The following is a 912,258-nucleotide window of genomic DNA, read 5'->3' as shown; positions in this document are numbered from 1 at the left end:
TGCATGGGCATGAGCCCATGCGGCGGGATCCGGGCCACTCACTCATCCCGATTGCACTCCAACGCGATCCCCATACAGATCGTAAACACGTTCTTAGGCCTCCAAGTCTTCCGGCACTGGTTCATCCGGCTCGATGTCTTCGGATATGCAGTACAGCGCGCCGGTGTCGAGATCGATGAAGGCCTGGTGCCCGCTCAGCGCACCACCGCTGACAAATTGAAAAGCAGCGAGGACATCAGCGAACTTGACGGTGACCATGGCGCATCCCAAGCGATTTGGCGAATGCAGCAGCTTACCTGCCTGGCACGCGGCCCGCCCCGGGACCGCGCAGAGACCTGGAGCGCACCACGACGGTACCGGCGAGCTTGTCGTGCCAGCCCTGGCGCTTCGGGTCGAAAGCCACCCACAGAAAGCCCAGGCCCAGCGGCAGGGCGGACAGGAAGTAGGCCAGGTAGCGCCCAATGGCCTGGCCCACCGACAAGGGGTTGCCGGTGGCCGCATCCACCACCCGCGCACGCACGGCCATCTTGCCCGGCGTGGCCTGCTTGTGCCGCCAGAAAAGCACCACGATCACGGCCGGCAGCGCCAGCGAAACCAGGAAGTCCGCCAAGCCCTCGTACAGACGGCCGTCCGTCGCCTTGAAGTAGTCCCAGCCGTAGACCGCGAGCCGCAGCACGAAGTCCAACGCCATCAGCAAGATCGAATCGATGACAGACGCGCCCACGCGCGCCCAGAAGCCCACGTATTCCAATTCCGACGACTGGTCTTGCATCTCTTCCTCCTCATGCGTAACTTGCATTCAGGCGGCGCACCATGCCGCCTAATGAATTCTCATTTTTCACAGCCCAGGCGGAGCCTGGGCAATCATCTTACCCATCCATTTAGGCAAACCTAATACCACCATGGCCACAGCGCTGGAACCCCTGCTGGAGCAACTGCGCAGCCATCTGCGCGCGCGGGGCTACAGCGCCCGCACCGAGCAGGCCTACGTCGACTGGGTGCGGCGCTACGCGCAGCAGTACCCAAGCCAGGACCCGCGCCAACTGGGCACGGCGCAGGTCCAGGCTTTTCTGCACGATCTGCTGGAGCAGCGGCAGGTGGCCGCATCCACCCACAACCAGGCCAAGGCCGCACTGCTCTACTGGTACCGGCAGGTGCTGGGCACAGACCTGCCAGGCCTGGCCGACATCGCCCCCGCCACGCAGGCGCGCCAGTTGCCGGTGGTGCTGGCGCCGCGCGAAATCCGCGGGCTGCTGGCCCAGCTCGACGGCCCCATGGCGCTGGTCGCCGGCCTGCTCTACGGCAGCGGCCTGCAGTTGCTGGAATGCCTGCGGCTGCGCGTGCGGGACCTGCGCCTGGAACAGCGCCAGGTGCTGGTCCGCGACGACCAGGGCGACACCCGCCGCAGCACCGTGCTGCCCGAAGAACTGCTGGCGCCGCTGCAGGCGCAACTGCAGCGCGCCCAGGCCCTGCACACACGCGACCTGGCCGCCGGCTTTGGCGAAGCCGCCCTGCCCCCAGCCCTGCAGGCCACCCAGCCGCCAGGCGCGGCCCGCAACTGGGATTGGCAATACCTCTTCCCCGCCGCCCGCCGCGCCACAGACACCCGCGACGGCACACAACGCCGCCCCCACGTCTTCCCGGAATCCGTACAGCGCGCCGTGCGCCAGGCAGCACGCCGCACCGGCACGCACAAGACCATCACGCCCCAGGTCCTGCGCCACTCCTTCGCCACCCATTTATTGCAGGCCGGTTATGACGTGCGCGCCGTGCAGGCGCTGCTGGGGCATGTGGATGTGCACAGCACCATGGTCTATACGCAGCTGCTGCCGCAGGGTGAGCAGGGGGTGCGGAGTCCGTTGGATGAGTGGTGAGGGGGTGCGGGGCAGAAGTGCCTCAACTGCAAGGGCATGCGCTTTGCCCATCCCCCTACGGCGAATAGCGAAGGGTGTCGACCAGCAAGGAGAATGCGGAAGAGGGGTGCCTGCGATTGGGGTAGTACAAGTGGTAGGCCGGCAGATCCGGCGTGTACTTGCCCAGAATGGGTACCAGTCTTCCGCTGTCGATGAATGGCTGCACCTGATCCCGGTGGATACAGGCCAGACCATGGCCGTCCAGTACTGCATCGATGAGAAGGTCGATCGTATTCACGACCAGTTGCCCTTGACCTCGCACTCGGATTTCCCGCCCGCCGCGAATAAGGCGCCACCCGATGAACGTGCCAGACGTCGGCAGGCGGAAGTTGATGACCTGGTGGTCAAGCAGTTGCGCTGGCGTCGTCGGCGCCGGGCGTCTGGCCAGATAGGCCGGAGCTGCCACGATCGCCATCGGAATGTCAGGGCCTATCCGTACGGCGATCATGTCCTTGGCGATATCTCCGCCCAGGCGAATGCCCGCATCGAACTGATGGGCGACCACGTCCACCAACGCGTGATCGACGTTGACCTCCACATGGATGTCAGGGTTGTCCACCAGCAGCCGCTTCAGCGCCGGCATGAGGATGGTCTTTGCCGCATGCTCCACCGTCGTGATCCGGATCGTTCCACTCGGCCGGTCGCGCAGTTCACCGAGCGAGCCGATCACGGCGTCGAGGTCATGCAGCATCGGGCCGAGCTTCGCAAGCAGGCGGTCTCCCGCCTCAGTGGGCGCGACGCTGCGCGTCGTGCGCGAAAGCAGTCGGAGTCCCAAACGCTCTTCGACACGGCGCACGATCTGGCTGAGGGCCGACTGCGCCATGCCCAGGCGTACCGCGGCCTTGGTGAAGCTGCGCTCCTCGGCAACGACCACGAAGGCCGTCAGATCAGCAATCTCGTCGCGACGCATGGGCTTTCCTTTCTTGCGGCCATTGATTTATCAATTAAATGATAAGGCCAAGCATTTTTATCCATCTAATCAACTGAATTAACGGTCACTACATTCGTATGCCATGACATGCCGTGGTCCTGCCGGACCACCCCATGCCTCACCCATTGCAAAGGAAATTTCCGTGACCCACTCGCCTCTTCTTTTCGACCGTTTCAGTTTTGACAACGGCATGACGCTTCGCAACCGGGCGGTCATGGCGCCGATGACCACCTGGTCCGCCAACCCCGACGGGACCGTCTCCGACCAGGAGATTGCCTACATCCAGGCGCGTGCCAAGGGCGTGGGGCTGGTCATCACCGGATGCGCGCATGTCATGCCGGAAGGGATCGGCTTCACGGACGAATTCGTCGCCGATGACGACCGTTTCATCCCCAGCCTGCGCAAGCTCGCCCAAGCCGCAAAGAGCGGCGGTGCGTCCGCCATCCTGCAGATCTTCCATGCCGGCACCAAGGCGATACCAGAGCTCGTTCCAAACGGGCGGGTCGTTGGCCCCAGCACGATGGAAGTGCCCGCCGGACCGTTCAACGCAGGCGGAAACACCGCCGTCGCCCTCACGCAAGGCGAGATCGAGAACATCATCAAGGGATTCGGCGAGGCCACACGCCGCGCGATCGAGGCCGGCTTCGACGGCGTCGAACTGCACGGCGCACACGGCTTCCTCATGCAAGATTTCTTCTCGCCGATCGCCAACCAGCGCGACGACCAGTGGGGCGGTTCTTTGGAGAACCGGCTGCGCTTTCCGCTGTCCGTCGTTCATGCGGTCGCGCAGGTCATCAAAGCGCATGCCGGCCGGCCGTTCCTGCTGGGCTACCGTGTTTCGCCGGAAGAATCCGCCGAGGGTGGCTTGCGGATCGCCGACACGAAGATTCTGGTCGATCGGCTGATCGAGGCCGGTATAGATTACGTCCATGCATCGCTGCACGACGTCCTCAATGGCAAGCCAATTGCCGACGGCAGCGGCAAGACAACTGCGCGCTTGCTCGTCGAACATGTGGCCGGACGCGTTCCCTTGATCGCGGCGGGCGCCATCAAGACGCCAGCCCAGGCAGAAGCGGCGTTGGCATCGGGGCTTTCCTTGGCGGCGCTGGGCCAGGGCCTGATCATGAATCCGGATTGGGTGGCACTGGCCCGGGACGGGCGCGCAGATGAGATCGTGACCGTCCTCGACCCCGCGTCGGTGCCGGATCTGCACATTCCAGACAAGCTGTGGGGCGTCATGCAGATGGCCAAGGGCTGGTTCCCGATCCAGGAAAGCCAACCGGCATGACGGGGCAACGCGGCAACTCAATAGGCTTGTGCGGCGGTCCGGCCATCCACTGGCCTCGCGAAACCTCGCGTGGCCTCGAAGCAAGACATTTAGAGGAATGAAAATGGGCAAAGCATCCAACGAAGAACTGGTCGCAATTGAAGCGAAAGCCGTCGACTACTTGACCGCATTCAATCGCGCCGACGTCGCGGCCGTGGTCGCAACATACGCCGATGACGGCGTGCTGATGGGGCCAGGCCGGCCGGCAGCCGTGGGCAAGGACGCGCTTGCCACGGTCTATCCTGGCGTCTTCGAAGCCATCGGCTTCAACATGGCCTATGAAATAAAGGAGGTTGTGCAAATCAGCCCAGACTGGGGATTCGTGCGCAGCGCCACCGAGGGCACCGAAACCAACAAGGCGACCGGTGTCGTCACGTCCGCGGCGTATCACGAGCTGTTCCTGCTCCGCAAGTCGGTTGCAGGCGCGTGGCAGATCGCACGCTACTGCACGTCCAAGGTCAGCCCTGCCGGCTGAGCCGCCTACCGACGGGAGCGCTGCTTTGCCGTCGACTTCACGCCTCCGCTTCTGGCAACGTCGTGCTGAGCGGGCGCGTCGCCCGACACAGCGCGATACCACTCACCGCCCCGCCTCGACCCGGCTCGCCGGTAGAGCGAAGTCGCCCACGTTGTTCAGGCGCAGGGTGTATTCCATCTTGGCCGTGCCTTTTGGCAGGTACTCGTAGCAGCTGCGGAAGGCCTCGAAGCTACGTTCCTCGCGCGCGGCATGGGCACGCCCAAGACCATCCCCCCCCCCAAGTCCTGCGCCACTCCTTCGCCACCCATTTATTGCAGGCCGGTTATGACGTGCGCGCCGTGCAGACGCTGCTGGGGCATGTGGATGTGCACAGCACCATGGTCTATGCGCAGCTGCTGCCGCAGAGTGGGCAGGGGGTGCGGAGTCCGTTGGATGAGTGGTGAGGTGACGCCCCTCGGGAAAACTATCAATCTTTGATAGCATCAGGACCGCATCAACTGCACGGAGTCAAGCCATGCCTTCAAGCTATGTCATCGGTGATCACTTCGAATCGTTCATCAAGGAACAGATTCAGCAGGGCCGCTACGCCAGCGCGAGCGAAGTTGTGCGTGACGGACTGCGCAGGCTTGAAGACCAAGAGAAGCTTCGCGCCGCCAAACTGGAGGCCTTGCGCACGGAAATCCAGCGCGGCGTTGACAGTGGCGCAGGCATCCCGGCCAAGACGGCTTTCGCTGCGGCTCGCGAGCGCATTGCCCAGACTGGCGCGTCCGGGTCTGGTCGCCGGTGAAGCTCACATTCTCACCAGCAGCGGAAGCCGACCTGTTGGACATCGCGATCTACATCGCAGAAGACAACCAGACGCGCGCGCTGACATTTGTCGATGAGCTGGAAAAGAAGTGTGAAGTGGTGGGCCGCACGCCAGGCATCGGTACAGCGCGGCCTGAGCTCGGTGATGGCATACGCATGCTGCCCTACGGGCGCTACCTGATTTTTTACCGAGAAGCGGGCACTGGCGTGCGCATCGAGAGAATCCTGCACAGCGCGCGCGACATTGGCGGCGACGCTTTCAGCGCTGACGATCCGCACGAACGTCGCCGCTGACATCGCCGCCGTCGCGGCTGAGGCCCGACTTGCGGCGCTTCACGTCGCGTACCTCAGCTACGACACCCATCTATTGCGGGCTGGTTATGACGTGCGCGCAGTACAAACGCTGCTGGGGCATGTGGATGTGCACGGCACCATGGCCTATACGCAGTTGCTGCCGCAGGGTGGGGGGGGGGTGGAGTCCATTGGATGAGTGGTGAGGCGGGGCCGGCATCCTACCGACTTCAGTTCAGATCGACGGATCGCAGCCCAGCAATGTCATACCCACGGCCCTATAAGGCATTCCAGTACACACGACGTTCCGTTGAGTTTCAATTTCAGAGAAATAAAGAGATGGATCGATTCAGGGCGGGCAAAAGATGCGTGTGATGGGATGATATCAATGAGATGGAGGGAATATGACCGCATTGAATGAAGCACAAGAAGTATGCAAGAGAAAACACCTGCATGGATTTTTCAAATATTTCAAAAGAAGGTGGACTCCGATCGTTGACCAGCCAATCGGAGCATGGCTGCACCGCATATTAATTACACCAATTTTCCTGACGCTGTGCACAACCGCTGCATATGCTGAATTGCGGCCGACATATGAGGCAGCCTGGGGTGGAGATAATTGGCTCCCTTCACCAGAACTTGCCTGCCGTCACGAAGTTACATCGCGTTATCCGAAGGGAGAGCTGATCTATGCTTCTGTCGGCCCATCTCTCAGTCCGGGGCAGATTAACTGCAACGCCATACGCGCTTCTGACGGCATGCCATTTTCCCCAATGCTTTATTTGCGGCTCAGATTGAGTTCGTGCCCAGAGAATAGCAGCAACACGACAGGGTGGTCTTGCACTTGCAATTCGGGCTATGGAGAGGTTGCCGATGCATGTGTCCGAAGCAGCCCTCCCAAAAGGTGCAGTCGAGATGACGGCATATACATTGGCAATCCCATATTGCCAGCCACGGCAGAAAAGCATCAAAGCGAAACCGATTATTTTGATCAAAGTGATCCGGCCTTGAATTTTACTCGGATCTATCGCAGCCGCCGGAATGCCGATGCCTCAATAATCAGCAACACACTCGGTAGCGGTGCGTGGGCTCACAGTCACAGCATGGCTCTGCGTCTTGCCTTCAAATCAAAAACGCCTTCTATCAATAGCATTGACGATGGCTCACCTCGCACGACGATCCCGACAGTAACAATTATTGATGCGGAAGGCTATGCGCGAACCTTCGTGCAAGAGGATGGCGAGTGGAGAGCCCGTGATAGCACAGACACCTTGATGCAGCCTACCGATGATTATTGGATTTACTATCGAGCAGACGACGATGAAAAATTTCATTTTGACGCCGCGGGCAGGCTGCAGGAGATCATTGCACGAAACGGATGGATTACTTCATATGCCTACAATGAGGCCGGGCAAATAATTTCAGCAACCAACCCATTCGGTCGCAGTCTTGGCTTTATTTATAATTCAGACGGCCACCTGACTGCCATTAACACTCCAGATGGGAAAGTCATTGGCTACGCCTACGACACTTCTGATAGGTTATTAGCAGTCACATACCCTGACGGAAGCTCCCGCACCTTTCTTTATGATCTTCCATCCTTTCCCCAAGCCCTTACTGGCGTCTTGGACGAAAAAGGCGTGCGCTATGAAACCTTTTCCTATGATTCCAATGGCCGCGCAATAGGCACTCAACTTGCAGGCGATGCTAACCATTATCAAGTCAGCTATCCGTCGAATAACGCAGCGAGCGTTATTGATCCCTTAGGAGCATTGCGCAACTACAAGTACGGTACTACCCTCGGTAAATTAGCTGTGACGAGTGGCTCCCTGCCTACGAATACCGGCGCGGCCAGTGCACGCAGCCGAGCGCAGGATGAGGCCGGTCTTGTGACATCCGAAACCGACTTCAAAGGCGTCAACTCCACCTACACCTGGGACACCACCCGCCGCGTACCGCTCTCCATCACCCGCGCCTCGGGCCTGAACGAAGCCCAAACCACCAGCACACAATGGCACCCGACCTTCAACCTCCCCCTCGTGGTGACAGAGGCGGGTCGCACCACCAGCTACACCTACGATGCCCTGGGCAACAAGCTCAGCGAGACTGTCACCGACACGGCCACCGGCCAGTCACAGGCGCGGCTGTGGACCTACAACGCGGCAGGCCTGGTAGCCACCTCCACTGAGCCCAATGGCGCTGTCACCCAATACGCCTACGACAGCTTCGGCAACCCGACCCAGCAGACCGACCCGCTTGGCCGTGCCACCCAGTACCAGCACGACGCTGCCGGCCGCATCACCCAGCAAACCGACCCCAACGGCATCACCAGCAGCTTCACCTATGACCTGCGCGGCCGGCTGCTGACGCAGAACCAGGGTGGGCTGCAGACCACCAACACCTACACCGCCACGGGCCTAGTCGCCAGCGTCACCGCGCCCACCGGCTACGCCCTCACCTACACCTACGACGCCGCCCACCGCCTGACCGGCTGGAGCGACAACCGGGGCGCCAGCGGCAGCTACACCCTGGACGGCATGGGCAACCGCACCGCCGAGCAGGTGCGCGACGCGCAGAACAACCTCGCCTGGCAGGTCGCGCGCAGCATCAACCAGCTCAACCGCGTCGCCTCAGAAACCGTCGGCGGCAACCAGTCCCTCAGCTACGGCTACGACGCCAACGGCGAGCGCGTGTCAGAAACCAACGCCCTGGGCCAGACCACGCAGTACAGCCTGGACGGCCTGCGCCGCATTACCCAGGTCAAGGACAGCCTCAACGCCCTGGCCACCCTGGAGTACGACAAGCGCGACAACATCACCGGCGCCACTGACTTCAAGGGCGCCCCCACCAGCTACGTGCGCGACGCCCAAGGCAATGCCACGCAGGAGGCCAGCCTGGACGCCGGCCTGCTCCAGACCAGCTACGACGCCCTGGGCCTGCCCAGCCGCATCACGGATGCCCTGGGCCGCGCCACCGACATCACCCGCGACCTGCTGGGCCGGCCTACCCGCATCCAGTACGCCGACAACAGCGCCAGCGTGCTGCGCTATGACCTTAGCGGTGCCGACTACAACGCCCCGGGCACGCCCAATGCCAGCATTGGCTTCTTGAGCGAGATCCAAGACCCGGGCGTCACCACCCAGTACCAGCGCGACCTCTTTGGCCGTGTCTTGCGCAAGCAGCAGATCCTGGCCGACGGCAGCCTGCGCGCCGTGGGTTACAGCTACGTCGCCGTTGGCAACGCCGGTGCCGGCCAGATCGGCAGCATCACCTACCCTTCGGGTGGCGTACTGGCCTATCTCTACGACAGCACCGGCCGGCTCACCGGCCTGGACTGGAACGGCACCCCGCTCGTGCGCAACCTGGCCTGGAACCCGCTGGGCCAGCCCACGGGTTGGCAGTGGCCCTTTGCCGCAGGTGCCACCCCGGGCAGCCCGCTGGCCGCGAGCCGGCAGTACAACACCGCTGGCCAGCTCATCCAGAACGAGATCGCCAGCTACCAATGGAACGCCGCCGGTCGCATCACCAGCCTGACGCAGGACCTGATGCTGCCCAGCGCCAGTGGCGTGGCCCCCAGCACCTTCACCACCGCCTTTGGCTATGACGCCACGGGCCGCATCACCAGCGTGGCCCACAGCCCCAGCAGCATTGCCAGCCTGCCGGCCGGTGCGCCGCTGTCGGCCGTCATCGGCCCGCAGCAGATCGCCCTGGCCTACGACCCCAACGGCAACCGCCAGAGCGTGGTCTACACCCAGACCGATGCCGGCAGCACCCTGAGCCTGCAGCGTGCCTACCAGGTCCAGCCCGGCAGCAACCGCCTGCTGGGCTATGACCAGACCCTGACCCTGGGCGGCAGCCCGGCCACCAGCCAGGTGGCCTACAGCTATGACGCCACCGGCGCCATCACCCAGGTGGGGGAAGACCTCTACGGCCATGGCGCCAACGGCCGCATGCAGTCGTTCTCGCGCAGCGGCAGTGGTGCCAATGGCAACAGCAGCAACGTCACCTACCTCTACAACGCCCTGGGCCAGCGCCTGCTCAAGCACAACAGCATGGCCAGCCCCGCTGTGACCACCCAGACGGTCTATGCAGACGGCCCCTACGACGACAGCACCGTGCTCAGCCAGGACCGCCTGGCCACCAGCGGCAGCAACCCTGCGAGCCACACCGACTTCGTCTACCTGCCCACCGCCAGCGGCCCCTTGCCGGTTGCCACCATCATTGACGGCCGGCTCTACGCCATCCACAGCGACCATCTCAACACCCCACGCCGTCTGACGCAGGCCAACGGGCAGGTGGCCTGGCAGTGGGTCACGACCGCCTTTGGCGAAGTACCTCCCAGCACCGGGGCCACTGGCTTCGTGCAAGAAACGGCAGATACCGAGCCCACAGCCGGGGCCACCGACCCCGTCACCTTCGACCTGCGCTATCCGGGGCAGGTGGCCGATGAGGAATCCGGGCTTTACTACAACCTGCACCGCAGCTACAACCCGACGACTGGGCGCTATACGCAGGCGGATCCTATTGGGCTGGCGGGGGGGTGGAATCGGTTTGCTTATGTGGAGGGGAATCCGTTGTCATTCTCGGATTCGACGGGACTCCAGACCTCTCTTCAATGGTGTTATCAAAACCCCGCAAATGCGGCAACTTGCAATGACGCCGGAATGACAATTAGACCAATCAGGATACCGCCACCAATCGTTTTCCCTGATGACTGCAACAAAGCATGCGAGAAGGCAATTCTCGACGCATCGAACGCATATTGGAAACTTACTACAAAACGACTTCCACAATATGAAGCAGGAGGCACTAGAGGGCGAGACGCTGGCCATGCCAATGCAATAAAACAAGCGCAGGCGGCCTTACAGAGCGCCATTAAACGCGTAAAGCTGCACTGCACCAATCCGCCCGCACAGCTACCCGAATGGGAACGTGCCGCAAACGAACCACTACCGAGTTAATTATGCTAGATACCAAACTTTGGCTCTCCTTCGAGAAGGGCCTCTCCGATAGGGATATTGGGGATATCGAGGGGCGGTTTTTGTTCTTAAAAGAGGCTCTGGAGGATGCGATTTCCCAGCACCATGTTGAGGATATTCGAAGCGATCTTGATCTCAATTTGCATATCTACCTGCAATATTTCACCGTCTCTGGCAATGAAAATTTAAGTCCCTGGCTAATTCATGATCGGTGGCTTTACTACTACGAAGATGGTGAAGGTGTAAACAATGAATTGCGCTTGAGACTAGGGGAGCTTTTTTGCCGATCGATGGATGATCTTTACGAGAGAATTAAAGATCTGCTTGGATTTCTGGACGATCATCGTCTAATTTTTGGCGAGGCTGATGCAGTTGTATGGTTGTCTTTTACAGATTATTTAGCATCACAACTAATAGCCAAAATAGGACGGGATAGATTTCAAGTATTTTTGGGCTCCAAGGGAGAGTGAATATTATTTATATTGGCAGAGCACCTTCGGCGCGCTACGCACGCCGCAACGTCGCCGCTCCAGTCACAAAGCGCAGCTGCATCTTCAAATCTCTCGCCAAACACGAACGCGAAACTGGAAAACTCCGCCCTAGGCTGCTATGGCCTGTGGCACAAAGGCATTGAGGGCCGGGCTCTACGCCATCCACAGCGACACACCTCCACACCCCGCGCCGCCTGACGCAGGCCGACGGGCAGGTGGCCGATGAGGAATCCGGGCTTTACTACAACCTGCACCGCAGCTACAACCCGACGACTGGGCGCTATACGCAGGCTGACCCCATTGGGTTGGCTGGGGGGGGTGGAATCGGTTTGCTTATGTGGGGGGGGGGAATCCGCTGTCCTATGTTGATCCAACGGGTTTAGCCCCGACGGTGCCAACACTGCCAAGCTTGATGCCACCGCCGCCTGGAGGAGACATGTTGTGCAGCAATGGCGGGTGCCAAGTTATCTGTGTAGGTGTCCCTGGGTATTTTGGATCAACATGCCAAACATATCGTTACATAAATAGAGCTTGGAAAAGAGTGAGCATTGAATTTGTCGCCTGGCCAGATCGGAGCTGGAGTTTTTTCGGGGTTTATTCTTGCGAAGACTTTGCTCGATTGAGAAAACCAAATTGGTCAAAGCCTAGCTAAATAGAGGTATTGCACATGAGAAAATCAGAAGCAAAGTTCAATAAAATATTCTTTTCCATTCCGATCGCCCTAACGCTTCTTGTTCCGATCGGGATGTGTTTATATGAATTACAGAGGAGCCCTCTATTATTCATTGTGTGTTGCTGCTATATTTTCGGATTCCTTCTTCTCTTGCTATCGAAAATTAAGAAAATAAAAGCAGGCGATCTCTATAATTTTGGACCGTCGAAGGATTGGCGTTGGGGGCTTGTGCTTTATGTACTTGCATATTCTGTGCTTGGGGGTGGTCTGTTGGGCACCATAATTCTTTATTTGAGATGAGCCTCGGAGATAGGTGTTTCAGACATCGACGGGGAAAGTGGGTCACCACCGCCTTTGGCGAAATACCGCCCAGCACCGGGGCCACCGGCTTCGTGCAAGAAACGGCAGATACCGCGCCTGCAGCCGGGGCCACCGACCCCGTCACCTTCGACCTGCGCTATCCGGGCCAGGTGGCCGATGAGGAATCCGGGCTTTACTACAACCTGCACCGCAGCTACAACCCGACCACCGGGCGCTATACGCAGACTGATCCTGTTGGGTTGGCGACCGGATTGCCTGCAACCGACCTCTTGCGCCAAGGGTTAAGCGACGGGTTGCGCGCCACGCCCCGCCCAATCCACGCAGGCCTGCATACAAGGGCTTCGTCACCAAACGGCAGGGTTCATGGTGCACCCGGACGGGTACAGGCGCTGATCGCGTAATGGTCGTCATCCGACAGGATGACCTTCACCTCGGGGATCGCAGACAGGTGTTGCAGTGCGTCGGCGTCGTTCACGGTCGACAGCAGGACAGCGGCGCCGCCGAAGCTGGCTGCGGTGACCGGCGTGTACCGGGACACGTCCATCGAGATGGCGTCTGCCCCACTGAACGCATACGCCAGCTTCATGAGGGCGGCATTGAGTTGGTACAGGGGCGCGCTGTATTTCTGGTCGTTGGGGCTTACCGCATAGCTCGTATGGATGCCCTGGCCGGCCAGCCAGGACACATACAGGGCATTGCTTGACTCCACAAACGCCCGCTCTGTGAGCTGATAGCGCCGGATGAGGGCAGCGAGTCGCTGTGTTGCCTTGTGCGCGGCCATGGGCGAGAGCCTGCGCAGATCCTTGGCGTCCAGCCAGAAGAAGCCGGTGCCCGTGTACTGGGACAGCACCGACTCCAGCCGCAGCGGGTGGCCGCCGAACAAGGTGTAGGGCCGATCGTGGGAGACCACGAAGTCGTCCAGTTCACGGTCAAAAAGAATGTCGATTTCCACACCGGCTGCGCCACGCCTGAAGGCCTCTTGCACGCCCTGCAAACTGTTCTCTCCGCCCGTCGCGGCATAGCCGCGATGCCCCCAGACCTTCTGGCAGCCAGAGAAGGGAAATGCCCGTGCCTGCGCTGCAGCACGCTGGTAGAGCACATCACTCAGCGACAGCAAAAGACCGAGCAAGAGGAACGGAACCAGCAGCCATAGCCACCAGCGGTGCTTGGCGCTTGCTACGGCTGTAGTGCTGGGCTTCATGTCGCCTTACCTCACCGCCCCGCCTCCACCCTCACCCGCGCATTTGGCAGCTCCCCAAACATCTCCGGCGCATACATGGCCTCGACCCGGCTGGCAGGTAGTGCGAAGTCGCCTACGTTGTTCAAGCGCAGGGTGTATTCCATCTTGACCGTGCCCTTGGGCAGGTACTCGTAGTAGCTGCGGAAGGCTTCGAAGCTGCGCTCCTCGAACGCCGGCCAGCCGGCGCCGCTGGCGGCTTTTTCGCCCTGGGTGGCGATTTGCGAGTCGCGGCCCAGGCCGCTGCCGAGGATGGTGGCGCCGCCGGGGACTGGGTCGCTGATGACGACCCAGGTCATGTCGGCGCTGGCGGTGACTTCGAGCGTGATGCGCAGTACGTCGCCACGGGTCCACTGGCCCTTGATGGCCTGTTCTACCGGGGTGATGGTTTTCTTCAGTTGGTAGCCGGCGAAGAAGGGCTGGGTGCGCGGCACGGCGGCCAGCGATTGCACGGTGAGCCAGGGCTTGCCCGTGCCTTGCTGCGCTACTTCCAGCGTGCCTTTGCCGGCGGCGGGCCAGGGCAGGAAGGCGCTGTTGTTCTTCAGGGTGCCGGGCGATGAGGGTGCGCCGAAGAAGCTGGTGGCGTTGGGCGCGCCGGTGGCGTCGCTGGGCTTGATGCGCTCGACCCGGCTCCAGTCCACCGCCGCGCTGGCGTCGCCCAGCGTGGCGCGGGTGGTGCCGGTGACGGGCGTGGCCTCGAACTTGGCGGAGAAGCGCTCCAGCGCCAGGCCGCCCCACAGGTTGGCGGTGGTGGTGTGCCAGGCGCCGTTTTGCTGGCGCGCGATGAAGCCATTGGCCAGGCGGCCCATGTCGTCCTTCCAGGCCGGGTCGTCCATGACGGCGAGCATGAGCTTGGCGGTGTTGCTGTCGCCATTGGCCATGAGCCACCACCAGTAGTCGCCCTGCTCGGTGCTGAAGATGAGCTTGGTGCCCTGGTAGGACAGGCGCGCGCGCAGGACTTGGTTGGCCTCTTCCAGCCGCTGCGCGCGCTGCGGCACGTCTTGCACGCGCCTCAGCACATTGAGCCAGTCGATCACCGCATGCGTGGGCCACTGGTTGGGCGCGATGGTGATGCTGTCGGCCATGCGGCCCTGGGCGCGGCCGTAGCGCGACAGCGCCTCTATGGCGGCGAGCTTGCGCACGTCCAGGTCTTTTTGCGGCGACCAGAAGTTGCGCTGGATGCGGCCTTCTACAAAGGCGGCAAGGCCGGCCAGCATGGCGTCGCGCGGCTCGCTGGGCAGCGCGAACTCGGGGTGCAGCACGGCGGCCTCATGGGTGGCGGCCAGCACGTAGGCGGTGAGGGTGTCGCTGCCACGGTCGTCCTGGCCTTCGCGCGGCGGGAAGTAGCTGGCCAGGCCGTCTTTGTCCAAATAGCTGGGCAGTTGCGCGGCCACGGTCTTCCACATGGCGCCATCGGCCATGCCCACGGCCTTGCTGGTTTTTTGCTCCAGGCATGCGAAGGGGTAGTTGGTAAACCAGTCGCGCACGCCGGGCAGGCCTTCGGCCAGTTTGGGCTGCAGCGCCAGCTTCAGGCCACCGCGCTTGGCGCCGGCCTCGGGCAAGGCGCCGGTGGGCGGGGCCACGTCCAACTGATAGGGGGCATCGAGCTGCACCAGCGTAGCCTGCTGCACGCTAAGCGGCACGGCGGGCACGATGCGCTGGCTGGCCTTGAGCGCGTCGCGCGCGGTGGCGCCGCTGGCCACATCGCGTGCGGCGATTTCCCACAGGATGGCCTGGGCGCGGGTCTGGCCGAGCTGGTCGGGCGCGGTGACGTTCCAGCTCACTTCGCGCGATTCGCCGGGCGGGATGTCTACCGTTTGCGCCTGCAGATCAAGCAAGGTGGCGCGCGCCGTGGCCTCGACCTTCATGGCCTTGGGCGTGGTGTTGCGCAGCGTGATCTGCGCGCGGAAGGCATCGCCCTCGCGCACCAGCGGCGGCAGGCCGCTGATGATCTGCAGGTCTTGCGTGGCGCGGATCGTGGTCTGGCCGGTGCCAAAGCGGCCGGTGCCCATGTCGGCCACGGCGACGATGCGGAAGGTGGTGAGTGCATCGTTCAGTGGCACGTCGATTTGCGCGCGGCCTTGTGCATCCAGTTGCACGCGCGGGTTCCACAGCAGCAGGGTGTCGAGCAGCTCGCGCGTGATGCCGCGGCCACCACCGCCGCCGGCGGGCACGGCCTTGCGGCCGTAGTGGCGCCGGCCAATGATTTCCATCTGGGCGGTAGAGGTTTCCACGCCCCAAGCGCGGCGCTGCAGCATGGCATCAAGCAGGTTCCAGCTGCTGTTGGGCAGCAGCCCTAGCAGGGCCTGGTCGACTGCGGCCACGGCCACTTCGGCATTGGCGGCGGGGCTGCCGTCGGGCAGGGTGGCGCTGATCGTGACCTTGGCGGTGCTGCGCACGGGGTAGCTGGGCTTGTCTGTAGCCACCTTTACGTCGATGCGGTGGGCGCGATTGCCTACGCGGATCTCGGCCATGCCCAAGCGATAAGCGGGCTTGCTCAGATCGACCAACGCGGTGGGCGCAACGTAGTCGCGGCCTTCCACGCGGAAGGCCGTCCACCATTCACGCGGGGCCTTGTAGCCCCAGGTGAAAAAGCTGTACCAGGGCACCTCGCGCAGGCGCCCGCGCAGCGCCAGCACGCTCACATAGACGTTGGGGCCCCAGCCCTCTTCCACCTTCAGTTGCAGCGTGGGGTCTTGGCCGTTGAGCTGCACCACCTGGGTTTGCAAGATGCCTTCGCGCTCGACCGCCACCAGCGCGGTGGCAAAGCGGAAGGGCATGCGCACCTGGAACTTGGCGGTCTCGCCGGGCTCGTAGCTTTTCTTCTCGGGCAGCAGGTCGATGCGGTCGTGGTCTTCGCCGCCAAACCAGATCTCGCCCTGGCGCGTGACATAGACCGAGCGCGCGGCCTGGATGCTGTTGCCGGCGCCATCCCGGGCGGAAACGACCAGCTCGACCTCGCCCGGCTCGGCCAGCTTGTGCTCGCATTGCAGCAGGCCATGCGCGTCGCTCTTGCCACTGCAGACCTCGCCCAGGTCCTTGCTGTCTGCCTTGTTGTCGTAGGTGTAGAAGCCGCCCACCATGCGCTTGCGGCTGGTGGTGATGCTGCGTGCCACGGCCCGCACCGATAGCTCTACACCGGCCTTGGGCTTGCCGGCCAGGTCCAGCGCCAGGGCCTGGAAGCGCAGCGCCTTTTGCACCGACACCCAGCCCTCGGTCTTCAGGCCCACCACCACGCCGGCGGGCCACAGGGTGGCGCTGTTGCGCAGGGTTTGCACCTCGCCGTTGGGGTCGGAATAGGTGGCTTCCAGCACCAAATCGCGCGGCTCCTTGGCGACGGGTAAATCGGGGATGGTGAGCTTGCCGTTGCCGTCAGCGTCCAGCACCAGGGGCAGCTTGTCTGCGACCACGCGGGTGTCGGTGGCGGCCTCCTGGGTTTCTTCGCCGACGTCGTCGGACGTGGTCTGCTGGCGATCGCGCGGCGGCGTAAAGCTGAAGTCGTCGTAGTCCGGATAGCTCAGCGACTTGGGGCTGAGCATGGCCGACACGCGCACCGGCAGGCGCGCCGCGCCGCCGCCCTGCACATAGCCCACGCGCAGTTGCGTGGGCACGCTGCTGGCGTTGACCAAAGGCTTGCTGTCGGCCGGCGCGATGCGGCCCTCGAACACCGGCAGGCGGAACTCCTCCACGCGGAAGCTGCCGGTGGACAGGCTGCTGCTGCCGCTGGCCAGCTCGACGCTGTAGATGCCCAGCTTGGCGGCGGGCGGGATCTGGAAGCTGCTCTCTGCGCTCTGACCGCCGGTGGCGGTCTTGCGCCAAGCCAAAGGCTGGCTGAACTGCTGGCCGCTGCCAAGGTGGGTGATGACCAGTTTGGCTGGCAGCACGGCGGGCAGGCCAAAGCCCTTGCTGGTCTCGGTGCGGATCAGGTGCTTCATGGACACCGTCTCGCCGGCGCGCAGCAGCGGGCGGTCAAACACGGTGCTGGCGCGCAGCTCGGGCAGCACGGCGCTGCTGGTGGGCACGTTGAAGCGCCAGGGCTCGATGCCGCGCTGCCAGTCGCTCCAGGTGAAGGCCATGTCGTCGGCGCCGGCCTGCTTGGCGCGGGCGCTGACGAAGTAGGCGCGGCGGTAGTCCCAGCCCTGCTTCTCGTCGCAGCGCGGGGCCTCGGGCGACAGGCCTTCGAAGCGCGCCAGGCCTTGGGCATCCGTAGTGGCGCTGGCCAGCTCGCGGCCGGCGCAGTCAGACACGCGCACCACGGCGCCGGCCAGCGGCTGGCCCTTGTCCAGCGTGGTGACCCAGGCCAGCGCGTTTTCGCGGCCCAGCTTGAAGTGCACGCCCAGGTTGGTCACCAGCGCCGTGGTGCGCACGTACATGGGGCGGCGCGCGCCGTAGGCCGGGTCCAGCAGGGCTTCGCCCAGGCGCGGCGAGGCGATCTCCAGCACATGAAAGCCCGGCTCCAGCGGGATGCCGATCACCTCGAAGGGGCGTGGGTCGTCGGCTGCGGCGCGCGGCAGCTCCAGCGTCTTCACGCCGGGCTGGCCGGCCAGCAGGCTGATGCTGCGCGACTCGACCGCGTCCTTGTTGTCAGGCCGGGCCGGTGGCAGCGGGCCCTGCACGTCGCGCGCGGCACGGGCGCGCGGCACGCTGGTTTCGTCATAGCGATGGGCCTTGGCGAACCAGGCAATGATGTCTGCGTCGCTCTGCGGCCGCAGGTCGCCCACGCGCGTGGGCTGCAGGTCTTGCGCGGCCAGCGCCGCCTCGACCTTGCGCAGGGTGACCGGCAGCAGCGCCTGGCCGGTCTTGTCGCTGTCAGGCTCGGCAAAGCGCTCGACGATGCCAAAGGGCGAAGCCGCAAACTTGGCCAGCGGCGGCAGGCTGCCGGTGGCTATTGGGAGCGGAAAGGTCTCTACATTGCGCGGCGGCCGGCCAGAGGCATCCTGGAAGCCGGCGGGCAGCTCCAGCGTGTAGGCCGTGCTCTCGGTAAAGGGGCCGGCAAAGCGGATGCTGTTGACCACGCTGTTGTCGTCGTCACCCCTGCCCTTGCCCGCGCCGTCTTCCAGCGTGGGCGCCAGCGGCGCCTTGCCGCCGCGCACGCGGATTGCCAGCGCCTGCTTGCGCGTGACCGGCGCGTTAAAGCGCACCACCATGGGCCGGATCGCCAGGCAGTCGGCCTGGGCGTTTTCGCGCTCGCAGCTGAACTCGACCAGGAAGGGCTCGCGCACCTGCCAGGTAAAGCGCTTCTCGACCTTGTTGGGCACGCCGCTGGGCGTGGCCACGCCCTGGCCAAACACCAGGCTGAGCTTGGCGGCCGGCGGCAGCACGCGGTTGCAGGCCAGCGTGGCGTAGGCCAGCGGCGCCTTCTGCGCGGCTTGCTCCAGGCCGGTGGCCTTGAGCAGATCGGCGCGCTGGGCACCTTCTATCAGCCGCACCGGCACCTGCTCGCCCAGGCCTTCAACGCTGCACCAGGCGTGCGCGCGCAGGCTCTCTGGCGTGGCCGGGCCGCTCAGCTGCAGCACAAAGGCCTGTTCTTCCTCGATGCGCTGCCAGTTGCCAGGGCGCACGTTCACCACAAACGGGCCGCCGCTATTGAATTGGTAGCTATTAGCCATTGCCAGTGGCTGGCCAGAGGCAGAAACAAAGCCTTTGTTGATGCTGGCGCTGCAGCGCACGCCGGGCGGCAGGTCGGCGGCAAAGTCCCAGACCCATTCGCGCTCGCTGGTCCAGCGGCCGGTGCCCTTGCCGGCCTCTTTGTCGCTGCATTCCACGCTGAGCGGCGCCGGCGCGGCCGGGTCGCCAAAGCGGATCGCCGGGCCATCGAACTTGGCCACCGCCTGGCGAATACGCGCCACCTCGCCCTGGGGCGAGAAGGCGCTGATCTGCAAGGCCTGTGCGGCCAACGGAATGCCGGCGAGCAGCAGGCTGGCCATGACGAAACGGACGGTCTTCACGCTGGCTCCCATCATTCTTTTGTTGGGCCGAGAGGGTAGCCGATCAGGCACGGCGCCGGCCGTGCCGCGTAAACCCCACGAACCGTGGCGACATACCGCTTTACAAACTTGCGGCGAGAATCGGCGGCTCCCTTCTCGCTTCGCTTTTTTCTCCCCCATGACGCCCACCACCACCCGCCGCTGGGAGATCGACGCCCTGCGCGGCCTGATGCTGGTGCTGATGACGCTGACCCACCTGCCGACGCGCCTGACCACGCCCACCGGGCAGCCTTTTGGCTTTGTCTCGGCGGCCGAAGGTTTCGTGCTGTTGTCGGCCTATATGGCGGGCATGGTCTATGGGCGCCTGGCCTGGCGCAAGAGCATCGTCGACATGGAGCGCGCCTTCTGGCGGCGCGCGCTCAAGGTGTATTGGTGCCAGGCGGCCACGCTGCTGTTTCTGTTCACGGTGATTGCCTTCTTTGGCCTGAAGGTAGACCAGCCGGCCGTCAAGGACCTGATGTCCTTCTACCTGCAGCGGCCCAAGGTGGCCTTCATATCGAGCCTGCTGCTGGTGTATGAGCCGCCGCTGCTGGACATCTTGCCGCTCTACGTGCTGTTCATGCTGGCCAGCCCCTGGGTGCTGGCGCTGGCGCTGCGCCACGGCTGGGCGCCGGTGATGGCGGTGAGCGTGCTGCTGTGGCTGCTGTCGCAGTTTGGGCTGGGCGAATGGGCCTACGACGCGCTGCGCGACTCGGTCGGCATGCCCGTGCCCTTCCACGAAACCGGCGCCTTCGCCATGTACAGCTGGCAGTTCCTGTGGATGCTGGGCCTGTGGATGGGCGCCACCCGCAACGACCCGCTGGCGCCGCCGTTTCGCTTCCCGAACTGGTCGGTGGCGGTGGCCGTCGTGGTCGCCCTCACCTGCCTGGTCTGGCGCCACCGCACCGGCCAGGCGCCCTTTGGCTCGGACGAGCGCATGAACCTGCTGTTCGACAAATGGGCGCTGGGGCCGCTGCGGCTGCTGGACATGTTCGCGCTGATGCTGCTGACCATTCGCTTTGGCCCGGCGCTGGCGCGCTGGCTGCCGCGCATGCGCTGGCTGGAGGTGATGGGATCGGCCTCGCTGGCGGTGTTCTGCGCGCACCTGGTGATCGTGCTGCTGACGCTGACCTTCTTTGGCGGCAACCCCTATGCGCGGCCCTGGTGGGTAGACGCGCTGCTGCTGCTGGGCTGCTTTGCCGCGCTGTATGCCGTGGCGCGCTTCACGCTGTGGCTGGACAAGCCGCCAGCCGCGCCGCGCACAGCCCCAGGGCAACTATCAAATAGATAGCCAACAGCCCAGGCGGGCAAAGGGCTATAGGCATATTTTCCTCAAAACTTCCAGCCCTTGCCCAAATGCATCCAGCTGTGAGCATTCGAGACCACTTGTAGGCAAGACCCGGTTTCACGCCCGCGTCAACGACCATCCGCAGCAGTGCGGCACAGCCAGTGCCGCCACTTTCTGGACGGAGTCCGCCATGCCGCACATCCCCTCTTCCACACGCTGGCCCTGGCCGCGCCTGGGTGGCATCGTCTTTGTGCTGCTGGGGCTGGCCCTGGCTGCGGGCGGTGCCTGGCTGGCGGCGCTGGGCGGCTCCTGGTACTACCTGCTGGCCGGGCTGGGCGCGCTGGCCAGCGGCGTGCTGCTGCTGAAGGAGCGGGCCCGCGCGCTGGGCTCTTACGCCCTGGTGCTGGCCGCCACCGCCGTCTGGGCCGTGGCCGAGGTGGGCTTTGACTGGTGGCAACTGGTGCCGCGCCTGGCGCTGTGGCTGGTGCTGGGCCTGTTCCTGCTGCTGCCGCCGCTGCGCCGGCAACTGTGGGGCCGCACGCCGGCATGGGCCCTGCCGGCCGCCGTGCTGCTGAGCGTGGGGGTGTTGGCCGCGAGCCTGTTCACCGACCGGCACGACCGCCTGGGCCAGATCCCGGACGCCAGCATGGCCGCCCAAGGCTATGCCGGCGTGCCCGGCACGCGCGAGCAGGACTGGACCGCCTATGGCCGCTCTGACTATGGCGACCGCTACGCGCCGGCCACGCAGATCACGCCGCAGAACGTGGGCCGGCTGGAGCAGGCCTGGGTCTTCCACACCGGCGACTTCAAGGGCGAAAGCGACCCGGGCGAGATCGCCAACGAGGTAACGCCGCTCAAGGCCAACGACATGCTCTACCTCTGCACGCCGCACAACATCGTGATCGCGCTCGATCCCGACACCGGCAAGGAGATCTGGCGCCACGACCCCAAGATCAACCGCGACGCCAAGACCTACCAGCACATGATCTGCCGCGGCGTGGCCTATTACGACGCCACGCTGCCGCAGAACGCGCTGTACCGGCCGGCCGCAGCGGTCGATGCCACGGCCGCCGCTGCCGTGGCGCGCGCCTGCCCACGCCGCATCTACGCGCCCACGGCCGACGCCACCGTGATCGCCCTCAACGCCGACACCGGCCAGCCCTGCAGCGGCTTTGGCAGCAATGGCGTGATCGACCTGAAGATCAGCATGGGCCATGTGGTGCGCGGCTTCTTGAACCCGACGTCGCCGCCCTCGGTCGGCCGGCGCACCGTGGTGGTGGCCTCCAGCGTGACCGACAACTACTCCACCGACGAGCCCTCGGGCGTGATCCGCGGCTATGACGTAGACACCGGCCAACTGCTGTGGAACTGGGACTCCGGCAACCCCGACGCCACCGAGCCCTTTGGCCCGGGCCAGACCTACACCCGCAACTCGCCCAACTCCTGGAGCGTGTCCAGCATCGACAGCAAGCTCGGCCTGGTCTACCTGCCCATGGGCAACCAGACACCCGACATCTGGGGCGGCAACCGCCTGCCCGAGGGCGAGCGCTTCAACAGCGCCATCGTGGCGCTCGACCTGGACAGCGGCAAGCTGCGCTGGGTCTACCAGACGGTGCACCACGACCTGTGGGACATGGACATCGGCGGCCAGCCCACGCTGGTGGACCTGGACCGGCCCGAAGGCAAGGTGCCCGCGCTGCTGGCCTCCACCAAGCGCGGCGACATCTACGTGATCGACCGGCGCGACGGCAAGCTGCTGGTGGCCGCGCCCGAACAACCCGTGCCGCAGGGCGCGGCCGAGGGCGACCGCACCTCGCCCACGCAGCCCTTTTCTGAGCTGAGCTTCAAGCCCGAGCGCCTGCGGGAGCGCGACATGTGGGGCACCACGCCCTTCGACCAGTTGGCCTGCCGCATCATCTTTCGCGGGCTGCGCTACGACGGCATCTTCACGCCGCCATCAGAGCAAGGCTCGCTGGTCTACCCCGGCAACTACGGCGTGTTCGACTGGGGCGGCATCACGGTCGACCCGGTGCGCCAAGTCATGGTCGGCAACCCCAACTACGTGGCCTTTGTCTCGCGCCTGCACCGGCGCGGCACGGTCGACGCCAAGGGCGGCAGCGGCACCGAGCAAGGCCTGCAGCCCATGACCGGCACACCGTTTGCGGTAGACCTGCACCCGCTGCTGTCGCCGCTGGGCATACCCTGCCAGGCGCCGCCCTGGGGCTATATGGCCGCCGTGGACCTGAAGACCATGCAGATTGCCTGGATGCGCAAGAACGGCACGGTGATCGACAGCGCACCGCTGCCCATCCCGCTGCCGCTGGGCGTGCCCAGCCTGGCCGGCGCCATCACCACCGGCGGCGGCGTGGCCTTCATGAGCGCCACGCTCGACGCCTACCTGCGCGCCTACGACGTGCGCAACGGCAAGCTGCTGTGGCAGCAGCGCCTGCCCGCCGGCGGCCAGGCCACGCCCATGAGCTATGTGTCCGACAAGACCGGCCGCCAGTACGTGGTGCAGATGGCCGGCGGCCATGGCTCGCTGGGGACCAAGATGGGCGATGCGCTGATCGCCTACGCCCTGCCTGCTGGGGCCAAGTAGCCCGCGTGCCCTGCGCCGGGCATGAAACTACCAATTTAATAGCTACAAGCCCAGGCATCACCTGGGCTAGAGCCCTAAAAGACCAAGAACTAGGGCCGCGCGCTACCCGCAGCAGACACCGTGGCCGCAGCCGGCGCATGCGCCTCCAGCGCACCGCCGCCTTCCGGCGGCAGCACGTAGCTGGAAATGACCGAGCGCCAGAGCGTGTAGCCCTCGTCGTTCATGTGCAGGCGGTCGCTGCGGAACAGCTCCTCGCGCGGTGCGCCCTGGGCGTCCACCATCTTGCTGAACACATCGATGTACTGGGCGTCGGGCAGGGTCTTGATGTAGGCTGCCAGCAGCGCGTTGGTCTCGCGGATCTGCGGCATCAGCGCAATGCGCGACGGGCTGGGCTTGATCGAGATGTAGTCGATGACGGTGTCGGGCCGGGCCCGGCGCACCGTCTTCACGAAGCCCTGGAAGCTCGCCAGCACCTGGGCCGGCGTGCGGCCCACGGCCAGGTCGTTGTCGCCAGCATAGACCAGCACCTGGCGCGGCTTGTACTGCACCACCAGCTGCTGCACAAAGTAATGGCAATCCGCCATGGTCGAGCCGCCAAAGCCCCGGTTGATGACCACCGGCGCCTGCCGGAAATCCTGCGGCAGATGGTTCCACATGCGAATGGTGGAGCTGCCGACAAACAGCACACCGTCGTGTGCCGGCTGCTGCTCGCGGTCGGCCGCAGCAAAGGCCGCCATGCTCGACTGCCAGCGCATCTGGGCGCTGGGGATCACCCGGGCCAGCGGATTGGTCAGCGCGCCCATGCCCAGCGTATCGCCGCCCTGGGTCGCACCAGCACCCACGCAGCCAGCGGCGGCACAGGCCAGCAGCGCAAGGCGCAGCGCGGCCCGAGGGTGCGCAAAACGGGCAAAACCAGTCACAGGCATGGCAACAGCAAGGGCGGAAGGCATGAAATAAGGCTTCGTGGGCAATAAAAGCCGCGCGGCCGCTGGAATGCTACCCAGCCGCGCGGCACATGGGGACTATTCGTTGCTTTGCACCAACGCGGCAGCGGGTTTTCCCGTTGACCGGGAAAAGCAACAGGCATGCCACCTCAAGACAGCATGCCTGTAACTTCACGCAGGCTGGCGAAGCCAAGCCCCTTCGCAAAACACCGCGGAACTGGCTTTGCCAGGCCGCAGGTGTTGCCCCCCAACAAGGGGGGTTGGCGAAGACACGAAGTGCGTAGCCTGGGGGGTTAGCCCAATCCAGGGGTTAGCCCACGTGCACCGGTACAAAGATCTTGTTGTCCCCGCGCTGCACCAGCAAGGCCACCGACTTGTCGGACTTGGCCACCACGGCGCGCACTTGCTCAATGCTGCGCACCGGTGTGCCGTTAATTGCCAGCAGCACGTCGCCCGCTTCGATCCCGGCCAGCTCGGCCGGGCCGCTGGCCTCCTGCACCAGCAGGCCACCGGCCACGCCGGCCTCTTCCCGCTCCTGCGGGCTGAGCGGGCGCAGGGCCAGGCCCAGCTTGCCCTGGGCCGGCGCGCCGTCGTTGCTCGCCACCTGCGCGCCCTTCTCGGCGTCGTCACCCAGCGTAGCGGTCAGCGACTGGGTCGAGCCCTTGCGCCAGATCTGCAACTGCACCTTCTGGCCGGGCAGATCCTGGCTGATCTGCGTCGGCAGGTCGGCCGAGGACACGATGGCGTTGCCGTCCACCTTGCGGATCACGTCACCGGTCTGCAAGCCGGCCTTGTCGGCCGGGCTGCCCTTCTCGACATTGGCCACCAACGCGCCCTCAGGTGCATCGAGCTTGAAGGAGTCAGCCAGTGTCTGGTTGACCTCCTGCACCATCACGCCCAGACGCGCATGCTGCACCTTGCCGTGCGCCACGATCTGCTGCTCGACCTTGCTGGCCAGATCGATCGGGATCGAGAACGACACACCTTGGTAGCCGCCGGTGCGGCTGTAGATTTGCGAGTTGATGCCCACCACCTCGCCGCGCGCATTGAACAGCGGGCCGCCCGAATTGCCGGGGTTGACCGGCACGTCGGTCTGAATGAAGGGCACGGCGCTGTCATCAGGCAGCGCACGGTTCTTGGCGCTGACCACGCCGGCCGTCACGGTGTTCTCGAAGCCAAAGGGCGAGCCAATGGCCAGCACCCATTCGCCCACGTTGAGCGCATCGCTGCTGCCCAGCTTCACCACGGGCAGGTTCTTGGCCTCGATCTTCAGCACCGCGATATCGGTCTTGGCGTCCACGCCCAGCACCTTGGCGCGCAGCTCGCGCCGGTCGGTCAGCTTGACGGTGACCTCCTTGGCGTCCTTCACCACATGGGCGTTGGTGATGATGATGCCGTCCGGGCTCACGATGAAGCCCGAGCCCTCGCCGCGCATGGGCACCGTGCGCGGTGCCTGCGGGCGCTTGGCATGGCCTTGCTGTTGCTGCTGTTGTTGCTCGAAGCGCTTGAAGAATTCAAAGAACGGATCACTGGGCGTGCCGTCGTCGTCAGAGTTGTCAGCCACCTTGGTGGTGCCGACCACGCTGATGTTCACCACGGCCGGGCCGTATTGCTTGGTGATGGTGGAGAAGTCCGGCAGCGCAATGGATGCCCCCGGAGCCGCCGCCAGCACGGCCGGGGCCGGCTGCGCATGCGCACGGGTATGCGCAAACTCGACCGCGGATACGCCCGCACCACCAATGGCGCCAGCCGCAAGAAGGGCCACGACAAGGCGCGTGGGCGAGGTGGCGAGGGAAGCGATTCGCATGGTGTCACTCCAGGGGTAAGGATTGGAATGGAGTGATCATGCGAGGGCTGGCTTAGACGAGGCTTATGTCCTGCCTTGCAAGATATTGAAGGTCTTTGAGATATCCGGTCTTGCTTACCTTCGCCGGCGGCGGGTGCCGGGAGTTCGCCCCGGCGGGCGAGTCCCGGCTCCCGCAAATAGCAGAACACCAGAACCACCGAACATCACAAGAGACCTTATGCCGCCCCCCAACGCAAGACCATAGGATCCAGCCGCCGCGCCGTCTCAATCAAGCCCTTGCGCACCTCCGGATGCAGCCCCGGCCACGGGTGGCGCGGTGCCTCGCAGGCGATGACGCCGCCCTCTTTCATCAAGGCCTTGGCCGCAAGAAAGCCGGCTTGCCGGTTCTCGTAGTTGATGAGGGGGAGCCAGCGCTGGTAGAGGTTGAAGGCCTGGTCACGGTCACCGCTGCGGTGCGCTTCGATGATGGGTCGAATGCCGTCGGCAAAGGCGCCGCCGGTCATGGCGCCGGTGGCGCCGGCGTCCAGGTCAGGCAGCAGGGTGATGGCTTCTTCACCGTCCCAGGGGCCTTCTATGGCTTCTCCGCCCAGGCGGATGAGTTCGCGCAGCTTGCTGGCGGCGCCTGCGGTTTCGATCTTGAAGTAGCTGAGCTGCTCGATCTCCTTGGCCATCCTGGCCAGGAAGGCGGCCGACAGCACGGTGCCGCTGGCGGGGGCGTCCTGCACCATGATGGGGATGGAGACCGCATCGGACAGCCGGGCGTAGAACTCGAAGATCTGCGGCTCGGGGAAGCGGAAGCTGGCGCCGTGATAGGGCGGCATGACCATCAGCATGGCGGCGCCCATGTCCTGCGCGCGGTGGCTGCGTTCGGCGCAGACCTGGGTGCTGGTGTGGGTGGTGGTGACGATCACCGGCACGCGACCGGCGACGTGTTCCAGCACAGTGCGAGTGAGCACTTCGCGCTCGTCATCGGAGACCAAAAACTGTTCGGAGAAGTTGGCGAGGATGCAGAGGCCATCGACGCCGGAGTCGATCATGAAGTCTATGCAGCGCTTCTGGCTGGGCAGGTCGAGCGCGCCGGTTTCGGTGAAGGTGGTGGGCGCCACGGGGAAGATGCCGCGGTATCTGGGGTTCATGGTGTACGGCTAGTCAATGCGAATGGCGTGGGACGTCGGCGCCGCGGCAGCCGACCAGAAAATCAAAGTCGCAGCCCTCATCAGCCTGCAACACATGGTCGACATAAAGCCGCTGGTAGCCGCCATTCTTCGGCGGTGCCGGCGTGACGTAGGCGCGCAGACGCTCGGCCAGTTCGGCGTCGCTGATATCCAGGTGCAGGCGGCCTGCGTCGCAGTCCAGCTCTATCCAGTCGCCGTCGCGTACCACGGCCAGCGGGCCGCCGTCTGCGGCTTCAGGCGCCACGTGCAGCACCACCGTGCCATAGGCCGTGCCGCTCATGCGCGCATCAGAGATACGCACCATGTCCTTCACGCCCTGGCGCAGCAGCTTGGGCGGCAGGCCCATGTTGCCAACCTCGGCCATGCCGGGGTAGCCCTTGGGGCCGCAGTTCTTCAGCACCATCACGCAGCTCGCATCGATATCGAGGTCTTCATCAACGATGCGCTCCTTGTAGTGCTCCAGGTTCTCGAACACCACGGCGCGGCCACGGTGCTTGAGCAGCTCGGGCGATGCGGCCGAAGGCTTCAGCACCGCGCCGCGCGGCGACAGGTTGCCGCGCAGGATGCGGATGCCGCCGTCGGCGATCAGCGGCTTGTCGATGGGGCGGATCACCTCGTCGTTGTACTGGGGCGCTTCGCGCACGTTGTCCCACATGGACTTGCCGTTGACTGTCAGCGCATCAGGGTGCGGCAACAAGCCGTTTTCGCCCAGGCGGCGCAGCACGGCGGGCAGGCCGCCAGCGTAGTAGAACTCCTCCATCAGGAAGCGGCCCGAGGGCTGCAAGTCCACGATGGTCGGGGTGTTGCGGCCAATGCCGGTCCAATCTTCCAGGTCCAGTTGCACACCGATACGGCCGGCGATGGCTTTCAGATGAATCACCGCATTGGTCGAACCACCGATGGCCGCGTTGGTGCGAATGGCGTTCTCGAAGGCTTCGCGCGTCAGAATCTTGGAAAGGGTCAGGCCTTCACGCGCCATTTCCACCGCACGCGAACCCGACATATGTGCCAGCACGTAGCGTCGCGAATCCACCGCCGGAATCGCGGCATTGTGTGGCAGCGAGGTGCCCAGCGCCTCGGCCATGCAGGCCATGGTGGAGGCCGTGCCCATGGTGTTGCAGGTGCCGGCCGAGCGCGACATGCCGGCTTCGGCGGCGAAGAATTGGTGCTCGTTGATCTCGCCAGCCTTCAGCGATTCATGCAGCTGCCAGACAGCGGTGCCAGAGCCGATGTTCTTGCCATCCAGCTTGCCGTTGAGCATGGGGCCGCCGGTGACGACGATGGCCGGAATGTCGCAACTGGCCGCACCCATCAGCAGTGCGGGCGTGGTCTTGTCGCAGCCGGTGAGCAGCACCACCGCATCGATGGGGTTGCCGCGAATCGCCTCCTCCACATCCATGCTGGCAAGGTTGCGCGTAAGCATGGCGGTGGGACGCAGATTCGATTCACCGTTGGAGAACACAGGGAACTCCACCGGGAAGCCACCGGCCTCGAAGATGCCGCGCTTGACGTGCTCGGCAATCTTGCGAAAGTGCGCGTTGCAAGGCGTCAGCTCAGACCAGGTGTTGCAGATGCCGATGATCGGCCGGCCGTCAAATTCATGGTCCGGGATGCCCTGGTTCTTCATCCAGCTGCGGTACATGAAACCGTTCTTGTCGGCCGAGCCAAACCATTGGGTGGAGCGTAATTTTTTGGGGGTATCCGCCATGGGGTGTCCTGTGGGAAGAAAGAGGGTCAGCGCCGCGGTGCGCGCGAGGTGATGAAGCGCTGCAGCAGGCAGAAGACGAACAGCAGCGCACCAATCACGATGCGGGTCCACCATGAGCTGAGCGTGCCGTCAAAAGAAATAAGCGTCTGGATGATCCCGAGCATCAGCACGCCAAACAGCGTGCCCGCCACATAGCCCACGCCGCCGGTCAGCAGCGTGCCGCCGATCACCACGGCGGCGATGGCATCCAGCTCCAGCCCCACCGCATGCAGGCCGTAGCCCGACAGCATGTAGAAGGTGAACACCACACCCGCCAGCGCCGAGCAAAAACCCGACAGCGCGTAAACACCCACCCGCGTCGAGCGCACCGGCAGGCCCATCAGCAGCGCCGACTGCTCATTGCCGCCAATCGCATACACCGCCCGGCCAAACGAGGTGTAGTGCGCGATGAAGATCGCTGCGGCCACCACCACCAGGGCGATGATGGCGCCCACCGACAGCGAGGCATCGCCGCCCAGCGGCACGCGCAGCTGCGACACCTCGGTATAGAAATCCTGCGTGATGCTGATCGAGTCGATGCTGATCAGGTAGCACAGGCCGCGCGCCAGGAACATGCCGGCCAGCGTGACGACAAAAGGCTGCAGCCGAAAGCGCTCAATCAGCAGCCCCATGAAGGCGCCAAAGCCCAGCCCCATCGCCAGCACCAGCGGGATCACCAGCGCCGGGCTCCAGCCGTGCTTCTCTACCAGCGAGGCCGACACCATGGTGGTCAGCGCGATCACCGAGCCCACCGACAGGTCGATGCCGCCCGACAGGATGACGAAAGTCATGCCCACCGCAACGATGATCAAAAAGGCGTTGTCGATCAGCAGGTTCAGAAACACCTGGGCCGAGAAAAAGCCGTCATAGCGCAGCGAGCCCAGCGTGGCCATGGCAAAGAACAGCGACACCGTGGCCGCCAGCGGCAGGTACTGTGGCTGCACGCGCGGCAGGCGGCGGCCCTTGCCCAGGCCGCCCGCCACCGTGTCTGGCACCACCGCGCTCATGGCGTGGCCTCCAGCGCGGGGCGCTGCACCCAGGTGCGCACCATGGCGCGGAATTCAGCCGACTGCAGCAGCATCACCAAAAACACGACCACGGCCTTGACCACCAGATTGATCTCGGGCGGCACGCCCAGGGAGTAGATGGCATAGGTCAGTGTCTGGATGATCAGCGCGCCCACCACGCTGCCCGCCAGGCTGAAGCGCCCGCCAGTCAGCGCGGTGCCGCCCAGCGTCACGGCCAGGATCGCATCCAGCTCCAGCAGTTGCCCGGCGTTGTTGCCATCGGCACTCTTGACGTTGGAGCTGATCAGCAAGCCCGCCATGCCGGCACACAGGCCGCAAAAGGCATAGCTGTACAGAATCAGCCGCCGCGCCTGCACACCCGCCACCAGCGCAGCAGTCGGGTTGATGCCCACGGCCTGGATGAACAGGCCCAGCGCCGTGCGCGTGACCGCCAGGTAGAGCAGCAAAAAGACCGTACCCGCCACGAACAGCGAGAACGGCAGGCCCAGCAGATAGCCACCGCCCAAAAAGAAGAAGGGCGTGTAGTAGATGGTGATGATCTGGCCATCGGCGATCAGCTGCGCGATGCCGCGTCCCGCCACCATCAGGATCAGCGTGGCGATGATGGGCTGCATGCCGATCTTCGCCACCAGCAGCCCGTTCCACAGGCCGCACACCAGCGCCACGCCCAGCGCCGCCAGGATCGCCAGCGGCATCGGGAAGCGGCTCACACCGCCCGACACCGAGCCGCCAATCATCCAGGCCGCCACCGCCGCCGCGATGGCCACCACTGCGCCGACCGAGATGTCGATGCCGCGCGTGGCAATCACCAGTGTCATGCCCAGCGACACCAGCACCAGCGGCGCCGCACGGTTGAGGATGTCGATCAGGCTGCCATACAGATGGCCGCTGCGCCACTCGATATGCAGAAAGCTGGCGTTGAACGCGGTGTTGGCGGCCAACAGCAGCAAGAGCGTAAGCAGGGGCCAGGCCAGGCGGTGCTGCAACAGGGTTTTGAATGGGCTCATGCTTGGCTCACTGCCCTGAGGCAATCATGTTGTAGACAGCGTCTTCACTGCTGCCACCGGGCAGCTCACCCACCTTGCGCCGGTCGCGCAGCACCACGATGCGGTGCGCCACGCGCACCACCTCGCTCATCTCCGACGAGATGAACAGCACCGCCATGCCAGCCTTGGCCAGTTGCAGGATCTGCTCCATGATTTCTTGCTTGGCGGCCACGTCTATGCCGCGTGTGGGTTCGTCCAGGATCAACAGCCGCGGCTCGGTCGCCAGCCAGCGCGCGATCAGCGCCTTTTGCTGGTTGCCGCCAGACAGCAGGCCGATGGGCGTCTCCACGCTGGCGGTCTTGATGCCCAGTGCGGCCACAAAGCGCTCGGCCAGCGCCGTTTGCGCGGCATGCGACAGAAAGTGGCGCATGCCCATGCGTGCCTGCAGGGCCAGCACAATGTTCTCGCGCACCGACAGCTCGGCCACGATGCCGTCGATCTTGCGTTCCTCCGGGCACAGCGCCAGGCCCTGCCGCACCGCGTCTGCGGGGTTGGAGAAACGCACCGTCTTGCCATCGATACGGAGCAGGCCACGGTCGGGCGATGCCAGCCCAAACAACAAACGCGCCGTCTCCGTGCGGCCCGCACCCAGCAGGCCGGCCAGGCCCACCACCTCGCCGGCACGTACCTGCAGGTCCAGCGGCTGCAGTTGCCCGGTCTGGCCCAGGCCCTCGGTCTGCAGCAGCGCGGGCGCATCCGTGTCGCGGCTCTCAGGCAGCAGCGCCTGCGCCGGCTGCTCTGCCAGTTCGCGCCCCAGCATGGCCGCGATCAAGGCCTGCGGCCCCAGCTCTGCGGCGCGCCATTCGCCCACCCACTGGCCATTGCGCAGCACCGTGATGCGGTCCGACACGGCATAGACCTGGTTCAGAAAATGCGAGACAAAGACGATGGCCATGCCCTCGCCGCGCAGGCGCCGCAGCACCTCGAACAGCTTCTGCACCTCGTCGTCGTCAAGGCTCGATGTGGGTTCGTCCAGGATCAACACCTTGGCCGACACGCCCAGCGCGCGGGCAATGGCCACCATCTGCTGCACCGCCACGGGGTAGCTCGACAGCAGCCGCGTCACGTCGATCTGCAGGCCGATGCGCGCCAGCAGCTCGCGCGCCTGGCGCTGCACCGCCGCCCAGTCGATGCGCCAGCCCTGCAGCGGCCCGCAACGCGGGTAGCGGCCGGCAAACACGTTTTCGGCCACCGACAGGTTCGGGCACAGGTTGACCTCCTGGTAGACCGTGCTGATGCCCAGCTTCTGCGCCTCCAGCGGCGAGCCGGGGTGGATCGCCCGGCCCTGCAATTGCATGTCACCGCCGTTGGATGCGAGCACGCCCGTCAGCACCTTGATCAGGGTCGACTTGCCCGCGCCGTTCTGGCCCATCAGCGCATGGATCTCGCCCGGGTAGAGCCGCAGGCGGATGTCGCGCAGCACATCGACGCTGCCAAAGCGCTTGTGTATGCCCTGCAGCTCCAGCACGGGGGCGAGGGATTCGCTCATGGTCGGCACAGCAGGCCTATTTGTTCTTGTGATAGACGTCCAGGAACACCGCGGCCAGCAGCACCAGGCCCTTGATGACCTGCTGGTAGTCGATGCCCACGCCCATGATCGACATGCCGTTGTTCATCACGCCCATGATGAAAGCGCCGATCACCGCCCCCATGACCTTGCCCACGCCACCGGATGCAGACGCACCGCCGATGAAGCAGGCAGCGATCACGTCCAGCTCAAAGCCCAAGCCCGCCTTGGGCGTGGCGGTGTTGAGCCGTGCGGCAAACACCAGGCCGGCCAGCGCGGCCAGCACGCCCATGTTGACGAAGGTCAGGAAGGCCAGGCGCTGCGTCTTCACACCCGACAGGCGCGCCGCCTTCTCGTTGCCGCCCAGGGCGTAGATGCGCCGGCCCACCGTGGTGCGGCGCGTAACGAAGTCGTAGGCCAGGATCAGCACGGCCATCACGATCAGCACGTTGGGCAAGCCCTTGTACGAAGCCAGCAGGTAGCTCAGCAGCAGGATGATGGCGGCGAAGACCACGTTCTTCACCAGGAAGAAGCCAAAGGGTTCTTCCTCCATGCCGTGGCGCAGCATCCGCGCGCGGCTACGCAGCTTGAACACCACCAGCGCCGCCGCGGCCAGCACGCCCAGCAGCAGCGATGTCAGCCGCAATGTGTCGCCGCCGATAGGGTCAGGGATAAAGCCCGAGCTGAGCTTCTGGAATACATCCGGGAAGGGCCCGACCGACTGGCCCGCCAGCAGCGCCAGGGTCAAACCCTTGAACACCAGCATGCCCGCCAGCGTGACGATAAAGGACGGAATGCGGAAGTAAGCCACGAACCATCCCTGCGACGCACCGATCAGCCCGCCGGCGATCAGGCAGACGATGGACGCGGGCACGAAATTCCATCCGTACTGCACCATCAACACCGCAGCCAGCGCGCCGACAAAGCCGCAGACCGAGCCCACGGACAAGTCAATGTGGCCGGCCACGATCACCAGCAGCATGCCCAGCGCCATGATGACGATGTAGCTGTTCTGCAGCAGCAGGTTGGTGAGGTTGAGCGGGCGCATCAGCGTGCCGTCGGTCAGCACCTGGAACAGCACCATGATCGCCACCAGCGACATCAGCATGCCGTAGTCGCGCAGGTTGCGCCGGAGGAAGCCGGCGTGCCCTGCCGGCGCTTGCGCCTCGGCTTCTTGTGTGGTCTGCAGCCCCTTGCTCTCACTGGCCATGTTGGGCGCTCCCTGCGTTGACGATTGCTCGCATGATTCTTTCCTGAGATGCCTCTGCCACCGGGAATTCGGCGACAAAACGGCCTTCGTTCATGACATAGATCCGGTCGCACATACCGAGCAGCTCGGGCATCTCGGAGGAGATCATCAAGATCCCTTTGCCGTCGCTCGCGAGCTGGTCGATGATGGTGTAGATCTCGTACTTGGCGCCCACGTCGATGCCGCGCGTGGGCTCGTCCAGGATCAGCAGCTCGGGCTGGGTGAACAGCCACTTGCTGAGCACCACCTTCTGCTGGTTGCCGCCCGACAAATCCACCACCGGCTGGTCCACGCCCGAGCAGCGCAGATGCAGCGCACGGCGGTAGTCATTGGCGACCTTGTGCGCACGGCCTTCGTCGATGACCATGGCCTTGGCCACCGCGTCGAGGTTGGCCAGGCAGATGTTCTGCTGGATGTCCTCGCCCAGCACCAGGCCCGCGCCCTTGCGGTCTTCGGTGACGTAGGCAATGCCGTGCTCGATGGCCTTGCACACGGTGCTCACGTCCACCTGCTTGCCGTGCATGTGCACGCTGCCGCGAATGCGCTGGCCGTAGGAGCGGCCAAAGACGCTCATGGCAAATTCGGTGCGCCCGGAGCCCATGAGGCCGGCAATGCCCACGATCTCGCCGCGGCGCACCTGCAGGTTCACGCCCTTGATCTGCTCGCGGTCGGCGTGCTGGGCGTGGTGCACGTGCCAGTCGCGCACCTCGAACACGGTTTCGCCAATCTTGGGCGTGCGCTGCGGGTAGCGGTGCTCCATGTCGCGGCCGACCATGCCGCGGATGATGCGGTCTTCGCTGATCGGCTGCGCGCGGCAATCCATGGTCTCCACCGTGGCGCCGTCGCGCAGCACCGTCACCGAATCGGCCACCTTGGCAATCTCGTTGAGCTTGTGCGAAATGAGGATAGACGCGATGCCCTGGCGCTTGAGCTCCAGCAGCAGCATCAGCAGCGCGTCGCTGTCGTTCTCGTTCAGGCTGGCGGTGGGCTCGTCCAGGATCAGCAGCTTCACCTCCTTGGCCAGTGCCTTGGCGATTTCCACCAACTGCTGCTTGCCCACGCCCAGATCGGTCACCAGCGTGGTGGGTGATTCCTTCAGCCCCACTTTCGCAAGCAGCTCGCGCGTCTTCGCATAGGCGGCGAACCAGTCGATCACGCCACCGTGCGCGATCTCGTTGCCAAGAAACAGGTTCTCGGCAATCGACAGCAGCGGCACCAGCGCCAGCTCCTGGTGGATGATGATGATGCCCAGCTTCTCGCTGTCGGCAATGCCCTTGAAGCGGCGCACCTCGCCCTCGAAGTGGATGTCGCCGGTGTAGGAGTCGCAGGGATAGACGCCGCTCAACACCTTCATCAGCGTCGACTTGCCAGCGCCGTTCTCGCCGACCACGGCGTGGATCTCACCCGCGCGCACCGCAAGGTTCACCTTGTCCAGCGCATGCACGCCGGGAAAGGTCTTGGTGATGCTGCGCATCTCCAGAATCGTGTCGCTCACTCTGCCTCCTTTGCCGCTACAGGCGGGCACGCGAGGTGCCCACGCCACCATTACTTGACCTGGCTTTCCTTGTAGTAGCCGCTATCCACCAGCACCGACTTCCAGTTGCTGGCATCAACACTGACCGGCTTGAGCAGGTAAGAGGGCACCACCTTCACGCCGTTGTTGTAGGTCTTGGTGTCGTTCACCTCGGGCGTCTTGCCCGCCAGCATGGCGTCGGCCATGGCCACCGTGACCTTGGCCAGTTCACGCGTGTCCTTGAACACGGTAGAGGTCTGCTCCTTGCGCAGGATGGACTTGACCGAGGGCACCTCGGCATCCTGGCCGGTCACCACCGGCATCGGCTGCTGCGGCGTGCCGTAGCCCACGCCCTTGAGCGAAGAAATGATGCCGATCGACAGGCCGTCATACGGCGACAGCACGGCATCCACCCGGCCGCTGGTATAGAAGGCCGACAGCAGGTTGTCCATGCGTGCCTGCGCCACCGCGCCATCCCAGCGCAGGGTAGACACCTTGTCCATGCCCAACTGCTTGCTGCGTACCACCAGCTTGCCGCTGTCGATGTAGGGCTTGAGCACCGACAGGGCGCCGTTGTAGAAGAAGAAGGCGTTGTTGTCGTCCGGCGAGCCGCCAAACAGCTCGACGTTGAACGGCCCCTTGCCCTCCTTCAGGCCCAGCGCCTTCTCGATGTAGGCGCCCTGCAGCACGCCCACCTGGAAGTTGTCGAAGGTGGCGTAGTAGTCGACGTTCTTCGTGCCCTTGATGAGGCGGTCATAGGCAATGATCTTCACGCCCTTGTCCGCAGCCTTCTGCAGCACGTCCGACAGCGTGCTGCCGTCGATGGCGGCAATCACCAGCACCTTCGGGCCCTTGGTGACCATGTTCTCGATCTGCGCGAGCTGGTTGGGAATGTCGTCGTCGGCGTACTGCAGGTCGGTCTTGTAGCCCTTGTCCTTGAAGTACTGGACCATGTTGCTGCCGTCGGCGATCCAGCGTGCAGAGGACTTGGTCGGCATCGAGATCGCCACGCTGCCCTTGTCCTGCGCGTAGGCCATGGGCGCCAGGCCGGCGGCGCCCAGCAGCATGCTGGCGGCCAGGGTCTTGAGAAAAATACGCTTCATTGCTTGTCTCCTGAGAAATTTTGGAATGCGCGCGCGGCTTGTCCGGCGCGCAGTGCAGTTGCGCTATCAGTACTTGCGGTTGGGGAACTCTTTGGCCGCGACCTCCATCGGGAAGATGCCTTCCTGGGTCACGATGCGCTTGGGCACGGGCTTGCCGGCCTTGATGTCCTTCACCACGGACATCAGCTGCGGGCCCAGCAGCGGGCTGCACTCCACGGACACATTGAGCTTGCCGGCAATCATGGCTTCGAAGGCGCCCTTGACGCCGTCGATGGAGATGATGGTGATGTCCTGCGCGGGCTTCAGGCCGGCCTCTTCGATGGCCTGGATCGCGCCGATGGCCATGTCGTCGTTGTGCGCGTACAGCACGTTGATCTTCTTGCCCTCGGCCTTCAGGAAGGCCTCCATCACCTCCTTGCCCTTGGCCCGCGTGAAGTCGCCGGTCTGCGAGCGGATGATCTTGAACTTGGGGTCGGCCTTGATGATTTCCTCAAAGCCCTTCTTGCGGTCGATGGCCGGGGCCGAGCCCACCGTGCCCTGCAGCTCGACGATGTTGACCGGGCCGGCCTGGGCCTTCAGCTTCTCGACCAGCCAGCGGCCGGCCTTGCGCCCTTCCTCGGTGAAGTCGGAGCCGAGGAAGGTCACGTAGAGCGTGTCGTCCTTGGCGTTCACGGCGCGGTCGGTCAGCACCACCGGGATCTTGGCGTTCTTGGCCTCGCGCAGCACCGTGTCCCAGCCAGACTCGACCACCGGCGAGAACGCGATCACATCCACCCGCTGCGCAATGAAGGAGCGGATCGCCTTGATCTGGTTCTCTTGCTTCTGCTGGGCATCAGAGAACTTCAGCTCGAAGCCGGCGTCCTTGGCCGCCGACTTGATCGATTCGGTATTGGCCGTGCGCCACTCGCTCTCGGCGCCAACCTGGCTGAAGCCCAGCACGATGGGCTTCTGGGCAAACGCGCCCAGGGGCACGACGGCCGCCAGGGACGAGACGGCGACGGCGGTGGTGAAGGTTCGGCGGTTCGGGTGCATGGTGTCTCCTGCTGTTGTGTTGAAAAACGAGCTGACGGAAAAAAACCGGTATCTCAGGCCATGGTGTAGGCCGTCTTGAGCGTGGTGTAGAACTCGGCGGCATGGCGGCCCTGCTCTTGCGGGCCATAGCCGGCGCCCGCGCGGCCACCGCCGGGCACGTGGTAATCCACGTCGGTGGTGGGCAGGTTGACCATGACCATGCCGGCCCTGGCGGCGCGCCGGAAATGCACCGCATGCCGCAGCGAGCGGGTGCAGATGCCGGCGCACAGGCTGGTCGGCGTGTCATTGGCCAGCAGCAGCGCATGCTCGTAGTCGTCGGCCCGCAGCACGCAGGCCAATGGGCCAAACACCGCCTCGCTGGCGATCCGGTGCGTGGGCGACGCCAGAAACAGCGCCGGCTGCATGAAGTGCCCGGGCGTTGCGCCTTGCTGGCGCTCGCCGCCCCAGATGTGCTGTGCACCTTCTTCGCGCGCCATGGCCACCGCGGCCTGGTTGCGCTCGAACTGCGTGCCATCCACCACCGGGCCAATGTCAGTGCCGGGCTCCAGCGCATGGCCCACCTGCAGCGCAGCAAGCCGGCTGCGCAGGCGCGCCACGAAGGCCTCGTGCACGCCAGCCTCGACGATCAGGCGGCTGGATGCCGTGCTGCGCTGGCCGGCCGAGAAATAGGCGCCTTGCACCGCGCATTCCACCGCCTGCTCCAGGTCGGCGTCAGCCAGCACCACCAGCGGGCTCTTGCCGCCCATGGCCAATTGCACCTTGGCATGCCGGGCGGTGGCCGCCTGCAGCACGCGGTGGCCGGTGGCCGCCGATCCGGTAAAGCTCAGGGCATCGACCAGCGGGCTGTCGACCAGCGTCTGGCCCACCTCGCGCCCGCTGCCGATCACCAGGTTGAAGGTGCCGGCCGGCAGCGCCGCCCGGCTGATGATCTCTGCCAACGCCCAGCCGCAGGCCGGCACCCGCTCGGATGGCTTGAACACCAGGCTGTTGCCATGCGCCAGCGCGGCGGCAATCCGGCCCGCCGGCGCCGCCAGCGGGCTGCTCCAGGAGGCGATCAGGCCCACCACCCCGACTGGCTCGCGGCTGATATCCACCTGCACGCCCGGGCGTACCGATGGCTGCGCCTCGCCGGCTGCGCGCAGCGCCTCGCCGGCAAAGAACTTGAAGAGCTGACCGGCGCGCACCGCCTCGCGCACCGCCTCCGGCAGGGTCTTGCCCTGTTCGCGCGCCAGCAGCCGGCCCAGCTCGTCCCGGCGCGCCAGGATCTCGCTGCCGATCTGGTCCAGCGTATCGGCCCGGCGCTGCGGCGTGGTGTGGCTCCACTGCCCAAAGGCCTTGGCCGCCGCGCGGGCCGCCGCCTCGGTCTGGCTGCGGTCGGCGCGCGCGTATTCGGCCACCACCTCGCGGGTGTCCGAAGGGTTCACGCCTACGCCGGTCGTGGCGCTGGTTTCCCAGCGGCCATTGATGTACTGCCGTGCGCTGAGCGGAGGGTGGTCGGGTTTCACCGTGCCTTGAGTCAGAAGAGATGGCGGCAGTGTGAATCAGAAAAAAATATCAATCCAATAGATTTTTAGACAAAATCCATATCAATGACAGCATTCTGGAAAACCCCATGACGCAGTACACGCACTGGTTCATCCGCGCGCGCCTCAAGACCCGCCAGTTGCTGCTGCTGGTGGCGCTGGCCGAGGAAGGCAATATCCACCGCGCGGCCCAGGTCCTGAACATGACGCAGCCCGCCGCCTCCAAGCTGCTGAAGGACCTGGAAGACGTGCTGGAGGTGTCGCTGTTCGATCGCCTGCCACGCGGCATGCGCCCAACCTGGTACGGCGAGACCATGATCCGCCACGCCCGCGAGGCACTGGCCAGCCTGAACCAGGCGCATGACGAGCTGACCGCGCTCAAGGCCGGGCGCTTTGGCCAGGTCAGCGTGGGTGCCATCACCTCACCCGGGCTGATGCTGCTGCCGCCGGCCGTGGCCCTGGTCAAGCGTGACCAGCCCAGCCTGCGCATCGCGATCGAGGTCGAGACCAGCCCGGTGCTGCTGGAGCGGCTGGAGCAGGGCAAGCTCGACATGCTGGTGGCGCGCCTGTTTGCCGAACACGACAAGGCCAACCTGCGCTACGAGCCGCTGACCGAAGAGCTGGTGTGCGCCGTGGCGCGGCCGGGCCACCCGCTGCTGGGCATGACCGGGCTGACGCTGCGCGACGTGATGTCGGCCGGCTGGATCGTGCCGCCCGCGGGCAGCGTGCTGCGGCACCGCTTTGACCTGATGTACCAGGAGGCCGGCCTGGCGCCACCGATCAACCTGCTGGAGTCATCTGCCCTGCTGTTCATCACGCGCATGCTGCAGCAAAGCGACATGCTGGCCGTGCTGGCGGCAGATGTGGCGCGCTATTACGCATCGCACGGCATCGTGTCGCTGCTGCCGCTGGAGATGCCCTGCCACATGGACGCCTTTGGCCTCATCACCCGCACCGACCGCCTGCCCTCGCCCGCAGCCAAGCTCATGATGCAGGCGCTGAAGACGGCCAGTCTGACGATCTACGGGAAGCGGCTGGAGCCGGTCTGATCTAAACCCAGCCCGCGTCCACCGTGAACTCCTGCGCGGTACACATGGCCGCATCGTCCGACGCCAAAAACAACACCATGCGCGCGATGTCGTGCGGCTGCAGCTTGTCGGGCAGGCACTGGTTGCGCTGCAACTCCTTCTCGCCCTCGGCGTCTAGCCAGAGCTTGATCTGGCGCTCGGTCATGACCCAGCCCGGCGACACCGTGTTGATGCGGATGCGGTCGCGCCCCAGCGTCTTGGCCAGGCCGCGCGTGAGGCCGTTCACCGACGACTTGGCGATCGCATAGCAGGGGTAGCCTGCGCCCTTGCCCTGCCAGCCGGTCGAGCCCAGGTTGATGACCGACCCGGCACCGCGCCGCTGCATGCCCGGCACCACGGACTGGATGGCGAAGAAGGCCGGGCGCTCGTTGATCGCCATGCGCTCGTCGTAGTAGGCCGGCGTGACCGACTCCAGCGTGTGGCGGTCATCGCTGGCCACGTTGTTCACCAGCGCGGCAAAGTCGCCCAGCTCGGCGGCAGCGTCGGCAATGGCCTGCTGCAATGCCGCGATGTCCCGCACGTCGCAGGCGCGCCACCAGGGCGCCGCATGCCCTGCGGCCTGGATCTGCCCGGCCAGCGCACGGCTGGCCTCCTCTGCGATGTCGATGAAGGCCACCCGCGCGCCCTGCTCGGCAAAGGCGCTGACGATGGCCGCGCCAATGCCGCTGCCGCCACCGGTCACAAAGACCGGCCGGCCGCGCAGGCTGGGGTAGGTGGAGGGGGCCAAAGTGGCTGCGGTCATGGTGTCTCCGTGAATTTACAGATATTGCAATATAGGTATCTATAAATAGCAAATTACGCTATTTCCATAATCAATATGCCTTGATACGATCCCTCGCGTCAAGACCCGGGCACTACACGAGACATTCTTGAACGCACACACCACTCTTCCCGCACCCGCGCTGCGCAGCGAGTTGCGCTGCATCTGGCCCGCCGCAGCGCTGCTGGGCGAAGGCTGCGTCTGGTCACCCCGCCGGCAAGCGCTCTGGTGGGTCGACATCCTCGGCCACCACTTGCACCGCTGGCGGCCTGCGGATGGCGCCCGCGACAGTTGGGCCTTCGATGAGCCCGTGTCCGCCGTTGCTGAATACGCCGGCTCAAACGATCTGCTGCTGAGCCTGCGCCGTGGCTTCGCCCGCTTCGATCCCGACACACCCGGTGCCGCGCCCGTCCACCTGCACCAGCCCGCAGCCGAACCCGCAGGCAACCGCTTCAACGACGGCAAGTGCGACATGCAGGGCCGCTTCTGGGGCTGCAGCATGGACTTCGACTGCGCAGCGCCCAGCGGTGCGCTCTATCGCTACGACCCAGACGGCCAATGCAGCCGCCACGACAGCGGCTACCCAGTACTCAACGGCCCGACCTGGTCGCTGGACGGCCGCACCATGTATGTCAACGACACGGTGCGCGGCAGCATCTACGCCTTCGACTTCGACACGGCCACGGGCACGCTGTCGCGCAAGCGCCTGTGGCTGCGTTTTGCCGCACACGACGGCCTGCCCGATGGCATGACGACCGATGCGCTCGGCCGGCTGTGGATTGCACACTGGGGCGGCGCCTGCGTGAGCTGCCATGACCCGTATAGCGCCGCCGAGCTGTTTCGCGTGGCCCTGCCCACGCGCCACATCACCAACTGCGCCTTCGGCGGGCCAGAGCTGCGCACCCTGTTCATCACCAGCGCAAGCACCGGCCTGAGCGAGGCGCAGGCAGCAGCCGAGCCACTGGCCGGCGCGCTGTTTGCCATAGAGATCGACTCCGCCGGCCTGCCCGCAGCGCAGTTCGGCGCCTCACCCTCGAAAGAAGCCACGCCATGAGCACACACCCCATCACCTGGCTGCACCATGCCGGCCAACGCCTGGGCCTGGTGCCCTCGCTGGGCGGCAGCGTGGCCGCCTGGCAGTGGGAGCGGCCAGAGGGCGCACTAGACCTTTGGCGCCCCTGGGACGGCAGCACGCCGGACCTGTACCGCCTGGCCTCTTTCCCCATGGTGCCGTGGTCCAACCGCATCAGCGCGGGCGGCTTCACGCAAGACGGCCACTTCCACCCGATGCAGCCCAACCGCGCCGGCGAGCCCTACCCGATCCACGGCGACGGCTGGCTGCAGCCCTGGCAACTGGCGCAGCCGGCCGAAGACACGCTGGTGCTGACGCTGGCGTCGCAGGCCTTCGACGGCAACCCCTACGCCTACGAGGCCACACAGACCTTTCGCCTGCGTGAAGGCGGCCTGGACCAGACGCTGGAAGTGCGCCACCTGGGCGACAGCCCCCTGCCCTATGGCCTGGGCGTGCACCCCTGGTTCCCGCGCACGCCGCGCACCCGCATCACGGCGCCGGTGCAAGCTGTGTGGCTCAGCGGCGCCGATCCCTTGCCCACCGCGCACAGCCCCGACTTCCCTCCCGGCTGGGACCTGAACACCGGCATCGACGCCCAGGGCGGCCTGATAGACAACGGCTACACCGGCTGGGGCGGCCAGGCCCATATCGACTGGCCCGAACTAGGCCTGCGCCTGAGGCTCGCCATGCCCGACTTTGAGCAGGACGGCGGCACCGATCAGCACTACTGCCTGGTCTACCGGCCGCCGCAGGGGCCGGCGTTTTGCTTTGAGCCGATCACGCATCCGATCGATGCGTTTCATTTGCCGGGACGGCCGGGCTTGCGGGTTTTGCAACATGGGGAAACGCTCAGGCTGGCGATGCAGTGGCGGGTCGAAGAAACTATCAAATAGATAGCTAATAGCCCAGGTAAGACCTGGGCTAGAGGCATATTTCATCAAAAAACTCACCTCGTCCGCAGCTCCTCGCCCTCTTCCTTGCGCAGCCGCGAAAACGCCAGCACCGACAACATCGTCATCGTCCCGATCACCACAAAGGCCGGCGAGAAATCCCCCGCCTGCAGATGCGCCGCATCACCACCGCGCAGCAGGCTGGTGAGCGTGAGCAGCGATGCGCCCATGACCACGCCCAGGCTCAGCGACAACTGCTGCGCCATGCTGGAGAGCGCGGTGGCGTGGCTCATGCGCGGGCGTGGGATTTCGCTGTAGCCCAGGGTGTTCAAGGTGACCATGGCCATGGAATTGCACAGCCCGCCGAGCAGCATCACGCCAAACATCAGCACATGCGGCGTGCTCGGCCGGAACAGGCCGTAGCTGGCGTAGAACACGCTGGTCATGAACGTGGCGCCCAGCAGCAGCGAGCGAAAGCCAACGGCGCGGATCATGCGGACCATCACGGTGCGGGTGCTGAGCGAGCCTATGGCCGTGGCCACGGTGAGCAGGCCTGATTTGAGCGGCGACAGGCCAAAGCCCAGTTGCAGCATCAGCGGCAGCAGAAAGGGCGAGGCGCCGATGGCGATGCGCAGCGGCATGCCACCCAGCACCGCAGCGCGGTAGGTGGGGTAGCGCAGGATGGCGATGTCGATCAGGGGCTCGCTGCGGCGACGGCTGTGGCGGTAATAGGCCAAGAGCGCCAGCAGGCCGGCGCCGGCCAAGGCCCAACTCACCGCCGCCGGGACCAGCGCGCGGCCGGCGGTCTCCAGTGCGCCCAACACGCCGGTCAGGCCGGTGGCCAGCAGCACGAAGCCCAGCAGATCAAACGGCGCCTGGCCTGTCGGGTCGGGCGCCATGGCCTCGCCATCCACATAGCGCATGGCCATCAGCACGCCCAACAGGCCGAAGGGAATGTTGACCAGAAAGATCCAGCGCCACGACACCAGGGTGACGATGGCGCCGCCAAACAGCGGCCCGGCCATGCGACCGATGGCGCCGGGCACGGTGAACCAGACCATGGCACTCACCATGCGCTCGGGCGGCACGCTGCGCAGCAATATCAGGCGGCCGACCGGCACCATCATCGCGCCCCCTATGCCCTGCAGCACGCGGAACAACACCAGTTGCGGCAGCGACTGCGCCGCGCCGCACAGGGCCGAGCCCAGCGAGAAAAAGACGATGGCCCCGCAGAACACGCGCTTGGGGCCAAAGCGCTCAGACAGCCAACCGCTCACCGGCAAGAACACCGCCAAGCTCAGCAGATAGGCGGTGATCGCCAGGTTCAGGTGCAGCACCTGCACTTGCAGCGAGCTGGCGATGGAAGGCAGCGCGGTCGCCATGACCGAGGTGTCGAGGTTCTGCAAAAACAAGGGGCAGGCCACCACCAGCGGCACGATGCGGTAGTGCGCGAATTTATCGTTTTGATTGGTCATGAAGCGAGGGGGAAACGGATCTCTACGCGCAGGCCGCCCAGGCGCGCCGAGCGCTCCAGCCGCACGGTGGCGCCATGGCGGTCGGCAATGGCCTTGACGATGGCCAGGCCCAGGCCGCTGCCGCCGGCGGTGGCCCCGGGGCTGCGGTAGAAGCGGTCGAACACGCGCTCGCGGTCTTCATCCGGGATGCCCGGGCCGCTGTCGTCCACGGCCAGCAAGACGCTGTGGCCGTCGGCACGCAGGTCTGCATCGACCTGGCCACCGGGCGGCGAGAACTTGACCGCGTTCTCCAGCAGGTTGCGCAGCAGGATGCGCAACGCATCGGCATGGCCGTGCACACGCACCTCGTCCGCATGGTGCAGCCCCAGGTCGGTGCCGCGCAGCTGCGACTGCGGCAGCACGTCGGCCAGGCCCTGGTGCAGCAAGGCGCGCAGGTCCAGATCGGCCATGGCGCTGGCCTGCTCGCCGCCGGCCTCTTGCCGCGCCAGTACCAATAACTGGCCGACCAGCGCGATGGCGCGGTCTATGCCCTGGCCCAGGCGCGCCACGGCCAGTTCGCGCGCATCGCCCTCGGGCGCGCGGCGCAGTGCCTGCACCTGCAGCTTGAGCGCGGTCAACGGCGAGCGCAGCTCGTGCGCGGCGTCGGCCACGAAGTGGCGCTGCGCCTCGAAGGCACCGCGCGTGCGGCCAAACAGCAGGTTCAGTTCCTGCACCAGCGGGCGCACCTCGTCGGGCAGGCCGTCTTCGGGCAACGGGTCCAGGTCGTCGGCGGCGCGGCCGGCCACCTGGCGGCGCATGCGCTCCACCGGCGCCAGCGTGCGGCTGATGATCCAGCCCACGGCCAGCATCAGCAGCGGGCCGGTCAAGAGTGCCGGCAGCGTGGCGCGCAGCGCCTGGGCACGCGCGCGGTGCTGGCGCGCGTCCATGTCCTGCGCGATCTGCACCGTCTGCAAGGGCGTCTGGATCGAATAGACGCGGTAGCGCGTGCCCTGCACCGTCACGTCGGAAAAGCCCAGCACCGCATGCTGGGGCAGCTCGGCCCGCGCCGAGCGGTAGATCTGCACGCCGTCCGGGCCCCAGATCTGCACCAGCAGATCCAGGTCGGCGTCATCGTCCAGGCCCTGCAGCGAACCCAGCGGGATATTGCTGCGCAACGACTGCGCCACCTGCTGCAGGTGCAGGTCGTTCATGGCGTCGGCCTCGCGCAGCGCACCGCGGTAGGCGCCCGCCGCCAGCACCGCGCTGCCCACCAGAATGCAAGCCAGCACCAGCCCAAGCAGGCGGGTGCGCAGCGAGCGCGGGGCCAGGCCCAGGCCCTTCATTTGGGCACCATGTAGCCCAGCCCGCGCACGGTCTGGATCAGCTCGGCACCCAGCTTCTTGCGCACGCCGTGGATATAGACCTCGACCGCATTGCTGCTGACGTCGTCCTTCCAGCCAAACAGTTTTTCTTCCAGCTGGGTACGCGAGAACAGCACGCCCGGGCGCGCCAGCATGGGTTCGAGCACGGCCCATTCGCGTGCTGACAGCACCACCGGCTGGCCGTCCAGCGTGGCGCCGTGCGTGGCCGGGTCGAGCGTGACGCCACGGTGCGCATAGGTTGGCCCGGCATGGCCCTCGCCACGCCGGATCAGTGCACGGATGCGCGCCAGCAGCTCGTCGGTGTCATAGGGCTTGACCACGTAGTCGTCGGCGCCGGCATCCAGACCCGCGACGCGGTCAGTGATGGCATCGCGCGCAGTGGCGATCAGCACCGGCAGCTTCTCGCCGCGTGCGCGCACGGCACGCAGCACCTCCAGCCCGTCGCGCTTGGGCAGGCCCAGATCCAGCAGCACCAGGTCGTAGTGCTCGTGCTGCAGTGCCGTGTCGGCCATGACGCCGTCACGCACCCAATCCACCGCGTAGCGCTCGCCCCGCAACACGTCGAGCAGGGCTTCGCCAATCATGGCGTCGTCTTCGACCAGCAGCAGGCGCATGGGGGCAGTCTCCTCGGGAAAGGCCCCGATTCTGCGCTGCCCGCCTGAGGGGATTCTTAAAGTTACGCGAGCCGCGCGCGGTGCCGCGCCACCTGCTGCCGCACCAGCGCCGGCGCAGTGCCGCCCAGGGTGCTGCGGGCGTTGAGCGAGCCGCGCAGGCTCAGCACCTCGTACACGTCGGCCTCGATCTTGGGGTTGAACTTCTGCAGTGCCTCCAGCGGCAGCTCGGACAGGTCCACGCCCTGGGTGATGGCGGTCTTGACGGCGTGGGCCACGGCCTCGTGCGCGTCGCGGAAGGGCAGGCCCTTCTTGGTCATGTAGTCGGCCAGGTCGGTGGCGGTGGCGTAGCCGCGCAGGGCGGCGCGTTCCATGGCCTCGGGCTTGACGGTGATGCCGCCGACCATCTCGGCAAAGATGCGCAGCGTGTCCTTCAGCGTATCCACCGTGTCAAACAACGGCTCCTTGTCTTCCTGGTTGTCCTTGTTGTAGGCCAGGGGCTGGCCCTTCATCAGGGTGATCAGGCCCATCAGGTGGCCGACCACGCGGCCGGTCTTGCCGCGCGCCAGTTCGGGCACGTCGGGGTTCTTCTTCTGCGGCATGATCGATGAGCCGGTGCAGAAGCGATCGGCGATATCGATGAAGCCAAAGCTCTGGCTCATCCACAGAATCAGCTCTTCGCTCATGCGGCTGATGTGCACCATGGCCAGCGAAGCGGCTGCGGTGAACTCGATGGCGAAGTCGCGGTCGCTCACGGCGTCCAGGCTGTTCTGGCACACGCCTTCCATGCCCAGCGTCTTGGCCACCAGCTCGCGGTCCAGCGGATAGCTGGTGCCGGCCAGCGCGGCAGCGCCCAGCGGCAGGCGGTTGACGCGGCGGCGCAGGTCGCCCATGCGCTCGGCGTCGCGGGCAAACATTTCCACATAGGCCAGCATGTGGTGGCCAAAGCTCACCGGCTGCGCCACCTGCAGGTGGGTGAAGCCGGGCAGGATGACGTCGACGTTCTTCTCGGCGATGTCCACCAGCGCTTTTTGCAGGTCGGTCAGCAGGCCGTCGATCAAATCAATCTCGCCGCGCAGCCACAGGCGCACGTCGGTGGCGACCTGGTCGTTGCGGCTGCGGCCGGTGTGCAGGCGCTTGCCGGCGTCACCCACCAATTGGGTCAGGCGTGCCTCGATGTTCAGGTGCACGTCTTCCAGGTCCAGCTTCCATTCGAACGCGCCGGATTCGATCTCTTGTGTGATCTGCGCCATGCCGCGCTGGATTGCCGCGTGGTCATCCGCGGCGATGATGCCCTGCACGGCCAGCATGCCGGCATGGGCCAGGCTGCCCTGGATATCGGCCTGCCACAGGCGCTTGTCGAAGAACACGCTGGAGGTGTAGCGCTTGACCAGGTCGCTCATCGGCTCGGAAAACAAGGCCGACCACGCCTCGGATTTCTTGTCAAGCTGATTGGTTGGGGACAGCGGGGAGGAGCTGGAAGCCATGGAGTTGGTAATAATCTGTTACGCAAACACCGGATGCCCGGTTGCCTGCCATGAAAGAAGCGCGAATTTTATCGGTCCACACCCTGCCGCCTGATACGGGCGGCCCACATGCGCACCCAGCGCCGGTGCAGCCCTTTGACGCCTGCCATACCGGCGTGGTGCTGCGCGCGGTCTTGCTGGTAGAGACGGTGGCCGGCGCCGGCGCCCTGTTCGGGGCAGAGGATGCGCTGGACTGGCTGTCGCGCCTGGCGGTGCTGACGGCCGGTGTGCTGCCGGCCACGCTCTGCTGGCTGCTGGCGGCCTGCAGCCTGCAGCACCTGCTGGTGCGCTGGCCCAAGCCGGCCCAGTACGCCGCCGGCGCCGCCCTGGGCGCGCTGGCCGGCCTGGGCGCCTGCGCGCTGCTGGCCCTGCTGCCAGACCGGGAAGCGAACGCGCCCTGGGTGGCCTCGGCCGTTGCCGGCGCGCTGGTGGCCATGCTGCTGGTGGCCGGCCTGGTGCTGCGGGCGCGCGGGCGCGCGCCCGCAGCCGTGGCGGCCCAGTTGGCCGAGCTGCAGGCGCGCATCCGCCCGCACTTCTTGTTCAACACGCTCAACAGCGCCATTGCCCTGGTCCGCGCCGAGCCGGCACGCGCCGAGTCGCTGCTGGAAGACCTGAGCGACCTGTTCCGCCATGCGCTGGTGCAGCACGGCGAATCGACCACGCTGGCCGAAGAGATCGTGCTGGCGCAGCGCTACCTGGCCATAGAGCAGGTGCGCTTCGGCACGCGCCTGCGGGTGGACTGGCTGCTGGACCCGGCCGCAGGCGAGGCCCGGGTGCCGCCGCTGCTGCTGCAGCCGCTGGTGGAGAACGCGGTGATCCACGGCGTGGAGGCCTGCGCGCGCGGCGCGCGCCTGCGCATCACCACCGAGCGCCGCGGCAGCTCGGTGATCGTGAAGATCACCAACGACGTGCCACCACCCGCCGCCGACGCCCCGCCCGCCCGGGCCGGGCACGGCATCGCCCAGGACAACGTGCGCGCACGGCTGGCGCTGCTGCATGACGTGGAGGGCGACTTCCGCGCCGAACGCCGCGGCGACCTCTACCAGGTGCGCATACGCCTGCCCGCATGACCCTTCTGTTTTCCCAGCCAACGGTACCCGACCATGCCTCTTGACATTCTTCTGGTGGACGACGAACCCCTGGCACGACAACGGCTGCGCACGCTGCTGGGCGACTGCACCGCGCCGGCCCTGGGCCGGGTGGAAGAAGCCGCCAATGCGCAACAGGCGCGGACCCTGCTGCAGACCCGCGGCTTTGACGTGGCGCTGCTGGACATCCACATGCCGGGCGACGACGGCCTGACCCTGGCCGCCACCCTGCGCAGCCTCGACAGCCCGCCGGCCGTGGTCTTCGTCACCGCCCACGCCGAGCATGCGCTAGCCGCCTTCGAACTGGACGCGGCCGACTACCTGACCAAGCCGGTGCGGCTTGAGCGGCTCCAGCAGGCGCTACAGAAAGCAGAGCGCATAGTCGCCTCGCGGCAACAGCTTTTTGCGGATTCCGGCCTCGATACCCTGGTCATCCAGGACCGTGGCCGCACCGACCGCGTGCCGGTCGAAGAGGTGCTCTACCTCAAGGCCGAGCTGAAATACGTCACCGTGCGCACCAGCGAGCGCAGCTACATCCTCGACGGCGCGCTGCAAGACCTGGAAGAGCGCTACGCGCCGCGCTTTCTGCGGGTGCACCGCAACGCGCTGGTGGCGCGCCGCGCGGTGCGCGCACTAGAGCGCCACTACGACCGCGAGGAAGGCGAAGGCTGGGCCGTGCGCCTGCACGGCGTGCCCGAGCTGCTGTTTGTCTCGCGCCGGCAACTGACGGTGGTGCGCGACGCGCTGGCAAGCTGATTAGCGCGCGATTAGCGCGCGACAGGAGCCGGGGCCGACACAGCGTGGTCGTGATCGTGGTCATGGTGATCGTGGCCTTCGTGGTCATGGCCGCCATGCGCCAGGCCGCTCACCAGCGTGACCAGCACGATGCCCGCCAGCAGCCAGGCCACCTGGGTGGCCGTCTGGCGCACGCTCAGGCGCTTTTGCAGTTGCGGGATCAGGTCGGCCAGGGCGACATAGACAAAGCTGCTGGCCGCCGCCACCAAAAAGAAGGGCAGCCAGCTGCGTAGCTGCTCCACCAGGAAATAGCCGGCCAGGCCGCCTAGCGCCGTCAGCGCGCCGGCCAGCGAGACCTTGACCAGCGCGGCGCGCCGGTTGCCGCTGCTCTGGCGCACCACCACCAGGTCGCCCATGTGGTGCGGCACCTCGTGCGCCAGCACCGCCAGCGCGGCGGCAAAGCCCAGCCGCAGATCGGCGGCAAAGGCCGATGCAATCAGGATGCCGTCGCCAAAGCAATGCACGCTGTCGCCGGTCAGGATGGCCCAGCCGCCGGCGCGCGGCGGCGCGTGGTGGTGCGCATGGCCGTGGTCGTGGCCATGCGCGTGCTCGTGGCCATGCAGCGCCGTGCCGTCCGAGCCCTCGGGGCCGGCGCCGTGTTCGTGGCCGTGGTGCCACAGCTCGGCCTTGTCCAGCAAGAAGAAGAACACCAGGCCCACCAGCAGCGCGGTGAACAGCGCGTGCGGCGCCACCTCGCTCTCGAAGGCCTCGGGCAGCAGGTGCATGAAGGCGGTGGCCAGCAGCGCGCCGGCGGCCAGGCTCAGCAGATGCTGCGGCCCCACGCCGCCGTCGCGCCCGCCCAGCCCCATGCGCAGCAGCCAGGCGGCCACCCACACGCTACCGATGCCTGCTGCCAGCGTCGCCAGCACAATTGCTACCAATACCATAGCTATACCCCCAATATTGACGCCGGCTAGCGCCACATTTCATGCCAAAACTTTGGCCACCACGAAAAAAAGCCGCCACGCGGATGCGGGGCGGCTCGGCATGCAGCCGGGTCCGTACGCGTTATGCAACGCCGTTCGTGCGGAACCACTCCAGGGCGCGCCTCCAGCCTTCTTCGGCCGGCGCCTGGCGGTAGCTCGGGCGGTAGTCGGCGTGGAAGGCGTGCCCCGCGCCCTGGTAGACCAGGAACTGCGAAGCCTGGGCGGCGGCAGTGCCGGACGCCAAGGCCATTTTCATCTTACTGATCGTGTCAAGGGGTATGCCGGAATCGTCTGCGCCATACAGGCCCAGCACCGGCGCGCGCAGGCCGGCGCCGATATCCACCGGCTGCTGCGGCGTGAGCGCCGTCTTGTCGCCCACCAGCCGGCCGTACCAGGCCACGCCCGCCTTGACCGGCCCGCGCGCCGCATACAGCCAGGTGATGCGCCCGCCCCAGCAAAAGCCGGTGATGCCGGCGCGCGCCGTGTCGCCGCCATTGGCCGCGGCCCAGGCCAGCGCGCCGTCCAGGTCGCCCAGCACCTGCGCATCGGGCACCTTGGAGACGATGTCGGCCATCAGCTTGGGGATGTCGGTGTAGCCCGTGGCATCGCCCTGGCGCGCGTACAGATCAGGCGCGATGGCCAGGTAGCCCAGCTTGGCAAAGCGGCGGCAGACGTCTTCGATATAGGCATGCACGCCAAAGATCTCCTGCACCACCAGGATCACCGGCAGGCCGGTCTTGCCGGCCGGCGCAGCGTAATAGGCCGGCACGTTGAAGCCGGCCACCGCATAGCTGGTGCGCCCGGCCGTGAGCCCGTCTAGCGAGGTGACGATGACCGTCTGCGCCGAGATCGGCAGCGTGGCCGCCGCATAGCCCGCCCCAAGCGCGGCCTTGAGCGCGGTACGGCGGGTGGCGCCGCCCTCGGTCGATGCGCCGGGGCGCAGGGAATCGAAGTCGGTACGCAGGTCTTGGTTCAGCATGGACGGCACTCCTGTTGAGAAAAAGGAGGCGCCAGTCTACGGAGGATGCGGCGGGCGCGCCGCCCCCAAAACAGCTCAGCTACAAAATGTATAGCTATTAGCCCAGGCAGGGCCTGGGCTAGAGCCATATTTCACCAAAATGTAGTCCGCGCCCTCAATGCGCCTTGTCCCAGTTCGGCCCAAAGCCGATCTCGGCCAGCAGCGGCACCTTCAACTGGGCCACGCCGGCCATGATGCGCGGCACCTCGGTGCGCACCCAGTCGGCCTCGGACTCGGGCAGCTCGAACACCAGTTCGTCGTGCACCTGCATGATCATCAAGGTGCCACGGCCTTCGGCGTCCAGCACGCGCTGGACCTCGACCATGCTCTTCTTGATCAGGTCGGCGGCCGTGCCCTGCATGGGCGCGTTGATGGCGGCGCGCTCGGCGCCGGCGCGGCGCGGGCCGTTGGGTGAGTTGATCTCGGGCAGGTACAGGCGGCGGCCGAACACGGTCTCGACATAGCCTTGCTCCTTGGCCTGCGCCTTGGTCTCGTCCATGTACTGCTTCACGCCCGCGAAGCGCTGGAAGTAGCGGTCGATGTAGGCAGCGGCCACCTTGGTCTCGATGCCCAGGTTCTTGGCCAGGCCAAAGCTGCTCATGCCGTAGATCAGGCCGAAGTTGATGACCTTGGCGTAGCGGCGCTGCTCGCTGCTGACCTGGTCCACCGGCGCGCCAAACACCTCGGCGGCGGTGGCGCGGTGCACATCGAGCCCGTCGGTGAACGCCTGCAGCAGGGCCGCGTCACCGCTGATGTGGGCCATGATGCGCAGCTCGATCTGGCTGTAGTCGGCGCTGGCGATCAGGCGGCCGGCGGGCGCCACAAAGGCCTCGCGCACGCGCCGGCCTTCCGGTGTGCGGATGGGGATGTTCTGCAGGTTCGGGTCGTTGCTGGACAGGCGCCCGGTCACCGCCACGGCCTGCGCATAGTGGGTATGGACGCGGCCGGTGCGCGGCAGCGCCAGCAGCGCCAGCTTGTCGGTGTAGGTGCCCTTCAGCTTGCTGAGCGAGCGGTGCTCCAGCAGCTTGGCGGGCAGCGGGTAGTCCTCGGCCAGCTTCTCCAGCACCTCTTCGTCGGTGCTGCGCGCGCCGGTGGCGGTTTTCTTGACCACCGGCATGCCCAGCTTGTCGAAGAAGATTTCGCCCAGCTGCTTGGGGCTGGCCAGGTTGAAGGGCTGGCCGGCAATCTCGAAGGCCTCGGCCTCCAGTTGCAGGATGCGCTGGCCCAGCCCGTGGCTTTGCGCGGCCAGCGTGGGCGCATCGATCAGCACGCCATTGCGCTCGACGCGGTAGAGCGCCTCGCTGCTGGCCATTTCCAGCTCATAGATCTCGCGCAGCCGCGGTGCGGCTTCCAGTTGCGGCCAGAGAAAGTTGTGCACGTCCAGCGTCAGGTCGGAGTCTTCGCACGAATATTCGGTGGCCCGGTCTATCGCCACCTGGCTGAACGGGATCTGGTGCGCGCCCTTGCCGCACAGGTCTTCGTAGCTGATGCCGCTGCGGCCCAGATGCCGCTCGGCCAGGCTGGCCAGGCCGTGCGGCCGGTGCACTTCCAGCACATAGCTCTGCAGCATGGTGTCGTGGGCGTAGCCCTGCACCTCGATGCCGTGGTTGGCGAACACGTGGCGGTCGTACTTGACGTGCTGGCCGAGCTTCTTCTTGCTGCCGTCTTCCAGCCAGGGCTTGAGCCTGGCCAGCACCTCGTCGCGCGGCAGTTGGGCCGGCACGTCGGGGTAGTTGTGCGCCAGCGGGATGTAGGCGCCCGCGCCCGGCGTGACCGACAGGCTGACGCCGACGATCTCGGCGCGCATCTCGTCGAGCGAAGTGGTCTCGGTGTCGATCGCCACCAGCTCGGCGGCCTGCGCCCGGGCCAGCCAGGCGTCGAAGGTCGGCCAGTCGAACACGGTCTGGTAGTTCAGGTTGCTGGCCGGGGCGGCGGCTTCTTCCACCGCCTCGTCGAACAGGCCCGGGCCCAGCTCGGCGCGCGGCTTCTTGCCGGGCTTGGCGGCTTTCTCGGGCAGCTCGCGCAATTCGGGTGAGGCGTCCTGCACCTCCAGCGACTTGACCAGGCCCTTGAAGCCATAGCGCTCGTAGAAAGCCTTGAGCTCTTCGGTCTGCTGCGCGGCGGGGGCCAGGGTGTCCAAGGCCGGCAGGCCGTCCACATGGCCGGCCAGGTCGCAGTCGGTGCGGATGGTGAGCAGCTCGCGGCCCTTGGGCAGCCAGTCGCGGCTGGCGCGCAGGTTCTCGCCGGCCACGCCCTTGATCTCGTCGGCGCGCGCCATCAGCGCTTCAAGTGATCCATATTCCATCAACCACTTGGCCGCCGTCTTGGGGCCGACCTTGGGCACGCCGGGCACGTTGTCTACCGTATCGCCCACCAGCGCCTGGTAGTCCAGCATGAGCGAGGGCGGCACGCCGAACTCGGCCGTCACGCCGGCCACGTCGCGCCGCTTGCCGTTCATGGTGTCGATGATGGTGATGTGGGCATCCACCAGTTGGCTCAAATCCTTGTCGCCGCTGGAGACGATCACATCCACCGCCTGCCTGGACGCCGTGGCGGCCAGGGTGCCGATGACGTCGTCGGCCTCGACCTCGGGCACCACCAGCACCGGCCAGCCGAGCAGGCGCACCACCTCGTGGATGGGCGCGATCTGGCTGCGCAGGTCGTCCGGCATGGGGCTGCGGTTGGCCTTGTAGTCGGGGTAGAGCTGGTCGCGGAAGGTCGGCCCGCTGGCGTCAAACACGCAGGCGACGTAGTCGGCCCGCACCTCGCGCCGCAGCGCCGCCAGCATGTTGACCATGCCTCGAATGGCACCAGTGGCCGGGCTTTTGGGGTCACCGGGCACGGCACGCAGGTCAGGCATGGCGTGGAAGGCGCGGTACAGGTAGCTGGAGCCGTCTACCAGCAGCAGGGTCTTGGGGAGGGTATCGGGGGCTGCGTCGCCGTCAGGCAGCGTCGCGGAAGGGGTTTCGCTCATAGGGGAGATTGTGCATGGCGGCCCCTCGCCAAGCCTACAATCTGGCCTATGCGCGCTGCCCACACTCCCCTTCCCACCGCCACCGGCTGGCGGCGCCTTGCCGCGCTGGCCGCAGGCCTGTGCAGCCTGGCCGCCCTGGCACAAGCCCCGGCGGCCGATGCGCCGCCCCCGTCCGACAAGCGGGTGGAGCAGCGCATCGAGAACATCCGGGTGGAAGACGGCGGCAGCCGCATCGACGAAGTGCGCTACGGCGGCCAGACGCAAAGCATCACCGTGCAGCCCAAGGCGCAGGTGCCCGAATACCAGATCACCCCGACCGACGGCGCCCGGCGCCGCCCGGCCGCGCGCGACGGCGCCGAATCCGACACCGGCCAGCGCGTCTGGCGGGTGATGGGCTTCTGATCCCGCGCTTCCCCCTCCTCCGCCGGGTCATGCCCGGCTCGTTTTTTTGATCCCATGGCCGTATTCACCGAAGTCTCCGCGGACGAGGCGCGCAAGCTTCTGCGCTACCTGCGCTTGGGCGAACTGCTGGAGCTGCGCGGCATCTCCGGCGGCATCGAAAACACCAACTATTTCGCCACCACCTGGCAAGAGGGCACCGAAGACACGCCCGGCCAGCAGGCGGAATTCGTGCTCACGCTGTTCGAGCGCCTGAGCGCCGAGCAACTGCCCTTCTACCTGTACCTGATGCAGCACCTGGCCGCGCGCGGCATCCCGGTGCCCGACCCGGCGCCCGACCGCACCGGCAACGTGCTGCACAGCGTGGCCGGCAAGCCGGCCGCAGTGGTCAACCGCCTGCGCGGCAAAAGCGAGCTGAACCCCGGCCCGGCGCACTGCCGCGCGGTGGGCGAGGTGCTGGCGCGCATGCACCTGGCCGGCCTCGACTTTGGCCGCAGCCAGCCCAACCTGCGCGGCCTGCCCTGGTGGAACGAAGTCGTGCCCACCGTGCTGCCGCACCTGGACCCGGAGCAGGCCGCCCTGCTGCGCGCCGAGCTGGCCTACCAGAACCACGTCGCCGCCCAGCCCGCCTACGCTGCCCTGCCACGCGGGCCGATCCACGCCGACCTGTTCCGCGACAACGTGATGTTCGAGGGCGAGGTACTCACCGGCCTGTTCGACTTCTACTTTGCCGGCTGGGACAGCTTCTTGTTTGACCTGGCGGTGTGCCTGAACGACTGGTGCATAGACCTGCCCACCGGCGAGCCCGACCCGCAGCGCAGCGCCGCCCTGCTGGACGCCTACACCGCTGTGCGCCCGCTGGAGGCGGCAGAGCGCCGCCTGCTGCCGGCCATGCTGCGCGCGGCGGCGCTGCGCTTCTGGATCTCGCGCCTGTGGGACTTCCACCTGCCGCGCGAAGCCGCGCTGCTCACGCCGCACGACCCGACCCACTTCGAGCGCGTGCTGCGCGGCCGCATCGCCATGCTGGCCGCCGCCACCGCCTGACCTTACTCAAGCACCTCCATGCACCTCAACATCGTCCCCGCAAGAACCGGCCTGCAGTGGGCCCGCGCGGGCGTGCGCACCTTCCTGCGCCAGCCGATCGCCCTGTCCGGCCTGTTCTTTTTGTTCATGGCGCTGATGTCGCTGGCCACCATGCTGCCGCTGGTGGGCTTTGCGCTGGCGCTGGGGCTGCTGCCCACGGCCACGCTGGGCATGATGGCCGCCGCGCGCGAGGCCGCCGCCGGCCGCTTTGCGCGGCCCGCCATCCTGTTCGTCGGCCTGCGCGCCGGCCGCGACCGGGCGCGCGCCATGGGCACGCTGGGCCTGCTTTATGTCGTGGGCTTCTTGCTGATGATGGGCGCCTCTGCGCTGTTCGATGGCGGCAGCTTTGCCAGCTCTTACCTGCTGGGCAGCCGCTTGGATGGCGACACCATGGGCCAGCCCGGCGTGCAGGCCGCCATGTGGGTGGCGCTGGTGCTCTACCTGCCGCTGTCCATGCTGTTCTGGCACGCTTCGGCGCTGGTGCACTGGTATGGCGTATCGCCGGTCAAGAGCCTGTTCTTCAGCTTTGTCGCCTGCGTACGCAACATGGGCGCCTTTGCTGTCTACGCGCTGGCCTGGACCGGCATCTTCATCCTGGGCGGCCTGGCCGCCGGCATCGTCACCACGCTGCTGGTGGTGAGCGGCATCCTGGGCAGCAGCGAATCACCGCTGGCCACGGCGCTGATCACCGGGCTGATGGTGGGCACGGCACTGGTGATGGCGGCGATGTTCTTCACCTCGCTCTACGCCACCTTCGTGGACTGCTTTGGCCCGCCGCCGGAAGCCGAAGGCACTGTGCCTGCGCAACACCGTGAAGCTATCAAATAGATAGCTATCAGCCCAGGCTGCGCCTGGGCTAGAGGCCTATTTGGCTTATATTTTCTGGCGCAGCGCGCTCAGGTCACCGGCGTCAGCTTGGCCACCGACAGCGCCAGCCACTTCACGCCGTGCCGGGGGAAATTGACCTGCGCACGCGCATCCGTACCACTGCCTTCCAGCGCCAGCACCGTGCCTTCGCCAAACTTGGTGTGAAACACCTGCATGCCCGAGCGCAGGCCGTGCGAGGGCGCGGCCTTCTGCGGCGGCACCGGCGGGCTGGCGAAGGTCGTGTCTTTTGCGCCAAATGAGCCCCAACCCGATGATGAGCGGTGGCCTCCAGCTATTGAATTAGGAGCACCTCCCGCATTGCGCGGCGTGATCCATTTCAGCGCGGCCTCGGGCAGTTCCTCAAAAAAGCGGCTCTTCAGGTTGTAGCGCGTCTGCCCGTGCAGCAGCCGGGTTTGCGAATGGCTCAGGTAGAGCCGCTTGCGCGCGCGGGTGATGGCCACATACATCAGGCGGCGTTCTTCTTCCAGGCCGCCACGGTCGCTGATGGAGTTCTCGTGCGGGAACAGGCCCTCTTCCATGCCGCCGATGAACACGCAGTCAAACTCCAATCCCTTGGAGGCATGCACCGTCATCAACTGCACTGCATCCTGGCCGGCCTGCGCCTGGTTGTCGCCGGCCTCCAGCGCGGCGTGGGTCAGGAAGGCGGCGAGCGGGCTCAGCGTTTCGCCGGTGTCGGCGTCGGGCGCCAATGGCTCGTCCAGCACTGGCAGCGAGGCATCCAGGCCCTGGCTGGCGGGCGATTGGCGCAGCTCATCCACCGGCAGCGCCACGGCATCGCGGCCAAAGCCTTCCTGGGTGACAAAGCTCTCTGCGGCGTTGACCAGTTCTTCCAAATTCTCGATACGGTCGGCGCCTTCGCGGTCGGCCTTGTAGTGCTCGATCAGGCCGCTGTGCGCCAGCACGGCGTCGATGATTTCGCGCAGCGTGATGCCGCTGGTCTGCTCGCGCAGCACATCGACCTTGGCGACAAAGGCGCCCAGGTTGGCACCGGCCTTGCCCGGCACGCCAGACACGGCGTCGTGCAGCGATGTGCCGGCGGCGCGCGCCACGTCCTGCAGCTGCTCAATGCTGCGCGCGCCAATGCCGCGCGGCGGGAAATTGACCACGCGCAAAAAGCTGGTGTCGTCATGCGGGTTCTCCAGCAGGCGCAGGTAGGCCAGCGCGTGCTTGATTTCGGCACGCTCAAAGAAGCGCAGGCCGCCGTACACGCGGTAGGGCACGGCGGCGTTGAACAGCGCTGTTTCAATCACCCGGCTCTGCGCATTGCTGCGGTAGAGGATGGCGATCTCGCGGCGCGCAAAGCCAGGCTCGCTGCCCTGGTCACGCACCAGTTGGCGGATCTCGTCCACCATCCACTGCGCCTCGGCAAAGTCGCTGGTGGCCTCGAACACGCGCACCGGCTCGCCCGGGCCCTGGGTGGTGCGCAGGTTCTTGCCCAGGCGGTTGGTGTTGTGGCTGATCAGCTCGTTGGCTGAATCCAGAATGTTGCTGTAGCTGCGGTAGTTCTGCTCCAGCTTGATCTGGTGCTTGACATCAAACTCGCGCACAAAGTCGGCCATGTTGCCCACGTTGGCACCACGAAAGGCGTAGATGCTCTGGTCGTCATCGCCCACCGCCAGCACGCTGCTTTCGGGGCCGGCCAGTTGCTTCAGCCAGGCGTACTGCAGCTTGTTGGTGTCCTGGAACTCGTCCACCAGCATGTAGCGAAAGCGCCGCTGGTAGTGCTCGCGGATCGGGTCGTTGTCGCGCAGCAGCTCGTAGCTGCGCAGCATCAGCTCGCCAAAATCGACCACGCCCTCGCGCTGGCACTGCTCCTCGTAGAGCTGATACAGCTCGACCTTCTTGCGGTCGTCCTCGTTGCGCGCCTCGACATCGCCGGGGCGCAGGCCGTCTTCCTTGGCGCCAGAGATAAACCACTGCGTCTGCTTGGCCGGAAAGCGTTCGTCGTCCACGTTGTGCTGCTTCATCAGCCGCTTGATGGCCGAGAGCTGGTCTTGCGTGTCCAAAATCTGGAAGGCCTGCGGCAGGTTGGCCAGCTTGTAGTGCGCGCGCAGCAGGCGGTTGCACAGGCCGTGAAAGGTGCCAATCCACATGCCGCGCACATTCACCGGCAGCATGGCCGACAGCCGCGCAGACATTTCCTTGGCGGCCTTGTTGGTGAAGGTCACGGCCAGAATGCCGCCGGGCGAGACATGGCCGTTCTGCAGCAGCCAGGCGATGCGGGTGGTCAGCACCCGGGTCTTGCCGGAGCCGGCTCCCGCCAGGATCAGCGCGTGGCCGGCGGGCAGCGTGACGGCTGCAAGCTGCTCGTCGTTCAGGTTCTGGAGCAAGGGCGCGACGGACGGCGGCGCGCCGGAAAACAGGTCTTGAGAGAGCATCCCGCCATTGTAGGAACCCGCTCCGACTTGGTTAGCGCCCGCGTCGCAGGCCGTCCACCGCATCCGCCTCAAAGCCCGTCCACAGCGCATCGCGCCGCTGCAGCGTCTGCGCCACCTCGTCGTGCCGCAACTGGGCCACGGCCGACACCAGCGCGTTGCACAAAAAGAAAGCCGCGGTGTAGGAATCAAACGGCGATGCATTGGCCGTGCCCACCAGCAGGCTGTGCTGCGCGCAGGCCACGATGGGTGCGGCCGCGCTGTCGGTAATGGCCAGCACGGTGCAGCCCTGCGCGCGAAACTGCTGCGCGGCCAGCACGGCGCCGTTGGAATAGCGGCGGATGGTGAACACCAGCAGCAAATCGCGCGGCTCTACCCACAGCAGGCGGTCTACCGCAAAGGGCGCACCGGCGCCCAGCTCCTGCACGTTGGGTCGGCACATGTTCAGGTGCGTGGTGAGGTAGGACGACACCGGCATGCTGTTCTTCTCGGCCATCACGAACACGCGCCCCTCGCAGCGGCTGATGGCCGTCGCCACGGCCTCGAACGCCGCCATGTCCAGGCCCTGGCGCGTGGCGTTGAGGTTGTGCTGGTCATGCAGCAGCGCGTCGTCCACGCATTCGGCCAGGCTGCGGTCGCGGCCAATGGTGGCCAGCGTGCGCTGCGCCGGCGTCTGCAGCAGCACCGTTACCTCGGAGCGCGCCTCGCGCCGCACCTCGGCCAGGCTGGCATAGCCCAGCTTGGCAAACAGCCGCACCACGGTCGATGCGCTGGTGCCGGTGCGCGCGGCAATGCCGCTGGCCGAATCCAGCAGCCCATCGGGGTAGTGCCGCTGCAGGTCGTCGGCCAGGGCGCGTTCGCTGGCGGTCAGGGTGGCGGCATGGAGGGCCAGCCGTTCGGTAAGAAGCATGGGGAAGAGGGAAGAGAACTACGGCGCCAAGCATAGAGGGCCGCCCGTCTGCAATGGATATTGCAACAATGCATTATTATTGAAATATCCATTTCAAAAACTCCACGCATGTCCTCCACCCTCGCCGCCCCAGCCCCCGCCCTTGCCGCACAGCCCCTTCTGGACTGGCTGGCCGCGCAGGAGAGCGCCATGTTCGACCTGCTGCGCCAGGTGGTGAACACCGACAGCGGCAGCGGCCACGTGCCCGGCGTGTTGCAGGTCGCGGCACTGCTGCGCGGCCGGCTGGAGGCGGCCGGCATCACCGTGCAGACCACGCCAGAGCCCGGCTGGGGCGAGTGCATGCTGGCGCGCGTGCCGGGTAGCGACCCGGCCGCTAGCGGCCACCTGCAGCTCATGGGCCACATGGACACGGTGTTCCCGCTGGGCACGGCGGCAGCGCGGCCCTGGCGCGTGGAAAACGGCAAGGCCTTTGGCCCCGGCGTGGCCGACATGAAGTCGGGCCTGGTGATGAACGTGTTTGTGCTTGAAGCCCTGGCGCGCTTTGGCGGCAATGCGTCGCCCGTGCACCTGTTTTTCTCGTGCGACGAAGAGGTCGGATCGCCCGCCTGCCGCACCGCCATCCGCGAGATTTCGCAAGGCGCACGCGCCGTGCTCAATGCCGAGCCCGGCCGCATCAGCGGCAACGTGGTGATCGAGCGCAAGGGCTCCTACCGCATCGATTTCGAGGTGCAGGGCGTGGCCGCGCATGCCGGCATCAACCCCGCACAGGGCGCCAGCGCCATCGAGGCGCTGGCCCGCAAGACCGTGGCGCTGCACACGCTCAGCGGCTGCGAGCCCGGCATCACGCTCAACGTAGGCTTCATCCAGGGCGGCATGGCCTCCAACGTGGTCGCGCCGCTGGCCAGCGCCCACCTGGACCTGCGCTACACCGCCGAGAACGACCTGGACGCGGTGCTGGCGCGCATCCGCGCCATCATCGAAGAAGAATCCCTGCCGCGCACCAGCGGCCGCATCGTGGCGCAGACCGGCACGCTGCCCATGGCCCGCACGCCGGCCGACCTGCTGCAGGCCTACCAGCACAGCGCGGCACAGGTCGGCTTTGCGGTCGAGGGCGAATTCACCGGCGGCGCGGCCGACAGCGGCATCACCTCATCGATGGGCATTCCATCCCTCTGCGCACTTGGCCCCGTGGGCGGCTATGCGCACAGCGAGCGCGAGTTCTGCGACCTCAGCACCTTCGTGCCGCGCGCCCAGGCACTGGCACTGACCTTGCTCGCGCTGGGCTGATCCCCGCACTTCGTTTTCTACCCTCCTGACTAGCCCCGACCATGTCCCAACGCAACGACCTTCTTTCGCCCGCCACGCAGGGCCTGACCCGCCGCCAGCTCCTGGGCACCAGTCTGGGCCTGGGCCTGGCCGGGCTGCCCGCCATTGGCGCCCATGCGTCCGAAGAGAAATACCCCACGCGCCCGATCACGCTGGTGGTGCCCTTCCCGCCCGGCGGCTCGGTCGATGTGATGGCGCGCATGTACACCGAGCCCCTTGGCCGCATCCTGGGCGTGCCCATGGTGGTGGACAACCGGCCCGGCGCGGGCGGCTCGATTGGCGCGCAGTACGTGGCGCGCGCCAAGCCCGACGGCTACACGCTGGTCGTGTCCTCGCAAAGCAGCCACCTGGCCAATCCGCTGGTGCAGCCCAACCTGGGCTACGACCCGATCAAGGACTTCGACAACATCGCCATCCTGGGCCGCCAGCCCAACGTGCTGGTGGTGCATCCCAGCCTGCCGGTGAAGACCTTCGCCGAGTTCGTCGAATACGTGAAGGCACGCCCCGGCCAGATCAACTTCTGCAGCGCGGGCGCGGGCAGCATGGGCCAGCTCAACGCAGAGATGATGCAGCTCGCCGTCGGTACCAAGGCCGTGCACATCCCCTACCGTGGCGGCTCGCCGCTCATCACGGCGGTGCTGAGCAACGAGGTGCAGTTCGCGCTCGACAACCTGGTCATCTTCCTGCCGCACATCCAGGCCGGCAAGCTGCGCGCGCTGGCCGTGGCCTCGCCCACGCGCCTGCCGCAGCTGCCCGACGTGCCCACCTTTGCCGAGCTGGGCCATGCACCGCTCAACCAGCCTTCGTGGACCGGCATCGCCGCGCCCGCCAACACCCCGCCCGCCATCGTGGCAGCCATCCACAAGGCGATCCGCAGCGCCGCCACCGAGCCCGCCATGGTCGAGAACCTGAAGACCCGCGGCGTGATCCCGCCCGAGGAAATGGCGCCTGCGGCCTTCGAGAAGATGATGTCCGAGCGCCTGGTGGCCTACGGCGAGGTGGTGCGCCGCGCCAACATCAAGCCCGAGTAAGCACCTCGCCCCCATCGCGCAGCAGCCAGCGCACCTGCTGCGTCTGCTCGCTGTCCGGGTAGCGCCGCTCCAGCGCCTGCAGGATGGGGCGGGCCTGGTCGGCACGGTGCAGGCCCTGCACCAGCACCAGTGCCGCCAGCCCATAGGCCTGGGGAATGGCCGGGTCGTCGGGAAAGCGCCGGTCAAAACCCGACAGCAGTTGCAGCACGCCCTGCGCATCGTCGCCGTGCCAGGCATGGCGCGCCAGCGCCAGCACCACCTGCGCCGTTGCGGGCGCAAAAGCCGGGTCGCGCTCGCGGCCAACACGGTAGACCTGCAAGGCCTCTGAGGCGAAACCGCCCTGTATCAGCAGCGCCAAGAACTGCTGCGCATGCCCGCACAGCAGCTCGGCCTGGTCCGACTGCAGCAGCACCCGGTGATGGCGGCGGTGTGCCGCCAGGTTGTCGGGCTGCGCGCGCAACGCCTGGCCCGTCAGCAGCAGCGCGCCGGCCACGTCGCCCTTGTCCAGCAGCTGTGCCAGTTGTGCATCGGCCTGCGCCGCCGTGGCCTGGGCGGGTGTCAGCTCTTGCTCGCCGGCACGGGGCAATGGATCTATGCCCAGCACCAGGTGGTACTGGTACATCACATAGCCGATCATGCTGGCCATGGCCCAGGCGCCGTAGATGTTGATGTAGATCAGCAGCAGCCAGCCCAGCCAGGCGCTGCGCCACGGCAGCAGCAGCCCGGCCGCCAGGTCCATGCCGTAGAGCAGCACGAACAGCAACAGGCACAGCAGCAGATAGGGCCGCCAGCCAATGACACGTATCGTCCCCCACACCAGCCCCGGGTTGATCGCCTGCCGCAGGCTGCACGAATGCACCAGCACCATGATGGTGGCGGGCAGGGCCAGCGAGGCCAGCAGCATCACCAGGTAAGGCAGCTGCGCGTGCAGCCGCGCCGACGCAAAGGCCAGTGCGCCCTGCAGCAGCAGGATGGCAAACAGCTTGCGGGGCAGGTCCTCCCAGTCCGGGTCTTTCTCGCGCGGATAGTCCTTGGCCCGCAGCAGGCCGCGCGCGCCCAGCGCGATCACCTGGCAGGCATAGCGGCTTGCCGCCAGCATCACGCCGATCCACACAATGCCCATCAGCACCGGCGCGCCGAACAGGATGGCCGGCAGGCTGCCAACCAGGCTGAGGCCCAGGATGCCGGCAGCGTAGAGCAGCGGCCCGCCCTGCAGCGGAAACGCGGCAAAAGTGCTGAGCCGCTGCCAGAACGGGCGTATCTGCATGCTGGTGCCATCAGACATTGGTGCTTCCCCTCCCCTCGTTGATGCAACCAGCGTAGCAGACGCCTGCCGCCGTCATTTTGCTACCAAATACATAGCTAATTGCCATTGATAAATAAGGGATGCAAGCATTTTCATCCCCACCCAATCATGGCCACAGTTGAATGGATGACCAGGACTTATAAGGTCTATACGGGAATCCCCAAGCGCGGCTGCAGGTGCTTCCCTACAATCAATCACCGGGCCCAAGTTTCTTGACGCCCGGTTTTTTTGTGGCCTGTGCAAACGCAGGCAATGGCAGCGCCCACCACGGTGCCGCCCACATCGAGCCGGTCCAAGCCAAGCGCCCACGCCGTGCGGAATTCCTCCGCCGGTGATCCTTTCTCAGGAGCTTGGAATCTCAATGGAAATCTTCGACTACGACAACGTCCTGCTGCTGCCGCGCAAGTGCCGCGTGGAGAGCCGCTCGGAATGCGACGCCAGCGTTGAGCTGGGCGGCCGCAGCTTCCGCATCCCGGTGGTGCCGGCCAACATGAAGACGGTGGTGGACGCGTCGATCTGCCTGCGCATGGCGCAGAACGGCTACTTCTACGTGATGCACCGCTTTGACCTGGACAACGTGCAGTTCGTGCGCGACATGCATGCGCAGAACGCCTTCGCGTCGATCTCGGTCGGCGTGAAGAAGGCCGACTACGACACGGTAGACCGCCTGGTGGCCGAGGGCCTGGTGCCCGAGTACATCACCATCGACATCGCGCACGGCCATGCCGACACGGTGAAGAACATGATCGCCTACCTGAAGGAGAAGCTGCCCGCCTCCTTCGTGATCGCCGGCAACGTCGGCACGCCCGAGGCCATCATCGACCTGGAGAACTGGGGCGCGGACGCGACCAAGGTCGGCATCGGCCCAGGCAAGGTCTGCATTACCAAGCTCAAGACCGGCTTTGGCACCGGCGGCTGGCAGCTGTCGGCGCTCAAGTGGTGCGCGCGCGTGGCCACCAAACCGATCATTGCCGACGGCGGCATCCGCGAGCACGGCGACATCGCCAAGAGCATTCGCTTTGGCGCCACCATGGTCATGATCGGCAGCATGCTGGCCGGCCATGAAGAGTCGCCCGGCCAGACGGTGGAAGTGGATGGCCAGCTGTTCAAGGAGTACTACGGCAGCGCCAGCGACTTCAACAAGGGCGAGTACAAGCACGTGGAAGGCAAGCGCATCCTGGAGCCGGTCAAGGGCCGCCTGGCCGACACGCTGGTAGAGATGGAGCAGGACGTGCAGAGCTCCATCAGCTACGCCGGCGGCAAGAAGCTGATGGACATCCGCAAGGTCAACTACGTGATCCTGGGCGGCGACAACGCGGGCGAACACCTGCTGATGTAGAAAACACGAGCCGCAGGCGAAGTTGCAAGCCCTGCTTGCGATCGCTGCAAAAAATAGTGCATAATCTGAGGCTTGCTTCTTCTGCCCGCCGCTTGGCAACAACAAGCTTTTGTTGGGAAGCAAATCAGCTGGATGCTTAGGAAAAATCCTCAGCAAACAGCGCAGATTTTGAAGTTTTAAGTGGGCTCTTAGCTCAGTTGGTAGAGCAGCGGACTCTTAATCCGTAGGTCGAGTGTTCGAGTCACTCAGGGCCCACCACTAATCCCGCAAGGGGCTTGATGCCGGTGCTGTCGCAAGACAGCACCGGCATTCTTGCTTCTGGCCGCATCAGCGCATCACAAGACTCCGGAAGGAATGTTGGCGGTCGTCTTGGGGTGCGTCGTGCTCAGCCAGAGGACTTCCGCATCGGCCTCGCTCAGGCTGATGACGCGGTGCCCCATCCGGCTGTCGATGTACCAGCTGTCCCCAGGGCCCAGGTCCGCCGGCTCGTAGAACTCGGTGAAGAGCCGCACCATGCCGGACAGCACGTAGACAAACTCCTCGCCCACGTGCCGGCTCCAGTCGTCGAAATCCTCGTAGGCGCGCGCCACGACCCGGGTCCGGAAGGGCACCATGTCCTTGTTGGACAGGTCATTGCACAGCAGCACGTGCTGGTAGTAGGGCGTGGCGTGCGGCGTGCCCGAGCCTTCGCGGCTGATGCTGCGGCGGCCTGCGCCGACCTGCTTCTGCGCGGAGGAAAACAGCTCGCCCAAATCGATCTGCAGACCCGACGCCAGCTTGATCAAGGCGTCATAGGTCGGCGACATCTGGCCGTTCTCTATCTTGGAAAGCGTCGAGCGCGCCAGGCCCGATGCCTGCCCGGTCTGCTCCAGCGTCCAGCCCTTTTCTGTTCGTATCGCACGGATGCGCAGGCCCAGAGCCACTTCGCTGGATAGTCTTGCGGGAACCGCGCTCATGGGCTTATGGGCGCCTGAGGCGCTGGAGTGAATCTTTGGAGAACGCCATTATCCTCAAGCGAAATTTAACAAGCAGGCAGGGATCTTATTTCCCATCAGAAACAATTACCTGCCACGCATTCCCTCAAACGTCGAACTTCACGCCTTGGGCCAGGGGCAGCTCGTGCGAGAAGTTCACCGTGTTGGTGGCACGGCGCATGTAGGCGCGCCATGAATCAGAGCCCGACTCACGGCCACCGCCGGTCTCCTTCTCGCCGCCAAAGGCCCCGCCGATTTCAGCGCCGGAAGTCCCAATGTTGACGTTGGCAATGCCGCAGTCGGAGCCCAGCGCCGACAGGAAGGTTTCCGTCTCGCGCAGGTGGTTGCTGAAGATGGCCGAAGAGAGCCCCTGGGGCACGGCGTTCTGCAGCGACAACGCCTCGTTGAAATCCTCGTAGCTGAGCACGTAGAGGATGGGCGCGAAGGTTTCGTGGCACACGGTGGCGGTCTGCGCCGGCATCTCGACGATGGCGGGCCTGACGTAATAGGCATCGGGAAACTCGGCGGCCAGCAGGCGCTCACCACCAAACACCTGGCCGCCTTCGGCCGCGGCCGACTTCAGCGCCGACTGCATGCCATCGAAGCCCTGCGCATCGATCAGCGGCCCCACCAGCGTGCCCGTCTCCAGCGGGTTGCCGACTGGCAAGGCGGCGTAGGCTTTCTTCAGCCGTGCCAGCAGCGTGTCGCGCACGCTGGTGTGCACGATGAGGCGCCGCGTCGTCGTGCAGCGCTGGCCGGCGGTGCCGGCCGCCGCAAACAGGATGCCGCGCACCGCCAGGTCCAGGTCGGCCGACGGCGCCACGATCACGGCGTTGTTGCCGCCCAGCTCCAGCAGCGAACGGCCAAAGCGGCGAGCGACACGGGGGCCTACATCACGGCCCATGCGCGTGCTGCCGGTCGCGGATAGCAGGGCCACCTTCGGATGATCCACCAGTGCCTCGCCCACTTCGCGCCCGCCCTGCACCACGGCGTGCAGGCCGGCGGGGGCCGTGCCAAAGCGCTGCAGCGCGCGCGTGAAGATGGCGTCGCAGGCCAGCGCCGTGAGCGGCGTTTTCTCGGAAGGCTTCCAGACCACGGCATCGCCGCAGACGATGGCCAAGGCGCTGTTCCAGGCCCACACCGCGCAGGGGAAGTTGAAGGCCGTGATCACGCCCACCACGCCCAGCGGGTGCCAGGTTTCCATCATCCGGTGGCCGGGCCGCTCCGACGCGATGGTCAGGCCGTAGAGCTGGCGCGACAGGCCGACTGCGAAGTCGCAGATGTCGATCATCTCCTGCACCTCGCCCAGGCCTTCGGTCAGGATCTTGCCGGCCTCCAGCGATACGAGTTTGCCCAGCGCGTCTTTCTCGGCACGCAGTTCTTCGCCCAGCAGGCGAATCAGCTCACCCCGGCGCGGCGCGGGCACGACGCGCCAGGCTTCATAGGCGCGATGCGCAGCTTCGATGGTGGCGGCCACCTGTTGCGGGTCCGCCGTCTGCACGAGCCCGATCTGGGTGCCGTCTATGGGGCTGCGCACGCGCAGGCTACCTTCGTGCGAGGCCGCGCGGGAGACGCCCAGATGGGCCAGGAGCTGAGAGGTCAGATCAGAGGTAGAGGTCATGGGCGTGCAGTGAGTGCGATGGGAATCGCCGCTAGACAGCCAGCGGCTTTAAGTTTCCTATAGTAAACAAAATATCATATTTGGGGAAGGAAGCCCCAAAATTGCAAGCAGACGCCTGCAGCGGCCGGTTGCTCCTGCTGCGCGGTATTTCGGCGCGGGTCGATTCGTTTCCGCTGGATTTGCCGGAATAGCGGCAAGATCGGGGCCTTTTTGTTTTTCCTGGGCTATTGACCGCATGAATCCCGACGCACACAAGATCTGGAAGGCCCCGCAATGGGCGCTTGCCGCCCTGCTGGCGGTGCTTGGCATGCTCGGGCCGTTCTCCATCGACACCTACATCCCGGCCTTCTCCGGCATCGCCCAGGCGCTGGGCGCCTCGCCGGTGGAAATGCAGCAGACGCTGTCGGCCTACCTGTTCGGCTTTGCCTTCATGAACCTGTTCCACGGCGCGCTGGCCGACAGCTTCGGGCGGCGGCCGGTGGTGCTGGTGGGCCTTGCGATGTTCACCATCGCCTCGGCCGGTTGCGCGCTGTCGCAGACGGTCGAGCAACTGGTGCTGTTCCGCGCGCTGCAAGGCTTGTCTACCGGCGCCGGCATCGTGGTGTCGCGCGCGGTGATCCGCGACATGTTCCCGCCAGCGCAGGCGCAGAAGGTGATGAGCCAGGTCACCATCTATTTCGGCGTGGCGCCGGCCGTCGCGCCCATCATCGGCGGCTGGCTGTTTGTGCACCTGGGCTGGCACAGCGTGTTCTGGTTTTTGACCGGCGTTGGCGTACTGCTGTGGACCGCCAACTTCAAGCTGCTGCCCGAGACCCTGCACATCACCCAGCGCCAGCCCTTCAATGTGCGGCACCTGATGCGTGGCTACTGGCAGTTGGGCTCAAGCCCGCGCTTCTTGCTGCTGGCGCTGGCCAGCGGCGTGCCCTTCAACGGCATGTTTCTTTACGTGCTGGCGGCGCCGGCCTTTCTGGGTGACCACCTGCAGTTGGCCCCCACGCAGTTCTTCTGGTTCTTCCTGCTGACCATCAGCGGCATCATGGGCGGCGCCTGGGCCAGCGGGCGGCTGGCCGGGCGCATCGCGCCCAAGCGGCAGATCCGCCATGGCTTTGTGATCATGCTGCTGACCTCGGTCGCCAACCTGGTGGCCAACCTGCTGTTTACGGCACATCCGGCCTGGGCGCTGCTGCCGATCGCGGTGTTTGCCTTTGGCTGGGCGCTGATGGTGCCGGTGGTGACCCTGCTGGTGCTGGACCTGTACCCGGAGCGCCGCGGCATGGCCTCGTCGCTGCAGGCCTTCATTGGCTCGCTGGCCAACGGCATCGTGGCGGGCGTGATAGCGCCGCTGGTGATGCACTCCACCGCAGCGCTGGCCGCCGCCTCGCTGCTGATGATGTCGGTCGGCCTGCTGGCCTGGCTGCTGCTGCACCGCAGCTGGCCGGAAATCGGCCGGGCCATGGCCAGAGATTAGTCAGCCAAACCAGGCATAACTACCAAAAATATAGCTATAAGCCCAGGCAGGTAAAGGGCTAGAGGCATATTTCACCAATATTTCCCAGCCTGGCGCGCAGCAGGCCTGGGTTGCCGCCATGCACCAATCCGGCGGTGCAGCACCAAATCGACACGGCATTGATGGGCTGCTGAGGCTGCCCGGCTGCGCTTTTGCGCCCTTTCCGTGCACCAGGGGCGGGTTCACACACGGCCTGCGCAGGCACGCATTTTGCTGGATCAAAATTCAAGTAACTTGAAAATAGTTACATGAATCCGCCATCAACCGCACCCCTGCCAGGAGCCCCCATGATCCGTGCCTCTCGCCTCTTTGCCCGCCTGACACTGGCCTTGGCCGGCAGTCTTGGCCTTGCTGCCGCCGCCCATGCGGACCTGCTCGCCGACATCCGGGCCAAGCAGGAAATCGCTGTTGCCACCGAGGCGCAGTTTGCGCCCTTCGAGTTTGTGCAAGACGGCAAGATCGTGGGCTACGGCTCTGACCTGCTGGCCCTGGTGTTGGCGGATCTGCCGGGCGTCAAGCTCAAGCAGTTGGATCTGCCGTTCCAGGGCATCCTGCCTGGCCTGGCCGCCAAGCGCTTCGATTTTGTGGTGACCTCGGTCACCATGACCAAGGAGCGTGCCGACAAGTTTGCCTTCACGCTGCCGATCGCCGAGGCCACGGTGGCGCTGGTCAAGCGCAAGGCCGATAGCGCCTTCACAAAGCCCGAGGACATGGGCGGCAAGGTGGTGGGCTCGCAAACCGGCTCGGCGCAGTTGAAGGCGCTGCAGGCCTACGACGCCCAGCTCAAGGCCGCAGGCAAGCCTGGCGTGAAGGCAATCCGCGAGTACGTCAGCTTTGACGAGGCCTATGCCGACCTGGCCGCCGGCCGCCTCGATGCGGTGGCGCAGAGTCTGTCCAACCTGGCAACCCTGGCCAAGACGCGCGGCGACATCTACGCCATCCTGCCGCAGCCCATCGGCCCCAAGACCTACTTTGGCTGGGCCGGCCGCAAGGATGCCGACAGCGCCTCACTGGTCCAGTTCTTCAGCGACGGCATCGCCAAGGCGGCCAAGAGCGGCAAGCTGAAAGAGCTGCAACTGAAGTGGTTCGGCTTCACCATGGATACGCCGACCGACGCGGTGCCCGTGCCGCAGATGTGAGTTGATGCGCCGCCACATCCAAGGTTTTCGACGCTGATATGGACACCTCGCTGCTGAGCCGCCTGGCCGGCTACGCCCCGGTACTGGGTCAGGGCATGCTGACCACGCTATGGATGTCGGCCCTGGCCATCGTGCTGGGCTTTGTCGGCGGCGCGCTGCTGCTGGGCCTGAGCCAGCCCGGGGGCCGCGTGGGTGTGCTGCGTGGCGCGGTCGCTTTGTATGTGAGCTTCTTCCGCGGCACGCCGCTGCTGGTGCAGTTGCTGATGCTGTTCTATCTGCCCGGCGCGGCGGGGTTGGATCTGCCACCGGCGCTGGCCGCGCTGCTGGCACTGGGGCTGAACTCGGCGGCCTTCCAGTGCGAGATCCTGCGCGCCGGCCTGGCCGCCATCCCGCCGGGCCAGTTGGAGGCGGCGCGTGTCTACGGGCTCAGCGGGCGGCAGGTGTTTCGCCATATCCAGTTGCCGCAGATCGCGCGCACCGTCTGGCCCGCAGTGGTATCCGAGGCGATCGACGTGCTGAAGGGCTCGGCCATTGTCTCGGTCATTGCGGTGACCGATCTGGCGCGCACTGGCCGGCAGATAGTGGCTGGCAACTTTCGCCCGCTGGAGGTCTATGTGAGCGTGGCGCTGTGCTATCTGCTGCTGTCGGCGCTGATCGTCTGGGGTGGCCGCGTGGTCTACCGCCACCTGAACGCCGGCGCACCGGCAAGGCAGGCCTGAGCGTGCTTGATTTTTCCCTGATGGTCGAGCTGCTGCCGCTGTATGGCGGGGCCGCCCTGCAGACCCTGGCCCTGGTGGGCCTGGCTGGGCTGTGTGGCCTGGTGCTGGGCTTTGTGCTGAACGCCGTGCGCATTTTTGGTGGCCCGGTCGCGGCGCGTGTGCTGCGGGTGTACACCGCGCTGTGGCGGGGCACGCCCTTGCTGGCCCAGCTCTTCATCGTCTACTTTGGCCTGCCCGAGTTGGGTTTGGCGCTGGACCCGTTTACGGCTGCTGCGCTGGCCTTGACGCTGTACAGCGCGGCCTACTTTGCCGAGATCTTTCGCGCCAGCTGGGAGGCCATCCCGGCCGGGCAGATCGAAGCCGCCCGCGCCATGGGCATTGCGCGTGGGCGTTGCTTTCTGCACATCGAGATGCCGCAGGCGCTGCGCCTGTCGGTGCCGCTACTGACCAACCAGTGGGTGCTGGTGCTGAAGGAGTCGGCGCTGGCCTCGGTCATCACCGTGCCCGAGCTGACCATGACCACCACCCGCGTCGTCGCCGAGCGCTTTTCTTACCTCGAACCCTATGTGCTGCTGGCACTCAGCTACTGGGGCCTGACGCTGCTGGTGCAAGCCATTGGCCGCTATGTGCAAAGGAAAACCGCATGAGCCTGAGCGCTGCTACCGTGCCGATGATCGCCCTGCGCGGCGTTGGCAAATCCTATGGCGCGCACCGCGTGCTGCAGGGCATAGACCTGGAGGTGCAGCGCGGCGAGGTGCTGGTGCTGATCGGCCCGTCCGGCTCCGGCAAGACCACCGCGCTGCGCTGCATGAACTTTCTGGAGCGCCACGACGAGGGCGAGGTCTGGATCAAGGGCGCACGCCTGGGCTACGACTTGGCGCCCGATGGCCGGCGCGTGCTGCAGAGCGAGCGCGAGCTGGCCGGGGTGCGTGCGCCGGTGGCCATGGTGTTCCAGCAGTTCAACCTGTGGCCGCACATGACCGCGCTCGGCAATGTGATGGCGCCACTGACATTGGCGCTGGGCCTGCCGGCCGCCAGCGCACGCACCCGGGCGCTGGCCGCACTTGAGCGCGTGGGCCTGGCCGCCAAGGCCGACCTGCACCCAGCCGCGCTCAGCGGCGGCCAGCAGCAGCGGGTGGGCATTGCCCGGGCACTGGCGGTCAACCCTGAGGTGATGCTGCTGGACGAGCCCACCTCGGCGCTTGACCCGGAGCTGGTCGACGAGGTGCTGGAGGTGATCCGATCGCTCTCCCGCGACGGCATGACCATGGTGATGGTCACCCACGAGATGAGCTTTGCCGCCCAGGTGGCCAGCCGTGTCGCCTTCATGGAGCAGGGCCGCATCGTCACCGTTGGCACGGCGGACGAGGTGCTGCGCCACCCGACGCATGAGCGGGTGCGTGCCTTTCTGCAGCCCTGGGTGCGGCGCAGTCTGCAGATGGAGGTGGGCGCATGAGCTTCGATCCCCGAGCAGAAAAGGTGGCCGCGGCGGTCGATACCGAGCGCCTGGGTCGCCGCATTGCCGGCCTGGCGGCCTTTGGCGCCCGTGCCGATGGTGGCGTGGACCGCCAGGCGCTCACCACTGAAGAACTCGCGGCGCGGCGCTGGTTGCTGGCCGACGTGGTGCAGCGGCCGGGCTACCGCGTGGGCATTGATGACGCGGCCAATGTCTTTGTGCAACGCGCCGGCAGCCAGCCCGGCGCCGCACCGGTGCTGACCGGCAGCCATGCCGACACCCAGCCCGCTGGCGGGCGCCTGGACGGCGCCTTTGGCGTGGTGGCCGGCTTTGAGCTGTTCGACGCACTCGACCAGGCCGGCATCCAGACCCGGCGCCCGGTCGAGGTGGTGATCTGGACCAATGAGGAAGGCTGCCGCTTCTCGCCCGGCCTGATGGGCTCGAACGGCTTTGTCGATCCCGCCAGCCTGGCTGTGGCGCGCAAGGTGCGCGATGCCAGCGGGGTCTACTTTGGCGCGGCCTGCGATGCCGCACGCGACGACTTTCTAAGCGCCGCTGCCGCGCACGGCTGGCCACTGCTGCCATGCCCGCCGGCGCGGCCGGTGCACGCCTATATCGAGGCGCATATAGAGCAAGGCCCCGAGCTGGAAGCCGCGCAGCACCAGGTCGGCTGCGTGCACACCATCCAGGGCGTGCGCTGGCTGGAGCTGGTCTTTGCCGGCCGCAGCGCCCACGCCGGCACCACGCCCGCCCACATGCGCGACGACGCCATGCCCAAGGCGGTACGGGCCGCGCAAGCCGTGCTGGCGCTGGCCGATGTTGAAACCGCGCGCGACCCACGCCTGCGCCTGACCATCGGCCGCTTCGACGTGCAGCCGGGCTCGATCAACACCATTGCGCGCGAAGCGCGCTTTACGGTCGACCTGCGCCACCCGGATGAGTTGGTGCTGCAGGCGCTGCAAGCCCGCATAGCGGCACTGTGCGGCGAAGCGGCGCAGATCAACACCTTGCTATGCAAGCCACCGGTGGCCTTCGACACGCGCCTGCATGCGCTGACGCTCAGCGCATGCGCGCAGCTTGGCCTGCGCCACCAGCCCATGCTGAGCGGCGCCTTCCACGACGCCATGCCGCTGGCCAGCCATGCGCCCACCACCATGCTGTTCGCGCCCAGCCGCGAGGGCATCAGCCACCACCCGGCCGAGCACACCGAGCTGGCCGACCTTGCCGCCTGCACCCGCGCCCTGGCGCTGTGCATGACCCAACTGGCCCTTGAGGCCTGAACCCGAAGGAGCCCACCCATGTCCCTCAACCCATCCGCCAAGCTGCACACCGCGCGCGACAACGGCGAGCCCGAAGGCCACAACCCCACGCTGCACGAGCCGATCTCGGTCGACGGCACGCCGGTGCTCGGCCAGCTCTACACCGTGCCGGCGCGCAATGGCCGCGCCGTGCGGCTGCGCAAGGGCCAGGTGATCCGCATCATCAACACGCACGGCTCGCAGGTATGCGACACCTGGGCCTTCAACAGCGCAGACCTGAGCGAATTCATGTCGATGGAGCATGTGCGCGCCTGGATCGACCGCATCGTGCCGCAGCCCGGCGATGCGCTGGTGACCAACCAGCGCCGCCCCATCCTGACCCTGCTCAGCGACACCTCGCCCGGCGTGCACGACACGCTGATCGCGCCCTGCGACCTGTCGCGCTACCGCACCCTGGGCGTGGAGATCTACCACGACAACTGCGCCGACAACCTGCGCATGGCGCTCGGCGCCATCGGCCTGCGCAGCGGCGAGGTGCCCTGCGCACTGAACCTGTGGATGAACATCCCGGTAGACCGCAAGAACGCCATCCAGTGGCTGCCGCCGGTGTCCCAGGCGGGCGACCACGTAGAGCTGCGCGCCGAGATGGATTGCGTGCTGGTGATGTCGGCCTGCCCGCAGGACATCGTCGCCATCAATGCGCACAACCCGGTGGATGTGCATTTCGTGGTCGAGGGCTCTGACTAAGGGCTTTATCGTGTCATCCTGACTGCCACTTTCGATCCAATGCCTCGTATGCCCGCTGAGCCCTCATCGCCCCCATCCAACGTTGCCGATCCTCTGGCCGGACTGGGCCTGCGCCTCAAGCATGCCCGCATGGTGCAAGGCCTGACGCTGCGGCAACTGGCCGATGCGGCGGGCTGCTCGGAAAGCATGCTGTCGAAGATCGAGCGCGGGCATGCCATGCCCTCGCTGTCGGCGTTGCACCGGCTGGCGCTGGCGCTCAAGTCCAATGTGGCCGAACTCACCGCAACCGGCGGCGAAGGCCAGTCGCCCATAGGCCGCGCCGGCGCGCGGCCGGTGGTGAGCTTTCAGTCCGGCCGCAAGCAAAAAGGCAGCATCCGGCTGGAGCGCGTGATGCTGCCCATGCGCGGCCAGTTGCTGCAGGCCGACATTCACCTGATCGATCCGCTGGTGAGCAGCGGAGAACAGATCAGCCACATCGGCGAAGAGCTGGGCTACCTGCTCGAAGGCGAGCTGGAGCTGACCTTGGGCGACAGCACCTACCGCCTGGGGCCGGGCGATCACTTCTCTTTTTCCAGCGACACGCCGCACAGCTACCGCAACCCGGGCCAGACGCTGACCCGCGTGCTATGGGTGAACACGCCGCCTACGTTTTGACATAGGCCAGCGCACGCTTCACGCAAAAAAAACGGCCTCACAAGGAGGCCGTTTTTGCATGCCGCGAACGGCATGACTACGAAGCAAAAGCTCAGCGCACCGGCTTGCCGGCAGCGCGGCGCGGGCCGTCGTGCGGCACATAGGCCTTGCCGCCGGGGGCTGCCGGGCGGGCAACGAAGCCACCGGGCTTGCCGCCGCCAAAACCGCCTGGCTTGCGGTCACCGAAGCCACCACCGCCACCATGGCGGGGGCCATCGCCGCGCGGGGCAAAGCCGCCATCAGGACGGCCGCCTTCTGGACGACCACCAAAGCCTTCGGCACGCGGCGCGAAGCGGCCGCCACCAGCGTTGTCGCCAAAGCCAGGCTTGCGGCCATAGCCACCTGCACCGCCACGGTCGTCACGCTGATCGCCACCGCCAGCACCACGCTGGTTGAAGCCGCTGGCGTTCTGGTAACCAGAAGCCGGTGCACCACGGCCAGGGCCGGAGCGGTCACCGAAACCGCCGCCAAAGCCACCACGGCCAGCACCGCCGCCGCCGAACTTGCGGTCACCACCACGGCTGTCGCCACCGCGGCCACGGCCACCAAAGTCACCACCGCCGCCTGGGCCGCGCGGAGGGCGCGAATCGGGCATGCGTTGTTGCGGCTCCAGGCCAGGGATCACGTCGGCCTTGAACTGTTGACGGCTGTAGCCTTCGATGTCGAAGATCTTGCGGCGGTCGCGGAACTCGGCAAAGGTCACGGCCAGGCCGTCGCGCCCGGCACGGCCGGTACGGCCGATGCGGTGGGTGTAGTCCTCAGCCTTCATCGGCAGGCCGAAGTTGAAGACGTGGGTGATGGTGGGCACGTCGATGCCGCGGGCGGCAACGTCGGTGGCCACCAGGATCTGCACCTGGCCTTGGCGCAGCGCCATCAGGCGGCGGTTGCGCAGGCCCTGGCTCAGGGCACCGTGCAGCGCGACGGCACTGAAGCCCTCTTGCTGCAGGTCGTTGGCCAGGCCGTCGCACTCGACTTGCGTGCTGGCAAAGACGATGGCCTGGTCGATGGTGGTGTCGCGCAGCCAGTGGTCGAGCATCTTGCGCTTGTGCTGGGAGTTGTCGGCCCAGAACAGCTTTTGCTGGATGTTGGCGTGCTTTTCTTGCGGGCTGTCGATCTGCAGCTTTTGCGGCTCACGCATCACGCGCGAGGCCAGTTGCTGGATGCGCGGCGCGAAGGTGGCGCTGAACATCATGGTCTGGTGACGGTCGATGGTCAGTTGGTTGACTTCGGCCAGGTCGTCCGAGAAGCCCAGATCCAGCATGCGGTCGGCTTCGTCGACGACCAGGAACTTGACCTGGTCGAGCTTGATTTGCTGCGAGCGCTGCAGATCCAGCAGACGGCCAGGCGTGGCCACCACCAGGTTGGCGTTTTGCAGCTTGGCGATCTGCAGTTGGTAAGGCATGCCGCCCACCACGTTGGCAATGCGCAGGCCGCGGCAGTGCTGCACCAGGCCGATGGCGTCGTGCGCCACCTGCTGGGCCAGTTCGCGCGTCGGGCACAGGATCAGGGCGCCGGGCGTTGCGGCCTTGAAGTGACGCGGGTTGGTCGGGTCCTTGCGCTTGCCGCGCTTGGGAGCCGGCTCACCCTTGGCGGCGGCTTCAGCCACGGCACGGTCGAATTCAGCGCGTTCTGCGGCTTCTTCTTCGGCCTGCAGGCGAATCAGCGTGTGCAGCACGGGCAGCAGGAAGGCTGCCGTCTTGCCGCTGCCGGTCTGGCTGGAAACCATCAGGTCGATATAGCGGCGGGCGCCGCCTTCTTCCTGGGCGTCAGAACCCATGGCCAGCGGAATGGCCTTTTCTTGCACGCCGGTCGGCTGGGTAAAGCCCAGGTCGGCCACAGCCTGCACCAGCTCAGGCGCAAGGCCCAGGCGGACGAAGCCATTAGGCACGGCTTCGACTTCAGCGGCAGCGTCTGCGGCCAGCTCGGCCGAGACGGTGGCGAGCACGGCGTCAGCGGCAGGAGCGGTTTGGGGAATAGAGGAATCGGCAGGCGCGAAAGCGTCCTGCACGGCAAGCGTGTCGGTCATGAAGTGTCTTTCACACGAAAAGCACACCGCAGGCGCTGCCTGCGGACGCTTCGTGATGGTGAGTAAAAACATCCACCATCAAACGAAGCCTGCGCGGCCACTTGGCGTGGCCTGCGCGGGGGACTCTTTTCTGCCGAAGGCGCCGAGGTTTCGGGGCTCTGTCGGGGCGTCAGCCAGTCCGGTGCATGAGGGGAGATGTGCAATTGCGCCGAGAAGCTTCTCCAGCGCAGCCCGCGATTATGGCAGGCTGCGGGTTTTCCCGCAAGCGTCAGGCTGTAACCGTATTGACCGGGGCGGCCTGCAGGAAATGTGCGCGGTAGTGCGCCAGTTCGTCGATCGACTCGTGCACGTCGGCCAGCGCCGTGTGCTTCTGCGCCTTCTTGAAGCTGGAGTAGACATCCGGTCGCCAACGCTTGGCCAGCTCTTTCAGCGTGCTGACATCCAGATTGCGGTAATGGAAGAAGGCTTCGAGCTTGGGCATGTAGCGCACCAGAAAGCGCCGGTCCTGGCTGATGCTGTTGCCGCACATGGGCGCGCCGCGCTTGGGCACGTACTTGGCCAGGAAGTCGAGGATCTGCTGCTCGGCCTGCTCTTCGGTCACGGTCGAGGCCTTGACCTTGTCGGTCAGGCCGCTGCGGCCATGCGTGCCCGTGTTCCAGGCGTCCATGGCGGCCAGGCGCTCGTCGGACTGGTGGATGACCAATACCGGGCCTTCGATGCGGGGTTCCAGGTTGGGGCCGGTGACGATGACGGCGATCTCCAGCAGGCGGTCGGTATCGGGCTCCAGGCCGGTCATTTCACAGTCGAGCCAGACCAGGTTCTGGTCGGATTTGGCCAGCGTGGCGACAGAGGGGGTGTTCGTATCGGACATGGCGGCGATTGTCACCGATGGCCTACACTGGCCGGCCCATGCCTGCCGCCGCCCTCGCCGCCCCAACCACCACCCTCACTACTTTTGCCGGCGTGCCCGCACCTCTGGCACTGACCCTGCTTTTTGCGCTGGCGCTGGTGGCCAGCGTGCTGGCCAAGCTCTGGCTGGCCTCGCGCCAGGTGCGCCACGTGGCCGCGCACCGCGACGCGGTACCGCCAGCCTTCGCCGGGCGCATCACGCTGGCGGCGCACCGCAAGGCAGCCGACTACACCATCGCCCGCAGCCGCTTCGGCCTGCTGGAACTCACCCTGGGCACCGTGCTGCTGCTGGGCTGGACCCTGCTTGGCGGCCTGGACCTGCTCAACCACGCACTGGCCGCCTGGCTGGGCACCGGCATGCTGCAGCAGATCGCGCTGGTGGCGGCCTTTGTCGCCATCGGCAGCCTGGTCGACCTGCCCGGCGCGCTCTACCAGACCTTTGTGCTGGAAGAGCGTTTTGGCTTCAACAAGATGAGCTTCGGCCTGTGGTTTGCCGACCTGCTCAAGTCCGTGGTGGTGGGCACGGTGATCGGCCTGCCGCTGCTGGCGCTGATGCTCTGGCTGATGGGCGCGGCCGGGCGCTTTTGGTGGCTTTGGACCTGGGCCGTGTGGATGGGCTTCAACCTGTTGCTGCTGGTGGTCTACCCGACCTTCATCGCGCCGCTGTTCAACAAATTTCAGCCGCTGCAGGACGAGTCGCTGAAGGCCCGCGTCACCGCGCTGATGCAGCGCTGCGGCTTCTCGGCCAAGGGCTTGTACGTGATGGACGGCAGCCGCCGCAGCGCGCATGCCAATGCCTACTTCACCGGCTTTGGCGCGGCCAAGCGGGTGGTGTTCTATGACACGCTGCTGTCCAAGCTCTCGCCCGGCGAGGTCGACGCGGTGCTGGCGCACGAGCTGGGCCACTTCCGCCACCGCCACATCCCCAAGCGCATCGTCACGCTGTTCGCGCTGAGCCTGCTGGGCTTTGCGCTGCTGGGCTGGCTGTCGACCCAGGGCTGGTTCTACCTGGGCCTGGGCGTACGGCCCAACATGAGCGGCCCCAACGACGCGCTGGCGCTGCTGCTGTTTTTGCTGGTGATGCCGGTGGCCGGCTTCTTCGTCGGGCCGCTGTCCTCACGCGTATCGCGCAAACATGAGTTCGAGGCCGACGCCTACGCCGTGGCACAGACCAGCGGCGCCGACCTGTCACAGGCGCTGCTCAAGCTCTACGAAGACAACGCCTCCACGCTCACGCCTGACCCGCTGTACGTGAAGTTCTACTACTCCCACCCACCCGCGGCCGAACGCCTGGCCCGCATGGCAGCATGACCAAAGATCTCAAACAAAAAGACTGGAAAGCCGAGACCCGGCGCCGGCTATCAGCTACAGAAATAGTAGCAAACCTGGCACAACTCGACGGCTGGAAGCTGTCCGGCGACGGCAGCGACGTGGCCATCGAGAAGACCTACACCTTCAGCGACTACTACCAGACACTGGCCTTTGTGAACGCGCTGGCGCTGATCGCCCACAAGCAAGACCACCACCCCGACCTGGCGGTGAGCTACGGCCGCTGCACCGTGCGCTGGAACACGCACGACGTGCAAGGCATCTCCGAGACAGACATTGCATGCGCTACGCAGTCCGACGCCCTGTTAGCGTGAGCTGATGGCCGCCAAATCCGATCTCGACGAAGGCCTGGTGGTCGGCAGCCACGGCCGCCACTGCGTGGTGGAGACGCCTGAGGGCGTGCGCTGGATCTGCCACCCGCGCGGCAAGAAGAGCCAGGCCGTGGTCGGCGACCGCGTGCTGTGGCAGCGCCCGCCCGCCGGCCAGGGCGACGAGGGCATTCTCGAGAAGGTGCTGGAGCGCCGCAACCTGTTCTATCGCCAGGACGAGATCCGTACCAAGTCCTTTGCCGCCAACCTGGACCAGATCCTGGTGCTGGTGGCGGCCGAGCCAGAGTTTTCTGCGCACCAGTTGGCACGCGCGCTGGTAGCGGCCGAGGCCGAGCGCATCGTGCCCATCATCGCGCTCAACAAGAGCGACCTGGTCGAGCCCTTTGCCCAGGCCTGGGAGCGGCTGCAACCGCACCGCCGCATGGGCTACGGCGTGCTGCCGCTGGCGCTCAAGACCTCGGCCGACGTGGACCGGGCCGCACTTATCAAGCTGCTGCAGGGCAAGACCACGCTGGTGCTCGGCCCCTCGGGCGCGGGCAAGAGCACGCTGATCAACCTGATGGTGCCGGGCGCGCTGGCCTCCACCCAGGAGATCTCACAGGCACTCAATTCCGGCAAGCACACGACGACTACGACAACTTGGTACTGGGTGGATGCCGAGCGCACTACCGCCCTGATCGACTCCCCGGGCTTCCAGGAATTCGGCCTGCACCACATACCGCCGGCGCGGCTGGCGGCCTGCATGCCCGACCTGGCGGCGCACATGCAGGGCTGCAAGTTCTACAACTGCAGCCACCTGCACGAGCCCGGCTGCGAGGTACGCGCCGCCGTGCGTGATGACGGCAGCGAAGGCGCGATCGATCCGCATCGCTACAAGATCTACGCGGACCTTTTCGCGGAACTGAGCCAACCGGAACGGTATTGACCCCCAGGCTTCGCACTTCGTGTCTTCGCCAACCCCCTTGCAGGGGGCACATCCAGCGGCCCGGCGAAGCCGGTTCCGCGGATGTTCTGGCATGGCCTGCTCCGCGGCCTTTGGTGCGGGTCGGCTTCAGGCGCTGCGAATGACGCAGTTACCGCTTTGAGTCGGACGCCGTAGGCCGCGTACGAACGGCGCGCGAGGGCGGCAGCGGGTACTGGTACTCCACCTCGTAGCCACGCTGCCGCAGTAGCTCGGGCAGGCCCGTCGGGCCGATCATGTGCAATGCGCCCACCGCCGCGAACACCGTTTTGCCGCTGCGGTGCAGGGCGTCGATGCCGTCGGCCAGCACCGGGTTGCGCTCATCCAGCAGGGCACGCACCTGCGCGCGATCACGTGCCGTCTTCACACAGTCGCACCAGGCGGCATAGCTGCGCAGGCGCTCCAGGTCAGACGTGGCCCAGGCCTGGGCCAGCGCAGCGGCGATCTTGGCCGAGCGGCCGTTCTCAGACGCGGTCAGGGCCGACTCCAGATCGCCTGGCACCACCGCCGCGTCGGGTCCCAGCAGCACCTGGATCTGCGCCTCGGGCGTCTCCATCGACACGGTGCGCATGCGGCGCGCACGCGCCCAGTCAGCCAGCAGGTATTCCTGCCCGTATTCGCCATACAAGCCCTGCGCACGCAGGCCGTACAGCTCCAGCGTGGTCATCAGCATCATCGGGTGCAGGGCTGCCCGCACCGCAGCAGGCAGGCAGACCTTGTCCATCTGCTTCTGCACGCGCGGCAGCAGCGCCTGCGGCCATTCCCCCGCGTGCTGCCCGGCCAAGGCGGCCATGCGCTGCTGGATGCTGGCGTCGAGCGGGTTCATCTCCAGTGCCAGCACCTCACTGGCGCCAAGCGCTGCCGCCACCTTGGGGCCCGGCGCCAACCAGTCCTGCCGGCCCACATGCATGGTGCCGTAGAGCCACGAGTCATGCCCCTCAGAGCGGATGCGCCACAGAAAACCCCGGTCGCTCGCCTGCTGCTGCAGGCGCTCCATCGTGGCGGGCGTGGGACTCTCGGGCGCGGGCGGGCAGCTAGCGGCCCAGCCTGTCACCGCAAGCGTGCCCAGCAGCCATCCGGCCCACAGCCGCCGCAATGCCAGGGCCATTCAGCCGCCCGCCGTGACGGGCGCGAGCAGCTCGCCCAGGGCACGCACCAGCGCCTCGCACTGCACAGGCGTGCCGATGCTGATGCGCAGGTATTGCGCGATGCGCGGCTGCTTGAAGTGCCGCACCAGCACGCCGCGCTGGCGCAGGCCGGCGGCCAGCGCGGCGGCGTCGTGCGCGGGGTGGCGCACGAAGAGGAAGTTGGCCTGCGAAGGCAGCACCTCGAAGCCGGCGTCTTCCAACTGCAGCGCCAGGCCTTCGCGCGTGTGCATCACCGCCTGGCGCGTTTCGTCGAAGTAGGCCTGGTCCTCGAACGCGGCCAGCGCGCCGGCCATGGCCAGGCGGTCCAGCGGGTAGGAGTTGAAGCTGTTCTTGACCCGCTCCAGTGCATCGATCAGCGGCCGCTGGCCGCAGGCAAAGCCCACGCGCAGCCCGGCCAGCGAGCGCGACTTGGACAGGGTCTGCACCACCAGCAGGTTGGGGTAGCGGTTGACCAGCGGGATGGCGCTTTCGCCACCGAAATCAACATAGGCCTCATCCACCAGCACCACGCGCTCGGGGTGCAGTTGCAGCAGCCGCTCGATCGCCGCCAGCGGCAGGCCGATGCCGGTCGGCGCGTTCGGGTTGGCCACCACCACACCGGCGCAGGGCGTGCTGCGCGCAAAGGCCTCGACATCAAGCTGCATGCGCGCATCCAGCGGCACCAGCTCATGGCCTATGCCATAGAGCCCGCAATAGACCTGGTAGAAGCTGTAGGTGACGTCGGCGAACAGCAGCGGCGCGCCGTGCTGGAAGAAGGCAAAGAAGGCATGCGCCAGCACCTCGTCCGAGCCATTGCCGGCAAACACCTCGCCCAACGCCAGGCCGTGGCGCGTGGCGATCGCCTGGCGCAAGGCGGTCGCGTCCGGGTCGGGATAAAGCTGCAGGCCCTGCGCAGCCGCGGCCTGGATCGCCTGCACCGCGCGCGGCGACGGTGGATAGGGGTTCTCGTTGGTGTTGAGCTTGACCAACTGTGCGATCTTGGGCTGCTCGCCCGGCACATAGGGCACCAGCGTGGCCACCACGGGACTGCAGAAGGCGGGCGTGGAAGACAAGCGAAAACTCCTAAAACTATAGCTAAAGCCCCTAGTCCAGCCTAGGTTTCAGGCACTTTTCGCTTAAAAACGGGTTTAGCCCAGCAAACGCGCCAGGGTGAGCAGGGCCAGCAGGCCCATCCAGACCACGACCGAGCGCCACACCAGGCCCACGACCTGGGCCAGGTGTGATACCTCGGGCTCGCGGCCGGGCGTGCTGACTGAATCGGGCTCTTCCACCTCGCCCTCGACCAGCAGCGTGGTCGCCGGCTCGGCGGCGCGCAGCGCGCTGCCGCCCAGGCGCACGTTGATGGCGCCGGCCGTGGCGGCCAGCACCACGCCATCGTTGTCGTTGGGAAAGCGCTGGGCGTGGTAGCGCCAGCCATCAATCGCTTCTTCGAAGCTGCCGACCACGGCAAAGCTCAGCGCCGTCATGCGCGCCGGCAGCCAGTCGATCACGGTCCAGGCCGCTGCCGCCGCGCGCTCCAGCGAAGGGCTGCCGGGCGGCCCTTGCAGGCGGCTCTTGTGCTTCCAGTAGCGCGAGGCAAATTCCGCCAGCCGGTAAAACACCGCGCCGGCCGGCCCCAAACCAAAAGCCGCCAGCACCGAGAACCAGGCCAGCGTGCCGAACACGTGGCGGTGCGCGGCCAGCACCGAATACTCGATGACGTGGCGCACGATCTCGCTGCGCGGCAGCTCGCTGGCGTCCACCTGCTGCCATTGCGCCAGCAGCTCGCGCGCACGCATCTCGTCGCCTTCCAGCAGGGCAATGCGGATGCTGGTGAAGTGGTGGCTGAACTGCCGGAAGCCCAGCGTCACATACAGCACGGCCGTGCTCCACAGCACCGCAAACGGCCAGCCCAGGCCCCACAGCAGCAGCCAGTGCACGCCCAGCGTGAGCAGCGAGGGCAACAGCACCGCCAGGACCCAGGCCACCCAGCCATGGTGCGATTTACCCGCATCAAAATTGCGGCTGATGGACAGTGCCCAGGCGCGCAGGCCGGAATGGATCGGGTTGCTGCGGGCCAGCGGACGCGCCTGCTCCAGCAGCAAGGCGAACAGGATGGCGAAAAAACTCATGCCCAGCATGATATGCGAGGGCCGCGAGCGCGCCTCGCCGCCCCTACGCCGAAAGGAAACGATAGAAGTTGCGCAGCATGCCCGCGGTCGCACCCCAGATGAAGTGCTCCTTGCCGGTGGCCGGATCGGTCCAGGGCATGGAGAACCATTCGCGCGCGCCGCCTGGCAACTGCACCACGTGGCGCCGGTGGTTGGCCGGGTCCATCAAAAAGGCCAGCGGCACCTCGAACACGTCGGCCACCTCGTACGGGTTGGGCTGCAGCTGGCAATCTGCGGCCACCAGCGCCACTACCGGCGTGACGATGAAGGAAGTCACCGTGGCATAGGTCGGCAGGCTGCCCAGCACCTGCACATGGTGGCCGTCCAGCCCAACTTCTTCCTGCGCCTCGCGCAGTGCGGTGGCCGCCACATCGGCGTCCCCCGGGTCAGCCCGGCCGCCCGGAAAAGCCACCTGGCCAGAGTGGTTGGACAGGTTCGCCGTGCGCTCGGTCAGCAGCACCGTGGGCACGGCGCGCTGCACGATGCCCAGTAGCACCGCAGCGTCTGCAGGCCGGCGGTTGCTGAAGACCGGCTCGCGCCGCACATCCGGCTCCCATGCCGGCGGCGTGTGAAAACGCAATCGCAGCGCATCCGGGCTCCAGCGCTCGGCCGGCACGGCCGGCAGGTGGTCGTCCACCCCCACCACCGGCACCTGGCGCGGATCAAAACCGGGCAGGCTGGAGAGGGATATGAGCGGTGCGGGAGGAGCGGCGGGCGAGGTCACAGGGGCTACAAAAGAAAAAAGCCGCTGGCGCAAAGGCGGCAGCGGCTGAGGCAGAAGCGAAGCGCTTCGCGTCGATCAAGCAGCGGTCGGTGCGACTGCTGGCTTCTTGCGAGCTGGCAGCTTTTCCTTGATACGTGCCGACTTGCCGCTGCGGTCACGCAGGTAGTACAGCTTGGCGCGGCGGACGTCACCACGGCGCTTGACTTCGATGCTGGCGATCAGCGGGCTGTAGGTTTGGAACGTACGCTCCACGCCTTCGCCGCTGGAGATCTTGCGCACGATGAAGCCGCTGTTGAGGCCACGGTTGCGCTTGGCGATGACCACGCCTTCGAAGGCCTGGGTACGCTTGCGGGTGCCTTCAACGACGTTGACGCTGACGACAACCGTGTCGCCGGGGGCAAACGCGGGGATCGGACGGCCCAGGCGGGCGATTTCTTCCTGCTCGAGGATCTGGATGAGGTTGCTCATGATTTCCTGTATGTCGATCTTGCCTGCGCTGCACTAAAGGCGGTGTAGGGGCGGCACCAGAGGCACCAAGCCCACCTACCGCGGCCAGGTAGAGGATCGGGAACCCAGCATTATAGCTTTTTTGCCGGCAGCAGATCAGGACGGTGCTGCGCAGTGAGCGCAAGGCGCTGCTCGCCACGCCAGCGCTCGATCTTGGCGTGGTCGCCCGACAACAGCACGGCGGGCACTTCCCGCCCCTGCCAGGACTCGGGCCGGGTGTAGTGCGGGCAATCCAGCAGGCCATCGAGCGCGGGGTTGAAACTGTCGAGCTGGTGGCTGCCCGCATCGTTCAACACGCCGGGTTGCAGCCGGGCCACGGCATCGAGCAAGGCCATGGCGGGGATCTCGCCACCGGACAACACGAAGTCGCCCAGGCTCAGCTGCAGATCGACAAAAGCATCGATGAAGCGCTGGTCAACCCCCTCGTAGCGGCCACAGAGCAGCACCGCACCGGCGCTGGCCGACCAGCCCTCGACCGCGGCATGGTCGATGCGCGTGCCAATGGGGGAAAAAAGCACCAGCGGCGCCGGCACCGCCTCGGCCCGGTCGGCGCGGATCGCCTCCAGGCAGCGCGCCAGCGGCTCGGCCAGCATCACCATGCCCGGGCCGCCACCAAAGGGACGGTCGTCGACACGGCGGTAGTTGCCCTGGGCGTAGTCGCGCGGGTTCCACAGCCGCACCGCGACCTGGCCGCTCTCGTAGGCGCGGCGCGTCACGCCACTCGCGAGGAAGGGCGCAAAAAGCTCGGGGAACAGGGTGATGACGTCGAAGCGCATGGCGCCGTCCGCCATCAGTAGTCTGGCTGCCAGTCGACCGTAATGCGACGGCCCGGCAGATCCACGCCATCGACAAAGGCAGAAACGAACGGAATCATGCGTTCCTGCGGCTTGCCCTCGGCCTCGTAGGCCAGCACCAGCACCGTTTGCGGGCCAGTGGACAGCAGCTCACGCACCTGGCCAAGCGCTACGCCTTCGCGGTTGACCACGTCCAGGCCGATCAGGTCGACCCAGTAGTACTCGTCTGTGGCGGCGGTCGGGAAGCTCGAACGCGGAATGAACACGCGCGCGCCCTTGAGGGCTTCGGCGGCATTGCGGTCGGGAATATCTTTGGCACTGGCAACGACGGAGTCGGAATGCTCCTTCGCCTCCTGGATGGAGAGCTTCAGCGTGCCGGAGAAGGTTTTTGCACCTCGCTCGGCCGGCTGCAGGAACCAGCGCTTGGAAGAAAAAAGCGCCTCGGGGTCGGCGCTGTAGGGCAGGACACGGAACCAGCCCTTGATGCCCCATGCGCCGACGATGCGGCCGATTTCGATCGCATCGGCCGGCAGCTCGACAGATTCGAGGCCGGTCAGCATGGCGCGAGCATCGCCCGCACCGGATGGCGCAGGCGCAGCCACCTTAAGCAGCGACAGCAGCTTCTGCAGCGGCAGCCGGCACAGCCTTGGCGGCTTGACGGATCAGACGCTCGACCGTGGGGGAAGCCTGGGCGCCAACGCCGGTCCAGTAGGACAGACGGTCCTGGGCAATGCGCAGGCCTTCTTCGCCGCCCTTGGCGGTCGGGTTGTAGAAGCCCAGACGCTCGATGAAACGACCGTCGCGGCGGGTGCGCTTGTCGGCAACCACGATGTTGAAGAACGGACGGCCCTTGGAGCCGCCGCGGGAGAGTCGAATGACGACCATGATTTATCCTTCGGGTGGGAAACGGGACAAAAGCACCCCGTTTCGGTTTTGCGACGTTGAGACACGCGACATGGCCACCCGGCCAGCGACACGCAGCAAAGCCGCTGATTATATCTTTTCCTACCATGACGCCTATACGCCCCGCCCAAGACAGCGACCTTGCAGCCATTGCCGCGATCTACGCCCACTACGTTCTGCACAGCACCTGCACCTTCGAGACCGAGCCGCCCACGGTCGAGGACATGGCCGCACGCCGCGCCGACGTGCTGGCCCGCGGCCTGCCCTGGCTGGTGGCCGAGGACGGCCACGGCAAGGTGATCGGCTATGCCTATTGCAACTGGTTCAAGCCGCGCCCGGCCTACCGTTTCTCAGCGGAGAACTCGATCTACCTGGCCCACGACGCCACTGGCGGCGGCCACGGCCGGCGCCTGCTGGACGCCCTCACTACCGCCGCCGAAGCCGCGGGCGTGCGCCAGATGATCGCGGTGATCGGCGGCGCGGACAACCTCGCGTCCATTGGGCTGCACAAGGCGGCGGGCTTCACATCGACGGGTGTGTTTCAATCCTGCGGCTGGAAGTTCGACCGCTGGCTCGATGTGGTGTTGATGCAACGCCCGCTGGGCGCCGGCGATAGCAGCCCTCCTGCCTGACACCCCCTCACCCTCTTTGGCCCACCCCATGAAAAGCAAGACCCTGGCCGCCTGGCTGACCTTTCTCGGTGGCCCGCTCGGGCTGCACCGGTTCTACCTGCGCGGCTTTGGCGATCTACTGGGCTGGCTGCTGCCGATCCCGACCGCGCTTGGGCTCTACGGCATCGAGCGGGTCAAGCAGAACGGCATTGACGACCAATGGAGCTGGGTACTGATCCCGCTGTTTGGCTTCACCATTGCCGGCTGCGCGCTGACGGCCATCGTCTATGGGCTGATGACGCCAGAGAAGTGGAATGCCCGCTTCAACCCGCAGGCCGCGCTGGATGCAGCACCGGGCCGCACGCGCTGGGCCACGATCTTTGCCATCGGCAGTGCGCTGATGATTGGCACCGCCGTGCTGATGGCCACCCTGGCCTACAGCTTTGAGCACTTCTTCCAGTACCAGATAGAAGAAGCGCGCAAGATTTCGCAGTAAATCAGGCTGAAGCGCTTACTGGGCGCCGGCTATTAGCTATATATTTTATAGCACCAATCAGAACAACTGCAGACTGACCCAGTAGCCGATGGCCGCCACGAAGGCCGCCGCCGGGATGGTCAGAATCCAGGCCCAGACGATGTTGCCCGCCACGCCCCAGCGCACGGCGCTGGCGCGCTGGGTGGAGCCAACGCCAACGATGGCGCCGGTGATGGTGTGGGTGGTAGACACCGGCACGCCCATCACGGTGGCCATGAACAAGGTCAGCGCACCGCCGGTTTCAGCACAGAAACCGCCAACGGGCTTCAACTTGGTGATCTTCTGCCCCATGGTCTTGACGATGCGCCAGCCGCCAAACATGGTGCCAAACGCAATGGCGGTATAGCAGCAGACGATGGTCCAGGTGGGCGGGGCCGCGTCGGTCGCGGCACCGTAGCCCGTGGCAATCAACAGCATCCAGATGATGCCGATGGTCTTTTGCGCGTCGTTGCCGCCGTGGCCCAGGCTGTAGGCGCCGGCCGAAACCAGCTGCAGCCGGCGGAACCATCGATCCACCCGCGAGGGCGTTGCCTTGCGGCAGATCCAGGCGACCAGCACCATCATCAGCGAGCCCAGCACAAAGCCCAGCAGCGGCGAGACGAAGATGAACAGCACAGTGCGCCAGATGCCCGAGGCCACCAGCGCGCCGGTGCCGGCCTTGGCGATCACGGCGCCGACAATGCCGCCCACCAGCGCATGCGAGGAGCTGCTGGGAATGCCGTAGTACCAGGTGATCAAGTTCCAGGTGATGGCGCCCGAGAGCGCGCCAAACACCACGTGGACATCCACCACGTCAGGATGCGCGATGCCCTTGCCCACCGTGGCGGCCACGCCCAGGTGAAACACGAACACCGCCGCCAGGTTGAAGAAGGCCGCGAACACCACCGCCTGCCCGGGCTTGAGCACGCCGGTGGAGACGACGGTGGCGATGGAATTCGCCGCGTCGTGAAAGCCGTTCATGAAATCGAAAATCAGCGCCATCGCCACCAGGAGCGCGATGACCCAGAACGCCGTCTGCACCGTTGCCATGCCGGTCAACCCCGCGTGACTACGAGTTTTCGAGGACGATGCCCTCGATCAGGTTGGCGACGTCCTCGCACTTGTCGGTGATGGTTTCCAGCAGCTCGTAGATGGCCTTGAGCTTGATCACCTCGCGCACGTCCGGCTCTTCGCGGAACAGCTTGCTCATGGCCGAGCGCATGACGCGGTCAGCGTCGGATTCGAGGCGGTCGATCTCTTCGCAGGTCTTGAGCGCGGCCTCGGCCGTCTTCGGGTCGCTGATCTTGGCCAGCAGCTTGACGGCGTCCTGCAGGCGCTCGCAGCATTTCACGCTGAGGTCGGTCAGGCGGGTGATCTCGTCCGTCATGTGGCGCACGTCGTACAGCGCCATGGTCTCGGCCGAGTCCTGGATCAGGTCAGCCACGTCGTCCATGGTGTTGATCAGCGAGTGGATCTGCTCGCGGTCGATCGGCGTGATGAAGGTCTTGTGGATGGCGCGATTGACCTCGTGCGTCACGCGATCGGCGGCGCGCTCGGCGTTGTCGACTTCCTGGTTGTACTTCTGGCGCAGGTGTACGTCGTTGTAGTTGGCCACCAGCAGGGCGAACGCATGCGCGGCCTCCACGATGCGCTCGGCATGCTGGTTGAACATCTCGAAAAAATTGCCCTCACGGGGCAGCAGCTTGCCAAACAGCATGGCCTCTCCAAACGGATCTCAACGGGGCCGGAGGCGGCCCGGCGCGAAAGGCGCGAGTGTACCTGCGGGCGCCGGGAGACGCCGCCGGAGCTACACATCCCGTACACAGACGCATCCGAACTTATACGTACGAAGCGAAACGCAACGTAGGCCGCGTCCTACAGAGTCGCCCAGGGTGAATCCCTAGATTGGTACACAGCAGCACCCCAGAAAGATGCTGCATTCCGTTTGCCTGATCCAGAGGATTTTTTCATGCGCACCAATCGCCTACTCTCCCGCAGCCTGCTGGCCACCGCCGCGGCGCTGGCCGCCTTCGGCGCCCAGGCCCAGACCTACGGCAGCAGCACGACCACCGGTAACTCCTTCATCCCCGGCATGACCGACGGCTATGTCGGCCTGAACGTCGGCCGCTCCAAGTACGACCTTGACGGTGGCTCGGGCGGCTACAACTTCGACAGCAAGGGCACGACGGGCAGCATCTACACCGGTGCCATGTTCAACCCCAACTTCGGTATGGAACTGGGCTACCTGAATACCGGCAGCATCGACCGCGCCGGCGGCAGCACACGGGCCCAGGGCCTGAACCTGAGCCTGGTGGGCAAGGCGCCGCTGGGTGAGCGCTTTGGCGTCTACGGCAAGCTGGGCACCACCTACGGCTGGACACGCACCTCAGCCGCCCTGGACAGCGGCATCAACGACGGCAAGGACCATGGTTTTGGCCTGTCCTATGGTGTTGGCGCCAGCTACAAGTTCACGCCGCAGTGGGCCGGCGTGGTCGAGTGGAACAACAACGACTTCCACTTCGCCAGCGGCCGCGACTCGGTACGCGCCGTGACGGTGGGCCTGCAGTACCACTACTGATCCCACGCCAAGCCCCAATGAAAAACGCAGCCACCGGCTGCGTTTTCTTGGGCCTCGCCTCCAGCTACTCCCCGAGATAGGCCGCGCGCACCTTGGGGTCGTGCAGCATTTCGCGGCCACCGCCGCTCATGGTGATCAGGCCGGACTCCATCACGTAGGCACGGTCGGCGATCTGCAGCGCACGGCTGGCGTTCTGCTCGACCAGCAGCACCGTCATGCCCTGGCGCGACACGTCAGAGATCACCTCGAAGATCTTGTCGACCATGATGGGCGACAGCCCCATGGAGGGCTCGTCCAGCAGCAGCACGCGCGGCCGGCTCATCAGCGCGCGGCCCATGGCCAGCATTTGCTGCTCGCCGCCGCTCATGGTGCCGGCGAGCTGGTCGCGCCGCTCTTTCAGGCGCGGGAAGGTGGTGAACACGCGCTCGATGTCGCCTGCGATCTCGGCCTTGTCGCGCCGGATGTAGGCGCCCATCTGCAGGTTCTCGACGATGGTCATGCGGGCGAACACGCCACGCCCCTCCGGCACCATGGCCAGGCCCTGCGCCACCAGGTCCCAGGCGCCCTTGCCGCGGATGCTGGCGCCCAGGTAGTCGATCTCACCGGCGGCCAGTGGCAACGAACCGGTGATGGCCTTCATGGTGGTGGTCTTGCCCGCGCCGTTGGAGCCGATCAAGGACACCAACTCGCCCTCGCGCACCTCGAAGTCAACGCCCTTGACCGCCTGGATGCCACCGTAGGACACCTGCAGGCCCTTGACCTGCAGCAGCATCTTGCGTTGCGCGGTGGCCGTATCGGCGGGCGTGGTGGAAATAGTTGTCGTCATCTCAGCTCTCCATAGCGATGAGCGCTACCTGCATCGCACGAAATCGACCAGCACAGAAGGCCGCGGAGCAGGCCATGCGCAGACATCCGCGGAACCGGCTTTGCCGGGCCGCTGGATGTGCCCCCTCGCAGGGGGTTGGCGCAGCGACACGAAGTGCGCGAAGCCTGGGGGTGGGCATCAGTGCCCTCCGGTGCCGAGATAGGCCTCGATCACCTTTTCGTTCTTCTGCACGTCGGCCGGTGTGCCCTCGGCAATCTGCTTGCCGTAGTCGAGCACGGTCACGCGGTCGCATAAGCCCATGACCAGCTTCACGTCGTGCTCGATCAGCAGGATCGTGCGGTCGTCGCGGCGGATGCGGTCGATCAGCTCGCGCAATTGCACCTTCTCGGTCGCGTTCATGCCGGCGGCGGGCTCGTCGAGCGCGATCAACTGCGGATCGGTGGCCAGGGCGCGCGCGATCTCCAGCCGGCGCTGGTCGCCATAGGCCAAGGTGCGTGCCTTGTAGTCGGCGTAGCGGCTGATGCCCACGTAGTCGAGCAGCTCCCGTGCGCGCTTGCGGATGGCTGCCTCTTCCGCCTTGAAGCTGCGCGTTCGAAATATGGCACCGAACAGGCCCGAGCCGGTGCGGGTATGGCGGCCCACCATGACGTTCTCCAACGCGGTCATGTCGGCAAACAGGCGGATGTTCTGGAAGGTGCGCGCAATGCCGGCGCGCGCCACCTCGTGCACCGCCGTGGGCCGGTAGGGCTTGCCATTGAGCTGGAAGCTGCCGCTGTCGGGCGTGTAGAGCCCGGTGATGACGTTGAAGAAGGTGGTCTTGCCCGCGCCGTTGGGCCCGATCAGGCCGTAGACCTGACCGCGCTCAATGGTGATGCCCACGTCCGACAAGGCCTGCAGCCCGCCGAAGCGCTTGGAGATGCCGCGCACCTCAAGAATGGTGTCTGCCATGCGTTGAACCTCGGGCACTCAGGGATTGATCGACATGGGCCGCGAGGCGGCGCCGGGCAGCTCGTCTGCAGGCGTGTGCGTACCACCGGGCGGCTCCGGCACTTTCTTCAACACCTTGCCGTGGTCGGGCGCGGGCCACAGGCCGCGCGGCCGCAGCAGCATGATGATGATCATGGCCAGCGCGATCAGCAACTGCCGCAGTATCGAGGCATCCAGCCGGCCGTCGGTCATCTGCTGCAGCGGGCTGGCGACATAGCGCAGCACCTCGGGCAGCGCCGCCAGCAGCACCGCGCCCAGCACCACGCCGGGCAGGTGGCCGATGCCGCCCAGCACCACCATGGCGACGATCATCACCGACTCCATCAGGCTGAAGGACTCGGGCGAGACAAAGCCCTGGAAGGCCCCGAACATGGCGCCAGACACACCGCCAAAAGAGGCGCCCATGGCAAAGGCCAGCAGCTTCATGTTGCGGGTGTTGATGCCCATGGCCTTGGCGGCGATCTCGTCCTCACGGATCGCCATCCAGGCGCGGCCAACGCGTGAATCCGCCAGCCGCGCGCAAATCACGATGCTCACCAGCACCAAAAACAAGAACAGGTAGTAGTACAGCGTGACCGAGGAGATGTCGTAGTCGCCAATGGTCAGCCGCTTGCCCAGGTTCAGGCCGAACAGCTCGATCGAATCGATCTGCCCCAGGCCCTTGGGGCCGTTGGTCAGGTTGACGGGATGGTCCAGGTTGTTGAGGAAGATGCGCACGATCTCGCCAAAACCGAGCGTGACGATGGCCAGGTAGTCGCCGCGCAGCTTAAGCGTGGGCGCGCCCAGCAAGGCGCCGGCTATGGCCGCCACCAGCGCGGCCAGCGGTATCACCAGCCATACCGAGATGTGCAAGCCACCGGGGAACATGGTGGCCAGGGCCTGGAAGTTGTCGGTGAGCTGCGGCGAGGCCAGCAGGCCGAACAGATAGGCGCCCACTGCGTAGAACGCGACATAGCCCAGGTCCAGCAGGCCGGCATAGCCCACCACGATGTTCAGGCCCAGCGCCAGCATCACGTAAAGCAAGGCCACGTCGGCAATGCGCACCCAGGCATTGCCGAAGTACTGCAGCACATGCGGCAGCACCAGCAGCACGATGGCGCCCAGCACCCAGGCGGTTACGCGGGTTTTCTTGTCTTGGAAATCCATGGTGTGGCTCCTTTCAGGCGCGGTCTGCCACGCGCTCGCCCAGCAGCCCCGAAGGCCGCAGCGTGAGGATCACGATCAGCACCACGAAGGCAAAGATGTCGGTGTACTGGCTGCCCAGCAAGCCGCCGGTGAGCGGGCCGATGTAGCCCGCGCCTATGGACTCGATCAAGCCCAACAAGATGCCGCCCAGCACCGCCCCGCCCAGGTTGCCGATGCCGCCAAACACCGCGGCGGTAAAGGCCTTGAGCCCCGGCAGAAAACCCATGGTGTGCTGCGCCGTGCCGTAATTGGCCGCGTACATCACGCCGGCAATCGCCGCCAGGATGGCACCGATGATGAAGGTGGAAGAGATCACCACGTCAGGCCGTACGCCCATCAGCGCCGCCACGCGCGGGTTCTCGGCCGTGGCCCGCATGGCGCGGCCCAGGCGGGTGAAGTGCACCACCCACATCAGCACCGCGAGCGATACCGCCGTCAGCCCCAGGATCATCACCTGCGTGGGCGTGATGACGGCGCCGCCAATGTGAAACGGCTCCGTTGGCAGCAACGCAGGATAGACCTTGTAGTTGGGCTTCCAGATGATCATCGCCAGCGTCTGCAGCAGGATGGACATGCCGATCGCGGTGATCAGCGTGGCCAGCTTGGGCGCGCCGCGCAGCGGCCGGTAGGCGAGCTTCTCTATCGTGAAATTGAGCGCTGCCGCCACCACGCAGGCGATCAGCATGGCCACTATCAGCACCAGCCAGCCCGGCGCCGAGGGCATGGCATCCTGCATCAAACCGATGATGGTCCAGCTGGTGAGCGCGCCCACCATGAGCACCTCGCCGTGCGCGAAATTGATGAGGTTGATGATGCCGTACACCATGGTGTAACCAAGGGCTACAAGGGCATACATGCTGCCGAGAACCAGACCATTGATGATCTGCTGCAGCAAAATTTCCATAGCGTGCTTACTCCATTGGTGAGCGCGCACCCCACCCTGGATTTCGCAACCGCGGAGCTAGACCCCTGCCGGCCCGGATGCGCATCTTCTAGGTACTAGCAAAAAACCCGCCAGGCGCATCGAAGGGCGGGTTTGTCGCAGGCATTCTAGGCACAGCCCCCCCGTGGTCCGCAAGCACTTGCGTCTGGGGTTTTCCCTGCGCGGCGGGTGCGCGCCGGCATGGAGTCACTCGCCCGTGCCGTCGTTGCGGCGCCGCAGCTCGCGCAGTTTTTCGGCGATGCGAATCTCCAGGCCACGCTCCACCGGCTCATAGAAACCAGGCGCCGCCATGCCCTCGGGCAGGTAGCGCTCGCCAGCCGCGAAGCCGCCCTCCTCGTCATGCGCGTAGCGGTAGCCCTTGCCGTAGTCCAGCTCCTTCATGAGCTTGGTTGGCGCATTGCGCAGGTGCATGGGCACGGGCCGCGTACCGTCCTGCTTTACAAAGGCGCGGGCCGCGTTGTAGGCCTTGTAGACGGCGTTGCTCTTGGGTGCCATGGCCAGGTAGACCACGCATTGCGCCAGCGCCAGCTCGCCCTCTGGCGTGCCCAGGCGCTCATAGACCTCGGACGCGTCCAGCGCCAGGCGCAGCGCGCGCGGGTCGGCCAGGCCAATGTCTTCGCTGGCCATGCGCACCAGGCGCCGCGCCATGTAGCGCGGGTCTGCGCCGCCGTCGAGCATGCGCACGAACCAGTACAGCGACGCGTCCGGATCGCTGCCGCGCACCGACTTGTGCAGCGCGCTGATGGTGTCGTAGAACTGCTCGCCGCCCTTGTCGTAGCGACGCATGCGCTCGCCCAGCACGCGCAGCAGCCAGGCATCGTCGATCGGGTCGCGCTGCTCGCTGGCGGCGGCTACCGACAAGGTCTCCAGCGTGTTGAGTAGCCGGCGCGCATCGCCATCGGCGTAGGCAATCAGCCGGTCTTCCGCCACCTTCTCGATGGCAGGCACCGCTTGAATGGCCTGAGCGCGCAGCACGATCTGCCGCAGATCATCTTCCGACAAGGGCTGCAGCACATAGACCGCGGCACGCGACAGCAACGCCGAATTGACCTCGAAGGACGGGTTCTCGGTGGTCGCACCAATGAAGGTGAACAGGCCCGATTCCACATGCGGCAAGAAGGCATCCTGCTGGCTCTTGTTGAAGCGGTGCACCTCATCCACGAAGACGATGGTGCTCTGCGCCATCAGCCCGTCGCGCGCGATCAGCGCCTTCTCCACCGCCTCGCGGATGTCCTTCACGCCGCCCAGCACCGCGCTGATGCTGATGAACTGCGCATCGAAGGCGTCGGCCATCAGCCGCGCAATCGTCGTCTTGCCCACGCCGGGCGGGCCCCAGAGGATGCAGGAATGCGGCCGGCCGGATTCAAAGGCAATGCGCAGCGGCATGCCCTCGCCCAGCAGGTGCTGCTGGCCGATCACGTCGCCCAAGGTCTTGGGCCGCAGGCGTTCGGCCAGCGGCTGGTGGGGGGGTGCGGCCATTGCCGCAGGAGTCTTCGCCATCGGGGGGTTATAGCGCGGCGCAGCGGTGGTGGAGAAATGGACGAGCGGCGCCCCCAGAACTGCCTACTCCAATGAGAATTCGGTCTTTCAAATCTCAGCAGGCTTCCGTCGGCCCCATGCGCCCCTCCACATGTCCGGCACCGGCTCGGCACTGTTGGGCGGGATAGCTCACAGCATGTATTCCGCCGTCAAGCTGCATTGCATCGGTATGCGTACATTCGCCCTCACCCTAAGCTTCGTTGGCCTGCTGCTGTTCGGATCTGTGTTCATTCTCTCGTATGTCCACCCGACCTTTGCCGAATCTGCCGCTCGCGAGGTAATGCTCTTCGAAGTCGAACGCAGGGTAGGTGAGAAGCTCGCCCCCCTGGGGAACAGCAAACTCATAGATCTTGCGCGGCGACGCATGTCGGAAAACAGTACGTCTGAGATTGACGGGCAGAAACGCCAACTCCTGCCCGATCTGCATCTGAGGGTTGCCGCAACCGCCGCCGAGATGCGGAACGCCGACTGCACATGCAGAAAAGCCATCGACAAGACGATGACAGGTATCGTCGATGGCAAAGGCACCGAAATTGCAAGCCTCAACGCGCGCTTGGCCGTATTCATCCGCACCAAATACATGGAGGTAGCCGAGTCCCTTACGCGCGAGTTTCGAATCTTCACAGGGGCCAACGCCATTGTGTTCGGGCTCCTCGGCCTCACCACCGTGCTGCGTCAGCGAGCGGGCCTCCAGTTGGCATTGCCCAGCCTCGTATTGCTGGGAGCAGCCGCGCTGGTCGGCTATTTCTATCTGTTCAACCAAAACTGGCTGCACACCATCTTCTTCGGGGATTACGTAGGCTTCGCCTACTTTGCCTATCTCGGCATGGCGATCACCTTCCTTGCAGACATTGCGCTCAATAGGGCTCGGGTCACGACCAATTTGCTCAACGGACTATTTCGGATGGCTGACGTGACCTTTCAGGCCACGCCATGCTGAGTGGATGCCCCTCCCCGACGTCCACACCACTGCAGTCCTACTCATGCCCATCGCCCTGGAACACCCCAACCAGCCGGAGATCATTCGTCTCATCGATGAACTCGACGCCTACCAGCGGCCCTTGTACCCGCCAGAAAGCCACCACGGCATCGACATGGCGGCGCTGAGCCAGCCCAATGTGCTGTTTGCCGTCGCACGCGGCCCGGCGGGCAATGCCATCGGCTGCGCGGCGGTGGTCTTGAATGCGGACTACGGCGAGATCAAGCGCATGTTCGTGCGTCCCGCACAGCGGGGCCAGGGCATTGCCGAGGCCTTGCTGGGCTTCCTCGAAGCCCAGGCGGCGGCCAAGAGTTGCCGCCTGCTCCGGCTCGAAACCGGGGTGCGCCAGGCTGCGGCGATCCGTTTTTACGAGCGCAGCGGCTACAGCCGCAGCGGGCCGTTCGGCGACTATGCGGATGACCCGCTGAGCGTGTTCATGCACAAGCCCGCGCCCGAAATATGACATTTGAAGCACCTGGCCACCCAAATGCGGAGTAGGCTGCACCCGCGAGATTAAGGGTTTTCCCTTAATTCGACTCGCAAGGCCCCGCCAGGACCAGACGGTCGGCCGTCCCAGACCACGCCGCCCAGGAGAAAAACATGTCCAGTTCCACACGCCGAGGCCGCCACGTCGCCGCCCAGATCGCCGAGATTGCCATGGCCTCGCCCCAGGTCGTGGCCCATCGCATGGCCCGCATGGCCGCTGCCGGCCCGCAGCCGACCGCACGCGACCAGAAGGAATTCCACCTGATGGGCGCAGAGAAGGTGGCCGCCTTCACCGAATCCTGGAATGCCATGGGCCTGCAGATGCTGCGGGCGCAGCAGGAGATGGCCATGTCCATGGCACGCGCCTGCTGGTCGCCCTGGATGGGTGGCGGCATGCCTTCGATGGCGCGCGCCGCCCAGCAGATGCAGGGCGCCACCCTGGGCGTGCTGAACCAGGGACTCACCCCCATCCGGCGCCGGGCCGTGGCCAACGCCAAGCGGCTGGCGCGCACGCGCTGACAAATCCCCCAACTTGCAGGAAAAAAGGACCATGCAACTCGTAGGAATGCTCGACTCCCCTTATGTGCGCCGCGTCGCCATATCACTGCAGTTGCTGGGCCTGCGCTTCGAGCACCAATCGCTCTCGGTGTTTCGCAGCTTTGCAGAGTTCCAGCAGATCAACCCCGTGGTGAAGGCGCCAACCCTGGTCTGCGATGACGGCGAGGTACTGATGGACTCCAGCCTGATCCTGGACTACGCCGAGGCACTGGCCGCGCCGGCCAAGAGCCTGATGCCCACCGACATCACCGCGCGCCAGCATGCGCTGCGGTGCATCGGTCTGGCGCTGGCGGCCTGCGAGAAGAGCGTGCAGATCGTCTACGAGCATGAGCTGCGACCGGCAGAGAAGCTGCACCAGCCCTGGCTGACGCGCGTGACCGGGCAGTTGCAGGCGGCCTTCGATGCGCTCGAAGCGGGGTTGGCCCATGCCCATGGCGCCCCGCTCGCAACCCCGGACCAGGCCACCATCAGCACGGCCGTGGCCTGGCATTTCGCGCAGCAGATGGTGCCGGGGCAAGTGGAGGCGGCGCGCTATCCCGGCCTGTGCGCGCTCTCGGCGCAGGCCGAGGCGCTGCCGGCATTCCGGGCTGCGCCGCACGGGCCGGGCACCGTGATCCAGCCCGGCTGACAGAATTCAAGCCAAATAGGCCTCTAGCCCAGGCGGGGCCTGGGCTTCTAGCTATAAAAAATAGAGCTTAGGCCCGCCACATCACTGGCGGATCACGTCCGTGCCCGCAGGCGGCTTGAAGTCGAAGGTGCTGGCGGGCAGCGCCAAGTTGGACTGCAGGTTGCTGAAGCTCAGCACCGAGCGCTGGCCAAAGCTGTCGAGGATGTCGAGCGCAGCCAGTTGGTCGTTCTTGAAGCCCACGCGCACGTTCTGCAATTGGCCGTCACGGCTCTTGGGCGTGGCGGTGACCCATTGCAGGCCGTCGCGGTCGGGCTCGGCCTGCAGGGTGAAATCCTTCTCCAGCGCCTGCAGGTTGGGCGCCGACGCAATCAGCGCCGCGGGCGTGGAGCCCAGCACTTGCGATTGCTGACGCGCGGTGACCTGGTTCAGGTCCACGTCGTACATCCAGAGCGTCTTGCCGTCGGCCACCAGGGTCTGCGCAAAAGGCTTGGTGTAGACAAACCTGAAGCGGTTCGGCCGCTGGAATTCAAAGGTGCCGGTCGAGGTCTTGCTGCGCGCGGCCTCGCCGGTGCGCGCCGGTGCGGTCACGGTCTGGGTGAAGTCAGCCCGGCCGCTTTGCGCGCCGCGCATGAAGCCTTCAAGGCTGGACAGGCCATCAGCCCAGGCAGGGCCTTGGCCTATAGCTACAAAAGCAATAGCAATCGAAGTGCGCAGCAGAAGCGCGCGGCGGCGGAGGTGCAGGGTCATGCAAAAGGCTTTCGGGGCGGCCCCTTGGGCCGCGCTTATTCGTCCCGCGTAGGGACCAGGATGTCGCGCTGGCCAGCACCATTCATGGCACTGACCATGCCGGCTTTTTCCATATCTTCGACCAGCCGCGCGGCGCGGTTGTAACCGATCTTCAGGTGGCGCTGCACCAGCGAAATGCTGGCCTTGCGGTTCTTGAGCACCACTTCCACGGCCTGGTCGTACATCGGGTCTTTCTCTGCATCGCCACCGTCGCTGCCGGGGTAATCGGTGCTGTCGCCGTCGACGGTGCCGCCTTCGAGCACGCCCTCGATGTAGTTGGGCTCGCCGCCCTGCTCTTTCAAATAACTGACAACGCGATGCACTTCTTCATCGCTCACGAACGCGCCGTGCACACGAACCGGCAGGCCGGTGCCGCTGGCCATGTAGAGCATGTCACCCATGCCCAGCAGCGCCTCGGCGCCCATCTGGTCGAGGATGGTGCGGCTGTCGATCTTGCTGCTGACCTGGAAGGCGATGCGGGTCGGGATGTTGGCCTTGATCAGGCCGGTGATCACGTCCACGCTGGGGCGCTGGGTGGCCAGGATCAGGTGGATGCCGGCGGCGCGCGCCTTCTGCGCCAGGCGGGCAATGAGTTCTTCGATCTTCTTGCCGACCACCATCATCAGGTCGGCCAACTCGTCGATCACCACCACGATGTGCGGCAGGCGCTCCAGCGGCTCGGGGCTGTCGGGCGTCAGGCTGAAGGGGTTGTAGATGAATTCCTCGCGCGCCTTGGCGTCGTCGATCTTGACGTTGTAGCCGGCCAGGTTGCGCACGCCGAGCTTGCTCATCAGCTTGTAGCGGCGCTCCATCTCTGCCACACACCAATTCAGGCCGTGGGCCGCCTGCTTCATGTCGGTGACCACCGGCGCCAGCAGGTGCGGAATGCCTTCGTAGACCGACATTTCCAGCATCTTGGGATCGATCATGAGCAGGCGCACGTCGCGCGCCTCGGCCTTGTAGAGCAGCGACAGGATCATGGCGTTGATCCCGACCGACTTGCCCGAGCCGGTGGTGCCGGCCACCAGCACGTGTGGCATCTTGGCCAGGTCGGCCACTACCGGGTTGCCGATGATGTCCTTGCCCAGGCCCATGGTCAGCATGGACTTGCCTTCGTGGTAGACCTGCGAGCCCAGGATTTCGCTGAGCTTGATGGTCTGGCGCTTGGCGTTGGGCAGCTCCAGCGCCATGTAGTTCTTGCCGGGAATGGTCTCGACCACGCGGATCGACACCAGCGACAGCGAGCGCGCCAAGTCCTTGGCCAGGCCCACAATCTGCGAGCCCTTCACGCCAGTGGCGGGCTCGATCTCGTAGCGCGTGACCACCGGGCCAGGCGAGGCCGCAATCACATGCACCTGCACGCCGAAGTCCTTCAGCTTCTTCTCGATCAGGCGGCTGGTCATCTCCAGCGTCTCGGGCGACACGGTCTCGCGGTGCTGCTGCGCGCCGTCGAGCAGGTCGACCTGCGGCAGCTTGCTGTCGGGCAACTCGGTGAACAGCGGCTTCTGGCGCTCCTTCACCACGCGCTCGCTTACGGGCACCTCGCGCAGCACTGGCTCCACCGCCGTTGGCATCTTGACCGGCAGCGGCTGGTGGTCGATCTCCACCCGCTCCTCCTGCAGCACCACTTCGCGCTCGCGGGCAGCACGCTTGCCAGCGGCCTTGTCCTCAGCGATCTCGCGCTTCTCGCGCCGGGTTTCGACCAGCGCATAGAGCCAGCCACCAAGACGCTCGGCCACATGCCCCCAGGAAAAGCGGAACACCAGCGCCACGCCAAACACCACGAAGGCGATGCACAGCAGGCCCGAACCGGTAAAGCCCAGCCATTTCACGCTGGCCGGCCCGGTGACAAAGCCCAGCACGCCGCCGCTGTGCCCGCCAGGCAGCCGGTCTTCAAAGCGGTACAGGCGCGACCACTCCAATGCCGTACTGGCGCACAACAGCACCACCAGGCCCACCCAGAAAGCGATGCGGCTGGAGTCCCAGGACTTGGGCTCGACCGCATCGCCGCCGCGCATCCAGCGCGCCAGCGACGCCAGCCAGGCACGCACGCCCGCCGCCAGGCACCACCAGACGGAGTAGCCAAGCAAAAAGTAGCTGCTGTCGGCCACGATGGCGCCGATACGGCCGCCCCAGTTGGCCACCCGCGCGCCGATCGCACCAGTGGTGGACCAGGCCGGGTCCTGCGCTGAATAGCTGAGGATGGCGATCAGCCAGAACATCAGCCCGATCAGGCCGACGATCAGCGCCAGTTCATGCATGAAGCCGCCAGTTGCGGTCTTCTGCTGCCCCTTGCCGGCAGCACTGTTGTTCAAGGTATTGAGAGAGTAGGTCATAGGGCAAGCGCGTCGAGCTTACTCCAAGCACTCTTGGTTACACAGCATCCACGGGAGTGGGCTCGGCGGGCGGCGCGGCCCCTTCATGCACGAGCATGGAGCCGTCCTCCTTGACCTCGATGAAGCCCCGTTCTTCCAGATCTTTCATCACGCGGCTGACCATCTCGCGCGATGCGCCGACCATCTTGGCCAAGTCCTGGCGCGAGATCTTCTCGCAGACCAGGCCGCCGTCCCCGCCCCCTTCGGGCACCGCCGCGTCGAGCAGCACGCGCGCCACGCGGCCATAGACATCCATCAGCGCCAGCGACTCGATGGTGCGGTCGGCCTGGCGCAGGCGCCGCACCAGCCCGTGCATCACCACGTGCCCCACCGAACCCTCGGGCGGCAGGCAGCGCAGAAAGGCGGCACGGTCCAACACCAGCGCATCGGTCTGGATTTCCGCGCGCACCGTGGCCGAATGCGGCTGACCGTCGATCAGGCTCATTTCGCCCACCGGATCGCCAGAGCGCAACGTGGCGTAGATGACCTCGCGGCCGCGCGCATCGGCCGACACCACCCGGGCCCGCCCGGAGACCAGCACATACAAGGCGTCGGACCGCTGGCCGCCTTCGACCAGCACCTCGCCGCGCTTGAAACGCCGCTTGGACACCGCACTTGCAAGAAACTGCGCCTGTTCACCCGTGAGCAGGGCAAACAGCGGCACCCGGCACAACAGCTCCAGATCGGACACCATCGACATGATTCGCTCACCCTTGTTGTAGACCACCTGCATTCATCGCTTCTTACAATCGTGGCGATTGAAAACCCACGCGGCGCGGCGGCGCCTACAGCGCCATACTCGGTGCGCCGAGCAGCCAAGCACACCACCCCGGAGCAGGCACAAGACCTGCAGTCCATCTGTTGTTTCCCCCGACTTTTACCATGTCCACATCCCAGCACGCCAAAGTTCTCATCCTCGGCTCCGGCCCCGCCGGCTATACGGCGGCAGTCTACGCGGCCCGTGCCAATCTCGATCCCGTGCTGGTCACCGGCATGGCTCAGGGTGGCCAGCTGATGACTACCACTGAGGTCGACAACTGGCCAGCCGATGTCATGGGCGTGCAGGGCCCGGAGCTGATGCAGCGCTTCCAAGAGCACGCCGAACGCTTCAAGACCAAGATCGTGTTCGACCACATCAACAAGGTCGACTTCAGCCAGCGCCCCTTCACCCTCACCGGCGACAGCGGCAGCTACACCTGCGACACCCTGATCATCGCCACCGGCGCCTCGGCCAAGTACCTGGGCCTGCCGTCGGAGCAGGAATTCATGGGCCGCGGCGTCTCGGGCTGCGCCACCTGTGACGGCTTCTTCTACCGCGAGCAGGAAGTCTGCGTGGTCGGCGGCGGCAACACCGCCGTGGAAGAAGCGCTCTACCTCTCCAACATCGCCAGCAAGGTCTACCTGGTGCACCGCCGCGACAAATTCCGCGCCGAGCCCATCCTGCTCGACAAGGTGGCCGAGAAAGTCGCCGCCGGCAAGATGGTGCTGAAGACGCACCAGGTGCTGGACGAAGTGCTGGGCGACCAGAGCGGCGTTACCGGCGTACGCCTGAAGCAGGCAGACGGCAGCGCCACCGAAGACCTGGCGCTCAAGGGCTGCTTCATCGCCATCGGCCACCAGCCCAACACCGACATCTTCCAGGGCCAGTTGGACATGAAGGACGGCTACATCGTCACCAAGTCCGGCCTGCAAGGCTTTGCCACCATGACCAGCGTGCCCGGCGTCTTCGCCGCCGGCGACGTGCAGGACCACATCTACCGCCAGGCCATCACCAGCGCCGGCACCGGCTGCATGGCCGCCCTGGATGCACAGCGCTTCCTGGATCAAGAAGGCAAGATCTAGCCGCCCGGCCCTTCTCTTCCCCAAGGGCCGCTGCGCCCGGCCGCCCGAAGCGGCCCGCCCGCCCCCAGACGGGGGTTGGCGAAGACACGAAGTGCGGAGCCTGGGGATGAGCTATACTCTTTGGCTTTGCTGAATTTGACCGGTGCACCTTGTGCCGGGCGCTTTCCGGTAAACCCGGGTTACCGCCACCCATTCCTGGCGAGGTGAGGCTCCCACACTCTCTGTGGCAGCCGTTTTAAGTATCGGAGTGTCCTCATGGCACGCGTATGTGAAGTCACGGGCAAGGGCCCGATGGTCGGGAACAATGTTTCCCACGCCAACAACAAAACCAAGCGCCGGTTCCTGCCGAACCTGCAATACCGCCGTTTCTGGGTCGAGACCGAAAACCGTTGGGTGCGTCTGCGCATCAGCAACGCAGGCCTGCGCCTGATCGACAAAAATGGTATCGACTCCGTGCTCGCCGACCTGCGCGCACGCGGCCAAGCGTAATAGGAGCACTGCACCATGGCAACCAAAGGCGGACGCGAAAAGATCAAGCTGGAATCCACTGCGGGTACCGGCCACTTCTACACCACGACCAAGAACAAGAAGACCATGCCCGAGAAGATGTCGATCACCAAGTTCGACCCGAAAGCTCGTAAGCACGTCGAATACAAGGAAATCAAGCTGAAGTAATTCAGCCTGCCCTTGAAAAAGCCGCCCGGCCTTGCGCCCGGCGGCTTTTTTGTTGTCTACGCAAGCTGGGCAGCGATCAGGCGCCCCATGTCGCGGTAAGCCTCCTCCACGACTGGCGTGAAAGGCATGCCGCAGCTCAGGCGCAGAAAGCGCTCGTAGCGGCCAGTGTTGGAAAACATCGGCCCCGGCGCCACGCGTATACCCATGGCCAAGGCCTCGTCGAACAGGCGCATGGATGACACGCCCGGCGGCAGTTCCAGCCACAGGCTCAGACCGCCCGGCGGCAGGCTGAGCCGGGTGCCGATCGGGAAGTGACGCGCAATCGCCTGGGCCGCACTCTCGCGCTGGTGCCGCAGCCGGGTACGCATGCGGCGCAATTGCCGGTCGTAGGCCGGCGTATCGACACTGCGTGCCGCCAATAGCTGGGACCAGGTCTGCATGTTGCGCGTGCGTGCGAACTTCAGCATCTGCACCCGCGCCTGCCAGCGCCCGGCGCTCATCCAGCCCTGGCGCAGGCCGGGCGCAGAGCTTTTGCTGAGCGAGGCGCAGTAAATGACATGACCGCTGCTGTCCCAGGCCTTGGCCGGATGCAGAGGCCGCGGGGATTCGACGAACTCGCGGTAGATGTCATCCTCGATCAGCGCCAGCCCATGCTCAGCGCAAAAGGCGACCAGCCGCTGCTTGTGCGCATCAGGCATCACCGCGCCCTGCGGCATCTGCAGGTGCGGCACAACCACAACGGCCTTCAGGCGCGGCTGGCTGCGCGCCGCCAGCTCCAGCGCCTCCAGCGAAATGCCAGTGTGCGGACTGCTGGGGATCTCCAGCGCCTGCAGCCCCTGGGACTCGATCGCCTGCAGGATGCCGAAAAAGGTAGGCGACTCCACGGCCACCACATCGCCCGGCTCAGCCACCGCATCCAGCGCCAGGTTCACCGCCTCCGAATTGCCATGCGTGGCGAGCACCTCGCTCGGCGCCACATTGACACCAAAGGTCAAAGCATGGCGCGCCATGGCCGCCTGGAATTCCGGGTGCGTGGTGGGCGCCGAGGGTCCGTAGACCAGGATATTGGGCTGCTCCCGCAGCACTGCCATTGCCAGCCGATTGAGTGCGGCCGCGTCGAATAGCTCAGGCGCCGGCATGGCACTGCCCAGATCCAGGCGCAGGGCGCCAGCGCGGCGCCCCTTCTCCAAAATCAGCGAAATGCGCTCGTTCACGCCGATGAAAGAGGCTGTCTCGGGCGCCAGCGGAGCCTGCAGATCCGGCTCGCGCGCCGCAGGCAGCCGCGTCAGCGCCGGATCACGCACAAAGTAGCCCACCCGTGGCCGCGCCTCCAGGCAACCCTGCTCCTCCAGCAGCCGCAGCATGTGCAGCGCCGTGGACAGGCTGACGCTGTGGCGCTGCATCAGCTCGCGTACAGAGGGCATGCGCACACCCGGCGCAAGCGTGCCTTGCGTGATCGCCTGGCGGTAATGGCTGGCGAGCCGCTGGTACAGCGGATCGTCCGGCATTGAGGGAAGCGGGGTTTGCACGGATGACAGCATGGTACGGCCATCTTGCCTGAGAAGCCTGTACCGCAACAGATACAGCCAGAGGCCAAGCGGTGCATAACAGCGCCAAGGAAACCGCACTGCTACGCACGAGGAAGCCCACTGCTGTGCCTGCCCGAAAAACAGACGCACTTCTACGCTAGGGGCTCATTCTCAGCCGAGGTTTCCCATGTCATCTTCCCCCACCTATCGCCTGGCAGCCCACCAGGAACAGTTCTTCCTTTTGCAGGAAGGCGATGAACTGCGCTGCCTGGCGGGCCGTTTGACACTGCGCCATGCGGCCAGCGACACCTATCCCACAGGCAAGCAGATGCTCGTGCCATCGCAAGCCTGGCGCGCCAACGGCGCTACGGCACTGACCGTGGAATCTCAGGAAGATGCAGTGCTGAGCCTGACATCAAGGCCACCGCAACAGAAAACCGCGCAGATCAGCAGTGCGACACGCCTGCTCCAATTCGCCCTACGCTGGCGCCGCAGCCCAGGCTAAACCAAGAACACCGTGGATCTGGCTCCGCCAGTCCACAGGCGTTGCCCCCGGAAGGGGGTTGGCGGAGACACGAAGTGCGTAGCCTGGGGGCGAGCCCTTATCGACGCGGCGTGATCGGCGGCCGGCCGGGAATGTGGCGGAAGGTGATACGACCCTTGGTCAGGTCATAGGGCGACAGCTCCAGCGAAACAGCGTCGCCCGCGATCACGCGAATGTTGTGCCGACGCATCTTGCCGCCGGTGTAGGCCACCAACTGGTGGCCGTTGTCCAGCGTCACGCGGTAGCGGGAGTCGGGCAGGATTTCGTCAACCCGACCTCGCATTTCAATCAGTTCTTCTTTGGACATGGCATTCCTTTACGTATTGGTGATGAATCTGCCCGGCGCGGCATTGACGGAGGTGGCTCACGCATCCCCGTAGCGGACGGGAATGTGGGGGGCGAAAGCGATAGGCGCTTCGCCCGCAGCGTCCGGTCGTGGCGACGGGCTGCTGCGGCAGGCAAATGGTGGAAAGACGGCCGGGAACGCGTAGCGGAGCGGGCCGAGAATCCGCAGAAAAACATCCTCCGGGGATGCTGCGCGAACATGGCGACCGGGGCCGTCATGCTGCGAACCCTCTATTGTAACGACCTGGCCCGTATCCTGCTGATATGAGTGGTGCGTACGCGCCACGCAAAAAGCCGCCGGGCCTTATGGGCCGGCGGCTGAGGATCAAGGCCAAGCGCAAGCGTTTCAGGCGTGGGCTGCGCGCAAGCGGATGGAGAATTCGCGCAAAGCAGCAATGCCGCTTTCTTCCGCGCGGCGGCACCAGGCCTGCAGGTCGGCAGTGAGCTGCTCGCGCGAATGCGTGGTGTTGAGCCAGAGTTGGCGCAACTCTTCGCGCATCACCAGCATCTTGTCGAGCACCGGGTGGGCTGCACGGGCCTGCGCCAACTGGGGCAGCGCAGACGCCGGCACTTTTTCGGTGTCGCGGTGCAGCCAGCGCTTGGCGGACTTGAGGGCAGACACATCAGCCTGACGCGACTTGAGCGCTTCGATTTCGTCGCGACAGGCGCTGCGCACGCCACGGGCATAGCCGGCCATGACTTCGTAGCGGTTGGTGATCAATGCCTCGAGGGTTTTCTCGTCGGCCACAGGCTTGACGACGCCCATCTGCAGCTTCGGGGCCGTCTTCTTGACGGTGGCCCAGCCGATCTTGCGCATCATGCTGATGTAGACCCAGCCGATGTCGAACTCGTATTTCTTGACCGAGAACTTGGCCGAGGTCGGGTAGGTGTGGTGGTTGTTGTGCAGCTCTTCGCCGCCAATGATCAGGCCCCAGGGCGAGATGTTGGTGCTGGCGTCCTGCGCCTCGAAGTTGCGGTAGCCCCAGTAGTGGCCAATGCCGTTGACGACGCCGGCGGCCCAGACCGGGATCCAAAGCATCTGCACGGCCCACACGGTAAAGCCCAAGACGCCGAACAGCGCGACGTTCAGGATCAGCATCAGGCCCACGCCCTGCCAGCTGAAACGGCTGTAGAGGTTGCGCTCGATCCAGTCGTTGGGCACGCCGTGGCTGAACTTGGCGATGGTTTCCTTGTTCTTGGATTCCGCCCGGTACAGCTCGGCACCGCGCCACATCACGGTGTCGATGCCGCGGGTCTGCGGGCTGTGCGGGTCTTCCTCGGTCTCGCACTTGGCGTGGTGCTTGCGGTGGATGGCGACCCATTCGCGCGTGACCATGCCGGTGCCCAGCCACAGCCAGAAGCGGAAGAAGTGCGACGGAATGCGGTGCAGATCCAGCGCGCGGTGCGCTTGCGCACGGTGCAGGAACACGGTCACCGAGACGATGGTGATGTGGGTGGTCACCAGCGTGTACAGCACGATCTCCCACCAGGAAAAGTTCAGCAGACCATTGCTGAGCCAATCGATGGCGGCGTTGAAGACAGCCGAGTCGGGAAAAACCATAGTCAAAAACCTCTTGACGAGGGAATCGTCAGGTAGTCGGCGGATGCCAAAAAAACAAGCACCTATTTTAGTGTGCCCAAGCCCATGAAAAGTTCGGTTAACCCCAACTTTTCACAGACATTAAACGAACTTCAGGGCTTTTTAGACCAAACCGCTGCAAAAAAGCCGTCTGTTTGATGCACATGGGGCCACAAACGCAGGTATTCGCCACCCGTTACCGGGCCTTGGCACAGGCTTGGGGCGTTGGGCACTTTGAGCTGGGTCAGCAGTTCTGCCGCGTCCAGCGGCTCGAAATCGGGATGCGCCTGGGAAAACGCTGCTGCGATGGCCTCGTTTTCCTCGGGCAGCACGCTGCAGGTGGCGTAGACCAGACGGCCGCCTGGCTTTACCAGGCGGGCAGCGCTTTCCAGGATCGCGGTCTGCTTGGCCGTCAGTTCCTGCACCGACTGCGGCGACTGGCGCCATTTCAGGTCAGGGTTGCGGCGCAGCGTGCCCAGGCCGGAGCAAGGCGCATCGACCAGCACGCGATCGATCTTGCCGGCCAGGCGCTTGACGCGGTCATCGCGCTCGTGGGCGATGGCAGCCGGGTGCACGTTGGACAGGCCGCTGCGCGCCAGCCGCGGCTTGAGGGCGTCGAGCCGGTGCGCCGAGGTGTCGAAGGCGTAGAGCCGGCCGGTGCTGCGCATGGTGGCACCGACGGCCAGGGTCTTGCCGCCGGCGCCAGCGCAGAAGTCGACCACCATCTCGCCGCGCTTGGCGTCGAGCAGCAGGGCCAGCAGTTGCGAGCCTTCGTCCTGCACCTCGATGGCGCCGCGGGTGAAGACGTCGAGCTTGGTCAGCGCCGGCTTGCCTTCAATACGCAAACCCCAGGGAGAAAACGGGGTCGCTACTGATTTAATAGCTATCTTCTTAAGCTCCGCCTGGACTTCAGCCCTTTTTTCCTTCAAAGCGTTGACGCGCAAGTCCAGCGGCGCACCGTTCTGCAGGCTCTCGGCCAGCGCCCAGAAGCCGGTACCGACCTGGGCCTTGAGCGGCGCGGCCAGCCATTCAGGCAGGTTGTGGCGGTGCGGCTCCAGCAGGTCGGCGGTATTGATCTGGTCGCACTGGTCGAGCCAGTTTTTCTCCTGGTCGAAGAGCGCGCTTTTCAGGAAGTCGCGCGGGCCGTGGAAGCCGAGGATGGCCAGGCGGCGCTCCTTGGCGCCACTGCCCGAGCGGGCCAGGTGCTCGTAGCGCAGTTTCTGGCGCAAGACGTTGTAGACGGTCTCGGCCAGCGTGGCGCGCTCGCGCGGCCCGAGGCCGCGATGGTCGCGAAAGTAACGGGAGACGACGGCGTCTGCGGGGTGTTCGAAGGTCAGCGTGAGCCGCACCAATTCGGCGCAGGCGTCCAACAGGGCTTTAGGATGCATGCCCCGATTGTCCCACCCCGCCCTTCCCCACCCTTGCCGCTATCGCACGCGGCGTGCAAATACCGGGGCGAAGGCCTTGCGCTCGATCTCGTCCAACGTGGGCGAATCGCCGGCCCACAGCGCCAATACCGGGCCGGGCAGCTCCAGCGTGCGCTCCAGGCTGCGGCAGATGTCGAAGCGGTCTTCATCGTGCAGGTCCGGCAGCTCGATGAAGAGCAGGTAGCAGCGGCGGTACGGGAACTCGCGCAGGTTGCGTCGTACCAGCCAGGCGCGCGCCAGTGGCTCGCAGCGCTGCAGGCCTACCTTGAGCAGGCCCAGCTCGAACTCGTTCAGATCATGGTGCGCGATGGCGGAGAACCAGGGCGGCGTGGTCAGTTCTTCCCAGGCGCTGCCCTCGGCCGCTTCGGCCTGCTTGCGCCGCTCGCGCCAGCGCTTGAGCGCGGCATCGTCATACAGCGTGTACGCATCGATGACCTCCAGCGCAGCCACGGCCCGGCTGCTGGCCCACCAGCGGTGGCCCGGGCTGCTGCTGTACAGGCGTTCCAGCAGCGCCAGGCACTGCGGGCGCTCGACCGGCGGCAGGCACTGCGCCAAGCCCTGCAACGCGCGCGGATGGTCCGCGCTGATCTCCAGCGCGCGCCGGTAGTGCGGCTGTGCGTCGGCATGCGGATCAAGGCGCTGGCACAGGTCGCCGAGCTCGGCCATTTCCTCGGCGTTGTTGCTGGCGGCGCCCTGTAGCAATTCGTCCGTGCGCGCGCGCAGGCGGGCCAGCCAGGCGTGGTGCGCGCGCCAGTGCTCGGTGTGCTGCTCGCACCACTCGCGGTCGAAATGCTCGATCCACTGCGCCACACGCGGCCCCAGCAAGGCCAGCGCCGGGCGGGTGGACCAGTCTGGCAGTGCAGGTTTCTGCGCCAGGGCCTCCAGCCGGTCGCGCAGCCCCGGATGGGTGTCATCCACCTGGCTGATGCTGCGCAGCGCCTGTTGCAAGGCCTGCCGGGCAAAGGCCTCGTCCGGTGGCAAGGCCAGCAGGCGCTGGAGAGCGCCAAACGGCCCCAGCGGGCGCCCATGCAAGGCGGCGGCGTGCCAATGCGCCGGCCAGAATTCCTGCGCCAGCCAGGCGCCCTTGATCTCGATCTCTGTCAGCGCGGCCGCCGCCACCGGTGCTCCCAGCAACCGGCCGGCGATACGGTCGGCCTCATACTCATCCTGGCGTGCCAGGGCGAAGGTGCGCGCCGCAAAGCGCGGGAAGTACCAGTTCAGGAAGGCCTGGGTCGCAGCCATCGCCACGCCCTGGCTGCGTCGCATCCCCTGGTAGAGCCGGCCCCAGCTCAGGCGCGTGCGGTAGATCCAGGCGCTGACGCGGCCGTGGTCGCCACGCAGATGGCCGTATTCGTGCGCCAGCACCGCCAGCAGGCGCGGCTTGTCGAGCGCCATCGCCAGCGGCAGGCCGATGGCCAGTTCATTGATCGAGCCGCCAAACAGGCCGTAGCGCGGACGCTGGCTGACGCAGGCATTGAAGTCGGCGTTGACGTAGACCCGATGGATGGGTGGCCCCTTGATTTTGGAACGGATGCGCTCCAGCGCCTGGAACAGCGCCGGCGCGTCGTCCGCCGTGATCGGCAGGCCATCGGGCGGATCCAGGCGCAGCCACAGCGCACGCAGGCCGGACCACAGCAGGCCCGCGGCAAATGCCAGCAGCCACAGCCACGCCACCCGAAAACGCCCGCCCGCCAGCCAGAGGCTGGCAACCCACCACAGGAGGGCGCAGGCCAAGGCCACGCAGGCGATGACCCAGGCATAGCCCAACGCGGCAAAGGCCATGACGCGGCGCCGATAGGCGGCGCTGTTGTCCGCACTGGCATGCTCGCTCAGGCGCACAAGATGGATAAAGTCGGCCTCGTCCACGTTTCCCTGCCCTGTTGTAACCCGTTGTATTGCGCAGCATCTTAGAACGTGTTTGCGATCTCTATGGGGTCGCGCAAGTGTCTTTGCGGGATGGGATGCAAGGCGCGGTGCGCCGTCCATAGCTTGGCTATGGACAAGCGCCGCAACGCCGCAGACCGCCCGCAAAGACACTTGCCCGAAGGGTTGGAGTGAAATCGGGCGATTGAGCACCCCGGCCCCTTGCATGGGCCAAAGCCCATGCGGCGGGATCCAGGCCACCCACTCATCCCGATTGCACTCCAACGCGATCCCCATACAGATCGCAAACACGTTCTTAGCCATGACCCACGACCTTCCACCGCTCATCGAAACGCCCCCGGGCACCTACCGCCACTACAAGGGCGGGCTCTATGAGGTGCAAGGCACCGTGCGCCACAGCGAGACGCTGGAGCCGATGACGCTGTACCGCGCGCTGTACGGTGAAGGTGGCCTGTGGGTACGGCCGGCGGCGATGTTTGCCGAGGAAATTGTGGTGGACGGCCTGCGGCAGCCGCGCTTCGCCCGATTGCCTTAAACGGCGTCCGCCGCGCCGCGCGGCAACTCCAGCGTGGCGACCAGCCCGCCGCCGGCGCGGTTGCGCAGCACCAGGCTGCCGCCATGGCGGCGCGCGATGTCATGCGCGATCGACAGCCCCAGGCCGATGCCGCCCGAATCCCGGTTGCGCGAGGCTTCGACGCGGTAGAACGGCGCAAGCACCCGCTCCAGCTCGACCTCGGGCAGGCCGGGGCCGCGGTCGGCCACCTCGATGCGCAGCCGTTGCGGATCATCGATGAGCTGGATCTCTGCGCTGCCGCCATAGCGCACCGCGTTCTCCACCAGGTTGCACAGGCAGCGGCGCAACGCCGAGGGCTGCGCCGGCAAGGGCACGCACTGGCCGCTGACGCTGACCGCCTGGCCGGCGTCCTGCTGGTCGTCGGCCATGCTGGTGGCCAAGGCGACGATGTCCAGCGGCACCATGGCCTCGGCGTCAGCCGCGCCGCGCAGGTAGTCGAGCGTGGCGCGCAGCATGGCCTCCATTTCAGCGATGTCGCGGCCGAAGCGCAGGCGGGCGTCGGCGTCTTCCAGCACCTCGGCGCGCAGGCGCATGCGGGTCAGCGGGGTACGCAGGTCATGCGACACGGCCGCGACGAAGCGGTCGCGGTCATCCATCTGGCGGCGAATCTTGGCCTGCATGCCATTGAACACCCGGGTGGCCTCGCGGCATTCGGTGGTGCCTTCCTCGGCCATGGGCGGGCGGTAGATGTCCTGCCCCAGCTCCTGCGCGGCAGCGACCAATCTGCGCACCGGCTGCGCCAGCCAGCGCGCGCCGACCCAGGCCGCCAGCAGCAGCGCGGCCAGCCGTACGCCGATGTCGAGCAGCAGGCCCTCGGGCGGCCACAGCGGCGACTCATCGGGCATGGGCGGTGGCGGTGGTCGCCCAAAGGGCATGGCCTCGGCGCCCGGCGGTGGCGGCGGCCGCATGCCGAACTCTTCGTGCCGCAGCTCGAACAGCAGCGTCAGCGCCAGCACATGGCTGACCAGCGCCGTGACAAACAGCAGCAGCGCGAGCCGGCCAAACAGGCTGGCCGGCAGCAGCCGCGCGGCCCACGCAGACAGCCGCTGCCAGCGGTTGGCTTGCGTGGCCATGCGGGCTAGGCCTGCACCGAACGTGCGTTGAAGATGTAGCCCGCGCCGCGCACCGTCTTGATCATGGTGGGCGCGCGCGGGTCGTCGTCCAGCTTCTGGCGCAGCCGCGACACCAGCAGGTCGATGCTGCGCTCGAAGGCCTCCATGCTGCGGCCGCGCGCCTGCTCCATGAGCTGGTCGCGGCTGAACAGGCGGCGTGGCATGGCCAGGAAGGTGGTGAGCAGGCGGTATTCCGCATTGGACAGCGGCACCACCACGCCCTGCGGCGATACCAGGCGGCGCTCCTGCCGGTGCAACTGCCAACCGTCGAAGCTGGCCACGTCCTGCAGCAGCGAGGTGGGCGAGGCGGCCGCGCGGCGCAGCACGGTCTGGATGCGCGCCACCAGCTCGCGCGGCTCGAAGGGCTTGGCCATGTAGTCGTCGGCGCCCAGCTCCAGCCCCAGCACGCGGTCATAGGCATGGCCGCGCGCGGTGAGCATGATGATGGGGAGGCGCGAGGTGGCGCGCACCTCGCGCGCCAGCGTCAGGCCGTCGGTGCCGGGCAGCATGATGTCGAGCACCAGCAGGTCGATGCGCTGCACCGCCAGTTGGGCACGCATGGTTTCGCCGTCGCCGGCGACGTGCACGCCAAAGCCGAAGCGCGCCAGGTAGTCGTGCAGCAAAGTGGTGATGTCGGTGTCGTCGTCGACAACCAAGATCTGGGGCGGTGCTTTCGTCATGGGTAGGTGTGTCCTGCTGCCGCAGTAGTGTAGGAGGATCGCCTTTTGCGCAAAAGCCTCGAACAAGGCCGGAAACACCCCGCTTTTCCCCGCGCCAAAGGGCTTTTCGTACCAGCCCCGGTACGTGGCCGACAAACATGATTTACCCCTTCTTTGCAGAATCGTTGCGTCTGCCAGACAGGTATTCCTGGGCAGCTTTGCACCGCAGAAAGGATGTTTCATGACGACGATCAACGGAGCCGGCAGCAGCGCCGGCAGCGCATGGTCTGCCATGCAGACGGCAAGGGACGCACGCCGGGCCTGGATGGAGAAGGAGATGTTCTCCGAGACCGACAGCGACGGCAGCGGCAGCGTGGACGGCACCGAGCTGCAGACCGTGCTCGACAAACTGTCCAGCGCCACGGGCGGCAGCACGGCCAAGGCGTCCGATCTGGTGAGCCAGTTCGGCACCGACGGCACGCTCAGCCAGGACCAGCTCACCCAGGCCATGCAAAGCCTGATGCCCCAGCGCTCGACCATGGACTTTGCACAGTCGCGCAGCAGCGACAGCACCAGCGCCCAGGGCACGGCCGGCGACGACCTGTTCGGCAAGGTCGACAGCGACGGTGACGGCAAGCTGAGTGCGGCCGAATTCCAGGCGCTGCAGCAGAAGATGTCCGGCCAGACCGACACCAGCAGCACCGACAGCGCGGCCAGCAAGCTGTTCGCCCAGTTGGACACCGATGGCGACGGCAGCCTGAGCCAAGCCGAGTTCGACGCCGGCCGCCCTTCGGCGCAGGGCGGCGGCCAGGGCATGGCGGGCGGCATGCCACCGCCGCCACCTGACAGCACCAGCAGCACCTCGGCCAGCAGCAGTGGCCGCAGCACCAGCGCCACGACCTACGACCCACGCGACACCAACAAGGACGGCGTGGTGTCGGCGGAGGAACTGCTGGCAGCAGGCTCCACCTCCAGCACTGACAGCACCGACCCGCTGCAGGCGCTGTTCAAGGCGGTGGACAGCGACGGGGATGGCCGCATCGGCCGCGACGAGGCCGCCGTACTGTCGCAAAAAATCACCGAAGCGCTCAATTCGCTCAGCACCGGCAGCACGTCTTCATCCAGCAGCAGCACCGACAGCACGGGCAGCCGCAACGGCAACTTCGACCTGTCGCAGTTGGCGCAGCTGGTACTCAAGCAGTACGAGCAGGTCGGCGCCTCTGCCAGCAGCGGCAGCAGCACCGGCTCCACGCTCAGCGTGGTGGCTTGAGGTTTTTTAAAGAAAAGTGCCTCTAGCCCAGGCCACGCCTGGGATATTAGCTATTCTTTAGATAGCAACCCAGCCAACACCCGCGGGTACAGCAGGTGCTCTTGCGTGAGCACCCGCGCGGCCAGCGCGTCGGGCGTGTCGCCGGGCAGCACCGGCACCACGGCCTGGCCCAGGATCGGGCCCAGGTCCAGCTCGGCCGTTACCCGGTGCACCGTGCTGCCGGCAAATGCGCAGCCAGCCTCGATCGCACGGCGGTGCGTGTGCAGCCCCGGGAAGGCCGGCAGCAGCGACGGGTGGATATTGACCATGCGCCCCCCATAGTGGCCGACAAAGCCGGGCGTCAGGATGCGCATGAAACCCGCCAACACCAGCAGCGCCGGATCGTAGCCATCGATCAGCGCGGCCAGCGCCGCATCGAAATCCTCACGCGTGGCGTAGGCCTTGTGGTCCAGCGCCTGCGTGGCAATGCCTTGCTCGGCCGCCCAGGCCAGGCCGGCGGCGTCGGCGCGGTTGCTGATTACTGCTGCCACACGGGCGCCAAAACGCCGCTCCCAAGCCTCGCGCTGCGCGGCCTGCACGATGGCCTGCATGTTGGAGCCGGCGCCCGAGATGAGAATGACGAGGTTTTGGTTTTTCATTTGGGCCGGCATTATGGCAATCAGACCTCTCTCTCTTCTTGAATCCCGCGTGCTTGGCACGCTGATGGAAAAGGCACGCACCGTGCCCGACAGCTATCCGCTGACGCTCAACGCCGTCGTCTCCGGCAGCAACCAGAAGTCCAGCCGCGAGCCGGCCATGCAGGTGACCGACGCCGAGGCGCAAGAGGCACTGGACGAACTCAAGCGCCTGGCCCTGGTGTTTGAGACCAGCGGTGGCCGCGCCACGCGCTGGGAGCACAACTTCGAGCGCGCCTACGGCGTGCCCGGCGCCGCCGCCGCGCTGCTCGGCCTGCTGATGCTGCGCGGCCCGCAAACCGCGGGCGAGCTGCGCATCCACACCGAGCGCTGGCACCGCTTTGCCGACATCTCCTCGGTCGAGGCCTTCCTGGACGAGCTGCAGGAGCGCAGCGACGAAAAAGGCGGCCCGCTGGTGGTACGCCTGCCGCGCGCCCCCGGCGCCCGCGAGGCGCGCTGGGCGCAGCTGGTATGCGGGCCGGTGGACGCCAGCGCATTCGCCGTGGCCGGCAGCGCCCCCACCGCCGCGCCCAGCGGCCTGCTGGCACGGGTCGAGGCGTTGGAGGCCGAGGTGGCCGCACTGCGCGAAGAGATCGCGGCATTGCGTGGCGGCTGAATGTCGCCGCCCGGACACGGTTGAATCGAACGACCGTGCTAAAAATGCCGCTTCCCTGGAGACAACGCTATGGATTTGGCTTTTACCCCTGAAGAACAGAACTTCCGCGAGGAGATCCGCGCCTGGGTGCGCGCAAACCTTCCCACGGACATTGCCGACAAGGTGCACAACGCGCTGCGCCTGACCCGCGAAGACCACCAGCGCTGGGCCCGCATCCTGGGCAAGAAGGGCTGGCTCGGCCACGCCTGGCCCAAGGAATTCGGCGGCCCGGGCTGGAACGCGGTGCAAAAGCATTTGTTCGAAGAAGAATGCGCACTGGCCGGCGCGCCGCGCGCCCTGCCCTTCGGGCCGGTGATGGTGGCGCCGGTAATCATGGCCTTCGGCACTGCCGAGCAGCACCAGCGCTTCCTGCCCGGCATCGCCAGCGGCGATGTCTGGTGGAGCCAGGGCTACAGCGAGCCGGGCTCGGGCTCTGATCTGGCATCGCTCAAAACGCGCGCCGAGCGCCAGGGCGACAAATACATCGTCAACGGCCAGAAGACCTGGACCACGCTCGGCCAGTACGGCGACTGGATCTTCTGCCTGGTGCGCACCAGCACAGAAGGCAAGCCGCAGACCGGCATCAGCTTTTTGCTGATCGACATGAAGAGCCCGGGTCTGAGCGTGCGGCCAATCAAGCTGCTGGACGGCGAGAGCGAGGTCAACGAGGTGTTCTTCGACAACGTCGAAGTGCCGGCCAACAACCTCATCGGCGAAGAGAACAAGGGCTGGACCTACGCCAAGCACCTGCTCAGCCACGAGCGCACCAACATCGCCGATGTGAACCGCTCCAAGCGCGAGCTGGAACGGTTGAAGCGCATCGCCAAGACAGAAGGCGTCTACGACGACCCGCGCTTTCGCGACGAGATCGCCAAGCTCGAAGTCGACGTCGTCGCACTCGAAATGCTGGTGCTGCGCGTGCTCTCGGCCGAGAAGTCGGGCAAGAATTCACTCGACATCGCCGGCCTGCTCAAGATCAAGGGCAGCGAGATCCAGCAGCGCTATAGCGAGCTGATGATGCTGGCCGCCGGCCCCTTCAGCCTGCCCTTCATCGAAGACGCCATGGCAGCCGGCTGGCAAGGTGATTTCCCTGGCGGCGTGGTGGCGAACGCGCCGCTGGCCTCGACCTACTTCAACTACCGCAAGACCACGATCTATGGCGGCTCCAATGAAGTTCAAAGAAACATCGTGGCGCAGACCGTTCTCGGCTAGCGCCGTAGAACGGTCCGCGCCTTGCGCGACAACACCGCTCCCCCACACCCCCTCCAAGAGGGGGCTCCAGCAAGAGCTTCGCTAAAAAGAGTTTTCTTCTATGGACTTCGATTTTTCTGACGACCAACAGCAGTTGCGCGATGCGGTACACCGCTGGGTGGACAAGGGCTATGGCTTTGAGCGCCGCCGCGGCATCGTGGCCGAAGGCGGCTTCTCGCGCTCGGCCTATGGCGAACTGGCCGAGCTGGGCCTGACTGGCCTCTACATTCCCGAAGCCGATGGCGGCTTGGGGCTGGGCCCGGTCGAGGGCATGGTGGTGATGGAAGAATTGGGCCGCGGCATGGTGCTGGAGCCACTGGCGCAGACGCTGATCGCCGGCGCCGTCCTCGCCAGCTACGCGCCCGCAGCGCTCAAGGCCGATTGGCTGGGCGGCATTGCCTCTGGCGACAAACTGGTGGTGCTGGCCTACCAGGAGCGCAAGGCGCGCTACCAATTGGACGTGTGCGCAACCACCGCCAGCGCTGCCGGCGCGGCCTACACGCTGTCGGGCAGCAAAAGCATCGTGCCCGCAGGCGACCAGGCCGACGCCTTCCTGGTGCCGGCTCAGTTGGGCGGCAAGATCGCCCTGTTCCTGGTCGAGCGCAGCGCCGCTGGCGTCAGCACCCAGGGCTACGGCACGCAAGACGGCAGCCGCGCGGCCGAAGTCGTACTGCAGAACGCGCCGGCCCAATTGGTGACCACCGACGGCCTGGCCGCGCTGGAGCACGCGGTAGACATCGGCATCGCCGCCACCTGCGCCGAAGGCGTCGGCGTGATGGAGCAGACCCTGGCCCTGACGGTCGAGTACATGAACACGCGCAAGCAGTTCGGCGTGGCCATTGCCAGCTTCCAGGCGCTGCGCCACCGCGTGGCCGACATGAAGATGCAGCTGGAGCTGGCGCGCTCCATGAGCTACTACGCCAGCTTGAAGCTCAACGCCCCGGCAACTGAGCGCCGCGCCGCGCTGGCGCGCGCCAAGTACCAGTTGGGAGTCTCCATGCGCTTCGTCGGCCAGCAGTCGGTGCAGTTGCACGGCGGCATCGGCGTGACCGACGAGTACATCGGCAGCCACTGCTTCAAAAAACTGACCCAGCTGGAAATCAGCTTTGGCGACACGCTGCACCAGTTGGGCGAGGTGTCGGCGCGCATGCAGGACACGGCCGGCGCATTTGCCTGAAACCATGCCTCCCAAGCGGCCTGCGGTCGGTTCCGCGGTGATCCACAAAAAATAAAGAAGACCACCCCATGATCGCTCGTCGCCTTTTCCTGGGGCTGCTGCCCGCGCTGCTCGCCGCCGGTTGCGCCACTGGCCCATCGCTCACCGAAGCGCCGCCCATCGTGTTCGTGCACGGCAACGGCGACAGCGCTGCGGTCTGGCAAAGCACCGTCTGGCGCTTTGAATCCAACGGCTGGCCACGCGAACGCCTGTACGCGATCGACCTGCCCTACCCGCTGTCACGCGACGACGACAGCAAGGCCCAGCCGGGGCGCACGTCCACCGCCGAGCACATGGCTTTTTTAAAGTCCGAGGTCGACAAGGTCTTGCAGGCCACCGGCGCGAGCAAGGTCGTGCTGATCGGCAACTCGCGCGGCGGCAATGCCATCCGCAACTACATCCAGAACGGCGGCGGCGGCAGCCGCGTGAGCCACGCCATCCTCGGCGGCACGCCCAACCATGGGGTCTGGGCCGTCAAGGGCGTGCGTGAAGGCAATGAGTTTTCCGGCACCGGGCCCTTCCTGACGGCGCTCAACGCGCCCAAGAATGCCGCCGGCGACGAGGTCACGGGCCCGGTCCGATGGCTCACCGTGCGCTCGGACAACAACGACAAGTTCGCCCAGCCTGACGGCGTGTGGATTGGCTCCAAGGGCACGCCCACCAACGTGACGTCTGAAGGGCCGGCGCTCAAGGGCGCGACCAACGCCGTGCTGGCGCGCGTCGATCACCGCGAGACCTCGTTTTCTCCCGCCGCCTTCGAGGCCAGCTACCGCTTCATCACCGGCAAGGCCGTGCAAACGCTGCGGGTCCAAGCCGAGGCATCAGTGCTGCTCAACGGCAAGATCACCGGCCTGGGCCTCAGCCCCACCGACCCGGCCTCGGGCAACTACGCCAACAACCTGGCGCTGCCGGGCGCGCAACTGGCGGTGTATGCCACCGATGCGGCCACCGGCGCCAGGCAGGGTGACGCGGTGCACAGCAAGACCGTGGGTGCCGATGGCCGCTGGGGGCCTTTTGCCGCGCAGGCCGGTGTGCCGTATGAATTTGTCATCAGCGCGCCGGGCTATGCGACCACCCACATCTACCGCAGCCCCTTCCCGCGCTCCAGCACGCTGGTGCACCTGCGCGCCGAGCGCCTGGCCGACGCTGACAAAAGCGCCCAGTCCAGCATCACGCTGACGCGGCCGCGCGGCTACTTCGACGCGGCCCGCGACAGCATGCTGTTTGACGGCAAGGCCCTGCCGGGCGTGCCGCCCACGGGCGCCGGTGTCTCCAGCTCGAAGATCAACCTGGCGCAAGGCGGGCTGCGCCCGATTGCGGCGGAATTCAACGGTGAAAAGATCACCGGCCAGACTTGGCCGGCCGCCAGCAACCATGTGGTGGTGCTGGAGCTGACTTACTGAGCCTGTTGGCTCACGCCAGCAGGCGCGATGACTTCGGCACGTGCGCCATCAAGAACTCCATCTGGTCCGCCAGGATGCGGCGGTTGCGCAGGATGAAGTCTTCCCACAGGCTGGGCACATAGGGCGTGTAGAGCAGCGGCATGTGGGCCTGCTCGGGCGTGCGGTGGCTCTTGCGGTGGTTGCAGGGGCGGCAGGCGGTGACCACGTTCATCCAGGTGTCTATGCCCTTTTGCGCGAACGGGATGATGTGCTCGCGCGTCAGGGCCTCTTCGTGGAAGTGGTTGCCGCAGTAGGCGCAAACGTTGCGGTCGCGCAAAAACAGCTTGGCATTGGTCAGGCCGGGGCGCAGCTGGAACGGGTTGATGTTGGGCACGCCGCGCGTCCCGATGATGCTGTTGATCGCAATTTGCGACTGCTCACCGGTCTGCGCATTGGTGCCGCCGCGGAACACGGCGATGCGCTGCCCCGATTCCCAGCGCACTTCGCCAGCGGCGTAGTGGATCACGGCCTGCTCCAGGCTGATCCAGGATTGCGGCAACCCTTGGGCCGACAGCTTCAAGACCTTCACGACACAACTCCTAGAAAGGTGCCGGTTAGAGAAGACTGTTCGCCGGCACACGTTGCAGATGTCTCGCACCCGGTGCGCCGCTTGCCAGGCAGCACGCCCGTTGGGGCCGGCAGACTGCAGGCCCTAAGTCACAATATACCCCGTTCATGACAATTCCGTGCCGATAGCAAGCAGTACCTGAGGGTTCTGCTATCAAAAAGATAATGACCATGAAGGTGTTTCGCGGTTTCCACCACCCTGGCCTGGCGCCGGCCTGCGCGCTGACCATAGGCAACTTCGACGGCGTGCACCGGGGCCACCAGGCCATGCTCGCGCTGCTGAAGAACGAGGCCCGGCACCGCGGCGTGCCCAGCTGCGTGCTGACCTTCGAGCCCCATCCGCGCGATTACTTCGCCGCCACGCACGGCAAGGCCAGCCTGGCGCCAGCGCGCATCAGCACGCTGCGCGACAAGCTTGGCGAGCTGGAGAGCTGCGGCATCGACCAGGTGGTGATCCTGCGCTTCGACGCCCTGTTGGCGGCTGAGTCGGCCCAAGGCTTTATCGACCAGGTGCTGGTGCAGGGCCTGGGCGTGCGCTATGTGCTGGTAGGTGATGACTTCCGCTTTGGCGCGCAGCGCGCGGGCGACTACGCCATGCTGGATGCCGCCGGCGCCGCCGCCGGCTTTGATGTGGCGCGCATGATGAGCTACGAGGTGCACGGCCTGCGCGTGTCCAGCTCGGCGGTGCGCGAGGCGCTGAGCAACGGCCAGATGGAGCGCGCCGCGCAACTGCTGGGCCGCCCCTACAGCCTGAGTGGCCATGTGGTGCACGGCCGCAAGCTGGGGCGCGCGCTGGGGGCCTCGGCGCCCGACCGGGGTGATGGCTTTCGCACCCTGAATTTGCGCTTTTCGCACTGGAAGCCGGCGGCGGCGGGCATCTTCGCGGTGCTGGTGCATGGCCTGGGCGCCACGCCGCTGCAGGGCGTAGCCAACATGGGCGTGCGGCCGTCGCTGGACCCGTCGGATGTCAACGGCGGGCGGGTGCTGCTGGAGACGCATTGCCTGGACTGGCCAGCGGAACTGGGTACTGAGGGGGCGTACGGTAAAATCATCCGCGTGGAACTGCTGCACAAACTGCACGACGAATTGCGCTACACCAGCCTCGATGCCCTGACGACGGGCATCGCCAAGGATTGCGAAGACGCGCGTGCCTTTTTTGCCTCGCGGCACGGCCAGACCCACCGCCAAACCTCACGCGACCGAATTTGAAGCCCGAGCCGTGCCGGCATCGGCACCGTGCTGCCGCCCTTCGACAGGCTCGGGGCGAACGGCTTGCCCCCTTCCATTCCGATCACCTTTCCCGTTCGGGCTGAGCCTGTCGAACCCTTCGACGAATTCCTCTCATGTCCGACGCCACTGACTACCGCAGCACCCTCAACCTGCCCGATACCCCCTTCCCGATGCGCGGCGACCTGCCCAAGCGCGAGCCGGGCTGGGCCCAGGAGTGGGAAGACAAGGGCATCTACAAGAAGCTGCGCGACGCGCGCTGCAATGCGCCGCGCTTTGTGCTGCATGACGGCCCGCCCTATGCCAACGGCCAGATCCACATGGGCCATGCGGTCAACAAGATCCTGAAGGACATGATCGTCAAGGCGCGCCAGCTGAAGGGCATGGACGCCGTCTATGTGCCGGGCTGGGACTGCCACGGCCTGCCGATCGAGAACCAGATCGAGAAGACCTTTGGCCGCAACCTGAGCCGCGACGAGGTGCAGGCCAAGAGCCGCGCCTACGCCACCGAGCAGATCGCGCTGCAGAAGAAAGACTTCAAGCGCCTGGGCGTGCTGGGCGAGTGGGACAACCCCTACCTCACCATGAACCCCGGCAACGAGGCCGACGAAATCCGCGCGCTCAAACGCATCATGGAACGCGGCTTTGTCTACCGTGGCTTGAAGCCGGTGTACTGGTGCTTTGACTGCCGCAGCTCGCTGGCTGAGTTCGAGATCGAATACGCCGACAAGAAGTCGCAGACGCTGGACGTGGCGTTTGAGAGTGCCGAGCCCGAGAAGCTGGCCGCCGCTTTCGGCCTGGCGACGCTGGCCAAGCCGGCCTTCATCGTGATCTGGACCACCACCGCCTGGACCATCCCGGCCAACCAGGCCCTGAACCTGAACCCGGAGCTGGAATACGCACTGGTCGACACGCCGCGCGGCCTGCTGGTGCTGGCCTCGGCCCTGGTCGAGAAGGCGCTGGCGCGCTACCAGCTCGAAGGCACGGTGCTGGCCACCGCGCTGGGCGAAAAGCTCGGCGGCCTGAACTTCAAACATCCGCTGCACGACGTGGCGGACGCCGGCACCGGCCAGTACAGCTACCGCCGCCTGTCGCCGGTGTACCTGGCCGACTACGCCACGGCCGACGACGGCACGGGTATCGTGCATTCGGCGCCCGCCTATGGCGTGGATGACTTCAACTCCTGCATGGCCCACGGCGTCAAGCACGACGACATCCTGAACCCGGTGCAGGCCAACGGTGTTTATGTGGACGAGCTGCCGCTGTTTGGCGGCCAGTTCATCTGGAAGGCCGCGCCGGTCGTGATCGACACGCTGCGCGAGGCCGGCCGCCTGTTTGCCACCGAGACCATCAGCCACAGCTACCCGCACTGCTGGCGCCACAAGACGCCGGTGATCTACCGCGCCGCGGCGCAGTGGTTTGTGCGCATGGACGAGGGCGAGGGCGTGTTCACCAAGGACAAGGCGCCCAAGACCCTGCGCCAGTTGGCGCTGGACGCCATCGAGCAGACCGGCTTCTACCCCGAGAACGGCAAGGCGCGGCTGCGCGACATGATCGCCGGGCGGCCCGACTGGTGCATCTCGCGCCAGCGCAACTGGGGCGTGCCCCTGCCCTTCTTCCTGCACAACGCGACTGGCGAGCTGCACCCGCGCACCATGGAGCTGATGGACCTGGCCGCCAGCATGGTGGAGCAAGGCGGCGTCGAGGCCTGGAGCAAGGCCACGGCCGAGGACATCCTGGGCGCAGAAGCCGCCGACTACACCAAGAGCAACGACATCCTGGATGTGTGGTTTGACTCTGGCACCACCCACTACACCGTGCTGAAGAACAGCCACGCGGCGCAGTCCGCCTGGCCGGCCGATCTGTACCTGGAAGGCCATGACCAGCACCGCGGCTGGTTCCACAGCTCGCTGCTGACCGCCTGCGCCATGTACGACCGCGCGCCCTACAAGGGCTTGCTGACGCACGGCTTCACGGTGGACAGCCAGGGCCGCAAGATGAGCAAGTCGCTCAAGAACGGCGTTGATCCGCAAGTCACTGCCGACAAGCTGGGCGCCGAAATCATCCGCCTGTGGGTAGCTGCCAGCGACTACTCCGGCGACATCGCCGGCGACGACAAGATCCTGGCACGCGTGGTGGATGCCTACCGCCGCATCCGCAACACGCTGCGCTTCATGCTGGCCAACACCAGCGACTTCGATCCCGCGACCGATATCGTGGCCGATGCCGACCTGCTGGAGATCGACCGCTACGCGCTGGCCCGCGCCGCGCAGTTCCAGGACGAGATCCTGGCGCACTACGAGGTCTATGAGTTCCACCCGGTGGTCGCCAAGCTGCAGCTCTACTGCTCGGAAGATCTGGGCGGCTTCTACCTCGACATCCTGAAGGACCGGCTCTACACCACCGCGCCCCAATCGCTGGCACGCCGCAGCGCCCAGACCGCGCTGTGGAAGATCACCCAGGGCATGCTGCGCTGGATGGCGCCCTTCCTCAGCTTTACCGCAGAAGAGGCGTGGAAGCTGGTGGGCCGCTCGGAATCGATCTTCCTGGAGACCTACTCCGACTTCGGTACACCTGACGCAGCACTGCTGGCCAAGTGGGGCCGCATCCGCGAGATCCGCGACGCGGCCAACAAGGACATCGAGGCGCTGCGCAGCGCCGGCCAGGTCGGCGCATCGCTGCAGGCCGTGCTTACCGTGGGCGCGCCGCCGGAAGATCTGGCGCTGCTGCAAAGCCTGGGCGAGGATTTGAAGTTTGTCTTCATCACCTCGGCCATCGACCTGGTGGCGGGAAGCGAGCTGTCCACCAAGGCCAGCGCCAGCGCCGACACCAAGTGCGAGCGCTGCTGGCATTACCGCGCCGACGTGGGTCAGGACACTGCCCACCCAACGCTCTGCGGTCGTTGCAGCAGCAACCTCTACGGTGCCGGTGAAGAACGGAGCTTTGCCTGATGACGCCCATTCCCTACGGCACGGATAGCGGCCGCCGCCCCATGGGCGTGCTGCCCTGGCTGGCGCTGGCCGCGCTGCTGGTCGTCGCCGACCAGGTCACCAAGAGCCTGATCCTGGGTGCCTACCAGTTGGGTGACTACACCCACATCACGGGCTTCTTCAACATCGTGCGCGCCCACAACACCGGCGCGGCGTTTTCCTTCCTGGCGGATTCGTCGGGCTGGCAGCGCTGGTTCTTTACCGCCATTGGCGTGGCGGCGGCGCTGTTCATCGTCTGGATGCTGCGCTCGCACGCGGGGCAGCGCCTGTTCTCGTTCGCGCTGGCTTGCATCCTGGGCGGCGCGGTGGGCAATGTGGTGGACCGACTGATGCACGGCTACGTGGTGGATTTTTTGGACTTCCACTGGGCGGGCTGGCACTTTCCGGCCTTCAACCTGGCAGATTCGGCGATCACGATCGGTGCCATCTGCCTGATCCTGGATGAGTTGCTGCGGGTTCGGAAGAAGTAGGCCGACTCAAGTGAAGTGCTATATTGCACTTCACTTGTAACACATCGGGGTGGCGACATGAGCGAAGCAACCTTTACGTTCCGGGTTGATGAGGCCCTGAAGAATGAGTTCTCCACGGCCGCCAAAACCCGGGACCGTAGCGCCGCGCAGCTCCTGCGTGACTTCATGCGCGACTTCGTGCGGCAACAGCAGGACGCGGCCGAGCATGACAGCTGGTTGCGCCGCGAGGTGCAGGCCGGCCTGGACTCGGCCAATGCCGGCAATCTGGTCCCGGCGGCCGAGGTCGAGGCAAAGTTCGCAGCGAAGCGGGCCGCCACACGCCGCCGGCTTGAAGCCTCGACCAAGTGATGGGTCTGTTCTGGACGCCAGAGGCCATCCAGGATCGCGACGACATCTATGACTACATCGAGGCCGACAACCCGGCTGCCGCACTGGCCCTTGATGAGCTGCTCGCAGAGAAAGCGGGCCGTCTGCTTGATCATCCCGGCCTTGGCCGCCTTGGCCGTGTCGCCGGCACCCGCGAGCTGGTGGCGCATCGCAACTACATCCTGATCTACGACACCAGCGGCAACATGGTGCGCGTGCTGCGCGTCTTGCACGCGGCCCGGCAATGGCCGCCATCGCGGGAATGACGTAGACGGCTGGCGCGGCCCGATTCTTAGCCGCCCAACTACAAAATAGATAGCTAATAGCCCAGGCTACACCTGGGCTAGAGGCACTTTTTACCCAAAAAACCGAAACCCACTGCGGGTTGCAGCCCATGCCCGCGGCGTCATCACGGCGTCACACTGGAGCGTTTCAATGTAAACGATTACATCGTTCAAATTGACATGAGCATCCAGCAAGTCGCCCAGCAGGCCGGCGTATCCGTAGCCACGGTGTCGCGGGTTTTCAACCTACCGGACAAGGTCAGCCCGGCCACGCGCGAGCGGGTCACGGAAGTGGCGTTGGCGCTGGGCTATCTGCCCAATGCCAGCGCGCGCACCTTGCGCACCCAGCGCAGCCGGGTGCTGGGCGTGGTGCTGCCGACGCTGCTCAACCCGGTGTTTGCGGAGTGCCTGGAAGGCATTGCGCAGGCGGCCACGGCGGCGGGCTATGCCATCGTGCCGATCACCACCGACTACGGCATCGCCCAGGAGCAGCAGGCGGCGCAGCAACTGCTGGCGGGCAATGCGGCGGGAATGATCCTGGTGGTGTCCGACCCGGCCACGTCTGCAGTGCTGGGGCGGCTGCGCGCGGCAGGCCTGCCCTATGTGCTGCTCTACAGCCGCCATGCGGAGCACCCTTGCGTGTCCATAGACAACAGCGGCGCCGTGGCCCAGGTGGTGCAGCGGCTGGCCCGGCTCGGGCACCGCGATATCGCAATGGTCAGCGGCCAGCGCACGGCATCGGACCGGGCGCAGCAGCGCTACCAAGGCTTTCTGCAGGGCATGGAGGCCGTGCCCGGCGCGCGCACGCGCCTGCTCGAAGTGCCCTTCACCACCACCGCAGCCCAGTTGCTGGCCGAGCTGCTGACGCCACCGACACGGCCAACGGCGCTGGTCTGCTCCAACGACCTGCTGGCGATCCGCAGCCTGCGCGCCGCCCACCTGTGCGGCTTGCGCGTACCGCAGGACCTGAGCGTGGTCGGCTTCGATGGCATTGCGCTGGGCGAAGAACTGACGCCCGTGCTCAGCACCGTGGTGCAGCCGAATCACGACATCGGCCGCCGCGGCGTGGAACTGGTGCTGGATGCGCTGGCGCGCGACGCGGCGCTGTCCGCCGCCGACAGCGTGCTGCTGGAGCACGGTTTTCGCGAGGGCGAGTCGCATGCCGCCTGCCCTGCTACTGCTTCTTCCTGATCTTGCTGACCCCTTCATTCATTGCTATCCCCTGAAAGGACTTGCTATGCGCCGCTCCCTCCACCGCTGGGCCCGCCTGGGCCTGCTCGTTGCCGGCCTGGCCGCCGGCAGCGCCATGGCCCAGACCGCCATTTGCTACAACTGCCCGCCCGAATGGGCCGACTGGGGCACGCAGCTGCGCGCCATCAAGGCCAAGACCGGCGTCACCGTTCCGCCGGACAACAAGAACTCCGGCCAATCGCTGGCCCAGCTGGTGGCCGAGAAGGCCAGCCCGGTGGCCGACATGACCTACCTGGGCGTGACCTTCGCCATCCAGGCGCAGCACGAGGGCGTGGTCGCGCCCTACCAGCCCGCCGCCTGGAAGGACATCCCCGATGGCCTGAAGGACCCGCAGGGAAACTGGTTTGCCATCCACTCCGGCACGCTGGGCTTCATGGTCAATGTGGACGCGCTCAAGGGCAAGCCGGTGCCCCAATCCTGGGCCGACCTGCTCAAGCCTGAGTACAAGGGCCTGATCGGCTACCTGGACCCGGCCTCTGCCTTTGTTGGCTATGTGGGCGCGGTGGCGGTGAACCAGGCGCGTGGCGGCACGCTGGATGATTTTGGCCCCGGCATTGCTTACTTCAAGGCCTTGCAGCAGAACGAGCCCATCGTGCCCAAGCAAACCTCCTATGCGCGGGTGCTGTCGGGTGAGATCGCGATCCTGCTGGACTACGATTTCAACGCCTACCGCGCCAAGTACAAGGACAAGGCCAACGTCGCCTTCGTGATCCCGGCCGAAGGCACGATCACCGTGCCCTATGTGATGAGCCTGGTGAACAAGGCCCCGCACGCGGCTGACGCCAAGAAGGCGCTGGACTTTGTGCTGTCGGACGAAGGCCAGGCGATCTGGGCGCGCGCCTACCTGCGCCCGGTGCGCGCCAGCGCCATGCCCAAGGATGTAGAGGCCCAGTTCCTGCCCGCCACCGACTACGCCCGCGCCAAGCCGGTGGACTACGCCCGCATGGCCGCCGTGCAAAAGGCGTTCTCGGACCAGTACCTGCGCGCCGTGCGCTGAACGCCATCTGCCCATGCGTTCATCCAGCACCACCACCTCGCGCCCGCTGCTGCTGGCCTGCCTGGCGCCGGCGGCGATCTTCTTCGCCGCCTTCTGGCTGCTGCCGGTGGCCTGGCTGGTGGTGCTGCCGGCCAGCAAGGGCTGGGGCATCTACCTGGCCGTGCTGACCGAGCCGCGCTATTTGCAGAGCCTGCTCAACACCTTGCTGCTGTCGGTGGCGGTGACCCTGGTCACGCTGGTGCTGGGTTGCGCGGTGGGCATCTACCTGGCGCGCCGCCAGTTCCCCGGCCGGCGCGTGCTGCTGTCTTTGCTGACGCTGCCGCTGTCCTTCCCGGGCGTGATCGTGGGTTTCTTCGTGATCCTGCTGGGCGGGCGCCAGGGTGTGGTCGCCAGCCTGACCGAGGCCGCAGGGCTCGGGCGCATCAGCTTTGCCTATGGGCTGCTGGGCCTGTTCCTGGCCTACCTGTACTTTTCGCTGCCGCGCGCCATCTCCACCTATACCGCGGCAGCCGAGGCCATGGACATGGCGCTGGAAGAGGCCGCGCGCTCGCTGGGCGCCTCGCGGCTGCGCGTGGTGCGCGATGTCTGGGTGCCCGAGCTGGCACCCACCACGCTGGCCTGCGGCGCCATTCTGTTTGCGACATCGATGGGCGCGTTTGGCACGGCCTTCACGCTGGCCAGCAAGTTCGAGGTGCTGCCGATCACCATCTATGACGAGTTCACCAACTACGCCAACTTTGCGCTGGCGGCCTCGCTGTCGATTGCGCTGGGGCTGGTGACCTGGTTGGTGCTTTTTGTCGCGCGGCGCTTAAGTGCACAAGAATGAAACACCCCCAGGCTTCGCGCACTTCGTGTCGCTGCGCCAACCCCCTTGCAGGGGGCACATCCAGCGGCCCGGCAAAGCCGGTTCCGCGGATGTTTGCGCTTGGCCTGCTCCGGCGGCCCCCGGTACTGGTTGGTCTCATACGTCGCGGACGGCGCGTTGCGCCATAGATCATTGGATTGACCATGCGCACATCCCGCAACGCATCCCCCTTTCTGCTCGCCACTACGCTGGCCGTGACGCTCTTCATGCTGGCGCCCATGCTGCTGTCGGTGCTGGCCGGGCTGGTCAACAACTACAGCACCGGGCTGTCCAGCGGGCTGACGCTGCGCTGGCTGGCCGAGGTGCTGGACAACTATGGCGACACCGTCGCCTGGTCGCTGGCGATTGCCCTGGGCGCGGTGGCGGGCACGCTGCTGCTGGGCGTGCCCTGCGCCTATGCGCTGGCGCGCAGCCGCTCGCGCTGGGCAGGAGTGTTCGAAGAGCTGCTGACGCTGCCGGTGGCCGTGCCCGGCCTGGCGACCGCGCTGGCGCTGATCCTGGCCTATGGGCAGATCACGGCCTTCCGGCAGAGCTTTGGCTTCATCCTGGTGGGCCACATCATCTACACGCGGCCCTTCATGGTGCGGGTGCTGTCGTCAGCCTTCCAACGCCGCGACCTGCGCGCGCTGGAAGAGGCCTCGCGCTCGCTGGGGGCCGGCTTCTGGCGCTGCCTGGCCGGCGTGATGGTGCCGGCGGTGTTCCCGGCCATCGTGGCGGGCAGCCTGATGGTGTTCACGCTGTCGGTCGGCGAATTCAACCTGACCTGGATGCTGCACACGCCGCTGACCCGCACCCTGCCAGTGGGCCTGGCCGACAGCTATGCCTCGATGCGCATCGAGGTTGGCTCGGCCTACACGCTGGTGTTCTTCCTGGTGATCCTGCCGGTGCTGTGGGCCTTGCAGCACCTGGCCAATCTCTTGCAAAAACGTTACGAGACCTGATGCCATGACATCTGCCTTGGAATTCGAGCGCATCGGCGTGGACGTAAGCAACTGCGCCAAGACCTATGCCGACGGCACACGCGGCCTGCAGCCGACCACGCTGCAGGTGGCACCGGGCGAGGTGCTGGCCCTGCTCGGCCCCTCGGGCTGCGGCAAGACCACGCTGCTGCGCCTGATCGCCGGCCTGGAGTCGCCCGACGCGGGCAGCCGCATCCTCTTTGGCGACCAGGACATGACGCGCCGCCCAATCGAGCAGCGCGGCGTAGGCATGGTGTTCCAGCACTACGCACTGTTCCCGCAGATGACGGTCGAGGCCAACATTGGCTACGGCCTGCGCATCCGCGGCGTGCCCGAGGCCGAGCGCCGCCGCGCGGTGGCCGAGCTGGTGGCGCTGGTGCGCCTGGACGGCCTGCAGGGCAAGCGCCCGGCCGAGCTGTCGGGCGGGCAGCGCCAGCGCGTGGCCCTGGCGCGCGCGGTGGCCGTGCGCCCGCGCGTACTGCTGCTGGACGAGCCGCTGACCGCGCTCGACGCCAAGCTCAAGGAGTCATTGCGCGATGAGCTGGCCGACTTGCTGCGCACGCTGGGCATCACCGCCATCCACGTCACCCACGACCAGCAAGAGGCGCTGGCCATTGCCGACCGGCTGGCGGTGATGCGCGCCGGCCGCATCGTGCAGGTGGGCCGCGGCGAGGACCTGTACCGCCGCCCAAGCCACCCTTTTGTGGCCGAGTTCCTTGGCCGCGTGAACCGGCTGGAGCGCGGCCCGGCGCAACTCGCGGCCAACACCCTGCCCTTGGGCGGAATGCCGCTGGCCTGCCCGGCGGGCTTGGCCGGCCACCCGACGCTGCTGGTGCGCCCGGAAGACGTGCGCCTGGGCGCGCCACAAGCCGGCTGGGGCCGCGCCACGGTGGCGCGGCGCAGCTTCTTGGGCGAGCGCGTGCAGCTGCGCCTGGCGCTGGACGACCAGCCCGCTCTGCTGCTGGCCGACGTAGAGCGCGACAGCCCCTGGCGCGATGGCGACCAGGTCGGCATCCGGATCGCCCCTGAGAGCCTGATCCCCTCCACTGAAAGCGCCACCGCATGACCGCCCCCACCTTCCTGGTCCAGCTGACCGACCTGCATATCCGCGAGCCGGGCCGGCTCGCCTATCGCCGCGTCGACACCGCCGCCTACCTGCGCCAGACCGTTGCCGCCGTGCGCCGGCTGGCCCAGCGCCCGCATGCGGTGGTCATCACCGGCGACCTGACCGATTTCGGCCGGCCGGCCGAATACGCCTACCTGCGCGAGCTGCTGGCGCCGCTGGACATGCCGATCTACCTCATGCCCGGCAACCACGACGACCGTGCCGAGCTGCGCCGCGCCTTCCCCGAACACGCCTACCTGGGCAGCGGCCCCTTCGTCCAGTACGCGGTGGACATAGCCGGGCTGCGGCTGATCGCACTCGACTCGGTCACGCCCGGCCATGGCTATGGCAGCCTGTGCGCCGAGCGGCTGCAGTGGCTGTCGGATGCGCTGGAGGCCAGCGCCGGCCGTCCGGTGGTGGTGGCGCTGCACCACCCGCCCTTTGACACCCTGATCGGCCACATGGATGAGCAAGGCCTGCTGCAGGGCGCGCGCGAGCTGGAGGCGCTGATCGCCCGCCACCCCCAAGTCGAGCGCGTGATCGCCGGCCACCTGCACCGCGCGATCGAGGTGCGCTTCGGCGCTACCATTGCCTGCACCTCACCTGCCCCGGCGCACTCCGTGTTTCTGGACATGGCGGCCGATGCGCCCTCGCAATGGGTGATGGAGCCGGCCAGTTTCCGTATCTTGGCGCTTGCGCCCTCCGGCAAGCTGATTTCGCACCTGGTTTCCAGCACGGAAGTGGAAGGCCCCTATCCATTCCACGAGAATGGCATATTGATCGATTGATAACCGACGCACCGACAGACAGACGCTTCCCGTCGCCGCCGGTCGCGGTGCACCACCTGGGGAAGACGCGCAGCTGCGCGAGTACATGAAGCATTTGTTGAATTTGTTGGCGGCGGTGGCCCTGCTGGTGTGGGGCACCCATCTCGTGCGGACGGGTGTCTTGCGTGTGTTTGGCGCCAACCTGCGCCGCTTGCTGGCGCGCAGCATGGGCAACCGCTTTACCGCGGCGCTGTCGGGCATAGGCGTGACGGCGCTGGTGCAGTCGAGCACGGCCACCTCGCTCATGACATCGTCCTTTGTCGGCCAGGGCCTGATTGCCCTGCCGGCGGCGCTGGCCGTGATGCGCGGCGCGGATGTGGGCACCGCGCTGATGTCGGTGTTCTTCTCCTTCGATCTGTCCTGGCTGTCGCCGCTGCTGATCTTTGTCGGCGTGGTGCTGTTTGTGTCGCGCCAGGCCGGCACTGCCGGGCGCGTGGGCCGGGTGCTGATCGGTCTCGGCCTGATGCTGCTGGCGCTGCGCCTGGTGGTGGAGGCCACCGAGCCGCTGCTGGCCTCGCCGGCAGTGCGCGCGCTGCTGGCATCCGTCAACAGCGACGTGCTGATGGAGATCACGCTCGGCGCCGTGCTGGCGGTGATCGCCTATTCCAGCCTGGCCATCGTGCTGCTGATCGCGGCCATGGCCACCTCCAGCGTGGTGCCGCTGGACGTGGCGCTGGGCCTGGTGCTGGGCGCCAACCTGGGCAGCGGCCTGCTGGCGGTGCTGACCACGGCCAAGTCGTCGGCCGAGGTGCGGCAGGTGACCGTGGGCAACCTGGTGTTCAAGGTCATGGGCGTGGCCATCGTCGCGCCTTTTATTGGCCTGTGGCTGCGCCATGTACAGCCACTGATGCCCGATGCCACGCACGGCGTGGTGCTGTTCCACCTGGCCTTCAACGTGGTCATCAGCGTGGGCTTCATTGGCCTCACCAACCGCGTGGCGCGCATCGTGCAGCGCCTGCTGCCCAAGCCCGCCGCGGCCGAGTCGCAGCAGCGGCTGCAGCACCTGGACCCATCGGCGTTGTCCACGCCCTCGCTGGCCATCTCTTGCGCAGCACGCGAGGCGCTGCACCAGGCCGACGTGGTCGAGACCATGCTGGTTGGCGTGGTCGAGGTGCTGCGCCACAACGACGTGGCGCTGGCCGAGCGCCTGCGCAAGATGGACGACACGGTGGACGAGCTGTACTCGGCCATCAAGTACTACCTCACCAAGATCTCGCGCGAGGCGCTGGGTGAGGAAGAAAGCCGGCGCTGGACCGACATCATCAGCTTCACCATCAACATGGAGCAGATCGGCGACATCATCGAGCGCGTGCTGCAAGACATCGAGGACAAGAAGATCCGCAAAAGCCGCAGCTTCTCGGAGGCCGGCATGGCCGAGCTGGTCGAGCTGCACCAGCGCCTGATCGACAACCTGCGCCTGTCGATGAGCGTGTTCCTCAACGGTAATGTGCGCGACGCGCAAAAGCTGCTGGAAGAAAAAGCCCGCTTCCGCGACCTGGAGCGCGCCTATGCCACCACCCACCTCGACCGGCTCTCGGACAACACGGTGCAGAGCATTGAGACCAGTTCACTGCACATCGACCTGATCAGCGACCTGAAGCGCATCAACTCGCACATCTGCTCTATCGCCTACCCGATCCTGGACACCGCCGGCGTGCTGGCCCCCAACCGGCTGCGCAAGCCGCCGACGACCGAAGCCGCAGCAGCGCGGGACTGAAACAAAAAATATCGTAACTACTCAGCCCCCACACCGTTCGGGCTGAGCTTGTCGAAGCCCTGCCACGCATCACCAAGCCCTTCGACAGGCTCAGGGCGAATGGGGGTGAGTAGTTAAAAAATATCAGTCAAATATGCCTCCAGCCCTTATGCCACCTGGGCTTATAGCTATATAAATAATAGCATCAAGGCTTGATGGCTGAAGGCACGGCATCGGCCTCCAGCGGCGCCACCGGCCGGCGCGCATAGCGCTGGGCCAGCGCCGCGCAGACCATCAACTGCATCTGGTGGAACAGCATCAGCGGCAGCACGATGGCACCCACCGCGGGCGCGGCAAACAACACCTTGGCCATGGGCACGCCGCTGGCCAGGCTCTTCTTGGAGCCGCAGAAGACGATGGTGATCTCGTCCTCCTTGGTAAAGCCCAGGCGCCGGCTGAGCCAGGTCGTGATGAACAGCGCCGCCGCCAGCACCACCGCACACACCACCAGCAGGCCCAGCAACGCCGGCAGTGGCACCTGCTGCCACAGGCCTTCGATGATGGCCGCGCTGAAGGCGGTATAGACCACCAGCAGGATAGAGCCCTGGTCCACGTACTTGAGCGTAGCCGAGCGGCGCCGCATGAAGCCGCCAATCCAGGGCCGCAGCAGATGGCCGGCCACAAAGGGCACCATCAGCTGCAGCAGGATGCGGCCGACCGAATCCAGCGAATGCTGGGCCGAGCCGCCCGGCTGCACCAGCACATTCACCAGCAGCGGCGTAATGAACACGCCCAGCAGGGTCGAGGCCGAGGCGCTGCACACCGCTGCCGGCATGTTGCCGCGTGCGATCGAGGTGAGTGCAATCGCCGACTGCACCGTGGCCGGCAGCACGCACAGAAACATGATGCCGGTGTAGAGCTGCGGCGTGACCAGTGGCTCCAGCAGCGGCCGCAGCCCCCAGCCCAGCAGCGGGAACAGCACGAAGGTGCTGGCCACCACCAGCAGGTGCAGGCGCCAGTGCGTGATGCCGGCCATCACTGCCTCGCGCGACAGCTTGGCGCCATGCATGAAGAACAGCAGCGCAATCGCCGCCGTCGTCAGGCCGTCAAAGAAATGCGCCGTGCGGCCCGAGGCCGGCAGCAGCGAGGCCAGCAGCACCGTGCTGAGCAGCGACAGCGTGAAGTTGTCAGGAAGAAAGCGGGAGCGTGCCATGGCAGGAACAGAAGAAAAGATTGCGGCGATTGGAACTCTGCCTCATTGAAAAGACAAATCGATTTATTTGATAGATATATAATTTATACGTATGAATATCAGCTTTCGCCAGCTGCGCGTGTTCCAGGCCGCTGCCTCGCTCTGCAACTTCAGCAAGGCGGGTGAGCGCATTGGCCTGACCCAGCCCGCCGTCAGCCGCGCCATCGGCGACCTGGAGCAGGAGCTGGGCGTGCGCCTGTTCGACCGCACCACGCGCGAGGTCAGCCCCACCGAAGCCGGGCGGCGCCTGGCGGGCCACCTGGAGCGGGTGCTGGACGACCTGGAGGGCGCGCTGCTGGACGTGCGCGGCATGGCCCAGCCGCGCCGCGGCCGCGTGCGCGTGGCCAGCAGCCCCACGCTATCGGCCAGCCTGATGCCGGCCTGCATCGCCGCCTGCAGCCAGTTGCCGGGCAGCATCGAGCTGGTGCTGCTGGACCGCATCCAGCAAGACGTGCTCGACAGCGTGCGCGCCGGCGAGGTCGATTTCGGCGTGGTGGTAGACCCGGCCGATGCCGACGACCTGCACTGCGAAACCATCCTGCAAGAGCCCTTCTGCCTGGTCTGCCCCGCCAGCCACCGGCTCGCGGCCGAGGCCGGCGTGGCCTGGCAGGCGCTGGCGGGCGAGAACCTGGTGCTGCTCGACCACGCCTCAGGCAGCCGGCGCCTGATCGACAACGCGCTGCTGCTGCACGGCACCGACTGCAAGGTCGTGCAGCAGTTGGGCCACCCCACCACCATCTTCCGCATGGTCGAGGCCGGCATCGGCATCACCGTGCTGCCCGCCCTGGCCCTGCCGCCCACCGTGCCGCAAGGCCTGGTGGCGCGCCCGCTGCTACCGCATGTGAACCGCGCCATCATGCTGGCGCACCGCCGCAGCCGCAGCCTGTCGCCGGTGGCGCTGGAGGTCTGGCAGCTGGTGCGGCAGATGGCTACGCAATTGCCAGAGGTGCCAGGGATCGCGCGGGGCTGAGCCCACCCAGCCACCGGAGGCACATGAAACCGGCTGGCGCCGAAGGCCGCGGAGCAGGCCATGCCAAGACATCCGCGGAACCGGCTCTGCCGGGCCGCTGGATGTGCCCCCTGCAAGGGGGTTGGCGAAGACGCGAAGCGCGAAGCCTGGGGGTGTTTACCTTTGCAAAGTGAGGATGGTGCAGCCCGTAGTCTTGCGGGCCTCCAGGTCGCGGTGCGCCTGGGCCACGTCTTCCAGTGCGTAGCGCTGCGCGATGTGGATCTTCACCTGGCCAGACTCCACCACCTTGAACAAATCGTCGGCCATGGCCTGGGTGGACTCGCGCGTGGCGATGTGGGTGAACAGGGTCTGGCGCGTGACGTAGATCGATCCCTTGCCGCCCAGCACGGCCGGCGCAAACGGCGGCACCGGGCCGGAGGCGGCACCAAAACTCGCCATCAGCCCGAACGGGCGCAGGCAGTCCAGCGACTTGTCCCAGGTGTCCTTGCCGACCGAGTCATAGACCACCTTCACGCCCTTGCCGCCGGTGATCTCCTTCACGCGCGCGGCAAAGTCTTCGGTGCGGTAGTTGATCGCATGGCTGGCGCCGTTGGCCAATGCCAGCGCACATTTGTCGTCAGAACCTGCGGTGCCGATCAGTTGCAGGCCGAGTGCTCGCGCCCACTGGCAGGCAATCAGGCCGACGCCGCCGGCTGCGGCATGGAACAGCACGAAGTCGCCGGGCTCCAGGCCCTCGACCGGCCGCGCCTTCTTCAGCAGGTACTGCGCGGTCAGGCCCTTGAGCATCATCGCGGCGCCGGTGTCGAAAGAGATGGCATCGGGCAGCCGGCACACATTCTTGGCCGGCATCACGCGCAGCTCGCAATAGCTGCCCGGCGGCTGGGCCGCATAGGCGGCGCGGTCGCCGGGCTGCAGGTGCGTCACGCCCTCACCCACTGCCTCGACCACGCCAGCGCCTTCCATGCCCAGTTGCAGCGGCATGGCGAAGGGGTAGAGGCCGGAGCGCTGGTAGACGTCGATGAAGTTCAGGCCGATGGCGTGGTGCCGGATGCGGATCTCGCCCGGGCCGGGCTCGCCCACCTGCACGTCGACGATCTTCATCTCCTCGGGGCCTCCGTGGCGGTCAATACGGATGGCTTTGCTCATGGGTGCGCTCCTGTGGCTATCAAGGCCGGGCATCCTGCCATGAAAGCCGCAGCCGCGCAGGCTGACGGGCATCCTGGTGCCGCCCGAAGACCATCAATAGGTGCCCGGATACGCCCCACCGTCGGCCAGCACGTTCTGCCCGGTCATGTAGCCAGCCTGCATGCTGCACAGAAACGCGCAGATGGCACCGAACTCGGCCGGCGTGCCAAAACGCTTGGCTGGGATGTTCTTCTTGCGGGCTTCCCACACTGTATCGAAATCCTGGCCCGACTTCTGGGCCGCGCCAGCCATCGTGCCCTTGAGGCGATCGGTGTCAAAGGCACCGGGCAGCAGGTTGTTGATGGTCACGCCCTGCGCCGCAATGGCCGTGCGCGCCACGCCGGCCACGAAGCCGGTCAGGCCGCTGCGCGCGCCGTTCGACAGGCCCAGGATGTCGATGGGCGACTTCACCGAGCTCGACGTGATGTTCACGATGCGGCCGAAGCCGCGCTTGGCCATGCCGTCGACCGTGGCCTTGATCAGCTCGATGGGCGTGAGCATGTTGGCATCGACCGCCTTGATCCACGCCTCGCGGTCCCAGTTGCGAAAGTCGCCGGGCGGCGGGCCGCCGGCGTTGGTGACGACGATGTCGAAGTCGTGGCCCAGCGCGAACACGGCGGCGCGGCCGGCTTCGGTGGTGATGTCGGCGGCCACGTGCTTGACGAACGCGCCTGCCGTGGCGGCTTGCGTCAGCGTCTTCGCGGCCGCGTCCAGCACCTCGGCGCCACGCGCCACGATCACCACATTCACGCCTTCGCGCACCAGCGCCTCGGCGCAGCCGTAGCCCAACCCCTTGCTCGCGCCACACACCAGCGCGGTCTTGCCTGCAATACCCAGATCCATGTTGCTTGCTCCTATCGTGCAGGGGCTTATCGCCCCTTGCGTGTAAAAACGAAGATGCCCGCAATGACGAGCACCGTGCCGGCGGCGATCCACGGCGTGAACGGCTCGCCCAATATGACCACCCCCATGAGGATGGTGGACAGGGGCCCGATCATGCCGGTTTGCGCCGCCACCGCGGGGCCGATGCGCTCGATGGCCATCATCACCATGAGGACGGGCACCGCCGTGCACAGCGTGGCATTGAGCACCGACAGCCAGATGACTTCAGGCGCCACCTCGAAAGCCACGCTCATCGGCCGCATCAGCACGAACTGCAATATGCACAGCACGCAGGCCACGGTGGTCGCCAGCCCCACGAGCCGCAACGAGCCCAGGCGCTTGACGAACTCGCCGCTGTAGACGAGGTAGCCCGCATAGCTCACCGCGCTCAGAAACACCAGGAACGCGCCCCAGGCCGCCGCGCCGCCACCCTTGCCGCCACCGCCGGTCCAGAGTTCGTGGCCGAACACCAGCAGCACGCCGGCATAGCTCACGACCATGCCCAGCACCTGCGGCCGCGTCGGATGACGCCGGTACAGCAGCCAGCCAAAGAACAACACCAGCGTGGGGTTGAGGTACAGGATCAGCCGCTCGAAGCTGGCCGAGATGTAGGCGAGCCCGGCAAAGTCCAGAAAGCTCGCAAGGTAGTAGCCCGAAAACCCGAGCCCGGCCACGCCAAGCCAGTCGCGCGACGTGAGCTTTGGCTTGCCGCGCCCCGCCCACCACGCCATCACCGCAAAAAGCGGCAGCGCGAACAGCATGCGCAGCATGATGAGCGTCACCGCATCCACGCCATGGCGGTAGGCGAGCTTGATGATGATGGCCTTGCCGCTGAAGGCGATAGCGCCCAGCGAGGCGAGGATCAAACCGGACGCAATGCTCTTTTTTGCGTCCTCCTGCGGGAGTGTGCCGACCGACGCGGCTGCTTTGTTCATCCCCCGATCATCGCGTGAAGCTCAATACCCCGCAGCCAAGCCATCGCGGCGCGGATCGCTGGCGGCCACGTAGCCTTCCACCGATGGCTCGCCCGCGCGCCAGATGAACTGGCCAGCACCGAAGTCCTGGTACGAGTCGTTGATCACTTCCAGGTGATGGCCCAGGTCGCGCAGGCCCTGCACCGTGACCGGGTTCATCGCCGCCTCGACGTTGATCTCGAGCCCCGCGTTGAAGCGCCAGCGCGGCGCGTCGCAGGCGGCCTGCGGGTTCTGCTTGTAGTCGAGCATGCGCACCAGCGTCTGCATGTGGCCCTGGGGCTGCATGTTGCCGCCCATCACACCGAAGCTCATCACCGGCTGGCCGTCCTTGGTGAGGAAGGCCGGGATGATGGTGTGGAATGGGCGCTTGCCCGGCGCCACCACGTTCGGGCTCTCGGCCTTCAGGCTGAAGCCGTGGCCGCGGTTCTGCAGGCTGATGCCGAATTCAGGCTCCACGCAGCCCGAGCCGAAGCCCATGTAGTTGCTCTGGATGAAGCTCACCATCATGCCGCTCTCATCGGCCGCCGTGAGGTAGATGGTGCCGCCCTTCACCGGGTTGCCGGCCTTGAAGTCTTGCGCCTTCTTCACATCGATGAGGCGCGCGCGCGAGGCCAGGTAGGCGTCGTCGAGCATCTGCTCGGTCGTAACCTCCATGGTGCCGCGTTCCGACACGTAGCGGTACACGTCGGCAAAGGCCAGCTTCATCGCCTCGATCTGCAGATGCTGCGATTGCACCGAGTCGACCGGCAGCGAGGCGATGTCGAACTTTTCGAGAATGCCGAGCGCGATCAGCGCGGCAATGCCTTGGCCGTTGGGCGGAATCTCGTGCAGCGTGTGGCCGCGGTAGTCGCGCGATATCGGCTTGACCCACTCGGGCTGGTAGGCCGCGAGGTCGGCCACCGTGAGCGCACCGCCCTGCTCGGCCGAGAACTTCGCCAGCGCCTCGGCGATCTCGCCGTTGTAGTAGGCCTCGCCGCGGGTAGCCGCAATGGCCTTGAGCGCACGCGCCGCGGCCGTGAAGCGGAACAGCTCGCCCACCTCGGGCGCACGGCCCCATGGCAGGAAGGTCTGCGCGAAGCCCGGCTGCGACTGCAGCACTGGCGTAGCCGCAGCCCACTTGCCCTGCACCACCGGCGGCACGAGGTAGCCGCGCTCGGCGAGGTCGATGGCTGGCGCCAGCAGGTCGGCGAAGGGCAGCTTGCCGAAGCGCTCGCTCATGGCCACCCAGCCGCGCACAGCGCCCGGCACCGTGACCGAGTCGATGCCGCGCATCGGCGGATTGGCCGCGTCGGCGCCGTACTTGGCCTTGAAGTATTCGGGCGTCCAGGCCTTGGGCGCCGGGCCCGAGGCGTTGAGGCCGTGCAGTTCCTTGCCGTCCCACAGGATGCAAAAGGCATCGCTGCCCAGGCCGTTGCTCACCGGCTCGACCAGCGTCATGACGGCGGCAGTGGCAATGGCCGCATCGACCGCGTTGCCGCCCTGCTGCAAGATGCGCAGGCCGGCCTGCGAGGCCAGCGGGTGCGAGGTCGACACCACGTTGCGCGCGAAGATCGGGATGCGGGTCGAGAGGTAGGGGTTGGCGTAGTCAAACTTCATACAGTGCCTTCAAAGATAGCTTGAACAATTCAGGAACACCGCGGAACCGGCTTTGCCGGGCCGCTGGTGTTGCCCCCGGTAGGGGGTTGGCGAAGCGACACGAAGTGCGCGCAGCCTGGGGGCGAGCCCATTACTCATTGGTGATCTTGCGTTCGACCACGATCTTCTTCCACTTGGCGGCGTCGGCGGCGACCATCTTCGCGAACTGGTCGGGCGTGCCCGGAGTCGCGGTCTCGATGCCCAGGCGGGCGAGCTTCTCTTTCACTTCAGGATCGGCGAGTGCCTCGTTGGCCGCCTTGTTGATCTTCGCGACGATGTCCGCCGGCAGGTTCTTCGGGCCATAGAAGCCGAACCATGTGTTCGATTCGTAGCCCGGCAGCGTGTCGGCAATGGGCGGCAGCTCGGGCGCCAGCGGGCTGCGCTTGAGCGAGGTCACGCCCAGCGCGCGCAAGCGGCCATCGCGCACATGCGGCATGCCGGTGGGCAGCGAGTCGAACAGCACGTCGATCTTGCCGCTGATCAGGTCGGGAATGGCCAGCGCCGTGCCCTTGTAGGGAATGTGCGTGACGAACACGCCGGCCTGCGCCTTGAACAGCTCGGCCGTCAGCTGCACGATGGTGCCGTTGCCGCTCGACGCGTAGTTGAGCTTGCCGGGGTTCTTCTGTGCGTAGGCGATCCATTCGCGCACGGTCTTGGCGGGCGAATCGACCGGCACCAGCATGATGCTGGCCGCGTCGCCTACATGCGCGATGGGTGTGAAGTCGCGCACCGTGTCGTAGGGCAGCTTGCTGATGGCCGGGCCGATGGAGTGCGTACTGGTGGTGGCCAGCAGGATGGTGTAGCCATCTGGCGCGGCCTTGGCGGCCTGGTCGGAGCCGATGGCGCCGCCGGCGCCGGGCTTGTTGTCGACCACCAGCGTGGTGCCCAGCTTCTCACCCATCTTCTGGCCCAGCGTGCGGGCAAAAAGGTCGGTGGCGCCGGCCGCCGGGAACGGCACGATCAACCGGATCGGCTTGTTCGGGTAGCCCTGGGCCAGACTGGCGGACGACGCTGCCAGGCACAGCGCCGCGGCGACCCCTTGAAGGAACTGGATTCTTTTCATGGTGCTGGATTCTGGACCGGTGGAAAAACCTTGCATGCTATTCAGCGCCCGCGCATCAAGCCAGATAATTCTGCTTATTCAACTATTAGCGCTGCTTATGACAAAGAACGCCACCGAAGAGGTCTCGCTGCAGCAGCTTCGCGCGCTGGCGGCGGTGGCCGAAACGGGCAGCTTCACGCTGGCGGCAGAGAGCCTGCAGCTGACACAGCCGGCCATCAGCCACCTGATCAAGCGCATGGAGGAAGAGCTTGGTCAGCCGTTGGTGGTGCGCGGCCGCCGCATCCAACTGACGGGCGCGGGCCAGGTGATGGTGGAGACGGCCGTGCGCGCGTTGCGGCTGATCGATGAATCCGTCGGCGCCTGCCGTTCTCAATCGCAGTTGCGCGAAGGTCGCGTCGTGCTGGCGGTAGGCCACCTCACGGCAGGCGCCCTGCTGCCGCCGTTGCTCGGCCGCTTCTCGCAGCAGCACCCGACGCTGGCGACCACGCTGCTCGACAGTACGGCTGAGCAGATGATTGCGCGCATCCTCTCGCAGGAGGCAGACCTGGGCTTTGGCTCGGACATCGGGCAGCAGCATTCGGAACTCGCGACCGAACCGCTGTTCACGGAACGCATGGCGCTTTTCCTGCGTGACGACCATCCGCTGGCGCAGCGCGTGGTGGTCGATGCCAAGCACCTCGATTCACTGCCCTTCATCCACGTCAACCCGGACGCCAATATCTGGCGCGCCGTCAGCCGCCAACTCTCGAGCGTGGCCAATGTGTATCCGCGCGTGGTGCACCACGTGTCGATGCTGTCGACCGCCTTCGGTTTGATTCAGTCTGGTGCGGGTGTCGCCCTGCTCCCGCGCTATGTGGAGGTGCTGATGCCCGGCAACCTGCGGGCCGTGGCCGTGGCACGGCCAACGCTGGAGTACCCGGTTGTCGCCATCCGGCTGGCCAAGCATCCGCTCACCCCGGCCGCCATGGCTTTCCTGGCAATGGCCAGGCAGCACATGAAGCCGCCGCGCGTGAACAAGCCCTGAAAAGAAAAACGGCGCCCAAAGAAGGCGCCGTCTTTCATGAAACACTGCGGAACCGGCTCTCTGCCGGACCGCGGAGGGATATCTCTACTCTTCGACAAAGGCCTCTTCGCGCTTGGCCTTGACCGAGGGCAGCAGCACCACGATCAGCAGCAGCAAGGCGGCAGCCAGCAGGCCGGCGGAGATCGGACGCGTGACGAACACACTCCAGTCGCCGCGCGACAGCAGCAGCGCGCGGCGCAGGTTCTCTTCCATCATCGGGCCCAGGATGAAGCCCAGCAGCAAGGGTGCGGGTTCGCAGCCGAGCTTGTGGAAGATGTAGCCGATGACGCCGAAGGCACCCACCATCCACACGTCGAAGGTGTTGTTGTTGGTGGTGTAAACACCCACCGCACAGAACAGCACGATCGAGGGGAACAGGAACTTGTAGGGCACGGACAGCAGCTTGATCCACAGGCCGATCAGCGGCAGGTTCAGGATCACCAGCATGGCGTTGCCGATCCACATCGAGGCGATCAGGCCCCAGAACAGTTCCGGGTTGCTGGTCATCACCTGCGGGCCGGGCTGGATGTTGTGGATGGTCATGGCACCCACCATCAGCGCCATCACTGCGTTGGGCGGAATGCCCAGCGTCAGCAGCGGGATGAAGGAGGTTTGCGAACCGGCATTGTTGGCGGACTCGGGAGAGGCCACGCCACGGATGTTGCCTTGGCCGAACGGAACTTCGCCGGGCTTGAGCTTGGTCTTCTTCTCGATGGTGTAGGCCGCGAAGGCCGCCAGCAGCGCACCGCCGCCGGGCAGGATGCCCAGGGCCGAACCGATCGCCGTACCGCGCAGCACTGCGGGCACCATGCGCTTGAAGTCTTCCTTGGTCGGCATCAGGCCATGCACCTTGGCGGTGAACACCTCGCGCTCGCTCTCGGGCTGGGCCAGGTTGGCAATGATTTCGCCGTAACCGAACACACCCATGGCGATGGCCACAAAGCCGATACCGTCGGTCAGTTCAGGAATGTCGAAGCTGTAGCGCGCCACGCCGGAATTGACGTCGGTGCCGACCAGACCCAGCAGCAGGCCCAGCACGATCATCGCAACCGCCTTGAGCAGCGAGCCGGATGCCAGCACCACGGCACCGATCAGACCCAGCGTCATCAGCGAGAAGTATTCAGCAGGGCCGAACTTGAAGGCCAGTTCCGTCAGCGGCGGCGCGAAGGCAGCCAGAATGATGGTGCCGACACAGCCCGCGAAGAACGAACCCAGGCCCGCTGCGGCTAGCGCCGGTCCGGCTCTGCCCTTTCTGGCCATCTGGTAACCGTCAATCACGGTCACCACCGAGGACGATTCACCCGGCAGGTTCACCAGGATGGCGGTGGTGGAGCCGCCGTACTGCGCGCCGTAATAGATACCGGCCAGCATGATCAGGGCCGACACCGGCGGCAGCGCGTAGGTGGCCGGCAGCAGCATGGCGATGGTCGCCACCGGGCCGATGCCGGGCAGCACGCCGATCAGCGTGCCCAGCACGCAACCGATGAAAGCGTAGAGCAGGTTGATCGGCGTGAAAGCCACGCCGAAACCCATGGAGAGATGGGAAAAGAGTTCCATGTTCGTGTCTTTCTCAGCCCGTGATGAAGGTGGGCCAGACGGCCATTTGCAGCTTGAGTGCCCAGATGAAGGCCACGTAGCTGCCAATGGCCAGCACGGTGGCCAGGATCAGCGTGGGAAGCAGCTTGAAATTCTCACCGGCCAGGCTGGCGATGAGGGTCAGGGCGTAGATACCGACGATCAGGCCCATGGGCGGCAGGCCGATGCTGGGCAGACCACCCAGCAGTACGCCGAAAGCCAGGTTGGCCAGGATGATGAAGGACAACGGCTTCCAGGCCCACTTGCCGATCTTGTCGCCGCCCTCGGTCTCCACGATGGTGGCCTTGAGCGTCAACGCCCCACCAAGAAGGGCCATCACGATGCCCAACATCAGCGGGAAATAGCCGGGGCCCATGCGGGCACCCTCGCCAACGTTGTACGTGACCGCCCCCCAGGCGAAGGCTACGCCTACCGCCAGGAACATGAGGCCGGCAAAGAAGTCTTTCTGACTTTTTATCTTCACAGCTTTTCTCCAACACGAAAATATGAGACTGGCGGATTGTGTAGGCCAGTACTGACATGCTCGATGTGGATTCCACCTACGACCGGCCTAGGGGAAACCCCCTGCAACAGGCAACGGCAGGCAATGCCGGGAAGGACGGGCGACGCAAAGGCGCGCCGGCTATTCGAGCGGCGGCGTGGTGCTGAGCACTTCGTCGAGCGTGGTCAGGCCTTCGGCCACACGCAATGCGCCGGCCAGCCGCAGCGGCCGCATGCCGTCGGCCACGCCCTGCCGCCTTAGCGCGGCAATGCTGGGCGCGCGGTTCACCAGGTCCTTGAAGACCTCGCTCACCGTCAGCAGCTCGTACAGGCCCATGCGGCCGCGAAAGCCGGTCATGCGGCAGTCCACGCAGCCCACCGGCTTGTACGGCTGATAGGGGCCATTGAGTTTCCAGGGCTTGACCACATCGGCCATGAGCGCAGCACTGGCCTCGGGATCGGGTTGGCGACAGCTGCGGCACAGTGTGCGCACCAGGCGCTGCGCCAGCACACCCAGCAAGGTGGCATTGACCAAATAGCCCGGCACGCCCAACTCCATCAGGCGCGTCACCGCCGAAGGTGCGTCGTTGGTGTGCAGGGTGGAGAACACCAGGTGGCCGGTGAGCGCAGCCTGCACCGCCATCTCCGCTGTGGCCAGGTCGCGGATTTCGCCGACCATGATGATGTCCGGGTCCTGGCGCATGAGCGCGCGCAGGCCTTCGGTGAAGCCAAAGTCCAGCGCCGGCTGCACCTGGGTCTGGTTGAAGGAGGGCTCGATCATTTCGATCGGGTCTTCCACCGTACTGACGTTGACCTCATCCGTCGCCACGCGCTTGAGCGTGGAATAAAGCGTGGTGGTCTTGCCGGAGCCGGTGGGGCCGGTCACCAGGATGATGCCGTGCGGGCGCCGCACCAGTTGCTCCCAGCGGCCAGAGTCGTGCGCGCCGAAGCCCAGCGCATCCAGGTCCTTGACGGCAGTGTCCGGGTCGAAGATGCGCATCACCATCTTCTCGCCAAAGGCCGTGGGCAAGGTGGACAGGCGCATTTCGACTTCATCGCCGCGCGGATTGCGGGTCTTGATGCGGCCGTCCTGCGGGCGGCGCTTTTCCACCACGTCCATGCGGCCCAGCAGCTTGATGCGCGCGGTCATGGCGTTGAGCACGCCAATGGGCATCTGGTAGACCGAGTGCAACACGCCATCGATGCGAAAGCGGATCACGCCCTGCTCGCGCCGCGGCTCCAGATGGATGTCGCTGGCGCGCTGGTCAAAGGCGTACTGCCAGAGCCAGTCGACCACGCGCACCACACCCTGGTCGTTGGCGTCGAGCTGGCGGTTGCTCTTGCCCAGTTCCACCAACTGCTCGAAGCTCGCCGTACCGGCATTGCCGCCCGCCTTCTGCGCCGCCCGCACCGATTTGGCGAGCGCGAAGAATTCCGCCGTGAAGCGCTGCACGTCCAGCGGGTTGGCCACCACGCGTCGTACCGTACGGCGCGCCTGGCGCTCCACCTCGGCGATCCATTCGGTGACGAAGGGCTCGGCCGTGGCGACCACCACCTCGGTTGCCGTGACCTGCACCGGCAGCACGCGGTGCCGCTCGGCATAGGCCGCGCTCATGGTGTCGGCGACCTTGCCCACATCGACCCGCAGCGGGTCGATGCGCAGGTAAGAAAGGCCGGACTTGGCCGCCAGGTATTCAGTCAAGAGCTCGACATCAAGCGGCTTGCCATCCGCCTGGCGCAGCATGGCCACATTGGCCAACCGCACCAGCGGGTGCTGCACGCTTTCGGCCTGGGCGCAGCGCGCGATGGTGCGTTTGGCCTCTTCAGCGGCGATTACGCCGTCGTCGCGCAGCCATTCGACAATGCGGCGCCAGTCGATCGGACCCTGGTGATTGCTAACGACGAAGGCGGTGGGAACTGTAGTGCTCATATCAATTTTCCACGGCGCTCACGCACCACCGGCAGCGCATGAATCGGACAGAGGCACAAAAGGCTGCGGAGCAGGCCATGCCAGGACATCCGCGGAACCGGCTCCGCCGGGCCGCAGGATGTGTCCCCTGCAAGGGGGTTGGCGAAGACGCGAAGCGCGTAGCCTGGGGGTGTTTCATTTTTTCACGGGCTTGAAGACGCGCGGCCACTTGCCCGCGGGCAAGTCCCAGCGCGCCTGGATCGCCTCGCCGCGCGCCAGCAGCGTAGCGCGGTCGGCGGCCTGCGGCGTGCGCTGGGCCAGCACCACGGTATTGCCCTCGCGCGTGGGCCGGAAGGCCCAGACCGCATCCGGCCCAAATGCCTCCGTGATCTTGGCCAGGCTGGCCGCGTAGCTGGAGGAGCGGCCAAACAGGTTGACCGTCATGCAGCCGTCATCGGTCAGCAGTGCCCGGCAGTCGCGGTAGAAGTCCGCGCTATCGAGCACGGGGGCCGCCGCGTCGTCGTCATACAGATCCACCTGCAGCGCATCGACCGTGCCCTGCCATTGCGGGCGCCGGATCTCTTCGGCCGCGTCGGCCACGATCACCTGCAGGCGCGCATCGTCCGGCGGCAGCTTGAACCAGCCACGGCAGGCATGGACCACCTGGGGATTGAGCTCGATCGCGGTGGTGCGCATGCGCAGCGTCTTGCGGCAGAACTTGGTGAGCGCGGCCGCGCCCAGGCCGAGCTGCATGGCGTGGCGCTTGGCTACCGACGAGGGCGTGACAAACAGCAGCCAGGCCATCATGCGCTGCACGTACTCCAGCTCCAACTCATAGGGCGCGTCCATGCGCATGGAGCCCTGGATCCAGATGCTGCCCAAGTGCAGGTGCCGCACATCGCCGTCATCGGAAAAGTTGACTTCAGGAAATACGGTGGCGCTTTTTTTGCGAGGCATGCGGGGTTCGGTCAGAGGCGGTCAAAGAAGATGGTGGCGGCGGAACACCACCTCCCAGGCTTCGCGCTTGCGCTCGAAGCTCCAGGAGGCGTTGGCCGGGCTGGTGGAGGGGAGTTTGTACACCTGAATGCGGGCAGCATCAGCCCCCAGCGCCGCAACCACCGCTGGCGCATGCCGAAAGCTCTCACCGCCGTTGTGCGCCACCGCCTCCAGTTGGGGGCAGCGCCCGGCCAGTGCGGCGAAGTCATTGACCTCGGCGTTGCGGATAGCCGTGTCCAGACTGCCCTCCCGCTCGCAGGCGGCATACACATCCCATACCGCCAGGCCATGCTCGCGCAGCGCCTGGGTGCGCGCTGGGTAGTCGAGTGCCACCAGGTCGGCTCCCCACAGGGCAGACAAGATCTTCCAGAAATGGTTTTGCGGATGGCCGTAATACTGCTGCTGCGCCAGCGAGCGCACGCCGGGGAAGCTGCCCAGCACGAGCAGCCGCGCCCGCTCCGAGACAATAGGCGCCAGGCCCGTCAGCCTCATATCGATTGTCCAGAGCGCTGCGAGCAAAACAAGAAAGGAACAAAAGGCCGCGGAGCAGGCCATGCGCAAACATCCGCGAAACTGGCTTTGCCAGGCCGCTGGATGTGCCCCCTTGAGGGGGTGGGCGAAGACGCGAAGCGCGTAGCCTGGGGGTGCTTCATTTCATCAGCGCGCGCAGCCGCGGCATCGCCTCTAGTGCGTTACGGGTGGTGGCCTCGGCCAGGGCCTCGACTGGCATGCCTCGCAGGGCGGCGAGCTCGGCACCTATGCGCGGCAATTCTTCTGGCGCATTGCGTGCTTGCGGCTGGCCGTCACCACGCTGCTCGGCCGTGCGGTAGAGCCAGTGCGGCGGGATGTCGGGGGCGTCGGTCTCCAGCACCAGAGCGTCCAGCGGCACTGCGGCGGCCACGCGCCGCACCTGCAGGGCGCGCTCGAAGGTCAGGGTGCCGCCCATGCCCAGCTTGAAGCCCAGCGCGATAAAGGCCTCAGCCTGCTGCAGGCTACCGTTGAACGCATGGGCAATGCCGCGCCAACGATGACGGCCCGCGCCGCTGCCGGCGGCCTCGCGCAGGTGGCGCAGCACCTGGTCGACCGAGCGGCGCACGTGCAGCAACACCGGCAGATCCCATTGGCGCGCCAGACGCAGTTGCGCCCGGAAGAAATGCTGTTGCCGGGCGTCGTCCAGGCCAGGCACAAAGTAGTCGAGGCCAATCTCCCCGACCGCGACCAGGCGCGGGTCGCTGGCGTGCTCGGCCAGTGCGGCCGCCAGCTGCGCCAGTTCGGCGTCTTCAGCGCGGCCGGTCCAGAGCGGATGGATGCCCAGCGCATAAGAGTCACCGTGCTTATGTGCCCAGCTACGCACGACCTCGAAGTTGGCGGCATTGACCGCGGGCACCACGCAATTTGTGACGCCCAGCGCCGCGGCGCGTGCGCGCATCGGCTCGCTGTCGTGGGCAAATTCAGGGGCGTCGAGGTGGCAGTGGGTATCGATCCAGACCGGCATGCCTGGATCATGCCGCATGACAATCACAAGAACTTGTATCCCGCACTGCGCGCCGGCCTGAATCGTGCTACGGTTGCGCTTCATCCTCTCCAGTTGCCGCGTGGCCCCTGCCGGGCGCGCCAGAAACGAGGTACCCCGGATGCGCAGGCCCGCCCTCTACAGCAGCTCCCGCCGTTCGCCCGACTCTCCCGCTGGGCCAGTACCGGAGGATGCTCGCGCTGCGGCGGCACCCGAGCCCGCGCCGGCGGCTCCCCCTCCCTCCAATGCGGCCGCCACCGCGCTCTCTCCTTCCCGACTACGCCACGGCCTACGGTTGGTGCGACGCGGCGTGACGCCAGTGTTGTTGCTCTGCGCGCTGAGCCTGGGCGGCTTCGCCCTGCTGCGGCCGCAGCCGCACCGGCTGACCCAGGACGACGTGGACGCCGCCGTCAAACACACATTGGAGCGGGTGGTGCTGCCATCGGCCGCCGCCCGCGCTGCGGCCAAAGTCGGCCCGGCCGTGGTCCGGGTCGTCGCCTACGGCAAGGAAGACCGCAAAAAGAACGGCAAGTACAAGGAAAAAGAGCCCGGCGAGATCGAGCGCGGCATAGGCACTGGGGTGGTGATCGTCGACAAGGGCGTGATCCTTACCAATCTGCATGTGGTGTCGGGCGCCGACCACATCCGCGTCACCTTCTTCGATGGCCTCGAGGCCACTGCATCGATCACCGGAGTGCAACCCGACCAGGACCTGGCCGTGTTGCAGGCGCACCAGATTCCGGACGACCTTGAAGCCGCCACGCTGCGCTCCACGGATGACCTGCGGCCGGGCGATGGCGTGGTTGCCATCGGCTACCCGTTCGGCATCGGCCCGTCGGTATCGGCTGGCGTCGTGTCTGGCCTGAAGCGTGGCTTTGTCTCGCCCGAAGGCAAGACCCAGTTGCGCAACCTGATCCAGTTCGATGCGGCGGCCAACCCCGGCAATTCCGGTGGCCCGCTGGTGACCATGGATGGTGAGGTGGTGGGCATCGTCACCGCCATCCTGAACCCGACGCAGAACCGTACCTTTCTTGGCATCGGCTTTGCCGTGCCGATAGAGAACGCCGCGGCCGCAGCCGGCATGCCGCCGTTCTGAGCCCTGCCATCCATCTCTTACCAGGAGCCCCATGAACGCCCCTCTCCGCGAATCCCCCAGCGCCTCGCTCATGGAGCAGGTGCTGTTCGAGGTCAAGCGCATCGTCGTCGGCCAGGACCGCTTCCTGGAACGGGTGATGGTGGCCATGCTGGCGCAGGGCCACCTGCTGGTCGAAGGCGTGCCGGGCCTGGCCAAGACGCTCACCATCAAGACCTTGGCGGGCGCGGTGCAGGGCAGCTTCAAGCGCATCCAGTTCACACCGGATCTGGTGCCGGCCGATCTGGTCGGCACCCGGCTCTACAACCAGAAGACGGGCGACTTCAGCACCGCGCTGGGCCCGGTCTTTGCCAATCTGCTGCTGGCCGACGAAATCAACCGCGCCCCGGCCAAGGTGCAGAGCGCGCTGCTGGAGGTGATGCAAGAGCGCCAGGTCACCATCGCCGGCGAGACACACCGCGTGCCCTCGCCCTTCCTGGTGATGGCCACGCAGAACCCGGTGGAAACCGAAGGCACCTATCCGCTGCCCGAGGCGCAGGTGGACCGTTTCATGATGAAGGTGCTGGTCGACTACCCGAGCGACGAGGACGAATTCGTCATCGTGCAGCGCGCCATGCACCCGCCGGCGCCGGTGGTGCCGGTGGCCACTACGGCGCAGTTGGCCGAGCTGCAGGCGCAGTGCCACCGCGTCTATATAGATCCGTCGCTGCTGCAATACGCGGTGCGACTGGTGGCGGCCACGCGCCGACCGGATGAGATCGGCCTGAAGAACTTCGGCCACCTATTAGCCTATGGCGCCAGTCCGCGTGCCACCATCAGCCTGGCCGAAGGCGCACGCGCGCTGGCCATGCTGCGTGGCCGCGACTACGCCCTGCCTGCCGACATGGCCGATCTGGTGCCCGACGTGCTGCGCCACCGCATGGCACTGTCTTATGAAGCGCTGGCCGAAGGCATCACCGCCGACGCATTGATTGCCCGCCTGATGGCGCATGTGCCGGCACCCACCAAGCCGCTGCACAACGAGTATGAAAAGCGTGCCGCCTGAAACTCCCGCAGCGCCGCACGCGCGCAATGTCGAGGCCTTGCTGCGCCGGCTCGAATGGACGGCACTGCGCCGGCTCGACGGCCTGCTGCAGGGCAACTACCGCACGCTCAAGCGCGGTGCCGGGCTGGACCTGGCCGATCTGCGCGAGTACCAGCCGCACGACGACGTGCGCCACATCGACTGGAACGTCACCGCCCGCACCCAGGTGCCGCATGTGCGCGTCTTCACCGAAGACCGCGAGATGGCCACCTGGTTCGTGGTGGACCAAAGCGCCTCGGTGGACTTTGGCTCGAGCGCACGCCGCAAGCGCACGGTGCAGGCCGAATTCGTCGGCACCATTGCGCGCCTGCTAACCCGCCATGGCAACCGAGTGGGCGCACTGCTGGGCGGCAGTGGCGCCGAGCGCTGGATTCCCGCGCGCGGCGGACGCGCCCATGTGCTGCATCTGCTGCAGTGCTGCCTACAAGCCGCGCCCGCCTCCGGCCCGGTGGCTCCGACCAGCCTGGGCCCCTGGCTGGAGACGTTGGGCCGCGCGTTGCGCCAGCGCGGCACGGTGTTTGTCGTATCCGACTTCATCAGTGCGCCCGGCTGGGAAAAGCCCCTGGGCCGCCTGGCCGAGCGGCACGACGTGGTCGCCGTGCGCCTGTTCGATCCGCTGGAGCTGGCGTTGCCCGACATTGGCCTGGTCGCCATGCGCGACGCCGAAACCGGCGAGCAATTGCTGGTCGACACGCATGACCGGCTGTTTCGCCAGCGCTTTGCGCGCATCGCCGCCGCCCGCGAGGAAGCTCTGCGCGCCAGCCTGGCCACGGCCGGCGTGGACGCGCTGGAGCTGTCCACCGAAGACGACTTGGTGGCCGCCGTCATACGCTTCTCTGAACTGCGGCGCCGCCGCTCGCGCCAGCGGGGCGCACCCGCCACACGCGCCGCCTGAGCCTTTTCCACACCTGCCATGCCCACACCCGAGCTGAACGCCCCCCACTGGCTGGACCGCTGGTATGCCTTCTGGTCGGCGGTACCGGTGCCGGACTTTCTCTGGCCGCAGATGCTGTGGCTGCTGCTGGCGCTGCCGCTGCTGGTGCTGCTCTATGTCTGGATGCAGGGCCGGCGGCGCAAGCTGGCGGTGCGCTATGCCAGCCTGTCGCTGGTGCGCGAGGCCATGGGCAAGGGCCCGGGCTGGCGCCGCCACCTGCCGCCGCTGCTGTTGCTGCTGGCGCTGGCCGCCATGCTGCTGGCCGCTGCACGGCCAGTGGCGGTGATCGCCCTGCCCTCGCAGCAGCAGACCATCATCCTGGCCATCGACGTCTCTGCCAGCATGCGCGCCACCGACGTGAAGCCGAACCGGCTGATCGCCGCGCAGGACTCAGCCAAGCTCTTCATTACCCAGTTGCCACGCCATGTGCGCGTAGGCGTGGTGGCCTTTGCCGGCAGCGCGCAGGTAGCGCAGTTGCCAACCCAGTCGCGTGACGACCTGGTGACCGCCATCGACAGCTTTCAACTGCAACGCGGCACCGCCACCGGCAATGGCCTGATGCTGTCGCTGGCCACACTCTTCCCCAACACCGGCATCGACATTGCGTCGCTGGGCATGGGCCCGCGCGGCGGCCCGCGGCTGTCGCCGCTGGACACCATAGACGCCGATCTGCAAAAAAAGCCGCCGCCTCCGGTCGCCCCCGGCTCCTTTACCTCTGCCGCCATCGTGATGCTGACCGACGGCCAGCGCACCACCGGCGTCGACCCGCTGGATGCCGCCCAGATCGCCGCCGACCGCGGCGTGCGGGTCTATACCGTGGGCGTGGGCACGCGCGAGGGCGAAACCATAGGTTTCGAGGGCTGGTCGATGCGGGTGCGGCTGGACGAGGACACGCTCAAGGCGGTGGCCACCAAGACCAATGCGGAATACTTTTTTGCCGGCAGCGCGCCGGATCTGAAGAAGGTCTACGACACGCTCAGCTCACGTCTGGCGGTGGAGAAGCGCGAGACCGAGGTGTCGGCGCTGTTCGCGCTGGTGGGTGCCGCGTTGGCGCTGCTGGCGGCGACCCTCTCGATGTGGTGGTTCCATCGGGTAGCTTGAAGCCCCCTCCCTAGCCCTCAGCGAAACGTCCCGACACCAGCCGCAGCCGCCGGTCGCAGCGCGCGGCCAGGCTGTCGTCATGGGTCACCACGACAAAGGCCGTGCCCTGCTCGCGCGCCAGGCCCATCATCAACTCGAATACGCCGTCGGCCGTGTTGCGGTCAAGGTTGCCGGTGGGCTCGTCGGCCAGAACGCAGGCTGGCTTGGTAACCAGCGCCCGCGCGATGGCGACGCGCTGGCGCTCGCCGCCCGACAGCTCGGCCGGGCGGTGAAGCACCCGCTCTGCCAGGCCCACGGCTGCCAGCACGCGGTCGGCTGCCGCGTTATAGGACTGCGGCAGGTCGCGCCGGATGCGCAGCGGCATGGCGACGTTGTCGCGCGCGCTGAACTCGGGCAGCAGGTGGTGGAACTGGTAGACAAAACCCAGGTGCTGGTTGCGCAGCCGCCCCTGGGCCGCAGCGTCGAGCTGGGCCAGCGGCTGGCCCTGCAGGGTGACCGAGCCGGCGCTGGGCGCGTCCAGCCCACCCAGCAAATGCAGCAGCGTGCTCTTGCCCGAGCCAGAGGCACCGACGATGGCCAGCGTCTCGCCCGCGCGCACCTCAAGATCCACACCGTGCAGCACGGTGAGGTCGATGCGCCCTTCACGAAAGCGCTTGGTCAGGCCTTCGGCCTTCAGTACGACAGCTTGCATCTCAGTTGCTCCACCACACCATCACATGACCCGCGATGCATGAAACCGACACGGCCCAACCCAAGGGCGCCGTGGAACCGGCTTTGCCGGGCCGCTGGTATTGCCCCCGAACCGGGGCAGTGCGGAGCCTGGGGGCGAACCTATTCATAGCGCAGTGCCTCCGCCGGGTTGACGCGGCTGGCGCGCCAGCTGGGGTAGAGCGTGGCGATAAAGGCCAGCACCAATGAGATGGCGGCGATCGGCACGATGTCGCCGCGCTGCGGGTCGCTGGGCATGCGGCTGATCAGGTAGACATCCTTGGGCAGGAAACTGGCGTGAAAGAGCTGTTCAAGAAAGGGCACGATGACATCGATGTTGAAGGCAATCAGCAGGCCCAGCACCAGGCCGCCGAGCGTGCCGATCACGCCCACCATGGCGCCCTGCACCACGAAGATGCCCATGATGCTGCGCGGGCTGGCGCCCAGGGTGCGCAGGATGGCGATGTCGGCGCGCTTGTCGGTCACGGTCATGACCAGCGTGGACACCAGGTTGAAAGCCGCCACGGCGACGATCAGGGTCAGGATGATGAACATCATGCGTTTCTCCAGCTCCACGGCCGAGAACCAGGTCTTGTTCTGCTGCGTCCAATCGCGGATCAGCAGGTCGCCCGAGAGCGAGCCGGCCAGTTGCGCCGCCACCTGGCGCGCCTGCTGCAAGTCCTTGATCCTCAGGCGGATGCCGGTCGGCCCCTCCAGGCGAAACAGCCGCGCCGCATCGTCCTGGTGGAGCATGGCCAGGCTGGAGTCGTACTCGTAGTGGCCGGAGTCAAAAGTGCCCACCACGGTCATGCGCTTGAGCCGCGGCACCACGCCCGCAGGCGTCACATCGCCATTGGGCGCCACCAGCGTGATCGGGTCGCCAACGCCCACGCCCAGCGCACGCGCCAGCTCCACCCCCAGCACGATGCCGAACTGCCCCGGCACCAGTTTTTGCAGCACGGCGGCGTGGTCACCGGAACCCAGGTCGGCCACATCGCCCTCGTGTGCCGGGTCAATGCCGCGCACCATCACGCCACGCATGTCGTCGCCGCGTGCCAGCAGCGCCTGGGCAGAGATGAAGGTGGCCGCCCCGACCACCGCCGGGTTGCGCCGCGCCTCGGCCATGGTCTTGACCGGATCGGGCAGCGCCGCGCCACCGGGCGCAAAGATTTCGATGTGCGACACCACCGACAGCATGCGGTCGCGCACGTCCTTCTGGAAGCCGTTCATCACCGACAACACGATGATCAGCGCCGCCACCCCCAGCGCAATGCCCAGCATGGACACGCCCGAGATGAAAGAGATGAACCCATTGCGCCGCGTGGCGCGCCCGGCGCGGGTGTAGCGCAGGCCCAGGGCCAGTTCGTAGGGGAGTTGCATGGTGTGAAAAAAGCCTTGTTCTTCTAGGACGCATCGCGCAGCAACAGCGTCTGCGCAAAGCGCAGGAAGTCATCCAGGTGGTGTTCGATCACGGCCAGCGTGATCGGCAATTGCAGCTTCTGGTAGTCGTGCACCGCCACGTTGCGAAAGCCCACCATGCGCTGCAGCGATTGCGCCAGGCCGGCATCGATCGCACCCGCCTGCGCCAGCAGGGCAAACACATCGCGCGCACTTTGCGGCAGGCCCAACTGGTCGCGCCGCACCAGGTGCTGCCCCATGTCCAGCGCCGCCTCGCAGGCGCGCTGGATGTTCAGGATGGCGGCGTCCTGGCGCGTTAAGTCGACCGAGAAGCCGGCGGGATCGTTCGCATACTCATCGCGGGCCCGTGCCACGCAACGCTCTATGGTCGCCGCCTTGTTCAGCAGCACGTCATCGGCCATGGATGCGTCCTTCGCGGGCAATGTCGGCCAGCAGGCCGGCGCGGGCTTCGTCCAGCGCGGTTTTCTCGCTGAGCACAAAGGCCTCGAACAGGCCGGCGCGCACATCTACGGCCCACCAGCGCTCGCCGGTCATCAGTACCTGGTATTGCATGACGGTAGAGGCGGCGCGCAGGTCCAACAGGTCGACCTCGCAGCCGGCGATGCCAGCCAGGTCAGAGGCCAGTTCCCACAGCCGTACCGGGTCGGCATAGCCGGCCACCAGCACCGCCAGGTCCAGATCGCTTTCCGGGCCGGCCGTACCAGTCATCTGGCTGCCAAAGGCATAGATGCCCAGCAGGCCGGGCACGCGCTGCTGCAGCAACGCGACGAGCGCGTCACGCGGCAGGGCGGGCCGGGAAGAAGTCAGGGATGGCATGAGCGCCTGATTGTGATCGAATCGCCATGCCCTTCTGCATCCACCCGTAGCAGGGCAAGGGCGGCCAAGGACATAGGCGCGACAATCGCGCCCATGCACCTTCTGATCCCGTTCGCAGCCACCGATGCCGAGGGCTGCGCAGCGCAGCGGCGCGGCCTGCGCCTGCCACAGCTGGAGCGCCTGCTGGCCCGGCTGACGCCCGCCGGCACCGATGCCGGCGATGAATTCACCCTGTCACCGCCGCACGAACGCGTGCTGGCCACGCTGCTGGGCATTGCCGGCCGCGGCGATGGCCAATTGCCCTGGGCCGCGCATGCGCTGGCGCTGGCCGGCACCGACCCGGGCACTGCCGCCTGGGCCCATGTCACGCCCTGCCACTGGCGCATCGCGCCCGACCACATCGCCATGACCGCCCCGGCCGGCCTGCAGTTGGCAGAAGAAGAATCGCGCGCGCTGCTGGCCGTGGTCGCGCCCTACTTCGCCGAGGACGGCATTGCGCTCGACTACGTGTCGCCGCTGGTCTGGCGCGCACACGGCGAGCCCCTGCGCGGGCTGGCCACCGCCTCGCTGGACCGGGTCATGGGCCGCAGCCTGGACCTGTGGATGCCCGACGCCCCGGCCGCACGCCCGCTGCGCCGGCTGCAGAGCGAGTTCCAGATGCTGCTCTACACGCATCCGCTGACCGACGCCCGCACCGAGCGCGGGCTGCCGCCGGTCAACGCCTTCTGGCTCAGCGGCAGCGGCGACTGGCCTGCCGGCGCCCGCACCACGGTGCCCGGCCTGCTGATGCCGCAGGCGCTGCGCCAAGCCGCGCTGCAAGACGACTGGGCCGGCTGGGCCGCGGCCTGGCAGCGCCTGGACGGCGCCGAGGTGGCGCAAGCCCTGGCCGCCGCCGAAGCCGGCCAGCCCGTCACCCTGACCCTGTGCGGCGAGCGCAATGCGCAGAGCTGGCGCAGCGCCCCGCAAAGCAGCTGGGACCGCCTGAAACAACAGTTTTCAAGCCTTTTAGGCCGCAAGCCCTTGCTGTACGCCGACTTGTCGCTATGAAAATAATAGCTAGAGATGTTCCCCCGCGCGCCGTCTGGGCACTGGAGCAGGCCGGCCTGCACCCGCTGCTGGCGCGGCTCTATGCCGCGCGCGGCGTGCAGCGCCAGGACGAGCTGGACGACGGCCTGGCGCGCCTGCTGCCGCCCGCCGGCCTGCTGGGCGCCGAGGCCGCCGCCGTGCTGCTGGCCGACGTGATTGCGCAAGACCAGCGCATCTGCATCGTCGCCGACTACGACTGCGACGGCGCCACCGCCTGCGCCGTGGGCGTGCGCGGCCTGCGCATGCTGGGCGCGCGCCAGGTCGACTATCTGGTGCCCGACCGCGTGGTCGACGGCTACGGCCTGACCGCCGCCATCTCCGAGCGCGTGCACGCACGCGGCTGCGACCTGCTGCTGACGGTGGACAACGGCATTGCCAGCGTCGAAGGCGTGGCGCGTGCCCGCGCGCTGGGCATGCGCGTGCTGGTCACCGACCACCACTTGCCCGGCCCGGTGCTGCCGGAGGCCGACGTGCTGGTCAACCCGAACCAGCCCGACTGCACGTTCGAGAGCAAATCCATTGCCGGCTGCGGCGTCATGTTCTATGTGCTGCTGGCCTTGCGCGCAGAGCTGCGCAAGCGCGGCGTGTTCGACGTGGCCAACCAACCCAAGCTCGACACCCTGCTGCCGCTGGTCGCGTTGGGCACCGTGGCCGACGTGGTGCGGCTAGATGCCAACAACCGCCGCCTGGTGGCGCAAGGCCTGAAGCGCATCCGCGCCGGCGCCATGCCGCCAGGCGTGGCGGCGCTGTTCACGGTTGCCGTGCGCAAGGCACCCGTAGCCACCACTTTCGACTTCGGCTTTGCACTGGGCCCGCGCATCAACGCCGCCGGCCGCCTGGCCGACATGACGCTGGGCATTGAATGCCTGCTCACCGACGACGCCGCGCGCGCCACCGAACTGGCCACAACGCTGGACAGCATCAACCGCGAGCGTCGCGAGATCGAAGGCGGCATGCGCGATCAAGCGCTGCTGGCGGCCGAGGCGCTGTTCGACGCCGATGCCGACGGTGACGAATCGCTGCCGCCCGCCTTCTGCGTGTTCGACGCCGACTTCCACGAAGGCGTGGTCGGCATCGTCGCCTCGCGCCTGAAAGACCGGCTGCACCGGCCGGTGTTTGTCTTTGCCGCCAGCGCCGCGCCGGGCAAAGAGCACGAGATCAAAGGCTCAGGCCGCTCCATCCCCGGCTTTCACCTGCGCGATGCGTTGGACCTGGTGGCCAAGCGCCACCCCGGCGTGCTGCTGAAGTTTGGCGGCCACGCCATGGCCGCCGGCTGCACGCTGGCGCGCGAGCATTTCGAGGTGTTCCGCGACGCGCTGGCCCAGGTCGCCGACGAATGGCTGGACGCCGCCACCCTCACCCGCCGCATCGAAACCGACGGCCCGCTGGCGCCCGAATACTGCCGCGCCGAACTGGTCGACACCCTGCACCGCGAGGTCTGGGGCCAGGGCTTTGCCGCGCCCACCTTCAGCGAGGAAGTGCGCGTGGTCAGCCAGCGCCTGGTCGGCGAAAAGCACCTGCAACTCAAGCTGATGCACCAGGGCCAGCCGGTGGACGGCATCTGGTTTGGCCACACCGACACGCTGCCGGCGCAAGTGAAGCTGGCCTTCCGGCTCGACGTCAATGAATGGCGCGGCGAGCGGAAGGTGCAGTTTCTGGTGGAAGGCGCGGAGATCTGAGGCCCACAAGGCTCAGAACGTCTCCCAGTCCTCTTCCTTGCTAGCGGCTACCGCAGCAGGTGCCGCAGCAGCAATGGCCTTGACCGGTGCAGGCTTGTGCGGCGCGCGGGCCGTCGCCAGCACCTCGCGCGTGATGGCTGCGGGCGAGCGCAGCACCGGCGCTTTGGCCACGGCCAGCATTGGGACCGATGCGCCAGCGTCCAGCTTGAACACCGCGATCACCTCCGACAAGCGCTGCGCCTGGTCGCGCAACGAAGACGCCGCAGCAGCGGATTCCTCCACCAGCGCGGCGTTCTGCTGCGTCATCTGGTCCAGTTGGTTGACCGCCTGGTTCACCTGGCCAATGCCATCGCGCTGCTCGGTGGCCGAGGCGTGGATTTCTGCGATCAGGTCGGCCACCTGGCGCACGCTGTGCACGATCTCGCCCATGGCCGTGCCGGCCTGGGTGACCTGGCGCGAGCCGGTGTCCACCGTGTCGACCGATGCGCCGATCAGGCCCTTGATCTCGCGCGCGGCCTGGGCGCTGCGCTGGGCCAGGCTGCGCACCTCGGCCGCCACCACGGCAAAGCCGCGGCCCTGCTCGCCAGCGCGCGCGGCCTCTACCGCGGCATTCAGCGCCAGGATGTTGGTCTGGAAAGCAATGCCGTCGATGGTGCCGATGATGTCGCCAATACGGCGTGAGGAGTTGCTGATCTGCTCCATGCTGGCCACCACCTGGCCCACCACCTCGCCGCCGCGCGTGGCGGCCTGGGCCGCGCTGCTGGCCAGTTGGCGCGCTTGCTGCGCGGTGCTGGCGGCTTGCGACACCGTGCCGGTGAGCTGCTCCATGCTGGCCGCCGTCTGCTGCAGGCTGGACGCCGCCTGCTCGGTGCGCGCCGACAAATCCTGGTTGCCATGCGCGATCTCGGCCGAGGCGGTAGAGACAGATTCAACGCCGCCACGCACCTCGCCCACCACACCGCGCAGGCGCCGCACCATGGCCGCCTGCGCCGCCAGCAGTTGGCCAAACTCATCGCGCCGCTGCGCATCGGGCACCAGGCTCAGGTCACCTGCCGCAATCGACTCGGCCACTTGCACGGCATGCGCCAACGGCTGGCTCATGGCACGCACCAATACCGCCGCCAGCACGATGCCGGCCAGCAACACCACCACCGCGCCGGCCACTGCGGCAAAGGCTGCCTCGCTGCGCTCGGCCTGCATCTGCGCCACGGCGGCGTCGCGCGCCTGCTCCTGCAGCTTCACAAAATCATCCATCGCCGCCACATAGCGGCCAATGGCGGGCAGGTAGGTTGCCTGCACGAACTCGGGCGACACCGCCGCGCTGGCGGATGCCAGTTGCAGCTCGCGCGCCTTTTTGTTGAGCTCAAGCACGGCGGCACGCTCAGCCGCAATGCGCTGCAACGCGGCTTTCTCGGCCGGGCTGGTGGCCTGGGCCACGACCTTGTCCTGCAGCGCGCTGATCCCGGCCACGCCGGCCTTCACCCGTGTGTCGAACAAAGCCACCAGGCCCGAGTCCGCGCTGGCGTTGCTGGCCATCACGCGGTCGCCCACGGTCTCGATCGCGCCGCGCCATTGCACCGCCGTGGTGATGCGGTCGTCGTAGGCGCGGATGCGCGTCAGCGCCTCGTCGGCCAGCGCAGAGGCGCGCTGCTGCGACCACAGGCTGATCGCCAGCATGATGACCAGCAAGCCCAGGATGCCGCCCCAGAGCTTGTGCGAGACACGGATGTCGTTGAATTTCATGGTGATCGGGAGTCCTGTTGGGCGTGAAGTACCAGAAGTATCAAAGCGTAAGCAAATCTTGCGCCCAAAGCGGCTGCAGCTTCAGTTTCCCCAAAATTTATATAAAAAATGCCTGTAGCCCAGTACCCGCCTGGGCTAATAGCTATATATTAGATAGCAATACAGCTATATGCTTGGCGCCTGGGAGACCCTCGTGCCGTCTCTGCGGGGCGCGCGGCCTAGAATCAAGCGGTGCCTACCTTCTCCAACGCCGACCTGCACTGCCACTCCGTCGTATCCGACGGCACGCTGACACCGGAGGAGCTTGCCCCGCGCGCCAAGGCCAACGGCGTCGAGCTCTGGGCCCTGACCGACCACGACGAAATCGGCGGCCAGCAACGCGCCGCCGCCGCCGCCAAGGCGCAGGGCCTGCCCTACCTCACGGGTGTCGAGATCTCCGTCACCTTTGCCAATGAAACCGTGCACATCGTCGGCCTGGGCTTTGACCCGGACGACGCCGCACTGCGCCAAGGCCTGGCCGACACCCGCGACGGCCGCGGCCCGCGCGCCCGCGACATGGCCGCCCAACTCGCCGCCGCCGGCATCCCAGGCGCCTACGAAGGCGCACTGAAGTTCGTCGGCAACCCGGCGCTGATCTCACGCACCCACTTCGCCCGCTTCCTGGTGGAGTCCGGCGTCTGCCGCGACACGCCTGAGGTGTTTCGCAAGTACCTGACCGAAGGCAAGCCCGGCTATGTGCCGCACCGCTGGGCATCGTTGTCGGATGCGGTGCACTGGATCACCTACGCCGGCGGCGTGGCGGTGATCGCGCACCCGGGCCGCTACAAATTCACCGCCAATGAAGAGTTCGCGCTGTTCAGCGAATTCAAGGCCCATGGCGGGCGCGGCGTGGAAGTGGTCACCGGCAGCCACACACCATCGGAATACGGCATCTACGCCGACATGGCGCTGGAGTTCAACCTGGCCGCCTCGCGCGGCAGCGACTTCCACAGCCCCACCGAATCGCACACCGACCTGGGCCGCCTGCCGCCGCTGCCGGCGGCACTGACACCGGTCTGGACGTTGCTGGAAGACCGCATCCGGTGAGGAAACCGCGCTGATGCCCTTGCCCGGTTCGGTGGTCGGCATTCTGCTGGCCGTCACAGCCACCGCCTGCTTCGCCACCCTGGACACCAGCACCAAGGTCGCCGGCGCCAGCGTACCGGTGGTGATGGCACTGTGGTTCCGCTATGCGTTCCAGGCCTGGTCCACCACGGCAGCCATCGTGCCTTCGCGCGGGTTCCGCGCGCTGCGCACCACGCACTGGCGCTTCCAGTGCCTGCGCGGCCTGCTGCTGGTCATGACCAGCGTGTTCTCTTTCTTCAGCCTGCGCCATATGCCGGTGGGTGAATTCACCGCCATCGCCATGGTCACGCCGCTGGCCATCACGCTGCTGGCCGCAACAGTGCTGAAAGAGCAGGTGTCGCCGCTGCGCTGGATGCTGGTGGCCGGCGGCTTTGGCGGCACCCTGCTGGTGCTGCGGCCCGGCGGCGACAGCTTTGGCTGGGCCATCCTGCTGCCCCTGGGCCTGGTGCTCAGCAACGCCTGGTTCCAGGTGCTGACCAGCCGCCTGGCGCAAACCGAAGATCCGATGGTGATGCAGTTCTACAGCGGCTGGGTCGGCACGCTGCTGACCTCGGGCCTGCTGCCCTTTGTCTGGGTCACGCCCGACAAGGGTTCGGTCTGGCTGGCGCTGGGCCTGATGGGCCTCATGGGCACCGTCGGCCACTACCTGCTGACACTGGCCTATGGCCGCACGCCGGCCTCTACCCTCATGCCCTTTCTCTACAGCCAGATTGGCTTTGCCATGCTGGCGGGCTGGATCATGTTCAGCCACGTGCCGGACAGCACCTCGGTCACCGGCATGGTGCTGATCGCCATCTGCGGCGGCCTGGGCGCCTGGCTCACGGTGCGCGAAAGCCGTATCGTGGTGCAACCGGCTGAATCTTGACGCACGCACAGGCAGACAATTCCCCATGGCCCAGTACTTCGAAGTCCACCCCGACAACCCGCAGCCGCGCCTGCTCAAGCAGGCTGCGGCGCTATTGCAGCGCGGCGGTGTCGCCGCCGTACCAACCGACTCCAGCTACGCGCTGGTCTGCCGCCTGGACGACAAGGACGCGGCCGACGCCCTGCGCCGCATCCGCCAGGTCGACGAGCGCCACCACCTGACCCTGCTCTGCCGCGACCTGAGCGAGCTGGCCAGCTATGCGCGTGTGGACAACCGCCAGTACCGGCTGCTGAAGCTCGGCACGCCCGGCGCCTACACCTTTTTGCTGGAAGCGACCAAGGAAGTACCGCGCCGCCTGAGCCACCCGCAGCGCAAGACCATAGGCCTGCGCGTACCAGACCACCGCGTGCTGCAAGAGTTGCTGGCCCAGCACGGCGCGCCGCTGCTGGCCACCACCCTCATCCCCGCTGGCGAGACCGATTCGTTGAACGACGCCCAGACCATCCGCGCCCGCTACGAGAAGCTGCTGGCGGCCGTGGTCGATGCCGGCGCCTGCCCGGCCCAACCCACCACCGTGATCGACCTGGTGCCCATGGATGCGGGTGGCGAGCCGGTAGTGGTGCGCCGCGGCGGCGGCAGCCTGGCAGCGCTGGGCCTGACCGAAGAATGACGCCCGCGACCGTCTGACACAATCCAGCCCGTGGACTTCTCCAACCTTATCCAGACCGTTCTCATCTACGCCCTGCCGGTGCTGTTTGCCATCACCGTGCACGAAGCAGCGCACGGCTATGCCGCGCGCCACTTCGGCGACAACACGGCGCTGATGCTGGGCCGCATCACGCTCAACCCGTTCAAGCACATAGACCCGGTCGGCACCATCCTGATGCCGCTGATGCTGTACTTTGCGACCTCGGGCGCCTTCCTGTTCGGCTATGCCAAGCCGGTGCCGGTCAACTTCGGCCACCTGCGCAATCCCAAGCGCGACATGGTCTGGGTGGCGCTGGCCGGGCCTGCCTCCAACTTCGTGCAGGCCATCCTGTGGGCGCTGGTGCTGGTGCTGCTGGCCGCGTTGGGCGTGCAAGAGCGCTTCTTCCAGGAGATGGCGCGCGCCGGCGTGCTGGTGAACCTGGTCATGTGCGCCTTCAACCTGTTCCCGCTGCCGCCGCTGGACGGCGGGCGCGTGCTGGTCGGCCTGCTGCCCTGGAAGCAGGCGCAGTTGCTGTCGCGCCTGGAGCCCTACGGCTTCTTCATCGTGCTGGCGCTGGTCGTCACCGGCATCGTCAGCCGCTTCTGGCTGCAACCGCTGATGTCCGTCGGCTACAGCATCATCAACCTGCTGATCTCGCCGCTGGTCGCGCTGCTGCGCTGACCAGCGCTCTTCTTCCCGCTTTTTTCGTTCGTCCATGCGTCCTACGCGCTTCCTGACCGGCATCACCACCACCGGCACGCCCCACCTCGGCAACTACGTCGGCTCGATCCGCCCTGCGGTTGCGGCCAGCCGGCAGGCCAATGTCGAGAGCTTCTACTTCCTGGCCGACTACCACGCGCTGATCAAGTGCGACGAGCCGGCGCGCATCCAGCGCTCTACCCTGGAGATCGCCGCCAGTTGGATCGCCGCCGGGCTGGACCCGGAGCGCGTCACCTTCTACCGCCAGTCCGACATCCCCGAAATCCCCGAGCTGACCTGGCTGCTGACCTGCGTCACCGGCAAGGGCCTGCTCAACCGCGCACATGCCTACAAGGCATCCGTCGACAAGAACAACGCCGCGGGGAACGACCCGGACACCGACGTCACCGCCGGCCTGTTCATGTACCCGGTGCTGATGGCCGCAGACATCCTGCTGTTCCAGGCGCACAAGGTGCCGGTCGGCCGCGACCAGATCCAGCACATAGAGATGGCGCGCGACATCGCCGCCAGCTTCAACCACCTCTACGGCGAGCACCTGGTGCAGCCCGAGGCGGCGATTGAAGAGTCCGTCGCCACTCTGCCCGGCCTCGACGGCCGCAAGATGAGCAAGAGCTACGACAACACGATCCCGCTGTTTTCGCCGCGTGACGAGCTCAAGCGCCGCATCGCCTCGATCGTGACCGACTCACGCGCGCCCGGCGAGCCCAAGGACACCGAAGGCTCGGCGCTGTTCCAGATCTACCAGGCCTTTGCCTCGGCCGAAGAAACCGCCGCGCTGCGCCAGGCCTATGCCGAGGGCATCGCCTGGGGCGACGCCAAGCAGCAGTTGTTCGAGCGCATCGACCGCGAAGTCGCGCCCATGCGCGCCACCTACGAATCGCTCATGGCCAACCCGGCCCGTGTCGAAGAGCTGCTGCAGGCCGGCGCCCTCAAGGCACGCCGCCTGACCACGCCGCTGATGCTCACCCTGCGCGAAGCCGTCGGCCTGCGCCGCCTGGGCGCGGCCACCGCCGCCGCCAAGCCGGAGAAAGCTGCCCGCACCAGCCTGCCGCTGTTCAAGCAATACCGCGAGGCCGACGGCCAGTTCCGCTTCAAGCTGCAAGACGCCCAAGGCGAGCTGTTGCTGCAAAGCCGCGCCTACGCCGGCCCACGCGACGCCGCCCAGGCCATCGCCGCCCTGCAGCAACCCGGCGCCGACCTGACCGCCCTGCTGGCCGACTGCGCCGACGGCACGGCCGACGCCGCGGCCATCGCCACCGCCCTGCAAGCCCTGGCCGCAGCAAAAGCCTGACACCCGCGTGCCCTGGACGCTGGCCGCGCCAAGCCATAGCGAGCTGATCCTCAAGAAAAGCCGCTTCATCGGCTGCGTCGAAGCCGTAGAAGACCGGCCTGCCGCCCAGCGGCGCGTAGCCGAGCTGCGCGCCCAACACCCCGGCGCCGCCCATGTCTGCTGGGCCCTGCTGGCCGGCGGCCAGTCGGCCGCCGTCGACGACGGTGAACCCGGCGGCACCGCCGGCCGCCCCATGCTCGACGTGCTGCGCCACCAGGACCTGCAAGGCGTGCTGGCCACCGTGGTGCGCTACTTCGGCGGCGTCAAGCTGGGCGCCGGCGGCCTGGTGCGGGCCTATACCGACAGCATCGCCCAGGCCCTGCTGCAGGCCCAGAAAATCCCGGTGCAGCGTCTGCTCACCCAAGCCTGCGAAGTGCCCTATGCGCTGGAAGGCGCCGTGCGGCGCGAGCTGGACGCCGCCAATGCCACGCTGCTGGACGTGCAACACGGCAGCACCGTGCAACTGCGCTGGCGCCTGCCGGACAGCGCCGCAGCAGCGCTGGCACAACGGCTCGAAGAACGCGGCCAGGGGCGCCTGGCCTGGCTTCCGGACGCGGACTAGGCCGCGCCGCACCAGCCCTGCTGGTACAGGCAGAGACAAAAGCGCATTTATTTACGCCCTTTACGTGTACTTGTTCCTTCGAGGCCCGCGGCGTTGCACGCTAGCCTTACCCTCTGTCCCTGTAGCGCTGTAGGCCGAATCCGGCACGAAGCCATCCCTTCGTCCGGCATGTTGAGGTCCATGGCTAAGGTGCAATGACAACATGCAGCTGGGAACCACCATGAGACGCTCTCTACGCACAGCTCTTGCCGCCTTCTCCGCCACCATCGTGGTGGCAGTTTCGGCCGCCGCTGCGGTCCTGCTTCCCGACTACGCCGCAGAAGCTACCAACCTGGGCATCGTCCAGGTCGACGACCTATTCCCCGCGGGCACATTCGAGCGCTGAGCGGACACCTCCTGCCCCTGTTGAATACGGCCGCTGACGCGGCCGTTTTTCATGGCCCCCGGCGCGGCGGAGCCGTCACAGGGCGCATGCCCTCGCTGCGGGGACGGGGCACGCCGAGCGCGTCGGCATTGACCATCTGGCGATTCGCCACCTCGGACAGATAACCCGTCGTAGGCCCGGTAGTGCCATCGTCCGCACCTATGGCCGGGCAGGCGTCGAGCGACAGGCTGAACACCATGCTCGCCCCCGGCCCAAAGCGCGCCGGCACGGTCTGGTGCAAGGGGTAGCGCATATCCACCGGCGATCGGCTGGACTGGTAGACGATGCCATCGCCACGGCCATACACCGTGTAGCACGTAGCATGGGCAGAAGACAGAGCCCCGGCCAGCAGGCAAAAGCTCAGGGCGGCGATCTTGGACATGGGTTGGAGGGCTCCGGGGTTGGGCGTGGCGACAGGCAGGGATTGTTGACCAGCCCCGCTAGCGCACATTCTGCCCCGGAGCTGAGCCGAAAACCCTCTCACGGCCCGCGCAACAACGCTGCCCAAGGCAGGTACCACCTTACTGCGGCAAATCTCCAGCGGAACGCTTGAGCCACTTCAGCGATAGCCGCTCCACCTCACCCGAGCTTCGCGCCTCGCGGACTATCTGCTCCACCCTGTCGAGCAGAGCGGCCTCCCCCTTGGGCACACCGACGAAGTTCGGGCTCAGGCTGATGGGTAGCTTGTATTCAATAGCCATTTGCGGGCTGCGGCGCAGCAAGGCTTCGACCGCTGGCTGGCTGATGCCGACCGCCTGCACCTGGCCCGCCGCGAACGCCGACATCGTCGCGGCATGGTCCTCGAAGCGCAGGATCTTCGCGTCGGCCGGCAGCATGCTGGTGACGTTCTGGTCTTCAATGGTGCCGCGGGTCACGCCTATGCTTTTGCCCACCATGTCAGCCATGCTCTTGATGCTCAGGTCCTTGCTGGCAAACACGCCGCTGATGAAAGGCGAATAGGCGGTCTTCGTAAAGTCTATGACCTTCTCGCGCTCGGCATTGCGTGCCAGCGTGGAGACCATGATGTCAACCTTGCCGGTCTGCAGGTAGGGCACGCGGTTAGTGCTGGTCACGGGCACCAGTTCTGCCCGCGCGGCCAACGCGGCCGCGATGTAACGCGCCATGTCGACATCCAGGCCCTGCGGCTGCATATCAGGCCCCACGAAGCCGTAAGGTGGGTAGTCTGCCGGTATGCCGATGCGCACCACTTTCGTCTTACCGATCTGATCCAGTGCAGACTGCGCATGGGCTGCACCCAGGCCTGCCAACAGCGCCGAGCCGGCCAGCGTGAGCACCAGGAACCCTCGCCTGAATTGATACATAAGACTTCCCTCAGAAGAAAGTGGATGAACGGAAAACTTAGGTGCCGGATGCAATGCGGCGGTCGAACAGCCGGCCGTAACCCGGCCTTGCACCACTCACGTCCAGCACTTCCAGGCAATGCCAGAAAGACGCCTGCACCGCCGAGATGACCGGCTTGCCCAGTTCCGCCTCCAGCGCCGCGATGACAGCGGCCGAGCGAAAGTTGGTGCAACTGATGAAGATGGCGCTGGCGTCCGGATGGTCGACCGAGCGCACCAGGTCATAGACCTCCTCCAGCGACACCTCAGCCAGGGCATGGTCGCTGTCTATGCCCAGGTTGGCGTGGCGGACCACCTCGTGGCCGTTCTCCTGCAGGAAACGAATGGCACGCTCGTGGATGGCAGAGACGTAGGGCGTTGCCAATGCGACCTTGCCTGCTCCCACCTCGCGCAGCGCGGCCAGCGTGGCGGTACTGGCAGTGGTAATGCGCGGACCAGGCACCCATTGCGCCAGCTTCGCCATCAGGGCCTGGTCGTACGCAGTGCCATGAAGGAAAGATGCGCTGGTTCCGCCGAAGCAGAGCACGTCGATGGGCGCCGAGCCGACCAGCCGTGCAGCCTGCTCCACTTCGGGTGACTGCATCATTTCCTCGATGCCCTCCACCGTCACCTTGGGCAGCTTGAGGCGCGTCGTGTGCACCGCCACGCCAGGCGCAGACATGGCAACCATTTCAGCGTCCATCACGATGCTTGATGCAATGTAGATCAGTCCGATCCTTGCGAGCGTGCCATTGCCGTCGGGCTGAAATACGGGATAGGAAGTGGTCATGGTTGGAACAAAAGGAAAGGGCAGGAAGATCGGTATTTGGTCCAGTGCGAGGATCACCTCAATGGCTGTCCTCGATGTTGAGGATTTTTCCAAGACCCAGAAAGTAGTTGGCAAAGGCAAGCACGGCAGCCGTCACCGCGATATACACAACAGACAGCGCCGCCAGGGTCGGGTCGGCAAACTCGCGCACATAGTTGTACATGGCCACCGGCAGGGTCTGCGTGTCCTGCGTCGTCACGAAAAGCGATGCCGTGAATTCACTGAAGGACATGATGGCAGCGAACAGCCAGCCACCAAAAAGCCCCGGCGCCAACAGCGGAACCGTCACCGTGAAAAGTACTTTCACCGGCGATGCCCCCAGGCTGGCCGCCACCTGCTCCAGCCGTTCGTCCAGGTTCTCCATGGACACATAAACGCTGCGCAGCACGAAGGGGAGCACCAGCATCACGTGGCACAAAATCACGACACCGTATCCGCGCTGTACCGAGGCCTGCGATACCAGAATCAGCAGCCCCAGCCCCAGCGTGAAATGCGGCACCACCAGGGGCGAATGCAGGATGGCCAGCAGGGTCTGCTTGCCACCGAACTCCAGCCGCTTGATGGCGATCGACAGGCAGGTGCCAATCACCAAGGCCAGGGAGGAAGACCATCCAGTGATGACCAGGCTGGCTTTGAATCCTTCCTGAAAATCCGGATAGTCAAATACTCGCTCGAACCATTTCAGCGAATAGGCCTCGGGCGGAAACTCAATGATCGCCTTCTCGTTGAACGAGGCAATGGTCACCACCACCACCGGTAGCAACACGAACGCCAGCAACAGGGCGATCAGCAGCGGGCCCGCGATACGCAGTGGCAAAGGCAGGGAGCTTCGGATCTTCATTTTCTAATGTCCTCCGATGGCCTTCAGGCGTTTGGTCAACAGCCCAAGGGCAAAGAGCGCCGTGGCCGTCAACAACAGGCCCATTACGCTCAAGCTGGCTGCCAGCGGGAAATTCATCGACGAAAAGCCGAGCTGGTAGACCAGCGTGGAGACCGTCGGCACACGACCACCGCCGATCATCTGGGGCGTGGCGAAGGCGCTGAAGGTCCAGGCGAAGGCGGTGGTGATGCTGGCCAGGATGCCGGGCATCGACAGCGGCAGCGTCACCGTGACGAACGTCCAGACTGGGCCGGCCCCCAGGCTTTGCGCGGCCTTTTCATAGTCCCGGTTGATGTGGGAAATAGCCGTGGCCAGCATCAGCACCACGACGGGAATCGTCACATGCACCAGCGCCACCAGCACGCCCAAGTGGGTGAACATCAACTCCAGTGGCCGCTCAATCAGACCTAGCTTTCGCAGCGTTCCATTGATGAAGCCGTTGCTGCCCAGTACGGCGATCCACGAGTAGGTGCGGACGATTTCGCCCAAAAACAGCGGCGTGATGGAAACCACCAGGATGAAGGACTTCAGTGCCCGGCTCTTCACGCGCACCAGTGCATAGGCCAGCGGATAGGCCACCAGCAGCGAGAAGACGGTGGTCTCCACGCTCAGCAATAAGGTGTTGGAGAAGGCGTCGAAATAAATCGACTTGCCCATGCCGGTGAAGTTGGCGAGGGTGAATCCGCCCACATCCAGCGAGCCGGGCACAAAGGCCCGGAAGCTGAACTGAAAAACCGCGAGCAAGGACACGGCGATACCCGCCGCAACAATAACGGCCGGGGATACCAGCCAGGCCCGTAGATCTGAGCGCATTCCTAACCTTCTTCCAGATTCTCAGTCGGCGAGGAAGGAGTCCTGCAGCGCATGTCCGCAAAAATCCTCTCCACCTTTTTGGCCCGCTACCGGGTCAATTCATGATGTTTTCGGTGAACCACTTGCGCCATTCGGCGGTCTTCTCGGCGCGCAGCTTGTTGTCGATGACGATGGTCTGGGTATCCCACTGCTCCTTCGTAGTGAACACGCCAGGCAGCTTGGCGTCTTCAGCCGAAACCGTGGCGTTGTCGATGACGGGACTGGCCTTCTTCGACGCCACGATCTTCGACTGCACGTCAGCGGACAGGGCGATGTTCAGAAACTTGTAGGCCAAGTCGGTCTTGGTACTGCCCTTCATGATGGCCATGGTGTCCACGCCCAGCACTGCGCCCTCCTTGGGCATGGCCACCTTGATCGGCACACCCTGACTGGCCATGTGGTACGCGTTCATCGAGAGGATGACTTCTACCGGCGTTTCACCAGTGGCAATCAGCTGCTGCGCATTGGCGTCGTTGGTATAGAAGGCCTTGAAGTTGGGCTTGAGCGCCTTGAGCTTCTCCTGGCCTTTTTCCCAGGTCCGGGCATCGCCGCCCGAGAGCATGGCGGAAACGGCAATGATGTGGCTCGGGTCGAAGTCGGGGGCGCTGATCTTGCCCTTCAGGGCCGGGTTCCACAGATCGTTCCAGCTTTCGAACTTGACGCCGGGCGGGATCAGGTCGGGGCGATAGCCGATGGAATAGATATAAGCCCAGCTACCGATGTGGTACGGGCTGATCTTGGCGCGATCGACCAAGTGGCTGAAGTTCGGGATCTTGCTGGTGTCGAGCTGCTCGAACAGGTTGCCGCTCACGTAGAGCCAGCCGACATGCGAGGTGGTGAAGGTAATGTCGCTCTCAGGTTTGGAGGCGAGCTTGGCCTTGTTCAAGCGGTCGATGGTGCCACCGGTTACGTACTTCACCGGCACCCCGGTTTGCTTCGTGAACTCCTTGCCGATGTTCTCGTCGATGAGGTCGCGGAAACTGCCGCCCCAGGAGCTCACCACCAGGGCATTGTCCTGCGCCCAGGCCGAGGGGCCGGCCAACGCGGCAGAGACCGCGCACAGTGTCAAAAGCTTGCGAATCATGGATTGACCTCAATCGAAAAAGTTGAACATCTGCCGATGCTGAGAATGCATCGGTGATGCCTGTAGCGATGCGACGCATACATCACGCCAGCTCCGCACGGCTCGCCGGCATCACGGGACGGATGATGGGGAAAACCACACCCAACGGCCAAGTCGCCTTTTACTTAGAGGTGCCTCAAATTTCCCGATGGGCGGGTTGGCGGGCTGCGCTCGGAAATTCCTAAACGGTCGCCCGGAAAATACAAATGGCGCTTATGGCCAGCGCAGATGACCATGGCCACTCCTGATGTCATCTGCCCTCAAGCGACCATGAAGCACACCCGCATCCGCCCTTTCAATACCAAGGCCACCTACCCGGAACAGAAGCTCGACAACGACCTCTGCCAGGCTGTCGTCGCCCGGGGCGCCACCGTTTTCCTGCGCGGGCAAATCGGCCAGAACCTCGACACCTCCGAGAGCGTGTGCATCGGCGATGTCAGCGGGCAGGCGGAGCAAGCCATGGCCAATATCGCGATGTTGCTCAAGGAAGCCGGCGGCGAACTCCAGGACATCTGCAAGATCACCATCTACATCATCGATCCGCGCTACCGTGAGGCGGTGTATCTCGTCGTGGGCCGTTGGCTGAAGGGCGTTTTTCCGGTGTCGACCGGCATCGTGGTCTCGGCCTTGGCCCGGCCGGAGTGGCTGGTGGAAATCGACGCCACCGCCGTCATCCCCGACTGAGTCTTCAATGACCTTCTCCATCATCGCGCGCTGTCCCGCCACCGGGCAGTTCGGTGCGGCCGTGGCCTCGTCGTCGCCGGCGGTCGCTGCGCGCTGCATCCGCGGCCGCAAGGGCATAGGTGCTGCGGCCAGCCAGAACATCACCGATCCGGACCTGGGCCCGCTCGCCCTGGACCTGCTGGCCAGCGGCCTGACACCAGAGCAGGCCATGGCCGCGCTGCAGCAGCGGCCCTTCATCGACTACCGCCAGGTTATGGCCATCGATGCGCTGAACCCACCGGTGGTATTTACCGGCACCCAGGCGCTTGGGACGCTCGCCAGCGTGGTTGGCCTCCATGCGGCTTGTGCCGGCAACATGCTGCATACGCGCGACGTGCCCCAGGCCATGCTGTCGGCTTTCGAGAGCGCCGAAGGCTCACTGGCCGAACGGCTGATGCTGGCCATGCTCGCCGGCCAGGAGGCCGGTGGCGAGGAAGGCCCTGTGCACTCGGCAGGGCTGCTGGTGTACGGAGACCAGAGCTGGCCCATTGTGGACCTGCGGCTCGACTGGGTGGAGCTTGACCCAGTGCAGGCCCTCTACGCCACCTGGAAGGTCTACGAGCCGCAGTTGCAGGCCTACATCACGCGGGCGCTCGACCCGCGCGCAGCCCCCAGCTTCGGTGTGCCTGGAAACCTCTGAAGGCCGCCGGTACACTGGACTGTTGGCCTTCAGCGCCTTTCCAGGGCGCCTCTTTCTACTTCGACATGCTCAACCGCGTTTCCTTGCGCCAGATGGAGTATTTCGTCGCCACGGCGAAACACGGCAGTATCGCCGCGGCGTCGGTGCACATCCATATCTCCTCACCCTCGATCTCGGCGGCGATTGCGCATATCGAGACCGAACTGAACGTTCAGCTTTTTGTACGCCATCCGTCCAAGGGCCTGGGACTGACCGCCATTGGCACACTGGTGCTGCGACAGTGCGAGGATGTGCTTGATCGATCGTCCCGCCTGTATGAAATCGCCTCGGATTCGAGCGACGTCATGCAAGGCTCTCTGCGGGTGGGCAGTTTCCAGTCGCTCACGGCCATGATCGCGCCGGAGGTCATCTTCGGATTCTCCCGGGCCTTCGAGAAGATCGAAGTGCAGATGGTCGAAGGCGACCAGGAGGTCTTGATGAACAAGCTCCATGCGCTCGAGATCGACCTGGCCATCACCTATGACCTGCACCTGAGCGACGACATCCAGTTCGAGAGCCTGGCGACCCTGCCGCCCTATGTGCTGGTGAGCGAACTGCATCCGTTGGCACAGCAGAAGGCCGTCACCTTCGAGGAACTGGCCCCCCAGCCTTTCGTGCTGCTGGACCTGCCGATGAGCCGGGAGTACTTCACCTCGCTGTTCGCCAAGGCCGGTGTCACGCCGAACATCGTGGCGCGCTCGCGCTCCGAGGAAGTCGTGCGGTCCATGGTCGCCAACGGCATCGGTTATGCGCTGTTCAACGTGCGGCCCAAGTCGAACCAGTCATTGGATGGAAAGCGCATGGTGCGGGTGCGCCTGGCCGGCACAAATCGACCGATGCTGCTGGGCCTGGCGACCTACAAGCCGATGAAGCCGTCGCGATTGACGCGCGTCTTCATGGAGCGCTGCCGCGCCTACATCTCCGACCAGTACATCCCCGGCATGAGTGCGGCGAGTTTCTTCGACCCCCATATTTCGACGCCCTGAGGCGTTCATCGCATTGGTCATGAATCAAGCCCAAGCATTGTCTGCGAGCGTCTCTCTTCTGGAAATGCTCATTGCCTTCCCCTCGGTTTCGCTTAAACCGAACATCGGGCTCATCACCAAGATCCAGGAGATCCTGGCGAACGCCGGCATCGCATCCACGCTCGCGCCGGACCCGCAAGACCCCAGCCGGACCAACCTGTTTGCCTCGGTCGGCCCGGAAGGTATCCCGGGTGTCCTGCTCTCCGGCCACACCGATGTGGTTCCGGTGCAGGGCCAGCCCTGGACTTCGCCGCCATTCGAAGCCACGCACAAAGACGGCCGCATCTATGGGCGCGGCTCGTCCGACATGAAGGGCTTCGTCGCCTGTGCGGTCACCGCCATGGTGGCGGCGGCCCGGCGACCACTGACGCGGCCGCTGCAGTTGGCCCTTTCCTTCGATGAAGAGGTCGGCTGCGTCGGCGTGCGCCACCTGCTGCGCCGCCTGGAGGGCAAGCTTCCCGCCCCCTATCTCTGCATTGTCGGCGAGCCCACGCTGATGCGCATCGGCACCGGTCACAAGGGCAAGGCGGCCTACCGCGCGGTCTGCTGCGGCCAGGCTGGCCATTCGGGCCTTGCGCCCAGGTTCATCAACGCGGTCCACATGGCCAGCGATCTCGTCGCATCGGTGCGCGACGTACAGCGTGAACTGTCCGAAACCGGACCGCGCGAAGACGGCTACGGCGTGCCCTACTCCACCGTCCACATCGGCATGATCCAGGGCGGCCGGGCCTTGAACATCGTACCCAGCGAATGCGAAGTGAGTTTCGAGATCCGCAATATCTCGCAAGACAAACCCGAACAGATCCTGAACCGCATCCTCAAGCGCCTGGCCGGCCGTGTGGCAGCCGATGCGGTGTATCCCGAGGCGCCCCTGCCGGACATCCAGTTGGCCAACAGCTACCCCAGCCTGAGCACGCCCGAGGACTCCCCCGCCGTCGGCCTGCTGATCTCGCTGCTGCCGGCAGGCACCCCGTGCACCAAGGTCGACTACGGCACCGAGGGCGGCCTGTTCAAGCAGAGCTGGAGTCAAACCCCCGTGCTGGTCTGCGGCCCGGGCAGTATCGAGGTGGCGCATAAGGCTGATGAGTACGTGGAGTTGTCGCAGCTCGAGGCCTGCGACCGGATGCTCGCAGGCCTCGTCGACTTTCTCTGCCAGTAGGCGCTACTTCACGCCCTCTCGTAGGTCCGATACCCTTCCTGCGTCACGATATGGTCTGCGATGTATTTCGCGTCATGCCACACGCCGTAGATGAAGGATGACGCCCGGTTCACCAGGTTAGGCAGGCCAAGGAAATAGATTCCGCTTTCGGCGGAAATGCCCCGCTTGTGAAAAGGCTCTCCCTTTTCATCAAAGGCATTCACCTGCAGCCAACTGTAGTCAAAGGTGAAGCCGGTGGCCCAGAGGATCGTCGTGATGCCGGCCTTCTCAAGATCCAGGCTCATGATCGGATTGGTGAGGCAATCCGGGTCCGCAAGCAGCTCCCAGGCTTCGGGCTCGGGGGGAAACGGCAGGCCGTTTTCCTCGATGTAGGCATCTGCTTCGCGGAGCACATCGAAGTAAGCCTGGTCGCCCGCAGCGACGTTCTCCCCCAGGCCTTTCTCGAACTCGATAGCACCATCCTTGTACGACTTGGTCAGTCCGACGAGCTCGATGCCCATGTGCGCCAGGCGTCGGAAATCAACCGTCTTGCCCCCCTCATAGCCGCTGACGGCAAAGGCGACGTGCTTCTTCTTGGGCTTGATCTTGACTTCATCCCACAGGCCCAGCGCACCAAGCCACCAGCAGTAATCGCGACCACGGTAGGAACGCGGCGGGCGGTAATGCTCGCCCACCGAGAGATACACCGTCTTGCCTGCCTTGCGCAGTTCCTCGGCAATTTGCGAGCCGGAAGCACCTGCGCCCACCACCAGCACCGCGCCTTCTCGCAACTGGCCCGGGTTCTTGTAGACAGAGGAATGCAGTTGCTGGATCTTGTCGGTTTCCGGAACGATTTTCGGATAGGCCGGAATCTGGAAAGGGCCGGTGGCCGAAACGACATTGGTCGCTTCGATTATCCCTTCGGACGTGGTCACCTTGAAGCCGGGGCTCCCGACATGGCGCTCCACCTGCCTGACTTCAACACCGGTGCGCACCGGCGCCTTCAGCATGGCGGCATAGTCCTCGAAATACTGGGCCATGCGCTCCTTCGCCGGAAACGCCTCCGGCGAAACGTCGCCGAACTTCAGGCCGGGGAAACGGTCATGCCAGGCCGGCCCATTCGCCACCAGGGAATCCCACCGCTCCGTGCGCCAGCGTTCCGCGATCCGCTTGCGCTCCAGCACGATATGCGGCACGCCCATGAGCGAGAGATGCTCGCTCATCGCGATGCCTGCCTGGCCAGCGCCGACCACCAGGGTATTGATTTTTTCCACTGACATTTGAGCTTCCTAAAGATAATCGCCCCTGATGGCCCTTGCCCCTGGCAAGGTGGTCACATCAGTCATCGATGCAGGCGAGTCTGAAGAAGGCCGCCGCGTTTGAGAATCACGTTTTTCGGACTCAGGGCTTAGGAAAAAGCAAAGCGCTGCCGGCAAGGCCCTCGTATGCGCACGAGCTCTCTGGCCATCGGGGCATTTCTTTTTTCCGAGGGGCCGCATCAATTTCGACAAAGGCCCGACGCCGGCCGATTGACTTATCGTTCGAACATGAACGTAGCCAACTCCGACCCTGCCGTGCAGCCCAGCCTTTCGCATCCGCAGGCCGATATCGCCGTCAGCCTCGAAGGCGTGGTCAAGAAGTACCACGATCAGACCGCGCTGCATGAGGTCTCGCTGAAGATCCGGCGCGGTGAATTCCTCACCTTGCTCGGCCCCTCGGGCTGCGGCAAGACGACGCTGCTCAACCTGATCGCCGGCTTTGCCGAAGCCGACAAAGGCGAGATCTTCATTGAGGGCCAGCCGGTAACCAGCGAGCCGCCGCACAAGCGGCAGATCGGCATCGTCTTCCAGAACTACGCGCTGTTCCCGCACATGACCGTGGAGCGCAACATCGGCTACGGCCTGCGCATGCGCGGCATGCCAAAAGACAAGGTGGCCGAACGGGTGAAAGAGGCCATGGCCATGGTCAAGCTCACCGGCCTGGGACACCGCAAACCGCGTGAGCTCTCGGGCGGTCAGCAGCAGCGCGTAGCGCTGGCGCGGGCACTGGTGATCCAGCCCAAGGTGCTGCTGCTCGACGAGCCTTTCTCGGCACTGGACAAGAGCCTGCGCGGCTCGATGCAGGTGGAGATCCGCGAGATCCAGCGCCGCCTGGGCCTGACCACCATCTTCGTCACCCACGACCAGGGTGAGGCACTGGCCATGTCCGACCGCATCGCAGTGATGTCGGCGGGTGCCATCCGCCAGATCGCACCACCGGCCGAGCTCTACCAGAACCCAAAGGACCCCTTCGTGGCCTCCTTCCTGGGCGACGTGAACATCCTGCCGGCGCACTACCACGGCCAGACCTCCACGGATATCCAGCTGCGCCTGGGCTCCGGCCTGATCAGCCTGCCGCAGGCCCGGCTGGTGGATGCATCGCACGAAGGCGAACGGCTGGACGTCTATGTGCGCCCGGAACACATCCGGCTAGAAATTCTGCATGCCGGCTCGGTGCTGAGCGGCACCGTGATCAATCAGGTGTTCCAGGGCGACCACATCGATACTTTCGTAGATGTGGATGTTCCGATGACGGCCCGCCAGGTCGTCACGGTGCGCAGTGCGGGCCTGACCGCCATGCAGCAGTGGCCCATCGGCTCGGTCGCGGGGCTCGCGCTTCCCGATGAGGGCATCAGCGTTTTCAGCCCCCGGAAACAAGAGACAAAGCAGACCCCATGACCGAAGCCCGGCCCCCTCTTGCCTCTTCCATGAAAGCCATCATCGCCCGGGAACCCGGCGACGCCAGCGTATTAGTGCTGGCTGAGCGCCCCATGCCCGTACCCGGGGCGGGCGAAGTGCTGCTGGGTGTGCTGGCCGCCGGCATCAACCGGCCCGACATCATGCAACGTCAGGGCATCGCCAAACCCGCGCCGGGCGTCACTGATGTGCTGGGCCTGGAGGTGTGCGGCGAGGTGGTCGCCTGCGGTCCCGGCGCCGACAAGGCGCTGCTGGGGCAGCGGCTGATGAGCCTGGTGCCCGGCGGCGGCTATGCGCCCTGGTGCACGGCTTCAGTCGAGCACTCCTTCGTGGTGCCGGAAAATCTGTCCGATGTAGAAGCAGCGGCCTTGCCCGAAGGGCTATTCACCGTCTGGCACAACCTCTTCGAACTCGGTCGCCTGTCCATGGGCGAAACCGTGCTGATCCACGGCGCCGCGGGCGGCATCGGCACGCTGGCGATCCAGATGGCCCATGCGGCAGGTTGTACGGTGATCGTCACCGACAACGACGAAGCCCGGTTCCCCGAACTGAAGGCCCTGGGCGCCGATCTGGCGATCTGCTGGCCCACCACCGACTTCACCCAGGCCTGCCTCGACTACACCCATGGACGCGGCGTGGACGTGGTGCTCGACATCGTCGGCGGCGACTATGTGCGCCGCAACCTCCGGGCTATGGCTTTCGGCGGCCGGCATGTCAGCCTGTCCTTCATGCAGGGCTCGGCGGTCACGATAGAACTGCTGACGCTGATGCAGCGCCAGTTGAGCTTGCACTCCTCCACCATGCGTCCTCAGAGCCACTACGAGAAGGCTCGCATGGCCAGGAGCCTGGTCCACCATGTGATGCCGCTGCTGAAAAGCGGCCGCATAGCGCCACGCATCCACAGCACTTTCGCGGTCGCGGATGCCGCCGCCTCGCACGCCATGCTGGAGAGCGGCAAGGTGTTCGGTAAGCTGGTCTTGGTGCCCTGAACGATGAAACTCCTGTTCGCCCCAACATCGCCCTTCGTGCGCAAGGTCATGGTGTGCGCGCACCTGACTGGACAGGCCGACAGGATTGAATTGCTGGACAGCACCGCCCATCCGGTGCGACGCGATCCGCGCATCGCCGCCCACAACCCGCTGGCCAAGGTGCCCACGCTGATCCTGGAAGACGGCCAGTCCCTCTATGACAGTCGGGTCATCTGCGAGTACTTGGCCCGTCGGTCGGACACAGGACAGCTCTTCCCTGCCTCGGGCGCTGCCCGATGGACAGCCCTGGCCCGCCAGGCGATGGGCGACGGCCTGCTCGATGCCGCGCTGCTGGCGCGCTACGAGCTGACCGCACGTCCCGCGGAATTCCAGTGGCCCACGTGGCGCGAAGCCCTCTTGACCAAGGTCACAGCCTGTCTCGCCTTGATCGAAGCCATCGCCTCAGACCTGTCCACCGACAAGCCCACCATCGGCGAGATCACGATCGGCTGCAGTCTTGGCTACCTGGACTTCCGCTTCCCCGAACTGGACTGGCGTACCCAATGCCCCAACGCCGCCCGCTGGAACGAAGCCTTCCAGGCCTTGCCCGCCATGCAGGCCACTCACCCCTACGACGCCTGAGACCACGATCATGAGCAACATCTCCACACCCCCCATCACAGTCTGGTTCCTGAATGGCCCCAACGCCAACCTGTATGGCCTGGATGCCAACAAGAGCTACGGCACCGACAGTTTTCCTGTTCTGCAGTCTCGCTGCGAGCAGAAGGCGGCCTCCCTGGAGGTGGGCCTGCGCTTCCTGCAGTCAAACTACGAAGGCCAGTTGATCGACTGGATCCAGGAAGCGCGTGGCGTGGCCGACGGCATCATCATCAATGCAGCCGGCCTGACCTACACCTCCATCCCCATCCTCGATGCCCTGATGTCCTTCCCCGGCAAGGTCATCGAAGCCCATATGAGCAATATCTGGAAGCGCGAGCCCTTTCGCCACCACTCCTACATTTCGAAGGTGGCCGATGGCGTGATTGCCGGGCTCGGCGGTGACGGCTACGAGTTCGCCATCGAGGCCATCGCGCGCCTGGTACGCAGGCACAGTTGAGGCTTTTCCAAGATGACTACTCCAGAAGCCGCTGCCGTCGGCACCTTGGCCTTCTACAGCGATTTCGACGACTTCAAGACTTGGAAGAACGCGTTGCAGGCGCAGCTTCCCAACCTGGAGGTGCTTCATTCGAGCGAGATCGACCGGCCGGAAGCCATCGATTACGCGATGGTCTGGAAACCACCACAGGGCTTCTTTGGGCAGATGCCGAACCTGCGGCTGATCATCAACCTGGGCGCCGGAGTCGATTCGCTGGTAGGCCGGCACGACCTACCCAGGAACATCCCCATTACCCGGATCACCGATCCGCAGATGGCCAGAATGATGGCTGGCTATGTGCTATTTGCGGTGCTCCGCCATGCGCGCGATATTCCCTTCTTCGAGCAAGCCCAGCGCCTGGGTGAATGGGCTTATCGCCATCCCCGGTCGCCGGAGGAAACGACCGTTGCGGTGCTGGGGCTGGGGCAGTTGGGTGCCAAAGCAGCGTACGAGCTGCAGCGCCAAGGCTTCAGGACGCTGGGCTGGTCGCGCAGCCCCGCTCAAATCGACGGCGTGGAGTGTTCTAGCGGTATGGAGACACTGGATTGCGTGATTGGCCAAGCCGACATTGTTGTCCTGATGCTGCCGCTCACGCCCCAGACGAACCAGCTATTCCATCGCGAACGCCTGCAAAAAATGCGTCCCGGCGTTGCCTTGATCAACGTTGCCCGGGGCGCACTGGTGGATCAGGTTGCCCTGACGGATCTGTTGAGAAGCGGCCACATTGGGGCGGCAACGCTGGATGTTTTCGAGCGCGAACCCCTGCCGGCCGTAGACGCGCTGTGGAGCATGCCGAATGTGCTCATTACCCCGCATCTTGCGTCAGTGGCCATTCCCTCGTCTTCGGCCAAACAGATCGCAGCCAACATCTTGCGCGTCTCCGCTGGCGAATTGCCGCACAACATCATCGATCCGTCACGCGGATACTGACGAGGCCACTGCAGGAAGCGCTGCCTCCGTCGTCTTGCGGGTTCTTGGTGCGCAGAGAGATCCGCCTCTCGTGCTTGGCGGTGCCGCTGCGGAAGGTCAGGTGAAAGTAGAAGACGCCGTGGTGGGATTGGGCGAGGTGAGGCGCGAGCTTCAAGACTGATGATCCACTAAAAGTGGGACACCAGAATAGGACACCTGTCGCGTGACACAAAGAAAAAAGCCCTTGAAAATCAAGGGCTTAGTTCATTTTGGCGGAGAGGGTGGGATTCGAACCCACGGTACGTTTGCACGTACGCCTGATTTCGAGTCAGGTACATTCGACCACTCTGCCACCTCTCCTGTGTGTCGAAGCGCGGATTCTAGCAGAGCCCGCGACCGGTTTTCAGGCCTTGAGCAGCTCGATGCCGCCTATGTAGGGGCGCAGCGCCTCTGGGACGGTCACCGAGCCGTCGGCGTTCTGGTAGTTTTCCAGCACGGCGACCAGGGTTCGGCCCACGGCCAGGCCGGAGCCGTTGAGGGTGTGCACGAACTCGTTGCGGCCTTGGGCGTTCTTGAAGCGGGCCTGCAGGCGGCGCGCCTGGAAGGCTTCGCAGTTGCTTACCGAGCTGATCTCGCGGTAGGTGTCCTGCGCTGGCAGCCACACTTCCAGGTCATAGGTTTTGGCGGCGCCAAAGCCCATGTCGCCGGTGCACAGCGACACCACGCGATACGGCAGGCCAAGCTTTTGCAGCACGGCCTCGGCGTGGCCGGCCATTTCTTCCAGCGCCTGGTAGCTCTTCTCTGGGTGCGTGACCTGCACCATCTCGACCTTGTCGAACTGGTGCTGGCGGATCAGCCCGCGCGTGTCGCGGCCGGCGCTGCCGGCTTCCGAGCGGAAGCAGGGGGTATGCGCGGTGAGGCGGATGGGCAGCGCGTCTTCGGCCACGATCTCGTCGCGCACGAAGTTGGTCAGCGGCACTTCGCTGGTGGGGATCAGGTAGAGCGCGGCGTTGTCAGGCACAGGCTCGCCATCTTGGCCGCCCTTCTTGGCGGCGAACAGGTCGCCCTCAAACTTGGGCAACTGGCCGGTGCCGCGCATGGAGTCGGCGTTGACGATGTAGGGCACGTAGCACTCGGTGTAGCCGTGCTGCTCGGTCTGCACATCCAGCATGAACTGGGCAAGCGCCCGGTGCAGGCGCGCCACCGGGCCCTTCATGACGGTGAAGCGCGAGCCGGCGAGCTTGGTGCCGGTGTCGAAGTCCAGGCCCAGCGGGGCGCCCAGGTCGACGTGGTCCTTGACGGGGAAGTCGAACTTCTTCGGTGCCAGGCCGTGCGGCGCCCAGCGGCGCAGCTCAACGTTGCCGGATTCGTCCGCGCCCACGGGTACGCTTTCGTGCGGCAGGTTGGGCACAGCCTGCAGCAACGCCAGCAGCTCGGATTGCAGCGCCTCGAGGCGGGCTGCGGAGGACTCCAGCTCGTCCTTGATCGCGGCCACGCGGGCCATCAGGTCGTCGGCGGGTTCGCCCTTGGACTTGCGCTGGCCGATCTGCTTGGAGGCGCTGTTGCGCTCGGCCTGCAGCTCTTCGGTGCGGGTCTGCAGCATCTTGCGCTCGGCTTCGAGCGCGGTGAAGGCCGCGCCGTCGAGGAAGGTCTGGCCCGGCTTGCGGGCTTCGAGGCGGGCGAGCACGGAGGCGAGGTCGCGCCGGAGAAGGGTAATGTCTAGCATGCAGCGATTGTAGTTTTTGGCTTTCGCACCTGTCGCACTACCATGCGGCAGCAAAGCAGGAGAGCGCCATGTTCTACATCTACGGGCTGGGGGGGCGGGGCTACAGCGGTGACGCCGAGGGCTTGCCACCGGTGTCGGCGCTGCGGCGGGTGCAGGCAAGCGAGGCGGTGCGGGTGTCCGCGCAGCCCCAGGACACGGCGCCGCGCCCGCACGGCGGCGTGGCCCAGGACGCACTGGCGGCCTATGGCCAGCAGGCCCGCAGCGCGCCACGCCTGGTACGAGAAGTGTCCGAGCTGATGACGTCCCAGGTGCTGAGCCTGCCGGCCAGTGCCACGCTGGCCGAGGCGCTGCAGGCGCTGGATGCGAGCGGCTTCGGCCAGGCGCCGGTGCTGGATGCCCATGGGCAACTGGTGGGCCTGCTGACGCGCGCCCAGTTGCTGGCCGCAGGGCCTGCCGGCGGCGCGGCAACGGTGCATGCGCACATGCTGTCGCCCGTGCCGGCGGTGGCGCCGGCCACCGATGTGCGGCGCGTGGCCCAGGTGCTGGTGGCGCACGAGTTGCCGGGCCTGCCGGTGATCGATGAGAAGGGTGCGCTGTGCGGCTTTATCGCCCGCGGTGATCTGCTGCGGGCGATGGTGGCAGACCCGCCACTGGACCTCTGGGGTTAGCTCAAGCCTGTAGCTTCAAGCCCTTTGGCAGCGGGAACTTCACGGTTTCCTCGATGCCGTCCATCTTGCGCACCGAGACCGCGCCCAGCGCGCGCATGCGCTCTATGACCTGGTTCACCAGCAGCTCGGGTGCCGAGGCGCCGGCGGTCAAACCGATGCGGGTCTTGCCCTCGAACCAGGCGGGCTGCAACTCGTCTGCCGAGTCGATCATGTAGCTTTCGGTGCCCAGGCGCACAGCCAGCTCGCGCAGGCGGTTGCTGTTGGAGCTGGTCGGGCTGCCGACGACGATCACCAAGTCCACCTGCGGGCTCATGATCTTGACGGCGTCCTGGCGGTTCTGGGTGGCGTAGCAGATGTCTTGCTGCTTGGGCTCGCGCACCAGGGGGAAGCGCGCGCGCACGGCAGCGGATATCTCGGCGGCGTCGTCCACGCTGAGGGTGGTCTGGGTGACCACGGCCAGCTTCTCGGTCTGGCCGGGCTGCACGCGGGCCACGTCGGCCACGTCTTCCACCAGGTGGATGCCGTGGTCGAGCTGGCCCATGGTGCCTTCGACCTCGGGGTGGCCTTTGTGGCCAATCATGATGAATTCAAAGCCCTCTTTGGCGAGCTTGGCGACCTCTACGTGCACCTTGGTCACCAGCGGGCAGGTGGCGTCGAAGATGGAGAAGCCGCGCGCCTTCGCCTCTTCCTGCACCGCCTTGCTCACGCCGTGGGCGCTGAACACGAGCGTGGCGCCAGGGGGCACATCAGACAGCTCTTCGATGAAGATGGCGCCCTTTTGCTTCAGGTCGTTGACGACGTAGGTGTTGTGCACGATCTCATGGCGCACGTAGATCGGCGCGCCAAACTTCTGCAGCGCGCGCTCGACGATCTCGATGGCGCGGTCCACGCCGGCGCAAAAGCCGCGCGGCTCGGCCAGGACCACGTCAAGGGCGGCGACAGACGGCGCGACATTGCTCATAGCACGCCGATCAGCAGCACTTCGAAGGTCACCGGCTGGCCGGCCAGCGGGTGGTTGAAGTCGAACAGCACGGCTTCGTCCTTGACCTGTTGCACCGCGCCGGCGTAGCTGCCCTGGCCGTCGGGCGTGGGGAACTGCACGACGTCGCCGACGCTGTACTGCTCGTCCGGGTCGCCCAGTTCGGCCAGCAGCTTGCGCGCTACCCACTGCTGCATGTCGGGGTTGCGCTCGCCAAAGGCGGCGCCGGCGGGCAGCTCGAAGCTGGTGCGCGTGCCCTCGGCCAGGCCGATCAGGCGCGCCTCCACGGCGGGCGAAAGCTCGCCGGTGCCGAGCGACAGCGTGGCCGGTTTGTCGGCGAAGGTGTTGATGATGTCGCCCGCCGGTCCCGCCAGGCGGTAGTGCAGCGTGAGGAAGGAACCAGGCTGGACGACAGCCGGTGAAATGGAGGCAGAGGACATGGAGGTACCGATAAACTGGCCTCTATTGTAGAAACCCGGGCTTTTCCGGTGCACGGCGGGGCATTTTCCAGCCACGTAGCACCGCGTCGCCACCCTCTTCTATGCCCGTCAAAGACCTTCCTGCCGATGCCCGCCCGCGCGAGAAGCTGCTCGCGCGCGGCCCGGGCGCCCTGAGCGATGTCGAGCTGCTGGCCCTGCTGCTGCGTACCGGCCTGCCCGGGCGCGGTGTGCTGCAGCTGGCGCAGGAACTGCTGGACAGCTTTGACGGCGTGGCCGGCCTGCTGCATGCCACCGCCGACGACCTGAAGCGCATCAAGGGCCTGGGCGGCACGGCCAAACGCGCCGAGCTGGTGGCGGTGCTGGAGCTGTCGCGCCGTGCGCTGGCGCAGCGCCTGCGCGAGCGCCAGGTGTTTGACAACCCCGACGCGGTGGGCGACTACCTGCAACTGCACTTTGCGCCACGCGCCTACGAGGTGTTTGCGGTGCTGTTCCTGGATTCGCAGCACCGGCTGGTTGCGATGGAAGAAATGTTTCGCGGCACGCTGACGCAAACCAGCGTTTATCCACGCGAGGTGGTGGTGCGTGCCTTGCAGCACCAGGCTGCGGCCGTGGTGCTGGCGCATAACCACCCGAGCGGGCAGGTGCAGCCCTCACGCGCCGACCAGGCCCTGACGCAGACGCTGAAGGCCGCGCTGGCGCTGGTGGACGTACGGGTGCTGGACCACGTCATCGTCGCGCCCGGGCAAGCCCTCTCGATGGCACAGAAGGGGATGGTGTGAATTGCCACATAAAATGAGACGGATTCTCATTACGACATTCACATCCCATGTCTTCTCCCGCTGCGGCTGCCCCGATCGACACGCTCTACCGGGAGCACCGCGACTGGTTGCAGGGCTGGCTGCGGCGCCGGCTGAGTGACAGCCACACCGCGGCGGATCTGGCGCAGGACACCTTCGTGCGTGTCATCACTGGTGGCCAGGCGCAGGCGATACAAGAGCCCCGTGCCTACCTGACCACGCTGGCGCAGCGGGTGCTCTACAACTTCTGGCGGCGCCGCGAACTGGAGCGCGCCTGGCTCGACGCGCTGGCGGCGCAGCCAGAAGAGCTGGCCCCTTCCCCCGAAACCTACGCGCTGGTGCGCGAAGCCATCGAGACCCTGGACCGTTGGCTCGACGGGCTGTCGCCCAAGGTGCGCGAGGCCTTTTTGCTGCGGCGCCTGGAGGGCCTGGCGCACGGCGAGATCGCGGCGCGCATGGGTGTTTCGATCACCACGGTTGAGCGCTACGTCAAGCAGGCGATCGTGCACCTCTACACATCCTCCGTGCAGCCGGAGGCTTGAGGTGGCCCCGCGCCCCGCAGAGCTGCCACTCGACCCCATCACCGAGCAGGCGATCGACTGGTTGGTCCGGCTCGATTCGGGCCACAGCAATGACGACGACCGCCAGGCCTTCGCGCATTGGCTGGCCGCAGCCCCTGGCCATGCACGCGCCTGGGCGCTGCTGCAGCAGCGGCTGGACCAGCGGATCGCGCCCGCGCTGGGCCAGTTGCAGGTTGGCGGCCACGCCCAGCCCGGCGTGCGCACCCTGAGCACTCCACCTGACCATCGCGCACGCCGCCGCGCCGTGCTGGGCAGTGCCGCCGTGGCACTGCTGACCGCCACGGGCGGCGGGCTTTGGGCCGACCGGCGCGCGCCGCTCATGGCCTGGTCTGCCGACCTGCACACTGGCACGGCCGAACGGCAGCGCTTTGTGCTGGAGGACGGCAGCGAGCTGCTGCTCAACGCCCGTTCGGCGGCAGACCTGGACTTCAGCCCCACACAGCGCCTGGTACGACTGCGCGCGGGTGCGCTGATCGCCCAGGTGACGGCCGATGCACAGCGGCCCTTCATCGTGCAAAGCGCCGAAGGCACGGTGCGCGCGCTGGGCACGCGCTTCATGGTGCAGCAGGATGCCGGCCGCACGCTGGTGTCAGTGCTGGAGCACAGCGTGCGCATGGCCGCGCGGCGCACAGGCCCGCACCTGGACCTGCAGGAAGGCGGCAGCGCATGGATGCAGGCCGACGGCATAGCGCCCCGCCCCGTCGCCCGGGCCGACGCCAGCGCATGGTCCGCCGGCCTGCTGGAGGTGCACGACCAGCCGCTGGCCGAGGTGCTGGACGCCCTGCGGCCCTACACACCGGCACTGCTGCGCGCCAGCCCGACGGCCGCGCGCATCGGCGTGTATGGCGTCTACCCGCTGGACCGGCCTATGCAGGTGCTGCAGGACCTGGTCGACACGCTGCCGCTGCGGGTGCGCCGCTGGGGTAACTGGCTGGTTTACGTGGACGTGCGCAGCACATGAGGCCACGGCCACCACGCGGCAACTGACGGGTTTCGCCTCCTCGCGGGACATACAGGGTTGAACGCTCCGATCAACCAGAACCGACGAGGAAATCCGAAGTGACGCTGCACCCCCTTCCGCCTGCCTGCCCACAGGCCGCCACCCTGGCACTGGCCGCCCTGCTCGCATGCAGCCCCGCGCTGGCGCAGACAGCTGCCACCATCCCGGCCGCGGCCAGCACCGATGGCGCGATGGAGTGGAAGCTGCCGGCCGATGCCCTGGGTGTGGTGCTGGCGCGCATCGCCCGCCAGGGCGGGCGCAGCATCAGCGCGGCACCGGCGCTGGTGGCCGGCCGGCAGGCGCCGGCGGTGCAGGGCCGCTTCACCGTGACCCAGGCCGCGCAGCAGGCATTGGCGGGCAGCGGCCTGGCGCTGGCGCAAACGCCCAGCGGCACGCTGACCGTGGTCGCCTCCGACAACGGCGCAGCAGCCGCAACCCTGCCGGTGGCGGGCGCCACGCTGGCAGAGGTACGCGTCTCCGCCCAGGCGGAGCGCGCCGGCACCACCGAAGGCACGGGCGCCTACACCGCCCAGGGGCCGACCAGCATGGCGACGGGGCTGGGCCTGGGCCTGAAGGACACGCCGCAATCCGTCAGCGTGATGACGCAGCAGCGCATGGAGGACGAGAACCTGACCAGCATCAGCCAGGTGCTGGCGCGCACGCCAGGCATCTCGACCGCCGCGCTTGGCACCGAGCGTTCCAACGCCAATGCGCGTGGCTACGCGATCACCAACTACCAGGTCGATGGCGTCAGCACGCACACCGAGTTCCTGGGCCTGGACGCCCTGCCGGCGCAGAGCATTGCCGACATGGCGCTGTACGACCGCATCGAGGTGCTGCGCGGCGCCTCGGGCCTGACCACGGGCGCGGGCGATCCGTCCGGCGCCGTCAACATGGTGCGCAAGAAGCCCACCAGCAGCTTCCAGGGCTCGGCTGAGGCAAGCATCGGCTCCTGGGGCAACCGGCGCGGCGTAGTCGACCTGTCGGCGCCGCTCAACGCCGCCGGCAGCGTGCGCGGCCGGCTGGTGGCCGTGCACCAGGAGGGCGACAGCTACATCGACTACTACAGCAAGAAGAAGGACGTGCTCTACGGCGTGGTCGAGGCCGATCTGACGAGCTCGCTCAAACTCACCGCCGGCGTGGACCACCAGGAAGGCCGCTCGCGCGGATCGTTCGCCTACCTGGGCTACCCGCTGTTCAACAGCAACGCCGAGCAGACCGACTTCCCGGTGTCCTTCAGCGGCGCCGGCCGCAACAACATCTTCAACACCAATTCCACCAATGGCTTCATGGCGTTGGAGCAGTCGCTCGCCAATGACTGGAAGCTGAAGATCTCCGCCAACTATCTGCGCTCGCGGCAGCGGGAGGATTCGACCTACCTGGCCGTCAACGCCAGCCCCTTCGACAAGGCCAGCGGGGATGGCCTTTTCCTCAACAGCGAGCGCCGCGACTACGAACTGCATAGCAAGACCGTGGACGTGAACCTGCGCGGGCCCTTCAGCCTGTTCGGCCGCGAGCACGAGGCCGTGGTCGGGTTCGATTACAACGACTTCCAGAGCCTGACCCATGGCAGCTTCGATACCTCGGGCCTCAACGGCGCGCCCGTCAACGTCTACCGCTGGGATAACAGCGGCAACCCGGTCTTTGGCGATCGCTTTGTCACCTTCGACAGCACGCGCCGCCAGAAGAGCCTCTACGGCGCCGGCCGCTTCCAGTTGGCCGACCGGCTCAAGCTCATCGTCGGCGGCAAGCTGCTGAACTACGACAGCAACTACGTCACCCAGACCACCGGTGGCTACTACAGCACCTCGCCTTCGTCCGAGCGGCGTGTGTTCACGCCCTACGGCGGCGTGGTGTACGACCTGAGCGACGCCCACACGGTGTACGCCAGCTTTGCCACCATCTACAACCCGCAGACCTCGCTCGACCGCAACGGCGCCTACCTTGACCCGCAAGAAGGCAACACCTACGAGGCCGGCATCAAGAGCAGCTTCCTAGGGGGCCGCCTGACTACCAGCGCGGCCGTCTACCAGATACGGCAAGACAACCTGTCAGAGCCGGACCCGGGCTACCTCATTCCCGGCACCGACAACACGGCTTCGCGCGCGGTCAAGGGCGCCAAGACGCAGGGCATAGACCTGGAAGTCAACGGCACGCTGGCACGTGGCTGGAACGTGGCGGCGTCGTACAACTACAGCAGCTCTGAGGACGCAAGCGGCCGGCGCATCAACACCACCTTCCCACGCCAGATGGCCCGGCTCTGGAGCACCTACCGGCTGCCCGGCGACTGGCGCCGACTCACGCTGGGCGGCGGCGTGGACTGGAACAGCGGCATCTACTACACGGCAGAGATCTGGCAGATCGACCGCAGCGCCACCGCGCGCCAGAACGCCTATGCCGTGGCCAGCCTGATGGCACGCTATGACTTCAGCGATCAGTTCTCAGCCACGGTCAACGTGCAGAACCTCACCGACCGCAAGTACATCGCCTCGATGTCGGGCTGGTGGTACTCGGGCATGTACGGCGCACCGCGCAATGTGCAGGTGACGGCCCGCTACAAATTCTGATACGGCTTCGCAATCAAAGCGATAACTGCGTTGCTTCGCCTTGCCGTGCTAAAGCACTGTCTGCGGCTTCGCGCCTTGTTCTCACTTTGATTGCAAACCCGTATGGCATCGGCCAGGGGTATCAAGGGCATAGGCTGTGTGCCCGCAGCCGACGCGCCGCTTGCGGTACAAACCCGGGGATGAAAGCCAAGTCGTTCCAGGACCTGATTCCGCTGCGCCGCGCGCTGGCGGAGACGGCGGCGCGCGAAGCCCAGGCGCGCCGGGAACGGCTGGAGGCCGCGCAGCGAGCCGAGGCCGAGCGCAACCTGTTTGCCAATGCCTGCGGCCCGGTGCAGCCGCTGCGCAAGCGCGGGCACCGCGTAGCCCTGGAGCCCGATCCGCCGCCACCGATCGCGGTGCAGCACCAGCGCGACGAAGAGCGTGTGCTGCTGGAGTCGATCAGCGACGATTTCGACGTGAGCACGCTGCTGGACACCGACGACCAACTGAGCTTTCGGCGCCCCGGCGTGAACGTGGACGTGACCCAGCGCCTGCGCAAGGGCGACTGGAGCATCCAGCGCCAGCTGGACCTGCACGGCCTGCGCACCGACGAGGCGCGCGAGGCGCTGGGCGCCTTCATCCGCGAGGCGCGCCAGCAGGGCCTGCGCTGCCTGCGCGTGGTGCACGGCAAGGGCCTGGGCTCGCCCGGCCGCACGCCGGTGCTCAAGGGTCGGGTGCAGGGCTGGCTGGTGCAGAAGAACGAGGTGCTGGCCTTTGTGCAAGCGCGCCCGGCCGAGGGCGGCGCGGGCGCGCTGGTGGTGCTGCTGCGGCCATCGTCACGCTGAAATCATGTAACTACTCAGCTCCCACACCGTTCGGGCTGAGCCCCCACACCGTTCGGGCTGAGCTTGTCGAAGCCCTGTCCCCCATCGCCAAGCCCTTCGACAGGCTCAGAAGGTGTGAACGAATATCCGCCCCCGTGCGTTGATAGCGAATGGCCAACGCAAGCAACGCCCCCAAGACATCCGAACAAGCGGCCCTGTTCCACGAAGCGCCCGCAGATGGCGCCGTAGTTGCAACGCCACGGCCAGCAAAGCCGGCGCACACAGCAGGCACGCCACGCCTGCTGCACGCCGATCGCCAGCAGATCGAGCTACGCCCCTGCGACCTCGATGCCCTTGTCGCCGCAGACCATCCCGCGCGCAGCGTCTGGGCTTTTGTGCAGGCGCTGGACCTCGCGCCGCTCTACGCCCAGGTCAAGTCGGTGCAAGGCTCGGCCGGCGCACCCGCCATCGATCCGGCCATCCTCATGGCGCTGTGGCTGTGGGCCACCGTCGAGGGCGTGGGCTCGGCCCGCGAGATCGACCGGCTGTGCGAGCGCGACGACATCTACCGCTGGCTCTGCGGTGGCGTCGGGGTCAACTACCACACGCTGGCGAGCTTTCGCACAGCCAACACCGAATGGCTCGATGCGCAACTCACCCGCAGCATCGCCGCGCTCATGGAGCGCAAGCTGGTCACGCTCGACGTAGTCGCCCAGGACGGCCTGCGCGTTCGCGCCCACGCCAAGGCCTCGAGCTTCCGGCGCAAGGAGCGCCTGGGCGAGCTGCATGCCTTGGCGCTCGCCCAGGTCAACGCCCTCAAGAGCGAACTCGAGGCCGATGCGGGCGCCAGCACGCGGCGCAAGGCCGCCGCGCGCGAACGCGCCGCACGGGAGCGCGAGGAGCGCCTGGCCCGGGCACTGCAGACCTTCGGCGAGATCGAGCGGGGCGCACTCGACAAGATCAAGAACAAGGCCAGTGCGCGTGCCAGGCGAGGCAAGTCTGGCCAGGCCCCAGTAGGTGATAGCCCCGCCGGGGATGCTCCCAGCGCCCTGCCCGAACCCGACGCCCCACCTGCCGAGCCACGCCCCGCCAGCGGCGAGGCGCAGCCGAAGTCCAGCGCAGGCGCGCCCAAGCGGGTCAGCACCACGGATGCAGACGCCCGGGTGATGAAGATGGCCGACGGAGGATTCCGTCCGGCCTACAACGCGCAGGTGCTGGTGGACGAGGCCACGCAGTTGATCGCCGGTATCGCGGTGGTCTGCGCGGGCAGCGATATGCATGAGATGGCGCCCATGCATCGCCAGATCGAGCAGCGCTACGGCCGCACGCCCACGCACTGGCTGGCCGATGGTGGCTACCCCCAGTACGACGCACTCGAGGAACTCAGCCGTCGCGGCACGCAGCCGGTGGTGCCGCCCTCGCGCAGCCGCAAACCTGGCTTCGATCCGCTCAGCCCCAAGGCCAGTGACTCACCGTTGATTGCGCAGTGGCGCGCGTTCATGGCCAGTGACGAGGGCCAGAAGCTCTACAGGCGCCGCGCCGCAAGTATCGAATGCGCCAATGCGCAGCTCAGGCGACGGGGCTTGTACCGCCTGAATGTGTGCGGCAAGTTGAAGGCACGCGCGGTGCTGCTGTGGCACGCGCTGGCGCATAACTTGATGCGCATGCGCTCGCTGGGGTTTGCGCTCGGGGGGTGAACTGAGCGCGCTTGCGGGCTCGCCCTGCAGCCTCCACAAGGCCCCAAGACTGCGGCTGGGCGCTCTGGGACCTCCGAGAGGCCAGGAGCTCGCCGCAGCCCCGTTCAATTGGCCACCGCGGCCTTCAAGCCGCCTGTTGGCGCATGGGAGTTGATTTTTTCACGCCTTCTCAGGGCGAACGGGGGTGAGCAGTTACGAAATCATGGTCTTTTAGACCTCCAGCCCAGGTGCAACCTGGGCTTATAGCTATATAAATAGTAGCAATCAAGCCGCAATGCCAACCTGCAGCGTCGCCACATAGCCCGCAGAAACGCTGCCCGTCACCGTGGCCAACTGCAGCGTCACGCCGTCGCTGAACACGTTGTCGGTGGCAAAGCTGATCTGCGACAGGTTGGTGGCGCTGGAGTCGTAGCCCGAGCTGGCATAGACCGCGCTGCAGACATCGGTCGGGAAGGCCATCTGCGTGGTCTTGATCTTGTTGCTGGAGGAGGTGGCGCGCGCGATGCTGGGGTACACCTCCAGGTGGATGTGCGGCACGCGGCCCGAGTAGCAGCCCGGGAAGATGGTGGTGAAGGTGGCGGTGCCGCTGCTGTCGGTGGCCTGCACGCCGCGCAGGTAGTTCTCGGTGAGGATGGCCGTCGAGTACAGCGAATACAAACCACCCGCCGTGCAGTGCCACAGGTAGATGGCATAGCCCGACAGCACCGCGCAGCTGGCGCCGGTGTTGACCAGTTGCAGCTTGACCGTCAGCGGCACGCCAGTGGCCGTGCCCGACGCGCTGCCCACGCTGCTGCGGATGTCGCTGCGCACAAAGCCCGACAAGGTAAGCGCGTTGACCACGCCACCCGAATTGCTGTTGGAACCATCTGCCGGATAGGGGCCGGCGGTTTCCTCGGGGATGGTGGCGCAGGTGGTGGACGTGGTGCTGGTGTCCGTCGTTGTCGTGCCGGTGCTGCCGGTGGAGGTTGTGTCCGTCGTGGTCGTCGTCGTGCTGCCTGTCGTGGTGGTGCTGGTGCTTCCCGTTGCCGTGGTGGTGGTCGTGGTGCTGCCGCTGCTGCTGGACGAGCTGTCTGTGCTGCTTGAGCTGCTGTCCGAGCCACCGCCACAGCCGATCAGCGGCAACGGCAACATGGCACCGACGGCCAGGCGGCGCAGCGCGCCACGGCGGCTCTGGGCCTGCTGCTGCAGCCGCGCCAGATCAAAGGCCAGCCCCTGGTCGTGGTCATGGTCGTCGTCCTGCAGCGTGATGGACAGCGGTGCGGCGTGGGCAAGGTGGGAAGTCTTCATGGCGATTCCTCGTGGTGGTGGCGGGGTGGTGGTGGGAAAAATGGGCGCAGGACCGCCTGCGGCGCAGGCCGCGGGCAAGGCGGGCGTCGTCAAAAGTGGGCGGGGAAGAAAGGGCGCGGGGGCCGCGTCAGAGCGCCGGAGCCGGCGGCGGCTGCGGGTCGACCTGGGCCACGGCGGCCGTGACCGGCAACTGCGTGCTGCAGTCCACCTGCGTGGCGCTGAGCGTGGCGCCGGGCGCGGGGACGCGGCCGCGCACCTCGACATAGAGCGTGCCCGACGCCGGCGTGCTGCGGCAGACCGCGCCGATCACTGCGGCATTGGCGGTAACGGGCGTGCCGCGCAGGGTGAACTGCACCGTGGCGGCGCTCCAGTCCACGCCGCTGAGCGTGCCCTTGAGCACATTGGTGTCGCCCGCGTCGTCCGCACCGGGGGCCACGGCGCCCACGGGTGGCCGCATGGCGGCAGCGTCGCCCACCAGGCCGCCGTCCTGGCGCGCGCCGGCAGATTCGATGCGCACAAACTGGCCCTGGGCCAGGCCTGTTGCGTCCACGCTGGCAGACGCGGCCAGCGGGATGCGCGTGCCCTGGATCACCACCACGCGCGCGGCCGCGTCGTAGCTGCTGGCCAGGCCGCCCAGGCGCACGCTGTCATAGCCGGCCAGGTCCAGCCCGCCGAGCGAGCCATTGGCCACCTGGGTGGCCCGCAGCGGCGCCGCAGCCAGCGCGCTGCGCGCAACGCTGACCAGCACCACCTGGCCGTTCTCCAACACGGGCAGATCTGCCGCCTGCACCTCGGTGCCGTCTGCCTGGTTCAGCCGCAGGCCGTGCGCCGACAAGCTCAGCACCACGCCACCGGTCAACACCGGGTCGGCGGCACCGTCCAGGCGCTCCAGGCGCGTGGCAACCACCACATAGGCCTGCTTGCTGGTGTCGAACACCCAGGAGCCGTAGACGACCGTGTCCTGCCCAGCCTGTACCTCGGCAATGGCGCCGTAGCCGCCGAGCGTGGTGGCGCCGCTGCGGGTGATGTCGTCGTTGGTGTGCACCACGCGCACCCACTGGCCGGTGACGCGCATCCAGCCGTTTTCGTCCGGGGCGCTGTCGATCGGCCCGCGCAGCTGCGGCAGCAGCACCAGCGATTGCGCGGCATTGGCTTCGTCGTAGATCAGGCGCACGCGCTGGCCCAGGCGCAGGCCGTCGGCGCTGCTGCCCAGGACGCTGTCGTCGTATTCGATGCCGTCGACGATCACGCTGCCAAAGCCGCTGATCGTGCCTTCGGCGATGCCGCTGCCGCCACTGCCGACACCTGCGAGCAGGCCACCGCCGCAGCCGTTGAGCAGCAAGGTCATCAGGCAAGCCGCCAGTGCGGCGCACCAGCGGCGGGAGGGGGATAAAGACATGGTCATGGCGCGGGTTCCTGCGCGGCGTTGTCGTCGTTGGCCGCGGCCACCGGGGCCATGCGGGTGGAATAGCAAAACATGCCCAGGCGCAGGCGGTGCGTGCCGCCAGCGGCCTCGTCCTGGTCGGCCAGCGGCACGGCGGCAGCGACCATCGCCGCCAGCACGTCGGCCCACAGGCGGTTGGCCAGTGACTCCAGCGTGCGCACCGACTGCTCGGACAGCCCGTCGGCAAACACGCTCTGGTCCAGGTACCTGACCGGGCCATCGCCGCTCAGGTTGTGCACACCGGCGGCCAGGTGGTCGGCCACGCTGTCGGCCAGCAACTGGCGCGCCTCGCTGTGGCGCGCGTCGGGCACAAAGGCCTGGCGGCGCAGCACCAGTTGGTCGTCCTCTTCAGTGGCTACGCCCAGGCGCACCAGCTCTTGCGCCACGCTGCGCGGGTGCACGTCGGTGGAGACGCGCCGCGCCAGGGCTTCGAAAGTGTCGCCCTCGCCTGCCAGCGGCAGCGCATCGGGCAGGCCGCTGGCCAGCCAACGCGTGACCACCTGCTGTGCCGGCGTGGCGCGCGCCGGGCGCGGGCGGCCGTCGTCCAGCAGCGCCTCGGGCGTGTCGGCGCGCAGTTGCTTCACATCCTTGCGGTGCAGGCCAGAGAGCAGGCTCAGCGCCGAATCGGTCGGGCGCTGGCCATGGCGCCGGGCCTCGGCCTCGGCGGCCGCCAAAAACACGGGCTTGAGCGCCGCCGCAAAGGCGGCGTAGCCCACGCCCGAGCGCACCATCCACTGCGCCAGCGGCCGCACGACGGCCAGCGCCTGCGGCAGCAGGTCAGCGTCGGACCAATCGGGCGGGGTGTCGTCCATGCGGCGGATTGTATATGGGATTTTTTCCCATTCACGCAAATTGCGCGCTGGCGATGCCTCCGCGCACCGCCCCAGGGGGTTAGAACTTGTTTACGATCTGTATGGGGATCGCGTTGGAGTGCAATCGGGATGAGTGGGTGGCCCAGTCTGCGCCGCATGGGCTCGTGCCCATGCAAGCAGATGGGGCGCTCAATCGCCCGATTTCACTCCAACCCTTCGGGCAAGTGTCTTTGCGGGCGGTCTGCGGCGTTGCGGCGCTTGTCCATAGCCAAGCTATGGACGGCGCACCGCGCCTTGCATCCCATCCCGCAAAGACACTTGCGCGACCCCATAGAGATCGCAAACACGTTCTTAGCGGCCGACCACGTCCAGCAATTCGATCTCGAAGGTCAGCGTGGCATTAGGCGGGATCACGCCACCGGCGCCACGAGAGCCGTAGGCCGTAGCCGGTGGGCAGATGAGCTTGGCCTTGCCGCCCACCTTCATGGTCTGCACGCCCTGCGTCCAGCAGGGGATCACGCCGGTCAGCGGGAACGAGATCGGCTCGCCGCGCTTGTAGGAGCTATCGAACTCCGTTCCATCGACCAGCGTGCCACGGTAATGCACCTTGACCGTGCTGCTGGCGGTAGGCTGGGCGCCAGTGCCCACCTTGATCTGCTCGACGTTGACGCCAGAGGCCAGGACTTCAGCGCCAGCGGCCAACGGCAGCGCGGCAGCGGCGGACAGGAGGATGGCGAGGGCAGAGGATGTCTTCATGGTGATGGCAGAGTGGTAGCAACAAAAGGGCATAGGCTAACGGATGCCCGCCCGGCCATCACGCCGGCGAGTGGCCCGCCACGCGCTCCAGCGCCGCCATGGCGTCTGGCGGCAGCTCCAGCGCCACCGCTGCCAGGTTTTCACGCAGATGCGCCACCGACGAGGTGCCCGGGATCAGCAGCAGGTTGGGCGAGCGCCGCAGCAGCCACGCCAGCGCCACCTGCATGGGCGTTGCGCCCAATTGCTGCGCCACGTCCGACAGAGCCGAGGACTGCAACGGCGTGAACCCGCCCAACGGGAAGAAGGGCACGTAGGCGATGCCGTCGCGCGCCAGTTCGTCGATCAGCGCGTCATCCTGCCGATGCACCAGGTTGTAGTGGTTCTGCACGCACACGATGGGGCAGATGCGGCGCCCCTCGGCGATCTGGGCGCGCGTGGCATTGCTGAGGCCAATATGGCGCACCAGGCCCTGCTGCTGCAACGCAGCCAGTGCAGCCAGCGGTGCCTCGATCGAGCCCTCAGCCGGGCCGTGCGTGTCAAACATGATGCGCAGGTTGACCACGTCCAGCGCCCCTACCCCCAGGTTGCGCAGGTTGTCGTGCACGGCCTGGGTCAGTTCCTCGGGCGCAAACGCCGGCAGCCAGGCGCCGTCGGGCCCGCGCCGCGCACCGATCTTGGTGACGATGACCAGCTCATCCGGGTACGGCGCCAGCGCCTCGCGGATCAGCTGGTTGGTGATGTGCGGGCCGTAGAAGTCGCTGGTGTCCATGTGGTTCACGCCGGCAGCCACCGCCGCGCGCAGCACGGCCAGGGCGGCGTCGCGGTCCTTGGGCGGGCCGAACACGCCCGGGCCGGCTAGTTGCATGGCGCCGTAGCCAAGTCGGTTCACACTGCGGCCGCCGAGGGAAAAGCTGCCGGCGTTGGAAGGTTGGGACATGGTGGGATTCCTTTCTGCTGGAGATGAAAGGCAGTCTAGGCAGCCTTGCATTGCGCGATAAGTAGCCACAATCCGCACAGGTTGTACGGAGCGGCGAACAATGAAATTCGATCTGGCTGATCTGAACGCCTTTGTGGCGGTGGCGCGCGCCAAGGGCTTCCGGGATGGCGCGCGTGCCAGCGGCGCCAGCGCCTCCGGGCTGAGCGAGGCGGTGCGCCGGCTGGAGGCACAGCTGGGCGTGCGCCTGCTCCACCGCACGACGCGCAGCGTGGTGCCGACCGAGGCCGGGCAGCGCCTGCTGGAGCGGCTGGGCCCAGCCCTGACCGAGGTCGAGGCCGCACTCGACGTGGTCAACGGTTTTCGCGACCAGCCGGCGGGCACGTTGAAGCTCAACGTGCCGATCAGCGCGGCACGGCTGGTGCTGCCAGCCATCGTGCCGGCCTTCCTGGCGGCCTACCCTGATATCGGCCTGGAGGTGATAGCCGAGGACAGCTTTGTCGACGTGCTGGCGGCCGGCTGCGACGCCGGCATCCGCTACGACGAGCGGCTGGAGCAGGACATGATCGCCCTGCCGATCGGCCCGCGCACCCAGCGCTTTGCCGCTGCCGCATCGCCCGCCTACCTGGCACGCCACGGCCGCCCGGAGCACCCGCGCGACCTGCTCAAGCACCACTGCCTGCGCGGGCGCTTCAGCAGTGGCGCCATGCCGCCCTGGGAGTTCGAGCGCAATGGCGAGCTGCTGCGGATCGAGCCCGCAGGGCGGCTGCTGGTGCAGTTGGGCGGCGCAACCGACCTGGCCGTTGACGCAGCCGTGGCCGGCACCGGCGTCATCTACCTGTTCGAGGACTGGCTCCAGCCCTACCTGGACGATGGCCGCCTGCAGCCCATCCTGGAGCCGTGGTGGCCACGCTTCTCCGGCCCCTTTTTGTACTACCCCGGGCGGCGCCTGCTGCCGGCGCCGCTGCGGGCGTTTGTGGATTTCATCAAAGCTGGGCAGGCTTAATCAAACGCCCTTGTTGCGCATCCAGTCGCCGGTCTGGAAGAAGCTCTGCTGCAGGCGCAGCCGCAAGTCCTCGGGCACGCCGGTCTCGCCCATGGCCTGGTCCATGCAGGCCAGCCACTGGTCGCGCTCCTTGATGCCAATGGAAAACGGCATGTGCCGAGCCCGCAGCATGGGGTGGCCGAAGCGCTCGGTGTAGTGCTGCGGCCCGCCCAGCCAGCCGCACAGAAACCAGAACAGCCGCTGCCGCGCATTGCTCAGGTCGGGGCCGTGGGCCGCGCGCAAGGCGGCGTAGGCGGGCTCCAGGTCCATCAGGTCATAGAAGCGCTCGACCAGCGCCTGCACGCGGGCTTCGCCGCCAATCCACTCGAAGGGTGTGTCGAACGGGGGTTTGTCTTGGATTTGCATGGTCGAAATGGCAACAAGCGGTTGCAGCGAGCGGACTGGCGCCCCTCAGGAATGGATGCGCGGCACCCCATGGCGGCAACGTGGGAACAATGCCCAAGTATCCCACCGCCCCCCTGCAGCATGCCCAGACTGGAATATTGATAAAAAGTGCTCGTAGCCCAGTACCTGCCTTGGCATATAGCTATGAAAAATAGAGCACCCCAATTACCCAGGACCCAAAGTCCGCAGAATGCTGACTTGCTGCCCACCAAGGACCCCGCCATGCCCACGCCCACCCCCTACGCCACCACCGCCCCGACACGCGCCGAGATCGATGCCCTGCCCGGCGCCACGCTGCTGGAATTCGGCACCGACTGGTGCGGCTTCTGCCAGGCCGCGCAGCCACTGATCGCGCCCGCCGTCAGCGCCCACCCTGCCCTGCGCCACCTCAAGGTGGAAGACGGCCCCGGCCGCGCACTGGGCCGATCCTTCAAAGTCAAACTCTGGCCCACGCTGATCTTCCTGCGCGACGGCCAGGAAGTAGCGCGGCTGGTGCGGCCCGCCGATGCAGCGGCAGTGCAGGACGCGATGCAGGTGCTTGCTGCGGGGGCAGCGTAGGGCGCTTTCCTTGTTGAAGGCCCTCGCGCTTTCCGTGGACTTATGTGTCTTGCAAGCTGGCCGACTCGCAAATCATCACGGGCGATCTCCGCCGTTCGCCCTGAGCCTATCGAAGGGCTCCAGCAGGCTCCGCCCGAACAGTGCCGCGTTCACTGCGCCTGATTGCCAGGCGATCTAGCCGAAAGATGCACGCCACTGCGCTTTATCGGGCGCCAAAGCGCGAAGGCAAAAGCCCCCACGAAAAGCGAAAGTAGCATTTCAACTCCCCAACCGATCAAGAACGCCAAGGGCGATCCATTGCACGCCGCGCAATCCACACCGCCGTGGCGAACCACGAATGCGATGCGGCGAAAGAATTGGATAGCAAGGAGGAAGAAAATCGGGGATAGAAGTGCAAGCCCCAGCCAGCAAAAAAATCGCTTCACCCTCATTTTCTGACCTCCACTCAAATCACTGCCTGCGCCACCAAAGCTATGCGTCCACGCTTGGCCCGATCTAACTGGCAGCCGCGCCGGAGCGGATAACCCGGCTCGTGTCAAAGCCCAGCGCTGCGGCGCGCGCCAGCCACGCCTCGACCTCCTTGTCCGGCAAGGAAGGCCTGCGGGCCAGCAGCCACAGGGAACTGCGGTCCGCAGTGCCCACCAGGGCAATCGAATAGTCGTCGTCCAGCGCCAGGATCCGATAGTCACCCCACACGGCAGGCAGCCAGGCCATCCAGATCGGGGCGAAGCGCACTTCCAGGCGCCCGGCATCGTCGGCCTCGCCTTCATGCGGGGCCGCTCTGCGCCCCACACCACGGGTCTCGTCCAATGAGCCATCTTGCTGGCGGCAGCGGTTGACCACCGACATGCCACCCGAAGGCCGCGGCAGGTACTCGGCCGTTACCTCATCCACGCACTTGCGCTGCAGGGAGTTGGGCAGCCGCGCAATCTCATGCCACAGGCCGCCATAGCGCAGCAGATCCACATGCGGCACGACGGGCAGGGACGCCGCGCCGGGCTCTGCAGCATCCTGCGCCCAAGCGCCGCCGCCCCAGCCCACAAGCAACGCGCCCACCAAGAGCAAGGGGCCAAGACGACGCGACAGGCAAGAAGGCAGCAGGGGTAAAGATGACATCGGGGTTCCGGTAAAGAGTGACTAGTGTCGCGTCAAGCGTGAGGTGAAGGATGGGTGCGAAGGCATCGGCGTGCAGCGCAAGGCGCAGCGATGCGCGGCGAGGGCAAGCGCACACCGGCAGATCGTGCTTGACGCGACACTAGTGTGCCCGCACAGGCGACGGGCATGCAGTACCGGCCACCGGCACCACCGTTAGAGCGGTCCTGCACTTGTAGGACAAGCCCCACAAAAGTGCCGCGCAGGCGCTGGCAGAATCCCGTCCCTGCGCGCCCTACATTGGCAGTAAGAGTTGCCAGGCGTGTCTTTGACCGGTTGGATGCAATCAACCAACGCCTATGGACATGATCCCGGGAATCAGAACTTTCATTGTCGAAGACAACGCCACTATCCGCGAAAACCTGATCGGCACTCTGGAAGAGTTGGCCCACATCAGGACAGTCGGAGTCGCGGTGGCCGAGCGCGAAGGCTGTGGTTGGCTGGCCGCGCACGCCCACCAGTGGGACTTGGCCATCGTGGACCTGTTTCTGAAACAGGGCAGCGGATTGGGTGTTCTTGCCGCCTGCAAAGAACGCCTGCCGCACCAGCGGGTGGTGGTGCTCAGCAACTACGCCACACCCGACATCCGCACCCGCTGCGCGCAACTGGGCGCAGATGCGGTGTTCGACAAATCCAACGAAATCGATGCGCTGCTGGACTATTGCATCCAGCATGCCTCCCAGGGGATCTGGTCCAGCGCGGACCTGGACCCGTCCGCGTTGTCGGTCTAACGCCTCAATCGATCAGCTTGTTCTTCAGCGCGTAGTAGGTCAGGTCGCTGTTGGAGGCAAGGTTCATCTTCTCCATCAGGCGCGTGCGGTAGGTGCTCACCGTCTTCACGCTCAGCGACAGCGACTTGGCGATGTCGCCAGCGGTCTCGCCCTTGGCGAGCTTGAGGAACACCTGGAATTCACGCTCGGACAGAAGCTCATGTGCCGGCGCATCGTCCTTGCGGTTAAGCTGCTGCGCCAGCAGGTCGGCCACGGCCGGCGTGATGTAGCGCCGGCCCAGCGAGATGGTGCGGATCGCATTGACGATCTCCATCGGCTCGCATTCCTTGTTGAGATAGCCGCTCGCCCCCTGACGGATCAGGTTCATGGCGTAGTGCTCCTCCGGGTAGCCGCTGAGGATCAGGATGCCGACATCCGGGGCCTTGGCGCGGATCATGCCCAAGGCATCGAGGCCGGTCTGGCCCGGCATGGAGAGATCCATCACCAGCACATCGATCTCGACATTGCGGATCAGGTCGATGGCCTCGCGCCCATTGGACGCCTCGCCAACCACTCGCAGATCGACATGGTCGGAGAAGAACTGCCGGAGCCCGGTCCGCACAATGGCGTGGTCATCCACGATTCCGATTTTTATCATTTCCGGTCTTTCTGCGGCGCAGGCCATAGGCGGGGCACAATGCCCGGTGCTGGCCCTTGGCCCATCAGCCTGTGTTTCGGTAGCGCCATTGATTATTGACGAATAATTCCCCCGCCCAGAGCATTGCATGCGAAGGTTACTGGTTCCCCGTTTCATGGTCAGTCTGCTGATGGCAGTGCTGGCCGCAGCCATGCTGGTCGGGATCAACGAAACCGGCTACATCCGCTCCAACGCCGCGCTGCAGGAGATCGCGCAATCCCAGCGCATCCGCACCACGCTGACACAGTTGCTGCAGCAGGTGCTTGACGGCGAAACCGGCCAGCGCGGCTACCTGCTGACCGGCGACGAGCGCTATCTCGAACCCTACAACGCCTCGATCACCGAGATCAACCGCAGCCTGGATGAGTTGCGCGGCTACTACGCGGATTCGCCCGAGCACGTCGCCAGCCTGGGCCTGCTGAGCCGCCAGATATCGCGCAAGCTCGCAGAGATGGAACTCAGCGTACGCCTGCGCAAGCAGGGCAACGAAGATGCCTGGCGCTTCGTGCTCATGACCGATGTGGGCCGCGAGCACATGGACGAGATCCGCCGGCAGACTCGCCAGTTGATCGCGGCCAGCTCAAACGCGGTGGACACCGGGCAGGAGCAGATCGTGCGCTCACTGCAGCTCTCGCGCATTGGCATTGCCGCCGTCACGCTGGTGGGACTGATCGCGTTCTACATGTACTTGCGCCAGAGCAATGCGCTGAAGCAAACCGACCAGCGGCAGCAGGAAATGCTGGAGCGCGAGCGCGACCGGCTTGGCGACCAGGTGCGCGAACGCACGGCCTCGCTGGCGCAACTGGCCACCCACCTGCAGCAGGTGCGCGAGGACGAGCGTGGCCATCTGGCGCGAGAGCTGCATGACGAGCTGGGCTCGCTGCTGACCGCTGCCAAGCTCGACGTGGCGCGGCTGAAGTCGCGTGTCGGAACCGACTCGCCAGAGACCGCCGCCCGCCTGCAGCACCTGACCGAAACGCTCAACAGCGGCATCGCCCTGAAGCGCCGCATCATCGAAGACCTGCGGCCTTCCTCGCTCTCCAACCTGGGGCTGGTGGCCGCACTGGAGATCCTGGCACGCGAGATGGGCGAGCGCCTGGGTTTCTCCATCATGACCAACCTGGAGATGGCGGAGCTCGACGAGTCCGCGCAGCTCACGGTGTACCGGCTGGTGCAAGAGTCGCTGACCAACATCGGCAAGTACGCGCAGGCGCGCCAGGTGATCGTGACCCTGCACAGCTATGCCAGCCATGTCGCCGTGGAGGTGCGCGACGATGGCGTGGGCTTCAACACGAGCGTGGTCATGCCATCCACCCATGGCCTCGCCGGCATGCGCCATCGCGTGGAGGCCGCAGGCGGCCGGCTGACCATCACGTCGACCCCGGGCAAAGGCACGCTGATTGCAGCATCGCTGCCCAGCTCGCGCTAAAGCGCCTCTGCGGGCGCTGTCAGCCCGCTCCTACAAATCACGGCCTCCGGTACTGACAGGGCGTCGGGCCTGCTGCTGATCACGTTCAGCGCCTCTTCTTCATACGCTTGCCACAAGGCGACTCGATAGGTGGTCGCCTTTGTTTTTAAAGAAGGAGTGGGCCATGCTGCACTACACCGTTGTATTTCTAGTCATAGCGCTGATTGCGGCTGTCTTCGGCTTTGGTGGCATCGCCGCCGGTGCCGTCGGGATTGCCAAGATCCTGTTTTTCATCTTCGCCGTTCTGACCATCATCAGTTTTGTTGTTGGCCGCAGCCGCGGGCGTTGACGCCCGCGCACGCCGCGCAGGCGAGTTGTCACACCGCCCTGCCTATTTCTCTTGCTTCTCTTCTCCGCCTCAAGGATTCACCATGACCATCAGCACCACCAAAGCCGCCAACACCGCCCGCAATGTTTCCGACAACCTTCTGCACAGCGCCGAAAACGCCGTGGACTCCACCCGCGACTTCGCCAACGATTCCCTGGACAAGGCCGGCGACAAGGTGCGTGAAATGCGCAGCAACGTAGACCCGCTGGTCAACCAGATCACCGCCACGGCACAAGAGCTTGCCAGTCGCGGGCGCGAATACGCGGCCGACGCCAAGTACCGCGCCCAGCAGAAGCTGTCGCACTACACCGATGCCACCGGGCGCTACGTGGCAGAGCAACCGGTGCGCTCGGTGCTGATCGCCGTTGCGGCGGGCGCAGCGATTGCCGCAGCCATCCTGATCGCCACACGCGACAACAAACGCAACCGCTACTGAGCCGCGCCCGTCACCCACCTTCCCTCCTGGCCCCACGCACACCCCATCACCACAAAAAATGCTCCATCCCCTTTTCACCATCCTGATCCGCAAGCCTGAGCTGGTGGTGGAGCATCTGGCGGGATATGCCGCACTGGCCCAGGAGGAGGTGAGCTCCTTCGGAACCGAGTTGGCGCTGAAGGCCGCGGCCTGGGGCGTGGCAGTGGTCATGGGCTCGGTCTTCGTCACCCTGAGCGGGGCCGCCGTGATGATCGGCTTTGTCAACGCCTTCCATTGGGCCCTGGTGGTTGTGCCCGGCGTCGCACTGCTGATCGCCGTGGGCGCCGTGGCCTACGCCCGCAAGCCGATGTCCGGCAAGCGCTTTGACGACATCAAGGCGCAGCTGGATGCCGACGTGGTAGCCCTGCGGATGGCCGGAGAACACCGATGAGCAACAGCGACACGCCCAGCGCCAAGCAACGGCTCGAAGCCTCCCGCCAGGCCTTGCTGCAGCAGTTGCGCGGCCCGGAAAAGCACCGCCGCGGCGAGCCGACAGGACCAGGCGCCCCGTCCGACGACGCGGCCGCCGAACACCAGACCGAATCGTCTTCGGCCAGCCGTCCCGGCACAGGCCTATGGTCGGCCGCGCGCCATGGCATCAACGCCTGGTGGCAATTCCACCCGGCCCGCGCAGCGGGTGCTGTCGCCAGGCCTTTTCTTGAAGACTACGCTGAACGCAAACCCTTGCAGTTGCTGGGCATCGCCGCAGGCGTGGGCGCGGTCGTGGCGCTGACGCGTCCCTGGCGCCTGGTCTCCTTGGGCGGCCTTGCCATCGCGGCCCTCAAAAGCTCCCAGGCCACCAGCCTGGCGCTGTCATTGCTCACCGCCGGAAAAGACCCAACCCCGAAGGATCCCCCATGAGAACTGCAACGGCCACCAAACCCGCTGTCGCGCGAGTCAAGTCTGCCCCGCTGGTGCTGGACGAGGCCGCATTGAAGGCCGCGGCCACGCACCTCGACGACGGCCCGGTGACTCCCAGCTATGGCCCGCACCGCGAGGCCATCATCAAGCTGCTCAACGATGCACTGGCCACCGAGCTGGTGTGCGTGCTGCGCTACAAACGCCACCATTTCACGGCGGATGGCCTGGCATCGCCCGCCATCGCCAAGGAGTTCCTGGTACACGCCAACGAGGAGGCCGCGCATGCCGACCTGCTGGCCGAACGCATCGTGCAGTTGGGTGGCGACCCCGACTTCTCCCCCGAATCGCTGACACGCCGCAGCCATGCCGACTACGACGACTCCAAGGACCTCAAGTCCATGCTGCGTGCCAACCTGGTGGCCGAGCGGATCGCAGTGGAGGCCTATCGCCAGACGATCCTCCTGCTCAGCGACAAGGACCCTACCACCCGCCGCATGCTGGAAGGCATCCTGGCGCAAGAGGAAGAGCACGCCGACGAACTGAAGGATTGGCTGCACCGCTGATACGCCACGGGCGACGCGGCAGCCCCTGCCCAACTACATTTTTTAAGGACTCACCATGAAATACGCTCGCACCATTGCCTTGGCCGCCCTGACCGGCATCACCGTTATCACCGCCGGCTGCGCCGTGGCCCGCAACCAGGAAACCGTGGGCTCCTATGTCGACGACGCAGGCGTCACCACCGCAGTGAAGGCCAAGTTCGCGGCGGACAAGACCGTTGCAGCCACGTCCATCAGTGTGGAAACCCTCAATGGGACCGTACAGCTGTCAGGCTTTGCCAAATCGCAGGCCGAGAAGGACCAGGCCGAAGCGCTGGCCCGCAGCACTAACAATGTGCGTCAAGTGCGCAACAGCATCGTGGTGCGTCCGTAGCCAGGAGCCAACCCTGGCCTCGTGCCCTTAGAACGTGTTTACGATCTGTATGGGGATCGCGTTGGAGTGCAATCGGGATGAGTGAGTGGCCCAGTCTGCGCCGCATGGGCTCGTGCCCATGCAAGCAGATGGGGCGCTCAATCGCCCGATTTCACTCCAACCCTTCGGGCAAGTGTCTTTGCGGGCGGTCTGCGGCGTTGCGGCGCTTGTCCATAGCCAAGCTATGGACGGCGCACCGCGCCTTGCATCCCATCCCGCAAAGACACTTGCGCGACCCCATAGAGATCGCAAACACGTTCTTACATTGGTATCCAAGGCAGGTCGGCGACCTGCCTTTTCTTTTTTGATCGGACCCGGCCCGCGCCGTCATGAAAATCTTCAGTTGCGACACCTGCCACCACCCGGTCTTCTTCGAGAACGTCCAGTGCCTGAACTGCGGCAGCCCATTGGCCTTCCTGCCAGACCAACTGAACATTGCTGCGCTCCAGGAGGCCACGCCGCAGGATGAGGCGCAAGCAGCCCCTTCCGCACGCCTCTGGCAATGCGTCAATGCGCCCGAGCCACGCACAAGCTACCGCATGTGCCTCAATCACGACCTGTACCAGGCCTGCAACTTCGCGGTGCCGCAGGAAGACCCCAACCCGCTGTGCATCTCGTGCCGCCAGACACGGGTGCTGCCTGATCTCTCACTGCCTGGCAACCAGCACCGCTGGTACCTGATCGAGGTCGCCAAGCGCCGGCTGTTCTATACGCTGGCGCGGCTGGGCCTGGCACCGACACAGGAGCAGGGCCCGGACACGCCCGGCCCGGCCTACGCCTTCCTGGCCGACCAGCCCGGCGGGCCAGCCATCATGACCGGCCACAAGGCCGGCCTGATCACCCTGAACATCGCCGAAGCCGACGACGACGAGCGTGCGCGCCGCCGGCTGCTGCTGCATGAGCCCTACCGCACCCTGCTCGGACACCTGCGCCACGAGTCCGGCCACTATTACTGGAACCAGTTGATCCGCGATGCAGGACGCACGCCAGCCTTCCGGGAGACCTTTGGCGACGAGTCAGCCGACTACGAGTCGGCGCTGCAGCAGCACTATGCCGCCGGCCATGGCGGCAGCGATTGGCACAACGATTACGTGAGCAGCTATGCCACGGCCCACGCCTGGGAGGACTGGGCCGAGACCTGGGCGCACTACCTGCACATGGTCGACCTGCTCGAAACCGCAGCGGCCTTCCGTACCAACATGGTGGTGCCTGGCACCAAGCCCATGCCCAGGAAAGGCGTGTCCAACCCCTTCGACTCACCTGAGACAGATTTCACCCAGTTGGTCCAGCAATGGGTGCCGGTCACGCTGCTGCTCAACAGCCTGAACCGCAGCCTGGGCCAGAGCGACGCCTACCCGTTCGCGCTGTCACCCGGCGCCCTGCGCAAGCTGCGCTTCGTGCACGAGGTGATCCACGAAAGCACGCGCAAGCCGGTCGTCGACGGGACTGACGCCGCCCGACCCGTTTCAGCCGCCTAGCGGGCGCGCATTGACCTTGGCCTGCAGCCGCTCCTGCACCTCGGGCGAGACGAACTTGTCCACCTCGCCGTGCAACAGGGCAATCTCGCGCACAAAGGTGCTGGAGATGAACTGGTACTTGTCGCTGGGGGTGAGAAAGACGGTTTCCACATCCGGCATCAGGCTGCGGTTCATGCCGGCCAGCTGGAATTCGTAGTCGAAATCAGTCACGGCGCGCAGGCCGCGCACCATGGCCTTGCCGCCGCGCGCCACCACGAAGTCGCGCAGCAGGCCGGAGAAGCTCTCCACCTCGACCTGCGGGTAATGGCGCACCGCCACGCGGACCATGTCGATGCGCTCCTGCAGGTCGAACAGCGTCTTCTTGTGGTGGCCGGCAGCGACCGCCACGATGACCCGGCCAAACAGCTGGGTCGCGCGGCGCACCACGTCTTCATGGCCCAGGGTCATGGGATCGAAAGTGCCGGGGTAGACGGCGATGACGTTGTGCACCATGCAGCGGTTCTCCTGTCTCTTCTCATGGGGGAAGAAGCGGCACGGCCGCCTTCGTGGCGGCGATTATGCTGCGCTGCGGAAAGGCCCTGCCTCAGGCCAGGGGCTTGAGCAAGTGCGCATGGACTGCGCCGGCCCGCAGGTGGCGCTGCAGCACAAAGCCGTGCTCGGCCAGCGCCGTGTCCGACCAGGCCTCGGGCGCCTCCAGGTAGACAAAGCCATCAGGCGCCAAGGCACGCGCAGCCGCCTTCAGGGCCGGCACGAACAGGCCGGCGTCAAACGGCGGATCGAGCAGCACCAGGTGCAGGCTGCCGGGCGCGGCCTCGCGCAGCGCAGCCACACCGTCCATGCGGCGGATATCCACGCCCTCGGCCTGCAGCCGCGTGCGTATCGCGCGCAGTGCCTCGACCAGTTGGGAATCCTGCTCGCACAGCAGCACCGGCGCCGCCCCGCGCGAGGCGGCCTCCAGCCCGAGCGCGCCGGTGCCGGCAAAGGCATCCAGGCAGCGCCAGCCGGTCAAGTCCTGGCCCAGCCAGTTGAACAGCGTCTCGCGCACGCGGTCAGGGGTGGGGCGCAAGCCGGGCTTGTTGGCCACCGCAAGACGGGTACGCCGCCATTGGCCGCCGATGATGCGCACTTCGCCCGGCGGCTTGGATGGCCTCTTGACGATCGGCTTGGCAGGCCGCTTGGCGGCGGGTTTGGGAGAGGCGGAAGCGGCTTTCTGGGACATGCGGCGAGCTTAACCGCGCAGGGCAAGCGCTTTCACCAGCCGGTGAAGGCGCGGCGGGCCAGCATGGCAGCCAGCACGAGCATGGTGCCGCCAATCAGCGCATCGAGCATTTGCCAGGCACGCGGCCGCGCAAATACCGGTGCCAGCAGCCGCGCGCCAAAGCCGAGCAAGGCGAACCACAGCGCGCTCGCCAGCGAGGCGCCCGCCACAAACCAGACTTTGAGCGAGCCCGCGTACTGGGCGCCCGCGCTGCCGACCAGCAGCACGGTGTCCAGATAGACATGCGGATTCAGCAGCGTGAAGCCAGCCACCTGTGCCAGCACGGCCACGCGCGACAGCGACGCCCCTTGCACCGCCGCCTGCAAGGCGCCGGGCTGGCGCGCGCGCCACAAGGCCCCAAATCCATAAGCGCACAGAAAGGCTGCGCCGAGCCCCGCGAGCAGGGTAGCCAGCATGGGCCGCCCCTGCAGCGCCTGCGCCATGCCGGCCACGCCCGCCGCGATCAACGACGCATCGCCGGCCGCGCAAAACAACACCACGGCGCCCACATGCTCGCGCCGCAGCCCCTGGCGCAGCACATAGGCGTTCTGGGCGCCAATGGCCACGATGAGCACCAGGCTCATGAAGAATCCGTTGGCAAAGGCGGTGCTGAAGTGTTCGGCAGACATGGCGCCAGCTTGCTGCCGGATGCGAATTAACTCAAACTAAACCTTCTAACCTCAATTTAGTTTTGCTTCACACCATGCTCGACTACGCCGCTTTGAACGCCCTGGCCGCCGTGGTGCGCGAAGGCAGCTTCGAGCGCGCCGCCCGCGCGCTGAACGTCACGCCGTCGGCGGTATCGCAGCGTGTGAAGCAGTTGGAAGAGCGCACCGGCGGCGCGCTGCTGGTGCGCGGCCAGCCCTGTGTTGCCACCGAAGCCGGGCTGCAGCTGTGCAAGCACGTGGAGCGCGTCGGCATGCTGGAGCACGAGCTGCGCGATGCCTTGCCGGCCCTGGGCATGGGCGGCGCGGCGGGCGAGCGGGTCACGGTGCGGGTGGCGGTCAATGCCGACAGCCTGGCGACCTGGTTCATGGCGGCTGCGGCAGACTTCGCGGCACAAGAAGCTGCGCTGCTCGACCTCACGGTGGACGATCAGGACCACACGGCCGAGCGCCTGCGCAGCGGCGCCGTGCTGGCGGCCGTGACGGCGCTGGCCCAGCCCGTGGCCGGCTGCAACAGCGAAGCACTGGGCACCATGCACTACGTGGCGGCGGCAAGCCCGCGCTTCGTGCGCGAGCATTTTTCCAAGGGTGTCGGCGCCCGCACGCTGGCAAGCGCGCCAAGCCTGGTGTTCGACCGCAAGGACCGGCTGCAGGCGCGCTGGGTGCGCCGCATCTGCCATCGCAGCGTCGAGACGCCGCGGCACTGGCTGCCCTCGCCACATGCTTTCGTCGAGGCCGCCTGCGCCGGCATGGGCTGGGGCATGCATCCGGCCAGCATGGTGGCCGATGCGATGCGCAAGGGCGCACTGGTGGAACTGGTGCCGGGCTCGACGCTGCCGGTGCCGCTGTATTGGCAGCAGGCGCGCGCGGCGCCGCGGCTATTGGAGCGGCTGGGCGCTGCGGTGCGCGCAGCCGCCACCGGCGGCCCGCACGCGCTGGCGTAGGCTATTTGCCGCCCACCACCACCGTCACCATGCGGTCAGGCCGCAGCTTGCGCTCGAAGGCCGCGCGGATGTCGGCGACGCCGACCTTCTTCACCTGGGCGGTCCAGGTGTCGAGGTAGTCGAGCGGCAAGTTGTTCCAGGCAATGTTGGCCACGTTGGACAGCAGCTTGGCATTGCTGTCGATGCGCAGCGGGAAGCCGCCAATCAGGTTGTCCTGCGCGGCCTTGAGTTCTGCCCGCGTCGGGCCGTCGGCCACGAAATGGTCGAGCACGCCGCGCGCCACGTCTACCGCCTGTGCGGCCTGGTCGGGCCGGGTCTGCAGGCCGATGGTGAATGCGCCCGCATGCAGGCCAGGCTCGAACCAGCTTTGCACGCTGTAGCTCAGGCCGCGCTTCTCGCGCACCTGCTCGGTCAGGCGCGAGACAAAACCGCCACCGCCCAGGATGTAGTTGCCCACGGTCAGCGCGAAGTAGTCCGGATCGTCCCGCTTGAAGCCTGGCTGGCCGATGTAGACATGGGCCTGGGCCGAATCGAAGGGAATGCGGATGTCCTGTGGCGCGGTGAGCGGCTGCACCTCACCCACGGCCGGCAACGCGGCACAGGCGCGTACCGGCAGGCGCGACAACAGGGCCGCGGCGAGCCGGTCGGCCTGCGCGCGGTCCAGCGCGCCGACCACGCTGACCTTGGCACCGCAGGCCAGCAGGGAACGCTCGTACAGGGCACGCATGTCGGCCACCGAGATGGCCGCCAGCGTCTCGGCCGTGGTGCGCTGGCCATAGGGGTGGCTGCCGTAGACCGCGCGCTGGAAGGCGCGGCCGGCCTGGGTGGCGGGCCGGGTCTCGGCCTCGCGCAGGGCGGCGGTGATGCGCTGGCGCTCGCGCTGCCAGATGTCGTCGGGGAAGGACGGCTCGCCGATCTGGCGCGCCGCCAGTTGCGCGGCGCGGTCCAGCAGCGCCGGGTCGGTGAGCGAGCGCAGCGAGAAGCTCATGCGGTCGCTGCCGGCCTCGGCGCCGAAATTGGCGCCCAGGTCGGCCCAGGCGTCGTCCAGCGCGTTCTCGTCCAGCGCCGGTTCCTGGCCACGGGCCAGCACGCCCTTGTCCACCATGCGCGCGGTGACGCTGGCCAGGCCGGCCTGCGCCGCCGGGTCGCGCCGGCTGCCGGCGTCGAAGTCGATCTGCACGTCCACCATGGGCACGGCCTTGCTCTCGACCAGGTAGACCTGCGCGCCGCTGGGCTGGGTCCAGTGCTGGATCGGCAGCGCCGCCAGAGCATCTTTTGCAAGAAAAGTGGCTAAAGCCCAGGCCAGCAGCCGGCTTATAGCTATATTTTTAATAGTAAACATGGAACAGGCTTTCGCTCAGTGCACCGCACCGCCAGGGGCGTCGGCCTGCGCCGGGCGGCGCGGTTTGGAGGGATCGACCGGCTGCGGCAGCAGCGTGCCGACGGTGAGCTGGTCGTCGCCGAAATAGCGTTGCGCCACGGCCTGCACCTGCTGGGCCGTGACCTTTTCCAGGCGCGCAATGACCTGCTCGTCGGCATCGATCGGCAAGCCCATGATCCAGTTGGAGCCCAGCTCGTTGGCCTGCTCGAACACCGAGTCGCGCTTGAACACCTCGCCCGCCACCCATTGGGTCTTGACGCGGCGCAGCTCGGCTTCGCTCACGCCCTCGGCCGCCACCTTGGCCACCTCGGCGCGCAGTGCGGCCTCTACCTGCGCCGCGGTACGGCCCTGCGCCGGCACGCCGTACAGCATGAAGCTCTTGGGGCCGCGCGCCACCAGCGAGTGGTAGGCGCCAACGCTGTCGGCCACGCGATCCGGGCCCTGCGTCAAGGCGCGGCCCAGGCGGGCGCCGCTGTAGCCGTCGAGCACGGCCGACAGCACGGTCAGCGCCAGCGCGTCGTCGGCCTGCGGCGCGCCAGCCGCAAGCGACTCCAGCCCCGGCACCTTGAAGTTCAGTGCCACATAGGCTTGCTCGGCCGGCGCCTTGAAGTCGACGCGGCGGATGCCAACCTGCGCCGGCTCGATCTGCGGCTTGCGCGCCGGCACGGCACGCGCGGGGATACGGCCGTAGGTGGCCTCGGCCCAGCGGCGGACCTGGGACACATCCACATCGCCCGCCACCACCAGCGCCGCGTTGGCCGGCACGTACCAGCGCTGGTGGAAGGCGCGCACATCGTCAGCGGTGTAGGCGGCGATGTCGCTCATCCAGCCGATCACCGGCCGGCGGTAGGGCGAGGCCAGCCAGACCTGGGCGTTGAGCACCTCGCCCAGTTGGGCGCGCGGGTTGTCTTCGGTGCGCATGCGGCGCTCTTCGGTCACCACCTGGCGCTCTTTGGTGAATTCGCCGTCGGCCCACTGGTTGTGGGCAAAGCGGTCGGATTCGAGCTTCATCACCTCTTGCAGCCGGTTGGCCGGGATCTGCTGGTAGTAGCCGGTGTAGTCGCGCGTGGTGAAGGCGTTCTCGCGCCCGCCCAGGGCCGCCACGCGACGTGAAAATTCGCCCGCGGGCACGGTCGGCGTGCCCTTGAACATCATGTGCTCCAGCATGTGGGCGACGCCCGAGGTGCCGTCGACCTCATCCATCGAGCCCACCCGGACCCAGACCATCTGCACGGCCGTGGGCGCGCGGCGGTCCGGCTTGATGATCACCGTCATGCCATTGGCCAGGGTGAACTGCTGCACGGCTTCGGCGCTTGCGCTGGCCGGCGGCTGCCCTGGCAACACAGTAGACCCGGGCGTTGGGGCGGGATCGCCGGCCTGCGATGGCTGGGCTGCGGCGCCAAAGGCACCGAGCAAGCCCAGCAGCAGGCCCAATGGGGGTATGGATCGTTTCATAGAATGGTGCGATTCTAAGAACGCCTCCAATGTTCAGTTTCTTCAAGAAAAAAGCAGCCACCCCGCCCGAAGTCCCGCCGCAGCCCGCGCCGGCCCCTTTGCCCAGCCCGCCCGCTGCACCGGCGGTTGAGCCGCCCCCTCCTCCGCCACCGCCACCTGCTCCGGCGCCTGCCGCTACCGGGTCGGCCCTGTCGTGGCTGAAGAACCAGTTTGGCGCCGGGCCGGCTCCGGCCCCTGCGCCTGAGCCCCCTGCACCGGTCGTACCGGCGCCCGCACCGCCTGTGCCACCCGCACCAGCGCCAGCGCCCGTTCCCGTGCCTGCTCCATTGCCACCACCCGCCCCGGTCGCAGCCGAGCGCCGCCCCTGGCTCGATCGCCTGAAGGCCGGGCTGCGCAAGACCGGCAGCAGCATCACCACCGTCTTCACCGGCACCAAGATCGACGACGCGCTCTATGAAGAGCTGGAAGACGCCCTGCTGATGGCCGACACCGGCGTCAAGGCCACGCAGCACCTGCTGACCGACCTGAAGCGGCGCGTAAAAGAAGCCAAGGCCACCGAGCCGGCCGCCGTCAAGGCGCTGCTGGCCGATGCCATTGCCGCCCTGCTGGCGCCGCTGGAGAAGCCGCTGGTGATCGGCCAGTACACGCCGACCGTGATCATGGTGGCGGGCGTGAATGGCGCCGGCAAGACCACCTCGATCGGCAAGCTCACCAAACACCTGGCCCAGGAAGGCGCCAGCGTGCTGCTGGCCGCCGCCGACACCTTCCGCGCCGCGGCGCGCGAGCAGTTGGGCGTGTGGGCTGACCGCAACCTGGTCGAAATCATCGGCCAGCAGGGCGGCGACCCAGCCGCCGTCAGCTTTGACGCGGTAACGGCCGGCAAGGCACGCGGCAAGGACGTGGTGCTGGTGGATACCGCCGGGCGCCTGCCGACGCAGCTGCACCTGATGGAAGAGCTGAAGAAGATCAAGCGCGTGGTGCAAAAGGCCGACGGCACCGCCCCGCACGAAGTGCTGCTGGTGATAGACGGCAACACCGGCCAGAACGCCCTGGCGCAAGTGCGGTCTTTTGACGACGCACTGGGCCTGACCGGGCTGATCGTCACCAAGCTGGACGGCACGGCCAAGGGCGGCGTGCTGGCCGCCATCGCCCAGGAACGGCCGATACCGGTCTATTTCATAGGCGTGGGCGAGAAGCTGGAAGACCTGGAAACCTTCAGCGCCCGCGAATTTGCCCAGGCACTGCTGGCCTAACCCGCCGCAACGGCTTTGACCGGCGCTTTACATAAGGGACAGCGGCAGGGCAAAAGCTATCGGCACGATAGGAATAGAGGGGAACTTGTAACTTAGCACTCAATCCAATCGAGTGCTAATATGAACCGTCTATGAGAAAAGGACTTCTGGTATGAGTATTCAAACTGGAAATGCCACCGCCGTTGCGACCGCCAATCCGTGGTCGCTGGTGCCCCCGCTGGGTAACCTCGACGCCTACATTTCCGCCATCAATCGCATTCCGCTGCTCACCCTCGAGGAAGAGCAGCGCTACGCCCGCAAGCTGCGCGACGACAACGACCTGGACTCCGCCGGGCGCATGGTGTTGTCGCACCTGCGCCTGGTCGTCTCCATTTCCCGCCAGTACATGGGCTATGGCCTGCCGCAGGGCGACCTGATCCAGGAAGGCAACATCGGCCTGATGAAGGCGGTCAAGCGCTTTGACCCGGACCAGGGCGTGCGCCTGGTGAGCTACGCCATGCACTGGATCAAGGCCGAGATCCACGAGTACATCCTGAAGAACTGGCGCATGGTGAAGGTGGCGACCACCAAGTCGCAGCGCAAGCTGTTCTTCAACCTGCGCTCGATGAAGCAAGGTTTCAAGTCCGAAGCCGGCTTGAGCGACACGGCCACGCCGCGCGACACCCTGAGCGAGCGCGAGATCGACCTGGTCGCCGAGCGCCTGAACGTCAAGCGCGAAGAAGTCATGGAGATGGAAACGCGCATGTCCGGCGGCGACGTGCTGCTGGACCCGTCGCCTTCGGACGACGGCGAGCAGGCCTTTGGCCCGATCGCCTACCTAGCCGACGCCGCGCATGAGCCCACGGCCATGCTCGAATCACGCCAGCGCGACGTGCTGGCCACCGACGGCATCGCCACGGCGCTGAACACGCTGGACGACCGCAGCCGCCGCATCGTGGAAGAGCGCTGGCTCAAGGTGAACGACGACGGCTCGGGCGGCATGACGCTGCACGAGCTGGCAGCCGAGTACAGCGTGAGCGCCGAGCGCATCCGCCAGATCGAATCGGCCGCCATGAAGAAGATGAAGAAGGCGCTGGCCGAATACGCCTGACGCCCGCCCATTCCCTGCCCACGGCGGGGGATGGTGCAAACTCCCGGGTTTTGCGCTCTGGAGACACTCCCCATGCTGCCATCAGCCCCCCGCCGCGCCCTGCTGTCCGCGGCTTTGCTGAGCCTTGCCGGCACCGCCCTGGCCCAGGCGCCCGCCCACCCGATGCCGGCGCACTGGCCGACCAAGCCGCTGCGCATCATCGTCGGCTTCCCCGGTGGCTCCTCCCCCGACACCACCGCACGCACGCTGGCCGAGCCGCTGTCCAAGGCGCTGGGCCAGCCGGTGATCGTCGAGAACAAGGTGGGCGCGGGCGGCAACATCGCCGCCGACTACGTGGCCAAGGCCAATGACGACCACACCATCGGGCTGATGATCAACGGCAACATGACGGTGTCCAAGCTGCTCAACCCGCGGCTGCCGTACGACCCGCTGAAGGACTTCGCGCCGATCAGCCTGATCGGCGTGTCGCCGCTGGTGCTGACCGCGCCACTGAACGCGCCCGGCGCCGACGCGCGTGCCTTCTTCGCCGCCGCCCGCAGCGCCGGCGACAAGTGGAGCTACGGCTCGCCCGGCGTGGGCACGGTGGGCCATCTGGGCATGGAATTGCTCAAGAGCCGCAGCGGCATCGATCCGATGCACGTGCCCTACCCCGGCTACCCGCAGGTGGCCAACGCCATGATCGCGGGCGAGCTGCAGATCTCCATGCTGCCGCCGGCGCTGGCGTCGGCGCAGGCCAAGGCCGGCAAGCTGCGCGCCATCGGCATCACCTCGACCAGCCGCAGTCCGCTGGTGCCCGAGATCCCGAGCCTGTCGGAAGCCGGCGTGCAGAACTTCAACCTGGAGATGTGGAACGCCGTGGCCGCCCCCACCTCGATGCCCGCGCCCATCGTGGCCCGGCTGTCGACGCTGCTGGTGGAGATCACCCGCTCGCCCGAGATCCGCGCCAAGCTGGCCCAGCAGGGCTGGCAGGCGGTGGGGACTTCGCCCGAAGGCCTGGCCAACCGCATCAAGTCCGATGCGGTGGTGCTGGGCGGCATCATCCAGCTGCGCGGCATCAAGAACGAATAGGCAATTTTTAAAGAAATATGCCTCTAGCCCAGGCGGGGACTAGGCTTATAGCTATTATTTAAATAGCAATCAAGCCACAGCCAACAAGGCCTTGATGTCGGCCATCAGCTCGGTGCTGGGGCTGCCGTAGCGGCTGTAGAGACGCAGCCGGCCCTGCGGGTCGTACAGGTAGCTGCCGGCGGAATGGTCCATCGAGTAGCTGCCCGGCTCCTTGCCCTCGACCTTCTTGTAGTAGACCTTGTAGTCCTTGGCGACCACGGGCAACTGATCGGGCGTGGGGCGCAGCGCGATGAAGCTCGGGTCGAAGTTCTCCATGTAGGCCTTCAGCACCTCGGGCGTGTCGCGCTCCGGGTCGACGCTGATGAAGACGGCCTGCAGGCGGTCGCCGTCGGCGCCCAATTGGCGCTTGACCTCGGCCAGCTCGGCCATGGTGGTCGGGCACACGTCCGGGCACTGGGTGAAGCCAAAGAACGCGACCACCACCTTGCCCTTGAAATCAGCCATGGTGCGGGTCTTGCCGAACTGGTCGGCCAGGGAGAAGTCGCGGGCGTAGTCGGCGCCGGTGACGTCCACCGCATGGAAGCTCGGGCCAGGTGCGGATTTGGAACAGGCGGCCAGCGCTGCGGCGGCAGCAGAAATCAGCACAAGTCGGCGGGTAGGCAGCACGGCAAAGCTCCTAGAAAACATAGTGGTCCACCAGCAGCGCCGCGAACAGCAGGCTCAGGTGGATCAGCGAGAAACGGAAGGTACGGCGCGCCAGCTCGTCCGAGTAATTGCGCCAGAGCCGGAACGCATAGGCACAAAAACCGGCGTTGAGCACTACGGCCGCCGCCAGGTAAATCCACGAACTCATGCCGTAGATGAAAGGCATCAGGCAGCCCGCGAACAGGATGAAGGTGTAGAGCAGCACCTGCAGGCGTGTGAACTCGTTGCCGTGGGTCACCGGCAGCATGGGCAGGCCGGACTTGCGGTAGTCCTCGACCCGGTACAGCGCCAGCGCCCAGAAGTGCGGTGGCGTCCACAGGAAGATGATCAGGAACAGGATCAGTGCCTCGGGCCCGACGTCGCCGGTCATGGCGGCCCAGCCCAGCACCGGCGGCATGGCGCCAGACGCCCCGCCAATGACGATGTTCTGCGGCGTCAGCGGCTTGAGGATGACGGTGTAGACCACCGCATAGCCGACAAAGGTGGCAAAGGTCAGCCACATGGTCAGCGGGTTGACGAAGGCATACAGCAGCCAGGAGCCGGCCACGCACAAAGTGGCAGAGAAGCTGAGCGCCTGCAGGTCGCTCAGCTCACCGCGCGCCGTGGCGCGCCAGGCGGTGCGGCGCATCTTGGCGTCTATGCTTTTCTCCACCAGGCAGTTGAAGGCGGCGGCGGCCCCCGCCACCAGCCAGATGCCAACGCAGGCCACTGCGGCCAGGCGGATGTCAGCCCAGGTCGGCACGCCGGGCACGGCCAGCACCATGCCGATCAGGGCACAGAACACGATCAGCTGCACCACACGCGGCTTGGTCAGCGCGTAGAACTGTTGAAACCGCGACGGTGCGGCAAGAGAGGAAGCGGCGCTCATGGTGGGGAAGATCCGGGGAAGCCCGCGGCGATCGCACGCGGGGCGGGCCCGGCTGTATCGCGCAGATCACGCGCTACAGCCGGGCGGCTGGAGAAATAGGTCCAGGTCAGCGCCACCACCAGGGCGGCGGCACCGCCAGTATGGGACACGGCGGCGACCAGCGGCCAGTCCAGCACGACGTTGGACAAGCCGGTAGCAAACTGCCACAGCGCCAGGCCAGCCAGCCAGCGCGCCGCGCGCGCCAGCCCCGGCACGCGCCACAGCCGCCAGGCCAGCAGGCACAGTGCCACAAACAGCGCATAGGCAAACAGGCGATGCGCATAGTGGATCGCGGTCAGGCCGGCAAAGCTGATGTTGCTGCCATCGCGCAGCAGGCCCAGTGGCCGCCAGACCTCAAAGCCCTGGGCAAAGTTCATGGACGGCCACCAACTGCCCTGGCAGGTCGGGAACTCGGCGCAGACCAGCACCGCGTAATTGGTGCTGACCCAGCCGCCCAGCAGGATCTGCAGCGCCAGCATGGCGCAGGTCAGGGCCAGGCCGGCCCGCAGGCCACGCTGCAGCTCCACCGGGCCATAGCCGCCCTGCGCCTGCGCATGGCGCACCGCCTGGGCGCACAGCAGCGCCAGCAGGATCAGGCCACCCGCCAGATGCAGCACCACGATGGCCGGAAACAGCCGCCAGGTCACGGTAAAGGCGCCAAACGCGCCCTGGATGCAGACCCAGACCAGGGTCACCGCCGGCCACGCCGGGTGCACCGGCAGCGCAGGCCCGTCCTGGCGGCGTTGCTGGCGCGCCAGCCACCAGGTGGCAAGGGTCAGGGTCAGGATCAGCACGCCGACACCGGTGGCCAGGTAGCGATGGACCATCTCCACCCAGGCCTTGCCGTGCGTGACCGGGCCGGTCGGCATGGCGCTTTGCGCTGCCGCGATCTGGCTGCGCGCGCCCACCGGGCTGGCACTGCCGTAGCAGCCGGGCCAGTCCGGGCAGCCCAGGCCGGAGTCGGTCAGCCGCGTGAAGGCGCCAAACAGCACCAGGTCGAAGGTAAGAAACAGCGTGAGCACGGTCAGCGCCTGCAGCCGGCGCAAGGTGCTGGCGCCCCGGTGGCGCATCCAGAGCCACAGCAGCGGCACGGACGCGACCAACAGCCCGGTGAGCATCAGCTGCAGCGCGGGCGAGAGGTCGTAGAGAGAGGAATGTTCCATCGCGAAAACAGGTGGGCAGCGCGCTCAGCGGCCGGCTTCGTCCCAGGAAGAAGAGGCGCGCAGCAGGCGCTCCAGGTCGCGCTTGGCCCGGGCCGCGCCCTTGGCGTCCATGTCGGCCGGGAAACGCATCATCCAGCGGCCCATGGGGTCGACCACGTACAGGTGTTCTTCCAGCGTGCGGCCTTCGGCCGGCGCCAGCCAGGCCGCCAGCGCCGCGCGGTCCACGCGCAGGGTTGTCGCCTGGCGTATGCCCTGGGCCAATTCCGGGCGCACTGGCGCCGCGTCATCGACCAGCCAGACCCAGTCCATGCGGTCTTTCTCACGCCCCAGGCTTTCCCGCAGTTGGCGCTGCAGGTAGAGGTTGTGCTCGCAGCGGGCCTCGCAGGCGCCGCCGCCCACGCTCACCAGCAGCCATTGCTTGCGCAGCGCGGTCAGGCTCTGCGTCTGGCCGTCGGGCAAGGTAGCCGGCACGTCGGGCAACTCCGGCTGCGCCTCGATCAGCTCGCCGTAAGCGCGCCCGCCCTCGGGCCGCACCACGTAGAAGGTGAAGTAAGACGCCAACACCGGCGCCGCACACACCAGCATCACCGCCAGCATCTTCCAGCGGCCATGCACCGTGCGCCGCTGCGCCTGCGCATCGCCCGGCTGCGGCATTGAATGGACTGTGAGGCCCAGTGGCTGGTCTTCCATGTCAGAGCCCCAATGCATGAAACACGCACTGCCTCATACCAAGAACACCGCAGAACCGGCCTTGCCGGGCCGCAGGATGTGCCCCCTGCAAGGGGGTTGGCGAAGACACGAAGTGCGAAGCCTGGGGGTGTGCATCAAGTGCGTACAAGTTGAAACCAGACATAGAGGAATGCGATGAGGGCGCAAAGCCCGAACCATTGGAAGGCGTAGCCATAGTGGCGTTCGACGCCGCTGGTGATCTCGGGCCAACGGCGCTGCAGGCCTTCGCTGGCATCGCCGGTCTGTACCACCGAGAAGGCCGCCAAGGGCAGCCCGGTCTCGCGCCGGAACGCCGGCAGGTCGAGATTTTGCCGGATGCGGGAAGACCCCTCAGAGGCATTGCCCGCGCCAAAGTCGAACAGCTTGGAGGGCGGCGCTTCGATGCGCCCCCTGACCTGCACCACGCCCTCGGGCGTTTCGACCGCCGGCAGCCGGGTGCGGTCCTCGAAATTGCGCGGCACCCAGCCGCGCTGCACCAGCACGGTGGTGCCGGTATCGAGCTGCAGCGGCGTTATCACGAAGAAGCCTGGGCGCCCATCCATCTGGCGGTTGTCCAGGAACACCGTGGCGCGTGGCTGCCAGCGGCCCTGCAGCAGCACGCTGCGGTGCAGCAAGGGCTCTACGTCATCCCCCTGGGGCAGCGCGGCGCCGTCGAGCACGGGCAAGGCCTCGCGCTGCTGCATGGTGGCGTGGATGGCTTCTCGCTGTGCGGCCCGTGCCAACTGCCAGCGGCCAAGCGAGGCCGTCACCCCTATGCCGACAAGAGCAGCCAGGGTGATCAGCAGGAAGCGCCATGTCAGTGGCGGGGCGCGCAGGCTCACGGGATAATCCGATCCATGAAATACATCATGCTGATTGCCTTTCTGGGCATCCTGGCCGCCCTTGGCTCGGCGCTGTTCTTCATGATGCGCGACGGCCGCGAGGGCAAGGCCAAGACCAGCAACATGGCGCGCGCGCTCACGGTGCGCATAGGGCTATCTGTGTTGCTGTTCATCTGCGTGCTGATTGGCTGGAAGCTGGGCTACATCCACCCCACCGGCTTGCCGCTGGCAGGCTGAAGCGCAGCGGCGCTCCATGCAAAAAGGCGCCTTGCGGCGCCTTTTTTGCTGGGTGCCTGGAGCATGCACTCACGTCCAGTAGACCAGCATGTACAGGCCGAGCCACACCACATCCACAAAGTGCCAGTACCAGGCCGCGCCTTCGAAGCCAAAGTGGCGCTCGGGCGTGAAGTGGCCCTTGCGCAAACGCAGTGTGATGAAGAACAGCATCAGCATGCCGATGAACACGTGGAAGCCGTGGAAGCCAGTCAGCAGGTAGAAGGTTGAGCCATACACGCCTGAATTCAGCTTCAGGTTCAGTTCCGAATACAGGTGGTGGTATTCATAGCCCTGCACGCACAGGAAGACAAAGCCCAGCAGCACCGTGATCCACATGAAGCCGATGGTCTTGGCGCGATGGTTCTCACGCAGCGCGTGGTGGGCAATGGTCAGCGTCACGCCGGAAGTCAGCAGCAGCGCGGTGTTGATGGTCGGCAGCCAGAACGGGCCGACGGTCTGGAAGGGCTCGACGATATTGGCCGGCGAGGCGGTGGCACCAGCGGCCACGGAAGGCCAGACGGCCTTGAAATCCGGCCACAGCAGCGCGTTGTCCAGGCTGCCCAGGGTGGGCACCGAATGCGCCCGGGCCCACCACAGCGCGGTGAAGAAGGCGCCGAAGAACATCACCTCCGAGAAGATGAACCAGGCCATGCTCCAGCGGTAGGACAGGTCGATCTTGTAGCCATAACGGCCACCCTCGCTCTCCTGCACCGACTGGCTGAACCATTGGTAGAGCACGGTGAGCCACCAGACCATGCCCAGCGCCAGCGAGTACATGCCCCACTCGTGCCCGTTGATCCACTGCGCCGCGCCAAGGATCACGAAGAAAAGGCCGGCGGCCGCCATCACCGGATGGCGCGACTCCGCAGGCACGAAGTAATACGGGGTGGCACTGGTGGGGGTTGAACTCATTTCTGCTCCTGAATCTCTCTTGTGCTCTTTGTATTGGAATCGATCGTCTGCAGGCCGTTACACGACCCAATGCACCAGGCCGACCAGGCCCAGCACCAGCAATATGGCGGCGGCAATGCCCACCGCCACGATGTGCAGGGGATTGAGCTTCACGTCCTGCTCAAACTCGCTGCCCTTGCGCAAGCCAATAAAGGACCAGGCCACGGCTTTCACCGTACGCAGCAGGCCAGGCGACCGGGCATTGCTCATGAGCCGGCTTCCCTCGGCGCCACATGGGCTGACGCGTCTGCGGTGGGCGCGGGTGGCGTGCGGCCACCCACCTCGAAGAAGGTGTAGGACAGCGTGATGGTGGTCACGTCCTTGGACAGTTTGGGGTCGATCACGAAGGCCACCGGCCAGTGCTTTTGCTCACCCGGGTCCATGGTGTACTGGTTGAAGCAGAAGCACTCCAGCTTGTTGAAGTACGGGGCTGCTTCACGCGGGGCGTAGCTCGGGATGGCCTGCGCGGCCATGCGGCGGTTCTGCGTGTTCTGGAACTCGTACATCACCGTGGCCAGTTGGCCTGGGTGGACCTTCATCGAGCGCACCTCGGGCTTGAACTCCCACAGCCCACGAGCGTTGGCGTCGAACTCCACGGTGATGGTGCGGCTGGTGTCGATCTGGCTGTTGGCCGGCACGCGCACGTTCTTGCCGGCGGTGCCGTTGCCCGGCACTTCGCGCTCGGTCAGGGCGAGGATGTTGATGCCGGTGGCTTCGCAGATGGCGTTGTAGAGCGGCACCAACGCATAGCCGAAGGCAAACATGCCGGCCGTCACGATGACCAGCTTGCCCAGCATCTTGGCGTTTCGTGTGCGCTTTGCCATGTGCGGTATCCCGTGTGCCTAGCGGCTCAGATAAACCATCTTGACGCAAAAACCGATGAGAAACACCAGCGCGATCGACGCCAGGATCAGCGCCAGGCGCAGGTTGCTCTTCTTCTGTTCCGGGCTCATGGCTTGCTCCGGCGTACTCAGCCGATCACGCGCGTGGCGGTGGCGTCGAGCTTGGGCGGCGTCTCGAAGGTGTGGAAGGGCGCCGGCGACGGCACTTCCCACTCCAGGCCCACGGCACCTTCCCAAGGGTTCTGCGCTGCAGGCTCGCCACGGCCGCGCATGGTCGGCACCACGATGAACAGGAAGAAGTACACCTGGGCAAAGCCGAAGAAGAAGGCTCCGACCGACGCCAGGGCGTTGAAGTCTGCGAACTGCATCGGGTAGTCGGCATAGCGGCGCGGCATGCCGGCCAGGCCCAGGAAGTGCATCGGGAAGAAGGTGACGTTGAACGAGATCAGCGACCACCAGAAGTGGATCTTGCCGCGCGTTTCGTTGTACATCACGCCGGTCCACTTCGGGCTCCAGTAGTAGAAGGCCGCGAACATGGAGAACAGCGAGCCGGCCACCAGCACGTAGTGGAAATGGGCCACCACGTAGTAGGTGTCCTGCAACTGGATGTCGATCGGCGCCAGGGCCAGGATCAGGCCAGTGAAGCCACCCATGGTGAACACGAAGATGAAGCCCACCGCAAACAGCATGGGCGTCTCGAAGGTCATCGAGCCCTGCCACATGGTGGCGATCCAGTTGAAGATCTTCACGGCCGTGGGCACCGCGATCAGCATGGTCGCGTACATGAAGAACAGCTGGCCAGTCACCGGCATGCCGGTGGTGAACATGTGGTGCGCCCACACGATGAAGGACAGGATGGCAATGGACGAGGTGGCATACACCATGGAGGCATAGCCAAACAGCTTCTTGCGGGCGAAGGCCGGCACGATCTGGCTGATGATGCCGAAGGCCGGCAAGATCATGATGTAGACCTCGGGGTGACCGAAGAACCAGAAGATGTGCTGGTACATCACCGGGTCGCCGCCGCCGGCGGGGTTGAAGAAGCTGGTGCCGAAGTGGCGGTCCGTCAGCGTCATGGTGATGGCGCCAGCCAGCACCGGCATCACCGCGATCAGCAGATAGGCGGTGATCAGCCAGGTCCAGGCGAACATCGGCATCTTCATCAGCGTCATGCCGGGGGCGCGCATGTTGAGGATGGTGACGATGATGTTGATCGAACCCATGATGGACGAGGCGCCCATGATGTGCATGGCGAAGATGCCGGCGTCCATGGACGGGCCCATCTGCAGCGTGAGCGGCGCATAGAGCGTCCAGCCCGCAGCCGGTGCGCCACCGGGCATGAAGAACGAACCCACCAGCATCAGCGCAGCCGGGATCAGCAGCCAGAAGCTGAAGTTGTTCATGCGCGCAAAGGCCATGTCGGATGCGCCGATCTGCAGCGGGATCATCCAGTTCGCGAAGCCCACGAAGGCCGGCATGATGGCGCCGAACACCATGATCAGGCCGTGCATGGTGGTGAACTGGTTGAACAGCTCTGGGTTCACCAGTTGCAGGCCGGGCTGGAACAGCTCGGCGCGGATCAGCAGTGCCAGCACGCCGCCCACCATCAGCATGGTGAAGCTGAACAGCAGGTACAGCGTGCCGATGTCCTTGTGATTGGTAGCAAACACCCAGCGGCGCCATCCGGTAGGGCCGTGGTGGTGATCGTCGTGCGCGTGGCTATCGTGCCCGTGACCGTGGGGGTCGAGTACTGCACTCATCTTGCTTTCCTTTTAAACCTGGGCGCCTGCCGATTACTTGCTGCGTTCGGCCAGCACTTCTGCGGGCTGAACCAGTTGGCCTGTCTTGTTGGACCAGCTGTTCTTGGTATAGGTGGCCACGGCAGCGATGTCCGTGTCCGACAGCTGCTTCCATGACGGCATGCCCTTGTCCATGCGCCCCTTGAGCACCACGTCGATCTGCTCGTTGTGGTTGGCGGCCAGCACGATGGCCGAGCCATCAAGCGGCTTGATCGGGCCGGCGCCCTTGCCGTTGGCCTGGTGGCAGGCGGCGCAATTGCTGGCGTAGACCTTCTCGCCGCGCTTGATGAGATCGTCCAGCACCCAGACCTTGCTTGGATCGTCGGCCTTGGCCGCGGCCTTCTTGCGCTCGGCATCGACCCACTTGGTGTAGTCCTCTGCGGACACGACCTTGACGTGGATCGGCATGTAGGCGTGCTCCTTGCCGCACAGTTCCTGGCACTGGCCGTAGAAGTCGCCCGTGCGCTCGGCGCGGAACCAGGTGTCGCGCACGAAGCCGGGGATCGCGTCCTGCTTGATGCCGAAGGCCGGCACGGCGAAGGCATGGATCACGTCGTTGGCGGTGGTGATGATGCGGACCTTCTTGTTGACCGGCACCACCAGCGGGTTGTCGACTTCCAGCAGGTAGTTGTCGGGCACATTGCCCTTGGCACCTTCGTTGGACATCACGCGCTGGTCATTGACCAGCGTGGAGATATAGCCCAGGCCTTCGCCTTCGCCGGTGATGTAGTCGTAGCCCCACTTCCACTGGTAGCCGGTGGCCTTGATGGTGAGGTCGGCGTTGGTGGTGTCCTTCTGCGCGACAAGCACCTTGGTGGCCGGCAGCGCCATCAGGATCACGATGACGAAGGGGACGATGGTCCAGATGACTTCGACGGTGACCGACTCGTGGAAGTTGGCGGGCTTGTAGCCCTTGGATTTGCGGTGCTTCCAGATGGAATAGAACATCACCGCGAAGACCGCGATGAAGATCACGGTACAGATCACCAGCATCATGGAATGCAGGAAATACTGCTCTTCCGCAATCTTGGTGGCTGGCGCCTGAAGGTTGAGCTGGCGGACGGACGGACCACCGGGAAGATCGTTGACGGCATATGCCGCCGTGGCAACGCCCGCGGTCGCCGCGAGCAGCAACTGGGCGAGCTTGTTGAAAGTGCGATTCATCGTCGTCTTCACTTGTGTTAATTGCCTCAAAACCAAACCTCCTGCCGGTCGCGTGGCCATTGCGCTCGGCCGCTGCGGGACTTACGCCGCCCGCAGCGCCATCCGGATCTCGCTCGCCAATGCCGGACGCAATTCGGGGCGCACGAAGCGCCCCACCTCCATCGACCGTCCCTGCGCCGAGACCTGGATCAGCGAACGATCGCCAACCTTGGGCTCGATGCGGACCCATTCCCGCCGAAACTCCGCGCGCTCAAGCCGGCCGGCGGTCTCCCGCTCCACCACCAGACACGAGCCCTGCAACGAGATGCGCTCTCCATCCGTCGCATGCCGCGCATACACCAGAAACGCTCCCCCTACTGCCAGCAACTCAAGCCATGCGAACGGCATCACCAGTCGCGCGCCATGCACCCAGAAGACTGTGGCGATGCCGAGCGACACCAGGCACAAGGACAGGTACAGCCACCCCAACTGGCTCGGTTTGACCGAGCAGTTGCGCCGCAGAAACCAGTGGAGGTTCTGGCCCGACACGGTGGCGAAGCGAAAGACGAGGTTCGACACTGGTTGCTCACGAAAGCCGAGGCTGCCCGCCGCTGCCCGGGCCCCTGGGGATAAGGCCCGCCGCTCGTCTGGAAGCCCCTGCGTTGCAGAGGAGGAATCCCAAAACTCCAGTAACCCTTCATTCTAGCGCGGCTTCTCCGGCCAGCCGGAGGGATTCCCCGTGCGTCAGGCGCCTCGGCGACCGCCGCGCAGCATGCTGCGCATGTCCTGCAGCGACACCGCGCTCTCGGCGGCCAGCGGCGTGCGCGGCGCGGGGCGCAGCGCGTGGCCGTAGATGATCTCTATCTGCAGTGCCAGGCGCCCGTCTTCGGTCGGGACGGCCAGCCGATCGCGCAGCGCCTCCAGCAGGCGCTGGCGAAACGCACGGCCACGCAGCGCCGGGAAGCGCGCGGGGTGCAGGTTGCGGCCAATCTCGCGCAGATCCTGCAGCAGGCGCTCGGGCGTCTCGTAGGTGAGCGTGGTGCGCTCCATGTCCATCACCGGCTCGGCAAAGCCGGCGTGCACCAGCATGTCGCCCCAGTCGTGCATGTCTGTGAACTCGGCGCCGGCCGGTGGCCAGCCCAGGTCGGCGTAGAGCGCGCGCAGGGAGCGCAGCGTGTCCGGCCCCAGGCAGGAAAACATCAGGAAGCCGTCGGTGGCCAGGGCCGCATGCCAGGCGGCGATCAGCGCCTGCGGATCGGCCGCAGTGTGCAACGACATGTTGGCCCACAGCATCTGCACGCTGCCGGGTGCCAGCGCCTCTGGCCCTGCCAGGAAGCGCGTGGCCGGCGCACGCCAGCGCCCGGGCTTCCACCAGGAGGACGAAAGCGCGGCGCGGGCAGCCTGCGCCTGCGCCGGCGTGGCCTCCACCACGTCGCAGGCGGCATCGGGGAAGCGGCGCGCCAGCAACGCGTGTGTCGCGCGCCCACCGCGCAGCGGCTGCCAGTGCGCCCAGCGCTGCGGCTTGAGCATGATCCACTGCAGGCGGTCTTCCATGCGCCGGCCGATCTCTTCATGCAGCCAGGGCGAGGCGGCGGCGGGTGGCGCGGTCTCCCAGCGCGCGGCGGCGCGGGGGTCGATGGTGGGGGGGCGTTCTTGGGACATCGGCGGGGGCCGCCGATGGCGGCCCTGGGGCGGCATGCGCTTGGGGGTGGCCGAGTATATTGACCCAATGTTCCGCTCGCTGCTGGCCGGCGCCATGTCCCTAGCCCCCGCCCGTGTTGCGCGGGCCGCGTGGGCGCGTGCCGGGGCGGCCGTGCCTGGACATTGCGCGGTGTGTGCCGCCTGGCCGGCGCGCCCGGTATGCGATGCCTGCGTGCAGCGCTTTGCCCAGCCGGTGCCGCGCTGCAACCGCTGCGCGCTGCGCGTGGCACCCGGCGTGGCGGTCTGTGGCGGCTGCCTGCGCACACCGCCGCCGCTCGATGCCTGCCATGCCGCGGTGGCCTATGGCTATCCCTGGGCCGCCTGCATTGCCGAGTTCAAGTTCCGCGGCGAAGCCGGCTGGGCCCATACGCTGGCGCTGCTGCTGCGCAGCACGCCCTGGGTCGAGCCGGCGCTGGAGGCGGCCGACCTGGTGCTGCCCATGCCGCTGTCACGCGAGCGCCTGCGCGAACGCGGCTTCAACCAGGCCGCGCTGCTGGCACACCGGCTGGCGCCGCGCCAGTGCGATGCCAGCTTGCTGCTGCGCCCGCGCCATACCGCCCGGCAGGTTGGACTGGACCGTGCCGCACGCTTGCGCAGCCTGCGTGGCGCGTTTGCGGTCGACCCATTGCGCGTGCCGGCGCTGGCCGGTCGCCGCGTGGTGCTGGTGGACGATGTGATGACCACTGGCGCATCGCTGTACGCCGCCGCGGCCGTGCTGCGGCAAGCTGGCGCGGCGCATGTGACGGGGGTGGTGGTGGCGCGCACCGACTGAGCCGCCGGCCACCGCGACAATGGCGGCCATGTTCCACATTGTTCTCGTCGAGCCCGAAATCCCGCCCAACACCGGCAACGTGATCCGGCTGGCTGCCAACACCGGCTGCACGCTGCATCTGGTGGAGCCGCTGGGCTTTTCCATGGAAGACCGGCTGATGCGCCGCGCGGGCCTGGATTACCACGAATACGCCGAGCTGCGCCGCCACGCCAGTTGGGAGGCGCTGCTGGCGGCCGAGCGGCCCGTGCCTGAGCGCATGTTCGCGCTCACCACGCGCGGTACCGGCAGCGTGCATGGCACGGCATTTGCCGCTGGCGACTGGCTGGTGTTTGGCTCGGAAACCCGCGGGCTGGCGCCGGCGCTGCGCGAATCCTTCGCGCCGGTGCAGCAGTTGCGCCTGCCGATGCGTGCCGGCCAGCGCAGCCTGAACCTGTCCAACGCGGTGGCGGTGACGGTGTTCGAGGCCTGGCGGCAGAACGGCTTTGGCGGGGCCGCATGAAGCTACTTATTTCATAGCTATAAGCCCAGGCAACACCTGGGCAAAAGCCACTTTTCACCAAAATTCATCGCACTGGATTGGATCGCTCAACCTCTGATCCGATGCGCTGCAGAAACTCAATGAAGGCGCGCGTGCGCGATGGCACCAGTTGCCGCGTGGGCTGTGCCACGTAAAGCGTATAGCGGCTGAAGATCCAGCCCGGCAGCAATTCGACCAGGGCGCCGCTGGCCAGTTGCGACGCCACCAGCAACCTGGACAGCACCGCGACGCCCGTGCCCGCCATGGCTGCGTGGTAGAGCACATCGATGCTTCCGGCCTGCAGCACCACATCCATGCCCAGTTCGACCGGCTCGCCCTGCCCCTCCACTGCGGGCTGCAGCCGCAGCTTGCGGCCATGCGCGCCGCCGGCCTGCCACGACAGGCGCAGCAGATCGTGGCCGGCCAGGTCCTGTGGCACCACCGGCGTGCCGCGGCGCGCCAGGTAATCGGGGGCGGCGCAGGCGATCAGTTCCCCCGTCCAGAGCCGGCGGGCCACCACGTTGGCATCAAAGCCCTCATCCATCAGCAGCAGGCTTGCATCGAACTCCTCTACCCGTGCCTGCGGGAAGGCATCGGTCGCGATGTCCAGGATCACATTGGGATAGAGCGCGCGCCATTGCGGGACCCGAGGCGCAAAAAAATAGGTGGCCACCACCGGCGTGGCCACCACGCGCAATATGCCGCGCAGCTCACGGGTGCTGGAGGCGGCCTCGGCCTCGGCCTCGTCGACGTCATGCAGGATGCCGCGCACCCGCGCCAGGTAGGCCTCGCCCGCGCTGGTGAGCGCCAGCCGCCGCGTGGTGCGCTGCAACAGACGCGTGCCCAGGTGGCGCTCGAGGTCGCCGATCAGGCGCGTCACCGCCGCGGGCGACAGCTCCAGTGCCCGGCTGGCAGCGGCAAAGCCGCCCTCATCCACCACCCGCTCAAACACGCGCATCGACTGCAGTCGGTCCATGGCAACTCCCCTTCCCTATGCAAATGTAATTCTGGCTTGCATGCCAGCTTTGTTTCGGATTCTGCAACGGTCAGTTGCTGACCGCGTGGTTTTTAAGGAAGGCAAAGACGCCTAAAGTTCATCCCATCGATGGGCCACATAAACAAGGACTCACCGAGACGGCGGCGCCAGAGGGCGCTTCCGGAGTCAGTACCGAATAGCAACTACTAAGGAATCCATCATGAAGAGCCGCAATATCCTCGCCGTTTCCGCCCTGGCCCTGCTGAGCACCCTGGGTGCCGCCGCCCACGCCGCTGGCGAAGGGGACGACCTGTCCTCGCGCGCACTGCAGTTCCAATCGCAGCGCGACCGCACCGAAGTGCAAGCCGAAGCCGTCTACGCCGCCCACAACCGCAACATGGAAGGCGCCGGTTCGCGCGTGCTGCCACGCGTGAACTCCAGCGTGTCCCGCGCTGAAGTGCGCGACCAAGCCATCCAGGCCGTGCGCACCGGCCAGATCGCTGAAGGCGAAAACCCAAGCTTCTAAATAGCTGAACCGCGCTCACCGCGCTGCCCGCCCGCCTTTATGGCTGGCGGGTATTTTCTTGTGTGCATCGGATTCAGTTGCAACATCCCGGCCGAGCCCGGAACCGGCCATTGGCGTGCCAGGTCCATACCATCCCCTTCCATGGAGATGCGTCATGAAAATCCTTAGCGTCCTCACACTCTCTGCCGCCGCGCTGCTGGCGCCGCTGGCGGCCAGCGCCCAGAACCAAAGCATGGGCGACCCGATGGCCCCGAACACGTTCCAATCCTCACGTGACCCCGCCGCAGTACAGCAGGAAGCGATGTACGCCGCCCAGCACGGCTCAGCCGGCAGAGAATCGCCTGGACAGTCGATCGGCATGGCTGCGTTGCCCGCCTCAAGCGATCCAGCCGCCGTGCGTGCCGGCGCGGTGTACGCGGCCCACCACTCCTCCGAAGGCACGGAGTCGCCCGCTCAGTCGCTCAGCCTCGCCCCATCGCATTCGTGACGCGTGCCGCGATGCGCCAGCAAGCATGAGTGCCGGCCAGATAGCTGAGGGCGAAAACCCCAGCGTCTAAGACCAGCCCGCTCGCCGATCCGGCCCGCGGGCTTTTTAATGTCTGCCGCCACGCAGAGATAGCGGCTGCTTCACCGCGCGGGGTAACACTGGTGCAGCCCAAAAGGCCAGGGATGCCGTGGAACCGGCTTTGCCGGGCCACTGGCGTCGCCCCCGGTGAGGGGGAAGGCGCAGCGACACGCAGTGCGCGCAGCCTGGGGGCGAGCCCATTTCAGGCCGGGTATTGGCGCGACAGCGACTCGGCCACGCAGACCGGCTTGTCGCTGCCTTCACGCTCGACCGTCATGTCCCAGGTGAACTGGGTGCCGCCCTTGTCGACCGGCTCTGCGCCGCGCAGCACGAAGCGCGCGCGCAGGCGGCTGCCGACCGGCACCGGCGCCGGGAAGCGCACCCGGTTCAGGCCGTAGTTCACGCCCATGCCGGTCTGCAGCACGCGCATCGCCGTCTCCGAGAACAGCGGCAGCAATGACAGCGTGAGAAAACCATGTGCGATCGGCCCGCCAAAAGGCCCCTTGCGCGCGCGCTCGGGGTCGATGTGGATCCACTGGTGGTCACCGGTCGCCTCGGCGAAGCGGTTGACCTGCTCCTGCGTGATGGTGGTCCAGTCGCTCACGGCGACTTCCTGGCCGACGCAGGCGACGAGATCGGCGATGGTGTCGAAGGTCTTCATGCGGCCACTGTAGCCAGCGGCCGGCGCGCTGGCTGTCGGCGCGGCGACAGGTCAGGTCAGCTATCCAGCCACTGCTGCAGCGGCGCCCACTGCGCCAGGTCTTTCTCCACCCGCGTCGGCGTGACGTCGAACAGGGTCAGCCCACGCGCCGCCAGGTGCACGTAGTTCTGCGTGCTGCGCAGCGTGGCCAGCAGCGGCAGGCCCAGGCTGCCGACGAACTCGCCCAGGTGGTCGGCGGCAATGGTGCGCGGGTCCACCCGCATGCCGACGATGCCGATCTGCGGCTTGCGGCCGCCGCGTGCGGCCAGCTCATCCAGAAAATCGCGTGTGGCGAAGATGTCGAACACGCTGGCCTGCAGCGGCACCACGATCTTGTCGGCCAGCTTGAACACGTCCGCCGAGCGCCAGCCGTGCAGGCCGGCCGGCGTGTCCAGCACCGCATGGGTGGTGCCGCGCGGCGGCTTGAGCAGCAGGCGCTCGCCGCTCGCCTCCCAGGTCGTGATGGGCCGCGCCTCTGCCGGCCGCAGCCCGAGCCAGAAGCGCGAGGACTGCTGCCGGTCCACGTCGCCCAGCATCACGGCATGGCCCTGGCGCGCATAGTGCCCGGCGATGTTGGTGGCAAGCGTCGATTTCCCGACGCCACCCTTGGGGTTGGCTACGACCACGACCGGCATGCCTTGCTCCTGCGGAGTTGTCGAACAGGGGCACTGTAGCGGCCTGGGCCGCCACCGTGCAAATGACGGGCCGGCAAGCGGGGTCTCGATTGGGGCAAGAACCTCGCGCCGCAGGGGCACAGGCCGGCCGCGCCCAGGAATTTCAATGAAAAGTGGCTCTAGCCCAGGTGCAGCCTAAGCTTTTAGCTATAGTTTTTGAAAATTCAGCAGAAAAAACGCCCGCCGAAACGGGCGGGCGTGGTGGCGCGGGCCTGTGGGGTTCAGAGCACCTGCGCGGCCTGCTCGAAGGACAGGCGCGGGTTGCGCTTGAATTCCTTGCTGTGGTCGGCGTAGCCGAGGTTGATCAGGAAGTTGGCCTGCAGGCGGCCGTCGGGGAAGAACTCGGCGTTGACCTTGGCGATGTCGAAGCCGCTCATCGGGCCGCAATCCAGGCCCACGGCGCGCGCGGCCAGGATGAAATAGGCGCCGCCCAGCGTGCCGTTGCGAATGGCCGTGGCACTGGCCATGGGCGCATTGCCTTCGAACATTTCCTTGGCGCCCTCGCCGTGCCAGACCTGGGGCATGTTCTCGTAGAAGCGCGTGTCGGTGGCGACGATCACGGTGACCGGCGCGGCCAGGGTCTTGTCCAGGTTGCCGGGCGAGAGTGCGGGCTTCAGGCGCTGGCGCGACTCTGGCGACACCAGGAAGACGTAGCGCGTGGGCTGCGTGTTCATGGAGGTTGGCGCCATCTTGGCCAGGTCGTAGGCCTGCTGCAGCAGGGCCTGCGGAACCGGCTTGTCCAGGAAGCCGTTGGCGGTGCGCGCGTTGTGGAAGATCTGGTCCAGCGCGGTCTGATCAATGGTCATGGTGGTGCACGAATGGAAAGAGAAATAGGAGGCTGCGGAGCTTATCTGTTTGCGGGAGTGGCTGCCATCCAGGCTGGGGACAAGGCGCATACTCGGCACCCCGTCCCAACCTGGCGCCCGCCATGCGGGCCCCGCCCCACCCGATGCCCGGCTACCTCACCAAGCAGGAGTGCATCGCTATCGCGGGTGCTCCGGACCTGCTCATCCGCTCGCTGCTGGACCGCGAGCAGTTCTCTGACCCGCAGGGCGAAGCCGAGCGCCTGGGCATCTCATCGGCCAGTTGGCCCCTGTTCGGCCTGCCCTGGCCTTCGGGCGCGCAGTTGGCCGCGCGCATGGCGGTGCGGCCGCTATTGGCCGGCGAACGCATCCTGGAGATCGGCTGCGGCCTGGCGCTGGCCAGCCTGGTCAGCCACCGCCGCGGCGTCGACATCACCGCCAGCGACTGCCACCCGCTGGCGGCCGGCTTCCTGCTGGAGAACCTGCGGCTCAACCACCTCACGCCCATGAAGTACCGCCACGGCCACTGGGGCGCGGCCCTGCGGCCCGGTCGCGCGGACGGCGCGGCGCATGTGTCTGCCGACGTGGCCGGGCTGTACGACATGGTGATAGGCAGCGACGTGCTGTACGAGCGCGACGACGGCGGCGAACTGGCCGCCTTCATCAGCCTGCACGCCGAGTCGGCCGCAGAGGTCTGGATCGTCGACCCCGACCGCGGCAACCGCGCCGCCTTCAACCGCCAGATGGCAGCGCTGGGTTTTGGCATGCACGAAGAGCGGCTGGACCGCGCGGCGCTGGGCGGTGTGGCGGCCTATAAGGGGCGGCTGCTGGTGTATCGGCGCGCGGGCTGAGAGATAGAGCGGCCGGATTCTCGCCCTGCTGGGCAGTCTCGCAATCAGTTTTCCGGTGGTGGAAAAAAGCGTAGCGTCCCCACTTCGAAATCCGGGCTGTAGATGCAGAACTGCCCCCGGCCCTGGAGCTTGGCCTGGTACATGGCGATGTCGGCGCAGCGCAGCAGTTCCGCCATGCTGCTCGCGTGGTCGGGGCAAGCGCTGATGCCGATGCTGGCGCCGATGGAAACCTCGCGCCCCCGCAGCAGAAAGGTTTGCGCCAGCACCTGGACCATTTTCTGCGCCAGCCGGCCCACGTCTTCCAGGCTCTTGACGTTGTCGAGAACGACGGCGAATTCATCGCCCCCGATACGGCACACCACATCGTTGTTGCGCAGGGTGGTGGTCAGCCGCTGCGCCACCGCGTGCAGCAGTTCGTCCCCGGCGTCGTGCCCCAGGTTGTCGTTGACGGCCTTGAAGCGGTCCAGATCGACAAACATCAGGCAGCAGCGGCTGCCATAGCGCAGCGCATTGCCCACGGCCTGCTCGGCCCGCTCCTTGAAGTAGTGCCGGTTGGCCAGGCCCGTGACGTTGTCGTAATAGGCGAGCTGGTTCAGGCGCTCGTCTCGCTCATGGATGTGCGAGAGCATGCTGTTGAAGGCCTGCGAGAGTTCGCCGACCTCGTCATGGCTGCCCACCATTTCGCGCAGGGTGTAGTCCTTCTGGCTCGCGACCCGGTGCGTGAGCGCGACCAGCCGGGACAGCGGATCGGTGATGCGGGCAATCAGGCTGCGCGCCAACAGCAGGGCCAGGCCCAGCCCGGCCAGCATGCTGAGAAAAATGACCATCGCATAGAGCCCCACACGCTTGTGCAGCGACCTCAGGCTGGTTTCAATGACCAGGCAACCCACCACCTGGTGCTTCAGGCGGACGCTGCGCGTCACGACGATGCTGCTCCAGGAAATGGTTTCACCATCTTCCGCTCCCCCGTCAAACCGGACGTGGGGTGCAAGGTCGCCGGGGGCGTAGCGCGCAAAGACCTTTCCGTCGGGCAGGAAGAGGACCGCCTGGGAAATATCGGGCGATGCACGCAAGGTGTCCAGTACCTCGGTCGCCGAGGCCAGGTCCCGGAAAGCCAGGGCCGCTGCCGCGTTGTCCCGGATGATGTCGGCCTGCACCTGCACCTCTTCCAGAGCTGCCTGGCGCAGGGCGTGGTACTCATATCCCAAGGTGATGCTGATGATGGGCAGCAAGGCCGCGAGGATCACCACGACCGTTATGCCGCTCAGCTTGCGCTGTATGGACTGGTCGCGAAACCAATGCCGCAGCCTCATGGCGAGACGACCCGCGCCGCCAGCCGCAGCAGCTTGGAGCTGAGTTGAAGGTTGGCCTGCCGGGCCGCGCTCGCATTGACTTCAAAGCTCAGCCGGCGGTCCTCCGGCCGCAGGCTGATCACGGCGCCAATGCTGCGGGCCACGTCGGCGTCGGTGACCGTGAGGATCGGCGCACGCCCCAGTACCGCGGCAAGCCGCGCGGTGCGGCGGGCATCGGTCTCGCCAATGAAGATCAGGCGGCATTGCAAGGCGTCCTCGGCACGATCGATGCGCAGCACCCGCACCGTCTGGCCATTGACGTCCTTGCCGTTCAGGACATCGAGGGCCGGACCAAACTCGTCCTGGCCATACAGGCACAGGCGGAACGGCTCAGCCGCACTGGATGACGCCGCAGGCCAGGCGGTCAGCAGCGCAAAGTTGTACAGGTAGGCCGCCTTCATGGTGTATTCAGGTACGGCCGGCAATGTCTGGGCCTGCGCCCCCAGCCCCAGGCTGAACGCAAGGATGAGCCATGACATGAGGCGGCGCATCATTTGAAATCCCGGCTGATCTGCAGCCAGATGTTGCGACCGTCCCTGGGGAAGGTCTGCAAATCATTGCCGGGGTATTTCACATCTGCATAGCGGCGATTGAACGCATTGCGCACACTCAGGCTGGCCCGCCAGTTCGGCCACCAGCCCTGAGACGTCAGGGTCAGGTTGGCCACCACCGCGCTAGGGAGCTCCTTGCCGTCATAGCGCAGGCGCGGCCCCAGCACCTGCAGCTCCGTGCCAATCCGCAGCCGCTCGCCCAGCAGCGGCGTGGTGAAGTTGAACTTGGCGTTGTGGTGCGGCGAGTTGATGCGCCAGGTGCCGTCTTCGCGGCGCGTGTCCTGCCAGGCGTAGCTGGTGCGCAGGCGGGAACCCTCGGCCCATTGGTGCTCCAGCTCGAGCTCGGCGCCACGGACGGTCAGGGGAATGGCGAACGGACGCCGGTCTATCCGGTAGCGGTAGATGGAGCTGGTCAGCCGGGTGGCTGCGGCCAGGCGCTGCTCCCACACCAGTTCGGTGGTCCGCAAGCGCTCGATGGAGGCGTCTGGCAGGTAGGACTCGGCATCAGGCGTGGGCTGGAGATACGCAACACCCGTCGAAAGCTTGAAGCTGCGGCCCGGCTGCGGCGTCCATATCAGGGCACCACGGGGGCTGGTGAAGCCGGTATGGTTGTCGCGGCGCTCGTGGCGCAGCCCCAGGTTGAGCTGCGTCTGGGATGACAGCGTGATGTCGTCGTAGGCATACAGGCTCAGGGTCTTGCGTTGAACGCTATTGCTGTAGTCGCCATTGACCGCGCTGCTGGACTGGTAGGACTGCTGGGCATCGTTGCGGAACTCCCCCCCAATGACCAGGGTGTGCCGGTCCAGCCTGGTGCTGACCAGCTTGGTGTCCACGCCCCACCAGCGGCTGGCGCTCGTCTCCATGCCCCCTGCGTCATCCAGGTTGGCGCTGTACAGGTAGCGCCCCAGGTAGGCGTGGGTGGAGAGCTTGAGCTGCGGGCTCAGGTCCGCGTCGTGCTTCAGGCTGGTGAAGCCGCTGGTGTCAGTCGCCCGTTGACCTGGGCTGCTGGGGATGTCGATGGGCCGCTGCACGGCGGCCGACGTGAGCGTCCAGCCGTTGAAGCTGCCTTTGACAAACAAGCGCTGGTTGCTCTGCTGCCCGGCCCTGCCCGTCGCGTCCGAGTTCGGATCGGTCGGGAAGATGTAGCCCTCGCTGCGATAGCGGGAGGCCGACAGCAGCAGATCGCCTCCGCCCTCCAATGCCCGGCCCCAGGTAATGCGCTGCTTCTGCAAATGGTGGCTGCCGAAATCAAACGCCACCTGGGTGCTACCAAAGTCCGCGCCCTTCTTGGTGATGATGTTGACCACGCCCAGAAAGGCCCCGCCGCCGTAGCTGCTGGAGCCCGCGCCCGGGATGTATTCCACCCGCTCGATCAGCTCGACATCCAGAAAGCCGTCTTCGCCGAAAAAAGATTGGCCAAAGTAGCCTTCGGGCGCGGCATACCCGTCGATCAGCAGCGTGATGCGCCCGGCGTAGTCGCCCGGGTCGCCATAGCCGCGCCCTCCCAGGTACGAATAGCGAAAGTCGTGCGACAAGTACAGGCCGCGCATGCTGCCCAGGATGTCGTCCAGCGTGCGATAGCCGTAGGCACGAATGTCCTGCGCCGTCACGATGGACACGGCCGATGCCGCATCGCTGACCTGCCGGGCCAGTTTGGCGGCGGTGACGATCTCGGTGCCGAGCAGTTCCTCGAAGGGGCGCTGCGTCACATCCAGCACCGCCTCGGCCTGCGCGGCGGCAGCGGGCAGCCAGCAAGCGCCCGATACCAGCGCCGCCAGCACGGCAAGAGGGCCTCTGCGCAGCGCGGCCGTCTTCATGGTGCGTAAGGCGCAGCTGTTACTTTTTTCCGTCCAGCAGGTGGCGAGCCAAATAGCACTGAAAAGGGGCGTACCGCCCCTGTCTCAATGGGCCGAACGGTAAGAAAGAACATGGCGCTGATGTTAAGGACCAGGGCCTGAAAGCCAATCAACTGCTACTAACTTGCATCTTTGGCATCCAAATGTGTCGCCACCCAGCAACAGGCCTGGCGGCCTGCCGCGCCAGGGCAGGCCGCCACCATCAGTCCAGGCTGGCGCCCGACTCCTGCACCACCTTGCCCCACTTGGCGGTCTCGGTCTTGATGAAGGCGGCGAACTGCTCGGGCGTCTCGGCGTAGGGCTCGGCGCCCTGCTCGCTCAGGCGCTTCTTCACGTCGGGGTTGGCCAGCACCTTGATCAACGCGGCATCGATCCTGTCGACGATGGCCTTGGGCGTCTTGGCCGGGGCCAGCAGGCCGAACCACGAGGTGGCCTCATAGCCCGGCACGCCGGCTTCGGCGATGGTCGGCACGTCGGGCAGCTCGGGCGAGCGCTTGGCCGTGGTCACGGCGATCGGGCGCAGCTTGCCCGAGCGCACGTACTGGATGGACGAAGGCAGGTTGTCGAACATGATGGCGATCTGGTTGCCCAGCAGGTCGGTCACGGCCGGCGCGCTGCCCTTGTAGGGCACATGGACCATGTCGACCTTGGCCATGCTCTTGAACAGCTCACCCGACAGGTGGATGGAACTGCCATTGCCCGAGGAACCGAAGTTGACCTTGCCCGGGTTGGCCTTGGCGTAGGCGATCAGCTCGGGCACGGTCTTGAACGGCTGCTGTGGGTTGGCCACCAGCAGGTTGGGCACGTTGGCCACGCGCGAGATCGGTGCAAAGTCCTTGATCGGGTCAAAGGGCATCTTCTTGTAGAGCGACTGGTTGATCGCATGCGTGCCCACGGTGCCCATGAGCAGCGTGTAGCCGTCAGCCGGCGAGCGTGCCACCAGTTGGCCACCAATGTTGCCGCCCGCGCCGGCGCGGTTGTCGACGATGACCTGCTGGCCCAGCTCGGTGCCCAGGTGCAGGCCGACGATGCGCGCCAGGATGTCGGTGGTGCCGCCCGCAGCGAAGGGCACGATGATGGTGATGGGCTTGGCCGCAGGCCAGGCCTGCTGGGCAAACGCCGGCATGGCGGCCAGGGTGGCGGCAGCAGCGCCAAGCAGCACGGCGCGACGCGGCAGCGCCGCGGAGGAACGGATGGAGAAGGACATGGCGGTAAGTCTCTGGTTAGCGAAGGACGCCCATGGATGGCGGGCAGGGATGCAGCGCTCCGTGGTGGTAACCGCCAGGCGCTGCGTAGTTATTCAGGGAGTCACCCAAAGGCCGCGGAGCAGACATCCGCGGAACCAGCTCCGCCGGGCCCGCTGGATGTGTCCCCTTGAGGGGCAGGCGAAGACGCGAAGGGCGTAGCCTGGAGGTGTTGCGTTCAGACCGGTGCTTGACCGAGGGTGACACCGCCGCACACGTACAGGATCTGGCCAGTGACAAAACCGTTCTCAGGCGCCAGAAAGAACAGCGCGGCGCGCGCCACGTCTTCTGCCGTGCCCATGCGGCCCACCGCAATGCCATCGAGGATGCGCTGCGTCTGCGGTGCGCCTTCGGGGTTGCTCTTGCGGAACAGGTCGGTGGCGATGGGGCCCGGGCCGATGGCGTTGACGGTGATGCCGTCGCGGCCCAGCTCCATGGCCATGGTGCGGGTCATGCCGATCATGCCGGCCTTGGTGGCCGAGTAGACGATGCGGTCCGCCTTGCCCAGCGCTGCGCGCGAAGACATGTTGACGATGCGGCCATGCCCGCAGGCGCGCAGCGCCGGCAGGAAGGCCTGCGCCAGCAGCATCGGTGCACGCAGGTGCAGGCCGACCACGTCGTCCAGTTGGGCGCTGGTGGCTGTGTCTATGGTGCCGGGGCGCGTGGCGCCGGCGTTGTTGACCAGGGCCACGACGCGGTATTGCGCGGCGATCTCGGTGGCGCGGGCGCGGGTCTGCTCCTCGTTGGTCAGATCCGCCTGGAAGGACACCAGGCGCTCGTGGCTCCAGTCGGGTTGGTTGTAGTCCAGGTTGACCACGGTGCGGCCCTGCGCCAGCAGTGCTTCGGCAATGGCACGGCCAATGCCGGCGCTGGCGCCGGTGACCACGGAGACTTCTTGTTGGCTCATTTCAGTTCTTCAAAAACGGGCATGGGCAGGCACGGCAGATGAGCCGGCCAGCACCCACACCGGATCAATCGACCGTGGCGCCCGACACCTTGACGATGTCGGCCCACTTGGCGCTTTCCTTCTGGATCAGCGCCGCGTACTCCTGCGCACCGCCCAGCAAGGGCACCGCGCCTTCTATGCCCAGGCGCGACTGGAAGTCGGCGGTGCCGGCCACCTGCACGATCTGCGCAGACAGTGTCTGCAGCGTTGCCGCGGGCGTGCCGCGCGGCGCCAGGATGCCGTAGGTCAGCGTGCTCTCGAAACCCGCGAGCGCCGGCACGCCAGATTCGGCAATGGTCGGCACATCGGGCAGCGTGGCCAACCGCTGGGCACTGGTCACGGCAATCGCCCGCAAGCGGCCGCCCTTGACCAGGGCGAGTGCCGGCGGGATCACGCTGAACATCATCTGCACCTGCCCACCGGCCAGATCGGCCAGGGCCGGAGCCGTGCCCTTGTAAGGGATGTGGCTGATCTTCAAGCCAGCCTTCTGGCCGAACATCTCGCCCGTCAGATGGCCGCCGGTGCCGGCGCCACTGGAGGCGTAGTTGATCTTGCCGGGCTCGGCCCCGGCCAGTGCCACCAGATCGGCCACGGTCTTGACCAGCGAGGACGCCGGCACCACCAACACCAGCGGCGAGGAAGCAAACATCGCCACCGGCGCCAGGTCCTTCTGCGCGTCGTACTTCAGGTGCCGGTACAGCGCGGCATTGATGGACACCGTGCCGGTATGGCCCAGCAGCAGCGTGCCGCCATCACTGGCCGCGCGCACCACCTGCTCGGTGCCCAGGTTGCCGCCGGCGCCGGGCTTGTTCTCGACGATCACGTTCTGCTGGCGCAGCTCGCCCAGGCCCTTGGCCATCTGGCGCGCGAACACATCATTGCCGCCACCGGGCGCGAAGGGCACGATGATGCGGATGGTCGCACTGCCCGCACCGATCTGGGCCCAGGCCGGCAGGCCGGCCGCAGCCATGCCGGCCAGCAACAGGCCGCGGCGGCGAAGCGGCAAGCCGTTCACACTCGTTCCAGGATGACGGCGATGCCTTGTCCCACGCCAATGCACATGGTGCACAGCGCATAGCGGCCACCGGTCTTGTGCAGTTGGTTGACTGCCGTGGTGGCCAGCCGCGCGCCAGAGGCGCCCAGCGGGTGGCCCAGTGCAATGGCGCCGCCGTTGGGGTTCACGCGCGGGTCGTTGTCTTGCAGGCCCAGCAGGCGCAGCACGGCCAGACCTTGCGCGGCGAAGGCTTCGTTCAGCTCGATCACGTCCATCTGCTCCAGCGTCAGGCCCGTCAGCGCCAACACCTTCTGCGTGGCCGGTGCCGGGCCGATGCCCATCACGCGCGGCGCCACGCCCGCAGTGGCCATGCCAACCACGCGCGCCTTGGGCGTGAGGCCGTGCTTCCTGGCCGATGCTTCATCGGCCAGCAGCAGTGCCACGGCGCCGTCGTTCACGCCGCTGGCGTTGCCGGCGGTCACGGTGCCGTCGGGGCGCACCACGGGCTTCAACTTGGCCAGGGTTTCCAGCGTGGTGTCACGCGGGTGCTCGTCCTTGGAGACGATCAGCGCGTCGCCCTTCTTCTGCGGCACGGTCACGGGCGTGATCTCGGCGTCGAAGTAGCCCGACTTTTGCGATGCCACGGCGCGCAGCTGCGAGGCCAATGCCATCTTGTCCTGGTCTTCGCGGCTGATCTTGTAGTCGGTGGCCACGTTCTCGGCCGTCTCGGGCATGGAGTCCACGCCGTAGAGCTGCTTCATCAGCTTGTTGACGAAGCGCCAGCCGATGGTGGTGTCATACACCGCGTTGGCGCGGCTGAAGGCGGACTCGGCCTTGGGCATGACGAAGGGCGCGCGGCTCATGCTTTCCACGCCGCCGGCGATCATCAGGCCGGCTTCGCCGGACTTGATGGCGCGCGCCGCCGTGCCGAGCGCATCCAGGCCCGAGCCGCACAGGCGGTTGATGGTGGCGCCCGGCAGCTCCAGCGGCAGGCCGGCCAGCAGGCTGGCCATGCGCGCGACGTTGCGGTTGTCTTCGCCGGCCTGGTTGGCGCAGCCATAGATCACGTCGGTGACCGCCGCCCAATCGACGTTGGGGTTGCGCGCCATCAACGCCTTGAGCGGGATGGCGCCCAGGTCGTCGGTACGCACGCTGGAGAGCGCGCCGCCGTAGCGGCCGAAGGGCGTGCGGATGGCGTCGCAGATGAAGGCTTGGTTGCTCATGGGAATCCTTGTCTCTTTGAAATGGTTCAGGCGGCGGGCGCGATCGGGAGGCCGATGAGCTTCTCCAGCTCTTCGCGCGACAGGCCGTCAACGGTGTCGACCAGCTTCAGGCCCTGCGGCGTGCATTCGAGCGTGGCCAGGTCCGAGTAGATGCGCTTGACGCAGCCCAGCCCGGTCAGCGGGTAAGTGCAGGCGGCCACCACCTTGCTGGCGCCCTGCTTGGTCAGCAGATCCATCATGACCCAGGTCTGCTTGGCGCCGATGGCCAGGTCCATCGCGCCGCCGACGGCGGGGATGGCGCCTTCCTCGCCGGTGCTCCAGTTGGCCAGATCGCCATTGGCCGACACCTGGAATGCGCCGAGCACGCAGATGTCCAGATGGCCGCCGCGCATCATGCCGAAGCTGTCGGCATGGTGAAAGAAGGCGCCGCCGGCCAGCAGCGTGACCGGCTGCTTGCCGGCATTGATCAGGTCGTAGTCTTCGCTGCCCTTGGCCGGTGCCGGGCCCATGCCCAGGATGCCGTTCTCGCTCTGCAGGATGACCTCGCGGCCGGCGGGAATGTGGTTGGCGACGAGCGTGGGCTGGCCGATGCCCAGGTTGACGTAGGCGCCGTCGTGGATGTCTTGCGCGACGCGCTTGGCAAGCTCGTCCTTGGTGCGTTTTTGGTAGGTCATGTGTGTGTTCCGATCGTCCTGAGCCTGTCGAAGGATCACGCCGCTTGCTTGAAGCCGCCAGCCTGGGTGGCGACGCGGTCGATCTTGACGATCTTGCTGACATAGATGCCGGGCGTGACGATGGACTCGGGGTCCAACTCGCCCAGCTCGCGCAGCTCGTGCACGGTGGCAATGGTCTGCTTGGCAGCGGTGGCCATGACCGGGCCGAAGTTGCGCGCGGCCATGCGGTAGGTGAGGTTGCCCCAGCGGTCACCGGCCTCGGCCTTGATCAGGGCCACGTCGGCGTGGATGGGGTATTCGAGCACGTAGTGCTTGCCGTTGATCTCGCGCGTTTCCTTGCCCTTGGCCAGGTCGGTGCCGTAGGCCGTGGGGCAGAAGAAGGCGCCAATGCCGGCGCCGGCGGCGCGAATGCGCTCGGCCAGGTTGCCCTGGGGCACCAGCTCCAGCTCCAGCTTGCCGCTGCGGTAGAGCTCGTCGAACACATAGCTGTCGACCTGGCGCGGGAAGCTGCAGATGATCTTGCGCACCTGGCCGGCCTTGAGCAACGCGGCCAGGCCGGTGTCGCCGTTGCCGGCGTTGTTGTTGACCACGGTCAGGTCCTTCGCGCCGTGCGCGATCAGGCCGTCGATCAGTTCATTGGGATTGCCGGAGGTACCAAAGCCCCCGATCAGCACGGTAGCACCGTCCTTCACATCGGCCAGCGCATCAGCCACGCTGGCCACTATCTTGTCGATCATGCGAATCGTCTCCAGGAGAAGCCGGCCGCAGCCGGCGGAGGGGGATGCGCCAGGGCTGGCGCCAATGTTCTTATAGCGAACTTATGTTCGTATAATGAATTTTCGGATTTTACCCACCTTCACTTTCTGCGCCGTCTCCACCGTGACCGCATCCCCCACCGCTACCCCGACACCCCGCCCTGGCGACAGCTATGTGCAGTCCTTTGCGCGCGGGCTGGAGGTGATCCGCAGCTTCAGCACCGACGCACCGCGCCAGACCCTGACCGAGGTCGCCCAGCACGCCGGCCTGACCCGCGCCGGCGCGCGCCGCATCCTGCTCACCTTGCAGACCCTGGGCTATGTGGAGAGCGACGGCCGCCTGTTCAGCCTCACGCCGCGCATCCTGGACCTGGGCTTTGCCTATCTGTCGTCCATGCCGATGTGGAACCTGGCCGAGCCGGTAATGGAAGACCTGGTGGAGCGGGTGAAGGAATCCTGCTCGGCCGCGGTGCTGGAGGGCAGCGACATCGTCTACGTGCTGCGCGTGCCCACGCACAAGATCATGAAGATCAACCTGGGCGTGGGCTCGCGCCTGCCAGCCTGCTTTACCGCGCTGGGCCGCGTGCTGCTGGCCAGCCTGCCGGACGAAGACGTGATCGCGCGGCTGGAAGCCACACCGCGCACTGCCCTGACGCGCCACACCGTCACCGGCATCAAGCCGCTGCTGGCCCGCATCCGCCAGGCCCGCACACAGGGCTGGTGTTTGCTGGACCAGGAATTGGAAGAAGGCCTGGTGTCCATCGCCGCCCCCATCGTGGACCGCCGCGGCCAGACCATTGCCGCGCTGAACGTGAGCGGCCAGGTCAACCGCGTCGGCGTGGACGCCATGCAGCAGCAGGTGCTGCCGCAGTTGCTGGCGGCGACGGAGGCGATCTCGCAGCGGCTGCAGGCGCAGGGGCGCTGAGCCTTCGCGTGAAGAGCGCGGGAGAGGTCTTGCGCAGGCAGACACCACGCTACATTGCGTTTCCAGCAACTGCAAGGAGCGCATGAGAATGGTGAACTTTTCGTTTGAGCACTGGCTCATCCTTCTGACCACCCTGGTGATATTTGGCGTACCGCTTTGGCGCATCGTCGCGCGCACGGGCCACCCCGGCCTCATGGCCGTCCTGCTCTTCATTCCCTTGGTGAATGTGGGCATGCTCTGGTGGTTGGCGTACAGCAAGTGGCCCAAGCTGCCTGATCGTTCTTAGCCGTTTGCGCAGGCGGCGCCGATATCCGCCCCTACTGCAAATCGAAGTCCATGTTTGGTCGAATCAAGCTTCACCCATTCATCAAAACGAACCCGCCGCACGCTGACTGCGTGCCGGCAAGCAAGGAGTTGCTGGACAAGTACGCGGGGCTGCTGCCAGCTGCGCTGCTGGAGCTGTGGCGCAAACATGGGCTGGGGCGCTACGGCCGCCAGCAGCTCTGCCTGATTGATCCGGATGCATGGCAATCCACGCTAGACCGGTGGATTGTTTCGCCACCCGGCACCACCATGCGCGTGCCTATTGCGATCACTCCGTTCGGCACTCTTCTTTTCTACCGCAAGCTCACGGCGACGGATGAGGACATCGCGACACTGAACCCGGTGGCCCGCAGCACCGGCCTCCTGAGCTTGGACATGGTGGATCTGTTCAACCACGCCTTGTGCGACCCGGGCGAGGTCGATGAACTCACCAGGCCCAACATGCTCGACGCCGCGCAGCAGCAAGCCGGCGCACTGGCACCCGGCGAGGCCTACTACATCGACCCCATGCTGCTGTCCATGCAGATGCTGAAGATCACTCGGGCCGATGCGCTCGCGCTTCACCAGCAACTGCGCACGCAGGTCGATCACGAGCAGGCGCCCCCTGCGCCGCCGCCGAACAGCATCGGCGAGGCCATACCCACCGACTACCGCGCGGCCTTCAAGGACGTGGAGAGAGACGCGCAGCATGCGCACGGGCTCTACCTGTCGACCTACATCGATTGGCGCCGGCTGCTCATGCTCGATGCGGATGGCGGCTACCAACTGCTCTTCTGGAAGAACCACCACAAGACGGGCGAGGCATCGGGCATGCGGCACTACAGCGGCGGCTACCGTGTGCTGGAGACCGATCGGGGCGACTGCCTGCTGCAGCTGGACCTGGAGCTCAACAGCGACTCATCGGGCGGTGACGACAACGATGCCGATCTGTACCTGATGCGCAGCGGCGGCGGGCCGCTGCTGCTGCAGGCCGCCCACCTGGAAAGCATGGCAACAGCCATTGGCGGGCGCGGCACCATGGACAGTTCTGAGTACTACTTCCGGCCTGTGCGGCTGGGCGATGCTTTCCCAGACGAGGACTCCGACGGGATGGAAGCACCGCCCTTCGAGGACCTGCCGGCCGCGCTGCAGGCCCTGGTGCACCGCGAGCCGCTGCGGGCCACGATTGTTGAGCTTGACCCCGACGACGAACCGGAGGACTCCACCCTGATGGTTCGGGTCAGCCTGGGCAGCGCGGACGGGCTGCGCATGAACATGCCGCTCATGTCGCCCAAGGGCAGTCCGCGCGATCTCCGCGGCTGGGTGTGGCGGATGGACCCGCAGCGCTGCGGGGTCGGCGTCCACGTGGAACGCGACGCGGCGGGTGCCATCGTCAATGGACCGCAGGTGGGCGACGTGCTGGTGAGCCGCGCAGATTGAAGCGCCAGGCACCGCGGCGAGGACCTGGCGCAGCGCCGCTGCTACCCCTTGCGTGACACCTGAATCGCCTGCACACGACGGCCCCATCCACCGTGCTACGCTGCCGCCACCATGTTCAATCCCACCCAGCAGGATGTCCGCCGTTTTTTCTGTTCCGTCTATGCCAAATCGCGCAGCGACGCCCCGATGGAAGCCATCGAGGTGCTGGCCGGCCAGTGGATCGCGGAGCACCCTGAGTACCACGCCGATCTGGCCGATGTCGATGCCGCGCTAGTGCGCGTGTACGAAGGCGCCGACCGCGAAAACCCCTTTCTTCATCTCTCCATGCACCTGTCGATCAGCGAGCAATGCTCGATCGACCAGCCGCGCGGCATACGCCAGGCGGTAGAGCTGCTGACCGCGCGCCGCGGCTCGCTGCACGACGCGCACCACGAGGTGATGGAGTGCCTGGGCAGCATGCTCTGGGAAAGCCAGCGCGCCGGCCGCCCGCCGGATGGCAATGCCTATGTCGCCTGCGTGCAGCGACGCGCCACGCGGGACTAACCCCCAGGCTACGCGGTGTTCTTGGGTGGGTCGCGGGCTCATCTGCGGCTTGCCGTCTTGCGCGCCACAGGCCGCTTGGCGGCCAGTCGCAGCAGGGACACCATCTCATCGCGCGCAGCAGAGGGCGCGGCATCGCTGCGCAGCAACAGCCCCACCGCCTCCTCGGTGCCCGTGGTGTCGATGCGCAGGCGCAGCAGGCGGCGCGCGCGCAGGTCTTCGCCGGCAGCGCCCTGGGGCGTGATCCAGACCGCGTCCGACTGCGCGGTGAGCAGGCCCGCCAGGGACACGTCCAGCGTCTGCAGCGTGTGCGCCGGCAATGCAATGCCCAGCGCGGCAAAGAAGCTCTCGGTATGCAGGCGCGGGATGGTGCCTTCGCCGTAGACCACCAACGGGTAGGCCAGCACCGCCGGCACCGAGGCCGCGCGCCGCGCCAGCGGATGGCCGGGGCGTACGACAAAGGCCAGCGGCTCGTTGTAGAGCAGCGCAAAGCTCAGGCCTTCCATCAGGCGCGGGTCGCTCATGCGGCCTGCCACCAGGTCCAGCTCGCCGGCGCGCAGGTCTTCCAGCAGTACGGCGTTGGCCGCCGTGCGCACGGTGATCTGCAGGCCGGGCCGGCGCTCGCGCAGGCGCGCCAGCGGCTGCGGCAGCAGGGCCGGGGCCACGCTGGGCAACGCGCCTATGCGCAGGCGCTCGGGCCCGGCGCCAGAGGCCGGCGCCAGCACCTGGGCGCTGGCGTCCAGCGCCTCCAGCACACGCAGCGCATGGGCCAGCAGTTGCTCGCCTGCGGCCGACAGGCCTTGCACGCCGCGGCGGCCGGCGTCGCCGCGCTCCACCAGGCGCGTGCCGGCCAGCGCTTCGAGCTCGGCCAGGGTCTTGGAGACGGCCGGCTGGGTGAGCGCCAGCCGCGCGGCAGCGCGCGCCAGGTGCCGCTCTTGCGCCACTGCCACCAGGCAGCGCAGATGGCGCAGTTGCACATTGCGGGCAAAGGAGGAAGATGAGGCGCTTGTTTCTTTCATAACCAGCAGTCATGCAAATTGCTTGAATCTTCAATTTACATCATGCAAGCGCCAGCCGAGAATCCGCACCGTGTTTGCCCCACAGGAGACCCCATGCTGACCAAGACCCAGACCCCCAGCACGCTCATCACGCCGCGTGACTGGAGCAGCCATTCCCCTTACCTCTACCCCGGCTACAAATCGACCGGCAAGCGCGGCCCGACCAAGCCGCTGATCCCGCTCAAGGCCGCCCTGGGCGAGCTGAACCAGCCGGTCTACGGCCACGACAGCATCAGCGCGCTGGACCATGACCTGACCCGCAACGCACGCAAGAACGGCGAGCCGATCGGCGAGCGCATGGTGCTGGCCGGCCGCGTGGTGGACGAGCGCGGCCGCCCGGTGCGCAACACCCTGGTCGAGCTGTGGCAGGCCAACGCCTGCGGCCGCTATGTGCACAAGATCGACCAGCACGACGCGCCGCTGGACCCGAACTTTCTCGGTGCCGGCCGCTGCCTGACGGACGACGAGGGCCGCTACCGCTTCCTCACCATCAAGCCCGGCGCTTACCCCTGGGGCAACCACCCCAACGCCTGGCGCCCGCAGCACATCCACCTGTCGCTGTTTGGCCAGCACTTTGCCAGCCGCCTGGTGACGCAGATGTACTTCCCCGGCGACCCGCTGCTGCAGTACGACCCGATCTTCCAGGGCACGCCCGAGAAGGCGCGCGCGCGCCTGGTGGCCGACTTCACGCTGGACCTGACCGAAGAAGGCTATGCGCTGGGCTACCAGTTCGACATCGTGCTGCGCGGCGCCGACGAGACGCCCTTCGAAACCAAGAAATAAAGAGCCCCGCCATGAGCAATGACCTGATGAGCGCCCAGCGCAACAGCTTCGGCCAGACGCCCTCGCAAACCGTGGGCCCGTACTTTGCCTACGGCCTGACGGCGGAGCAGTACCGCTACGACTTCGACCAGCCTTTCGACGCGGTGCTGGCCTACCCCAATGCCCAGGGCGAGCACATCCGCCTGGAAGGCGTGGTCTACGACGGCGACAACAACCCGGTGACCGACGCCATGATCGAGATCCACCAGGCCGACGCCAGCGGCCACTACGTGCAAGCCAGCGCCGCGCCACGCGCCGCCGCCGTGCAAAGCGGCTTCCGCGGCTTTGGCCGCACCGGCACCGGCACTGACGCGCAAGCGCGCTTCCAGTTCGACACCGTCAAGCCCGGCGCTGAAGCCGCAGGCCAGGCACCGCACATCCACGTGATCGTGCTGATGCGCGGCATGCTGCTGCACGCCTTCACGCGCGTCTACTTCAGCGACGAGGCGCAGGCCAATGCCGCCGATGCGGTGCTGCAGTCAGTGCCGGCCGAGCGCCGCGACACGCTGGTGGCGCAGCGCAGCGAAGCCGGCGGGCGCGTGGTCTACCGCTTCGACATCCACATGCAGGGCCCGCAGGAAACGGTGTTCTTCGACGTCTGAGGCGGCGCCGTGGAATTTCAAAATAGATAGCGGCATGCCCAGGCAGAACCTGCATTTCAGGTATAAAACATGCTGAAATTCAGGAAGCACCCGGGCATCCAGCTATTTATTTCATAGCGAAAGATTCCAGCCCGAACCCGCCTTGGCGCGCCAGGCGCCGGGCGTGCCGCCGGTCCAGCGCTGCACGGCGCGGCGCAGGCTGCGCGGGTCAGAGAACCCCACCTCGGCGGCGATCTCTGCCAAAGAATGGCGTGGCCGGGCCAACCGCGACAGCGCGCGCTGCCGGCGCTCTTCGGCCAATAGCCCGGCATAGCTGTGCCCGGCCTCGGCAAGGCGCCGGCGCAGCGTGCGCTCGCTCAAATGCAGCTCGGCGGCAATGGCCTTCAGGCCCGGCGGGCGCGCCAGGTTGTGGCGGATCGCCCGCACCACCGAGGCGGTCAGGTCCAGCGTGTAGGCGCCGCTGTGAATTTCTTCCTGCGCCATCAGGGCCTGCACCGCGGCCCGCGTGCGGCGATCTGCGGTGGGCACGGGCACTGCATGCAGCGCAAAGGCCATGCGGTTGGCCGGCTGGCCAAACTGCACCGGGCAGCGGAACACTTCCTCGTACTGCGCGTAGTGCGCCGGCTTCTCTATCGCCAGGTCCACCGACAGGGGATTGATCTCTGGCTGCACCAGCACGCGGCAGGCGCGCAGCATCGCGGCAAAGGCGGTGTCGACCAGGAAGGGCGTGACGTCCGGGTCACCCGGGCGGACATGGGCCAGCATCGAGAACCAGCGCGCCGAGCGCTCGGTGCGCAGCTCCAGCAGGCTGCCCATCGCATGCTGCGCATCGACCGCGAATTCCAGCATCTCGTGCAGCGTGTCGCAGGCCATCATGCCCAGCGCGGCCAGCCCCCAGGACACCACGTTCAAGCCACTGCCCAGCTGCAGCCCCAGGCCGGGCTCGTTGAGCCGCGCCAGCGCGCGCCGCGCCATGCGCACCGATTGCGCGTAAGAGATGCGGAACTCCACCAGGTCCAGGTCGTCCAGGCCAAAGCCCAGGCCGCGGCACAGCGGCTCCGGGTCCTGCCCGCGCAGGCGCATGCCGGCGACCAGCGCGCGCGCCAGCACCGCTGGCAAGTCGGCCACGTGCTGCGAAAGCTGGGCGCCCGCTGCGCCCGCCCCTGCACCGGGCGCAGGCCCCGGCTGCCGATCCTCGCCCGCCCTGTGTGAAAGATGAATTCGATGCATGCGCTCCCAAGATGACGGTGTCCCCATGGCGGCTGGACCGCGTGCATTCTTTCCGAAGCCCCCTCCCAGGGTGCTGTTGATGCGCCGGCCCGGCGGACATTGGCCGCGTGGGTCCTGTTTTGGCCGGAATGGTCCCTTCATTGCTGCACTGCAACAGTCGAAATTACGACATGGCTATTCCCCCTGAAATTCGGCACTCCATCCACGCCCCCGCCCTCGCGGCTTTGGGTGCATTGGCGGTGGCCGCACTGGCCCGCGTCGCGCCCGCGCCCTGGCAGACCGCCGGCTGGCTGGCCACAGCCGTGCTGGCCGCGCTGGGCGCCGCCGCCGCTCACCACGCCTGGCGCGGCCGGCGGCAGCGGCAAGAACAACTGCAGCGCTACCTGCACAGCCAGCGCGGCTTTGGCGCCGCGCTGGCACCGGTCTGGTCCGGCCAGATCGAGGCCTCGCGCGGCCAGATGGACAGCGCTATCTCCAACCTGGCGCTGCGCTTTGGCGGCATCGTGCAGCGCCTGGAAGACACGCTGCGCCAGTCCGCCGGCAGCGACGCCACCGCCGGCGCCGGCGCGGTGCATGCCGAGAGCCAGCAGGAGCTCGAGACCGTCGTCGAATCCCTGCGCGAAGCCATGCGCAGCAAGGCCGCGCTGCTGGCCCGGGTGCAGGAACTGCAGGGCTTCGTCACTGAACTCGGGCAGATGGCCGAGTCAGTTTCGCGCATTGCCCAGCAGACCAACCTGCTGGCCATCAACGCCACCATAGAGGCCGCGCATGCCGGCGAGCGCGGCCGTGGCTTTGCCACCGTGGCGCAAGAGGTGCGGCTGCTGTCCAAGGTCTCGGGCGAGGCTGGGGCCCAGATCGCGCAAAAGATCGAGGCCATCAGCGCCGCCATCGCCGGCACCCGCGACGCCGCAGAAGACGCCAACCGCGCAGAGACCCAGGTGCTGCAGGCGTCCGAGCTGAAGATCCAGTCGGTGCTGGCCGGCTACCGCGACTTCTCCGGCGCGCTGGCCGACTCGGCCGAGACCCTGCGCCTGGGCAGCCAGGGCATACGCGACGAAGTGCACGAGGCGCTGGTGCAACTGCAGTTCCAGGACCGCGTGGGCCAGATCATGGGCCACGTGCGCGCCAACATCGAGCGCCTGCCGCAGGTGATCGAAGAGCACTGCCAGGCCTGCGAGCGCGCCGGCGTGCTGCAGCCCATCCATGCCGCCGCGCTGCTGCAGGAGCTGGAAAGCACCTACGCCATGGCCGACGAGCGCCAGGTGCACCACGGCGCCGCAGCCAGCACCCCGGCCCGGCACGAAGAAATCACTTTTTTCTGAGGACCCCTTTCCATGGCAAAAACCATACTGGTCGTCGATGACTCCGCCTCCATGCGGCAGGCCGTCGGCATTGCGCTGCGCGGCGCGGGCTACGAGGTCATCGAAGGCACGGACGGCCAGCAGGCGCTGGCCCGGCTCACCGGCCAGAAAGTGCACCTGATCATCAGCGACGTGAACATGCCGCACATGGACGGCATCAGCTTCGTCAAGCAGGTCAAGCAGTTGCCGCTGTACCGCTTCACGCCGGTCATCATGCTGACCACCGAGAACCAGGAGGCCAAGAAGCGCGAAGGCCAGGCCGCCGGCGCCAAGGCCTGGGTGGTCAAGCCCTTCCAGCCTGCGCAGTTGCTGGCCGCCGTCGAAAAGCTGGTGCTGCCATGATGCCGGCGTCCCCCTCCGACGCTATCGACGCCATGCTGCGGATCGAAGGCGACATGACGATCTACCGCGCCGCCGAGCTGCGCGAGCAGTTGATGGAGGCGCTGCAGGGCGACCAGCCGCTGACCATAGACCTGTCTGGCGTGACCGAGTTCGACAGCGCCGGCCTGCAACTGCTGCTGGCGGCCTGCGCCACCGCCGCCGGCCAGGGCCAGCCGCTGCGCCTGGCCCGGCCCAGCCCCGCCGTGCGCAACACGCTGGCGCTGTTCGGCCTGGACGAGGCACTGACGGCGGGCCGCGCATGAACCTCGACGAGGCACTGCCCACCTTCATCGCCGAAAGCCGCGAGCTGCTGCAGGACATGGAGCACGCGCTGCTGGGCGTGCTGCCCGCGCACGACTCGCAGCACGCGGTCAACGCCATCTTCCGCGCCGCCCACACCATCAAGGGCTCGGCCGGGCTGTTTGCGCTGGACGACATCGTGGCCTTCACCCACGTGCTGGAGAGCGTGCTGGACCGCGTGCGCGACGGCGCCCTGGCGCTGGACGAACCGCTGGTGGCGCTGCTGCTGGGCTGCTCCGACCACATCGGCATGCAGGTGGAAGCACTGGCCAGCGGCACCCCAGACCCCGGCACCGCCGACCGCGCCGTGCCACTGCTGGCACAGCTGCAGCAGCACCTTGGCGCGGCGCCGGCCCCGGCGCCTGCCGTCAGCGCCAGCGCCGCCAGTACCGCAGTGGCGCCCGTGGCCGGTGACGGCGGCGAAGGCGGCGCCGACCACTGGCACCTGTCGCTGCGCTTTGGCGCCGAGGTGCTGCGCAACGGCATGGACCCGATCTCCTTCCTGCGCTACCTGGGCCGCATCGGCCGCATCACCGGCGTGGCGCTGCTGCCCGGCAGCGTGCCGCCGCTGCAGGCACTGGACGCGGAGCGCTGCTACCTGGGCCTGGAGCTGGGCCTGGCCAGCGAGGCCGAGCTGGCCACGATTGAGGGCGCATTCGAGTTCGTGCGCGACGACTGCGGCGTGCGCATCCTGCCGCCGCGCAGTCCGGTGGCCGACTACCTGGCGCTGATCGCCGCGCTGGGCGAACCGCCCGCCCTGCTGGCCGAACTGCTGGTGCGCTGCGGCAGCCTGCCAGCCGCGGCGCTTGCCAACGCCATGGCCACCACCGCCGCGCCCGCCGTTGCCGCGCCGCCGCAGCGCGCACCAGAAGCCAAGGCCCCCGAAAGCGCATCGATCCGCGTCGACGCCGACAAGCTCGACCGCCTGATCAACCTGGTGGGCGAGCTGGTCACCGCATCGGCCAGCGCCGGCCTGGTGGCGCGCAGCCTGCGCAACGTGGCGCTGCAGGAATGCCAGGCCACGCTCACCGCCCTGGTCGACGAGGTGCGCGACAGCGCGCTGCAATTGCGCATGGTGAAGATCGGCACCAGCTTTGCGCGCTTCAGGCGCATGGTGCACGACGTGGCGCGCGAACTGGGCAAGGACATCTCCCTGGTGCTGAACGGCGAAGACACCGAACTCGACAAAACCGTGATCGAGAAGATCGGCGACCCGCTGACGCACCTGGTGCGCAACGCCATGGACCACGGCATCGAGCCCGCCGCGCTGCGCCTGGCGCGCGACAAGCCGGCGCAGGGCACGGTCACGCTCAATGCGTACCACGCGTCCGGCCACATCGTGATCGAGGTCCGCGACGACGGCGGCGGCCTGGACCGCGAGCGCATCCTGGCCAAGGCGCTGGAGCGCGGCCTGATCGAGCCTGGCCGCCAGCTCAGCGACAGCGAAACCTACGCGCTGGTGTTCGAGCCCGGCTTCTCCACCGCCGAGCAGGTCACCAACCTGTCCGGGCGCGGCGTTGGCATGGACGTGGTCAAGCGCAACATCGCGGCGCTGCGCGGCAGCATCGCCATTGCCAGCACGCCCGGCCGCGGCACCACCGTCACGGTGCGGCTGCCGCTCACGCTGGCGCTGATCAACGGCTTCCAGGTGGGCGTGGGCCGCTCGGTGTTCGTGGTGCCGCTGGACATGGTGGACGAATGCATAGAGTTCCGCGACGACGGCAGCCGCGACTACCTCGACCTGCGCGGCAAGGTGCTGCCCTTCATCCGGCTGCGCGCGCTGTTCGACATTGGCGGGGCGCCGCCGGCGCGGCAGAACATCGTCATCGTGCGCCACGCCGGCCAGCAGGTCGGCCTGGTGGTGGACACCTTGTTTGGCGAATCACAGACCGTCATCAAGCCGCTGTCGCGCCTGTTCGGCCAGGCGCGCGGCATCAGCGGATCGAGCATCCGCGGCAATGGCGACGTGGCGCTGATCCTCGACATCCCCGCCCTGGTGGACGGCCGCGAAGGCAGCCCGCCGCCGCTGGCGCAGGGTGCCCCGCTTCTCGTCTGACTGGATCTCAAAGGAAAACCATGTTCTCGAACTTCAAGATAGGTGTGCGGCTGATCGCCGGCTTCGTGCTGGTCGCGGCCATCAGCGTGGTGGTCGGCATGTTCGGCCTGTCGGCCTCTGGCCGCATCAATGACCTGGCCACGGCCATGTACAAGAACGAGCTGCTCGGGCTCTCCTACATCAAGGAGGCCAACATCAACCTGATCTACATCGGCCGCGCGCGCGGCAACTTCCTGCTGTCCACCACCACGGCTGGGCGCGATGCGCAGCTGCAGTCCATCCGCAAGTACTCCGACGCCGTGAAGGCCAACCTGGACAAGGCCAAGCCGCTGTTCGTGACCGAGCGTGCGCGCGAGATGTTCGCCAGCTTCGACAAGGGCTGGGAGGACTACCAGCAAGAGCTGCAGCGCACCATGGCCCTGGCGGCCCAGCAGCGGCTGGCCGAACATGACGAGACCCTGGTGCGCGCCCTGCAATCGGTGCGCGAGAAAGGCGACGTGCTCGACAGCCTGATGACCGAGCTGAGCCTGCAGAAAGAGGCCCGCGCCTCCCAGGCCAACGACGAAACCGATGCCATCTACCTCAGCAACCGGCACCTGCTGCTTTCGGTCAGCGCCATCGGCCTGCTGCTGGGCGTGGCGCTGGGCTGGCTCATCAGCCGCAGCGTGAGCCGCCCCATCAGCCGCGCCGTGGAGGTGGCCGATCGCCTGGCCGCGGGCGATCTCACCATGCAGATAGACGTGCGCTCCAAGGACGAGACCGGCCAACTGCTGCTGGCGATGCGCAACATGGTGACCAAGCTGTCGCAGGTGGTGGCCGAGGTCAATGCCGGCGCCGAATCCCTGGCCGGCGCGTCGGAAGAAGTCAGCGCCACCGCGCAGTCGCTGTCGCAGGCCTCCAGCGAACAGGCTGCAGGCGTGGAAGAAACCAGCGCCTCGATGGAGCAGATGACCGCCTCGATATCGCAAAACACCGACAACGCCAAGGTCACCGACGGCATGGCCACCAAGGCCGCCGCAGAAGCCACCGAGGGCGGCGAAGCCGTGCGCGCCACCGTCGCGGCCATGAAGCAGATCGCGCAGAAGATCGGCATCATCGACGACATCGCCTACCAGACCAATCTGCTGGCGCTCAACGCCGCCATCGAGGCCGCACGGGCCGGCGAACACGGCAAGGGCTTTGCCGTGGTGGCGGCCGAGGTGCGCAAGCTGGCCGAGCGCAGCCAGGTCGCGGCGCAAGAGATTGGCGATGTCGCCGGCTCCAGCGTCGAGCTGGCCGAGCGCGCCGGCCGCCTGCTCGACCAGATGGTGCCCAACATCCGCAAGACCTCCGACCTGGTGCAAGAGATCACCGCCGCATCGGAAGAGCAATCCTCCGGCGTTGGCCAGATCAATGCCGCCGTCAGCCAGCTCAGCCAGACCACGCAGCAGAACGCCTCCAGCTCCGAAGAGCTGGCCGCCACGGCGGAAGAAATGAGCGGCCAGGCCGAGCAGCTGCAGCAGGCCATGTCCTTCTTCCGGCTGGACCACGGCCTGCCCACCGCCGTGGCACAGCGTGCCGCGCGGCCCAAGCCCAAGGCGCCTGCCATGCGCCGCCCGCCGGGCGGGCTGGGCGCGGTCGGCGGGCTGGCGCTGGCCGGCGCCGACGGCCCGGATGAATCCAAGTTCGTGCGCTTCTGAGCGGCCATGTGTCCGCGAAAGACCGCAGCATGAGCGCAGCACCCGCATCCGAGCCCCGGCAGTACCTGACCTTCTCGCTTGGCGGCGAGATGTACGCCATTGGCATCCTCGCCATCAAGGAAATCATCGAGTACAGCGACCTGAGCACCGTGCCCATGATGCCGCCCGCAGTGCGCGGCGTGATCAACCTGCGCGGCGCCGTGGTGCCGGTGGTGGACCTGCAGGTGCGCTTTGGCGGCCAGCCGGCGCCGGTGACCAAGCGCACCTGCATCGTCATCGTCGAGACCGGCGCCGAGGACCTGGCCGACAAGGGCGAGCAGCACGTGATCGGCCTGGTGGTCGATTCGGTGAGCGAGGTGCTGGACATCGCGCCCGCCGACATCGAGCCCGCGCCCAGCTTTGGCGCACGCATACGCAGCGACTTCATCCAGGGCATGGGCAAGGTGCGCGGCCGCTTCGTCGTGCTGCTGGCCACCGACAGCGTGCTGGCGCTGGACGAGATCGGCGCGCTGGCCGAGGCACCCGCCACGGCAGACGCCGTGGCACCGGCTTGAGGACGGCATCGCAGCAGCGCATGGCGCCCCTCGGCAGCCGCCATGTCTGCTCGGTGCTGGTCATAGACGACAGCGCCGTGCAGCGCCAGCACGCGGCCGCGCTGTGCCGTGGGCTGGGCGTGGCCACGGTGCATGAGGCCGCAGGCGGCAGTGAGGCGCTGGCCTTGCTGGCGCAGTTGCCCGAGCCGCCCGACCTGCTGCTGCTCGATCTGGAAATGCCCGGCATGGACGGCGTCGAGCTGCTGCACCAGATGCAGCGGCACGGCATGGCGCGGCCCGTGGTCGTGGTGTCGCAGCGCGAGCAGGCCCTGATCGACCTGGTCGTCTCGATGGCGCGCACCATGGCGCTGGACGCCCCCGCCGGCCTGCACAAGCCGCTGGATGCGCAAGCCCTGCGCCAGGCCTTCGAGCAGTTGGGCCGGCGCAGCGCCGTCGGCACGGCCGAGTCCCGCGCGCCGGAGCCGGCGCAACTGCGCAACGCCATCGCCCAGGGCCAGATCAGCGTGCACTACCAGCCCAAGGTGGACGTGCGCACCGGCTTCGTGCGCGGCGTGGAAGCCCTGGCGCGCTGGCTGCCGCCAGGCCAGCCTGCGATAGCGCCCGATTGTTTCGTGCCGCTGGCCGAGCGCGAAGGCCTGATCCAGCCGCTCACCCGCGCCGTCATGGAGCAGGCCTTTGCCCAGACCGCCACCTGGGGCGCGCGCGGCCTGCACCTGCCGGTGGCGGTCAACCTGTCGGCGCAGTTGCTGGAAGACCCGGGGCTGGTGGACGAGATCCGTACCCTGGCCGCACGCCACGCGCTGGCGCCGGCGCAGGTGGTGCTGGAGCTCACCGAGAGCGAGCTGGTGTCCTTTCGCGGTGCCGCGTTTGGCGTACTGGCACGGCTGCGCCTGCAGGGCTTTGGCCTATCGCTGGACGACTACGGCACCGGCTTCTCGTCGATGCAGCAGTTGGCGCGCATCCCGTTCACCGAACTCAAGATCGACCGCGCCTTTGTGCACGGTGCCAGCCACAAGCGCCGGCTGCAGGTGATGCTGCATTCCGCGCTCGATATGGCGCAGCGCCTGGAGCTGCCCACCGTGGCCGAAGGCGTAGAGACGCTGGCCGACTGGCGCCTGCTGCAGCAACTGGGCTGCACCGCCGGCCAGGGCTGGCTGATCGCCCGGCCCATGCCCGCGCAAGAGCTGCCCACGTGGCTCACCACCCACCGCCAGCGCCGCCGCGAGCTGCTGCCCGAGCCCTTGTCCGCCTCCTATCACCCATGAGCATTTCCCTCAGCGACCATGAGTTCGGCCAGTTCCAGCGCTTCATCTTTGAGGCCGCCGGCATCCACCTGTCGCCCGCCAAGAAGGCGCTGGTCTGCGGCCGCCTGGCCAAGCGCCTGCAGGCGCACCAGTTGCAGCACTACGGCGACTACTTCGCACTGCTGCAAGACCAGCGCCACGCCGCCGAGGCGCAGACCGCCATCGACCTGCTGACCACCAACGAGACCTACTTCTTCCGCGAGCCCAAGCACTTCGAGCTGGTGCGCAGCATCGCAAGCTCTGCGCAGGGCTCTGCGCCACTGCGCGTGTGGAGCGCGGCCTGCTCCACCGGCGAAGAGGCCTACAGCATCGCCATGGTGCTGGCCGACACCCTGGGCGGCCGCGCCTTCGAAGTGGTGGGCACCGACATCAGCACCCGCGTGCTGCAACAGGCGCGCACCGGCCACTACCCCGAGCAGCGCACGCGCAACATCCCGCCGGCCTACCTCAAGCGCTTTTGCCTGAAGGGCCAGGCCGAGCAGGCCGGCACCCTGCTGGTGGAACGCGGCCTGCGCCAGCGCGTGCGCTTTGTGCACGCCAACCTCAACACCGCACTGCCCGAGCTGGGTCTGTTCGACATCGTCTTCTTGCGCAACGTGATGATTTACTTCAACGGCGACACCAAGCGCCAGGTGGTGGCGCGCGTGCTGTCGCTGCTCAAGCCCGGCGGCCACTTCTGCATCGGCCATTCCGAAAGCTTGAACGACATCAGCAGCGCCGTGCTGCCGTTGGCGCCCTCCATCTACCGCCGGCCATGAGCGCAGCGCTGCCATGCCACCGCGCCAACTGCGTCCGGACGACGTCATCCTGCAGCCCGGCGAATATTTTGTCGGCGGCGGCTGCCGCGTGCGCACCGTGCTCGGCTCCTGCGTATCGATCACGCTGTGGGCGCCGCGCCAGCGCCTGGGCGCGATGTCGCACTTCCTGCTGGCCAGCCGCCCGGCCACGGCGCGCCGCGCGCCGGATGCGCGCTATGGCGACGAGGCACTCGACCTGATGCTGCGCGAACTCGGCCGCGCCGGCATCACGCCCGGCGACTGCGAAGCCAAGATCTTCGGCGGCGGCGACATGTTCCCGCGCCAGCGCGGCGGCGCCCTCCCCATCGGCCTGCGCAACGGCGAGGCCGCGCGTGCACTGCTGGCCGCGCGCGGCATCGCGGTGCGCACCGAACACCTGTTCGGCCTGGGCCACCGCCACATCGTGTTCGAGACCGACACCGGCGCGGTCTGGGTGCGCCAGCCCGCGCCGGGCGAGCTCAGGGAGTCCCCATGACAGCCGCCATCAAGGTCATGGTGGTAGACGACTCGGCCGTGGTGCGCCAGGTGCTGGTCGGCCTGCTCAACGCGGCGCCCGGCATCGAGGTGACGCACGCCGTGGCCGACCCGCTGCTGGCCATCGAGCGCCTGAAGCTGCAGTGGCCCGACGTGATCCTGCTGGATGTGGAAATGCCGCGCATGGACGGCATCACCTTTCTGCGCAAGCTCATGCAAGAGCGGCCCACGCCGGTGGTGATCTGCTCCACGCTGACAGAAAAAGGCGCCAAGACCACGCTGGAGGCCATGGCCGCCGGCGCCGTGGCGGTCGTCGCCAAGCCGCGGCTCGGGCTCAAGCAGTTCCTGCAGGACGCGGCCGACGAGCTGATCGCCACCGTGCGCGCTGCCGCGCGCGCCCGTGTGGGCCGCCCCACGCCGCTACCGACGCCCGCAGCCAAGTACACGGCCGATGTGATCCTGCCGCCGGGCGCGGCCCAATCCATGGCCCAGACCACCGAGCGCGTGGTGGCCATGGGCACCTCCACCGGCGGCACGCAGGCGCTGGAGGCGGTGCTGACCGCGCTGCCGCGCGTGGCGCCCGGCATCGTCATCGTGCAGCACATGCCAGAGAAATTCACCGCCGCCTTCGCCAGCCGCCTGGACGGCCTGTGCCGCATCGCCGTGAAGGAGGCCGAGCACAAGGACCGCGTCATGCCCGGCCGCGCGCTGATCGCGCCGGGCGGGCGCCACATGGTGCTCAAGCGCAGCGGCGCACAGTACTTCGTCGAGGTGCTGGACGGCCCGCTGGTGAACCGCCACCGGCCTTCGGTCGATGTGCTGTTCCGCTCGGTGGCGCGCTGCGCCGGCGCCAATGCGCTGGGCATCATCATGACCGGCATGGGCGACGACGGCGCCGCCGGCCTGCTGGAGATGCGCCACGCCGGCGCCCGCACCATCGCCCAGGACGAAGACAGCTGCGTGGTCTTCGGCATGCCCAAGGAGGCGATCAGGCGCGGCGCCGTGGAGCGCACCCTGCCGCTGGCCGCGCTGGCGCGCGAGATGGTCGGGTCGCTCCATTATTGATAGCTATAAGCCCAGACCACACCTGGGCTAGAGGCCTTTTTTACCAAAAAAAAGCTGCTCGATGAGCAGCTTTTTTCTGGAAGCCGCAAGGGCCTCAGCGGAAGCGCGCCTCAGGCACGGTCTTCAGGTCGCCGTCGATCGAGCCGATATAGCCCGCCAGCGCCTTCAGGTCGGCATTGCTGAACTGCTTGGCCACGCCGGCCATCACGCCATTGGAGCGGCCGACGCCGGGGTTGTTCTCAGTCTTGTAGGCCTTGAGCGCGACAAACAGGTAGTCGGCATTCTGGCCCGCCAGATGCGGGTAAGACGGGTCGATGGGCTTGGAGAAGTTGGCGCCGTGGCAAGAGATGCAAATGCCCTTTTGCAGCAGTGCCGCAACCTGCGCGCTGGGTTCGCGTGCGGGCTTCTCGGGCAGCACCAGGGCCGGGTCCTTGCCCAGTTGCGCGTAGTAGGCCGCCACGTCGGCGATGTCCTGGTCGGTCAGGCTGTCGGCAATGCTGCGCATGGTCGGGTGCTTGCGGCTGCCGTCGCGGTAGGCGTCCAGCGCGGCAACCAGGTACTTCTCGTTCTGGCCGGCGATCTTGGGCACCTTGTAGACCTCGGGGAAACTGGCCTGGTAGCCCACGATGCCATGGCAGCCAATGCACATCGACACCTTCTTCTCGCCGGCCTTGACGTCACCCTTGACTTCCTGGGCCTGGACCGATCCGAAAGCGGTCACAGAAGCGACAGCCATTGCAAACACCGTGGAGAACAGCTTATTCATTTTGCGCGCACAATCTGGTGGAGGTTCAGACGCCGGAATCAACCTTTGATTATAGCCAGCAGGACCTTCCGACACGCCTGCGCGGCCGGGCCGCGCGGCGGGGCCCGACCACTCTTTCGCGCAGACCTTCCATGAAGTTCCAAGGCTCCCAGAACTACGTCGCCACGCAAGACCTGATGCTGGCCGTCAACGCCGCCATCACCCTGCAACGGCCCCTGCTCGTCAAGGGCGAACCCGGCACCGGCAAGACCATGCTGGCCGAGGAAGTAGCCAGTGCGCTGGGCATGCCGCTGCTGCAGTGGCATATCAAGTCCACCACCAAGGCACAGCAGGGTTTATACGAATACGACGCCGTGAGCCGCCTGCGCGACAGCCAGCTGGGCGACGAACGGGTCAAGGACATCCACAACTACATCGTCAAGGGCGTGCTGTGGCAGGCCTTCACCGCAGATGAGCCGGTGGCGCTGCTGATCGACGAGATCGACAAGGCCGACATCGAGTTCCCGAACGACCTGCTGCGCGAGCTCGACCGCATGGAGTTCTACTGCTATGAGACGCGCGAAGTCATCCGCGCCAAGCGCCGGCCGCTGGTCTTCATCACCTCCAACAACGAGAAAGAGCTGCCCGACGCCTTCCTGCGCCGCTGCTTCTTCCACTACATCAAGTTCCCCGACGCCGAGACCATGCAGCAGATCGTCGACGTGCACTTCCCCACGCTCAAGAAGGAACTGCTCGCCGCCGCGATGAAGACCTTCTACGACGTGCGCAACCTGCCCGGCCTGAAGAAGAAGCCCAGCACCTCCGAGCTGATCGACTGGCTGCGCCTGCTGGTGGCCGAAGACATCTCGCTCGAAGCCCTGCAGAGCAAGGACGAGAAGGTGTCGGTGCCGCCGCTGGTGGGCGCGCTGCTCAAGAACGAACAAGACGTGACGCTGTTCGAAAAATTGGTGTTCATGAATACCCGGAACCGTTAACTGACATGTCCTTCGTCGAACCCGTCACCCTTTCCGATCGCGGCCTGAAGCTGGTGCCGCTGGCCCTGTCGCATGAAGCCGGCTTGCGCGCCGCCGCGGCTGATGGCGAGCTGTGGAAGCTGCGCATCACCTCGGTGCCCGAGCCCGAACAGACGCGCGCCTACATCGAGTCCGCGCTGGAGATGCGCGAGGCCGGCAACCGCTTCGCCTTTGCCGTCACCGACGAGGCCAGCGGCGAGGTGCTCGGTACCACCAGCTACCACGACATCCTGCCCGCCGTGAAGCGGGTGGAGATTGGCTACACCTGGTACGCGCAGCGCGTGCAGCGCAGCCATGTCAACACCACTTGCAAGCTGCTGCTGCTCACCCATGCTTTCGACACGCTGGGCTGCGAGGTGGTGGGCTGGCGCACCGACAACTTCAACTTCGCCTCGCAGCGCGCCATCGAGCGCCTGGGCGCCAAGAAAGATGGCGTGATCCGCGGCCACGCCCTGCGCCGCGACGGCACCATCCGCGACACCGTGATGTACAGCATGCGCCGTGGCGAATGGCCCGAGGCGCGGGCCCAACTGCTGTACCTGCTGGAACGCCGCACCAAGCTGCAGGAGTAACACCATGCTGATCGACTTCTTCCGCTCCCTGCGCGCCGCAAAGCTGCCGGTGTCGGTCAAGGAGCACCTGGCGCTGCTGGAAGCGCTGCAGGCCGGCGTGGTCGGCCCGCGTTCGGACGGCGCCTGGGCCATCGACGACTTCTATCACCTGTCGCGCACGGTGCTGGTGAAGGACGAGAAGCACTACGACAAGTTCGACCGCGCCTTTGGCGCCTACTTCCACGGTGTCGAGCTGGTGACCGACTTCACCAAGGAAGTCCCGCTCGACTGGCTGCGCAAGACGCTGGAGCGCGAACTGACGCCCGAGCAAAAGGCCGCCATCGAGAAGATGGGCTGGGACGAACTGATGGAGACGCTCAAGAAGCGCCTCGAAGAGCAAAAAGAGCGCCACGAAGGCGGCAGCAGGTGGATAGGCACCGGCGGCACCTCGCCCTTCGGCCACGGCGGCTACAACCCGCAGGGCATACGCATTGGCGGTGCCGGCAAGAACAAAAGCGCGGTCAAGGTCTGGGAGCAGCGCGCCTACAAGGACTACGACGACACGCAGGAGCTGGGCACGCGCAACATCAAGGTTGCGCTGCGGCGCCTGCGCAAGTTTGCGCGCCAGGGCCTGGCCGAGGAGCTGGACCTGGACGACACCATCCACGCCACCGCGGCCAATGCCGGCTACCTGGACATCAAGATGGTGCCCGAGCGGCGCAACAACGTGAAGGTGCTGCTGCTGATGGACGTGGGCGGCACCATGGACGAGCACGTGGCGCGGGTGGAAGAGCTGTTCTCTGCCGTCAAGAGCGAGTTCAAGCACCTGGAGTTCTATTACTTCCACAACTGCGTCTACGACTTCATGTGGAAGAACAACCGCCGCCGCTTCAGCGAGAAGTTCCCCACGCAGGACATCATCCGCAAGTACAACAAGGACTACAAGCTGATCTTCGTGGGCGACGCCACCATGAGCCCCTACGAGATCCTGCACCCCGGCGGCAGCGTCGAATACAACAACGAAGAGCCCGGCGCCGAGTGGCTGCAGCGGCTGACCCATGCCTTCCCCAAGTACGCCTGGATCAATCCCGAGCCGCAAGGCGTATGGCAGTACCGGCAGAGCATTGGCGTGATCCAGCAGCTGATGTCGCAGCGCATGTACCCTTTGACACTCAAAGGTCTCGAAGAGACCATGCGCCTGCTGTCAAAATGAATCAATGCCCGGACGCTCTCCGACCTCACCCCTCCTCCTACCCGCCCTGCTCTGCTCCACCCTGCTGCTGCCCGGCTGCAGCCTGCTGACCAAGAAAGAAGACCGCGCCGCCCAGGCCGATGGCACCCAGGTGCTGAGCAGCGCAGACGCCGTCGGCGCCAGCGGCAAGGCAGACGCGCAGGACACGCGCCGGCCCGCCTTCACGCTCGACGTGCAGGCGCCCAAGGACATCCGCGACTACCTCACACGCAACCTGGAGCTGCAGCGCTACCGCCTGCTCGACGACCTGGACGCGCGCGAGCTCTCGCGCCTGCTGGGCGCGGCCGACACCAACGCGCGCGACCTGCTGGGCACGCTTGGCTACTTCTCGCCGCGCCTCACGCTGGAGCTGCGCGAAACGCCCAACGGCCCGGCCCCGCGCGAAGTCGTGATCACCGTCGAGCCCGGCCAGCAAACCCGCATCGCCGAGGTGCACATCGACTTCACCGGCGCCATCGCCAACAACCCCGCGGCCGCCAGGCAGCGCGACGCCATCACGCGCGGCTGGTCGCTGCGCGCGGGCCAGGGTTTCACGCAGGGCGCCTGGGACGACGCCAAGACCGACGGCCTGCGCCAACTCAACGCCCGGCGCTTTCCCACCGGCAGCATAAGCAGCAGCCAGGCCAGCGTGGACGCCGACACCCAGAGCGCCAAGCTCTCGGTCACCTATGACTCGGGCCCGGCTTATCGCTTTGGCCCCGTGCAGGTGCGCGGCAACGAGCGCTACCCGCCCGAGGTGGCACAGCGCCTGTCGCGCGTGCCGGTGGGCGCCGACTACGACCAGGCCAAGCTGCTGGAGGCCCAGCAGCGGCTGGCCGCCAGTGGCTATTTCGACTCGGTCTTCCTCACGCTCGACCCCAACGCGCCCGACCCGCTGGCTGCGCCGGTGATCGCCCAGGTGCGCGACGCCAAGCTGCAAAAGCTGGTGCTGGGCGTGGGCGCCAGCACCGACAGCGGCGCCGGCATCAGCATCAACCACACGCATAACCAATTGCCGCTGATCGGCTGGCGCGCGGTCTCCAAGCTGGCCTATGACCAGAAGACGCAATCCCTGGGCTCCGAGCAAAGCTCGCTGCCGGGCGACGACAACTGGCGCTGGGTCACCTCGCAACTGGCGCAGCGCGAGGTCTCGGGCAGCTACGAGGTCAACAGCGGCCGGCTGCGCGGCGGCCGCGCCAAGACCACCGACCACATCGACCGCAACTACTACCTGCAGTACGACTACGCCAAAAGCCAGGGCACGGACGCGCCGCCGTCGGGCTCGGCCGTCAGCGTCAACTACGGCTGGACCGGCCGCTACTTCAACAGCAACACCGCGCCCACGCGCGGCTACGGGCTGGCGCTGGAAGTCGGCCCCGGCTACACGCTGATCGGCGAGCGCGTGCCCTTCTTCCGCAGCTATGCGCGCGGCCTGTTCTACCTGCCGCTGGGAACGGTACAGGCCGAAGGCGGCGATGCACGGCGCAGCCGGCTGCAGTTCCGGGCCGAAGCCGGCGCGGTCAACGCCCGCGACAACGCCCAGATACCGGCCACGCTGATGTTCCTGACCGGCGGCGACACCACGGTGCGCGGCTACGGCTACCGCCAGATTGGTGCTCGCACCGTCAACGATCTGATCTACGCCGGCCGCTACATGGTCGTGGGCAGCGTCGAATGGCAGCGCCCGGTGGTCTGGAACGGCGAGATGACCGATTTCGAGAGCGCCGTCTTCCTCGACGCCGGCGCCGTGGCCGACCAGCCCAGCGATCTGCAGACCAAGGTTGGCGTGGGCGCAGGCCTGCGCTGGCGCAGCCCCGTGGGGCCATTGCAGGCCGACCTGGCCTACGGCGTGGCCGAACACCGCCTGCGCCTGCATCTGCGGCTGGGCTTTACTTTCTGACGCGCCCCATGACAGCGCACTCTTCCGACCAGACTCCAGCCGCAGCACCACGCCGGCGCCGCGCGCTGCGCTGGGCTACCGCTGTGCTTGCCGTATTGCTGGTACTGCTGGCCGTACTGCTGGGCGCGGCCTGGCTCTGGGCCGGCTCGCAGCAGTCCCTGGCCACCGCGCTGGCCCAGGTGGCGCAGCGCATGCCGGCCGGCCAGACGCTGGAGGCGCGCGAAGTCACAGGCACGCTGCGTTCCGGCGGCCGCATCGGCTGGCTGCGCTGGCAAAGCCCGACGCTGGCGGTCGAGGTGCACGACGCCAGCATTGGCTGGCGCTTGCGCGCCCTGCTGCAAAAGCGCGTGCAGTTGGGCGAGGTACACGCCACACAGATCGCCATCGAACGCCTGGGCCCGGGCGACGACAGCCCGACCGAACCACTGGAGCAGCTCACGCTGCCGGTAGACGTAGACCTCCCTTTCCGCGTAGACGAACTGCGCTGGGTCGGCCCACCGCCGCTGCAGGCCACGCAACTGGCCGGCCGCTACCGCTACGAGAAGGGCGAGCACCGGCTCGACATAGACGGTGTGGAACTGCCCGGCGGCCACTACCAGGCCAATGCCACGCTGCAGGGCGCAGCGCCCATGGCCCTGGCCGCATCGCTTTCGGCCCGGCTGCGCGCGCCGGTGCCCGGCAGCGATGCCACGGTGGAGATACGCGGCGACGCCACTGCCAAGGGCACGCTGGCCACACAGGCCGCCCGCCTGGACGTCCAGGCCGCGCTGCGGCAGACCGACAGCCCCACGGCCGACAACACCAGCGCCGACCTGCAGGCCGTGGTCGCGCCCTGGCAGCCGCAGCCGGTGGTGCAGCTCGACGCCAGCTTCGACTTTCTCAACCTGGCGCAGCTCTGGCCCCAAGCCCCGGCCACGCAACTGCAGGGCAAGCTGCACGCCACGCCCGAAGGCAATGGCCAGCGTGCCAGCGCCACGCTGGCCAACCGCACACCCGGCCCCTGGGACAAGCAGCAGTTGCCGCTGCAGGACCTGGCCGCGCAGGCCGTGCTGCAAGACGACCGCTGGACCATCTCCAACACCACACTGCATGCGGGCGGCGGCGAGATCGCATTGGAAGGCAGCTTCACACCCGCAGCCGCCACGCCCGCCGAATGGCAAGCGCGCGTCGCCCTGCGCGGCATCCGCCCCGGCGAGCTGCACACCCAATTGCAAGGCCCGGCGGTAAGCGGCACCGCCAACGCCGAAACCCGCGGCGAGGCGATTGGCTTCGACGTCGACCTGCAGGCCCTGGGCAGCACACGCCGCGCCAGCGCCAGCCCAAACGGCCTGCAACTGCGTAGCGCCATCGCCCAAGGCCAATGGGCCCAGACCACGCTGGAGCTGCGCAGCCTGCGCCTGCAGACCGACGATGCGTCGGTACAGGGCCAGCTCAGCATCAACACCGCAGAGCGCTCAGGCAGCGGCCAATTGGCGCTCACGCTGCCGGGCGGCCAGGGCAGGGCCCAGGGCCGCATGGCCGCCACCAGCGGCGCGGGTGATCTGAACCTGCAGGTGAGCGATGCCGCACGCCTGCAGCGCTGGGCCGAGAGCCTGCCGGGCCTGGCCAACGTCTTGGCCGGCACCCGCCTGGCCGGCAATGCCCGGCTGGACGCACGCTGGCAGGGCGGCTGGCAGTCGGTGCAGCAGCGCCTGCAGGGCAACGCGGCCAAGGGCGGCGACCTGACGCTGCAGGCCACGCTGGACGCCCCCAGCATCGACCTGGCGCTGCCGGCAGCCGGCGACGCAGCCGCCACCGCCGTCGCGCTGCGCGGCCTGCGTGCCGAGCTGGCGGGCAGCCTCGCCCAGGCCACGCTGTCGCTGCAAGGCGAAGGCAGCAGCGGCACCCGGCGCGCACAGCTGCGCACCCAGGCCAACGGCGGCATGGACGGCCCCGGCCGCTGGCGCCTGGCCATCGCGCGGCTGCAATTGGAAGCCCGCGACAGCAGCCTGCCCGGCCCCTGGACCGTGACCATGGACGAGCCGCTCAGCGCCACACTCAGCACCAACGCCCAGGGCCTGGCGCTGGAAGCCAGCGCCGGCCAGGCGCAACTGCGCGGGCCGGTAGACGGCACGCTGCGCATCGACTGGGAGCCGCTGCGCTACCGCCAAGCCGGCAGCGCGCGCCAACTGCAATCCAAGGGCCGGCTGCAAGGCCTGCCCATGGCCTGGGCCCAGGCCGTGACAGAAGGCAAGGACGCGCTGGGCCAGTTGGGACTGTCAGGCGACCTGGTGTTTGACGGCGACTGGGACATAGACGCCGGCGACAGCCTGCGCGCCCGTGCCACGCTGGCGCGCCGCAGCGGCGACATCCGCGTGCAGACCGACGACGTGGCGGCCACCACCCGCGTCAGCAGCAGCGGCACGGCGCAAAGCGCCAAGACCGCGCCGCCCACCACCAGCGCGGGCCTGCGTGACGCACGCCTGACGCTCAGCGCCGAGGGTGACGCGGTGCGCGCCGAGCTGCTGTGGGACAGCGAGCGCGCCGGCAAGCTCAATGCCAATGCCGGCACCCGCCTGCAGCGCCAGGACGGCGGCTGGAGCTGGCCCGAAGACGCCCCGCTCACCGGTCGGCTGCAGGCGCAGTTGCCCAACATCGGCGTCTGGTCCATGCTGGCGCCGCCGGGCTGGCGGGTGCAGGGCACGCTGGCCGCCGACGCCACGCTGGCCGGCAGCCGCAGCAGCCCGCAGTGGGCCGGCACGCTGGCGGCCGATGGTCTGTCTGTGCGCTCCGTGGTCGACGGCATAGAGCTACAGGACGGACGGCTGCGCTCCACCCTGCGCGGCAGCCAGTTGGAGATCAGCGAGTTCAGCCTGCGCGGCGGCACCGGCAGCAACACCCGCATCAGCGGCATCGGCGGCAGCCGGGCCACCGCCAGCAGCCTGTCCACCACCGATGGCGGCACGCTGACGGCACGCGGCACGCTGGCCTGGGGCAACGCAGCAGGCATGGCCATGGACCTCAAGGCGACGGCGCAGGCCCTGCGTGTGTCGGTGCGCAGCGACCGGCAAGTCACGCTCTCGGGTGAGCTGCAGGCCCGCACCGAGGATGGCCGCCTGGTGCTGCGCGGCGACCTCAAGACCGACCGCGCCGCCATCATCCTGCCCGACGACACGGCGCCGCAACTGGGCTCGGACGTAGTGGTGCGCTCCGCCGCCCTGGACCGCGAGGCCGCGGCCAAGGCCCGGCAGGTCGAGCGCGCCTCGACCAGCATGGGCACCGCCAAACCGCCAGACATCGCCATCACCTTCGACCTGGGCAACGACTTCGCCATACAAGGGCGTGGCATCACCACGCGCCTGACCGGCAAGCTCGACATCCGCAGCAATGCCGGCCTGGGCCGGCCGCCACAGGTCACCGGCGAGATCCGCACCGACCAGGGCCGCTACCGCGCCTATGGCCAGCAGCTCGACGTCGAATCCGGCGCAATCCACTTCAGCGGCGCCTACGACAACCCTTCGCTCGACATCCTCGCGATCCGGCCCAACATCAGCGTGCGCGCCGGCGTGCAGGTCACCGGCACCGCGCAGTCGCCCAGCGTGCGGCTGTACTCGGACCCGGCCCTGACCGACGCCGAAACCCTGTCCTGGGTGGTGCTGGGCCGCAGCTCCGCCAGCGGCGGCGCCGAGGCCGCGCTGCTGCAGCAGGCCGCGCTGGCGCTGCTGTCGCGGGGCAAGGGCAGCTCGGGCAACGTCGCCGGCAAGCTCGGCCTGGACGAGATCGGCTTCAAGGGCCCAGGCACCGGCACCGACGCCACGGCTGCCGCGCTCACCTTCGGCAAGCGCATCTCGCAGAAGATCTACGTGACCTATGAGCGCAGCCTGTCGGGCACGCTGGGCACGCTCTACATCTTCTACGACCTGTCGCGCCGCCTGCAACTGCGAGGCCAGACCGGCACCAAGAGTGCGCTGGATCTGATCTACACCATGACCTACAACTGATACGGTTCCCGTACGCGTCATGAAATGGGCAGAAACGCCGTTCTACAATCGAAGGCTCTCCTCGTAGTTCAATGGATAGAACGAGTGCCTCCTAAGCGCTAGATACAGGTTCGATTCCTGTCGAGGGGACCACCGGATATCCCGCATGCACCAGGCCGCCGCCACGGCCCTGGTCTGCGTGCAACCACCCTCCTGCGGATCAAGTTTTGGCCACGCGCCATGCATGGCCTCGGCTGCTGCATTGCCGCCAAAACCTCCGCGTACTTCCCTGTATTGAACCTTTTCCACGTGCGTGTAGCTTTTCTTGCCCTGGCGCTGCTGGCGCCCGGCGCCCATGCAGCCGGCTTTGCCGACTGCCCCCAACACTTCCCCGCTTCCCCACCCAAAGTCACGGCGCCCGGCGCGCAGCGCGAGCTGTGCTTCGAGGCCTTCGCGGTACTGCACAGCGGCCAGAGCAAGACACCCGTCTACGTGGTGGAACGCCTGAGCCGCAGCAGCCTGGAAAGCGCCCAGGGGATCAAACGCCGCGACCGCTTCTACCCCGAGGCCCGCCTGCCATTTGCCAACCGCGCGCAACTGGAGGACTACAAGGGCTCCGGCTACGACCGCGGGCACATGGCGCCGGCCGGCGACATGCCCAGCGATAGCGCCAAGGCCCAGTCCTTCAGCATGGCCAACATGGTGCCGCAGGCCCCGGCGCTGAACCAGCACGCCTGGAGCCAGATCGAACAGGCCACGCGCAAGTACGCGATGCGTGCGCCCGGTGATGTGTTCGTCTTCACAGGGCCGTATTTCATGCGCCCGGTGCACACCATAGGCCCGGGCCAGGTGTGGGTGCCCAGCCATACCTGGAAGCTGGTCTACACGCCGGCCAGCGGCCGGGCCTGGGCCTACTGGATGGAGAACAACGCCGGCAGGCAAAGCCTGAAACCCATCAGCTACGAGGCGCTGGTGGAACACACGGGAATGCGCCTGCTACCGGGGAAGATTCGGGAGGATTGAGCCGCTTTAGCGCAGCAAACAGCCCCAGCTTCAATCCGTGCTATACTCGTCGATCCCCGAAACGGCAACACGCCTTTCGGTTGCCTGCGCAGGCAAGGCCGAATCTCACGGCGGCACGTCGATACAAGAGCTACCACGACGAGAAAAACTACAGGTGGCTCCAGCATGTGAATGTGCCGTAACGTGAGCCGCGTAAGAGCTCACGACCAATTCCAAAAGCCCGCTCATGCGGGCTTTTTTACGTCCGGACGATTCTTGTTGTGGGCGCTAGAGGGCGGCCACAAGAAGAAGGTGATAGGGTTCCCCTCCCGCCTGGGTCCCCTGCCTGCGCGCCTGCACACACCCGCCACCGATCTGGAGACGCAATGGTCCCGGTTTCCGATCCACGACAGAACCGCCTGCTCGGGGCACTCCCCGACGCTGAGCTGGCACGCTGGCTGCCGCAGTTGGAGGCGGTAGACATGCCGCTGGGGACCGTTCTGTGCGAGCCCGGCGCCAGACTGGCCCACGCCTACTTTCCGACGACCTCCGTGGTCTCGCTGCTCAGCGTGATGGAAGACGGCGCATCGGCCGAGACCGCCGTGGTAGGACGCGAGGGCATGTTGGGCGTTGCGCTGTTCCTGGGCGGCGAATCCACTCCCAGCCGCGCCGTGGTGCAAGGCGCGGGCCAGGGCTTCCGGCTGCGGGCCGGCCCGATGCTGGAGGCGTTTCAACAGTCCGGGCCGGTGCAGCAACTGCTGCTGCGCTATGCCCAGGCTCTGCTGACGCAGATGGCGCAGGTTGCCGTGTGCAACCGCCATCACTCACTGGAGCAGCAGTTGTGCCGCTGGCTGCTCCAGCGCCTGGACTGCCAGACCTCGGCCGAAATACTGATGACGCAGGAGCTCATCGCCAGCCTGCTGGGGGTACGCCGCGAAGGCGTCACCGAGGCCGCTGGCCACCTGCAGAAGCTCGGGTTGATCCGCTACCACCGGGGGCGCATTGATCTTCTCGACCGCGATCGGCTCGCGCGGCATACCTGCGAATGCTATGGCGTGCTCAAGAAGGAATACGACCGCTTGTTGCCACCGCCCCGCAGGGGTGGCGGCTCCGCCGGGAAGTCGCGCTCACGCGGCCCGTGATCGCGGCGTAGGACCAGAGCGCGGACGCTCGTCGTCTGTGCGGTAACGCACAGACGACGAACCCGGCCACCGCTAGTTTTGACAACTGATCGGGACCAGCGTCCGCCCTGGGCCCGCGGACGGTCGAGTCGAGGAACCGAATGCATCTTTTCACGCTAGAGCACAGCAAGTTGGCGTATCGCGCAGACTTTGTACTTTATGGGGCGGCCTCTGCGGCCCTGGCGGTTTTCCTGATGGTGGCCGCGCCGCGGGGCCTGCGGCTGGAGCTGGCAGCCCTGGCCATTGCCGGCCTGGTGGGCTGGACCCTGATCGAATACCTGCTGCACCGCTTCGTGCTGCATGGCCTCAAACCCTTCAGCACCTGGCACGCCGAGCACCACCACCGGCCCACCGCGCTGATCTGCACCCCGACCGTTCTCAGCGGCACCTTGATTGCCGTACTGGTTTTCTTGCCCGCGCTGCTGCTGGGCGACGTTTGGCGTGCCAGCGCCCTGACCTGCGGCATGCTGACTGGCTACCTGGGCTATGCCGTCACGCACCACGCCATCCACCACTGGCGCATGGACAGCGCCTGGCTGCGGCAGCGCAAGCTCTGGCATGCGCTGCACCACACGCCCAACGGCCCGCCCGGCCACTACGGCGTGACCAGCGCCTTCTGGGACCATGTGCTGGGTGGCCGCTCGCATGCGACAAAGCATGCAGCGCGCCGTCCGGGCTCCGGAAAGCCCTGACGATTCAATCCGGATAGTGCTTGGGCAGCAGCACGCGGAAGGTCGTTCCCTTCGCTGCATCGGACTCGACCTCCACGCTCGCGCCCAATAACTCGGCCAGGCGCTTGACGATGGACAGGCCTATGCCCTCGCCCGGCTCCTGTCCCATGGCATTCCCATCCTGCTGCAGCGCCGAGCCCGGATCGGCATGGGGCGTCTCACCGTTGCGTGCTGCGGCGTCTGACTGGCGCGCCAGTTCGGTTGCCTCTTCGAGCGCACCGGCCAGCGGCGCGTCGGAGCCGGCATGCAGGCCCGGGCCGGTGTCCTGCACGCACAGCATCCAGCGCTTGTCGTCCCCCACGGGGCTATCGCGCCAACTCACGGTGACGCCACCGCGCCGGGTGTATTTGATGGCGTTGAGCACCAGGTTCTGCGCCAGGCGGCGCGTCTTGACCGCATCGGCCTGCACCAGCAGCGGCACCGGGCCGTCGAAGCGCAGGAACAGCGACTGCTGCTCGGCATAGGGCTGCAGGCCTTCGCAGAATTCGCGCATCAGGGTGCCGACATCGGTCTGGGCCACCTGCCGCTGCTCCTTGCCGGCCTGCAGGCGGGCCAGTTGCATGACGTCGTCCAGCAACTGGCGCAGCGAGCTGGCGTTGCGATCCAGGATGCGCACGAAGTTGCTGCGCACCGGGTCTGGAATGGTCGGCCGGTTGAGCCCGGCTGTGACGTTGGCCACCACGCCCAGGTTGCCGCGCAAGTCGTGCGCCACCTGGTGCCACAGCTCGCCGCGCTGTTTCTCCAGCTCCTGCACCCGCTCCAATGCAAGCTGCAGGTCTGCCATATGGCCCGCAGCTTCGAGCTGCTGCAGGCGAAAGTACTGCGCCGTGCTCTCGCCGATGCCCACGCTGCAGAGGGCGGCCCAGTCGCGCCGTGCGGCGGCCATGGCCTCGTGCCTCACCTCGGGGTGGTCGCGCTGGTAGTCGTCCAGTTCGGCCACCACGCTCTCGTTGAGGCGACCCAGTTCCCGGGACACTTCCAGCAGGTCGTAGCCCTGCTGCCAGCGGTGCAGGCCATGGGCGGCCGCCTGGTTTTCTTCCTCTGCGGCGCGCTGCGCCGGCCCGGGGCCGGGCGCGGGATCAAGCCGCGCCTCGAACGAGGCCAGCAGCGCAGGAATGTGGTCGTTGAGCTGCGCCCGTGGCAACGAGGTGCCGGTGGTCAGCTCCGGGTCTTGGTGCACGGCGCTGCGCCATGCCTTGAGGATTTCTTCGCGCCGTGCGCGCAGATGCCGGCCCAACGCGGCGAGTTCGGTATCCAGGATGGACATGAGGCCCTTTCCGGGAAACGCCCGGCATTGCAACCGGCCATTCTCGCCCTATCCCGCGTACCCGCTGTTACCACTTGCGGCTACAGCCCCAGGCAGTTGCGCAGCTCCGGCGCATCGCGCAGCGCGCCCGCCTCGCCGCTGAGCACCACGCGCCCCTTCTGCAGCACCACCAGGCGATCAGACTGGGCCGCCACGCGGCGGTAGTCGCGGTCCACCACCAGGGTGGCCAGGCCGGTGGCACGGATCTGGGCGATGACGCGCCAGATCTCGTCCACGATCAGCGGCGCCAGGCCTTCGGTGGCTTCATCCAACACGATGGCGTCGGGGTTGGTCATGAGGGCGCGGCCGATGGAGAGCATCTGCTGCTCGCCGCCCGACAACTGGCCGCCGAGGTGGCCCAGGCGCTCGGTCAGGCGCGGGAAGGTGGCCAGGATGCGCTCCCAGGTCCAGGCGCGCTGGCCGTCGCGGCCGGGGCGCGCGGCCATGAGCAGGTTTTCGCGCACGGTCAGGTTGGGGAAGATGCCGCGGCCCTCGGGCACGTAGGCAATGCCCAGCTTGGCCGCCTCGTGCGGCTTGCCGCGCGACAGGTCGCGGCCTTGCACGGATATGGCGCCGCTGCGCTGGCGCACATGGCCCAGCAGGCTGCGGATCAGGGTGGACTTGCCCATGCCGTTCTTGCCCAGCAGGCCGACCGTCTCGCCACGGCGCAGCGAGAAGTCGATGCCATGCAGGATGTGGCTGCTGCCGTACCAGGCGTGCAGCCCGCGTGCTTCGATCAGATGGCTCATGCATGGCCTCCCAAGTACGCCGCCTGCACCTGGGCGTCGGCACGCACCGCTTCCGGGGACCCCGAAGCAATGACGCCGCCGTCCACCATCACCGTGATGCGGTCGGCCACGGCAAATACCGCTTCCATGTCGTGCTCCACCAGCAGCAGCGCGTGCTCGGCGCGCAGGCTGCGCAGCAGGTCGAGCATGCGCGCGGATTCTTCCGGGCCCATGCCGGCCAGGGGCTCGTCCAGCAGCAGCACGGTGGGTGCGGTGGCCAGGCACATCGCCACTTCCAACTGGCGCTTTTGCCCGTGCGACAGGCCGGCGGCCGCGCGGCCGGCCAGCGTGGCCAGGCCGGCACGCTCCAGCGCCTGGTCGGCGCGCGCGGTGCTGAAGCGGCAGCGCGCGGCCGGTTGCCAGAGCTTCCAGGCTTGCTGCGCCTGCATCTGTGCGGCCAGGCGGCAGTTCTCGCGCACCGACAGCGGCAGGAAGATGTTGTTGCGCTGGTAGCTGCGGCCCAGGCCGGCGCGGGCGCGGCGCGGCTGGGACCAGTGGGTGACGTCTGCGCCGTCCAGTTGCACGCTGCCGGCGCTCAAGGGGATCTCGCCCGACAGCAGGTTCACCAGGGTGGACTTGCCAGCGCCGTTGGTGCCGATCACGGCGTGGATCTCGCCGCGCTGCAGGTCCAGCGACACGTCGTGTACGGCGGCCAGGGCGCCAAAGCGGCGGGTGACGCCGGTGGCGCGCAGGGCGAATGGGGCGGCGCTCATGGTGTGCCCTCCTGCGGCTTGGGCACCGCTGGCAGCGGCGAGCGGCGCCGGGCCTGCCAACGCTCGCGCAGCCATACAAAGCCGCCCGCAATGCCCTGCGGCAGCACGGCCACCGCGATGATGATGAAGCCGCCCATCAGCAGTTGCCAATGCTTGGTCATGCCCTGGAACCATTCGGCCAGCAGCACGAAGGAGAAGGCCCCCAGCACCGCGCCCGGCAGGCTGCCGATGCCGCCCAGGATCACCATCAGCAGCGCATTGCCCGACTGGTGCCAGGCCAGGATCTCGGGGTTGACGTAGCCGTGCTGCACCGCGAACAAAAAGCCCGCCACGCCCGACAGCCCGCCCGCCAGCGTGAAGCTGGCCAGCTTGTAGGCCGTGGTGTTGCAGCCGGCCGCGCGCATGCGCTGCTCGTTGTGGCGGATGCCGACCAGCGCATGGCCCAGCCGCGCGCGCAACACCAGGGCCAGCAGGCCCACGGTGGCGGCCGTCAGCAGCAGCGCGAGCCAGTAGAAGTGCGCGGTCTGCTCCAGGTCCAGCAGGCGGTGGCCGAACAGCGTGAATTCGGGCTTGATGTAGACATAGGTGCCGTCGCTGCCGCCGCCCAGGTCGGTGTCGTGGAACACGAAGTACACCATCTGCGCAAAGGCCAGCGTGACCATGATGAAGTAGATGCCGCGCGTGCGCATCACCAGCAGGCCGATGACAAAGGCCAGCAGCGCCGCGGCGCCCACCGAGGCCGCCAGCAGCCACCAGCCGTTGCCAGCCTCTGACTGCGGCGCCAGCAGCGCCACCGTGTAGGCGGCAAAACCAAAGAAGGCCGCATGGCCCAGGCTGACCAGGCCGGTGTAGCCGACCAGCAATTGCAGGCTCAGCGCAAAGATGGCCATGATCAGCACCTTGGCGCCCAGCTCCTGGTGGAAGGCCGAGCCGACAGGCTCGGGCAGCACTGGCAGCAGCGCCAGCAATACGAAGGCCGCGAGCCAGGCCCAGACGGCATTAGGAATGTGCTTGTGCATATCTAGGTTCCCTGGCGGAACAGGCCTTGCGGCTTCCACAACAAGATCGCGGCCATCAGCACATAGACCAGCACACCGGCCGCCTGCTGCCACAGCACCTTGCCAAAGGTATCGACAAAACCGATCAACAGCGCCGCCACCAGCGCGCCCTTGACCGAGCCGATGCCGCCAATCACCACCACCACAAAGCAGACGATCAGCACCGAGCCGCCCATGCCCGGATAGACCGATGCCACGGGCGCGGCGATCATGCCCGCCAGCACGGCCAGCGCCATGCCCACGGCAAACACCACGCGGTACAACAGCGCAATGTCTATGCCCAGCGACTGCACCATCTCGCGGTTGGTCGAGCCCGCGCGCACCACCATGCCCAGCCGCGTATGCCGGATCACCGCATACATGCCCGCTGCCACCGCCAGGCAGACGCCCGACATGAAGAGCCGGTACACCGGGTAGGCCATGCCGTTGCCAATGGCGATGCTGCCGTCCAGCCAGGCCGGCACGGCAACGCCGTGCACGTCGTCACCCACCAGGATGCTGCGCAGCTCCTCGAACACCAGGATCAGGCCGTAGGTCATCAGCACCTGGGACAAGTGCTCGCGCTCGTACAGAAAGCTGAAGAAGCACCACTCCAGCAGGTAGCCCAGCACCACCGCCAGCACGATGCCCAGCAGCAGCGCCAGCGCGAAGTTGCCGACCAGGCTGCTGAGCGCGAAGGCCATGTAGGCGCCGATCATGTAGAAGCTGCCGTGCGCCAGGTTGATGACGCCCATGATCCCGAAGATCAGCGTCAGCCCGCTGGCCACCAAGAACAGCAGCAGCCCGTACTGCACGCTGTTGAGGCATTGAATGAGGAAGGTGGTCAGGTCCATGGCGCGGTGCTTGTCAAAGCCTTTTATGAGTCAAATAGGGCTCTAGCCCTTATCCCACCTGGGCTATTAGCTATATATTTAGTAGCAATCAATCCAGATGCGGCAACGATGCTGCCCAGGTAGCTCCGTTCGCCCTGAGCCGGTCATTGGGCCGATAGGTGCGGGCCCAGGCTTCGACAGGCTCAGCCCGAACGGGTTGGAACAGCGTCGGCGCCAGCAGGGCCTTACATGCGGCAGCCGCGCGCCGGATCGGCCAGGCCCTTGGCCGCCACGCTGACCAGTTGGTTGGTCTTGCCGACCACCTTGCGCAGGTAGATGTCTTGCACCGGGTTGTGCGCCTTGGACATGGTGAAGGGGCCGCGCGGGCTGTCGATCTTGGCCTGCTCCATGCCCTTGACCACGGCGTCGCGCTGCGACAAGTCACCACCTGCGGCCTTGATGCCGGCGGCCAGCAGTTGCGCCGCGTCGTAGCCCTGCACGGCATACACGTCGGGCTGCAGCTTGTAGGCCTTGGCGTAGGCGGTGCGGAAGCTCTGGTCCTTGGGCACCTTCAGCTCATCGGCGTAGTGCAGCGTGGTGAGCAGGCCGTTGGCGGCGTCGCCCTGGGCCTCCAGCGTGCCGTCGGTGAGAAAGCCCGCGCCGTACAGCGGGATCTTTTCCTTCAGGCCGGCAGCGGCATAGTCCTTCACGAACTTGACCGCGCCGCCGCCAGCAAAGAAGACGTAGACCGCGTCTGGCTTCAAGGCCGCGATCTCGGTCAGCAGCGCCTGGAATTCGACGTTGGGGAAGGGCAGGTTCAGCTCCTTCACCACCTTGCCGCCCTTGGCCTCGAAGCCTTCCTTGAAGCCCTTGACCGACTCATCGCCGGCGGCGTACTTCCAGCTCAGCGTGACCGCCGTCTTGTGCTTGAACTGCTCGGCCGCCACCAGGCCCATGGCATAGGCCGGCTGCCAGTTGCTGAAAGAGCTGCGGAAGATGTTGGGCGCGCACAGCGGGCCGGTGACCGCGTCGGCGCCGGCGTTGGGCACGATCAGCAGAGTCTTGTTGTCCTTGGCCACCTTGGCCATGCCCATGGCCACGCCCGAATGCACGGTGCCGACCAGCACGTCGACCTGGTCGCGCTTGACCAGCTTGTTGGCGTTCTCGGGGGCCTTGGCCGGGTCGGATTCGTCGTCCACCTTGAAGTACTCGACCGAGCGGCCGGCGAGCTTGCCGCCGTTCTCGTCGACATAGAGCTTGAAGCCGTTCTCTATGGCCACGCCCAGCGCGGCGAAGGTGCCGGTGTAGGGCAGCATCAGCCCGACCTTGACCGGCGCACTCGACGCAGCCGGCGCCTGGGCCTGGGCGCTGGCGGTGAACAGGGCCGCGGCCGCGGTGCAGGCGAGCGCGATGGAACGCAGGGGGATGGAATGGGAACGCATGCTTGTCTCCTTCTCTTTTGGTGGTGAAAACGCGAGGGAACTCAGGTGGCGGCGGCCTGCGCCGCGCCGGCACTGCGCCAGGCCGTGCGGCCCGCGTGGCGGCGCACAAAGGTGGCCACGGCGGCCTTCAGTGCGGCGGGCTGGTCGCGGTGCGGCGAATGGCCGCAGTCCTCCAGCACCAGCAGTTCGGTCTGCGGCACGGCGGCGGCAATGCCTTCGATCTGCCACAGCGTGCCGTATTCGTCCTCGCGGCCCTGCACGGCCAGCACCGGGCAGGTGATGGCGGGCAGCGCGGCCTCGATGTTCCAGGCGCGAAAGGCCGGGTCCAGCCAGATGTCGTTCCAGCCCCAGAAGGCTGAATCCGGGTCTGCGTGGTAGCGCGCCAGCTTGCTGCGCAGGTCGGTGGTGACATAGCCGTCGCGCGCCTGCTCGATGCTGCGGATGGAGATGTCTTCCACCAGGATGTGCGGCGCCGCCACCACGATGCCGGCCACCCGATCCGGGAAGGCCGCCGCATGCAGCAGCGCGATCGAGCCGCCATCGCTGTGGCCATAGAACCAGGGCCGGTCGGCCAGCGTGTCATGGCCGATGGCGGCAAAGAAGGCCGGCAAAAAAGCCTGTGCCTGGCGCTGCATGAAATCCACCGGCCAGCGCTCGTGGTGCGGGCGCGGGCTGGACTGGCCGTAGCCCCAGCGCGACAGCACCAGGCCACGGCAGCCCACCGCCTCGCACAGCTGGGCCGGGAAGTCCTTCCACATGGTGATGGAGCCCAGGCCCTCGTGCAAAAAGACCAGCAGCGGCTGGCCGCGCCGCTCGGGCGCCAGGTGCTGGTACTCAATGCGGGTGTCGCGGCCGTCCCAGCGCACGTCTACAAACTGCGGCGCCGTCATACGGCCACCCCCGACAGGCTGGCGGCGGCAATGGCACCGGCCGCTGCGATCTGCACGCGCTCTTGCTCGCGCAGGCGAAAGCGCTGGATCTTGCCGGTCGCGGTCTTGGGCAGCTCGTCTGTAAAAACGATCTGGCGCGGGTACTTGTGCGGCGCCAGCCGCGCCTTGACGAAGGCCTTCAGCTCGGCCTCGATGGCGTCGCTGGCCGCATGGCCGGGCTTGAGCACGACAAAGGCCTTGGTCTTGAGCAGGCCCTGGCTGTCTTCCACGCCAATCACGGCAGCCTCCAGCACCGCGGGGTGCTGCACCAGCGTGCCTTCCACCTCGAAGGGCGAGACGTACTGGCCGCTGACCTTGAGCATGTCGTCGCTGCGGCCGGCGTAGGTGTAGGTGCCGTTGGCGTTGCGCTGGTATTTGTCGCCGCTCTTGGTCCAGGCGCCCTGGAAGGTTTCGCGTGATTTCTCGCGGTTGTTCCAGTACATCAGCGCGGCGCTGGGGCCGCGGATGTAGAGGTCGCCGATCTCGCCATCGGCCACCAGGTGGCCGTCTTCGCCGCGCAGCTCCAGCTCATAGCCATCGACCGCGCGGCCGGTGGTGCCGTAGTGCACGTCGCCCGGCCGGTTCGACAGGAAGATGTGCAGCATCTCGGTGGAACCTATGCCGTCGATGATTTCGCAGCCAAAGTGCGCGGTGAAGCGCTCGCCAATCTCGCGCGGCAGCGCCTCGCCGGCAGACGAGCACATGCGCAGCGCCACCGCCTTGCGCGCCGGCAGCCCGGGCGCGGCCAGCATGCCGACGTAGCCGGTGGGCGCGCCGCAGAACACGGTGGGCTGGTGCGTGGTCATGCGCTCGAAGCAGGCCTCGGGCGTGGGCCGGCCGGCCATCAGCAGCGTGGTGGCGCCAACCGACAGCGGAAAGCTCAGCGCATTGCCCAGGCCGTAGGCAAAGAACAGCTTGGCGGCAGAGAACACGGTGTCGCCCTCGTGCAGGGCCAGCACCGGCTTGGCGTACAGCTCCACCGTCCAGTACAGGTTGCCGTGCGTGTGCACCGTGCCCTTGGGCCGGCCGGTGGAGCCCGATGAATAAAGCCAGAAGGCGGGCTCGTCGGCCAGGGTGCGTGCCGCGTCGGTGGCGGGTGTTTGCGCTGCCAGCAGCGCGTCGAGCGCCTGCGCGCCTTCGGGCAGTTCACCGGCCGGGCGCGATACCAGCAAGTGGCGCAGATCGTTGGGCTGCAGCGCCATGGCCTGGCGCAGCACGGGCAGCAAGGCGTCGGATACCAGGGCCGCGCGGGCGCGGCTGTCGGTCAGCATGTAGGCGTAGTCGGCTGCGGTGAGCAAGGTGTTGACGGCGACCGGCACCACGCCCGCATGCAGCGCACCCAGGAAGGCAACCGGCCAGTCGTGGCAGTCGTGCATCAGCAGCAGCACGCGGTCTTCGCGCTGCAGGCCCAGCGCACGCAGCGCGGCGGCCATGCGGCGCACGCGCTCGTCCAGTTGGCCGTAGCTGAGCGTGCTGTGGTCGTCGATATAGGCAGCCTTGGCGCCGCGCGCGGCGTTGAGCGCCAGCAGGTGGCCGGCGAAGTTGAAGACGGTGGGGGGCGGGGCGATGTCGGTCATGGGATTCCTTCAGAGGCGCACCACGCGCGGGGCAAGGTCTGGCGCGGCATCGGCGTACAGGGCGGCTACCTCGTCCGCGCGCCGGCTCAGCACCGCGCGCTGGTTGAGGTAGCCCTTGTCGGTGATCTCGCCGTGGTCCGGGTCTGGCGGGCTGCCCAGCACCAGCAGGCGCGTAGGCGTTTGCGAAGAGCCGCCGCCCTCCCCCTGCAGCGCCGCCAGTGCCGCACGCAGGGCCGGCGCGCGCGCCTCGGCCGGCAGCGCGGCCAGCGCGGGCGTGGGGAAGACCAGCAGGCCCAGCTCGCTGCGGTCGTGGCCGGTCACCACCACATCAGACGCATAAGGCGCCAGCGCCGAGACCGCGCGCACCCGCAGCATGCCCACCGACACCCAGGTGCCCGACAGCAGCTTGAAGTCCTCGGCCACGCGGCCATCGAAGGCAATGCCGGCCTCGGGCCGCGCCGGGTCGACCAGCCGGCCGGCATCGCCTATGCGGTAGAAGCCTTGTTCGTCGAATGCGGCCGCCGTGGCCTCGGGCGCATGGCGGTACTCGCGGAACACCGAGGGGCCGCGCACCCGCATCTCCAGCTTGGCGCCGGCTTCTGTGCCGGGCACGAACTTGATCTCCACACCGGGCAGTGGCAGGCCTATGCAGCCAGCGCGCTCGATCGGCCAGTGCACGGTGGTAAGCGCAGGCGCGGTCTCGGTCGCGCCCCATGAAGAGGTGAGCCACAGCGACTGGCCGCGCACGCGGCGCGCCAGCACGTCGAGCCGGTCCCACAGCGCCTGCGGCAGGGCCGCTGCGGCGTAGAAGATGCCTTCGACATGGCCAAAGAAATCCTGCGCCAGGGCGGCGTCTTGTTCCAGCTGCGGCAGCAGCATCTCGAAGCCGCGCGGCACGTTGAAGAAGAAGTTGGGCTTGACCTCGCGCAGATTGGCCACGGTGCGCTCGACCAGGCCCGGCGCGGGCCGGCCGTCGTCTATCCACAGGCTGCCGCCATTGGCCAGCACCAGGTGGAAGTTGTGGTTGGCGCCAAAGGTGTGGCTCCAGGGCAGCCAGTCGAGCAGGCGCAGCGGGTGCCGCTCCAAAAAGGGCCAGGCCTGCCGCATCTGCTGCTGGTTGGCACAGAGCATGCGGTGCGTGTTGACCACCACCTTGGGCGTACCGGTAGAGCCGCTGGTGAGCAAATACTTGGCGCTGTCGTCCGGGCCGATGGCGGCAAAGGCCTGCTGCACGGCTGGCGTCTCGTCCTGCGCGCTGAGGGCATCGAATGGCAGCGCGTCGGCATGGGCTGCAGCGTCGCGGCTGAACACCGTCACCGCATCGCCGCCCCAGGCCGCAATCGCCGGCCCGTACAGCGCCGGCTCACTGGCATAGATCAGTGCGGGCTGCAGTGCGTCGAGGATGCCGCGAATGCGCACATGGTCGCGCGCCAGCCGGCAGTAGGCGCTGGATACGCTGCACACCGGCCGGCCAATGTGCAGAGCGGCCAGCAGCAGCAGCGCATGGTCAATGGCGTTATCGCTCAGCACCACCACCGGCCGGCCTGCGGGCAGGTTCAGGTCTAGCAGGCCCTGGGCAATGCGGCCAACTTGATGGCGCACGCTGCGGTAGTCCAGGCTGCGCCAGCCCTCAGGCGTGCGCTCGGCCAAAAAGATGGCATCCGGCGTGGCGGCTGCCCAGTGCTCCAGCCAGTCGCCCACGCAGCGCGCATGCGGCTGCAGCGGATCAGGGTGGCGCAGCACAAAGCTGCCATCGGGCAGGTCTTCGCGCAACACGCGTGGCAGTGCCAGCGGCGCGGTCTCGCCGGCCCGGGCGAAGGGCAGCGCCACGGCGGCAGCGGAGGGAATCTCGTCTCGCTTCATCGTGTCTCCTGTTGTTGCCAGTGGCCTCTTCATGGGCCGTCACGGTGAACGGTGCCGGTGCTAGCCGGCGATCTGCTCAAGCACGGCGCCCGCCGCCTGGACTGCAGCGCGCCGGTGGTAGAAGTTCAAGGCCCGCAGGCCGCCCAGCTCTTCGCCGCCGCCGGCGCGGCCGGGCCCGCCGTGCAGGGACTGCGGCATGACGTTGCCGTGGCCGCTGTGCAGGGCCGCCACCTGCGGTGACACCGCGTGGATGCGGCCATGGCTGTCGGCCAGCGCCAGCGCGGCATCGGCCAGGGCGCGCGCATCGTCGCCATAGAGCGAGGCCACCAGCGAGCCTTCGCCGCGCCGTGCCAGTGCATAGGCATGCTCCACATCGCGATAGGGCAGCAACGTGGCGACCGGGCCAAAGACTTCCACCGCATGCACCTGGTCGGCGGCATCCGGCGTGCGGCTGCCCAGCAGCACCGGGCCGATGCAGGCGGCAATGGCCGGGTCGGCATCGACCAGCGCTTGCGCGCTGCCGTCGTGCAGCAGATCGGCCTGGGTGCGCAGCTGCGCAATGCCGGCGCGCACGTTGGCCAGTTGCTCGCGGCTGACCAAGGCGCCCATGCGCACGCTCTCGTTGCGCGGGTTGCCTACCGTGATCCGGGCCAGCTTGGCGGCGATGGCGGCGGCGGCGGCGTCGTAGTGCGCCTCTGGCACAAAGACGCGGCGGATGGCGGTGCACTTCTGGCCGGCCTTGACCGTCATCTCGCGCACTACCTCGGCCACCAGCAGGTCGAAGGCCGGTGTGCCGGGCGCGGCGCCGGGCAGCAGCAAGGCAGAGTTGAGGCTGTCGGCCTCGATATTGACCCGCACCGAGCGCTGCGCCACGGCCGGGTGCGCGCGGATGGCGCCAGCGGTCTCGGCCGAGCCGGTGAAGGACAGCACATCGAAAGGCTGCAACGCATCCAGCAGGCCCTGCGAGCTGCCGCAGATGACGGACAGCGCGCCGGGTGGCAGCACGCCCGCATTCACCACGTCTTCCACCATGCGCTGGGTGAGCCAGGCGGTGGCCGTGGCGGGTTTCACCACCACCGGCACGCCCGACAGCAATGCCGGCGCGGCCTTCTCCCACAGGCCCCAGGCCGGGAAGTTGAAGGCGTTGATAAACAGCGCCAGGCCGCGCGTGGGCACCTGCACATGGCGGCTGCCGAAGAACACGCCGGCTTCGTCCGGCTTGCCGAGCTTGGCCACCTCGCCATCCACCAGGTGCCGCGCATCGCCCAAGGCCGTGCCCCAGCGCGCGTACTGGCCGAGCGTGAAGATGGCGCCGTCGATATCCACGCCCGAGTCCTTGCGCGTGGTGCCGCTGTTGGCGGTGGCGATGTCGTAGTAGGCGTCGCGGTTGGCCTGCAGCACCTGCACGATGGCAGTCAGCAGCGCGGCGCGCTCGCGGTAGTTGAGTGCGCGCAGCGCAGCGCCGCCGCTGTTGCGGGCAAAGGCAAAGCCGTCAGCGATGTCCAGGCCCTCGCGCGAGACCCGCGCCAGCGCCGTGCCCAGCACCGGGTCATGCAGCACGGCGCCCGCGCCCTGCCCGCTTTGCCAGCGGCCGGCCAGGTAGTTGGGGAGCAGCGCGAAGGTTTCGGTCGTCATGCGGTGGCCTTCGTGAATTCGATGGCGCCTTCGGGCAGCAGGTACAGCACCAGCGCGCGGCCAGCCGTCACCGTGGGGTAGTGCGCGCTGCCGGGCGGGTAGACCTTCCAGCCGGCGGGCGTGCCGTCAAAGCGCGCATCGGGCGTGAGCGGCATGACCAGGTCGATCTCGCCATTCGGATGCCGGTGGTGCGGGCCGGCGATGTCGGCCATGTCCACAACGTCGACAGAGAACTGCGCTGACTCCGCCGAGGGCTTGACCACCCGGCCGTAGCGGATGCCGCCGCCCTCGCGCTGGCACAGCCAGCCTTCGCGTGCGCCGGCCTCGCAGGCCGCCTGCATGCTGCGGAACCAGTCGGAAGACGGGCCGTGGCTGGCCTGCAACCAATCCTGCAGCGCGCCGTCCAGCGGTTTGCCGGCGACGGCCTGGGTTATCGTCCGGACGCATGAATCAAATTGCGCTCGCATCGTGTCCGCCTTCATCGTGGGGGCGGTGCTGTCGGGGGCACCTGTTAAAATTTTCATGCATTATTTTGCATGTACGGCCGGACGATACGGCGCGGGACTTTCCAGTGTCAAGAAAAATACTGCATGGCTGGGGTAAATACGGGGATCGCCCGCAGGCACGGGGAGGCCGCCATGGCTGAGCCCGCAGAGCTGCCGGCCGAGGACACGGGCAAGCTGCCTTTTCTGGTGGCGCTGGGCGACCGCATCCGCAATCTGCGGGCGCGGCGCGGCCTTACACGCAAGGCCATGGCGCAGGCCGCCGGCATATCGGAGCGGCACTTTGCCAACCTGGAGCTGGGCACCGGCAATGCCTCGATCCTGGTGCTGCAGCAGGTGGCGCAGGCACTGCAGTGCTCGCTGGCCGAGATCCTGGGCGACGCCACCACCAGCTCGCCCGAATGGCTGCTGATCCGCGAGCTGCTGGACGGCCGCAGCGATGCCGACCTGCACCGCGCACGACTACGCCTGGCCGAGCTGTTTGGCTCGGGCGGCGACAGCCGGGCACGGCTGTCGCGCATCTCGCTGGTGGGCCTGCGCGGCGCAGGCAAGTCCACGCTGGGCCGCATGCTGGCCGAGGACCTGGGCTACCCCTTCATCGAGCTGAGCCGCGAGATCGAGAAGGTGGCCGGCTGCAGCATCGTCGAGATCCACTCGCTCTACGGCACCAACGCCTACCGCCGCTACGAGCGCCGCGCGCTAGAAGAAACCATACAGATCTACCCCGAGGTGGTGATTGCCACACCGGGCGGGCTGGTGTCGGATGCCGCCACCTTCAACCTGCTGCTGTCGCACTGCTACACCGTGTGGCTGCAGGCCGAGCCCGAGGACCACATGAAGCGCGTGGTGGCGCAGGGCGACTTCCGCCCCATGTCCGGCAGCAAAGAGGCCATGGACGACCTGAAGCGCATCCTGGCCGGCCGCGCCGCCTTCTACAGCAAGGCCGACTTGCAGTACCACACCAGCGGGCATTCGCTGGAAGAGGCTTTTGCCGGCCTGCGCAGCACGGTGCGCAATGCAGCCGGCTTGCCGGACTGGGCGGCATAAATTGGCGACACCCCCAGGCTCCGCACTTCGTGTCTTCGCCAACCCCCTTGCAGGGGACACATCCTGCGGCCTGGCAAAGCCAGTTCCGCGGATGTTCCGGCATGGCCTGCTCCGCGGCCTCCAGGGGCTTTGCGGTGACGTGCTGCAAATGACGCACGGCGCGATGAATAACTGACTTTATCGTTCTTATTCAGGCCTCTAGCCCAGTCACAGCCTGGGCTCATAGCTCTCATATCAATAGCAGCCGCCGCCTGCCGCCAGGCGGCGCAGCCGTGCGCGCTTGCACTCCTTTACGGCCCATCCAGGGTTTTCCCCAGGACCTTGACCGTATTCGTGCACTATATTTCACACACAGAAGTTGACGTGAAGTAATTTGCATAACGCCGCCAGGAGCCCCGCCATGAATGCACCGACCTCTCCCGCCCACCTGGCCGCGCCCGACGCAGCCGTGCGCATCGACTACCGCACCGAGCCCGGCCAGTACCGGCACTGGAAGCTCAGCGTAGAGGGCGCAACGGCCACGCTGACCATGGACATTGCCGAGGACGGCGGCCTCAAGCCCGGCTACAAGCTCAAGCTCAATTCCTACGACCTGGGCGTGGACATCGAGCTGCACGACGCGGTCAACCGCATCCGCTTCGAGCACCCGCAGGTGAAGACGGTGGTGGTCACCAGCGGCAAAGAGCGCATCTTCTGCTCGGGCGCCAACATCTTCATGCTGGGCCTCTCTACCCACGCCTGGAAGGTGAACTTCTGCAAGTTCACCAACGAAACCCGCAACGGCCTGGAAGACTCCAGCCGCCACGACGGGCTGAAGTTTCTCGCCGCCGTGAACGGTGCCTGCGCCGGCGGCGGCTACGAGCTGGCACTGGCCTGCGACGACATCGTGCTGGTGGACGACCGCTCCAGCGCGGTCAGCCTGCCCGAGGTGCCGCTGCTGGGCGTGCTGCCCGGTACCGGCGGCCTGACCCGCGTCACCGACAAGCGCCACGTGCGCCACGACCTGGCCGACATCTTCTGCACCAGCGTGGAAGGCGTGCGCGGCCAGCGCGCGGTGGACTGGCGCCTGGTCGATGCCATCGCCAAGCCGGCCAGGTTTGCCGAGACCGTGCAGCAACACACTGCCGCCCTGGCTGCCAAGAGCGACCGGCCCGCCGCCGCCAAAGGCATCACCCTACCCCGCATAGCGCGCACCGATACGGCCGACAGCCTGCGCTACGCCCATGTCGGCGTGGAGATCGACCGCGCCAAGCGCACCGCCACGCTGACGGTGCATGCCCCCATCGATGCCGGCCCTACCGACATCGCCGGCATTGAGGCTGCGGGCGCCGACTGGTGGCCGCTGGCCATGGCGCGCCAGTTGGACGACGCCATCCTGCACCTGCGCACCAACGAGCTGGACATCGGCACCTGGCTGCTCAAGACCCAGGGCAGCGCCGCCGCCGTGCTGGCGCAAGACCAGGTGCTGCTGCAGCAGCGCGAGCACTGGCTGGTGCGCACCACCATTGGCCTGCTGCGCCGCACTTTTGCGCGGCTGGATGTGTCTTCGCGCAGCCTGTTTGCGCTGATCGAAGAAGGCTCGTGCTTTGCCGGCCTGCTGGCCGAGCTGGCCTTTGCCGCCGACCGCGCCTACATCCTGGCGCTGCCCGATGCGCCCGAGCGCGCACCAGCGATCACGCTGGACGAGTTCAACTTTGGCCCGCTGCCGCTGGTGACCGACCAGTCGCGCCTGGCGCGCCGCTTCTACGAAGAAAGCGCGCCGCTGGACGCCGCGCGCGCCGCCATCGGCCGCGCCCTGCTGGGCGACGAGGCCGTGGCGCTGGGCCTGGTCACGGCCGCGCCAGACGATATCGACTGGGCCGACGAGATCCGCATCGCCATCGAAGAACGCGCCGCCATGTCGCCCGACGCGCTGACCGGCCTGGAAGCCAACCTGCGCTTTGCCGGCAAGGAGAACATGGCCACGCGCATCTTCGGCCGGCTCACCGCCTGGCAGAACTGGATCTTCAACCGCCCCAACGCCGTGGGCGAACACGGCGCGCTCAAGGTCTACGGCAAGGGCCACAAGGCCCAGTTCGACCTGACCCGCGTTTAACCCCAACACCGAAGGAGACCGCCATGTCCGCCCTGCCCTCGACGATGAACTACAGCGACAAGATCCCCAACAACGTGAACCTGTCCGAGGACCGCACGCTGCAGCGCGCACTCGAACAGTGGCAGCCCAACTTCATCAACTGGTGGGACGACGTCGGCCCCGAAGGCTCGACCAACCATGACGTCTACCTGCGCACTGCCGTAAGCGTCGATCCGCAGGGCTGGGCCCAGTTCGGCCACGTGAAGATGCGCGACTACCGCTGGGGCATCTTCCTGAACCCGGGCGATGCCGAGCGCAAGGTGCATTTCGGCGACTCCCTGGGCGAAAAGGTCTGGCAGGACGTGCCCGGCGAGCACCGCGCCAACCTGCGCCGCATCATCGTCACGCAGGGCGACACCGAGCCGGCCTCGGTCGAGCAGCAGCGCCACCTGGGCCTGACAGCGCCCAGCATGTACGACCTGCGCAACCTGTTCCAGATCAACGTGGAAGAGGGCCGCCACCTCTGGGCCATGGTCTACCTGCTGCACAAGCACTTTGGCCGCGACGGCCGCGAAGAGGCCGACGCGCTGCTGCAGCGCACCTCGGGCGACCAGGACAACCCGCGCATCCTCGGCGCCTTCAACGAGAAGACGCCAGACTGGCTGGCCTTCTTCATGTTCACTTACTTCACTGACCGCGACGGCAAGTTCCAGCTCGCCGCGCTGGCCGAGAGCGCCTTTGACCCGCTGGCGCGCACCACCAAGTTCATGCTGACCGAAGAGGCGCACCACATGTTCGTGGGCGAATCCGGCGTGTCGCGCGTCATCGCCCGCACCTGCCAGGTCATGAATGAACTCAAGACCGACGACGCGCAGAAGATCCGCGCCGCCGGCGCCATCGACCTGGCCACCATCCAGCGCTACCTCAACTTCCACTACAGCGTCACCATCGACCTGTTCGGCGCCGACCAGTCGAGCAATGCCGCCATCTTCTACAGCTCGGGCCTGAAGGGCCGCTATGAAGAAGGCAAGCGCGAGGACGACCACCTGCTCAAGGGCCAGACCTACAAGGTGCTGGAAGTGAAGGAAGGCCAGCTCGTCGAAAAGGACGTGCCCATGCTCAACGCCCTGAACGAGGTGCTGCGCGACGACTTCATCAAGGACTCGGTCGCCGGCGTGAACCGCTGGAACAAGGTGATCGAGAAGGCCGGCATCCCCACCCGCCTGAGCGTTCCGCACAAGGCCTTCAACCGCCAGATCGGCGCGCTCGCCGGCATCAAGATGTCGCCGGATGGCCGCGTGGTCAACGCAGTGGAATGGGCCGCCAAGCAAGACGAATGGCTGCCCAGCTCGGAAGACTTCGCCTTTGTGGCATCGCTGATGGGCCGCGTGGTGGAGCCCGGCAAGTTCGCCGGCTGGATTTCGCCGCCTGTCATGGGCATCAACCGCCAACCAATCGACTTCGAGTACGTGCGTTTCGGCTGATCGGTATTTGGTTTGGCTCCTTCCCCCGCTGGGGGAAGGCTGGGATGGGGGCAGCAGCGTGACCACGACAAGCGCCGCGAGCCCCACCCAACCCGCCCCAAAGGGGGCGGGCTTTCAGGAGAGAACAACATGGACATGGCCGTTGAAGCCGGGGTGATCAACCAGCACCTGATCGATCCCGAGATCTGCATTCGCTGCAACACCTGCGAAGCCATCTGCCCGGTGAATGCGATCACCCACGATGACAACAACTACGTGGTGCGGGCCGATGTCTGCAATGGCTGCATGGCCTGCATCTCGCCCTGCCCCACCGGCTCTATCGACAACTGGCGCAAGGTGCTGGTCACCAAGGCATACAGCATCGAGGAACAGCTGAGCTGGGAAGTGCTGCCGGCGCCTCTGCCCGAAGAACAACTGGTCGCCACGCCCAGTCTTGCAGCGCCCGCCACCATCACGCCGCCAGTGCCAGCCGCCGCGCCGGCCGAGGCCGTGTTCCGCTCCAGCGACTGGGGCGCAACCGTGCCGCCCTGGTCGGCCGCGCGCGCCTTCACCAACCTGTATGGCCCGAAGAACGCAGTCACCGCTACCGTGGTTGGCAACTACAACTGCACCGAGGCCGGCTTTGAGAGCGAAACGCACCACATCGTGCTGGACTTCGGCAGCATGCCGTTTCCCGTGCTGGAGGGCCAGTCGATAGGCGTCATCCCGCCCGGCAGCGACGCGCTGGGCAAGCCGCACGTCGCGCGCCAGTACTCCATCGCCAGCTCGCGCAACGGCGAGCGGCCCGGCTACAACAACCTGGCGCTCACGGTGAAGCGCGTCACGCAAGACCACCAGGGCAACGCCGTGCGCGGCATTGCCTCCAACTACCTGTGCGACGCCAAGGTGGGCGACACGGTGCGGGTGATCGGGCCCTTTGGCCATTCCTTCCTGATGCCCAACCACCCGCGCTCCAACATCGTCATGGTCTGCACCGGCACCGGCAGCGCCCCCATGCGCGCCATGACCGAGTGGCGGCGCCGCCTGCGCGCCTCCGGCAAGTTCGAGGGCGGCAAGCTGATGCTGTTCTTCGGCGCCCGCAGCCAGCAAGAGCTGCCCTACTTCGGCCCGCTGCAAAGCCTGCCGAAGGATTTCATCGATATCCACCTGGCCTACTCACGCACGCCCGGCGCGCCCAAGCGCTATGTGCAAGACCTGCTGCACGAGCGCGCCGCCGACCTGGCCGAGCTGCTGCGGGACGGCAGCACGCACATCTACGTCTGCGGCTTGAAGAGCATGGAAGAAGGCGTGGTGCTGGCGCTGCGCGACGTGGCAGAAGGCGCGGGCCTGCCCTGGGAGACACTGGGCGCCACGCTCAAGCGCGAGGGGCGCTTGCACCTGGAGACCTATTGATGAGCCGCACGCTACCGGTCGACACCGATGATTTCCGCGTGGAACTGGGCGAGGACGGCATCGCCCAGGTAGTGCTGGGCGCCCCCGGCGCCATGCCCACCACCGGCGCCACGGGCCACGCCGCACTGGCCGGCCTGTGGCCGCGCCTGGCGGCGCAAGCCGGTGTGCGCAGCATCCTGGTGCGCAGCGAAGGCAAGGGCTTTTGCGCCGGCGGCCACACCAGCCTGGTCGAAGAGATGCTGCACAGCGAAACCGCGCGCCTGCGCGTGCTGCGCGAGGCCCGCGCCATCGTGCAGGGCATGCTGGACTGCGACCGGCCCATCGTTTCGGCCATCCACGGCGCCGCCGTCGGGGCGGGCGCGGCGGTGGCGCTGCTGGCTGATGTGTCGGTAGCCGCCAGGCAGGCCAGGATCATCGACGGCCATACCAAGATCGGCGTTGCCGCAGGCGACCACGCGGCCGTGGTCTGGCCCCTGCTGTGCGGCATGGCCAAGGCCAAGTACTACCTGCTGACCTGCACCCCGCTGAGCGGCGAAGAGGCCGAGCGCATCGGGCTGGTGAGCCTCTGCGTCGATGCCGCCGACCTGCAACAGACCGCCTATGGCGTGGCGACCCAACTGGCCGCGGGCAGCCCGACCGCGCTGGCCTGGACCAAGCGCAGCCTCAACCACTGGCTGCGCGCCGCGTGGCCGGCCTTCGAGCATTCGCTGGTGCTGGAGATGATGGGCTTCGCCGGCGCCGACGGCCATGAAGGCCTGGCCGCCTTCCAGGAAGGGCGGCCGCCCCGCTTCGCGCCCCCGGGCGACGCCTGAGCCAGGCAGGCCTCAGCGCGCGCCGGCAAAGAGGAAATAGAACATGAAGCCGGCCATGATGCAGAACACCACGATGCCGATCAGCCGCGCCACGTGCGGCACGATGAGCCACGCGCCCAGCACCGCAGCCAGCTTGCCAAGCAGGCCAGCATTCACCAGTGGCTGAGGGGCCGGAGCACGCCCGGTGATCGGACAGCCGCAGGCCGGACAGGCCACGGCCTGCGTCGATACCTGGCGGCCGCATTCGGGGCAAGGGATCAGGGCCATGTCGATGTTCCTTGGCACAGCATGCTCAGCGCTTCCCACCAACTGCGGCGGCGGGATCGATGACGATCTCCACCCGCCGGTTGCGCTGCCGGCCTGCCGGATCGTCGCTGCCGTCCGGCTGCGCATTGGGCGCCACCGGCCGGCGCTTGCCGAAGCCCGCCGTCTGCAGCGTGCCGCTGCCGCGCTGCTGCAGCGCCTGCGCCACCGCCTGCGCCCGGCGCTGCGAGAGCGCGTCGTTGTAGCTGTCGCTGCCCTTCCCGTCGGTATGCCCGTTGATGTGCACCGGTGCACCGGGATAGCTGCGCAGCAGTTCGGCAGCCTTGTCGAGCGAGGCTTGGGCATCGGGCCGCAGCGTGGCCTGGTCGAAGTCGAACAGCACATCGGCCGGCAGATCCACCACGATCGCCTGCTGCTCGGTCTGGCGTGCCTGCAGGCTGGCGATGAGTTCACGCGTGAGCTGCAGGCGCTCGGGCGGGATCTCGGCCTCACGGAACACCGTGGTCGGGCCTTGCACCGGCTGGAAGCTGGATGCCGCCGGTACGGATCGCAGGCTGCCGTCCACGCCGGCCGGCCGCAGCTCTGTGGCCGGCGCGTGGGCGGCTGTCCCGAAGGTGGTCGGCACATCCTTGAGACTGCCGGCCACGCGCCGTACCGTATAGGGCTCGGCCCAGGCCGCCTGCGCCAGCACGACCGACAGCACCAGCAGGGCCGCGCAGCGGCCGCTCATGTGCCGGTGCCGCCCGCCGCCGCCAGCGGCAACTTGATGGACAGGCCCGGGCCGATCGAGTTGTCCGACTCGCTGCCGTCATTGAGCACCAGCGTCAGCTCGGTCGTGCCCGGCGGTACGCTGCCGAGGAACACCAGCTTGCCTTCCATCGTGTCGCCATCGACGATCTTGAGGTCGGGGTTCTCGGGCGGCCGCTTGAGCATCATGCGGTTGCCCGCCGGGTCCTTCAGGTAGGTATCGACTGCGGCCAGCTTGGTGTAGGACGCGGCACGGCTGGCATACGAGGCGCTGATGGTCAGCACCGTCGCGTCCTCGCCCAGCTCAACGCTCTTCACGCGCACCGTCAATCCCAGGCGGGCCGTGCCCTGGACCTGCAATGGAATCTGGCGCGCAGCGGAGGTCGCGGGAGCGGCGGCGGGTGCTGCCTGCGACACCTCCGCGGATGGCGGCGGCGGGGCCGCCACCGATGCCGCGGGTGCCGTCGCCACCGGCGCAGCCGAGGCGCCGGCGGCGGGCTCGGCCGCCTTGTCGGAGCATGCCGACAACGCCAGGGCGGCAAGACAGACCGCCGCCAGCATGGGTTGCGATCGATAGCGGAAAGGCTGGATGCTCATGCGGAACTCCCTGTTCTCTTGGATGTGCGTGCCGTGCGGCACCTTGGGGCCGCGGGCCTGCTTCCTGGCCCGCGTCTCAGCGGATGTTGATGCTGTTCACATTGGCCGCTGGCGAGCGGCCAACGGGGGCCGCGCCGCAGGCGGCCTCAGGCGTCGTGACGCCCTGGCTGTTGCGCCCCGCGATGACGATGGTCTTGCCCCGCAAGGCCTCACCGTTGATGTTGACGCTGTTGACATCGGCCGTGGGTGCCGGCACCACACGGCCGTCAGGACAGCGCAGCTTTGTCCCGGATGCGCTGTTGCCGCTGACCTCGATATGGTTGGTGCCGCTGCCCGGGCGCTCCACGACCACGGCGGCGTCACCGGCCATGGCCCATGGAGCCGCCATGCCGGCGCACAGCAGCAGCGCCAGGTGCTGCATCGTCATGTGGTGCTGCATGTCTCTATTCCTTTGCATTCAAGGCCGGGACCGCTCCTGCCCCGGCACGGACGGGACCGGCGCGGACGGCGGCACGGCGCCCGCCGACGGCTGGGCCGCCCCCACCCCCGGCACGCTGGCGGTGCCCGGCATGGCCGCACCGGCAGCCGGTGCCGCTCCGGCGCGGCTGCGGATCATGGTCTCGAACTCGCTGGCAAAACGTTCGGCCAGCACGACTTCTTCGTCAGCCATCTCGCTGCCCAGGTCACGGATGGCGTCAGCCGCCCCCTGCGCCGAGGCGGACCCCGGGATGGCCAGCCGCTGCGTGAGCCGGGCATAGCCCAGAGCCTTGACCTTGTCCTGCCGCGTCCCGCGCCCATCCTTGTAGAGAGAGGTCAGTCGCTCCATGGCACGCGGGTCGCCCCGCACGGCACCCAGCAGGTACCAGCGATAGGCCTGCCCGATGTCGGAGACGGCCGAGCGATTGCTCTGGTAGGCGTCGCCCAGCAGCGTCAGCAGCGAGGCGTTGTTGGTGCGCAGCGCCTCTTCCTTCAGGTTGTTGATCTCATTGGCATAGAGCGTGCCCTGGCAGCCAAGCCCGCTGATGCCGCGCTCGATCGACTGTTGGCAGGCCTCCACATAGCGCGCGCCGGTGGCGGCCTGGTCGGCCGCAGCGGCGGACGGCGCGGGAGCCGTCACGCCGCTGCCGCCGGGAATGCCGATGATCGTCGTCTGGGCCTGCGCCGCCGTCAGGCCCGCGCACAACAGGGACGCCACTGCCAGGACATGGCGCCTGCCCCTCATGCCGCGCCTCCTGCCTGCGAACCGACTGAAGTTGCCGGCTTGACCGGCGGCTGCGGCACGGCAATGGCAGCGGCGGCGGCGGCCCGCTGCAGCTCGGCGTCCCATGGCATGGGGACATTGAAGAACAGGGGTTCGAAACCCGACCAGGTCAGCACATCGACCTGGTCGCCCGCCTGCGGGAAACGGCTGCCGTAGACAGCGCGCACGGCCTGCTTGGTAGGTTCGTCGAACTGCTGGTTGACAGTAACCGGCTGGCCGTACTTGCGCAGCATTACCTGGACTAGGCCGATCTTCAGGGGGGGTGGCAAGGCCTCGAAAGAACCGCGCATGTTGTCCAGCACCACCGGGTCGGGCGTGCCATTGGGAATGCAGCGCCAGTAAGGGGTGTTGGTGGCCTTGCCGACGATCTCCAGCACGCTGAGGTCCACCAGGGTGCGGATCGCCGAATGGCGGCCCTGCAGGTACTTGCCTTCCAGCTTGAAGCCGAATGCATCGCCGTAGAAGCCCAGGCTGGCGTTGTCCTCCGAGCTGAAGTTGAGCACCTTCACCACATTGGAGGCCTGGATGCGCGGCACCATCTGCTGCGTGCTGAAGCTGACCAGGTTCAGGTCCAGCGCCAGCGCCGAGAAAATGGCCGTGCGCTTGTTGTCAAAGCCCAGGGCGGTATCGCCCTTGCCCTTGCCAAACTCGATCGAGGCATTGTTGGAGCGGCCCGCGCCCGAGATGGCGCGATCGAACTCGGTGAGGGCACCGGTGATCAGGAAGTCCGGCATGGTCACACCGAACTTGGCCCCCAGCTGTGCCTGCGAGACCAGGTAGTCCGGGTGGTAGGGCACGTACACCACGCGCGTGCCGATGCGGTTCACTGCCGTGCGGACCATTTCGGTGATGTCGCCCGGAATCTCAGCGCCCACCAGCGGGTTGGACAGATTGGTTGCGTCCAGGATGCTGCGTGTCTGCATGTAGATGACGGGATCACCGTCCTTGTAGACGTCCAGCATGTGGCCCAGCCGCGAGAGCGCAGGCGCGTACTGGCTCAGGTTGGCCGAAGGCAGGGACTTCTCGGCCTCACGCTCGGCCAGCAGCTTGTTGGCGTCATTGAGCGCGTTCTGGGTGCTGGCACAACCGCCCAGCAGGGCGGCCACGCAACACAGTGCTGCTGCGCGGGAAAGTAGCGAAGTGGAGCGGTGCATGTTCTTGTCAGTGTTGTGGACGAAGAGGGGCCGGTGCAGGCCTGGTCAGCGGCCGTTGTTGAGGACCGTGATGTTCTGCACGCCCTTGCCATCCACGAACAGCGTCACATTGCCGGTCACGTTGCCCTGGATGGTCGGGCTGGCAATGCGCAAGGTGCCGTCGGCCGCACGCGTGACGTCGCTGTAGGAGGTGCGGATCACGATGTTCTTCTGGTCGTCCGGCAACTTGAGCGTACCGTCGGGCTGCAGCAGCGCACTCTGGTCCACCACCGTGTTCTGCGACAGGGCCCGGGCGACACGGGCGCGCGCCGTCACGCCCGGGGTGGTGGCGTCGATCAGCTTCACGCCACTGCTCTGGTTGTCCTTGTAGGCCCCCAGTTGCTCGCTGTAGTTGACGAGCTGCGCCTGGCACAGGCCACCGACCAGCGACAGCAGGCCAGCGCACAGGATCGTCCGGGCCGAAGGGGTTCGGGTGGCGGTGAAAACGTGGGAATGCATGGCGTTCTCCTTGAAAGAGCGAGCCCCTGTCACGAGGCGGCCCGCATGGCCGCCGTCGTCCGGGGACGGGGTTACATGTTGGTGATGTTGTAGCCGGGCACGATGGTCACGGAGTGGTTCACGACTCCGGTGGAAGGCAGCGGCACGGTGTATCCAGGATTTGCCACCGACGGCACGTTGCCCGTGACGGCGGCGGCCCCCACCAGCGCGCCCATGTTGCGCACGCTGCCCGAGGTCATGCCCGGCCCGGCGACGGTGGAGTTCCCGATGATGGCCACGGTCCCCGTCAGCACGCCGTAGTTCACAACCGAATTGGAAGTACCGCCCGGCATTGCGTTGCCGCGGTTGCCGGTGATCACCACGCTGCCCGTCATCGCGCCATGGTTGACCAGTGAGTTGACCGTGCCGCCTCCCATGGTGCTGCCCTGGTTTCCGGCAATCATCACGCGGCCCATGAGCGTGCCGCGGTTGTCCACGCTGTTGATGGTGCCGCCACCGCTGGCGGTTCCCCGGTTGCCGGTGATGGCCACCTGTGCGCCGGTGAGCGTGCCGCGGTTGTTCACCGCGTTCACCGTGCCACCGCCGCTGGCGCTTCCGCTGTTGCCCAGGATGGTGATCTGGCTGCCGGCAATGCTGCCGCTGTTGCGCACGCCGTTGGCCGTACCGCCGCTGGCCGAGCCCTGATTGCCCAGCACCGTGATCTGGCTGCCGGCGATCTGGCCGCTGTTGACCACGCCGTTGAGCAGCCCGCCCTGCGCACTGCCCTGGTTGCCCAGGATGGTGATGTTCGAGCCCGCAATGCTGCCGCTGTTGCTCAGGCTGTTGGCAGCGCCGCTGCCGCTGGCACTTCCGTTGTTGCCCGCGATCGTGACGTTTGATCCGCTCAGCGTGCCGCGGTTCGTCACGCTGTTGAGCGTGCCCTTGCCACTGCCGGAGCCCCGGTTGCCTGCAATCGCCACGGTGGTCCCGGCGATGCGGCCGGCGTTGTCGATGCTGTTGACCGTGCCGCCCTGGACGGCACTGCCCTGGTTGCCGGCAATGGTGGCACTGGCACCGGAGAGATCGGCCCCGTCACCGTTGCGCAGGCTGTTGGCCAGGCCGTCGTCGGAGCCGGTCTGCGCACTGCCGGTGTTGCCGGCGATATTCACAGACAGCCCGCTCAGGCGGCCGGCGTTGAGTACGCTGTTGGCCAGAGCCGTACGGCCATCGCGCGCCACGACATCGCTGGCCACGTTGCCGATCATGGCGAACTGGACGCCCTCCGTGCGGCCGCCCTGGTCGGAGGTAAGGCTGTTGGCCAGCGCCAGGCCCTTCTGCGCGGACACCCGGTCCGCGGTGTTGGCCAGCAGTTGCAGGCTGCTGGCACGCAATGCACCCAGCACCTGCACGGTGTTGGCGCTGGCATTGCCAACCCCCTTGTTGATCGCGCGCCCCAGCACCGTGGTTTCGCGCCCTTCGCTGCTGACGCCGCGGGCCTGGTTGCCGGCCAGCAGCATGGTGGCCGACTCGACCGCGCCGTCACCGTTGATCGCCAGCGCGTTGGCATTGACCCGGCCGCCGTCGGCACGCAGACCGCTGGCACTGTTGCCGGCCAGGGTCACCGGGGTCCGCTCCAGGCGGACACCGGTCGGGCCCTCCAGGTAGACGGCATTGGCCGCCAGGATGCCGTTACGGGCGCTGCCGATGCCGGCAGCCTGGTTGTAGAGACCGCCGGTGGTGACGTCGCTGGCCTGGTTGCCGGCCAGCGTGACCGGGCTCGCCGTGATCGAGGCCTGGCGGTATGCGGCCAGCGCATTGACCAGCGCTGTCCCACCCACCGCCCCGATCTGGTCCGCCTGGTTGCCCGCCAGCGTCAGTGTGGACGCCCGGTCCACCGTGGCGCCGCGGTTCAGCACGACGGAGTTGGCCGCAGCGCGCGCCACGCTCTCGCTGCCGAAGACCTTGCCCGGCCCAGTGGTCTCGCGCGCGCCCGTGGACAGGCGGGACGCGGTATTGCCCGCAATCAGCACCGAAGCCGACAGCGATGAGGGCGCGGCGCCGTCATCGTCACCCTTCTCCACCGTCACGCTGTTGGCATTGACCTTGCCCCCTTGAGCGGACAGAGACCGCGCCGTGTTGCCGGACAGCAGCAGCGACGGGGCATCAACGCGCGAATCGAAGACGCCCAGGCTGTTGGCCAGGGCTACGGCGTTCTGCTTGCTGTCGAACAGCAGGCCGCCCGCAACGTGGTTGTCGAAGCCCTTGGCTTCCACACCATCCGCCCGGTTGCCGCTCACCACAACAGTGCCGCCGCCGATCCGGCTGTTGCTGGCGAACACGCTGGAAGCCGCGGCCAGTCCACCGGCGCCCCGTACGCCACGGGCGTCGTTCGCAGTGAAAGTGGTCGGCGTGTCCTGCAGCGAGGCCTGGCGGTCCAGCACCAGGCTGTTGGCCACCGCGCGCCCCTGGCGCTCAAAGCTGCCGGCAACGCCGCCGCCGATGGTGACCCGCCCGCCTTCGGTGTCGACAGCGCGAGCGGTATTGTTCGCCAGTACCACGCTGCTGTTGCGCGTGCGGGCATCGTCGAGCCAGATACTGTTGGCAGCCGCCCCGCCGCCGGCGGCCTGCACCGTATCGGCCACATTGCCTGTCAGCAGGTGCTGCGTGCTGCCTTGCAGGTCACCGCCTCGCACCGAAATTGTGTTGGCCAGTGCCATGGCCGCGTTGTCCACCGAGGCCAACGCCCCTCGCAACGCCGTGGCCTCGCCACCCCAGGCCTCCACCTTGCGCGCATCATTGCCGGACTGCAGCGCCCGGTACTGGCGAAGGTCGCCGCCTTGGTAGTCGGCCAGATTGACGCTGTTGGCCAGGGCGCTGCCGCCTACGGCGAGCACACCCTGCACCTGGTTGCCGGCTTGGTCGATCCGGGCACCTCGGACCTGGCTGCCGGCCAGGGCCACCGCATTGGCCGCCGCCACGCCGTTGAGCTGCACGTCGACCACCGTGCCCCAGCCAGCGCCCATGGAGCCGCCACCCGCCCGCACCTCGGCAGCGCGGTTGCCGGCCTGGTTCACGCGCAAGTCATCCAGCGTGCTGCGGCTGGCCGTCAGCGCATTCGCCAGCGCGGCACCGCCCACGGCGGTGATGCCGCGCGCGTCGTTGTCCACGCCGTTGATGACGGTACGCCGGATGTCCGTCTCGTCGGTCAGCACCGTGTTCGCCGTCGCTCGGCCCGGCAACTGCAGCGAGCCGGCGCCCAGCAGCACCGACCCCTTGGCGCCGATGGCCTGGATGTCGCTGGCACGGTTGCCCACCACATTGAGGGTGGAATCGCTCAGCGGCCGGCGCGCCGCGCCGCCCGAGAGAAGAATGGTGTTGGCCGTGGCCGCTCCGCCGACAGCGCTGATGAACCCGGCTACCTGGTTCTGCAGCACGTTCGCCTGGCTGTTGCGCACGGCCAGGGCATTGAGCCCGGCAACATGGGCCTGGGCCGTCGAAATGAGATCCACCGAACCGGCCAGCCCCCCGGGCCCGGCGCTGACCTTGCCGCCGCTGGCGCTGACCTCCGCGCGGGAGGCATTGCCCAGCGAGCGCACCTGCGATTGCGCATCGATGTCGGTGCCCGGGCTCTGCTTGAGCCAGCCGAGTCCGTGCAGCACGCTTTCCTGCGCCTGGGCCATCGACCCACCGGCCAGGAGGGCCACCGCAAGGGTTTTCTTCAGGACAAACGACACGGACATCTCCAGGTGCACATCGGGACGGACGGAAGAGGCGGGGAGGGCCGGGGAGCGCTGCCGCAGCCAGCAGCACACTCCTCCCGCTGCAGTACGGCGTGCCGTCAGTTGATGTTGACGGAGTTGACGTTGGCGGTACCGCCAATGGCCTTGATGTTTTCCGCGGTGTTGCCGCTGACGGTGATGTTGGAGTCCCGCACGGTAGAGCCGGTGATGTTCACGCTGTTGACGTTGGCGACGCCGCTCATCTCAACCTGGCCACCGAGCTTGAGCACGCTGGCCGAGCCGCCACCGACCAGCACGTCGCGAGCGGTGTTGTTGGCCACGGTGATGTTGCTGCGCTCGACGGTGGAGCCCATGGAACCCGAGGCCTTGCCCACGCCCGGCACACTGATGCTTCCGGTCTGCGCAAAGGCAGCGGAGGACATGAGGACGAGCGATGCAACGCCAGCGAACACGAACTTTTTCTGCATGAGATTTCTCCTGAAAGCAGAGGAAGGAAAGGGCCCGCAGACCCTGGGGAGGCCCGTTTGTAACTTGCGCTCCATGACGCTTGGTTGACGAATTTGTAATGCTGTGCAGCATCCAAATAATTACAAAATTGGCAAATATGTGGACTAATTCACGCCCGTAGGGCGCTGTTGGCTGCAAATTTCTGTTTGCTTCCAATCACCTTCCAAAGCGACACGGCGGCTGCCGCGATCTTCACAAACCCGTACAAACGCGCGCCAGGCGGTGGTTTCAGCGCCCATGCAGGTGTGCTGAATGGAGGAGTTGCGCATGTCAAGAGGCACCGGCTGCGAATAACCGGCAGCAATTCACACGCTTTCGCACACTAGCTAACAAAAAGTCGTACTTTGGGGCGACCTCTTTGTCAGGCTCGCATGCAAGCTTTGCAAAACACCCCATTCCTTCCATGAAATTTCCCTCCTCCCCTGCTTTTCAACGCACCCTTGCTCTGGCGGTGTCCGCCCTGATGCTCGCCGGCTGTGGTCGCGGCGATTCCGGCTCCGCACACAGCGGCCTGAGCTTCCCGGCGGACAGTGCCATTGCCGAGGCTCTGCGCCAGGACTTTGCTCAAAACCCGGGCAACGCCCAGGCGCGCACGCTCATTGCCACACTGGGCGGCGAAAAGGGGGAGTTGGGCTACAAGATCCATCGCGTGGTCTATCGCCAGGGAGCCTTCGAGGCGCAGTACGACGTATCGCTGCACATGGCGCGGCCTGGCGCAGAGAGCTTGCAAAAGCTCTATGCCGGCATGATTCCCGAGGACCTGCGCGCCAAGCTGCCAGAGCAGACACTGCCAGCCTATGAGAAATGGCTCGGCGAGCAGGCTACGGCCGTCGAGAAGTCCGACCCAGCACAGGCCGCCGGCCTGCGCCGCACGTTGGCCAGCCTGGGGGAGTGCTACCGCAACGCCAAGGCCGGCGACGATGTCCTGCTGATGGAAGGACTCTCAGCATTGGTATCCCCGGCGCGTGAGGGCTGGTACGCGGAAAAGATGGAATCGGCCCGGCTGCAGCTGCGCTGCCTGCCGCTCTAGGGAGATATCGGACCGTGCGCACGGGTCCACCCTAAAATGGCGGGTTCAGCCTCTGGATGAACACCATGAACCGCTGCCCGCACCCCCACCTTTTTCGGACCCCGCCAATCAGCGCAGCCCTGCGGCGTGCCATGTGGATGGCCGTGCCGCTTGCCCTGCTGACACTTGCCGCTGGCCCGGCCCAGGCCGCCCCTCGCACCTTTCCGCCCACCGCCGTGCGCGGCACGCTGGTCGTGACCTATCCGCCCGCCGTCCAGATGGATGGGCGTGACGACCGCCTCTCGCCCGGCGCCATCATCCGCAACACCCAAGGCAGCGGCGTGCTGTCCGGCACGCTGGCCGGCCAGCAACTGGTGGTGAACTACCGGCGCGACAACCAGGGCCAGATCCTGGAGGTCTGGCTGCTGACCGAAGAAGAAGCTGCGCTGCCCGCGCCGGGCCAGCGCTCGGTGTTCCAGACGCTGTTCGGCTCCTGATGTTTTTTGCGGCCACCGGCGCAGCAAGCCTGCGCCGGGCCACGCCATTCCCCACGGGCCCACGCCCCACGACGCCATGAATAAAAAAGTCTTCATCAAAACCTTCGGCTGCCAGATGAACGAGTACGACTCGGACAAGATGGCCGACGTGCTGGGCGCCGCCCAGGGCTACGAGCCCACGCAGGACGTGGAAGAGGCCGACCTGATCCTGTTCAACACCTGCTCGGTGCGCGAGAAGGCGCAAGAGAAGGTGTTCAGCGACCTGGGCCGCATCAAGCACCTGAAGGCCAAGGGCGTGAAGATCGGCGTGGGCGGCTGCGTCGCCAGCCAGGAAGGCGCGGCCATCATTGCGCGCGCGCCCTACGTCGACATCGTGTTTGGCCCGCAAACGCTGCACCGCCTGCCCGAGATGCTGAACGACAGCGTGCGCCTGAACCGCCCGCAGGTCGACATCAGCTTCCCCGAGATCGAGAAGTTCGACCACCTGCCGCCCGCGCGCGTCGAGGGCTCGACGGCTTTCGTGTCGATCATGGAAGGCTGCTCCAAGTACTGCAGCTACTGCGTCGTGCCCTACACCCGGGGCGAGGAAGTGAACCGCCCGCTCGACGACGTATTGGTAGAGATCGCCGGCCTGGCCGACCAGGGCGTGCGCGAGGTCACGCTGCTGGGCCAGAACGTCAACGCCTACCGCGGCCCCATGGGCGGCACGGCGGAGATCGCCGACTTTGCCCTGCTGCTCGAGTACGTGGCCGAGATCCCCGGCATAGAGCGCATCCGCTACACCACCAGCCACCCGAACGAGTTCACGCCGCGCCTGATCGAGGCCTATGCCAAGGTGCCGCAACTGGTGAGCCACCTGCACCTGCCGGTGCAGCATGGCAGCGACCGCATCCTGATGGCCATGAAGCGCGGCTACACCGCCATGGAATACAAAAGCACCATCCGCAAGCTGCGCGCCATCCGCCCAGACCTGGCCATGAGCAGCGACTTCATCGTCGGCTTCCCCGGCGAGACCGAGGAAGACTTCCAGAAGATGATGAAGCTGATCCACGACGTGGGCTATGACACCAGCTTCAGCTTCATCTTCAGCCCGCGCCCGGGCACGCCCGCTGCCAACCTGGCCGACGACACGCCGCACGAGGTCAAGCTCAAGCGCCTGCAGCACCTGCAGGCCGTGATCGAGGACAACGTGCGCGCCATCAGCGCCAGCCGCGTCGGCACCACGCAGCGCCTGCTGGTCGAAGGCCCGTCGCGCAAGTCCACACCCGAGGCGCCCGAGCTGATGGGCCGCACCGAGTGCAACCGGGTCGTCAACTTCCAGGGCCCGGCGCGCCTGATCGGCCAGATGGTGGACGTGACCATCACCGAAACCCTGGGCCATTCGCTGCGCGGCGCCGTGCCCACCCGCGAGGCAGCGCTGGCCGCATGAGCAACGCGCCCCCCACAGGCACGGCCCGCCGCGGCCCGGTGCGCGGCTCCTTCCAGCAATTGCTGCTGGTCGCCTTCCTGCTGATCGCGGCCCTGCTGGGCGGCATCTCGCTGCGCGCGGTGTTCACCTTCGACGGCCTGATGGCGGAAAGCCGCGGCTTCTCGGCGCGGGCCATGCAGCTCAATGCCGTGGTGCAAGACCTGGTAGACCGCAGCGCCACCATGGAGCGCGCCGGCCGCCAGTCGCTGATCCTGAACGACGCCATGCTGCGCAAGCGCTTCGACGAGGCCGCGCGCGAAGGCTCCGATCTGCTGGCCCAACTTGAGCCCGGCGACGTTCCGCCAGAGGTGGCCGAGCGCTGGCGCAAGCAGCTCACGTCCATCACCAACCTGTTTGCCGGCCCGACCGAGACCGCGCTCGACCGGGAACGCGCCATGGCCGCCGAATTCCGCGAGCTGGAGGCAGCCAACGCCGCCGTCGCCCAGGAGGTGCAGCGCGCCATCGAAGAGCGCAACGGCATCCTCACGGTGCGCCTGGACCAGAGCCGCGAGCGGCTCACGCGCATGGTGATGGGCGCCATCGCCCTGGCGGTGGTGCTGGCCGTGGGCTTTGGCCTGTGGCTGGCGCGCCCATTCAAGCGCCTGGAGCGCGCCATCGTGCGGCTGGGTGAGAACCAGCTCGATGAACCGATCGACATCCGCGGCCCGGCCGACGTGCGCCGCGTCGGCCAGCAGCTCGAATGGCTGCGCCTGCGGCTGACCGAGCTGGACGCCGACAAGGCGCGTTTCCTGCGCCATATCTCGCATGAACTGAAGACGCCGCTGGCCGCGCTGCGCGAAGGCGTGGCCCTGCTCGAAGACGGCGTGGCGGGCGAGCTGAGCGACAACCAGCGCGAAGTCGCCCGCATCCTGCAGCAGAACACCGGCGTGCTGCAGGGCCAGATCGAGGCCCTGCTGCGCTTCAACGCCGCCGCCTTCGAGGCGCGCCAACTGCAGCGGCAGAAGGTCGATCTGCTGCAACTGCTGGAAGAGCAGGTCGATGCCCAGCGCCTGCAGTGGCAGGCCCACGCGCTGTCGGTGCGGATCGAGGGCACGCCGGTATCGGCCCAGGTGGATGCCGGCAAGCTGGCGACGGTGATCGGCAACCTGCTGTCCAACGCCATCCGCTTCTCGCCGCGCCGCGGCACCATCGCGCTGCGCGTGGCGCGCCAGGGCAACCAGGTGCACATCGAGGTCCAGGACCAGGGGCCGGGCGTGGCCGAAGCCGACCGGGCCCGCATCTTCGAGCCCTTCTACCGCGGATTGCGCCAGCCCGCCGACGCCGCACGCGGCACCGGCATCGGCCTGTCCATCGTGCAGGAGTACATTGCAGCGCACGGCGGCACGATCGAGCTTCTGCCCGATAGCGCCGGCGCTCATTTCCGTATCGAATTACCCCATGTCCTCTGAATGCTCTCCACTGCGCTGGCTGATCTCCGCCAGCGCCCTGGGTGCGGCAGCACTGCTGGCTGGCTGCAGCACGCCCGCCCCGCTCCCCGCACCAACACCTGTCGCCGTCCCCGTTGCCCCGATCTGCACCCCAGCCTCTGAGGCAGCCGAGCACGCCGCCGAGGCGCGCGCCGAAGTCCCGGGCACCAGCAACGCCCTGCCCCCGCCCGAAGGCAATGTGGCGCTGCTGGCCTACGCAGACCGCGTCCGCGCCATGGCGCCGGCCGAGCTGGCCCAGGAAATCACGCGCCTGAACGACATCCAGGACGCCCGGCGCGCGCCCTTCCAGGACATGCAACTGGTGGTGGCTCTGGGCCAGACGCGCGCGCCGCAAGACACCCAGCGCGCGCAGACGCTGCTGCAACGCCTGCTGGCGCAGCAAGGCGACGAGGCGCGCCGCCTGCAGCCGCTGGCCCGCATGATCTTTGCGCGCTACGGCGAGCAGCGTCGGCTCGAAGACATGGTCGACCGGCAAAGCCAGCAACTGCGCGACAACCAGCGCAAGATCGACCAGCTCAACGAGCGCCTGGAAGCCGTGCGCGCCATCGAACGCAGCCTGACCCGGCCCGGAGCGGCCGGCAGCTCGGCCGCCCCGCGCGCCGCGCCCTAAGGAAACGCCATGAGCCGCACCACTACGTCCCCGTCCGCAAGCGGGCCCCGCATCCTGGTGGTGGACGATGACGCCGACATGCTGCGCCTGCTGTCGATGCGGCTCAACGCCGCCGGCTACCGGGTAACGGCGGTCGGCTCGGCCGAATCCGCGCTGACCCAGCTCGAGTTCGAACACCCGCAGCTGGTGCTGTCCGACGTGCGCCTGCCCGGCAAGGATGGGCTGGCGCTGTTCGACACCATCCGCGCCCGCCACCCCGCATTGCCGGTGATCCTGCTCACGGCGCACGGCACCATTCCCGACGCGGTCGAGGCCACCGCGCGCGGCGTCTTCAGCTACCTGACCAAGCCCTTCGACGGCAAGGAGCTGCTCGACAAGATCGGGCAGGCGCTGACCCTCAGCGCGCCGCCGGTGCAGACGCCGCAGACGGACGAGGCCTGGCGCTCGGAAATCATCAGCCGCTCCAGCCGCATGGCCGAGGTGCTGGCCGAGGCGCGCATGATCGCCCAGTCCGACGCCTCGGTGCTGCTGCGCGGCGACAGCGGCGCCGGCAAGGAAATGCTGGCGCGCGCCATCCACCGCGCCAGCCCGCGCGCCAAGAAGCCCTTCGTGGCGGTGAACTGCGGCGCCATTCCCGAAGCCCTGCTGGAGTCCGAGCTGTTCGGCCACATGAAGGGCGCCTTCACCGACGCCACCAGCAACCACAAGGGTCTATTCCAGGCCGCCGACGGCGGCAGCCTGCTGCTCGACGAAATCGGCGACATGCCGCCCGCCCTGCAGGTCAAGCTGCTGCGCGTGCTGCAGGAACGTGCCGTGCGGCCGGTGGGGTCGAGCCAATCGATCCCGGTGGACGTGCGCATCCTGTCGGCCACCCACCGCGACCTGGACGCGGCCATGCAGACCGGCCAGTTCCGCGAAGACCTGTACTACCGCCTGAACGTGGTCACGCTGACGCTGCCAACGCTGGGCGAGCGGCGCGAAGACATCGCCCTGCTGGCCAACCACTTCCTGCAAAAGCTCGCCGGCAAGTACGGCAAGCGCCTGTCGGGATTTGCGCCCGAAGCCCTCAAGGCCCTGACCACCGCTGCCTGGCCGGGCAATGTGCGCCAGCTCTACAACGTGGTCGAGCAGGTTTCCGCGCTGTCCACGACACCGCTGGTGCCCCTGGCGCTGGTGCAGCGGGCGCTGCGCGCGCCCTCGATCGAGGTGCTGAACTACGCCGACGCCAAACAACGCTTCGAGCGTGACTACCTGGTCGGCCTGTTGAAATTAACGGACGGCAATGTCGCCGACGCCTCCCGCCTGGCAGACCGCAACCGCACCGAGTTTTATCGCCTGCTGCAGAAGCACGCACTCACACCAGGCCATTTCAAGGGCGACGGCCCACCGGCCGCCCCAGAGGCTGTCGCTGAAGTACGACGCCCCTAAACCCTTGATTTCAAAGGGAATCGCCCCTGCAGCCCGGCACCATGTCGCTGCCCAGCGACAAATCAAGGGGGTTTGGCGGCCCGGCCTGTCGTCAACCTAAATAAAAACATTAGAAATTCAATATAACCTGTTGATTTTTAAGTAAAAAATCAACCTGGCATGGGGTTTGCACTGATAGGTCATGTGCAGCACCCTGAGCCACCTCCACCTCGTTGTCCGAGGTGTCACCGGGCCCGCTGCTTTCACGACCAAGGCATCGACCAGAGAGTGACACCCATGGACCATCTATCGACTGTCGAGACCAAGCGCGTAAAGGCCCTGCCCGTCGCGGCCTCACCCGCCCTCTCCCGCCGCAGCACGCTGCGCGAAGAGCGGCATCCCAATTCCGTCACCGCTCCGCCGGTCAACCGCGGCTCGATGGCGCCCGCACCCTGGCGCGGCTTCTGGAACAGCATCAGCACCTCCCTGCTGATGGCGCTGACCGGCCGTTCGCACGAAGTGCAAACACCGCTGGAAGCCGAGCGCATGGCCCCCGAAGCCTGGCAGATCGCTGCCTCGCGCCGCCGCAGCGTCTTCATGCTGATCACGGTGCTGACCACGGCCATCGCCACCGCGCTCTTCGCCGGCGTGCAGCCGCACTACGACAACGCCTTGCTGCAATACGGCCAGATCGCCCTGTTCGCGCTGCTGTCGGCCTGGATCGTGACCGGCTTCACCACCGCGCTGATGGGCTTCTGGGTCAGCCTGCGCGGCGACAAGCACACCATCTCTGCACAGAGCGTGCGTGACCACGCGATGAACGCCGACGCGCGCACCGCGATCATCATGCCGATCTGCAACGAAGACGTGGCCACGGTGTTCGCCGGCCTGCGCGCTACCTGCGAATCGGTGGCTGCCACCGGCAACGCCCGTGTGTTCGACGTGTTCGTGCTGTCCGACAGCTACGACCCCAAGATCGCCGCCGCCGAGCTCGCCGCCTGGGAAGACCTGCGCGCTGCGCTGGCCGCCAACCCGGAGCAGCCGCAGATCGAGGTGTATTACCGCCTGCGCACCCGCCGCAGCCACCGCAAGGCTGGCAACGTGGCCGACTTCTGCCGCCGCTGGGGCAAGGACTACCGCTACATGGTGGTGCTCGATGCCGACAGCGTGATGAGCGGCGACTGCCTGTCCACCATGGTCAAGCTGATGGAAGCCAACCCCAAGGCCGGCATCATCCAGACCGCTACCCAGGCCATCGGCCACGTCACCCTGCATGCCCGTTCGCAGCAGTTCGCCTCGCGCATGACCGGCCGCCTGTTCACGCTGGGCATGCAGTTCTGGCAACTGGGTGAGTCCCACTACTGGGGCCACAACGCCATCCTGCGCGTCGCGCCCTTCATGGAACACTGCGCGCTGGCCCCGATCAAGGGCACCGGCGGCATGTCCGGCGGCATCATGTCGCACGACTTCGTCGAAGCCGCGCTGATGCGCCGTGCCGGCTACCAGGTGTGGCTGGTGTCTGATCTGGTCGGCAGCTACGAGCAACAACCGCCAGACCTGCTGTCCGAGCTGCAGCGTGACCGCCGCTGGTGCCAGGGCAACCTGCAGAACGCCCGCCTGATGGCCGAGCCCGGCCTGCACCCGGTGCACCGCGCCATGTTCGTGACCGGCGCCCTGTCTTACCTGTCGGCCCCGCTGTGGCTGGCCTTCCTGACGCTGGGCACCGCCCTGTGGCTGTCGGGCAGCAATGCCGCCGCCAACGCCAGCGTGCTGCCGTCCGAGCTGATGGGCCTGTGGGCCTTCACCGTGAGCGTGCTGTTCCTGCCGCGCGTGCTGGGCATCGTGGCCGTGCTGATGAAGAAGGAGCAACGCTTCTTCGGCGGTACCTGGAGCCTGCTCAAGAGCTCGGTGCTGGAGAGCGCGCTGGCCCTGCTGCAGTCGCCGGTGCGCATGCTGGCCCACTCGCTGTTCGTGCTGGTGGCCATCACCGGCCTCAAGCTGGAATGGAAGTCGCCCCCGCGTGAAGCCCTGGCCCTGAGCTGGCGCACCGCTGCGGCCACCCTGGCCCCGATGACCAGCGTGATCGCCCTGCTGGCCCTGGGCATTGCCGCCATCGACGCCAGCGCCCTGGTGTGGCTGCTGCCGGTGGGCCTGCCGCTGCTGCTGGCAATCCCGACCAGCGTGCTGACCAGCCAGATCGAGCTGGGCTCCATGATGCGCAGCCGCGGCTTCCTGCTGATCCCGGAAGAACGCTGGTCGCCCGCCGTGCTGCGCCGCGCCCGCCTGCACGCCAACCGCCTGGCACGCCCGCGCATCACGGGCAAGCTGGCCGCTGCCGCCTGATCCAGAGCAAGCAGCGCCCACGAAAAAGGCCGACAGCAATGTCGGCCTTTTTTCTTGCCTACGTGCTACATAATATGTAGCTACATGCCCAGGCTGGTCCTGGGCTAGAGGCCTATTTGGCTAAAAACCTTTAGAAAGGCAGCTTGGGCATGCCGCCACCGCCCAGGCCCTTCATGCCGCCCATGCGCTTCATCATCTTCATGAGGCCGCCGCCCTTCATCTTCTTCATCATGGTCTGCATCTGCTCAAACTCGTTGAGCAGGCGGTTCACCTCCTGCACCTGCACGCCGGCGCCAGCCGCAATGCGGCGCTTGCGCGTGGCCTTGAGCAAGTCCGGCTTGCGGCGCTCCAGCGGGGTCATGCTCTGGATGATGCCTTCCTTGCGGCGGATGTCGCGCTCGGCCTTGTCCATGTCGACCTGACCGGCCTTGGCCGTCAGCTGGCTCGGCAGCTTGTCCATCAGGCTGGAGAGGCCGCCCATCTGCTTCATCTGCTGCAGCTGGCTCAGGAAGTCGTTCAGGTCAAAGCCGTCACCGCTCTTGACCTTGGCGGCCAGCTTCTGTGCCGCCTCCATGTCGACACCGGCCGTGACCTGCTCGACCAGCGCCACGATGTCGCCCATGCCCAGGATGCGGCCGGCGTGGCGCTCGGCGTCGAACACCTCCAGCCCGTCGATCTTCTCGCTGACACCGGCGAACTTGATCGGCGCGCCGGTGATCTGCCGCACCGACAGCGCCGCGCCACCACGCGAGTCGCCGTCGAGCTTGGTCAGCACGATGCCGGTCAGCGGCAGCGCTTCCTTGAAGGCCTTGGCCGTGTTGATCGCGTCCTGGCCCTGCATGGCGTCGACGACGAACAGTGTCTCGACCGGCTTCAGAAAGCCGTGCAGCTCCTGGATCTCGCGCATCAGCACTTCGTCGATCGCCAGGCGGCCGGCGGTGTCCACCAGCAGCACGTCGAAGAAGTGGCGCTTGGCGTAGTCCAGCGCGGCCTGGGCGATCTCCAGCGGCTTTTGATCGGGCGTGCTCGGGAACCACTCGGCGCCGGCCTGCTTGGTGACCGTCTTGAGCTGCTCGATGGCGGCCGGGCGGTAAACGTCGCCAGACACCGTCAGCACCTTCTTCTTGCGCTTCTCTATCAGGTGCTTGGCCAGCTTGGCCGTGGTGGTGGTCTTGCCCGCGCCTTGCAGGCCGGCCATCAGGATCACCGCCGGCGGCTGCGCCGCCAGGTTGATGTCGGCAATGCCCTCGCCCATGGTCGCCGCGAGTTCGCGGTTGACGATGCCCACCAGCGCCTGGCCCGGCTTGAGCGAGCCCATCACGTCCTGGCCCAGTGCCTTTTCCTTCACGCGGGCGATGAAGTCCCGCACCACGGGCAGGGCCACGTCCGCTTCGAGCAGCGCCATGCGCACCTCGCGCAGCATGTCCTGCACATTGGATTCGGTAATGCGGGCCTGGCCACGCATTTCCTTGACGAGGCGGGAGAGTTTGTCGGTAAGTGCGGAGGCCATGGTCGGGGGTTCGTCGCGGGACGGAAGAGAAACGGGGGGCCGCCGGGGCGCATGTGGCGGGCGGGCGGTGCGCAGGGCGGCACGGGAAATGGCAGGGGAACGCCACTAAACTTGCGCCATGATTTTACCCAGCGCGTCCCCGGTCAGCCTCGTGCTGGGTCTTGCGGCCGCCGCCGCCTATGCGCTGCCGGCCCTTTTTTCGCGGCGCATGCTCGAAAACGTCAGCCGCGGCGCGCTGGTGACCGCCTGGTTGCTGCACGCCGTAGTGCTGGTCTGGACCCTGCTTGCCGAGCAGCCCCGCTTCGGTTTTGCGCCGGCGCTCTCCATCACCGCCTGGCTGGTGCTCACCGTATATGCCGTGGAAAGCCGTTTGTTCCCCCAGATGCGCGCCCGCTGGACCTTGTCCGGCCTGGGCGCACTGGCCGTGCTGCTGGCCCTGGTCTTTCCCGGCACGCCCCTGCACGTGCAAAGCTCGCCCTGGCTGCCGCTGCACCTGGCGCTGGGCATTGCCTCTTACGGCCTGTTTGCCGCCGCGCTGATCCACGCCTGGCTCATGACCCGGGCCGAAAAGCAGATGCGCCTGGCCGCCGATCCGCACAGCGGCATGCCGCTGCTGACGCTGGAGCGCCTGACCTTCCGCTTTGTTACCGCCGGTTTCGTGCTGCTCACGGCCACCCTGGCCGCAGGCCTGTTCTTTGGCGAAACCCTCTACGGCCGCGCCTGGCGCTGGGACCACAAGGCGGTGTTCTCGGTGCTGTCCTGGCTGACCTTTGCCGTGCTGCTGCTGGGCCGTGCGCGCTTTGGCTGGCGCGGGCGCGTCGCCCTGCGCTGGCTCTATATCGGCTCGGCCCTGTTGCTGCTTGCCTATGTCGGCTCGCGCTTCGTGCTGGAAGTGGTGCTGGGGCGCAGCGTATGAAGCTGCTCGTGATACTGGCCGCCGTTGGGCTGCTGCTCTGGCTGCTGCGCAGCGGCCGCGAGGTCAAGCCCACCAAGCCGCGCGACACGGCCCGCGCCGCCGCACCGCGCATCGCGCCGCCCGAAGACATGGTGCGCTGCGACGCCTGCGGCCTGCACCTGCCGCGCAGCGACGCCCTGGTGGCGGCCAATGGCATCTTCTGCTGCGCGGCGCACCAGCGCGCCGGCCCCGGGCCCCAATAGCGTGTCCCCCGCGAGCGCCCGCTTCGAGGCCCCCGACACCAGCTTCGCGCGCATCTGGCGCGGCTTTGCCACGGCACGCCTGCTGGTGGCCGTGGCCCTGCTGTTGCTGCAGGGCCTGATCCAGGCCATCGGGCAAACCCATCGCACGCCATTTTTATTGCTGTGCGTCGTCTACCTGGCCGCCACGCTGGTCGTGCGATTCGGAGCTGCGCCACCGGGGGCCAGCACGGTGCAGCTTGGCCAGCGCTGGCTGCCCACCATCGGCGTCGACCTGCTGGCCTATTCCGCCATGCAGGTGCTGCAGTCGGGCGGCATGAACTACACGCCCCTGCTCGGCCTGCCGGTGCTGATGGCTGCGGTGCTCGGCTCGCGCGCCATGGCGCTAGGCACCGCCGCTGGCGTCACGCTGCTGCTGCTGGCGGACGCCGCCTGGCTCTGGCTGGACGCATCCGCCGGCGCCACGCCGCGGCTACTGCAGGCGGGGCTGACCGGCATCGGCTACTTTGCCGTGGCCTTCCTGGTGCAGCCACTGGCAGCGCGCCTCGCGCGCGAACAAGAATTGGCGCGGCGCAGCCAGATGGCGGCGGCGGTGCAGGCGCAGGTCAATGAACTGGTCATCGAGACCCTGACCGACGGCGTGCTGGTGGTCGATGACGCCGGCTGGGTGCGCGCCGCGAACCCGGCCGCGCGGGTGCTGCTGGATGCCGGCCACGCCGCGCCGCCCTTCTCGCTGGCGGCTGAGCCGGCCTGGCTGCCCCTGGTCGATCTTGCGCACCGCACCGTGGCAGAGGGCGGCCGCCAGGCGACCGATGTCGTCTTGCAACACGCCGAGCGCGGCCCGCGCCGCCTGCATGTGCGCACCCGCCTCACGCCGCTGCGCGAGCAGCACGCCGAAACCCTCTGCGTCATGTTCCTGCAGGACCTGCGCGACACCGAGGCACGCCTGCACACCGACAGGCTCGCCGCCATGGGGCGCATGTCGGCGGCAGTGGCCCACGAGATCCGCAACCCGCTGGCGGCCATCGCCCAGGCCAACGCGCTGCTGGACGAAGACCTGCACGACCCCGCCCACAAGCAGCTCACGCTGATGGTGCGCCAGAACGCCCAGCGCCTGGCCAAGATCGCCGACGAGGTGCTCGATGTCTCCCGGGCGCAGCACCAGCTCGACTTCACCGGCAGCGTCGCCATCCCGCTCGATGAAACCGTGTACACCGCCTGCCACGACTGGCACCAGCACGGCGGCAAGGGCTGTGGCCTGCAGGTCATGCCGGAAGCCGGGGACGGCGTGCGCGTGGAGTTCGACCCCGACCACCTGCGCCGCATCCTGGTCAACCTGCTGGACAACGCCTTGCGCTACATCGGCCCCGACCCCGACGCCCTGCAGGTGCGCACCTGGACCGCCGCCGGCAACCAGGCCTTGCTGGAGGTGTGGAGCGACGGCGCACCGCTGGAGCCGCAAGTGGAGCAACGCCTGTTCGAGCCCTTCTTCTCTTCCGAGAGCCGCTCCAGCGGCCTGGGCCTCTATATATGCAGGGAACTCTGCGAGCGCCATGGCGCCGGCATCGCCTATCGCCGCATGCCGCGCCCCACGGCCGCCGGGCCCGTGGACGGCAATGCGTTCACCATCGTGTTCCGTCACCCGCATTCCGCCGCCACCAACTCGCTCTTTGACACAATAGTCGTGTGAGCTCCATTCCCCGCCTCCCCTCTGCCGATAGCACCATCCTGGTCGTTGACGACGAGCCCGACCTGCGCACGCTCTATGAGCTGACGCTATTGCGCGAAGGCTACCGCGTGGAAGCCGCCGCCAGCCTGCTGGAAGCGCGCGAGCACCTGCAGCGCCGCCGCTTCGATGCCGTGATCTCCGACATGCGCCTGCCCGACGGCTCCGGCCTGGAGGTCCTGCAGTTGCTGCGCAGCCTGCAGCGCCCCGAGCGCTGTGTGGTCATCACTGCCTACGGCTCGGCCGAGAACGCCGTTGAAACCCTCAAGGCCGGTGCCTTCGACTACCTCACCAAGCCGGTCGACCTGAAACAGTTCCGCGCCGTCGTGGCGGCCGCCGTACAAACCACCGGGGCGAGCAGTGCGACGGCGCCTGCACGCAGCGTAGCCACAGACACCATCCCAACGACCGGGCCAGAAACCGCCCTGGCGCGGCTGGTTGGCGAATCCCAGGCCATGCAGTTGGTCAAGCAGCGCATCGTGAAGGTCGCGCGCAGCATGGCGCCGGTGCTGGTGCGCGGCGAATCGGGCACCGGCAAGGAATTGGTCGCACGCGCGCTGCACGCCTGCAGCCACCGCGCCGCCGGCCCCCTGGTGGCGGTCAACTGCGGCGCCATCCCGGAAAACCTGCTGGAGGCCGAATTCTTCGGCGCCCGCAAAGGCTCCTACACCGGCTCGCTGCAAGACCGCGAAGGCTATTTCCAGGCCGCGCACGGCGGCACCCTGTTCCTCGACGAGATCGGCGACCTGCCGCTGGCCATGCAGTCCAAGCTGCTGCGCGCCATCCAGGAACGCAGCGTGCGTCCGATCGGCTCGACCCAGGAAGAGCCGGTGGACGTGCGCATCGTCAGCGCCACGCACCGCGACCTGACCTCCGACGTGCGCGAAGGCCGCTTCCGGCAGGACCTGTTCTACCGGCTGAATGTGATCGAAATCGCAGTGCCGCCACTGCGCGAGCGCCGCGGCGACCTGCCTGCGCTGTGCACAGCGCTACTGGCTCGCATTGCCCAGGAATCCGGCCTGCCGGTGCCCGCGCTCTCCCCTGCGGCCCAGGCGCAGCTTGCGCAACTACCCCTCAGCGGCAACGTTCGCGAGCTGGAAAACCTGCTGCACCGCGCCGTGGCCCTGAGTGATGGTGATGTCCTGCAGATCGACGCTGAACACACTGCAGGGGCAACAGTCCCCGCCATGGCCCATGAAGAGGCGGCCCGTCCCGACTTGGCAGTCGACTCGCCGGCGGCCCCCATGCCGCAGGACCTCCAGGCCTACCTGGACGCACGCGAGCGCGAAATTCTGGTGCATGCCCTGCACGAGAACGGCTTCAACCGCACGGCAACCGCCGCCCGGCTCGGCATCAGCCTGCGGCAAATCCGCTATCGCATCGCCCGGCTGCGCATAGTGGCCCCGCAGGATGCGCAAGACCTGCAGGACGAGGATGGCGGCGGCGACTCCGATGCCCGCTGAAGCCGCACCGCAATGGGCGGCGGGCTGGTGGCATGGCGCCCGTCACCTCCAGTCTCCCAACTTCAATGCCCGCCCCGCTACCGCGGTGGTGGACCTGCTCGTCGTGCATTCGATCAGCCTGCCCCCCGGCTGCTACGGCGGAGACGAAGTCTTTCAGCTTTTCAGCAACACCCTGGACTGGGACGCCCACCCCTATTTCGGCACGATCCGAGGGCTGGAAGTCTCCAGCCACTTCTATATCCGCCGCGACGGCACGCTCTGGCAGTTCGTAGGCTGCGACGACCGTGCCTGGCACGCCGGCCGCTCTTTCTATCGAGGCCGGGCGGAATGCAATGACGACGCCATCGGCATCGAACTGGAGGGCCTTGAAGGCGACCGGTTCGAAGACGCCCAGTACGCCGCGCTCGCAGCCCTGTGCCAGGCCTTGCGCGCGCACTATCCCATCGCCCACATAGCCGGCCATTCAGACATCGCCCCGGGACGCAAGCAAGATCCCGGACCAGGCTTTGACTGGGAGCGCCTGCAGAAATTTTTGTCCTGGCCTGCCTCCTTTTTTCCGGTGGGCATCGGGGACAATAGGCAGGGACTCGCTCCCGCCTCCGACCAAGAGGCCGCCCCCTCCTGATTGCCTCGTTGCAGCCCGCACGCGCGCCTGCACGACAAAAGCGCTGGCACACCGCACGGCCATTGGGCGCAGCCATCCAATTCCAGCATCCACGCGGCCCGCCGCGTGACCCTGACGAAAGACGTCGGGGCATGCTTTCCAGAACCCCTCGAACTGCAAGTTTTATTACCAGCGCTTACACTCAACAAACGCTACCTGTAGCGTGTTGAAAACCCCGCATACACTAGATATAGTGTGTCGAGACCTCTTCTCCGACCCGCCGTTTTTCAGCTGGAGACCTCGGTCTCCTTCTTTCTTTCCCCTAATTCAACCGCAAGAGGACGCCATGCAGTCTGCTGCCCTGAATACCCCAGCCTCCACCATCGCCCGCCACCCTCTCGCCGCAGACGCCCAGCCAGCGGCGCCCAGCGTCACCCCGTCGACACTGGCCCAATACCAGATCATTCGCCGCAACGGCGCGGTCGTCCCCTTCGAGCCCCAGAAGATTGCCGTGGCCATGATGAAGGCCTTCCTGGCCGTGCACGGCACCCAGGGCGCGGCCTCCGCCAGCGTGCGCGAGACCGTCGACGGCCTGACCCAGGCCGTGGTGCGCGCACTGCTGCGCTCGCGCCCAGGTGGCGGCACTTTTCATATCGAAGACGTGCAAGACCAGGTCGAACTGGGCCTGATGCGCAATGGCCATCACGAAGCAGCACGCGCCTATGTGCTCTACCGTGAACGCCACGCCCAAGAACGCGCCCGCCAGCAGGAAGAGTCCGCGCCGACCACCCAGATGCTGCATGTCGTCGACGGCGACCAACGCTTCGTGCTGGACACCAGCCGCCTGCACAGCCTGATCGAAGCCGCCTGCGAAGGCCTGGGCGCCGACGTCAAGGCAGAGCCCATCGTCGCCGAAACCATGCGCAACCTCTACGACGGCGTGCCGGTCGACGAGGTCTACAAGGCATCGATTCTTGCCGCCCGCACCCTGATCGAGAAAGATCCGGACTACACCTACGCCACCGCGCGCCTGTTGCTGCACACCATCGCCAAGGAAGTCCTGGGCAAGGACGTGGCCCAGGGTGAAATGGCAGCCGAGTACCTGGGCTATTTCCCGGCCTTCATCCAGAAGGGCGTGGACAACGAGCTTCTCGACCCGGAACTGCTCACCTACGACCTGCCGCGCCTGGCCAGCGCCCTGAAGGCCGAGCGCGATCTGCGCTTCGACTACCTGGGCCTGCAGACGCTGTTTGACCGCTATTTCCTGCACGTGCGCAAGACCCGCATCGAGCTGCCGCAGGCCTTCTTCATGCGCGTGGCCATGGGCCTGGCGCTGAAGGAGCAAGACCGCGAAGGTCGCGCCATCGAGTTCTACGAAGTGCTGTCGTCCTTCGACTTCATGTCGAGCACCCCGACCCTCTTCAACAGCGGCACGCTGCGCTCGCAGCTGTCGTCGTGCTACCTGACCACGGTCCCCGACGCACTCGACGGCATCTATGACGCCATCAAGGAAAACGCACTGCTGTCGAAATTCGCCGGCGGCCTGGGCAACGACTGGACCCGCGTGCGCGCCTTGGGCAGCCACATCAAGGGCACCAATGGCGAATCGCAGGGCGTGGTGCCCTTCCTCAAGGTGGTCAATGACACCGCCGTGGCCGTGAACCAGGGTGGCAAGCGCAAGGGCGCGGTCTGCACCTACCTCGAATCCTGGCATCTGGACCTGGAAGAATTCCTGGAGCTGCGCAAGAACACCGGCGACGACCGCCGCCGCACGCATGACATGAACACCGCCAACTGGGTGCCCGACCTGTTCATGCGCCGCGTCATGGAAAAGGGCAGCTGGACGCTGTTCTCGCCTTCCAACGTGCCTGACCTGCATGACAAGTTTGGAGCCGAGTTCGAGCAGGCCTATGTGGCCTACGAAGAACAGGCCGCCCGCGGTGAAATCAAGCCCGCCAAGACGGTGCAGGCAGCCGACCTGTGGCGCAAGATGCTCACCATGCTGTTCGAGACCGGCCACCCCTGGATCACGTTCAAGGACGCCTGCAATGTGCGCTCGCCCCAGCAACACGCAGGCGTGGTGCACTCGTCCAACCTTTGCACCGAGATCACGCTCAACACCAGCGACACCGAAACCGCCGTCTGCAACCTGGGTTCCGTGAACCTGCTGCAGCATCTGAAGGATGGCGGCGTCGACCACGACAAGCTGAAGAAGACGATCAAGACCGCGATGCGCATGCTCGACAACGTGATCGACATCAACTACTACGCCGTCGAGAAAGCCCGCGTCTCCAACATGCGCCACCGCCCGGTCGGCCTCGGCCTGATGGCGTTCCAGGACAGCCTCTACGAGCTGCGCATCCCTTACGCCTCGCAAGAAGCCGTCGACTTCGCCGACCAATCCATGGAGGCCATCTGCTACTACGCCTATTGGGCTTCGTCCGAACTGGCCCGTGAACGCGGCCAGTACGAGAGCTACAAGGGCTCGCTGTGGGACCGTGGCATCCTGCCTCTCGACACGCTGGACATGCTGGAGAAGGCCCGCGGCGGCTACGTGGAAGTGGACCGGTCGGCCACCCTCGACTGGGACGCCCTGCGCAAGAAGATCGCGGCCGACGGCATGCGCAACTCCAATTGCGTGGCCATCGCACCGACGGCAACCATCTCCAACATCGTGGGCGTGGACGCCTCGATCGAGCCCTGCTTCGGCAACCTCTCGGTCAAGTCCAACCTGTCGGGCGAATTCACCATCATCAACGGCTACCTGGTGCGCGACCTGAAGCGCCTGGGCCTGTGGGATGACGTGATGGTCATGGACCTGAAGCACTTCGACGGCTCGCTGCGCCCGATCGACCGGGTCCCGGAGAGCGTCAAGTCACTCTACGCAACCGCGTTCGAGGTGGAGACCACCTGGCTGGTCGAAGCCGCCGCACGCCGCCAGAAGTGGATCGACCAGGCCCAATCGCTGAACATCTATATGTCTGGCGCCTCCGGCAAGAAGCTCGACGACACCTACAAGCTGGCTTGGCTGCGCGGCCTGAAGACCACCTACTACCTGCGCACCATCAGCGCGACGCATGCCGAGAAATCGACTGTGCAGTCGGGCCGGCTCAACTCCGTCTCTTCGGGCGAGCCTGCGGCTGTTGCCGCAGCACCGAGTGCAATCGAAGCCGCCGCCGCACAGGCACGCGCGCAGGCCGACGCACTGCCCGCAACAGACATCAAGTTCTGCGCGATCGACGACCCTACTTGCGAAGCCTGCCAGTAACGCCACGAGGAAGCGAAAGAGAAAAGACCCGGAGCCACTGCGCGCTTGCGGTCCCCGCAACGCGCGCAACGATGCAGCCGAGCAACAAGGAGGGCATCGCGAAGTGCATGGACCTGTGACAGGACCTTTTCATTTCGCATGCCTGCTTTCATAATCCGACTACTGGAAAACCTATGCTGACCTGGGACGAAGAAGTCAAGCCATCATCGCCGGCGCCGCAATCAAGCGGTACGCCCGGCACACGCGAGGCCGCTGCATCTGCAACGGCACTCGGCATCAGCGCTGCACAATCGAACGCAGTGCCGGCCACGCACCGCCGCGTCAATGCCGCAGACAAGCGCATCATCAACGCCAAGACCGACGTCAACCAGCTCGTCCCCTTCAAGTACAAGTGGGCCTGGGAGAAGTACCTTGCCACCTGCGCCAACCACTGGATGCCGCAGGAAGTGAACATGACGCGCGACATCGCTCTGTGGAAAGACCCGAACGGCCTGACCGAAGACGAGCGCCGCATCGTCAAGCGCAACCTCGGCTTCTTCGTGACCGCCGACTCGCTGGCCGCCAACAACATCGTGCTGGGCACCTACCGCCACATCACGGCGCCCGAATGCCGCCAGTTCCTGCTGCGCCAGGCTTTTGAAGAAGCGATCCACACGCACGCTTACCAGTACATCGTCGAGTCGCTCGGTCTGGACGAAAGCGAGATCTTCAACGCGTACAACGAGATCGCGTCGATCCGCAACAAGGACGAGTTCCTGCTCCCGTTCATCGAAGCCATCAGCGATCCGCACTTCAAGACCGGCACGCACGAAACCGACCAGACGCTGCTGAAGTCCCTCATCGTCTTCGCCTGCCTGATGGAAGGCCTGTTCTTCTACGTAGGCTTCACGCAGATCCTGGCGCTGGGCCGCCAGAACAAGATGACCGGCGCCGCCGAGCAGTACCAGTACATCCTGCGCGACGAGTCCATGCACTGCAACTTCGGCATCGACCTGATCAACCAGCTCAAGCTCGAGAACCCCAACCTGTGGACGGCAGAGTTCAAGGCCGAGATCAAGGCATTGTTCGTGAAGGCCGTGGAACTCGAATACCAGTACGCCGAGGACACCATGCCGCGCGGCGTGCTCGGCATGAATGCTTCCATGTTCAAGGGTTATCTGCGCTACATCGCCAACCGGCGCGCAACGCAGATCGGTCTGGAAGCCTTGTTCCCCAATGAAGAGAACCCGTTCCCCTGGATGAGCGAGATGATTGACCTCAAGAAGGAGCGCAACTTCTTCGAGACGCGCGTCATCGAGTACCAGTCGGGGGGCGCGCTGTCCTGGGACTAGAGGTTCTGACAAAAGACAACATGTATTCCGATTCACGCCTGCCCACCAATGCACCGTCAGAGTGCGTGGGCAGGCGTTCCCGCGTTCATGGTGTTGAGGCCAAGCTTCAGCGCCATGGATCATTCCACGCCGCCTCGATGCGCGTGAAGTGCTCTTTGTAATGTGACCAAGGAGAAAATGATGGCAACTGCGAAAAAACCGGCCGCAAAGAAGGTGGCCCCTGCGAAGAAAGCTGCACCAGCCAAAAAGGCAGCAGCACCAGCGAAGAAGGTAGCCGCCAAGAAGGCCGCACCGGCCAAGAAGGCTGCGCCCGCCAAGAAGGTAGCAGTGAAGAAGGCTGCACCGGCCAAGAAGGCAGCACCAGCGAAGAAGGTAGCCGCCAAGAAGGTCGTGGCGAAGAAGGCTGCACCAGCCAAGAAGGCAACACCGGCGAAGAAGGTAGCCGCCAAGAAGGTTGTGGCGAAGAAGGCCGCACCAGCCAAGAAGGCAGCACCGGCGAAGAAGGTAGCCGCCAAGAAGGTTGTGGCGAAGAAGGTCGTGGCAAAGAAGCCCGCACCTGCTGCTGCCAAGAAGGCCGTGACGAAGAAGGCTGCACCGGCCAAGAAGCCTGCTGCTGCTCCTGCTGCCGCCAAGAGGGCTGCAAAGAAGCCCGCTGCCAAGAAGACCAAGCCTGCCGCCCCGGCGACGACGGGTGCTGCGTCCGCGACGGCTCCTGCTGCGCAGACCACGCTGAACCCACAGGCCGCCTGGCCGTTCCCGACGGGCAGCAAGCCCTAAGTCAGCACGACTTCGTGCTCAAGCCCGATGCCGAAAGGCATCGGGCTTTTTCTTTACGCTGAATCCCCGCAGGCGCCATGCCTATGCCGCGACATCAGTCCTGCCAGATCACGCGGGCTTGCAGATCAGGGCTCGGGTTGCCGGACAGATAGTCCAGCAGGGCATCCAGGTCGATGGCACCACCGACCCGCTCACTGCCCTGGCGCAGCAGCACGAAGCCATCACCTCCATCTGCCAGGAAGCTGTTGACGGCCACGCGCAAACGCTGCTCGTCGGCGACGGGCTGACCATTGAAGCGCATATCGCGCACCCGCTCGCCGAAGGCCGCCCTGGCCACCCAGCGATAGCCGAATCCCAGCGAGGGCGAAAGCATCGTCGGATCGGCGGCGCCTGCAGGCTGCTGCGACTCCAGCAAGGCCTTGAGCTGGCGCCCTGTCAGCGTCATTACCACCATGCTGTTGCCAAACGGCTGCATGCTGAAGCTGTCGCCATAAGTGACGGCGCAGGGAGGTTGCCCGCCCCGGCACACCATGTCGGTACGGACGCCACCCGGATTCATGAGCGCCATCTGCGCACCGCCGCGCTGCGGATCGCGCGTGGCAGCCAGTTGTGCATCGGCAATCAACCGGCCGGCGCTAGTGTCGGCCGCTCCCCGGCGGTCGAAATTGCCGCCGATGCGCCCCACTGGCCGGTCGGCACGCGGGGCTGCCAATGCGACGAAATCGGCAACCCGTCGTGCCACGGCAGCATCAGGTACGGCGTTGCGCAGCGCTTGTGCATAGGATTCGGGCAGTGCCGCCAGCAGTGCGGCGCGCTGCGCGGAGTTGGTGCCCTGGTTGAACACCGGGACATTGCTGCTGACGGTGCGCGCACGATCCACTTCGCCCGTTTTCGGGTCCAGCACCACATCGACAACCGATAGGCCTCGCCCGTAGGAGGTGGCCTGCAGCAGCGGACGGCCACCCACCATACAACGGTAACCCTGATGGGTATGGGCCGTGAAGATCACGTCCACGTCCTGGCTGATGCGCGGCGCAATCTCGAAGATCGCCCCGCGCGCACCTGGACAACGGCTATCGTTCCAGTCGGTACGGATGCCGGGCCCTCCGGTGACGCCGCCCTCGTGCAAAACGGCGACCAAGGCTTCAATGCCCTGAGCCTTGAGCCGGGCCGCTTCACGGTTGATGGCATCGGCCTCGTCATCAAAACGCAGGCCTGCCACGCCCGATGGCACGACGATGCTTGGCGTGGTGGCCGTTACTGCGCCAATGAAACCGACACGCAGGCTGCCATAGCGCAGCACCACCGAAGGAGCAAAGAGCGCCCCGCCGTCCACGCGCTCGACGTTGGCGGCAACAAGAGGAAAACGCATGCCCTCGTAGCGGCCGATGGCACAGGATTGGCCCGCGGCACCTGCTTCATTCTTGCCGCAGCCCCCTTGCATCATGCGCTGCAGCTCGGCGATGCCACCGTCGAACTCGTGGTTGCCCGGGATGCCCACGTCCACCCCGATCTGATTCATGACGGCCACCGTCGATTCATGCCGGAACAAAGACGAGGCAAGCGGTGCCGCACCAATCATGTCGCCACTGCTGATGACCGCGCTGTACTGAGGAGCAGAGGCGCGCAATGCCTGCACCGATCCGGCCAGCGCTGCAGCCCCTCCCGTTGCCACGCGCAGGGACTGCCCCGGGTCCGACGGATCGGCAAGCGCCAGGCTCAGGCCCGTTGCCTCCAGGTTGCCGTGAAAGTCATTGAAGGCGATCAGTCTTAGCTGGACTGGCGCCACGGGCGACGGGATCTGTGCACAGGCTGCCAGCAAGGCCACTGCCGCGAGCGTGGTCAGACGCCCAAACGACAACGTTTGCGCAACATATCGAAAAGAAGCTAAAAAAACCATGGCGACATGAAATGGAATTGATTGAAGATGAAGACAGGCGCCAGCCCCACAAGCAAGCTATGCGCCATGCGGTCTCGCCAAATACCGCGACAAGTGCCGCCCCACGTTGACACAAAACCGAGACATGGGCATGACATCATGCAGAAGCCATCAGGCGGCCGCCTGTACATGGTGCACAAGCAACCATTTCGGGGCATGCGACATAGCGAAGGCTTGATGGACAGTGCAGAGCCCTTGGCCTGTTTTGTGCTTTACCTCAAAATGCAAACGTTTGCGTATACGGTTCTGCTGATACAACCGCTCTCTCCATACCTAGAAAAAAGACCATGAGTACGCTCAAGGATGTCGCAGCGCTGGCAGGCGTTTCCTTCACCACGGTGTCACACGTATTGCGTGGCACCCGCCGCGTGAACGACGGCACGCGTGCCCGGGTGGAGCAGGCTGTGTCCGAGCTCGGCTACCTGCCAAGCGCCGTCGCGCGCTCGCTGAAGACCCGGGAAACCCACATCCTGGGTGTTCTCGTGCCCAATGTCACCAATCCGTTCTTCGCGGAACTCACGCGCGGCATCGAAGACTACTGCCGGCGCAGCGCCTACTCGGTGTTCCTCTGCAATTCCGACGACGATCCGCAGCGCGAGGCTAGCTACTGGCAAACACTGATGGAGCACCGGGTCGACGGCCTGCTCGTGGCGTCGACCGGCATAGCCTCCTCCAGGACATTGCCATTCCAGCGGAACGTGCCCTTGGTGATGGTGGACCGGCTGGTACCGGGCCTGCAGGCAGATGTGGTGCGCATAGACAACCAGGCGGGCGCCCGGCTCGCGGTGGAACACCTGTTGGCCCTGGGACACCGCAACATCGCCTGCCTGAGCGGCCCCAGCATGGTGGAAGTCAACCGCATACGGCAGGCCGGCTGGCAGGAGGCCCTGGCCACCGCGGGCATAGTGCCTGGCCAGGACTGGCTCGCCGAGGGCGATTTCGGCGGTGCATCGGGCTACCGCGCCGCACAGACCTTGCTGGCCCAAAAGCGCTTCAGTGCCATCTTCGCCTGCAACGACATGATGGCCCTCGGGGCGCTGCGCGCGGCCGCCGAACTCGGGATTGCGGTGCCGCAGGCCTTGTCCATCATTGGTTTCGACGGTATCGATCTGGGCGCCTACACCTCGCCCCCGCTGACCACCGTTGGCCACTCCATCCGCGATCTGGGCGAGCGCGCGGCCGCGCTGCTCATCGAGCGCATCGCCACCCCCGCCATGCAGCACCGCGAGATCGTGCTGAGACCGCATCTGATGCTGCGGGAGTCCACCGCCACATTCCAGCCAGCGGCCTGACCCATGACCGCCCAGGCCGCTGCGCTGCTGCAGCACTTCATCCCCCGCCCCTCAACCGTTCCCCACAGGAGTTTCCGCATGAAGAAGACCATGCCAGCCCCGCTTGCGCTGGCGACCCTGCTGCTGGCCTGCACCTTCCAGAGCGCTTCGGCCGCCGACGCCCAGCCCGCCGTGCTGTTCGACTCTGCGGGCAAGTACGACCGCTCCTTCAACCAGTCCGCCTACGAGGGTGCAGAGGAATACCGCAAGACCACGGGCAAGCGCTATGCGGAGTTCTCGCTGACCAATGAGGCCCAGCGCGAGCAGGCACTGCAAAAGCTCGCCCAGCGCGGCAGCAATCCGGTGGTGAGCATCGGCTACGGCGGTGCCACGGCCCTGGAGAAGGTGGCTCCGCAGTTCCCGAAAACCCAGTTCTACATCATCGACACCACGGTCGACAGGCCCAACGTGCGCTCCTACGTGTTCCGCGAACAAGAGGGCTCATTCCTGGTCGGCGCATTGGCAGCCCTGAAATCGGCCACCGGCAAGGTCGGCTTCATCGGTGGCATGGACATCCCCCTGATCCGCCGCTTCGCCTGCGGCTACGAGCAGGGCGCACGCTACATCAACCCCAAGGTCGCGGTGCTGCAGAACATGACCGGCACCACACCCACGGCCTGGAACGACCCGACCAAGGGCGGCGAGCTCGCACGCTCGCAAATGGAGCGCGGTGCCGACGTGATCTTCGCCGCCGCGGGCGGCACCGGCATCGGCGTCTACCAGGCCGTGAGCGACGCGGGCAAGTTCGCGATCGGCGTGGACAGCAACCAGAACCACCTGCACCCCGGCACCATGCTGACCTCCATGGTCAAGCGCGTCGATGTGGCCGTAAAGACCGCCTTCACCGAAGGTGCGAGTGGCGCTGTCTCCAGCGGCGTGACCTCCATCGGCCTGAAGGAACGCGGCGTGGACTGGGCGCTGGACAAGGACAACCGCGCGCTGGTGACGCCCGCGATGGAAACCCGGATGAACGCCATCCGGCAAGACATCGTGGACGGCAAGATCAAGATCACCGACGCCATGGCCACGGGCAAGTGCGACTGAGGACCAACCCGGACATGGAACACCGCAGGCAGCCCCTCCGCCAGGAGCACGAGGCCCCATGACATCCCCGCAGGCCGCAGGAGCGGCGTTCGCCATAGAGCTGCAGGGCATCACCAAGCGCTTCGGCACGGTCGTGGCCAACGACCGGGTCGACCTGCAAGTGCCCGCCGGCAGCATCCATGGCGTGGTCGGCGAGAACGGCGCCGGTAAATCCACGCTGATGTCCATCCTGTACGGCTTCTACCAAGCCGACGAGGGCAGCATCCGCCTGCACGGGCAGGCCGCGGCCATCCGCAACAGCGCGGACGCCATTGCACAGGGCATCGGCATGGTGCACCAGCACTTCATGTTGGTGGGCACGCTATCGGCACTGGACAACGTGCTGCTGGGCGCTGAGGGCAGCTGGCGCCTGGGGAACTCGCGGCGCCGCGCCCGGGAACGCCTGCAGGCGCTGATGGCGACCTATCGCCTGCAGGTAGACCTGGACGCCCAGGTGGACGACATGCCGGTGGGCGAACAACAGCGCCTGGAAATCCTCAAGGCGCTGTACCGGGGCGCCCGCATACTCATTCTTGACGAGCCCACCGGTGTGCTGACGCCGCAAGAGGCCAGCCAGTTGTTTGCCATCCTGCGCGAGCTTCGCGATCGGCAGGTGACCGTCGTCATCATCACGCACAAGCTGCAGGAGATCATGGACGTGACCGACCGGGTCACGGTCATGCGCGCCGGCCGCGTGGTGGCCGAGCGCCGCACCGCCGAGAGCAGCCGCGAAGAACTCGCCGAGCTGATGGTCGGCCGGCCCGTACTGCTGCAGGTGGACAAGCGCAAGCCGGCCGCACGCAGCCACGCCCTGGCACCCACGTTGTCGGTGCGCGAACTGGGTCTTGTCGATGCACGCGGCTGCATGCGCATGGTCGACGTGGGTTTTGACCTCTACCCCGGCGAAATCCTGGGTGTTGCAGGCGTCTCGGGCAATGGCCAGACAGAGTTGCTGCGTACGCTGGCAGGACTGCTGCAGCCCACGACTGGCAGCATGACCCTGGCAACAGACGGCGTACCGCACCACTTCACGTCACAGCGCTGGCTCGATGCCGGCGCATTGCGCAAGCTGGGCTGCGCCCATGTGCCCGAAGACCGGCTGAGCGAAGCTATCGTGAAGAACTTCAGCCTGCAGGAGTCCGCCGTGCTCGGCTACCAGGACGACGACACGCTGGCGCCCCCTGGCTGGCTGTCTCCAGCCCGGCTGCGCAAGCGCGCGATGCAGTTGATCAGCGCAATGGACGTCCGTCCGGCAGTGCCCACGCTGCGCACCGCCGACATGTCCGGCGGCAACCAGCAAAAGCTGGTGCTGGCACGCGAACTGGCACGCCAGCCCCGCCTCATGCTGGTGGGCCAGCCCACGCGCGGCGTGGATATCGGCGCCATAGAACGCATCTACCGGGAACTGATCAAGGCCCGCGACGCGGGCACCGCCATCCTGCTGGTGTCGGTCGAGCTGGAAGAGATCTTTGCCTTGAGCGATCGCATCATGGTGATGAATGGCGGCCGCGTGACCGGCATCGTCCCCACCGCCGAGGCCACGGTACGCGACATCGGCCTGCTCATGACGGCAGATGCCAGCCCCCAGGACATGACCCCATGAGTACCACGACGATTCCCGAGCCGCACGGCAACGGGGCCTCTCGCCCGGCACAACGGGCTCCCGCGCGGCTGCCCTGGTGGCTCACCGGCCTGGTGGTCCCGGCCCTGCAGGTGGCCCTGGCGCTGGGCGTGGCCTCGCTGGTGGTCCTGCTGGTGGGCGAAAGCCCGCTGGCCACCCTGCGCGTCATGCTCACCGGCGCCCTGGACCCGGCCAACGGCCTTGCCTCCACGCTGTACTACGCCACCAGCCTGACCTTCACCGGCCTGGCCGTGGCCGTGGCCTTCCACGCCGGCCTATTCAACATCGGCGGCGAAGGCCAGGCCTATGTCGCCGGATTGGGCGTGGCACTGGCCTGCCTCTGGCTGGACGGACGCCTGGGTGCACCGGCGATGTTCTGCGTGGCGATGCTAGCCGCCACTGCGGCGGGCGCATTCTGGGCCTGGATACCGGGCTACCTGCAGGCGCGGCGCGGCGCCCACGTGGTGGTAAGCACCATCATGTTCAACTACATCGCGGCCGGCCTGCTGAACTACATGCTGGTCAGCGCCATTGGCAGCGGCGGCATGGGCACCGAAACCCGCAGCTTCGCCCCCTCGGCCATGCTGCCCAAGCTGCACGAGGTGCTGGAGCCCTTGGGCATATCGCTGGCACCGTCCTTTCTGAACATCGCCACCCTGCTGGCGCTGTTGTGTGCCGCAGGTGTCTGGTGGCTGTTGTGGCGCACGCGCCTGGGCTACGCGCTGCGCCTGCTCGGGCACAGCCCGCGCGCCGCCCGCTATGCCGGCTTGTCGGCGGCATCACTCACCATCATTGCCATGCTGATATCGGGCGCGCTGGCCGGGCTGATGGCCGTCAACGACGTCTACGGCGCGCAGGGCCGGCTGGTGCTCAACTTCACCGGCGGCATGGGGTTTCTTGGAGTTGCCGTGGCCCTGATGGGGCGCAACCATCCCGTGGGCGTGCTGGCGGCCGCATTGCTGTTCGGCGCCCTCTACCAAGGCAGCACCGACCTGCAGCTGGATTTCCCGCGCATCAGCCCGGAGCTCATCCTGGTGATCCAGGGGCTGGTGGTGTTCTTCGTGGCGGCACTGGACCGCCTGGTGCGCGCGCCCGTGGAGCGCGGCTATCTCGCGTGGTCAAACCGGCAACGGCCGGATGCATGAGGAGTTGGACGTGGAAGACATCTGGTTGATGGTGCTGAGCACCTTGGCGTCCGCCATCCGGCTGGCCTGCCCCCTGGTGCTGGCGGCCATGGGCGGCATCCTGGCCGAGCGCTCGGGCATCGTGGACATCGGGCTGGAGGGGAAGATGCTGGCCGGCGCCTTTGCCGCGGCCACCACCGCCTCGCTGCTGGGTTCACCTTGGCTGGGCCTGCTGGGCGGCATGGCCGCGGGGGTCTTCTTCTCGATGCTGCATGGCGTGGCGACCATCCGCTACCGCGGCGATCAGGTTGTCTCGGGCATGGCCCTGAATTTCTTTGCGCTGGGCCTGACCATGGTGCTGGGGCAGGCCTGGTTCGAGCAAGGTGGCCAGACACCGGCGCTCGACGCCGCACAGCGCTTCACGCCCATCAACTTGCCGGGCGCAGAGACCTGGGCACGCCAGATCCCGGTGCTGGGCGACTTCTACCGCATCGTGCTGTCGGGACACTCCATACTGGTCTATGCCGCTTTCGCCATGCCGGCACTGCTGGCCTTCATGCTGGGGCATACGCGCTTCGGCCTGCGCCTGCGGGCAGCCGGGGAAGAGCCCAACGCAGTCGACACGGCAGGTGTATCCGTGGCAGGCGTGCGCACGCTGGCCCTCACCGCCACCGGCATGCTCTGCGGTGCGGCGGGCGCCTATATCTCCACCGCGCAGAACGCGGCCTTCAGCCGCGACATGACGGCCGGCAGCGGCTACATCGCGCTGGCCGCCGTCATCTTCGGCAAATGGCGCCCGTTGCCGGTACTGGGCGCCTGCCTGCTGTTCGGCCTGCTGACCGCACTCGAGGCCCGCCTGCAAGGCCAATCACTCCCGGGTTTGGGTACGATCCCGCCCCAGGTCTTCCAGGTCCTGCCCTATGTGCTGACCGTGGTGCTGCTCGCCGGCTTCATCGGCAAGGCAACACCACCCAAAGCGCTGGGCCGCCCCTACGTCAAAGAGCGCTGACTGCCAGCGCGACCTCACCCTATCCCAATCAGAACGAGACACTGCTCTTCACCATGGCGATCATCAACATCGGCTCCATCAACGTCGACCACAGCTACCGAGTCGAGCGCTTCATGCAGCCGGGCGAGACACTGACCTGCCGGCACTACGCGCGCGGCCTGGGCGGCAAGGGCATGAACCAGTCCATCGCCCTGCTCCGCGCCAATGCCGAGGTCTGCCACCTGGGCGCCGTCGGCCCGGGTGATGCCTGGGTGCAGGGGGCCATCGCAGACACCGGCATCGCGCTGAACGACCTGGTGATCTCCAGCTCGCTGGAGACCGGGCACGCCATCATCGAGGTCGATGCGGCTGGAGAAAACTGCATCCTGCTCTACCCCGGCGCCAACCACGCCCTCACCGCCGCCCACGTCAGCGCCGCCCTGGCGCGGCACCCCCACCACCGCTGGGTGCTGACCCAGAACGAAACCAGCGTGGTGGCCGACGCAATCGAGCTGGCCTACGCCGCAGGCCGCAAGGTGGCCTTCAACCCCGCGCCGTGCGACCCTTCCCTGGCCAAACTACCGCTGGAGCGCCTGGCCTTGCTCCTGGTCAATGAGGTCGAAGCCCGCCAGCTCAGTGGCTGCACTGGCATCGCGGAGGCATTTACCGCCCTGCGGCTGCGCTGCCCCCAAACACTGGTGGTGATGACACTCGGGGCCGATGGGCTGTGGGCGGCCCTTGGCGACCAGGAATGGCGCCTGCCGGCCCCGGCGACCAATGTGGTGGACACCACAGGTGCCGGCGACACAGTCACCGGCTACCTGCTCGCCGGGCTCGACGGCGGCATGGACACGCAGGCAGCGCTGGAGTTTGCGCTCCAGGCCGCGGCGATCACGGTATCTCGGCATGGCGCGTCGGCCTCGATACCGCACCGCCACGAGGTGCCCCTGCAACGCACAGAACAGATTTCCCTATGACAAGCATGAACATGACAAAGCACTCTCTCATCATCGATACCGATCCCGGCGTGGACGACGCGCTGGCCCTGCTGGTGGCCGCCTACAGCCCCGAGATCGAACTCGTCGGCCTGACCACCATCTTCGGCAACGTCAGCGTCGAGCAGGCCACCAAGAACGCCGGCTACCTGGTGTCGCTGATGCCCAAGCCGGTCCCTGTGGCCAAGGGCGCGAGCACGCCCCTGGTGCAGCCGCTGCACCCCTATCCAGACTTCGTGCACGGCCACAACGGCTTTGGTGACATCCCGCTGGAATACCCGGCCGATTTCGCCCCCATCGACCAGACCGCCGCGCAATTCATCGTCGACCAGATCAACGCACGTCCCGGTGAAATCACCCTCGTGCCGCTGGGCCCGCTCACCAACATCGCCCTGGCGCTGCACCTGTGCCCCGACATCGTGCACAAGGTCAAGCAAGTGGTGCTGATGGGCGGCGCCATCCACCGTGGCGGCAACGTGTCGCCAGCGGCGGAAGCCAACATCTGGAACGACCCGCATGCAGCCCAGGTCGTGTTCAGCGCCGCATGGCCCATCGTCATGGTCGGCCTGGACGTCACGCACCAGACCATCATGCCGGAGGCACGCATGCAGGCATTGCGCAGCGTCTCGCCCAAGGTCGGCAACTTCGTCGCTGACATCACGGCTTTCTACGCCAACTTCTATCGCAACACCGCCGGCTTCGATGGCTTCTCGGTGCACGACCCGGCCACCGTGGTGCAGATCCTGCACCCCGAACTGTTCGGCACCAAGCGCGGGCAGGTCGAGGTCGTGACCGAGGGCATTGCCGCCGGCAAGACCCTGTTCGGCCCCGCTGGCTTCCCCTATGCGGAACCCGGCTGGGGCAAGCGCGAAAACGTCGAGGTCTGCCTGAGCGTGGACGGCCCAGCCGTCCTGCAGGTGATCGAGGACGCGCTCCGCACCGCCCCCTGACCAACCCATAGCCGCACACCCCCTGCCATGGCACACGCACTACCCATTGCCAGCGTTGATCTGAACGACTACCGCAGCTCCGATCCACAGCGCAAGCAGCGCTTCGTGCAAGAGCTGGGCGATTCTTTCTCCAGCATCGGCTTTGCGGCCGTCACCGGGCACGACCTGGACGACAACCTGCAGAGCCGTCTGTTCAGCGAGGTCCAAGGTTTCTTCGCGCTGCAGGAAGACACCAAGCGCCGCTACGAAATCCCAGGCATCAAGGGGCAGCGCGGCTATAGCGCCTACGGCGCCGAAAAGGCGCGCAGCGAGAAAGTCGCGGACATGAAGGAGTTCTGGCAGCACGGCCAGACCCATGCCGAAGGCGATCCGCTGCAAGGGCAGGACCATGCCAATGTGGACGTGGCAGAGCGCCCGGACTTCACCCCGGTTTTGTGCAGCACCTACGCTGCACTGGAATCCACCGGGCGCGACCTGCTGCGCGCCATCGCCCTCTACCTGGACCTGCCCGAGCACTTCTTTGATGCACGCATCCAGGGTGGGCTCAGCATCCTGCGTGGCATCCACTACCCGCCGATCACGGTGGAACCACAGAGTGCCGTGCGCGCGGCGGCACACGAGGACATCAACCTCATCACGCTGCTGATGGGCGCCTCGGCCGAAGGCCTGGAGGTACGCACCAATGATGGCCGTTGGCTCCCCATCATGGCGCCTCCGGGCTACGTCACGCTCAATGTCGGTGACATGCTGCAGCGCCTGACCAACAAGCGCCTGGTCTCGACCACGCACCGTGTGGTGAACCCGCCGCGCGAGCGCTGGGGCCAGTCGCGCTATTCCGTGCCCTTCTTCCTGCACCCGCGCCCGGAAATGGACCTGAGCTGCCTGCCGAGTTGCGTCGATGCGACGCACCCCAAGCAGTTCACCGACACCACGGCACACGACTATCTGCAGGAACGCCTGCGGGAAATCCGGGCCTCCAAGGCCTCCTAGCCAAGCCGCCGCCTAGACGTCTGCCGCTCGTACGCGCGGCAGGCGCAGCGCTGCGCGCGTGCCTGCGGAAATGCGCCGCGCGCCCAGCCGCAGTCCACGGCGAGACACCGCTCCAACGCTCTGGCATGAAATCTGCGTAAAGCAATGCAAACGTTGTCGTAAGCGTTTTCATGCACATGTAATAAGCATCTCGCACCATTTACGTTTAACCGCCCGGTAGTCCCATGCTCCATTTCGACGAAACCCCTTCCCGCAAGGCCCACATCGAAATCATTCCGATGATCGACGTGATGATGTTCCTGCTGGTCTTCTTCGTGCTGATCAGCACCAATGTGATACCGGCCTTCGGCATCAAGACCAAGCTGCCGGACAGCAGCACCGCACAGTCCGCAGCAGCCAGCAAGCCGCCCGTGGTCGTGACGCTGCAGGAAGACGGTTCGGTGGCCCTCAACGGCGACCGCCTGGCATCGACGGAACTGCCCCAGCGCATCAACGCCATGCACCGCAAGGACCCAGAGGCGCGCTACCTGGTCAACGCCGACCAGGCCGTGAAATGGAACGAAGTGGTTTCGGTGATGGACGCCCTGCGCTCGCAAGGCATAGAGGCCATCACCTTTGCAACCAAGAAGGTTGGCGGCTGATGTCCTGGTTGTATCGCCACCGCGACGCCGTGGCCCGCTCGGCCACCCTCGCACTCACTGCGCTGGGCGGGCTGGCCTGGTACTTCACGCCGCATGCGACGCCGGTGCACAAGGAAGCCCCGCGCGAGATCGCGATCCGCATGGAGACGCCGCCCGAGCCCGCACCTCCACCACCGCCGCCGCCCCCGCCACCACCAGCAGCTCCACCACCGCCGCCCATTGCCAAAGCGCCCCCGCCGCCGCGCGCACAACCCGCCCCGGCACCTGCTCCTGCGCCCGCGCAAACGTTTGCACAAGCGGAGCCAGCCCCGGCAACCCCACCGGCGCCGCCCGCGCCGCCGCAGCCACCGGCACCCGTGCCTCCGCCGCCAGCGCCTCCGGCCCCGCCCGCACCGCCACCGGCAGCACGGGCAGCGCCTTCGCAGTCGGCCGAAGCCAGCTACCTCGGGCAGCTACGCGGCTACCTGCATGAGATCAAGCGCTACCCCAGCAGCCGCGAGGCGCGCCAGACGCGCCCCGTGGGCACGGTCGGCGTGTGGATCGAACTCGACCGCGGCGGCAAGCTGGTCACGGCAGGCGTCGACTCCAGCTCGGGTTCCATGATCCTGGACCAGGAGGCGCTGCGCACCGTGCGCACCGGCACCTACCAGCCCTTCCCGGCCGACACCTACCCGGGACAAAACACCCACCGCTTCGTCATGCAGCTCGAGTACCAGCTGTCGAGCGGCGGCTGAACGCCATTTCTTTCTCACCGTTTCCCCCTCCCCACTCCTTCGACCGCAACGCACGAGAGGCTACCCATGAGCAGCAACGTATTCCGGCTTCACCCCCTGGCCCTGGCCGCCCTGTTGGCCGGCATGGCGACAGTCACACACGCACAAACCTCGTCCTCCCCCAGCCAGGTAGGCACCATCACGGTCACCGGTGAAGGCGACGAGATGGGCACCGGCCTCATGATCGAGGAGGACGTACCCAAGGCCAAGAGCACGGTCACCAAGGCGCAACTGGAGAAGATGCGCGCCACCAGCAACCCGTTCCAGGCGCTGAGCCTGCTGCCTGGCGTGAATGCCGCCAGCACCGACGCCACCGGCCTGTTCGGCGGCAACCTGCGCGTGCGCGGCTTCAACAGCGACCAGATGGGCTTCACCATCGACGGCGCGCCGGTCAATGACTCGGGCAGCTTCGCGGTCTATCCGCAGGAATACACCGACAGCGAAAACCTGTGCGAGATGTTCGTCACGCAGGGTGCCACCGACAACGAAGCCCCGCACGTGGGCGCCTCTGGTGGCAACGTCGGCCTGGTCACCTGCGGCCCGCAAGACGAGCGCCGCATTCGCCTGGCACAGACCATTGGCCAGAACAACCTGCGCCGCAGCTTCATCCGCTACGACACCGGCAAGATTGGCGATTTCAGCGCCTTCATTTCCTATTCCAAGACCAAGGCCGACAAGTGGACCGGCACTGGTGGCGCCGACCGTGACCACATCGACTTCAAGGCCAACTACAGGATTGCCGGCGTGGACCTGTCGGCCGGCCTGCTCTACAACAACGCACTCAACAACAACTACCGCAGCGTCACCCTGGCGCAGGCAGCCTCGCTGGGCTACGGCACCGATTTCAGCAAGGTAGTGCCCCTGCACCTGACGCCGGTCAACGGCACTGCGCAAGTAGAGCCATCGAACTACGCCGACAACGCGGCCTACTACGGCTACGCGCTCAACCCGTTCAAGAACTACCTGGCCACGTTCAAGGCCAGCACCCAGCTCACGCCCAATACCCGCCTGGATATCGACCCCTACTTCTGGTATGGCTACGGCACCGGCGGCGTGCAGCAAACCACCCTGCGCGAAGGCACTGGCACCACGGCTCTGGGCGGCGGCATCACCGACCTCAATGGCGACGGCGACCGGCTCGACACCATCCGCGTCTACCGCGGCAGCCTGACGCAAACCTACCGCCCAGGCGTGACCGCCAAGGTCACCCACGTCATCGACAACCACAAGATCATGGGCGGCTTCTGGTTCGAGCGCGCGCGCCACATCCAGACCCAACCTGCATCGCTGATCGGCAACGATGGCAACGTAGCCAGCGTCTGGCTCGACAACGACGCCTCGCTCGTGCACCTGGCCAATGGCCAGCTCTACCAGGGTCGCAACCAGATCACGGTCAGCACCGGCAAGAGCGTGTTCCTGCAGGACACCATCGACCTGATGAACAGCCGCCTGCAGATCACGCCAGCCTTCAGCTACCGCCAGATCGAACGCGACTACAACAACTTCTCCAATGCCGGGAGCGGCCAGGGCATCGACTACAACATCGTCAAGAAGAGCAGCAAGCCGCTGCCTTCGCTGGGCATCAACTACAAGATCAACGACCGCACAAGCAGCTTTGCCAACATCTCGCGCAACATGAAGGTGCCCGGCAACTTCGTGTTCCAAGGTGGCCCGGCCGTAGCCAACGTAATCAGCAACCTGATCAAGCCGGAAATCTCGACCAACTACGAGATCGGTGCCCGCTACCGCGGTACGAACTTCAACTCCTCGCTGACGGCCTTCTATGTCGACTTCAGGGACCGCCTGGCCAGCAGCTACAGCCAGGAAACCAATTCGACGACCAACTACAACGTCGGCAAGTCGACCATCAAGGGCCTGGAGTTCGAGCTTGGCACCGTGCCGGTGAAGGGCTACAGCGCCTATAGCTCGCTGTCCTATACCCAGAGCACCATCAACCAGGACATGCGCACCGGCATCAACACCTATGCCCCCACCGATGGCAAGCAGTTCCCGGATACGCCCAAGCTGATGGGTGCACTGTCGCTGCAATATGCAGAAGGCCCCTTCATGGCCAACGTGGCAGCCAAGTACACCGGCGCGCGCTACCTCACGCTAGTCAACGACGTGAAGATCGGCGGCTACACCACCGTGGACCTGAACCTGGCCTACCGCATGCCCAGCACCACGTGGCTCAAGAACCCCACAGTGCGCTTCAACGTCTCCAACCTGTTCGACAAGAAGTACTACCTGGCCAACGCTGGCAGCGGCTCCAACATCGGCGTGACCTCCGCAGACAACCCCAACGTCTACTTCGGTGCACCGCGCTTCTCCAGCATCTCCCTGCAAGCGGACTTCTGATCGCCGGCCTTTTTTCTCCAGAGATTCCATGAACTTCAATTTCATTCACGACATCGTGCTGTGGGCGATGGCCGTGCTGCTGACCGCAGCAGTGGCCGTCATCATCGAGCGCGGCATTTACTTCAACTATGTCGAGCGCTCCCGCAAACGCCTGCTGGGCCTGCTCAGCAAGGGCGACACCGTCGCACTCGACAAGGAGCTGCAAGAGAACGAAGCCCCGCATGCCCGCATGCTCAATGGCGTGCGCCTGATCAAGGGCGCCAGCAGCGAGAACATCGAGATGAAGGTGCAGGCGCTCTACCTGAAGCAGCAGCCGCTGTTGCGGCGCATGCTGTGGCTGGTGGACACCACCATCACGCTGTCGCCGCTGCTGGGCCTGCTTGGCACCATCCTGGGCATCATCGACACGTTCACGGCGCTGGCCGCCGCGGGCACGTCTGATCCCCAGGCGGTCAGCCGCGGCATCGGTACGGCGCTGATCGCCACCGGCGCCGGCATCGGCATTGCGGTGATCGGCCTGGTGTTCAACAACTGGTTCAACGAGCGCGTCGAGCGTATCAACGAACAATTGAAGGTCATCGCGCTCGAGAACGCTGACTCAGGCAAGGCCTGAACCCAGGGCTCCAAGGACACACGCCATGGGATTGCCAGATCTTGGTTCCTTGAAAGAGCGCCCGGCCCTGCCGGCGCGCCGGGCCGCGCTGTTCGCCGCGCGCGACGCCATGGCAACGGCAGCCATCGCCGCAGCCGCCTCGCCCGCCCTGGCGCTGCCTGCGGCCCAGGCCAAGCGCCCGGCCCTGAACGTGGTGCACGGCTTTTGCGACCAACAGAGCATGTCGCTGTGGTTGCAGGCCCGCTCTTCGCAGACCTTCGACGTGGTGTGCACGCCGCAGACCGGCGGCGCGCCGGTGCAGCGCCTGCGCGTGCAACCCGACCCGCGCGAGGACTACGCCACCACGCTGCGCCTGGCCGGCCTGGAGCCCGGCACGGCCTACCGCTACACCGTGCGCAGCGCACAAGCCGGCCAATCCACCGTGCTGGCACAGGGCGAATTCCGCACCCAGCCCCTGTGGCAGTGGCGCGGCGACCCGCCAACGGTGCGCATCGCCACCGGCTCCTGCGCCTACCTGAACGACGGCCGCTTCGACCGCCCGGGCACGCCCTATGGGGCTGGCGAGGAAATCTTCGACTGCATCGCGGCCGAGCGCGCCGACCTGATGCTCTGGCTGGGCGACAACATCTACCTGCGCGAGCCCGAATGGACCAGCCTGGAAGGCATCAACCAGCGCTACCGCTTCTACCGCGAGCACCCGGCCCTGCGCAAGCTGTGGCAGGCCAGCCCGCACGTGGCGATCTGGGACGACCATGACTTCGGGCCCAACGACAGCAACGCCACCTTCGTCAACCGCGGCTGGACCCGCGCCATGTTCGACCGCTACTGGCCCACGCCCTTCGCCCCGCAGCAAGACGGCACCTACGGCATGGTCAGCGTGGGCGACATCGACATCTTCATGCTCGACGACCGCAGCAGCCGCGCCCCCGACACCTGGCCCGAGGACGACCCGGACAAGACCATGTTCGGCCCCACCCAGATGCGCTGGCTGCAGGGCGCCCTGCTGTCATCGCGCGCGCGCTTCAAGCTCGTGGCCGGTGGCAGCCAGTTCTGGAACAAGACCAGCCGCTTCGACTGCCTGACCCACTACCCGGCCGAGGAAGCCCGCCTGCGCAACTGGCTGGAGGCGCGCAAGATTCCCGGCGTGGTGTTTTTGAGCGGCGACCGCCACTTCGCACAACTGCTGCGCATCGAGCGGCCCGGCCTGTACCCGCTGTACGAGTTGACGACTTCGGCACTGACCTCCAGCCCGCCAGCCAAGATCGACCAGGCCGAGCTCGACAACCCGGACCTCGCGCCCGGCACGCTCTACCCGCAGCGCAACTACGCCGTCATCACCGCCAGCGGGCCGGCCAAGGCACGTGAACTGCGCATAGAGCTGAAGAGCAATACCGGCGCCCTGGTCTGGGAATGGAAGGCCAGCGCGGCAGAACTGGCCGCGCCCCAGGCGGCCTGAGGCGGGCCGGCCTGCGCCTGGAAAATATTAGCCAAATATGCCTTTAGCCCAGGCGCAGCCTGGGCTAATAGCTATCTATTTAATAGCTACAGCGGACACCTCTTCTTAGTGGCCGTCGAAGTCCAGCAAGGTAAAGAGCTGCAGCCCGCTGTCGCGCAAGCGCTGCGAGCCGCCCAGCTCCGGCAGGTCGATGATGGCCGCGCCCTCGGTCACCGTGGCGCCCAGGCGCTCCAGCAGCTTCTTGCCGGCCATCATGGTGCCGCCGGTGGCAATCAGGTCATCCACCAACAGCACGCGGTCACCGGGCTTGACCGCATCGGCATGCAGCTCGACCGTGGCGCTGCCGTATTCCAGCTCGTAGGTTTCTTCCACCGTGGTGAAGGGCAGCTTGCCCTTCTTGCGGATCGGCACAAAGCCCACGCCCAGCTCGTAGGCGATCACCGCGCCCAGGATGAAGCCGCGCGCGTCCAGCCCGGCCACCACGTCGGGCCGCATGGCGCGGTCCATGTAGCGGTGCAGAAAGGCATCGATCAGCACCCGGAACACCTTCGGGTCCTGCAGCAGCGGCGTGATGTCGCGAAACTGCACGCCCGGCGCCGGCCAGTCGGGCACGGTGCGAATGTGGCGGCGAAGGTAGTCTCGGATGTTGCTATGGGGCATGGTGGTCGTCTCTAGTGTCGCGTCAAGTGTGATGTGACGGGAGTGCGCGAAGCCATCGGCGTGCAGCGCAAGGCGTAGGCCGCAGCCCAGGCTGAAGCCTGGGCAAGGACTGCAACGCGGCGATGCGCGGTGAGGGCAAGTGCACGCCGGCAGATCATGCTTGACGCGACACTAGGGATAGAAGGCCAGCAGGCTATAGCCCGCCACACGGGCGCCGCCCGGAAGCTCTTGCAGTTGCACCGGCAGCACCCCGCTCCAGACGCCGCGCGTCGGCAGCACGGTGGGCGCGCGCAACTCTTCTGGCATCAGCACGCGCCGCACCAGCGGCTGGCCATCAGCGTCAGACAGCGTCAGCTCCAGCGCCGGCATGGCCAGCGGCGTGTGGGCCGTGTTGCGCAGGTCAAGGCTGAACTGGTAGAGATCGCCGCGCGTCTTGTTGAAGGCCGAGCCCTCGATCACCACCGCGTCGATCTGCCGGCGCGGCCCCACGGAGCAGGACAGCGGCGCGCACAACGCCGCCAGCGCCGGGCGCAGCGAGGGCGCCATGGCGGCAATGCGGTCGCGCTCCTGCAGGCCGGCCTGCAGCAACAGCAGCAGGAGCAGGCCCGCGCACACCAGCAGCGACGCCACCACCACCGCCGGCCGGCGCCAGAAGGCGCGCCGCTCGGCATCGCGCACGAAACCGAGTTGCTGCAGTACCGCGTCTTCGTCCTCGTCCGGCTCGGCCGCCTCTTCCGCCGTGCCCGCCAGCGGCGCTGTCGGCACGGCAAAGGCCGGCTCGTACAGCATGCTCTGCGGCATGTCGGTATCGGCGGTCTGCAGCAGCAGCGCCGAGGGCACGTCCTCGCTCAGCACCGGCACCGGTGGCGCGGCGCTTTCGTCTTCAGGCACGGGGGCTGGTTCGGACGCCTGCGGTTCGTCGGGAATCTCGTCCAGTGCCGCATCGTCTTCAACCGGCGCGCCGGTAGCCGTACGGCGCAACAGCGTGTTGGCGACCGACCGGCGCACCCAGACCGCAGGTGGTTCGGCTTGCGGTACAGGTGGGGGCGATGGCGGCGGCGCGTCGGCCTCGGCGGCGGGTGCCGGGTCTTCTGCGGTGCCCTGGTCGAAGCCCGCATCAGCATCGATGTAAGAGCCGTCTGCCGCCGCCTGGGCCACTTCCTCGCGCGACTGCAGATGGCGCGAGGCATCGAAGATGTCGGTGCAGTGGCCGCAACGCACCCAGCCCTCAGAGATCCTGAGCTGGTCGGGCACGATCTTGAACATCGTGCCGCAAGCCGGGCAGCGTGTGATGAGGCTCATGCGCGGGCCATTGTAGGGACGGCCTAGCCGGCCAGGCTCATGCCGGGGCCCGGCGCGCCGTCATCAGGATCCAGCCGTCCTCGGTGTCGGCCACTTCCAGCGCCAGGTAAGGCGCATAGGCCTCCTGCAGCTCTTCGGCCTGGCGCGCCAGGATGCCGGCCAGCACCAGCGCGCCACCTGGCGCGACATAGGCGCACAGCAGCGGCGCCAGCACCTTGAGCGGCGTCGCCAGGATGTTGGCCAGCACCGTGTCATAGACACCGCGCGCCTGGTCGGGCAGGCCAGCCTGCAGGGCGGCGGCATTGGCCGTGGCGTTCTGCAGGGTGGACTGCACCGCAGCGTCGTCGATATCGACGGCGTCGATCTCTGCCGCGCCGTACTTGGCCGCACCAATGGCCAGGATGCCCGAGCCACAGCCGTAATCCAGCACGCGGCCCAGCGGCGCGGGCTGCCGCGCAATCCAGCGCAGGCACATGCGCGTGGTCGGGTGCGTGCCGGTGCCAAAGGCCAGGCCCGGGTCCAGGCGGATCACGTGCACCGCCTGCGCCGGCGGCTCGTGCCAGGTCGGCACGATCCAGAAATCTGGCGTGATCTCGACCGGCGCGAACTGCGACTGCGTCAGGCGCACCCAGTCCTGCTCGGGCACCTCGGCCACGTCCAGCACCTGGCAGTCGGCAAAGAAGTCCTGCGCCGACAGCAGTGCCGCAGCCTCGCGCGCAGCGGCCTCGGCCGGGAACAGCGCCAGCACCCGCGAGCGCTGCCAGCCATCCTTGGGCGGCGGCATGCCGGGCTCGCCGAACAAGGCCTGCTCGGCATCGGTCTGGGCGTCGGCGTCCTCGACGCTGACGGACAAGGCATCGAGCGCATCCAGCGCATCGCTGATCGACTCGATGCGTTCCTCGGGCGCCAACAGGCGTAGTTCAAACATAGATCTCTATTTCCACCGCGCCATGGCGCATCCCAATCCCAAGAACACCGCAGAACCGGCTTTGCCGGGCCGCAGGTGTTGCCCCCGGTAGGGGGTTGGCGGCTACGCGAAGCGAGCAAGCCTGGGGGCGAGCTTTACCTTTTGTGTTGCGCCAGCCACTCTTCCAGGTAGTGAATATTGGTGCCACCTTCCTGGAAGCGCGCGTCCACCATCAGCTCGCGGTGCAGCGGGATGTTGGTGTTGATGCCTTCGATCACCGTCTCCAGCAGCGCCGTGCGCATGCGGCCCAGCGCCTGCTCGCGGGTATCGCCGTGCACGATGATCTTGCCGATCATCGAGTCGTAGTTCGGCGGCACGAAGTAGTTGGTGTAGGCATGCGAATCCACCCGCACGCCGGGGCCGCCCGGCGGGTGCCAGGTGGTGATGCGGCCAGGCGAAGGCGTGAACTTGTAGGCGTCTTCGGCGTTGACGCGGCATTCGATGGCGTGGCCGCGCAGTTGCACCTGGCGCTGCGTAAAAGGCAGCTTCTCGCCAGCGGCGACCAGGATCTGCGTCTTCACGATGTCGATGCCGGTGATCAGCTCGGTCACCGGATGCTCCACCTGCACGCGGGTGTTCATCTCGATGAAGTAGAACTCGCCGTCTTCGTAGAGGAACTCGAAGGTGCCGGCGCCGCGGTAGCCAATCTTCTTGCAGGCGGCCACGCAGCGCTCGCCAATGCGCTCGATCAGCTTGCGCGGGATGCCTGGCGCTGGCGCTTCCTCGATCACCTTCTGGTGGCGGCGCTGCATGGAGCAGTCGCGCTCGCCCAGGTAGACGGCGTTCTTGTGCTTGTCGGCGAGGATCTGGATCTCGATGTGGCGCGGGTTCTGGAGGTATTTCTCCATGTACACGGCCGGATTGCCAAAGGCAGCACCGGCCTCGGCCTTGGTCATCTGCACCGCGTTGATCACGGCAGCCTCGGTGTGGACCACGCGCATGCCGCGCCCGCCACCGCCGCCTGCGGCCTTGATGATGACCGGGTAGCCAATGGACTTGGCGATGCGCTTGATCACGACAGGGTCGTCCGGCAGCTCGCCTTCAGAGCCGGGCACGCAGGGCACGCCGGCCTTCATCATCGATTGCTTGGCCGACACCTTGTCGCCCATGATGCGGATCGACTCGGGCGTGGGGCCAATGAACTGGAAGCCGCTCTTCTCCACGCGCTCGGCAAAGTCGGCGTTCTCGCTGAGAAAACCGTAGCCGGGGTGGATGGCTTCGGCGTCGGTCACTTCCGCAGCGGAAATGATGGCTGGCATATTCAGGTACGAGTGCTGCGACGCCGCCGGGCCGATGCACACCGCCTCGTCAGCCAGCTTGACGTACTTGGCGTCGCGGTCGGCCTCGGAGTACACCATGACGGCGGTAACGCCCATTTCGCGGCAGGCGCGCTGGACACGAAGGGCGATTTCGCCACGATTGGCGATAAGAATCTTCTTGAACATGAAGCGTATCCGCCCGGCCTCAAGCGATCACGAACAGCGATTGGCCGTACTCGACGGCCTGTCCGTTCTCGGCCAGGATCTGGACGATCGTGCCGCTCTTGTCGGCCTCGATCTCATTGAGGATCTTCATGGCTTCAATGATGCAGATGGTGTCGCCCTGCTTGACCTGGGAGCCCACTTCCACGAAGGCCTTGGCGCCCGGGCTGGCAGCGTGGTAGAGCGTGCCGACCATGGGCGACTTGACGATGTGGCCAGCCGGCACTTCGGGTGCAGCGGCAACGGCGGGCGCGGCGGCTGCGGCAGGAGCCGCTGCAGCGGCCGGTGCCAGCACCGGTGCCGGGATGAACTGCGGCACCACGGCGCCGCCACCTTTGACAATGCGGACCTTGCCCTCGGCTTCGGTGATTTCCAGTTCCGAGACGTTCGACTCTGATACGAGGTCGATCAAGGTTTTCAGCTTGCGCAGGTCCATGGGGGCTCCGACGGGCACGTGTAAGGTGCGTGTAAAAAACAGAGCGCGAATTTACTCCAATTCGGGCTTAGTTCGAGCTTCTGGACCCAATTTCTCGTAAATCCCAAGGACAAGAACGAGAAAGGAACATGAAACAAAGCGGCCGCAAGGGGCCGCCGTGGGCTCAGGCCCTGGACCAGGAGGCCAGATCGTCGTGGCTGAGCTGGCCCATTTTACGGTGCAGCACCGCCCCATCCTGACCGATAGCAACCGTAAAGGGAAGACCGCCCTGCGTATTGCCCAAAGTCTTGGACAGGTCCGTGCCCTGCAGCCCGGCCATGGCGATGGGGAAGGCCACCGGCGTTTTCTGCAGAAAACGGCGCACCGATGAGGGCTGGTCCACCGCCACGCCCAGCACCTGCCAGGCGGCGCCGGCACGGCCGGCCTGCTCGCGGTGGAAGCTGTCGAGCATGGGCAACTCTTCGACGCAAGGCGGGCACCAGGTGGCCCAGAAGTTGACCAGCAGCGGGCGGCCACGCAGCGCTTGCAGGTCCAGCGGCGCGCCGGCCGGTGTCTCGAAACTTTGCTGCCACAGCGCATCGGCGGTATCGCCAGAAGCAGCGCCAGCAGATGTGGCATAGCGGCGCCAGGACAGCCCCGCGCCCGCCAGCAGCGCCACCACGGCGGCCGAGCCGAGCAGCCAGCGCCGGCTCGAATGCGCCCCCTCCAGAACAACGGGAACAGGGGCGTGGTCAGGTTCAGTCATGCGGAAATGAAAATTCAGTCGTTCGTCAACAAGGCTTGCACGGCGGCGATGTCGCCGCGCGGTGCGCGGCCGCGTGCATCGGGCCGCAGGGCGCCGCGCAAATCATCCAGATCGTAGATCAGCAGGTGTATCCCCACGATCTCGCCCAGTTCACGTGAGCGCACGGCCAGGGTCAGCGCCTCGACCTGTTCGCCGTGCAGGCCGGTCACGGTCTGCGGCTCGTAGTCCACATGGTGGTCGATCAGCGCGATTTCGGCGGACTTGCAGTCGTCACAGAACAATTGCAGGTAGATATCAGAGCGCCGCGTGGCCGTGCCGTGCCACACGGCGCCGCCCAGATAGGGACGGAATTCCGCCATGCGCTGCATCCAGACAAGGGCCAGCGCGCGCAACTTGCGCAGTTCTTCCGGCTGCGTGTCGGAGCAGAAGATCTGGATGTAGCCGTGCACCGCGTCCTCCATTGCCTCGTTGTCAGGCAATGCGCTGCGGGCCGGCAGGCCGAGCAGCTTCAGGGCACGGCGCTTGGCGGCGCCATATTCCAATCCCTCCTCCACCACGAGCCGGGCTGCGGTCGCGGCGATCTCGGCTTTGAGCGTGTCCATGGTGGTCATTCCTTGGTCGACAAGCTTCATTCTCGCCGCAAGCCGGCGCTACAGCACGGCCAACGCAGCAAATGCTCATTTATTTATAGCTGCAAGCCCAGGCAGCGCCTGGACTTCGGGCCTTATTTTTCTAAAACCTAGAATGCCAACCCATGCACATCCACATTCTCGGCATCTGCGGCACCTTCATGGGCGGCCTGGCGGCTTTGGCACGCGAGGCGGGCCACCGCGTCACCGGCTGCGACGCCGGCGTCTACCCGCCCATGAGCGACCAACTGCGCGCACTGGGCATCGATCTGGTCGAAGGTTTTGGTGCCGAGCAACTGGCGCTGGCGCCCGATGTGTTCGTGGTCGGCAACGTGGTGAGCCGGGCGCGCCTGGCCGACGGCACGCCTAAATTCCCGCTGATGGAAGCCATCCTCGACACCGGCGCCCGCTACACCAGCGGCCCGCAGTGGCTGGCCGAAGAGGTGCTGCAGGGCCGCCATGTGCTGGCGGTGGCAGGCACGCATGGCAAGACCACCACCACCTCGATGCTGGCCTGGGTGCTGGAAGCCACTGGGCGCCAGCCGGGTTTCTTGGTGGGCGGCGTGCCACAGAACTTTGGCATTTCTGCCCGGCTCGGGCCGGCTGATGCGCCCTTTGTGATCGAAGCAGACGAGTACGACACCGCCTTCTTCGACAAGCGCAGCAAGTTCGTGCACTACCGGCCGCGCACCGCGATCCTGAACAACCTGGAGTTCGATCACGCCGACATCTTTGATGATCTTGCAGCGATCGAGCGGCAATTCCACCACCTGGTACGCACCGTACCCGCCACCGGCCGCATCGTGGTGAACGCCACCGAAGACAGCCTGCAGCGCGTGCTGCGCCAGGGCTGCTGGAGCGAAGTGCGCAATTTTGGCGCAAAAGACAGCGATTTCAGCGCAGATGGCGAGCCGCACGCATTCGACGTGCTGCGCGCAGGCCAGCGCGTGGGCCGGGTCGAATGGGCGCTCGGCGGCGTGCACAACCAGCACAACGCACTGGCCGCCATCGCCGCGGCCGAGCACCTGGGCGTGGCGCCGGCCGATGTGGCCGCTGCGCTGGCCGGCTTTGCCAACGTCAAGCGCCGCATGGAGGTGCGCGGCACGGCTGGTGGCGTCACCGTCTACGACGACTTTGCCCACCACCCGACCGCCATCCACACCACGCTGGACGGCCTGCGCCGGCGCCTGCCGCAGGGCGAGCGCATCCTGGCGGTGTTCGAGCCGCGCAGCAACACCATGAAGCTGGGCGCCATGGCGGCGCAATTGCCCTGGAGCCTGGAAGCGGCCGATCTGGCTTTCTGCCACGTCGCCGGACTGGACTGGGATGTGGCCGCCGCGCTGGCGCCCATGGGCGCGCGCGCGCAGGTCGCCGGCAATATCGACACGCTGCTGGCCCAGGTGCTGGCCGCAGCGCGCCCCGGCGACCACGTGGTGTGCATGAGCAACGGCGGCTTTGGCGGCGTGCACGCCAGGCTGCTGGCGGCACTCGCTTCAAAATAGATAGCTAGAAACCCAGGATACACCTGGGCTTTAGCCACTTTTCTTCAAAATTCCTTTTTCAGGCCTTGCGCCGCTGGGCCACGGCATCAGCCAGCAGGGCCAGGGTTTCGACCGAGTCGTCCCAGCCGATGCAGGCGTCGGTGATGCTCTTGCCGTATTCCAGCGCGCCGGCATCGTCCTTGCCGGGCGTGAACTTCTGCGCACCGGCCTGCAGGTGGCTTTCCACCATCACGCCGAACACGCTGCGCGAGCCGCCGGCGATCTGCGCGGCGATGTCGGCGGCGACCACCTTCTGGCGCTCGTGCTGCTTGCTGCTGTTGGCATGGCTGCAGTCGACCATCAGCGTGGGCGGCAGGCCGGCCTTTTCCAGGTCGGCGCAGGCCGAGGCGACGCTGGCCGCGTCGTAGTTGGGCGCCTTGCCGCCGCGCAGGATGACGTGGCAGTCCTGGTTGCCCTCGGTCTGCACGATGGCGACCTGGCCGTTCTTGTGCACCGACAGAAAGTGGTGGCCGCGCGCGGCCGCCTGGATGGCGTCGGTGGCGATACGAATGTTGCCGTCGGTGCCGTTCTTGAAGCCGATCGGCGCGCTGATACCCGAGGCCAGTTCGCGGTGCACCTGGCTCTCGGTGGTGCGCGCGCCGATGGCGCCCCAGGCGATCAGGTCGCCGATGTACTGGGGCGAGATCACGTCCAGGAACTCGCTGCCCGCGGGCAGGCCGGCGCGGTTGATGTCGATCAGCAGCTGGCGCGCCATGCGCAGGCCTTCATCGATGCGGTAGCTCTCGTCCAGGTAGGGGTCATTGATCAGGCCCTTCCAGCCGACGGTGGTGCGCGGCTTCTCGAAGTACACGCGCATCACGATCTCCAGCGTGCCGGCGTGCTTGTCGCGCTCGACCTTCAGGCGGCGCGCGTATTCCACGGCGGCGGCCGGATCATGGATGGAGCAGGGCCCGATCACCACCAGCAGCCGGTCGTCGGTGCCGGCCATGATGTTGTGGATGTTGCGGCGGGTGTTGCTGATGAGCGATTCCACCGGCGTTCCCTGGATCGGGAAGAAGCGGATCAGATGTTCTGGAGGCGGGAGCACGGTGATGTCCTTGATGCGTTCGTCGTCGGTTCGGCTGGTTTTGTCGACGTGCGCATACCAAGGCTCGCTGGTCGAGGCCTGGGGCTGGGATACGGCTGCATTCATCGGGAGGCTCCTTCGGAACAATCGTGGGAAAGGCGGGTGGATCGGGGGACTGGGAATGTCGGGGCCAAAAAAAACCGCCGGGCTTTGCAGCTGCGGCGGTTTAGTTCGGGAGGTGTGTCGGGTGCTTACGCGCTCGCCTCTCGTCCGCCTGGGACAGAGAACCAAAAGTAAAAGTAAAAAGCGGCGCGCAGAGACATAAGGTGCGCAATCTAGCACAGATCGGGCGCCGCACGGGAAACCGGCCCTCAGCCAGTGTCGAAGCGGTCCTACGGCGGGCCGGCTGCGACGACGACGCCAGCGCTGGCTATTTTTTTCTAACTTCACCCGCAGTCGCCCAGGAGAAGCCGGAATGCGCCAGCACCGGCGGCGACCATTTCATCCATTCATCCATTGGAGCCGCTATGACCACCACTGCTGCGTACGCCGACGAGCCAACGTCCTGGACCGCCACCGTTTCCTGGGGCGCGGTCTTTGCCGGGCTGGTGCTATCCCTGATCGCCTACCTGGTGCTGTCGGTGCTGGGCGCAGCCATCGGTGCCTCGGCCATCGATCCCATCGGTGACCGCAACCCCTTCAGCAACTTTGGCGTCGGGGCCGGCATCTGGGCCGGCCTCACGACGCTGGTGGCGATTGCCATCGGTGGCTTTGTTGCGGGCTATCTGTCACGCCGCTCAGGCGCGCTGCACGGCCTGCTGGCCTGGGCGCTGACCACGCTCGCCACGGTCTACCTGCTGGTGAGCGCCACCGGCGGCGCACTGAGCCTGGCCGGCAGCGCCGCCAAGACCGGCCTGAACGTGGCCGGGTCGGTGGCCAGCGCCGGCGCGTCTGCCGCCGGGCCGGCCATTGGCGATGCCATCAAGGGCCAGCTGAACCAGGCCGGCATCTCGCTGGATGCGGGCAGCCTGCAGTCGCAGCTGGACACGCTGCTGCGCCAGACCGGCAAGGTCGAGCTGCAGCCCGAGAACCTGAAGTCGCAGGCCCAGGACGCCGTGGACTCGGGCCAGGCCCAGGCCGCCAGCACCGCCGCCAACCCGCAATCCGCCGACACCGACGCCAAGGACTGGCTGAGCGGCGTGCTGCAGCGCGGCAGCAACACGCTGAACGCCGCCGACAAGGACGCACTGGTCAACATCATCGCGGCCCGCACCGGCAAGACGCGCGACGAGGCCCAGCAGATCGCCGACAACTACGAGCAAACCTACAACCAGGCCGCCGCCAAGATCGCCGACGCCAAGGCCCAGGCCGAGCAAACCGCCCGCGAAGCCGGCGCCACGGCGGCCTCGAATGTGGCCAAGGGCTCATGGGGCACGCTGCTGGTGCTGCTGATCAGCGCCATCGTGGCCGCCGGTGCCGGTGCTGCCGGCTTCCGCCGCCAGCATGGAAGGCTGCTGACCTTGCGCAACCCGCTGCCGGACACGGTGTCCACGACGGGCTATACACCGGCTCACGGCTCAAACCTGCGCTGAGCGCACCCCGCACCAGTGAAGCCCGGCACCGCCGGGCTTTTTTCATGGAGATGTCACAGGCGCCCCCTAGATTTCGGCGGTTGCGCCGGCGTATGCCAGCAGCAGCTCCCTCGATCTACCCGACGCCCCCATGCCCGCTCCTACCTTCGCCCGCCGCCCCCTCGTCCTGGCCCTGCTGTCGGCCCTGGCCCTGTCCGCCTGCGGAGGCGGCGACGGTGCACCGGCCGTACCCGCGGCGCCCGCCGGCCTGGGCGCAGTGGACACGGCACCGGTCCCCAGCGGCACCGCCTTCGTCGACACCTACCAGACCAGCGTGAGCGCCAACACCACCGTCAGCAGCAATGCCGGGCTGCGCCTGCTGTCGGACTTCCTGACCCTGTGGACGCCGGGCAGCAGTTGGAACAACGGCACCGCCACCACCATCGGCGCGCCCATCCTCAGCGCCAACATCCAGCAGAACCAGGCCATTGCCGCCAGCCGCACCCAGGCCGAACAAGACGCCGCCTACCTGGACGACCGCCGCAGCCAGAACTACAGCGTGCTGAGCGGCCTGGGCCCGCTGCTGCCGGCCTACCTGGCGGGCTCGGGCGCCACGACCACCATCACCAGCGTGGCGGCCGATGCCACCAGCGTGCTCTACAGCGACGGCGGCAACGGCGCTGGTGACACCGGCTCGTCATTGGGCAACGTGGTCACGCTGATCAACACCTTGCGCGGCAACTACTCGTCCACCACGCCGGGCAAGACCTTCTACCAGTACATGCGCCCGTTCCGCTGGCTGAACGACACCAGCATCGTGATCCCCACGCTGCGCCCGGCCATCAGCGCCACGCCCGCGACCGACGGCGGCTTCCCCAGCGGCCACACCAATGCCGGCTACCTGGCGTCCTTCGCGCTGGCCTACGCCGTGCCGCAGCGCTACCAGGAGATGCTGACGCGCGCCTCGCAGTTGGGCCAGAACCGCATCATTGCCGGCATGCACTCGCCCACCGACGTGATCGGCGGGCGCATGCTCAGCACCGCGCTGGCCGCGGCCATCCTGAACGACAGCGCCAACGCCACGGCCAAGGCCGCCGCCTATGCGCAAGCGCAAAGCTACCTGCAGGCGCAAACCGGCACCGACGCCAACAGCCTGTTCACCTATGCCCACAGCGCCACCACCGCGACCGACGCCTGGGCCGACGCCAGCGCCAACCGCGCGCTCTTCCTGCAGCGGCTGAGCTACGGCTTCCCGGCGATTGCCTCAACCACGGTTGCGCCGGCCGTGCCCAAGGGCGCCGAAGTGCTGCTGGAAACCCGCCTGCCCTACCTCGACGCATCGCAGCGCCGTGTGGTGCTCAAGACGACCGGGCTGACATCAGGTTTCCCGGTGCTGGGCGACAGCGAAGGCTGGGGCCGGTTGAACCTGGTGGCCGCCGCCGACGGCTATGGCGCCTTCAACGGTGATGCCACGGTGGCCATGGACGCGAGCAAGGGCGGCTTCAACGCCAGCGACACCTGGCGCAACAGCATTGCCGGCGCCGGCAAGCTGACCAAGCAGGGCACGGGCACGCTCACGCTGGCCGGCGCCAACAGCTACAGCGGCGGCACCGAGGTGCAGGCCGGCAGCCTGGTGGCGGGCTCTGCCAATGCCTTTGGTAAGGGCGATGTCTATGTGTCGGGCGGCGCGGTGCAGACCGCCTCCAGCACCGCGCTGGCACTGGCCGGCCAGTACACCCAGCTTGCCAACGGCGCGCTGAACCTGGTGCTGGGCAGCAACGGCGGCAGCATGGTGGTGGCGGGCAACGCCTACCTGAACGGCACGCTCAAGGTCAGCTTTGCCAGCGGCTACCAGCCCAGCGCCGGCCAGACCCTCACGGTGCTGAATGCCGGCAGCATCATTGGCGGCTTTGCCTCGGTCCAGGTCGGCGGCAACGTGCCGGCGACCGTGACCTACACCGGCAGCAGCGTGCAACTGCGCTTCGGCGCCTGACAAAGAAAACGGGCGGCCAAGGCCGCCCGCGTGCAGAAGAAGCTGCTGCCGCTCTACGGGTTTGCAATCAAAGTGAGAACAAGGCGCGAAGCCGCAGACAGTGCTTTAGCACGGCAAGGCAAAGCAACGCCGTTATCGCTTTGATTGCGAAGCCGTATCAGGCCGTGCCGCCTACTGTCAGCCCTTCGATGCGAAGCGTCGGCTGGCCGACACCCACCGGCACGCTCTGGCCTTCCTTGCCGCAGGTGCCAACGCCTGGGTCCAGCGCCATGTCGTTGCCGATCAGCGTGACCTTCTTCAGCGACTCGGGGCCGCTGCCAACGATGGTCGCGCCCTTGACCGGGTACAGGATCTTGCCCTTCTCGACCCAGTAGGCCTCGCTCGCGGAGAACACGAACTTGCCGCTGGTGATGTCGACCTGGCCGCCGCCGAAGTTGGTGGCGTACAGGCCCTTGTCGATGCTGGCGATGATCTCTTGCGGGTCGCGGTCGCCGCCCAGCATGTAGGTATTGGTCATGCGCGGCATGGGGATGTGGGCGTAGCTCTCGCGCCGGCCATTGCCAGTAGGCTTGACGCCCATCAGGCGGGCGTTCATCGAATCCTGGATGTAGCCCTTCAGGATGCCGTCCTCGATCAGCACGTTGCGCTGGCTGGCATTGCCTTCGTCATCGACGTTGAGCGAGCCGCGGCGGTCGGCGATGGTGCCGTCGTCCAGCACGGTCACGCCCTTGGCCGCCACACGCTGGCCGATGCGGCCGCTGAAGGCGCTCGAGCCCTTGCGGTTGAAGTCGCCCTCCAGCCCGTGGCCGATGGCCTCGTGCAGCAGGATGCCGGGCCAGCCCGAGCCCAGCACCACCGTCATCTCGCCGGCGGGTGCCGGGCGCGACTCAAGGTTGACCAGCGCCTGGCGCACCGCGTCGTCCACATAGTCGTTGATCAGCGCGTCGTCGAAGTAGGCCAGGCCAAAGCGCCCGCCGCCGCCGGCCGAGCCGATCTCGCGGCGGCCGTTCTGCTCGGCGATCACCGTGACCGAGAGGCGCACCAGCGGCCGCACATCGGCCGCCAGCGTGCCATCGGCGCGCGCCACCAGCACTACGTCGTACTCGGCCGCCAGGCCGGCCATGACCTGCGCCACGCGCGGGTCCTTGGCGCGGGCGCGGGCCTCGACCTTGCCCAGCAAGGCCACCTTGGCATTGCTGTCGAGCGAGGCGATCGGGTCCACCTCTGGGTAGAGCGAACGGCTGCCCGCTATCTTCTTGGTAGCAATCTTCTTTTTACCAGCCTTGGCTGCCGCCGAAATCGACCGCACGGTACGGGCCGCATCCAGCAGCGAGGCCTCGGAGATGTCGTCGGAATAGGCAAAGGCTGTTTTCTCGCCACTCACCGCGCGCACGCCCACGCCCTGGTCGATGCTGAAGGAGCCAGTCTTGACGATGCCTTCCTCCAGGCTCCAGCCCTCGCTGCGGGTGTACTGGAAGTACAGGTCCGCATCGTCGACCTTGTGCGCCTTGATTTCATTCAGCGCGCGGGTCAGGTGGGATTCGTCCAGGCCAAAGGGCTCCAGCAACAGGCGCTGGGCAATGGCAAGGCGTTCGAGGGTGGGTTCGCGGGAGATCATGGACGGATTTTAGGCACTTGGCTCCGGGACCACCTATTGAGGCGGCGATGGCCGCGCCGGGCTGAAGGCGTAAGGCACGGCGCCAAAGACCAGCAGCAGGGCCGCGGCCAGGAATATCCAGCCAAAGGTGGCAGCCGGTGCCAACCCGTAGTGCTGGCCCCATTCGGCGATCCAGCCAAAGCCCGTGGCTACCAGGGCCGAGCCCAGGAACACGAAGCTGTTCAGTATCCCCAGGCCGCGCCCGCGCATGGCCGGCGGCAGCATGCCGCGGCCCTGCGCCATCAAAATCGGATGCAGCGTGCCCACCGTGCACATGATGGACAGCAGCGCCAGATCCAGCGGCAGCGCCAGCGCCGGCCAGGCCGCCAGCAGCACGGCCGTCAGCAGCGACAGCAGCGTCCAGCCCTGGATCGTGGTCTTGAGCGACCAGCGCCGCGCCAACATCGGCAGCAAAAAAGCGGCGGCAATTGCCGCCGCGCTCACCACGGTAATGGCCATGCCGCGCGCCACCGCATCCAGCTGAAACACGCCCGCCAGGTAAGGCCCGCCCCACGCGGTGCGCAAGCTGGTGCCCGCCGCCATCGCCAGGCACAGCGGGATCAAGGTCCAGAGCGGGCGGATCTTCAGCAGCGCCACCGAGGCCTGCAGCATGGCCACGGGCGATTCAGCGCGGGCGTCAGCATGGCCGCTGTCGCGCACCCAGCGGCGCACCGCCAGGCAGGCAGCGGCCATGCAGGCCGTGGCCACCAGCATGGATGGGCGCCAGCCAAAGGCATGCGCGGCCCAGCCCAGCGGCGCTGCAGCGCACAAGCCGCCGACCATGCCAATGGCGTTGGAGACCCCGACCACGCGCACAAAGCGCAGCTCACCCAGGTGCTCTGATGCGTAGTGGATCAGCCCCATGAACACCGGCGCACACGCCACGCCCAATGCGGCCTGCGCCAGCATGGCGGCCGGGCCACTGGGCGCCCAGGCAAACAACAGACCGCCCGCCACGCCCAGCGCCAACAGCGCGGCGGTAGGCCGGCCCACGCCCCAGCGGTCAAAGGCCAGCCCTACCGGCAACTGGGCCGCGGCAAAAGACAGGAAGAAGGCGGACGACAGCACGCCAAAGGTCACCGGCGTGAGCTGCAGATCCTGCGACAGCTCGGGCGCGATCACCGCCAGGCAACTGCGGAAGAACTGGCTCAGGGCAAGCGCGCCCGTCAGCGCGGCGATTGCCGCAACCGTAGAAGACCGCGACATTAGAACGTGCCTACCATCTGTATGGGGATCGCGTTGGAGTGCAATCGGGATGAGTGGGTGGCCCGGATCCCGCCGCATGGGCTCATGCCCATGCAAGGGGCCGGGGCGCTCAATCGCCCGATTTCACTCCAACCCTTCGGGCAAGCGCCTTTGCGGGCGGTCTGCGGCGTTGCGGCGCTTGCCAATAGCCGAGCTATTGGCTGCGCACCGCGCCTTGCATCCCATCCCGCAAAGACACTTGCGCGGCCCCATAGAGATGGCAGGCACGTTCTCACGACTGGATCAGCCGCCGCGCCCGCGCGATCGACATCAAGATCCCCAGCCCCAGCCCCAGCGTGACCATGGCCGTGCCGCCATAGCTGATGAAGGGCAGCGGCACGCCCACCACCGGCAGGATGCCGCTGACCATGCCCATGTTCACGAAGGCGTAGGTGAAGAAGATCATGGTCATGGCGCCGGCCAGCAGGCGCGAGAACAGCGTGGGCGCCTCCAGTGCAATCAGCAGGCCGCGCGCGATCAAGAACAAGAAGCCCAGCAACAGCAGCGCATTGCCCAGCAGGCCAAATTCCTCGGAATAGGCGGCAAAGATGAAATCGGTGGTGCGCTCGGGGATGAATTCAAGGTGCGTCTGCGTGCCGGCCATGAAGCCCTTGCCCCAGATGCCGCCCGAGCCGATGGCAATCATGCCCTGGATGATGTGAAAACCCTTGCCCAGCGGGTCTTTGGTCGGGTCCAGCAGGGTGCAGATGCGCTGCTGCTGGTAGTCGTGCAGCACCGACCAGCGCACGCCCTGGGCGCACAGCTGCGGCTCGAACCAGACCACCAGGCCAATGCCGACGGCGGCAATCAGCACCGGCGGCAGGATCAGCTTCCACGACAGCCCGGCAAAGAAGATCACCGACAGCCCCGCGGCCAGCACCAGCAGCGATGTGCCCAGGTCCGGCTGCTTCATGATCAGCCCGATCGGCACTACCAGCAGCAGGCCCGCCGCCATGAAGTCCAGCGGCCGCAACTGGCCCTCGCGTTTCTGGAACCACCAGGCCAGCATCAGCGGCATGGCGATCTTCAGGATCTCGCTGGGCTGGATCACGATGCCCAGGTTGATCCAGCGGGTCGCGCCCTTCTTGGTAATGCCAAACACCGCCACCGCCACCAGCAGCGCCACCCCCACCAGGTAGAGCGGTACGGCAAAGCTCATCAGCCGCTGCGGCGGCACCTGGGCCACCACGAACATGATGCTGCCGGCAATCAGCATGTTGCGCGCGTGGTCGTAAAAACGCGTGCCGTGGTCGTAGCCAGAGGAATACATGGTCGTCAGGCCTGCGGCACACAGCAGCAGCACGGCCAGCGCCAGCCAGCCGTCAAAACCCTGGAACAGTGGAAGCAGCCTCTTCCCGAAGGAGGGCTTGTCGAATACGGCGGACATCCGGCGATTATCCTGCGGGCGCAACCGCATTTGCCCGCAGCACCGCCTATGTCCACCACCCATCTCTTGTATCTACACGGTTTCCGCTCCTCGCCGCAGTCGGCCAAGGCGCGGCTCATGGCCGCGCGCGTGGCCCAGCGCCACCCGCAGGTGCACTGGTGGTGCCCACAACTGCCGCCCTCGCCGCGCGCGGCCATGGAGATGGTCGCCGCAGGCATCGCCGGCTGGCCGGCGGCGTCGATGGCCGTGGTGGGCTCCTCGCTTGGCGGCTTCTATGCCAGTTGGGTGCAGGCGCACAGCGGCTGCGCCAAGGCCGTGCTGCTGAACCCGGCGGTGGAGCCGGCACGCGACCTGGCGCGCTACATCGGCGAGCAGACCGCCTGGCATGCGCCGGAAGAGCACTTCTACTTCGCCCCGGAATTCGTCGACGAGCTGCGCGCGCTGCAAGTGCCCCCGCTGGCCGATCCGGCCCGCCAATACGCCCTCATCACCCAGGGCGACGAGGTGCTGGACTGGCGCGAGATGGCCGCCCGCTACGCCGGCGCTACGCGCACCGTGCTGCCGGGTGGCGACCACGCGATTTCGGATTTTGAGCGGCATATCGACGCCGTCTGCGGCTTCCTGGAGCTGGTCTGAGCGGTGTGGCTTTCGAGGTCAGAACTTGTAGTTCAGCGTCACCAGCAAGTTGCGCGGATCACCATAGGTTCCCTGGCTGGAGTAGTAGGCCCAGTACTTCTTGTCGAAGATGTTGTTGGCATTCAGCTGCACCGACAACTGCCGCGAGACGTCGTAGCGTGCCATGAGGCCAACGACCGCGAACGAGGCGTGTTCGTAGCGGTAGGTGCCCGATGCCACGGTGATATCGGCGCTGGTGGGGTTCTGCCACCGGACGTTGCCGCCTACGGTGAGACGCTGCCATGCACCAGGCAACCTCCAGGACGTGCCCGCCTTGAAGAGGGTTTTGGGCAGATAGGGAGAGAAGACCGAGCCATCCGGGTTCTTCGCCAGGGTGCGCGAAATGCCGGCGGTCAGGTTCAGACCTGGCAGCGGCTCACCTGCCACCTCGGCCTCGATGCCGCGGCTTTTCACGCCATCGGCGCCCACATAGGCATAGCTGGTGCTGCCTGGCACCAGGTTTGTCCCGTCCTGCACCGCGACATTGTCCTGGTGCGTCTTGAAGACAGCGACCGAGGCGTTCAAGCGCCCGTCCAGGTATGCGCCCTTCACACCAAGCTCGTAGTTGGTGCCAGTGGTGGGGTTGAGGTAGTTGCGGTTGACGTCGCGGTAGTTCTGGGGATTGAAAATCTCGGTGTAGCTGGCGTACACGGAATGGGCTCGGCCCAGGTCATATACGGCACCGGCGTAGGGCACGAACTTCTGGTGGGCGCTCGTCTCGCCGGCGACCGTGTTGCGCCAACTGGTGAAGCGCCCACCCAGGATCAGCTTCAGCGGATCAGCCACCGACAGGCGCGCGGCCACATAGGCAGCGTTCTCGCGGGTGTGGGTGGTGTCGCCGGGCGGGTTGCTGCTCCAGGTGGGCTCGGGGTAGGAGCCATTCCATTGCCGGAAGTCGTCGATGGCCGCCACATTGGCGGCGCTCCAATCGTTGTCTTGCGCACGCCGCCGCCCGCTGTTGATGCCCACAATCAGTTCGTGCTCACGCCCCAGCAGCGAGAACGGGCCAGTGGCCTGCAAAGAGCCGGTGATCTGCCGCTGGGTGCTGTCGCCTTTCCAGGCATAGGGCACCAGCCCCGCCCCGGTCTGGCGGTCCACGTCACCCAGCAGGTAGAGCAGCTTGGTGTCGTAGTTCATTTCGCGGTAGGTGAGGTTGCCTTTGAGGCTCCACCCATTGTCGAATTGATGGTCCAGGTCGGTGAACACGGCCCGGTTGGTGCTATTCCAGTACGCCCAGCGGGGCGCCTCGTTCAGCGAGCGCGACCAGTTGGTGCGTGTGCCGTCGCTGTAGAGCAGCGGCAGACCGCCCCAGGTCGCGCCGGTGGGCTTGTCGCTCTGGTACTCCGCGCCTAGCGACAGCCGCGTCTGCGGGGTGATGTCGGCCTCGACGACGCCGTAGAGCGCGCGCTTGCTGTCCTTGTAGTAGTCGAGGAAGGATTTTTTCTCCTGGGCCACGGCCACCAATCGCGCGCGCACGGTCCCGTCGGCGGTCAATGGCGTGGACAAGTCCACGAGGCCCCGGCGGTTGCCCCAGGAGCCGATGTTGACGCCGGCATGGCCCTCGAACTTTTTGCTGTTGGCGCGCTTGCGCACGTAGTTGATGGTGGCCGAGGGCTCGCCCGCGCCGGTCAGCAAACCGGTGGCGCCACGCACCACTTCAATGCGGTCGTAGAACTCCAGGTCCTGCGCCGTGTCGCCATAGCTGCCGCCGCTGAAGGAATTGCTGACAACGCCATCGTAGGAAACCCGGTCCACCGAGAAACCGCGCACCCAGTAATAGGTTCGCTTGGTATCCCAGGCAAGCCCATGAACGCCCGTCACGCTGGCCAGGGCGTCATCGGCCGTGATGTAGCCCTGGTCCTCGATCTGCTGGCGCGTGACCACGCTGACCGACTGCGGTGTTTCGCGCAGCGAAAGATTCAGACCGGTGGCGCTGGCAACGCTGCCTGCAGCGTAGGAGCCTGTGCCTTCAGTGGCGCCGCTGCGCTCGGCCTCGGCGCTCACCGTCACCTCGCCCAGCGCCCGGGCCGCCGGTGCCACCGGCTCCACCACCAGCGTGCGCCCTTGCACCCGCCCCTGCAGGCCGCTGCCGGCCAGCAGGGCGCGCAGCGCATCAGCCAACTCATAGCTGCCGCGCAGCGGGGCCGACTGCCGGCCAGCCGCCAGATCTGGAGCGAACGCGAGCTGCAGGCCCGCCTGCGCGGCCAGGGTGGCGAGCGCGGGCGCAAGCGGCTGGGCCGGAATGTCGAAGGCCCGCGACTGGGCGGCTGCGCAATGGATTTGCAGCGCCAGGCCCAAGGCCACGGCAGCCCGGGCCACGGCGTGGCGGCGGGAGGGAAAGTCCGGAATCATGCTGGAAACGTCCTCAGATAAGTCAGATTGGAAGAAGGCTCTCAACCTGCTGGACGAACCAGATTGCCGATTCCTGAAAGTTTTTCTGCCCTTTCGTTACCGAGCGACGATCCGCACACCGCCGCCCTCCTCCTGCGCTACGCGCACTCGCAGCACGGCAGGCAGTGACTGCAGCCAATCGCTCAGGTGGGCGGTTTCGACGGTGCCGCTGATGCGCAGCGATGCCACACGCGGATCGGTGTGCAACTCGAAGCTCGCATAGCGCGCCAGGCGCTCGACGGCCTCGCCAAGCGGAACGGCATCGAAGTGCAATACCCCGTTGCGCCACGACGCGGCGGCGCCATTCGCGGGCTGCACCTGGCCGTCGGGCAGCACGCGCAGGCCCTGGCCCACGCCGAGCACCACGGCGGTGGTACCGGGGCGCTCCACCCGCACCCGGCCGGCTTCGACCTGTACGAGCACGGCACCACGCGGCTCGATCTCGACGCCGAAGCGCGTGCCCAGCACGGTGGCGGTGACCCCTGCCGCCTCCACCACGAAGGGACGTGCGGTGTCGTGCTGCACGTCGAAGAAGGCAGCGCCGGCAAGCAAACGGGCGCTGCGGCGCTGGGCGTCGTAGGCGAACTCGATCCGGCTTTTCACATCGAGCGCAAGCATGGAGCCGTCAGGCAGCGGCTGGCTCAGGCTGCTGCCGCGCGCCACCAGGCTGGCCTGCCACCGCAGCGCCTCGCGGCTCAGGTGCCGCCACAGCAGCGAGCCGCCAACCGTCACGCCCGCCAGCGCCAGGAAGGATGCAAGCCCCCGGCGACGGCCCCGGCGCTGCACGAGCGGCGCATCACCACGCCAGCGCTGCAGCGCGGCCTCGATGCGGTCGGCCGCCAGGATCAGGTCGCGCTCGACCGTATTGCGTGAGACGTCAAACCGCTGCGCGATGGCGTCCTGGCTTTCCCCGTGGACGCGGTGGGCGACAAAGGCGCCGCGGGCACGTTGCGGCAGCGCGGCCAGTACGGCCTCGACGGCGGCGAGCGCCTGGCGGTACATGAGACCGTCGGCCACATCGGGCACGTGCGACGCCATGGCGCCGCTGGCCGCGCTGTCCTGCGTGTGGCACTGCAGCCAGCTGGCGCGCCGGTAGCGGTCGAGCAGGAGGTGGGCCGCGACGGTGCTGAGATAGGCACGCGCATCCTGCACCGGCACAACGGGCGCCTGCCCATCCGCAGCGGGCTCGGCCAGCCGCAACCACGTGTCGTGCGCGATCTCGCGCGCTTCGTCGCTACTGCCGGTGCGGTTGCGCAGGAAGCGCACCAGCGCATCGTATTGGCGGGGGAATTCGTCAAGAAGGGATAACGGGGCCGGCGTGCTCATGGCCGGCAATGATATCCATCAAATGAGAATCAATATCAACCAAGGACATTGATAGCGGGCGCTTGCCGCCCTGCGCGCCCCGGGCCGCCAAGCAGCCCGGGCCTGCTATCTCAATGCCGGAAGTGGCGCACGCCGCTGAACACCATGGCCACGCCGCGCTCGTCGGCGGCATCGATCACTTCCTGGTCGCGCATGCTGCCGCCCGGGTGGATGACGCTGGTCGCACCCGCATCCACCACCACGTCCAGGCCGTCGCGGAAGGGGAAGAAGGCGTCGCTCGCCACGGCCGTGCCGGCCAGGGTCAGGCCGGCGTGCTCGGCCTTGATGCTGGCGATGCGGGCGGAGTCGAGCCGGCTCATCTGGCCCGCGCCCACGCCCATGGTCATGCCGTCCTTGCAGAAGACGATGGCATTGCTCTTGACGTACTTGGCGACCTTCCAGGCGAACAGCAGGTCTTGCAGTTGCTGCGGCGTGGGCTGCAGCTTGGTGACGACCTTCAGGTCGGCCAGCGTCAGCTCGTGGTTGTCGGCGCTCTGCACCAGCAGGCCGGAGCCGATGCGCTTCACGTCCTGTGCGTTCTGGCCGCGCGCCCAGGCGGTCTTGCCGTCGCGCTGCACGCCGTCGAGCGAGATCTCCAGGATGCGCACGTTGACCTTGCCCTTGAACACTTCCAGCGCCTCAGGCGTGACAGCGGGTGCCATCAGCACTTCGACGAACTGCTTGACCACGGCCTGCGCAGCCGCCGCGTCCAGCGGCCGGTTGAAGGCAATGATGCCGCCGAAGGCCGAGGTCGGGTCGGTCTTCAAGGCCTTGGAATACGCATCCAACGGATCAGCGCCCACCGCCACGCCGCAGGGGTTGGCATGCTTGACGATGACGCAGGCCGGCGCGTCGAAGCTCTTGACGCATTCCCAGGCGGCGTCGGCGTCGGCGATGTTGTTGTAGCTCAGCTCCTTGCCCTGCAGCTGCTTGGCCGTGACCAGCGAGCCCGGTGCCGGGTACAGGTCGCGGTAGAAGGCGGCCTTTTGGTGCGGGTTCTCGCCGTAGCGCAGGTCTTGCAGCTTGATGAAGTTGCTGTTGCTCTGCGCCGGGAAGGCCGAAGGCGTGCCGTCTTCCAGCAGGGAAGACAGGTGGTTGCTGATGGCCGCGTCGTACTGGGCGATGCGGTTGAAGGCGGCCACCGAGAACGCGAACTTGGTCTTGTCGGCGAGCTTGCCGCTGGCTTGCAGCTCGGCCAGCGCCGTGGGGTACTGCGAGGCGTCGGTCAGCACGCCCACGTCCTTCCAGTTCTTGGCGGCGCTGCGCACCATGGCCGGGCCGCCGATGTCGATGTTCTCGATGGCGTCTTCCAGCGTGCAGCCGGGCTTGGCCACGGTGGCTTCGAACGGGTAGAGGTTGACCACCAGCAGGTCGATGGTGTCGATGCCGTGCGCCTTCAGTGCCGCCATGTGCTCGGGCACATCGCGCCGGGCCAGCAGGCCGCCGTGCACCTTGGGGTGCAGGGTCTTGACGCGGCCGTCGAGCATTTCCGGGAAGCCGGTGACCTCGGCCACTTCGGTGACCGGCAGGCCTTCCTTGGCCAGCAGCTGTGCCGTGCCGCCGGTGGAGAGCAGGCGAATGCCCAGGCCGTGCAGGGCACGGGCGAAGTCAACGATGCCGGTCTTGTCAGACACGGAGAGGAGTGCGGTCAGGGCCATATGATTTTTAAAGGTTCGGAAAGACGCTATTCAGGAGTACCGCGGAACCGGCTTTGCCGGGCCGCTGGTACTGCCCCCTGCAAGGGGGCTGGCGAAGACACGTAGTGCGTAGCCTGGGGGGGCAGCTATTCCCTGCGCGGCTACTTCAAGAGGTTGTGCTCGACCAATTTTTTACGCAAGGTATTGCGGTTCAGCCCCAGCCAGTCGGCGGCGCGTGACTGGTTGTGTGCGGCTTCGGTCATGACCACTTCCAGCAGCGGCTTTTCCATGACCTGGATCAGCATGTCGTACATGCCATGCGGCTGCTCGCCCCCCAGATCCCGGAAATAGCCTTGCAGGCTGTCGCGTATGCATTCTTCGATGTTTTGCTTGCTCATTCTTGTGCTTTCTTCGTCATTCTTTTGTCAGGTCGCAGCCTCAAGCGCCGCTTCCGCCTCATCCACCCCGGTGTCGCCTGCGGCTTGTGCCGGCATGCGGTCGGTGGTGGTTCCCAGTACCTCGAAATAGTCGCCCACGGCCTGCAACTGCGCGGCGCAGTCGTCCAGCAGGTTCATGCGGGCGCGAAACTCTTCGCCGCCAGGCAGGCCGCGCACATACCAGCCGATGTGCTTGCGTGCGCTGCGCACGCCGGTCAGCTCGCCATACAGCAGGTAGTGCTCTTGCAGGTGGTCCAGCAGCAGGCGGCGCACCTCGGCCACCAGGGGCGGCGCCAGGTGCTCGCCGGTGGCGAGGAAGTGGCCGATCTCGCGGAAGATCCAGGGCCGGCCCTGGGCCGCGCGGCCGATCATGATGGCGTCGGCGCCGGTGGCCGCGAGCACGTCGCGGGCCTTCTCTGGGGTGTTGATGTCGCCGTTGGCGACCACCGGGATGCGCACCGCAGCCTTGACGGCGGCGATGGTGTCGTACTCGGCCAGGCCGCGGTAGCCCTGCTCGCGCGTGCGGCCGTGCACGGTCAGCATCTGCACGCCGGCGGCTTCAGCGGCGCGCGCAATGGCCACGGCGTTCTTGTGTTCGGCCGACCAGCCGGTGCGCATCTTGAGCGTGACCGGCACGCCGTGCGGCGCGGCCGCAGCCACCACCGCCTCGACGATGGACAGCGCCAGCGGCTCGTCCTGCATCAGCGCCGAGCCGGCCCACTTGTTGCAGACCTTCTTGGCCGGGCAGCCCATGTTGATGTCGATGATCTGCGCGCCACGGTCGATGTTGTAGGCCGCGGCCTCGGCCATCATGGCGGCGTCGGTGCCGGCGATCTGCACGGCGATGGGCGCCGTCTCGCCCTCGTGGTTGGCGCGGCGCGAGGTCTTCAGGCTGTTCCACAGGTCGCGCCGCGAGGTGACCATCTCGCTCACCGCGTAGCCCGCGCCCAGCGACTTGCACAGCATGCGGAAGGGCCGGTCCGTCACGCCCGCCATAGGGGCGGCGAACAGTCGGTTCGGCAGGGGAATGGAGCCGATCTGCATGGCGTACGTGGGGATGGGGAAGGTCTGGCGCGGCGGGGGAGGCGTGATTCTATCTGCCTAAATTTGCAGCAACCGCGAGACGTTACGAATAGTTGTAAGAGCCTGAGATACTGCCTCTCCATGCAAGCTTGGCTAGACACCGCACTCCAACTTCTCTCCCTGCCGCAGTACGGGCTGAGCACCGTCTTTGTCAGCGCCTTCATCTCTGCGACGCTGCTGCCGATTGGCTCAGAGCCGGTGCTGTTCGGCATGCTCAAGCTCAACCCCGATCTGTTCTGGGAGGGCGTGGCCGTGGCCACCCTGGGCAACACGCTAGGCGGCGCGCTGGACTGGTGGATGGGCTTTGGCGCACACAAGGTCGCCGACAAATACAGCCATTCCAAACACCACACCCGGGTGCTGGCCTGGCTGGAGCGGCTCGGGCCCAAGGCCTGCCTGCTGAGCTGGCTGCCGCTGGTGGGCGACCCGCTGTGCGCGGTGGCCGGCTGGCTGCGCCTGCCGTTCTGGCCCTGCCTGTTCTATATGGCGATAGGCAAGTTCCTGCGCTACCTGCTGATGACGACGGCGCTGCTCTACGTGTTCCCGTCGTAAAGCTACTGTTTTTATAGCTATAAGCCCAGGCCCCGCCTGGGCTTAAGGCACTTTTTATTCAAAAACCATTCTTCAGCCCGGCAAGGCATAGGGACCGCCCCGCTCCAGCGCACGCTGGTAGGCCGGCCGCGCATGGATGCGCCGCAGCCAGTCCATCAGGCGCGGCCGGGATGCGTCCAGCCCAGCGCGCGCGGCGGCCGCCTCGACCGGGAAGCTCAGCTGAATGTCGGCGCCGCTGAAGGCATCGCCCGCAAACCAGGGGCCGCGCGCCAGTTCGCCTTCCAGGTAGTCCAGGTGCAACTTGAGCTGCGGCAGCACAAAGCCGTTCTTGGCCTTGCCCGCAATGCCGCGCACCACCGGCTTCAAGAAGAAAGGCACGGGCGCCTTCTCGACCCGGTCAAACACCAGCTTGAGCAGCAGCGGCGGCATGGCCGAGCCTTCGGCGTAGTGCAGCCAGTAGCGGTAGCGCAAAAAGTCAGGCGTGCCGGGCGCGGGCGACAGCTGGCCAGCGCCATAGCGCTCGATCAGGGTCTCGACAATGGCGCCGGACTCGGCCAGCACGCTGCCATCGCCCAGCCCCACCAGCGGCGACTTGCCCAGCGGGTGCACCGCGCGCAGCTCGGGCGGCGCCAGCATGGTCTTGGGGTCGCGCGCATAGCGCACGACGTCATAGGGCTGGCCCAGTTCTTCGAGCAGCCAGAGCACGCGCTGCGAGCGCGAGTTTTCGAGGTGGTGGACGGTGATGGTCATGGGTGCCGAGTATCCGGCGCCCGCGCCGGTTCAACCAGGGGTGCGCACCGCCCTATATAAGGCGCGTACCAGGTCCGACTGCGTGATGATGCCGGCCAGCCGCTGCTCGGCATCGATGATGGGAATGTGGTGGTGGCCGCCTTCGGAGAACAGCGGCACCAGCTCGATCACGTGGCGGTGCTCGCTGGCCACACGCACCTTGCGCGTCATGATCTGGCCGACCACCTCGGGCTTGTCGGAGTGCACGGCGCCCACCCGGCGCATGAACGCGCGCAGCCGCTCACCCAGGCCGTGGTGCAGCTCCAGGTCGGCCTCGCGCATGAAATCCGCCACCGTGACGATGCCCACGATGCGCTGCACCCGGTCCACCACCGGCAGCGCCTTGACGCGGCGCTGGCGCATCAGCGCCCAGGCCTCTTGCAGGCCGGTGCCGAACTCCACCGCCAGCGGCGCGCGGCTCATGATGTCGGCGCAGCGCAGCTCGCCCAGGTTGCGGCGGTAGGCCTCCATCTCGGCGTGGTGCAGCAGCGCCTGCAGGTCGTCGCGGCTCACGTCCAGCACCTGGTTGTAGTGGGACAGCGCGGCGTCCAGGTCGGCCGTGCTGAAGCGCGACGCTGCCTCTTGCGCGGGTGAAGGCGCCAGCACCTGCGCATGCGGATAGCGCCGGCCCGTCGCATGGTGGTAGGCCATGCCCGCAGCCACCAGCAACAGCGAATTGGCCAGCACCGGAAACATCGCGAACTGCGGCGACGCCGCATGGGCCAGCACCACCAGCAGCGCCGACGCCCCACCGGGCGGGTGCAGGCAGCGCAGCAGCATCATCACGGCAATCGCCAGCCCCACCGCCACCGCGCCAGCCCAGGCCGCATCGCCAATGGCCAGCACGCAGGCCCAGCCGATCAGCGCCGACACCGTATTGCCCCCGACCACCGCCCAGGGCTGGGCCAAAGGGCTGGCCGGCACCGCAAACACCAGCACCGCACTGGCCCCGATCGGCGCCACCAGCCAGGGCGACGCGCCCGCCGCGCCGCCCACCCAGCGGCACAGCAAGGCCGTGACCAGAACCCCCAGCACCGCCCCAAAGGCCATGCGCCAACGCTCACGCGCATCGACCCGCAGCGGCGCCGGGCGGAAGGCGCGCAGCCAGTCAGGGAGCTTGGTGTTGCGGGGTGGGGAGTTCATGGGTCAGGGGCGGGCAGGTGCGGGCTGGAATGCGAGGAGCATATGGCGGTCAGCCGGGTATCCCACTCGCCAACACCGCCCGCCGTCATCCCCGCCCTACTTCGACCACAAGCCCGCCTCGGTCAAGCGGCGCAGCAGGGCTCCACGATTGGCGTGGCGCGTCAGAAAGCGTCGCAGGGCCTGGTCGAAGGCGGTGCGGGTCTGGGTCAGTGCATAGGCCTGCGCCAGCTCGGCCAGAAGCTGCACCGCCTTCGCATAGCTCGCGCCGGAACCATGCTGCGCCTGCGCCTCGACGGCGTCCCAGTGCGTCTCCGCGTCTTCCATCAATTGCCGCAGATGCAGCTCGCGCTGGTGGCGCTGCTCGGCCTCCTGTAGAGCGCGCTGCCTCGCCTCTTGCTGCAACCAAATTTCGGCGGCCGCTTCGGCCAACTCACACAACTCGGCCACGCTGCGCCGTGGCGCAGTGGCGGCAACGGCTGGGCGTTGCGCCTTCAACCAGGCCGCGTAACGGGTCTTGACCTGGCGCTCTGCCTGCTGCCCCTGGCCTTGGGCGAGCAAACGCAGCGTCGACACCATCTCATCGCGCGACCACGTCCCCCACCATGCGTCGAGGGCATCGGCTGACGCGACGTCTGCCTGTGCCAGCTTGTCGCTGCCAGCCACGGCAGCGGCGAGCATGTCGGGATCGATCTCAAGAAACTCGACCAGTGCCTGCTGCGCCGAGGACAAGCTCGCCAAGCCGGGGGGAACCTCCGGCTCCAGCACATCGTCGTCCAGTTCACCACAAGCGGCCCCGGCCAGCCAACCCAGATAGAGCGAGCGCAGGTCGCCGCGCTGCAGTTCATCCCGCAGCGGCGCCAGGCGCCACATCCAGCCGCGGCCGTCTTCTGCATTGAAGCGGTCATAGTCCTCGCTTTCATTGAGGAACCACTGGATGATCCAGTGCGAGTCGCTGGCCTCGACAGTCAGGCTCTGCTCCAGGGCAAAGGGCCGCATCTCGACAATGCTGAAAGTGGCCAGTGGCACGCGCAAGGCCAGTCGGCAACTGCACCAGTTGGCGGTATGCACAAAGGCGTCGAAGTAGCGCCGCATCCAGTCGAGCGGGTCGGCCTTCAGGTCGCCCCATTCGTAGTGGTTGGAGAAGCCCGTGGACGTGATCACGGCGCGCGTGGAAACCGCGCGCAGCTGTGCCATTTCCGCCCGGGTGAGCGGCCGCTCGATGGCCGCGAATTCGTAGTATTGGTATTCGCTCATGGGGCGCGTGGTCAGGGATGGAACATGGAATCTTGCAATTGCACGCAGGGTGTTCAGGGTTCACAGCCGAAACGCATGGTCATCCCAGCTCATACCAGACACCTCGTCCGCCACCGTTCTGGCACAGATGCCCCTGCGCGACGAGCGATCGGAAATGCTGTTTGAGCGTGTTGCGGTTGCCGTCCGTCAAGCGAATCGCATCCCCCATCGTGACGCGTCCCTGTCGCTGTAGGTCAGCAGGTCACGATGCAGTTGCCTGATGTGGTTCTCGGTCAGGGTGATGTCCCGCCAGGAGGAGAACACCAACTCCATGACCTCGGCATAGCCGGCCACCGCCTGCTCGTCGCGTGTTGCAAAGGACTTGATCTGCAGGTTGGATAGCTGGCGCTCAACCTCCCGGTCCGACAGCTTGCTGCCCTCGATGCGGGTGGACGAGCCGATGCTCTCGATGGTTGCCACCCGCCGCAAGGCCGACAGCCGGCCCGGCGCCAGGGTGCCGAGCGCCCGCCAAGCGCCCTTGAACTCATCAATGCCGGTGATGAGGTTCAAGATTTCAGGGCTGATCTGGAGGGCATGGGATCGGATCATTGGACCCACACTAAACCCATTTACACCCATTTAATCGACAAAGCCGCCCAGACCCGGCGCAATCCCCAACCCATTTGCACCCAATCCTGTACCAGACCGGGCGAAAGACGTCAGACGTTAAACAAGAAATTCATCACGTCGCCATCCTTGACGACGTATTCCTTGCCTTCCGAGCGCATCTTGCCCGCGTCCTTGGCGCCTTGCTCGCCCTTGAAGGCGATGAAGTCGTCGAAGGCGATGGTCTGGGCGCGGATGTAGCCGCGCTCGAAGTCGCCGTGGATCACGCCAGCGGCCTGGGGGCCGGTGTCGCCGATGTGGATGGTCCAGGCGCGCACTTCCTTCACGCCGGCGGTGAAGTAGGTCTGCAGGCCCAGCAGCTTGAAGGCGGCGCGGATCAGCCGGTTCAGGCCCGGCTCGTCCTGGCCGATCTCGGCGAGGAACATCTTCTTGTCTTCGTCGTCCATCTCGGCCAGTTCGGCTTCGATCTTGGCGCAGATAGCGACAACCGGCGCGCCCTGTTTGTCGGCGTATTCGCGCAGGCGATCCAGCAGGGGATTGTTCTCGAAGCCGTCCTCGGCCACGTTGGCGACGAACATCGCCGGCTTGGCCGTGATCAGGGTGAAGGACTTGATCAGCGGCTGCTCTTCCTTGGTGAAGGAGAGCGCCCGCACCGGCGTGTTCTGGTTCAGTGCGGCCTGGCACTTCTCCAGCAGCGCGACCAACTTGATGGCGTCCTTGTCGCCCGAGCGGGCCGTCTTGGTGTGGCGGTGCAGCGCCTTCTCCACGGTGGACAGGTCGGCCAGGCACAGCTCGGTCTGGATCACTTCGATGTCGGAGATCGGGTCGACCTTGCCGGCCACGTGGACCACGTTCTCGTCCTCGAAGCAGCGCACCACGTTGACGGTGGCGTCAGTTTCGCGGATGTGCGCTAGGAACTTGTTGCCCAGGCCTTCACCGGTGCTGGCGCCTGCCACCAGGCCCGCGATGTCCACGAACTCGACAATCGCTGGCACGATGCGCTCGGGCGTGATGATGTCGGCGAGCTGCTGCAGGCGCGAGTCGGGCACTTCCACCACACCGACATTGGGCTCGATGGTGCAGAACGGGTAGTTCTCGGCGGCGATGCCGGCCTTGGTCAGGGCGTTGAAGAGGGTGGACTTGCCGACATTGGGCAGGCCCACGATGCCGCATTGGAGGCTCATGGCGGGGCTTTCAGGATCTGGGGAAGCGGGGAAGACAGGGCAGCCAGCAGGCCGCCGAACCCGTGATTTTACTGTTCAGCGCCAATCGAGGCGCTAGTCAAAGCGCCAATCCGCCCGCACCGCCTGCCCCACACGCAGCACCTGGCCAGCGCCAGCGCGCACGATGGCGTTCATGCCGAAGGTGATGCCGCCCTGCATGCGCGGGTCGGCACGGTAGGACTGCAGCGCATCGCCCACGGCCGGATTGCTCAGCGCCGTGGCCGGGTCGATGTTGGGGATGGGGCAGCGCACACAGGGTTTGACCGGCTGCAGCTCCACGCCGGCGCCCTCCTCCCCGGTGGCGATGTGCAGGGTGCCCACGCGGTCCTCGTCGTGCGCCTCGGTGCCAGCCAGCACCAGGTTGGGCCGGAAGCGCTCGATGCCCACGGGCGCATGGCCGGCCCGCTGCAGCCGCTGGTTCAGTCCGTCAAGCGAAGCCTGGCTGGCCACCAGCAAGGGGTAGCCGTCACTGAACAGGTTGGGCGCCTCGATGCCGCCGGTCCATTTCAGGCTGGACAGGCGGCGGTGCTCCGGGTCGAAACGCACCAGGCGCAGCGGCTGGCCCAGGAAATCGCTGAACCACTGCGCCGCCAGCGGCCCCATGCTCCAGGCCGGCACCGTGTCCTTCCAGACACGCACGGTGCAAGGCGATTCGGCCGCATCCAGCGCCAGGTGCAGGGCCAGCATGCCGGGCGCGCGCAGCACCAGCTCATAGGCTTTCAACTGCGGCTGCACCAGCGCCATGCGCGGCAGGCTGCGCTGGCTGACGAATTCGCCCTCGGCATCCACCACCATCCAGGCGCGGTCCCAGGCCAGGCCGGTTTCGTCCAGCTCGGACGTCTGCAGCGCAATGCCGGCGCAGGACTTGACCGGGTAGACAAAGAGTTGCGCCACCACCGCGTTGAGCGCCATGTCGGAATCAGCAGCAATGGAAGACGACGGGGCGGCAGAGGTCACAGGCAGCTTTCAGGGGTTCTGCGGGAATTGTGCCGCCAGCGGCTCCGCCCCGGCACGCTCCCTACAATCCCCCGCATGGCCCCTCCTCTTGATGTCTGTATCCGTGGCGCCGGCGTGGTGGGCCGCGTACTGGCCCTTTTGCTCGCGCGTGACCGGCTGCGCGTTGGCCTGGTGGCGCAGCCCCCGGCCCCCAGTGCCACGACCGACGTGCGCGCCTATGCCCTCAATGACGCCTCGCGCCAGTTGCTGCAATCGCTGCGCAGTTGGCCCGAGGGCGAAGCCTGCACGCCCGTCAGCGCCATGGCGGTGCAAGGCGATGACGGCGGCGCCGTGCATTTCCGCGCCGAGGCGCATGGTGCCGAGGCCCTGGCCTGGATCGTCGATGTTCCGGCGCTGGAGGCCCGGCTGGCCGAAGCCGTGCGCTACCAGCCGCTGGTGGAAATACTGGACACCCCACGCCCCGCCGCCCTGACCGCCGTCTGCGAAGGCCGCGCCAGCGTCACCCGCGACGAATTTGGCGTGGACTTTGACACCATGCCCTACCCGCAGCGCGCCATTGCCGCGCGCCTGCGTTGCGACAAGCCGCATGGCGGCATCGCACGCCAGTGGTTCCACCCTCATGGCATCCTGGCCCTGCTGCCCATGGGCGGAGCCGGCGGCCACAGCGTGGCCCTGGTCTGGTCAGTGGACCAGGCCCAGGCACCGGCACTCATGGCCCTGGACGCCGAGGCCTTCGCCCACGAAGTGGCCAGTGCCAGCGATGCATCCCTGGGTGCCATGGCCCTGGAAGGCCCGCGCGCCGACTGGCCACTTCAATTGGCCCGTGCCGACCGCTGGACCGGCCCCGTGCCGCGCAGCATCGGCGACAAAAGCCCGCTGCGCAGTTGGGTGCTGGTGGGCGACGCCGCGCACACCGTGCACCCGCTGGCCGGCCAAGGCCTGAACCTGGGCCTGGCCGATGCGGCCGAGCTGGCCCGGGTGCTGCATGGGCGCGACTTCTGGCGCAGCCCGGCCGATGCCCGCCTGCTGCGCCACTACGAGCGTGCCCGCAAGGCAGGCCTGTGGCCGATGGGCATGGCCACCGACGGCCTGCAGCAACTCTTCGCCCAGCCGGGCCGGCCCTGGCAGGCATTGCGCAACTGGGGCATGCGCGGCTTTGATACCAGCGGCCCGCTCAAATCCTGGCTGGCGCGCCAGGCCATGGGCCTGCATTGACTGAACCAGTTGGGCCAGCCGCAGTCTGAGACCTGATGTCCCCACTTTTCACCGCGTTCCGGAGAACCAAATTGACTTCCCCCCGCCACCCTCTGCTGACGGCAGCTTCCGTCGCCCTCGCCTGCCTGGCCCTGGCTGGCCCGGTCCATGCCCAGGAAAGCATCATCCGCAAGAACCTGGCTGAGCGCGTGCCCCAGCTCCCCAAGATCGACGAGGTGCGCAAGAGCGGCATGCCTGGCGTGTTCGAGGTACGCGTGGGCACCGACCTGTTCTACACCGACGCCAAGGGCGACTACCTGCTGCAGGGCGACATGCTCGACACGCGCCAGCGCAAGAACCTGACCGCCGAGCGCGTGGCCAAGCTCACGGCCGTCGACTTCGCCTCGCTGCCGACTGCAGACGCCTTCACCATCGTGCGCGGCAAGGGCGAGCGCAAGCTGGCGGTGTTCGAGGACCCCAACTGCGGCTACTGCAAGCACTTCGAGAAAGAGCTGCAGACCATAGACAACGTCACCATCCACCTCTACCTCTATCCCATCCTGGGCGCCGACTCGGTGGACAAGTCGAACCGGCTCTGGTGCACCAAAGACCCGGCCGCAGCCTGGCAGGACTGGATGCTGAAAGAAAAAGCCATTCCCGCCGCCGCCGGCTGCGACACCGGAGCCATCACCCGCAACGTGGCGCTGGGGCGCAAGTACAAGATCACGGGCACGCCCACGCTGTTCTTTGCAGACGGCACGCGCGTGCCGGGCGCGATCGACGCCGCGCAGATCGAAAAGCAACTGTCCGCCGCCCGCTAAACACGCTTCATGCCCACTGCATCCCGCCCGCCTGCTGCCGCCGTCCACTACCGCGTCGAAGCTGCTGACCTCCACGCCCACCTGTTCCGTGTCACGCTGACCATCGCCGCGCCAGCGGCAAAGCAGCGCGTGGCGCTGCCGGTATGGATACCGGGCAGCTACCTGGTGCGCGAATTTGCGCGCCACCTGCAGCGCCTGGGTGCGCGCCAGCGCGGGCGCGCCGTGGCCGTGCAGCAGTTGGACAAATGCAGTTGGCAGATCGACTGCCGCGCTGGCGTGCCGCTGGTGCTGGAGTACGAGGTCTATGCCTTCGACAATTCCGTGCGCGCCTGCTGGCTGGACGCGCAGCGCGGCTTCTTCAACGGCACCGGCCTGTGCCTGCGCGCCGAAGGGCTGGAAGAACAAGCCCATGCGCTGGAGCTTGCCGCGACCAGCTTCCCGCGCCATTGGTCGGCCGCCACCGCACTGGTCCCGCGCAAGACCGACAAGCGTGGCTTCGGCCTGTACCTGGCGGACGGCTACGACACCCTGGCCGACAGCCCGGTAGAACTGGGCGCCTTCTGGAGCGGCGAGTTCACCGTACGAGGCGTACCGCACCGCTTCGTCGTTGCCGGCGCCGCCGCCAGCTTCGACAGCGCGCGCCTGCTGGCCAACGCCCAGCGCATCTGCGAGGCGCAGATCGCCTTCTGGCACCCCGACGGCAGCGCGCCGCCGCATGACCGCTATGTCTTCATGCTCAACGCCGTGGACGACGGCTACGGCGGCCTGGAGCACCGGCACAGCACGGCCCTGATCTGCAACCGGCGCGACCTGCCACGCCTGGGCGAGGCCAAGCAGTCAGAGGGCTACACCACCCTGCTCGGGCTGATCAGCCATGAGTACTTCCACACCTGGAACGTCAAACGCCTGCGGCCGGCCGAGTTTGCGCGCTACGACTACACGCAAGAGAACTACACGCGCCTGCTGTGGTTCTTCGAAGGCTTCACCAGCTACTACGACGACCTGATACTGCGCCGCTGCGGGCTGCTGGACGACGCCGGCTACCTGCGCCTGCTCACCAAGACCATCAACCAGGTGCAGCAGGCACCGGGCCGGCTGGTGCAATCGGCGGCCGACGCCAGCTTCGACGCCTGGGTCAAGTACTACCGGCAGGACGAGAACACCGCCAACGCCACCATCAGCTACTACACCAAGGGCGCGCTGATCGCCCTGTGCTTTGACCTCAGCCTGCGCGGCGCCAGCAACGCCACGCTGGACGACGCCATGCGCGCCCTGTGGCAGCGCTGCGCCGCCGGCCCCCTGCGCGAGCAGGACTTCATCGAGACCCTGCAGGCGCTGGCAGGCCGCAGCTTTGCCGCAGAACTGGCGGCCTGGGTGCATGGCACCGCGGAACTGCCGCTGGCGCCCCTGCTCACCACGCATGGCGTTGAGATGGTGGCCGACCCGTCACAGCCGGCCCAGCGCCTGGGCCTGCGGGTGACAGAAAGCAATGGCGTTCAGGTCAAGGTGGTGCTGCGCGGCGGTGCCGCCGAACGCGCCGGCTTTGCCGCTGGCGACGAATGGATAGGCATAGCGCTGCCGGGCAAGCCCACCGGCACCGAATGGCGCATCACCAAGCTCGAAGAGCTGGCGCTTTATATGGGCAGCGAACGCAAGGCCACGGCGCTCATCGCGCGCGACCGCCGCCTGCTGCGCCTGCCGCTGGAGCTGCCGGCGCAAGACAGCACCTGGCGCCTGGTGGCACGTGAGCCCGCACGCATGGCGGCCTGGCTGGACGGCACCAAGCCGCCCCCGCCCGCCAAGCCAGCGCGCGGCGCGCGCAAAGCCTGAGCAGCGGCCACGCCATTGGTGGCGTGGCTATAGTTCTTTTCCACCGCAAAAAACGCAGGAGACAAGCACATGGCCTTTGACACCATAGAAGTCCGCACCGAAGCCGAAAAGGTCGGCATCGTGACGCTGAACCGCCCCAAGCAGCTCAACGCCCTGAACGACCAGTTGATGGACGAATTGGGCGCCGCCCTGGCCGCCTTCGATGCCGACGAGCGCATCGGCTGCATCATCATCACCGGCAGCGAGAAGGCTTTTGCGGCGGGCGCCGACATCAGCGCCATGGCCCAGTACAGCTTTGCCGACGTCTACAAGGGCAACTACATCGGCCGCAACTGGGAACACATCCGCAGCGTCCGCAAGCCAGTGATCGCCGCCGTGAGCGGCTTTGCGCTGGGCGGCGGCTGCGAGCTGGCCATGATGTGCGACTTCATCATCGCCGCCGACAACGCCCGCTTCGGGCAGCCCGAGATCAAGCTCGGCGTCATCCCCGGCGCCGGCGGCACGCAGCGCCTGCCGCGCGCCGTGGGCAAGAGCAAGGCCATGGACATGGCCCTCACCGGCCGCATGATGGACGCGACCGAGGCCGAGCGCGCCGGCCTGGTCAGCCGCGTCGTGCCCTTCGACAAACTGCTGGACGAGGCCCTGGGCGCGGCGCTGCAGATCAGCGACTTCTCGCGCATCGCCGTCATGGCGGCCAAGGAATCGGTCAACCGCGCGTTCGAGAGCGGGCTATCCGACGGCGTGATGTTCGAGCGCCGCCTGTTCCACGCACTGTTTGCCACCGAAGACCAGAAGGAAGGCATGGACGCCTTCGTGAACAAGCGCAAGGCAGTGTTCCAGCACCGCTGAGGGCTTGCCGCCACCAAAGAATCCGGGCTATAATGTGCGGCTCGGCGCTTTAGCTCAGTCGGTTAGAGCGATGGAATCATAATCCACAGGTCCGCGGTTCGAATCCGTGAAGCGCCACCAAGATACCAAGCCTTCCAAGTCCACGACTTGGAAGGCTTTTTTCTTTGCCGGGCAGGATCTGGATTATTGGCAAAAAGTGCCTCCAGCCCTTATTCCACCTGGGCTATAAGCTATTTATTTAATAGCAATCAATCGACAAAGAACTGCACGAGCAGGACTACAGCCCGTCCGGGAACACGTATTGCGGCGGCGTCACGGTGGGCTGGCCGATGACCAAGGCGATCTGGTCATGCGCGTGCAGGGGCATGTCACGCGCCTTGCCGAACTGCAGGCGGCCATTGAGGTAGATGCGCACCGGTCCTTGCAGTCCGGCCACATTGGTCTCGCTCAGGGGCCGGCCCCACACGTCGAAGAAATTGCCGAGGGTGTAGACGCGGTCGTTGGGGGACTCGACATGCACGATGCCGGTTGCGTCGTGCGTGTGCAGCCAGTAGAAGCCCCGGCCGCCTTCCACGAAACCGTTGCGCACCTGGAACGGCGGCAGGATGCCGATGCCGCGCGGAACCGCGATCTGCTGCCCGTGGTAATAGATGGACAGATGCATGTGGATATGGGTCTTGAGCATTTCCTGGCTCGAGCCCTCTATGCCGTCGATGGCCTGCCCGTGCCCGCCTTGCGCTGTGTTGCCATCCGGGAACATGGCTTTGCCAAGCTGCACGCCCTGGGCCAGAGCTGGCGCGTCCCCGTCCGGGCCGTGCGCGTAGGCGAGTGAAGCGCCCAATACCAGCGGCAACGCGAGCCATATTGCGATCTTGCTGCGAAATAACATGTAACGACTCTCTTGTCGGTGGGGCGTCGGGATGCAGGGGGCTTCACCGATCTGGGCGATAGACGGGCAATTGCGCCGTTTTGTTCCTCAAAAGCGCAAACGGCATGGACAAGAGGCGACAACGAAGGACAGGTAAAACAGTGTCTTCCTACAACGCCAGGCCACTTGGCCGTGGGATAGTTCAGTCCCGAAAAGTCGTGGAGACACCGCCATGGGCAACCCCTACCGTCAAATTACCCTCGCCATCACCGTGACCCTCGCCGCAATGGCTGGCACCCATGCCTTTGCGCAAGCCCCGCGTCTGGATGTTCGCGACATGTCAGATGAGCAAAAGCAGCAGTACGGGGTTCAGGGTGCCCCCGCCGGCACCTCCGTGCGCGTGCAGTCGGAGCGCGGGGGCGACCGCGCCCGGCGCGAGGCTAATCGCCGCGCCCAATGGGAGCGCGACCGCGAAGACACCCGCTCCCGTGCCCGCGCCTGGGCCGATGACCCGCGCTATCGCCGCTGATCGATCTCAACTGCGCGGCAGCCGCACAACGAAGCGGGTGCCGCCGCGCTCGGACTGATCCGCGTGCACCGTGCCGCCCTGCAGCGTGACCAGGGTGTGGACGATGGACAGCCCCAGCCCCGACCCCACCGTGCCCGGCGTGCTGGGGGATCGGTGAAAGCGCTGGAACAGGTTGCGCCGCACGCTCTCCGGCAAACCTGGGCCATCGTCGCTCACGGTCAACACCGCATGCCCCCCCTCGGATCCCACGCCAATGCCCAGCCAGCCGCCGTCGGCCGCGTGGCGCAAGGCGTTTTCCACCAGATTGGTCAGCACCTGGCGCATGCGATCCGGGTCCACCTGCACCTGCAGCGAGGCCACGCTGGCTTGCAACTCGGCCTGGATGCCGTGGTCGGCGATATGGGGCGCATGCGCGGCCAGCGTATCGGTCACCAGCCGCACCAGATCGGTGTCCACTTTCTGCAGCGATAGCCGGCCGGCCTCTGCCACCGACATGGTGTGCAGGTCTTCCACCAGCCGGCCCAGGTGCTCGACCTGGTCCAGCAGCTTGCGGCATTCGCGCGGGTCGGCCGGGATCACGCCGTCGCAGATGGCGTGCAGCCGCGCACGCAGCACGGTCAGCGGCGTGCGCAGCTCGTGCGACAAGGACGCGGCCGTGGCCTTGCGCTCGCGCTCGAGCGACTCCAGCGCGTCGGTCATGTGGTTGAAGTCACGCACCATGTCGGCCATCTCGCCGCGGTCCTGCCCGCCCTGGGCGCGCACCGACAGATCCCCCAGCGCGATGCGCCGCGCGGCCTCGGCCACCGACGCCATGGGCAGGGTCACGATGCGCGAGACCCAGAAGCCCACGGCCAGCCCAAAGGGCAGGCACACCACCAGGCCAATCACCAGCGACCACTTCTCGCCAAACAGCAGGTCACCCTGCCAGTACTGGCCGTAGATCTGCACCGCGCGCGGGCTGTCTTCCAGGTTTTGGTCGTTGAGCTGGTCCAGCTCCTGCTGCACGGCAGACGGCAGGCCGCGGTAGAAGGAGTTGTACTGGTACTGGGCCAGCGCGAAGACACTTGCGCCCAGAACGCCTACGGTCACCAGCACCGTGGCGGCTATGCCCAGCCCGAAGCGGACCCAGATCCGGTCTATTCCCCGGGCCATAACCGGTAGCCGATGCCGCGCACCGTCTCGATCAGTTCGTCGTTGCCGGCGTTCTGCAGCTTGCGCCGCAGCTTGGAGAGATGCGAGTCGATGACGCGGTCCATCGCGTCGCTCTCGGGCAGGCAGGTCTCGATCAGGTGGCTGCGCGAGAAGCAGCGCCGCGGTTGCGCGGCCAGGCAGGCCAGCAGGCGGAATTCGGTAAGGGTCAGCGGCAGCACCTCGGCGCGGCCGTCTTCGCTGAAAGAGCGGGCGATGTGCGCCTCCTGGTCGATCTCCAGCCGGCCGGCGCGAATCACCCCCGCCGGTGCCACCTTGGGCGCGGCGGCGGTGCGGCGCAGCACGGCGCGCACCCGCGCCACCACCTCGGGCGGGCTGTAGGGCTTGACCACGTAGTCGTCCGCGCCCATGCGCAAGGCCAGCAGCTTGTCCACGTCGTCGGCCAGGGCGGTGACCATGATGACCGGCGTGTTGCCGTCGGCACGCAGGTTCTTCAGCACATCCACGCCATCCATGCCGGGCAGGTGGATGTCCAGCAGCACCATGTCGGGATGGATCTCGCGGGCCACCTGCAATGCCGCCAGGCCGTCGGTTTCCAGGCGCGTGCGCAAGCCGTCGCGCTGCAGGTAGGCGATCAGGATGTCGGCGATTCCGGGTTCGTCTTCCACCACCAGCACCAAGGGGCTGGGCGGACGTACAACACTGTTCATGGGAGGGGAAATCCTGGCGCGGCCCGCCATAAACGGCGGCGGGGAGGTAGCCCAGCATTATCGGCCAGCAATGCCAGGGCCCTCGGCGGCGGCGGCTATGCCCGGACGGGGCGCGCGTCTTCATGCTTTCTCCATAAAACCTGCACTGCCGCGCAAGTTTGCCGGGGCCCAATGTAAACGTCCGGTACACCCGGCCTACCCATTGATGCGCCGCCCTCTCCTTCCGCCCCGTTCCCTGCCCGCCCTGCGACTGTCGGCGCTCTCCGTGCTGATGCTGGCGGGCTGCGCCGCGCCGCCCGTGCCACCGTTGCCGCAAGATGTGCCGGCCGCGTGGTCCAGCCCCGCCGCCACAGCGGGCGTGCCCGCCCCTGACCTGCGCAACTGGTGGAAGACCCTGAACGATCCGGCACTGGACGCACTGGTGGACGAGGCGCTGCAACAGAACCTGCAGCTCGCCCGCGCCCGCAGCCAGCTGCGCCAGGCGCGCCTGCTGGCCGGCACCGCCGATGCCCGCTACCTGCCCATTCTTAGCGCCGGAGAGCGCCCGGTGCAGGACGTAGCGGCGGTCGACACCTACCTGCACGCCAGCGTGGACGCGGTCTGGGAGTTGGGCCTGTTCGGCGCGCGCGAAAGCAACCTGCGTATCGGCCAGGCCCGGCTCGATGCCGCGGTGCAGACCGAGCAGGCCGCCCGCGTCTCGGTGGTGGCCGAGGTGGTGCGGCGCTATATCGAACTGCGTGCCGCGCAGCGGCAGGTGGCGCTGCTGCAGGATATGGCGGCGCTGGATGAGCGCGCCATTGCGCTCGCCGGTGTGCGCCTGCGCAGCCGCCTGGCGGCCCCCGACGAAGAAGCGCAACTGCGCTTGCGGCAGATCCAGACCGCCGCGCAGCGCAGCGCGCCACAGCAGGCCATCGTGCAGGCGGCGCGCGCATTGGCGGTGCTCACCAGCCGCAACGCGCCGGCGCCGGAATGGCTCGTAGCCGCGCCGCAGCCCGTGCTGGGGCCGGTCGCCCCCGGCGGCGTGCCGGCCGACCTGCTGCGGGTGCGCCCCGACATCCGCGAAGCCGAGGCCGAGGTGCTCAAGGCCGCCGGCGAAATGGGCATGGCCCAGGCCGAGCTGTACCCGCGGCTCTCGCTGGGCGCTTCTTACCTCTATTCCTACAACCTGACGCAGAACCGCCGCAGCAGCTCGGACCGCATCCAGGGCATCGGCCCGATCATCGACATCCCGCTGTTCGACTGGGGCCGGCGCCATGCGCAGGCCGATGCGCAGAAAGAAGCCCTGAGCGAGTCGCTGCTGGCCTACCGCCAGACCGTGCTCGATGCCGTGGCCGAGACCGAGATCGCCCTGTCCCTGCTGGACCTGCAGCAGCAGCGCGAAGCCCGCTTGCACGAAGCCGGCGAGCTGCTGCAGCGCCGCCTGGCCGCCAAGGACACGCTGGTGCGCCTGGGCCTGTCCAGCGACTTCGAGCGCCTGGGCGAGCAGCGCGCGCAATTGCAGGCGCAACTGGAGCTGGCCGACGCCCAGGCCAGCCGCGTGCTGGCCTTTGTCGCGCTCTACAAATCGCTGGGCGGCGCACCGTTGCCGACTGAGGCCACGGTGGCAGAGGCCAAGCCGTGATTCCACTGGCACGCAAGACCCTTGTTTACGAATGGCGCCGCTTCATGCCGGCGGTGTTCGCCGTGGGCTTCTCGGGCGTGCTGCTGGTGGTGCAGGCGGCGCTGGTGCTGGGCATCTTTGGCAGCGCCGCGGTGTCGGTTACCGCCTCGTCGGCTGATCTGTGGGCCGGCTACCCCGGCACGCAAAGCGTGAATTTTGGCCGCCCGATCCGCGCCGATGTAGAGATGCGCCTGCGCCTGGACCCGGACGTGGCCGAGGTCGAGCCCTACCTCTGGGTGGAAGGCGACTGGCATGCGGCCCAGCGCGGCGCGGGCGGGGTGTCGGTGTTTGTCTCCGGCATTCGCACCGAGCCCGGCACGATGATGTTCTCGGCGGTACTGCCCGATGCGCTGCGCCAGCAGTTGGCCGAGCCCGGTGCGGTGGTGGTCGACCAGTCCGACCTGGGTCCGCTCGGTACCGCCGCAGGCGGTCAGGCCTGGGTCAATGGCCGGCAGGTGCACGTGATCGCCGCCGTGACCGGCCTGCGCGCGCTGGGCGGCGTCAACGTGCTGGCCTCGCTCGACACCGCCCGTACGCTGGCCGGCAGCGATCTGGCGGCTGGCAGCACCTACTTCGTGGCGCGCCTGCGCGACCCGGCACTGGCCGAGACCGTGCGCGACCGGCTCAACGCCGAGCGCGCCTTCGGCCCGTTCGAGGTCTGGACCGCCGGGCAGTTCGCCTGGCGCTCGCAGCACTACTGGATGCTCGACACCGGTGCCGGCGTGGCCGTGCTATTCATGGCGCTGATCGTCTGCCTGGTCGGTGCCGTCATCACCAGCCAGTCGCTGATGGCGGTGGTGGCCGGCTCTTCGCGCGAATACGCGGTGCTGCATGCGCTGGGTGCCAGCATGGCTTCGCTGGCCCGGGTGGTGGTGGAGCAGGCCTGCTGGATCGGCGGCCTGGGCCTGCTGCTGGCGGCCGGCGTCAGCACGGCGCTGCTGTGGTTCGCCGCCGGGCAGAACGTGCCGGTGGCCATGAACCTGCAGGCCGCGCTGCTGTGCATGGTGCTGGTGGCCGCGCTGGCGCTGCTGTCGGGCCTGATCGCTATCCGTGGCCTGCTACGCGCTGACCCCGCAGTGTTGCTGAGATGAATGCCCCTCTCCCCATCGCCGGCCCGACCCTGGAAGCCGAGGCCGTGAGCAAGTCCTTCCTTTCCGGCGTGGTGCGGGTGCAGGTGCTGCAGTCGCTGTCGGTGGCGGTGTATCCGGGTGAGCTGACGCTGATCTCCGGCCCTTCCGGCTGCGGCAAGAGCACGCTGTTGTCACTGCTGTCAGGCCTGCAGTCGCCTGATGGCGGGCGCGTGCGGGCGCTGGGCGAAGACCTGGCCAGCAAGGACAAGCGTGCGCTGGAGCGCTTCCGGCTGCACCACACCGGCTTTGTGTTCCAGGGCTTCAACCTGTTTCCAGCGCTCACCGCCAAAGAGCAGGTGCAACTGCCGCTGGGCTACCTGGGCATAGGCCGGCGCCAGTCGGCCGAGCGCGCCATGCAGGTACTTGAAGAGGTGGGCATGACCCACCGCGCCGACATGCGCCCGGCCCAGCTCTCTGGCGGCGAGAAGCAGCGCGTGGCGATTGCCCGCGCGCTGGCCAAACAGCCGCAACTGCTGTTCGCCGACGAACCCACCAGCGCGCTGGATGCCGAGAACGGCCAGCGCGTGATCGACATCCTGCACCGCATTGCGCGATCGCACGGCACCACCGTGCTGTGCGTGAGCCACGACCCGCGCGCCGCGCGCCATGCCGACCGCGTGCTGACCATGGAAGACGGCGTGATCCGCAGCGACTGGCAGCCTTCCAGCCCACGCGCCGCGGGCGCCCCGGCCAAGGAAACCTCTCTATGAAGCAGCTTCATTCCCGGCCACGCCGGATTCCCGCAGCCCTGGCCGCCGGGGCGCTGTTGGCCGCCACGGCCGCAGTGCCGCTGCTGCTGGCCGGCTGCTTCGACAGCAGCGGCAAGCCCTCGGCCAGCGCCATGGCCCAGGCGCATGCGCAGGCAGCGCCCTCCGGCCCCGCCGACGTGGCCATCGCCCGCGGCCGGGTGGAGATCGAGGGCGGCCTGCTCGACGTGATGGCGCAGCAAGACGGCATCGTCGAATCAGTGGCCGTGGCCGAAGGCGCCACGGTGCGCCGCGGCCAAGTGCTGCTGCGCCTGCAGTCCGACACCGCGCGCGGCGAAGTCGCCATGGCCGAAGCCGAGCTGCAGGCGGCGCAAGCGCGCCAGCGGGCCCAGGCCGCCAAGCTGGCGCCGGCACGCCAGTTGAGCCAGCGCCTGACGGAAGCCGCCCAGGCCGGCGCACTCGACCGCCAGCGCGCCGACGAAGCGCTGCAGGCCCAGCAAGAAGCCGCCGCCGCCGCCGCCGTGGCCGAGGCCGACACCAAGGTCGCCGCACAAAAGCTGGCCCAGGCGCGCAACCGCGTCACGCGCCTGGCCCTGACCGCGCCGCAGGACGGCACCGTGCTGCGGCTGCGCGTGCAGCCCGGCAGCGCGGTCGATGCCCAAGGCAGCCGCCCGGTGCTGGTGCTGCTGCCGCAGCGGCCGGTGCTGGTGCGTGCCGAACTCAACGGCAGCTTTGCCCCCCGGGTAAAGGTCGGCATGCGCGCCAGCGTGCACGTAGACGGCGGCCCGGCACTGCCGGCGCGGGTACAGCGCATCAGCCCGGTGTACGTAGCCAGCCGGCTCGACGAAGACCAGGCCGCCCGCGTCGGCGTGCGCGTAGTCGAATGTTTTCTCACCTTTGACCAGCCCTCCAGCCTGCGTATAGGCCAGGAAGTGCGGGTGAACTTCCATGAGTAATGCCATGCATGACATGCAACAGATGCGCCCCGCCACCGCTCGGCGCGCCCGGACCATTCCACTGCACCGCGTGACCGGCAACGCCATGCCAACGCCATCCTCGGCCACCGGCTGGATGGTGCAGAGCGACTTCGACGGCACCATCAGCCTGGAAGACGTGACCGACACCTTGCTGACACGCTTCGGCCAGCCAGGCTGGCAGGCGCTGGAAGACGCCTGGGAGCGCGGCGACATCGGCTCGCGCGAATGCATGACCGGCCAGATCGCGCTGCTCGACATGAGCGCAGAAGAGCTGCGCACGCACCTGGCGACGATCCAGATCGACCCGCACTTTGCCGGCTTTGTGCGCGAGGCGCGGCGCCTGGGCCTGCCGGTGCAGGTGGTGAGCGATGGGCTGGACCACGTGATCCGCACCGTGCTGGGCCTGCATGGCCTGGGCGAACTGCCGGTGATCGCCAACCGCCTGGTGCAGACCGGCCCGCGCAGCTGGCAGTTGCAGTCGCCCTGGGCCAGTGCCGCCTGCAGCCGCGCCAGCGGCAATTGCAAGTGCGAGCGCCTGGCCGAGCAGCAAACGGTGCATGGCCGCGTGCTCTACGTGGGCGACAGCACTTCTGACTTCTGCGTATCGGGCAAGGCCGACTTCGTGCTGGCCAAGTACAAGCTGATCGAGCATTGCCGCAGCCACGGCATTGCGCATGCGCCCTTTACCGACTTCAGCGAGGCCACGGCGCTGATGACGCGCATCGTGACCGCGCGGGAGCGTGTGGCGGCATGAGCCTTTCCGAACAGGTCTGCGTCACGCCACACGAGTTTTTGCTGGAAGGCCACGGCGCGCATGCGCGTACCGGCGTGCTGCTGATCCACGGCATGACCGGCACGCCCAACGAGATGCGGCTGCTGGCCAAGGGCCTGCACAAGCAGGGCTTCACCGTGTACGCGGTGCAGTTGGCCGGCCACTGCGGCACGGTGGACGACCTGGTTGGCACGCGCTGGCGCGACTGGCTGGGCAGCGTGCGCGCGGGCGCTGACCGCTTCGCGCCGCATGTAGACCGGATGGTGGTGGGTGGCTTGTCGATGGGCTCGGTGCTGGCGCTGGCGCTGGCGCAAGAGCGGCCCAGGCAGGTGGCCGGCGTGTGTGCGCTGTCCACCATCTTCCGCTACGACGGCTGGAGCATTCCGGCTTATTCCAAGCTGGCGTTTTTGCTGCCGCTGTTTCGCCTGCTGGGCATTGGCCGGCGCAGCGTCTTCATGGAACAGCCGCCCTACGGCATCAAGGATGAGGCGCTGCGCAAGCGCATCGTGGCGCAGATGCAGTCGGGCGACAGCGCCGCCGCCGGCCTGCCGGGCAACCCGTGGTGGAGCATCCAGGAGATGCGCCGCCTGTCGGCCCACGTGCTGCAGCACCTGGACGATGTGCGTTCGCCCTGCCTGGTGGTGCATGCGCGCGAGGACGATGTATCTGCCGTGGGCAATGCCCACGACATCGTGCGCGGCGTGGCGCACGCCCCGGTTGAGCTGGTGCTGCTGGACGACAGCTACCACATGATCACCATCGACCGCGAGCGCCGCACCGTGATTGCACGCACCGCTGACTTCGTGGCGCGCGTGGCCCAGGGCACGGCCGGCCACCACCGGGAAGCCGTGGCGCATGGCTAGCGAGCTGACGCCGCTGATCATCACGCTGTGGGTGTTGAACGTGCTGGTCGACAGCGGCGGCCAGCTGGCCTTCAAGGCTGCCGCTGGCGACCCGCGCGCCGGCGACGGCCTGGCGCGCTGGAAGTGGATGGCGCGGCGGCCCTGGCTGTGGATAGGCGTTGGCTGCTACGTGGCGGAATTTCTGCTGTGGCTGGCCTTCTTGTCGCTGGTGCCGCTGTCTGAGGGCGTGCTGCTGGGCTCGATCAACATCGTGGCCATCATGGTGGCGGGGCGCTTCTTGTTTGCCGAAAAGCTCTCGCGCATGCGGGTGGCGGGCATTCTGCTGGTGTCGATAGGCGTCGCAATCGTGGGCCTGCACTGACATGAAGCGCTTCTATCTGATCGGCTTCCTGGTGCTGATGGGCTTCGACACGCTGGCCCAGATCAGCTTCAAGTACGCGGGCGCGCAGGCGCTGCCGCTGGAGTTCAGCACCAGTTGGCTGCTGCGCGTGTTCAGCCAGCCCTGGATCTATGGCGCCTTTGTGGGCTACGTGGGCGCTTTCTTCGCGTGGATGACGCTGCTCAAGCACGCGCCCATCGGGCCGGCGTTTGCGGCATCGCACCTGGAAATCGTCTCGGTGCTGCTGCTGTCGGTGTGGCTGTTTGACGAGCGCATTGGCGTGCCGCAGGTGATGGGCGGCTTGTTCATCGTCGCCGGCATCGTCTGCCTGGCCTTGAGCGAAACCGAAGACGACGCGCCCGGCGGCAACCCGGGCGCCGGCTCGGCCAGCGCCAATGCCGCTGCGCTGGCTGGCGACAATGCCAGCCATGGCCGCTAACTTCGACGCCCCGCCCACCGCTGGTTTGCCGCTGCAGGCCGCCGACCTGTGGCCCGGCGGCGATGCGGATCTGGAGGGCGCGCTGGCGCGCTTTCTGGGGGTGGAATCAACGCAGCTCGAATGCTCAGGCACCGCCGCGCTGGTGGTGGCGCTGACCGCGCTCAAGCAGTTGGCGCCCGCGCGCACAGAAGTCATCGTGCCGGCCTACACCTGCCCGCTGGTGGCGCTGGCCGTGGCGCACTGCGGCCTGGCGCTGCGGCTGTGCGACTTGCGGCCTGATTCGCTCGACCTGGACCCCGCCGCCCTGGCCGCGCTGTGCGGCCCGCAGACCCTGGCCGTGCTGCCCACGCACCTGGCCGGGCGCGTGACCGATGTGGCCACGGCCCTGGCCTGCGCCCATGCCGTGGGCGCCTGGGTGATCGAAGACGCGGCCCAGGCGCTGGGCGCGCGCATCGGCGCTGCCGCCGTCGGCCTGCAGGGCGACATTGGCTTCTACAGCCTGGCCGTGGGCAAGGGCCTGACCATCTTCGAAGGCGGCGTGCTGGTGGCGCGCGATGCCGCGCTGCGCGCTGCCTGCCGCGATGCCAGCCGCGCCACCGTGCCCGCCAGTTGGGCCTGGGAGCTGCGCCGCAGCGTGGAGCTGCTGGGCTACGCCGCGCTCTACCGCCCGGCCGGCCTGCGCTGGGCCTATGGCGCGCCGCTGCGCCGGGCACTGGCGCGCGGCGATTGGGTGGATGCGGCGGGCGACGACTTCAGCCTGCGCATTCCCCTGCACCGCCCCGGCCGCTGGCGCCGCGCGGTGGGCGTGCGCGCACTGCAGCGGCTGCCGGCCTTCCTGGCCGATGGCGCAGAACGCGCTGCACGGCGGCTGGCACGGCTGGCGCGCATCCCGGGGATCACCCTGCTGACCGACAGCGCGGCCGGCACCTGGCCGGTGCTGCTGCTGTTGATGCCGGACCAGGCACAGCGCGATGCCGTGCTGCGTGATTACTGGGGCGCCGGCCTGGGCCTGGGCCTGCCCTTTGTGCGCGCCCTGCCCGACTACCCGCAGTACGCCAGCGCCGTGCCGGCAGCCGCAGCGGGCGAGCTGCCCCACGCGCGCGCGCTGGCGGCGCGCCTGCTGGCGGTGAGCAACAGCCCCTGGCTGGACGAGGCGCGGTTTGGGCAGGTGTGCGAGGTGCTGGCTGCTTCGGCGCCGGTCAAGCCTCAATGACCACCGGCGCCTGAGCCCGCTCCTTCAGCCAGAGCCCAAAGTCCATCATCACGCTCACGACGGGCTTCAGGCGCTCGCCGTCGGCCGTGAGGGCGTATTCGACCCGCACCGGGGCGCTGGGGTGCACGGTGCGCTTCACCAGTCCGGCTTCTTCAAGCGCGCGAAGGTCAAGGGTGAGCGACCGCTGTGAGATGCCGGGAACGTCCCGGCGCAGTTCGTTGAAGCGCTTGGGCCCGTCGACCAGGTAAGACACCAGCAGCAGTCGCCAACGCCCACCCAGCAGGCGCATGGATTCTTCGACAGAGCAGCCAGATACGTTCGATTTCATAGCACATCCGGCGGCAAAGCCTGGTCGGTATAGTTTTTTAACCTATGTGCAATTTTATTGCCTTCTTCCATATTTAGCCCTGGTCCGTAGCATCACCACAGGCACTTTGTTTTCTGAAGTGCAACGACCCACAAGCATTGGACAAGCACCTTGAAGCTGTACTACATCCCGGGCGCCTGCTCGCTGTCACCGCATATCGTCGCCAACGAACTTGGCCTGGACATCAGCCTGGTCAAGGTCGACTACAAGACGCACAAGACCGAAGACGGCCGGGATTTTTTTGAACTCAGCCCCTTCGGCTACGTCCCCCTGCTGGAGCTGGATGACGGCACGCTGCTGCGCGAAGGCCCGGCCATCGTCCAGTACCTGGCCGACCTGCAGCCGGCATCCCGCCTGGCCCCCGAAAACGGCAGCATGGCCCGCTATCGCCTGCAGGAGTGGCTGAGCTTCCTGACCTCTGAAGTGCACAAGGGCTACATCCCGCTGCTTTACGCGGTGCTGGCCGGCAAGTACGGCACCGAGACCGCCAAGCCGAAGCTGGAACAGCGCTACGCCTGGATTGACGCGCAACTGGCTGGCCGCGACTACCTGATGGGCGACACCTGCACGGTCGCGGATGCCTACCTGTATTCGCTGACCCAATGGGGCCAGGCCTCGTGGCTGGAGTCGGTCTACAAAGCCAACATCCACTTCGACGGCCTGGAGAACCTGAAGGCCTGGTACCTGCGCATGCGTGAACGGCCGGCGGTACGCAAGGCGCTTGACACAGAAGGCCTAAAGTAAATTTGATAGCTGCATGCCGGCGTGAATCCTGCATTTCAGGCATAAAAGCACCTGAAATGCAGGATTCACCTGGGCTACCAGCTATCAATTAAATAGTCAGCTCCCGGTGGATGCGTGGTGCCGTCCGCTGTCAGGCCGCAGGATGCCGGCCAGGATCTTGATGGTGGTGGACTTGCCCGCGCCGTTGGGCCCGATGAAGCCCAGCAGCTCGCCGCGCTCCAGCGCAAAGGACACGCCGGTCAGCGCCCCACCAAGCTGCTGTAAGCCTGGCGCGTGCCCGGGCTGACCGCGTCCAGCACCTGCGCATACGAGGTCTTGTGCCGCGCCAGCAGCCGCGCCGATGCCACGGCCCTGGAGCGGCAGAACCAGTGGCAGCTGTGCTGCATCAGGAACAGCTCGGCCGACATGGTGAAGGCCTTGTCGCGCGGCGAGCGCTGCTGCTGGTTCTGCGCCACCTCGGCCATGCCGCGCGCATGGATGGCAAAGGCCTGGCGCAGGTCAAAGGTCGCGCTCGGGAACAGCTTGTCGGCAAAGGGCACGGCGAAGGGCAGTGTGCTCACACGCGTGTCCGCCGCATCGAGCTTGGCGAAGTCCACCACGAAGCGCTGGAACTGGCCATTGAGCGCCTCTTCGGTCCCCGCCAGCAAGCCCCAGATCTGCGCGCGGCGATCCGCATCCTGCTCACCCAGGCCGCGCAGATAGCCTTCGGTCAGGTTCTCCATCAGCTTTTCGATTTGGTACTGGCGCAACTGGCTGCCCAGCAACACCACGCGCCGGCGCTGGTCATGCGCCTTGAGCACGCCAAACGCGATGACGACCAAGGTCGCCAGAATGAGAATGTCCATGGATGCGAGAGAAAGCCGGCGTTGAAAGGATCAGGAGTTTAGTGGCCGTTATCAGAGCCCAGCGTAGACCAGGTTGGGCCACAGATCGCACAGGTAGTCGAGCTGCCCCGGCGCCTGCACCAGCAGCATGGCAAACAGCTCTTCCGCCGGATCGACGAAGAACACCGTGCCGCTCATGCCGCTCCAGCTGTACTGGCCGGGCGAGCCCAGGCGCGCGGCCACGCCTTCGCTGCGCCGCACGGCAAAGCCCAGGCCAAAGCCGTAGCCCGGCGGCAGGATGGTGCCGGCCACGGGGATGTCGCCCAGGTGGTCGGCCGTCATCAGCGCAATCGTCTTGCGCCCGGCCAGCCGCACGCCCTGATACGTGCCCTGCCCCAGCATCAGCGACAGAAAGCGCGCGTAGTCGGCGGCAGTGGATACCAGCCCGCCGCCGGCAGGCTCCAGCGGCACTGGCGCGCGCACGTCGTTCAGCGTTACGGCGGCGCCGGTCAGCGGGTTTTGGGCAAAGGGCTCGGCCAGGCGGCTGTGGCTGGCCTCGGGTACGTAAAAACCGGTATCGACCATGCCCAGCGGGCCCAGCACCATGCGCTGCAGCAGCGCGCCCAGCGGCTCGTTGCAGACGGCCTCCAGCACCATGCCCAGCACATCGGTGGCGCGGCTGTATTCCCAGGCGCTGCCGGGTTGGCGCGCCAGCGGCAGCGGGCCCAGCGCGGCGGCGGTCTGGGCATTGGTGAGGCCGCGCGAGCCTATGCGCGCGGCGCGGTAGGCGTCGGCAATGGGGCCTTCTTCCCAGCCGTAGCTCAGGCCCGCGGTGTGGCGCAACAGGTCTTGCACCGTGGCCTCGCGCTGCACCGGCTCCAGCCCGCCTGCGGTCAGCACCTGCTGATTGCGAAAGGCCGGCAGCCAGCGCGATACCGGCTGCGTGAGCAGCAGCCGTCCCTGCTCCACCAGCATCATCGCGGCCAGCGAGACGATGGGCTTGGTCATGGAATAGATGCGAAAGATGCTGTCTGGCGCCATCGCCTCCGCACCCGGCGCCCGCGCGCCAAAGGCTTCGAAAAATGGGGTGGCGCCGCGGTGCTGGATGTAGGCCACCGCACCCGGCAGCAGGCCGTCGTCGATGTGGGTTTGCAGGGTGGCGCGGAGGTGGTGGAGTGCGGCGTCGTGCATGGTGGCGCCACGATAGCGCAAGTCAGCGACAGGCTTGGCGCAGCCGCTGCAGGTCGGCCTCTGACACCTCGCCGGTCTGCGCATGGCAGATGCGCCCGCCATGCACGGCAACACTGAAGGGCAAGGCCCCGCTGCGGTTGCCGGCCGCGCGCATCAAACCCGCCACGCCGCTGCCCGCACGCAGTGCCGGCAGGCCTATGCCGCGCTGCTGCAGAAAGCGCCGCGCATCGGCCGGCGCGTCGGTAGACACCAGCAGCACGGCCCAGTCCGAATGGGCTTGCGCAAACTGCTGCAAGCGCGGCAGTTCGGCCACGCAGGGCGGGCAATCGCGCCCCCAGAAGTTGACCAGCACCGGGCCGGCAAAGTCCGCCGGGCCCAGGAAGCGGTCACCATCCAGCGTGGGCAGCGCAAAGGTCCAGCTACCGCGCTCGGCCGCAGACACGCCTGCGGCCGAGGCCAGCCAGAGCGCGCCTGCGCGCAGCAGTTGGCGCCGCGCCGCCGATTCAGAAGGACAGCTTGGCGCCCGCATAGATGTATCGCCCCCGGCTCGGGCCCCAGACATGGGTCACGTCATAGCCGCCCTGGGCATCGACCCACAGCGGGCTTTCCTTGTCGGTCTGCTGGTAGTCGAACAGGTTGTCCACACCGCCAAACACTGACAGGTTGCGGTTGACGGCGTATTGCAGGCGCGCATCGACGGTGGCGAAGGTGGGGCTCTTGCTGCGTTTGGGAGTGCCGTCGAAGTTGAAGCGGTTCTGGCTGCCGCTGCCGTCGTCATGGAACTTGTTCAGGTCCATTGGCCCGGTGATGGACAGGCGCGCCGTCAGTTCCCACGGGCCGCGGTCGTAGTCCACGCTGACAAAGGCGCGCGCCTTGGGCCGCGCGAAGATCAGCGTGCCGGCCGGGAAGCTGTAGCGGTACAGCTCGCCGCCCACCGACAAGGCCAGCGCCGGCGTGATCAGGTAGGACGAATTGATGTCCACGCCCTGCACCGTCACCGGCTGGCTGGTGCTGGTAAAGACCGTGATCGGGTTGCCATTGGCATCGACCTGGCTAGCGTCCAGCAGCGCGAAGTTCTTGATGCGGTTGTAGTTGTACGAGCTGGTGACGGCCAGGCGCTCGTCGGCGTAGCTGAGCGCATAGGCCAGGTTGTGCGACACCTCGGGCTTGGTGATGCGCCGCTCTATGCGCACCGTATCGAGAATGCCGTGGTCCTGCTCGAAGAAGCTGGTGGGCGCACGAAAGCCCTTGCCCAAGGACAGCCGGCTGGAGAGCAGCTCGGTGTGGTGGTACAGCGCGTTGATGCGCGGCGACGTGATGCCGCCATAGACGTTGTGGCGGTCATGGCGCAGCGAGCCGTTCAGCTCCAGCTTGTCGTCCCACAGCGTGCGGTAGGCCTGCAGGAACAGGCCCGGCACCCGGTAGGTGTAGTTGTCGATGCCGTTCACCGCAATGCCGTTGGCGGTGGCGCCGCTGCTGCGCAGGTCCTCGTAGCGGTAGTTGCTGCCTGCCGTCAGCAGCCAGGCATCGACCGGCATTTGGTAGCTGGCCTCGGCGTAGTACTGCGACTGGCGCGCCTTGTAGTCGGCAAACTCGTAGAAGCTGTCTTGCCGGTGCTCGGCCGCGCCAAAGGCCAGCCGCAGCTTGCCCGGGCCGGTCTGTCGCTCGCCCGAGGTCACGATCTGCTGCCGCTGGGTGTGGATGTATTCAGAGAAGCCGCGCCGGCCCAGGTTGTAGGGAATGAAGGCGCCGGTGCTGGGCTTGATCCAGCCACTCGCCAGCGGCGAGCCATTTGGCCCGGCGCTGAAATCAAACGGGCTGCCGCTGGTATCGGCCGCTACCGCCGCGGGCTGGCGGAAGGTCTCCAGCGCGCCGCCACCGCGTTTCTCGTCCACCAGATCCAGCCGGCCGCGCAGCTTGAAGCCACCCGCGTCATCCACGAACCAGCCCAGGCCGGCGATGCGGCGGTCGTAGCCGGTGTATTCGCTGATGCCGTCGCCGTTGCCATCCACCGCGTCGTGCCGGTTGTAGTGCAGCGATGCGGTAAACGCGCCGCCGTCCAGCGGCTTGGCCAGATAGACATCGCCCTGGCGCGAGCCATAGCTGCCGGCCTGCGTGCGCAGTTGCGCCTCGGGCAAGGTCGGGCGCTTGGTCACGATGTTGACGGTACCGGCCAGCGCCTCAGGCGCGATCAGGCTGGCACCGGCGCCGCGCGCCACGTCGATGCGCTCCAGGCCATAGACGCTGACGCTGTCCAGCCCATAGGCCGAAGACACTGACGAATAGATCGGAATGCCGTCGATCAGCAGCGTGGTGTAGCGCCCCGGCAGGTTGTTGAGCAGCACGTTGCGCACATTGCAGATCGAGCATTCGACCTGCACCGAGATGCCGGGGTTCTTGTCTACGGCCTCGTTGATATTGGTGGCGCCGGAGCGCTCGATGGCGCGCGCGCTGATGGATTCGGTGCGCACGATCTCGTCGCGCAGCGCACCTTGCCGCATGCCGGCCTGGTTGCTGCGACTCTCGACCGTTACGGCGCGCAGCGAGCGGGTCTCGTCCACTTCCGGCTGCGGCTGTGCTTGCAGCAGGGGCGCGGCCAGCGCCAGCGGGGGTACCGCCAGCGACTGCAGCCAGGGGCGCCACCACGGGCTGTGCTTCTTGATCGTCCCCCCATCCTGGCGTGCTGCGACGCCGGCTTCATCCTGCATGCATTCCTCCCGTTGTGTCCTGGCCGCTGTTGGCGCTGGATTTCTTTGGAATATATAGCCTTTGCTATGTTTTGGAGTGATGGCAATGATGGGAGGTGGGGTTTTGCTTTTTCATGGCCGTTTAGATTTCCTGGGCTTGGTTACCTTCGCCGGCGGCGGGTGCCGGGAGTTCGCCCCGGCGGGCGAGTAACTTTCTTTCGCGTCGCCGAAAGAAAGTCACCAAAGAAAGGGCGACCCCGCTGTGGCGGTCCGCTACGCGGACTGCTCTGCGGTGCTCAGAGTCGGCAGGTGGCTGCGGAACTCGCTTCGCTCAAACAGTCCTCGCCATCCGCGCTACGCGCGGCAACCTGCCGACTCCTCCGCTCCTCGACGCCACAGAGGGGACCCCAGGACTGCCAGTCGGGCCATCGCTACGCTCGGCCCGGTATTGGATGTTGGCTGTTTGGCTTTCGGCTGTCCGCCTGCGCCGTTGGCAGGGCCGAGCAGCACAGCGACGGGCGGATCAGGGATCGCCCTTGTTTGAGCGAAGCGAGTTTGGGCGATACCCCGCCCGGCGCGAGCAGCGCAGGGAACCCCGAAGGGGCCCTGACTCCGGCTCGCCTTTCTTCTGCCTACTCTTCTTTGGCGAAGCAAAGAAGAGTAGGTCGGCCGCCGGGCCGAGACCCGGCACCCGCCGTCAGCAAAACGACGGGTCTATCAATCAGTCACGGCCCAGCCGCGACAGCAAGCGCTGATTGAACAGCCCCTGCCCCGCCTGCCACTCAAGCAACTGCGCAACCGGAATCTCCGTCTCCTGCCCATCCCCCGCACTAAGCCAGCGCTTCCACGCACTGCGGTAGCGGTAAGAAGACACATCCCCAGTGACATCACTGCCCACGATATGCCCCCGCAGCGAAGTGATGACAGCATCGGCATGGTCCTCGCGCAACTGCCCCTGGTCCCAGTTGGTGCGGACCACGTCGGGCGCGAAGGCGTCCTTGTCGATGCTGAGGTAGGTGGGCTGCGGGTGGGCTGACAGTTCGGCGCAGAGTGCGGCGATCAGTGCGTCGCCATCAGCAAAGCCGCGAAAGGCACGGCCCAAACCGAGCCAGCGGGACCAACTGGTATCAACGCCCACGCTCCAGTAGCTGAGCTTGCCGGCGCGCAAGGGCGCCAGGTAGTTCTCCCAGCAATGGCCCCAGCCGATGTCGCCCGAGGTGATGCCGGCCACGTGCACGTGGGCCACCTGCGGCAGCAGCGCGACCTGGCGCACCCACGAGCCGCAGTGCACGCCAAACGGAAAGCGCATGTTGTCCGGGTGGTTGTCCAGCACGACGATGCGCAGCGGGCGCTGCATCACGTTTGCCTGCGCGGCGATGCAGCGCGCGATCAGCGGGCCGCTCAGGTGGTGGAAGTCGCCGCTGCCCATGAACACCGTGCCGTGTTCGGTGAACGCTGGCATGCGCTGGTCGAGCAACTGCGCAAAGGCGCGCATGCGCGGCAGGCCGCAGCCGAAGCGGATGGCTTCTTGCCAAGCGGCCAGGTCGATGCGCTGCTCGCCGGGCAGCGGGCCGACGGAGTTGTCGAGGTCGAGGATGACGGGTGGCGCGCTCATTCTTTTTCGCTCCATTGCCGGTCGCTCTCGAAGCGGCCGGCAAAGCGGCGGCCGATGGCGCGCAGCAGCGGGTTGCGGATGTAGACGGCGTGGCGGGTGAAGCTGAACTGCGCGCCGAGCTGGGCCTTGACCTCGGGGTCGGTCCAGCCGGCAACGTAGTGGCTGAGGCCACGCTCTATGGCGTATTCCAGGTTGACCATCCAGCTCACGAAGTACAGGTTGGCCTCGCGCGCGGCGGGGTAGGCAAAGCCTATGTATTTGTCGATCAGCTTGCCGCCGTGCTCAAAGCACAGGTTCCAGCCCAGCAGCGCACCGTCAGCCGCGCGGCGGTATTCAAAGACGGTGCCGCCGCTGGCTTCGTCGCGAAGCACGGCGGCGAAGAAGTCGCGGGTGAGGCGGTCGAAGTGGACCTCGCTCTGCGCATAGACGCCTTCGTACAGCGCAAAGAAGGCATCGACCACCGCGTCATTGGCAAACGCGGCGCCGGTGGGGATGCGGCGCACCTGCAGCTCGGCACGGCTGCGCAGCTTGCGCTTCAAGTTCTTGCGCCGGCTGGTGGACAGACGCGCCAGGTAGGCGTCGATGTCGGCGAAGTCGATCGGCACATAGGCCAGCGCCTGACCTTCGACCAGGATGAAGCCTTGCTGCTGGCAGGCATCGGCCAGCGCATCGGCAAAGGCGTTGTCCTCGGCCGGCAGCAGCGGCGACTGCTGCGGGATGTCCTTGATGATGCTGAGCCGGTGGCCGGGCGCGAGCTTTGCGCGCACCGATGCAGGCAGCGCCGCGGCGGGCAGCCCGGGCGGGACCAGCGCGTATTCAGACACCGTGGTGCCGACAAAGGCGGTGCGGATGCGCAGCAGGCGCGACCAATGGCGGTGCAGCGGCAGTGTGGCGGCGCGGCGCTTCAGCTCGTCGTCGGCGGTGGTCAACAGATCGAAGGGCGCGGCAAAGGCCGGCGCGCCGGCGCCTGGCAGCAGCGCAAAGCCCTGCGGCGGATGCTGCTGGAAGTGCTCAATGAGCGATGGCGGTTCGAGCTGGAAGCGAAAGGGCATCGGGCAGGAGCGCTGGGCCTTGGTAGTGATTTTTGTAACTACTCACCCCCGTTCGCCCTGAGCCGGTCGAAGGGCTTGGTGATGCGTGGCAGGGCTTCGACAAGCTCAGCCCGAACGGTGTGGGGGCTGAGTAGTTACTGATTTTTAAGAAAAAAGTGCCTGAAAGCCAGACTGGACTAGGGCATATAGCTACTATTAATGTAGCAAATAACAAAGCACCGCCGCCCTCCAGGAGAAGGCGGCGGTGCCGGTCAGTGTCGCGTGGCGCTTAAGCCTTCTTGGCTCGGATCAGCAGTTGTTCCAGCAGCACCAGCGCTTCGTCGATCTCGGCGTTGGTGATCTCCAGCGAAGGCGCGAAGGTGATCACGTTCTTGTAGTAGCCACCCACGTCCAGCACCAGGCCGCGCTTCTGGCCCTTGTATTCGAGCGTGCCTTCCAGGCCCAGGTCGACCATCTTGTCGAGCAGCGCGCGGTTGGGCGTGAAGCCGTCTTCGGTGCAGATCTCGGCGCGCAGCGCCAGGCCCAGGCCGTCAACGTCGCCGATTTCCTTGTGGCGCTTTTGCAGGTCGCGCAGGCCGTCGAGGAAGTAGGCGCCACGGTCGCAGACCTGCTTGCCGAAGTCGATCTCGTGCGTCATCTTCAGCACTTCCAGGCCCAGGGCCGTGCCCAGCGGGTTGGAGGCGAAGGTGGAATGGGTGGAGCCCGGCGGGAAGAGGGTCGGGTTGATCAGCTCTTCGCGCGCCCACAGGCCGCTGAGCGCGTTCAGGCCGTTGGTGAGTGCCTTGGCAAACACCAGCACGTCGGGCTGCACGCCAAAGTTCTCGATCGACCAGAGCTTGCCGGTACGCCAGAAACCCATCTGGATTTCATCGACCACCAGCAGCACGCCATGCTCGTCCAGCACCTTCTTCAGGCCCTTGAAGAAGTTGGCCGGCGGCACGACGTAGCCGCCCGTGCCCTGGATGGGCTCGACGTAGAAGGCGGCGTATTCGCACTGGCGCGTCTTCGGGTCCCAGATGGCGTGGTATTCGTTCTCGAACTTGCGGGCAAATTCCTTGACGATGGAGTCGGAATATTCCTCGGCCGTCATGCCCTTGGGGCGGCGGAACGGGTACGGGAAGGGGATGAACTGCGCGCGGTCGCCAAAGTGGCCGTAGCGGCGGCGGTAGCGGTAGCTGGAGGTGATGCTCGATGCACCCAGCGTGCGGCCGTGGTAGCCGCCTTCAAAGGCAAACATCAGGCTCTTGCCATTGCTGGCGTTGCGGATGACCTTGAGCGAATCTTCGATGGCCTGGGCGCCGCCAACGTTGAAGTGCACGCGGCCTTCACGGCCCCACTTCTTCTCGGCGTCCTGGGCGATCCACTTGGCCAGCTCGATCTTGGTCGGGTGCAGGTACTGGCTGGCGATCTGGGGCAGCTCTTTGAGCTGCTTGATCATCACTTCTTCCAGGCGCTTGTTCTTGTAGCCGAAGTTGACGGCCGAGTACCACATCTGCAGATCGAGGTAGGGCGTGCCGGCCTCGTCGTACATGTAGCTGCCATCGCAGCCAGCGAAGATCTTCGGCGGATTGACGTAGTGGACGGTATCGCCGAAGGAACAGTATTTCGCTTCGTCAGCCAGCAGTTGGGCATTGCTCATGAAAAGAAGACTCCAGGGTCACGGACCACGACAAAGCCCTGGAGTCTGCAGCCGCAACCTTGATCGACTGTCGAGTGTTTGTGTGGGATTCGTGGAGAGCCGGCCTCAGGCAGCCCGGGCCAGCCCCCGCCCACTCAGACTGGCTTAGCGAGCCCCAGCTTTTCCACCAAGGCTTTTTCGCGGCTGTACGTGTCCTCGGCGAACTTGCGGTACTGGGCCGTGCCCATGTAGATCGGCAGCATGTCGTAGCGGTTCAGCGCCGCGACATAGCTTGGGTCTTCCATGGCGATCTTGAAGGCGTCGTGCAGGCGCTTGACCACCTCGGGCGGCGTGCCGCGCGGCGCGCCGATGCCGAAGGGCGAGTTCTGCACCACGTCCAGGCCCAGTTCCTTGAGCGTGGGCACGTCCGGGAACTTGGCCAGGCGCTGCTCGCCCCAGGTGTTGAGCACGCGCAGCTTGCCGGCCTCGACCTGCGGCGCAAAGCCGGTGGAATCGGCTGCGGCCATGACGTGGCTGCCCACCACCGCCTGCATCAGGTCGGCGCTGCCCTTGTAGGGCACGTGGTTGAGCTGGATGCCGAGCTTTTGCGCCACCAGCTCGGTGGTCAGGTGCGGGCTGGTCATGGTGCCGGTAGAGGCATAGCTCAGCTTGCCAGGGTTGGCCCGGGCGTAGGCGACGAAGTCGTTCCAGTTCTTGAACGGGCTGTCGGCCGGCACCACGATGCCAAAGGCGTAGCCGGTGACGTTGATGACGTAGCTGATGTCCTTCACCGGGTCCCAGTTGATCTTGGTGGTGTAGGGCAGGCGGAACACGCCGAGCGGGATCTGCGCCACGGTGTAGCCGTCGGCCGGCGCGCTTTGCAGTTGCTGCGCCGGCAGGGTGCCGCCGGCGCCGGGCTTGTTCTCGATGATGACCGGCTGGCCCAGCACCTTCGAGGCGTTCTCGGCCAGTTGGCGCATGGTGATGTCGGTGGGGCCACCTGCGGGGAAGGCGACGAGGAGCTTGACCGGCCGGCTGGGGAAACTCTGGGCCCGGGCGCCCAATGCGCTGACGGAGGCGGTGGCGGCGGCGATCTGAAGCAGCTGTCTGCGATGCATGAAGGTATTTCCTGGCAAGCGTGTTGATGCGCGCGGGCGCGCGCGGCCGTTATTGCATCCGCACCAGCGCTGCTGGGTAAGACAGGGAAACCCGAGGGTTGTCACCTAGGCGACTTTGTAAAGCTACAAAATATATAGCTATAAGCCCAGGCAGGACCTGGGCTAGATGCATATTTCTATCAGATAACCCGGCACCCAAGGCTCAGGCCATCACCACTCCGCAAAGCTGCCGTCGGCGTGGCGCCAGACCGGGTTGCGCCAGCGGTGGCCTATTGCCGCGCGTTCGCGCACGTATTCCTCATTCACCTCGATGCCCAGGCCCGGGCCGGTCGGGATGTCGACCATGCCGTCGCGGTAGGCAAAGACCTCGCGGTTGGACACATAGTCCAGCAGGTCGTTGGCGGCGTTGTAGTGGATGCCCAGGCTCTGCTCCTGGATGAAGGCGTTGTAGCAGTTGGCGTCGATCTGCAGATTGGCGGCCAGCGCGATCGGGCCCAGCGGGCAGTGCAGTGCCAGCGCCACGTCATAGGCCTCGGCCATGGCGGCGATCTTGCGGGTTTCGGTGATGCCGCCGGCGTGCGACGGGTCGGGCTGGATGATGTCCACATAGCCTTCGGACAGCACGCGCTTGAAGTCCCAGCGCGAGAACAGGCGCTCGCCCAGCGCGATCGGCGTAGAGGACAGCGGCGCGATCTCTTTCAGGGCTTCGTAGTGCTCGGACAGCACCGGCTCCTCGATGAACATGAGCTTGAACTGCTCCAGCTCCTTGACCAGCACCTTGGCCATGGGCTTGTGCACGCGGCCATGAAAGTCCACCCCAATGCCCACGTTCGGGCCCACGGCCTCGCGCACCGCAGCCACGTTCTGCAGGCACTTCTCGACCTTGTCGTAGGTGTCCACGTACTGCAGCTCTTCGGTGCCGTTCATCTTGACCGCCGTGAAGCCACGGTCCACCGCGGCCTTGGCGGCGGCGGCGGTCTCGGCCGGGCGGTCGCCACCGATCCACGAGTAGACGCGGATGCGGTCGCGCACATTGCCGCCCAACAACTGCGACACCGGCACGCCCAGCGCCTTGCCCTTGATGTCCCACAGCGCCTGGTCGATGCCGGCCAGCGCACTCATGTGGATGGCGCCGCCACGGTAGAAGCCGGCGCGGTACATCACCGTCCAGTGGTCTTCAATGTTGCGCGGGTCCTTGCCGATCAGGTAGTCGGCCAGTTCATCGACTGCCGCCGCCACGGTGTGGGCGCGGCCCTCGACCACGGGCTCGCCCCAGCCGAAAACGCCTTCGTCGGTCTCGATCTTCAGGAAGCACCAGCGTGGTGGAACGATGAAAGTGCTGAGCTTGGTGATCTTCATGCGGCGGACTCCTTGTGCGATGCGGATGCGGGATAGGCGGCGCGCCAGGCGGCCACGAAAGCCTGGGCGCGGGTGGCAACTTCTGCGGCCGTGCGGCCGGGCTGGTACAGGGCCGAGCCCAGGCCAAAGCCGCTGGCGCCGGCGGCGGCATAGGCGGCGATGCTGTCGGGCGCAATGCCGCCGACCGGGATCAGGCCCACCGGCGGGCGCAGCACGGCGCGCCAGGCCTTGAGGGCAGCAACGCCCAATTGCTCGGCCGGGAACATCTTGAGTGCGTCGGCCCCGGCGGCCAGCGCGGCATAGGCTTCGGTCGGCGTGGCAACGCCGGGCGTGCAGGCCAGGCCCGCGGCCTTGGCGGCGCGGATCACGGCCGGGTCGGAATGCGGCATGACCACGATCTGGCCGCCGGCTGCGGCAATGTCGGCGCAGGCCGAGGGCGCGATCACCGTGCCTGCGCCCACCAGGCAATCGGCCGGCAGCGCATCGCGCAGCGTGCGGATGCTGGCCAGTGGCTCAGGCGAATTCAGCGGCACCTCGATCAGGCGAAAACCCGCGTCGTACAGCGCATGGCCAATGGCCGCGGCTTCGTCGGGGCGGATGCCGCGCAGGATGGCGATCAGGCCGCATTCGGCCATGGCGGCCTGCAGGGCGGCGGTGGATGCATGCATGGGAGTGTCTCCGTGAGAGGAAATAGAGGGCACTAAGCCCGATGCTGTTCGGTTAGTCCGTTCGCCCTGAGCTTGTCGAAGGGCTTGTAGCTGCGGGCCCAAGGCTTCGACAAGCTCAGCCCGAACGGGGGAGTATTGGTTTGACTGAACAGCATTGGAGCTAAACCAAGCCAGCGGACAGCGCCAGCTGCCACAGGCCGCGCTCGGTGGCCGCAGGCGCCTGGGCCACCGGCCCCAGGCCATAGACCTGCAGCGCCTGCGCATAGCGGCGGCACAGATCCGCCTCGCCGCACAGCGCGATGCGCGGGCGCTGCGGCGCCTGCGCCAGCGCTGCGGCAATGGCCGCCACTTCATGCCCGACCAGCAGGCCCGACAGGTAATCCGCCTGCGCCGTGGCCGGCAGCGCGCCGGTCAGGCCCAGCGTGCGGCTGCTGAAGATGTTGGACAGCACGCCCATGCGGCCGGCCTCTGACGCCGCCACCTGCAGGCCGCGCGCAAAGGCCGCGTCGTCAGCTGTAGCGGCCGGCTGCATGCTGCGGCCCAGAATGGTGTGGCCGCACAGCGCGGCGTAGACCTCGCCGGTCATGAAGGTGTCGAAGTGCACGACCTGGCCGGCGCGCACCGCCACCCATTTGCTGTGTGTGCCGGGCAGGCCGATCAGCACATCGTCCGCCGCCCCCTGGTCAGGCAGCCCGGCGAGCACGCCGGCCACCTGGGTTTCTTCCCCGCGCATCACATTGGGCAGGCCCGCGCGCTCGATCAGGCCGGGGACGATGTGCAGCGGCGTGGCGCCCGCGCGCTCAACCACGGTCAGGCGGCCGCCCAGGCGCTGCAAATCGGCGGGCAGGTCCAGGTAGACCGCCTCGCGCCAACCCTGGGCGCTGCCCACCATGCCGCAGGCCAGCACCGGCAGCGCGGGCTCGGCCCGCAGCCAGTCGCCGCAAGCGGCGTCAAAAGCGCGCTCGAAGGCCTGGGTGGGTTGGGTGTCGGGCGCATCCGCCGGTGCCGGCGGCAGATTCATGATGCCCCAGGGCAGGCGCCGCTGCTCCAGCACCTGGCCGGCGCCACCCAGGCGGTAGGCGCGCAAGGACGAAGTCCCCCAATCGAGCGCGATCAGTTGGGCGGGTGCGGCCAGCGCGGATGTGATCATCGAAAGTCTTGCCTCGTCATCGAGACCGCACCAGGACAAGCCGGCGCGGCAGGCGGATCGGGAAGCCGGAACGGGTACGAAGCTCGTACCCAAGGCCCGGTTCCCGGCGGGAGACGCAGTCTATGCGTGATTGGTCAAAATCTCAATATGTAGACTTTCATCCCATATATAGGGAAAATGACCATAACTTGCCAGACACCAAAATGCCCTCTTCCCCACCCGCAGCCGAGCCCTCCTCCACCGCCCTGGCCGGCACCCAGACCCTCATGCGCGGCCTGGCCATCGTCCAGGCCGTGGCCGACGGCCAGCGCGACCTGAAGGCGCTGTGCGCGCACACCGGCATCGCGCGCAGCACCGCGCATCGCCTGGCCAGCCTGCTGGTGCAAGAGCGCTACCTGCGCGTGCTGCCGGGCACCGGCTATGCGCTGGGGCCGCAACTGATCGAGCTGGGCTTCCAGGCGCGCGAGGGCCTGTCGCTGGTCGAGCTGGCACGGCCGCAACTGGACGCGCTGGCGCGGCATACCGGCGACACCATCCACCTGGTGGTGCGCGAGGGCGACGAAGTGCTGTATGTGGAGAAGATCCCCGGCACGCAGGGCCTGCAGATGCGCTCGCGTGTGGGCCAGCGCATGCCCCTGGCCTATACCGGCGTGGGCAAGGCCCTGCTGCTCGATGACAAAGAGCCCGAATGGCGGCGCGTGTTCGAGGCCGGCAGCGCCGCCGCGCCCCAGGCCGCCAAGCGCATGGCCTGGTCAAGCTTTGCGAAGCGCATGCGCAGCTACGCGGCGGGCGGCTACGCCTACGACCTGGAAGACAACGAGCCCTCGATCCGCTGCGTGGCCGCGCCCATCCGCGGTGCCGACGGCGCCATTGCCGCCGGGCTCAGCGTGACCAGCACCGCGCCCTATCTGTCGCTGGAGCGCATGGAGGAGTTGCGGCCCGTGGTCATGGCTGCGGCTGCAGCGATCTCCGCAGAGCTGGGCTGGCGCGCAGCGCGCTGAAGGGGGGCCTCAGGCCCATCCCTTTCAAGGTCTTTGAGATATCCCTGCGCTGTGTGCCTTGCAGGCGGCGGGTGCCGGGATGTGCGCCCGGCGGCGCAGTCACCTTCTTTTGCTTCGCCAAAAGAAGGTAACCGAAGAAAAGGCGACCCCACGTGCTGCGTCCCCTGCGCTGCGCTGCGGGGCAACCTGCGGTACTCGCGTCAGGCGGGGTCTCGCTCAAACTCGCTTCGCTCAGACAGGAGCGATCCCTTATCCGCCTGCCGCTGCGCTCCTCGGCGCATCCCGAGGGGGCCCGGGACGGCCACACGGGCCGTCGCTGCGCTCGGCTCGGCACCCCACGAGAACTACCGAACAGATCACAAGACCTTGAAAGGGATGGCCCTCAGACCTGCGCGCGGCGGGCTAGCACCGCGTCGCGCGGGCCGGCATCCACCACCTGGCCGGCCTCCACCACCACGACGGTGTCGAAGCGCGCCAGCAGGCTGGGCCGGTGCACCGAGGCGATCAGGCAGGCATCCGGGAAGGCCTCTGCCATGCGCTCGAACACCCGGCCCTCGGCGAGCGGATCGAGCGCGCTGGTGGGTTCGTCCAGCAGCAGCACCGAGCTGCCGCGCGCGGCCAATGCGCCGCGCGCCAGCGCCAGCCGCTGGCGCTGGCCGCCCGAGAGGTTGGCGCCCCGCTCGGACAGCGGGCTGTGCAGGCCATCGGGCATCCTGGCCAGCACCTCGTCGAACACGCCGGTATGCAGCGCGGCCTCGATATGCCGGGGCTCGCCGGGCTGGCCGAAGGTCAGGTTCTCTTCCACGCTGGCCTCGAACACCTCGGCCTCTTGCGGGATCAGCGTGGCCAGGCCGCGCAGCGTGGACCAGGGCACCACCGCGCCGTCGCGCAGCAGCTCGCCCTGCTGCGGCGTGTAGAGCCCGGCCAGCGCGCGCAGCAAGGTGCTCTTGCCGCCACCGCTGGGACCGATGAGGGCCACACGCGCACCGCGCTGCAGCAGCAGGTTCACATTGCTCAGGCCGCCACGGCCACCGTCCGCGTAATGCCAGTTCACGCCGCGCAGTTCCAGCGTCTGCCAGGGCGCATCGGGCACGATGGCCATCACCGGCGCGTCGGGGTCGCCCGGCGCGGCCCAGATCGGCTCGGCGCTGCCGTAGTCGGTATGCATGCGCGCAAAGCTCTGGAAGTTGGAGGCCATCGAGCCGACCACGTTGGCCGCCTGCTGCGCGTACTGGTAGATCATGAAGACCGTGCCCAGCAGCACCGCCTGCCCCGGCGTGCGCGCCTGCAGGACATAGACGACCACCAGGGTCCAGGTCAGCGCCATGCCCAGCAGGTCGACCGCGAACCACTTGCCCTCGTTGACCGTGACCGCGCGGCGCAGCGGCGCGATCACGCCGTCCATGCGCCGGCCCAGCAGCTTGCGGGATGCGGCCTGCAGCCGCAGGCCGATCACCGTGCCGGCATTGCCCACCAGGTCCAGCAGCGCGGCCACGTAGCGGCGCTCGGCGTCGTTCTCGGTGCGGGCCAGCTGCATCAGCGCCCGGTCAAAGCGCAGGATGATGAAGGCAATGGCCACGTAGCCCGTCAGCGCGATGGCGCCGCTGGTGCGCGACAGCAGCGCCAGCGCCACCAGCGGGCCGACGAAGTTGAAGGCGTTCTGCAGATAGCCGAACTGGTTCTGCGCAAAGTCCGACAGCGCGCGGCTGGCCTGCACCACGCGGTGCTGCAGGTCGCCCGAGTGGCGCCCATCACGCCAGGCCAGCGGCGCGGACGCAATGCGCGCATAGAGCTGGTCGGCCATGCGCTCGCGCACCCGCACGCCCACGTTGCGCTCCAGGATGCGGCCCGGGCCGTGCAGAAACCACGACAACAGGTACACGCCCGCCAGGTAGGCAATCCAGCGGCCAGCGCCGGCCATGTCGCCGTGCTGCAACGCGTTAATGGCCTGCGCCGCCAGCCAGGGCATGGTGAGCCGCAACAGCTGCGCACCCGACAGCAACGCGGTTGCGCCCAGCAGTTGATTGCGCTTGCCTTCTGCATGCAGCCAGAGCGCGCGGTACAGCTCGCGCACCGCGCGTGAGGGCGTGGCCACTGCGGGCTGCTCGGCGCTTGTCATGCCTTGGCTGCGGATCAGGCACCGCTGCGGGCAAGCACCCGCTCCAGCGCGCGGCCGGTATGGGTGCCCAGGCGCACCACGTCTTCCGGCGTGGCGGTGGCGACCACACGGCCGCCCTCGTCGCCGCCTTCGGGGCCCAGGTCTATCACCCAGTCGGCCTCGGCGATCACGTCCAGATCGTGCTCAATCACCAGCACGCTGTGGCCGCCCGCCACCAGGCGGTGCAGCACATGCACCAGCTTCTCTACGTCGGCCATGTGCAGGCCCACGGTGGGCTCGTCCAGCACATAGAAGGTGTGCGGAGCCTTTTGCCCACGGCGCGTAATGTCGTCGCGCACCTTGCTCAGCTCAGTCACCAGCTTGATGCGCTGCGCCTCGCCGCCCGACAGCGTGGGCGAAGGCTGGCCCAGCGTCAGGTAGCCCAGGCCCACGTCCTTCAGCAACTGCAGCGGGTGGCTGATGTTGGGCATGGCGGCAAAGAACTCCACCGCCTCGTCCACCTCCATCTGCAGCACGTCGCCAATGCTCTTGCCGCGCCAGGTGACGGCCAGTGTCTCGGGGTTGAAGCGCGCGCCGTGGCAGGTCTCGCAGGGCACCTTCACGTCGGGCAGGAAGCTCATGCCTATGGTGCGCACGCCCGCGCCCTCGCAGGCCGGGCAGCGGCCTTCGCCGGTGTTGAAGCTGAAGCGGCCCGGCGCATAGCCACGCGCCTTGGCCTCCAGCGTCTCGGCAAACAGCTTGCGGATGGTGTCCCAGAAGCCGATGTAGGTGGCGGGGCAGCTGCGCGGCGTCTTGCCGATGGGGGTTTGGTCGACTTCCAGCACGCGGTCTATGGTCTGGTAGCCGTCCAGGCTGTCACAGCCCGTCCACTTGGCGTGCTTGCCCGCATCGTCGGCCTCGCGGCCGGCCTTGGTCGTGCGCTGCTGTACCGCTGCCTGCACATTGACCAGCAGCACGTCGCGCGCCAGCGTGGACTTGCCCGAGCCGCTGACGCCGGTGATGGCCACCAGGCGCTTCAGCGGCACGTCGATATCAACCTCTTGCAGGTTGTGCAGCTTGGCCCCACGCAGCTCCAGCCAGTCGATTTCCGTATCGGGCACAGCGCCGCCGGTCAGCGATGGCGCCACCGGCCGCCGTGCATGCAGCGGGTGCTTCATGGCATGCAGCAGGTAGCGGCCGGTTTGCGAATCACCGGCCTGCTCGATGTCATGCACCGATCCCTCAGCCACCACGCGGCCACCGCGCTTGCCGGCGCTGGGGCCTATGTCGATGATGTGGTCGGCGCGGCGAATGGTGTCTTCGTCGTGCTCCACCACCACCAGAGTGTTGCCCTTCTCGCCCAACTTGTGCAGGGCATTGAGCAATATCTGGTTGTCGCGCGCATGCAGGCCGATGGTGGGTTCGTCCAGCACGTAGCACACGCCCTGCAGGTTGCTGCCAAGCTGCGCCGCCAGCCGGATGCGCTGCGCCTCGCCGCCCGAGAGCGAAGGCGCGCCGCGGTCCAGCGTGAGGTAGCCCAGGCCGACCTCTTCCAAAAATTCAAGGCGGCTGCGGATCTCGGGCACCAGGTCGCGCGCCACGCCGGCCTCGCGGCCTTCGAGCGTGAGCGCGTCGGCCCACATCCGCAGCGTCTGCACGCTGCGCCGCGCCAGCGCGGTGATGGGCGTTTGATGGAACTGCACAGCGCGCGCCGTGGCATTCAGGCGCGTGCCGGCGCAGCCTGGGCAGACGGTGTCGGCCACGTCTTCCACCTCGGGCTCGGCAAAGGTCTGCTCGCGGCCCTTCTGGTCGTCGGCCAGCACGGAATCGTCCAGGGCCTTGCGCTGCTCCTTGGTCAGCTTGACCCCGGTGCCCACGCAGTCCGGGCACCAGCCGTGCTTGCTGTTGTAGCTGAACAGGCGCGGGTCCAGCTCGGCATAGCTGGTGCTGCAAACCGGGCAGGCGCGCCGGGTCGAGAACGCATGCAGCGTGCCTATGCCCGCGGTAGGCGTGCCGGCCTCCATCGCTTCGCGCAGGCCGCCCAGGTCGGACAGCACATGCACCACGCCCTTGCCGTGCTCCAGCGTGCGGGCCAGGGCCTCGCGCAGCGCGGCCTCCTGGCGCGGGTCAACGTCCAGGCTGATGACCGGCAGCTCGATGGTGTGTTCCTTGAAGCGGTCTATGCGCGGGAACTTGGTGGTCGGCAGAAAGTTGCCGTCCACCCGCAGATGGGTGTAGCCGCGTGGGCGCGCCCAATCGGCCAGCTCGGTGTAGACGCCCTTGCGCGCCATCACCAGCGGCGCCAGCAGGCCGATGTGCTGGCCCCGGAAGCGCTTGAGGATTTGCGCGGCAATGCTGTCGGGCGTTTGCGGCTCTACCGCTGCGCCGTCGTGGATGCAATGCTGCGTGCCCAGCTTGACGTAGAGCAACCGCAAAAAGTGCCAGACCTCGGTAGTGGTGCCGACCGTGCTCTTGCGCCCGCCGCGCGACAGGCGCTGCTCGATCGCCACCGTGGGCGGAATGCCGTAGACCGCGTCCACCTCGGGCCGGCCGGCCGGCTGCACGATGCTGCGTGCGTAGGCGTTGAGCGATTCGAGGTAGCGCCGCTGCCCTTCGTTGAACAGGATGTCAAAGGCCAGCGTGGACTTGCCCGAGCCGCTGACCCCTGTCACCACGTTGAACTTGCCGCGCGGTATATCGACGCTGATGCCCTTCAGGTTGTGCTCGCGCGCGTTGACGATCTCGATCGCCGTGGCGCCCTGCGCCGGCCGGGCATGGGCGGCCCGCCCCAGCTTCTGCAGCGGCACGCCTTCTTCTGCCGTATGCGCGCCCACGCCCAAGGCTTGCTCGTACTCGCGCAGCGCGCGGCCGGTGTGCGACGTGAGGTGCTGGCGCACGTCCTCGGGCGTGCCTTCGGCCACCACCAGGCCGCCGCCGTCGCCGCCCTCGGGGCCCAGGTCGATCAGCCAGTCGCTGGAGCGGATCACGTCCAGGTTGTGCTCGATCACCACCAGCGAGTGGCCGGCGTCCAGCAGCCGGCGCAGCGCGCGCATGAGCTTGGCGATGTCGTCAAAGTGCAGGCCGGTGGTCGGCTCGTCAAACAAAAACAGCGTGCCCTTGCGCGCCAATGCCTGCTTGCTGGCGCTGGCGCTCTTGGCCGCCTCGGCCAGGAAGCCGGCAAGCTTCAGGCGCTGTGCCTCGCCGCCCGACAAGGTGGGCACAGGCTGGCCCAGCTTGACGTATTCCAGCCCCACATCGACGATGGGCTGCAGCGCGCGGATCACCTCGCGGTCGTTCTTGAAGTGTTCAGCCGCCTCGCTCACGGTCAGGTCCAACACATCGGCCACGTTCAGCATGCGGCCGCCGCGCTCTACCGTCACTTCCAGAATTTCGGGGCGGTAACGCTTGCCGTCGCAATCCGGGCAGCGCAGGTAGACGTCGGAGAGAAACTGCATCTCCACATGCTCAAAGCCCGAGCCGCCGCAGGTGGGGCAACGGCCATCGCCGCTGTTGAAGCTGAACTTGCTGGCGGTGTAGCTGCGCTGGCGCGAGAGCGGTGCGGTGGCGAAGATCTCGCGCACCGCATCCCAGGCGCCGACATAGCTCACCGGGTTGGAGCGCGCGGTCTTGCCTATGGGCGACTGGTCCACGAACACCACATCGCTGAGGTGGTCGGCACCCAGCAGGCGCTCGTGCGCGCCGGGCGTGTCGGTGGCCTTGCCGAAGTGGCGCGCCAGCGCGGGCGCCAGCACGTCCTGCACCAGGCTGGACTTGCCCGAGCCGCTGACGCCGGTCACGGTGACCAGGCGCTGCAGCGGGATCTCGACCGAGACATTGCGCAGGTTGTGCTCGCGCGCGCCTTCCAGCACCAGGCGCGGCGTGTTGTCACCCACCGGCCGCTTGAAGCCCATGCCGATCTGCTTGCGGCCGCTCAGGTAGGCGCCGGTGAGCGTGTCGGCGCGGCGCAGTTCGTCGGGCGTGCCGTCGAACACGATCTCGCCGCCGCGCTCGCCGGGGCCGGGGCCCATGTCGATCATGCGGTCGGCCGCCAGCATCACGGCCGGGTCGTGCTCGACCACGACCAGGGTGTTGCCGGCATCGCGCAGGCGCTGCATGGCCTCGGTGATGCGGTTCATGTCGCGCGGGTGCAGGCCAATGCTGGGCTCGTCCAGCACGAACAAGGTGTTGACCAGCGAGGTGCCCAGCGCCGTGGTCAGGTTGATGCGCTGCACCTCGCCGCCGGACAAGGTGCGGCTCTGCCGATCCAGCGTGAGGTAGCCAATGCCCACGTCATGCAGGTAGCGCAGCCGCGTGGTGATTTCTTCGAACAACAGCTTGAGCGCCTGCGCATCGGCCTCGCCCGCGGCCGTGCCGTCGCCACGGTGTTCGATGCGGTCAAAGAACTGCCGCAGCCGCTCGATCGGCAGCAGCATCAGGTCGTGCAGGCTGAGCCCGGGCAGGGCCTCCAGCTGCGCGCGCGACCATTTCACGCCGTGGGGCATGAAGCGTTTTTCCGGCGGCAGCACTGCGTCGGCATCGTCCTTGCCGCCGATGCGCCAGAGCAGGCTATCGAGCTTCAGGCGCGCGCCGCTGCAGACCGGGCATGGCGTGTAGCTGCGGTACTTGGACAGCAGCACGCGGATGTGCATCTTGTAGGCCTTGCTCTCCAGGTATTCGAAGAAGCGCCGTATGCCATACCACTGCTTGTTCCAGTTGCCTTCCTTGTAGTTGGGCGTGCCATCGATCACCCAGTGCTTTTGCTCAGGCGTGAGCTTGTTCCAGGGTGTGTCGCGCGGGATGCCTGCCGTCTCGGCGTGGCGCATGAGGTCGTCTTGCGCTTCTTTCCAGGCCGGTGTCTGTATGGTCTTGATGGCACCGGCGCGCAGCGTCTTCTTCTCGTCCGGGATCACCAGGCCGTAGTCCACGCCAATCACGCGGCCAAAGCCGCGGCAGGTCTCGCAGGCACCAGCCGGCGAGTTGAACGAGAACATCGAGGGAATCGGCTCGACATAGCGCCGGTCGCTTTCCGGGCAGTGCAGGCCGGTGGAGAACTTCCAGATCTCGGCCTCACCGCCTTCTTCACGCAAACGGTACACATTGAGCCGGCCACCGCCGCGCTTCAACGCGGTCTCTATCGCCTCGACCGCGCGGGCGTTCTCCACCGTGCCAGCGCGGAAGCGGTCAGCCACTACATCCAGCACTTTGCGCGGGCCAGTGGGCGTTGCCACTTCGCGCTCCGCCTGCACACGGGTAAAGCCGCTGGCCGACAGCCACTGCTCGATTTCCGCAGCGCTGGTGCCCGCCGGCAGTTCCACCGGGAAAGTCACCACCAGGCGCGGCTCCTGGCCACCATCCTGCTGCGCAGCGGCCGCAGCGCGGGCGCGCAGTTCGGCCAGGATGGTGTCGGGCGAATCGTGCCGTACCGGCAAGGCGGTATCACGGTCGAACAGCTGGGCGGCCCGGGCGTAGAGCAGCTTCAGGTGGTCGTTCAGTTCGGTCATGGTGCCCACCGTGGAGCGCGAGGAGCGCACCGGGTTGGTCTGGTCGATGGCGATGGCCGGCGGCACGCCTTCCACCCGGTCCACCGCGGGCTTGTCCATGCGGTCGAGGAACTGGCGCGCGTAGGCGGAGAAGGTCTCCACGTAGCGGCGCTGGCCTTCGGCGTACAGGGTGTCGAACACCAGGCTCGACTTGCCCGAGCCGCTGGGCCCGGTCACCACCGTCAGCTCACCGGTGCGGATGTCGAGATCCAGGTTCTTGAGGTTGTGCTGGCGTGCACCGCGAATGCGGATGGTTCCCTGGGACATGGGCTGGTCTTGGTGAGAAGTGCGGAGGTGAGGCGGAACATTCTAGGGATGCCGCGTGTCGCCGTCTGCCATGGGGTCATGGGCCGCTCCGGGCCCATTTCCCGCCAACTCAGCCTACTGCCAGCCTACTGACTCACTTCGAATCGGCCGCTGGAGCAGCCGGGGCGTGCATGTCGCCGCTGTGCTGCTCGCCGCCCATGTCGATCTTGTCACCAGCCTTCATGAGCGCGAACAGGGAAATGGCAGCAAAGATGGCAAAGCCGATAGCGATTTTCAACATGGTGGGTCCTGGGGTCGTGCAATAAAAAAGGGCCCGCGCCGCCCATGCGGTGGGGCCCCAGGGGGACTGCGCTGCGCTGCGGATGTCAGCTATGCCGCAGCACACGCAACAGAAAGGCACCCAAGGCCGCAGAGCAGGCCATGCCAGAAACACCGTGGAACCGGCTTTGCCGGGCCACTGGTGTTGCCCCCTGCAAGGGGGTTGGCGAAGACGCGAAGCGCGCAGCCTGGGGGTGTGCCATCTCAGTCGTTGGCGTAGATATCCACGTCCTTGGTCTCGCGGATGAAGATCGTGCCAATCACCAGGGTGATGCCGGCGATGATGATCGGGTACCAGAGGCCGTTGTACATATTGCCGGTAGACGCCACGATGGCGAAGGCCGTGGTCGGCAGCAGGCCGCCGAACCAGCCGTTACCAATGTGATACGGCAGGCTCATCGAGGTGTAGCGGATGCGCGTGGGGAACAGCTCGACCAGCATGGCGGCGATCGGGCCGTAGACCATGGTCACCAGCAGCACCAGCCAGAACAGCAGCACCACCGTCAGCACCTTGTTCGTCTTCGCCGGATCGGCTTTGGCCGGGTAGCCCGCGATCTTCAGGTCTTCGGCCATGCCCTTCTTGAAGGCGGCGATGTCCTTGGCAGAGGCTTCGTCGAACTTGAGGTTGACGACGTTGCCGATGGGGGCCTCGACCGTCTTGTCGCCGATCTTCACGACGGCCTTCGAGCCCGCCGGGCCGGCCACGTTCTCATAGCTCACCGAGTTCTGCACCAGGTAGCGCTTGGCAATGTCGCACGAGCTCTTGAAGTCGATCTCGCGCGCCACCGGGTTGCCCTGGAAGGAGCAGGTTGCCGGGTCAGCCGTCACTACAACACCCGCCGTGGCTTGCGCGCGGGCCAGGTCGGGGTTGGCGGCTTCGGTCAGCATCTTGAAGACCGGGAAGTAGGTGACCACGGCCAGCAGGCAGCCGGCCATGATGATGGGCTTGCGGCCGATCTTGTCGGACAGCGTGCCAAACACCACGAAGAAAGGCGTGCCCAGCAGCAGTGCGGCGGCAATCATCAGGTTGGCGCTGGTCGCATCGACCTTGAGCTGCTGCGTAAGGAAGAACAGCGCATAGAACTGCCCCGAGTACCAGACCACGGCCTGGCCGGCGGTCAGGCCGATCAGCGCCAGGATCACGATCTTCAGGTTCTTCCACTGGCCGAAGGACTCGGACAGCGGCGCCTTCGAGGTCTTGCCCTCGGCCTTCATCTTCTGGAAGGCTGGCGACTCGCTCAGCGACAGGCGGATCCATACCGAGACGCCCAGCAGCGCGATCGACAGCAGGAACGGAATGCGCCAGCCCCAGTCGCCAAAGGCCTCTTCACCCAGCCAGGTGCGCACACCCAGGATCACCAGCAGGCTCAGGAACAGGCCCAGCGTGGCGGTGGTCTGGATCCATGAGGTGTAGGCGCCGCGCTTGCCATGCGGCGCATGCTCGGCCACGTAGGTGGCGGCACCGCCGTACTCACCGCCCAGCGCCAGGCCTTGCAGCATGCGCAGCGCGATCAGGATCACCGGCGCGGCGACGCCGATGGTGGCGTAGCTGGGCAAGAGGCCGACGATGAAGGTCGACAAGCCCATGATCAGGATGGTGACCAGGAAGGTGTACTTGCGCCCGATCATGTCGCCCAGGCGGCCGAACACGATGGCGCCAAACGGCCGCACCAGGAAGCCCGCGGCAAAGGCCAGCAGCGCAAAGATGAAGGCGGCGCCCGCATCCAGCCCGCTGAAGAACTGCTTGGCGATGATCGCCGCCAGCGAGCCGTAGAGGTAGAAGTCATACCACTCGAACACCGTGCCAAGCGAAGAGGCAAAGATGACCTTCTTCTCTTCCTTGGTCATGGGCCGCTCGGCCTGGTTCGGCGGCACCCGGCCGCCAGTGGAGGAAATCGTCGACATGTCAGTCTCCTTGTAGGAATGGTCGCCCGGGCACCACGGCACCCACGGGCGATGGCGCATTCTTCGCCCCGGCACTGACCCCGCTCTGACGCCAATCCAACACCAGCTTGCACGGGACTGACGGGCATCTGACAAACCTGGGTCAAACCCGCAGCCCCCCTTCCGGGATGCGGGAAATCAAGCCTTTTGCCGCCAACCCTTCCAAACGGTAATCCGGCGGCAACCCTGGGCGCGGCAAGCCCTTCCTACCATGCCCTGTTGGACCGCGCCGCCCGGCCGCGTCCGCTTTGCTGCAACAAGGAGATGAAGACCTGTGAGAAAGATCAAGAGCCAGAAGGACTTCTGGTCCGGTGCGATGTTCTGCACCGTGGGCGCCGCATTCGCGTGGGGCGCCACAACCTACAACGTCGGCGAGGGCGCACGCATGGGCCCGGGCTATTTCCCGCTGATGGTGGGCATCCTGACGGCCATCCTGGGCCTGGTCACCATGGCCAAGGCCACCGTCAGCGGCAGCGCCGACGGTGACCCGATCGGCCGCGTGGCCTGGCGCCCGCTGCTGTTCATCATTGGTGCCAACCTGGCCTTCGGCGTGCTGCTGGGCGGCCTGCCCAGCATCGGCCTGCCGGCCATGGGCATGGTGGTGGGCATCTACGCGCTGACCTTCATCGCCAGCCTGGCCGGCGACGAGTTCAACTTCAAGGCCGTCGCCGTGCTTGCCACCGTGCTGGCAGTGGGCAGCTATGTCGCCTTCGTCTGGGCGCTGAAGCTGCAATTCCCGGTCTGGCCGACCTTCATCACGGGCTGAGGAAGGCACCGACATGGAACTCTTTGAACATCTCTCCATGGGTTTCGGCGTGGCCTTCACGCCGACCAACCTGCTCTATGCGCTGCTGGGCTGCCTGCTGGGCACGCTGATCGGCGTGCTGCCCGGCATCGGCCCGGTGGCGACCATCGCCATGCTGCTGCCGGCCACCTACGCGCTGCCGCCGGTGTCGGCCCTGATCATGCTGGCCGGCATCTATTACGGCGCGCAGTACGGCGGCTCCACCACCGCCATCCTGGTGAACCTGCCGGGTGAATCGTCTTCGGTGGTGACCGTGATCGACGGCTACCAGATGGCCAGAAAGGGCAGAGCCGGACCGGCGCTAGCCGCAGCGGGCCTGGGCTCGTTCTTTGCGGGCTGCGTGGGCACGCTGATCCTGGCCGCCTTCGCACCGCCGCTGACCGAGCTGGCCTTCAAGTTCGGCCCGGCCGAATACCTGTCGCTGATGGTGCTGGGCCTGATCGGCGCGGTGGTGCTGGCGTCGGGCTCGCTGCTCAAGGCGGTCAGCATGATCCTGATCGGCCTGCTGCTGGGCATGGTCGGCACCGACGTCAATTCCGGCGTGGCGCGCTACAGCTTCGACATTCCTGAGCTGACCGACGGCATTGGCTTCATCGCCATCGCCATGGGTGTGTTCGGCTACGGCGAAATCATTGGCAACCTGGCCAACTCCAGCGCCGACCGCGAGGTGTTCACCTCCAAGGTGTCGGGCCTGATGCCGACCAAGCAGGACTTCAAGCGCATGGTGCCCGCGGTGCTGCGCGGCACGGCGCTGGGCTCGGCCCTGGGCATCCTGCCCGGTGGCGGTGCGCTGCTGTCGGCCTTTGCCGCCTACAGCATCGAGAAGAAGACCAAGCTGCGTCCGGGCGAAGTGCCCTTCGGCAAGGGCAACATCCGCGGTGTGGCGGCGCCTGAGGCGGCCAATAACGCCGGCGCGCAGACCTCCTTCATCCCGCTGCTGACGCTGGGCATTCCGCCCAACGCGGTGATGGCGCTGATGGTGGGTGCCATGACCATCCACAACATCCAGCCCGGCCCGCAGGTGATGACCAGCAACCCGGAACTGTTCTGGGGCCTGATCGCCTCGATGTGGATCGGCAACGCCATGCTGATCGTGCTGAACCTGCCGCTGATCGGCATCTGGATCAAGCTGCTGTCCATCCCCTACCGCTGGCTGTTCCCGGCCATCGTGCTGTTCTGCGCCATCGGCGTGTACTCGGAGAACAACAACACCTTCGACGTGTGGATGGTGGGCATCTTCGGCATCGTCGGCTACATGTTCCTCAAGCTCGGCTGCGAACCCGCACCGCTGCTGCTGGGCTTCATCCTGGGCCCGATGATGGAAGAGAACCTGCGCCGCGCGCTGCTGCTGTCGCGCGGCGACTGGAGCGTGTTCGTCACGCGCCCGATCTCCGCCGGCCTGCTGCTGGCCGCCGTGGCACTGCTGGTGGTGGTGCTGCTGCCCTCGGTCAAGGCCAAGCGCGAGGAGGCCTTCGTCGAGGACTGACAACGGGTTTGCAATCGAAGCAACGCGGTTATCGCTTTGATTGCGAAGCCGTACGTTTATGAGACCTGCGTGGAGAGCACTTCGACCTCCCCCTTTCGGGGTGCGATCTGCGCGGTATTTGCGGCACCTTCGGGTGCCGTTTTTTTTGGCGAAAACTATCAAATAGATAGCTAATAGCCCAGGTGCAGTAAGGGCTATAGGCCTATTTCAAGATTCTGAGTGAGCTCGCATCGGCATGCGTGACCACCACTGCCAGTGCGCGCACAGATACAGACAACATCCCGGGCCTTCGCTTCACCGACTTCTTCAACCGGTTGAAGGCCGGCGGCAAGTGGACCATCATCGGCAAGATCTACCACTCGCACCCAAGCGCCCGATCCCTAGCGGCCGCGGGCACAAAGGAACCGAATGAAGTTGCTTCTTGTCGGCTCGACCGGCCTGGTCGGGCAGCAGGTGCTGGACCTAGCGCTGGCCGATCCGCGCGTCAGCGCCGTGGTGGCCCCGGTGCGCCGCGCGCTGCCCACGCACCCCAAGCTGCAGGCGCCGCTGGTGGACTTCGACCATCTGCCCGAGGACGCGCCCTGGTGGCAGGCGGATGCCGTGATCTGCACCTTGGGCACCACCATGCGGGCGGCCGGCTCCTGGCAGGCCTTCCGGCGCGTGGACCACGACTACCCGCTGGCCGTGGCGCGCCTGGCCCGGCAGCACGGGGCGCACACCTATGCGCTGAACTCGGCCATAGCTGCCAACCCGTCATCGCGCTTTTTCTACAACCGGGTGAAGGGTGAGCTGGAGCAGGCGCTTGCCGGCCTCGGCTTCTCGTCGCTGACCCTGGTACGCCCCGGCATGATCGGCGGGCACCGGCAAGAGTCCCGATGGGCTGAGCGGGCCGCAACCCCCATCCTGACGCTGCTCGGCCCCCTGCTGCCGCAGCGCTGGCGCATCAACCCGGCGCGGCAGATCGCCCACGCCTTACTGGAGGCAGCGCTTGCCGCCAGGCCCGGCACGCAGGTCATCACGTCGGACCAATTGATCTGAGACGATTGATCTAAATCTCAGGAGTTTGAATGGACCCGCATATCTCCCCGGTCGAGCTGCAGAAGGCCTACCGGCTGATCAACCACGGCCCCACGGTGCTGGTGTCGGCGCGCCACGGCGGCGTGGACAACGTCATGGCCGCGGCCTGGGCCTGCGCGCTGGATTTTTCTCCGCCCAAGCTGACGGTGGTGCTGGATAAGGCCACCAAGACACGCGAACTCATCGAGCAGAGCGGCGTCTTCGTCATCCAGGTGCCCACGGCGGCGCAGCTGCAGTTGACGCATGAAGTGGGCAGCAAGAGCCTGGTCAACGCGCCGGACAAGCTGGCGGGCTCGGGCGTAGCGCTGTTTGGCATCAGCGGCCACGATCTGCCTTTTGTCGCCGGCTGCTCGGCCTGGCTGGCCTGCCGGCTCATTCCCGAGCCGCACAACCAGCAGGCCCATGACCTGTTCATTGGCGAAGTCGTCGGGGCCTGGGCCGATACGCGCGTGTTCAAGGACGGCCACTGGCATTTCGAGACCGCCGGCCCCGAATGGCGCAGCCTGCACCACGTGGCAGGCGGGCACTTCTATGCCATTGGCGCGCCGCTGTCGGCGCATGACTGAAGCCAGGCACTATTAAATAGATAGCTAATAGCCCAGTCTGCACCTGGGCTAGAGGCATATTTCATCAAAATTCTGAAAATCAGCCGGGCTTCAGGCCATTGGGCTGCGCAGCCGCAGCCTCCCAGGCCGGCCCATCGAACCAGGCGTCGCCGTCCAGGCAAGCCCTGAGCATGGGCATGCCGTCAAAGCCCCAGAACAGGCGGCCAGCCACCTCGAAGCTCGGCACGCCGAACACGCCGCGCGCCAGGGCGGCGTCGGTGTTGGCGCGCAGCAGCGCCTTCACCTCAGGCCCGGCCGGGTCGTGCCGCAGCGGCAATGCGGCGGCCAACGCAGCCAGCCGCTGCGCGTCGTTGGCGTCGGCGCCGCCCTGCCATACGTGGCTTAGCACCGTGCCTGCGACATGGCGGCTCAGGCTGCCGTCTTCCGACGCAGCCAGCGCCAGCCGCAACAAGGGCAGCGGGTTGAACGGGTGCTGCGCCGGCATCTGCAAGGCGATGCCGTGCGCGTGGCCCAGCCACTGCACCTGCCGGTAAGTCCAGGCGCGCTTGGGCGCGATGCCGGCCGGCCCGGGGTTGCCATGCTGCAGCAGCAAGGCGCCGAGCAGCACCGGCCGGTACTCCACCGCGTAGCTCAGGCCTTCCAGCAACTGCGGCAAGCGGCCAAAGGCCAGGTGCGCATAGGGCGAGGCAAAGTCGAGGTAGCAGGTGATCTGGTGCATGGCCAACCCCTCTTTCACGTCGTGGCGGTCTCGCCGGCACGCTGCAATAGTCTCTCCCAGATGACGCGCTTTTGCGCATCATCCGAGCGCGACCAGGCGCGGATCTCGTCAATCGAGCGAAAGCAGCCCTCGCAAAAGCTGCGGTCTGCGTTCATGCGGCAGACCGATACGCAGGGCGAAGGCACATCCGGCGCGCCGCTGCGGGCCTGCACGGCCCGTTGCAACAGCAGTGCCCGCGCACGCGCGGCGACCAGGGCTGGGTCGGGCGTGGCCACCTCTGTGTCAACGCTCATTCGGCCTCCTGCGCCACGTCGGCCAACGGCGCGCCGGTGAGGCGCTCCAGGTCTTGCGGCGCCAGGCGGAACACGCCATGCGGGTGGCCGGCCGCCGCCCAGACTTCGTCAAAGCGCAGCAGCGTGCGATCAATCAGCGCTACCGGCGCCACGGCGTGCGCTACCGGCGAGACGCCGCCAATCGCAAAGCCGGTGCGCGCCTTGACGAAGGCCGCATCGGCACGGCCCAGCGGGCCGACCAGCGCCGCCACCTTGGCCTCGTCCACGCGGCGGTCACCAGCGGCAATGACCAGCACCGCGGCCTCATCCGCCAGGCGGCGGAACACGATGCTCTTGGCGATCTGGCCCACCGCCACGCCCAACGCATCGGCCGCCTGCTGCGCGGTGCGCGCGGCGCCATCCAGCAGCACCGGCGCATGCGGGTGGCCGGCTTCCAGCAGGTAGGCCGCCACGCGCTGCACGCCGTCGGGCAGGGGTTTGAGTTCAGCTCCGCACATACCGGCGCCTAACCTTCGCGCTTGTTCAAGAGGGCTTTGCCGACGCGCGACTGCGTTGGCCGGCCGATCACGCCGCTGATCCAGGCGCCGGCATCCACCAGCGCCTCCAGGTCGATACCGGTCTCTATGCCCATGCCGTGCAGCAGGTAGACCACGTCTTCCGTGGCAACGTTGCCGGTAGCGCCCTTGGCATAGGGGCAGCCGCCCAGGCCGGCCACCGATGCGTCGAACTGCCACACGCCCAACTGCAGCGCGGCCAGCGTGTTGGCCAGCGCCTGGCCGTAGGTGTCGTGGTAGTGGCCGGAGATGTCGTCCACCGCGAAGTGCTGCAGCGCCGCATCGAGCGCGCGCTGGGTCTTCAGCGGCGTGCCCACGCCAATGGTGTCGGCCACGCCAACGTGCTGCACGCCGATCTCTTTCATCAACCGCGCCACCATGCCTACGCGCTCGGGGGCCACGTCGCCCTCGTAAGGGCAGCCCACGCTGCACGAAATGGCCGCGCGCACATAGATGCCGGCCGCCCGCGCCGCCGCCACCACGGGCGCGAAGCGATCGATGCTCTCGGCAATGCTGCAGTTGATGTTGCGCTGGCTGAAGGCCTCGCTGGCAGCGCCAAAGACCACGATCTCATCCGGCCGCGACGGCAGCGCCGCCTCGTAGCCCTTCATGTTGGGCGTGAGCACCGAGTAGCGCACACCCGGCTGGCGCGTGATGCCCGCCATGACCTCGGTCGCATCGGCCATCTGCGGCACCCACTTGGGGCTGACAAAGCTGGTGACCTCGACCTCTTTCAGGCCGGCGGCCTGCAGGCGATGCACCAGTTCGATCTTGGCGGCGGCAGGCACCGGCTGCTTTTCGTTCTGCAGCCCGTCGCGCGGGCCGACGTCTACGAGTTTGACGCGGGAAGGAATGTTCATGGGGATGAGTTTCGCGCAATGCGTTAAGGGGCGACAGCGGGATTGTCAGGAGAAAAGCGTCGCATCGCTGTGATGAGGGCGAATGTAGAGGCTCGGTGGCATGCCTAGGGTCTTTCGGAACATGGCAGCGAAAGCGCTCGGGCTGTCGTAGCCGTGCTCCAGCGCCACCTCCAGGATGGACGCACCGGCGGCTAGACGCGGCAGGCTCAGCAGCAGGCGCGCCTGCCGGCACCAGGCGCCAAAGTTCATGCCAGTCTCGCGCCGGAACAGCCGCGCCAGGGTGCGCTGGTTCATGTGCAGTTGCTGCGCCCAGCCCTCCAGCGTGGCGGGCTGGGCCGGGTCGCCGATCAGGCCGCTGCAGAGCCGGGCCAGCCCGGCGTGGCGCGGCATGGGCACGTGCAATGACAGCGCGGGCGCGGCCTCGATCTCGTCCAGCAGCAGCTCCATGGTGCGCTCCTCGCGGCCGCCCAGCGGGTAGTCCAGCGGCAGCGCCACGGCGCGCAGGATCAGCTCGCGCAGCAGGGGGCTGATCTGCAGCACCCGGCATTCGTCGGCCAGGCCCGGGCGCGTGCCGGGCTCGACGAACACGGTGCGCATGGCCACGCTGCCGACGGTGCGGATCTCATGCGCGATGCCGGCCGGCACCCACACCGCGCGGCCGGGTGGCACGACCCAACTGCCGGGCGCCGCGTGCACGATCATCACGCCCGATATGGCGTGGATCAGCTGCGCGCGCCGGTGTGCGTGCAGCGGGATCAACGCGTCGCAGGCCGGGTCGGTGGCCAGTGCAGCGACGGCACGCGGGGTGGATTCGCCCTGTTCGGGCTGCAGGTCCAGCGAGTTGTCCATTTCTCGACGATGTTTGTTACTTCGTAGCGAGATTATCTTGGGCTGGCTTCCTAGCATGGCTTTTTTCCACCAAGAGGCCATTGAATGACTCGGTTTTCCCCCTCCCCGCAACGCCGCCCCGGCCCGGGAGCACATCCATGAACAAGCGCCGCCTGGGCCTGCTGACCGGCACGCATGCCGTCAATGACCTGTACCAGGGGCTGGTGCCTGCCCTGCTGCCCTTCATGGTGCTGGAGCGCGGCTACAGCTACGCGGCGGTCAGCGGGCTGATGCTGGCGGCCACGGGTTTGTCCAGCGTGGTGCAGCCGCTGTTCGGCCTGTATGCCGACCGCCACCCGCGCAGTTGGCTGGTGCCGACCGGCTTTTTGCTGGCCGCATTCGGCGTGGTGCTGGCCGGCATGGGCGACAGCTATCTGCTGACCTGGCTGGCGATGGCGCTGTGCGGCCTGGGCATTGCGGCCTACCACCCGCCCGCCACCGTGGCCGCGCGCGCGGCCGGTGGCGCCTCGCAAAAGGCGATGAGCGTGTTCTCGGTCGGCGGCACCATTGGCGCCTCGTTTGCGCCGCTGCTGGCGGCCGTGGTGGTGGGTGCGCTGGGGCTGTCGCACAGCTATCTGCTGGGCATCCCGGCGCTGCTGATGGGCGCGGTCTGGTGGGCCGCCAACAGGCGCAGCGCACCGGCGGCGTTGCCGGCCGGCACTGCGCGCACCCGGCTGCAGCCCATGGCGCAGAACGACTGGCGTGCCTTCAGCCTGCTGGTGGCGACCATCGTGGGCTGGTCGATTCCCTATGTCACGGTGCTGTCGATGCTGTCGCTGTACGTGAGCCGCGAGCTGGGTGGCTCGGCCTTCATGGGTGCGGCGGTGCTGACATCCTTCACCGCCGCGGGCGCGGTGGGCACGCTGTCGGGCGGCTGGCTGGGTGACCGCTTCGGGCGCATGCGGCCGATCCGCGCCGGTTACCTGCTGGCGCTGCCGATGCTGGCGGGCCTGGTCGCAGCGCCCAACCCGGTGGTGGCACTGCTCTGCACCGCCGGCCTGGGCGTGGCCATGTTCCTGCCGTTCGCGGCGCAGGTGACGCTGGCACAGGACTACCTGCCGCGCAACCCGGCCACGGCCAGTGGCATCAGCCTGGGGCTGGCGCTGTCGGTGGGCGGGCTGGTGTCGCCACTGTTTGGCCTGCTGTCGGACGCGCGCGGCCTGCGCTTCACGCTGACGGCCGTGCTGTGCGTGCTGGGCGCGGCGGCACTGCTGGCCTTCCGGCTGCGCAACCGGGCGCCGCACATGCCAGTGGCTCCTGCGGCGGCCTAGCCCGCGAGGTAGGCCGTAGGTGCTTGCCCCAGCACGCGCCGGAACATGGTCGAGAACGCAGCCGGGCTGTCGTAGCCAAAGTCCATGGCAATGCTGGTCACCGGCTCGCCCGCGGCCAGCCGGGCCAGTGCCAGCACCACGCAGGCACGCTGGCGCCATTCAGAAAAGGCCATGCCGGTCTGCGTGCGGAACAGGCGGCTGAAGCTGCGGTCGCTCATGTGCAGGCGCTGCGCCCAAGCCTGCGGCGAGCCGTGCGCGTCGGGCTGCTGCAGAAAGGCCTGGCACAGCGGCAGCAGGCGGGCATCGCGCGGCAGCGGAATGTGCAGGGGCAGCGCCGGCATGCGCGCCACCTCGTGCAGCAGCAAGGCCATCAGCGCGCCGTCGCGGCCGCGCTGGTCGTATTCAGCGGGCAGGTCCACCGCCTCCATCAGCAATTGCCGCAGCAGTGGCGATACACCGACCACCTCGCAGCCACCGCTGCGCGCCGGCACGGCCGCCGGCTCTATGTACAGGCTGCGCGTGCTCACGCCCAGCATCCGCACCTCGTGCTGCACACCCGCCGGTATCCATACCGCGCGCTGCGGCGGCACAACCCAGGCGCCCTCCTGCGTCGCCACCTGCATCACGCCCGTGGCGCCGTACAGCAACTGCGCGCGGCGGTGCGCGTGCGGCGGCAGGCGCTGCCCTTGCGCGTAGTCGCTGCCTATGGCCAGCACCGGCCGGGCGATGTGGTCGAACTGGTCGATATGGGCGTTGCGCATGGTTTGGCACGCGGTGGTGCAGCTTGGCTGAAACGCAAACATTGTTGACCAGGATGCGAATGCAGGCCAGGCGGCCCGCGCCTATCGTTGCCTCATCTTGAAAGGATGGGACGCGATGCTGTATCTCTTGTTGGCACTGTTTGGCGGCCTGAGCGGCGTCACCACCGTGCTGTTTGGCTTTGGCGGCGGCTTCGTGGTGGTACCCCTGCTCTACCGCGTGCTCAGCGCCGCCTACGGCGTGCACAGCCCGGTGGGCGAATCCGCCATGCACATTGCCGTAGCCACCTCCACCTGTGTGATGGTGGTCAACGCCCTGGCCGCCACGCGGCGGCATGCGCGGGCCGGCAATATCGTGTGGCCGGCGATCCGGCCGCTGGCGGGCTTTATCGGGCTGGGCGCGGTGCTGGGCGCTGCGGCGGCGACCATGGCAAGCGCAAGCTTCATCCGCTGGGCCTTCGTGGTCTACCTTGGCATCACCATCGTGGATTGCCTGCTGCGCCGGGGCTTTATGTCCCGGCAAGAGGCCACTTCGCCGCAGCCGCTTGGGCCCACACAAACGGTGGGCGGCGGCCTGGTCATTGGCCTGGTCGCCACCTTCCTGGGCGTGGGCGGCAGCGTCATGACGGTGCCACTGCTGCGCCGCCGCGGCTTCAGCATGACCCGCGCCACCGCCATGGCCAACCCCTTGAGCCTGCCGGTGGCCATCATCGGCACCGCCACCTACATGGCCATGGCCTGGGTTCACCCCGTGGCCCTCGGGCCCTGGCATGCGGGCTATGTGGACCTGCTCGCCTTTGCCGTGCTGGCCGCGGGATCACTGCTGGGCATACGCCTGGCCAGCCGGTATATCGGCGGCATACCGGATCGGGTGCATGCGTGGGTTTATGTCGGGTTGCTGGTGGCGGTCATGCTGAGCATGCTGGTGCAGTAGCAGGCACTTTAGATTTGTGGCCCGGCGACTTGTGCTGCCAGCAAATGGGGAAACTGGCTTTGCAAGCACTGGCGTGTATGGGCCAGCAATTGCCCCGCCTGGGCAATGCATTCGGCCACCACGGCGTCGCCCACCGGATCGCCCTCGTAGTCATTCAGGTTGCGTTGCTTGCGCAGCGCATCGAGCACGATGATCACGTCGTTCGGCAAGCCCATGGTCAGCGGCAGGGCCTGCAGCGCCGTCTGGTGGTGCCCGGGCTGCTGCGTAGAGGTGCGGTAGCCGTGCGCCCAAAGGCCCAGCATGGCGCATTGCAGGATGGCTTTGTAGGCAGCGTCAAAGCGGTTTTCTGGGCTCAAGGCCTGGAGCTGCGCATCGGCCAGGTTGCGCGCAGCAGCAGCCAGCAGGCGCTGCACCCCCGCTGGGGTGGCGTTAAACGCCTGCAGACGCTGGATCGCCAGCAAGTTGGCCAAGGTCATGTTCGGTTCCCCTCAAGAAAATCTTCGGGTGCGCCAGCACATCCAGGACGAAAGGGTCGCCCTCTTGCAGGCGGCGCTGGAATTCGGCGGCGCTGTACACAACAGGATTGATCTCACGGCCCAGGGCGGCTTGCGCGGGGTAGGTGGCCTTGACGACATCGGCAAAGCCCAGGTCTGCAAGCACCAACAGGTCGATATCACTGCTGGCGGTTTCCGTACCGCGGGCCACCGAGCCAAAGATCAGCGCCACGGGCGGCGCCAAGGGCGCCAGTGCCTGGGCCAGCACTTCGGCAGCGCCCGTGGTCTTGCGCATCAGGCCAGCCAGCTCTTCAAACACCGGGCACTGCCTGTTGGCCTGGTAGCGCACCTGGTTGCCCTGGGCCTTGCGCAGCAGCAAGCCGGCTTCAGCCAGGCGGGACAGTTCCTTGTGCAAGGTGCCGGGAGCGGTGTCGGTGAGCCGCGCCAACTCACGCACGTGGTAGTCGGTATCGGGGTTGAGCAGCAGCAGGCTCAGCACCTTCTTGCGGTAGTTTCCAAAGAGAAGGTCGGTCAGCATATGGAGCCTTAATTGCTTCAATTGTAGTTTAAACAACTACGATTGAAGCATTTTCAGAAACATCTACTGATCAGTACCCCCGCCCCGGGTCCACCACGCCTGCAATAGGCGCGCCCTGCGCCAGCGCGCGGATCTTGCCGACGATCTGGGCGATGCTTTCCTCGCGCAGGGTGCGGGCCGAGGTGTGCGGCGTGACGGTGATCTTGGGGTGCGCCCAGAACGGGTGGGCGGCTGGCAGTGGTTCGGTGCGGAACACGTCGAGCGCGGCGCCGGCGATGTGGCCTGCGTCGATCAGCGGGATCAGGTCTTCTTCCACCAGATGGCCGCCGCGCGCCACATTGACCACATAGGCGCCGGGCAGCAGGCGCGACAGGGTTTCGCGCCGCATGATGTTTTCGGTATCCGGCGTGAGCGGCAGCAGGCAGACCAGCGCCTGCGTACCGGCCAGAAAGTCATTGAACTGCGCCTCGCCCGAGAAGCACTGCACGCCCTCCACCGCCTTGGGCGAGCGGCTCCAGCCGCGCACCGGGAAGTCGAACACGCGCAGCGCCTGCGCCACGCGCTGGCCGAGCACGCCCAGGCCCATCACGCCCACGGGGAAGTCGGCGCGGCTGCGCGGCTTGCGGTAGGACCAGCGGCCAGCCGCCACATCGCCCTCGTAGCCATCCAGCTCGCGGAAATGGCGCACCAGCGCATGCGTGACGAACTCGGCCATCTGCACCGCCATGCCAACGTCGTCCAACCGCACCACGGGCACGCCCGCCGGCAGGCGCAAGGCCATCAGCGCATCCACGCCCGCGCCGATATTGAAGATGCCGCGCAGGGCGGTTTGCTCGTCCATGAATTGCTGGGGCGGCCCCCAGACCACGGCGTAGTCGGCCAGCGGCGCGCCGGGCGCCCATTCGGTGACGGTGGCATCGGGGAACGCGGCCTGCAGGCCTGCTATCCAGGGAGCGGCTTTGGTGCCGGTGCAGCAGAAGGTGATATTCATGGGCCTGGAGTCTGCCACCGCCGCGGCAGCCTCATGCCGCCAGGCGCAGCAGTTCCGCTCCTTCAATGACTTGGTCACCAGGCAGATAAAGCAGCTCCTCCACCACGCCATCCGCCGGCGCGGCAATGGTGTGCTCCATCTTCATCGCCTCCATCACCGCCAGCGGCTGGCCCTTGCTGACGGTGTCGCCGGCCTTGACGGCGAAGGACACGACCTTGCCCGGCATGGGTGCGGTCAGGCGGCCGGCTTCTGCATGGGCGTCGCCGGCATGGGCGAGCGGGTCTATCACTACGATTTGTGTAGCACCTTGCCCAGAGAAGACGTGAACTTCAGCCTCTTTTTGGTAAATTTTTACGGTGGCGCGCCGCTCGCCCAACTGCAGGTCCAGCGCGCCCTCGCCCACTGCCGTCCACGCGAATGCGGCCCGGGTGTCGCCCACTGCCAATTGCAGCGTGGCATCGCGCTGGCGGGTCAGTTGGGCCTGCACCGGCTCCCCGTGGAATTCAAAGTCAAAGCGCCGCAGCATCGGCCCGTGCGAACGCCAGCCGTCGCGGCGGCTGAACGGGTCCGCCGTCTCCTGTGCGGCCTCGGCCTGCAGCGCATGCGCCACGGCGGCAGCGGTGGCCAGCGGCAGGCCCAGCGGCTCCTGGTCGAACAGCACGGCGCGTTCACGCTCGATCAGCGCGGTGTCGAGCCGCGCCTGCGCAAAAGATGGGCTGGCCAGCACGCGGCGCAGGAACTGCACGTTGGTCTGCAGGCCGACGATGTGCATCTGCGCCAGCGCCGCATCCAGCCGCGCCAGCGCCTCTTCGCGCGTGGCGCCGTGCACGATCAGCTTGGCCACCATCGAGTCGTAGAAGGGCGAGATCGCGTCGCCCTGGCGCACGCCGTCATCGATGCGCACCAGGCCACGCTCAAACGCCGTGGCCACCGGCTTGGCGTAGACCTGCAGGCTGCCGGTGGTGGGCAGAAAACTGTTGTCGGGGTTCTCTGCGCAGATGCGCGCCTCGATCGCATGGCCGTGGATGCGCAATTGGTCCTGGCGCAGCGGCAGCGGCTCGCCAACAGCCACGCGCAATTGCCACTCGACCAGATCCAGGCCGGTGATGGCCTCGGTCACCGGGTGCTCCACCTGCAGGCGGGTGTTCATTTCCATGAAGAAAAAATTCATGGAGTTGTCGGCTCGCTGCTCGACGATGAATTCCACCGTGCCGGCGCCGACATAGCCCACGGCCTTGGCCGCTGCCACTGCGGCCGCGCCCATCTGCTGGCGCATGGCCTCGGTCATGCCGGGCGCGGGGGCTTCTTCCAGCACCTTCTGGTGGCGGCGCTGCACCGAGCAGTCGCGCTCGAACAGGTAAACCACCTCGCCCTGCGTATCGCCGAACACCTGGATCTCGATATGGCGCGGGCGCTGCACGTACTTCTCGACCAGCACGGCGTCGTCGCCAAAGCTGTTGATGGCCTCGCGCCGGCAAGAGGCCAGCGCGGCGGCGAAGTCTTCCGAGCGCTCCACCGCGCGCATGCCCTTGCCACCGCCGCCGGCGCTGGCCTTGATCAGCACCGGGTAGCCAATGCGGTCGGCCTCGCGCTGCAACAGGTCCGAGTCCTGGTCGGCACCGTGGTAGCCGGGCACCAGGGGCACACCGGCCTTCTCCATCAACTGCTTGGATTCGGCCTTGAGCCCCATGGCGCGTATGGCCGAGGGCGGCGGGCCGATAAAGACCAGGCCGGCATCGGCGCAGGCCTGGGCGAAGTCGTCGTTCTCGCTGAGAAAACCGTAGCCCGGGTGCACCGCCTGCGCGCCGGTGGCCTTGGCCGCATCAAGGATGCGCTGCCACTGCAGGTAGCTGTCCTTGGGCGCGCTGCCGCCCACATGCACGGCTTCGTCGCAGGCGGCGACATGCTTGGCATGCGCGTCGGCGTCGGAATAGACCGCCACGGTGCGTATGCCCATGCGGCGCGCGGTGGCGGCGACACGGCAGGCGATCTCGCCTCTATTGGCGATCAGGATTTTTGTAAACATCAGGAATGTCTCCAGGAGAGGACGATGCAGGCGCCACGCCCGGATCAGGCTTGCCGCTAAAAATGCGCGCCATGCGCGTGAACAGGCGGCGCAGAAAGCGCCAGCTCTTGTGGATCAGCCACAGGCAGATCGCCAGCACCACGATCAGCAGCACGGCAAAGACCAGGGGGTGCGCCACCGACAGCCACTGGGCGGTAGGCACCATGGCGTCTTCGGTCAGCGAAGCGCCGACATTGCTGAAGGGCTCGGGCGAGGTGTTGATGGCCGCGCGCGTAGTGGCCTTGGTGGCATGCGCGGTGGCGGCCAGGCCGCCTCCCAGCAGGGCTGCGACCACGGCCATCGTGCTGTTGTCGGCGCTGAACAGGCCAGCCGCCAGCGCCGCGCCGGCGGGAATGCGGATCACCGTGTGCACCGCGTCCCACAGCGAATCCACGCCCGGCACCTTGTCGGCCAGAAACTCCACCATCACCATGAAGCCGCTCACCGCGATCACCGCCGGGTGCGTCAGCAGTTGCAGCCCGGCCGGCAGCGGCAACCAGTCGAGCCGGCCCGCCAGCCCCACCAGCAGCACCACCAGGTACAAGCGCACGCCGCTGGCCCAGCCGATGGCGGCGGCCAGTGCCAGCAGTTGGGGAAGGTCGAGTGCGGAGTGCATGGTGCGGTCTTGGGTCAGCCCATGATCCAGGAGGGTTTGCGTTTTTGCAGGAAGGCCTGCACGCCCTCGCGGCCTTCGTCGCTGGCGCGGATGTCGGCGATGCCTTCGACGGTCTTGGCGATCAGGGCGTCGTCAATCTCGCGGCCTGCAACGTCGGCGATCAGCTGCTTGCAGGCGCGCACGGCGGCTGGGCTTGCGCCGGTCAGCGCCTTCAACAGCTCATCAACCTTGGCATCAAGCGCGTCAGCCGCCACCACTTCATGCACAAAGCCGATGCGCTGCGCCTCGGCCGCAGTAAAGCGCTCGGCCGTGAGGAAGTAGCGTTGCGAAGCACGCGTGCCCATGGCGCGCAGCACGTAGGGGCTGATGGTGGCGGGCACCAGGCCGATCTTGACCTCGCTCAGGCAGTACCAGGCCGTATCCACGCTCACCGCCATGTCGCATGCGGCCACCAGGCCCATGCCGCCCGCATACACGTCGCCCTGCACGCGCGCGATGGTGGGCTTGGGGCACTCGGCAATGGTGCGCAGCATGGCGGCCAGCTTGCCCGCGTCGGCGATGTTCTCGTCGCGCGTGTAGTCGGCCATGCGGCGCATCCAGTTAAGGTTGGCGCCCGCGCAGAAGGCCGGGCCGTTGGCGCCGAGCACGATGGCTTTTACCTGCGGCGCGGCACCGGCGTCGATGAAGGCCTGCGTCAGCTCGGCGATCACGGCATCGTCAAAGGCGTTGCGGGCATCGGGCTGGTCGAGCCAGATGCGGGCGATGGCGCCTTCGAAGCTCAGTTGCAGTTTGGTGAAGCTCATGTCAGTGATCTTGGTCTGCCGGCAATCAAGCACAGCCCCGATCGATCAGGTCGATGGTGTGCTCTGCGCAGCGAAATAAAGGAGGAGGCCGCAGGCAGGGGGACATTCGCGGAGCAGAGCACGCCGTCGGCATGATCGCGCCACCAACCTCGACGGTCGCATCGAATCGCAGCGCGCAAAGATGGGACATGTGCCATGGGGCTACATCCGAAACACGCCAAACTTCGGCTCAGGCACCGGCGCATGCCGCGCCGCCGCCAGCCCCAGCGCCAACACCCGCCGCGTATCGGCCGGATCAATGATGCCGTCGTCCCACAGCCGCGCCGTGGCGTAGTAAGGGTGGCCCTGGTCTTCGTACTGCTGGCGGATCGGCGCCTTGAAGGCGTCTTCCTCTTCCTTGCTCCAGCTGCCGCCTTTTAGCTCGATGCCGTCGCGCTTGACGGTGGCCAGCACGCTGGCGGCCTGCTCGCCGCCCATCACGCTGATGCGCGCGTTGGGCCACATCCAGAGAAAGCGCGGGCTGTAGGCGCGGCCGCACATGCCGTAGTTGCCGGCGCCAAAGCTGCCGCCAATGATGATGGTGAACTTGGGCACGTTGGCGGTGGCCACGGCGGTCACCATCTTGGCGCCGTGGCGGGCGATGCCTTCGTTCTCGTACTTGCGGCCTACCATGAAGCCGGTGATGTTCTGCAAGAACACCAGCGGCGTCTTGCGCTGGCAGCACAGCTCTATGAAGTGGGCGCCCTTCTGTGCCGACTCGCTGAACAGAATGCCGTTGTTGGCGATGATGCCGACCGGCATGCCCTCGATCTCGGCAAAGCCGCAGACCAGGGTGGAGCCGAAGCGCGCCTTGAACTCGTGGAACTCGCTGCCGTCGACGATGCGGGCAATGATCTCGCGCACGTCGAAGGGCTTGCGCGTGTCGGTGGGGATTACGCCGTAAAGCTCTTCCGCTACAAAATCAGGAGCTATATGCCCAGGTACCACCTGGGCTTCAGGCACTTTTCTTTGTAAATTACGCACCGCCTCGCGCGCCAGGGCCAGCGCGTGCAGATCGTTCTCTGCCAGGTGGTCGGCCACGCCTGAGAGCCGCGTGTGCACGTCGCCGCCGCCCAGGTCCTCGGCCGTGACGACCTCGCCGGTGGCGGCCTTCACCAGCGGCGGGCCACCCAGAAAGATGGTGCCCTGGTTCTTCACGATGATGGACTCGTCGCTCATCGCCGGCACATAGGCGCCGCCGGCGGTGCAACTGCCCATCACCACGGCGATCTGGCCGATGCCCTTGGCGCTCATCTGCGCCTGGTTGTAGAAGATGCGGCCAAAGTGGTCGCGGTCGGGGAACACCTCGTCCTGGTTGGGCAGGTTGGCACCGCCCGAGTCCACCAGGTAGACGCAGGGCAGGTGGTTCTGCTCGGCGATCTCCTGGGCACGCAGGTGCTTCTTGACCGTCATCGGGTAATAGGTGCCGCCCTTGACGGTGGCGTCGTTGCAGACGATGACGCAGTCGGTGCCCGCCACGCGGCCTATGCCCGCGATCAGGCCCGAGCCCGGGGCCGCGTCGCCGTACATGCCGTAGGCGGCCAGCGGCGCGATCTCCAGAAAAGGCGTACCCGGGTCCAGCAGCATCTGCACCCGATCGCGCGGCAGCAGCTTGCCGCGCCCGGTGTGCTTGGCGCGCGCCGCCTCGCCGCCGCCTTCGGCCACCTTGGCGACCTGGGCGTGCAGGTCATCGACCAGGGCGCGCATGGCGGCGGCATTGGCCTGGAATTCAGCCGAGCGCGGGTTGAGCTTGGAACTCAGTTTGGACATGGGTTTCCTTTGGAGCGGCATACGCCCTTGGTCGATATGTGGAAAATCGACCGCCGATGCATACCGTTGAAATTGTCTTGTTGCTGTTGATGCTGGGCGCCGTGTCGGGCCTGGCGTCCCGCTATGTGCCGGCGCTGCCGCTGCCCTTGTTGCAGATCGCGCTGGGCGCCGTGCTGTCCTGGCCCGATGCCGGGCTGCATGTGCGCTTTGATCCCGAGCTGTTCCTGCTGCTGTTCATCCCGCCGCTGCTGTTTGCCGACGGCTGGCGCATCCCCAAGCGGGAATTCTTTGCGCTGCGCAAACCCATCCTCACGCTGGCGCTGGGCCTGGTGCTGTTCACGGTGCTGGGCCTGGGCTACTTTGCGCACTGGATGATTCCCAACCTGCCGCTGACCGTGGCCTTTGCCCTGGCCGCCGTGCTGTCGCCGACCGATGCGGTGGCGGTGTCGGCCATCACGCGCCGGCTGGGCATGCCCGAGAAGACCATGCACATCCTGGAGGGCGAATCGCTGCTCAACGATGCCTCGGGCCTGGTGGCGCTGAAGTTCGCGGTGGCGGCCACGCTCACCGGCAGTTTCTCGTGGACCGCCGCGGGCCGCAGCTTTCTGCTGATCGCCTTCGGCGGGCTGGCGGTCGGCTTCGCAGCCGGCTGGGCACTGTCGCGCGCCCGCACCGCCATCACCCGCAACCTGGGCGACGTGGCCGCCACCCAGACCGTGCTGCTGATGATGCTGCTGCCCTTTGCCTCGTACATCGTGGCCGAGCACCTGGGGGTCTCGGGCATCCTGGCGGCGGTGGCCGCGGGCATCACCACCAACTTCGCCGACCTGGACCGCAGCGAGTTCATTGCCGAGCGCATGCAGACCCAAAGCGCCTGGGCGATGGTGGAATCGGCCTTCAATGGCGCCATCTTCTTGCTGCTGGGCCTGCAGTTGCCATCCATCATTGGCGACGGCCTGACGCACGGCCCGCACGCCTGGTGGCTGCTGCTGGTCTATGTGCTGGCGATATCGGCGGCGCTGATCGCGCTGCGCGCCATCTGGCTGGTGCTGGCAGTGCGCCGCTCCATGGCCAAGGCACGGCGCCGGGGCCAACTGCTGGAGGCGCCCTCGGCACGGCTGCTGGGCGCGGCATCGCTGGCCGGCATCCGCGGCGCGATCACGCTGGCCGGCGCGCTCTCCATCCCGCTGCTGATGCCCGACGGCAGCGCCTTCCCGGCGCGCGAGCTGCTGATCTTCCTGGCCACTGGCGTGATCCTGGTCACGCTGGTAACCGCCAGCATCGGCCTGCCGCTGCTGCTGGCCGGCCTGGAGCAACCGGCCGAACCACCCCATGCACGCGAAGAGCGGCTGGCACGCGTCGCCTCTTGCGAAGCCGCAATCGAGGCGCTGAAGAAGGCCGCTGAAAACGACCCTACGGCCGACGCCGAAGGCCTGCTGCACCGCGAAGAAGCCGCCAGCATGGTCGCGCGCGGCTACCGGCGCCGCATCGACTCGCTGGACGACGCCGAAGACGGCCCCGAGGCCGCCGAGGGCGAACGCGCCGCGCGCAAACGCGGCCAGGTGGTGGAGCTGGAATTGCGCCTGACCGGCCTGCGCGCCGAACGCGCCGAGCTGTACCGGCTGCGCCGCGTGCACCGCATCAACGACGAGTCGCTGCGCAACCTGGTGCAGGAGGTGGACCTGTCCGAAGTCGCCATGCGCCGCCGCCTGGCCGCGGCACGGCGCGTGGCGCGGCAGGGCTGACATTGCGGCCATGGTTGGCATGGCTCAGGCGGCCTTGTCTTCGGTCAGGCCCAGTTCCTCGCGCATGGCCTCGCGCATCTTGAACTTCTGGATCTTGCCGGTGATCGTCATCGGGAAGGCCGCCACAAAGCGGATGTGGCGCGGCACCTTGTAGTGGGCGATCTGGCCCTTGCAGAAGTCGCGCACATCGTCTTCGGTCACGCTCTGGCCGGGCTTGGCGATGATCCAGGCGCATAGCTCTTCGCCGTACCTGCGGTCGGGGATGCCGACCACCTGCACGTCCTGCACCTTGGGGTGGCGGTAGAGAAACTCCTCCACCTCGCGCGGGTAGATGTTCTCGCCGCCGCGGATCACCATGTCCTTGCTGCGGCCGACGATGTTGACGTAGCCCTCGGCATCCATGGTGGCCAGGTCGCCGGTGTGCATCCAGCCCTCGGCGTCTATGGCCTCGCGGGTTTTCTCCACATCGCCCCAGTAGCCGTGCATGACCGAATAGCCGCGGGTGCACAGCTCGCCGGTGCTGCCAATCGGCACGATGTCGCCCGTGTCGGCGTCGATGATCTTCACCTCCAGATGCGGCTGCACCGTGCCCACGGTGGCCACGCGCTTGTCCAGCGGCGTGTCGGTGCTGCTCTGGCAGCTCACCGGGCTGGTCTCGGTCATGCCGTAGGCAATGGTGATCTGCGACAGATGCATGTCGCTCACCACGCGCTTCATCACCTCGATCGGGCAAGGCGAGCCGGCCATGATGCCGGTGCGCAGCGTGGACAGGTCAAACTCCTTGAAGCGCGGATGGTCCAGCTCGGCGATGAACATGGTGGGCACGCCATGCAGGCCGGTGCACTTTTCGTCTTGCACCGTCTGCAGCACGGTGAGCGGGTCAAAGCCGTCGTTCGGGTAGACGATGGTGGCGCCATGCGTGATGCAAGCCAGGTTGCCCAGCACCATGCCAAAGCAGTGGTACAGCGGCACGGGGATGCACAAGCGGTCTTCAGGCGTAAGCCCCATGCACTCGCCGATGAAGAAGCCGTTGTTCAGGATATTGCGGTGCGTGAGCGTCGCGCCCTTGGGGAAGCCGGTTGTGCCGCTGGTGAACTGGATGTTGACCGGGTCGGTGGCCTTTTGCGCCTGCTGGATGGCCGCCACGCGCGGATCATCCGCCGTGCCGCTGGCCAGCAACTGCGAGAAGCGCTGCAGGCCGGGCTGCTCGGCGCCCTCGCCCGGCGTGTCGATCCAGAAGCTGTGCTGCAGCTGCGGCAGCCGTTGTGGGCCCAGCTCGCGCAGCATGCCCAGGTAGTCACTGGTCTTGAACTGCGCCATGGTCACCAGCGCCTTGCAGCCGACCTTGTTCAGCGCGTATTCCAGCTCCGAGCTGCGGTAGGCCGGGTTGATGTTGACCAGGATCAGGCCCAGCTTGGCGGTGGCGATCTGCATCAGCACCCAGGGCACGTTGTTGTGCGACCAGATGCCGATACGGTCGCCCGGCACCAGGCCCAAGCCCAGCAGCGCGCTGGCCAGTTGGTTGGATGCCGCCTGCAGTTGGCGGTAGGTGAAGCGCTGGCCTTCGTGGCGGCTTACCAGCGCTTCGCGCGCAGGCTGGCGCGCCACCATGGCGTCGAAGAAGTCGCCAATGGTTTGCTCGATCAGGGGGACGTCGGTGGCGCCCTTGCCGTAGCTCTTGTCCAGCGCAGCAGTCATGTTCGTGTCCTTGTCTTCTTGCCTAGCCCCTTCCCCCTCTGGGGGAAGGTTGGGATGGGGGCAAGCAGCGCCTTTTCAGCTTGGTGCTTCATCCATCACCGCTTGCCCCCACCCCTGCCCTCCCCCAGCGGGGGAGGGAGTAAAGACTTCTTAAGCCGTCTCCGCGAACAGCTCGCGGCCAATCAGCATGCGGCGGATCTCGCTGGTGCCGGCGCCAATCTCATACAGCTTGGCGTCGCGCCACAGGCGGCCGACCGGGAACTCGTTGGTGTAGCCCACGCCGCCCAGTGCCTGGATCGCCTCGCCGGCCATCCAGGTGGCCTTTTCGGCCGAGTACAGGATGGCGCCAGCGGCATCCTTGCGCAGGGTGCGCGCATGGTCGCCGCGGTCGCAGGCCTTGCCCACGGCATAGACATAGGCGCGCGTGGCCTGCCAGGTGGTGTACATGTCGGCCAGCTTGCCCTGCATCAGCTGGAATTCGCCAATCGCCTGGCCGAACTGCTTGCGCTCGTGCACATAGGGGATCACCGCGTCCATGCAGGCGGCCATGATGCCCAGCGGGCCACCCGAGAGCACGGCGCGCTCGTAATCCAGGCCGCTCATCAGCACCTTGGTGCCGTTGCCCTCGCCGCCCAGCACGTTTTCTTCGGGCACCTCGCAGTTGTCAAAAAACAGCGGCCAGGTGTTGCTGCCGCGCATGCCCAGCTTGTCGAGCTTGGTGCCGGCAGACAAGCCCTTGAAGCCCTTCTCGACGATGAAGGCCGTCATGCCGCGCGCACCCATCTCCGGCTCGGTCTTGCCGTAGATCACCAACGTGTCGGCGTCGCCGCCATTGGTGATCCACATCTTGCTGCCGTTGAGCACGTAGCGGTCGCCCTTCTTCTCGGCGCGCAATTGCATGCTGACCACGTCGGAGCCAGCGCCGGGCTCGCTCATGGCCAGCGCGCCCACATGCTCGCCACTCACCAGCTTGGGCAGGTACTTCTGCTTCTGCGCCGCCGTGCCGTTGCGGTGGATCTGGTTCACGCACAGGTTGGAGTGCGCGCCGTAAGACAAGCCCACCGAAGCCGAGGCGCGCGAGACCTCTTCCATCGCCACCATATGCGCCAGGTAGCCCAGCTGCGTGCCGCCGTATTCCTCGGCCACGGTCATGCCGTGCAGGCCCAGCTCGCCAAGCTTGCGCCACAGGTCGGCGGGGAATTGGTTGTCGCGGTCGATGTCCGCGGCGCGCGGGGCGATTTCCTGCGCGGCAAAGTCCTGGATCGCGTCGCGCAGGGCGTCGACGGTTTCGCCGAGGTCGAAGCTCAGGCCGAGGTGCTGCATGGGTTTGTCTCCTGTAGGAGCGCAAGCCTACGCCTGTCAGCGCCCCATTTGCCGCCACTATGGTTGCAAATCGTGCCAGCCCATGCAAATTTCTGCCTACCCCACCGACGCCGCCTGGAGCCGGCCCGCGCGGTGACTACTCTGGCTTGATGCCAGCGTCCACAGCGATCTGGCGGAACGCGGCCAGTTCCTTGGTGACCTTGCGGCTGAATTCCTCGGGCTTGGAGCTGACAGGCTCGATGCCCAGGGCCAGCAAGGAGTCTTGGGTGGCTTTGTCTGCCAGCACCTCTTGCAGCACGGTCTCCAGCCGCTTGCGGACGGCAGGCGGCAGGCCGGCCGGCGCGGCAACGCCAAGCCAACTGCTGATGTCAATGCCCGGGTAGCCGGCTTCTGCCAGCGTTGGCACATCGGGCAGCAAGGCCGAACGCTGGGCCGAGGTCACCGCCAGCGCGCGCACCTTGCCGCCGCGCACGTGCTGCACGGCGGCCACCACCGTGTCGAACGACAGCGGGATCTGCTGGCCGATCAGGTCGGCCATGGCCGGGGCACTGCCCTTGTAGGCCACGGGTGCCAGCTTGATGCCGGCCTTGCTGTTGAGCGTCTCGCCGGCAAAGTGCACGATGGAGCCCGAGCCGAACGAGCCGTAGAAGTAGCGGCCCGGCTCCTGCTTGGCGGCTGCGACCAGCTCTTTGACGCTATGGAAGGGCGCATTGCTGCTGGCCAGCAGGATGACCGGCATCGTGCCGGCCAGGCCGATCAGATCGAAGCTCTTGAGCGGGTCGTACTGCATCTGCTGGTTGACCGCCGGGTTAGTCGTGAAGGTAGAGGGCCCCGTCAGCAGCAAGGTGTAGCCATCGGCCGGCGCCTTGACCACAGCCATGGTGCCGATCAGCGTGGCCGCACCCGCCTTGTTCTCCACCAGCACCGGCTGCTTGAGCTTCTCCCCAAGCCGCGGCGCCAGGATGCGGGCCAGGATGTCCGTGGTGCCACCGGCGGGAAACGGCACGACCAGCTTGATTGGCTGGTTCGGGAAACTATCCTGGGCATGGCCGATAGCGGCCAGCGAGCACAGCAGCGCGCCGACAAGGCTGCGGCGCGTGTGTGAAGAGAGGGTGGACATGGACTTGGCTCCTTGGGGCTGAAACGCCGCTATCAAAAAATCGACTCAGTGACCGGCAAGCAAACCGCGCTTGAGCTTGTAGAGCCCCACCAGCAGCCGGTCGCGCTCCGCCTCCAGCGCCTGCATGCTCTGCTCGCCCTGGGCGGCGGCGGCACCATCGCACAGCACCTGGCGCTGCTCAGCTCCCAACTGGATGCGGGTGACGCGGTCGGTGCTCAGCGCATCGCGCGGGCCAAACTTGGCGAATGCGCCCGCCATGCCCTGCTCGCCGCCGGCCATGTGGTAGGTCATGAACGGGCCAACAAAGGGCCAGCGCATGCCCGGGCCCCAGCTGATGGCACGGTCAACGTCTTCGACACTGGCCACGCCCTCCAGCACCAGGCGCGCGGCCTCGTTGAACAACACGTACTGCAGCCGATTGGCCACGTGGCCATAGACCTCGCGGTGCAGGCGGATCGGCTCGCGGCCGATGGCGCGATAGAAGTGCTCGGCCGCGTCCAGCGCCGCAGCCTCGGTGGCCTTGCCGCCAACCAATTCCACCATCGGCACCAGGTGCGGCGGGTTGAAGGGATGAGCCGTCACGCAGCGCTGCGGGTGGCGGCACTGCGACTGCATCACCGACATCGGCAAGGCTGAGGTGCTGGACGCGATCACCACGTCTGACCCGGTGGCGGCGTCGATCTGCGCCAGCAGGGCGATCTTCAGGGCTTCGTTCTCCGGGCCGTTCTCTTGCACCCAGCCACAACCGGCCACGGCGCTCGGCACATCGGGGTGAAAGCGCACGGCGTCCTGGCGGGCACCTGCGACCACCAGGCCCAGGTCTTCCAGCACTGGCCAGACCAGCGCGATGTAGTCGCGCGTGCGCTGCTCGGCCGCCGGGGCCGGATCGGTCGCCCGCACGGCAAGGCCCTGCGCCAGGAAATAGGCCGTCCAGCTCATGCCGATCTGCCCGAGCCCGACGATGCCCACCGGGCGCTGCAATAGCTTGTCGTACATCAATCGCTGTCCTTGTCCTTGCCGCCTGGGCCTTGTCTCCATGGGCGCGTCCGAGCGCTGCCGCCTCTTTTGCAGAAATTGTATGAATCCGTATCGGAATATGATTCCCGTATTGATTCCTTAAAAGAATGCCGGCCCAGGCCGATCGGCAAGGAGACAGCATGCGCATCGAAGATGCCAAGATCTTTCTGGCGCTGGCCGAGCAGCGCAACCTGCGGCGCACGGCCGAGCGCGCCGGCCTGACCCAGTCGGCCGTGACCAAGGTGCTGCAGCGCCTGGAGCAGGAGTTCGGGCTCAAGTTGGCAGAGCGCGGGCCGGGTGGCCTGGTGCTGACCGACGCGGGCCTGCTGCTGCGCAAGCGCGCGGCCTCGCTGGTGCTGTCTTTTGACAACCTGCGCAAGGAGATGACGGCCGCACGCTCTGCGCAAAGCGGCACCGTGCGCATCGGCACCGTGCCGGCGCTGCTCGACAGCAATGTCATCCCGCTGCTGGCGCGCTCACGCGCACAGCAACCCGCGCTGCGCCTGCAGGTCAGCGTGAAGGTGTCTGATGAACTAATCGAGATGGTGACGGCTGGCGAGCTTGACCTGGCCATCTGCTTTCTGCAGGACAGCAAGGACGATCTGCGCTGCGAGAGCCTGGGCCCGCAGCGTTATCACGTAGTCGTGCGGCAAGGCCACCCGCTGGCCGCGCCGGGCGCGGCGTCGATGGAGGCGCTGTCGCGCGCCGACTGGCTGCTGCCCGCACCGGCGGTGGCCATGCGCCGCTGGATCGAGCAGGCCTTTGTGGCACTCGGCCTGCCGGAGCCGACGACGGCGGTGCAGACCGATACCTCCACCGCCTCTTTCGGCGCGCTGATCCGCTCGACCGACCTGGTCACCGCGCTGATGACCCCAATGCTGCAGTCGCCGGTATCGCGCGACATGGTGGAGCTGCCGTTCCAGGGTGCCCAGCTCACGCAGCAGCTCGGGCTGGTGTTCCGCAAGACGGCCTACCTGTCGCAAGCCACGCTCGACATGCGCGACGCCATCCACTACTCCTTTCGCTGACCTCCGCCTCTTCCAGACAGGAATTGATTTCAGAAAATTTTTCAATAGGGGCGCCACCATAATCCGCGGCCGACACACCAGTGCCGCTTTGCACCGCCGCTCCACCATGCCCTTTGAATTCCGCCCCGGCCATCTGTACCGCATGCCCGCCCACTTCGGCCCGACGCCCGGCCCGCGCCAGGGCCCGGATGGCCAGCCGTTCGACTGGAGCGAGCAGCCGCACCGCAGCCTGGCGACGGTGTCGTTCCTGAGCGACGCCCACAGCCTGCAGGAGCTGCTGCCGCCCGGCTTTGAGATCGATGGCGAGCCGGTGGTCACGATAGAAGTGCAGCACTGGACCCAACTCGCCTGGCTCGCAGGGCGCGGCTACAACACGCTGGGCGTGAAGTTCCCGGTGCGCTTTACCGGCAAACAAGACCGGGCCGCAGGCCACTTCCTGGCAGTGCTGTGGGAGAACATGCCCGACGCCATCCTGAGTGGCCGCGAAGAGCTGGGTTACAACAAGATCTTCGCCAGCATCGAGCCGCCGCGCATCCAGCAGAAGGCACACACGTTCTCGGCCTCGTGGTTTGGCCACAGGTTTGTCGAGATCGATATAAATACCGAAGCCGAAGCCCCACTCGGCACGGCACCACGCATGCCCGGCGACGGCATCCTGCACTTCAAGTACATCCCGGGCACCGGCGAAGGCGCTGAGCCGGATGCTGCCTACGCCACCCTCACGCCGCCGGGCGGCAAGACGCGCATCACGCGCGTGCAGACCGGCCAGGGCCGCGCCCGCTTCCTGCCCACCAGTTGGGCGCAGATGCCCACGCAGTTCCACATCATCAATGCCCTGGCGGCGCTGCCGCAGCTGGAATGGCGCACCGCCTACCTGGTAGAGAGCATCGGCGCGCGCGACCTGTCGGACCAACGCCGGCTGCGTTAGAACCAACGGCCGCGCCGGGCGCGGCCGTACCATGGCGCACCGACTCGCACACGCCATGCCACCCCCACCTTCGGCTGCCCGCCCATCCTCGATCGCCGCGACACCGATCGCCTTCGTCCGCGCCCTGCTCGCGGCCTACGAGCGCTACAGCACATCGCCAGAGGCCGCCCTGCGGCATGCACGCATTCCCCAAGCCTTGCTGCGCGACGATGCTGCACACGTCACCGCCGCGCAGTTCGAGGCGCTGTCGGGCTTTGCCATGCAGCAGCTGGACGACGAGGCGCTGGGCTGGTTCTCACGCCGCCTGCCCTGGGGCAGCTACGGCATGCTGTGCCGCGCTGCGGTCACCGCGCCCACGCTGGGCGTGGCGCTCAAGCGCTGGTGCCGCATGCACCGGCTGCTGACGGACGACGTGCTGATGCAGCTGGAGGTGGCCGGCGGCAGCGCCGTGCTGCGCATCGAAGAACGCCGCGCGCTAGGCAGCCTGCGCGAGTTCTGCCTGCTGACGCTGCTGCGCTATGTGCACGGCTTTGCCTGCTGGGCGGTGGATTCGCGCATCACGCTGCAGCGCGCTGGCTTCCCCTTTGCGGCGCCATCGCATGCCGAGGTCTACCCGCTGCTGTTCTCCTGCCCGCTGCACTTTGGCGCCACCGCCGCGGGCTATGCCTTCGATGCCCAGTACCTGGCCCTGCCGCTGGTGCGCGACGAGGCCGCCACGCGCACCATGCTGCAACGTGCATTGCCGCTCACGGTGCTGCAGTACCGCCGCGACCGGCTGCTGGTGGCGCGCGTGCGCGAGCTGCTGCATGCGCACCCGGCCGACGCCGCCACCGCCCAGAGCCTGGCTGCCGGCCTGCATATCTCGGTGCGCACGCTGCACCGCCAGTTGAAGGAGGAAGGCGCCTCGCTGCAAGCCCTGAAAGACGAGGCGCGGCAGGCGCAAGCCATGTCGCTGCTGCGGCGTACCAAGAAGCCGCTCAAGCAGGTGGCGCTGGCCGTGGGCTTTCGCAACGAGAAGAGCTTTGCGCGGGCTTTTAGGGACTGGACGGGTGTGGCACCAGGTCAATTCCGCACGGGCGCCGAATCCGACGGCTGAAGGAAAAATCCGTTCGGGCTGAGCCTGTCGAAGCCTGGGAGCCCTTCGACAGGCTCAGGACAGGCCTTTCGACAGACTCAAGGCGAACGGTTCGATCTTCCCGATCAGGGCACCGTGCAGGCACCGAGTCCGGTTGCTGAAGGAACAATCCGGTCGGGCTGAGAAGGCGTGAAAAAATCAACTCCCATGCGCCAACAGGCGGCTTGAAGGCCGCGGTGGCCAATTGAACGGGGCTGCGGCGAGCTCCTGGCCTCTCGGAGGTCCCAGAGCGCCCAGCCGCAGTCTTGGGGCCTTGTGGAGGCTGCAGGGCGAGCCCGCAAGCGCGCTCAGTTCACCCCCCGAGCGCAAACCCCAGCGAGCGCATGCGCATCAAGTTATGCGCCAGCGCGTGCCACAGCAGCACCGCGCGTGCCTTCAACTTGCCGCACACATTCAGGCGGTACAAGCCCCGTCGCCTGAGCTGCGCATTGGCGCATTCGATACTTGCGGCGCGGCGCCTGTAGAGCTTCTGGCCCTCGTCACTGGCCATGAACGCGCGCCACTGCGCAATCAACGGTGAGTCACTGGCCTTGGGGCTGAGCGGATCGAAGCCAGGTTTGCGGCTGCGCGAGGGCGGCACCACCGGCTGCGTGCCGCGACGGCTGAGTTCCTCGAGTGCGTCGTACTGGGGGTAGCCACCATCGGCCAGCCAGTGCGTGGGCGTGCGGCCGTAGCGCTGCTCGATCTGGCGATGCATGGGCGCCATCTCATGCATATCGCTGCCCGCGCAGACCACCGCGATACCGGCGATCAACTGCGTGGCCTCGTCCACCAGCACCTGCGCGTTGTAGGCCGGACGGAATCCTCCGTCGGCCATCTTCATCACCCGGGCGTCTGCATCCGTGGTGCTGACCCGCTTGGGCGCGCCTGCGCTGGACTTCGGCTGCGCCTCGCCGCTGGCGGGGCGTGGCTCGGCAGGTGGGGCGTCGGGTTCGGGCAGGGCGCTGGGAGCATCCCCGGCGGGGCTATCACCTACTGGGGCCTGGCCAGACTTGCCTCGCCTGGCACGCGCACTGGCCTTGTTCTTGATCTTGTCGAGTGCGCCCCGCTCGATCTCGCCGAAGGTCTGCAGTGCCCGGGCCAGGCGCTCCTCGCGCTCCCGTGCGGCGCGTTCGCGCGCGGCGGCCTTGCGCCGCGTGCTGGCGCCCGCATCGGCCTCGAGTTCGCTCTTGAGGGCGTTGACCTGGGCGAGCGCCAAGGCATGCAGCTCGCCCAGGCGCTCCTTGCGCCGGAAGCTCGAGGCCTTGGCGTGGGCGCGAACGCGCAGGCCGTCCTGGGCGACTACGTCGAGCGTGACCAGCTTGCGCTCCATGAGCGCGGCGATGCTGCGGGTGAGTTGCGCATCGAGCCACTCGGTGTTGGCTGTGCGAAAGCTCGCCAGCGTGTGGTAGTTGACCCCGACGCCACCGCAGAGCCAGCGGTAGATGTCGTCGCGCTCGCACAGCCGGTCGATCTCGCGGGCCGAGCCCACGCCCTCGACGGTGGCCCACAGCCACAGCGCCATGAGGATGGCCGGATCGATGGCGGGTGCGCCGGCCGAGCCTTGCACCGACTTGACCTGGGCGTAGAGCGGCGCGAGGTCCAGCGCCTGCACAAAAGCCCAGACGCTGCGCGCGGGATGGTCTGCGGCGACAAGGGCATCGAGGTCGCAGGGGCGTAGCTCGATCTGCTGGCGATCGGCGTGCAGCAGGCGTGGCGTGCCTGCTGTGTGCGCCGGCTTTGCTGGCCGTGGCGTTGCAACTACGGCGCCATCTGCGGGCGCTTCGTGGAACAGGGCCGCTTGTTCGGATGTCTTGGGGGCGTTGCTTGCGTTGGCCATTCGCTATCAACGCACGGGGGCGGATATTCGTTCACACCTTCTGAGCCTGTCGAAGCCTGGGAGCCTTTCGGCAGGCTCAGGACAGGCCTTTCGACAGACTCAAGGCGAGCGGTTCAGTCTCCCGGATCAGAAGGGCTCGTAGCGATAGAGCCAGGTTTCAGACAGCGTCTGATCCCCATTCTTCAGGTACAGCCGAATATCCACCGGCTCCTTGCCATCGGCAGTGAAGTCAAACTGAGCACGCCAGTGGCCGGGCACGCCGTTGGGCACGGCTTCGGTGAACACATAAGAGAACTTGCCGCTGGGCGCGCTCAATACCGCCTCGGGCTTGACGCCAAAGGGCAGGCCGGCGAGCGGGCCGCCCAAAAATTCGACCATGAACTTGCGCACGCCCGCCGGGCGCGGCTGGCCCGGCTGGCCGCCACGGCCCAGGCGCGTGGCCACGCAAGTGGCCAGGGGCGTCGGGTACGGCTCCTTGTCGGTCCAGTGCAGGCGGTAGCGCAGGCTGTAGCTACTGCCGGCCTTGGCCGGGGCCTTGGGCACCCAGAAGGCGACCGTGTTGTCGTGGATCTCGTCGTCGGTCGGGATCTCTATCAGTTGCACCTCGCCCTCGCCCCAATTGCCCTGCGGCTCCACCCACAGGCTGGGCCGGCGGTCGTACATGACGCCGTCCAGGTAGTGGTCAAAGTTGCGGTCGCGCTGCAGCAGGCCAAAGCCCTTGGGCTGCTGGTCGGAAAACGCGGCGCCGGTGGTGCCGCCCGGGTTGTTCAGCGGGCGCCAGATGCGCTCGCCGCCACCGGTCCAGATGGCCAGGCCGTCAGAGTCATGCACCTCGGGCCGCCAGTCGATGGCGGTGGGCTTGACCGTTTCGGAGAACCAGTACATCGAGGTCAGCGGCGCCAGGCCCAGGCGGCCGATGTCCTTGCGCACAAACAGCTGGCATTCGATGTCCATCACCACCGCCTTGGCGCGCTGCATCACGAACTTGTAGGCACCGGTGATGCTCGGGCCTTCGAGCAGGGCGTGCACCACCACCGTGTCGCCGCCCTCGGCCGGCGGGTCGAAGTAGAACTCGGTGAAGCTGGGGAACTCTTCCGGCCGGTCGGGCAGGGCCACGTCCAGTGCCACGGCGCGGGCCGAAAGGCCGTACTGGTACAGCTCGCCAATCGCGCGGAAGTAGCTCGCGCCCAAAAAGGCGACCCAGTCGTTGCCGCGCCAGTCGAGCTTTTTCTGGTCAGCGGTGCGGCTCTCTTGAAAGCGAAAGCCGGCAAAGCCCGCGCCCTCGGGCAGTTCGCGCGCCGGGCTGTTGGCCGGCATGTCGAAGTAGGCGGCGTCGTAGACGATCTCGCGCGCAAAGAAGTCGTCGTCATTGCGCGAGAGCACGTACATGTGCACCGGCACCTGGAAGAACTTGCCCAGGTGAAAGAAGGTGACCGGGAACTGCCCTGGGCCGTCCTTGAACAGCGCGTAGTCGGTGTTGAACTTGATCTTGCCGTGGGCTTCGTAGTCGATGCGGTCCAGCACCGCCACGGGCAAGGGCGTGCCGGGCGCATAGGGCTTGGTCGCCAGCACCTTGGCGCGCGCGGCCAGGGCTTCGAAAGAGAAGGGGCGCGGCTCGCCCAGCTTCAGGCCGGCGGGCGCGGCAAATGCCGAGGCGGGCAGGCCGAGTGCAGTAAGAGCGGCTGCGGCGCTGCCAGCCGCGAGAAAGGAGCGGCGGTCAAAATTTGTCGTCTGGGGCATCGGTTCAGATCTCTTCGCAGTTCTGGAGGGATGGCAGCCGGCGCATCGGCGCGCCGGCCGGCGGAGGTGCGTTGCTGCAACGCACCATCCTAATGGCGTGCGCCGCATGCGGCGTAACAGAGCATGGACGGCGCCGGCGCCACGCCGCATGGAAGCTATTATATTTATAGCTAATAGCCCAGGCAGTACCTGGGATTCAGCCACTTTTATTCTAAATTTTCTAAGCCGGAGCCAGGCTGGCGTGCGGCCAGCCCGGGATAGCCAATGCCGGGGCACTGCGCCCGGTTTGCAGCGCCTGCTGAAAATCTGGCACCGTCTCCGCCGGCGCATCACCCAAGCCGCGCACGATGCACACGCCATCGGCCCCGCTGCGCGCTGCGGCCTCGGCCTGCTCGGGCGTGAGGATGCCTCCGATGGCGACCACGGGCGCGCCGGCCATGTGGCACCACCAGGCCAGGTTGTCCAGGCCCTGCGGGCGCCAGGGCATGGCCTTGGTCGTGGTGGGCCAGACCGGCCCGCAGGCGATGTAGCGTGGCGCCAGGCTGCGGGCACGCGCCAGTTCCCAGAGGCTGTGCGAGCTGACGCCAAGCGCCGGTGCACCTTTGCCCAACAGCGCCTCGCGCTCGGCATCGCTCAACGCCAGCAAATCTTCCTGGCCCAGATGCAGGCCGGGTGCGCCCAGCTCCAGTGCCAGCGCGCGGTGGTCGTTGATGAAGAGTTGCGCACCGGCGGCGCGGCAATCGGCCACGGCGCGCTGCACTTGCGCGCGCAGCGCCGCCTGCCAGGCGGCGTTGGGCTGTGGCGGCGTCTTGATGCGCAGTTGCACCGTGCGCACGCCGGCCGCCAGGATGCGGGCCAGGCGCTCTGCGCTGTCTGCGATGGCATACAGGCCCAACGCTGGATGCTGCGTGGGCAGGAAGGGGGCGAAACGCGGCTGCTCGCTCCACGACAGTTGCGGCATCAAGGATGGATCGCTGATGAAGCCCGGCTGCGCACAGACCGGCCCGGCGCCCTGCCCTGCGGCATGGCCGTGGCGCAGCGCCTGCGCGGTCGCCATCTTGGCCAGCACCAATGCATCGGCCGCGACAAAGCCGCGCGCCATGGCCGCGGCGGCGCTGCTGGCAAAGGTGCAGCCGGTGCCGTGGTGGTGCGGCGTGGCGATGCGCGGCAGCGCCAGCCAGCCAGCGGCGTGCGGCGTGTCGACCCAATCCAGCGCCAGGCCATCGACCGGCGCGTCGTCACCGCCGGTGATGCAGACCGCCTCTGCGCCGGCCTGGTGCAGAGCGGCTGCCAGCGCCGCCGCTCTGGCATCGTCGGCCAGGCCGGTGAGCCGCAACGCCTCGCGCCGATTCGGCGTGAGCAGCGTGGTGCGCGGCAGCAGCAGATCGCGGTAGGCGGCCAGCGTAGCCGCGTCGGCAAAGGCAGCGCCGGTGCTGGCGCCCAGCACCGGGTCCACCACCAGCGCCACCGGGCCGCGCGCGCGCAGCCGGTCGATCCAGCGGGCCACGGCCTGCACCTGCGCCACGCCGCCGAGCAGGCCGGTCTTTACGGCGAGCGGGGGCAGGTCGTGCTCCAGTGCTGCCATCTGCGCATCAAGCACGGCTGCGGGCAGTGGCTCGACATGCGTCACGCCCTGCGAATGCTGGGCCGTGACGGCGGCCACCACGGTGCACAGGTGCACGCCGCAGGCGTCGGCCGCGCGCTGGTCGGCCGCTATGCCGGCGCCGCCAGCGCTGTCGGTGCCGGCCACGCTCCAGATCACAGGTGGCCGTGTCATGCGGCGCCGATCAGGAAGGCTTCGCCACCGGTGGGCGTGCTGGCCACGGCAAAGTCTTGCCGCGCCATGACGCCCGCGCGCCACGCCGTGCGGCCGGCCTTCACGGCGTGGTGAAAGGCGTAGGCCATGGCCACCGGGTCGCGCGCCTGGGCCACGGCGCTGTTGAGCAAGACCGCGTCAAAGCCCATCTCCAGCGCCTGCGCGGCATGCGATGGCGCGCCTATGCCGGCGTCGACGATCAGGGTTGCATCAGGCAAGCGCTCGCGCAGCGTGCGCAGCGCCCAGGGGTTGAGCAGGCCCTGGCCCGAGCCTATGGGCGCGCCCCAGGGCATGAGCAGCGGGCAGCCGGCATCGAGCAGGCGACGGCAGGTCACCAGGTCGTCGGTGCAGTAGGGCCAGACGGTGAAGCCTTCCTTGGCCAGCGTGGCCGCTGCCTGCACCAGCTCTACCGGGTCGGGCTGCAGCGTGTGCTCGTCGCCGACCACTTCGAGCTTGATCCAGTCGGTGCCGTACAACTCGCGCGCCATGCGCGCCAGCTGCACCGCCTCGCGCGCGCTGCGGCAGCCGGCGGTGTTGGGCAGCAAGCGCGCGCCCCCTGCCTGCGCGGCGGCATGCACGCCGGCGACAAAGCCGTTGTCGGCGCCGCTGGCCAGCGTGCGCTTGAGGCCGACGGTGACGGCCGCCGGGCGGGCTGCGGCAATGGCCTCGGCCAGCACTTGAGGCGAAGGGTAGCCAGCGGTGCCCAGAAGAAAGCGGCTGGTGAGGCGTGTGTCGCCGACCTGCCAGGTGTCATCGTGCGACATGGCATCAGCCCCCGGTGATGGGTTGAAAAAGCAGCACGGCATCGCCCGCACGCAGCTGTTGCGCAGCGCGCTGGCTGCGCGGAACGAAGTCGCCGTTGACCGCCGTAGCCACCGCATCGGGCGCATGGCCCAGGGCCTCGACCAAATCGGCCAGCGTGCTGCCGGCCAGCACCGTGTGTGCTCGGCCATCGAGGCGGATGACCGGGCCCTCGGCCAGGGATGTGTCGTCATGCATGGAGCAGCTCCTTGGATGTCTCTAGTTGGTCCAGCGCGTCGGCCACCAGCGCCGGCGCCATCAGCCAGCCATGGCGGAACAGGCCGTTGATGCGCAGCAGGCCGGGCTGGATGTCGGTGCGCGGCGCGTTGTCGGGCAAGGCCGGGCGCAGGTTGCGGTCGAGCCGTTCGATGCGCGCCTCGGCCAGGGCCGGCAGCACGCTGTGGGCGGCGGCCATCAGCTCTACCGCGCTGCGCAGGGATACCGGCGAGCGGTCTTCGCTCTCGATCTCGCTGGCGCCCACAAACAAGCGGTCGGGCCCGCGCGGCACCAGGTAGACCGGGTGGCGCGGGTGCAGCAGGCGCAGCGGCCGTTGCAGGCCATGCGCGGGCGCCTGCAGCCAGACGGTTTCGCCGCGCACACCGCGCAAGGGCAGCGCGGCATCGCGTGCGCCCAGGCCGCGTACATCGATGGCCCAGTCAAAGCGCAGGGCCGTGCCATCGACCGGCACCAGTTGCCCAGGCTGCACCTGCGCGATGGGCCGGCCCCAGTGCCAGCGCACGCCGTCACCGGCTTGCGCGTGCAACTGCGCCAGCATGGCCGGTGGCTGGATCTGCGCCTCGTCCGGCAGCAGCCAGGCGTGGGCCGCGCCTTGCAGCGATGGCTCCAGCGCCCGCAGCGCTTCTGCATCCAGCAGTTGCGCCTGCGGCCACCCAGCCGGTGCGCGGGCCAGGCGCGCCAGCACGCGCTCGGCCGCACCGCGGTCGCTGCGGTGCGCCAGCAGCAGGCTGCCGCGCTGCGTGAACAGCTCCGGCGCGCCCAGTTGCGCGGCGATGTCGCGCCACAGCGCTATCGAGCGCCAGCCCAGCGCAGCAATGCCGGCATCCGCATGGTCCAGCTCGGCCAGCGGGCTGAGCATGCCGGCCGCACTGAAGGCCGCTGCGCCCTGCCCGTCATAGGACGGCGCCGGGCCGGCGGCCGGATCGAACACCTCCACGCGGTGCCCCGCGCGCGCCAGGCGCCAAGCCAGCAGCCGACCCAGCAGGCCGGCGCCGGCAATGCCGATACTCGCCATGTCAGTTCTCCATTGCGCCGAGCACCATCCGCCGCGCATGAAACGCAGAGGTACCAAAGGCCGCGGAGCAGGCCATGCGCAGACATCCGCGGAACCGGCTTTGCCGGGCCGCTGGATGTGCCCCCTTGAGGGGGTTGGCGCAGCGACACGAAGTGCGCGAAGCCTGGGGGTGTTTCATCCCTTGGTGTGGATGGGAATGTAGAACTCGCCGCCAGCAGCCTTGAACTCGGCGGACTTCTCAGCCATGCCCTGCGCCAGCGCTTCCTGCTCGGCCACGCCCTTGTTGGCGGCAAAGTCGCGCACCTCTTGTGTGATCTTCATGGAGCAGAACTTGGGGCCGCACATGGAGCAGAAGTGGGCCGACTTGCTCACGTCTTTCGGCAGCGTCTCGTCGTGGAAGTCGCGCGCGGTGTCCGGGTCCAGGCCCAGGTTGAACTGGTCTTGCCAGCGGAACTCAAAGCGCGCCTTGCTCAGTGCATCGTCGCGCGCCCGCGCGCCGGGGAAGCCCTTGGCCACGTCGGCCGCATGCGCGGCGATCTTGTAGGCAATGATGCCCTGCTTGACGTCGTCGCGGTCGGGCAGGCCCAGGTGTTCCTTGGGCGTGACGTAGCACAGCATGGCCGTGCCCATCCAGCCGATCATGGCGGCGCCCACGGCGCTGGCAATGTGGTCGTAGCCCGGCGCGATGTCGATGGTCAGCGGGCCCAGGGTGTAGAACGGCGCCTCGTGGCAGTGCTTGAGTTGTTCGTCCATGTTGGACTGGATCAGGTGCATGGGCACGTGGCCCGGGCCTTCGATCATGGTCTGCACGTCGTGCTTCCAGGCCACCTGCGTGAGTTCGCCCAGCGTGCGCAGCTCGGCAAACTGGGCCTCGTCATTGGCATCCGCGCCCGAGCCGGGCCGCAGGCCGTCGCCGAGCGAGAAGCTCACGTCGTACTGCTTCATGATGTCGCAGATGTCTTCGAAGTGGGTGTAGAGGAAGCTCTCCTTGTGGTGCGTGATGCACCACTTGGCCATGATCGATCCGCCGCGCGAGACGATGCCGGTCATGCGGCCCGCGGTCAGGTGGATGAAGGGCAGGCGCAGCCCGGCGTGGATGGTGAAGTAGTCCACGCCCTGCTCGGCCTGCTCGATCAGCGTGTCGCGGAAGATCTCCCAGGTCAGGTCTTCTGCCACGCCGCCGACCTTCTCCAGCGCCTGGTAGATCGGCACCGTGCCGATGGGCACGGGCGAGTTGCGCACGATCCAGTCGCGCGTGGTGTGGATGTTGCGGCCGGTGGACAAATCCATCACGTTGTCCGCGCCCCAGCGGATCGCCCACACCAGCTTCTCGACCTCTTCCTCGATGCTGGAGGTGACGGCCGAGTTGCCGATGTTGGCGTTGATCTTGACCTTGAAGTTGCGGCCGATGGCCATCGGCTCGACCTCGGGGTGGTTGATGTTGGCCGGGATGATGGCGCGGCCGCGCGCCACTTCGTCACGCACAAATTCTGGCGTGATGATGCGCGGGATCTGCGCGCCCATCGGGTTGCCGGCCACGCGCTTGCTGCGCTCTTCGTGGGCCAGGTACTCGGCCATCCATTCGCGCTTGCCGTTCTCGCGCAGGGCCACGTATTCCATCTCGGGCGTGACGATGCCGCGGCGCGCGTAGTGCATCTGGGTGACGTTGGCGCCGCTCTTGGCGCGGCGCGGCGTGCGCTGCAGCGCGGCGGCCTCGGCGCGCAGTTGGGCGATACGGGCCTGGTCGCGGTCCTCGTGCTTGCCGCCGTCGTCCAGGATGTGCATCAGCCGGCCGGCGTAGCTTTCGGTATCGCCACGCTCGGCGATCCAGCCGCCACGCAGATCCGCCAGGCCACGCTTGACGTCAATGTCAGCCGTGGGGTCGGTATAGGGGCCGGAGGTGTCGTAGAGCGACACCACTTCGCCATTGGTCAGCGCCACGTCGCGCACCGGCACCTGCAGATCAGGCCGGCTGCCGACGATGCGGCCCTTGGTGGAGGCGGGGAAAGGCTCGCGCGTCAGGGCGAGCAGATGGGCAAGCTTGTCGGGGGCATTCATGGGAGCACTCCTTCAGTCGTGGGGACGGGGGTGCTCCGCAATCGTTCGGCCCAACCCGCGCCAGACGGAATACGCCCGGGGGACTGAGGAACTGCAGCTCTTCTTACGCCGGTACTAGCCGGTTCAAGTTCGCGGGTTCGGCCTGGAAGGCCATCTCAGCGCATTGCGCACCCCGGAGCAGGCGCGATTCTAGGCCTGCTGCAAAAACCACGGTCAGAATCGGGCGGTTTTCAGTACCGGCTCTTCTCCTTCAGCCGCCATCCCCATTGGACCCGCAGACACAACCGATGCCATCCTCCGCCAGTCTTCCCACCCCTAGCGCCGGCCGCTCGCGCATAGGCGCCATCGACATGCTGCGCGGCCTGGTCATGCTGATCATGCTGCTGGACCACGTGCGCGAAACGCTCTATCTGCACCTGCAGGTGAGCGACCCGATGAACGTCGCCAGCACGCCGCCCGAAGTCTTCTTCTCGCGCCTGGCCGCGCACTTCTGCGCGCCGGCCTTTGTCTTTCTCACCGGCCTGTCGGCCTGGCTTTACGCCAACCCGCCCAGCGGCACACCGCGCCCGCTCAAGTCCTTTCTGCTCAAGCGCGGCCTGTTCCTGCTGGTGCTGGAATGCACCGTCATCAGCTTTGCCTGGACTGGCCAGTTGCCGCCCAAGATCATCTACCTGCAGGTGATCTGGGCGATTGGTTTCAGCATGGTGGTGCTGGCCCTGGTGTCTGGCCTGCCGCGCTGGCTGCTGGCGGCCGTGGGCTTTGTGATCGTGTTCGGGCACAACCTGCTGTCGGGCATCAACCTTCCGGCCGACAGCCCGCTCTACCTGCCCTGGACGCTGCTGCTGCACCGCGGCTGGGTGGTGGCCGAAGGCGCGCTGCAGATTCGCCTGACCTACCCGGTGCTGCCCTGGATCGGCGTGATCCTGCTGGGCTATGTGGCCGGGCCGCTGTATGCGCATGTGGTGGGCGGGCGGCAACGCCAGCGCATCCTGGTGCTGCTGGGCCTGGCCTGCCTGGCGCTGCTGCTGGTGCTGCGCGGCTTCAACCTCTACGGCGAGGCGCTGCCCTGGAGCAGCGGCGACAGCACGGTGCGCACGCTGATGTCCTGGCTCAACTTCACCAAGTACCCGCCTTCACTCGACTTCCTGCTGATGACGCTGGGCGCGGCCTTTCTGGTGCTGGCGCTGTTCGAATTTGCCGACAACCCCGCGACCCGCGTGCTGGCCACTTTTGGCGGCGCACCGATGTTCTATTACATCCTGCACCTATTGCTGCTGCTGGCCGGCTACCGCGTGCTGCTGGCAATCTACGGGCCCAACCAGGGCACGCGCTTTGGCGTGGACGCGTTCTGGATCGTCTGGGCCACCACGCTGGCACTGATCCCGCTGCTGTACCTGCCGTGCCGCGCCTTTGCCCGTTACAAGCGCAGCTCCAGGCAGGCCTGGGTGCGCTATCTGTGACGCGCCCGGAAGTATAGCTATTAAATATATAGCTATATTCCCAGGCCACACCTGGGCTAAAGGCACTTTTCTCTCAAATTTTCTGCGGAGAAGAAACAGCGCTCAGAACCGTGTCCCGGCCGACACCCGCCACTGGTTTTGCGGCGTGAAGTTCACCTTCGGGTCATAGGCCAGGCGCAGGAAGAGTTTGGGCCAGCTGTAGGTCAGGCTGGCGCCGGTGCGGTGGATATAGCCGCTGTCGACCGTGCCGCGCTTGTCGAGCAGATCCAGGAACACGGCATGGCCGCCATTCACCGGCAGCCGCAGCACGAAGTGCACATGCTGCTGGTCGGGGTGCAGGCGGTTGTCGCGCACCACCTGCATGCCGGCATAGCGGGCGTCGCTCCAGCGGTAGCCGGCCGACAGCATCCAGGCGTCGTTCGGGTCGAAGTTGAGGTTGACGTAGTCGCGCAGATTGGTGCGGCCCAGGCCTGTTCCCACGTACCAGCTGTCGCCGGTCTCCAGGTTGAGGCTGCCGCCCACAAAGCCGCCAGAGGCCCATTGCAACGAGGGCTGTACCCGCACCGGGCCCAGCGTGAACGTGCGGTCCCAGCCGCCACGGGCCTGCGACACCGCATCCGAGGGCGCGCGAAACCAGCCCAGCCACAGGTCGCCAACGGCACCGGTGTAGCGCAGGTTCAGGTCCAGCCCGGTGCTTGCCGGCTGGCCGCCGCCGGTCGAGCGGTAGAGCCCGGTGGTGAGCTTGAAGGGCTCGGCAGGCAGTTCGCCCGCAGGCGGCGGCACGGCGGCGGTATCGCCCGCGCGCTCGGCCAGCGCCATGGCCGGCCAGGCCGCCAGGGCCACGGCCAGCAGGCCTGCGGTGCGGCTAATCCGCCAACAGCGCGGGCAGCTCGTCCATGTCATGGAACAGTACCTGCACGCCCAGCGCGCGCATCTCGTGTGCGCTGCTGTGGCTGGGGCCGCCCGGGCAGTAGCCGAACACGGTGGCACCGGCGGCCAGGCCAGCGGTGGCGCCGGTGACCGTGTCTTCCACCACCGCGCAGCGCGCCGGGTTGGCGCCCAGCGCCGCAGCCGCCGCCAGGTAAACGTCGGGGGCCGGCTTGCTGCGCGGCATCTCGTGGCCGCTGAAGATGCGGCCGTCGAAGCAGTCGAAGATGCCGACCTTCTCCAACTGCAGCACGACCTTGCGCCGGTCCGCGCCAGAGGCGCAGGCAATGCGCCCGTCGTAGGCCGCATGGATCGCCCGCACGGCCGCGGGCGCCCCGGGGATCGGCTCCAATTCGCGCTCCAGCACCAGGTTGCGTTGCGCCCAGAAGTCCTGCAGCCACGCCGTGGTGACCGGCTGGCCGGTGTGCTGCTCGATCCGCGCTGCCTCGTCCTTTACCGCCTTGCCAACGAAGGTGCGCATGCATTCCTCCTGCGACATGTCCCAGCCACGTGCGGCCAGCATGTCGCGCAGCACGCGGTTGGTGAGCGGCTCGGAGTCGACGAGCACGCCGTCGCAGTCAAACAGTACGGCCTCGAACAAGGGCATGGATGCTTTCTTCAGGGGTTGTAATTGGATTCAGCTTAGCGCAGGTCACCATCGACGTAGAACCAGCGCCCGCCCTCGCGCACAAAGCGGCTGAGCTCATGCAGCCGGTGCGCGCGCCCGCCGGCGTCACGCTGGCGGGCGACAAACTCGACTTCGGCATGATCGGCATCGATGATGCGGTGGGCGCGCACTTCCAGCCCCAGCCAGCGCACGCCCGGGTCAAAGTCCAGCGCCACCGGCCGGGTGCTGGCGTGCCAGCTCGCCAGCAGATAATCGGCGCGCTCGCGCACGAAGGCGCTGTAGCGCGAGCGCATGAGGGCTTCGGCGTCGGGCGCGGGGACCGCGTCAGCACCTTCCAGAAAGCGGCCGCAGCAGGCGCTGAATGCCATGGCCGCGCCCCGTGCGCTGCGCCGCCCGCAGGGACAGTCTGGCGCTGTCAAGCGGTGCTTCCACGCTGCCGTGGGCCGGGATTTGTCATGAAAATGGGTTGCATACTTCTTGCATGAGGGCTCCGGTACATTGGCGACCGGAAGAGGATTTGAACTATATGCGTGCAAATGCAGCGATCGAACGCCATGGCGCGCAGACAACTGTGCGGCAGAGCTTCGCGCGCGCGCGGCGCACATTGCGGCTTGCCGCGCCGCTGAAACGCATGGCGCTTGCCTGCCTCGCAGCCACCGCGCTGCATGCCGCAGCCGCAATCGCCGCTCCGACCGATTCCCCCACGCTGCGCAAGATCGCCGATACCGGGGTCATCACCTTCGGCTACCGCACCGAATCGCCGCCCTTCGCCTATCTTGATGCCACGCGCCGGCCGGTCGGCTACTCGGTCGACATCTGCGAGCGCATCGTCGAGGCCACGCGCAAGACGCTCAACATGCCCGAACTGGAAGTGCGGCGCGTGGTGGTGAGCTCCGCCACGCGCATGCCCATGCTGGCCGATGGCTCCATTGACCTCGAATGCGGCGTCACCACCAACACCGAGGAGCGCGCGAAGATCGTCGGCTTCTCGGTCACGACCTTCGTCACGGCCAGCAGGCTGTTGTCGCGCAAATCGGCGGGCATCCGCACCATCGACGAGCTGCGCGACCAACCGGTGGTGTCCACGCTGTCCACCACCAGCATCCAGTACCTCACCGCGCTCAACCAGGCGCGCCGCCTGGACATGAAGATCCTCGCCGGCCTGGACGACTACAAGTCACTGGACATGGTGCGCGCCAACCGCGCCCTGGCCTTCGCGATGGATGACGTGCTGCTGCGCAGCGTGCTCTCCACCGCACCGGACGCCGACGAATACGGCATCTCGGACGTCGCCCTCACGACCGAGCCCTACGCCATCGGCCTGCCGCATGGCGACCCGGTGTTCAAGCGCCTGGTGGACGACACCATCGTGGGCCTGTTCCGCAGCGGCGAGATCCAGCAGATCTACCAGCGCTGGTTCCAGTCGCCGATCCCGCCCCGGGGCGTCAACCTGAAGATGCCGATGAGCGAGCAACTGCAGCGCGTCATCCGCCAGCCTTCCGACGCCAGCGAGGCACAAGCGTATCGGTGACTCACCCCCAGGCTACGCGCTTCGGGTGGCTGTGACTCACCCCCAGGCTACGCGCTTCGCGTCTTCGCCAACCCCCTTCCGGGGACACATCCAGCGGACTGGCAGAGCCAGATCCGCGGATGTTTGCGCATGGCCTGCTCCGCGGCCTTTGGTGCGCGCCGCCCGGCGGCGCTGCTATGCCCCGCTCAGCGAAAGCGCTCGGGGTCGATCCCGTGCCGGTGCAGCTTGTCGTAGAGCGTCTTCTTCGCCACGCCCAGCGTCTCCATCACCTTCTGCACGCGCCCTTGCTGCTGGCGCAGGGCCTGCTCGATCAGCGCCTTTTCGACCAGGTCCATCTGCGCCGCCAGCGACATGCAGGCGGTTGACGCGGGCGCCACCTCGACCCCGCCCAGCTCCAGCACGAAGCGGTCGGCGGCGTTGCGGATCTCGCGCACATTGCCGGGCCAGTCGTGCGCCATCAGCTCGCGCAACTGGCCAGGCCGCATCTCTGGCGCCTCTACGCCGTAGCGCGTGCCGGCCTGCTCCATGAAGTGCTCGAACAGCAGCGGGATGTCCTCGCGCCGGTCACGCAGCGGCGGCAGTTCCAGCACACCAACATTGAGCCGGTAGTACAGGTCGCTGCGAAACTTCTGCTGCTCGCCCAGCACGCGCAGGTCGCTCTTGGTGGCGGCAATGACGCGCAGGTTGACCGGGATCTCCTCGTTCGAGCCCAGCCGCGCCACCCGGCGCTCCTGCAGCACGCGCAGCAGCTTGATCTGCAGCGCCATGGGCATGGATTCGATCTCGTCGAGCAGCAGCGTGCCGCCGTTGGCATGCTCGATCTTGCCGATGCGGCGCTTGCCGGCCGAGGTGAAGGCGCCGGACTCATGGCCGAACAGCTCGCTCTCGAACAAGGTCTCTGGCAGGCCGCCGCAATTGATGGCGACAAAGTGGCGGTCGCGCCGCGTGCTGTGGTCGTGCAGGCAGCGCGCCACCAGCTCCTTGCCGGTGCCGGTCTCGCCCAGGATCATGACGTCGGCCGAGGTCGCGGCCAGCCGCAGGATCTTGCGCCGCACCTCTTGCATCACGGCCGAGTTGCCCAGCAGCATGGCCTCGATGCCGCTGCGCTGCTGCAGCTGGTTGCGCAGGTTGTCCAGCGCCACGCGCATCAGCCGCTTCTCCAGCGCGCGCATCACCGTCTCGACGAAGCGGTCCGGGGCAAAGGGCTTCTCGATGAAGTCGTAGGCGCCCGCGCGCATGGCGTTCACTGCCATGGACACGTCGCCATGGGCCGTCACCACCACCACCGGGATGCTGCTGTCGCAGGCCATCACCTTGTCCAGCAGGGTCAGGCCGTCCATGCCGGGCAGCCGCACATCGGTGACGACGATGGCCTGGACGCCCGGCGTCACATGCGGCAGCGCCTCTTCGGCCGAGCCAAAGGCCTGCACGGCCAGGCCTTCCAGCTCCAGCGTCTGGACCAGGCTGGCCCGCACCGGGGGGTCATCTTCGACGAAGATGACTTTGAATCCTTCATACATGGGGGGCCTCTACAAACTCCAGGTCAAATTCGAAACGCATGCCGTAGTCGGTGCGCAGGGCGCGCAGCGTGCCCCCGATCTCCTGCAGGATCTTAGAGGAAATGACCAGGCCCAGGCCCAGGCCCTGCCCCGCCGGCTTGGTGGTGAAGAAGGGCTCGAACAAACGCTGCATGCGCTCGTCGTCCATGCCCTCGCCGGTGTCCTCCACGCACACGCGCACCGACTTCTCCGCGCGCACGGCGCGGATGACCAGGCTGCGCAAGGGCCGGTGCGTCATGGCGTCTATGGCATTGGTCGCAAGGTTGAGCAGCACCTGCTCCAGGCGCGTGGCGTCGGCGCGCACCAGGGTGGCTGGCGAGATGTCGACGACCACCTCCACCTGCTCAGCGCGAATGCGGTGGTCCAGCATCAGCAGCACATTGCGCACCGACAGGGCCAGGTCGGCCGGCTCGCTGGCAATGCTGGCGCGGCGCGCAAAGGTCTTGAGCTGGGTGACGATGCGGCCCATGCGTTCAGACATCTCGTCGATGGTGCGCAGGTTCTGCACCACGGCCGGGTTCTCTTGGTCGCTGAGCATGCGGATGGTGTTGCGCGACAGCGCCCGCAGCACCGTCAGCGGCTGGTTGATCTCGTGCGAGATGCTGGCCGACATCAGCCCCAGCGCCGCCATCTTGCCGGCCTGGATCAGCTCGTCCTCGGCCTGCTGCCGCTGCGCGATCTGCCGCCGCAGCTCGTCGTTGGCGCGGCGCAGCCGCTGCGTGCGCGCGCTCACGCGCCGCTCCAGTTGGTCGTGCGCCTGCTGCAGCTCGCTCTTGGCGTGGAACAGCGCACGCACCGTGTTGCGGCGCTGCAGTACGTAGAGCGCCAGCATGCCGATGAAGGCGCCGCCGGCCGCGCCGCCCCAGGCCGCGCGCTGCGCCCCGCGCAAGACTTCCGACGGGTCCGACAGCACCACCAGGCGCACCATCAGCGGGTTCACGGCCCGCTCCTGCGCAAGCTGCTGCGGGTAGCGCGTGCCCTGGTGCTCGCCAATGCGCACCAGCAAGGTCCCGGGCTCCGGCGACGCCTCCATTGCCACGTTCAGCGGTAGCAGCGGATACGCCGGGTAGCGCGCCGTGGCCTCGGGCGCGATGTGCTGGGCGGCGCGGTAGATGCGGTACTTCCAGCCGGCGACCGAGGACATGATGATGACGCCGTTCTCGTCCACCACCAGCAGCTTCTCGCTCTGCGTGCGCAGGCTCAGGTCGATCCAGGTGGCTTCGAGGGGCGCCAGGCTGGTCTTCACCACGACGCGCCCGATGGTGCTTCCCCCGCGGCGCACCGGGTGGATGAAGTAGTGATCGGTCGACCCGTTGGAAGGGTTGGACCCGAAGAAATCGACAGGCTCGTCGCTCGCCATGGTCGCCGTATCCGTCAGCGGACCGGGTGGCTTTTTGCCCAGGGGCATCTGGGGATCGCTGCTGGCCAGCACCTCGCCGCCCGGCCCCAGGATCAGCACGAGGCTGGAGCCCGCCCGCGCGTTGGTGCGCGCCAGCGCCCGGCTGGCGCGCTGGCGCAGCAGCGCGTCTCCAGGCGCATCGAGCAGGGCAATGCTGTCGGCGCCGACGGCCACCAGGCTGGGCAGGTAGGCGTAGCGCGACATCTCCGACTCCAGGGCCGCCGCATACAGCTCAAGGCGCTCGTCGGCACGAAAGGCCAGTTGCCCTATGCCATTGCGCATCCCCCATTGGTAGCCCATCGTCATGCCGAGAAAGGCAAGGCCCAGGGCGACAAAGGCAAGGAATGCGGGGGTGATCCGGTCAAGGATGCGGTCGGGGCTGAAGCGGGAAAAGGCCTGGATCATGACAGTGCCTAGTGTGCCAACAAGCGCCCCGGCTGTCGTGGGCGGATATCCACACGCAGCACCAAGCGGAAGTGCGGATTCCCGCCCCACCCGCCGCCTGGTCGCCGCCACCCAAGAACCGCCTCTCCCTCTGAAACCAGGACTTTCACCGGGGCCGCCATGCGGCGGGAAGGGTGTGGCACGGCTATTGCGAAATGCATCCTCATCTCAATGCGCCGCGGGCGGCAACACGCGCCCTTACTCGATGGAAACCTTCATTCAGCAACTCATCAACGGCCTGGTTCTGGGCAGCATGTATGCCCTGGTCGCACTGGGCTACACGATGGTCTACGGCATCGTGGGCCTGATCAATTTCGCGCATGGAGAGGTGCTCATGGTCGGCGCCCTGGTGAGCTGGTCGGCCGTATCCATACTCAGTGATGCCGGCCTGCCGACCTGGTCGCTGCTGCTGCTGTCGATGATGGCGTCCATCGTCATCTGCATGTTGCTCAACCTGACCATCGAGAAGATCGCCTACCGCCCGCTGCGCAAGGCGCCCAAGCTCGCCACACTGATCACGGCCATGGGCATGTCGCTGCTGCTGCAGACGCTGGCCATGATCATCTGGAAGCCCAGCCCCAAGCCCTATCCCCAACTGCTGTCCGCCACGCCGATAGACCTGGGCGGCCCGGTCATCAGCGTCACGCAGATCGTGATCCTGGTGGCCACCTGGTCCCTGCTGGCAGCCCTGCTGTGGCTGGTGCATGGCACGCGCATGGGCCGCGCCATGCGCGCCACGGCAGAGAACCCGCGCAACGCAGCGCTGATGGGGGTGCAGCCTGACCGGGTGATCTCCATCACCTTCATGCTCGGCGCCGCACTGGCCGCCGTGGCCGGCGTGATGTGGGCCGCCAACTACGGCACGGTGCAGCACTCGATGGGCTTCCTGCCCGGGCTCAAGGCCTTTACCGCCGCCGTGCTGGGCGGCATCGGCAACCTGGCCGGCGCCATGGTGGGCGGCATGCTGCTGGGGTTGATCGAGTCGATCGGTGCCGGCTACCTCGGCGACCTGACCGGCGGCCTGCTGGGCAGCCACTACGTCGACATCTTTGCCTTCGTCACGCTGATTGCCGTGCTCACGCTGCGCCCCTCGGGCCTGCTGGGCGAGCGCGTGGCCGATCGCGCCTGAAGGGCCCGCCATGGAAAAACTGTTTCACCACAAATACTTCGCCTGGGTGCTCGTCGCGGCCCTGGTCATTCTGCCGCTGGCGGTGCAGCCCTTTGGTGCGGGCTGGGTGCGCATCATGGCGCTGGCGCTGCTGTACGTGCTGCTGGCGCTGGGCCTGAACATCGTGGTTGGCTATGCCGGCCTGCTCGACCTGGGCTTTGTCGCCTTCTACGCCGTGGGCGCCTACCTCTATGCGCTGCTGAGTTCGCCGCACCTGAGCGAGAACTTCGAGACGATTGCCGCCCTCTTCCCGAATGGTCTGCACACACCGGTGTGGCTGCTGGTGCCGCTGGCGGCACTGGTCGCGGGCATGGCCGGCATTCTGCTGGGCCTGCCGGTGCTCAAGCTGCGTGGCGACTACCTGGCCATCGTGACGCTGGGCTTTGGCGAAATCATCCGGGTGTTCATGAACAACCTGGAATACCCGGTCAACATCACCAACGGCCCGCGCGGCATTGACCGCATCGACCCGATCCAGATCGCCGGCGTGAGCCTTGGCAAGCCCTTGCAGGCCCTGGGCCTGCAGATCCACCAGGTCACGCTGCACTATTGGCTGTTCCTGGCGCTGGTGCTGCTGGGCATCGTCGTCTGCTACCGCCTGCAGTCCTCGCGCATCGGCCGCGCCTGGATGGCGATCCGCGAGGACGAGATCGCCGCCAAAGCCATGGGTGTCAACACCCGCAACATGAAGCTGCTGGCCTTTGCCATGGGCGCCTCTTTTGGCGGCGTGTCCGGCGCCATGTTCGCCTCCTTCCAAGGCTTCGTCTCGCCCGAGTCCTTCAGCCTGACCGAGTCCGTGATGATCGTCGCCATGGTGGTGCTGGGCGGCCTGGGTCACCTGCCGGGCGTGGTGCTGGGTGCGCTGCTGCTCGCCGGCCTGCCCGAGGTGCTGCGCTACGTCGCCGGCCCGCTGCAGGCCATGACGGACGGCCGGCTCGACGCCGCCATCCTGCGCCAGCTCATGATCGCACTGGCCATGATCGTCATCATGCTGGTGCGCCCGCGCGGCCTGTGGCCCACGCCCGAGCATGGCAAGGCAGGCCCCCAGCCGCAGCACGCGCCAAAACGCGGCTTCACCCTGTTCCGCACGCGCGCAGTGGCCAGCCTGGGCGAGGTGGCACGATGAGCGCCGTCGCAACAGCAGCAGCACCCGTGCTCCAGGTCTCTGGCGTCAGCAAGCGCTTCGGCGGCCTGCAGGCGCTGTCCGATGTGGGCATCGCCATCCAGTCCGGCCAGGTCTACGGGCTGATCGGCCCCAATGGCGCCGGCAAGACCACCTTCTTCAACGTACTTACCGGCCTGTACGTGCCGGACGCCGGGCGCTTTGACCTCTGCGGCAAGGCCTACAAGCCCTCGGCCGTGCACGAGGTGGCGCGCGCCGGCATTGCCCGCACCTTCCAGAACATCCGACTGTTCGGCGACATGACCGCGCTGGAGAACGTGATGGTCGGGCGCCATGTGCGCACTGGCTCCGGCCTCATCGGCGCGCTGTTCCGCGGCCGCAGCTTCCGCGCCGAGGAAGCCGCCATCACCCAGCGCGCGCACGACCTGCTCGACTACGTGGGCATCGCGCACTACGCCGAGCACCGCGCACGCACGCTGAGCTACGGCGACCAGCGCCGGCTGGAGATCGCACGCGCGCTGGCCACCGATCCCAAGCTGATCGCGCTCGACGAGCCCGCCGCCGGCATGAACTCCACCGAGAAGGTGGTGCTGCGCGGCCTGATCGAGCGCATCCGCGCCGACGGCCGCACCATCCTGCTGATCGAGCACGACGTGAAGCTGGTCATGGGCCTGTGCGACCGCGTGACCGTGCTCGACTACGGCAAGCAGATCGCCGAGGGCACGCCCGCCGAGGTGCAGAGAAACGACAAGGTGATCGAGGCCTACCTGGGCGCCGGTCACAAAGTGCATTGAGGACACACATGGCCGACATCCTGCTCAAGGTCAAAGACCTGCAAGTCGCCTACGGCGGCATCCGTGCCGTCAAGGGCATTTCCTTCGAGGTGCGCGAAGGCGAACTCGTCAGCCTGATCGGTGCCAACGGCGCCGGCAAGACCACCACGCTCAAGGCCCTGACCGGGCTGCAGCCGATGACTGGCGGCTCGATCGAGCTGTTCGGCCGCTCCATCAACGGCAGCGGCACCTGGGACCTGGTGCAGCAAGGCCTGGTGATGGTGCCCGAGGGCCGCGGCACCTTCACGCGCATGACCATCTTCGAGAACCTGCAGATGGGCGCGTTCACGCGCCGCGACGCAGGCATCGCGGCGGACATCGACCGCATCTTCGCGCTGTTCCCGCGCCTGAAAGAGCGCCGCGACCAGCTCGCCGGAACGATGAGCGGCGGCGAACAGCAGATGCTGGCCATGGGCCGGGCGCTGATGGCGCGCCCCAAGGTGCTGCTGCTCGACGAGCCGTCCATGGGGCTGGCGCCGCTGATGGTGGACAAGATCTTCGAGGTGATCTCGGACATCCACAGCCAGGGCACCACGGTGCTGCTGGTGGAGCAGAACGCCAGCCGGGCGTTGGCGCTGGCCGATCGCGGCTACGTCATGGACTCAGGAGAGATCAGCGCCAGCGGTGCCGCGCAGGACCTGCTGGCCGACCCGAAGGTTCGGGCCGCTTATCTAGGGGAGTGAGCTGTCACGCGGGAATTGCTGCAGAGGGACGGCGAGCAACGTTTACCCGCACGTTTGCACGCGCCGTGGCTTCACACACGAGGCCACGGGCGGATCGCCTATTTTTTAATCTTCGAGGAGTGCGTTTTCATGAAACTCAGACTGAATGCCGTCATGGCGGTTGTTGCCCTGTGCGCCACGGGCGCCGCCTATTCCCAGGAACTGGTCGTCAAGATCGGTCACGTCGGCCCGACCAGCGGTGCCATTGCCCACTTGGGCAAGGACAACGAGCTTGGCGCGCGCATGGCCATCGAGGAGCTCAATGCCAAGGGCGTGACCATCGGCGGCAAGAAGGCCAAGTTCGAACTGCTGGCTGAAGACGATGCCGCCGATCCCAAGCAGGGCACGGCTGCAGCGCAGAAGCTGGTGGACGCCAAGGTCAACGGCGTGGTCGGTCACCTGAATTCGGGCACCACCATCCCGGCCTCCAAGATCTACAACGATGCCGGCATCCCGCAGATCTCGCCCTCCGCCACCAACCCCAAGTACACGCGCCAGGGCTACAAGACGGCCTTCCGCGACGTCGCCGATGACACCCAACTGGGCGGCACCCTCGGCCGCTATGCGGTGCAGCAGCTCAAGGGCAAGGCCATCGCCGTCATCGACGACCGCACCGCCTACGGCCAGGGCGTAGCCGAAGAGTTCGCCAAGTCTGCCAAGGCTTCAGGCGCCGACATCGTCGACCGCCAGTTCACCAACGACAAGGCGACCGACTTTGCCGCCATCCTGACCGCCATCAAGGCCAAGAAGCCCGACGTGATTTTCTTCGGCGGCATGGATGCCGTGGGCGGCCCGATGCTGCGCCAGATGAAGCAGCTTGGCATCAGCGCCAAGTTCATGGGCGGTGACGGCATCTGCACCACCGACCTGCCCAAGCTGGCGTCGGGCACCGCGGCAGACGACCAGATCGTTTGCGCCGAAGCCGGCGGCGTGGAGGGCTCGCAGAAGGTCGGCATGGACAAGTTCCGCGCCGACTTCAAGCAGAAGTTCAACGTGGAAGTGCAGATCTACGCACCCTACGTCTATGACGCCGTGATGGTGCTGGCCGATGCCATGGTCCAGGCCGGCTCGTCCGAACCCGCCAAATACCTGCCGGCACTGGCCAAGATCAATCACAAGGGTGTGACGGGCGACATCAGCTTCGACGAAAAGGGCGACATCAAGAACGGTGCGCTCACGCTCTACACCTACCGCGGCGGCAAGCGCGAACAGATCGCCGTCGTGCGCTGATCCCCACTTTCATACCCTCAAGGAAATACTCCCATGAAAAAGTCCTACGCCCGCAGCCTGCTGGCCCTTGCCTGCATCAGCGCCGGCTCCGCCGCCATGGCACAAAGCAGCGTGACCCTGTACGGCCGCATCAACACCTCGATCGAGAACCAGCGCTTCGGTGGCAGCTCGCGCTGGGTCGAGCAGAACAACTCCTCGCGCTGGGGCGTCAAAGGCACGGAAGACCTCGGCGGCGGCATGAAGGCCGGCTTCGGCCTGGAAAGCGGCTTCAACTCCGACACGGGCGTGGCAGCCCCCGTGTTCTTCGGACGCCGCAGCGAAGTGTTCCTGTCCAGCAGCGTCGGCACCGTGCGCCTGGGCCGCTTCTTCAGCGAGGCCTACTACGCCACGGCCGACTACGTGAGCATGCACAACCACGACACCGGCACCTCGGCCGATGTGCTGTATGCCTATATCGGCCGCAACGAGAACAAGGTGGCCTACCGCGCACCGGAGTTCGTGCCCAACCTGAGCATCGAAGGCTCCGTCTCGATGCCCGAGAAGGTGCCCGGCCTGAAGAGCAACTACGACCTGGCCGTGAACTACGTCACGGGTGCCCTGCAGCTGGGTGCAGGCTACGAACAAGCCGACACCGAAGCCCTTGGTACCGTGCGCGGCATCACCAAGAGCCAGGGCGCGCTGCGTGCCCTCTACACCACGGGCCCGTTCACCTTCGGTGGCTACGTGCAACGCGACAAGAACGCCTTCGCCAACAGCTCCTTCCTCGAAACCGGCACCCGCACCAACGTGCGCCTGGTCGGCATGTATGCGCTGGGCGCCAGCGAGTTCCACGTCAACGTGGGTGCAGCCGGCAAGTCCAGCCAGGTGGCAGACAGCTCGGCACGCCAGTACACGCTGGCCTACAACTACAACCTGAGCAAGCGCACCAAGGTCTATACCTTTGTCACCAAGGTGGCGGACAGCTCGGCCGGCCTGTACGGCGGTGATTTCCGCTCCTTCGCTGTGGGCGTGCGCCACAACTTCTAAGGCCCAGGTCTTGCTGGTGCGGGGTGCAGCAAGCACCCCGCACCTTGCCGGCCTCCCCACTGCTTTAGGAAGAACCCCATGCTCTCGGTCCGTCGTATCTCTGTGCGCTCACGCTTCTACCTGGTGATGGCCATGGTCAGCCTGTCGCTGTTGGTACTGGCGGCCTGGAGCACCTGGTCCACACGTGAATCCATTGCCACGATCACGGCGTTGTTCGACCACCAGAACCGCACCGGCCAGCAGATTGCGGCACTGCGCGAATCCATGGCCAGCGTGCGGCGCTACCAGGCCGAGATGATCGCGGTCGCCGTATCCAACCCCTCCGACGTGGAGCGCGTGCACACGCTCTGGAAGAAGGAGATGACCCAATTGCGCGACGGCGGCCAGGCCATGGCCGGCGAAGCGAGCACGGCAGGCACCGAGGCGGCGAAGTTCTTCGCCCAGCAGCCCGCCCTGCTGACTGAAGTAGAAACCGTCATCAACCCCATTGCCACGCAATTGGGCGACGCCAAGATGGACGCCAGCGCGGCCGCCGCCTATGCCCAAAGCGCTGATGGCGCACTCGATGCCCTGCAGGCCGGCCTGAGCGAGGTGCTCAAGGCGCAGCAGGCCCAGACCCTGCTGGTGCGGGATGAGATCCAGGCCAAGTCGGCACGCGACTCCGGCGCCCGGCTGCTGCTGGTGGGCCTGACCCTGGCCATCTTCCTGCCCTTGATGGCCCTGACCCTGCGCTCACTGTGCGGCCCACTCGACCAGGCGGTCGCAGCAGCAGGCCGCATCGCCGACGGCGACCTGGACGGCAGCTTCGACCTGGACGGAAACGACGAGACCGCCCGCCTGATGCAGGCGCTGGCCCATATGCAGACATCGCTGCGCCGCCTGGTCGGCCAGATGCGTGAATCCTCGCTGAGCATCGAGCTGGCCAGCACCGAGGTCGCGGCTGGCAATACCGACCTGTCCCAGCGCACCGAATACACCGCCAGCAACCTGCAGCGCACGGCGCACTCTATGGCCGGCCTGACCGAAAGCGTGCAGCGCTCGGTCGAATCCGCCGGCGCTGCCAGCCAGCAGGCGTCAGACGCCGCCTCGGTGGCGGTGCAGGGTGGCGCGGCCGTGGCCGAGGTGGTCAGCACCATGGCCGAGATCAGCGCCTCTTCACACCGTATAGCCGACATCGTCGGCGTCATCGATGGCATTGCCTTCCAGACCAATATCCTGGCGCTCAACGCCGCAGTCGAGGCGGCGCGGGCCGGCGTGCACGGCCGCGGCTTTGCCGTGGTGGCCAGCGAAGTGCGCAGCCTGGCGCAGCACGCCGCCAACGCCGCCAAGGAAATCAAGGTCTTGATCGGCGCATCAGCGCAGCGCATTGCATCGGGGTCACGGCTGGTGCAAGACACCGGCGCCCAGATGCAGGCCATCGTCTCCAGCTTTCACCGCGTGAAAGACATCATCGACGAGATCAGCACCAGCTCCCATCTGCAGCACGCCGGCATTGCCGAGCTGAACACCGCGATGGTGGAGCTGGAAGGCATGACCCAGCAAAACTCCGCCCTGGTGGAGCAGAGCACGGCAGCCGCCGCATCGCTGCAGTCCCAGGCGCGCATGCTGGCGGCGGTGGTGTCGCGCTTTCGTACGGCGGATGCCATGAGCACCAGCATGGGCACGGTGGCCTGATGCCTGCGTACCAGGCCACCCTCTGCGCCTGCCTGGCCACGGTGCTGCTGGCGGCCCCGGCCTGGGCCAGCGACACGCTGGAGAAGATCCGCAGCAGCCGCGAGATCGTCATCGGCTACCGCGTCGACGCCGTTCCTTTCTCATACACCGTGCCGGGCCAGGCCCAGCCGATGGGCTATGCGATCGACCTCTGCAAGAGCATTGTCGAAGCGGTGCGCAACGAGCTGAAGCTGCCCACACTGGCCGTGCGCTACCTGGCGGTGGACAGCAAGGAGCGCTTCCCGGCCGTGACCGAGGGCCGCGTCGACCTGGAATGCGCCAACACCACCAACACGCGCGAGCGGCGCGAGAAGATCGGCGTGGCCTTCACCGTGCCCGGCTACATCGCCGGCACACGCATGATGGTGCACACCGACTCGGGCATACAGCGCCTGGAAGACATGCGCGGCAAGCGCATCGCCACAACCGAGGGCACAACATCGGTGGGCGTCATCCGCACCAAGAACACCGAGCTGAGCCTGGGCCTGCAGATCAGCGAATGCAAGGACGACCAGGGCTGCTTCGACCTGCTGCAGCGCAAGCAGGTTGACGCCTACATGATGGACGACATCCTGCTCTACAGCTTTCGCGCCGCGTCCGCAGACCCGGAATCACTGCAGGTGGTGGGCAAGTTTTTGTCCATCGAGCCGCTGGCCATCATGCTGCGCAAGGACGACCCGGCCTTCAAGAAGCTGGTGGACGCAGAGATGCTGCGCATGGTCTACGAGCGCCGCCTGCACCAGATCTACCGCCAGTGGTTCGAGTCCCCGATCCCGCCCAACGGCCGCAACCTGCGCGTACCGATGAACTACCTGCTCAAGGACTTCTTGAAATTTCCGTCGGACAAGGTGGGCGACTAAGCACCACCACCGCACCATTCTCTTCAGGGTTGGCATAGCGTCTAAGCTTTGCCTTAAGGCCGTGGCTTCTGCCACGGCCTTTTTTTTAGGCCAGCGCGCGTTGGATCAGCAAGCGCTGGATGTCTGAGGTGCCCTCATAGATCTGGCACACGCGCACGTCGCGGTAGATGCGCTCCAGCGGGAAGTCATTCACATAGCCGTAGCCGCCCAGCGTCTGGATGGCCGCGCTGCAGACGCGCTCGGCCATCTCGCTGGCGAACAGCTTGGCCATGGCCGCCTCCTGCAGGCAAGGCCGGCCGGCGTCGCGCAGCGCGGCCGCATGCCAGACCAGTTGGCGCGCGGCCTCGATCTGCGTGGCGCAGTCGGCCAGCCTGAAGCCCACGGCCTGCTGCTCGAAGATGGCGCCGCCGAAGGCCTGGCGCTCTTTGGCGTACTGCAGCGCCACTTCGAAGGCGCTGCGCGCCATGCCTATGCTTTGCGCGGCAATGCCGATGCGCCCGCCTTCCAGCCCGCCCAGGGCAATTTTGTAGCCCTCGCCTTCCGCGCCGATGCGGTTCTCTACCGGGATGCGGCAGCCGTCCAGCTGCACCAGCGCGGTGTCGCTGCTGTGCTGGCCCAGCTTGTCCTCCAGCCGCGCCACGGTGTAGCCCGGCGCGTCGGTGGGCACCAGGAAGGCGCTCATGCCGCGCTTGCCGGCGGCCTTGTCGGTCACGGCGATGACGATGGCCACCTGGCCGTTCTTGCCGCTGGTGATGAACTGCTTGCTGCCGTCCAGCACGTAGTGGTCGCCCTCGCGCCGCGCCGTGCTGCGCAGGGACGAGGCATCGCTGCCGGCCTGCGGCTCGGTCAGGCAGAACGCGCCCAGCATGCGGCCCTGGGCCAGCGGCTCCAGCCACTGGCGCTGCTGCTGCGGGTTGCCGTAGCGCAGCAGGATGGCATTGACCGGGCAGTTGGTGACGCTGATCGCGGTGCTGGTGCCGCCGTCGCCGGCGGCGACTTCTTCCAGCACCAGCGCCAGGCTCAGGTAATCCAGGCCGGCGCCGCCCAATTCTTCAGGCACGCAGATGCCATAGGCGCCGAGCGCGGCCAGGCCCTGGTGCGCCTCACGCGGGAAGTGGTGCTCGCGGTCCCAGCGCGGGGCGTGGGGCCACAACTCTTTCTGGGCAAAGTCGCGCACCGCGTCGCGTATGGCTTCCTGGTCTGGGGTCAGCAGCATGGGGTTGTCTCCAGCATTCTTTGTTTTTGAAAAATTACCAGCGCTCGGCGCGCCGGCCGTCGTGGTGCAGCAGGCGCCCGCGGTCGGCCGGCGTCACGCTGGCCAGCGTGCGCACCAGTCCCTGCACGCTGTGCTCCACGGTCAGCGGCGCGGCCGCGCCGCCCATGTCGGTCTGTGTCCAGCCCGGGTCCAGCGCCACCAGCGTGGCGCGCTGCCACACCGGCTGCGCGGCAGCCACCGCCATGTTGAGTGCCGCCTTGCTCACGCGGTACAGCCAGGCGTCGCTGCCGGCCTCGCTGATCAGCGACATCTCGCTGGTCAGAAAGCCAAACACGCCGCCGACTTCTTCCACCATCGGCGCCACCTGCGGCAGCGCCTGCATGGCACCCAGCACATTGGTGTGCATGAGCTGGTCGAACTGGGCGTGCGTAGGCGGCGTGGCGGCGCTGTGGGCATCCCACAGGCCGGCCACGTAGAGCGCGATGTCGAGCTTTTCGCCGTCGAGCTGCCAGGCCAGGCCGCTCACGCTGGCGGGCTGGGCCAGGTCTACGCGCAGCGCCTCGGCCCCCAGGGCGCGCAGCCGCTGCAGGCCGGCGTCGTCGCGTGCGGTGGCGATCACGCGTGCGCCTTGCGCCAGGTACTGGCGCGCGAACTCCAGGCCTATGCCGCGTGAGGCGCCGAGGACAAGAACCGTGCTCATGGCGTCATTCTGGGAAATTTAAGGAAAAAGTGGCTCTAGCCCAGGCGGGACCTGGGCTATTAGCTATATTTATTATAGCAACTCAATGGCCATGGCCGTGCCTTCGCCACCGCCTATGCACAGCGTGGCGATACCGCGCCGGCCGCCGCGCGCCTGCAGCGCGTGCAGCAGGGTGACCAGCAGGCGCGCGCCGCTGGCGCCGATCGGGTGGCCCAGCGCGCAGGCGCCGCCGTTGACGTTGACGATCTCGTGCGGCACCTTCAGCTCATGCATGAGCGCCATGGGAACTACGGCGAAGGCCTCGTTCACCTCCCACAGGTCCACGTCGGATGCGCTCCAGCCGGCCTTGAGCAGCGCCTTCTCGGTGGCGCCGACCGGCGCGGTGGTGAACCATTCGGGCGCCTGCGCATGCATGGCGTGCGAGACGATGCGCGCCAGCGGCTTGGCGCCCAGCCTGGCGGCGGTAGAGGCCCGCATCATCACCAGCGCCGCAGCGCCGTCATTGATGGACGAGCTGGAAGCGGCGGTGATGGTGCCGTCCTTCTTGAAGGCTGGCTTCAATTGCGGGATCTTGTCGAGCTTGATCTTGCCCGGGCCTTCGTCGATGGCCACCTGCACCTCGCCCGCACGGGTCTTGACCGTGACCGGCGTGATCTCGGCAGCAAAGGCGCCTGAGGCGGTGGCCTGCTGCGCGCGGCGCACGGTCTCCACGGCGAAGGCGTCCTGCGCCTCGCGGCTGAAGCCGTAGTGCGCAGCGCAGTCTTCGCCAAAAGTGCCCATGGCGCGGCCGGGCTCGTAGGCGTCTTCCAGGCCGTCCAGCATCATGTGGTCGAAGATCTGGCCGTGGCCGATGCGGATGCCGCTGCGGCCCTTGGGCAGCAGGTGCGGCGCGTTGGTCATGCTCTCCATGCCGCCGGCCACGATCACGTCATGCGTGCCGGCCAGCAGCATGTCGTGCGCAAACATGGCGGCCTTCATGCCCGAGCCGCACATCTTGCTCAGCGTGACCGCGCCCGCGCTCTGCGGCAGTCCGCCCTTGAAGGCTGCCTGCCGTGCCGGTGCCTGGCCCTGGCCGGCCATCAGGCAGTTGCCGAACAGCACCTCGCCCACCGCAGCAGGATCAACGCCCGAGCGCTCCATGGCGGCGCGGATGGCGGCGCCGCCCAGGTCGTGCGCCGCAAGGCTGGCGAAGTCGCCCTGGAAGCCGCCCATGGGGGTACGCGCGGCGCCAACGATAACGATGGGATCAGTCATGGAAGATGTCTCCTGGTGCAATGAAAAATTTCAGGCAGCGCGCCGGTGAGCAAGGCGCTTGTCCTGGTCGTAGGGAAAAACGTCGTAGACATGGCCGGCCTGGATGCGCTCCTTGTGCTGCTGCCAGAAGGCCACGTCCAGCAGGTCGGCGTGGTGGCGCATGAACACTTCGCGCACCGCGTCATGGCCCAGCAGAAACGGGGCGAAGGTCTCGGGGAACACGTCGCGCGGGCCGACCGGGTACCAGACCTCGCCACTCATCTCGTCTTCTTCGTTGCGCGGCGCGGGCACGCGGCGGAAGTGGCAGTCGGTGACGTACTCGATCTCGTCGTAGTCGTAGAACACCACCTTGCCGTGGCGGGTGACGCCAAAGTTCTTCCACAGCATGTCGCCGGGGAAGATGTTGGCGGCCACCAGGTCCTTGATGGCATTGCCGTACTCGACCACGCTCTTCTCCACCTGGGCGCGCGCGGCCTGGTGCTGCAGCCCGGCATCAAACGCCTCCTGCAGGTAGAGGTTGAGCGGCACCATGCGGCGCTCGATGTAGAGGTGCTTGATGATGACCTCGACCTGGTCGTCCTGGTCGCGGTCGGATATCTCCAGTTGGCTGGGCGCGAACTTTTCGATCTCGGCGATCAGCTCGTCCTCGAAGCGCTCGCGCGGGAAGGCGACCTCGCTGTACTCCAGCGTCTCGGCCATGCGGCCGACGCGGTCGTGCTGCTTGACCAGCAGGTACTTGGCCTTGATCTGCTCGCGCGTGGTGTCCTTGGGCGGCGGGTAGTAGTCCTTGATGAGCTTGAAGACGTAGGGGAACGACGGCAGATCAAACACCAGCATCACCATGCCCTTGATGCCCGGCGCAATGCGAAAGCGGTCGCTGGAATGCCGCAGGTGGTGCAGGAACTCGCGGTAGAACAGCGTCTTGCCCTGCTTGGCCAGGCCCAGCGCGTTGTAGAGCTCGGCACGCGGCTTGCGCGGCATCATCGAGCGCAGGAACTGCACGGTGGCCGAGGGCACCTCCATGTCCACCATGAAGTAGGCGCGCGCAAAAGAGAACAGCATCTGCAGCTCGTCCTCGCCAAACAGCACCGCATCGATCACCAGCCGCCCGGGCGCGCCGTCCGCTGCGTGCAGGATGGGCAGCGCAAACGGCAGCTCGAAGAAGCCATTGATCAGCTTGCCGACCAGGTAGGCGCCCTTGTTGCGGTAGAACAGGCCGGACAGCACCTGGATCTGGAAATTGGCGCGCAGCGTGATGCCCGTCAGGCGCGCTGCCATCGCCGCGGCCACCTCGCGCGCATCACGCTCCAGGTCCTCGAACGGCGGCAGCAGCTGGAAGTTGTCGACGATGCGCACCAGCGTGGCCCGCAGCGTCTCGGGCGTGGGGTAGTAGGCGCGGTAGGCGGGCCGGGCCGCCGGGGCGTCGTCTTCCAGGTACTCGGTGCTGACCGCCGGCCGCACAAAGATGAAGTCGTTGTGGAAGTGCGTGCGGTGCAGGATCTTGGTGGTGACCGAATTGAAGAAGGTCTCGGCCAGCTCCGGCTGCAGGTGGCCCACCAGCTGGCCGATGTAGTGCAGCTTGGCCTGGTGCCAGACATCCATGGGCTGCTCGCCGGCCTTGAACTCGCGCTCCAGCCGCGTCACCGCCTCTTTCACGCGCAGGTCGTAGAAGGCGATGCGCTCGCGCTGTGCGCGCTGCTGGCCATGCCAGTCGGCGGTCTCGAAGCGGTGCTTGGCACGCGCAGATTCGCTGCGGAACAGGCGGTAGTGGCGGTCAAAGCCGTCCACCATCGCCCGCGCAATGCCATAGGCCAAGGCCGAGTCGAGGCGCTGCGGGAACATGGCAGGCCGCGCGTGAGGCTCAGCTGGCGCGCCGCTTCACGGCAATGCGCTCCAGCGCGGCCAGGTAGATGCTGTCGAGCGAGTCGCTGCCCGATACCGTCATGCCCAGGTCTTGCAGCAGGCCGTCGTGCACGCCAAAGGCCCAGCCGTGGATGGTGACCTTCTGGCCGCGTGCCCAGGCATCGAGCATCACGGTGCTGACGCAGACGTTGACCACCTGCTCGATCACATTCAGGTCGCACAGCGTGTCGGCGCGCGAGCCCTCTGGCATGGCCTCGATCAGGGTGCGGTGGCGGTCGCGCGTGCTCTGGATGTGGCGCAGCCACTGGTCGGCCAGGCCGATGCGCGCGCCTTCCAGCGCCGCCTGCACGCCCGAGCAACCGTAGTGGCCCACCACCATGATGTGCTCGACCTTGAGCCGGTCCACCGCAAACTGGATCGCCGACAGCGCATTCAGGTCCGAATGCACCACGATGTTGGCCACGTTGCGGTGCACGAACACCTCGCCCGGCTCCAGCCCGGTGATCTGGTTGGCCGGCACGCGGCTGTCGGAGCAGCCTATCCACATGTACTTGGGCGTTTGCTGCTTCACCAGGCCGGTGAAGAAGCCGGGGCGCTCGCGCTCCATCTGCGCGGCCCAGGCGCGGTTGTGTTCAAAGAGTTCGCGGGGAGATGAATCAGTCATGCGGGCGATGGTAGCGACAAGATGTTTCAGGGGGCTGGGCGCTTGCGCGCAGCGGGTTTCTCTGCACGGGCGAGCACGGAGCGCGCTTCTTTCTCGTGCGCGCGCACCTCTTCGATATTGGCCTGCAGATCGGCCATCTGCAGCTCCAGCTGGCCGCGGTGCTGCTCCAGCACGGTGAGAAAGCGGCGCAGCTGCGGCGCCGTATCGCGCGGGCTGTCGTACATGTCCAGCAGTTCCTTGGCCTCTACCAGCGACAGGCCCAGGCGCTTGGCGCGCAGCGTGAGCTTGAGCCGCGCCCGGTCGCGCGCCGAGTACACGCGCGTGCGGCCACCCGGCCCTTGCCGCTCGGGCTGCAGCAGGCCCATGTCTTCATAGAAGCGCATGGCACGCGTCGTCAGGTCGAATTCGCGCGCAAGGTCGCTGATGGTGAAGGTGGTGGACATCAAGAAGAAGCAGGAAAAGGCTCAGTGCGCAGGCGACAGCGCGCATGCACCGGCGTCCCTACAATGGGTGGATTACATATTACGTTTACGTCAACGTCAATCCGGGTTGGCCCGGCATGGCGCACGTGCCCCGCATGAACGCACTCGAACAACGCCTGTACTACCCGCTGGATGAAACCCTGCCGGAGCCCGGCACCGCGCTCGAGGTGGCACCCGGCATCCGCTGGGTTCGCATGGGCCTGCCCTTTGCACTGAACCACGTCAACCTCTGGCTGCTGCGCGACACCCTGGACGGCCGCGACGGCTGGACCGTGGTGGACTGCTGCATCGACGCGCCAGAATCACGCGCGCAGTGGCAGCAGGTGTTTGACAGCGGGCTGGACGGCCTGCCGATCCTGCGCGTGATCGTGACCCATATGCACCCCGACCACATCGGCCTGGCGCACTGGCTGTGCGAGCGCTGGGACGCCCGCATGTGGATCAGCGCCACCGACTACTACGCGGCGCGCCTGGGCTCGCATGGCGCCGGTTTTGGCGGCGAGGGCGCGGCGGAATTCTTCAGCTCCCACGGCCTGGCGGAGCCCGAGGCCATGGAGAAGATCCGCACCCGCCGCAACTACTACAAGAGCCTGGTGCCCACCGTGCCATCGAGCTTTAGGCGCCTGATGGATGGCGACACGGTAGCCATTGGCGGCCGCGACTGGACCTGCATCTCGGGCTACGGCCACGCGCCCGAACACATCGCGCTCTACTCGGCCGAAGCCGGCGTGCTGCTGGGCGGCGACATGATGCTGCCGCGCATCTCCACCAATGTGAGCGTGTTCGACGCCGAGCCCGAGGCCGATGCGCTGAGGCTGTTCCTGCGCTCGATAGACCGCTTCGCCCCGCTGCCCGCCGACACCCTGACCCTGCCCGCGCACGGCAAGCCGTTCGAAGGCCTGCACGAGCGCATCCAGCAGCTGCATGACCACCACCGCGAGCGCCTGGCCGAGCTGCTGGTGGCCTGCACCGCCGCGCCGCAATGCGCGGCCGACGTGCTGCCGCTGCTGTTCCACCGCGCGCTCGACGCCCACCAGATGAGCTTCGCCATGGGCGAGGCCATTGCCCACCTGCATGCGCTGTGGTTTACCGGCCAGGTACGGCGCGAGCGCGACGCCAAGGGCATCTGGCGCTTCAAGGCGCCGGCATGATGTCGGGCATGAACTACACGATCTATCACAACCCACGCTGCGGCACCTCGCGCAGCGTGCTGGCAGCACTGCAGGCTGCGGGCATTACGCCGCACATCGTCGAGTACCTGAAGACCCCGCCCACACGCAGCGAGATCGCAGAGCTGGGTCGGCGCGCCGGCGGCGGCGTGCGCGGCCTGCTGCGCGAGAAAGAAGCGGCCTATGCCGAGCGCGGGCTGGGCGATCTGGCCCTGAGCGACGAAGCCCTGCTCGACGCAATCGAAGCCGAGCCCGTGCTGCTGAACCGCCCCATCGTCGTCTCGCCCAAGGGCGTGCGTCTGTGCCGGCCGGCGGAGACGGTGCAAGCGCTGCTGCCGGGCTAGCGCGTCAGGCCTGTTGCCATGGCAGGCCGCGAAAGCGCCAGCCGCCCTTGTGGCCACGGTGCTTGTCGGCATCCGCATCGCCCTCGAAGCCTTCGAGGATGTTGTAGGCCTCTACCCCCAACTCGGTCGCACGCTTGGCCGCTGCGATAGAGCGCACGCCGCTGCGGCACAACAGCAGCACCTTCTTGCCCTGGGCCGCAGCCTGCACGCCCGCGTCAAACGCCGGGTTCAGCGCCATGCCGGGCCATTGCTTCCAGGCCAGCGGCACGGCGCCGGGCACAAAGCCCACCCATTCGCGCTCGGCGTCGGTGCGCACGTCCACCAGCACGGCCTGGCCGGACTGCACCCAGTCCCAGGCCAGTTGCGGTGTGACGTCGCCGGCATAGCCCTCGGCGGGACGGGCGGATGTGGCGGGGGAAGAGGCTGGTGCATTCATGGTGCGGAAATTCTGCCAGCTTTGCTGGCGCGCAGGTGACGGGCAAACCGCGCCGCCGCGCCTAAGCTGGGGGCATTCGACCACCACGCGGAGACACATGCATGCAAGATCTTTTCTCGCTTAAAGGGCGCACGGCGCTTGTTACCGGCGGCTCGCGCGGCATTGGCCGCATGATTGCGGCGGGCTTTCTGGCACAGGGCGCGCGGGTCTATATCTCGGCGCGCAAGGCCGAGGCCTGCGAGCAGGCCGCACGCGAGCTATCGGCCACGGGCGACTGCATCGCGCTGCCGGCCAATGTGGCCACGCTGGAAGGCGCACAGGCGCTGGCCCAGGCCTATCTGGCGCATGAGCCCGGCGGGCTCGACATCCTGGTCAACAACGCTGGCGCCGCCTGGGCCGCGCCCTATGACGAGTTCCCGGAGAGCGGCTGGGACAAGGTGGTGGACACCAACCTCAAGGCGCCCTTCTTCCTGACCCAGGCGCTCACCCCCGCGCTGCGGCAGAAGGCCAGCGCCGCGCAGCCGGCCAAGGTCATCAACATCGCCTCGATAGACGGGCTATCGGTCAACCCGATGGAGACCTACTCCTACGCCGCGAGCAAGGCCGGCCTGGTGCACCTCACGCGCCGCATGGCGCTGCGCCTGATCGAAGACCAGATCGTGGTCAGCGCCATCGCCCCCGGCGCCTTTGCCTCGAACATGAACCTGGAAGCACGCGACCACGGCGAAGAAACCGCCGCCCGCATCCCCGCCGGCCGCATAGGCCGAGACGAAGACATGGCCGGCGCCGCCATCTACCTGGCCTCCCGCGCCGGCGACTACGTGGTCGGCACGACCCTGGTAGTAGACGGCGGCGTCACCCACGCGAGGTAATAGGGAAATAGGGCACGGCCCAATGCGCAGAACACCGCAGAACCGGCTTTGCCGGGCTGCAGGTGTTGCCCCCGGAAGGGGGTTGGCGAAGACGCGAAGCGCGTAGCCTGGGGGTGAGCCCAGTCAGTCCCACCGCGGCGCACCCTCGACCCGCAGCTCGCGGCGCAGCGTCATGTGATCCGGCACCTCGCTCGCCACCACGGCCCAGAAACGCGCGCTGTGGTCCATGTGGCGCAGGTGGGCCAACTCGTGCACCACCACGTAATCGACCACCTCGGGCCGGAAGTGCATCAGCCGCCAGTGCAGGCGGATCGAGCCGGTGCTGCTGGCGCTGCCCCATCGGGCGCGCGCGCTGGTAAGCGCAAAGCGCACCCAGCGCACGCCCATGCGCGGCGCAAAGTGGTCCAGCCGCAGCACGAACAGGCGCCGCGCCTCGGCCTGCAGCCAGGCGCGCACCGCAGCGGCAATGGCGTCAGAGGTGGCATCGGCCGGCAGCGGCAGGCGCAGCACGGGTGCCGCGCCCTCTGTGCGCAGCAGCACGGCCTTGGCAACGCCACCCGCCGGGGCGCCCGCCGGCCGGCCAAGCGCCACCACGGCGGTCTCGCCCAGCAGCGGAAACTGCGCCCCCTCGGCCCAGTCAATGCTGTGGTGCTGCTGGCGCCGCGCGCCGGCCTCGGCCAGCTTGCGCAGGATCCAGTCGGCCTTCTCGACCAGCGCGGCATCGATCTCGTACATCGGCACCCAGCTCGGGGCGCGTATCACCAGCCCTTCCGGGCCGACCGAGAAGCCGATGGTGCGGCGCTTGCCACGGCGGAATTCATAGGCCACGCGGCGGCCGTCCAGCATCGCCTCGCGGTTGGCCAGCGGGTGTTGCGGCAAGCTGTCATCCGCTCCTGAAAGTAGAGCAGAAGGCCCCCGCCCCTCCTCGGATTCAGGCACTTTTGCCTTGGAAATCCGGGGGCGCGGCAGGCCGGCGGGCGTGCGCTGACGCGGCGGCGGCGGCATCGCGCCCGCGTCCTCGGCAGAGGTCAGCGCACCGAAGAAATCAAGCGCCAGTTGCACCAGTCCTCGCATCGGGTTTACCGGTAGGCCTCGGGGTCGAGCCGGCGCATCTCAGCTTCAATCCAGGCTTCCACCTCTTGCATCAGCTCGTCGGCCTTGCGGCCAACACTTGGGATCGCCGGGCCGATGGATACATCGACCACGCCCGGGCGCTTGATGAAGGCCTTGCGCGGCCAGCACTTGGCCGAGGTCACGGCCACCGGCACCACCGGCGCACCGGTCTGGATGGCCAGGCGTGCGCCGCCGGATTTATAGACGCCCTTCTGGCCGCGCGGAATGCGCGTGCCTTCCGGGAACATGATCACCCACACGCCTTGCGCCAGCAGCTTGCGGCCCTGGGCCACCACCTTGGCAAAGGCGCGCGTGCCGTCGCGGCGGTCGATGTGCACCATGTCGAGCCGGCCCATGGCCCAGCCAAAGAAAGGCACCTGCAGCAGTTCCTTCTTGAACACGTAGGCCAGCGGATGCGGCATCAGCGTGGGCATGAGGAAGGTCTCGAAAGTGGACTGGTGCTTGACCAGCAGCACGGCGGCGCTGGTCTCGCCGGTGGGCAGGTGTTCCATGCCCTGCACCCGCACCTGGATGCCCAGCAGCACGCGTGCGCCGCTCACCGCCCAGCCCAGCCAGCGCGCGGCCATCCAGTAGAGCGGCGGGCCACGGCGCCAGAGCGAGGCGACCAGCATGATGATCGCCCAGGGGATGACGGTGACGAGCATCCAGAGCGCATGCAGGACGGAACGGATCAGGGACATGGAAAATATTTTCTAGTGATTTATGGCTTAAGCCGTTATCAGTCAACGACTTATAGCTATATTTTTAGTAGCAGTCAAACGGCCATGCGCAGCGGTGCCAGCGCATCGCGCTCAACCACGAAGGCAGCGAAGGCGACCAGGTCTGCGTGCACCTTCGTGCCCGGTGGCAGATCCGCCGGCAACGGCTCGCCGCCGCTGCCGAGCGAGCTCTGGTGCGCACCGGACAGCACCAGGTGCGGCTCGCAACCCGCAGCCACCGCGGCCTGCAGGTCACGCACCCGGTCGCCGGCCATGGGCACGCCCTGCAGCTCTATGCCATAGCGCTCGGCAATCTGCAGCAGCAGGCCAGGCTGCGGCATGCGGCAGGTGCAGATTTCTTCCGGCCCATGCGGGCAGTAGAAGATCGCATCCACCCGCCCGCCCGCCGCCGCCAATTGCTTGTGCAGCTTGGTGTGCATGGCATTGAGCGCATCCACATCAAACAGCCCGCGCCCCAACCCCGACTGGTTCGACACCACCACCACGTGGAAGCCCGCATGGTTGAGCTGGGCGATCGCCTCCAGCGCACCCGGCAGCGGCTGCCATTCGTCGGCGCTGGTGACGTAGTCGCCATGGCCCTGGTTGATGGTGCCGTCGCGGTCGAGGATGATGAGTTTCATGGGGCCTCCGGGGCGGCAATGGGCTGCGTCAGGCCACCAGGCGCGACAGGTCGGCCACGCGGTTCATGGCCTTGTGCAGCACCTGCAGCAGGCCTTGACGGTTCAGGCGCAGGTCGGCTTGCTCGGCATTGACCATCACGCCGTCGAAGAAGGCATCGACCGGTGCACGCAGCGCGGCCAAAGTCTGCAGCGAGGCGGTGTAGTCACCCGCGGCAAACTGCGCGTCGGCCTGCGGCGCGATGCGCTGCAGCGCGGCGTAGAGGTCTTTCTCAGCCGGCTCCTGCAGCAGCAGCTCGCTCACATGGGCATCGACTGCATCGGCCTTCTTCAGGATGTTGGAGACGCGCTTGTTGGCCGCTGCCAGGGCTGCGGCTTCGGGCAGTGCGGCAAAGGCGCGGACCGCCGCCAGGCGCTTGGGCACATCGCCCAGGCGCTGCGGGCGCAGGGCCAGCACGGCGTCCACCTCTTGTGCGCTGTAGCCTTGCTCGCGCAGGGTGCCGGCGAGGCGGTCGTAGATGAAGTCGAGCAGCGCCGCAGACGGGTCCTGCACCTTGTCGCCAAAGGCCGGCACGGCCGCGCGGACCAGAGCGTCCAGGTCCAGCGGCAGGCCCTTCTCGGAAAGCATGCGCACCACGCCCAGCGCATGACGCCGCAGCGCAAATGGATCGCGGTCGCCGGTCGGCAGATTGCCGATGCCGAACATGCCCACCAGGGTCTCCAGCTTGTCGGCCAGGGCCACCACCACGCCCACATCATTGCGCGGCAGTGCATCGCCGGCGAAGCGCGGCTTGTAGTGGTCTTCGATGGCGTCGGCCACCGCCTGCGGCAAGCCGTCATTGAGCGCGTAGTAACGGCCCATGGTGCCTTGCAGCTCGGGGAATTCGCCGACCATGTCGGTCACCAGATCGGTCTTGGCCAACTGCGCGGCCTGGTCGGCCTGCGCCGCCAGATCGGCGCCGCCCAATTGCTGCGCAATGGCCTTGGCGATGGCGCGCACACGCTCCACTCGCTCGCCCTGCGTGCCCAGCTTGTTGTGATAGACCACCTTGCCCAGGCCCTCGACGCGCGAGGCCAGCGTCTTCTTGCGATCCTGGTCGAAGAAGAACTTGGCATCGGCCAGGCGCGGGCGCACCACGCGCTCGTTGCCGCCGATCACCGCGCTGGCATCGTCCGGCGTGATGTTGCTCACCACCAAAAACTGGTGCGTGAGCTTGCCCGCCGCGTCCAGCAGCGGGAAGTACTTCTGGTTGGCCTTCATCGTGAGGATCAGGCATTCCTGCGGCACGCCGAGGAATTCCTTTTCGAACTGGCAGACCAGCACGTTGGGGCGCTCGACCAGGGCCGTGACCTCATCCAGCAGCGCGTCGTCCTCGATAGGCAGCACGCCGCCGCCAATGCGCGCGGCTGCGGCTTGCAGTTGGCGCGCGATCTCGGCCTTGCGCTCGGCAAAGCTGGCGATCACTGCGCCTTCTTCGCGCAGTTGCTCGGCATAGCTGTCGGCATCGCGCAGCACCACCGGATCGAGCTTGGCCTCAAAGCGGTGGCCGTGCGTGGCGTTGCCGGCCGTAAGGCCCAGCGCCGTGACCGACAGCAGCACTTCGCTGCCATGCAGCGCCACCAGGCCGTGCGCCGGGCGCACGAAGCTGACCGTGCTCCAACCGGGCAGCTCGCAACCGGATTCGAGCTGGTAGCCCATGACCTTGGGGATGGGCAGCTTGGCAATCGCCTCGGCCAGCGCCTTCTGCAGGCCATCGGCCAGCGTGGCGCCAGGCGCGGTGCTGTCGTAGAACAGGGCTTCGGCCTTGCCGTCCTGCTGGCGCTTCAGGCCGGCCACGGCCGACGCATCGGCGCCCAGCGCGGCCAGCTTCTTCAGCAGCGCGGGCGTGGCGTTGCCGGCCGCGTCCAAGCCCACCGCCACCGGCATGAGCTTTTGCGACTGCGCGCGGTCGGCGGCGCGCCCGGCCACTTCGGTGACATGCACGGCCAGCCGGCGCGGGGAGGCAAAGGCGGTGATGCGAGAGGCGGTGCCTGCAAGCCCTTGGGCCTTGAGCTGCTCGACCAGCACGGCGGCAAACGCATCGCCCAGCTTCTTCAAGGCCTTGGGCGGCAGCTCTTCCACAAAGAGCTCGACCAGCAGATTCTTGTTCGTCGTCATCGTTGTCATTTCTCTCAGGCCGCCTTCTTCGTCATCTGCGCTACCCACTCGCGCGGTGCCATCGGGAAGCCCAGGCGCTCGCGGCTTTCGTAGTAGCTCTGTGCCACGGCACGCGCCAGGTTGCGGATGCGGCCGATGTAGGCCGCGCGCTCGGTCACGCTGATCGCACCGCGCGCATCCAGCAAGTTAAAGCTGTGCGCGGCCTTCAATACCTGCTCGTAGGCTGGCAACGCAAGCTGCTGCTCCATCAGGTGCTTGGCTTGCTTCTCGTGCGCGTTGAAGGCCGTGAACAAAAAGTCGGCGTCGCTGTGCTCGAAGTTGTAGGTCGACTGCTCGACCTCGTTCTGCTTGTAGACATCGCCATAGCTCAGGCCATCGGTCCACTGCAGGTTGTAGACGTTGTCCACGCCCTGCAGGTACATCGCCAGGCGCTCCAGGCCATAGGTGATCTCGCCGGTGATCGGCTTGCAGTCGATGCCGCCCACCTGCTGGAAGTAGGTGAACTGCGTGACTTCCATGCCGTTCAGCCACACCTCCCAGCCCAGGCCCCAGGCGCCGAGCGTGGGGTTCTCCCAGTCGTCTTCGACAAAGCGGATATCGTTCTTCTTCAGGTCAAAGCCCAACGCTTCGAGCGAGCCCAGGTACAGCTCCAGGATGTTGGAGGGCGCGGGCTTCAAGACCACCTGGTACTGGTAGTAGTGCTGCAGGCGATTGGGGTTCTCGCCATAGCGGCCATCCTTGGGGCGACGGCTCGGCTGCACATAGGCGGCCTTCCATGGCTCAGGGCCCAGGGCGCGCAGGAAGGTGGCGGTATGCGATGTGCCAGCACCGACTTCCATGTCGTAGGGCTGCAGTAACGCGCAGCCCTGGTCGGCCCAGTACGACTGCAGTTTCAGAATGATTTGCTGGAAGTTCAACATGGCGTGATGTGCTTCGGCGGGCCGACGCCCGCGCGGAAAGGGCGCGCACAACGAATCCCGTGCGGCCCGGTAAACCTTTGATTTTACGGGGCTGGCCGCCAACCCCCTTCTTCACGACACCACCATGAAAAAAGCCGCCGGCCCAAAGGGCTCGGCGGCTGTGTGTGACAGCTATCGGTTTCTTCTTTTTTCGGCTGGCGGATCAGTACTCCCAGAAGATCCGCTGCAGTTCCTTCGGATCGCGCGTCTTGGTCAGCGCGACCATGGTCAGGATGCGGGCCTTCTGCGGGTTCAGGTCGTGTGCAACCACCCAGTCGTACTTGTCATCAGGCTGCTCTGCATTGCGCAGCACGAAGCCGGCTGGCACGCGCGAGGAACGGATCACGTTGATGCCCTTGGCACGCAGTTCTTGCAGTGCCGGCACCAGGCGGTCAGCAACGGAGCCGTTGCCGGTGCCTGCATGCACGATGGCCTGCAGGCCAGGCGTGGCGCCGATGGCATCGACTGCCGAGCGCTGCACGTTGCCATAGGCGTAGACGATATCAACCACCGGCAGTGCCTGGATCTGGTCGATGTCGAATTCGCTCTGGTTGGTGTGGCGCTTTGCGAGCGAACGGAACCAGTAGTTCTTGCCCTCCACCACCATGCCCAGCGGGCCCCACTGGCTCTTGAAGGCATCGGTCTTGATGTTGGTCAGCTTGACCACATCGCGGCCGGACTGGATCTCGTCGTTCATCGTGACCAGCACGCCCTTGCCCACTGCATCTTTGGAGGCTGCGACGCTGACGGCGTCATACAGGTTGAGCGCGCCGTCGGCCGACAGTGCCGTGCCCGGACGCATGGAGCCGACCACCACGATGGGCTTGTCGGTGTGCACGGTGAGGTGCAGGAAGTAAGCGGTTTCTTCCAGCGTGTCGGTGCCGTGGGTGACCACGATGCCGTTCACGTCAGGCTGCTTGACCAGGGCCGACACGCGCTTGGCGAGCGTCAGCAGCGCGTCGTTGGTGAAGCTCTCGGAGGCGATCTGGAAGGTCTGCTCGCCACGCACGTTGGCAAGGTTCTTCAGCTCGGGCAGGCCGAGGATCAGCTTGTCGACTGCGACCTTGGCAGCGGCATAGCTCGCGCTGTTCACGGTGCTGGCGCCGGCGCCAGCAATGGTGCCGCCGGTGGCCAGGATCACCACATTGGGCTTGGCCGGATCGGGTGCCGCAACAGCTGCGGGTTGCGCCGATGCCAGCGAACCGAGGGCCAGCAAGCTGGCTCCGGCCATCCAGGCACGAAAGCGGGGGGACAGGTACATGAAACGATCTCCTTTGGTTGATGCAATAGACGAGCAAGGCACACGCAAGCCGCGTGCCACCTGCTTCGACAAGAACGCGAAGGGCGCGTGGACTACGCGCCCTGCCACTTGTTCAGGGGTAGAGCCCGCGCTCTTCGCGAGCGATGAGGATACGCTCGCAAGCCACGGCAAACGTGGCCGTGCGCAAGGTGATCTTGTGGCGATCAGCCGTGTCCCAGATGTGCAGCAGCGCGTCGGTCATGATCTTGTCCAGGCGCACATTGATCTCGTCTTCGGTCCAGAAGAAACTGCTGAAATCCTGCACCCATTCGAAGTAGCTGACGGTCACGCCGCCGGCATTGCAGATCACGTCCGGCACCACCAGGATGCCGCGGTCCTGCAGCACGTCATCGCCCTGCGGCAGCGTCGGGCCGTTGGCGCCTTCAAGCACCAGGCGCGCCTTGATGCGGCCCGCACGCTCGGCGGTGATCTGGCCTTCGAGTGCGGCCGGGATCAGGATGTCGCAGTCCACGTCCCAGAAGGCTTCGGAGTCAGCCGCTTCGCCTTCCTTGTGGTTGCCGATGCCGCCTTCGCGGGCCAGCGTGGCGCGCACCTTCTCGATGTCAAAGCCGTGCGGGTTGACGCGCGTGCCGCTGTGGTCCTGCATGGCGACGATCTTGCCGCCGGCGGCCACAAACAGCTCAGCCGCGGTGCTGCCCACATTGCCCATGCCCTGCACCGCAATGCGTGCGCCTTCGAGCGGCAGGCCCAGGCGCCGTGCTGCCTCGCGGCCGGTGACGAACACGCCGCGGCCGGTGGCCTTGACCCGGCCAAGCGAGCCACCCAGGTGGATCGGCTTGCCGGTGACCACGCCGGTAGCGGTGGCGCCGGTGTTCATGGAGTAGGTGTCCATCATCCAGCCCATGATCTGGGCGTTGGTGTTCACGTCTGGTGCCGGGATGTCGCGCTGCGGGCCGATGATGATGCCGATCTCGCTGGTGTAGCGCCGCGTCATGCGCTCCAGCTCCTTGTGCGAAAGCTGCGAGGGATCGACGCGAATACCGCCCTTGGCACCGCCGAAGGGCAGGCCCACGCCAGCCGTCTTCACCGTCATCCAGGCCGACAGCGCCATGACTTCTTCCAGCGTGACATCGGGGTGGAAGCGCACACCGCCCTTGCCCGGGCCGCGCGACAGGTTGTGCTGCACGCGGTAGCCCTCGAAGTGGCGCACCGTGCCGTCGTCCATTTCAATCGGCACATCGACGATCAGCGTGCGCTTGGGGCGCTTGAGCGTCTCAACCCACTTGGCCAGCGGGCCAAGGTAGGGAACCACCCGGTCCACCTGCGACAAGTAGGTAGTCCAAGGGCTGTCAGGGGCCGACTGGACAAACGAGAGAGGAACGGATTTCTCGAGCTTCATGGCTTGCTTTCCCGCCGCTGGCGGACAAACTGCGCAGGTAATGGGGGGCTCCGAAGCGCTCGGCATCCGGCTGCGACGACCCCGCTTGGCATCGTCACAGTACGGCACCGCAAACAGCACCGTGGCCCGGCGCGATGGTAGTCCTGCGGCGCCCGCTTAGGGGCATTTCACGTCATGCGTTTTGTGCATGAAGGCATGTGAACTGCCCCGCCACAAGACCCGGCTCAGTGCTTTCTGCGTTGCGCGGCAATGCCCGCGACCAGCAGCACAGCCAGTGCCATACCCCACAGCGGCAGCAGACCCCAGCGCGACGCCCAGCGGGCATAGGGCGTGAGCTGCGCATCGCTCAGCCCGCGTCCCTCCACCCAGGCCTCCAGCACGCCCCGCGAATAGCGCGGCAGCGCGGCAGTGACCCGGCCATGGTGGTCAATGACAACGGTGGCGCCGGTATTGGTGGCGCGCACCATCGGGCGCGCAAATTCCATCGTGCGCATGCGCGAGATCTGCAGATGCTGGTCGATCGCCACGCTGTCGCCGAACCAGCCGATATTGGTCAGGTTGACGAGGATGGTGGGCGCCCGCGCCGGATCGCTGAAGTTGCGTGCGATTTCCTCGCCGAACAAATCCTCATAGCAGATGTTGGGCGCCAATCGCTGGCCCTGCCAGTCGAAGGCCGGCTGGCCCAGGCCGCCACGGTTGAAGTCGCCCAGCGGGATGTTCATCATCTCGGTGAACCAGCGGAACATGGGCGGAATGAATTCGCCAAAAGGCACGAGGTGGTGCTTGTTGTAGCGGTAGGCCTGCGCCAAGCCTGGCGCCAGGCCGATGGCGGCGTTGCTGTAGCCTTCGCGCGGCGAGCCCAGCGGGATGCCCACCAGCGCGGCCTGCGTGCCGCTGGAGAAACGCTGCTGCAGCGCATCCAGGTAGCCCGCCGGCAGATCCTGCGGCAGCAGCGGAATGGCGGTCTCTGGCGCCACGACCAGCGCGGCACGCGCATCGCGTAATTGCTCGGCATACCACTGCAGGGCCAGCGGCACGCCGCTGCCGGGCTGGAACTTCTCGTCCTGCGGGATGTTGCCCTGCAGCAGCGCCACCGACAGCGTGGCGCCCGGCACCGGCGGCGCATCGTCGGCCGGCAACGGCCAGAGCGAGGCCGCAGCGATCACCACCAGCCCCAGGCCCAAGCCCAGCCAGCGGCGTGCCAAAACGCACAGCGCAAGCCATGCCGCCCCCACTGCCGCCAGGCCGCCCACGCCATAGACCCCGATCCAGGGCGCCAGCCAGGGCGCTGCACCGTCGACATGGGCATAGCCGCCAGCCCCCCACGGGAAGCCTGTGAACAGGCTGCCACGCAGCAGCTCGGCCAGCAGCCACAGCATGCCCAACAGCAGTGCACGCGCCGCCGGCGAGGCCGGCGCCCAGGCGCGCCAGCAGGCAGCAGCCAGGCCGTAGTACAGCGCAAGAAAAGCGGCCAGCCCCAACACAGCCGCCCCTGCCAGCGGCGCGGCCAGGCCGCCGTAGGTGTACATGGAGATGAACAGCCACCAGAAGGTGCCAGCCAGCCAGGCGGTGGCAAACCCCCAACCCAGCCACGCCGCCTGGCGCACTGAGGAGCTGCGCTCCAGCAACACGAACAAGCCTGCGAGCGACAGAATTTGCAGCCACCACAGCGGCTGCCCATGCCAAGGATCGGCGATGGACATCGCCTGCGCCAATCCCGCCACCACGGCAAAAGCCAGCGCGGCTGGCAGGCCAGGCCCCGGCGCGGACGAGAACGACCAGGCCGTGGCGGAGCGCGCCATCAGCCGGCGTCGGCAGCCGCTGCGGGCGACACCTTGAACCAGCGCACCGCCCCGCCCTTGACGTGCAGCACCTGGAACTGAAGGCCGCTCAGCACGCAGGTCTCGCCGCGGCGCGGCACATGGCCCAGCTCGTGCGAGATCAGGCCACCAATGGTGTCGAACTCTTCATCGGCGTCGCTGGCGTGCAGCGTCACCTCAAAGGCCTCGGCGACGCGCTCGACCGGCGTATCGCCGCTGACGCGGTAGGTGCGGTCGGCCAGGGCGAAGATGTCGCCCTCGTCCTCGGCGATGTCGAATTCGTCCTCGATCTCGCCGACGATTTCTTCCAGCACGTCCTCGATGGTGATCAGGCCGGCCACGCGGCCGAACTCGTCGATGACGATGGCCAGGTGGTTGCGGTTGCCTCGAAACTCGCGCAGCAGGTCGTTCAGGCCCTTGCTCTCGGGCACGAACACCGCTGGGCGCAGCAGCGCTCGAATATTGAGTTCAGGTGCGCGCTGGAGCTTGAGCAAATCCTTGGCAAGCAGGATGCCGATGATGTTCTCGCGCTCGCCGCTATAGACCGGGAAGCGCGAGTGCGCGGTGTCGATCACGAGGTACAGCAGCTCCTCATAGGGCGCGTCGATGTCCACCAGGTCCATGCGCGGCGCCGCCACCATCACGTCGCCCGCGGTCTTGTCCGCCAGGCGCAGCACGCCTTCGAGCATCACACGGGATTCGGCGCCGATCACGTCGTTGCTCTCGGCGGCGGAGAGGACTTCGATCAGCTCTTCCTTGGACTCGGGCGCCGGATGAATGAATTCGGCGACCTTCTGCAGGAATGTGCGCTTGTCTTCGCGTTCGACGCGCGCGGGGTGCGGTTCAGACACAGTCTGGAGGTGCAGGACGTGCAGTAGTGGGCAGGCGTCAAGGATAGCGCGGATCGGCCGTCGCGGCCGCACCGGGCATCCGGCGGACTATTGGCCTGAGCGCTGGCGGCCGTCGCGCACGCCCTGGCGGATTTCCTGGACGTCGCCGATCGCGTCCCAGAAATGCTTGGCCTGCACCTTGAGGCGGTAGTCCACCTCGGCGAACTGCTGCTCCAGCAGTTGCGACAGGCGGCTGTCCAGGTCCGCGGGCGGTAGGCGCAGATAGGCCTCGGCCTCGGAGCCGTCGCGCTGCACCGTGGCCCCGGCCTTGCGCGCGATGCTCAGCATGGCGCCGTTCTGGCTCAGCGCGTAGATGAAGATCTCGGCCACGCCGGCGTTGCGGGCATGCATCATGGCGCGCCGGAACAGGCGTGCGCCGTAGCCACGGCCACGTGCCGACTTGACCACGGAGACACCGAATTCCGCGCGGCTGCCCTGCCCCGGCTCGCGCCCATAGGCCAGGTGCGCGACCGCGATCAACTCCAGCCGGCGGTTGTAGATGCCAAAGATCTCGTCGCGCGCGAAGTCCAGTTCCTGGGCATAGCGCCGGATCTGCTCGTCGCTGGCGGCGTAGCCAAAACGCAGGTAGCGGTCTTCCGGGTCCAGCGCCAACAGGTGCGCGGCAATGCGCTCGCGGTAGGCGGGCCCAAGCGAGCGGATCGGCACCAAAGCAGGCGGCAGCGCCGGTGCGCCGTCATCCGCAGTACGCGAAGGGCGCAGCCAATGCCGTCCGGCATTGAGGGACGCTTGGAGCAGGGACACGGGAGCGATCATGGCCTGGATTTTAAGGGTTTTCCCTAGGCCCCATGTACTGCCATGTAAAGTCCACACAAGCCATGCAGCATCTGGCCCATGTCGGGGTCTGGCCCGCTTCCTGCATTTCTCCTGTCGGCCCCATGGAAAGAACCCTGATGCCCCCTGCTCCGAGCGGCGCCGCCCCGGACGCCAACCCGCATGCGCTGCAACTGATCGTGGACACCGCAGAGCAGCGCGACATCGTCGCGGCCGAGGACATCTACGACGAGCACGACGTCAAGCTCTGGTCCAGCGGCCAGCCCGTCACCCGCGCGCTGCAGCAGCGCCTGCTGGAGCGCAAGCTCAAGCGCCCGCTCGAATCCTGCCTGCGCGCCCAGGACGGCGTAACCCTGGCGAACCTGCTTGGCGATGCCGAGGCCTTCCTGGCCAGCGGGCACGCGCTGGCCCGCGCCGCACGGCCCCATGCCGCCGTGCTCACACGCGAGCTACGCCAGTTGAGCCTGCACCCAGTGGCACAGCTGCTGCTGACCACCGCCCGGACGTCGCAGCCCGCGACCTACGAGCATGCGGTGCGCGGCATGGTGCTGGCCGGCGCCATGGCCGGCGCGGCGCAAGCGCAAGACCACCATTTCGTGCGCCTGGCCTTGCTCGGCGGCCTGCTGCACGACATCGGCGAGATGTACGTGCACCCCTGGTACCTGCAGGCCGACCAGGCGCTGGGCCCGGAGGACTACCGCCACATCGTCGCCCACCCGCGCATCGGCGAATCGCTGCTGGCCTCGCAGACCGACTATCCCCCGGAGCTGGCGCGGGCCATCGGCGAACACCATGAGCGGCTCGACGGCAGCGGCTATCCGCGCCAGTTGGCGGGCGACGCCATATCGCCCCTCGGTCAGTTGCTGGCCGTGGTGGAAACCACGCAGGGCATTGCCGCGTCCGCCCCCAGCCCGCTGGCCCGCGCCAGCTTTGCTTTGCGGGCGATCCCGGGCGAGTACGCCAGTCGTTGGGCGGGCTTTATTGCCTCTGCCGCGCACGATGCGGCGGAAGACCTGGTGCACGTCCACGCCGCAGTGATGGCCGACGCCGGCAGCTTGGCCGATATCGATCTGCGGCTTGCAGCGGCCCTGCAGCGGGCCGATGCGCTGGTGGAGCGCGCCGGCAGCTCGGCCGGACTGCGCAGCGTGGCCGCCAAGGCCAGCCACCTGCTGCGCCGCCTGCGCACCGGCTGGAATGGCATGGGACTGTGGTCCACGGCCGGCCAGGACGATGCGGCCGAACCGCAGTTCGAGCGGCGCATGGCGCTGGGCGAACTGCGCTACCGGCTGACCGCACTCCAGCGCGAATGCCTGTGGCCCGCGCATGGCCTGACCGAGCGCGACCGTGCGGCCTTGCAGCCGTTGTGGGAGCAATTGACCTGACATGCAACGCCCCCAGGCTTTGCGCTTTGCGTCTCCGCCAACTCCCTGCAGGAGGCTGAGCATGGCCTGCTCCGCAGCCTTCTGCTTCTTTGTGCTCGACGCGATGTAAAGCGATGCGCCCAGTCAGGGCGCCTACACCGGCACGGCGGTGGTTGTTTTTACTCGGTCCAGTACGAAGCTGGTCTTGCAGTCTTCCACGCTGGGGTGCTTGAGCAGCGTGTCCATGATGAAGCGGCTGTAGTGCGCCATGTCGGCCACCACCACGCGCAGCAGGTAGTCCATCTCGCCGGTCAGGGCGGCGCACTCGACCACCTCGGGCCAGGTCTGCACGCTGGCGCGGAACAGGTCCATGGGGTTGCGCTTGTGCGTCTCGGTGTGCTTTTCCAGCCGCACGTTGAGGTAGGCGGTCAGCCCCAGGCCCACCGCCTCGGGCCGCACCAGGGCCACGTAGCGGTCGATCACGCGGGTTTCTTCCAGCCGCCGCACCCGGCGCAGCACGGCGCTGGGCGACAGGCCCACGGCCTCGGCGATCTGCTCGTAGGTGGCGCGGCCATCTGCCTGCAGCTTGCGCAGGATCAGGATATCAAGCTTGTCGAGTGCTTCCATGCGCTGCATTTTGCAGCTTTGTTGCGCAGATCCAGCTCAGCGAATAGGGGCAGCGTCCTCCAGCACCATGGCCGCACCCTTCTCGCCAATCATGATCGAGGGCGCGTTGGTGTTGCCGCCCACCAGCGTCGGCATGACGGATGCATCGATCACGCGCAGGCGCTCCAGGCCGCGCACGCGCAGCCGGTGGTCGACCACGGCCATCTCATCGCTGCCCATGCGGCAACTGCCGACCGGGTGGTAGTTGGTGTCGGTGCGGCGGCGCAGCAGCGCCACCAGTTCGTCCTCGCTGTGTACCTTGTCCACGTACATCTCTTGCGGCGCATAGCGCGCCAAGGGCGCGGCGGCCATGATCTCGCGCGACATCCGGTAGCCTTTCAACAGCACCGCCACGTCTTCGTCGTGCGCCAGGAAGTTGGGATCGATGCGCGGCGGCGCCAGCGGGTCAGCCGACTGCAGGCCGACCGAGCCCTGGCTTTTGGGCCGGAGCACGCAGACATGGCAGCTCATGCCATGGCTCGTGTGCAGCTTGCGGTTGTGGTCGTCGACGATGCCGGTCACCCAATGCAATTGCACATTCGGGCGGGCCAGCGCCGGGTCGGTGCGAAGAAAGCCGCCGGCCTCGGCAAAGTTGCTGGCAAACAGGCCGGTACGGTGCGCGCGGTACTCGAACAAGGCGCCTGCCATGGCCGCCAGGCCGCGCGGCGACAGACCGGCCAGCGAGCGGTCGGTGGTGGTGTAAGGCAGCACGTAGTCGGGATGGTCCACCAGCCCCTGGCCAACGCCGGGCAACGCATGGCGCTGCGCGATGCCGTGCGGCTGCAAGGCGGCCTCGCTGCCTATGCCTGACAGCAGCAGCAATTGCGGCGTGCCGAAGGCGCCTGCCGCCAGCAGGGTTTCGCGGCGGGCCCGCAGCTCCAAGGGGCGACCCTTCATGCGCAGCTGCACGCCGCGCACCGTCTTGCCCTCCAGCACCAGGCCGGTCGCATGCGCGCCGGTCAGCACCGTCAGGTTGGGGCGCACGCCGCGCAGTGGGTGCAGGAAGGCCACCGAGGCACTGCAGCGGCGCCCGTCGCGGATCGTCACGTCGTAGTGACCCACACCTTCCTGCTCGGCGGCATTGAAGTCGGTGTTGACGGGATACCCCGCCGCGCGCCCGGCCTCGACGAAGGCCTGGGTGGCCGGGTGCGCGGCCAGCGTGCCCACGTGCAACTCGCCGCCGGCACCATGGAAGGCATTCGCGCCACCATGGAAGTCTTCCGAGCGGCGGAACCAGGGCAGCACCTCGTCATAGGACCAGCCGGGGTTGCCCAGCGCGGCCCAATCGTCGTAGTCGCTGCGGTGGCCGCGGATATAGATCATCGCGTTGATGGCGCTGCTGCCGCCCAGCGTCTTGCCGCGCGGCTGGTAGCCCTGGCGACCACCCAGGCCGTGCTGCGGCACGGTCTTGAAGGCCCAGTTCACATGCCGCGTGGGCAGGATGCCGATGATGCCGCCGGGCATGTGGATCAGGGGTGAGCGGTCGCGCGGGCCGGCCTCGACCAGGCAGACGCTGACGGCCGGGTCTGCGCTCAGGCGATTGGCAAGCACACAGCCGGCCGAGCCGGCACCGACGATGACGTAGTCGAATTCCATGCTGTCTCCGTTCTTGTGATGGCGCGCGGACCTTGGCGATCTACCGCTTTGCGCGCAGGAACAGCCTCAGCGCCAGCCGCTGCACCCAACTGCCATAGGGCGGGTGGAACAGCTCTATCGGGAACCAGCGCTGCTCGGCAAACACCGCCTTGCCATGCGACAGCTCGCGAAAGCCCTCGGCGCCGTGGTAGTTGCCCATGCCCGAGGTGCCGATGCCGCCAAACGGCAAATCGTGGTTCACCACATGCCAGCCCCAGTCGTTCAAGGTGACGCCGCCCGCGTGCGTGCGCTGCAGCAGGGCATCGGACTCGGACTTGTCATGGCCGAAGTAGTAGAGCGCCAGCGGGCGCGTGCCGCGCTGGATATGGGCAATGGCATCGTCCATGCCACGGTAGGTGAAGACCGGCAGGATCGGGCCAAAGATTTCCTCGCGCGCCAGGCGCATGTCGGGCGTCACGCCCAGCACCACCTGCAGCGGCAGGCGCCGGCCCTGATCGGACATCTGGCTGCTCAGCACGCGCGCACCCTTGGCGCGGGCATCGTCGAGCAAGGCCTGCTGGCGCTGGTAAGCACGGTCGTGGATCACCGCCGTGTAGTCCTCGCTGCCGGGCGGGAAGAACTTGCCGGCCGCAGCCAGCACTTCAGCGGCGAAGGTGTCGGCCAGCTCTTCTGGCACCAGCGCGTAGTCGGGCGCGACACAGGTCTGGCCGCTGTTGACCGTCTTGCCATGCGCGATGCGGCGTGCCGCCACCGCCAAGGTGGCGCTGCGCGACACCACGGCCGGCGACTTGCCGCCCAGCTCCAGCGTCACTGGCGTCAGGTTGTCGGCCGCGGCGCGCATCACATGGCGACCCACCTCTGGTGAGCCGGTGAAGACCTGGTGGTCGAAGGGCAATGCGGTGAAGCACCGCGCCACCTCAGCATCGCCCTCGACCACGGCCACTTCATCTGCTGCGAAGACCTCCGCCAACATCGTTCGCAGCGCATGCGAGGTCTGCGGCGCGAATTCAGAGGTCTTCACCATGCAGCGGTTGCCGGCCGCCAGCGCGGTAGCCAGCGGGCCCAGCGCCAGGTAGATGGGGAAGTTCCACGGCACGACCACACCGACCACGCCCTTGGGCTGGTACATGACGTAGGCACGGTTGCTCAGGAACAGCAACTCCGTATGCCGCCGCGAAGGCTTCATCCAGCGCCGCAAACCGCCCAGCAGGTGGTTGATGTGCAGCACGCTGGGCAGCACGTCGACCATCATGGTCTCGGCCTCGGCGCGTGCACTGAAATCGCGCTTGGCGGCTTCAGCGAGTGCCGCAGCATGCTGGCGGATCGCCGCGCGCAGGCGGCGCAGCGTGCTGCGGCGTTGCTCCAGCGAGGGGTAAGGCGCCGCAGCAAAGGCGGCCTGCTGGCGCGCCAGCAGCGCGCCCAGCGCGTCTGCGTCCGCTGCGGTGTCGGGCACGAGGTCTGGCATCACGGGCGCTCCTGAAAACGCCGAGGCCTCGGCGAATTTCAGTATGTGAGAGCCGTGAGCGGACTGTCAATGGCGTCCGCCCGGAGGGCAGTAGACGTCGAGCCATGCACTACATGCGGCGGATGAAACCACCCAATGCAAAAGGCCGCGGAGCAGGCCAGGCGCAAACATCCGCGGAACCGGCTTGCCGGGCCGCTGGATGTGCCCCCTGCAAGGGGGTTGGCGCAGCGACACGCAGTGCGCGAAGCCTGGGGGTGTTTCAATAAATGTCGCGTCGGTAGCGGCCTTCGGCGATTAGATCCTCCAATGTGGCAGCGCCCAGGATGTCAGTCAGTGCCGCATCCACGCCCGCCGCCATGCCGTCCAGGCTGCCGCAGACGAACAGCACGGCGCCTTGCGCCAGCCAATCGCGCAGCACATCGGCCTGCTCGCGCAGCCGGTCCTGCACATAGATGCGGCTGGCCTGGTCGCGCGAGAACACGCGGTCCAGCAGCTCCAGTTGGCCCTGGGCCAGCCATTGCGTGATCTCGGCATCGCACAACAGGTCATGCGCGCGCTGGCGCTCGCCAAACAGCAGCCAGTTGCGCCGCCGGCCTGCGGCCACGCGCGCGCGCAGATGCGAGCGCAGACCAGCCAGGCCCGAGCCATTGCCGATGAAGATACAGGGCACATCACCCACGGCGGGCGCGAAGGCCGGGTTGTCGATCAGGCACAGCTCCAGCTCTGCGCCCAGGGGCGCATGGGCGGTGAGCCAACCCGAGGCCAGGCCCAGGCCGTTCTCATGCCGCTCCTGGCGTACCAGCAGTTGCAGGCTGCCGTCCTGCGGCAGCGAGGCGACCGAGTAGCGGCGCGGGCTGAGCGGCTGCAGGCTGTCGGCCAGCGCCTGGGCAGAGGCAAAGCTGCTGCCCGGCGCGGGCAGGGCGCTGCGCGACAGCTGCTCGGCCAGCGTGCCTTCGCCATCCATGCCCAAGGCCTGCAAACTGAGCGCGACCTGCTCTGGCGCATGGCGCGGCAGCAGGTCCAGCAGCGCGCCGGCGCGCCAGTCTTGCATGGCCTCTGGCGTGGCGGGGGTCAGTGTCAGTTCGAACAACGGGCCGCCGCTGCTGCCTGGGTTGAGCAGCTTGCGTTCGGTCAGGCGCCAGCGTTGATAGGCTGCGGGCGCCTCTACCGGCAATGCCACCGCGCTGCCTGCGAGCGCACCCAGTGCGGCGGACCAGCGCGCCAGCGCGACGGCATCGCTGTCATCGACCTCGACCATGGGAAACAGCGGCTGCGCATCGAGCTTTTGCAGGCCGTGGTCCAGCGTGTGGCCAAAGCCGCAGAAGCGCGCGTAGTGCCTGTCACCCAGCGCCAGCAGCCCGTACTGCAGATGGGCCAGCGCGGCGCCGCTACCGTGCGCCAATTGCTGGGCAAAGCGGCGCGCACTATCGGGCGGATCGCCGTCGCCAAAGGTGCTGGCGACGATGAGCGCGCGCCGGTGGTGGCGCAGTTGCTCCAGATCGAGCCGCCCCAAGGGCTGCACCGTCGCAGCCACGCCTGCCGCCTGCAGCGCCGCAGCGCTTTGCAAGGCGATGCGCTTGGCCGTGCCTGACTGACTGGCATAGGCCACCAGCACGCCCTCCCCGGCCATGGGCGCGGCTGCGGGCATGCGGGCGCGCTCCAATTTGAGCGCGCGCTTCTTGCGGCGCCGGTCCAGGTAGAGCATCCAGCCGGTGATGGCGAATGCAGGCAGGCCCAGCGCCGCCAAGGCCATGACGATGCGGCCGGGCAGGCCGAAGTAGGTGCCCATGTGCAGCGGGTAGATGGCGGCCAGGAAACGGCCGCCCATGGTCTTGTCGGCGTAGCGCTCGTCCTGCTTAACCTCGCCAGTGGCGGGCTGCACGCTCATGCGGTTGCGGGCGCGCTCGTGCGGCGCATCCAGCGCCAGCCAGGTGACGCTCAGCGCCTGGCCAGAGCGCGCGGGCAGGCGCAGCACCGCCTCTTCCCAGGGCCCGGCGGCGGGCTGAAACACCGCCCAGCCGCGCGCCAGTTCATCGGCCGTGAAGGGCTCAGCCGGCGGCCCGCTGCGGGGCGCGGCCGGCGCACGCGGTGGACGCGGTGAGCCCGCCAGTGCATCGACCTGGTCACGCACCACATCGAAGGCCCAGTAGATGCCAGTGCTGGTGAACACCAGGTACATCAGCAACGCCCAGGTGCCCAGCACCGAATGCAGGCCCCACAGGAAGGAGCGGCCCTTCAACGCGGGATCGAAAGTGAGCCAGGCACGCCAGTTCAGCGGCCGGCGTGGCCAGCGCAGGTACAGGCCCGACAGCGCCAGCCCCATCAGGCACAGCGCCAGGGTGCCGGCCGCGATGCGGCCCTGCGGGCGTGGCAGCAGCAGCCAGCGGTGCAGCTCTTCGACCCAGTCGAAAAAGCCGTCGCCGCGCAGCACAGGCTGCTGCGCGCCGGTGTAGGGATCGAGGTAGATCGCCTCGCCCCGGCGCTGGCCTTCGCGCGGCGCGAACAGCGCGCGCGCCGCCGTGCCGGGAACGCTGGAAACCGTCAGGGTCGTGACCACCCGCCCCGGCTGCGCCTGCTGCACGCCGGCCAGCAGTTGCGCCGGCGCCAGCACCGGCGCGTCGCGCAGAGCAACATGGCGCACGCCGGGGTTGATGGCATCCACCACCTCTTCGCGAAAGGCCAGCACGGCCCCGGTCAGGCCGATGACGACCAGCACGCTGCCGGCGGTGATGCCGACAAACCAGTGCAGCTGGAACCAGATTTTCTTGAACATGTCCATCGCGGGTGGCGGCGGGCTGGAGCCCGCTGCTTCTTCTTAATTACTCACGCGCTCCGCACAAACACCAAAGGCCGCGGAGCAGGCCATGCCAGGACATCCGCGGAACCGGCTTTGCCGGGCCGCTGGATGTGCCCCCTGCAAGGGGGTTGGCGAAGACGCGAAGCGCGCAGCCTGGGGGTGTTCCACTAGAAGTCCACGCTTGCACGCAGAACGGCCTGGCGCGCCTCGCCCAAAGCCACATAGACGTTGTTGGCCGCCGACGGGTAGTAGGTCTTGTCGAACAGGTTCTTGATGTTGAGCTGCAGGCGCAGCAAGCGGCCGTCCCAGTTGCGCTCGTAGGCGACGAAGGCATCGGCCACGGTGTAGGCATCAAGGAAGAAACTGTTGGCGCTGTCGCCCGCGCGGCGGCCCACGTGGCGGGCACCACCGCCGGCGCGCCAGCGGCCGCCCCAGGCGTCGCGGCCGAAGTCGTGCGTGGCAAACAGTGAGGTGGTGTTGCGCGCCACGTTCTGCAACTGCTTGCCGGCCAGCACCGGGTCTTGCGTGACCTTGGCGTCGGTGTAGGCATAGGAGCCGATCAGCTTCCACTGCCGCGTGAGGCTGCCGGCCGCGTCCAGCTCGAAGCCGCGCGAGCGCGCCCGGCCGGCCGCGCGCACGGCGATGTCGCCATTGCTCTGCGTCTCGGACACCTGCACGTTCTTCTTGCGGATGTCGTAGAGCGCGGCGGTGACGGCCAGGCCCTGTGGCATGTCGAGCTTGGCGCCCACTTCCCAGGCCTGGCCCTGCTCGGGCGCGAGCGCATCGATGCGCGAGGCAATCGAGGTGTTGGGCTTGAAGGACTGGCTGTAGCTGCCATAGAAGGACCAGAGCGCATCGGGCTGGTAGACCACGCCCAGGCGCGGGATGAACTTGCGGCCATCGACGTCGGTGTTGACGTTGAAGGGCCGGCCCTTGCCGGCGATCTCGTGGTAGCTCTGGTAGCGCGCGCCGGCCTGCAGCAGCCACTGCGGGCTCAGGCGGACCGAGTCCTGCACGAACAGCGAGGCCGACTGCAGCTTGTCGCGCTGGTCGCTGTCGGCAGCGCTGACATTGGTGGAATACGGCAGCAGGCCGTACACCGGGTTGTAGATATTGAAGCTGCTGTCGTTGCTGCCGCGGATCAGATCTCGGCGGTAGATGTTGCTGTCTTCCAGGTCCACGCCGGCCAGCAGCTCGTGGCGCAGGCCGCCGGCCTGCAGATTGCCCTGGGCGTTGAGCTGCAGCACATGCTGCTGGCTGAGCGCGCCGCGCGTGCCGTCGGGCCGCCGCGTCAGCGCGCCGGTGGTCGGGTTCAGCGACACCGCGCGCGCCTGGTAGTCGTCGTAGCGGTTGCGGTTGTAGCTGTAGGTGCCGTTGAGCTTCCAGTCGCTGTTGAGCGCGTGCTGGGCCTGCACGGTGAAGAAGTCCGAGTCGCCGATGGTGCGGTTGTAGGCCTCGTCGAAGCGGCGCTCGCGCGGCGTGGCCACCGGCTTGCCGGTGCGGCTGTCGATGACGGTGCCACGGTCGAAGGGCTGCTCGTACTCGGTGTGCTCGTAGGACACGCGCACCGTGGTGGCGCCGCCGTACCAGGCGATGGAAGGCGCGATCACCGACTGGCGGTTGGTACCGAAATTGCGCCAGTAGTGCGTGTCGCTGTAGTCGGCAATCAGCCGGTAGGCCAGGCCGTTCTCGCCCAGCGGGCCGGTCAGGTCGAGCGAGGCGCCAGAGCCCAGGTTGGATTTGGTGACCGCCGCCTGCCCGGCGAAGGCCAGTTGCGGCTTCTTGGTGACCATGTTGACGATGCCGCCCGGATCGATCACGCCATACAGCACCGAGGACGGGCCCTTGAGCACTTCCACCCGCTCGGTGGTGTAGGTGAGATTGCGCGCCAGCACGGTGCGCACGCCGTCGCGCAGGATGGAGCCGTCGCGGTTGTAGCCAAAGCCGCGCTTGATCAGCGCGTCCTGCGTGCCGCCCAGCGTGTTGGCCTGGGTAATGCCGCTGACGTTGTAGAGCGCCTCGTCGATGTTGCGCACCTGCTGGTCCTGCAGCACCTCGGCCGGCACCACGGCGATGGCCTGCGGCACATCGCGGATGGCGGCGTCGGTGCGGGTGGCGGTGGTGGCGCGCCTGGGCTGGTAGCCGATCTCTTGCGCGCGCTCCTGCACGATGATTTCAGGCAGCGCGGTGGTGTGGGGCGCGGCGGCATCGGCGGCAGGCGCGGTCTGCGCGCCAACTGGAGCGGCGGCGGCCAGCGCCAGCGCGGCGCCACACCACAGGCCCGTAGGGCTGGTCGACATGGGTCTCTTCCTCGTATGGTCTGGACAGGCGGCCTGACAGCCCGTCGGACGCGGGCGGCGAGCGCGCCCGGGGTGAATGGGGGAAAACCCCAGGATTCTAAATCCTAACCATTCTCATTTATCGGCGTGGCGCGATCTCATCCAGCACCGCAGCCATCAGCGGCGGATGAAAGGCCAGCGCCACATGCGGCAGGCCGGGCACGAAGTAGCTGTCGGCGCCCGCCAGCGTGGCGGTCGAGGCCGGGAACACGATCTGGTCGCAATTGGAGTACCAGCAACTGAAGAGCGCGCGGCGCTCTGTGCTCTCGGTCTGCGCCAGCGCCTGCAGCCAGGCGCTGTCCAGGCGCATCTGCAGGCCGTTGCCGGTGTGGCTGAAGGCCGCCAGCGCGGTGCCGTGGTGTGGCGAGCCGATGGTGACGATGCGCCGCACCCGGCGCGCATCACCGGCCCAGCGCAGCCAGGCGCGTGCCGCCAGGCCGCCCATGCTGTGGCACAGCAGCAGCGGTGGCCGGCCCGTGGCCGCCGCGACCTGCGCCACCGCGGCCTCGACCTGGGGCACGTAGTCGTCTATCGAGGCGGCAAACACTGGCTCCAGGTTGACTGCCACGCAGGGCACGCCGCGCCGGCGCAGCTCGGTCATCCAGGGCGCCCAGAAGCCGCGGTTGCACACCAGCCCGTGCAGCAGCACCACGCCCTGGCGGCCCTGGGCGCTGCCGTTGGTCGGCAGGTAGTCGGGCACGGCGTCGGGCCGGAACGGCTGGCGCCAGCAGAAGACGCGCAGCGCCATCAGCGTTTCCTGCCCCCAGGCCCGCAGCAGTTGCAGGGCCTGCGGCGCAGGCGCCGGATCGCGCCGGTTGGCCACGCCCACCGCCACGCATTCCAGGCCCAGCACCAGCGTATGGCCCAACAGCAGCAACACCATGCCGGCCACGGCCAGCGCGGGCGACCAGCGCCACCACAACAGGCCCCAGGCGCAGATCGCCACGACGAAGCCGAAGAGGATGCGTTGCTGGAGTCGGGCGAGCATGGGGCCATCGTCGCACAGCCGCGCAGGCGACAGTGAAACAGCCCCTCCTAGGTAAAGCCCCAAGGCCACTGGCCCACATCGCCTCCCAGAATGGGGCACAAAAGGAGACTCCGCATGGACCATCGCCCCTGGCTCACCCACTACCCCGAAGGCGTCGTGCACAGCGTCGACCCGGACCGCTACGGCTCGCTGCCGCAGTTGCTGGAGCAAGCCTTCAAGGCCCATGCCGACAAGCCGTTCTCGGTCTGCATGGACCGCTGGATGAGCTATGGCGAACTGGATCGCCACTCCACCGCATTGGGTGCCTGGCTGCAGTCGCTGGGCCTGGAGCCGGGCGCACGCGTGGCCATCATGCTGCCCAACGTGCCGCAGTTCGCGGTGGCCATGGCGGCAGTGCTGCGCGCGGGCTATGTCTGCGTCAACGTCAACCCGCTCTACACCGCACGCGAGCTGCGCCACCAACTGACCGACTCCGGCGCCAGCGCCATCATCATCCTGGAGAACTTCGCCCACACGCTGGCCGAGGTGGTGGAGCAGACCGGCGTGCGCCACGTGGCCGTCACCGCCATGGGCGACCTGCTGGGCGGCAGCTACGGCGCCTGGATCACCTTTGCCGTGCGGCATCTGAAGAAGATGGTGCCGCCCTACCAATTGCCGATCACCAATGGCCGCAGCGTCACGCTCTGGCGCGAGGCGCTGCGGGCCGGCGCCGACCGCACGCTGGCGCCGCACGGCACCACGCTGGGCGACGCGGCCTTTCTGCAATACACCGGCGGCACCACCGGCCTGTCCAAGGGCGCGGAGCTGACCCAGCGCAACATCGTCGCGGCGGTGCTGCAGGCCGAGGCCTGGTTTACACCGGCGCTGGGCCGGGTTGGCGACCCGTCCAAGGTCAATGGCATCGCGGCGCTGCCGCTGTATCACATCTTCGCGCTCACGCTGTGCCTGCTGGCCATCCGCCAGGGCTCGCACCTGACGCTGATCCCCAACCCGCGCGACATCGGCAAGTTTGTGGCGGTGCTTAAAAAGCGCCCCTTCCACATGCTGCCGGCGGTCAACACCCTGTTCAACGCGCTGCTGCAGCACCCCGAGTTCAAGACCATCGACTTCTCGTCGCTGGCCTGCTCGCAGGCCGGCGGCATGGCGGCCTCGGTGGGCACGGCGCGCGCCTGGAAAGAGCAGACCGGCAGCACCATGATCGAAGGCTGGGGCATGAGCGAGACCTGCGCCATCGGCACCAACAACCCGGTCACCGCCGAGAGCTTCAGCGGCACCATCGGCCTGCCGCTGCCGGGCATAGACATCGCCATCAAGGACGACGAGGGCCACAGCCTGCCCGCCGGCACCGCCGGCGAGCTGTGCATACGCGGCCCCAACGTGATGCGCAGCTACTGGAACCAGCCCGAGGAAACCGCACGCGCCTTCACGCAAGACGGCTTTCTGCGCACCGGCGACATCGCCGTGATGGACGAGGAAGGCATCACCCGCATCGTCGACCGCAAGAAGGACATGATTCTGGTCAGCGGCTTCAACGTCTACCCGAACGAGCTGGAGAACGTCATATCGCTCTGCCCCGGCGTGCTGGAATGCGCCGCCATCGGCGTGGCCGACGAGAAGCAGGGCGAGGCGATCAAGGTGTTTGTCGTGCGCAAGGACCCGGGCCTGTCCGAAGACGAGGTACTGCGCTTCTGCCACGAGCGCCTGACCGGCTACAAGCGCCCGCGCAGCATCGAGTTCCGCGAGTCGCTGCCCAAGACCAACGTCGGCAAGATCCTGCGGCGCGAATTGAGAGCAGGCTAGCCCCATGCAGGGCACGCTCACTTATCAATAGCTATATGCCCAGGTGCAGTAAGGGCTAAAGGCATATTTCATGCATATTCTTTCGCCCGGCATGCAGGTACTGGAACGCGGCTGGCTGTCGGCCAACAGCGTGCTGTTTGCCACCGCCGACGGCCCCGCCACCCTGGTCGACAGCGGCTACTGCAGCCATGCCGAGCAGACCCTGGCGCTGGTGGAGCACGCGCTGGCCGGCCAGCCGCTGGCGCTGCTGATCAACACCCATCTGCACAGCGACCACTGCGGCGGCAACGCCGCGCTGCAGCAGCGCTACCCGGCGCTGCGCACCCTGGTGCCGCCGGGCGACGCCCAGGCCGTGCGCAACTGGGACGAAACCGCCCTGAGCTACGCCGCCACCGGCCAGGACTGCCCGCGCTTTCAGTGCGACGGCGTGCTGCCGCCCGGCGGCAAGATCGCGCTGGGCGGGCGCCCCTGGCAGATCCACGCCGCGCCCGGCCACGACCCGCATGCGCTGCTGCTGTTCGACCCGCACGCGCGCGTGCTGCTGTCGGCCGACGCGCTGTGGCAGAGCGGCTTTGGCGTGGTCTTTCCCGAGCTGGAAGGCGAGCACGCCTTCGCCGACGTGGACGCCACGCTGGACCTGATCGAATCCCTCGCCCCCGCCACCGTCGTGCCCGGCCACGGCCCGGTCTTCACCGACGTCGCCGCCGCCCTGGCCACCGCCCGCCGCCGCCTCGACGGCTTCGTGCGCGACCCGGCCCGGCACGCGGTGCATGCCGCCAAGGTGCTGGTGAAGTTCAAGCTGCTGGAGTGGCAGCGGCAGGAGCTGCCCGCCCTGCTGCAATGGGCAGGGGCCGTGCCCTATCTGCAGATGCTGCAGGCGCGCTACTTTGCCGAGGCGGCGTTTGAAGAGTGGCTGCGCGAAGTGCTGCGCGAGCTGGTGGTGGCGGGCGCGGCGCGGATCGAGCGCGGCGTAGTGGTGAATGCGTGATGCCTGCCTGGCGCCTCGTACAACAGAACAACTATCAAATAGATAGCTACAAGCCCAGGCAGCACCTGGGCTAGAGGCCTATTTCACCAAAAAAATCTAGCCCTGCACTGGCAGCCGGAAGGTACCCACCAGCTCCGCCAGGCGCACCGCCTGCCCCTTCAGGCCTTCGGCTGCGGCGGTGGATTCCTCCACCAGCGCGGCGTTCTGCTGCGTCATCTGGTCCAGCTGCGACACCGCCTCGCCGATCTGGCCCAGGCCCAGGCTTTGCTCGTCGGCGGCGTTGCTGACGGCACCGATGATGGTGCTGACCTGCTGCACCGAGTCGACGATCTCGCCCATGGTGACGCCGGCCTGTTGCGCCAGGCGGGCGCCGGTGTCGATCTGGCGCACGCTGTCGCCGATCAGGCTGCCGATCTCCTTGGCGGCGGTGGCCGAGCGCTGGGCCAGGCTGCGCACCTCGCCGGCCACCACGGCAAAGCCGCGGCCCTGCTCGCCGGCGCGGGCCGCTTCCACGGCGGCGTTGAGCGCCAGGATGTTGGTCTGGAAGGCGATGCCGTCGATCACGCCGGTGATGTCGGAGATCTTGCGCGAGGCCGCGGCAATGCCGTCCATGGTGACCACGACCTTCGCCACCGCCTCGCGCCCGCGCGTGGCCGTGCCCGAGGCCGTGCCGGCCAGTTGCGTGGCCTGGCGCGCCGAATCCGCGCTCTGGCGCACGGTGGTGACCAGCTCTTCCATGCTGGCCGCGATCTGCTGCAGGTTGGACGCCGCCTGCTCGGTGCGCGCCGACAGGTCGGTGTTGCCGGTGGCGATCTCGGCGCTGGCCATAGCCACCGAATCGCTGGCGCCGCGCATGCCCACCACCACCGCCGCCAGCCGCGACTGCATGGCGCCCAGGTCCACCAGCAGCGCCTGTACTTCATCGCGGTTGCCGGCCTGTGCGCTCAAGGCCGCGTGGGTCAGGTCGCCCTGCGCAATACGCCCGGCCATGTCCGAGGCCGCAGACAAGGGCCGCACGATGGAGCGCGACAGCAGCCAGGCGCAGCCAGCGCTCAGCAGCACGCCGAGCAAAGAGCCGCCCAGCAGCAGGGCGATGCCGTTGCGCTCGCTGCGCAGCGCGGCCGCGCGGGCCTCGGCCACGCGCTGCTGCTGGTAGCTGGCCAGGTCGTTGACGGCGGCGGCGTAGCGTTCGGCGGCGGGGCGCAGATCGCGCTCGATGGCGTCGTCCGGCACCGCCTCGCCCGCCGTCTTGCGCTTGACCAGGCCGTCGCGCACCTTGCGAAAGCTATCGCCCTTGGCGTCAATCTCGGCAAACAGGCGCCGGGTTTCATCGCTGTCGGCCAGGGCCTCCAGCCGCTTGCGCACGACTTCTGAGCGGGCCGAGGTGGCCTTGCGGTCGGCATTGGTGCGGCTGGTGAAGGCCGGGTTGTCGGAGACCAGCAGGGCTTCGGCCCGGGTCGAGCTGAGCACCGCGATGGCGTGCAGCTCGCGCGCCAGCAGCGCCCGCTCGGTCGACGGGCCGCCCAGGTCATCGGCAATGTCTTGCAGCCCGTTCAGCCGCCAAATGCCGATGGCCGCGGCCAGCGAGGTAACCAGGCAGACCAGCGCAAAGGCCAGGGCCATGCGCGAGGCAAGACGGGTGCGGGACAGAAGATGGAACATGGTCGGGGCCGAAAAGCAGACAAGCGGCGAAGGCCTTTCCAGGTTTTCGGCGAAAACTGCAGGGGCTTGAGCACACCACGCCACCGTTACACAAACGAGTCAGCCGCTTTGCAGTAGCCTTTGCCCATGCCCGACATCCACTACTACGAACCCCGCCACGGCCACGGCCTGCCGCATGACCCATTCAACGCCATCGTCGGGCCACGCCCGATCGGTTGGGTGTCCACGCAGGACGCCCAGGGCCAGCGCAATCTGGCGCCCTACAGCTTCTTCAACGCCTTCAACTACACGCCGCCCATCGTCGGCTTTGCCAGCATCGGCTGGAAAGACAGCGTGCGCAACATCGAGGCCACCGGCGAATTCACCTGGAACCTGGCCACGCGGCCGCTGGCCGAGGCCATGAACGCCAGTTGCGCCGCCGTGTCGCCAGAGGTGAACGAGTTCGAGCTGGCCGGCCTGGAGGCCGCGCCCTCACGCCTGATCGCGCCGCCGCGCGTGGCCGCCAGCCCGGTGTCTTTCGAGTGCCGGCTGACGCAGCTCTTGCAACTGCAGGGCGCGGACGGCGCCAAGGTGCCGACCTGGCTGGTGCTGGGCGAGGTGGTGGCCGTGCACATTGATCGCGCGCTGCTGAAAGACGGCATCTACGACACCGCCGCGGCCCGCCCCATCCTGCGCGGCGGCGGGCCGGCGGACTACTTCGAGATCACGCCCGAAGCGCTGTTTCACATGTGGCGGCCGCGCTGAGGCATCAGTAACGGGGGCCGCCCCAGTGCCCTTCATGAAAACGCCACCCGCCCGGGCCGCGCTCCCAGCGGTGCGGCACCCAGGCATAGCCCGGCCGCGGCGGCGTCGCCCAGCGCCCGGGGCGCCAGGCATAGCGGCCCCCTTCCCAGAACCAGCTGCCGCCGATCCAGACATGCAGCGGCGAAGGCGCCATGCCTATGACCTCAACCTGCGGCGCCGGCGGCTCGACCGGCGCGTAGACCACCGGGCCGGTCTCCACGACACGCGCTGGCGGTGCGACCACGCAGCCGGACAGCAAGGCGGCGCCGCTCAACAGCAGCACCGGAACGACACGGCCACCCCAGCGGCCGGCAGCAGATTGAAGGGACATGGAGATCTCCACAGAACAGGAACCCTCACAACGGCTGCCGCAGCGGCCTGTTGACGCCGCCGCATGAAGGCGCAGTAAAGAGTGCGCACTCGGTGTAAGAGCCATCCCTTTCAAGGTTTTGTGATCTGTTCGGTAGTTCTGGTGTCTTGCTGACGGCGGGAGGCAGCCGAGCAGCCAACATCCCAACAGCCGGCCCCCACCCCAGCCCTCCCCCAGCGGGGGCGGGAGTAATGCAAAGGCCGAGCGCAGCGAAGGCCCGTGTGGCAGTCCCGGGGTCCCCTCTGTGGCGTTGAGGAGCGGAAGAGTCGGCAGGTTGCCCGTAGCGCAGCGAAGGGACGGCGAGGACTGTTTGAGCGAAGCGAGTTCCGCAGCCGCCTGCTGACTCTGAGCACCGCAGAGCAGTCCGGCAAAGCCGGACCGCCACAGTGGGGTCGCCCTTTCTTTGGTGACTTTCTTTCGGCGACGCGAAAGAAAGTTACTCGCCCGCCGGGGCGAACTCCCGGCACCCGCCGCCAGCAAGGCACACAGCGCAGGGATATCTCAAAGACCTTGAAAAGGATGGTTCTAAGAACGTGTTTACGATCTCTATGGGGTCGCACAAGTGTCTTTGCGAGCCGTCTGCGGCATTGCGGCGCTTGCCAATAGCGGGGCTATTGGCTGCGCACTGAGCCGTGCATCAATGACACCAAGGCGTGCTCGAGATCCCGTTCGAAGTCGTATCGCAGGCTCTGCAACTCGGGCAGCTCGACCACTTGTGCGGCGATCCCTGCCGGGTTGCTGAGCGGCCAGAGGCCGATGATGAGCGGGAACGCGTACTTCACCATCTGTTCAAAGGCTTGCATCGGCTTATCGGGCATGCGGGCAGAGAAGGCCTGCGCTGTTCCTTGCCGAACAGCCAGCAACTGGCCCTTGAACTCGACCATCCTTTCGAACGACACCTTGCGCTCGAGGATGGACGGCAGGATGCTGGTCAGCCGGCAAAGCAATGGCCGGGCTGAAATTGTCGAGGCAAAGACGCGGGCCATGTGTTCGAAGCTGGCACCCGCCTTGCCGCCGCGCGCCAACCCCGTGCCGAGCTCGGCATGCCAGTCTGCATATTCTTCGACGAGCAGGTCCATCAACACGGCCTCGCTGCTTTCGAAATACCGGTAGACGTTCGACTTGGTCATCTGCGCTTGGCGCGCCAGTTCGTTGATTCCCAGATCCAGGGCCACCGGGTTCTGGCGCAGTATTTCGCGCGCGGTGGCTAGCAGGTGGCGGCGTCGTTCTTCCTTCTGCTCGGCGGATCGGGCGCGTACGTACGAGTCGGGTGAATTCATGCGGTGAGCAGGTTTCATTTGCTAAAAGACCGATAGTCTGCTAAATTACAGACCATCGGTCTTCAATCTTGCCTGAAAAACAGGATGCCGGCCACCTTCAGCCTTCACTGCGATCTCAAAAGGACAAACATCATGGCTACCAACGTCGATTCATGGGTTCTCGTCACTGGGGCGTCCAGTGGTTTTGGCGAAGAGTTCGCACGGCAGTACGCGGCGAAGGGCCACCCGCTGATCCTGGTCGCCCGCCGGCTCGACCGGCTGCAAGCCCTCGCCGCGGCGCTGCAGAAGGAATACGGCGTCAAAGTGATCGTGGAGCAGGTCGATCTGTCCGATGTGGCCGCCGTCACCGCCTTGCACGCGAGCCTTCGCGCGCGCGGCATCGCGGTCGAGATCCTGATCAACAACGCGGGCCATGGCTTGCAAGGCCCGTTTCTCGACACGCCTATGCAGAGCGCCCTGGACATGCTGCAACTGGACATCGCGAGCCTCACCGTGATGACCCGGCTCTTCGGCGAGGACATGCGCGGGCGGCGCCGCGGAAAGATACTGCTCGTCGCCAGCATGTTGGCCTACTTCGGCGTCGACAACATGGCGGTGTACGGCGCCGCCAAGGCCTACGTGCTGCGTCTTGGCGATGCGTTGCACCGGGAGCTCAAGCGCGATGGGGTGACCGTGACCTCGCTGTGCCCCGGCATGTCAGACACCGGCTTCGCGCAGGCGGCGAAACAGAAGATCACTTGGGGTCTGAAGCTTCTGATGATGAAGCCGGAACCGGTGGTGCGGGCCGGCATCCGTGCGCTGGACGCGGGTCGCATCAGCGTCGTTCCGGGCATCAACAACAAGGCAGCCGTGGCCATGGTGTGGGCAACGCCGAGATGGCTGCACCAGGCCATCTTTGCGCGCATTATGAATGGCTAAGAACGTGCTTGCATGGCGAGGATTTTCAACGTCGCCCTGAGTGCGCAGACGCGCTTTCATGTTCCGGTATCTCCAGGTTGCTGTACTAGTGTCGCGTCAAGCATGATCTGCCGGCGTGCACTTGCCCTCACCGCGCATCGCCGCGTTGCAGTCCTTGCCCAGGCTTCAGCCTGGGCTGCGGCCTACGCCTTGCGCTGCACGCCGATGGCTTCGCGCACTCCCGTCACATCACACTTGACGCGACACTAGCAGCCAGGCCTCATCCGCCAAAGTCGACCAGGAACACCGTGCCCGGTAGCGGCTGGGCAGCGCGCACGCGCAGGCCCCAGCCGTGGGCCTGCGCAATCTCCTGGCAGATGGCAAGACCCAGGCCCGCGCCCTCGTAGCTGGCCGCCTTGCCGCGCCAGAAGCGGGTGAACAAATGCGGCAGGTCTTCTGCCGCGATGCCGGCGCCGGCGTCCTGCACCGCGATGCCGGCGGCATCGACCCGCAGCTGCACGGTGCTACCAGGCGGCGCGTGGTGCAGCGCGTTCTCCAGCAGGTTCTTCACCAGGATGAACAGCGCGCCGCCATCGGCCTGCAACAGCACCGGCGCCGCCGGCCGGTCGAGTTCGACGTGCACGTTGCGCCGCTCGACCAGGCGCGCCAGGTAGTCCAGCGCATCGGCCACGGTTTGCGCCGCATCAAGCGGCTCCAGCACGTAGTTGTGCGATTCGCTGACCTCGGCCAGGTGCAGCAACTGGTGGATCTGGCGCGCCATGAAGTCCAGGTCGCGCAGCAATACATCGCGCCCGGACACACCGCCCAGCTCGACCTCGGCCCGGATCAGCGATAGCGGCGTCTTCAGCTCGTGCGCCGCCGCCGCCAAAAACTCCTGCTGCACCCGGTAGCCGCGCTCCAGCCGGGCCAGGGCCTGATTGAAGGCATCGATCAGCGGCACCAGCTCGCATGGCAAGTGCACGGCATCCAGGCGCAGGGCCAGGTTGCTGGGCGCAATGCCGGCCGCCACCGCGGATACGTCGCGCAGCGGCTTGAGCATGCGCCACACCACCAGCACCACCACGGCGCTGACCACCACCAAGGCCAGCAGGCTTGCCGCCAGTGCGGCCTTGATGGCGATCATGCCGCCGCTTTCTCGCCACAGGCTCACCAATCGGTCGCTTTGCGCAAACTGGACGACATAGGAGCGCCCCTCACGCTGCACCGGCGCCATCTGCACACGCAGCGTGATGCCGTTGGCCGACACCGTGGTTGCCCCCTGCCGCGCGGGGTCGAAGGGCTGGTGCGCCAGCACCTCCAGTGCCGGGCCTGGCAGGGACGTTATCCGCACCACGCCTGCCGCATCGAGCACGCGAAAGCTCGCGTCCTTGGGCAGTGCGTCATAGACAAACTGGAGCTCATCGGGCAGTTCCACCGCCACCAACTGGCCGCCCGCGTCAAAACGCAGTCCCTCCGCGATCCGGTCCGCGTGCGCCGCCTGGCGGATCATGCCGCTGGGCCGCAATGCCAGCGCTGTGGCCACCGCGCCGCCGACCAGGGCCAACACCAGCAGCACGGCGCCCACCGACACCAGCAGCAATTGCGCCGCCAGGCTACGCGGCAAGCGGGGTCTGGCGTAGCGCATAGCCATGCCCTCGGATATTGGCCACCTGCAGCGGCGAGCCGATCGCCAGCAGCTTCTTGCGCAGGCGGTGCAGCGCCACGTCCAGCGCATTGGGCGTGACGGCTTCATCCAGGCCCCAGGCCGCATGCTCCAGCGCCGTGCGCCGCACCGTCTGCCCGGCCGCGCGCACCAGGCTCAGCATGATCTGCAGCTCTGCGCTGGCCAGGGTGATGGCTTCGTCCCCGTACACCATGCAGCCGCCCTCGGGCAGCACCCGCAGGCCCGCGTATTCCGGCGCCAGGCTGCGCAGCGCCGGCGGGCGGCGCATCAGGGCGCGCACGCGCGCCACCATTTCTTCCATGGCGAAGGGCTTGGGCAGGTAGTCGTCGGCACCCGCCTCCAGGCCGGCCACGCGGTCATGCAGGGCGTCGCGCGCGGTCAGCATCAGGCAGGGAATGCGCTGGCCGGCGCCGCGCAGGCGCCGCACCAGGTCCAGGCCGTCACCGTCCGGCAGGCCACGGTCGACGATGGCCGCGGCATAGCCCGCGCCCAGCAGCGCATGCCAGGCGGCATCGATGTGCGAGAAGGTATCGACCTCGATCCCCGCTCCGGACAAGGCCTTGCCGATCAGCGCGCCCAGGCGGCCGTGGTCTTCGACCAGCGCGACGCGGTTCATGCCCACTTGCCCTTTCGCGGTTCAGAAGCGGTAAAGATATCCCACCTGCACCATGCTCAGGTTGCGCCGGTCCACCAGCGGGCTGTCCTTGATGCCCTTGCCGAGCGTCGTCACGCCCACGTTCAGCAGCAGCGTCTGGCGCGGCGCCAGGGCGTAGGCGGCGCGCACGCCCAGCTCCATATTGACGGTGGCGCGGCCGTCGTAGGCCGGCCGGTTGAAGGCCGCCTCGGATGCGTTCACGCCGTAGAAGTAGTCGACGTACTTGCGGTCGTGCCAGACAGAGGCCACGCGCGGCACGATCTGGAAGCGCCCGAACTGGAACGCGTGCTCCACACCCACGCGGGCCTCCACGCCCTTGCTGGCGGTGGCATCGGCCAGCAGCTCGATCGACGCCCGGGTGCCGCCCACGCGCCAGGCGGCGGTGCCGCCCAGCCACAGCGGCGCCTTGCGCTCGGCCATGCCGGCAAGCGCTGGCGAATCCGATGCGTCATAGCCCTCCAGCAGCGAATAGCGCGCGCGCAGCGTGAACTCGTAGGGCTCGGCCGTCGCCAGCTTCCAGTCCACCGTGGTCCCGGACACCCGCAGGCGCGGCCCGTCGTAGGTGACCAGCGGCAACACGCGCGTCTTGCCCTCAACGCCACGGTAGGGCCGCTGCGTCGAGATGACGGCGCCGCCCAGCCCCCAGCTGGAGGCCCCCGGTGCGGCGGCAGAAGGCGCCGCCTCTTGTGCCACCACCCAGGAAGAAGCGGTGCCCGCCCCCAGCAGCAGGACGAGTGCCGCAGGGCGGCGAAGAGATACACGGGCCATGGCCATTCCAGACAAAGTTAGACAGGCCGGCATCGTCCGCCGGCCCGTCTTACGGCCGACTTACCCACAGGCACACCAACAAACTGTTGCAAAACAGTGGTGCCGCCAGCGCACAACTATCAAATAGATAGCTATGTGCCCAGGTGCAAACTGCATATCAATAAAAAAAGCATCTGAAGTTCAGGATATACGCCGGCTCATAGCTATTTTTTACATAGCAATCATTGCACCGCAAGACTGGCACGCCGCCATGCGCACCGCCGCCCAGGCAGAATGCGCCCGCCCCGCTACTGCCGCCCCATGCCCCTGCCCGCCCATTCCCGCACCTCGTTCCTGCCATCCCGCAGTGGGCTCGCCCCGTGGCTGGCCGCAGCGCTCACGCTGGCGCTGATCGCGCTCGGCCACGAAGACCGCCGCGTGCTGCAGCTGGCCGCCCTGGCCGCACCCGGGCTGGCCTGGCTGTTCTGGCCGGTGCAGCGCCCCGGGCCGCACCGCCTGCGCGCGGTGCTGGTCTGGTGCTGGGCCATGGTCTTCGTGGCCGACGGCCTGGCGCGGTCCTACCTGCTGGACGTCTACCAGGCCGCGCCCGACAGCTCCATGGTGCTGGGCGCCACCGCCAACACCAACGCCCGCGAAAGCGCCGAATACCTGTCCATGTACTGGCGCCCCTTGCTGCTCCAGGGAGTCCTGCTGATCAGTGTCGGCGCGCTGCTGGCCTTCTGCGTCGGCAGAGGACGCCGCAGTGCGCCCGCGCGCATGCCGCGCTGGCTGCGCGGCATGGTCGTGCTCGGCTGCGTTGCACTGGCACTGCTCAGCCTCGCGGCCTATGCCAGCAAGCCCTGGCGCCGCCTGCACCCCATCGCCTACTGGATGGATTGGGACGCCAAGGTCGACATGGTGCGCATCGGCTGGGCCGACCAGCAACAGGCACGCGAGCGCACCCTGCAGCAGGCCCGCGACGCCGCGCCCAGCGTGGATATCGCAGGCCCATCCACCGTGGTGCTGGTCATCTCCGACAGCGTCAACCGCGACAACATGTCGCTCTACGGCTACGGCCGCCCGACCACGCCGCAACTGCAGGCGCAGCAGCGGCAATTGCCAGACGAGCTGCTGGTGCTGCGCAACGCCTGGTCGCGCGACGCCAGCACCCTGCCCGCCCTGCGCAACCTGTTCCGCTTCGGCCAGCCCGACAGCGCCCAGCCGCAGCACGCCATCGCCCTGGCGCGCGCCGCCGGCTACAAGGTCTGGTGGATCACCAACCATGACGATGTCGGCATCGAGCAGATGCATGCGCGCCTGGCCGACGTGGTCGAGTTCAGCAACCGCACGCCGGGCAGGTCGAGCACCTCGCTCGACAGCGAGGTGCTCGACTGCCTGCAAGAAGCGCTCGCCGACACCAGCCCGCGCAAGCTGGTCGTGGTGCACCTGATGGGCACCCACCCGCACTACAACATGCGCTTTCCGGCCGACGCCAACCCGTTTGACGACGCCGTGGACGCGGTCGAAAGCGGCATGCAGCGGCAAGGCCGCCCGGCCTGGCTACGGCAGATGCGCCACGACTACGACGCCGCCATGCTCTACCACGACGCCGTGGTGGCCGAGACCCTGCAGCTGACACGCAGCCAGGCCCCGGCAGACGGCTACCGCGCCTGGATGTACCTGTCCGACCACGGCCAGGAAGTCGCCCACGGCAGCGACCGCGCCGGCCACAGCCCGCAGACCGCCTCTGGCTACCGCATCCCGGCCCTGCTATGGCGCAGCACGCCGCAGCAAGCCTGGCCGGCGGAGCTGGCCCAGCGCCCCTTCCGCGCCGACTGGGCCGCCTGGACCCTGGCCGATCTGCTGCACCTGCGCTGGAGCGGCGACCAGCCGCAGCACAACGTGCTGAGCCCCGGCTACCAGTGGCAGGCGCCGGATATTCCGGCCAAGGTGGAGTCGTTTCTGCAATAAGAACGGCGGCACTGGCCGGGATTTACCTAGGGCATTTTTTTGGTGAAAAGTGCCATTTCCCCAGGTGCAGCCTGGGCTTTTAGCTATCTTTTTTACCTGATTAGGTACCTGCCTCAGATTGCTCTCTCCATCCGTTCGGGCTGAGCCTGTCGAAGCCAGGGCGCGCCTTGGAGTGGCCCTTCGACAAGCTCAGGGCGAACGGGTTTAGTCTGCGATAGGTAGCTAATCAGGCTTTTTTAAGCGCCGTCCGCTTCCAGCGCCGGCACGGCAGCCCCGGCCAGCGCATAGCGCCGCACCAGCCCCAGCAGTTCCTCTTCCGGATAAGGCTTGCCCAGGTAGTGGTTGGCGCCCAGCGACAGCGCATGCTCGCGGTGCTTGGCCGCAATGCGCGAGGTAATCATCACCACCGGCAGGTCGTGCAGCGCGGCATCAGCGCGGATGTTGCGCACCAGGTCGAAGCCATCCATGCGCGGCATTTCGATGTCCGACAGCACCAGCGCCGGCCGCTCTTCCTGCAAGCGCTCCAGCGCCTGCAGGCCGTCCGCCGCCAGCGCCACGCGGTAGCCTTCGCGGCGCAGCAGGCGCTGGGTGACGCGGCGCACGGTGATGGAGTCATCCACCACCAGCACCAGCGGCACGCCCGGGTCCACGTCGGCCAGCGGCGAGCCTGGGTCGATGCCACCCGCAGCCGCTGCCGTGCCGCTGCCGGCCTCGGCCTGTGCCGCCTGCTGGGCGCGGATGCGCTCGCCGTGCACGTTGGCCAGGGCCACTGGGTTGTAGATCAGCACCACGGCGCCCGAAGGCAGCACCGACATGCCCGACAAGCCCGGCAGGCGCGCCAGTTGCGGCCCCAGGTTCTTCACCACCACTTCCTGCTGGCCCAGCACTTCGTCCACGTGCAGCGCAATGCGCTGCTGCGCGCTGCGGAAGATCACCACCGGGCGCGTGCGCGTCGGCGGCTCCTGGCTGCGCGCGGAGGCTTGCAGCAAGGCGCCGGTCCAGAAGAAGGGCACCTCATCCATGTCGTGGTTGAAGGTGCCGCTGGCATAGGCCTGCTCCAGATCGCCCACCGTGGCGCGGCGCACGATCTCCACCACCGTGGCCGGCACGGCAAAGGCCAGATGGCCGGCGCGCAGCATCACCACCTGGGTCACGGCGGTGGTGAGCGGCAGGATCAGCCGGAAGCGCGTGCCCTGGCCGGTCTGCGAGTGGGTCTCGATGCGGCCGCCAGCGGCCTGCACTTCAGAGCGCACCACGTCCATGCCGATGCCGCGGCCCGCCAGCTCGGTCACCTGGGTCGCGGTAGAGAAGCCCGGCGCAAAAATGAAATGGGCGGTATCGCTGTCGCTGGGCGCGTCGCCCTCGCCGATCAGGCCCAGCGCACGCGCCTTGGCACGGATGCGCTCGTAGTCCAGGCCAGCGCCGTCGTCGCGGAATTCCACCGCCACGTCATTGCCTTCCTGGTGCAGCCGGATGGCGATGGTGCCGGTGGCGGGCTTGCCAGCGGCAGCGCGCGTGGCGGCGTTTTCGATACCGTGCACCACGGCATTGCGCAGCAGGTGCTCGAAGGCCGGCGCCAGGCGTTCCAGCACGCCACGGTCCATCTCGACCGCGCCGCCGGTGATGTCCAGCGTGATCGGCTTGCCGGTTTCCTTGGCCGCCTGGCGCGCCACGGCGTAGAGCCGGTCGGCAATGCCTTCGAACTCGACCATGCGCGTGCGCAGCAGGTCACGCTGCAGCTCGCGCGCCTGGCGGCCCTGGGCCACCAGCTCGTCTTCCGTGCCCTGCATGGCGCGGTGCAGGTTGCGCTGCACCGTCGCCACGTCGTCCACCGACTCGGCCATCATGCGGGTCAGTTCCTGCACGCGGGTGAAGCGGTCGAATTCCAGCGGGTCGAAGCCGGCTGCACTGTCCTTGGCCTGCGCCAGGCGCGACTGCATCTGCGACTCGGCCTGCACCTCGATGTCGCGCAACTGGCGCCGCAGGCGGTCCAGGTTGCCGGTAAGTTCACCCAGCGAGCCCTGCATCTGGCCCAGGCGTGCCTCCAGGCGCGAGCGGCTGATCATGACCTCGCCGGCCTGGTTCACCAGGCGGTCCAGCAGTTGCGAACGCACCCGCACCGATGGGCCGGCGCTGCCGCGCGCGGCGCTGATCAGCGGCGTGCGCACCGGCACGGCCACGCCGCGTGCTGCAGCGCTATTCGCCGCAGGCAATACCGCGGGCGCATCCGCCGCCACAGGCTCGATCGGGGCCGCGACGGCAGCCGGTGCCTCGTCTGCGGCGCGCAGCTTGTCGAACTCGCTGCGCAGCGCATCGGCATAGGCGAACAAGGGCTCGATCTGCACCGACGCCAGGGTTTCCGAGCCCAGGTCGTCGATGGCGGTCTCGAAGCGGTGCGCCAGCTCGCCCAGGCGCATGGCGCCGGCCAGCCGGGCGCTGCCCTTGAGGGTGTGCAGCGCGCGCAGCACCTCGCCGCGCGCGGTGCCGTTGTCGGGGCGCGCGGCCCACTGGCGCAGCGCGCTGCCCAGCGCGGGCAGCAGCTCCTGCGCTTCTTCCTCGAAGATCGGGAACAGATCAGCGTCGACCGCATCGAGCACGTCGATGTCATCGTCCAGCGTGGCACCGGCGCCCACGGCGCGGGCGATGGCGTCGTCGATGCGGCGCTCGGCGGCATCCGAGGTTTCGGTTGCGGCCGGCTGCACCGTTTCGGCTGGCGCCGGATCGTCGGCCGGGAACACTTCGGAGAAATCGATGGACTCGGCCGCCGGGACGTGTGCCAGCGCCTCGTCGTGCGCAGGCGCAGCCGCCGCCTCGTCCTCCGACGCGCGCAAGAAGCTGGCAGCCGAAGGCACGGCGGCAACGTCGTCGCTGTCGATGATGGCCTGCAGCGCGCGCAGCAGGCGTGGCGTGGGCTCTTTCAGGAAACCGGCAGCGAACTGGTGCAGCAGGTGCCGGATGTCTTCCGCCGTATCGACGAAAACGCCGGCCTGGTGGACCGTGCCGCCGCCATGCAGTTGCACATGCTGCAGCGCCTGCTCCAGCAGGCGTGCCATGCCGGACAAGGCCGTGAAGCCCACCGTGCCCGAGCTGCCCGCGAGCGAGTGCGCGAGCCCGACGGGCACATCCGACAGACGCCGGTGCAGCTCCAGCGACCATTCGGTCAGCTCGGTCACCAGGCGGCGCGACCATTCGTCGGCTTCGTTGAGGTAGACGTTGTAGAGCGGGATCGGGATGCGCAGCGCGCCAATGGCCTTGACGTCGTCCGCGGCCGGCGCCAGGCCAGCATCGTCGTGCTCCACGCCAACGGCTTCTTCCGGCTCGATGGCGGCCGGTGGCTCGGCCGCTTTGTGCGGCGTGCCGGGGAAGTCGAGCTGGAACTCGTCGCTGGCCAGCGACCAATCCTCGGCCGGCTGCGCGTCAAGCGCCGCTGGCACCTCCGCAGCTTCTGCCGTGGCGAGCGGTTCTGGCGCCGGTGCGTCGACATCGTCCAGCAGGGCTGCAGGTTCGGCCGGCGTCGCATCCTGGGCCGTGTCCGCTTCGGAGAGGGCCGCGGCGAACTCGGAGAAGTCCACCTCTTCGATCTGCAGGTCCTGCGTGGGCAGGGGCTCTTCTGGCAGCACCGCGTCAGGCTCGGACGCCGGTGCTGCGGGCTCTGGCTCCAGCCGCAGCTCGAATGCCAGTTCCTCTGCGGCGGGGACCGGTGCCGGCACATCGTCGGCCAGGCCGGCACCCGGCAGCGGGATCTCCAGCTCGATCGGGTCTTCGGCAAGCAGCCCGGCAGGCGTCGCCTCAGGGGTCGCCTGGGGCACAGCCTCGTCGTCGAAGGCGCGTGTCGGCTCGAAGTCAACGTGGACCGGATCGGCTTCATGCGATGCCGCAGGCGGCGCGGCCACGGCCAGCGGCACGGGCGCAGCCCCCAGGCGCAAGGCGTCGGCAGAGGCGCGGAAGGGCGCCGGGTCCCAGGCTTCGTCCTGGTTGTCGGCAATGTCCTCGACCCAGCGCGCCAGGGCGACCAGCGCCTCGTCGGCCAGGCGGCGGTGGCTCTCGGGCATGGGCTGCTGCTCGGCCAGCCAGGCGTTGCAGAGCTGCTCCATGGCCCAGGCGGCCTCGCCGAAGCGGTCCAGCTGCACCATGCGGGCGCTGCCCTTCAAGGTATGGAAGGCGCGGCGCAGGGTGGTCTGCTCGCTCAGCGCATCAGGCTGGGCATCCAGCGCGGCCACGCTGGCGCGGCCGTTGCCCAGGACTTCGCGCGCTTCGTCCAGAAAGATCTCGCGCAATTCCAGGTCGTCGTCTTCGCCGTCGCCCGCATGCGCGAGCGGTTTGGCCACGGCTGCCGGCACAGAGACAGCCGGCAGTGGCGGCATCGGCTCGGCGGGAGGCGCGGGCTCGGCCGGCACGATCACCGGCAGCGGCGGCTCCTGGCGCGCACCGGCAACGGCACTGGCCACCTCGGGCACATCGTGGGCCCGGACACGGCCGCGGCCCATGACGATGCGCAGCTCGCCACGCTCTTCGTCATAGACGAACAGGCGGCGCGCCAAGGTGGGCTGGTAGCCCAGCATGTCGATCAGGAAGCTGAGCGCGCCCAGGCTGTTGCCAAGCCGGTCAAAGACGGCATTGCGCGCCACCGGGTCGGTGGGCTCGCCCACCAGCAGGCGCTCGACGCTGTCGCGCATGCGCAGTACGGCCTGCGATGCCTGGTCCAGCCCCAGCACCGACAGCACGCCACGCATCTGCGCCAGGTGGCCAGGCACGGCGGCCAGTGGCGAGGCGTCCTGCGGCGCGCGAAAGAATTGGTCCAGCGATTGCTCGGCCTCGCGCAAGGTGGTGCGCAGCTCTTCCACCACGCTGCCCATGGTCTGGCGATCGCTCACACGGCGGTAGAGGTCTTCCATCCAGCCGTCGAGTGGCTCGGGCGCCGTGGCGCCGCGTGCCCGGTCGAGCCGGCTGGCCAGCAGGCTTGCGCGCTCGGCCATGGCGCCATCAGGCGTATCCAGCTCTTCGTAGGCGGCTTGCAGGTAAAGAATGGAGGTGGCGACTTCCATCGCCAGCGCGGTCGCGGGCGGCTCGCCGGTGCGCACGGTGGCATCCAGCGCCTGGGTCAGCGCCTGGGCCAACGGCGCGCTCTGCGGATGCAGGCGGCGCAGCGAGTCAGCCACCAGATTGAACTGGTCGGCCGCCGCTTTCAGCTTGTGCCGGTCACCGCCGGCCAGCGCCGACCAGGTCTCGGCGGCGGCGGCGATGCGCTTGCGCGCCTGTGCCAGCAGCACCGGATCGAAACGGCCGAAGCGGCGCACTTCATAGTCGATCGGCTCGGCGGAGTGCATGCCGTAGGCGCTGTGCACGGCCGACAGCGCGGGCGCGGCCTCTGCCTGCAGCGGGCGCGCCTGGGCGCAGAAGAACAGCATGTCCTGCAGCAGGCGCTCGCTGGGCGCGGCATCGCCCCGGACGAAAGCGGCGTACTGCATCAGCACCCGCGAGGCCACGCGCTTGGCATGCAGGTCGCGCGGCAGCAGGCCCAGCGCCTGGGCCTCGAAGAAGCCAGCGCAGACGCGCCAGAACGATTGGGCGGCGCCCTCTTCCTGCGCGGCGGCAAAGCCCTGGCTCAGTTCGCAGAGCTTGCGCGCGGCGTCGGCGTCGCCGGTCTTGACGACCTTGAGCACAGCCTGGTCCAACTGCGCACGCGCAGCGGGGCCATAAGGCTGCAGCCGCGGCGTGCCCACCACCTGCGGCCTGACCGGGCGGCGCTCGGCGGGCCAGAGGTCGGCCGGGTGCGTGCGCTCTGCGCCGGCCAGGGCCTGCACATCGCGGTACTGCGGAAACAGACCAACTGCGGAATAGGTCTTGCCGGCCAGCACCGCATCCAGGTATTCGCCCAAAGCGAAACCCGCACGCTCGAGCGTTGCCACGGCCGGCTCATCGCACAGCGCCGGGCGCTGCAGGAATTTCTGTACTGCGGCCTCCATGGCGCGCACCAGCACGGCCGTGGGCTCCATGCCGACCATCTCCAGCGCACCGGACACCTGGTGCAACTGCTGGCGCGCGGCGCGCAAGGGCGCCGTGTCCAGCAGCTCAAGATCAGGCGGGCCGGCCGCCTCGGCTTCGCGCACGAAGCGCCGCAGCGACTTGACCGCTCCCTCGATGCCGCGCTGCAGCTCGGCAACCACCCAGGCCAGCGGGCCCAGGTCGCGTTCGTGGAGGGCCGGCTCGGCGGCGTCTGGAAATTGCATGGCGGCGTTCGCGGTGGCGAAAGGGGAAGGAGCAGGCCTCAGGCGATCTTGAAGCGGGACACCGACTCGCGCAGCTCTTCAGCCATGCGCGACAGTTCGCGCACCTGCTGGGCCGTGGTGCGGGTGCCTTCGCCGGTCTGCTCGGTCACGGCGAAGATGTGCTGGATGCTGTCGGCCACGCCGTTGGCGAGTTCGGCTTCACGCGAGGTGGACGAGGAGATCTGCTCGATCAGCTCGGCCAGTCGGCGCGACACGCGGTCGATCTCGGTCAGCGCGGTACCGGCGCTGTCGGACAGGCGCGCCCCTTCGACCACACCCTGGGTCGAGCGCTCCATGGCGGCCACGGCATCCTGGGTGTCGGTCTGAATCGCCTTCACCAGCGTCGAGATCTGGCGCGTGGCGTCGGCCGAACGCTCAGCCAGGCGCTGCACTTCTTCTGCCACCACCGAGAAGCCGCGGCCGGCTTCACCGGCGGAGGCGGCCTGGATGGCGGCATTAAGTGCCAGCACGTTGGTCTGCTCGGTAATGTCGGAGATCAGCTCGGTGATTTCACCGATCTCTTGCGAGGATTCGCCCAGGCGCTTGATGCGCTTGGAGGTGTCCTGGATCTGGTCGCGGATGGAGTTCATACCGCCGATGGCGTTCTGCACCGCCTGCAGGCCGGAGTCCGCAGCTTCCAGCGACAAACGCGCCACCGCAGCGGATTCCTGCGCCTGCGAGGACACGTCATTGATGCGCGAGGCCATGTCCAGCACCGAGCGGCCGGTTTCGCGGATCTCGCGCAGTTGCTCGGTCGAGGCTGCCAGCAGTTCGGTCGAGGTGCTGTCCACCAGCGCCGTGGTCTGCGCCACCCGCGTCGCCGTGTTCTGCACGTTGCCCACCAGCAGGCGCAGTTCTTCCACCGTGTAGTTGACCGAGTCGGCAATGGCGCCGGTGATGTCCTCGGTCACGGTGGCTTCCTGCGTCAGGTCACCTTCAGCAACGGACTGCAGCTCGTTCATGAGCCGCAGAATGGCCGCCTGGTTGGCGTCGTTGACGCGCTTGGATTCCTGCTGCGCATGCTCGGCTTCGCGCTGCTGCGACTCGGCTTCGTAGCGCTGCCGCTCGGCAGCGGTCTGGCGTGCACGGCTGTCCAGCAGCAGCACCCGCGCCAGACCGAAGCCCGCGGCCAGCATCACCAGTGCGGCGGCAATCATGGCCAGCAAGGTGCTGAGGCCCACGCCCGCATCCTGTGACAGGCGCGACTGCAGCGCTTCCAGGCCGCGCCGCAGCGGTTCGCTGTCGGCAATGATGGCGGTCTGGGCTTCACGCGCGGACACCAGGCCCTGCAGATTGCCCAGGATGGCGCCGGCCTCGACGCGGGTTTTTTCGTACAGCGCCTGCAGTGCCTGCAGTTGCTCGCGCACCTGCGGATCGCGCGCAGCGGTCAGCCGCAGTTCGGCGCTGCCGTCCAGCAGGCCTTGCGAAATCTCGCGGAAGGAATTCAAGTCCTTGCCCAACAGGAACACCGCCTCGGGGCTCACGCCTTCAGAGGTCTGGAACTCGTTGGCCGACTTGCCGATACGCTGCGTCAGCATCACCAGTTGGCCAGAGGCAGAGATGTCGCCGGCCGGTGCGTTTTGCTGGAGCTTGAGCGCCGAGATGGTTTCGGCGATTTCCAGCAGGTCGGAGGACTGCAGGTTGATGGTGCGCAGCGCGGCGCCCACCTGGGTCAGGATTTTTTCCTGGCCGAGCACGGTCTTGGCATTGCGCTCGGCGCGCTCGATCAGTGGCTTGACCTGGCCCAGCTCGGCGCGGTAGCTGTCGGCCAACTCGTCAATGCGCATGGACGGGTCGCCGCCATCGAGTGCACGGCCGGTACGCGCCAGCACGTCGGCGCTGTTGGCCACGTCCGGGAAGGCTTGCGGGCTGCCGATGATGGCCTGGGTGACCGATTTGGCCAGACGCTGCGACTGCATCAGCGCCTGCCCGGTGGCGGCCAGCTGCTGCGCCGTGCGGTTGGCCTGGCTCAGGGACAAGGTACCCAGCACGGCCAGCACCAGCAGTGCCACGATCAGCAGCGTATAGAGCACCCGCTGGTGGCGGTTGATGGTGGCGCGGCCGAGCACCGGCAGCGCCACCTGCTCGGAGTCCTTGAACGAGCCCGTCGCATCGGCCAGCCGGCTTTCCTGAAAGCCCGCGCCCTCAGGCGCAGCGCCGGCGGGCAGCGCAGGCTCCGCGTCTTCGGGAAGCACCATCGTCGGCAGGATGGTGGAGTCCGACTCGTCCGACGCGGACTTGCGGGTGAAGAGTTTTCCGATTTGATCGGCAACAGACATGGTGCGGCCCTGCAAAAAAAGTCAGCTGCTGATGCTGAGAAAGAAAGGATGCTGGGCCAGCGCCTGCAGGTCGATTTCCTGCCAGTGCGCACCCTGCGCATCGATGTAGACGGGGCCGAGCCATACCGGCGCATCGTCCGCACGGGGCTGGACCGAGACGAAGGCCTCGCCGCCCCGCAAGCCCGCGAGCCGGTCAACCACCAGCGCGCACTGCACTTCCAGTGCCGCATTGAACGCCAGCAGGCTGGCCTCGCCGTTCAACGCGTCAATGCGCCTGGGCGCCGTGGCCGGGGGTGTGTCATCGGTGCCGGACAGTGCCTGCGCGGAGCGGGCTGCGGCGAACTGCAGCAGATCCACCACGCCGCACAAGCCGCCGCGCAGGTTCGCAACCCCCAGGAACCAGGCTTGGGTATAGGGCACGGACTGGACCGTGGTCCAGGGAAAGATCTCGCCCGCCTGGCCCAGCGGGAACAGGAAGGGCTTGCCGCCGATCTCCACCGCAAGCCATTCGACCGAAGCACCTTCGCTCTGCGCCGCCTGCAGGCGGCTGGCCAGCCGGCTTTGGAGTTCCCGCAGTGCCTGACGATTGGCCATGGTGGGCTAGCTTTCAGCCAAGGGCGGCGATCTTCGCCTGCAGCTCGACTGGATCGACCGGTTTGGTGATGTAGTCGCGCGCGCCCTGGCGCAGGCCCCACACCCGATCGGTTTCCTGGTTCTTGCTGGTGCACATGATGATGGGCACGTCTGCATAGAGCGGGTCACGGCTGATCGCGCGGGTGAGCTGGAAACCGTTCTGGCCGGGCATGACCACGTCCATCAGGATCAGGTCGGGCTTGTCTTGCGCCAGACTGCGGAACGCCTCTTCGGCGTTCTCGGCGGTGCGCACCTGCATGCCGCGCTTCTGCAGCAGGTCAGAGAGAAAAACGAGTTCGGTCTTGGAATCGTCCACGACCAAGACCTTCTGGATGGGCATCAGGATGTTCCTTGGGAGATTTCGCCGAATTGCTGGACCGCTGCGAGCAGTTGGTCCTTGGTAAAGGGTTTGGTCAGGTAGTCCTGGCAACCCACCATGCGGCCGCGCGCCTTGTCGAACACGCCGTCCTTGGAGGACAGCATGACGACCGGCGTGCCGGCAAAACGTGCATTGCGTTTGATGATGGCGCAGGTCTGGTAGCCATCAAGCTTGGGCATGAGGATGTCGCAGAAGATGAGCTGCGGCTGGTAGTCGTTGACCTTGGCGAGGGCGTCAAAGCCGTCGTCGGCCAGCAGCACCTCGTGCCCGCCCTGCTTGAGGAATATCTCTGCGCTGCGCCGGATGGTGTTGCTGTCGTCCACCACCAAGACCTTGCAGCTGGTTGTGCTGGTGCTCACTTGTGCCGCTCCCTGTGTTGTCCTCAGGTCGGGCGGCTTCCCGGCGAGGCCGCTCCAACTGTCAAATCTGGACCATCTCGAAGTCTTCCTTGCGTGCGCCGCATTCCGGGCAGGTCCAGTTCATAGGCACCTGTTCCCACGGAGTACCGGGCGCAATGCCGTCCTCGGGGACGCCAGCGGATTCGTCATAAATCCATCCGCAAATCAAGCACATCCAAGTTTTAGGGTCAGTCATCAGCTTAAGGGGGCTTCTAATATTGTGTCAACGATTGTATCGATTCGACCCTGGCGACTGTCGTTGTGGCAAGACGGTACAGGGCCTGGCGCGGGCGTTGCACAATGCATATCCGCACGGCCTCGCGCCGCCTGCCACTGTATCCGACTGCCCTTCATGACCCTGCCCGAAGCCGACGCCCCCGACCATGACGACGACCTGCCGGAGGATGACAGCCCGGCCTGCGTCATGGTGTTCAACGCCAGCGACCCGAGCGGCGCCGGCGGCCTGGGCGCCGACGCGGTGACCATCGCCTCGGTGGGCGGCCATGCCCTGACCGTGGCGACCGGCGCCTATGCCCGCGACAGCGCGCGCATCTTCGAGCACTTCGCCCTCGACGAAGAAGCCGTGGCCGAGCAGGCGCGCGCGGTACTGGAAGACATGGAGGTCGACGTGGTCAAGGTGGGCTTCCTCGGCACGCCAGAGAACATCAGCGCCGTGGCCGAGATCACGGCCGACTACGAGGAAGTGCCGGTCATTGCCTACATGCCCGACCTGTCCTGGTGGCGCGAGGACGAGATCGAGGCCTACCTGGACGCCTTCCGCGAGCTGCTGCTGCCGCAGACCACGGTGCTGGTGGGCAACCACAGCACGCTGTGGCGCTGGCTGCTGCCCGACTGGACGCACCAGCGCAGCCCCACCCCACGCGACATCGCCAAGGCCGCCAACGAAATGGGCGTGCCCTACACCCTGGTAACCGGCATTCCGCTGCCCGAGCAGTTCGTGGAAAACGCGCTGGCCACGCCGCAGGCGGTGCTGAGCACGGCCAAGTTCGAGCTGTTCGATGCCGTCTTCTCCGGCGCCGGCGACACGCTGTCGGCCGCGCTGGCCGCCCTGCTGGCCAATGGCAACGACCTGGCCGAAGCCACCGCCGAAGCACTGCACTACCTGGACCGCAGCCTGGATGCGGGCTTTCGCCCCGGCATGGGCAATGTGCTGCCCGACCGCATGTTCTGGGCCCAGCCCGACACCGAAGAAGAATCCGACGATGCCGACGACCTGGAGAAGCGCTCCATCGAAGGCTTTGTGATGCCCCCTCATGACACCCAGCACTGACTCCCTTCTTTCTTCCGACACTTCCGTGACCGATCTGAACCTGCCGCTGTTCGAGCGCGCCAAGGCCGTCATCCCTGGCGGCGTGAACTCCCCGGTGCGCGCCTTTCGCGCCGTTGGCGGTGCGCCGCGCTTTGTGCGGCGTGCCGAGGGCGCTTATTTCTGGGACGCCAACGGCCAGCGCTTCATCGACTACATCGGCTCCTGGGGCCCGATGATCCTGGGCCACGGCCATCCGGCGGTGCTGGAGGCGGTGCAAAAGGCGGCGCGCGACGGCTTCTCTTTTGGCGCGCCGACCGAGCGCGAGGTGGAACTGGCCGAGGAAATCATCCGCCTGGTGCCCTCCATCGAGATGGTGCGTCTGGTCAGCTCCGGCACCGAAGCCGGCATGAGCGCGATCCGCCTCGCGCGCGGCGCCACCGGCCGCAAGACCATCATCAAGTTCGAGGGCTGCTACCACGGCCACGCCGACGCCCTGCTGGTCAAGGCCGGCTCGGGCCTGGCGACCTTCGGCCACCCGACCTCGGCCGGCGTGCCGCCCGAGGTGGTGCAGCACACGCTGGTGCTGGAGTACAACAACGTCGCCGCACTGGAGGCCGCGTTTGCCGAGCACGGCGCCGACATCGCCTGCATCATCATCGAGCCGATCGCCGGCAACATGAACTTCGTGCGCGCCTCGCAGGCCTTTGCGCAAGCGGCACGCGACCTGTGCAGCCAGCACGGCGCGCTGCTGATATTCGACGAGGTGATGACCGGCCTGCGCGTGGGCCTGGGCAGCGCACAGGGCCTGCTGGGCATCCGCCCCGACATCACGGTGCTGGGCAAGGTGATCGGCGGCGGCATGCCGCTGGCGGCCTTTGGCGCCTCGCGCGCCATCATGGAGCACCTGGCGCCGCTGGGCCCGGTCTACCAGGCCGGCACGCTGTCGGGCAACCCGGTGGCCACGGCCTGCGGGCTGGCCACGCTGAAAGAGATCAGCAAGCCCGGCTTCTTCGAGGCGCTGTCGGCGCGCACCCGCTCGCTGGTCGATGGCCTGAACGGCGCGGCCGCCGCAGCGGGCGTGCCCTTCAGCAGCGACTGCGAGGGCGGCATGTTCGGCTTCTTCCTGCTGGAGGGCCTGCCGCAGAACTACGGCGAGGTGATGAAGACCGACGGCGCGCGCTTCAACCAGTTGTTCCACGGGCTGCTGGAGCGCGGCGTGTACATCGCGCCGGCGCTGTACGAGGCCGGCTTTGTCAGCGCCGCGCACAGCGCCGAGGACATTGCCGCCACGGTGGATGCAGCGCGCCAGGCATTCGGCTCGCTACATAATTAATAGCTATTAGCCATTGCGCAGCAAGGGCTACAGCCTTAAAACGCCAACAAAGGCGACGCGAAAGAAAGTTGCTCGCCCGCCGGGGCGAACTCCCGGCGCCCGCTGCCCGCAAAGCAAGCAAGCCCGGATGTCTCAAACACCGATCTCGGCAAGCACTGCCGCCGGGATGGGAGAATCCCGCCCCATGTATGCATTGTTCGAAGAAGCCGGGAAATTCCTCGCCGGCCGTGTGTTGTCCGAAGCCGAGTCCTCGGCGCAGGTAGAGCTTGATTCCGGCAAGCGGGTCAAGGTCAAGTCCGCCAACATCCTGTTGAAGTTCGAAAAGCCCCAGCCCGCGGCCATGCTGGCTGAGGCGCAGGCCGGCGCGGCCGAGATCGAGCTGGAGATGGCCTGGGAATTCGCCCCGGACGAAGAGTTTGGCTTTGCCGAGCTGGCACGCGACTATTTCAGCGCCAACGCCACGCTGGGCCAGCAGGCCGCCATGCTGGTGCGCCTGTTCGAGGCGCCGCACTACTTCCGCCGGGCCGGCAAGGGCCGCTTCCGCAAGGCGCCGGCCGAGATCATCCAGCAGGCGCTGGCCGCCATCGAGAAGAAGAAGCTGCTGCAGCAGCAGATCGCCGACTGGGCCACCGCGCTGGGCCAGGGCGAATGCCCGCAGCCGATCCGCGAGCAGCTCTACAAGATCCTGTTCAAGCCCGACAAGAACGCGCCCGAGTACAAGGCCGTGGTGGACGCCTCGCGCGCCACCCAGACCGCGCCGCTGGAGCTGCTGCGCAAGGCCGGTGCCATCGACTCGGCCTACCAGTTCCACTGGAAGCGCTTCCTGTTCGAGAACTTCCCCAAGGGCACGGGCTTCCCCGCGCTCACGGCACCGGCGATTGCCGAGGACCTGCCGCTGGCCGAAGGCGTGCAGGCCTTCTCCATCGACGATTCGCAAACCACTGAAATCGACGATGCGCTGTCGGTGCAAGGCCTGGGCACGGGCACCGTCACGGTCGGCATCCACATTGCCGCGCCGGGGCTGGTGCTGGCGCCGGGCGACGCCATCGACCAGGTGGCGCGCCACCGGCTGTCTACCGTCTACATGCCGGGCCACAAGATCACCATGCTGCCCGACGACGTGGTGCAAAGCTACACGCTGGGCGCGGGCCAGGCCCGGCCGGCGGTGTCGCTGTACGTGACGCTGGACGAGGCCACGCTGGAGATCCGCGCCAGCGAGACCAAGATCGAGCGCGTACCCATCGCCGCCAACCTGCGCCATGACCAGCTCGACGACATCATTACCGAGCAATGGCTGACCGACGCCGACTTTAGAAGCCAAAACCCGCTCCAGCCCTTACCCGGCGCGGGGGACACGCTATCATTTTTATTCCGCCTGGCAAATGAGCTCAAGGCCCGGCGCGAAGTGGTGCGCGGCAAGCCCGAGAACTTCAACCGCCCGGACTACAACTTCCGCCTGATCGGCGCCGAGGGCGACGAGCCGCTTGGTACCGAGCAGGTGCAGATCACCACGCGCCGCCGTGGCGCGCCGCTGGATCTGATCGTGGCCGAGGCCATGATCCTGGCCAACAGCACCTGGGGCAGTTGGCTGGGCGAGCTGGGCGTGCCCGGCATCTACCGCAGCCAGGCCAGCCTGGCGCCCGGCGTCAAGGTGCGCATGGGCACCAAGGCGCTGCCGCATGCCGGCATTGGCGTGAAGAGCTACGCCTGGAGCACCTCGCCGCTACGCCGCTACACCGACCTGGTGAACCAGTGGCAGATCATTGCCGCCACGCGCCACGGCCGCACCGCCGCGCTGGCCGCGCCCTTCAAGCCCAAGGACGCCGAGCTGTTCTCGATCATCTCCGGCTTCGACGCCGCCTATGCGGCCTACAACGCGCACCAAGGCGGCATGGAGCGCTTCTGGACGCTGAAGTACCTGGAGCAGAACGGCATCACCGAGATCGAAGGCGCCGTGGTCAAGGACAACCTGCCCGGCGGCGGCGTGCTGGTGCGCGCCGACGGCCTGCCGCTGATGCTGCCGGTGTTTGGCGCGCAGAACCTGCCGCGCGGCGCCCGCGTGCGGGTGCGCCTGGGCGAGGTCGATGCCATTGCGCTCGACGTGCACGGCACCGTGGTCGAGCGGCTGGACGCCGAAGTCGCCACACCGGATGCCGGTGACGAAAGCGGCGAGGACGAAGACGACACCGTGGCCGGCCCGCTGGCCATCGCGGTCGATGTCAACGAGGCCGAGGCGCCATCCGCCACGGCTTCCTGAGGACTTCTGCCCTAGCCTGCCGTGAACCTTCGCGCCCTGTTCGCCTCGCTGTCCCCGCTGAAAATCGCGCTCGGCATCTCGGTGGCCGCGCACGCGGCGCTGCTGACGGTGCGCTTTGTCGACCCGGAGGCCTTCAACCGCGTGTTCCAGGACACGCCGCTGGAGGTGGTGCTGGTCAACGCCCGCTCCAACGAAGCGCCCGAGAAGGCCCAGGCCATCGCCCAGGCATCGCTGGCCGGCGGCGGTGAAGCGGCGGCAGGCCGCGCCACCTCGCCGCTGCCGTACTCGGCCTTCACCAGCATGGGCGAGAGCTTCGAAGAAACGCAGCGCCAGGTCGACACCATGCAAGAGCAGCAGATGCAGCTGCTGGCGCAGATCCGCCAGCAGATCGCCTCGCTGCCGCTGCCCGACCCGCGCCGCGCATCCGACTCGCCCGAGCGCCAGGCGCAGGAAGAGCGCCGGCGCCAACTCGTCAAGCTGCTGGCCGAGATAGAGCGCCGCATCAACGAAGAAAACGCCCGCCCGCGCAAGCGCTACGTCAGCCCTGCCACGCGCGAGGCCGTCTACGCCGTCTACTACGACCACCTGCGGCGCCGGGTGGAAGACCGCGGCACCACCCATTTCCCCGAGGCCGGCGGCAAGAAGCTCTATGGCGAGCTGACCATGGTCATCACCGTCAACCACGACGGCTCGGTGTTGTCCACCGAAGTGGTGCAGGGCTCGGGCAGCGCCCTGCTCGACCGCCGCGCAGAAGCCATCGCGCGCAGCGCCGGCCCGTTCGGCGCGTTCGACACCGCCATGCGCGCCAAGGCCGACCAGATCGCCGTGGTCTCGCGCTTCAAGTTCACCCGCGACGCCACCCTCGAAACCAATGTCCGTTGATTCCCCTATCGCCCGCGACCGCTACTGCGTGATCGGCAACCCCGTGGCCCACAGCCGCTCGCCCTGGATCCACGCGCGCTTTGCCGCGCTGACCGGCGAGGCCGTTGAGTACGACCGCCAACTGGTGCCGCTCGACGGCTTTGCCGACGGCATCCGCGCCTTCATGGCCGCAGGCGGGCGCGGCTGCAATGTCACCGTGCCCTTCAAGTTCGAGGCCGCCGCGCTGGCGCAGCAGCTGAGCGCGCGCGCCCAACTGGCCGGCGCGGCCAACACCCTGCGCTTCGACGCCGACGGCATCCACGCCGACAACACCGACGGCGCCGGCCTGGTGGCCGACATCGAGCGCAACGCCGGCGTGCCCATCCGCGGCCAGCGCCTGCTGCTGGTGGGCGCGGGCGGCGCCGCAGCCGGCGTGCTGGGCCCGCTGATCAGCGCCGGGCCCGCACGCGTGGTGCTGGCCAACCGCACCCATGCGCGTGCGCAGGAACTGGTGGCGCGCCACGCCGCCTGGGCGCGCAATGCCGGCGTGGCGCTGCAAGCCCTGGAGACCGCCGCGCTGGCCGAACCCTTCGACATCGTCGTCAACGCCACCGCCAGCAGCCTGGGTGGCGGCGGCATCCCGGTACCGGCGCAGGTGCTGCGCCCCGGCACGCTTGCCGTGGACATGATGTACGGCCCTGCGGCCCAGCCCTTTATTGACTGGGCGCAGCAGCATGGCGCCGTTGCGCGCGACGGCCTGGGCATGCTGGTGGAGCAGGCGGCCGAGTCCTTCCGCTTCTGGCGTGGCGTGCAGCCGCCCTCGACAGAGGTCCTTGCCGAGCTGCGCCCACTCGTATGAAAGCGGCCGCCCGCTGGCTCGGGCTGGCCGTCCTGGCGGCGCTGCTGCTGCAGCTGTTCTTTGTGGCGCGCATCGCGGCCATGGCCGTGCTGGCCCCGCAATCCACCGCCTTCCAGCGCTCGGAAGCCTGGCGCGCCGTGCACGACGGCCGGGCAGGCCGCTGGCAGCAGGCCTGGGTGCCCTATGCGCAACTGTCAGACAACCTCAAACGGGCCGTGATCGCCTCGGAAGACGCCGGCTTTGCCAGCCACGGCGGCGTCGACTGGGAAGCCATGCAGCAGGCCTGGCACAAGAACATCCGCGCCGAAGAGCGCGCCGCGCGCCGCGCCGAGCAGGCCCGCCCCGGCGCCACGCTGCGCGCCCCGCGCATCATGGGCGGCTCCACCATCACCCAGCAACTGGCCAAGAACCTGTTCCTGTCGGGCGAGCGCAACCTGCTGCGCAAGGCGCAAGAACTGGTGCTGGCGCAACTGCTGGAAGCCTTGCTCTCCAAGCAGCGCATATTGGAGATCTACCTCAACAGCGTGGAGTGGGGCGAAGGCATCTTCGGCGCCGAGGCCGCCGCACAGCGCTACTACGGCAAGCCCGCCGCGCGGCTCTCGCCCGGCGAAGCGGCGCGGCTGGCCGTGATGCTGCCGCGCCCCCGCTATTTCGAGAAGCTGCCCAACTCGGCCTACGTCGCCAGCCGCGCAGCGGTCATCGTGGCGCGCATGGGCGCGGTACAGTCGCCCTGAACAAGGAACCATACGCATGAAATCCGTCCGCCTTCTTGCTCTGCGCACCCTGCCCCTGGCCGCCCTGCTCACCGCCCTGCACCTGTCGCCGGCCTGGGCGTCGGAGTACGACGACGTAGACGCCCTCATGCGTGCCGGCAACAACACCGAGGCCCTGGCCAAGGCCAACGCATTTCTTGAGTCGCGGCCGCGCGATCCGCAGATGCGCTTCCTCAAGGGCACGCTGCAGAGCGAGCTGGGCCAGCGCGCCGAGGCCATCGCCACCCTCAAGCAACTGACCCAGGACTACCCCAGCCTAGCCGAACCCTTCAACAACCTGGCCGTGCTCCAGGCCGCCGACGGCCAATGGACCGGCGCCCTGGAATCCCTGGAGGCCGCCGTGCGCCTCAACCCCTCGTACACCACCGCCTACGAGAACCTGGGTAACGTCTATATGCAGTTGGCGCGCGCCTCCTATACCCGCGGCGCAGAGCTGGACCCCGCCAACGCCCCGCTGCGCGCCAAGGCCGAGCGCGCCAAGGCCATCGCTGACGCCACCGGCCCCGCCAAGCGCTGAACAGCGCGGCCCCTTCCAGGCGCCCTTGCAGCGCGGCCTGCAAGCCAAAACTATCAAATTGATAGCTTACAGCCCAGGCTGCGCCTGGGCTAATGGCACTTTTCGCTAGAAAAGTTGTAACTACTCACCCCCGTTCGCCCTGAGCCTGTCGAAGGGCTTGGTGATGCGTGGCAGGGCTTCGACAAGCTCAGCCCGAGCGGTGTGGGGGCTGAGCAGTTACGAAAAGTTCAGCGCAAACGCTGCGCAAGATCCCCAAGCTCCCGCGCGCAGCGGCCACCCGGCCATGCCGCGCCCGCTATCGCCCGCGAGTGGCGCGGTGCCCCAAACGCCCCTGATGTCACGTTTCATGCTCCATGGGAGGGGTAACAAGCGCCCGCCCCAAGCCAACGTAATGCCCTGTAATTCGCCCCCGGCCCATACGGAGCCTAGAGTGGTCAGCAACTTACTCACCGGCTGGAGATTTTCATGCCAGCCTTGTCGGGCGGTCTATTTAGAGAGTTTCCCTAGGGACTGCCAAGGAATTCAACTATTCAAGTAGAAGTTTCCCTGTCACCGTTACGCCCCATTATTCAAATGTTACCCGTAACACCGTAACAAGATTAAGCAAAAAGAGAGCACCGCAAAGCCAGTCCAGCGTTAGCAAGAAACCCAACGGGTATTGTGTGTTCCTTCATAACGGATAAATTTGGTTACCATGGATACACGCAGCGTGAAAGAATAGACATACCAACACAAGCACTTGCAGGCGATAGGTCGAGAAAGATATTCAGTCTTATTAACAACGGTAATCCGCAGGTTCCTAACCAATAAGTAGTCAGGGCGGGTGGGTATTGCAACTTTGTTTTATTAAGGAGTTCTCATGAGCACGTTTATCACTCGCTTCCTCCGTGACGAAGAAGGCGCTACTGCTATTGAGTATGGGCTTATTGCCGGGTTAATTGCAGTGGCTCTTGTGGCCACATTGGGAAATGTGAGAGAAGCGCTTGTGCGCGTATTCGAGGCCATCGCGGGCGCGCTCCCCGCAGCACCCGCAAGCTAATGCAAATAGCAGCGCGTGCATGCCTTCTGCTTCTGCTCCTGGCTGTCCTGGTCTGCGACTGGCGCGAACGCCGCGTTCCCAACCGCCTGCTGCTGGCCGGGGTCATTGCCGGGGCCATCGCCCTGGTGCCCGGGGTGCAACCCCTTGGCATAGGCCACTGGCAGGCGCTGGCGGGCATGGCGATCGGCTTCTGTGTACTGCTGCCCTTCTACCCGCTGGGGTGGATGGGCGCAGGAGACGTGAAGTTCGCCGGCGTGCTGGGCCTGTGGTTTGGCGTGCAGGCACTGCTGCCGATCTGGTGCCTGGCCAGTGTGCTGGCGGCGGTGCATGCGCTGGCCTGGCTGGTGCTGCAACGCTACCCCTTGCCGCCGGTGCTCTACCAGGCACTGGCGGGGCCGCCCGGGCCTGCGGCCATGCCGGCAGGCGACGACACGCCGCCCGCCGGCCCACGCCGCCGCTGCATCCCGTATGCAAGCTACCTTGCCATGGCCGCCCTGGTGGTCCTGGCTGTGCGTTGAAGACAACGCTGAAGACAAGTACGGAGCGCTGAACCCGCCGATCGAAGACAGACCGCCGTTCAACGCCTCGCCCAACCGGAGGATTCGACCATGAAGACGCCCCTGCGAGTGCTGACAACGGGTCACCGGTCTGGCAATGTCGTACAGCGTGGCGGCGTGGTCCTTGAGCTGGCACTGCTGTCCCCGGCCTGCCTGCTGGCGCTGTACGCCATCGTTACCTCCGTACTGACGCTGGCAGAGCAGCGCGCACTGCCCGGCAGCAGCCCGATAGCGCTGCGCACGCCCGATACCGGCACACGCGCCCTCACCCCATTCCAAGCCCAAGCCCAGGCGCCCTATGCCCGGGCCACCACCGCGCCCGGGCGCCCAGGCGCTGCTCAGCCGGTGCTGCTGGCCGACCATGCCGTGCAGCCGGTGGCCAGCCTGCCATGCGCTGACGCAGCCGCCACCTGCACCACGGCAGCCACAGGCTCCGGCGAACCGGCCATGCCGGGCCTGCCGGCACCGCAAGCAAGCATCCCCAGCGAGCTTTAGTACAGCGCCTCCCATTTCCACCGCCAACCACGCAGGACATTTGCCATGGGCCACCTCACCAAGATCGCCGCCATCCTCATGATCGTGATCGGACTGGCGCTGGGCGGCTATGCCTGGTTCCTGAGCCGCAACCCGGCGCCGCGCCCGCCAGTTGCGGCATCCAGCACACCAGCGGCACCCGCCACCGCGCTGCAGTCGGTGGTGGTAGCCAGCCGCGCAGTGCCTGCGGGCAAGACTCTGGAAGAAGCAGACCTGCGCGTGGAGCAACTGCCCATAGACCCCGCCGGCGCCTATCGCACCACGGCCGATGCGGTTGGCCGGGTGCCGGTGCTGGACCTGGGGCCCGGCACGCCGGTGCTGGCAACACAGCTCTCTATCGGCCTGGCCTTGCGCGTGGCCGAGGGCGAACGCGCCATTGCCGTCAAGGTGGACGAGACCAATGGCGTTGGCCACCGCATAGAGCCGGGCGACATGGTGGACGTGTTCTTCCTGCTCAAGCGCGACAACGGCGAGATCGACCGCAGCCAGGCGCGCCTGCTGCTCGCCAGGAAGCGGGTGCTGGCCTACGGCGGCGCCTCGCTGGACGGCCCCGACGAAGCCCCGGCAAACGGGAAAACCGCCGCGCCCCAACAGCAGCGCAACGCCCAGCCCCGTACCGCCGTGCTGGCCGTGCCGGTGGAAGACATAGACCGCCTGGTACTGGGAGAAGCCAGCGGCCGGCTGCTGCTGGCCCTGCGCAACCCCAAGGACGAAGCCCTGCCCGACCCTTCGCTGTTTGCCGAACTGCCCACCGCCCTGCAACCCACGGCCGCAAAGCCAGGCACGCCGCCGCGCGGCCCCTTGCAGGGCCTGGACCGGGCGCAGGCCGGCCTGGCCGTTGCCAGCCTGGTGGACGGCGGCGTGCAGCGCCCGGCCACGGTCGTGCGCGCGGCCGCCACACAGGTCACCACCCGCTCCTCGCCGCGCAAGGCGGCCACGCCCCCTGCCAGCGACCGCCTGTCCGTCGAACTCATTCGCGGCGACAAGCAAGAGCTTCTTCAGTATTGACTATGGAACACCCCCAGGCTGCGCGCTTCGCGTCTTCGCCTCCCCCCTCAAGGGGGCACATCCAGCGGCCCGGCAAAGCCGGTTCCGCGGATGTCTGCGCTTGGCCTGCTCCGCGGCCTTCTGTGCCATGAAGAACTGAGATACCCAAAAACTGCTGATCGAGGATCGCCATGACCCTTCGCCCACTTCCTGCCCTCTTGACCTCCCTGCTGCTGGGTCTGGCCAGCCCGGCCTGGCCTGCCGATGCGCCCATGGAAGCACTGGCCGTGCTGGTCGGCGCGCAGCAGGAGCGGGTGTTCGAGGCTGGTGTGGACCGGGTCGCCATTGCCGACGAGTCCGTGGCTGGCGTGGCCATCACGCGCAAGGGCCGCAACTCGCCGGCAGCGCGCCTGTTCATCACCGGCAAGGCGCCCGGCAGCACGACCGTGATGGTGTGGGAAAAGGGCGCGGCAGCGGCCCGCATCTATGCGGTGGACGTGCGCCGCCGCGTCGATGCGCTGGACGACGAACTGCCCGGCCTGCCCGAACACCGCCAGGCCCTGGAAGAAGCCGCCGCCGCGCGCGGCGACAAACCCCTGCTGCTGGACCGCACCCGCATCGGCGTGGCCAGCCATACCGTGCAGGTCGATGTCAGGGTGGTGGAATTCAGCAAGACCGTGCTGCAACAGGCCGGCCTGAACATCATGGGCACGGGGCCCAACAGCCACGGCTTCAACTTTGGCTCCTTCACGCCGTCCAGCCTCAGCAGTTTCACCATGGGCCCCGGCGGGGCGATCACCGCCACCTCGACATCGCCCTATGCGCAGGCCTTCAACCTGTTGCTGAATTTCGGCAAGGCCGGGATCGGCGTCAACCTGAGCCTGCTGGAGGGCAATGGCCTGGCGCGGGTACTGGCAGCGCCTACGCTGGTGGCGCTGTCGGGCCAGAGCGCCAGCTTTCTTGCGGGTGGCGAAATCCCGGTGCCGGTGCCGCAGGGCCTAGGCACGGTCAGCATCCGCTACAAGCCCTTTGGCATTGGCCTGACGCTCACGCCCACGGTGCTGTCTGACGAGCGCATCGTCCTCAAGGTGGCGCCAGAGGCCAGCGACCTCGACTACACCAATGCGGTCACGCTCAATGGCGTCTCGGTGCCGGCCATCACCACGCGCCGCGCCGACACCACGGTGGAGCTGGGCGACGGCGAAAGCTTTGCCATTGGCGGGCTGGTCAGCCGCACCACCATCTCCAATGTGGACAAGGTGCCCATGCTGGGCGACCTGCCCATCCTGGGGGCCTTCTTCAAGCGCCAGAACTACCAGCAGAAAGAGACCGAGCTGGTGATCATCGTCACCCCCCGGCTGGTCAAGCCCATGGCGCGCGGCACCAACCTGGATGGCATGCTGCCCGGGCGCGCAGAGCAAACCGCCACGCCGGGCTGGAGTTCTTACTTCGTGGGCAAGCCCACGCGGGATGCGCTCCCGGGTTTCTCGCGCTGACCGAAGGCCGTGCCTATGCAGATGTCGCCACCGCCTGCCGCCGCCCCTGTGGGCGCAGTGCATCTCTTTGTCTCGGATGAGGGCACGCACATTCGCTGGCTCTGCGACGCCATGGAAGGCCACGGCGCGGTGGAGCCGATATTGCCCAGCCCGCTGGTGCTGGTAGAGCGCCTGGCCACGTTGCGGCCACGGGCCGTGTTCCTCGACTTTGTAATGGCGCAGGCACAGCAGACCCCGGCGCTGCTGGAGCTGCTGCGGCGCGAGCAGCCAGACCTGCCCGTGATCGGCATAGGCCTGTCGACCCAGCCGGCCAGCATGCTGGCCGCCCTGCGCGCCGGCGTGGACGAGTTCATCGACATGGCCGGGCCGGCCACCGAGGTGCCGCAAACCCTGCGCATGCTCAGCGAGCGGCGCGGGGGCCGCAAAGGCGCCCCCCGCGACGGCATGCCTGCCACCAGCCTGGCGCTGGTGGGCGCGCGCGCCGGCCTGGGCACGACCACGCTGGCCACCCACCTTGCCGTGGCAGTGCAAGAGCTGCTGGACAAAAGGGCCGGCGCCGCCACACAAGCGCTGCGCGGCACCGTGCTGCTGGACCTGGGCATGCCCGAGCGCGACGGCCTGCTCTACCTCAACCTGAAGAGCGACTTCCACTTTGTCGATGGCGTGCAGAACCTGCAGCGCCTCGACCGCACGCTGCTGCAAACAGCCTTGGCCCAGCATGCCAGCGGCACATCGGTGCTGCCGCTGCCAGCCAAGCTGTCGCAGATACGCGAGATCTCGCTGGCCGACGCAGAGCTGCTGCTGCGCAAGCTTGGCGACTTCTACGCCGTGCGGATCGCCGACCTGGGCGGCTGCGCGGCGCCCGACTTCGTGGCGCAGGTGGCGCGCAGCGCAGGGCGGGTCTGGGTCGTCTGCGACCAGGGCATAGGCGCCATCGTCTCCACCGCCGCGCTGCTGGGGCGCCTGCGCGAAGCCGGCGTGGCCGACGACCGGCTGGCCTTGATCGTCAACCGCTTCGAGCCCGGCGCCGGCCTGCCGGCGCGGGACATCGCCGAGCGCCTGGGCGTAGGCCTGGTCCATGTGCTGCCGGCGCGCCCGCAGGTGCTGCTGGCAGCCGCCAGCCGGGGCGAGCTGCTGGTCCAGTCGCACCGCTCCGACCCCTATGCCCAGGCCGTTTTCGCGCTGGCCAAGAGCCTGCTGCCGACCTTGCCGGATGCCGCATCTCCCCAGCAGGGACACGGTTGGTCCACGCTCATGACCCAGATCACCGGCCGGTGGAAAGACCAGAGGAGAGACCGCCCATGACACCTGACCTTGAATTCGCGGACAACCGCAAGGCCTTTGCCGAGTCGCAGCAGTTCCAGGACATCAAGGCCCGGGCGCACGATCACCTGCTGACGCGCATAGAAGAGCTGGGGGCCGAGTTCGGCCGCTGGTCGCGCGCCGCCGTGGGCCAATTCGTGGCATTGGAGCTGGACAGCTTCGTGCGCCTGCAGCGCGTGCCGATCAACGAGGGCGAAACCCATCTGGTGGCCGAGGCGCTGACCAAGGAGCTGGCCGGTTTTGGCCCGCTGGAAGACCTGCTGCGCGACCCGGCGGTGGAAGACATCCTGATCAACGGGCACAAGCATGTCTATGTGTCGCGGCGCGGCATTCTGCAGCGCGAGACGCTGCGCTTTACCGACGACGAACACCTGCTGCGCATCGTGCGCCGCATCCTGGCGCCGATTGGCCGCCGCCTGGACGAATCCAACCCCATGGTGGATGCACGCCTGCCCGAGGGCGGGCGCATCAACGTGGTGATAGAGCCGCTGGTGCTCAATGGCCCTTCGGTATCGATCCGCAAATTTCGCAAGGACCCGCTGCGCCCGGCCGAGCTGGTGCAGTTGGGCACCATGGACGCGGCCATGTCGCAGCTGCTGGAGATGGCGGTGAAGGCACGCTGCAACATCCTGGTGAGTGGCGGCACCAGTTCGGGCAAGACCTCGCTGCTCAATGCGCTGGCGAGCTTCATTCCCGAGACAGAGCGGGTCATCACCATCGAGGACACGGCCGAACTCTCGCTGAACCACCCACATGTGGTGCGGCTGGAAAGCCGCCCCGGCGGCTTCGACGGCGCGGGCGTGATCTCTATCCGCGACCTGCTGCGCAACAGCCTGCGCATGCGGCCGGACCGCATCATCGTGGGTGAGGTGCGCGGCGCGGAAGTGATCGAGATGATGCAGGCCATGAACACCGGCCACGACGGCTCGATGGGCACCATCCACGCCAGTTCGCCGCGCGAATGCCTCTACCGGCTGGAGATGCTGGCCGGCTTTGCGGGCTACCAGGGCAGCGAGGTCAGCCTGCGCCGGCAGATCGCCAATGCGGTGGATTTCGTGCTGCAGATCGGGCGGCTGTCCAACGGGCAGCGCCGCATTGTCTCGGTCACCGAGATCACTGGCGTCAACGACAACATGGTGGCCATGCAGGAGCTGTACCGCCATGAGGTGACACACGGCCCGCAAGGCGAAGAACGCGAGCGCTGGGTGTCTCTGGGCATCGCGCCGCACGCACCCAAGCTGGCACGCTTCCGCCAGGCGCTACAGCGGCAGAACGGAGAACGCAATGCCTAGCATCCTGGTGTTCATGCTGGCACTGGCGCTGCTGCTGGGGGCGGGCGGCCTGCTGCTGTGGGGCGGCGCGCAAACGCGCCAGAGCCGCCAGCAGGCGGTGCAGCACCTGGAGCGCCAGCTGGATGTAGCCGCCACCGAACCCAGCCCGGCCTGGGGCGCCTGGGGCAACAACCCGCAAACCGAACGGGCCGGCGACGATGCAGAGCCCGCCTCGCGCTCGGCCCGCCGGGCCAGCATCGTGCTGCCCGGATGGCTGCTGGGCGTGGTGTCCGTGCGCGGGCTGTGCGTTGCGGCCGCCCTGCTGCTGCTGGTATGGGGTGGCGCGGCGGCCGTGGGCGGCCCGTTGGCGCTGGTCTTGAGCATTCCCGGCACCTTGCTGCTGACGACCTTCGTCATCTGGCGGCGGCTGCAGAAGATGCGCAAGAAGATCGTCGAGCAGTTGCCGGACTTCCTCGATGCCATGGTGCACCTGCTGACCGTGGGCAACTCGATCCATGCGGCCTACCAGTACGCGGCCCAGACCGCCAAGCCGCCGCTGCGGCTGCACCTGGACAACGTGGACCGCCGCGTGCGCGTAGGCGCCGACCTGGACCAGGCGCTGCTGCAGACCGCGCACCACACCCGCCTGGAAGAAATGCACATGCTGGCCGCCGTGCTGGGGCTGGGCACGCGCTACGGCGGCCGCGCCGACCAGTTGCTGGACCGCATGGCCCACTTCATGCGCGACCGCTCCCAGGCCGAGCACGAGCTGCTGGCGCTGTCGTCAGAAACGCGCCTGTCGGCTTGGGTGCTGGGCCTGCTGCCGGTGCTGGTGGGCTCGATGATCGTGACGCTCAATGCTGCCTACTTCCTGCACATGTGGAACGACCCCACCGGACAAATCCTGCTCTGGGCCGCGCTGGCCCTGCAGATACTGGGCGGCATCCTGCTCTACCGCCTGGCACGCCTGGAGTAATGGCCATGGACACCCAGAAACTCATCATGATCGGCGTGCTGCTGCTGGCCTGCGGGCTGCTGGTATTTGCCGGCTACCTGGTGGCCGGCGAGCTGCAGCGGCACCGCGCCAGCACGCGCATTGCCCATGCCATCGACGACCGCCTGCAGGCCGTGGACCCTGATCTATCGACCGACGCCACGCCGAGCCTGGGCATACGCGCCATCGACCGCGCCGAGGCCGCCCCTGAGCCCGACCTGGAACGGGGCCTGCCCCTGCATTGGCTGGACCACCGGCTGGGCCGCCTGCTGGTGGCCGACGAAGACCGCCAGTTGATAGAGCAGTGCGGCCTGCCCTCCGCCCGCACGCAGTTGCTGCTGCTCATCACCCGCGCCCTGCTCTGCTTCTTGCTGCCCGTGCTGGCCTGGGTGTTATGGCCGGCCATCACGGCCCTGGACATGGGATTTTTGATACTGGCCGTGCTGTTCTGCGTGGGCTTCATGCTGCCCAAGTGGCTGCTGGCACGCCGCGCCGCGCGACGGCGCGCGCGGGCCGCGCACGAGCTGCCGCTGTTCGTGGACCTGCTGCGCCTGTTGCAGGGCGTGGGCCTGAGCCTGGACCAGAGCCTGCATGTGATCGCCACCGAGTTCGTGCCCGTGCTCAAGGTGCTGGCGCCGGAGCTGGCCATTGCCAACCGCCACTACCAGCAGGGGCGGTCGCGCGAGCATTCGCTGCGGCGCTTTGGCCATTTGTACGGCAACGACAACCTGGCCAGCCTGGTGGCCATGATGGTGCAGTCTGACCGGCATGGCGGAGCGGTGCAGGAGCCACTGCGCCTGTTTGGCGAACGCCTGCGCGAGCGGCGCCAATCCGACATGAAGGAGCGCATCGGCCGCATCACGGTGAAGATGACCGGCGTGATGGTCGTCACCCTGCTGCCCTCTCTGATCATCATCACCGCGGGCCCCGGCTTCCTGGCCGTGATCCGCTCACTGGGAGCCATGGCGAAATGAAAACCTCCCCACGCACATTGGTGGCAGCGCCGGCGCGCGCAGCAGCCATTGCCACCACCGCCCTGCTGCTGGCCGCATGCAGCAGCAGCCCGCCCAACGGCTACGGTGTGGCAACACCGCCACCGCCGCGCATCACCGAGACGGCGGCCCCGACCGATGCCGCGCCGCACCGCGACAGCCAGGCCTCTTACCTGACGCTGGTGAGCCGCATGCAGCAGAACGGGCTCTGGTTTGCATCACTGGCCCATATCGACGCACTGGAGCAGCAATGGGGCGCATCGCCGGAGTCCCAGCGCCTGCGGGCCGACGCGCTGCGCCAGACCGGCCAGCTTGAGCAGAGCGAGAAGATCTACCTGCAATTGGCCGGCACGCCGCAGCAAACCGCGGCCTACCACGGGCGCGGCCTGCTGGCCGGCGCGCGTGGCGATTTCGCCCAGGCCGCAGACTTGCTGGAAGACGCCCGGCGCCAGACACCCACCGACGGCCTGCTGCTGAACGACCTGGGCTATGCCCAGATGCGGGCCGGCCGCTTGGAGGCCGCGCGCATGCCGCTGATGCAGGCGCAGCAACTGCTGCCGGAAAACCCCAAGGTACTGGGCAACATTGCGCTTTTGCTGCTGGCCGAAGACAAGCCCGCACTGGCACAGGCGCTGATGGACGAGAGCCGCCTGCCCAGTGAGACCCGCGCCGCCATTGCGCAAGAAGCCAAGAGCATGGGCCTGCATGCCGCCGCGCCGCCGCCCACTACCGCTACCGTCGCCGCCACCAGCCAGGAGACGCCGGAGCTCCCGGTCATCCACGAAGCCGCCGTCAGCGCCCCGCTGGTGCTGAAGACCTCGGGCTGGATGTCGGCCCGCATACGGAACACCCCATGACCGCCCGCCCCTTCGAAAGGAAAACCGCCATGACCTCCTTCCAACGGCTTGCATTCGGTGCCGCGCTGGCACTGGGCCTGGCAGCGCAATGCGCAGCGCAAGGCACCCCACCCGCCACGCAGGAAAGGCCCCCTGAAAGCGCGGTGGACGCGCCCCCCGTGGAAACCGCCACGGTCGTGCCCGCCGAACCCTGGGGCGTGCCCCTGCAGGCGGCCCCCGCCGCGCCCCTGCGCGTGGGTGACGCCACACGCACGCTGCTGGACATGCAGCGCGAGGGCAACTACGCATCCACCACCCGCCGACCGATAGCGGGCGACGTGGCAACGCTGAGCTATCAGCGCTACCTCGACAGCTTCAAGCTGCCGATCCCCGCAAATTTCACCGCGACCACAAGCGACACCGGCAAGCAGTAGCCGCCGTTGCACCAGAAGGAGGTGTGCCATGACCCGAACCCGTTCAACCCTTCCCCGTCACTGCCGGCGCCGGCTGCGCGGCGCGACGGCGATCGAGTTCGCGATCATCTTTCCGGTCTTCTTCCTGATCTTCTACGCGATCGTTACGTATGCGCTGATCATGGTCGCGCAGCAATCATTGACCTTGGCGGCCTCTGAGGGGGCGCGGGCGATGCTGCGTTATCAAACCTCACTGCCAGCCCGTCAGACGACTGCCTGCAATGTTGCCCAGGCGTCGCTTACTTGGCTTCCGCAGACGCCCCTCTGCCCCACTCCGACGCTGGTAACCAGCCAGGCATCTTGTACTGTGGCCGGGTACGCCTGCTACTCGGTAGTCGTGACCTACAACTATGCGGCCGCACCCCTGGTACCACCGCTGCTGGGCCCGCTGCTGAGCCTTCCAACCCCTGCCACGCTGACCGGAAGAGCAGTGGTGTACCTGAAGACAACGGCATCATGAAACGCCGATCTTCGCTGCGCCCCCCCCGGTCTGCCACACGTCAGCGCGGCTCCGCTGCCGTGCTGGGCGCCCTCTGGATCACGGTGGCCTTGATCTGCCTGATGAGCATCGATATCGGCAACATCTTCTGGCAGCGCCGCGAAGCGCAGCGCGTAGCCGACATGGCCGCGCTGGCGGGGGCTCAAAGAGTTCTGCAGAGTTGCCCAACGGCACAGCAGACCTCCCGCGAAAGTGCACTGCTCAATGCGCGTACTCCAACGCAGGCGTTCGCCATCACGGAAGGCCCAGACTGCGGCGTGTGGTCCGCGACAGCCAACAGTAGCGGAGATCGATTCACCGCGACCACAACCAATCCCAATGCAGTGCGCGTCACGGTATCGCGCACGGTGCCGTACTGGTTTGTCTTCAGCACGAACAGCGCATCCCGCGTCATCAGCGCCACGGCAACGGCCAAGATAAATACGCCGCTTGCGGCGCTGAGCATCCGCAATACGCTGCTCACGGTCGATGCCTCCAGGTCCAGTCTTCTCAATGCCGTCATTGGCGGCATGCTCGGGGGTAGCCTGAACTTGGGGATTGCCGGCTGGCAGGGGCTGGTAGACGCCAACATCAACCTCCTCAACTATCTGGATGCGCTCAATATCGAGCTGGGTTTGCAGGCAGGGAACTACGACCAACTGCTAGGAACCCAGGTCTCGCTGGGCCAACTGATCAATGCTGCGATCACCGCCCTGCCCCAGGGCGGTAACACAGCACAGATCACGGCCGCAGCGCTGAGTGGACTGCTGGCAATCAGCGCAGCAGTCCCGACCCTGGACGTAACACTGGGCGAACTGCTGAACCTCCAGACCGGCACCACCTCTGCTGGCCTCAACGCAGGCGTACAGGTGCTGCAACTGGTGCAGGCCATTGCAGAGATCGCCAACTCAAAAAATGCCGTGGCGATAGAGGTCCCGATCTCCCTGCTGGGACTGGCGAACATCAATCTCGCGGTAAAGGTCATCGAGCCGGCCCAGTTCAGTTCCGTCGGCAACCCTGTGCTGGCCGAGGCCGCGCCCTTAGGAGACAACAAGATCTATATCAGTACGGCTCAGGTCAGGACATTGATCTCGGTTGAGCTTCCCGCACTCGACGGAGTGACGGGGCTGTTAGGTGCCGTTACCAATCTACTTTCACCAGTCACCACTTTGCTAAACAGCCTTTTGAGCCTCAACCTCAGCGTGCTGGGCGACGTACTCTCCTGCGTGCTGGCCTGCACGAAGAACGTGACCGACATCGACATCCTCCCGCCCCCCGTCAAGCTCGATATCAGTTTGGACGCGGGGAACGCCGGCGTATGGGTCACCGGACATAGCTGCGTGACGAACAATAAATCGCTGATTACTCAGACCCGAACAGCTCTTGCTGATCTGCGGATAGGCAAGCTAGGCGACACCTGGGCTGCAACGAAAGCGGTTGCATTCGCCACAAAAGCTCCACCGCAAGCCGCACCAGTTCCAGTGCTCGACATTGGTGAAATGTCTTGCACGCGCATCCTGCTGGGCTTGATCCCGGTGAAGTGCGACGAGGCAAACCGCAAGGCGTACTACGGCGGCGGGCTGGCCCTCCAGGCCCAGATACCGGTTGTTGCCCAGACAAACCCGTTGACATTCACCAATCCGAACAACGTCGGACAGCCCTGGATGCCCGCCGACTATCAAGCGGTCCCTGGCGCAACCAATATTGTTTCCACCGTCAGCAGCACCCTCCAAGGTCTCAACATCCTCAAGGCAATCCCCGCACAAGGCAGTGCAAATGGCGGACTGGCGAACGTTCTTACGGCACTGACCAATACCCTGAGTGGCGTCATCAGCCTATTGCAAGGCGTCGTCTCAGGCCTGCTTTCCCCTCTGCTGGACCCGCTCTTGAACACCCTGCTGGGCAATGTGTTGGGCATCGGCCTATCCAACGCCGAAGTCGGTGGCCAGCTAACGTGCGACACCGATGCGGAGCTTGTCCAATAACGCCCACTTCCCACAGAAGAGCGCCCCCATTCCATCCTCTGCCAAAGACTACAGATTCCACGCCATGCGTACCCAAGACCACTTCGAAGACCTCGACCTCTATGTCTGGGAGGGCAAGGCCGACATCCAGGAGCGCATTGCGCGCTGCATGTCGAGCTTCGAGGTGGATGTGATCCGTGCGGATGGCCTGCCGCTGCCTGGCGACCGCGACGCCCACCGTGCTGCGGTGGCGATCATCAGCGTGTCCATGATCGACAGCGGCGGCATGCCGCCTTCGGCGGAGGTGCTGCAGGGCATGCCGGTGATCTGGGTGGGTGCGGCGTCGCGCGACCGGCAGCCGCACAGCTACCCGCCGGAGTACCTGCATGTGCTGCCCTTTGACTTCACCTGCGCAGAGCTGCGCACGATGGTGGTCAAGCTGGTGCGGCAGGTGCGCGCGCATGGCGCGACCATCCAGCAGCCCGGCGCGCTGATTGCCAATTCAGACTGCATGCAGGCGCTGCTGACCGAGGTCACCGCCTTTGCGGATTGCGACCACAACGTGCTGGTGCGCGGCGAGACCGGCGTGGGCAAGGAGCGCATTGCGCAGAACCTGCACCTGGGCCACAGCCGCTACGGGCGCGGGCCTTTTGTGGCGGTGAACTGCGGCGCGATCCCGGATGGCCTGTTCGAGTCGCTGTTCTTTGGCCATGCCAAGGGCTCTTTCACCGGCGCCGCGTATGCGCACAAGGGCTACTTCGAGCAGGCCACCAATGGCACGCTGTTCCTGGACGAGATTGGCGACCTGCCGCGCTACCAGCAAGTGAAGCTGCTGCGCGTGCTGGAGGACAACGCGGTGATGCGGCTGGGCTCGACCTCGCCGGTGAAGCTGGATTTCCGGCTGGTGGCGGCGACCAACCGCGACCTGCGCGAGATGGTCAACAGCGGCGACTTCCGCGCCGACCTGTTCTACCGCCTGGCGGTGATCGAGCTGCACGTACCCAGCCTGGAAGAGCGCGGGGTGATCGACAAGATCGCGATCTTCAAGGCCATCCTCAACTCGGTGCTGGGTGAAGAGCAGAAGTCCCTGCAAGAGATCCCCTACTGGCTGACCGATGCAATATCGGGCATGTACTTCCCGGGCAACGTGCGGCAGTTGCGCAACCTGGCCGAGCGGGTGGGCGTGATCGTGCGGCAGATGGGCGTCTGGGACCAGGTGCTGATCCAGCGGGCGCTGCAGCTCATGCGCGGCGTGGCCCCCACCCCCGCAGAGACCGAGCGGGCCGAGCAGCAGGGCGACCGCCGGCGCTGGAACGGCAACGAGCGCAACCGCATCATTGCCGCGCTGGAGAACAACGACTGGCGCCGCCAGGACACAGCCCACGAGCTGGGCATCAGCCGCAAGGTGCTGTGGGAGAAGATGCGCAAGTACCAGATCCTGGACGGCGAGCCAGGGATTCCGGAAGAGTCTTGAGGGTAAACCGCGCTGGTCGCCACAACTATCAAATAGATAGCTACAAGCCCAGGCAGGACCTGGGCTAGAGGCACTTTTCACAAAAAATACTCCCCGCAAACCCGGCCATTGCCGAGGGCCCTGCCCCCGCCCGCAGCTACAGCGGCCTGATCTCTCCGGCCGGGCGCAGGGCTATGCCGGTGTCGTCGGTGCCGGCGTCGGGGCTGGCCATGCAGGGGGCGCGCTGCGCGATGCAGAGCGTGCCGTCCAGGCCGTCGCCGGCCAGCACGGGCCGGGCGGCGCCGGTGAATACGGTGTCGATCCAGCCGTTGTCGCCGTCGCGCGCCACCATGAGCCGGCCGGTGGCGCGTGCCAGCCTAAGCTCGGTGATGCGCAGGTCGTACACGGCGTCGACGTAGTCTTGCAGCAGCGTGTAGTAGTCCACCTGCGCGTCGAGCACGCGCGGCAGTGTCTCGCGGCCGAACTCCAGCAGGCGCCAGCGGCCGCGGAAGGCGGCGCCGGATTCTGCGACGGCCTCGCGCAGTTCGCGTTCGCGCTCGCGGCCGGAGTTGGTGCGGTCCCAAGAGGCGCCGGTGAGCTCGATCAGGTTGCGGCGCGCGGCCTCGAACTTGGCTTGCTGGTTGTCTACCTCGGCCAGCGCAGAGCGGATGCGCAACTGGGCGTCAAAGCCGTTGCCGAAGTTCCAGTTGAGTTCCACGCCCACCCGCGTCGGCTGCGTGACCAGGATGCCGCGCGGGTCGTGGGTGCGGCCGTAGACGGCTTCCAGCGTGGGAAAGCGCGAGGCCTCCTGGTACTCAACCTGCGCCCGGGCCCGGGCGATCTGGTCGCGCGCCTCGGCCAGCTCGGTGCTGCCGTCTTCGGCGGTGCGCAGTGCGGCCTCGCGCGTGGCGCGCAGCCACTGCTCGGGCGCCGCCAGCGTGGGCAGGAAGTCGGTCTTGGGCGAGAAGCGAAAGTAGGTCTCGAACTTGCCGCTGGCGTCAGAGCGCTGGGCCTCGAACTCTTGTTGCCGCGCACGCACGCTAGCGCGGCGCGAGGCGGCCATGCGCAGGTCGTTCTGGCCGGTGGCCCCCAAGTCGACGCGCCGCTGCTCTATGCGCAGCAGATCGCTGAGCACTTCGCCCGAGCGCTCGGCGACACGCGCCTTCAGGTCGTAGCGCTGGACCTGCAGGTAGGCGGTGAAGGCATCGAGCACGACCTTCTGCACCGTGGATTTGAGGGCTTCGCGCTGGGCCTCGGTCTGGGCCTCGGCAACCCTGGTGCGCGAGGACATGCCGCCGCCGTCGATGAGTGCCATGCGCACGTCGGCACTGAAGACGGAATACGACTGCGAGCTGCCACTGACCGTACCCACATTGGAGTTGCCGGCTGAGGTGCCGACCTTCAGGCGTGGGTAGCGCGCGGTCTTGGTGGCGTCCAGCTCATAGCCGCTGGTGGAGACGGCCGCCTGTGCGCTCAGTACCTCGGGGTGGTCTTGCGCCAGCCAGAGCAGGGCCAGCTTGACCCGGTCGATGGAGGCGACGGCGCCCAGCGACTGCGGCGAGAGCCGGGGCGTTGGCAGCAGTGGCGGCTCGGCATGCGCGATGCCTGCGGCCAGGCTGGCCATGAGGGCGCAAAGGCGAGAAGGAATACAGCTGGCTCCACCGCGCATCATGGCTCCCGGAAGGCTTCGCGTTGCAACTTGAGCACTGGCCGCAACATGTGCCAGATGAAGGGGTCTGAGCCGACCTTGAGGTCGATCTCGGCCTCCATGCCGGCGGTGATGCGGTTCTCGGGCCGGCCGACATAGGCTTGCGCGGTGCTCACCAGTACCCGGTAGTAGGTGGCCGAGTTGGGCACCGAAGCGTCGCGGTCTGCGTCGGCCGCCACCAGGGTGACATGGCCATCGACCGCGCCGTAGCGCAGGAAGTCGTAGGCCGATATCTTGACCCGCGCCGGCTGGCCGACAGTGACAAAGCCACGGTCGTTGGGGCTCAGCTTGGCTTCGATCATGATCTGCTCTTCGTCGGGCACGATCTCCATGATGGGCTCGCCGGGCTTGACCACCCAGCCCGAGCTGGAGTTGCGCAGGCCTTTGACGATGCCGTCGGACGGCGCCTTGACCTCGGTGCGCGAGCGCTGGGTGCGGGCGCGCGAGAGGTCTTCGTTGACGCTGGCGAGCTGGCGCTCCAGGGCCGACAGCTCGTCTGATGCGCGGCGCCGGTAGCGGCCCTCGGCCTCGGCCGACTTGGCGCTGGCCTCGGTGATGGCAGCGGCGGCAGACACCACGCCCTGGCGCGCCACGGCGAGGTCGCTGCGCACTGATTCCATCTGGCGGCGTTTCTCCAGCACCTCGATCTGGCCCACCAGTTTCTCGCTGAGCAGTTGCTCGGATATCTGCATTTCACGCTCGTAGAGCGCCAGGCGCTCTTGCAGGCCCAGCACCTTGGTCTGCTGCTCGATCTGGCGGCTGCGCGCCTGCTCGTAGGCAGATGTGGTGCCCGCCATCACGCCGCGCTGTTCCAGCGAGCGGGCTTCGTAGGCGCCGCGCTCGGCAGCAATCACGGCCTCGTCGGTGCCAACGGGGAAGACCGAGCGCGAGAGCGGCCGGCCCAGGCTCTCTGCCGTGAGCCGGCTGCGCGTGGCCAGCAGGGCGGCGTGGCGCGCGGTGAGTTCTTCAAGGTTGAGGCCGGTGCCGCCCAGGTCGATTTCCACCAGGGTCTGGCCACGGCGCACGCGGTCGCCTTCCTTGACCAGCACGGCGTTGACGATGCCGCCTTCCAGATGCTGGACGCTCTTCACACGGTCAGAGGGGATGACACGGCCTGGCGACACCACCACGCTCTCTACCGGGTACAGCAGGCCGATCAGCGCCAGCAGCGCCACGCCACCCCACATCAGCCAGGGGCCGCGCGTTTGCCACAGGCGATGCAGGAAGGAGCCCGTGGCGGGCGCAGGCCCCGCTGCTTCACCGGGACGCAGCACGCCAGGCAGGTCCACCGGTCGCCCCGGAGGCGGTGAAGCAAGCGCATCAGCCATGGAAGGTCCTTTCGTTGACGGCGCGCGGCACGGCGACCGCAGGCTCGGCTTCGGGCTCGGGGGCTTCGGTCACCGGTGCCGCCGACGCCGGCACGGCCGGTGCCTTGACGCCAAAGAGGCGCGGCACCATGACCGCAGGCGTGCCCTGCTCTACATCCCCGTTCCCGGTTACATGGTAGACGCGCTGGGCCATTGACACAATGCGTAACGAATGGGTGACGACCACGACCGTGCGGTAGCGCGCGACGGCGGCCAGCGCGGCCAGCAGGCCCGATTCGCTCTGGAAGTCGAGGTCGTTGCTGGGCTCATCGAGCAGCAGCACCGAGGGGCTGCGCAGGAACAGTTGCGCGAGCGCAAGCTTGCGGCGCTCACCGACCGACAGGCCGGCGCCGCCTTCGCCCACCACGGTGCGATAACCCGCAGGCAGGCGCGAGATGAATTCGTGCGCGCCGGAGAGCCGGCAGGCGGCAACGATCTGCTCGTCGTTCTGCTGCGGCGCAGCGCGGCGCAGGGCCTCGATCAGCTCGCCGCCGAACCAGTAGACCTCCTGGGACAGGGTGCTGATCCACTCGGCCAGTTCCTCGCGCGAGAACTGGGCGATGTCGTACTCATCGAGCCGCACCTTGCCTTGGTCGGGCGTGTAGAGGCCGCCGATCAGCCGGGCCAGCGTCGACTTGCCCGAGCCGTTGCGCCCGACGATGGCGTGCAGGCCGCCGGGGCCCATTTCCAGGTCGACTTCCTTCAGCACCGGGTGCGGCGCGCCGGCATAGTGGAAGCCCACGCCTTCGAGCCGGACATGGCCCTTGGGCTGCGGCAGCTTCACACCGGTGGGCTCGCGCTCGAGCGGCTCTTGCAGCACCTTCTCGAGGCGGCTGGCGGCTTCCGAGGCGGCTGCCAGCGCACGCCAGTTGGAGGCCAGCCCGGCCACGGGCGACAAGGCCTTGGCGGCCAGCATGTTGGCCGCGATCATGCTGCCGACCGTCATCCACTGCTCAAGTACGGCGACGGCGCCGACCGACAGGACCACGACGGAGAACACCGTGAGCAGCACCGTGGCGGATTCCCGGGCGCGCTCGATCTGGCCGTTCTTGCGAAAGCTCTCGGCCAGCCAGATGTCGTAGGTTTCGCGCCAGACGCGCACCGTGGGCTCGTCATGGGCGAGCGTCTTCAGGGTTTCGCGGGCGCGGCAGATTTCCGCAGTGGTGCGGTCCAGGTCGCGGCCACGGCCGGTTTCCTCGACCCGGCCGGCGCGCACTTCGTCGGCCCACCACCACGCCAGGAAGGTCAGCACGCCCATGAAGGCCAGCACCACCGGCAGCACGGGCAAGGCCACGATGCCGATCAGCACCAGCGCGAAGAAGGCCATGGGCAAGTCGAAGATGGACAGCATCAGCCCGCCGGTGACCGTGCCACGCACCGCCCCGACATCGCGGAACAGCGCAAACCAGGCCGAGGCGGGGCGCGCCTCAAGCATGCGCAGTGGCCGCTTGAGCATGGACTGCATCAGCGCGTTGGACACGCCATGGTCAATGGTGGCGCCCGCGTCGCGCAGGCGGCGGGAGCGGCGGGTGCGCATCCAGAACTCGGTCGCCAGCACGCAGAAGATGCCGGCGATCATGGCCGCCAGGGTGGCAAAGCCGCTGCGGTAGATGACGCGCTCGTAGATCTGCAGCGTGAAGATCGCCGGCAGCAGGCCGAAGATGCTGATGGGCACCGACCACCAGGCCGCGCGCACCAGCGTCGGGTAGGCGGTGCGGAACGCTACGCCCACCGCATCACCGCAAGCGCCGGACTCGGGCGGCGCTGGACGGTCCGCCACGAGCTGTCGGGGAAGCAGGAATTTGATCATGGCGTGGCTCCTCTGGGAGGGATTGCGGTGGATTCCGCAGACAGGTTCTGACGGGCGCATACGGACGCCATGCGCGGTCCGATGAGGTCCTTCAGATCGTGGAATTCCGGTGGCTCGGCGGCATGGGTCATGACGACGACCTGATGACCTGCGGCCATCAAGGCGCGCGCGAACTTCTCTTGCAGCGCGAAGGGCGTGTTGCGGTCGTCACGGTTGCCGATCACCAAGATCTGGCGCGCCGGGTCTTTGGCCACGCCGTCGATGTGGTCCAGCGGGTCGTAGAAATTGGTGCTGCCGGTGGTGTCGGTGCGGCCACCGCGCGAGCGGCCCAGCATGCGGGCGCGCTCCAGCAGCGAGTAGGCGCCCGAGGTCAGCACGGCACAGGCCACGCCAGTGCGGCCGTGCGTCAATATCGAGGCGGCCACCGTGGCGCCGCCGCTGTGCCCGAGCAGCACGACGCGGCCAATGCCCTGGCGCTCCATGAGCGCGGTGACGGCGGCGTCCATCGCCAGTGCCTCGGACTCCTGCCGGCGGGCGCGGTGGTCGCCCGAGGAGCCATAGGTGCCGGGCCGCGCGACAAACACCCAGGGCACGCCGGCGCGCTCGTAGCTGCGCTGGGCATCGCGCAGCCGCGCGGCGATGGTGTTGCCGGGTATCTGCGTGGGCGGCAGGTCCATCAGGTCGTCCCGATCGCCCGAGAACTGCACGATGACCACTGGCGCCTGCTGCAGGCCCTCGCTGGCGAAATAGCGGATGCAGGCCGGCCCGCTGCGGCTTTGCACCCACAGGTAGGTCGGGCTGTCGGGGCAGGTGGCGCGATTGGCCGGGCGGTTCCACTCCAGCGTATCCGTGGCCACCTCTGCCGGCGGCATGCTGCGCTGGGCAAAGGCAACACAGGTGAGCGCCAGCAGTGCAGAGAACAGTGTGCTGCGGCGCATGGCGCGGGTCTTTCAGAGCCTCTGCAAGAGGCCGGCGATCTCGCCAAAGTCGGAATCCACGCGGTCGCCCTTGACCAGCACCAGGTCACCGTCGCGGATGAAGTCGTCGACGTAGCGCACCAGGTCAGGCGCGGTATCGAAGTGCGGGCCCAGGGTTTCGGCCGGCATTTCTTCGCGCAGCCAGCGCATTTCGGCGCCGTGCGTCACCAGGTGCTGGATGCCGCCATCCAGCAGGGGCCGCGCCAGCCCGCGGTGCAGCGCCGCTGCGTCGTCGCCCAGGTTGACGATGCGGCCCAGGATGGCGATCTTGCGGTTGACCCGCTGGCCAAAGTGTTCTTCGTACTGCCGGGCGTAGTCGATGGCATTGCGCATGGACAGCACTTCTGCGTTCCAGCTGTCGTCGATCACGGTGGCGTGCACGCCTTTGCGCGTGCAGACCTCCAGCCGCTCCAGCACCGAAGGCGGTGTGTGTACCAGTGCCATGCGCGCGCAGGCGGCTGCGGCGTCGTAGCCCATGGCATGGGCAGCGGCCAGCGCCAGGGCGGAATTGCGCACCATGGCCATGGAGGGCACCGGCAGTTCATAGGCCAGCGTGCGCCCCTGCAGCGACAGCCGCACGTGGTAGCCCTGGCCTTGCGACTGCACCTCGAGCAGGCGTACCGAGGCCTGCGGTGAGCTGCCGACCACCAGTATCTGGCCGGCGGTGCGCTGCGCTGCGCGCTTGACGGCGTCGAAGTACGGGATGTGCTCGCCGAAGACCGCCGTACCGCCCGGCTCAAGCCCCAGGAAGATGCGGGACTTGAATTCTGCGGTGCGCTGCAGCGTAGCGGCCGCGCCGGTCTGCGACAGATCGACCTCGGTCAGGATGGCGACGTGCGGCCGCGCCTGCAGCGATATGGGCCCGGCGTTCATCCACAGGGAGCTCTGCGCCATCTCGAGAATGCAGGCGTCGTCGTCTGCGGCCAGGCTGGCCAGCATGGCTGGCACGCCGACACGGGAGTTGTAGTTGTCGATGGTCGATAGCACCCTGGCACGCTCCGGCAGGATGGTGCGCAATATGGCCACGGTGGAGGACTTGCCCGCCGTGCCGGTGACGGCCGCGACCTTGCCGCGGAAGCGCTCGCGCGCGGTCAGGCCGAGCGCGATCATGGCGGTGATCGGGTCTTCTACCTGCAGCAGCGGGAAGCGGGCATCGAGCCCTTCCACCGGCCGCGCGACGATGGCGCCTGCCAGTTGGTCCTGCAGCCGGATCAGGTCGCGGTGCCGGTCCCAGGTCAGCGCCTTGGGGTGGCGGTAGGCCTCATGCGCGGCCAGCGTGCGGTAGTCGGAGGCCACGAACAGGGTCGGGCCGGGCAGCATGGCAATGTGCGAGGGGCCGCGCACCACGGAGCGCACATACCAGTCTTCCGGGGGCTGCACCAGCCAGCGGCCACCTGTTGCCTGCTGCAGTTGCGCGGCGGTCCAGGTGTGGCCGGGCGGCTCGCTGCGTGCCTGCGCCGGCATGGCGGCGGCGGCCGGTGCTGGCACGCGCAGGCCGTACCACAGCGGCAGCAGCACCGGCGTGGCGCTTACGCCCTCACCCAGCACCCGCACCTCCAGCCGCAGCACGTCGCTCTCCAGCCGCGAGGCCGGCGGCGGACGCAGGCCGTAGCGGTCGCGGTAGACCACGCCGGGCTCCCAGCGGCTGGTGGGCCACATCCAGTCGCAGGGGTCGTGGTCCATGCCCTCGCCCCAGGCCGGCATGCTGCGGCTGCGCGCGGGTATGGCACGGAACTGCAGGCGCAGGTCCTGCGGCAGCGCGGTATCCGACGACCAGAAGGATTCGATCCAGAGCATCTCGCGCCGCTTGAGCTGCTCGGGCGAGCAGCGCAGCCCGAGCAGCCGCAGCGGCCCGACCTGCACCGGGGTGATGCGCGCGTCTTCCGGGACTTCTGCGGCCTGCCACTGCGCGCGCACTGTGCGGCACGGCGGCGGCTGCAGCGCGGCGCGGCGCAGCGCCATGGGCGGAATGCAGACTGGCGCCGGCCCGACGGTGATCGGCACCGGCCGGGCCGGCGGCGTCAGGGCAACAGCGCAGCGGCCACCGGGCAGCAGCGACACCACGGTTCCCAATGCCAGGCACTTGCCGGCAAAGTCGGATGCGGCGTCCCTGGCCCGTTCCCCGTCCAGGGACTGGCTGAAGCCATAGCCCACGCCGATGGGCGTGAAGATCACGTTCTCGACCCCTTGCGGCGTGAGTTCCAGCGTGAACACGCCGCCGTCGGCCAGGCCGGTGCGCACGGCGTCGAACAGCAGGTCTCCGGCGTCGTACAGGATGGGCCGGCTGCGGTAGATCTCTATGCCCTGCAGCACGTGCGCCGAGGCGCCCAGCACCGCGTCGGCGCCAGCGTCGATGATGGCGTGCCCCAGCGCCACGGTCTGCGCGTTGGGCGCCGCGGCCAGGTTGGCGCCCCAATGGACGGCCACCAGCACCACATGGGCCTGGCGCCGCGCGGCCGCGATCCGCGGTGCCAACGCCTTGTGCCATGCGGCGGGGTCTTCGGGCGCCAGCCAGGCGGTGCCGGCGTGGTCCTGGTCCGCCGCGAACTGGGGCTGGGTGGCATCGAGCGAGAACACGGCGACGCGCACGCCCGCGGCCACGCGCACCACCGGCGCGCAGGCCTCGTCCCACGAGCTGCCGCTGCCCGCTTGCGCGATGCCGGCGGCGGCCAGCAGCGTGCGCTGCTCCATCAGGGCCTGTGGCCCGTAGTCGCCGCTGTGGTTGTTGGCAGTGGTCACGACGTCGATGGCGGCTTCTGTCAGTACGGCCAGCATCTCGGGGCGCGCCCGGTAGTAGTAGGGACCGCCCTCGCCCTTGTCCGCGCCCTGTTCGCCCTCTGTGGCGACCACGCATTCGAGGTTGACGATGCGCATGTCGGCCTCGCGCAGCACGGCAAGATGGCCCAGCATCTGGCGGGCGCCGCCGAGTTCGCGCAGGCGGAAATGCAGGCGCCGGCCCAGGTTGACGTCGCCACCCCAGACCACGCGCGCACGCGCCGGCACGTCAAGCGCCGGGCGCGACGCAATGGCCGCGTCCAGCACCTGCTGCTGTGCCGGTTGTGATTGCGACTGCAGGAAGCGGCCGTAGGCCGCCAGCCCGGAGATGTGATGCTCGACGTCGTCGATGCGCACCCGGAAGGCGTGGTGGCGAATGAAGAAGGAGCCGACGACGCGTGACGGCTTGTCGAAGTACATCGCCACTTCGGGCCAGAAGAAGCCGTTGAGCAGGCAGTTGGCCCGGTGGTGCAGCGCCCGCAGGAACTTCTCCATGTCCAGGCCGGCCAGAACGTGCTGCAGGGCCGGCATGCTGCCCAGCCGCGCAATCATTTTCTGGGCAGCCATCATCAGCTCCAGCAGCGTGGGGAAGGTGGTCTGCCGCGCCAGCACGAAGTCCAGGTGGTCAGCCACGTTCTGGATGCCGAAGCGGAAATAACGTTCCTCTGGACGGTACATGGTCAGTTCGTTGACGCAGTAGCTCAGCCAGTGATCATGCGCGCGCCAGTGCTCCTTGGCAATGAAGTAGTCAAACGCCCGCTCCACCGCCGACAGCCAGCGCGGGTCATGCGTCAGGCCATAGAGGCGCATCAGCCCGAACGCGGCCTCGCCGTCGTAGTAGATGATGCGGAATTCCTGCTTCACCGACAGGTCGCCAGCGTTCAGCACGTGGACGAACCCCCCGGTCGTCGGGTCCTGCATGTGCAGCATGCCGACGGCCAATTGCTCCAGCAGCGGCAGGTAGCGCCGCGTGCCCGTGGCTTCGCAGTAGCGGGCCAGGGCGAATACGCAGGAGGCGTTGCCGCCGAGCTTTATCTCGTCGCCCACGTCGATCAGGAACGCGGCACTTTGGCCATCGGGCAGGGTGCGTACCTGTATCAGCGTCTCGACCAGATAGGCCAGCGCACGTTCGATGGCGTCGAGCAGTTCCTGGTCACGCGTCAGCTCCCAGGCCTCGACCATGGAATAGACGGAGCTGGCATGGCGCAGGCTGTTGTAGCCTGATATGGGCCGGCCGAAGCAGGGAAACCAGCCATAGGTGAAACGCCCTTGCGGCAGCACCTGCCGCGCCAGGTAGCGTGCGCCGCTCTCCACCAGCCCATGGGCGTCCTGCGCCGTCATGGCTGCAGCCATGCGCCGGCCCGCTCCCAGCCCGGTGCCAACGAGGCGCACCGCCGCATGGTCCTGCGGCCCGCAGTACACGCTGCGGGTGGCAAACAGGAAGACCGGCCGGTCGGGCGCGAACTTCGCCACGTCGGGATCGTTCTCGAAGCGCTGCTGCGCATAGCGCCCGAAATTGCGCGGGTGCACCACGGCGTGCTCGACCTCGCTGCCGCCATAGAGCATGGCGTTGGCATTGAGCTCCTGCTCGGTGAACGCCTCTTTGAAACCGGCGTCCAGGGCCAGGCCCCAGCGGAAGTAATTGCGCTTGGTGAGCGCCAACTGGGCCGTGAAATGGGCCCAGTCGAGCTGCTGCACACGCTCCACCGCGTCGACCCGCAGCCACAGGGATTTGCGCCCGGCCAGCGCCGCCCCCCAACGCTGGCGCAGCCGCTGCACGCCGGCCAGCCAGGCCGCGTCGAAGCTGTCCTCGCGCACATGGAACACCTCGGCTCGGTGCTCGCCATCGCTGACGGAGAAGAACAGGACAAATGCCACACCGGGCGCGTCCAGTTGCGTGCTGCACGGCACCAAGGCCGCGCGGCATTGGTCGAGTTGGTCGGACAAGGTCATGGCGGTCCCGTCATCAGGAGAGGGATTGGGAATCGGAGCGTTCAGGGGTAGCGGAACTCCACACGTCGGTTCAGCCCATAGCCCTCTTCCGTTCGCAGGGTGGATGCGGGTTTTTCCATGCCGAAGCTCACGGCCTCGATCTGCCGGTCAGACACCCCCAGCAGCACCAGGGACTGGCGCACCGCATCCGCCCGGCGCTGGCCCAGCGCAAGGTTGTATTCGCGGCCACCGCGGTCATCGGTGTTGCCTTCCAGCACGACGCTGCTCTGTGGCGCGGCGCGCAGATAGTCGGCGTGCGCACGCACGACATCGCGGTACTCGGGCTTGACCACGGACTTGTCGAAATCGAAGTAGACGATCCGGGAGACGCCGGCCGGACCGTTCTGCGCTGCCGGTGCCGACGCGCTGCGCGTCACGACCGCGGGCGCGGTCGATGAACCGGCCGCAGCGCGTTGGTTGGAGTAGTAGTACTCGGTACTGCGCTCGCCCCCACGGCTGACGACACCGCAGGCCGCCAGCGTCAGGGAGGCCAGCACCAAGCTGCCCCGGCAGGTGAGTGAAAACAGAGTGCTTGTCATGGTGTTCTCCTTGCGGGACGGGTGCCGGCGCCAGGGCCGGCAGCACCGCCCCAGTCAGTCAGTGATGCAGGCCGCCCAGCAGGTTGCCCACGGCGCCCAGCAACGAACTGCCCGATGTCCCCTGCCCGGCGCCAAGCAGGCTCGATACCGGGGCCAGCGTGTCACTCACCGAACTCAGCAGATCGCCCACTGGAGCCAGCACACTGCCCACGCCGGCGGCGACGCTGCCGGCGGTGGAGGTGACGCCGCCCAGCAGCCCGGTCACTGGAGCAAGCGAGCCACCGGGTTCGATCGAACTGCTGATGAGTTCTGGCACCGGCGTGAGCACGTTCCCCAGCAACCCGGTGACCGGAGCCACTACGCCGCCGACTGTGCCAGCGGTCCCGTTCAGCAGATCCGTCACAGACCCCAGCAGGCCGCCCAGGCCCTCGCCGCTCAACACGCCGGTCACTGGTGCCAGCAGGCCGCTAGTGCCTTCGCCGCCGAGCAGACCCGTGACCGGGGCCAGCAAGCCACCCGTGCCTTCGCCACCCAGCAGACCCGAGACAGGTGCCAGCAGGCCACCAGTGTCTCCACCCAGCAGACCCGTCACCGGGGCCAGCAAACCACCCGTGCCTTCGCCACCCAGCAGACCCGTAATAGGTGCCAGCAGGCCACCCAGGCCCTCGCCGCTCAGCAAGCCCGTCACTGGCGCCAGCAGACCGCCCGTGCCTTCGCCACCCAGCAGGCCCGTGACTGGCGCCAGCAAGCCACCCGCGCCTTCACCGCCCAGCAAGCCGGTGATGGGCGCCAACAGACCGCCTGTGTCGCCGCCCAGCAGGCCCGTGACTGGCGCCAGTAGGCCATCCAGGCCGTCGCCGCCCAGCAGACCGGTTACGGGTGCCAGCAGGCCACCCGTGCCTTCGCCACCCAGCAGGCCGGTGATGGGCGCCAACAGGCCACCGGTGTCCCCGCCGAGCAAACCCGTGACCGGTGCCAGCAACCCGTCCAGGCCATCACCACCCAACAGGCCGGTCACAGGCGCCAGCAAGCCATCGAGCCCCGTGCCGCCAAGCAGCCCCGTCACGGGCGCCAGCAGACCGTCAAGGCCGTCGCCGCCCAACAATCCAGTCACCGGAGCCAGCAGGCCATCCAGGCCGTCGCCGCCCAGCAAGCCTGTTACGGGGGCCAGCAGCCCGTCGAGGCCATCGCCACCCAACAGACCCGTCACAGGCGCCAGCAAGCCGTCAAGCCCAGTGCCGCCCAAAAGGCCCGTCACCGGCGTAAGCAGCCCACCCAGGCCATCGCCCGTCAACACATGCGCCAGGCCATCGGTCAGGTAATCGACCTGGGTCATGACCGGGGTCAGCAGAGCACCGGTGGCGCCCTGTCCAAGCAGGCCATCGACCACCGGGGCCAGCAGCCCGCTGGCGGTATCGATGACATTGCCGACAAGGCCATCCACAGGGTCAAGTGCATTGGGATGGTCAACCGCGAAGTCGCTGCCCAGCACCGGGCTTAGCAAGCCATTGGCCAGGTCCGTGACCTGCCCGACCAGGCCCGTGACCGGTGCCAGCGCCGTGCCCAGGCCCAGGTCGCCGAGGGGGCCGCTGTTCAGCAGGCCGACCACGCTGTCGACCACGGTGTTCACCGGCGCCAGCACGCTGTCGCCGGTGCCTGGATTGCCGTTCAGCAGGCCGCCGGTCAAGCCGCCAACCAGTCCGCCCACCAGTTCGCTGACCGGGGTGAGCCCGAGCAGGCCAAGCAGGTGGTTCACACCATCGGTCAGGTAATCAACCTGGCCCAGCACCGGCGCCAGCAAGGCATTGGTGGCGCCCTGGCCCAGCAAGCCATCCACCAGGGGGCTGAGCAAGCCGCCCGCCGTATCGGTGACGTGGCCCACCAGGTTGTCCACGGGGTCCAGGGCATTGGGGTTGTCAGGCTTGAAGACGCCGCCCGTCAGCGGCGCGAGCAAGTTGTTGCCCAGGTCTATGACGACCCCGACCGTTGCGGCGACCGGAACCAGCGCGGTACCCAGACCCAGCTCGCTCAGGATCCCGCTCAGCAACGGGGGATTGGCCTCGGCCGCGCTGGCCGTCCTGACGGTGTCTGCGGCAGGGCTGCTGGATGCAGACCCACCGTTCAAAATGTTCACCAGGTTGTTCACCAGCGTGCCGGTGGGGGTTAGCAGGCCGTCGCCATCGGCGTCTGCGTCTGCGTCTGCGTCTGCGTCTGCATCTGCATCGGCGTCTGCGTCGGCATCTGCATCTGCATCTGCATCTGCATCGGCATCGGCGTCGGCATCTGCATCTGCATCTGCATCTGCATCGGCATCGGCGTCGGCATCTGCATCTGCATCGGCATCGGCATCGGCGTCTGCGTCTGCGTCTGCGTCTGCGTCTGCGTCTGCGTCTGCATCTGCATCGGCGTCTGCGTCTGCGTCTGCATCCGCGTCTGCATCCGCATCCGCATCGGCATCGGCATCCGCATCGGCATCGGCATCGGCATCGGCATCGGCATCCGCATCGGCATCGGCATCGGCGTCGGCATCCGCATCCGCATCGGCGTCTGCATCGGCGTCTGCATCCCCTTCGTTCTGGCCTCCCCCTGGCACACCCGAATCGCTACCGCCGCTGTTATTGAGTGCCGCAACCAAGCCTGCCGCGCCAAGAGCGCCAAGGGCGAATTCGCCCAGGCCCAGGCCACCACCAGCGGCGGGTGCCAGCTTCTTGGTCACGGCGAGTGCTGCGGCACCTCCGTCGTCATCAGGTGGGGTGACCTCCAGGTTGCCTGACGCAAGATCCACATTGACCTGCTCAAGGCCGCCAGGCAGTCGGGTCGCACCAATGGTTGCGTCGGTGCCGCCGGTGAACACGCCCGTCAGCGGCGCCTGGTTGGCGGCTGAACCGGGAAACACCACATTGGCCTTGCCGCCGTCAGGCACGATGACACGGTCACCGATCTGCAAGGCCTGGCTGCCCTCGACCGGGATATGGACACCATTGCGCACAATCGCCACCCCGGGCGTTGCATTCGATAGGGTCCCGATAGGCCCGCTGGCAACAGCGGGTGCCGCAACACCCGCCGCTGAAGCCGGTACCGTTTGCGCCACAACCACGGGCGCTACCTGGCTGCTTGAGAGAACTGCGCCGCCGGCAGAGGATGCGTTATCCATGATGCTTTCCTTTGAAAGTGGTGACCCACGCGGGCCCGTCGAAACGACAGGCAGGGGCGTGATACGGATACAAAGGGCAACTTGTGTGCCGGCCCGGACGGCCTCCTGTGCCAAGCCCGGCACAAAGCCGCAAGCACTTGATTCATATGAAGAATCCCGCTATCGATCGCAAATGCGGGCGGCGCAAGCGCCGGTTTTCAGGGGCCGTTGAGGCCTGCCGTTACGTAACGGGGGAACGGCTTTATCGGTAAACGTTTCGGCCCGTAACGGCCACACCGCCGACCATCTGTGTCCGCTGCAGCAAAGGGCGGCAGCAGCGAGCAAGGGGCTCGGTGCAGCATTCAAGCTTGGCTGACCGGCGACCGTCTGCTCTTATCCTTCAGCTATGCAAAGACCCAATCTGATCTTCATCCTGGCCGATGACATCGGCTATGCCGACCTGGGCTGTACTGGCGCACGCGATGCGCTGAGCCAGCCGGTCGATGTGTCCCCCCGGCTGGACCAACTGGCGGCGGACGGGCTGCGCTTTACGCGCGGCTATTCCAATTCGGCGGTGTGCTCGCCCACGCGCTTTGCGCTGATCACCGGCCGCTGGCAGTACCGGCTGCGCGGCGCGGCGGAAGAGCCGCTGGCCAGCGCCCATGGCGACAAGATCCTGGGCCTGCCGCCAGAGCACCCCACGCTCCCCTCCCTGCTGCGCGCAGCCGGCTACGCCACGGCGCTGGTGGGCAAGTGGCACCTGGGTTACCCGCCGCATTTCGGCCCGCGCAAGTCGGGCTACGACGAGTTCTATGGTTTCCATGCAGGCGGTGCCGACTACTTTGCCCATTGCGACCCGCGCGGCCGGCCGGATTTCTGGGAGAACGAGACCGCGATCGAGGAAGACGGCTACCTCACCGACCTGCTGAGCCGCCGCGCGGCCGACTTCGTCGAGCGCCAATCCGCCGACAAGCCCTTTCTGCTGAGCCTGCACTACAGCGCACCGCACTGGCCCTGGCTCACGCGCGACGACCGGGAAGAATCCCTGCGCATTGGCGGCTTTGGCAAGCACACCGACGGCGGCTCGCTCGCTATCTACCAACGCATGATCCACCACATGGACGAGGGCATTGGCTGGGTGCTGGATGCATTGGAGAAGAAAGGCCTGGCCGACAACACGCTGGTGGTATTTACCAGCGACAACGGCGGCGAGCGCTTCTCCAACAACTGGCCCTTCGTCGGCCAGAAGATGGATTTGCTGGAAGGCGGCATACGCGTGCCATTGGTGGCGCGCTGGCCGGCGCGCATCGCCGCTGGCGGCGTCAGCGACACGCCCAACCTGACCATGGACTGGACCGCCACCTTCCTGGAAGCCGCAGGCGCACAGGCCGCCGCCGACTACCCGCTGGACGGCCACAGCCTGCTGCCGCTGCTGGCCGAGCCGCAGTGGATGCCCGAGCGCGACCTGTGCTGGCGCATGAAGCACCGGGCCCAGCGCGCGCTGGTGCGCGGCGACTGGAAGTACCTGCAGGTGGAGGGCGTGGAATATCTCTTCAACGTTGCAGAGGACCCGCGCGAGCGCGCCAACCTGCGCGAGCGCGAGCCCGCGCGCCTGGCCGAGCTGCGTGCCGCCTGGGATGCCTGGGATGCCACCCTGCCACCGATCCCGGACGACTCCAAGGTATCGCTGGTTTTCACCACCAAGGATCTGCCGCAGGCGACGTTTTAGGGCCATCCCTTTCAAGGTCTTTGAGATATCCCTGCGCTCCTTGCCTTGCAGGCGGCGGGTGCCGGGAGTTCGCCCCGGCGGGCGAGTAACTTTCTCTTGTGGTCGCCAAGAGAAAGTCACCAAAGAGAAGGCGACCCCACGTGCTGCGTCCCCTGCGCTTCGCTGCGGGGCAACCACACGGGCCATCGCTGCGCTTGGCCCGGCTCCCGCCGTCAGCAAGACACGAGAACTACTGAGCAGATCACAAGACCTCGAAAGCGATGCGTTTTAGGGCCCGTGACCGGGGTAGAGTCGTACGATGAATTTCGAGCCCCATACCGTATGACCGTTTCCCGCTTTCAGTCTCTTGTACCCGGCGCGCGCCTGTCCGACCGGGTGGCCGACGCGCTGGCGGCCGAGGTGCAGGCGGGCCGCATCGCCGCTGGCGAGCGCCTGCCGACCGAGGTGGCGCTGGCCGAGCAGTTCGGCGTGAGCCGCACGGTGGTGCGCGAGGCTGTGTCGCGGCTGAAGTCGCTGGGCCTGGTGGAGTCGCGCCAGGGCAGCGGCGTCTATGTACAGGCAGCGGGCTTCCAGCCGCTGAACTTCGATGCCCGCCATGCCAGCTCGCGCGAAGCCGTGGTGCAGATGGTGGAGGTGCGCCGCGCGCTCGAATCCGAGGTGGCGGCCCTGGCGGCAGAACGCCGCAGCGCGGCCGACCTGCAGGAGATCCGGCGCTGCATCGCCGCGCTGAACAAGGCCGTGGCCGCCGGCAAGGACGGCGTGGACGAGGACGTGCGCTTTCACCGCGCCATTGCCGAGGCGGCGCGCAACCCCTTCCTGATGGGCACGCTGGACTACCTGGGCCAGTTCCTGCACGGCGCCACCCGGGTCACGCGCGCCAACGAGGCGCGGCGCGTGGACTTTGCCCGCGCGGTAAGCGAAGAGCACGCGCAGATCGTGCAGGCCATCGCCGACCGCGAGCCCGAGCTGGCGCGCGAGGCCGCCGCCCAGCACATGCGCAACGCCATACAGCGCATAGAGCAGGCCGACCCGGCGTTTTGGTCACAAGAGGGTGAAGCCCTGGCCCGCGCCTTGACCACCCGCCCACCCGGCGGCTGATTTCTCCCTTTGGGGCGGCGGCGCCCAGGCCTGACTGCATCCGGGCGGCCAGGGGCAGTGCCACGGCCGGCGCCACGCCGTCAGCCCCGCCAACACCACCACTACCGGGAAAACCCGCAGGTCATTTTTACGCCTAAATTTGTATGATGACCACATCACTATAGGAATTTATAGAGATTGCGTCGACGGCGCGGGCCATAGGCAATGCCGGCGCAAACGCCATGGGCGGGTGTCCACGTTCAGCGCCACATGGCCTGGCACCGCGCGGCAAATGCATCACCCCAAAACCACCTAAAGAGACAACGCATGACCTCCTCCATCCTGGCCGGCATCCCCGCTGGCGACCACGATCTGGCACGGCGTGCCTACGGCAAGGTGTTCTGGCGCATCGTGCCCTTCCTGATGCTGTGCTACGTGATCGCCTACCTGGACCGGGTGAACGTGGGCTTCGCCAAGCTGCAGATGGCGCAGGACCTGGCCTTCAGCGAGACGGTGTTCGGGCTTGGCGCCGGTATCTTCTTCCTGGGCTACTTTTTGTTCGAGGTGCCCAGCAACCTGCTGATGACCAAGGTCGGCGCGCGCATCTGGATCGCGCGGATCATGATCACCTGGGGCCTGCTGTCGGCCTGCTTCATGTTCGTGAAGACGCCCACCAGCTTCTATATCCTGCGCTTCCTGCTGGGCGCGGCCGAGGCCGGCTTCTACCCTGGCGTGATCCTCTACCTGACCTACTGGTACCCGGCCCACCGGCGCGCCCGGATCATCGCGGTGTTCATGTCGGCCATACCGGTGGCGGGCATCTTCGGCAACCCCTTGTCGGGCTGGATCATGGATGCCTTCCACGGCACCGGTGCGCTCAGCGGCTGGCAGTGGATGTTCCTGATCGAGGCCGCCCCGGCGCTGCTGATCGGCGTGGTGGTGCTGTTCTACCTGGACAACAGCATCCAGCAGGCCAAATGGCTGGACGCCGACGAAAAGCGCCTGCTGGCCCGCGAGATCGAGCTCGACCAGCAGCACGGCAAGAAGGGCCCGCACTCGGTCATGGGCGTGTTCCGCGACAGCCGCATCTGGTGGATGGCGGCCATCTACTTCGCCTTTGTCATGGGCCAGTACGCGTTGACCTTCTGGCTGCCCACGCTGGTGAAGGCCACCGGTGTGACCGGCAACCTGCAGATCGGCCTGCTGAGCGCGATTCCGTTCATTTGCGCCATCGTGGCCATGAACCTGTTCGGCCGCAGCGCCGACCAGCGGCGCGAGCGCCGCTGGCACCTGATCATCCCTGCGCTGATGGGCGCGGTGGGTTTCACCGCAGCGGCTTCGTTCTCGCACAACACCGCCATTTCGCTGCTGTTCCTGTCGCTGGCCGCGGCCGGCGTGCTGACCTGCGCGCCGCTCTTCTGGTCGCTGCCTACCGCCTTCCTGTCGGGCACCGCAGCGGCAGCCGGCATCGCGGCGATCAATTCGGTCGGCAACCTGGCCGGCTTTGTGAGCCCCTACCTGATTGGCTACCTCAAGGACGCCACCGGCAGCACGCAGATCGGCATGTATGTGCTGGCAGCCTCGCTGCTGGTCGGCGCCCTGCTGGTGTGGCTGACGCCCCGGCAACTGGTCAATCGCTAAGCTGCGGCGCCCGCTTCTCTTTCTGTATCGTTTCCAAGGATTTCCTGCATGACTGCCCCTCTTCCCACCATTGGACTGATAGGCCTGGGCGCCATGGGCGCGGGCATGGCGCGGTCGCTGCGGCGCGCCGGCCATGCCGTGCGCGTGTTCGACGTGCGCACCGAAGCCGCCGAGGCCTTTGCGCGTGACGGCGGCACGGCCTGCGCGTCGCCCGCGGAACTGGCCGCGGGCTGCGCGGTGGTGGTGTCGGTGGTGGTGAACGCGGCGCAGACCGAGGCCGTGCTGTTTGGCGAGCAGGGCTGCGCGGCGGCCATGCAACCGGGCAGCGTGTTCGTGATGTGCTCCACGGTTGATCCGGCCTGGTCGGTGGCGCTGGAGGCCCGGCTCGCCGCGCTGGGCATTTTGTACCTCGACGCGCCCATCTCTGGCGGCGCCGCCAAGGCCGCCAGCGGCGAGATGACGATGATGACTTCGGGCACGCCCGCCGCCTACGCGCAGGCCGGCGCGGTGCTCGACGCCATGGCCGCCAAGGTCTACCGCCTGGGCGACCAGGCTGGCGCGGGCAGCAAGGTCAAGGTCATCAACCAGTTGCTGGCCGGCGTGCACATTGCCGCCGCAGCCGAGGCCATGGCGCTGGGCCTGCGCGAAGGCGTGGAGCCCGCTGCGCTGTACGAGGTCATCACCCACAGCGCGGGCAACAGCTGGATGTTCGAGAACCGCATGGCCCACGTGCTGGCTGGCGACTACACGCCGCTGTCGGCGGTGGATATCTTCGTGAAGGACCTGGGCCTGGTGCTGGACATGGCACGCTCCAGCAAGTTCCCGCTGCCGCTGTCGTCGACCGCGCACCAGATGTTCATGCAGGCGTCCACCGCCGGTTTTGCGCGCGAGGACGACAGCGCCGTGATCAAGATCTTCCCGGGCATCGAGCTGCCACAGAAGGCCTGAAGGAGCACCCATGGACATCCTCATCACCGGAGGCTGCGGCTTCCTCGGCGTGCGCCTGGCGCGCAGCCTGCTGGCACAGGGCACGCTGTCGCTGTGCGGCGCGCCGGCGCTGCCGATCACGCGCATCACGCTGGCCGACCGCGCCCCGCCGCCCGATGACCTGGCGGCAGACCCGCGCATCGCCTTCGTGGCCGGCGACCTCAACGCGCTGATCGATGCTGGCCAGCTTCCAGCGGCCGGCACCGCGCTGGTGTTCCACCTTGCGGCCGCCGTCAGCGGCGAGTGCGAGGCCGACTTCGACCTTGGCATGCGCAGCAACCTCGACGCCACGCGCGGCCTGCTCGAAGCCGCGCGGCGCGCGGGCCAGGCGCCGGTGTTCGTGTTCTCCAGCTCGGTCGCGGTGTTTGGCGATTCGCCCGAGCAGCGCCTGCCCGCCGTGATCGAAGACACCACGCTGCCGACACCGCAGAACAGCTACGGCATCCAGAAATTCATCGGCGAACAACTGGTGGCCGATTTCACGCGCAAGGGTTTTGTGCAGGGCCGCAACGTGCGGCTCATGACGGTGTCGGTGCGCCCGGGCCGGCCCAATGGCGCGGCCTCCAGCTTTCTGAGCGGCATGCTGCGCGAGCCGCTGGCGGGCGTACGCACGCGCTGCCCGGTGCCGCCCGACACGCCGGTAGCGCTGGCCTCGCCCGGCAACACGGTCGCAGGCCTGATCCGTGCAGCCACCGCCAGCGCCACCGAATGGGGTGCACGCACCGCCATCAACCTGCCCGCGCTGACGACCACGGTGCGCGAGATGGCGCAGGCACTTGAGCGCATCGCGGGCCAAGAGGCCGCCAGCCTGATCGACTGGGAACCCGACGCCGCCATTGCGAAGATCATCACCAGTTGGCCCAGCCGCATCCACGCGGCGCGCGCCGAGGCCCTGGGCCTGAGGGCCGACGCGAGCTTTGACGCCATCCTGCGCGACTACGTGCGCGAGAACGCGCCGGCCGTGAAGCTGCCGGTGAAGGGCTGAGCCATGACAAAACTCCTGCTCGGCTGCATCGCCGACGATTTCACCGGGGCCACTGACCTGGCCAACAACCTGGTGCGCGCGGGCATGCGCGTGGTGCAGACCATAGGCGTGCCCGAGAGGCCGCTGGATGCGGATGTGGATGCCGTCGTCGTCGCCCTCAAGTCACGCACCATCGCGCCCGCTGAGGCCATCGCCCAATCACTCGAAGCCCTGCGCTGGCTGCAGGCCCAGGGCGCACAACAGATCTACTTCAAGTACTGCTCCACCTTCGACAGCACGCCGCAGGGCAACATCGGCCCCGTGACCGAGGCGCTGATGGACGCACTGAACTGCGACTTCACCATCGCCACGCCCGCCTTCCCCGACAACAAGCGCACCGTGTTCAAGGGCTACCTGTTCGCGGGCGATGTGCTGCTGAACGAAAGCGGCATGCAGCACCACCCGCTCACGCCCATGACCGACGCCAACCTGGTGCGCGTGCTGCAGGCGCAGTGCAAGCGCAAGGTGGGGCTGATCGATCACACGGTAGTGGCGCGCGGCGCGGCAGCCATCGATGAGCGCATTGCACAGTTGAAGAGCGAGGGCGTCTCCATCGCTATCGTCGATGCAGTGTCGAACGACGACCTGCTGCGCATGGGCCCGGCGCTCGCGAAGATGCCCTTGCTCACGGCAGGCTCCGGAGTGGCCATCGGCCTGCCGGCCAACTTCGGCCTCGCGCCTTCGTCGCAGGCCAGCGCATTGCCTGCGGCCGGTGGCCACAAGGCGGTGGTGTCTGGCAGTTGTTCGCTCGCAACCAACCGCCAGGTGCTCGACTTCATCCAGCGCGGCGGTGCGGCGCTGGCCATCGATCCGCTGCGCATCGCGGCGGGCGTGGACGTCGCCGCCGAAGCGCTGGCCTGGGCCGCGCCCTTGCTCGACAAGGGGCCGGTACTCGTCTATTCCACCGCCGAAGCGGGCGCCGTGAAATCGGTGCAGGGCCGCCTCGGCGTGGACGAGGCCGGCGCGATGGTCGAACGCAGCATCGCCGCCATCGCGCGTGGCCTGGTCGAACGCGGTGCGCATCAACTGGTGGTGGCCGGCGGCGAAACCTCGGGCGCATGCGTGCAGGCGCTGGGTATCGCACAGATGCAGATCGGCCCGCAGATCGACCCCGGCGTGCCGTGGTGCCATGCGCGCGCCGAAGCCGCGCAGGGCGCAGGTGTGCACATCGCGCTGAAGTCCGGAAACTTCGGCAGTGACGACTTCTTTACCAAGGCATTTACAGTGCTTGGATGAAATCCGCAGCCGTTGAGTTCGGCGCGCGCTCACGCCGACGGCGTGCTCGATGGACGCAGCGGTTGATCGGCCGGCACGATGACGGCGCTTACTGTGCACAGAGTACCCGGTGCTCTGTGCACACGCCCCGAACACAACACAACGCACAACAAGAAATCGACATGAACGAAACCCAAGCCCGAGAAGAAATCTGCCGCATCGGCCGCAGCCTGTTCGAGCGCGGCTACGTGCACGCCACCGCCGGCAACATCAGCGTGCGGCTGGACGACGGCTTCCTCATCACGCCGACCGATGCGTGCCTCGGCTTCCTCGACCCGGCGCGCCTGGCAAGGCTCGATGCGCAAGGCCAGCAGACCGGCGGCGACCGCGCCAGCAAGACCATCGCGCTGCACACGCGCATCTACGCGGCCGCGCGCAAGTTCGACGCGCACACGGCCTGCGTGATCCACACCCACAGCACGCACTGCGTGGCACTGACCTTGCACGGCAGCGATGCAGAGCTGCTGCCCGCGCTCACACCCTACTTCGTGATGAAGGTCGGCCATGTGCCGCTCATTCCCTACCACCGCCCCGGTGCACCTGAAGCGGCCCAGCGCGTGGCCGAGGCCATTACCCGCTACGGCGAGCGCGGCACGCCGATCCGCGCGGCCATGCTGGCGCGGCTGGGCCCGAACGTCTGGCACGACACGCCCGCCGCCGCCATGGCCGTGCTGGAAGAGCTGGAAGAAACCGCCCGGCTCTGGCAGTTGAACGGCCAACGCGCCGCGCCGCTGGACGACGCCCAACTGGCCGAGTTGCGCAGCAGCTTCGGCGCCCGCTGGTAAACCCCTCACGAGAACCCCATGCCCCGCTTTGCCGCCAACCTGTCCTTCCTGTACCAGGAACTCGATTTTCTCGACCGCTTCGAGGCCGCCGCGCGCGACGGTTTCCGCGCCGTGGAATACCTGGCCCCCTACCCCTTCGCCGCCAGCGAGATTTCCGCGCGCCTGCAGGCCCACGGCTTGCAGCAAGTGCTGTTCAACGCACCGCCCAGCGGGGCGGATGCCGATGACGTGGCCAGCGCATGGAGCCGCGCCGAGCGCGGCATCGCCTGCCTGCCCGGCCACGAAGCGGAATTTCGCGCCGGCTTCGCCCATGCGCTGGCCTATGCCGACGCACTGGACTGCCCACGCATCCACGTGATGGCTGGCCTGGTACCCGCCGACACCGACCGCGCGGCGCTGCACACCACCTATGTCGCCAACCTGCGCTGGGCCGCAGCCGGCGCCGCAGCCGCGGGGCGCGAGGTGCTGATAGAGCCCATCAACACCCGCGACATGCCCGGCTACTTTCTCAACCGGCAGGACGAGGCCCATGCCGTGCTGGCCGAGGTCGGTGCACCCAACCTCAAGGTGCAGATGGACCTGTACCACTGCCAGATCGTCGAAGGCGACCTGGCCAGCAAGCTGCGCCAGTACCTGCCCACCGGCCGCGTCAGCCACCTGCAGATCGCCAGCGTGCCCGAGCGCCATGAGCCCGACCTGGGCGAACTGAACTACCCCTACCTGTTCGCGCTGATCGACAGCCTGGGCTTCGACGGCTGGATCGGCTGCGAATACAAGCCCGCGCGCGGCGCGGTGCCGGGCGGCACCAGCGATGGCCTGGGCTGGATGCGCGCGGTGGCCGGGCGCTGATCGCTCACCAAGGATCACTCTTCAGGGGTCCTTGAAACACCGGTTGCCTGCATGCCTTGCTGGCGGCGAAGCCTGGCCGCTGCCCAAACCGGCAGAACGGCATAACTATCAAATAGATAGCTATTAGCCCAGATGCAGCCTGGGCTAGAGGCACTTTTCCTTCAAAAATTAATCCGCCACGGGTTTCCACCAGCGCTGTCGCCGGCATCAACGTATACATTAAAAAATACGCTACTGATTGCCGCACCATGCTCCCTCTTCCCCACGCCAGCACAGCAAAAGAAAACACTGCTCCTTCCCGCAAGGACGTTGCCTACGACGCGCTGCGCCGGCGCATCCTCGACAACGTCTGGCCGCCCGGCCACCAGGCGCTGGAGCAAGAGATCGCGCTGGAGCTGGGTATCAGCCGCACGCCGGTGCGCGAGGCGCTGATCCGGCTGGAGCGCGAGGGTCTGGTGCAGGTCATTCCGCGCCACGGCATGCGGGTGCTGCCGATGTCGGCCACCGACATGCGGGAGATCTACGAGATCCTGACCGCGCTTGAAAGCCTGGCGGTAGAGACGCTGGCCACCCGCCGCCCCTCGGATGCCGAGCTGGCGCCGCTGGTGCAGGCCACGCAGGCGATGGAGCAGGCACTGGCCCGTGACGACCTCGACGCCTGGGCGCAGGCCGACGAGCGCTTTCATGCCCAACTCATCACCATGGCCGGCAACCGGCTGCTGACCGAAGCCGTCTTCAGCCACTGGGACCGCGCCCACCGCGCCCGCATGTTCACGCTGCGGCTGCGGCCCAAGCCGGTGAACTCGACGCAGGAACACATGGCGCTGGTGGAGTGCCTGCGCGCCGGCGACTCCGCCGGGGCCTCTGCCGTGAACCGTGCCCACCGCCAGCGCGCCAGCCGCGAACTGCTGGGCCTGTTCGAGCGCTACCGCCTGCAGCAGATGTAGCCATCCCTCGTCCCCCGTCACAGAAGAAGCCATCTCCATGGAAAAAAACTACCGCATCGCCGTGCTGCCCGGCGACGGCATAGGCCCCGAAGTCATGCACGCCGCCGAAGCCGTGCTGCAGGCCGTGCAAGCCCGCATCGGCCGCGCCCTGGCGCTGCAATGGCTGCCCGCCGGCGCCCAGCACTACCTGGACAGCGGCGTTGCCCTGCCCGAAGCCACGCTGCGCAGCTGCGAGGCCGCCGACGCGATCCTGTTCGGCGCCATGGGCCTGCCCCATGTGCGCGGCGCCGACGGCACCGAGATCATTCCGCAGCTCGACCTGCGCATGCACTTTGATCTGTATGCCGGCGTGCGCCCGATCCGCACCTTTCGCGGCCTGCCCACGCCGCTGTCCGACCCACGGGCCGCCAGCATCGACCTGGTGCTGGTGCGCGAAAGCACCGAAGGCCTGTTCTACGCGCGTGGCCGGGGCGATGTGCGCGGCGACGAAGAGGTGTTCGACACCATGCGCATCACCCGCCACGGCACTACCCGCATCTGCGAGTTCGCATTCAAGCTGGCTGCGCGCCGGGCCGAGCGCCTGGGCCGCGCGGGCCGCGTCACCAATGTCGACAAGGCCAATGTCTTTGCCTCCATGGCCTTCTTTCGCAAGGTGTTCGATGAGGTCGCCGGCCGGCACCAGGCGGTGGCGGCCGACAGCGGCTATGTCGACGCCATGGCTCTCAACCTGGTGATGAAGCCCTGGACTTACGACGTGCTGGTGACCGAGAACATGTTCGGCGACATCCTGTCGGACCTGATCGCCGCACTGGTCGGCGGCATGGGCATGGCGCCCTCGGGCGACATCGGCGACAAGCATGCGCTGTTCCAGCCGGCCCATGGCACCGCCCCCGACATCACCGGCCAGGGCAAGGCCAACCCTACCGCCATGTTGCTGTCGGCAGCCATGCTGCTCGAGTGGCTGGCCGACCGCAGCGGCGATGCGGCGCTAGCCGACGGCGCCGCGCTGATCGAGCGCGCGGTAGAGCAGGTCTTCTCCAGCGGCGGCGTGCGGCCGATGGAGTTCGGTGGCACGCACGGCACGGCCGACATCACACGCGCCGTGGCCGACGCGGTGCGCACCGGCTAGCCGCCCCGCTTTCCCCATAACCATGACGGAGACAAAAATGAAAAAAATCCTGAAAACCGCCCTCACCGCCACCCTGGCACTGGCAGCCGCGCTGGCGCAGTTGCCGGCCCAGGCCCAGGCCTATCCATCCAAGCCAGTGAAGATCGTCGTACCCTCGCCGCCCGGCGGCAGCACCGACCAGATCGCGCGCGCCATCGGCCAGAAGCTGTCGGAAGCCTGGGGCCAGCCAGTGCTGATAGAGAACCGCCCCGGCGCCGGCCTGACGCTGGGCGCCGACTACGTGGCCAAGTCACCCGCCGACGGCTACACCGTGCTGATGGGCGCGGTGCACCACTCGATCGCCCAGTCGGTCTACAAGAAGCTGCCCTACGACTTTGCCAAGGACCTGGCGCCGATCACCGTGCTGGCCATCGTGCCCAATGTGCTGATCGTGTCGGCCGCCAACCCGGCCAGGAATGTGGCCGAGCTGATCGCGCAGGCCAAGGCCAACCCGGGCAAGCTGAGCTACGGCAGCACCGGCGCCGGCACCGCGCACCACCTGATCGGCGAGCAGTTCAACGACATGGCGGGCACCGACATCCTGCATGTCGCCTACAAGGGCAGCAGCCCGGCACTGGTCGACCTGATGGGCGGCCAGACCACCATGATGTTCGACACCGTCGCCTCCTGCCTGCCGCTGATCAAGGCCGGCAAGCTGCGGCCGCTGGCCGTTGCCACGGCCAAGCGCTCGTCCGCGCTGCCCGACGTGCCCACGCTGTCGGAGGCCGGCCTGAGCGGCTTCGACATCGCGACCTGGTTCGGCCTGATGGCACCGGCTGGCACGCCCAAGGCGGTGATCGACAAGATCTACGCCGACTCGGCCCGCATCCTGGCCGCGCCCGAAATGCAGAAGCAGTGGCTGGACATGGGCGCCGAGCTGGTCGGCAACACGCCCCAGCAGATGGCCGCGCAGATCAAGGCCGAAATAGCAAAATTCTCCGTGCTCGCGGCCAAGGCCAAGCTGAGCCTCGACTGATTCCACGCAACTAAACGCACACGCCCATGACCCTCGCTGTCCTCGTCGATTTCCAGATCCAGCCGGCACACGCCGAGGCCTTCGCAGAGGCGATTGCCCACAACGCCCGAGAATCCGTTGCGCAAGAACCGGGCTGCCACCGCTTCGACGTGTGCCGCGACCCGGCCGACCCAGGCACCTTCTTCTTGTATGAGCTGTACGACGACCAGGCCGCCTTCGCCGCCCACCTGGCGGCGCCGCACTTCCAAGCGTTCGATGCTCTGACAAAAGGCTGGGTCGCCGGCAAGACGATTCGCCGCTACCAACTCACCACCTAGGCCTGCGGGGGCGGCCCGTATCATCGCCCGATGCTTGCCAAGCTCATCGCTTTCTTTCTGCTCGGCCTGGTGCGCCTGCTCACCGGCGCCCAGGCGCGCTGGTACGGCTGCCCACCCAAGGCCGAGCAGCGCATCTACTTCGCCAACCACCAGAGCCATGCCGACCTGGTGATGATCTGGGCCGCGCTGCCGCAAGAGCTGCGCAGCATCACCCGCCCGGTCGCCGCCAAGGATTACTGGACCAAGACGCGCTTTCGCCACTGGATCACCACGGCCGTGTTCAACGCGGTCTATGTGGATCGCAGCGGCGGCAAGCCCGCCGCTGGCGAGGCGCCGCCAGCAGAAGCGGTCGACCCGCTGCAACCGCTGGAGGAAGCGCTGGAGCGCGGCGACTCGATCATCATCTTCCCCGAGGGCACACGCGGAGCAGGCGACGATCCGCAGGCCTTCAAGTCAGGCCTGTACACGCTGGCGCAGCGCTTTCCGCATGTGGTGCTGGTGCCGACCTGGATCCAGAACATCCAGCGCGTCATGCCCAAGGGCGAAGTGGTGCCGGTGCCCATCCTGTGCTCGGTGACCTTTGGCGCGCCAGTGCAGGTCGAGGCCGGCGAAGAGCGACGCCCGTTCCTGGACCGCGCCCGCCTGGCCGTCATGGCGCTGCGCGATATCTGAGGCCGCCATGAACAGCTTCCTGCGACAACTCAGCGCCACGCAACAAGTCGGCGCGCTCTTCATCGTGATGTTCGGCCTGCTGGCGGGCGTGAGCATCTGGACCTTCTTGCGCTCGCTGCGGCAGCCGGTGAACCAGGCGTTGGACGACGCGCAGGCGCTGGAAGAACGCCGCTTCCACAGCCTGCTCAAGGCATCGTGGGTGATGGCCGTGGTGTTCTGGATCGGCTGGGCGCTGGGCAGCGGCGTGTCGACCACGCTGTTCGGGCTGCTGGCCTTCTTTGCGCTGCGCGAATTCATCACGCTCTCGCCCACGCGGCGCGGCGACCACCGCAGCCTGGTGCTGGTGTTCTTCATCGTGCTGCCGGTGCAGTTCTGGCTGGTGGCGAGCCGGCACTTCGACCTGTTCACGGTGTTCATACCGGTCTATGTGTTTTTGGCGCTGCCGGTGGTGAGCGCGCTGGCCGACGACCCGCAGCGCTTTCTGGAGCGCAACGCCAAGCTGCAGTGGGGCATCATGGTCTGCGTCTATGGCCTGTCGCATGTGCCGGCGCTGATGCTGCTGGACTTCCCGCAGTCGCCGGGCTACCGCGACAAGGGCGCCTTTTTGGTGTTCTTCCTGGTGTTCGTGGTGCAGACCAGCGTGATGGTGCAGCACCTGGCCGGCTGGCGCTTCCCGCGCCGGCCGTTTGCGCCGCACGTGAGCCAGAGCTTCCACTGGACGGCCTGGGGCATAGGCATTGCCACCGCTGGGCTGGCCGGCGCGCTGCTGTCCTTCATCACGCCCTTCAAGCCCGGCCAGGCGCTGGCCCTGGCCTTGATCGCCTGCATTGCGGGCAGCATGGGCCACCTGGTGATGAAGGCCTTGAAGCGCGACCGCGGCGTGACCAGCTGGGGCCTGCACGGCATGTCCTCCACCGGCGCCGGCGGCCTGCTGGACCGCATCGACTCGCTGTGCTTTGCCGCGCCCATCTTCTTCCACGCCGTGCGCTGGTATTTTGATCTTTAAGCAAAAAGTGGCTCAAGCCCATACCCTGCCTGGGCTATAAGCTACAAAATAAATAGCATGCGCATTCTTGGTATCGACCCCGGCCTGCAGACCACCGGCTTTGGCGTGGTGGACGCGGACGGCCATGCGCTCAGCTACGTGGCCAGCGGCACCATACGCACCACGCACCTGCCGCTGGGCGACCTGCCCGGGCGCATCAAGGTGCTGCTGGACGGCGTGCGCGAAGTGGCCGAGCGCTACGCGCCCGACGTGGCCACGGTCGAGATCGTCTTCGTCAACGTCAACCCGCAGTCCACGCTGCTGCTGGGCCAGGCGCGTGGCGCCTGCATTGCGGCGCTGGTGTCGCGCGATCTGCCGGTGTCCGAATACACGGCCCTGCAAATGAAAAAAGCCGTGGTCGGCCACGGCCGCGCCGCCAAGAGCCAGGTGCAAGAGATGGTGCGCCGCCTGCTGCGCCTGCCCGGCCTGCCCGGCACCGACGCGGCCGACGCGCTGGGCATGGCCATCACCCATGCCCACGCCGGCCAGGCCATGGCGCGCCTGGAGGCCGCAAGCCCGCTGCAGCGGCGCCAGCACGCGATGTACAAGGGCGGCCGCAGCTACTAGTGTCGCGTCAAGCATGATCTGCCGGTGTGCGCTTGCCCTCGCCGCGCATCGCTGCGTTGCAGCCCTTGCCCAGGCGTAAAGCCTGGGCTGCGGCCTGCGCCTTGCGCTGCACGTCGATGCCTTCGCACCCATCCGTCACCTCACGCTTGACGCGACACTAGCCGCTCGTCGCCTGGGCGAGACATACTCGGGAAATCGAGCATGTGCAGCCATATGACGAAATGTCCCTCTGTTCTACATTGGCTTTTCCAATAACGAGATGGAGAAGACAAGCCATGCAGCGCAAATCCGCCCTTGCCCTCGGAGTGTTCACAGCCGTCCTGGCCGCCAACGCCAACGCCCAATCCAGCGTGCAGCTATACGGCATCGTCGATGCCGCCATACGCCATACCAACAATGAAGGCACCGCCGCCTCGCCCGGCGGCAGCCTGACCCAGATGGTGGGCGGCGGCATGTCGCAGAGCCGCTGGGGCATCAACGTGACAGAGGACATGGGCGGCGGCCTGAGGGCCATCGCCAACATGGAAAACCGCTTTGGCGCCGACACCGGCGTGCCCACCACGCCCTACTTCCAGCAATCCTGGGTCGGGCTGCAGAGCAGCACCTACGGCCGCATCACGCTGGGCCGGCAATACAACGTGCTGTTCGACCTGGTCACCAGCACCTACGCGTCCTACCCCTACTCGCCCTACTTCGACGCCTACAAGCCCGAGATCGGCTTTGCCCTGGGCGCACGCGCCGACAACATGGTGAAGTACATGGCCGAGTACGGCGCCTTCCGCGGCGCGGTGCAGATATCCGCCGGCGAAAAAAACCCCCTCGGCGGCAAGACCGCAGGCGGCTACCTGCGCTGGGCCAGCGGCGGCTTTGCAGCCGGCGCCGGCTACCAGAACTATGAGTTCGGTTCCGGCAAGAAGATCGATGCCGTCACCATCGGCGGCTCTTACCGCACCGGCCCCTGGTACTTCAACACCGGCTACGGCCGCAACAAGGTCGACGACGGGCTGACGCCCACCGACATGGCCGTGCTGTCGGCCTTCTGGGGCGGCGGCGCCAACGGCGGCTTTGGCGGGCCGGCCTTCCTGGTGGCCAACAAGCGCGATCTGGTCACGCTCGGCGTGGGCTACCAGGTCACGACGCAGCTGAACCTGGGCGCGCACTACTTCCATGCCAAGCAATCGGGCAAAACCGCCGCCGCCGACGCCAAGGTCAACTTCCTCACCATGGCCGCCGACTACGCCTTCTCCAAGCGTACCGACGCCTACGTGGAAATGGACATGACACGCCTCAGCAGCAACATCAGCCTGAGCGGCACCGGCGGCACCGCCAACGGCACACGCAGCCGCAACGGCTACACCATTGGCTTGCGGCACCGGTTCTGATCCACGGCCAGCTCCATGAAAAAAGCCGCGTCACCGCGGCTTTTTCTATTCAGCGAGCAGGCTCAGAACAAACGCTGAAACGCCAGCACCGCGAAGAAGGCCAGCCCCGCCGCAATGGTCCACTTCAGGATCACCAGCCCCAGGCGCTTGTAGCGCTGCTGGCCGGTGGCGGCGAAGAGGGCAAAGCACACGGCCGAAGCCGCCAGCAGCAGAAAAACGATGGAGCGAACCAGCAGCATCGCGGGCTACCAGGCCCGGGCGATCTGCGCGAAGCCGCGCGGCGCCTGGCGCTCGTCCTCGAAGGTCACGATCTCGTAGTTGGCCTCGTCGGCCAGCAGCGCACGCAGCAGCTGGTTGTTCATGGCGTGGCCCGAGCGAAAGGCGCTATAGGCCGCCAGCAGCGGCCGGCCCACGCAGTACAGGTCGCCGATGGCGTCGAGGATCTTGTGCTTCACGAACTCGTCGTCGTAGCGCAGGCCGTCGCTGTTGAGCACCTTGTAGTCGTCCATGACGATGGCGTTGTCCAGCCCGCCGCCCAGCGCCAGGCCCTTGGAGCGCATCATCTCCACGTCCTTGGTGAAACCGAAGGTGCGCGCACGCGCGATGTCGCGGCTGTAGTTGCCCGCACCCATGTCGAACTCCACGCGCTGGCCGGTGGAGTCGACTGCGGGGTGATCAAAGTCGATCTCGAAGCTGAGCTTGTAGCCGTGATAGGGCTCCAGCCGCGCCCACTTGGTGGCCGCGCCCTGGCCTTCGCGCACCTCTACCGGCTGCTTGACGCGGATGAAGCGCCGGGGCGCGCGCTGGGTCTCTATGCCCGCGCTCTGCAGCAAAAACACGAAGGACGACGAAGAGCCGTCAAGGATGGGCACCTCTTCGGCCGTGATGTCCACATAGAGGTTGTCTATGCCCAGGCCGGCGCAGGCCGACATCAGGTGCTCCACCGTGTGCACCTTGGCGCTGCCGGTGGAAATGGTCGAGGCCAGCCGCGTATCGGTGACGGCGGTGGCGGCAATCGGGATGTCCACCGGCTCGGGCAGATCAATGCGGCGGAACACGATGCCGGTATCCGGTTGCGCCGGCCGCAGGGTCAGTTCGACGCGCTGGCCGCTGTGCAAGCCCACCCCCACCGCACGGGTAAGCGTCTTGAGAGTGCGTTGCTGAAGCATGCCGGGATTTTAGGTGCGCAGGCGCCCGCCTACGCACCGTAAGGAATAGCAATCTCTATCCCCGCGATGAAAAAAGAAAACCCCTGGCACTCCCCGGCCATGCGCAAAGCGCGGGCCGAAAAATGCCAGGGGCCGCCGCGCCCAGCCGGGCGCGAGCCTCAGTCGGCTTGCTTGCGCAAGAAAGCCGGGATCTCCAGATCGTCCATGCCGCCAGACGCCAGCGCATCGACGCGCGCCGCGGCTTGCGTGCGGTTGGTGCGCCAGACGCTGGGCACGGCCATGTTGCCGTAGTCGGTATTGCCAACGCTGGTCTGGCCGCCGGTGAGGGCGCCGCCGGCGGTGCCCACGGGCATGCCGAAGGGCACGTCGTGCGTACCGGTGCGCAGCACTTGCAGCGGCGGTGCGGTGCGGCGCTGCTGGCCTTGGCGCGACAGGCCGGTGGCCACCACGGTGACGCGGATCTGGTCACCCAGGCTGTCGTCGTAGGCGGTGCCGTAGATCACGTGCGCATCGGGCGATGCATAGGCGCGGATGGTGTTCATCGCCAGCTTGGACTCCGACAGCTTCAGGCTGCCCTTGGCTGCGGTGATCAGCACCAGCACGCCCTTGGCGCCCGACAGGTCTATGCCTTCCAGCAGCGGGCAGGCCACGGCCTGCTCGGCGGCGATGCGGGCGCGGTCCGGGCCGTCGGCCACGGCCGTGCCCATCATGGCCTTGCCTGGTTCGCCCATCACGGTGCGCACGTCTTCGAAGTCGACGTTGACATGGCCCGGCACGTTGATGATTTCGGCAATGCCGCCCACCGCGTTCTTCAGCACGTCGTTGGCATGCGCGAAGGCTTCGTCCTGCGTGACTTCGTCGCCCAGCACTTCGAGCAGCTTTTCGTTCAGCACCACGATCAGCGAGTCGACGTTGGCTTCGAGCTCCAGCAAGCCCTGGTCGGCATTGGTCATGCGGCGGCCGCCTTCGAACTCGAACGGCTTGGTGACCACGCCGACGGTGAGGATGCCCATCTCCTTGGCTACACGCGCGATCACCGGCGCCGCGCCGGTGCCCGTGCCGCCGCCCATGCCGGCGGTGATGAACAGCATGTGCGCGCCGTCGATGGCAGCGCGGATGTCGTCTATCGCCGCTTCGGCCGCTTCCTTGCCCTTGTCGGGCTTGCTGCCGGCGCCCAGGCCGCTTTGGCCGAGCTGGATGGTGCGGTGCGCCGCGCTGCGCGACAGTGCCTGCGCATCGGTGTTGGCGCAGACGAACTCCACGCCCTGCACGGAGCGCTCGATCATGTGCTCGACGGCATTGCCGCCGCCGCCGCCAACGCCGATCACCTTGATCTGCGTGCCTTGGTTGAATTCTTCGACTTCGATCATTTCGATGCTCATGGGAATCTCCTAAATCTGTACGGACTGAATGCCTGGACCGGAATCTCTGCAGGGACTACGACGGTGGCCAAGGGGGACCGGTGCGCCGCCATCGCCATCGTCGCAGTCCAGGCGGACTGCCACGCGCCAACCAAGGTTTGCGGGGATAGCTCATGCGACGAATCCTATGAATGCACCTTCGGCAGCACACGCACGGCCCAACCCAAAGACGCCGCGGAACCGGCTCAGCCGGGCCGCAGGCGTCGCCCCCTGGAAGGGGGTTGGCGAAGACACGAAGTGCGTAGCCTGGGGGTACATCAAAAGTTCCCGATGATGAAATCCTTGAAGCGGCCAAATGCCGTCTTCACGGAACCATGTTTCTGCGCCACCTTGAAGCCGCGCAGGCGCGCCAGGCGGGCTTCCTCCATCAGACCCATAACGGTGGCCGCGCGCGGCTGGCTGACCATGTCAGCCAGCGCGCTTGAATATTTAGGGATGCCGCGGCGCACCGGCTTCAGGAAGATGTCCTCGCCCAGCTCGACCATGCCCGGCATGACGGCGCTGCCGCCGGTCAGCACGATGCCGGAGGACAGCATTTCCTCGTAGCCGGATTCACGGATCACCTGCTGCACCAGCGAGAAGATCTCTTCGATGCGCGGCTCGATCACGCCGGCCAGCGCCTGCTTGCTGAGCATGCGCGGGCCCCGGTCGCCCAGGCCGGGCACTTCCACCTGTGCGTCTGGATCAGCCAGCAATTGCTTGGCGTAGCCTGCCTCGACCTTGATGTCTTCCGCGTCCTTGGTGGGCGTGCGCAACGCCATGGCGATGTCGCTGGTGATCAGGTCGCCGGCGATCGGGATCACCGCCGTGTGGCGGATGGCGCCGTTGGTGAACACCGCCACGTCGGTGGTGCCGGCGCCGATGTCCACCACGGCCACGCCCAGCTCGCGCTCGTCGTCGGTCAGCACCGCCTGGCTGGAGGCCAGCGGGTTGAGCATGAGCTGCTCCACATCCAGGCCGCAGCGGCGCACGCACTTGATGATGTTCTCGGCCGCGCTCTGCGCGCCGGTGACGATGTGCACCTTGGCCTCCAGGCGGATGCCGCTCATGCCGATCGGCTCGCGCACGTCCTGGCCGTCGATGATGAACTCTTGCGGCTCCACCAGCAGCAGGCGCTGGTCGGTGGAGATGTTGATCGCCTTGGCGGTCTCGACCACGCGCGCCACGTCGGCCGGCGTGACTTCCTTGTCCTTGACCGCCACCATGCCGCTGGAATTGAGGCCGCGAATGTGGCTGCCGGTGATGCCGGTATAGACGCGGGTGATCTTGCAGTCGGCCATCAGCTCAGCCTCGCGCAGTGCCTGCTGGATGCTTTGCACCGTGGCGTCGATGTTGACCACCACGCCGCGCTTCAAGCCATTGGAGGGCGCAATGCCCAGCCCCGCGAGCTTGAGTTCCCCCCCGGGCATGACCTCGGCCACGACGACCATCACCTTGGCCGTGCCAATGTCCAGTCCCACCACCAGATCTTTGTATTCTTTGGACATGTCAGTACCTGTGTGCGTTCATTTGCTTATCTCGTGGGCCGCGGTGCCGGCCGGGCGGGTGGCTTGGCGGCAATCCGGGCGGCGGCTTCGGCCGTGACCGTGGTCACGCCGCGCAGGCGCAGCGCATAGCCGTCGGTGTGGCGCAGGTCCGCAGACTCCAGCGCGTCGGCGCGCCGGCCGTACTTGGCCGCCACTTCCGGCAGGGTGCGCACAAAACGCTTGGTGCGGGTCAGGATGTCCGGTGGCGTACCGCCGCCCAGCTCCACCGTGGCACCGTCTTCCAGCGTAGCGCGCCAGCTGCCGCGACCGGACAGCTCCAGCTCGACCAGGCGCACGCCCAATGGCTCGAAGACCGGCGCCAGCCATTGCTCCATGGCCCAGACATCGCGCGCCTGGCCGTCCGGGCCCAACAGGCGCGGCAGTTCGTCGTCGTCGATGTCGTCCACATTGGCCTCGAACACCTCGCCGTGGTCGTTGAGCAGGGTCGAGCCGCTTTCCGGGCCCCAGAAGGCGACGGCCTTGTGCTCTTCCAGCGTGACGTGCAGGCGGTTGGGGAACTCGCGCTGCACCGTGGCGCGGCGCACCCACGGCACCGACTCGAAGGCGGCACGCGTGGCGCCCAGGTCCATCGTGAAGAAGTTGCCCTGCAGCCGATGCGCGACATTGGCGCGCAGCGTGATGGCGTTGTTGTGCGCCAGGTCGCCCTCGACCTCGATGCGCCCCAGCGCGAAGGCCGGGTGCCGCAGGCCCCACCAACCGGCTGCCATCAGCACCAGCGCGACGCCGCCCAGGAACAGGACCGCGGCGGTCACGTTCATGAGCCTGACGTCAAAGGGCTGTGGCAGGGTGTCGGCCATGTTTATGCCTTGGTCGCGCGTTGCGCCTCGGAGTAGTCGAGCGACGCCGACGCCAGGATGCGCAGGCACAGGTCCTCGTAGCCAATGCCCGCCGCGCGCGCTGCCATGGGCACGAGCGAATGGCTGGTCATGCCGGGCGAGGTATTCATCTCCAGCAAAAAGGGCTTGCGGTCGCTGGCGCGGATCATCAGGTCAGCCCGGCCCCAGCCGCGGCAGCCGAGCGTGCGGTAGGCGGCCAGCACCAAGTGCTGGATGGCGGCCTCTTCGGCTTCGGGCAGGCCGCTGGGGCACTGGTACTGCACGTCGTCGGTGAAATACTTGTTTTGGTAGTCGTAGGCGCCTTCGGGCGCGCGGATGCGGATCACCGGCAGCACCTGCGCGTGCTGGCCACTGCCGAGCACCGGGCAGGTGACTTCTTCGCCGTCAATAAATTCCTCGCACAGCACGTCGGGGTCGTACCGGGCCGACAGCGTGACGGCGTCCTGCATCTCGGAGTAGCCGCGCACCTTGGTCACGCCGATGGAAGAGCCCTCGCGCGGCGGCTTGACGATCAGCGGCAGGCCCAGCACGTCGGGCACGGCGCGCACCTGTTCGCGCTGCTGCTGGTCGGGCGCCAGGCGCACATAGCGCGGCGTGGCCAGGCCGTCTGCCGTCCACACGCGCTTGGTCATGACCTTGTCCATGGCGATGGCAGACGCCATCACGCCGGGGCCGGTGTAAGGAATGCCGAGCAATTCAAGCGCGCCCTGCACCGTGCCGTCTTCGCCGAAGCGGCCATGCAGGGTGATGAAGCAGCGCGCAAAGCCGTCGGTCTTGAGCGCCGAGATATCGCGCTCGGCCGGGTCGAAGGCATGTGCATCAACGCCGCGCGCGCGCAGCGCCGCGAGCACGCCCGTGCCCGACATGAGCGACACCTCGCGCTCCGCCGACGCCCCGCCCATGAGCACGGCAACCTTGCCGAACTCTGCGGGATTCTTTATGTCAAAACTGCTCAAAGTCCTTGTCCTTCCTGGGCATTACGCTATTTAACTTGTAGCAATTCAGCCAGCTTGCCGGGCACCGCACCGATCGAGCCCGCGCCCATGCACATCACCACGTCGCCATCGCGCGCGTTGTCGCGGATGGCCTCTGGCATGTCGGCCACGTCGTCCACGAACACCGGCTCGACCTTGCCGGCCACACGCAACGCGCGGGCCAGCGAACGGCCATCGGCGGCGACGATGGGCGCTTCGCCGGCGGCATAGACCTCGGTCAGCAGCACCGAGTCGGCGGCGCCAATCACCTTCACGAAGTCTTCGAAGCAGTCGCGCGTGCGGCTGTAGCGGTGCGGCTGGAAGGCCAGCACCAGGCGCCGGTCGGGGAAGGCCCCGCGCGCGGCCGCCAGCGTGGCGGCCAGCTCCACCGGGTGGTGGCCGTAGTCGTCGATCAGGGTGAAGCTGCCGCCGCCCTTGGCGGGTACTTCGCCATAGCGCTGGAAGCGCCGGCCCACGCCGGTGAAGTTGGCCAGCGCGGTGACCACCGCCGCATCGGGAATATTCAGCTCCACCGCGATGGCGATGGCCGACAGCGCGTTGAGCACGTTGTGCTCGCCAGCCAGGTTCAACACCACGTCCAGGTCGGGCAGCACCACGCCGTTGCGGCGCTGTACGGTGAAGCGCATCTGGCCGCCTTCGGCGCGCACGTTCAGTGCGCGCACTTCGGCATCCTCGGAGAAGCCATAGCTGGTCACCGGGCAGGTCACCTGCGGCACGATCTCGCGCACTGCGGGGCTGTCCACGCACAGCACGGCCGTGCCGTAGAAGGGCATGCGGTGCAGGAAGTCGACAAAGGCGCCCTTCAACCGGCTGAAGTCGTGGCCGTAGGTCTCCATGTGGTCGGCGTCGATGTTGGTGACCACCGCCATGACCGGCATCAGGTTGAGGAAGGAGGCGTCGGACTCGTCGGCCTCGACCACGATGTAGTCGCCACTGCCCAGCCGCGCATTGACGCCGGCGCTGTTGAGCCGCCCGCCGATGACGAAGGTCGGGTCCAGCCCGGCCTCGGCCAGCACGCTGGTGACCAGGCTGGTGGTGGTCGTCTTGCCGTGCGTGCCGGCGATGGCGATGCCCTGCTTCAGGCGCATCAGCTCGGCCAGCATCATGGCGCGCGGCACCACGGGAATGCGCTTCTCGCGCGCGGCGATGACCTCGGGGTTGTCCTGCTGCACGGCGGTGGAGGTGACCACCGCGTCGGCGCCCGCGATATGCGTCGCGTCATGGCCGATGCAGGTGCGGATGCCCAGGCCCTTCAGGCGCTGCAGCGTGGCGCTGTCGCTCAGGTCAGAGCCGGAGATGGCGTAGCCCAGGTTGAACAGCACCTCGGCGATGCCGCTCATGCCGGCGCCGCCCAGGCCGACGAAATGGATGTGGCGAATGGCGTGCTTCATGCTTGCGCGCCTCGCTCCAAAATAGATAGCATAAAGTCCAGGTGGTACAAGGGCTTCAGCCCTTTTTCATCAAAATATTTGTTGCTCATGGCTGCAGCTCCACGCAAGCGGCGACCACGGCGTCCACGGCCTCGGTCTTGCGCTGCGCATAGGCCTTTTCGGCCCGCGCCTGCAGCGCTTCGCGCGTGAGGCCGCGCAGCAGCTCGGCCAGCCGCGTTGCCGTCAGTTCGGGTTGCGGCAGCAGCCAGCCGCCGCCGCTGTCGACCAGAAAGCGCGCGTTGCTGGTCTGGTGGTCGTCCACCGCAGAAGGAAAAGGCACGAACACCGCCGCGGCGCCTACGGCTGCGATCTCGGTCACGGTGCTGGCGCCGGCGCGGCAGACGATCACGTCGGCCTCGGCGAAGGCGCGCGCGGTGTCGGTGATGAAGGGCGTGAGTTCGGCCTCGACACCGGCCTGCGCGTAATGCGCGCGCAGTGCGTCGATCTGCTTCTCGCCGCTCTGGTGCGTGACCAGCGGGCGTTCGTTGGCCGGGATCAGCGCCAGCGCCTGCGGCACGGCCGCATTGAGCGCCGTGGCGCCCAGGCTGCCACCGACCACCAGCAGGCGCAGCGGGCCGCTGCGGCCGGCAAAGCGCACCGCCGGCAATGGCTGGGCCAGAAATTCGGCGCGCAACGGGTTGCCCACCCAAAGTGCGCTGCTCAGCACGTTCGGGAAGGCGGTGTAGACCCGGTCCGCCACCTTGGCCAGCACCTTGTTGACTAGGCCGGCAACCGAGTTCTGCTCATGCAAGACCAGCGGCCGCCCCAGCAGCACGGCCATCAGGCCGGCCGGGAAGCTGATGTAGCCGCCAAAGCCCAGCACCACCTGCGGCCGCACGCGGCGCAGCACCTGCAGGCTCTGCCAGAAGGCGCGCAGCAAGCGCAGCGGCAGCAGCGCCAGCGTGAGCGGGCCCTTGCCGCGTACGCCGGAGAAAGCCACCGGCTCAAATGCAAAACCGCGCGGCGGCACCAGGCGGCTTTCCATGCTGCCGGGCGCGCCTATCCAGTGCACCTGCCAGCCGGCAGCGCGCAGCGCCTCGGCCACGGCAATGCCGGGGAAGATGTGGCCGCCGGTGCCGCCGGCCATGACGAGGGCGGTCTTGGCGGTCATACGCGACCTCCCCTCATCAGCACACGGTTCTCATAGTCGATCCGCAGTACCAGCGCAATCGCCACCAGGTTCATCAAAATCGCCGAGCCGCCATAGCTCATGAAGGGCAGGGTCAGCCCCTTGGTGGGCAATGCGCCCAGGTTCACGCCCATGTTGATGAAAGCCTGAAAGCCCACCCACATGCCGATGCCCTGCGCCACCAGCCCGGCGAACACGCGGTCCAGCGCAATCGCCTGGCGGCCGATGTGCATGATGCGGCGGGTCAGCCAGAAGAACAGCACGATCACGCAGAGCACGCCCAGCAGGCCGAACTCTTCACCGATCACGGCCAGCAGGAAGTCGGTGTGCGCCTCGGGCAACCAGTGCAGCTTCTCGACGCTGCCGCCCAGGCCAACGCCAAAGATCTCGCCGCGGCCGATGGCGATCAGCGAGTGCGACAGCTGGTAGCCCTTGCCCAGCGCGTGCTGCTCGCTCCACGGGTCGAGGTAGGCAAAGATGCGCTCGCGCCGCCACGGGCTGGCCATGACCATGGTGGCGAAAGCGACCACGATCACCGCAGCGATCAGGAAGAACATGCGCGCATTGACGCCGCCCAGGAACAGGATGCCCATGGCGATCACCGCGATCACCATGAAGGCGCCCATGTCGGGCTCGGCCAGCAGCAGTGCGCCGACGATGCCAATGGCCAGCGCCATGGGCAGCACGGCGCGGAAGAAGCGCTCTTTCACCTCCATGCGGCGCACCATGTAGTCGGCCGCATAGACCACCACGGCAAGCTTGGCCAGCTCCGAAGGCTGAAAGCGCATGAAGCCCATGGGCAGCCAGCGCCGCGCGCCATTGACGCTGATGCCGATGTGCGGGATCAGCACCGCGATCAGCAGCAGCAGCGAGGCAATGAACAGCCAGGGCGCGCTGCGCTCCCAGGTGCGCAGCGGCACCTGAAAAGCCAGCACACCGGCGACGAAACCGATCAGCAGCGACAACAGGTGGCGCCACATGAAGGACGTCTGAGAGAAGCCGGCGCGGGCGAAGCGCGGGTTGTCCGGAATGGCGATGGAGGCCGAATAGACCATGACCAGGCCCCAGGCCAGCAACGCCACCGTGACCCACAGCAGGGTCTGGTCAAAGCCCATCAGATGGGCCGGCGCCGACTGGGTACGGGCGAACTCACGCGAGCCGATACGCACCGGCAGCGCTTCGCTGGCGACGCGCGTCATGCCGCCAAACCAGTTGGCAAGGCGGGCGCCCAGGCCTGGACTGGCGGTATCGGCGCTCATTCATTGACCCCTGATAGCGAAGCATCGGCCAAGGCCTCGACGGCATCGCAGAACACCCGGGCGCGGTGCTCGTAGTCGTTGAACATGTCAAAGCTGGCGCAGGCCGGCGACATCAGCACGGCATCGCCCGCATGGGCACGCTGCTGCGCCAGTTGCACCGCTTCTTGCAGCGTGGCGGCGTCTTCCAGCGCCACGCCGGTATCGGCCAGCGCAGCGCGGATCAGCGGCGCATCGCGGCCGATCAGCACCACCACCCGCACGTGCCGCGCCACCGGCGTGGCCAGCGGCGAGAAATCCTGCCCCTTGCCGTCGCCGCCCAGGATCACCACCAGCCGGCGCTCGGCCCCCAGGCCTTCCAGCGCGGCCACGGTGGCGCCGACATTGGTGCCCTTGCTGTCGTCGAAGTACTCGACCTCGTCGACGATGGCCACGGGCTCGACCCGGTGCGGCTCGCCGCGGTATTCGCGCAGGCCGTAGAGCATGGGCGCCAGCGGGCAGCCCGCGGCCTGCGCCAGCGCCAGTGCGGCCAGCGCGTTGACGGCGTTGTGGCGGCCGCGAATGCGCAGCGCATCGGCCGGCATCAAACGCTGCAGGTGCAGGTCTTCTTCTGCGGCGGCGCGGCGGCTCTTGCGGGTTTCGTCGGACTCCAGGGCGCGGGTCAGCCAGGCCATGCCGTTGACCAGATCAATGCCGTAGTCGCCCGGCCGCTGCGGCGCATCACCACCAAAGGTGAAATAGGGCCGCACGAAAGGCTTCTGCAGCTTGACCTTCACCGGTGCCGGCAGCATCTGCATCACCAGCGGGTCTTCGCGGTTGAGCAGCAACAGCGCGCGCGTGCCAAAGATGCGCGCCTTGGCTGCGCCATAGGCCTCCATGCTGCCGTGCCAGTCGAGGTGGTCTTGCGTCAGGTTGAGCACAGCCGCAGCCGTGGGCTCGAAGCCCTGCACGCCGTCGAGCTGGAAGCTCGACAGCTCCAGCACCCAGACTTCGGGCAGCGTGCCTGCATCCAGGTGTGCGGCCAGGGTGTCGAGCAGCGTCGGGCCGATATTGCCGGCCACGGCCACGGTCTTGCCGGCGCGCTCCACCAGTTGGCCAGTGAGCGAGGTAACCGTGGTCTTGCCATTGGTGCCGGTGATGGCCAGCACCGCAGGGCGGTAGCCGGTGAGTACCGGTGGCGGCTCGTGCAGTGTCAGGTCGCTGAAGTCGTCGGCGGCAGATTCGATGGCCGGCTCGGCGGCTTCGTCGGGTTCGGGCTCGGGTGTGGCTTCGGTTTCTTCAGGCTCTTCAAGCTCGTCTTCAACCACGGCTTCAGCGGCGGCGTCGCCCTCGTCGCGCAGATCGGTCAGCGCGCGCGCAAACAGGTCCAGCTCGCCGCCCACGGGCAGGCCGATGGCCCGGGCCGCGTCCAGCACTTCAGCGGTCGCAGCCGGTGCCAGGCCCGGCGAGCGATAGACCACGCGCACCGGAGCGCCCTCCACCAAGGCTGCGCTGAACGGCCCGGAGACAAAGGCCGCGCCCGGCACTTCGGCCCGCAGCGCCGCCAGTTGCGGCGGCGCTGCGCGCGTGTCGGCCACGGTCACCTGGGCACCGTGGCGCGCGCACCAGCGCGCCATGGCCAGCCCGGACGCACCAAGGCCCAGGATCAGAACGGGAAGGTCTTGCAAATGCCGCACGCCTGCTACCTCAGCTTCAGCGTGGAAAGACCGACCAGGCACAGCAGCATGGTGACGATCCAGAAGCGCACGACAACCTGCGTTTCCTTCCAGCCGCTCTTCTCGAAATGGTGGTGCAGCGGCGCCATGCGCAGCAGGCGCCGGCCCTCGCCATAGCGCTTGCGGGTGTACTTGAAGTACAGCACCTGGGCCATGACCGAGAGCGCCTCGACCACGAAGATGCCGCCCATGATGGCCAGCACGATTTCCTGGCGCACGATGACCGCGATGATGCCCAGCGCGCCGCCCAGCGCCAGCGCGCCTACGTCGCCCATGAAGACCTGGGCCGGATGTGCGTTGAACCACAAAAATGCCAGGCCGGCGCCGGACATGGCCGCGCAGAAGATCATCAGCTCGCCCGAGCCCGGGATGTAGGGAAACAGCAGGTAGCGCGAGAACGCCGTGTTGCCCGAGATATAGGCAAACACGCCCAAGGTCGAGCCCACCAGCACCACCGGCATGATGGCCAGGCCGTCCAGGCCGTCGGTGAGGTTGACCGCGTTGCTGGAGCCCACGATCACCAGATAGGTCATGACCATGAAGCCCAGCACGCCCAGCGGGTAGCTGACTTCCTTGAAGAAAGGCACCAGCAGCCCGGCCTGCGGCGGCAGGTTGACGTGGAAGCCCGAGCTCACCCAGTCGGTGAACAGCAGCCAGGATTCGCGCGTGCTGGTGCCCGAGATGGCAAACACCAGCGCCGCAGCGGCCAGCACGCCCACCGCCGACTGCCAGAGGTACTTGTCGCGCGAGCGCATGCCTTCCGGGTCCTTGTGCACCACCTTGCGCCAGTCATCGGCCCAGCCGATGGCGCCAAAGCCCAGCGTGACCAGCAGCACGATCCAGACAAAGCGGTTGCTCAGGTCGGCCCACAGCAGCGTGGACAACGCAATCGCCAGCAGGATCAGCACGCCGCCCATGGTGGGCGTGCCGCTCTTGACCAGATGCGTCTCCAGGCCATAGCCGCGCACGGGTTGCCCGATCTTGAGCGCGGTCAGGCGCCGGATCACGAACGGCCCAGCCGCCAGGCCGATCAGCAATGCGGTCATGGCGGCCATCACGGCGCGGAAGGTCAGGTACTGGAACACCCGCGCCCAGCCGAACTCGGGCGACAAGGTCTGCAGCCACTGGGCCAGGCTCAGCAGCATGCGGCAACTCCGGCGGCCAGGCCGCGGGACAACAAACCATCAGGGCGATGTGGCATCGCGGTTCTCCTCTGTTTCTTTGGGCATGGCGCGGTGCTCGATCGCCTGCACCACCCGATCCATCTGCATGAAGCGCGAGCCCTTGACCAGGATGCTCGCGCTGGCGCTGGTGACATCGGCAACAGCCGCATCCAGCACGGTGAAATCCTCGAAATGCCGGCCATCGCCGCCGTCACCGGCAAAGCGGGCCACGGCGTGTGCGGACTGCGCACCCAGCGCATACAGGCGCTCGATGCCGCGCTCGTGCGCATAGGCGCCGACCTCGGCATGGAGGGCCGGGCCGTTGTCGCCGATCTCGCCCATGTCGCCCAGCACCAGCAGGCGCGGGCCGGGCAGCGCGGCGAGCACATCGATGGCCGCGCGTACCGAGTCCGGATTGGCGTTGTAGCTGTCATCCACCAGCGTGAGCGCATGGCCGCCCGGCGACAGCTGCACCGCGCGCGAGCGGCCCTTGACCGGCCGAAACGCGCCAAGCCCCGCCGCAATCGCCGTGAGGTCGGTGCCCGCCGCCAGCGCGCAGGCCACGGCAGCCAGCGCATTGCGCACGTTGTGCTGGCCGGCGATGGCCAGGGTGAAGGCCAGTGCACCGGCCGGGGTGGCCGCGCGCACCTGCCAGGCATCGCCCTGCCAGACGGCATCCATCAGCGTCACATCGCCGCCCTGCGCGGCGTCGGTAAAGGTCAGGCAGCTACGCGCGCCGGCCAGCGAGCGCCACAGCGGCGTGAAGACGTCGTCGGCCGGGAACACCGCCGTGCCGTCGTCCGGCAGGGCCGTCAACACCGCGCCGTTTTCGTGGGCCACGGCTTCCACCGTGTGCATGAATTCCTGGTGCTCGCGCTGGGCGTTGTTGACCAGAGCCACCGTCGGCCGGGCCACATGCGCCAGCACGGCAATCTCGCCTGGGTGGTTCATGCCCAGCTCGACCACGCCGGCGCGATGGCGGCCATGCAGGCGCAGCACCGTCAGCGGCACGCCGATGTCGTTGTTCAGGTTGCCCTGGGTGGCGAAGGCGCCATCGCCATGCGCGGCGCGCAGGATGGCGGCGATCATCTGCGTCACCGTGGTCTTGCCGTTGCTGCCGGTCACGGCGATCAGCGGCAACGAGAACTGCATGCGCCAGCCCGCGGCCAGCGCCGCCAGCGCGGCACGGCTGTCTGCCACCTCGATACCCTGCAGGCCGGCGGCTTCGAGCCCGCCGTGGGCGATGGCGGCGGTGGCGCCGGCCTGGCGTGCTTCCAGCAGGAAATCATTGGCATCGAAATGCTCGCCGCGCAGCGCGACAAACAGGTCGCCCGGCTGCAGGCTGCGGGTGTCGGTGTGCACGCGCACCACCGGCAGGCTGCCGCTGCCCACCAGGCGCTGGCCACCGGTCCAGGCATAGGCCTGGGCCAGGGTCATCATCGACGTACGGGGCGTGGCATTCATACGGAGCTTTCCATGGCGGTACGGCGGTCCAGCGCGTCTTCGACCTGGGCCCGGTCGGAGAAGGGCTGGCGTATACCGGCCACCTCCTGGTAGTCCTCATGGCCCTTGCCGGCCACCAGCAGCACGTCGTGCTCGCCGGCAGCGGCAATGGCGCCGCGGATGGCCAGTGCGCGGTCGACTTCGAAGCGCGCAGCGGCGCCCGGCGGCAGCCCGCGGGCGATCTGGTCGAGGATGGCCTGTGGCGGTTCGTTGCGCGGGTTGTCGCTGGTGAGCCAGACCTGGTCTGCCTCGCGCGCTGCAATGGCGCCCATCAACGGGCGCTTGCCCGGATCGCGCCCACCGCCGCAGCCAAACACGCAGACCAAGGCACCGCCGCGCTCGGCAGCCAGCGGGCGCAGGGCCTGCAGCGCCTTTTCCAGTGCGTCGGGCGTGTGCGAATAGTCCACCGCCACCAGCGGCTGGCCACTGCGGGCGATGCGCTCCATGCGGCCGGGCACCGGCAGCAGGTCGGCACAGGCCGCCACGGCCGCAGCCAATGGAATGCCCAGCGCGCGCATGCTGGCGATGACGCCCAGCAGGTTGTAGAGGTTGTAGTGGCCGATGGCCGTGGTGGCCAGCGCATGCCGCTCGCGGCCTTCGACCACGACGCAGCCCAGGCCGCCATCGACATAGCCGATGTCTTCGGCCACCAGGCGCGCGGCGCCGTGCAGCGAGAAGGTCCAGAGGTCCAGTGCGCGACCGGCCAGCGAGCGTGCCAATTCAGCGCCGGCGGCGTCGTCGACATTCACCACGGCCGCCTGCAGGCCCTGCCAGTCGAACAGCTCGGCCTTGGCCTGCCAGTAGGCCGCCATGCTGCCGTGGTAGTCGAGGTGGTCCTGCGTGAAGTTGGTGAAGGCCGCCACGCGGATGCGCGTGCCGTCCAGCCGCCGCTCGGCAATGCCGATGGAAGACGCCTCGATGGCGCAGGCGACCAGCCCGTCGTCCACGAAGCGGCGGAACTGGTGCTGCAGCAGCACCGGGTCTGGCGTAGTCAGGCCGGTGGCCACCACGTTTGGCGGGACTCCAACGCCCAAAGTGCCCACAAACCCACAGGGGACACCGGCTTTATGCTTCACTTTTGATAGCGCCTGCGCCAGCCACCAGGCCGTGGTGCTCTTGCCGTTGGTACCGGTCACGGCCAGCACATCGAGCGTGTCCGAGGGCCGCCCGAACCATTCCGCCGCGATCAGGCCGGTGGCAGCCTTGAGACCGGCAAAGGCGGCGACCTTGGCATCGCCAAAATCAAAAGCATCGACACCGTCCTGCTCGACCAGGCAGGCCGCGGCGCCACGCGCCAGGGCCGAGGCCACATGGCTGCGGCCGTCGGTGGCAGCGCCCGGCCAGGCGATGAAGCCATCGCCCGGGCCGATCTGGCGGCTGTCGGTATGCAGCGTGCCCGGCACGCGTGCGCGCAGCCATTGCACGGCGTCGGCCACGGCGGTGAAGCTTTGCAGCGCCATCAGAACGACTCCTCCACCTCGGTGGAGACGATCTGCGGCTTGACCGCCATGTCGGGCTGCACGCCCATCATGCGCAAGGTCTGCTGCACCACTTCGCTGAACACCGGGCCAGCCACCGTGCCGCCGTAGTAGGAGCCCGCGGTGGGTTCGTCGATCATCACCGCGACGATGATGCGCGGCTTCTCGATGGGCGCCATGCCGGTGAACCAGGCGCGGTACTTGCCCACCGCATAGCCCTTGCCGGCCTGCTTGCGCGCCGTGCCGGACTTGCCACCTACCGAGTAACCCAGCGTCTGCGCCTTCTGGCCGGTGCCGCCCGGCCCGGCGGCCAGCCACAGCATGTGCCGCACTTCGGCAGCGTTGTCGGCCGAGAACACACGGGTGCCAACGGCAGGCTCGGAGTTCTTGAGGATGGTGGCCGGGATGATCTGGCCGTCATGCGCAAAAGCCGTATAGGAGCGCGCCATCTGGAACAGCGAGGCCGACAGGCCGTAGCCATAGGACATGGTGGCCTGCTCGATCGGGCGCCAGCTCTTCCACGGGCGCAGCCGGCCGGTCACGGCACCGGGGAACTGCAGTTGCGGCTTCTGGCCAAAGCCCACGGCGCTGAAGAAGTCCCACATCTCGTGCGCCGACAACTTCTGCGACACCTTGGTAGCGCCGACGTTGCTCGACTTCTGGATCACACCTTCTACCGTCAGCGCACCGTAGTTGTGGGTGTCGGTGATGGTCGAGCCGGTGACGGTATAGCGCCCAGGCGAGGTATCGATGATGGTGCTGGGCTTGACGCGCCCCAGCTCCAGCGCCGCGCCGATGGTGATCGGCTTCATGGTGGAGCCGGGCTCGAAGGTGTCGGTAAGCGCGCGATTGCGCAGTTGCTCGCCAGTCAGGTTCTGCCGCTTGTCGGGCACGTAGCTGGGGTAGTTGGCCAGCGCCAGTATTTCGCCGGTGACGGTATCGAGGACCACCACGCTGCCGGCCTTGGCCTTGTTCACCGCCACCGCGTCGCGCAGCTTCTGGTAGGCAAAGAACTGCACCTTGCTGTCGATGGAGAGCTGGATGTCCTTGCCATCCAGCGGCGGCACGGTTTCGCCTACGGCCTCGACGGCGCGGCCGAGCCGGTCCTTGAGAACGCGGCGCGAACCGGCCTTGCCCGCGAGCTGCTGGTTAAAGGCCAGCTCTATGCCTTCCTGGCCGTGGTCTTCCACGTTGGTGAAGCCCACCACGTGCGCCGCCGCCTCGCCCTCGGGGTACTGGCGCTTGTATTCCTTGCGCTGGTAGATGCCCTTGATGTCGAGCGCGGCGATCTGCTTGGCAATGGGCTCGTCCACCTGGCGCTGGATCCAGACAAAGGTCTTGTCCTCGTCGGCCAGTTTCTTGTCGAGCGCGGCGGGCGTCATGCCCAGCAGCTTGGCCAACTGGCGCAGCTTGCCCTGCACCGCCGGGTCCTGCCGCTCCACGTCCTCGGGGATGGCCCAGATGCTGGGTGCAATCACGCTGGAGGCCAGCAGCAGTCCGTTGCGGTCCAGGATGCGGCCACGGTTGGCCGGCAGCTCCAGCGTGCGGGCAAAGCGCACCTCACCCTGGCGCTGGAAGAAGTCGTTGTCGATCACCTGCACGAACGCAGCCCGTGCGGCCAGGCCGACAAAGCCCAGCGCGATCGCGGCCACGATGAACTTGCTGCGCCATACCGGCGTCTTGCTCGCCAGCAGCGGGCTGGAGGTGTAGAGCACGCTGCGGCTCATCGAGCCCCCCCGCGCGGCGCGGCCGGCGTGACGATGGCTGCAGCCGCCGGCGTCTGTGGCTGGTTCGGATAGCCGATGTACTGGGTGATCGCCGGTGTGGCGGTCTGCATCTTGAGCTGGTTGCGCGCCAGTTGCTCGACGCGCAAGGGCGTGGCCTGCGCGCGCTTCTCCACCTGCAGGCGGTCGCGTTCGACTTCCAGCCGGTGCGCCTCGTTGCGCGCACGCTCCAGCTCGGTGAACAGGCGGCGCGACTCGTACTGCACGTGTACCAGGTACAACGCGCTGGCCAGCACGCCCATCAGCAGCATGACCGACAGCCGGGTCATGGACGCACCCCTCCCTCGCTGCGCACTACGGCGCAAGCTTGCTTGGGGAGGGGCCTGACGCTCATGCAGGCACCTCGGTACGTTCGGCCACGCGCAGGATGGCGCTGCGCGAGCGCGGATTGGCCGCGACTTCAGCCGCGCTCGGCTTGATGCGGTCCAGGGCGCGCAGGCGCATGGGCTGGGGCGCAGCAAAGGGCGCGCGGCGGTCGTAGACGTCCTTGGAATGCTTGGCGATGAAGGTCTTGACGATGCGGTCTTCGAGCGAGTGAAAGCTGATCACCACCAGCCGCCCGCCCGGGCGCAGCACCGTCAGGCTGGCTTCTAGCGCCTGTTGCAGCTCTTCAAGCTCGGCATTGATGAAAATCCGAAGAGCCTGAAATGTGCGCGTTGCAGGGTTCTGGCCCGGCTCGCGGGTTTTGACCGTGCCAGCCACGAGCTCGGCCAGCTCGGTGGTGGTTGAAACTGGGCCCCGTTCCTGTCGGCGAGCAACAATCGCCTTTGCAATGGGGCCAGCAAACCGTTCTTCGCCATAGTCACGTATCACCTCCGCTATCTGCTGCACCTCGGCGGTGGCCAGCCATTCGGCCACGCTCTCGCCGCGCGTGGGGTCCATGCGCATGTCGAGTGGGCCGTCGAAACGAAAAGAAAAACCCCGTGCGGGGTTATCGATCTGGGGAGAGCTGACGCCGATGTCCAACAGGACACCGGCGACGCTGGCCGGCGCCAATTCCCCCAGATGGCGAAAACCGCGGTGCCGGATGGAAAACCGCGCATCGTCGATGCGGCCAGCCTCGGCAATCGCATCAGGGTCTTTGTCGAATGCGATCAACTGCCCCTCGGGCGCCAGTTGCGAAAGAATGCGGCGCGAATGCCCGCCGCGGCCAAAAGTGGCGTCGACGTAGCAGCCTGCGGCGTCGACGACAAGCGCGTCGACCGCCTCGCTCAGCAGGACGGTGGTGTGATTCAAGTTCTCCACGTATGCCTTAGAAGGAGAAATCCTGAAAAACCTCGGGCATCTGGCCTTGCATTGCTTCGGCCTCTTGCGCGTCGTAGGTGGCTTTGTCCCAGAGTTCGAAATGGTTGCCCATGCCCAGCAGGATCGCGTCCTTCTGGATACCGGCGGCAGTACGCAGCTCGGGCGAAACCAGCACGCGGCCGGTGCCGTCCATGTCCACGTCCATCGCGTTGCCAAGAAAGATGCGCTTCCACCACTGGGCGGACATGGGCAGTTGGGCGATGCGTTCCCGGAACTTCTCCCATTCCGGGCGGGGAAACACCATCAGGCAGCCGTGCGGATGCTTGGTGATCGTGAGCTGGCCTGCCGCCGTCGCGCTCAGGACGTCGCGATGCCGCGTAGGGACGGACAGCCGCCCCTTGGCATCGAGACTCAGCGACGAGGCCCCTTGGAACACGACTGATTACCCCTGGTTGGACTTACGAGCGCGGTACGAGGATCAAGCAGACAGGCCACTTTTCCCCACTTAATTGCACTTTTTTGCACTGTAGCAGGAAAAAAAAGCGCCACAAGAGGCGCTTCAGGGACTTTCGCAATGAAATCAACGACTTAGAAGCAGGTCCGTACAGAGTAACCGGTCGAAAAACGTTCTAGATGAAGTACTTAGGATCGGCAATCAATGTGCTTCCTCAGACTGCTAGCGCACCAGCGCTTGCTTTTCGTAACAGTAGCAGTCTGATGCCGACGCCAAGCCCCTGCTCTCAGAGGATGTAGCGCGACAGGTCTTCGTCCCGGCTCAGCTCGCCCAGGCGCCCATCCACATAGGCCACATCGACGGTCACGGTCTGGCCCTGCAGCCGGGTGGCATCGAAGCTCACCTCGTCCAGCAGCCGCTCCATCACGGTGGACAGCCGGCGCGCGCCGATGTTCTCGGTGCGCTCGTTCACGTCGTAGGCGATGTGCGCCAGCCGCGTGATGCCTTCGGGCGTGAACTCGACCGTGACGCCTTCGGTGGCCAGCAGTGCCTGGTACTGCTTGACCAGCGAGGCGTGGGTCTGCGTGAGGATGGCCTCGAAGTCCTGCACCGACAGCGACTGCAGCTCGACCCGGATCGGGAAGCGGCCCTGCAGCTCGGGGATCAGGTCGCTCGGCTTGCTCAAATGGAAGGCGCCCGAGGCAATGAACAGGATGTGATCGGTCTTGACCATGCCGTACTTGGTCGACACGGTCGTACCCTCCACCAGCGGCAGCAGGTCGCGCTGCACGCCCTGGCGCGAGATGTCGGCATTGCTGCCACCGCCTTCACTGCGCGAGGTGACCTTGTCGATCTCGTCGATAAAGACGATGCCGTTCTGCTCGGCATTGGCGATGGCGCGGGTCTTGGTGTCTTCCTCGTTCACCAGCTTGCCGGCTTCTTCCTCGGTCAGCAGCTTGAGTGCTTCGGCAATCGGCATCTTGCGCAGCTTGCGCTTGCCCGCGCCCATCTGGCTGAAGACGCCGCGCAGTTGCTCAGCCATCTCCTCCATGCCGGCCGGGCCCGTCACCTCCAGCGGCTGGCGCTGGTCGGCGACTTCGATCTCGATTTCCTTGTCGTTGAGCTGGCCTTCGCGCAGCTTCTTGCGGAAAGTCTGGCGCGCGGTGCTGTCGGGGCTGGCAAGCGCCGGCTGGTCGGAGGCCGCCGGGCGCGCCGGCGGCAGCAGCACGTCGAGAATGCGGTCTTCGGCGGCGTCTTCGGCGCGGGCTCGGTGCTTGCGCATTTCGGTCTCGCGCGTCTGCTTGACCGCCACCTCAACCAGGTCACGGATGATCGCGTCGACATCCTTGCCGACATAGCCGACCTCGGTGAACTTGGTGGCCTCGACCTTGATGAAGGGCGCATCGGCCAGCCGCGCCAGGCGCCGGGCGATCTCGGTCTTGCCGACGCCGGTCGGGCCGATCATGAGGATGTTCTTGGGCGTGATCTCGTGGCGCAGCTTGGCGTCCACCTGCTGGCGGCGCCAGCGGTTGCGCAGCGCAATGGCAACAGCGCGCTTGGCCTGGTGCTGGCCAACGATGTGGCGGTCGAGTTCGGAGACGATCTCCTGCGGGGTCATGGAAGACATGGGCAAATCGGGGAGTGTTCAGTCGAGGGTTTCCAGCGTGTGGTGCATATTGGTGTAAATGCACAGCTCACCGGCGATTTCCAGGGATTTTTTGACGATCTCGTGCGGCGCCAGATCGGTGTGGTCCAGCAGCGCCTTGGCCGCCGAATGTGCGTAGGCGCCGCCGGAGCCGATGGCGACGATGCCCTGCTCGGGCTCCAGCACGTCGCCGTTGCCGGTAATGATCAGCGAGGCGCTACGGTCGGCCACGGCCAGCATGGCCTCCAGCCGGCGCAGCACACGGTCGGTGCGCCAGTCCTTGGTCAACTCGATGGCCGCGCGGACCAATTGCCCCTGGTGCTTTTCGAGCTTGGCCTCGAAGCGCTCGAACAGCGTGAAGGCGTCAGCCGTGGCGCCGGCAAAACCGGCCAGGACCTTGTCGTGGTGCAGCTTGCGAACCTTGCGGGCCGTGCCCTTGACGACGATGTTGCCAAGCGTGACCTGGCCGTCGCCGCCAATAGCCACCTGTACGCCCTGAGGCGTCTGGCGGCGCACGCTGAGGATGGTGGTGCCGTGAAATTGTTCCATAGGCGAGCCATATGGGGGCGAAAGCCAGGAATGCAACGGCCGATGCGCAACACCATGTAGCGCGGCCCTCTAGCACACAAGATTCAGAAGGCCGCGGAGCAGGCCATCCCAAAACATCCGCGGAACCGGCTCCGCCGGGCCGCCGGATGTGCCCCCTTGAGGGGGAAGGCGAAGACACGAAGTGCGAAGCCTGGGGGTGTCCTAATCCCCACGAACCAGTACCTGCGCGTACTCACCTATGCCCACCACGTTGGCAAAGATGGCCACCAGCCGGTGCAGGCCCTGCAGGCGGGCTGGACGGCCCTGCGCTTGCGCATTGGCAGCCCAGTTCAGCAGCGAGCCGGCCGCGGAAAAATCCATGCGCACCAGGCGGCTGCAATCCACCTCCAGCCCTTCCGGGCGATGGGCGGCGGCAGCGTCCAGCAACGCCAGCGCCGCATCGGCATCGCCCAGGATCTCGCCGGCCAGTTCGGCGCGCGGCGCGGGCGCGGTCAGCGCTTGCGTCAATACGGGGAAGTCGGCGGCAAAGCCCGCGTCGCTGCGCAAAGCGCGCGGGGCAGCGGGCACAGCCGCCGGCAAGGCCTGCGGGGTGTCGGCCATCACTGCGCGATAGTCGCAACGCACCGCCTGCCAGGAAGGCGGCGACACCTCGTAGGTGACGCAGTAGTCAAGCGCCACCATTTCGAATTCCTCGGGCTGGCCCGTGGCGCGCAGCGCTTCCATACGCAGGCGCCACCAGGCCGGATCGACCTGGGCGTCGCTGGAGGGCGTGCGCTCCTGCAGCGCGCGGGCCAGGCGGTCCGTTCCTGCGATCCAGAGCGGTACGGCCTGGCCACACCAGCGCGTGAAAAGCGCGCGCAAGGGCTCGGCCGCATCGTCACCGAAGGCATCCAGCGTGGACCAGTCAAGCTGCCAGGGAGTGGCCGCCCCGGCCAATGACTGCTCCAGCGCGGCCACGGCCTCGGCGCCAAGAAGAGGCGGGCACTGCCAGCTAAAACCCGCGTCGATGGCCATGGCACCAGGCGGGGCGTCTGCCGCCGCAAGCGAAAACCAGGCGGGCGGCGAGCGCCCGTAGCGGCGCGCGAAGTCCAGCGCCGCCGCCTCAAACCGCTCCTGCTGGCCGATGCAGCGGTAAAGATCAAACAATGCCGACCAAGCCTCCGCTGCCGTCGGCGTGTCGACCAGGGTCAGGTCCAGCAGGGCTGCCTCGGCACCAGCGTTGTCGCCATTGGCAAAGCGGATTGCCGCTTCTTCCAGCTGCGGATCATGGCGATAGGAAGGCAGCGGCGCTTCTTCGGCTGCGGCTGGCAGGGCCAGCGAGGGCAGCAGCACATCGCTTGCATCGGCGTCCGCATCGGACAGCTCCAGGTCGAGCGGGCGCGCGCCGGCAGGCGGGGCGGGCGGATGTGGCCGGGGCGGCAGCGTCAGGCCCGCCTCGTGCAGCGGCACCGTCGCCGCATAGGCCGGCAGGCGCGAGGTCCGCATCATGCTGGCCCGGAAGATGGAGGTACCGGGCCGCCAAGGCGCCTCTCCCGCCGGGGGCGTTGACAGCCCCAGGTCGCCAGGCTCGGGCGGCCGGGTCTGCCACCACTGCCGGGACATCTGCTCTTCGATCTCGTCGATCTTGCGCAGCGTTACCGCCCGGTCGTCCGGACGGCTCAGCAGGCTGGTGGCGAAGAAGGAGGGCTGGGCCTCTTCCGATGGATCGGCAGAGGCGCCGCGACGGCGCAGCTTGCGTAGCTGGTCGAACTCCCGGCGCCGCACGAAGTCGTTGCGGCGACGGCGCTCGACCATCTCTTTCAGCACCTGCTTGCTGTAGCTGCCGTCGGCTTCGGTGTCGGGCGCCTCAAGGTCCGCCCAGGGCGTGCCGGAGTTGCGCACAAAGCGCACCACCTTGGAAAGAAAACCGGGGCTGTCGTCTTTCGCCATGGGACAGCGTCGAGCAGGAGCGCCGATCGCAGGCTAGTCGCCGAACATCTTCTGCTTCAGCTCGCGGCGCTGTTGCGCCTCAAGCGAAAGCGTGGCGGTGGGACGCGCCAGCAGGCGGCCGACGCCAATGGGCTCGCCGGTTTCGTCGCAGTAGCCGTAGTCGCCAGCGTCGATGCGGACGATGGATTGCTCGATCTTCTTCAGCAGCTTGCGCTCGCGGTCGCGGGTGCGCAGCTCAAGGGCGTGCTCTTCTTCGATCGTGGCGCGGTCAGCCGGATCGGGCACGACCACGGTGTCTTCCCGCAGGTGCTCGGTGGTTTCACCGGCGTTGGCCAGCATGTCGTCCTTCAGGCGAACCAGCTTCAGGCGGAAAAAAGCCACCTGCTTCTCGTTCATGTACTCGCTGTCGGGCATTGCCAGCACTTCAGCGTCGCTCAATTCCCCTACGGCCTTGGTCTTCCAGTTCTGGGCCAGCTTGGGGTCCTTCTTGGTCGCTGCGGGCGCGGGGGGATTCACGGTTGTCGGCATGGTCGAAGAAGAAAAGCTTGCTTTGGCGGCGGTGGAGGCCACCGCCTGTGCCATGGAAGGTACGGTCAACTGCGCCAGGCGCGAAGACGGTCGGGTGCTGCGCGGCACGTCAGGAGACGTCGGCGCAACAGGGGTAATCGGAGCGGGCGCTGCCTTCGTGGAACTGTCCACTGACTTGGGGGGGTTCGACTTGGCTTTCACTCACGGTCTCCTCGCAGGATGGGCTTCAGTTGCCCGGTGGCAGATCACCCCCGGGCCGTCGCCGGGGCGCGATTGTATAGAGTCGCGCGGGGCGTACGCTATGAATTTACGACAGGCACTGTTCCAGGCCTTGCAGGAAGATGTCCTTGGGCAGATCAATGCCGATAAAAACCATCTTGCTGTTGCGTTTTTCGTCCGCGCCCCACGCGGGGCCCAGGTCGCTGCCCATGAGCTGGTGCACGCCCTGGAAGATGACTTTGCGGTCGGTACCCACCATGCTCAGCACGCCTTTGTAGCGCAGCATGCGCGGGCCGTAAATGTTGACTACGGCGCCCAGGAAATCCTCCAGCTTGGCCGGATCGAAGGCGCGCTCGGACTTGAAGGCGAAGCTCTTCACGTCGTCATCGTGGTGATGGTGGTGGCCGTGGCCGCCTTCGTGCTGGTGCGAGGGGTGGTCGCAGTGCTCGCCATGGGCGTGATCGTGGCCCTCGTGGTCGTGGTGCTCATGGCCGTCTTCCTTGAGGAAGTCGGGGTCGATGTCCAGCTTGGCGTTGAGGTTGAAGCCACGCAGGTCGAACACGTCCTTGATCGGCACCTCGCCGAAGTGCACGGCCTGGATCGGCGCGCGCGGGTTCATGTGCTTCAAGCGGTGGATCAGCGCGTCGGTTTCTTCCTTGGCGACCAGGTCGGTCTTGCTGATGAAGAGCTGGTCGGCAAAGCCGATCTGGCGGCGCGCCTCCTGGCGGTCGTTGAGCTGCTGGGCGGCGTGCTTGGCGTCGACCAGGGTCAGCACCGAGTCGAGCAGGTAGCTTTCGGCGATTTCCTCGTCCATGAAGAAGGTCTGGGCCACCGGGCCGGGGTCGGCCAGGCCGGTGGTTTCGATCACCACGCGGTCGAAGTCGAGCAGGCCCTTGCGCTTCTTGGCGGCCAGCAGTTGCAGGGCTTCGCGCAGGTCCTCGCGGATGGTGCAGCAGATGCAGCCGTTGCTCATCTGCACGATCTGCTCCTTGGATTCGCTCACCAGGATGTCGTTGTCGATGTTTTCTTCGCCGAACTCGTTCTCGATGACAGCGATCTTCTGGCCATGCGCCTCGGACAGGATGCGCTTGAGCAGCGTGGTTTTGCCGGAGCCGAGGAATCCGGTGAGGATGGTGGCGGGGATGAGGCTCATGGAACGGTCCAGTGCTGGGTGCGGGGCATCGAAAGGGGGGCAGTGTAGCGAGGTCGCGCGACGCTGCCCTGCCGGGGCGCGAAAGCCCTACTTGCGGACCACCACCAGGCCTTTCAAGTATTCGCCCTCGGGGAAGCTGAGAGTCATGGGGTGGTCTGGCGCGCCGGCCAGGCGCTCGCCGATGTAGCCGTCGACACCAGCGTCGGCGCCGGCCGAGGCGACGATCTTGTGGAACAGCTCTGGCGGGATGCCGCCCGAGCAGGAATAGGTGAACAGCACGCCGCCGGGCTCCAGCAGCTTGAGTGCCAGGCGGTTGATGTCTTTGTAGGCGCGTGCGGCGCGCTCAGCGTGGGCCGCGGTGGGGGCGAGCTTGGGCGGGTCGAGCACGATGGCATCGAAAGTACGGCCTTCCTGGCCGAAGCGGCGCAGCGAGGCGTTGACGTCGGCGTCCAGAAACTCGGCCCGCGCCGTGTCGAAACCGTTGAGCACCACGTGGGCAGCCGCGCGCTGCAGCGCCGGGGCGGAGGAGTCGATCGACGTGACATGCGCGGCGCCGCCGGCCAGCGCGGCCACGGTGAAGCCGCCGGTGTAGCAATAGCAGTTGAGCACGCGCTGGAAGCCACGGCGCCGGTTGACTTCATAGAAGCGGCGGCGGCTGTCGCGCTGGTCCAGGTAGAAGCCGGTCTTGTGGCCTTCGGCCACGTCCAGCGTGAGGCGCCATTCGTTCTCGTGGATGGTGAGCTCGGTGGGCGCGGCCGTGTCGCCGCGCAGCCAGCCGGTGACGGCGGGCAGGCCTTCGAGGCCGCGCGCGCTGGCGTCGGAGCGCTCGTAGAGCTGGCTGCAGCCGGTGATCTGCAGCAGCGCGTCGGCGATCTGCGCCTTCCAGCGCTCGACGCCGGCCGAGCCGAACTGCGCCACCAGCACGTCGCCGTAGCGGTCCACCACCAGGCCCGGCAGGCCGTCGGATTCGCCGTGCACCAGGCGCAGGCTGTCGCTGGGGATGTCGAACAGCGCCCGCGCGGCAATGGCGCGCTGCAGCGTGGCGTGCAGGAAGGCGGCGTCGATGCGCTGGGCCTCGTCGAAGCTCCAGACCCGGGCGCGGATGCGCGAGGCCGGGCTGAACGCGGCCCAGGCCAGGAACTGGCCCTCGTGCGACTCCACGCGCACGGTCTCGCCGCTGTCGCCGCCGCCTTTGGCGATGGCCGATTCAAATATCCAGGGGTGACGGCGCAGGAGCGAGCGCTCCTTGCCTTCGCGCAGGCGCAAGGTTTTCATGGGTGGGGATTGTCAGGCCTGCTGCGCAGCCTGCCAGGCACCAGGCGCCAGGCCGTCGAGGCTGTAGGGCCCGATGGCGGCGCGAACCAGGCGCAGCGTGGGAAAGCCCAGCGCCGCCGTCATGCGCCGCACCTGGCGGTTGCGGCCTTCGCGGATCACCAGCTCCAGCCAGCTGGTGGGGATGGCCTGGCGCACGCGGATGGGTGGGTCGCGCTCCCACACGGCGGGCGGCGGTGCCAGCAGGCGCGCGCGGGCTGGCAGCGTGGGGCCGTCTTTCAGTTGCACACCGCTGCGCCAGGCGGCCAGGGCGCGCTCGTCCGGCACGCCTTCCACCTGCACCCAGTAGGTTTTTTCCATCTTGAAGCGCGGGTCGGCGATGCGGGCCTGCAGCTGGCCGTCGCTGGTGAGCAGCAGCAGGCCTTCGCTGTCAGCGTCGAGCCGGCCGGCCACGTAGACGCCCGGCAGGTCGATGAAATCCTTCAGCCCGCGCCAGCGGCCTTCCGGCGTGAACTGGCTGAGCACGCCGTAGGGCTTGTTGAAGCGGATCAGTTGCGGGGGATGGGCAAGAGACATGCAGATGGCAGCAGCTATTGAATAGATAGCTAATAGCCCAGGCAGCGCCTGGGCTAGAGGCATATTTCACCAAGATTATTGGTTGGAGCCGCCGCGCCGCTTGGCGCGCGGGTGGGCGGCGTCGTAGACCTGGGCCAGGTGCTGGAAATCCAGCCGGGTATAGACCTGGGTGGTGGTGATGCTGGCGTGGCCCAGCAGCTCTTGCACTGCGCGCAGGTCGCCGCTGGATTGCAGCAGGTGGCTGGCGTAAGAGTGGCGCAGCATGTGCGGGTGTACCGGCGCGGCCAACCCCGCCGCCTGGCTGCGCTGGCGCAGGCGCTGCCAGACGGCCTGGGCGGTGAGCCGCGTGCCGCGCCGGCCGGGGAACATGGCCGGCTGGCTGAGCGCATCGGCCGGCAGTGCCAGCAGGCGCTGCGGCAGCCAGGCGGCGAGCGCCTCGGCCGCCTTGCCGGCGATGGGCACGCTGCGCCATTTGCGGCCCTTGCCGCAGACGTGGACCATGCCGTCGTCCAGATCAACCCAGCCGTGGCCGGCCTTTTGCGCGGCGGCGGAGGTGACGGCATCGAGCCCCACCAGTTCGCCCACGCGCAGGCCGCAGCCGTAGAACAGCTCGACCATGGCGCCGTCGCGGGCGTCGAGCCAGGCGTCTTGCGGGTCTGCGGGCTCAGGGTTGTGGTCGGCCAGGTGCATGGCGTCGTCCACGCCCAGGGCCTTGGGCAGCGGCTTGGGCGACTTGGGCGCGCGCACGTTCTGCACCGGGTTCTGCGCGATCAGGCCTTGCTGCCCGAGCCAGGTGTAGAAGCCGCGCCAGCCCGACAAAATCAGCGCAATGCCACGGCCACTGCGGCCGGCGCTGTGCATTTGCGCGACAAAGCGGCGGATGTGCTGGTAGCGCGCATCCGCCAGCGCCACGCCCACACCGGCGCAGGCCGTGGCGAGCTTGCCGAGGTCCAGCGTGTACAGCGCCACGGTGCGCTCGGCCAGGCGCTTCTCGAAGCGCACGTGGTCCAGGTAGCGGCGCACCAGCGGGTCCACGTCGGACGCTGGCGGCGCTTGCTCCATGGTGCTCAGGCTGCGCGCAGGCGCCCCAGGGCTGCGCCGGCCAGTTCAGCCATGCGCTCCAGGAAGTCCGTGCCCATGGTGGTCTCGAAGCGGCTGGTGTCGGCCGAGGCCAGCACCAGCAGCCCGAACACCGGGCCGCCAGCCGAGGCCGGGCCTTCACGCAGCGGCAGCAGGGCCAGCGAGGCGGCGCGGGCCGGCTCGGCCAGCCAGCGCACCGATTCAAAGCCGCGATTGGGACCGCAGTAAGGCGCGCCAAGCGAGGCGGCAAAGCTGCGGGTGTCGGCGTCTACACCTTGCGTGAAATCGGCGCTGGCGTATTCGGGCGCCAGGTCCCACAGGCGGATCGCGGCCTGCGGCACCAGGAACTGCTCTTGCGCCTCGGCGGCGATGCGCGCGGGCAGGTCGGCCGCGTTGCGGGTACCGGCGAGCTGCACCGCCCAGCGCTGCAGGCGGTCGGCGATGACGGTGTTCTCGCTGCTGTTGCGCACCATCTCCATCACGCGCTGCTCCAGCGCCTTGATTTTTTCGCGCAGCATCTCGGCCTGGCGCTCTTGCAGGCTGACGGCGCGCTGGCCGTGCGGGCTGGTGAGCTGCACGCTGGCCAGCACCTCGGCGTGGCGCTCAAAAAAATCGGGCGAATTCGCCAGGTAGTTGGCGATGTCGTCCTCGGTGATGGGCGGCACGCTGGTGTTGGGCGGGAGTTGGCTCATAGGGTGTCCGGAATGTCGATCTGGCCTTGGAAGACCGTGGTGGCGGGGCCGGTCATGGCAACGGGGCTGTCGCCGCCGTCCCAGGCGATGGTGAGGGTGCCGCCGCGGGTTGCTACGTTGACGCGCGCGTCCAGCAGGCCCATGCGAATGCCCGCGACCACCGCCGCGCAAGCGCCGGTGCCACAGGCCAGGGTTTCGCCCGCACCGCGCTCGTACACGCGCAGGCGCACATGCGTGCGGTCGACGACCTGCAGGAACCCGGCGTTGACGCGCTTGGGAAAGCGCGGGTGGCGCTCGATCAGCGGGCCTTGCTGCGCGACCGGGGCGGTGTCTACATCATCCACCAGTTGCACCGCGTGCGGGTTGCCCATGGACAGCACGGCCACCGGCACGATGGCGTCGCCCGCATGCGTGCCCAGCGCCAGCGGCCAGGTTTCCCAACTGCCGGCGGCCTGCGGGCCGCAGCCGGCGGCGTCGAAAGGCACGCGTGCCAGCTCGAACACCGGCGGGCCCATGTCGACCGTGACGCGGCCGTCGGCATCCATGCGCGGCGCGATCACGCCCGAGAGCGTCTGCACCCGCACGGTGTCCTTGCTGGTCAGGCCCTGCTCGCGCACAAAGCGCACAAAGCAGCGCGCGCCGTTGCCGCACTGCTCCACCTCGCCGCCGTCGGCGTTGTGGATCACGTATTCAAAATCAACCTCGGGCGTGGGCGCGGGGCGCACGCTCAGGATCTGGTCGGCGCCGACGCCAAAGTGGCGGTCGGCCAGGAAGCGGTACTGCGCGGTCGTCAGGCCCAGCGGGCCGGCGGTTTCGTCCAGCACGACGAAGTCGTTGCCGGCGCCCTGCATTTTGGTGAAGCGAATCTGCATGGGCCGGATTATCCGCGCCTGCCCGGGGCCATGCGCTATCGTCACAAGCCATCACAAAGGAACACCATGACCACGCCCCAACGCTGCGCCTGGGCCCGCCACGACGCGCTGCTGTCCGCCTACCACGACGAGGAATGGGGCGTGCCCGAATACGACAGCCGCCGCCTGTGGGAGAAGCTGATGCTCGACGGCTTCCAGGCCGGTTTGTCGTGGCGCACCATCCTCTACAAGCGGGAGGCCTTTCGCGCCGGTTTTGCCGGCTTCGACCCCGAGGCGGTCGCCCGCTTTGGCCCGGACGATGTCGAGCGCCTGATGGCCGACGCCGGCATCGTGCGCTCGCGCTCCAAGATCGTGGCCACCATCGGCAATGCACGCGCCTACCTGGCCATGCAGGCGGCGGGCGAGGATTTCTCCCGCTTCATCTGGGCGCTGGCCGGCGGCGCGCCGATCCGCAACCACTGGCAGGACGCCAGCGAGGTGCCGGCGCAGACGCTGCTGTCCAACACCATCTCGCACGCGCTCAAGCAGCGCGGTTTCAAGTTTGTCGGGCCGGTGATCGTCTATGCCTGGATGCAGGCGACGGGCATCGTGGATGACCATGTGGTGGACTGCCTTTGCTATAGCCCTTAGAACGTGTTTTCGATCTGTATGGGGATCGCGTTGGAGTGCAATCGGGATGAGTGAGTGGCCCAGTCTGCGCCGCATGGGCTCGTGCCCATGCAAGCAGATGGGGCGCTCAATCGCCCGATTTCACTCCAACCCCTTCGGGCAAATGTCTTTGCGGGCGGTCTGCTGCGTTGCGGCGCTTGTCCATAGCCGAGCTATGGACGGCGCACCGCGCCTTGCATCCCATCCCGCAAAGACACTTGCGCGACCCCATAGAGATCGCAAACACGTTCTTAGAACGTGTCGCCCGAGCAACGCCACTGACACGGCACGCGCAGCACAATTGCACACATGGTCCGCCCCACCCAGCTCCTGCACCCGCCACGCGAACCCGCGCCCACCCGCCCTGCCGCCACCGTGCTGCTGTTGCGCGACACACCGGCCGGCATCGAGGTGTTGATGACGCGCCGCTCGGCCACCGCCAGCTTTGCGCCCGGCGCCTATGTGTTTCCCGGCGGCGGCATCGATGCGGCCGACGCCAACAGCCACGCGCTGGCCGCGCGCCGCGCCACGCAGGATGACCTGCGCCTGACCCAGGCGATTGCCGCGATCCGCGAGAGCTTCGAGGAATTGGGCGTGCTGCTGGCGCGCCACCGCGACGGCCGGCCGGTGAGTGCTGCCGACATCGCCGTGCTCGACCGCCAGGCGCCGTTTGCGCCGCAGTGCGAGGCCGCCGGCCTGGTGCTGGCGGCCGATGGCGTCTTTGTGCTGGCCCACTGGATCACCGACCGCGACCTGGCACGCCGCTTCGATGTGCCCTTTCTGGTGGCGCGCATGCCCGAGGGCCAGCAGCCGGTGGCCGACGAGGCCGAGCAGTTCGAGCCGGTCTGGGTGCGGCCGGCCGACGCGCTGGCGCGGCATGCGGCCGGTGGCTTCCTCATGATCTTCCCGACCATCCGCACCTTGCAGCGGCTGGCTGGCTACACCAGCGTGGACGCGGTGCTGGCCGCCTGCGCCCACGAGCAGCCGCTGTGGACCAGTTGCCCACGCGCCGGCCTGCTGAACGGCCAAGAGGCGCGCTACATGGAGGGCGAGCAGCCCTACGGCGAGCTGGCCCTGGTCTGCCCGGACGGGCAGATCGTGCACGAGCTGGGCTGGCAGCACGAACACGCCGTGCCGCTGCTGAAGAACGTGCTGCGCCTGACCGCACCCAACGGCGGCCACATGACCGGCCCCGGCACCAACAGCTATCTGGTGGGCGAGGCGGCCACTGGCTATATCGCCATCGACCCGGGCCCGAACAATGCCGCGCACATCGCCCGCCTGTATGCGGCCGCGGGCGGCGACATCCGCGCCATCGTCTGCACCCATTCGCACCCCGACCATTCCCCCGGCGCCAAGCCGCTGCAGGCGCTGTGCGCGGCCGCCGGCCGCGCGGCGCCGCCCATCCTGGGCCTGCCCTCGGCCGCCACGGCGCGGCCGAGCAGCCATTTCGTGCCAGACCGACCGCTACAAAATAGAGAGCTAATAGCCCTTTCTGTACCTGGGATAGAGCACGATTTGACTGTTATTTTTACGCCCGGCCATGCGGCCAACCACCTGTGCCTGGTGCTGGCGCAGGACGGCCTGCTGTTCTCGGGTGACCACGTGCTCAACGGCAGCACCACCGTGGTCGATCCGCCCGACGGCAACATGAGCGACTACCTGGACTCGCTCGACCTGCTGAGCGCGGCCTGCGCCGAATTTGGCATCGACTACATCCTGCCCGCCCACGGCTACGTGCTGCACGACGCACCGGCCGCCATCGCCCGCCTGAAGGCGCACCGCCTGCAGCGCGAGGCCAAGGTCGCCGCCGCGCTGTGCGCCCTGCCCGACGGCAGCACCGCCGACTGGGTGCGGCATGCCTACGGCGACGTGCCCGAGGCGCTGTGGCCGGTGGCCGAGCGCTCTTTGCTGGCGCATGTGGAGCGGCTGCGTCGCATTGGCCATGGCTGCGGATTTGCAGTGCGCGCACCCGCGCGCGCCTGAGTTCCACACCCAGGCTGACCGCCTGCTGACGCAAAAAAACTTGCACGCCCGGCACGGCGCAGAAGCACCAGCCCCCGCTCTGGTCGGCCGGCGGCAGCGGACCTGGCGCTGTTGCAAGCCGCATACGCCCGCGCATTCCACCCTGGCATGCCGCTGACACGCCCGTTAGATTCGGCGCCCGTGCACATACGCACGACCCGAATCAATTAGAGAAAGCCATGGGCAAATCAACTCCGCAGGGCCAGGGCATGCTGCGCGCTCTCTGTGCCGGACCCGCATCGCGGCGGCAACTGGAAGCGCTGTATCGCAACCAGGCCGTGATCGAATTCGACGCGCAGGGCCAGATCCTGGCCGCCAACGACAACTTTCAACAAGCGCTCGGCTACACGCTGGCGCAGCTCAAGGGCCGGCACCACCGCCTGCTGGTGGACCCGGACGAAGCCAACGCGCCGGCCTATGCCGATTTCTGGGAGCGCCTGCGCTCGGGCGAGGCCTTTGTCGGCCGCTGCCGCCGCATTCGCGGCGACGGCAGCGACATCTGGCTGCAGGCCAACTACAGCCCCATCACGCGTGCCGACGGCAAGGTGGTGCGGGTGGTGAAGTACGCCATGGACATCACGGCCCAGGCGCTGCGCGATGCCGAGGCGCAAAGCCAGCTGGCGGCCGTGAGCCGGGCGCAGGCGGTGATCGAGTTCGGGCTGGACGGCACCATCCTGCAGGCCAACGCCAACTTCCTGGCGGCGCTGGGCTACCGCCACGCGGGCGAGATCGTGGGCCAGCACCACCGCATCTTTGTGTCGCCGCAAGAGCGCGGCTCGCCCGCCTACGCCGCGTTCTGGCGCGACCTGGCTGCGGGGCAGTTCCACCAGGGGCAGTTCTGCCGGGTCGGCAAGGCCGGCAACGCGGTATGGATCGAGGCCAGCTACAACCCGGTGCTGGACGACGCAGGCCGGCCCTTCAAGGTGGTGAAGTACGCGACCGACATCACCGCCCGCTTCGAGGCCACGCGCACCCTGCAGCAGGCCTTCGAGCAGCTCAATGCGCTGGTGAGCGAAAGCGCCTCGCAGGCCCATGAAGCCCACGCGCAAACGCGGCAGGTGATGGCCGTGGTGGGCGAGGGAACAACCGCCACCGGGCGCGCGGTGGAAGCCATGGGCGCCATCCGCCGTGACTCGCAGCGCATCGCCGAGATCGTCGGCCTGATCGACGGCATCGCCTTCCAGACCAACCTGCTGGCGCTCAACGCCGCCGTCGAGGCCGCGCGCGCCGGCGAGCAAGGCCGGGGCTTTGCCGTGGTCGCCGGCGAGGTGCGCAACCTGGCCCAGCGCAGCGCCAGTGCCGCGCAAGAGATCAAGTCGCTGATCGCCGCCTCGGCCATCCGGGTGCATGAGGGCGACGGCCACGTGCAGCTCACCGGCCAGGTGATGAACGGCATCCACGCATCGGCCGCCCGCGCCTCGGACATCATGGGCGGCATCGTCGAGGCGGCCCAATCGCAAAGCACCCGCATGGGCACGGTGCACCAGGCCATGGCCTCGCTGGAGGCGGCGGTGGTGCGCGCCTGAACGCGAGGTTCTGTGGCGGTCTAGATCTCATCCCCGCCAAGGTCTTTGAGATATCCCTGCGCTGTTCGCCTGGCAGGCGGCGGGTGCCGGGACTCGCCCCGGCGGACGAACAGCCAGCCCCCACCCCAGCCCCCCCCAACGGGGGCGGGAGTAATACCGGGCCGAGCGCAGCGACGGCCCGACTGGCAGTCCCGGGCCCCCTCTGTGGCGTCGAGGAGCGGAGGTGGGGGCAGGTTGCCCGCAGCGAAGCGGAGGGACGGCGAGGACTGTCTGAGCCGAAGGCGAGTTCCGCAGCCGCCTGCCCACACCGAGCACCGCAGAGCAGTCCGGCAAAGCCGGACCGCCACAGTGGGGTCGCCTTCTCTTTGGTGACTTTCTCTTGGCGACACAAGAGAAAGTTACTCGCCCGCCGGGGCGAACTCCCGGCTCCCGCCGCCAGCAAGGCACACAGCGCAGGGATAGCTCAAAGACCTTGAAAGGGATGCATCTCAGGATGCCGCAACCGTCCCACTCCTGAGCTGATGCGCCGCCCGGTGCAAGTGCGACACCAGATGCCGGATCAGCGGCTTGGTCGCCACGTCACTGCGCACCATGGCCCCGATCTCCAGGTCCAGCCCGCGCTCCTGGACCTCGATCACCGAGATGAAGGATTTCGCCACGTCCTGCAGGGCGATCTGGCGCGGCATCAGGGCGATGCAATCGCCGGTGGCGACCAGCGACAGCAAGGTCAGCGTTGAGTTGACCACGGCCCCCACGCGCGGCGGCGCCATGCCGTGGGCCTCGAACCATTGGCGCGCGTAGCCTGCGTCCGTGCTGGCGCCGGTGTAGACCCAGCGCGCGTCCTTCAGGTCGTCCAGGGTTTTCGCGCCGAGCCAGGCGCTGCCCTTGCGCGCAGTCGGCACCATGGTCGTGTGCGCCAGGCGCTCGATGGTGAATTCGCCACGCGGCAGGTCGTCGGGGATGCCGCCGAGCATGATGTCGACCTCGCCGGCGCGCAGCCGCTGCAGTTGCGCCACGTACAACTCTTCGCTGACGCGCAGGCGCACGTCGGGAAAGCTCTGGGTGAAGGTGCGCAGCGTCTCCGGCACCAGCAGCATCACCGCCATGGGCACGGCGCCGATGTGCAGCTCGCCGACCATGTCGCCGCCCAGTTGCCGGATCTCGCTGACGGCCTCGCCAAATTCACGCAGCGCCTTCAGCGAATGCTCGTACAGCACCCGCCCCTGCGCGGTGGGCGCCACGCCGCGCGAGGTGCGCATCAGCAGCGGCGCACCCAGCTCCAGTTCCAGCTCGCGCACCATCTTCGACAGGGCCGGCTGCGACACGCCCGCGCGGCGGCGCGCAGGCTGCCCTCTTGCACCGCCGCGATCAGGGCCTGGATGGTGGTCAGTTTCATGCGGCCATCGTAGCGCCGAGGCGCGATAACCACAGGTTCTCACGCGCGGTTTTTCCGCATCTGCACCGCGCCGCGATTGCCCAACAGAATCGGCCCCCTCAGAGGCAACGGGCAGCTCCGTCAGGAAAGTTATGGCGAGAATCATCGGCGGCATCGCGGCATCGCATACGCCCACCATCGGCTTCGCGTTTGACCGCGCAAGCGAGGACGATGCCACCTGGGCATCGGTGTTCGCCACCTTCAAGCCGGCCCGGCTCTGGCTGGAGCAACAAAAGCCCGACGCCATCGTGGTGGTCTACAACGACCACGTCACCTCCTTCTTCTTCGACCACTACTCGGCCTTTGCGCTGGGCATTGGCGAGCAGTACGCGGTGGCGGACGAAGGCGGCGGCGCCCGGGCGCTGCCGCCGATCGCCGGCCACAGCGAATTGGCGCGCCACATCGGCCGATCGCTGATGGCCGATGAGTTCGACATGTCCTTCTTCCAGGACAAGCCGCTGGACCATGGCTGCTTCTCGCCGCTGTCCATGCTGTGCTCGAACCAGCCGCAATGGCCCGCACCCATCGTGCCACTGCAGGTGGGCGTGCTGCAGGCGCCCACGCCTTCGGCCAAACGCTGCCTGAAGCTGGGCCGGGCGCTGCGCCGCGCGATCGAGAGCTTTCCGCAAGACCTGAAGGTGGTGGTGCTGGCCACGGGCGGGCTGTCGCACCAGGTGCATGGCGAGCGCTCGGGCTTCAACAATGCCGAGTGGGATGCCACGCTGCTGCAACTGATAGAGCACGACCCGGAACTGCTGGCCTCGCTGACGCTGGGCGAATATGCCGCGCTGGGCGGCTACGAAAGCGCCGAGGTGGTGATGTGGCTGGTGATGCGTGGCGCGCTGTCGGCCGGCGTGCGCAGCGTGCACAAGTCCTACACGCTGCCCTCGATGACAGGAATAGCCACCATCGTGCTGGAGAACCAGGCCGGCCCGCCGATTGCCGCAGAGCAGGCACGCCAGCGCGCCCATATCCAGCGCGAAGACGCCGGCCCGGCGCTGGAGGGCACCTACCCCTTCGACCTGGACCGCAGCGTCAAGGCCTACCGGCTCAACAAGTTTCTGCACACGCTGATCCAGCCGCAAGAGCGCGCGAAGTTCCTGGCCGATGAAGCCGGTGCATTGGCCGCCGCCGACCTGACCGAACAAGAGCGCGCGCTGGTGCAGCAGCGCGACTGGCGCGGCCTGATCCAGTACGGGGTGATCTTCTTTTTGCTGGAGAAGCTGGGCGCCGTGGTGGGCACGCCCAACCTTGCCATCTATGCGGCCATGCGCGACCAGCCACTGGCGGACTTCCTCAAGACCCGCCAGGCGCCGGGCATGACGTACTCGGTGGCGGGCAAGCAAACGGAGCCCGCCAACCAATAGCCCGCCGATTTCTTAAAACAAGCCTTGGCCCAAGGCATTCACGAGGAGACAAGCATGAGGATTTTGACAAGCGTATTCCGTGCGGCGCTGTGTAGCGCCGTGGCCCTGTCCGCTGCTGCAGCACTGGCGCAGGATTTCCCCACCAGGCCGGTGCGGCTGATCACGCCCTTCCCGGTGGGCAGCGGCCCGGACGGCGTGGCGCGGCTGCTGGCCGACAAGCTGTCGCACACCTGGGGCAAGCCGGTGGTGGTGGAGAACCGGCCGGGCGGCAATGGCTTTGTGGCCATCGACGCCTTCAAGCGTGGCGCCACCGACGGCCATGACCTGATCCAGCTGGACAACGTCCACCTGACGGCCTACCCGCACCTGTTCAAGAAGCTGCCCTACGACCCGGTGAAAGACTTTGATCCGCTGCTGCCGCTGTTCAAGACCTACTTCCTCTTCACCACCGCCGCGACATCACCGTACGCCAACCTGGGCAACCTGATTGCCGACGCAAAGGCGCGGCCGGGCAAGCTCAACTACGGCTCCTGGTCCATGGGCAACCCGGTGCATCTGGGCTCGGCCCGCTTCGCAGCCATCACCGGCACGGACATGGTGCACGTGATCTACAAGGAGACCAGCCAGCTCTACACCTCGGTCGCCAGCGGCGAGTTGTCTTTTGCGCTGGGATCGAGCGGCACCACCATCCCGCTCTACCAGGCCGGCAAGATCAAGTACCTGGCGGTGGCCGCGCCCAAGCGGCTCGCGACCCTGCCCGATGTGCCGACCGTGACGGAAGCCGGCGGGCCCAAGAACTTCGAAGCCGGCGGCTGGACCACCATCGCCGTGCCGCCCGGACTGCCGCCCGCCATCAGCGCCAAGATCCGGCGCGACATTGAAGTGGCGCTGGCAGACCCTGCCGTGCTCACCAAGTACACGAGCTTTGGCTACGAGCCATTCCCGATCTCGCGCGAGGACTTTGCGCGCTACATCCAGGACGAGTCGAAGTCCATGGCCAACATCATCCAAAGCACCCGCTCTTCCATCGACTAACAGCGAGAGCAGCGCGCGGAAAAGGCCCTGGTGATCTGCGTTGTGCAGGCAGGGGCAGGCTGCGCCGTTCCTGATTCTTTCAACCCCGAGGAGACATGCATGCACAAGTACAACAAAGCCGGACTCACCCTTCTTGGCGCCACGGCCGCCGCGCTCATCGCCAGCCCCGCGTGGGCGCAGAGCAGCGTCAGCATCTACGGCAGCCTGGACATTGGCGTTTACTCCAAGCAACTGAGCGGCGAATCTCGTGTCCAGACCCTGACCAGCGGCAACATGAACGCCTCGCGCTGGGGCATTCGCGGCACCGAAGACCTGGGCGGCGGCCTGCGCGCGCGCTTTGACATGAGCAGCTACATCCGCATGGATACGGGCGAAGCCGGCCGCTCGGCTGCCGACGGTTACTGGGCGCGCTTTTCCTGGGTCGGGCTGGAGAGCAACGACTATGGATCGCTGCGGCTGGGGCGCATCACCACGCCCAACTTCATCAACACCATCCGCTTCAATCCGTTTGCGGATTCTTCGCTGGGCCCGGTGTTCATGCACACCTACCTGCCCAGCGCGGCCCAGCCCTTGATGACCAGCCATGGCACCACCGATTCAGCCTGGAGCAACTCGGTGGCCTACAACTCGCCCAGCTTCGGCGGCTTCGATGTGGCCTTGCAGGCCGCGGCGGCGGAAGGGACCACGGCCGGGCGCCGGCTGGGCGGCAGCCTCAGCTACCAGAGCAGCACGCTGTCGGTCGGCGTATCCCTGGAAGACCTCACCGGCATGGGCCTGAGCTTCTCCAAGCCGCCTGCGGTGATCCCGATCCAGACCGACCGGGCGGTGCAGATCGGCGCCTCGTACGACCTGCAGTTTGTGAAGCTGTTCGGCCAGTACCAGCGTACCAAGCTTGCGGCGGCCGGCGTGGACATCACACTGTCCACGGCGCAGTTGGGCGCCGCCGTGCCGATCGGCGTAGGCAAGCTGCTGGCCAGCTACGGCCACACCACCAAGGACCAGACCGCATTGGCCGACGTCAAGCGCTCGACCGTGTCGATTGGCTATGACTACGCGCTGTCCAAGCGGACCGACCTCTATGCCGTCCTGGTGACGGACAAGGTGACATCGCTGGACCGCGGCAACGGCGTGGTGCTTGGAGTGCGCCACAACTTCTGAGGGCCCTCCCTTTCAAGGTCTTTGAGATATCCCTTGGCGGCGTGTCTTGCAGGCGGCGGGTGCCGGGAGTTCGCCCCGGCGGGCGAGTAACTTTCTCTTGGCGAACGCCCAAGAGAAAGTCACCAAAGAGAAGGCGACCCCACTGTGGCGGTCTGCTGCGCAGACTGCTCTGCGGTGCTCAGAGGGGGCCCGGGACTGCCAGTCGGGCCGTCGCTGCGCTCGGCCCGGTATTGGAGGACCTTGAAAGGATGCTTCTGAGGCCGCCAGCCCGGCTGACATTCTTGGATTGCACAAGGGCGCCGCGTGACACGAAATGTCATGCATCCGCGCCCTTAATGACTTATGGCCGTGCAGCGCGCAGGCCTGCCCGCCTGCGCTGATCGGTGTGCGAGCACTGGCACACATGTTGCGATATTGCGGTTTCTGCAAACATTTGTTCGAAACCGCCATGCATTCCGACAACGACAACAACTCTTCCTTGCAACGCCGCAGCTTCGTCATGGGCGCGGTGGGACTCGTGGCCCTGGGCACCACGGCCTGCGGTGGTGGCAGCAGCAGCGATGGCGGCGCCGGTACGGCGAACAGCGCCTTGTCGGCCGAGGTCCCCGCGACCTCAGCCGCCGCCGCGACAACACGGACCTTCGTCCACCCCGGCCTGCTGCACACCGAGGCCGACTTCGAGCGCATGCGCACCAAGGTCAATGCCGGCGCGCAGCCCTGGACCAGCGGCTGGAATGCATTGACGTCGAACGGGCGCTCGCAGTTGGGCACGCCGCCGCGCCCACTGGCCACCGTGGTCCGCGGCGGCGATGGGCAGAACTTCGCGCAGCTGTACATCGACGTCGCACGCGCCTACCAGTTGGCACTGCGCTGGAAGGTTTCGCAGGACACGCGCTTTGCAGATCAGGCGGTCGTTTTCCTCAACGCCTGGTCGGCCGCGCTGACCTCGATCCAGGGCAACGCCGACCGCTTCCTGGCGGCCGGCATCTACGGCTACCAGTTTGCCAACGCGGCCGAGATCATGCGTACTTACTCGGGCTGGGCGGCGGCCGACCTGGCGCGCTTCCAGCAGATGATGCTGGACGTTTTCTACCCGCTCAACCACAGCTTCCTGGTCAACCACAACGGTGCCGTCATCACCAACTACTGGGCCAACTGGGACCAGTGCGCGCTGGCCTCGATGCTGGCCATCGGCGTGCTGTGCGACCGGCAGGACATCTACGACGAAGCCATGAGCTACTACAAGACCGGCCAGGGCAACGGCGCCGGCCTGCAGGCGGTCTACCACGTGCACCCGGGCAACCTCGGCCAATGGCAGGAAAGCGGCCGCGACCAGGGCCACTGCACGCTCGGCATCGGCCTGGCGGGCGCGTTCTGCGAGATGGCCTGGAACCAGGGCGACGACATCTACGGCTACGAGAACAACCGCTTCCTGGCAGGCTCCGAGTACGTGGCCAAGTCCAACCTGCTCGACAGCGCGGGCGACTTCTACACCATGCCCTTCTTCACCAACATCAACAAGCAGGGCACGCAGTCCGTGCTGTCCGACGCCGGCCGGGTCAGCCAGCGCGTGGTCTGGGAAAGCACCTACAACCACTACGCCAACCGCCTGGGCATTGCCACGCCTTACACCGCCTTGCAGGCGGCGCAGCTGCGCCCCGATCGCGACGGCAGCAATGGCGACCAGTTGGGCTTTGGCACGCTGACCTTCACGCGCGACCCGCTCAGCACCGCGCCCAAGCCCAGCGGCCTCACGGCACGGGCGCGCGGCACGCAGGTGCAGTTGTCGTGGTGGGGCTGCCCCGATGCGCAGAGCTACACCGTCAAGCGCGCGACCAGTTCCGGCGGCCCCTACACCAACGTCAGCACGGGCATCAGCGATCTGCTCACCTTCACCGACAGCAGCGTCAGCGCCACGGGCGTCTATTACTACGTGGTGGTGGCCGTGGGCGCGTCGGGCGAAAGCGCCCCGTCCAACGAAGAGAAGGTATCGCTCACGCCCGTGCTGCTGCAGCAGTGGCAGGCCGACGGCAGCACCCGCACCGTCGCCAGCCTGGCCACCGGCCTGGTCAAGAACCTGGCCGACTTCACCATCGCCGCCCGCGTCTACCTGGACAGCGCCGCCACCTGGTCGCGCGTGTTTGACTTCGGCTCCGGCCCGCGCCGCTACCTGATGCTGACGCCGCGCAGCGGCAACGGCACCTGCCGCTACGCCATCTCTACCGTCCACGCCTACAACGAGCAAAGGATCGACGGCCCGGCCCTGCCCACCGGCCGCTGGGTGCACGTGGCCGTGACCTTGTCCGGCACGGTCGGCACGCTCTACATCGACGGCACCGCCGTCGGCAGCAACACGCAGATGACGCTCGCACCCTTTGATCTGGGCGAGACGACGCAGAACTACCTCGGCCGCTCGCAGTTCAGCAGCGATCCGGACCTGCAGGGGCGGGTGGATGATTTCCGGCTGTACAGCGGGGCGCTGGCAGCGGCGGATATTGCGACGCTGAGCGCGGGCTGAACCCAAGCCCCTTCCCATAAGGGGCTTACTCGCACCGTCATAAGATGAGAACAATTCTCATCAAAGGCATTCCATGCAACGCGACGCACCCGCCCTCCTCCAGCCCTCGGCCGCGGCCATCGACAGCGCCGCCGTCTTCAACGCCCTGCTCTCGCGCCGCTCTGGCTGGCCGCTGGCAGAGCCGGCGCCAAGCGAAGAGGAGCTGAACCTGGTGCTCGACACCGCCCTGCGCGCGCCCGACCACGGCAACTTGCGGCCCTGGCGTTTTGTGCTGGTGCGCGGCGCGGCGCGCCATGCGCTGGGCGAGGTCTTTGTGCAGGCCGCCATTGCGCGCGGCGAGGCGGCAGAAGACGCCGAGCGCTTTCGCCGCAAGGCGCTGGCTGCGCCGCTGGTGATCGCGCTGGGCGCGCAGGTGGTCGAAGGCCACAAGGTGCCGGTGCAAGAGCAGTTGCTGGCCGTGGGCGCGGCCGCGATGAACCTGCTCAACGCACTGCACGCACTGGGCTATGGCGGCTTCTGGGCCACCGGCGCCAACAGCCACGACCCGCGCGTGGCGGCCGCGCTGGGCCTGCCGGCGCCGGGCCGGCTGGTGGGTTTTTTGTACGTGGGCACGGCGCAGCAGGCGCCCGGCGACGAAGCGCGGCCGGCGCGGGCCGACCATGTGCGCGAGTGGAGCGGGCCGCAGGCCTGAGACAAAATAGATAGCAGCATGCCCAGGTCACACCTGCATTTCAGACACAAAACCACCTGAACTGCAGGAAGTACCCGGGCAAGCAGCTATTTTTTAGATAGCACGCATTTGCCCCGGCGGCAGCCGCGCCGCGCGCCTACACTGGCCGCCTTTGCCCGCACGCTGCCATGACCGAAGAACCGATCCGCCTCGCCAAACACCTCGCCGCCCTGCGCGGCTGCTCGCGCCGCGAGGCCGAACAGTTGATCGACGGCGGCTGGGTGCTGGTGGATGGCGTGATGGTCGACGTGCCAGAGAGCCGCGTGCGGCCCTCGCAACAGGTCACCGTCGACCCCAAGGCCAAGCCCGGGCCATCGCTGCCGGTCACCCTGTTGCTGCACAAGCCCGCCGGCTACGAGGCCGGCGCCCAGCCCGGCAAACGCGGCCCGGCGCTGCAGTTGCTGCAGCGCGCCAACCGCGCGCCCAAGGACCGCTCGCAAGAGCGAGCACTGACGCGCCACTTCGCGCACCAGGTCTGCGTCACCCCGCTGGAAACCGCCGCCTCCGGCCTGGTCGTGTTCACGCAAGACGCCCGCATCCAGCGCAAGTTGCTGGAAGATGCCGCCCTGGTCGAGCACGAGCTGATCGTTGAAGTGAAGGGCGAGGTCCCGCCCGAGGCGCTGGCCTACCTCAACCGCACGCCCGTGATCGACGGCCGCGCCATGCTGCCCGCCAAGGTCAGCATCAGCCGCGACTCGCCCGAAACCACCGGCCTGCGCTTTGCCACCAAGGGCCACTGGCCCGGCCAGGTGGCACAGATGTGCGAGGCCGCGCAACTGCAACTGACGGCGATCAAGCGCATACGGGTGGGGCGCATGGCGCTGGCGGGGTTGGAGCCGGGGCAGTGGCGGTACCTGATGCCATACGAACGGTTCTAAAAACACACCCCCAGGCTTCGCGCACTGCGTGTCGCTGCGCCAACCCCCTTGCAGGGGGCACATCCAGCGGCCCGGCAAAGCCGGTTCCGCGGATGTCTTGGCATGGCCTGCTCCGCGGCCTTTTGATCCTTTTTTGCTCTTGCGCTGCTGGCAGTGCGTTTGCAGCTCGCTCCGTTGCCTAGCGAGAACTCAACGCCCGCGCAGCGCCATCCAGAACGACAGCTGCGCCACCACTCCCGCCCCTGCCAGCACCACCGCCGCCGCCAACGCAGACCCATGCCCCAACCCGGCCAGCGCCGTGCACAGCGCGCCCACCGCCATCTGCGTAAAGCCATAGAGCCCCGAGGCTGAGCCAATCGCCTGCGGGTTGACGCTGATGGCCTGGGCCAGCGCGGCGGGGGCGGCCATGCCTACGCCTACGGTGAAGATGAACATGCTGCCCACGGTCAGCGCCAGCGACAGCTGGCCCGACAGCACTGCGCCCAGCAGCACAAAGGCCGCCAGCACGCCCATGGCGTTGGAGCGCACCAGCAGGCGCTCTACCGACACACGGCCGATGAGGCGGCTGGTGAGCATGCTGCCTAGCCACACGCCGGAGACCAGCAGGGCGAGGTAGAAGCCGGCTTCGTGCGCGGGGCGGTGCAGCTCGTTGGCGAAGATGAACGGGGCCGATGCGATGAAGGCATACATCGACGTGGTGGCGCAGCCGCCGCCCACGGCAAAGCCGAGGAAGGCCGGTGAGCCCAGCAGTTGGCGGTAGTTGCGCATCAGCGTCGGCCCCGCCGCGCCAAGGACTGGAGCGCGGGTTTCGGGCAGGCGACGCCAGGTGAAGAACATGGTGACCGCGCCCATGGCCGACAGCGCGAAGAAGATAGCGCGCCAGCCCAGCGTGGAGGCCAGCAGGCTGCCGGCCAAGGGCGCGAGGCTGGGGCCGACCGTGACCATCAGGTTCATGAGCGCCAAGCGGCGCGTGGCGTCTTGCGGCTCGGAGGTGTCGCGCACGATGGTGCGCCCCAGCACCAGGCCGGCACAGCCGCCCATGGCCTGCAGCAGGCGCGCGGCCAGCAAGGTGGGCACGTCCTGCGCAAACGCCGCCGCCAGCCCGGCCACGGTGTAGAGCACCAGCCCGGCCAGCAGCACCGGCTTGCGGCCAAAGCGATCGGCCAGCGGCCCGTACACCGGCTGGCCGATGGCCAGGCCAAAGATGTAGAGGCTGATCGCCATCTGCATGGCGCCGGTGCTGGCGTGCAGGCTTTCTGCGGCGTGCGGCAGGGCCGGCACAAAGATGTGCATGGCCAGCGTGCCACTGAAGGTGGCCAGGGCCAGCAGCCAGAGCGGCGCGTGCGGGCGCGTCTGGGTCAAGGTGCTCATTGCACGACGGGGCCCGGGGTACTGGCAGTCGCTTGCTTGTCTGGTTCCCAACCACCGCCAAGCGCCAAGAACAACACGACCTGGTCGTCTGCCAGTTGCGCCTCCGACGCGGCCAGCGCAGCCTCACTCGCCGCCAGTGCGCGCTCGGCGTCCAGCGCCTCCAGGTAGCCGGTGCGGCCGCTCTGGTAGAGCTGGCGCGCCTGGCCGGCCACCGTGGCGCTTTCGTCGCGCGCGGCCTGCAGCGCGGCGCGGCGGTCGAGCTCGCGGGCGTAGGTGGCCAGCGCGGTTTCGGTCTCGCGCAAGGCGGTGAGCACGGTGCCGTCGAACTTGGCCAGCGCGCCACGGGTGCTGGCCTCGGCCTGGGCGATGCGGGCTTTGGCGGCGCCGGTGTTGGGGATGGTCCAGGAGATCAGCGGGCCCAGGCTCCAGCTGAAAGTGTCGCGGCCGCCAAAGTCGCTGGCCTTGCCAACGGAGGATGCCGACAGGCCCAGCGACACCTTGGGGTACAGATCCGCCATGGCCACGCCTATGCGCGCGGTGGCCTGGGCCAGGCCGCGCTCGGCCTGGCGGATGTCGGGGCGGCGGCGCAGCAGCGCGGCGCCATCGCCCACCGGCACGGTGCCGGCCACGCGCGGCGGCGCCGTGCAACTGGCGACCTCACGCGGGAAGTCTTGCGGCTGCGCGCCGGTGAGCGTGGCCAGGCGGTAGAGCGCGCCCTGGCGCTCGGCCTGCAGCGGCGGCAGCGCGGCCTTCAATTGCTGCAACTGGCTGCGCGCACGGCCACTGTCGATCACACCCGCGCGGCCGGCCTGCTGCAGGCGCGTGGTCACGTCCACCGCCTCTTCTTGCAACTGCACTGACTTCTCTGCGCTCTGCAGGCGCAGGCCGGTGGAGCAGGCCTCGGCATAGGCGCGCGCGGTGCCGGCGGCCACATTCACGCGCACCAGATCCAGCGCGGCCTGGGCCGCATCGCCGCCGGCCTGAGCCGCTTCGATGGCGCGGCGGATCTGGCCGAACAGGTCCACCTGGTAGGACAGCGAGGCGCCCGCGCCGTAGTTGAAGGTGCTGGGCGGCTCGTAGTTCTTTTGCAGCAGCGACAGGCCCGACACATGGCCGTATGACGGCCCGCCGCTTACGCCCAGCGTGGGCTTTTGCGCGCCGGCCACTTCGGTCTCGATGGCGCGCTCGCGCTCCAGGTTGGCCACGGCCTGGCGCAGGTCGGTGTTGTGGGCCAGGGCCTGCGCCACCAAACGATCAAGCAGCGGGTCCTGGTACAGCCGCCACCAGTACGCCGGCAGCGGGGCATCCACAAAAGGCGCGGCCACTTCGGCAAAGGGCCGGCCGGCCGAGGGCTGGCTGGCCAGTGCCTCGGCCGGCTGGTGGTAGTTGGGCCCGATGGGCGCGCTGCCGCAGGCGGCCAGCGTGGCTGCGGCGATCAGCGGCGAAAGACGCAAGGCAAGGCGAAGCATGGCGCTTACCCCTTGCTGGCGGTGGGCGCGGCGGCGACATGGGCGGCCTCCACCACCTGCACCGTCACCGTCTGGCCGGCGACCAGGCGCGTGCCTTCGGGCAAGGGATCAAGCCGCACGCGCACCGGAACGCGCTGCGCCAGCCGCACCCAGTTAAAGCTTGGGTTCACGCTGGGCAGCAGGTTGGCGCTGGTGGAGCGGTCATGGTCGGCAATGCCGGCGGCCAGGCTGTCGACCGTGCCGGCCAGCACCGCGCCGCCGCCCATGGGCGTGACCTGCACGCGGTCGCCCACGTGGATGCGCGGCAGCTTGGTTTCCTCAAAGTAGCCTTCGACGTAGAAGGAATGCGCGTCCACCAGCGCCAGCACGGCACGGCCGGCCGCGGCATAGCTGCCCTGGCGCAGGTCCAGGTTGGTGACCAGGCCATCGGCCGGGGCGCGCACCTGGGCGCGCTGCAGGTTGAGCTTGGCGGCGTCCAGCGCCACCTCGGCCTGCGCCACCGCAGCGCGCGCCTGCTCGGCACGGGACTGGGTCTGCTCGCGCGCCTCTTGCGACACCAGCGTGCCCAGCGTGGCATTGCGCGCGTTCTCGCGCTGGGCCTGGGCCAGCACCGTGCGCTGCGCGCCAAGCGCGGCCTGGGCCTGGCGCAGCGCCAGCTCGTAGCGGGCAGGGTCGACCTCGAACAGCAGCGTGCCTGCCGCCACCGGCTGGTTGTCCTGCACCGGCACCGCCGTGACCAGGCCGGACACATCCGGCGCGATCTGCACCACGTTGGCCCGCACGCGGCCGTCACGCGTCCAGGGCGCCAGCTCGTAGCGGTCCCACAGGCGCAGGCCGGCCCAGACGGCGGCGGCCACCACGGCCAAGGTGACAAGAACACGCAGCAGGCGCAGCGGCCAGGTGTTGTCGGAGAAGGAAGGCAAGGTTTTCATAACGGATTCAATAGTTTTCGATTGCGCTACGCGCGGCACACGACAGCACAGAAGGCCGCGGAGCAGGCCACGCGCAGACATCCGCGGAACCGGCTTTGCCGGGCCGCAGGATGTGCCCCCTGCAAGGGGGTTGGCGAAGACACGAAGTGCGAAGCCTGGGGGTGTGTCATGACGTCACACGGCTCAGGCCGTAGAGCAACAAGAGGTAAAGCGCCATGTCGAACAGCGCGGGATGCCAGACCAGCCGGTAGAAACCAACCGCCGCCAGCACGCGCCGCACGCCCCATAGCGCCAGCAGCGCAGCGCCGGCCAGCACCATCAGCCAGGGCAGCAAGAGGCCGTAGAAACTCGTTTGTCCGGTCATGTGGCGGCCCCTCCGTGGGCTGTGGACAGCGCTGTGGGCGCGTCTGGGAACAGGTTGCGGCGCAGGCCCACCAGGGCGGTGATGGCGCTGCGCGCGTCGGGAGATGGATCGCGCGGCTGCAGCGCTACGGCCAGCGCGGCATCGATCTGCGGCAGCAGCTCTGCGGCCGCCCCGCCGCCCTGCCCGCGTGCGCGGAAAAAGCCGGCGATGCCGCCCAGCAGATTGGCGGTGGCCGCCTGCGGCAGCTCGGCACGCACGCGCTGCAGCGCGACGATGTCGGCGCCCATGCGCAGGTCGCGCAGCGCGTCGTCTGCGGGCACGCCGGCAATGGTGCCGCCGGCCTGGGCAATGCGCGGCGCCAGCAGGCCGATGCGGTCGAGCATGCGCACGGCATAGGCCTCGCCCTGCGGCAGCAGGCGCGGCGCGGCGGCCATGTCGCCCAGCTCGCGCCAGGTGGCGCGCTGGATGCGGCGCGCGCTCCAGTCCACGCCCACCGAGCGCACCAGCCGCGTGACCCCGGCCGCCGCCAGCACGCCCAGCACCTGGCCCAGGGTGGCGTTGATGAAGCTCACCAGGTCGGCCGTGGCCGTGTCGTGCATGGCCAGCGTGCCGGCCACGCCAAAGATCAGCGCCATCGCGGCCATGAACTGGGCCGGCCGCGCCATGTACAGGCCCATCACCAGGAAGGCCGGCGCACACACCAGCACCAGCATGCCGATGTCTTGCACCAGCGGCATCAGCACCAGCACATACAGGGCTGACAGGGGCACCGACCACAGCGTGTACTTGAGAAAGCCCTGCATGGCCGGCACCGGGTCGTCCATGGTGGCGAAGAAGCAGCAGGACACCGCCGCGATCATGGTGGCGATGGAGCCCATGGCCCAGCCAGTCAATATCCAGAAGGCACCGCACAAACAGATGGCCAGCGCCGCCGCCAGGGCCGACAGCAGCGCCATGCCGTGGTCGCGGTGCAGCACGCGGTTGCCCAGCGCCGCCGTGCGCTGCGGCGGCAGTGCCGTGCCGCGCAGGCCGGTGTCGATGTCGCGCCGCAGCCGGGCGCAGGCGCGCCAGCCGTCCAGCAGCTCTTCCAGCCGGCCGGCCAGGCCTATGCGCAGCGCGCGACTCCAGGCGCTCATCGGCGCACTGCCAGCGGCCAAGGTGCGCACGCCCTGGCGCAGCGCGTGCAGGTGCTCGGCCTGGGCCGCCGCATCCTCGCTTGCGCCTTCGGCCTGCAGCCAGCGGCTGGCCTGTGCCAGCACGGCGGCCACGTCTGGCGCCAGTGCGCCTTCGGCCTGCTCCAGCGCCTGCAGCCGGTCTTCCACCGCCGACAGCGCGGGCGTGAGCGCCGCCACCTGGTCCTGCATGGCGCGAATGGCACCGGCCGTCCAGCGCAGGTGCGTGGTGTCGAAGGGCACGTGGGTGGACAACAGCCGCAACTGCGTGATGTCGCCTGCCAGGCGCCGGCGGTCAGCCACCAGCAGCGGTGCATCGGCATCGCCGCTGCGCATGGCCGGCTGCAGCAGGTCTGCCAACCACTTGCGCGCATCGCGCAGCGTGCGGTCCAGCAGGCCCAGCACGCTCGGTGCCAAACCCGCCGGCAGCACCAGGCTGTGGACCAGCGTGGCGCAGAAGATGCCCAGGCCGATCTCCTCGACCCGCGTCACGGCGATGTCAAACAGCTGCAGCGGCGCCTGCACCGAGGGCAGGCCGATCAGCGCCGCCGTATAGCCGGCCAGCATGAAGATGTAGGAGCGCGGCGTGCGGTCCAGCAGCGAGATGCTCAGGCACAGCCCGACCCACAGCGCCAGTGCCAGCACCAGCAGCTCTGGCGCGTTGGACAGAGCCGGCACCATCAGCACCGTGGCGACGCAACCAATCAGCGTGCCGAAAAAGCGGTACAGCGCCTTGGAACGCACCGCGCCGGCCAGCGGGTGCGCCACGATGTAGGTGGTCATCAATGCCCAGAACGGCCGCGGCAGGCCGGCGCGGCTGGCCAGGTACATGGCCAGCATGGCGGCGCCAAAACTCTTGGCAGAAAAAAGCCACTCCGCGCGGGTGAAGCGCGGCAGCGTGAAGCTGTTCATCCCGCCGTCTCCTGCGATGCCTGCAATGTGGCGCCGCGCCCCAATCGCGCCTCCAGCACCGCAAAAACGCGCAGGCAGCTGGCCACGTCTTCGTCCGACACGCCCTGGAACAGCTCGGTGCGCATGGCGTACAGCGCCTCTTCGATCTGGGCGCGGGCCTCGGTGCCGGCGGGCGTCAGGTGCAGGGTCTTGGCGCGGCGGTCCAACGGGTCTTCGCGCCGCTCGACAAAGCCGGACTCCATCAGTTGCTCCAGCGGCCGCACCAGCGATGGGCTCTCTATGGCCAGCATGTCGGCCAGCACGCCCTGGCGCACGCCGTCGCCCGCGCGGCCAATCATCACCAGCGGCCAGGCCATGGCCTGCGACAGCCCGACATGCGCTCCCGCCCTGTCCGCCGCCGCCCGGTAGCCGCGCTGCAGCCGGGGCAGCGCCACGCCCAGGGCCATCAACGCGGCTTCGCGCTCGGTGAAGGGGGTGCTGGGTGTGGACATGGGTAGATAAAAATAGTTAGCTTGCTATGTATTTTAGACCAAGGGGAAACCCGATGTCGAGGGAGGGCTGAGAGGCCTGGGTTTGGCACACCACAGGAGCTATCAAATAGATAGCTAAAAGCCCAGGCGCAGCCTGGGCTAGAGGCATTTTTCTCTCAAAAGTGCCGCATGGCAAACCCTTGGAAGGATTGCCCGGGAAGAAAAGTGTGAAGCCCGCCTGTAAGCCGGATTCTGTGCACCGGCGCCTCTTGCGAGGCGCCGGCGTGACCGCCATTACTCTGGGCCGTTTGTCACCAAACGGCTCGATGCCACCTACCCGCCAGCTCAGCGGAACCACCTCAATACTGGCCTACTTGGTGTTGCTGCGCGCAGAGATTGCCCGTTTCACCTTGAGTGCTCCGCACTCAAGGTGGCTGTGGGCTTTCGCGGCTTGCACCGCGAACCGGCCGGCTTGCGCCGTCCGGCACCAGCTTGCGCTGGCGACCCACAGAACACCCTGTGGCTGAACACACCCAAACTCGTCTCTGTTGCTCTGATCCTCACCTCACGGTGGAGAGTCGTTAACTCCTGCGCTGTCCTGTGCAGTCCGGACGTTCCTCCAGTGCGGCCTTTCGGCACTTGCACCAGCGGCGGTCCAGCAGGCTTCACGGGGCGGATTATCGCTGCTTCGTGCACGCGGCCTTGCGCGGGCCCCGCCCATCGGCTCAAGCGAAACCCGAGTTGGGTGCGGCCGCGGCTTGTGCGAGGGCATCCACCACCACCCGCAGCTTCGGGTGCACGTAGCGGGACCTGGGCCAGACTGCGTGTATCGGCATCTCCGCGCCGGCGAACGGGTCCAGCACCGAGACCAGGCGCCCCGTCTGCAGATGCCCGGCAATCAACCAGGTCGGTAGCTGGCACAGCCCGCATCCCGCCAGAACGGCGTCGACCATTGCGTCACCATCGCTGAATTCGTGCCGGACGTTCACTTCCTGCTTCTGGGAGCGCCCATCGGCGTTCTTCAGCAGCCAAGTGGGCCGAGCCGTCCGGCGCCATCCAATGATGCAGGCTCTGGTTGCCAACTCCGCGGCATCCTGCGGACGGCCATGGCGCTCGATGTAAGAGGGCGAGGCGCAGATCACCAGCCTTTGCACCCCTATCTGGCGCGCGACCAAATCGCTGTCATCGTCCAGGGTGCCGATGCGAACGGCCAGGTCGACGCCTTCGTCGACCACGTTGATGGTCCGTTCGCTGAACATGACCGAGAAGTTCAGGCCGCTGTGCACCAGGGCCAGGTCCGTCAGGATCGGCATCACATGGCGCCGGCCAAACGCGGCGGGAAGGTCAATGCGCACCTTGCCCACCGGCGACGCTCGACCGGTCGCCAGGCTTTTCTCTGCCCCGTCCAGTTCACCCAGGACTGCCAGGCAGGTCTGCAGATAGGCCTCACCGTCATTGGTGAGCGTTAGCCGCCGTGTCGTGCGGTGCAGCAGCTTCGTGCCGACGCGCGCCTCCAGGCGCGAAACGCTCTTGCCCACCGCCGACGCGGTCAGGTTCAGCACCAGCCCGGCTGCGGTAAAGCTCCCGGTGCGCGCTGTCTCCACGAACTCGGACAAGCCATCGAATCGGCGCGAGACCTCTGACATTAAAGAACCCCAGGATGAAATGAATTGAATTTCATCCTGATTATCAATGGAGAAATTGGTAATTACGATAGCTGCCAACCAAGGAGATCCCTGATGCCCACCGCATCCCTCGCCGATCCGGCAATCCAGTTGTCGGCACCTCACATCGCAAGGCATCCCGGCAACCGGCGCCTGTTCGCGCCCGGCCGCCTCACGGTGGGCCTCATCATGCCGCTGGAGACCTACCCCGACCGGCCGGCGCCAACGATGGCCGACCACATCCAGATGGCACAAATGGCGGACGAAAGTGGTTTCGGCGCGCTGTGGATGCGTGACGTGCCCTTCTACGATCCGCACTACGGCGACGTCGGCCAAATCTTCGAGCCTCTGGTCTACATCGCGGCCCTGGCTGTCGCCACACGCCGGATCGCACTGGGCACTGCAGGCATCGTGTTGCCGATCCGGGAGCCCAAGATCCTGGCAAAGCAGGTGACCACGCTTGACCAGCTGTCCGCCGGGCGGATGCTGCTGGGCCTGTCCAGCGGCGACCGGCCAGCCGAATACCCGCTGTTCGGTGTCGACTTCGAAAGCCGGGGCGAACGATTCCGCGAAGGGTTTGAGGTCTACCGGGCAGTGACCGAGGGCGACTTCCCGAAGTTCAGCTCGACCCACTTCGGCCGATCCAGTGGAAACCTCGATCTGGTGCCAAAGCCCCCGTTCGACCGGACTCCCGCCATTTCCATCGGGCGCGCGCAGCAATCGATCCCGTGGATTGCACAGAACATGGACGGCTTTATCGCGCCCTCCCCGCCCCTGGCGCAGCTTTCTGACTTCGTTTCCGGCTGGCGTTCGACCGTCCAGGCGGCCCACGGAGAAGGCGCCTTCAGGCCCATCGGAATCGCGGGGTACCTGGACCTTGTGGAAGACCGGCATCACCCATTTCGACAAATGAGGGCGGGGTTTCGCAGCGGCAGCAAGGCACTCGTCGAGTTCCTGCGCAGCGCGCAAGCGGCCGGGGTCAATCACGTCGCCTTCAACCCCAAGATCAGTCGCCGCCCCTATGCAGAGCTGATGTCCGACCTGGTCGACGACGTCTTGCCGGTTTTCCCATCCATCGCGGCAAGGCTTGGCTAGCCCGATCGAACCACCCGCCAATCGGCACGCAACTGACCTTGGAAAAAGCCATGAACGACAAACTGAACGCACTTCTGGACCACGAAGAAATCCGCAACCTGCGCAACCTCTACGCCCATTTTCTTGATGGCAACCTTCCGGAGAAACTCGACGAAATCTTTGCTGTGGATGCTGTGGCCGACACCGGCCGCGGCCAATGGAACGGCCGCCAGGAGATCAAGCAAGGTCTGGCCGCCGCCTTCAAGGAGTACGACCGCGACAAGCAGGGCAGCTATCCATTCATGCACGCGGTGACGAACCACTGGATCAAGGTGCTCAGCCCGGACCGTGCCGAAGGCCGCTGCTACCTCATCGACTTCGAGACCGCGCCAAAGGCCGACCCCAATCCGCTGCTGCTACTGGGAATCTATTCGGATGAATACAGGCGCATCGACGGCAAGTGGCTGATTGCCCGCTCACGCCTCGAACACGTGTGGCCGCAGCGAAACGGCGGCGGGGGAATGCCAGGCGAAGGGCTGCAGCTCCCTGAGAAACCGGCCCATCGCAAATGCGAATAACTCTCCACTCACCAGAATGGCGGCCACCTGCCGAGCTGGCGCAGCGATGCGGCGCTGGTAGGCCGCGGCGCGCATCAGACCGCGTACTCGCGCCGGTACTGTTCCGGCGTGCTGCCGGACTGGCGCTGGAACATCGCGATAAAGGCCGAGGCCGTGCCGTAGCCCAGGTCAAACGCGATCTCTTGCACCGCCCGGCCGGCCTCCAGCGCGTCGATGGCGCGCAGAAAACGCAGGCGCTGGCGCCAGTCGCCCAGCGACATGCCCAGCTCGCGCTGGCAGTGGCGCGCCAGCGTGCGCTCGGTGGTGTGCGCATGCGCCGCCCAGTCGGCCAGCGAGCGGTGGTCGCCGGGCTCGGCCATGAGCGCGGTCAGTACATGGGCCAACGCCGGTGTGCTGGCAAAAGGCAGGTAGTTGCGCTCTACCGGCGAGCGCGCCAGTTGGTCCACCAGCACCTGGGCCAGGCGCAGGTCGGCGGCGTCTTCGGGCACGTGCAACTGGCGCTCGGCAAAGTCGGCCAGGATGCTCTTGACGATGGGGCGTATCTGCAGCGTGCACAGCTCGGCCGGCAGATCGGCGCAGTGATCCGGCGCCAGGTAGACCGCGCGGTAGACCACGGCGTGCGGCACATAGCAGCTGTGCACCACCTGCGGCGGTATCCAGATCGCGTACTGCGGTGGCGACAGCAGGCGCTGGCCATCGGCGTCGATCTGCAGCATGCCGTGGGCGGCGTAGTTCAGGTGCCCCCAGGCATGGCTGTGCGCCGCCGCATGGCTGCCGGTGCCAAATTCGTCATAGCGAAAGTAGACCGACCCGGGCACGCCTTCCAGGTCCTGGATCTTCAAGCTCAAGGGGTCCATGGCTGTCCTACATTCCAGGCGATATGTCCCAAATGAGCTATACCCATCAGGACAGACACGGCGATGATAGCGGCCGACTCTCAAAACTCTGCGCTATGTGGCAATACGCCTTTCCCCTGCTGGCCGTGCTGATCTGGTCTGGCAACACCGTCGTCAGCAAGATGGCGGCCGGCAGCATCGGCGCTGCCGAAATCAGTTTCTACCGCTGGCTGGTGGCCGGCCTGCTGTTCACCCCCTTCATGCTGCGGCCGGTGCTGCGCAACTGGCCGGCGATACGCCCGCACGCCGGCCGAATCGTGGTGCTGGGCCTGCTCGGCATGGTGATCTGCCAGAGCCTGGCCTATTACGCGGCCTACCTGACCACGGCCACGCACATGGGCATCATCAATGCGCTGATCCCGGTCATGGTGCTGGCGCTGTCGGTGCCGCTGCTGGGCCAGCGCCTGACCGCGGGCGCGGTGGTGGGCGCGCTGCTGTCGATTGGCGGCGTGCTGATCGTCGTATCGGGTGGCCACCTGCACAGCCTGGTGGCCAGCGGCACCGGCGCGGGTGATGCGCTGATGCTGCTGGCGGTGCTGGCCTATGCCGCCTACGCCATCCTGCTCAAGAAATGGGACCTGCGCGCCATTCCCGCGCTGCAACTGCTCTATGCGCAGATCGTGGTGGCCATCATTGCCCTGCTGCCGCTGTATCTGCTGTCGTCGCGCACGGGCTTGTCTGCCACCAACCTGCCGCTGGTGCTGTATGCCGGCGTGATGGCATCCATGGGCGCCACGCTGCTGTGGATGCACTCCATCGCCCGCATCGGCCCCAGCCGCGCCAGCCTGTTCTTCAACCTGATGCCGCTGCTCACCGCGCTGATCGCCGCGCTCACGCTGGGCGAGGCGCTGGCGCCCTATCACGCGGTTGGTGGCGCATTGACCATCGCCGGCGTGTTGCTGGCCGAGCGCTGGAGAACACCACTGCGGCCAGGACTGTCGGCACGCGCGTAGCGCCACAATGGCGCTCCATTCAGCCACCGCACAGGAGACCCATGAAGGCCAGCACCGTCCTCCAGACCATAGGCAACACGCCGCACATCCGCATCAACCGCCTGTTCGGTAGTGCACCGCAGCAGGTCTGGATCAAGTCCGAGCGCGGCAACCCCGGCGGCTCGATCAAGGACCGCATCGCGCTGGCGATGGTGGAAGACGCCGAGCAAAGCGGCGCGCTGCAGCCCGGCGGCACCATCGTCGAGCCGACCTCGGGCAACACCGGCATCGGCCTGGCCATGGTGGCGGCCGTCAAGGGCTACAAGCTGGTGCTGGTGATGCCCGACAGCATGTCGGTCGAGCGCCGCCGGCTCATGCTGGCCTACGGCGCCAGCTTTGACCTGACGCCGCGCGCCAATGGCATGAAGGGCGCCATCGCCCGCGCGCAAGAAATCGTCGCGGCCACGCCCGGCGCCTGGATGCCGCAGCAGTTCGAAAACCCGGCCAACGTCGAGGTGCACGTGCGCACCACGGCGCAAGAAATCATCGCCGACTTCCCTGATGGCATCGACGTGCTGATCACCGGCGTGGGCACCGGCGGCCACATCACCGGCGTGGCCCGCGTGCTGAAGGCCAAGTGGCCCAGGCTGCAGGTGTTTGCGGTGGAGCCCACCGCCTCGCCCGTGATCTCTGGCGGCGCGCCGGCACCACACCCCATTCAAGGCATAGGCGCGGGCTTCATCCCCAAGAACCTGGATGTCTCGCTGCTGGATGGCGTGATCCAGGTCGATGCCGAACCGGCCCGCGAATACGCCCGCCGCTCTGCGCGTGAGGAAGGCCTGCTGGTCGGCATATCGTCCGGCGCCACCCTGGCCGCCATTGCGCAAAAGCTGCCCGAGCTGCCGGCCAAGGCCGTGGTGCTGGGCTTTAACTACGACACCGGCGAGCGTTACCTGTCGGTGGAAGGCTTTTTGCCGGATTAAGAAGAAAATATGACTCTATCCCAATACCCACCTGGGCTTATAGCTATTATTTTCGAAGCAAACTTTGGCGGCACAGAAGCGCCCGCCCCTTTGACATGACATCGCTTTCCCACCTCAGCATTGCCCCGCAGCCCGGGCAAGCCACGCTGTCCCCAGCGCAGAAGAAATTCAACACCCTGATCCGCAAGATCGAGGTGCAGCGCAAGCTGCTGGCCGACTGGCAAGAGGCCATTCCCGCCTACCAGCAGCGCCGGGCCCAGAACTTCGAACCGCTGGCGGGCACCTACCGCGCACTGCACATCGACCTGGTGCATTTTCTGGATCAGGCCTCTGACCAAAAAGGACTGAGCAAAGCCGACCGCCAAACCCTGGGCGAACTGGTCTGCGAGCTGGCCGAGAGCCTCATGGGCGGCGCAGAAGACGAGGCCATGAAGGCGCTCTACAACCGGCACAGCGCCGACGGCGACTTCGACGCCCGCGAGCAAGAGGCGCGGGAAGCGATCAAGGCCCAGGTCGAGGAAAGCTTTGGCGTGGAGCTGGGCGACGACCTGGACCTGGATTCGCCCGACGAGATGCTGCGGCGCCTGCAGGAACAAATGCAGGCCCGGCAGGCAGAGGCTGCCGCCGCGCAAGAGCAGCACCGCAGCAAGCGCAAGAAAACCGCGCGCCAGATCCAGCAAGAGCAGGCCCAGCAGCAAGAGCAGCAACAAATCGGCCAGTCGGTGCGCGAGGTCTATCGCAAGCTGGCCAGCGCCCTGCACCCCGACCGCGAAACCGACCCGCAAGAGCGCGAACGCAAAACCGCGCTGATGCAGCGCGTGAACCAGGCCTATGCCAGCAACAATCTGCTGGACATGCTGCAGTTGCAGCTGGAGGTCGAGCAGATCGACCAGCAGCACATCCAGGGCCTGGGCGAAGAGCGGCTGCGGCGCTACAACCAGGTGCTGGCCGAGCAGTTGTCCGAGCTGCAGCAGGAAGCGCTGGACACCGAGCGGTCCTTCATCTACCGCTTTGGGCTATCGCCCTACGACCGGCTGACGCCGGCCAAACTGCCAGGCCAATTGCGCAGCCAGACGCTGCAGCTGCAGCGTGACATCCAGCAGATGCGTTTGCAGCGCAAGGCGCTGGAAGACATCAAAGGCCTCAAGCACTGGCTCAAGCACCAGCGCCAATTGGCAGCCGAAGCCGACGCCATTCCTGACGACCTGTTCGACCTGTTTCGGTAGCCACGGCGCCGTCCGCGCTCCCGTATCATGTGCGCCCCTTGCGAACCTTCTGCCCGATCACCACGGGCCCGCCGCACATGATCCGCCTCTCAGAAATCAAGCTGCCGCTCGACCACGCCGAGCTGGCCCTGCCCCAGGCCGTTGCCACCGCACTGGGCGTTGCGCCCGAGGCCATTGCCCAGGTCCACGTGCACAAGCGCAGCTTCGACGCGCGCAAGGTGGACCTGCTGCAGGTCTACATCGTCGACGTGACCCTGACCGACCCGGCCGCCGAGGCCGCGCTGCTGGCCCGCCACGACAAGCACCCGCACATTGCCGCCACGCCCGACATGGCCTGGTACCCGCCGCCAGCCGCGCCGGCTGGCCTGCCGCTGCGGCCTATCGTGGTCGGCTTCGGGCCCTGCGGCATCTTTGCCGCACTGGTGCTGGCGCAACTGGGCTTCAAGCCACTGGTGCTGGAGCGCGGCAAGACCGTGCGCCAACGCACCCGCGACACCTGGGGCCTGTGGCGCAAGAACACGCTCAACCCGGAATCCAACGTGCAGTTTGGCGAAGGCGGCGCCGGCACCTTCTCCGACGGCAAGCTCTACAGCCAGATCAAGGACCCGCGCCACCTGGGCCGCAAGGTGATGGAGGAGTTCGTCAAGGCCGGCGCGCCGCCAGAGATCCTCTACGTCGCGCGCCCGCACATCGGCACCTTCAAGCTGGTGAAGGTGGTGGAGAACATCCGCGCGCAAATCGTGGCGCTGGGCGGCGAGATCCGCTTCGAGCAGAAGGTGACCGACGTGCAGATCGAAGACGGGCAGATGCGCGGCCTTACCGTGCTCGACCAGGCCACCGGTGCCGTACAGCAACTGCGCGCCGACCACGTGGTGCTGGCGCTGGGCCACAGCGCGCGCGACAGCTTCGAGATGCTGCACCGCCGCGGCGTGCACATCGAGGCCAAGCCCTTCTCCATCGGCTTTCGGGTGGAACACCCGCAGGGCCTGATCGACCGCGCGCGCTGGGGCCGGCATGCCGGCCACCCGCTGCTGGGCGCGGCCGACTACAAGCTGGTGCACCACGCGAGCAATGGGCGATCCGTCTACAGCTTCTGCATGTGCCCGGGCGGCACCGTGGTCGCCGCCACCAGCGAGCCCGGCCGCGTCGTCACCAACGGCATGAGCCAGTACTCACGCAACGAGCGCAACGCCAATGCCGGCATCGTGGTGGGCATAGAGCCCAGCGATTACCCCAGCGACTACCAGCACATCGATGTACCACCCGAGGCGCAAGGCAAGCCCCACGCGCTGGCCGGCATCGAATTGCAGCGCCAGCTCGAATCCAATGCTTTCGTACTCGGCGGCGGCAGCTACGAGGCGCCGGGCCAACTGGTGGGCGACTTCGTCGCCGGCCGGCCCTCTACCGAATTCGGCACGGTGCAGCCCAGCTACAAGCCCGGCGTGCGCCTGGGCGACCTGCACGCCGCCCTGCCCGCCTACGCCATCGAAGCCATGCGCGAAGCCTTCCCGGCCTTCGCCCGCAAGATCAAGGGCTTTGACCTGCCCGACGCGGTGCTGACCGGTGTGGAAACACGCACCTCGTCCCCCATCCGCATCACGCGCGGCGAAGACTTCCAGAGCCTGAACGTGCGCGGCCTGTACCCCGCCGGCGAAGGCGCGAGCTACGCGGGCGGCATCCTGTCGGCCGGCGTCGACGGCATCAAGGTGGCGGAGGCTGTGGCGCGTGGGGCCTTGAATTCATAACTATCAAATAGATAGCTAGAAGCCCAGGCCCCACCTGGGCAAAAGGCACTTTTTATTCAAAAGTGCCGCCGCACTCAATCCACCACGATATGCGCGCGCTGCGCCAGTGCGCGGTAGCGCGCGATCTCATCGTCGATCTGCTGGCGCAACGCCTGCGGCCCTAGCAGCACGGCGTCCATGCCCTGGGTCTGCAGCTGCGTCTTCATGTCGGGCTCGGCCATGGCGGCGGTGATCTCGCGCAGCAGGCGGTCTTGCACGGCCTTGGGCGTGCGGGCGGGGGCTGCTATGGCGTACCAGGCGTCGAAGGTGGCTTCGGGCATCTTCAGCTCGGCCATGGTGGGCACCTGCGGCAGTGCGCTGGCGCGGCTGGGGCCAAGGATGGCCAGCGCGCGGACCTTGCCGCCCTTGACCTGCGGCACCACGCTGGCGGCAGAGTCCAGGTGCAGCTGCAGCTCGCCGCCGATCAACGCCATCATGGCGTTGGAGCTGCCGCGATAGGCCACATCCTGCAGCTTGATGCCGGCGGTGATGGACAACAGCTCGCCCGCCAGGTGCGGCGCAGAGCCGGCGCCAAAGGTGGCGTAGTTGAGCGCGCCGGGCGCGGCCTTGGCGGCAGCGATCAACTCCGCCACCGAGTGGTAGGGCGAGGACGCGCTCACGCACAGCACCAGCGGCGTGCGCGCGATCATGGCCAGCGGCGCCAGGTCCTTGGTCGGGTCGTAGGGCAGCTTGGGCCGCAGCGCCGGGTTCACCGTGTAGCTGGTCGAGCCCGACACCAGCAGCGTGTAGCCATCGGGCTCGGCCTTGGCCACGGCGTCGGTGCCGATCACGGTGGCCGCGCCGGGCTTGTTCTCGACCACCACCGGCTGGCCCAGCCGCACGGTGAGCTTCTGCGCCAGGGCGCGCGCCACGATGTCGGTGCCGCCGCCGGGCGAGAACGGCGCCACCAGCTTGATCGGCTTGGCCGGCCAGGCGTCGGCCGCCAGCGCGGGCAGCGCGGCGCTGCCCGCCAGGGTGGCAACGGCCATGCAGAGCTGGCGACGGTTCAAAGGCATGGAACGGGTCATGGGAACTCCTGCGGGAATGGTGGGAGAGAAGCGTGGGCTCAAGCGGCTACGGGCCAGGGCGCGGTGCCGGCCTCGCCCAGGTCCCAGTAGAGGCCGGCCATGATCTGCAGGCCTTCGCGCGCGATGGGCGCCAGCAGGTGCTCGTTGGGCGCGTGCTGGGCACAGGCCGGGTAAGAGTGCGGCACCCACAGCGTGGGCAGGCCCAGCAGCTCGGCAAACACATCGTTGGGCAGCGAACCGGCCAGGTTGGGGATCACGGTGGGCCGCTGGCCGCTGCTGCGGGCGATGGAGTCCTCGGCCCAGGCCACCCAGGGGTTGTCCAGGTCCAGCCGCGTGGCGGCGCCGGTGAGCGTGATCTGCACCTCGACCTCATCAAAGCCATGGGCGTCCAGGTGCGCGCGCACGATGGACTGCAGCTCTTGCCAGCGCGTGCCCACCACAAAGCGCAGTTGGCAGTGCGCCACGGCCTCGGGCGGGATGGCGTTGACCGGGCGCTGCGGCGTGCCGGCGCCCAGCGCCAGCACCTCCAGCGTGTTCCAGGCCATCAGGCGCTCGGCCGGGCTTAAGCCCGGCTCGCCCCAGCCTTCGCTCAGGGCCGGGTCGCCTGGGTCAGTGCCGATCGGCACATCGGCCAGCACGCGGCGCACCGATGCCGGTATGGCCGGCGGCCGCAAGGCATCCACCGTGATGCGGCCATGCCGGTCGGCCAGCGTGGCCACGGCATGGGCCAGGATGGTGGCCGGGTTGGCCAGCACGCCGCCCCAGTTGCCCGAGTGGTAGCCGCGATCGCGGCTCTTCAGGCGCAGGCTGAAGTTGATCGCGCCACGCGATCCCAGAAACAGCGTTGGCCGCCCGGCCTGCACGCGCGGCCCGTCGCAGGCCAGGAACAGATCGGCGCGCAGTGCCTTGCGGTGCAGCGTGCAGACTTCGCGCAGGCCGGGCGAGGCGGCTTCTTCGCCCATCTCCAGCAGCACCGTCACGTTGTAGCCCAGGCGCCCGCCGCGCGCGGCAATGGCTTGCTCCAGCGCCGCCAGGTTGACCGTGTGCTGGCCTTTGTTGTCGGCGGTGCCGCGGCCGTACCAGTGTTCGCCCTCCACCGTCAGTTCCCACGGGTTCAGGCCGGCGCGCCACTGGCTGTCCTGGCCGCTGACCACGTCGCCGTGGCCGTAGGTGAGCACGGTGGGCAAATCCGCGTCTTCGATGCGGCGCGCAATCAGGAAGGGGCCGCCGCCCGGCACCGGGTTGTCCACCACGTTGCATTCAAAGCCCAGGCGCTGCAGGTCCGGCACCATGTCTTCGTGCAGGTAGTGCGCCAGCGCGGGCGGCGCGCTGCCGGTATCGCTCTCGGTGCGCAGGGCCACGCGGCGCTGCAGATCGTGGCGGAAACGGCCGTCGTCGAAATAGGCGGCGGCAAGGGACAGGCAGTGGTCGCGGTGCATGTGGGGCAGGTTTTGATGAGCAGACAAGCAAGTCTGGGACCGGATAGGCCATGCAACAATGAGAGATTAAGCAAGCCTCGTTGCCTTAAAGAGAACGACACCCTCATGCAGCTGCAGTTCTTCAGCATCCCGGTGCGCTACTTTCTGGAAGTGGCAGAGGCCGGCTCGGTCAGTGGCGCCTCGCGCCGGCTGCACGTGGCGGCGTCTGCGGTGAGCCGGCAAATCGGCAAGCTGGAAGACGCGCTGGGCCTGCCTCTGTTCGAGCGTCAGGCCTCCGGCATGGCGCCGACCGAGGCCGGCTCCAGCCTGCTGGCCCACCTGCGCGCCAGCCATGAAGAAGCCGACCGCGTCGCGCGCCGGCTGCAGGGCCTGGCCGAGCAGGCCGCGCAGCAGGTGCGCGTGGCCTGCACCGAAGGCTTTGCCGCCGGCCTGATGCCGCGCGTGCTGCAGGCTTTTCGCAGTACGCACCCGCAGATCCAGGTCGAGCTGCACGTGCTGCCGCCAGCCGAGGTCAGCGCGCGGCTGCAGCAAGGCGAGCTGGACCTGGGCCTGAAGTACTGCGTAGAGCCCGAACCCGGCCTGGCCGTGCTGCACAGCATGCGCGCGCCGCTCTACGCGCTGATGCTGCCCGGCCACCCGCTGGCGCGGCAGCCCAAGCTGAGCGTGGCCGAGGCGGTGCGGCACCCGCTGGCCCTGGGCTCGCGCGGCATGACCGGGCGCCAGCTGTTCGACATGGCCTGCAGCGTGCAGGGCCTGCAGTACCGCACCTCTTGCACCTGCAACTCGTCATCGCTGCTGCTGGCGCAGCTGCGCGCGGACGAGATCATGATCGCCGGCTTTCACACCGGCATGCACCTGGTGGCCAGCGGCCAGCTGGTGGCCGTGCCTTTCTCCGATGCCTCGATGCGCCAGCGCATGCTGCAGGTGCTGGCCGTGCAGGGCCGGCCATTGCCGGAGTTGCACCGGCAGTTTGCGGATGTGCTGGCCGAAGGACTGGGCGAGGACAGAAAGAACCGCAAGGCGCTGCGGGCCGGCCGTGCGCGCGCAGCCAGGCCCTAGTGTCGCGTCAAGCCTCAATAGTCGGATAGAGCCTGAGCAACTTGACCCGAGCATCCTCAGAGGTGAACTGCCAGTTGATCTTGGCCTTGAGGTTGTCGCGGCGCTGCTGCCAGGCGGCAACCTCCGAGCGCATGGTCTCGATAGAGTCGATACGCCGGTCCAGGCATTGGCCAATCATCACGTTGAGTTCAATCTCGGCCATGTTGAGCCAACTGCCGTGCTTGGGCGTGTAGACAAACTCGAAGCGATCCCACAATGCCTTGGCCTCTTCGGGCACAAACGTCTCGTAGAGTGCGCCCGCAGTGTGGGTGTTCAAGTTGTCCATGACCAGGGTGATGCGCTGCGCCTCGGGCCAGGCCTGGGCTATTTCCTTGACGAAGTGCGCCCAGTCGGGTTTTGTCTTGCGTTCGGTGACCTGCGTGATGCGCCGTCCCGCCAATGGCTCACAGGCCATGAAGACGTTGCAGTGGCCCTGGCGCTCGTATTCGTAGTCCTCGCGCGCAGGCCGCCCAGGTGCAGCTTCTATCGGCTGGCGCGTCTGGCCTATCAGTTGGCGCGGCGTCTCGTCCATGCACACCACCGGGTGTGCGGGGTCGTAGGGGCGGCAGTAGACGTCAAGCACTTGCTCCATCGCCGCCACGAAGGCCGCGTTGTCCTTGGGCGGGATCACCCAGCCAATCTTGCGCCAGGGCTTGAGTTCGTTTTTTGAAGGGTTTTGCGCACCGTCTCGTGCGACAGGCTGTCTGCGTAGGAGAGCTCGACCGCCCGATCGGCCAGCAGTCGCAGGCTCCAACGGGCGCTGCCCTGCGGAGGCTCGCCGCAGCTCAGGGCGATCAGGCGAGCCTCTAGCTCGCCATCGATCTTGCGCAGGTAGCTGCGCTCGGGCCGCTTGCGCTGCAGTGCGGCTGGCAGACCTTCTTCCACCATGCGCTTCTTGAGCCGGTCTATCTTGCGCTCGCTCACGCCCATTAACTGGGCGATCTCGCTGTTGGTCTTGTGCTCGCGGCTGCTGTGCGAGCGGTCGCAGTTGAGCAGGATCAAGGCATTGATCACTCCGCTTGTCTTGTGCGCTCCCTTGCGTGTCAGCGCGCTCAGTTGCTCCCGCTCTTCCGGGCTCAGATTGACTGTGTAATGCTCCATCCCTCTATTGTCTTCTCCCGACGTTTTAGGATTGACGCGACACTAGTGTCGCGTCAAGCATGATCTGCCGGTGTGCGCTTGCCCTCGCCGCGCATCGCTGCGTTGCAGCCCTTGCCCAGGCGTAAAGCCTGGGCTGCGGCCTGCGCCTTGCGCTGCACGCCGATGCCTTCGCACCCATCCTTCACCTCACGCTTGACGCGACACTAGTGCGAGCGCAGATCGGCCAAAAACCTGCGTGCCCGCTCACTACTGGGGTTTGAGAAGAACTCCTGCGGCGAGCCGGTTTCCACCAGGCTGCCATGGTCCATGAACCAGACGCGGTCTGCCACCTCGCGGGCAAAGTTCATTTCGTGCGTGACGCACATCATGGTCATGCCCTCGCGCGCCAGCGACTTCATCACCTGCAATACCTCGCCCACCATTTCTGGATCAAGCGCACTCGTGGGTTCATCGAAGAGCATGGCCGGTGGGTCCATGGCCAGGGCCCGGGCGATGGCCACGCGCTGCTGCTGGCCGCCGGACAACTGCCCGGGAAACGCATCGGCCTTCGAGGCCAGGCCCACACGCTCGAGCAGCTCCAACGCGCGGGCGCGGGCCTCTGCGCGCTTCTGCCTGCGCACGTTGACAGGGCCCAGCATGATGTTCTGCGCCACCGACAGATGCGGGAACAGGTTGAAGCTCTGAAACACAAAGCCGACCTGGCTGCGAAAGCTGTTGATGTCCAGCGAGGGCTCGTTCACGTCCTGGCCGTCGAAGTGGATGCTGCCGCTCTGGATGTCTTCCAGGCGGTTCACGGTACGGATCAGCGTTGACTTGCCCGAGCCCGAAGGCCCGCACACCACGACGACTTCGCCCTTGCGCACATCGGCGCTGATGCCGTGCAAGGCGCGGTACTCGCCGTACCACTTGTTGACGTCCTGGAAGGCGATCAGGGGCGGCTTGCTCTGCGGCATGTTCATATGGCAACAGTGGATTGGTTTGGCGCAATGCGGCAGTTGCTCTCGCGCCGCGCGGTGATGCGGCGCTCCAGGAAACGCGCCAGTTGCGTCAGCGAGAAGCACAGGCAGAAATAGATCAGCGCCAGGATGAAGTACACCTGAAACGGCTGCGTCATGAGCGAGCTGTTGATCTGGTTGGCCGCAAAGGTCACCTCGTTCACGCTGATCACGTAGCCCAGCGAGGTCTCCTTGATGGTCGAGACGAACTGGCTGACCAGCGCCGGCACCATGTTGTAGAGCGCCTGCGGCAGAAGCACCTTCACCATGGTCTGCATATAGCTCAGCCCTACCGCACGCGCGGCTTCGGTCTGGCCTTTGGGCAGGCCCTCGATACCGGCGCGCACGATTTCGGCCAGATAGGCCGCCTGGTAGATCACCAGGGTGATCACCATGGTGGTGAAACCGCTCACCGTGCGCCCGATCAGCACAGGCACGAAGAAATAGACCCAGAAGATGAACATCAGCAGCGGCACGCCGCGCACCACATAGATCAGCGCCGCCGCAGGCCTGCGCAGCCAGCCGAATGCGCTGATGCGCGCCAGCGCGATCGCAACCCCAAGGGGAAACGCCAACAGCAGTCCCAGCACGGACAGAACCAGGGTGATTGCCAGTCCGCCCAGCGGCCCGCTCGGATACTGGCCAACCAGAAGCAGCACGCCGTACTCGCGCAGGATGGAAAAGAGGCTGTCCACGGCTTACCTCGCTCGGATGCGGTAGCGGTTTTCCAGGCCAGCACCGGCGATCATGATCAGCACCGATACGCCCAGATAAATCATGGTCGAGAGCAAGTACACCTCCACGGTCTTGAACGACTGGCTCTCGATCTCCCGTGTGGCGTAGGTCAGCTCGGCCACGCCCACAGTCATGGCCAGGCTGGTGTTCTTGAACAGCAGAACCGTATGGCTCACCAGGGTGGGCAGTGCGATCCGCAGCGCCTGCGGGATCACCACCAGGCGCGATGCCTGCAGATACGAAAGGCCCATGGCGCGCGCCGCCTCCAGCTGCGACTTGGGGATGGACCGTATGCCCGCGCGCAAGCCTTCAGAGACATAGGCCGCCATGCACATGCCAATGGCGATGAAGGCCAGAAGAAACTCGCTGTTGTGTGCATTGAGCCATTGCTGCCAGGATGGCGGCAACAGCGCCGGCATGCCGAAGTACCAGAGGAACACCTGCACCAGCATGGGCACGTTCTGGTGGTACTCGACATAGCCCGCCACGGCGGCTTTTGCCACGCGGCCGCCGCCCATGCGCACCAGCGCCAGCGCGGTCCCCAGGGCCATCGCAAACAGCCATGCCAGGAGCGTGAGCTCGAACATGGTGAGAACGCCGTTCAGAATCCACTGCGGGTATTCACCCCGCAACAGCACCGAGAAGTCGAGCTTGCTACCCACAGTTGCTCCCTTGTTGCAGCGCGCGGATCAACCCTTGATCGGCTCGATCTTGAAGCCGCGCTGCATGTTGTAGGCAGTCCCCGCGCCCAGCCACTTGTTGAAGATCTGCAGCGCTTCGCCGGACTTCTCCATCGCCCGCAGCGTGGTGTTCACGTGCTGAATGAAGCCCGTCTCTTCCTTGCGCATGCCGACACCCCAGGGCTCCAGCACCAGCGAGGGTTCGAGCATGACGATGGGCACGGTGCTTTCGGACTGCTGACGAAACTTCACAAGGTTGAGCTCGGACAAGGCAAACCCCTCCACCTTGCCTTGCTGCATCGCCAGGAAGGCGCTTGGAGGGTCCTGGAAGGTGATGGTGCTCGCCCCCGGAATCAGCTTGCGCACCAGTTGCTCTGAGCTGGAGCCCTTGACGGCACTGACGCGCTTGCCGCTCAGGTCCTTGAGGCTGCTGAAGCCACTGTCCTTGCGCGCCGCCACCTTCTGCTCGCTGGCAAAGTACTGGTCGCTGAAGGCGATCTGCTCGGCCCGCTCGGGGCTCCATCCCAGGTTGGCAATCACGGCATCGACCCGGCCCTGCTGCAGTTCGGGGACGCGCGCCGCCACGGAGATGAGCTTCAGCTCCAGCTTAACGCCGAGCGACTTCGCCAGTGCCCGGCAGAAGTCCACGTCATAGCCTTCGACCTCGCGCGTCTGCGCATTGGAGAAGCTGAAGGGCTCCGCCGTACCCAGGGTGCCGCAGACGAACACGCCCTTGGATTTGATATCCGCCAATTGGTCTGCCCAGGCCATGTTGGCCAGCAAGGCCAGGCAGGCGCCGGCGACAAGGGTCGAAACGGTTTTCTTCATGGGTACGCTCCAGACAGCTTTTTGAGAACGAGGGGGCTTCAGGAAAGATCGCGCAGTGCGGCCTGCAGGGCGCTGCAGCCTTGCTCGATGACCTCGATCGAGGTGGCAAAGGACATGCGCAGGTGCTGGGGCATCCCGTACGAGGCACCATCGATGGTGGCCACGCTGGCATGCTCCAGGAAGTAGTGCACGACATCAACGTCGGAAGCCAGCACGGTCCCCGTGGGCGTGACGCGCCCGATCAATCCGGCCACGCTGGGAAAGACATAGAAGGCGCCATCCGGCGGCGAACAGTCAACACCCGGCAGCGCCTGCAGCAGTTGCACCATGCGGTCCCTGCGCCGTCCGAACAAGGCCGCGGCGTCCGCTACCGAATCCTGCGGGCCATCGAGCGCCACCACCGCAGCCGCCTGGGACATCGCGCTGGGGCAGGAGGTGCTCTGGGACAGCAGCATGGTGATCGCCTTGACCAAGGCCACCGGGCCCGCGCCATAGCCAATGCGCCATCCCGTCATGGCATAGGCCTTGGAGACACCGTTGATCACCAGGGTGCGCCCGGCCAGCTCCGGGGCCACGTTCAAGAGTGAGACATGCTCGGCATCGCCGTAGACGAAGTGCTCGTAGATCTCATCCGTCAGCAGCCAGACCTGCGGATGCCGCCGCAGCACATCCCCAAGCGCTGCCAGTTCATGGCGGGTGTAGACCGCACCCGTGGGGTTGTTGGGCGTGTTGAGTACCAGCCAGCGCGTGCGCGGGCTGATGGCCGCCTCCAGCGCCGCGGGCGTCAGCTTGAAGCCATCACTCGCCTGGCTTGGCACGACGACCGGCTTGCCGCCATGCAGCGCCACCATGTCGGGGTAAGACACCCAGTACGGCGCGGGCACGATGACCTCATCGCCCTCGTTCAGCGTGGCGGCAAAGGCGTTGTAGATGATGTGCTTGGCACCATTGCCGACAACGATGTTCTCGGGCTTGAACGCCAGTGCGTTCTCGCGCAGCAGTTTGTCGGCAATCGCCTGCCGCAGGGCGGGCGTGCCGCTGGAGGCGGTGTAGCGGGTATGCCCCGCCATGAGGGCCGCCACGCCGCCGTCCACGATGTGGCGTGGGGTCGGGAAATCAGGCTCGCCAATGGTGAAATCGATGATGTGCCGCCCGGCGGCGCGCAGCGCATCCACGCGGGTCTTGGCCGCCATGCTGGGCGAGGGTTTGACGCCACCAAGGCGCTGGGCCAACAAAGTGCTCACAAGTGCTCCAAAAAATGGGGGAAGACAACGGGATGGCCGGCAGGCTCAAAGCCCGTGTGGTCCAAGCGCCTTGGTGAGCCAGGATTGCTCGACCCGGCCATTGGCGATCTCGGCCTTGATGGCCTCTTCGAAGCGCGCGGTCTGTTCTATGGCGGCAAGCAGGCGCGGCGCATCGGACTGCGGAAAGCTCACGATGCCGTCCTCGTCGCCCAGCACGATGTCGCCGGGTTGGACCAGTTGCCCGCCCACGCAGACAGGGACGTTGACCGCACCAGGCCCGTTCTTGTAGGGCCCGCGGTGGCTGGCCGCGCGCGCATAGCAGGGGAAGTCCGCGTCACGGAAGGCGGCTGTGTCCCGGATGGCGCCGTCGACGACGATGCCCGTACAACCCCGCTGCTGCGCATAAAGCATGATGAGTTCACCGACCAGGGCATTGGTGGTGTCACCACCGCCATCGATCACCAGCACATGGCCCGGGCGGGCGCCCATCAGGGCCTTGTAGACCAGCAGGTTGTCGCCAGGGCGGGTCTTGACCGTGATGGCCGTGCCCAGCAGTTTGCGCTGCCGGTGGAAGCGCCGCAGGCCCACGATGCCGCTCAGGCGCTGCAGGTTGTCGCTGACATGCGGAGTGGCCACTTGCGCGAAGCGCGCCAACACCTCTTCCGGTGCCAGGGCCGGCGCCGGGTGGACTGAAAAACCAGAAGAAACCATCTCGCCAATGCCTCGTTCAATTCAACGACGGCATTGTGAAAGTTGCCTAAAATTTCAAAAAGCGATTTTTTCCACTCGGTTTTGTGGAAAAAAAGGAAACCAACCAGGGTATTGCCTAGCCATGATGACCTTCAAGCAGTTAGAGGCCCTCTATTGGGTGGTGCAACTGGGTGGCTTCTCCCAGGCGGCCCAGAAACTGCACACATCCATCTCTGCCGTGTCCAAGCGGGTGCAAGAGCTGGAGACCAGCTTCGACCTTCAGCTCTTCGACCGCACGCAGCGCACGGCGCGCCTGACGGAAAAGGGGGAAGAGATGTTTGTTCTGGCCAGGAAGCTGCTGGAGCAAAGGGACCTGGCCATCGACCAGATCGGCAAGCCCGAAGTCATCGAGCGCAGGGTGCGCATCGGCGTGACGGAATTCACCGCCATGACCTGGCTGCACCGGCTGGTCGAGGCCATCCAGCGTTACTACCCCAAGGTCACGATCGAGCCCGATGTGGACGCCAGCGGCAGCCTGAAAGACAAGCTGCTGGCGGATGAGCTGGACATGGTGCTGGTGCCGGACGTTTTCTCAGAGGTACACCTGCCGAGCCAGGTCATCGGGGAATTCTCCAACGTCTGGATGTGCAAGCCGGGCTTTGTCGAGGCCGGCAAGGTGTTTCGCCTGCATGAGCTGGCCACGCGCCGCCTGCTGCTGCAGGGGAGCAAATCAGGCGCCGGCACGGCCCACAACAGCTGGATGAAAGCCCTGGGCGTGCAGCCGTCCAATGTCATCATCGTCAACAACCTGGTGGCCATGATGGGCCTCACGGCTTCCGGCCTGGGGATTGGCTGCATGCCTGAGAAATGCCTGGCGCCCATGGTGGCGAACGGCTCGCTGATGGTGGTGCCCAGCACTCCCGCACCGCCGCCAATGAAGTACGTGGCCATGTACAAGGGCGAGCAGCGAAGCACGCTGATTTCCTCCATCGTCATGCTGGCGCAGGAGTGCTGCGACTTCACCAGGATGTTCGACGTGTCGTCGGCGGAGCCTGGCAAGGCTGACGCGCCGCTGCTCTGAGCGTCAGAGCCAGCCGGTTTCTATCTCGGTCTTCACCTCGGTCATGAGCTTGTGCACCGGGCACTTGCCCGCCACGCGCAGCAGTTCCTCGCGCTGCGCCTCGGTCAAATCACCGCTCAGGCGCAGGCTGGACCTGAGGCGGTAGACGCCCTTGCGCTCCTCGCTGTCGTCGCGGTCGACCACGACCTCGATGTCTTCCACCGGGATGCCCTTGCGGCGCGCGTAGACCAGCACGGTGAGCGCCTTGCAGGCCGCCAGCGATGCGTCGTAGAGATCATGCGGCTCGGGGCCGGCGTCCTCGCCGCCAAGCGCCGCAGGGACATCGACCGCGATCTCATGGTTGCGGATCTTGAGGATGTGGCGCGTGCCGGAGGTACCGTCGCGGTGGATCGAAATGCTCATACCAGTGTCCTTGTCAAAAAGGTGTGGAGGGCTGCAAGGCGACAGTAAAACAGAAGCTCAGCGGTCCACCGCCAGAAACAGGCTCTCTTTGACCTCTTCCATCACCACGTAGCTGCGCGACTCGGCCGTCACTGGCAGCTTCTTCAGGATGTCGCCCAGCAGGTGGCGGTACTCGCCCATGCCACGCAGGCGGAACTTGACCAGGTAGTCGAAGTCGCCCGACACCAGGTGGCACTCCATCACCTCGGGCATGTGCAGCAGCTCGCGCCGCACCTTCTCGAACACGTCGCCAGACTTGGCCGAGAGCTTGATCTCGACAAACACCAGCAGCGTCTTGCCCAGCGCCTCTGGGGCGACACGCGCGTGGTAGCCGGTGATGACGCCCTCGCGCTCCATGCGCCGCACACGCTCGGTGCAAGGCGAGGCCGACAGGCCCACCTGCTCGGCCAGTTCGGTCATGGACATGCGGCCCTGGCGCTGCAGCAGGTCGAGGATCTTGCGGTCGGTGCGGTCGAGTTCGGGCATTTCACTTCCAGGCGGGCGGATGCACCGCAAAAACAGTGGCTTGGCCAGCATTTCACCAGAATAACCATGGAATCCACTGCATCACCTTTCTTAAAGTTGCGGAATCCACTGAATCCAGAGCACACACCATGAAAGTCCTTGTCCTTGGCGGCGGCGTCATCGGCACTTCCACCGCTTACTACCTGGCCCGTGCGGGTGCGGAAGTCACCGTGCTCGACCGCCAGGACGGCCCCGCGCGCGAAACCAGCTTTGCCAACGCCGGCCAGGTGTCGCCCGGCTACTCCACGCCCTGGGCCGCGCCGGGCATCCCGCTCAAGGCGCTGAAGTGGATGCTGCAGCGCCGCCACGCCCCGCTGGCGGTACGGCCCGACGGCAGCCTGTTCCAGTTGCGCTGGATCGCCGCCATGCTGGCGCAGTGCAGCACCGGGCGCTACGCCATCAACAAGGAACGCATGATGCGGCTGGCCGAGTACAGCCGCGACTGCCTGCGCGAGCTGCGCGCAGACACCGGCATTGAGTACGAGCAGCGCACCCAGGGCACGCTGCAGCTGTTCCGCTCCCAGGCGCAGGTAGACGCGGCGCAACTCGACATCGCCGTGCTGAAGGAATGCGGCGTGCCCTTTGCGCTGTTGGACCGCGACCAGCTCGCCAGCGTCGAGCCAGCCCTGGCCGCCGCGCGTGACCGGCTCGCCGGCGGCCTGCAGTTGCCCGGCGATGAGACCGGCGACTGCCAGCTCTTCACCGAGCGCCTGGCCGGTTTGGCGCGCAACCTGGGCGTGGATTTCCGCTTTGGCAGCGCGGTCGATGGCCTGCTCACCGAAGGCGGCCGCATCACCGGCGTGCGCAGCGGTGGCCAGGTGCTGACGGCGGATCGCTATGTGCTGGCCTTTGGCAGCTACTCGCGCGACGCGCTGCTGCCGCTGGGGCTCGACCTGCCGGTGTATCCGGTCAAGGGCTATTCGCTGACCGTGCCGCTGCTGGATGCCAGCCGCGCACCGCAATCCACCGTGCTGGACGAGACCTACAAGATTGCCATCACCCGCTTCGATGACCGCATCCGCGTCGGCGGCATGGCCGAGCTGGGCGGCTTCGACCTGCGGCTGGACCCGCGCCGGCGCGAAACCCTGGAATGGGTCACCAACGACCTGTTCCCCGGCGGCGACCTGCCGCAAGCCAAGTTCTGGACCGGCCTGCGCCCGATGACGCCCGATGGCACGCCCATCGTCGGCGCCACGCGCTACCCCAATCTGTTCCTCAACACCGGCCACGGCACCCTGGGCTGGACCATGGCCTGCGGTTCGGGCCGGCTGCTGGCCGACCTGGTCGGCGGGCGCAGCCCCGGCATCCGCGCTGATGATCTGGCCATAGCCCGCTACCGCCGCGCCAGCAGCGCACCCCTGCCCACCGTGGCCGGAGCCGCCGCGTGACGCCATCGAGCCGCCCCAGCCGCGCCCTGATCGACGTGGCCGCGCTGCGCCACAACTACACGCTTGCGCGGCAACGGCATGGCGGCCGCGCACTGGCGGTGCTCAAGGCCGATGCCTACGGCCACGGCGCACTGGCCTGCGCCCGCGCGCTGGAAGATTTCGCCGACGGCTTTGCCGTGGCCTTCCTGGACGAGGCCCTGGCCTTGCGCGAAGGCGGCATCCGTCAGCCGATCCTGGTGCTGGAAGGCGTGTTCGCCGCGCACGACCTGGAAACCGCGCGCGCCTGGGGCCTGTGGCTGGTGGTGCACCACGACGAGCAACTGCGCATGCTGGAGCAGGCGCCCGCCGCCGTGCGCGGCCTGCAGATCTGGCTCAAGCTCGACAGCGGCATGCGCCGCGCCGGCTTCCCGCTGCACGCGGCGCACGAGGCGCATGCGCGCCTGGCCGCTTGTCAGGGCGTGGATGAGATCGTGCTCATGAGCCACTTCGCCCGCGCCGACGAGCCCGATTGCCCGACCACCGCGGCCCAGATCGCCGCCTTCGACCAGGCCACCGCCGGCCTGCCGGGCGCGCGCAGCCTGTGCAATTCGGCCGGCGTGCTGGCCTGGCCGGCCGCCTACCGCGACTGGGCACGGCCCGGCGTGCTGCTGTACGGCGCCGACCCCATCGCCAATGCCGAGCACGGCCTGCGCCCGGTGATGACGCTGGAGAGCGAGGTCTTCGCCACGCGCGTGCTGCACCCCGGCGATGCGCTGGGCTACGGCGGCAGCTTCACCGCCGAGCAGCCCTGCCGCGTCGGCCTGGTGGCCATTGGCTACGCCGACGGCTACCCGCGCCGCGTGCCCACCGGCACGCCGGTGGCCATCGACGGCCACCTGGCCCGCACCATAGGCCGCGTCTCCATGGACATGCTCACCGTAGACCTGAGTTTGCTGCCCTCGGCCGGCATTGGCAGCCGGGTCGAGCTGTGGGGCGCGCAAGTCTCCGTCAACACCGTGGCCGAAGCCGCAGGCACGCTTGCCTATGAGCTGCTATGCCATGTGCAGCGCGTGCCGTTGGTGTACCGGGGTATGCCGCCCTTGGGGGCGCCGGCCGCGCTGGTGCGAGCAATGCACCCAGCCTAAACACCCGTTCTGGCTGGACTTGTCGAAGGCCTGCCTACAAAATTCACCGTATAAAATTCAATTTTTAAATTGGCACGGTGAATGGACTACATCCCTCTCCCTGACAACGCTGCGCGCCAGGCCATCGACTCTTTCACCATCTTCACGGAATGGCGCAAGGCGGTCATGGCTGCACGCCCGTACGCTGGCGGGATGTACTTCAAGAAAGAAGGCGCCTACGAGTATCTGGTGAAGACAGCGCCGAACAACCAGCAGCAGCGCCTGGGCCGGCGCACGCCGGATACGGAAGCCACCCTCGACGCCTTCACACGCAATAAACGCAGCACCGAAGAGCGCCGCAAGTCGCTTGATGAAGCGCTGATCGAAGCCACTCGGCTGAACAAGGCGCTGAAAGTCGGTCGCGCACCAAACATCGTCGTCTCCGTGCTCAATGCGCTCGAAGATGCGGACCTGGGCCAACACTTCACCGTGGTAGGCACGCATGCGCTGTACGTCTACGAGACCGCAGCATCCGTGCGAATCGTGCAGGGTGCGCTTGCGACACAAGACGTAGACCTGCTCTGGGACGCCCGCAAGCGCGTGCAATTCCTGGCCACCATGCAGCGCCTGCATCGCTCGGTGCTCAGCGTGCTGCAGGAGGTCGAGCCAACGTTCCGCCGCATGGACGACCAGTTGGAGACCGCCATCGACGCCAAGGGCTTCCAGGTCGACTTCCTGCGCCGGGAGACCGCGGAGGGTGACCAACACCCCTTCCGCTTCACAGACGACGAAGAGGACCTCTGGCCGGTCCAGGCTCGGCGCGCCGAGCAATTCCTGAGCGCCCCGCGCTTCGAGCAGCCCGTCATTTCCACGACGGGCCGCATGGCGCTTGTGCGCACGGTAGACCCGCAAGTCTTCGTCGACTTCAAGCGCTGGATGTCTGGACTACAGGACCGGCCGCCAGGCAAGCGCCGGCGCGATGAGCGTCAGGCTTCCATCGTGCAAAAGCTGCTCGACGAAGGCCTGCTGCGGGCGAGCGCGTAGGCCTAGCGCTGCTGCCCCCAGCGCTGCACCGTCAGCCGCTCCAGCGTGCGAAAGCCCAGGCCTTCCACCAGCAGCCCGATCAGGATCACCATCACCAGGCCGGCAAACACCTTGTCGGTGTACAGCTCATTGCGGTTCTGGAAGATGTACCAGCCCAGCCCGCCCTTGCCGGACGAGGCGCCAAACACCAGCTCGGCCGCGATCAGGGTGCGCCAGGCAAAGGCCCAGCCAATCTTCAGCCCCGACAGGATCGCCGGCAGCGCGGCCGGCACCAGGATTTGCAGCACGTAGCGGATGCCGGTGAGCCCGTAGTTGCGCCCGGCCATGCGCAGCGGCTCGGGCACCGACTGAAAGCCGGCATAGGTCGCCAGCGCCAGCGGCCACAGCACCGAATGCACCAGCACGAACACCAGGCTGCCCTGCCCCAGGCCAAACCACAGCAGCGCCAGCGGCAGCAGCGCAATGGCCGGCAACGGGTTGAACATGGCCGTCAGGGTCGACAGCAGGTCGCGCCCCAATTGGGTGGACACCGCCAGCGTGGTCAGCACAAAGGCGCCGAAGATCCCCGCGAGATAGCCCTTGAGCAGCACCGAGAGCGAAATGGCGGTCTTGTCGATCAGCTCGCCTGAGGCCAGGCCCTCCACCAGCGCCCGCGCGGTCTGCAGGAAGGTGGGCAGCAGCAGGTCGTTGTCCTGCCAGCGTGCAAGCAGCTCCCACAACACGGCCAGCACCGCCAAGATCACCAGCCGCCGCAGCCAGGCCTGTTGCCAGATGCGCGCGCCCAACGGCAGTGGCTGCGTTGGCGCCACGCCCACCAGCGGTGGCAGCGCGTGTTCGACTTCAGGCCGCACCGGCGGTACGCGGGCCGGGGCCAGGGTGGAAACAGGTGCAGTCATACGGCGATCTGAAAAGGGGGCGAGCCGGATGGACGGATGACGGCCGGCCCGGTGAGTCGGCCACCGGCGCGCAGATCGGCCTCGACCGAGCCCGGCACTACCGCGCCCGGCTCATCAAACAGCAGGCGGTGAATGCGCTGCGCGGTGGCCTGGAACTCCACGCCGCCCAGGCTTTGCAAATCGAACTGGTGGCTGTTGAGCTCGGCCCGCAGGCGGCCCGGGTGCGGCGACAGGATGGCGATGCGGTTGCCCACCACCAGCGCTTCTTCAATGGAATGGGTGACAAAGATCAGCGTGAAGCGGAACTCGTCCCACAGTGCCAGCAGCTCTTCCTGCATGCGGCGGCGCGTGAGCGCATCCAGCGCGGCAAAGGGCTCGTCCATCAGCAGCACCTGCGGCTGCATGGCCAGCGCGCGCGCAATCGCCACGCGCTGCTTCATGCCGCCTGAGAGCTGATGCGGGTGCACGTCGGCAAACTTCGACAGGCCGACCTTGTCCAGATAGAGCGCCGCGCGCTCGGCCGCCTCGCGCCGGCTGCAGCTGCGCGAGGCCAGCAGCGGGAACATCACGTTCTCGCGCACCGTCTTCCAGGGCGGCAGTTGGTCAAACTCCTGGAACACCACGACCCGGTCCGGCCCCGGCCGGGTCACGCTGCGGCCGGCCAGGCGGATCTGCCCTTCGGTTGGCGCGATGAAACCGGCAATGGACTTCAGCAGCGTCGACTTGCCGCAGCCCGAGGCCCCCAGCAACACAAAGCGATCCGCCTCATGCACGTCGAAAGACACGCGGTGCGTGGCGCGCACCACGCGCTGCGGCGTGCGGTAGTCGATGCTGACGCCATCGACCTGCAGCAAGGCATTGGTAGCCACGCGCTCAGCTCCCGGGCTGGGCCCAGGCTTCCTCGAAGAAATAGTCCTTCCAGGAAGCGGCGCTGTTCTTCAGCACGCCAAGCTTGGACAGCTCTTCGGCATAGACAAAGCTCTTCTGCGGCGACACGGTGAAATCGTTCTCCGGGTCTTCGACAATGCGGCGCACAAAATCCAGCGGCAGCTTGGACTTCTGCACGCGGATGAAGGTCTCTGCCGCCTGCGTCTTGTTGGCGCGAATCCACTGCGCGGCCTCGGTCAGCGCGGCGTAGAAGGCCTTGTAGGTCTTGGGGTTCTCGTCGTGAAATTTCTGCGTGGTGTAGAGCACGTTGAAGGTCGCCGGGCCACCCAGGATGTCGTAGGAACTGAGCACCTTGTGCACGTTCTTGTTGGCATCCAGCGCCTGGTAATAGAAGGGCGCGCTGGAGAAATGCGCGTTGATCTCCGAGCCCCCCGCGATCAGCGCGGCCGTTGCCTCCGGATGCGGCAGGCTGACCGAGAGCCGGTCAAAGCGCTTGAAGTCGTCCTTGCCAAACACGCGCGCGGTCTCGATCTGCAGCGTGCGCGACTGAAAGCCGGTGCCCGCCGCCGGCACCGCGATGCGGTCCTTGTCGCTGAAGTCTTTCAGCGTCTTTACCGCCGGGTTGTTGCTGAGCAGGTAGTTGGGCAGCGAGCCCAGCGCTGCCACCGCCTTCACGTTCTGCTTTCCCTTGGTGCGGTCCCACAGCGTGAGCATCGGCGGCACGCCGGCCGACACCACGTCCAGCGAGTTGGCCAGCAGCGCCTCGTTCATGGCGGTGGCGCCCGATATGCTGTTCCACTCGACCTTGATATCCACGCCGGCCTGCTTGCCGTGCTTCTCTATCAGTTGCTGGTCGCGCACCACGTCGAGGATCAGGTAGGCAATACCAAACTGCTGGGCGATGCTGATGCGGCCTTCAGCATGCGCGGTGCCAGCCGTGGCCATGAGGCTGGCCACGGCCAGTGCCGAGCCGGCTGCGCGCAGGAAGCGGGAAAACAAAGGTGTCATGGTGGATACCGTCAGATGGAGGGGATCAGTTGCCCGACGCCACATGCGCGTCGTCGAAGAAGTAGTCCTTGACCGACTTGGGCTCGTTCTTGATGGCGCCCACGCGGTGCATGAACTGGCCCAGGGCCAGCGTGTTCTGCGGCTCGACCTTGAACTGCACTTCGGGGTTCTTGATGATCTTCAGCAGCAGCTCGCGGTCCGTCTTGGCGCCGCTCACCTTCAGGTAGATGTCGGCCGCCTTCTCTGGGTTGGCGGCGATGAACTTGGCCGACTCATCCAGCGCGTCGACGAAGGCCTTGTAGGTCTTGGGGTTCTCGGCGCGGAACTTCTCCGTGGCGTAAAGCACCGTGGCCGAGGCCGGGCCGCCCATCACGTCATAGGAATTGAGCACGATCCTGGCGTTGGGGTTGCCGGCCAGCTCCTGCTCCTGGAACGGCGGGTTGCCAAAGTGGCCGCTGATCTCGGTGCCGCCCTTGATGATGGCCGCTGCCGCATCAGGGTGCGGCAGTGCCACGCTGATCTTGTCGAGCTTGGCGTACTCCTTGTCGCCCCAGAGCTTGGCCGAGGCGAACTGCAGCACGCGCGACTGCACCGACACGCCCACCGCCGGCACCGCGATGCGGTCCTTGTCGGTGAAGTCGGCAATCGTCTTCACGCTCGGGTTGTTGCTGACCAGGTAGTAGGGGAAGTTGCCGAGCGAGGCCACGCCCTTGACGTTCTGCCGGCCCTTGGTGCGGTCCCACAGCGTGAACAGCGGCCCGACACCGGCGCCGGCGATCTCGACATTGCCCGACAGCAGCGCATCGTTGACGGCGGAGCCGCCCGAGAGCTTCAAAAATTCGACCTTGATGTCCACGCCCGCGGCCTTGCCATGCTTCTCGATCAGCTTCTGGTCCTGCGCCACGTTGAGCAGCAGGTAGACGATGCCGAACTGCTCGGCAATGCGCAACTGGCCCTCTGCATGCGCAGCAAGGCTGCTGGCGAGAAGGCCCAGACCAGTGACGAGCGCAGCGGCGCGGCGAGTGAAGCGATTCATGCAAGGACTCCAGGTTGTTTCTTTTTCAAGAACACCGCGGAACTGGCTTCGCCAGGCCGCAGGTGTTGCCCCCTTCGACAGGCTCAGGACAGGCTCCTGCAAGGGGGAAGGCGATAGCGACACGCAGTGCGCGAAGCCTGGGGGTGTTACGAAGTGCCGCTACCTTCAACCGTCGTGCGGTAGAGCTTGCGGCGCAGATGGTCGGGCGTGCCGGCGGCCAGGTGCATCACCGAGCGGTTGTCCCAGAACACCATGTCATGCGGCTGCCAGACATGGCGGTAGACGTGCTCGGGCTGCACGCTGAGCGCAAACAGCTCATCGAGCAGCGCACGACTCTCGTCCTCGGGGATGCCGACGATGCGGGTGGTGAAATGCTCGCTGACGAACAGCGCCTTGCGGCCGGTCTCCGGGTGCGTGCGCACCACGGGATGCACGGCGGGCGCCACTTCATCGATCTGCTGCTGCGTGAGCTTGGGCCGCCACGGGCTGCGCGCGCGCAGTTCCTCGTACTTGGCCAGGTAGCTGTGCTCGGCACGCAGGGGCGCGATGGCGGTTTTGAGCGCTGCGGGCAGCGCGTCATAGGCGCTGTGCTGGTTGGCGAACAGCGTGTCGCCGCCTTCGGCCGGCAGCTCTTGCGCGTGCAGCAGCGAGCCCAGGCTGGGCTTGTCCTTGTACGACAGGTCCGAGTGCCAATAGTGGCCGGCGTCGCCCAGGCCAATTGGCTGGCCGGCGTCGTCCTTGATGTTGGAGACGATCAATATCTCTGGATGGCCTGCAAGCTGGAAGCCCTTGAGCACATGGATCTGCAGCGGCCCGAAGCGGCGGCTGAAGGCCACCTGCTCGGCCGGCGTGATGCGCTGCTCGCGGAACACCAGCACATGGTGGTCCAGGTGGGCGCGGTGCAGGCGGCGAAAGTCCTCATCCGACACCGGCCGCGACAGGTCCAGCCCCAGCACCTCGGCGCCCAGCGCGTCGGACAAGGGCCGCACGGCGAAATCCTGCGGGGCCGCGCTGGCGGCAGCGAAAGGCGGGGGAGCAAGGGCAGCAGACATGCGCTCAATGTATGAAGCGCCGCTTGTTTTGGGAAACGCTGTTTCCGCAGATGCTTATGCAAAAAGCGCTGCATGTCATCATTCCGCCTCGTCAAAACCCCTCTTGAGGAAAAAACCATGGCGCTGTTTTGCTGGACAACTCATCAGATACCGCAGGGCCTGCGCATGGCCGTGCTGGCCACGGCCGCAGCGGGCTTCCTGGCGCAGGCGCCGACCGCGTACGCTGCATCGGCGGCCCCTGTTGCGGCCGAGAACGGCATGGTCGTGAGCGCGCAGCACCTGGCCACGCGCGTGGGTGTGGATGTGCTCAAGCGCGGCGGCAACGCGGTCGATGCCGCCGTGGCCGTGGGCTATGCGCTGGCCGTGGTCTACCCGGCGGCCGGCAACCTGGGCGGCGGCGGCTTCATGACGGTGCAGCTGGCCGACGGCCGCAAGACCTTCCTCGACTTCCGCGAAAAGGCGCCGCTGGCCGCCACCGCCGACATGTACCTGGGCGCAGACGGCAATGTGGTCAAGGGCCTGTCCACGCGCGGCCACCTGGCCGTGGGCGTGCCGGGCACCGTGTCGGGCATGGAGTACGCACGCGAGAAATACGGCACGCTGTCGCGCGCCGCGCTGCTGGCGCCGGCCATCCGCTATGCCGAGCGCGGCTTCGTGCTGGAGCAGGGCGACATCGACATGTTCAACACCGCCAACGAGGACTTCCGCAAGGACGCGGCCTCGGCGGCGATCTTCCTGAACAAGGGCCAGCCCTTCGCCGTGGGCGACCGCATCGTGCAAAAGGACCTGGCCAAGACCTTGCAGGCCATCAGCCAGAAGGGCACGGACGGCTTCTACAAAGGCCGCGTGGGCCACGCCATCGTCGCCTCCAGCCGCGCCGGCAAGGGCATCATCACCCAGACCGACCTGGACGAATACAGCACGCGCGAGATGGCGCCGGTGGAGTGCGACTACCGCGGCTACCGCGTGGTGTCGGCGCCGCCGCCCAGCTCAGGCGGCGTGGTGATCTGCGAGATGCTCAACATCCTCGAGGGCTACCCGCTGAAGGAGCTGGGCTGGGGCGCTGCGCAGGCGGTGCACTACCAGATCGAGGCCATGCGCCACGCCTACGTGGACCGCAACAGCTACCTGGGCGACCCGGACTTCGTGAAGAACCCGCTCGACCGCCTGCTGGACAAGGCCTATGCGGAAAAGATCCGCGCCGTGATCGACCCGGCCAAGGCCGGCGTCTCGCAAGACATCAAGCCCGGCGTGGCGCCGCATGAGGGCAGCAACACCACGCACTACTCGATTGCCGACAAATGGGGCAATGCGGTGTCGGTCACCTACACGCTCAACGACTGGTTTGGCGCGCGCGTGACGGCCGGCGGCACTGGCGTGCTGCTGAACGACGAGATGGACGACTTCACCGCCAAGATCGGCGTGCCCAACATCTACGGCCTGGTGCAGGGCGAGGCCAATGCCATCGCCCCGGGCAAACGCCCCCTGTCGTCCATGAGCCCGACCATCGTCAGCAAAGACGGCAAGCCGGTGATGGTGCTGGGCACGCCGGGCGGCAGCCGCATCATCACCGCCGTGCTGCTGACCATGCTCAACGCCATCGACTACGGCATGAACGTGCAAGAGGCGGTGGACGCGCCACGCTTCCACCAGCAATGGCTGCCCGACCTGACCAATGTCGAGCCCTATGCGCTGTCGCCCGACACGCGCAAGCTGCTGGAGCAGATGGGCCACAAGCTGGGCGCCCCGCAGCCGGCCAACCACCTGGCCGCCATCATCGTCGGCGCGCCCTCGCTGGGGGGCAAGCCGGTGGGGAACAACCGGTTTTATGGGGCGAATGATCCGCGGCGCAATACCGGCTTGGCTTTGGGCTATTGATTAACTATCAAATAGATAGCTACTAGCCCAGGCTACACCTGGGCTAGAGGCCTATTTCCCTTAAAAACCCCCGACTACAGCCGATGGCTGCGGTCGCCCTGCGCAAAACCCATGGGCTCCCAGGCCTCGCCCCGGCCCAGGGCGATCACCTTGAACAGCTCGCCCATTTCGTGCTCCAGCACCAGCTTGGCGGCAGCGGCGCGCTCCACCGGGCTGGCCTGGTCCAGCAAGGGCCCCAACCCGCAGTTGTAGAGAAAGTGCGCCTGCGTGGTGTAGCCCAGCACCTCCAGCCCCGCCTCTTGCGCCGCCAGCGCAATGCCGGTGAAGTCGACATGGGCGGTGATGTCCTTCTCGCCCACATCGGCCAATGGATCGCTGTCGGCGACATGGCCGCGGTGGCACATCACCGTGCCCATGTGGCGCTGCGGGTGGTAGTACTCGGATTCGCCAAAGCCGTAGTCCAGCAAAAAGGCCGCACCGCGCGCCAGCCGGTCGGCCAGGGTGCGCACGAAGGCCTGGCCTTGCGGGTGGATTTCGGTCAGGTAGTCCTGCGGGCCTTCGATGTCCAGCGGCGGGCGCAAATCGGTCAGCCGGTCGGCCCAGGCAAAGGCGCCGTCTTGCAGCACCACGCCGCGCTCGTGCCACACACCATCCGCCTGGCCGCCGTGGCGCGCCAGCAGTTGCACCGGCATGGCGTCCAGCACCTCGTTGCCGACCACCACGCCCTCGATGCGCGCGGGCAGTTCGGCCAGCCACTGCACCTTGTCGCCCCAGGCCGCCAGCCGCGCCTGCTGGCGCGCACGCAGGCTGCCAGACACATCGACGATGACGTAGCGCCGCACACGGTCGCCCAGCGCCTCCAGCAGTTGCTGGGCCAGCGCGCCGGAGCCGGCGCCAAACTCCCAGACCTCGTCCGTGCCGGTGGCCTGCAGCGCCTCGGCCACCTGCGCCGCCAGCGTGCGGCCAAACAGCGGCGACAGCTCGGGGGCGGTGACAAAGTCGCTGCCCGATTGCGGCATGGCGCCAAACTTGGGGCTGCTGCGCGCGTAGTAGCCCAGGCCGGGCGCATACAGCGCCATGGCCATGAAGCGGTCAAAGCCGATCCAGCCGCCCGCCTGGGCAATGGCGCTGGCGATCTGGCCATGCAAAGCCCCGTGCGGGGCGCTCGATAAACTCTCGGGTCTCGTCGTCATCCCCGGATTGTCCCCTGCCGTGCCCCACCCCACCGCCACCCCATCGCCACGCACCGTCCTCGTCACCGGGGGCGCCAAGCGCCTGGGCCGCGAGATCGCGCTGGCGCTGGCCGCAGGCGGCTGGCAGGTGGCCCTGCATTACCGGTACTCTGCAGACGACGCTACCAAAACAATAGCTGAATGCCGGCTCCACGCCTCGGCTTCAGCCACTTTTCATGCAGATTTAGAAGACGAAGCCGCCGTGCGCGCCCTGGTGCCGCAGGTGGTGGCGCAGTTCGGCCAGCTCGACGCGGTGGTCAACAACGCTTCATTGTTCGAGCATGACGACGTGCAGAGCTTTGGCTTTGCCGCGTTGGAGCGCCACCTGCGCAGCAATACCGCTGCGCCCATCCTGTTGGCGCAGGCGCTGCACGCCCACCTGCAGGCGCGCGGCGCCGAGCCCGGCCTGGGCGCGGTGGTCAACCTGCTGGACCAGAAGCTGTGGAACCCCAACCCCGACTTCCTGAGCTACACGCTGTCCAAGGCCGCGCTGGAAACCGCCGGCACGCTGCTGGCCCAGGCGCTGGCGCCGCTGCTGCGGGTGGTGGGCGTGGCACCGGGACTCACGCTCACCAGCCACATGCTGTCGGAAGAGAAATTTGCCGTGCTGCACCAGCAGTCGCCGCTGGGCCGCTCGTCTTCGCCCGAAGACGTGGCCGCCACGGTCAGGTTCGCGCTGGAGAACCGATCCATCACCGGCACCACGCTGCTGGTGGACGGCGGCCAGCACCTGATGAAGTTCGAGCGCGACTTCTCCTTGATGTAAGCCCCTTTTTAAGCCCACACCATGTCCACCACCAAAGGCACCCAGATCCTCACCCTTGCCGGCCTGCGCTTTGACGCCAACCTGGGCATCCTCGATTTTGAGAAGACCTCGCCCCAGCCGATCCAGGTGGACGCCGAACTGAACCTCGGCACGCAAGACCTACTGCCGCGCGACGACGAGATCCTGCACGTGCTGGACTACCGCAAGGTGCGCAAGATCATCATCGACGAGTGCAACGCCGTGCACGTGAACCTGCTGGAGAGCCTGATCGGCAAGGTCGCGCACCGGCTGATGCAACTGCCCGGCGTGCTGGGCGTGCGGGTGAAGATCGCCAAGCTGGAGATTTTTGACGACTGCGAAGTGGCGATACGGATGGAAACCGGGCAGTGGTAGGGGAAAATCACAGAGACGTACAATATATGGAATTTGTACGTCACCCGTCTGTGATGGCATGCCATGAACACCAAACTCACCCTGCGCCTGGATGAAGAGCTGATCGAAAGCGCCAAGACCTACGCGGCCGAGCACGGCCGCTCGCTCTCGCAATTGGTCGCGGATTACTTCGCGGCATTGGCCGTGCGCCAATCGCCCGCCGACTCCCAGGAAGCCGGTGTCACCCCGATCACCGACGGCTTGGTCGGTCTGCTGAAGACCGCAAAGCAGCCGCCCGAGGCGCTGGCAGACGACGGCTATTACCAGCACATCCGCGCAAAACACCTGCACGGCTCGGTTCGATGAGCATTCTGGTCGATACCAACATCGTGCTGGATGTGCTGCTGCAGCGCGCGGCCTTCATCGATTCCGCACGGCTGGTGTTCAAGCGGGTCGAGCTTGGAGCAGCACGCGCCCTGCTGTGCGCCACGACGGTAACCACCATCGACTACTACCTCAGCCGCGAATTTGACCGCGATACCAGCCGGGGTGCGCTGCGGCAGTTGCTCAAGCTGTTCGACGTCGCCGCCGTAGGCCGCACCGTGGTCGATACCGCCCTCGCCAGCGGCATGGCCGACTTCGAAGACGCCGTGCTGGCCCATGCCGCACAGGCCAGCGGCGCCACTGCCATCGTCACCCGCAACCTGCGCGACTTTGCCGCCAGTCCGGTGCGCGCCTACACCCCCGAGCAATGGCTCGCCTTGAACCCGGCCTGATGCCTGCCGCCCCGAAAGATCTGCCATGAGCGCCGTCTGGACTGAAACCGAAAACGAAACCGCTGCCGACACGGCCGCCGCCACCAACTTCAAGATCGAGCGCGAAACCCACAAGCTCGAAAAGCGCCTGTGCCGCGAGATGGGCCGCGCCATCGTCGACTTCAACATGGTTGAGGAAGGCGACAAGGTCATGGTCTGCATGTCTGGCGGCAAAGACAGCTACGCCATGCTGGACATTCTGTTGAAGCTCAAGGCGCGCGCGCCCATCCACTTCGACATCATTGCCGTCAACCTCGACCAGAAGCAGCCCGGCTTCCCCGAACACGTGCTGCCCGAGTACCTGGCCAAGCTGGGCGTGCCCTTCCACATCGAGAACCAGGACACCTACAGCATCGTCAAGCGCGTCATTCCTGAGGGCAAGACCACCTGTGGCCTGTGCAGCCGGCTGCGCCGCGGCATCCTGTACCGCGTGGCCGACGAGCTGGGCGCCACCAAGGTCGCGCTGGGCCACCACCGCGACGACATCCTGCAGACCTTCCTGCTCAACATGTTCTTTGGCGCCAAGCTCAAGAGCATGCCGCCCAAGCTGGTGAGCGACGACGGCAAGCACATCGTCATCCGCCCGCTGGCCTACGTGGCCGAGAAAGACCTGGTGCGCTGGGCCCAGCACCGCCAGTTCCCCATCATTCCCTGCACCCTGTGCGGCAGCCAGGAGAACCTGCAGCGCAAGCAGGTCGGTGAAATGCTGCGCGACTGGGAGAAGAAATTCCCCGGCCGCGTAGAAAACATGTTCAGCGCGCTGCAGAGCGTGGTGCCTTCGCACCTGGCCGACCGCGCGTTGTACGATTTCGCCGGCCTGAAGGCCGATGGCGTCGCCCGCGAGGACGGCGACAAGGCCTTCGACCCGGAGAGCTTTGCGGCACCGCCCGCGGCCTCCGGCCTGCCCGCGCTGCAAATCGTGGCGCTCTAAGCCCCACACCGTAAAGCCCCGTTCGGGCTGAGCTTGTCGAAGCCTTGGCGCCACCGCCAGCAGCCCCTCGACAAGCTCAGGGCGAACGGCGCCCACAGAGCAGCATTGGTTCTGAACCCATAACAAACGCTATCCCAAGGAGAGACTGCATGACCATCCGCCTTCCCGCCCTTCGCCGCCGCCCGCTGCTGTCCGCCGGCGCCGCCCTGCTGCTCGCCGCCAGCGCCCTGCCCGCCCTGGCGCAGACCAAGGCCGTGTCCATCACCGCCATCGTCGAGCACCCGGCACTGGACGCGATCCGCGACGGCGTGAAGGACGAGCTGCAGGCCGCCGGCTACGAGGCCGGCAAGAACCTCAAGTGGGAATACCAGAGCGCCCAGGGCAACCCGGGCACGGCCGCGCAGATCGCACGCAAGTTCATCGGCGACAAGCCCGATGTCATCGTCGCCATCGCCACGCCCTCGGCCCAGGCCGTGGTGGCCGCCACCAAGACCATTCCGGTGGTGTACTCCGGCGTGACCGACCCGGTCGCGGCGCAACTGGTGAAGGACTGGAAGCCTTCGGGCACCAATGTCACCGGCGTGTCGGACCTGCTGGCGCTGGACAAGCAACTGGCCCTGATCAAGCAACTGGTGCCCAACGCCAAGCGCGTGGGCATGGTCTACAACCCGGGCGAGGCGAACTCGGCCGTGGTCGTCAAGCAGCTCAAGGAACTGCTCGGCCAATCCGGCATGACGCTGGTCGAGGCCGCTGCGCCGCGCTCGGTCGACGTGGGGGCTGCGGCACGCACGCTGGTGGGCAAGGTCGATGTGATCTACACCAACACCGACAACAACGTGGTCTCGGCCTACGAGGCGCTGGTCAAGGTCGGCAATGACGCCAAGATTCCGCTGATCGCGGCCGATACCGACAGCGTCAAGCGCGGCGCGGTGGCGGCCCTGGGCATCGACTACCGCGACCTGGGGCGCCAGACCGGCCGCCAGGTGGTACGCATCCTGAAGGGCGAGGCACCCGGTGCCATCGCCAGCGAGACCAGCAGCAAGCTCGAACTGGTGCTGAACGCATCGGCCGCCGCCAAACAGGGTGTGAAGCTGTCGCCCGAACTGCGCCAATCCGCCAAGACGGTGCTCGAATAAAGTGTCGCTGTACTCCCTTTGGGGGGCGCTAGAGATCGGGCTGATCTTCGGCCTGGTCGCGCTTGGCGTCTTCATCACCTTTCGCGTCCTCAACTTCCCCGACCTGACGGTGGACGGCAGCTTTCCGCTGGGCGCCGCAGTCGCGGCCACGCTGATCGCCAGCGGCGTCAACCCGTTCTTGGCCACCGCCACAGCAATCGCCGCTGGCGCGGCCGCAGGCTTTCTCACCGGCTGGCTGCATGTGCGGCTGAAGATCATGGACCTGCTCGCGGGCATCCTGGTCATGATCGCGCTCTACTCGATCAACCTGCGCATCATGGGCAAGCCCAATGTGCCGCTGATCACCGAGCCCACCATCTTCTCGGTGCTGCCGGGCTGGCTGCCTGACTACATCGAGCGGCCGCTGGCCATGCTGGCGCTGGTCGCCGTAGCCAAGCTGCTGCTGGACTGGTTCTTCTCATCCGAGATCGGCCTGGCACTGCGTGCCACCGGCGCCAACGCCCGCATGGCGCGCGCCCAGGGCGTGGCCACCGGCACCGCCACGCTGGTCGGCATGGCCTTGTCCAACGCCCTGGTGGCGCTGGCCGGTGCGGTCTTTGCGCAGAGCCAGGGCGGCGCCGACATCTCCATGGGCATAGGCACCATCGTGATCGGGCTGGCCGCAGTCATCGTCGGCGAAAGCGTGCTGCCGGCGCGCCGCCTGGTCTTGACCACGCTGGCCGTGGTGCTGGGCGCGGTGCTCTACCGCCTGTTCATCGCGCTGGCGCTCAACAGCGAATTCATTGGCCTGAAGGCACAGGACCTGAACCTGGTGACCGCCGTGCTGGTGGCCCTGGCGCTGGTACTGCCGCGCCTGAAACGCCGGCGCGCACCGCGTGCCGCCAAGGGAGTCTGAACGCCATGCTTGACGTCCAAGACCTGCACATCACCTTCAACGCCGGCACGCCCATCGAGAACCGGGCGCTGCGCGGGCTCTCGCTGCAAATCCCCACGGGGCAGTTCGTCTCGGTCATTGGCTCCAACGGCGCGGGCAAGTCGACGCTGCTCAATGCCGTGTCGGGCGACCTCGGGGTGGACGAGGGCCGCATCGCCATCGACAACGCCGATGTCACCCGCCTGTCCGCCTGGCAGCGCGCCGACAAAGTGGCCCGCGTGTTCCAGGACCCAATGGCCGGCACCTGCGAGGCGCTGACCATCGAAGAGAACATGGCGCTGGCCCTGGCACGCGGCCGGCGCCGCGGCTTTCGCTTCGCCATCCGGCGCGACATGCGCGCGCTGTTCCGCGACAAGCTCGCCATCCTCGGCCTGGGCCTGGAGAACCGGCTGAGCGACCGCATCGGCCTGCTCTCTGGCGGGCAGCGCCAGGCGGTCAGCCTGCTGATGGCCTCGCTCCAGCCCTCGCGCATCCTGCTGCTGGACGAGCACACCGCCGCGCTCGACCCCAAAACCGCTGCCTTCGTGCTGGAGCTGACCGCGCGCATCGTGGCCGAGGGCCAGCTCACCGCCATGATGGTCACCCACAGCATGCGCCAGGCACTGGACTACGGCACCCGCACCGTGATGCTGCACCAGGGCCGGGTGGTGCTGGATGTCTCCGGCCCCGAACGCGCCGGCCTGGACGTGCCCGACCTGCTGCGCATGTTCGAGAAGACCCGCGGCGAGGTGCTGGCGGACGACGCGCTGTTGTTAGGCTGAAGCCGCGAGATACACGTGGTTTACGCTTGGCGCGTACAAATAGCGCACTCCCCGCCCGCCACGCAGGAACTGCGCTAGCCAACCGGGTCTAAGCTTTTTACAGGGCCCCAAGCCCATCCAAGACTACCGGAGCATGCCCATGACACCAAAGAAAGCCATCCTCCTTGCCGGCGCCCTGGGTGCCGCCCTGCTGCTGGCCGGCTGCGCCACCACCCGCGTCGTGGACAGCGATGTCCAGGCCTTCTCCACGCTGACGACAGTCCCCGCCAACGCCAGCTACCGCTTCGAGCGCCTGCCCTCCCAGCAAACCCGGCCGCAAATGCAGGACCAGTTGGAGCAGGTCGCCCAAGGCGCGCTGGAACGCGTAGGCCTGCGGCGCGACGACGCGGCCGCCAAGTACAGCGTGCAGGTCAGCTTCAACGGCCAGCGCCAGGTCAGCTATGACCCGTGGGGCGGTCCAGGCTGGGGCCCCGGTTGGGGGCCAGGCTGGGGCGGCGGCTATTGGCGGCGAGGCGGCTGGGGCTACTACGGCGGCTGGGGCGGCGGGGGCTTCCCTGATCGCGTGCTCTACCAGCAGCAGGTCAACGTCGTACTGCGCGACCTTGCCACCGGCCAGGTCGTGTACGAGACCCACGCCAGCAGCGAAGACCTGCGGCCTGCCAACAACACCGTTTTGACCGTGATGCTCGACGCCGCACTGCATGGCTTCCCGGTTGCACCACAGGGCGTGCGCCAGGTCAGCACCACCCTGCCGTCCCAATGACGCGGCGGCAAGCAGACGGTGGCCACCGCTTGGCCAGCGCGGCCACTGCGGCCTGACCCCATGGACGCCACCCGCATCATTGCCATCCGCCACGGCGAAACGGCCTGGAACGTGGACACCCGCATCCAGGGCCAGTTGGACATCCCGCTCAACGCCACTGGCGTCTGGCAGGCCGGGCAGCTCGCGCGGGCACTGGCAGACGAGCCCATCACGGCGGTCTACGCCAGCGACCTGCAACGCGCCTTCGAAACCGCCCGCGCCGTGGCCGACGTGCACGCCCTGCAACTGCAACCAACCCCCGGCCTGCGCGAACGCGCCTTTGGCAGCTTCGAGGGTCTGACCTTCGCCGACATAGAAGCCAAGCTGCCCGAGCAGGCCCGCCTCTGGCGCACGCGGGAACCCGCCTTCCGTCCTGGCGACACCGGCGAATCCCTGCTGCAGTTCCGCGAGCGCGTAACCACCGCCGTCCATGCCGTGGCAGAACGCCATGTGGGCGAGCAGATCGTGGTGGTCGGCCACGGCGGCGTGATGGACGTGCTCTACCGCGCCGCCACCGGCCAGGAACTGCAAGCCCCCCGCACCTGGAAACTGGGCAACGCCGCCATCAACCGACTGCTGTGGACACCCGAAGGGCTGTCATTGGTCGGCTGGGCCGACGACGCGCATCTGGCGCGCGGTGAGCTGGACGATTCGACGGCTTGAGCACATAGCGGCGGTAGTGGCAGACTGGCAGTCGCCATGCAAGACATCACCGCCTCTGACCTCAAGACCATCCTGCATTCCAAACGAGCCAACCTCTACTACCTTGAACACTGCCGTGTACTGGTCAACGGCGGCCGTGTCGAGTATGTGACGGACGAGGGCAAGCGCTCGCTCTACTGGAACATTCCCATTGCCAACACCACCACGGTGTTGCTGGGCACAGGCACCTCCGTCACCCAGGCCGCCATGCGCGATCTGGCCAAGGCCGGCGTGCTGGTCGGGTTTTGCGGCGGTGGCGGTACCCCGCTCTTCACCGCCAATGAGGTCGATGTGGAAGTGGCGTGGTTCTCTCCGCAAAGTGAATACCGCCCCACGGAATACCTACAGCACTGGGTACGCTTTTGGTTCGACGACGCGCTGCGGCTGGCAGCCGCCAAGGCCTTCCAGCAAGCGCGACTACAGCGTATCCGCCAGCAATGGACCAGCAACCGGGCATTGCGCGATGCCGGCTTTGCGATCGATGCCGAATCGCTGCAGAAAGCGCTGGATGCCTCCGCTCACAACGTAGCAGCAGCACCAGACAACACCGCGCTGCTGACCGAGGAGGCACGCCTGACCAAGCTCCTGTTCAAGCTCGCAACCCAAGCCACGAAGTACGGTGACTTCACCCGTGCCAAACGTGGCACCGGCACGGATCCCGCCAACGGCTTCCTGGACCATGGCAACTACCTGGCCTACGGACTGGGCGCCACAGCCACCTGGGTGCTGGGCCTGCCCCATGGCCTGGCCGTACTGCACGGCAAGACACGACGCGGCGGCCTGGTGTTCGACGTGGCAGACCTCGTCAAGGACGCGCACATCCTGCCGCAGGCCTTCCTCTCGGCGGTGCGCGGTGAAGAAGAGCAGGACTTCCGCCGCGCCTGCATCGAGAGCCTGACGCGCGGCGAAGCGCTGGACTTCATGATCGAGACGATCCAGGCCGTGGCACTGCAGGTCGGCCGCCAGGCGCAGGCCGCCGCCACGCCCCCGCCACCCGCACCATGAACATCCTGCTGATCTCCCAGTGCGACAAGCGGGCGTTGACCGAAACGCGCCGCATCCTCGACCAGTTCGCCGAGCGGCGCGGCGACCGTACCTGGCAAACGCCCATCACCAAGGATGGTCTGGACACGCTGCGCCGACTGCTGCGCAAGACCGCGCGCAAGAACACGGCCGTGGCCTGCCATTGGATCCGCGGTCTGGATCACAGCGAGTTGCTTTGGGTGGTGGGGGACACGGGGCGTTTCAATGCGCAAGGCGCGGTGCCAACTAATACCACCGCACGCAACGTGCTGCGACGAGACAGCGAGAACGATTGGCACAGTCTGGACCTGATCTACCTGGTGACGGCCCTCGCTGCACTGCTGCATGACTTGGGCAAAGCCTGCCAAGTATTCCAGAGCATGCTGATAGCAACCGGCCCCCGCAGCAAGAACCTGTACCGCCACGAATGGATTTCGCTCCGTCTTTTTCAGGCCTTCGTGGGAAAGGACAGCGATGCCCAGTGGCTGCAGCGGCTGATGGCCCCCACACCGGGAGACGACCAAAGCTGGCTAGCCGAAGACCATTTGCTGCGCGACGGGCTGGACAGCCTGGCGGCGAACAACAGACCCCTGGCAGCCATGCCGCCGTTGGCGCGCCTCGTCGGCTGGCTGGTGCTGACGCACCACCGCCTGCCGGTGATCCCCGTGCCCGATAGAACAAATGGCGGCTACAAGCGGCAGGGCACACGAGTGCCCGACTTTCAGTCCGAATTGCTGCACAACCTGCCCGCACGCATTGACGCTCACTGGAATGAGCCTTGCGACACCACTGACCGAGCAGCCATCGAGCCCTACTGGGACTTCCCCCATGGCTTGCCAGTAACCACAACACCATGGCGCAAACGCGCAGCGAGCCTGGCAAAGAGGCTGCTGGCTTTCGCGGACCAGCCAGCAGCGAGCGATTGGCAGAACGATCCATACATCGCCCACATTGCCAGACTGGGCTTGATGCTGGCCGACCACCACTACTCCAGCCTCCAGAACGACACAGCGCCTGAACGCAAGCCCTTGCTCAACCCGTCGTACCCGCTCTGGGCCAATACCCGCCGTGGCACCAGCCAGCAATCGATCCTCTGCCAGACGCTGGATGAGCATCTGCTCGGTGTGGAGCGGCAGGCGGGCCTGGCCATCCATGCATTGCCGAGCATCGAGCGTCACCTGCCCCGGCTGCGCCACAAGGGCCTCAAGAAGCGCAGCGACAGCGAACACTTTCGCTGGCAGGACAAGGCGACCGATCTGGCGGCATCGCTGCGCGAACGTGCGGACAGCCAGGGAGCATTCCTGGTCAACATGGCGTCCACCGGCTGCGGCAAGACGCTGGCCAACGCGCGCATCATGCACGCGCTGTCGAACCCTCAGCAAGGCATGCGTTGCGCCTTCGCCATGGGCCTGCGCACCCTGACACTGCAGACAGGACGCGCCTTCCGGGACATGCTGAATTTGTCGGGTGACGAGCTGGCCATCAAGGTGGGCGGCGCCGCCAGCCGCGCCTTGTTCAATCTCTACGCGGAACAGGCCGAACAGCAAGGCTCCGCATCGCGCCAGGACCTGCTGCCCGAGGATGGCCGCGTGCTCTTCGAAGGCAATGACCAGCACCCTTTGCTGCAACGGCTCAGTGCCGATCCGCAGGTACGCTCGCTGCTGGCTGCGCCTATGTTGGTATGCACCGTGGACCACCTGGTCCCAGCTACCGAGAGCCTGCGTGGCGGGCACCAGATAGCGCCGATGCTGCGACTCATGAGCAGCGACCTGGTGCTTGATGAGATCGACGACTTCGATATCGACGACCTGCCCGCCTTGACCCGGCTCGTGCATTGGGCTGGCCTGCTGGGCAGCCGCGTGCTGCTGTCGTCGGCCACCTTGCCACCGGCGCTGGTCGAGGGCCTGTTCCTGGCCTACCTGGAGGGCCGGCGGGCCTTTCAGCGCCACCGAGGTGAGCGGGCCAGACGAGAACCCGCCATCGTTTGCGCGTGGTTCGATGAGTTCGGCACCGCGGCACACAACTGTGCAGACGCCACAGCCTACCGGGTCGCGCATTTGCAATTTGCACAGGCGCGCCACACACGACTGGGGCAGGAAACCGTGCGTCGGCGAGCCCAGCTCATCGATGCGCCGTTTTCCGGCCTGGAGCGCGGCGAGCGCCGCGGCCAGTTCGCGCACCAAGTGCGTGGAGCGGCATGGCACCTGCACCAACAACACCGCAGCATCGACCCGCACAGCGGCAAGCGCGTGAGCTTTGGGTTGGTACGCATGGCCAACATCGATCCGCTCTTTGACGTGGCGCTGGCCTTGTATGCCCAAGACGCCCTCAAGAACACGCGCATCCATCTGTGCGTGTACCACTCGCAATTTCCACTGCTGATGCGCTCGGCCATCGAGTACCGGCTCGACACAGCACTCGACCGCCAAAAGGAATTTTCGGTATTCGACTTGCCCGACATCCGGCAGCGGCTGGATGGCTATGCGGAGCAGGATCAGCTCTTTATCGTGCTGGGGTCTCCTATTGCGGACGTGGGCCGCAACCATGATTACGACTGGGCCGTGGCAGAGCCATCCTCCATGCGCTCCTTGATCCAGTTGGCCGGCCGTATCCGACGCCATCGGCCCGCGCCCGTGGAAAAACCCAACCTGCTGATCTTCAATCACAACCTGCGTCACTTCGATCACCCAGGGCAAGCTGCATTCTGCAAACCGGGGTTTGAGAACGACCACGATTTCCGCCTCATGCACCATGACCTTCAACGCCTGTTGGCACCTGAAGAGCGCGACGTCATCGACGCCCGCCCGCGCATCCTGCCGCGCACCGATGCGCCGCTGGCCCCGCGGGAGCGATTGGTCGACCTGGAACATGCGCGGCTGGCAGCGCGCATGCTGCCGCAAGCAATTACACCGTCGGCCCTTGCTGCACCACTCAACGCCGCCACCTCTTGGCTTTCGCCCGATGCGCATCTGTCCGGCGTGTTGGCGCAGCAACAGCCTTTCCGGTACGACCCGCTTCTCCGTCTGGACCTGGTGTTGCTCCCCAATGAGGATGAAGAAGACTATGAGCTACACCGGGTCGTCAAAGGGGATCGCCGGGGAGAACTGGACTATGTGCTGGTGGATGGTAGCCAGAACCACCGTGTGCCACCAACGGCGGTTCAAGGCGAACGCATTGCGCCATGGGGCGAGGTCGATTTCATGGCGGCGCTGCGTGAGCATGCCGAGGCACTGGATCTTTCGCTCTATGAATGCGCGCGCCGCTTTGCGGTAGTCAGTTTGCCGGACGCGACGCAAGGGTGGAGATTCCACCCCCTGCTAGGGTTCTCCAAGGAACGGTAGCTGCCTATGCGGCAGTGAACAAAGTACCCGAAAGCAAAAGGGCAGTTTTCTGAGCTGCCTATGCGGCAGTGCCGCACAGTGTAGCTGCCGCATGTACCATCAAGCGAAAGAGCAGTGGTCTGAAAGAAAAAGAGCAGTGGTATTGACCAATCAGCCGAAGACCCCCACAATGCAAACTGCCCAGACCGTTGGAGCGGTCTGGGCAGTTCTACAACCAATAGCTGCGTAGCTGCGCCGATAGGAGGACCCTGTGTTTATCAAACACGAAAAGTTATTACGTTGATCACGGCTTAACCCGTTTTCTCAACGCCCCTGGGCATTGGTTGCTCAGGGGATTCTACTTTCTGCTCGTCAAGAGCAAAGGAATCTTATGTCTGCCCCCCCTTCTTCAGGGCGGCGTGAGCGCGTCCACGCGGCCATTGAAGCGTTCTTGCAAGTACGCTTGGCTACCAAGACCGACAAGCTCCCGCCCGACGACCCTCAACGTACAGCACTGACGGCACAGCATCAGCGCAGTACATGGCTGGCTGACGCGGCTCGCCGTGTGGCGCAGATCCAAGCGGTGACCCATTCGCTCAAGCCCATCCATCCCGATGCGCGGGGCACCAACCTGTATGTTCCGCCCAGCCAGTTGCCTCAGCGCACAGAACTGGGCAGCCACGTACTGGGCCCGCAGTTCGCCAGCGACGTGGTGGGCAACGCCGCCGCGCTCGACGTTTACAAGCTGCTCAAGCTGGACGTGGATGGCCGCACGTTGCTCGAATGGCTGCTGACGGGCGATGCCGACGCGCAGGCCGCATTGAGCGACGATGCCGCGCAGGCCACGGCGTGGCGTGACGCGTTTGTGGGCCTTACTCAACCACGCGGCGATGCGGTCTCCAGCCACACGCAGGCCAAGCAGTTGTACTGGCTGGCCGAAGGCACCGATCCCACATACGACGACGCCTACCATCTGCTGGCTCCGCTGTATGCCAGCTCTCTGGCCCATGCTGCGTTCCTGACACTGCAGGACGACCGCTTTGGCGATGCCAACAAGGAAGCGCGGCAGGCCCGCCGCGACAAACGGGCGCATGGTCGCGCCTACCACGATTACCCCAACCTGGCCGTGCAAAAGCTCGGGGGTACCAAGCCCCAGAACATCTCGCAGCTCAACAGCGAACGGGGCGGCAGCAACTATCTGTTGGGATCGCTGCCACCGTCGTGGAAATCGCAGGACGTGAGCACACCGTGGCACATGGACTCGGTATTCGAGAAGGTGTACGGGTACCGCAAGGAAGTCCGCACCATCGTGCGAGACCTCCTCTATTTTTTGAAATCCGACCCGTCCCCCAACAAAGACACCCGTAACCGGGTGGACGAAGCCATCGAGGCACTGATTGATGAGCTGCTGGAAATGGCCGGCCGATTCCAGCACGGGCTTGAGGCCGGCTGGAGTGCGGACAAGCGCTGCGACTTGCACGAAGCCGAGCGGCTATGGCTGGACCCGGAGCGTGCAGCGCTGGCGGACGAAGCCGACTTTCTTGCCCAGTGGATGCAGCAGGACTGGCCTGCACAGATTGGCCACCGCTTCGGCAACTGGCTCAACAAGCAGTTGGACAACTTGCTGCACGGCAGCGAAGTGACTCAGCGCGAGTGGAAGAAGGCTTTGCTGGTGGACGAGCGCGATACGGGCTGGGCCAGCGAATTGCATGGCATGCGCGGCCGGCTCGGCGCCCCCACCTACATCCCTGCACGGGAGGGAAAAGCATGACTGGCACCACAGCAGTTCTGCCGCACTGTGGGGGCCTACTCGTGCTGCCCCACCTGCGTATCCAGAACGCCAATGCCATATCCAGCCCCATGACGCATGGCTTTCCCGCCATGAGCGCCTTTTTGGGCTTTGCATGGGCGTTGGGGCGCAAATTGGCCGCAGAGAACATTCCACTGCGACCGGTCGGTATTGGCGCCATCTGCCATGCACACCAGGAACAGGTCAACGACGCGGGCTACGTGCGTACTTTCCACCTAAGCCGCAACCCGGTGGGCAAGGATGGAAGCACGGCCGCCATCGTGGAAGAAGGCCGTATCCACCTGGACATCACACTAGTGATTGGTGTCAACGGCAGCCCGTCGGACAACCCTTTGCTGCGGGAGGAAGCTGCGCAAGAAGCACTGGCCCGGCGGGTGGGGGAAATCGTGGCATCCATGCGGGTGGCTGGCGGTAGCGTGCTTCCGCCTGTACGCGGCCCTGGGCGGCGCATCCGCCCTGAGCTGGTTCGCATTGCACAAGACCCGGAAGATGCGGCGAAGCAGTTCAGGGCACTGCGTCGGCAGTGGCTACCGGGCTTCGCGCTGGTCAGCCGCGATGACCTGCTGCAGCAACGCCTGGCCCAGCTTCGCGCCCAGGATCCCCAGGCGCATGCGCTGGATGCATGGCTCGATCTGGCGCGGTTCAACTGGCGGCCACGCCCTGCCTCTGGTGGCGCGCCGCCCCCCGACGGCAAGGTGGAATGGCAGCACGACCATGACGATGGCTGGATCGTGCCTATCCCCGTCGGGTACGGCGCGCTGTCAAGTCTCTACCCCGCCGGAGCCGTTCGCCATGGCCGCGACCAGACCACGCGCATGCGCTTTGTGGAAAGCCTGTACTCCACCGGCCAGTGGATCGCACCACACCGCCTGACGCGACTGGCTGATTTGCTGTGGTACGCCAACCACCAGCCCGATGCCGGCTTGTACCGCTGCCGCAACGACTACCGGCCGCTGGTGCCGGTGCCACAGAACGCACCAACCGGTCATGCGGCCGACGAGCTGCTCTCCTTCAACTGATTTCACGGGACCGACCATCATGGCAACCACCACTTCCCTCAAAACCGCCTCCGTCCTCGCCTTCGAACGCAAGCTAGACCCGTCCGACGCGTTGCTCTTCGCCGGCGCCTGGGCCCATCGCGACGACGCCACCCGCTGGACACCCGTGGCCGTGCGCGAGAAATCCGTGCGCGGCACCATCTCCAATCGCCTCAAAGCCAATCAGCAAGATCCCGCCAAGCTCGATGCCGCCATTCAGAATCCGAATCTGCAAACGGTGGACGTGGCAACCCTTCCCAGCGATGCTGACACCTTGCAGACTCGCTTCACGCTACGTGTGCTGGCCGGCACCGGCACCCCCTCTGCCTGCAATGAGGCCGACTACCGCAAGAAGTTGCTGGAAACAGTACAAGGCTATGTCCAAACGCACAGCTTTACCGAGTTGGCACGGCGCTATGCCACCAATCTGGCCAATGGCCGCTTCCTGTGGCGCAACCGTGTAGGAGCAGAGCAAGTGGAGGTGCGCATTGCCCACTTGGTGGACGGGAAGGCAGCAGCGAGCTGGACCTTCGACGCGTTGGCGCTGTCGCTGCGCGGCTTCGACATGCCGGCTCACCACGGGGCAGCGTTGGCCGAAGTGGCCGCACTGATCGCAAAAGGCCTGTCGGGTACACAACATGTGCTGTTGGAGGTGACGGCTTTCGTACGCTTGGGCGCCGGGCAAGAAGTTTTCCCCTCGCAGGAGCTGATCCTGGATCGCGGGCGTGGCGACAAGAGCAAAACGCTGTACCACGTGAGCGAAATCGCTGCCATTCACTCGCAAAAGATCGGCAATGCTCTGCGCACCATCGACAACTGGTATGCCGGCGCAGGCGAGTTGGGCCCTATCGCGGTAGAGCCCTATGGCTCCGTCACCACGCACGGCAAAGCCTATCGCGTGCCCAAGGGCAATGAAGACTTCTACTCGCTGCTGGACAACTGGATCCTCAAGGACAAGGTGCCCACTGCGGAGCAGCAGCACTTTGTGATTGCCACACTGGTGCGCGGCGGCGTCTTTGGTGACTCCGGCAAGGACTGAGGGGCCAACCATGGACCACTACCTCGACATCCGCCTGCGCCCGGATCCTGAGTTGCCGGCAGTGCAATTGATGGAGACGCTATTCGCCAAACTGCACCGCGCGCTGGTGCAACTGCAGGCCGACGACATCGGCATCAGCTTTCCGCAGTTCGACGCCCAGCGCATCACGCTAGGCGATAGCCTGCGCCTGCACGGTACGCAGAAGAGGCTGCAAGTGCTATCTACCCAAGACTGGTTGCAAGGCATGCAGGATCACGTCATTTCGTCCCCGGCGCGGCCTGCGCCGGAGAACGCCCGGCACCGCATCGTCCGCCGGGTGCAAGCACATTCCAGTGCCGATCGCATCCGCCGGCGACAGATGCGCCGCAAGGGATGGACCTATGAAGAGGCGTGCCAGCACATCCCGGACACGGTAGAACGCTTGCTGCCACTGCCCCACGTCCACCTACGCAGCAGCAGTACAGGCCAGAACTTTGCACTGTTCATTGAGCATCTGGCAGTGCAGGCCGCCCCGGTGGGCGGGAAATTCTCAGCCTACGGACTGAGCCCCAACGCCACCGTTCCCTGGTTCTGATTTCTTGACCCTTTTTTCGGCCGATACGAGAAGTTCAATAAAAACAAGGACTTATAGATCCCGCGGGTGAAAGGGGGAAACCTGGAGATTTCCAATATTTCCTTTTCTAGTCAATGGCTTGCGGGTTTTCCTGTCTAGTTCACTGCCGGATAGGCAGCTCAGAAATGGCCGGGGCCAAGATCGAGGCCTGAGCATGCGTTCACTGCCGGATAGGCAGCTCAGAAAACCTGCGCCAGCGGGCTTCGAAGTGCGCCCGCGTTCACTGCCGGATAGGCAGCTCAGAAATGCTCGGCAAAGGGTAGAGAACCGTAGGCGGCGTTCACTGCCGGATAGGCAGCTCAGAAAAGCAGGCAGTCCTGCAACGTCGCGGCATCCAGGTTCACTGCCGGATAGGCAGCTCAGAAAGCCAGCCCAGGCTGCAGCGCGCCGTGGTGATGGTTCACTGCCGGATAGGCAGCTCAGAAAGCCACCGCCACCAAAACCCAACATGTTCAAGAGTTCACTGCCGGATAGGCAGCTCAGAAAAAGGGTCGAACGCGTGCCCTGATATTCGAGATGTTCACTGCCGGATAGGCAGCTCAGAAAAGTACGACGGCCACGCCAACACCCTGGCACTGCGTTCACTGCCGGATAGGCAGCTCAGAAATGCCCTGGCCGTCGACGCCTCCATCGTGGACGGTTCACTGCCGGATAGGCAGCTCAGAAACGCGCCGCACCGCTCCCCACCCCCTCCACCATGTTCACTGCCGGATAGGCAGCTCAGAAAATTTCCAGCGCAGACGAACGCGAGACGCAGAAGTTCACTGCCGGATAGGCAGCTCAGAAATTTGCACGCTGCGTCGCGGCGATTTCATTCATGTTCACTGCCGGATAGGCAGCTCAGAAATAGAGTGCTTGCCATGCCCAAACATTCGAACTGTTCACTGCCGGATAGGCAGCTCAGAAAACTCATCGCGCTACCAACCAGGCCCGCGCCCGGTTCACTGCCGGATAGGCAGCTCAGAAAACCCGCGCCAGCGCAGAAGGCCTGGCTGCGCGGTTCACTGCCGGATAGGCAGCTCAGAAACGCCCGAGCGGCCCGATCCACCGATACCGGGCAGTTCACTGCCGGATAGGCAGCTCAGAAAAAACGGCGCAGACCATCGGCGACGCCATGAATGTTCACTGCCGGATAGGCAGCTCAGAAAGTGCTCGGCGTCAAACTCCGAGTGACGCTTGTGTTCACTGCCGGATAGGCAGCTCAGAAATGTCTGCGCGTTGCCCGCGGCGATCCCTTCGTAAGCGGCTGGCGAACCCATCTTGAATGAGGTGGTGAGGCTGAGCAAGATCGTGTGCACGCAACATTGGCGTGGACACGATGCTCAAAGACCCTCAGACACCGCGCTATGCGCAGCGGCGTACGCACCGCACCTATACCCCGCAGTTCAAGGCCGAACTGGTGGCCGCCTGCCGACAGCCCGGGACGTCCATTGCTGCGGTAGCCCTGCAACATGGCATGAACGCCAACGTACTGCACCGCTGGCTCAAGGAATGGGCGCAGGGACTTCACCGTCTTGAAGTTGGCGTCAGCACTGCGGTCGTTGCTTCCCAACCCCCGGCCTTTATCCCCATCGAGCTGAGCGTAGTACCGCCGGCGTCTACTGGGGAGCTACCATCAGCGCCCTTGCCAACGTCAGCGGACGGCATCCGCATCGAATGCCAGCGCCCCGGCATGTCCGTGACCGTGCACTGGCCCTTATCCGCTGCTACCGAGTGCGCCCAGATGCTGCGCGAATTACTGCGGTGATCCGCACATGATCAGGATTGACGCGGCTTGGCTGGCCACCACCCCGCTGGATATGCGCGCAGGCACCGACACCGCGCTGGCGCGGGTGATCGCCACCTTCGGCTCTGCCCAGCCGCACCACGCTTACGTCTTTGCCAACCAGCGCGCCAATCGCCTGAAGGTGCTAGTGCACGACGGCGTGGGACTGTGGCTGGCTGCGCGCCGACTGCACCAGGGCAAGTTCGTCTGGGCACCGGCAGGCAGTCCGAACGTGGCGTTGGAACACGCCCAGCTCAACGCCCTGGTGCTGGGCCTGCCCTGGCAGCGTGTGGGCTCGCAAGGTGCCATCACCGTGGTCTGAATCGTCGGCGTAGGGGCGTGGCCGTGGCAATCGGGAGATGCGTCAATGGCCGGACCCAGGGTGAGCGGGCACACTGCCAGCCATGGTGATCGACGAGCAGGCCCTGAGCGAACTGGACGCAGAGCAACTGCGCGAAGTGACCCAGCGCCTGCTGGCCGAACTGCGTCACCAGCGCGCGCTCAACGAGAAGCTCACCTATGAGTGCGCGCTGCTCAAGCAGTTGAAGTTCGCCGCCCAATCCGAGCGGCACAGCGCCGATCAGAGGAGCCTGCTGGAAGAAGAGCTCGACAGCGATCTGGCCGCCGTCTCTCACGAGATCGAGCAGTTACGAGCGGCTCAACCTGCCACCGACAAACAGCAGCCCAAGCGCACGCCGCTGCCGGCGAACCTGCCCAGGCGCGAGATCCTCCATGAACCCGAATCCACCACCTGCGGCACGCTCGGTTGCGGCTGTCAGCTCAAGCGCATCGGCCAGGACGTGGCCGAGAAGCTGGACTACGTGCCCGGCGTCTTCACGGTGGAGCGCCACATCCGTGGCAAGTGGGCCTGCGCCCAGTGCCAGACGATCACCCAGGCGCCGGTGGGCGCCCACGTCATCGACAAAGGCATCCCGACAGCCGGCCTGCTGGCCCAGGTGCTGGTGGCCAAGTACGCCGATCACCAGCCCTTGTACCGGCAGGAGAACATCTTTGGTCGCGCCGGTCTGGCGATTCCAAGATCCACCTTGGCGCAATGGGTGGGCACCTGCGGTGCGCGGCTGCAACCGCTGGTCGATGCCCTGAAGGCCGAGGTGCTCGGCCACCGGGTGTTGCACGGTGATGAGACCCCGGTGGCCATGCTCAAGCCGGGCAACGGTAAAACGCACCGGGCCTACCTGTGGGCGTATGCCCCAGGAGCGTTTGAAGCCACGCGTGCCGTGGTCTATGACTTCTGCGAGTCACGCGCCGGGGAACATGCCCGCATCTTCCTGGGGGACTGGCGCGGCAGTCTGATCTGCGACGACTACGCCGGGTACAAAGCCAGCTTTGCTCAAGGCGTGACGGAGGCCGGCTGCCTGGCGCATGCCCGGCGCAAGTTCTTCGAGCTGCACGCGGCGGGCAAGAGCCAGATCGCCGAATTGGCCCTGGCGCAGTTCGCCCGGGTCTATGAGATCGAACGGCAAGCTCAGAGCCTAGCGGCACCAGAGCGGCTGCAGGTACGCCAGCAATACAGCCGACCGATACTGGATGCCTTGCATCAATGGATGGTGCTGCAGCGCCAGCAGGTGGCGGGCAACTCGGCGACGGCCAAGGCACTGGACTACAGCCTCAAAAGATGGGCTGCGCTCACGCGCTTCGTCGATGACCCGCAGCTGCCGGCGGATAACAATTGGATCGAGAATCAGATCCGGCCCATTGCCCTTGGGCGCTCGAACTGGTTGTTTGCCGGTAGCCTGCGCGCGGGCCAGCGGGCAGCTGCCGTGATGAGCCTGATCCAGTCGGCGCGCATGAACGAGCATGACCCGTATGCCTACCTCAAGGATGTGCTGACCCGGCTGCCCACGCACAAGGCCGGCCGCATCGATGAGCTGCTGCCACATCGCTGGCAACCTGCCAGCATCTGATCATCAGCCATGACCGCCAGCGGCGGTCAACATGGGTTTGCCGCGCGCTTACATCCCTTCGGCGTTCACTGCCGGATAGGCAGCTCAGAAAGCCCAGAGCCAGAACTTCTACACCAACCAGCGGTTCACTGCCGGATAGGCAGCTCAGAAACGTTGGATACATGCGGTCCAACTGGCCCGGATGTTCACTGCCGGATAGGCAGCTCAGAAAAAACCCTCGGTCTCAAAAACGGCCATGTTTGAGTTCACTGCCGGATAGGCAGCTCAGAAAAGCCGTTGGGCGGGTAGTGGATTTGCCACCACGTTCACTGCCGGATAGGCAGCTCAGAAAACGACGCATGCAATAGCCCGCGCGCGCGCAAAGTTCACTGCCGGATAGGCAGCTCAGAAATCTCCAGCCGCGCCATCATCGGCACGTTTTACGTTCACTGCCGGATAGCCAGCTCAGAAACAGGAAGGCCGCAAGGCGCGGCGCCGTATCGATGTTCACTGCCGGATAGGCAGCTCAGAAAGTATGCAGCATTGCCCAGCTCCACCGCCTTGTCGTTCACTGCCGGATAGGCACCTCAGAAAGCATCGAATTCATCTGGACGGAGTAAGCATGGGTTCACTGCCGGATAGGCAGCTCAGAAATGCGGGACATCGGTGAAACCCGATCAGTCGCCGTTCACTGCCGGATAGGCAGCTCAGAAATCAACCACCAGCGCCTCGCGGGCAATCTCCTGGGTTCACTGCCGGATAGGCAGCTCAGAAAAACTCGCTGCGCTGGGAGCTAACCCCGCGTTTGTTCACTGCCGGATAGGCAGCTCAGAAATGCTGCATCTGCAGGGCCTCGGCCTGAGCCTGGTTCACTGCCGGATAGGCCGCTCAGAAACTGCCCACCGCCGCCGCCAAAAATCCCCGCAGGTTCACTGCCGGATAGGCAGCTCAGAAAATCTCCAGCCAACACTGCCTCGACGACGGCATGTTCACTGCCAGATAGGCAGCCCAGCTCATCCCCCAAACAAATCCACCCCACCCTGCGGCGGCGCCACGCCCAGGTGCTTGAACGCCGCCAGCGTGGCGATGCGTCCGCGTGGGGTGCGCTGCAGGTAGCCTTGCTGGATCAGGTAGGGCTCGATCACGTCTTCGATGGTGCCGGCCTCTTCGCCGATGCTGGCCGCGATGTTGTCCAGGCCTACCGGGCCGCCGTCGAAGCGGTGGATCACGGCTTCCAGCAGCTTGCGGTCCATCACGTCGAAGCCTTGCGGGTCTACGTCAAGCATGGCCAGCGCGCGGTTGGCGATGTCCTTGTCGATGCGGCCGTCGCCCTTTACGTCTGCGTAGTCGCGCACGCGGCGCAGCAGGCGGTTGGCGATGCGCGGCGTGCCGCGGCTGCGGCGGGCGATCTCAAAGCCGCCCTCTTCGTCCGTGGGCACGTTGAGCAGGCCGGCGCTGCGCTTGACGATGCGCGCCAGCTCTTCGGCGGTATAGAACTCCAGCCGCGCGACGATGCCAAAACGGTCGCGCAGCGGGTTCGTGAGCATGCCGGCGCGGGTGGTGGCACCCACCAGGGTGAAGGGCTGCAGGTCGAGCTTGATGCTGCGCGCGGCGGGGCCTTCGCCGATCATGATGTCGATCTGGTAGTCCTCCAGCGCGGGGTAGAGGATTTCTTCCACTACCGGGCTCAGGCGGTGGATCTCGTCGATGAAGAGCACATCGTTCTTCTCGAGATTGGTCAGCAGCGCGGCCAGGTCCTTGGGCTTTTCCAGCACCGGGCCGCTGGTCTGGCGCAGGTTCACGCCCAGCTCGGCCGCGATGATGTGGCTGAGCGTGGTCTTGCCCAGGCCGGGCGGGCCGAACAGCAGCACATGGTCCAGTGCCTCGCCGCGCTTGCGTGCGGCGCCGATGAAGATGTCGAGCTGCTCGCGCACCTTGGCCTGGCCGATGTATTCGTCCAGCAGCTTGGGGCGCAGCGCGCGCTCGATCGCCTCTTCCTGGGGAGAGGCGGGCGCGGCAGAGACCACGCGCCGGGCGGGTGCCGGCGCGGGGGCGAAGTCGTCGGTCTGGATGGTCATGGCACGGGCGGGGCGGGCTACTCGGGGCAGCCGGCCACTATACCGAGGCTGACACCCTGCCCTCACCCATGCCGGAAAACTTACTGCGCCGTCCAGGCGTAGTAGCCGACGCCTTCGTAGTTAAAGGCGGAATAGTTCTGCTGCACGTAGTCCCGCTCGGCCTGGTTGATGGTGTAGAAGTGCGTGGCCGAGCCGGTGTTGTAGAAGCGGTAGACCGCCTGCGCACCATTGCCCTCGCCGGTCTGCGCATACCAGGCCGGGCCTTCGTATGCATATTCGGGGTAGGTCGCCACCACGTAGTCGCGCTCGCTGGCGGAGATGGTGAAGAAGTGCGCCCCGGTGCGGGTGTTGAAGAAACGGTAGACCGGCGACAGGCCTGAACCCGTGTTGGCATAGGCATAGAAGGCCGGGCCCTCATAGCTGAAAGCCGAATAGTTGGCGATGACGTAGTCGCGCTCGGCCGCGTTGGTGGTGTAGAAGTGGGCGCGCGTGCTGCCGTTGTAGAAGCGGTAGACCGGAGTGCGCGTGGCCGTGGTCGTCGCTGCGGGCACCGGGTTGAGCCACTGGCTCAGTGCCGCGTTGTAGGCAACGTCCAGGCGGCCGTAGATGTTCGAGCCGCTGGGCAAGCTGCAACTGGCGCTGCCGCCATAGAGCTGGCCGACCAGGTAGCGCTTGCCACCAATGACCGAGAACAGGCCCGAGCCGCTGCTGCCCGACTCGGTGGTGCCCGAGGTCCAGATGGCGTTGAGGTAGTTGCCGGTCTGCGACGTGGCGGGGTAGCAAGAGAACCTCAGCCCCGTGCCGCAGCTCAGGAAGGACTGCAGATAGCCGCTGGTGAACTTCTGCAGGTCGCCCTCCGGATGGTGCACGCTGACGGCGGAGGTGTTCAGCGACTGGACGCTGGACGACCAACCCGCATACACCACGCCGGCCGGCGGCTGGGCGTTCAAGCGCAGAAAAGCCGTGTCGGTATCGGACGTGGCGTAGAGCAGTGCCGCACCGCCGGTCAAGGTGCGGACGCTGGCGCTGGTAACCAGGCGCCCGCAAGACGCCGCGCGATAGAACCAATTGGTGGTCAGGGTCGAGGCGGTCGACTGGTTCGAGATGCAGTGGTTGGCCGTGAGCAGATAGGGAATGCCGCTGGCCGCGCTGTCGGCCACCAGGGTGCCGGTGCACAGGTAGCTGCCGCCATCGCTGGAGTCGACAAAGGACAGCCGCGCCGTGGCATTGCTCTGGTCGTCGTTGCCGCTGGTGCAGGTCACGTCGATCTCGCAGCTGGCCGATTGGCCGATCTTGGCCAGGTTGACCTCGCTGTCAGCCGCCGAGGCATACAGGTGCGAGAGCCGCGGCACCGACAGCTCCACCGCCGATGGCTTGGCCCCGGCAGGCAGCAGGATTTCCACGGTGGCTTCCTCGCCGGTGACGGCGGGCGCCCACCAGGTGCGGGCGGCGTCGCCGCTGTCGCCAGCGTCCAGGTTGCGCTGGATGGTGGCCAGAACTTCACGGCCCGACACTTCGTAGGCGGTGTCGGCCTTCTGGGCGTAGATGCGCAGCACGGCATCGGTAGGCAGCTGGCGCACCAGCAGGCCCAGGCGCAGCTCAACCGCGCCGGGCGAGGTAAAGCTCAGCGCCGCGATCTGCCCGCCGCCGGCGGCAGGCGACCAGCGCAGGCGGCTGCGGGTGCCGGCGCTGTCGGCGGTCTCAGACAGGACACGGCCCACGCCGATGCGGCGGGGCGTACCCGGCACCGGTGCTTCAGCGGCGGCGCGGGCGGTGGATAGCGGTTGCAGCGCAACGGCGCTGGCCCGTGGCGCAGCGCGGAGGCTGCGCGCACGCGGGGCGTGCAGCTCGGACGCGCCGGCATCGGTCTGCACGAAGGATTCCGCGCGGTCGACCGCCACATGCGGTGTGGCCGGCGATGTTGCCTCTGGGGCGCTTTGTGCCGCCAGGCTGGTTGCGGTGCCTGCACCGTCTCCGCCGCCACCGCATGCAGCCAGCACGCCGGCCAGTACCCCTGTCGCCCACCATTGCCCAAACCTGCGCAGCATTGTTCTCTCCCTTCAAATGAAGACAGAAATGTACACAATTTGAAACAACCAACCATGAAACCCGCGCCCTACAGGCGCGGACAGCATCGCCGCAAACGCCCTACTTTGCCAGTGCTTTCAGCGCCAGCTTGATGCCCTCGCTCACGCCCACCTCTGGCGGCAAGGCCTTGAGGGCGGCGCTGGCCTCACGGTCGCTGTAGCCCAGGGCCACCAGGGCTTGCAGGATGTCGATCTGGGCGTCGTTGGCGGCGTCGGCGCGCACGCCGATGTCAGCGCCGAGCTTGCCCTTGAGCTCCAGCAGCAGGCGCTCGGCGGTCTTCTTGCCGATGCCGGGCACCTTGACCAGGCGGCCGGCCTCTTGCAGCGAGACCACCTGGGCCAGCTCGGGCACGCTCATGCCCGACAGCACCGACAGCGCCATGCGCGGGCCTATGCCCGATATCTTCACCAGCAGCCGGAAAGCATCGCGCTCCTGTGCCGTGAGAAAGCCGTAGAGCAGCTGCGCATCCTCACGCACCACGAAGTGGGTGAGCAAAGTCACCCGCTCGCCGGTGGCGGGCAGGTTGTAGAAAGTGCTCATGGGCACATCCACCTCGTAGCCCACGCCTTGCACGTCCAGCACCACCTGCGGCGGGTTCTTCTCGGCGAGCACGCCTTGCAGGCGGCCGATCATGGGCGGGCTCCTGGTGTGGGAGCGAAGCGGGGGGAGGAATGGGGCATCAGCATGGGGGCATGTTAGCGGCGTGCGCCCCATAAAGAGACAGAAGGCCGCGGAGCAGGCCATGCCAAGACATCCGCGGAGCCGGCTCCGCCGGGCCGCCGGATGTGCCCCCTCGAAGGGGGGAGGCGGAGCGACACGCAGTGCGCGCAGCCTGGGGGTGGGCTCGTTCTGGTGACAATAGGCGCCTACCTGCCGCCACTCCAATGATCGTCCGCCACACCTTCACCCCCCTCAACAACAACCGCCTGTCGCATCTGTGCGGCCCGACCGATGCGCACTTGCGCAGCATCGAGGCGGCGCTGGATGTCTCCATTGCCCACCGGCACGAGCAGTTCAAGGTGGATGGCCCCAAGGCCAAGGCGAACCAGGCGCTGGAGCTGCTGCAGGCGCTGTATGAACTGGCCGACCGCCCGATCGAGCCGCGCACGATACAGCTGATGCTGGCCGGCGACAGCGGCATGGGCGAGGACGGCGGCTCGCCGCTGGCCACGCGCCGCACCGACCTGCGCGCGCGCACCCCGACCCAGGCGCTGTACCTGGACAACATCGCCAACCACGACATCACCTTTGGCATCGGCCCGGCCGGCACCGGCAAGACCTACCTGGCGGTGGCCTGCGCGGTCGATGCGCTGGAGCGCAACGCGGTGCAGCGCATCGTGCTCACACGCCCGGCGGTAGAGGCCGGCGAACGCCTGGGCTTTCTGCCGGGCGACCTGAACCAGAAGGTGGACCCGTATCTGCGCCCGCTCTACGACGCGCTGTACGACCTGATGGGCTTTGACCGCGTGGTCAAGGCCTTCGAGCGCAACGCGCTGGAGATCGCGCCGCTGGCCTTCATGCGCGGGCGCACGCTCACCAATGCCTTCGTCATCCTGGACGAGGCGCAGAACACCACGGCCGAGCAGATGAAGATGTTCCTGACCCGCATCGGCTTTGGCGCGCGCGCGGTGGTGACCGGCGACGTGAGCCAGATCGACCTGCCCAAGGGCGCCATGAGCGGCCTGGTCGAGGCCGAGCGGGTGCTGCAGCGGGTCAAGGGCATCGCCGTGACCCGCTTCACCACCGCCGACGTGGTGCGCCACCCGCTGGTGGCGCGCATCGTCGATGCCTATGACGCCGCCAGCCGGCCAGCCGCCGCGCGCAAGCGCAGTGCGGCCTGATATCAAAAATAATAGCTATAAGCCCAGGATCCACCTGGGCTAGAGCCATATTTCATGCTGAATGACCTGACCCTATCCCTGCAGTTCGCCCGCTTCCCCGAGGCGGCCCTGCACCGCGCCGCGCTGCCGCGGCACAAGGTGGCGCGTTGGATTCGCCACGCGCTGGAAGCCGATGGCGAGATCACCGTGCGCATCGTCGATGCCGAAGAAGGCCAGGCGCTCAACCGCGACTACCGTGGCAAGGACTACGCCACCAATGTGCTGACCTTCGACTACACGCAGGCGCCCTTCGTCACCGCCGACCTGGTGCTGTGCGCGCCAGTGATTGCGCGCGAGGCCAAGGAGCAGCGCAAGACGCTGCAGGCCCACTACGCGCACCTGCTGGTGCACGGCACCTTGCACGCGCAAGGCTGGGACCACGAGACCGGCGAGGAAGACGCCGAGGCCATGGAAGCGCGCGAGATCGAGATCCTGGCGGGCCTGGGCTACAAGAGCCCCTACTGAGGCCGCACCGTCAGCGGAATCGTCACCGGCCCGTCGTTGGTCAGCTGCACCTGCATGTCTGCGCCAAAACGGCCTGTTTGCACCGGCGCGTGTGCGGCCTGTGCGCGCTGCACGAAGTAGTCGTACAGCCGCTGGCCGTCCGCAGGCGCGGCAGCGTTGGAGAAACCCGGCCGCGTGCCGCTGGAGGTATCGGCTGCCAGCGTGAACTGGCTGACGACGAGCAGGCCCCCTGCCACATCCTGCACGCTGCGGTTCATCTTGCCGGCGTCGTCGCCAAAGATGCGCAGCTTCAACAGCTTGGCCAGCAGCCGGTCCGCCTCGGACTCGGTATCGCCACGCTCGGCGCAGAGCAACACCAGCAGGCCGGCGCCGATCTCGCCCACCGTCTCGCCCGCGATGCGCACGCGGGCCTCCGACACCCGCTGCAGCAGCGCGATCACGGCAGCAGGCCCGGCCGCGCCGGATGTAACGAAAGAGCCGGAATGTCGATTTGCCTTAGCATGCGCGGTTTCCTGTCCTGGAAGAAAAAGAATGAAGACTACAGGCATCCGCACTGCGGCTGTGCTGCTCATGCTGTGGGCCATGGCCATCCCCGCGAGGGCCGCAGAGCCGGCTGCGCGCGCCGGCACCGTGAAGTTGGTCAATGGCAGCGTGGTCGTGCAAAACAGCAATGGCGAGCGCGCCCTGCAGTCGGGCGATGCGCTGACTGCGGCCGACCGCATCGTGACGGGCGCCGACAGTTCGGCCAGCGTGGTGCTGCGCGACGGCACGGTGATGGTGATCGGCCCCGGCAGCCGCCTGGAGCTGAAGGCCTTCAGCTTCGACTCCACCACGCATGAGGGCAACCTGGCGGTATCGGTGCTGCGCGGCACCATGCGCATGGTCACCGGCCTGATCGGCAAGACCCGGCACGACGCGGTCAAGGTCGACACGCCGACCTCGACCGTAGGCATCCTCGGCACCGATTTCATCGTGGAGGTCGAGGAGCCGGCAGCCGCAGGAAAACTGCAGTGAGGCCTGCGCGGGCCAAGGCGCTGGCCGCTGCGGCCTTGGTGGCTGCGCTGGGCGGCTGTGCCAGCCCCCCCGGCCCGACCACACGCGTGCTGCTGCTGCCGCAGGCCGATGGATCGGCCTCGGCCGTGGTACTGCGCTCGGGCGGCACCGAGCAAAAGCTGGACACCCCGTTCGAGCGCGCCAGCGCCGCCGCAGGCCAGGCCCCGCGCACCGACCAATTGCCGGCCGACACGGTGCAACGCAGCTATGCGCCGTTGTTCGCCACCGCGCCGCCGGCCAGCCAGCGCTTCGTGCTGTACTTCCAGTTCGGCACCACCCAGCTCACGCTGGAATCGGCCCACACCCTCAGCGCCATCCTGGACGCCGCCACCCAGCATCCGGGCGGCGAGATTCTGGTGATCGGCCACACCGACACCCTGGGCACGCTGGAGCTGAACGACCGGCTGTCACTGCAGCGCGCCAACGAGGTGCGCGACATGCTGATCGCCCGCCAGTTCCCGGCCGAGCGCCTGGAGGCCTCGGGCCGCGGCAAGCGCGACCCGGCGGTGCCCACACGCGACGCCGTGGCCGAGCAGCGCAACCGGCGCGTCGAAATCATCGTGCGCTAAAGCCCACTACGTATTTGATAGCTATAAGCCCAGGCCCCACCTGGGCTAAAGGCCCATTTGACCCATAATTTTGTAAGCAAGCGGCTCAGGTGACTTTCACCGCGCGGCCGATGAACTGGATCGGCCCGGTCGGGCGGTCCAGCGGCGAGCCACCGGCGGGCTCCAGCGTCAGTTCGAACAACTGGTTGGGCTCCAGCGGCGGCAGCTGGTCCAGCGGCACGTGGATCACCTGGCCCGGCTGCACCAGGCCCAGCGACTTGGGGCCAGACCAGCCGTCGGCCTTGGTCCAGAACTGCAGCGTCTTCTCCGCCGGCACCGCCGTGGTGGCCAGCGGGATCAGGTCCAGCGTCTGTGGCGAGCGCGCCTGCACCACCCAGCCCGGCGCCTTGTCTTGTGGCGCGACCAGCACCACCAGGTACTGCGGCGTGGCGGGCGGCACGGCCATCTGCCGCAGCAGCACCGCCGCCAGGATGGCCGCAAGGGCAAAACCGGCGCCGGCCATGCCGCGCCACAGGAACAGGCTGCTCCACCAGTCGCGCACGCGGTGGACGGGTGCCGGCGCGCCCACGCTACGCGCAATGCGGCCCCACAACGGCGCCGAGGGCTCCACCGCCGGCGCCAACGCCGTCAGCGGCAGCAAGCGCGCTTCCCAGGCGTCCACCGCGGCACGCAGCGCGGGCTCTTGCGCCATGCGCGCCTCGACCTCGCGCCGGCGCGCGGCGGGCAGCGTGCCCAGCACGTAGTCGCCGGCCAGTGCCTGCAGTGCTTCAGGAGTATTGGTTGTGGTGCTCATGCCATGCATTCCCGCAGCGCGCCCATGCCACGCTGGATCCAGGCCTTGACGGTGCCCAGCGGCGTCTTCAGGCGCGCCGCGATCTCGCCGTGCGAACAACCTTCCACATAGGCATACAGGATGCAATCGCGCCGCGCCGGCGCCAGTTGCGTCAGGCAATCGTGCAGGCGGCCCAGGTCGGCATGCAGCTCGAAGGCATCGCCGGCCCGGTAGGCCTGCAGCGCGGCCTCGTCATCCACCGCGGCGGCGGCGTCTTCGTCCAGCGCCACCTCGCGCGCGCCGTCGCGCACATGGTTCAGCGCCGCATGCCGCACCACGCTGTAGATCCAGCCGCGGCCATCGCCGCGCTGCGGATCAAAGCTGGCGGCGCGGCTCCAGATGGCGACGAAGGCGTCGTGCAGCACGTCTTCTGCCTGCTGGCGCTCGCGCACGATGCGCAGCGCCACACCCAGCAGAAAGCGCGCCTCGCGCTGGTAGATGCGCTGCAGCGCCAGGCGGTCGCCGCGGGCACAGGCCTGCAGCGCAGCGTTGTGGTCGAAGGCGTCGTCGGTGATGGGCACGGTCGGCGGCGGCGTCGGAAGGAATCGGCCCTGCGCCACGCGTGGGCGGCAGGGGGCGAGTCCGCCGATGGTAGCCGCCCCCAGCTTTCAAACGGGTCTGCAATCAGGCGGGCTTCCAGAAGATGTAGTCGGCCTGGTACTTGACGATGGTCTTCTGGCCCTTGTTGCTCGCGCCGCAAGGCAGCGCCGCAGGCGCCACACCGCCCTGCAGGGCCACGCGCTGGATGTAGGTGACGCCCGTCAGCGCGCCACTGCCCACGGCCGGGTTGGCCTTGACCAATTGATAGGGCAGGCTGCCCGGGCTGGATGGCGCCACGGCCAGTTGCGTGGCCGTGAGCTTGGAGCCGTCTTGCGCCTCCCAGGTGGCGGGCGGGCCGTAGTAGCGGCCGACCTGCTTGCCGCTGCGGTCCTTCAGCACGGCGTCCGGGCCGATAAAGACCCATTCCGTCTGGCCCGGCGCATTGGCCTTGTCGCGGCATTCATAGGTGATGTCGCCGCTGCCCACGGTTTCCCAGGCCACCTTGTGGCCATCGGGCACCTGGATCGTGGGCGGCAGGCTGGCCTGCGAATAGCTGCTGGCCCGCGTCGTGGGGTTCATGGAGCCGCAGGCGGCGAGCAGCGCGGCGGCAGACACCGTGCCAAGGACGGCGGCAGAGCGGGACAGGGACGAGCGTTGCATGGTCTTCTCCAGAGGGTTGATGGTGCAGCGGCAATCTCTGCCGCTGTGGGTACTACCCGCGAGCGGGCCCTCTGGATGCAGTGGCGCGAAAAATATTTGCGCGGCACTGCTGCACGGCCTACTCCAGCAGCCGCACCTTGACGCTCTTGCCCTTGATGCGCCCCGCCGACAGGCGCTTGACCGCCTCACGCGCAATGCCGCGCGACACCGCCACGTAGGTGGAGAAGTCATTCACGCTGATCTTGCCGACCTGCTCCTTGGCAAAGCCGGCATCGCCGGTGAGTGCGCCCAGCACGTCGCCGGCGCGGATCTTTTCCTTGCGGCCGCCGGATATCTGCAGCGTGGCCATGGGCGGCACCAGCGGCGCGCCGCCGGCGGGGGTCAGCTCGGCCAGCGCATGCCAATCCGATTCACGGCCCTGCAATTGCTCGATCTTGCCGACGCTGCCCATCTCGTTCAGGCTGGCCAGGTTCAGTACCAGGCCTTCGGCGTCGCCACGGCCGGTGCGGCCGATGCGGTGGATGTGCACTTCAGAATCAGGCGTGGTGTCGACATTGATCACCGCTTCAAGCTGGGCAATGTCCAGCCCGCGCGCGGCCACGTCGGTCGCCACCAATACCGAGCAACTGCCGTTGGCGAACTGCACCAGCACCTGATCGCGGTCGCGCTGCTCCAGCTCGCCGTGCAGCGCCAGCGCCACGATGCCTTGCGCCTGCAGCACGTCAGACAGGTCTCGGCACTGCTGCTTGGTATTGCAGAAGGCCAGCGTGCTGGCCGGGCGGAAGTGGTCCAGCAGCAGCGACACGGTGTGCAGGCGCTCGCTGTCGCGCACCTCGTACCAGTACTGGCGGATCTTGGCCGCACTGTGCTGCGCCTTGACCGTCACCTGCTGCGGGTCGCGCATGAACTTCTGCGCGAGCTGGGCGATGCCCTCGGGGTAGGTGGCGGAGAACAGCAGCGTCTGGCGGTTCACCGGGCATTGCTTGGCCACCTTGGCGATGTCATCGACAAAGCCCATGTCCAGCATGCGGTCGGCCTCGTCCAGCACCAGGGTGTTGAGCGCGGACAGGTCCAGGTGGCCGCGGTCCAGGTGGTCCATGATGCGGCCGGGCGTGCCGACCACGATGTGGGCGCCGTGCTCCAGGCTGGCGGTCTGCGCGCGCAGCGGCACGCCGCCGCAGAGCGTGACCAGCTTCACGTTGTCTTCGGCGCGGGCCAGGCGGCGGATCTCGGTGCTGACCTGGTCGGCCAGCTCGCGCGTGGGGCACAGCACCAGCGCTTGTATGGCAAAGCGGCGCGGGTTGAGCTGGGCCAGCAGCGCCAGGCCAAAGGCGGCCGTCTTGCCGCTGCCGGTGGCGGCCTGGGCAATGATGTCCTTGCCCAGCAACGCGGGCGGCAAGCTGGCGGCCTGGATCGGCGTCATGCTGCGGTAACCCAGCGCCTCCAGGTTGGCCAGCACGTGCGGCGCCAGTGCCAGGCGTGAGAAATCAGAAGCCCCTGCCGCAGCGGCGGGGGAGGAATCGCGGGTATCGTTCATCGTCCGATTATCCGCACCACGGCCCACGGTGCCGTATTGGTGCCAGGCACGAGGCATTCCATGACGCGCTACGACTTCGACCTTTTCGTGATTGGCGCCGGCAGCGGCGGCGTGCGCGCGGCGCGCATGGCGGCGCAGCGCGGTGCCCGCGTGGCGGTGGCCGAGGCAGGCGCGCTGGGCGGTACCTGCGTGAACGTGGGCTGCATCCCGAAGAAGCTCTACAGCTATGCCGCTGGCTATGCCGAGGCCTTCGAGGAGGCCGCCGGCTTTGGCTGGCGGCTGGAGCCGCCGGTGTTCGACTGGTCCGCACTGAAAGCCGCACGGGCCAAGGAGATCGCGCGGCTCAACGGCATCTACGGCCAGTTGCTGCAAGGCGCCGGGGCGCAAATCATCGAGGGTTGGGCGCAGATCCGCGGCCCGCACGAGGTGGCCGTGGGCGAACAGCGCTTCAGCGCCAAGACCATCCTGATCGCCACCGGCGGCCGGCCGCAGGTGCCTGAGCTGCCGGGACGCGAATGGATACAGACCTCAGACGCCATGTTCGACCTGGACCCGTTCCCGCGCCGGCTGGTGGTGGTGGGCGGCGGCTACATCGCCTGCGAGTTCGCCTCGATCTTTCACGGCCTGGGTGCGCAGGTCACGCAGTTGCAGCGCAGCGGCGCGCTGTTGCGTGGCTTCGACCATGACGTGCAGTCCTTTATCGCCACCGAGATGGGCAAGGCCGGCGTGGACATACGCCTGCACAGCCAGGTCAGCAGCATCACAAAGACACCCGACGGCACGCTGCAGCTGACACTTGCCGACGGCAGCCAGCTCAGCGCCGACGCGGTGCTGTATGCCACCGGCCGCGTGCCCAACACTGCGGGCCTGGGGCTGGAGAACGTGGGCCTGCGCACCACCGCCGGCGGTGCGATCGAGGTCGATGCGCAGTACCGCAGCAGCGTGCCCTCGATCTACGCGATTGGTGATGTGTCCTCGCGCCTGCAGCTCACACCAGTGGCGCTGGGCGAGGCGATGGCGCTGGTCGATCACCTGTTTGGCAACGGCCAGCGCCGCATGGATTACGACTACATCCCGACGGCCGTCTTCACCCACCCCAACATCGGCACTGTGGGCCTGACCGAGGCCGCCGCGCGTGAGCGCTATGGCCAGGTGACGATCTTCCGCAGCGACTTCCGGGCGCTGCGCCACACCTTGTCGGGCCGGGATGAGCGCACGCTGGTCAAGCTGGTGGTGGACACGGCCAGCGACCGGGTGGTGGGGCTGCACGTGGTCGGACCGGACGCGGGCGAGATCGTGCAGGGCTTTGCCGTGGCCCTGCGCGCCGGCACCACCAAGGCGCTGTTCGACAGCACGGTGGGCATCCACCCGACGCTGGCCGAAGAGCTGGTGACGCTGCGCACGCCCGTCGCCCCCACGGCTTGAGCCGGCCAAAAAAAACCCGCAGAGCGCGAACCCTGCGGGCCAGTCTGGAGTTATCCCAGGTGCCGTCTCAGCGGCCCTTGAAGCTCGGTCTCAGTTGAACAGTTGCGAGAAAAAATCTGGATCGGTGCTGGAGATCAGGTCACGCCACAGCGGGAAGTTGGCTTGATCGATGTCTTTGTCGATCACCGCCGCTACCACGCCCTTGCGGGCCATTGGCATTTCGTCAAGCGGCTGAATGCGACGCAGCTTGAGGCTACGCAGCGCATCGGAATGCTCCATCGCCTGCAGCACCGCATCAGGGTCCATGATGAGGGCGAAGGGGTTGGTGGCCGTGGCGGTCGTGCTCATGCTGGGTCCTTCCAGAAATGACCGGACAGTGCCGGCGGGTTTGGGGTGCCTTGCAAACCGGGCCTTTCGAGACCATTTACAGAGGCGACGGACAAAATGTAAGCAGGTGCGCCAAGGCTCCGGGTCAGGGGGCGGCGCGCCAACGTGTAGGACGTTTCCGGCTGTTACACGGATGCACAATGGCGCCATGCCCTACATGCCGCCCTTCATTGCCAGCCAGCGCTTCACCGATGTCGATGCCGCGCTGGCCCAGGTCCGTGCCATCTACGACGCCAGCCTTGCGCATCTGCGCGACGCCATGCAGCGCTTTGTCGCCGGCGAAGAGCTGCCCGGCCACGTACGCGCCTGCTACCCGTTCGTGCGGGTGCACACCGACACCGTGGTGCGCGCCGACTCGCCGCTGGCCTACGGCTTCGTGGAAGGCCCTGGCACCTACGAAACCACGCTGACCCGCCCGGACCTGTTTGCCCACTACTACGCCGAGCAGTTCCGCCTGCTGCGCCGCAGCCATGGCGTGGAACTGGAGGTTGGCACCAGCGCCCAGCCGATCCCGCTGCATTTCTCCTTTGCGCAGAACGACCATGTCGAAGGCATGCTGTCGCCCACCCGCCGCATGCTGATGCGCGACCTGTTCGACCTGCCCGACCTGGCCGCGATGGACGACGGCATTGCCAACGGCACGCAGCGCGCCACGCCCAGCGAGGCCCTGCCGCTATCGCTGTTCACCGCGCCGCGCGTGGACTATTCGCTGCACCGGCTGCGCCACTACACCGGCACCGGGCCGGAGTGGTTCCAGAACTTCGTGCTGTTCACCAACTACCAGTTCTACATAGACGAGTTCGTGCGCCTGGGCCACGAGGCCATGAACGACCCCGGCAGCGAATACATCGCATTCATCGAGCCGGGCAACGTGGTCACGCGCCGGCGCGGCCTGCCGCCCGCCGCGCCGGGCGACGAGTTTGGCCAGTTGCTGGAGCAGACCCAGGGCGCCTCCCCGCCCCGGCTGCCGCAGATGCCGGCCTACCACCTGGTGCGCGCCGATCACAGCGGCATCACCATGGTCAACATCGGCGTGGGCCCGTCCAATGCCAAGACCATTACCGACCACATCGCCGTGCTGCGCCCGCACGCCTGGATGATGCTGGGCCACTGCGCCGGCCTGCGCAACAGCCAGCAGTTGGGCGACTACGTGCTGGCCCACGGCTATGTGCGTGAAGACCACGTGCTGGACGAAGAGCTGCCGCTGTGGGTGCCGATTCCCGCGCTGGCAGAAATCCAGGTGGCGCTGGAGAAGGCCGTGGCCGAGGTCACCGGCCTGGACGGCCCAGCCCTGAAACGCATCATGCGTACCGGCACCGTGGCCAGCACCGACAACCGCAACTGGGAGCTGCTGCCCGACAACGAGCCGCAGCGCCGCTTCAGCCAGAGCCGCGCCATCGCGCTGGACATGGAGAGCGCCACCATCGCCGCCAACGGTTTCCGCTTCCGTGTGCCCTATGGCACCCTGCTGTGCGTGTCCGACAAGCCGCTGCACGGCGAGATCAAGCTGCCGGGCATGGCCAACCACTTCTACCGCGAGCGCGTGGACCAGCACCTGCGCATCGGCATGCGCGCCATCGACATCCTGCGCGAAGGCGGCGTCAACCGGCTGCACAGCCGCAAGCTGCGCAGCTTTGCGGAAGTGGCGTTCCAGTAGCCCCCATGTCCTCCCCCTCCTGCCCCGTGGATCACGGCGCGTGCATTCGCGTTGCGGTGGTCGAAGACGATCCGCATTTCCAGAATGCCTTCGTCAGGGCCATACAGTCGGCGCCGGACATGCGGCTGACGGGCGTGGCCGACACCCGGGCCGACGGGCTGGCGCTGCTGGAGCAGGCCCCCGCCGACGTGCTGCTGGTGGACCTGGGCCTGCCCGACGGCTCGGGCATCGACGTGATCCGGGCGGCGCTCGCGCGCTGGCCGGACTGCGGGGTGATGGTCAGCACCACCTTTGGCGACGAGACGCATGTGATGCAGTCGATCGAGGCCGGGGCCGCCGGCTACCTGATCAAGGACAGCACGCCCGAGCGCATGACGGACGAGATCCGCAGCCTGGCTGCGGGCGGCAGCCCGATCAGCCCAATGATCGCGCGGCAGGTGCTGCAGCGCTTTCGCTACGCGCCGCCGGCCGCACCCACTGCCGTGGCCGACCCACAGGCAACGCTGTCGGGCCGCGAGCAGGAAGTGCTGGCCTTCATCACCAAGGGCTTTACCGCCGAAGAAATCGCCCACCTCATGCAGGTGTCCCGGCACACGGTGCTGACCTTCGTGCGGCGCATCTATGCCAAGCTCAAAGTCACCTCCAAGGCGGAAGCCATCTATGAAGCCAGGAACCGGGGCCTGCTGGCGGAGTAGCTGCCTGTGGGGCATCGTCCTGGCCAGCCTGCTGGCGCTCAGCGCTTGCACCGGGCGCGTCACGGGCGATGGCGCCGTGCGCCTGATGCAGGCGCAGTTCGCCTCGGTGGCCGGCACGGGCTTCACGCCGCCACCCCAGCGGGCCGATGATGCTCAATTGCCCGCGGGGCCGTGGGCGGCGATAGCACTGCCCCACGTTCAATCGCGCGACCTGGTGCCCAAGGCCGAGGCCGATGTGCTCACCGCCACCGACTGGTACCGGCTGGACATGCCCCGGCTGCCGCCGGCGCCGGGCCAGCACTATCTCTACATCCCGCGCTGGAAGACCATTGGCCAGATCGCCGTGTATGGCGACGGCAGGCTGCTTTATCGCTCCGACAGCAGCTTTGTGCACAACGGCTACAACCATCCCCTGCTGTTGCGGCTGGACGATACGGCGGAGGCGGGCGTGCCCGCCTCCGTGCTGATCCGCATCGACCGCCTGCGCGGCAGCGGCAGCGCGCTGTCCACGGTATGGGCCGGCGATGCCCGCACGCTGGTCTGGCGCTACCAGGTGCGCGAATGGCTGCAGACCCAGTTGCCCTACATGAGCAGCGCCGCCTTCCTGGCGGTGGGGGCGTTCTCCCTGGCCGCATGGCTGGGGCGGCGGCGTGAAACGCTGTACCTGCTGTTCTTTGTCACCTCGGTCGTGGCCTACATACGCACGCTGCACTACTACGTGGGGATCGCGCGCCTGCCGGTGGCAGACGACTGGTTCGAGTGGATCACCATCGCCTCGCTGCTGTGGCTGGTCGTGCTGTTCCACCTGTTCCTGCAACGCCTGCACAAGCGGCCTCAGCGCTGGCTGACAGCGGCGCTGCTGGTGCTGACGACGGCCTGCAGCGTGGTCATGCTGCCGGTCATGTCAGCCTTGCCGAGCGTGATCCTGACGGCGCCGCTGTTCTATTTGATGCTCACGCCGGTTGCGATGCTGGTCTTTGCCTACGCGCTGCGCAACGCCTGGCAGACCCGCTCGCGCGAGGTATGGATGATGGCGGCCTGGATCTTTGCCAGCGCCGCCTGCGGCCTCCACGACGTCTCGCTGCAGAACAACTGGATCGGCCCGGAGAACATGTACGTCTTCCCCTACGCCATGATTGGCCTGTTCTACATATTCAGCCACATCATGTTCACGCGCTATGTGGGGGCCATCCGCGAGGTCGAGCAGGTCAACGCCGGGCTGGCCGAGCGCCTGCAGGCGCGCGAGACGGAGCTGGCGCAAAGCTACCAGCGCCTGCGCGATGTGGAGCAGCGCGAAATGCTCAGCCAGGAGCGCCAGCGCCTGATGCGCGACATGCATGACGGCGTTGGCTCCTCGCTGGCCATGGCGATCCACTCGGTCGAGCACGGCAGCCTGGACGACACGCAGGTGAGCAGCCTGCTGCAGGACTGCATGGACGACCTCAAGCTCGCGATCGACTCCATGGAGCCGGTCGAGGCCGACCTGCTGCTGCTGCTGGCCACGCTGCGCTTTCGCCTGGCTGCGCGCATCGAGAGCGCCGGCATACGCCTGTCCTGGCAGGTGCAGGATTTGCCCGCACTGCCCTGGCTCGAACCCGCCAGCGCGCTGCACATCCTGCGTATCCTGCAAGAGGCCTTTGCCAACATCCTGCGCCACGCCCAGGCCACCGAGATCCGGGTGGAGACGGGGTTGGCGCCCGATGGCGGCGTGCTGGTGGCCATCGAGGACAACGGCCGCGGCTTCGATCCCCAGGCCGCGCTGCACCCCGGCGCCAGCCACGGCCGCGGCCTGCACAACCAGCAGCGCCGGGCCCAGGCGATCCAGGGAGAGGTCCGCTGGACCTCCAGCCCCGCCGGCACGCGCTTCACGCTCTGGCTGCCGCTGTGCCGCGCGCCGCAGCCGGTGGTGTAGGTATCACTTGGTGAGGGGACAGTCCTCTGCCTGCGCGTACTCGGCGCTGCGCTGCTGGCACTGCGCCTGCAGCCGGCGCGCACGCATGCCGTCGGCCCCGTTCGGAAGGCCCAGCCGAGCCATCTGCGCGCAGTGGCTGCTGGCGGCGTCGACATCGTCCTGCTCCAGTGCCTGCTGCGCCGCGTCGAGCCAGGCCCGGCATGCCAGCTGCGGCTCTCCTGCCAGCTCCAGCAAGGCGGCGGCCTGCGCATGCAACTGCTGCCGGGCGCGCAGCGCAGCGGCCTCGGTTGCATAGCTGACCAGCGCGTCGCGCGGGGCCGCGTCCAGCAGCCGGCAACGCAGGCGCGCATGGAAGAAAGCCGCATGCTCAGGCCCGCGCGCGACGATCAGGCCGGCGGCCGTCGCCCGCGCAACCGCCTGCTGCGCACGCTCCCTGCCGCAAAGACTTGCCAAGTCTTCCATGGAGAACAGCATGCCGAGCGCTGCCGCAGCCAGCATGGCCGGCTGCGCCTGTTCCAGCCCCGCAAACAGTGCGCCGCAGAACTCCGAGAAATGGCTGCCCTGGCTTTGCACGACCGCGTCGGCCAGCAGGTACAGGGGAATACCGCGCGCACTGGCGATACGGCCACGCCGCTGCGCCGGTGTCAGCGCTGCGGTCCCGGGCAGGCTGTCGAGCACGGCGCGTGCCGCGTGGTCATCCAGCGGCAGCAGGGCGGCCGTGCGCAAGCGCGGCAGCGCCAGCGGCTGGGACTGCCCGCTGGGGCAGGTCAGCAGCCATGTGGCGGCCCATGCCGGGGCGGCTTCCAGCAGGAAGCCGGCGCTCGCCTCGTCGAGCCAGTGCGCGTCGTCGATGACCACCAGCGCCGGCGCGCGGCCACTGCCGCTCAGCAGCAAGCCCAGCGCATCGACCAGGGTGGCGCGCCCCTCCAGGGGCGGCTTGCCGGTAGAGGCGAAGTCGCACAGTGCCTGCCACGCGGCCGGGGCAATGACCAGGTTGGCGGGGCTGGCGCCCACCAGCGCGCGGGCCAGGTCCTGCAGCCCGCGCCAGGGCACGGCGCGGCCTTCGGGCCGCCCGGCCAGCCAGAACACGCGCCGGCCCTGTTGCCGCAGGCGCTGCGCGCATTCCCACGCAGTGCGTGTCTTGCCCGTGCCGGCCTCTCCAACAAGGCAGCAGGCCGCACCAGCGATGCGGCTGAAGTCCTGCAGCACGGCAGCCACCAGCGCGTCGCGCCCGAAGTGGGCGTCGGGAAAATCGCCGGGCGGCGGCAGCATGCGCCAGAGCTCCTGTGGCGCCGGCAGGAAGCGCCGGAACACGGAGAAGTCACGGCTCAGGCCGCGAATTCTGCGTACACCGTCTGCCCGGCAACCGATGTAGGCCGCCAGATCGGCCAGGCTTTCATCGCAGGCAATCTCGCCCGGCCCGGCGCGCTGGGCCAGGCGCTCCACCAGCCGGGTGCGCCAGCCCGCGACACGCAGCCCGCCTTCGCGCGCCAGCAATACGCGGCCGAAAGTGATACCTGCCCGCAACTGCCCGGACCGCATCATGGGCAAGGCCGCCAGTGCTGCGGCACAACGCAGCGCCTGCCAGCGCTGGCCGGTGTGGTGGCCATGGACGCCAAAGCCGAAGGTGCAGCCGACGTCATCGGCCTCCAGCAGAAGTCCGTCGAAGAAAGCAGCTTCGGTACGCAAGGCGTCCAGGAAGGGCGCCATGCCCGGCGCGCAGGCCTGCTTGTCTCCGGCGGATACCTCTGCCAGCTCGACGCGCAGCAGCGCCAGCGCGGCATAGACCACCGGCGGGGGCGAGGAAGGCTGCAGCGCATGCCCTGCGGGGTCGGCTGCGGCCACTACTGGCGCCTCTCCCCGGCTGGCACGCATGGCCCGCTGCAGCGCCGCGTCGGCCTGCGTTCGCTGGCATGCAAGCCAGGCCACGAACTCCTCGGAGCACCCTTCTCCCGCGCCGGGCAGCCAGGCGCCCTGCAATGCCTCGCGGGCCAGGAACGCCCGATCGAAGGGCCCGGTCTCCTGCACACCCGCGGACGCGAGCCAATCCAGGTCCAGCAGCACGCGCGTCCCGGGGCGCCATGCCAGCGTCTCGCGCTGGACATCCAGCGCCTCTTCCAGCCCTCGCTTGCGCAGGGCCCCGACCAGGTCCGACAGCACGACTCGCAGGTTGGCACGCCCGGCCGTGGTTTCCAGATCGGGCCACAGCAAGGCGGCCAGTCTTTCGCGCGGGAACACCCGGTTCGGTTGGGCCGCCAGGTAGCCCAGCACGGCCAGGCCCTTGCGGTAGCGGCAGGGCAGCAGGCAAGCCGCAGCGCCTGCGTGCAGGCTTGCCCGGCCACGCAGGCTCAGCAACAGGGGAGGCGATGAGCGCGGCATGGTTTAGCGGCCGGCGGCTGCGCTGTGCGCAAGACCGCAGGCAGATGGGCCAGGCAGGGCCGTGATGGCGGTAGGAAGAAGCATGCGCAGACTCCAGGCAGACGATGTCTTCCATGCTAGGGAGACAAAAGGCTCTTGTCTGTCCCTAGAACTAGGTACATGCCGCCGCGAGCTGGCAGCCGATCATGCCCGGCGGCATTCGCCCATTGCTACCCAATAGATAGCAAAAAGCCGTTGACTGGCAACGGCTTTCATTGTTTTTTTGCAGGGATCAGGTAACTACTCCCCCCGTTCGCCCTGAGCCTGTCGAAGGGCTTGGCAATGGGTGGCAGGGCTTCGACATGCTCAGCCCGAACGGTGTGGGGGCTGAGCAGTTACGGGATCAGGCTTTGCGCGGCACGACCTTGGCCGCAGCCGCCTTGGCCACGCGCCGCGCCGTGTCCACATCTGCCGCGTGCGCCAGCGCCACGCCCATGCGGCGCTTGACGAAGCTCTCGGGCTTGCCGAACAGGCGAATATCCACGCCCGGCTGGGCCAGTGCCTCGGCCACGCCGTCAAAGACGATGCCATGGGCATCGACGCCGCCGTAGATCACGGCGCTGGCGCCCGGGCTCTTGAGCGTGGTGTCTACCGGCAGGCCCAGGATGGCGCGGGCATGCAGCTCGAACTCGTTCTGCCACTGGGTGGCCATGGTGACCATGCCGGTGTCGTGCGGGCGCGGGCTGACCTCGCTGAACCAGACCTCTTCGCCCTTCACGAACAGCTCCACGCCGAACAGGCCCAGGCCGGCGGGCTCGCCGTCGTGGCCGATGCCGAGGTTGCCGGTAACCGCCAAGGCAATGTCCTGGGCGCGTGCCAGCGCGGTCGGGTGCATGGGGTGCGGCTGCCAGCTCTCGACATAGTCGCCCGCCACCTGCACGTGGCCGATAGGCTCGCAGAAGCGGGTGCGGATATCGCCAGCCGAGTCGCGTGCGCGCACGGTCAGCAGGGTGATCTCGTAGTCGAAGTCGATGAAGCCTTCGACGATGACGCGGTCGTGGCTCACGCGGCCACCGGCCATGGCGTAGTCCCAGGCCTTCTGCACATCGGCCGGGCCATCGATCTTGCTCTGGCCCTTGCCCGAGCTGCTCATGACCGGCTTGACGATGCAGGGGTAACCAATGCCGCCGTCAATGGCGGCCTGCAGCTCGGCCAGCGAGTCGCAGAACTGGTAGGGGCTGGTGGGCACGCGCAGGGTTTCGGCGGCCAGGCGGCGGATGCCTTCGCGGTCCATGGTCAGGCGCGCAGCGCGGGCGGTGGGCACCACGCGCACTACGCCGGCGGCTTCCAGCTCTTGCAGCACGGGGGTGGCGATGGCCTCGATCTCGGGCACCACCAGCATCGGGCGTTCGGCCTCGATCAGCGCCTTCAGTTGCGCCGGATCGCTCATGGAAATGGTGCGCGCATGGTGCGCCACCTGCTGGCCCGGGGCGTTGTCGTAGCGGTCCACGGCGATGGTTTCCACGCCCAGGCGCTGCAGTGCGATCAGCACCTCCTTGCCCAGTTCGCCGGAGCCGAGCAGCATCACGCGGGTGGCGTTGGGGGACAGGGGCGTACCGAGGGTGGTCATGAACAGGGGCCTTTACGAAGCAAAAGAGGGGGGAAAACGAGAGCCGGACTTTAAACGACATGCGTAACAATGCCCCGATGCCCGCCGCCCCCCTGCTCCAGGCCACGGACCTGACCAAGCGCTACGCAGACAGCACCGTTGTCGACCGCCTTTCCTTTGCCATTGCCCCCGGCGAATGCCTGGGCGTGATCGGGCCCAACGGCGCGGGCAAGACCACCAGCATCCGCATGTGCCTGGGGCTGACCGCGCCCGACCAAGGCAGCATCCACTACTTTCCCGATGCCAGCGGCGCCGCCCTGCAGATGCCACAAGACGCGCGCGCCATCAAGGCGCGGCTGGGCGTGGTGAGCCAGTTCGACACGCTGGACCCGGACTTCAGCTGCGCCGAGAACCTGCTGGTCTACGGCCGCTACTTTGGCCTGGGCGGCGCCGCGATGCGGCCGCGCGTGCCGCAACTGCTGGACTTCGCCGCGCTGGCGCACAAGGCCGACGCCAAGCCCGGCGCGCTGTCGGGCGGCATGAAGCGCCGGCTGTCGCTGGCACGCGCGCTGGTCAACGACCCGGCCCTGCTGCTGCTGGACGAGCCCACCACCGGCCTCGACCCGCAGGCACGCCACCTGATGTGGGAGCGCCTGCAGACACTGCTGCAGCAGGGCAAATCGATACTGCTGACCACGCACTTCATGGACGAGGCCGAGCGCCTGTGCGACCGCCTGCTGGTGCTGGACCACGGCCACAAGATCGCCGAAGGCGCGCCACGCGCGCTGATCGCCGAGCACCTGGAGCCCGACGTGGTCGAGGTCTATGGCAACGGCGCGCTGCGGCTGGCGCAGGACCCGGCGCTGACCGCGCTCGCCGCGCGCACCGAGGTCAGCGGCGAGACGGTGTTTTTCTACACCCAGGATGCGCGCGCCCTGCTCAACGCCCTGGCGGCGCACCCGCAGCAGCGCACCCTGCACCGGCCGGCCAACCTGGAGGACCTGTTCCTCAAGCTCACCGGCCGGCAGATCCGGGAGGATGCATGAGCCAAGCCAAGGCCCCCAGCATCTGGCGCGCCCCCGAGATCAGCACGCGCTGGTGGCCGGTGTTTTTGCGCAACTTCCTGGTCTGGCGCAAGCTGGCACTGCCCAGCCTGATCGGCAACATCGCCGAGCCGTTGATCTGGCTGGTGGCCTTTGGCTACGGCATGGGCGCGCTGGTTGGCCAGGTGTCGGTGCAGGGCACCAAGGTGCCCTATCTGCTGTTTCTGGCCAGCGGCTCGGTCTGCATGAGCGCGATGCAGGCGGCCTCCTTCGAGGCGCTGTACTCGGCCTTCTCGCGCATGCATGTGCAGCGCACCTGGGACGGCATCATGAATGCGCCAGTCGGCCTGGACGACATCCTGCTGGCCGAAATGCTGTGGGCCGGCTTCAAGGCGCTGTTTACCGCCAGCGCCATCCTGTGCGTGATGATGGCGCTGCAGATCAGCCTGAGCCCCAAGCTGGCCGTGGCCTGGCTGGTGCTGGCCGCCACCGGCATCACCTTCTCGTGCATAGCGCTGATCTTCAATGCGCTGGCCAAGGGCTATGACTTCTTCACCTATTACTTCACGCTGTTCATGACGCCGATGATGTTTCTCTCCGGCGTTTTCTTCCCGCTGGAGCAACTGCCGCGCGTGGTGCAGGCGGTGGCGCAATGGCTGCCGCTGACCAATGCGGTGGCGCTGGTGCGCCCGCTGTTCATGGACCGCTGGCCCGACGCGCCCTTGCAGCACCTGGCGGTGCTGGCCGCCTACGCGCTGGCGGCGTTCTGGATTGCGCTGGCCATGACGCGCAAGCGCTTCCGGGGTTGAAATGGCACACCCCCAGGCTACGCGCTTCGCGTCTTCGCCAACCCCCTTGCAGGGGGCAACACCAGCGGCCCGGCTGAGCCGGTTCCGCGGTGTTTTTGGCATGGCCTGCTCCGCGGCCTTCGGTGCCTTTGTGTTGTGCGCGCTGCAGGTGATGCATAGTGCTATGGATAACTGACATCTTTCTTCTTCGTTTCACCTGGACCAATCACTGTCATGCAGATCACCACCGTAGGCATCATCGGCGCGGGCACCATGGGCAACGGCATCGCGCAAGCGTGCGCCGTGTCGGGCGTGGACGTCGTCATGGTCGACATCTCCGACGCCGCCGTGCAAAAAGGCCTGGCCACCATCGCCGGCAGCCTGGACCGCCTCATCAAAAAAGAAAAGCTCACCGCCGCCGACAAGGACGCGGCGCTGGCGCGCATCAAGACCTCCACCCGCTACGAAGACCTGCAGGCCGCGCAGTTGGTGATCGAAGCCGCCACCGAGAACTACGAGCTCAAGCTGAAGATCCTGAAGCAGGCCGACGCGCTGCTGGCGCCCGAGGTGATCGTGGCCTCCAACACCTCGTCCATCTCCATCACCAAGCTGGCCGCCGCCACCAGCCGCGCCGACCGCTTCATTGGCATGCACTTCTTCAACCCGGTGCCGATGATGGCGCTGGTGGAGATCATCCGCGGCCTGCAGACCAGCGACGCCACGCACGACGCCGTGAAGGCGCTGGCAGAGAAGCTCGGCAAATCACCCATCACGGTAAAGAACGCGCCGGGCTTTGTCGTCAACCGCATCCTGGTGCCCATGATCAACGAGGCCTTCTTTGTGCTGGCCGAGGGCGTGGCCACGGCCGAAGACATAGACGCCGGCATGAAGCTCGGCTGCAACCAGCCGATCGGCCCGCTGGCGCTGGCCGACATGATCGGGCTGGACGTGTGCCTGGCAGTGATGGAGGTCTACCTCACCGAGTTTGGCGACAGCAAGTACCGCGCTTGCCCGCTGCTGAAGGAAATGGTCGCCGCCGGCCGCCTGGGCCGCAAGACCGGGCGCGGCGTGTACAGCTACTGAGGCATGCGCCCTTCAAGGCGCAGCAACTATCAAATAGATAGCTATAAGCCCAGTCCCCGCCTGGGCAAAATCCACTTTTCATCAAAATCCTGATGCATCTGGGCAAGACCGCGCTTGCTGCGCGGCCTTCCCATTTCAATTGCACACAATTTAATTGAGAGCTACATTACCAGCCATGCCCACGACGACCACGACCACCGACGAGCTGTTGCGGCTGGACCACCAGTTGTGCTTTGCCGTCTATTCCGCGTCGCTGGCCATGACCAAGCTCTACAAGCCGCAGCTCGACAAGCTGGGCCTGACCTACCCGCAGTACCTGGTGATGCTGGCACTGTGGGAAGAAGATGGCGTGACAGTGTCGGCGCTGGGCGCGCGGCTGTCGCTGGACTCCGGCACGCTCACGCCGCTGCTCAAGCGCATGGAGACGGCGGGCCTGCTGGCCCGCCTGCGCGACGCCAGCGACGAGCGCCGCGTGCTGGTCAGCCTGAGCCCCGCCGGCCGCCGCCTGAAGGCCCGCGCCCGCGCCGTGCCGGAATGCCTGCTGCAGGCCAGCCAGTGCTCGCTGCCCGATCTGCAGGCACTCACCCAACAACTGCAGGCGCTGCGCGACCAGTTGCGCAACGCCAGTTGACACCTCCCCTCCCCCAACCACCAAAGGAAGCACCATGACCAAGCCTCTCGACAAAGTCCTCTACACCGCAGAAGCCCACACCACCGGCGGCCGCGACGGCGGCGCTGGCAAGAGCAGCGACGGCGCGCTCGACGTCAAGCTGAACCCACCCGGCTCCGGCAAGCCCGGCACCAACCCCGAGCAGCTGTTTGCCGTGGGCTACTCCGCCTGCTTCATCGGCGCGCTGAAGGCCGTGGCCGGCAAGGTCGGCGTCAAGGTGCCGGAAGACGTGGCCGTGGACGCCAGCGTTTCGCTTGGCCCGACGGATGGCGGCGCAGCCTACGGCATCGCCGTCAAGCTGGCCATCAGCCTGCCGGGCCTGGACGATGAGCAGAAGAAGAAGCTGGTGGACGCTGCGCACCAAGTCTGCCCCTACTCCAACGCCACGCGCGGCAATATCGAGGTGGACCTGAGCATCGCCTGAGCGACCAGGCGCTCGCATGCTGCGTTGCGCTCGAAGATAGAACCGTTCGCCTTGAGCCTGTCGAAAGGCATGTCCTGAGCCTGTCGAAGGGCTCCCCGGCTTCGACAAGCTCAGCCCGAATGGTTCTTGTCTGATGGATGCAACTCGGCATCAGTACCAGCCGGCGCTCGCGCCGGCTTTTTTGTATCTGATTTTGTCGCCGGACCGCCCCAAGACAAAAAGCGCCCCCTCGGGGGGCAGCGCAGTACACGCAGTGACGAGCGTGGGGGCCTTTTTTCTCGAGCCCCACAATGCCGGCATGCATTCAGATTCAGGCGCCAACGCGCGCCACCCTTTCGAAACCCTGGGCCCGGACACCGTGCTGGACGCCCTGGCCAGCGTCGGCCTGCACGGCGACGGCCGGCTGATGGCCCTTTCCTCCTATGAGAACCGCGTCTACCAGGTGCGCCTGGAAGACGGCCAGGTGGTGGTCGCCAAGTTCTACCGCCCGGCCCGCTGGAGCGACGCCCAGATTGCCGAAGAGCACAGCTTTGCCGCCGAGCTGGCCGCGGCCGAGGTGCCCATGGTGGCGCCGCTGGTGCTGGACGGCGCCACGCTGCACCACCACGCCGGCTTTGCCTTCAGCGTGAGCCCGAGCCGCGGCGGCCGCGCGCCCGAGCTGGATGATTTCGAGGTGCTGGAATGGATAGGCCGCTTTCTTGCGCGCCTGCACACCGTGGGCGCCGCGCAGCCCTTTGCGCAGCGGCCGGCGCTCGACCTGCAGAGCTTTGGCCTTGATTCGCGCGACTGGCTGCTGGGGCACAAGATGGTGCCGCTGGACGTGCAGGGCGATTGGCAGCGCGCCTGCACGGTCGCTCTTGATTTAATAGCTGCAAGCCCCCTATCAGCAAGGGCTAAAGCCACTTTTCCCTCAGATAAACCGGCAGAAGACGGCGCGCCACGCCTGCTGCGCCTGCACGGCGACTGCCACCCCGGCAACATCCTCTGGACGCCGACCGAGCTGCCCGGCGGCGGCCCGCACTTTGTCGACCTGGACGACGCCCGCACCGGCCCGGCCGTGCAGGACCTGTGGATGCTGCTGTCGGGCGACCGGCGCCAGCGCACCCTGCAGCTGTCGGCCCTGCTCGACGGCTACGAGCAGGTGCGCGACTTCGACCGGCGCGAGCTGGCGCTGATCGAGCCGCTGCGCACGCTGCGCCTGATCCACTACAGCGCCTGGCTGGCGCGGCGCTGGGACGACCCGATCTTCCCCGCCAACTTCCCCTGGTTTGGCAGCAGCGACTACTGGCGCGGCCAGGTGCAGATGCTGGAGGAACAGGCGGAAGCGATGCAAGAGGCCCCACTTTCAGCGTGAGCTACTGCATCTCGTGCCGCAGCACCGCCTCGACCAGATCCAGCTCATGCGCCAGCGAGCGCAGCGTGTCGTCGTTGATGCGGTGCCGCAGGCGCAGGCGCAGCAGCTCGTCGCGCTCGGCCTGCAAGGCCTGCAGCCGCAGCAGGCGCTCCAGCTCCAGCGTCTGGTGCGAGGCCGAACGCGCCTGCACATTCGAACCGTCACGCTGCAGGCGGTGCCGGTAGCTGTGGTCTATGCGGGCGCACACCGCGGCGTGCGATGCCGCGTCGGCCGGCTCTTGCGCCGCGTGCGTGCCGCGCGGTGCCAGACGGCCCACGGTTTCGGCCCGCAATGCGGCGGCGGCGATGCTGCGCAGGGCCGCGCGCGAGGCCCGGCGGCGCGCCCATAGCCGTTCGCGGCCGGCGCCGTGGCCGGCCTCGCGCTGCGCCGACGCCGCCACGCGGCGCAGCAGCGGCGGCAAGGCCAGCGCCGCCACCACCATGCTCAGCACAATCACCAGCGCCGCCAGAAACACCAGCAGGCCGCGCAACGGGAAGGCCGTGCCGCCCGGCAACGTCAGCGGCACGCTCAGCACCGCCGCCAGGGTGATGGCGCCGCGAATGCCGCCGACCGCGCCGGCGCCGGCCAGGGCCAGCGTCAAGGGCTCGGGCGAGGTCCGCCGGCGCAGCCAGGGCACGCGGCGCTTGAGCTGGCCACCCACGAAGAAGCCGGCAAAGCGCAGCACCAGCAGCAGCGCCGCAATCGCCAGGCCCGTGCCCCACAACTGCAGCGCGTACGGGCTGAAGGGTGAATCGAGCAGGTTGAGCTGCTGCGGCAGCGCCTGCACGATGCGCGGCAACTGCAGGCCCAGCAGCAGGAACACCAGCCCGTCGAAGGTGTAGCGCAGCACGCCCCAGGTGGCCTGCGACTGCACATGGCTGGCATTGAAGCGGCTGCGCCGCACCGCCAGCAGGCTGGCGGTGATGCCCGCAGCCACGGCCGCCAGCACACCCGACAGGCCGTAGTGCTCGGCCAGCAAATAGGGCGGGAAGGGCATCAGCAGAAACAGCAGCACGCCCGGCATCTCGACGCGGCTCTCGCGCCCATGCAGCATCCACAGCTGCAGCCGGTCCAACGCCAGGCTGCACAGCACGCCCACCGCCACGCCGCCGGCGGCCATCCAGACAAAGTCCAGCGTGGCGTGGGCCAGGGAAAAGCGCTGGGTGAGCGCGGCCAGGATGGCGAACTTCACCGCCACCAGCGCCGATGCGTCGTTCATCAGCGATTCGCCCTCCAGGATGTGCTGCAGCCGTGCCGGCATGCGCTGGCGCTGCACCAGGGCCGACACCGCCACCGCGTCGGTGGGCGACAGCACCGCCGCCAACAAAAATGCCACCGACAGCGGCATGCTCGGGACCATCCAGGCAATCGCATAACCCACCACCAGCACCGTGCCCAGCACCAGGCCCACCGACAACAACAGCACCAGCGCAAACTGCGCGCCCAGCTCGCGCTTTGGGATCTGCCAGCCATCGGCAAACAGCATGGGCGGGATGAACAACAGCATGAACAGCTGCGGGTCCAGCGCCACATGCAGGCCCGCGGCCGGCCAGCCGCAGGCCGCGCCCAGCGCCATCTGCAGCAGCGGCAAAGGCACGCGCGGCAGAAAGCGCGACACCGTTCCGGCGCCCGCCACAAGGGCCAGCAGGGCAAGGGTGGTCAGCAGAAAAGACATGGATGGAATGGTGCGCAGGCAGGCCAAAAAAGCCTTGGCCAGAGGCCTCTGGCACTGTAGGGGGCGCCCTGCGCGCGGCGTGTGAAAGCCACGCAAAGCCGTGGTAACCGAAGGCTGCGCGCGCCGCCATCACGCTGCCTTGGCCCCGCCCTGGCCGGGCAATAAACAACCGCTGACATTTCTTGCCCTTGCGTCGCCTACATTCGGCTTTTCCACAACACCTGGAGGATGTCAGCATGGGTCTCATCAGCTTCATCAAGGACGCGGGCGAAAAACTCTTCGGCGGCAGCAGCGCCGCCGCCGCCACACCGGCGGCCTCGTCCGAGGATCTCAACGCCAAGGCCGGCGCCGCCATTCGCACCTATATCGAGACGCAGAACCTTGGCCTCACCAACCTGGCCGTCGCCTACGACGGCGGCTCCGGCAAGGTGACGATCACGGGCGGCGCGCCCACCCAGGCCGCCAGCGAAAAGGCCAGCCTGGCCGCCGGCAACGTCAGCAGCGTGACCCAGGTCGACAACCAACTGGTCGTGGCCGCCGCCGCCGATGCCTCGCAGTACCACGACGTGGTGCGCGGCGACACGCTCTCGGCCATTGCCAAGCAGTACTACGGCGACGCCAACAAGTACCCCAAGATCTTCGAGGCCAACAAGCCCATGCTGAGCGACCCGAACAAGATCTACCCGGGCCAGAAGCTGCGCATTCCGCCGCTGGCTGGCTAACGGGCTAGCGCGCCGCTTGCGGGGCCGCCGCCGCGCGCGGCGCCCGGCCGGTGAGCAGTGTGATCAGCGGCGCGGTCATCACAGTGGTGGCCAGCGCCATCACCAGCAGCATGGTGAAAAGTTCTGGGCCGATCAGCCCCGCGTCCAGCCCGACCTTCATCACGATCAGCTCCATCAGGCCGCGCGCATTCATCAGCGTGCCGGTCGCCAGGCTGTCGCGCCAGCCAAAGCCCGCCAGGCGGGCGCCCACTGCGCCGCCAACCAGCTTGCCAATCACCGCCACCGCCAGGATCAGCGCCATGGCCCCAATGCCCGCGCCGACAAAGGCGTCACGCGTGGTGCCCAGCCCCGCCAGGGCAAAGAAGATCGGCATCAGCACTACCAGGGCCACCGGCTCCAGCCGCTCGGTCAATGCCCGCAGCAAGCGCTCGTCGCGCGGCAGGCAGGCGCCGAACAGGAAGGCGCCAAACACCGCATGCAGGTGCAGCCATTCGGTCGCGGCGGCGCAGGCCAGCAAGCCCGCCATCAGGGCCGCCAGCACCATCGGTGAAGGTTTTCCCTCTGGCGCATGGCGCCGCAGCAGGCCGGCGTAGAGGGGCTTGAGCACCAGAAAGACCAGGGCCGCCAAGCCCAGCGATCCGCCGGCCGTCAGCAGAAAACCGCGATAGCCATCGCCCGAGCCGGTCAGGGCCACCACCAGCGCCAGCAACACCCAGGCAAACACATCGGCGATGGCGGCCGAGCTCAGCGCCAACTGGCCAAGCCGGGTGTGCGTCATCTGGCGGTCTTTCAGGATGCGCGCCATCACGGGAAAAGCCGTGATCGACATCGCCGCCGCCATGAACAGCGCAAACGGCCAGAAGCCCACGCCGCGCGGCGCCAGCGTGGGGTAGAGCAGCGGCGACGCCGCCAGGCCCAGCACCACCGGCACCAGCACGCTCAACAACCCCACCATCCCGGCCGCCCGGACCTGTGCCCGCACGCCGTCCGGCGCCCGCATCTCCACCCCGACGATGAAGGCAAACAGCACCAGCCCCAGCGTCGACAGGGATGACAAACCGCCCAGCGAGCCCGGCGCAAAAAGCTGCGCATGCAGCGCAGGGAACAGCGCCCCGAACACGATCGGCCCCAGCACCAGCCCGGCTGCCATCTCGCCGATGACTGCCGGCTGCCCCACGTAGCGCAGCAGCAGCCCGCAGGCACGGGCCGTCACCAGGATGACGAACAGCTGCAGAAGAAGCGGTGAAGAGGCCATGGCGGGGTTTCGGTGACGGGGCGCAGATCGTAGTCCACCGCCACGCACACACGGTCATAACGCAGGCTTATGCCAACAGGCCGGCGTCGCACTGACGGCCGCAGCGTCATCTTCCTAGACTCCGCGCCATGCGGGCCCCGAGCGCCGCATCCACGACACCGGAGACGACATGGCACAAGCCCCCACAAGACCTTTGCACGCGCACGCGCACGCCCATGCCTAGCGCACGCGCCATGCCCCAGGCCCACATCACGGCCATCGACAGCCACGCACACGTGTTCATACGCGGCCTGCCGCTGGCCGCGCAGCGCCGCCACGCACCCGACTACGACGCGCTGCTGGCCGACTACCTGGCCCATCTTGACCGCCACGGCATCTCGCACGGCGTGCTGGTGCAGCCCAGCTTTCTGGGCACCGACAACCATTACTTTCTTGACGCCATCCGCCAGCACCCGCAGCGCCTGCGTGGCGTGGCCATGGTGGCGCCCGAGGCCGGCGAAGACCTGCTTGCGGCGCTTCATGCCCAGGGCGTGGTCGGCATCCGGCTGAACCTGGTCGGGCTGGCGCTGCCGGACTTTGCCGCGGCCCACTGGCAGACGTTGTTCGCCCGGGTCCGCGCGCTCGGCTGGCATGTGGAGCTGCACCGCGACGCGCAAGACCTGCCCGCCATTCTGGATGCCTTGCTGCCCAGCGGCTGCGCGCTGGTGGTCGACCACTTTGGCCGGCCCGACCCGTTGCGCGGCGCGGACGACCCGGCCTTTGCCGCCCTGTTGCGCGCGGCCGGCAGCGGGCGCGTGTGGGTCAAGCTGTCTGCCGCCTACCGCCACACCCGCAGCGGCCGCCTGCCGCTGGCAGAGCGCAGCGCCGCGCTCGCCTTGCAGGACGCCCCCCAGGTGCGCGCCACTGCCGCCGCGCTGCTGCGTGCCTTCGGCCCCGAGCGGCTGCTGTGGGGCAGCGACTGGCCGCACACCCAGCACCAGGACCTGACCGATTTCGCCCACAGCCGCGCGCTGCTGGACGACTGGGTGCCCAACGCGGCGCAGCGCCAGGCCATCTTGGTGGACACACCGGCCGCGCTGTTCCGCTTTCGCTAGCGCGGCCGTACCGCCGCCTTTATTTTCCAAGGAGACAGACATGCCATTCCAACGATCCATCCACGCGCTGGCGGCCACCGCCGCGCTGGCATTTGCCCTGGGCGGCACCGCCCTGCCCGTTGCAGCCCAGGCGCCCGCGACCTTCCCGACCAAGGCCGTGCGCCTGGTGGTGACCTACCCGCCTGGCGGCACGGTCGATGCGGTGGCGCGCATCCTGGCGCCCAAGCTGTCGCAGCGCTGGGGCCAGCCGGTGATCGTGGACAACCGCGCCGGCGCCGGTGGCCTGATCGGTGCCAATGCGGTGCTGGCGGCCCCGGCCGACGGCTACACGCTGCTGTTCGATGCCTCCAACCACGCACAGAACCCGGCGCTGAAGAAGCACATGCCCTTCGACACGCTGCGCGATCTGGCGCCGGTGTCGCTGCTGGTGAAGGTGCCCAACCTGATCGTGGTGAACCCGCAGTTCGAGGCCAAGACGGTCAAGGACATCATTGCGCTCGCCAAGGCCGCGCCGGGGCGCCTCAACTACGCATCGGCCGGCAATGGCTCTGCGCAGCATCTGGCGGGCGAACTGTTCGCCGTGATGACCGGCACGCAGATGACCCACGTGTCTTACAAGGGTGGCGGCCCGGCCATGGTGGATGTGATGGCCGGGCAGGTGCCGCTGTTCTTTGCCAGCATGGCCTCGGCCCTGCCCTACGTGAAGGGTGGCAAGCTGGTCGCGGTGGCGGTGTCCAGCCAGCGCCGCTCGCCGGTGCTGCCCGACGTGCCCACCGTGGCCGAGGCCGGCGTGCCGGGCTACGAGATGTACGAGTGGAATGCCGTGCTGGCGCCTGCCGCCACGCCGCCGGCCATCGTGGCCCAGATATCGAAAGACATCGCCGCCGTGCTGGCCGACCGCGAAGTCAACGCCCGCCTGATCGCGCTGGGCGCCGAGGTGATCGGCTCCACGCCGGCAGAGATGGACAAGTTCCGCCGGGCCGAGATCGCCAAGTGGAGCAAGCTGGCGCAGCAGGCCAATATCCAACTGGATTGACCCCCAGGCTACGCACTTCGTGTCTTCGCCAACCCCCTTGCAGGGGGCACATCCAGCGGCCCGGCAAAGCCGGTTCCGCGGATGTCCTGGCATGGCCTGCTCCGCGGCCTTCTGTCCGGGTGGCGCGAGGTTCGCCCCCGATCGGCACAGGCGGCCTACAACCGCGCCGCAAGCTGCCCTGCCAGCGTGGGGCGCGAGCCGGCCAGCCACAGCACGCTCAGCTCGAAATGCGGCAGGCCTTCGCCGTCGCGCAGCTCGGCAAACTGCACGCCCTGGCGCTGCAGCACCGCCGCCGACTGCGGCAGCAGCGAGGCGCCCAGCCCTGCGGCCACGCAGGACAGCACGGTGAGCGAGCGATTCGCCTCTTGCACGATGCGCGGCGTGTGGCCGGCACGGCGGATGGCGCCGACGATGCCTGCGCGCAGCGCCGGCAACTGGCGCTCGGGAAACCAGATCAGGCCCAGCGCCGCCAGGTCGGCCAGCCCGGCGCGGCCATCGGGCCCCAGCGGATAACCCGCCGGCAGCACCGCCATCAGCCGCTCGCGCCGCACCAGCTTTTCGCGCGCACGGCCGGCCAGCGGCACCGGCGTGTGCAGCATCGCCAGGTCGAGCGTGCCCTTGGCCAGGGCTTCTAGCTGGTCGGCGTTGCTCATCTCGCTCAGCACCACCTCGACGCCGGGGAACTCGCTGCGCAGCAGCCGCAGCGCCTCGGGCAGCACGTCATAGACCGCATGCGTGACAAAGCCGATGTGCAAGCGCCCGGCCTTGCCGCCCGCGATCGCCTGCGCGCGCAGGGTGGCGGACTCGGCCAACGCCAGGCTGGCCCGCACGTCGTCGATCACGGCGCGGCCCGCGTCGGTCAGCGCCGCCCCGCGCCGTGAGCGCTCGAACAGGCGCACGCCCAGCTCGGCCTCCAGCCGGTTCAGGCTTTGCGTGAGCGCCGGCTGCGCCACGCCCAGGCGCTCGGCCGCCTGCGTCAGGCTGCCGCTGTCGGCCACCGCGACCAGGTAGCGCATGTGGCGCGTTTCCATGGAAGGCTGATCTACACCGCGCGCCGAGCCAGCAGCGCCCAGATACCCGCCACCGACAGCAGCGAGCCGCCGCCCAGGTTGAAGCCGCGCTGCGCACGCGGCGAGGCCAGCAGCCGGCGCGCCGAGCCGGCAAACACCGCATACAGCGTGGCGTTGAGCGTGGCCATGGTGACGAAGGTGGCGGCCAGCACCCAGAGCTGCGGCGTGACGGCTGCACCAGGCTGGATGAACTGCGGCAAAAAGGCCACGAAGAACACGATGCCCTTGGGGTTGAGCGCGGTCACCAGATAGGTGTTGGCAAACAGCCGCCAGCGCGAGCCCGGCACCGCCGGTGCAGCCAGCTCGGCCGCGGACACGCCCGCGCGCAGCATCTTCGCGCCCAGGTACAGCAGGTACAGGCCGCCCGCCCACTTCACCGCCGTGAACCAGAAGGCCGAAGTGGCCAGCAACGCGCCCAGGCCCAGCAGCGACACCACCAGTGCGGTCGAATCACCCAAGGCCACCGCCGCCACCAGCGGCACATTGGCGCGCCGGCCATGCGCCATCGAATAGCTGATGACGGTCAGGATGGTCGGGCCGGGAATGATCAGCAGCACCGCGGATGCGGCGACAAAGGCAAGCCAGAGTTCAACGGACATGGGGTGCTCCTTGGGTGATGGGTTCAGGCTACCAGCGACTTGAACATGACGTAAGCATCAACATCGCCATGCCGCTGGTGCTGGAACGCCCCCGGCAGCGTGCCGACGATGCGAAAACCCAGCTTCTGCCAGAGCCGCACCGCGCCCTCGTTGGTGGACACCACCAGGTTGAACTGCATGGCCCGAAAGCCCAGGCGCCGCGCCTCGGCCTGCGAGTGCTCGCACATGGCCGAGGCCAACCCCTGCCCCCGCGCCGCAGGCGCCACCACGTAGCCGCAGTTGCTGACATGCCCGCCCAGGCCGGGCTGGTTGGGCTTGAGGGTGTAGGTGCCCAGCAGCGTGCCGTCGTCTGCGCAGGCCACGTAGGTGGCCAGGGGCAGTTCGATCCAGGCGGTGCGGATGGCGGCCTCGGTGGCGTCGGGTGCGTAGGCGTAGGTGTCACCGCTGGCAAAGGTCGATTGCAGCAGGGGCCAGACGCTGGCCCAGTCTTGTTCTTGGAAATGGCGGATGACGGTCATGGTGGGGAAAGGTATCAGGCTTGACGACGATAGAAAGCCAATGAGCCGGCCAGCGCCAGCAAGGCGCCGCCGCATACCCGGTCCAGCCACAACACGCCATGCGCGCGCAGCAGGCGGATGGCCTGCGCGCCGGCAGCGGCGTAGCCCAGCATGACCATGGCATCGATGCTGGCAAAGACCAGGGCCAACGCCACGTACTGCGCCAACTGCGGCTGCCCCGGCACGATGAACTGCGGCAAAAAGGCCGAGAAGAACAAATAGCCCTTGGGATTGGTCACGGCCACCAAAAAGCTGCGCTGGAACACCGCGCGCGCAGAGGCGCGGCCAGCCGGTGCCGCCGCATCTGGCAACGCCAGCGTGCCCTTGGAGCGCAGCATGCGCAGGCCCAGATAGGCCAGGTAGGCCACGCCCACCCACTTGACCACGGAGAACCAGAACTCCGACGCCGCCAGCAAGGCCCCCAGGCCCATGGCGACTGCGGCAATCAGCACAAAGTCCGACAGCACGGCCCCCGCCACTCCCGGCAGCGAAGCCCGCACGCCCAGGCGCGAGCCATTGGAGAGCGCCAGCAGCACCGTAGGGCCGGGCGTGGCAATGCCGATGAAGGCGACCAGAGCGAAGAGGAGCAGTGTGTGGGACATGGGGATACCGTTGAGAACCGTCAGGTTGAAAAAGAAACTGGCCGCCTTTTGTTCGCGGCTATGGCGTATCGAAGCGGTCTAAGAACGTGTTTACGATCTCTATGGGGTCCCCATACAGATTGCAAACACGTTCTAAAGCCAGCCCAGCGACGGAAAGGCGAAGTTAGAACCTTTATAAGCCATTGTTTTTATTGATTTTTTAAATTTCCAAAGCGCTGTCTAAAGCTGCGTTTTCAGTCCAGGGCTTTAGCAGCCCGGTGCCCGCTGACATGCCATCTTGCCCAGCGGCGAGTTCCTTGCAACACGAGTTTGCCCTCTGCACGCAACTCGCTCAGCAAATCCTGCACCGCGCTTTCCGGCAAGGCCGGCAGCACCTGCCGCAACTCCGCCAACGGAGCGCCCCGCTCTTTTTGCCTGGACAAATGCGTTACCAGCAAAGCCTTGTTGGTTTCCCGATCAAGCCCCCGCTGGCGGGTGTGTGTGCCCTTGGCTCCAAGCGCCGCGTAGAGCGCTTCCGACAGCATGTAGCGCACGCCCTTGCCACGACCCAATGACTCCACGGCTCCCACCGCCATCAGTCCCGGAAGGCGGTCTTTCAGCGGCGGCGGCAGCTCGCGCTCGTGCTGCAGGCATTCCAGCGCCAGGTAGTCGCGCGTGGTGAAAGAGCGCAAGGCCTCATCACCCAGGCGCTCCATGAAGCGCACAAAGCCTGGGTTGCGCACGCCGCCCTCCAGCGTCAGGCGGACCTCATGGGCGGCAGTGCCAGCAAAGCTGGGCAAGGGCTTGCCCTGGCGAATGGCGGTCTCCACCATCAGGTTCAGGCCCTGGCCAGAACGCTCGATCAGCCCGCATTTGGCCAACGCTTCGGCAAGGCGGCGGTTGCGCGGGTTCTGTTGGTCCACGATGTTCTCGGGCGTGATGCCCGGCGGCAGGCCACCGGGGCTGACCACCTCCAGCCGCTTGGCGTATTGCCGCACGAACACCGAGCCACCCAGCCGGTAGTCCCGATGCGCAATCGCGTTGAGCACCGCCTCGCGTACAGGCACCTCGTCGAAAGTGGCGATGTCGATGCGAAAGAAGTCATCCTGAAAACTCTGCTTGTCATTGCGCAGGTTGATTTGCGCCCACAAGGCGTCCTGCCAGAGCAGAAAGCCTTCGCGGTATTCCGCCCGATCAGCCGCAGGGCCGGAAGCCTCGGAAGACCGGTATTCAAAGATGAGTTCGGCCTGCGCCAGCCAGCGCCCCAGCGCGGCGCGGGTAGCAAACAGGATCAGCGCCGCATAGGTGAGTTGCCCATCGACCAGCAATTCCGCGTTACCCAGGGTTTCGGCATCCGTCCACTTTGCCTTGCGCGGGTCCGCCGACTTCTGTGCCCAGCGCTCGCGAAACAGCGCGATGGCTGCCGGCGCCAGGTCTGCGATGGAAGCGCCGGCACAGGGCTGCGCCGAAAAGTCAGGCCCCGCTTCCGCAAACATCGCCTGCAACTCCTGATGGCCCAGCGGCGCCAGGTCATCCCCCGCTCGCTTGAAGTAACAGCCATCGATCTCCCAGGCGGTGCCCGGCAAGCGCGCTGGCACGTGCACCACCAGTACACGCCCCTGCGGCAAGCGCAACTCCTCCACCGGAATGCGATGGCCCAGCCGCTGGTGCAGGCCAGCCTCCGTGCGGCCTGGGTCTTCGAATGCCTGCGATCCCACGATGCGGCGCGGGCGCTTGTCGGTCACACCCAGCACGACCTTGCCGCCGCCCTCATTGGCCAGGGCCACGCAGTACTTCAGCAGCTTCTCGAAGTCGTAGCGCTGCTTGGCCTCTTTGAACTCAAGTCGCAAGCCTTCGGGCTCAAGCAGCCATTGCTGGAGTTGTTCGGTCGAGGTGTGCATGGCGATGAATGCTACTTGGAGACAGCTCAGGCCCTATGGAAAAGCCCCGGCAGCGCATGCGCTGCCGGGGCTCTTGCTTGCTACTTATTCAGTAGCTAAAAGCCCAGGAAGTACTTGGGCTAAAGCCACTTTTCGACCCCAATCACACCAATAGCGCATTCACCCGCTTCACATACGCCGCCGGGTCGTCCGGCAGGCCGCCTTCGGCCAGCAGGGCCTGGTCGAACAGGATGTTGGCGAGGTCGTGGAAGTGCACGCTGCCTTCGAGCTTTTTCACCAGCGGGTGCTCGGGGTTGACTTCCAGCACGGGCTTGCTCTCGGGCGCCTTCTGGCCGGCTTGTTTGAGCATGCGGGCGAGCTGGGTGCTCATGCCGTGCTCTTGCACCACCAGGCAGGCCGGGGAGTCGACCAGGCGGGTGGTGGCGCGCACGTCGTCGGCCTTGTCCTTCAGGGCTTCCTTGAGCTTGGCCAGCAACGGCTTGAAGCTTTCGGCGGCTTCTTCGGCGGCTTTCTTCTCGGACTCGTCCTGCAGCTTGCCGAGGTCTACCGCGCCCTTGGCGACGGACTGCAGCGGTGTGCCGTCGAAGTCGTTCAGGTAGTTGAGCGCCCACTCGTCGACGCGGTCGGTCATGAGCAGCACCTCGATGCCCTTCTTCTTGAAGACTTCAAGATGCGGGCTGTTCTTGGCGGCGGCCAGGGTGTCGGCGGTGATGTAGTAGATGGCGTCCTGGCCGTCCTTCATGCGCGCCTTGTAGTCGGCAAAGGAGACGCTCACGCTGTCAGTCGTGCTGGACGCAAAGCGCAGCAGCTTGGCCAGGCGCTCGCGGTTGGCAAAGTCTTCGCCCAGGCCTTCTTTCAACACCGAGCCGAACTCGGCATAGAACTTGGCGTACTTGCCGCTGTCGGCGGGCGCGGCGGCGTCGGCCTTGTCGACCACATCGGTCACACCTTCGGCAGCGGCTTCGGCCGGTGCGGCGTCCTTCTTGGCCAGGTCTTCCAGCATGGACAGCACGCGCTTGGTGCTGCCGTCGCGGATGGCGCGCACGTCGCGGCTTTCTTGCAGCAGCTCACGGCTGACGTTGAGCGGCAGGTCGGCCGAATCGATCACGCCCTTGACGAAGCGCAGGTAGTTGGGCAGCAGGGCCTCGGCGTCGTCCATGATGAAGACGCGCTTGACGTAGAGCTTGACGCCGGCGGTCTTGTCGCGGTTCCACAGGTCATGCGGCGCGGCGCCGGGGATGTAGAGCAGTTGCGTGTACTCGGTGCTGCCTTCCACGCGGTTGTGGCTCCAGGCCAGCGGCGCGTCCTGGTCGTGGCTGATCTGCTTGTAGAACTCGGTGTACTGCTCTTCGGTGATGTCCTTCTTGGGGCGGGCCCAGAGCGCGCTGGCCTGGTTCACCGGCTCCCATTCGCCGGTCTTGGCCATGTCGCCGGGCTGCTCGTTCTCGCCTTCCTTCCACTCTTCCTTTTCCATGAGGATGGGCAGGCTGATGTGGTCGGAGTATTTGCCGATGATCTGCTTGAGCTTCCAGCTGTTCAGGTAGTCGGCTGCGTCTTCGCGCAGGTGCAGGGTGACGGCGGTGCCGCGCTGGGTGCGGGCGATGTCTTCCACCTCGAAATCACCGGCGCCGCCGCTGATCCAGCGCACGCCCTCGGACGCCGGCACGCCGGCCCGGCGCGATTCCACCGTGATCTTGTCGGCCACGATAAAGCCCGAGTAGAAGCCCACGCCAAACTGGCCGATCAGCTGTGCATCGGCCTTCTGGTCGCCCGAGAGCTTGCCCATGAAGTCCTTGGTGCCGCTCTTGGCGATGGTGCCCAGGTGGTCGATGGCTTCTTGCCGGCTCATGCCAATGCCGTTGTCGGCGATGGTCAGGGTCTTGGCGTCCTTGTCGAAGGACACGCGGACTTCCAGCGTGGGCTGGTCTTCGTACAGCGCGGGGGTGTCAAGCGCCTCAAAGCGCAGCTTGTCACAGGCGTCCGATGCGTTGGACACCAGCTCGCGCAGGAAGATCTCCTTGTTGGAGTAGAGCGAGTGGGTGACGAGGTGCAGCAGTTGCGCGACTTCGGCCTGGAAGGAAAGCGTGGTCTTGGTCGTTGCCATGGAATCGATAGAAAAAAGAAAAACGAAAAGATGGGCGCGCGGGGCTCCCGGGACGCATGGCAGGCCATCTGGGGTTGCCAGCCATGCCTTCAAGGTCCCGCATCCTAGTGCTTTCCCTGGAGCCCGAACGCGCCAGACCGCCGCGCCGCCCATCCCGGCTGGCAATAACTTGCGCCTTTGGCTGACTTGCCCCGGCGCGCGGGGCTTACTACGATCCCGACCTCACCACACCGTTTCAGGAGCGTTTCCATGAATTCCTCCCTCAAGGTACTGCTGGCTGCGGCCAGCCTGCTGGGTGCATTCGCCGTCCAGGCGCAAGCCCTGACGGCCGATGCGCCGGCCGGCACCACAGTCCAGTGCAAGGACGGCAGCTACGCTTCCCCCGACAAAAAGGCCGGCGCCTGCCGTGGCCACAAGGGCATTCAGACCTGGTACGGCGGCACCGCCGCCAGCGGCGCCAAGCCGGCTGCAGCGGCAGCGGCCGGTGCCGCGGGCACCACGGCGGCGGTGGAAACCCAGTCGTCCTCGGTGAACAAGACCGGTGTGGCGCCACCTACCGGCGCGGCCAGCAAGACGCCGGCAGCGCCCAATCCCGCCACCATCACCGCAGCCCCGGGCGGCGGCGCCGGCAAGGTCTGGGTCAATTCCTCGACCAAGGTCTACCACTGCGAGGGCGACCGCTACTACGGCAAGACCAAGGCCGGCGAGTACCTGAGCGAGGCCGACGCCAAGGCCAAGGGCTTCCACGGCGCACGCAACAAGGGTTGCAGCGGCTAGCACTAACAACCATCTGCCAATGCAAGCGGGCGACTGAAAAGTCGTCCGCTATTTTTTTGATAGCTTATAGCCCAGGTACAGCCTGGGCTAGAGGCCAATTTCCTCGAAAAAATCCGCAGATCAGGCCAGTTCAGGCTCGGCCTCGCGGATCACGCGATTGAGCTTCTTGCGGTCCAGCTCGCGCTCCCAGGCCGACACGACCACGCAGGCCACGCCGTTGCCGATGATGTTGGTGAGCGCGCGGCACTCGCTCATGAAGCGGTCAATGCCCAGGATCAGCACCAGCCCGGCGACCGGCAGCGTAGGCACCACGGCCAGCGTGGCGGCCAAGGTGATGAAGCCGGAGCCGGTCACGCCGCTGGCGCCCTTGGAGGTGAGCATGGCCACGGCCAGGATGGTCACCTGCTGCGTCAGCGTGAGGTCGATGTTGAGCGCCTGCGCGATGAAGATCACGGCCAGGGTCATGTAGATGTTGGTGCCGTCCAGGTTGAACGAATAGCCCGTGGGCACCACCAGCCCCACCACCGACTTGGAGCAGCCCAGGCCCTCCATCTTCTCGATCAGCTGTGGCAGCGCGGCCTCTGACGAACTGGTGCCCAGCACGATCAGCAGCTCTTCCTTGATGTAGGCAATAAAGCGCAGGATGGAGAAGCCCGTGGCCCGCGCCACCGCGCCCAGCACCACCAGCACGAAGAAGATGGCCGTGATGTAGAAGGTGCCGATCAATTTGAGCAGCGGCAGCAGCGAGCCCAGCCCGTAGCGCCCGATGGTGAAGGCCATGGCACCAAAGGCACCCAGCGGCGCGACCTTGGTGATGATGTGGACGATGCGAAAGAACACCTTGGACACCTGGTCGATCACGTCGAACAGTCCTTGCGCCTTCTCACCCACAAAAGACAGGCCGCTGCCAAACAGCAGCGCCACCAGCAGGATCTGCAGGATGTCGCCCTTGGCGAAGGCATCGACCACCGTGCCTGGGATGATGTGCAGCAAGAAGTCCACCGTGTTCTGCGACTGCGCCTGCGTGGCATAGCTGGCCACCGCCTTTACGTCCAGCGTGGCGGGGTCCACGTTAAAGCCCGCGCCCGGCCGCAGCAGGTGCGCCGCCGCAAAGCCGACCAGCAAGGCCACGGTGGACATGGCCTCGAAGTACAGCAGCGCCTTGCCGCCCACGCGGCCGACCTTCTTCATGTCGCGCATGCCGGCAATGCCAGACACCACGGTGCAGAAGATCACCGGCCCGATGACCATGCGGATCAGCGCAATGAAGCCATCGCCCAGGGGCTTCATCTTGACCGCCAGGTCAGGATAGAAGTGGCCCAGCGTGATGCCGATGGCAATCGCCACCAGCACCTGCACGTAGAGGATTTTGTAGATTGGTTTTTTCATGGGAAGAGGCTCCGTAGCGCAGTGCCGCTGCGCACGGCCCGCAGTCTCCTGCGCGCCTCTTACCAGGCCCATACGTAGCGGCCACAAACCCGCCCAGGGGTTTATACGGAGTCGCTACGCCTGGCGCGGCACCAAAGGCACCAGCTCTACCGCTGTGCGGATGTTCAGCTTGCGAAACAGGTTGGCGCGGTGCACCTCGACCGTGCGCACGCTGATAAACAGCTCGGCCGCGATCTGCGCGTTGGTCTTGCCGACGACCACGCGCTCGGCAATCTCGCGCTCGCGCAGGGTGAGCGCCTCCAGCTCGGCGCCGGCCGGCGGCGCTTCTTCACGGTACATGGTCTTGGCGTATTCCAGCGCCTGCAGCACGCGGTCGACCAGCGAGTTGTCGGAGAAGGGCTTTTCCAGAAAGTCGTAGGCACCGGCCTTGACCGTCTCTACCGCCATCGGGATATCGCCATGCCCGGTCAGGAAGATGACGGGGTTGTGCGCGGGCAGGCCGTACTGCCGCATCTGCGCAAACAGCTCAATGCCCGACATGCCCGGCATGCGGATGTCGATGATCAGCGCCGCCGGCAGCTCGCGCAGGTTGGAGCCCTGCCAGGATTCCAGAAACAGCGCCGGATCGCGGTAGGTGGACAAGCGCAGGTTGCGCGAGCCAAACAGCGCCGTGAGCGAATCACAAATCCACTCGTCGTCATCCACCAGGCAGATTCGGGGCTGCATCGTCGTCTCCTATTGGGTCTGGGTCTGCGCCAGTTGCAGGGCAAACATGAACTCCGCGCCACCACCCGCCGCCTCGCGGTAGACCAGATGCGAGCCCATCAGCTCCAGCGCCGTGCGGCACACGGCCAGGCCCATGCCCATGCCTTCGGGCTTGGTGGTGGAGAAGGTGCTGCCCATGACCTGCTCGCTCTGCGCGCCCAGCCCCGGGCCGTGGTCCCTGACGGACACCGTCACGGCGCGGTCGCCGGGCAGGTCGCGGCGCGCGGATATGACGATGGTGGGGTTTGCGGACTGCTGCTCGGCCATGGCCTCGAACGCGTTCTTGCTGAGGTTGAGCAGTATCTGCTGCAGCAGGATGCGGTCGACCATCACGGTCGGCGCCGGGCGCTCCAGGTCGACCACCACGCGCTCGCGGGTGCCGGCGGCCTGCAGCCCGACCAGGGGCAGCACTTCGGCAATGGCCTCATGCAGATCGGTCGGCAGCAGCACCGAGCCTGACTTCTGCACAAACTGCCGCACCCTTCGGATGATCATGCCGGCGCGCTCGGTATGCGTCTTGGCCTTGGTGAACATGCCGGCGGCCTCCTCAATCCGCGGCTCAGCACGGCCGGCCTCGATCACGTTCAGGCCGGCGCTGATGTAGCTGGTGACCGCTGCCAGCGGCTGGTTCAGCTCGTGCGCCAGGGCCGAGGCCATCTCGCCCATGGTCATCACGCGTGACATGCGCTGCATGCGCTCGTTTTGCTGGCGCAGGAATTCAGCGTCCTTCTTCTGCTGGCTGATGTCCAGGATCGAGGCCATCCAGCCGGTCTGGCGGCCGGCGCCGTCCAGCAGCGGGGCCTCGTGCATGAACACGTCCAGGCGCTGGCCGTCGCGCCGGATGAAGACTGATTCAAACGGCTGCACCGGCAGCGTGCCCGCCAGCCGCTGGGCATTGCGGTCGCTGGCCTTGCCGGCGATCTCGGGCGCCCAGTAGGGCATGGGCGGCGCCATGCCGATCAGCTCTTCGCGGCTGTAGCCCACCATCTCGCAAAAGGCCGGGTTGGCGTAGGTGACGCGGCCCTGCATGTCGCGCGCGCGCAGGCCGGTGACCAGCGAATTTTCCATCGCCTGCTGAAACGCCTGCTGCTCGCGCAGCGCGAACTCGGCCTTGGTGCGCATGGCCAGGTCGCGCCACAGCGCATAGACGGTCCAGGCCAGCAGCAGCGACAAACAGACCACTGACAAGGTCAGCAGGTTGGGCACCAGCAGCGGTGTATCAAGCGAGCTGTCGGTGCTCAGGTAGAGCGTCTGGTCGAGCACCTGCAGCGCGATCTTGTGCCGGTAGACGCCGTGCCCTTTGACGTTCACATCGCGCACCGCAAGCTGGCGGCCGTTGACGTCGTCCAGCGTGATCTGGGTCTCGTGCGCAAACCACCAGGGGATGGTGTGCACCAGCAGCCTCTCCAGCGACACCACGGCCAGCACCACGGTGCCGCCATCCGCGCGCACCGGGCCGGGCACGGCCAGCACCACCTGCGTGTCGCTGCCCGCATCGGCGCCATTGGTGTAGAGCGCGGTGCCCTGCTTCAGCCGCTCGGCCCGCGTCACGGCCTGGCGCAGCTGCGCGGCCAGCGGTGCGGTGTCGGTCACGGTCTGGTCGGTCGGCGGCGGGTAGACGCGGCGCGCATCGGGGCCGGTGTGCCACCACTCGATGGCCAGCGCTTCGGGGCTGCGCTGCATCGCAGCCAGGCTGCGCCGCCGAAAGTCCTCGGTGCCGGCGGGCGACTCCGTTGCGTCGCGGCCCATCTGCTGCAGCGCCTCGACCACGCGCTGCACCTCGAAGCCCATGGCCTGCTCGGCCCATAGGCTGTCGGAGATCAGGCGCCGCTCCTGGCGCTCGCGCTCGAACATCTGCGACACGACGAGCAGCGTGGCGGCAATCGCCACGATGGTGGTGATTGCCAACAGCGGCAGGAAAAGCCGCCAGCGGTGGGACGATGTGAAATCGATCAGCTTCGGCATTTGCCACATTTTCGCTGAGCACCGCTCACAGCGCATGAGAAACAACGTGACCAAAGGCCGCGGAGCAGGCCATGCGCAGACATCCGCGGAACCGGCTTCGCCGGGCCGCTGGATGTGTCCCCTCGAGGGGGTTGGCGAAGACACGAAGTGCGAAGCCTGGGGGTGTTCCACGTCCAGGGTAATCCACGGCGCGGAAATGTGAGAACTACGTATTGCTCGCCTGCGGAGCCTGCGCCAGCCTACCCACGGTTCCAGATCCCAAGAAAGCCATGAATAGAAGATGGGTGCTGTCCTCTGCGGCAGCCATAACCGCCGCCATCGGCGCCGTAGCGCTGCGCTGGCGCATGCCGGGCGCGGACCAGCCGGTCACCATCAAGTTCAGCCACGTGGTGGCGCGTGACACGCCCAAGGGCAAGGCGGCGGACTACTTCAAGCGCATCGTCGAGCAGCGCAGCGGCGGGCGCGTGCAGGTGCTGGTCTATCCCAACAGCGAGCTGTACCGCGACCAGGAAGAGCTGGAGGCGCTGCAACTGGGATCGGTGCAGATGGTCGCGCCCTCGCTCGCCAAGCTCGCGCCACTGGGCATACAGGAGTTCGAGCTGTTCGACCTGCCCTTTCTCTTTGACAGCTACGCGGCGCTGCGCAAGGTCACCAACGGCCCGGTCGGCCGGCAGATGCTGGAGCGCCTGGGCAATGCCGGCATGCTGGGCCTGGCCTTCTGGGACAACGGCTTCAAGCTGATGAGCGCCAACCGCCCGCTGCTAGCACCGGACGACTTTCGCGGGCTGCACATGCGCATCCAGGCCTCGGCCGTGCTGGACGCACAGATGCGCGCGCTGGGCGCCATACCCGACGCCACGGCGGTCTCCGACATGTACCCGGCGCTGGCCAGCGGCGTGGCCGACGGCACGGAGAACCCGGCCTCCAATTTCTACACACAGAAGATCTACCAGGTGCAGCGCTACCTGACACTGTCCAACCACGGCTACCTGGGCTATGTGGTCATGGTCAACAAGACCTTCTGGGCCAGCCTGCCGGGCCATGTGCGCACGCTGCTGGAGGACTGCATGCGCGAAGCCACCCACTACGAGCAGGACATTGCCAAGTCCGAAAACGATGCTGCGCTGGAGCAGATCCGCGCCACCGGACAGACGCAAATCCTGGAGCTGACGCCTGAGCAGCGGGCACAGTGGAAAGCGGCGCTGGCTGGTGTGCGCACGGGCTTCCAGAAGCGGCAAGGTGCGCTGCTGTTGCAGGAGGTAGAGCAGGCGGTGAATGGGCCGACTGTGGCGGGGTACTGAGTTGCATGTAAGAAGCTCGCAAATGTGTTCACGCCCCCGCCAACACACGCTGAGCGCCCCTATATTTCGGCCTCATTCCCAACAGCCCCGTTCCATGAAGCGCCTCACCCACCTGATCACCGCCCTCAGCCTGGCAGGCGCTGCCTGCGCCGTGCTGCCGGCCTACGGCAAAGGCGCGCCAGATGGCTTTGCCACCGGTGTCACCGGTGGCGGCAATGCGGCCGTGGTGCGGCCACGTGATCTGAATGAGCTGAGCAAGGCGCTGTGCAATGCCACCGACGCCAAGGGCAACTGCGTGGACGACACGCCGCGCGTGATCGAGATTGACCGCACGTTCGACTACACCGGCTCCAGGCTGATCCACGGCAGCCCCACCACCACCGAAACCGGCTGCGTGATGCGGCAATGCCCGGCGGGCGTGCAGAGCGAGCTGGCGCTCAATGGCTCCAATTTCTGCAGCGGCCGCACGCCGGCGCAGGTGACCTACGACAACGCCGGCCGCAGCCCGCTGCTGGTGGGCGCCAACAAGACCTTGCAGGGCCGGGGCCGCGACGCGGGCATCAAGGGCACGGGGCTGTCGATCAAGGGCGGCGTGCGCAATGTCATCGTGCAGAACGTCACGCTCTCGGACATCAACGCCAACGTGATCTGGGGCGGCGATGCACTGACCATCGACAACGCCGATGGCGTCTGGATAGACCACAACCGCTTTGCCCGCATTGGCCGGCAAATGATCGTGACCGGCTTTGGCGCGGCCTCGCGCGTGACCATCTCCAACAACGAGTTCGACGGCAACACGCCCACCGCGTCCTTCTGCGACGGCCACCATTACTGGCTGTGGCTGTTTCTGGGGGCCAACGACAGCATCACGCTGGCGCGCAACTACATCCACCACACCTCCGGCCGCGGCCCGCATGCGGGCGGCATGCGCGACGCGCACCCCGTGGTGCACATGGTCAACAACTACTTCGAGAACCTGAGCGGCCAGGGCGCGGCCATGTCGCGCACCGGCTTGTCCCAGCTGCTGCTGGAGGGCAATTACTTCAAGCAGGTGACGCACCCGCTGCTGGACGACGCCCAGCAACCCGGGCTCGCCTATGCGCCCTTCCCCGGCCCGTATCGACCTGAATACGCCTACTGCCGCCAGTACCTGGGGCGCGACTGCGTGGCCAACGAGGCGGTAGACAGCGGCACCGATTACCGCCCGCTGGACCAGGGCGCGATTGCGGCCTTTGCCAATCGCGGCAACGCCCTGGTCACGCCCATGCCGGCCGGTGAGGTACCGGATGTGGTGCCGAAGAATGCGGGCGTAGGTGTGGTGGACTAATCTGCTCGGCGCCATCAACGACGTGGGACAGCCGAACAGCCGGCCCCCACCCCAGCCCTCCCCCAGCGGGGGAGGGAGTAGTACATGCGGGCCGAGCGCAGCGATGGCCCGACTGGCGATCAGGGGTCCCCTCGGGATGCGCCGAGGAGCGCAGCGGCAGGCGGATCAGGGATCGCCCTTGTTTGAGCGAAGCGAGTTTGGGCGAGACCCCGCCTGGCGCGAGTACCGCAGGTTGCCCCGCAGCGAAGCGAAGGGGACGCAGCACGTGGGGTCGCCCTTTCTTTGGTGACTTTCTTTCGGCGACGCGAAAGAAAGTTACTCGCCCGCCGGGGCGAACTCCCGGCACCCGCCGCCTGCAAGGCACGCAGCGCAGGGATATCTCAAAGACCTTGAAAGGGATGGTTCTAAGGCCTAGCGTCCTACCGGCGCGCCCTGCAGGTCTTCCCGCAATATCCGCCGTATCTCCAGGATCGCCGCGGGCGACTCCTGCACGCTGTGCGACGAGGACACGATCAGCTCAGACTGCGCGCCGTCCAGATGCGCGCTGCTGTAGGGCACGATGCCGTCGCTGGATTCGGCCAGCGGCACGCCGGGTTCGTCGTTGCCGATGATGGAGTGGAAGGGCACGGGCGCCATCGGCAGCGTGGCGGCCAGGCGCACGAAGTCATCCTTGTCGCTCAGGTTGTCGATGCTGTTGGGAATGCGCAGCAGGGGCGCGGGCTGGCTGCTTTGCGACTGGCCGGGGCGGGTGGCATAGACATCGGCCACCCGCTCGGCGATGCCCAGCGGCAAGGTCACCAGGTTGGAGACCCAGCGCGCCACACGGTTCTCGGCCAGAGGCGTGCCACGGTGCGGCGCGGCAATGAAAATGACCCGACCCACATCCTGCAGCGGGTCGAAGCGCAGATAGGGCCCGACCCGGGTTCGGGCGCGCTCCAGCTGTTCGCTATCCATGGGGTTGTCTTTCAGGAAGCTGTCCCACAGCCCGTCACCAGACGATGACATCAGCAGCCGCGCCAGCACGCCGCCCATGCTGTGCCCCACCAACACGATGTGGCGTGACGCGGGTGCTGTGCCATCTGGATCGAAGTGCTTCAGCGTCTGCTGCAGCGCCGAGCGGATTTCCTCGCGGTTGTAGGCCAGCGGTGCGTTGGTGGGGTAGTAGACCTGCCAGATCTGGAAGTTCTGGCGCAGCGCCTCGTCGCCCATCACCTCGTTGGCGACGTTGATCCAGGCCTCGGGGCTGCTGGCCAGGCCGTGCAGCATGAGCACGATGCGGCGCTTGGGGTCATAGGGCTGCATCAGGTAGATATGCGGCGCCTGCAAGCCGCGGGCACCACCTAAAAAATTGCGCACGGCCTGCGTTGCAAAGCCCGAGCGCGCCAGCCATAGGCCATAGCCCGAGGTGAAGTTGGCGGCCAGCGGCACCTGCGTGCCGGCGACATCCACCGCTGCGCGCCGGTACGGGTCGTAGCCGACCATGGCCACATCGTGCGTGGCCAGCACTTCGGGCAGGCTATTGCCGGCGAAGAGTGCGATGGCCGAGATCGCCGGGAATTCGCTCTCGCGGTAGGGCAGGTCCTTGCCGTCTTCCGCGCGCGTGGCGACGGTGGTCACGGCCACCAGCTCGGTACCAAAGCCGTCGCGCCGGTACATGTTGCGGATGCCGGCAAAGGTGAGCGAGGACGCCGGGATCAGCTCGCGCGGCAAGTCCTGGGTGCCGGGCAGGTACATGTCTTCAAGCCGCACGCTGATGCGCCACCCCGCCACCTCTTCCGGCCTGCCATCCGGGTGCATGGACATGTTGAACAGCAGCGTGCTGATTTGCTGCACCGCGAAGTTGTAGTAGTCCCGCACCTGGGTCTGGCGCTCTTCGAAGGCGCGCTCACCCGGGCGCCGCGTGGTGAAGAACAGGTAGGCGTAGGCATGGCGCGCCGCCTCCAGGTAGGCGGCCATGCGCAGCGGTGGGGCCTGCTGCTCTGCGGGCGGGGCGATCGCCGTCTGCAGCCACAGCTCCGACAGCGTAGACAGGCGGCGCTCGTCGTCCAGCCCGCTGGAGGCCGCCAGCGCCTGCCGACAGCCCGGTAGATCGGCGGCACAGGCCTTGCCGTCCAGGCCAATGACCTGCAGCGCCTCTTGCGCGGCATAGCTGATCTTCCCGGTGCTGAGCACGTCGCCGCGGCGCAGGGCCACGTAGTCCTTCATCTCGATGGAGGACACCTTGACGCCGGCGCAGCCACCCAGCAGCAGGGCCACCATCAGCCCCGCAAGCCAACTGCCGTACCGGCCCCAACGTAGATCCATGCTGTCTATTCCTTGACGTCAATGCCCGGCACGCCGCGCCGTATGGCCTGCGAAAACGCCGGGTCGGCATCCGCGGCCTTGGCGCGCTCGGTGAAGCGGCCCGCCTGCCGCAGCGCCTCCAGGGGCTGTGGGCCGGCAAGACCGCCGACCTCTTGCAAATACTCCGGCAGATAGCCCGACAGCACCAGCCGGTAATCCAGCGGCAGCTGCGGCACGATCTGCTGCACAAGCTTGTAGACGATGGTGGTGCAGTTGGCGGTAACCGTTTGGTAGAAGCGCGGCGCCTGCGCCAGGCGGTTGGCCTCGTCCACATAGGCCAGGAACAGCGCGCGCCGCTGCGCCGGCGGCAGCGCGATGCGGTAGAGGTAGTCGTCCTCGCCGCGCACATTGGTGCGCACACGCAGGATGTCGCGCTCGTCGGCAGCGATCACCGCCAGCTCGAACTCCTTGAAGAAGCCGCCCACCTCGGAAAAACTCTCGTGCCGCTCCTTGCGGATCTCCACCGAGAACACCAGAAAGCGGCCGTCACTGAAACCAAAAGACACCAAGGTGTGGGCAATGGCCGGGCCGGCCCAGTAGGACAGCACCAGGTCCACCGACTGCAGCTGGTCCAGGTCGTACTGGCGCGCCTCCCAGCGCACGCTGTAGTCGGTGTCGCTGCGCCAGTCGAAGTTGCGCACATGCTCGAAGCTGACGACCGAGCCCCGCACCGTGGCGGTGGCGATGTGGGCCACGTCGTCGGCCCAGTCGCGCGTGTTGGAAGGCGCCAGCCCGCTCCACCAGGCCAGCAAGGCCGCAAAGCCCAGCGCATACAGCCCCAGCCCGGCGGCCGCGCGGCGGCGCAGCAACAGGGCCAGCATGGCCAGGGCAAAGCCGCCCCACAGCACGATCAGCGCTACGCGCCCAGCCGGTAGATCAGGCCCCTGGTAGGCCAGCGCCGTGCCGCCCCACAGCGCCGTGAGCAACACCACCAAACAGGCCAGGCCGCGCAGCAGGCTGCCGCGCCAAGAGGAAGACGATGGCGCGGCCATGCGGATCAGAAGCGCTCGCCCGGCCCCAGATAGCGCCACTGCCCGACCGGCAGCTTGCCCAGCACCACGCCGCCAATGCGGATGCGCTTCAGGCCCACCACCTTCAGGCCGACCTGCTCGCACATGCGGCGGATCTGGCGCTTCTTGCCTTCGGTCAGCACAAAGCGCAGTTGCTCGGGGTTCTGCCAGTCGACCTTGGCCGGCTTGAGCGGCTGGCCGTCCAGGCTCAGGCCGTGGCGCAGCCGCGCCAGCATGGCGGGCGGGAACACGGCCTGCACATTGGTGCGCACCGGGTCGTCATCGTCCATGCGCACCAGCGGGCCGGTGTTGGGCGCCGGCTGGCCCAGCCCGTGGTAGGCCACGCGCACCAGGTATTCCTTCTCGGTGCCCGAGTCTTCGCCGATCAGTTGGCGCGCCACGCGGCCGTCTTGCGTGAGCACCAGCAGGCCGACCGAATCGATGTCCAGCCGCCCGGCCGGCGCCAGGCCGCGCAACTGCGGCGGCGAGAAGCGGTTGCGGCTGGGGTCTTCGCGCCAGTGGCTGCGCGGGTTGATCAGCACCACCGCCGGCTCGTGGCCGTCCTCGGCCTGGCCGCTGACATAGCCCATGGGCTTGTGCAGCAGGATGGTGACGCGCTGCTCCTGGTGCTGCTCGGCCTGGCGGTCTACCGTGATGCGGTCAGCCGGCGTGACCTTGACGCCCATCTCGGCCACCTGGCCGTTGACCTTGACCCAGCCGTGCGCAATCCAGTCGTCTGCCTCGCGGCGCGAGCACAGGCCGAGCGCGGCCATGCGCTTGTTGAGCCGCTCGGGGCCGCCGGCGGGCGCTGCCTGCGCCGGGGCGGCAGGCTGGGGGGCGCGGACAAAGCGCGGGCGATCGGCGGGTGGCGGCGGGGGCATGGCAGTGGGGCGAATGAAGCGGCGGGGCACTGCGGGCGGCCAACGCGCTATTACATCAATAGCAGGTAGCCGACGCGCAGATGGGGTGGAGGCCGATTTTCGCCTATCTGCGCGGGCGCGCTACCGGCGCGGCCTGCGATGCCGAAAGAACAGGATGAGCGCACCGCCCGCCAGCCCGACCCAATAGTCAACGGGCGCGCCGAACAGCCAGTGCTTGTGCCAGGTGGCCAGCGCCGGATCGAAGCGGCTCCAGCCCCAGGCCGGGTTGAGCATGAACCAGAGGAAGTCCTCTGCAATCCAGAACAGCGCCAGCCCGGTCAGCGCAAAGCCAACGTCGCGCCAGCTCCAGCGCCCGTTGAAGGCCAGCGGCGCGAAGAACACCAGCAGCATGAAGGAGAAGACCCAGGCGTGGTAGCCGGTCATGGCGCGGCCGCCCCAGAAGATGTCGAGCAGCCAGTGGTGCTCGATGCGCCAGGTCGGCAGGCTGGTGGCCCAGCCGGCGCCGCCTTCGATCTGGATCTCGGCATTGGCGAAGAAAAAGGCCATCACCAGCACCCAGGCCAGATAGCCAAAGGTGCGCCGCAGGCTGTGTTCAGGTGCCGTCATGCGCTGGCTCCTGCCAGCACGCAATCCAGCACCTTCCGTGCGGCATCAGGTTTGCCCAGGGCTTGGCTCTTCTGCGCCATGCGGGCCAGGGTGTCGGGCGCGGCCATCAGGCCGGCGAGCTTGTATTCGAGTCCGATCATGTCGTAGGCCAGCCAGGCCGCTCCTTCTTCCAGCAGAAAGCCGGCGTTGTGTTCTTCCTGGCCGGGGATGGGCGACACCAGCAGCATCGGCTTGCCCAGCGCCAGGCATTCGGAAATGGTGAGGCCGCCCGGCTTGGTCACGACCAGGTCGGCGGCGACCATGAGCTTGTCCATCTCGTTGGTAAAGCCGATGGCCGTCAGCCGCCCGGCATGGCGCAGGGCCAGCGCCTGCAGCGCCGCCAGCGCCGCTGCGTTGCGCCCGGCCACCGCAATCACCTGGAAGTCGCAGCCCGGCCCCTGCAGCGCCAGCGCGCGCGCCACCATCGCCGGCAGATCGCCCACGCCCGCGCCGCCCGAGGCCATCAGCACCACCTTGCGCGCCGGGTCCAGCCCCAGGCGCGCCACGTTGGCGTCGCGCCACAGCGCGGGCGCTTCGGGGCGCGAGAAGGCCGGCATCACCGGGATGCCGGTGACATGCAGGCGGCCCGGCGCCAGCCCGCGCGCGCGCATGCGAAACGCCACCTCTTCGGTGGCGGCAAAGTAGCCCTGCATGCCCGGCACGATCCACATGTTGTGCAGGTCGTAGTCGGTCACCTGCAGCCACACCGGGCAATCCAGCCGGCCACGGTTGCGCTCGCGCATCAGCAGCTCGGCCGGCAAGAAGTGGGTGCAGACGATGGCCGCCGGCCCGACGCGCCGCACCTCGCGCAGCAGCGCGCCGGCGCTGGCGCGCTCAATGCCGCGGCGCAGGCGCTGCGAGGTGGCGCTGTGCGGCGTGCTGTCGGTCTTCTGGTGCAGGTAAGACCATAGATCCGGCGCGCGGTTTACCAACTGCAGATACCAGTCGGTATAGACCTTGCGAAAGCCCGCTGCCATGTGCGCCATGGCGTCGATGTGCACCGCGCTGCAGGCGGGCTGCCGGGCATCGGCGGCGGCGCACAGCGCCTGTGCAGCACGCACATGGCCGTTGCCGGCGCTGACACTGAGGACGAGAAGTGGTTTCATACAGTCCCATCGGCCGCGAATACGGCCGGTCGCCAGGGATTGTGAGAAGCTTTGATGACAGTCTCGGGATCACTCCTTTCAAGGTCTTTGAGATATCTCTGCGCTGTGAGCCTTGCAGGCGGCGGGTGCCGGGAGTTCGCCCCGGCGGGCGACCTACTGTTCTTTCGCGTCGCCGAAAGAAAGTAGGCAAAGAAAGGGCGACCCCACTGTGGCGGTCCGCTACGCGGACTGCTCTGTGGTGCTCGGAATCGGCAGGCGGCTGCGGAACTCGCCTGCGGCTCAAACAGTCCTCGCCGTCCCTCCGCTTCGCTGCGGGCAACCTGCCGACTCCTCCGCTCCTCGACGCCACAGAGGGGACCCCGGATAGCCAGTCGAGCCATCGCTGCGCTCGGCCCAGTATTGGTTTTCGGCTGCTTGGTTTTTGGCTGTTCGGCTGTCTCACGCCGTTGATGGAGCCGAGCAGCGGAGCGCCGGGCGGATCAGGACTCACCCGTGTTTGAGCCGCAGGCGAGTTGGGTGAGACCCCGCCCGGCGTGAGCAGCGCAGGGCACCCGCGCAGCGGGCTCCAGCTCCGGCTCGCCTTCTCTTTGACTGGCGGCCGGGGCGAGTCCCGGCACCGGAATTCAGCAAAACACACAAACTATCAAATAGATAGCAAATAGTCCAGGTAGATACTGGGCAAAAGGCACTTTTCATCAAAAAACCTTCAACCCTTCCCCACCGCCGCCACCGCCTGCACCTCCACCCGGTACTCCGAATCGATCAGCCGCGCGCCCACCGTGGCACGGGCCGGCGCATGGCCTTCGGGCACCCACTCGTCCCACACGGCGTTCAGGGCCGCGTAGTCGCCCACGCTGCGCAGGTAGATGGTGGCGCTCACCAGGTTCTTGCGGGTGGCGCCCTCGGTGGCCAGCAGCTCGTCGATGCGGCGCAGCACCTGGCGCACCTGGCCGGTGATGTCGAGCGAGGCGTCTTCCGCCACCTGGCCTGACAGGTAGAGCAGGCGCGCGGTGCCCAGGTCCACCGCGACCATTTCGCTGAAGCGTGGGCCGGTTTCGTGTCGGATGATTTTCATGGCGAGGCGTGAAGAGAATTAATGCGCTGCCGTGGCCTGGGCCACGGCGTCCGGGCGGTTCCACCAGCCGCCGCCCAGGGCCTGGAACAGCGCTGCGGTATCGGTCAAGCGCGCGGCGCGGGCCTGGGCCAGGCTGAGCAGGCTTTGCTGCCAGGCCTGCTCGGCCACGCGCACGGCCAGCGGGCTGGCGTCGCCCAGTTGCAGCTGCGTGCGCGCACGCGCCAGGCTTCGGGCGTTGGCGCGCTCGGCATCGATGGCGGTGCGCAGCGCGCGGGTGTCGGCGTCGATGGCGTCCAGCGCATTGGCCACGTCCTGGAACGCGCCCAGCACGGTGGCGCGGTACTGGGCTGCGGCCTGGTCGAAGTTGGCGCGTGCGGCGGCCTCGCGGTGCTTCAAGGCGCCGCCATCGAACAGCGGCTGGGTCACGCCTGCGGCCAGCGTCCAGAACGCGGTGGATGACGTGAACAACTGCGACAGCACCGCCGCTGACGAGCCTGCGTTCACCCCCAGTTGCAAGCTGGGCAGGCGCGCCGCCACCGCCACGCCAATGCCGGCGCTGGCGGCCTGCAGTTGCGCCTCGGCCGCGCGCACGTCGGGGCGGTGCTCGACCAGATGCGATGGCAAGGACAGCGGCAGCGCGGCCGGCAGCTCGAAGGCGTCCAGGTCGAACTGCACGCCCGCGTCATCGTCGGCCGGGTAGCGCCCGGCCAGGGTGGCGAGCTGGTTGCGCTGCTGCGCCAGTTGCTTGTCGAGCGGCGGCAGCGTGGCCTCGGTGGTGGCCAACGCGGCGGCCTGCGCATCGACATCGGCGGGTGCCATCTGGCCCAGCGCCTGCTGCGCGCGGTAGCCCTGCAGCACGTCCTTCTGCTCGGCAATGATGGCCAGCGTGGCCCGGCGCTGGGCGCGCAGCGCCGCCTCGTTGATGGCGGCGGTGACCACGTTGGCGCTGAGCGTGAGGTAGGTGGCCTCCAACTGGAAGCGCTGCTGCTCGGTCTGCGCCTGCGCCGCCTCCACCGCACGGCGCGTGCCGCCAAACACATCCGGCGCGTAAGACACGCTGAGCTGCGCCGTGTGCAGGTTGTAGGTGGTGGCGTTGGAGGCCAGCGGGCTGGCCAGCACGCCAGCCACGCGCTGGCGCATGGGCGAATAGTTCAGCGTGGCGCTGGGCCAGAAGGCGGCGCGCTCGGCCTCGGCGTTCTCGTGCGCGGCACGCAGCGCCGCCTGCGCCGCATCGACATTGGGGTTGTGCGCCAGGCTGGCCTGCACCCAGGTGTTTAAAGAATCAGAGCGGAAGGCCTGCCACCACTGCGCCGGGATATCCAGCGTGGGCGACAGCTGCTGCGCGGGCACCGCGCCTGTCGCAGGGGCGGTCTCGCCGGCCAGCGGCTGGGCGGTGTAGCGCTGCGGCAGCGACAGGTCCGGGCGCACGTAGTCAGGGCCGGCGGCGCAGCCGGCCAGCAGGGCCAAGCCCAGCAGCGGCAGCGCGTGCGCCAGGCGGGCGATGGGGGTAAGGCAGAAGCGCATCATCATTCCTAGCGGTCGCTGCGCAGGTGCGCGCCCAGGCCCCAGCCGCGGCGCTCAAAGCTGCGTTCCAGCGCAAAGTACAGCGTGGGCAGGATGAACAAGGTCAGCAGCGTGGACACCACCAGGCCGCCCACCACGACGGTGGCCAGGCCGCGCTGCACGTCGGTGCCAACACCCGTGGCCAGCGCCGCCGGCAGCATGCCGATCGACGCCACGGTGGCCGTCATCAGCACCGGGCGCAGGCGCTCGGTGGCGCCCTCCAGCACCGAGTCCTGCAGCTCCAGCCCCTCGCCGCGCACGCGGCGGAAGTTGGCCACCATGATGATGCCGTTCTGGATCGACACGCCAAACAGCGCGATGAAGCCCACCGCCGTCGCCACGTTCAGCGTCTCACCCGCCAGGTGCACCGTTATCAAGCCGCCCAGCATGGCCATGGGCACCACGCCCAAAATCAGCAGCACCTGCCGCACCTTGCCAAACTGGAAGAACAGCAGCACCGCCATGATCGCCACGACGATGGCCAGCGACACCTCCAGCCGCGCCTGGGCGCGTTGCTGGTTCTCGAACTGGCCGGCCCACTGCAGGCGGTACTTGGTCGCGTCGAACTGCACCTCTTTGGCGATGCGTTCGCGCGCCTCCACCAGGTAAGAGGCCAGGTCGCGGTCGCGGTTGTCGATGCGCACGGTGATCTGGCGCTCGCCGCGCTCATGCGAGATGGTGCTCTCCCCCGTTTGCATCTTCACGCTCGCCACCTGCGACAGCGGGATCTTGGCGCCGCTGGAGCTGTTGAGCAGCAGGCTGCCAATGGCCTCGGTGTTGCCCTTGGCCGACTTGGGAAACTTCACGCTCACGTTGTAGGTGCGGTCGCCCACATAGACGGTGATCACGGGCGCGCCGCCGATGCCGGTCTGGATCAGGTTGGCGACGTCATTGGCGTTGACGCCAAAGCGCGCGGCGGCCTCGCGGTCGAGGGTGATCACCATCTGCGGGATCGGCGGCTCCTGGAACAACGATGCCGACGCCGTGCCGCGCACCCTGCCCAGCAGCGCCACGATCTCGTTGCCGATGCGCCGGCTCTCCTTCAGGTCTTCGCCGTAGATGCGCAGCACCAGCGGGCTGTGCGCGCCGCCCACGGCGTCGTTCACGCCATCGATGATGGGCTGGCTGATGCCCACGCTGAAGCCCGGCATCTTCGCGAAACGCTCATTGAGGGTGCGCACAAACGCCGCCTTGTTCACGCCCTCGGGCCACTGGCTGTAGGGCTTCAGGCCCACCGGCACCTCTATGTGCGAGGGCGTCCACGGGTCGGTGCCGTCGTCATTGCGGCCGAGCTGGGTCACCACGTAGGAGACCTCGGGGTAGGTCAGCAGCACGCGGCGCAGCTCGCTGGCCATCTCACTGGATTTGTCCAGCGACATGCCCGAGGGCAGCTGCACCTGCAGCCACAGCGCGCCTTCATCGATGTCTGGCAAAAATTCGCGCCCGGCCGTGGCGCCCAGCACCAGCACGCCGGCCAGCGCCAGCGCGCTCAGGCCATAGGCAATGGCGGGGAAGTTGAGCAGGCGCCCCAGCAGGCGGCGGTAAGCAGCAGTGAGCCAGACCAGCGGCCGGTTCACAAAAGGCTTGCCCGGCTTGCGCAGCGCGATATAGGCCAGGCTGGGGATCAGCGTCAGCGCGCACAGCAGCGCGCCCACCAGCGCATAGCCCACGGTAAAGGCCATGGGCTTGAACAGCTTGCCCTCGGCCCGCTCGAAGGCAAACAGCGGGAAGTAGGCGGTGATGATGATCAGCGTGGCGAAGAAGATCGGGCGCGACACCTGGCCGACCGTCTCCAGGATGTTGGCTTCGGTCAGCGTGGCATGGGGGTGCTCTTCGCGGCGCCGCAGGATCGCCTCCATCACCACGATGGCGCCGTCCACGATGATGCCGAAGTCGATCGCGCCCAGCGAGAACAGGTTGGCCGGCATGCGCGTGAAGTGCATGATGATGAACACCGTCATCAGCGACATCGGTATCGCCACCGCCGCCACGATGGCGCTGCGCGGGCTGCCCAGGAACAGGATCAGCACGATGCTGACCAGGGCCATGCCCTCCAGCACCGTGTGCGTGACCTTCTCCACCGTGAGCTTGACCAGGTCGTCGCGGTCTATGTAGGGCACGATCTTCACGCCCATGGGCGCCAGTTGCGCCTGCAGCTCGTCCACCTTCTTGTGCACGCCTTCGAGCACGCGCGAAGGGTTCTCGTACTTCAGCATCAGCACGATGCCTTCGATGGTGTCGGGGTTGGTGTCCTTGCCCAGGATGCCGCCGCGCTCCTGGTGGCCAAACTGCAGTTGCCCCAGGTCACGCACCAGCACTGGCGAGCCGCCGCTTTGCGACACCACCACCGCGCCCAGGTCGTCCAGCGAATGCACCAGCCCGATGCCGCGCACCACATAGCTCTGCTCGCCACGCGCGATGCGGCCACCGCCGGCGTTGGCGCTGCTGTTGTTGATGGCCGTGACCACGTCGTTCAGCACCAGGCCGTAGCGCTGCAGCTTGGCCGGGTCCAGCTCCAGCTGGAACTCCTTGGTGAAGCCGCCGAAGTTGTTCACATCCACCACGCCCGCCACCTGGCGCAGCGCGGGGATTACCGTCCAGCGCTGTATCTCTGACAGCTCCATCAGGTTCTTGCTGTCGGATTCCAGCGTGTAGCGGTAGATCTCGCCGGCCGGGCCCGCCACCGGGCCCAGGCCGGGCTGGGCGCCCGAAGGCAGGCTGACCGCTGCTATGCGCTCGCTCACGCGCTGGCGTGCGAAGTAGTCTTCGGTGCCGTCCTTGAAGGTCAGCGTGATCAGCGACAGCCCGAAGGTGCTGCTGGAGCGGCTCGACACCAGCCCCGGCGTATTGCCCAGCGCGCGCTCCAGCGGCGTGGTGATCTGCTGCTCGATCTCTTCGGCGGCCAGGCCATTGACCTGGGTGGTGACCTGCACGGTGACATCGCCCAGGTCGGGGTAGGCCTCGACCGTCATCTGCGTCCAGCACCAGGCGCCAAACAGCACCAGTGCCACGGACAGCGCCCACACCAGATGCCGGCGGCGGAAGAACTGCGTGATGAGGAGGTTAATCATTGAGCAGCACGCCCCCGCGTACGACCACGCGCTCACCAGCCGTCACACCACTGCGCACGCGCACCTGCTCGCCGTCCTCGCGGCCCAGTTCCACCGCGCGCCGCTCGAAGGTCCAGGGCGCGACCTCGACGAAGACGCTGACCGCGTCGTTGTTCATCAACAGCGCCGAGCTGGGCAACTGCGGCTCGGCCGACTGCGGCAGCGCGATGCGCGCCGTGGCGTACATATTGGGCTTGAGCAGGCCGTCGGCATTGGCGAAGGCGATGCGTGCCTTGGCACGGCGCGTGTCGGCGTCCAGCAGCGCGCCAACAAAGGCCACCTTGCCAGTGAAGGTCTTGCCCGGGTAGGCGGCCAGCGTCACGCTTGCATCCTGCCCGGCGCGCACCGCGCCAGAGAGGTTCTCCGGCACGTTGACGGTGACCCAGACCTGGTCCAGGTTGCTCACGGTCATGAGCGGCGCAGTGGCGTCGTTCAACACCGTGCCCGCCGCCACGTTCAGGGCCGTGACGGTACCGGCCATGGGCGCCGTCACGTCCAGCGCGCCGGCGGCGTTGGCCTTGGTGCCCAGGCTGCGCAGGCGCGCCTCGCTGCGGCGCAGCTCAGCCGTCTGCTGGGTGACATTGCTCTCGGCCGCCTCTACATCCTTGGCGGCATTGGAGCCGGCCAGGTTCACGCCACGGGCGCGCTCCAGGGCGCGCTGCGCCAGGTCCAGCGCATCAGTGGCCTTCTGCGCGTCGGCCACGGCCTGGGCAAAGTCGGGCGAGCTGACGGTCGCCAGCAACTGCCCGCGCCGCACCGTATCGCCCAGGCGCACCTTCAGCGCCAACAGGCGCCCGGTCAGCGGCGGCAGGATGTTGACGGTATTGGCCGGATTGGCCTCGACCACGGCCGGCAGGTCCACCGCATGCGCCGAGGCCTGCTCCCCCGCCGCAGCCACCGCCAGCCGCGCCCGCAGGGGCGAGTCCTCGGGCACGAACAGGCGCGCGCCCTGGCGCACCAGCATCGGGCCGGCCGGCGTGGTGGCGGGCTTGGCAGAAACGCGCGTGGCCAGCGTCAGGCCGGCGGCCACACAGGCCAACACAAGCAGCGCGAGCCAGACGAAAAGGTTTTTGAGAGAGAGGTTTTTCACGGTGCGCAACGCCTCGCGGTGGCGGAGTCAAGGGCGGCAGGACGAACCCGTGCCGCGGCGGTGCGCAAGAATAGGAAAACGTGGCTGAAGAAAGCCCCAAGAAAGTCTGAAGACGTCTTCAGAATGGGCTGGCAGGTTTGGCGGCAGCCTTGTCAGGGGCGTCCGGCCCACGGGGTTTTTTTTGATGAAAAGTGCCATTTGCCCAGTACCCACCTGGGCTATTAGCTATCTATTTTGACTGGGAGCGCTCCCAGCCGCAGTCGCCTCCACGCAGAAACGCCCCATATCTTGAGCAAAAATCCAATAATTGCTCAAGATATGAACGTTTTAGCTCGAATGGAAAACGCGGCTTTCTATATAGTGAGCAGTAGGCCCCATTTTTGTTGCAGATATGGAGCACCCATGCCACGTACTCAACACCCCCTATCGCTGTCCTTGACCAAGCTCGCCACGGGCCTTGGCCAACGTATCGAGCTGGCCCGCTGCCGGCGCGACCTCCCGGCAACGCTCTTCGCCGAACGCGTGGGCATCTCTCGCAACACCTTGGCGCGGCTGGAGGCCGGCGACCCTGCGGTCGCGCTCGGAACGTATCTAAAGGCGCTGCGCGTGCTGGGCCTCGAGGGTGATATCGACAAGGTGGCGAGCGATGACATCCTTGGCCGGAAGTTGCAGGATTCCGCCTCGCTACGCGCCCGCGGACGCGTGAACGGCCCCAGCGCCTGAAGGACCCCAATGGCCACGAAAAGCGCACGCGCGAACCGCCCCGTGCTGGAGGTTCACCTCGACGCCCCGGAGCTCAGCCCGGCCATGCACATCGGCAACCTGTTCCCCGCTGCCGAACGATTCGACCTGGCGCCCGCCTTTGAGTACACGCAGGCCTGGCTTGACGCCCCTGCGGCCGTGCCGATAGACCCACAGTTGCCGCTGTACGCAGGCGAGCAGCACTCTGCCGACGGCAAGGGGTTTGGCGTCTTTTCCGACTGCGCGCCAGACCGCTGGGGCCGGGTGCTGATGGAGCGACGCGAGGCCAATGCGGCCGCCAAGGAACAGCGGCCCATGGTGAAAACAAACGAGCTGTTCTACATGCTCGGCGTGAATGACCTCACCCGGGCCGGCGCCCTTCGGTTCCGGCGTGGCCCTGAAGAACCCTTCCTCGACAACAGCCAAATGCCCGCGCCCCCCGCAACCGACCTGCGTGAGCTGGCCGAGGTCGCCAGGAGGCTCGATGGCCCCCGCCCCGAAGCCATGCCCGAGTACGAGAAGTGGCTGGCCCAGCTCATCTCGCCCGGCTCGTCGCTGGGAGGCGCACGACCCAAGGCCAGCTTCACCATGCAGGACGGCACGCTCTGGCTGGCCAAGTTCCCGGGGCACAGTGACCAATACGACTGGGGAAGCTGGGAATACCTGGCCTACCTCCTGGCGCAGGAGGCCGGCATCGTGATGCCCAAGGCGGATCGGGTGCTCTTGAGCGACCGCTACTACACCTACTGCGTCAGCCGATTCGACCGCCACGGTGACCACGGACGCCGCCGGATGTACGCATCAGCCATGACCTTGCTCGAACGCCGCGATGGCCAGGAGGGGGCAAGCTACCTTCACGTTCTCGAAGCCATTGAGACTTACGGAGGCGCCGGTCTGACCGAGGACATGCACCAGCTGTTCAGGCGCGCCGTCTTCAACCTGTTGGTGGGGAATCGGGACGACCATCTGCGCAATCATGGTTTCCTGCTGACGCCCACGGGCTGGCGGCTCTCCCCGGCTTTCGACATCAATCCCAACCCCGCCAAGAGCGAGCACGCGCTGACGTGGGACGGAAAATCCGCAGCGCCCTCCCTGCAGACCTTGCTGGCCACGGCGGGGTACTACCGCCTCAGCGCGGCGGCCGCACAGGCCATCGTTGATGAAGTCACCCAGGTCGTGGCCACATGGAAAGACCGGGCAGCAAAGCTTGACCTCTCCCGTGTTGAAGTCAAGATGATGGGCTCCGTCTTCGCGGTCTGATCCCACAAGGAACTACCCATGAGAATTCTGCTGATCGAAGACGACCGCAAGGCCGCGCGCCTGCTGTCGGGCGGGCTGCAGGAGGAAGGCTTTATCGTCGACGTCGTGCATTCGGCCGAGGAAGGCGACGAGCAGGCCTTTGTGCTGGACTACGACCTGATCGTGCTCGACTGGATGCTGCCGGGCAAGGACGGCCTGACGCTGTGCCGCGACCTGCGCCAGCGCGGCTGCAAGACGCCGGTGCTGATGCTCACCGCGCGCGATGCGCTCAGCGACCGCGTGGCCGGCCTCAATACCGGCGCCGACGACTACCTGACCAAGCCCTTTGCCTTTGATGAACTGCTGGCCCGCGTGCGCGCGCTGCTGCGCCGCTCAGAAATCACGCGGCCGGTGCTGCTCACGCTGGGCGACCTGAGCCTGGACCCGCACGGCCAGCGCGCCCAGCGCGCCGGCAACGTGCTGGAGCTGACGCACAAGGAGTTCGCCATCCTGGAGGTGCTGATGCGCCACATCGACGAGGTGGTGAGCCGCTCGCGCCTGGCCGAGCAGGTCTGGAAGGACGACCTGATCGCCATCGACAACCTGATCGACGTGCACATCAGCAACCTGCGCCGCAAGGTGGACGCGCCGGGGCTGCCGCCGCTGATACAGACCGTGCGCGGGCGCGGCTTTCGCCTGAGCGCGCAGCGGGGCGAGCATGCTTAGCCTGCGCGCGCGCCTGGCGCTGGTGCACCTGGGCACGACCGTGGTGGTGCTGGCGGCCGGCGCGTTGGTGGCCGACTGGGCCTTTTCGCGCATCGTGCACCGCGAGCTGGACGCCACGCTGCTGGCGCTGGCCGAGACCGAGTTGGGCATGCTGGCCGCCAACCCGGACGGCAAGGTCATCGTGCACGAGGCCCCGCCTAGCCCGGCCGCGCCCTCCTTCGTGCGGCTGGACCGCCTGGTGCAGATCGTCGATGCCAGTGGCGACGTGGTGGCGCGCAGCAGCAACCTGGGCGAGGCGCAGTTGCCCATCCCCGAGCTGCTGCGCGACCAATTGAAGGCCGGCGACACCGTGTTCGAAACCCTCAACGGCTTTGGCGAAGAGCCCACACGCATGGTGTCGGTGCCGATACAAGGCCGGCCCGGCCTGCTGGCGGTGCAGGTGGCCGGCTCGCTGGACGACGTGAACCAGGTGGTGCGCGAGGCCGGCCTGCTGTTTATTGCATTGGGCTGTGCCCTGCTGCTGGCGGTGGGCACGGCCGGCGCGCTGCTCACGCGGCGCGCCTTTCGCTCCATCGACGACGTGGTGCAGCAGGCGCACCAGATCGACGACGCCAAGCTGGGCGAGCGCTTGCCGCACCCCGGCACGCGCGACGAGATCGGGCGCCTGGTCGACACCCTCAACGACATGCTGGGCCGGCTGGGTAACAGCATGGAGGCGCAGCGCCGCTTCACCGCCGACGCCTCGCACGAGCTGCGCTCGCCCTTGTCGCGGCTGCGCACCGAGCTGGAGCTGGCGCTGCGCCGGCCGCGCGATGCGGCCGCCTATGTGGGCACGCTGCACTCCGCGCTGGAAGAGGTCGAGCACCTCACGCTGCTGGTGGAAGAGCTGCTGGTGCTGGCCCGCATCGACGCCGGCCAGGAGCGCGGCGCGACCGAGCCGGTGCTGCTCAACGACGTGGTCGAGGAAGCGATACGGCGGCTGGAACCGATCGCGCGCGAGCGCCAGGTGCGGCTGCTGCTGGAGGCCTCGCCGCCCGTCACCGCCAGCGTGGCGCGCGGCGCCGCCAGCCTGGTGCTGGCCAACCTGCTGGACAACGCGCTGAAGTTTTCCCCGCCCGGCAGCGCCGTGCAAGTGCACTTGGACAGCAGCGGGACCGAAGCCGTCATCACGGTGGAAGACCACGGCCCGGGCATCCGCGTGGACGAGCTGCCGCACATCTTCGAGCGCTTCTACCGCGGCTCGGTGGCGCGGGTAGAGGCCAAGCCCGGCGTCGGCCTGGGCCTGGCGCTGTCACAGGCCATCGTGCAGGCGCACGGCGGCCGGCTGGAGGCCGCCAATGGGCCCGAGGGCGGCGCGCGCTTCAGGGTGTACCTGCACCTGGCGACGTAGCGGCGCGCTCGGCGGGCAGCACGCCGGGCAGCTCCTGGTCTGCCGTGCGCCGCTGGTCTGGCGTCAACACCGCATAGAGGTTCAGGCGCCTGCTCGGTGGCATCCCTTTCAAGGTCTTTGAGATATCCGGGCTTGCGTGCCTTGCAGGCGGCGGGTGCCGGGAGTTCGCCCCGGCGGGCGAGTAACTTTCTCTTGCGTCGCCAAGAGAAAGTCACCAAAGAGAAGGCGACCCCACTGTGGCGGTCTGCTGCGCAGACTGCTTTGCGGTGCTCGGAATCGGCAGGCGGCTGCGGAACTCGCTGCGCTCAAACAGTCCTCGCCGTCCCTTCGCTGCGCTGCGGGCAACCTGCCGATTCCTGCGCTCCTCAACGCCACAGAGGGGACCCGGGACAGCCACACGGGCCATCGCTGCGCTCGGCCCGGTATTGGGTGTTTGGCTGTTGGTCTGCGGCTGTCCCACGCCGTGGATGGAGCCGAGCAGCGCAGGGATCGCAAACACGCCCTCAACGCACCAGCGGTATGCGCAAAGGCCCCCTGCACGTAGCTTGGCCTCTAGTGTCGCGTCAAGCATGATCTGCCGGTGTGCGCTTGCCCTCGCCGCGCATCGCCGCGTTGCAGCCCTTGCCCAGGCCTAAAGCCTGGGCGGCGGCCTGCGCCTTGCGCTGCACGCCGATGCCTTCGCACCCATCCTTCACCTCACGCTTGACGCGACACTAGGCGTTCACCGCTTGCCAATGTTGGGGCCAGAAGTTCGCGCCTCTTTTCGGCCCACTCGATCAGCGCCTGCATTGACGGCCCCAGTGCATGCCCCATCTCGCTCAGTTCGTACTCGACCTTCGGCGGCACCTGCGGGTACACCGTCCTTCGCACGATGCCGTCCGCTTCCAACTGCTTGAGTTGCTGGATGAGCATCTTCTGGGTGACGCCTTCGATCAGCCGCTCCAGATCGGAAAATCGCAGCGGCCCTTTCGCGGCAAAGAGCTGGCAAAGAATGATGATCTTCCACTTGCCCTCCAGAATCCGCAGCGTCTCCGTTGTGGCGGCCGCCCACTGCTTCCTCATCTGAGGGTCGTCGCAGTTCCACTTCCGTTCTCTAGGCATGGCATCCTCGCATTACTTACTTTTTAGTGTGTACTTACCATTTTGGCATGAACTCCCTAAGATTGATTCTTTGTAATCGAGCAGCGAGGATCAAGCGCATGAAAATTGGAATCATCGGAACTGGCAACATTGGTGGAACCATCGCCCGCAAACTGAGTGCCGCAGGACACGAGGTGCGCGTCGCCAGCGCCAAGGGGCCAGAAGGCATTCGCTCGTTTGCGGACGAAATTGGCGCGCAAGCGGTGGATGTGCGCGGAGCCGTTGATGGCGTGGACGTCATCATTCTGTCCATCCCGTTGCCAGCCATGCAGGAACTCCCCGAAGGCTTGTTCGCCGCCGTACCGACAGATGTGACGGTCATCGACACCAGCAACTACTACCCCGGCATGCGCGATGCCCGCATTGCGGAGATCGAGGAGGGAATGGCAGAAAGCGTATGGGTGTCCAAGCGGATTGGTCGCCCTGTCATCAAGGCGTTCAACAACGCGCTGGCCTATACGCTTGCCAAGCTTGGGCAACCAGAAGGAACGCCTGGCCGTCTGGCCATCGCCGTGGCCGGGGACGATGTGCAGTCCAAGCAGACCGCAATGACGCTGGTCAACCAGGCTGGCTTTGATCCCGTCGATGCGGGCTCCTTGGAAGCGTCATGGAGGCAGCAGCCATCAACGCCAGCGTATTGCTGTGACTACGATGCGGACACCATGCGCAAGGCGCTGGCTGAGGCCGTCCAGGGCGATGCCCCCAGAAAGCGTGATCAGATGCCCGAGCATTTCGGCAAGCTCGGGCCCAACCCAAGTCACCACGACGTCGTTGCCATGAATCGCAAGCTGAACTCCATTGGTGACTGAGCGCCTATAGGCTCAGTCATGGAAATGCTGCGTCAGGGGCACCCCAGTTCATGGTCAAAGCCATGGTCCGGCGACCGAAATACTGCGTGCGTTCGGCAAGACAAGGAGCTTCAGGTTGTCAGTTTCGAGAGCGCCGTGCCCATCCCGCTGCGCAGTGAAGCCCCCTGCAGTTCACGCCGAAATTGAGCTTGCGGGCGAACCAGCGCGCAGTCCTTGCATGACGAAATTTATAAGCCAAGCAAGTCGCGGTTGCCAGTCGCTGCTGAAATCGATCCGCCAGATGCCCGCAGTCGCAAGGAAAAAGTCGTCGGTAGTAACGCCCGCCCTGATCGTCCCTGCTTGCTCATTTGCATCGAGCAGCAGTTGGGCAGCAGCGATCATCGGGGCGTAGCCGGCGTTCACCGAGCAGTCCCTGGCGCTCGAGACCTCGCGGATCGCGTCCGCCAAGCCGGCTTTGGTCATCGAGTATTCGGCCAGGCGATGCATCCATCGCTCCAAGGCCTGGTCTGGCGGGTACTTCTCAAGCAGTTGCTTGGCAAAGTTCACGACCTGCCCCATCTCATAGCGATAGACCTCCATCACCAACGCTTCCCGTGTTGGAAAGTGACGATACAGGGTGCCTTGCCCCACGCCAGCCTTCTGCGCAATCGCACTCAGTGGCACGTCTGCAGATCGTGCCAGTTCAACAAGTGCAACCGTCAGGATGCGCTCCCGGTTTTGGAGCGCATCAGAACGTGCTGGCCGATCTGTTTTCTTTTCCTGCGCCACTAGCCCTCCCCCCAATACGGTCATTTTTTAAAAAACGGACAATTGTCCGATAGACTTGAGTTAAGTGGACAACCGTCCATTTATCAATTTTAACCGGACGCGAATCGCGCAAAGCACATGAAGCCCTCTGGCAACACCATTCTCATCACTGGCTCCACCTCAGGCATAGGACTCGGCCTTGCGCTGCGTTTTCATAAAGCTGGCAACAAGGTGATCGTCGCCGGCCGGCGCAAGGCCTTGCTTCAACAGATCACGAATGATCATCCAGGTATTGAAGCCCTCGAACTCGACGTTGCAGACGCCCAGTCCATCGTCGCGGCGAGCGAGCTGGTTGCCGCCCGCTACCCGGACTTGAATGTTGTCATCAACAACGCGGGAATCATGCTGCCCGAAAGCATCCTGGACGCTGGTTCACTCAAGGTGGCAGAGGAGTCCGTCGCAGTCAACCTTCTTGGCACTATCCGTATGACGTACGCGTTCTTGCCCCAGCTTGCGGCGAAGGACAATAGTTTCATCATCAATGTCAGCTCGGCCTTGGCATTTGTCCCGTTCCCTTCAGCCCTGACCTATGGCGCCACAAAGGCAGCCGTCCATTCGTTTACCGAAAGCCTGCGCTTTCAGCTCGCCGACACTTCTGTGCGCGTGATTGAGATTGCCCCCCCGGGCGTGCGCACGACATTGTTCGGCCAAGAACATGCCGAACACGCCATGCCTTTGAACGATTTCCTTGACGAAGCACTTGCGCTTTTGCATGGCGAGCAAACGCCCAAGGAAGTCATCGTGGAACGGGCCAAATTCTTGCGCTTCGCCGAGGCGAATGGCAGCTATGGCGACGTCTTCGCAATGCTGTCCGCAATCAAGACGCCGGACTGAGAACGTGTTTGCGATGACCGGCCCGTAGGAAAACAGCAAGGGCAAGGAGTGGGTCAGTGAAGGTGGAACTTGGCATCGGCATCACATGCAGCCTCATAGGCCTGGCCCTGATGGTGACGGGCCAGCGCATGTGCCGCACCAGTTGCTGGGTCGATCGGCTTGTCGAGCTGCTGCTGCCGGCCTCGCATGCGTCCTGGGCTGGTGAGTTGCCTGTGCTTCTGGTGGGGCTGGCCATCGTGGGGCACGCGATCTGCAGGCGCCTTCGCCCTGCTAAAACTATCAAATAGATAGCTATAAGCCCAGGCCGCACCTGGGCTAGAGGCACTTTTTAGCAAAAACCTTAAACCACCAGCCGGTAGCCCACGCCGGTCTCCGTCAGCAGGTGCCGCGGCTGCGCCGGGTCGGCCTCCAGCTTCTGCCGCAGGTGGCCCATGTAGATGCGCAGGTAGTGGCTTTGCTCGGCATGCGATGGGCCCCAGACCTCGCGCAGCAGTTGGCGGTGCGTCAGCACGCGGCCGGGCTGGGCCACCAGTTGGGCGAGCAGGCGGTATTCGATGGGCGTGAGGTGCACCTCGCTGCCGGCGCGGCGCACGATGCGGGCCTGGGCGTCGACCTCGACCTCGCCGAAGCGGAACAGGCCGGCGTCTTCTGCCGTGCTGCCAGCGGCGCGCGGGCGGCGCAGGTTGGCGCGCACGCGGGCCAGCAGCTCGCCGGTGCCGAAGGGCTTGGTCAGGTAGTCGTCGGCGCCGGCGTCCAGCGCGGCGATCTTGTCGGCCTCGTCGATGCGGGCCGACAGCACGATGATGGGCACCACCGACCAGCCGCGCACGTCGCGGATCAGGTCCAGGCCGTCGCCGTCGGGCAGGCCCAGGTCCAGCACCAGCAGATCGGGCTTGCGCGTGCCGGCGTCGGCCAGGCCCTGGCGCGCGGTGCCGGCCTCGAACACCTGCCAGCCTTCGGCCTCCAGCGCTGCGCGCACAAAGCGGCGGATCTGCGGCTCGTCCTCGATCACGATGGCGGTGGGTGCGGGCATGGGTCAGGGTTCGGGCACGTCGGGGATGTCGTCCAGCTCCGGTGGCGGGCGGCGCGGCAGCGTAACCGTGAATTCTGCGCCGCCCTCGGGCACGGTGGCCGCGCCAATGCTGCCACGGTGCGCCTCGACGATGGCGCGCGCAATGGCCAGGCCCAGGCCGATGCCGGGCGTGGCCGATTCGCTGGCGCCGCGGGTGAACTTGTCAAACAGCGTGTGCTCACGACCCTGCACTGCCGCCGGCAGGCCGGGGCCATGGTCACGCACCGACAGCACCAGCGTATCGGGCGTGGCATGCGCGGCCAGCACGATGGGCGGGGCGCCGTAGCGCGCGGCGTTCTCCAGCAGGTTGACCAGCACGCGCTCGATCAGCACCGCATCAAATTCCACCAGCGGCAGATCGGGCGGGAAGCGGGTTTGCACCGCGTGCCCGGCCAGCGCGGCGCCTGCGGCGCGGATGGCGGCGCCAGCCACTTCCTCTACCGACTGCCATTCGCTGCGCAGGTGCACGCCGCCGCTTTGCAGGCGCGCCATGTCCAGCAGGTTGTGCACCAGCACGTGCAGGGCGCGCGCCTGCTCGACCACGGCGCCGGCCATGTCGGCCTGCTCGGCCGCCAGCGGCGGCTGCGAGGCGCGCAGCGCTTCAGCCAGGCCAATGAGTGCCGTGAGCGGCGTGCGCACGTCATGCGACAGCGCGGCCAGCAGCGCGTTGCGCAGGCGCTCGGATTCCATCTCGACCACGGCCTGCTGCGCGACCTCGACGTAGTGCACGCGCTCCAGCGCGATGGCGATCTGGCGCGCCAGCGTCTGCAACTGCTGGCGCTGCTCGGGGATCAGCAGCCAGCGCGGCTGCGCCGGTTGCAGCGCGAGCACGCCGCGCACGCGCATCGGCGCCTGCAGCGGCACGTAGTGCCAGGGGTGGGCCGCCAGCGTGGCGGTGGCCAGGCCGGCGCTCTGGCCGTTGCGCAGCGTCCAGTCGGCCACGCTGGCATCCAGGCCGGGCGGTGCGTCGGCCGGGAAGGCCAGGCGGTCGTCCTGGTCGGGCAGCAGCACGCGGGCCTGACCGCCAAAGGTCTGCAGCACGGCGGCCACGCCCAAGGCTGCGACCTGCTCGGTCTGCATCGCCGCCGACAGGTCGCGTGTGAGCGCGAACAGCGCATGTGCGCGCTGCTCGCGGCTGGCGGCAATGCGCGCCTGAAAGCGCAGCCCGGCGGTGAGCTGGCCGGCGGTAAGCCCCACCACCAGCATCACGGCGAAGGTCAGCAGGTACTGCACGTCGCTGACCGAGAAGGACATGCGCGGCGCGACGAAGAAGAAGTCGAACAGCAGCACGTTGAGCAGCGCCGCGAATGCCGCCGGCCCGCGCCCCCAGCGCATGGCCACGCCCAGCACGCCCAGCAAGAACAGCATGACGATGTTGCTCAGCTCCAGCGCGCCGGACAGCGGCCGCGCCAGCAGCGTGATCGCCACGCCGCCGGCCGCCGCCCAGGCGTAGCCCTGCCAGCCCTGTTCCGGCAGCGCTTCATGGCCCGGGCCCGTGCTGTCAGTGGCCGTGCCGGAGGGCGGGCGCAGGCTGCGGCTGCTGGCGGCGGGCGCGGCCTCCAGCAGGTCCAGCGTGGGCGCGAGCCGCGCGATGCGCTGGTGCATGCTGCCGGTGCGGCCCAGGGTGCCGTCGGCCAGGGCCGGTGGCAACCACTGGCGCACCTGCGCCTTCCAGCTGTCGAGCCGGGTGCCGGGCCGGCCCAGCACCAGCATGGCGCAGTTGCGCGCGCGGGCCTGCGCCACCAGCGCCTCGGCGGCGTCGGTGGCGGCCAGCACCGAGGTTTCGGCGCCCAGCTCTTGCGCCAGTTGCAGCACCGCCAGCACGCGGTCGCGCTCGGCCTTGGGCAGGCGCGCCAGGCGCGGTGTCTCGACATAGGCGGCGTACCACTGCACGTTGAGCTGGCCGGCCAGGCGCGCGGCGGCGCGCACGGTTTGCTCGGCGCCCTCGCGGTGGCCGACGCAGGCCAGGATGCTGCCGGAGGTGTTCCAGGCGTCCTGCGTCTGCGCCGCGCCGTGCGGGCCCGGGCCGGCGCCGGATTCCACGCGGTAGCTGCGCACGTCGTCTTCCACGTGCTCGGCGGTGCGGCGCAGCGCCAGCTCGCGCAGCGCGATCAGGTTGCCCTTGCGAAAGAAGTTGTGCGCGGCGCGCTCGGCCTGCTGCGGCAAATACACCTTGCCAGCGGCCAGGCGCGACAGCAGTTCGTCGGGGGTGACATCGACCAGCACCACTTCGTCGGCGGCGTCCAGCACGGTGTCGGGCACGGTCTCTTGCACGCGCACGCCGGTGATGGCGCCGACCGTGCCGTTGAGGCTTTCCAGGTGCTGCACGTTGAGCGCGGTCCAGACCTCGATGCCGGCGGCCTGCAACTCCTCCACATCCTGCCAGCGCTTGGTGTGGCGCGCGCCGGGCACGTTGGCGTGGGCCAGCTCGTCGAGCAGCAGCAGCTCTGGCTTTTGCGCCAGGGCTGCGTCCAGATCAAATTCAGGCAGGGTGCGGCCGCGCCACTCCAGCGGCTGGCGCGGCAGCACCGTCAGGCCGGCCAGCAGTGCCTCGGTCTCGGCGCGGCCATGGGTTTCGACCAGGCCCACCAGCACCTCGCGGCCGGACTGGTGCGCACGCTGCGCCGCGCCCAGCATGGCGTAGGTCTTGCCCACGCCGGCGTTGGCGCCCAGGTAGACGCGCAGGCGGCCGCGGCGCGCCTGGGCTTCTTCGCCGCGGATTTGGGCGATTAGGGCGTCGGGGTTGGGGCGGTCAGGCATTTCAAGGTCTTTGAGATATCCCGGCGCGGGGTGCCTTGCAGGCGGCGGGTGCCGGGCGGATTTCGTTCAAGAGCTTGGGAGCCTTGCAGGCGGCGGGTGCCGGGAGTTCGCCCCGGCGGGCGAGTAACTTTCTTTCGCGTCGCCGAAAGAAAGTCACCAAAGAAAGGGCGACCCCACGTGCTGCGTCCCCTGCGCTTCGCTTCGGGGCAACCTGCGGTGCTCGCGTCAGGCGGGGTATCGCCCAAACTCGCTTCGCTCAAACAAGGGCGATCCCTTATCCGCCTGCCGCTGCGCTCCTCGGCGCATCCCGAGGGGACCCAGGACAGCCACACGGGCCATCGCTGCGCTCGGCCCTGTATCGAAACCCGGCAAGACGGAAGAACTATCAAATAGATCACAAGACCTTCAAAGAGATGAGTCCGAGGGCCAGCCTACCACCGGCGCTGTTTTTAAGCCAAAAGTGGCTCTAGCCCAGGTACCGCCTGGGCTACTAGCTATTGTTTTTGAAGAGGACCATCCAAAGCCAGATTCAACTCCAGCACATTGACCCGCGCCTGCCCGAAGAAGCCGCCAAAGGCCGGCTCTGTGTGCGCCGCTATCAGCGCCTGCACCTTGTCCGGCGACAGGCCACGCACCCGCGCCACGCGGGCCACCTGGTAGTGCGCGGCTTCGGGGCTGATGTGCGGGTCGAGCCCGCTGGCCGAGCTGGTGACCAGGTCGGCCGGTACCGGCGTGGTGTTGCCCGGGTCGGCGGCGCGCAGGGCTTCGATACGGGCCTTGACGGCATCAACCAGCGCCGGGTTGGTCGGCCCCAGGTTGGCGCCACCGGATGCGGCGGCGTTGTAGGGCTGGGGCGCGGTAGCCGATGGGCGGCTCCAGAAGTGGCCGGGGTCGGAGAAGGGCTGGCCGATCAGGCTGGAGCCAACGGTCTTGCCGTCGCGCACCAGCAAGCTACCAGCCGCCTGGCTGGGAAAGGCCGCTTTGGAAATGCCGGTGACGACCAGCGGGTAGGCGATGCCGGTCAAAACCGACAGCGCGACGAACAGGCTGAGCGCAGGGCGCAGGATGGCTTTCATGACAATCTCCAATCTCAGGTGAGGTGCAGCGCGACCAGCAACAGGTCGATCAGCTTGATGCCGACAAAGGGCACGATCAGCCCGCCCAGGCCGTAGATGGCCAGGTTGCGGCGCAGCAGCGCGGCGGCGCCAATGGCGCGGTACTTCACGCCCTTCAGCGCCAGCGGGATCAGGAACACGATCACCAACGCGTTGAAGATCACCGCCGACAAAATCGCCGAGCTGGGGCTGGCCAGGTGCATCACGTTGAGCGCGGACAGCTGCGGGTAGGTGGTGACAAAGATCGCCGGCAGGATGGCGAAGTACTTGGCCACGTCGTTGGCAATCGAGAAGGTGGTGAGCGAGCCGCGCGTCATGAGCAGCGCCTTGCCGGTCTCCACCACCTCCAGCAGTTTGGTCGGGTTGCTGTCCAGGTCGACCATGTTGCCGGCCTCTTTCGCGGCCTGGGTGCCGGTGTTCATGGCCACGGCCACGTCGGCCTGGGCCAGCGCGGGTGCGTCGTTGGTGCCGTCGCCGGTCATGGCCACCAGCCGGCCTTCGGCCTGGTAGCCGCGGATCAGCGCCAGTTTGTCTTCTGGCGTGGCCTCGGCCAGGAAATCGTCCACGCCGGCCTCGGCGGCAATGGCCGATGCGGTGAGCTTGTTGTCGCCGGTGATCATCACCGTCTTGATGCCCATGCGGCGCAGCTCGGCAAAGCGCTCGCGGATGCCGGACTTGACGATGTCCTTCAGCTCGACCGTGCCCATCACCCGCGTGCCATCGATCACCACCAGCGGCGTGCTGCCACGGCGCGCGATGTCTTCCGATGCGCGCACCACTGCTGCCGGCATGCTGCCACCCAGCGCTTCTACATAGCGGCGAATGGCGTCTGCCGCGCCCTTGCGGATCTGGCGCATGCCACTGCCGTCTTCCGCCGGCAGGTCGACGCCGCTCATGCGCGTTTGCGCGGTAAAGGGCACGAACTGGGCACCAGCCGCGGCCGGCTCTTCCACCCCCAGGCGGCGCGCCAGCGCCACGATGCTGCGGCCCTCGGGCGTCTCGTCGGCCAGCGATGCCAGCAGCGCGGTGCGCGCCACGCCGGCCTCGTTCTGGCCTGGTGCCGCGACAAAGCTCGATGCCTGGCGGTTGCCGTGGGTGATGGTGCCGGTCTTGTCGAGCAGCAGCACGTCCACATCGCCCGCGGCCTCTACCGCGCGGCCCGATGTCGCGATCACATTGGCCTGCATCATGCGGCTCATGCCGGCCACGCCAATGGCCGACAGCAGGCCGCCGATAGTGGTCGGGATCAGGCACACCAGCAGCGCGATCAGCGCGGTGATGGTCACCACCTGGCCGGACTGCGTGGCCTGCACGCTGAAGATCGAATACGGCAGCAGCGCGGCCGTCACCACCAGGAACACGATGGTCAGCGCCACCAGCAAGATGTTGAGCGCGATCTCGTTGGGCGTCTTCTGGCGCTTGGCGCTCTCGACCATGCCGATCATGCGGTCGATAAAGCCCTCGCCCGGGTTCACGGCGATGCGCACCACCAGCCAGTCCGACAGCACGCGCGTGCCGCCGGTGACGGCAGAGAAATCACCGCCCGCCTCGCGGATCACAGGGGCGGATTCGCCTGTGATGGCGGATTCATCGACCGAGGCCACGCCCTCCACCACCTCGCCGTCCAGCGGCACCATGTCGCCCGCCTCCACCAGCACCATGTCGCCACGGCGCAGGTTGTCGGCCTGCTCGGGCAGCCAGGCAGAGCCGTGCAAGGGCTTGGCCGTGTGCTGGAACTTCTTGGCCCAGGCCGCCTTTTGCAGACCACGTAGAGAGGCCGCCTGGGCCTGCGCGCGGCCTTCAGCCATGGCCTCGGCAAAGTTGGCGAACAGCACCGTGAACCAGAGCCACACCGCCACGCTGGCAACAAAGCCAAAAGAGGCCTCGCCATGCCCGCGTGCGGCTTCCACCGCCAGCAGCGTGGTCAGGATGCTGCCGACATAGACGACGAACATCACCGGGTTGCGCCACTGCACCCGTGGGTTCAGCTTGGCGAAGGCCTGTGCCAGCGCGGGGCGCAGCAGCACCGGGTCGAACAGCGAGAAGGAAGTTTGCGTGTTCATGAGTTTCTCCGGGCTCAATGGCCGGTCCACAGCATCAGGTGCTCTACCACCGGCCCCAGGGCCAGCGCCGGCACGTAGTTCAACAGCCCCACCAGCAGCACCGTGCCGATCAGCAGGGTGACAAACAGCGGGCCGTGCGTGGGCATGGTGCCGGCCGTGGTCGGCAGGCGCGGCTTGGCGGCCAGCGCGCCGGCAATCGCCAGCACCGGCACGATGACGGCGAAGCGGCCCAGCCACATCGCAATCGCCAGCAACACGTTGTAGAAGGGCGTGTTGGCCGACAGCCCGGCAAAGGCGCTGCCGTTGTTGTTGGCGGCCGAGGTCAGCGCATACAGCACCTCCGAGAAGCCATGCGGCCCCGGGTTGGCAACGCCTGCCGTGCCGGCCGTGGCCATCACCGCCACAGCGGTGCCGCCCAGCGCCAGGATGGGCGTGACCAGGATCGCGATCGAGGCCATCTTCATCTCATAGCTCTCGATCTTCTTGCCCAAATACTCAGGCGTGCGGCCAATCATCAGCCCGGCGATGAACACCGCCAGGATGGCAAACACCAGCATGCCGTACAGGCCCGAGCCGACACCACCAAACACTACCTCGCCCAGCTGCATCAGCACCAGCGGCACCATGCCACCCAGCGGCGTGAAGGCGTCATGCATGGCATTGACCGCGCCGCAGGATGCCGCCGTGGTGATGGCTGCAAACAGCGCCGAGGCGTCTATGCCAAAGCGCAGCTCCTTGCCCTCCATATTGCCGGCCGCGCCGTTCATGCCCAGGTGGGTCAGCAGCGGGTTGGCCACGTGCTCGGCCGGGATCACGGCCAGCACCGCCAGCACGAACATCACCGTCATCGCCGCCAGCACCGCCCAGCCTTGCCGGCGGTCGCCCACCTCTTGCCCAAAGGCAAAGCACAACGCGGCGGGAATGGCAAAGATCGCCAGCATCTGCAGCAGGTTGCTGAGCGCCGTCGGGTTCTCGTACGGGTGGGCCGAGTTGGCGTTGAAGAAGCCGCCACCGTTGGTGCCCAGCATCTTGATCGCCTCCTGCGAGGCGACCGGGCCCATGGCCAGGGTCTGGGTGTCGGCCTTGGCGTCTTCCAGCACCGGCTGGCCCTTGGCGTCCAGCACGGGCTGGCCGTCGGCCGTGGTCTTGGGTTGCTGGAAGGCCACGGTCTCGAGCATCTGCACCGTCTTGTAGGCGTCGAAGTTCTGGATCGTGCCCTGCTGCACAAAGGCCAGCGCCAGCACCAGCGACAAGGGCAGCAGCAGCCAGGTGGTGATGCGGGTCAGGTCGGCCCAGAAGTTGCCCACCGCGCCAGACGAGCGCCCGGCAAAACCGCGGATCAGCGCAAACGCCACCGCAATGCCGGTAGCGGCAGAGAAGAAGTTCTGCACCGCCAGGCCCAGCATCTGCACCAGGTAGCCCATGGTGGCTTCGCCCGAGTAGCCCTGCCAGTTGGTGTTGGAGACAAAGCTCACCGCGGTGTCAAAGGCCGAATCCACCGACACCGCGCCAAAGCCCTGCGGGTTGAGCGGCAGCACGCCCTGCAAGCGCTGCAGCGCATACACCGCCAGCGCGCCCAGCGCGTTAAAGGCCAGCAGCGCCAGCGCATAGTGCTTCCAGCCCATGGACTGCGCCGGGTCAACACCCGCCAGCTTGAACAGCGGCGCCTCGGCCCGCAGCATCCAGCGCGGCAGGCGTCCGCCGCACAGCGCGGCCAAGCCACGGCCCAGGGGCCAGGCCAAAGCCAGCAACACGACAAGGAACAGAGCCAGCAGGCTCCAGGCAGAAGCAGTCATAGGTCCTCCGCACGCAGCAGCGCTACGACCAGGTAGACCAACAGCGCCAGCGCGGCGAAGCCCGCGGCGCCATAGAGGATGGAGTTGTCGATCACGACCGGCCCCCTCGCGGCGTATGCAGCTTGTCGCAGCCGCGCGCCATCCAGGCCACCGCACCCCAGAGCAGGGCCACGCCTGCTATCGCCAAAATATCAATCCACCACATAGAGCCTCCACAGCAAAGCTGTTCGTAGGAGGCCAAGCGTAGGCAGCGGCCCGTAAAAACGGGGGTGAAACTGGTGGGGCCGGTATAAAGAAACCGTAAAAATCGCCGCATCGACACCGTCGGCTACAGTACCCGCCGCCCCGCCTGCAACAGGCGGGCCCCAGCGCCACCGATGAATTCCCCCCTCCGAAATCCCCCCGCCACCAGCGGCATCCACCTGCAGGAAGTCACGCTGGAGCGCGGCCACCAGCGCGTGTTCGACGGCCTGACGCTCAGCCTGCAAGAGCCGCGCATCGGCCTGATCGGTGACAACGGCGCCGGCAAGAGCAGCCTGTTTCGCCTGATCTGCGGGCTGGAGCAAGCCTTGCAGGGCCAGGTGCTGGTGCATGGCTGCGACACGCGCACGGCGCGCCGCGAGCTGCCCGGCCGCGTCGGCCTGATGTTCCAGAACCCGGACGACCAGATCATCTTCCCCACCGTGGCAGAAGAACTGGCCTTTAGCCTCACGGCCCAGGGCACGCCGCGCAAGGACGCGCGGCAGCAGGCGCAAGAATTTCTCGCCCAGCGCGGCCTGGCCGACTGGGGCCCGCGCGCCATCGGCGAGCTGAGCCAGGGCCAGCGCCAGCAGGTCTGCCTGCTGGCCTTGCAGATCAGCCAGCCCGCCACCCTGCTGCTGGACGAGCCCTTTGCCAGCCTGGACCTGCCCAGCCAGGCCCGGCTGGCCGCGCAGTTGCAGCGCACGCCGCAGCAGATCATCTTCTCTACCCATGCGCTGGCCCATGTACAGGACTTTGGCCGCGTGCTGTGGCTGGAGCAGGGCCGCATACGCGCCGACGGCCCGGGCCGCGAGGTCTGCGCCGCCTATGTCGAAGACGTGCGCCAACGCACTCCTTCTCATGCGTAGCCTGTACTCCCAGCAGCCCACCTGGATGCATCCCGTGCCCGCCTGGGCCAAGCTGGCCGCCCTGTCGGCTGGCGGCACCCTGCTGGTGCTGACCGACCGCCTGGGCCCGCTGGGCGCTGCCTGCGGGCTGGCGCTGCTGGCCTTTGCCTCACTAGGCCGCCCGGCCTGGCGCCGCGCGCGCATGCTGCTGGGCATGGCCATCGCGGCGGCACTGATCACCGGCTTTCACTGGCTATTGGGCTCCACAGCCCTGGGCGCCGCCAGCGCTCTGCGCCTCACCAGCGCCGGCCTGTTGGCCCTGATGCTGACGCTGACCACGCGCTTCGACGACCTGCTGGCCGTGCTGGAGGCCTGCCTGCGCCCCTTGCAACGCCTGGGCCTGCCCACCGAGCGCATCGCGCTAGGCCTGGGTCTGACCCTGCGCTTTGCCGAGAACTTCTATGTGCAGTGGCAGCGGCTGGACGATGCTTATCGTGCGCGCAGTGGGCGCGGTGGTGGGTTGCGGCTGCTGGCGCCCTTGACCATCCGCACGCTGCAGACGGCGGAGCGGGTGGCGGATGCGTTGGCGGCGAGGTTGGGGCGTTAGCTCCCCTCCAAGGCCTTTGAGATATCCGGGCTTGTTTGCCTTGCGGGCGGCGGGTGCCGGGAGTTCGCCCCGGCGGGCGAGTAACTTTCTCTTGTGTCGCCAAGAGAAAGTCACCAAAGAGAAGGCGACCCCACTGTGGCGGTCCGGCTTTGCCGGACTGCTTTGCGGTGCTCGGAATCGGCAGGCGGCTGCGGAACTCGCTGCGCTCAAACAGTCCTCGCCGTCCCTTCGCTGCGCTACGGGCAACCTGCCGACTCCTGCGCTCCTCAACGCCACAGAGGGGACCCCGGGACAGCCGCACGGGCCTTCGCTGCGCTCGGCTCGGTACTACTCCCTCCCCCGCTGGGGGAGGGCTGGGGTGGGGGCCGGCTGTTCGGCTGTCCAACGCCGTTGGCAGCGCAGGGAAGCCCGCAGGGCCCCTGGCTCCGGCTCGCCTTTCTTCTGCCTACTCTTCTTTGGCGAAGCAAAGAAGAGTAGGTCGCCCGCCGGGGCGAGTCCCGGCTCCTGCCCTTAGCAAGACACCCAAACTGCCAAACAAATCACAAGACCTTGAAAGGGATGGGCGCTAGCCGGCCAAACTCATGGCGCCGCGCTGGCGGCCCGAACGTCAAAAGCCCCGCCGGTCACCGCCTGGTCGCGCAGCGTGACCGGCTGCTTGCCGGGCAGTAGCGGAAACACCAGCTCCGCAAAGCGGATCGACTCTTCCAGATGCGGATAACCCGACAGCACAAAGCTGTCCACGCCCAGGTCGATGTACTCCTGCAGCCGCGCCGCCACCTCTTGCGGATTGCCCACCAGCGCCGTGCCCGCGCCACCGCGCACCAAACCCACGCCGGCCCACAGATTGGGGCCGACCACCAGCTTGTCGCGTTGTCCGCCGTGCAACGCGGCCATGCGGCTTTGCCCCACGGAGTCCATGCGGGCGTAGTTGCTCTGCGCGTTGGCGATGTCTTCGTCACTCAGATGGCTGATCAGCCGGGCTGCGTCGGCCCAGGCCTCTTCGCTGGTCTCGCGCACGATCACGTGCAGCCGCACGCCGAAGCGCAACGTGCGGCCATGCTCAGCGGCAAGGCGGCGCACATCCGCGATCTTCTCGGCCACGGCGGCTGGTGGCTCGCCCCAGGTCAGGTAGGCGTCCACATGCTTGGCGGCCAAGGCGTGCGCTGCCGGCGAGGAACCCCCAAAGTACAGCGGCGGATGGGGCGTCGTCACGGGTGCGTGGTAGTTCTGCGCGCCGCGCACCTTCACGTGCGTGCCGTCGAAGTCCACCTTCTCGCCCTGCAACAAGCGGCGCCAGACGGTCAGGAACTCGTCACCAGCCTCATAGCGCGTGTCATGGTCGTAGAACACGCCGTCTGCCGCCAACTCGGTGGCGTCACCGCCCGGCACCACGTTCAGCAGCAGCCGGCCCGCGCCCAAGGCCTGGTCCAGCGTGGCCGCCTGGCGCGCCGACGCCGTGGGCCCACCCAGCGAGGTGCGCAGCGCCACCAGCAGCTTGATGCGCCGCGTCACCGGTACCAGGCTGGCGGCTGTCACCCAGGGATCGAGGCAAGAGCTGCCGGTGGGAATCAACAGCCCGTCGTAGCCCAGGTCTTCCGCCGTCACCGCGATCTGCCGCAGATAGGCATTGGTAGCAGGCCGGCCGAAGTCGGACTTGCCAAGGTAGCGGGTGTCGCCCGAGGTGGGCAGGAACCAGAAGATGTCGGGGCTCATGTGGCTTGTCTTTGCGGGAGGACTTGGCGGCGCATCAGATCGCGCCATGGCGCGGTGGAATGCGGTCGTTGAGGTAGTAGTTGCCCACGGCGTGGTACTTCCAGCGCACCGGGTCGTGCAGCGTGTGGGTGCGCGCGTTGCGCCAGAAGCGATCCAGGCCCAGGCCGTCCAAGGTGGCGCCGGTGCCGGCCAGCTCGAACAGGCGGCTGCCCGCATCCAGCGAGGCAGTGGTGGTCAGCGCACGCGCCTCGGCCACGGCGATGGAGGCTGCGGCCACGCTGCGCTCATTCGGCGCGGCCTGTGCGGCATCGACGATGCGGCCGGCGCGGCGCACCAGGGCTTCTGCAGCACGCAGGCGTAGGACGATCTCGCCCACCTGTTGGATCAGCAGCGGATCGTCGCTGGCGCACTCGACCTTGGCATCGATCCAGGGGCGCGAGCGTTCACGCACAAAGGGCAGCGTGGCCGCCAGTGCGCCGCGCGCCAGCCCCAGGTCGATGGCCGCGTGCATGATCTGCGCCACCGGGCCCACCGTGGTCGGCTGCTCGAAAGCGCCCTGGAACGGAATGATCCACTCGGGCCGCACCTGCACGTTGTCGAAGCGCACGCTGCCACTGCCGGTCAGGCGCTGGCCAAAGCTGTCCCAGTCGTCGACAACGGTGATGCCTGCCGTGTCGCGCGGCACAAAGGCCAGGTAGCCCACGTCGCGCCCATGCTCCTCGCGTGCGGCCCAGACCGGAATCCAATGCGCGTAGATCGCGCCGGTGCAATAGAACTTCTGCCCCGTCACCGTCCAGTTGCCATCCGGCAGCGGGCTCAGCCGGGTGGCACGTTGGAAGTCGCGGCGCCCGGTTTCCGACAGCGCATTGCCAAAGCGGGTTCCCGCCAGCGTCAGGCCGTAGAAGTAGCGCTGCTGGGCCTCGGTGCCGCCCACGCGCAATAGCTCCAGCACATAGAAGTGGTTCTGCGGGATTTGCGCCAGCGAGCTGTCGGCCGCCGCAATGATGGCAAGCACCTCGGCCAGCGTTGCATTCGACACACCCGCGCCGCCAAAGGCGCGTGGCACGGTGATGCCCCACAGGCCGCTGGCAACGAAGGCGTCCAGCTCAGCCCAGGGCTGGCGGCGCTCGCGGTCACGCTCGGCGGCGCCGGGGGCGAAGTCATGCGCCAGCCGCGTGGCTACGGCAATGGCCTCGGCATCGCTGGTGATGCGGTGCGCCAAGGTATGGATGGGGTTTGCTGCGCTCATCACGCCGCCGGCTTGTCGAGCCACACGTTGGCGAAGTTGTTCTGCGTGTGGATGTAGCTGTCAGTGACGTTGCGCAAGTTGCGCGCCCAGACGCCGAACCAGCGGAACTCGAACAGGTTGATCAGGGGCAGATCGGCCTGCGCCAGCTTCTGGACTTGCTGGTAGAGCTGCACACGCTTGGCCGGGTCGCGTTCGACCTGTGCGGCCTCGATCAGGCGGTCCATCTCCGGGCTGGCGTAGCCCGAGGCGTTCTGCCATGGCGTGCCCTTGCTCTCGGCCTTGGACCAGTAGTGCTGCTCCACGCCCAGTTGCGGGTCTTGCCAGTTCACGCTCCAGGAGCTGGCCAGCTCGAAGTCGTAGCGGGTGAAGACATTGGTCAGCCAGGTCGGCAAGTCCAGCGCTCGCAGGGTCACGTCGATGCCGACGGCGCGCAGCGCCTGCCGCACAAACTCGCCGGTGCGGCGGTAGTCGTCCCCGTAGGGAATGAAGTCGTGCGTGAGCTTGAAGCGCCAGCCGTCGGCCTGCTTCGGGTAGCCGGCCGCGTCCAGCAACGCCTCGGCCTTCTTGCGGTCGAACGGGTACTGCTGCGTGTCGGCGGTGTAGAAGGTCTTGAGCTGCGAGGTCACCGGCCCCGTAGCCGGCACCGCGTAGCCACCCCAGACGGTCTTGGTCAGCGCCTCGCGGTCGATGGCGTGCAGGATGGCCTGGCGCACCGGGGCCTTGCCCAGAATCGGGTGGCGCAAATTGGGCAGCAGCCAGAACCAGCCAGAAAAGCCGTTGTAGCCGGCCGTGTCCACCGTCAGGTTCGGCAGCTTGGCCAGGCGGCCTGCATCGGCAAAGGTCACCGGGTTGCGCTCGCCGTACTGCACGGCGCCGGTCTCCAGCGCGGTGGCGCGGCCTGCCACATCGGGAATGACCTTCCAGACGATGCCGTCCAGAAACGGGCGGCCCGGTGCCCAGTACCGGTCATTGCGCTCCAGCGCGATGTGGCTGCCGCGCGCCCACTCCTTGAACAAGAAGGGCCCGGTGCCCACCGGCTTGTTGTTGTAGGGGTTGTTGGGGATGTCCGTGCCTTCGTACAGGTGCCGGGGCAGCACCGGCGCCGCCACCACATCCAAGGCGTTGAGGATCACCGGCGTGGGCTTGGCCAGCGTCAACACCACGGTGTGGGCGTCGGGCGTCTCCACCTTGCTCAGGTGCTGGAACACCCGCCGCGCCGTGGGGGCGTACTTGCGCCAGACTTCATCGGCAGAGAACTTCACGTCGGCCGAGCTGAAGGGCTTGCCGTCGTGCCAGAGCACGTTCTGGCGCAGCTTCAGGCGCACGGTCAGGCCATCGGCCGAGACCTCCACGCTCTCGGCCAATTGCGGGCGTGGCTTGAGGTCGGGCCCGTAGTCGAGCAGGCCATCGAATATCTTGCTGACCACGGCGCGCGTGGGCGATGCGGTGTTGACGAAGAAGGCGAGCGATGGCGGCTCAGGGTGGATCACCGCGCTGAGCGTGCCACCGCGCACGGCGCCCTCCACGGTGTCGGGCAGGCTGCCGGTGGCGGCCTGCGCGTGGCCGGGCCAGGTGCCACCGATCAGCATGCCGGTCAAGGCCAGCAAGTGGCGGCGCGAGACCTCCGATGCAGGCAGCGATGGGGATGAGAGCAGGTCTTGCATGGACGGATATGGCTTGATGGTCAGAAGGCAGGAATCACCACGCCATCGAACTCCTTGAGGATGAAGTTGCGCACCTCATCGGTCTGGTAGGCCTGCACCAGTTGCTGCACCCAGGCCTCGTCCTTGTCCTTCTCGCGCACGGCGATCAGGCAGGCGTAGGGGCCTTCCTTGTCCTCCAGCAGGATGGAGTCGCGCACCGGGTTCAGGCCCGCCTTGTTGGCAAAGTCGGCATTGATGGCCGCGGCGTCCACGTCGTCCAGCGAGCGCGGGAGCTGGGGCGAATCGATCTCCACCAGGCGCAGCTTGCGTGGGTTGTCCACGATGTCCAGTTTGGTAGCAAACACACCGGCCACCGGGTCGATGCCGGTCTTCAACTTCAGCAGTCCCGCCTGTTGCAACAGCAAAAGCACCCGCCCGCCATTGGCCGGGTCGTTGGGGAAGGTGATCTGTGCGCCCTGCGGCAGGTCCGCCAGCGTCTTGTAGCGCTTGGAGTACAGCCCGATGGGGCCAACCCAGGTCTTGCCAAAGCCCACCAGCTTGTAGCCACGCGCGCGTATGGCCGCTGCCAGAAAGGGCCGGTGCTGAAAGCTGTTGGCCTCGATGTCGCCAGCGTCCAGCGCGGCGTTGGGCTGTACGTAGTCATTGAACGGAACGATGCGGATCTTCAGGCCATAGTCGCGCTCCGCCACGCGCTTGACGGCACCAAAGATCTGCTCGTGCGGCCCGGAGGTGACACCCACGCGGATCAGCGCGGGCGTGGCGGCATGGGTTGCCGCGCTCCAGCTGGCCGCGAGGCCACCCGCAGCCACGGCGGCGGTGGTTTGGAGAAAGCGGCGGCGTGGTGTCGATGAAGTCATGTGCTCTGGCCTTGGTGATCTTGGTGATGGGAAAGGAAGCGGGCTGCCGGGCTCAGCGGTCCTTGAGCCAGCGCACGTAGCGGTCGCCAATGAACTGGATCAGGCACACCAGCGCGATCAATACGACGATGACCGTCACCATCACCTCGGTGTTGAAGCGCTGGTAGCCATAGCGGATGGCGATGTCACCCAGCCCGCCCGCCCCTACCGCACCAGCCATGGCCGAGGCGCCGATCATCGATACCAGGGTGATGGTGAAGCCACCGACGATGCCGGGCAGCGCCTCGGGCAGCAGCACGTGGCGCACGATGTGCCAGCGCCGGCAGCCCATGGCCTGCGCGGCCTCGACCAGGCCGGCATCCACGCCGCGCAGGCTCACCTCGACGATGCGTGCAAAGAAGGGCGTGGCGCTCACCGCCAGCGGCACCACCGCAGCCCACACACCAATGGTGGTGCCGGTGACCAGCCGCGTGAATGGGATCAGCGCCACCAGCAGCACGATGAAGGGCGTGGCGCGAAAGCCGTTGACGATGCTGCCCAGCACGCGGTGGGTGCGCGGCGCCTCCAGCAGGCCGCCCGGTGCCGACAGCACCAGCCATACCGCCAGCGGGATGCCCGCCACCAGCGCGATCAGCGCCGACGCGCCGACCATGGTCAGCGTATCGAGCAGGCCCTCAAGAATGCGTTCAATCATCAATGCCGACATGGCCGAGAACCTTTGCGTGGTGGGCGACGCGGCGCGCCGCGAGGGTGGCGATGGCGGCCTCGTCGGCCGTGGTGGCCAGCAGCAGGCGGCCGTGCGTGTGGCCCTGGATGCGGCCCACGCCGCCGTGCAGCAGCCGCACCGGGGCGCCGAGCGCCTCGGCAATGCGGGCCAGGTCGGGCTCGATGCCGTCCTCGCCGGTGTAGCGCAGCTCCAGCACCTGCTCGTACGCCTGGCCGGCGGGCGGCGCTGGCAGCAGCCGGCGCGCCAAGTCGTCGGGCAGGGCATGCTCCAGCGGGCGCAGCAGCGCGCGCGTGGCGTCGTGGCGCGGGTTGCCAAACACCTGCCAGACGGGGCCGCGCTCGGCGATGCGCCCGTCCTCCAGCACCAGCACCTGGTCGCAGATCTCGCGGATCACGGCCATCTCGTGCGTGATGAGCACGATGGTCAGGCCCAGGCGCCGGTTGATGTCGCGCAGCAGCGCCAGGATGGACTGGGTGGTCTCCGGGTCGAGCGCCGAGGTGGCCTCGTCGCACAGCAGGATCTCGGGGCGGTGCACCAGCGCGCGGGCAATGCCCACGCGCTGCTTCTGCCCGCCCGAGAGCCGGCTGGGGTAGGTGTGGTGCTTGCCGTCCAGCCCCACCAGTTCAAGCACCTCGGCCACGCGCTGGGTGATCTGCGCCTGTGGCACGCCGGCCACCTTCAGTGGCAATGCCACGTTGTTCCAGACGGTCTTGGCCGACAGCAGGTTGAAGTGCTGGAAGATCATGCCCACGCGCCGGCGCAGCGCCACCAGGCCCTCGTCATCCAGCCGGCCCACGTCCTGGCCGTCTACCAGCACGCGGCCCTGGGTGGGCCGCTCCAGCCGGTTGATGGTGCGCAGCAGGCTCGACTTGCCCGCACCGCTGCGCCCGATGATGCCGAAGATGCTGCCCGCAGGAACATCCAGGCTGATGTCCTGCAGCGCATGCACCGGCCCGGCCGAGGAGTGATAGATCTTGCCCAGGCCCTCGAACGCCACCGTGCCGGCCATGGTGCTTTCTCCCTGCCGCTGGAAGGCTTGCGGTGCATTCACGGGCGGGCCTGCACGTGGAGCAGCTTCATGGTGCGGCCCTCTTCAACCAGGCCAGGCTGTAGAAGTTCTCGTTGCTGCCATAGGACTCGTGCAGTTGCTTGCGCACGGCGGGCGAGGCCTGGTAGATCGCGATGAATTTGGCCAGCCGTGGATCGGCCGCGTTGTCGTTGCGGGCCACGAACTGGATGGCCCAGTAGCTGTCTTCATCGATCGAATAGCGCAGGCCTGCAGCCGCCACATCCTTGCGGCCGGCCGTGACAAAGGCGCTGGGCGGCGTCACCACGGCGTCTACATCCTCGAACGAGCGCACCAGTTGCGGCCCTGGCACCTCGACAAATTTCAGCTTGCGTGGGTTGCCCGCTACGTCGTCGAGCGTGAACGAGCGCCCCGTGCCCGGGCGCAGCGTGAGCAGCCCCACATCGCGCAGGAAGGCCAGCGCCCGTGTCTGGTTGGCCGGGTCGTTCGACAGCGCAATGCGCGCGCCCGCAGGGATGTCTTCAGTACGGCGGTAACGGGCAGAGAAGAGCCCCAGGCTGCCGCGCAGGCCAACGGCCACGCTGCGAAACTTGTAGCCACGCTCCTTGATGGCGTTGTCGAGATAGGCCTGGTGCTGGAAGTAATTGGCATCGAGGTCGCCGGCCGCCAGCGCCGTGTTGGGCGTGGTCCAGTCGCTGAACTCCACCACCTTGACGTCGAGCCCCTGCTTCCTGGCCTCGGCAGCCGCGATCTCGGCCGAATCGGCCAATGGGCCGGGCGTGACGCCAATCCTGAGGGGCGCCTGTGCCCAGGCGGCACCGGCAAGCAGAACCAGCGCGGCTGCGCCGGCGCGGAGAGTGGTCAGTAGATTCATGGAGAAACGGATTACTGGTTCACCCAGGGCAAGCTGTAGAGCTTGTCGTTGTCGGCAAAGGACTTATGGATCTGCGCGCGCACCGCTGGCGAATCCTGGTAGATCTTCACGAACTTCAGCACGCGCGGGTCTTTTGCGTTGTCCTGGCGCGAGACGAAGCGAATGGCGAAGTACACGTCATCGATGCCCGAGTACAGCAGCGCGCTGCCGGCGATCTGCGGCTTGCCGGCGTTGACGTAGTGCGCCGGGTAGCCCTGGGCCAGGTCCAGGTCGTCGAGCGCGCGCACCAGTTGCGGGCCTTCTATTTCAGAGAACTTGAGCTTCTTCGGGTTGGCCACGATGTCGTTCAGCCCACCGCGCGCGCCCACGCCGTCGCGCAGCTTGATGAGGCCGGCTTTCTCCAGCAATTGCAGGCCGCGCCCCTGGTTGACCGGGTCATTGGCCACGCCTACGCGGGCCCCCTCCTTCAGTTCATCAAAGCGCTTGAGCTTGAGCGAATACAAGCCGATGTTGGGCAGCAGCCCCGTGGCCACGCTGGTGAACTTGTAGCCGCGCTCCTTGATGGCGTTATCGAGAAAGGCCTGGTGTTGGAAGTAGTTCAGATCGATGTCGCCCGCAGCCAGCGCCGTGTTGGGCGTGGTCCAGTCGGTGAACTCGATCACCTTCACGTCCAGGCCCTGCTGGCGCGCCTCTTTGGCGGCCACCTCGACCGAGTCGGCGAGCGAGCCCGGCGTGACGCCGATCTTGAGTTGCTGGGCCTGCGCCGTGGCGGCAAGCAGGAGCGAAGAGACGACGGCCCACAAGAGGCGAGGGAGTTTCATGGGATCAAACCTGCGACAGTTGGGGAAGGGAAGGGGCCGGCGCCCCCAGCGATGAAGGGTTGCGGAACTGCGCCGCCGCATGCCGTGCCGGCAGGCGGTCGCCCTCGCCACCAATACGGGCGCGCAGCGTGCCTTCGGCGTAGGCCGTCTTGTAGACGCCGCGCTGCTGCAGCTCGGGCACCACGAGGTCGACAAAGTCCTCGTAGCTCTCGGGCACTACCGTGCGGCTGATGTTGAAGCCGTCCACACCGGCCTCGTCGACCCAGGACTGCAGCTCGTCAGCCACCTGCCCTGCGTCACCGACGATGGCCGGGTAGCGCCCGCCAATCTCGAACAGGTCGAGCAGCTTGCGCCGCGTCCAGCCGTTCTGCTCGGCGGTGCGCGCAGCCGACTCGATGGCATTGGTCTTGCCGTATTCGATGCGTTCGTCCAGCCCGTAGCGCGCGTAGTCGATACCGACGCTCGCCGAGAAATGCGCAAGCCCGGCCTCGCGGCTGGCATAGCTCAGGTAGTCGGCGTACTTCTCGCGCGCCTGCTTCTCCGTTGCGCCCGGCACCACGGCAGCGCCCACAAAGACCTTGATGTCATCCGGCCGGCGGCCTGCCCGGACCAATTGCTCGCGCAGGACCTGCACGGATTTTCGCGCGGCCTCTTTGCTCGGCGGCGAGATGAAGACGCACTCCGCGTGCCGCGCCGCAAACTGCTGCCCGCGGCCCGAGCTGCCCGCCTGAAACAGCACCGGCGTGCGCTGCGGCGAGGGCTCGCTCAGGTGGTAGCCGTCGAGCTGGTAGTAGCGCCCCTGGTGCTGCACCTTGTGCACCCTGGCCGGGTCTGTAAACACGCGCGCGGCCTTGTCGCGGCGCACCGCCCCATCTTCCCAACTGCCCTCCCACAGCTTGTAGAGCACTTCCAGGTACTCGTCGGCGCGGTCGTAGCGCTCGTCGTGCGGGATCTGCTCGGTGCGGCCCATGGCGCGCGCGGCGCTGTCGAGGTAACCGGTGACGATGTTCCAGCCGATGCGCCCGCGGGTGAGGTGATCGAGCGTAGAGAACTTGCGCGCCAGCAGGTAGGGCTGCTCGTAGCTGAGGTTCACCGTCACGCCGAATCCCAGGTGCTTTGTCACTGCCGCCATGGCCGAGACCAGCAACAGCGGGTCGTTCACCGGCAACTGGATCGATTCACGCAGCGTGGTATCGATATTGCCCTGGTAGATGTCGTAGACGCCCACGATGTCGGCGATGAACAGGCCATCGAACAGGCCACGCTCCAGCGTGCGCGCCATCCCGGTCCAGTAGTCGATGCTGTTGTAGTCGCCGGAGTGGTCACGCGGGTGCGTCCACAGCCCGTGGTTGATATGGCCCACGCAGTTCATGTTGAACGCGTTGAGCAGGATCTGCTTCTTCTTGGCTGCCATGTGTGCCTACTGCGAGAGCGCTTGCGTGAACGAGGTGTCGATCACCTTGCGGGTGTCGAAGGCTGCGGGCAGCACCTCTACCTTGTGCAGGAAGTCGGCCGTACCCTGGATGTCGCGGGCGGCCTGCGCATCGACCGGGCCTACGGTGAGCCCCGCCTGGCGCAACCAGTGCCGCGACACCTCACGGTCCAGGTTGGCGCGCTGGGCCCAGGCGTCGGCATAGGCGTCGGTGTTGGCATTGACCCAGGCCCTGGCGGTTTTCAGGCGCACCAGAAAGTCGGCGATGGCCGCGCGCTTGGTCTCGATGGAGGGGCCGTAGGCCGCGATGGTGCTGAGCGCCGGGATCACGCCTTCGGCCGTGAACAGCGCCCGCGCGCCGGACTGCACGATCTGCTGCGAGATGTAGGGCTCCCAGACCGGGAAGGCGTCGATGCTGCCACCCGGCAGTGCGCTGGCCGCATCCAGCGGCATGAGCTTGACGAACTGCACATAGTCGGCCGGCAAGCCAGCCTTGTCCAGCGCCCCCAAGGTCAGTTGCTGGCTCCACGCACCGGGCCAATAGGCAACCTTCTTGCCCTTGAGGTCGGCAATGGTCTTGGCGGTGGAGTTCTTTGGCACCAGTAGCGCCACCGTCTTGGGGTTCTGCCGCGTCACGCCGATCAGCCGGGCCGTGCTGCTTTTGGAGGCCAGGAACAAGAAGCCCGAATCGCCCAGAAAGCCGATGTCGATGGCGCCCGCGTTGAGCGCCTCTGACAACGGCGCGGCCGCCTGGAAGCCCGACCACTCGACCTTGTACGAAGCCCCTTCCAGCGCCTTGGACAGCTCCACGGAGGCACGGATGTTGTAATAGTTCTGGTCACCGACCTTCAGCACGATTGGGTCAGCGGCGTGAGACGTGCCGGCCAGCAACAGGCCGGCAAGCAACAGGGACAGGCGGCGGTGGAAATTCAGGGGTCGCATGGTTCTGTGTCTTTCAAAGTGCGCCGTGGCGCGGTGGAATGCGGTCGTTGAGGTAGTAGTTGCCCACGGCGTGGTACTTCCAGCGCACCGGGTCATGCAGGGTGTGGGTGCGCGCGTTACGCCAGAAGCGATCCAGGCCCAGGCCGTCCAGCGTGGCGCTGGTGCCGGCCAGTTCGAACAGGCGGCTGCCCGCATCCAGCGAGGCGGTGGTGGTCAGTGCACGCGCCTCGGCTACGGCGATGGAAGCCGCGGCCACGCTGCGCTCGTCCGGCGCGGCCTGTGCGGTATCGACGATGCGGCCGGCGCGGCGCACCAGGGCTTCTGCCGCGCGCAGGCGTAGGGCGATCTCGCCCACCTGTTGGATCAGCAGCGGATCGTCGCTGGCGCGTTCTACCTTGGCATCGATCCAGGGACGAGAGCATTCACGCACAAAGGGCAGCGTGGCCGCCAATGCGCCGCGCCCGATGCCAAGGTCAATGGCCGCGTGCATGATCTGCGCGACGGGGCCGATGGTGGTTGGCCGCTCAAAGGAGGCGAGAAAGGGAACGACCCACTCGGCCTTCACCTGCACGTTGTCGAAGGTGACAGACCCACTGCCCGTCACCCGCTGGCCAAAGCCGTCCCAGTCATCGGTGATCTGCACGCCCTCGGCGTCGCGCGGGACGAAGGCCAGGTAGGTGACTTCACGCCCTTCTTCCAGCGCGGCCACCAAGGTAGGAATCCAGTGCGCGTACAGCGCGCCGGTGCAATAGAACTTGCGGCCATCCAGCCGGAATCCGCTGCCGTCAGGCGTGAGCCGCGTGCGGCGCTTGAAGTCCTTGTGGCCGACCTCGGCCAGTGCGTTGCCAAAGCGATCACCCGCCAGCACACGGCCATAGAAGAAACGCTGCTGCGCCGCGCTGCCGCCCACGCGCAATACCTCCAGCGCATAGAAATGGTTCTGCGGAATCTGGCCCAGCGAGCCATCGGCTGCGGAGATGATGGCCACTACCTCGGCCAACGTCGCATTCGACACGCCCGGGCCGCCAAAGGCCCGCGGCACGGTGATGGCCCACAGGCCGCTGGCGACAAAGGCGTCCAACTCGTCCCAAGGCAGGCGGCGCTCGCGGTCGCGCAGCGCGGCTTCGGGGGCGAATGCAGCGGCAAGGCGATGGGCTGCGGCGATGGCTTCGGCGTCGTCGCGGATGGTGGCGGGAACGCGCGCAGGCGGCGTCGCAGCGCGGGCTTCCGCTGGGGCGGGTGCAAGGTCTAGCGTCATCTCAGTTCCAGGAATGGCGAGCTGGCAAAACGCCGTTCAGCAAGTGGTTGCCCACGAGCTGCACCTTCCAGCGGACCGGGTCGTGCAGCGTGTGGGTGCGCGCGTTGCGCCAGTGGCGGTCCAGGTTGTGCTGGGCGCGCGTGGCCGATGAGCCGGCGAGTTCAAACAGCTTCTCGCTGGCTTCGAGCGCAATGCGCGTGGTGAGCACCTTGGCCTCAGCCACGGCGACCGAGGCGCGCGCGCTCGATGCCTCGGTCAAGGGCTGGGTGGCGATCTCGTCGAACAGGCGGCCGGTCTCCAGCAGCACTTCGCGGGCGGCATGCAGGTCGATCTGCAGGCGGCCCAGGTCCGCGATGATGTAAGGGTCGTCATGCGCGTGCGCCACGCCCGAGTCCATCCAGGGCCGCGCCTTCTCGCGCACAAAGCTGATGGCGTCGGCCACCGCTGCTTCGGCAATGCCCTGGTCGATGGCGGCCTGCACGATCTGCGAGTTGGGGCCAAACAGGCCGGGCCGGTCTGCCAGTTGCCAGATGGGGAGCACGTCGGCCTCGTCGATGGCCACGTTCTCGAACACCACACTGCCGCTGGCCGTGGTGCGTTGGCCAAAGGATGACCAATCGTCAATCACCGTGAGGCCCGGCGCATCGCGCGGCACCCAGACCTGCACGGCGCGGCCATCGTCGTCCAGTGCGCGCGAAGGGATGCGGTGCGCAAACAGCGCACCGGTCGAATAGAAGCGCCGCCCGCTCAGGCGCAAGCCTTGCGGTGTGCGCACCAGGCGCGTCGTGCCCTGCAGGATGGTGGCGGCGTCCTTGGAGCGGCGCTCCGGCCCGCCGTTGCCCAGGCGCCGGCCGGCCAGCACTTCGCCATACAGGCGCTGCTTCTGTGCCTCGGTGCCGACCTCGCGCAGCACACCCAGCAGGCCGAAGTGGTTCTGCGGGATCTGGCCCAGCGCCGGATCGGCCGCGCACAGAATGACGAAGACCTCGGCCAGCGTGGCATAGGACACGTCTGCACCGCCATGCTCGCGCGGCACGGTGATGCCGCCCAGTCCGCTTTCAGACCAAAGGTGCAGCTCGTCCCACGGCAGGCGCCGCTCGCGGTCGCGCTGCGAAGCGCCCACCGCGAACGTGGCCGCAAGGCGGTGTGCCGCCTCCAGCGCCTGGGCATCGCTGGCGATGCGCTGCACCCGCGCGGGGTCGGGTATGCGCGGCAGGCGCGGGGTGTCGGGAAGGTTTTCGGAAATAAGGGACATCGATGTCTCGTCAGGGAATGGGGGGTTGCTAGGCCTGCCGCGCACGGCGCAGGCGTGGATTGAGTGCGGCATGCAAGGCATCGCTCAACAGGTTCAGGCCCAGCACCGTGAGCACGATGGCGACGCCGGGGATGGCCGTCATGTACCAGGCGGTGCGCAGCGCGTCACGGCCCAGGCCGATCATGGAACCCCAGCTCACGACGTTGGGATCGCCCAAACCGAGGAAGGACAGGCCAGCCTCGGACAGGATGGCGTTGGCCACCAGCAGCGCCGTCGAGACGATGACCGGCGTCCATGCATTGGGCAGGATCTCGCGGAAGATCAGGTGCGCGTCACTGGCCCCCAGCGCAATGCTGGCCTTGACAAACTCGCGCTCGCGCAGCGACAAAAATTCAGCCCGCACCAGCCGCGCAATGCTGGTCCACGAGGTCACGCCCAGCGCAAACACGATGGTGCCGATGGAGGGCTGCAACACCGCCACCAAAATGATCGCCAGCAGAAAGGCCGGGATGGTCTGGAAGAACTCGGTGATGCGCGTAAGCACCGCGTCCACCCGCCCACCGTAGAAGCCCGCAGCCGCACCAAGCGCGATGCCAATCACCAGCGCAATCAGCGCTGATGACACCCCCACCAGCAGCGACACCCGCGCACCGTGCAGCAGCCCGGCCGCCAGATCGCGTCCCATGAGGTCGGTGCCCAGTGGCACCGCGGCGTCATTGCCGGGCCACACAAAGGGCGCGCCCACCATGTCCAGCGGATCGCCGGGATAGAGCACGCCGGCCAGCAGTGCCGCCGCGAACACAAGCAGCAGGATGCTGCCGCCGAGCAGGATGGAGGGCTGCAGGTACCAGCGCTTCATGCGGCCTCCGCTGCGTCCGCCGCCTGCACCTGGCCACCAATGGCCAGGCGTGCGCGCACACGCGGGTCCAGCTGGCCCTGCAGCAAGTCCACCAGCAGATTGGTCAGCACCACCAGCACACCGCTGAGCAGCAACACCGCCAGCAGCAAGGGAATGTCGCGGCTCTTGATGGCCTCGAACGAGAGCTGGCCCAGGCCGGGCCAGCCAAACACCGTCTCCACCACGATGGAGCCGCCCAGCAGCGCACTGCTCTGCAGGCCCAGCATGGTGAGCACCGGCAACACGGCATTGCTCAGCGCGTGCACGAAGATCACGCGCGCCTCGCCCGCGCCCTTGGCACGCGCGGTGCGGATGTAGTCCTCGGCCAGCGTCTCGATCATCGAGGCGCGCGACAGCCGTGCGTACACCGCCACGTAGTAGATCGCCAGCGTAAGCGCCGGCAGCACCAGGTGGTGCGCGTAGTCCAGCCACAGGCGCAGGCCGGCGTGGCCGGCGCTGACGTCGCGCAGCCCGCCAATCGGCAGCCAATTCAGCTGCACGCCAAACAGCACGATCAGCATCAGCGCCGTCCAGAACATGGGCGCCGAGTAGCCCAGCGTGGCAAGTGCAGAGATCACGGTATCCAACGCACCATGCGGGCGCCGTGCCGCGGCAATGCCCAGCAGCACGCCCACCAGCACCGAGAGGCTCAGCGCCGTACCGACCAGCGCCAGCGTGGGGCCGAGCCGGTCCAGCACCAGGCCCAGCACAGGCTCGCCAAAGCGGAACGAAAAGCCCAGGTCACCCTGCGCGATGCGGCCAAGGTAGCTCAGCAACTGCTCAAACGCATTGCGGTCCAGCCCATACATCTGGCGCAACTGCGCGACGTAGTCGGCTGTGACGCTGCCGCTCTCGCTGGCGATTACGTCCACCAGGTCGCCTGGCAGCGCCTTCAGCAGCGCAAAGTTGAGCACCGCCGTGGACAGCACCACGCCCAGCAGTTGCAGCAGCCGGCGGAGGACTCGCTTGGTCATCGGCAGGCTCACCTCTTCGCGTCCAGCCAGACGCGCGCGAAGTTGCTCTGGCTGTGGTTGAAGGAGTCGGTCACGTTGCGCAGGTTGCGCGCCCAGATGCCGAACCAGCGGAACTCGAAGAGGTTGATCTGCGACAGGTCGCGTTGCACGATCTTCTGCAGCTCGTGGTACAGGGCCACACGCTTGGCTGGATCAGGCTCGGTCTGCGCAGCCTCGATCACGCGGTCGGCTTCGGCGCTGGCGTAGCCAGAGGCGTTGGTCCAGGGCGTGCCCTTGCTCTCGGACTTGGACCAGTAGAGCGGCTCCACGCCCAACTGCGGATCGGACCAGTTCACGCCCCAGGAACTGGCGAGCTGGTAGTTGTAGTCGGCGAACACGTTCTTCGACCAGGTCGCAAGATCGAGCGCACGCAGCGTCACGTCGATGCCAACGGCGCGCAGCGCCTGCCGCACGAACTCGCCAGTACGTCGGTAGTCATCGCCAAAGGGAATGAAGTCGTGGTTGAGCTTGAAGCGCCAGCCGTCGGCCTTCTTGGGGTAGCCGGCCTCGTCGAGCAGCGCTTGCGCCTTCTGGGTGTCGAACGGGTACTGCTGCGTGTCCTTGGTATAGAAGGAGCTGACCTGCGAGGCCACCGGCCCCGTGGCGGGCCTGGCATAGCCGCCCCACACCGTCTTCACCAGCAGATCCTTGTTGACCGCATGCGCAATGGCCTGGCGCACCTTGAGGTTGCCAAGGATCGGGTCGCGCAGGTTGGGCAGCAGCCACAGCACGGTGGCAAAGCCGTTGTAGCCGGCCGTGTCGAGCGTGAGCTGCGGCAGCTTGGCCAGCCGGTCGGCGTCGGCGAAGGTCACGGGATTGCGCTCGCCGTACTGGATGGCGCCGGTCTCCAGCGCGGTGGCGCGGCCCGCTACGTCGGGGATGATCTTGAAGGTGAGCTTGTCGAGATACGGCAGGCCGGGCACCCAGTATTTGTCAAAGCGCTCCAGCGCAATGTGGCTGCCGCGCGACCACTCCTTGAACACAAAAGGCCCGGTGCCCACGGGCTTGTTGTTGTAGGGATTGTTCGGGATGTCCGTGCCTTCGTACAGGTGCTTGGGCAGGATGGGTGCCGCCACCACGTCAAGCGCGTTGAGCACCACGGGCGTGGGCTTGGCCAGCGTCAGCACGATGCTGTGGCTGTCGGGTGCCTCGACCTTGGACAGATGCTGGAACACCCGGCGCGCAAACGGGGCGTATTGCTTCCACACGTTCTCGGCAGAAAACTTCACGTCGGCAGAAGTAAAGGGCTTGCCGTCGTGCCAGAGCACGTTCTTGCGCAGCTTGATGCGCACCGTCAGCCCGTCTGGCGAGACCTCCACGCTTTCAGCCAGTTGCGGGCGCGGTTTGAGGTCAGGGCCGTAATCCAGCAGGCCGTCGAATATCTTGCTAACCACCGTGCGACCGGGCGTCGAGGTGTTGATGAAGAAGGCCAGCGTCGGCGGCTCGGGGTGCACCGTCGCGTCAAGCGAGCCCCCACGCTGCGCGCCCTGCTCGGTGTTGGGCAGGCTGCCGATCTCGGCCTGGGCTGCGCCGGGCCACAGCCCCCCGACCAAGCCCGTGGCCAGCAGCGCGCCTGTCATGCCGAACAGTTGGCGGCGGCGCAGCTCCAGCGTGATGTCGTCGTCTTGCGCGTCATGGCTGGTGGCGGGGCCTTGGGTTGCGGTCATGGCGGGTCTTTCGATCGAGAGTGGATGAATGGGAGGAAAGCGCCGCGCCTACGCAACGGCACGAAGCCGGGGCCTGGCACCGACATCAGGCACGGTGGGCTGCGCCTGCGCACGGCCAGGTACGGCTGCAAGCAGCGTGCGGGTGTAGGGGTGTTGCGGGTCTGCCCAGATGCCTTCTGGCGTGCCCTGCTCGACGATGCGCCCGCCGTGCATCACCAGCACGCGGTCGGCGATGTAGCGCACCACGGCCAGGTCATGCGATATGAACAGGTAGGCCAGGCCGTAGGCGCTCTTCAGGTCCACCAGCAGGTTCAGGATCTGGGCCTGGATCGACACGTCCAGCGCCGACACCGGCTCGTCGCAAATCACCAACTCGGGCCGCAGCACCAGCGCGCGGGCAATGCCAATGCGCTGGCGCTGGCCGCCCGAGAACTCGTGTGGATAGCGGCTGCGCGCGCCAGCCCCCAGGCCTACGTCGTCGAGCACGGCGGCAATGCGGCGCTCTCTTTCCGCGCGTTGCCGCACGCCATGGATCGCCAGCGCGTAGTGCAGGATGTCTTCGACCCGCTGGCGCGGGTTGAGCGAGCTGTACGGGTCCTGGAAGATCATCTGCACGCGCCGCCGCCAGGGCAGCAGCGCGCGGGGCGACAGCGGCAGCAGGTCTTGCCCATCGAACAGCACGCGGCCGCCCTGGGCCGGCACCAGGCGCACGATGGCGCGCGACAGGCTCGACTTGCCGCAGCCCGATTCACCGACCAGGCCCACCGTCTCGCCGGCACCGATGGTCAGCGAGACACCGTTGACCGCTGTGGTGGTGCCGCCGTTGCCGGCATAGCGCACCTGCAATTGCTCAACCGACAGCAGCGCTGCGGCGGGTACGGGCGTTGCAGTTGCGGCAATACGTACCGGTGCACGCACCAGCGCAAAGTTGCCCGGCATGTCCTGGCGTATCTCAGCCAGCCGCGCGCTGCGGTAGTGCAGGTCAGGCTCCAGGTGCAGCGAGGCGCCAAGCAGGCCCCGCGTATAGGTGTGGCGCGGCGCGGCAAAGACCTGGGCTGTAGCGCCCTCCTCCAGCTTGCGGCCGCCATGCATCACGGCCACGCGCTCGGCCCATTGCTCGACCACGCCAAGGTCATGCGTGATCAGCAGCACGGCCATGCCCAGCTCGCGCCGCAGCTCATCAATCAGCGCCAGGATCTGCGCCTGTATGGTCACATCCAGCGCCGTGGTCGGCTCGTCGGCGATCAGCAGCCTTGGGCGGCAGGCCACGGCCATGGCAATCATCACGCGCTGGCGCTGGCCGCCTGATAGATGGTGCGGATAGTCGTCAAAGCGGCGCGCGGCCTGCGGCAGGTGCACCAAGTCCAGCAGCTCAATGGCGCGTGCGCGGGCCTGGGCGCGCGGCAGCGGCTGGTGCAGCGTGATCGCTTCCGCCACCTGCTGGCCAATGCTGAGCACCGGGTTCAATGAAGTCATGGGCTCCTGGAAGATCATGGAGATCTCCCGGCCCCGCAGGTCAGCCAGCGCGCGCTCCGGCAAGGCCAGCAGGTCGCGCCCGGCAAAGCGCAAGGTGCCAGACAGCCGCGCCTGTGCCGGCAGCAGGCGCATCACCGCCAAGGCCGTGGTCGACTTGCCGCAGCCCGACTCGCCCACCAGCGCCAGCGTTTCGCCGGCATGGATCTGCAGGTCCAGCGCCTGCACGGCCGTGTGGCCGGCAAAGCGCACGCCCAGCGACCGGATGTCGAGCAGTGCTTCGTCGCCGGCCTTTGCTTGCGGCGTTCGCGGGATGCCTTGCATCACGCCACGGCACTCACGCGCGGCACTGCGGCAACTGCTCGCGCAAGATCCAGCGTGCGAGACGGTCGTTGCGGATCGCCGGAAACGGCGACCACTTGAAGTTTGTTGGCCATGCGGGGTGCTTGTTGACAAGGCCACCATGGAGGTGGGCGTGCACCCTCTAGTGCAGGCAGCGTGCCAGCCGCGATTTCCAATGAAATCAAGCGCTTGCGTACCTTCTGTAGCAGTTGGGCATGCATGCCGGCCAGCAGCCTGCTGGCACGCTGCTGCAAGTGAAGCAGCCGCACCAAACATCGCAGATGGATATGCGAAAAATGCCTGTGCAGAAGCAAAATTCCAGCCCGCACGCCGGCGCTGCTACTGCAGCAGCAATCCCGCCATCAAGGGCAGATGGCGACACCCGGCAAGCAGCACCTGGGATGATGCGATCCTTTCGCCAAGGCCGCCATTTACCTGGTCCGAGGAAAATCGAGCCCGCGCCACGTTCAAGCACCATGACCACCCAATCCCTTACCTCCTCCCGCTCCCTCTCGTACATAGCCCTCTTCGCGGCACTGCTTGCGGCCTTTGGCCTGATCCCCAAGATCGACCTGCCCTTTGGCGTGCCCATCACCCTGCAGACGCTGGGCGTGATGCTGGCCGGCTGCCTGCTTGGGCCGCGGCGCGCTTTTTATGCGGTGGCGCTGTTCATGCTGGCCGTGGCGCTGGGCCTGCCGCTGCTGGCGGGTGGGCGTGGCGGGCTGGGCGTGTTTGTGGCGCCGTCCTCAGGCTTTCTGATTGGCTGGCTGTTTGGCGCGCCGGTGTCTGGCTGGCTCATGCGCCGCATGGCCGGTGCGCGCGGCAACGCGCTGCTGGCGGCGGCCTTTGTGTCGGCGCTGGTGGGCGGCATTGGGGTGGTCTACCTGTTTGGCATCGTCGGGCTGTCGCTGGCCGCACACCTGACGCTGGCGCAGGCCGGGTTGGCGGTGCTGGCCTTTGTGCCGGGCGACCTGATCAAGTGCGGTGTGTGCGCCCTGCTCGTGCAAACCGTGATGCGCGGCATGCCCGGCTGGCGGCTCGATCGAGACTGATGCCGATTGACTTCCCCACCGTCCACGCGCCGCTTGCGTGGTGGGCGGCACGCACGCCGCACGCCCTGGCGCTGGACGACGGCACGCTGCGGCTGGACTTTGCCGGCCTGGCCGCGCAGGTGGCCACCGGGGCGCAGGCCCTGCACGATGCCCCCGCCATCGCCTGGGTAGACGGCAGCGCATCGCCGGGCGCGCAGATCGTGCGCTTTCTGGCCATCCTGGCCAGCGGCCGCACCGCTGCCGTCAGCGACCCAGACTGGCCGCCCGCCGTGCGCACGCAGGTGCTGGCGCGCATGCAAGGCGTGGCCTCGCCCACCGCGCCCGGGCAGGCCGGTGTGCCGCAAGGGCCTTTCTACATCGGCTTTACCTCGGGCAGCACCGGCGTGCCCAAGGGCTTCCGGCGCAGCCACCGCTCGTGGACCAGCAGCTTTGCCGTGTGCGTGGACACCTTTGGCGCCGGTGCCAGCGCGCCCGTGCTGGCGCCGGGGCGCATGTCGCATTCGCTCTTCCTGTTTGGCGCGCTGATGGGCCTGTGGAGCGGCGCCGGCATGCACCTGCAGCCGCGCTTCTCTGCCACCGCCGCGCTGCAAACACTGCGCCGTGGCGATGCCCTGTGCCTGGTGGCCGTGCCCAGCCAGTTGCTGTTGATGCTGGAGCTGGCGCGCCGCCAACGGCTGGCGCCCGTGCCGGCCACGCAGCTCATTTTGATCAGCGGCGCGCCCTGGCCGCGTGCGCGCACGGCGGACCTGCAGGCGCTGTTCCCGCAGGCGCGCATTGTCGAGTTCTATGGCGCATCAGAGACCAGCTTTATCGCCTGGGCCGACAGCGACGCCGCCCTGCCACACAGCGCGGTCGGCCGCCCCTTTGCAAATGTGCAGCTGCGCATTGATGCCTCGGGCGACGACGCAAACGCCGGCCTGATCTACGTGCGCAGCCCCATGGTCTTTGACGACTACGTGACCCTGGCGCCGGGGCAAGACGGCAGCGCCGTGCTGCGCGACGGCGACTGGCTGTCGGTGCGCGACATGGGCCATGTCGATGAGCAGGGCTTTCTGCACCTGCGCGGCCGGCAGCAGCGCATGTTCACCGTGCAAGGCAAGAACCTGTTCCCCGAAGAGGTAGAGCATGCGCTGGCCGCCCACCCCGCCGTGGCCGCCGTGTCGGTACAGCCCATGCCCGATGCGCTGCGCGGGCAGCAGCCCGTAGCGGTTCTGCAGTTGCGTGAACTGGATGCGGTGACTGCAACCGCGCTGGCCACCTGGTGCCGCACACGGCTGGAGCCCTACAAGACGCCACGCCATTTCTACCTGTGCCCCGACTGGCCGCGCACGCCCAGCGGCAAGACCGATCACCCACAGCTCGCCCGCTGGCTGGCAGACGCCGGCACCGCGCAGCTGCAGCCGCTGTGAACGATTCCCCCGTCATCCTGGGCTGGGCCCGCAGCGCCGTCTGCCCCGTGGGCGGCGCGCTATCGCAACTGGCCGCGCACGAGATCGGCGCGCCCGTGCTGCTGGGCCTGCTCGCGCGCTTTGGCATCCCGCGCAGCGCCATCGACGCAGTAGTGGCCGGCAATGCCCTGGGCGCGGGCGGCAACCCCGCCCGCATGCTGGCCCTGGCCGCCGGCCTGCCGGATCGCACCGCCGCGCTCAGCGTAGACACCCAATGCTGCGCCGGCCTGGACGCCGTCACCCTGGCCGCCGGCCTGCTGGCCAGCGGCAGCGCGCAGGTGGTGGTGGCCGGTGGCCTGGAAGCCTGGAGCCGCGCCCCCATCCGCCAGCACCGCCCCCGCACGCCGCAAGAGGCCGCCGTGCCCTACGAGCGCCCCGCCTTCGCCCCCGACCCGCAACGCGACCCCGACCTGCCCCTGGCCGCCGCCCGCTACGCCGCCCAACACGGCATCACCCGCGCCGCGCAGGATGCGTATGCGGCACAAAGCCACGCCCGCGCCCTGGCCTGGCGCAGCCGCATGGCGGCAGAGATCGTGCCCATAGGCAGCGCGACAGAAGACAGCTACGCGCGGGTGCTGACGCCAGAGCGCATGGCGCGCATGCCTGTTGCGGCAGTCAGCGATGTATTGCCCGCCGATGGCAGCGACCCCCACACATTCGCCGTAAGCCGCATCGCCATCGCGCCCAAAGCGGATGGTGCGGCCTTCGTGGTGCTGGCTACGCCGCAGGCTGCCGCGGCGCTGGGGGTGGCGGCGCAGTTTCGGTGGTGTGGTGGGGTGTCGGTGGGCGCAGCGCCGGAGATGCCGATGCTGGCGGCTACTGATGCTGCACGGGCGGTGTTGGCGCGTACCGGCGTCGCGGCAGAGGCGCTATGGGACGTGGAGTTGCACGAGGCGTTTGCGGTGCAGGCGCTGGCGTTTGGTGAGGCTTTGGGGATTGCGCCTGAGCGGCTGAACCGTGGAGGCGGCGGGTTGGGGCGGGGGCATCCGATTGGGAGTTCTGGGGCGGTGAGTTTGGTGAGGTTGTTGGGGGATATGCGGGGTGAGGCGCCAGTGGGTGGGCGGGGACTAGTGGCAATTGCGGGTGCTGGGGGCGTAGCGGCTGCAGGGGTGGTGGAGCGGGGGGTTTTGCGGACTTGAGGATTGCGCCCCCCGTGCAATGATTGGGCCTCTTCTATATGCGCGACGTCGCGAAAACTCTATTGACGCAATGGCTGCCAAGACAGGAGACCTGGCCGACTCCTCTGACAAGTTCGCCCGATTGACCTATCGCTCGACTTCATCGCCGCATTGCTTGGGACTGCTTCGCAGTCGGGGTGACCTAGGAGTCTGCGCGGCAGAAGGAACTGAGGATGGCCACCAAAACTTCGACCTCTCAGAATCGCGCAGGAGCCACGAACGGGAAGCTTGCAAGGGGTCAAGCACCTCTGAAATCGCCGAAATTTTCAGCTTGCCGTTTCTGCTGCGCAGACTTCTAGCCAATCGGGCGGCTGATGTCGATCACCAGCCGGTCCTTCTGGCAATTGGCGCGGGCCGTCTTACAGACTTGTCTGGCCGTGAGCAGCCGACAAGATCCACGCTGACAGATTGCGGCATCCAGGACGGCATAGGCTAGCGATGTTCAGATTTCAGCCATCACCGCGACAGTGACGACACTTCCCATTTTCACAATCAAGTTGACACCAAAATAAAAAAGGAACTATCATCTCAGAAGATTTGGGGAACAATCATGATCCAACCATGCGACTACTTGGCCTCATCAAGCTCGACGATTTCAAGCGCACCCACGCTGATGCACGTGGGGCACTTGACGCCTGGCGCATTGAAGCTGAGCGCGGTCAATGGGCTGGCCCGCAGGATGTCAAGAGCCGATACCCCAGTGCCAGCTTTCTGGCGGACAACAAGGTGATTTTTAACATCAAGGGCAACACCTACCGATTGGTCATCAAGGCCAAGTATCAAAACGGGGTGATCTTGATCGAGTGGGTTGGCACACATGCCGAGTACGACAAGCTGAAGTTTTAAGCTGGACTCGGCAAATGGAAGGAGTTGGTATGAAGCAACAGGTGAAAGTGATCAAGACGCAGCGTGATTACGATGCGGCTGTCGTTCGTCTGTCAGCTTTGATGGACGTAGATATAGCGCCAGGCTCCAGCAAGGAAGCTGAGCTGGAGTTGCTGGCTCTGGTTATTGAGTCTTACGAGCGCAGCAAAGTCGAGCCCGTGGTCCCCGATCCGATTGATGCCATTTTGTTTCGCATGGATCAGTTGGGGCTAAAGAAGGTGGATCTGGTGCCCTACATGGGTTCACTACCTAAGGTGTCTGAGGTGTTGGCACGAAAGCGCCCGCTCAACCTAGCAATGATCCGCAAGCTGCATCAAGAGTTGGGCATTCCGGCCGATGTCTTGTTGGCCAAGACCGACGATGCTGTTGATCTATCTGAGGAGCCCTCCTACGACCCGGCTAAGTTCCCTATAAAGGAAATGGTCAGTCGCGGCTACTTCGAGGGTTTCCGTGGCACCCTTCGAGAAGCCCGGGACAACGCCGAGGAATTGATCCGCTCCTTCATGCGCGACATCCACTTGCACCCAGCCCAGCAAGCACGGCTGCGTGCGCCGATGCATCAGAGCGGCATCCGACTGATGGATGACTATGCCTTGCTAACCTGGCATGTTGCCGTGCTCAAAAAGGCTCGCCAAATCAAGTTCAAATCAGCGTACGTGAAGGGCAGCTTGACCGACGAGCGCCTTAGAGAGTTGGCGCGCCTGTCTCGTTTCGAGCAAGGGCCCCGTCTGGCTCAGGAGTTCTTGGCTGACATGGGCGTCGCCCTGGTGTTCGAGAACCACTTCAACAAGACCTATCTCGATGGCGCCGCCATGGTGGATGGGGATCGCCCGGTGGTGGCATTGACGCTGAGACACAACCGGCTCGATAACTTCTGGTTCGCCTTGCTGCACGAGCTGGTGCACGTCAAAGAACATTTGGGCCCTGACCGTTTCTTTATCGCGGATAACCTTGAAGACAAGATTCATCAGCAGTCCAAAGAGGAACGCGAGGCCGACGAAGGCGCCCGAGAAATCCTGATTCCGCACGCCGAATGGTTGGCGTCTGACTTGATCAGCTCGCCCACGATGGATGCCGCGATAGCCTTGGCCGACAAGCTGCGCATCCACCCCACCATCGTGGCCGGGCGCGTGCGTTTTGAAACCGGCAACTGGCGCTTGCTCAGCAGCATCAAGGCTGAGGTCCGTTGCCAGTTCCTCGATCAACTTGAGGAGCACGCGCAACTCAGTTGATCAGCAAAGAAAAAGGCCCCGGAGTGCGCTAACACTCAAGGGCCTTTGGTGAGGTGAATAGGGGTCTACCAAACCACCCATGCACAACACGTCTTAGCGAAGACGGCGAATCTTACCAGTTCGCATTGCACGGGCATACGTGAAAACCCCTCCACTCTTCGAAAAGGAGTCGGCATGGCCTACGCCCGTTGGAAGAGCGTTTTTGTGCGGGCATACGTCCGTTCCCGGCTTGGACGCCGAGAGCATGTTTGCCAACACTGGCGCTCACACCCTGGTCAGATGGAACTGTTCGTCTGACCACTGGTGGCAGGCGCCTTGTCCTCCAGGCGCCTGCCGCTTACTTCCTTGCACATGAACTTTGAAAGGTATCCATCTTGGGAACCAAGAAGACCCCCAATGAGCAAACATCTGCTCGCGTCGCCTCCACAGCATCCAAACTGTTGAGCAACCCCAAGACCCCGGCTGTAGTGAGGTCGGTGGCCGCCTCCGCCCTGACTCAACGACCTAGTAGCAAGCCAAAGGGCAAGTGACCTCACCGCTGCCCGGTTAACCGTGAGCCCGCTTCGTGCGGGCTCATTTATTGACCTGTCCTCAAGTCAATATTGACCACAGGCCACCGTAGAATTTTCTGGCTCCCGTAGCGACCCGAGTGTGATTGCGTCCCTAATGGGACCTCCTCACTTCTGCCATACCCGTCAAAGATAAGCGGTCGATGAATGACTGATCAAGCCAATAGCGGGCAGTCATTTTCGAAACATGAGCGGCGGCAGCCAGTATCTACCGTCTCGCTGTCGCAAATGTTCTGCATCATGGGGCGGCCTGAAGCTGCGGATTGCTCTTGCGAATGCGCCTTTTCAGCCCATCACCCGCAAAAACTCCCCCACCGCCAACCGCTCAGTCCGCACCCCGTTCTCCGCCGCCTCCCCATCCGCATACCCCAACGCCACCCCACACACAACATGCCGCCCCGCATCCAGCCCCAGCGTCTGCCGCACCAGCCCGGGATAGGACGCAATGGCGCCGATGCCGCAGCTGCTCAGGCCCTGGGCCTGCGCGGCCAGCATCAGGCCGTAGAGGCACATGCCCAGGTCCATGTAGCAGCCGCTGCCCATGCGCGCATCTATGGTCACCAGCAGTGCCACGGGCGCGTCGAAGAAGCGAAAGTTGCGCTCGAACTGCGCGTTGCGGGCGGCGCGGTCGTCGCGTGCGGCGCCTAGCGCGCCGTACAGGGCTTGGGCTGCGGCGACCTGGCGGCGGCGCAGTTGCATGGGCATGGGCTGGGGGAAGTAGCTGTAGTCCTCTGGCTCTTGGGCGCCTTGGCGGAAGGCGTCTACCAGCGCGCCTGACAGGCGCGCGCGCGCATCGCCTTGCAGGCTGATGAATTCGCCCGGCTGCAGGTTGGCGCCGCTGGGTGCCTGGCGGGCCTGGGCCAGCAGGTGCTCCAGCAGGCCTTCGGGCAAGGGCTGGTTGGTGAAGCGGCGGGTGGAGCGGCGGGCTTCCAGCAGGGTGGCAAAGGGCTGCGCCCCGGGCGGCTGCTGTGCGTGCGTTGGCGAGTGGTCCATGGCGGTATTTCACCATCCGCCGAGGGGCAAGCTAAGGAGCAGCAGCGCAGGCGTTGTTAGCGGCCGCGCGCGGCAGGGTTGCGTACCAGAAGAGCAGTGCGGCCAAGCTGGTGCCGGCGCCCAGCGCGCACACGCCGCCCCAACCTGCCACCGCATACATGCTGGTGGCGGCGATGGCGCCCAGGCCGCTGCCGGCGGCGTAGAACAGCATGTAGCAGCCGACCAACCGGCCATGCGCCTCGGGGTGGCGGCTAAAGACCAGGCTCTGGTTGGTGACGTGGACGGCCTGGCCGCCCATGTCGAGCATGACGATGCCCAGGGCCAGCCACCACAGGCTGCTAGCCATGGCCGCCAGCGGTGCCCAGGACAACAGCAGCACGGCCAGCGCCGCGCCGGTGGTGGGCTCTGCCAGGCCGCGATCAGCGCGGCGGCCGGCGCGTGCTGCGGCCAGTGCGCCGGCGGCGCCGACCAGGCCAAAGGCTCCGATGGCGGTGTGCGACAGCGCATGTGGCGCGGCGCTGAGCGGCAGCGCCATGGCGCTCCAGAAGATGCTGAAGGCGGCAAACATCAGCAGCGCCAGCATGCCGCGCACCTGCAGCACACGGTCATGCCGCAGCAGGCCCGCCATGGAGCGCAGCAGCGCGGGGTAGGACAGGCGCTGCGCAGCGGCGGGCTGCTCGGGCAGCGTGCGCCACAGCACAGCCCACAGCAGCAGCGCCAGCGCAGCCGATGCAAAGTACACGGCGCGCCAGCCGGCAATGTCAGCCACCAGTCCGGACAAGGTGCGCGCCAGTAGCAGGCCCACCACCACGCCGCTCTGCGCCATGCCCACCACGTGGCCGCGCTCTGTGGGTGAGGCGGCGCTGGCGGCATAGGCGATCAGGCCCTGCGTCATGGCCGTGCCCAGCAGGCCGACCAGCAGCATGCCGGCCAGCAGCCACAGCGGCGCGCGGGCCAGGCCGACCGCGACCAGCGCCACGCCCAGCAGCAGCAACTGCACCAGCATGAGCCGGCGGCGGCGCACCAGGTCGCCCAGGGGCACCAACAGCAACAAGGCCACGGCACAGCCCAGTTGCGTGGCGCTGACCACCAGGCCGATGGCGCCCTGGCCCACGCCGAAGTCTTGCGCCAGCGCATCGAGCAAGGGTTGCGCGTAGTAGACGTTGGCCACGCTCAGGCCCGCGGCGCTTGCCAGCAGCCAGACCAGTGTGCGTGGCAGCTGCAGGGCCGCCGTGTGGGTCACAGACATTCGATCACCCATGTAGTTGCAAAACAAAACCAAATGCGAATGTAGCCGCACCAGTTTTAAAATGCAACCAGGCCAGAAGCACAAGGAACCCATGAAGACACCCGACACCCCCACCGCAGAGCCCTGCCCGGTGGCGCGCGCGCTGGACGTGGTGGGCGACCGCTGGTCGCTGCTGATCCTGCGCGATGCCTTTGATGGCGTGCGGCGCTTTGGCGAACTGCAGCGCAGCCTGGGCATTGCGCGCAACATCCTGGCTGACCGCTTGCGCAAGCTGGTGGAGCAACAGGTGCTGGAGGTGCTACCCGCCTCCGACGGCAGCGCCTACGAGGAATACGGCCTGACGGACAAAGGTGCAGCGCTGTTCCGCGTCATCGTCGGGCTGCGGCAATGGGGCGAGGACCACCTCTTCGCGCAAGGCGAAGCGCACTCGGTGCTGGTGGAGAAGAAAAGCGGCGCGCCGGTGGGCCGGATGGAGCTGCGCGGGCGCAATGGCCGTGCGCTGCAAGCGGCTGACACCCTAGTCCAGAAAACCACGCAGGCCAGAAAGGCGGGTGCGAAATGAAAGTGCTGGACATCGAAGCCGTACAAGCCTTCGTGCTGGTGGCCGAGCTGCAGAGCTTCACGCGCGCGGCCGAGGCGATGGACAGCACGCAATCCGCCGTGAGCCTGAAGATCAAGCGCCTGGAAGACGGCCTGGGCCGGCGCCTGCTGGAGCGCACGCCGCGCCGCGTGCGCCTGTCGGCCGAGGGCAGCGCGTTTCTGGCGCCGGCGCGCCATCTGCTGGCCACGCACCACAGCGCGCTGGGCGCATTTGGCCAACCCACGCGCCGGCTGGTGATTGGCGTGAGCCACCACGTGGTGGGCGCCGAGCTGCCGGCCGTGCTGCGCCACATGCAGCAGGCCGAGCCGGGGCTGGTGATGGAGATGCGGGTATCGACCTCGCGCGAGGCGCTGGATGCGTTTGACCAGGGCCAGCTCGATGCTGCCATCGTGCTGCGGCACGACAACCGGCGCCTGGATGGCGAGCTGGTGTTGGAAGAGCGCTTTGGCTGGATGGCCGCACCTGACTTTGAGCACCGCGCGGGCCAGCCGCTGCGGCTGGCCACGCAGGCCGAGCCCTGCAGCGTGCGCAGCATGGCGATTGCGGCATTGGCCGAAGCCGGCATTGCCTGGACGGAAGTGTTTGTGGGCGGCGGCGTGGCCACCATAGGCGCGGCGGTGGCAGCCGGGCTGGCGGTGGCGGCACTGGGGCGGCGCGTGGCGCCGGCCGGCACGGTGGATGTGGGGCCGCGGCTGGGCCTGCCGCCGCTGCCCATGCGTGAGGTGGTGCTGCACGCCAGCACGGCCGACCCGCTGGCGCGCAATGCGCTGCGCACGCTGGGGGCGGCGATGCGATCGACTGTGGCTTGAGCCCGGTGCTGTTCCGCTAGTTCAATCCCCCCCGTTCGGGCTGAGAAGGCGTGAAAAAATCAACTCCCATGCGCCAACAGGCGGCTTGAAGGCCGCGGTGGCCAATTGAACGGGGCGGGGCGAGCTCCTGGCCTCTCGGAGGTCCCAGAGCGCCCAACTGCAGTCTTGGGGCCTTGTGGAGGCTCCAGGGCGAGCCTGCAAGCGCGCTCAGTTCACCCCCCGAGCGCAAACCCCAGCGAGCGCATGCGCATCAAGTTATGCGCCAGCGCGTGCCACAGCAGCACCGCGCGTGCCTTCAACTTGCCGCACACATTCAGGCGGTACAAGCCCCGTCGCCTGAGCTGCGCATTGGCGCATTCGATACTTGCGGCGCGGCGCCTGTAGAGCTTCTGGCCCTCGTCACTGGCCATGAACGCGCGCCACTGCGCAATCAACGGTGAGTCACTGGCCTTGGGGCTGAGCGGATCGAAGCCAGGTTTGCGGCTGCGCGAGGGCGGCACCACCGGCTGCGTGCCGCGACGGCTGAGTTCCTCGAGTGCGTCGTACTGGGGGTAGCCACCATCGGCCAGCCAGTGCGTGGGCGTGCGGCCGTAGCGCTGCTCGATCTGGCGATGCATGGGCGCCATCTCATGCATATCGCTGCCCGCGCAGACCACCGCGATACCGGCGATCAACTGCGTGGCCTCGTCCACCAGCACCTGCGCGTTGTAGGCCGGACGGAATCCTCCGTCGGCCATCTTCATCACCCGGGCGTCTGCATCCGTGGTGCTGACCCGCTTGGGCGCGCCTGCGCTGGACTTCGGCTGCGCCTCGCCGCTGGCGGGGCGTGGCTCGGCAGGTGGGGCGTCGGGTTCGGGCAGGGCGCTGGGAGCATCCCCGGCGGGGCTATCACCTACTGGGGCCTGGCCAGACTTGCCTCGCCTGGCACGCGCACTGGCCTTGTTCTTGATCTTGTCGAGTGCGCCCCGCTCGATCTCGCCGAAGGTCTGCAGTGCCCGGGCCAGGCGCTCCTCGCGCTCCCGTGCGGCGCGTTCGCGCGCGGCGGCCTTGCGCCGCGTGCTGGCGCCCGCATCGGCCTCGAGTTCGCTCTTGAGGGCGTTGACCTGGGCGAGCGCCAAGGCATGCAGCTCGCCCAGGCGCTCCTTGCGCCGGAAGCTCGAGGCCTTGGCGTGGGCGCGAACGCGCAGGCCGTCCTGGGCGACTACGTCGAGCGTGACCAGCTTGCGCTCCATGAGCGCGGCGATGCTGCGGGTGAGTTGCGCATCGAGCCATTCGGTGTTGGCTGTGCGAAAGCTCGCCAGCGTGTGGTAGTTGACCCCGACGCCACCGCAGAGCCAGCGGTAGATGTCGTCGCGCTCGCACAGCCGGTCGATCTCGCGGGCCGAGCCCACGCCCTCGACGGTGGCCCACAGCCACAGCGCCATGAGGATGGCCGGATCGATGGCGGGTGCGCCGGCCGAGCCTTGCACCGACTTGACCTGGGCGTAGAGCGGCGCGAGGTCCAGCGCCTGCACAAAAGCCCAGACGCTGCGCGCGGGATGGTCTGCGGCGACAAGGGCATCGAGGTCGCAGGGGCGTAGCTCGATCTGCTGGCGATCGGCGTGCAGCAGGCGTGGCGTGCCTGCTGTGTGCGCCGGCTTTGCTGGCCGTGGCGTTGCAACTACGGCGCCATCTGCGGGCGCTTCGTGGAACAGGGCCGCTTGTTCGGATGTCTTGGGGGCGTTGCTTGCGTTGGCCATTCGCTATCAACGCACGGGGGCGGATATTCGTTCACACCTTCTGAGCTTGTCGAAGCCTGGGCCCGTGCCTGACAGCCCAACGACCGGCTCAGGGCGAACGGATTTGGCGGATCAGCATTGGGCCTAGACCGCCACGAGGCCGCGCAGCAAAACAGCCGCCGCCACGGCCAGGCCCAGCACCACCAGCGCGGTAGCACCCATACCGGCCAGATGCGCAGCCAGCACCGTGCGCGCATCCAGCAACTCACGCGATCTCATGCCAACCCCGCCAACCCAGGCCGCGCCAGGTGCAGCACCTCGTACACCACGCCGCCCCGCGCCGCATCCGGCGGCGCGGACGACAGCGTGAAGCGCAGCAGGCGCCAGGCCTGCAGATCCAGCGCCGTCCACACCGCAACCGTGTCGGGCTGCACGGCGATACGCTGGTTGCGGGCGGCCTCGTCGGCCTGCAGCGCGGCGCGGTCTGCGGCGGCGTCCAGCGTCTGCTCTTCACGGTAGAGCGACACGGCCTTGGCCGATGCATGCCCGGCGCGCGCATCCAGCGGCAGCCAGGTTTCCACGCCGGGCCGGCCAAAGGAATCGATCACGGCCTGGAAGCGTTCGCCCATGAGGAAGGACGCCGCAGCGGCCTCGTCACGCCACAAATACACCGACGCATAGAGCTTGCCTGTGGCGCCAAACCGGCCCCGGTCCTGCGCGACGAAGGCCTTGAGCACCAGGCCCTCGGTGGCGTCCCAGAGCGGGCCGCGCCGGGCCGCGCGGGTGCGGATCAGCTGCATGTCGTAGTCGGCGGGAAGGCGGTGGGAATACTGCATGGCAAACATGTTTTTCTCCTGTGGATCAGCAGGAGAAAGTCTGCGCGTGGGCAGTCATTTGAAACAGAGCGGCGGCGATATTCCAGTGATGCGTTTTCAACATCGTGGATAGACGAATCAAAATAGATAGCGCCTTGCCCACGAAGAATCTGTGTTTCAGATACAAAACAATGTGAAATCCAGTATCAACCTGGGCTACCAGCTACTTTTTATGTAGCACGCATTCCCTGCCTACAAACCCTGCGCCTGCCGCAAGGCCCGCAGATCCAGCACCCGCACGCCGCCGTATTCGATGCGGATCAGGCCCTGCTCCTGCAGCACGTTCAAGGCCTGGTTCACGCGCTGGCGCGACAGGCCGACCAGGTAGGCCAGCTCTTGCTGGGTGATGCGCAGCACGTCGCCCACGCCGGCAAACAGCACCGGGTTGAACAGCGCCGCCAGGCTGCGTGCCACGCGCGCGTCGGGGTTGGTGAGGCGGTCTATCTCCACCGCTGCGATGAACTGCCCAAGCCGCTCGTTGAGCTGGTTCATCACAAAGCGGTTGAAGCCGATGGAGTGGTCCAGCAGCCAGTGGAAATCATCCGCCGGCAGGCCGGCCACCACGCTCTTGCGCAGCGCCTGGATGTTGTAGCGGTAGGACTCGCGCTTGAGCACCGTGCCCTCGCCAAACCAGCCGCCCGGCGGCAGGCCGGCAAAGGTCACGGTGCCGCCCTCGCTGTCGTCGTTGCCCATCTTGAGCAGGCCCTCGACCACGCCAAACCAGTAGGTCACCGGCCGGCCGATGCGGCAGACGAAGTCGCCCGCATCGGCGTCGCTCACCGCCAGCGCGGCCACGGCGCGGATGCGGGCCGGGCCTTCCAGTGCCGCCAGCCAGGGAATGCCGAGCAGTTCATCAGCGGTGGGCGTGCGGCGGCGGGCGTGCAGGGCGGTATCGGACATGGCGCACAGCGTGCCGCGTGATGCGCCCGCCCGCCCTGGGGAAAGTCCGGGGAAGGGAGAACCCGCGAATTGTCAGCAGAACGACAGGCGGGCGTCAAAGTCATGCCTACATTGCGGGCATGACAAGCGCTGCACGTCCCCTCCCGGGATGCAGACGGCGCACACCGAGACAAGGACATCGCATGCAGAGCACCTTCCCCCGCCTGCTGCTCCAGCACGCAGAAGCGCGCCCCGAGGCGCCCGCGCTGCGCGAGAAGGAGTACGGCATCTGGCAGACGCACGGCTGGCGCGCGCTGGCAGCGCTGGTCGAGCGCATCGCCGGCGGCCTGCACCAGGCCGGCCTGGCGCGTGGCGAGCACCTGGTGGTGATCGGCACCAACCGGCCGCGGCTCTACGCCACCATGCTGGCGGCGCAGTCGCTGGGCGCCATTCCGGTGCCGCTGTACCAGGACGCGGTGGCGGCCGAATGCGTGTTCCCGCTGGTCAATGCCGAGGTACGCTTTTGCGTGGTCGAAGACCAAGAGCAGCTCGACAAGCTGCTGGAGATTCGCACCGAATGCCCGCAGCTGCAGCGCATCTGGTACGACGACCCGCGCGGCCTGCGCCACTACGCCGAGCCCGGCGTGGCGTCGGTCGATGCGCTGGTGGAAGCGGGCCAGGCCTTTGTCGCCAGCCAGCGCGGCTGGTTCCAGGCACAGGTGGCGCAAACCCAGGCCGGCGATGTGGCGGCGATGTTCTTCACCTCTGGCACCACCGGCAAGCCCAAGGGCGTGGTGCACACCCATGCCAGCCTGCTCGACCGCGCCACGGCCGGTGCCGAGTTTGACCACCTCACCGAGCGCGAAGAAGTGCTGGCCTACCTGCCGCCCGCGTGGATCGGGCAGAACATCTTCAGCTACGCGCAATGGCTGTCTTGCGGCTATGTCGTCAACTGCCCGGAAGACGCCAGCACGGTGATGATCGACCTGAAAGAGATCGGCCCCACCTACTACTTTGCGCCGCCGCGCGTGTTCGAAGGCCTGCTCACCAGCGTGATGATCCGCATGGAAGACGCGGGCGCCATCAAGCGCCGCATGTTCCACCACTTCATGGCGCTGGCACGCCGCGTGGGCCCGGCGCTGCGCGACGGCCACGCGGTGGGCGCACTGGATCGCCTGCACTACCGCCTGGGCGACTGGATGGTGTACGGCCCGCTGCGCAACACGCTGGGCTTCTCGCGCGTGCGGGTGGCCTACACCGCGGGCGAGGCGATCGGGCCGGACCTGTTCAGCTTCTACCGCTCCATCGGCATCAACCTGAAGCAGCTCTACGGCTCGACCGAGACCGCCGTTTTCGTCTGCCTGCAGCCCGACGACCAGGCGCGCGCCGACACCGTGGGCGTACCGATCCGCGGCGTGGAGATCAAGGTGGCCGACAACGGCGAGATCCTGGTCAAGTCCGCCGGCCTGCTGCAGGGCTACTACAAGAACCCGCAGGCCACGGCCGAGGTGCTGACCGCCGATGGCTGGTACCGCACCAGCGACGCCGGCTTCCTGGATGCCAGCGGCCACCTGAAGATCATCGACCGCGTGAAAGACGTCGGCCGCATCGCCGGTGGTGCTTTCGACGGCGCCATGTTTGCACCCAAGTACGTAGAGAACAAGCTCAAGTTCTTCCCCTACATCAAAGAGGTCGTGGCCTATGGCGACGGCCGCGACCGGGTCTGCGTGATGCTCAACATCGACTTCGACGCCGTCGGCAACTGGGCCGAGCGCCGCAACCTGCCCTACGCCGGCTACACCGACCTGGCCGGCAAACCCGAGGTCTATGCGCTGATGCAAGACTGCGTGGAAAAGGTCAACGCCGACCTCGCCGCCGACACCTTGCTGGCCGGCAGCCAGGTCTGCCGCTTCCTGGTGCTGCACAAGGAACTGGACGCCGACGACGGTGAGCTCACCCGTACCAACAAGGTGCGTCGCGGCTTTATCGCCGAGAAGTACGCGCCGCTGGTCGATGCCCTCTACGCCGGCCGCACCGAGCAGTTCATAGAGACGCAGGTGAAGTTCGAAGACGGCCGCACGGGCAGCGTCAGCGCCACCTTGCGCATGGGGGATGCGAAGACATTTCCCGCGCTGAAGGATGCAGCATGAGCGCCGCGCCGGGCCGCCCCAAGCAAGCTCGCACCGCAGTGCGAAGCACGGAGGTACTCCAATGAACGCCGCAGTACCTTTCCACGCCATGGCCAGCGCGATGCCGCCCGAAGCCCGCACGGACGAGCAGAGCCAAGCCCCCGCCGCCGCGCGCCAGACCGGCGACGTGATCCTGGACGTGAAGAACATCTCGCTTGCCTTTGGCGGCGTGAAGGCGCTGACCGACATCAGCTTTGACGTGCGCGAGCACGAGGTGCGCGCCATCATCGGCCCCAACGGCGCGGGCAAGAGCTCCATGCTCAACTGCATCAACGGCGTGTACCAGCCGCAGCAGGGCGCCATCACCTTCCGCGGCAAGACCTTCAAGCACATGGACAGCCGCCAGGTGGCCGAGATGGGCGTGGCCCGCACCTTCCAGAACCTGGCGCTGTTCAAGGGCATGAGCGTGCTCGACAACATCATGACCGGGCGCAACCTGCGCATGAAAAGCAACCTGCTGCTGCAGGCCTTGCGCATAGGCCCGGCACTGAAGGAAGAGATCCGCCACCGCGAGTTTGTAGAACGCATCATCGACTTCCTGGAGATCCAGGCACACCGCAAATCCCCCGTGGGCCAGTTGCCCTACGGCCTGCAAAAGCGCGTGGACCTGGGCCGCGCCCTGGCCATGGAGCCGCAGGTGCTGCTGCTGGACGAACCCATGGCCGGCATGAACGTGGAAGAGAAGCAGGACATGTGCCGCTTCATCCTCGACGTGAACGACGAGTTCGGTACCACCATCGTGCTGATCGAGCACGACATGGGGGTGGTGATGGATATCTCCGACCGCGTGGTGGTGCTGGATTACGGGAAGAAGATTGGGGATGGGACGCCGGCGGAGGTTAGGGCGAATCCTGAGGTTATTCGTGCTTATCTTGGGGGTGAGCGGTGAAGCCGGGCCGTGCTTGTTCCATCGCGGCTTCTCCTGCAGAGGGCGGGTGCCGGGATGTGCGCCCGGCGGCGCAGTCACCTTCTTTTGCTTCGCCAAAAGAAGGTAACCGAAGAAAAGGCGACCCCACTGTGGCGGTCCGGCTTTGCCGGACTGCTCTGCGGTGCTCGGTGTGGGCAGGCGGCTGCGGAACTCGCTTCGCTCAAACAGTCCTCGCCGACCGCGCTACGCGCGGCAACCTGCCCCCACCTCCGCTCCTCGACGCCACAGAGGGGGCCCGGGATTGCCACACGGGCCTTCGCTGCGCTCGGCCCCTTGCGCCCCCACCCCTACCCTCCCCCAAAGGGGGAGGGAGTTGGGCCGTTCTGCATTTCTCCCTCCCCCGCTGGGGGAGGGCTGGGGTGGGGGCCGGCTGTTCGGCTGCCCAACGCCGTTGGCAGGGCCGAGCAGCACAGCGACGGGCGGATCAGGGATCGCCCTTGTCTGAGCCGCAGGCGAGTTTGGGCGATACCCCGCCCGGCGCGAGCAGCGCAGGGAAGCCCGAAGGGCCCCTGACTCCGGCTCGCCTTTTCTTTGGTTCCTTTCTTTTGGCGACGCAAAAGAAAGGAACTCGGCCGCCGGGCCGAGACCCGGCACCCGCCGTCAGCAAGAGTAAAAAACACAAAGAACAAGAGGAGCACACCTGACATGGGATTCTTCCTAGAAACCGTCTTCGGCGGCCTCATGGCCGGCATGCTCTACGCCCTGGTCGCGCTCGGCTTCGTGCTGATCTTCAAGGCCTCGGGCGTCTTCAACTTTGCCCAGGGCGCGATGGTGCTGTTCGCCGCGCTGGCCATGGCGCGCTTCTCTGAGTGGATTCCGCAGTGGCTGGGCTTTGACAACCGCCTGCTGACCAACCTGCTGGCCTTTGCGGCGGCGGTGCTGTGCATGGTCATCGTGGCCTGGCTGGTGGAGCGGCTGGCGCTGCGCCGGCTGGTGAACCAGGAGGGCATCACGCTGCTGATGGCCACGCTGGGCATCAGCTACTTCCTCGATGGCGCGGGGCAACTGCTGTTTGGCAGCGCCACCTACAAGATCGACGTGGGCATGCCCAAGGATCCGATGATCGTGCTGGAGAACACCTTCCCCGGCGGCCTGCTGCTGAGCCAGGAAGACCTGGTGTCGGCCCTGATCGCGGCACTGCTGGTGGCCACGCTCTCGCTGTTCTTCCAGAAGACCCGCACCGGCCGCGCCCTGCGCGCAGTGGCCGACGACCACCAGGCGGCGCAGTCCATCGGTATCCCGCTGGCGCGCATCTGGGTCATCGTCTGGTCGGTCGGCGGCATCGTGGCGCTGGTGGCCGGCGTGATCTGGGGCAGCAAGCTGGGCGTGCAGTTCTCGATCTCGCTGGTGGCCCTCAAGGCCTTCCCTGTCGTGATCCTGGGCGGCCTCACCTCGGTGCCCGGCGCCATCCTGGGCGGGCTGATCATCGGCGTGGGCGAGAAGCTGTCCGAGATCTACCTGGGGCCGTTTGTGGGGGGCGGCATCGAGAACTGGTTTGCCTATGTGCTTGCGCTTGCCTTCCTGTTGGTACGGCCGCAAGGTTTGTTTGGCGACAAGATCATCGACCGCGTATGAAGTACGCAGTCGATGATCTTGCGAAGTCGGCGCACCGTTCGCGCAGCGAAGGGTGCACGCGCGAACGCAGTGCGTGCGTAGCGGTCGCAGACCGCGCCCACGTCTACAAGATCATTGATCGGGTCTGAACATGTTCTACAGAGAAAACGGCCAGTTCAAGGGCAATTACAGCGCCGACCTCGCGCTGTTCCCCATCGCACAAGACCGCTGGGCCATGCTGGCCTTTGTGGCGATTGCCTTCATCGCGGTGCCGGCCTTTGCCAGCGACTACAGCTTTCGCGCGGTGCTGATCCCCTTCCTGATCCTGTCGCTGGCGGCGCTGGGGCTCAACATTTTGGTGGGCTACTGCGGGCAGATATCGCTGGGCACCGGCGCCTTCATGGCGGTGGGCGCCTATGCGGCCTACAACCTGCAGGTGCGCATCCCCGGCATGCCGCTGCTGCTGTCGCTGCTGGGCGGCGGGCTGTGCGCCACGGTGTTTGGCGTGCTGTTTGGCATTCCCAGCCTGCGCATCCGCGGGCTGTACCTGGCGGTGGCCACGCTGGCGGCGCAGTTCTTCGTGGACTGGTTCACCAACCGCATGAAGTGGGTCACCAATGACTCGTCCTCGGGCTCGGTCAGCATCGGCAAGCTGGAGATGTTTGGCTACCAGTTCGACACGCCGGTGCAGAAGTACCTGCTGTGCCTGACCATCGTCACGGTGTTCGGCCTGCTGGCCAAGAACCTGGTGCGCGGCGCCGTCGGCCGCGAATGGATGGCCATGCGCGACATGGACGTGGCCGCCAGCGTGATCGGCATCCGGCCGGTGTACGCCAAGCTCTCGGCCTTTGCGGTGAGCAGCTTCATCGTTGGCGTGGCCGGCGCGCTGTGGGGCTTTGTGCACCTGGGCGCCTGGGAGCCGGCAGCGTTTGGCATCGACAAGTCCTTCCAGCTGCTGTTCATGATCATCATCGGCGGCCTGGGCTCTATCGCGGGCAGCTTCTTTGGCGCGGCCTTCATCGTGCTGCTGCCGCTGCTGCTGAACTACGTGCCGCACTGGCTGGGCCTGAACCTGTCGACGGCCACCGCCTCGCAGCTGGAGCACATGATCTTCGGCGCGCTGATCGTCTTCTTCCTGATCGTCGAGCCGCATGGGCTGGCTCGCTTGTGGTCCACGGCAAGACAAAAACTGCGCCTCTGGCCCTTCCCCCATTAGCTATGGCACACCCCCAGGCTTCGCACTACGTGTCTTCGCCAACCCCCTTGCAGGGGGCGGCGCGGCCGCTTGGGGCGGCCCGGCGCGGCGCGCCCCTCGCCTGAATACCCGCCCCTCTCTACCGTCGTTTCGCTTCAACCACGCACTATGTGCCTATAACCAGGAGACAAGCATGCAACTCAAGAAGATCGCGCTCGCTGCGGCCGTCGCTGCCGCCGGGATTTCGGCGCTCGCCACCTCTACCCTGGCGCAGGCCCAGGCGGCCGAGCAGTTCATTCCGCTGCTGGTGTACCGCACCGGCCAGTTCGCGCCGCTGGGCATTCCATGGGCCGATGGCAAGCAGGATTATTTGAAGCTGGTCAATGCGCGCGACGGCGGCGTCAACGGCGTCAAGCTGGCCTACGAAGAATGCGAAACCGCCTATGACGCGGCCAAGGGCGTGGAGTGCTACGAGCGCCTGAAGACCAAAGGCACCGGTGCCTCGGGCTTTGACCCGCAATCCACCGGCATCACCTTTGCCGTGACCGACAAGGCCTTCAACGACAAGGTCACCATCGAGACCATGGGCTACGGCCTGTCGCAGTCGGTCGATGGCACGGTGTTCCAGTGGAACTTCCCGCTGCTGGGCACCTACTGGACCGCCGCCGACGTGATGCTGCAAGACATCGCCAAGAAGGAAAAGGGCAGCCTGAAGGGCAAGAAGATTGCACTGGTCTACCACGACAGCCCCTACGGCAAGGAGCCCATCGCGCTGCTGCAAAAGCGCGCTGCGGCCGAGGGCTTCGAGGTCAGCCTGTTCCCGGTCACGCCGCCCGGCGTGGAGCAAAAATCCACCTGGCTGCAGATCCGCCAGCAAAAGCCTGACTACGTGCTGTTCTGGTCGGCCGGCGTGATGACGCCCGCCGGCATCCGCGAGGCCCAGGCCAGCGGCTACCCGCGCGAAAAAATCTACGCCGTCTGGTGGGCCGGCTCCGACCACGACGTGAAGGACATCGGCGCCGGCGCCAAGGGCTACAACGCCGTCACCATCCACAACAGCGCGGCCAAGGACAAGGTCCATGACGAGCTGAAGAAGTACGTCTACGACAAGGGCCAGGGCACCGGCCCGGCCAGCAGCATTGGCACCATCGCGCACACGCGCGGCATGATGATTTCCATGCTGCAGGTGGAGGCCATTCGCGCCGCACAAGACAAATACGGCAAGGGCAAGACGCTCACGCCCGAGCAGGTGCGCTGGGGCTTCGAGCACCTGGACCTGAACGCCGACCGGCTCAAGGCCCTGGGCTTTGGCGAGGTGATGCGGCCGGTCAAGACCTCTTGCCAGGACCACATGGGCGACGACTGGGCGCGCATCGTGCAGTGGGACGGCGGCAAGTGGGAGATCAAGTCCGACTGGTACCAGTCCGACAAGACCCACATCACCCCGCTGGTGCAGGAGTACGCGGCCAAGTACGCCAAGGATAAAAACATCACGGTGCGCAGCTGCCTTTGATTCCACGCGGGACGCACGCAGGGCACGGCCCTGCAGCCTCCCGCCTCCACAGCCCACCACTCACCCTGCCCTCCGGGAACCGCCCATGAACCTGCCGCAACCGCCCGCCGCCGCGCAGCCCCCGCTGCTCGATGTGAACGGCATCGAGGTCATCTACCACCATGTGATCCTGGTGCTCAAGGGCGTCTCGCTCGCCGTGCCCGAGGGCGCCATCGTGGCGCTGCTCGGCGGCAACGGCGCGGGCAAGACGACCACGCTGCGCGCCATCTCCAACCTGCTGGCGGGCGAGCGCGGCGAGGTCACCAAGGGCAGCATCCGGCTGCGCGACGAGCGCATCGAGAAGCTCACACCCGCCGCGCTGGTAGAGCGTGGCGTGGTGCAGGTGATGGAAGGCCGGCACTGCTTTGCCCACCTCAGCATCGAGGAAAACCTGCTGACCGGCGCCTACACGCGCAGCGACAAGGGCGAGATCGCCGCCAACCTGGAGAAGGTCTACGCCTACTTCCCGCGGCTGAAGACGCGCCGCAGCAGCCAGGCCGCCTACACCTCGGGCGGCGAGCAGCAGATGTGCGCCATCGGCCGCGCGCTGATGGCCAACCCGCGCATGGTGCTGCTGGACGAGCCCTCCATGGGCCTGGCGCCGCAGATCGTCGAGGAAGTCTTTGGCATCGTGAAAGACCTGAACGATAAGGAGAAGGTCACCTTCCTGCTGGCTGAGCAGAACACCGCCATGGCCCTGCGCTATGCCGACTACGGCTACATCCTGGAGAGCGGCCGCGTGGTGATGGACGGCAGCGCTGCAACGCTTGCCGGCAACGAGGACGTGAAGGAGTTCTACCTGGGCATGGGCGGCGCCCAGCGCAAGAGCTTTCGCGACGTCAAGAGCTACAAGCGTAGAAAACGGTGGCTGGCCTGATGGAGCCATCGATGACCGAACACTACGACGCGCTGGAAACACGCGACCCGCAGGCGCGCGAGGCCGCCCTGTTCGCCGCGCTGCCGGCACAGATCGCGCATGCGCAGGCGCATGCGCCGGCGCTGGGCCACATCCTGCGCGGCATAGAACCAGCGGCCGTGCACAACCGCGCCGCGCTGGCGCTGCTGCCAGTCACCCGCAAGCACGAGCTGCTGGAGCTGCAGCAGGTCGCGCGCAGCGCAGGCGGCGATGCCTTTGGCGGCTTTGCGGCCGTGAGCTATGGCGCGCTGATGCCGCGCGTCTTTGCCAGCCCCGGCACGCTGTACGAACCCGAGGCCCCACGCGCCGACCACTGGCGCATGGCGCGCGCCTTTTTTGCTGCGGGCTTTCGCGCGGGCGACCTGCTGCACAACAGCTTCAGCTACCACTTCGTGCCGGCCGGCGCCATGATGGAAAGCGGCGCGCAGGCGCTGGGCTGCACCGTGTTCCCCGGCGGCACCGGCCAGACCGAACAGCAGTTGCAGGCACTGGCCGAGCTGCGCGCCAACGGCTATGTCGGCACGCCGAGCTTTCTGCGCATCCTGCTGGAGAAGGCCGCCGAGCGCGGCGCCGCCCTGCCCCATTTGCGCCGCGCGCTGGTATCGGGCGAAGCCTTTCCGCCATCCTTGCGCGACTGGGTGCGCGCACGCGGCGTGGAGGCCTACCAGTGCTATGCCTCTGCCGACCTGGGCCTGATCGCCTACGAGACCGCCGCGCGCGAAGGCTTGGTATTGGACGAAGGCGTGATTGTCGAGATCGTCAAACCCGGCACCGGCGAGCCCGTGGCCGAGGGCGAAGTCGGCGAGCTGGTGGTGACCAGCTTCAACCCGGCCTATCCGCTGGTGCGCTTTGGCACCGGCGACCTGTCAGCCGTGCTGCCGGGCCAGTGCCCCACCGGCCGCAGCAACACCCGCATCCGCGGCTGGATGGGCCGCGCCGACCAGACCACCAAGGTGCGCGGCATGTTCGTGCACCCGGCGCAGGTGGCCGAGATCGGCCGCCGCTTCCCTGATCTGGGGCGGCTGCGGCTGGTGGTGTCGGGTGAGATGGCGGACGACCGCCTGGTGCTGCGGGCCGAATGCGCCACGCCGGGCCCGCAGCCCCAGTTGGCCCAGCACCTGGGCGACGCCATCCGTGAAGTGACCAAGCTGCGCGGCGAGGTGGAGCTGCATCTGCCGGGCAGCCTGCCCAATGATGGCAAGGTCATTGAGGACGCGCGCAGCTATAAATGATGCAGGCCGCGAGTCGCGGCCTGCGCTGGGCCGGTCTGCATTCATCAACCCTCCCTGAGTGGGTTTCCTCGCTTTTTTTGCAATGCCGGCGACCCAGCGAGGCCGCGGGGAATTCTAGAAAGCGCCCCTTACCGCCGACCGGACGCAGGCGGCCGTTCGTCAGGTGAACATATTCCCGGCCCATGCCAAGGCGACCCGGGCCCATCTTTTTTAGGTGTTTGCCCCGTGGTCGATACCTCCAGCATATGAAACCATCGGGCCGTTTTCATCTGCTTACTTATCTGAGGACTTCTTTACCATGCAAAAACTGCTCTCCCTCTCCGTGCTGGCAGCAGCTGCGCTGGGCGCATTTGGTGTGCATGCCCAGGACTACCCCGCTGGGAAGTCCGTGACCATCGTCGTCCCCTTCGCCGCTGGCGGCCCGACCGATCGCGTCGCACGCGACCTGGCAGAAGCCCTGCGCAAGCCCCTGGGCGGCGTGACCGTGATCATCGACAACGCTGCCGGCGCCGGCAGCTCGATCGGTGCGGCCAAGGTGGCACGCGCCGCACCTGATGGCTACACGCTGCTGCTCAACCACATCGCCATGTCGACGATGCCCGGCCTCTACCGCAAGCTGCCGTTCAAGATCGAGAGCGACTTCGAGTACCTGGGCATCATCAACGACGTGCCCATGACCCTGATCGCCAAGCCCAGCCTGCCGGCCAACACCTATGCCGAGCTGAACACCTGGATCGGCCAGAACAAGGGCAAGATCAACCTCGGCAACGCCGGCGTGGGCTCGGCCTCGCACCTGTGCGGCCTGCTCTACCAGAGCGCGGTCAAGACCGAAATGACGCCGGTCCCCTACAAGGGCACGGCCCCGGCCATCGCCGACCTGATCGGCGGCCAGATCGACCTGCTCTGCGACCAGACCACCAACACCACGACGCAGATCGACGCCAAGAAGGTCAAGGCCTATGCCGTGACCACGCCCAAGCGCCTGACCACGCCGGCGCTGAAGGATCTGCCCACGCTGAGCGAAGTCGGCCTGAAGGACTTCCAGGTCACCATCTGGCACGGCCTGTACGCGCCCAAGGGCACGCCGGCACCGGTGCTCAAGAAGATCAACGAGGCGCTCAAGGTCGCGCTCAAGGACCCTGAATTCCTGAAGAAGGAAGAAGGCCTGGGCGCCGTGGTGGCCACCGACGGCCGTATCGAGCCAGAAGGCCACAAGGCCTTCGTGCTGGCCGAGATCGCCAAGTGGACGCCCATCATCAAGGAAGCCGGCGTCTACGCCGACTGATCGACTCCAGATGACACCGCGCGGCTTTGGCCGCGTGGCCCTTCAGCCGCCTTCGGGTGGCTTTTTTTTGGCCCGCAGGTGCAGGGTTTGCGGGTTTTTACGCGCTGCCAAGGCGCGGGGCCGCTGCCAAGCTCCATGCACATGAATCACCATCGAGAGAACCGAATGCACTTCCCCCGCAGACAAGCCCTGCGCACCCTCCTGTCGGCGACCACGCTGGCCGCCAGCGCACTGTGCGCTGGCGGCGCCCTGGCGCAGGCCGCCTGGCCGAACAAGCCGGTGCGCATCATCGTGCCCTTTGCGCCGGGCGGCACCACCGACATCATGGCGCGCGCCGTGGCGCCCGAGCTGTCCAAGGCCTTCGGCCAGTCCTTCATCGTCGACAACCGCCCGGGCGCCGGCGGCAACATCGGCGCCGAGGCCGTGGCCAAGGCGGCGCCCGACGGCTACACCCTGCTGATGGGCACCGTCGGCACGCACGGCATCAACCGCGCGCTCTACAGCAAGCTGCCCTACGACCCGATCAAGGACTTCGCCCCGATCACGCTGGTGGCCGCCGTGCCCAACGTGATGGAGATGAACGCCGAGAAGGCCAAGGCCATGGGCATCCACAACGTGCAGGACTTCATCCGCGTGGCCAAGGAGCGGCCGGGCAAGCTCAACATGGCCTCCAGCGGCAACGGCACCTCGATCCACCTGGCGGGCGAGCTGTTCAAGACCATGACCGGCATCTACATGGTGCACTTCCCGTACCGCGGCTCGGGCCCGGCGCTGATGGACATGATCGGCGGCAACATGGACGTGATGTTCGACAACCTGCCGTCCTCCATGCAGCAGATCAAGGCCGGCAAGCTGGTGGCGCTGGCCGTGACCAGCGCGCAGCGCTCGCCCGCGCTGCCCAACGTGCCCACGGTGGAAGAGGCCGGCGGCCCGGCGCTCAAGGGTTTCGAGGCCAGCTCGTGGTTTGGCCTGCTGGCGCCGGCCGGCACCTCGCCAGAGGTCATCAACCACATCCAACAGGAAGTGGCCAAGGCGCTGAAGACGCCGGCCATCAAGGAAAAGCTGGAAGCCCAGGGCGCCATCCCCAGCGGCAACACGCCGCAGGAATTTGCCACGCTGATCGACAGCGAGCACCGCAAGTGGGCCAAGGTGGTGAAGGCCTCGGGCGCTACGGTTGATTGAAGGGCGCTCCAAAATAGATAGCTAGTAGCCGGCATGAAAAAAGGACTTCAGGCACTTTTAGTGCTGAAGTCCTTTTTCTTTGCCGGCTTTAAGCTATTTTTTATATAGCGCCTGTTGGGCTGCCAAGCCTGTCACACGCCCCAGACCACGTCCTTGTGCTCGGCCGCGCTGCGCCGCAGCATGTCGATGAAAGGTGCTACCCGCTGTCGCAGCGTGACGCTGTTCTGGCCGTGCGCATGGTGGCCGGCGCCGTCGGCGTTTTCGTCGGCCAGCTGCTGTGGCTGCTCTTCGTCGTGGCGCACGGCGGCTTCCAGCGCCGAGATCGCTCCGGGGATTTGATCGACGGTGACGATGCCGCGCGGCAGGATTTCTTTGCCGATGATTTTCAGCACTTGCTGGGCGCTGGCTTCGAGCAGGATTACTTCTGCAGTTGCTTGGGATTTGAATTTGAACATGGTGTGTTTTTTTCTCCGTAGATGTAGTCGCGTCGGAACGGGTAGTCCGATTGGGCGCCGCGGATAGAACCGCTTTCCAATTGCTTGTCGGGCCGGGTCGCCAGAATCTGGTGCAGCGAAATCCAGCCCTGCTCGAATGACATGGCGCAGCCCGACAGGTACAGCCGGTAAGCGCGCAGCACCTTCTCGGCGCGCGCCGCATCGCCGCCGGCGGCCAGCACCTGGCGCGCGGTGTCGAGCTGCGACTCCAGCGCCTCCGACCAGGCCCAGAGCGTGCGCGCGTAGTGCGGGCGCAGGTTTTCGGTGTCGACCATTTCCAGCCCGCCCGCGGCCAGGTCGTGCATGACCTGGCTCACGTGCAGCAGCTCGCCGCCGGGGAAGATGTACTTCTCTATGAAATCGCCCATGCCCGCGCCCAACTGCACGTTGTCCAGGCCGCCGGCGGTGATGCCGTGGTTCATGATCAGCCCGCCCGGGCGCAGCAACTGCTGCACGGTGTTGAAGTAGCGCACCATGTTGACCCGGCCCACGTGCTCGAACATGCCGACCGAGGCGATCTTGTCGAAGGGCTGCTCTACGCTCACGTCGCGGTAGTCGCGCAGCTCCATGCGCACCCGGCCCGACAGGCCGCGCTCTTCGATCAGGCGGTTGACGTGGGCGTGCTGGTTGCGCGACAGCGTGATGCCGGTGGCCTCCACGCCGTAGTGCTCGGCGGCCCACAACAGCAGGCCGCCCCAGCCCGCGCCGATGTCCAGAAAACGCTCGCCCGGGCGCAGGTCGAGCTTGCGGCAGATGTGGTCGAGCTTGGCCTCTTGCGCCTGCGCCAGCGTCATGTCCGCTTCGCGGTAGTAGGCGCAGGAATAGACGCGGCGCGGGTCCAGCCACAGCGCATAGAAGTCGTCGGAGATGTCGTAGTGGAACTGGATTTGCGCCGCGTCGCGCTCGCGCGTGTGGTGGGCCAGCGACTTGGCCCGGCGCAGCACATGCGTCCACCAATGGGTATCGCTGACCGAGGGGTTGCCGGGCAGCAGGCCGACCACGGCGGCCATCAGGTCGGACATGCGGCCGTGCACGTCGACCCGGCCTTCAACGATGGCCTCGCCCACCGCGCCGATCTGCCGGCTGGCCAACTGCGCCAGGCCTATTGCGTCATGGAAGCGCAACAGCACCGAGGCCGGGTCCGGGCCGATGCGCTGGCCCGAGGGGAGCTGCAAGGCCACCGGAATGGGCAGCTGCATGAGTTCGCGTTCGATCTTGCCGGTAAGAGATTCCATGGGCTTGGAGTTTTCTGCGACTAGGGCCAGGCGTCAACCATACGGGTGTCAGACAAAAGCGCAATCGCGTGCACCGGCATACGCCCTGGATACCTGCGCTCACGTCGCTGCGCCTGAACCAACTCTACACTTCTTGCCAACTTTTCGCTGCCGCCGCCTGCCCCCGTGCCCTCCCGCCTTTCATTCCTCCGCGTCCTGCTCACCCTGCTGCTGGGGGCAGCGCTGGCCGGCTGCGCCGACACGCGCAGCAGCGCCAGCTACTACTGGCAATCCGTCAGCGGCCACCTGCGCCTGATGGAGGCGGCCCGCCCCATCGACCAATGGCTGGCCGACGACAGCACGCCGGCCGTGCTCAAGCAGCGGCTGCAACTGGCCCAGCGCATCCGCAGCTACGCCTCGCGCGAGCTGGACCTGCCCGACAACGCCAGCTACCGCCGCTACGCCGACCTGCACCGCACGGCCGCGCTGTGGAACGTGGTGGCCGCGCCGCCGCTGTCGCTGACGCTGCACACCTGGTGCTTCCCGGTGGCCGGCTGCATCGGCTACCGCGGCTACTACAGCGAGGCCAACGCGCAGGCCGAGGCCGCGCGCATGCGGGCCGAGGGCTTCGAGACCACCGTCTACGGCGTGCCCGCCTACTCCACCCTGGGCTGGACCAACTGGCTGGGCGGCGACCCGCTGCTCAACACCTTCATCAGCTACCCCGAGGGTGAGCTCGCGCGCATCATCTTCCACGAGCTGGCGCACCAGGTGGTCTACGCCAAGGACGACACCACCTTCAACGAGTCCTACGCCACCGCCGTGGAGCGCATGGGCCAGCAGCGCTGGCTGGCCAGCGAGGCCTCGGATGCCGCGCGTGCCGACTACGCCCGCTTTGCCGACCGGCGCAACGCCTTCCGCGCCCTGGTCCAGCGCACGCGCACGCGCCTGGCGGCCATTTATGCACAAAAAACGCCTGAAGCCCAGGATACACCTGGGCTTTTAGCTATGAAAAAAGAAGCGATGGATGATTTCCGCGCCGACTACGCCCGCCTGCGCGACGGCTGGGGCGGCGATCCACGGCAATACGCCGGCTACGACGCCTGGGTCGCCAAGGCCAACAACGCCGCCTTTGGCGCCCAGGCCGCCTACGACGAGCTGGTGCCGGCCTTCGAGGCGCTGTTCGCCCGCCTCGCCCAGCAGCCGGGCGACCCGTGGCCGCGCTTCTACGCCGAGGTGCGGCGCCTGGCCGCCCTGCCCAAGGCCGAGCGCCGCGCCGCGCTGGACGCCGAGCAGCCGCAGGCTACGGCGTTGACTCCATAAGCGGACGAAGCCTAGGCCGCCTGCAGCGCGGCCACCAGGTCGATGTACTGCTGGCGCGCCGCATCGGCCGTGGCGCCCTTCAGCTTGCTCCAGGCCTCCCACTTGGCGCGCTCGACGATCTCGCTGAAGGCCGGCTTCTTCTCGGTGTTGTCGCCCTGCGTGGCCTGCTTGTAGAGCGCGTAGAGCTTGAGCAGCGTCGGGTTGTCCGGCCGCGTCGGCAAGGTCTTGGACTGGGCGACGGCGGCGTCGAAGGCGGCGGCAAGGTCGGTCATGGTGGTGGCTGGAGATGAATGAACCAGCGGGCATCGTATCCCCGCGCTGCCGCAGATGCGCTGCTGGCTATTGGCTATTGGCACATCGCCGATTGCGGCAGCCCGGCGACCATCTGCTCGCAGGTCTTGGTGAGGCCTTCCTGGTTCACGCCCTTCCACGTCTCGATGGTCGCCTCCGTATCGGTTTTGAGGGTATCCCGCAGTCCCTTGGCGGAGTCTGGAAAACCGAGGCCCTCCCATCTCTTCGCCGCGCGCTCGGTGCAATCGGCCTGCAGTTTCAGGGCATCCACGCAGGCCTGCGGCAGGCGTGTATCGACCGCGGCATGCACCGGCTGCTGCTGCGACTGCGCTGCGGCGGCCGGTGGCGCGGGCTTGCTGTCACAGGCTGCCAGCAGGCCGACCAGAGCACCCGCAGCAGCAAGGCGCAGGACTTTTTGGCGCACGCAAGCGCCATGGACAAAGAAGCTCATGGGGGAAAAATTCACGAAGGAAGCCGGAGCAATCCGGCGGAAGACATGCGGGGCGCAAGCGCCCGGCAAATCACGAAGCGGGACGCGAGTGCTCGAAATCCGGCGGCGAGCAGCGCGCCAGCAGTGACAGCACCTCACCCAGCGGCTGGTGCTGGGCGGCGTAGATCACATTGCGCCCGGCCTGCTTGCGCCGTACCAGCTGGGCCCGGCTGAGTTCCTTGAGATGGAAAGAGGTGACCGACGGCTTGGTGTCGGTGCACAAGGAGATGACCCCGGCGGGCAAGCCCTTGCTCCCTGCATCGGCGACGGTCTTGTAGATCTTCAGGCGTGATTCCTGTGCCAGTGCAGCAAGCAGCATGGCGGCGTTCTTCAAATCCATGTATGAGTACTTCCCTTAGCTCTTTTTTACTGTTGTCTTGGGCCAGTTGCAGCCCCTGGCGAAGCGCCAGGACCTGCAGCAGCAGCGAGCCCGGAAATTATGGCCACGCCCTCCAGATACCGGCCATGCGAATTTGCAACAGTTTCTTTACCTGCGCTGCACACAAGCCCCTCTGAGAACACCAATAGCCCCTGCCACAAGCACCTTGAAACGATTCGACGGTTATTGAAACCTCGAATATTTCGGCAGCCGCGTGCGCAAGTCCGTTGCTATGGTTCGCGCCTCGCCGGGATGCCACAGCACCGGGTTGCCGCCACGCGCAACACGGCCCTGGATCCCCTGTCACCCATTCGACCGAAAGGACCACCGGCCATGCAAACCATCCACGCCCTCTCCCGCCGCCCGAGCCCCCGCCAACGCATGCGCGGCCAGGGCATGACCGAGTACATCATCATCGTGGCCCTGATCGCCGTGGCCGCCATCGGCGTCTACGCCATGTTCGGGCAGACGCTGCGCAACCAGACCGCGGGCCTGGCCCAGGAGCTGGCCGGCAAGTCGGCATCCTCCAACGCCATCAAGGCGGCGGGCCAGTCGGCCAACAACGCTTCTTCCCGCGCCAATGCAACCAAGGGCCTGAGCACCTACAACCAGGCCAACGACGCGAACTAAACGGCTCGCAGCGCGGCAAGGCACCCATGCAAGCACGCTCCATCACGGCCCGCACCCTGCGGCGCGAGCGTGGCCAGGCCATGGCCTTCGGGCTGGTGTTCCTGGCAGCGGGAAGTGCCGCGCTGTACCTGGCGTTCAACGCCGGCCAACTGAGCTTTGCCAAGAGCAAGCTGCAGAACACTGCGGACGCCGCGGCCTACAGCGCTGCCGTGCTGCAGGCGCGCGACTACAACTTCAGCGCCTATGCCAACCGCGCCATGGTCGCCAACCAGGTGGCCGTGGCGCAGATGGTGAGCCTGGCCTCCTGGAGCCAGGAGATGAAGGACAGCTACACCGGCACATCGCCCGGCCAGACCATCGTCGACATATTTGGCGACCAGAGCGCAATCCAATGGAATATGCCAAAGCGCACCGGCGCAGCCGTGGTGCGTATGGCAGATCCCATCATCAGCAAGGCCACCGCCATTGCCACACCAGCGCTTGGCCTGCTGATCAGCTCGCTCAGCCAGGCCCAGTCGGCCTACCACACCGCCACGCTGACCACGCTGCCCTTGCTGGCAGACCAGATAGCGCGACGCAACCAGCCGGATTCCAGCGTGAGCAGCGGCTACTTCTTCGGGCCGCGCAACCTGGTGCAAGTGGGCAAGTGGAAGCGCTTCACCCAGCAGTACGACGCGCGCGCCGGCCAGTCCGACCGCTTCGCCGACGTGGTGACGGATGGCGACACGCTGGACGGCTTCATCAAGGACCGTGGTACCACGACCCGCACGATGGGCCACCTCGGCAGCGCCTACAAGGGCTGCAAAGGAGCCTTTGCGGCCTTCCTGGGGCTGGCCCTGACGCATGGCGGCGGCACGCAACTGACGCAGGACCGCTCGCGTTGGCAGGGGCTGGACGCGACGGACGAAGAGGGGGCGCTTACCTGCTGGTGGGCCACGCCGGCCGGGCCGGTCGGCTTTGTCATGCCGCTGGCTTTCTCGCACGGCCGCGGCGGAGCCGGCACGGGTTCGGGCAGCAGCTACGTGGAGCGTTCGGGCTATGGCAGCTACCGCAACTTTGGCGGCACGCTGCTGAACCCGGCCACCTTCATTGCGGCCAACCTGCAGTACCAGAGCGGCACCGGCAGTTCGCTCGATGCACGCAGCCAAGGCCTGCGCCCCTACCAGGAGCTGACAGCACAGGCTCGCCCAGCGGCTGGCCAGGACGATAACTTCAACCGTGCGCCACACATCACCATCGAGGTCGAGCGGCCCGGCGCCTCGCTGGGCACTTCGTCACGGCTGCTGGCCGATGCGGGGCGGCTGCAGCAGGACGACAAGCTGGCGTCCAACAGCATGCGCGCGCTGGCCAGCGCCAGCGCCTATTTCATCCGGCCGGACGATCGCAGCGGCCTGGCCGGCCGCCTGCGCTCGGCTGCGCAGTGGGCACGCGCAGATGGCAGGTTCGAGTACCCGAGCCTGTTCAATCCCTACTGGCAAGCCTCGCTCACGCCCACCACCGATACCGAGAAGCTCGCCGCCATCGCAATGCAGGTTGCCGGGGGAGTGCCATGACCCGGCGGCCTGCGCAGCGCGGGCAGGCGCTGGCGGAGTTCGTGGTGATCGCCGCCAGTGCCCTCTTGCTGTTGCTGCTGGCGATCACCATGCTGGGCAAGCTTGACGACGTGCGCTCCAAGGTCCTGATGTCATCGCGCTATGCGGCCTGGGAGCGCACGGTGTGGATGGACGAGCCCGAGTGGACATCGCACTACGGCAGCACCGCGACCAAGTCCGATGCGGACATCCGCAGCGAGATCGCGCAGCGCGTGCTGGGCCACGATGCCCCGGCCCTGCGCGCAACGGACCGCAGCGCGCGCAGCCTGGCTGCGGGCGGCCTGCCGATGTGGGAGGACCATGCCGGCGCAGCCCTGCTCCAGCGCTACCAGGACGTGAGCACGCAGGCCAGCCGCGAGGAAACCGGTGGCGTACTGGGCGGCATCACGCGCGTGCTCGATGCCGGCAGCGCGATCGGCATGGGCTTTGATCTTTCCACGCGCAACCTGCGCACGGCCGAGGTGGGCTTCACCGTGGGCGCCAGCAATGCCGCCATCAGACAGCTATGGCCCGACTGGCGCGGCCTGACGCTCTCGGACCACTACGCCCTGCTGTCCAATGCCTGGACGCCCGACGGCCGCAGCGCAGCCGAGACGCTGGTGGGCGGCGCGGTACTGACCTCGAAGCTATCGACCATCGACCGGGCCGTGCTGGCGCCCTTGATCCCGCTCGGCACTGAAATCACACGGCTCGATCTGGGCCGCATCCGCACCGACGTGGTGCCGCAAGACCGGCTGGGCGCGCGATGAATCAGGCCTCACTGCGCACCACCCTCTTGCTCTGCGCCCTGGCGCTGCTGGTGGCGCCCGCCGCGCACGCGGCAGCCTGCAGCCGCGTGCCGGTGCAGGCGCAGTCCAGCGCATGGATAGGCGAGCACCTGGTGGTCAACGGCATGCCCACCGCCATTGCCAGCCTGCGCTTCAAGAATTCCGCCGCCGACACGGCCGAGGAATTCCGCAGCTACTGGGCGCGCGAAGGCCTGCCGGCAAAGGCCTATCGCAAGGGATCGGAATGGACGCTGATGGCGCTGGACGAGCGCTGCCAGTACCTGCTGCAACTGACCGAGGGCCGCGACGGCACCACCGGCGTGTTCAGCGCCACCGAGCTGCGGCCGGTGGCGCCGCTGGTGGACCTGGCGCGCGAAGGCGTGCCAGTGCCGCTGGGCGGCAAGGCCTTGTCCGACACCAGCGCGGAAGAACCTCTCTTCAATTCGCGCGTGCTGCTGTTCGAAAGCGCGCAGCCGGCGCAGGCGGTGTACCGCCAGTTTCTGGAGCAGGCCACGCGCCAGGGCTGGAAGGCAATGGCGCCCGAGGCGCCGCAGCAGGTTGCCGGCGCGCCGCTGGATACCGCCTACAGCCTCACGCTGCAGAAGCGCGGCCTGCGGCTGGACGCCGCCATCTACCCCCAGGCGCAGCGCACTCATGCGCTGCTCACTGTTGAGAAGGACCGATGAGCGTCGCACCCCACAAGAACCGGCGCCACAGGCAGCGCAAGCAGCGCGGCCAGGCCTATCTGGAGTACGTGCTGGCAACCCTGCTGGTGGTGGGCGTTCTGCTCAGCGGCGGCGACGACTCGGTGCTGAACCAGTTGCTGCACGGCTTCCAGTCCTTCTATGGCGCCTACGGCTTTGCACTCTCCACCCCCTGAGGCCACGCGCCGCAGGTGCGCCTCTTCCACAACGCTCCCACGCCTGATCCCGGTATGTTGAAGAAAATAAAACTCCAGTCCCTGGCCAGCAACCCCTGGCTGCTGCTGGCGCTGGCCGTGGTGGTGGCCGGCGCCCTGACCTTCTCGGTCTACCGCTACCTGAGCGGCCGCGAAGCAGCCATGCGCGACCTGATTTCGCGCGAGATGGGCGACCGCTCCACCGTGGCGGTGATCGTCCCGTCGAGCGACGCGCCTGCGGGCAGCCCGATCAACGCCAACGGCTTTTCCGCGCGCGATGTGCCGGCTGACCTGGTGTTCGACGACGTGCTGCGCGCCACCGATTTCGAGACCGTGTCGCAGTCAAGGCTGGTGCGGCCCGTGCGCCGCGGGCAGCCGCTGCGGCGCGCAGACGTGGAAGCATTGCGGGCGCGCGACTTCTCGGATTCGCTGCCGGTGGGCAAGCGCGCGCTGACGATCGATATCGACCCCCTCAATTCCGCGGCCAGCATGCTGCGGCCCGGCAACCATATCGACCTGTTCCTGATCAGCAATACCGGCGGCACGAATAGCGCGCAGCCGGGGCAGTCGTCGCGGCTGCTGCTGTCGGACCTGGCCGTGCTGGCCACCGGCCAGGATGTGCGCGCGCGCGACTTCGGCGAAGCCGGCCAGCAGGGCGGTGAGACCGCATCCACCGGCCACGGCGGCTACGACACGCTGACGCTGCAGGTCACGCCTGAGCAGGCCGGCCGCATCGCGCTGGCGCAGAAGATCGGCGGCTTGCGCGCCGTGCTGCGCAACCAGGACGACAAGGCCGCGACGCCGCCGGTGGTGGTGTCGGAGAACGCGCTGTTCGGGCCCGACGACGGGCCCTCGATCGAATACATCATCGGCGGCACGGGCAAGCAGGACCCGGTCTCCAAGGTGCCGGCCGCGGCCGACCTCGGCAAGGTCATCACTGCTGCGCTGACTTCCGCCCAGCCCAGCCCGGCAGCACCGCCGGCCACGCCACCCGCCAACCCCTTTGGCCGCAATGCCTTGGCCGCCCCTGCGCAGCCGGCGCCTGGCATGGGCGCGAGCGGCCTGCCCGCCAGCCGCTGAGCCCACCACCCGCCCCTGAAAAGACGACGAGCCCACCCGATGCACCGCCTTCTCGCGCTGTCGCGCCCCTCTCTCTTCCTCCACACCTGCGTCGGCGCCTTGCTCGCAGGCACCGCCGCGCTGGGGCCCGTGCCTGCCGCAGCGCAAACCGAGCGCGCGACAGACAGCGCCGCGCAGCAGCGCCCTGTGATCGAGCTGTACCAGGGCGAGGTACGCGCGCTGGATGTCCAGGGCACGATCAAGCGCATTGCCATCGGCAACGGCAGCCTGGTGAGCAGCACCATCACCGCCGGCAGGCTGTTGCTGCTGGCCGAAGCGGCCGGCACCACCAGCCTGGTGGTCTGGACCGAGAACGGCATCGCCCTGCAGGCCAAGCTGCGCGTCACGCCCACCGACCTGCAGGAAACGCTGAGCTATGTGCGCGGCGCGCTGGCCGACGTGCCAGGGCTGCGCATCCAGCAGCAAGGCGGCAAGGTGGTGCTGACCGGCATGGTGCACGAGGAGCAACTGGCCTATGTCCGCACGGTGGCGCAGCGCTCCGAGGACATCGTGAACCTGGTGCGCGCGGACGAGGGCGCGGCGCCGCGCAAGACCATCCATTTCAAGCTGCAGATCATGGAGATCACCAAGCGCGGCCAGGAGAACATCGGCATCCAGTGGGACCAGTCGATCAACGGCCCGCAGGCATCCATTGCCGGCAATGCGATCCGCACCGGCCGCTACCGGACCTTGCCCAGCTCCGACGCCGCAAGCTTCGACAACACGCCGGGCAGCGTCAACGGCCGCTCCAGCGGGGCCTATCTGGGCATTGCGACCTCGATCTTCTCGCGCATCAACATCGCCATCTCGGATGGCGACGCCTTCCTGCTGGCCGCGCCCGAACTCAACAGCCGCAGCGGCGGCGCCGCCACCTTCCTGGCCGGCGGCGAGGTGCCCATCCCGCGCGCGGGCGCCTTCGGCACCACCGATGTCACCTACAAGCCCTACGGCATCCGGCTGAACATCAACCCCACCGTGGACTCGCGCGGCAATATCGCCGCCGGGCTGGAAACCGAGATCAGCCAGATCGACCCCTCCATTACCTATGGCGGCTTCCCGGCCTTCCTCACCCGGCGCACCACCTCCGACCTGTCGCTGCGCGCGGGCGAGACCATTGCCCTCTCCGGCCTGGTGAGCGCGGACTCCTCCCGCGCCATCGACAAGGTACCGCTGCTGGGTGACGTGCCGGTGCTGGGCCGCCTGTTCCGCTCGGATGCGTTTCGCAGCAACAAGAGCGACCTGGTGATCTTCGTCACGCCGATGCTGGTGGACCCGCAGGCACCTGCCACCGAGACGCTGCTGGACCGCGCCGGCCAGATCGACCAGGGCTACCGCCACGACAACGGCGACCCCAGCCCGCTGCCGGCACTGAAGGCCCGCCGCGAACAAGAAGACGCCGAGCAAGCCGCCCGCAGCAGGAGTGGCGCCCCCAGCGCTGCGCCCGCCACTACCCCACCGGCATCGGCCGAGGCACTGCCGCCCGGCACCGCCCTGGACCCGGCGCCACCGCGCGAATAGGAGCCTTGCCATGTTCGAGATCCGCGTTGAGGGCCGTGCCGCCGAAGGCCGCAGCTTCCGCTTCGGGGAGCGCTGCACCATCGGGCGCCTGCCGGAATGCAACATCGTGCTCAAGGGCGTGCTGATCGGCAAGCTGCACGCCACGCTGGAAGAGCGCGAGGGCCGTGTCTACCTGCATGACAAAGGCGGCATCGCCTCGACGCTGGTCAACGGCGACCCGGTCACCAGCTACGGCCCGGTGCTGGAGAAAGACCGCATCGAGATCGGCGGCTACCAACTGGTGGTGACGCCGCAGGCCGCGCACGATGCGCCGCCCGCATCCAAGCCGCCAGCGCCGCCGCCAGCGGCCACGCCGATTCTGGTCGCCACGGCACCGCCTCCGCCCCCCGCGCCCGCAGTCATGCCGCTGCCCGCACGCCCACGCCACAAGGCCACGGCGCCGGAGCCTGCTGAAGAAGTGCAGCCGATCAACAGCGCCACCGGCATCGAGCTGCGCAAGCTGGCGCACCAGCGCCTGATCGAGGCCATGGACCTGCGCCGCGTCAACGTGGCGCGCATGGACGAGGGCGAGCTGGAGTCCATGGTCAACAGCCTGCTCGACACCATCCTGGAGAGCGACAAGCGCCTCGAACACCCGCACATTCCCAAGCCCGTGCTCAAGAAGAGCGTGCGCGACGAGGTGATTGGCCTGGGCCCGCTGGAAGAGCTGCTGGACGACCCGGCCGTCACCGAAATCATGGTCAACCGGCACGACCAGATCTTTGTCGAGCGTGAAGGACGGCTGACGCGCTCGCCCGTGATCTTCACCGACGACCGCGCGGTGCTGGGCGCAATCGAGCGCATCGTCGCACCGCTGGGCCGCCGCATTGATGAGAGCTCGCCCATGGTGGACGCGCGGCTCAAGGACGGCTCGCGGGTCAACGCCATCATCCCGCCGCTGGCGCTGCGCGGCCCGAGCATCACCATCCGCAAGTTCTCCAAGCGCAAGCTGCAGGCCGAGGACATGGTGGCCTTCGGCTCGCTGTCGCCCGCCATGGTCGACTTCCTGCGCGTGGCGGTGGAGCAGCGCGCCAACATCGTCATCTCCGGCGGCACTGGCTCGGGCAAGACCACGCTGCTGAACGTGCTGTCCAACTTCATCCAGCGGAACGAGCGCGTGGTCACCGTGGAGGACGCGGCAGAGCTGCAGCTGACCCAGCCCAACCTGGTGTCACTGGAGGCGCGCCCGGCCAACATGGAAGGCAAGGGCACGGTCACCATCCGCGACCTGGTGAAGAACTGCCTGCGCATGCGGCCAGACCGCATCGTCGTCGGCGAATGCCGCGGCGGCGAGGCACTGGACATGCTGCAGGCCATGAACACCGGCCATGACGGCTCGCTGACCACGGCCCACGCCAACACGCCGCGCGACTGCCTGGCCCGGCTGGAGGTGATGACGCTGATGGCCGGCCTGGACCTGCCCATGACCGCCATCCGCGAGCAGGTCTGCTCGGCCGTGGACATCATCGTGCAGCAGTCGCGCTTTGCCTGCGGCTCGCGCCGCGTCACGCACATCACCGAAGTCAGCGGCATGGAGACCGGCACCATCCAGCTGCAGGACATCTTCCTGTTCAAGGAAGACGGCTACGGCGCAGACGGCAAGATCCGCGGCGAGTTCGTGCCGACGGCCTACATACCGGACTTCTACCAGTCGCTGATGCGCCGCGGCATACCGGTCGACACCTCGATCTTCAGCGAACGCAAGGCGGCCTAGATGCTTGCGCTCATTCTTTGCGCCGTCTTCCTGGTGCTGGTGGCCGTGCTGTGGTTTGGCACGCGGCTGGGCCGCATCTGGCTGCTGTCGCGCACCGCCAGCGTGGCCTCGGAGGTGGAGTCCTCGCTGGCCGACCTGTTCATCTTCGTCAACACGCAACAGATCGCCGGGCTGAGCATTCTGTCGGTCATCCTGCTGCCGCTGCTGACCTTCCTGCTCACGCAGAACCTGGTGTTCACGGCGCTGTCGCTGCCGGCGGCCTTCATGCTGCCGCGCGTCTACCTCAAGCGCCTGCACCGCCAGCGGCTGCTGCTGATCGAAGAGCAGTTGCCTGACGCATTGCTGATGCTTTCCGGCGCGCTGCGCGCCGGCGCCAGCTTTCCGGTGGCGCTGGAGAGCGTGGTGCATGAGTCACGGCCACCGGTCTCGCAGGAGTTCGACCTGCTGCTGCGGGAGATCCGCCTGGGCGTGGACCTGGCCGACGCGCTGGACAACATGGAACGCCGCGTGCCGGTGCAGGATTTCCTGATGGTGACCGCCGCCATCTCCATCGCGCGCGAGGTCGGCGGCAACCTGGCCGAAACGCTGGAGTCCGTGGCGCGCACGCTGCGCGAGAAGCACCAGATGGAGGGCAAGATCCGCTCGCTGACCGCGCAGGGAAAGATGCAGGGCCTGGTCATGACCGGTCTGCCGCTGTTCCTGATCCTGGTGCTGCGGCAGATGGAGCCGGTCGCCATGGCGCCGCTGTTTGACTCGCCCATAGGCTGGGCCACGCTGGCGGTGATCTGCGTGATGGAGCTGCTGGGCTACAAGGCGATCAGCAAGATCACCAACATCCGGGTCTGAGGCCATGCACACCACCCTGCTCATCGTGTCCCTCGCGCTTGGCTTTGGCACGCTCGCCCTGGGTTTCATGCTCTGGTGGTCGCTGTCGCGGCTGACGCAGGCCATACCCAAGGAAGACCGCGGCTACCTCGACCCGCTGCCGCGCCAACTGCGCGCACTCTGGCCCGTGGTGAAGTTCATCGACCACCATTTCGGCCGCTTTTTCCCCAAGCGCCTGCTGGACTCCACGCAAGAGATGCTGCGCATCACCGGCATGCTGTTCCTGATGAATGCGCGCCAGTTTGTCGCGCTGCGGCTGCTGTCGGCCCTGCTCTTTGGTCTGCTGGTAGCGGCACTGATGCTGCCGCTGGCGGCGTTCTCCTTCCTGCCCATGCTGGCCGGCACGTTGCTGGGCTTCTACTACCCGCGCATCTGGCTGCGCGACGTGCGCAAGAAGACGGTGGATGCGGTGGTGCGGCACCTGCCGGTGTTCCTCGACTTCCTCACCATGAGCGTGGAGGCCGGCCTCAATATCACCGGCGCCATGCAGCACGCCGTGGCCAAGGGCCCGGAAGGGCCGCTGCGCCGCGAGTTCGAGCACGTGCTGCGCGACCTGAAATCGGGCCTGAACCGCGCCGACGCATTGCGCCGCATGGACGACCGGCTGCGCATGAAGGAGGTGACCAACTTCGTGGGCGCGGTGATCCAGTCCGAACGCATGGGCTCGGGCCTGGCCAGCACGCTGCGCTTCCAGTCCGAGCAGCGCCGCAGCGAGCGCTTCCAGCGCGCCGAGAAGCAGGCCATGGAAGCCCCGGTCAAGCTGATCTTCCCGCTGGTGGTGTTCATCTTCCCCGTGACCTTCATCGTGCTGGGCTTCCCCATCGTGATGAAGTTCATACAGGAGGGCCTGCTGTGACGGGCGGCCGGCTCCGCTGCGACGGACGCCCGCTGCCGCTGGAGGCCTGGCGCGCCCAGCGCCTGCTGGAGCGCATGCGCGGCCTGCTCGGCCGGCCGCAGGGCAGCCTGGGCGCGCTGTGGATCGCGCCCTGCAACTCCATCCACACCTTTGCCATGGGCTATGCCATAGACGTTGCCTTTCTCGATGCACAGGGCCGCGTGCTGGCCACGCATGCGGCCGTGCGCCCGGCGCGCATGCGCTGGTGCTGGCCGGCACGCAGCGTGCTGGAACTGCCCGCAGGCGGCATGGCGCTGCACGGCATCGTGCGCGGGGCAGAGCTGACTTTCGAGGCGCATGCATGAACAAGGCCGCCCGACGCACGGCATTGGCGCGCGGGGCACGGGGGCAGAGCGCCACCGAGTTCCTGATCCTGCTGCCGGTGTTGGTACTGCTCTGCACCGCCATCCTGCAGTTCGGCCTGCTCTACCAGGCCAAGGCCACGCTCGACTACGCAGCGCTGCAGGCCGCGCGCGCGGGCGCGGTCGGCTACGGCCAGATGGACGCCATGCGCAGCGGCCTGGCCGATGGGCTGACACCGCTGTTCGCCCGCTCCGCCGACGCCACCGGCCTGGCCAAGGCCAAGTGGGCGGCCCGCAGCGAGAGCCGCGACGGCCAGATCAGCCGCATCGACGTGCTCAACCCCACCAGCACCGCCATGCGCGACTTCGCGCGGCGCGGCACCTATGCCGGCCAGACGATCCGCCAGATCCCCAACGACACGCTGATGTACCGCGACGAGCGCCCCGGCAGCGCCTCCGGCCTGTCGATCCAGGATGCCAACCTGCTGAAGATCCGGGTGCGCTACTGCTACAGCATGTTCGTGCCCTTCGCCAACCGCACCATCCATGCGGTGTTCGGCCTGTTCTCCAGCAACCCCTGCGGCAGCGGGGGCCTGGGAGACACGGAGTGGCGGCTGCCGCTGGAGTCCGACGCCATGGTGCGCATGCAAACGCCCTATCGGGGATCGTGATGCTGCCAATACCGTCTCGCAGCCCCCATCCCCGCAGCGTGCCATGGCTGCTGCTCGCGCTATGCCTTGCGCCCATGGCCAGCCAGGCGGCGCTGGATGTCAGCACCTCGGACAAGGTCGAGATCATCACCACCCGCAGGCCTGCGCCCACCACCCCGCCGCCGACCAGCAATCCCACGCCCGCAGCCCGCCCACCCACCGAGCCCCCACCCAGCAAGCCTCCCACCGACCTGGTGCGCGAAGAGATCGCCGACACCCGCGACCGCCTGACCCGCAACCTGCGCCTGTATGACGAGGCCCGGCGCCAGTCGGCCACGTCGACAGCCACCGATACCCTGGCCCGCGACGTGCGCGCCGACCTGGAACGGCTGGACCTGCTGCTGCGCAGCCAACAGCCCTGATACCCCCCAAGCCCATGCCCCTGCACCGACCATCCTGCCCCCCATCTCCATTGCAGCGCCTGGCCCTGGCCACGCTGGCCAGCCTGGCGCTCGCCGCCTGCGACCGTGCACCGCCGCCTGCCGCACATGCAGCGCCGCCGGTTACGGCGGCCGCAGCGCAGCCAGCGCCCACCCCGGTTGCTGCCGCGCCCGCCAGTCCGCCCGCCGCAGCGCAGCAGAACCTCGCAGGCGTGGACAGCGGCGCCTTTGTGCAGGGCCACGAGCCCGGCAGCCGCGACTGGTTCGGCCTGCTCAATGCCTTCACCGGCGACACGCTGGGCTACACCCGCAACGGCTCGCGGGACGAGATCGTGGTGGCGCTGGCGCAAAGCTCCACCCTCGATCTGCTGCGTTTTCGCGGCCTGGACGAGGCCCTGGCACGCCACAACCCGACGCGGGTAGAGGTGGCGGCCGCCGATCAGGCCAGCGGCCCCTGGAAGACCGTGCTGCAGCAAGCCCTGCCGGCGCAGCAAGCGGGCTTCAAGGCCGAATTCAAGCTCGACCCACCGGTGCAGGCGCGCTTTCTGCGGCTGCAGTTACAGAACGACAACCCGCCAGGCGAGGCGCAGATCGGCCTCGGGCAGTTCATGGCCTATGGCAGCGTGCCGGCAGAGCCCCCGCCCGCGCGGCAGATCGGCGGCACGCTGCGCTTTCCCATCGGCTTTGGCGCCAGCGGCTTCGTGGTGCTGCAGCAGTCGGGCGCCGCAGTGCAAGGCTGCGTGCTGGACGCCCAGCGCGGTGACGACGGGCGCCTGCACATTGCCGCCATCGAAGGCACGCTGGCCGGCGGCATCGAGGCCGGCGGCCAGCTGCGCTTCACCACCACGGCCACCGACGGCACGACGCGTCGCGGCATCATGTCCTTCAGCCCCGACGGCAGCCAGGTCTATGCGGCGCTGTTCCGCGGCGATGCGGTGGAGGAAGCCGCCGGCAGCCGTGTGCCGCTGGGCGCACAGCCCCAGTGCGCGCCCAGCGCCGAGGCCGACGACAACGCCCTGAGCCAGCCATTGGAGGCTGCCGGCCGCGTGTCCCTCTACGGCATCAACTTCGACCTGGACGCCAGCACGCTGCGCCCGGACGCACGCCCGGCCATTGCACAGATCGTGGCGCTGGCGCGCAAGCACGCCGACTGGCGCTTCACCATCGAAGGGCACACCGACGCCTCGGGCAGCGAGGCCCACAACCAGAAGCTGTCGGAAGACCGCGCCACCGCCGTGGTAGAGGCCTTGAAGACCGCCGGCGTCGACGCCGCACGGCTGCGGCCCCAGGGCTTTGGCGCGACCAAACCGGTCGCCCCCAACGACAGTCCGGCAGGCCGCGCCACCAACCGGCGTGTGGAGCTGGTGCGGCAGTGACAAGGCTGCAGCGGCTGGCCCTTCTAGTTCTGGCCACGCTGGCGCTGTCAGCGCAGGCAGAGGTTCAGCGCTCGCGCCTGGAGGGCGCGGTGGAGCTGATCACCCTGCATGCGCCGCGCGGTGCGGCCCCATTCGCCGCACCACGCCCGGCCCCGCCGCGCAGCGACTACGCCGCGCTGGCGCAGGACGCGGCCCAGCGCACCGGGCTGGACGCACCGCTGATCCGTGCCGTCATGCATGCGGAATCGGCCTTCAATGCCACGGCCGTGTCGCCCAAGGGCGCCCAGGGCCTGATGCAGTTGATGCCGGCCACCGCCGCGCTGTACGGCGTGCAGGACGCCTACGACCCGCGCCAGAACGTGCTGGCCGGCGCCAGCCATCTGCGCTATCTGCTGCAGCGCTTCGGGCAGGACATCCCGTTGGCGCTGGCCGCCTACAACGCGGGCGAGGGTGCCGTGGAGCGCTACGACCGGCGCATCCCGCCGTATGCGGAAACGCGCGGCTACGTCGAGCGCGTGCTCGCCTTGCGCGAGCGCTACCTGGCGGGCGACGCCGCGCCCGCTAGCGCGCCCGCCAGGCGCCCCGCCGCCACCGGCAGCCCGGCCGGGCCGCTGTGGCGCCGTGCCTCGGGCACGCAGCAGTGGGTGATGTTCAGCGCGCCCTGAGCGCTGCGGCGCGGTACACGGCGGCCTTGCCGTGAAAATCAAAAATAATAGCTAAAAGCCCAGTCCCCACCTGGGCTAGAGGCATATTTCACTGATATTTAGTTGCGCTTGGGCTCGGCAAACCAGCTGTGCACCAATTGCACCCAGCAACGCGCCCCCAGCGGGATCAGTGCATCGTTGAAGTCGTAGCTCGGGTTGTGCAGCATGCACGGCCCCATGCCATGGCCAGTGTCGCGGTGCGTACCGTCGCCGTTGGCCAGGAAGGCGTAGGCGCCGGGGCGCGCCTGCAGCATGAAAGAGAAATCCTCTGCGCCCATGGTCGGCTCTTGCACCACGACGTTCTCTGCGCCCATCGCCTCGACCGCCACGCGGCGCAGGAACTCCGCCTCGTAGGCATGGTTGATGGTGGGCGGGTAGTTGCGCGCAAAGTCGAAGTCGCACTGCGCCTCAAAAGCGGCACAGGTGTGCTCGGCCACCTGGCGCATGCGTGCCTCCAGCAGGTCCAGCAGCTCCAGCGAGAAAGTGCGCACCGTGCCCTCCAGCACGCACTGGTTGGGCACGATGTTGGTGGCGTCGCCGGCGTGGATCATGGTGACCGAGATCACGCCCGCGTCCAGCGGCTTCTTGTTGCGGCTGATGATGTTCTGGAAGGCCTGCACCATCTGGCAGGCGATCGGCACCGGGTCTATGCCCAGGTGCGGCATGGCCGCATGCGAGCCCTTGCCGCGGATGGTGATCTTGAACTCGCTGGCCGAGGCCATCACCGGCCCGGGGCTGACCGCGATCTGGCCTGCCTGCATGCCCGGCCAGTTGTGCAGGCCAAACACGGCCTCGGCCGGGAACTGCTCGAACAGGCCCTCTTCCACCATCACCCGGCCGCCGCCACCGCCTTCTTCTGCTGGCTGGAAGATCAGGTAGACGGTGCCGTCGAAGTCGCGGTGCCGCGCCAGGTGCTGCGCGGTTGCCAGCAGGATGGCCGTGTGGCCGTCGTGGCCGCAGGCGTGCATGCGGCCGGGGTTGCGGCTGGCGTGGGCGAAGGTGTTGGACTCTTGCAGCGGCAGCGCGTCCATGTCGGCGCGCAGGCCCAGCGTGCGGCCACTGCTGTCGCGCGCGCCGCGCAGCACACCGACGACGCCGGTGCGGCCCAGGCCACGGTGTACGGGAATGCCCCATTCGGTGAGCTTTTGCGCGACCAGGTCAGAGGTGCGCACTTCCTCGAAGCCAAGCTCGGGGTGGGCATGGATGTCGCGGCGGATGTCGACGATGGCGGCGATCTCGGGCGAGTCGGCGACCAGGGAATCAAGATGTGTCATGGGGGAATCTCCTGCTGCGCCCCGCGCGGGCGGAGCGCCTTGTGAAGGGACAGTCTACCCCTGCGATACAGGGGTACTCCGATCAGTTGCCCATGGCGCTCGCGCCACCCGCGGCGCCGACAACACCAAGGCACAGAAGGCCGCGGAGCAGGCCATGCGTAGACATCCGCGGAACCGGCTCCGCCGGGCCGCTGGATGTGTCCCCTGCAAGGAGGTTGGCGAAGACGCGAAGCGCGTAGCCTGGGGGTGTTTCACTTCAGGCGCGGACCTTGCCGTCGCCCGTCAGCATCGATAGCTCGACGAAATGCGAGGCCACATGGTCGGTCACGCCAAAACTCACGGGAAAGCCGGCGACCGTGCCCGTGCCAATGCCTTCCAGGCCGGCGATCAGGCCTTCGCGGTCGGGCGTGCGCGCGCGGCGCAGGCCTTCGACCAGCACACGCGCGGCCAGGTAGCCCTCGAAGCTGGAGTAGTTGGGCGCCACACCGCTGCCCTTCTTCACGGCCTCCAGAAATTCACGCGCCGCTGCATGCGTGGTCTTGTAGGGCGAAGGCAGCACCTGCGACACGACCACGCCCGCGCCCTCCTTGCCCAGCGCGTCGGCCAACGCCTGCGTGCCGACAAAAGAGACGTTGTAGAAGGTACCGCCGTAGCCCGCCTTGCGCGCCGCCCGCACAAAGGCCGCACAGGCGGCATAGGTGCCCACCTGCACCACGGCCTCGGGCCAGGCCGCAGACAACTGCTTGACGGCCGCACTCACATCCTCGGAGTTGCGCTCCACCGTCACCGTGCCAGCGGGCTGCAGCTTCTGCGCCGCCAGCGCCTTCACCACACCGTCCAGCCCGGCCTTGCCGTAGGTATCGTTCTGGTGAAACACCGCTATGCGCGTCAGGCCCAGGTTGGTGAGCTGGCGCACGATCAGCGCCGTCTCGTCGTCATACGAGGCGCGCAGGTGGAACAGGTTGCGGTGAAAGGGCTCGCGCAGCGCCATGGCGCCCGTCAACGGTGCAATCAGCGGCACCCGCGCCTGGTTCGCCAGCGGCAGCGCGGCCAGCGTGGTGGGCGTGCCCACGTAGCCAAACAAGGCCAATGCGTCCTCATCGATCAGCTTGCGGGTATTGGCCGCACAGCGCTCGGGCTCGTAGCCGTCGTCCAGGCTGCGCAGCTCAATCGTGCGACGCCCCACGCCGCCCTGCGCATTGACCTGGTCAAAACACAGCTTGGCGCCGGCCTGGTACTGCAGGCCCAATTGCGCCGTTGGCCCGGTCAGCGACGCCGACTGGCCCAGCACGATGCGTGTATCGCCCTGCGCCCACACGCGAGGGGCGGCGGTGGCCAGCACAGCGCCGCCAGCCATCAGGCCGGTGGAAAACCGGCGGCGGCTCCAAGTGGACAATGTCATGCGGCTCCCTTCAGAATTCAACCAGCCAGTGTAATGAGGCTGTAAAGCCCCTTCTGGCAGGAAAGCACAGGCCATGCCCGACCACGATTCCCCCACCATCTCGCCCGCCAGCACCCAGGTGCGCGGCGCTTGCCCGCACGACTGCCCCGACACCTGCTCCCTGCTGACCACGGTGCAAGACGGCGTCGCCGTGCGCGTGCAAGGCAACCCGGCCCATCCGATGACCGCCGGCGTGCTCTGCGCCAAGGTCGCCAAGTACCCCGAGCGCACCTACCACCCCGAGCGCCTGCTGCAACCCATGCGCCGCGCCGGCCCCAAGGGCGCAGGTATCTTCGAGCCGGTCAGCTGGGATGAAGCGCTGGACGACATCGCCCACCGCCTCGGCACCATCGCCGCGCGCGACCCGCAGGCCATCCTGCCCTACAGCTACGCCGGCACCATGGGGCTGGCGCAGAGCGAAAGCATGGACCGGCGCTTCTTCCACCGCCTGGGCGCCTCGCTGCTGGACCGCACCATCTGCTCCTCGGCCGGCGGCGAAGGCCTGGTGCAGACCCTCGGCGGCAAGGTCGGCATGCACGTGCAGCACTTCGCAGAGGCCAAGCTGATCCTGATCTGGGGCAGCAATTCCATCGGCAGCAACCTGCACTTCTGGCGCCTGGCGTTGGAGGCCAAGCGCAACGGCGCGCGCCTGGTCTGCATAGACCCACGCCGCACCGAAACCGCCGACAAATGCCACGAGCACGTGGCCCTGCTGCCCGGCACCGACGCGGCGTTGGCCTTTGCACTCATGCACGAATGCATCGTCCACGACTGGCTGGACCACGACTACCTGGAGCGCTACACGCTCGGCTGGCCCGCGCTGCGCGAGCGCGCCCTGCAATGGCCACCGGCCCGCGCCGCCGCCGTGTGTGGCGTGCCAGAAGAACAGATCCGCGAGCTGGCCCGAGCCTACGGCACCACCCAGCCGGCCGCCATCCGCCTCAACTACGGTATGCAGCGCGTGCGCGGCGGCGGCAACGCCACTCGCGTCATCGCCAGCCTGCCTGCCTTGGTTGGCGCCTGGCGGCATCGCGCCGGCGGTGTGTTGCTGAGCAGCTCCGGCTCCTTCCCGGTACAGCGCGCTGCCCTGCAGCGGCCTGACCTGCTGGCCGGGCGCAGGCCGCGCACCATCAATATGTCGACCATAGGCGACGAACTGCTGCGCGAGGCCTCGCCGGCCTTCGGCCCGCGCATCGAAGCGGTAGTGGTCTACAACAGCAATCCGGTGGCGGTCGCCCCAGAGTCGGCCAAGGTCGCCGCCGGCTTCGCGCGTGAAGACCTGTTCACCGTAGTGCTGGAACACTTCCAGACCGACACCGCCGACTATGCCGACTACCTGCTGCCCGCCACCACCCAGCTCGAGCACTGGGACATACAGATCGCCTACGGCCACACCGACGTGCTGCTGAACCGCCCGGCCATCGCGCCCTTGGGCCAATCACGCCCCAACACCGCCGTGTTCCGCGCCCTGGCCGAGCGCATGGGTTTTGATGAGGATTGCTTCCGCGACGACGACCAGACCCTGTGCCGCCAGGCCTATGGCGAGCAGGTCGACTTCGAGCGCCTGCTGCAAGACGGCTTTGCGCCACTCGGCCTGCCCGAGGCCCCCTTCGCCCAAGGCGGCTTCCCCACGCCCTCCGGGCGCTGCGAGTTCTTCAGCGAGCGCCTGGCCGCGCAAGGCCAGGATGGCCTGCCCGATCACCTGCCCAACTACGAAGTGGCCGAGGCCGGCTCGCCCTACCCGCTGGCCATGATCTCGCCGCCGGCGCGCAACTTCCTCAACTCCACCTTCGTCAACGTGAAGAGCCTGCGCGACATCGAGCGCGAACCGGTGCTGGAGATCAACGCCGCCGACGCCGACGCGCGCGGCATCACGACTGGCGCCGTGGTGCGCGTCTTCAACGCGCGCGGTGAATACCGCTGCAAGGCCGAGGTCAGCCCGCGCGCCCGCGCCGGTGTAGTGCATGGCCTTGGCATCTGGTGGCGCAAGTCCGGCCTGGCTGGCACCAACGTCAACGAGCTCACCAGCCAGCGCCTGACCGATCTGGGCCGCGCGCCTACCTTCTACGACTGCCTGGTCGAGGTGGCACCGCTCTGAAATCTATCGCCGCCACTGCAGCAACACGCTCCAGGGCTGGCGGTTGAAATTGCCCTGCGTAGCGCAAGCGCCATCCTCCGCGCAAGCGGCATCGTCAGCATCCGCCTGCCACGTGAAATAACGCCGGCTAAGCGTCGGCGCAGGCCCTGCATCCAGCGCCATTTGCCGTAGCGTCACCGACTGCAGCACATTGCCGCCAATGCTCTGCAGCAGGCCGCTCTCGCGATCCACCGCCACCACCAGATCACAGTGCATGGGCAGCGCCCGCTGTGCCGCCAGCACTGCGCCCAAAGCCTGGAAGCGATCCAGTCCGGCACCCGCGCCGCGCGTGTGGCAGATCAGGTCGCCCGCACGCGGCGTGGTGCTTGCAATGTCGCAGGCGCGGTAGGCGCCACCATCAGCCTGCGCGCCCGCCCGCTCCGCTTCGGTGACGCGGAAGGCCTGCGCCACATACACATGGTGCGCATCTGAAAACGCAAACTCCGCCTCGCTTAAGCCCGCCGTTTTCTCCAGATAACTGATGAAGGCCGCCGACCAAGGGTTATCGATCAAGGCCGCCCGCTGCACCGACGCTGTCAGCGCCGCGCGTTGCTCGCCCTCTGCGGGCAGCCTGTCCAGCAGCGCCGCAATGGAGACAAAACGACCATCCGGCCCGCGCACTTCACGCGGCTTGTCCGGGTCCAGCGAGCGCCAAAAGCCCAGCACCCGCTGCCAGGTCAGCGTACTTTCCCCCGGCGCACGATCAGCCTCCGCCTCATAGAAGCCAGAGCGCACCAAATGCCCTTCAACATCAATGGTCTGGCCGCCAAACAACTGCTGCTGCCGTCGCGCCTCAGCGACCAGCGTGACAACACGCGGATCAGTCGGTACCGATTGCGCCGTTGCACTGCATTGCGGCGCAGCCGGCGTATGCACTACCTCCACCGGCGCACACGCTGCCAACGACAGCATCAGCAAGCACAGCAGGACACGCATGGAAGAGAAGAAAGGCATGGGCTGCACGATAGACGATGAGCGCGAAACCCCGTCTTTAAGGCCCTATTGCAGAGGCACACATCCCGCCAAGGCAAAAAAAAGCCCACGATAAATCGTAGGCTTTTTAACAGTGCATCCCCACTGAATGGGAACCACTGATTGAGTGGTTGCGCGAGCAAGATTTGAACTTGCGACCTTTGGGTTATGAGCCCAACGAGCTACCAGGCTGCTCCATCGCGCGGTAAGAGATCAATTATAGCCTGCTTATTCAGCCTTTTCGCCTTCAGCAGAAGTATTTTCTGCCGCAGTGCGTTCGACCAATTCAACCAGGGCCATAGGAGCGTTGTCGCCCACACGGAAACCCATCTTCAGGATACGGGTGTAGCCGCCCGGACGCGCCTTGAACAGCGGGCCCAGCACGTTGAACAGCTTGGTGACGCTGTCGCGGTCACGCAGGCGGTTGAACGCCAGGCGGCGGTTGGCCAGCGTGTCTTCCTTTGCGAGCGTGATCATCGGTTCGATGACGCGACGCAGTTCTTTGGCCTTGGGAACCGTGGTCTTGATGGCTTCGTGCTCGATGAGCGAATTCATCATGTTCTGCAGCATCGCAAGGCGGTGCGAGCTGGTGCGGTTGAGTTTACGGAGACCGTGTCCGTGGCGCATGGTGCTTTTCCTTCTTTATAAAAACAGGCAGCCGGATCAGGTACTGCCCGTGGCACTCGTCCATCGCAAAACGCGAGGGACGAAATTCTATCAGCGCTTGTCGAGACCTGCCGGCGGCCAGCTTTCCAGCTTCATGCCAAGCGTCAGGCCGCGAGATGCCAGCACTTCCTTGATTTCGTTGAGCGACTTGCGACCCAGGTTCGGGGTCTTGAGCAGCTCGTTCTCGGTGCGCTGAATCAGATCACCGATGTAGTAGATGTTTTCGGCCTTCAGGCAGTTAGCCGAACGCACCGTCAGTTCCAGCTCATCAACCGGGCGCAGCAGGATCGGATCGAACGGCGTGTTGCCACCGCGCGGTGCCGGTGCATCGAAGGCTGCGAGTTCGCCGCCTTCCAGCTGTGCGAACACTGCCAGTTGCTCCACCAGGATCTTGGCCGAAGCGCGCACTGCGTCTTCTGCAGAGATGGCGCCGTTGGTTTCGATCTCGACCACCAGTTTGTCCAGGTCGGTACGTTGTTCCACACGGGCGCTTTCGACCGTGTAGCTCACGCGCTTGACCGGCGAGAACGAGGCGTCCAGCACGATGCGGCCAATGGACTTGGTCGCTTCGTCAGCGTAACGGCGCATCGTGCCCGGCACATAGCCACGGCCCTTCTCCACCTTGATCTGCATGTCGAGCTTGCCGCCTTGCGACAGGTGCGCGATCACATGATCAGGGTTGATGATTTCCACGTCGTGCGGCGTCTGGATATCGCCGGCGGTAACAACGCCTTCGCCATCCTTGCGCAGCGACAGCGTCACTTCGTCACGGTTGTGGAGCTTGAACACCACGCCCTTCAGGTTCAGCAAGATGTTGACGACATCTTCCTGCACGCCGTCGATCGACGAGTACTCGTGCAGAACGCCAGCGATCGTGACTTCGGTCGCGGCGTAGCCCACCATGGACGACAGCAGCACGCGACGGATCGCGTTGCCCAGCGTATGGCCGTAGCCACGCTCGAACGGCTCCAGCGCGACTTTGGCGCGGTTCTGGCCGAGTTGCTCGACGTTGATGGCTTTGGGTTTCAGCAGATTGGTTTGCATGCGGACTTCCTCTCAATACCCCCAGCTCGTTACACCGGTAAGGCTGTGAAGCCCTGGCAGGCGGTGCCCCGCGCGCCAAGGAGTGAAACAATCGAAAAGAGGCGCCCGGAGGCGCCTCGCGCTGGAGAAGCGCAGAACGGATTAGCGGGAATACAGTTCGACGATCAACGATTCGTTGATGTCGGCACCGAATTCGTCGCGATCCGGCGCCTTCTTGAAGGTGCCTTCTGCCTTGTCGAGCTGCACTTCAACCCAAGCCGGCAGGCCGACTTGTTGGGCCAGTTGCAGCGCTTCGGCAATGCGGTTTTGCTTCTTGGACTTTTCGCGCACGGCAACGACGTCACCGGCCTTGACCATGTAGGAAGCAATGTTGACCGACTGGCCGTTCACCGTGATCGCCTTGTGCGACACCAGTTGGCGCGCTTCAGCACGGGTCGAACCGAAGCCCATGCGGTACACCACGTTGTCCAGGCGGGACTCAAGGATGACCAACAGGTTGGCGCCGGTGTTGCCCTTGCGGCGGTCGGCTTGTTCGAAGTAACGGCGGAATTGCTTTTCGAGCACGCCGTACATGCGCTTGACCTTCTGCTTTTCGCGCAGTTGCAGACCGTAGTCGGACGTGCGCTGGCCAGAGGTGCGGCCGTGCTGGCCGGGCTTGGAGTCGAACTTGGCCTTGTCCGCGATCGAGCGACGGGCGCTCTTCAGGAACAGGTCAGTGCCTTCACGGCGGGAAAGTTTGGCCTTGGGGCCGAGGTAGCGTGCCACTTGAGCGTCCTTTGTGTCATCTGCCGCATGCAAGATGCGGGAGCTAGCCGTCAGATGCGGCTAGCGGTGGGCTTATGAGAAAGCGGAAAAAAGCCTGCGATTATAGCCGCAGGCTAGATACCCGAGCGCGAAGGCTCAGATGCGGCGGCGCTTTTGCGGGCGGCAGCCGTTGTGCGGAACCGGCGTCACATCGGAGATCGAGGTGATGCGGATACCCAGCGCGCCCAGAGCACGAACCGAGGATTCGCGACCTGGGCCAGGGCCCTTGATCTCGACGTCCAGGTTTTTGATGCCTTGTTCGATTGCAGCACGACCGGCGACTTCCGACGCGACCTGGGCTGCAAACGGGGTCGACTTACGCGAACCCTTGAAGCCCTGGCCACCGGACGAAGCCCACGACAGGGCATTGCCCTGGCGATCGGTGATCGTGATGATGGTGTTGTTGAACGATGCGTGAACGTGTGCAACGCCGTCCGAAACGTTCTTCCGGACCTTCTTGCGAACGCGCTGCGCAGCGTTATTGGCGGGAGACTTAGCCATGTTTCTCTTTCAGTCCCGGTTATTTCTTCAGAGCCGCTGCACCCTTGCGCGGACCCTTGCGGGTACGGGCATTGGTACGGGTACGCTGACCGCGCATCGGCAGGCCGCGGCGGTGACGGAAGCCGCGATAGCAACCGATGTCCATCAAGCGCTTGATGTTCATCGTCGTTTCGCGACGCAGATCGCCTTCGATCGTGAAGAGCGCGATCTGATCGCGGATCTTCTCGAGATCAGCGTCCGTCAGATCCTTGATCTTCTTCGAGTAAGCAATGCCGCTCGCTTCGCAGATCTTGCGGGCGCGGGTGCGACCGATACCAAAAATGGCGGTCAGGCCAATTTCAGCGTGCTTGTGCGGCGGGATGTTGATGCCAGCAATACGTGCCATGTTCGTCCTCTAAAACTCTTCAACCTTGACGCTGCTTGTGGCGCAGGTCGGTGCAGATCACACGTACCACACCCTTGCGGCGGATGATCTTGCAGTTACGGCACATTTTCTTGACCGAAGCCGAAACTCTCATTGCATTCTCCTAAAACTCATGGTTCGTTCCGACTTACTTGGCGCGGAACACAATACGGGCCCGCGACAAGTCGTAGGGCGTTAACTCCACCGTCACCTTGTCGCCGGGCAGGATGCGTATGTAACACACATGCATCTTTCCCGAGATGTGACCCAACACAATATGACCGTCTTCAACCTGCCGCGAAAGTCGCGTCAGGCAGATTTTCGACCACCTCTCCCTGCATCTGAAAGACACCGTCCTTCACCATGCAACATCAACCGCCAGTCTTGAAATTTGCCTTCTTGAGTAGCGATTCATATTGCTGGGACATCAGATAGTTCTGAACCTGGGCCATGAAATCCATGGTCACCACGACGATGATCAGTAGCGATGTGCCGCCGAAATAAAACGGCACGTTGTACTTCAGGATCAGGAACTCGGGCAGCAGACAGACAAAGGTGATGTACACCGCACCGGCCAGCGTCAGCCGAACCAGGATCTTGTCGATGTAGCGTGCGGTTTGATCGCCTGGGCGGATGCCCGGGATGAACGCGCCGCTCTTCTTCAGGTTATCGGCAGTTTCCCGGCTGTTGAAGACCAGGGCCGTGTAGAAGAAGCAGAAAAAGACGATAGCCGTTGCATACAGCAGCACATAGATCGGCTGGCCAGGCGTCAGGGCACCAGAGATGTCCTTCAACCAGCGCATGGAGTCACCCGTGCTGAACCAATTCGCGACGGTAGCCGGCAGCAGGATGATCGACGACGCGAAGATCGGCGGAATCACGCCAGCCATGTTCAGCTTGAGCGGCAGATGCGACGACTGGCCACCATAGACCTTGTTGCCCACCTGGCGCCGCGCATAGTTCACAAGGATCTTGCGCTGCCCACGCTCAACGAACACCACGAAGTAGGTCACCAGAGCAATGACCAGCACGATAAAGATCGCCACCAGCACGCTCATGGCACCGGTTCGCACCAGCTCCAACAAGCCACCCACCGCGTTCGGCAGACCGGCCGCGATACCTGCAAAGATCAGGATCGAGATGCCATTGCCCAGCCCGCGCTCGGTGATCTGCTCACCCAGCCACATCAGGAACATCGTGCCAGCCGTCAGGCTGACCACCGCAGTCAGGCGGAAGCCAAAACCAGGGTTCAGCACCAGCCCTGCAGAGCTTTCCAGTGCCACAGCAATGCTGAAGGACTGGAACAGTGCGAGGCCTAGCGTGCCATAGCGGGTGTACTGCGTGATCTTGCGCCGACCGGCCTCGCCTTCCTTCTTCAACTGCTCGAAGCTGGGCAATACATAGCCAAGCAACTGCATGATGATGGAAGCCGAGATGTACGGCATGATGCCGAGGGCAAACACGGTGAAACGCGACAGCGCCCCACCAGAGAACATGTTGAACAGGTTCAGGATGCCGCCCTGCTGGCCCTGGAACAGCTGCTGGAGCTGCGCCGGATCAATGCCGGGAACCGGAATGTGAGCGCCGACGCGGTAGACCACCAGCGCAAGCAGCAGAAACACCAGCCGACGACGCAGGTCGCCGAACTTGCCGGTCTTTGCGAGAGTTGCTGCGCTAGTAGCCACTGCGGATGTCTTTCAACGGTTGCGGAAGAGAAGTAAGGCTCAGGCCACGCTGCCGCCAGCTGCTTCGATAGCAGCCTTGGCACCTGCGGTCGCACCAACACCCGTCAGCTTCACAGCCTTGGTCAGTTCGCCTGTCTTGATGATCTTCACCACCTTGATCAGTTGACCAACCAGGCCAGCCTGCTTCAGTGCGAGCACATCCACTTCGGCCAGGCCGAGCTGGTCGAGTGCCGTCAGCGTCACTTCAGCGTTGTACTTCAGCGTCTGCGACTTGAAGCCACGCTTGGGCAAGCGACGTTGCAGCGGCATTTGACCGCCTTCGAAGCCGACCTTGTGGTAGCCACCCGAACGGGACTTCTGACCCTTGTGACCGCGACCAGCGGTCTTGCCGAGGCCGGAGCCGATGCCGCGGCCGACGCGACGCTTCGCGTGCTTGGCGCCTGCGGCCGGCTTGATGCCATTGAGTTCCATGTCTTGCCTCTGTTAGAGCACTTTGACCAGATAGCTGATCTTGTTGATCATGCCGCGCACTGCGGGCGTGTCCTGCAGTTCGCTCACGCTATTGAGCTTGCGCAGGCCCAGGCCACGAACGGTGGCGCGGTGCGATTCCTTGGTGCCAATGGGGCTGCGCACCAGTTGCACCTTGACGGTTTGTTGCGTCGTCATTTCGATACTCCGGTCAGGCGGTGAAGATGTCTTCAACCGACTTGCCGCGCTTGGCTGCCACTTGCGAGGCGGTCGTCGCCTTCGTCAGAGCGTCAAAGGTTGCGCGGACCATGTTGTAAGGGTTGGAAGAGCCATGGCTCTTCGCAACGACATCAGTCACGCCCAGCACTTCGAACACAGCGCGCATCGGGCCGCCGGCGATGATGCCGGTACCCTTGGGGGCTGGTGCCAGGAACACGTTGGCTGCGCCATGGTGACCCGTCACCTGGTGATGCAGCGTACCGTTCTTCAGTGCGACCTTCTTCAGGTTGCGGCGCGCCTCTTCCATCGCTTTTTGCACAGCTGCGGGCACTTCCTTGGACTTGCCCTTGCCGAAACCGACGCGACCGTCACCGTCGCCGACCACAGTCAGTGCAGCGAAGCCGAGGATACGGCCGCCCTTAACGACTTTGGTCACGCGGTTGACCGCGATCATCTTCTCGCGCAAACCGTCGTCTTGGCCTTCGGTTTGCACCTTGGGTTGAAATTTAGCCATGATGTATTCCGTCCTGCGCTTAGAACTGCAGACCCGCTTCGCGGGCGGCATCGGCCAGCGCTTTCACGCGGCCGTGGTAGGCGAAACCGGCACGGTCGAAAGCGACCTTGTCGACACCTGCAGCCTTCGCCTTTTCAGCGATGCGCTTGCCGATGATGATGGCAGCAGCGGCATTGCCGCCCTTGCCTGCGCCGCCGAGCGACTTGCGCACGTCGGCTTCCGCCGTCGAAGCGCTGGCCAGCACCGTAGCGCCGTCGCCAGAGATCACGCTGGCGTAGATGTGCAGATTGGTACGGTTCACCGTCAGGCGTGCCACACCTTGCGTCGCAATACGGATGCGGGTTTGGCGCGAACGACGGAGACGCTGCTCTTTTTTGGTCAAGGACATGATGCAGCTCCTTACTTCTTCTTGGTTTCCTTGATCGTGATCTTCTCATCCGAATAACGGATGCCCTTACCCTTGTAGGGCTCAGGTGGGCGAATCGCGCGGATTTCCGCAGCGATCTGGCCGACGCGTTGGCGGTCGGCGCCCTTGATCACGACTTCGGTCGGGGTCGGCGTGGTCACGGTAATGCCAGCAGGCATATCCACGTTGACCGGATGCGAGTAGCCGACCGTCAGGTTCAGCTTGGCGCCTTGAGCCTGGGCCTTGTAGCCCACGCCGATCAGCGACAGCTTCTTTTCGAAGCCCTTGCTCACGCCAACGACCATGTTGTTCACGAGCTGGCGGAAGGTGCCACTCATGGCATTGGCTTCACGCGACTCGTTCGCAGGGGCGAAGCTCAGCTTGCCGTCCTGGCTCGAGACCTTGACCAGTGCATGGGCGGCCAGCGACAGCGTGCCGCCCGTACCCTTGACATTGATCTGGTCATCCTTGATCGACACATCCACACCTTGTGGGATGGCGACCGGCATTTTTCCTACGCGGGACATTTCAGTTTCTCCTCAATGCCTGCTTTAAGCCACGTAGCAAAGCACTTCGCCGCCGACACCGGTAGCGCGAGCCTTGCGATCGGTCATCACGCCTTGCGGGGTGGTGACGATGGCGACGCCCAGGCCGTTCTGGACCTGGGGAATGGAATCACGGCCCTTGTACACGCGCAGGCCAGGACGGCTCACGCGCTCGATGCGCTCGATCACCGGACGACCGGCGTAGTACTTGAGGGAGATCTCGATTTCGGACTTGTTGCCCTCGGTCTTGACCTGGAAGCCGTCGATGTAACCTTCGTCCTTCAGCACTTGCGCGATGGCAATCTTCACCTTGGAAGACGGCACGGAAACGGTGGGCTTGGCCACCATTTGCGCATTGCGAATACGGGTCAGCAGGTCGGCGATGGGATCACTCATGCTCATGTTGAATCTCTCCTGCCTGCTTACCAGCTGGCCTTGGTGACACCGGGGATGTCGCCAGCAAAAGCCAGTTCACGGATCTTGGCGCGAGCCAAGCCGAATTGACGGAAGGTGCCACGCGGGCGACCGGTCAGTTCGCAACGGTTGCGCTGACGCGTAGGGTTTGCGTTGCGCGGGAGCTTCTGCAGGCCCAGGCGGGCTGCATGACGCTCTTCGTCGCTGCGCTTGGCATCGTTGGCGACTGCCTTCAGTTCGGCGTACTTGGTCGCGTACTTGGCTGCCAGTTTTTCGCGCTTCAGTTCGCGCTGGATCAAAGCTACTTTAGCCACACGACACCTCAGTTCTTGAACGGGAAACGGAAGCCGGCGAGAAGCGCTTTGGCTTCTTCATCGGTCTTGGCCGTCGTGGTGATGCTGATGTTGAGGCCGCGCAGGGCATCAACCTTGTCGTACTCGATCTCAGGGAAGATGATCTGTTCTTTGACGCCGACGTTGTAGTTGCCACGGCCGTCGAAAGCGCGACCGGAGATACCACGGAAGTCACGTACACGCGGCAGAGCCACGGTAACGAAGCGGTCCAGGAATTCGTACATCTGCACGCCACGCAGCGTGACCATGCAACCGATGGCCTGGCCTTCGCGGATCTTGAAACCAGCGATAGCCTTCTTGGCCTTGGTCACGACGGGCTTCTGGCCTGCGATCTTGGTCAGGTCAGCCACGGCGTTATCCATGACCTTCTTGTCGGAAACCGCCTCGGACACACCCATGTTGAGCGTGATCTTGGTGAGACGGGGAACCTGCATCGGAGAGGTGTAGCCGAACTTCTCGATGAGTTCAGGCGCGACCTTCTCGCGGTAGTGTTGTTGGAGACGTGCCATGTGTATACCCCTCAGGCGGTCTTGATTTCTTCGCCGCTGGACTTGAAGACGCGTACGCGCTTGCCGTCAGCCTGCAGCTTGATGCCCACACGATCAGCCTTGCCGGTGGCGGCATTGAAGATCGCCACGTTGGACTGGTGGATCGGCATGGACTTCTCGACGATGCCGCCGGTGGTGCCCTTCATGGGGTTCGGCTTGGTGTGCTTCTTCACCACATTGATGCCGTCGACGATCACGTGCGAATCGTCCTTGCGCAGCGACACCGTGCCGCGCTTGCCCTTGTCGCGCCCTGCGAGCACGATGATTTGGTCGCCCTTGCGAATCTTGTTCATGGCGTGTCCTTCAGAGAACTTCAGGAGCCAGGGACACGATCTTCATGAACTTTTCGGTGCGCAGCTCGCGCGTCACCGGTCCGAAGATGCGGGTGCCAATGGGCTCCAGCTTTGCATTGAGCAGCACGGCGGCATTGCCGTCGAACTTAACGAGGGAGCCATCGCCGCGACGAATGCCCTTGGCGGTGCGAACCACCACGGCACTGTAGACCTCGCCCTTTTTGACGCGGGCGCGCGGAGCAGCTTCTTTGATGCTCACTTTGATGATGTCGCCCACGCTCGCGTAGCGACGCTTGGAGCCGCCGAGCACCTTGATGCACAGCACGGACTTTGCGCCGGTGTTGTCGGCGACTTCCAACCGGGATTCTGTCTGGATCATTTCTATATTCCCAACTTGTACTGGAAGGCCGGCGCCATGAAGGCAATCCGAAAGTCCGGTCAGTCTTGGGCCCGTCGTCCACGCCGAAAAACCATTTCGCGGCGCTTGAGGTGGGCAGATACTTCACCCTTTTAGAGCGAAGCCCGCGATTATTGCAAAAAGAATTCGGGCTGTCAAATGCCTGATTGGAGCGTGGCGTACTGTTGCGCCAACACCTCAAAGTCAGCCGTCGCCGGATCGGCCAGCCCTTCTTCCTGCAACAGGGCCGCCACACGAGGCGCCAGGCTGAGCGCCAGTGCGGCGTCCAGGAACAACAGGCGCGAGCGGCGGGCCAGCACGTCTTCCACCGTGCGGGCGTATTCGTGGCGCACGGCAAAGCGCACCATGGCCTCGGTCAGGCCGGGCGCCAGCTCGACATCGGCGCCGGGCAGCGCCGCCACGGCAGCCGCCTCCACTCCGTAAGTGTGCAGACCGGGCGCATCGCTGATCCGGTGCTGTACCTGGGACGGGAGCGGCGCACCAACCAAAGGCAAGCGCGCCGTGACACCGGCCGGCCGTGCCGCCAGCAGCCTGGCATCGAAGCAGCGCTGCAGCACGTCCTCGGCCATGGCGCGGTAGGTGGTCCATTTGCCGCCGGTCACGGTCACCAGGCCGCTAGGGCTGGCCAGTACCGTGTGTTCGCGGCTGATGGCTTTGGTGTTCTCGCCGTCGTCGCCCTGCGGCTTGACCAGGGGGCGCAGGCCGACCCAGCAGCTGAGGACATCGGCCCGGGTCGGGGCGCGCCGCAGGTAGCGGGCCGACTCGCCCAGGATGAAGGCGATTTCTTCTTCGAACGGACGCGGCTCACGCGCCAAGTCCTCACGCGGGGTGTCGGTGGTGCCGAGGATCACCTTGCCGAGCCAGGGCACGGCAAACAATACGCGGCCATCTGCGGTCTTGGGCACCAGCAGGGCATGGTCGCCCGGCAGGAAACTGCGGTCCACCACCAGGTGCACGCCCTGGCTGGGCGCCACCACGGGCCTTACCGGGCGGCCGGTGTCGGCGCCGTCCTGCTGGCGCAGGGTGTCGACCCAGACACCGGTGGCATTCACCACACAGCCCGCCCGTACCGTATAGGAGCGCCCGGTTTCCCGGTCTTCGCACACTACGCCGGCCACCTTGCCGGCCTCATGCACCAGGGAGGTCACAGCGCAGTAATTGATAAGCAAGGCCCCGCGCGCGGCGGCCGTACGCGCCAACGCCAGCGCCAGGCGCGCGTCGTCGAACTGGCCATCCCAGTACTGCACGCCGCCCTTGAGGCCTGCGGGCTGGGCGCCGGGCACGCGCGCCAGGGTGGCCTCGCGGCCCAGGAATTCGGTGGCGCCCAGGCCGGATTTACCGGCCAGCGCGTCATAGAGCTTCAGGCCGACGCCGTAGAACGGTGTCTCCCAGAAGCGGTAAGAGGGCATGACAAAGGCCAGCGGCTGCGCCAGGTGCGGTGCATTGGCCAGCAGGGTGGCGCGCTCGTGCAGCGCCTCGCGTACCAGGGCCACATTGCCCTGGGCCAGGTAGCGCACGCCGCCGTGCACCAGCTTGGTAGCGCGCGAGGACGTGCCCTTGGCGAAATCATGGGACTCCAGCAGCACGACGGAAAAGCCACGTGCGGCGGCATCCAGCGCCACGCCCAGGCCCGTGGCCCCGCCGCCGACAACGGCCAAGTCATAGTGCCGGTCTTCGGCAAGTTGCGCCACCAGGGCGGCGCGCGGCGTGGGAAGAGGTGAAACGTCGGTCATTGTGGGCTGTTCGCATCCTGGCAGGGCCGGACAGGTGCACATCTGCTCCCTCAGGTCATAGGCGGCCCCGGCAGGGCCATTTCCCCTGCCACCGAACCACCCGCAGGGGGCGGTCCGGCAACCAGGGCGCTTTAACGGACTTTGCCATCCTTCCAGGCCTGCAGCAGCTTGTCATAGGCCACTGTCTCACCCTTTGGCTTTTCGTTGGCCAGCTTCTTCCAGGGTGCTTGCTGGTCGCTCAGCCACTTGGCGGGGTCGCCCTTGGGATTGAGCTTGGGCGCGCAATAGGCCATGCCGGCGCGCTGCAGGCGTGCCATGACCTGGTCCATTTCCTCGGCCAGATTGTCCATGGCGCCCTGCGGCGTCTTCTCGCCAGTCACGGCCGTGGCCACATTCTTCCACCAGAGCTGGGCCAGCTTGGGGTAATCAGGCACGTTGTTGCCGGTCGGTGTCCAGGCCACGCGCGCCGGGCTGCGGTAGAACTCGACCAGGCCGCCGAGCTTGGGCGCGGCGTCGGTCATGGCCTGCGAGCGGATGTCGGATTCACGGATCGGCGTGAGGCCAGTCAGCGTCTTCTTCAGCGAGGTGGTCTTGGCCGTGACGAACTGGGCGTAGAGCCAGGCGGCGGCCACGCGGTTCGGATCGTGGTCCTTGAAGAAGGTCCAGGAGCCCACGTCCTGGTAGCCGTTCTGCATGCCCTCCTTCCAGTACGGGCCGTGCGGGCCAGGCGCCATGCGCCACTTCGGCGTGCCGTCGGCATTCACCACTGGCAGCCCCGGCTTGATCATGTCGGCCGTGAACGCCGTGTACCAAAACACCTGCTGCGCGATCTGCCCTTGCGCGGGCACCGGGCCCGACTCGCCGAAGGTCATGCCCATGGCTTCCTTGGGCGCGTACTTCTTCATCCAGTCGATGTACTTGGTGAGCGCATAGACGGCGGCAGGCGAATTGGTGGCACCGCCGCGCGAGACACTGGCACCCACCGGCGTGCACTTGTCGTCGGCCACGCGGATGCCCCATTCGTCCACCGGCAGGCCATTGGGAAGGCCCTTGTCGGCAGAACCAGCCATGGACAGCCAGGCGTCGGTGAAGCGCCAGCCCAGCGACGGGTCCTTCTTGCCGTAGTCCATGTGGCCGTAGATGGGCTTGCCGTCGATCTGCTTGACGTCATTGCTGAAGAAGTCGGCGATGTCTTCGTAAGCGCTCCAGTTCTGCGGCACGCCCAGCTCGTAGCCGTACTTGGCCTTGAACTTGTCCTTGAGGTCCTGGCGCGCGAACAGGTCGGCGCGGAACCAGTACAGATTGGCGAACTGCTGGTCCGGCAACTGGTACATCTTGCCGTCCGGGGCGGTGGTGAAGCTGGTGCCGATGAAGTCCTTCACGTCCAGGCCAGGATTGGTCCACTCCTTGCCCGCGCCGGCCATGTAGTCGGTCAGCGACATGATCTTGCCGTAGCGGTAGTGGGTACCGATCAAGTCGGAGTCGCTGATCCAGCCGTCATAGATCGACTTGCCCGACTGCATCGAGGTCTGCAGCTTCTCGACCACGTCGCCCTCTTGAATCAGGTCGTGCTTGACCTTGATGCCGGTGATTTCCTCGAAGGCCTTGGCCAGGGTCTTGGATTCGTACTCATGGGTGGTCAGCGTCTCGGACACCACCGATATCTCCTTGACGCCCTTGGCCTGCAGCTTCTTGGCGGCATCGATGAACCACTTCATCTCGGCCATCTGCTGGTCTTTGCTGAGGGTCGACGGCTGGAACTCGCTGTCGATCCATTTCTTGGCCTCCGGCTCGCCAGCCCAAGCGGCCTGGCCTGCCACGATCGCCGCCGCGGCAAACGCCAGGGCCGTGTAACGCATCTTCATGACTGTCTCCTCATTGGTGGATGTCCCCTGCTGACCTTGTGATGGCTGCCGGCCCCGGGGAGCGGGGAGCCGGCATGCCGCTTGACTACCCTTTGCGCAGCACCAGCGCCAACAGCCCCATGGACGCGATGAAGCTGATCCAGATCGAGGGCTCCTCGGCCAGGCTGAACCATTCGGCGATATGGCCGGCCATGCCGACGAAGGCGAGATTGAGATAGGCCGCCGCCAACAGGCCGATAAACAGGCGATCGCCCCGCGTGGTGGCGATCGGCAGAAAGCCGCGGCGCAGCGTGGTCGGGGATTTGATCTCCCAGACCGTCATGCCGATCAGCATCAGCACGATGCAGGTAAAAAACACCGCGACTGGGGTGGTCCAGGCCATCCACTCAAACATGATCAAACCCTCCCCATGGCAAAGCCCTTGGCGATGTAGTGGCGCACAAACCAGATCACGACCGCGCCCGGCACGATGGTGAGCACGCCGGCGGCAGCCAGCGTGGCCCAGTCCATGCCGGAGGCCGACACGGTGCGGGTCATGGTGGCAACGATGGGCTTGGCGTTGACGCTGGTCAGCGTGCGCGCCAGCAGCAGCTCGACCCAGCTGAACATGAAGCAGAAGAAAGCCGCCACACCCACGCCGGCCTTGATCAGCGGCAGGAAGATGGTGAGGAAGAAGCGCGGGAAGGAGTAGCCGTCGATGTAGGCTGTCTCGTCGATCTCGCGCGGGATGCCGCTCATGAAGCCCTCCAGAATCCACACTGCCAGCGGCACGTTGAACAACAGATGCGCCAGCGCCACGGCGATGTGCGTGTCCATCAGGCCCACGGTGGTGTAGAGCTGGAAGAAGGGCAGCAAGAACACCGCCGGCGGCGTCATGCGGTTGGTCAGCAGCCAGAAGAACACGTGCTTGTCGCCGATGAAGCTGTAGCGCGAGAACGCATAGGCCGCCGGCAGCGCCACCGACACCGAGATCACGGTATTGATGGCCACGTAGATCATCGAGTTGATGTAGCCCGAGTACCAGGACTCATCAGTGAAGATGGTCTTGTAGTTATCCCAGGTGAAGTGCTGGGGAAAGAACGAAAAGCTCGACAGGATCTCGCTGTTGGTCTTGAAGCTCATGTTGACCATCCAGTAGATGGGCAACAGGGCGAACACCAGGTAGGCGATCAGGAAAAGGGTGCGCTTCTTGAAGCGCCGTTGTTCACTCATGGCCGGCTCCTTCCTGGCTGGCGGTGCCTACGCGCTGCATCCAGTTGTAGAGGATGAAGCACAGCAGCAGGATGATGAGGAAGTAGATCAGCGAGAAGGCGGCTGCGGGCCCCAGGTCGAACTGGCCGACCGCCTTCTGCGTGAGGTACTGGCTGAGGAAGGTGGTGGCATTGCCCGGCCCGCCGCCCGTGAGCACGAAGGGCTCGGTGTAGATCATGAAGCTGTCCATGAAGCGCAGCAGCACCGCGATCATCAGCACGCCGCGCATCTTGGGCAGCTGGATGTAGCGGAACACCGCGAACTTGCTGGCGCCGTCGATGCGCGCGGCCTGGTAGTAGGCATCCGGGATCGAGCGCAGCCCGGCAAAGGCCAGCAGCGCCACCAGCGGCGTCCAGTGCCAGACATCCATCAGCAGCACCGTGAGCCAGGCCTGCGTGGCGTTGCTGGTGTAACTGTAGTCAATGCCCAGCCAGGCCATGGCGCGGCCGAACAGCCCGATATCGGAGCGCCCGAAGATCTGCCAGATGGTGCCGACCACGTTCCACGGGATCAGCAGCGACAGCGCCACCAGCACCAGCACGGCGGAAGACTTCCAGCCCTGGGCCGGCATGGCCAGCGCCAGGCAAATGCCCAGCGGGATCTCCACCAGCAGCACCGACAGCGAGAACAGCAGTTGCCGCACCAGGGCCTCGTGCAGCTCGCTGTCGCGCATCACCGAGGCGAACCATTCAGTGCCGACGAACACCCGCCGCTCGGGCGAGATGATGTCCTGCACCGAATAGTTGACGACGGTCATCAGCGGCAGGATGGCCGAGAAGGCCACGCAGATGATGACCGGCAGGATCAGGAACCAGGCCTTCTGGTTGACCGGCTTGGTGGTAGTGCTCACGAGACCAACTCCTCATTCTTATAGAAGCAGGTATGCGCACCCAGCACCTGCAGGCCAACCGTGCTGCCCGCCTGCGGCGCGGCCGCGCCGGCGGGCAGGCGCGCCTTGACGGCGTGCTCGCCGATGCGCGCGGTCAGCAAGGTGTAGGTGCCAACGTCCTGCACCCGTTCGACGACGGCCGGCATGCTGCCTGCAGCGTCTTGCCCCACCAGCGCCAGGTACTCGGGGCGGATGCCCAGCAGCAGCGGGCCTTCTGGCAGGCTGCGCGCCAGCGGCAGGCGGCGCCCGGCCAGCTCCAAGCCCTGGGCGTCGGCCGTGACGGGCAGGAAGTTCATGCCCGGCGAGCCGATGAAGTGGCCGACGAAGCGATGCGCGGGCCGTTCGAACAAGGCGTCTGCCGTGCCCACCTGCACGGCGCGGCCACGCGTCATCACCACCACTTCTTCGGCGAAGGTCAGCGCCTCGACCTGGTCGTGGGTGACGTAGATCAGCGTGAGCTTGAGCTCATGGTGGATCTGCTTCAGCTTGCGGCGCAGCTGCCACTTGAGGTGCGGATCGATCACGGTCAGCGGCTCGTCGAACAGCACGGCCGAGACATCGGGTCGCACCAGGCCGCGGCCGAGTGAGATCTTTTGCTTTTGGTCAGCCGACAGGCCGGCAGCGCGCTGGTCGAGCTGGTGGCTCATCTCCAGCATCTCGGCGATCTGGCCGACGCGGGCCTTGATCTGCGCCTCGGGCACCTTGCGGTTGCGCAGCGGGAAGGCCAGGTTCTGCGCCACCGTCATGGTGTCGTAGATCACCGGGAACTGGAACACCTGGGCGATGTTGCGCTGCTGTGGCGTGGCGGCCGTCACGTCGCGGCCGTCGAAGGTCACTGTGCCGTGCGAGGGCGCCACCAGGCCCGAGATGATGTTGAGCATGGTGGTCTTGCCGCAGCCCGAGGGGCCCAGCAGCGCATAGGCGCCGCCGTCGCGGAAAGACATCTTGAGCGGCAGCAGCGCGTAGTCGCTGTCCTGCTGCGGGTTGTCCTGGTAGGCATGCGCCAGGTCGAGGTCGATACGGGCCATGTCAGCTCTCCAGTGCGCGGCGCGGTGCGGCCAGGCGGCGGCCGGTGGTGGCGTCGAACAGGTAGACCTGCTCTGGGTCCAACTGCAGCGTGACCGTCTCGCCCAGCGCGAAGTGGTGCACGCCGGTGAACTGCGCCACCAGCTCGCCGGCGGCAGTGGCCACGTGCACGAAGGTGTCGGAGCCCGATATTTCCGCCAGCTCGACCTGGCCGGTGAGGGCCACGTCGCCGGGGCGCGCCACCAGGCGCAGGGCGCCGGCACGCAGGCCGATCGTGACCTTGTCCACCGCCAGGCGCTCGGCGCGCGGCAGCAGCAGGCCGCCCGGGCCTTGCACGCCGGCCGGGGTGACCTGGGCATTGATCAGGTTCAGGGGCGGATCGCTGAAGGCACTGGCCACGCGCAATGAATCGGGCAGGTGGAAGACCTCGGGCGTGGGGCCGTACTGCAGCACCTCGCCGGCATCCATCACCACGGTGTAGCCGCCCAGCAGCAGCGCCTCGGCCGGCTCGGTGGTGGCGTAGATGACGGTGGAGTCGCCCGCGGCGAACAGCTGCGACAGCTCTTCGCGCAGTTCTTCCCGCAGCTTGTAGTCGAGGTTGACCAGCGGCTCGTCCAACAGCATCAGCGGCGCGCCCTTGGCCAGTGCGCGTGCCAGCGCCACCCGCTGCTGCTGCCCGCCCGACAGGGCCGCCGGCAGGCGATCCAGGAACATACCGATGTGCAGCTTGTCGGCCAGGGCGCGCACCCGCGCGTCGATGTCCTTGTCGCCGCGCAGCTTGAGCGGCGAGGCGATGTTGTCGGCCACCGTCAGCGTTGGGTAGTTGATGAACTGCTGGTAGACCATGGCCACGTTGCGGTCACGCACCGGCGTGCCGGTGACGTCCTGGCCATCGACCAGCACACGGCCGGTGGTGGGCGTATCAAGCCCGGCCATGATGCGCATCAGGCTGGTCTTGCCGGCCTGGGTGGCGCCCAACAGCACCGTGACGGCACCGGGCACGGGCGCCAGCGTGATGCCGCGCAGCCAGGTTTCGGCGCCGACCGTCTTGCCTATGCCTTCTAAGCTCAAATGCACCGCATACCCCTTGCCTGGCCAGCGCGTGCGCCGTGCGCCCGCCCTGCCCTGCTTACTGTTTGTCCGCCTCTGCCCATCTGGCCGCGCCCCTTGCAGCCTGGTGCTGCCTGTGAAAGTGCTGCGATTTTTGTTCGTTTATTTTCGTTTTGACCTAGAGTTTTCCCTTAATTCGCTCGCTTTGTTTCGATTTACAGTGACCGCCTTGTTAGAAAGCAACATGCCCGCAGCCCACGTGAACGCCAATCCCCGCCAGATCCGCCTGCTGGAGGCCGTGCGCGCGCGCGGCTCGATGACGGTGGAGCAACTGGCCGAGATGCTCGACGTCACCCTGCAGACGGTGCGGCGCGACGTACAGCGCCTGGCCGAGGCGCAGTTGCTGGCGCGCTTCCACGGCGGCGTGCGCATGCCGGGCTCGACCATAGAGAACATCGCCCACCGCCAGCGCGAGGCGCTGCACGCCGAGGGCAAGGCGCGCATCGCGCGCGCGGTGGCGGCGCAGGTGCCCAACGACTGCTCGCTGATCCTCAACATCGGCACCACCACCGAGGCCATTGCCAAGGCGCTGCTGCAGCACACCGGGCTGCGCGTGATCACCAACAACCTGAACGTGGCCACCATCCTCAGCGCCAACCCGGGCTGCGAGGTGATCGTCGCCGGCGGCGCGGTGCGGGCGCGCGACCTGGGCATCATTGGCGAGGCGGCGGTGGATTTCATCCGCCAGTTCCGCGTCGACATTGCGCTGATCGGCATCTCCAGCATCGAGGCCGACGGCACGCTGCGCGACTTTGACTACCGCGAGGTCAAGGTGGCGCAAACCATCATCCGCCAGGCACGCGAGGTCTGGCTGGCAGCCGACGGCAGCAAGTTCAACCGCCCGGCGATGGTGGAGCTGGCCAAGCTGTCGCAGATCGACCGGCTGTTTACCGACGTGGTGCCGCCTGATCCATTCCCTGCCTTGCTGGCTGACGCCCAAGTACGTTGGGACAGCGCTCTGACTTGACCCCGCGCCACCGGGAAATTCCCGCCGCCGCGCGCGGCCCCTTTGGGCACACTCACTCTCACCATGACCTACCTGCTTGCCCTTGACCAAGGCACCTCCAGCTCGCGCAGCATCGTGTTCGACGAGCACGGCCGCATCGTCGCCCAGGCGCAGCGCGAGCTGCCGCAGCACTACCCGCAGCCCGGCTGGGTGGAGCACGAGCCGGCGCAGATCTGGCAGACCCAGCTCGACACCGCGCGCGAGGCGCTGCAGCAGGCCGGCATTGGTGCGGCAGCGATTCGCTCCATCGGCATCACCAACCAACGCGAAACCACGGTGGTGTGGAACCGCCGCACGGGCCAGCCGATCCACCGCGCCATCGTCTGGCAAGACCGCCGCGCCGAGCCCGAATGCGCGCGCCTGCGCGAGGCCGGCTGGGAGCCGAAGATCCAGGCCCGCACCGGGCTGCGCATAGATGCCTACTTCTCTGGCACCAAGCTCAAGTGGATCCTGGACCAGGTGCCCGGCGCACGCGAGCAGGCGGCGCGCGGCGATCTGGCCTTTGGCACGGTGGACAGCTGGCTGATCTGGCAGCTCACCGGCGGCGCGCGGCATGTGACGGACGTAAGCAATGCCTCGCGCACCATGCTGTTCGACGTGCATCGCAACGCCTGGGACGACGAACTGCTGGCCGCGCTCGACATCCCGCGTGCGCTGATGCCCGAGGTGCTGCCCTCCAGCGCGCATTTTGGCGAGGTGCGCACCGACCTGCTGGGCCACGCCATCCCGATCGGCGGCGTGGCCGGCGACCAGCAGTCCGCCACCTTTGGCCAGGCCTGCTTCACGCCCGGCATGGCCAAGAACACCTATGGCACCGGCTGCTTCATGCTGATGCACACCGGCACGGTGTTCCAGACCTCGCAGAACGGCCTGGTCACCACCAGCGCCGCCCAGCCCACGGCCCAGCCGGAATTTGCCCTGGAAGGCAGCGTGTTCGTGGGCGGCGCCGTGGTGCAGTGGCTGCGCGACGGCCTGAAAGCCATCAAGGGCAGCGCCGAGGTGCAAGCCCTGGCCGAGAGCGTGCCCGACGCCGGCGGCGTGATGCTGGTGCCGGCCTTTACCGGCCTGGGCGCGCCCTACTGGCAGCCCGATGCGCGCGGCACCATTACCGGCCTGACGCGCGGCAGCACCATGGCCCACATCGCCCGCGCCGCGCTGGAGAGCATCGCCTTCCAGAGCGCCGCCCTGCTGCAGGCCATGGCACGCGACGCCGCCGCAGCCGGCGTGCCCGCCGTGCGCGAGCTGCGCGTGGACGGCGGCGCCTGCGTGAATGACCTGCTGATGCAGTTCCAGGCCGACCTGCTGGGCGTGCCCGTGGTGCGGCCCGCCGTGGTGGAAACCACGGCGCTGGGCGCGGCCTACCTGGCGGGGCTGTCCAGTGGCGTGTTTGGCAGTACGGCCGAGCTGTCCGAGCTGTGGCGGGCGGAGAAGCGCTTCGAGCCAAAGCTGGCACCGGCCCTGGCGCAGGAACGCATGCAGCACTGGGAGCATGCCGTGCGCCAGGCGACTTTGGGCTGACCCCCAGGCTTCGCACTTCGTGTCTTCGCCAACCCCCTTGCAGGGGGCACATCCAGCGGCCCGGCAGAGCCGGTTCCGCGGATGTCTGCGCGTGGCCTGCTCCGCGGCCCGTCGGCTTCGTGCGCTGCGGGGCGCGCCCCGCACCGTGGATACTCAAGGCTCATTCAAAAACCATAGCTAATAGCCCAGGCTGCACCTGGGCTAGAGCCACTTTTTCTTTAAATTTCCGTTGATGGCGGCAAAGGCCGTGGCGCGGGCGCGCGACAATGCCCGCCCTGCTCTTCTTCATTGCCACAGGCCCCTGCACCATGACGACTGCCACCGCATCCAGCGCTGCCCTCCACGACCAATCCATCGCCTTCATCGGCGGCGGCAACATGGCCAGCGCGCTGATCGGCGGGCTGCTGCGCCAGGGCTTGCCGGCGGCGCGCATCCGCGTGGTCGAACCGTTCGAGGCCACCCGCGCGCAACTGCTGGCGCAGCACGGCGTCAGCGCGCAGGCCACCGCCGATGCGTCCCTGAGCGACTGCGCGCTGGTGGTCTGGGCGGTGAAACCGCAGGTCTTCCGCGAAGCGGCGCAGGCCGTGGCGCCCTTTGCCGCCCAGGCGCTGCACCTGAGCGTGGCCGCCGGCATCCGCAGCGACAGCATCGCCGGCTGGCTGGGCAGCCAGCGCATCGTGCGCGCCATGCCCAACACGCCCGCGCTGGTGGGCCAGGGCATGACCGGCCTGTTTGCACGCAGCGCCGTCACCGCCGCCGACCACGCCCTGGTGGATGAAGTGCTGGCCCCCACCGGCCAGGTGCTGTGGCTGGACGCAGAAGCGCAGTTGGACGCGGTCACCGCGCTGTCGGGCTCGGGCCCGGCCTATGTGTTTTATTTCATCGAGGCCATGGTGCAAGCCGGCACCGGCATGGGCCTGTCGGCCGCGCAGGCGCAGCAACTGGCCATTGCCACCTTTGGCGGCGCCACCACGCTGGCCGCCCAGTCGAGCGAGCCGCCGGCCGTGCTGCGCGAGCGCGTCACCTCCAAGGGCGGCACCACCTATGCGGCGCTGACGGCGCTGGAGGCGGCGGGGGTGAAGGCGGCGTTTGTCGGGGCGATGGAAGCAGCACGCGCGCGCGCAGCAGAACTCGGCGACGAGTTCGGGAAGATCTAGGCACACCCCCAGGCTACGCACTACGTGTCTTCGCCAACCCCCTTGCAGGGGGCAACACCAGCGGCCCGGCAAAGCCGGTTCCGCGGTGTTCCTGACACGGCCTAAGGCGCATCGATTGAGCGCCCCAAAATGTACGCACTGCGTAAATTCAGGCGCAAAACCAAAACTCATGGCGTATATTTCGCCGCCATGAGCAGCCAACAAGACTTTCTGCGCGACGCCATGCGTCGCCTCAACCTCACCCGCGACGCCTTCTCTGACCGCCTGGGCGTGCGGCGCCGCGCACTCGACACCTGGCTGCTGCCGGCCGACTCGAACGAGTCGCGCGCCATGCCGGAGATGGTCGAGAAGTTCGTCTCCGAAATCCTGGTGCACGAGGCGCGCGGCGCGGCCGGCTCGGCCAGCGGCGCGGACGGGCGCTCGCTGGCCCAGCGCATCTCGGCCGAAGGCCGGCCGCACCTGCTGTCGGTGGCGCAGTTTGACCGCGACAGCCTGGAAGACCTGTTTCATGTGGCCGACGTCATGCAGCCCATTGCCCGGCGCCAGAAGGTGTCGCGCGTGCTGGAGGGCGCGGTGCTGGGCAGCCTGTTCTTCGAGGCCAGCACGCGCACCCGCGTGAGCTTTGGCGCGGCCTTCTGCCGCCTGGGCGGCACGGTTTGCGACACCACGGGCTTCACCTTCTCGTCCATGGCCAAGGGCGAGTCGATCTACGACACCAGCCGCGTCATGAGCGGCTATGTCGATGCGCTGGTGGTGCGCCACCCAGAGCAAGGCTCGGTCGCCGAATTTGCGCGCGCCACCAACATCCCGGTGATCAACGCCGGCGACGGCCCGGGCGAGCACCCGAGCCAGGCCATCCTGGATCTGTACACCATCCAGCGCGAGTTCTCGCGCCTGGGCAAGCTGGTGGATGGCGCGCACGTGGCCATCGTCGGCGACCTGAAATACGGCCGCACCGTGCATTCGCTGATCCGGCTGCTGGCGCTGTACCGCGGGCTCAAGTTCACACTGGTGGCGCCGCCCTCGCTGGAAATGCCCGACTACCTGCTGGAGCTGGTGGCGCGCCAGGGCCATGTGATCGAGCAGACCCAGTCATTGGAAGAAGGCCTGCGCGGCGCCGATGTGGTTTACGCCACGCGCATCCAGAAAGAGCGCTTTGCCGGCGAAGAGATCGAGGGCTACACGCCCGAGTTCCAGGTGCGCAAGGCGCTGGTGGACGCGGTCTGCAAGCCCGACACCATCCTGATGCACCCGCTGCCGCGCGACGGCCGCCCCGGCGCCAACGACCTGAGCACCGACCTCAACCACGACCCGCGCCTGGCCATCTTCCGCCAGACCGACAACGGCATTCCCGTGCGCATGGCGCTGTTCGCGGTGCTGCTGGGGGTAGAGAAGCAGGTGGCGCGCTCGATGCGCGATGCGGGTTGGCGTTCGCCCTCGCACATCGGGCCGGATGACGCCGTCTTTGATGGCTTGGACTGAGAACCCCGCTTCAGGGAGAACGGAGCTGGCTGAGCAAAAGTCGGCGCTAAGCCGCCGACTTCTGCAATGCAAAGCCGGCCGCAATCCCCGCAAACACCGTCAGCCCCAGCCAGTGGTTCACGCGGAACGCATGAAAGCAGCCCTCGCGCGTGCGGCGGCGGATCAGGCTCCAGTGCCAGAACACCTGCACCAGCGCGATCCCAATGGCCGCATGGAACATCGGCCCCAGCGCATAGGGCTGCAGCGCCACCGTCCAGATGCCCAAAAACAGCAGGTAGAACAGCACGATGGCCGGCACATCGAAGCGGCCCAGGGTGATGGCCGAGGTGCGGATGCCGATCCGCAGGTCGTCGTCGCGGTCGACCATGGCGTATTCGGTGTCGTAGGCCAGCACCCAGAACAAGTTGCCCAGCACCAGCCACCAGCCCAGCGCCGGCACGCTGCCTTCAAGTGCTGCCAGCAACATGCCGTCGTCGCCCGGAATGGCGGTGAACAACCACGATTCACTGCCCTGGATCGCCGTGAACGCCATCGGGATGCCGGCGCTGAAGGCCACGCCCAGCACCGCCTGCGGCATGGCCACGTGGCGCTTGGCATAGGGATAGACCAGCGTGATTGCCAGCGCCGCAAAAGACCACACCACCGTCGGCGCATTGGTGGTCAGCACCAGCCCGAAGGCCGCCAGCACCAGTACCGCCGCCAGCACCAGCGCCTCGCGCACCGACACCGCGCCGCTGGTGACCGGGCGCTGCGCCGTGCGTTTGACGTGGCGGTCGAACTCCTGGTCGGCCACGTCATTGATGCAGCAGCCCGCGCTGCGCATGAGGAAGGTGCCCAGCACGAACACGGTCAGCAAATGCCAGCCCGGGAAGCCGCGCTTGGCCATCCACAGCGCCGACAGCGTGGGCCACAGCAGCAGCAGCCAGCCGGCAGGCCGGTCCCAGCGGATCAGGTCAAGGTAGAGGCCGAGGCGGCTGCGCTGCGGCACGATTGCGGTCATGGGGGGAGAAGACGGGGCGCGGGCCCCGGGTGCAAGAATTGAAAACGACCCGCGATTGTGCCCCGAGCCACCCGTCAAGCATCCAAACAGGCTGGCGCCAACAAAAACCTTACTCTTCCAGCAGCGAGCGCAGCATCCAGGCGGTCTGGTCATGCACTGTGCAGCGCGCGGTCAGCATGTCGGCGGTCGGGTCGTCGCCGGCTTCTTCGGCCACGGGGATGAATTCACGCGCGATGCGCGACACGGTTTCATGGCCCTTGACCAGGATGCGCACCATCTCCATCGCCTTGGGCGGGCTCTGCGGCACGTCGGCCACGGTGGCGATCTTGCTGAACTCGGCATACGAACCCGGCGCGTAATGGCCCAGCGCACGGATGCGCTCGGCGATCACGTCGGTCGAGCCCCACAGCTCGGTGTACTGGGTCATGAACATGGCGTGCAGCGAGTTGAAGTGCGGCCCGGTCACGTTCCAGTGGAAGTTGTGCGTGGTGAGGTAGAGCGTGTAGGTATCAGCCAGCACGCGCGACAGGCCCTCGGCAATGGCTGCGCGGTCGCGCTCGCCAATGCCGATGTTGATCAGCGGCGCCCCCTTGCTACCCGAAGACGGCGCCACCCGCGCCGCGCCCTTGGCCGGCACCTTGCCGGCCGAAGCGGCCGGGGCTGCGGTGATCGGGGATTTGCTCTTGTTGGTCTTGGTACTGGTCTTGGCCATGTCAGCTCCGCTCGGTTGATACAAAGAAAATGTGCCAACCACTGTAACCGTGCGGGATGACGCGGCGCAACAGCGTGAATCTATCGCGGGGATTGGGGCGGGCAGGTGCTACTGCAGTTCCAGCATGGTGGGCAACTGCGCCATGAACTCCTTGGCGCAATAGTCAGCCGCCAGCGGAGCCTCGTTGGCCACGGCCTGGTAGTCAGCCTCTTTCCACTCGTTCATAGGCCGCGGCGCACTGGTATAGGTGCATGTTTTTGCACTGCGCGCGCTGCCACTGAAGAGCGAGGGGTTCTCCCGGACCTTGTGGACACCCGCGACGAACTGCAGCTTGTAGGCGTCGCTGCTGCCATCCAAGGCCTCATACACCAGCCGCCATGTTGCGGAGTGGACCACCATGCCCTTGCTCCATTGCAGATCACGTGTCTTGTCCTGGCTAGCCAGCCAGTCGGTGACACGTTGCTCCAGAACGGTCGGCAACTGCACCAGCCCCGGATTCTTGAGCCGCTCCGTGTCAACGGCGCCTTCGGGGTCCACCCCCATGAGGTCCTCCTTGCTGAAGCCTGTGGCGTTCAGGGCCGCGCCTCCGGTCAGCAGCACCAGGGCGACGTTAAGCACGACCTGCTTCCCGATCTCGGCCTGAGTTTCCTTGGGGCGCACGACCCGCAGCATGTCCATCTCTTCCTTGGTGACCTTCCCATTGCCGTCGGCGCGGGAGTACGTCACCTTGATGCGCGGAGAGACAAGGGCCACAACCTCGGGCTCAGGTGCGGCGGGAACGGCCCCAGCGGCCGCTGGGGCCGTCTCCGGCGCCGCAGGCTCTGCTGTCGCCAAGGTGGAGGGAGCGGCGGCCTGCGGAACAGCCTCATCCACAGACGGCGCCGGCATGGCCGCGACAGCGGCGGGCTCGGCCGATTCGGTCTGCGCCCAGGCATGAGGGGGCACGGCCAGGATTGCCAGTGCGATCACACTGGCCATTGATTTTTTTACATAGGTCATTGCGGCTCCATCCCGTATTCAGGGGCCGCATCCTATGTGAACAAATGTTTCAAACTCAAGCCGTCCGACAGGCGCCAGACTTTTTCAGATGGAAGGCGAGACGAACTCGCTACGACAGCCGCACCACCCCCGGCAGCTCGCACGCATAGATCGAATTGCGCAGCGCCGCGATCGCCTCGTAGCGGGTGAAGCTGCGGCGCCAGGCCAGCACGACGCGGCGCATGGGCGGGGTGCCGGCGAAGGGGATGTAGTGCACGTGCGGCTCGTCGTCGGCCTTGCGGCGGCGGCCTTTGGGGTCGAGCGCGCCCTTGGGTACCGACAGGCGCGGCACCAGGGTCACGCCCATGCCGGCGGCGACCATGTGCTTGATGGTTTCCAGCGAGGAGCCCTCGAAGCTCTTGCGTATGCCTTCGGCGTTGCTGGAGAAGCGCGCGAATTCCGGGCAGACCTCCAGCACGTGGTCGCGAAAGCAGTGGCCGGTGCCGAGCAGCAGCATGGTCTCGCTCTTCATCTCTTCGGCCGTGACTTCCTTGCGCGCGGCCAGCGGGTGGGTGCTGGGCACGGCGGCGAAGAAGGGCTCGTCGTACAGCGCGGCCATGGCCAGGCCGGTGTCGGGGAAGGGCTCGGCCATGATGGCGCAGTCGATCTCGCCGGTGCGCAGCATCTCCAGCAGCTTGACGGTGAAGTTCTCTTGCAGCATGAGCGGCATCTGCGGCGTGCGGTGGATGGACTGGCGCACCAGGTCCGGCAGCAGGTAGGGGCCGATGGTGTAGATCACGCCCAGGGTCAACGCGCCGGCCAGCGGGTCTTTGCCGCGCTTGGCGATTTCCTTGATGCCGGCGGCCTGCTCGAGCACGCTTTGCGCCTGGCGCACGATCTCTTCGCCGAGCGGGGTGACGGCCACTTCGTTGGCGCTGCGCTCGAACAGCTTGACCTCCAGCTCCTCTTCGAGCTTCTTGATCGCCACCGACAGCGTGGGCTGCGAGACATAGCAGGCTTCGGCCGCTTTGCCGAAGTGCTTCTCGCGGGCCACGGCGACGATGTACTTGAGTTCGGTGAGGGTCATGGTGGGGCGATTGTCCTGCAGCGCGCGCCTGCGTGCGTGGCAGCTACAAAAAGTAGAGCTAATAGCCCAGGTACCACCTGGGTTTCAGCCACTTTTTCCTTAAACATGACTCAGGCCTTGAGGAATTCCGCCCGCCCGCCCAGCCAGCGGCCGACGTGGCGCTGCGCCAGGTCCGGGTCCAGATCGAGCATGCGCGGCGCCAGGTCACGCGCCCACGCCAACAGGTCGGCATCGGCCTCCAGATCGGCAAAGCGCAGCAGGGCCGCGCCCGACTGGCGCGAGCCCAGGAATTCGCCCGGGCCGCGGATCTCCAGATCGCGCCGGGCGATCTCGAAGCCGTCGTTGGTCTCGGCCATGGCACGCAGGCGCTCGCGCGCGGTCTCGCTGACGCGGCCGCCCTCGTTGGTGGCGTAGAGCAGCACGCAGGCCGAGGCCGCCGCGCCACGGCCCACGCGCCCACGCAGCTGGTGCAGCTGCGACAGGCCAAAGCGCTCGGCATGCTCGATCACCATGAGTGAGGCATTGGGCACATCCACGCCGACCTCGATCACGGTGGTGCTGACCAGCACGCCCATGCGGCCGGAGCTGAACTCGGCCATCACCGCCTTCTTCTCGGCCGGCGGCATGCGCGAGTGCAGCAGGCCAATGGCCACGCCGGGCAGCGCGGCCTGCAGGTCTTCGTGGGTTTGCGTGGCGTTGGTCAGGTCGACCGCCTCGCTCTCTTCGATCAGCGGGCAGACCCAGTACACCTGCCGGCCCTGTGCCAGTTGCGCGCCGATGCGCTCGACCACCTCGTGGCGCCGGCTGTCGGCCACGGTCTTGGTGACGATGGGCGTGCGGCCAGGCGGCAGCTCGTCGATGGTGGAAACATCCAGGTCGGCGTAGTAGCTCATGGCCAGCGTGCGCGGGATGGGGGTAGCGGTCATCATCAGCAGATGCGGCTCACGGCCCTCGCCATGCAGCTTGCCGCGCAGTGCCAGGCGCTGCGCCACGCCAAAGCGGTGCTGCTCGTCGATGATGGCCAGCGCCAGGTGGCGGAACACGACCGGGCCCTGGATGACGGCGTGCGTGCCGATGACCAGCGCGGCCTCGCCGCTGGCCACCAGCGCCAGCGCGGCGGTGCGCTCTTTCTTCTTCTGGCTGCCGGTGAGCCACGCCACCTGCAGGCCACGCGCAGCCAGCAGCGGCGCGAGCCAGCTGACCAGCTTTTGAAAATGCTGCTCGGCCAGGATCTCGGTTGGCGCCATCAGCGCGCACTGGTGGCCGGCCGCGATGCAGATGCAGGCAGCCAGCGCCGCGACCACGGTCTTGCCGGCGCCGACATCGCCTTGCAGCAGGCGGTGCATGGGCACGGCGCCGCCGCCGGGTGCGGCACGCGCCAGGTCTTGCGCGATCTCTTCGACCACGCGGCGCTGCGCGGCCGTCAGGTCGAAGGGCAGCGCGGCCAGCAATTGCGCGGGCAATGCATCGGCATCAGCGCCGGCCTGCAGCAGCGGCGCGCGCAGGCCGTCGCGGGCGCGCTTGGCTTCGAGCTGGGACAACTGCTGGGCCAGCAGCTCTTCGGCCTTGAGCCGCTGCCAGGCCGGGTGGCTGCGGTCTTCCAGCGTGGCCAGCGCCGTGTCGGGCGCGGGGTAGTGCAAAAACGATAGCGCATCGCGCAGGCTCCACCTGGGCTGCAGGCCTTTTTTTCCATAAATCCCCGGGCCGGGCGGATACGGGTCGGCCTTGGCCGGCAGCGTCTCGCTCAGATCGGCGCGCGACAAACCGGTTTGCACCGCCTTGCGCAGATAGGCCTGCGGCAGTTGCGCGCTGGCCGGGTAGACCGGCGTCAGGCCGGCGGGCAGCGGCGCGTCGGCTGGCTTGAAGGCCGGGTGCAGCATCTGCCGGCCGATGAAGCCGCCGCGCACCTCGCCACGCACCCGCACCTGCATGCCCTCGGCCAGCGCCTTGCTGTGCGAGGGGTAGAAGGTGAAGAAGCGCAGCTCCAGCGTGTCGCTGCCGTCGTCGATCAGCACCTTCAGCTGGCGGCGCGGCTGCAGCACGATGTCACTGTGCACCACCGTGCCCACCACCTGCACCGTCTCGCCATGGCGGGTGTCGGCGATACGCTGGATGCGGGTTTCGTCCTCGTAGCGCAGCGGCACGTGCAGCGCCAGGTCGATGTCGCGGCGCAGGCCCAGCTTGAGCAGCGCCTGCCGCGCCGGGCTGGTGGCCGCCTTCTTGGCCGGCGCGGGGCGCGGCGCGGCAGCGGCGGGATCGGGGGCAGACGACGGGGGCAACACGGGCATGGGAGAATTCTGCCCTTGCCGCGGGGCCCGCCCCGCCTTCGCCCTGCACTTATCTCTCCTTGGTACGGACGCGTCCCGTCCTCAAGCGCCATGACCGAACTCTTCACGCCCGCGCGCGACTTCAGCGTCGCCGATTTCGACTTCGCCCTACCCGAGGCGCTGATCGCCCAACACCCCGCCACCGAACGCAGCGCCTCGCGCCTGCTCGACGGCACCGGCGCCCCGCCCGTCGACCGCATCTTTCGTGAACTGCCGGGCCTGCTGCGCGCGGGCGACCTGCTGGTGTTCAACGACACCAAGGTCGTCAAAGCACGCCTGTTTGGCGAGAAGTCCAGCGGCGGCAAGGTCGAGCTGCTGGTGGAGCGCGTGCTGCAGGGCGACCAGGTGGTCTGCCACATGAAGGTCAGCAAAAAGCCGCTGCCCGGCGCCACGCTGCGCATGGTGGGCGGCTTTAGCGCCACGCTGCTGGGCCGCTGGCCGCGCGAGGAAGGGCCGCTGTTCCTGTTCCGCTTCGAGGGCCTGCCCGGCGAGACGCCTTACGACCTGATGGAGCGCCACGGCCATGTGCCGCTGCCGCCCTACATCACGCATGCCGACTCGGCCGAGGATGCGCAGCGCTACCAGACCGTGTTTGCCCGCGCGCCCGGCGCCGTGGCCGCGCCCACCGCCGCACTGCACTTTGATGAAGCCGTGCTGGCCGCCCTGGACGCACACGGCGTGCAGCGCGCCAGCGTCACCCTGCACGTGGGCGCCGGCACCTTCCAGCCGGTGAAGGTCGAGCGCATTGCCGACCACACCATGCACCACGAGCGCTACGAGGTACCACCCGCCACGCAACAAGCCATTGCCGACACCCGCGCCCGCGGCGGCCGCGTGGTGGCCGTGGGCACGACCACCGTGCGTACGCTCGAATCCTGGGCGCGCAGCGGCGAGGCGGCGGGCGATACCGACATCTTCATCACCCCGGGCTTCAATTTCCGCGTGGTCGATGTGCTGCTCACCAACTTCCACCTGCCCAAGTCCACGCTGATGATGCTGGTCAGCGCCTTTGCCGGCTATGAGCACGTGATGGCGCTGTACCGCCATGCGATTGCCCAGGGCTACCGCTTCTTCAGCTATGGGGATGCGATGCTGCTGGAACGCGCGCAGCCCACGGATTGAAGGAGGCCGGCATGTCGTTCCGCGCCCTGCTCTGGGTCATCGCCAGCCTGCTGCCCGCCGCCGCCCAGGCGCGCGGCTACACACCGCAAGGCCTGTGCGGCGACTACGCCCGCGTGGACATCAGCAGCCCGCCCGGCACCTGCGTGGCCTTGGTGGCCGACGAGGCCCAGGGCCTGCGCTTTCCGCGCCGCATCCTGGAGGTGGCGCCAGGCCGCTACTGGATCGTCGACATGGGCTCGTGGGAGCCGCGCCGTGGCCGGCTGCTGGAGATGGCATTGCCCAGCAGCGGCCCGGCCCCACGCCGCGCCACCATCACCGTGCTGGCCGAGCAGCTCGACCGCCCGCTGGGCCTGGCGCTGGGGCCGGACGGCAAGGTCTACATCGGCGAGGCCGGCAGTGTCTGGCGCACGCCGCTGCCCTCCGCCGGCCAGCCGCTGCAGCGCGAAGCGCTCATCGACCACCTGCCCGACGACGGCGCTCACCCGCTCAAAGAGCTGGCCTTTGGCCCCGGCGGGCGCCTGTATGTCAACGTCGGCTCCTTCAGCGATGCCTGCCGCAACGACCAACAGCAGCAGCCCGCGCCCTGCCCCGAACTGGCCGGCGACAAGCCCCGCGCCGCAGTCTATGAAGCCGTGCTGGGCGGCCCGCAGTTCAGCCTGCAAAGCTTCAAGCCCTTTGCCACCGGCCTGCGCAATTCCGTCGCGCTGACCGTGCTGGCGAACGGCACCGTGCTGCAGGGTGAAAACTCGATCGACTACACCGACCAGGACCAGCCAGCCGAAGAACTCAACCTCTTGCAACCCGGCCGCCACTACGGCTGGCCCTACTGCGTGGCCGACCGCCGCCCCGCGCGCGGCTACGAGAAACGCTACGACTGCAAAAGCACCGAAGCCCCGCTCCGGCTCTGGCCGGCCCATGCCGCGCCACTGCAAATGCTGGTCGGCCCCGCCGCCAGCCCCTACGCCGGTCAACTGCTGGTGGCCTGGCACGGCTATCGGCCGGCCGGGCATCGCGTGGTGAGCATTGCACTCGACGCCAAGGGCCTGCCAACCCGCCCCGTCGTGCCGCTGCTGTCCGGCTGGGACGCCAAGCCCGGCGTGCGGCCCATGGGCAAGCCCACCGGCATCACCATCGACCGCCAGGGCCGCCTGCTGGTCGTTGAAGATCTGAACCGTACCGTGCTGATGCTGCTGCCCCTGTCGGGCCGCGCGTCACCCCCGGCACAGCCGGCGCCTTGAGTGGCCGGATAATGGCGGGTTTCGCCCCGCGTCCTTTCTTTCATTTTTTGTGCCAACGCCGCTGTGCGCCTCCGGCACACGCCTTCCTGATTTCACATGAGCACACCCCCGTCGACATTGGATGAATTCAACCGTCAGCTGCAATCGATCGAGCAGTTGATCGCCAAGAAGGACCTGCGGCCTGCGGCCGAACGACTCAACAAGCTGGGCCGTACAGCGCCGCAGCATCCTGCGGTCTATATCCTGGGCATGCGCCTTGGCGAAGCGGCGGGCAATCCCAAGGCAGCGCTGCAGGCGGCACGACGCGCAGTGGAGTGCGCACCGGGCTGGCCCATTGCCGTGATCGAGCTGGCGGCGTGCCTGGCGCGGCAGAACCAGTGGGAGGAAGCCCTGGTTGCGGCGCAGAAGGCCATCGACCGGGCGCCCGATGACCTGCCCATCCTCAGCCGCGCCATCGACATCGCCACGCATGCGCGCAATTCCGCCGTCGCGCTGCCCTGGCTGCAGAAGGCCGCGACTCTGGCGCCGAACAACGTCCCCCTGCAACGCCTGCTGGCCCGCGCACTGACGGATGCAGGGCAGATCGAAGAGGCCTTGCGCATTCTGGACGCAGCCGTCGACGCCACCCCCTCGGATTCCGACGTACTCGCGGAACGCATGAGCACGGCATTCCGGCTGGGCCACAGCGAACGTGCCAAGCAAGATGCCACGCGCCTGGTCGAACTGGCGCCGGACAACGAGGTCTACCGCTTCTGGTTGCAGAAGTTGCATGGCGAGGTACCCAGCACACAGCCAAACGCCATGGTGCAAGACCTGTTCAACAACTATGCACCGTCCTTCGACATGCATCTGGTGCAGGGGCTGAAGTACGACACCCCGCGCCAGGTAGCCGAATGGATTCGCGGCCGCTACCCAACGCTGGAACTCAATGTCCTGGACCTGGGCTGCGGTACCGGCCTGCTGGGAGCATTCCTGGGTCGCATCAATGGCGCGCTGATCGGTGTGGACCTGTCTCCCAAAATGGTGGAGCAGGCAGCCCGCCACGACGTCTACGACCGCTTCCATACGGTCAACTTGCTGGACGCGCTGCGCGAGACGCCCGACGCGCTCTACCACGTCATCACAGCCTGTGATGTCTTCATCCATGTGGGTGACCTGAGCACGGCCATCCCCAACGCCCTGCGCGTGCTGCGCCCGGACGGCAACCTGATCTTCACCTGCGAAGAAGCCGACGAAAGCGGCCCGGATCTGGTCCTGCGCGACTCCATTCGCTACGCGCACAAGGTCAGCGCCATTCAGGCGCTGTGCAAGAACAGCGGTTTCGATGACGTGGCCATTGAGTTCGCCGACCTGCGCCTTGAACGCGGCGCCCCCATCCGCGGCTTCCGCGTCATCGCCCACAAGCCTGCCTGATCCTCCTCCCATGCTGCGCTTCGACCTGCTCGCCACCGACCCCACCAGCCACGCCCGGCGTGGCACGCTCACGCTCAACCACGGCGTGGTGCAGACGCCTATCTTCATGCCCGTCGGCACCTACGGCACGGTCAAGGGCGTGATGCCGCGCAGCCTGGAAGAGATGGGCGCGCAGATCATCCTGGGCAACACCTTCCACCTGTGGATGCGGCCCGGGCTGGACGTGATGCAGAGCTTTGGCGGCCTGCACCAGTTCGAGAAATGGGACAAGCCCATCCTCACCGATTCGGGCGGCTTCCAGGTCTGGTCGTTGGGCGCGATGCGCAAGATCAGCGAGGAAGGCGTGAAGTTCGCCTCGCCCGTCAATGGCGACAAGCTGTTTCTCACGCCCGAGGTCTCGATGCAGATCCAGACCGTGCTCAACAGCGACATCGTCATGCAGTTCGACGAGTGCACGCCCTACGACACCAACGGCCACATCACCACCGAGCGCGAGGCGCGCAGCTCGATGGAATTGAGCCTGCGCTGGGCCAAGCGCTGCCAGGCCGAATTTGACCGGCTGGAGAACCCCAACGCACTCTTTGGCATCGTGCAGGGCGGCATGTTCGAGAACCTGCGGCAGGAATCGCTCGATCAGTTGGTAGAGCTGGACTTCCCCGGCTACGCCGTTGGCGGCGTCAGCGTGGGCGAGCCCAAGGACGAGATGCTGCGCATCATGGCGCACACCCCGCACAAGCTGCCGGCCCACAAGCCGCGCTATCTGATGGGTGTCGGCACGCCAGAAGACCTGGTGGAGGGCGTGGCCCAGGGCGTGGACATGTTCGACTGCGTCATGCCTACCCGCAATGCGCGCAACGGCACCATGTTCACCCGCTTTGGCGACCTGAAGATGCGCAACGCGCGCCACAAGAGTGACCCGCAACCGGTCGACCCGAGCTGCACCTGCCATGCCTGCGCCGGCATCTCAGGCGTGAGCTGGAACGACGGTGGCCGGGAGGGTTTCAGCCGTGCCTACCTGCACCACCTGGACCGCTGCGGCGAAATGCTCGGCCCCATGCTCTGCACCATCCACAACCTGCACTACTACCTGAACCTGATGCGCGAGATCCGCGAGGCGCTGGACGCCGGCCGCTTCTCGGAGTTCCGCGCGCAGTTCAAGGCGGACCGCGCACGCGGCGTGTAACACCGCCGCGCACAGCGCCTGCCAGAATGGTCCCGTCGCCATCGACAAGGCAAGGAGGGGGCCTGATGCTGCAAACCGCTGTTGTCGCCGTGCGAGACCGGGCCCGCCTGCAGGAGATCGTGGGCGTGCTGCTGCGCTTCGGTCTCGCCGATCTGGTCGAAGCCCTGGGCCTGCGCCGCCTGGCGCCGCTCGCTACCACCGTCGCAGCCACGGCCGATGACGCCAGCCGCCCACAGCGCGTACGCCAGGCCATCGAGCAACTGGGCCCGACCTTCGTCAAGCTTGGACAGATCCTGGCCACCCGCGCCGACCTGCTGGGCCCCGAGTGGACTCAGGAGCTGGAGAAGCTGCACAGCCAGGCCACGCCCGTGCCCTGGGACGCGATTGCCGTACAAATCAACGAAGACCTGGGTGCGCCGGTAGACACCGTGTTCAAGCACTTCGAACGCGAGCCGCTGGCCTCGGCCTCCATGGCGCAGGTCTATCGCGCGCGGCTTGCCGACGATACGCCCGAAGGCCGCGATGTGGTCGTCAAGGTGCAGCGCCCCGGTCTGCGCGCGCGCATCGAGGCCGACCTGCGCCTGCTGTCACACCTGGCCGCGCTGCTGGAAGACAACTGGCCGGCGCTGGCCCACTACCAGCCGCGTGAAGTGGCCCGGCAAGCGGCGGCGGCGATACGCGACGAGCTGGACTTCACCCGCGAGGGCCACAACGGCGAAGCCGTGGCCGCGCACTTCGCCGCGCAGGACGAGGTCGTGGTCCCGCGCATCGCCTGGGAATGGAGCAGCGAGCGCCTGCTGGTGCAGGACTACCTGCCGGGCACGCAGGCTGGCAGTGTGAAGGACTACCCCGCGCTGGACGGCCCATTGCTGGCGCAGCGCGGCGCGCACGCCTTCCTGCAGATGGTGCTGCGCGACGGCCTGTTCCACGGTGACCCACACCCCGGCAACCTGGTCGCGCTGGCGGGCAACCGCGTGGGCTTCCTCGACTTTGGCCTGGTCGGCCGGCTCTCCGCACGCCGGCGCGACCAGGTCGTGGACCTGCTGCGCGCGCTGGTAGAGGGCCAATCTGACGGGCTGACCATGGTGTTGCTCGAATGGTCGGGCGGCAGCAGCCCGGACCTGGCACGGCTGGATGCCTCGGTGGAGAAGTTCGTCGCGCAGCACGGCAAGCAGGCGCTGTCGATCACGCAGGCGCTGCAGGACGTGATGGCCTTGGCGCGTGACAGCGGCATCGTGCTGCCGGCCGACCTGGCCCTGCTGTTCAAGGCCATCATCACCGCCGATGGCGTGCTGCACCTGCTGGACCCTGACTTTGACGTGGCCCGCGCGGCCGAGCCGCTGGTGCGCGAGCACCTGCAGCGGCGCTATTCACCCAAGCGCCTGCTGCGCCAGCGCGCATCGGCGCTGGCCGGCCTGTACGACCTGGCCGCCGACGCACCGCAAACGCTGCGCCTGCTCATGTACCGATTGCGGCAAGGCCGCGTGGCGGCCGACATAGAGGTGCGCCAGCTCGACCGGCTGGCCAGCGCTCTGGAGCGCGCCGCCACCCGGTTGGCGCTGGCCGTGGTGGCCGGCGCCTTCATCCTGGGGCTGGCGCCGCGCCTGATGGCCATGGGGCCGGTGTGGTTCGGCATCCCGTTGTTCCCGGCGCTGGGCCTGCTGGCTACCTGTGCCAGCATTGCAGCCCTGGTCGTCACGCTGCGGCGGCCGGCGCGCGAGTGAGCCGACAAGCATCCTTGCAAATTACGGAATGAAACTCCACAATTGCAAGGATGTTTCATAGGCAACTCCAGACGCGACTGGCGGAAGAACTACAGCATTCCCCTGCCGTGGCACTGCTGGGCCCACGCCAGGCCGGCAAGACAACGCTGGCACTGGAGACGGCCGCAGCACTGCCCAGCCTGTACCTGGACCTGGAGTCCGAGCGCGACCGCGCCAAACTGGCCCAGCCCGAGCTGTACTTGGCAGACCACCTGGACAAGCTGGTCATCCTGGATGAAGTGCACCGCGCGCCTGGTCTGTTTCCGGTACTGCGCGGGATGATCGACCAGGCCCGGCGCGCCGGGCGCCGCGCCGGCCAGTACCTGCTACTGGGCTCGGCCTCGCTGGACCTATTGCAGCAATCCGGCGAAACGCTGGCCGGCCGCATCGCCTACCTGGAGTTGGGACCGCTTAGCCTGCTGGAGACCGGCACCGCGCTGGCCGACGCCCTGTGGCTGCGCGGCGGCTTTCCCGACAGCCTGACGGCCAGCAGCGACGCCCGCAGCCTGCGCTGGCGCCAAAACTTCATCCGCACCTACCTGGAGCGCGATATCCCGCAGTTCGGCCCACGCATCGCCGCCCAGACACTGCGCCGCTTCTGGACCATGCTGGCGCACCACCAGAGCGGCCTGCTCAACGTGGCGCAACTGGCGCGCAACCTGGGCGTGGATGCCAAGACCGCGCACAGCTACATCGACCTGCTGTGCGAACTGCTGCTGGTACGCCGCCTGCCGCCCTGGCATGCCAACTTGGGCAAACGCCTGGTCAAGTCGCCCAAGGTCTACGTGCGCGACAGCGGGCTGGTGCATGCGCTGCTGGACATCGAAACCCGGGAGACGCTGCTGTCCCACCCGGTCGTGGGTGCCAGTTGGGAAGGCTTCGTGGTCGAGAACCTGCTGGCCTGCGCGCCGGAGGGTGTGCAGGGCTATTTCTACCGCACCAGCGGCGGCGCGGAGATCGATCTGCTGCTGGCCTGGCCCGATGGCGAGCTGTGGGCCATCGAGGTCAAACGCAGCCTGACGCCCAAGGTAGAGCGCGGCTTTCATTCGGCTTGCGAAGACCTGTCGCCTGCGCGCAAGCTGGTGGTCTACCCCGGTGATGCGCCCTTCCCGCTTGGCCACGAGGTACAGGCCATGCCGCTGGCCACGTTGTGCCAGGAGCTGGCCGGCCGCTCGTAGCAGCCAGCACGGCGCGCGCCTTACTTCAAATCGTCCGGCACCTTGCCGCCATTGGCCGCCAGCTTCTGCATCACCTGCTTTTGCAGCCAGATGTTCATGGACGCAGAGTCGTTGGTGTCACCGCTGTAGTTCAGTTCCTGCGCCAGTTGCTTGCGGGCTGCAAAGCTGCTGTCCAGGCCGAGCAGCTTCATCAGATCGACGATGGAGGTGCGCCAGTTCAGCTTTTCGGGGTTCTGCTGCGCCAGGCCGTTCAGCACGGCTTCCACGTCCACCGGTGCCAGCGCGGCGGGTGCGGGGGCTGCCGCCGGAGCATCGGCTGGCGCGGCAGGGGCCGCAGTCGATGCGGGTGGGGTCGCGGCTTGGGCGGAAGGGAAGATCTTGGAAAGAATGCTGCCGAAAATGCTCATGCGGGCTCCCTCAGACGGGTAGGTGAATGAAGTGCGGCCGGACGGCCGCGTGCGAGCCTGCATGTTGAGGGCAAGAGCGGCCCGGCCTCGTCAGACAAAGGCGCGTCCTGCAGCAAATGACGTCACCCAGCCGGGCTAGCGGCAGGTATCTGCCGCTAGCCGTCGCGCAGCGACTGTCGGCTACACGGCCATGATGGAGACAGCCTTGGTGATCAGGTAGGCCTCCATGGCTTCGGGGCCGCCTTCGGAGCCATAGCCCGAATCCTTCACGCCGCCAAAAGGCATTTCCGGCGTGGGCGCAGCGGGCTGGTTGATCCACAGCATGCCCACTTCCACCTGCTGCGACAGCAGGTGTGCGTTCTTGATGGATTGCGTGAACGCATAGCCGGCCAGGCCGAAGGGCAGGCGGTTGGATTCGGCAATGGCCTCTTCCAAGCTGTCGAAACCACGGATCGCGGCCACCGGACCGAAGGGCTCGTTGTTGAACACGTCGGCGTCGAGCGACACGTCCGTCAGCACGGTGGGGGCGAAGAAGTTGCCGTCCGTGCCCACTCGCTCGCCGCCAGTGGCCACCGTGGCGCCCTTGGCGCGGGCGTCTTCCAGCACCTTGGCCATGGCGGTGATGCGGCGGGCGTTGGCCAGCGGGCCCAGGGTCGTGCCCTCGGTCAGGCCATCGCCGAGCTTGAGGCTTTCGGCGTGCTTGACGAGCGCCTCGGCAAATTCCTTGCGCAGGCTGTTGTGCACCAGGAAGCGCGTGGGCGAGATGCAGACCTGGCCCGCATTGCGGAACTTGGCACCGCCCGCGGCCTTTACCGCCAGCGCCACATCGGCATCTGCCGCGACGATGACCGGCGCGTGGCCGCCCAGTTCCATGGTGGCGCGCTTCATGTGCAGGCCGGCCAGCGCCGCCAGCTGCTTGCCCACCGGCGTGGAGCCGGTGAAGGTCACCTTGCGGATGATCGGGTGCGGGATCAGGTAGGCCGAGATTTCAGCCGGGTCACCAAACACCAGGCCGACGGTGCCGGCGGGCACGCCCGCATCGACAAAGGTTTGCAGCAGCGCAGCCGGCGAGGCCGGTGTTTCCTCAGGCGCCTTCACCAGGAACGAGCAGCCGCTGGCCAGCGCCGCGCCCAGCTTGCGCACGATCTGGTTGACCGGGAAGTTCCACGGCGTGAAGGCCGCCACCGGGCCCAGAGGCTCCTTCAGCACCAGTTGCTGCGCCGACAGGTTGCGCGAGGGCACGATACGGCCGTAGACGCGGCGGCCTTCGTCGGCAAACCATTCGATGATGTCGGCGCCGGCCAGGACCTCGCCGCGGGCTTCGACGAAGGGCTTGCCCTGCTCCTGCGTCAGCAGACGGGCGATGTCGGCGGCACGCTCGCGCAGCAGCGCGGCGGCCTTGCGCATGGTGGTTGCGCGTTCGTTGGCCGGAATGCGGCGCCAGGCCTCGAAGCCGCGCTGTGCCGATGCCAGTGCGCGGTCCAGGTCCGGGATGCCTGCGTGGGCAACCTTGCCGATGGTCTTGCCGGTGGCGGGGTTGACGACATCAATCGTCTTGCCGCTGGCGGCGTCACACCAGACACCGTCGATCAAGAGTCGGGTGTCGGTATAGCTGGGGGTGGTCATGTCGGGTCCTTGGAGCTTGGATGGGGACGGTTGCGCGCCTTGCCTGGAACGGCTGCCGGGGGAAGCCCCGCAGAGTTGCATTCGGCAACAAGCAGACGCGGCGCTTGGGCCGGCCTGCTGTGCGGCGCATACCCATCCTAGCGTGCTTTCCACCGCCCCATGGGGCACGTGGAATTCCGAACGCGGTCATGCTGACTGCCTAGAAACGCCCCCCCGCGCTAGCTCGGTAGAGAAGTAGCAGGCGCCGTCACCTCCGCTGGCAACAGCCGCCCCTGCGCGCCGCAGGCATGGCAGAACTTGGAGAAGGCGCTCTTGCGCGCATCGCAGCGGCCGCAGTGGTCGTACAGGCAGATGCCGCAATGCGGGCAGAAGTCGATGCCGGGCGCCTTCAGGTCCACCGGCCGCTCACAGCCCGGGCACACGCCCTTGGCCAGGCGGCCCAGTGCGGTGTCGTAGCTCAGCTCTTCACGACGCACGGTGTCGGGCTGCTGCTCGGCCAGCAATTGGCGCTCGCGGTAGCGCTGCAAGGCCACCACGGCCTGACGCCCGACCAATACCGTGACCACGATGCCGACCAGGTAGCGCACATAGCCGCCGTAGCTGGGCAGATAGGGCACCAGTTCGACAAAGAAGGCAAACAGCGCAAAGAAGATGAAGCCCCAGACAAAAGGCCACCAGGTGCTTTTGCGCTTCTTGGCGAACAGCCAGCCGGCCACGACCAGCAGTGGCAGCGTAAGCGCCAGGCGGTAGAGGAACACACGCAGCTCCACGCGCCGCAGTTCGGTATTGAGCTGCGTCAAGGCATCGGCCTGCAAGGCTCCCAGGCCATCCCGCGCGCGGGCCTCGGCCTGGCGTGCATCGAGCGCCTTCTGCTGCTGGGTCTGCACTTGTTGTTCGGCCACGCGCTCGCGCACGCGCAGGCCATCGAGCGCGCGGGTGCGGGCCAGCAGCTCGGCGTCTTGCTCGGAGCGCTGCGTGACGCTGCGCGTGGCCAGCCAGTTGTCGAAGGTCTCGCGCGCGGCCTGCGAATCAGACTGCGCCACCTTCTGCTGCAGCCGCGCCTGCTCCAGCGCGTCCTGGGCCTGGCGCTGCGCCAGTTGCGCGGCGTCCTGCGCCGCACGCTGCCGGGCGGTGGCGGCCGGGTCCATGAAGTCCTCCAGCGTGTGCCGCTGCTCCACCTGCGGCAGGTCGCCCACCAGCGTGCCGCCCAGCCCGATCAGGAAGCTGGCAAACACCAGCGCCACCAACCACAAGCCCCGGTTGAACCACTTCTCGGAAAGCCGCAATGCCTTGCCCATATGCACTCCTTCTTGTGTACTACTTTTTTGATAGCTAATAGCCCAGGCCACACCTGGGCTAGAGGCCTATTTTGTTCAAATATACCGATCCCACAGCGTATTGCTCAGCCGCCCCTGCGGGTCTAGCTCGCGCTTCACCGCGCGAAAGGCGTCGGCCTGCGGGTAGGCCGCCTCGAACTGCGCACGCGTGGCATGCAGTTGGTAGGGCAGGTAGTAGCTGCCGCCGCAGGCCAGTGCGGCATCGATCAGCGCCCGTGTCCACACCCCGACCGCGTCCTGCGCCTGCGCACCAGTGCCCTGCCGGTAGTAGATCACCAGCGAGAACACCTCTTCGCGCGCCCACGCCAGCAGCCCGTCGGCATCGGCCGGCGAGTGCCGGATGGACACGTTGAGCACCTGCGCGCCATGCGCCTGCAGCACGTGCGCCATCTGTGCCGCAAATGGCAGCAATTGCGGCACGGGCACAAAGTACTCCTGCAGCGCATAGGTCGCGCTGCGGCGGTCTGCCGGCTCCAGCATGCGCAGGTCCAGGCTGGCCTGGTGGTTGCGCCAGACCACCGCAGGCCGGCGCTGCAATGCCGGGCGCAATACCTCGCGCTGCAGCGCGTCACCGCCCGGCAGCGTGGCGGCCCAGATGGCGGCGCGCTCCAGCGGGTAGCTGCGGCCGCGCGGGATCAGCCGCTCTGTCGAGGTGGCCTGCCGCTGCGTGGTGCGCCAACTGATGGCCGTGGCCCGGTCGAAATGCGGCGGCAGCAGATCGGCGTTGTGCAGCACGCAAGCGGGGTCCGGCCGCACGCTGCGCGCAAACCACGCGGGATAGTCGGCCAGCGGCATCTCGGCGATGTGGCGCTCCAGCAGGCTGTTGCGGTCCAGTTGCAGCTCGACCTCGGTGACCACGCCCACGCCGCCATAGCCGCCCAGCGCAGCACTGAACAGCGCCGGGTGGCGCTGCCGGCTCGCCTCCACCACGCAGCCATTGGCCAGCACCAACTGCAGCGCGCGCACCGAATGCCCGACCGGGCCGTGGCCCATGTAGCGCCCATGCGCGTTGACCGAGACCGCGCCACCCACGGTGAAGTTGGAATAGCTCTGCATGGTGCGCACCGCCAGGCCGTGGCCGTCGATGTGGTCCAGCAGGTCGCGCCAGCGCATGCCGGCCTGCACCCGCACGGTTTGCTCCTGCGGGCGCAGCCAGACCAACTGGTTCATCCCGCGCATGTCCAGGTGCAGCCCGCCGGCCACCGCTGTCTGGCCGCCCATGCTGTAGCGCCCCCCGCCAACAGCAATGCGCCCCGGCCAGTGCAGCAGTGCGCGCCGCACATCCGCTGTGCTGCGCGGTGTTTCGATGCGCGCCACCTTCACCGTATGCAGGCCGGTGATATTGCCCACCTGTAGCGCGGCACCATCCTGCGCAGGACTGCACAGTGCCCGCGGCGCAACGACAGCCAAACCCGCTCCAGCCAGTGCCGCGCCCAGCAGGCTGCGGCGCGAGATGCTGCGGGGCAAGGCGCGCCCGCTCACCGCAACTCCAGCCGCACCAGCGCCCCGCCCAAACCGCTGGCTGCCATCCAGGCAAAGGCCGAATCGACGGTGACGGTGGCAATGCGGTCGGCAAGACGGTCCTGCGTGGGATGGTCGTCGAAGGCGATATTGGTGCGCGTCATGCGTCCGCCCAGGCGGGTGAGCGGCCCCACGCGCAGCACCGTCGGTGCGTAGCCTTTGAAGCGCAGCCAGGCCTGCGCCTGCTCGCGGCTGTGGATGGTGGCGGGCTCCATCGCCTCGGCCATGGTCTCCAGCACCCACTGGTTGGACTGCTGGTACTGCCGGCCCCAGGCGTAGCTGACCATGCTGTAGCGCGGCTCGTGCAACTCCAGCGTGCGCTCACGCGACCGCAGCACGGCCCAGTGACAAGCGTTTTGGAGGCGCCAGAGGCCGTGACGGGACGGGGGGCTTGCATGGAAAAGCTCCTGCGGTTGAGGTGGTCGGATGTTGCAGCCAAGTCCGCAGGAAAGACTCAAATCTCTAAACCCCACACATATGCACAACCCAAAGTATCTTTAATTGATACTTACCGCTGGCATTCGCGATTCAAAATCGGCATTCTGCGGGGCCTCTCTGCCTGCGGCGCCAAATGGGCACGCTATGCTGCGCCTGCCCTTAGCGACTGCCGGCGCCACCCGGCAAGAAAGACATTACGTGCAAAGCTCGCCACCTTGGCAGCGCGACATCAAGACCTGCCTTACAACGCTGTGGCTCTTCAAAGCCCTGGCAACGCCTTTGGGGGTGGCGGTCTTCTTCTATGGTTACTTCTGGGTCATGCGCCATCCGGTCGGCCCGGTCACGGTCATGCCGCTGACCTGGCTGGACCAGCAGATCCCCTTCATGCCCGAGACCTTCGCGGCCTACGTGTCGCTGTGGGTGTACGTGGCACTGGCGCCGGGCCTGGCACGCGACCGCCGTGAACTGGGCGCCTATGGCCTTGTGGCCCTGGCCATGAGCCTGGTCGCATTCGCCTGCTACATCGTCTTTCCAACCGAGGTGCCCGTGCCCGACGTCAACTGGGCGCGGCACCCGGCCCTGCAGTTCTTGAAAAGCGCGGACGTCTCGGGCAACGCCTGCCCCTCGCTGCACGTGGCTTTTGCGGTGTTTTCGGCATGGGTGATTGCGGGCCAGTTGTCGGTCACCCGCAGCCCGGCCATGCTGCAATGGATCAACGGCCTCTGGTGCCTGGCCATCATCCATTCCACGCTGGCCACCCGCCAGCACGTGGTGTGGGACGTGATCGCCGGGGTGCTGCTGGGCCTGCTGGCCACCGTGCTGCACCGCCAGGCCGCAGGCCGGTCACGCCCGCGCCGCCAGCCTTCGCTCGCCTGATCGCTTTTCGCGATGGCGGGCCCCGCCCTTTTTGCGGCACACTCGCCGGCTCGCGTTCCGCCCGGGCCGGCAGTGCCCGCAGAATCCCCCCAGGAGACACTCCATGATCCGCAAGATGCTGGCCCTCGCGGCCCTCGCCTTTACCCTGGCCGCGCAGGCCCAGACCTATCCCACCAAGCCGATCCGGCTGATCGTGCCCTTCCCGCCCGGCGGCGGCACCGACATCCTGTCGCGCCTGGTCGCCAACAAGCTCACCGAGGTGAGCAAGTGGACGGTCATCCCCGACAACCGCGGCGGCGCCGGCGGCACCATCGGCATCGCGGAAGCCACCAAGGCAGCGCCCACCGGCTACGACATGGTGATGGGCCAGAAAGACAACATGGTTGTCGCGCCCTGGCTCTACAAGAACCTGAGCTACGACCCGACCAAGAACCTGGTGGCCGTGGCCCATGTGGCCTACACGCCGGTGATCATCGTCACCGCCGCCAACTCGCGCTTCAAGACGCTGGCCGACGTGGTGGCCGCCGCGCGCGCCGCGCCTGACACCATCACCTATGGCTCGCCCGGCAATGGCACGACCATCCACCTGGCCGGCGAGATCTTCAAGAACGCGGCCGGCATCAAGATCCGCCACGTGCCCTACAAGGGCTCCAACCCGGCCATGATGGACGTGCTGGCAGGCAATGTGGACCTGATGGTGTCCTCGGTGCCTTCGGCCATGGGTCAGATCAAGGGCGGCAAGCTGCGCCCGCTGGCCGTGACCTCGGCACGCCGCAGCACCGCCCTGCCAGACGTGCCCACGGTGGCCGAATCAGGCTTCAAGGACTTTGACGTCAGCACCTGGTATGGCCTGTTCATGCCGGCCGGCACGCCCAAGGACATCGTCACCACCATGAACACCGAGGTGAACCGCCTGCTCGCCATGCCCGACGTGCAAGCCGCCATCCACGCCCAGGGCGCCGAGCCACAGGCAATGACGCCCGATCAGTTCTCGCACCTGCTCAATACCGACTACCAGAAGTGGCGCAGCATCGTGCAGGAATCGGGCGCGACGATCGAGTAAGGCACGCAGCGGCGGCTCAGCCCGCGACCGAGAACAGGAACTGCCGCAGCTCCGCCGTCTGCGGGTTGCCAAGCAACTCCGCTGGCGAGCCGGCCTCGTGCACCCGGCCCTGGTGCATGAAGATGATCCGGTCGGCCACCTTGCGGGCAAAGCTCATCTCGTGCGTGACCATCAGCAGCGTCATGCCTTCGAGTGCCAGCGACTCCACCACCCGCAGCACCTCGCCCACCAGCTCAGGGTCGAGCGCGGAGGTGATCTCATCGCACAGCAGCACCGCCGGCTCCATCGCGAGCGCGCGGGCAATCGCCACACGCTGCTGCTGGCCGCCCGAAAGCTGGTCGGGCCGGGCGTCGAACTTCTCGCCCAGCCCCACGCGCTCCAGCAGCCCTCGGGCGTGCGCGGTCGCATCCGCTTGCGGGGTTTTCTTCACCAGCGTGGGCGCCAGCATCACGTTGCGGCCCACGGACAGGTGCGGGAACAGGTTGAAGCTCTGGAAGATCATGCCCACGCGCTGGCGCAGCGCGCGCATGGCCGTCGCGCTACCGTGGATCAGCGGCTTGCCGTCCACGGTGAGCGCGCCGCCCTGGAAGGACTCCAGCCCGTTGATGCAGCGCAGCAGCGTGCTCTTGCCCGAGCCGCTCTTGCCGATGATGGCGATCACCTCGCCACGTGCAACGTCCAGGTCAATGCCCTTGAGCACCTCGTTCGTGCCGTAGGACTTGCGCAGGCCGGTGATGCACACGATGGGGGCGGACGCCGGGGTTGCCGCGACCGCTGCGGTAGGGGCGGTAAGGGCCGTAATGGTTTCAGGCAGTGCGGACACGGAGGCTCCGTTCGATGTACTTGGCGTAGAGGCTGATGGGGTAGCAGAGCAGGAAGTACAGCACCGCCGCACAACCGAACACCACCAGCGGGCGCAGGGAGGCGTTGGAGATCATGCTGGCGGTCTTGGTGACTTCCACGAAGCCGATCACCGACGCGAGCGCCGTGCCCTTGACCAACTGCACCAGGAAGCCAACCGTGGGTGCGACCGCGATGCGCCGCGCCTGCGGCAGCACCACGTGGCGCAGCTGTTCGCCAAAGCTCAGCGCCAGGCTGGAAGAGGCTTCCCACTGGCCGCGGGGCACCGCCTCGACGCAGCCGCGCCAGATCTCGGTCAGGAAGGCGCTGGCGTAGCCGGTCAGCGCGAAGGTGGCGGCCGTCCAGGGCGATATCTCGAGGCCGAACAGGCCGGCGCCGAAATATGCAAGGAACAGCTGCAGCAGCAGGGGTGTGCCCTGAAACACCTGCACGTAGCCAGCCAGCAGCGCGCGTGCCACGCGCCCGCCGCGCAGCCGAACCAGCAGCAACAGCCCCCCGACGATGCCGCCGCCCGCGAACGCGATCAGCGACAGCACGACGGTCCAGCGCGCGGCGCGCAGCAGGTGCCCGGCAATGTCCCAGAGTGTGAACTCAACCATGGCGGGCCTACCTTGCGAAGATGAAGCGCGGCCCGGCCCAGTCGAGCAGACGGCGCAAGCCCATGGCCAGCAGCAGGTAGAGCACGGCGACCAGCGCATATGACTCGAACGCGCGGAAGTTGCGGCTCTGGATCAGGTTGGCGGCGTAGCTCAGTTCCTCGGTCGAGATGGCGCTGCACACGGCCGAGCCCAGCATCACGATGATGACCTGGCCCGTGAGCGCCGGCCAGACGCGGGCCAGCGCGGGCGGCAGCACCACCCGCAGGAAGATCTGCACGGGGCCCAGCGCCAGGCTCTGCGCCGCTTCGACCTGGCCGCGCGGCGTGGCCTCGATGCCCGCGCGGATGATCTCCGTGGCGTAGGCGCCCAGGTTCAACACCAGCGCGATGGTGGAGGCCGTGGCGGGCGAGAGCTTCACGCCCAGCGCCGGCAGCCCGAAGAAGACAAAGAAGAGCTGCACGATGAAGGGCGTGTTGCGCACCAGCTCCACGTAGATGCCCACGGCGGCGGCCAGCGCCTGCGGGCCGCTGCTGCGGGCCCAGGCGCAGGCCGCGCCCAGCACCAACCCCAAGGTCAGCGTGAGCAACGTGAGCCAGCAGGTCCAGACCAGTCCACTCAGCAGCAGCGGCCACTGCGCCAGGACGGCGGCGAAGTCGAGTACGAAGCGCATGGCAGGCGAGCGGTGCGCGGGCTCAGAGCGGCATGTCACCCATGGGCTGGTGCAGCCACTTCCGCGAGAGCTTGTCCAGGTCGCCGTTCTTGCGGCCTTCGGCCAGGATCTCGTTCACCTTGGTGCGCAGCGCATCCTCGCCCTTGGGCAGGCCGATGTAGCAGGGCGACATGCGCAGCGGGAACTTGATCTCTACCGGCGCGCGCGAGGCCACGGCCTCCGCTGCGGGCTGGCCGGTCGCCAGCAACTGGGTCTGGCCGGAGACGTAGGCCGCGATGGTGGCGTCGTTGCCTTCGAAGCGGCGGATCTCCACGCCCGCCGGGGCCACTTTGGTCAGTTCCACGTCGTCCGTGGTGCCGCGGGTGACCGCAACGGTCTTGCCGGCGAGGTCGGCCGGGCTCTTGATGGCGATGGTCTTGGGACCGAACACGCCGATGTAGAAGGGCGCGTAGGCAGAGCTGAAGTCGATCACCTTCTCGCGGTCGGGGTTCTTGCCGAGCGCGGACACCACCAGATGCGCCTTGCCGGTCTGCAGGTACGGGATGCGGTTGGAGACGGTCACGGGCACCAGCTCCACCTTCACACCCATCTTGGCCGCGACGTACTTGGCGATGTCCACGTCCAGGCCCTGGGGCTGCAGGTCTGCCCCGACGAAACCGTAGGGCACGAAGTCCGTGGGGATGGCGATCTTGATCGACCGGGCCTTCTGGACGTCGGCCAGCACGTCAGCCTGGGCGGCCAGGCCGGTCGTGGCCAGGGCGCAGGCCAGCAGAAGGCGGCGCGACACGCCGGAACGTCGGGGGGAGTGGTGGAGCGTCATGGGATGGATGTGAAAGAACTGTGACGACTGCAGTGTCCGCGCCGGCCCCAGGCCTCCTCAAGCGAATAAACGTCCCGCTGCCAGTCCTAAACGGAATGGCAGTTGCCGACGGCGGGCCGGCTCAGGTCGCAAGCGGCTGCGGCTGCGCCGATGGAGCGGGCGGTGGCGCCTCGGCCTGCAATTGCAGCCAGACGCGGAAGGCGGCCAGGGCGGGCGAGGGCTCGCGCTGCTCCTGCACCGCGAAGTAGTAACCCTGACGGCTGTGGAACTCGCTCGGGAAGGGCTCCACGAGTACGCCCGAGGCCAGCTCGTCTTGCACCAGCGCGCGCGGCACCAGCGCCAGCCCCATGCCGGAGACGGCTGCGCGCAGCAGCGTCGAATAGAACTCGTACCGGGTGGTGCGCGTCGGCGCGGGCGCCTGCAGCCCGAACGCCGTGTGCCATTCGGTCCAGGCGTGCGGCACCTGGAAGTGCAGCAGCAGTGGTAGTTGCCAGGCGTCCTCCACCCGCTCGAAGCGCGGCATGGTGCGCAGCAGCGCCGGGGCGAGTACGGCCACCATCTCGCGGCCGAAGAGGTAGTCCGCCTGCCAGTGCGGCCAGCCGCCCGCGCCGTAGCGAAACTCGCCGTCGGAGCGAATCGGGGCCTGCTCGTCACCGGGCACCAGGCTGGTGAACTGCACCTCGATGTCCGGGTGCTGCGCCGCGAACGAGGCAAACCGCGGCAGCAGCCAGCGGTCGCCCAGGATCGGCAGCAGCCGCAGCACCAGCGTCTGCTGCAGTGGCCGGCTGCGCAGCTCGGCCACACGCGCCGACGCCTCGGCCAACTGGCCCAGGATGGGACGGATCGCGTCGAGGTAACAGCGCCCGGCCTCGGTCAGCACCAGGCCGCGGTTGATGCGCACAAAAAGCGCGGCGCCCAGGATCTCCTCGAGGCTGCGCAGCTTCTTGCTGACGGCGCTCTGGGTCAGATACAGCTCCTCGGCCGCGAGAGTGCAGCTGCCGTGGCGGGCGGCGGACTCGAAGACCCGCAGCGCGGTGGTGGAAGGTAGGTGCGTGGGCATGGCAGGAGCGGGCAATTATTTTGAGGCCGGCTCGCGCCATGCCGAAACGGAATGTGGGGCGGAAATAAGGTCGCTCGACCTGCGCGGGCGCGCTTCGAATAATGTGCCTCCCTGTCGCTTCCCCGGGCCTGCCGTCCGTCGGCCAACCCTGCCATGCACCCCCAAGCCCCGCTCTGCCCCGCCGCCGCGACGACACCACGCCGCCCCGGCGCCACCTGCCTGGACATCGTGTCGCGCCTGGTCGCGTTCGACACCGTGTCGCGCCATTCCAACCTGCCACTGGTCCACTGGGTGCGCGATTACCTGGACGCGTTCGGCATCGAGTCGCACCTGGGGCTCGATGCCAGCGGCCGGAAGGCCAACCTGTTCGCGAGCCTGGGGCCTCGTGCACCGGGCGGACTGGTGCTGTCCGGCCACACCGACACCGTACCGGTGGACGGCCAGGCCTGGCAGTCGGCGCCCTTCGAGGCGGTGGAGCGCGCGGGCCGGCTCTACGGCCGCGGCACGGTCGACATGAAAGGGTTCATCGGCGCCTGCCTGGCGGCGGTGCCGCGGCTGTTGGCGGCCGACCTGGCCATGCCGGTGCACCTGGCGCTGACCTTTGACGAGGAAACGTCCATGCTGGGCGTGCGCCAGTTGGTGGCTGATCTGCGCGACCGGGGCCTGGCGCCGCAGGGCTGCGTGATCGGCGAGCCGACCGAACTGCGCGCCGTGGTGGGGCACAAGGGGCGACGCCACGTGCGCTGCCAGGTGCGCGGCCGGGCCGCGCATTCGTCGCTGGCGCTGGACGGCGTCAATGCGATCGAATACGCAGCGGAGATCGTCGCCTACGTGCGCCAGCTGGGCGACCGGCTGGCGCAGCAAGAGGCACGGCATGCGGGCTACGCCATCCCGCACACCACGGTGCAGACGACCACCATCGCGGGTGGATTGAGCGCCAACACCGTGCCCGAGCACTGCAGTTTCGACTTCGAGTTTCGCCACCTGCCCTGGACCGACGCCGCCGCGCTGGAAGAGCAGGTGCGCGCCTTTGCGTTACAGCAGGTGCTGCCGCGCATGCGCAGCCGCTGGCCGGACGGCGACATCCGCTTCGATACTGAATCGGCGCTGCCCGCGTTCGAGGCCGGCCCCGGCAGCGATGCCGCCGCGGGCGTCGCCTGGCTGCTCGGGCGCATGCGCCGCGCCGGGCGCCAGGACGGCGAGCCGGGCTACGTCGGCTTCGGCACCGAAGCCAGTTGGTTCCAGCATGCGGGCATCCCGACGCTGGTCTGCGGGCCGGGCGCGATCGAGCAGGCGCACAAGCCCGACGAATTCATCACACTGGACCAGCTCGCACGCTGCGAGGACTTCATCGACCAGTTGGCGGGCCTGTGAACCACTCCGGCGACTTCTATCAGGCCACTGCGGCCAGCAGCCCGGAGACGCGGCTGTGCAGGCCGTCCGGCGTGACCTGGGCCGCCGGCACCGGCGCGCCCACATCCAGCCCCACGCGGTTGAAGAAACCGCGGCGGAACGGTTTCACCATGGCCACGCGCTTGTCGCCGCGCAGCTCGATGCGGCTAAAGAACGAGCCCCACAGGTTGCTGAGCGCCATCGGCACCACCGGCACCTGCAGGCCATCGGCCTTGGCCTGCTCCAGGATCTTCATGATGCCGGCCTTGAAAGGCTGCAGTTCACCGTCCTGGGTGATGCTGCCCTCCGGGAAGATCGCCACCAGTTCGCCCTCGCGCAGCACCTGCGCCACACGCTCGAAGGCCGCCGCGTAGATGGCGGCGTCTTCTTTCTGCGGCGCGATCGGGATCGCCTTGGCCAGCCGGAACAAGCCGCCCAGCACCGGCGTGGCGAAGATGCGGTGGTCCATCACGAAGCGGATCGGGCGCGGGCTGGCGGCCATCATCAGCACCGGATCGACAAAGCTCACGTGGTTGCACACCAGCACCGCCGGCCCTTCCTGCGGGATCTGCGCTTCGCCGCGAATGCGAAAGCGGTAGACAAAGCGCGTGGCCACCCAGGCAATGAAGCGCAGCAGGTACTCGGGCACCAGCAGAAAGATATAGGCCGCCACCAGCGCATTGGCCAGCCCGGTGAACAAGAAGATCTGCGGCACGCTGAAGCCCGCGGCCAGCAGGCCACCGGCGATGACTGAGCTTGCGATCATGAACAGCGCATTGAGGATGTTGTTGGCGGCGATGATGCGCGCGCGATGCGTTGGCCGGCTGCGCAGTTGGATCAGCGCATACATGGGCACGCTGTACAGGCCGGCGAACAGGCTCAGCAGCGCCAGGTCGGCCATCACGCGCCAGTGCGCGGGCCGCGCAAGAAAGTCGCCCACCCCCCTCTCCGCAACCGCCGGCAGGCCACGCGAGGCAAAGTACAGGTCCACCGCAAACACGCTCATGCCTATGGTGCCCACCGGCACCAGGCCGATCTCCACCTGGCTGCGTGACAGCACTTCGCACAACAGCGAGCCCACGCCAATGCCAATGGAAAACACCACCAGCAGCAGCGAGGCCACGTGCTCATCGCCGTGCAGCACCTCTTTGGCAAAGCTCGGGAACTGGCTCAAAAACACCGCGCCAAAGAACCACATCCAGCTGATGCCCAGCAGCGAGCGGAACACCACCGGGCTGCTGCGCGCGAGCTGCAGGTTGCGCCAGGTTTCGGTGAACGGGTTCCAGTTGATCTTCAGCTGAGGATCGGTGGCTGGTGCCGGTGGAATCGCCTGCGCCACTGCGCGCCCGACCAGCGCCAGCGCCACGCAGCTGCCGGCCACCCAGGCATGGCCGACCTGCGGCACCGCCACCAGCAGGCCGCCGGCCACGTTGCCGAGCAGGATGGCGATGAAGGTCCCCATCTCCACCATGCCGGTGCCACCGGTCAGCTCGCGCTCGTTCAGCACCTGCGGCAGGTAGGCGAACTTCACCGGGCCAAACAGCGTGGAATGCAGGCCCATCAGAAAGGTGCAGGCCAGCAGCACGACCACATTGCCCAGCAGGAACCCGGCGGCGGCGAGCAGCATGATGCCGATCTCCAGGTTCTTGACGAAGCGGATCATGCGCGTCTTGTCGTACTTGTCCGTAAGCTGGCCCGAGGTGGCCGAGAACAGCAGAAAGGGCAGGATGAACAGCGCCCCGATCACCAGGCCCGCCATGGACGGCGGCATCCAGGCCACGCTCAACTGGTAGGTCACCAGCACCGTGAACGCGAACTTGAACAGGTTGTCGTTCGCGGCACCGGCGAACTGGGTCCAGAAGAAGGGCGCGAAGCGGCGCTGCTGCAGCAAGGCGAACTGGTTCGGGTGCGCCGACGGCTCGGCGGGCGGGGGAAGCGTGTCGGGCATGCAGGGCTCCAGGGCAGCGGGACACGGTCGCGTCCGCGCGTGCGGCGGATTGTGCAGGAAGGCCGTTTGCGCACCGGGGCGTTGTTGCGGAATCGGCAACGAAGCGTCGCCCGGCACGCTGTTTATCTATTGCCCTGCGACTTCTACAGTTCATACATCGCCGCATCGCTTTCGAGCCCTCGGCGAAAACGGACCGCCAAGGCATCCCGCCCGACACGGCCCACTCGTTGAACCGTTCTTGAAAGACACTGCCATGAACACCCGTACCCTTATCGCCGCTTCCCTCATCGCCCTGGCCGCTGGCCAGACTGCCTTCGCCCAGGACGCCGTGGCCGCAGCCCCCGTGACGCGCGCCAGCGTGGTTGCAGAACTGCAGCGCGCCCGTGCCGCAGGCGAGCTGGAAACTGGCGACGCCTATGGCCAGCCCGCCATCCAGGCCCCCGCCTCGAACCTGACCCGCGCCCAGGTAGTGGCCGAGCTGCAACGCGCCCGCGCCGCTGGCGAGCTGGACGTCAGCGACACCTACGGCGTGCCGGAGATCCACAGCGCCCCCTCGGCCCTGACCCGCGCCGAGGTCCGGGCCCAGGTGCTGGCCGCCATGCACGACGGCACGCTGCTGTCGCAAGACGAACGCGGCGGCTAAGCCAGGACGGCCTTCGGGTCGCGACACAATCGGCGGCATGAGCACCACCGCTGATCTCGTTACCGCGCTGAAGAAGGAACTCAAGGCCGCCCACATGACCTACGCCGATCTGGCGCAGTCATTGGGCATGGCCGAATCCAGCGTCAAGCGCATGCTCGCCAAGGGCGACATGCCGCTGTCGCGCATCGACGCGATCTGCCGCGCCCTGCGGCTGGACTTTGCCGAGCTGGCACGCCGCGTGGCCGATGCCCAGCCGCTGACCGATCACCTGACACTGGAGCAAGAGCGTGCCGTCGTCGCCGACCGCACGCTTTTGCTGATGGCGATCCATGTATTGAGCCAATGGACGCTGGAGCAGGTGGTGGCCGCCTACCGCGTGACCGAGGCCGAGGCCATCCGCGCGCTGGTGCAGCTCGACCGCATCGGCATCATCGACCTGCGGCCGGGCAACCGCTACCGGCTCAGGCTCTCCAAGACCTTCCACTGGCGCCCGCACGGCCCGGTGATGGACTATTTCCGCGAACACGCGGTGCTCGACTATTTTGGCGGCGGCTTCGACGGCCCGGGCGAAGGCCTGCTGCTGGTGCACGGCAACATCAGCCGCGCCCTGGCGCCGGTCTTCTTCGAGCGCATGCAGCGCCTGGCGCAGGATTTCGCCCAGCAGCACCAGGCCGACCAGAAGCTCGCCGACGAGGCCCGCGAGGGCTACACACTGCTGCTGGCCGCACGGCGCTGGGAGCTGGCGGCCTTCACGGCGATGCGACGTTAAAGTCTCAGTCACACCAGCACACAATATTTAGCGCATGGCCTACAAAGTCTTGACATGGGCTGGTGAGGATGAAGCCTCGAATCACGACAAGGAGAGTCCCATGACTGCCAAGAAGAACCATCGCATTGTCCAGGCCGCCATCGCGGCATCACTTGCCGTGCTGTCGCTGGGCGCAGCCGTGCTGCCCACCGCCGCACAGGCCCAGGTCTATGTGCAGGTCGCGCCGCCGCCGCCGCGTGCCGAGAGGATGCCGCCACCGCGCCGCGGTATGGTCTGGGCTCCGGGCCACTGGGAATGGCGCGGCGGCCGCCATGTCTGGGTGCGAGGCGTCTGGATGCAGGAACGCCGTGGCTACCACTACCGCCAACCCGCCTGGGTCCAGCGCGGCAACCGCTGGGAGATGCAGCGCGGCGGCTGGGACCGTGATGGCGACGGCGTGCCCAACCGCTACGACCGCCGTCCGAACGACCCGTATCGCCGCTAAGCCCCATGTGCCGGCGGCTTGGCAGCCCGGCTGCCGGCACCGTAGAATCGGCCCCTGCAGGAGAGTGAATGGCGGCCACGCCATTCCACCGAAGGCGCAAACTCCCATGAACGCTCAGGTGGGCCGTCCCATAAACGGCCTGGTACTGCAACATCAGTCAAACGCCGTCTGGAGAGACGTTGCAGCGCGCCCCATGCCTCATGGTGGCCGCCCGCCACGCACCGAAGGAGCAAGCCCCGCAACCGTTGCAGGGTGAATCTCTCAGGTACCAAGGACAGGGGGAGCGGCAACGGGATGCGTGCGTCCGGTTGCTTCATCTATTCCCGCAACCTTGCGCGCGCACCCATTGCAGAAACCCTGAAAGGATTTCGCCATGCGCGCCATCGTCCTCGGCTCCGGCCTTCTCGGCATCACCTCCGCCCATTACCTGCAACAGCTCGGCCACGAGGTCACGGTGATCGACCGCCAGGCCACGCCGGCTGCCGAAACCAGCTTTGCCAACGGCGGCCAGATCTCGGTCAGCCACGCCGAGCCCTGGGCCAATCCATCCGCGCCGCTCAAGGTGCTGCAATGGCTGGCGCGCGAAGACGCGCCGCTGCTGTTTCGCATCCGCGCCGACATGCGCCAGTGGCTCTGGGGCCTGCAGTTTTTGCGGGAATGCACGCCGGCACGCACCCGCCACAACATCGAGCAGATCGTCAGCCTGGGCACTTACAGCCGCGAAACCCTGCAGCAACTGCGCGCCGACCTGGGCCTGGAATATGCCCAGCGCACGCAGGGCATCCTGCATTTCTATACCAGCCAGAAGGAATTCGACGGCGCCGAAGGCCCGGCCCAGCAGATGCGCGCGCTGGGCTGCGACCGCCGCGTGATCTCGGCCGACGAGGCGCTGGCCATTGAGCCTGCCCTGGCCCATATCCGCCCGCAACTGACCGGCGCCACCTTCACCGCAGAAGACGAATCCGGCGATGCCAACCAGTTCGCCCGCGCACTGGCGCAGCGCGCAGCCGACGCCGGCGTGCAGTTCCGCATGGGCCACAACATCACCGCGCTGCGCGAGGTGGGTGGCCGCATCGACCACGTCGAAGTGACCGACGCCGAAGGCCGCTTCCAACGCATCAAGGGCGATGTCTTTGTGCTAGCGATGGGCTCGTTCAGCCCGCTGCTGGCGGCGCCGCTGGGCATCCGCCTGCCGATCTACCCGGCCAAGGGCTACTCGGTGACCATGCCGGTGCTGGACGCATCGCGCGCGCACCAGGTGTCGCTGACCGATGACGAGTTCAAGCTGGTGTTCTCGCGCCTGACCACGCCCGAGGGCGACCGCCTGCGCATTGCCGGCACGGCCGAACTCAACGGCTACGACCGCAACCTGAACGCGGTGCGCTGCGAGGCCATCGTGCGCCGCGTGGAGCAGTTGTTCCCCGGCGCGGGCGATGCGTCGCAGGCGCAGTTCTGGGCCGGCCTGCGGCCTGCCACGCCGAGCAACGTGCCGCTGATCGGCCGCACCAAGCTGAACAATCTATTCCTCAACACCGGCCACGGCACGCTGGGCTGGACGCACGCCTGCGGCTCGGGCAAGTCGATCGCGCGCATCGTGAGCGGGCTGGCGCCGGAGGTAGACTTCGCCTTCACCGGCATGGAGCGCGCGGCGCCGCGCATTGCTACCGCTGCGGCCTGATACGGGTGCGCCCCTGGCGCAGCGACGCCAGGCCTGGAGGTGTTCCTTCAAGTCGCAAATGCATCCAGTGCAAGGGGCGTGGATTCGGTATCGCCCAGGCGGGCACGGATCGCCGCAAGCTCCATCTCCAGGTACTGCAGGAACATGCCCATGGCCACCGAGGTGGCCTGGCCGGTGCGCTGGAACAGGCAGCTGTGCGAGCGCGCCCCCGTGTCGGCCAGCGGGCGCCAGGCCAGGCGCCCTGCGGCCACGTCCTCGGCGACGTTCTCGGGGATCAGAAACCCGACGCCCATGCCGCTGGCCACCAGCCGGCACACCATGGCCACCGAGCTTGTCTCCACCAGCGGACGCGCCTTGCGGTGCTCGCGCGCGTCGATCTGGTCGATCATGGCGCGCAGCTCGGTGCCCTGCGCCATGAGGATCAGCGGCTGCTCCAGGCAATCGCGCAGGCGCAGCGGTTTGCCGGTGGGCACGGCCAGCGGATGCCCGGGCGCCGTCACCAGGCCCAGTTGCTGTGGCCAGGCGCGCCCTTCTTCCACGCCCGGCGGCGGGCGGCGGCGTAGGCAGAAGCCGATGTCGGCCTCGCCCGCGGCCACCCACTTGAGGATCTGCTCGCCGCTGCCCGAGCGCACGCTGTAGGTCACGCCCGGGTAGCGCTGCATGGCCGCCTGCATGGCCTGCGGGATCAAGTGCTCTGCCGACGAGGGCGAGACGGCAAGGTGGATATGGCCGCGCCGCAAGGAGCGCAGGTCTTCCACCTGCGACAGCGCGTGGTCCAGGTCGCGTTGGCTGCGCCGCACCGAGGCCACCATGATTTCCCCGGCCGCGGTGAGCTGCATGCCCTTGGCCAGCCGGTCAAACAGCGGCGTGCCCACCTGCTCCTCCAGGTTGAGCACCTGCTGGTGCACGGCGGCAGCGGTCAGGTGCAGGGTCTCTGCCGCCTTGCGCAGCGAGCCACGGCGTGCCACCTCGTCGAAGCAGCGCAGGGATTGGGACAGCAGGGGCATGCGGGCACTGTAAGCTTTTTCTATACATGCCATCAGAAACAAACAGATATTCCGGACAGACCGGAATGCCTAGAGTGCGGGCATTGCCGCCGGAACACCGCTGCGGCGCCCCTTTTGGAAGGACCCCGCATGCCCAGCACCGTCGACCAGATCACCATCCGCCGCCGCGGCGTGGGGCTGATCGCCCATGACCCGGCGCTGTCGGCCGGCGGCTACACCCTGATCGCACCGCAGACCGCGCGCGGCCAGGTCTACCTGGTGGACATCCACGGCGCCGTGGCGCACGAGTGGAAGATGCCGCTGCGCGCCGGCCGCCACGCCGTGATCCTGCCCAACGGCAACCTGGGCTACAACGGCAACCACGCCGATTCGCCCGACCGCTACCCGGCCTGGTCGATGTGGCACGGCGGCGATTTCTCCGAGGTCACGCCCGCAGGCGAGGTGGTCTGGCACTACGAGGACCCGTCCCACCACCACGACGCCCAGTGGCTGCCCAACGGCAACCTGCTGTACGCCGCCTGCGCACCCGTGCCAGAGGGCTTTGCCGCCCGCGTGCCCGGCGGCACCGCGCATGGCGACGGCGAGACGATGGTCGGCGACGTGATCCGCGAGGTGAACCGCGCCGGGGAACTGGTTTGGGAGTGGAAGGCCTGGGAGCACCTGGCGCCGGAGGACTTCCCCATCCACCCCGGCTTTGGCCGCTACCACTGGCCGCTGGTCAACGGGCTGGGCGTGATGGCCGACGGCACGGTGCTGATGAGCCTGCGCACCACCAGCGGCATCATCGGTGTGGACAAGGCCAGCGGCAGCGTGCGCCTGCACATACCGCCCAGCGTGGTGTCGCACCAGCACGCCCCGGTGCCGCTGGACAACGGCCGCATCCTGGCCTTCGACAACGGCAACTTCCGCAGCGGCAGCCATGTGGCCTTCTCGCGCGTGGTTGAGATCGACCCGGCTACGAACGAAGTCGTGTGGTCCTATGCCGACGAGATGGTCAATTCCTTCTACACCGCCTTCATGGGCAATGCCCAGCGCCTGCCCAACGGCAACACCCACATCACGGAATCTGCCACGGGCCGGCTGTTCGAGGTGACACCCGCCGGCGAGGTGGTGTGGGAGTACGTGATTCCCTGGTTTGACGAATACCCCGACGCGGCCGCGCGCAAGACCGGCCCCGGCCGCCTCAACAGCGTGTTCCAGACCTTCCGCTACTTCGACCACCAGTTGCCCTGGCTCGCGCGCTGAAGTGAAACACCCCCAGGCTACGCGCTGCGCGTCTTCGCCAACCCCCTTGCAGGGGACACATCCAGCGGCGTGGCCTGTTCCACGGCCTTCTGCGCCTTGGGCTGTCGGCGCTGCAGGTGGCGCTGAGCGCCTGGGACGACTCATACGGCACGATTTTTGAAAGAACCTACTCCATGACCACCACCCGGCGTCTCGCCCTTGCGCTGCTCGCAGCCCTGTCCACCTCGGTCTTTGCCCAGGACGCCAAGCCAGTGCGCATCCTCACCAACTGGTTCGCGCAGCCCGACCAGGCCGGCTACTGGCAGGCGCAGGAAGACCAGCTTGGCAAGGACGCGGGCCTGAAGATCTCGGTGCTGCAGGGCGGCCCCAAGATCCAGACCATTCCGCAGGTGGCCTCGGGCCAGGCCGAGTTCGGCATCGGCAATGCCGACGATGTGCTGCTGGCGCGCCTGCGCGGCGCGCCAGTCAAGGCCGTGTTCGCGCACCTGGACTATGTGCCCTACGCTTTCATTTACCACCGCGACCCGGCCGTGAAGGGCATCGCCGACCTGCAGGGCCGCAGCTTTGCCGTCAACATCGGCAGCGCCTACTGGGAATGGACCAAGAAGCAGTACAAGCTGGCCAATGTGCGCGAGCTGCCGGTGAGCGGCGACCTGAGCCTGTTCCGCAATGATCCAAAGATGGTGCAGCAGGGCTACTCGCTCTACCTGCCCGCGCGCATGGCCGAGGCCGGCATCGACGTGCAGCAGATCACCGTGGCCTCGCTCGGCTACCGGCCGTACAACGTGCTGTTCACCACGGACGAGATGATCAAGAAGAACCCGGCCTTGGTGAAGGCCGCCATCGCCGCAGTGCAGAAGGGCTGGAGCAACTATGTGCGCAACCCCGGTGGCCTGAAGCCGCTGCTGACCGGCATGAACAAGCAGATCTCGCCCGCCATCTACGACGCAGCCAACAAGGACATGATCGAGAACCTGATCTCGCACGACCTGGGCCGGATCGGCTGCATGCAGGATGCGCGCTGGAAGGAGCTGGCCGGCCAGTTGAAGAGCGTGGGCTTTCTGCCTGCCGGCTTCGACGAGAAGCAGGCCTATGACCGCAGCCTGGTCCCAGGATGTGCGCCGTGAGCAGCCCTACAGCACGCGGCGCCAGCGTTGCGCTGCGCGGCGTCTCCAAGACCTATGCCACCGGCTTGCAGGCGCTGGCGCCGACCGACCTTACGCTTGCGGCAGGCGAGTTCGTCACCATCGTCGGGCCCTCGGGCTGCGGCAAATCGACCCTGCTGCGCATCCTCGCGGGGCTGGTCGAGCCCAGCAGCGGCACGGTCGAACGGCCGCGCGATAGCGCCACCGGCTTCGTGTTCCAGGAAGCCGCGCTGCTGCCCTGGCGCACGGTGCTGCGCAATGCCGAGCTGCTGATGGAGCTGGAGGGCTATCGCGGCGCCGACTGCACGGCGCGCGCACGCGAAGCGCTGCAACTGGTCGGCCTGACGGGCTTTGAGGCCAGCTACCCGCACCAGCTCTCGGGCGGCATGCGCATGCGGCTGTCGCTGGCCCGCGCGCTGGCACTGCGGCCGGCGCTGCTGCTGCTCGACGAGCCACTGGCCGCCGTCGACGAACTCACGCGCGAGGTGCTGCAGGAAGAGCTGTCCGCGCTCTGGCAGCAGTCGGGCTTCACCGGCGCCATGGTCACGCACAACGTGCACGAGGCAGCCTTCCTGTCGACCCGTATCGTGGTGATGTCGGCACGGCCGGGGCGCATCGTCGAGGTGGTGGACGTGCCCTTCGCCTTCCCGCGTGCGCCCGAGCTGCGCGCCACGCCGGAGTTTGCAGAGCTGACCGGCCGCGTCACCGCCGCGCTGCGGCGCAAAGCAACCGCAGAGGCCACGGCATGAGCAGCTCCACACCCTCTTCACGCCTGCGCGACAGCGCCCTGGCCGCGCTGCCGGTGCTGGTGGTGGCCCTGCTGGGCATCGCCGCCTGGTGGCTGCTGTCGGCCACGGTATATGCCGGCAAGGGCTACCTGCTGCCCGGCCCACAAGAGGTTGGCGCGGCCGTGGCCGAGAACGCCGGCACGCTGCTGCTGGCAACGCTGGCCACGCTCAAGGAAGCAACGCTGGGCTACCTGCTGGCCATCGTCTGCGGCATCGCGCTGGCGGCAGTGCTGAGCCAGTCCAGGCTGCTGGAGCGCAGCATCTACCCGTACGCGGTGTTGCTGCAGACGGTGCCGGTGGTGGCCATCGCGCCGCTGATCGTGCTCTGGTTTGGCTACAACGAACTGTCGGTGGTGATCATCAGCTTCATCATGTCGCTGTTCCCCATCGTCAACAACACGCTGCTGGGGCTGCGCTCTACCTCGCGCACGCTGGTGGAGCTGTTCGCGCTGCACAGCAAGAGCCGCGTCACCACCTTCTGGAAGCTGCGCCTGCCCAGCGCCCTGCCCAGCATCCTGGCCGGGCTGCGTATCTCTGCCGGGCTATCGGTGATCGGCGCCATCGTGGGCGAATTCATCATCGGCTCGGGCAATGCGCAGGGCGGGCTGGGCGTGCAGATCGTGTTCGCGCAGGGCCGCATGTACACCGCCCTGCTGTTCGCCGAGGTGATCGCGGCCACGCTGCTGGGTTTTCTGTTCTTCCTGGTGGTGAGCGGCATCGGCCGGCGCCTGCTGCAACACTGGCATGAGTCCGAGGTGGGCGACTGAGGCAGAGGGACAATCGCGCCCATGCAGCACGACATCCCCGTCATCGACATCACCGCCCTCGCCTCCCCTGACGCCGCCGCGCGGCAACAGGTGGCGGCCCAGATTGGCGCCGCCTGCCGCGGCACCGGCTTCTTCCTGATCACCGGCCACGGCGTGCCCGCCGCACTGGTGGCCGACACCTTTGCCGCCGCGCACGAAGTCTTTGCGCTGCCGGCCGAGGCCAAGCGCGAACTGGCCATTGCCCGGCACGGCCACAACCGTGGCTATGTGGGCCTGGGCGTGGAGGCGCTGGACGAGAAGACCGCCGCCGATCTGAAAGAGGCCTTCAACCTGATCTGGACCGACGGCGCCACGCGGCCGCCCAATATCTGGCCGCCGATCGAGGGCTGGAGCACGCGCCTGCAGGCTTACTTCGACGCGGTGCTGTCCGTGGGCCAGCGCCTGCACACGGCCTTTGCCAGTGACCTGGGCCTGGCCGAGGATTTCTTCGCCGACAAGGTCGATCGCCCGCAGGCCACGCTGCGCCTGCTGCGCTACCCCACGCTGCTGGACGGCGCGCCGCCCGGCCAGGCCGGCGCCGGCACGCATACCGATTACGGCAACGTGACCTTGCTGGCGACGGATGGCGTGGCCGGCCTGCAGGTGCGCCGCCGCGACGGCCAGTGGCTGGACGCGCCCACGCTGCCCGGCGCCTTCATCTGCAACATCGGCGACTGCCTGATGCGCTGGACCAATGATGTCTATGTGTCGACCCCGCACCGCGTGGCGCGGCCGCCGCACGAGCGCTATTCGATCGCCTTCTTCCTTGACCCGAACCCGGATGCGCTGGTGCAGGCCATCCCGTCCTGCGTGCCGGCGGGCGAGGCGCCGCGCTATGCGCCGGTGACGGCGCAGGCCTATCTGCAGCAGCGCTTTGATTCCACCTACGGGAAGATGTGAATATTGGTCAAAAGTGGCTCTAGCCCAATGTACACGCCGGCTTATAGCTATACATTTTGTAGTAAACCGACAGCAGCCGGCTATTCGCCCACAAACACCGTCAACACCCCCGTGTAGCCATACACGTGGTGGCGCGCGATCTCGCCGCCGGCAAAGAAGCCGATCAGCGGCACGTCGCCCAGCGCATGGCGCACGATCTGCAGCTCTGCGCTCGGGCCGCCAAAGTGCGGGCCGCCACGGCCGGCGCAGCTGATGTAGATGGCGCCGGCAATGCGGCGCGCCGGGTGCGGTGCCGATTCGGCCTCGGGTGCGGCCAGCGCGGCGGCGGTGGCCAGCGGCATTTCCTCGGGTTCCAGTTCTTCGCGGATCTCGGCGCAGATGCGCACCAGGTCGGCCCGCGCCGCCTGGGCGTTGCGCCGGCAGAAGGCCATGCGCATGCCGGGCGCCACGCGCTCGGCCACGGCCACGCCGTGGCGCGCCGGGTCGAGCCCGATGATGTGGCGCACCCGCGTATCGACGCCGAAGTGGCCAGTGCGCCCGACCAGGTCACTGGCCGCGCCGTCCTCGGCCGACTGCAGGCCGACCAGCGTGGTGCGCACCGCAGCCAGCGCCTCTTGTGAATCGTCGAGCGACACGCCCAGCTCGCGCAGCAGCACATCCAGCGCGGGCTCGCCATCCAGCGCAGTGATCACGTTGTCTTCGGCGCCGGTGATCTGGTGCGCCGCCCCGACTGGCTGGCAGCCCTGGGTCACGCGCGACACCAGGCCGATGCCTTCGCCAAAGGCCACGCCGCTCAGGCCGCCCTGGAACACGCCGCTGGCCGCGCCCTGCCCGCGGATGTTGCCGTTGCCACCGACCGCAAACTGCACGCTGCCGCGCCGGCTGGCGGCCAGCCCGCCGAACAGGTAGCCGGTGTTGGTGCGCTCGGCCAGTTCGGCCACCAGCTCGGTCAGGTCGGGCATTTGCGCGTCGGCATGCAGCAGCGCGGTATGCGCCTGGAAGCTGCCGGTGGCGAGCGAGCCAAGTGGTGCCACGCCGGAGAAGATGCGGTAGTGCTCGGGCGGCAGATCGCACAGCATCACGGCCAGCGCGGGCTCGTCGAAATACTCGGCGTTGTTGGCCGCCACGCCTATGCCCACGGTGCCGGCCCAGTCGGTGATCTCGGGCAGCTCGGCGCCCAGGGCTTCGAGGATGGCCTCGGCCTCGTCCACGTAGTGGTCGGTGATGTAGACGATGCCCAGCGTGGGCGCCGCCGCGTGGTCGGGCAGCGCCATCTGCGCGCGCAGCTGCGCCAGCACCAGGCCAGCGGCCATGCGCCATTGCGGGTGGGTGGCGTGGGCGTAGGGAAAGAGTTTCATCGGCTGCGGCCACGGCGCGTGGGCGAAGCCGGCGCTGCCGCAGCAGTGGATGCACGCGGGCGCTTGGCCGGCGCAGCGGTTGCGGGCGGTGGTGCCGCCGCGCGGGGCGCGGCGGCGGCGGCCCAGCCCTTGGAGGCGGCCGGGCGCGCCGGCTTGGCGGCGGCTTTGGCCGCAGGCGCGGCGCTGGTTTTTTTAGAGGGTTTTTTGGCTTCAGCCCTTGCTGCACCTTGGCTATCAGCTGCGGTTTTCATAGCATCCGCAGCCATGCGCCCTGCCACATCGAAAGCTTGACGCGTGGCGTCAGCCATCTGCGCAAGGGGCGCGTCCTTGGCCTGGCGCGCGGCGTCCTGCATGGCGCTCGCGGCGATCTGCTGGAACTGGTCGGTGAGCGCGTTCCACCACTGCAGCGGGTCGGCCGTGCCGGGCTTTGCTGCGGCCGGCGCCTCTTCTGCGGCTGGTGGCGCAGCGGGCTCGGGCGCTGGCGCCTCGACGGCGGCTGGGCGCGCGGTGTACATGTCGTCGTAGGGGCCGGCGGGCGCTGCGGCCGGCGCAGCAGTTGCAGCCGGTGCCGCGCCTGGGAAGTTGAAGGCCGCGGCCAAATCACCCATCTGCACATTCATGCTGCGCAGCGTGGCCAGCGACATCTTCTGCACCTCCAACGCCTGGATGGTGGCGGCCAGCGCGCGGGCGTTCTGCTCCAGCCAGAACTGCACGGTCTTCAGCTCGTTGATGCGCTTGTCCAGGTCTTCGACCTTGATGGTCGGCGCGATCCAGCTCGACCAGTCCGGCCCCTGGCTCGCCTGCGGCGCCGCGCCCTTGGCGGCGGACTGCACCAGCGTTTGCAGGAAGTCGAACCCGGGCACGAAATTGCCGAAACCGAAAGGCGGGGAATCGCTCATGACCGCTCCAGAAAAGATGAACCGCGTGCCCCGTGCGAGGGCGCGGGGCATCGGCGGTCAGCTTACTCCAACGGCGTGCGTTCAGTGCCCGTGGTGCGAGTGGTCTGCGGCGTCTTTTGGCGCTGCGGCGGCGCCCGGCGCAACGGTGGCCACCGGCAGCGTCAGGGCCTGCTGGCGCTCCACGCCCTGCGCGTCGCGCAGCAGCAGCGTGAGCGGCACGGTCGTGCCCTTGGCCAGCGCCTGGCGCAGGCCCGTGAGCATGAGGTGGTAGCCGCCGGGCTTGAGCTGCACCGGCGTGCCGGCGGGCAGGTCCAGGCCGTCGAGGGCGCGCATGCGCATGACCTCGCCGTCCATGCGCATCTCGTGCACCTCGGCGGTGGCAGCCACCGGCGTGGCCACGCCCACCAGGCGCAGCGCCACCGGCGCGGTCAGCGTCATGAAGCCGCCGGTGCCGCTCTGGCCCGGCACGCTGGCGCGCACCCAGGCGCCCTCCACTTTCACGTCCTGGGCCTGGGCCGCGCCCAACAGGCCAAAGGCGCAGGCCGCGGCGGCCAGCCATGTCGTCAGTTTCTTCGTGTGCATTGCAGTGTCCTTGGATGGTGGTGGTTTCAAAGTTTCCATTGCAGCCCGGCGTAGACGGAGCGGCCGTCGCCCGGCAGGTAAAGCGCCGTGGCGGCAGTGGCGCTGCGCACCACGTTGACGCTGGCGATGTGCCGGCGGTCGGCCAGGTTGCGGGCCTCGACGAACCACGAGGCATTCTTGCCCAGCGGGCCGCCGGTCTTCAGGCCAAGCAGCGCATAGCCCTCGGCGCTGGTGGTGTTGGCCATGTCGGCATCGGTGCGGCCGGCCACGGTCAGCACCGGCCCGGCGTAGACGCCACCAGGTGCCGCGCGCCACAGCAGCTCGGAGCGCAGCAGTTGGCGCGGCACGCCGGGCAGCCGGTTGTTGCCGAAGCTCGGGTCGCCATCAAAGCGGAAGTCGTTCAGCGTCCAGGTGCTGCGCCATTCCCATTGCCGGGTCGGCTGCCAGCCCACGCCGGCTTCGATACCCTGGTGCACGGTGCGCGGCACGTTGGCGGTTTGCGGCGCGGCCACGCTGCTGTTGCCGGCGACCAGCACCTGCGTCTGCAGCATTTCGTCGCGCACCGCAGCGCGGTACAGCGCCAGGTCCCAGTCCAGCGCGCCGCGCGCGCCGCGGCTGCCCACTTCGAGCGTAGTGGCGCGCTGCGCGTTCAGCAGATTGGGCCGCAGGCCACCGGTGAGTTCACCGAAGGACGGCGGCTCGAAGCTGCGCGAGAGATTGGCAAAGAGCTGCGCGAAGTCGCCGCGCACCGCGCCGGCGGCCTTGGGCACGACATCCCACAGCACGCCCAGGCGCGGGCTGAAGCCCGAGTAGCCGCGCGAGAAGCTCTCGTCGCCCTCGCCCGCCGCAATGAAGCGGTCTGCGTTGCGGCGCGTGCCACGCGCTGCCTGCAAGCCGGTGATCAGCGCCAGGTCGGGCCGCAGGTACCAGTCGTTCTGCACGTACAGCTCGGCGCTGGCGGCGGTCTGGTGCAGCTGGTTGGTGCGCGCGCCGGGGCTGCCGCCCAGGTTCACAAAGCGGTCGTCGTCCAGCACGCCATAGCCCAGCTGCGCACCCGCGACGAAGCGGTTGCGCCGGCCGGCCAGCGTGCCCTCGCGCACCCAGCGCGCGCCCACGCCCAGGTCGTCGCTGCCCTGGTCCAGCACCTGGAAGATCGGGTGGAACAGGTGCTTGTGCGACCAGAAGGCGTTCAGCTCGACCCGGTCCTGGCCCAGCGCGATGGTGGTCAGGCTGGCGATGCGCGCGACCTCGATGTTGCGCTGCTGGTCCAGCGCCACGTTGCCAGCCGCCGCCTGGCGCGGGTTGGCCTGGTACTCGGCGCGCGTGAGGTTGCCGGGCAACTCCGAGCGGCTGCGCGCCAGGCCCAGGTAGAGCCGGGTTTCCACGTCATCGCTCAGGCGGTAGCCGATGTTGCCGTTGAAGCGCCAGGCCTCCTGGCGCGCATGCGCGCGGTAGCCCTGCTGCTGGTAGCCCGAGAAGCTGGCAAAGCCATCCACCGCGCCCACGGCGGGGCCGCCGTCCGGCCCGGCGCCGCGCACGAAGCCGCCCTGCACATGCTCGCGCCGGTAGCCATAGCTGCCAGCCTCGCCGCGCACTTCGAGCCCCGGCGTGTCATAGCCGGTGGGCGATACGTAGTTGATGGCACCGCCCAGGGTCGAGCCGCCGTACTGCAGCGCGTTGGCGCCGCGCTCCACGCGCACATAGCGCGCGGCCAGCGGCTCCAGCGCCTGGAAGTCGCCGCTGCCATCGGTGAGCGTGATCGGGATGCCGTCCTGCATCAGCTTGATGCCGCGCAGGTGAAAGGTGCGCTGCAGCGCCGAGCCGCGAATGGACAGCCGGGTTTCCTCCGAACCAAAGCGCGGCTGCGCCACCACGCCGGGCGACAGCGCCAGCACATCCTGCAGGGTGGAGACCCGGCCCTCGCGCACGCGCTCGACATCGACGATGTCGGTGCCGCCCGGCACGCGCCGCGCCGCCGCGCGCGCCTGCTCGATTGAGGGCACGGTGGCGGCCGGGTCGGCCACGTCGCGCACCGTGACGGTACCCAGCGTGGCCTGCGCGCCGGCCGTGGCAGGCGCAAGCTGCGCCACTGCCGCCGCCAGCGGCAGCAACATGAAAGGGATACGCATGGCGGCCCTTTCAGTGGTGGTGCTGGTGCGCGGCGGCGGGCTCGGCCGCCATGCCGGGCATGTCCGGCATGGCCGCTGCGGCGCCTGCGGCCGGCTGCACTTCCAGCAGCGCGGCGGGGCGGCGCAGGCCGCGCGTCACCGTGCCGGTGGCGGGCACCTCGGCCCAGTCGGTGCTGGTGTCGCCGCACTGCTGCAGCACCTTGAACCAGAGCGGCCCCGGCGTATTGGGCAGCTTTACCTGCAGCGCGAATTCGTCGTACCAGGCGTCGGGCAGCTGGCCGCCGCGCCAGGTGATGTCAGACACCTCGCCGCCCTCGGCTGCGCGGCGAATATCCAGCGTCCAGCCCGGCTTGGGCTGCGGGTGCGCGGCCTGCACGCCGGGCGGCATGCGCACGGTGATGGCCGTGGTCGCGGCACCATCGCAGCCATGGCCCACGCGCAGCACGGCCTTGTAGTAGCTGCCGGCGGGGGCGGACTTCTGGTCGAGCACGATGTGCGCCTGCGCGACGCTGCAAAGGCTGGCCAGCACGGCCAGGGTGGTACGTGCGAGAAGGGGCGCACGAAGAATGTGGAACGGCATGTTCCCTCCGGAAGAAAAAGAAAGAGTCCGCCGCGAACGGCGGGCGGGTCAGTCAGGCTTCAGAGGAACAGCGGCGGCCCGCGCGCGGGCAGCGGTGCCGCAGTGCGCGCGGCGATGTGGGCCGCAGGCACCGGCTGCAGTGCGTAGGCCAGCGGGTGCGGCACCGTGGCGGCCTGCGCCAGCACTGGCGGCGGCGCGCCCACGCTGGCACAGAGCGGGCAGTCCAGCGTGTGGCCCTGCTGCGCGCTGTTGCTGCTGCCATCGGCGTGCTTGACCAGCAGCTTCAACTGGCCCACGCCCGAGCAGATCAGCTCCAGGCTTTGCGGCTGCATCAGCGGCGACGCCACGGCCGCACCCACCGCCAGCAGAAACCACACCAGCACAAGGCGGGCGAGGACGGCGGAGGTGCGCAGGCGATGCATGGCCGCATTATGGGTGTTGCAGCAAAATGTCTCGCGATGTAACGATAACCCTGCTGCCCCGGTAAGGGATAGGCCCGCTGCTAAGCTTGGCCGCCATGGCCTTGCAGTACGTTCCAGAGAGTCAAGCGCCGGGGAGATGTGGTTAATGAGCCTTCGTTCCGGCGCTCGCACGGGTTGTCGCATGGTGATCGTTTTGGCGGCGCTGACGGCTGGCACCGCCTGGGCGGTGCAGGAGTGCGAACTCAACGGCGAGTCCGTGAACCCGGCCAATGGCCACACCACCCAAGGCAAGAGCGGCACCATGCGCTGCCGTGACGGCGGCCATCTGGTGCGCGAGCAAGAACTGCAGAACGGCAAGTTCATGGGCGCGGTGCGCTACTACACCGAAGGCAAGCTGTCGCGCGAGTACAGCGTCAACGAGCGCGGCAACATGCAGGGCCGCAGCCAGGAGTTCGCGGCCAACGGCCAACTGGTGCGCGACGCCGGCTACGACGACGGCCGCCAGGTCGGCCTGGCGCGCACCTTCTACGCCGACGGCCAACTACAGCGGGCCAGCTTCTATGGGCCCCTGGGCGAGCTGGCCTATGCCGAATTCACCTCGCGCGGCGAACTGCGCAGCCTGCGCTGCGCCGAGCGCCCGGTGCTGGCACCGGTGGTCGATGACGCCAAGCTCTGCGGCTTCCCGCTACGCACCTCAACCGTGGCCTTCGTGGCCGAGAACGGCACGGTGCGCGCGCGCGGCACCTATGTCGCGGGCAAGCGCCTGCGCTACGAAACCTTCCAGGACAACGGCCTGCCCGCGCAGCAGGAAGAGGTCACCCTCACCAGCCGCGTGGAGCGCAGCTTTGGCCCCAACGGCGCCAAGCGCCGCGAGGTGCTATGGGCCATCAACAACGGCAAGGCGGTGCGCGAGCGCGAGCAGGAATTCGCCGCCAACGGCTCACTTACGCGCGAGCGGCTGTGGACCCAGGGCGAACTCAGCAGCGAGTCAACCTACTACCTCAATGGCCAGCCGCGCAGCAAGGCGCAGTACACCATGTCCGGGTCCACGCGCCTGCTGGAGACGCGCGAGTTCTACGACAACGGCGTGCTGGCCGCCGAGGGCCGCTACATCGACACCGGCCGCTACGCCCCGGTGCCCACCGGCACGCACCGGCGCTACGACATGCAGGGCAAGCTCAAGTCCGAGTCGATCTTCGACAGCCGCGGCCGCATCAGCCGCGAGCGCACCTGGGACGCCGAGGGCGACCTGCTGCGCGACGACGAGCTGTTCGAGGACGGCTCGCGCAAGGTATACACACGCTAGAGAGCTTGGCTCCCCCCCAGGCTACGCGCTTCGCGTCTTCGCCTCCCCCCTCAAGGGGGCACCGCCAGCGGCCTGGCAAAGCCAGTTCCGCGGCGGTTCGCGCATGGCCTGCTCCGCGGCCTTCTGTGCCGTTATAGGCTGTGATTAATCCAACTTCACGCCCGTGGCCTGGATGATCGGGCCCCAGCGATGGGCTTCAGCCCGCGCGAAAGTGTGGAACTGCTCGGGCGTACCGGGCATCGCCTCCATGCCGAAATCAGCCATGCGCTTTTGCACGGCGGCGCTGGCCAGTGCCTGGTTCAGCGCGCCGTTGAGTCGCTGCACCATCGGCTGCGGCAGGCCCGCCGGGCCGAGGATGCCCTGGAAGGCGAACACCTCTGAATTGGGCACACCGGCCTCGGCCAGGGTTGGCACGTCGGGCAGCAACGCGGCACGGCGGGCCGAGCCAATCGCCAGCGCGCGCACCTTGCCCGACTGGATCACCGGCAGGCCGGCGGCCAGGTCCAGGAACATGCAGGGCACCTGCCCGCCCATTACGTCGGCCATGGCCGGCGCAGCGCCACGGTAGGGAATGTGGGTGATGAAGGTGCCGGTGCGGCTCTTGAACATTTCCATCGCCAGGTGGTGCGGCGAGCCATTGCCGGGCGAGGCGTAGTTGAGCTTGCCCGGATTGGCCTTGGCATAGGCGATGAAGTCCTTCAGCGTCTTCACCTCGAAGCCCGGCGTCACCACTAGCGCCAGCGGGAAACGGCTGATGCCGCCGACGTAGCTGAAGCTGCTGTCCGGGTTGAAGGGCAGCTTGTGGAACAGGTGCTCGTTGTAGGCCAGCAAGGCGTTGTCGGCCGACATGATGGTCAGGCCATCGGGCCGCGCCGTGGCCACAGCCTGCGCGCCGATGTTGGTGGAGGCGCCCGGGCGGTTGTCGATCACCAGTTGCTGGCCGAGCGTGCCGCGCATGGCCTCGGCCACGGTGCGCGCCAGCACGTCGGTGCCGCCGCCCGCCGGATAGGGCACGACCCAGCGGATCACGGCGTCGGATGACTGGGCAAACGCTGGGCTGGCCACAGCGGCGGCGCCGAGCGCGCCAAGAACGGTTCTGCGATGCATGCGAATGTCTCCTTTTAGTGTTGTGTGCGGGGTTATCGCGGGAACCCTGGCCCGGATGCTCAGACCGTGGCGATGGCCTTGCCCGGCGGGGCAATTTTTTGGTCAATCGCACCAAAGATGCTCTGCCCGTTGCGGTTCTTCATCTCGATGCGGATGGTGTCTCCAAACTTCATGAAGGCGGTCTTGGGCGCGCCGTCCTGGATGGTTTCGATGCAGCGCTTCTCGGCGATGCAGCTGTAGCCCTTGGGCCAGTCGGTACGGCCGTCTTTCTCGACGCCCTTGTTGCTGACCGTGCCCGAGCCGACGATGCTGCCGGCGCGGACATTGCGCGTCTTGCCGATGTGGGCAATCAGCTGGCCGAAGTGGAAGGTCATGTCCGGCCCGGCGTCGCACATGCCGACCTTGCGGCCGTTCCAGGTGCTTTGCAACACCAGGTTCAGGCGGCCGTGGTCCCAGGCGTCGCCCAGCTCGTCCAGCGTCACCGCCACCGGGCTGAAGGCCGTCGCCGGCTTACTCTGGAAGAAGCCAAAGCCCTTGGCCAGCTCAGCCGGGATCAGGTTGCGCAGGCTGACATCGTTGGCAATCATCACCAGGCGGATGCCGTCCAGCGCCTGCTCGGGCGTGCAGCCCATGGGCACGTCGCCGGTGATCACGGCGATCTCGGCTTCGAAGTCGATACCGAAGTCTTCGGAGGGCACCAGCACGTCGTCGCGCGGGCCAATGAAATCATCGCTGCCGCCCTGGTACATCAACGGGTCTTCGTAGAAGCTGGCCGGCACCTCGGAGTTGCGCGCCTTGCGCACCAGCTCCACATGGTTCAGGTAGGCCGAGCCGTCGGCCCACTGGTAGGCGCGCGGCAGCGGCGCCATGCACTGCGCCGGATCGAACGGGAAGGCATGCCGCGCGCGGCCCGCGTTCAGGTCGTCATACAGGTCCTGCAACTGGGACGACAGGAAGCTCCAGTCGTCCAGCACCTGCTGCATGCGGGTCGCAGTGCCGGTCGCATAATGGGCCGTAGCCAAATCGCGGGAGACGACGACCAGTTGGCCGTCACGCGAGCCGTCCTTGTAGGTGGCGAGTTTCATTGAGCGGAGTCCCCGTGTGGTGGGCAGTTTCGGACCACGGTCCGATTACGTATAGTTAAACTGGTTTAACTAAAAGAAATGATCGGGGATTCTAGTGGCAATGCAGCAGGGGCTGGAAGCCCCGGGCGAACCCTTTAACCATAGCGTCGGCGACGAGCCCGACGACGATTCCGGCAAAGCGCGCGCAGGCATCCAGTCAGTGGAAGTCGGCTTTGCGCTGCTGGATGCGCTGGCGCGCGCACGCGGCCCGCTGATGCTGCGCGACGCTGCCGCTGAAGCCGGCATGAGCGCAGCCAAGGCACACCGCTACCTGGTGAGCTTCCAGCGCCTGGGCCTGGTGGCGCAAGACCTGCGCACCTCGCGCTACGACCTGGGCCCGGCCGCGCTGCGGCTGGGGCTGGCGGCGCTGTCGCGGCTGGACCCGGTGCGCCTGGCGCGCGAGCGCATCCCGGCGCTGATGGAAGCCATCGGCCACACGCTGGCGATTGCCGTCTGGGGCAACCGCGGCCCGACCATCGTGCACTGGGAAGAATCCCCGCAATCGGTCACCGCCAACCTGCGCCTGGGTGACGTCATGCCGCTGCTGTCCTCGGCCACCGGCCGCTGCTTTGCCGCCTGGCTGCCGCCCGAGGCGATTGCGCCGCTGCTGAAAGACGAGATCGCCCACGCCCGCAAGCTGGGCCGTACCGACGTGCCGGCCACCGCCGCCGATGCGGCGCGCCTGTTTGCCGAGGTGCGCGAGCGCGGCACGGCGCGCGTGGTCGATACCCTGCTGCCTGGCATCGTCGGCTTTTGCGCGCCGGTGTTCGATGCCGACGGCCACATCGCGCTGGGCATGGTCACGCTGGGCTCGGCCGCCACCTTCGACCCGCAGTGGGGCGGCGCAGTAGAGGCGCCGCTGCACGCGGCGGCGCAGCAGCTGTCGCGCGACCTGGGCTTTGCGGGCGCCTGAGGGCAGGACCAAGCAATGGGCATCCCGACCCGGCCGCTGGTCGCCCTTACCGCCGCCGTGCTGCTGGTGCACCTGGTGGCACTGCACTGGCTGCCGCCGGGCCTGCCGGATGCGCCGGACGAGGAAAAATCCACGCCCTTCGAGGCGCGCATGGTGCTGCCGCCCGCGCCGCCTGCGCCGCCCCCTGCCGCGCCCCCCAAGCCCCGCCCGCGCCCGGCGTCCAAGCCGGCCTCGGTGCCGCTGCCAGAATCTGATAAAAATATGGCCCAAGCCCAGGACACGCCTGGGCCTATAGCTACAGATTCAATAGCTGGCGCGGTGATCGGGCCGGTCGCGCCGCCCTCGCCGCCTGCAGCGCCCGAACCACCGGCCGAGCCACCTGCACCAGCGCCACCGCCGCCCGCGCCGCCGCCACCGCCCGTGGGCCTGCCGGCGCCGGTCAACATGTTCTATGACGCCGAAGGCTTTGCCAAAGGCTTCACCTGGCACGCCAAGTCAGAACTGCACTGGCAGCAGGACGGGCAGGACTACAAGCTGCTGATGGAGGTGAGCGCCTTCCTGGTTGGCTCGCGCACCCAGACCAGCACCGGCCGGCTTGGGCCCCAAGGCCTGCAACCGTTGCGTTTTGGCGACAAACCACGCAGCGCGGAGCAGGCCGCGCACTTCGACTACGACCAGGGCCGCATCGTGTTCAGCTCGAACGCGCCCCAGGCCACGCTGGCCCCGGGCGCGCAAGACCGGCTGAGCGTGTTCGTGCAGTTGGGCGCGCTGCTGGCCGGCGACCCGGCGCGCTACCCCGAGGGCGCCAGCATCAGCGTGCAAACCGTGGGCACGCGCGACGCCGAAGACTGGCTGTTCACCGTCGCCGGGCACGAAGAGCTGCAGTTGCCGGTCGGCCCGCTGGCCACCGTGCGCCTGGAGCGCGCCCCGCGCAAGGACTACGACACGCGGGTGCAGGTCTGGTTTGCGCCTTCGCTGGGCTTTTTGCCGGTGCGCATGCGCATCACCCAGCAGAACGGCGACTACGTCGACCAGCAGTTGCGCAGCATGGCGCCGCCGTAACGTCTCGTCGATAAAGACCGCCAAGAGTGTCATCCGACAGGGCCGCTGGCGCGTAAAGCATAAAAAAGGTCTTTGAAGTTCCGCCACTACACTTGAAACTGGCACCAAGGTTGCTATCTACCAGACACCTCCGATAGAAAGGAACACCGCCATGCAAATGCTTTATGACTCCGACTCCTTCGTGGTGGTCCATATGGTTCCGGACGCAGAAGACGACGAAACGACCGCCTCCGACGTGCCGCAGCTCGCACGCCACGGCTTCGAGATCGTCGACAAGCGCTCAGGCAAGGAGGTGTACCTCGACGGCTCATGGGCCGAGATGTTCCAGCAGATCATCCTCGACTGGCAGCGCAACACGCCCACCCAGGAAGAAGTAGAAGACACGCTGGACAGCTACGCTGGCCTGGCCCAGAACCCGGTGCTGGTGCACTAGAAGCACCCGCGCCACCCCTGCAACGCCACGGTTCGCCGTGGCGTTTTGCTTTCTGCGGCCACCGTGACTACGGCGGCCGGCATAGGATGGCGGCCATGTCCGCTTCATCCGCCTTTCTCCAGGTCTTGCGCCACAGTGCGCCTGCCGTGTTCGCCCTGCTGCTGGCCGGCTGCGCTGCTGCGGGAGCGCCGGCGCCCATGTCCAAGGTGCTGCTGATCGGCGAAACCCACGACGCCCCCGGCCAGCCCGAGCGCGTGACGGAGCAGGTCGAGGCGCTGGCGGCGCACGGCCAGTTGGCCGCGCTGGCACTGGAGATGGCGCCGCAGGGCACCAATACGGTGGCCGTGCCGCGTGACGCGGACGATGCGGCGATCCGCAGCGCACTGGCCTGGGACGAGCGCGCCTGGCCCTGGCAGCGCTATGCACCGGCCATACGCGCAGCGGTACGGGCTGGTGTGCCGGTGGTCGGAGCCAACCTGCCCGCCACGCAAATGCGCGCGGCCATGGCCGATGTGTCGCTGGACGCCCAATTGGCCCCGGCGGCACGCCAGGCGCAGGAAGAAGCCATCCGCGAAGGCCACTGCCGGCTATTGCCCGAGCGCCAGATCCCGGCCATGACGCGGGTGCAGATCGCGCGCGACCGCAGCATGGCGCATGTGGTGGCCGAATCCGCCAGCGCCGGGCGCACCGTGGTGCTGTGGGCCGGCTCCGGTCATGTGGACCGCGCCCTGGGCGTGCCGCAGCACCTGCCCAGCGCACTGGCCGTGCGCAGCGTGGCCATGGTGGCCGGCGCAACCGACAACGCGCCGGGCGATGCGCGCTTCGACGCCATCTGGGCCACCCCAGCGATGGCACCGGTGGACCACTGCGCGCAACTGCTCAAACGCCAGGCGCCGTGAGTGCTGCGACAATCCTGCGGCTATGACCAACGTCACCAACGTCTACACCCTGACCCTTTCCTGCCCGGACCGCCCGGGCATCGTGCATGCGGTTTCCGGCTTCTTGTTCGAGCGCGGCAGCAACATCGAAGATGCGGCCCAGTACAACGACCGCGCCACCAGCCTGTTCTTCATGCGGGTGCAGTTCAGCAGCGACCGCGAGACCGCTGCCCTGCGCGAAGAGCTGCGCAGCTTCGCCGAAGCGCACCAGATGCAATGGGGCCTGCACCTGCAGTCCGAGCCCATGAAAACCGTGCTGATGGTCAGCCGCGAGGGCCATTGCCTGAACGACCTGCTGTTCCGCTGGAAGACCGGCCTGCTGGCGCTGGACATCCGCGCCATCATCAGCAACCACCGCGACTTCTACCAACTCGCGGCCAGCTACAACGTGCCCTTCCACCACGTCCCGGTGACCGCTGCCACCAAGCCCCAGGCAGAAGCCCGGCAGTACGAAATCATCCAGGCCGAAGGCGCCGAGCTGGTGGTGCTGGCGCGCTACATGCAGGTGCTGTCCGATGACCTGTGCCGCAAGCTTGAAGGCCGGGCCATCAACATCCACCACAGCTTCTTGCCCAGCTTCAAGGGCGCCAAGCCCTACTACCAGGCACACGACCGCGGCGTGAAGCTGATCGGCGCCACCGCCCACTACGTGACTGCGGCCCTGGACGAAGGCCCGATCATCGAGCAGGACGTGGCCCGCGTGGACCACAGCAAGACGGTGGAAGACCTGACCGCCATGGGCCGCGACACCGAGAGCCAGGTGCTGGCCCGCGCCGTGAAATGGCACAGCGAACACCGCGTGCTGCTGGACGGCCACAAGACCGTCATCTTCAAATAGCCATGGCGGGCGAGACAGCGGCGCTGTCGGGTGTGGGGGCCAAGCGGATTCCACCCATCCAGTGCCTGCTGACTTTTGAAGCGCTGGCCCGGCTGCGCAACGTCACGCTGGCCGCCGAAGAGCTGTGCGTCACGCCCAGCGCCGTCAGCCACCGTGTGCGCCAGCTGGAGCAGTTGCTGGGCACCAAGCTGTTTGGCCGCGCCGACTTCTCACTCACCACCGACGGCAGCGAATACCTGGCCCATGTGCGCGAAGGCCTGGTGGTGCTGTCGCGCTTCCCCAGCGCGCAGGCGGCATCGGGCCGGCGCAAGCTGCGCGTGGCCGTCACGCCGACCTTCGCCCGCGCCATCCTGATCCCGCGCCTGCGCCAGTTCACCGAGGCCTACCCCGAGATCGACCTGGCGCTGCAGGTGAGCATCCCCTTGCTGGACGTGGTGGCAGAAGAAGCCGACCTGATGGTGCGCTTTGGCACCGGCCGCTATGCCGATGTCGAGCACACCCTGCTGGCCGCCGACGTGGTCACGCCGCTAGCATCGCCCGCCTATCTGCGCGAGCACGGCCCCTTCGACAGCATTGATAACCTGCAGCGCGCCACGCTGCTGCGCTCGCCGCTGGAGCCCTGGCGCACCTGGTTTGCCGCGCACGCGGTGGACTGGCCCGAGCCGATGGACGGCTCGTCCTTCAACGACATAGGCCTGATGTGCGACGCCGCCGCGCAAGGCCTGGGCGTAGCGCTGGTGCGCCTGAAGCTCGGCGCGCCCTGGCTGGACAACGGCCAGTTGGAGCGCCTATCCGACCGCAGCGTGCCCAGCCCGCACGGCCACTACCTGTGCTGGCGCACCGGCGCCATGGATCGCTGGGAATGCGCGGCCTTTGCGGAGTGGCTGCGGCGCAGCCTGAGCTGAGGCTCAGATGTGTTCAGCGGACACGGCCCGTGTCTCGCCTGACTCAAGCAAGGTGCGCGTGGCATCCACCCGCCCGTAGATCCAGAGAATCTTCATCCCCCGCGTATCCGACAGGTTGCGAAAGCGGTGCGGCACGCCGGCCGGGATGAAGGTGGTGTCTTGCGGCACCAGGCGGTGGTGCTGGTCGCCGATGTCGAACACGGCCTCGCCCTCCAGCAGCATCACGCTTTCTTCGCAGTTGTGGAAATGCCAGGGAATCTGCGCCGCCGGGCCGAACTCGGTGATGCCGTTGATGAAACTGGTGGCGCCCAGGCGCGCGGACACCAGCGGGATGGTGCGCGCGCCGCCGCCGCGCTCGTAGGCCTTGAGGTCGGCGGGATGCAGGATGGTGGCTTCTGGCACGTGGTGTCACTCCGGTTTGATGTTGTTGGCCTGGATCACCTTGCGATAGAGCTCGTACAGGTCGTGCAGCGCCAGGCCGAATTCCTCGGGCGAGCTGCCGCGTATGGTCATGCCCTGGGCCACCAGCTGCTTGCGGGTGTCGGGGTCGTCCAGCGACTTGCGCATAGCCGCGCTCAGGCGGTCGATGACCGGGCGTGGCGTAGCCTTGGGCGCGACCAGGGCGAACCACGAGTTGAAGAAGAAATCCGGCAGGCCGGACTCGGCCACGGTGGGCACGTTCGGGTACTGCGGCAGGCGCTGCGGCGTAGACACGGCCAGCAGGCGCAGCTTGCCGCCCTGGATCAGCGAGGTCACGGTGCCCAGGCCCTGGAAGGCGGCGTCCACCTCGCCCCCGGCCACGGCAATGGCGGCCGGCGTCGCGCCCTTGTAGGGCACGTGCGTCAGCGTGATGCCGGCGCGCGTGGCGAACATGGCCATCGCCAGGTGCTGCGGGCTGCCGTTGCCACCCGAGCCGTAGTTCATGCGCCCGGGCGCCGCCTTCACGGCCTGAATGAAGTCCTCCACCGTGCGGTAGGGCGCGTCGGGCCGGACCACCAGGCCCCACTCGATGGTGCCGACCAGCGAGATCGGCGTGAAGTCGGTCAGCGCATCCCAGCCGGCCTTGGGGTAGATGTGCGGCACCATGGTCAGCACGCTGTCGTTGAAGCCGCCGATGGTGTAGCCGTCAGGCGCCGCCTTGGCCACCCGCTCGGCACCGATCAGGCCGGCCGAGCCCGGGATGTTCTCCAGCACAAAGGCCTGGCCCAGCTCGGTGCCCATGCGCTGCAGCAGCACCCGCGCGCCGTTGTCCACCGCGCTGCCGGCAGCCAGCGGTATGACGACGCGTATCGGTTTGCTGGGATAGGCCGCAGCGGGCTGCGCCACGGCAGACAGCAGCGCGCCGCACAGGCCGGCCGCTGCCAGCAGGCTTTTCACGACAGTCATGGATGTCTCCTTTTTATGGGGGGAAAGGCTCTGCCTGGCGCAGCGGCGCAATGCCGATGCGCGCCGCCAGTTGGTCCAGGTCCTGGACCAACGCGGCCGCCACCGGCACGCCGGACTGCGCATACGCAGCCCTGCGCCCGTGGCTCTGCTCGCCCGGCAGCCAGATGCGCTCGACGCCGGGCAGGCGCTCGCTGCTGCGGATGTCGCGCACCAGTGCATCGACTGCGGCCTTGAACGGCCCGGCGCCGCCAAAGGCGGCCAGGTCGATCACCAGGATCGCCTGGCCGGTGTTGGTCGGGGTCACGTGGTCGGCATTGAAGTCGACCACCTCGCGCCCCATGGCCGCGCCCTGCAGGGTGCCGGCGAGCAGGCCGACGATCAGCGCCAGGCCGTAGCCCTTGTGCCCGCCGATGGGCAGCAGGAAGCCTTCGTGGGCGCGCGTGGGATCGGTCAGCGGGCGGCCCTGGCGGTCGATCATCCAGCCCTCGGGCATGGCCTCGCCGCGCTTGGCCTTGGCCTTGACCTTGCCGTAGGCGGCCACCGTGGTGGCCATGTCCAGCACCACCGCCGGCTCGTCCCCGGCCGGGATGCCGGCGGCGATCGGGTTGGTCGACAGCAGCATCTCCATGCCGCCCCAAGGCGGCATGTGGTTGGCATTGCCGACCGCAAAGTACAGGCCGATCATGTCGTGCGCCACCGGCATGCGCGCGTAGAGCGATGCCGGTCCGGCATGGTTGCTGGCGCGGGTGCCGACCCAGGCCACGCCGGCGCCGCGTGCCTTCTCAATGGCCAGTTCCACCGCGCGCGACACCACCAGGTGGCCCATGCCGTTGTCGCCATCCACCACCGCCATGGCGGCGCGCTCCTGCACCACGCGGATGTCCGGGCGCACGTTGATGCCCCCGGCCTGTATGCGCTGCACGTACTGCGGCAGCCGGATGATGCCGTGGCCGTCAGAGCCCTGCAGGTCGGCCTCGACCATCAGCGCGGCGACCTTGGCCGCATCCTGCGGCGGCAGGCCGACCTGGGTCAGCGCGGCGGCGGTGAAGCGCTGCAGCCGGTCGCCGGCAATCCACAGGGTGTTGCGATCTGTCGTCATGGCGTGCGCTGGCGGCCGCCCCGTGGCGTCGCTGCGCTGGTCTCCGTTGTTCGGGCTGAAGCGCAAAGTCTAGGAACGCGCTGCGCGCCGGTCCAATGCCGAATTGGCGCCGAGCCATATCATTGCGCTATCGCTCCAGCCGGCAGTCCATGAACCTCCGCACCCTGCGCTACTTCGTTGCCATTGCCGATGCCGGCAGCTTCACGGCGGCGGCGGCAGCCGTCTCCATCGCCCAGCCTGCGCTGACGCGCCAACTGCGCGACCTGGAGGCCGAGCTGGGCGTGCAACTGCTGCTGCGCGGCGCGCGCGGCGTGCGGCTGACGCAGGACGGCGCCACGCTCTATGAATCGGCCCGGCGCATGCTGGCCGAGGCCGCGCGCGTGAAGCAGCAACTGGGCGACGGCGGCGCGGCCGGCGAATCAACCGTGGTGCTGGGCGTGTCGCCCACGCTCACGCGGGTGCTGCTGCCGGGCATATTCGAGCGCTGCCACCGCAGCCTGGCCGGCGTGCGGCTGGTGGTGCGCGAGGCCTTCACGCCGCAGTTGCTGGAAGGCCTGGAGCGCGGGCTGGTGGACATGGCCGTGGTCACCAACCCCGAGCCGCACCGCGTCTTTGCGCTGCAGCCGCTGCTGGCCGAGCCGTTCGCGCTCATCACGCCGGCGGCGCGCAAGATGCCGCCGGTGGTGCCGCTGTCGGCGCTGGCCTCCTTGCCGCTGCTGATGACCGGGCTGCACCGCGGCATCGTCGAGCGCACGCTGGCGCCGCTGGGCGCGCGCATCAAGGTCGAGGCCGAGATCGATTCGGTCGACGCCATCCGCGAGCTGGTGCTGCAAGGCCGCTGGGCCACGATCATGCCGGTGTCGGTGTTCAAGGAGCAGCGCGCCGGCCACGCGCGGCTGTCGGAGATCTCCGGCGTGCAACTGCACCGCATGCTGGTGCTGGCCACGCGCATAGAGCGGGCGCAAAGCTCGGCCATCGCCGTGGTGACCGACCTGGTGCGGGCCGAAACCGCCCGGCTCGCGGCCGAAGGCGTGTTCAGCTTTGGCCGGGTGGCGCAGCCTGCTCACGCGCCGCCGCCGTAAATTTCACGCCCGTGCGCCGGGCAAGCCATGGAGAATCGCCGCATGACCTCCGCCCTGGCCGAGCCGGCCACCCAAACGCTATCAAAAGCAGAGCTACAAGCCCAGGCAGTACATGCGCTACAGGCCTGTTTACCTTCAGACGCCATTTTGTGGACGGCCGAAGACACCGTGCCCTACGAATGCGACGGCCTGACCGCCTACCGCGAGCGCCCGCTGGCCGTGGTGCTACCCGAGACCGAGGCCCAGGTGCAGGCCGTGCTCAAGGCCTGCCATGCGCGCGGCATCCCGGTGGTGGCGCGCGGCGCGGGCACCGGGCTATCGGGCGGCGCCATGCCGCACGCGCTGGGCGTGACCCTGTCGCTGGCGCGCTTCAACCGCATCCTCAAGATCGACCCGCTGGCGCGCACCGCCGTCGTGCAGTGCGGCGTGCGCAACCTGGCGATCAGCGAGGCCGCCGCGCCCCACGGCCTGTACTACGCGCCCGACCCATCGAGCCAGATCGCCTGCACCATAGGCGGCAACGTGGCCGAAAATTCTGGCGGCGTGCACTGCCTGAAATACGGCCTGACGCTGCACAACGTGCTGCGCGTGCGCGGCTTCACGGCCGAGGGCGAGGCCGTTGAATTTGGCAGCGAGGCCCTCGACGCCGCCGGCCTGGACCTGCTGGCCGTGCTGATCGGCAGCGAAGGCATGCTGGCCGTGACCACGGAAGTGACCGTAAAACTGGTGCCCAAGCCGCAACTGGCGCGCTGCATCATGGCCAGCTTCGACGACGTGCGCAAAGCCGGCGCTGCGGTGGCGGCGGTGATCGCCGCCGGCATCATCCCGGCCGGGCTGGAGATGATGGACAAGCCCATGACAGCCGCGGTGGAAGACTTCGTGCATGCCGGCTACGACCTCACGGCCGAGGCGATTCTGCTGTGCGAATCCGACGGCACACCAGAAGAAGTGGCGGAAGAAATCGGCCGCATGTCCGAGGTGCTGCGCCGCTGCGGCGCCACCGCCATCACGGTCAGCGCCAACGAGGCCGAGCGCCTGCGCTTCTGGAGCGGCCGCAAGAACGCCTTCCCCGCCAGCGGCCGCATCAGCCCCGACTACATGTGCATGGACTCGACCATCCCGCGCGCGCGGCTGGCCGACATCCTGCTGGCGATCCAGGCCATGGAGAAGAAGTACGGCCTGCGCTGCGCCAACGTGTTCCACGCGGGCGACGGCAACCTGCACCCGCTGATCCTGTTCGACGCCAACGACCCCGACCAACTGCACCGCTGCGAGCTGTTTGGCGCCGACATCCTCGAGACCAGCGTTGCCATGGGCGGCACCGTCACTGGCGAGCACGGCGTGGGCGTGGAAAAACTCAACAGCATGTGCGTGCAGTTCTCACCCGAGGAGCGCGCGCAGATGCTGGGCGTAAAGCACGCCTTCGACGAGCGCGGCCTGCTCAACCCGGGCAAGGTCATCCCCACGCTGCAGCGCTGCGCCGAGTACGGAAAGATGCTGGTGCGCGGCGGCCAGCTCAAACACCCTGACCTGCCGAGGTTCTGATGCCGACCACCGTCCAGCTCATAGGCGCGCCCACCGACATCGGCGCCAGCACCCGCGGCGCCGGCATGGGGCCGGACGCGCTGCGCGTGGCCGGGCTGGCCGAGACACTCGCGGCCCAGGGCTTGACGGTGCAAGACCACGGCAATCTGGCCGGCCCGCCCACGCCCTGGGCCGCGCCCGAGGCCGGCCTGCGCCACCTGAAGGAAGTCGTGGCCTGGAACCGCTCGGTGTATGACGCGGTGGGCGCGGCATTGGGCGCCGACCATTTCCCGGTGCTGCTGGGCGGCGACCACTGCCTGGCCATAGGCTCGATCAGCGCCGTGGCGCAGCACTGCCGCTGCCAGGGCCGCACGCTGCGGGTGCTGTGGCTTGATGCCCATACCGACGTCAACACGCCGGCGGTCAGCCCCTCGGGCAACCTGCACGGCATGCCGGTGGCCTGCCTGCTGGGCCACGGCCCGGTCGCGCTCACCGGCTGGAGCGGCCAGGCGCAAGCGGTGCAGCCCGACCGGCTCGCCTTCATCGGCATCCGCAGCGTGGACGCGGCCGAGCAACTGGCTATCCGCCAGTGGGGCCTGCAGGTGTTCGACATGCGCCACCTGGACGAGCACGGCATGCGCACCACCATGACCGAGGCGCTGCAGGACCTGGACGACAACACCCACCTGCACGTGAGCTTCGACCTGGACTGCCTCGACCCTTCCGACGCACCCGGCGTGGGCACCGCCGTGCGCGGCGGCCCCACCTACCGCGAGATGCAGCTGTGCATGGAGATGATTGCCGACACCGGCCGCCTGGGCTCGCTCGACGTGGTGGAGATCAACCCCGCGCTCGACATGCGCAACCGCACGGCCGAAGTGGCGGTGGAATTGGTCGCCAGCCTGTTCGGGCGCTCTATCCTGGGACGCTGACAGCGCGGTCAGTAAGCCGCGCTGGAAAAGTCTAGGATGCGGGGTTTCCCGCGCGGGCCGCCGCCCGCGTGCGGACTGCTCCCCGCCATCGCCCATGACCGCTCCCCTCCCCACCCTGCCGCCGCGCCGCGAGCGCGCCCTGCTCTGGCTGCTGGCCCTGACGCAGTTCACCATCGTCATGGACTTCATGGTCATGATGCCGCTCGGGCCGCAGATCATGCAGTCCTTCGCGGTCGGGCCCGCCGCCTTTGCCACGGCGGTGTCGGCCTATTCCTGGTGCGCCGGCATCTCGGGCCTGTTTGCCGCCACCTACATCGACCGCTTCGACCGCAAGCGCCTGCTGCTGGTGGTGTATGCGCTGTTTGCGCTGTCCAACCTGGGCTGCGCGCTGGCCAGCAACTACCACGCCATGCTGCTGTCGCGCGCCTTTGCGGGCCTCACCGGCGGCGTGCTGGGCTCGCTGGTGCTGGTCATCGTCGGCGACGTGATCCCGGCCGAGCGGCGCGGCGCCGCCATGGGGGTGGTGATGACTTCGTTCTCGCTCGCCGCCATCGCCGGCGTGCCGCTGGGTGTGGTGCTGGGCGCGCACTTTGGCTGGAGCACGCCCTTCTTCCTGCTGGTGCTGTTCTCGGTGCTGATCTGGCTCGGCGCGCAGCGCGTGATGCCGCCGCTGGCCACGCACATCGTGCATCCGCCCGCGCCCTTGTCGCAGACGCTGCCGCAGCTCTGGTGGCTGGTGAGCCAGCCGGCGCATCTGCGCGCCTTCGGGCTGACGGCGCTGATCATGGTGGCGCACATGCTGATCGTGCCCTTCATCTCGCCGGTGCTGGTGGCCAACCACGGCGTGCTGCCCGAGCAGATCTCGTGGATCTACATGGCCGGCGGCGCGGCCATGCTGTTCAGCTCGCGCATCGTCGGCCGGCTGGCCGACCGCTACGGCAAGCAGCGGGTGTTTCGCATCGTGGCCCTGGTGTCGATCCTGCCGGTGCTGTTCATCACCCACCTGCCCATGCTGCCGCTGCTGGCGCTGATCGCCTTCTTTCCCTGCTTCATGGTGGCCTCCAACGCCCGCAACATTCCCATGCAGGCCCTGCTCACCACCGTGCCCGAGCCCAGCCGCCGCGGCGCCTTCATGAGCGTGAACTCTGCCGTGCAGCAGATCTCCACCGGTACCGGCGCCTGGCTCGGCGGCCTGCTGCTGAGCAATGGCCCGGGTGGCGAGATCCTGGGCTACGGGCTGAACGGCTGGCTGTCGGCGGCGCTGGTGCTGCTGGGCATCTACTGGATCGGCCGGGTGCGCCCCGCCGTGCAGCGCCCTGGCGCGGCAATACACGGCGACAAGCTATCAAATAGATAGCTAATAGCCCAGCCCCCGCCTGGGCTAGAGGCACTTTTTACTTAAAAACCTTGATTCACCGCCGGCCGCGGCCGGCCGCCAAAGATCGCCGTGCCCACCCGCACCATGGTGCTGCCGGCCTGGATCGCAGCCTCCAGATCGGCCGACATGCCCATGGACAAGGTATCCAGCGCCAGGCCCTCGGCCAGCAGCGCGTCGTAGAGCGCGCGAGCGCGCCGGTGCACGGCCAGTTGCGCGGCGGCGTCGGCCGTGGGCTCGGGGATGGTCATCAGGCCGCGCAGGCGCAGTTGCGGCAGCGCCGCCACGGCATGCGCCAGGGCGGGCAGGTCGGCCGGCGCCACGCCAGACTTGTTGGCGCCGCCGTCGATGTCCACCTGCAGGCAGATGTTGAGCGGCGGCAGGCCTGCCGGCCGCTGCGCCGACAGCCGCTCGGCAGTCTTCAACCGCTCCACCGAATGCACCCAGTCGAAGTGCTCGGCCGCCAGGCGTGTCTTGTTGGACTGCACCGGGCCGATGCAATGCCACTCGATGCCGCTGCCAGCCAGCGCCTGCACCTTGGCCACGCCCTCTTGCAGATAGTTCTCGCCAAAGGCCTGCTGGCCAGCGGCCAGCGCCTCGCGCACGTCCTCGGGCCCGAAGGTCTTGGAGACGGCCAAGAGCCGCACCGATTGCGGCGCGCGGCCAGCCGCCGCGCAGGCGGCGTTGATGCGCAGGCGCAGCGCATCCAGGTTGTTACCAATGGTTGTCATAATCCGAGAAGCGTAGCAAACGAAGCCCCAGAAGGATCTTTGTGGACATCACCCAACTGCTGGCCTTCAGCGTGAAGAACAAGGCCTCCGACCTGCATCTGTCTGCAGGCCTGCCACCGATGATCCGGGTCCACGGCGACGTGCGGCGCATCAATGTCGACGCACTGGACCACAAGGCGGTCCATGCCATGGTGTACGACATCATGAACGACAGCCAGCGCAAGGCCTATGAAGAGTTCCTGGAGGTCGATTTCTCCTTCGAGATCGAAGGCCTGGCGCGCTTCCGGGTCAATGCCTTCAACCACAACCGCGGCGCCGGCGCGGTGTTCCGCACCATTCCCTCGAAGATCCTCACGCTCGAGCAGCTCAACGCGCCGCGCATCCTGGCCGACCTGGCACTCAAGCCGCGCGGCCTGGTGCTGGTGACCGGCCCGACCGGCTCGGGCAAGTCGACCACGCTGGCGGCCATGGTCAACTTCCTCAACGAGCAGGAATACGGCCACATCCTCACGGTGGAAGACCCGATCGAGTTCGTGCACGAATCCAAGAAGTGCCTGATCAACCAGCGCGAGGTCGGGCCGCATACGCTGTCCTTTGCCGCCGCGCTCAAATCCGCCTTGCGCGAAGACCCGGACGCCATCCTGGTCGGCGAAATGCGCGACCTGGAAACCATCCGCCTGGCCATGACCGCGGCCGAAACCGGCCACCTGGTGTTCGGCACGCTGCACACGTCTTCTGCGGCCAAGACCATCGACCGGATCATCGATGTGTTCCCGGCCGAAGAAAAAGAGATGGTGCGCGCCATGCTGTCGGAGTCGCTGCAGGCCGTCATCTCGCAGTCGCTGTGCAAGCTGAAAGACGGCACCGGCCGCATCGCCGCGCACGAGATCATGCTGGGCACCAGCGCCATCCGCAACCTGATCCGCGAGGCCAAGGTGGCGCAGATGTACTCGGCCATCCAGACCGGCAACAGCGTGGGCATGCAGACGCTGGACCAGAACCTGACCGACCTGGTGCGCCGCAACCTGATCAGCCCGGCCGAGGCACGCGGCAAGGCCAAGATCCCCGAGAACTTCCCCGGCTGATACGACCCACTGGAGCAGGCATGAAAGGCATTCTCGGGCTGCTGCGCAGCAAATCCACCCAGAAGATCGGCGAGGACCGCCAGGACTCGGTGTTCTTCTCCACCGCCTTCGCCGACCAGGGGGTGGACCCATCCATGCTGGTGCCCTGGGAAGCCCGCGCGGTCGAGGTCGGCGCCAAGCGCCTGTCGTCCTCGCGCGGCGTGCGCCAGTTGCAGTTGCTCTGGGCGCGCGACCGCCACATGAGCCTGCTCGACGCCGACGCCATCAGCCGCATGGAGCGCTTCTTCGAGTTCGCCACGCTGCCGGCCGACCGCGACGTGATCCGCCAGGACGAATACGGCAACTTCATGATCGTGCTGCTGGCCGGCGCCATCGCGGTGGACCGGCTGCAGCCCTGGGGCGAGCGCACACGCCTGGCCGAAACCCGCCCGGGCGACATCCTGGGCGAGATGTCGCTGCTCGACAGCGGCATACGCTTCTCGGCCTGCGCCTCGCTCACCGACTGCGAGATCGCCGTCCTGAGCGCCGAGGCCATGGACGAAATGATGACGGCCGAGCCCGAGACGGCAGCCTGCCTGATCGCGCTATTGGCACGCAAGCTCTCGCTGCGGCTGCGCGTGGTCAGCGCGCGCCTCAGCGACAACAAATAAGCCGGCAGGGAATCCCCATGGAACGCGATCAGGCCAGTAAATTCATCAACGATCTGCTCAAGCTGATGATCAGCCGGGGCGGCAGCGACCTATTCATCACGAGCGACTTCCCGCCCGCGATCAAGGTCGACGGCAAGGTGACCAAGGTGTCGCCGCAGCCGCTCGGGCCCACGCACACGCTGGCGCTGGCGCGCGCCATCATGAACGACAAGCAGGCCGCGGATTTCGAGCGCACCAAGGAGTGCAACTTCGCCATCTCGCCGGCCACCATCGGGCGCTTTCGCGTCAACGCCTTTGTGCAGTTGGGCAAGATCGGCATGGTGCTGCGCGTGATCCCGACCACGCTGCCCACCATCGACGGCCTGGGCGTGCCGCAGGTGCTGAAGGAAGTGGCCATGTCCAAGCGCGGCCTGTGCATCCTGGTGGGCGCCACCGGCTCGGGCAAGAGCACCACGCTCGCGGCCATGGTGGACTGGCGCAACGAGCACTCCTTCGGCCACATCATCACGGTGGAAGACCCGGTGGAATTCGTGCACCCGCACAAGAACTGCGTGGTGACCCAGCGCGAGGTCGGCCTCGACACCGACAGCTGGGAGTCGGCACTGAAGAACACGCTGCGCCAGGCGCCCGACGTGATCCTGATGGGCGAAATCCGCGACCGCGAGACCATGGAGCATGCGGTCGCGTTCTCGGAAACCGGCCACCTGTGCCTGGCCACCCTGCACGCCAACAGCGCCAACCAGGCGCTCGACCGCATCATCAACTTCTTCCCCGAAGAGCGGCGCGCCCAGTTGCTGATGGACCTGTCGCTGAACCTGCGCGCCATGATCTCGCAGCGGCTCATCCCCAAGCAAGACCTGAAGGGCCGCGCCGCCGCCGTCGAGGTGATGCTCAACACGCCGCTGATCTCCGACCTGATCTTCAAGGGCGACGTCACCGAGATGAAAGAGATCATGAAGAAGAGCCGCAACCTGGGCATGCAGACCTTCGACCAGTCGCTGTTCGACCTGTACGAAGGCAATGTCATCGGCTACGAAGACGCGCTGCGCAATGCCGACTCGCTCAACGACCTGCGGCTGCAGATCAAGCTCAACAGCCAGCGCGCGAAAAGCTCGGACCTGGCTGCGGGCACCGAGCATTTCGCGATCGTCTAGAACACCCCCAGGCTACGCACTTCGTGTCTTCGCCTTCCCCCTCAAGGGGGCACATCCTGCGGACTGGCAAAGCCAGATCCGCGGATGTTTTGGCATGGCCTGCTCCGCGGCCTTCTGAACCTTTTTGTTGCACGCGCAGCGTGCTTGTCGCTGTTGATTGCGACGCCGTCTGACACGCTGCGCGGTGAGCTTGTGATAGTCTCGTTTTTGTTCACGGGCGCAGTGGACGCGAAGGAAGAAGAAGCGTCGATAACACGACACCGCCGACAAGCACGGAGCCTCCTTCGCGTCCACTGCGCCTGTCCCACCCGCACGGCCTTCATGGCCGTGCGGCGCATTCATTTCCAACACCCATGCCCACGCTCAACCCCAAGACCTATTCCCCCGTTGCCGCGCAGACCGTCGCCTTCCTGGGCCTCGGCGTCATGGGTGGCCCCATGGCCGGGCATCTGGTGCGCGCAGGCCACCAGGTAACCGTCTACAACCGCACCGAAGCCAAGGCCCAGGCCTGGGCGCAGGAGTTCGGTGGTGCGCATGCCGCCACCCCGCGCGAAGCGGTCAAGGGCGCGGCCATCGTGTTCTGCTGCGTCGGCAATGACGACGACCTGCGCAGCGTGGTGCTGGGCGAGGACGGCGCACTGGCCGGCATGACGCCGGGCGCGATTCTGGTCGACCACACCACCGCCTCGGCCGACGTGGCGCGCGAGCTGTACGCGGCCGCGCGCGAACGTGGCCTGCAATTCATCGACGCACCGGTCTCCGGCGGCCAGGCCGGCGCGCAGAACGGCGCACTGACCGTGATGTGCGGCGGCGACCAGCAAGCCTTCGATGCCGCAGCGCCCGTGGCCGCGGCCTTCTCGCGCGCCTTCACCCGCATGGGCGACAGCGGCGCCGGCCAGCTGACCAAGATGGTCAACCAGATCTGCATCGCCGGCCTGGTGCAGGCACTGTCAGAGGCGGTCGCCTTCGGCCAGAAGGCCGGCCTGGACATCCCCGCCGTGCTGGACGTGATCGGCAAGGGCGCCGCGCAAAGCTGGCAGATGGACAACCGCGGCAAGACCATGGCGGCCGGCCAGTTCGACTTCGGCTTTGCCGTGGACTGGATGCGCAAGGACCTGGGCCTGGTGCTGGACGAAGCCCAGCGCAACGGCGCGCGCCTGCCGGTCACCGCCCTGGTGGACCAGTTCTACGCCGACGTGCAACAGATGGGTGGCCGGCGCTGGGACACTTCCAGCCTCATTGCCCGATTGAAATAGCGCGCCCCCGGCTGCGCACTGCCTCGCATCTACCGCTCCCATTTAAATAGCAAAAGGCCGGTACCCATCAAGGGCTACCGGCCTTTTTCATGCATGAGTGCTATTTAGCGCACTGGCGTGACCACCGTGGCGGGCGGCGCATCGGTGATCGGGGCGGGCGCCGAGACCGCGGCAGGTGCCGGTGCCGGAGCAGCGGCGGGTGACGACACCGAGGGCGCGGGGGCTTGCTGGCGGCCGATCTGGGCCAGCTCTTCTTCGCTGATCACTTCGAACACGCGCACCACCTTCAGCACGCCGCTGACGCCGCGCGCGATCTCGGCGCTGCGCTTGGCCTCGCGCTGGGTGACGCGGCCCATCAGGTAGACCGCGCCGCGCTCGGTCACCACCTTGATGGCGGTGCCCGAGATGTCCTTGGCGTCCAGCAGGCTGGCCTTGACCTTGCTGGTGATGAAGGTGTCGTTGGAGCGCTGCGAGAACGAGCTTTGCGGCATCACGCCGATGTCGTTGACCACCGCGCGCACGTTCTCGACCCGCGACACGTACTGCTCGACCCGCTCCTTGTCCTGCTGCGTCGCCACCGCGCCGGTCAGCAGCACCTGGCGGTTGTAGCTGGTCACGCTGACGCTGGCGTTGTCGCCAAAGTTGGTGTTGATGGCGTTGCGGGCGCGAAACTCGATGCTCTCGTCCTCGACCTGCGTGCCGGTGGTGCGGCGGTCAGACACCGCCATCCCGGTCATGGCCGCACCGCCAAGGGCCAGCGGGAAGCAGCCCGACAGCGCACTGGCCAAGGCCCCTGCCGCCAGCACCGAGCAAGCCAGGCGCACGGCCGGCGCACCACGTTTTGTTCCAGTCGTCATAGGGGAATCTCCTGTTCGCCAAGAAGTTGCGCATCCACGCCGTCGCAGATGCAGTGAAGGGCCAGGGCGTGGACCTCGTGGATGCGTGCCGCGCGTTCGTGCGGCACGCAGATGTGGACGTCGGTCTCGCGCAGCAGCCCGGCCACGCGGCCGCCATGGCGGCCGGTCAGGGCCACCACGCTCATTTCGCGCTCATGCGCCGCCTCCAGCGCGGCCACCACGCTGGCGCAGTTGCCGCTGGGCGACAGCACCAGCAGCACGTCGCCCGCGTGCCCCAGGCCGCGCACCTGGCGCGCAAACACCTGCGAGGTATCGGCTGCGGCGCCCACCGGCGCCAGCAGCGTGCCGTCGACCGTGAGCGCGATCGCGCCCAGGCCGGGCCGCTCGCGCTCGAAGCCGGCAATGAAGGCCGTGGTGAAGATCTGCACCAGCGCGGCCGAGGCGCCGGTGCCACAGGCCAGCACCTTGCCGCCACTGGTGACACTGGCCAGAACGGCCTGCACCGCCGCGGCAATAGGAGGGCCCAGCGCTTCGGCTGCCTGGTATTTCAGGTCCGCGCTGTCGATGAAGTGCTGTTGGATTCGTTGCTCTAGCATGGGCCAGGGATCATAGCGGCGGCCACCGCCGCGCGATGCCCTTTAGATGTAGCAGAGCATTTCGATTGGCACAGGTTCCCGTGCCAGCAAATTCAGTCGTCACCGTCGAATGCCGCTGGCAGCCAGGTCACCACGTCGCCTTCGACCAGCACCGCATCGAACCTGCAGGGCGGCGGCGCGCCCAGGCGCATCAGGTAGTGGCGCGCGGCAAAGACGATGCGGCGGCGCTTGGTTGCGCCAATGCTGGCCGCTGCGCCGCCGTGGTCTGCGCCCTTGCGCCGGCGCACCTCGACAAACACCAGGGTGCCGTCGGCGTCGCGCATCACCAGGTCGATCTCGCCGCCGCCGCGGCCCGGCGTCCGATAATTGCGCTCGACCAGGCGCAGCCCGGCCGCCTGCAGGTGGGCCAGGGCACGCGCCTCCGCGGCATCGCCGGCGGCCTTCGTGGTGCCCGCCGCAGCCGACCGCTTCGCGCCCGGTGCCACGGCACCGCGCAGCTTTTCAAGGAATCCCATTGAGCGCCTCTTTCGCCTCCGCCCTCGCCGCCGCGCACGATGCGGCGGCCGCGCAGCATTATCCGCGCGGCGCCCTGTACGTCGTCGCCACGCCCATCGGCAACCTGGCCGACATCACCCTGCGCGCGCTGCACGTGCTGCAGCTGGTCGATGCCGTCGCGTGCGAAGACACACGCCACACCCAGCAACTGCTGCGCGCCTACGGCATCGAGCGCCCCGGCACCGCGCTGCTGGCCGTGCACCAGCACAACGAGGCCGAAGCCGCCGCCGCCGTGGTGGCACGCCTGCAGCAGGGCGAGCGCGTGGCCTATGCCAGCGACGCCGGCACGCCCGCCGTAAGCGACCCGGGCGCGCGCCTGGTGGCCGCGGTGCGCGCAGCCGGCTGCCCGGCGGTGCCGCTGCCGGGCGCCAGCAGCGTGACCACGGCCCTCAGCGCCGCCGCCGTGGTGCCGGCGGGCACTGAAGACGGCGGCTTTCTGTTTGCCGGCTTTCTGCCGACCAAGGCCGGCGAGCGCACCGCCGCCGTGGCCCAACTGGCCACCGAACCCCGCGCCGTGGTGCTGCTGGAGGCACCGCACCGCATCGAGGACCTGGCCCGCGCGCTGCAGCCCCTGGGCGCGCGGCCGGTGACCTTTGCACGCGAGCTGACCAAGCAGTTCGAAGAGATCGCCACCGTGCCGGCAGACACGGCCACGGCCTGGCTCGCGGCCTCGCCGCAGCGCACGCGCGGCGAGTTCGTGGTGGTGCTGCACCCGGCGCCGCGCGCCGACGACGCCGGCGCGGCCGGCGAACGCGTGCTGCGCCTGCTGCTAGCCGAGCTGCCCGTGAAGACCGCCGTGCGCCTGGCCGCCGAGATCAGCGGTGCGCCGCGCAATGCGCTGTACGAAACGGCGCTGGCGTTGAAGCGCGAAGACGCGCCCTAATCTGTCACGGCTGTCAGCTTTACAAAAGCTTAGCCGGCCCGTCACGGTCGCGCGAAGCGCCGCCCGCACACTCGACGCCATGCCGATGCCCTCTCTTCGCACCTCACGCCCCCTTCGCTACACCCTGCTCGTCCTGCTGCTGGCCGCCGTTGCGTTCGGCGTAAAGGCCTGCTATTTCCCCACCAAGAAGCCGCCGCAGTTCGTCACCGCGCGCGCCACCACCACCGACCTGGAAGACGTGGTGCTGGCCACCGGCACGGTGCAGGCCTTCAAGCAGGTGAGCGTGGGTGCGCAGGTGTCGGGGCAGATCAAGACCCTGAACGTGGCCCTGGGCGACGTGGTGAAGAAGGGCCAACTGGTGGCCGAGATTGACTCGACCACCCAGCAGAACGTTGTGCGCAACGCCCAGGCCGCCATGGAAAACACGCGCGCCCAACTGGCCGCGCAGCAGGCCACCCTGGTGCAGGCCGAGCTGACCTACCGCCGGCAAAAGGAGTTGCTGGACGCCGAGGCCGGCTCGCGCCAGG

Annotated in this window: 840 protein-coding genes, 5 tRNA genes, 1 other RNA gene, 6 pseudogenes, 2 CRISPR repeat arrays and 3 riboswitches (1 of these 857 cut by a window edge); of the genes and pseudogenes, 404 read left to right on the top strand and 448 right to left on the bottom strand. The window is 67.1% G+C overall.

The window, feature by feature from the left end; genetic code table 11:
• Positions 1–93: 93 nt before the first annotated feature.
• Both AAFF27_07465 and AAFF27_07460 read right to left on the bottom strand, forming a co-directional pair.
• Positions 94–258, bottom strand: coding sequence for a hypothetical protein (locus tag AAFF27_07465; protein ID XAH25020.1), 165 nt, complete (start codon positions 256–258; stop codon positions 94–96).
• Positions 259–292: 34 nt separating this feature from the next.
• A complete protein-coding gene (locus AAFF27_07460) occupies positions 293–772 on the bottom strand; it encodes an RDD family protein (GenBank protein ID XAH25019.1) in 480 nt (159 codons plus the stop codon).
• Positions 773–902: 130 nt separating this feature from the next.
• Here AAFF27_07460 and AAFF27_07455 point away from each other — a divergent pair, with 130 nt between their 5' ends.
• Positions 903–1,874, top strand: a complete 972-nt coding sequence (locus AAFF27_07455) for an integron integrase (GenBank protein ID XAH25018.1) — start codon at positions 903–905, stop codon at positions 1,872–1,874.
• Between the two features lie 55 nt (positions 1,875–1,929).
• On the opposite strand, the gene AAFF27_07450 is transcribed toward AAFF27_07455, so the two are convergent.
• On the bottom strand, positions 1,930–2,823 hold the full coding sequence (locus AAFF27_07450; protein ID XAH25017.1) for a LysR family transcriptional regulator: 894 nt from the start codon (positions 2,821–2,823) through the stop codon (positions 1,930–1,932).
• Between the two features lie 163 nt (positions 2,824–2,986).
• Here AAFF27_07450 and AAFF27_07445 point away from each other — a divergent pair, with 163 nt between their 5' ends.
• The 9 genes from AAFF27_07445 to AAFF27_07405 all read left to right on the top strand — a co-directional run bounded on the left by AAFF27_07445 (position 2,987) and on the right by AAFF27_07405 (position 12,609).
• A complete protein-coding gene (locus AAFF27_07445) occupies positions 2,987–4,132 on the top strand; it encodes an NADH-dependent flavin oxidoreductase (protein XAH25016.1) in 1,146 nt (381 codons plus the stop codon).
• Between the two features lie 103 nt (positions 4,133–4,235).
• Positions 4,236–4,646 carry a nuclear transport factor 2 family protein gene (locus AAFF27_07440; protein XAH25015.1) on the top strand — a complete coding sequence of 137 codons (411 nt, stop codon included), beginning with the start codon at positions 4,236–4,238 and terminating at the stop codon, positions 4,644–4,646.
• Positions 4,598–5,089 carry a tyrosine-type recombinase/integrase gene (locus AAFF27_07435; protein ID XAH25014.1) on the top strand — a complete coding sequence of 164 codons (492 nt, stop codon included), beginning with the start codon at positions 4,598–4,600 and terminating at the stop codon, positions 5,087–5,089. Before AAFF27_07440 ends, AAFF27_07435 begins: the two co-directional genes overlap by 49 nt.
• 71 nt (positions 5,090–5,160) lie before the next feature.
• Positions 5,161–5,433 carry a type II toxin-antitoxin system ParD family antitoxin gene (locus AAFF27_07430; GenBank protein XAH25013.1) on the top strand — a complete coding sequence of 91 codons (273 nt, stop codon included), beginning with the start codon at positions 5,161–5,163 and terminating at the stop codon, positions 5,431–5,433.
• On the top strand, positions 5,430–5,747 hold the full coding sequence (locus AAFF27_07425; protein ID XAH25012.1) for a type II toxin-antitoxin system RelE/ParE family toxin: 318 nt from the start codon (positions 5,430–5,432) through the stop codon (positions 5,745–5,747). The genes AAFF27_07430 and AAFF27_07425 overlap by 4 nt, the downstream gene beginning before the upstream one ends.
• Positions 5,698–5,943, top strand: a complete 246-nt coding sequence (locus AAFF27_07420) for a tyrosine-type recombinase/integrase (protein ID XAH25011.1) — start codon at positions 5,698–5,700, stop codon at positions 5,941–5,943. Before AAFF27_07425 ends, AAFF27_07420 begins: the two co-directional genes overlap by 50 nt.
• A 1,690-nt stretch (positions 5,944–7,633) precedes the next feature.
• On the top strand, positions 7,634–10,705 hold the full coding sequence (locus tag AAFF27_07415) for an RHS repeat-associated core domain-containing protein (protein XAH25010.1): 3,072 nt from the start codon (positions 7,634–7,636) through the stop codon (positions 10,703–10,705).
• A 2-nt stretch (positions 10,706–10,707) separates the two neighbouring features.
• Complete coding sequence (locus AAFF27_07410) at positions 10,708–11,193, top strand: hypothetical protein (GenBank protein ID XAH25009.1); 486 nt, start codon at positions 10,708–10,710, stop codon at positions 11,191–11,193.
• Positions 11,194–12,183: 990 nt separating this feature from the next.
• Positions 12,184–12,609, top strand: coding sequence for an RHS repeat-associated core domain-containing protein (locus AAFF27_07405; protein ID XAH25008.1), 426 nt, complete (start codon positions 12,184–12,186; stop codon positions 12,607–12,609).
• On the opposite strand, the gene AAFF27_07400 is transcribed toward AAFF27_07405, so the two are convergent.
• Together AAFF27_07400 and AAFF27_07395 are read right to left on the bottom strand one after the other, a co-directional pair.
• A complete protein-coding gene (locus tag AAFF27_07400) occupies positions 12,570–13,409 on the bottom strand; it encodes a glycerophosphodiester phosphodiesterase (GenBank protein ID XAH25007.1) in 840 nt (279 codons plus the stop codon). The genes AAFF27_07405 and AAFF27_07400 overlap by 40 nt on opposite strands.
• An 11-nt stretch (positions 13,410–13,420) precedes the next feature.
• Positions 13,421–19,372 carry an MG2 domain-containing protein gene (locus AAFF27_07395; protein ID XAH26181.1) on the bottom strand — a complete coding sequence of 1,984 codons (5,952 nt, stop codon included), beginning with the start codon at positions 19,370–19,372 and terminating at the stop codon, positions 13,421–13,423.
• Between the two features lie 178 nt (positions 19,373–19,550).
• Here AAFF27_07395 and opgC point away from each other — a divergent pair, with 178 nt between their 5' ends.
• Positions 19,551–20,702 (top strand): OpgC domain-containing protein, encoded by a 1,152-nt coding sequence (gene opgC, locus AAFF27_07390; protein XAH25006.1) that lies wholly within the window; start codon positions 19,551–19,553, stop codon positions 20,700–20,702.
• A gap of 187 nt (positions 20,703–20,889) precedes the next feature.
• Positions 20,890–23,298: a membrane-bound PQQ-dependent dehydrogenase, glucose/quinate/shikimate family gene (locus AAFF27_07385; GenBank protein XAH25005.1), complete on the top strand. Its 2,409-nt coding sequence runs from the start codon at positions 20,890–20,892 to the stop codon at positions 23,296–23,298.
• Positions 23,299–23,387: 89 nt separating this feature from the next.
• Here AAFF27_07385 and AAFF27_07380 read toward each other — a convergent pair whose 3' ends face one another.
• The 12 genes from AAFF27_07380 to AAFF27_07325 all read right to left on the bottom strand — a co-directional run bounded on the left by AAFF27_07380 (position 23,388) and on the right by AAFF27_07325 (position 38,954).
• Entirely contained in the window at positions 23,388–24,101 is a 714-nt protein-coding gene (locus tag AAFF27_07380; protein ID XAH26180.1) for an SGNH/GDSL hydrolase family protein, read from the bottom strand.
• Positions 24,102–24,552: 451 nt separating this feature from the next.
• Entirely contained in the window at positions 24,553–26,043 is a 1,491-nt protein-coding gene (locus AAFF27_07375) for a DegQ family serine endoprotease (GenBank protein ID XAH26179.1), read from the bottom strand.
• A gap of 221 nt (positions 26,044–26,264) precedes the next feature.
• Entirely contained in the window at positions 26,265–27,185 is a 921-nt protein-coding gene (locus AAFF27_07370; GenBank protein XAH25004.1) for a dihydrodipicolinate synthase family protein, read from the bottom strand.
• Between the two features lie 13 nt (positions 27,186–27,198).
• Positions 27,199–28,932, bottom strand: a complete 1,734-nt coding sequence (locus AAFF27_07365) for an IlvD/Edd family dehydratase (protein XAH25003.1) — start codon at positions 28,930–28,932, stop codon at positions 27,199–27,201.
• A gap of 26 nt (positions 28,933–28,958) precedes the next feature.
• On the bottom strand, positions 28,959–29,978 hold the full coding sequence (gene yjfF, locus AAFF27_07360) for a galactofuranose ABC transporter, permease protein YjfF (GenBank protein ID XAH25002.1): 1,020 nt from the start codon (positions 29,976–29,978) through the stop codon (positions 28,959–28,961).
• The gene (locus AAFF27_07355) at positions 29,975–31,006 is read right to left on the bottom strand and encodes an ABC transporter permease (GenBank protein XAH25001.1); all 1,032 of its coding nucleotides are present in this window, start codon (positions 31,004–31,006) and stop codon (positions 29,975–29,977) included. The genes yjfF and AAFF27_07355 overlap by 4 nt, the downstream gene beginning before the upstream one ends.
• Before the next feature lie 7 nt (positions 31,007–31,013).
• On the bottom strand, positions 31,014–32,534 hold the full coding sequence (locus AAFF27_07350; GenBank protein XAH25000.1) for a sugar ABC transporter ATP-binding protein: 1,521 nt from the start codon (positions 32,532–32,534) through the stop codon (positions 31,014–31,016).
• 16 nt (positions 32,535–32,550) lie between these two features.
• On the bottom strand, positions 32,551–33,762 hold the full coding sequence (gene mmsB, locus AAFF27_07345) for a multiple monosaccharide ABC transporter permease (protein ID XAH24999.1): 1,212 nt from the start codon (positions 33,760–33,762) through the stop codon (positions 32,551–32,553).
• Positions 33,752–35,275 carry a multiple monosaccharide ABC transporter ATP-binding protein gene (mmsA, locus tag AAFF27_07340; GenBank protein ID XAH26178.1) on the bottom strand — a complete coding sequence of 508 codons (1,524 nt, stop codon included), beginning with the start codon at positions 35,273–35,275 and terminating at the stop codon, positions 33,752–33,754. Before mmsA ends, mmsB begins: the two co-directional genes overlap by 11 nt.
• 71 nt (positions 35,276–35,346) lie before the next feature.
• The gene (chvE, locus tag AAFF27_07335) at positions 35,347–36,417 is read right to left on the bottom strand and encodes a multiple monosaccharide ABC transporter substrate-binding protein (GenBank protein XAH24998.1); all 1,071 of its coding nucleotides are present in this window, start codon (positions 36,415–36,417) and stop codon (positions 35,347–35,349) included.
• Between the two features lie 66 nt (positions 36,418–36,483).
• Entirely contained in the window at positions 36,484–37,449 is a 966-nt protein-coding gene (locus AAFF27_07330) for an ABC transporter substrate-binding protein (protein ID XAH24997.1), read from the bottom strand.
• A gap of 53 nt (positions 37,450–37,502) precedes the next feature.
• Positions 37,503–38,954, bottom strand: coding sequence for an aldehyde dehydrogenase family protein (locus AAFF27_07325; GenBank protein XAH24996.1), 1,452 nt, complete (start codon positions 38,952–38,954; stop codon positions 37,503–37,505).
• 107 nt (positions 38,955–39,061) lie between these two features.
• Between AAFF27_07325 and AAFF27_07320 the strand changes: the two genes are divergently transcribed.
• On the top strand, positions 39,062–40,021 hold the full coding sequence (locus tag AAFF27_07320; protein XAH24995.1) for a LysR family transcriptional regulator: 960 nt from the start codon (positions 39,062–39,064) through the stop codon (positions 40,019–40,021).
• 1 nt (position 40,022) lies between these two features.
• On the opposite strand, the gene AAFF27_07315 is transcribed toward AAFF27_07320, so the two are convergent.
• Positions 40,023–40,802 (bottom strand): SDR family oxidoreductase, encoded by a 780-nt coding sequence (locus AAFF27_07315; protein XAH24994.1) that lies wholly within the window; start codon positions 40,800–40,802, stop codon positions 40,023–40,025.
• 127 nt (positions 40,803–40,929) lie between these two features.
• Here AAFF27_07315 and AAFF27_07310 point away from each other — a divergent pair, with 127 nt between their 5' ends.
• Positions 40,930–41,874, top strand: coding sequence for an SMP-30/gluconolactonase/LRE family protein (locus tag AAFF27_07310; GenBank protein XAH24993.1), 945 nt, complete (start codon positions 40,930–40,932; stop codon positions 41,872–41,874).
• Complete coding sequence (locus tag AAFF27_07305; GenBank protein ID XAH24992.1) at positions 41,871–42,785, top strand: aldose 1-epimerase; 915 nt, start codon at positions 41,871–41,873, stop codon at positions 42,783–42,785. The genes AAFF27_07310 and AAFF27_07305 overlap by 4 nt, the downstream gene beginning before the upstream one ends.
• Positions 42,786–42,838: 53 nt before the next feature.
• Here AAFF27_07305 and AAFF27_07300 read toward each other — a convergent pair whose 3' ends face one another.
• The 4 genes from AAFF27_07300 to argH all read right to left on the bottom strand — a co-directional run bounded on the left by AAFF27_07300 (position 42,839) and on the right by argH (position 47,716).
• A complete protein-coding gene (locus AAFF27_07300; protein XAH24991.1) occupies positions 42,839–44,257 on the bottom strand; it encodes an MFS transporter in 1,419 nt (472 codons plus the stop codon).
• Entirely contained in the window at positions 44,254–45,579 is a 1,326-nt protein-coding gene (locus AAFF27_07295; protein ID XAH24990.1) for an ATP-binding protein, read from the bottom strand. Before AAFF27_07295 ends, AAFF27_07300 begins: the two co-directional genes overlap by 4 nt.
• On the bottom strand, positions 45,576–46,232 hold the full coding sequence (locus AAFF27_07290; protein ID XAH24989.1) for a response regulator: 657 nt from the start codon (positions 46,230–46,232) through the stop codon (positions 45,576–45,578). The genes AAFF27_07295 and AAFF27_07290 overlap by 4 nt, the downstream gene beginning before the upstream one ends.
• Positions 46,233–46,294: 62 nt before the next feature.
• On the bottom strand, positions 46,295–47,716 hold the full coding sequence (gene argH, locus AAFF27_07285) for an argininosuccinate lyase (protein XAH24988.1): 1,422 nt from the start codon (positions 47,714–47,716) through the stop codon (positions 46,295–46,297).
• Positions 47,717–47,766: 50 nt separating this feature from the next.
• Between argH and AAFF27_07280 the strand changes: the two genes are divergently transcribed.
• A complete protein-coding gene (locus tag AAFF27_07280; protein ID XAH24987.1) occupies positions 47,767–48,825 on the top strand; it encodes a histidine kinase in 1,059 nt (352 codons plus the stop codon).
• A 33-nt stretch (positions 48,826–48,858) separates the two neighbouring features.
• Positions 48,859–49,599 (top strand): LytTR family DNA-binding domain-containing protein, encoded by a 741-nt coding sequence (locus tag AAFF27_07275; GenBank protein XAH24986.1) that lies wholly within the window; start codon positions 48,859–48,861, stop codon positions 49,597–49,599.
• A gap of 11 nt (positions 49,600–49,610) precedes the next feature.
• Here the strand turns inward: AAFF27_07275 and AAFF27_07270 are convergent, their stop codons facing one another.
• From AAFF27_07270 to polA, 3 genes are all read right to left on the bottom strand, one after another.
• Entirely contained in the window at positions 49,611–50,525 is a 915-nt protein-coding gene (locus AAFF27_07270; protein XAH24985.1) for a ZIP family metal transporter, read from the bottom strand.
• Positions 50,526–50,646: 121 nt separating this feature from the next.
• On the bottom strand, positions 50,647–51,543 hold the full coding sequence (locus AAFF27_07265) for a dienelactone hydrolase family protein (protein XAH24984.1): 897 nt from the start codon (positions 51,541–51,543) through the stop codon (positions 50,647–50,649).
• A 154-nt stretch (positions 51,544–51,697) separates the two neighbouring features.
• A complete protein-coding gene (gene polA, locus AAFF27_07260; protein ID XAH24983.1) occupies positions 51,698–54,556 on the bottom strand; it encodes a DNA polymerase I in 2,859 nt (952 codons plus the stop codon).
• A 48-nt stretch (positions 54,557–54,604) separates the two neighbouring features.
• Here polA and AAFF27_07255 point away from each other — a divergent pair, with 48 nt between their 5' ends.
• From AAFF27_07255 to AAFF27_07245, 3 genes are read left to right on the top strand one after another with little or no spacing between them, the layout of a single operon-like run.
• Complete coding sequence (locus AAFF27_07255; protein ID XAH24982.1) at positions 54,605–54,958, top strand: hypothetical protein; 354 nt, start codon at positions 54,605–54,607, stop codon at positions 54,956–54,958.
• 54 nt (positions 54,959–55,012) lie between these two features.
• Positions 55,013–55,999: a homoserine kinase gene (locus AAFF27_07250; protein XAH24981.1), complete on the top strand. Its 987-nt coding sequence runs from the start codon at positions 55,013–55,015 to the stop codon at positions 55,997–55,999.
• Positions 56,000–56,017: 18 nt separating this feature from the next.
• The gene (locus AAFF27_07245; GenBank protein XAH24980.1) at positions 56,018–56,866 is read left to right on the top strand and encodes a BPSS1780 family membrane protein; all 849 of its coding nucleotides are present in this window, start codon (positions 56,018–56,020) and stop codon (positions 56,864–56,866) included.
• Positions 56,867–56,934: 68 nt separating this feature from the next.
• On the opposite strand, the gene AAFF27_07240 is transcribed toward AAFF27_07245, so the two are convergent.
• The gene (locus AAFF27_07240) at positions 56,935–59,304 is read right to left on the bottom strand and encodes a UvrD-helicase domain-containing protein (protein XAH24979.1); all 2,370 of its coding nucleotides are present in this window, start codon (positions 59,302–59,304) and stop codon (positions 56,935–56,937) included.
• Positions 59,305–59,335: 31 nt separating this feature from the next.
• Positions 59,336–60,211, bottom strand: a complete 876-nt coding sequence (locus tag AAFF27_07235) for a MurR/RpiR family transcriptional regulator (protein ID XAH24978.1) — start codon at positions 60,209–60,211, stop codon at positions 59,336–59,338.
• Between the two features lie 108 nt (positions 60,212–60,319).
• On the opposite strand from AAFF27_07235, the gene AAFF27_07230 reads away from it, so the two are divergent.
• Both AAFF27_07230 and AAFF27_07225 read left to right on the top strand, forming a co-directional pair.
• Positions 60,320–61,498 carry a M20 family metallopeptidase gene (locus tag AAFF27_07230; protein ID XAH24977.1) on the top strand — a complete coding sequence of 393 codons (1,179 nt, stop codon included), beginning with the start codon at positions 60,320–60,322 and terminating at the stop codon, positions 61,496–61,498.
• Positions 61,499–61,539: 41 nt separating this feature from the next.
• Positions 61,540–62,568, top strand: coding sequence for a tripartite tricarboxylate transporter substrate binding protein BugE (locus AAFF27_07225; GenBank protein XAH24976.1), 1,029 nt, complete (start codon positions 61,540–61,542; stop codon positions 62,566–62,568).
• On the opposite strand, the gene AAFF27_07220 is transcribed toward AAFF27_07225, so the two are convergent.
• A complete protein-coding gene (locus AAFF27_07220) occupies positions 62,555–63,853 on the bottom strand; it encodes a hypothetical protein (GenBank protein ID XAH24975.1) in 1,299 nt (432 codons plus the stop codon). The genes AAFF27_07225 and AAFF27_07220 overlap by 14 nt on opposite strands.
• Positions 63,854–64,235: 382 nt before the next feature.
• Between AAFF27_07220 and AAFF27_07215 the strand changes: the two genes are divergently transcribed.
• Positions 64,236–65,213 (top strand): GMP reductase, encoded by a 978-nt coding sequence (locus AAFF27_07215; protein XAH24974.1) that lies wholly within the window; start codon positions 64,236–64,238, stop codon positions 65,211–65,213.
• Between the two features lie 182 nt (positions 65,214–65,395).
• A tRNA-Lys gene (locus AAFF27_07210) sits at positions 65,396–65,471 on the top strand.
• A gap of 77 nt (positions 65,472–65,548) precedes the next feature.
• Here the strand turns inward: AAFF27_07210 and AAFF27_07205 are convergent.
• The gene (locus AAFF27_07205; GenBank protein ID XAH24973.1) at positions 65,549–66,169 is read right to left on the bottom strand and encodes an XRE family transcriptional regulator; all 621 of its coding nucleotides are present in this window, start codon (positions 66,167–66,169) and stop codon (positions 65,549–65,551) included.
• Between the two features lie 124 nt (positions 66,170–66,293).
• A complete protein-coding gene (locus AAFF27_07200) occupies positions 66,294–67,808 on the bottom strand; it encodes an aldehyde dehydrogenase family protein (GenBank protein ID XAH24972.1) in 1,515 nt (504 codons plus the stop codon).
• Between the two features lie 235 nt (positions 67,809–68,043).
• Between AAFF27_07200 and AAFF27_07195 the strand changes: the two genes are divergently transcribed.
• The 8 genes from AAFF27_07195 (at position 68,044) to AAFF27_07160 (ending at position 75,289) form a co-directional block, all read left to right on the top strand.
• A complete protein-coding gene (locus tag AAFF27_07195) occupies positions 68,044–69,276 on the top strand; it encodes a multidrug effflux MFS transporter (protein ID XAH24971.1) in 1,233 nt (410 codons plus the stop codon).
• Positions 69,277–69,602: 326 nt separating this feature from the next.
• Positions 69,603–70,454 carry a transporter substrate-binding domain-containing protein gene (locus AAFF27_07190; GenBank protein ID XAH24970.1) on the top strand — a complete coding sequence of 284 codons (852 nt, stop codon included), beginning with the start codon at positions 69,603–69,605 and terminating at the stop codon, positions 70,452–70,454.
• 38 nt (positions 70,455–70,492) lie between these two features.
• Positions 70,493–71,173, top strand: coding sequence for an amino acid ABC transporter permease (locus tag AAFF27_07185; GenBank protein ID XAH24969.1), 681 nt, complete (start codon positions 70,493–70,495; stop codon positions 71,171–71,173).
• Positions 71,174–71,175: 2 nt separating this feature from the next.
• The gene (locus tag AAFF27_07180) at positions 71,176–71,820 is read left to right on the top strand and encodes an amino acid ABC transporter permease (protein XAH24968.1); all 645 of its coding nucleotides are present in this window, start codon (positions 71,176–71,178) and stop codon (positions 71,818–71,820) included.
• Positions 71,817–72,629: an amino acid ABC transporter ATP-binding protein gene (locus AAFF27_07175; protein ID XAH24967.1), complete on the top strand. Its 813-nt coding sequence runs from the start codon at positions 71,817–71,819 to the stop codon at positions 72,627–72,629. The genes AAFF27_07180 and AAFF27_07175 overlap by 4 nt, the downstream gene beginning before the upstream one ends.
• Complete coding sequence (locus AAFF27_07170; protein ID XAH24966.1) at positions 72,626–73,909, top strand: M20 family metallo-hydrolase; 1,284 nt, start codon at positions 72,626–72,628, stop codon at positions 73,907–73,909. The genes AAFF27_07175 and AAFF27_07170 overlap by 4 nt, the downstream gene beginning before the upstream one ends.
• Before the next feature lie 18 nt (positions 73,910–73,927).
• Positions 73,928–74,635, top strand: coding sequence for an urea carboxylase-associated family protein (locus AAFF27_07165; protein ID XAH24965.1), 708 nt, complete (start codon positions 73,928–73,930; stop codon positions 74,633–74,635).
• A gap of 48 nt (positions 74,636–74,683) precedes the next feature.
• Positions 74,684–75,289, top strand: a complete 606-nt coding sequence (locus AAFF27_07160) for an XRE family transcriptional regulator (GenBank protein XAH24964.1) — start codon at positions 74,684–74,686, stop codon at positions 75,287–75,289.
• Between the two features lie 91 nt (positions 75,290–75,380).
• Here the strand turns inward: AAFF27_07160 and AAFF27_07155 are convergent, their stop codons facing one another.
• A complete protein-coding gene (locus AAFF27_07155; GenBank protein ID XAH24963.1) occupies positions 75,381–77,354 on the bottom strand; it encodes a DEAD/DEAH box helicase in 1,974 nt (657 codons plus the stop codon).
• 268 nt (positions 77,355–77,622) lie between these two features.
• Complete coding sequence (gene orn / locus AAFF27_07150) at positions 77,623–78,225, bottom strand: oligoribonuclease (GenBank protein XAH24962.1); 603 nt, start codon at positions 78,223–78,225, stop codon at positions 77,623–77,625.
• Positions 78,226–78,263: 38 nt separating this feature from the next.
• On the opposite strand from orn, the gene AAFF27_07145 reads away from it, so the two are divergent.
• From AAFF27_07145 to rsgA, 3 genes are read left to right on the top strand one after another with little or no spacing between them, the layout of a single operon-like run.
• Positions 78,264–79,574 (top strand): M48 family metallopeptidase, encoded by a 1,311-nt coding sequence (locus AAFF27_07145; protein ID XAH24961.1) that lies wholly within the window; start codon positions 78,264–78,266, stop codon positions 79,572–79,574.
• Complete coding sequence (locus AAFF27_07140) at positions 79,571–79,906, top strand: 4a-hydroxytetrahydrobiopterin dehydratase (protein ID XAH24960.1); 336 nt, start codon at positions 79,571–79,573, stop codon at positions 79,904–79,906. Before AAFF27_07145 ends, AAFF27_07140 begins: the two co-directional genes overlap by 4 nt.
• Before the next feature lie 4 nt (positions 79,907–79,910).
• Positions 79,911–80,846, top strand: a complete 936-nt coding sequence (rsgA, locus tag AAFF27_07135) for a ribosome small subunit-dependent GTPase A (GenBank protein ID XAH24959.1) — start codon at positions 79,911–79,913, stop codon at positions 80,844–80,846.
• A gap of 148 nt (positions 80,847–80,994) precedes the next feature.
• Here rsgA and AAFF27_07130 read toward each other — a convergent pair whose 3' ends face one another.
• From AAFF27_07130 to rpsP, 8 genes are all read right to left on the bottom strand, one after another.
• Entirely contained in the window at positions 80,995–81,990 is a 996-nt protein-coding gene (locus AAFF27_07130) for a TraB/GumN family protein (protein ID XAH24958.1), read from the bottom strand.
• Entirely contained in the window at positions 81,991–83,082 is a 1,092-nt protein-coding gene (hisC, locus tag AAFF27_07125) for a histidinol-phosphate transaminase (protein ID XAH24957.1), read from the bottom strand.
• 75 nt (positions 83,083–83,157) lie between these two features.
• Entirely contained in the window at positions 83,158–84,141 is a 984-nt protein-coding gene (locus AAFF27_07120; protein XAH24956.1) for a CobD/CbiB family protein, read from the bottom strand.
• A gap of 43 nt (positions 84,142–84,184) precedes the next feature.
• Complete coding sequence (locus AAFF27_07115; GenBank protein XAH24955.1) at positions 84,185–84,904, bottom strand: CoA pyrophosphatase; 720 nt, start codon at positions 84,902–84,904, stop codon at positions 84,185–84,187.
• Between the two features lie 75 nt (positions 84,905–84,979).
• Positions 84,980–85,372, bottom strand: a complete 393-nt coding sequence (rplS, locus tag AAFF27_07110) for a 50S ribosomal protein L19 (protein XAH24954.1) — start codon at positions 85,370–85,372, stop codon at positions 84,980–84,982.
• Between the two features lie 110 nt (positions 85,373–85,482).
• Positions 85,483–86,187, bottom strand: a complete 705-nt coding sequence (gene trmD / locus AAFF27_07105) for a tRNA (guanosine(37)-N1)-methyltransferase TrmD (GenBank protein XAH24953.1) — start codon at positions 86,185–86,187, stop codon at positions 85,483–85,485.
• 14 nt (positions 86,188–86,201) lie between these two features.
• Positions 86,202–86,765: a ribosome maturation factor RimM gene (gene rimM, locus AAFF27_07100; GenBank protein XAH24952.1), complete on the bottom strand. Its 564-nt coding sequence runs from the start codon at positions 86,763–86,765 to the stop codon at positions 86,202–86,204.
• Between the two features lie 43 nt (positions 86,766–86,808).
• Positions 86,809–87,090 (bottom strand): 30S ribosomal protein S16, encoded by a 282-nt coding sequence (rpsP, locus tag AAFF27_07095; GenBank protein ID XAH24951.1) that lies wholly within the window; start codon positions 87,088–87,090, stop codon positions 86,809–86,811.
• A gap of 125 nt (positions 87,091–87,215) precedes the next feature.
• Between rpsP and AAFF27_07090 the strand changes: the two genes are divergently transcribed.
• Both AAFF27_07090 and AAFF27_07085 read left to right on the top strand, forming a co-directional pair.
• Positions 87,216–87,740 carry an N-acetyltransferase family protein gene (locus AAFF27_07090; protein ID XAH24950.1) on the top strand — a complete coding sequence of 175 codons (525 nt, stop codon included), beginning with the start codon at positions 87,216–87,218 and terminating at the stop codon, positions 87,738–87,740.
• Positions 87,741–87,768: 28 nt separating this feature from the next.
• Complete coding sequence (locus AAFF27_07085) at positions 87,769–88,215, top strand: hypothetical protein (GenBank protein ID XAH24949.1); 447 nt, start codon at positions 87,769–87,771, stop codon at positions 88,213–88,215.
• Between the two features lie 57 nt (positions 88,216–88,272).
• Here AAFF27_07085 and AAFF27_07080 read toward each other — a convergent pair whose 3' ends face one another.
• Positions 88,273–89,283, bottom strand: a complete 1,011-nt coding sequence (locus tag AAFF27_07080; protein XAH24948.1) for an inorganic phosphate transporter — start codon at positions 89,281–89,283, stop codon at positions 88,273–88,275.
• A 19-nt stretch (positions 89,284–89,302) separates the two neighbouring features.
• Positions 89,303–89,950 carry a DUF47 domain-containing protein gene (locus AAFF27_07075; protein ID XAH24947.1) on the bottom strand — a complete coding sequence of 216 codons (648 nt, stop codon included), beginning with the start codon at positions 89,948–89,950 and terminating at the stop codon, positions 89,303–89,305.
• Between the two features lie 252 nt (positions 89,951–90,202).
• On the opposite strand from AAFF27_07075, the gene AAFF27_07070 reads away from it, so the two are divergent.
• Complete coding sequence (locus tag AAFF27_07070; GenBank protein XAH24946.1) at positions 90,203–90,811, top strand: porin family protein; 609 nt, start codon at positions 90,203–90,205, stop codon at positions 90,809–90,811.
• A gap of 64 nt (positions 90,812–90,875) precedes the next feature.
• On the opposite strand, the gene AAFF27_07065 is transcribed toward AAFF27_07070, so the two are convergent.
• The 5 genes from AAFF27_07065 to AAFF27_07045 all read right to left on the bottom strand — a co-directional run bounded on the left by AAFF27_07065 (position 90,876) and on the right by AAFF27_07045 (position 96,231).
• Entirely contained in the window at positions 90,876–91,637 is a 762-nt protein-coding gene (locus AAFF27_07065) for an ABC transporter ATP-binding protein (protein ID XAH24945.1), read from the bottom strand.
• 177 nt (positions 91,638–91,814) lie between these two features.
• Entirely contained in the window at positions 91,815–92,585 is a 771-nt protein-coding gene (locus tag AAFF27_07060; protein ID XAH24944.1) for an ABC transporter ATP-binding protein, read from the bottom strand.
• Positions 92,586–92,603: 18 nt separating this feature from the next.
• Positions 92,604–93,770, bottom strand: a complete 1,167-nt coding sequence (locus AAFF27_07055) for an ABC transporter ATP-binding protein (protein ID XAH24943.1) — start codon at positions 93,768–93,770, stop codon at positions 92,604–92,606.
• A gap of 13 nt (positions 93,771–93,783) precedes the next feature.
• Positions 93,784–94,713 carry a branched-chain amino acid ABC transporter permease gene (locus AAFF27_07050; GenBank protein ID XAH24942.1) on the bottom strand — a complete coding sequence of 310 codons (930 nt, stop codon included), beginning with the start codon at positions 94,711–94,713 and terminating at the stop codon, positions 93,784–93,786.
• A 225-nt stretch (positions 94,714–94,938) separates the two neighbouring features.
• The gene (locus tag AAFF27_07045; GenBank protein XAH24941.1) at positions 94,939–96,231 is read right to left on the bottom strand and encodes a replication-associated recombination protein A; all 1,293 of its coding nucleotides are present in this window, start codon (positions 96,229–96,231) and stop codon (positions 94,939–94,941) included.
• Between the two features lie 151 nt (positions 96,232–96,382).
• Here AAFF27_07045 and AAFF27_07040 point away from each other — a divergent pair, with 151 nt between their 5' ends.
• From AAFF27_07040 to AAFF27_07025, 4 genes are all read left to right on the top strand, one after another.
• Positions 96,383–97,231: a hypothetical protein gene (locus AAFF27_07040; GenBank protein ID XAH24940.1), complete on the top strand. Its 849-nt coding sequence runs from the start codon at positions 96,383–96,385 to the stop codon at positions 97,229–97,231.
• 43 nt (positions 97,232–97,274) lie between these two features.
• Positions 97,275–97,733: a GNAT family N-acetyltransferase gene (locus AAFF27_07035; protein ID XAH24939.1), complete on the top strand. Its 459-nt coding sequence runs from the start codon at positions 97,275–97,277 to the stop codon at positions 97,731–97,733.
• Between the two features lie 137 nt (positions 97,734–97,870).
• Complete coding sequence (locus AAFF27_07030) at positions 97,871–98,275, top strand: polyhydroxyalkanoate granule-associated phasin (GenBank protein XAH24938.1); 405 nt, start codon at positions 97,871–97,873, stop codon at positions 98,273–98,275.
• 31 nt (positions 98,276–98,306) lie between these two features.
• Positions 98,307–98,942, top strand: coding sequence for a glutathione S-transferase (locus tag AAFF27_07025; protein XAH24937.1), 636 nt, complete (start codon positions 98,307–98,309; stop codon positions 98,940–98,942).
• A gap of 81 nt (positions 98,943–99,023) precedes the next feature.
• On the opposite strand, the gene lolA is transcribed toward AAFF27_07025, so the two are convergent.
• From lolA to AAFF27_07010, 3 genes are all read right to left on the bottom strand, one after another.
• A complete protein-coding gene (lolA, locus tag AAFF27_07020) occupies positions 99,024–99,659 on the bottom strand; it encodes an outer membrane lipoprotein chaperone LolA (GenBank protein XAH26177.1) in 636 nt (211 codons plus the stop codon).
• A 65-nt stretch (positions 99,660–99,724) separates the two neighbouring features.
• Complete coding sequence (locus AAFF27_07015) at positions 99,725–102,064, bottom strand: DNA translocase FtsK 4TM domain-containing protein (protein XAH24936.1); 2,340 nt, start codon at positions 102,062–102,064, stop codon at positions 99,725–99,727.
• A gap of 37 nt (positions 102,065–102,101) precedes the next feature.
• The gene (locus AAFF27_07010) at positions 102,102–102,803 is read right to left on the bottom strand and encodes a Crp/Fnr family transcriptional regulator (GenBank protein XAH26176.1); all 702 of its coding nucleotides are present in this window, start codon (positions 102,801–102,803) and stop codon (positions 102,102–102,104) included.
• Positions 102,804–102,985: 182 nt separating this feature from the next.
• Here AAFF27_07010 and trxB point away from each other — a divergent pair, with 182 nt between their 5' ends.
• From trxB to rpmG, 3 genes are all read left to right on the top strand, one after another.
• Positions 102,986–103,945, top strand: coding sequence for a thioredoxin-disulfide reductase (trxB, locus tag AAFF27_07005; protein ID XAH24935.1), 960 nt, complete (start codon positions 102,986–102,988; stop codon positions 103,943–103,945).
• Positions 103,946–104,200: 255 nt separating this feature from the next.
• Positions 104,201–104,434: a 50S ribosomal protein L28 gene (gene rpmB / locus AAFF27_07000; GenBank protein ID XAH24934.1), complete on the top strand. Its 234-nt coding sequence runs from the start codon at positions 104,201–104,203 to the stop codon at positions 104,432–104,434.
• A 15-nt stretch (positions 104,435–104,449) separates the two neighbouring features.
• The gene (rpmG, locus tag AAFF27_06995; GenBank protein ID XAH24933.1) at positions 104,450–104,620 is read left to right on the top strand and encodes a 50S ribosomal protein L33; all 171 of its coding nucleotides are present in this window, start codon (positions 104,450–104,452) and stop codon (positions 104,618–104,620) included.
• A 56-nt stretch (positions 104,621–104,676) separates the two neighbouring features.
• Here rpmG and AAFF27_06990 read toward each other — a convergent pair whose 3' ends face one another.
• Complete coding sequence (locus tag AAFF27_06990) at positions 104,677–106,128, bottom strand: PLP-dependent aminotransferase family protein (GenBank protein ID XAH26175.1); 1,452 nt, start codon at positions 106,126–106,128, stop codon at positions 104,677–104,679.
• A gap of 208 nt (positions 106,129–106,336) precedes the next feature.
• Between AAFF27_06990 and AAFF27_06985 the strand changes: the two genes are divergently transcribed.
• Positions 106,337–106,654: a hypothetical protein gene (locus tag AAFF27_06985; protein ID XAH24932.1), complete on the top strand. Its 318-nt coding sequence runs from the start codon at positions 106,337–106,339 to the stop codon at positions 106,652–106,654.
• 97 nt (positions 106,655–106,751) lie between these two features.
• Here AAFF27_06985 and infA (AAFF27_06980) read toward each other — a convergent pair whose 3' ends face one another.
• From infA (AAFF27_06980) to AAFF27_06965, 4 genes are all read right to left on the bottom strand, one after another.
• Complete coding sequence (gene infA / locus AAFF27_06980; protein XAH24931.1) at positions 106,752–107,000, bottom strand: translation initiation factor IF-1; 249 nt, start codon at positions 106,998–107,000, stop codon at positions 106,752–106,754.
• A 384-nt stretch (positions 107,001–107,384) separates the two neighbouring features.
• The gene (locus AAFF27_06975) at positions 107,385–108,599 is read right to left on the bottom strand and encodes a fatty acid desaturase (protein XAH24930.1); all 1,215 of its coding nucleotides are present in this window, start codon (positions 108,597–108,599) and stop codon (positions 107,385–107,387) included.
• Positions 108,600–108,730: 131 nt separating this feature from the next.
• Entirely contained in the window at positions 108,731–110,005 is a 1,275-nt protein-coding gene (locus tag AAFF27_06970; GenBank protein XAH24929.1) for an RsmB/NOP family class I SAM-dependent RNA methyltransferase, read from the bottom strand.
• 39 nt (positions 110,006–110,044) lie between these two features.
• A complete protein-coding gene (locus tag AAFF27_06965) occupies positions 110,045–111,910 on the bottom strand; it encodes a M48 family metallopeptidase (protein XAH24928.1) in 1,866 nt (621 codons plus the stop codon).
• A gap of 319 nt (positions 111,911–112,229) precedes the next feature.
• On the opposite strand from AAFF27_06965, the gene AAFF27_06960 reads away from it, so the two are divergent.
• Positions 112,230–112,463, top strand: coding sequence for a DUF1653 domain-containing protein (locus AAFF27_06960; GenBank protein ID XAH24927.1), 234 nt, complete (start codon positions 112,230–112,232; stop codon positions 112,461–112,463).
• On the opposite strand, the gene AAFF27_06955 is transcribed toward AAFF27_06960, so the two are convergent.
• Positions 112,460–113,575 carry an ATP-binding protein gene (locus AAFF27_06955; GenBank protein ID XAH24926.1) on the bottom strand — a complete coding sequence of 372 codons (1,116 nt, stop codon included), beginning with the start codon at positions 113,573–113,575 and terminating at the stop codon, positions 112,460–112,462. The genes AAFF27_06960 and AAFF27_06955 overlap by 4 nt on opposite strands.
• Positions 113,576–113,580: 5 nt before the next feature.
• Complete coding sequence (locus tag AAFF27_06950; GenBank protein ID XAH24925.1) at positions 113,581–114,294, bottom strand: response regulator transcription factor; 714 nt, start codon at positions 114,292–114,294, stop codon at positions 113,581–113,583.
• Between the two features lie 220 nt (positions 114,295–114,514).
• Here AAFF27_06950 and xopAW point away from each other — a divergent pair, with 220 nt between their 5' ends.
• Positions 114,515–115,543 carry a XopAW family type III secretion system calcium-binding effector gene (gene xopAW / locus AAFF27_06945; protein XAH24924.1) on the top strand — a complete coding sequence of 343 codons (1,029 nt, stop codon included), beginning with the start codon at positions 114,515–114,517 and terminating at the stop codon, positions 115,541–115,543.
• A 50-nt stretch (positions 115,544–115,593) separates the two neighbouring features.
• Here xopAW and purN read toward each other — a convergent pair whose 3' ends face one another.
• The gene (gene purN, locus AAFF27_06940; GenBank protein XAH24923.1) at positions 115,594–116,181 is read right to left on the bottom strand and encodes a phosphoribosylglycinamide formyltransferase; all 588 of its coding nucleotides are present in this window, start codon (positions 116,179–116,181) and stop codon (positions 115,594–115,596) included.
• A gap of 13 nt (positions 116,182–116,194) precedes the next feature.
• Between purN and AAFF27_06935 the strand changes: the two genes are divergently transcribed.
• The 4 genes from AAFF27_06935 to AAFF27_06920 all read left to right on the top strand — a co-directional run bounded on the left by AAFF27_06935 (position 116,195) and on the right by AAFF27_06920 (position 120,742).
• Complete coding sequence (locus tag AAFF27_06935) at positions 116,195–116,833, top strand: YceH family protein (GenBank protein XAH24922.1); 639 nt, start codon at positions 116,195–116,197, stop codon at positions 116,831–116,833.
• 69 nt (positions 116,834–116,902) lie between these two features.
• Positions 116,903–118,084, top strand: a complete 1,182-nt coding sequence (locus AAFF27_06930) for an acyl-CoA dehydrogenase family protein (GenBank protein XAH24921.1) — start codon at positions 116,903–116,905, stop codon at positions 118,082–118,084.
• Between the two features lie 100 nt (positions 118,085–118,184).
• Positions 118,185–119,300, top strand: coding sequence for an acyl-CoA dehydrogenase family protein (locus tag AAFF27_06925; protein ID XAH24920.1), 1,116 nt, complete (start codon positions 118,185–118,187; stop codon positions 119,298–119,300).
• A 68-nt stretch (positions 119,301–119,368) separates the two neighbouring features.
• Positions 119,369–120,742 (top strand): alpha/beta fold hydrolase, encoded by a 1,374-nt coding sequence (locus tag AAFF27_06920; protein ID XAH24919.1) that lies wholly within the window; start codon positions 119,369–119,371, stop codon positions 120,740–120,742.
• 10 nt (positions 120,743–120,752) lie between these two features.
• On the opposite strand, the gene AAFF27_06915 is transcribed toward AAFF27_06920, so the two are convergent.
• Positions 120,753–121,310, bottom strand: coding sequence for an HNH endonuclease (locus tag AAFF27_06915; GenBank protein ID XAH24918.1), 558 nt, complete (start codon positions 121,308–121,310; stop codon positions 120,753–120,755).
• Positions 121,311–121,519: 209 nt separating this feature from the next.
• Here AAFF27_06915 and AAFF27_06910 point away from each other — a divergent pair, with 209 nt between their 5' ends.
• The 12 genes from AAFF27_06910 to AAFF27_06855 all read left to right on the top strand — a co-directional run bounded on the left by AAFF27_06910 (position 121,520) and on the right by AAFF27_06855 (position 134,406).
• Positions 121,520–122,557 (top strand): bifunctional riboflavin kinase/FAD synthetase, encoded by a 1,038-nt coding sequence (locus AAFF27_06910; protein XAH24917.1) that lies wholly within the window; start codon positions 121,520–121,522, stop codon positions 122,555–122,557.
• Between the two features lie 134 nt (positions 122,558–122,691).
• Entirely contained in the window at positions 122,692–125,526 is a 2,835-nt protein-coding gene (ileS, locus tag AAFF27_06905) for an isoleucine--tRNA ligase (protein ID XAH24916.1), read from the top strand.
• A complete protein-coding gene (gene lspA / locus AAFF27_06900) occupies positions 125,526–126,035 on the top strand; it encodes a signal peptidase II (GenBank protein ID XAH24915.1) in 510 nt (169 codons plus the stop codon). The genes ileS and lspA overlap by 1 nt, the downstream gene beginning before the upstream one ends.
• Before the next feature lie 57 nt (positions 126,036–126,092).
• Positions 126,093–126,383, top strand: coding sequence for a hypothetical protein (locus AAFF27_06895; protein ID XAH24914.1), 291 nt, complete (start codon positions 126,093–126,095; stop codon positions 126,381–126,383).
• Complete coding sequence (locus tag AAFF27_06890) at positions 126,383–126,667, top strand: type II toxin-antitoxin system RelE/ParE family toxin (GenBank protein ID XAH24913.1); 285 nt, start codon at positions 126,383–126,385, stop codon at positions 126,665–126,667. The genes AAFF27_06895 and AAFF27_06890 overlap by 1 nt, the downstream gene beginning before the upstream one ends.
• 198 nt (positions 126,668–126,865) lie before the next feature.
• Positions 126,866–127,876, top strand: a complete 1,011-nt coding sequence (locus AAFF27_06885) for a LacI family DNA-binding transcriptional regulator (protein XAH24912.1) — start codon at positions 126,866–126,868, stop codon at positions 127,874–127,876.
• 46 nt (positions 127,877–127,922) lie between these two features.
• Entirely contained in the window at positions 127,923–128,933 is a 1,011-nt protein-coding gene (locus AAFF27_06880) for an ABC transporter substrate-binding protein (protein ID XAH24911.1), read from the top strand.
• Between the two features lie 13 nt (positions 128,934–128,946).
• Positions 128,947–129,759, top strand: coding sequence for an ABC transporter permease (locus AAFF27_06875; protein XAH24910.1), 813 nt, complete (start codon positions 128,947–128,949; stop codon positions 129,757–129,759).
• Positions 129,760–129,941: 182 nt separating this feature from the next.
• Positions 129,942–130,739, top strand: coding sequence for an ABC transporter permease subunit (locus AAFF27_06870; protein XAH24909.1), 798 nt, complete (start codon positions 129,942–129,944; stop codon positions 130,737–130,739).
• A 16-nt stretch (positions 130,740–130,755) separates the two neighbouring features.
• A complete protein-coding gene (locus AAFF27_06865; GenBank protein ID XAH26174.1) occupies positions 130,756–131,823 on the top strand; it encodes an ABC transporter ATP-binding protein in 1,068 nt (355 codons plus the stop codon).
• Entirely contained in the window at positions 131,820–132,650 is an 831-nt protein-coding gene (locus tag AAFF27_06860) for a phosphodiesterase (protein XAH24908.1), read from the top strand. The genes AAFF27_06865 and AAFF27_06860 overlap by 4 nt, the downstream gene beginning before the upstream one ends.
• Positions 132,651–132,735: 85 nt before the next feature.
• Complete coding sequence (locus tag AAFF27_06855) at positions 132,736–134,406, top strand: Na/Pi cotransporter family protein (protein ID XAH24907.1); 1,671 nt, start codon at positions 132,736–132,738, stop codon at positions 134,404–134,406.
• A gap of 184 nt (positions 134,407–134,590) precedes the next feature.
• Here AAFF27_06855 and AAFF27_06850 read toward each other — a convergent pair whose 3' ends face one another.
• Positions 134,591–135,598 (bottom strand): bile acid:sodium symporter family protein, encoded by a 1,008-nt coding sequence (locus tag AAFF27_06850; GenBank protein ID XAH24906.1) that lies wholly within the window; start codon positions 135,596–135,598, stop codon positions 134,591–134,593.
• 91 nt (positions 135,599–135,689) lie between these two features.
• Here AAFF27_06850 and AAFF27_06845 point away from each other — a divergent pair, with 91 nt between their 5' ends.
• On the top strand, positions 135,690–136,607 hold the full coding sequence (locus AAFF27_06845; GenBank protein ID XAH24905.1) for a LysR family transcriptional regulator: 918 nt from the start codon (positions 135,690–135,692) through the stop codon (positions 136,605–136,607).
• A 156-nt stretch (positions 136,608–136,763) separates the two neighbouring features.
• Here AAFF27_06845 and AAFF27_06840 read toward each other — a convergent pair whose 3' ends face one another.
• The 5 genes from AAFF27_06840 to AAFF27_06820 all read right to left on the bottom strand — a co-directional run bounded on the left by AAFF27_06840 (position 136,764) and on the right by AAFF27_06820 (position 142,346).
• A complete protein-coding gene (locus AAFF27_06840) occupies positions 136,764–137,753 on the bottom strand; it encodes a quinone oxidoreductase (protein XAH24904.1) in 990 nt (329 codons plus the stop codon).
• Between the two features lie 93 nt (positions 137,754–137,846).
• Complete coding sequence (locus AAFF27_06835; protein ID XAH24903.1) at positions 137,847–138,635, bottom strand: SDR family oxidoreductase; 789 nt, start codon at positions 138,633–138,635, stop codon at positions 137,847–137,849.
• A 26-nt stretch (positions 138,636–138,661) separates the two neighbouring features.
• Positions 138,662–139,609, bottom strand: coding sequence for a DMT family transporter (locus tag AAFF27_06830; protein ID XAH24902.1), 948 nt, complete (start codon positions 139,607–139,609; stop codon positions 138,662–138,664).
• A 21-nt stretch (positions 139,610–139,630) separates the two neighbouring features.
• Entirely contained in the window at positions 139,631–141,244 is a 1,614-nt protein-coding gene (locus tag AAFF27_06825; protein XAH24901.1) for a gamma-glutamyltransferase family protein, read from the bottom strand.
• 130 nt (positions 141,245–141,374) lie between these two features.
• Positions 141,375–142,346: a tripartite tricarboxylate transporter substrate binding protein gene (locus AAFF27_06820; protein ID XAH24900.1), complete on the bottom strand. Its 972-nt coding sequence runs from the start codon at positions 142,344–142,346 to the stop codon at positions 141,375–141,377.
• A gap of 97 nt (positions 142,347–142,443) precedes the next feature.
• On the opposite strand from AAFF27_06820, the gene AAFF27_06815 reads away from it, so the two are divergent.
• A complete protein-coding gene (locus AAFF27_06815; protein XAH24899.1) occupies positions 142,444–143,370 on the top strand; it encodes a LysR family transcriptional regulator in 927 nt (308 codons plus the stop codon).
• A gap of 84 nt (positions 143,371–143,454) precedes the next feature.
• On the opposite strand, the gene AAFF27_06810 is transcribed toward AAFF27_06815, so the two are convergent.
• From AAFF27_06810 to AAFF27_06785, 6 genes are all read right to left on the bottom strand, one after another.
• Entirely contained in the window at positions 143,455–144,966 is a 1,512-nt protein-coding gene (locus tag AAFF27_06810) for a tripartite tricarboxylate transporter permease (GenBank protein XAH24898.1), read from the bottom strand.
• A gap of 13 nt (positions 144,967–144,979) precedes the next feature.
• Positions 144,980–145,468: a tripartite tricarboxylate transporter TctB family protein gene (locus AAFF27_06805; GenBank protein XAH24897.1), complete on the bottom strand. Its 489-nt coding sequence runs from the start codon at positions 145,466–145,468 to the stop codon at positions 144,980–144,982.
• A 159-nt stretch (positions 145,469–145,627) separates the two neighbouring features.
• Complete coding sequence (locus AAFF27_06800; GenBank protein XAH24896.1) at positions 145,628–147,415, bottom strand: ATPase, T2SS/T4P/T4SS family; 1,788 nt, start codon at positions 147,413–147,415, stop codon at positions 145,628–145,630.
• A 174-nt stretch (positions 147,416–147,589) separates the two neighbouring features.
• Positions 147,590–148,351 (bottom strand): spermidine synthase, encoded by a 762-nt coding sequence (locus AAFF27_06795; GenBank protein ID XAH24895.1) that lies wholly within the window; start codon positions 148,349–148,351, stop codon positions 147,590–147,592.
• A gap of 21 nt (positions 148,352–148,372) precedes the next feature.
• The gene (locus tag AAFF27_06790; GenBank protein ID XAH24894.1) at positions 148,373–148,882 is read right to left on the bottom strand and encodes a DNA-deoxyinosine glycosylase; all 510 of its coding nucleotides are present in this window, start codon (positions 148,880–148,882) and stop codon (positions 148,373–148,375) included.
• Between the two features lie 157 nt (positions 148,883–149,039).
• Positions 149,040–149,885, bottom strand: coding sequence for a TatD family hydrolase (locus AAFF27_06785; protein ID XAH26173.1), 846 nt, complete (start codon positions 149,883–149,885; stop codon positions 149,040–149,042).
• A 139-nt stretch (positions 149,886–150,024) separates the two neighbouring features.
• Here AAFF27_06785 and AAFF27_06780 point away from each other — a divergent pair, with 139 nt between their 5' ends.
• Genes AAFF27_06780 through AAFF27_06765 form a run of 4 tightly spaced genes read left to right on the top strand, consistent with a single transcriptional unit; the run spans position 150,025 to position 154,115 of the window.
• A complete protein-coding gene (locus AAFF27_06780; GenBank protein ID XAH24893.1) occupies positions 150,025–150,999 on the top strand; it encodes a trypsin-like peptidase domain-containing protein in 975 nt (324 codons plus the stop codon).
• 31 nt (positions 151,000–151,030) lie between these two features.
• Positions 151,031–152,041 carry a MoxR family ATPase gene (locus AAFF27_06775; GenBank protein ID XAH24892.1) on the top strand — a complete coding sequence of 337 codons (1,011 nt, stop codon included), beginning with the start codon at positions 151,031–151,033 and terminating at the stop codon, positions 152,039–152,041.
• Positions 152,022–152,975 carry a DUF58 domain-containing protein gene (locus AAFF27_06770; protein ID XAH24891.1) on the top strand — a complete coding sequence of 318 codons (954 nt, stop codon included), beginning with the start codon at positions 152,022–152,024 and terminating at the stop codon, positions 152,973–152,975. The genes AAFF27_06775 and AAFF27_06770 overlap by 20 nt, the downstream gene beginning before the upstream one ends.
• Positions 152,976–152,993: 18 nt before the next feature.
• Positions 152,994–154,115, top strand: coding sequence for a VWA domain-containing protein (locus tag AAFF27_06765; protein ID XAH24890.1), 1,122 nt, complete (start codon positions 152,994–152,996; stop codon positions 154,113–154,115).
• A gap of 10 nt (positions 154,116–154,125) precedes the next feature.
• Here AAFF27_06765 and lolD read toward each other — a convergent pair whose 3' ends face one another.
• From lolD to AAFF27_06745, 4 genes are all read right to left on the bottom strand, one after another.
• Complete coding sequence (gene lolD, locus AAFF27_06760) at positions 154,126–154,806, bottom strand: lipoprotein-releasing ABC transporter ATP-binding protein LolD (protein ID XAH24889.1); 681 nt, start codon at positions 154,804–154,806, stop codon at positions 154,126–154,128.
• A gap of 140 nt (positions 154,807–154,946) precedes the next feature.
• Complete coding sequence (locus tag AAFF27_06755) at positions 154,947–156,203, bottom strand: lipoprotein-releasing ABC transporter permease subunit (GenBank protein XAH24888.1); 1,257 nt, start codon at positions 156,201–156,203, stop codon at positions 154,947–154,949.
• A gap of 23 nt (positions 156,204–156,226) precedes the next feature.
• Positions 156,227–156,643, bottom strand: coding sequence for a DUF86 domain-containing protein (locus AAFF27_06750; protein ID XAH24887.1), 417 nt, complete (start codon positions 156,641–156,643; stop codon positions 156,227–156,229).
• Positions 156,633–157,058, bottom strand: a complete 426-nt coding sequence (locus AAFF27_06745; protein ID XAH24886.1) for a nucleotidyltransferase domain-containing protein — start codon at positions 157,056–157,058, stop codon at positions 156,633–156,635. The genes AAFF27_06750 and AAFF27_06745 overlap by 11 nt, the downstream gene beginning before the upstream one ends.
• Positions 157,059–157,151: 93 nt before the next feature.
• Here AAFF27_06745 and AAFF27_06740 point away from each other — a divergent pair, with 93 nt between their 5' ends.
• Positions 157,152–158,105 (top strand): phosphoglycerate mutase, encoded by a 954-nt coding sequence (locus tag AAFF27_06740; protein ID XAH24885.1) that lies wholly within the window; start codon positions 157,152–157,154, stop codon positions 158,103–158,105.
• Positions 158,102–159,823: a single-stranded-DNA-specific exonuclease RecJ gene (gene recJ, locus AAFF27_06735; protein XAH24884.1), complete on the top strand. Its 1,722-nt coding sequence runs from the start codon at positions 158,102–158,104 to the stop codon at positions 159,821–159,823. Before AAFF27_06740 ends, recJ begins: the two co-directional genes overlap by 4 nt.
• 12 nt (positions 159,824–159,835) lie before the next feature.
• Here the strand turns inward: recJ and AAFF27_06730 are convergent, their stop codons facing one another.
• On the bottom strand, positions 159,836–161,566 hold the full coding sequence (locus AAFF27_06730) for a methyl-accepting chemotaxis protein (GenBank protein XAH24883.1): 1,731 nt from the start codon (positions 161,564–161,566) through the stop codon (positions 159,836–159,838).
• 231 nt (positions 161,567–161,797) lie between these two features.
• On the opposite strand from AAFF27_06730, the gene AAFF27_06725 reads away from it, so the two are divergent.
• From AAFF27_06725 to AAFF27_06695, 7 genes are all read left to right on the top strand, one after another.
• The gene (locus AAFF27_06725; GenBank protein XAH24882.1) at positions 161,798–162,652 is read left to right on the top strand and encodes a 3',5'-nucleoside bisphosphate phosphatase; all 855 of its coding nucleotides are present in this window, start codon (positions 161,798–161,800) and stop codon (positions 162,650–162,652) included.
• A gap of 13 nt (positions 162,653–162,665) precedes the next feature.
• Positions 162,666–163,556, top strand: a complete 891-nt coding sequence (locus tag AAFF27_06720) for a DMT family transporter (protein XAH24881.1) — start codon at positions 162,666–162,668, stop codon at positions 163,554–163,556.
• Positions 163,557–163,581: 25 nt separating this feature from the next.
• Positions 163,582–164,226 carry an L-threonylcarbamoyladenylate synthase gene (locus tag AAFF27_06715; GenBank protein XAH24880.1) on the top strand — a complete coding sequence of 215 codons (645 nt, stop codon included), beginning with the start codon at positions 163,582–163,584 and terminating at the stop codon, positions 164,224–164,226.
• 30 nt (positions 164,227–164,256) lie between these two features.
• Positions 164,257–164,925 carry a site-2 protease family protein gene (locus AAFF27_06710; GenBank protein XAH24879.1) on the top strand — a complete coding sequence of 223 codons (669 nt, stop codon included), beginning with the start codon at positions 164,257–164,259 and terminating at the stop codon, positions 164,923–164,925.
• A 34-nt stretch (positions 164,926–164,959) separates the two neighbouring features.
• Complete coding sequence (locus AAFF27_06705) at positions 164,960–166,255, top strand: tryptophan--tRNA ligase (protein XAH24878.1); 1,296 nt, start codon at positions 164,960–164,962, stop codon at positions 166,253–166,255.
• Between the two features lie 7 nt (positions 166,256–166,262).
• A complete protein-coding gene (locus AAFF27_06700) occupies positions 166,263–166,856 on the top strand; it encodes a YigZ family protein (GenBank protein XAH24877.1) in 594 nt (197 codons plus the stop codon).
• A 220-nt stretch (positions 166,857–167,076) separates the two neighbouring features.
• Entirely contained in the window at positions 167,077–167,241 is a 165-nt protein-coding gene (locus AAFF27_06695; GenBank protein ID XAH24876.1) for a hypothetical protein, read from the top strand.
• Between the two features lie 49 nt (positions 167,242–167,290).
• On the opposite strand, the gene AAFF27_06690 is transcribed toward AAFF27_06695, so the two are convergent.
• From AAFF27_06690 to AAFF27_06665, 6 genes are all read right to left on the bottom strand, one after another.
• Positions 167,291–167,662, bottom strand: coding sequence for a hypothetical protein (locus AAFF27_06690; GenBank protein ID XAH24875.1), 372 nt, complete (start codon positions 167,660–167,662; stop codon positions 167,291–167,293).
• A gap of 139 nt (positions 167,663–167,801) precedes the next feature.
• Positions 167,802–168,575: a transporter substrate-binding domain-containing protein gene (locus AAFF27_06685; protein XAH24874.1), complete on the bottom strand. Its 774-nt coding sequence runs from the start codon at positions 168,573–168,575 to the stop codon at positions 167,802–167,804.
• A 64-nt stretch (positions 168,576–168,639) separates the two neighbouring features.
• A complete protein-coding gene (locus tag AAFF27_06680; protein ID XAH24873.1) occupies positions 168,640–169,410 on the bottom strand; it encodes an Asp/Glu racemase in 771 nt (256 codons plus the stop codon).
• A 58-nt stretch (positions 169,411–169,468) separates the two neighbouring features.
• Positions 169,469–170,290 (bottom strand): ABC transporter permease, encoded by an 822-nt coding sequence (locus tag AAFF27_06675; GenBank protein XAH24872.1) that lies wholly within the window; start codon positions 170,288–170,290, stop codon positions 169,469–169,471.
• A gap of 3 nt (positions 170,291–170,293) precedes the next feature.
• Positions 170,294–171,142 (bottom strand): ABC transporter permease, encoded by an 849-nt coding sequence (locus tag AAFF27_06670; GenBank protein XAH24871.1) that lies wholly within the window; start codon positions 171,140–171,142, stop codon positions 170,294–170,296.
• Positions 171,143–171,236: 94 nt separating this feature from the next.
• Positions 171,237–172,265, bottom strand: coding sequence for an ABC transporter substrate-binding protein (locus tag AAFF27_06665; GenBank protein XAH24870.1), 1,029 nt, complete (start codon positions 172,263–172,265; stop codon positions 171,237–171,239).
• Positions 172,266–172,574: 309 nt separating this feature from the next.
• Between AAFF27_06665 and AAFF27_06660 the strand changes: the two genes are divergently transcribed.
• From AAFF27_06660 to argE (AAFF27_06645), 4 genes are all read left to right on the top strand, one after another.
• A complete protein-coding gene (locus AAFF27_06660; protein ID XAH24869.1) occupies positions 172,575–172,988 on the top strand; it encodes a RidA family protein in 414 nt (137 codons plus the stop codon).
• Positions 172,989–172,995: 7 nt separating this feature from the next.
• Positions 172,996–173,667: a DUF1028 domain-containing protein gene (locus tag AAFF27_06655; GenBank protein XAH24868.1), complete on the top strand. Its 672-nt coding sequence runs from the start codon at positions 172,996–172,998 to the stop codon at positions 173,665–173,667.
• Positions 173,668–173,732: 65 nt separating this feature from the next.
• Positions 173,733–174,692, top strand: a complete 960-nt coding sequence (locus AAFF27_06650) for a LysR substrate-binding domain-containing protein (GenBank protein XAH24867.1) — start codon at positions 173,733–173,735, stop codon at positions 174,690–174,692.
• A 19-nt stretch (positions 174,693–174,711) separates the two neighbouring features.
• Entirely contained in the window at positions 174,712–175,890 is a 1,179-nt protein-coding gene (gene argE, locus AAFF27_06645; GenBank protein XAH24866.1) for an acetylornithine deacetylase, read from the top strand.
• 8 nt (positions 175,891–175,898) lie between these two features.
• Here argE (AAFF27_06645) and AAFF27_06640 read toward each other — a convergent pair whose 3' ends face one another.
• On the bottom strand, positions 175,899–177,149 hold the full coding sequence (locus tag AAFF27_06640) for an NAD(P)/FAD-dependent oxidoreductase (protein ID XAH24865.1): 1,251 nt from the start codon (positions 177,147–177,149) through the stop codon (positions 175,899–175,901).
• A 267-nt stretch (positions 177,150–177,416) separates the two neighbouring features.
• Between AAFF27_06640 and AAFF27_06635 the strand changes: the two genes are divergently transcribed.
• Genes AAFF27_06635 through AAFF27_06615 form a run of 5 tightly spaced genes read left to right on the top strand, consistent with a single transcriptional unit; the run spans position 177,417 to position 181,658 of the window.
• On the top strand, positions 177,417–178,586 hold the full coding sequence (locus AAFF27_06635; GenBank protein ID XAH24864.1) for an ABC transporter ATP-binding protein: 1,170 nt from the start codon (positions 177,417–177,419) through the stop codon (positions 178,584–178,586).
• 29 nt (positions 178,587–178,615) lie between these two features.
• Positions 178,616–179,593 (top strand): NAD(P)H-quinone oxidoreductase, encoded by a 978-nt coding sequence (locus AAFF27_06630; GenBank protein XAH24863.1) that lies wholly within the window; start codon positions 178,616–178,618, stop codon positions 179,591–179,593.
• A gap of 3 nt (positions 179,594–179,596) precedes the next feature.
• Positions 179,597–180,214, top strand: a complete 618-nt coding sequence (locus AAFF27_06625; protein ID XAH24862.1) for a glutathione S-transferase — start codon at positions 179,597–179,599, stop codon at positions 180,212–180,214.
• A gap of 10 nt (positions 180,215–180,224) precedes the next feature.
• Positions 180,225–180,689, top strand: a complete 465-nt coding sequence (locus AAFF27_06620; protein XAH24861.1) for a type II 3-dehydroquinate dehydratase — start codon at positions 180,225–180,227, stop codon at positions 180,687–180,689.
• A gap of 12 nt (positions 180,690–180,701) precedes the next feature.
• Positions 180,702–181,658 (top strand): glyoxylate/hydroxypyruvate reductase A, encoded by a 957-nt coding sequence (locus AAFF27_06615; protein XAH24860.1) that lies wholly within the window; start codon positions 180,702–180,704, stop codon positions 181,656–181,658.
• Between the two features lie 249 nt (positions 181,659–181,907).
• Here the strand turns inward: AAFF27_06615 and AAFF27_06610 are convergent.
• Positions 181,908–181,997: transfer RNA gene (locus tag AAFF27_06610), tRNA-Ser, on the bottom strand.
• Between the two features lie 43 nt (positions 181,998–182,040).
• Positions 182,041–183,363 carry a serine--tRNA ligase gene (serS, locus tag AAFF27_06605; protein XAH24859.1) on the bottom strand — a complete coding sequence of 441 codons (1,323 nt, stop codon included), beginning with the start codon at positions 183,361–183,363 and terminating at the stop codon, positions 182,041–182,043.
• Positions 183,364–183,431: 68 nt separating this feature from the next.
• On the opposite strand from serS, the gene AAFF27_06600 reads away from it, so the two are divergent.
• Positions 183,432–184,031 carry a CBS domain-containing protein gene (locus AAFF27_06600; protein XAH24858.1) on the top strand — a complete coding sequence of 200 codons (600 nt, stop codon included), beginning with the start codon at positions 183,432–183,434 and terminating at the stop codon, positions 184,029–184,031.
• 1 nt (position 184,032) lies between these two features.
• Here AAFF27_06600 and ispH read toward each other — a convergent pair whose 3' ends face one another.
• Together ispH and AAFF27_06590 are read right to left on the bottom strand one after the other, a co-directional pair.
• Positions 184,033–184,992: a 4-hydroxy-3-methylbut-2-enyl diphosphate reductase gene (ispH, locus tag AAFF27_06595; protein XAH24857.1), complete on the bottom strand. Its 960-nt coding sequence runs from the start codon at positions 184,990–184,992 to the stop codon at positions 184,033–184,035.
• Entirely contained in the window at positions 184,989–185,450 is a 462-nt protein-coding gene (locus AAFF27_06590; protein XAH24856.1) for an FKBP-type peptidyl-prolyl cis-trans isomerase, read from the bottom strand. The genes ispH and AAFF27_06590 overlap by 4 nt, the downstream gene beginning before the upstream one ends.
• A gap of 101 nt (positions 185,451–185,551) precedes the next feature.
• Between AAFF27_06590 and radC the strand changes: the two genes are divergently transcribed.
• The 6 genes from radC (at position 185,552) to AAFF27_06560 (ending at position 192,895) form a co-directional block, all read left to right on the top strand.
• Positions 185,552–186,229: a DNA repair protein RadC gene (gene radC, locus AAFF27_06585; GenBank protein XAH24855.1), complete on the top strand. Its 678-nt coding sequence runs from the start codon at positions 185,552–185,554 to the stop codon at positions 186,227–186,229.
• A gap of 47 nt (positions 186,230–186,276) precedes the next feature.
• Complete coding sequence (locus AAFF27_06580; protein XAH24854.1) at positions 186,277–186,789, top strand: sigma-70 family RNA polymerase sigma factor; 513 nt, start codon at positions 186,277–186,279, stop codon at positions 186,787–186,789.
• Position 186,790: 1 nt separating this feature from the next.
• Complete coding sequence (locus tag AAFF27_06575) at positions 186,791–187,789, top strand: FecR family protein (protein XAH24853.1); 999 nt, start codon at positions 186,791–186,793, stop codon at positions 187,787–187,789.
• Positions 187,790–187,887: 98 nt separating this feature from the next.
• Positions 187,888–190,395, top strand: a complete 2,508-nt coding sequence (locus AAFF27_06570; GenBank protein XAH24852.1) for a TonB-dependent siderophore receptor — start codon at positions 187,888–187,890, stop codon at positions 190,393–190,395.
• A 179-nt stretch (positions 190,396–190,574) separates the two neighbouring features.
• Positions 190,575–191,219, top strand: coding sequence for a Smr/MutS family protein (locus AAFF27_06565; protein XAH24851.1), 645 nt, complete (start codon positions 190,575–190,577; stop codon positions 191,217–191,219).
• 278 nt (positions 191,220–191,497) lie between these two features.
• On the top strand, positions 191,498–192,895 hold the full coding sequence (locus AAFF27_06560) for an IS1182 family transposase (GenBank protein XAH26172.1): 1,398 nt from the start codon (positions 191,498–191,500) through the stop codon (positions 192,893–192,895).
• Positions 192,896–193,159: 264 nt separating this feature from the next.
• Here AAFF27_06560 and AAFF27_06555 read toward each other — a convergent pair whose 3' ends face one another.
• The 5 genes from AAFF27_06555 to AAFF27_06535 all read right to left on the bottom strand — a co-directional run bounded on the left by AAFF27_06555 (position 193,160) and on the right by AAFF27_06535 (position 198,131).
• Positions 193,160–194,182 carry an intradiol ring-cleavage dioxygenase gene (locus tag AAFF27_06555; protein ID XAH24850.1) on the bottom strand — a complete coding sequence of 341 codons (1,023 nt, stop codon included), beginning with the start codon at positions 194,180–194,182 and terminating at the stop codon, positions 193,160–193,162.
• A 127-nt stretch (positions 194,183–194,309) separates the two neighbouring features.
• Positions 194,310–195,581 carry a hypothetical protein gene (locus AAFF27_06550; GenBank protein XAH24849.1) on the bottom strand — a complete coding sequence of 424 codons (1,272 nt, stop codon included), beginning with the start codon at positions 195,579–195,581 and terminating at the stop codon, positions 194,310–194,312.
• Between the two features lie 2 nt (positions 195,582–195,583).
• Positions 195,584–196,438, bottom strand: a complete 855-nt coding sequence (locus AAFF27_06545) for a DUF6502 family protein (GenBank protein XAH24848.1) — start codon at positions 196,436–196,438, stop codon at positions 195,584–195,586.
• Positions 196,439–196,789: 351 nt separating this feature from the next.
• Positions 196,790–197,194 carry an FKBP-type peptidyl-prolyl cis-trans isomerase gene (locus tag AAFF27_06540; GenBank protein ID XAH24847.1) on the bottom strand — a complete coding sequence of 135 codons (405 nt, stop codon included), beginning with the start codon at positions 197,192–197,194 and terminating at the stop codon, positions 196,790–196,792.
• A 58-nt stretch (positions 197,195–197,252) separates the two neighbouring features.
• Complete coding sequence (locus AAFF27_06535; protein ID XAH24846.1) at positions 197,253–198,131, bottom strand: aldo/keto reductase family oxidoreductase; 879 nt, start codon at positions 198,129–198,131, stop codon at positions 197,253–197,255.
• 100 nt (positions 198,132–198,231) lie between these two features.
• Between AAFF27_06535 and AAFF27_06530 the strand changes: the two genes are divergently transcribed.
• Positions 198,232–199,134 (top strand): LysR family transcriptional regulator, encoded by a 903-nt coding sequence (locus AAFF27_06530; protein XAH24845.1) that lies wholly within the window; start codon positions 198,232–198,234, stop codon positions 199,132–199,134.
• Here AAFF27_06530 and AAFF27_06525 read toward each other — a convergent pair whose 3' ends face one another.
• Positions 199,135–199,539, bottom strand: coding sequence for a group II truncated hemoglobin (locus tag AAFF27_06525; GenBank protein XAH24844.1), 405 nt, complete (start codon positions 199,537–199,539; stop codon positions 199,135–199,137).
• 261 nt (positions 199,540–199,800) lie between these two features.
• Here AAFF27_06525 and AAFF27_06520 point away from each other — a divergent pair, with 261 nt between their 5' ends.
• Positions 199,801–200,136 carry a thioredoxin family protein gene (locus AAFF27_06520; GenBank protein XAH24843.1) on the top strand — a complete coding sequence of 112 codons (336 nt, stop codon included), beginning with the start codon at positions 199,801–199,803 and terminating at the stop codon, positions 200,134–200,136.
• A 495-nt stretch (positions 200,137–200,631) separates the two neighbouring features.
• Here AAFF27_06520 and AAFF27_06515 read toward each other — a convergent pair whose 3' ends face one another.
• Positions 200,632–201,252: a lipocalin family protein gene (locus AAFF27_06515; protein ID XAH24842.1), complete on the bottom strand. Its 621-nt coding sequence runs from the start codon at positions 201,250–201,252 to the stop codon at positions 200,632–200,634.
• A 335-nt stretch (positions 201,253–201,587) separates the two neighbouring features.
• On the opposite strand from AAFF27_06515, the gene AAFF27_06510 reads away from it, so the two are divergent.
• Entirely contained in the window at positions 201,588–202,019 is a 432-nt protein-coding gene (locus AAFF27_06510) for a response regulator (GenBank protein ID XAH24841.1), read from the top strand.
• Between the two features lie 4 nt (positions 202,020–202,023).
• Here AAFF27_06510 and AAFF27_06505 read toward each other — a convergent pair whose 3' ends face one another.
• A complete protein-coding gene (locus AAFF27_06505) occupies positions 202,024–202,656 on the bottom strand; it encodes a response regulator transcription factor (protein ID XAH24840.1) in 633 nt (210 codons plus the stop codon).
• 154 nt (positions 202,657–202,810) lie between these two features.
• Here AAFF27_06505 and AAFF27_06500 point away from each other — a divergent pair, with 154 nt between their 5' ends.
• The 8 genes from AAFF27_06500 (at position 202,811) to AAFF27_06465 (ending at position 208,277) form a co-directional block, all read left to right on the top strand.
• Entirely contained in the window at positions 202,811–204,124 is a 1,314-nt protein-coding gene (locus AAFF27_06500; GenBank protein ID XAH24839.1) for a CHASE3 domain-containing protein, read from the top strand.
• Between the two features lie 163 nt (positions 204,125–204,287).
• Positions 204,288–204,452, top strand: a complete 165-nt coding sequence (locus AAFF27_06495; protein ID XAH24838.1) for a DUF1328 domain-containing protein — start codon at positions 204,288–204,290, stop codon at positions 204,450–204,452.
• Between the two features lie 82 nt (positions 204,453–204,534).
• Positions 204,535–204,927 carry a hypothetical protein gene (locus AAFF27_06490; GenBank protein ID XAH24837.1) on the top strand — a complete coding sequence of 131 codons (393 nt, stop codon included), beginning with the start codon at positions 204,535–204,537 and terminating at the stop codon, positions 204,925–204,927.
• Between the two features lie 58 nt (positions 204,928–204,985).
• Positions 204,986–205,357, top strand: a complete 372-nt coding sequence (locus tag AAFF27_06485) for a hypothetical protein (GenBank protein ID XAH24836.1) — start codon at positions 204,986–204,988, stop codon at positions 205,355–205,357.
• Entirely contained in the window at positions 205,354–205,827 is a 474-nt protein-coding gene (locus AAFF27_06480; protein ID XAH24835.1) for a hypothetical protein, read from the top strand. The genes AAFF27_06485 and AAFF27_06480 overlap by 4 nt, the downstream gene beginning before the upstream one ends.
• A complete protein-coding gene (locus AAFF27_06475) occupies positions 205,824–206,390 on the top strand; it encodes a ferritin-like domain-containing protein (protein XAH24834.1) in 567 nt (188 codons plus the stop codon). The genes AAFF27_06480 and AAFF27_06475 overlap by 4 nt, the downstream gene beginning before the upstream one ends.
• A 55-nt stretch (positions 206,391–206,445) precedes the next feature.
• Positions 206,446–206,760 (top strand): BON domain-containing protein, encoded by a 315-nt coding sequence (locus AAFF27_06470; GenBank protein XAH24833.1) that lies wholly within the window; start codon positions 206,446–206,448, stop codon positions 206,758–206,760.
• A gap of 368 nt (positions 206,761–207,128) precedes the next feature.
• Positions 207,129–208,277 carry a putative zinc-binding peptidase gene (locus tag AAFF27_06465; protein XAH24832.1) on the top strand — a complete coding sequence of 383 codons (1,149 nt, stop codon included), beginning with the start codon at positions 207,129–207,131 and terminating at the stop codon, positions 208,275–208,277.
• Here AAFF27_06465 and coaD read toward each other — a convergent pair.
• The 3 genes from coaD to AAFF27_06450 form a co-directional block, all read right to left on the bottom strand.
• Positions 208,266–208,769 carry a pantetheine-phosphate adenylyltransferase gene (gene coaD / locus AAFF27_06460; protein ID XAH24831.1) on the bottom strand — a complete coding sequence of 168 codons (504 nt, stop codon included), beginning with the start codon at positions 208,767–208,769 and terminating at the stop codon, positions 208,266–208,268. The genes AAFF27_06465 and coaD overlap by 12 nt on opposite strands.
• A 91-nt stretch (positions 208,770–208,860) precedes the next feature.
• Positions 208,861–209,496, bottom strand: coding sequence for a 16S rRNA (guanine(966)-N(2))-methyltransferase RsmD (gene rsmD, locus AAFF27_06455; GenBank protein ID XAH24830.1), 636 nt, complete (start codon positions 209,494–209,496; stop codon positions 208,861–208,863).
• 32 nt (positions 209,497–209,528) lie between these two features.
• Positions 209,529–210,164: a LysE/ArgO family amino acid transporter gene (locus AAFF27_06450; protein ID XAH24829.1), complete on the bottom strand. Its 636-nt coding sequence runs from the start codon at positions 210,162–210,164 to the stop codon at positions 209,529–209,531.
• Positions 210,165–210,238: 74 nt separating this feature from the next.
• Here AAFF27_06450 and AAFF27_06445 point away from each other — a divergent pair, with 74 nt between their 5' ends.
• Entirely contained in the window at positions 210,239–211,144 is a 906-nt protein-coding gene (locus AAFF27_06445) for a LysR family transcriptional regulator ArgP (protein XAH24828.1), read from the top strand.
• A gap of 1 nt (position 211,145) precedes the next feature.
• Here AAFF27_06445 and AAFF27_06440 read toward each other — a convergent pair whose 3' ends face one another.
• Together AAFF27_06440 and AAFF27_06435 are read right to left on the bottom strand one after the other, a co-directional pair.
• Positions 211,146–212,486 carry a pitrilysin family protein gene (locus AAFF27_06440; GenBank protein XAH24827.1) on the bottom strand — a complete coding sequence of 447 codons (1,341 nt, stop codon included), beginning with the start codon at positions 212,484–212,486 and terminating at the stop codon, positions 211,146–211,148.
• A gap of 15 nt (positions 212,487–212,501) precedes the next feature.
• The gene (locus AAFF27_06435; GenBank protein ID XAH24826.1) at positions 212,502–213,980 is read right to left on the bottom strand and encodes a pitrilysin family protein; all 1,479 of its coding nucleotides are present in this window, start codon (positions 213,978–213,980) and stop codon (positions 212,502–212,504) included.
• 29 nt (positions 213,981–214,009) lie between these two features.
• Between AAFF27_06435 and ftsY the strand changes: the two genes are divergently transcribed.
• The 3 genes from ftsY (at position 214,010) to AAFF27_06420 (ending at position 217,391) form a co-directional block, all read left to right on the top strand.
• Positions 214,010–215,233 carry a signal recognition particle-docking protein FtsY gene (ftsY, locus tag AAFF27_06430; protein ID XAH24825.1) on the top strand — a complete coding sequence of 408 codons (1,224 nt, stop codon included), beginning with the start codon at positions 214,010–214,012 and terminating at the stop codon, positions 215,231–215,233.
• Positions 215,234–215,384: 151 nt separating this feature from the next.
• Complete coding sequence (rpoH, locus tag AAFF27_06425) at positions 215,385–216,323, top strand: RNA polymerase sigma factor RpoH (protein ID XAH24824.1); 939 nt, start codon at positions 215,385–215,387, stop codon at positions 216,321–216,323.
• A gap of 72 nt (positions 216,324–216,395) precedes the next feature.
• Positions 216,396–217,391, top strand: a complete 996-nt coding sequence (locus AAFF27_06420) for a tripartite tricarboxylate transporter substrate-binding protein (GenBank protein XAH24823.1) — start codon at positions 216,396–216,398, stop codon at positions 217,389–217,391.
• Positions 217,392–217,460: 69 nt separating this feature from the next.
• Here AAFF27_06420 and AAFF27_06415 read toward each other — a convergent pair whose 3' ends face one another.
• The 5 genes from AAFF27_06415 to AAFF27_06395 form a co-directional block, all read right to left on the bottom strand.
• A complete protein-coding gene (locus AAFF27_06415; protein ID XAH26171.1) occupies positions 217,461–218,054 on the bottom strand; it encodes an SCO family protein in 594 nt (197 codons plus the stop codon).
• 13 nt (positions 218,055–218,067) lie between these two features.
• Positions 218,068–218,964, bottom strand: a complete 897-nt coding sequence (gene cyoE / locus AAFF27_06410; protein XAH24822.1) for a heme o synthase — start codon at positions 218,962–218,964, stop codon at positions 218,068–218,070.
• Positions 218,961–220,166 (bottom strand): COX15/CtaA family protein, encoded by a 1,206-nt coding sequence (locus AAFF27_06405; GenBank protein XAH24821.1) that lies wholly within the window; start codon positions 220,164–220,166, stop codon positions 218,961–218,963. Before AAFF27_06405 ends, cyoE begins: the two co-directional genes overlap by 4 nt.
• A gap of 24 nt (positions 220,167–220,190) precedes the next feature.
• A complete protein-coding gene (locus tag AAFF27_06400) occupies positions 220,191–220,856 on the bottom strand; it encodes a hypothetical protein (GenBank protein XAH24820.1) in 666 nt (221 codons plus the stop codon).
• 134 nt (positions 220,857–220,990) lie between these two features.
• On the bottom strand, positions 220,991–221,716 hold the full coding sequence (locus tag AAFF27_06395; protein XAH24819.1) for an SURF1 family protein: 726 nt from the start codon (positions 221,714–221,716) through the stop codon (positions 220,991–220,993).
• Positions 221,717–221,731: 15 nt separating this feature from the next.
• Here AAFF27_06395 and AAFF27_06390 point away from each other — a divergent pair, with 15 nt between their 5' ends.
• Complete coding sequence (locus AAFF27_06390) at positions 221,732–221,953, top strand: twin transmembrane helix small protein (GenBank protein ID XAH24818.1); 222 nt, start codon at positions 221,732–221,734, stop codon at positions 221,951–221,953.
• A 69-nt stretch (positions 221,954–222,022) separates the two neighbouring features.
• On the opposite strand, the gene AAFF27_06385 is transcribed toward AAFF27_06390, so the two are convergent.
• The 8 genes from AAFF27_06385 to AAFF27_06350 all read right to left on the bottom strand — a co-directional run bounded on the left by AAFF27_06385 (position 222,023) and on the right by AAFF27_06350 (position 228,389).
• The gene (locus AAFF27_06385) at positions 222,023–222,904 is read right to left on the bottom strand and encodes a cytochrome c oxidase subunit 3 (protein XAH24817.1); all 882 of its coding nucleotides are present in this window, start codon (positions 222,902–222,904) and stop codon (positions 222,023–222,025) included.
• 57 nt (positions 222,905–222,961) lie between these two features.
• The gene (locus AAFF27_06380; protein XAH24816.1) at positions 222,962–223,153 is read right to left on the bottom strand and encodes a DUF2970 domain-containing protein; all 192 of its coding nucleotides are present in this window, start codon (positions 223,151–223,153) and stop codon (positions 222,962–222,964) included.
• Positions 223,150–223,767, bottom strand: a complete 618-nt coding sequence (locus AAFF27_06375) for a cytochrome c oxidase assembly protein (protein XAH24815.1) — start codon at positions 223,765–223,767, stop codon at positions 223,150–223,152. Before AAFF27_06375 ends, AAFF27_06380 begins: the two co-directional genes overlap by 4 nt.
• An 18-nt stretch (positions 223,768–223,785) precedes the next feature.
• Positions 223,786–223,896: a cytochrome oxidase small assembly protein gene (locus tag AAFF27_06370; protein ID XAH24814.1), complete on the bottom strand. Its 111-nt coding sequence runs from the start codon at positions 223,894–223,896 to the stop codon at positions 223,786–223,788.
• A gap of 17 nt (positions 223,897–223,913) precedes the next feature.
• The gene (ctaD, locus tag AAFF27_06365; GenBank protein XAH24813.1) at positions 223,914–225,545 is read right to left on the bottom strand and encodes a cytochrome c oxidase subunit I; all 1,632 of its coding nucleotides are present in this window, start codon (positions 225,543–225,545) and stop codon (positions 223,914–223,916) included.
• A gap of 33 nt (positions 225,546–225,578) precedes the next feature.
• Positions 225,579–226,748, bottom strand: coding sequence for a cytochrome c oxidase subunit II (gene coxB, locus AAFF27_06360; protein XAH24812.1), 1,170 nt, complete (start codon positions 226,746–226,748; stop codon positions 225,579–225,581).
• A gap of 81 nt (positions 226,749–226,829) precedes the next feature.
• Positions 226,830–227,306, bottom strand: coding sequence for a DUF2244 domain-containing protein (locus AAFF27_06355; GenBank protein ID XAH24811.1), 477 nt, complete (start codon positions 227,304–227,306; stop codon positions 226,830–226,832).
• Positions 227,307–227,471: 165 nt separating this feature from the next.
• Complete coding sequence (locus AAFF27_06350; GenBank protein ID XAH24810.1) at positions 227,472–228,389, bottom strand: biotin synthase; 918 nt, start codon at positions 228,387–228,389, stop codon at positions 227,472–227,474.
• A gap of 94 nt (positions 228,390–228,483) precedes the next feature.
• On the opposite strand from AAFF27_06350, the gene AAFF27_06345 reads away from it, so the two are divergent.
• Together AAFF27_06345 and AAFF27_06340 are read left to right on the top strand one after the other, a co-directional pair.
• On the top strand, positions 228,484–229,200 hold the full coding sequence (locus tag AAFF27_06345) for a ComF family protein (protein ID XAH26170.1): 717 nt from the start codon (positions 228,484–228,486) through the stop codon (positions 229,198–229,200).
• Positions 229,201–229,228: 28 nt separating this feature from the next.
• Positions 229,229–229,699, top strand: coding sequence for a tRNA (cytidine(34)-2'-O)-methyltransferase (locus AAFF27_06340; GenBank protein XAH24809.1), 471 nt, complete (start codon positions 229,229–229,231; stop codon positions 229,697–229,699).
• Between the two features lie 64 nt (positions 229,700–229,763).
• Here the strand turns inward: AAFF27_06340 and AAFF27_06335 are convergent, their stop codons facing one another.
• On the bottom strand, positions 229,764–230,693 hold the full coding sequence (locus AAFF27_06335; GenBank protein ID XAH24808.1) for a LysR family transcriptional regulator: 930 nt from the start codon (positions 230,691–230,693) through the stop codon (positions 229,764–229,766).
• A gap of 220 nt (positions 230,694–230,913) precedes the next feature.
• Between AAFF27_06335 and AAFF27_06330 the strand changes: the two genes are divergently transcribed.
• Both AAFF27_06330 and AAFF27_06325 read left to right on the top strand, forming a co-directional pair.
• Positions 230,914–231,219, top strand: coding sequence for a DUF4148 domain-containing protein (locus tag AAFF27_06330; GenBank protein ID XAH24807.1), 306 nt, complete (start codon positions 230,914–230,916; stop codon positions 231,217–231,219).
• A 154-nt stretch (positions 231,220–231,373) separates the two neighbouring features.
• Entirely contained in the window at positions 231,374–231,706 is a 333-nt protein-coding gene (locus AAFF27_06325; GenBank protein ID XAH24806.1) for a hypothetical protein, read from the top strand.
• A 280-nt stretch (positions 231,707–231,986) separates the two neighbouring features.
• Here AAFF27_06325 and AAFF27_06320 read toward each other — a convergent pair whose 3' ends face one another.
• The 3 genes from AAFF27_06320 to AAFF27_06310 form a co-directional block, all read right to left on the bottom strand.
• The gene (locus AAFF27_06320) at positions 231,987–232,445 is read right to left on the bottom strand and encodes a MaoC family dehydratase (GenBank protein ID XAH24805.1); all 459 of its coding nucleotides are present in this window, start codon (positions 232,443–232,445) and stop codon (positions 231,987–231,989) included.
• Between the two features lie 56 nt (positions 232,446–232,501).
• Entirely contained in the window at positions 232,502–233,119 is a 618-nt protein-coding gene (locus AAFF27_06315) for a ParA family protein (GenBank protein XAH24804.1), read from the bottom strand.
• Between the two features lie 260 nt (positions 233,120–233,379).
• Positions 233,380–233,964 (bottom strand): malonic semialdehyde reductase, encoded by a 585-nt coding sequence (locus AAFF27_06310; GenBank protein XAH24803.1) that lies wholly within the window; start codon positions 233,962–233,964, stop codon positions 233,380–233,382.
• 143 nt (positions 233,965–234,107) lie between these two features.
• Here AAFF27_06310 and AAFF27_06305 point away from each other — a divergent pair, with 143 nt between their 5' ends.
• A complete protein-coding gene (locus tag AAFF27_06305) occupies positions 234,108–234,812 on the top strand; it encodes an SAM-dependent methyltransferase (GenBank protein XAH26169.1) in 705 nt (234 codons plus the stop codon).
• Between the two features lie 44 nt (positions 234,813–234,856).
• Here AAFF27_06305 and AAFF27_06300 read toward each other — a convergent pair whose 3' ends face one another.
• From AAFF27_06300 to AAFF27_06260, 9 genes are all read right to left on the bottom strand, one after another.
• Positions 234,857–236,125 (bottom strand): diguanylate cyclase, encoded by a 1,269-nt coding sequence (locus tag AAFF27_06300; GenBank protein ID XAH24802.1) that lies wholly within the window; start codon positions 236,123–236,125, stop codon positions 234,857–234,859.
• On the bottom strand, positions 236,122–236,643 hold the full coding sequence (locus AAFF27_06295; protein ID XAH24801.1) for a YfiR family protein: 522 nt from the start codon (positions 236,641–236,643) through the stop codon (positions 236,122–236,124). Before AAFF27_06295 ends, AAFF27_06300 begins: the two co-directional genes overlap by 4 nt.
• A gap of 11 nt (positions 236,644–236,654) precedes the next feature.
• Complete coding sequence (locus tag AAFF27_06290; GenBank protein ID XAH24800.1) at positions 236,655–238,532, bottom strand: TonB-dependent receptor; 1,878 nt, start codon at positions 238,530–238,532, stop codon at positions 236,655–236,657.
• Positions 238,533–238,773: 241 nt separating this feature from the next.
• Positions 238,774–239,778 carry a tripartite tricarboxylate transporter substrate binding protein gene (locus AAFF27_06285; protein XAH24799.1) on the bottom strand — a complete coding sequence of 335 codons (1,005 nt, stop codon included), beginning with the start codon at positions 239,776–239,778 and terminating at the stop codon, positions 238,774–238,776.
• Positions 239,779–239,993: 215 nt separating this feature from the next.
• On the bottom strand, positions 239,994–240,722 hold the full coding sequence (locus AAFF27_06280; protein ID XAH24798.1) for an SDR family oxidoreductase: 729 nt from the start codon (positions 240,720–240,722) through the stop codon (positions 239,994–239,996).
• 64 nt (positions 240,723–240,786) lie between these two features.
• Positions 240,787–241,767: a tripartite tricarboxylate transporter substrate binding protein gene (locus AAFF27_06275; GenBank protein XAH24797.1), complete on the bottom strand. Its 981-nt coding sequence runs from the start codon at positions 241,765–241,767 to the stop codon at positions 240,787–240,789.
• 5 nt (positions 241,768–241,772) lie between these two features.
• Positions 241,773–242,978 carry a 3-oxoadipyl-CoA thiolase gene (gene pcaF, locus AAFF27_06270; protein XAH24796.1) on the bottom strand — a complete coding sequence of 402 codons (1,206 nt, stop codon included), beginning with the start codon at positions 242,976–242,978 and terminating at the stop codon, positions 241,773–241,775.
• A 26-nt stretch (positions 242,979–243,004) separates the two neighbouring features.
• Positions 243,005–243,652: a 3-oxoacid CoA-transferase subunit B gene (locus AAFF27_06265; GenBank protein XAH24795.1), complete on the bottom strand. Its 648-nt coding sequence runs from the start codon at positions 243,650–243,652 to the stop codon at positions 243,005–243,007.
• Positions 243,653–243,687: 35 nt separating this feature from the next.
• Positions 243,688–244,389, bottom strand: a complete 702-nt coding sequence (locus AAFF27_06260; protein XAH24794.1) for a 3-oxoacid CoA-transferase subunit A — start codon at positions 244,387–244,389, stop codon at positions 243,688–243,690.
• A 142-nt stretch (positions 244,390–244,531) separates the two neighbouring features.
• Here AAFF27_06260 and AAFF27_06255 point away from each other — a divergent pair, with 142 nt between their 5' ends.
• From AAFF27_06255 to AAFF27_06240, 4 genes are all read left to right on the top strand, one after another.
• Positions 244,532–245,332, top strand: a complete 801-nt coding sequence (locus AAFF27_06255; GenBank protein ID XAH24793.1) for an IclR family transcriptional regulator C-terminal domain-containing protein — start codon at positions 244,532–244,534, stop codon at positions 245,330–245,332.
• A gap of 88 nt (positions 245,333–245,420) precedes the next feature.
• Entirely contained in the window at positions 245,421–245,618 is a 198-nt protein-coding gene (locus AAFF27_06250) for a hypothetical protein (protein ID XAH24792.1), read from the top strand.
• 50 nt (positions 245,619–245,668) lie between these two features.
• Positions 245,669–247,075, top strand: coding sequence for a GAD-like domain-containing protein (locus tag AAFF27_06245; GenBank protein ID XAH24791.1), 1,407 nt, complete (start codon positions 245,669–245,671; stop codon positions 247,073–247,075).
• A gap of 111 nt (positions 247,076–247,186) precedes the next feature.
• Positions 247,187–247,618 carry a DUF1841 family protein gene (locus AAFF27_06240; GenBank protein ID XAH24790.1) on the top strand — a complete coding sequence of 144 codons (432 nt, stop codon included), beginning with the start codon at positions 247,187–247,189 and terminating at the stop codon, positions 247,616–247,618.
• A gap of 38 nt (positions 247,619–247,656) precedes the next feature.
• Here the strand turns inward: AAFF27_06240 and AAFF27_06235 are convergent, their stop codons facing one another.
• A complete protein-coding gene (locus AAFF27_06235) occupies positions 247,657–248,634 on the bottom strand; it encodes a LysR substrate-binding domain-containing protein (protein ID XAH24789.1) in 978 nt (325 codons plus the stop codon).
• A 93-nt stretch (positions 248,635–248,727) separates the two neighbouring features.
• Here AAFF27_06235 and pcaH point away from each other — a divergent pair, with 93 nt between their 5' ends.
• Together pcaH and pcaG are read left to right on the top strand one after the other, a co-directional pair.
• Positions 248,728–249,456 (top strand): protocatechuate 3,4-dioxygenase subunit beta, encoded by a 729-nt coding sequence (pcaH, locus tag AAFF27_06230; GenBank protein ID XAH24788.1) that lies wholly within the window; start codon positions 248,728–248,730, stop codon positions 249,454–249,456.
• An 11-nt stretch (positions 249,457–249,467) separates the two neighbouring features.
• On the top strand, positions 249,468–250,097 hold the full coding sequence (gene pcaG / locus AAFF27_06225; GenBank protein ID XAH24787.1) for a protocatechuate 3,4-dioxygenase subunit alpha: 630 nt from the start codon (positions 249,468–249,470) through the stop codon (positions 250,095–250,097).
• 111 nt (positions 250,098–250,208) lie between these two features.
• Here pcaG and AAFF27_06220 read toward each other — a convergent pair whose 3' ends face one another.
• Complete coding sequence (locus AAFF27_06220) at positions 250,209–251,225, bottom strand: AraC family transcriptional regulator ligand-binding domain-containing protein (GenBank protein ID XAH24786.1); 1,017 nt, start codon at positions 251,223–251,225, stop codon at positions 250,209–250,211.
• Between the two features lie 272 nt (positions 251,226–251,497).
• Between AAFF27_06220 and AAFF27_06215 the strand changes: the two genes are divergently transcribed.
• From AAFF27_06215 to AAFF27_06170, 10 genes are read left to right on the top strand one after another with little or no spacing between them, the layout of a single operon-like run.
• Positions 251,498–252,649 carry a methyl-accepting chemotaxis protein gene (locus AAFF27_06215; GenBank protein XAH24785.1) on the top strand — a complete coding sequence of 384 codons (1,152 nt, stop codon included), beginning with the start codon at positions 251,498–251,500 and terminating at the stop codon, positions 252,647–252,649.
• A gap of 12 nt (positions 252,650–252,661) precedes the next feature.
• Positions 252,662–253,030, top strand: coding sequence for a response regulator (locus AAFF27_06210; protein XAH24784.1), 369 nt, complete (start codon positions 252,662–252,664; stop codon positions 253,028–253,030).
• Positions 253,027–253,332, top strand: a complete 306-nt coding sequence (locus AAFF27_06205) for an STAS domain-containing protein (GenBank protein XAH24783.1) — start codon at positions 253,027–253,029, stop codon at positions 253,330–253,332. Before AAFF27_06210 ends, AAFF27_06205 begins: the two co-directional genes overlap by 4 nt.
• Complete coding sequence (locus tag AAFF27_06200; protein XAH24782.1) at positions 253,329–255,425, top strand: chemotaxis protein CheA; 2,097 nt, start codon at positions 253,329–253,331, stop codon at positions 255,423–255,425. Before AAFF27_06205 ends, AAFF27_06200 begins: the two co-directional genes overlap by 4 nt.
• Positions 255,426–255,445: 20 nt before the next feature.
• Complete coding sequence (locus tag AAFF27_06195) at positions 255,446–257,104, top strand: methyl-accepting chemotaxis protein (GenBank protein XAH24781.1); 1,659 nt, start codon at positions 255,446–255,448, stop codon at positions 257,102–257,104.
• Positions 257,105–257,133: 29 nt separating this feature from the next.
• On the top strand, positions 257,134–257,658 hold the full coding sequence (locus AAFF27_06190) for a chemotaxis protein CheW (GenBank protein XAH24780.1): 525 nt from the start codon (positions 257,134–257,136) through the stop codon (positions 257,656–257,658).
• 20 nt (positions 257,659–257,678) lie between these two features.
• Positions 257,679–258,923, top strand: coding sequence for an EAL domain-containing response regulator (locus tag AAFF27_06185; GenBank protein ID XAH24779.1), 1,245 nt, complete (start codon positions 257,679–257,681; stop codon positions 258,921–258,923).
• Complete coding sequence (locus AAFF27_06180; protein ID XAH24778.1) at positions 258,920–259,720, top strand: protein-glutamate O-methyltransferase CheR; 801 nt, start codon at positions 258,920–258,922, stop codon at positions 259,718–259,720. The genes AAFF27_06185 and AAFF27_06180 overlap by 4 nt, the downstream gene beginning before the upstream one ends.
• A 13-nt stretch (positions 259,721–259,733) precedes the next feature.
• Complete coding sequence (locus AAFF27_06175; protein XAH24777.1) at positions 259,734–260,234, top strand: chemotaxis protein CheD; 501 nt, start codon at positions 259,734–259,736, stop codon at positions 260,232–260,234.
• Positions 260,231–261,298 (top strand): chemotaxis response regulator protein-glutamate methylesterase, encoded by a 1,068-nt coding sequence (locus tag AAFF27_06170; protein XAH24776.1) that lies wholly within the window; start codon positions 260,231–260,233, stop codon positions 261,296–261,298. The genes AAFF27_06175 and AAFF27_06170 overlap by 4 nt, the downstream gene beginning before the upstream one ends.
• A 94-nt stretch (positions 261,299–261,392) precedes the next feature.
• Here the strand turns inward: AAFF27_06170 and AAFF27_06165 are convergent, their stop codons facing one another.
• A complete protein-coding gene (locus AAFF27_06165) occupies positions 261,393–262,064 on the bottom strand; it encodes a c-type cytochrome (GenBank protein XAH24775.1) in 672 nt (223 codons plus the stop codon).
• Positions 262,065–262,195: 131 nt separating this feature from the next.
• Between AAFF27_06165 and AAFF27_06160 the strand changes: the two genes are divergently transcribed.
• From AAFF27_06160 to AAFF27_06120, 9 genes are all read left to right on the top strand, one after another.
• Positions 262,196–263,038, top strand: coding sequence for a MoxR family ATPase (locus AAFF27_06160; protein ID XAH24774.1), 843 nt, complete (start codon positions 262,196–262,198; stop codon positions 263,036–263,038).
• 5 nt (positions 263,039–263,043) lie between these two features.
• Complete coding sequence (locus tag AAFF27_06155) at positions 263,044–263,649, top strand: GNAT family protein (GenBank protein XAH24773.1); 606 nt, start codon at positions 263,044–263,046, stop codon at positions 263,647–263,649.
• Positions 263,650–263,653: 4 nt separating this feature from the next.
• Positions 263,654–264,841 carry a VWA domain-containing protein gene (locus AAFF27_06150; GenBank protein ID XAH24772.1) on the top strand — a complete coding sequence of 396 codons (1,188 nt, stop codon included), beginning with the start codon at positions 263,654–263,656 and terminating at the stop codon, positions 264,839–264,841.
• A gap of 4 nt (positions 264,842–264,845) precedes the next feature.
• A complete protein-coding gene (locus AAFF27_06145; protein ID XAH24771.1) occupies positions 264,846–266,759 on the top strand; it encodes a BamA/TamA family outer membrane protein in 1,914 nt (637 codons plus the stop codon).
• An 8-nt stretch (positions 266,760–266,767) separates the two neighbouring features.
• Positions 266,768–270,739 (top strand): translocation/assembly module TamB domain-containing protein, encoded by a 3,972-nt coding sequence (locus tag AAFF27_06140; protein ID XAH24770.1) that lies wholly within the window; start codon positions 266,768–266,770, stop codon positions 270,737–270,739.
• A 57-nt stretch (positions 270,740–270,796) separates the two neighbouring features.
• Positions 270,797–270,871: transfer RNA gene (locus AAFF27_06135), tRNA-Arg, on the top strand.
• Between the two features lie 141 nt (positions 270,872–271,012).
• A complete protein-coding gene (locus AAFF27_06130) occupies positions 271,013–271,741 on the top strand; it encodes a DNA/RNA non-specific endonuclease (protein ID XAH24769.1) in 729 nt (242 codons plus the stop codon).
• Between the two features lie 365 nt (positions 271,742–272,106).
• Complete coding sequence (locus AAFF27_06125) at positions 272,107–272,862, top strand: Crp/Fnr family transcriptional regulator (protein XAH24768.1); 756 nt, start codon at positions 272,107–272,109, stop codon at positions 272,860–272,862.
• 233 nt (positions 272,863–273,095) lie between these two features.
• Positions 273,096–273,593, top strand: coding sequence for a sterol desaturase family protein (locus AAFF27_06120; protein ID XAH24767.1), 498 nt, complete (start codon positions 273,096–273,098; stop codon positions 273,591–273,593).
• A 4-nt stretch (positions 273,594–273,597) separates the two neighbouring features.
• On the opposite strand, the gene AAFF27_06115 is transcribed toward AAFF27_06120, so the two are convergent.
• From AAFF27_06115 to AAFF27_06065, 11 genes are all read right to left on the bottom strand, one after another.
• Positions 273,598–274,899 (bottom strand): HAMP domain-containing sensor histidine kinase, encoded by a 1,302-nt coding sequence (locus AAFF27_06115; protein ID XAH24766.1) that lies wholly within the window; start codon positions 274,897–274,899, stop codon positions 273,598–273,600.
• 80 nt (positions 274,900–274,979) lie between these two features.
• Positions 274,980–275,687, bottom strand: coding sequence for an ABC transporter ATP-binding protein (locus AAFF27_06110; protein XAH24765.1), 708 nt, complete (start codon positions 275,685–275,687; stop codon positions 274,980–274,982).
• Positions 275,684–276,439, bottom strand: a complete 756-nt coding sequence (locus tag AAFF27_06105) for an ABC transporter ATP-binding protein (GenBank protein XAH24764.1) — start codon at positions 276,437–276,439, stop codon at positions 275,684–275,686. The genes AAFF27_06110 and AAFF27_06105 overlap by 4 nt, the downstream gene beginning before the upstream one ends.
• Entirely contained in the window at positions 276,436–277,458 is a 1,023-nt protein-coding gene (locus AAFF27_06100) for a branched-chain amino acid ABC transporter permease (protein XAH24763.1), read from the bottom strand. Before AAFF27_06100 ends, AAFF27_06105 begins: the two co-directional genes overlap by 4 nt.
• 2 nt (positions 277,459–277,460) lie before the next feature.
• Positions 277,461–278,330: a branched-chain amino acid ABC transporter permease gene (locus tag AAFF27_06095; GenBank protein XAH24762.1), complete on the bottom strand. Its 870-nt coding sequence runs from the start codon at positions 278,328–278,330 to the stop codon at positions 277,461–277,463.
• Between the two features lie 224 nt (positions 278,331–278,554).
• Entirely contained in the window at positions 278,555–279,751 is a 1,197-nt protein-coding gene (locus AAFF27_06090; GenBank protein ID XAH24761.1) for an ABC transporter substrate-binding protein, read from the bottom strand.
• Positions 279,752–279,792: 41 nt separating this feature from the next.
• Positions 279,793–280,641, bottom strand: coding sequence for an alpha/beta hydrolase (locus AAFF27_06085; protein ID XAH24760.1), 849 nt, complete (start codon positions 280,639–280,641; stop codon positions 279,793–279,795).
• A complete protein-coding gene (locus AAFF27_06080; GenBank protein ID XAH24759.1) occupies positions 280,638–282,257 on the bottom strand; it encodes a benzoate-CoA ligase family protein in 1,620 nt (539 codons plus the stop codon). The genes AAFF27_06085 and AAFF27_06080 overlap by 4 nt, the downstream gene beginning before the upstream one ends.
• A gap of 9 nt (positions 282,258–282,266) precedes the next feature.
• The gene (locus tag AAFF27_06075) at positions 282,267–284,120 is read right to left on the bottom strand and encodes a feruloyl-CoA synthase (GenBank protein ID XAH24758.1); all 1,854 of its coding nucleotides are present in this window, start codon (positions 284,118–284,120) and stop codon (positions 282,267–282,269) included.
• A 60-nt stretch (positions 284,121–284,180) separates the two neighbouring features.
• Positions 284,181–285,755, bottom strand: a complete 1,575-nt coding sequence (locus tag AAFF27_06070; protein XAH24757.1) for a 3,4-dehydroadipyl-CoA semialdehyde dehydrogenase — start codon at positions 285,753–285,755, stop codon at positions 284,181–284,183.
• The gene (locus AAFF27_06065; GenBank protein XAH24756.1) at positions 285,752–286,222 is read right to left on the bottom strand and encodes a DUF4863 family protein; all 471 of its coding nucleotides are present in this window, start codon (positions 286,220–286,222) and stop codon (positions 285,752–285,754) included. Before AAFF27_06065 ends, AAFF27_06070 begins: the two co-directional genes overlap by 4 nt.
• Positions 286,223–286,393: 171 nt before the next feature.
• On the opposite strand from AAFF27_06065, the gene AAFF27_06060 reads away from it, so the two are divergent.
• The 5 genes from AAFF27_06060 (at position 286,394) to AAFF27_06040 (ending at position 293,067) form a co-directional block, all read left to right on the top strand.
• Positions 286,394–287,305: a helix-turn-helix transcriptional regulator gene (locus AAFF27_06060; protein XAH24755.1), complete on the top strand. Its 912-nt coding sequence runs from the start codon at positions 286,394–286,396 to the stop codon at positions 287,303–287,305.
• Positions 287,306–287,705: 400 nt separating this feature from the next.
• The gene (gene boxC, locus AAFF27_06055; GenBank protein ID XAH24754.1) at positions 287,706–289,400 is read left to right on the top strand and encodes a 2,3-epoxybenzoyl-CoA dihydrolase; all 1,695 of its coding nucleotides are present in this window, start codon (positions 287,706–287,708) and stop codon (positions 289,398–289,400) included.
• Positions 289,401–289,423: 23 nt separating this feature from the next.
• Positions 289,424–290,863: a benzoyl-CoA 2,3-epoxidase subunit BoxB gene (boxB, locus tag AAFF27_06050; GenBank protein XAH24753.1), complete on the top strand. Its 1,440-nt coding sequence runs from the start codon at positions 289,424–289,426 to the stop codon at positions 290,861–290,863.
• Between the two features lie 129 nt (positions 290,864–290,992).
• Positions 290,993–292,255 carry a benzoyl-CoA 2,3-epoxidase subunit BoxA gene (gene boxA, locus AAFF27_06045; GenBank protein ID XAH24752.1) on the top strand — a complete coding sequence of 421 codons (1,263 nt, stop codon included), beginning with the start codon at positions 290,993–290,995 and terminating at the stop codon, positions 292,253–292,255.
• Positions 292,255–293,067, top strand: a complete 813-nt coding sequence (locus tag AAFF27_06040) for an enoyl-CoA hydratase/isomerase family protein (protein XAH24751.1) — start codon at positions 292,255–292,257, stop codon at positions 293,065–293,067. Before boxA ends, AAFF27_06040 begins: the two co-directional genes overlap by 1 nt.
• A 12-nt stretch (positions 293,068–293,079) precedes the next feature.
• Here AAFF27_06040 and AAFF27_06035 read toward each other — a convergent pair whose 3' ends face one another.
• From AAFF27_06035 to AAFF27_05995, 9 genes are all read right to left on the bottom strand, one after another.
• Positions 293,080–293,334, bottom strand: a complete 255-nt coding sequence (locus AAFF27_06035; protein ID XAH24750.1) for a zinc ribbon domain-containing protein — start codon at positions 293,332–293,334, stop codon at positions 293,080–293,082.
• Between the two features lie 25 nt (positions 293,335–293,359).
• The gene (locus AAFF27_06030; protein ID XAH24749.1) at positions 293,360–294,061 is read right to left on the bottom strand and encodes an OmpA family protein; all 702 of its coding nucleotides are present in this window, start codon (positions 294,059–294,061) and stop codon (positions 293,360–293,362) included.
• Positions 294,058–294,675 carry a hypothetical protein gene (locus AAFF27_06025; protein XAH24748.1) on the bottom strand — a complete coding sequence of 206 codons (618 nt, stop codon included), beginning with the start codon at positions 294,673–294,675 and terminating at the stop codon, positions 294,058–294,060. Before AAFF27_06025 ends, AAFF27_06030 begins: the two co-directional genes overlap by 4 nt.
• Before the next feature lie 76 nt (positions 294,676–294,751).
• On the bottom strand, positions 294,752–295,114 hold the full coding sequence (locus tag AAFF27_06020; protein ID XAH24747.1) for a hypothetical protein: 363 nt from the start codon (positions 295,112–295,114) through the stop codon (positions 294,752–294,754).
• Between the two features lie 18 nt (positions 295,115–295,132).
• Positions 295,133–295,897 (bottom strand): sel1 repeat family protein, encoded by a 765-nt coding sequence (locus tag AAFF27_06015; protein ID XAH24746.1) that lies wholly within the window; start codon positions 295,895–295,897, stop codon positions 295,133–295,135.
• Positions 295,894–297,090, bottom strand: a complete 1,197-nt coding sequence (locus AAFF27_06010; protein ID XAH24745.1) for a hypothetical protein — start codon at positions 297,088–297,090, stop codon at positions 295,894–295,896. The genes AAFF27_06015 and AAFF27_06010 overlap by 4 nt, the downstream gene beginning before the upstream one ends.
• Positions 297,091–297,135: 45 nt before the next feature.
• A complete protein-coding gene (locus AAFF27_06005) occupies positions 297,136–297,588 on the bottom strand; it encodes a hypothetical protein (protein ID XAH24744.1) in 453 nt (150 codons plus the stop codon).
• Positions 297,589–297,659: 71 nt separating this feature from the next.
• Positions 297,660–301,301 carry a hypothetical protein gene (locus tag AAFF27_06000; protein ID XAH24743.1) on the bottom strand — a complete coding sequence of 1,214 codons (3,642 nt, stop codon included), beginning with the start codon at positions 301,299–301,301 and terminating at the stop codon, positions 297,660–297,662.
• A gap of 104 nt (positions 301,302–301,405) precedes the next feature.
• Positions 301,406–301,774 carry a hypothetical protein gene (locus AAFF27_05995; protein ID XAH24742.1) on the bottom strand — a complete coding sequence of 123 codons (369 nt, stop codon included), beginning with the start codon at positions 301,772–301,774 and terminating at the stop codon, positions 301,406–301,408.
• Between the two features lie 443 nt (positions 301,775–302,217).
• Between AAFF27_05995 and AAFF27_05990 the strand changes: the two genes are divergently transcribed.
• From AAFF27_05990 to mdoH, 7 genes are all read left to right on the top strand, one after another.
• Complete coding sequence (locus tag AAFF27_05990; GenBank protein ID XAH24741.1) at positions 302,218–302,844, top strand: hypothetical protein; 627 nt, start codon at positions 302,218–302,220, stop codon at positions 302,842–302,844.
• Between the two features lie 137 nt (positions 302,845–302,981).
• Positions 302,982–303,320, top strand: a complete 339-nt coding sequence (locus AAFF27_05985; GenBank protein XAH24740.1) for a hypothetical protein — start codon at positions 302,982–302,984, stop codon at positions 303,318–303,320.
• Between the two features lie 76 nt (positions 303,321–303,396).
• Entirely contained in the window at positions 303,397–304,749 is a 1,353-nt protein-coding gene (gene miaB, locus AAFF27_05980; protein ID XAH24739.1) for a tRNA (N6-isopentenyl adenosine(37)-C2)-methylthiotransferase MiaB, read from the top strand.
• On the top strand, positions 304,746–306,197 hold the full coding sequence (locus tag AAFF27_05975) for an ATP-binding protein (GenBank protein ID XAH24738.1): 1,452 nt from the start codon (positions 304,746–304,748) through the stop codon (positions 306,195–306,197). The genes miaB and AAFF27_05975 overlap by 4 nt, the downstream gene beginning before the upstream one ends.
• Positions 306,187–306,846 (top strand): hypothetical protein, encoded by a 660-nt coding sequence (locus tag AAFF27_05970; GenBank protein XAH24737.1) that lies wholly within the window; start codon positions 306,187–306,189, stop codon positions 306,844–306,846. The genes AAFF27_05975 and AAFF27_05970 overlap by 11 nt, the downstream gene beginning before the upstream one ends.
• A 9-nt stretch (positions 306,847–306,855) precedes the next feature.
• Positions 306,856–308,274, top strand: coding sequence for a sigma 54-interacting transcriptional regulator (locus tag AAFF27_05965; GenBank protein XAH24736.1), 1,419 nt, complete (start codon positions 306,856–306,858; stop codon positions 308,272–308,274).
• A 276-nt stretch (positions 308,275–308,550) separates the two neighbouring features.
• On the top strand, positions 308,551–310,596 hold the full coding sequence (gene mdoH / locus AAFF27_05960; GenBank protein ID XAH24735.1) for a glucans biosynthesis glucosyltransferase MdoH: 2,046 nt from the start codon (positions 308,551–308,553) through the stop codon (positions 310,594–310,596).
• Positions 310,597–310,726: 130 nt separating this feature from the next.
• Here the strand turns inward: mdoH and ffh are convergent, their stop codons facing one another.
• Positions 310,727–312,106 (bottom strand): signal recognition particle protein, encoded by a 1,380-nt coding sequence (gene ffh / locus AAFF27_05955; GenBank protein XAH24734.1) that lies wholly within the window; start codon positions 312,104–312,106, stop codon positions 310,727–310,729.
• A 118-nt stretch (positions 312,107–312,224) separates the two neighbouring features.
• On the opposite strand from ffh, the gene ccsA reads away from it, so the two are divergent.
• The 8 genes from ccsA to AAFF27_05915 all read left to right on the top strand — a co-directional run bounded on the left by ccsA (position 312,225) and on the right by AAFF27_05915 (position 322,430).
• Positions 312,225–313,022, top strand: a complete 798-nt coding sequence (gene ccsA, locus AAFF27_05950) for a cytochrome c biogenesis protein CcsA (protein ID XAH24733.1) — start codon at positions 312,225–312,227, stop codon at positions 313,020–313,022.
• Positions 313,019–313,264 carry a PP0621 family protein gene (locus tag AAFF27_05945; GenBank protein XAH24732.1) on the top strand — a complete coding sequence of 82 codons (246 nt, stop codon included), beginning with the start codon at positions 313,019–313,021 and terminating at the stop codon, positions 313,262–313,264. The genes ccsA and AAFF27_05945 overlap by 4 nt, the downstream gene beginning before the upstream one ends.
• Positions 313,212–314,951: an ATP-binding protein gene (locus AAFF27_05940; GenBank protein XAH24731.1), complete on the top strand. Its 1,740-nt coding sequence runs from the start codon at positions 313,212–313,214 to the stop codon at positions 314,949–314,951. Before AAFF27_05945 ends, AAFF27_05940 begins: the two co-directional genes overlap by 53 nt.
• On the top strand, positions 314,948–316,450 hold the full coding sequence (locus AAFF27_05935; GenBank protein ID XAH24730.1) for a sigma-54 dependent transcriptional regulator: 1,503 nt from the start codon (positions 314,948–314,950) through the stop codon (positions 316,448–316,450). The genes AAFF27_05940 and AAFF27_05935 overlap by 4 nt, the downstream gene beginning before the upstream one ends.
• Complete coding sequence (gene ampD, locus AAFF27_05930; GenBank protein XAH24729.1) at positions 316,440–317,075, top strand: 1,6-anhydro-N-acetylmuramyl-L-alanine amidase AmpD; 636 nt, start codon at positions 316,440–316,442, stop codon at positions 317,073–317,075. Before AAFF27_05935 ends, ampD begins: the two co-directional genes overlap by 11 nt.
• A gap of 325 nt (positions 317,076–317,400) precedes the next feature.
• The gene (locus AAFF27_05925) at positions 317,401–320,322 is read left to right on the top strand and encodes a ribonucleoside-diphosphate reductase subunit alpha (protein XAH24728.1); all 2,922 of its coding nucleotides are present in this window, start codon (positions 317,401–317,403) and stop codon (positions 320,320–320,322) included.
• Between the two features lie 173 nt (positions 320,323–320,495).
• Positions 320,496–321,653 carry a ribonucleotide-diphosphate reductase subunit beta gene (locus tag AAFF27_05920; GenBank protein XAH24727.1) on the top strand — a complete coding sequence of 386 codons (1,158 nt, stop codon included), beginning with the start codon at positions 320,496–320,498 and terminating at the stop codon, positions 321,651–321,653.
• Between the two features lie 180 nt (positions 321,654–321,833).
• Positions 321,834–322,430 carry a histone H1-like DNA-binding protein gene (locus AAFF27_05915; GenBank protein XAH26168.1) on the top strand — a complete coding sequence of 199 codons (597 nt, stop codon included), beginning with the start codon at positions 321,834–321,836 and terminating at the stop codon, positions 322,428–322,430.
• A 94-nt stretch (positions 322,431–322,524) separates the two neighbouring features.
• On the opposite strand, the gene AAFF27_05910 is transcribed toward AAFF27_05915, so the two are convergent.
• Positions 322,525–324,291 (bottom strand): bifunctional metallophosphatase/5'-nucleotidase, encoded by a 1,767-nt coding sequence (locus AAFF27_05910; protein XAH24726.1) that lies wholly within the window; start codon positions 324,289–324,291, stop codon positions 322,525–322,527.
• Positions 324,292–324,656: 365 nt separating this feature from the next.
• Between AAFF27_05910 and AAFF27_05905 the strand changes: the two genes are divergently transcribed.
• The 13 genes from AAFF27_05905 to AAFF27_05845 all read left to right on the top strand — a co-directional run bounded on the left by AAFF27_05905 (position 324,657) and on the right by AAFF27_05845 (position 339,292).
• A complete protein-coding gene (locus AAFF27_05905; GenBank protein XAH24725.1) occupies positions 324,657–325,661 on the top strand; it encodes a LacI family DNA-binding transcriptional regulator in 1,005 nt (334 codons plus the stop codon).
• A gap of 78 nt (positions 325,662–325,739) precedes the next feature.
• A complete protein-coding gene (locus AAFF27_05900) occupies positions 325,740–326,744 on the top strand; it encodes a BMP family ABC transporter substrate-binding protein (protein ID XAH24724.1) in 1,005 nt (334 codons plus the stop codon).
• A 58-nt stretch (positions 326,745–326,802) separates the two neighbouring features.
• Entirely contained in the window at positions 326,803–328,386 is a 1,584-nt protein-coding gene (locus AAFF27_05895; protein ID XAH24723.1) for an ABC transporter ATP-binding protein, read from the top strand.
• Positions 328,383–329,549 carry an ABC transporter permease gene (locus AAFF27_05890; GenBank protein XAH24722.1) on the top strand — a complete coding sequence of 389 codons (1,167 nt, stop codon included), beginning with the start codon at positions 328,383–328,385 and terminating at the stop codon, positions 329,547–329,549. The genes AAFF27_05895 and AAFF27_05890 overlap by 4 nt, the downstream gene beginning before the upstream one ends.
• Positions 329,550–329,559: 10 nt before the next feature.
• Entirely contained in the window at positions 329,560–330,537 is a 978-nt protein-coding gene (locus AAFF27_05885; protein ID XAH24721.1) for an ABC transporter permease, read from the top strand.
• Positions 330,538–330,590: 53 nt separating this feature from the next.
• Positions 330,591–331,493, top strand: a complete 903-nt coding sequence (locus AAFF27_05880) for a ribokinase (protein ID XAH24720.1) — start codon at positions 330,591–330,593, stop codon at positions 331,491–331,493.
• An 11-nt stretch (positions 331,494–331,504) separates the two neighbouring features.
• Complete coding sequence (locus tag AAFF27_05875; protein ID XAH24719.1) at positions 331,505–332,461, top strand: nucleoside hydrolase; 957 nt, start codon at positions 331,505–331,507, stop codon at positions 332,459–332,461.
• Positions 332,462–332,488: 27 nt separating this feature from the next.
• On the top strand, positions 332,489–333,451 hold the full coding sequence (locus AAFF27_05870; protein ID XAH24718.1) for a 2-oxoglutarate and iron-dependent oxygenase domain-containing protein: 963 nt from the start codon (positions 332,489–332,491) through the stop codon (positions 333,449–333,451).
• A gap of 224 nt (positions 333,452–333,675) precedes the next feature.
• Positions 333,676–334,092 carry a biopolymer transporter ExbD gene (locus AAFF27_05865; protein ID XAH24717.1) on the top strand — a complete coding sequence of 139 codons (417 nt, stop codon included), beginning with the start codon at positions 333,676–333,678 and terminating at the stop codon, positions 334,090–334,092.
• A complete protein-coding gene (locus tag AAFF27_05860; protein XAH24716.1) occupies positions 334,092–334,826 on the top strand; it encodes a TonB family protein in 735 nt (244 codons plus the stop codon). The genes AAFF27_05865 and AAFF27_05860 overlap by 1 nt, the downstream gene beginning before the upstream one ends.
• A 66-nt stretch (positions 334,827–334,892) precedes the next feature.
• The gene (locus tag AAFF27_05855) at positions 334,893–337,223 is read left to right on the top strand and encodes a TonB-dependent receptor (protein XAH24715.1); all 2,331 of its coding nucleotides are present in this window, start codon (positions 334,893–334,895) and stop codon (positions 337,221–337,223) included.
• A 28-nt stretch (positions 337,224–337,251) separates the two neighbouring features.
• A complete protein-coding gene (locus AAFF27_05850) occupies positions 337,252–337,836 on the top strand; it encodes a MotA/TolQ/ExbB proton channel family protein (GenBank protein XAH24714.1) in 585 nt (194 codons plus the stop codon).
• A 25-nt stretch (positions 337,837–337,861) separates the two neighbouring features.
• Positions 337,862–339,292, top strand: coding sequence for an alkaline phosphatase D family protein (locus AAFF27_05845; protein ID XAH24713.1), 1,431 nt, complete (start codon positions 337,862–337,864; stop codon positions 339,290–339,292).
• A gap of 105 nt (positions 339,293–339,397) precedes the next feature.
• Here AAFF27_05845 and AAFF27_05840 read toward each other — a convergent pair whose 3' ends face one another.
• The 7 genes from AAFF27_05840 to AAFF27_05810 form a co-directional block, all read right to left on the bottom strand.
• Positions 339,398–339,952 carry an adenine phosphoribosyltransferase gene (locus AAFF27_05840; protein XAH24712.1) on the bottom strand — a complete coding sequence of 185 codons (555 nt, stop codon included), beginning with the start codon at positions 339,950–339,952 and terminating at the stop codon, positions 339,398–339,400.
• Between the two features lie 171 nt (positions 339,953–340,123).
• Positions 340,124–341,254: a DUF3426 domain-containing protein gene (locus AAFF27_05835; GenBank protein XAH24711.1), complete on the bottom strand. Its 1,131-nt coding sequence runs from the start codon at positions 341,252–341,254 to the stop codon at positions 340,124–340,126.
• Positions 341,255–341,291: 37 nt separating this feature from the next.
• A complete protein-coding gene (gene prmA, locus AAFF27_05830) occupies positions 341,292–342,182 on the bottom strand; it encodes a 50S ribosomal protein L11 methyltransferase (GenBank protein XAH24710.1) in 891 nt (296 codons plus the stop codon).
• A gap of 134 nt (positions 342,183–342,316) precedes the next feature.
• Positions 342,317–343,666 (bottom strand): acetyl-CoA carboxylase biotin carboxylase subunit, encoded by a 1,350-nt coding sequence (accC, locus tag AAFF27_05825; protein ID XAH24709.1) that lies wholly within the window; start codon positions 343,664–343,666, stop codon positions 342,317–342,319.
• 19 nt (positions 343,667–343,685) lie between these two features.
• Entirely contained in the window at positions 343,686–344,138 is a 453-nt protein-coding gene (accB, locus tag AAFF27_05820; GenBank protein XAH24708.1) for an acetyl-CoA carboxylase biotin carboxyl carrier protein, read from the bottom strand.
• A gap of 163 nt (positions 344,139–344,301) precedes the next feature.
• Positions 344,302–344,883, bottom strand: coding sequence for a TlpA disulfide reductase family protein (locus tag AAFF27_05815; GenBank protein XAH24707.1), 582 nt, complete (start codon positions 344,881–344,883; stop codon positions 344,302–344,304).
• Between the two features lie 14 nt (positions 344,884–344,897).
• Complete coding sequence (locus AAFF27_05810) at positions 344,898–345,485, bottom strand: hypothetical protein (protein XAH24706.1); 588 nt, start codon at positions 345,483–345,485, stop codon at positions 344,898–344,900.
• A gap of 152 nt (positions 345,486–345,637) precedes the next feature.
• Between AAFF27_05810 and mpl the strand changes: the two genes are divergently transcribed.
• A complete protein-coding gene (gene mpl, locus AAFF27_05805) occupies positions 345,638–347,014 on the top strand; it encodes a UDP-N-acetylmuramate:L-alanyl-gamma-D-glutamyl-meso-diaminopimelate ligase (GenBank protein XAH24705.1) in 1,377 nt (458 codons plus the stop codon).
• A gap of 58 nt (positions 347,015–347,072) precedes the next feature.
• Here mpl and AAFF27_05800 read toward each other — a convergent pair whose 3' ends face one another.
• Positions 347,073–348,206: a 3-deoxy-7-phosphoheptulonate synthase gene (locus AAFF27_05800; GenBank protein XAH24704.1), complete on the bottom strand. Its 1,134-nt coding sequence runs from the start codon at positions 348,204–348,206 to the stop codon at positions 347,073–347,075.
• A 401-nt stretch (positions 348,207–348,607) separates the two neighbouring features.
• On the opposite strand from AAFF27_05800, the gene AAFF27_05795 reads away from it, so the two are divergent.
• Positions 348,608–349,672 (top strand): hypothetical protein, encoded by a 1,065-nt coding sequence (locus AAFF27_05795; protein ID XAH24703.1) that lies wholly within the window; start codon positions 348,608–348,610, stop codon positions 349,670–349,672.
• A 130-nt stretch (positions 349,673–349,802) separates the two neighbouring features.
• Positions 349,803–351,644 (top strand): phosphatase PAP2 family protein, encoded by a 1,842-nt coding sequence (locus AAFF27_05790; GenBank protein ID XAH24702.1) that lies wholly within the window; start codon positions 349,803–349,805, stop codon positions 351,642–351,644.
• Positions 351,645–351,801: 157 nt separating this feature from the next.
• Here the strand turns inward: AAFF27_05790 and tldD are convergent, their stop codons facing one another.
• From tldD to rodA, 3 genes are all read right to left on the bottom strand, one after another.
• Entirely contained in the window at positions 351,802–353,262 is a 1,461-nt protein-coding gene (gene tldD, locus AAFF27_05785) for a metalloprotease TldD (protein XAH24701.1), read from the bottom strand.
• Positions 353,263–353,295: 33 nt separating this feature from the next.
• On the bottom strand, positions 353,296–354,507 hold the full coding sequence (locus tag AAFF27_05780) for an MFS transporter (protein ID XAH24700.1): 1,212 nt from the start codon (positions 354,505–354,507) through the stop codon (positions 353,296–353,298).
• A 271-nt stretch (positions 354,508–354,778) separates the two neighbouring features.
• A complete protein-coding gene (rodA, locus tag AAFF27_05775; GenBank protein XAH24699.1) occupies positions 354,779–355,933 on the bottom strand; it encodes a rod shape-determining protein RodA in 1,155 nt (384 codons plus the stop codon).
• 48 nt (positions 355,934–355,981) lie between these two features.
• On the opposite strand from rodA, the gene AAFF27_05770 reads away from it, so the two are divergent.
• Positions 355,982–356,569 (top strand): YqiA/YcfP family alpha/beta fold hydrolase, encoded by a 588-nt coding sequence (locus AAFF27_05770; protein ID XAH24698.1) that lies wholly within the window; start codon positions 355,982–355,984, stop codon positions 356,567–356,569.
• 18 nt (positions 356,570–356,587) lie between these two features.
• Here the strand turns inward: AAFF27_05770 and AAFF27_05765 are convergent, their stop codons facing one another.
• The 5 genes from AAFF27_05765 to dusB form a co-directional block, all read right to left on the bottom strand.
• Positions 356,588–358,960 (bottom strand): TonB-dependent siderophore receptor, encoded by a 2,373-nt coding sequence (locus tag AAFF27_05765; protein XAH24697.1) that lies wholly within the window; start codon positions 358,958–358,960, stop codon positions 356,588–356,590.
• A 96-nt stretch (positions 358,961–359,056) separates the two neighbouring features.
• Positions 359,057–360,325: a sigma-70 family RNA polymerase sigma factor gene (locus AAFF27_05760; protein ID XAH24696.1), complete on the bottom strand. Its 1,269-nt coding sequence runs from the start codon at positions 360,323–360,325 to the stop codon at positions 359,057–359,059.
• A 110-nt stretch (positions 360,326–360,435) separates the two neighbouring features.
• Entirely contained in the window at positions 360,436–362,022 is a 1,587-nt protein-coding gene (gene purH / locus AAFF27_05755) for a bifunctional phosphoribosylaminoimidazolecarboxamide formyltransferase/IMP cyclohydrolase (protein XAH24695.1), read from the bottom strand.
• 140 nt (positions 362,023–362,162) lie between these two features.
• Positions 362,163–362,399: a Fis family transcriptional regulator gene (locus AAFF27_05750; GenBank protein ID XAH24694.1), complete on the bottom strand. Its 237-nt coding sequence runs from the start codon at positions 362,397–362,399 to the stop codon at positions 362,163–362,165.
• Positions 362,400–362,426: 27 nt separating this feature from the next.
• Positions 362,427–363,482, bottom strand: a complete 1,056-nt coding sequence (gene dusB / locus AAFF27_05745) for a tRNA dihydrouridine synthase DusB (GenBank protein XAH24693.1) — start codon at positions 363,480–363,482, stop codon at positions 362,427–362,429.
• Positions 363,483–363,602: 120 nt separating this feature from the next.
• Between dusB and AAFF27_05740 the strand changes: the two genes are divergently transcribed.
• On the top strand, positions 363,603–364,073 hold the full coding sequence (locus AAFF27_05740) for a YqaA family protein (protein ID XAH24692.1): 471 nt from the start codon (positions 363,603–363,605) through the stop codon (positions 364,071–364,073).
• 72 nt (positions 364,074–364,145) lie between these two features.
• On the opposite strand, the gene AAFF27_05735 is transcribed toward AAFF27_05740, so the two are convergent.
• From AAFF27_05735 to AAFF27_05710, 6 genes are all read right to left on the bottom strand, one after another.
• Entirely contained in the window at positions 364,146–364,823 is a 678-nt protein-coding gene (locus AAFF27_05735; protein XAH24691.1) for a glutathione S-transferase, read from the bottom strand.
• Positions 364,824–364,853: 30 nt separating this feature from the next.
• Positions 364,854–366,005, bottom strand: coding sequence for an HPP family protein (locus tag AAFF27_05730; GenBank protein XAH24690.1), 1,152 nt, complete (start codon positions 366,003–366,005; stop codon positions 364,854–364,856).
• 96 nt (positions 366,006–366,101) lie between these two features.
• Complete coding sequence (locus tag AAFF27_05725) at positions 366,102–367,259, bottom strand: hypothetical protein (protein XAH24689.1); 1,158 nt, start codon at positions 367,257–367,259, stop codon at positions 366,102–366,104.
• A gap of 186 nt (positions 367,260–367,445) precedes the next feature.
• The gene (locus tag AAFF27_05720; GenBank protein XAH24688.1) at positions 367,446–367,808 is read right to left on the bottom strand and encodes a hypothetical protein; all 363 of its coding nucleotides are present in this window, start codon (positions 367,806–367,808) and stop codon (positions 367,446–367,448) included.
• A 149-nt stretch (positions 367,809–367,957) separates the two neighbouring features.
• The gene (ychF, locus tag AAFF27_05715) at positions 367,958–369,049 is read right to left on the bottom strand and encodes a redox-regulated ATPase YchF (GenBank protein XAH24687.1); all 1,092 of its coding nucleotides are present in this window, start codon (positions 369,047–369,049) and stop codon (positions 367,958–367,960) included.
• A 93-nt stretch (positions 369,050–369,142) separates the two neighbouring features.
• Complete coding sequence (locus AAFF27_05710) at positions 369,143–370,000, bottom strand: MOSC N-terminal beta barrel domain-containing protein (protein XAH26167.1); 858 nt, start codon at positions 369,998–370,000, stop codon at positions 369,143–369,145.
• A gap of 120 nt (positions 370,001–370,120) precedes the next feature.
• Here AAFF27_05710 and AAFF27_05705 point away from each other — a divergent pair, with 120 nt between their 5' ends.
• The 5 genes from AAFF27_05705 (at position 370,121) to AAFF27_05685 (ending at position 374,859) form a co-directional block, all read left to right on the top strand.
• Entirely contained in the window at positions 370,121–371,260 is a 1,140-nt protein-coding gene (locus AAFF27_05705; GenBank protein XAH24686.1) for an FAD-dependent monooxygenase, read from the top strand.
• A 92-nt stretch (positions 371,261–371,352) separates the two neighbouring features.
• Entirely contained in the window at positions 371,353–372,060 is a 708-nt protein-coding gene (locus AAFF27_05700) for a DsbC family protein (protein XAH26166.1), read from the top strand.
• A 9-nt stretch (positions 372,061–372,069) separates the two neighbouring features.
• Entirely contained in the window at positions 372,070–373,890 is a 1,821-nt protein-coding gene (locus AAFF27_05695) for a peptidase M61 (protein ID XAH24685.1), read from the top strand.
• A 69-nt stretch (positions 373,891–373,959) separates the two neighbouring features.
• Positions 373,960–374,739 (top strand): enoyl-CoA hydratase, encoded by a 780-nt coding sequence (locus tag AAFF27_05690; GenBank protein XAH24684.1) that lies wholly within the window; start codon positions 373,960–373,962, stop codon positions 374,737–374,739.
• A gap of 43 nt (positions 374,740–374,782) precedes the next feature.
• Positions 374,783–374,859 (top strand) — tRNA-Met (locus AAFF27_05685).
• A 157-nt stretch (positions 374,860–375,016) separates the two neighbouring features.
• Here AAFF27_05685 and AAFF27_05680 read toward each other — a convergent pair.
• Positions 375,017–375,628: a hypothetical protein gene (locus AAFF27_05680; protein ID XAH24683.1), complete on the bottom strand. Its 612-nt coding sequence runs from the start codon at positions 375,626–375,628 to the stop codon at positions 375,017–375,019.
• 211 nt (positions 375,629–375,839) lie between these two features.
• Between AAFF27_05680 and AAFF27_05675 the strand changes: the two genes are divergently transcribed.
• A complete protein-coding gene (locus tag AAFF27_05675) occupies positions 375,840–376,136 on the top strand; it encodes a hypothetical protein (protein XAH24682.1) in 297 nt (98 codons plus the stop codon).
• A gap of 6 nt (positions 376,137–376,142) precedes the next feature.
• On the opposite strand, the gene AAFF27_05670 is transcribed toward AAFF27_05675, so the two are convergent.
• Together AAFF27_05670 and AAFF27_05665 are read right to left on the bottom strand one after the other, a co-directional pair.
• On the bottom strand, positions 376,143–377,288 hold the full coding sequence (locus AAFF27_05670; GenBank protein ID XAH24681.1) for an ATP-binding protein: 1,146 nt from the start codon (positions 377,286–377,288) through the stop codon (positions 376,143–376,145).
• Complete coding sequence (locus tag AAFF27_05665; protein XAH24680.1) at positions 377,273–377,995, bottom strand: response regulator; 723 nt, start codon at positions 377,993–377,995, stop codon at positions 377,273–377,275. The genes AAFF27_05670 and AAFF27_05665 overlap by 16 nt, the downstream gene beginning before the upstream one ends.
• A 205-nt stretch (positions 377,996–378,200) precedes the next feature.
• Here AAFF27_05665 and AAFF27_05660 point away from each other — a divergent pair, with 205 nt between their 5' ends.
• The 9 genes from AAFF27_05660 to AAFF27_05620 all read left to right on the top strand — a co-directional run bounded on the left by AAFF27_05660 (position 378,201) and on the right by AAFF27_05620 (position 386,135).
• Positions 378,201–379,616, top strand: a complete 1,416-nt coding sequence (locus AAFF27_05660) for an efflux transporter outer membrane subunit (GenBank protein XAH24679.1) — start codon at positions 378,201–378,203, stop codon at positions 379,614–379,616.
• Positions 379,613–380,746, top strand: coding sequence for an ABC transporter permease (locus AAFF27_05655; protein ID XAH24678.1), 1,134 nt, complete (start codon positions 379,613–379,615; stop codon positions 380,744–380,746). Before AAFF27_05660 ends, AAFF27_05655 begins: the two co-directional genes overlap by 4 nt.
• Complete coding sequence (locus tag AAFF27_05650) at positions 380,743–381,495, top strand: ABC transporter ATP-binding protein (protein ID XAH24677.1); 753 nt, start codon at positions 380,743–380,745, stop codon at positions 381,493–381,495. The genes AAFF27_05655 and AAFF27_05650 overlap by 4 nt, the downstream gene beginning before the upstream one ends.
• Positions 381,492–382,448: an HlyD family efflux transporter periplasmic adaptor subunit gene (locus AAFF27_05645; GenBank protein XAH24676.1), complete on the top strand. Its 957-nt coding sequence runs from the start codon at positions 381,492–381,494 to the stop codon at positions 382,446–382,448. Before AAFF27_05650 ends, AAFF27_05645 begins: the two co-directional genes overlap by 4 nt.
• An 85-nt stretch (positions 382,449–382,533) precedes the next feature.
• Positions 382,534–383,223 carry an MtnX-like HAD-IB family phosphatase gene (locus AAFF27_05640; protein XAH26165.1) on the top strand — a complete coding sequence of 230 codons (690 nt, stop codon included), beginning with the start codon at positions 382,534–382,536 and terminating at the stop codon, positions 383,221–383,223.
• On the top strand, positions 383,220–384,104 hold the full coding sequence (locus AAFF27_05635; protein ID XAH24675.1) for an alpha/beta hydrolase: 885 nt from the start codon (positions 383,220–383,222) through the stop codon (positions 384,102–384,104). Before AAFF27_05640 ends, AAFF27_05635 begins: the two co-directional genes overlap by 4 nt.
• A complete protein-coding gene (locus tag AAFF27_05630) occupies positions 384,097–384,465 on the top strand; it encodes an EamA family transporter (GenBank protein XAH24674.1) in 369 nt (122 codons plus the stop codon). The genes AAFF27_05635 and AAFF27_05630 overlap by 8 nt, the downstream gene beginning before the upstream one ends.
• A 1-nt stretch (position 384,466) precedes the next feature.
• Entirely contained in the window at positions 384,467–384,922 is a 456-nt protein-coding gene (locus AAFF27_05625; protein ID XAH24673.1) for an EamA family transporter, read from the top strand.
• A complete protein-coding gene (locus AAFF27_05620) occupies positions 384,912–386,135 on the top strand; it encodes a DegT/DnrJ/EryC1/StrS family aminotransferase (GenBank protein ID XAH24672.1) in 1,224 nt (407 codons plus the stop codon). Before AAFF27_05625 ends, AAFF27_05620 begins: the two co-directional genes overlap by 11 nt.
• Here AAFF27_05620 and AAFF27_05615 read toward each other — a convergent pair.
• Positions 386,122–386,463, bottom strand: coding sequence for a helix-turn-helix domain-containing protein (locus AAFF27_05615; protein XAH24671.1), 342 nt, complete (start codon positions 386,461–386,463; stop codon positions 386,122–386,124). The two genes, AAFF27_05620 and AAFF27_05615, sit on opposite strands and share 14 nt — an antisense overlap.
• 150 nt (positions 386,464–386,613) lie before the next feature.
• Between AAFF27_05615 and gstA the strand changes: the two genes are divergently transcribed.
• Positions 386,614–387,246 (top strand): glutathione transferase GstA, encoded by a 633-nt coding sequence (gstA, locus tag AAFF27_05610; GenBank protein ID XAH24670.1) that lies wholly within the window; start codon positions 386,614–386,616, stop codon positions 387,244–387,246.
• Positions 387,247–387,366: 120 nt separating this feature from the next.
• Here gstA and AAFF27_05605 read toward each other — a convergent pair.
• The 12 genes and pseudogenes from AAFF27_05605 to AAFF27_05550 all read right to left on the bottom strand — a co-directional run bounded on the left by AAFF27_05605 (position 387,367) and on the right by AAFF27_05550 (position 400,525).
• Positions 387,367–387,492, bottom strand: a pseudogene (locus tag AAFF27_05605) (ATP-binding cassette domain-containing protein).
• Complete coding sequence (locus AAFF27_05600) at positions 387,486–388,091, bottom strand: hypothetical protein (protein XAH24669.1); 606 nt, start codon at positions 388,089–388,091, stop codon at positions 387,486–387,488. Before AAFF27_05600 ends, AAFF27_05605 begins: the two are co-directional and overlap by 7 nt.
• Before the next feature lie 51 nt (positions 388,092–388,142).
• A complete protein-coding gene (locus AAFF27_05595; protein XAH24668.1) occupies positions 388,143–389,261 on the bottom strand; it encodes a serine hydrolase domain-containing protein in 1,119 nt (372 codons plus the stop codon).
• Between the two features lie 22 nt (positions 389,262–389,283).
• Complete coding sequence (locus AAFF27_05590; GenBank protein ID XAH24667.1) at positions 389,284–389,790, bottom strand: TlpA disulfide reductase family protein; 507 nt, start codon at positions 389,788–389,790, stop codon at positions 389,284–389,286.
• Positions 389,765–391,969: a TonB-dependent receptor gene (locus tag AAFF27_05585; GenBank protein ID XAH24666.1), complete on the bottom strand. Its 2,205-nt coding sequence runs from the start codon at positions 391,967–391,969 to the stop codon at positions 389,765–389,767. The genes AAFF27_05590 and AAFF27_05585 overlap by 26 nt, the downstream gene beginning before the upstream one ends.
• Before the next feature lie 700 nt (positions 391,970–392,669).
• Positions 392,670–393,563, bottom strand: coding sequence for a hypothetical protein (locus AAFF27_05580; protein ID XAH24665.1), 894 nt, complete (start codon positions 393,561–393,563; stop codon positions 392,670–392,672).
• Complete coding sequence (locus AAFF27_05575; protein XAH24664.1) at positions 393,560–394,615, bottom strand: GNAT family N-acetyltransferase; 1,056 nt, start codon at positions 394,613–394,615, stop codon at positions 393,560–393,562. The genes AAFF27_05580 and AAFF27_05575 overlap by 4 nt, the downstream gene beginning before the upstream one ends.
• Before the next feature lie 268 nt (positions 394,616–394,883).
• The gene (locus AAFF27_05570) at positions 394,884–396,254 is read right to left on the bottom strand and encodes an aminotransferase class III-fold pyridoxal phosphate-dependent enzyme (GenBank protein ID XAH24663.1); all 1,371 of its coding nucleotides are present in this window, start codon (positions 396,252–396,254) and stop codon (positions 394,884–394,886) included.
• 134 nt (positions 396,255–396,388) lie between these two features.
• A complete protein-coding gene (locus AAFF27_05565; GenBank protein ID XAH24662.1) occupies positions 396,389–397,351 on the bottom strand; it encodes a tripartite tricarboxylate transporter substrate binding protein in 963 nt (320 codons plus the stop codon).
• Positions 397,352–397,561: 210 nt separating this feature from the next.
• Positions 397,562–398,710: a galactonate dehydratase gene (gene dgoD, locus AAFF27_05560; GenBank protein ID XAH24661.1), complete on the bottom strand. Its 1,149-nt coding sequence runs from the start codon at positions 398,708–398,710 to the stop codon at positions 397,562–397,564.
• Positions 398,707–399,378: a 2-dehydro-3-deoxy-6-phosphogalactonate aldolase gene (locus AAFF27_05555; protein XAH24660.1), complete on the bottom strand. Its 672-nt coding sequence runs from the start codon at positions 399,376–399,378 to the stop codon at positions 398,707–398,709. Before AAFF27_05555 ends, dgoD begins: the two co-directional genes overlap by 4 nt.
• A 160-nt stretch (positions 399,379–399,538) precedes the next feature.
• Positions 399,539–400,525, bottom strand: a complete 987-nt coding sequence (locus AAFF27_05550; protein XAH26164.1) for a 2-dehydro-3-deoxygalactonokinase — start codon at positions 400,523–400,525, stop codon at positions 399,539–399,541.
• A 206-nt stretch (positions 400,526–400,731) separates the two neighbouring features.
• Between AAFF27_05550 and AAFF27_05545 the strand changes: the two genes are divergently transcribed.
• On the top strand, positions 400,732–401,529 hold the full coding sequence (locus AAFF27_05545) for an IclR family transcriptional regulator (GenBank protein ID XAH24659.1): 798 nt from the start codon (positions 400,732–400,734) through the stop codon (positions 401,527–401,529).
• Between the two features lie 382 nt (positions 401,530–401,911).
• Here the strand turns inward: AAFF27_05545 and AAFF27_05540 are convergent, their stop codons facing one another.
• The 4 genes from AAFF27_05540 to AAFF27_05525 all read right to left on the bottom strand — a co-directional run bounded on the left by AAFF27_05540 (position 401,912) and on the right by AAFF27_05525 (position 411,657).
• Positions 401,912–403,648 (bottom strand): ABC transporter ATP-binding protein, encoded by a 1,737-nt coding sequence (locus AAFF27_05540; GenBank protein XAH24658.1) that lies wholly within the window; start codon positions 403,646–403,648, stop codon positions 401,912–401,914.
• Positions 403,649–403,662: 14 nt separating this feature from the next.
• Complete coding sequence (gene uvrA, locus AAFF27_05535; protein XAH24657.1) at positions 403,663–409,434, bottom strand: excinuclease ABC subunit UvrA; 5,772 nt, start codon at positions 409,432–409,434, stop codon at positions 403,663–403,665.
• A 133-nt stretch (positions 409,435–409,567) separates the two neighbouring features.
• Positions 409,568–409,714: a hypothetical protein gene (locus AAFF27_05530; protein ID XAH24656.1), complete on the bottom strand. Its 147-nt coding sequence runs from the start codon at positions 409,712–409,714 to the stop codon at positions 409,568–409,570.
• 242 nt (positions 409,715–409,956) lie between these two features.
• A complete protein-coding gene (locus tag AAFF27_05525; protein XAH24655.1) occupies positions 409,957–411,657 on the bottom strand; it encodes an MFS transporter in 1,701 nt (566 codons plus the stop codon).
• Between the two features lie 355 nt (positions 411,658–412,012).
• On the opposite strand from AAFF27_05525, the gene AAFF27_05520 reads away from it, so the two are divergent.
• From AAFF27_05520 to AAFF27_05500, 5 genes and pseudogenes are all read left to right on the top strand, one after another.
• Positions 412,013–412,462 (top strand): tripartite tricarboxylate transporter TctB family protein, encoded by a 450-nt coding sequence (locus tag AAFF27_05520; protein ID XAH26163.1) that lies wholly within the window; start codon positions 412,013–412,015, stop codon positions 412,460–412,462.
• A gap of 13 nt (positions 412,463–412,475) precedes the next feature.
• The gene (locus AAFF27_05515; GenBank protein XAH24654.1) at positions 412,476–413,987 is read left to right on the top strand and encodes a tripartite tricarboxylate transporter permease; all 1,512 of its coding nucleotides are present in this window, start codon (positions 412,476–412,478) and stop codon (positions 413,985–413,987) included.
• A 239-nt stretch (positions 413,988–414,226) separates the two neighbouring features.
• Positions 414,227–414,334, top strand: a pseudogene (locus AAFF27_05510) (nuclear transport factor 2 family protein).
• Positions 414,335–414,395: 61 nt separating this feature from the next.
• Positions 414,396–415,025, top strand: coding sequence for an NAD-dependent dehydratase (locus AAFF27_05505; protein ID XAH24653.1), 630 nt, complete (start codon positions 414,396–414,398; stop codon positions 415,023–415,025).
• A 29-nt stretch (positions 415,026–415,054) separates the two neighbouring features.
• Positions 415,055–415,630, top strand: a complete 576-nt coding sequence (locus AAFF27_05500) for a flavin reductase family protein (GenBank protein XAH24652.1) — start codon at positions 415,055–415,057, stop codon at positions 415,628–415,630.
• Between the two features lie 79 nt (positions 415,631–415,709).
• Here the strand turns inward: AAFF27_05500 and AAFF27_05495 are convergent, their stop codons facing one another.
• From AAFF27_05495 to AAFF27_05475, 5 genes are read right to left on the bottom strand one after another with little or no spacing between them, the layout of a single operon-like run.
• Complete coding sequence (locus tag AAFF27_05495) at positions 415,710–416,348, bottom strand: 2-hydroxychromene-2-carboxylate isomerase (protein ID XAH24651.1); 639 nt, start codon at positions 416,346–416,348, stop codon at positions 415,710–415,712.
• A gap of 14 nt (positions 416,349–416,362) precedes the next feature.
• Entirely contained in the window at positions 416,363–416,641 is a 279-nt protein-coding gene (locus AAFF27_05490) for a DUF1289 domain-containing protein (protein ID XAH24650.1), read from the bottom strand.
• On the bottom strand, positions 416,638–417,138 hold the full coding sequence (locus tag AAFF27_05485; GenBank protein XAH24649.1) for a YbaK/EbsC family protein: 501 nt from the start codon (positions 417,136–417,138) through the stop codon (positions 416,638–416,640). The genes AAFF27_05490 and AAFF27_05485 overlap by 4 nt, the downstream gene beginning before the upstream one ends.
• 8 nt (positions 417,139–417,146) lie before the next feature.
• Entirely contained in the window at positions 417,147–418,055 is a 909-nt protein-coding gene (locus AAFF27_05480) for a hydroxymethylglutaryl-CoA lyase (GenBank protein XAH24648.1), read from the bottom strand.
• Positions 418,056–418,100: 45 nt separating this feature from the next.
• Positions 418,101–418,904: a helix-turn-helix transcriptional regulator gene (locus tag AAFF27_05475; protein XAH24647.1), complete on the bottom strand. Its 804-nt coding sequence runs from the start codon at positions 418,902–418,904 to the stop codon at positions 418,101–418,103.
• Positions 418,905–419,041: 137 nt separating this feature from the next.
• On the opposite strand from AAFF27_05475, the gene AAFF27_05470 reads away from it, so the two are divergent.
• On the top strand, positions 419,042–420,214 hold the full coding sequence (locus AAFF27_05470) for an MFS transporter (protein XAH24646.1): 1,173 nt from the start codon (positions 419,042–419,044) through the stop codon (positions 420,212–420,214).
• Here AAFF27_05470 and AAFF27_05465 read toward each other — a convergent pair.
• Positions 420,211–420,975: a helix-turn-helix transcriptional regulator gene (locus AAFF27_05465; protein ID XAH24645.1), complete on the bottom strand. Its 765-nt coding sequence runs from the start codon at positions 420,973–420,975 to the stop codon at positions 420,211–420,213. The two genes, AAFF27_05470 and AAFF27_05465, sit on opposite strands and share 4 nt — an antisense overlap.
• Positions 420,976–421,090: 115 nt before the next feature.
• Here AAFF27_05465 and AAFF27_05460 point away from each other — a divergent pair, with 115 nt between their 5' ends.
• The gene (locus AAFF27_05460) at positions 421,091–421,906 is read left to right on the top strand and encodes a sulfite exporter TauE/SafE family protein (protein XAH24644.1); all 816 of its coding nucleotides are present in this window, start codon (positions 421,091–421,093) and stop codon (positions 421,904–421,906) included.
• An 8-nt stretch (positions 421,907–421,914) separates the two neighbouring features.
• Here the strand turns inward: AAFF27_05460 and AAFF27_05455 are convergent, their stop codons facing one another.
• The 7 genes from AAFF27_05455 to AAFF27_05425 form a co-directional block, all read right to left on the bottom strand.
• Entirely contained in the window at positions 421,915–422,382 is a 468-nt protein-coding gene (locus AAFF27_05455; protein XAH24643.1) for a DNA-binding protein, read from the bottom strand.
• On the bottom strand, positions 422,336–422,938 hold the full coding sequence (locus tag AAFF27_05450) for a nucleotidyltransferase domain-containing protein (GenBank protein XAH24642.1): 603 nt from the start codon (positions 422,936–422,938) through the stop codon (positions 422,336–422,338). The genes AAFF27_05455 and AAFF27_05450 overlap by 47 nt, the downstream gene beginning before the upstream one ends.
• 70 nt (positions 422,939–423,008) lie before the next feature.
• A complete protein-coding gene (locus AAFF27_05445; protein ID XAH24641.1) occupies positions 423,009–423,929 on the bottom strand; it encodes a glyoxylate/hydroxypyruvate reductase A in 921 nt (306 codons plus the stop codon).
• Positions 423,930–423,960: 31 nt separating this feature from the next.
• Complete coding sequence (locus tag AAFF27_05440; GenBank protein XAH24640.1) at positions 423,961–425,955, bottom strand: acetyl/propionyl/methylcrotonyl-CoA carboxylase subunit alpha; 1,995 nt, start codon at positions 425,953–425,955, stop codon at positions 423,961–423,963.
• Positions 425,927–426,610: a DUF4126 domain-containing protein gene (locus AAFF27_05435; GenBank protein XAH24639.1), complete on the bottom strand. Its 684-nt coding sequence runs from the start codon at positions 426,608–426,610 to the stop codon at positions 425,927–425,929. The genes AAFF27_05440 and AAFF27_05435 overlap by 29 nt, the downstream gene beginning before the upstream one ends.
• 14 nt (positions 426,611–426,624) lie before the next feature.
• Positions 426,625–427,413, bottom strand: coding sequence for an enoyl-CoA hydratase/isomerase family protein (locus AAFF27_05430; GenBank protein XAH24638.1), 789 nt, complete (start codon positions 427,411–427,413; stop codon positions 426,625–426,627).
• Between the two features lie 201 nt (positions 427,414–427,614).
• Positions 427,615–429,222 carry a carboxyl transferase domain-containing protein gene (locus AAFF27_05425; protein XAH24637.1) on the bottom strand — a complete coding sequence of 536 codons (1,608 nt, stop codon included), beginning with the start codon at positions 429,220–429,222 and terminating at the stop codon, positions 427,615–427,617.
• A gap of 56 nt (positions 429,223–429,278) precedes the next feature.
• Here AAFF27_05425 and AAFF27_05420 point away from each other — a divergent pair, with 56 nt between their 5' ends.
• The gene (locus tag AAFF27_05420) at positions 429,279–430,967 is read left to right on the top strand and encodes a Na+/H+ antiporter (protein ID XAH24636.1); all 1,689 of its coding nucleotides are present in this window, start codon (positions 429,279–429,281) and stop codon (positions 430,965–430,967) included.
• 24 nt (positions 430,968–430,991) lie between these two features.
• On the opposite strand, the gene AAFF27_05415 is transcribed toward AAFF27_05420, so the two are convergent.
• From AAFF27_05415 to AAFF27_05400, 4 genes are all read right to left on the bottom strand, one after another.
• Positions 430,992–432,665: an AMP-binding protein gene (locus tag AAFF27_05415; protein ID XAH24635.1), complete on the bottom strand. Its 1,674-nt coding sequence runs from the start codon at positions 432,663–432,665 to the stop codon at positions 430,992–430,994.
• 150 nt (positions 432,666–432,815) lie between these two features.
• Positions 432,816–433,988 carry an isovaleryl-CoA dehydrogenase gene (locus tag AAFF27_05410; protein XAH24634.1) on the bottom strand — a complete coding sequence of 391 codons (1,173 nt, stop codon included), beginning with the start codon at positions 433,986–433,988 and terminating at the stop codon, positions 432,816–432,818.
• Between the two features lie 136 nt (positions 433,989–434,124).
• On the bottom strand, positions 434,125–435,108 hold the full coding sequence (locus AAFF27_05405; GenBank protein ID XAH24633.1) for a tripartite tricarboxylate transporter substrate binding protein: 984 nt from the start codon (positions 435,106–435,108) through the stop codon (positions 434,125–434,127).
• Positions 435,109–435,153: 45 nt separating this feature from the next.
• Positions 435,154–436,104 (bottom strand): 3-hydroxyacyl-CoA dehydrogenase NAD-binding domain-containing protein, encoded by a 951-nt coding sequence (locus AAFF27_05400; GenBank protein XAH24632.1) that lies wholly within the window; start codon positions 436,102–436,104, stop codon positions 435,154–435,156.
• Positions 436,105–436,265: 161 nt separating this feature from the next.
• On the opposite strand from AAFF27_05400, the gene AAFF27_05395 reads away from it, so the two are divergent.
• From AAFF27_05395 to AAFF27_05385, 3 genes are all read left to right on the top strand, one after another.
• On the top strand, positions 436,266–437,153 hold the full coding sequence (locus AAFF27_05395) for a LysR family transcriptional regulator (protein XAH24631.1): 888 nt from the start codon (positions 436,266–436,268) through the stop codon (positions 437,151–437,153).
• Between the two features lie 106 nt (positions 437,154–437,259).
• The gene (locus AAFF27_05390; protein XAH24630.1) at positions 437,260–438,081 is read left to right on the top strand and encodes an acetoacetate decarboxylase family protein; all 822 of its coding nucleotides are present in this window, start codon (positions 437,260–437,262) and stop codon (positions 438,079–438,081) included.
• A 55-nt stretch (positions 438,082–438,136) separates the two neighbouring features.
• Positions 438,137–439,177 (top strand): AraC family transcriptional regulator, encoded by a 1,041-nt coding sequence (locus AAFF27_05385; protein ID XAH24629.1) that lies wholly within the window; start codon positions 438,137–438,139, stop codon positions 439,175–439,177.
• A 331-nt stretch (positions 439,178–439,508) separates the two neighbouring features.
• Here AAFF27_05385 and AAFF27_05380 read toward each other — a convergent pair whose 3' ends face one another.
• The 7 genes from AAFF27_05380 to thiC form a co-directional block, all read right to left on the bottom strand.
• Entirely contained in the window at positions 439,509–440,906 is a 1,398-nt protein-coding gene (locus AAFF27_05380) for an IS1182 family transposase (GenBank protein ID XAH26162.1), read from the bottom strand.
• A 255-nt stretch (positions 440,907–441,161) separates the two neighbouring features.
• The gene (locus tag AAFF27_05375; GenBank protein ID XAH24628.1) at positions 441,162–442,775 is read right to left on the bottom strand and encodes a glucan biosynthesis protein D; all 1,614 of its coding nucleotides are present in this window, start codon (positions 442,773–442,775) and stop codon (positions 441,162–441,164) included.
• A 220-nt stretch (positions 442,776–442,995) separates the two neighbouring features.
• Complete coding sequence (locus AAFF27_05370; protein ID XAH24627.1) at positions 442,996–444,552, bottom strand: PfkB family carbohydrate kinase; 1,557 nt, start codon at positions 444,550–444,552, stop codon at positions 442,996–442,998.
• On the bottom strand, positions 444,549–445,355 hold the full coding sequence (locus tag AAFF27_05365; protein XAH24626.1) for a thiazole synthase: 807 nt from the start codon (positions 445,353–445,355) through the stop codon (positions 444,549–444,551). The genes AAFF27_05370 and AAFF27_05365 overlap by 4 nt, the downstream gene beginning before the upstream one ends.
• 4 nt (positions 445,356–445,359) lie before the next feature.
• Complete coding sequence (gene thiS, locus AAFF27_05360) at positions 445,360–445,590, bottom strand: sulfur carrier protein ThiS (protein ID XAH24625.1); 231 nt, start codon at positions 445,588–445,590, stop codon at positions 445,360–445,362.
• A complete protein-coding gene (locus AAFF27_05355; GenBank protein ID XAH24624.1) occupies positions 445,583–446,644 on the bottom strand; it encodes an FAD-dependent oxidoreductase in 1,062 nt (353 codons plus the stop codon). Before AAFF27_05355 ends, thiS begins: the two co-directional genes overlap by 8 nt.
• A gap of 174 nt (positions 446,645–446,818) precedes the next feature.
• Positions 446,819–448,702: a phosphomethylpyrimidine synthase ThiC gene (gene thiC, locus AAFF27_05350; protein ID XAH24623.1), complete on the bottom strand. Its 1,884-nt coding sequence runs from the start codon at positions 448,700–448,702 to the stop codon at positions 446,819–446,821.
• 83 nt (positions 448,703–448,785) lie between these two features.
• A riboswitch (TPP riboswitch) is annotated at positions 448,786–448,887 on the bottom strand.
• Between the two features lie 102 nt (positions 448,888–448,989).
• Between thiC and AAFF27_05345 the strand changes: the two genes are divergently transcribed.
• Positions 448,990–450,162 (top strand): heparan-alpha-glucosaminide N-acetyltransferase domain-containing protein, encoded by a 1,173-nt coding sequence (locus AAFF27_05345; protein ID XAH24622.1) that lies wholly within the window; start codon positions 448,990–448,992, stop codon positions 450,160–450,162.
• Between the two features lie 102 nt (positions 450,163–450,264).
• Here AAFF27_05345 and AAFF27_05340 read toward each other — a convergent pair whose 3' ends face one another.
• The 3 genes from AAFF27_05340 to AAFF27_05330 are packed head-to-tail and all read right to left on the bottom strand — an operon-like array spanning position 450,265 to position 452,085.
• Positions 450,265–451,065 carry a hypothetical protein gene (locus tag AAFF27_05340; protein ID XAH24621.1) on the bottom strand — a complete coding sequence of 267 codons (801 nt, stop codon included), beginning with the start codon at positions 451,063–451,065 and terminating at the stop codon, positions 450,265–450,267.
• A complete protein-coding gene (locus AAFF27_05335; GenBank protein ID XAH24620.1) occupies positions 451,028–451,696 on the bottom strand; it encodes an HAD family phosphatase in 669 nt (222 codons plus the stop codon). The genes AAFF27_05340 and AAFF27_05335 overlap by 38 nt, the downstream gene beginning before the upstream one ends.
• A gap of 35 nt (positions 451,697–451,731) precedes the next feature.
• Complete coding sequence (locus AAFF27_05330) at positions 451,732–452,085, bottom strand: YchJ family metal-binding protein (GenBank protein XAH24619.1); 354 nt, start codon at positions 452,083–452,085, stop codon at positions 451,732–451,734.
• Positions 452,086–452,243: 158 nt separating this feature from the next.
• On the opposite strand from AAFF27_05330, the gene AAFF27_05325 reads away from it, so the two are divergent.
• Entirely contained in the window at positions 452,244–453,248 is a 1,005-nt protein-coding gene (locus AAFF27_05325; protein XAH24618.1) for an amino acid ABC transporter substrate-binding protein, read from the top strand.
• Positions 453,249–453,433: 185 nt separating this feature from the next.
• Here the strand turns inward: AAFF27_05325 and AAFF27_05320 are convergent, their stop codons facing one another.
• Positions 453,434–454,768, bottom strand: a complete 1,335-nt coding sequence (locus AAFF27_05320; protein XAH24617.1) for a sigma-54 dependent transcriptional regulator — start codon at positions 454,766–454,768, stop codon at positions 453,434–453,436.
• On the bottom strand, positions 454,761–456,611 hold the full coding sequence (locus tag AAFF27_05315; GenBank protein ID XAH24616.1) for an ATP-binding protein: 1,851 nt from the start codon (positions 456,609–456,611) through the stop codon (positions 454,761–454,763). Before AAFF27_05315 ends, AAFF27_05320 begins: the two co-directional genes overlap by 8 nt.
• Positions 456,612–456,855: 244 nt before the next feature.
• Between AAFF27_05315 and AAFF27_05310 the strand changes: the two genes are divergently transcribed.
• The 8 genes from AAFF27_05310 to AAFF27_05275 all read left to right on the top strand — a co-directional run bounded on the left by AAFF27_05310 (position 456,856) and on the right by AAFF27_05275 (position 465,325).
• Entirely contained in the window at positions 456,856–457,779 is a 924-nt protein-coding gene (locus AAFF27_05310; protein XAH24615.1) for a branched-chain amino acid ABC transporter permease, read from the top strand.
• 10 nt (positions 457,780–457,789) lie between these two features.
• Positions 457,790–458,944: an ABC transporter ATP-binding protein gene (locus AAFF27_05305; GenBank protein ID XAH24614.1), complete on the top strand. Its 1,155-nt coding sequence runs from the start codon at positions 457,790–457,792 to the stop codon at positions 458,942–458,944.
• On the top strand, positions 458,941–459,735 hold the full coding sequence (locus tag AAFF27_05300; GenBank protein XAH24613.1) for an ABC transporter ATP-binding protein: 795 nt from the start codon (positions 458,941–458,943) through the stop codon (positions 459,733–459,735). The genes AAFF27_05305 and AAFF27_05300 overlap by 4 nt, the downstream gene beginning before the upstream one ends.
• An 8-nt stretch (positions 459,736–459,743) precedes the next feature.
• Positions 459,744–460,457 (top strand): ABC transporter ATP-binding protein, encoded by a 714-nt coding sequence (locus tag AAFF27_05295; protein ID XAH24612.1) that lies wholly within the window; start codon positions 459,744–459,746, stop codon positions 460,455–460,457.
• Between the two features lie 129 nt (positions 460,458–460,586).
• Entirely contained in the window at positions 460,587–461,726 is a 1,140-nt protein-coding gene (locus AAFF27_05290; GenBank protein XAH24611.1) for a branched-chain amino acid ABC transporter substrate-binding protein, read from the top strand.
• Positions 461,727–461,759: 33 nt separating this feature from the next.
• Positions 461,760–462,752, top strand: coding sequence for a porin (locus tag AAFF27_05285; protein ID XAH24610.1), 993 nt, complete (start codon positions 461,760–461,762; stop codon positions 462,750–462,752).
• A gap of 78 nt (positions 462,753–462,830) precedes the next feature.
• Positions 462,831–464,426 carry a methyl-accepting chemotaxis protein gene (locus AAFF27_05280; GenBank protein ID XAH24609.1) on the top strand — a complete coding sequence of 532 codons (1,596 nt, stop codon included), beginning with the start codon at positions 462,831–462,833 and terminating at the stop codon, positions 464,424–464,426.
• On the top strand, positions 464,426–465,325 hold the full coding sequence (locus AAFF27_05275; protein XAH24608.1) for an amino acid ABC transporter substrate-binding protein: 900 nt from the start codon (positions 464,426–464,428) through the stop codon (positions 465,323–465,325). The genes AAFF27_05280 and AAFF27_05275 overlap by 1 nt, the downstream gene beginning before the upstream one ends.
• Before the next feature lie 85 nt (positions 465,326–465,410).
• On the opposite strand, the gene AAFF27_05270 is transcribed toward AAFF27_05275, so the two are convergent.
• The 6 genes from AAFF27_05270 to AAFF27_05245 all read right to left on the bottom strand — a co-directional run bounded on the left by AAFF27_05270 (position 465,411) and on the right by AAFF27_05245 (position 471,465).
• A complete protein-coding gene (locus tag AAFF27_05270; GenBank protein ID XAH24607.1) occupies positions 465,411–466,541 on the bottom strand; it encodes an acyl-CoA dehydrogenase family protein in 1,131 nt (376 codons plus the stop codon).
• Between the two features lie 34 nt (positions 466,542–466,575).
• Positions 466,576–467,241, bottom strand: coding sequence for an SDR family oxidoreductase (locus AAFF27_05265; GenBank protein XAH24606.1), 666 nt, complete (start codon positions 467,239–467,241; stop codon positions 466,576–466,578).
• 72 nt (positions 467,242–467,313) lie between these two features.
• Complete coding sequence (locus AAFF27_05260; GenBank protein XAH24605.1) at positions 467,314–468,495, bottom strand: acetyl-CoA C-acyltransferase; 1,182 nt, start codon at positions 468,493–468,495, stop codon at positions 467,314–467,316.
• A 30-nt stretch (positions 468,496–468,525) separates the two neighbouring features.
• A complete protein-coding gene (gene aceK, locus AAFF27_05255) occupies positions 468,526–470,337 on the bottom strand; it encodes a bifunctional isocitrate dehydrogenase kinase/phosphatase (GenBank protein ID XAH24604.1) in 1,812 nt (603 codons plus the stop codon).
• A 19-nt stretch (positions 470,338–470,356) separates the two neighbouring features.
• The gene (can, locus tag AAFF27_05250; GenBank protein ID XAH24603.1) at positions 470,357–471,022 is read right to left on the bottom strand and encodes a carbonate dehydratase; all 666 of its coding nucleotides are present in this window, start codon (positions 471,020–471,022) and stop codon (positions 470,357–470,359) included.
• A 26-nt stretch (positions 471,023–471,048) separates the two neighbouring features.
• Positions 471,049–471,465: a MerR family DNA-binding transcriptional regulator gene (locus AAFF27_05245; GenBank protein XAH24602.1), complete on the bottom strand. Its 417-nt coding sequence runs from the start codon at positions 471,463–471,465 to the stop codon at positions 471,049–471,051.
• A 134-nt stretch (positions 471,466–471,599) separates the two neighbouring features.
• Between AAFF27_05245 and AAFF27_05240 the strand changes: the two genes are divergently transcribed.
• Complete coding sequence (locus AAFF27_05240) at positions 471,600–472,655, top strand: MBL fold metallo-hydrolase (GenBank protein XAH24601.1); 1,056 nt, start codon at positions 471,600–471,602, stop codon at positions 472,653–472,655.
• Positions 472,656–472,663: 8 nt separating this feature from the next.
• A complete protein-coding gene (arsC, locus tag AAFF27_05235) occupies positions 472,664–473,017 on the top strand; it encodes an arsenate reductase (glutaredoxin) (protein XAH24600.1) in 354 nt (117 codons plus the stop codon).
• Between the two features lie 4 nt (positions 473,018–473,021).
• Here the strand turns inward: arsC and AAFF27_05230 are convergent, their stop codons facing one another.
• The gene (locus AAFF27_05230) at positions 473,022–473,453 is read right to left on the bottom strand and encodes a rhodanese-like domain-containing protein (GenBank protein XAH24599.1); all 432 of its coding nucleotides are present in this window, start codon (positions 473,451–473,453) and stop codon (positions 473,022–473,024) included.
• Between the two features lie 101 nt (positions 473,454–473,554).
• Between AAFF27_05230 and AAFF27_05225 the strand changes: the two genes are divergently transcribed.
• Positions 473,555–474,325, top strand: a complete 771-nt coding sequence (locus AAFF27_05225; protein XAH24598.1) for an SDR family oxidoreductase — start codon at positions 473,555–473,557, stop codon at positions 474,323–474,325.
• A 123-nt stretch (positions 474,326–474,448) separates the two neighbouring features.
• On the opposite strand, the gene AAFF27_05220 is transcribed toward AAFF27_05225, so the two are convergent.
• The 10 genes from AAFF27_05220 to AAFF27_05175 form a co-directional block, all read right to left on the bottom strand.
• Positions 474,449–475,399, bottom strand: a complete 951-nt coding sequence (locus AAFF27_05220; GenBank protein ID XAH24597.1) for a SprT family zinc-dependent metalloprotease — start codon at positions 475,397–475,399, stop codon at positions 474,449–474,451.
• A 5-nt stretch (positions 475,400–475,404) separates the two neighbouring features.
• Positions 475,405–476,139: a lysophospholipid acyltransferase family protein gene (locus AAFF27_05215; GenBank protein XAH24596.1), complete on the bottom strand. Its 735-nt coding sequence runs from the start codon at positions 476,137–476,139 to the stop codon at positions 475,405–475,407.
• A gap of 74 nt (positions 476,140–476,213) precedes the next feature.
• On the bottom strand, positions 476,214–476,798 hold the full coding sequence (gene gmhB / locus AAFF27_05210) for a D-glycero-beta-D-manno-heptose 1,7-bisphosphate 7-phosphatase (protein ID XAH24595.1): 585 nt from the start codon (positions 476,796–476,798) through the stop codon (positions 476,214–476,216).
• Positions 476,799–476,826: 28 nt separating this feature from the next.
• On the bottom strand, positions 476,827–478,953 hold the full coding sequence (gene glyS / locus AAFF27_05205) for a glycine--tRNA ligase subunit beta (GenBank protein ID XAH24594.1): 2,127 nt from the start codon (positions 478,951–478,953) through the stop codon (positions 476,827–476,829).
• 14 nt (positions 478,954–478,967) lie between these two features.
• A complete protein-coding gene (glyQ, locus tag AAFF27_05200; GenBank protein ID XAH24593.1) occupies positions 478,968–479,873 on the bottom strand; it encodes a glycine--tRNA ligase subunit alpha in 906 nt (301 codons plus the stop codon).
• A 202-nt stretch (positions 479,874–480,075) separates the two neighbouring features.
• Positions 480,076–481,173 carry an asparaginase gene (locus AAFF27_05195; protein XAH24592.1) on the bottom strand — a complete coding sequence of 366 codons (1,098 nt, stop codon included), beginning with the start codon at positions 481,171–481,173 and terminating at the stop codon, positions 480,076–480,078.
• Between the two features lie 112 nt (positions 481,174–481,285).
• Positions 481,286–482,572, bottom strand: coding sequence for a Glu/Leu/Phe/Val dehydrogenase (locus tag AAFF27_05190; GenBank protein ID XAH24591.1), 1,287 nt, complete (start codon positions 482,570–482,572; stop codon positions 481,286–481,288).
• Between the two features lie 224 nt (positions 482,573–482,796).
• Positions 482,797–484,374, bottom strand: a complete 1,578-nt coding sequence (gene lnt, locus AAFF27_05185) for an apolipoprotein N-acyltransferase (protein ID XAH24590.1) — start codon at positions 484,372–484,374, stop codon at positions 482,797–482,799.
• Positions 484,374–485,243 (bottom strand): transporter associated domain-containing protein, encoded by an 870-nt coding sequence (locus tag AAFF27_05180; GenBank protein XAH24589.1) that lies wholly within the window; start codon positions 485,241–485,243, stop codon positions 484,374–484,376. Before AAFF27_05180 ends, lnt begins: the two co-directional genes overlap by 1 nt.
• Positions 485,244–485,330: 87 nt before the next feature.
• Positions 485,331–486,056, bottom strand: a complete 726-nt coding sequence (locus AAFF27_05175; protein ID XAH24588.1) for a GNAT family N-acetyltransferase — start codon at positions 486,054–486,056, stop codon at positions 485,331–485,333.
• A gap of 137 nt (positions 486,057–486,193) precedes the next feature.
• Here AAFF27_05175 and AAFF27_05170 point away from each other — a divergent pair, with 137 nt between their 5' ends.
• Complete coding sequence (locus tag AAFF27_05170) at positions 486,194–487,456, top strand: HD domain-containing phosphohydrolase (GenBank protein ID XAH24587.1); 1,263 nt, start codon at positions 486,194–486,196, stop codon at positions 487,454–487,456.
• 132 nt (positions 487,457–487,588) lie between these two features.
• On the opposite strand, the gene AAFF27_05165 is transcribed toward AAFF27_05170, so the two are convergent.
• From AAFF27_05165 to AAFF27_05140, 6 genes are all read right to left on the bottom strand, one after another.
• A complete protein-coding gene (locus AAFF27_05165; GenBank protein XAH24586.1) occupies positions 487,589–488,062 on the bottom strand; it encodes an Lrp/AsnC family transcriptional regulator in 474 nt (157 codons plus the stop codon).
• A 36-nt stretch (positions 488,063–488,098) separates the two neighbouring features.
• Positions 488,099–489,697 (bottom strand): GMC family oxidoreductase N-terminal domain-containing protein, encoded by a 1,599-nt coding sequence (locus AAFF27_05160; GenBank protein ID XAH24585.1) that lies wholly within the window; start codon positions 489,695–489,697, stop codon positions 488,099–488,101.
• A 40-nt stretch (positions 489,698–489,737) separates the two neighbouring features.
• Positions 489,738–491,162 carry a coniferyl aldehyde dehydrogenase gene (locus tag AAFF27_05155; protein XAH24584.1) on the bottom strand — a complete coding sequence of 475 codons (1,425 nt, stop codon included), beginning with the start codon at positions 491,160–491,162 and terminating at the stop codon, positions 489,738–489,740.
• Positions 491,163–491,421: 259 nt separating this feature from the next.
• Positions 491,422–493,935 carry a sulfite reductase flavoprotein subunit alpha gene (locus AAFF27_05150; protein XAH24583.1) on the bottom strand — a complete coding sequence of 838 codons (2,514 nt, stop codon included), beginning with the start codon at positions 493,933–493,935 and terminating at the stop codon, positions 491,422–491,424.
• Positions 493,936–494,126: 191 nt separating this feature from the next.
• Entirely contained in the window at positions 494,127–496,259 is a 2,133-nt protein-coding gene (locus tag AAFF27_05145; protein XAH24582.1) for a TonB-dependent siderophore receptor, read from the bottom strand.
• 118 nt (positions 496,260–496,377) lie between these two features.
• Entirely contained in the window at positions 496,378–497,286 is a 909-nt protein-coding gene (locus AAFF27_05140; GenBank protein ID XAH24581.1) for an alpha/beta fold hydrolase, read from the bottom strand.
• Positions 497,287–497,400: 114 nt separating this feature from the next.
• Between AAFF27_05140 and AAFF27_05135 the strand changes: the two genes are divergently transcribed.
• Both AAFF27_05135 and AAFF27_05130 read left to right on the top strand, forming a co-directional pair.
• Positions 497,401–499,086, top strand: a complete 1,686-nt coding sequence (locus AAFF27_05135) for an AMP-binding protein (GenBank protein ID XAH24580.1) — start codon at positions 497,401–497,403, stop codon at positions 499,084–499,086.
• A 70-nt stretch (positions 499,087–499,156) separates the two neighbouring features.
• On the top strand, positions 499,157–500,074 hold the full coding sequence (locus AAFF27_05130; GenBank protein ID XAH24579.1) for an MBL fold metallo-hydrolase: 918 nt from the start codon (positions 499,157–499,159) through the stop codon (positions 500,072–500,074).
• A 96-nt stretch (positions 500,075–500,170) separates the two neighbouring features.
• On the opposite strand, the gene AAFF27_05125 is transcribed toward AAFF27_05130, so the two are convergent.
• The gene (locus AAFF27_05125; GenBank protein XAH24578.1) at positions 500,171–501,736 is read right to left on the bottom strand and encodes a methyl-accepting chemotaxis protein; all 1,566 of its coding nucleotides are present in this window, start codon (positions 501,734–501,736) and stop codon (positions 500,171–500,173) included.
• Between the two features lie 126 nt (positions 501,737–501,862).
• On the opposite strand from AAFF27_05125, the gene AAFF27_05120 reads away from it, so the two are divergent.
• Entirely contained in the window at positions 501,863–502,480 is a 618-nt protein-coding gene (locus AAFF27_05120) for a flavin reductase family protein (protein XAH24577.1), read from the top strand.
• 4 nt (positions 502,481–502,484) lie between these two features.
• Here AAFF27_05120 and AAFF27_05115 read toward each other — a convergent pair whose 3' ends face one another.
• Positions 502,485–502,850, bottom strand: coding sequence for a hypothetical protein (locus AAFF27_05115; GenBank protein ID XAH24576.1), 366 nt, complete (start codon positions 502,848–502,850; stop codon positions 502,485–502,487).
• 650 nt (positions 502,851–503,500) lie between these two features.
• Complete coding sequence (locus AAFF27_05110) at positions 503,501–504,169, bottom strand: TetR/AcrR family transcriptional regulator (GenBank protein XAH24575.1); 669 nt, start codon at positions 504,167–504,169, stop codon at positions 503,501–503,503.
• Positions 504,170–504,301: 132 nt separating this feature from the next.
• On the opposite strand from AAFF27_05110, the gene AAFF27_05105 reads away from it, so the two are divergent.
• Positions 504,302–505,087: an SDR family oxidoreductase gene (locus AAFF27_05105; protein ID XAH24574.1), complete on the top strand. Its 786-nt coding sequence runs from the start codon at positions 504,302–504,304 to the stop codon at positions 505,085–505,087.
• 259 nt (positions 505,088–505,346) lie between these two features.
• Here AAFF27_05105 and AAFF27_05100 read toward each other — a convergent pair whose 3' ends face one another.
• Genes AAFF27_05100 through AAFF27_05090 form a run of 3 tightly spaced genes read right to left on the bottom strand, consistent with a single transcriptional unit; the run spans position 505,347 to position 508,173 of the window.
• Positions 505,347–506,690, bottom strand: a complete 1,344-nt coding sequence (locus AAFF27_05100) for an ATP-binding protein (GenBank protein XAH24573.1) — start codon at positions 506,688–506,690, stop codon at positions 505,347–505,349.
• Positions 506,680–507,366 (bottom strand): response regulator transcription factor, encoded by a 687-nt coding sequence (locus AAFF27_05095; protein XAH24572.1) that lies wholly within the window; start codon positions 507,364–507,366, stop codon positions 506,680–506,682. Before AAFF27_05095 ends, AAFF27_05100 begins: the two co-directional genes overlap by 11 nt.
• Positions 507,367–507,387: 21 nt before the next feature.
• Positions 507,388–508,173 carry a MipA/OmpV family protein gene (locus AAFF27_05090; GenBank protein ID XAH24571.1) on the bottom strand — a complete coding sequence of 262 codons (786 nt, stop codon included), beginning with the start codon at positions 508,171–508,173 and terminating at the stop codon, positions 507,388–507,390.
• A gap of 300 nt (positions 508,174–508,473) precedes the next feature.
• Here AAFF27_05090 and AAFF27_05085 point away from each other — a divergent pair, with 300 nt between their 5' ends.
• Positions 508,474–510,123, top strand: a complete 1,650-nt coding sequence (locus tag AAFF27_05085) for a phosphoethanolamine transferase (GenBank protein ID XAH24570.1) — start codon at positions 508,474–508,476, stop codon at positions 510,121–510,123.
• A 236-nt stretch (positions 510,124–510,359) separates the two neighbouring features.
• Here AAFF27_05085 and AAFF27_05080 read toward each other — a convergent pair whose 3' ends face one another.
• From AAFF27_05080 to AAFF27_05055, 6 genes are all read right to left on the bottom strand, one after another.
• Positions 510,360–516,353, bottom strand: coding sequence for an Hpt domain-containing protein (locus AAFF27_05080; GenBank protein ID XAH24569.1), 5,994 nt, complete (start codon positions 516,351–516,353; stop codon positions 510,360–510,362).
• A gap of 38 nt (positions 516,354–516,391) precedes the next feature.
• Complete coding sequence (locus tag AAFF27_05075; GenBank protein ID XAH24568.1) at positions 516,392–518,671, bottom strand: methyl-accepting chemotaxis protein; 2,280 nt, start codon at positions 518,669–518,671, stop codon at positions 516,392–516,394.
• A 21-nt stretch (positions 518,672–518,692) separates the two neighbouring features.
• A complete protein-coding gene (locus AAFF27_05070) occupies positions 518,693–519,265 on the bottom strand; it encodes a chemotaxis protein CheW (protein XAH24567.1) in 573 nt (190 codons plus the stop codon).
• Positions 519,266–519,278: 13 nt separating this feature from the next.
• Positions 519,279–519,644, bottom strand: coding sequence for a response regulator (locus tag AAFF27_05065; protein ID XAH24566.1), 366 nt, complete (start codon positions 519,642–519,644; stop codon positions 519,279–519,281).
• Positions 519,644–520,042 (bottom strand): response regulator, encoded by a 399-nt coding sequence (locus tag AAFF27_05060; protein ID XAH24565.1) that lies wholly within the window; start codon positions 520,040–520,042, stop codon positions 519,644–519,646. Before AAFF27_05060 ends, AAFF27_05065 begins: the two co-directional genes overlap by 1 nt.
• Before the next feature lie 61 nt (positions 520,043–520,103).
• A complete protein-coding gene (locus AAFF27_05055) occupies positions 520,104–520,277 on the bottom strand; it encodes a rubredoxin (protein XAH24564.1) in 174 nt (57 codons plus the stop codon).
• 156 nt (positions 520,278–520,433) lie between these two features.
• Here AAFF27_05055 and AAFF27_05050 point away from each other — a divergent pair, with 156 nt between their 5' ends.
• The 21 genes from AAFF27_05050 to AAFF27_04950 all read left to right on the top strand — a co-directional run bounded on the left by AAFF27_05050 (position 520,434) and on the right by AAFF27_04950 (position 542,369).
• Positions 520,434–521,372, top strand: a complete 939-nt coding sequence (locus AAFF27_05050; protein XAH24563.1) for a bifunctional hydroxymethylpyrimidine kinase/phosphomethylpyrimidine kinase — start codon at positions 520,434–520,436, stop codon at positions 521,370–521,372.
• A gap of 25 nt (positions 521,373–521,397) precedes the next feature.
• The gene (gene hemL / locus AAFF27_05045) at positions 521,398–522,684 is read left to right on the top strand and encodes a glutamate-1-semialdehyde 2,1-aminomutase (GenBank protein ID XAH24562.1); all 1,287 of its coding nucleotides are present in this window, start codon (positions 521,398–521,400) and stop codon (positions 522,682–522,684) included.
• Between the two features lie 184 nt (positions 522,685–522,868).
• Positions 522,869–524,941 (top strand): RNB domain-containing ribonuclease, encoded by a 2,073-nt coding sequence (locus AAFF27_05040; GenBank protein XAH24561.1) that lies wholly within the window; start codon positions 522,869–522,871, stop codon positions 524,939–524,941.
• A gap of 21 nt (positions 524,942–524,962) precedes the next feature.
• Complete coding sequence (locus AAFF27_05035; protein ID XAH24560.1) at positions 524,963–525,823, top strand: TonB family protein; 861 nt, start codon at positions 524,963–524,965, stop codon at positions 525,821–525,823.
• Positions 525,813–526,661 carry a shikimate dehydrogenase gene (gene aroE, locus AAFF27_05030; protein XAH24559.1) on the top strand — a complete coding sequence of 283 codons (849 nt, stop codon included), beginning with the start codon at positions 525,813–525,815 and terminating at the stop codon, positions 526,659–526,661. The genes AAFF27_05035 and aroE overlap by 11 nt, the downstream gene beginning before the upstream one ends.
• Positions 526,658–527,395: a monofunctional biosynthetic peptidoglycan transglycosylase gene (mtgA, locus tag AAFF27_05025; protein XAH24558.1), complete on the top strand. Its 738-nt coding sequence runs from the start codon at positions 526,658–526,660 to the stop codon at positions 527,393–527,395. The genes aroE and mtgA overlap by 4 nt, the downstream gene beginning before the upstream one ends.
• Positions 527,396–527,411: 16 nt before the next feature.
• The gene (locus AAFF27_05020; protein ID XAH24557.1) at positions 527,412–527,951 is read left to right on the top strand and encodes a tetratricopeptide repeat protein; all 540 of its coding nucleotides are present in this window, start codon (positions 527,412–527,414) and stop codon (positions 527,949–527,951) included.
• Positions 527,952–528,810: 859 nt separating this feature from the next.
• Positions 528,811–528,990 (top strand): Flp family type IVb pilin, encoded by a 180-nt coding sequence (locus AAFF27_05015; GenBank protein XAH24556.1) that lies wholly within the window; start codon positions 528,811–528,813, stop codon positions 528,988–528,990.
• The gene (locus AAFF27_05010) at positions 528,990–529,508 is read left to right on the top strand and encodes an A24 family peptidase (GenBank protein ID XAH24555.1); all 519 of its coding nucleotides are present in this window, start codon (positions 528,990–528,992) and stop codon (positions 529,506–529,508) included. Before AAFF27_05015 ends, AAFF27_05010 begins: the two co-directional genes overlap by 1 nt.
• A 90-nt stretch (positions 529,509–529,598) precedes the next feature.
• Entirely contained in the window at positions 529,599–530,042 is a 444-nt protein-coding gene (locus AAFF27_05005; GenBank protein XAH24554.1) for a hypothetical protein, read from the top strand.
• 45 nt (positions 530,043–530,087) lie between these two features.
• Positions 530,088–531,089 (top strand): Flp pilus assembly protein CpaB, encoded by a 1,002-nt coding sequence (cpaB, locus tag AAFF27_05000; GenBank protein XAH24553.1) that lies wholly within the window; start codon positions 530,088–530,090, stop codon positions 531,087–531,089.
• A 170-nt stretch (positions 531,090–531,259) separates the two neighbouring features.
• The gene (locus tag AAFF27_04995) at positions 531,260–532,564 is read left to right on the top strand and encodes a type II and III secretion system protein family protein (GenBank protein XAH24552.1); all 1,305 of its coding nucleotides are present in this window, start codon (positions 531,260–531,262) and stop codon (positions 532,562–532,564) included.
• A gap of 15 nt (positions 532,565–532,579) precedes the next feature.
• Positions 532,580–533,869 (top strand): histidine kinase, encoded by a 1,290-nt coding sequence (locus AAFF27_04990; GenBank protein ID XAH24551.1) that lies wholly within the window; start codon positions 532,580–532,582, stop codon positions 533,867–533,869.
• Positions 533,866–535,179, top strand: coding sequence for a CpaF family protein (locus AAFF27_04985; protein ID XAH24550.1), 1,314 nt, complete (start codon positions 533,866–533,868; stop codon positions 535,177–535,179). The genes AAFF27_04990 and AAFF27_04985 overlap by 4 nt, the downstream gene beginning before the upstream one ends.
• Positions 535,172–536,134: a type II secretion system F family protein gene (locus tag AAFF27_04980; GenBank protein ID XAH24549.1), complete on the top strand. Its 963-nt coding sequence runs from the start codon at positions 535,172–535,174 to the stop codon at positions 536,132–536,134. Before AAFF27_04985 ends, AAFF27_04980 begins: the two co-directional genes overlap by 8 nt.
• Before the next feature lie 5 nt (positions 536,135–536,139).
• Positions 536,140–537,126, top strand: a complete 987-nt coding sequence (locus tag AAFF27_04975; protein ID XAH24548.1) for a type II secretion system F family protein — start codon at positions 536,140–536,142, stop codon at positions 537,124–537,126.
• Positions 537,123–538,001 carry a hypothetical protein gene (locus tag AAFF27_04970; protein ID XAH24547.1) on the top strand — a complete coding sequence of 293 codons (879 nt, stop codon included), beginning with the start codon at positions 537,123–537,125 and terminating at the stop codon, positions 537,999–538,001. Before AAFF27_04975 ends, AAFF27_04970 begins: the two co-directional genes overlap by 4 nt.
• Before the next feature lie 29 nt (positions 538,002–538,030).
• Entirely contained in the window at positions 538,031–538,414 is a 384-nt protein-coding gene (locus AAFF27_04965) for a DUF3613 domain-containing protein (protein ID XAH24546.1), read from the top strand.
• Between the two features lie 28 nt (positions 538,415–538,442).
• The gene (locus tag AAFF27_04960; GenBank protein ID XAH24545.1) at positions 538,443–538,913 is read left to right on the top strand and encodes a TadE/TadG family type IV pilus assembly protein; all 471 of its coding nucleotides are present in this window, start codon (positions 538,443–538,445) and stop codon (positions 538,911–538,913) included.
• Positions 538,910–540,916: a TadG family pilus assembly protein gene (locus AAFF27_04955; GenBank protein XAH24544.1), complete on the top strand. Its 2,007-nt coding sequence runs from the start codon at positions 538,910–538,912 to the stop codon at positions 540,914–540,916. Before AAFF27_04960 ends, AAFF27_04955 begins: the two co-directional genes overlap by 4 nt.
• 64 nt (positions 540,917–540,980) lie before the next feature.
• Positions 540,981–542,369: a sigma-54 dependent transcriptional regulator gene (locus tag AAFF27_04950; protein ID XAH24543.1), complete on the top strand. Its 1,389-nt coding sequence runs from the start codon at positions 540,981–540,983 to the stop codon at positions 542,367–542,369.
• A 136-nt stretch (positions 542,370–542,505) separates the two neighbouring features.
• Here the strand turns inward: AAFF27_04950 and AAFF27_04945 are convergent, their stop codons facing one another.
• Genes AAFF27_04945 through AAFF27_04915 form a run of 7 tightly spaced genes read right to left on the bottom strand, consistent with a single transcriptional unit; the run spans position 542,506 to position 556,505 of the window.
• Complete coding sequence (locus tag AAFF27_04945; protein ID XAH24542.1) at positions 542,506–543,972, bottom strand: TolC family protein; 1,467 nt, start codon at positions 543,970–543,972, stop codon at positions 542,506–542,508.
• Positions 543,973–544,016: 44 nt separating this feature from the next.
• Complete coding sequence (locus AAFF27_04940) at positions 544,017–545,384, bottom strand: HlyD family type I secretion periplasmic adaptor subunit (protein ID XAH24541.1); 1,368 nt, start codon at positions 545,382–545,384, stop codon at positions 544,017–544,019.
• A complete protein-coding gene (locus AAFF27_04935) occupies positions 545,377–547,233 on the bottom strand; it encodes an ATP-binding cassette domain-containing protein (GenBank protein ID XAH24540.1) in 1,857 nt (618 codons plus the stop codon). The genes AAFF27_04940 and AAFF27_04935 overlap by 8 nt, the downstream gene beginning before the upstream one ends.
• Positions 547,230–548,171, bottom strand: a complete 942-nt coding sequence (locus AAFF27_04930) for a prolyl oligopeptidase family serine peptidase (GenBank protein ID XAH24539.1) — start codon at positions 548,169–548,171, stop codon at positions 547,230–547,232. Before AAFF27_04930 ends, AAFF27_04935 begins: the two co-directional genes overlap by 4 nt.
• Positions 548,172–548,183: 12 nt before the next feature.
• Positions 548,184–552,938, bottom strand: a complete 4,755-nt coding sequence (locus AAFF27_04925; protein ID XAH24538.1) for a CapA family protein — start codon at positions 552,936–552,938, stop codon at positions 548,184–548,186.
• Between the two features lie 41 nt (positions 552,939–552,979).
• On the bottom strand, positions 552,980–553,516 hold the full coding sequence (gene pal / locus AAFF27_04920; GenBank protein ID XAH24537.1) for a peptidoglycan-associated lipoprotein Pal: 537 nt from the start codon (positions 553,514–553,516) through the stop codon (positions 552,980–552,982).
• Between the two features lie 58 nt (positions 553,517–553,574).
• A complete protein-coding gene (locus tag AAFF27_04915) occupies positions 553,575–556,505 on the bottom strand; it encodes a hypothetical protein (protein XAH24536.1) in 2,931 nt (976 codons plus the stop codon).
• 550 nt (positions 556,506–557,055) lie between these two features.
• Between AAFF27_04915 and AAFF27_04910 the strand changes: the two genes are divergently transcribed.
• The 15 genes from AAFF27_04910 (at position 557,056) to ruvC (ending at position 571,708) form a co-directional block, all read left to right on the top strand.
• Positions 557,056–558,378: a sulfatase-like hydrolase/transferase gene (locus tag AAFF27_04910; protein XAH24535.1), complete on the top strand. Its 1,323-nt coding sequence runs from the start codon at positions 557,056–557,058 to the stop codon at positions 558,376–558,378.
• Positions 558,379–558,699: 321 nt separating this feature from the next.
• Positions 558,700–559,476: a FadR/GntR family transcriptional regulator gene (locus AAFF27_04905; GenBank protein XAH24534.1), complete on the top strand. Its 777-nt coding sequence runs from the start codon at positions 558,700–558,702 to the stop codon at positions 559,474–559,476.
• Between the two features lie 306 nt (positions 559,477–559,782).
• Positions 559,783–561,096, top strand: a complete 1,314-nt coding sequence (locus tag AAFF27_04900) for an MFS transporter (GenBank protein ID XAH24533.1) — start codon at positions 559,783–559,785, stop codon at positions 561,094–561,096.
• 48 nt (positions 561,097–561,144) lie between these two features.
• A complete protein-coding gene (ltnD, locus tag AAFF27_04895; protein ID XAH24532.1) occupies positions 561,145–562,044 on the top strand; it encodes an L-threonate dehydrogenase in 900 nt (299 codons plus the stop codon).
• 10 nt (positions 562,045–562,054) lie between these two features.
• Positions 562,055–563,068, top strand: coding sequence for a D-erythronate dehydrogenase (denD, locus tag AAFF27_04890; GenBank protein ID XAH24531.1), 1,014 nt, complete (start codon positions 562,055–562,057; stop codon positions 563,066–563,068).
• Between the two features lie 3 nt (positions 563,069–563,071).
• Complete coding sequence (gene otnK, locus AAFF27_04885; protein XAH24530.1) at positions 563,072–564,343, top strand: 3-oxo-tetronate kinase; 1,272 nt, start codon at positions 563,072–563,074, stop codon at positions 564,341–564,343.
• A gap of 161 nt (positions 564,344–564,504) precedes the next feature.
• Positions 564,505–565,167, top strand: coding sequence for an aldolase (locus AAFF27_04880; protein XAH24529.1), 663 nt, complete (start codon positions 564,505–564,507; stop codon positions 565,165–565,167).
• Positions 565,168–565,185: 18 nt separating this feature from the next.
• Positions 565,186–566,016, top strand: a complete 831-nt coding sequence (otnI, locus tag AAFF27_04875; protein ID XAH24528.1) for a 2-oxo-tetronate isomerase — start codon at positions 565,186–565,188, stop codon at positions 566,014–566,016.
• A gap of 248 nt (positions 566,017–566,264) precedes the next feature.
• Positions 566,265–566,963: a GntR family transcriptional regulator gene (locus AAFF27_04870; protein ID XAH24527.1), complete on the top strand. Its 699-nt coding sequence runs from the start codon at positions 566,265–566,267 to the stop codon at positions 566,961–566,963.
• 37 nt (positions 566,964–567,000) lie between these two features.
• Positions 567,001–568,092, top strand: coding sequence for an isocitrate/isopropylmalate dehydrogenase family protein (locus AAFF27_04865; GenBank protein ID XAH24526.1), 1,092 nt, complete (start codon positions 567,001–567,003; stop codon positions 568,090–568,092).
• 37 nt (positions 568,093–568,129) lie between these two features.
• Positions 568,130–569,107: a tripartite tricarboxylate transporter substrate binding protein gene (locus AAFF27_04860; protein ID XAH24525.1), complete on the top strand. Its 978-nt coding sequence runs from the start codon at positions 568,130–568,132 to the stop codon at positions 569,105–569,107.
• A 26-nt stretch (positions 569,108–569,133) separates the two neighbouring features.
• Complete coding sequence (locus AAFF27_04855; protein ID XAH24524.1) at positions 569,134–569,424, top strand: putative quinol monooxygenase; 291 nt, start codon at positions 569,134–569,136, stop codon at positions 569,422–569,424.
• 30 nt (positions 569,425–569,454) lie between these two features.
• A complete protein-coding gene (locus AAFF27_04850; GenBank protein ID XAH24523.1) occupies positions 569,455–570,096 on the top strand; it encodes a lysophospholipid acyltransferase family protein in 642 nt (213 codons plus the stop codon).
• Between the two features lie 7 nt (positions 570,097–570,103).
• Positions 570,104–571,102 (top strand): phosphatidate cytidylyltransferase, encoded by a 999-nt coding sequence (locus tag AAFF27_04845; GenBank protein XAH24522.1) that lies wholly within the window; start codon positions 570,104–570,106, stop codon positions 571,100–571,102.
• 57 nt (positions 571,103–571,159) lie between these two features.
• Positions 571,160–571,708 carry a crossover junction endodeoxyribonuclease RuvC gene (gene ruvC / locus AAFF27_04840; GenBank protein ID XAH24521.1) on the top strand — a complete coding sequence of 183 codons (549 nt, stop codon included), beginning with the start codon at positions 571,160–571,162 and terminating at the stop codon, positions 571,706–571,708.
• A 7-nt stretch (positions 571,709–571,715) separates the two neighbouring features.
• On the opposite strand, the gene AAFF27_04835 is transcribed toward ruvC, so the two are convergent.
• A complete protein-coding gene (locus AAFF27_04835; protein ID XAH24520.1) occupies positions 571,716–571,847 on the bottom strand; it encodes a hypothetical protein in 132 nt (43 codons plus the stop codon).
• A gap of 136 nt (positions 571,848–571,983) precedes the next feature.
• Between AAFF27_04835 and AAFF27_04830 the strand changes: the two genes are divergently transcribed.
• Entirely contained in the window at positions 571,984–573,090 is a 1,107-nt protein-coding gene (locus tag AAFF27_04830) for a porin (GenBank protein XAH24519.1), read from the top strand.
• A gap of 62 nt (positions 573,091–573,152) precedes the next feature.
• On the opposite strand, the gene AAFF27_04825 is transcribed toward AAFF27_04830, so the two are convergent.
• The 27 genes from AAFF27_04825 to dapF form a co-directional block, all read right to left on the bottom strand.
• The gene (locus tag AAFF27_04825; GenBank protein XAH24518.1) at positions 573,153–573,329 is read right to left on the bottom strand and encodes a hypothetical protein; all 177 of its coding nucleotides are present in this window, start codon (positions 573,327–573,329) and stop codon (positions 573,153–573,155) included.
• 6 nt (positions 573,330–573,335) lie between these two features.
• Positions 573,336–574,259: a UDP-3-O-acyl-N-acetylglucosamine deacetylase gene (gene lpxC / locus AAFF27_04820; protein XAH24517.1), complete on the bottom strand. Its 924-nt coding sequence runs from the start codon at positions 574,257–574,259 to the stop codon at positions 573,336–573,338.
• A gap of 158 nt (positions 574,260–574,417) precedes the next feature.
• Complete coding sequence (gene ftsZ / locus AAFF27_04815; protein ID XAH24516.1) at positions 574,418–575,641, bottom strand: cell division protein FtsZ; 1,224 nt, start codon at positions 575,639–575,641, stop codon at positions 574,418–574,420.
• A 296-nt stretch (positions 575,642–575,937) separates the two neighbouring features.
• The gene (gene ftsA, locus AAFF27_04810; GenBank protein ID XAH24515.1) at positions 575,938–577,167 is read right to left on the bottom strand and encodes a cell division protein FtsA; all 1,230 of its coding nucleotides are present in this window, start codon (positions 577,165–577,167) and stop codon (positions 575,938–575,940) included.
• A 26-nt stretch (positions 577,168–577,193) separates the two neighbouring features.
• Positions 577,194–578,024: a cell division protein FtsQ/DivIB gene (locus tag AAFF27_04805; GenBank protein ID XAH24514.1), complete on the bottom strand. Its 831-nt coding sequence runs from the start codon at positions 578,022–578,024 to the stop codon at positions 577,194–577,196.
• A 2-nt stretch (positions 578,025–578,026) separates the two neighbouring features.
• The gene (locus tag AAFF27_04800; GenBank protein XAH24513.1) at positions 578,027–579,019 is read right to left on the bottom strand and encodes a D-alanine--D-alanine ligase; all 993 of its coding nucleotides are present in this window, start codon (positions 579,017–579,019) and stop codon (positions 578,027–578,029) included.
• A gap of 26 nt (positions 579,020–579,045) precedes the next feature.
• Positions 579,046–580,449, bottom strand: a complete 1,404-nt coding sequence (murC, locus tag AAFF27_04795; protein ID XAH24512.1) for a UDP-N-acetylmuramate--L-alanine ligase — start codon at positions 580,447–580,449, stop codon at positions 579,046–579,048.
• A gap of 85 nt (positions 580,450–580,534) precedes the next feature.
• Positions 580,535–581,599, bottom strand: a complete 1,065-nt coding sequence (gene murG / locus AAFF27_04790) for an undecaprenyldiphospho-muramoylpentapeptide beta-N-acetylglucosaminyltransferase (GenBank protein XAH24511.1) — start codon at positions 581,597–581,599, stop codon at positions 580,535–580,537.
• The gene (ftsW, locus tag AAFF27_04785; GenBank protein ID XAH24510.1) at positions 581,596–582,876 is read right to left on the bottom strand and encodes a putative lipid II flippase FtsW; all 1,281 of its coding nucleotides are present in this window, start codon (positions 582,874–582,876) and stop codon (positions 581,596–581,598) included. The genes murG and ftsW overlap by 4 nt, the downstream gene beginning before the upstream one ends.
• On the bottom strand, positions 582,873–584,549 hold the full coding sequence (gene murD / locus AAFF27_04780) for a UDP-N-acetylmuramoyl-L-alanine--D-glutamate ligase (GenBank protein XAH24509.1): 1,677 nt from the start codon (positions 584,547–584,549) through the stop codon (positions 582,873–582,875). The genes ftsW and murD overlap by 4 nt, the downstream gene beginning before the upstream one ends.
• A 5-nt stretch (positions 584,550–584,554) precedes the next feature.
• On the bottom strand, positions 584,555–585,733 hold the full coding sequence (gene mraY / locus AAFF27_04775) for a phospho-N-acetylmuramoyl-pentapeptide-transferase (GenBank protein ID XAH24508.1): 1,179 nt from the start codon (positions 585,731–585,733) through the stop codon (positions 584,555–584,557).
• Positions 585,734–585,772: 39 nt separating this feature from the next.
• Positions 585,773–587,215: a UDP-N-acetylmuramoyl-tripeptide--D-alanyl-D-alanine ligase gene (gene murF, locus AAFF27_04770; protein XAH24507.1), complete on the bottom strand. Its 1,443-nt coding sequence runs from the start codon at positions 587,213–587,215 to the stop codon at positions 585,773–585,775.
• Positions 587,212–588,714 carry a UDP-N-acetylmuramoyl-L-alanyl-D-glutamate--2,6-diaminopimelate ligase gene (locus tag AAFF27_04765; GenBank protein XAH24506.1) on the bottom strand — a complete coding sequence of 501 codons (1,503 nt, stop codon included), beginning with the start codon at positions 588,712–588,714 and terminating at the stop codon, positions 587,212–587,214. The genes murF and AAFF27_04765 overlap by 4 nt, the downstream gene beginning before the upstream one ends.
• The gene (locus AAFF27_04760) at positions 588,714–590,459 is read right to left on the bottom strand and encodes a penicillin-binding protein 2 (GenBank protein XAH24505.1); all 1,746 of its coding nucleotides are present in this window, start codon (positions 590,457–590,459) and stop codon (positions 588,714–588,716) included. The genes AAFF27_04765 and AAFF27_04760 overlap by 1 nt, the downstream gene beginning before the upstream one ends.
• On the bottom strand, positions 590,456–590,785 hold the full coding sequence (gene ftsL, locus AAFF27_04755; GenBank protein XAH24504.1) for a cell division protein FtsL: 330 nt from the start codon (positions 590,783–590,785) through the stop codon (positions 590,456–590,458). The genes AAFF27_04760 and ftsL overlap by 4 nt, the downstream gene beginning before the upstream one ends.
• A gap of 61 nt (positions 590,786–590,846) precedes the next feature.
• On the bottom strand, positions 590,847–591,761 hold the full coding sequence (gene rsmH, locus AAFF27_04750; protein ID XAH24503.1) for a 16S rRNA (cytosine(1402)-N(4))-methyltransferase RsmH: 915 nt from the start codon (positions 591,759–591,761) through the stop codon (positions 590,847–590,849).
• A gap of 7 nt (positions 591,762–591,768) precedes the next feature.
• Positions 591,769–592,197: a division/cell wall cluster transcriptional repressor MraZ gene (gene mraZ, locus AAFF27_04745; protein ID XAH24502.1), complete on the bottom strand. Its 429-nt coding sequence runs from the start codon at positions 592,195–592,197 to the stop codon at positions 591,769–591,771.
• Between the two features lie 304 nt (positions 592,198–592,501).
• On the bottom strand, positions 592,502–593,842 hold the full coding sequence (gene hslU, locus AAFF27_04740) for an ATP-dependent protease ATPase subunit HslU (protein ID XAH24501.1): 1,341 nt from the start codon (positions 593,840–593,842) through the stop codon (positions 592,502–592,504).
• An 18-nt stretch (positions 593,843–593,860) separates the two neighbouring features.
• Complete coding sequence (gene hslV, locus AAFF27_04735; GenBank protein XAH24500.1) at positions 593,861–594,409, bottom strand: ATP-dependent protease subunit HslV; 549 nt, start codon at positions 594,407–594,409, stop codon at positions 593,861–593,863.
• Between the two features lie 201 nt (positions 594,410–594,610).
• Positions 594,611–596,338 (bottom strand): STAS domain-containing protein, encoded by a 1,728-nt coding sequence (locus AAFF27_04730; protein ID XAH24499.1) that lies wholly within the window; start codon positions 596,336–596,338, stop codon positions 594,611–594,613.
• A gap of 33 nt (positions 596,339–596,371) precedes the next feature.
• A complete protein-coding gene (gene dksA / locus AAFF27_04725; protein XAH26161.1) occupies positions 596,372–597,004 on the bottom strand; it encodes an RNA polymerase-binding protein DksA in 633 nt (210 codons plus the stop codon).
• Positions 597,005–597,173: 169 nt separating this feature from the next.
• Positions 597,174–598,238, bottom strand: coding sequence for a GTP-binding protein (locus tag AAFF27_04720; GenBank protein XAH24498.1), 1,065 nt, complete (start codon positions 598,236–598,238; stop codon positions 597,174–597,176).
• 87 nt (positions 598,239–598,325) lie between these two features.
• Positions 598,326–599,513: a class I SAM-dependent methyltransferase gene (locus AAFF27_04715; GenBank protein ID XAH24497.1), complete on the bottom strand. Its 1,188-nt coding sequence runs from the start codon at positions 599,511–599,513 to the stop codon at positions 598,326–598,328.
• 12 nt (positions 599,514–599,525) lie between these two features.
• Complete coding sequence (locus AAFF27_04710) at positions 599,526–600,086, bottom strand: pseudouridine synthase (GenBank protein XAH24496.1); 561 nt, start codon at positions 600,084–600,086, stop codon at positions 599,526–599,528.
• A gap of 75 nt (positions 600,087–600,161) precedes the next feature.
• Positions 600,162–601,148 (bottom strand): tyrosine recombinase XerC, encoded by a 987-nt coding sequence (locus AAFF27_04705; protein ID XAH24495.1) that lies wholly within the window; start codon positions 601,146–601,148, stop codon positions 600,162–600,164.
• 5 nt (positions 601,149–601,153) lie between these two features.
• Entirely contained in the window at positions 601,154–601,858 is a 705-nt protein-coding gene (locus AAFF27_04700; GenBank protein XAH24494.1) for a DUF484 family protein, read from the bottom strand.
• Positions 601,855–602,730, bottom strand: a complete 876-nt coding sequence (gene dapF, locus AAFF27_04695) for a diaminopimelate epimerase (protein ID XAH24493.1) — start codon at positions 602,728–602,730, stop codon at positions 601,855–601,857. The genes AAFF27_04700 and dapF overlap by 4 nt, the downstream gene beginning before the upstream one ends.
• Before the next feature lie 66 nt (positions 602,731–602,796).
• Here dapF and AAFF27_04690 point away from each other — a divergent pair, with 66 nt between their 5' ends.
• From AAFF27_04690 to AAFF27_04680, 3 genes are all read left to right on the top strand, one after another.
• The gene (locus AAFF27_04690) at positions 602,797–603,360 is read left to right on the top strand and encodes a DNA-3-methyladenine glycosylase I (protein XAH24492.1); all 564 of its coding nucleotides are present in this window, start codon (positions 602,797–602,799) and stop codon (positions 603,358–603,360) included.
• Between the two features lie 327 nt (positions 603,361–603,687).
• Positions 603,688–605,364 carry an MBL fold metallo-hydrolase gene (locus AAFF27_04685; GenBank protein ID XAH24491.1) on the top strand — a complete coding sequence of 559 codons (1,677 nt, stop codon included), beginning with the start codon at positions 603,688–603,690 and terminating at the stop codon, positions 605,362–605,364.
• A gap of 218 nt (positions 605,365–605,582) precedes the next feature.
• Positions 605,583–606,929: a methyl-accepting chemotaxis protein gene (locus tag AAFF27_04680; GenBank protein ID XAH24490.1), complete on the top strand. Its 1,347-nt coding sequence runs from the start codon at positions 605,583–605,585 to the stop codon at positions 606,927–606,929.
• Between the two features lie 488 nt (positions 606,930–607,417).
• Here AAFF27_04680 and AAFF27_04675 read toward each other — a convergent pair whose 3' ends face one another.
• Complete coding sequence (locus AAFF27_04675; protein ID XAH24489.1) at positions 607,418–608,254, bottom strand: LysR family transcriptional regulator; 837 nt, start codon at positions 608,252–608,254, stop codon at positions 607,418–607,420.
• 202 nt (positions 608,255–608,456) lie between these two features.
• Here AAFF27_04675 and AAFF27_04670 point away from each other — a divergent pair, with 202 nt between their 5' ends.
• The 6 genes from AAFF27_04670 (at position 608,457) to AAFF27_04645 (ending at position 616,050) form a co-directional block, all read left to right on the top strand.
• A complete protein-coding gene (locus AAFF27_04670) occupies positions 608,457–609,731 on the top strand; it encodes a gallate dioxygenase (GenBank protein XAH24488.1) in 1,275 nt (424 codons plus the stop codon).
• A 54-nt stretch (positions 609,732–609,785) separates the two neighbouring features.
• On the top strand, positions 609,786–610,766 hold the full coding sequence (locus AAFF27_04665; protein XAH24487.1) for a tripartite tricarboxylate transporter substrate binding protein: 981 nt from the start codon (positions 609,786–609,788) through the stop codon (positions 610,764–610,766).
• A 99-nt stretch (positions 610,767–610,865) separates the two neighbouring features.
• Complete coding sequence (locus AAFF27_04660; protein ID XAH24486.1) at positions 610,866–611,924, top strand: porin; 1,059 nt, start codon at positions 610,866–610,868, stop codon at positions 611,922–611,924.
• Positions 611,925–612,372: 448 nt separating this feature from the next.
• On the top strand, positions 612,373–614,442 hold the full coding sequence (locus AAFF27_04655) for a LamG-like jellyroll fold domain-containing protein (protein XAH24485.1): 2,070 nt from the start codon (positions 612,373–612,375) through the stop codon (positions 614,440–614,442).
• 73 nt (positions 614,443–614,515) lie between these two features.
• On the top strand, positions 614,516–615,133 hold the full coding sequence (locus tag AAFF27_04650) for a nitroreductase (GenBank protein XAH24484.1): 618 nt from the start codon (positions 614,516–614,518) through the stop codon (positions 615,131–615,133).
• 167 nt (positions 615,134–615,300) lie between these two features.
• Complete coding sequence (locus tag AAFF27_04645; protein ID XAH24483.1) at positions 615,301–616,050, top strand: RNA pseudouridine synthase; 750 nt, start codon at positions 615,301–615,303, stop codon at positions 616,048–616,050.
• A gap of 189 nt (positions 616,051–616,239) precedes the next feature.
• Here the strand turns inward: AAFF27_04645 and AAFF27_04640 are convergent, their stop codons facing one another.
• The 8 genes from AAFF27_04640 to AAFF27_04605 form a co-directional block, all read right to left on the bottom strand.
• Entirely contained in the window at positions 616,240–617,421 is a 1,182-nt protein-coding gene (locus AAFF27_04640; protein XAH24482.1) for a multidrug effflux MFS transporter, read from the bottom strand.
• A complete protein-coding gene (locus AAFF27_04635; protein ID XAH24481.1) occupies positions 617,418–618,890 on the bottom strand; it encodes an efflux transporter outer membrane subunit in 1,473 nt (490 codons plus the stop codon). Before AAFF27_04635 ends, AAFF27_04640 begins: the two co-directional genes overlap by 4 nt.
• Positions 618,891–618,895: 5 nt before the next feature.
• Complete coding sequence (locus AAFF27_04630; GenBank protein ID XAH24480.1) at positions 618,896–619,822, bottom strand: efflux RND transporter periplasmic adaptor subunit; 927 nt, start codon at positions 619,820–619,822, stop codon at positions 618,896–618,898.
• A 166-nt stretch (positions 619,823–619,988) separates the two neighbouring features.
• Entirely contained in the window at positions 619,989–620,186 is a 198-nt protein-coding gene (locus tag AAFF27_04625) for a DUF1656 domain-containing protein (protein ID XAH24479.1), read from the bottom strand.
• Positions 620,183–622,270, bottom strand: a complete 2,088-nt coding sequence (locus tag AAFF27_04620; protein ID XAH24478.1) for an FUSC family protein — start codon at positions 622,268–622,270, stop codon at positions 620,183–620,185. Before AAFF27_04620 ends, AAFF27_04625 begins: the two co-directional genes overlap by 4 nt.
• The gene (locus AAFF27_04615) at positions 622,267–622,761 is read right to left on the bottom strand and encodes a MarR family transcriptional regulator (protein ID XAH24477.1); all 495 of its coding nucleotides are present in this window, start codon (positions 622,759–622,761) and stop codon (positions 622,267–622,269) included. Before AAFF27_04615 ends, AAFF27_04620 begins: the two co-directional genes overlap by 4 nt.
• A 204-nt stretch (positions 622,762–622,965) precedes the next feature.
• Positions 622,966–623,407, bottom strand: an RNA gene (gene rnpB, locus AAFF27_04610) — RNase P RNA component class A.
• Positions 623,408–623,465: 58 nt separating this feature from the next.
• Positions 623,466–624,464: a LysR family transcriptional regulator gene (locus tag AAFF27_04605; GenBank protein XAH24476.1), complete on the bottom strand. Its 999-nt coding sequence runs from the start codon at positions 624,462–624,464 to the stop codon at positions 623,466–623,468.
• A gap of 15 nt (positions 624,465–624,479) precedes the next feature.
• Between AAFF27_04605 and AAFF27_04600 the strand changes: the two genes are divergently transcribed.
• Complete coding sequence (locus AAFF27_04600; GenBank protein XAH24475.1) at positions 624,480–625,499, top strand: LLM class oxidoreductase; 1,020 nt, start codon at positions 624,480–624,482, stop codon at positions 625,497–625,499.
• A 50-nt stretch (positions 625,500–625,549) separates the two neighbouring features.
• Positions 625,550–626,056, top strand: a complete 507-nt coding sequence (locus AAFF27_04595; protein ID XAH24474.1) for a nuclear transport factor 2 family protein — start codon at positions 625,550–625,552, stop codon at positions 626,054–626,056.
• A gap of 74 nt (positions 626,057–626,130) precedes the next feature.
• Here AAFF27_04595 and AAFF27_04590 read toward each other — a convergent pair whose 3' ends face one another.
• Positions 626,131–626,913, bottom strand: coding sequence for a helix-turn-helix transcriptional regulator (locus AAFF27_04590; GenBank protein XAH24473.1), 783 nt, complete (start codon positions 626,911–626,913; stop codon positions 626,131–626,133).
• Positions 626,914–627,008: 95 nt separating this feature from the next.
• On the opposite strand from AAFF27_04590, the gene AAFF27_04585 reads away from it, so the two are divergent.
• From AAFF27_04585 to AAFF27_04570, 4 genes are all read left to right on the top strand, one after another.
• Positions 627,009–627,905, top strand: coding sequence for a DMT family transporter (locus tag AAFF27_04585; protein XAH24472.1), 897 nt, complete (start codon positions 627,009–627,011; stop codon positions 627,903–627,905).
• 41 nt (positions 627,906–627,946) lie between these two features.
• Entirely contained in the window at positions 627,947–628,867 is a 921-nt protein-coding gene (gene cysK, locus AAFF27_04580) for a cysteine synthase A (protein XAH24471.1), read from the top strand.
• A 95-nt stretch (positions 628,868–628,962) separates the two neighbouring features.
• Positions 628,963–630,093 carry a J domain-containing protein gene (locus AAFF27_04575; protein ID XAH24470.1) on the top strand — a complete coding sequence of 377 codons (1,131 nt, stop codon included), beginning with the start codon at positions 628,963–628,965 and terminating at the stop codon, positions 630,091–630,093.
• A 77-nt stretch (positions 630,094–630,170) separates the two neighbouring features.
• Positions 630,171–631,838, top strand: coding sequence for an NAD(P)/FAD-dependent oxidoreductase (locus AAFF27_04570; protein XAH24469.1), 1,668 nt, complete (start codon positions 630,171–630,173; stop codon positions 631,836–631,838).
• 74 nt (positions 631,839–631,912) lie between these two features.
• Here the strand turns inward: AAFF27_04570 and AAFF27_04565 are convergent, their stop codons facing one another.
• A complete protein-coding gene (locus AAFF27_04565; GenBank protein ID XAH24468.1) occupies positions 631,913–632,905 on the bottom strand; it encodes a tripartite tricarboxylate transporter substrate binding protein in 993 nt (330 codons plus the stop codon).
• 38 nt (positions 632,906–632,943) lie between these two features.
• On the bottom strand, positions 632,944–634,344 hold the full coding sequence (locus tag AAFF27_04560) for a M20 family metallopeptidase (protein ID XAH24467.1): 1,401 nt from the start codon (positions 634,342–634,344) through the stop codon (positions 632,944–632,946).
• A gap of 105 nt (positions 634,345–634,449) precedes the next feature.
• Between AAFF27_04560 and AAFF27_04555 the strand changes: the two genes are divergently transcribed.
• Positions 634,450–635,403, top strand: coding sequence for a LysR family transcriptional regulator (locus AAFF27_04555; protein ID XAH24466.1), 954 nt, complete (start codon positions 634,450–634,452; stop codon positions 635,401–635,403).
• Positions 635,404–635,410: 7 nt separating this feature from the next.
• On the opposite strand, the gene AAFF27_04550 is transcribed toward AAFF27_04555, so the two are convergent.
• From AAFF27_04550 to AAFF27_04515, 8 genes are all read right to left on the bottom strand, one after another.
• Positions 635,411–636,543, bottom strand: a protein-coding gene (locus tag AAFF27_04550; GenBank protein ID XAH24465.1) for an IS630 family transposase whose coding sequence is annotated in 2 segments (ribosomal slippage) — positions 635,411–636,111 and positions 636,111–636,543 — 1,134 coding nt in all. Because the reading frame shifts where the segments join, the coding sequence is not laid out codon by codon here.
• A gap of 53 nt (positions 636,544–636,596) precedes the next feature.
• A complete protein-coding gene (locus AAFF27_04545) occupies positions 636,597–636,728 on the bottom strand; it encodes a hypothetical protein (protein XAH24464.1) in 132 nt (43 codons plus the stop codon).
• Between the two features lie 18 nt (positions 636,729–636,746).
• Positions 636,747–637,475: an amino acid ABC transporter ATP-binding protein gene (locus tag AAFF27_04540; protein ID XAH26160.1), complete on the bottom strand. Its 729-nt coding sequence runs from the start codon at positions 637,473–637,475 to the stop codon at positions 636,747–636,749.
• Positions 637,476–637,498: 23 nt separating this feature from the next.
• Positions 637,499–638,233: an amino acid ABC transporter permease gene (locus AAFF27_04535; GenBank protein ID XAH24463.1), complete on the bottom strand. Its 735-nt coding sequence runs from the start codon at positions 638,231–638,233 to the stop codon at positions 637,499–637,501.
• Between the two features lie 3 nt (positions 638,234–638,236).
• Entirely contained in the window at positions 638,237–638,935 is a 699-nt protein-coding gene (locus AAFF27_04530) for an amino acid ABC transporter permease (protein XAH24462.1), read from the bottom strand.
• Between the two features lie 27 nt (positions 638,936–638,962).
• Positions 638,963–639,781: an ABC transporter substrate-binding protein gene (locus tag AAFF27_04525; protein ID XAH24461.1), complete on the bottom strand. Its 819-nt coding sequence runs from the start codon at positions 639,779–639,781 to the stop codon at positions 638,963–638,965.
• 38 nt (positions 639,782–639,819) lie between these two features.
• Positions 639,820–641,016 carry a pyridoxal phosphate-dependent aminotransferase gene (locus AAFF27_04520; GenBank protein XAH26159.1) on the bottom strand — a complete coding sequence of 399 codons (1,197 nt, stop codon included), beginning with the start codon at positions 641,014–641,016 and terminating at the stop codon, positions 639,820–639,822.
• 54 nt (positions 641,017–641,070) lie between these two features.
• The gene (locus AAFF27_04515) at positions 641,071–641,736 is read right to left on the bottom strand and encodes an RraA family protein (protein ID XAH24460.1); all 666 of its coding nucleotides are present in this window, start codon (positions 641,734–641,736) and stop codon (positions 641,071–641,073) included.
• A gap of 124 nt (positions 641,737–641,860) precedes the next feature.
• Between AAFF27_04515 and AAFF27_04510 the strand changes: the two genes are divergently transcribed.
• The gene (locus AAFF27_04510) at positions 641,861–642,796 is read left to right on the top strand and encodes a LysR family transcriptional regulator (protein ID XAH26158.1); all 936 of its coding nucleotides are present in this window, start codon (positions 641,861–641,863) and stop codon (positions 642,794–642,796) included.
• Between the two features lie 3 nt (positions 642,797–642,799).
• Here AAFF27_04510 and AAFF27_04505 read toward each other — a convergent pair whose 3' ends face one another.
• Positions 642,800–643,198: an OsmC family protein gene (locus AAFF27_04505; protein XAH24459.1), complete on the bottom strand. Its 399-nt coding sequence runs from the start codon at positions 643,196–643,198 to the stop codon at positions 642,800–642,802.
• 57 nt (positions 643,199–643,255) lie between these two features.
• Positions 643,256–643,723, bottom strand: a complete 468-nt coding sequence (locus AAFF27_04500) for a winged helix-turn-helix transcriptional regulator (GenBank protein ID XAH24458.1) — start codon at positions 643,721–643,723, stop codon at positions 643,256–643,258.
• A gap of 29 nt (positions 643,724–643,752) precedes the next feature.
• Between AAFF27_04500 and AAFF27_04495 the strand changes: the two are divergent.
• From AAFF27_04495 to AAFF27_04485, 3 genes and pseudogenes are all read left to right on the top strand, one after another.
• Positions 643,753–645,150: pseudogene (locus tag AAFF27_04495) on the top strand (D-amino acid dehydrogenase).
• Positions 645,147–646,274 (top strand): alanine racemase, encoded by a 1,128-nt coding sequence (gene alr, locus AAFF27_04490; protein ID XAH24457.1) that lies wholly within the window; start codon positions 645,147–645,149, stop codon positions 646,272–646,274. Before AAFF27_04495 ends, alr begins: the two are co-directional and overlap by 4 nt.
• Positions 646,275–646,355: 81 nt before the next feature.
• A complete protein-coding gene (locus AAFF27_04485; protein ID XAH24456.1) occupies positions 646,356–647,297 on the top strand; it encodes a GSU2403 family nucleotidyltransferase fold protein in 942 nt (313 codons plus the stop codon).
• A gap of 2 nt (positions 647,298–647,299) precedes the next feature.
• Here AAFF27_04485 and AAFF27_04480 read toward each other — a convergent pair whose 3' ends face one another.
• The 5 genes from AAFF27_04480 to AAFF27_04460 form a co-directional block, all read right to left on the bottom strand.
• On the bottom strand, positions 647,300–648,193 hold the full coding sequence (locus AAFF27_04480) for an ABC transporter permease (GenBank protein XAH24455.1): 894 nt from the start codon (positions 648,191–648,193) through the stop codon (positions 647,300–647,302).
• A complete protein-coding gene (locus AAFF27_04475) occupies positions 648,190–649,062 on the bottom strand; it encodes an ABC transporter ATP-binding protein (protein ID XAH24454.1) in 873 nt (290 codons plus the stop codon). The genes AAFF27_04480 and AAFF27_04475 overlap by 4 nt, the downstream gene beginning before the upstream one ends.
• A gap of 4 nt (positions 649,063–649,066) precedes the next feature.
• Complete coding sequence (locus AAFF27_04470) at positions 649,067–650,026, bottom strand: ABC transporter substrate-binding protein (protein ID XAH26157.1); 960 nt, start codon at positions 650,024–650,026, stop codon at positions 649,067–649,069.
• A gap of 88 nt (positions 650,027–650,114) precedes the next feature.
• Positions 650,115–651,125 (bottom strand): ABC transporter substrate-binding protein, encoded by a 1,011-nt coding sequence (locus tag AAFF27_04465; GenBank protein ID XAH24453.1) that lies wholly within the window; start codon positions 651,123–651,125, stop codon positions 650,115–650,117.
• Positions 651,126–651,271: 146 nt separating this feature from the next.
• Positions 651,272–652,177: a TauD/TfdA family dioxygenase gene (locus tag AAFF27_04460; protein ID XAH24452.1), complete on the bottom strand. Its 906-nt coding sequence runs from the start codon at positions 652,175–652,177 to the stop codon at positions 651,272–651,274.
• Positions 652,178–652,342: 165 nt separating this feature from the next.
• Between AAFF27_04460 and ggt the strand changes: the two genes are divergently transcribed.
• A complete protein-coding gene (gene ggt / locus AAFF27_04455) occupies positions 652,343–654,055 on the top strand; it encodes a gamma-glutamyltransferase (protein ID XAH26156.1) in 1,713 nt (570 codons plus the stop codon).
• Positions 654,056–654,129: 74 nt separating this feature from the next.
• Here ggt and AAFF27_04450 read toward each other — a convergent pair whose 3' ends face one another.
• Entirely contained in the window at positions 654,130–655,248 is a 1,119-nt protein-coding gene (locus tag AAFF27_04450) for an SAM-dependent methyltransferase (protein ID XAH24451.1), read from the bottom strand.
• A 19-nt stretch (positions 655,249–655,267) separates the two neighbouring features.
• Between AAFF27_04450 and AAFF27_04445 the strand changes: the two genes are divergently transcribed.
• The 19 genes from AAFF27_04445 (at position 655,268) to AAFF27_04355 (ending at position 675,038) form a co-directional block, all read left to right on the top strand.
• Positions 655,268–656,053, top strand: coding sequence for an SDR family oxidoreductase (locus AAFF27_04445; GenBank protein XAH24450.1), 786 nt, complete (start codon positions 655,268–655,270; stop codon positions 656,051–656,053).
• Between the two features lie 21 nt (positions 656,054–656,074).
• Positions 656,075–656,446, top strand: coding sequence for a dihydroneopterin aldolase (locus AAFF27_04440; protein ID XAH24449.1), 372 nt, complete (start codon positions 656,075–656,077; stop codon positions 656,444–656,446).
• A 63-nt stretch (positions 656,447–656,509) separates the two neighbouring features.
• Positions 656,510–656,791 carry a DUF6364 family protein gene (locus tag AAFF27_04435; protein XAH24448.1) on the top strand — a complete coding sequence of 94 codons (282 nt, stop codon included), beginning with the start codon at positions 656,510–656,512 and terminating at the stop codon, positions 656,789–656,791.
• On the top strand, positions 656,788–657,201 hold the full coding sequence (locus AAFF27_04430) for a PIN domain-containing protein (protein ID XAH24447.1): 414 nt from the start codon (positions 656,788–656,790) through the stop codon (positions 657,199–657,201). The genes AAFF27_04435 and AAFF27_04430 overlap by 4 nt, the downstream gene beginning before the upstream one ends.
• Before the next feature lie 25 nt (positions 657,202–657,226).
• The gene (gene ttcA / locus AAFF27_04425) at positions 657,227–658,171 is read left to right on the top strand and encodes a tRNA 2-thiocytidine(32) synthetase TtcA (GenBank protein ID XAH24446.1); all 945 of its coding nucleotides are present in this window, start codon (positions 657,227–657,229) and stop codon (positions 658,169–658,171) included.
• A 149-nt stretch (positions 658,172–658,320) separates the two neighbouring features.
• Positions 658,321–659,307 carry an ABC transporter substrate-binding protein gene (locus AAFF27_04420; GenBank protein XAH24445.1) on the top strand — a complete coding sequence of 329 codons (987 nt, stop codon included), beginning with the start codon at positions 658,321–658,323 and terminating at the stop codon, positions 659,305–659,307.
• A 1-nt stretch (position 659,308) separates the two neighbouring features.
• Positions 659,309–660,202 (top strand): ABC transporter permease, encoded by an 894-nt coding sequence (locus AAFF27_04415; GenBank protein XAH24444.1) that lies wholly within the window; start codon positions 659,309–659,311, stop codon positions 660,200–660,202.
• A gap of 5 nt (positions 660,203–660,207) precedes the next feature.
• Positions 660,208–661,002: an ABC transporter ATP-binding protein gene (locus AAFF27_04410; GenBank protein ID XAH24443.1), complete on the top strand. Its 795-nt coding sequence runs from the start codon at positions 660,208–660,210 to the stop codon at positions 661,000–661,002.
• Positions 661,003–661,141: 139 nt separating this feature from the next.
• On the top strand, positions 661,142–661,765 hold the full coding sequence (locus AAFF27_04405; GenBank protein ID XAH24442.1) for a DUF4136 domain-containing protein: 624 nt from the start codon (positions 661,142–661,144) through the stop codon (positions 661,763–661,765).
• 60 nt (positions 661,766–661,825) lie between these two features.
• The gene (locus tag AAFF27_04400; GenBank protein ID XAH24441.1) at positions 661,826–662,467 is read left to right on the top strand and encodes a histidine phosphatase family protein; all 642 of its coding nucleotides are present in this window, start codon (positions 661,826–661,828) and stop codon (positions 662,465–662,467) included.
• Between the two features lie 36 nt (positions 662,468–662,503).
• On the top strand, positions 662,504–663,511 hold the full coding sequence (cas1f, locus tag AAFF27_04395) for a type I-F CRISPR-associated endonuclease Cas1f (protein ID XAH24440.1): 1,008 nt from the start codon (positions 662,504–662,506) through the stop codon (positions 663,509–663,511).
• A complete protein-coding gene (cas3f, locus tag AAFF27_04390; GenBank protein ID XAH24439.1) occupies positions 663,508–666,870 on the top strand; it encodes a type I-F CRISPR-associated helicase Cas3f in 3,363 nt (1,120 codons plus the stop codon). Before cas1f ends, cas3f begins: the two co-directional genes overlap by 4 nt.
• Before the next feature lie 370 nt (positions 666,871–667,240).
• Positions 667,241–668,620, top strand: a complete 1,380-nt coding sequence (csy1, locus tag AAFF27_04385; protein XAH24438.1) for a type I-F CRISPR-associated protein Csy1 — start codon at positions 667,241–667,243, stop codon at positions 668,618–668,620.
• Positions 668,617–669,678: a type I-F CRISPR-associated protein Csy2 gene (csy2, locus tag AAFF27_04380; protein ID XAH24437.1), complete on the top strand. Its 1,062-nt coding sequence runs from the start codon at positions 668,617–668,619 to the stop codon at positions 669,676–669,678. Before csy1 ends, csy2 begins: the two co-directional genes overlap by 4 nt.
• 19 nt (positions 669,679–669,697) lie before the next feature.
• Positions 669,698–670,735 carry a type I-F CRISPR-associated protein Csy3 gene (gene csy3, locus AAFF27_04375; protein ID XAH24436.1) on the top strand — a complete coding sequence of 346 codons (1,038 nt, stop codon included), beginning with the start codon at positions 669,698–669,700 and terminating at the stop codon, positions 670,733–670,735.
• Positions 670,736–670,745: 10 nt separating this feature from the next.
• On the top strand, positions 670,746–671,309 hold the full coding sequence (cas6f, locus tag AAFF27_04370) for a type I-F CRISPR-associated endoribonuclease Cas6/Csy4 (GenBank protein ID XAH24435.1): 564 nt from the start codon (positions 670,746–670,748) through the stop codon (positions 671,307–671,309).
• A 137-nt stretch (positions 671,310–671,446) separates the two neighbouring features.
• A CRISPR array of direct repeats spans positions 671,447–672,556; the repeat unit is 28 nt; unit sequence GTTCACTGCCGGATAGGCAGCTCAGAAA.
• A gap of 110 nt (positions 672,557–672,666) precedes the next feature.
• Positions 672,667–673,095, top strand: coding sequence for a transposase (locus AAFF27_04365; GenBank protein XAH24434.1), 429 nt, complete (start codon positions 672,667–672,669; stop codon positions 673,093–673,095).
• A gap of 7 nt (positions 673,096–673,102) precedes the next feature.
• Complete coding sequence (gene tnpB / locus AAFF27_04360; protein XAH24433.1) at positions 673,103–673,435, top strand: IS66 family insertion sequence element accessory protein TnpB; 333 nt, start codon at positions 673,103–673,105, stop codon at positions 673,433–673,435.
• 82 nt (positions 673,436–673,517) lie between these two features.
• Complete coding sequence (locus AAFF27_04355; protein XAH24432.1) at positions 673,518–675,038, top strand: IS66 family transposase; 1,521 nt, start codon at positions 673,518–673,520, stop codon at positions 675,036–675,038.
• 63 nt (positions 675,039–675,101) lie between these two features.
• A CRISPR array of direct repeats spans positions 675,102–676,032; the repeat unit is 28 nt; unit sequence GTTCACTGCCGGATAGGCAGCTCAGAAA.
• Positions 676,033–676,060: 28 nt separating this feature from the next.
• Here AAFF27_04355 and ruvB read toward each other — a convergent pair.
• The 3 genes and pseudogenes from ruvB to ruvA all read right to left on the bottom strand — a co-directional run bounded on the left by ruvB (position 676,061) and on the right by ruvA (position 679,816).
• Positions 676,061–677,095: pseudogene (ruvB, locus tag AAFF27_04350) on the bottom strand (Holliday junction branch migration DNA helicase RuvB).
• 80 nt (positions 677,096–677,175) lie between these two features.
• Complete coding sequence (locus AAFF27_04345) at positions 677,176–679,143, bottom strand: trypsin-like peptidase domain-containing protein (GenBank protein XAH24431.1); 1,968 nt, start codon at positions 679,141–679,143, stop codon at positions 677,176–677,178.
• Between the two features lie 100 nt (positions 679,144–679,243).
• On the bottom strand, positions 679,244–679,816 hold the full coding sequence (gene ruvA / locus AAFF27_04340) for a Holliday junction branch migration protein RuvA (protein XAH24430.1): 573 nt from the start codon (positions 679,814–679,816) through the stop codon (positions 679,244–679,246).
• Between the two features lie 251 nt (positions 679,817–680,067).
• On the opposite strand from ruvA, the gene AAFF27_04335 reads away from it, so the two are divergent.
• Both AAFF27_04335 and ybeY read left to right on the top strand, forming a co-directional pair.
• Positions 680,068–681,024, top strand: coding sequence for a PhoH family protein (locus AAFF27_04335; GenBank protein ID XAH24429.1), 957 nt, complete (start codon positions 680,068–680,070; stop codon positions 681,022–681,024).
• A 54-nt stretch (positions 681,025–681,078) separates the two neighbouring features.
• Positions 681,079–681,528 (top strand): rRNA maturation RNase YbeY, encoded by a 450-nt coding sequence (gene ybeY / locus AAFF27_04330; protein ID XAH24428.1) that lies wholly within the window; start codon positions 681,079–681,081, stop codon positions 681,526–681,528.
• On the opposite strand, the gene dtd is transcribed toward ybeY, so the two are convergent.
• Positions 681,522–681,968 (bottom strand): D-aminoacyl-tRNA deacylase, encoded by a 447-nt coding sequence (gene dtd, locus AAFF27_04325; GenBank protein XAH24427.1) that lies wholly within the window; start codon positions 681,966–681,968, stop codon positions 681,522–681,524. The two genes, ybeY and dtd, sit on opposite strands and share 7 nt — an antisense overlap.
• A gap of 91 nt (positions 681,969–682,059) precedes the next feature.
• On the opposite strand from dtd, the gene AAFF27_04320 reads away from it, so the two are divergent.
• Positions 682,060–682,542 (top strand): FecR domain-containing protein, encoded by a 483-nt coding sequence (locus AAFF27_04320; protein ID XAH24426.1) that lies wholly within the window; start codon positions 682,060–682,062, stop codon positions 682,540–682,542.
• Positions 682,539–683,150: an OmpA family protein gene (locus AAFF27_04315; GenBank protein ID XAH24425.1), complete on the top strand. Its 612-nt coding sequence runs from the start codon at positions 682,539–682,541 to the stop codon at positions 683,148–683,150. The genes AAFF27_04320 and AAFF27_04315 overlap by 4 nt, the downstream gene beginning before the upstream one ends.
• A gap of 85 nt (positions 683,151–683,235) precedes the next feature.
• Here the strand turns inward: AAFF27_04315 and AAFF27_04310 are convergent, their stop codons facing one another.
• The 4 genes from AAFF27_04310 to dbpA all read right to left on the bottom strand — a co-directional run bounded on the left by AAFF27_04310 (position 683,236) and on the right by dbpA (position 686,719).
• A complete protein-coding gene (locus AAFF27_04310; protein ID XAH24424.1) occupies positions 683,236–683,943 on the bottom strand; it encodes an anti-sigma factor in 708 nt (235 codons plus the stop codon).
• Positions 683,940–684,503: a sigma-70 family RNA polymerase sigma factor gene (locus AAFF27_04305; protein ID XAH24423.1), complete on the bottom strand. Its 564-nt coding sequence runs from the start codon at positions 684,501–684,503 to the stop codon at positions 683,940–683,942. The genes AAFF27_04310 and AAFF27_04305 overlap by 4 nt, the downstream gene beginning before the upstream one ends.
• A gap of 103 nt (positions 684,504–684,606) precedes the next feature.
• Positions 684,607–685,182, bottom strand: a complete 576-nt coding sequence (locus AAFF27_04300) for a DUF3455 domain-containing protein (protein XAH24422.1) — start codon at positions 685,180–685,182, stop codon at positions 684,607–684,609.
• 118 nt (positions 685,183–685,300) lie between these two features.
• A complete protein-coding gene (gene dbpA / locus AAFF27_04295) occupies positions 685,301–686,719 on the bottom strand; it encodes an ATP-dependent RNA helicase DbpA (GenBank protein XAH24421.1) in 1,419 nt (472 codons plus the stop codon).
• A gap of 60 nt (positions 686,720–686,779) precedes the next feature.
• On the opposite strand from dbpA, the gene gorA reads away from it, so the two are divergent.
• Complete coding sequence (gene gorA, locus AAFF27_04290; GenBank protein XAH24420.1) at positions 686,780–688,144, top strand: glutathione-disulfide reductase; 1,365 nt, start codon at positions 686,780–686,782, stop codon at positions 688,142–688,144.
• 90 nt (positions 688,145–688,234) lie between these two features.
• Here the strand turns inward: gorA and AAFF27_04285 are convergent, their stop codons facing one another.
• On the bottom strand, positions 688,235–688,492 hold the full coding sequence (locus tag AAFF27_04285; GenBank protein ID XAH24419.1) for a hypothetical protein: 258 nt from the start codon (positions 688,490–688,492) through the stop codon (positions 688,235–688,237).
• Positions 688,493–688,679: 187 nt separating this feature from the next.
• Between AAFF27_04285 and AAFF27_04280 the strand changes: the two genes are divergently transcribed.
• From AAFF27_04280 to AAFF27_04270, 3 genes are read left to right on the top strand one after another with little or no spacing between them, the layout of a single operon-like run.
• On the top strand, positions 688,680–690,188 hold the full coding sequence (locus AAFF27_04280; protein ID XAH24418.1) for an AMP nucleosidase: 1,509 nt from the start codon (positions 688,680–688,682) through the stop codon (positions 690,186–690,188).
• A 5-nt stretch (positions 690,189–690,193) separates the two neighbouring features.
• The gene (locus AAFF27_04275) at positions 690,194–690,883 is read left to right on the top strand and encodes a response regulator transcription factor (GenBank protein ID XAH24417.1); all 690 of its coding nucleotides are present in this window, start codon (positions 690,194–690,196) and stop codon (positions 690,881–690,883) included.
• Entirely contained in the window at positions 690,849–692,795 is a 1,947-nt protein-coding gene (locus AAFF27_04270) for a sensor histidine kinase (protein ID XAH24416.1), read from the top strand. The genes AAFF27_04275 and AAFF27_04270 overlap by 35 nt, the downstream gene beginning before the upstream one ends.
• 3 nt (positions 692,796–692,798) lie before the next feature.
• Here the strand turns inward: AAFF27_04270 and AAFF27_04265 are convergent, their stop codons facing one another.
• Together AAFF27_04265 and purT are read right to left on the bottom strand one after the other, a co-directional pair.
• Positions 692,799–695,174, bottom strand: coding sequence for an AAA family ATPase (locus tag AAFF27_04265; GenBank protein ID XAH24415.1), 2,376 nt, complete (start codon positions 695,172–695,174; stop codon positions 692,799–692,801).
• Between the two features lie 382 nt (positions 695,175–695,556).
• Positions 695,557–696,783 carry a formate-dependent phosphoribosylglycinamide formyltransferase gene (gene purT, locus AAFF27_04260; protein ID XAH24414.1) on the bottom strand — a complete coding sequence of 409 codons (1,227 nt, stop codon included), beginning with the start codon at positions 696,781–696,783 and terminating at the stop codon, positions 695,557–695,559.
• A 77-nt stretch (positions 696,784–696,860) separates the two neighbouring features.
• Between purT and AAFF27_04255 the strand changes: the two genes are divergently transcribed.
• The 6 genes from AAFF27_04255 to AAFF27_04230 all read left to right on the top strand — a co-directional run bounded on the left by AAFF27_04255 (position 696,861) and on the right by AAFF27_04230 (position 702,124).
• Positions 696,861–697,808: an ATP-binding cassette domain-containing protein gene (locus AAFF27_04255; protein XAH24413.1), complete on the top strand. Its 948-nt coding sequence runs from the start codon at positions 696,861–696,863 to the stop codon at positions 697,806–697,808.
• Entirely contained in the window at positions 697,805–698,614 is an 810-nt protein-coding gene (locus AAFF27_04250; protein ID XAH24412.1) for an ABC transporter permease, read from the top strand. The genes AAFF27_04255 and AAFF27_04250 overlap by 4 nt, the downstream gene beginning before the upstream one ends.
• Positions 698,615–698,827: 213 nt before the next feature.
• Entirely contained in the window at positions 698,828–699,676 is an 849-nt protein-coding gene (locus AAFF27_04245; protein ID XAH24411.1) for a 3-hydroxybutyryl-CoA dehydrogenase, read from the top strand.
• 175 nt (positions 699,677–699,851) lie between these two features.
• Positions 699,852–700,307, top strand: coding sequence for a MarR family transcriptional regulator (locus AAFF27_04240; GenBank protein XAH24410.1), 456 nt, complete (start codon positions 699,852–699,854; stop codon positions 700,305–700,307).
• Between the two features lie 34 nt (positions 700,308–700,341).
• Positions 700,342–700,770, top strand: coding sequence for an organic hydroperoxide resistance protein (locus AAFF27_04235; protein XAH24409.1), 429 nt, complete (start codon positions 700,342–700,344; stop codon positions 700,768–700,770).
• 298 nt (positions 700,771–701,068) lie between these two features.
• The gene (locus AAFF27_04230; GenBank protein ID XAH24408.1) at positions 701,069–702,124 is read left to right on the top strand and encodes a serine/threonine protein kinase; all 1,056 of its coding nucleotides are present in this window, start codon (positions 701,069–701,071) and stop codon (positions 702,122–702,124) included.
• Between the two features lies 1 nt (position 702,125).
• Here the strand turns inward: AAFF27_04230 and AAFF27_04225 are convergent, their stop codons facing one another.
• On the bottom strand, positions 702,126–703,838 hold the full coding sequence (locus AAFF27_04225; GenBank protein XAH24407.1) for a Na+/H+ antiporter: 1,713 nt from the start codon (positions 703,836–703,838) through the stop codon (positions 702,126–702,128).
• Positions 703,839–704,074: 236 nt separating this feature from the next.
• Here AAFF27_04225 and lysM point away from each other — a divergent pair, with 236 nt between their 5' ends.
• Positions 704,075–704,560 carry a peptidoglycan-binding protein LysM gene (gene lysM, locus AAFF27_04220; protein XAH24406.1) on the top strand — a complete coding sequence of 162 codons (486 nt, stop codon included), beginning with the start codon at positions 704,075–704,077 and terminating at the stop codon, positions 704,558–704,560.
• 4 nt (positions 704,561–704,564) lie between these two features.
• Here the strand turns inward: lysM and AAFF27_04215 are convergent, their stop codons facing one another.
• Positions 704,565–705,815 carry a cation:proton antiporter gene (locus AAFF27_04215; protein XAH24405.1) on the bottom strand — a complete coding sequence of 417 codons (1,251 nt, stop codon included), beginning with the start codon at positions 705,813–705,815 and terminating at the stop codon, positions 704,565–704,567.
• 215 nt (positions 705,816–706,030) lie between these two features.
• Between AAFF27_04215 and AAFF27_04210 the strand changes: the two genes are divergently transcribed.
• Together AAFF27_04210 and AAFF27_04205 are read left to right on the top strand one after the other, a co-directional pair.
• Entirely contained in the window at positions 706,031–706,909 is an 879-nt protein-coding gene (locus AAFF27_04210; protein ID XAH24404.1) for an amidohydrolase family protein, read from the top strand.
• A gap of 40 nt (positions 706,910–706,949) precedes the next feature.
• Positions 706,950–707,945: a tripartite tricarboxylate transporter substrate binding protein gene (locus tag AAFF27_04205; protein ID XAH24403.1), complete on the top strand. Its 996-nt coding sequence runs from the start codon at positions 706,950–706,952 to the stop codon at positions 707,943–707,945.
• 155 nt (positions 707,946–708,100) lie between these two features.
• On the opposite strand, the gene AAFF27_04200 is transcribed toward AAFF27_04205, so the two are convergent.
• The 6 genes from AAFF27_04200 to htpG all read right to left on the bottom strand — a co-directional run bounded on the left by AAFF27_04200 (position 708,101) and on the right by htpG (position 714,757).
• The gene (locus AAFF27_04200; GenBank protein ID XAH24402.1) at positions 708,101–708,976 is read right to left on the bottom strand and encodes a LysR family transcriptional regulator; all 876 of its coding nucleotides are present in this window, start codon (positions 708,974–708,976) and stop codon (positions 708,101–708,103) included.
• Positions 708,977–708,987: 11 nt separating this feature from the next.
• Positions 708,988–709,614 (bottom strand): LysE family translocator, encoded by a 627-nt coding sequence (locus AAFF27_04195; GenBank protein XAH24401.1) that lies wholly within the window; start codon positions 709,612–709,614, stop codon positions 708,988–708,990.
• Positions 709,615–709,637: 23 nt separating this feature from the next.
• Positions 709,638–710,132, bottom strand: a complete 495-nt coding sequence (locus AAFF27_04190; GenBank protein XAH24400.1) for a GNAT family N-acetyltransferase — start codon at positions 710,130–710,132, stop codon at positions 709,638–709,640.
• Positions 710,133–710,146: 14 nt separating this feature from the next.
• A complete protein-coding gene (locus tag AAFF27_04185) occupies positions 710,147–710,773 on the bottom strand; it encodes a LysE family translocator (GenBank protein ID XAH24399.1) in 627 nt (208 codons plus the stop codon).
• A gap of 233 nt (positions 710,774–711,006) precedes the next feature.
• Positions 711,007–712,653, bottom strand: a complete 1,647-nt coding sequence (locus AAFF27_04180; GenBank protein XAH24398.1) for an ATP-binding protein — start codon at positions 712,651–712,653, stop codon at positions 711,007–711,009.
• 142 nt (positions 712,654–712,795) lie between these two features.
• A complete protein-coding gene (gene htpG / locus AAFF27_04175) occupies positions 712,796–714,757 on the bottom strand; it encodes a molecular chaperone HtpG (protein ID XAH24397.1) in 1,962 nt (653 codons plus the stop codon).
• Between the two features lie 249 nt (positions 714,758–715,006).
• Here htpG and AAFF27_04170 point away from each other — a divergent pair, with 249 nt between their 5' ends.
• The gene (locus AAFF27_04170; GenBank protein ID XAH24396.1) at positions 715,007–715,534 is read left to right on the top strand and encodes a DUF3761 domain-containing protein; all 528 of its coding nucleotides are present in this window, start codon (positions 715,007–715,009) and stop codon (positions 715,532–715,534) included.
• Positions 715,535–715,654: 120 nt separating this feature from the next.
• Here AAFF27_04170 and AAFF27_04165 read toward each other — a convergent pair whose 3' ends face one another.
• The 3 genes from AAFF27_04165 to AAFF27_04155 all read right to left on the bottom strand — a co-directional run bounded on the left by AAFF27_04165 (position 715,655) and on the right by AAFF27_04155 (position 719,653).
• On the bottom strand, positions 715,655–716,923 hold the full coding sequence (locus AAFF27_04165) for a dicarboxylate/amino acid:cation symporter (protein ID XAH24395.1): 1,269 nt from the start codon (positions 716,921–716,923) through the stop codon (positions 715,655–715,657).
• Positions 716,924–717,037: 114 nt separating this feature from the next.
• A complete protein-coding gene (locus AAFF27_04160) occupies positions 717,038–717,649 on the bottom strand; it encodes a response regulator (GenBank protein XAH24394.1) in 612 nt (203 codons plus the stop codon).
• A 9-nt stretch (positions 717,650–717,658) separates the two neighbouring features.
• Positions 717,659–719,653 (bottom strand): PAS domain S-box protein, encoded by a 1,995-nt coding sequence (locus AAFF27_04155; GenBank protein XAH24393.1) that lies wholly within the window; start codon positions 719,651–719,653, stop codon positions 717,659–717,661.
• A 269-nt stretch (positions 719,654–719,922) separates the two neighbouring features.
• On the opposite strand from AAFF27_04155, the gene AAFF27_04150 reads away from it, so the two are divergent.
• A complete protein-coding gene (locus AAFF27_04150; protein XAH24392.1) occupies positions 719,923–720,954 on the top strand; it encodes a TRAP transporter substrate-binding protein in 1,032 nt (343 codons plus the stop codon).
• A gap of 94 nt (positions 720,955–721,048) precedes the next feature.
• On the top strand, positions 721,049–722,281 hold the full coding sequence (locus AAFF27_04145; protein ID XAH24391.1) for a right-handed parallel beta-helix repeat-containing protein: 1,233 nt from the start codon (positions 721,049–721,051) through the stop codon (positions 722,279–722,281).
• A 411-nt stretch (positions 722,282–722,692) separates the two neighbouring features.
• Here the strand turns inward: AAFF27_04145 and AAFF27_04140 are convergent, their stop codons facing one another.
• The 9 genes from AAFF27_04140 to AAFF27_04100 all read right to left on the bottom strand — a co-directional run bounded on the left by AAFF27_04140 (position 722,693) and on the right by AAFF27_04100 (position 735,104).
• Positions 722,693–724,585 (bottom strand): alpha/beta fold hydrolase, encoded by a 1,893-nt coding sequence (locus AAFF27_04140; GenBank protein ID XAH24390.1) that lies wholly within the window; start codon positions 724,583–724,585, stop codon positions 722,693–722,695.
• 5 nt (positions 724,586–724,590) lie between these two features.
• Positions 724,591–725,616: a DUF4105 domain-containing protein gene (locus AAFF27_04135; protein XAH24389.1), complete on the bottom strand. Its 1,026-nt coding sequence runs from the start codon at positions 725,614–725,616 to the stop codon at positions 724,591–724,593.
• A gap of 5 nt (positions 725,617–725,621) precedes the next feature.
• Complete coding sequence (locus AAFF27_04130; GenBank protein XAH24388.1) at positions 725,622–726,515, bottom strand: pseudouridine synthase; 894 nt, start codon at positions 726,513–726,515, stop codon at positions 725,622–725,624.
• A 120-nt stretch (positions 726,516–726,635) separates the two neighbouring features.
• The gene (locus tag AAFF27_04125; protein ID XAH24387.1) at positions 726,636–727,121 is read right to left on the bottom strand and encodes a hypothetical protein; all 486 of its coding nucleotides are present in this window, start codon (positions 727,119–727,121) and stop codon (positions 726,636–726,638) included.
• The gene (locus AAFF27_04120; protein ID XAH24386.1) at positions 727,118–728,266 is read right to left on the bottom strand and encodes a glycosyltransferase; all 1,149 of its coding nucleotides are present in this window, start codon (positions 728,264–728,266) and stop codon (positions 727,118–727,120) included. The genes AAFF27_04125 and AAFF27_04120 overlap by 4 nt, the downstream gene beginning before the upstream one ends.
• A gap of 706 nt (positions 728,267–728,972) precedes the next feature.
• Entirely contained in the window at positions 728,973–729,341 is a 369-nt protein-coding gene (locus tag AAFF27_04115; protein ID XAH24385.1) for a RidA family protein, read from the bottom strand.
• Positions 729,342–729,359: 18 nt separating this feature from the next.
• The gene (locus AAFF27_04110) at positions 729,360–730,865 is read right to left on the bottom strand and encodes an efflux transporter outer membrane subunit (GenBank protein XAH24384.1); all 1,506 of its coding nucleotides are present in this window, start codon (positions 730,863–730,865) and stop codon (positions 729,360–729,362) included.
• A gap of 8 nt (positions 730,866–730,873) precedes the next feature.
• The gene (locus AAFF27_04105) at positions 730,874–733,975 is read right to left on the bottom strand and encodes a CusA/CzcA family heavy metal efflux RND transporter (GenBank protein ID XAH24383.1); all 3,102 of its coding nucleotides are present in this window, start codon (positions 733,973–733,975) and stop codon (positions 730,874–730,876) included.
• Positions 733,968–735,104, bottom strand: coding sequence for an efflux RND transporter periplasmic adaptor subunit (locus AAFF27_04100; GenBank protein XAH24382.1), 1,137 nt, complete (start codon positions 735,102–735,104; stop codon positions 733,968–733,970). The genes AAFF27_04105 and AAFF27_04100 overlap by 8 nt, the downstream gene beginning before the upstream one ends.
• 435 nt (positions 735,105–735,539) lie before the next feature.
• On the opposite strand from AAFF27_04100, the gene AAFF27_04095 reads away from it, so the two are divergent.
• From AAFF27_04095 to AAFF27_04080, 4 genes are read left to right on the top strand one after another with little or no spacing between them, the layout of a single operon-like run.
• Positions 735,540–735,827, top strand: coding sequence for a helix-turn-helix transcriptional regulator (locus AAFF27_04095; GenBank protein XAH24381.1), 288 nt, complete (start codon positions 735,540–735,542; stop codon positions 735,825–735,827).
• A gap of 9 nt (positions 735,828–735,836) precedes the next feature.
• Complete coding sequence (locus tag AAFF27_04090) at positions 735,837–737,105, top strand: HipA domain-containing protein (protein XAH24380.1); 1,269 nt, start codon at positions 735,837–735,839, stop codon at positions 737,103–737,105.
• 18 nt (positions 737,106–737,123) lie between these two features.
• Entirely contained in the window at positions 737,124–737,810 is a 687-nt protein-coding gene (locus AAFF27_04085; GenBank protein XAH24379.1) for a response regulator transcription factor, read from the top strand.
• A complete protein-coding gene (locus AAFF27_04080) occupies positions 737,803–739,200 on the top strand; it encodes an ATP-binding protein (protein ID XAH24378.1) in 1,398 nt (465 codons plus the stop codon). Before AAFF27_04085 ends, AAFF27_04080 begins: the two co-directional genes overlap by 8 nt.
• A 563-nt stretch (positions 739,201–739,763) precedes the next feature.
• Here AAFF27_04080 and AAFF27_04075 read toward each other — a convergent pair.
• Entirely contained in the window at positions 739,764–739,895 is a 132-nt protein-coding gene (locus AAFF27_04075) for a hypothetical protein (protein XAH24377.1), read from the bottom strand.
• A gap of 1 nt (position 739,896) precedes the next feature.
• The gene (locus tag AAFF27_04070; protein XAH24376.1) at positions 739,897–740,262 is read right to left on the bottom strand and encodes a helix-turn-helix domain-containing protein; all 366 of its coding nucleotides are present in this window, start codon (positions 740,260–740,262) and stop codon (positions 739,897–739,899) included.
• Between the two features lie 86 nt (positions 740,263–740,348).
• Here AAFF27_04070 and AAFF27_04065 point away from each other — a divergent pair, with 86 nt between their 5' ends.
• Positions 740,349–741,149, top strand: a complete 801-nt coding sequence (locus AAFF27_04065) for an NAD(P)-binding domain-containing protein (protein ID XAH24375.1) — start codon at positions 740,349–740,351, stop codon at positions 741,147–741,149.
• 171 nt (positions 741,150–741,320) lie between these two features.
• Here the strand turns inward: AAFF27_04065 and AAFF27_04060 are convergent, their stop codons facing one another.
• Complete coding sequence (locus AAFF27_04060) at positions 741,321–741,917, bottom strand: TetR/AcrR family transcriptional regulator (protein XAH24374.1); 597 nt, start codon at positions 741,915–741,917, stop codon at positions 741,321–741,323.
• Positions 741,918–742,034: 117 nt separating this feature from the next.
• On the opposite strand from AAFF27_04060, the gene AAFF27_04055 reads away from it, so the two are divergent.
• Both AAFF27_04055 and AAFF27_04050 read left to right on the top strand, forming a co-directional pair.
• Positions 742,035–742,790, top strand: coding sequence for an SDR family oxidoreductase (locus tag AAFF27_04055; protein XAH24373.1), 756 nt, complete (start codon positions 742,035–742,037; stop codon positions 742,788–742,790).
• Between the two features lie 56 nt (positions 742,791–742,846).
• Positions 742,847–743,077: a hypothetical protein gene (locus AAFF27_04050; protein ID XAH24372.1), complete on the top strand. Its 231-nt coding sequence runs from the start codon at positions 742,847–742,849 to the stop codon at positions 743,075–743,077.
• Positions 743,078–743,130: 53 nt separating this feature from the next.
• On the opposite strand, the gene kdpE is transcribed toward AAFF27_04050, so the two are convergent.
• The 6 genes from kdpE to AAFF27_04020 form a co-directional block, all read right to left on the bottom strand.
• Positions 743,131–743,823, bottom strand: a complete 693-nt coding sequence (kdpE, locus tag AAFF27_04045; protein ID XAH24371.1) for a two-component system response regulator KdpE — start codon at positions 743,821–743,823, stop codon at positions 743,131–743,133.
• Positions 743,824–743,826: 3 nt separating this feature from the next.
• Positions 743,827–746,622 (bottom strand): DUF4118 domain-containing protein, encoded by a 2,796-nt coding sequence (locus AAFF27_04040; protein ID XAH24370.1) that lies wholly within the window; start codon positions 746,620–746,622, stop codon positions 743,827–743,829.
• Between the two features lie 494 nt (positions 746,623–747,116).
• Positions 747,117–747,698 carry a potassium-transporting ATPase subunit KdpC gene (kdpC, locus tag AAFF27_04035; GenBank protein ID XAH24369.1) on the bottom strand — a complete coding sequence of 194 codons (582 nt, stop codon included), beginning with the start codon at positions 747,696–747,698 and terminating at the stop codon, positions 747,117–747,119.
• Between the two features lie 14 nt (positions 747,699–747,712).
• Positions 747,713–749,800: a potassium-transporting ATPase subunit KdpB gene (gene kdpB, locus AAFF27_04030; protein XAH24368.1), complete on the bottom strand. Its 2,088-nt coding sequence runs from the start codon at positions 749,798–749,800 to the stop codon at positions 747,713–747,715.
• A 14-nt stretch (positions 749,801–749,814) separates the two neighbouring features.
• Entirely contained in the window at positions 749,815–751,596 is a 1,782-nt protein-coding gene (kdpA, locus tag AAFF27_04025) for a potassium-transporting ATPase subunit KdpA (GenBank protein ID XAH24367.1), read from the bottom strand.
• Positions 751,593–751,691 carry a potassium-transporting ATPase subunit F gene (locus tag AAFF27_04020; protein XAH24366.1) on the bottom strand — a complete coding sequence of 33 codons (99 nt, stop codon included), beginning with the start codon at positions 751,689–751,691 and terminating at the stop codon, positions 751,593–751,595. Before AAFF27_04020 ends, kdpA begins: the two co-directional genes overlap by 4 nt.
• A 282-nt stretch (positions 751,692–751,973) precedes the next feature.
• Here AAFF27_04020 and AAFF27_04015 point away from each other — a divergent pair, with 282 nt between their 5' ends.
• Both AAFF27_04015 and AAFF27_04010 read left to right on the top strand, forming a co-directional pair.
• The gene (locus tag AAFF27_04015) at positions 751,974–752,705 is read left to right on the top strand and encodes an ABC transporter ATP-binding protein (protein ID XAH24365.1); all 732 of its coding nucleotides are present in this window, start codon (positions 751,974–751,976) and stop codon (positions 752,703–752,705) included.
• A complete protein-coding gene (locus tag AAFF27_04010) occupies positions 752,698–753,291 on the top strand; it encodes an energy-coupling factor transporter transmembrane protein EcfT (GenBank protein XAH24364.1) in 594 nt (197 codons plus the stop codon). Before AAFF27_04015 ends, AAFF27_04010 begins: the two co-directional genes overlap by 8 nt.
• A 579-nt stretch (positions 753,292–753,870) precedes the next feature.
• On the opposite strand, the gene ssuD is transcribed toward AAFF27_04010, so the two are convergent.
• The 16 genes from ssuD to AAFF27_03930 all read right to left on the bottom strand — a co-directional run bounded on the left by ssuD (position 753,871) and on the right by AAFF27_03930 (position 772,485).
• Positions 753,871–755,004 (bottom strand): FMNH2-dependent alkanesulfonate monooxygenase, encoded by a 1,134-nt coding sequence (ssuD, locus tag AAFF27_04005; GenBank protein ID XAH24363.1) that lies wholly within the window; start codon positions 755,002–755,004, stop codon positions 753,871–753,873.
• Positions 755,005–755,038: 34 nt separating this feature from the next.
• Positions 755,039–756,253, bottom strand: coding sequence for an SfnB family sulfur acquisition oxidoreductase (locus AAFF27_04000; GenBank protein XAH24362.1), 1,215 nt, complete (start codon positions 756,251–756,253; stop codon positions 755,039–755,041).
• The gene (locus AAFF27_03995) at positions 756,253–757,917 is read right to left on the bottom strand and encodes an ABC transporter substrate-binding protein (GenBank protein XAH24361.1); all 1,665 of its coding nucleotides are present in this window, start codon (positions 757,915–757,917) and stop codon (positions 756,253–756,255) included. Before AAFF27_03995 ends, AAFF27_04000 begins: the two co-directional genes overlap by 1 nt.
• A 20-nt stretch (positions 757,918–757,937) precedes the next feature.
• A complete protein-coding gene (locus AAFF27_03990; GenBank protein XAH24360.1) occupies positions 757,938–758,774 on the bottom strand; it encodes a MetQ/NlpA family ABC transporter substrate-binding protein in 837 nt (278 codons plus the stop codon).
• 52 nt (positions 758,775–758,826) lie between these two features.
• Positions 758,827–759,480 (bottom strand): methionine ABC transporter permease, encoded by a 654-nt coding sequence (locus tag AAFF27_03985; GenBank protein XAH24359.1) that lies wholly within the window; start codon positions 759,478–759,480, stop codon positions 758,827–758,829.
• A complete protein-coding gene (locus AAFF27_03980) occupies positions 759,461–760,510 on the bottom strand; it encodes an ATP-binding cassette domain-containing protein (GenBank protein XAH26155.1) in 1,050 nt (349 codons plus the stop codon). The genes AAFF27_03985 and AAFF27_03980 overlap by 20 nt, the downstream gene beginning before the upstream one ends.
• Positions 760,511–760,577: 67 nt before the next feature.
• Positions 760,578–761,402: a MetQ/NlpA family ABC transporter substrate-binding protein gene (locus AAFF27_03975; GenBank protein ID XAH24358.1), complete on the bottom strand. Its 825-nt coding sequence runs from the start codon at positions 761,400–761,402 to the stop codon at positions 760,578–760,580.
• An 11-nt stretch (positions 761,403–761,413) separates the two neighbouring features.
• Positions 761,414–762,223, bottom strand: coding sequence for a MetQ/NlpA family ABC transporter substrate-binding protein (locus AAFF27_03970; protein ID XAH24357.1), 810 nt, complete (start codon positions 762,221–762,223; stop codon positions 761,414–761,416).
• 4 nt (positions 762,224–762,227) lie between these two features.
• Positions 762,228–763,637 (bottom strand): LLM class flavin-dependent oxidoreductase, encoded by a 1,410-nt coding sequence (locus AAFF27_03965; protein XAH24356.1) that lies wholly within the window; start codon positions 763,635–763,637, stop codon positions 762,228–762,230.
• Between the two features lie 6 nt (positions 763,638–763,643).
• On the bottom strand, positions 763,644–764,597 hold the full coding sequence (locus AAFF27_03960; protein XAH24355.1) for an ABC transporter substrate-binding protein: 954 nt from the start codon (positions 764,595–764,597) through the stop codon (positions 763,644–763,646).
• A 13-nt stretch (positions 764,598–764,610) separates the two neighbouring features.
• Entirely contained in the window at positions 764,611–765,855 is a 1,245-nt protein-coding gene (locus AAFF27_03955; protein XAH24354.1) for an SfnB family sulfur acquisition oxidoreductase, read from the bottom strand.
• Position 765,856: 1 nt separating this feature from the next.
• Positions 765,857–767,110 carry an SfnB family sulfur acquisition oxidoreductase gene (locus AAFF27_03950; protein ID XAH24353.1) on the bottom strand — a complete coding sequence of 418 codons (1,254 nt, stop codon included), beginning with the start codon at positions 767,108–767,110 and terminating at the stop codon, positions 765,857–765,859.
• Positions 767,111–767,138: 28 nt separating this feature from the next.
• Positions 767,139–767,969 (bottom strand): ABC transporter permease, encoded by an 831-nt coding sequence (locus tag AAFF27_03945; protein ID XAH24352.1) that lies wholly within the window; start codon positions 767,967–767,969, stop codon positions 767,139–767,141.
• Entirely contained in the window at positions 767,966–768,982 is a 1,017-nt protein-coding gene (locus AAFF27_03940; protein ID XAH24351.1) for an ABC transporter permease, read from the bottom strand. The genes AAFF27_03945 and AAFF27_03940 overlap by 4 nt, the downstream gene beginning before the upstream one ends.
• Before the next feature lie 8 nt (positions 768,983–768,990).
• Positions 768,991–770,688: an ABC transporter substrate-binding protein gene (locus AAFF27_03935; GenBank protein XAH24350.1), complete on the bottom strand. Its 1,698-nt coding sequence runs from the start codon at positions 770,686–770,688 to the stop codon at positions 768,991–768,993.
• Positions 770,689–770,736: 48 nt separating this feature from the next.
• A complete protein-coding gene (locus AAFF27_03930; protein XAH24349.1) occupies positions 770,737–772,485 on the bottom strand; it encodes an ABC transporter ATP-binding protein in 1,749 nt (582 codons plus the stop codon).
• Positions 772,486–772,979: 494 nt separating this feature from the next.
• On the opposite strand from AAFF27_03930, the gene AAFF27_03925 reads away from it, so the two are divergent.
• The 5 genes from AAFF27_03925 to AAFF27_03905 all read left to right on the top strand — a co-directional run bounded on the left by AAFF27_03925 (position 772,980) and on the right by AAFF27_03905 (position 778,298).
• Positions 772,980–773,555 (top strand): biotin transporter BioY, encoded by a 576-nt coding sequence (locus AAFF27_03925; GenBank protein ID XAH24348.1) that lies wholly within the window; start codon positions 772,980–772,982, stop codon positions 773,553–773,555.
• Positions 773,555–774,964: an AMP-binding protein gene (locus tag AAFF27_03920; protein ID XAH24347.1), complete on the top strand. Its 1,410-nt coding sequence runs from the start codon at positions 773,555–773,557 to the stop codon at positions 774,962–774,964. Before AAFF27_03925 ends, AAFF27_03920 begins: the two co-directional genes overlap by 1 nt.
• On the top strand, positions 774,961–776,142 hold the full coding sequence (locus AAFF27_03915) for a beta-ketoacyl synthase N-terminal-like domain-containing protein (GenBank protein XAH24346.1): 1,182 nt from the start codon (positions 774,961–774,963) through the stop codon (positions 776,140–776,142). The genes AAFF27_03920 and AAFF27_03915 overlap by 4 nt, the downstream gene beginning before the upstream one ends.
• Positions 776,143–776,742: 600 nt before the next feature.
• Positions 776,743–777,027 (top strand): type II toxin-antitoxin system HigB family toxin, encoded by a 285-nt coding sequence (locus tag AAFF27_03910; GenBank protein ID XAH24345.1) that lies wholly within the window; start codon positions 776,743–776,745, stop codon positions 777,025–777,027.
• Between the two features lie 29 nt (positions 777,028–777,056).
• Positions 777,057–778,298 (top strand): ImmA/IrrE family metallo-endopeptidase, encoded by a 1,242-nt coding sequence (locus AAFF27_03905; protein ID XAH24344.1) that lies wholly within the window; start codon positions 777,057–777,059, stop codon positions 778,296–778,298.
• An 854-nt stretch (positions 778,299–779,152) separates the two neighbouring features.
• Here the strand turns inward: AAFF27_03905 and AAFF27_03900 are convergent.
• On the bottom strand, positions 779,153–779,860 hold the full coding sequence (locus AAFF27_03900) for a nitroreductase family protein (GenBank protein ID XAH24343.1): 708 nt from the start codon (positions 779,858–779,860) through the stop codon (positions 779,153–779,155).
• Between the two features lie 31 nt (positions 779,861–779,891).
• Positions 779,892–781,103 carry an MFS transporter gene (locus tag AAFF27_03895; protein XAH26154.1) on the bottom strand — a complete coding sequence of 404 codons (1,212 nt, stop codon included), beginning with the start codon at positions 781,101–781,103 and terminating at the stop codon, positions 779,892–779,894.
• Between the two features lie 97 nt (positions 781,104–781,200).
• Here AAFF27_03895 and AAFF27_03890 point away from each other — a divergent pair, with 97 nt between their 5' ends.
• Both AAFF27_03890 and AAFF27_03885 read left to right on the top strand, forming a co-directional pair.
• Entirely contained in the window at positions 781,201–781,671 is a 471-nt protein-coding gene (locus AAFF27_03890; protein ID XAH24342.1) for a helix-turn-helix domain-containing protein, read from the top strand.
• Positions 781,668–782,519, top strand: coding sequence for a LysR family transcriptional regulator (locus tag AAFF27_03885; protein XAH24341.1), 852 nt, complete (start codon positions 781,668–781,670; stop codon positions 782,517–782,519). Before AAFF27_03890 ends, AAFF27_03885 begins: the two co-directional genes overlap by 4 nt.
• Before the next feature lie 212 nt (positions 782,520–782,731).
• Here the strand turns inward: AAFF27_03885 and AAFF27_03880 are convergent, their stop codons facing one another.
• From AAFF27_03880 to AAFF27_03865, 4 genes are all read right to left on the bottom strand, one after another.
• The gene (locus AAFF27_03880; GenBank protein ID XAH26153.1) at positions 782,732–784,129 is read right to left on the bottom strand and encodes an IS1182 family transposase; all 1,398 of its coding nucleotides are present in this window, start codon (positions 784,127–784,129) and stop codon (positions 782,732–782,734) included.
• Positions 784,130–784,381: 252 nt separating this feature from the next.
• Positions 784,382–784,516 (bottom strand): hypothetical protein, encoded by a 135-nt coding sequence (locus AAFF27_03875; protein ID XAH24340.1) that lies wholly within the window; start codon positions 784,514–784,516, stop codon positions 784,382–784,384.
• The gene (locus tag AAFF27_03870) at positions 784,513–785,082 is read right to left on the bottom strand and encodes a DUF4865 family protein (protein ID XAH24339.1); all 570 of its coding nucleotides are present in this window, start codon (positions 785,080–785,082) and stop codon (positions 784,513–784,515) included. The genes AAFF27_03875 and AAFF27_03870 overlap by 4 nt, the downstream gene beginning before the upstream one ends.
• Before the next feature lie 222 nt (positions 785,083–785,304).
• Complete coding sequence (locus AAFF27_03865; GenBank protein ID XAH24338.1) at positions 785,305–786,012, bottom strand: Crp/Fnr family transcriptional regulator; 708 nt, start codon at positions 786,010–786,012, stop codon at positions 785,305–785,307.
• 182 nt (positions 786,013–786,194) lie between these two features.
• Here AAFF27_03865 and AAFF27_03860 point away from each other — a divergent pair, with 182 nt between their 5' ends.
• The 9 genes from AAFF27_03860 to AAFF27_03820 all read left to right on the top strand — a co-directional run bounded on the left by AAFF27_03860 (position 786,195) and on the right by AAFF27_03820 (position 798,024).
• Complete coding sequence (locus AAFF27_03860; GenBank protein XAH24337.1) at positions 786,195–788,141, top strand: AMP-binding protein; 1,947 nt, start codon at positions 786,195–786,197, stop codon at positions 788,139–788,141.
• Positions 788,142–788,241: 100 nt separating this feature from the next.
• Positions 788,242–789,069, top strand: a complete 828-nt coding sequence (locus AAFF27_03855) for an ABC transporter ATP-binding protein (GenBank protein ID XAH26152.1) — start codon at positions 788,242–788,244, stop codon at positions 789,067–789,069.
• A 684-nt stretch (positions 789,070–789,753) separates the two neighbouring features.
• Positions 789,754–790,683 (top strand): branched-chain amino acid ABC transporter permease, encoded by a 930-nt coding sequence (locus AAFF27_03850; protein XAH24336.1) that lies wholly within the window; start codon positions 789,754–789,756, stop codon positions 790,681–790,683.
• Between the two features lie 130 nt (positions 790,684–790,813).
• Positions 790,814–791,878 carry a branched-chain amino acid ABC transporter permease gene (locus tag AAFF27_03845; protein XAH24335.1) on the top strand — a complete coding sequence of 355 codons (1,065 nt, stop codon included), beginning with the start codon at positions 790,814–790,816 and terminating at the stop codon, positions 791,876–791,878.
• Positions 791,879–792,050: 172 nt separating this feature from the next.
• Entirely contained in the window at positions 792,051–793,370 is a 1,320-nt protein-coding gene (locus AAFF27_03840) for an ABC transporter substrate-binding protein (GenBank protein XAH24334.1), read from the top strand.
• An 85-nt stretch (positions 793,371–793,455) separates the two neighbouring features.
• Positions 793,456–794,286: an ABC transporter ATP-binding protein gene (locus AAFF27_03835; GenBank protein XAH24333.1), complete on the top strand. Its 831-nt coding sequence runs from the start codon at positions 793,456–793,458 to the stop codon at positions 794,284–794,286.
• 11 nt (positions 794,287–794,297) lie between these two features.
• Positions 794,298–795,557 carry an AMP-binding protein gene (locus AAFF27_03830; protein ID XAH24332.1) on the top strand — a complete coding sequence of 420 codons (1,260 nt, stop codon included), beginning with the start codon at positions 794,298–794,300 and terminating at the stop codon, positions 795,555–795,557.
• 298 nt (positions 795,558–795,855) lie between these two features.
• Positions 795,856–796,842 (top strand): tripartite tricarboxylate transporter substrate-binding protein, encoded by a 987-nt coding sequence (locus AAFF27_03825; protein ID XAH24331.1) that lies wholly within the window; start codon positions 795,856–795,858, stop codon positions 796,840–796,842.
• 165 nt (positions 796,843–797,007) lie between these two features.
• Positions 797,008–798,024 (top strand): tripartite tricarboxylate transporter substrate binding protein, encoded by a 1,017-nt coding sequence (locus tag AAFF27_03820; GenBank protein XAH24330.1) that lies wholly within the window; start codon positions 797,008–797,010, stop codon positions 798,022–798,024.
• A gap of 131 nt (positions 798,025–798,155) precedes the next feature.
• On the opposite strand, the gene AAFF27_03815 is transcribed toward AAFF27_03820, so the two are convergent.
• Both AAFF27_03815 and AAFF27_03810 read right to left on the bottom strand, forming a co-directional pair.
• Positions 798,156–798,479 (bottom strand): DUF1840 domain-containing protein, encoded by a 324-nt coding sequence (locus AAFF27_03815; protein ID XAH24329.1) that lies wholly within the window; start codon positions 798,477–798,479, stop codon positions 798,156–798,158.
• Entirely contained in the window at positions 798,443–799,753 is a 1,311-nt protein-coding gene (locus tag AAFF27_03810; protein ID XAH24328.1) for a class I SAM-dependent methyltransferase, read from the bottom strand. Before AAFF27_03810 ends, AAFF27_03815 begins: the two co-directional genes overlap by 37 nt.
• A 165-nt stretch (positions 799,754–799,918) precedes the next feature.
• Between AAFF27_03810 and AAFF27_03805 the strand changes: the two genes are divergently transcribed.
• Positions 799,919–801,055, top strand: coding sequence for an aminopeptidase (locus tag AAFF27_03805; GenBank protein XAH24327.1), 1,137 nt, complete (start codon positions 799,919–799,921; stop codon positions 801,053–801,055).
• Between the two features lie 11 nt (positions 801,056–801,066).
• Here the strand turns inward: AAFF27_03805 and AAFF27_03800 are convergent, their stop codons facing one another.
• From AAFF27_03800 to AAFF27_03790, 3 genes are all read right to left on the bottom strand, one after another.
• On the bottom strand, positions 801,067–801,327 hold the full coding sequence (locus tag AAFF27_03800; GenBank protein XAH24326.1) for an acyl-CoA-binding protein: 261 nt from the start codon (positions 801,325–801,327) through the stop codon (positions 801,067–801,069).
• A 74-nt stretch (positions 801,328–801,401) separates the two neighbouring features.
• Positions 801,402–801,797 carry a hypothetical protein gene (locus tag AAFF27_03795; protein ID XAH24325.1) on the bottom strand — a complete coding sequence of 132 codons (396 nt, stop codon included), beginning with the start codon at positions 801,795–801,797 and terminating at the stop codon, positions 801,402–801,404.
• 70 nt (positions 801,798–801,867) lie between these two features.
• On the bottom strand, positions 801,868–802,176 hold the full coding sequence (locus AAFF27_03790) for a helix-turn-helix transcriptional regulator (protein ID XAH24324.1): 309 nt from the start codon (positions 802,174–802,176) through the stop codon (positions 801,868–801,870).
• 372 nt (positions 802,177–802,548) lie between these two features.
• Here AAFF27_03790 and AAFF27_03785 point away from each other — a divergent pair, with 372 nt between their 5' ends.
• From AAFF27_03785 to AAFF27_03715, 15 genes are read left to right on the top strand one after another with little or no spacing between them, the layout of a single operon-like run.
• The gene (locus AAFF27_03785) at positions 802,549–802,845 is read left to right on the top strand and encodes a pilus assembly protein (protein ID XAH24323.1); all 297 of its coding nucleotides are present in this window, start codon (positions 802,549–802,551) and stop codon (positions 802,843–802,845) included.
• Between the two features lie 26 nt (positions 802,846–802,871).
• On the top strand, positions 802,872–804,398 hold the full coding sequence (locus AAFF27_03780; protein ID XAH24322.1) for a pilus assembly protein TadG-related protein: 1,527 nt from the start codon (positions 802,872–802,874) through the stop codon (positions 804,396–804,398).
• Positions 804,395–805,186: a hypothetical protein gene (locus AAFF27_03775; protein XAH24321.1), complete on the top strand. Its 792-nt coding sequence runs from the start codon at positions 804,395–804,397 to the stop codon at positions 805,184–805,186. The genes AAFF27_03780 and AAFF27_03775 overlap by 4 nt, the downstream gene beginning before the upstream one ends.
• Positions 805,183–805,890 carry a hypothetical protein gene (locus tag AAFF27_03770; protein ID XAH24320.1) on the top strand — a complete coding sequence of 236 codons (708 nt, stop codon included), beginning with the start codon at positions 805,183–805,185 and terminating at the stop codon, positions 805,888–805,890. The genes AAFF27_03775 and AAFF27_03770 overlap by 4 nt, the downstream gene beginning before the upstream one ends.
• Complete coding sequence (locus AAFF27_03765; protein ID XAH24319.1) at positions 805,887–806,084, top strand: hypothetical protein; 198 nt, start codon at positions 805,887–805,889, stop codon at positions 806,082–806,084. Before AAFF27_03770 ends, AAFF27_03765 begins: the two co-directional genes overlap by 4 nt.
• Before the next feature lie 54 nt (positions 806,085–806,138).
• On the top strand, positions 806,139–807,182 hold the full coding sequence (gene cpaB, locus AAFF27_03760) for a Flp pilus assembly protein CpaB (protein ID XAH24318.1): 1,044 nt from the start codon (positions 806,139–806,141) through the stop codon (positions 807,180–807,182).
• 39 nt (positions 807,183–807,221) lie between these two features.
• On the top strand, positions 807,222–808,739 hold the full coding sequence (locus tag AAFF27_03755) for a pilus assembly protein N-terminal domain-containing protein (protein ID XAH24317.1): 1,518 nt from the start codon (positions 807,222–807,224) through the stop codon (positions 808,737–808,739).
• 10 nt (positions 808,740–808,749) lie between these two features.
• Positions 808,750–810,492: an ATPase, T2SS/T4P/T4SS family gene (locus tag AAFF27_03750; protein ID XAH24316.1), complete on the top strand. Its 1,743-nt coding sequence runs from the start codon at positions 808,750–808,752 to the stop codon at positions 810,490–810,492.
• Positions 810,493–811,338 (top strand): type II secretion system F family protein, encoded by an 846-nt coding sequence (locus AAFF27_03745; GenBank protein ID XAH24315.1) that lies wholly within the window; start codon positions 810,493–810,495, stop codon positions 811,336–811,338.
• A gap of 4 nt (positions 811,339–811,342) precedes the next feature.
• Complete coding sequence (locus tag AAFF27_03740) at positions 811,343–812,233, top strand: type II secretion system F family protein (GenBank protein ID XAH24314.1); 891 nt, start codon at positions 811,343–811,345, stop codon at positions 812,231–812,233.
• The gene (locus AAFF27_03735; GenBank protein XAH24313.1) at positions 812,230–812,577 is read left to right on the top strand and encodes a DUF192 domain-containing protein; all 348 of its coding nucleotides are present in this window, start codon (positions 812,230–812,232) and stop codon (positions 812,575–812,577) included. Before AAFF27_03740 ends, AAFF27_03735 begins: the two co-directional genes overlap by 4 nt.
• A complete protein-coding gene (locus AAFF27_03730; GenBank protein ID XAH24312.1) occupies positions 812,574–813,245 on the top strand; it encodes a TadE/TadG family type IV pilus assembly protein in 672 nt (223 codons plus the stop codon). The genes AAFF27_03735 and AAFF27_03730 overlap by 4 nt, the downstream gene beginning before the upstream one ends.
• A 38-nt stretch (positions 813,246–813,283) precedes the next feature.
• Positions 813,284–813,646: a hypothetical protein gene (locus tag AAFF27_03725; protein XAH24311.1), complete on the top strand. Its 363-nt coding sequence runs from the start codon at positions 813,284–813,286 to the stop codon at positions 813,644–813,646.
• 14 nt (positions 813,647–813,660) lie between these two features.
• Entirely contained in the window at positions 813,661–815,040 is a 1,380-nt protein-coding gene (locus tag AAFF27_03720) for an OmpA family protein (protein XAH24310.1), read from the top strand.
• On the top strand, positions 815,037–815,705 hold the full coding sequence (locus AAFF27_03715) for a lytic transglycosylase domain-containing protein (protein ID XAH24309.1): 669 nt from the start codon (positions 815,037–815,039) through the stop codon (positions 815,703–815,705). Before AAFF27_03720 ends, AAFF27_03715 begins: the two co-directional genes overlap by 4 nt.
• 98 nt (positions 815,706–815,803) lie before the next feature.
• Here the strand turns inward: AAFF27_03715 and AAFF27_03710 are convergent, their stop codons facing one another.
• Together AAFF27_03710 and AAFF27_03705 are read right to left on the bottom strand one after the other, a co-directional pair.
• Positions 815,804–817,018 carry a M20 aminoacylase family protein gene (locus tag AAFF27_03710; protein XAH24308.1) on the bottom strand — a complete coding sequence of 405 codons (1,215 nt, stop codon included), beginning with the start codon at positions 817,016–817,018 and terminating at the stop codon, positions 815,804–815,806.
• Positions 817,019–817,274: 256 nt separating this feature from the next.
• Positions 817,275–818,420, bottom strand: coding sequence for an ABC transporter substrate-binding protein (locus AAFF27_03705; GenBank protein ID XAH24307.1), 1,146 nt, complete (start codon positions 818,418–818,420; stop codon positions 817,275–817,277).
• Between the two features lie 73 nt (positions 818,421–818,493).
• Here AAFF27_03705 and AAFF27_03700 point away from each other — a divergent pair, with 73 nt between their 5' ends.
• The gene (locus AAFF27_03700; protein XAH24306.1) at positions 818,494–820,557 is read left to right on the top strand and encodes a molybdopterin oxidoreductase family protein; all 2,064 of its coding nucleotides are present in this window, start codon (positions 818,494–818,496) and stop codon (positions 820,555–820,557) included.
• A 3-nt stretch (positions 820,558–820,560) separates the two neighbouring features.
• Here AAFF27_03700 and AAFF27_03695 read toward each other — a convergent pair whose 3' ends face one another.
• From AAFF27_03695 to AAFF27_03565, 27 genes and pseudogenes are all read right to left on the bottom strand, one after another.
• Positions 820,561–821,508 carry a DUF2272 domain-containing protein gene (locus AAFF27_03695; GenBank protein XAH26151.1) on the bottom strand — a complete coding sequence of 316 codons (948 nt, stop codon included), beginning with the start codon at positions 821,506–821,508 and terminating at the stop codon, positions 820,561–820,563.
• A 188-nt stretch (positions 821,509–821,696) separates the two neighbouring features.
• A tRNA-Met gene (locus tag AAFF27_03690) sits at positions 821,697–821,773 on the bottom strand.
• Positions 821,774–821,796: 23 nt separating this feature from the next.
• Positions 821,797–822,195: a 50S ribosomal protein L17 gene (rplQ, locus tag AAFF27_03685; protein XAH24305.1), complete on the bottom strand. Its 399-nt coding sequence runs from the start codon at positions 822,193–822,195 to the stop codon at positions 821,797–821,799.
• Positions 822,196–822,285: 90 nt separating this feature from the next.
• Positions 822,286–823,278: a DNA-directed RNA polymerase subunit alpha gene (gene rpoA, locus AAFF27_03680; GenBank protein XAH24304.1), complete on the bottom strand. Its 993-nt coding sequence runs from the start codon at positions 823,276–823,278 to the stop codon at positions 822,286–822,288.
• Positions 823,279–823,419: 141 nt separating this feature from the next.
• Positions 823,420–824,043 (bottom strand): 30S ribosomal protein S4, encoded by a 624-nt coding sequence (gene rpsD, locus AAFF27_03675; GenBank protein XAH24303.1) that lies wholly within the window; start codon positions 824,041–824,043, stop codon positions 823,420–823,422.
• A 135-nt stretch (positions 824,044–824,178) separates the two neighbouring features.
• On the bottom strand, positions 824,179–824,583 hold the full coding sequence (gene rpsK / locus AAFF27_03670) for a 30S ribosomal protein S11 (protein XAH24302.1): 405 nt from the start codon (positions 824,581–824,583) through the stop codon (positions 824,179–824,181).
• 19 nt (positions 824,584–824,602) lie between these two features.
• The gene (gene rpsM / locus AAFF27_03665; protein ID XAH24301.1) at positions 824,603–824,968 is read right to left on the bottom strand and encodes a 30S ribosomal protein S13; all 366 of its coding nucleotides are present in this window, start codon (positions 824,966–824,968) and stop codon (positions 824,603–824,605) included.
• 19 nt (positions 824,969–824,987) lie between these two features.
• Positions 824,988–825,101: a 50S ribosomal protein L36 gene (rpmJ, locus tag AAFF27_03660; GenBank protein XAH24300.1), complete on the bottom strand. Its 114-nt coding sequence runs from the start codon at positions 825,099–825,101 to the stop codon at positions 824,988–824,990.
• Positions 825,102–825,134: 33 nt separating this feature from the next.
• A pseudogene (infA, locus tag AAFF27_03655) lies at positions 825,135–825,351 on the bottom strand (translation initiation factor IF-1).
• Between the two features lie 6 nt (positions 825,352–825,357).
• Positions 825,358–826,671, bottom strand: coding sequence for a preprotein translocase subunit SecY (secY, locus tag AAFF27_03650; GenBank protein XAH24299.1), 1,314 nt, complete (start codon positions 826,669–826,671; stop codon positions 825,358–825,360).
• 39 nt (positions 826,672–826,710) lie between these two features.
• The gene (gene rplO, locus AAFF27_03645; GenBank protein ID XAH24298.1) at positions 826,711–827,142 is read right to left on the bottom strand and encodes a 50S ribosomal protein L15; all 432 of its coding nucleotides are present in this window, start codon (positions 827,140–827,142) and stop codon (positions 826,711–826,713) included.
• A 12-nt stretch (positions 827,143–827,154) separates the two neighbouring features.
• The gene (gene rpmD / locus AAFF27_03640) at positions 827,155–827,337 is read right to left on the bottom strand and encodes a 50S ribosomal protein L30 (protein ID XAH24297.1); all 183 of its coding nucleotides are present in this window, start codon (positions 827,335–827,337) and stop codon (positions 827,155–827,157) included.
• Between the two features lie 13 nt (positions 827,338–827,350).
• Positions 827,351–827,872, bottom strand: a complete 522-nt coding sequence (gene rpsE / locus AAFF27_03635; GenBank protein ID XAH24296.1) for a 30S ribosomal protein S5 — start codon at positions 827,870–827,872, stop codon at positions 827,351–827,353.
• 19 nt (positions 827,873–827,891) lie between these two features.
• The gene (gene rplR, locus AAFF27_03630; GenBank protein XAH24295.1) at positions 827,892–828,260 is read right to left on the bottom strand and encodes a 50S ribosomal protein L18; all 369 of its coding nucleotides are present in this window, start codon (positions 828,258–828,260) and stop codon (positions 827,892–827,894) included.
• A gap of 11 nt (positions 828,261–828,271) precedes the next feature.
• Positions 828,272–828,805 carry a 50S ribosomal protein L6 gene (rplF, locus tag AAFF27_03625; GenBank protein ID XAH24294.1) on the bottom strand — a complete coding sequence of 178 codons (534 nt, stop codon included), beginning with the start codon at positions 828,803–828,805 and terminating at the stop codon, positions 828,272–828,274.
• Between the two features lie 24 nt (positions 828,806–828,829).
• Entirely contained in the window at positions 828,830–829,225 is a 396-nt protein-coding gene (rpsH, locus tag AAFF27_03620; protein ID XAH24293.1) for a 30S ribosomal protein S8, read from the bottom strand.
• Between the two features lie 20 nt (positions 829,226–829,245).
• The gene (gene rpsN, locus AAFF27_03615; protein XAH24292.1) at positions 829,246–829,551 is read right to left on the bottom strand and encodes a 30S ribosomal protein S14; all 306 of its coding nucleotides are present in this window, start codon (positions 829,549–829,551) and stop codon (positions 829,246–829,248) included.
• 8 nt (positions 829,552–829,559) lie between these two features.
• The gene (gene rplE / locus AAFF27_03610; protein XAH24291.1) at positions 829,560–830,099 is read right to left on the bottom strand and encodes a 50S ribosomal protein L5; all 540 of its coding nucleotides are present in this window, start codon (positions 830,097–830,099) and stop codon (positions 829,560–829,562) included.
• Between the two features lie 11 nt (positions 830,100–830,110).
• Positions 830,111–830,431, bottom strand: a complete 321-nt coding sequence (gene rplX, locus AAFF27_03605) for a 50S ribosomal protein L24 (GenBank protein ID XAH24290.1) — start codon at positions 830,429–830,431, stop codon at positions 830,111–830,113.
• Between the two features lie 10 nt (positions 830,432–830,441).
• Positions 830,442–830,810, bottom strand: coding sequence for a 50S ribosomal protein L14 (gene rplN / locus AAFF27_03600; GenBank protein XAH24289.1), 369 nt, complete (start codon positions 830,808–830,810; stop codon positions 830,442–830,444).
• A gap of 173 nt (positions 830,811–830,983) precedes the next feature.
• Positions 830,984–832,582 (bottom strand): glycerol-3-phosphate dehydrogenase/oxidase, encoded by a 1,599-nt coding sequence (locus AAFF27_03595; protein XAH24288.1) that lies wholly within the window; start codon positions 832,580–832,582, stop codon positions 830,984–830,986.
• A 131-nt stretch (positions 832,583–832,713) separates the two neighbouring features.
• Positions 832,714–834,447 carry an ABC transporter substrate-binding protein gene (locus AAFF27_03590; protein XAH24287.1) on the bottom strand — a complete coding sequence of 578 codons (1,734 nt, stop codon included), beginning with the start codon at positions 834,445–834,447 and terminating at the stop codon, positions 832,714–832,716.
• A gap of 85 nt (positions 834,448–834,532) precedes the next feature.
• On the bottom strand, positions 834,533–834,841 hold the full coding sequence (locus tag AAFF27_03585; protein XAH24286.1) for a DUF2160 domain-containing protein: 309 nt from the start codon (positions 834,839–834,841) through the stop codon (positions 834,533–834,535).
• 2 nt (positions 834,842–834,843) lie between these two features.
• Positions 834,844–835,659: a carbohydrate ABC transporter permease gene (locus tag AAFF27_03580; GenBank protein ID XAH24285.1), complete on the bottom strand. Its 816-nt coding sequence runs from the start codon at positions 835,657–835,659 to the stop codon at positions 834,844–834,846.
• Positions 835,652–836,548 (bottom strand): sugar ABC transporter permease, encoded by an 897-nt coding sequence (locus AAFF27_03575; GenBank protein XAH24284.1) that lies wholly within the window; start codon positions 836,546–836,548, stop codon positions 835,652–835,654. The genes AAFF27_03580 and AAFF27_03575 overlap by 8 nt, the downstream gene beginning before the upstream one ends.
• Positions 836,545–837,615, bottom strand: coding sequence for an ABC transporter ATP-binding protein (locus AAFF27_03570; protein ID XAH24283.1), 1,071 nt, complete (start codon positions 837,613–837,615; stop codon positions 836,545–836,547). Before AAFF27_03570 ends, AAFF27_03575 begins: the two co-directional genes overlap by 4 nt.
• A 1-nt stretch (position 837,616) precedes the next feature.
• On the bottom strand, positions 837,617–838,690 hold the full coding sequence (locus tag AAFF27_03565; protein ID XAH24282.1) for an ABC transporter ATP-binding protein: 1,074 nt from the start codon (positions 838,688–838,690) through the stop codon (positions 837,617–837,619).
• 232 nt (positions 838,691–838,922) lie between these two features.
• On the opposite strand from AAFF27_03565, the gene AAFF27_03560 reads away from it, so the two are divergent.
• From AAFF27_03560 to AAFF27_03545, 4 genes are all read left to right on the top strand, one after another.
• On the top strand, positions 838,923–839,690 hold the full coding sequence (locus AAFF27_03560; GenBank protein XAH26150.1) for a DeoR/GlpR family DNA-binding transcription regulator: 768 nt from the start codon (positions 838,923–838,925) through the stop codon (positions 839,688–839,690).
• Between the two features lie 63 nt (positions 839,691–839,753).
• The gene (gene glpK / locus AAFF27_03555) at positions 839,754–841,247 is read left to right on the top strand and encodes a glycerol kinase GlpK (GenBank protein ID XAH24281.1); all 1,494 of its coding nucleotides are present in this window, start codon (positions 839,754–839,756) and stop codon (positions 841,245–841,247) included.
• Between the two features lie 308 nt (positions 841,248–841,555).
• The gene (gene proC / locus AAFF27_03550; protein XAH24280.1) at positions 841,556–842,404 is read left to right on the top strand and encodes a pyrroline-5-carboxylate reductase; all 849 of its coding nucleotides are present in this window, start codon (positions 841,556–841,558) and stop codon (positions 842,402–842,404) included.
• Positions 842,405–842,593: 189 nt separating this feature from the next.
• Positions 842,594–843,886, top strand: coding sequence for an aspartate carbamoyltransferase (locus AAFF27_03545; GenBank protein ID XAH24279.1), 1,293 nt, complete (start codon positions 842,594–842,596; stop codon positions 843,884–843,886).
• Between the two features lie 46 nt (positions 843,887–843,932).
• On the opposite strand, the gene AAFF27_03540 is transcribed toward AAFF27_03545, so the two are convergent.
• The 5 genes from AAFF27_03540 to recG form a co-directional block, all read right to left on the bottom strand.
• The gene (locus AAFF27_03540) at positions 843,933–844,886 is read right to left on the bottom strand and encodes a 4-hydroxybenzoate octaprenyltransferase (GenBank protein ID XAH24278.1); all 954 of its coding nucleotides are present in this window, start codon (positions 844,884–844,886) and stop codon (positions 843,933–843,935) included.
• A 109-nt stretch (positions 844,887–844,995) separates the two neighbouring features.
• Positions 844,996–845,598 (bottom strand): Dps family protein, encoded by a 603-nt coding sequence (locus AAFF27_03535; protein ID XAH24277.1) that lies wholly within the window; start codon positions 845,596–845,598, stop codon positions 844,996–844,998.
• A gap of 108 nt (positions 845,599–845,706) precedes the next feature.
• Positions 845,707–846,597 carry a hypothetical protein gene (locus AAFF27_03530; protein XAH24276.1) on the bottom strand — a complete coding sequence of 297 codons (891 nt, stop codon included), beginning with the start codon at positions 846,595–846,597 and terminating at the stop codon, positions 845,707–845,709.
• 109 nt (positions 846,598–846,706) lie between these two features.
• The gene (locus tag AAFF27_03525; GenBank protein ID XAH24275.1) at positions 846,707–847,663 is read right to left on the bottom strand and encodes a LysR substrate-binding domain-containing protein; all 957 of its coding nucleotides are present in this window, start codon (positions 847,661–847,663) and stop codon (positions 846,707–846,709) included.
• A 110-nt stretch (positions 847,664–847,773) separates the two neighbouring features.
• The gene (gene recG, locus AAFF27_03520; protein ID XAH24274.1) at positions 847,774–849,951 is read right to left on the bottom strand and encodes an ATP-dependent DNA helicase RecG; all 2,178 of its coding nucleotides are present in this window, start codon (positions 849,949–849,951) and stop codon (positions 847,774–847,776) included.
• Positions 849,952–850,041: 90 nt separating this feature from the next.
• On the opposite strand from recG, the gene queA reads away from it, so the two are divergent.
• The 6 genes from queA (at position 850,042) to AAFF27_03490 (ending at position 857,887) form a co-directional block, all read left to right on the top strand.
• Positions 850,042–851,112 carry a tRNA preQ1(34) S-adenosylmethionine ribosyltransferase-isomerase QueA gene (queA, locus tag AAFF27_03515; GenBank protein XAH24273.1) on the top strand — a complete coding sequence of 357 codons (1,071 nt, stop codon included), beginning with the start codon at positions 850,042–850,044 and terminating at the stop codon, positions 851,110–851,112.
• 11 nt (positions 851,113–851,123) lie between these two features.
• A complete protein-coding gene (locus AAFF27_03510; protein XAH24272.1) occupies positions 851,124–852,350 on the top strand; it encodes a PQQ-dependent sugar dehydrogenase in 1,227 nt (408 codons plus the stop codon).
• A gap of 96 nt (positions 852,351–852,446) precedes the next feature.
• Positions 852,447–853,763: a tetratricopeptide repeat protein gene (locus tag AAFF27_03505; GenBank protein XAH24271.1), complete on the top strand. Its 1,317-nt coding sequence runs from the start codon at positions 852,447–852,449 to the stop codon at positions 853,761–853,763.
• A 10-nt stretch (positions 853,764–853,773) separates the two neighbouring features.
• Complete coding sequence (tgt, locus tag AAFF27_03500; protein ID XAH24270.1) at positions 853,774–854,946, top strand: tRNA guanosine(34) transglycosylase Tgt; 1,173 nt, start codon at positions 853,774–853,776, stop codon at positions 854,944–854,946.
• A 65-nt stretch (positions 854,947–855,011) separates the two neighbouring features.
• The gene (locus AAFF27_03495; GenBank protein ID XAH24269.1) at positions 855,012–856,670 is read left to right on the top strand and encodes an AarF/UbiB family protein; all 1,659 of its coding nucleotides are present in this window, start codon (positions 855,012–855,014) and stop codon (positions 856,668–856,670) included.
• Between the two features lie 50 nt (positions 856,671–856,720).
• Positions 856,721–857,887 (top strand): ATP-binding protein, encoded by a 1,167-nt coding sequence (locus tag AAFF27_03490; protein XAH24268.1) that lies wholly within the window; start codon positions 856,721–856,723, stop codon positions 857,885–857,887.
• A 20-nt stretch (positions 857,888–857,907) separates the two neighbouring features.
• On the opposite strand, the gene AAFF27_03485 is transcribed toward AAFF27_03490, so the two are convergent.
• The 5 genes and pseudogenes from AAFF27_03485 to AAFF27_03465 form a co-directional block, all read right to left on the bottom strand.
• Positions 857,908–858,294: a DUF3597 domain-containing protein gene (locus AAFF27_03485; protein ID XAH24267.1), complete on the bottom strand. Its 387-nt coding sequence runs from the start codon at positions 858,292–858,294 to the stop codon at positions 857,908–857,910.
• Between the two features lie 180 nt (positions 858,295–858,474).
• Positions 858,475–859,920, bottom strand: coding sequence for an NAD-dependent succinate-semialdehyde dehydrogenase (locus AAFF27_03480; GenBank protein ID XAH24266.1), 1,446 nt, complete (start codon positions 859,918–859,920; stop codon positions 858,475–858,477).
• Between the two features lie 218 nt (positions 859,921–860,138).
• Positions 860,139–861,218 (bottom strand): zinc ribbon domain-containing protein, encoded by a 1,080-nt coding sequence (locus AAFF27_03475; GenBank protein XAH24265.1) that lies wholly within the window; start codon positions 861,216–861,218, stop codon positions 860,139–860,141.
• Between the two features lie 75 nt (positions 861,219–861,293).
• Positions 861,294–862,724, bottom strand: a complete 1,431-nt coding sequence (locus tag AAFF27_03470) for an FAD-binding oxidoreductase (protein ID XAH24264.1) — start codon at positions 862,722–862,724, stop codon at positions 861,294–861,296.
• A gap of 11 nt (positions 862,725–862,735) precedes the next feature.
• Positions 862,736–863,113, bottom strand: a pseudogene (locus AAFF27_03465) (DUF2145 domain-containing protein).
• A gap of 301 nt (positions 863,114–863,414) precedes the next feature.
• Between AAFF27_03465 and AAFF27_03460 the strand changes: the two are divergent.
• A complete protein-coding gene (locus AAFF27_03460; protein ID XAH24263.1) occupies positions 863,415–864,092 on the top strand; it encodes a phosphatase PAP2 family protein in 678 nt (225 codons plus the stop codon).
• Between the two features lie 103 nt (positions 864,093–864,195).
• On the top strand, positions 864,196–865,155 hold the full coding sequence (locus tag AAFF27_03455; protein ID XAH24262.1) for a tripartite tricarboxylate transporter substrate binding protein: 960 nt from the start codon (positions 864,196–864,198) through the stop codon (positions 865,153–865,155).
• A 16-nt stretch (positions 865,156–865,171) separates the two neighbouring features.
• Here AAFF27_03455 and AAFF27_03450 read toward each other — a convergent pair whose 3' ends face one another.
• From AAFF27_03450 to AAFF27_03430, 5 genes are all read right to left on the bottom strand, one after another.
• On the bottom strand, positions 865,172–865,957 hold the full coding sequence (locus AAFF27_03450) for an amino acid ABC transporter ATP-binding protein (protein XAH26149.1): 786 nt from the start codon (positions 865,955–865,957) through the stop codon (positions 865,172–865,174).
• A gap of 4 nt (positions 865,958–865,961) precedes the next feature.
• Positions 865,962–866,615 carry an amino acid ABC transporter permease gene (locus AAFF27_03445; protein ID XAH24261.1) on the bottom strand — a complete coding sequence of 218 codons (654 nt, stop codon included), beginning with the start codon at positions 866,613–866,615 and terminating at the stop codon, positions 865,962–865,964.
• A 7-nt stretch (positions 866,616–866,622) separates the two neighbouring features.
• Complete coding sequence (locus AAFF27_03440) at positions 866,623–867,285, bottom strand: amino acid ABC transporter permease (GenBank protein ID XAH24260.1); 663 nt, start codon at positions 867,283–867,285, stop codon at positions 866,623–866,625.
• 22 nt (positions 867,286–867,307) lie between these two features.
• Complete coding sequence (locus AAFF27_03435) at positions 867,308–868,105, bottom strand: transporter substrate-binding domain-containing protein (protein XAH24259.1); 798 nt, start codon at positions 868,103–868,105, stop codon at positions 867,308–867,310.
• Between the two features lie 121 nt (positions 868,106–868,226).
• Positions 868,227–869,165, bottom strand: coding sequence for a LysR substrate-binding domain-containing protein (locus AAFF27_03430; protein ID XAH24258.1), 939 nt, complete (start codon positions 869,163–869,165; stop codon positions 868,227–868,229).
• A gap of 153 nt (positions 869,166–869,318) precedes the next feature.
• Between AAFF27_03430 and argE (AAFF27_03425) the strand changes: the two genes are divergently transcribed.
• A complete protein-coding gene (gene argE / locus AAFF27_03425) occupies positions 869,319–870,539 on the top strand; it encodes an acetylornithine deacetylase (GenBank protein XAH24257.1) in 1,221 nt (406 codons plus the stop codon).
• Positions 870,540–870,558: 19 nt separating this feature from the next.
• Here the strand turns inward: argE (AAFF27_03425) and AAFF27_03420 are convergent, their stop codons facing one another.
• Positions 870,559–872,505 carry an MFS transporter gene (locus AAFF27_03420; GenBank protein XAH24256.1) on the bottom strand — a complete coding sequence of 649 codons (1,947 nt, stop codon included), beginning with the start codon at positions 872,503–872,505 and terminating at the stop codon, positions 870,559–870,561.
• Positions 872,506–872,758: 253 nt separating this feature from the next.
• Here AAFF27_03420 and AAFF27_03415 point away from each other — a divergent pair, with 253 nt between their 5' ends.
• From AAFF27_03415 to AAFF27_03400, 4 genes are all read left to right on the top strand, one after another.
• On the top strand, positions 872,759–873,148 hold the full coding sequence (locus tag AAFF27_03415) for a DUF4148 domain-containing protein (GenBank protein XAH24255.1): 390 nt from the start codon (positions 872,759–872,761) through the stop codon (positions 873,146–873,148).
• A 37-nt stretch (positions 873,149–873,185) separates the two neighbouring features.
• Positions 873,186–873,917 carry a helix-turn-helix transcriptional regulator gene (locus AAFF27_03410; protein XAH24254.1) on the top strand — a complete coding sequence of 244 codons (732 nt, stop codon included), beginning with the start codon at positions 873,186–873,188 and terminating at the stop codon, positions 873,915–873,917.
• Between the two features lie 100 nt (positions 873,918–874,017).
• Positions 874,018–874,401, top strand: coding sequence for a YXWGXW repeat-containing protein (locus tag AAFF27_03405; GenBank protein XAH24253.1), 384 nt, complete (start codon positions 874,018–874,020; stop codon positions 874,399–874,401).
• A 47-nt stretch (positions 874,402–874,448) separates the two neighbouring features.
• Positions 874,449–874,549, top strand: a riboswitch (glycine riboswitch).
• Between the two features lie 10 nt (positions 874,550–874,559).
• Positions 874,560–874,689: riboswitch (glycine riboswitch) on the top strand.
• An 85-nt stretch (positions 874,690–874,774) separates the two neighbouring features.
• Positions 874,775–876,079, top strand: coding sequence for a D-amino acid dehydrogenase (locus AAFF27_03400; protein ID XAH24252.1), 1,305 nt, complete (start codon positions 874,775–874,777; stop codon positions 876,077–876,079).
• A gap of 47 nt (positions 876,080–876,126) precedes the next feature.
• Here AAFF27_03400 and AAFF27_03395 read toward each other — a convergent pair whose 3' ends face one another.
• A complete protein-coding gene (locus AAFF27_03395) occupies positions 876,127–877,086 on the bottom strand; it encodes a LysR family transcriptional regulator (GenBank protein XAH24251.1) in 960 nt (319 codons plus the stop codon).
• Positions 877,087–877,215: 129 nt separating this feature from the next.
• On the opposite strand from AAFF27_03395, the gene AAFF27_03390 reads away from it, so the two are divergent.
• From AAFF27_03390 to AAFF27_03370, 5 genes are all read left to right on the top strand, one after another.
• The gene (locus tag AAFF27_03390) at positions 877,216–878,331 is read left to right on the top strand and encodes an aryl-sulfate sulfotransferase (protein XAH24250.1); all 1,116 of its coding nucleotides are present in this window, start codon (positions 877,216–877,218) and stop codon (positions 878,329–878,331) included.
• 173 nt (positions 878,332–878,504) lie between these two features.
• Positions 878,505–879,458, top strand: a complete 954-nt coding sequence (locus tag AAFF27_03385; GenBank protein XAH24249.1) for an ABC transporter substrate-binding protein — start codon at positions 878,505–878,507, stop codon at positions 879,456–879,458.
• Complete coding sequence (locus AAFF27_03380; protein ID XAH24248.1) at positions 879,455–880,225, top strand: ABC transporter ATP-binding protein; 771 nt, start codon at positions 879,455–879,457, stop codon at positions 880,223–880,225. The genes AAFF27_03385 and AAFF27_03380 overlap by 4 nt, the downstream gene beginning before the upstream one ends.
• The gene (locus tag AAFF27_03375) at positions 880,222–881,031 is read left to right on the top strand and encodes an ABC transporter permease (protein ID XAH24247.1); all 810 of its coding nucleotides are present in this window, start codon (positions 880,222–880,224) and stop codon (positions 881,029–881,031) included. Before AAFF27_03380 ends, AAFF27_03375 begins: the two co-directional genes overlap by 4 nt.
• 21 nt (positions 881,032–881,052) lie before the next feature.
• Positions 881,053–881,970 carry a 2-oxoglutarate and iron-dependent oxygenase domain-containing protein gene (locus AAFF27_03370; protein XAH24246.1) on the top strand — a complete coding sequence of 306 codons (918 nt, stop codon included), beginning with the start codon at positions 881,053–881,055 and terminating at the stop codon, positions 881,968–881,970.
• 80 nt (positions 881,971–882,050) lie between these two features.
• Here AAFF27_03370 and AAFF27_03365 read toward each other — a convergent pair whose 3' ends face one another.
• The 6 genes from AAFF27_03365 to AAFF27_03340 all read right to left on the bottom strand — a co-directional run bounded on the left by AAFF27_03365 (position 882,051) and on the right by AAFF27_03340 (position 887,940).
• Entirely contained in the window at positions 882,051–883,328 is a 1,278-nt protein-coding gene (locus tag AAFF27_03365; GenBank protein XAH24245.1) for an FIST N-terminal domain-containing protein, read from the bottom strand.
• Positions 883,325–884,227, bottom strand: coding sequence for a PhaM family polyhydroxyalkanoate granule multifunctional regulatory protein (locus AAFF27_03360; GenBank protein ID XAH24244.1), 903 nt, complete (start codon positions 884,225–884,227; stop codon positions 883,325–883,327). Before AAFF27_03360 ends, AAFF27_03365 begins: the two co-directional genes overlap by 4 nt.
• 81 nt (positions 884,228–884,308) lie before the next feature.
• On the bottom strand, positions 884,309–884,809 hold the full coding sequence (locus AAFF27_03355; protein ID XAH24243.1) for a copper chaperone PCu(A)C: 501 nt from the start codon (positions 884,807–884,809) through the stop codon (positions 884,309–884,311).
• A 26-nt stretch (positions 884,810–884,835) separates the two neighbouring features.
• The gene (locus AAFF27_03350; GenBank protein ID XAH24242.1) at positions 884,836–886,938 is read right to left on the bottom strand and encodes a TonB-dependent receptor; all 2,103 of its coding nucleotides are present in this window, start codon (positions 886,936–886,938) and stop codon (positions 884,836–884,838) included.
• A gap of 10 nt (positions 886,939–886,948) precedes the next feature.
• Positions 886,949–887,518, bottom strand: coding sequence for a YcnI family protein (locus AAFF27_03345; GenBank protein ID XAH24241.1), 570 nt, complete (start codon positions 887,516–887,518; stop codon positions 886,949–886,951).
• Between the two features lie 59 nt (positions 887,519–887,577).
• Positions 887,578–887,940, bottom strand: coding sequence for a DUF2946 family protein (locus AAFF27_03340; protein XAH24240.1), 363 nt, complete (start codon positions 887,938–887,940; stop codon positions 887,578–887,580).
• Positions 887,941–888,121: 181 nt separating this feature from the next.
• On the opposite strand from AAFF27_03340, the gene AAFF27_03335 reads away from it, so the two are divergent.
• A complete protein-coding gene (locus AAFF27_03335) occupies positions 888,122–889,246 on the top strand; it encodes a hypothetical protein (GenBank protein XAH24239.1) in 1,125 nt (374 codons plus the stop codon).
• Positions 889,247–889,390: 144 nt separating this feature from the next.
• Here AAFF27_03335 and AAFF27_03330 read toward each other — a convergent pair whose 3' ends face one another.
• Both AAFF27_03330 and AAFF27_03325 read right to left on the bottom strand, forming a co-directional pair.
• Positions 889,391–890,353, bottom strand: coding sequence for a tripartite tricarboxylate transporter substrate binding protein (locus AAFF27_03330; protein ID XAH24238.1), 963 nt, complete (start codon positions 890,351–890,353; stop codon positions 889,391–889,393).
• A gap of 59 nt (positions 890,354–890,412) precedes the next feature.
• On the bottom strand, positions 890,413–891,438 hold the full coding sequence (locus tag AAFF27_03325) for a fumarylacetoacetate hydrolase family protein (protein XAH24237.1): 1,026 nt from the start codon (positions 891,436–891,438) through the stop codon (positions 890,413–890,415).
• Between the two features lie 100 nt (positions 891,439–891,538).
• On the opposite strand from AAFF27_03325, the gene AAFF27_03320 reads away from it, so the two are divergent.
• The 6 genes from AAFF27_03320 to AAFF27_03295 all read left to right on the top strand — a co-directional run bounded on the left by AAFF27_03320 (position 891,539) and on the right by AAFF27_03295 (position 896,566).
• Positions 891,539–892,390: an IclR family transcriptional regulator gene (locus AAFF27_03320; GenBank protein XAH24236.1), complete on the top strand. Its 852-nt coding sequence runs from the start codon at positions 891,539–891,541 to the stop codon at positions 892,388–892,390.
• A 15-nt stretch (positions 892,391–892,405) separates the two neighbouring features.
• On the top strand, positions 892,406–893,452 hold the full coding sequence (locus AAFF27_03315; GenBank protein ID XAH24235.1) for a DUF3108 domain-containing protein: 1,047 nt from the start codon (positions 892,406–892,408) through the stop codon (positions 893,450–893,452).
• 151 nt (positions 893,453–893,603) lie between these two features.
• Positions 893,604–893,885 (top strand): DUF3567 domain-containing protein, encoded by a 282-nt coding sequence (locus AAFF27_03310; protein ID XAH24234.1) that lies wholly within the window; start codon positions 893,604–893,606, stop codon positions 893,883–893,885.
• A gap of 95 nt (positions 893,886–893,980) precedes the next feature.
• A complete protein-coding gene (locus tag AAFF27_03305; GenBank protein XAH24233.1) occupies positions 893,981–894,784 on the top strand; it encodes a ChaN family lipoprotein in 804 nt (267 codons plus the stop codon).
• A 22-nt stretch (positions 894,785–894,806) separates the two neighbouring features.
• Positions 894,807–895,661 (top strand): formyltetrahydrofolate deformylase, encoded by an 855-nt coding sequence (purU, locus tag AAFF27_03300; protein ID XAH24232.1) that lies wholly within the window; start codon positions 894,807–894,809, stop codon positions 895,659–895,661.
• Positions 895,662–895,663: 2 nt separating this feature from the next.
• Positions 895,664–896,566: a LysR substrate-binding domain-containing protein gene (locus tag AAFF27_03295; GenBank protein ID XAH24231.1), complete on the top strand. Its 903-nt coding sequence runs from the start codon at positions 895,664–895,666 to the stop codon at positions 896,564–896,566.
• A 3-nt stretch (positions 896,567–896,569) separates the two neighbouring features.
• On the opposite strand, the gene AAFF27_03290 is transcribed toward AAFF27_03295, so the two are convergent.
• The 3 genes from AAFF27_03290 to AAFF27_03280 are packed head-to-tail and all read right to left on the bottom strand — an operon-like array spanning position 896,570 to position 899,051.
• Positions 896,570–896,968, bottom strand: a complete 399-nt coding sequence (locus tag AAFF27_03290) for a cupin domain-containing protein (GenBank protein XAH24230.1) — start codon at positions 896,966–896,968, stop codon at positions 896,570–896,572.
• A 6-nt stretch (positions 896,969–896,974) separates the two neighbouring features.
• Positions 896,975–897,952 carry a tripartite tricarboxylate transporter substrate binding protein gene (locus AAFF27_03285; GenBank protein XAH24229.1) on the bottom strand — a complete coding sequence of 326 codons (978 nt, stop codon included), beginning with the start codon at positions 897,950–897,952 and terminating at the stop codon, positions 896,975–896,977.
• Between the two features lie 13 nt (positions 897,953–897,965).
• Positions 897,966–899,051 (bottom strand): Ldh family oxidoreductase, encoded by a 1,086-nt coding sequence (locus AAFF27_03280; protein XAH24228.1) that lies wholly within the window; start codon positions 899,049–899,051, stop codon positions 897,966–897,968.
• A 149-nt stretch (positions 899,052–899,200) separates the two neighbouring features.
• Between AAFF27_03280 and AAFF27_03275 the strand changes: the two genes are divergently transcribed.
• The 4 genes from AAFF27_03275 to AAFF27_03260 all read left to right on the top strand — a co-directional run bounded on the left by AAFF27_03275 (position 899,201) and on the right by AAFF27_03260 (position 903,946).
• A complete protein-coding gene (locus AAFF27_03275; protein ID XAH24227.1) occupies positions 899,201–900,133 on the top strand; it encodes a LysR family transcriptional regulator in 933 nt (310 codons plus the stop codon).
• Between the two features lie 42 nt (positions 900,134–900,175).
• Complete coding sequence (locus AAFF27_03270) at positions 900,176–901,678, top strand: FAD-linked oxidase C-terminal domain-containing protein (GenBank protein XAH24226.1); 1,503 nt, start codon at positions 900,176–900,178, stop codon at positions 901,676–901,678.
• Complete coding sequence (gene rocF, locus AAFF27_03265) at positions 901,678–902,589, top strand: arginase (GenBank protein XAH24225.1); 912 nt, start codon at positions 901,678–901,680, stop codon at positions 902,587–902,589. Before AAFF27_03270 ends, rocF begins: the two co-directional genes overlap by 1 nt.
• A 94-nt stretch (positions 902,590–902,683) precedes the next feature.
• Entirely contained in the window at positions 902,684–903,946 is a 1,263-nt protein-coding gene (locus AAFF27_03260; protein XAH24224.1) for an MFS transporter, read from the top strand.
• A 41-nt stretch (positions 903,947–903,987) separates the two neighbouring features.
• Here AAFF27_03260 and AAFF27_03255 read toward each other — a convergent pair whose 3' ends face one another.
• Positions 903,988–904,695 (bottom strand): YggS family pyridoxal phosphate-dependent enzyme, encoded by a 708-nt coding sequence (locus tag AAFF27_03255; GenBank protein ID XAH24223.1) that lies wholly within the window; start codon positions 904,693–904,695, stop codon positions 903,988–903,990.
• Between the two features lie 41 nt (positions 904,696–904,736).
• Between AAFF27_03255 and AAFF27_03250 the strand changes: the two genes are divergently transcribed.
• The 4 genes from AAFF27_03250 to AAFF27_03235 all read left to right on the top strand — a co-directional run bounded on the left by AAFF27_03250 (position 904,737) and on the right by AAFF27_03235 (position 908,840).
• The gene (locus tag AAFF27_03250) at positions 904,737–905,780 is read left to right on the top strand and encodes a type IV pilus twitching motility protein PilT (protein XAH24222.1); all 1,044 of its coding nucleotides are present in this window, start codon (positions 904,737–904,739) and stop codon (positions 905,778–905,780) included.
• A 20-nt stretch (positions 905,781–905,800) separates the two neighbouring features.
• Positions 905,801–906,430, top strand: a complete 630-nt coding sequence (locus tag AAFF27_03245) for a cyclic nucleotide-binding domain-containing protein (GenBank protein XAH24221.1) — start codon at positions 905,801–905,803, stop codon at positions 906,428–906,430.
• Between the two features lie 17 nt (positions 906,431–906,447).
• On the top strand, positions 906,448–907,584 hold the full coding sequence (locus tag AAFF27_03240) for a PilT/PilU family type 4a pilus ATPase (GenBank protein XAH24220.1): 1,137 nt from the start codon (positions 906,448–906,450) through the stop codon (positions 907,582–907,584).
• 353 nt (positions 907,585–907,937) lie between these two features.
• A complete protein-coding gene (locus AAFF27_03235) occupies positions 907,938–908,840 on the top strand; it encodes an NAD(P)-dependent oxidoreductase (GenBank protein XAH24219.1) in 903 nt (300 codons plus the stop codon).
• A gap of 104 nt (positions 908,841–908,944) precedes the next feature.
• On the opposite strand, the gene AAFF27_03230 is transcribed toward AAFF27_03235, so the two are convergent.
• The 3 genes from AAFF27_03230 to AAFF27_03220 all read right to left on the bottom strand — a co-directional run bounded on the left by AAFF27_03230 (position 908,945) and on the right by AAFF27_03220 (position 910,808).
• Positions 908,945–909,697, bottom strand: coding sequence for a BON domain-containing protein (locus tag AAFF27_03230; GenBank protein XAH24218.1), 753 nt, complete (start codon positions 909,695–909,697; stop codon positions 908,945–908,947).
• Entirely contained in the window at positions 909,694–910,293 is a 600-nt protein-coding gene (locus AAFF27_03225) for an SIS domain-containing protein (protein XAH24217.1), read from the bottom strand. The genes AAFF27_03230 and AAFF27_03225 overlap by 4 nt, the downstream gene beginning before the upstream one ends.
• A gap of 92 nt (positions 910,294–910,385) precedes the next feature.
• Entirely contained in the window at positions 910,386–910,808 is a 423-nt protein-coding gene (locus AAFF27_03220) for a YraN family protein (GenBank protein ID XAH24216.1), read from the bottom strand.
• Here AAFF27_03220 and rsmI point away from each other — a divergent pair.
• Positions 910,808–911,731, top strand: coding sequence for a 16S rRNA (cytidine(1402)-2'-O)-methyltransferase (gene rsmI / locus AAFF27_03215; protein XAH24215.1), 924 nt, complete (start codon positions 910,808–910,810; stop codon positions 911,729–911,731). The genes AAFF27_03220 and rsmI overlap by 1 nt on opposite strands.
• A gap of 79 nt (positions 911,732–911,810) precedes the next feature.
• Positions 911,811–912,258, top strand: partial view of an efflux RND transporter periplasmic adaptor subunit gene (locus tag AAFF27_03210; protein ID XAH24214.1) — the 5' end (the start) only. The gene runs 773 nt beyond the window's last position; 448 of the gene's 1,221 nt are visible here — the first part of the coding sequence; its start codon is at positions 911,811–911,813; the stop codon falls past the right edge of the window.

This window comes from Xylophilus sp. GW821-FHT01B05 (genome assembly GCA_038961845.1).
Lineage (GTDB): Bacteria > Pseudomonadota > Gammaproteobacteria > Burkholderiales > Burkholderiaceae_C > Xylophilus.
This window is presented reverse-complemented; position numbering and strand designations above follow the sequence as displayed.

Bases quoted from the DNA above. Each gene is read 5' to 3' on its own strand.
- lspA (XAH24915.1), top strand. From the start codon at position 125,526: ATGACGCCCATTCCCTACGGCACGGATAGCGGCCGCCGCCCCATGGGC.
- AAFF27_05850 (XAH24714.1), top strand. From the start codon at position 337,252: ATGAACTTCAATTTCATTCACGACATCGTGCTGTGGGCGATGGCCGTG.
- AAFF27_06555 (XAH24850.1), bottom strand. From the start codon at position 194,182: ATGAAGACTTCCCACCTTGCCCACGCCGCACCGCTGTCCATCACGCTG.
- AAFF27_05815 (XAH24707.1), bottom strand. From the start codon at position 344,883: ATGACTGAACCTGACCACGCCCCTGTTCCCGTTGTTCTGGAGGGGGCG.
- AAFF27_05055 (XAH24564.1), bottom strand. From the start codon at position 520,277: ATGACTGACCCTAAAACTTGGATGTGCTTGATTTGCGGATGGATTTAT.
- AAFF27_05145 (XAH24582.1), bottom strand. From the start codon at position 496,259: ATGTCGACCAGCCCTACGGGCCTGTGGTGTGGCGCCGCGCTGGCGCTG.
- rpsP (XAH24951.1), bottom strand. From the start codon at position 87,090: ATGGTCGTCATTCGACTCTCCCGCGGCGGCTCCAAGGGCCGTCCGTTC.
- AAFF27_04140 (XAH24390.1), bottom strand. From the start codon at position 724,585: ATGGATCTACGTTGGGGCCGGTACGGCAGTTGGCTTGCGGGGCTGATG.
- AAFF27_06075 (XAH24758.1), bottom strand. From the start codon at position 284,120: ATGAAGCGAGACGAGATTCCCTCCGCTGCCGCCGTGGCGCTGCCCTTC.
- AAFF27_07230 (XAH24977.1), top strand. From the start codon at position 60,320: ATGTCCTCCACCCTCGCCGCCCCAGCCCCCGCCCTTGCCGCACAGCCC.
- ruvA (XAH24430.1), bottom strand. From the start codon at position 679,816: ATGATCGGCCGCCTGCAAGGCGTGCTCGCCGAGAAGAACCCGCCGCAG.
- AAFF27_06035 (XAH24750.1), bottom strand. From the start codon at position 293,334: ATGGCCCTGATCCCTTGCCCCGAATGCGGCCGCCAGGTATCGACGCAG.
- AAFF27_04680 (XAH24490.1), top strand. From the start codon at position 605,583: ATGGGCAAATCAACTCCGCAGGGCCAGGGCATGCTGCGCGCTCTCTGT.
- serS (XAH24859.1), bottom strand. From the start codon at position 183,363: ATGCTAGACATTACCCTTCTCCGGCGCGACCTCGCCTCCGTGCTCGCC.
- AAFF27_04940 (XAH24541.1), bottom strand. From the start codon at position 545,384: ATGGCTGATGCGCTTGCTTCACCGCCTCCGGGGCGACCGGTGGACCTG.
- AAFF27_04625 (XAH24479.1), bottom strand. From the start codon at position 620,186: ATGACCGGACAAACGAGTTTCTACGGCCTCTTGCTGCCCTGGCTGATG.
- AAFF27_05750 (XAH24694.1), bottom strand. From the start codon at position 362,399: ATGAGCAAGCAAAACATCGAAGAATGCATACGCGACAGCCTGCAAGGC.
- rplS (XAH24954.1), bottom strand. From the start codon at position 85,372: ATGAGCAACCTCATCCAGATCCTCGAGCAGGAAGAAATCGCCCGCCTG.
- AAFF27_05085 (XAH24570.1), top strand. From the start codon at position 508,474: ATGCCCCTGCCCGCCCATTCCCGCACCTCGTTCCTGCCATCCCGCAGT.
- rpsM (XAH24301.1), bottom strand. From the start codon at position 824,968: ATGGCACGTATTGCTGGCATCAACATCCCGCCGCACAAGCACGCTGAA.
- AAFF27_06330 (XAH24807.1), top strand. From the start codon at position 230,914: ATGAAGAGCCGCAATATCCTCGCCGTTTCCGCCCTGGCCCTGCTGAGC.
- AAFF27_04200 (XAH24402.1), bottom strand. From the start codon at position 708,976: ATGGAAACGCGCCACATGCGCTACCTGGTCGCGGTGGCCGACAGCGGC.
- AAFF27_03445 (XAH24261.1), bottom strand. From the start codon at position 866,615: ATGGTTGAGTTCACACTCTGGGACATTGCCGGGCACCTGCTGCGCGCC.
- ltnD (XAH24532.1), top strand. From the start codon at position 561,145: ATGACTGCCCCTCTTCCCACCATTGGACTGATAGGCCTGGGCGCCATG.
- AAFF27_05590 (XAH24667.1), bottom strand. From the start codon at position 389,790: ATGCGGGCGCCAAGCTGTCCTTCTGAATCGGCGGCGCGGCGCCAACTG.
- AAFF27_04600 (XAH24475.1), top strand. From the start codon at position 624,480: ATGCCCACCGCATCCCTCGCCGATCCGGCAATCCAGTTGTCGGCACCT.
- dbpA (XAH24421.1), bottom strand. From the start codon at position 686,719: ATGAACGATACCCGCGATTCCTCCCCCGCCGCTGCGGCAGGGGCTTCT.
- proC (XAH24280.1), top strand. From the start codon at position 841,556: ATGACGACTGCCACCGCATCCAGCGCTGCCCTCCACGACCAATCCATC.
- AAFF27_06715 (XAH24880.1), top strand. From the start codon at position 163,582: ATGGCCCAGTACTTCGAAGTCCACCCCGACAACCCGCAGCCGCGCCTG.
- AAFF27_03870 (XAH24339.1), bottom strand. From the start codon at position 785,082: ATGTTTGCCATGCAGTATTCCCACCGCCTTCCCGCCGACTACGACATG.
- AAFF27_04215 (XAH24405.1), bottom strand. From the start codon at position 705,815: ATGGCCTCTTCACCGCTTCTTCTGCAGCTGTTCGTCATCCTGGTGACG.
- AAFF27_06755 (XAH24888.1), bottom strand. From the start codon at position 156,203: ATGCAACTCCCCTACGAACTGGCCCTGGGCCTGCGCTACACCCGCGCC.
- AAFF27_03570 (XAH24283.1), bottom strand. From the start codon at position 837,615: ATGGCCCGTATCGACCTCGACCTGGCGCATGCCTACCAGGACAACCCG.
- AAFF27_05485 (XAH24649.1), bottom strand. From the start codon at position 417,138: ATGTGCGGAGCTGAACTCAAACCCCTGCCCGACGGCGTGCAGCGCGTG.
- AAFF27_06090 (XAH24761.1), bottom strand. From the start codon at position 279,751: ATGCGTTCCCATTCCATCCCCCTGCGTTCCATCGCGCTCGCCTGCACC.
- AAFF27_05090 (XAH24571.1), bottom strand. From the start codon at position 508,173: ATGGCCCGTGTATCTCTTCGCCGCCCTGCGGCACTCGTCCTGCTGCTG.
- AAFF27_05515 (XAH24654.1), top strand. From the start codon at position 412,476: ATGGAACTCTTTGAACATCTCTCCATGGGTTTCGGCGTGGCCTTCACG.
- AAFF27_03820 (XAH24330.1), top strand. From the start codon at position 797,008: ATGCACTTCCCCCGCAGACAAGCCCTGCGCACCCTCCTGTCGGCGACC.
- AAFF27_05870 (XAH24718.1), top strand. From the start codon at position 332,489: ATGGCACACGCACTACCCATTGCCAGCGTTGATCTGAACGACTACCGC.
- thiS (XAH24625.1), bottom strand. From the start codon at position 445,590: ATGCATGACGACACATCCCTGGCCGAGGGCCCGGTCATCCGCCTCGAT.
- AAFF27_05115 (XAH24576.1), bottom strand. From the start codon at position 502,850: ATGTCCCTTCAATCTGCTGCCGGCCGCTGGGGTGGCCGTGTCGTTCCG.
- opgC (XAH25006.1), top strand. From the start codon at position 19,551: ATGACGCCCACCACCACCCGCCGCTGGGAGATCGACGCCCTGCGCGGC.
- AAFF27_04935 (XAH24540.1), bottom strand. From the start codon at position 547,233: ATGATCAAATTCCTGCTTCCCCGACAGCTCGTGGCGGACCGTCCAGCG.
- AAFF27_07140 (XAH24960.1), top strand. From the start codon at position 79,571: ATGACCAAAGATCTCAAACAAAAAGACTGGAAAGCCGAGACCCGGCGC.
- ttcA (XAH24446.1), top strand. From the start codon at position 657,227: ATGAGCGCCGTCTGGACTGAAACCGAAAACGAAACCGCTGCCGACACG.
- AAFF27_07240 (XAH24979.1), bottom strand. From the start codon at position 59,304: ATGCTCTCTCAAGACCTGTTTTCCGGCGCGCCGCCGTCCGTCGCGCCC.
- AAFF27_05710 (XAH26167.1), bottom strand. From the start codon at position 370,000: ATGGCGCTCAACGCGGTGGTGGCGCAACTCTTTGTCTACCCGGTCAAG.
- AAFF27_07045 (XAH24941.1), bottom strand. From the start codon at position 96,231: ATGGCCGCACCCCCCCACCAGCCGCTGGCCGAACGCCTGCGGCCCAAG.
- AAFF27_03750 (XAH24316.1), top strand. From the start codon at position 808,750: ATGTTCGAGATCCGCGTTGAGGGCCGTGCCGCCGAAGGCCGCAGCTTC.
- AAFF27_04710 (XAH24496.1), bottom strand. From the start codon at position 600,086: ATGTCTCTTGCCCATCCCCCGCAACTGATCCGCTTCAACAAGCCCTAC.
- AAFF27_06465 (XAH24832.1), top strand. From the start codon at position 207,129: ATGAAAATCTTCAGTTGCGACACCTGCCACCACCCGGTCTTCTTCGAG.
- AAFF27_06590 (XAH24856.1), bottom strand. From the start codon at position 185,450: ATGTCCTCTGCCTCCATTTCACCGGCTGTCGTCCAGCCTGGTTCCTTC.
- AAFF27_04980 (XAH24549.1), top strand. From the start codon at position 535,172: ATGCCTAGCATCCTGGTGTTCATGCTGGCACTGGCGCTGCTGCTGGGG.
- AAFF27_06095 (XAH24762.1), bottom strand. From the start codon at position 278,330: ATGGACCTGACCACCTTCCTCATTCAATGCCTCAACAGCGTGCAGTAC.
- AAFF27_06635 (XAH24864.1), top strand. From the start codon at position 177,417: ATGAACGTAGCCAACTCCGACCCTGCCGTGCAGCCCAGCCTTTCGCAT.
- AAFF27_05005 (XAH24554.1), top strand. From the start codon at position 529,599: ATGAAGACGCCCCTGCGAGTGCTGACAACGGGTCACCGGTCTGGCAAT.
- AAFF27_03395 (XAH24251.1), bottom strand. From the start codon at position 877,086: ATGCCCCTGCTGTCCCAATCCCTGCGCTGCTTCGACGAGGTGGCACGC.
- AAFF27_07040 (XAH24940.1), top strand. From the start codon at position 96,383: ATGTCCGGCACCGGCTCGGCACTGTTGGGCGGGATAGCTCACAGCATG.
- AAFF27_05650 (XAH24677.1), top strand. From the start codon at position 380,743: ATGAATGCCCCTCTCCCCATCGCCGGCCCGACCCTGGAAGCCGAGGCC.
- AAFF27_06490 (XAH24837.1), top strand. From the start codon at position 204,535: ATGACCATCAGCACCACCAAAGCCGCCAACACCGCCCGCAATGTTTCC.
- argH (XAH24988.1), bottom strand. From the start codon at position 47,716: ATGGCTTCCAGCTCCTCCCCGCTGTCCCCAACCAATCAGCTTGACAAG.
- AAFF27_05670 (XAH24681.1), bottom strand. From the start codon at position 377,288: ATGGCCCGGGGAATAGACCGGATCTGGGTCCGCTTCGGGCTGGGCATA.
- AAFF27_07215 (XAH24974.1), top strand. From the start codon at position 64,236: ATGGAAATCTTCGACTACGACAACGTCCTGCTGCTGCCGCGCAAGTGC.
- kdpE (XAH24371.1), bottom strand. From the start codon at position 743,823: ATGCCCGCACCCACCGCCATCGTGATCGAGGACGAGCCGCAGATCCGC.
- mraY (XAH24508.1), bottom strand. From the start codon at position 585,733: ATGCTGCTGAGCCTGGCCCAGTGGCTGCAGACCTTGTCGCCCGAGTTC.
- recJ (XAH24884.1), top strand. From the start codon at position 158,102: ATGAAAATAATAGCTAGAGATGTTCCCCCGCGCGCCGTCTGGGCACTG.
- AAFF27_03400 (XAH24252.1), top strand. From the start codon at position 874,775: ATGCGCGCCATCGTCCTCGGCTCCGGCCTTCTCGGCATCACCTCCGCC.
- AAFF27_05695 (XAH24685.1), top strand. From the start codon at position 372,070: ATGCCCACTGCATCCCGCCCGCCTGCTGCCGCCGTCCACTACCGCGTC.
- AAFF27_06235 (XAH24789.1), bottom strand. From the start codon at position 248,634: ATGAAAGAAACAAGCGCCTCATCTTCCTCCTTTGCCCGCAATGTGCAA.
- AAFF27_07380 (XAH26180.1), bottom strand. From the start codon at position 24,101: ATGGGCGCGCTGACCAATCCGCTGGCCCGGGTGATCCCCAGCGCCCAG.
- AAFF27_04210 (XAH24404.1), top strand. From the start codon at position 706,031: ATGCCTAGCGCACGCGCCATGCCCCAGGCCCACATCACGGCCATCGAC.
- AAFF27_04080 (XAH24378.1), top strand. From the start codon at position 737,803: ATGCTTAGCCTGCGCGCGCGCCTGGCGCTGGTGCACCTGGGCACGACC.
- AAFF27_04240 (XAH24410.1), top strand. From the start codon at position 699,852: ATGCCCACGACGACCACGACCACCGACGAGCTGTTGCGGCTGGACCAC.
- AAFF27_06630 (XAH24863.1), top strand. From the start codon at position 178,616: ATGAAAGCCATCATCGCCCGGGAACCCGGCGACGCCAGCGTATTAGTG.
- AAFF27_03230 (XAH24218.1), bottom strand. From the start codon at position 909,697: ATGACGACTGGAACAAAACGTGGTGCGCCGGCCGTGCGCCTGGCTTGC.
- tnpB (XAH24433.1), top strand. From the start codon at position 673,103: ATGATCAGGATTGACGCGGCTTGGCTGGCCACCACCCCGCTGGATATG.
- cas3f (XAH24439.1), top strand. From the start codon at position 663,508: ATGAACATCCTGCTGATCTCCCAGTGCGACAAGCGGGCGTTGACCGAA.
- AAFF27_06745 (XAH24886.1), bottom strand. From the start codon at position 157,058: ATGCCATCCCTGACTTCTTCCCGGCCCGCCCTGCCGCGTGACGCGCTC.
- AAFF27_06405 (XAH24821.1), bottom strand. From the start codon at position 220,166: ATGGAACATTCCTCTCTCTACGACCTCTCGCCCGCGCTGCAGCTGATG.
- AAFF27_06320 (XAH24805.1), bottom strand. From the start codon at position 232,445: ATGAAGACCTTCGACACCATCGCCGATCTCGTCGCCTGCGTCGGCCAG.
- AAFF27_03855 (XAH26152.1), top strand. From the start codon at position 788,242: ATGCCGCCCGAAGCCCGCACGGACGAGCAGAGCCAAGCCCCCGCCGCC.
- rpoA (XAH24304.1), bottom strand. From the start codon at position 823,278: ATGCAAACCAATCTGCTGAAACCCAAAGCCATCAACGTCGAGCAACTC.
- AAFF27_03375 (XAH24247.1), top strand. From the start codon at position 880,222: ATGAGCAGCTCCACACCCTCTTCACGCCTGCGCGACAGCGCCCTGGCC.
- AAFF27_06990 (XAH26175.1), bottom strand. From the start codon at position 106,128: ATGCCGGACGATCCGCTGTACCAGCGGCTCGCCAGCCATTACCGCCAG.
- AAFF27_06440 (XAH24827.1), bottom strand. From the start codon at position 212,486: ATGTTTACTATTAAAAATATAGCTATAAGCCGGCTGCTGGCCTGGGCT.
- AAFF27_05595 (XAH24668.1), bottom strand. From the start codon at position 389,261: ATGCACGACGCCGCACTCCACCACCTCCGCGCCACCCTGCAAACCCAC.
- AAFF27_03975 (XAH24358.1), bottom strand. From the start codon at position 761,402: ATGAATCTACTGACCACTCTCCGCGCCGGCGCAGCCGCGCTGGTTCTG.
- AAFF27_04690 (XAH24492.1), top strand. From the start codon at position 602,797: ATGACCACGCCCCAACGCTGCGCCTGGGCCCGCCACGACGCGCTGCTG.
- AAFF27_03335 (XAH24239.1), top strand. From the start codon at position 888,122: ATGGTGATCGTTTTGGCGGCGCTGACGGCTGGCACCGCCTGGGCGGTG.
- AAFF27_05600 (XAH24669.1), bottom strand. From the start codon at position 388,091: ATGGACATTCTCATTCTGGCGACCTTGGTCGTCATCGCGTTTGGCGTG.
- AAFF27_06720 (XAH24881.1), top strand. From the start codon at position 162,666: ATGCCCTTGCCCGGTTCGGTGGTCGGCATTCTGCTGGCCGTCACAGCC.
- dgoD (XAH24661.1), bottom strand. From the start codon at position 398,710: ATGAAGATCACCAAGCTCAGCACTTTCATCGTTCCACCACGCTGGTGC.
- AAFF27_06535 (XAH24846.1), bottom strand. From the start codon at position 198,131: ATGTCCCAACCTTCCAACGCCGGCAGCTTTTCCCTCGGCGGCCGCAGT.
- AAFF27_06390 (XAH24818.1), top strand. From the start codon at position 221,732: ATGAAATACATCATGCTGATTGCCTTTCTGGGCATCCTGGCCGCCCTT.
- AAFF27_05190 (XAH24591.1), bottom strand. From the start codon at position 482,572: ATGAAGCTCGAGAAATCCGTTCCTCTCTCGTTTGTCCAGTCGGCCCCT.
- AAFF27_04400 (XAH24441.1), top strand. From the start codon at position 661,826: ATGGACGCCACCCGCATCATTGCCATCCGCCACGGCGAAACGGCCTGG.
- AAFF27_06845 (XAH24905.1), top strand. From the start codon at position 135,690: ATGAATATCAGCTTTCGCCAGCTGCGCGTGTTCCAGGCCGCTGCCTCG.
- AAFF27_04245 (XAH24411.1), top strand. From the start codon at position 698,828: ATGCAGATCACCACCGTAGGCATCATCGGCGCGGGCACCATGGGCAAC.
- AAFF27_06565 (XAH24851.1), top strand. From the start codon at position 190,575: ATGAAAGCCAAGTCGTTCCAGGACCTGATTCCGCTGCGCCGCGCGCTG.
- AAFF27_06870 (XAH24909.1), top strand. From the start codon at position 129,942: ATGCGCACATCCCGCAACGCATCCCCCTTTCTGCTCGCCACTACGCTG.
- accB (XAH24708.1), bottom strand. From the start codon at position 344,138: ATGGACCTGCGCAAGCTGAAAACCTTGATCGACCTCGTATCAGAGTCG.
- hslV (XAH24500.1), bottom strand. From the start codon at position 594,409: ATGGAACAATTTCACGGCACCACCATCCTCAGCGTGCGCCGCCAGACG.
- AAFF27_06495 (XAH24838.1), top strand. From the start codon at position 204,288: ATGCTGCACTACACCGTTGTATTTCTAGTCATAGCGCTGATTGCGGCT.
- AAFF27_04300 (XAH24422.1), bottom strand. From the start codon at position 685,182: ATGCAACGCTCGTCCCTGTCCCGCTCTGCCGCCGTCCTTGGCACGGTG.
- AAFF27_05855 (XAH24715.1), top strand. From the start codon at position 334,893: ATGAGCAGCAACGTATTCCGGCTTCACCCCCTGGCCCTGGCCGCCCTG.
- ybeY (XAH24428.1), top strand. From the start codon at position 681,079: ATGCTGAATGACCTGACCCTATCCCTGCAGTTCGCCCGCTTCCCCGAG.
- AAFF27_06730 (XAH24883.1), bottom strand. From the start codon at position 161,566: ATGAAATTCAACGACATCCGTGTCTCGCACAAGCTCTGGGGCGGCATC.
- AAFF27_04635 (XAH24481.1), bottom strand. From the start codon at position 618,890: ATGCTTCGCCTTGCCTTGCGTCTTTCGCCGCTGATCGCCGCAGCCACG.
- radC (XAH24855.1), top strand. From the start codon at position 185,552: ATGCCCGTCAAAGACCTTCCTGCCGATGCCCGCCCGCGCGAGAAGCTG.
- infA (XAH24931.1), bottom strand. From the start codon at position 107,000: ATGTCCAAAGAAGAACTGATTGAAATGCGAGGTCGGGTTGACGAAATC.
- AAFF27_04150 (XAH24392.1), top strand. From the start codon at position 719,923: ATGAATAGAAGATGGGTGCTGTCCTCTGCGGCAGCCATAACCGCCGCC.
- AAFF27_06705 (XAH24878.1), top strand. From the start codon at position 164,960: ATGCGTCCTACGCGCTTCCTGACCGGCATCACCACCACCGGCACGCCC.
- AAFF27_03310 (XAH24234.1), top strand. From the start codon at position 893,604: ATGCAAATGCTTTATGACTCCGACTCCTTCGTGGTGGTCCATATGGTT.
- purH (XAH24695.1), bottom strand. From the start codon at position 362,022: ATGGCCCTGACCGCACTCCTCTCCGTGTCTGACAAGACCGGCATCGTT.
- AAFF27_04615 (XAH24477.1), bottom strand. From the start codon at position 622,761: ATGTCCACACCCAGCACCCCCTTCACCGAGCGCGAAGCCGCGTTGATG.
- AAFF27_06655 (XAH24868.1), top strand. From the start codon at position 172,996: ATGACCTTCTCCATCATCGCGCGCTGTCCCGCCACCGGGCAGTTCGGT.
- AAFF27_03270 (XAH24226.1), top strand. From the start codon at position 900,176: ATGACCTCCGCCCTGGCCGAGCCGGCCACCCAAACGCTATCAAAAGCA.
- AAFF27_06790 (XAH24894.1), bottom strand. From the start codon at position 148,882: ATGAGGCTGACGGGCCTGGCGCCTATTGTCTCGGAGCGGGCGCGGCTG.
- AAFF27_05660 (XAH24679.1), top strand. From the start codon at position 378,201: ATGCGCCGCCCTCTCCTTCCGCCCCGTTCCCTGCCCGCCCTGCGACTG.
- AAFF27_05040 (XAH24561.1), top strand. From the start codon at position 522,869: ATGTATGCATTGTTCGAAGAAGCCGGGAAATTCCTCGCCGGCCGTGTG.
- AAFF27_06185 (XAH24779.1), top strand. From the start codon at position 257,679: ATGGCGCCCCTCGGCAGCCGCCATGTCTGCTCGGTGCTGGTCATAGAC.
- AAFF27_05430 (XAH24638.1), bottom strand. From the start codon at position 427,413: ATGAGCTTCACCAAACTGCAACTGAGCTTCGAAGGCGCCATCGCCCGC.
- AAFF27_05220 (XAH24597.1), bottom strand. From the start codon at position 475,399: ATGCGAGGACTGGTGCAACTGGCGCTTGATTTCTTCGGTGCGCTGACC.
- ftsL (XAH24504.1), bottom strand. From the start codon at position 590,785: ATGACCCGGCTGTCGGTCATGCTGCTGATGGGCGTGCTGGCCAGCGCG.
- rodA (XAH24699.1), bottom strand. From the start codon at position 355,933: ATGTCCGCCGTATTCGACAAGCCCTCCTTCGGGAAGAGGCTGCTTCCA.
- AAFF27_03255 (XAH24223.1), bottom strand. From the start codon at position 904,695: ATGACAACCATTGGTAACAACCTGGATGCGCTGCGCCTGCGCATCAAC.
- AAFF27_05135 (XAH24580.1), top strand. From the start codon at position 497,401: ATGGACCATCGCCCCTGGCTCACCCACTACCCCGAAGGCGTCGTGCAC.
- AAFF27_06520 (XAH24843.1), top strand. From the start codon at position 199,801: ATGCCCACGCCCACCCCCTACGCCACCACCGCCCCGACACGCGCCGAG.
- AAFF27_07200 (XAH24972.1), bottom strand. From the start codon at position 67,808: ATGACCTCTACCTCTGATCTGACCTCTCAGCTCCTGGCCCATCTGGGC.
- AAFF27_05270 (XAH24607.1), bottom strand. From the start codon at position 466,541: ATGCTGCTGACCCCAGACCAGGAAGCCATACGCGACGCGGTGCGCGAC.
- AAFF27_03285 (XAH24229.1), bottom strand. From the start codon at position 897,952: ATGACTGTCGTGAAAAGCCTGCTGGCAGCGGCCGGCCTGTGCGGCGCG.
- AAFF27_04110 (XAH24384.1), bottom strand. From the start codon at position 730,865: ATGCGCTTCTGCCTTACCCCCATCGCCCGCCTGGCGCACGCGCTGCCG.
- AAFF27_04190 (XAH24400.1), bottom strand. From the start codon at position 710,132: ATGACCGTCATCCGCCATTTCCAAGAACAAGACTGGGCCAGCGTCTGG.
- AAFF27_04155 (XAH24393.1), bottom strand. From the start codon at position 719,653: ATGCCGAAGCTGATCGATTTCACATCGTCCCACCGCTGGCGGCTTTTC.
- AAFF27_03260 (XAH24224.1), top strand. From the start codon at position 902,684: ATGACCGCTCCCCTCCCCACCCTGCCGCCGCGCCGCGAGCGCGCCCTG.
- AAFF27_05875 (XAH24719.1), top strand. From the start codon at position 331,505: ATGACAAAGCACTCTCTCATCATCGATACCGATCCCGGCGTGGACGAC.
- denD (XAH24531.1), top strand. From the start codon at position 562,055: ATGGACATCCTCATCACCGGAGGCTGCGGCTTCCTCGGCGTGCGCCTG.
- AAFF27_03340 (XAH24240.1), bottom strand. From the start codon at position 887,940: ATGCATCGCCTGCGCACCTCCGCCGTCCTCGCCCGCCTTGTGCTGGTG.
- AAFF27_05095 (XAH24572.1), bottom strand. From the start codon at position 507,366: ATGAACCGCGTCGCGCTGGTCGAAGACCACGGCCGCCTGGGCGCGCTG.
- thiC (XAH24623.1), bottom strand. From the start codon at position 448,702: ATGAATGCCCCCGACAAGCTTGCCCATCTGCTCGCCCTGACGCGCGAG.
- AAFF27_04640 (XAH24482.1), bottom strand. From the start codon at position 617,421: ATGAGCACCTTGACCCAGACGCGCCCGCACGCGCCGCTCTGGCTGCTG.
- purN (XAH24923.1), bottom strand. From the start codon at position 116,181: ATGAAAAACCAAAACCTCGTCATTCTCATCTCGGGCGCCGGCTCCAAC.
- AAFF27_03965 (XAH24356.1), bottom strand. From the start codon at position 763,637: ATGGCAGCCAAGAAGAAGCAGATCCTGCTCAACGCGTTCAACATGAAC.
- AAFF27_05630 (XAH24674.1), top strand. From the start codon at position 384,097: ATGGCTAGCGAGCTGACGCCGCTGATCATCACGCTGTGGGTGTTGAAC.
- AAFF27_04505 (XAH24459.1), bottom strand. From the start codon at position 643,198: ATGAGCATTTCGATCCACCGCGACGGTACCTCCGGCACGCGCCACATC.
- AAFF27_06020 (XAH24747.1), bottom strand. From the start codon at position 295,114: ATGCAGCACCACATGACGATGCAGCACCTGGCGCTGCTGCTGTGCGCC.
- AAFF27_03480 (XAH24266.1), bottom strand. From the start codon at position 859,920: ATGACCACCCCCAGCTATACCGACACCCGACTCTTGATCGACGGTGTC.
- AAFF27_07465 (XAH25020.1), bottom strand. From the start codon at position 258: ATGGTCACCGTCAAGTTCGCTGATGTCCTCGCTGCTTTTCAATTTGTC.
- AAFF27_07025 (XAH24937.1), top strand. From the start codon at position 98,307: ATGCAACTCGTAGGAATGCTCGACTCCCCTTATGTGCGCCGCGTCGCC.
- AAFF27_07355 (XAH25001.1), bottom strand. From the start codon at position 31,006: ATGAGCCCATTCAAAACCCTGTTGCAGCACCGCCTGGCCTGGCCCCTG.
- AAFF27_06125 (XAH24768.1), top strand. From the start codon at position 272,107: ATGGTCCCGGTTTCCGATCCACGACAGAACCGCCTGCTCGGGGCACTC.
- AAFF27_06665 (XAH24870.1), bottom strand. From the start codon at position 172,265: ATGATTCGCAAGCTTTTGACACTGTGCGCGGTCTCTGCCGCGTTGGCC.
- AAFF27_03775 (XAH24321.1), top strand. From the start codon at position 804,395: ATGACCCGGCGGCCTGCGCAGCGCGGGCAGGCGCTGGCGGAGTTCGTG.
- boxB (XAH24753.1), top strand. From the start codon at position 289,424: ATGTCCGCCCTGCCCTCGACGATGAACTACAGCGACAAGATCCCCAAC.
- AAFF27_05420 (XAH24636.1), top strand. From the start codon at position 429,279: ATGCATACCGTTGAAATTGTCTTGTTGCTGTTGATGCTGGGCGCCGTG.
- AAFF27_06795 (XAH24895.1), bottom strand. From the start codon at position 148,351: ATGCCTCGCAAAAAAAGCGCCACCGTATTTCCTGAAGTCAACTTTTCC.
- AAFF27_06850 (XAH24906.1), bottom strand. From the start codon at position 135,598: ATGGCACGCTCCCGCTTTCTTCCTGACAACTTCACGCTGTCGCTGCTC.
- rsmD (XAH24830.1), bottom strand. From the start codon at position 209,496: ATGTCCCAGAAAGCCGCTTCCGCCTCTCCCAAACCCGCCGCCAAGCGG.
- AAFF27_05285 (XAH24610.1), top strand. From the start codon at position 461,760: ATGAAAAAGTCCTACGCCCGCAGCCTGCTGGCCCTTGCCTGCATCAGC.
- AAFF27_04465 (XAH24453.1), bottom strand. From the start codon at position 651,125: ATGAATCGCTTCACTCGCCGCGCCGCTGCGCTCGTCACTGGTCTGGGC.
- AAFF27_05315 (XAH24616.1), bottom strand. From the start codon at position 456,611: ATGATCCAGGCCTTTTCCCGCTTCAGCCCCGACCGCATCCTTGACCGG.
- AAFF27_05415 (XAH24635.1), bottom strand. From the start codon at position 432,665: ATGACTGCTGCGCTGGACAAGAGCTACGGCAAGGGCGCCACCGACGTC.
- purU (XAH24232.1), top strand. From the start codon at position 894,807: ATGACCAACGTCACCAACGTCTACACCCTGACCCTTTCCTGCCCGGAC.
- AAFF27_03995 (XAH24361.1), bottom strand. From the start codon at position 757,917: ATGCAAGACCTGCTCTCATCCCCATCGCTGCCTGCATCGGAGGTCTCG.
- AAFF27_06680 (XAH24873.1), bottom strand. From the start codon at position 169,410: ATGACCACTTCCTATCCCGTATTTCAGCCCGACGGCAATGGCACGCTC.
- AAFF27_06240 (XAH24790.1), top strand. From the start codon at position 247,187: ATGTTCAATCCCACCCAGCAGGATGTCCGCCGTTTTTTCTGTTCCGTC.
- recG (XAH24274.1), bottom strand. From the start codon at position 849,951: ATGCCCGTGTTGCCCCCGTCGTCTGCCCCCGATCCCGCCGCTGCCGCG.
- AAFF27_06110 (XAH24765.1), bottom strand. From the start codon at position 275,687: ATGAGCCATCTGATCGAAGCACGCGGGCTGCACGCCTGGTACGGCAGC.
- AAFF27_04665 (XAH24487.1), top strand. From the start codon at position 609,786: ATGAGGATTTTGACAAGCGTATTCCGTGCGGCGCTGTGTAGCGCCGTG.
- AAFF27_04715 (XAH24497.1), bottom strand. From the start codon at position 599,513: ATGAAAACCTTGCGCCTGCGCGAAGGCAAGGAGCGCTCGCTCCTGCGC.
- AAFF27_04195 (XAH24401.1), bottom strand. From the start codon at position 709,614: ATGTCCGTTGAACTCTGGCTTGCCTTTGTCGCCGCATCCGCGGTGCTG.
- AAFF27_04570 (XAH24469.1), top strand. From the start codon at position 630,171: ATGATCCGCCTCTCAGAAATCAAGCTGCCGCTCGACCACGCCGAGCTG.
- AAFF27_04965 (XAH24546.1), top strand. From the start codon at position 538,031: ATGACCTCCTTCCAACGGCTTGCATTCGGTGCCGCGCTGGCACTGGGC.
- AAFF27_07030 (XAH24938.1), top strand. From the start codon at position 97,871: ATGTCCAGTTCCACACGCCGAGGCCGCCACGTCGCCGCCCAGATCGCC.
- AAFF27_07295 (XAH24990.1), bottom strand. From the start codon at position 45,579: ATGAAGGGCCTGGGCCTGGCCCCGCGCTCGCTGCGCACCCGCCTGCTT.
- AAFF27_06265 (XAH24795.1), bottom strand. From the start codon at position 243,652: ATGACCTACCAAAAACGCACCAAGGACGAGCTTGCCAAGCGCGTCGCG.
- AAFF27_06100 (XAH24763.1), bottom strand. From the start codon at position 277,458: ATGCACAAGCACATTCCTAATGCCGTCTGGGCCTGGCTCGCGGCCTTC.
- AAFF27_04085 (XAH24379.1), top strand. From the start codon at position 737,124: ATGAGAATTCTGCTGATCGAAGACGACCGCAAGGCCGCGCGCCTGCTG.
- AAFF27_03700 (XAH24306.1), top strand. From the start codon at position 818,494: ATGCCCGACCACGATTCCCCCACCATCTCGCCCGCCAGCACCCAGGTG.
- AAFF27_06145 (XAH24771.1), top strand. From the start codon at position 264,846: ATGCCCGGACGCTCTCCGACCTCACCCCTCCTCCTACCCGCCCTGCTC.
- tldD (XAH24701.1), bottom strand. From the start codon at position 353,262: ATGATCTCCCGCGAACCCACCCTCGAACGCCTTGCCATTGCCCAGCGC.
- AAFF27_05170 (XAH24587.1), top strand. From the start codon at position 486,194: ATGCCCCCTGCTCCGAGCGGCGCCGCCCCGGACGCCAACCCGCATGCG.
- AAFF27_03860 (XAH24337.1), top strand. From the start codon at position 786,195: ATGCAGAGCACCTTCCCCCGCCTGCTGCTCCAGCACGCAGAAGCGCGC.
- AAFF27_07080 (XAH24948.1), bottom strand. From the start codon at position 89,283: ATGGCAACGGTGCAGACGGCGTTCTGGGTCATCGCGCTCCTGGTGGCG.
- AAFF27_05570 (XAH24663.1), bottom strand. From the start codon at position 396,254: ATGAGCAATGCCCAACTGCTGGCTGACGAAGCGAAATACTGTTCCTTC.
- AAFF27_07410 (XAH25009.1), top strand. From the start codon at position 10,708: ATGCTAGATACCAAACTTTGGCTCTCCTTCGAGAAGGGCCTCTCCGAT.
- argE (XAH24257.1), top strand. From the start codon at position 869,319: ATGCACCCCCAAGCCCCGCTCTGCCCCGCCGCCGCGACGACACCACGC.
- AAFF27_04510 (XAH26158.1), top strand. From the start codon at position 641,861: ATGACCTTCAAGCAGTTAGAGGCCCTCTATTGGGTGGTGCAACTGGGT.
- AAFF27_05675 (XAH24682.1), top strand. From the start codon at position 375,840: ATGGGCAACCCCTACCGTCAAATTACCCTCGCCATCACCGTGACCCTC.
- AAFF27_04135 (XAH24389.1), bottom strand. From the start codon at position 725,616: ATGGCCGCGCCATCGTCTTCCTCTTGGCGCGGCAGCCTGCTGCGCGGC.
- AAFF27_05240 (XAH24601.1), top strand. From the start codon at position 471,600: ATGAACGCACTCGAACAACGCCTGTACTACCCGCTGGATGAAACCCTG.
- AAFF27_03485 (XAH24267.1), bottom strand. From the start codon at position 858,294: ATGAGCATTTTCGGCAGCATTCTTTCCAAGATCTTCCCTTCCGCCCAA.
- AAFF27_07090 (XAH24950.1), top strand. From the start codon at position 87,216: ATGACGCCTATACGCCCCGCCCAAGACAGCGACCTTGCAGCCATTGCC.
- AAFF27_05580 (XAH24665.1), bottom strand. From the start codon at position 393,563: ATGAGCGCGCCACCCGTCATCCTCGACCTCGACAACTCCGTCGGCCCG.
- AAFF27_06295 (XAH24801.1), bottom strand. From the start codon at position 236,643: ATGTCATGGCTCATCCTTGCGTTCAGCCTGGGGCTGGGGGCGCAGGCC.
- AAFF27_03925 (XAH24348.1), top strand. From the start codon at position 772,980: ATGACCACCCAATCCCTTACCTCCTCCCGCTCCCTCTCGTACATAGCC.
- AAFF27_06040 (XAH24751.1), top strand. From the start codon at position 292,255: ATGAGCCGCACGCTACCGGTCGACACCGATGATTTCCGCGTGGAACTG.
- AAFF27_05050 (XAH24563.1), top strand. From the start codon at position 520,434: ATGACCCTGCCCGAAGCCGACGCCCCCGACCATGACGACGACCTGCCG.
- AAFF27_03330 (XAH24238.1), bottom strand. From the start codon at position 890,353: ATGCATCGCAGAACCGTTCTTGGCGCGCTCGGCGCCGCCGCTGTGGCC.
- AAFF27_06245 (XAH24791.1), top strand. From the start codon at position 245,669: ATGTTTGGTCGAATCAAGCTTCACCCATTCATCAAAACGAACCCGCCG.
- AAFF27_06540 (XAH24847.1), bottom strand. From the start codon at position 197,194: ATGAAGACATCCTCTGCCCTCGCCATCCTCCTGTCCGCCGCTGCCGCG.
- AAFF27_03875 (XAH24340.1), bottom strand. From the start codon at position 784,516: ATGAGATCGCGTGAGTTGCTGGATGCGCGCACGGTGCTGGCTGCGCAT.
- AAFF27_07430 (XAH25013.1), top strand. From the start codon at position 5,161: ATGCCTTCAAGCTATGTCATCGGTGATCACTTCGAATCGTTCATCAAG.
- AAFF27_06280 (XAH24798.1), bottom strand. From the start codon at position 240,722: ATGAGCCAACAAGAAGTCTCCGTGGTCACCGGCGCCAGCGCCGGCATT.
- AAFF27_04460 (XAH24452.1), bottom strand. From the start codon at position 652,177: ATGTCTGCTGCCCTTGCTCCCCCGCCTTTCGCTGCCGCCAGCGCGGCC.
- AAFF27_05985 (XAH24740.1), top strand. From the start codon at position 302,982: ATGGCCGTGCCGCTTGCCCTGCTGACACTTGCCGCTGGCCCGGCCCAG.
- AAFF27_06200 (XAH24782.1), top strand. From the start codon at position 253,329: ATGAACCTCGACGAGGCACTGCCCACCTTCATCGCCGAAAGCCGCGAG.
- AAFF27_03785 (XAH24323.1), top strand. From the start codon at position 802,549: ATGCAAACCATCCACGCCCTCTCCCGCCGCCCGAGCCCCCGCCAACGC.
- AAFF27_03740 (XAH24314.1), top strand. From the start codon at position 811,343: ATGCACACCACCCTGCTCATCGTGTCCCTCGCGCTTGGCTTTGGCACG.
- AAFF27_04650 (XAH24484.1), top strand. From the start codon at position 614,516: ATGCAACGCGACGCACCCGCCCTCCTCCAGCCCTCGGCCGCGGCCATC.
- AAFF27_05810 (XAH24706.1), bottom strand. From the start codon at position 345,485: ATGGACACGCTCAAAGCCGAGATCGCCGCGACCGCAGCCCGGCTCGTG.
- AAFF27_06335 (XAH24808.1), bottom strand. From the start codon at position 230,693: ATGGACCGACTGCAGTCGATGCGCGTGTTTGAGCGGGTGGTGGATGAG.
- AAFF27_07450 (XAH25017.1), bottom strand. From the start codon at position 2,823: ATGCGTCGCGACGAGATTGCTGATCTGACGGCCTTCGTGGTCGTTGCC.
- trmD (XAH24953.1), bottom strand. From the start codon at position 86,187: ATGCGCTTCGACGTCATCACCCTGTTCCCCGAGCTTTTTGCGCCCTTC.
- AAFF27_03705 (XAH24307.1), bottom strand. From the start codon at position 818,420: ATGACATTGTCCACTTGGAGCCGCCGCCGGTTTTCCACCGGCCTGATG.
- AAFF27_05645 (XAH24676.1), top strand. From the start codon at position 381,492: ATGAAGCAGCTTCATTCCCGGCCACGCCGGATTCCCGCAGCCCTGGCC.
- AAFF27_03815 (XAH24329.1), bottom strand. From the start codon at position 798,479: ATGTTCAAATTCAAATCCCAAGCAACTGCAGAAGTAATCCTGCTCGAA.
- AAFF27_04090 (XAH24380.1), top strand. From the start codon at position 735,837: ATGGCCACGAAAAGCGCACGCGCGAACCGCCCCGTGCTGGAGGTTCAC.
- AAFF27_04765 (XAH24506.1), bottom strand. From the start codon at position 588,714: ATGGCGCTGCAAAGCTTCACCGCCGTGGCCGACGCCGTGCAATGGCTG.
- lnt (XAH24590.1), bottom strand. From the start codon at position 484,374: ATGGCGCGCTCCGCCACGGCCTGGTCGTTCTCGTCCGCGCCGGGGCCT.
- cysK (XAH24471.1), top strand. From the start codon at position 627,947: ATGAAGGCCAGCACCGTCCTCCAGACCATAGGCAACACGCCGCACATC.
- AAFF27_06615 (XAH24860.1), top strand. From the start codon at position 180,702: ATGACTACTCCAGAAGCCGCTGCCGTCGGCACCTTGGCCTTCTACAGC.
- AAFF27_03950 (XAH24353.1), bottom strand. From the start codon at position 767,110: ATGTCCCTTATTTCCGAAAACCTTCCCGACACCCCGCGCCTGCCGCGC.
- AAFF27_05840 (XAH24712.1), bottom strand. From the start codon at position 339,952: ATGCCCCATAGCAACATCCGAGACTACCTTCGCCGCCACATTCGCACC.
- AAFF27_06140 (XAH24770.1), top strand. From the start codon at position 266,768: ATGACAGCGCACTCTTCCGACCAGACTCCAGCCGCAGCACCACGCCGG.
- rsgA (XAH24959.1), top strand. From the start codon at position 79,911: ATGGCCGCCAAATCCGATCTCGACGAAGGCCTGGTGGTCGGCAGCCAC.
- AAFF27_05615 (XAH24671.1), bottom strand. From the start codon at position 386,463: ATGAAATCGAACGTATCTGGCTGCTCTGTCGAAGAATCCATGCGCCTG.
- AAFF27_04335 (XAH24429.1), top strand. From the start codon at position 680,068: ATGATCGTCCGCCACACCTTCACCCCCCTCAACAACAACCGCCTGTCG.
- AAFF27_05845 (XAH24713.1), top strand. From the start codon at position 337,862: ATGGGATTGCCAGATCTTGGTTCCTTGAAAGAGCGCCCGGCCCTGCCG.
- AAFF27_03405 (XAH24253.1), top strand. From the start codon at position 874,018: ATGACTGCCAAGAAGAACCATCGCATTGTCCAGGCCGCCATCGCGGCA.
- AAFF27_06470 (XAH24833.1), top strand. From the start codon at position 206,446: ATGAAATACGCTCGCACCATTGCCTTGGCCGCCCTGACCGGCATCACC.
- AAFF27_06435 (XAH24826.1), bottom strand. From the start codon at position 213,980: ATGAAACGATCCATACCCCCATTGGGCCTGCTGCTGGGCTTGCTCGGT.
- AAFF27_07065 (XAH24945.1), bottom strand. From the start codon at position 91,637: ATGACGACAACTATTTCCACCACGCCCGCCGATACGGCCACCGCGCAA.
- AAFF27_04865 (XAH24526.1), top strand. From the start codon at position 567,001: ATGGAAAAAAACTACCGCATCGCCGTGCTGCCCGGCGACGGCATAGGC.
- AAFF27_07320 (XAH24995.1), top strand. From the start codon at position 39,062: ATGACGCAGTACACGCACTGGTTCATCCGCGCGCGCCTCAAGACCCGC.
- AAFF27_05245 (XAH24602.1), bottom strand. From the start codon at position 471,465: ATGTCCACCACCTTCACCATCAGCGACCTTGCGCGCGAATTCGACCTG.
- AAFF27_05625 (XAH24673.1), top strand. From the start codon at position 384,467: ATGAAGCGCTTCTATCTGATCGGCTTCCTGGTGCTGATGGGCTTCGAC.
- mpl (XAH24705.1), top strand. From the start codon at position 345,638: ATGCACATCCACATTCTCGGCATCTGCGGCACCTTCATGGGCGGCCTG.
- hslU (XAH24501.1), bottom strand. From the start codon at position 593,842: ATGTCTTCCATGACCCCGCAGGAGATCGTCTCCGAACTCGACCGCCAC.
- AAFF27_05900 (XAH24724.1), top strand. From the start codon at position 325,740: ATGAAGAAGACCATGCCAGCCCCGCTTGCGCTGGCGACCCTGCTGCTG.
- AAFF27_06955 (XAH24926.1), bottom strand. From the start codon at position 113,575: ATGGCCACGCAAGCCAACCGCTGGCAGCGGCTGTCTGCGTGGGCCGCG.
- AAFF27_03910 (XAH24345.1), top strand. From the start codon at position 776,743: ATGCGACTACTTGGCCTCATCAAGCTCGACGATTTCAAGCGCACCCAC.
- AAFF27_04720 (XAH24498.1), bottom strand. From the start codon at position 598,238: ATGAGCCTCATCCCCGCCACCATCCTCACCGGATTCCTCGGCTCCGGC.
- rplO (XAH24298.1), bottom strand. From the start codon at position 827,142: ATGGAACTCAATGGCATCAAGCCGGCCGCAGGCGCCAAGCACGCGAAG.
- AAFF27_03850 (XAH24336.1), top strand. From the start codon at position 789,754: ATGGGATTCTTCCTAGAAACCGTCTTCGGCGGCCTCATGGCCGGCATG.
- AAFF27_06875 (XAH24910.1), top strand. From the start codon at position 128,947: ATGCGTTCATCCAGCACCACCACCTCGCGCCCGCTGCTGCTGGCCTGC.
- AAFF27_06885 (XAH24912.1), top strand. From the start codon at position 126,866: ATGAGCATCCAGCAAGTCGCCCAGCAGGCCGGCGTATCCGTAGCCACG.
- AAFF27_04630 (XAH24480.1), bottom strand. From the start codon at position 619,822: ATGAAAACCTTGCCTTCCTTCTCCGACAACACCTGGCCGCTGCGCCTG.
- AAFF27_04440 (XAH24449.1), top strand. From the start codon at position 656,075: ATGTCCACCACCAAAGGCACCCAGATCCTCACCCTTGCCGGCCTGCGC.
- pcaF (XAH24796.1), bottom strand. From the start codon at position 242,978: ATGAGCAACCAAGCCTTCATCTGCGACGCCATCCGCACGCCCTTCGGC.
- AAFF27_04860 (XAH24525.1), top strand. From the start codon at position 568,130: ATGAAAAAAATCCTGAAAACCGCCCTCACCGCCACCCTGGCACTGGCA.
- AAFF27_06910 (XAH24917.1), top strand. From the start codon at position 121,520: ATGAAGGTGTTTCGCGGTTTCCACCACCCTGGCCTGGCGCCGGCCTGC.
- AAFF27_05975 (XAH24738.1), top strand. From the start codon at position 304,746: ATGAGCAACGCGCCCCCCACAGGCACGGCCCGCCGCGGCCCGGTGCGC.
- AAFF27_04480 (XAH24455.1), bottom strand. From the start codon at position 648,193: ATGACTGCACCTGTTTCCACCCTGGCCCCGGCCCGCGTACCGCCGGTG.
- AAFF27_04880 (XAH24529.1), top strand. From the start codon at position 564,505: ATGAACGAAACCCAAGCCCGAGAAGAAATCTGCCGCATCGGCCGCAGC.
- uvrA (XAH24657.1), bottom strand. From the start codon at position 409,434: ATGTCCCAGGGAACCATCCGCATTCGCGGTGCACGCCAGCACAACCTC.
- AAFF27_06080 (XAH24759.1), bottom strand. From the start codon at position 282,257: ATGACCGACATCGCCCCGCCCCCCACCGTCTTCAACTTCGCCGGCCAC.
- AAFF27_06010 (XAH24745.1), bottom strand. From the start codon at position 297,090: ATGCACCGCTCCACTTCGCTACTTTCCCGCGCAGCAGCACTGTGTTGC.
- AAFF27_04855 (XAH24524.1), top strand. From the start codon at position 569,134: ATGACCCTCGCTGTCCTCGTCGATTTCCAGATCCAGCCGGCACACGCC.
- AAFF27_04145 (XAH24391.1), top strand. From the start codon at position 721,049: ATGAAGCGCCTCACCCACCTGATCACCGCCCTCAGCCTGGCAGGCGCT.
- AAFF27_07370 (XAH25004.1), bottom strand. From the start codon at position 27,185: ATGAACCCCAGATACCGCGGCATCTTCCCCGTGGCGCCCACCACCTTC.
- ftsY (XAH24825.1), top strand. From the start codon at position 214,010: ATGTTCAGTTTCTTCAAGAAAAAAGCAGCCACCCCGCCCGAAGTCCCG.
- AAFF27_03440 (XAH24260.1), bottom strand. From the start codon at position 867,285: ATGCGCTTCGTACTCGACTTCGCCGCCGTCCTGGCGCAGTGGCCGCTG.
- AAFF27_03900 (XAH24343.1), bottom strand. From the start codon at position 779,860: ATGGACCACTCGCCAACGCACGCACAGCAGCCGCCCGGGGCGCAGCCC.
- csy3 (XAH24436.1), top strand. From the start codon at position 669,698: ATGGCAACCACCACTTCCCTCAAAACCGCCTCCGTCCTCGCCTTCGAA.
- AAFF27_07165 (XAH24965.1), top strand. From the start codon at position 73,928: ATGTCCCTCAACCCATCCGCCAAGCTGCACACCGCGCGCGACAACGGC.
- AAFF27_05505 (XAH24653.1), top strand. From the start codon at position 414,396: ATGAAGTTGCTTCTTGTCGGCTCGACCGGCCTGGTCGGGCAGCAGGTG.
- AAFF27_06675 (XAH24872.1), bottom strand. From the start codon at position 170,290: ATGAAGATCCGAAGCTCCCTGCCTTTGCCACTGCGTATCGCGGGCCCG.
- AAFF27_03430 (XAH24258.1), bottom strand. From the start codon at position 869,165: ATGCCCACGCACCTACCTTCCACCACCGCGCTGCGGGTCTTCGAGTCC.
- AAFF27_05640 (XAH26165.1), top strand. From the start codon at position 382,534: ATGCCAACGCCATCCTCGGCCACCGGCTGGATGGTGCAGAGCGACTTC.
- AAFF27_03350 (XAH24242.1), bottom strand. From the start codon at position 886,938: ATGCGTATCCCTTTCATGTTGCTGCCGCTGGCGGCGGCAGTGGCGCAG.
- AAFF27_05400 (XAH24632.1), bottom strand. From the start codon at position 436,104: ATGTACGACAAGCTATTGCAGCGCCCGGTGGGCATCGTCGGGCTCGGG.
- AAFF27_05175 (XAH24588.1), bottom strand. From the start codon at position 486,056: ATGATCGCTCCCGTGTCCCTGCTCCAAGCGTCCCTCAATGCCGGACGG.
- AAFF27_03920 (XAH24347.1), top strand. From the start codon at position 773,555: ATGCCGATTGACTTCCCCACCGTCCACGCGCCGCTTGCGTGGTGGGCG.
- AAFF27_04265 (XAH24415.1), bottom strand. From the start codon at position 695,174: ATGCCGCGCTCATCGCCTCCCCTGTTGCTGAGCCTGCGTGGCCGGGCA.
- AAFF27_05330 (XAH24619.1), bottom strand. From the start codon at position 452,085: ATGGCATTCAGCGCCTGCTGCGGCCGCTTTCTGGAAGGTGCTGACGCG.
- AAFF27_04560 (XAH24467.1), bottom strand. From the start codon at position 634,344: ATGCACCGCGACCACTGCCTGTCCCTTGCCGCCGCCTATTTCGACGAC.
- AAFF27_05355 (XAH24624.1), bottom strand. From the start codon at position 446,644: ATGGCGAGTATCGGCATTGCCGGCGCCGGCCTGCTGGGTCGGCTGCTG.
- AAFF27_05195 (XAH24592.1), bottom strand. From the start codon at position 481,173: ATGTACCTGTCCCCCCGCTTTCGTGCCTGGATGGCCGGAGCCAGCTTG.
- rpmD (XAH24297.1), bottom strand. From the start codon at position 827,337: ATGACGACGCAACAAACCGTCAAGGTGCAACTGGTGCGCAGCCCCATT.
- AAFF27_07365 (XAH25003.1), bottom strand. From the start codon at position 28,932: ATGGCGGATACCCCCAAAAAATTACGCTCCACCCAATGGTTTGGCTCG.
- AAFF27_04870 (XAH24527.1), top strand. From the start codon at position 566,265: ATGCTCCCTCTTCCCCACGCCAGCACAGCAAAAGAAAACACTGCTCCT.
- AAFF27_04705 (XAH24495.1), bottom strand. From the start codon at position 601,148: ATGGAGCAAGCGCCGCCAGCGTCCGACGTGGACCCGCTGGTGCGCCGC.
- AAFF27_03990 (XAH24360.1), bottom strand. From the start codon at position 758,774: ATGACTTCATCGACACCACGCCGCCGCTTTCTCCAAACCACCGCCGCC.
- AAFF27_05290 (XAH24611.1), top strand. From the start codon at position 460,587: ATGAAACTCAGACTGAATGCCGTCATGGCGGTTGTTGCCCTGTGCGCC.
- AAFF27_05140 (XAH24581.1), bottom strand. From the start codon at position 497,286: ATGCTCGCCCGACTCCAGCAACGCATCCTCTTCGGCTTCGTCGTGGCG.
- AAFF27_05265 (XAH24606.1), bottom strand. From the start codon at position 467,241: ATGAGCACGGTTCTTGTCCTCGGCGCCTCACGCGGCATAGGCCTGGAG.
- kdpA (XAH24367.1), bottom strand. From the start codon at position 751,596: ATGACTGCTTCTGCCTGGAGCCTGCTGGCTCTGTTCCTTGTCGTGTTG.
- AAFF27_03275 (XAH24227.1), top strand. From the start codon at position 899,201: ATGAACCTCCGCACCCTGCGCTACTTCGTTGCCATTGCCGATGCCGGC.
- AAFF27_04990 (XAH24551.1), top strand. From the start codon at position 532,580: ATGCAGATGTCGCCACCGCCTGCCGCCGCCCCTGTGGGCGCAGTGCAT.
- tgt (XAH24270.1), top strand. From the start codon at position 853,774: ATGCTGCGCTTCGACCTGCTCGCCACCGACCCCACCAGCCACGCCCGG.
- AAFF27_05065 (XAH24566.1), bottom strand. From the start codon at position 519,644: ATGCCCATCCAGAAGGTCTTGGTCGTGGACGATTCCAAGACCGAACTC.
- AAFF27_06480 (XAH24835.1), top strand. From the start codon at position 205,354: ATGAGCAACAGCGACACGCCCAGCGCCAAGCAACGGCTCGAAGCCTCC.
- AAFF27_06190 (XAH24780.1), top strand. From the start codon at position 257,134: ATGAGCGCAGCACCCGCATCCGAGCCCCGGCAGTACCTGACCTTCTCG.
- AAFF27_04950 (XAH24543.1), top strand. From the start codon at position 540,981: ATGCGTACCCAAGACCACTTCGAAGACCTCGACCTCTATGTCTGGGAG.
- AAFF27_03695 (XAH26151.1), bottom strand. From the start codon at position 821,508: ATGCTGTCGTTGGCAGCGTGTGCGCCGGTGGAGGTAGTGCATACGCCG.
- AAFF27_05970 (XAH24737.1), top strand. From the start codon at position 306,187: ATGTCCTCTGAATGCTCTCCACTGCGCTGGCTGATCTCCGCCAGCGCC.
- AAFF27_03770 (XAH24320.1), top strand. From the start codon at position 805,183: ATGAATCAGGCCTCACTGCGCACCACCCTCTTGCTCTGCGCCCTGGCG.
- AAFF27_06340 (XAH24809.1), top strand. From the start codon at position 229,229: ATGTTCCACATTGTTCTCGTCGAGCCCGAAATCCCGCCCAACACCGGC.
- AAFF27_05990 (XAH24741.1), top strand. From the start codon at position 302,218: ATGAAATTTCCCTCCTCCCCTGCTTTTCAACGCACCCTTGCTCTGGCG.
- AAFF27_05585 (XAH24666.1), bottom strand. From the start codon at position 391,969: ATGCAGGATGAAGCCGGCGTCGCAGCACGCCAGGATGGGGGGACGATC.
- aceK (XAH24604.1), bottom strand. From the start codon at position 470,337: ATGTTCCCGCAGCGCCTCGACTCGGCCTTGGCCTATGGCATTGCGCGG.
- AAFF27_06015 (XAH24746.1), bottom strand. From the start codon at position 295,897: ATGAGGGGCAGGCGCCATGTCCTGGCAGTGGCGTCCCTGTTGTGCGCG.
- AAFF27_03945 (XAH24352.1), bottom strand. From the start codon at position 767,969: ATGAAGCGCTGGTACCTGCAGCCCTCCATCCTGCTCGGCGGCAGCATC.
- AAFF27_05405 (XAH24633.1), bottom strand. From the start codon at position 435,108: ATGTCCACCCTCTCTTCACACACGCGCCGCAGCCTTGTCGGCGCGCTG.
- AAFF27_04595 (XAH24474.1), top strand. From the start codon at position 625,550: ATGAACGACAAACTGAACGCACTTCTGGACCACGAAGAAATCCGCAAC.
- AAFF27_05010 (XAH24555.1), top strand. From the start codon at position 528,990: ATGCAAATAGCAGCGCGTGCATGCCTTCTGCTTCTGCTCCTGGCTGTC.
- AAFF27_06780 (XAH24893.1), top strand. From the start codon at position 150,025: ATGCGCAGGCCCGCCCTCTACAGCAGCTCCCGCCGTTCGCCCGACTCT.
- AAFF27_06815 (XAH24899.1), top strand. From the start codon at position 142,444: ATGACAAAGAACGCCACCGAAGAGGTCTCGCTGCAGCAGCTTCGCGCG.
- AAFF27_04670 (XAH24488.1), top strand. From the start codon at position 608,457: ATGGCGAGAATCATCGGCGGCATCGCGGCATCGCATACGCCCACCATC.
- orn (XAH24962.1), bottom strand. From the start codon at position 78,225: ATGTCCGATACGAACACCCCCTCTGTCGCCACGCTGGCCAAATCCGAC.
- gorA (XAH24420.1), top strand. From the start codon at position 686,780: ATGACGCGCTACGACTTCGACCTTTTCGTGATTGGCGCCGGCAGCGGC.
- AAFF27_06835 (XAH24903.1), bottom strand. From the start codon at position 138,635: ATGGATCTGGGTATTGCAGGCAAGACCGCGCTGGTGTGTGGCGCGAGC.
- AAFF27_04985 (XAH24550.1), top strand. From the start codon at position 533,866: ATGACACCTGACCTTGAATTCGCGGACAACCGCAAGGCCTTTGCCGAG.
- AAFF27_05365 (XAH24626.1), bottom strand. From the start codon at position 445,355: ATGTCGCACGATGACACCTGGCAGGTCGGCGACACACGCCTCACCAGC.
- pcaH (XAH24788.1), top strand. From the start codon at position 248,728: ATGCTGACCAAGACCCAGACCCCCAGCACGCTCATCACGCCGCGTGAC.
- AAFF27_05160 (XAH24585.1), bottom strand. From the start codon at position 489,697: ATGGAATTCGACTACGTCATCGTCGGTGCCGGCTCGGCCGGCTGTGTG.
- AAFF27_06475 (XAH24834.1), top strand. From the start codon at position 205,824: ATGAGAACTGCAACGGCCACCAAACCCGCTGTCGCGCGAGTCAAGTCT.
- AAFF27_05540 (XAH24658.1), bottom strand. From the start codon at position 403,648: ATGACAAGCGCCGAGCAGCCCGCAGTGGCCACGCCCTCACGCGCGGTG.
- AAFF27_06085 (XAH24760.1), bottom strand. From the start codon at position 280,641: ATGACGGCGCCGCAGTTTGTAGACGTGCGCTGGGACGGCCGCGACACC.
- AAFF27_03455 (XAH24262.1), top strand. From the start codon at position 864,196: ATGATCCGCAAGATGCTGGCCCTCGCGGCCCTCGCCTTTACCCTGGCC.
- AAFF27_03710 (XAH24308.1), bottom strand. From the start codon at position 817,018: ATGACACATCTTGATTCCCTGGTCGCCGACTCGCCCGAGATCGCCGCC.
- AAFF27_05475 (XAH24647.1), bottom strand. From the start codon at position 418,904: ATGGACAACTCGCTGGACCTGCAGCCCGAACAGGGCGAATCCACCCCG.
- AAFF27_05995 (XAH24742.1), bottom strand. From the start codon at position 301,774: ATGCAGAAAAAGTTCGTGTTCGCTGGCGTTGCATCGCTCGTCCTCATG.
- AAFF27_03590 (XAH24287.1), bottom strand. From the start codon at position 834,447: ATGAAGATGCGTTACACGGCCCTGGCGTTTGCCGCGGCGGCGATCGTG.
- AAFF27_05860 (XAH24716.1), top strand. From the start codon at position 334,092: ATGTCCTGGTTGTATCGCCACCGCGACGCCGTGGCCCGCTCGGCCACC.
- lysM (XAH24406.1), top strand. From the start codon at position 704,075: ATGGGTCTCATCAGCTTCATCAAGGACGCGGGCGAAAAACTCTTCGGC.
- AAFF27_06385 (XAH24817.1), bottom strand. From the start codon at position 222,904: ATGAGTTCAACCCCCACCAGTGCCACCCCGTATTACTTCGTGCCTGCG.
- AAFF27_07145 (XAH24961.1), top strand. From the start codon at position 78,264: ATGCCTGCCGCCGCCCTCGCCGCCCCAACCACCACCCTCACTACTTTT.
- AAFF27_03370 (XAH24246.1), top strand. From the start codon at position 881,053: ATGCAGCACGACATCCCCGTCATCGACATCACCGCCCTCGCCTCCCCT.
- AAFF27_03510 (XAH24272.1), top strand. From the start codon at position 851,124: ATGTCGTTCCGCGCCCTGCTCTGGGTCATCGCCAGCCTGCTGCCCGCC.
- rplN (XAH24289.1), bottom strand. From the start codon at position 830,810: ATGATCCAGACAGAATCCCGGTTGGAAGTCGCCGACAACACCGGCGCA.
- AAFF27_05155 (XAH24584.1), bottom strand. From the start codon at position 491,162: ATGCCAGACCTCGTGCCCGACACCGCAGCGGACGCAGACGCGCTGGGC.
- AAFF27_06660 (XAH24869.1), top strand. From the start codon at position 172,575: ATGAAGCACACCCGCATCCGCCCTTTCAATACCAAGGCCACCTACCCG.
- AAFF27_04165 (XAH24395.1), bottom strand. From the start codon at position 716,923: ATGAAAAAACCAATCTACAAAATCCTCTACGTGCAGGTGCTGGTGGCG.
- AAFF27_03365 (XAH24245.1), bottom strand. From the start codon at position 883,328: ATGAAACTCTTTCCCTACGCCCACGCCACCCACCCGCAATGGCGCATG.
- mmsB (XAH24999.1), bottom strand. From the start codon at position 33,762: ATGGCCAGTGAGAGCAAGGGGCTGCAGACCACACAAGAAGCCGAGGCG.
- AAFF27_06180 (XAH24778.1), top strand. From the start codon at position 258,920: ATGAGCATTTCCCTCAGCGACCATGAGTTCGGCCAGTTCCAGCGCTTC.
- AAFF27_05230 (XAH24599.1), bottom strand. From the start codon at position 473,453: ATGAATGCACCAGCCTCTTCCCCCGCCACATCCGCCCGTCCCGCCGAG.
- AAFF27_04320 (XAH24426.1), top strand. From the start codon at position 682,060: ATGAAGACTACAGGCATCCGCACTGCGGCTGTGCTGCTCATGCTGTGG.
- AAFF27_03935 (XAH24350.1), bottom strand. From the start codon at position 770,688: ATGACCGCAACCCAAGGCCCCGCCACCAGCCATGACGCGCAAGACGAC.
- AAFF27_04900 (XAH24533.1), top strand. From the start codon at position 559,783: ATGACCTCCTCCATCCTGGCCGGCATCCCCGCTGGCGACCACGATCTG.
- AAFF27_05445 (XAH24641.1), bottom strand. From the start codon at position 423,929: ATGAATATCACCTTCTGCTGCACCGGCACCAAAGCCGCTCCCTGGATA.
- AAFF27_05490 (XAH24650.1), bottom strand. From the start codon at position 416,641: ATGAGCGTTGACACAGAGGTGGCCACGCCCGACCCAGCCCTGGTCGCC.
- AAFF27_06935 (XAH24922.1), top strand. From the start codon at position 116,195: ATGGCAATCAGACCTCTCTCTCTTCTTGAATCCCGCGTGCTTGGCACG.
- AAFF27_05130 (XAH24579.1), top strand. From the start codon at position 499,157: ATGCATATTCTTTCGCCCGGCATGCAGGTACTGGAACGCGGCTGGCTG.
- AAFF27_06620 (XAH24861.1), top strand. From the start codon at position 180,225: ATGAGCAACATCTCCACACCCCCCATCACAGTCTGGTTCCTGAATGGC.
- AAFF27_06810 (XAH24898.1), bottom strand. From the start codon at position 144,966: ATGGAACTCTTTTCCCATCTCTCCATGGGTTTCGGCGTGGCTTTCACG.
- AAFF27_04040 (XAH24370.1), bottom strand. From the start codon at position 746,622: ATGCCTGACCGCCCCAACCCCGACGCCCTAATCGCCCAAATCCGCGGC.
- otnK (XAH24530.1), top strand. From the start codon at position 563,072: ATGACAAAACTCCTGCTCGGCTGCATCGCCGACGATTTCACCGGGGCC.
- AAFF27_05320 (XAH24617.1), bottom strand. From the start codon at position 454,768: ATGTATGAAGGATTCAAAGTCATCTTCGTCGAAGATGACCCCCCGGTG.
- AAFF27_06070 (XAH24757.1), bottom strand. From the start codon at position 285,755: ATGACGACCGAAACCTTCGCGCTGCTCCCCAACTACCTGGCCGGCCGC.
- rpmB (XAH24934.1), top strand. From the start codon at position 104,201: ATGGCACGCGTATGTGAAGTCACGGGCAAGGGCCCGATGGTCGGGAAC.
- AAFF27_07055 (XAH24943.1), bottom strand. From the start codon at position 93,770: ATGGATTTCCAAGACAAGAAAACCCGCGTAACCGCCTGGGTGCTGGGC.
- AAFF27_03790 (XAH24324.1), bottom strand. From the start codon at position 802,176: ATGGATTTGAAGAACGCCGCCATGCTGCTTGCTGCACTGGCACAGGAA.
- AAFF27_07050 (XAH24942.1), bottom strand. From the start codon at position 94,713: ATGGAAATTTTGCTGCAGCAGATCATCAATGGTCTGGTTCTCGGCAGC.
- AAFF27_04235 (XAH24409.1), top strand. From the start codon at position 700,342: ATGACCAAGCCTCTCGACAAAGTCCTCTACACCGCAGAAGCCCACACC.
- coxB (XAH24812.1), bottom strand. From the start codon at position 226,748: ATGAATCGCACTTTCAACAAGCTCGCCCAGTTGCTGCTCGCGGCGACC.
- AAFF27_05690 (XAH24684.1), top strand. From the start codon at position 373,960: ATGGCCTTTGACACCATAGAAGTCCGCACCGAAGCCGAAAAGGTCGGC.
- AAFF27_03980 (XAH26155.1), bottom strand. From the start codon at position 760,510: ATGGCCGGCACGGTGGCGTTCGAGGGCCTGGGCAAGATCTATCACTCC.
- rplF (XAH24294.1), bottom strand. From the start codon at position 828,805: ATGTCCCGCGTAGGAAAAATGCCGGTCGCCATCCCACAAGGTGTGGAT.
- AAFF27_03530 (XAH24276.1), bottom strand. From the start codon at position 846,597: ATGACCTATGTAAAAAAATCAATGGCCAGTGTGATCGCACTGGCAATC.
- AAFF27_05080 (XAH24569.1), bottom strand. From the start codon at position 516,353: ATGCAATTTCCAGACGCCGCCGAGCCGGCCCTCCACGAACGCGACCTG.
- AAFF27_06065 (XAH24756.1), bottom strand. From the start codon at position 286,222: ATGCGAGCGCAATTTGATTCATGCGTCCGGACGATAACCCAGGCCGTC.
- cpaB (XAH24318.1), top strand. From the start codon at position 806,139: ATGTTGAAGAAAATAAAACTCCAGTCCCTGGCCAGCAACCCCTGGCTG.
- AAFF27_07010 (XAH26176.1), bottom strand. From the start codon at position 102,803: ATGTCGATGGTGTCCGATCTGGAGCTGTTGTGCCGGGTGCCGCTGTTT.
- AAFF27_07190 (XAH24970.1), top strand. From the start codon at position 69,603: ATGATCCGTGCCTCTCGCCTCTTTGCCCGCCTGACACTGGCCTTGGCC.
- rpmJ (XAH24300.1), bottom strand. From the start codon at position 825,101: ATGAGAGTTTCGGCTTCGGTCAAGAAAATGTGCCGTAACTGCAAGATC.
- ftsZ (XAH24516.1), bottom strand. From the start codon at position 575,641: ATGAGCATCGAAATGATCGAAGTCGAAGAATTCAACCAAGGCACGCAG.
- AAFF27_05125 (XAH24578.1), bottom strand. From the start codon at position 501,736: ATGTTCCATCTTCTGTCCCGCACCCGTCTTGCCTCGCGCATGGCCCTG.
- AAFF27_04590 (XAH24473.1), bottom strand. From the start codon at position 626,913: ATGGACCCCTTGAGCTTGAAGATCCAGGACCTGGAAGGCGTGCCCGGG.
- AAFF27_06820 (XAH24900.1), bottom strand. From the start codon at position 142,346: ATGAAAAGAATCCAGTTCCTTCAAGGGGTCGCCGCGGCGCTGTGCCTG.
- AAFF27_04160 (XAH24394.1), bottom strand. From the start codon at position 717,649: ATGCAGCCCCGAATCTGCCTGGTGGATGACGACGAGTGGATTTGTGAT.
- cpaB (XAH24553.1), top strand. From the start codon at position 530,088: ATGGGCCACCTCACCAAGATCGCCGCCATCCTCATGATCGTGATCGGA.
- AAFF27_06030 (XAH24749.1), bottom strand. From the start codon at position 294,061: ATGAGCGGCCGCTGCGCGGCCCTGCTGGTGCTGTCGGTCGTGCTGGCG.
- AAFF27_05375 (XAH24628.1), bottom strand. From the start codon at position 442,775: ATGCCCCAGACGACAAATTTTGACCGCCGCTCCTTTCTCGCGGCTGGC.
- AAFF27_04275 (XAH24417.1), top strand. From the start codon at position 690,194: ATGTCCTCCCCCTCCTGCCCCGTGGATCACGGCGCGTGCATTCGCGTT.
- AAFF27_04975 (XAH24548.1), top strand. From the start codon at position 536,140: ATGGACACCCAGAAACTCATCATGATCGGCGTGCTGCTGCTGGCCTGC.
- AAFF27_07170 (XAH24966.1), top strand. From the start codon at position 72,626: ATGAGCTTCGATCCCCGAGCAGAAAAGGTGGCCGCGGCGGTCGATACC.
- yjfF (XAH25002.1), bottom strand. From the start codon at position 29,978: ATGAGCGCGGTGGTGCCAGACACGGTGGCGGGCGGCCTGGGCAAGGGC.
- AAFF27_04485 (XAH24456.1), top strand. From the start codon at position 646,356: ATGGACTACATCCCTCTCCCTGACAACGCTGCGCGCCAGGCCATCGAC.
- AAFF27_04065 (XAH24375.1), top strand. From the start codon at position 740,349: ATGAACTCCCTAAGATTGATTCTTTGTAATCGAGCAGCGAGGATCAAG.
- AAFF27_04575 (XAH24470.1), top strand. From the start codon at position 628,963: ATGACATCGCTTTCCCACCTCAGCATTGCCCCGCAGCCCGGGCAAGCC.
- AAFF27_06285 (XAH24799.1), bottom strand. From the start codon at position 239,778: ATGTCCTTCTCCATCCGTTCCTCCGCGGCGCTGCCGCGTCGCGCCGTG.
- AAFF27_07305 (XAH24992.1), top strand. From the start codon at position 41,871: ATGAGCACACACCCCATCACCTGGCTGCACCATGCCGGCCAACGCCTG.
- AAFF27_05565 (XAH24662.1), bottom strand. From the start codon at position 397,351: ATGCATCGCAGACAGCTGCTTCAGATCGCCGCCGCCACCGCCTCCGTC.
- AAFF27_03595 (XAH24288.1), bottom strand. From the start codon at position 832,582: ATGACCGACGTTTCACCTCTTCCCACGCCGCGCGCCGCCCTGGTGGCG.
- AAFF27_07400 (XAH25007.1), bottom strand. From the start codon at position 13,409: ATGAAGCCCAGCACTACAGCCGTAGCAAGCGCCAAGCACCGCTGGTGG.
- AAFF27_04500 (XAH24458.1), bottom strand. From the start codon at position 643,723: ATGCCCGAACTCGACCGCACCGACCGCAAGATCCTCGACCTGCTGCAG.
- AAFF27_03780 (XAH24322.1), top strand. From the start codon at position 802,872: ATGCAAGCACGCTCCATCACGGCCCGCACCCTGCGGCGCGAGCGTGGC.
- boxC (XAH24754.1), top strand. From the start codon at position 287,706: ATGAATGCACCGACCTCTCCCGCCCACCTGGCCGCGCCCGACGCAGCC.
- ctaD (XAH24813.1), bottom strand. From the start codon at position 225,545: ATGAGTGCAGTACTCGACCCCCACGGTCACGGGCACGATAGCCACGCG.
- AAFF27_06600 (XAH24858.1), top strand. From the start codon at position 183,432: ATGTTCTACATCTACGGGCTGGGGGGGCGGGGCTACAGCGGTGACGCC.
- AAFF27_07270 (XAH24985.1), bottom strand. From the start codon at position 50,525: ATGGTATTGGTAGCAATTGTGCTGGCGACGCTGGCAGCAGGCATCGGT.
- coaD (XAH24831.1), bottom strand. From the start codon at position 208,769: ATGGTGCACAACGTCATCGCCGTCTACCCCGGCACTTTCGATCCCATG.
- ychF (XAH24687.1), bottom strand. From the start codon at position 369,049: ATGAGCCTCCAATGCGGCATCGTGGGCCTGCCCAATGTCGGCAAGTCC.
- AAFF27_03755 (XAH24317.1), top strand. From the start codon at position 807,222: ATGCACCGCCTTCTCGCGCTGTCGCGCCCCTCTCTCTTCCTCCACACC.
- AAFF27_04620 (XAH24478.1), bottom strand. From the start codon at position 622,270: ATGAACAGCTTCACGCTGCCGCGCTTCACCCGCGCGGAGTGGCTTTTT.
- AAFF27_05470 (XAH24646.1), top strand. From the start codon at position 419,042: ATGAACAAGCGCCGCCTGGGCCTGCTGACCGGCACGCATGCCGTCAAT.
- AAFF27_07245 (XAH24980.1), top strand. From the start codon at position 56,018: ATGCACCTCAACATCGTCCCCGCAAGAACCGGCCTGCAGTGGGCCCGC.
- AAFF27_05940 (XAH24731.1), top strand. From the start codon at position 313,212: ATGGCATCTTCTGCTGCGCGGCGCACCAGCGCGCCGGCCCCGGGCCCC.
- AAFF27_06770 (XAH24891.1), top strand. From the start codon at position 152,022: ATGAAAAGCGTGCCGCCTGAAACTCCCGCAGCGCCGCACGCGCGCAAT.
- AAFF27_03535 (XAH24277.1), bottom strand. From the start codon at position 845,598: ATGGCCAAGACCAGTACCAAGACCAACAAGAGCAAATCCCCGATCACC.
- AAFF27_06170 (XAH24776.1), top strand. From the start codon at position 260,231: ATGACAGCCGCCATCAAGGTCATGGTGGTAGACGACTCGGCCGTGGTG.
- AAFF27_06260 (XAH24794.1), bottom strand. From the start codon at position 244,389: ATGATCGACAAGATAGTGGCCAGCGTGGCTGATGCGCTGGCCGATGTG.
- AAFF27_04420 (XAH24445.1), top strand. From the start codon at position 658,321: ATGACCATCCGCCTTCCCGCCCTTCGCCGCCGCCCGCTGCTGTCCGCC.
- AAFF27_06120 (XAH24767.1), top strand. From the start codon at position 273,096: ATGGTGGCCGCGCCGCGGGGCCTGCGGCTGGAGCTGGCAGCCCTGGCC.
- AAFF27_06750 (XAH24887.1), bottom strand. From the start codon at position 156,643: ATGGCCGATGACGTGCTGCTGAACAAGGCGGCGACCATAGAGCGTTGC.
- rpmG (XAH24933.1), top strand. From the start codon at position 104,450: ATGGCAACCAAAGGCGGACGCGAAAAGATCAAGCTGGAATCCACTGCG.
- AAFF27_05300 (XAH24613.1), top strand. From the start codon at position 458,941: ATGAGCGCCGTCGCAACAGCAGCAGCACCCGTGCTCCAGGTCTCTGGC.
- AAFF27_04685 (XAH24491.1), top strand. From the start codon at position 603,688: ATGGTCCGCCCCACCCAGCTCCTGCACCCGCCACGCGAACCCGCGCCC.
- AAFF27_06775 (XAH24892.1), top strand. From the start codon at position 151,031: ATGAACGCCCCTCTCCGCGAATCCCCCAGCGCCTCGCTCATGGAGCAG.
- rplE (XAH24291.1), bottom strand. From the start codon at position 830,099: ATGGCACGTCTCCAACAACACTACCGCGAGAAGGTCGCGCCTGAACTC.
- dapF (XAH24493.1), bottom strand. From the start codon at position 602,730: ATGCAGATTCGCTTCACCAAAATGCAGGGCGCCGGCAACGACTTCGTC.
- AAFF27_05260 (XAH24605.1), bottom strand. From the start codon at position 468,495: ATGACTGATCCCATCGTTATCGTTGGCGCCGCGCGTACCCCCATGGGC.
- AAFF27_04660 (XAH24486.1), top strand. From the start codon at position 610,866: ATGCACAAGTACAACAAAGCCGGACTCACCCTTCTTGGCGCCACGGCC.
- mdoH (XAH24735.1), top strand. From the start codon at position 308,551: ATGGACCATCTATCGACTGTCGAGACCAAGCGCGTAAAGGCCCTGCCC.
- AAFF27_04760 (XAH24505.1), bottom strand. From the start codon at position 590,459: ATGAGCCGCAGCGTGCTCTACACCTCCAGCCCGCTGCTGGCGAGCAAG.
- glyS (XAH24594.1), bottom strand. From the start codon at position 478,953: ATGACGACGAACAAGAATCTGCTGGTCGAGCTCTTTGTGGAAGAGCTG.
- AAFF27_03985 (XAH24359.1), bottom strand. From the start codon at position 759,480: ATGTCGGCATTGATGATTGAACGCATTCTTGAGGGCCTGCTCGATACG.
- AAFF27_04115 (XAH24385.1), bottom strand. From the start codon at position 729,341: ATGAAAATCATCCGACACGAAACCGGCCCACGCTTCAGCGAAATGGTC.
- AAFF27_04270 (XAH24416.1), top strand. From the start codon at position 690,849: ATGAAGCCAGGAACCGGGGCCTGCTGGCGGAGTAGCTGCCTGTGGGGC.
- AAFF27_03540 (XAH24278.1), bottom strand. From the start codon at position 844,886: ATGACCGCAATCGTGCCGCAGCGCAGCCGCCTCGGCCTCTACCTTGAC.
- AAFF27_06550 (XAH24849.1), bottom strand. From the start codon at position 195,581: ATGTCTTTATCCCCCTCCCGCCGCTGGTGCGCCGCACTGGCGGCTTGC.
- AAFF27_07275 (XAH24986.1), top strand. From the start codon at position 48,859: ATGCCTCTTGACATTCTTCTGGTGGACGACGAACCCCTGGCACGACAA.
- AAFF27_04070 (XAH24376.1), bottom strand. From the start codon at position 740,262: ATGAGGAAGCAGTGGGCGGCCGCCACAACGGAGACGCTGCGGATTCTG.
- AAFF27_07060 (XAH24944.1), bottom strand. From the start codon at position 92,585: ATGGCAGACACCATTCTTGAGGTGCGCGGCATCTCCAAGCGCTTCGGC.
- AAFF27_06195 (XAH24781.1), top strand. From the start codon at position 255,446: ATGTTCTCGAACTTCAAGATAGGTGTGCGGCTGATCGCCGGCTTCGTG.
- AAFF27_04105 (XAH24383.1), bottom strand. From the start codon at position 733,975: ATGATTAACCTCCTCATCACGCAGTTCTTCCGCCGCCGGCATCTGGTG.
- AAFF27_05790 (XAH24702.1), top strand. From the start codon at position 349,803: ATGCCCGCTCCTACCTTCGCCCGCCGCCCCCTCGTCCTGGCCCTGCTG.
- AAFF27_05795 (XAH24703.1), top strand. From the start codon at position 348,608: ATGACCACCACTGCTGCGTACGCCGACGAGCCAACGTCCTGGACCGCC.
- AAFF27_07195 (XAH24971.1), top strand. From the start codon at position 68,044: ATGAATCCCGACGCACACAAGATCTGGAAGGCCCCGCAATGGGCGCTT.
- polA (XAH24983.1), bottom strand. From the start codon at position 54,556: ATGAGCGAAACCCCTTCCGCGACGCTGCCTGACGGCGACGCAGCCCCC.
- AAFF27_06210 (XAH24784.1), top strand. From the start codon at position 252,662: ATGGCAAAAACCATACTGGTCGTCGATGACTCCGCCTCCATGCGGCAG.
- AAFF27_04450 (XAH24451.1), bottom strand. From the start codon at position 655,248: ATGACGACGAGACCCGAGAGTTTATCGAGCGCCCCGCACGGGGCTTTG.
- queA (XAH24273.1), top strand. From the start codon at position 850,042: ATGACCGAACTCTTCACGCCCGCGCGCGACTTCAGCGTCGCCGATTTC.
- AAFF27_05425 (XAH24637.1), bottom strand. From the start codon at position 429,222: ATGTCCAAACTGAGTTCCAAGCTCAACCCGCGCTCGGCTGAATTCCAG.
- AAFF27_04830 (XAH24519.1), top strand. From the start codon at position 571,984: ATGCAGCGCAAATCCGCCCTTGCCCTCGGAGTGTTCACAGCCGTCCTG.
- AAFF27_03390 (XAH24250.1), top strand. From the start codon at position 877,216: ATGCCCAGCACCGTCGACCAGATCACCATCCGCCGCCGCGGCGTGGGG.
- AAFF27_06825 (XAH24901.1), bottom strand. From the start codon at position 141,244: ATGAAGTTTGACTACGCCAACCCCTACCTCTCGACCCGCATCCCGATC.
- AAFF27_05410 (XAH24634.1), bottom strand. From the start codon at position 433,988: ATGCAGCACCTCGGCCTGAGCTTCGACCTCGGCGAAACCGTCGACGCC.
- AAFF27_06765 (XAH24890.1), top strand. From the start codon at position 152,994: ATGCCCACACCCGAGCTGAACGCCCCCCACTGGCTGGACCGCTGGTAT.
- AAFF27_05665 (XAH24680.1), bottom strand. From the start codon at position 377,995: ATGAACAGTGTTGTACGTCCGCCCAGCCCCTTGGTGCTGGTGGTGGAA.
- AAFF27_04930 (XAH24539.1), bottom strand. From the start codon at position 548,171: ATGCGCCGCAGCACACTGTTCTCTGCACTGCTGGCGCTCACCTGTGTT.
- AAFF27_03320 (XAH24236.1), top strand. From the start codon at position 891,539: ATGCAGCAGGGGCTGGAAGCCCCGGGCGAACCCTTTAACCATAGCGTC.
- AAFF27_07130 (XAH24958.1), bottom strand. From the start codon at position 81,990: ATGGCCCTGGCATTGCGGCGGCTGTGGGCCGGATGGCTGCTGGGCACG.
- AAFF27_07120 (XAH24956.1), bottom strand. From the start codon at position 84,141: ATGAGTTTTTTCGCCATCCTGTTCGCCTTGCTGCTGGAGCAGGCGCGT.
- AAFF27_04120 (XAH24386.1), bottom strand. From the start codon at position 728,266: ATGAAACCACTTCTCGTCCTCAGTGTCAGCGCCGGCAACGGCCATGTG.
- AAFF27_05370 (XAH24627.1), bottom strand. From the start codon at position 444,552: ATGACACGGCCACCTGTGATCTGGAGCGTGGCCGGCACCGACAGCGCT.
- AAFF27_03295 (XAH24231.1), top strand. From the start codon at position 895,664: ATGGCGGGCGAGACAGCGGCGCTGTCGGGTGTGGGGGCCAAGCGGATT.
- AAFF27_05395 (XAH24631.1), top strand. From the start codon at position 436,266: ATGCGCATCGAAGATGCCAAGATCTTTCTGGCGCTGGCCGAGCAGCGC.
- miaB (XAH24739.1), top strand. From the start codon at position 303,397: ATGAATAAAAAAGTCTTCATCAAAACCTTCGGCTGCCAGATGAACGAG.
- AAFF27_05120 (XAH24577.1), top strand. From the start codon at position 501,863: ATGCCCGACATCCACTACTACGAACCCCGCCACGGCCACGGCCTGCCG.
- AAFF27_07350 (XAH25000.1), bottom strand. From the start codon at position 32,534: ATGAGCGAATCCCTCGCCCCCGTGCTGGAGCTGCAGGGCATACACAAG.
- accC (XAH24709.1), bottom strand. From the start codon at position 343,666: ATGTTCAAGAAGATTCTTATCGCCAATCGTGGCGAAATCGCCCTTCGT.
- murG (XAH24511.1), bottom strand. From the start codon at position 581,599: ATGACCGCCAAGACCGCCCTCGTCATGGCCGGCGGCACCGGCGGCCAC.
- AAFF27_04345 (XAH24431.1), bottom strand. From the start codon at position 679,143: ATGCTGCGCAGGTTTGGGCAATGGTGGGCGACAGGGGTACTGGCCGGC.
- AAFF27_06950 (XAH24925.1), bottom strand. From the start codon at position 114,294: ATGACGAAAGCACCGCCCCAGATCTTGGTTGTCGACGACGACACCGAC.
- AAFF27_03720 (XAH24310.1), top strand. From the start codon at position 813,661: ATGCCCCTGCACCGACCATCCTGCCCCCCATCTCCATTGCAGCGCCTG.
- AAFF27_07155 (XAH24963.1), bottom strand. From the start codon at position 77,354: ATGACCGACACGCTTGCCGTGCAGGACGCTTTCGCGCCTGCCGATTCC.
- AAFF27_05865 (XAH24717.1), top strand. From the start codon at position 333,676: ATGCTCCATTTCGACGAAACCCCTTCCCGCAAGGCCCACATCGAAATC.
- AAFF27_05770 (XAH24698.1), top strand. From the start codon at position 355,982: ATGTCCACCACCCATCTCTTGTATCTACACGGTTTCCGCTCCTCGCCG.
- AAFF27_03280 (XAH24228.1), bottom strand. From the start codon at position 899,051: ATGACGACAGATCGCAACACCCTGTGGATTGCCGGCGACCGGCTGCAG.
- AAFF27_05575 (XAH24664.1), bottom strand. From the start codon at position 394,615: ATGCCCTTTCGCTTCCAGCTCGAACCGCCATCGCTCATTGAGCACTTC.
- trxB (XAH24935.1), top strand. From the start codon at position 102,986: ATGTCCACATCCCAGCACGCCAAAGTTCTCATCCTCGGCTCCGGCCCC.
- AAFF27_05880 (XAH24720.1), top strand. From the start codon at position 330,591: ATGGCGATCATCAACATCGGCTCCATCAACGTCGACCACAGCTACCGA.
- AAFF27_05385 (XAH24629.1), top strand. From the start codon at position 438,137: ATGCCACCCCCACCTTCGGCTGCCCGCCCATCCTCGATCGCCGCGACA.
- AAFF27_05440 (XAH24640.1), bottom strand. From the start codon at position 425,955: ATGTTTACAAAAATCCTGATCGCCAATAGAGGCGAGATCGCCTGCCGT.
- AAFF27_06250 (XAH24792.1), top strand. From the start codon at position 245,421: ATGGTGAACTTTTCGTTTGAGCACTGGCTCATCCTTCTGACCACCCTG.
- AAFF27_06450 (XAH24829.1), bottom strand. From the start codon at position 210,164: ATGTCTGCCGAACACTTCAGCACCGCCTTTGCCAACGGATTCTTCATG.
- AAFF27_04730 (XAH24499.1), bottom strand. From the start codon at position 596,338: ATGGCGAAAGACGACAGCCCCGGTTTTCTTTCCAAGGTGGTGCGCTTT.
- AAFF27_05835 (XAH24711.1), bottom strand. From the start codon at position 341,254: ATGAGCCTCATCACACGCTGCCCGGCTTGCGGCACGATGTTCAAGATC.
- AAFF27_03955 (XAH24354.1), bottom strand. From the start codon at position 765,855: ATGACGCTAGACCTTGCACCCGCCCCAGCGGAAGCCCGCGCTGCGACG.
- rpsH (XAH24293.1), bottom strand. From the start codon at position 829,225: ATGAGCATGAGTGATCCCATCGCCGACCTGCTGACCCGTATTCGCAAT.
- AAFF27_05730 (XAH24690.1), bottom strand. From the start codon at position 366,005: ATGAACTCCCCACCCCGCAACACCAAGCTCCCTGACTGGCTGCGCGCC.
- AAFF27_06985 (XAH24932.1), top strand. From the start codon at position 106,337: ATGTCATCTTCCCCCACCTATCGCCTGGCAGCCCACCAGGAACAGTTC.
- AAFF27_04645 (XAH24483.1), top strand. From the start codon at position 615,301: ATGACCGAAGAACCGATCCGCCTCGCCAAACACCTCGCCGCCCTGCGC.
- glyQ (XAH24593.1), bottom strand. From the start codon at position 479,873: ATGTTGAACTTCCAGCAAATCATTCTGAAACTGCAGTCGTACTGGGCC.
- AAFF27_03885 (XAH24341.1), top strand. From the start codon at position 781,668: ATGAAAGTGCTGGACATCGAAGCCGTACAAGCCTTCGTGCTGGTGGCC.
- AAFF27_04655 (XAH24485.1), top strand. From the start codon at position 612,373: ATGCATTCCGACAACGACAACAACTCTTCCTTGCAACGCCGCAGCTTC.
- AAFF27_05765 (XAH24697.1), bottom strand. From the start codon at position 358,960: ATGATTCCGGACTTTCCCTCCCGCCGCCACGCCGTGGCCCGGGCTGCC.
- cas6f (XAH24435.1), top strand. From the start codon at position 670,746: ATGGACCACTACCTCGACATCCGCCTGCGCCCGGATCCTGAGTTGCCG.
- AAFF27_06650 (XAH24867.1), top strand. From the start codon at position 173,733: ATGCTCAACCGCGTTTCCTTGCGCCAGATGGAGTATTTCGTCGCCACG.
- AAFF27_04700 (XAH24494.1), bottom strand. From the start codon at position 601,858: ATGAGCCAACTCCCGCCCAACACCAGCGTGCCGCCCATCACCGAGGAC.
- AAFF27_05435 (XAH24639.1), bottom strand. From the start codon at position 426,610: ATGCACTCCGCACTCGACCTTCCCCAACTGCTGGCACTGGCCGCCGCC.
- AAFF27_07070 (XAH24946.1), top strand. From the start codon at position 90,203: ATGCGCACCAATCGCCTACTCTCCCGCAGCCTGCTGGCCACCGCCGCG.
- AAFF27_06515 (XAH24842.1), bottom strand. From the start codon at position 201,252: ATGTCATCTTTACCCCTGCTGCCTTCTTGCCTGTCGCGTCGTCTTGGC.
- AAFF27_03235 (XAH24219.1), top strand. From the start codon at position 907,938: ATGCCCACGCTCAACCCCAAGACCTATTCCCCCGTTGCCGCGCAGACC.
- xopAW (XAH24924.1), top strand. From the start codon at position 114,515: ATGACGACGATCAACGGAGCCGGCAGCAGCGCCGGCAGCGCATGGTCT.
- AAFF27_03890 (XAH24342.1), top strand. From the start codon at position 781,201: ATGAAGACACCCGACACCCCCACCGCAGAGCCCTGCCCGGTGGCGCGC.
- AAFF27_03765 (XAH24319.1), top strand. From the start codon at position 805,887: ATGAGCGTCGCACCCCACAAGAACCGGCGCCACAGGCAGCGCAAGCAG.
- AAFF27_04310 (XAH24424.1), bottom strand. From the start codon at position 683,943: ATGAGCACCACAACCAATACTCCTGAAGCACTGCAGGCACTGGCCGGC.
- AAFF27_04995 (XAH24552.1), top strand. From the start codon at position 531,260: ATGACCCTTCGCCCACTTCCTGCCCTCTTGACCTCCCTGCTGCTGGGT.
- AAFF27_07300 (XAH24991.1), bottom strand. From the start codon at position 44,257: ATGACCAATCAAAACGATAAATTCGCGCACTACCGCATCGTGCCGCTG.
- AAFF27_04015 (XAH24365.1), top strand. From the start codon at position 751,974: ATGAATTCCCCCCTCCGAAATCCCCCCGCCACCAGCGGCATCCACCTG.
- AAFF27_03225 (XAH24217.1), bottom strand. From the start codon at position 910,293: ATGCTAGAGCAACGAATCCAACAGCACTTCATCGACAGCGCGGACCTG.
- AAFF27_06930 (XAH24921.1), top strand. From the start codon at position 116,903: ATGGATTTGGCTTTTACCCCTGAAGAACAGAACTTCCGCGAGGAGATC.
- AAFF27_04205 (XAH24403.1), top strand. From the start codon at position 706,950: ATGCCATTCCAACGATCCATCCACGCGCTGGCGGCCACCGCCGCGCTG.
- AAFF27_05020 (XAH24557.1), top strand. From the start codon at position 527,412: ATGAAATCCGTCCGCCTTCTTGCTCTGCGCACCCTGCCCCTGGCCGCC.
- AAFF27_04970 (XAH24547.1), top strand. From the start codon at position 537,123: ATGAAAACCTCCCCACGCACATTGGTGGCAGCGCCGGCGCGCGCAGCA.
- AAFF27_03420 (XAH24256.1), bottom strand. From the start codon at position 872,505: ATGCCCGACACGCTTCCCCCGCCCGCCGAGCCGTCGGCGCACCCGAAC.
- AAFF27_05390 (XAH24630.1), top strand. From the start codon at position 437,260: ATGCCCTTTGAATTCCGCCCCGGCCATCTGTACCGCATGCCCGCCCAC.
- kdpC (XAH24369.1), bottom strand. From the start codon at position 747,698: ATGAAAGCCATCCTGCGCCCTGCGCTCAGCCTGTTCGTCGCGCTGTCG.
- AAFF27_07235 (XAH24978.1), bottom strand. From the start codon at position 60,211: ATGCTTCTTACCGAACGGCTGGCCCTCCATGCCGCCACCCTGACCGCC.
- AAFF27_05545 (XAH24659.1), top strand. From the start codon at position 400,732: ATGCCCTCTTCCCCACCCGCAGCCGAGCCCTCCTCCACCGCCCTGGCC.
- AAFF27_06315 (XAH24804.1), bottom strand. From the start codon at position 233,119: ATGCCGGTCGTGGTCGTAGCCAACCCCAAGGGTGGCGTCGGGAAATCG.
- AAFF27_06855 (XAH24907.1), top strand. From the start codon at position 132,736: ATGAAGCATTTGTTGAATTTGTTGGCGGCGGTGGCCCTGCTGGTGTGG.
- AAFF27_05275 (XAH24608.1), top strand. From the start codon at position 464,426: ATGCCTGCGTACCAGGCCACCCTCTGCGCCTGCCTGGCCACGGTGCTG.
- AAFF27_06800 (XAH24896.1), bottom strand. From the start codon at position 147,415: ATGAGCACTACAGTTCCCACCGCCTTCGTCGTTAGCAATCACCAGGGT.
- purT (XAH24414.1), bottom strand. From the start codon at position 696,783: ATGACCACCCTCGGTACGCCCCTGTCCCCCAACGCCACCCGCGTGATG.
- AAFF27_06785 (XAH26173.1), bottom strand. From the start codon at position 149,885: ATGCCGGTCTGGATCGATACCCACTGCCACCTCGACGCCCCTGAATTT.
- AAFF27_03435 (XAH24259.1), bottom strand. From the start codon at position 868,105: ATGACGCTCCACCACTCCCCCCGACGTTCCGGCGTGTCGCGCCGCCTT.
- AAFF27_05680 (XAH24683.1), bottom strand. From the start codon at position 375,628: ATGTTATTTCGCAGCAAGATCGCAATATGGCTCGCGTTGCCGCTGGTA.
- AAFF27_06005 (XAH24744.1), bottom strand. From the start codon at position 297,588: ATGCATTCCCACGTTTTCACCGCCACCCGAACCCCTTCGGCCCGGACG.
- AAFF27_06510 (XAH24841.1), top strand. From the start codon at position 201,588: ATGGACATGATCCCGGGAATCAGAACTTTCATTGTCGAAGACAACGCC.
- AAFF27_03360 (XAH24244.1), bottom strand. From the start codon at position 884,227: ATGAGCGATTCCCCGCCTTTCGGTTTCGGCAATTTCGTGCCCGGGTTC.
- AAFF27_07290 (XAH24989.1), bottom strand. From the start codon at position 46,232: ATGCGCCTGCTGCTGGTCGAAGACGACGCCATGATTGGCGAAGCCCTG.
- AAFF27_05890 (XAH24722.1), top strand. From the start codon at position 328,383: ATGAGTACCACGACGATTCCCGAGCCGCACGGCAACGGGGCCTCTCGC.
- AAFF27_04960 (XAH24545.1), top strand. From the start codon at position 538,443: ATGACCCGAACCCGTTCAACCCTTCCCCGTCACTGCCGGCGCCGGCTG.
- AAFF27_04585 (XAH24472.1), top strand. From the start codon at position 627,009: ATGTGGCAATACGCCTTTCCCCTGCTGGCCGTGCTGATCTGGTCTGGC.
- AAFF27_03475 (XAH24265.1), bottom strand. From the start codon at position 861,218: ATGGGCAAGGCATTGCGGCTTTCCGAGAAGTGGTTCAACCGGGGCTTG.
- AAFF27_04405 (XAH24442.1), top strand. From the start codon at position 661,142: ATGACACCAAAGAAAGCCATCCTCCTTGCCGGCGCCCTGGGTGCCGCC.
- AAFF27_07265 (XAH24984.1), bottom strand. From the start codon at position 51,543: ATGCTGAACCAAGACCTGCGTACCGACTTCGATTCCCTGCGCCCCGGC.
- glpK (XAH24281.1), top strand. From the start codon at position 839,754: ATGACCTACCTGCTTGCCCTTGACCAAGGCACCTCCAGCTCGCGCAGC.
- AAFF27_06205 (XAH24783.1), top strand. From the start codon at position 253,027: ATGATGCCGGCGTCCCCCTCCGACGCTATCGACGCCATGCTGCGGATC.
- AAFF27_06310 (XAH24803.1), bottom strand. From the start codon at position 233,964: ATGACCATTGATCAGACCGCGCTGGACCAGATCTTCCACAACGCGCGC.
- AAFF27_04525 (XAH24461.1), bottom strand. From the start codon at position 639,781: ATGAAGAAAACCGTTTCGACCCTTGTCGCCGGCGCCTGCCTGGCCTTG.
- AAFF27_06640 (XAH24865.1), bottom strand. From the start codon at position 177,149: ATGTCAGTGGAAAAAATCAATACCCTGGTGGTCGGCGCTGGCCAGGCA.
- AAFF27_03220 (XAH24216.1), bottom strand. From the start codon at position 910,808: ATGGGATTCCTTGAAAAGCTGCGCGGTGCCGTGGCACCGGGCGCGAAG.
- AAFF27_05340 (XAH24621.1), bottom strand. From the start codon at position 451,065: ATGACATGGACGAGCTGCCCGCGCTGTTGGCGGATTAGCCGCACCGCA.
- AAFF27_06345 (XAH26170.1), top strand. From the start codon at position 228,484: ATGTCCCTAGCCCCCGCCCGTGTTGCGCGGGCCGCGTGGGCGCGTGCC.
- AAFF27_03525 (XAH24275.1), bottom strand. From the start codon at position 847,663: ATGACCCTCACCGAACTCAAGTACATCGTCGCCGTGGCCCGCGAGAAG.
- AAFF27_05945 (XAH24732.1), top strand. From the start codon at position 313,019: ATGAAGCTGCTCGTGATACTGGCCGCCGTTGGGCTGCTGCTCTGGCTG.
- AAFF27_04230 (XAH24408.1), top strand. From the start codon at position 701,069: ATGCATTCAGATTCAGGCGCCAACGCGCGCCACCCTTTCGAAACCCTG.
- AAFF27_04515 (XAH24460.1), bottom strand. From the start codon at position 641,736: ATGGTTTCTTCTGGTTTTTCAGTCCACCCGGCGCCGGCCCTGGCACCG.
- AAFF27_05295 (XAH24612.1), top strand. From the start codon at position 459,744: ATGGCCGACATCCTGCTCAAGGTCAAAGACCTGCAAGTCGCCTACGGC.
- AAFF27_06060 (XAH24755.1), top strand. From the start codon at position 286,394: ATGGCTGAGCCCGCAGAGCTGCCGGCCGAGGACACGGGCAAGCTGCCT.
- AAFF27_07460 (XAH25019.1), bottom strand. From the start codon at position 772: ATGCAAGACCAGTCGTCGGAATTGGAATACGTGGGCTTCTGGGCGCGC.
- AAFF27_04805 (XAH24514.1), bottom strand. From the start codon at position 578,024: ATGGCCGACACCCTGCCACAGCCCTTTGACGTCAGGCTCATGAACGTG.
- ruvC (XAH24521.1), top strand. From the start codon at position 571,160: ATGCGCATTCTTGGTATCGACCCCGGCCTGCAGACCACCGGCTTTGGC.
- AAFF27_05915 (XAH26168.1), top strand. From the start codon at position 321,834: ATGGCAACTGCGAAAAAACCGGCCGCAAAGAAGGTGGCCCCTGCGAAG.
- AAFF27_06300 (XAH24802.1), bottom strand. From the start codon at position 236,125: ATGAGGCTGCGGCATTGGTTTCGCGACCAGTCCATACAGCGCAAGCTG.
- AAFF27_06970 (XAH24929.1), bottom strand. From the start codon at position 110,005: ATGCATCCTAAAGCCCTGTTGGACGCCTGCGCCGAATTGGTGCGGCTC.
- AAFF27_04010 (XAH24364.1), top strand. From the start codon at position 752,698: ATGCGTAGCCTGTACTCCCAGCAGCCCACCTGGATGCATCCCGTGCCC.
- ispH (XAH24857.1), bottom strand. From the start codon at position 184,992: ATGAGCAATGTCGCGCCGTCTGTCGCCGCCCTTGACGTGGTCCTGGCC.
- AAFF27_07255 (XAH24982.1), top strand. From the start codon at position 54,605: ATGCGCGCTGCCCACACTCCCCTTCCCACCGCCACCGGCTGGCGGCGC.
- AAFF27_03245 (XAH24221.1), top strand. From the start codon at position 905,801: ATGAAAGGCATTCTCGGGCTGCTGCGCAGCAAATCCACCCAGAAGATC.
- AAFF27_05465 (XAH24645.1), bottom strand. From the start codon at position 420,975: ATGCGCAACGCCCATATCGACCAGTTCGACCACATCGCCCGGCCGGTG.
- AAFF27_03745 (XAH24315.1), top strand. From the start codon at position 810,493: ATGCTTGCGCTCATTCTTTGCGCCGTCTTCCTGGTGCTGGTGGCCGTG.
- AAFF27_03840 (XAH24334.1), top strand. From the start codon at position 792,051: ATGCAACTCAAGAAGATCGCGCTCGCTGCGGCCGTCGCTGCCGCCGGG.
- AAFF27_06695 (XAH24876.1), top strand. From the start codon at position 167,077: ATGAGACGCTCTCTACGCACAGCTCTTGCCGCCTTCTCCGCCACCATC.
- AAFF27_06740 (XAH24885.1), top strand. From the start codon at position 157,152: ATGCACCTTCTGATCCCGTTCGCAGCCACCGATGCCGAGGGCTGCGCA.
- aroE (XAH24559.1), top strand. From the start codon at position 525,813: ATGTCCGTTGATTCCCCTATCGCCCGCGACCGCTACTGCGTGATCGGC.
- AAFF27_07225 (XAH24976.1), top strand. From the start codon at position 61,540: ATGTCCCAACGCAACGACCTTCTTTCGCCCGCCACGCAGGGCCTGACC.
- cas1f (XAH24440.1), top strand. From the start codon at position 662,504: ATGCAAGACATCACCGCCTCTGACCTCAAGACCATCCTGCATTCCAAA.
- AAFF27_05530 (XAH24656.1), bottom strand. From the start codon at position 409,714: ATGTTGAAAATCGCTATCGGCTTTGCCATCTTTGCTGCCATTTCCCTG.
- AAFF27_06895 (XAH24914.1), top strand. From the start codon at position 126,093: ATGAGCGAAGCAACCTTTACGTTCCGGGTTGATGAGGCCCTGAAGAAT.
- AAFF27_06305 (XAH26169.1), top strand. From the start codon at position 234,108: ATGCCCGGCTACCTCACCAAGCAGGAGTGCATCGCTATCGCGGGTGCT.
- kdpB (XAH24368.1), bottom strand. From the start codon at position 749,800: ATGAACACGCAAACTTCCTTCTCGCTGTTCGACCCGGTGCTGCTGCGC.
- AAFF27_05740 (XAH24692.1), top strand. From the start codon at position 363,603: ATGCAAGCTTGGCTAGACACCGCACTCCAACTTCTCTCCCTGCCGCAG.
- AAFF27_06025 (XAH24748.1), bottom strand. From the start codon at position 294,675: ATGAGCATCCAGCCTTTCCGCTATCGATCGCAACCCATGCTGGCGGCG.
- AAFF27_06545 (XAH24848.1), bottom strand. From the start codon at position 196,438: ATGGACGACACCCCGCCCGATTGGTCCGACGCTGACCTGCTGCCGCAG.
- AAFF27_03845 (XAH24335.1), top strand. From the start codon at position 790,814: ATGTTCTACAGAGAAAACGGCCAGTTCAAGGGCAATTACAGCGCCGAC.
- AAFF27_04555 (XAH24466.1), top strand. From the start codon at position 634,450: ATGCAGCTGCAGTTCTTCAGCATCCCGGTGCGCTACTTTCTGGAAGTG.
- AAFF27_05965 (XAH24736.1), top strand. From the start codon at position 306,856: ATGAGCCGCACCACTACGTCCCCGTCCGCAAGCGGGCCCCGCATCCTG.
- AAFF27_03325 (XAH24237.1), bottom strand. From the start codon at position 891,438: ATGAAACTCGCCACCTACAAGGACGGCTCGCGTGACGGCCAACTGGTC.
- AAFF27_06690 (XAH24875.1), bottom strand. From the start codon at position 167,662: ATGTCCAAGATCGCCGCCCTGAGCTTTTGCCTGCTGGCCGGGGCTCTG.
- lpxC (XAH24517.1), bottom strand. From the start codon at position 574,259: ATGCTTCAGCAACGCACTCTCAAGACGCTTACCCGTGCGGTGGGGGTG.
- argE (XAH24866.1), top strand. From the start codon at position 174,712: ATGAATCAAGCCCAAGCATTGTCTGCGAGCGTCTCTCTTCTGGAAATG.
- AAFF27_06400 (XAH24820.1), bottom strand. From the start codon at position 220,856: ATGGAAGACCAGCCACTGGGCCTCACAGTCCATTCAATGCCGCAGCCG.
- AAFF27_03825 (XAH24331.1), top strand. From the start codon at position 795,856: ATGCAAAAACTGCTCTCCCTCTCCGTGCTGGCAGCAGCTGCGCTGGGC.
- AAFF27_06215 (XAH24785.1), top strand. From the start codon at position 251,498: ATGGCTATTCCCCCTGAAATTCGGCACTCCATCCACGCCCCCGCCCTC.
- AAFF27_05520 (XAH26163.1), top strand. From the start codon at position 412,013: ATGTTCTGCACCGTGGGCGCCGCATTCGCGTGGGGCGCCACAACCTAC.
- AAFF27_05345 (XAH24622.1), top strand. From the start codon at position 448,990: ATGCCATCCTCCGCCAGTCTTCCCACCCCTAGCGCCGGCCGCTCGCGC.
- AAFF27_03970 (XAH24357.1), bottom strand. From the start codon at position 762,223: ATGAAACTCCCTCGCCTCTTGTGGGCCGTCGTCTCTTCGCTCCTGCTT.
- AAFF27_06840 (XAH24904.1), bottom strand. From the start codon at position 137,753: ATGAGCAAAGCCATCCGTATTGACCGCCACGGAGGCCCCGAGGAGATG.
- AAFF27_06375 (XAH24815.1), bottom strand. From the start codon at position 223,767: ATGGCAAAGCGCACACGAAACGCCAAGATGCTGGGCAAGCTGGTCATC.
- rplX (XAH24290.1), bottom strand. From the start codon at position 830,431: ATGAACAAGATTCGCAAGGGCGACCAAATCATCGTGCTCGCAGGGCGC.
- AAFF27_05110 (XAH24575.1), bottom strand. From the start codon at position 504,169: ATGAATTCACCCGACTCGTACGTACGCGCCCGATCCGCCGAGCAGAAG.
- AAFF27_04250 (XAH24412.1), top strand. From the start codon at position 697,805: ATGAGCCAAGCCAAGGCCCCCAGCATCTGGCGCGCCCCCGAGATCAGC.
- can (XAH24603.1), bottom strand. From the start codon at position 471,022: ATGACTGATTCATCTCCCCGCGAACTCTTTGAACACAACCGCGCCTGG.
- AAFF27_07185 (XAH24969.1), top strand. From the start codon at position 70,493: ATGGACACCTCGCTGCTGAGCCGCCTGGCCGGCTACGCCCCGGTACTG.
- AAFF27_07160 (XAH24964.1), top strand. From the start codon at position 74,684: ATGCCCGCTGAGCCCTCATCGCCCCCATCCAACGTTGCCGATCCTCTG.
- AAFF27_06160 (XAH24774.1), top strand. From the start codon at position 262,196: ATGAAGTTCCAAGGCTCCCAGAACTACGTCGCCACGCAAGACCTGATG.
- AAFF27_03385 (XAH24249.1), top strand. From the start codon at position 878,505: ATGACCACCACCCGGCGTCTCGCCCTTGCGCTGCTCGCAGCCCTGTCC.
- AAFF27_06925 (XAH24920.1), top strand. From the start codon at position 118,185: ATGGACTTCGATTTTTCTGACGACCAACAGCAGTTGCGCGATGCGGTA.
- htpG (XAH24397.1), bottom strand. From the start codon at position 714,757: ATGGCAACGACCAAGACCACGCTTTCCTTCCAGGCCGAAGTCGCGCAA.
- AAFF27_04055 (XAH24373.1), top strand. From the start codon at position 742,035: ATGAAGCCCTCTGGCAACACCATTCTCATCACTGGCTCCACCTCAGGC.
- AAFF27_05635 (XAH24675.1), top strand. From the start codon at position 383,220: ATGAGCCTTTCCGAACAGGTCTGCGTCACGCCACACGAGTTTTTGCTG.
- AAFF27_05460 (XAH24644.1), top strand. From the start codon at position 421,091: ATGCTGTATCTCTTGTTGGCACTGTTTGGCGGCCTGAGCGGCGTCACC.
- AAFF27_04825 (XAH24518.1), bottom strand. From the start codon at position 573,329: ATGCTGCTGGTTCGCTCCATCGTTTTTCTGCTGCTGGCGGCTTCGGCC.
- AAFF27_04125 (XAH24387.1), bottom strand. From the start codon at position 727,121: ATGACGGCACCTGAACACAGCCTGCGGCGCACCTTTGGCTATCTGGCC.
- AAFF27_03415 (XAH24255.1), top strand. From the start codon at position 872,759: ATGAACACCCGTACCCTTATCGCCGCTTCCCTCATCGCCCTGGCCGCT.
- AAFF27_06830 (XAH24902.1), bottom strand. From the start codon at position 139,609: ATGAACAAAGCAGCCGCGTCGGTCGGCACACTCCCGCAGGAGGACGCA.
- AAFF27_04170 (XAH24396.1), top strand. From the start codon at position 715,007: ATGAATTCCTCCCTCAAGGTACTGCTGGCTGCGGCCAGCCTGCTGGGT.
- AAFF27_03730 (XAH24312.1), top strand. From the start codon at position 812,574: ATGAACAAGGCCGCCCGACGCACGGCATTGGCGCGCGGGGCACGGGGG.
- boxA (XAH24752.1), top strand. From the start codon at position 290,993: ATGGACATGGCCGTTGAAGCCGGGGTGATCAACCAGCACCTGATCGAT.
- AAFF27_07205 (XAH24973.1), bottom strand. From the start codon at position 66,169: ATGAGCGCGGTTCCCGCAAGACTATCCAGCGAAGTGGCTCTGGGCCTG.
- AAFF27_03505 (XAH24271.1), top strand. From the start codon at position 852,447: ATGAGCACACCCCCGTCGACATTGGATGAATTCAACCGTCAGCTGCAA.
- AAFF27_04365 (XAH24434.1), top strand. From the start codon at position 672,667: ATGCTCAAAGACCCTCAGACACCGCGCTATGCGCAGCGGCGTACGCAC.
- rimM (XAH24952.1), bottom strand. From the start codon at position 86,765: ATGCTGACCGGCCTCGAATCTGTCGAGCTGCCGGCCGATGCGATCGAA.
- AAFF27_06445 (XAH24828.1), top strand. From the start codon at position 210,239: ATGCTCGACTACGCCGCTTTGAACGCCCTGGCCGCCGTGGTGCGCGAA.
- AAFF27_05105 (XAH24574.1), top strand. From the start codon at position 504,302: ATGGCTACCAACGTCGATTCATGGGTTCTCGTCACTGGGGCGTCCAGT.
- AAFF27_07220 (XAH24975.1), bottom strand. From the start codon at position 63,853: ATGTCTGATGGCACCAGCATGCAGATACGCCCGTTCTGGCAGCGGCTC.
- AAFF27_03305 (XAH24233.1), top strand. From the start codon at position 893,981: ATGTCCGCTTCATCCGCCTTTCTCCAGGTCTTGCGCCACAGTGCGCCT.
- AAFF27_06290 (XAH24800.1), bottom strand. From the start codon at position 238,532: ATGAAGACGGCCGCGCTGCGCAGAGGCCCTCTTGCCGTGCTGGCGGCG.
- AAFF27_04285 (XAH24419.1), bottom strand. From the start codon at position 688,492: ATGAGCACGACCGCCACGGCCACCAACCCCTTCGCCCTCATCATGGAC.
- AAFF27_05800 (XAH24704.1), bottom strand. From the start codon at position 348,206: ATGAATGCAGCCGTATCCCAGCCCCAGGCCTCGACCAGCGAGCCTTGG.
- mmsA (XAH26178.1), bottom strand. From the start codon at position 35,275: ATGCGCAGCATCACCAAGACCTTTCCCGGCGTGCATGCGCTGGACAAG.
- AAFF27_06380 (XAH24816.1), bottom strand. From the start codon at position 223,153: ATGAGCAATGCCCGGTCGCCTGGCCTGCTGCGTACGGTGAAAGCCGTG.
- ileS (XAH24916.1), top strand. From the start codon at position 122,692: ATGTCCGACGCCACTGACTACCGCAGCACCCTCAACCTGCCCGATACC.
- AAFF27_05215 (XAH24596.1), bottom strand. From the start codon at position 476,139: ATGTCCCTGATCCGTTCCGTCCTGCATGCGCTCTGGATGCTCGTCACC.
- pcaG (XAH24787.1), top strand. From the start codon at position 249,468: ATGAGCAATGACCTGATGAGCGCCCAGCGCAACAGCTTCGGCCAGACG.
- AAFF27_06920 (XAH24919.1), top strand. From the start codon at position 119,369: ATGATCGCTCGTCGCCTTTTCCTGGGGCTGCTGCCCGCGCTGCTCGCC.
- AAFF27_03410 (XAH24254.1), top strand. From the start codon at position 873,186: ATGAGCACCACCGCTGATCTCGTTACCGCGCTGAAGAAGGAACTCAAG.
- AAFF27_05925 (XAH24728.1), top strand. From the start codon at position 317,401: ATGCAGTCTGCTGCCCTGAATACCCCAGCCTCCACCATCGCCCGCCAC.
- AAFF27_04225 (XAH24407.1), bottom strand. From the start codon at position 703,838: ATGTCTTTTCTGCTGACCACCCTTGCCCTGCTGGCCCTTGTGGCGGGC.
- AAFF27_03930 (XAH24349.1), bottom strand. From the start codon at position 772,485: ATGCAAGGCATCCCGCGAACGCCGCAAGCAAAGGCCGGCGACGAAGCA.
- AAFF27_07440 (XAH25015.1), top strand. From the start codon at position 4,236: ATGGGCAAAGCATCCAACGAAGAACTGGTCGCAATTGAAGCGAAAGCC.
- AAFF27_03940 (XAH24351.1), bottom strand. From the start codon at position 768,982: ATGACCAAGCGAGTCCTCCGCCGGCTGCTGCAACTGCTGGGCGTGGTG.
- AAFF27_05525 (XAH24655.1), bottom strand. From the start codon at position 411,657: ATGTCGACGATTTCCTCCACTGGCGGCCGGGTGCCGCCGAACCAGGCC.
- AAFF27_05450 (XAH24642.1), bottom strand. From the start codon at position 422,938: ATGCTGACCGACCTTCTCTTTGGAAACTACCGCAAGAAGGTGCTGAGC.
- AAFF27_05760 (XAH24696.1), bottom strand. From the start codon at position 360,325: ATGAGCACGCCGGCCCCGTTATCCCTTCTTGACGAATTCCCCCGCCAA.
- AAFF27_06420 (XAH24823.1), top strand. From the start codon at position 216,396: ATGCTGCCATCAGCCCCCCGCCGCGCCCTGCTGTCCGCGGCTTTGCTG.
- AAFF27_06325 (XAH24806.1), top strand. From the start codon at position 231,374: ATGAAAATCCTTAGCGTCCTCACACTCTCTGCCGCCGCGCTGCTGGCG.
- lolD (XAH24889.1), bottom strand. From the start codon at position 154,806: ATGCAAGCTGTCGTACTGAAGGCCGAAGGCCTGACCAAGCGCTTTCGT.
- rplR (XAH24295.1), bottom strand. From the start codon at position 828,260: ATGTCCTTGACCAAAAAAGAGCAGCGTCTCCGTCGTTCGCGCCAAACC.
- gmhB (XAH24595.1), bottom strand. From the start codon at position 476,798: ATGAAACTCATCATCCTCGACCGCGACGGCACCATCAACCAGGGCCAT.
- AAFF27_05335 (XAH24620.1), bottom strand. From the start codon at position 451,696: ATGCCCTTGTTCGAGGCCGTACTGTTTGACTGCGACGGCGTGCTCGTC.
- AAFF27_05165 (XAH24586.1), bottom strand. From the start codon at position 488,062: ATGGAAGCACTCGACAAGCTTGATATCCTGATCCTGCGCAAGCTGCAG.
- AAFF27_04130 (XAH24388.1), bottom strand. From the start codon at position 726,515: ATGCCCCCGCCGCCACCCGCCGATCGCCCGCGCTTTGTCCGCGCCCCC.
- rpoH (XAH24824.1), top strand. From the start codon at position 215,385: ATGAGTATTCAAACTGGAAATGCCACCGCCGTTGCGACCGCCAATCCG.
- AAFF27_03960 (XAH24355.1), bottom strand. From the start codon at position 764,597: ATGCGACCCCTGAATTTCCACCGCCGCCTGTCCCTGTTGCTTGCCGGC.
- AAFF27_05480 (XAH24648.1), bottom strand. From the start codon at position 418,055: ATGAACATTCCTTCCCGCGTCAAACTCGTAGACGTCGGCCCGCGCGAC.
- AAFF27_03240 (XAH24220.1), top strand. From the start codon at position 906,448: ATGGAACGCGATCAGGCCAGTAAATTCATCAACGATCTGCTCAAGCTG.
- AAFF27_05780 (XAH24700.1), bottom strand. From the start codon at position 354,507: ATGTCGCGGTCTTCTACGGTTGCGGCAATCGCCGCGCTGACGGGCGCG.
- rpsK (XAH24302.1), bottom strand. From the start codon at position 824,583: ATGGCTAAGTCTCCCGCCAATAACGCTGCGCAGCGCGTTCGCAAGAAG.
- AAFF27_06155 (XAH24773.1), top strand. From the start codon at position 263,044: ATGTCCTTCGTCGAACCCGTCACCCTTTCCGATCGCGGCCTGAAGCTG.
- AAFF27_07075 (XAH24947.1), bottom strand. From the start codon at position 89,950: ATGCTGTTTGGCAAGCTGCTGCCCCGTGAGGGCAATTTTTTCGAGATG.
- AAFF27_07035 (XAH24939.1), top strand. From the start codon at position 97,275: ATGCCCATCGCCCTGGAACACCCCAACCAGCCGGAGATCATTCGTCTC.
- AAFF27_04355 (XAH24432.1), top strand. From the start codon at position 673,518: ATGGTGATCGACGAGCAGGCCCTGAGCGAACTGGACGCAGAGCAACTG.
- AAFF27_04945 (XAH24542.1), bottom strand. From the start codon at position 543,972: ATGGCCAGCCTGGCCGCAGGCATCGCGCATGCCGAGCCGCCACTGCTG.
- AAFF27_06115 (XAH24766.1), bottom strand. From the start codon at position 274,899: ATGTCCATCCTGGATACCGAACTCGCCGCGTTGGGCCGGCATCTGCGC.
- AAFF27_03490 (XAH24268.1), top strand. From the start codon at position 856,721: ATGTTTCATAGGCAACTCCAGACGCGACTGGCGGAAGAACTACAGCAT.
- csy2 (XAH24437.1), top strand. From the start codon at position 668,617: ATGACTGGCACCACAGCAGTTCTGCCGCACTGTGGGGGCCTACTCGTG.
- AAFF27_05555 (XAH24660.1), bottom strand. From the start codon at position 399,378: ATGCATGCATCCACCGCCGCCCTGCAGGCCGCCATGGCCGAATGCGGC.
- AAFF27_07085 (XAH24949.1), top strand. From the start codon at position 87,769: ATGAAAAGCAAGACCCTGGCCGCCTGGCTGACCTTTCTCGGTGGCCCG.
- AAFF27_05725 (XAH24689.1), bottom strand. From the start codon at position 367,259: ATGAGCGAATACCAATACTACGAATTCGCGGCCATCGAGCGGCCGCTC.
- dusB (XAH24693.1), bottom strand. From the start codon at position 363,482: ATGCAGATCGGCTCCATTCCCCTGCCGAACCGACTGTTCGCCGCCCCT.
- AAFF27_04845 (XAH24522.1), top strand. From the start codon at position 570,104: ATGAACAGCTTCCTGCGACAACTCAGCGCCACGCAACAAGTCGGCGCG.
- AAFF27_06350 (XAH24810.1), bottom strand. From the start codon at position 228,389: ATGTCCCAAGAACGCCCCCCCACCATCGACCCCCGCGCCGCCGCGCGC.
- AAFF27_04470 (XAH26157.1), bottom strand. From the start codon at position 650,026: ATGGCCACGGCTGGCACCGCGCATGCTGAAGGCCGCATCAGCATCGCC.
- AAFF27_05225 (XAH24598.1), top strand. From the start codon at position 473,555: ATGCAAGATCTTTTCTCGCTTAAAGGGCGCACGGCGCTTGTTACCGGC.
- ffh (XAH24734.1), bottom strand. From the start codon at position 312,106: ATGGCCTCCGCACTTACCGACAAACTCTCCCGCCTCGTCAAGGAAATG.
- AAFF27_06625 (XAH24862.1), top strand. From the start codon at position 179,597: ATGAAACTCCTGTTCGCCCCAACATCGCCCTTCGTGCGCAAGGTCATG.
- AAFF27_06175 (XAH24777.1), top strand. From the start codon at position 259,734: ATGCCACCGCGCCAACTGCGTCCGGACGACGTCATCCTGCAGCCCGGC.
- AAFF27_06165 (XAH24775.1), bottom strand. From the start codon at position 262,064: ATGAATAAGCTGTTCTCCACGGTGTTTGCAATGGCTGTCGCTTCTGTG.
- ftsW (XAH24510.1), bottom strand. From the start codon at position 582,876: ATGAGCGCCGATACCGCCAGTCCAGGCCTGGGCGCCCGCCTTGCCAAC.
- AAFF27_05015 (XAH24556.1), top strand. From the start codon at position 528,811: ATGAGCACGTTTATCACTCGCTTCCTCCGTGACGAAGAAGGCGCTACT.
- AAFF27_06975 (XAH24930.1), bottom strand. From the start codon at position 108,599: ATGGTTTTTCCCGACTCGGCTGTCTTCAACGCCGCCATCGATTGGCTC.
- AAFF27_04905 (XAH24534.1), top strand. From the start codon at position 558,700: ATGACCGTTTCCCGCTTTCAGTCTCTTGTACCCGGCGCGCGCCTGTCC.
- arsC (XAH24600.1), top strand. From the start codon at position 472,664: ATGAACTACACGATCTATCACAACCCACGCTGCGGCACCTCGCGCAGC.
- AAFF27_07315 (XAH24994.1), bottom strand. From the start codon at position 40,802: ATGACCGCAGCCACTTTGGCCCCCTCCACCTACCCCAGCCTGCGCGGC.
- AAFF27_05075 (XAH24568.1), bottom strand. From the start codon at position 518,671: ATGTCTGTTGCCGATCAAATCGGAAAACTCTTCACCCGCAAGTCCGCG.
- AAFF27_06370 (XAH24814.1), bottom strand. From the start codon at position 223,896: ATGAGCCCGGAACAGAAGAAGAGCAACCTGCGCCTGGCGCTGATCCTG.
- rocF (XAH24225.1), top strand. From the start codon at position 901,678: ATGCCGACCACCGTCCAGCTCATAGGCGCGCCCACCGACATCGGCGCC.
- ampD (XAH24729.1), top strand. From the start codon at position 316,440: ATGCCCGCTGAAGCCGCACCGCAATGGGCGGCGGGCTGGTGGCATGGC.
- AAFF27_07015 (XAH24936.1), bottom strand. From the start codon at position 102,064: ATGACCTACTCTCTCAATACCTTGAACAACAGTGCTGCCGGCAAGGGG.
- pal (XAH24537.1), bottom strand. From the start codon at position 553,516: ATGACAAGCACTCTGTTTTCACTCACCTGCCGGGGCAGCTTGGTGCTG.
- AAFF27_06890 (XAH24913.1), top strand. From the start codon at position 126,383: ATGGGTCTGTTCTGGACGCCAGAGGCCATCCAGGATCGCGACGACATC.
- ccsA (XAH24733.1), top strand. From the start codon at position 312,225: ATGATTTTACCCAGCGCGTCCCCGGTCAGCCTCGTGCTGGGTCTTGCG.
- AAFF27_05455 (XAH24643.1), bottom strand. From the start codon at position 422,382: ATGACCTTGGCCAACTTGCTGGCGATCCAGCGTCTGCAGGCGTTTAAC.
- AAFF27_07405 (XAH25008.1), top strand. From the start codon at position 12,184: ATGAGCCTCGGAGATAGGTGTTTCAGACATCGACGGGGAAAGTGGGTC.
- AAFF27_04850 (XAH24523.1), top strand. From the start codon at position 569,455: ATGCTTGCCAAGCTCATCGCTTTCTTTCTGCTCGGCCTGGTGCGCCTG.
- rpsE (XAH24296.1), bottom strand. From the start codon at position 827,872: ATGGCTAAATTTCAACCCAAGGTGCAAACCGAAGGCCAAGACGACGGT.
- ggt (XAH26156.1), top strand. From the start codon at position 652,343: ATGGCCGTGCTGGCCACGGCCGCAGCGGGCTTCCTGGCGCAGGCGCCG.
- AAFF27_04435 (XAH24448.1), top strand. From the start codon at position 656,510: ATGAACACCAAACTCACCCTGCGCCTGGATGAAGAGCTGATCGAAAGC.
- chvE (XAH24998.1), bottom strand. From the start codon at position 36,417: ATGAAGCGTATTTTTCTCAAGACCCTGGCCGCCAGCATGCTGCTGGGC.
- AAFF27_04910 (XAH24535.1), top strand. From the start codon at position 557,056: ATGCAAAGACCCAATCTGATCTTCATCCTGGCCGATGACATCGGCTAT.
- AAFF27_05895 (XAH24723.1), top strand. From the start codon at position 326,803: ATGACATCCCCGCAGGCCGCAGGAGCGGCGTTCGCCATAGAGCTGCAG.
- AAFF27_07250 (XAH24981.1), top strand. From the start codon at position 55,013: ATGGCCGTATTCACCGAAGTCTCCGCGGACGAGGCGCGCAAGCTTCTG.
- ssuD (XAH24363.1), bottom strand. From the start codon at position 755,004: ATGAGCCCCGACATCTTCTGGTTCCTGCCCACCTCGGGCGACACCCGC.
- AAFF27_06580 (XAH24854.1), top strand. From the start codon at position 186,277: ATGTCTTCTCCCGCTGCGGCTGCCCCGATCGACACGCTCTACCGGGAG.
- AAFF27_07385 (XAH25005.1), top strand. From the start codon at position 20,890: ATGCCGCACATCCCCTCTTCCACACGCTGGCCCTGGCCGCGCCTGGGT.
- csy1 (XAH24438.1), top strand. From the start codon at position 667,241: ATGTCTGCCCCCCCTTCTTCAGGGCGGCGTGAGCGCGTCCACGCGGCC.
- cyoE (XAH24822.1), bottom strand. From the start codon at position 218,964: ATGAGCGCCGCTTCCTCTCTTGCCGCACCGTCGCGGTTTCAACAGTTC.
- AAFF27_07175 (XAH24967.1), top strand. From the start codon at position 71,817: ATGAGCCTGAGCGCTGCTACCGTGCCGATGATCGCCCTGCGCGGCGTT.
- AAFF27_04180 (XAH24398.1), bottom strand. From the start codon at position 712,653: ATGCACACCTCGACCGAACAACTCCAGCAATGGCTGCTTGAGCCCGAA.
- AAFF27_05070 (XAH24567.1), bottom strand. From the start codon at position 519,265: ATGGCCAATCGTCAGGCACTGCGGGAACTCCAAAGCCGGCTGGCCAGC.
- AAFF27_05735 (XAH24691.1), bottom strand. From the start codon at position 364,823: ATGACCATCACCGTCCACCACCTCGAAAACTCGCGCTCGCAGCGCGTG.
- AAFF27_04955 (XAH24544.1), top strand. From the start codon at position 538,910: ATGAAACGCCGATCTTCGCTGCGCCCCCCCCGGTCTGCCACACGTCAG.
- AAFF27_05325 (XAH24618.1), top strand. From the start codon at position 452,244: ATGCGTGCAAATGCAGCGATCGAACGCCATGGCGCGCAGACAACTGTG.
- AAFF27_05620 (XAH24672.1), top strand. From the start codon at position 384,912: ATGGCCGCTAACTTCGACGCCCCGCCCACCGCTGGTTTGCCGCTGCAG.
- AAFF27_06150 (XAH24772.1), top strand. From the start codon at position 263,654: ATGCTGATCGACTTCTTCCGCTCCCTGCGCGCCGCAAAGCTGCCGGTG.
- AAFF27_03865 (XAH24338.1), bottom strand. From the start codon at position 786,012: ATGTCCGATACCGCCCTGCACGCCCGCCGCCGCACGCCCACCGCTGAT.
- murF (XAH24507.1), bottom strand. From the start codon at position 587,215: ATGAATGCCACGCCCCGTACGTCGATGATGACCCTGGCCCAGGCCTAT.
- AAFF27_04410 (XAH24443.1), top strand. From the start codon at position 660,208: ATGCTTGACGTCCAAGACCTGCACATCACCTTCAACGCCGGCACGCCC.
- AAFF27_06880 (XAH24911.1), top strand. From the start codon at position 127,923: ATGCGCCGCTCCCTCCACCGCTGGGCCCGCCTGGGCCTGCTCGTTGCC.
- AAFF27_06530 (XAH24845.1), top strand. From the start codon at position 198,232: ATGAAATTCGATCTGGCTGATCTGAACGCCTTTGTGGCGGTGGCGCGC.
- AAFF27_03905 (XAH24344.1), top strand. From the start codon at position 777,057: ATGAAGCAACAGGTGAAAGTGATCAAGACGCAGCGTGATTACGATGCG.
- prmA (XAH24710.1), bottom strand. From the start codon at position 342,182: ATGTTTGAACTACGCCTGTTGGCGCCCGAGGAACGCATCGAGTCGATC.
- AAFF27_04565 (XAH24468.1), bottom strand. From the start codon at position 632,905: ATGACCCGTTCCATGCCTTTGAACCGTCGCCAGCTCTGCATGGCCGTT.
- otnI (XAH24528.1), top strand. From the start codon at position 565,186: ATGCCCCGCTTTGCCGCCAACCTGTCCTTCCTGTACCAGGAACTCGAT.
- AAFF27_06670 (XAH24871.1), bottom strand. From the start codon at position 171,142: ATGCGCTCAGATCTACGGGCCTGGCTGGTATCCCCGGCCGTTATTGTT.
- AAFF27_03800 (XAH24326.1), bottom strand. From the start codon at position 801,327: ATGACCGACCTTGCCGCCGCCTTCGACGCCGCCGTCGCCCAGTCCAAG.
- AAFF27_04185 (XAH24399.1), bottom strand. From the start codon at position 710,773: ATGTCCCACACACTGCTCCTCTTCGCTCTGGTCGCCTTCATCGGCATT.
- AAFF27_04430 (XAH24447.1), top strand. From the start codon at position 656,788: ATGAGCATTCTGGTCGATACCAACATCGTGCTGGATGTGCTGCTGCAG.
- AAFF27_07280 (XAH24987.1), top strand. From the start codon at position 47,767: ATGAAAGAAGCGCGAATTTTATCGGTCCACACCCTGCCGCCTGATACG.
- AAFF27_05495 (XAH24651.1), bottom strand. From the start codon at position 416,348: ATGCACCAGATCACCTGCTACCTCGACTTTGCCTCGCCCTATGCGCAC.
- AAFF27_03580 (XAH24285.1), bottom strand. From the start codon at position 835,659: ATGAGTGAACAACGGCGCTTCAAGAAGCGCACCCTTTTCCTGATCGCC.
- AAFF27_05705 (XAH24686.1), top strand. From the start codon at position 370,121: ATGGCCCCTCCTCTTGATGTCTGTATCCGTGGCGCCGGCGTGGTGGGC.
- AAFF27_04280 (XAH24418.1), top strand. From the start codon at position 688,680: ATGCCCTACATGCCGCCCTTCATTGCCAGCCAGCGCTTCACCGATGTC.
- AAFF27_05905 (XAH24725.1), top strand. From the start codon at position 324,657: ATGAGTACGCTCAAGGATGTCGCAGCGCTGGCAGGCGTTTCCTTCACC.
- AAFF27_05500 (XAH24652.1), top strand. From the start codon at position 415,055: ATGGACCCGCATATCTCCCCGGTCGAGCTGCAGAAGGCCTACCGGCTG.
- AAFF27_06960 (XAH24927.1), top strand. From the start codon at position 112,230: ATGACCCACGACCTTCCACCGCTCATCGAAACGCCCCCGGGCACCTAC.
- AAFF27_06485 (XAH24836.1), top strand. From the start codon at position 204,986: ATGCTCCATCCCCTTTTCACCATCCTGATCCGCAAGCCTGAGCTGGTG.
- AAFF27_07330 (XAH24997.1), bottom strand. From the start codon at position 37,449: ATGCACCCGAACCGCCGAACCTTCACCACCGCCGTCGCCGTCTCGTCC.
- AAFF27_06500 (XAH24839.1), top strand. From the start codon at position 202,811: ATGGTCAGTCTGCTGATGGCAGTGCTGGCCGCAGCCATGCTGGTCGGG.
- AAFF27_03795 (XAH24325.1), bottom strand. From the start codon at position 801,797: ATGAGCTTCTTTGTCCATGGCGCTTGCGTGCGCCAAAAAGTCCTGCGC.
- ftsA (XAH24515.1), bottom strand. From the start codon at position 577,167: ATGTCCAAAGAATACAAAGATCTGGTGGTGGGACTGGACATTGGCACG.
- AAFF27_03355 (XAH24243.1), bottom strand. From the start codon at position 884,809: ATGCACACGAAGAAACTGACGACATGGCTGGCCGCCGCGGCCTGCGCC.
- AAFF27_03585 (XAH24286.1), bottom strand. From the start codon at position 834,841: ATGTTTGAGTGGATGGCCTGGACCACCCCAGTCGCGGTGTTTTTTACC.
- AAFF27_06525 (XAH24844.1), bottom strand. From the start codon at position 199,539: ATGCAAATCCAAGACAAACCCCCGTTCGACACACCCTTCGAGTGGATT.
- AAFF27_06505 (XAH24840.1), bottom strand. From the start codon at position 202,656: ATGATAAAAATCGGAATCGTGGATGACCACGCCATTGTGCGGACCGGG.
- AAFF27_07395 (XAH26181.1), bottom strand. From the start codon at position 19,372: ATGGCCAGCCTGCTGCTCGCCGGCATTCCGTTGGCCGCACAGGCCTTG.
- AAFF27_03810 (XAH24328.1), bottom strand. From the start codon at position 799,753: ATGGAATCTCTTACCGGCAAGATCGAACGCGAACTCATGCAGCTGCCC.
- AAFF27_04925 (XAH24538.1), bottom strand. From the start codon at position 552,938: ATGACCTTGTCCGACCAACTCGACCAATGCCGCGCGGCCTTGGTGCCG.
- AAFF27_03345 (XAH24241.1), bottom strand. From the start codon at position 887,518: ATGCCGTTCCACATTCTTCGTGCGCCCCTTCTCGCACGTACCACCCTG.
- AAFF27_06860 (XAH24908.1), top strand. From the start codon at position 131,820: ATGACCGCCCCCACCTTCCTGGTCCAGCTGACCGACCTGCATATCCGC.
- AAFF27_05920 (XAH24727.1), top strand. From the start codon at position 320,496: ATGCTGACCTGGGACGAAGAAGTCAAGCCATCATCGCCGGCGCCGCAA.
- AAFF27_04000 (XAH24362.1), bottom strand. From the start codon at position 756,253: ATGAGCGCAGCAAACCCCATCCATACCTTGGCGCACCGCATCACCAGC.
- AAFF27_05305 (XAH24614.1), top strand. From the start codon at position 457,790: ATGGAAAAACTGTTTCACCACAAATACTTCGCCTGGGTGCTCGTCGCG.
- AAFF27_06105 (XAH24764.1), bottom strand. From the start codon at position 276,439: ATGAGCGCCGCCCCATTCGCCCTGCGCGCCACCGGCGTCACCCGCCGC.
- AAFF27_05310 (XAH24615.1), top strand. From the start codon at position 456,856: ATGGAAACCTTCATTCAGCAACTCATCAACGGCCTGGTTCTGGGCAGC.
- AAFF27_04255 (XAH24413.1), top strand. From the start codon at position 696,861: ATGCCCGCCGCCCCCCTGCTCCAGGCCACGGACCTGACCAAGCGCTAC.
- AAFF27_03315 (XAH24235.1), top strand. From the start codon at position 892,406: ATGGGCATCCCGACCCGGCCGCTGGTCGCCCTTACCGCCGCCGTGCTG.
- murC (XAH24512.1), bottom strand. From the start codon at position 580,449: ATGAAGCACGCCATTCGCCACATCCATTTCGTCGGCCTGGGCGGCGCC.
- AAFF27_03830 (XAH24332.1), top strand. From the start codon at position 794,298: ATGACCGAACACTACGACGCGCTGGAAACACGCGACCCGCAGGCGCGC.
- AAFF27_03495 (XAH24269.1), top strand. From the start codon at position 855,012: ATGCTGCAAACCGCTGTTGTCGCCGTGCGAGACCGGGCCCGCCTGCAG.
- AAFF27_03835 (XAH24333.1), top strand. From the start codon at position 793,456: ATGAACCTGCCGCAACCGCCCGCCGCCGCGCAGCCCCCGCTGCTCGAT.
- AAFF27_05280 (XAH24609.1), top strand. From the start codon at position 462,831: ATGCTCTCGGTCCGTCGTATCTCTGTGCGCTCACGCTTCTACCTGGTG.
- AAFF27_07455 (XAH25018.1), top strand. From the start codon at position 903: ATGGCCACAGCGCTGGAACCCCTGCTGGAGCAACTGCGCAGCCATCTG.
- AAFF27_05150 (XAH24583.1), bottom strand. From the start codon at position 493,935: ATGTTCAAGAAAATCTGGTTCCAGCTGCACTGGTTTGTCGGCATCACC.
- mtgA (XAH24558.1), top strand. From the start codon at position 526,658: ATGAAAGCGGCCGCCCGCTGGCTCGGGCTGGCCGTCCTGGCGGCGCTG.
- AAFF27_03545 (XAH24279.1), top strand. From the start codon at position 842,594: ATGAGCAGCCAACAAGACTTTCTGCGCGACGCCATGCGTCGCCTCAAC.
- rplQ (XAH24305.1), bottom strand. From the start codon at position 822,195: ATGCGCCACGGACACGGTCTCCGTAAACTCAACCGCACCAGCTCGCAC.